The sequence below is a fragment of the Cupriavidus pinatubonensis genome (assembly GCF_019602855.1).
Classification (GTDB): domain Bacteria; phylum Pseudomonadota; class Gammaproteobacteria; order Burkholderiales; family Burkholderiaceae; genus Cupriavidus; species Cupriavidus pinatubonensis.
Map to the genome: position 1 here is coordinate 337,722 of NZ_CP080767.1, position 895,986 is coordinate 1,233,707.

General features: G+C 64.8%; 836 protein-coding genes, 7 tRNA genes, 1 other RNA gene, 2 pseudogenes and 2 riboswitches (2 of these 848 running past the window's edge). Of the genes and pseudogenes, 457 read left to right on the forward strand and 389 right to left on the reverse strand.

The genetic code is table 11. The features are described from left to right. Nucleotides 1-121, forward strand: the final stretch of a protein-coding gene (locus tag K2O51_RS14015; RefSeq protein ID WP_011296499.1) for a Bug family tripartite tricarboxylate transporter substrate binding protein. The gene continues 866 nt to the left of window position 1, outside the view; the window shows 121 of its 987 coding nt (coding positions 867-987); its start codon lies off the left edge, out of view; it ends in the stop codon at nucleotides 119-121. Nucleotides 122-130: 9 nt separating this feature from the next. Here K2O51_RS14015 and trmL read toward each other — a convergent pair whose 3' ends face one another. Continuing rightward, on the reverse strand, nucleotides 131-601 hold the full coding sequence (gene trmL, locus K2O51_RS14020) for a tRNA (uridine(34)/cytosine(34)/5-carboxymethylaminomethyluridine(34)-2'-O)-methyltransferase TrmL (protein ID WP_011296500.1): 471 nt from the start codon (nucleotides 599-601) through the stop codon (nucleotides 131-133). A gap of 103 nt (nucleotides 602-704) precedes the next feature. Then, nucleotides 705-1,373 carry a ComF family protein gene (locus K2O51_RS14025; protein ID WP_140949327.1) on the reverse strand — a complete coding sequence of 223 codons (669 nt, stop codon included), beginning with the start codon at nucleotides 1,371-1,373 and terminating at the stop codon, nucleotides 705-707. An 81-nt stretch (nucleotides 1,374-1,454) separates the two neighbouring features. Here K2O51_RS14025 and K2O51_RS14030 point away from each other — a divergent pair, with 81 nt between their 5' ends. From K2O51_RS14030 to K2O51_RS14065, 8 genes are all read left to right on the forward strand, one after another. Further along, on the forward strand, nucleotides 1,455-2,456 hold the full coding sequence (locus K2O51_RS14030; protein ID WP_425332991.1) for a methyltransferase domain-containing protein: 1,002 nt from the start codon (nucleotides 1,455-1,457) through the stop codon (nucleotides 2,454-2,456). Between the two features lie 291 nt (nucleotides 2,457-2,747). Then, nucleotides 2,748-3,257, forward strand: a complete 510-nt coding sequence (locus K2O51_RS14035; RefSeq protein ID WP_011296503.1) for a DUF2244 domain-containing protein — start codon at nucleotides 2,748-2,750, stop codon at nucleotides 3,255-3,257. 58 nt (nucleotides 3,258-3,315) lie between these two features. Beyond that, nucleotides 3,316-4,581, forward strand: a complete 1,266-nt coding sequence (gene coxB / locus K2O51_RS14040) for a cytochrome c oxidase subunit II (protein ID WP_011296504.1) — start codon at nucleotides 3,316-3,318, stop codon at nucleotides 4,579-4,581. A 38-nt stretch (nucleotides 4,582-4,619) separates the two neighbouring features. Beyond that, a complete protein-coding gene (gene ctaD, locus K2O51_RS14045; RefSeq protein WP_220631240.1) occupies nucleotides 4,620-6,227 on the forward strand; it encodes a cytochrome c oxidase subunit I in 1,608 nt (535 codons plus the stop codon). A gap of 64 nt (nucleotides 6,228-6,291) precedes the next feature. Then, nucleotides 6,292-6,423, forward strand: a complete 132-nt coding sequence (locus tag K2O51_RS14050) for a cytochrome oxidase small assembly protein (RefSeq protein WP_219916587.1) — start codon at nucleotides 6,292-6,294, stop codon at nucleotides 6,421-6,423. Between the two features lie 17 nt (nucleotides 6,424-6,440). Further along, the gene (locus K2O51_RS14055; protein WP_011296506.1) at nucleotides 6,441-7,055 is read left to right on the forward strand and encodes a cytochrome c oxidase assembly protein; all 615 of its coding nucleotides are present in this window, start codon (nucleotides 6,441-6,443) and stop codon (nucleotides 7,053-7,055) included. A gap of 43 nt (nucleotides 7,056-7,098) precedes the next feature. After that, the gene (locus K2O51_RS14060; RefSeq protein WP_011296507.1) at nucleotides 7,099-7,323 is read left to right on the forward strand and encodes a DUF2970 domain-containing protein; all 225 of its coding nucleotides are present in this window, start codon (nucleotides 7,099-7,101) and stop codon (nucleotides 7,321-7,323) included. Between the two features lie 112 nt (nucleotides 7,324-7,435). Further along, nucleotides 7,436-8,296, forward strand: coding sequence for a cytochrome c oxidase subunit 3 (locus K2O51_RS14065; protein ID WP_011296508.1), 861 nt, complete (start codon nucleotides 7,436-7,438; stop codon nucleotides 8,294-8,296). Between the two features lie 118 nt (nucleotides 8,297-8,414). Here K2O51_RS14065 and K2O51_RS14070 read toward each other — a convergent pair whose 3' ends face one another. After that, a complete protein-coding gene (locus K2O51_RS14070) occupies nucleotides 8,415-8,624 on the reverse strand; it encodes a twin transmembrane helix small protein (protein WP_011296509.1) in 210 nt (69 codons plus the stop codon). A gap of 117 nt (nucleotides 8,625-8,741) precedes the next feature. Between K2O51_RS14070 and K2O51_RS14075 the strand changes: the two genes are divergently transcribed. The 5 genes from K2O51_RS14075 to K2O51_RS14095 all read left to right on the forward strand — a co-directional run bounded on the left by K2O51_RS14075 (nucleotide 8,742) and on the right by K2O51_RS14095 (nucleotide 13,030). Beyond that, nucleotides 8,742-9,497: an SURF1 family protein gene (locus tag K2O51_RS14075; protein WP_011296510.1), complete on the forward strand. Its 756-nt coding sequence runs from the start codon at nucleotides 8,742-8,744 to the stop codon at nucleotides 9,495-9,497. 72 nt (nucleotides 9,498-9,569) lie between these two features. Continuing rightward, nucleotides 9,570-10,226 (forward strand): SCO family protein, encoded by a 657-nt coding sequence (locus tag K2O51_RS14080; protein WP_011296511.1) that lies wholly within the window; start codon nucleotides 9,570-9,572, stop codon nucleotides 10,224-10,226. A gap of 12 nt (nucleotides 10,227-10,238) precedes the next feature. Further along, nucleotides 10,239-11,342, forward strand: coding sequence for a COX15/CtaA family protein (locus K2O51_RS14085; protein WP_220631241.1), 1,104 nt, complete (start codon nucleotides 10,239-10,241; stop codon nucleotides 11,340-11,342). After that, nucleotides 11,339-12,274 (forward strand): heme o synthase, encoded by a 936-nt coding sequence (gene cyoE / locus K2O51_RS14090; protein ID WP_011296513.1) that lies wholly within the window; start codon nucleotides 11,339-11,341, stop codon nucleotides 12,272-12,274. Before K2O51_RS14085 ends, cyoE begins: the two co-directional genes overlap by 4 nt. Nucleotides 12,275-12,409: 135 nt before the next feature. Then, nucleotides 12,410-13,030 carry an SCO family protein gene (locus tag K2O51_RS14095; RefSeq protein WP_041679454.1) on the forward strand — a complete coding sequence of 207 codons (621 nt, stop codon included), beginning with the start codon at nucleotides 12,410-12,412 and terminating at the stop codon, nucleotides 13,028-13,030. Between the two features lie 74 nt (nucleotides 13,031-13,104). Here the strand turns inward: K2O51_RS14095 and rpoH are convergent, their stop codons facing one another. After that, nucleotides 13,105-14,034 carry an RNA polymerase sigma factor RpoH gene (rpoH, locus tag K2O51_RS14100; protein ID WP_011296515.1) on the reverse strand — a complete coding sequence of 310 codons (930 nt, stop codon included), beginning with the start codon at nucleotides 14,032-14,034 and terminating at the stop codon, nucleotides 13,105-13,107. A 336-nt stretch (nucleotides 14,035-14,370) separates the two neighbouring features. Here rpoH and K2O51_RS14105 point away from each other — a divergent pair, with 336 nt between their 5' ends. After that, the gene (locus K2O51_RS14105) at nucleotides 14,371-15,246 is read left to right on the forward strand and encodes a pirin family protein (RefSeq protein WP_220631242.1); all 876 of its coding nucleotides are present in this window, start codon (nucleotides 14,371-14,373) and stop codon (nucleotides 15,244-15,246) included. A 22-nt stretch (nucleotides 15,247-15,268) separates the two neighbouring features. On the opposite strand, the gene ybiB is transcribed toward K2O51_RS14105, so the two are convergent. The 5 genes from ybiB to K2O51_RS14130 all read right to left on the reverse strand — a co-directional run bounded on the left by ybiB (nucleotide 15,269) and on the right by K2O51_RS14130 (nucleotide 20,437). Then, complete coding sequence (ybiB, locus tag K2O51_RS14110; protein ID WP_220631243.1) at nucleotides 15,269-16,279, reverse strand: DNA-binding protein YbiB; 1,011 nt, start codon at nucleotides 16,277-16,279, stop codon at nucleotides 15,269-15,271. 86 nt (nucleotides 16,280-16,365) lie between these two features. Beyond that, the gene (locus tag K2O51_RS14115) at nucleotides 16,366-17,169 is read right to left on the reverse strand and encodes an ABC transporter ATP-binding protein (RefSeq protein WP_011296518.1); all 804 of its coding nucleotides are present in this window, start codon (nucleotides 17,167-17,169) and stop codon (nucleotides 16,366-16,368) included. A 33-nt stretch (nucleotides 17,170-17,202) separates the two neighbouring features. Next, complete coding sequence (gene ntrB, locus K2O51_RS14120; RefSeq protein ID WP_011296519.1) at nucleotides 17,203-18,105, reverse strand: nitrate ABC transporter permease; 903 nt, start codon at nucleotides 18,103-18,105, stop codon at nucleotides 17,203-17,205. A 52-nt stretch (nucleotides 18,106-18,157) separates the two neighbouring features. Beyond that, entirely contained in the window at nucleotides 18,158-19,471 is a 1,314-nt protein-coding gene (locus K2O51_RS14125; protein WP_011296520.1) for a CmpA/NrtA family ABC transporter substrate-binding protein, read from the reverse strand. Nucleotides 19,472-19,792: 321 nt separating this feature from the next. Continuing rightward, nucleotides 19,793-20,437, reverse strand: coding sequence for an ANTAR domain-containing response regulator (locus tag K2O51_RS14130; RefSeq protein WP_220631244.1), 645 nt, complete (start codon nucleotides 20,435-20,437; stop codon nucleotides 19,793-19,795). 217 nt (nucleotides 20,438-20,654) lie between these two features. On the opposite strand from K2O51_RS14130, the gene K2O51_RS14135 reads away from it, so the two are divergent. Together K2O51_RS14135 and maiA are read left to right on the forward strand one after the other, a co-directional pair. Next, nucleotides 20,655-21,356: a fumarylacetoacetate hydrolase family protein gene (locus K2O51_RS14135; RefSeq protein ID WP_011296522.1), complete on the forward strand. Its 702-nt coding sequence runs from the start codon at nucleotides 20,655-20,657 to the stop codon at nucleotides 21,354-21,356. Between the two features lie 4 nt (nucleotides 21,357-21,360). Further along, nucleotides 21,361-22,008, forward strand: coding sequence for a maleylacetoacetate isomerase (gene maiA, locus K2O51_RS14140; RefSeq protein ID WP_011296523.1), 648 nt, complete (start codon nucleotides 21,361-21,363; stop codon nucleotides 22,006-22,008). A 70-nt stretch (nucleotides 22,009-22,078) separates the two neighbouring features. On the opposite strand, the gene ftsY is transcribed toward maiA, so the two are convergent. Then, entirely contained in the window at nucleotides 22,079-23,227 is a 1,149-nt protein-coding gene (ftsY, locus tag K2O51_RS14145; protein WP_140949322.1) for a signal recognition particle-docking protein FtsY, read from the reverse strand. Between the two features lie 193 nt (nucleotides 23,228-23,420). Between ftsY and K2O51_RS14150 the strand changes: the two genes are divergently transcribed. The 5 genes from K2O51_RS14150 (at nucleotide 23,421) to K2O51_RS14170 (ending at nucleotide 28,041) form a co-directional block, all read left to right on the forward strand. Beyond that, a complete protein-coding gene (locus K2O51_RS14150) occupies nucleotides 23,421-24,953 on the forward strand; it encodes a M16 family metallopeptidase (RefSeq protein WP_220631245.1) in 1,533 nt (510 codons plus the stop codon). 10 nt (nucleotides 24,954-24,963) lie between these two features. After that, on the forward strand, nucleotides 24,964-26,325 hold the full coding sequence (locus K2O51_RS14155) for a M16 family metallopeptidase (RefSeq protein ID WP_011296526.1): 1,362 nt from the start codon (nucleotides 24,964-24,966) through the stop codon (nucleotides 26,323-26,325). 80 nt (nucleotides 26,326-26,405) lie between these two features. Continuing rightward, nucleotides 26,406-27,050 (forward strand): 16S rRNA (guanine(966)-N(2))-methyltransferase RsmD, encoded by a 645-nt coding sequence (rsmD, locus tag K2O51_RS14160; RefSeq protein ID WP_220631246.1) that lies wholly within the window; start codon nucleotides 26,406-26,408, stop codon nucleotides 27,048-27,050. 175 nt (nucleotides 27,051-27,225) lie between these two features. After that, nucleotides 27,226-27,711, forward strand: a complete 486-nt coding sequence (gene coaD / locus K2O51_RS14165; RefSeq protein ID WP_011296528.1) for a pantetheine-phosphate adenylyltransferase — start codon at nucleotides 27,226-27,228, stop codon at nucleotides 27,709-27,711. 69 nt (nucleotides 27,712-27,780) lie between these two features. Next, nucleotides 27,781-28,041 carry a YfhL family 4Fe-4S dicluster ferredoxin gene (locus tag K2O51_RS14170; protein ID WP_011296529.1) on the forward strand — a complete coding sequence of 87 codons (261 nt, stop codon included), beginning with the start codon at nucleotides 27,781-27,783 and terminating at the stop codon, nucleotides 28,039-28,041. Between the two features lie 109 nt (nucleotides 28,042-28,150). Here the strand turns inward: K2O51_RS14170 and pth are convergent, their stop codons facing one another. The 7 genes from pth to K2O51_RS14205 all read right to left on the reverse strand — a co-directional run bounded on the left by pth (nucleotide 28,151) and on the right by K2O51_RS14205 (nucleotide 34,248). Beyond that, nucleotides 28,151-28,750 (reverse strand): aminoacyl-tRNA hydrolase, encoded by a 600-nt coding sequence (pth, locus tag K2O51_RS14175; RefSeq protein WP_011296530.1) that lies wholly within the window; start codon nucleotides 28,748-28,750, stop codon nucleotides 28,151-28,153. A gap of 135 nt (nucleotides 28,751-28,885) precedes the next feature. Beyond that, a complete protein-coding gene (locus tag K2O51_RS14180; RefSeq protein ID WP_220631247.1) occupies nucleotides 28,886-29,497 on the reverse strand; it encodes a 50S ribosomal protein L25/general stress protein Ctc in 612 nt (203 codons plus the stop codon). Between the two features lie 132 nt (nucleotides 29,498-29,629). After that, nucleotides 29,630-30,583 carry a ribose-phosphate pyrophosphokinase gene (locus tag K2O51_RS14185; RefSeq protein ID WP_011296532.1) on the reverse strand — a complete coding sequence of 318 codons (954 nt, stop codon included), beginning with the start codon at nucleotides 30,581-30,583 and terminating at the stop codon, nucleotides 29,630-29,632. Nucleotides 30,584-30,677: 94 nt separating this feature from the next. Then, nucleotides 30,678-30,754, reverse strand: a tRNA-Gln gene (locus tag K2O51_RS14190). Nucleotides 30,755-30,813: 59 nt separating this feature from the next. Next, nucleotides 30,814-31,692, reverse strand: a complete 879-nt coding sequence (ispE, locus tag K2O51_RS14195; RefSeq protein WP_041679798.1) for a 4-(cytidine 5'-diphospho)-2-C-methyl-D-erythritol kinase — start codon at nucleotides 31,690-31,692, stop codon at nucleotides 30,814-30,816. An 8-nt stretch (nucleotides 31,693-31,700) separates the two neighbouring features. Beyond that, entirely contained in the window at nucleotides 31,701-32,315 is a 615-nt protein-coding gene (lolB, locus tag K2O51_RS14200; RefSeq protein WP_041679457.1) for a lipoprotein insertase outer membrane protein LolB, read from the reverse strand. An 82-nt stretch (nucleotides 32,316-32,397) separates the two neighbouring features. Then, the gene (locus K2O51_RS14205; RefSeq protein ID WP_220631248.1) at nucleotides 32,398-34,248 is read right to left on the reverse strand and encodes a tetratricopeptide repeat protein; all 1,851 of its coding nucleotides are present in this window, start codon (nucleotides 34,246-34,248) and stop codon (nucleotides 32,398-32,400) included. A gap of 139 nt (nucleotides 34,249-34,387) precedes the next feature. Here K2O51_RS14205 and mutM point away from each other — a divergent pair, with 139 nt between their 5' ends. The 3 genes from mutM (at nucleotide 34,388) to mutY (ending at nucleotide 38,712) form a co-directional block, all read left to right on the forward strand. Further along, a complete protein-coding gene (mutM, locus tag K2O51_RS14210) occupies nucleotides 34,388-35,242 on the forward strand; it encodes a bifunctional DNA-formamidopyrimidine glycosylase/DNA-(apurinic or apyrimidinic site) lyase (RefSeq protein ID WP_011296536.1) in 855 nt (284 codons plus the stop codon). A gap of 221 nt (nucleotides 35,243-35,463) precedes the next feature. Further along, on the forward strand, nucleotides 35,464-37,419 hold the full coding sequence (locus K2O51_RS14215; protein WP_011296537.1) for a dynamin family protein: 1,956 nt from the start codon (nucleotides 35,464-35,466) through the stop codon (nucleotides 37,417-37,419). A 111-nt stretch (nucleotides 37,420-37,530) separates the two neighbouring features. Then, complete coding sequence (gene mutY, locus K2O51_RS14220) at nucleotides 37,531-38,712, forward strand: A/G-specific adenine glycosylase (RefSeq protein WP_220631249.1); 1,182 nt, start codon at nucleotides 37,531-37,533, stop codon at nucleotides 38,710-38,712. A 24-nt stretch (nucleotides 38,713-38,736) separates the two neighbouring features. On the opposite strand, the gene K2O51_RS14225 is transcribed toward mutY, so the two are convergent. From K2O51_RS14225 to K2O51_RS14275, 11 genes are all read right to left on the reverse strand, one after another. Beyond that, nucleotides 38,737-39,399: an LON peptidase substrate-binding domain-containing protein gene (locus K2O51_RS14225; RefSeq protein WP_011296539.1), complete on the reverse strand. Its 663-nt coding sequence runs from the start codon at nucleotides 39,397-39,399 to the stop codon at nucleotides 38,737-38,739. 113 nt (nucleotides 39,400-39,512) lie between these two features. Next, nucleotides 39,513-40,397: an RNase adapter RapZ gene (gene rapZ / locus K2O51_RS14230; RefSeq protein ID WP_011296540.1), complete on the reverse strand. Its 885-nt coding sequence runs from the start codon at nucleotides 40,395-40,397 to the stop codon at nucleotides 39,513-39,515. A 107-nt stretch (nucleotides 40,398-40,504) separates the two neighbouring features. Next, nucleotides 40,505-40,876: a PsiF family protein gene (locus K2O51_RS14235; protein WP_011296541.1), complete on the reverse strand. Its 372-nt coding sequence runs from the start codon at nucleotides 40,874-40,876 to the stop codon at nucleotides 40,505-40,507. 176 nt (nucleotides 40,877-41,052) lie between these two features. Further along, entirely contained in the window at nucleotides 41,053-42,024 is a 972-nt protein-coding gene (hprK, locus tag K2O51_RS14240) for an HPr(Ser) kinase/phosphatase (protein WP_011296542.1), read from the reverse strand. A 74-nt stretch (nucleotides 42,025-42,098) separates the two neighbouring features. Continuing rightward, nucleotides 42,099-42,554 (reverse strand): PTS IIA-like nitrogen regulatory protein PtsN, encoded by a 456-nt coding sequence (ptsN, locus tag K2O51_RS14245; protein ID WP_011296543.1) that lies wholly within the window; start codon nucleotides 42,552-42,554, stop codon nucleotides 42,099-42,101. A 380-nt stretch (nucleotides 42,555-42,934) separates the two neighbouring features. Then, nucleotides 42,935-43,288 (reverse strand): ribosome hibernation-promoting factor, HPF/YfiA family, encoded by a 354-nt coding sequence (gene hpf / locus K2O51_RS14250; protein ID WP_011296544.1) that lies wholly within the window; start codon nucleotides 43,286-43,288, stop codon nucleotides 42,935-42,937. A 49-nt stretch (nucleotides 43,289-43,337) separates the two neighbouring features. Next, complete coding sequence (locus K2O51_RS14255; RefSeq protein WP_220631250.1) at nucleotides 43,338-44,819, reverse strand: RNA polymerase factor sigma-54; 1,482 nt, start codon at nucleotides 44,817-44,819, stop codon at nucleotides 43,338-43,340. Between the two features lie 101 nt (nucleotides 44,820-44,920). After that, nucleotides 44,921-45,721: an LPS export ABC transporter ATP-binding protein gene (lptB, locus tag K2O51_RS14260; protein ID WP_011296546.1), complete on the reverse strand. Its 801-nt coding sequence runs from the start codon at nucleotides 45,719-45,721 to the stop codon at nucleotides 44,921-44,923. Between the two features lie 29 nt (nucleotides 45,722-45,750). After that, nucleotides 45,751-46,392 carry a lipopolysaccharide transport periplasmic protein LptA gene (gene lptA, locus K2O51_RS14265; protein WP_011296547.1) on the reverse strand — a complete coding sequence of 214 codons (642 nt, stop codon included), beginning with the start codon at nucleotides 46,390-46,392 and terminating at the stop codon, nucleotides 45,751-45,753. Between the two features lie 86 nt (nucleotides 46,393-46,478). Beyond that, a complete protein-coding gene (gene lptC / locus K2O51_RS14270) occupies nucleotides 46,479-47,105 on the reverse strand; it encodes an LPS export ABC transporter periplasmic protein LptC (RefSeq protein WP_011296548.1) in 627 nt (208 codons plus the stop codon). 25 nt (nucleotides 47,106-47,130) lie between these two features. Next, nucleotides 47,131-48,114, reverse strand: coding sequence for a KpsF/GutQ family sugar-phosphate isomerase (locus K2O51_RS14275; protein WP_011296549.1), 984 nt, complete (start codon nucleotides 48,112-48,114; stop codon nucleotides 47,131-47,133). Between the two features lie 133 nt (nucleotides 48,115-48,247). Between K2O51_RS14275 and K2O51_RS14280 the strand changes: the two genes are divergently transcribed. Further along, nucleotides 48,248-50,227 (forward strand): monovalent cation:proton antiporter family protein, encoded by a 1,980-nt coding sequence (locus tag K2O51_RS14280; RefSeq protein WP_011296550.1) that lies wholly within the window; start codon nucleotides 48,248-48,250, stop codon nucleotides 50,225-50,227. 15 nt (nucleotides 50,228-50,242) lie between these two features. Here K2O51_RS14280 and K2O51_RS14285 read toward each other — a convergent pair whose 3' ends face one another. Beyond that, nucleotides 50,243-50,626: a ribbon-helix-helix domain-containing protein gene (locus K2O51_RS14285; protein ID WP_011296551.1), complete on the reverse strand. Its 384-nt coding sequence runs from the start codon at nucleotides 50,624-50,626 to the stop codon at nucleotides 50,243-50,245. 57 nt (nucleotides 50,627-50,683) lie between these two features. Then, entirely contained in the window at nucleotides 50,684-51,262 is a 579-nt protein-coding gene (locus K2O51_RS14290; protein WP_011296552.1) for a DJ-1/PfpI family protein, read from the reverse strand. A 162-nt stretch (nucleotides 51,263-51,424) separates the two neighbouring features. Between K2O51_RS14290 and K2O51_RS14295 the strand changes: the two genes are divergently transcribed. From K2O51_RS14295 to K2O51_RS14305, 3 genes are all read left to right on the forward strand, one after another. Further along, entirely contained in the window at nucleotides 51,425-51,997 is a 573-nt protein-coding gene (locus tag K2O51_RS14295; RefSeq protein ID WP_041679800.1) for an adenine phosphoribosyltransferase, read from the forward strand. Between the two features lie 43 nt (nucleotides 51,998-52,040). Further along, a complete protein-coding gene (locus tag K2O51_RS14300) occupies nucleotides 52,041-52,652 on the forward strand; it encodes a LysE family translocator (protein ID WP_011296554.1) in 612 nt (203 codons plus the stop codon). Nucleotides 52,653-52,791: 139 nt separating this feature from the next. Further along, nucleotides 52,792-54,483 carry a Na/Pi cotransporter family protein gene (locus K2O51_RS14305; RefSeq protein WP_011296555.1) on the forward strand — a complete coding sequence of 564 codons (1,692 nt, stop codon included), beginning with the start codon at nucleotides 52,792-52,794 and terminating at the stop codon, nucleotides 54,481-54,483. A gap of 4 nt (nucleotides 54,484-54,487) precedes the next feature. Here the strand turns inward: K2O51_RS14305 and K2O51_RS14310 are convergent, their stop codons facing one another. Continuing rightward, nucleotides 54,488-54,973 (reverse strand): adenosine-specific kinase, encoded by a 486-nt coding sequence (locus tag K2O51_RS14310; RefSeq protein ID WP_011296556.1) that lies wholly within the window; start codon nucleotides 54,971-54,973, stop codon nucleotides 54,488-54,490. Between the two features lie 106 nt (nucleotides 54,974-55,079). Beyond that, on the reverse strand, nucleotides 55,080-57,944 hold the full coding sequence (uvrA, locus tag K2O51_RS14315) for an excinuclease ABC subunit UvrA (RefSeq protein WP_011296557.1): 2,865 nt from the start codon (nucleotides 57,942-57,944) through the stop codon (nucleotides 55,080-55,082). A gap of 343 nt (nucleotides 57,945-58,287) precedes the next feature. Between uvrA and K2O51_RS14320 the strand changes: the two genes are divergently transcribed. Together K2O51_RS14320 and K2O51_RS14325 are read left to right on the forward strand one after the other, a co-directional pair. Further along, on the forward strand, nucleotides 58,288-59,538 hold the full coding sequence (locus K2O51_RS14320) for an MFS transporter (protein WP_220631251.1): 1,251 nt from the start codon (nucleotides 58,288-58,290) through the stop codon (nucleotides 59,536-59,538). 223 nt (nucleotides 59,539-59,761) lie between these two features. Further along, nucleotides 59,762-60,319, forward strand: a complete 558-nt coding sequence (locus K2O51_RS14325) for a single-stranded DNA-binding protein (RefSeq protein WP_140949317.1) — start codon at nucleotides 59,762-59,764, stop codon at nucleotides 60,317-60,319. A gap of 224 nt (nucleotides 60,320-60,543) precedes the next feature. Here K2O51_RS14325 and K2O51_RS14330 read toward each other — a convergent pair whose 3' ends face one another. Then, on the reverse strand, nucleotides 60,544-62,121 hold the full coding sequence (locus tag K2O51_RS14330) for a hypothetical protein (RefSeq protein WP_140949316.1): 1,578 nt from the start codon (nucleotides 62,119-62,121) through the stop codon (nucleotides 60,544-60,546). Nucleotides 62,122-62,318: 197 nt separating this feature from the next. Between K2O51_RS14330 and K2O51_RS14335 the strand changes: the two genes are divergently transcribed. The 5 genes from K2O51_RS14335 to K2O51_RS14355 all read left to right on the forward strand — a co-directional run bounded on the left by K2O51_RS14335 (nucleotide 62,319) and on the right by K2O51_RS14355 (nucleotide 69,104). Further along, nucleotides 62,319-62,750: a type 2 periplasmic-binding domain-containing protein gene (locus K2O51_RS14335; RefSeq protein WP_011296561.1), complete on the forward strand. Its 432-nt coding sequence runs from the start codon at nucleotides 62,319-62,321 to the stop codon at nucleotides 62,748-62,750. A gap of 126 nt (nucleotides 62,751-62,876) precedes the next feature. Further along, a complete protein-coding gene (locus K2O51_RS14340; RefSeq protein ID WP_140949315.1) occupies nucleotides 62,877-66,710 on the forward strand; it encodes an autotransporter outer membrane beta-barrel domain-containing protein in 3,834 nt (1,277 codons plus the stop codon). A gap of 36 nt (nucleotides 66,711-66,746) precedes the next feature. Next, nucleotides 66,747-67,043, forward strand: a complete 297-nt coding sequence (locus K2O51_RS35190) for a hypothetical protein (protein WP_245001907.1) — start codon at nucleotides 66,747-66,749, stop codon at nucleotides 67,041-67,043. A gap of 97 nt (nucleotides 67,044-67,140) precedes the next feature. Further along, nucleotides 67,141-67,446, forward strand: a complete 306-nt coding sequence (locus K2O51_RS14350) for a DUF485 domain-containing protein (RefSeq protein ID WP_140949314.1) — start codon at nucleotides 67,141-67,143, stop codon at nucleotides 67,444-67,446. Next, on the forward strand, nucleotides 67,443-69,104 hold the full coding sequence (locus K2O51_RS14355; protein ID WP_140949313.1) for a cation acetate symporter: 1,662 nt from the start codon (nucleotides 67,443-67,445) through the stop codon (nucleotides 69,102-69,104). The genes K2O51_RS14350 and K2O51_RS14355 overlap by 4 nt, the downstream gene beginning before the upstream one ends. Nucleotides 69,105-69,190: 86 nt before the next feature. On the opposite strand, the gene K2O51_RS14360 is transcribed toward K2O51_RS14355, so the two are convergent. Further along, a complete protein-coding gene (locus K2O51_RS14360; RefSeq protein WP_245001908.1) occupies nucleotides 69,191-70,555 on the reverse strand; it encodes an insecticidal delta-endotoxin Cry8Ea1 family protein in 1,365 nt (454 codons plus the stop codon). Between the two features lie 236 nt (nucleotides 70,556-70,791). Between K2O51_RS14360 and K2O51_RS14365 the strand changes: the two genes are divergently transcribed. The 4 genes from K2O51_RS14365 (at nucleotide 70,792) to K2O51_RS14380 (ending at nucleotide 74,729) form a co-directional block, all read left to right on the forward strand. After that, complete coding sequence (locus K2O51_RS14365; RefSeq protein WP_220631253.1) at nucleotides 70,792-71,046, forward strand: hypothetical protein; 255 nt, start codon at nucleotides 70,792-70,794, stop codon at nucleotides 71,044-71,046. Between the two features lie 394 nt (nucleotides 71,047-71,440). After that, nucleotides 71,441-72,397, forward strand: a complete 957-nt coding sequence (locus tag K2O51_RS14370; RefSeq protein ID WP_220631254.1) for a YadA family autotransporter adhesin — start codon at nucleotides 71,441-71,443, stop codon at nucleotides 72,395-72,397. A 177-nt stretch (nucleotides 72,398-72,574) separates the two neighbouring features. Next, nucleotides 72,575-73,036: a cupin domain-containing protein gene (locus K2O51_RS14375; RefSeq protein WP_011296568.1), complete on the forward strand. Its 462-nt coding sequence runs from the start codon at nucleotides 72,575-72,577 to the stop codon at nucleotides 73,034-73,036. Between the two features lie 97 nt (nucleotides 73,037-73,133). Continuing rightward, the gene (locus tag K2O51_RS14380) at nucleotides 73,134-74,729 is read left to right on the forward strand and encodes a Na+/H+ antiporter (RefSeq protein WP_011296569.1); all 1,596 of its coding nucleotides are present in this window, start codon (nucleotides 73,134-73,136) and stop codon (nucleotides 74,727-74,729) included. A 36-nt stretch (nucleotides 74,730-74,765) separates the two neighbouring features. Here K2O51_RS14380 and K2O51_RS14385 read toward each other — a convergent pair whose 3' ends face one another. After that, on the reverse strand, nucleotides 74,766-75,800 hold the full coding sequence (locus K2O51_RS14385; RefSeq protein WP_011296570.1) for an AraC family transcriptional regulator: 1,035 nt from the start codon (nucleotides 75,798-75,800) through the stop codon (nucleotides 74,766-74,768). Nucleotides 75,801-75,958: 158 nt separating this feature from the next. Here K2O51_RS14385 and K2O51_RS14390 point away from each other — a divergent pair, with 158 nt between their 5' ends. The 3 genes from K2O51_RS14390 to K2O51_RS14400 all read left to right on the forward strand — a co-directional run bounded on the left by K2O51_RS14390 (nucleotide 75,959) and on the right by K2O51_RS14400 (nucleotide 78,909). Next, nucleotides 75,959-76,435, forward strand: coding sequence for a 2,4'-dihydroxyacetophenone dioxygenase family protein (locus tag K2O51_RS14390; protein WP_011296571.1), 477 nt, complete (start codon nucleotides 75,959-75,961; stop codon nucleotides 76,433-76,435). 89 nt (nucleotides 76,436-76,524) lie between these two features. After that, complete coding sequence (locus tag K2O51_RS14395) at nucleotides 76,525-77,955, forward strand: DUF1254 domain-containing protein (RefSeq protein ID WP_220631255.1); 1,431 nt, start codon at nucleotides 76,525-76,527, stop codon at nucleotides 77,953-77,955. Nucleotides 77,956-78,339: 384 nt separating this feature from the next. Then, nucleotides 78,340-78,909 carry a YdeI/OmpD-associated family protein gene (locus K2O51_RS14400; protein WP_220631256.1) on the forward strand — a complete coding sequence of 190 codons (570 nt, stop codon included), beginning with the start codon at nucleotides 78,340-78,342 and terminating at the stop codon, nucleotides 78,907-78,909. A 96-nt stretch (nucleotides 78,910-79,005) separates the two neighbouring features. Here K2O51_RS14400 and K2O51_RS14405 read toward each other — a convergent pair whose 3' ends face one another. Next, nucleotides 79,006-80,592: an isocitrate lyase gene (locus tag K2O51_RS14405; RefSeq protein ID WP_220631257.1), complete on the reverse strand. Its 1,587-nt coding sequence runs from the start codon at nucleotides 80,590-80,592 to the stop codon at nucleotides 79,006-79,008. Between the two features lie 443 nt (nucleotides 80,593-81,035). Here K2O51_RS14405 and K2O51_RS14410 point away from each other — a divergent pair, with 443 nt between their 5' ends. Continuing rightward, entirely contained in the window at nucleotides 81,036-82,415 is a 1,380-nt protein-coding gene (locus tag K2O51_RS14410) for an FAD-containing oxidoreductase (RefSeq protein WP_220631258.1), read from the forward strand. 33 nt (nucleotides 82,416-82,448) lie between these two features. Further along, nucleotides 82,449-83,612 (forward strand): patatin-like phospholipase family protein, encoded by a 1,164-nt coding sequence (locus K2O51_RS14415; protein WP_220631259.1) that lies wholly within the window; start codon nucleotides 82,449-82,451, stop codon nucleotides 83,610-83,612. A gap of 88 nt (nucleotides 83,613-83,700) precedes the next feature. Here K2O51_RS14415 and K2O51_RS14420 read toward each other — a convergent pair whose 3' ends face one another. Further along, nucleotides 83,701-84,597, reverse strand: a complete 897-nt coding sequence (locus K2O51_RS14420; RefSeq protein WP_220631260.1) for a sterol desaturase family protein — start codon at nucleotides 84,595-84,597, stop codon at nucleotides 83,701-83,703. A gap of 318 nt (nucleotides 84,598-84,915) precedes the next feature. On the opposite strand from K2O51_RS14420, the gene K2O51_RS14425 reads away from it, so the two are divergent. The 6 genes from K2O51_RS14425 (at nucleotide 84,916) to K2O51_RS14450 (ending at nucleotide 89,738) form a co-directional block, all read left to right on the forward strand. Further along, the gene (locus tag K2O51_RS14425; RefSeq protein WP_220631261.1) at nucleotides 84,916-85,869 is read left to right on the forward strand and encodes a hypothetical protein; all 954 of its coding nucleotides are present in this window, start codon (nucleotides 84,916-84,918) and stop codon (nucleotides 85,867-85,869) included. Between the two features lie 68 nt (nucleotides 85,870-85,937). Beyond that, complete coding sequence (locus K2O51_RS14430) at nucleotides 85,938-86,240, forward strand: EF-hand domain-containing protein (protein ID WP_041679462.1); 303 nt, start codon at nucleotides 85,938-85,940, stop codon at nucleotides 86,238-86,240. A gap of 26 nt (nucleotides 86,241-86,266) precedes the next feature. Further along, nucleotides 86,267-86,980 (forward strand): response regulator, encoded by a 714-nt coding sequence (locus K2O51_RS14435; RefSeq protein WP_220631262.1) that lies wholly within the window; start codon nucleotides 86,267-86,269, stop codon nucleotides 86,978-86,980. After that, nucleotides 86,980-88,317, forward strand: coding sequence for an ATP-binding protein (locus K2O51_RS14440; protein WP_220631636.1), 1,338 nt, complete (start codon nucleotides 86,980-86,982; stop codon nucleotides 88,315-88,317). Before K2O51_RS14435 ends, K2O51_RS14440 begins: the two co-directional genes overlap by 1 nt. Before the next feature lie 175 nt (nucleotides 88,318-88,492). Next, the gene (locus K2O51_RS14445; protein WP_220631263.1) at nucleotides 88,493-89,257 is read left to right on the forward strand and encodes a DUF4410 domain-containing protein; all 765 of its coding nucleotides are present in this window, start codon (nucleotides 88,493-88,495) and stop codon (nucleotides 89,255-89,257) included. A 154-nt stretch (nucleotides 89,258-89,411) separates the two neighbouring features. Beyond that, on the forward strand, nucleotides 89,412-89,738 hold the full coding sequence (locus K2O51_RS14450; RefSeq protein WP_011296583.1) for an RcnB family protein: 327 nt from the start codon (nucleotides 89,412-89,414) through the stop codon (nucleotides 89,736-89,738). Between the two features lie 74 nt (nucleotides 89,739-89,812). Here K2O51_RS14450 and K2O51_RS14455 read toward each other — a convergent pair whose 3' ends face one another. Beyond that, a complete protein-coding gene (locus tag K2O51_RS14455) occupies nucleotides 89,813-90,061 on the reverse strand; it encodes a hypothetical protein (RefSeq protein WP_011296584.1) in 249 nt (82 codons plus the stop codon). Nucleotides 90,062-90,220: 159 nt separating this feature from the next. On the opposite strand from K2O51_RS14455, the gene K2O51_RS14460 reads away from it, so the two are divergent. Together K2O51_RS14460 and K2O51_RS14465 are read left to right on the forward strand one after the other, a co-directional pair. Then, on the forward strand, nucleotides 90,221-90,697 hold the full coding sequence (locus K2O51_RS14460; RefSeq protein WP_011296585.1) for an ion channel: 477 nt from the start codon (nucleotides 90,221-90,223) through the stop codon (nucleotides 90,695-90,697). A 122-nt stretch (nucleotides 90,698-90,819) separates the two neighbouring features. Continuing rightward, nucleotides 90,820-91,728, forward strand: a complete 909-nt coding sequence (locus tag K2O51_RS14465) for a glutamate/aspartate ABC transporter substrate-binding protein (RefSeq protein WP_220631264.1) — start codon at nucleotides 90,820-90,822, stop codon at nucleotides 91,726-91,728. A gap of 9 nt (nucleotides 91,729-91,737) precedes the next feature. Here K2O51_RS14465 and K2O51_RS14470 read toward each other — a convergent pair whose 3' ends face one another. Then, nucleotides 91,738-92,631, reverse strand: coding sequence for a MurR/RpiR family transcriptional regulator (locus K2O51_RS14470; RefSeq protein WP_011296587.1), 894 nt, complete (start codon nucleotides 92,629-92,631; stop codon nucleotides 91,738-91,740). Nucleotides 92,632-92,954: 323 nt separating this feature from the next. Between K2O51_RS14470 and K2O51_RS14475 the strand changes: the two genes are divergently transcribed. The 8 genes from K2O51_RS14475 to K2O51_RS14510 all read left to right on the forward strand — a co-directional run bounded on the left by K2O51_RS14475 (nucleotide 92,955) and on the right by K2O51_RS14510 (nucleotide 102,690). Continuing rightward, the gene (locus K2O51_RS14475; RefSeq protein ID WP_220631265.1) at nucleotides 92,955-94,280 is read left to right on the forward strand and encodes an aspartate aminotransferase family protein; all 1,326 of its coding nucleotides are present in this window, start codon (nucleotides 92,955-92,957) and stop codon (nucleotides 94,278-94,280) included. Between the two features lie 289 nt (nucleotides 94,281-94,569). Next, complete coding sequence (locus K2O51_RS14480) at nucleotides 94,570-95,010, forward strand: type IV pilin protein (RefSeq protein WP_011296589.1); 441 nt, start codon at nucleotides 94,570-94,572, stop codon at nucleotides 95,008-95,010. A gap of 2 nt (nucleotides 95,011-95,012) precedes the next feature. Next, nucleotides 95,013-95,501 (forward strand): GspH/FimT family pseudopilin, encoded by a 489-nt coding sequence (locus K2O51_RS14485; protein WP_011296590.1) that lies wholly within the window; start codon nucleotides 95,013-95,015, stop codon nucleotides 95,499-95,501. Next, nucleotides 95,498-96,100, forward strand: a complete 603-nt coding sequence (pilV, locus tag K2O51_RS14490; protein WP_011296591.1) for a type IV pilus modification protein PilV — start codon at nucleotides 95,498-95,500, stop codon at nucleotides 96,098-96,100. The genes K2O51_RS14485 and pilV (K2O51_RS14490) overlap by 4 nt, the downstream gene beginning before the upstream one ends. Beyond that, entirely contained in the window at nucleotides 96,100-97,137 is a 1,038-nt protein-coding gene (locus K2O51_RS14495; protein ID WP_041679804.1) for a PilW family protein, read from the forward strand. The genes pilV (K2O51_RS14490) and K2O51_RS14495 overlap by 1 nt, the downstream gene beginning before the upstream one ends. A 3-nt stretch (nucleotides 97,138-97,140) precedes the next feature. Beyond that, nucleotides 97,141-97,686, forward strand: a complete 546-nt coding sequence (locus K2O51_RS14500; RefSeq protein WP_220631266.1) for a pilus assembly PilX N-terminal domain-containing protein — start codon at nucleotides 97,141-97,143, stop codon at nucleotides 97,684-97,686. 80 nt (nucleotides 97,687-97,766) lie between these two features. Next, on the forward strand, nucleotides 97,767-101,048 hold the full coding sequence (locus tag K2O51_RS14505; protein ID WP_220631267.1) for a pilus assembly protein: 3,282 nt from the start codon (nucleotides 97,767-97,769) through the stop codon (nucleotides 101,046-101,048). A gap of 430 nt (nucleotides 101,049-101,478) precedes the next feature. Then, nucleotides 101,479-102,690, forward strand: coding sequence for a pyridoxal phosphate-dependent aminotransferase (locus tag K2O51_RS14510; RefSeq protein WP_220631268.1), 1,212 nt, complete (start codon nucleotides 101,479-101,481; stop codon nucleotides 102,688-102,690). Between the two features lie 12 nt (nucleotides 102,691-102,702). On the opposite strand, the gene K2O51_RS14515 is transcribed toward K2O51_RS14510, so the two are convergent. From K2O51_RS14515 to K2O51_RS14535, 5 genes are read right to left on the reverse strand one after another with little or no spacing between them, the layout of a single operon-like run. Then, nucleotides 102,703-104,205, reverse strand: a complete 1,503-nt coding sequence (locus tag K2O51_RS14515) for an efflux transporter outer membrane subunit (protein WP_011296596.1) — start codon at nucleotides 104,203-104,205, stop codon at nucleotides 102,703-102,705. 12 nt (nucleotides 104,206-104,217) lie between these two features. Next, nucleotides 104,218-105,366 (reverse strand): ABC transporter permease, encoded by a 1,149-nt coding sequence (locus tag K2O51_RS14520; protein WP_140948966.1) that lies wholly within the window; start codon nucleotides 105,364-105,366, stop codon nucleotides 104,218-104,220. After that, the gene (locus K2O51_RS14525) at nucleotides 105,363-106,358 is read right to left on the reverse strand and encodes an ABC transporter ATP-binding protein (protein WP_220631269.1); all 996 of its coding nucleotides are present in this window, start codon (nucleotides 106,356-106,358) and stop codon (nucleotides 105,363-105,365) included. Before K2O51_RS14525 ends, K2O51_RS14520 begins: the two co-directional genes overlap by 4 nt. After that, nucleotides 106,355-107,353 (reverse strand): HlyD family secretion protein, encoded by a 999-nt coding sequence (locus K2O51_RS14530; RefSeq protein WP_011296599.1) that lies wholly within the window; start codon nucleotides 107,351-107,353, stop codon nucleotides 106,355-106,357. Before K2O51_RS14530 ends, K2O51_RS14525 begins: the two co-directional genes overlap by 4 nt. Before the next feature lie 30 nt (nucleotides 107,354-107,383). Further along, nucleotides 107,384-108,088 carry a TetR/AcrR family transcriptional regulator gene (locus tag K2O51_RS14535; protein WP_220631270.1) on the reverse strand — a complete coding sequence of 235 codons (705 nt, stop codon included), beginning with the start codon at nucleotides 108,086-108,088 and terminating at the stop codon, nucleotides 107,384-107,386. 224 nt (nucleotides 108,089-108,312) lie between these two features. Here K2O51_RS14535 and K2O51_RS14540 point away from each other — a divergent pair, with 224 nt between their 5' ends. Continuing rightward, nucleotides 108,313-109,689 carry a carbohydrate porin gene (locus tag K2O51_RS14540; protein WP_425332992.1) on the forward strand — a complete coding sequence of 459 codons (1,377 nt, stop codon included), beginning with the start codon at nucleotides 108,313-108,315 and terminating at the stop codon, nucleotides 109,687-109,689. A gap of 53 nt (nucleotides 109,690-109,742) precedes the next feature. Here the strand turns inward: K2O51_RS14540 and queF are convergent, their stop codons facing one another. Both queF and ilvA read right to left on the reverse strand, forming a co-directional pair. After that, the gene (gene queF / locus K2O51_RS14545) at nucleotides 109,743-110,576 is read right to left on the reverse strand and encodes an NADPH-dependent 7-cyano-7-deazaguanine reductase QueF (protein WP_011296602.1); all 834 of its coding nucleotides are present in this window, start codon (nucleotides 110,574-110,576) and stop codon (nucleotides 109,743-109,745) included. After that, nucleotides 110,573-112,132, reverse strand: a complete 1,560-nt coding sequence (gene ilvA, locus K2O51_RS14550) for a threonine ammonia-lyase, biosynthetic (RefSeq protein WP_011296603.1) — start codon at nucleotides 112,130-112,132, stop codon at nucleotides 110,573-110,575. Before ilvA ends, queF begins: the two co-directional genes overlap by 4 nt. A gap of 269 nt (nucleotides 112,133-112,401) precedes the next feature. Here ilvA and otsB point away from each other — a divergent pair, with 269 nt between their 5' ends. Genes otsB through K2O51_RS14570 form a run of 4 tightly spaced genes read left to right on the forward strand, consistent with a single transcriptional unit; the run spans nucleotide 112,402 to nucleotide 116,894 of the window. Continuing rightward, nucleotides 112,402-113,199, forward strand: a complete 798-nt coding sequence (gene otsB / locus K2O51_RS14555) for a trehalose-phosphatase (protein WP_011296604.1) — start codon at nucleotides 112,402-112,404, stop codon at nucleotides 113,197-113,199. Between the two features lie 56 nt (nucleotides 113,200-113,255). Beyond that, a complete protein-coding gene (locus tag K2O51_RS14560) occupies nucleotides 113,256-115,070 on the forward strand; it encodes a glycoside hydrolase family 15 protein (RefSeq protein WP_181184354.1) in 1,815 nt (604 codons plus the stop codon). Between the two features lie 40 nt (nucleotides 115,071-115,110). Beyond that, complete coding sequence (gene otsA / locus K2O51_RS14565) at nucleotides 115,111-116,502, forward strand: alpha,alpha-trehalose-phosphate synthase (UDP-forming) (protein WP_011296606.1); 1,392 nt, start codon at nucleotides 115,111-115,113, stop codon at nucleotides 116,500-116,502. A gap of 41 nt (nucleotides 116,503-116,543) precedes the next feature. Beyond that, nucleotides 116,544-116,894 (forward strand): 4a-hydroxytetrahydrobiopterin dehydratase, encoded by a 351-nt coding sequence (locus K2O51_RS14570; RefSeq protein WP_011296607.1) that lies wholly within the window; start codon nucleotides 116,544-116,546, stop codon nucleotides 116,892-116,894. 89 nt (nucleotides 116,895-116,983) lie between these two features. Here K2O51_RS14570 and K2O51_RS14575 read toward each other — a convergent pair whose 3' ends face one another. From K2O51_RS14575 to K2O51_RS14610, 8 genes are all read right to left on the reverse strand, one after another. After that, nucleotides 116,984-117,589 carry a nucleotidyltransferase family protein gene (locus K2O51_RS14575; RefSeq protein ID WP_140948973.1) on the reverse strand — a complete coding sequence of 202 codons (606 nt, stop codon included), beginning with the start codon at nucleotides 117,587-117,589 and terminating at the stop codon, nucleotides 116,984-116,986. A gap of 14 nt (nucleotides 117,590-117,603) precedes the next feature. After that, nucleotides 117,604-118,626, reverse strand: a complete 1,023-nt coding sequence (locus K2O51_RS14580) for an XdhC family protein (RefSeq protein WP_140948963.1) — start codon at nucleotides 118,624-118,626, stop codon at nucleotides 117,604-117,606. Continuing rightward, complete coding sequence (locus K2O51_RS14585) at nucleotides 118,599-119,147, reverse strand: SRPBCC family protein (RefSeq protein ID WP_140948962.1); 549 nt, start codon at nucleotides 119,145-119,147, stop codon at nucleotides 118,599-118,601. Before K2O51_RS14585 ends, K2O51_RS14580 begins: the two co-directional genes overlap by 28 nt. Before the next feature lie 21 nt (nucleotides 119,148-119,168). Next, nucleotides 119,169-120,398, reverse strand: coding sequence for a vWA domain-containing protein (locus tag K2O51_RS14590; protein WP_011296611.1), 1,230 nt, complete (start codon nucleotides 120,396-120,398; stop codon nucleotides 119,169-119,171). A 3-nt stretch (nucleotides 120,399-120,401) separates the two neighbouring features. Next, nucleotides 120,402-121,298 carry an AAA family ATPase gene (locus K2O51_RS14595; protein ID WP_220631272.1) on the reverse strand — a complete coding sequence of 299 codons (897 nt, stop codon included), beginning with the start codon at nucleotides 121,296-121,298 and terminating at the stop codon, nucleotides 120,402-120,404. A 342-nt stretch (nucleotides 121,299-121,640) separates the two neighbouring features. Next, nucleotides 121,641-122,435: an FAD binding domain-containing protein gene (locus tag K2O51_RS14600; protein WP_140948961.1), complete on the reverse strand. Its 795-nt coding sequence runs from the start codon at nucleotides 122,433-122,435 to the stop codon at nucleotides 121,641-121,643. 30 nt (nucleotides 122,436-122,465) lie between these two features. Continuing rightward, on the reverse strand, nucleotides 122,466-124,841 hold the full coding sequence (locus K2O51_RS14605; RefSeq protein WP_140948960.1) for a xanthine dehydrogenase family protein molybdopterin-binding subunit: 2,376 nt from the start codon (nucleotides 124,839-124,841) through the stop codon (nucleotides 122,466-122,468). 12 nt (nucleotides 124,842-124,853) lie between these two features. Next, nucleotides 124,854-125,363, reverse strand: coding sequence for a (2Fe-2S)-binding protein (locus tag K2O51_RS14610; protein ID WP_011296615.1), 510 nt, complete (start codon nucleotides 125,361-125,363; stop codon nucleotides 124,854-124,856). 27 nt (nucleotides 125,364-125,390) lie between these two features. Here K2O51_RS14610 and K2O51_RS14615 point away from each other — a divergent pair, with 27 nt between their 5' ends. From K2O51_RS14615 to K2O51_RS14700, 18 genes are all read left to right on the forward strand, one after another. Continuing rightward, nucleotides 125,391-125,576: a hypothetical protein gene (locus tag K2O51_RS14615; protein WP_220631273.1), complete on the forward strand. Its 186-nt coding sequence runs from the start codon at nucleotides 125,391-125,393 to the stop codon at nucleotides 125,574-125,576. Nucleotides 125,577-125,682: 106 nt separating this feature from the next. After that, on the forward strand, nucleotides 125,683-126,261 hold the full coding sequence (locus tag K2O51_RS14620; protein WP_220631274.1) for a YqaA family protein: 579 nt from the start codon (nucleotides 125,683-125,685) through the stop codon (nucleotides 126,259-126,261). 159 nt (nucleotides 126,262-126,420) lie between these two features. Further along, nucleotides 126,421-130,395: a DUF3683 domain-containing protein gene (locus tag K2O51_RS14625; RefSeq protein ID WP_220631275.1), complete on the forward strand. Its 3,975-nt coding sequence runs from the start codon at nucleotides 126,421-126,423 to the stop codon at nucleotides 130,393-130,395. Further along, a complete protein-coding gene (locus tag K2O51_RS14630; RefSeq protein WP_220631276.1) occupies nucleotides 130,392-130,826 on the forward strand; it encodes an HIT family protein in 435 nt (144 codons plus the stop codon). Before K2O51_RS14625 ends, K2O51_RS14630 begins: the two co-directional genes overlap by 4 nt. Before the next feature lie 154 nt (nucleotides 130,827-130,980). Continuing rightward, entirely contained in the window at nucleotides 130,981-132,846 is a 1,866-nt protein-coding gene (locus tag K2O51_RS14635; protein WP_011296619.1) for an ABC transporter ATP-binding protein/permease, read from the forward strand. A 52-nt stretch (nucleotides 132,847-132,898) separates the two neighbouring features. Continuing rightward, nucleotides 132,899-133,315 (forward strand): gamma-butyrobetaine hydroxylase family protein, encoded by a 417-nt coding sequence (locus tag K2O51_RS14640; protein ID WP_011296620.1) that lies wholly within the window; start codon nucleotides 132,899-132,901, stop codon nucleotides 133,313-133,315. 30 nt (nucleotides 133,316-133,345) lie between these two features. After that, a complete protein-coding gene (gene ubiE, locus K2O51_RS14645) occupies nucleotides 133,346-134,077 on the forward strand; it encodes a bifunctional demethylmenaquinone methyltransferase/2-methoxy-6-polyprenyl-1,4-benzoquinol methylase UbiE (protein ID WP_011296621.1) in 732 nt (243 codons plus the stop codon). A 72-nt stretch (nucleotides 134,078-134,149) separates the two neighbouring features. Continuing rightward, the gene (locus K2O51_RS14650) at nucleotides 134,150-135,133 is read left to right on the forward strand and encodes a Tim44 domain-containing protein (RefSeq protein ID WP_140948958.1); all 984 of its coding nucleotides are present in this window, start codon (nucleotides 134,150-134,152) and stop codon (nucleotides 135,131-135,133) included. Between the two features lie 148 nt (nucleotides 135,134-135,281). Then, nucleotides 135,282-135,950, forward strand: coding sequence for a ubiquinone biosynthesis accessory factor UbiJ (locus K2O51_RS14655; RefSeq protein ID WP_011296623.1), 669 nt, complete (start codon nucleotides 135,282-135,284; stop codon nucleotides 135,948-135,950). Between the two features lie 74 nt (nucleotides 135,951-136,024). Further along, nucleotides 136,025-137,602 (forward strand): ubiquinone biosynthesis regulatory protein kinase UbiB, encoded by a 1,578-nt coding sequence (ubiB, locus tag K2O51_RS14660; protein WP_011296624.1) that lies wholly within the window; start codon nucleotides 136,025-136,027, stop codon nucleotides 137,600-137,602. A 42-nt stretch (nucleotides 137,603-137,644) separates the two neighbouring features. Further along, the gene (locus K2O51_RS14665) at nucleotides 137,645-138,268 is read left to right on the forward strand and encodes a methyltransferase domain-containing protein (RefSeq protein ID WP_140948957.1); all 624 of its coding nucleotides are present in this window, start codon (nucleotides 137,645-137,647) and stop codon (nucleotides 138,266-138,268) included. A gap of 321 nt (nucleotides 138,269-138,589) precedes the next feature. Further along, entirely contained in the window at nucleotides 138,590-140,026 is a 1,437-nt protein-coding gene (locus tag K2O51_RS14670) for a high affinity choline transporter 1 (protein ID WP_140948956.1), read from the forward strand. A gap of 195 nt (nucleotides 140,027-140,221) precedes the next feature. Beyond that, complete coding sequence (locus tag K2O51_RS14675) at nucleotides 140,222-140,557, forward strand: FmdB family zinc ribbon protein (protein ID WP_220631277.1); 336 nt, start codon at nucleotides 140,222-140,224, stop codon at nucleotides 140,555-140,557. A 13-nt stretch (nucleotides 140,558-140,570) separates the two neighbouring features. Continuing rightward, complete coding sequence (locus tag K2O51_RS14680) at nucleotides 140,571-141,308, forward strand: DUF502 domain-containing protein (protein WP_011296628.1); 738 nt, start codon at nucleotides 140,571-140,573, stop codon at nucleotides 141,306-141,308. A 46-nt stretch (nucleotides 141,309-141,354) separates the two neighbouring features. Further along, nucleotides 141,355-143,163, forward strand: coding sequence for an aspartate--tRNA ligase (aspS, locus tag K2O51_RS14685; RefSeq protein WP_220631278.1), 1,809 nt, complete (start codon nucleotides 141,355-141,357; stop codon nucleotides 143,161-143,163). 224 nt (nucleotides 143,164-143,387) lie between these two features. Next, nucleotides 143,388-144,281 carry a hypothetical protein gene (locus K2O51_RS14690; RefSeq protein WP_049796443.1) on the forward strand — a complete coding sequence of 298 codons (894 nt, stop codon included), beginning with the start codon at nucleotides 143,388-143,390 and terminating at the stop codon, nucleotides 144,279-144,281. A gap of 73 nt (nucleotides 144,282-144,354) precedes the next feature. Further along, on the forward strand, nucleotides 144,355-144,825 hold the full coding sequence (nudB, locus tag K2O51_RS14695) for a dihydroneopterin triphosphate diphosphatase (RefSeq protein ID WP_041679811.1): 471 nt from the start codon (nucleotides 144,355-144,357) through the stop codon (nucleotides 144,823-144,825). Beyond that, entirely contained in the window at nucleotides 144,825-145,610 is a 786-nt protein-coding gene (locus K2O51_RS14700) for an endonuclease/exonuclease/phosphatase family protein (RefSeq protein WP_041679466.1), read from the forward strand. Before nudB ends, K2O51_RS14700 begins: the two co-directional genes overlap by 1 nt. Here the strand turns inward: K2O51_RS14700 and mobB are convergent. Beyond that, nucleotides 145,607-146,128, reverse strand: a complete 522-nt coding sequence (gene mobB / locus K2O51_RS14705) for a molybdopterin-guanine dinucleotide biosynthesis protein B (RefSeq protein ID WP_220631279.1) — start codon at nucleotides 146,126-146,128, stop codon at nucleotides 145,607-145,609. The genes K2O51_RS14700 and mobB overlap by 4 nt on opposite strands. A gap of 97 nt (nucleotides 146,129-146,225) precedes the next feature. Between mobB and clsB the strand changes: the two genes are divergently transcribed. The 7 genes from clsB to K2O51_RS14740 all read left to right on the forward strand — a co-directional run bounded on the left by clsB (nucleotide 146,226) and on the right by K2O51_RS14740 (nucleotide 156,046). Then, nucleotides 146,226-147,554, forward strand: coding sequence for a cardiolipin synthase ClsB (clsB, locus tag K2O51_RS14710; protein WP_245001909.1), 1,329 nt, complete (start codon nucleotides 146,226-146,228; stop codon nucleotides 147,552-147,554). 334 nt (nucleotides 147,555-147,888) lie between these two features. Further along, on the forward strand, nucleotides 147,889-148,479 hold the full coding sequence (locus K2O51_RS14715; protein WP_041679468.1) for a TetR/AcrR family transcriptional regulator: 591 nt from the start codon (nucleotides 147,889-147,891) through the stop codon (nucleotides 148,477-148,479). An 87-nt stretch (nucleotides 148,480-148,566) separates the two neighbouring features. Next, nucleotides 148,567-150,354 carry an acyl-CoA dehydrogenase C-terminal domain-containing protein gene (locus K2O51_RS14720; protein ID WP_011296636.1) on the forward strand — a complete coding sequence of 596 codons (1,788 nt, stop codon included), beginning with the start codon at nucleotides 148,567-148,569 and terminating at the stop codon, nucleotides 150,352-150,354. Nucleotides 150,355-150,437: 83 nt separating this feature from the next. Continuing rightward, nucleotides 150,438-152,861 carry a 3-hydroxyacyl-CoA dehydrogenase/enoyl-CoA hydratase family protein gene (locus K2O51_RS14725; RefSeq protein ID WP_220631280.1) on the forward strand — a complete coding sequence of 808 codons (2,424 nt, stop codon included), beginning with the start codon at nucleotides 150,438-150,440 and terminating at the stop codon, nucleotides 152,859-152,861. Nucleotides 152,862-152,878: 17 nt separating this feature from the next. Continuing rightward, nucleotides 152,879-154,078, forward strand: a complete 1,200-nt coding sequence (locus K2O51_RS14730) for an acetyl-CoA C-acyltransferase (protein ID WP_220631638.1) — start codon at nucleotides 152,879-152,881, stop codon at nucleotides 154,076-154,078. A 185-nt stretch (nucleotides 154,079-154,263) separates the two neighbouring features. Continuing rightward, nucleotides 154,264-155,220 carry a DegV family protein gene (locus K2O51_RS14735; RefSeq protein WP_011296639.1) on the forward strand — a complete coding sequence of 319 codons (957 nt, stop codon included), beginning with the start codon at nucleotides 154,264-154,266 and terminating at the stop codon, nucleotides 155,218-155,220. Between the two features lie 49 nt (nucleotides 155,221-155,269). Continuing rightward, entirely contained in the window at nucleotides 155,270-156,046 is a 777-nt protein-coding gene (locus K2O51_RS14740) for an enoyl-CoA hydratase (RefSeq protein WP_220631281.1), read from the forward strand. Between the two features lie 84 nt (nucleotides 156,047-156,130). Here K2O51_RS14740 and K2O51_RS14745 read toward each other — a convergent pair whose 3' ends face one another. Beyond that, nucleotides 156,131-156,532, reverse strand: a complete 402-nt coding sequence (locus tag K2O51_RS14745) for an acyl-CoA thioesterase (protein WP_011296641.1) — start codon at nucleotides 156,530-156,532, stop codon at nucleotides 156,131-156,133. A 119-nt stretch (nucleotides 156,533-156,651) separates the two neighbouring features. Between K2O51_RS14745 and K2O51_RS14750 the strand changes: the two genes are divergently transcribed. After that, the gene (locus tag K2O51_RS14750; protein ID WP_011296642.1) at nucleotides 156,652-158,541 is read left to right on the forward strand and encodes an ABCB family ABC transporter ATP-binding protein/permease; all 1,890 of its coding nucleotides are present in this window, start codon (nucleotides 156,652-156,654) and stop codon (nucleotides 158,539-158,541) included. A gap of 6 nt (nucleotides 158,542-158,547) precedes the next feature. Here the strand turns inward: K2O51_RS14750 and K2O51_RS14755 are convergent, their stop codons facing one another. Further along, nucleotides 158,548-159,006: an Lrp/AsnC family transcriptional regulator gene (locus K2O51_RS14755; protein ID WP_011296643.1), complete on the reverse strand. Its 459-nt coding sequence runs from the start codon at nucleotides 159,004-159,006 to the stop codon at nucleotides 158,548-158,550. 60 nt (nucleotides 159,007-159,066) lie between these two features. After that, nucleotides 159,067-159,621, reverse strand: a complete 555-nt coding sequence (locus K2O51_RS14760; protein WP_140948952.1) for a cysteine dioxygenase family protein — start codon at nucleotides 159,619-159,621, stop codon at nucleotides 159,067-159,069. A 210-nt stretch (nucleotides 159,622-159,831) separates the two neighbouring features. Between K2O51_RS14760 and K2O51_RS14765 the strand changes: the two genes are divergently transcribed. The 6 genes from K2O51_RS14765 to K2O51_RS14790 all read left to right on the forward strand — a co-directional run bounded on the left by K2O51_RS14765 (nucleotide 159,832) and on the right by K2O51_RS14790 (nucleotide 165,641). Then, on the forward strand, nucleotides 159,832-160,779 hold the full coding sequence (locus K2O51_RS14765; RefSeq protein WP_011296645.1) for a LysR family transcriptional regulator: 948 nt from the start codon (nucleotides 159,832-159,834) through the stop codon (nucleotides 160,777-160,779). A gap of 189 nt (nucleotides 160,780-160,968) precedes the next feature. Next, nucleotides 160,969-162,276: a Glu/Leu/Phe/Val family dehydrogenase gene (locus K2O51_RS14770; RefSeq protein WP_011296646.1), complete on the forward strand. Its 1,308-nt coding sequence runs from the start codon at nucleotides 160,969-160,971 to the stop codon at nucleotides 162,274-162,276. 249 nt (nucleotides 162,277-162,525) lie between these two features. Beyond that, nucleotides 162,526-163,425 (forward strand): glutamate/aspartate ABC transporter substrate-binding protein, encoded by a 900-nt coding sequence (locus K2O51_RS14775; protein ID WP_220631282.1) that lies wholly within the window; start codon nucleotides 162,526-162,528, stop codon nucleotides 163,423-163,425. A gap of 63 nt (nucleotides 163,426-163,488) precedes the next feature. Then, nucleotides 163,489-164,217 carry an amino acid ABC transporter permease gene (locus K2O51_RS14780; protein ID WP_011296648.1) on the forward strand — a complete coding sequence of 243 codons (729 nt, stop codon included), beginning with the start codon at nucleotides 163,489-163,491 and terminating at the stop codon, nucleotides 164,215-164,217. A 9-nt stretch (nucleotides 164,218-164,226) separates the two neighbouring features. Further along, nucleotides 164,227-164,910 carry a glutamate/aspartate ABC transporter permease GltK gene (gene gltK / locus K2O51_RS14785; protein WP_011296649.1) on the forward strand — a complete coding sequence of 228 codons (684 nt, stop codon included), beginning with the start codon at nucleotides 164,227-164,229 and terminating at the stop codon, nucleotides 164,908-164,910. Continuing rightward, on the forward strand, nucleotides 164,907-165,641 hold the full coding sequence (locus K2O51_RS14790) for an amino acid ABC transporter ATP-binding protein (RefSeq protein WP_011296650.1): 735 nt from the start codon (nucleotides 164,907-164,909) through the stop codon (nucleotides 165,639-165,641). The genes gltK and K2O51_RS14790 overlap by 4 nt, the downstream gene beginning before the upstream one ends. Nucleotides 165,642-165,711: 70 nt before the next feature. Here the strand turns inward: K2O51_RS14790 and K2O51_RS14795 are convergent, their stop codons facing one another. Continuing rightward, nucleotides 165,712-166,542 (reverse strand): class II glutamine amidotransferase, encoded by an 831-nt coding sequence (locus K2O51_RS14795; protein ID WP_140948951.1) that lies wholly within the window; start codon nucleotides 166,540-166,542, stop codon nucleotides 165,712-165,714. A gap of 132 nt (nucleotides 166,543-166,674) precedes the next feature. On the opposite strand from K2O51_RS14795, the gene K2O51_RS14800 reads away from it, so the two are divergent. The 5 genes from K2O51_RS14800 to rnpB all read left to right on the forward strand — a co-directional run bounded on the left by K2O51_RS14800 (nucleotide 166,675) and on the right by rnpB (nucleotide 171,368). After that, nucleotides 166,675-167,748, forward strand: a complete 1,074-nt coding sequence (locus K2O51_RS14800; RefSeq protein WP_220631283.1) for a tartrate dehydrogenase — start codon at nucleotides 166,675-166,677, stop codon at nucleotides 167,746-167,748. Further along, entirely contained in the window at nucleotides 167,745-169,058 is a 1,314-nt protein-coding gene (locus tag K2O51_RS14805; RefSeq protein WP_011296653.1) for a glycerate kinase type-2 family protein, read from the forward strand. The genes K2O51_RS14800 and K2O51_RS14805 overlap by 4 nt, the downstream gene beginning before the upstream one ends. Before the next feature lie 43 nt (nucleotides 169,059-169,101). After that, nucleotides 169,102-170,136 (forward strand): dihydroorotase, encoded by a 1,035-nt coding sequence (gene pyrC, locus K2O51_RS14810; RefSeq protein ID WP_011296654.1) that lies wholly within the window; start codon nucleotides 169,102-169,104, stop codon nucleotides 170,134-170,136. An 11-nt stretch (nucleotides 170,137-170,147) separates the two neighbouring features. After that, the gene (locus tag K2O51_RS14815) at nucleotides 170,148-170,990 is read left to right on the forward strand and encodes a DUF3025 domain-containing protein (RefSeq protein WP_245001910.1); all 843 of its coding nucleotides are present in this window, start codon (nucleotides 170,148-170,150) and stop codon (nucleotides 170,988-170,990) included. A gap of 35 nt (nucleotides 170,991-171,025) precedes the next feature. Further along, nucleotides 171,026-171,368, forward strand: an RNA gene (gene rnpB / locus K2O51_RS14820) — RNase P RNA component class A. Between the two features lie 51 nt (nucleotides 171,369-171,419). Here the strand turns inward: rnpB and K2O51_RS14825 are convergent. Next, nucleotides 171,420-171,842 carry an OsmC family protein gene (locus K2O51_RS14825; protein ID WP_011296656.1) on the reverse strand — a complete coding sequence of 141 codons (423 nt, stop codon included), beginning with the start codon at nucleotides 171,840-171,842 and terminating at the stop codon, nucleotides 171,420-171,422. Between the two features lie 738 nt (nucleotides 171,843-172,580). Here K2O51_RS14825 and rplM point away from each other — a divergent pair. The 4 genes from rplM to erpA all read left to right on the forward strand — a co-directional run bounded on the left by rplM (nucleotide 172,581) and on the right by erpA (nucleotide 174,581). Beyond that, on the forward strand, nucleotides 172,581-173,009 hold the full coding sequence (rplM, locus tag K2O51_RS14830; RefSeq protein ID WP_011296658.1) for a 50S ribosomal protein L13: 429 nt from the start codon (nucleotides 172,581-172,583) through the stop codon (nucleotides 173,007-173,009). A gap of 12 nt (nucleotides 173,010-173,021) precedes the next feature. After that, on the forward strand, nucleotides 173,022-173,414 hold the full coding sequence (gene rpsI / locus K2O51_RS14835) for a 30S ribosomal protein S9 (protein ID WP_011296659.1): 393 nt from the start codon (nucleotides 173,022-173,024) through the stop codon (nucleotides 173,412-173,414). 233 nt (nucleotides 173,415-173,647) lie between these two features. Further along, on the forward strand, nucleotides 173,648-174,109 hold the full coding sequence (locus tag K2O51_RS14840) for a bactofilin family protein (RefSeq protein WP_011296660.1): 462 nt from the start codon (nucleotides 173,648-173,650) through the stop codon (nucleotides 174,107-174,109). Between the two features lie 103 nt (nucleotides 174,110-174,212). Next, complete coding sequence (gene erpA, locus K2O51_RS14845) at nucleotides 174,213-174,581, forward strand: iron-sulfur cluster insertion protein ErpA (protein ID WP_010813904.1); 369 nt, start codon at nucleotides 174,213-174,215, stop codon at nucleotides 174,579-174,581. Between the two features lie 46 nt (nucleotides 174,582-174,627). Here the strand turns inward: erpA and K2O51_RS14850 are convergent, their stop codons facing one another. Then, nucleotides 174,628-175,428, reverse strand: a complete 801-nt coding sequence (locus tag K2O51_RS14850; RefSeq protein WP_140948949.1) for a phytanoyl-CoA dioxygenase family protein — start codon at nucleotides 175,426-175,428, stop codon at nucleotides 174,628-174,630. A gap of 90 nt (nucleotides 175,429-175,518) precedes the next feature. Between K2O51_RS14850 and K2O51_RS14855 the strand changes: the two genes are divergently transcribed. Then, nucleotides 175,519-176,424: a LysR family transcriptional regulator gene (locus K2O51_RS14855; RefSeq protein ID WP_140948948.1), complete on the forward strand. Its 906-nt coding sequence runs from the start codon at nucleotides 175,519-175,521 to the stop codon at nucleotides 176,422-176,424. A gap of 21 nt (nucleotides 176,425-176,445) precedes the next feature. Here the strand turns inward: K2O51_RS14855 and K2O51_RS14860 are convergent, their stop codons facing one another. Together K2O51_RS14860 and K2O51_RS14865 are read right to left on the reverse strand one after the other, a co-directional pair. Beyond that, nucleotides 176,446-177,573 (reverse strand): anhydro-N-acetylmuramic acid kinase, encoded by a 1,128-nt coding sequence (locus tag K2O51_RS14860; protein ID WP_011296663.1) that lies wholly within the window; start codon nucleotides 177,571-177,573, stop codon nucleotides 176,446-176,448. A gap of 23 nt (nucleotides 177,574-177,596) precedes the next feature. After that, nucleotides 177,597-178,991: a M23 family metallopeptidase gene (locus K2O51_RS14865; RefSeq protein ID WP_011296664.1), complete on the reverse strand. Its 1,395-nt coding sequence runs from the start codon at nucleotides 178,989-178,991 to the stop codon at nucleotides 177,597-177,599. Nucleotides 178,992-179,221: 230 nt separating this feature from the next. Between K2O51_RS14865 and tyrS the strand changes: the two genes are divergently transcribed. The 4 genes from tyrS to K2O51_RS14885 all read left to right on the forward strand — a co-directional run bounded on the left by tyrS (nucleotide 179,222) and on the right by K2O51_RS14885 (nucleotide 182,404). After that, on the forward strand, nucleotides 179,222-180,463 hold the full coding sequence (gene tyrS, locus K2O51_RS14870) for a tyrosine--tRNA ligase (protein ID WP_011296665.1): 1,242 nt from the start codon (nucleotides 179,222-179,224) through the stop codon (nucleotides 180,461-180,463). Between the two features lie 8 nt (nucleotides 180,464-180,471). Beyond that, nucleotides 180,472-180,942, forward strand: coding sequence for a D-aminoacyl-tRNA deacylase (dtd, locus tag K2O51_RS14875; RefSeq protein ID WP_220631284.1), 471 nt, complete (start codon nucleotides 180,472-180,474; stop codon nucleotides 180,940-180,942). Between the two features lie 80 nt (nucleotides 180,943-181,022). Further along, nucleotides 181,023-181,670, forward strand: a complete 648-nt coding sequence (locus K2O51_RS14880) for a YbhB/YbcL family Raf kinase inhibitor-like protein (RefSeq protein ID WP_011296667.1) — start codon at nucleotides 181,023-181,025, stop codon at nucleotides 181,668-181,670. 59 nt (nucleotides 181,671-181,729) lie between these two features. After that, nucleotides 181,730-182,404 carry a histidine phosphatase family protein gene (locus K2O51_RS14885; RefSeq protein ID WP_041679469.1) on the forward strand — a complete coding sequence of 225 codons (675 nt, stop codon included), beginning with the start codon at nucleotides 181,730-181,732 and terminating at the stop codon, nucleotides 182,402-182,404. Between the two features lie 28 nt (nucleotides 182,405-182,432). Here the strand turns inward: K2O51_RS14885 and K2O51_RS14890 are convergent, their stop codons facing one another. From K2O51_RS14890 to K2O51_RS14970, 17 genes are all read right to left on the reverse strand, one after another. Continuing rightward, entirely contained in the window at nucleotides 182,433-183,167 is a 735-nt protein-coding gene (locus K2O51_RS14890) for a queuosine precursor transporter (protein ID WP_220631285.1), read from the reverse strand. A 163-nt stretch (nucleotides 183,168-183,330) separates the two neighbouring features. Further along, nucleotides 183,331-183,915 carry a BPSL1445 family SYLF domain-containing lipoprotein gene (locus K2O51_RS14895; protein WP_011296670.1) on the reverse strand — a complete coding sequence of 195 codons (585 nt, stop codon included), beginning with the start codon at nucleotides 183,913-183,915 and terminating at the stop codon, nucleotides 183,331-183,333. A 44-nt stretch (nucleotides 183,916-183,959) separates the two neighbouring features. Beyond that, a complete protein-coding gene (locus K2O51_RS14900) occupies nucleotides 183,960-184,553 on the reverse strand; it encodes a hypothetical protein (protein ID WP_011296671.1) in 594 nt (197 codons plus the stop codon). 203 nt (nucleotides 184,554-184,756) lie between these two features. After that, nucleotides 184,757-185,815, reverse strand: coding sequence for a Holliday junction branch migration DNA helicase RuvB (ruvB, locus tag K2O51_RS14905; RefSeq protein ID WP_220631286.1), 1,059 nt, complete (start codon nucleotides 185,813-185,815; stop codon nucleotides 184,757-184,759). 34 nt (nucleotides 185,816-185,849) lie between these two features. Then, the gene (gene ruvA / locus K2O51_RS14910; protein WP_011296673.1) at nucleotides 185,850-186,431 is read right to left on the reverse strand and encodes a Holliday junction branch migration protein RuvA; all 582 of its coding nucleotides are present in this window, start codon (nucleotides 186,429-186,431) and stop codon (nucleotides 185,850-185,852) included. A 73-nt stretch (nucleotides 186,432-186,504) separates the two neighbouring features. Beyond that, nucleotides 186,505-187,629: a glycerophosphodiester phosphodiesterase gene (locus K2O51_RS14915; protein ID WP_245001911.1), complete on the reverse strand. Its 1,125-nt coding sequence runs from the start codon at nucleotides 187,627-187,629 to the stop codon at nucleotides 186,505-186,507. 116 nt (nucleotides 187,630-187,745) lie between these two features. Next, on the reverse strand, nucleotides 187,746-188,291 hold the full coding sequence (gene ruvC / locus K2O51_RS14920; protein ID WP_011296675.1) for a crossover junction endodeoxyribonuclease RuvC: 546 nt from the start codon (nucleotides 188,289-188,291) through the stop codon (nucleotides 187,746-187,748). Nucleotides 188,292-188,676: 385 nt separating this feature from the next. Beyond that, the gene (gene purH, locus K2O51_RS14925) at nucleotides 188,677-190,248 is read right to left on the reverse strand and encodes a bifunctional phosphoribosylaminoimidazolecarboxamide formyltransferase/IMP cyclohydrolase (RefSeq protein ID WP_140948944.1); all 1,572 of its coding nucleotides are present in this window, start codon (nucleotides 190,246-190,248) and stop codon (nucleotides 188,677-188,679) included. Between the two features lie 22 nt (nucleotides 190,249-190,270). Then, complete coding sequence (locus tag K2O51_RS14930; RefSeq protein WP_011296677.1) at nucleotides 190,271-190,504, reverse strand: Fis family transcriptional regulator; 234 nt, start codon at nucleotides 190,502-190,504, stop codon at nucleotides 190,271-190,273. After that, nucleotides 190,501-191,577 (reverse strand): tRNA dihydrouridine synthase DusB, encoded by a 1,077-nt coding sequence (gene dusB / locus K2O51_RS14935; protein WP_220631288.1) that lies wholly within the window; start codon nucleotides 191,575-191,577, stop codon nucleotides 190,501-190,503. Before dusB ends, K2O51_RS14930 begins: the two co-directional genes overlap by 4 nt. Nucleotides 191,578-191,861: 284 nt before the next feature. Beyond that, nucleotides 191,862-193,100, reverse strand: a complete 1,239-nt coding sequence (locus tag K2O51_RS14940; RefSeq protein ID WP_220631289.1) for a UbiH/UbiF/VisC/COQ6 family ubiquinone biosynthesis hydroxylase — start codon at nucleotides 193,098-193,100, stop codon at nucleotides 191,862-191,864. Next, complete coding sequence (locus tag K2O51_RS14945) at nucleotides 193,081-193,560, reverse strand: hypothetical protein (RefSeq protein WP_011296680.1); 480 nt, start codon at nucleotides 193,558-193,560, stop codon at nucleotides 193,081-193,083. The genes K2O51_RS14940 and K2O51_RS14945 overlap by 20 nt, the downstream gene beginning before the upstream one ends. Next, complete coding sequence (locus K2O51_RS14950) at nucleotides 193,557-194,951, reverse strand: aminopeptidase P N-terminal domain-containing protein (RefSeq protein WP_220631290.1); 1,395 nt, start codon at nucleotides 194,949-194,951, stop codon at nucleotides 193,557-193,559. Before K2O51_RS14950 ends, K2O51_RS14945 begins: the two co-directional genes overlap by 4 nt. 80 nt (nucleotides 194,952-195,031) lie before the next feature. After that, nucleotides 195,032-195,769: an N-acetylmuramate alpha-1-phosphate uridylyltransferase MurU gene (gene murU / locus K2O51_RS14955; protein WP_011296682.1), complete on the reverse strand. Its 738-nt coding sequence runs from the start codon at nucleotides 195,767-195,769 to the stop codon at nucleotides 195,032-195,034. Beyond that, entirely contained in the window at nucleotides 195,766-196,089 is a 324-nt protein-coding gene (locus tag K2O51_RS14960) for an AzlD domain-containing protein (protein WP_011296683.1), read from the reverse strand. Before K2O51_RS14960 ends, murU begins: the two co-directional genes overlap by 4 nt. Then, entirely contained in the window at nucleotides 196,086-196,793 is a 708-nt protein-coding gene (locus tag K2O51_RS14965; protein ID WP_084791892.1) for an AzlC family ABC transporter permease, read from the reverse strand. The genes K2O51_RS14960 and K2O51_RS14965 overlap by 4 nt, the downstream gene beginning before the upstream one ends. 80 nt (nucleotides 196,794-196,873) lie before the next feature. Then, complete coding sequence (locus K2O51_RS14970) at nucleotides 196,874-197,908, reverse strand: aminoglycoside phosphotransferase family protein (RefSeq protein ID WP_011296685.1); 1,035 nt, start codon at nucleotides 197,906-197,908, stop codon at nucleotides 196,874-196,876. A gap of 160 nt (nucleotides 197,909-198,068) precedes the next feature. Here K2O51_RS14970 and K2O51_RS14975 point away from each other — a divergent pair, with 160 nt between their 5' ends. The 5 genes from K2O51_RS14975 to trpS are packed head-to-tail and all read left to right on the forward strand — an operon-like array spanning nucleotide 198,069 to nucleotide 205,020. After that, the gene (locus K2O51_RS14975; protein ID WP_220631291.1) at nucleotides 198,069-200,501 is read left to right on the forward strand and encodes an LPS-assembly protein LptD; all 2,433 of its coding nucleotides are present in this window, start codon (nucleotides 198,069-198,071) and stop codon (nucleotides 200,499-200,501) included. 9 nt (nucleotides 200,502-200,510) lie between these two features. Beyond that, nucleotides 200,511-202,010 carry a peptidylprolyl isomerase gene (locus K2O51_RS14980; protein ID WP_140948939.1) on the forward strand — a complete coding sequence of 500 codons (1,500 nt, stop codon included), beginning with the start codon at nucleotides 200,511-200,513 and terminating at the stop codon, nucleotides 202,008-202,010. Between the two features lie 40 nt (nucleotides 202,011-202,050). Continuing rightward, nucleotides 202,051-203,094 carry a 4-hydroxythreonine-4-phosphate dehydrogenase PdxA gene (pdxA, locus tag K2O51_RS14985; RefSeq protein ID WP_011296688.1) on the forward strand — a complete coding sequence of 348 codons (1,044 nt, stop codon included), beginning with the start codon at nucleotides 202,051-202,053 and terminating at the stop codon, nucleotides 203,092-203,094. Between the two features lie 14 nt (nucleotides 203,095-203,108). Beyond that, a complete protein-coding gene (gene rsmA / locus K2O51_RS14990; protein WP_011296689.1) occupies nucleotides 203,109-203,945 on the forward strand; it encodes a 16S rRNA (adenine(1518)-N(6)/adenine(1519)-N(6))-dimethyltransferase RsmA in 837 nt (278 codons plus the stop codon). 43 nt (nucleotides 203,946-203,988) lie between these two features. Continuing rightward, nucleotides 203,989-205,020, forward strand: coding sequence for a tryptophan--tRNA ligase (trpS, locus tag K2O51_RS14995; RefSeq protein ID WP_041679471.1), 1,032 nt, complete (start codon nucleotides 203,989-203,991; stop codon nucleotides 205,018-205,020). 94 nt (nucleotides 205,021-205,114) lie between these two features. On the opposite strand, the gene K2O51_RS15000 is transcribed toward trpS, so the two are convergent. The 8 genes from K2O51_RS15000 to glyQ form a co-directional block, all read right to left on the reverse strand. Beyond that, nucleotides 205,115-206,020: a DMT family transporter gene (locus tag K2O51_RS15000; RefSeq protein WP_011296691.1), complete on the reverse strand. Its 906-nt coding sequence runs from the start codon at nucleotides 206,018-206,020 to the stop codon at nucleotides 205,115-205,117. Between the two features lie 11 nt (nucleotides 206,021-206,031). Beyond that, nucleotides 206,032-206,439: a lactoylglutathione lyase gene (gene gloA / locus K2O51_RS15005; RefSeq protein WP_011296692.1), complete on the reverse strand. Its 408-nt coding sequence runs from the start codon at nucleotides 206,437-206,439 to the stop codon at nucleotides 206,032-206,034. A gap of 112 nt (nucleotides 206,440-206,551) precedes the next feature. Next, nucleotides 206,552-207,412 carry a M48 family metallopeptidase gene (locus tag K2O51_RS15010; protein WP_220631292.1) on the reverse strand — a complete coding sequence of 287 codons (861 nt, stop codon included), beginning with the start codon at nucleotides 207,410-207,412 and terminating at the stop codon, nucleotides 206,552-206,554. Beyond that, nucleotides 207,409-208,158 carry a lysophospholipid acyltransferase family protein gene (locus K2O51_RS15015; RefSeq protein WP_011296694.1) on the reverse strand — a complete coding sequence of 250 codons (750 nt, stop codon included), beginning with the start codon at nucleotides 208,156-208,158 and terminating at the stop codon, nucleotides 207,409-207,411. The genes K2O51_RS15010 and K2O51_RS15015 overlap by 4 nt, the downstream gene beginning before the upstream one ends. Before the next feature lie 39 nt (nucleotides 208,159-208,197). Then, nucleotides 208,198-208,776: a D-glycero-beta-D-manno-heptose 1,7-bisphosphate 7-phosphatase gene (gene gmhB, locus K2O51_RS15020; RefSeq protein ID WP_011296695.1), complete on the reverse strand. Its 579-nt coding sequence runs from the start codon at nucleotides 208,774-208,776 to the stop codon at nucleotides 208,198-208,200. Between the two features lie 33 nt (nucleotides 208,777-208,809). Beyond that, the gene (gene glyS, locus K2O51_RS15025) at nucleotides 208,810-210,942 is read right to left on the reverse strand and encodes a glycine--tRNA ligase subunit beta (protein WP_140950793.1); all 2,133 of its coding nucleotides are present in this window, start codon (nucleotides 210,940-210,942) and stop codon (nucleotides 208,810-208,812) included. A 35-nt stretch (nucleotides 210,943-210,977) separates the two neighbouring features. Next, complete coding sequence (locus K2O51_RS15030) at nucleotides 210,978-211,610, reverse strand: hypothetical protein (RefSeq protein ID WP_011296697.1); 633 nt, start codon at nucleotides 211,608-211,610, stop codon at nucleotides 210,978-210,980. Beyond that, on the reverse strand, nucleotides 211,607-212,545 hold the full coding sequence (gene glyQ / locus K2O51_RS15035) for a glycine--tRNA ligase subunit alpha (protein WP_041679472.1): 939 nt from the start codon (nucleotides 212,543-212,545) through the stop codon (nucleotides 211,607-211,609). Before glyQ ends, K2O51_RS15030 begins: the two co-directional genes overlap by 4 nt. Nucleotides 212,546-212,697: 152 nt before the next feature. Here glyQ and K2O51_RS15040 point away from each other — a divergent pair, with 152 nt between their 5' ends. Continuing rightward, nucleotides 212,698-212,958 (forward strand): hypothetical protein, encoded by a 261-nt coding sequence (locus K2O51_RS15040; protein WP_220631293.1) that lies wholly within the window; start codon nucleotides 212,698-212,700, stop codon nucleotides 212,956-212,958. A gap of 128 nt (nucleotides 212,959-213,086) precedes the next feature. On the opposite strand, the gene lnt is transcribed toward K2O51_RS15040, so the two are convergent. The 7 genes from lnt to K2O51_RS15075 form a co-directional block, all read right to left on the reverse strand. Continuing rightward, nucleotides 213,087-214,661 carry an apolipoprotein N-acyltransferase gene (gene lnt / locus K2O51_RS15045; protein ID WP_220631294.1) on the reverse strand — a complete coding sequence of 525 codons (1,575 nt, stop codon included), beginning with the start codon at nucleotides 214,659-214,661 and terminating at the stop codon, nucleotides 213,087-213,089. Continuing rightward, on the reverse strand, nucleotides 214,658-215,539 hold the full coding sequence (locus tag K2O51_RS15050) for a CorC family transporter (RefSeq protein WP_011296700.1): 882 nt from the start codon (nucleotides 215,537-215,539) through the stop codon (nucleotides 214,658-214,660). Before K2O51_RS15050 ends, lnt begins: the two co-directional genes overlap by 4 nt. 129 nt (nucleotides 215,540-215,668) lie before the next feature. Further along, nucleotides 215,669-216,436, reverse strand: a complete 768-nt coding sequence (gene ybeY / locus K2O51_RS15055; RefSeq protein WP_140950791.1) for an rRNA maturation RNase YbeY — start codon at nucleotides 216,434-216,436, stop codon at nucleotides 215,669-215,671. Beyond that, nucleotides 216,437-217,435, reverse strand: a complete 999-nt coding sequence (locus tag K2O51_RS15060) for a PhoH family protein (RefSeq protein ID WP_041679814.1) — start codon at nucleotides 217,433-217,435, stop codon at nucleotides 216,437-216,439. A 23-nt stretch (nucleotides 217,436-217,458) separates the two neighbouring features. Beyond that, the gene (gene miaB, locus K2O51_RS15065; protein ID WP_011296703.1) at nucleotides 217,459-218,811 is read right to left on the reverse strand and encodes a tRNA (N6-isopentenyl adenosine(37)-C2)-methylthiotransferase MiaB; all 1,353 of its coding nucleotides are present in this window, start codon (nucleotides 218,809-218,811) and stop codon (nucleotides 217,459-217,461) included. Between the two features lie 84 nt (nucleotides 218,812-218,895). Further along, nucleotides 218,896-219,276 (reverse strand): hypothetical protein, encoded by a 381-nt coding sequence (locus K2O51_RS15070; RefSeq protein ID WP_220631295.1) that lies wholly within the window; start codon nucleotides 219,274-219,276, stop codon nucleotides 218,896-218,898. Nucleotides 219,277-219,391: 115 nt separating this feature from the next. Then, nucleotides 219,392-221,083, reverse strand: coding sequence for a ClcB-like voltage-gated chloride channel protein (locus K2O51_RS15075; RefSeq protein WP_140950789.1), 1,692 nt, complete (start codon nucleotides 221,081-221,083; stop codon nucleotides 219,392-219,394). Nucleotides 221,084-221,378: 295 nt separating this feature from the next. Between K2O51_RS15075 and K2O51_RS15080 the strand changes: the two genes are divergently transcribed. Together K2O51_RS15080 and K2O51_RS15085 are read left to right on the forward strand one after the other, a co-directional pair. Further along, nucleotides 221,379-222,899 (forward strand): DEAD/DEAH box helicase, encoded by a 1,521-nt coding sequence (locus K2O51_RS15080; RefSeq protein WP_220631296.1) that lies wholly within the window; start codon nucleotides 221,379-221,381, stop codon nucleotides 222,897-222,899. Between the two features lie 19 nt (nucleotides 222,900-222,918). Next, a complete protein-coding gene (locus K2O51_RS15085) occupies nucleotides 222,919-223,959 on the forward strand; it encodes a serine/threonine protein kinase (protein WP_220631297.1) in 1,041 nt (346 codons plus the stop codon). 45 nt (nucleotides 223,960-224,004) lie between these two features. Here K2O51_RS15085 and K2O51_RS15090 read toward each other — a convergent pair whose 3' ends face one another. Next, on the reverse strand, nucleotides 224,005-224,442 hold the full coding sequence (locus tag K2O51_RS15090; protein ID WP_011296708.1) for a universal stress protein: 438 nt from the start codon (nucleotides 224,440-224,442) through the stop codon (nucleotides 224,005-224,007). A gap of 362 nt (nucleotides 224,443-224,804) precedes the next feature. On the opposite strand from K2O51_RS15090, the gene K2O51_RS15095 reads away from it, so the two are divergent. From K2O51_RS15095 to K2O51_RS15105, 3 genes are all read left to right on the forward strand, one after another. Next, nucleotides 224,805-225,866: a CaiB/BaiF CoA transferase family protein gene (locus K2O51_RS15095; RefSeq protein ID WP_220631298.1), complete on the forward strand. Its 1,062-nt coding sequence runs from the start codon at nucleotides 224,805-224,807 to the stop codon at nucleotides 225,864-225,866. A gap of 76 nt (nucleotides 225,867-225,942) precedes the next feature. Then, nucleotides 225,943-226,353: a carboxymuconolactone decarboxylase family protein gene (locus K2O51_RS15100; RefSeq protein WP_011296710.1), complete on the forward strand. Its 411-nt coding sequence runs from the start codon at nucleotides 225,943-225,945 to the stop codon at nucleotides 226,351-226,353. Between the two features lie 150 nt (nucleotides 226,354-226,503). Beyond that, nucleotides 226,504-227,142, forward strand: coding sequence for a response regulator transcription factor (locus tag K2O51_RS15105; protein WP_011296711.1), 639 nt, complete (start codon nucleotides 226,504-226,506; stop codon nucleotides 227,140-227,142). A 96-nt stretch (nucleotides 227,143-227,238) separates the two neighbouring features. Here the strand turns inward: K2O51_RS15105 and K2O51_RS15110 are convergent. From K2O51_RS15110 to K2O51_RS15130, 5 genes are all read right to left on the reverse strand, one after another. Further along, nucleotides 227,239-227,315 (reverse strand) — tRNA-Met (locus K2O51_RS15110). A 150-nt stretch (nucleotides 227,316-227,465) separates the two neighbouring features. After that, entirely contained in the window at nucleotides 227,466-229,163 is a 1,698-nt protein-coding gene (locus K2O51_RS15115; protein ID WP_011296712.1) for an MFS transporter, read from the reverse strand. Nucleotides 229,164-229,424: 261 nt separating this feature from the next. After that, nucleotides 229,425-229,745 (reverse strand): DUF4212 domain-containing protein, encoded by a 321-nt coding sequence (locus K2O51_RS15120; protein WP_011296713.1) that lies wholly within the window; start codon nucleotides 229,743-229,745, stop codon nucleotides 229,425-229,427. Beyond that, the gene (locus K2O51_RS15125; protein ID WP_140950784.1) at nucleotides 229,742-231,295 is read right to left on the reverse strand and encodes a sensor histidine kinase; all 1,554 of its coding nucleotides are present in this window, start codon (nucleotides 231,293-231,295) and stop codon (nucleotides 229,742-229,744) included. The genes K2O51_RS15120 and K2O51_RS15125 overlap by 4 nt, the downstream gene beginning before the upstream one ends. 75 nt (nucleotides 231,296-231,370) lie before the next feature. Then, nucleotides 231,371-232,060 carry a response regulator gene (locus K2O51_RS15130; RefSeq protein WP_011296715.1) on the reverse strand — a complete coding sequence of 230 codons (690 nt, stop codon included), beginning with the start codon at nucleotides 232,058-232,060 and terminating at the stop codon, nucleotides 231,371-231,373. 261 nt (nucleotides 232,061-232,321) lie between these two features. On the opposite strand from K2O51_RS15130, the gene recA reads away from it, so the two are divergent. From recA to K2O51_RS15170, 8 genes are all read left to right on the forward strand, one after another. Continuing rightward, nucleotides 232,322-233,383 carry a recombinase RecA gene (gene recA, locus K2O51_RS15135; RefSeq protein ID WP_011296716.1) on the forward strand — a complete coding sequence of 354 codons (1,062 nt, stop codon included), beginning with the start codon at nucleotides 232,322-232,324 and terminating at the stop codon, nucleotides 233,381-233,383. 101 nt (nucleotides 233,384-233,484) lie between these two features. Then, complete coding sequence (gene recX, locus K2O51_RS15140) at nucleotides 233,485-233,955, forward strand: recombination regulator RecX (protein ID WP_011296717.1); 471 nt, start codon at nucleotides 233,485-233,487, stop codon at nucleotides 233,953-233,955. A 291-nt stretch (nucleotides 233,956-234,246) separates the two neighbouring features. Beyond that, nucleotides 234,247-234,921, forward strand: a complete 675-nt coding sequence (locus tag K2O51_RS15145) for a DUF2889 domain-containing protein (protein ID WP_220631299.1) — start codon at nucleotides 234,247-234,249, stop codon at nucleotides 234,919-234,921. Nucleotides 234,922-235,008: 87 nt separating this feature from the next. Beyond that, nucleotides 235,009-236,178 carry an ADP-forming succinate--CoA ligase subunit beta gene (gene sucC / locus K2O51_RS15150; RefSeq protein ID WP_011296719.1) on the forward strand — a complete coding sequence of 390 codons (1,170 nt, stop codon included), beginning with the start codon at nucleotides 235,009-235,011 and terminating at the stop codon, nucleotides 236,176-236,178. An 89-nt stretch (nucleotides 236,179-236,267) separates the two neighbouring features. Then, nucleotides 236,268-237,149, forward strand: a complete 882-nt coding sequence (gene sucD / locus K2O51_RS15155; RefSeq protein ID WP_011296720.1) for a succinate--CoA ligase subunit alpha — start codon at nucleotides 236,268-236,270, stop codon at nucleotides 237,147-237,149. Between the two features lie 271 nt (nucleotides 237,150-237,420). Next, nucleotides 237,421-238,116 (forward strand): TerC family protein, encoded by a 696-nt coding sequence (locus K2O51_RS15160; RefSeq protein WP_011296721.1) that lies wholly within the window; start codon nucleotides 237,421-237,423, stop codon nucleotides 238,114-238,116. Between the two features lie 313 nt (nucleotides 238,117-238,429). Further along, nucleotides 238,430-238,948 carry a pilin gene (locus K2O51_RS15165; protein ID WP_220631300.1) on the forward strand — a complete coding sequence of 173 codons (519 nt, stop codon included), beginning with the start codon at nucleotides 238,430-238,432 and terminating at the stop codon, nucleotides 238,946-238,948. A 91-nt stretch (nucleotides 238,949-239,039) separates the two neighbouring features. After that, complete coding sequence (locus tag K2O51_RS15170; RefSeq protein ID WP_220631301.1) at nucleotides 239,040-240,836, forward strand: PglL family O-oligosaccharyltransferase; 1,797 nt, start codon at nucleotides 239,040-239,042, stop codon at nucleotides 240,834-240,836. Between the two features lie 10 nt (nucleotides 240,837-240,846). Here the strand turns inward: K2O51_RS15170 and K2O51_RS15175 are convergent, their stop codons facing one another. The 4 genes from K2O51_RS15175 to K2O51_RS15190 all read right to left on the reverse strand — a co-directional run bounded on the left by K2O51_RS15175 (nucleotide 240,847) and on the right by K2O51_RS15190 (nucleotide 244,091). Beyond that, nucleotides 240,847-241,377: a YMGG-like glycine zipper-containing protein gene (locus K2O51_RS15175; protein ID WP_220631302.1), complete on the reverse strand. Its 531-nt coding sequence runs from the start codon at nucleotides 241,375-241,377 to the stop codon at nucleotides 240,847-240,849. Continuing rightward, nucleotides 241,374-241,862, reverse strand: coding sequence for a hypothetical protein (locus K2O51_RS15180; protein ID WP_220631303.1), 489 nt, complete (start codon nucleotides 241,860-241,862; stop codon nucleotides 241,374-241,376). The genes K2O51_RS15175 and K2O51_RS15180 overlap by 4 nt, the downstream gene beginning before the upstream one ends. Before the next feature lie 311 nt (nucleotides 241,863-242,173). Then, nucleotides 242,174-242,740 (reverse strand): cold shock domain-containing protein, encoded by a 567-nt coding sequence (locus tag K2O51_RS15185; RefSeq protein WP_166486978.1) that lies wholly within the window; start codon nucleotides 242,738-242,740, stop codon nucleotides 242,174-242,176. A 34-nt stretch (nucleotides 242,741-242,774) separates the two neighbouring features. Further along, complete coding sequence (locus K2O51_RS15190) at nucleotides 242,775-244,091, reverse strand: restriction endonuclease (RefSeq protein ID WP_245001912.1); 1,317 nt, start codon at nucleotides 244,089-244,091, stop codon at nucleotides 242,775-242,777. A gap of 69 nt (nucleotides 244,092-244,160) precedes the next feature. On the opposite strand from K2O51_RS15190, the gene K2O51_RS15195 reads away from it, so the two are divergent. Continuing rightward, a complete protein-coding gene (locus K2O51_RS15195) occupies nucleotides 244,161-245,216 on the forward strand; it encodes a GGDEF domain-containing protein (protein ID WP_342394104.1) in 1,056 nt (351 codons plus the stop codon). A 43-nt stretch (nucleotides 245,217-245,259) separates the two neighbouring features. On the opposite strand, the gene moaC is transcribed toward K2O51_RS15195, so the two are convergent. Beyond that, entirely contained in the window at nucleotides 245,260-245,745 is a 486-nt protein-coding gene (gene moaC / locus K2O51_RS15200) for a cyclic pyranopterin monophosphate synthase MoaC (protein ID WP_011296729.1), read from the reverse strand. Nucleotides 245,746-245,817: 72 nt separating this feature from the next. Between moaC and K2O51_RS15205 the strand changes: the two genes are divergently transcribed. Further along, nucleotides 245,818-247,602 carry a beta-barrel assembly-enhancing protease gene (locus K2O51_RS15205; protein ID WP_220631304.1) on the forward strand — a complete coding sequence of 595 codons (1,785 nt, stop codon included), beginning with the start codon at nucleotides 245,818-245,820 and terminating at the stop codon, nucleotides 247,600-247,602. 9 nt (nucleotides 247,603-247,611) lie between these two features. Here the strand turns inward: K2O51_RS15205 and K2O51_RS15210 are convergent, their stop codons facing one another. From K2O51_RS15210 to K2O51_RS15230, 5 genes are all read right to left on the reverse strand, one after another. After that, the gene (locus tag K2O51_RS15210) at nucleotides 247,612-248,187 is read right to left on the reverse strand and encodes a DUF2946 family protein (RefSeq protein ID WP_220631305.1); all 576 of its coding nucleotides are present in this window, start codon (nucleotides 248,185-248,187) and stop codon (nucleotides 247,612-247,614) included. Between the two features lie 45 nt (nucleotides 248,188-248,232). After that, nucleotides 248,233-249,300, reverse strand: coding sequence for a YheT family hydrolase (locus K2O51_RS15215; RefSeq protein WP_220631306.1), 1,068 nt, complete (start codon nucleotides 249,298-249,300; stop codon nucleotides 248,233-248,235). Nucleotides 249,301-249,355: 55 nt separating this feature from the next. Beyond that, a complete protein-coding gene (locus K2O51_RS15220) occupies nucleotides 249,356-249,796 on the reverse strand; it encodes a YybH family protein (RefSeq protein ID WP_011296733.1) in 441 nt (146 codons plus the stop codon). A 17-nt stretch (nucleotides 249,797-249,813) separates the two neighbouring features. Continuing rightward, nucleotides 249,814-250,836 carry a lipopolysaccharide heptosyltransferase II gene (gene waaF / locus K2O51_RS15225; RefSeq protein ID WP_011296734.1) on the reverse strand — a complete coding sequence of 341 codons (1,023 nt, stop codon included), beginning with the start codon at nucleotides 250,834-250,836 and terminating at the stop codon, nucleotides 249,814-249,816. Nucleotides 250,837-250,944: 108 nt separating this feature from the next. Next, on the reverse strand, nucleotides 250,945-251,139 hold the full coding sequence (locus tag K2O51_RS15230) for a zinc-finger domain-containing protein (RefSeq protein WP_140950774.1): 195 nt from the start codon (nucleotides 251,137-251,139) through the stop codon (nucleotides 250,945-250,947). A gap of 227 nt (nucleotides 251,140-251,366) precedes the next feature. Here K2O51_RS15230 and K2O51_RS15235 point away from each other — a divergent pair, with 227 nt between their 5' ends. Next, the gene (locus K2O51_RS15235; RefSeq protein ID WP_140950773.1) at nucleotides 251,367-254,333 is read left to right on the forward strand and encodes a DEAD/DEAH box helicase; all 2,967 of its coding nucleotides are present in this window, start codon (nucleotides 251,367-251,369) and stop codon (nucleotides 254,331-254,333) included. 195 nt (nucleotides 254,334-254,528) lie between these two features. Beyond that, nucleotides 254,529-255,533, forward strand: coding sequence for a Bug family tripartite tricarboxylate transporter substrate binding protein (locus K2O51_RS15240; protein WP_220631307.1), 1,005 nt, complete (start codon nucleotides 254,529-254,531; stop codon nucleotides 255,531-255,533). A 469-nt stretch (nucleotides 255,534-256,002) separates the two neighbouring features. Here K2O51_RS15240 and K2O51_RS15245 read toward each other — a convergent pair whose 3' ends face one another. The 10 genes from K2O51_RS15245 to K2O51_RS15290 form a co-directional block, all read right to left on the reverse strand. After that, nucleotides 256,003-256,323 (reverse strand): hypothetical protein, encoded by a 321-nt coding sequence (locus tag K2O51_RS15245; protein ID WP_011296739.1) that lies wholly within the window; start codon nucleotides 256,321-256,323, stop codon nucleotides 256,003-256,005. A 74-nt stretch (nucleotides 256,324-256,397) separates the two neighbouring features. Continuing rightward, a complete protein-coding gene (locus K2O51_RS35650; RefSeq protein WP_342394098.1) occupies nucleotides 256,398-256,757 on the reverse strand; it encodes a T6SS effector amidase Tae4 family protein in 360 nt (119 codons plus the stop codon). A gap of 216 nt (nucleotides 256,758-256,973) precedes the next feature. After that, complete coding sequence (locus tag K2O51_RS15255) at nucleotides 256,974-257,537, reverse strand: PAAR domain-containing protein (protein WP_245001914.1); 564 nt, start codon at nucleotides 257,535-257,537, stop codon at nucleotides 256,974-256,976. Between the two features lie 213 nt (nucleotides 257,538-257,750). Beyond that, on the reverse strand, nucleotides 257,751-258,737 hold the full coding sequence (locus tag K2O51_RS15260; RefSeq protein ID WP_011296742.1) for an L-threonylcarbamoyladenylate synthase: 987 nt from the start codon (nucleotides 258,735-258,737) through the stop codon (nucleotides 257,751-257,753). A 42-nt stretch (nucleotides 258,738-258,779) separates the two neighbouring features. After that, a complete protein-coding gene (locus K2O51_RS15265; protein WP_220631308.1) occupies nucleotides 258,780-260,024 on the reverse strand; it encodes a 5-(carboxyamino)imidazole ribonucleotide synthase in 1,245 nt (414 codons plus the stop codon). A 40-nt stretch (nucleotides 260,025-260,064) separates the two neighbouring features. Beyond that, nucleotides 260,065-260,562 carry a 5-(carboxyamino)imidazole ribonucleotide mutase gene (gene purE / locus K2O51_RS15270; protein WP_011296744.1) on the reverse strand — a complete coding sequence of 166 codons (498 nt, stop codon included), beginning with the start codon at nucleotides 260,560-260,562 and terminating at the stop codon, nucleotides 260,065-260,067. A gap of 16 nt (nucleotides 260,563-260,578) precedes the next feature. After that, nucleotides 260,579-261,487, reverse strand: coding sequence for a phosphoribosylaminoimidazolesuccinocarboxamide synthase (locus K2O51_RS15275; protein ID WP_011296745.1), 909 nt, complete (start codon nucleotides 261,485-261,487; stop codon nucleotides 260,579-260,581). Nucleotides 261,488-261,589: 102 nt separating this feature from the next. Beyond that, nucleotides 261,590-262,654 (reverse strand): class II fructose-bisphosphate aldolase, encoded by a 1,065-nt coding sequence (gene fba / locus K2O51_RS15280; RefSeq protein WP_011296746.1) that lies wholly within the window; start codon nucleotides 262,652-262,654, stop codon nucleotides 261,590-261,592. A gap of 126 nt (nucleotides 262,655-262,780) precedes the next feature. Beyond that, nucleotides 262,781-264,217 (reverse strand): pyruvate kinase, encoded by a 1,437-nt coding sequence (gene pyk, locus K2O51_RS15285; RefSeq protein WP_011296747.1) that lies wholly within the window; start codon nucleotides 264,215-264,217, stop codon nucleotides 262,781-262,783. A gap of 38 nt (nucleotides 264,218-264,255) precedes the next feature. Then, on the reverse strand, nucleotides 264,256-265,452 hold the full coding sequence (locus K2O51_RS15290) for a phosphoglycerate kinase (protein WP_011296748.1): 1,197 nt from the start codon (nucleotides 265,450-265,452) through the stop codon (nucleotides 264,256-264,258). Between the two features lie 342 nt (nucleotides 265,453-265,794). Here K2O51_RS15290 and K2O51_RS15295 point away from each other — a divergent pair, with 342 nt between their 5' ends. Continuing rightward, nucleotides 265,795-266,904, forward strand: a complete 1,110-nt coding sequence (locus K2O51_RS15295) for a helix-turn-helix transcriptional regulator (RefSeq protein WP_220631309.1) — start codon at nucleotides 265,795-265,797, stop codon at nucleotides 266,902-266,904. Between the two features lie 40 nt (nucleotides 266,905-266,944). Next, nucleotides 266,945-268,108, forward strand: a complete 1,164-nt coding sequence (locus K2O51_RS15300) for a helix-turn-helix transcriptional regulator (RefSeq protein ID WP_011296750.1) — start codon at nucleotides 266,945-266,947, stop codon at nucleotides 268,106-268,108. Here K2O51_RS15300 and K2O51_RS15305 read toward each other — a convergent pair. The 5 genes from K2O51_RS15305 to K2O51_RS15325 all read right to left on the reverse strand — a co-directional run bounded on the left by K2O51_RS15305 (nucleotide 268,091) and on the right by K2O51_RS15325 (nucleotide 272,401). Beyond that, nucleotides 268,091-268,414 (reverse strand): AzlD domain-containing protein, encoded by a 324-nt coding sequence (locus tag K2O51_RS15305; RefSeq protein ID WP_011296751.1) that lies wholly within the window; start codon nucleotides 268,412-268,414, stop codon nucleotides 268,091-268,093. The two genes, K2O51_RS15300 and K2O51_RS15305, sit on opposite strands and share 18 nt — an antisense overlap. Then, a complete protein-coding gene (locus K2O51_RS15310; RefSeq protein ID WP_011296752.1) occupies nucleotides 268,411-269,241 on the reverse strand; it encodes an AzlC family ABC transporter permease in 831 nt (276 codons plus the stop codon). The genes K2O51_RS15305 and K2O51_RS15310 overlap by 4 nt, the downstream gene beginning before the upstream one ends. A gap of 186 nt (nucleotides 269,242-269,427) precedes the next feature. Further along, nucleotides 269,428-270,942, reverse strand: a complete 1,515-nt coding sequence (gene dacB / locus K2O51_RS15315) for a D-alanyl-D-alanine carboxypeptidase/D-alanyl-D-alanine endopeptidase (protein ID WP_011296753.1) — start codon at nucleotides 270,940-270,942, stop codon at nucleotides 269,428-269,430. A gap of 72 nt (nucleotides 270,943-271,014) precedes the next feature. Continuing rightward, on the reverse strand, nucleotides 271,015-271,596 hold the full coding sequence (locus tag K2O51_RS15320; RefSeq protein WP_011296754.1) for a MarR family winged helix-turn-helix transcriptional regulator: 582 nt from the start codon (nucleotides 271,594-271,596) through the stop codon (nucleotides 271,015-271,017). A gap of 355 nt (nucleotides 271,597-271,951) precedes the next feature. Continuing rightward, the gene (locus tag K2O51_RS15325; protein WP_220631310.1) at nucleotides 271,952-272,401 is read right to left on the reverse strand and encodes a PACE efflux transporter; all 450 of its coding nucleotides are present in this window, start codon (nucleotides 272,399-272,401) and stop codon (nucleotides 271,952-271,954) included. A 106-nt stretch (nucleotides 272,402-272,507) separates the two neighbouring features. Between K2O51_RS15325 and K2O51_RS15330 the strand changes: the two genes are divergently transcribed. Next, entirely contained in the window at nucleotides 272,508-273,410 is a 903-nt protein-coding gene (locus K2O51_RS15330; protein WP_041679478.1) for a LysR family transcriptional regulator, read from the forward strand. Nucleotides 273,411-273,514: 104 nt separating this feature from the next. Here K2O51_RS15330 and K2O51_RS15335 read toward each other — a convergent pair whose 3' ends face one another. The 4 genes from K2O51_RS15335 to K2O51_RS15350 are packed head-to-tail and all read right to left on the reverse strand — an operon-like array spanning nucleotide 273,515 to nucleotide 282,929. Next, nucleotides 273,515-274,966 (reverse strand): efflux transporter outer membrane subunit, encoded by a 1,452-nt coding sequence (locus tag K2O51_RS15335; protein WP_425332997.1) that lies wholly within the window; start codon nucleotides 274,964-274,966, stop codon nucleotides 273,515-273,517. An 8-nt stretch (nucleotides 274,967-274,974) separates the two neighbouring features. Beyond that, nucleotides 274,975-278,286: an efflux RND transporter permease subunit gene (locus tag K2O51_RS15340; protein WP_011296758.1), complete on the reverse strand. Its 3,312-nt coding sequence runs from the start codon at nucleotides 278,284-278,286 to the stop codon at nucleotides 274,975-274,977. Further along, entirely contained in the window at nucleotides 278,283-281,423 is a 3,141-nt protein-coding gene (locus K2O51_RS15345; RefSeq protein WP_011296759.1) for an MdtB/MuxB family multidrug efflux RND transporter permease subunit, read from the reverse strand. The genes K2O51_RS15340 and K2O51_RS15345 overlap by 4 nt, the downstream gene beginning before the upstream one ends. A 9-nt stretch (nucleotides 281,424-281,432) precedes the next feature. Then, a complete protein-coding gene (locus tag K2O51_RS15350; RefSeq protein ID WP_011296760.1) occupies nucleotides 281,433-282,929 on the reverse strand; it encodes an MdtA/MuxA family multidrug efflux RND transporter periplasmic adaptor subunit in 1,497 nt (498 codons plus the stop codon). A gap of 338 nt (nucleotides 282,930-283,267) precedes the next feature. On the opposite strand from K2O51_RS15350, the gene K2O51_RS15355 reads away from it, so the two are divergent. Together K2O51_RS15355 and K2O51_RS15360 are read left to right on the forward strand one after the other, a co-directional pair. Further along, complete coding sequence (locus tag K2O51_RS15355) at nucleotides 283,268-283,999, forward strand: response regulator (protein ID WP_011296761.1); 732 nt, start codon at nucleotides 283,268-283,270, stop codon at nucleotides 283,997-283,999. Between the two features lie 55 nt (nucleotides 284,000-284,054). Continuing rightward, the gene (locus tag K2O51_RS15360) at nucleotides 284,055-285,329 is read left to right on the forward strand and encodes an ATP-binding protein (RefSeq protein ID WP_041679479.1); all 1,275 of its coding nucleotides are present in this window, start codon (nucleotides 284,055-284,057) and stop codon (nucleotides 285,327-285,329) included. Nucleotides 285,330-285,353: 24 nt separating this feature from the next. Here K2O51_RS15360 and plsY read toward each other — a convergent pair whose 3' ends face one another. The 6 genes from plsY to K2O51_RS15390 all read right to left on the reverse strand — a co-directional run bounded on the left by plsY (nucleotide 285,354) and on the right by K2O51_RS15390 (nucleotide 289,978). After that, entirely contained in the window at nucleotides 285,354-285,962 is a 609-nt protein-coding gene (plsY, locus tag K2O51_RS15365; RefSeq protein WP_011296763.1) for a glycerol-3-phosphate 1-O-acyltransferase PlsY, read from the reverse strand. A gap of 112 nt (nucleotides 285,963-286,074) precedes the next feature. Then, complete coding sequence (locus tag K2O51_RS15370) at nucleotides 286,075-286,566, reverse strand: aminoacyl-tRNA deacylase (protein WP_220631311.1); 492 nt, start codon at nucleotides 286,564-286,566, stop codon at nucleotides 286,075-286,077. 39 nt (nucleotides 286,567-286,605) lie between these two features. Next, nucleotides 286,606-287,523, reverse strand: coding sequence for a site-specific tyrosine recombinase XerD (gene xerD / locus K2O51_RS15375; RefSeq protein ID WP_220631642.1), 918 nt, complete (start codon nucleotides 287,521-287,523; stop codon nucleotides 286,606-286,608). 62 nt (nucleotides 287,524-287,585) lie between these two features. After that, nucleotides 287,586-288,065 carry a methylated-DNA--[protein]-cysteine S-methyltransferase gene (locus K2O51_RS15380; RefSeq protein ID WP_041679480.1) on the reverse strand — a complete coding sequence of 160 codons (480 nt, stop codon included), beginning with the start codon at nucleotides 288,063-288,065 and terminating at the stop codon, nucleotides 287,586-287,588. 151 nt (nucleotides 288,066-288,216) lie between these two features. After that, on the reverse strand, nucleotides 288,217-289,185 hold the full coding sequence (locus tag K2O51_RS15385) for a tripartite tricarboxylate transporter substrate binding protein BugE (protein WP_011296767.1): 969 nt from the start codon (nucleotides 289,183-289,185) through the stop codon (nucleotides 288,217-288,219). 112 nt (nucleotides 289,186-289,297) lie between these two features. After that, nucleotides 289,298-289,978 carry a chalcone isomerase family protein gene (locus K2O51_RS15390; protein ID WP_011296768.1) on the reverse strand — a complete coding sequence of 227 codons (681 nt, stop codon included), beginning with the start codon at nucleotides 289,976-289,978 and terminating at the stop codon, nucleotides 289,298-289,300. 116 nt (nucleotides 289,979-290,094) lie between these two features. Here K2O51_RS15390 and K2O51_RS15395 point away from each other — a divergent pair, with 116 nt between their 5' ends. After that, the gene (locus K2O51_RS15395) at nucleotides 290,095-290,988 is read left to right on the forward strand and encodes an AEC family transporter (protein WP_041679822.1); all 894 of its coding nucleotides are present in this window, start codon (nucleotides 290,095-290,097) and stop codon (nucleotides 290,986-290,988) included. Here the strand turns inward: K2O51_RS15395 and queG are convergent. Beyond that, the gene (queG, locus tag K2O51_RS15400) at nucleotides 290,981-292,162 is read right to left on the reverse strand and encodes a tRNA epoxyqueuosine(34) reductase QueG (RefSeq protein WP_011296770.1); all 1,182 of its coding nucleotides are present in this window, start codon (nucleotides 292,160-292,162) and stop codon (nucleotides 290,981-290,983) included. The two genes, K2O51_RS15395 and queG, sit on opposite strands and share 8 nt — an antisense overlap. Nucleotides 292,163-292,178: 16 nt before the next feature. Here queG and tsaE point away from each other — a divergent pair, with 16 nt between their 5' ends. Both tsaE and K2O51_RS15410 read left to right on the forward strand, forming a co-directional pair. Next, nucleotides 292,179-292,700: a tRNA (adenosine(37)-N6)-threonylcarbamoyltransferase complex ATPase subunit type 1 TsaE gene (tsaE, locus tag K2O51_RS15405; protein ID WP_041679482.1), complete on the forward strand. Its 522-nt coding sequence runs from the start codon at nucleotides 292,179-292,181 to the stop codon at nucleotides 292,698-292,700. Beyond that, the gene (locus K2O51_RS15410) at nucleotides 292,694-294,193 is read left to right on the forward strand and encodes an N-acetylmuramoyl-L-alanine amidase (RefSeq protein ID WP_011296772.1); all 1,500 of its coding nucleotides are present in this window, start codon (nucleotides 292,694-292,696) and stop codon (nucleotides 294,191-294,193) included. The genes tsaE and K2O51_RS15410 overlap by 7 nt, the downstream gene beginning before the upstream one ends. A 66-nt stretch (nucleotides 294,194-294,259) precedes the next feature. Here K2O51_RS15410 and K2O51_RS15415 read toward each other — a convergent pair whose 3' ends face one another. Continuing rightward, nucleotides 294,260-295,285 carry a bile acid:sodium symporter family protein gene (locus K2O51_RS15415; protein ID WP_011296773.1) on the reverse strand — a complete coding sequence of 342 codons (1,026 nt, stop codon included), beginning with the start codon at nucleotides 295,283-295,285 and terminating at the stop codon, nucleotides 294,260-294,262. 81 nt (nucleotides 295,286-295,366) lie between these two features. Here K2O51_RS15415 and K2O51_RS15420 point away from each other — a divergent pair, with 81 nt between their 5' ends. Next, nucleotides 295,367-296,281, forward strand: a complete 915-nt coding sequence (locus tag K2O51_RS15420; protein WP_011296774.1) for a LysR family transcriptional regulator — start codon at nucleotides 295,367-295,369, stop codon at nucleotides 296,279-296,281. A gap of 15 nt (nucleotides 296,282-296,296) precedes the next feature. On the opposite strand, the gene K2O51_RS15425 is transcribed toward K2O51_RS15420, so the two are convergent. Further along, nucleotides 296,297-297,082: a class I SAM-dependent methyltransferase gene (locus tag K2O51_RS15425; RefSeq protein WP_140950564.1), complete on the reverse strand. Its 786-nt coding sequence runs from the start codon at nucleotides 297,080-297,082 to the stop codon at nucleotides 296,297-296,299. A gap of 137 nt (nucleotides 297,083-297,219) precedes the next feature. Between K2O51_RS15425 and K2O51_RS15430 the strand changes: the two genes are divergently transcribed. Beyond that, complete coding sequence (locus K2O51_RS15430) at nucleotides 297,220-298,062, forward strand: MmyB family transcriptional regulator (RefSeq protein ID WP_011296776.1); 843 nt, start codon at nucleotides 297,220-297,222, stop codon at nucleotides 298,060-298,062. Nucleotides 298,063-298,089: 27 nt separating this feature from the next. Here K2O51_RS15430 and K2O51_RS15435 read toward each other — a convergent pair whose 3' ends face one another. After that, nucleotides 298,090-298,848 carry a 3-hydroxyacyl-CoA dehydrogenase gene (locus tag K2O51_RS15435; protein WP_011296777.1) on the reverse strand — a complete coding sequence of 253 codons (759 nt, stop codon included), beginning with the start codon at nucleotides 298,846-298,848 and terminating at the stop codon, nucleotides 298,090-298,092. A gap of 171 nt (nucleotides 298,849-299,019) precedes the next feature. After that, on the reverse strand, nucleotides 299,020-299,685 hold the full coding sequence (gene adk / locus K2O51_RS15440) for an adenylate kinase (RefSeq protein ID WP_011296778.1): 666 nt from the start codon (nucleotides 299,683-299,685) through the stop codon (nucleotides 299,020-299,022). 89 nt (nucleotides 299,686-299,774) lie between these two features. Between adk and K2O51_RS15445 the strand changes: the two genes are divergently transcribed. Beyond that, nucleotides 299,775-299,963: a hypothetical protein gene (locus K2O51_RS15445; RefSeq protein ID WP_140950565.1), complete on the forward strand. Its 189-nt coding sequence runs from the start codon at nucleotides 299,775-299,777 to the stop codon at nucleotides 299,961-299,963. A gap of 70 nt (nucleotides 299,964-300,033) precedes the next feature. Here the strand turns inward: K2O51_RS15445 and kdsB are convergent, their stop codons facing one another. The 5 genes from kdsB to K2O51_RS15470 form a co-directional block, all read right to left on the reverse strand. Continuing rightward, on the reverse strand, nucleotides 300,034-300,843 hold the full coding sequence (kdsB, locus tag K2O51_RS15450) for a 3-deoxy-manno-octulosonate cytidylyltransferase (RefSeq protein WP_140950566.1): 810 nt from the start codon (nucleotides 300,841-300,843) through the stop codon (nucleotides 300,034-300,036). A gap of 10 nt (nucleotides 300,844-300,853) precedes the next feature. After that, a complete protein-coding gene (locus tag K2O51_RS15455) occupies nucleotides 300,854-301,057 on the reverse strand; it encodes a Trm112 family protein (protein ID WP_011296780.1) in 204 nt (67 codons plus the stop codon). After that, complete coding sequence (gene lpxK, locus K2O51_RS15460; RefSeq protein ID WP_011296781.1) at nucleotides 301,038-302,138, reverse strand: tetraacyldisaccharide 4'-kinase; 1,101 nt, start codon at nucleotides 302,136-302,138, stop codon at nucleotides 301,038-301,040. Before lpxK ends, K2O51_RS15455 begins: the two co-directional genes overlap by 20 nt. A 123-nt stretch (nucleotides 302,139-302,261) precedes the next feature. Further along, nucleotides 302,262-302,693 carry an ExbD/TolR family protein gene (locus K2O51_RS15465; RefSeq protein WP_011296782.1) on the reverse strand — a complete coding sequence of 144 codons (432 nt, stop codon included), beginning with the start codon at nucleotides 302,691-302,693 and terminating at the stop codon, nucleotides 302,262-302,264. 26 nt (nucleotides 302,694-302,719) lie between these two features. Next, on the reverse strand, nucleotides 302,720-303,340 hold the full coding sequence (locus tag K2O51_RS15470; protein ID WP_041679824.1) for a MotA/TolQ/ExbB proton channel family protein: 621 nt from the start codon (nucleotides 303,338-303,340) through the stop codon (nucleotides 302,720-302,722). Between the two features lie 1,042 nt (nucleotides 303,341-304,382). Here K2O51_RS15470 and xseA point away from each other — a divergent pair. Then, a complete protein-coding gene (gene xseA, locus K2O51_RS15475; protein ID WP_041679483.1) occupies nucleotides 304,383-305,768 on the forward strand; it encodes an exodeoxyribonuclease VII large subunit in 1,386 nt (461 codons plus the stop codon). A 131-nt stretch (nucleotides 305,769-305,899) separates the two neighbouring features. Continuing rightward, nucleotides 305,900-306,481, forward strand: a complete 582-nt coding sequence (sodB, locus tag K2O51_RS15480) for a superoxide dismutase [Fe] (RefSeq protein ID WP_011296785.1) — start codon at nucleotides 305,900-305,902, stop codon at nucleotides 306,479-306,481. A 456-nt stretch (nucleotides 306,482-306,937) separates the two neighbouring features. Here the strand turns inward: sodB and K2O51_RS15485 are convergent, their stop codons facing one another. From K2O51_RS15485 to K2O51_RS15495, 3 genes are all read right to left on the reverse strand, one after another. After that, nucleotides 306,938-307,222 (reverse strand): hypothetical protein, encoded by a 285-nt coding sequence (locus K2O51_RS15485; protein ID WP_011296787.1) that lies wholly within the window; start codon nucleotides 307,220-307,222, stop codon nucleotides 306,938-306,940. 130 nt (nucleotides 307,223-307,352) lie between these two features. Next, entirely contained in the window at nucleotides 307,353-307,628 is a 276-nt protein-coding gene (locus K2O51_RS15490) for a hypothetical protein (protein ID WP_245001956.1), read from the reverse strand. A 412-nt stretch (nucleotides 307,629-308,040) separates the two neighbouring features. Beyond that, entirely contained in the window at nucleotides 308,041-308,274 is a 234-nt protein-coding gene (locus K2O51_RS15495; RefSeq protein WP_041679485.1) for a hypothetical protein, read from the reverse strand. A 131-nt stretch (nucleotides 308,275-308,405) separates the two neighbouring features. Between K2O51_RS15495 and K2O51_RS15500 the strand changes: the two genes are divergently transcribed. From K2O51_RS15500 to K2O51_RS15520, 5 genes are all read left to right on the forward strand, one after another. After that, nucleotides 308,406-308,951, forward strand: coding sequence for a DUF4142 domain-containing protein (locus K2O51_RS15500; protein WP_220631312.1), 546 nt, complete (start codon nucleotides 308,406-308,408; stop codon nucleotides 308,949-308,951). Between the two features lie 298 nt (nucleotides 308,952-309,249). Beyond that, nucleotides 309,250-309,714 (forward strand): hemerythrin domain-containing protein, encoded by a 465-nt coding sequence (locus K2O51_RS15505; RefSeq protein ID WP_011296791.1) that lies wholly within the window; start codon nucleotides 309,250-309,252, stop codon nucleotides 309,712-309,714. A gap of 936 nt (nucleotides 309,715-310,650) precedes the next feature. Next, on the forward strand, nucleotides 310,651-311,172 hold the full coding sequence (locus tag K2O51_RS15510) for a BON domain-containing protein (protein ID WP_011296792.1): 522 nt from the start codon (nucleotides 310,651-310,653) through the stop codon (nucleotides 311,170-311,172). Then, complete coding sequence (locus K2O51_RS15515; RefSeq protein WP_011296793.1) at nucleotides 311,169-311,411, forward strand: hypothetical protein; 243 nt, start codon at nucleotides 311,169-311,171, stop codon at nucleotides 311,409-311,411. Before K2O51_RS15510 ends, K2O51_RS15515 begins: the two co-directional genes overlap by 4 nt. Before the next feature lie 26 nt (nucleotides 311,412-311,437). Then, complete coding sequence (locus K2O51_RS15520) at nucleotides 311,438-311,587, forward strand: hypothetical protein (protein WP_220631313.1); 150 nt, start codon at nucleotides 311,438-311,440, stop codon at nucleotides 311,585-311,587. Between the two features lie 47 nt (nucleotides 311,588-311,634). Here K2O51_RS15520 and K2O51_RS15525 read toward each other — a convergent pair whose 3' ends face one another. The 7 genes from K2O51_RS15525 to K2O51_RS15555 all read right to left on the reverse strand — a co-directional run bounded on the left by K2O51_RS15525 (nucleotide 311,635) and on the right by K2O51_RS15555 (nucleotide 317,163). Then, the gene (locus K2O51_RS15525) at nucleotides 311,635-312,504 is read right to left on the reverse strand and encodes a DUF72 domain-containing protein (protein WP_011296794.1); all 870 of its coding nucleotides are present in this window, start codon (nucleotides 312,502-312,504) and stop codon (nucleotides 311,635-311,637) included. Between the two features lie 22 nt (nucleotides 312,505-312,526). Beyond that, a complete protein-coding gene (locus tag K2O51_RS15530; protein ID WP_140950569.1) occupies nucleotides 312,527-313,513 on the reverse strand; it encodes a chemotaxis protein CheB in 987 nt (328 codons plus the stop codon). A 100-nt stretch (nucleotides 313,514-313,613) separates the two neighbouring features. After that, nucleotides 313,614-314,393, reverse strand: coding sequence for a CinA family protein (locus tag K2O51_RS35655; protein ID WP_011296796.1), 780 nt, complete (start codon nucleotides 314,391-314,393; stop codon nucleotides 313,614-313,616). A gap of 81 nt (nucleotides 314,394-314,474) precedes the next feature. Continuing rightward, a complete protein-coding gene (locus K2O51_RS15540) occupies nucleotides 314,475-314,699 on the reverse strand; it encodes a DUF2188 domain-containing protein (protein ID WP_011296797.1) in 225 nt (74 codons plus the stop codon). A 202-nt stretch (nucleotides 314,700-314,901) separates the two neighbouring features. Further along, the gene (locus K2O51_RS15545; RefSeq protein WP_220631314.1) at nucleotides 314,902-315,921 is read right to left on the reverse strand and encodes an FUSC family protein; all 1,020 of its coding nucleotides are present in this window, start codon (nucleotides 315,919-315,921) and stop codon (nucleotides 314,902-314,904) included. A 63-nt stretch (nucleotides 315,922-315,984) separates the two neighbouring features. Continuing rightward, entirely contained in the window at nucleotides 315,985-316,278 is a 294-nt protein-coding gene (locus K2O51_RS15550; protein WP_011296799.1) for a hypothetical protein, read from the reverse strand. Nucleotides 316,279-316,485: 207 nt separating this feature from the next. Continuing rightward, complete coding sequence (locus tag K2O51_RS15555) at nucleotides 316,486-317,163, reverse strand: DUF2076 domain-containing protein (protein WP_140950570.1); 678 nt, start codon at nucleotides 317,161-317,163, stop codon at nucleotides 316,486-316,488. 206 nt (nucleotides 317,164-317,369) lie between these two features. Here K2O51_RS15555 and K2O51_RS15560 point away from each other — a divergent pair, with 206 nt between their 5' ends. From K2O51_RS15560 to fdxA, 3 genes are all read left to right on the forward strand, one after another. Next, the gene (locus K2O51_RS15560) at nucleotides 317,370-318,410 is read left to right on the forward strand and encodes a transporter (RefSeq protein ID WP_011296801.1); all 1,041 of its coding nucleotides are present in this window, start codon (nucleotides 317,370-317,372) and stop codon (nucleotides 318,408-318,410) included. A gap of 127 nt (nucleotides 318,411-318,537) precedes the next feature. Then, entirely contained in the window at nucleotides 318,538-319,461 is a 924-nt protein-coding gene (gene ppk2, locus K2O51_RS15565) for a polyphosphate kinase 2 (protein ID WP_220631315.1), read from the forward strand. A 101-nt stretch (nucleotides 319,462-319,562) separates the two neighbouring features. Beyond that, complete coding sequence (gene fdxA / locus K2O51_RS15570; protein WP_220631643.1) at nucleotides 319,563-319,892, forward strand: ferredoxin FdxA; 330 nt, start codon at nucleotides 319,563-319,565, stop codon at nucleotides 319,890-319,892. Between the two features lie 26 nt (nucleotides 319,893-319,918). Here fdxA and K2O51_RS15575 read toward each other — a convergent pair whose 3' ends face one another. After that, entirely contained in the window at nucleotides 319,919-321,016 is a 1,098-nt protein-coding gene (locus tag K2O51_RS15575; RefSeq protein ID WP_011296804.1) for a substrate-binding domain-containing protein, read from the reverse strand. 148 nt (nucleotides 321,017-321,164) lie between these two features. On the opposite strand from K2O51_RS15575, the gene K2O51_RS15580 reads away from it, so the two are divergent. Genes K2O51_RS15580 through K2O51_RS15600 form a run of 5 tightly spaced genes read left to right on the forward strand, consistent with a single transcriptional unit; the run spans nucleotide 321,165 to nucleotide 327,261 of the window. Next, nucleotides 321,165-321,692: a formate dehydrogenase subunit gamma gene (locus tag K2O51_RS15580; protein ID WP_220631316.1), complete on the forward strand. Its 528-nt coding sequence runs from the start codon at nucleotides 321,165-321,167 to the stop codon at nucleotides 321,690-321,692. Further along, on the forward strand, nucleotides 321,689-323,254 hold the full coding sequence (locus tag K2O51_RS15585) for a formate dehydrogenase beta subunit (RefSeq protein ID WP_220631317.1): 1,566 nt from the start codon (nucleotides 321,689-321,691) through the stop codon (nucleotides 323,252-323,254). Before K2O51_RS15580 ends, K2O51_RS15585 begins: the two co-directional genes overlap by 4 nt. A gap of 33 nt (nucleotides 323,255-323,287) precedes the next feature. After that, the gene (fdhF, locus tag K2O51_RS15590; protein WP_140950574.1) at nucleotides 323,288-326,158 is read left to right on the forward strand and encodes a formate dehydrogenase subunit alpha; all 2,871 of its coding nucleotides are present in this window, start codon (nucleotides 323,288-323,290) and stop codon (nucleotides 326,156-326,158) included. Nucleotides 326,159-326,173: 15 nt separating this feature from the next. Continuing rightward, on the forward strand, nucleotides 326,174-327,040 hold the full coding sequence (gene fdhD, locus K2O51_RS15595) for a formate dehydrogenase accessory sulfurtransferase FdhD (RefSeq protein WP_181184446.1): 867 nt from the start codon (nucleotides 326,174-326,176) through the stop codon (nucleotides 327,038-327,040). Continuing rightward, nucleotides 327,037-327,261 (forward strand): formate dehydrogenase subunit delta, encoded by a 225-nt coding sequence (locus K2O51_RS15600; RefSeq protein ID WP_011296809.1) that lies wholly within the window; start codon nucleotides 327,037-327,039, stop codon nucleotides 327,259-327,261. The genes fdhD and K2O51_RS15600 overlap by 4 nt, the downstream gene beginning before the upstream one ends. Nucleotides 327,262-327,333: 72 nt before the next feature. Here the strand turns inward: K2O51_RS15600 and K2O51_RS15605 are convergent, their stop codons facing one another. After that, nucleotides 327,334-328,029, reverse strand: a complete 696-nt coding sequence (locus K2O51_RS15605; protein ID WP_011296810.1) for a transglycosylase domain-containing protein — start codon at nucleotides 328,027-328,029, stop codon at nucleotides 327,334-327,336. A 337-nt stretch (nucleotides 328,030-328,366) separates the two neighbouring features. Here K2O51_RS15605 and K2O51_RS15610 point away from each other — a divergent pair, with 337 nt between their 5' ends. Both K2O51_RS15610 and K2O51_RS15615 read left to right on the forward strand, forming a co-directional pair. Then, entirely contained in the window at nucleotides 328,367-328,633 is a 267-nt protein-coding gene (locus K2O51_RS15610; RefSeq protein WP_011296811.1) for an RNA-binding protein, read from the forward strand. A gap of 62 nt (nucleotides 328,634-328,695) precedes the next feature. After that, complete coding sequence (locus tag K2O51_RS15615) at nucleotides 328,696-329,526, forward strand: tyrosine-protein phosphatase (RefSeq protein ID WP_011296812.1); 831 nt, start codon at nucleotides 328,696-328,698, stop codon at nucleotides 329,524-329,526. A 24-nt stretch (nucleotides 329,527-329,550) separates the two neighbouring features. Here the strand turns inward: K2O51_RS15615 and K2O51_RS15620 are convergent, their stop codons facing one another. After that, entirely contained in the window at nucleotides 329,551-330,774 is a 1,224-nt protein-coding gene (locus tag K2O51_RS15620) for an acetate/propionate family kinase (RefSeq protein WP_220631318.1), read from the reverse strand. 34 nt (nucleotides 330,775-330,808) lie between these two features. Beyond that, nucleotides 330,809-331,792, reverse strand: coding sequence for a phosphate acetyltransferase (locus tag K2O51_RS15625; protein ID WP_220631319.1), 984 nt, complete (start codon nucleotides 331,790-331,792; stop codon nucleotides 330,809-330,811). 292 nt (nucleotides 331,793-332,084) lie between these two features. Between K2O51_RS15625 and K2O51_RS15630 the strand changes: the two genes are divergently transcribed. From K2O51_RS15630 to K2O51_RS15650, 5 genes are read left to right on the forward strand one after another with little or no spacing between them, the layout of a single operon-like run. Beyond that, nucleotides 332,085-334,460, forward strand: a complete 2,376-nt coding sequence (locus K2O51_RS15630) for a DUF3141 domain-containing protein (protein ID WP_011296815.1) — start codon at nucleotides 332,085-332,087, stop codon at nucleotides 334,458-334,460. 33 nt (nucleotides 334,461-334,493) lie between these two features. Next, nucleotides 334,494-335,273, forward strand: a complete 780-nt coding sequence (gene fabI, locus K2O51_RS15635; RefSeq protein ID WP_011296816.1) for an enoyl-ACP reductase FabI — start codon at nucleotides 334,494-334,496, stop codon at nucleotides 335,271-335,273. Nucleotides 335,274-335,302: 29 nt separating this feature from the next. Continuing rightward, complete coding sequence (locus tag K2O51_RS15640; RefSeq protein ID WP_220631320.1) at nucleotides 335,303-335,581, forward strand: RNA recognition motif domain-containing protein; 279 nt, start codon at nucleotides 335,303-335,305, stop codon at nucleotides 335,579-335,581. Between the two features lie 52 nt (nucleotides 335,582-335,633). After that, nucleotides 335,634-336,428 (forward strand): TOBE domain-containing protein, encoded by a 795-nt coding sequence (locus K2O51_RS15645; protein ID WP_041679830.1) that lies wholly within the window; start codon nucleotides 335,634-335,636, stop codon nucleotides 336,426-336,428. 41 nt (nucleotides 336,429-336,469) lie between these two features. Further along, on the forward strand, nucleotides 336,470-337,009 hold the full coding sequence (locus tag K2O51_RS15650; protein ID WP_011296819.1) for a class IV adenylate cyclase: 540 nt from the start codon (nucleotides 336,470-336,472) through the stop codon (nucleotides 337,007-337,009). Here K2O51_RS15650 and K2O51_RS15655 read toward each other — a convergent pair. The 5 genes from K2O51_RS15655 to K2O51_RS15675 all read right to left on the reverse strand — a co-directional run bounded on the left by K2O51_RS15655 (nucleotide 336,979) and on the right by K2O51_RS15675 (nucleotide 340,663). Next, nucleotides 336,979-337,701: an ATP-binding cassette domain-containing protein gene (locus tag K2O51_RS15655; protein WP_011296820.1), complete on the reverse strand. Its 723-nt coding sequence runs from the start codon at nucleotides 337,699-337,701 to the stop codon at nucleotides 336,979-336,981. The two genes, K2O51_RS15650 and K2O51_RS15655, sit on opposite strands and share 31 nt — an antisense overlap. Nucleotides 337,702-337,709: 8 nt before the next feature. Continuing rightward, on the reverse strand, nucleotides 337,710-338,426 hold the full coding sequence (gene modB, locus K2O51_RS15660) for a molybdate ABC transporter permease subunit (protein WP_011296821.1): 717 nt from the start codon (nucleotides 338,424-338,426) through the stop codon (nucleotides 337,710-337,712). A gap of 18 nt (nucleotides 338,427-338,444) precedes the next feature. Further along, on the reverse strand, nucleotides 338,445-339,245 hold the full coding sequence (gene modA / locus K2O51_RS15665; RefSeq protein ID WP_011296822.1) for a molybdate ABC transporter substrate-binding protein: 801 nt from the start codon (nucleotides 339,243-339,245) through the stop codon (nucleotides 338,445-338,447). Between the two features lie 218 nt (nucleotides 339,246-339,463). Next, nucleotides 339,464-339,658: a DUF1059 domain-containing protein gene (locus K2O51_RS15670; protein WP_011296823.1), complete on the reverse strand. Its 195-nt coding sequence runs from the start codon at nucleotides 339,656-339,658 to the stop codon at nucleotides 339,464-339,466. Between the two features lie 63 nt (nucleotides 339,659-339,721). After that, on the reverse strand, nucleotides 339,722-340,663 hold the full coding sequence (locus tag K2O51_RS15675) for a 2-hydroxyacid dehydrogenase (protein WP_220631321.1): 942 nt from the start codon (nucleotides 340,661-340,663) through the stop codon (nucleotides 339,722-339,724). A 160-nt stretch (nucleotides 340,664-340,823) separates the two neighbouring features. Here K2O51_RS15675 and K2O51_RS15680 point away from each other — a divergent pair, with 160 nt between their 5' ends. Continuing rightward, nucleotides 340,824-341,375 (forward strand): nucleoside 2-deoxyribosyltransferase, encoded by a 552-nt coding sequence (locus tag K2O51_RS15680; RefSeq protein WP_011296825.1) that lies wholly within the window; start codon nucleotides 340,824-340,826, stop codon nucleotides 341,373-341,375. A gap of 759 nt (nucleotides 341,376-342,134) precedes the next feature. Here the strand turns inward: K2O51_RS15680 and ilvD are convergent. Further along, the gene (gene ilvD, locus K2O51_RS15685) at nucleotides 342,135-343,808 is read right to left on the reverse strand and encodes a dihydroxy-acid dehydratase (RefSeq protein ID WP_011296826.1); all 1,674 of its coding nucleotides are present in this window, start codon (nucleotides 343,806-343,808) and stop codon (nucleotides 342,135-342,137) included. A gap of 128 nt (nucleotides 343,809-343,936) precedes the next feature. Between ilvD and K2O51_RS15690 the strand changes: the two genes are divergently transcribed. Beyond that, complete coding sequence (locus K2O51_RS15690) at nucleotides 343,937-344,893, forward strand: LysR family transcriptional regulator (RefSeq protein WP_011296827.1); 957 nt, start codon at nucleotides 343,937-343,939, stop codon at nucleotides 344,891-344,893. Nucleotides 344,894-344,910: 17 nt separating this feature from the next. Next, nucleotides 344,911-345,741 (forward strand): prolipoprotein diacylglyceryl transferase, encoded by an 831-nt coding sequence (gene lgt, locus K2O51_RS15695; protein WP_011296828.1) that lies wholly within the window; start codon nucleotides 344,911-344,913, stop codon nucleotides 345,739-345,741. Between the two features lie 18 nt (nucleotides 345,742-345,759). Here the strand turns inward: lgt and K2O51_RS15700 are convergent, their stop codons facing one another. Further along, a complete protein-coding gene (locus K2O51_RS15700) occupies nucleotides 345,760-346,803 on the reverse strand; it encodes a M48 family metallopeptidase (RefSeq protein ID WP_220631322.1) in 1,044 nt (347 codons plus the stop codon). Nucleotides 346,804-346,853: 50 nt separating this feature from the next. Continuing rightward, nucleotides 346,854-347,954 (reverse strand): YjgN family protein, encoded by a 1,101-nt coding sequence (locus K2O51_RS15705; protein ID WP_220631323.1) that lies wholly within the window; start codon nucleotides 347,952-347,954, stop codon nucleotides 346,854-346,856. A gap of 751 nt (nucleotides 347,955-348,705) precedes the next feature. Here K2O51_RS15705 and K2O51_RS15710 point away from each other — a divergent pair. From K2O51_RS15710 to K2O51_RS15730, 5 genes are all read left to right on the forward strand, one after another. Beyond that, nucleotides 348,706-349,440 (forward strand): GntR family transcriptional regulator, encoded by a 735-nt coding sequence (locus tag K2O51_RS15710; protein ID WP_220631324.1) that lies wholly within the window; start codon nucleotides 348,706-348,708, stop codon nucleotides 349,438-349,440. Further along, nucleotides 349,437-350,879 (forward strand): malonyl-CoA decarboxylase domain-containing protein, encoded by a 1,443-nt coding sequence (locus K2O51_RS15715; protein WP_220631325.1) that lies wholly within the window; start codon nucleotides 349,437-349,439, stop codon nucleotides 350,877-350,879. Before K2O51_RS15710 ends, K2O51_RS15715 begins: the two co-directional genes overlap by 4 nt. 146 nt (nucleotides 350,880-351,025) lie before the next feature. Continuing rightward, nucleotides 351,026-352,030 carry a Bug family tripartite tricarboxylate transporter substrate binding protein gene (locus tag K2O51_RS15720; RefSeq protein WP_140949600.1) on the forward strand — a complete coding sequence of 335 codons (1,005 nt, stop codon included), beginning with the start codon at nucleotides 351,026-351,028 and terminating at the stop codon, nucleotides 352,028-352,030. Between the two features lie 3 nt (nucleotides 352,031-352,033). Beyond that, the gene (locus tag K2O51_RS15725) at nucleotides 352,034-352,816 is read left to right on the forward strand and encodes an enoyl-CoA hydratase/isomerase family protein (protein ID WP_220631326.1); all 783 of its coding nucleotides are present in this window, start codon (nucleotides 352,034-352,036) and stop codon (nucleotides 352,814-352,816) included. 92 nt (nucleotides 352,817-352,908) lie between these two features. After that, the gene (locus K2O51_RS15730) at nucleotides 352,909-354,462 is read left to right on the forward strand and encodes a malonate--CoA ligase (RefSeq protein WP_220631327.1); all 1,554 of its coding nucleotides are present in this window, start codon (nucleotides 352,909-352,911) and stop codon (nucleotides 354,460-354,462) included. Between the two features lie 43 nt (nucleotides 354,463-354,505). Here the strand turns inward: K2O51_RS15730 and K2O51_RS15735 are convergent, their stop codons facing one another. The 5 genes from K2O51_RS15735 to K2O51_RS15755 all read right to left on the reverse strand — a co-directional run bounded on the left by K2O51_RS15735 (nucleotide 354,506) and on the right by K2O51_RS15755 (nucleotide 357,964). Then, nucleotides 354,506-355,210: an SIMPL domain-containing protein gene (locus K2O51_RS15735; RefSeq protein WP_011296836.1), complete on the reverse strand. Its 705-nt coding sequence runs from the start codon at nucleotides 355,208-355,210 to the stop codon at nucleotides 354,506-354,508. 121 nt (nucleotides 355,211-355,331) lie between these two features. After that, on the reverse strand, nucleotides 355,332-356,144 hold the full coding sequence (locus K2O51_RS15740) for a sulfite exporter TauE/SafE family protein (protein ID WP_220631328.1): 813 nt from the start codon (nucleotides 356,142-356,144) through the stop codon (nucleotides 355,332-355,334). Between the two features lie 76 nt (nucleotides 356,145-356,220). After that, nucleotides 356,221-356,724, reverse strand: coding sequence for an EVE domain-containing protein (locus tag K2O51_RS15745; RefSeq protein ID WP_011296838.1), 504 nt, complete (start codon nucleotides 356,722-356,724; stop codon nucleotides 356,221-356,223). A 575-nt stretch (nucleotides 356,725-357,299) separates the two neighbouring features. Continuing rightward, a complete protein-coding gene (locus tag K2O51_RS15750) occupies nucleotides 357,300-357,641 on the reverse strand; it encodes a cell division protein ZapA (protein ID WP_011296839.1) in 342 nt (113 codons plus the stop codon). After that, nucleotides 357,638-357,964 (reverse strand): MreC domain-containing protein, encoded by a 327-nt coding sequence (locus K2O51_RS15755; protein ID WP_041679487.1) that lies wholly within the window; start codon nucleotides 357,962-357,964, stop codon nucleotides 357,638-357,640. Before K2O51_RS15755 ends, K2O51_RS15750 begins: the two co-directional genes overlap by 4 nt. Nucleotides 357,965-358,183: 219 nt before the next feature. Continuing rightward, a riboswitch (cobalamin riboswitch) is annotated at nucleotides 358,184-358,434 on the forward strand. A 73-nt stretch (nucleotides 358,435-358,507) separates the two neighbouring features. On the opposite strand from K2O51_RS15755, the gene K2O51_RS15760 reads away from it, so the two are divergent. The 7 genes from K2O51_RS15760 to K2O51_RS15790 are packed head-to-tail and all read left to right on the forward strand — an operon-like array spanning nucleotide 358,508 to nucleotide 365,367. After that, nucleotides 358,508-360,424, forward strand: coding sequence for a TonB-dependent receptor plug domain-containing protein (locus K2O51_RS15760; protein WP_011296841.1), 1,917 nt, complete (start codon nucleotides 358,508-358,510; stop codon nucleotides 360,422-360,424). 18 nt (nucleotides 360,425-360,442) lie between these two features. Further along, nucleotides 360,443-361,450: a FecCD family ABC transporter permease gene (locus K2O51_RS15765; RefSeq protein WP_011296842.1), complete on the forward strand. Its 1,008-nt coding sequence runs from the start codon at nucleotides 360,443-360,445 to the stop codon at nucleotides 361,448-361,450. Further along, entirely contained in the window at nucleotides 361,447-362,283 is an 837-nt protein-coding gene (locus tag K2O51_RS15770; RefSeq protein WP_220631329.1) for an ABC transporter ATP-binding protein, read from the forward strand. Before K2O51_RS15765 ends, K2O51_RS15770 begins: the two co-directional genes overlap by 4 nt. Further along, nucleotides 362,280-362,921 carry a cob(I)yrinic acid a,c-diamide adenosyltransferase gene (gene cobO, locus K2O51_RS15775; RefSeq protein WP_140949605.1) on the forward strand — a complete coding sequence of 214 codons (642 nt, stop codon included), beginning with the start codon at nucleotides 362,280-362,282 and terminating at the stop codon, nucleotides 362,919-362,921. Before K2O51_RS15770 ends, cobO begins: the two co-directional genes overlap by 4 nt. 46 nt (nucleotides 362,922-362,967) lie before the next feature. Next, nucleotides 362,968-364,008: a nicotinate-nucleotide--dimethylbenzimidazole phosphoribosyltransferase gene (gene cobT, locus K2O51_RS15780; RefSeq protein ID WP_011296845.1), complete on the forward strand. Its 1,041-nt coding sequence runs from the start codon at nucleotides 362,968-362,970 to the stop codon at nucleotides 364,006-364,008. A gap of 7 nt (nucleotides 364,009-364,015) precedes the next feature. Then, complete coding sequence (locus K2O51_RS15785; protein WP_011296846.1) at nucleotides 364,016-364,792, forward strand: adenosylcobinamide-GDP ribazoletransferase; 777 nt, start codon at nucleotides 364,016-364,018, stop codon at nucleotides 364,790-364,792. After that, a complete protein-coding gene (locus tag K2O51_RS15790) occupies nucleotides 364,777-365,367 on the forward strand; it encodes a histidine phosphatase family protein (RefSeq protein ID WP_011296847.1) in 591 nt (196 codons plus the stop codon). Before K2O51_RS15785 ends, K2O51_RS15790 begins: the two co-directional genes overlap by 16 nt. Here the strand turns inward: K2O51_RS15790 and K2O51_RS15795 are convergent, their stop codons facing one another. The 4 genes from K2O51_RS15795 to cobU are packed head-to-tail and all read right to left on the reverse strand — an operon-like array spanning nucleotide 365,368 to nucleotide 368,942. Then, nucleotides 365,368-366,270, reverse strand: coding sequence for a cobalamin-binding protein (locus tag K2O51_RS15795; RefSeq protein ID WP_011296848.1), 903 nt, complete (start codon nucleotides 366,268-366,270; stop codon nucleotides 365,368-365,370). 16 nt (nucleotides 366,271-366,286) lie between these two features. Then, entirely contained in the window at nucleotides 366,287-367,309 is a 1,023-nt protein-coding gene (gene cobD, locus K2O51_RS15800; protein ID WP_011296849.1) for a threonine-phosphate decarboxylase CobD, read from the reverse strand. Beyond that, nucleotides 367,306-368,286 carry an adenosylcobinamide-phosphate synthase CbiB gene (gene cbiB, locus K2O51_RS15805; protein WP_220631330.1) on the reverse strand — a complete coding sequence of 327 codons (981 nt, stop codon included), beginning with the start codon at nucleotides 368,284-368,286 and terminating at the stop codon, nucleotides 367,306-367,308. The genes cobD and cbiB overlap by 4 nt, the downstream gene beginning before the upstream one ends. Next, nucleotides 368,280-368,942, reverse strand: coding sequence for a bifunctional adenosylcobinamide kinase/adenosylcobinamide-phosphate guanylyltransferase (gene cobU / locus K2O51_RS15810; RefSeq protein WP_011296851.1), 663 nt, complete (start codon nucleotides 368,940-368,942; stop codon nucleotides 368,280-368,282). Before cobU ends, cbiB begins: the two co-directional genes overlap by 7 nt. A gap of 121 nt (nucleotides 368,943-369,063) precedes the next feature. On the opposite strand from cobU, the gene K2O51_RS15815 reads away from it, so the two are divergent. Continuing rightward, nucleotides 369,064-370,530 (forward strand): cobyric acid synthase, encoded by a 1,467-nt coding sequence (locus K2O51_RS15815; protein WP_011296852.1) that lies wholly within the window; start codon nucleotides 369,064-369,066, stop codon nucleotides 370,528-370,530. On the opposite strand, the gene K2O51_RS15820 is transcribed toward K2O51_RS15815, so the two are convergent. Further along, nucleotides 370,527-371,084 carry a GNAT family N-acetyltransferase gene (locus tag K2O51_RS15820; protein WP_220631331.1) on the reverse strand — a complete coding sequence of 186 codons (558 nt, stop codon included), beginning with the start codon at nucleotides 371,082-371,084 and terminating at the stop codon, nucleotides 370,527-370,529. The genes K2O51_RS15815 and K2O51_RS15820 overlap by 4 nt on opposite strands. A 162-nt stretch (nucleotides 371,085-371,246) precedes the next feature. On the opposite strand from K2O51_RS15820, the gene K2O51_RS15825 reads away from it, so the two are divergent. After that, a complete protein-coding gene (locus K2O51_RS15825) occupies nucleotides 371,247-372,464 on the forward strand; it encodes a PepSY-associated TM helix domain-containing protein (RefSeq protein WP_011296854.1) in 1,218 nt (405 codons plus the stop codon). A 66-nt stretch (nucleotides 372,465-372,530) separates the two neighbouring features. On the opposite strand, the gene panC is transcribed toward K2O51_RS15825, so the two are convergent. The 3 genes from panC to K2O51_RS15840 form a co-directional block, all read right to left on the reverse strand. Beyond that, nucleotides 372,531-373,379 (reverse strand): pantoate--beta-alanine ligase, encoded by an 849-nt coding sequence (gene panC, locus K2O51_RS15830; RefSeq protein ID WP_011296855.1) that lies wholly within the window; start codon nucleotides 373,377-373,379, stop codon nucleotides 372,531-372,533. A 149-nt stretch (nucleotides 373,380-373,528) separates the two neighbouring features. Further along, nucleotides 373,529-374,419, reverse strand: coding sequence for a segregation and condensation protein A (locus tag K2O51_RS15835; RefSeq protein ID WP_011296856.1), 891 nt, complete (start codon nucleotides 374,417-374,419; stop codon nucleotides 373,529-373,531). 34 nt (nucleotides 374,420-374,453) lie between these two features. Next, nucleotides 374,454-374,645: a DUF3460 family protein gene (locus tag K2O51_RS15840; protein WP_041679489.1), complete on the reverse strand. Its 192-nt coding sequence runs from the start codon at nucleotides 374,643-374,645 to the stop codon at nucleotides 374,454-374,456. Nucleotides 374,646-374,876: 231 nt separating this feature from the next. Between K2O51_RS15840 and K2O51_RS15845 the strand changes: the two genes are divergently transcribed. The 3 genes from K2O51_RS15845 to bamE are packed head-to-tail and all read left to right on the forward strand — an operon-like array spanning nucleotide 374,877 to nucleotide 381,509. Beyond that, nucleotides 374,877-376,715, forward strand: coding sequence for an autotransporter assembly complex protein TamA (locus tag K2O51_RS15845; RefSeq protein ID WP_011296858.1), 1,839 nt, complete (start codon nucleotides 374,877-374,879; stop codon nucleotides 376,713-376,715). Further along, nucleotides 376,715-380,908: a translocation/assembly module TamB domain-containing protein gene (locus tag K2O51_RS15850; RefSeq protein WP_220631332.1), complete on the forward strand. Its 4,194-nt coding sequence runs from the start codon at nucleotides 376,715-376,717 to the stop codon at nucleotides 380,906-380,908. Before K2O51_RS15845 ends, K2O51_RS15850 begins: the two co-directional genes overlap by 1 nt. 52 nt (nucleotides 380,909-380,960) lie before the next feature. Beyond that, the gene (gene bamE / locus K2O51_RS15855) at nucleotides 380,961-381,509 is read left to right on the forward strand and encodes an outer membrane protein assembly factor BamE domain-containing protein (protein ID WP_011296860.1); all 549 of its coding nucleotides are present in this window, start codon (nucleotides 380,961-380,963) and stop codon (nucleotides 381,507-381,509) included. A 74-nt stretch (nucleotides 381,510-381,583) separates the two neighbouring features. Here bamE and metG read toward each other — a convergent pair whose 3' ends face one another. Together metG and K2O51_RS15865 are read right to left on the reverse strand one after the other, a co-directional pair. After that, a complete protein-coding gene (gene metG / locus K2O51_RS15860) occupies nucleotides 381,584-383,650 on the reverse strand; it encodes a methionine--tRNA ligase (RefSeq protein WP_220631333.1) in 2,067 nt (688 codons plus the stop codon). A gap of 310 nt (nucleotides 383,651-383,960) precedes the next feature. Further along, on the reverse strand, nucleotides 383,961-384,599 hold the full coding sequence (locus K2O51_RS15865) for a YiaD family glycine zipper/OmpA-like lipoprotein (RefSeq protein ID WP_011296862.1): 639 nt from the start codon (nucleotides 384,597-384,599) through the stop codon (nucleotides 383,961-383,963). A gap of 366 nt (nucleotides 384,600-384,965) precedes the next feature. Here K2O51_RS15865 and apbC point away from each other — a divergent pair, with 366 nt between their 5' ends. The 14 genes from apbC (at nucleotide 384,966) to K2O51_RS15935 (ending at nucleotide 400,122) form a co-directional block, all read left to right on the forward strand. Next, nucleotides 384,966-386,054: an iron-sulfur cluster carrier protein ApbC gene (gene apbC / locus K2O51_RS15870; RefSeq protein ID WP_011296863.1), complete on the forward strand. Its 1,089-nt coding sequence runs from the start codon at nucleotides 384,966-384,968 to the stop codon at nucleotides 386,052-386,054. An 11-nt stretch (nucleotides 386,055-386,065) separates the two neighbouring features. Beyond that, on the forward strand, nucleotides 386,066-386,578 hold the full coding sequence (locus tag K2O51_RS15875) for a DUF3305 domain-containing protein (RefSeq protein ID WP_011296864.1): 513 nt from the start codon (nucleotides 386,066-386,068) through the stop codon (nucleotides 386,576-386,578). 12 nt (nucleotides 386,579-386,590) lie between these two features. Beyond that, on the forward strand, nucleotides 386,591-387,148 hold the full coding sequence (locus tag K2O51_RS15880; RefSeq protein WP_220631334.1) for a DUF3306 domain-containing protein: 558 nt from the start codon (nucleotides 386,591-386,593) through the stop codon (nucleotides 387,146-387,148). A 99-nt stretch (nucleotides 387,149-387,247) separates the two neighbouring features. After that, nucleotides 387,248-389,401: a 4Fe-4S dicluster domain-containing protein gene (locus K2O51_RS15885; protein WP_220631335.1), complete on the forward strand. Its 2,154-nt coding sequence runs from the start codon at nucleotides 387,248-387,250 to the stop codon at nucleotides 389,399-389,401. 34 nt (nucleotides 389,402-389,435) lie between these two features. Further along, nucleotides 389,436-390,068: a TorD/DmsD family molecular chaperone gene (locus K2O51_RS15890; protein ID WP_140950938.1), complete on the forward strand. Its 633-nt coding sequence runs from the start codon at nucleotides 389,436-389,438 to the stop codon at nucleotides 390,066-390,068. A 145-nt stretch (nucleotides 390,069-390,213) separates the two neighbouring features. Beyond that, a complete protein-coding gene (locus K2O51_RS15895) occupies nucleotides 390,214-390,429 on the forward strand; it encodes a formate dehydrogenase (protein ID WP_041679490.1) in 216 nt (71 codons plus the stop codon). A 77-nt stretch (nucleotides 390,430-390,506) separates the two neighbouring features. Beyond that, nucleotides 390,507-393,545, forward strand: a complete 3,039-nt coding sequence (locus K2O51_RS15900) for a molybdopterin-dependent oxidoreductase (protein WP_220631336.1) — start codon at nucleotides 390,507-390,509, stop codon at nucleotides 393,543-393,545. A 29-nt stretch (nucleotides 393,546-393,574) separates the two neighbouring features. Beyond that, nucleotides 393,575-394,288, forward strand: coding sequence for a formate dehydrogenase FDH3 subunit beta (gene fdh3B, locus K2O51_RS15905; RefSeq protein WP_220631337.1), 714 nt, complete (start codon nucleotides 393,575-393,577; stop codon nucleotides 394,286-394,288). Further along, on the forward strand, nucleotides 394,285-394,521 hold the full coding sequence (locus K2O51_RS15910; RefSeq protein WP_011296871.1) for a hypothetical protein: 237 nt from the start codon (nucleotides 394,285-394,287) through the stop codon (nucleotides 394,519-394,521). Before fdh3B ends, K2O51_RS15910 begins: the two co-directional genes overlap by 4 nt. 40 nt (nucleotides 394,522-394,561) lie before the next feature. Continuing rightward, nucleotides 394,562-395,758: a formate dehydrogenase subunit gamma gene (locus tag K2O51_RS15915; protein ID WP_220631338.1), complete on the forward strand. Its 1,197-nt coding sequence runs from the start codon at nucleotides 394,562-394,564 to the stop codon at nucleotides 395,756-395,758. 36 nt (nucleotides 395,759-395,794) lie between these two features. After that, nucleotides 395,795-396,142: a hypothetical protein gene (locus K2O51_RS15920; RefSeq protein ID WP_140950935.1), complete on the forward strand. Its 348-nt coding sequence runs from the start codon at nucleotides 395,795-395,797 to the stop codon at nucleotides 396,140-396,142. A 68-nt stretch (nucleotides 396,143-396,210) separates the two neighbouring features. Next, nucleotides 396,211-397,041, forward strand: a complete 831-nt coding sequence (locus K2O51_RS15925; RefSeq protein WP_011296874.1) for a formate dehydrogenase accessory sulfurtransferase FdhD — start codon at nucleotides 396,211-396,213, stop codon at nucleotides 397,039-397,041. Between the two features lie 86 nt (nucleotides 397,042-397,127). Next, on the forward strand, nucleotides 397,128-397,694 hold the full coding sequence (dcd, locus tag K2O51_RS15930; RefSeq protein ID WP_029046089.1) for a dCTP deaminase: 567 nt from the start codon (nucleotides 397,128-397,130) through the stop codon (nucleotides 397,692-397,694). A gap of 157 nt (nucleotides 397,695-397,851) precedes the next feature. Beyond that, nucleotides 397,852-400,122, forward strand: a complete 2,271-nt coding sequence (locus K2O51_RS15935) for an arginine/lysine/ornithine decarboxylase (protein ID WP_220631339.1) — start codon at nucleotides 397,852-397,854, stop codon at nucleotides 400,120-400,122. A 94-nt stretch (nucleotides 400,123-400,216) separates the two neighbouring features. On the opposite strand, the gene K2O51_RS15940 is transcribed toward K2O51_RS15935, so the two are convergent. After that, nucleotides 400,217-401,968, reverse strand: coding sequence for a SulP family inorganic anion transporter (locus tag K2O51_RS15940; RefSeq protein WP_011296877.1), 1,752 nt, complete (start codon nucleotides 401,966-401,968; stop codon nucleotides 400,217-400,219). 342 nt (nucleotides 401,969-402,310) lie between these two features. Between K2O51_RS15940 and K2O51_RS15945 the strand changes: the two genes are divergently transcribed. Then, entirely contained in the window at nucleotides 402,311-403,411 is a 1,101-nt protein-coding gene (locus K2O51_RS15945) for a glycosyltransferase family 4 protein (RefSeq protein WP_011296878.1), read from the forward strand. 48 nt (nucleotides 403,412-403,459) lie between these two features. Continuing rightward, a complete protein-coding gene (locus K2O51_RS15950; RefSeq protein ID WP_011296879.1) occupies nucleotides 403,460-405,664 on the forward strand; it encodes an amylo-alpha-1,6-glucosidase in 2,205 nt (734 codons plus the stop codon). Between the two features lie 260 nt (nucleotides 405,665-405,924). Here the strand turns inward: K2O51_RS15950 and K2O51_RS15955 are convergent, their stop codons facing one another. From K2O51_RS15955 to K2O51_RS15975, 5 genes are all read right to left on the reverse strand, one after another. After that, nucleotides 405,925-407,634 carry a TRAP transporter large permease gene (locus K2O51_RS15955; RefSeq protein ID WP_011296880.1) on the reverse strand — a complete coding sequence of 570 codons (1,710 nt, stop codon included), beginning with the start codon at nucleotides 407,632-407,634 and terminating at the stop codon, nucleotides 405,925-405,927. Beyond that, nucleotides 407,631-408,173, reverse strand: coding sequence for a TRAP transporter small permease subunit (locus K2O51_RS15960; protein WP_011296881.1), 543 nt, complete (start codon nucleotides 408,171-408,173; stop codon nucleotides 407,631-407,633). The genes K2O51_RS15955 and K2O51_RS15960 overlap by 4 nt, the downstream gene beginning before the upstream one ends. Before the next feature lie 177 nt (nucleotides 408,174-408,350). Then, entirely contained in the window at nucleotides 408,351-409,763 is a 1,413-nt protein-coding gene (argH, locus tag K2O51_RS15965) for an argininosuccinate lyase (RefSeq protein ID WP_220631341.1), read from the reverse strand. A 128-nt stretch (nucleotides 409,764-409,891) separates the two neighbouring features. Next, nucleotides 409,892-410,614, reverse strand: coding sequence for an anti-sigma factor (locus tag K2O51_RS15970; RefSeq protein ID WP_220631342.1), 723 nt, complete (start codon nucleotides 410,612-410,614; stop codon nucleotides 409,892-409,894). Next, nucleotides 410,611-411,210 carry a sigma-70 family RNA polymerase sigma factor gene (locus K2O51_RS15975; protein ID WP_220631343.1) on the reverse strand — a complete coding sequence of 200 codons (600 nt, stop codon included), beginning with the start codon at nucleotides 411,208-411,210 and terminating at the stop codon, nucleotides 410,611-410,613. The genes K2O51_RS15970 and K2O51_RS15975 overlap by 4 nt, the downstream gene beginning before the upstream one ends. A gap of 142 nt (nucleotides 411,211-411,352) precedes the next feature. Between K2O51_RS15975 and K2O51_RS15980 the strand changes: the two genes are divergently transcribed. Continuing rightward, nucleotides 411,353-411,967 (forward strand): ferritin-like domain-containing protein, encoded by a 615-nt coding sequence (locus K2O51_RS15980; protein WP_220631644.1) that lies wholly within the window; start codon nucleotides 411,353-411,355, stop codon nucleotides 411,965-411,967. A gap of 98 nt (nucleotides 411,968-412,065) precedes the next feature. Here the strand turns inward: K2O51_RS15980 and ppc are convergent, their stop codons facing one another. After that, nucleotides 412,066-415,086: a phosphoenolpyruvate carboxylase gene (gene ppc / locus K2O51_RS15985; protein WP_220631344.1), complete on the reverse strand. Its 3,021-nt coding sequence runs from the start codon at nucleotides 415,084-415,086 to the stop codon at nucleotides 412,066-412,068. 71 nt (nucleotides 415,087-415,157) lie between these two features. Here ppc and hemC point away from each other — a divergent pair, with 71 nt between their 5' ends. From hemC to K2O51_RS16000, 3 genes are read left to right on the forward strand one after another with little or no spacing between them, the layout of a single operon-like run. Further along, nucleotides 415,158-416,162 carry a hydroxymethylbilane synthase gene (hemC, locus tag K2O51_RS15990; protein ID WP_220631345.1) on the forward strand — a complete coding sequence of 335 codons (1,005 nt, stop codon included), beginning with the start codon at nucleotides 415,158-415,160 and terminating at the stop codon, nucleotides 416,160-416,162. A 9-nt stretch (nucleotides 416,163-416,171) separates the two neighbouring features. Beyond that, nucleotides 416,172-418,241, forward strand: a complete 2,070-nt coding sequence (gene hemDX, locus K2O51_RS15995; RefSeq protein WP_220631346.1) for a fused uroporphyrinogen-III synthase HemD/membrane protein HemX — start codon at nucleotides 416,172-416,174, stop codon at nucleotides 418,239-418,241. 2 nt (nucleotides 418,242-418,243) lie between these two features. Then, nucleotides 418,244-419,434 carry a heme biosynthesis protein HemY gene (locus tag K2O51_RS16000; protein WP_011296889.1) on the forward strand — a complete coding sequence of 397 codons (1,191 nt, stop codon included), beginning with the start codon at nucleotides 418,244-418,246 and terminating at the stop codon, nucleotides 419,432-419,434. A 31-nt stretch (nucleotides 419,435-419,465) separates the two neighbouring features. On the opposite strand, the gene K2O51_RS16005 is transcribed toward K2O51_RS16000, so the two are convergent. Continuing rightward, nucleotides 419,466-421,004, reverse strand: coding sequence for a cryptochrome/photolyase family protein (locus tag K2O51_RS16005; protein WP_220631347.1), 1,539 nt, complete (start codon nucleotides 421,002-421,004; stop codon nucleotides 419,466-419,468). A gap of 94 nt (nucleotides 421,005-421,098) precedes the next feature. Here K2O51_RS16005 and K2O51_RS16010 point away from each other — a divergent pair, with 94 nt between their 5' ends. The 7 genes from K2O51_RS16010 (at nucleotide 421,099) to K2O51_RS16040 (ending at nucleotide 426,624) form a co-directional block, all read left to right on the forward strand. Beyond that, a complete protein-coding gene (locus K2O51_RS16010) occupies nucleotides 421,099-421,809 on the forward strand; it encodes a pseudouridine synthase (protein WP_041679492.1) in 711 nt (236 codons plus the stop codon). A gap of 74 nt (nucleotides 421,810-421,883) precedes the next feature. Continuing rightward, a complete protein-coding gene (locus tag K2O51_RS16015; protein ID WP_041679493.1) occupies nucleotides 421,884-422,456 on the forward strand; it encodes a YqgE/AlgH family protein in 573 nt (190 codons plus the stop codon). After that, complete coding sequence (ruvX, locus tag K2O51_RS16020) at nucleotides 422,449-422,874, forward strand: Holliday junction resolvase RuvX (protein ID WP_011296893.1); 426 nt, start codon at nucleotides 422,449-422,451, stop codon at nucleotides 422,872-422,874. Before K2O51_RS16015 ends, ruvX begins: the two co-directional genes overlap by 8 nt. Further along, entirely contained in the window at nucleotides 422,871-423,398 is a 528-nt protein-coding gene (pyrR, locus tag K2O51_RS16025) for a bifunctional pyr operon transcriptional regulator/uracil phosphoribosyltransferase PyrR (protein ID WP_011296894.1), read from the forward strand. Before ruvX ends, pyrR begins: the two co-directional genes overlap by 4 nt. Nucleotides 423,399-423,471: 73 nt before the next feature. Then, nucleotides 423,472-424,443, forward strand: a complete 972-nt coding sequence (locus K2O51_RS16030) for an aspartate carbamoyltransferase catalytic subunit (RefSeq protein ID WP_011296895.1) — start codon at nucleotides 423,472-423,474, stop codon at nucleotides 424,441-424,443. Between the two features lie 64 nt (nucleotides 424,444-424,507). Beyond that, nucleotides 424,508-425,797, forward strand: coding sequence for a dihydroorotase (locus K2O51_RS16035; RefSeq protein ID WP_041679494.1), 1,290 nt, complete (start codon nucleotides 424,508-424,510; stop codon nucleotides 425,795-425,797). A gap of 5 nt (nucleotides 425,798-425,802) precedes the next feature. Beyond that, nucleotides 425,803-426,624, forward strand: a complete 822-nt coding sequence (locus tag K2O51_RS16040; RefSeq protein ID WP_220631348.1) for a lysophospholipid acyltransferase family protein — start codon at nucleotides 425,803-425,805, stop codon at nucleotides 426,622-426,624. A 38-nt stretch (nucleotides 426,625-426,662) separates the two neighbouring features. Here the strand turns inward: K2O51_RS16040 and K2O51_RS16045 are convergent, their stop codons facing one another. Next, nucleotides 426,663-427,496, reverse strand: a complete 834-nt coding sequence (locus K2O51_RS16045) for a symmetrical bis(5'-nucleosyl)-tetraphosphatase (RefSeq protein WP_220631349.1) — start codon at nucleotides 427,494-427,496, stop codon at nucleotides 426,663-426,665. Nucleotides 427,497-427,742: 246 nt separating this feature from the next. Here K2O51_RS16045 and rfbB point away from each other — a divergent pair, with 246 nt between their 5' ends. The 15 genes from rfbB (at nucleotide 427,743) to K2O51_RS16120 (ending at nucleotide 447,311) form a co-directional block, all read left to right on the forward strand. Next, entirely contained in the window at nucleotides 427,743-428,807 is a 1,065-nt protein-coding gene (gene rfbB, locus K2O51_RS16050) for a dTDP-glucose 4,6-dehydratase (protein ID WP_220631350.1), read from the forward strand. Then, nucleotides 428,797-429,711: a dTDP-4-dehydrorhamnose reductase gene (gene rfbD / locus K2O51_RS16055; protein WP_220631351.1), complete on the forward strand. Its 915-nt coding sequence runs from the start codon at nucleotides 428,797-428,799 to the stop codon at nucleotides 429,709-429,711. Before rfbB ends, rfbD begins: the two co-directional genes overlap by 11 nt. Before the next feature lie 11 nt (nucleotides 429,712-429,722). Beyond that, on the forward strand, nucleotides 429,723-430,601 hold the full coding sequence (gene rfbA, locus K2O51_RS16060; RefSeq protein WP_220631352.1) for a glucose-1-phosphate thymidylyltransferase RfbA: 879 nt from the start codon (nucleotides 429,723-429,725) through the stop codon (nucleotides 430,599-430,601). Beyond that, nucleotides 430,598-431,146 (forward strand): dTDP-4-dehydrorhamnose 3,5-epimerase, encoded by a 549-nt coding sequence (rfbC, locus tag K2O51_RS16065; protein ID WP_220631353.1) that lies wholly within the window; start codon nucleotides 430,598-430,600, stop codon nucleotides 431,144-431,146. The genes rfbA and rfbC overlap by 4 nt, the downstream gene beginning before the upstream one ends. 214 nt (nucleotides 431,147-431,360) lie before the next feature. Beyond that, on the forward strand, nucleotides 431,361-432,791 hold the full coding sequence (locus tag K2O51_RS16070) for a mannose-1-phosphate guanylyltransferase/mannose-6-phosphate isomerase (protein ID WP_220631354.1): 1,431 nt from the start codon (nucleotides 431,361-431,363) through the stop codon (nucleotides 432,789-432,791). Between the two features lie 111 nt (nucleotides 432,792-432,902). Further along, nucleotides 432,903-433,679, forward strand: coding sequence for an ABC transporter permease (locus K2O51_RS16075; RefSeq protein ID WP_245001915.1), 777 nt, complete (start codon nucleotides 432,903-432,905; stop codon nucleotides 433,677-433,679). Continuing rightward, the gene (locus K2O51_RS16080; protein ID WP_220631646.1) at nucleotides 433,669-435,033 is read left to right on the forward strand and encodes an ABC transporter ATP-binding protein; all 1,365 of its coding nucleotides are present in this window, start codon (nucleotides 433,669-433,671) and stop codon (nucleotides 435,031-435,033) included. Before K2O51_RS16075 ends, K2O51_RS16080 begins: the two co-directional genes overlap by 11 nt. Before the next feature lie 17 nt (nucleotides 435,034-435,050). Further along, on the forward strand, nucleotides 435,051-437,939 hold the full coding sequence (locus K2O51_RS16085) for a glycosyltransferase (protein WP_220631355.1): 2,889 nt from the start codon (nucleotides 435,051-435,053) through the stop codon (nucleotides 437,937-437,939). 63 nt (nucleotides 437,940-438,002) lie between these two features. Continuing rightward, the gene (gene rfaE1 / locus K2O51_RS16090) at nucleotides 438,003-439,031 is read left to right on the forward strand and encodes a D-glycero-beta-D-manno-heptose-7-phosphate kinase (RefSeq protein WP_220631356.1); all 1,029 of its coding nucleotides are present in this window, start codon (nucleotides 438,003-438,005) and stop codon (nucleotides 439,029-439,031) included. Then, complete coding sequence (rfaD, locus tag K2O51_RS16095; protein WP_220631357.1) at nucleotides 439,028-440,023, forward strand: ADP-glyceromanno-heptose 6-epimerase; 996 nt, start codon at nucleotides 439,028-439,030, stop codon at nucleotides 440,021-440,023. The genes rfaE1 and rfaD overlap by 4 nt, the downstream gene beginning before the upstream one ends. A gap of 70 nt (nucleotides 440,024-440,093) precedes the next feature. Continuing rightward, the gene (locus K2O51_RS16100; RefSeq protein ID WP_220631358.1) at nucleotides 440,094-441,326 is read left to right on the forward strand and encodes an FkbM family methyltransferase; all 1,233 of its coding nucleotides are present in this window, start codon (nucleotides 440,094-440,096) and stop codon (nucleotides 441,324-441,326) included. 77 nt (nucleotides 441,327-441,403) lie between these two features. Continuing rightward, on the forward strand, nucleotides 441,404-444,133 hold the full coding sequence (locus K2O51_RS16105) for a glycoside hydrolase family 99-like domain-containing protein (protein ID WP_220631359.1): 2,730 nt from the start codon (nucleotides 441,404-441,406) through the stop codon (nucleotides 444,131-444,133). 168 nt (nucleotides 444,134-444,301) lie between these two features. Further along, nucleotides 444,302-445,294: a glycosyltransferase family 2 protein gene (locus K2O51_RS16110; RefSeq protein WP_280640421.1), complete on the forward strand. Its 993-nt coding sequence runs from the start codon at nucleotides 444,302-444,304 to the stop codon at nucleotides 445,292-445,294. A gap of 165 nt (nucleotides 445,295-445,459) precedes the next feature. Then, entirely contained in the window at nucleotides 445,460-446,221 is a 762-nt protein-coding gene (locus tag K2O51_RS16115; protein ID WP_220631361.1) for a glycosyltransferase, read from the forward strand. Nucleotides 446,222-446,228: 7 nt separating this feature from the next. Then, nucleotides 446,229-447,311: an MraY family glycosyltransferase gene (locus K2O51_RS16120; protein ID WP_220631362.1), complete on the forward strand. Its 1,083-nt coding sequence runs from the start codon at nucleotides 446,229-446,231 to the stop codon at nucleotides 447,309-447,311. A gap of 131 nt (nucleotides 447,312-447,442) precedes the next feature. On the opposite strand, the gene K2O51_RS16125 is transcribed toward K2O51_RS16120, so the two are convergent. From K2O51_RS16125 to K2O51_RS16185, 13 genes are all read right to left on the reverse strand, one after another. Continuing rightward, on the reverse strand, nucleotides 447,443-449,608 hold the full coding sequence (locus K2O51_RS16125; protein WP_220631363.1) for a hypothetical protein: 2,166 nt from the start codon (nucleotides 449,606-449,608) through the stop codon (nucleotides 447,443-447,445). 160 nt (nucleotides 449,609-449,768) lie between these two features. Next, complete coding sequence (locus K2O51_RS16130) at nucleotides 449,769-450,158, reverse strand: GtrA family protein (RefSeq protein WP_220631364.1); 390 nt, start codon at nucleotides 450,156-450,158, stop codon at nucleotides 449,769-449,771. Then, nucleotides 450,158-451,438, reverse strand: a complete 1,281-nt coding sequence (locus K2O51_RS16135) for an NAD(P)/FAD-dependent oxidoreductase (RefSeq protein ID WP_220631365.1) — start codon at nucleotides 451,436-451,438, stop codon at nucleotides 450,158-450,160. Before K2O51_RS16135 ends, K2O51_RS16130 begins: the two co-directional genes overlap by 1 nt. Beyond that, nucleotides 451,439-452,386, reverse strand: coding sequence for an NAD-dependent epimerase/dehydratase family protein (locus tag K2O51_RS16140; RefSeq protein ID WP_425332993.1), 948 nt, complete (start codon nucleotides 452,384-452,386; stop codon nucleotides 451,439-451,441). 112 nt (nucleotides 452,387-452,498) lie between these two features. After that, on the reverse strand, nucleotides 452,499-454,199 hold the full coding sequence (locus K2O51_RS16145) for a hypothetical protein (protein WP_220631366.1): 1,701 nt from the start codon (nucleotides 454,197-454,199) through the stop codon (nucleotides 452,499-452,501). Further along, nucleotides 454,200-454,964 carry an SDR family NAD(P)-dependent oxidoreductase gene (locus tag K2O51_RS16150; RefSeq protein ID WP_220631367.1) on the reverse strand — a complete coding sequence of 255 codons (765 nt, stop codon included), beginning with the start codon at nucleotides 454,962-454,964 and terminating at the stop codon, nucleotides 454,200-454,202. It abuts the gene before it with no gap. Between the two features lie 2 nt (nucleotides 454,965-454,966). Next, the gene (locus K2O51_RS16155; RefSeq protein WP_220631648.1) at nucleotides 454,967-456,265 is read right to left on the reverse strand and encodes an FAD-binding oxidoreductase; all 1,299 of its coding nucleotides are present in this window, start codon (nucleotides 456,263-456,265) and stop codon (nucleotides 454,967-454,969) included. Then, nucleotides 456,259-457,692 (reverse strand): UbiA family prenyltransferase, encoded by a 1,434-nt coding sequence (locus K2O51_RS16160; protein WP_220631368.1) that lies wholly within the window; start codon nucleotides 457,690-457,692, stop codon nucleotides 456,259-456,261. The genes K2O51_RS16155 and K2O51_RS16160 overlap by 7 nt, the downstream gene beginning before the upstream one ends. A 365-nt stretch (nucleotides 457,693-458,057) precedes the next feature. Beyond that, nucleotides 458,058-459,140, reverse strand: a complete 1,083-nt coding sequence (locus K2O51_RS16165; protein WP_220631369.1) for a glycosyltransferase family 4 protein — start codon at nucleotides 459,138-459,140, stop codon at nucleotides 458,058-458,060. Beyond that, a complete protein-coding gene (locus K2O51_RS16170) occupies nucleotides 459,137-460,396 on the reverse strand; it encodes a lipopolysaccharide biosynthesis protein (protein ID WP_220631370.1) in 1,260 nt (419 codons plus the stop codon). The genes K2O51_RS16165 and K2O51_RS16170 overlap by 4 nt, the downstream gene beginning before the upstream one ends. Further along, entirely contained in the window at nucleotides 460,393-461,535 is a 1,143-nt protein-coding gene (locus tag K2O51_RS16175) for a glycosyltransferase (protein WP_220631371.1), read from the reverse strand. Before K2O51_RS16175 ends, K2O51_RS16170 begins: the two co-directional genes overlap by 4 nt. A 38-nt stretch (nucleotides 461,536-461,573) precedes the next feature. Further along, nucleotides 461,574-462,887: a sugar transferase gene (locus K2O51_RS16180; protein WP_011296928.1), complete on the reverse strand. Its 1,314-nt coding sequence runs from the start codon at nucleotides 462,885-462,887 to the stop codon at nucleotides 461,574-461,576. Continuing rightward, nucleotides 462,874-464,025, reverse strand: a complete 1,152-nt coding sequence (locus K2O51_RS16185) for a glycosyltransferase family 4 protein (protein WP_220631372.1) — start codon at nucleotides 464,023-464,025, stop codon at nucleotides 462,874-462,876. Before K2O51_RS16185 ends, K2O51_RS16180 begins: the two co-directional genes overlap by 14 nt. Before the next feature lie 268 nt (nucleotides 464,026-464,293). Between K2O51_RS16185 and K2O51_RS16190 the strand changes: the two genes are divergently transcribed. From K2O51_RS16190 to K2O51_RS16205, 4 genes are all read left to right on the forward strand, one after another. Then, on the forward strand, nucleotides 464,294-465,679 hold the full coding sequence (locus tag K2O51_RS16190) for a phosphomannomutase/phosphoglucomutase (RefSeq protein ID WP_220631373.1): 1,386 nt from the start codon (nucleotides 464,294-464,296) through the stop codon (nucleotides 465,677-465,679). Continuing rightward, nucleotides 465,660-466,757: a lipopolysaccharide heptosyltransferase I gene (gene waaC / locus K2O51_RS16195; RefSeq protein WP_425332994.1), complete on the forward strand. Its 1,098-nt coding sequence runs from the start codon at nucleotides 465,660-465,662 to the stop codon at nucleotides 466,755-466,757. The genes K2O51_RS16190 and waaC overlap by 20 nt, the downstream gene beginning before the upstream one ends. Next, nucleotides 466,757-468,046, forward strand: a complete 1,290-nt coding sequence (waaA, locus tag K2O51_RS16200; protein WP_220631374.1) for a lipid IV(A) 3-deoxy-D-manno-octulosonic acid transferase — start codon at nucleotides 466,757-466,759, stop codon at nucleotides 468,044-468,046. The genes waaC and waaA overlap by 1 nt, the downstream gene beginning before the upstream one ends. 128 nt (nucleotides 468,047-468,174) lie before the next feature. Next, entirely contained in the window at nucleotides 468,175-469,002 is an 828-nt protein-coding gene (locus K2O51_RS16205; protein WP_220631375.1) for an META and DUF4377 domain-containing protein, read from the forward strand. 62 nt (nucleotides 469,003-469,064) lie between these two features. On the opposite strand, the gene K2O51_RS16210 is transcribed toward K2O51_RS16205, so the two are convergent. The 6 genes from K2O51_RS16210 to K2O51_RS16235 form a co-directional block, all read right to left on the reverse strand. Beyond that, a complete protein-coding gene (locus tag K2O51_RS16210; RefSeq protein WP_220631376.1) occupies nucleotides 469,065-470,558 on the reverse strand; it encodes a TolC family outer membrane protein in 1,494 nt (497 codons plus the stop codon). Between the two features lie 97 nt (nucleotides 470,559-470,655). Then, complete coding sequence (locus K2O51_RS16215) at nucleotides 470,656-470,979, reverse strand: rhodanese-like domain-containing protein (RefSeq protein WP_220631377.1); 324 nt, start codon at nucleotides 470,977-470,979, stop codon at nucleotides 470,656-470,658. Nucleotides 470,980-470,991: 12 nt separating this feature from the next. Beyond that, entirely contained in the window at nucleotides 470,992-471,645 is a 654-nt protein-coding gene (locus K2O51_RS16220; RefSeq protein ID WP_220631378.1) for a protein-L-isoaspartate O-methyltransferase family protein, read from the reverse strand. A 118-nt stretch (nucleotides 471,646-471,763) separates the two neighbouring features. After that, a complete protein-coding gene (locus tag K2O51_RS16225; RefSeq protein WP_220631379.1) occupies nucleotides 471,764-474,979 on the reverse strand; it encodes an efflux RND transporter permease subunit in 3,216 nt (1,071 codons plus the stop codon). A gap of 12 nt (nucleotides 474,980-474,991) precedes the next feature. Continuing rightward, nucleotides 474,992-476,104: an efflux RND transporter periplasmic adaptor subunit gene (locus K2O51_RS16230; RefSeq protein ID WP_220631380.1), complete on the reverse strand. Its 1,113-nt coding sequence runs from the start codon at nucleotides 476,102-476,104 to the stop codon at nucleotides 474,992-474,994. Continuing rightward, entirely contained in the window at nucleotides 476,101-476,922 is an 822-nt protein-coding gene (locus K2O51_RS16235) for a TetR/AcrR family transcriptional regulator (protein WP_220631381.1), read from the reverse strand. Before K2O51_RS16235 ends, K2O51_RS16230 begins: the two co-directional genes overlap by 4 nt. 249 nt (nucleotides 476,923-477,171) lie before the next feature. On the opposite strand from K2O51_RS16235, the gene K2O51_RS16240 reads away from it, so the two are divergent. The 3 genes from K2O51_RS16240 to K2O51_RS16250 all read left to right on the forward strand — a co-directional run bounded on the left by K2O51_RS16240 (nucleotide 477,172) and on the right by K2O51_RS16250 (nucleotide 479,010). After that, on the forward strand, nucleotides 477,172-477,459 hold the full coding sequence (locus K2O51_RS16240; protein WP_011296940.1) for a YkgJ family cysteine cluster protein: 288 nt from the start codon (nucleotides 477,172-477,174) through the stop codon (nucleotides 477,457-477,459). 45 nt (nucleotides 477,460-477,504) lie between these two features. After that, nucleotides 477,505-478,065: a DUF1439 domain-containing protein gene (locus K2O51_RS16245; RefSeq protein ID WP_220631382.1), complete on the forward strand. Its 561-nt coding sequence runs from the start codon at nucleotides 477,505-477,507 to the stop codon at nucleotides 478,063-478,065. A gap of 63 nt (nucleotides 478,066-478,128) precedes the next feature. Continuing rightward, complete coding sequence (locus K2O51_RS16250; protein WP_220631383.1) at nucleotides 478,129-479,010, forward strand: undecaprenyl-diphosphate phosphatase; 882 nt, start codon at nucleotides 478,129-478,131, stop codon at nucleotides 479,008-479,010. Nucleotides 479,011-479,094: 84 nt separating this feature from the next. Here the strand turns inward: K2O51_RS16250 and trmB are convergent, their stop codons facing one another. The 4 genes from trmB to K2O51_RS16270 all read right to left on the reverse strand — a co-directional run bounded on the left by trmB (nucleotide 479,095) and on the right by K2O51_RS16270 (nucleotide 482,607). After that, complete coding sequence (trmB, locus tag K2O51_RS16255) at nucleotides 479,095-479,877, reverse strand: tRNA (guanosine(46)-N7)-methyltransferase TrmB (protein ID WP_220631384.1); 783 nt, start codon at nucleotides 479,875-479,877, stop codon at nucleotides 479,095-479,097. Between the two features lie 80 nt (nucleotides 479,878-479,957). Then, nucleotides 479,958-481,301, reverse strand: coding sequence for an O-antigen ligase family protein (locus tag K2O51_RS16260; protein WP_245001917.1), 1,344 nt, complete (start codon nucleotides 481,299-481,301; stop codon nucleotides 479,958-479,960). Between the two features lie 54 nt (nucleotides 481,302-481,355). Further along, nucleotides 481,356-482,345: a glycosyltransferase family 8 protein gene (locus K2O51_RS16265; protein WP_245001918.1), complete on the reverse strand. Its 990-nt coding sequence runs from the start codon at nucleotides 482,343-482,345 to the stop codon at nucleotides 481,356-481,358. Nucleotides 482,346-482,532: 187 nt separating this feature from the next. Beyond that, nucleotides 482,533-482,607, reverse strand: a tRNA-Gly gene (locus K2O51_RS16270). Between the two features lie 161 nt (nucleotides 482,608-482,768). Between K2O51_RS16270 and K2O51_RS16275 the strand changes: the two genes are divergently transcribed. Further along, on the forward strand, nucleotides 482,769-483,149 hold the full coding sequence (locus K2O51_RS16275) for a DUF5594 family protein (protein WP_011296945.1): 381 nt from the start codon (nucleotides 482,769-482,771) through the stop codon (nucleotides 483,147-483,149). Between the two features lie 9 nt (nucleotides 483,150-483,158). On the opposite strand, the gene K2O51_RS16280 is transcribed toward K2O51_RS16275, so the two are convergent. After that, entirely contained in the window at nucleotides 483,159-484,058 is a 900-nt protein-coding gene (locus K2O51_RS16280; protein ID WP_220631385.1) for an aldose epimerase family protein, read from the reverse strand. A 65-nt stretch (nucleotides 484,059-484,123) separates the two neighbouring features. Continuing rightward, nucleotides 484,124-485,347 carry a polyhydroxyalkanoate depolymerase gene (locus tag K2O51_RS16285; protein WP_011296947.1) on the reverse strand — a complete coding sequence of 408 codons (1,224 nt, stop codon included), beginning with the start codon at nucleotides 485,345-485,347 and terminating at the stop codon, nucleotides 484,124-484,126. Nucleotides 485,348-485,590: 243 nt separating this feature from the next. Between K2O51_RS16285 and K2O51_RS16290 the strand changes: the two genes are divergently transcribed. Beyond that, entirely contained in the window at nucleotides 485,591-486,244 is a 654-nt protein-coding gene (locus K2O51_RS16290) for a glutathione S-transferase family protein (protein WP_011296948.1), read from the forward strand. 24 nt (nucleotides 486,245-486,268) lie between these two features. Here K2O51_RS16290 and K2O51_RS16295 read toward each other — a convergent pair whose 3' ends face one another. Beyond that, nucleotides 486,269-488,284, reverse strand: coding sequence for an acetoacetate--CoA ligase (locus tag K2O51_RS16295; protein ID WP_220631386.1), 2,016 nt, complete (start codon nucleotides 488,282-488,284; stop codon nucleotides 486,269-486,271). A 114-nt stretch (nucleotides 488,285-488,398) separates the two neighbouring features. Then, entirely contained in the window at nucleotides 488,399-489,928 is a 1,530-nt protein-coding gene (ubiD, locus tag K2O51_RS16300; RefSeq protein WP_220631387.1) for a 4-hydroxy-3-polyprenylbenzoate decarboxylase, read from the reverse strand. Between the two features lie 646 nt (nucleotides 489,929-490,574). On the opposite strand from ubiD, the gene K2O51_RS16305 reads away from it, so the two are divergent. Then, nucleotides 490,575-491,639, forward strand: coding sequence for a lytic transglycosylase domain-containing protein (locus K2O51_RS16305; RefSeq protein ID WP_011296951.1), 1,065 nt, complete (start codon nucleotides 490,575-490,577; stop codon nucleotides 491,637-491,639). Nucleotides 491,640-491,713: 74 nt separating this feature from the next. Here K2O51_RS16305 and K2O51_RS16310 read toward each other — a convergent pair whose 3' ends face one another. From K2O51_RS16310 to ribBA, 4 genes are all read right to left on the reverse strand, one after another. After that, nucleotides 491,714-492,895, reverse strand: a complete 1,182-nt coding sequence (locus K2O51_RS16310) for a pyridoxal phosphate-dependent aminotransferase (RefSeq protein ID WP_140951346.1) — start codon at nucleotides 492,893-492,895, stop codon at nucleotides 491,714-491,716. A gap of 101 nt (nucleotides 492,896-492,996) precedes the next feature. Then, complete coding sequence (gene nusB, locus K2O51_RS16315; RefSeq protein WP_011296953.1) at nucleotides 492,997-493,500, reverse strand: transcription antitermination factor NusB; 504 nt, start codon at nucleotides 493,498-493,500, stop codon at nucleotides 492,997-492,999. Next, nucleotides 493,493-493,996 (reverse strand): 6,7-dimethyl-8-ribityllumazine synthase, encoded by a 504-nt coding sequence (ribH, locus tag K2O51_RS16320; protein ID WP_011296954.1) that lies wholly within the window; start codon nucleotides 493,994-493,996, stop codon nucleotides 493,493-493,495. The genes nusB and ribH overlap by 8 nt, the downstream gene beginning before the upstream one ends. A 58-nt stretch (nucleotides 493,997-494,054) precedes the next feature. Continuing rightward, on the reverse strand, nucleotides 494,055-495,170 hold the full coding sequence (gene ribBA, locus K2O51_RS16325) for a bifunctional 3,4-dihydroxy-2-butanone-4-phosphate synthase/GTP cyclohydrolase II (RefSeq protein ID WP_140951344.1): 1,116 nt from the start codon (nucleotides 495,168-495,170) through the stop codon (nucleotides 494,055-494,057). Between the two features lie 404 nt (nucleotides 495,171-495,574). Between ribBA and K2O51_RS16330 the strand changes: the two genes are divergently transcribed. Then, nucleotides 495,575-496,594: an IS110 family RNA-guided transposase gene (locus tag K2O51_RS16330; RefSeq protein WP_220631388.1), complete on the forward strand. Its 1,020-nt coding sequence runs from the start codon at nucleotides 495,575-495,577 to the stop codon at nucleotides 496,592-496,594. A 255-nt stretch (nucleotides 496,595-496,849) separates the two neighbouring features. Here K2O51_RS16330 and K2O51_RS16335 read toward each other — a convergent pair whose 3' ends face one another. From K2O51_RS16335 to K2O51_RS16390, 13 genes and pseudogenes are all read right to left on the reverse strand, one after another. After that, nucleotides 496,850-497,896 carry a cache domain-containing protein gene (locus K2O51_RS16335; RefSeq protein WP_220631389.1) on the reverse strand — a complete coding sequence of 349 codons (1,047 nt, stop codon included), beginning with the start codon at nucleotides 497,894-497,896 and terminating at the stop codon, nucleotides 496,850-496,852. Nucleotides 497,897-498,108: 212 nt separating this feature from the next. Next, nucleotides 498,109-499,944, reverse strand: coding sequence for an O-linked N-acetylglucosamine transferase, SPINDLY family protein (locus K2O51_RS16340; RefSeq protein ID WP_220631390.1), 1,836 nt, complete (start codon nucleotides 499,942-499,944; stop codon nucleotides 498,109-498,111). A 215-nt stretch (nucleotides 499,945-500,159) separates the two neighbouring features. Continuing rightward, nucleotides 500,160-504,731 (reverse strand): beta strand repeat-containing protein, encoded by a 4,572-nt coding sequence (locus K2O51_RS16345; RefSeq protein ID WP_245001919.1) that lies wholly within the window; start codon nucleotides 504,729-504,731, stop codon nucleotides 500,160-500,162. A gap of 3 nt (nucleotides 504,732-504,734) precedes the next feature. Next, a pseudogene (locus K2O51_RS35770) lies at nucleotides 504,735-504,896 on the reverse strand (hypothetical protein); the annotation flags it as partial. 400 nt (nucleotides 504,897-505,296) lie between these two features. Continuing rightward, nucleotides 505,297-506,094: a hypothetical protein gene (locus K2O51_RS16350; protein WP_041679505.1), complete on the reverse strand. Its 798-nt coding sequence runs from the start codon at nucleotides 506,092-506,094 to the stop codon at nucleotides 505,297-505,299. Nucleotides 506,095-506,283: 189 nt separating this feature from the next. Continuing rightward, the gene (locus tag K2O51_RS16355; RefSeq protein ID WP_011296960.1) at nucleotides 506,284-506,913 is read right to left on the reverse strand and encodes a riboflavin synthase; all 630 of its coding nucleotides are present in this window, start codon (nucleotides 506,911-506,913) and stop codon (nucleotides 506,284-506,286) included. 65 nt (nucleotides 506,914-506,978) lie between these two features. Then, nucleotides 506,979-508,094 carry a bifunctional diaminohydroxyphosphoribosylaminopyrimidine deaminase/5-amino-6-(5-phosphoribosylamino)uracil reductase RibD gene (gene ribD, locus K2O51_RS16360; protein WP_220631392.1) on the reverse strand — a complete coding sequence of 372 codons (1,116 nt, stop codon included), beginning with the start codon at nucleotides 508,092-508,094 and terminating at the stop codon, nucleotides 506,979-506,981. A 47-nt stretch (nucleotides 508,095-508,141) separates the two neighbouring features. After that, a complete protein-coding gene (locus K2O51_RS16365; RefSeq protein ID WP_220631393.1) occupies nucleotides 508,142-508,699 on the reverse strand; it encodes a GspH/FimT family pseudopilin in 558 nt (185 codons plus the stop codon). 1 nt (nucleotide 508,700) lies between these two features. Next, the gene (locus tag K2O51_RS16370) at nucleotides 508,701-509,168 is read right to left on the reverse strand and encodes a type IV pilin protein (RefSeq protein WP_220631394.1); all 468 of its coding nucleotides are present in this window, start codon (nucleotides 509,166-509,168) and stop codon (nucleotides 508,701-508,703) included. Next, on the reverse strand, nucleotides 509,165-511,000 hold the full coding sequence (locus K2O51_RS16375) for a pilus assembly protein (protein WP_220631395.1): 1,836 nt from the start codon (nucleotides 510,998-511,000) through the stop codon (nucleotides 509,165-509,167). Before K2O51_RS16375 ends, K2O51_RS16370 begins: the two co-directional genes overlap by 4 nt. Continuing rightward, on the reverse strand, nucleotides 510,997-511,539 hold the full coding sequence (locus K2O51_RS16380) for a pilus assembly PilX family protein (RefSeq protein ID WP_011296965.1): 543 nt from the start codon (nucleotides 511,537-511,539) through the stop codon (nucleotides 510,997-510,999). Before K2O51_RS16380 ends, K2O51_RS16375 begins: the two co-directional genes overlap by 4 nt. A 44-nt stretch (nucleotides 511,540-511,583) precedes the next feature. Further along, a complete protein-coding gene (locus K2O51_RS16385; RefSeq protein ID WP_235679858.1) occupies nucleotides 511,584-512,492 on the reverse strand; it encodes a PilW family protein in 909 nt (302 codons plus the stop codon). 8 nt (nucleotides 512,493-512,500) lie between these two features. Beyond that, nucleotides 512,501-512,845 carry a hypothetical protein gene (locus K2O51_RS16390; protein ID WP_140952299.1) on the reverse strand — a complete coding sequence of 115 codons (345 nt, stop codon included), beginning with the start codon at nucleotides 512,843-512,845 and terminating at the stop codon, nucleotides 512,501-512,503. A gap of 491 nt (nucleotides 512,846-513,336) precedes the next feature. On the opposite strand from K2O51_RS16390, the gene K2O51_RS16395 reads away from it, so the two are divergent. From K2O51_RS16395 to K2O51_RS35565, 6 genes are read left to right on the forward strand one after another with little or no spacing between them, the layout of a single operon-like run. Next, a complete protein-coding gene (locus K2O51_RS16395; RefSeq protein WP_011296968.1) occupies nucleotides 513,337-513,885 on the forward strand; it encodes a GspH/FimT family pseudopilin in 549 nt (182 codons plus the stop codon). Continuing rightward, nucleotides 513,879-514,463, forward strand: coding sequence for a type IV pilus modification protein PilV (pilV, locus tag K2O51_RS16400; protein ID WP_011296969.1), 585 nt, complete (start codon nucleotides 513,879-513,881; stop codon nucleotides 514,461-514,463). The genes K2O51_RS16395 and pilV (K2O51_RS16400) overlap by 7 nt, the downstream gene beginning before the upstream one ends. A gap of 41 nt (nucleotides 514,464-514,504) precedes the next feature. Continuing rightward, nucleotides 514,505-515,257, forward strand: a complete 753-nt coding sequence (locus tag K2O51_RS16405; protein ID WP_220631396.1) for a PilW family protein — start codon at nucleotides 514,505-514,507, stop codon at nucleotides 515,255-515,257. Further along, nucleotides 515,258-515,884, forward strand: coding sequence for a pilus assembly PilX family protein (locus tag K2O51_RS16410; RefSeq protein ID WP_011296971.1), 627 nt, complete (start codon nucleotides 515,258-515,260; stop codon nucleotides 515,882-515,884). Then, nucleotides 515,881-519,543, forward strand: coding sequence for a pilus assembly protein (locus K2O51_RS16415; RefSeq protein ID WP_220631397.1), 3,663 nt, complete (start codon nucleotides 515,881-515,883; stop codon nucleotides 519,541-519,543). The genes K2O51_RS16410 and K2O51_RS16415 overlap by 4 nt, the downstream gene beginning before the upstream one ends. Then, nucleotides 519,540-520,031 carry a type IV pilin protein gene (locus K2O51_RS35565; protein WP_011296973.1) on the forward strand — a complete coding sequence of 164 codons (492 nt, stop codon included), beginning with the start codon at nucleotides 519,540-519,542 and terminating at the stop codon, nucleotides 520,029-520,031. The genes K2O51_RS16415 and K2O51_RS35565 overlap by 4 nt, the downstream gene beginning before the upstream one ends. 21 nt (nucleotides 520,032-520,052) lie before the next feature. On the opposite strand, the gene nrdR is transcribed toward K2O51_RS35565, so the two are convergent. Beyond that, complete coding sequence (gene nrdR / locus K2O51_RS16425) at nucleotides 520,053-520,517, reverse strand: transcriptional regulator NrdR (protein WP_011296974.1); 465 nt, start codon at nucleotides 520,515-520,517, stop codon at nucleotides 520,053-520,055. Nucleotides 520,518-520,660: 143 nt separating this feature from the next. Continuing rightward, nucleotides 520,661-521,908: a serine hydroxymethyltransferase gene (gene glyA / locus K2O51_RS16430; RefSeq protein WP_011296975.1), complete on the reverse strand. Its 1,248-nt coding sequence runs from the start codon at nucleotides 521,906-521,908 to the stop codon at nucleotides 520,661-520,663. 124 nt (nucleotides 521,909-522,032) lie between these two features. Further along, nucleotides 522,033-522,133, reverse strand: a riboswitch (ZMP/ZTP riboswitch). A 155-nt stretch (nucleotides 522,134-522,288) separates the two neighbouring features. Here glyA and ybgC point away from each other — a divergent pair. The 11 genes from ybgC (at nucleotide 522,289) to K2O51_RS16485 (ending at nucleotide 533,115) form a co-directional block, all read left to right on the forward strand. Beyond that, entirely contained in the window at nucleotides 522,289-522,693 is a 405-nt protein-coding gene (gene ybgC / locus K2O51_RS16435) for a tol-pal system-associated acyl-CoA thioesterase (protein WP_011296976.1), read from the forward strand. Next, nucleotides 522,690-523,373 carry a protein TolQ gene (gene tolQ, locus K2O51_RS16440; protein WP_011296977.1) on the forward strand — a complete coding sequence of 228 codons (684 nt, stop codon included), beginning with the start codon at nucleotides 522,690-522,692 and terminating at the stop codon, nucleotides 523,371-523,373. Before ybgC ends, tolQ begins: the two co-directional genes overlap by 4 nt. A gap of 26 nt (nucleotides 523,374-523,399) precedes the next feature. Then, nucleotides 523,400-523,837, forward strand: coding sequence for a protein TolR (gene tolR / locus K2O51_RS16445; protein WP_011296978.1), 438 nt, complete (start codon nucleotides 523,400-523,402; stop codon nucleotides 523,835-523,837). Nucleotides 523,838-523,880: 43 nt separating this feature from the next. Beyond that, nucleotides 523,881-525,068 carry a cell envelope integrity protein TolA gene (tolA, locus tag K2O51_RS16450; protein ID WP_425332995.1) on the forward strand — a complete coding sequence of 396 codons (1,188 nt, stop codon included), beginning with the start codon at nucleotides 523,881-523,883 and terminating at the stop codon, nucleotides 525,066-525,068. A gap of 199 nt (nucleotides 525,069-525,267) precedes the next feature. Then, nucleotides 525,268-526,620: a Tol-Pal system beta propeller repeat protein TolB gene (tolB, locus tag K2O51_RS16455; protein ID WP_011296980.1), complete on the forward strand. Its 1,353-nt coding sequence runs from the start codon at nucleotides 525,268-525,270 to the stop codon at nucleotides 526,618-526,620. A gap of 23 nt (nucleotides 526,621-526,643) precedes the next feature. Next, on the forward strand, nucleotides 526,644-527,156 hold the full coding sequence (gene pal, locus K2O51_RS16460) for a peptidoglycan-associated lipoprotein Pal (RefSeq protein WP_011296981.1): 513 nt from the start codon (nucleotides 526,644-526,646) through the stop codon (nucleotides 527,154-527,156). A 23-nt stretch (nucleotides 527,157-527,179) separates the two neighbouring features. Then, entirely contained in the window at nucleotides 527,180-527,938 is a 759-nt protein-coding gene (gene ybgF / locus K2O51_RS16465; RefSeq protein ID WP_011296982.1) for a tol-pal system protein YbgF, read from the forward strand. Nucleotides 527,939-528,058: 120 nt separating this feature from the next. Beyond that, nucleotides 528,059-528,739, forward strand: a complete 681-nt coding sequence (gene queC, locus K2O51_RS16470; RefSeq protein ID WP_011296983.1) for a 7-cyano-7-deazaguanine synthase QueC — start codon at nucleotides 528,059-528,061, stop codon at nucleotides 528,737-528,739. Between the two features lie 33 nt (nucleotides 528,740-528,772). Then, on the forward strand, nucleotides 528,773-529,894 hold the full coding sequence (locus tag K2O51_RS16475; protein ID WP_140952602.1) for a YeeE/YedE family protein: 1,122 nt from the start codon (nucleotides 528,773-528,775) through the stop codon (nucleotides 529,892-529,894). Nucleotides 529,895-529,956: 62 nt separating this feature from the next. Then, nucleotides 529,957-530,032 (forward strand) — tRNA-Lys (locus tag K2O51_RS16480). 245 nt (nucleotides 530,033-530,277) lie between these two features. Next, a complete protein-coding gene (locus K2O51_RS16485) occupies nucleotides 530,278-533,115 on the forward strand; it encodes an EAL domain-containing protein (protein WP_245001920.1) in 2,838 nt (945 codons plus the stop codon). Here the strand turns inward: K2O51_RS16485 and K2O51_RS16490 are convergent. The 3 genes from K2O51_RS16490 to K2O51_RS16500 form a co-directional block, all read right to left on the reverse strand. Then, nucleotides 533,112-533,603 (reverse strand): DUF3318 domain-containing protein, encoded by a 492-nt coding sequence (locus K2O51_RS16490; protein ID WP_011296986.1) that lies wholly within the window; start codon nucleotides 533,601-533,603, stop codon nucleotides 533,112-533,114. The two genes, K2O51_RS16485 and K2O51_RS16490, sit on opposite strands and share 4 nt — an antisense overlap. Continuing rightward, nucleotides 533,600-533,977, reverse strand: coding sequence for a phage holin family protein (locus K2O51_RS16495; protein ID WP_011296987.1), 378 nt, complete (start codon nucleotides 533,975-533,977; stop codon nucleotides 533,600-533,602). Before K2O51_RS16495 ends, K2O51_RS16490 begins: the two co-directional genes overlap by 4 nt. A gap of 173 nt (nucleotides 533,978-534,150) precedes the next feature. Next, nucleotides 534,151-534,477, reverse strand: coding sequence for an ElaB/YgaM/YqjD family protein (locus tag K2O51_RS16500; RefSeq protein WP_308813428.1), 327 nt, complete (start codon nucleotides 534,475-534,477; stop codon nucleotides 534,151-534,153). A gap of 232 nt (nucleotides 534,478-534,709) precedes the next feature. Between K2O51_RS16500 and K2O51_RS16505 the strand changes: the two genes are divergently transcribed. Further along, entirely contained in the window at nucleotides 534,710-535,348 is a 639-nt protein-coding gene (locus K2O51_RS16505; RefSeq protein ID WP_140952552.1) for a peroxiredoxin, read from the forward strand. A 153-nt stretch (nucleotides 535,349-535,501) separates the two neighbouring features. On the opposite strand, the gene K2O51_RS16510 is transcribed toward K2O51_RS16505, so the two are convergent. Further along, nucleotides 535,502-536,695 (reverse strand): acyl-CoA dehydrogenase, encoded by a 1,194-nt coding sequence (locus tag K2O51_RS16510; protein ID WP_011296989.1) that lies wholly within the window; start codon nucleotides 536,693-536,695, stop codon nucleotides 535,502-535,504. 217 nt (nucleotides 536,696-536,912) lie between these two features. Between K2O51_RS16510 and K2O51_RS16515 the strand changes: the two genes are divergently transcribed. After that, entirely contained in the window at nucleotides 536,913-537,716 is an 804-nt protein-coding gene (locus K2O51_RS16515) for an IclR family transcriptional regulator (RefSeq protein ID WP_011296990.1), read from the forward strand. 27 nt (nucleotides 537,717-537,743) lie between these two features. On the opposite strand, the gene kynA is transcribed toward K2O51_RS16515, so the two are convergent. From kynA to kynB, 3 genes are read right to left on the reverse strand one after another with little or no spacing between them, the layout of a single operon-like run. Continuing rightward, nucleotides 537,744-538,628, reverse strand: coding sequence for a tryptophan 2,3-dioxygenase (kynA, locus tag K2O51_RS16520; RefSeq protein WP_011296991.1), 885 nt, complete (start codon nucleotides 538,626-538,628; stop codon nucleotides 537,744-537,746). 12 nt (nucleotides 538,629-538,640) lie between these two features. Beyond that, nucleotides 538,641-539,897, reverse strand: a complete 1,257-nt coding sequence (kynU, locus tag K2O51_RS16525) for a kynureninase (RefSeq protein WP_011296992.1) — start codon at nucleotides 539,895-539,897, stop codon at nucleotides 538,641-538,643. Nucleotides 539,898-539,929: 32 nt separating this feature from the next. After that, on the reverse strand, nucleotides 539,930-540,589 hold the full coding sequence (gene kynB, locus K2O51_RS16530) for an arylformamidase (RefSeq protein ID WP_220631400.1): 660 nt from the start codon (nucleotides 540,587-540,589) through the stop codon (nucleotides 539,930-539,932). A 155-nt stretch (nucleotides 540,590-540,744) separates the two neighbouring features. Between kynB and K2O51_RS16535 the strand changes: the two genes are divergently transcribed. Continuing rightward, complete coding sequence (locus K2O51_RS16535) at nucleotides 540,745-541,233, forward strand: Lrp/AsnC family transcriptional regulator (RefSeq protein WP_011296994.1); 489 nt, start codon at nucleotides 540,745-540,747, stop codon at nucleotides 541,231-541,233. A 26-nt stretch (nucleotides 541,234-541,259) separates the two neighbouring features. Here K2O51_RS16535 and K2O51_RS16540 read toward each other — a convergent pair whose 3' ends face one another. Then, the gene (locus K2O51_RS16540) at nucleotides 541,260-541,820 is read right to left on the reverse strand and encodes a flavin reductase family protein (RefSeq protein ID WP_011296995.1); all 561 of its coding nucleotides are present in this window, start codon (nucleotides 541,818-541,820) and stop codon (nucleotides 541,260-541,262) included. Between the two features lie 309 nt (nucleotides 541,821-542,129). On the opposite strand from K2O51_RS16540, the gene msrA reads away from it, so the two are divergent. Further along, nucleotides 542,130-542,672, forward strand: a complete 543-nt coding sequence (msrA, locus tag K2O51_RS16545; protein WP_011296996.1) for a peptide-methionine (S)-S-oxide reductase MsrA — start codon at nucleotides 542,130-542,132, stop codon at nucleotides 542,670-542,672. An 18-nt stretch (nucleotides 542,673-542,690) separates the two neighbouring features. Here msrA and K2O51_RS16550 read toward each other — a convergent pair whose 3' ends face one another. From K2O51_RS16550 to K2O51_RS16570, 5 genes are all read right to left on the reverse strand, one after another. Beyond that, a complete protein-coding gene (locus K2O51_RS16550; protein WP_041679509.1) occupies nucleotides 542,691-543,749 on the reverse strand; it encodes a DUF72 domain-containing protein in 1,059 nt (352 codons plus the stop codon). Between the two features lie 5 nt (nucleotides 543,750-543,754). Beyond that, the gene (locus K2O51_RS16555; protein WP_140952545.1) at nucleotides 543,755-544,990 is read right to left on the reverse strand and encodes an SAM-dependent methyltransferase; all 1,236 of its coding nucleotides are present in this window, start codon (nucleotides 544,988-544,990) and stop codon (nucleotides 543,755-543,757) included. A 205-nt stretch (nucleotides 544,991-545,195) separates the two neighbouring features. Beyond that, nucleotides 545,196-545,834: a pyridoxamine 5'-phosphate oxidase gene (gene pdxH, locus K2O51_RS16560; protein WP_011296999.1), complete on the reverse strand. Its 639-nt coding sequence runs from the start codon at nucleotides 545,832-545,834 to the stop codon at nucleotides 545,196-545,198. An 84-nt stretch (nucleotides 545,835-545,918) separates the two neighbouring features. Further along, nucleotides 545,919-547,124 carry an MFS transporter gene (locus tag K2O51_RS16565; RefSeq protein WP_220631401.1) on the reverse strand — a complete coding sequence of 402 codons (1,206 nt, stop codon included), beginning with the start codon at nucleotides 547,122-547,124 and terminating at the stop codon, nucleotides 545,919-545,921. A gap of 251 nt (nucleotides 547,125-547,375) precedes the next feature. After that, a complete protein-coding gene (locus K2O51_RS16570; RefSeq protein ID WP_220631402.1) occupies nucleotides 547,376-549,751 on the reverse strand; it encodes an AsmA family protein in 2,376 nt (791 codons plus the stop codon). Between the two features lie 194 nt (nucleotides 549,752-549,945). On the opposite strand from K2O51_RS16570, the gene tcdA reads away from it, so the two are divergent. Continuing rightward, nucleotides 549,946-550,833 (forward strand): tRNA cyclic N6-threonylcarbamoyladenosine(37) synthase TcdA, encoded by an 888-nt coding sequence (tcdA, locus tag K2O51_RS16575; RefSeq protein ID WP_245001921.1) that lies wholly within the window; start codon nucleotides 549,946-549,948, stop codon nucleotides 550,831-550,833. Here the strand turns inward: tcdA and K2O51_RS16580 are convergent. Next, nucleotides 550,830-551,408 (reverse strand): P-loop nucleotide/nucleoside kinase family protein, encoded by a 579-nt coding sequence (locus K2O51_RS16580; protein WP_011297003.1) that lies wholly within the window; start codon nucleotides 551,406-551,408, stop codon nucleotides 550,830-550,832. The genes tcdA and K2O51_RS16580 overlap by 4 nt on opposite strands. 159 nt (nucleotides 551,409-551,567) lie before the next feature. Between K2O51_RS16580 and K2O51_RS16585 the strand changes: the two genes are divergently transcribed. After that, nucleotides 551,568-552,014 (forward strand): bacteriohemerythrin, encoded by a 447-nt coding sequence (locus tag K2O51_RS16585; protein WP_041679511.1) that lies wholly within the window; start codon nucleotides 551,568-551,570, stop codon nucleotides 552,012-552,014. 1 nt (nucleotide 552,015) lies between these two features. Here K2O51_RS16585 and K2O51_RS16590 read toward each other — a convergent pair whose 3' ends face one another. Both K2O51_RS16590 and trxA read right to left on the reverse strand, forming a co-directional pair. Beyond that, nucleotides 552,016-552,399 carry a cupin domain-containing protein gene (locus tag K2O51_RS16590; RefSeq protein WP_041679512.1) on the reverse strand — a complete coding sequence of 128 codons (384 nt, stop codon included), beginning with the start codon at nucleotides 552,397-552,399 and terminating at the stop codon, nucleotides 552,016-552,018. Between the two features lie 76 nt (nucleotides 552,400-552,475). Next, a complete protein-coding gene (trxA, locus tag K2O51_RS16595) occupies nucleotides 552,476-553,321 on the reverse strand; it encodes a thioredoxin (RefSeq protein WP_220631403.1) in 846 nt (281 codons plus the stop codon). A 218-nt stretch (nucleotides 553,322-553,539) separates the two neighbouring features. Between trxA and K2O51_RS16600 the strand changes: the two genes are divergently transcribed. Beyond that, nucleotides 553,540-555,255, forward strand: a complete 1,716-nt coding sequence (locus tag K2O51_RS16600) for a long-chain fatty acid--CoA ligase (RefSeq protein ID WP_140951093.1) — start codon at nucleotides 553,540-553,542, stop codon at nucleotides 555,253-555,255. 27 nt (nucleotides 555,256-555,282) lie between these two features. On the opposite strand, the gene K2O51_RS16605 is transcribed toward K2O51_RS16600, so the two are convergent. Next, nucleotides 555,283-556,083 carry an ankyrin repeat domain-containing protein gene (locus K2O51_RS16605; RefSeq protein ID WP_011297008.1) on the reverse strand — a complete coding sequence of 267 codons (801 nt, stop codon included), beginning with the start codon at nucleotides 556,081-556,083 and terminating at the stop codon, nucleotides 555,283-555,285. 16 nt (nucleotides 556,084-556,099) lie between these two features. After that, on the reverse strand, nucleotides 556,100-556,882 hold the full coding sequence (locus K2O51_RS16610) for a gamma-glutamylcyclotransferase (protein ID WP_220631404.1): 783 nt from the start codon (nucleotides 556,880-556,882) through the stop codon (nucleotides 556,100-556,102). A gap of 215 nt (nucleotides 556,883-557,097) precedes the next feature. Here K2O51_RS16610 and K2O51_RS16615 point away from each other — a divergent pair, with 215 nt between their 5' ends. Beyond that, a complete protein-coding gene (locus tag K2O51_RS16615) occupies nucleotides 557,098-557,418 on the forward strand; it encodes a hypothetical protein (protein WP_220631405.1) in 321 nt (106 codons plus the stop codon). A 69-nt stretch (nucleotides 557,419-557,487) separates the two neighbouring features. Here K2O51_RS16615 and K2O51_RS16620 read toward each other — a convergent pair whose 3' ends face one another. From K2O51_RS16620 to K2O51_RS16650, 7 genes are all read right to left on the reverse strand, one after another. Further along, complete coding sequence (locus tag K2O51_RS16620) at nucleotides 557,488-557,835, reverse strand: FKBP-type peptidyl-prolyl cis-trans isomerase (protein ID WP_011297011.1); 348 nt, start codon at nucleotides 557,833-557,835, stop codon at nucleotides 557,488-557,490. A 71-nt stretch (nucleotides 557,836-557,906) separates the two neighbouring features. Then, nucleotides 557,907-558,455, reverse strand: coding sequence for a YaeQ family protein (locus K2O51_RS16625; protein ID WP_011297012.1), 549 nt, complete (start codon nucleotides 558,453-558,455; stop codon nucleotides 557,907-557,909). 124 nt (nucleotides 558,456-558,579) lie between these two features. Beyond that, complete coding sequence (locus K2O51_RS16630) at nucleotides 558,580-558,888, reverse strand: hypothetical protein (protein ID WP_011297013.1); 309 nt, start codon at nucleotides 558,886-558,888, stop codon at nucleotides 558,580-558,582. 115 nt (nucleotides 558,889-559,003) lie between these two features. Further along, nucleotides 559,004-559,603 (reverse strand): YceI family protein, encoded by a 600-nt coding sequence (locus tag K2O51_RS16635; protein ID WP_220631406.1) that lies wholly within the window; start codon nucleotides 559,601-559,603, stop codon nucleotides 559,004-559,006. A 12-nt stretch (nucleotides 559,604-559,615) separates the two neighbouring features. Then, nucleotides 559,616-560,002 carry an MAPEG family protein gene (locus K2O51_RS16640; protein WP_011297015.1) on the reverse strand — a complete coding sequence of 129 codons (387 nt, stop codon included), beginning with the start codon at nucleotides 560,000-560,002 and terminating at the stop codon, nucleotides 559,616-559,618. A 63-nt stretch (nucleotides 560,003-560,065) separates the two neighbouring features. Continuing rightward, nucleotides 560,066-560,308, reverse strand: a complete 243-nt coding sequence (locus tag K2O51_RS16645; protein ID WP_011297016.1) for an RNA-binding S4 domain-containing protein — start codon at nucleotides 560,306-560,308, stop codon at nucleotides 560,066-560,068. Next, a complete protein-coding gene (locus K2O51_RS16650) occupies nucleotides 560,308-562,068 on the reverse strand; it encodes a glutamine--tRNA ligase/YqeY domain fusion protein (RefSeq protein ID WP_041679849.1) in 1,761 nt (586 codons plus the stop codon). Before K2O51_RS16650 ends, K2O51_RS16645 begins: the two co-directional genes overlap by 1 nt. 255 nt (nucleotides 562,069-562,323) lie before the next feature. Between K2O51_RS16650 and K2O51_RS16655 the strand changes: the two genes are divergently transcribed. Continuing rightward, nucleotides 562,324-563,763 (forward strand): CoA transferase, encoded by a 1,440-nt coding sequence (locus tag K2O51_RS16655; RefSeq protein ID WP_011297018.1) that lies wholly within the window; start codon nucleotides 562,324-562,326, stop codon nucleotides 563,761-563,763. A 7-nt stretch (nucleotides 563,764-563,770) separates the two neighbouring features. Here K2O51_RS16655 and K2O51_RS16660 read toward each other — a convergent pair whose 3' ends face one another. The 8 genes from K2O51_RS16660 to K2O51_RS16695 form a co-directional block, all read right to left on the reverse strand. Beyond that, a complete protein-coding gene (locus K2O51_RS16660) occupies nucleotides 563,771-564,388 on the reverse strand; it encodes an FMN-binding negative transcriptional regulator (protein WP_140949658.1) in 618 nt (205 codons plus the stop codon). Nucleotides 564,389-564,399: 11 nt separating this feature from the next. Continuing rightward, nucleotides 564,400-565,017 (reverse strand): pyridoxamine 5'-phosphate oxidase family protein, encoded by a 618-nt coding sequence (locus K2O51_RS16665; protein WP_011297020.1) that lies wholly within the window; start codon nucleotides 565,015-565,017, stop codon nucleotides 564,400-564,402. Nucleotides 565,018-565,045: 28 nt separating this feature from the next. Next, a complete protein-coding gene (locus K2O51_RS16670; RefSeq protein WP_011297021.1) occupies nucleotides 565,046-565,906 on the reverse strand; it encodes a PhzF family phenazine biosynthesis protein in 861 nt (286 codons plus the stop codon). A gap of 89 nt (nucleotides 565,907-565,995) precedes the next feature. Beyond that, complete coding sequence (locus K2O51_RS16675; RefSeq protein ID WP_140949659.1) at nucleotides 565,996-568,554, reverse strand: fimbria/pilus outer membrane usher protein; 2,559 nt, start codon at nucleotides 568,552-568,554, stop codon at nucleotides 565,996-565,998. 117 nt (nucleotides 568,555-568,671) lie between these two features. Further along, nucleotides 568,672-569,427 (reverse strand): fimbria/pilus periplasmic chaperone, encoded by a 756-nt coding sequence (locus K2O51_RS16680; RefSeq protein ID WP_011297023.1) that lies wholly within the window; start codon nucleotides 569,425-569,427, stop codon nucleotides 568,672-568,674. A 72-nt stretch (nucleotides 569,428-569,499) separates the two neighbouring features. After that, a complete protein-coding gene (locus K2O51_RS16685; protein ID WP_011297024.1) occupies nucleotides 569,500-570,048 on the reverse strand; it encodes a fimbrial protein in 549 nt (182 codons plus the stop codon). A 261-nt stretch (nucleotides 570,049-570,309) separates the two neighbouring features. Then, on the reverse strand, nucleotides 570,310-571,935 hold the full coding sequence (gene ggt / locus K2O51_RS16690; protein ID WP_220631407.1) for a gamma-glutamyltransferase: 1,626 nt from the start codon (nucleotides 571,933-571,935) through the stop codon (nucleotides 570,310-570,312). 56 nt (nucleotides 571,936-571,991) lie between these two features. Next, the gene (locus K2O51_RS16695) at nucleotides 571,992-572,969 is read right to left on the reverse strand and encodes a Bug family tripartite tricarboxylate transporter substrate binding protein (RefSeq protein ID WP_011297026.1); all 978 of its coding nucleotides are present in this window, start codon (nucleotides 572,967-572,969) and stop codon (nucleotides 571,992-571,994) included. A 218-nt stretch (nucleotides 572,970-573,187) separates the two neighbouring features. Here K2O51_RS16695 and K2O51_RS16700 point away from each other — a divergent pair, with 218 nt between their 5' ends. Then, nucleotides 573,188-574,072, forward strand: a complete 885-nt coding sequence (locus K2O51_RS16700; protein ID WP_011297027.1) for a LysR substrate-binding domain-containing protein — start codon at nucleotides 573,188-573,190, stop codon at nucleotides 574,070-574,072. A gap of 110 nt (nucleotides 574,073-574,182) precedes the next feature. Here the strand turns inward: K2O51_RS16700 and K2O51_RS16705 are convergent, their stop codons facing one another. Together K2O51_RS16705 and K2O51_RS16710 are read right to left on the reverse strand one after the other, a co-directional pair. Beyond that, nucleotides 574,183-575,685: a tripartite tricarboxylate transporter permease gene (locus K2O51_RS16705; protein WP_011297028.1), complete on the reverse strand. Its 1,503-nt coding sequence runs from the start codon at nucleotides 575,683-575,685 to the stop codon at nucleotides 574,183-574,185. Nucleotides 575,686-575,698: 13 nt separating this feature from the next. Further along, nucleotides 575,699-576,160: a tripartite tricarboxylate transporter TctB family protein gene (locus K2O51_RS16710; protein WP_011297029.1), complete on the reverse strand. Its 462-nt coding sequence runs from the start codon at nucleotides 576,158-576,160 to the stop codon at nucleotides 575,699-575,701. Between the two features lie 372 nt (nucleotides 576,161-576,532). Here K2O51_RS16710 and K2O51_RS16715 point away from each other — a divergent pair, with 372 nt between their 5' ends. After that, on the forward strand, nucleotides 576,533-578,299 hold the full coding sequence (locus K2O51_RS16715; RefSeq protein WP_220631408.1) for a potassium/proton antiporter: 1,767 nt from the start codon (nucleotides 576,533-576,535) through the stop codon (nucleotides 578,297-578,299). A gap of 10 nt (nucleotides 578,300-578,309) precedes the next feature. Here K2O51_RS16715 and K2O51_RS16720 read toward each other — a convergent pair whose 3' ends face one another. The 3 genes from K2O51_RS16720 to K2O51_RS16730 all read right to left on the reverse strand — a co-directional run bounded on the left by K2O51_RS16720 (nucleotide 578,310) and on the right by K2O51_RS16730 (nucleotide 581,168). Beyond that, nucleotides 578,310-579,305, reverse strand: coding sequence for a Bug family tripartite tricarboxylate transporter substrate binding protein (locus K2O51_RS16720; protein WP_140950832.1), 996 nt, complete (start codon nucleotides 579,303-579,305; stop codon nucleotides 578,310-578,312). A gap of 39 nt (nucleotides 579,306-579,344) precedes the next feature. Continuing rightward, complete coding sequence (locus tag K2O51_RS16725) at nucleotides 579,345-579,800, reverse strand: DUF2214 family protein (RefSeq protein WP_011297032.1); 456 nt, start codon at nucleotides 579,798-579,800, stop codon at nucleotides 579,345-579,347. A gap of 147 nt (nucleotides 579,801-579,947) precedes the next feature. Beyond that, nucleotides 579,948-581,168, reverse strand: a complete 1,221-nt coding sequence (locus K2O51_RS16730; RefSeq protein ID WP_140950833.1) for a CaiB/BaiF CoA transferase family protein — start codon at nucleotides 581,166-581,168, stop codon at nucleotides 579,948-579,950. Between the two features lie 293 nt (nucleotides 581,169-581,461). Between K2O51_RS16730 and alaS the strand changes: the two genes are divergently transcribed. Beyond that, nucleotides 581,462-584,086, forward strand: a complete 2,625-nt coding sequence (alaS, locus tag K2O51_RS16735) for an alanine--tRNA ligase (protein WP_220631409.1) — start codon at nucleotides 581,462-581,464, stop codon at nucleotides 584,084-584,086. A gap of 86 nt (nucleotides 584,087-584,172) precedes the next feature. Continuing rightward, nucleotides 584,173-584,376 carry a type II toxin-antitoxin system VapB family antitoxin gene (locus K2O51_RS16740; RefSeq protein ID WP_041679515.1) on the forward strand — a complete coding sequence of 68 codons (204 nt, stop codon included), beginning with the start codon at nucleotides 584,173-584,175 and terminating at the stop codon, nucleotides 584,374-584,376. A 21-nt stretch (nucleotides 584,377-584,397) separates the two neighbouring features. Here the strand turns inward: K2O51_RS16740 and K2O51_RS16745 are convergent, their stop codons facing one another. The 3 genes from K2O51_RS16745 to K2O51_RS16755 all read right to left on the reverse strand — a co-directional run bounded on the left by K2O51_RS16745 (nucleotide 584,398) and on the right by K2O51_RS16755 (nucleotide 587,589). Then, nucleotides 584,398-585,171 (reverse strand): slipin family protein, encoded by a 774-nt coding sequence (locus K2O51_RS16745; RefSeq protein WP_011297036.1) that lies wholly within the window; start codon nucleotides 585,169-585,171, stop codon nucleotides 584,398-584,400. A gap of 12 nt (nucleotides 585,172-585,183) precedes the next feature. Then, entirely contained in the window at nucleotides 585,184-586,602 is a 1,419-nt protein-coding gene (locus K2O51_RS16750) for an NfeD family protein (protein WP_011297037.1), read from the reverse strand. A 93-nt stretch (nucleotides 586,603-586,695) separates the two neighbouring features. Next, nucleotides 586,696-587,589 (reverse strand): LysR family transcriptional regulator, encoded by an 894-nt coding sequence (locus K2O51_RS16755; protein WP_220631410.1) that lies wholly within the window; start codon nucleotides 587,587-587,589, stop codon nucleotides 586,696-586,698. 147 nt (nucleotides 587,590-587,736) lie between these two features. Between K2O51_RS16755 and K2O51_RS16760 the strand changes: the two genes are divergently transcribed. The 7 genes from K2O51_RS16760 to K2O51_RS16790 all read left to right on the forward strand — a co-directional run bounded on the left by K2O51_RS16760 (nucleotide 587,737) and on the right by K2O51_RS16790 (nucleotide 592,266). Beyond that, nucleotides 587,737-587,940, forward strand: coding sequence for a tautomerase family protein (locus tag K2O51_RS16760; protein ID WP_011297039.1), 204 nt, complete (start codon nucleotides 587,737-587,739; stop codon nucleotides 587,938-587,940). Then, entirely contained in the window at nucleotides 587,940-589,178 is a 1,239-nt protein-coding gene (locus K2O51_RS16765; protein WP_140949615.1) for a YbfB/YjiJ family MFS transporter, read from the forward strand. The genes K2O51_RS16760 and K2O51_RS16765 overlap by 1 nt, the downstream gene beginning before the upstream one ends. A gap of 87 nt (nucleotides 589,179-589,265) precedes the next feature. Continuing rightward, nucleotides 589,266-590,039, forward strand: a complete 774-nt coding sequence (locus K2O51_RS16770; RefSeq protein ID WP_220631411.1) for a class II aldolase/adducin family protein — start codon at nucleotides 589,266-589,268, stop codon at nucleotides 590,037-590,039. Nucleotides 590,040-590,097: 58 nt separating this feature from the next. Next, nucleotides 590,098-590,286: a 4-oxalocrotonate tautomerase gene (locus K2O51_RS16775; protein ID WP_011297042.1), complete on the forward strand. Its 189-nt coding sequence runs from the start codon at nucleotides 590,098-590,100 to the stop codon at nucleotides 590,284-590,286. A gap of 31 nt (nucleotides 590,287-590,317) precedes the next feature. Next, nucleotides 590,318-591,358 (forward strand): threonine aldolase family protein, encoded by a 1,041-nt coding sequence (locus tag K2O51_RS16780; RefSeq protein WP_220631412.1) that lies wholly within the window; start codon nucleotides 590,318-590,320, stop codon nucleotides 591,356-591,358. 66 nt (nucleotides 591,359-591,424) lie between these two features. Then, nucleotides 591,425-592,009 (forward strand): NUDIX domain-containing protein, encoded by a 585-nt coding sequence (locus K2O51_RS16785; RefSeq protein ID WP_011297044.1) that lies wholly within the window; start codon nucleotides 591,425-591,427, stop codon nucleotides 592,007-592,009. A 29-nt stretch (nucleotides 592,010-592,038) separates the two neighbouring features. Continuing rightward, nucleotides 592,039-592,266: a sulfurtransferase TusA family protein gene (locus K2O51_RS16790; RefSeq protein ID WP_011297045.1), complete on the forward strand. Its 228-nt coding sequence runs from the start codon at nucleotides 592,039-592,041 to the stop codon at nucleotides 592,264-592,266. 76 nt (nucleotides 592,267-592,342) lie between these two features. On the opposite strand, the gene galU is transcribed toward K2O51_RS16790, so the two are convergent. After that, nucleotides 592,343-593,239, reverse strand: a complete 897-nt coding sequence (galU, locus tag K2O51_RS16795) for a UTP--glucose-1-phosphate uridylyltransferase GalU (RefSeq protein WP_011297046.1) — start codon at nucleotides 593,237-593,239, stop codon at nucleotides 592,343-592,345. 115 nt (nucleotides 593,240-593,354) lie between these two features. Then, nucleotides 593,355-596,222: a valine--tRNA ligase gene (locus K2O51_RS16800; RefSeq protein WP_011297047.1), complete on the reverse strand. Its 2,868-nt coding sequence runs from the start codon at nucleotides 596,220-596,222 to the stop codon at nucleotides 593,355-593,357. A 755-nt stretch (nucleotides 596,223-596,977) separates the two neighbouring features. Between K2O51_RS16800 and K2O51_RS16805 the strand changes: the two genes are divergently transcribed. Continuing rightward, nucleotides 596,978-599,338, forward strand: coding sequence for a UvrD-helicase domain-containing protein (locus K2O51_RS16805; protein ID WP_220631413.1), 2,361 nt, complete (start codon nucleotides 596,978-596,980; stop codon nucleotides 599,336-599,338). A 24-nt stretch (nucleotides 599,339-599,362) separates the two neighbouring features. Here K2O51_RS16805 and K2O51_RS16810 read toward each other — a convergent pair whose 3' ends face one another. The 3 genes from K2O51_RS16810 to sauS all read right to left on the reverse strand — a co-directional run bounded on the left by K2O51_RS16810 (nucleotide 599,363) and on the right by sauS (nucleotide 603,909). After that, nucleotides 599,363-600,655 carry an MFS transporter gene (locus K2O51_RS16810; protein WP_011297049.1) on the reverse strand — a complete coding sequence of 431 codons (1,293 nt, stop codon included), beginning with the start codon at nucleotides 600,653-600,655 and terminating at the stop codon, nucleotides 599,363-599,365. Between the two features lie 261 nt (nucleotides 600,656-600,916). After that, nucleotides 600,917-602,446, reverse strand: a complete 1,530-nt coding sequence (locus K2O51_RS16815) for an acyl--CoA ligase (protein WP_220631414.1) — start codon at nucleotides 602,444-602,446, stop codon at nucleotides 600,917-600,919. Next, nucleotides 602,443-603,909, reverse strand: coding sequence for an acylating sulfoacetaldehyde dehydrogenase (sauS, locus tag K2O51_RS16820; protein WP_220631415.1), 1,467 nt, complete (start codon nucleotides 603,907-603,909; stop codon nucleotides 602,443-602,445). Before sauS ends, K2O51_RS16815 begins: the two co-directional genes overlap by 4 nt. A 209-nt stretch (nucleotides 603,910-604,118) precedes the next feature. Between sauS and K2O51_RS16825 the strand changes: the two genes are divergently transcribed. Continuing rightward, a complete protein-coding gene (locus K2O51_RS16825; protein ID WP_011297052.1) occupies nucleotides 604,119-604,877 on the forward strand; it encodes an IclR family transcriptional regulator in 759 nt (252 codons plus the stop codon). A 61-nt stretch (nucleotides 604,878-604,938) separates the two neighbouring features. On the opposite strand, the gene K2O51_RS16830 is transcribed toward K2O51_RS16825, so the two are convergent. From K2O51_RS16830 to K2O51_RS16845, 4 genes are all read right to left on the reverse strand, one after another. Continuing rightward, the gene (locus K2O51_RS16830) at nucleotides 604,939-605,727 is read right to left on the reverse strand and encodes a BPSS1780 family membrane protein (RefSeq protein ID WP_220631416.1); all 789 of its coding nucleotides are present in this window, start codon (nucleotides 605,725-605,727) and stop codon (nucleotides 604,939-604,941) included. 5 nt (nucleotides 605,728-605,732) lie between these two features. Beyond that, nucleotides 605,733-606,725, reverse strand: a complete 993-nt coding sequence (locus K2O51_RS16835; RefSeq protein WP_220631417.1) for a homoserine kinase — start codon at nucleotides 606,723-606,725, stop codon at nucleotides 605,733-605,735. A 114-nt stretch (nucleotides 606,726-606,839) separates the two neighbouring features. Then, the gene (locus tag K2O51_RS16840) at nucleotides 606,840-607,256 is read right to left on the reverse strand and encodes a hypothetical protein (RefSeq protein WP_011297055.1); all 417 of its coding nucleotides are present in this window, start codon (nucleotides 607,254-607,256) and stop codon (nucleotides 606,840-606,842) included. Nucleotides 607,257-607,465: 209 nt separating this feature from the next. Next, complete coding sequence (locus K2O51_RS16845; RefSeq protein ID WP_224009699.1) at nucleotides 607,466-608,407, reverse strand: LOG family protein; 942 nt, start codon at nucleotides 608,405-608,407, stop codon at nucleotides 607,466-607,468. 4 nt (nucleotides 608,408-608,411) lie between these two features. Here K2O51_RS16845 and polA point away from each other — a divergent pair, with 4 nt between their 5' ends. The 4 genes from polA (at nucleotide 608,412) to K2O51_RS16865 (ending at nucleotide 614,770) form a co-directional block, all read left to right on the forward strand. Then, nucleotides 608,412-611,237: a DNA polymerase I gene (gene polA / locus K2O51_RS16850; protein WP_220631418.1), complete on the forward strand. Its 2,826-nt coding sequence runs from the start codon at nucleotides 608,412-608,414 to the stop codon at nucleotides 611,235-611,237. A 214-nt stretch (nucleotides 611,238-611,451) separates the two neighbouring features. Beyond that, the gene (locus K2O51_RS16855; RefSeq protein ID WP_011297058.1) at nucleotides 611,452-612,786 is read left to right on the forward strand and encodes an NAD(P)/FAD-dependent oxidoreductase; all 1,335 of its coding nucleotides are present in this window, start codon (nucleotides 611,452-611,454) and stop codon (nucleotides 612,784-612,786) included. Between the two features lie 115 nt (nucleotides 612,787-612,901). Continuing rightward, nucleotides 612,902-613,777 (forward strand): dienelactone hydrolase family protein, encoded by an 876-nt coding sequence (locus tag K2O51_RS16860; RefSeq protein ID WP_011297059.1) that lies wholly within the window; start codon nucleotides 612,902-612,904, stop codon nucleotides 613,775-613,777. 177 nt (nucleotides 613,778-613,954) lie between these two features. Further along, nucleotides 613,955-614,770 (forward strand): ZIP family metal transporter, encoded by an 816-nt coding sequence (locus tag K2O51_RS16865; protein ID WP_224009731.1) that lies wholly within the window; start codon nucleotides 613,955-613,957, stop codon nucleotides 614,768-614,770. 15 nt (nucleotides 614,771-614,785) lie between these two features. On the opposite strand, the gene K2O51_RS16870 is transcribed toward K2O51_RS16865, so the two are convergent. The 3 genes from K2O51_RS16870 to K2O51_RS16880 form a co-directional block, all read right to left on the reverse strand. Further along, the gene (locus K2O51_RS16870; RefSeq protein ID WP_220631419.1) at nucleotides 614,786-615,649 is read right to left on the reverse strand and encodes a sulfurtransferase; all 864 of its coding nucleotides are present in this window, start codon (nucleotides 615,647-615,649) and stop codon (nucleotides 614,786-614,788) included. A 34-nt stretch (nucleotides 615,650-615,683) separates the two neighbouring features. Then, complete coding sequence (locus K2O51_RS16875; RefSeq protein ID WP_011297062.1) at nucleotides 615,684-616,607, reverse strand: DMT family transporter; 924 nt, start codon at nucleotides 616,605-616,607, stop codon at nucleotides 615,684-615,686. A gap of 206 nt (nucleotides 616,608-616,813) precedes the next feature. Beyond that, complete coding sequence (locus K2O51_RS16880; protein WP_011297063.1) at nucleotides 616,814-617,917, reverse strand: aromatic ring-hydroxylating oxygenase subunit alpha; 1,104 nt, start codon at nucleotides 617,915-617,917, stop codon at nucleotides 616,814-616,816. 369 nt (nucleotides 617,918-618,286) lie between these two features. On the opposite strand from K2O51_RS16880, the gene K2O51_RS16885 reads away from it, so the two are divergent. From K2O51_RS16885 to folE2, 4 genes are all read left to right on the forward strand, one after another. Further along, nucleotides 618,287-618,598, forward strand: a complete 312-nt coding sequence (locus K2O51_RS16885) for an exodeoxyribonuclease VII small subunit (RefSeq protein ID WP_011297064.1) — start codon at nucleotides 618,287-618,289, stop codon at nucleotides 618,596-618,598. Next, nucleotides 618,595-619,479: a polyprenyl synthetase family protein gene (locus K2O51_RS16890; protein WP_011297065.1), complete on the forward strand. Its 885-nt coding sequence runs from the start codon at nucleotides 618,595-618,597 to the stop codon at nucleotides 619,477-619,479. The genes K2O51_RS16885 and K2O51_RS16890 overlap by 4 nt, the downstream gene beginning before the upstream one ends. A 43-nt stretch (nucleotides 619,480-619,522) precedes the next feature. After that, nucleotides 619,523-621,439 (forward strand): 1-deoxy-D-xylulose-5-phosphate synthase, encoded by a 1,917-nt coding sequence (gene dxs / locus K2O51_RS16895; protein WP_011297066.1) that lies wholly within the window; start codon nucleotides 619,523-619,525, stop codon nucleotides 621,437-621,439. Nucleotides 621,440-621,673: 234 nt separating this feature from the next. After that, nucleotides 621,674-622,486 (forward strand): GTP cyclohydrolase FolE2, encoded by an 813-nt coding sequence (gene folE2 / locus K2O51_RS16900; RefSeq protein ID WP_011297067.1) that lies wholly within the window; start codon nucleotides 621,674-621,676, stop codon nucleotides 622,484-622,486. A 66-nt stretch (nucleotides 622,487-622,552) separates the two neighbouring features. On the opposite strand, the gene tsaD is transcribed toward folE2, so the two are convergent. Beyond that, nucleotides 622,553-623,587 (reverse strand): tRNA (adenosine(37)-N6)-threonylcarbamoyltransferase complex transferase subunit TsaD, encoded by a 1,035-nt coding sequence (gene tsaD, locus K2O51_RS16905; protein ID WP_011297068.1) that lies wholly within the window; start codon nucleotides 623,585-623,587, stop codon nucleotides 622,553-622,555. Nucleotides 623,588-623,742: 155 nt separating this feature from the next. On the opposite strand from tsaD, the gene K2O51_RS16910 reads away from it, so the two are divergent. The 3 genes from K2O51_RS16910 (at nucleotide 623,743) to dnaG (ending at nucleotide 627,619) form a co-directional block, all read left to right on the forward strand. Further along, a complete protein-coding gene (locus K2O51_RS16910) occupies nucleotides 623,743-624,993 on the forward strand; it encodes a BaiN/RdsA family NAD(P)/FAD-dependent oxidoreductase (RefSeq protein WP_011297069.1) in 1,251 nt (416 codons plus the stop codon). A gap of 171 nt (nucleotides 624,994-625,164) precedes the next feature. Next, nucleotides 625,165-625,611 carry a GatB/YqeY domain-containing protein gene (locus tag K2O51_RS16915; RefSeq protein ID WP_011297070.1) on the forward strand — a complete coding sequence of 149 codons (447 nt, stop codon included), beginning with the start codon at nucleotides 625,165-625,167 and terminating at the stop codon, nucleotides 625,609-625,611. Between the two features lie 193 nt (nucleotides 625,612-625,804). After that, nucleotides 625,805-627,619 carry a DNA primase gene (gene dnaG, locus K2O51_RS16920; protein ID WP_011297071.1) on the forward strand — a complete coding sequence of 605 codons (1,815 nt, stop codon included), beginning with the start codon at nucleotides 625,805-625,807 and terminating at the stop codon, nucleotides 627,617-627,619. Nucleotides 627,620-627,761: 142 nt separating this feature from the next. On the opposite strand, the gene K2O51_RS16925 is transcribed toward dnaG, so the two are convergent. Then, nucleotides 627,762-628,115 (reverse strand): hypothetical protein, encoded by a 354-nt coding sequence (locus K2O51_RS16925; RefSeq protein WP_235679863.1) that lies wholly within the window; start codon nucleotides 628,113-628,115, stop codon nucleotides 627,762-627,764. Here K2O51_RS16925 and rpoD point away from each other — a divergent pair. The 5 genes from rpoD (at nucleotide 628,027) to K2O51_RS16950 (ending at nucleotide 634,378) form a co-directional block, all read left to right on the forward strand. Then, nucleotides 628,027-630,378, forward strand: a complete 2,352-nt coding sequence (rpoD, locus tag K2O51_RS16930; protein ID WP_011297072.1) for an RNA polymerase sigma factor RpoD — start codon at nucleotides 628,027-628,029, stop codon at nucleotides 630,376-630,378. The genes K2O51_RS16925 and rpoD overlap by 89 nt on opposite strands. 9 nt (nucleotides 630,379-630,387) lie before the next feature. Then, a tRNA-Ile gene (locus K2O51_RS16935) sits at nucleotides 630,388-630,466 on the forward strand. 318 nt (nucleotides 630,467-630,784) lie between these two features. After that, nucleotides 630,785-632,122, forward strand: a complete 1,338-nt coding sequence (locus tag K2O51_RS16940) for an MFS transporter (RefSeq protein WP_140951734.1) — start codon at nucleotides 630,785-630,787, stop codon at nucleotides 632,120-632,122. A 1-nt stretch (nucleotide 632,123) separates the two neighbouring features. Then, nucleotides 632,124-633,362, forward strand: coding sequence for a metal-dependent hydrolase family protein (locus K2O51_RS16945; RefSeq protein WP_140951732.1), 1,239 nt, complete (start codon nucleotides 632,124-632,126; stop codon nucleotides 633,360-633,362). 116 nt (nucleotides 633,363-633,478) lie between these two features. Then, on the forward strand, nucleotides 633,479-634,378 hold the full coding sequence (locus tag K2O51_RS16950; protein ID WP_011297075.1) for a LysR substrate-binding domain-containing protein: 900 nt from the start codon (nucleotides 633,479-633,481) through the stop codon (nucleotides 634,376-634,378). Nucleotides 634,379-634,409: 31 nt separating this feature from the next. On the opposite strand, the gene K2O51_RS16955 is transcribed toward K2O51_RS16950, so the two are convergent. Both K2O51_RS16955 and K2O51_RS16960 read right to left on the reverse strand, forming a co-directional pair. Beyond that, complete coding sequence (locus tag K2O51_RS16955) at nucleotides 634,410-635,339, reverse strand: 2-hydroxyacid dehydrogenase (RefSeq protein WP_140951730.1); 930 nt, start codon at nucleotides 635,337-635,339, stop codon at nucleotides 634,410-634,412. A gap of 1 nt (nucleotide 635,340) precedes the next feature. Beyond that, nucleotides 635,341-636,111 carry a class II aldolase/adducin family protein gene (locus K2O51_RS16960; RefSeq protein WP_140951728.1) on the reverse strand — a complete coding sequence of 257 codons (771 nt, stop codon included), beginning with the start codon at nucleotides 636,109-636,111 and terminating at the stop codon, nucleotides 635,341-635,343. Between the two features lie 117 nt (nucleotides 636,112-636,228). On the opposite strand from K2O51_RS16960, the gene K2O51_RS16965 reads away from it, so the two are divergent. From K2O51_RS16965 to K2O51_RS16980, 4 genes are all read left to right on the forward strand, one after another. Beyond that, nucleotides 636,229-636,909 (forward strand): Crp/Fnr family transcriptional regulator, encoded by a 681-nt coding sequence (locus tag K2O51_RS16965; RefSeq protein ID WP_011297078.1) that lies wholly within the window; start codon nucleotides 636,229-636,231, stop codon nucleotides 636,907-636,909. A gap of 111 nt (nucleotides 636,910-637,020) precedes the next feature. Then, on the forward strand, nucleotides 637,021-637,776 hold the full coding sequence (hutC, locus tag K2O51_RS16970; RefSeq protein ID WP_011297079.1) for a histidine utilization transcriptional repressor HutC: 756 nt from the start codon (nucleotides 637,021-637,023) through the stop codon (nucleotides 637,774-637,776). A gap of 193 nt (nucleotides 637,777-637,969) precedes the next feature. Next, the gene (gene hutU / locus K2O51_RS16975) at nucleotides 637,970-639,643 is read left to right on the forward strand and encodes a urocanate hydratase (RefSeq protein WP_220631420.1); all 1,674 of its coding nucleotides are present in this window, start codon (nucleotides 637,970-637,972) and stop codon (nucleotides 639,641-639,643) included. 90 nt (nucleotides 639,644-639,733) lie between these two features. Further along, entirely contained in the window at nucleotides 639,734-641,032 is a 1,299-nt protein-coding gene (locus K2O51_RS16980; RefSeq protein ID WP_220631421.1) for an MFS transporter, read from the forward strand. 106 nt (nucleotides 641,033-641,138) lie between these two features. On the opposite strand, the gene K2O51_RS16985 is transcribed toward K2O51_RS16980, so the two are convergent. Further along, on the reverse strand, nucleotides 641,139-641,321 hold the full coding sequence (locus K2O51_RS16985; RefSeq protein WP_041679517.1) for a hypothetical protein: 183 nt from the start codon (nucleotides 641,319-641,321) through the stop codon (nucleotides 641,139-641,141). 362 nt (nucleotides 641,322-641,683) lie between these two features. On the opposite strand from K2O51_RS16985, the gene K2O51_RS16990 reads away from it, so the two are divergent. After that, a complete protein-coding gene (locus tag K2O51_RS16990) occupies nucleotides 641,684-643,177 on the forward strand; it encodes a DEAD/DEAH box helicase (RefSeq protein ID WP_140950922.1) in 1,494 nt (497 codons plus the stop codon). A 38-nt stretch (nucleotides 643,178-643,215) separates the two neighbouring features. Here K2O51_RS16990 and gluQRS read toward each other — a convergent pair whose 3' ends face one another. After that, entirely contained in the window at nucleotides 643,216-644,121 is a 906-nt protein-coding gene (gluQRS, locus tag K2O51_RS16995) for a tRNA glutamyl-Q(34) synthetase GluQRS (protein ID WP_011297084.1), read from the reverse strand. Nucleotides 644,122-644,147: 26 nt separating this feature from the next. After that, nucleotides 644,148-645,071, reverse strand: a complete 924-nt coding sequence (locus tag K2O51_RS17000; protein WP_041679518.1) for a LysR family transcriptional regulator — start codon at nucleotides 645,069-645,071, stop codon at nucleotides 644,148-644,150. A 151-nt stretch (nucleotides 645,072-645,222) separates the two neighbouring features. Here K2O51_RS17000 and K2O51_RS17005 point away from each other — a divergent pair, with 151 nt between their 5' ends. Both K2O51_RS17005 and K2O51_RS17010 read left to right on the forward strand, forming a co-directional pair. Beyond that, a complete protein-coding gene (locus K2O51_RS17005) occupies nucleotides 645,223-645,921 on the forward strand; it encodes a pirin family protein (protein ID WP_220631422.1) in 699 nt (232 codons plus the stop codon). Between the two features lie 227 nt (nucleotides 645,922-646,148). Next, nucleotides 646,149-647,144: a CobD/CbiB family protein gene (locus K2O51_RS17010; RefSeq protein WP_140950923.1), complete on the forward strand. Its 996-nt coding sequence runs from the start codon at nucleotides 646,149-646,151 to the stop codon at nucleotides 647,142-647,144. A gap of 7 nt (nucleotides 647,145-647,151) precedes the next feature. Here K2O51_RS17010 and K2O51_RS17015 read toward each other — a convergent pair whose 3' ends face one another. The 3 genes from K2O51_RS17015 to K2O51_RS17025 are packed head-to-tail and all read right to left on the reverse strand — an operon-like array spanning nucleotide 647,152 to nucleotide 649,724. Continuing rightward, nucleotides 647,152-647,463 (reverse strand): putative signal transducing protein, encoded by a 312-nt coding sequence (locus K2O51_RS17015; protein WP_011297088.1) that lies wholly within the window; start codon nucleotides 647,461-647,463, stop codon nucleotides 647,152-647,154. A gap of 42 nt (nucleotides 647,464-647,505) precedes the next feature. Then, a complete protein-coding gene (gene rsgA, locus K2O51_RS17020) occupies nucleotides 647,506-648,480 on the reverse strand; it encodes a ribosome small subunit-dependent GTPase A (RefSeq protein ID WP_011297089.1) in 975 nt (324 codons plus the stop codon). After that, nucleotides 648,477-649,724, reverse strand: a complete 1,248-nt coding sequence (locus tag K2O51_RS17025) for a M48 family metallopeptidase (RefSeq protein ID WP_140950924.1) — start codon at nucleotides 649,722-649,724, stop codon at nucleotides 648,477-648,479. Before K2O51_RS17025 ends, rsgA begins: the two co-directional genes overlap by 4 nt. Before the next feature lie 195 nt (nucleotides 649,725-649,919). On the opposite strand from K2O51_RS17025, the gene orn reads away from it, so the two are divergent. After that, nucleotides 649,920-650,552 (forward strand): oligoribonuclease, encoded by a 633-nt coding sequence (orn, locus tag K2O51_RS17030; protein WP_011297091.1) that lies wholly within the window; start codon nucleotides 649,920-649,922, stop codon nucleotides 650,550-650,552. 84 nt (nucleotides 650,553-650,636) lie between these two features. Continuing rightward, nucleotides 650,637-651,518, forward strand: coding sequence for an AEC family transporter (locus K2O51_RS17035; protein ID WP_140950925.1), 882 nt, complete (start codon nucleotides 650,637-650,639; stop codon nucleotides 651,516-651,518). Nucleotides 651,519-651,536: 18 nt separating this feature from the next. On the opposite strand, the gene mog is transcribed toward K2O51_RS17035, so the two are convergent. Together mog and yjgA are read right to left on the reverse strand one after the other, a co-directional pair. After that, nucleotides 651,537-652,175 (reverse strand): molybdopterin adenylyltransferase, encoded by a 639-nt coding sequence (gene mog, locus K2O51_RS17040; protein ID WP_140950926.1) that lies wholly within the window; start codon nucleotides 652,173-652,175, stop codon nucleotides 651,537-651,539. Then, nucleotides 652,172-652,774, reverse strand: coding sequence for a ribosome biogenesis factor YjgA (yjgA, locus tag K2O51_RS17045; RefSeq protein ID WP_272956350.1), 603 nt, complete (start codon nucleotides 652,772-652,774; stop codon nucleotides 652,172-652,174). Before yjgA ends, mog begins: the two co-directional genes overlap by 4 nt. Nucleotides 652,775-652,831: 57 nt before the next feature. On the opposite strand from yjgA, the gene pmbA reads away from it, so the two are divergent. Then, nucleotides 652,832-654,199, forward strand: coding sequence for a metalloprotease PmbA (pmbA, locus tag K2O51_RS17050; protein WP_041679854.1), 1,368 nt, complete (start codon nucleotides 652,832-652,834; stop codon nucleotides 654,197-654,199). Nucleotides 654,200-654,352: 153 nt separating this feature from the next. Here the strand turns inward: pmbA and K2O51_RS17055 are convergent, their stop codons facing one another. From K2O51_RS17055 to K2O51_RS17075, 5 genes are all read right to left on the reverse strand, one after another. Further along, nucleotides 654,353-654,613, reverse strand: coding sequence for a hypothetical protein (locus tag K2O51_RS17055; protein ID WP_011297096.1), 261 nt, complete (start codon nucleotides 654,611-654,613; stop codon nucleotides 654,353-654,355). 45 nt (nucleotides 654,614-654,658) lie between these two features. Beyond that, complete coding sequence (locus K2O51_RS17060; protein WP_140950927.1) at nucleotides 654,659-654,919, reverse strand: hypothetical protein; 261 nt, start codon at nucleotides 654,917-654,919, stop codon at nucleotides 654,659-654,661. Between the two features lie 334 nt (nucleotides 654,920-655,253). Then, nucleotides 655,254-655,754: a dihydrofolate reductase gene (locus tag K2O51_RS17065; RefSeq protein WP_140950928.1), complete on the reverse strand. Its 501-nt coding sequence runs from the start codon at nucleotides 655,752-655,754 to the stop codon at nucleotides 655,254-655,256. Then, on the reverse strand, nucleotides 655,751-656,545 hold the full coding sequence (locus K2O51_RS17070) for a thymidylate synthase (RefSeq protein ID WP_140950929.1): 795 nt from the start codon (nucleotides 656,543-656,545) through the stop codon (nucleotides 655,751-655,753). Before K2O51_RS17070 ends, K2O51_RS17065 begins: the two co-directional genes overlap by 4 nt. Nucleotides 656,546-656,675: 130 nt before the next feature. Further along, on the reverse strand, nucleotides 656,676-657,389 hold the full coding sequence (locus K2O51_RS17075) for a TerC family protein (protein ID WP_011297100.1): 714 nt from the start codon (nucleotides 657,387-657,389) through the stop codon (nucleotides 656,676-656,678). A gap of 526 nt (nucleotides 657,390-657,915) precedes the next feature. Between K2O51_RS17075 and egtD the strand changes: the two genes are divergently transcribed. Both egtD and K2O51_RS17085 read left to right on the forward strand, forming a co-directional pair. Then, nucleotides 657,916-659,031 (forward strand): L-histidine N(alpha)-methyltransferase, encoded by a 1,116-nt coding sequence (gene egtD, locus K2O51_RS17080; protein ID WP_011297101.1) that lies wholly within the window; start codon nucleotides 657,916-657,918, stop codon nucleotides 659,029-659,031. 84 nt (nucleotides 659,032-659,115) lie between these two features. Then, nucleotides 659,116-660,372 (forward strand): SUMF1/EgtB/PvdO family nonheme iron enzyme, encoded by a 1,257-nt coding sequence (locus K2O51_RS17085; protein ID WP_140950930.1) that lies wholly within the window; start codon nucleotides 659,116-659,118, stop codon nucleotides 660,370-660,372. 100 nt (nucleotides 660,373-660,472) lie between these two features. On the opposite strand, the gene K2O51_RS17090 is transcribed toward K2O51_RS17085, so the two are convergent. Then, on the reverse strand, nucleotides 660,473-662,371 hold the full coding sequence (locus tag K2O51_RS17090; RefSeq protein WP_011297103.1) for a DEAD/DEAH box helicase: 1,899 nt from the start codon (nucleotides 662,369-662,371) through the stop codon (nucleotides 660,473-660,475). A gap of 814 nt (nucleotides 662,372-663,185) precedes the next feature. Next, entirely contained in the window at nucleotides 663,186-663,410 is a 225-nt protein-coding gene (locus tag K2O51_RS17095; RefSeq protein ID WP_011297104.1) for a hypothetical protein, read from the reverse strand. 496 nt (nucleotides 663,411-663,906) lie between these two features. Here K2O51_RS17095 and K2O51_RS17100 point away from each other — a divergent pair, with 496 nt between their 5' ends. Continuing rightward, the gene (locus K2O51_RS17100) at nucleotides 663,907-665,964 is read left to right on the forward strand and encodes a serine/threonine protein kinase (RefSeq protein ID WP_011297105.1); all 2,058 of its coding nucleotides are present in this window, start codon (nucleotides 663,907-663,909) and stop codon (nucleotides 665,962-665,964) included. Between the two features lie 19 nt (nucleotides 665,965-665,983). Here K2O51_RS17100 and K2O51_RS17105 read toward each other — a convergent pair whose 3' ends face one another. Further along, nucleotides 665,984-667,225, reverse strand: coding sequence for a formylglycine-generating enzyme family protein (locus tag K2O51_RS17105; protein ID WP_011297106.1), 1,242 nt, complete (start codon nucleotides 667,223-667,225; stop codon nucleotides 665,984-665,986). 327 nt (nucleotides 667,226-667,552) lie between these two features. Between K2O51_RS17105 and K2O51_RS17110 the strand changes: the two genes are divergently transcribed. From K2O51_RS17110 to K2O51_RS17145, 8 genes are all read left to right on the forward strand, one after another. Next, nucleotides 667,553-667,978 carry a DUF4399 domain-containing protein gene (locus K2O51_RS17110; protein ID WP_011297107.1) on the forward strand — a complete coding sequence of 142 codons (426 nt, stop codon included), beginning with the start codon at nucleotides 667,553-667,555 and terminating at the stop codon, nucleotides 667,976-667,978. A gap of 26 nt (nucleotides 667,979-668,004) precedes the next feature. Continuing rightward, nucleotides 668,005-668,433: a DUF4399 domain-containing protein gene (locus tag K2O51_RS17115; protein WP_011297108.1), complete on the forward strand. Its 429-nt coding sequence runs from the start codon at nucleotides 668,005-668,007 to the stop codon at nucleotides 668,431-668,433. 415 nt (nucleotides 668,434-668,848) lie between these two features. Further along, nucleotides 668,849-670,333 carry an efflux transporter outer membrane subunit gene (locus K2O51_RS17120; protein WP_220631423.1) on the forward strand — a complete coding sequence of 495 codons (1,485 nt, stop codon included), beginning with the start codon at nucleotides 668,849-668,851 and terminating at the stop codon, nucleotides 670,331-670,333. A gap of 211 nt (nucleotides 670,334-670,544) precedes the next feature. Beyond that, a complete protein-coding gene (locus K2O51_RS17125; protein WP_220631424.1) occupies nucleotides 670,545-673,157 on the forward strand; it encodes an FHA domain-containing protein in 2,613 nt (870 codons plus the stop codon). Further along, nucleotides 673,154-674,536: a beta-barrel domain-containing protein gene (locus K2O51_RS17130; RefSeq protein WP_011297111.1), complete on the forward strand. Its 1,383-nt coding sequence runs from the start codon at nucleotides 673,154-673,156 to the stop codon at nucleotides 674,534-674,536. The genes K2O51_RS17125 and K2O51_RS17130 overlap by 4 nt, the downstream gene beginning before the upstream one ends. An 89-nt stretch (nucleotides 674,537-674,625) precedes the next feature. Further along, nucleotides 674,626-675,378, forward strand: a complete 753-nt coding sequence (locus K2O51_RS17135; RefSeq protein WP_220631425.1) for a peptidylprolyl isomerase — start codon at nucleotides 674,626-674,628, stop codon at nucleotides 675,376-675,378. Beyond that, entirely contained in the window at nucleotides 675,359-678,481 is a 3,123-nt protein-coding gene (locus tag K2O51_RS17140) for a peptidase domain-containing ABC transporter (RefSeq protein WP_011297113.1), read from the forward strand. Before K2O51_RS17135 ends, K2O51_RS17140 begins: the two co-directional genes overlap by 20 nt. Continuing rightward, the gene (locus K2O51_RS17145) at nucleotides 678,478-679,788 is read left to right on the forward strand and encodes a sigma-54 interaction domain-containing protein (RefSeq protein WP_011297114.1); all 1,311 of its coding nucleotides are present in this window, start codon (nucleotides 678,478-678,480) and stop codon (nucleotides 679,786-679,788) included. The genes K2O51_RS17140 and K2O51_RS17145 overlap by 4 nt, the downstream gene beginning before the upstream one ends. 48 nt (nucleotides 679,789-679,836) lie before the next feature. On the opposite strand, the gene K2O51_RS17150 is transcribed toward K2O51_RS17145, so the two are convergent. Next, nucleotides 679,837-680,658, reverse strand: coding sequence for an ABC transporter substrate-binding protein (locus tag K2O51_RS17150; RefSeq protein WP_220631426.1), 822 nt, complete (start codon nucleotides 680,656-680,658; stop codon nucleotides 679,837-679,839). Nucleotides 680,659-680,801: 143 nt separating this feature from the next. Between K2O51_RS17150 and K2O51_RS17155 the strand changes: the two genes are divergently transcribed. The 5 genes from K2O51_RS17155 (at nucleotide 680,802) to K2O51_RS17175 (ending at nucleotide 686,363) form a co-directional block, all read left to right on the forward strand. Further along, a complete protein-coding gene (locus tag K2O51_RS17155; RefSeq protein ID WP_011297116.1) occupies nucleotides 680,802-681,899 on the forward strand; it encodes a substrate-binding domain-containing protein in 1,098 nt (365 codons plus the stop codon). A 72-nt stretch (nucleotides 681,900-681,971) separates the two neighbouring features. Further along, nucleotides 681,972-682,574: a DUF4126 domain-containing protein gene (locus K2O51_RS17160; RefSeq protein ID WP_011297117.1), complete on the forward strand. Its 603-nt coding sequence runs from the start codon at nucleotides 681,972-681,974 to the stop codon at nucleotides 682,572-682,574. 72 nt (nucleotides 682,575-682,646) lie between these two features. Next, the gene (locus tag K2O51_RS17165) at nucleotides 682,647-685,256 is read left to right on the forward strand and encodes an ABC transporter permease (protein ID WP_220631427.1); all 2,610 of its coding nucleotides are present in this window, start codon (nucleotides 682,647-682,649) and stop codon (nucleotides 685,254-685,256) included. Nucleotides 685,257-685,303: 47 nt separating this feature from the next. Then, nucleotides 685,304-685,723: a group II truncated hemoglobin gene (locus K2O51_RS17170; protein ID WP_011297119.1), complete on the forward strand. Its 420-nt coding sequence runs from the start codon at nucleotides 685,304-685,306 to the stop codon at nucleotides 685,721-685,723. 34 nt (nucleotides 685,724-685,757) lie between these two features. Next, nucleotides 685,758-686,363: a DUF924 family protein gene (locus K2O51_RS17175; RefSeq protein WP_011297120.1), complete on the forward strand. Its 606-nt coding sequence runs from the start codon at nucleotides 685,758-685,760 to the stop codon at nucleotides 686,361-686,363. 28 nt (nucleotides 686,364-686,391) lie between these two features. Here K2O51_RS17175 and K2O51_RS17180 read toward each other — a convergent pair whose 3' ends face one another. The 10 genes from K2O51_RS17180 to K2O51_RS17225 form a co-directional block, all read right to left on the reverse strand. Next, nucleotides 686,392-686,976, reverse strand: coding sequence for an LOG family protein (locus K2O51_RS17180; protein ID WP_140952688.1), 585 nt, complete (start codon nucleotides 686,974-686,976; stop codon nucleotides 686,392-686,394). Next, the gene (locus K2O51_RS17185; protein ID WP_011297122.1) at nucleotides 686,973-687,680 is read right to left on the reverse strand and encodes a TetR/AcrR family transcriptional regulator; all 708 of its coding nucleotides are present in this window, start codon (nucleotides 687,678-687,680) and stop codon (nucleotides 686,973-686,975) included. The genes K2O51_RS17180 and K2O51_RS17185 overlap by 4 nt, the downstream gene beginning before the upstream one ends. 90 nt (nucleotides 687,681-687,770) lie before the next feature. Continuing rightward, nucleotides 687,771-688,256, reverse strand: coding sequence for a diacylglycerol kinase (locus K2O51_RS17190; protein ID WP_011297123.1), 486 nt, complete (start codon nucleotides 688,254-688,256; stop codon nucleotides 687,771-687,773). After that, nucleotides 688,183-689,310: a glycosyltransferase family 4 protein gene (locus K2O51_RS17195; protein ID WP_220631428.1), complete on the reverse strand. Its 1,128-nt coding sequence runs from the start codon at nucleotides 689,308-689,310 to the stop codon at nucleotides 688,183-688,185. Before K2O51_RS17195 ends, K2O51_RS17190 begins: the two co-directional genes overlap by 74 nt. A gap of 56 nt (nucleotides 689,311-689,366) precedes the next feature. After that, nucleotides 689,367-690,365: a UDP-2,3-diacylglucosamine diphosphatase gene (locus K2O51_RS17200; protein WP_220631429.1), complete on the reverse strand. Its 999-nt coding sequence runs from the start codon at nucleotides 690,363-690,365 to the stop codon at nucleotides 689,367-689,369. A 116-nt stretch (nucleotides 690,366-690,481) separates the two neighbouring features. After that, nucleotides 690,482-691,456 carry an esterase/lipase family protein gene (locus K2O51_RS17205; RefSeq protein WP_011297126.1) on the reverse strand — a complete coding sequence of 325 codons (975 nt, stop codon included), beginning with the start codon at nucleotides 691,454-691,456 and terminating at the stop codon, nucleotides 690,482-690,484. Beyond that, a complete protein-coding gene (locus tag K2O51_RS17210) occupies nucleotides 691,453-692,001 on the reverse strand; it encodes an RDD family protein (RefSeq protein ID WP_011297127.1) in 549 nt (182 codons plus the stop codon). Before K2O51_RS17210 ends, K2O51_RS17205 begins: the two co-directional genes overlap by 4 nt. A 116-nt stretch (nucleotides 692,002-692,117) precedes the next feature. Next, complete coding sequence (locus tag K2O51_RS17215) at nucleotides 692,118-692,879, reverse strand: DUF3106 domain-containing protein (RefSeq protein ID WP_011297128.1); 762 nt, start codon at nucleotides 692,877-692,879, stop codon at nucleotides 692,118-692,120. Nucleotides 692,880-692,881: 2 nt separating this feature from the next. After that, nucleotides 692,882-693,316 (reverse strand): DUF3619 family protein, encoded by a 435-nt coding sequence (locus tag K2O51_RS17220; RefSeq protein WP_011297129.1) that lies wholly within the window; start codon nucleotides 693,314-693,316, stop codon nucleotides 692,882-692,884. After that, entirely contained in the window at nucleotides 693,313-693,879 is a 567-nt protein-coding gene (locus K2O51_RS17225; protein ID WP_011297130.1) for an RNA polymerase sigma factor, read from the reverse strand. Before K2O51_RS17225 ends, K2O51_RS17220 begins: the two co-directional genes overlap by 4 nt. A 346-nt stretch (nucleotides 693,880-694,225) precedes the next feature. Here K2O51_RS17225 and K2O51_RS17230 point away from each other — a divergent pair, with 346 nt between their 5' ends. From K2O51_RS17230 to K2O51_RS17260, 7 genes are all read left to right on the forward strand, one after another. Further along, complete coding sequence (locus K2O51_RS17230) at nucleotides 694,226-695,989, forward strand: acetolactate synthase 3 catalytic subunit (protein WP_140952704.1); 1,764 nt, start codon at nucleotides 694,226-694,228, stop codon at nucleotides 695,987-695,989. Beyond that, nucleotides 695,990-696,481: an acetolactate synthase small subunit gene (ilvN, locus tag K2O51_RS17235; RefSeq protein WP_010809144.1), complete on the forward strand. Its 492-nt coding sequence runs from the start codon at nucleotides 695,990-695,992 to the stop codon at nucleotides 696,479-696,481. 125 nt (nucleotides 696,482-696,606) lie between these two features. Next, complete coding sequence (gene ilvC / locus K2O51_RS17240) at nucleotides 696,607-697,623, forward strand: ketol-acid reductoisomerase (RefSeq protein ID WP_011297132.1); 1,017 nt, start codon at nucleotides 696,607-696,609, stop codon at nucleotides 697,621-697,623. Between the two features lie 246 nt (nucleotides 697,624-697,869). After that, nucleotides 697,870-698,523: a phosphatidylserine decarboxylase gene (locus K2O51_RS17245; protein WP_011297133.1), complete on the forward strand. Its 654-nt coding sequence runs from the start codon at nucleotides 697,870-697,872 to the stop codon at nucleotides 698,521-698,523. Nucleotides 698,524-698,548: 25 nt separating this feature from the next. Continuing rightward, complete coding sequence (gene pssA, locus K2O51_RS17250) at nucleotides 698,549-699,442, forward strand: CDP-diacylglycerol--serine O-phosphatidyltransferase (protein ID WP_011297134.1); 894 nt, start codon at nucleotides 698,549-698,551, stop codon at nucleotides 699,440-699,442. A gap of 126 nt (nucleotides 699,443-699,568) precedes the next feature. Continuing rightward, complete coding sequence (gene lysM / locus K2O51_RS17255) at nucleotides 699,569-700,072, forward strand: peptidoglycan-binding protein LysM (RefSeq protein ID WP_011297135.1); 504 nt, start codon at nucleotides 699,569-699,571, stop codon at nucleotides 700,070-700,072. Between the two features lie 314 nt (nucleotides 700,073-700,386). Then, nucleotides 700,387-701,928, forward strand: coding sequence for a 2-isopropylmalate synthase (locus K2O51_RS17260; RefSeq protein ID WP_011297136.1), 1,542 nt, complete (start codon nucleotides 700,387-700,389; stop codon nucleotides 701,926-701,928). 132 nt (nucleotides 701,929-702,060) lie between these two features. Here the strand turns inward: K2O51_RS17260 and K2O51_RS17265 are convergent, their stop codons facing one another. Beyond that, complete coding sequence (locus tag K2O51_RS17265) at nucleotides 702,061-702,588, reverse strand: hypothetical protein (protein ID WP_011297137.1); 528 nt, start codon at nucleotides 702,586-702,588, stop codon at nucleotides 702,061-702,063. 200 nt (nucleotides 702,589-702,788) lie between these two features. Between K2O51_RS17265 and K2O51_RS17270 the strand changes: the two genes are divergently transcribed. The 45 genes from K2O51_RS17270 (at nucleotide 702,789) to ureG (ending at nucleotide 746,830) form a co-directional block, all read left to right on the forward strand. After that, nucleotides 702,789-704,039 (forward strand): branched-chain amino acid ABC transporter substrate-binding protein, encoded by a 1,251-nt coding sequence (locus tag K2O51_RS17270; protein ID WP_011297138.1) that lies wholly within the window; start codon nucleotides 702,789-702,791, stop codon nucleotides 704,037-704,039. A 173-nt stretch (nucleotides 704,040-704,212) separates the two neighbouring features. Further along, nucleotides 704,213-704,482 (forward strand): 30S ribosomal protein S15, encoded by a 270-nt coding sequence (rpsO, locus tag K2O51_RS17275; protein WP_011297139.1) that lies wholly within the window; start codon nucleotides 704,213-704,215, stop codon nucleotides 704,480-704,482. A 428-nt stretch (nucleotides 704,483-704,910) separates the two neighbouring features. Next, entirely contained in the window at nucleotides 704,911-707,097 is a 2,187-nt protein-coding gene (gene pnp / locus K2O51_RS17280; RefSeq protein ID WP_011297140.1) for a polyribonucleotide nucleotidyltransferase, read from the forward strand. Between the two features lie 161 nt (nucleotides 707,098-707,258). Next, nucleotides 707,259-708,263 carry an NAD(P)H-quinone oxidoreductase gene (locus tag K2O51_RS17285; RefSeq protein ID WP_140952714.1) on the forward strand — a complete coding sequence of 335 codons (1,005 nt, stop codon included), beginning with the start codon at nucleotides 707,259-707,261 and terminating at the stop codon, nucleotides 708,261-708,263. Nucleotides 708,264-708,360: 97 nt separating this feature from the next. Next, entirely contained in the window at nucleotides 708,361-709,098 is a 738-nt protein-coding gene (gene tpiA / locus K2O51_RS17290) for a triose-phosphate isomerase (protein ID WP_011297142.1), read from the forward strand. Between the two features lie 52 nt (nucleotides 709,099-709,150). After that, on the forward strand, nucleotides 709,151-709,516 hold the full coding sequence (secG, locus tag K2O51_RS17295; RefSeq protein ID WP_220631430.1) for a preprotein translocase subunit SecG: 366 nt from the start codon (nucleotides 709,151-709,153) through the stop codon (nucleotides 709,514-709,516). A 187-nt stretch (nucleotides 709,517-709,703) separates the two neighbouring features. After that, nucleotides 709,704-709,788, forward strand: a tRNA-Leu gene (locus tag K2O51_RS17300). A 166-nt stretch (nucleotides 709,789-709,954) separates the two neighbouring features. Beyond that, nucleotides 709,955-710,314: an NADH-quinone oxidoreductase subunit A gene (locus tag K2O51_RS17305; protein ID WP_011297144.1), complete on the forward strand. Its 360-nt coding sequence runs from the start codon at nucleotides 709,955-709,957 to the stop codon at nucleotides 710,312-710,314. A 6-nt stretch (nucleotides 710,315-710,320) separates the two neighbouring features. After that, complete coding sequence (locus K2O51_RS17310) at nucleotides 710,321-710,803, forward strand: NuoB/complex I 20 kDa subunit family protein (protein WP_011297145.1); 483 nt, start codon at nucleotides 710,321-710,323, stop codon at nucleotides 710,801-710,803. A gap of 1 nt (nucleotide 710,804) precedes the next feature. Then, on the forward strand, nucleotides 710,805-711,404 hold the full coding sequence (locus tag K2O51_RS17315; protein WP_011297146.1) for an NADH-quinone oxidoreductase subunit C: 600 nt from the start codon (nucleotides 710,805-710,807) through the stop codon (nucleotides 711,402-711,404). Between the two features lie 9 nt (nucleotides 711,405-711,413). Beyond that, the gene (locus K2O51_RS17320) at nucleotides 711,414-712,667 is read left to right on the forward strand and encodes an NADH-quinone oxidoreductase subunit D (protein ID WP_011297147.1); all 1,254 of its coding nucleotides are present in this window, start codon (nucleotides 711,414-711,416) and stop codon (nucleotides 712,665-712,667) included. 188 nt (nucleotides 712,668-712,855) lie between these two features. After that, nucleotides 712,856-713,356, forward strand: coding sequence for an NADH-quinone oxidoreductase subunit NuoE (nuoE, locus tag K2O51_RS17325; RefSeq protein WP_041679856.1), 501 nt, complete (start codon nucleotides 712,856-712,858; stop codon nucleotides 713,354-713,356). A 1-nt stretch (nucleotide 713,357) separates the two neighbouring features. Next, on the forward strand, nucleotides 713,358-714,653 hold the full coding sequence (nuoF, locus tag K2O51_RS17330) for an NADH-quinone oxidoreductase subunit NuoF (RefSeq protein ID WP_011297149.1): 1,296 nt from the start codon (nucleotides 713,358-713,360) through the stop codon (nucleotides 714,651-714,653). A 12-nt stretch (nucleotides 714,654-714,665) separates the two neighbouring features. Further along, on the forward strand, nucleotides 714,666-717,041 hold the full coding sequence (nuoG, locus tag K2O51_RS17335) for an NADH-quinone oxidoreductase subunit NuoG (RefSeq protein ID WP_220631431.1): 2,376 nt from the start codon (nucleotides 714,666-714,668) through the stop codon (nucleotides 717,039-717,041). 27 nt (nucleotides 717,042-717,068) lie between these two features. Next, the gene (gene nuoH, locus K2O51_RS17340; RefSeq protein ID WP_011297151.1) at nucleotides 717,069-718,133 is read left to right on the forward strand and encodes an NADH-quinone oxidoreductase subunit NuoH; all 1,065 of its coding nucleotides are present in this window, start codon (nucleotides 717,069-717,071) and stop codon (nucleotides 718,131-718,133) included. Between the two features lie 71 nt (nucleotides 718,134-718,204). Then, nucleotides 718,205-718,696, forward strand: coding sequence for an NADH-quinone oxidoreductase subunit NuoI (nuoI, locus tag K2O51_RS17345; protein WP_011297152.1), 492 nt, complete (start codon nucleotides 718,205-718,207; stop codon nucleotides 718,694-718,696). Between the two features lie 143 nt (nucleotides 718,697-718,839). Continuing rightward, nucleotides 718,840-719,484, forward strand: a complete 645-nt coding sequence (locus K2O51_RS17350) for an NADH-quinone oxidoreductase subunit J (protein WP_041679521.1) — start codon at nucleotides 718,840-718,842, stop codon at nucleotides 719,482-719,484. A gap of 17 nt (nucleotides 719,485-719,501) precedes the next feature. Beyond that, the gene (nuoK, locus tag K2O51_RS17355) at nucleotides 719,502-719,807 is read left to right on the forward strand and encodes an NADH-quinone oxidoreductase subunit NuoK (RefSeq protein ID WP_011297154.1); all 306 of its coding nucleotides are present in this window, start codon (nucleotides 719,502-719,504) and stop codon (nucleotides 719,805-719,807) included. A gap of 61 nt (nucleotides 719,808-719,868) precedes the next feature. Beyond that, nucleotides 719,869-721,956: an NADH-quinone oxidoreductase subunit L gene (nuoL, locus tag K2O51_RS17360; protein ID WP_011297155.1), complete on the forward strand. Its 2,088-nt coding sequence runs from the start codon at nucleotides 719,869-719,871 to the stop codon at nucleotides 721,954-721,956. A 27-nt stretch (nucleotides 721,957-721,983) separates the two neighbouring features. Further along, nucleotides 721,984-723,450 (forward strand): NADH-quinone oxidoreductase subunit M, encoded by a 1,467-nt coding sequence (locus K2O51_RS17365; RefSeq protein ID WP_011297156.1) that lies wholly within the window; start codon nucleotides 721,984-721,986, stop codon nucleotides 723,448-723,450. Between the two features lie 18 nt (nucleotides 723,451-723,468). After that, entirely contained in the window at nucleotides 723,469-724,944 is a 1,476-nt protein-coding gene (gene nuoN, locus K2O51_RS17370; RefSeq protein WP_220631432.1) for an NADH-quinone oxidoreductase subunit NuoN, read from the forward strand. 19 nt (nucleotides 724,945-724,963) lie between these two features. Next, nucleotides 724,964-725,272: a DUF2818 family protein gene (locus tag K2O51_RS17375; RefSeq protein ID WP_011297158.1), complete on the forward strand. Its 309-nt coding sequence runs from the start codon at nucleotides 724,964-724,966 to the stop codon at nucleotides 725,270-725,272. 45 nt (nucleotides 725,273-725,317) lie between these two features. Continuing rightward, a complete protein-coding gene (locus K2O51_RS17380; protein WP_011297159.1) occupies nucleotides 725,318-725,932 on the forward strand; it encodes an NUDIX domain-containing protein in 615 nt (204 codons plus the stop codon). Nucleotides 725,933-726,087: 155 nt separating this feature from the next. After that, nucleotides 726,088-726,546 carry a DUF1178 family protein gene (locus K2O51_RS17385; RefSeq protein ID WP_011297160.1) on the forward strand — a complete coding sequence of 153 codons (459 nt, stop codon included), beginning with the start codon at nucleotides 726,088-726,090 and terminating at the stop codon, nucleotides 726,544-726,546. 86 nt (nucleotides 726,547-726,632) lie between these two features. Continuing rightward, nucleotides 726,633-727,835: an acyl-CoA dehydrogenase family protein gene (locus K2O51_RS17390; protein ID WP_011297161.1), complete on the forward strand. Its 1,203-nt coding sequence runs from the start codon at nucleotides 726,633-726,635 to the stop codon at nucleotides 727,833-727,835. Nucleotides 727,836-727,848: 13 nt separating this feature from the next. Further along, a complete protein-coding gene (locus K2O51_RS17395) occupies nucleotides 727,849-728,967 on the forward strand; it encodes an acyl-CoA dehydrogenase family protein (protein ID WP_011297162.1) in 1,119 nt (372 codons plus the stop codon). A gap of 157 nt (nucleotides 728,968-729,124) precedes the next feature. Then, nucleotides 729,125-729,568: a MaoC family dehydratase gene (locus K2O51_RS17400; protein WP_220631433.1), complete on the forward strand. Its 444-nt coding sequence runs from the start codon at nucleotides 729,125-729,127 to the stop codon at nucleotides 729,566-729,568. 37 nt (nucleotides 729,569-729,605) lie between these two features. Beyond that, a complete protein-coding gene (locus K2O51_RS17405) occupies nucleotides 729,606-730,082 on the forward strand; it encodes a MaoC family dehydratase (RefSeq protein WP_011297164.1) in 477 nt (158 codons plus the stop codon). A 569-nt stretch (nucleotides 730,083-730,651) separates the two neighbouring features. Next, complete coding sequence (cyoA, locus tag K2O51_RS17410; RefSeq protein ID WP_140950132.1) at nucleotides 730,652-731,623, forward strand: ubiquinol oxidase subunit II; 972 nt, start codon at nucleotides 730,652-730,654, stop codon at nucleotides 731,621-731,623. A gap of 8 nt (nucleotides 731,624-731,631) precedes the next feature. After that, nucleotides 731,632-733,605, forward strand: a complete 1,974-nt coding sequence (gene cyoB, locus K2O51_RS17415) for a cytochrome o ubiquinol oxidase subunit I (protein ID WP_011297166.1) — start codon at nucleotides 731,632-731,634, stop codon at nucleotides 733,603-733,605. Between the two features lie 5 nt (nucleotides 733,606-733,610). Further along, the gene (gene cyoC / locus K2O51_RS17420) at nucleotides 733,611-734,258 is read left to right on the forward strand and encodes a cytochrome o ubiquinol oxidase subunit III (protein WP_041679857.1); all 648 of its coding nucleotides are present in this window, start codon (nucleotides 733,611-733,613) and stop codon (nucleotides 734,256-734,258) included. Next, a complete protein-coding gene (gene cyoD, locus K2O51_RS17425; RefSeq protein ID WP_011297168.1) occupies nucleotides 734,259-734,609 on the forward strand; it encodes a cytochrome o ubiquinol oxidase subunit IV in 351 nt (116 codons plus the stop codon). A gap of 335 nt (nucleotides 734,610-734,944) precedes the next feature. Beyond that, on the forward strand, nucleotides 734,945-736,201 hold the full coding sequence (gene urtA / locus K2O51_RS17430) for an urea ABC transporter substrate-binding protein (RefSeq protein WP_011297169.1): 1,257 nt from the start codon (nucleotides 734,945-734,947) through the stop codon (nucleotides 736,199-736,201). Between the two features lie 168 nt (nucleotides 736,202-736,369). Continuing rightward, nucleotides 736,370-738,004, forward strand: a complete 1,635-nt coding sequence (gene urtB, locus K2O51_RS17435) for an urea ABC transporter permease subunit UrtB (protein ID WP_245001923.1) — start codon at nucleotides 736,370-736,372, stop codon at nucleotides 738,002-738,004. Then, nucleotides 738,004-739,218, forward strand: coding sequence for an urea ABC transporter permease subunit UrtC (gene urtC, locus K2O51_RS17440; RefSeq protein ID WP_140950136.1), 1,215 nt, complete (start codon nucleotides 738,004-738,006; stop codon nucleotides 739,216-739,218). Before urtB ends, urtC begins: the two co-directional genes overlap by 1 nt. Then, on the forward strand, nucleotides 739,215-740,063 hold the full coding sequence (urtD, locus tag K2O51_RS17445; protein WP_011297172.1) for an urea ABC transporter ATP-binding protein UrtD: 849 nt from the start codon (nucleotides 739,215-739,217) through the stop codon (nucleotides 740,061-740,063). The genes urtC and urtD overlap by 4 nt, the downstream gene beginning before the upstream one ends. Nucleotides 740,064-740,065: 2 nt before the next feature. Then, entirely contained in the window at nucleotides 740,066-740,758 is a 693-nt protein-coding gene (gene urtE, locus K2O51_RS17450) for an urea ABC transporter ATP-binding subunit UrtE (protein WP_011297173.1), read from the forward strand. A gap of 133 nt (nucleotides 740,759-740,891) precedes the next feature. Continuing rightward, complete coding sequence (locus tag K2O51_RS17455) at nucleotides 740,892-741,761, forward strand: urease accessory protein UreD (RefSeq protein WP_011297174.1); 870 nt, start codon at nucleotides 740,892-740,894, stop codon at nucleotides 741,759-741,761. A 34-nt stretch (nucleotides 741,762-741,795) separates the two neighbouring features. Then, entirely contained in the window at nucleotides 741,796-742,098 is a 303-nt protein-coding gene (locus tag K2O51_RS17460; RefSeq protein ID WP_011297175.1) for an urease subunit gamma, read from the forward strand. Nucleotides 742,099-742,149: 51 nt separating this feature from the next. After that, nucleotides 742,150-742,761 carry a HupE/UreJ family protein gene (locus K2O51_RS17465; RefSeq protein ID WP_011297176.1) on the forward strand — a complete coding sequence of 204 codons (612 nt, stop codon included), beginning with the start codon at nucleotides 742,150-742,152 and terminating at the stop codon, nucleotides 742,759-742,761. A 10-nt stretch (nucleotides 742,762-742,771) separates the two neighbouring features. Further along, complete coding sequence (locus K2O51_RS17470) at nucleotides 742,772-743,077, forward strand: urease subunit beta (RefSeq protein ID WP_011297177.1); 306 nt, start codon at nucleotides 742,772-742,774, stop codon at nucleotides 743,075-743,077. Further along, the gene (gene ureC / locus K2O51_RS17475; RefSeq protein WP_280640419.1) at nucleotides 743,074-744,792 is read left to right on the forward strand and encodes an urease subunit alpha; all 1,719 of its coding nucleotides are present in this window, start codon (nucleotides 743,074-743,076) and stop codon (nucleotides 744,790-744,792) included. The genes K2O51_RS17470 and ureC overlap by 4 nt, the downstream gene beginning before the upstream one ends. 14 nt (nucleotides 744,793-744,806) lie before the next feature. Next, on the forward strand, nucleotides 744,807-745,472 hold the full coding sequence (gene ureE, locus K2O51_RS17480; RefSeq protein WP_220631435.1) for an urease accessory protein UreE: 666 nt from the start codon (nucleotides 744,807-744,809) through the stop codon (nucleotides 745,470-745,472). Between the two features lie 21 nt (nucleotides 745,473-745,493). Further along, nucleotides 745,494-746,186 carry an urease accessory protein UreF gene (locus K2O51_RS17485; protein ID WP_140950798.1) on the forward strand — a complete coding sequence of 231 codons (693 nt, stop codon included), beginning with the start codon at nucleotides 745,494-745,496 and terminating at the stop codon, nucleotides 746,184-746,186. 14 nt (nucleotides 746,187-746,200) lie between these two features. After that, on the forward strand, nucleotides 746,201-746,830 hold the full coding sequence (gene ureG / locus K2O51_RS17490) for an urease accessory protein UreG (RefSeq protein ID WP_011297181.1): 630 nt from the start codon (nucleotides 746,201-746,203) through the stop codon (nucleotides 746,828-746,830). 7 nt (nucleotides 746,831-746,837) lie between these two features. Here the strand turns inward: ureG and K2O51_RS17495 are convergent, their stop codons facing one another. Further along, a complete protein-coding gene (locus K2O51_RS17495; protein WP_011297182.1) occupies nucleotides 746,838-747,227 on the reverse strand; it encodes a helix-turn-helix domain-containing protein in 390 nt (129 codons plus the stop codon). A gap of 551 nt (nucleotides 747,228-747,778) precedes the next feature. Between K2O51_RS17495 and K2O51_RS17500 the strand changes: the two genes are divergently transcribed. After that, nucleotides 747,779-748,324: a hypothetical protein gene (locus K2O51_RS17500; RefSeq protein ID WP_220631436.1), complete on the forward strand. Its 546-nt coding sequence runs from the start codon at nucleotides 747,779-747,781 to the stop codon at nucleotides 748,322-748,324. A 52-nt stretch (nucleotides 748,325-748,376) separates the two neighbouring features. Here the strand turns inward: K2O51_RS17500 and K2O51_RS17505 are convergent, their stop codons facing one another. Together K2O51_RS17505 and K2O51_RS17510 are read right to left on the reverse strand one after the other, a co-directional pair. Continuing rightward, nucleotides 748,377-749,069: a glutathione binding-like protein gene (locus K2O51_RS17505; RefSeq protein WP_140950800.1), complete on the reverse strand. Its 693-nt coding sequence runs from the start codon at nucleotides 749,067-749,069 to the stop codon at nucleotides 748,377-748,379. Nucleotides 749,070-749,212: 143 nt separating this feature from the next. After that, nucleotides 749,213-750,475, reverse strand: coding sequence for an acyl-CoA dehydrogenase family protein (locus K2O51_RS17510; RefSeq protein ID WP_220631437.1), 1,263 nt, complete (start codon nucleotides 750,473-750,475; stop codon nucleotides 749,213-749,215). A gap of 177 nt (nucleotides 750,476-750,652) precedes the next feature. Between K2O51_RS17510 and K2O51_RS17515 the strand changes: the two genes are divergently transcribed. The 3 genes from K2O51_RS17515 (at nucleotide 750,653) to ggt (K2O51_RS17525) (ending at nucleotide 754,972) form a co-directional block, all read left to right on the forward strand. Further along, nucleotides 750,653-751,591 (forward strand): LysR family transcriptional regulator, encoded by a 939-nt coding sequence (locus K2O51_RS17515; RefSeq protein ID WP_041679860.1) that lies wholly within the window; start codon nucleotides 750,653-750,655, stop codon nucleotides 751,589-751,591. Between the two features lie 209 nt (nucleotides 751,592-751,800). Next, the gene (locus tag K2O51_RS17520) at nucleotides 751,801-752,964 is read left to right on the forward strand and encodes a CAP domain-containing protein (RefSeq protein ID WP_220631438.1); all 1,164 of its coding nucleotides are present in this window, start codon (nucleotides 751,801-751,803) and stop codon (nucleotides 752,962-752,964) included. A 121-nt stretch (nucleotides 752,965-753,085) separates the two neighbouring features. Continuing rightward, nucleotides 753,086-754,972: a gamma-glutamyltransferase gene (ggt, locus tag K2O51_RS17525; RefSeq protein WP_220631439.1), complete on the forward strand. Its 1,887-nt coding sequence runs from the start codon at nucleotides 753,086-753,088 to the stop codon at nucleotides 754,970-754,972. 80 nt (nucleotides 754,973-755,052) lie between these two features. On the opposite strand, the gene K2O51_RS17530 is transcribed toward ggt (K2O51_RS17525), so the two are convergent. The 5 genes from K2O51_RS17530 to K2O51_RS17550 form a co-directional block, all read right to left on the reverse strand. Then, nucleotides 755,053-756,054, reverse strand: a complete 1,002-nt coding sequence (locus tag K2O51_RS17530) for a Bug family tripartite tricarboxylate transporter substrate binding protein (RefSeq protein WP_011297189.1) — start codon at nucleotides 756,052-756,054, stop codon at nucleotides 755,053-755,055. A gap of 222 nt (nucleotides 756,055-756,276) precedes the next feature. Then, the gene (locus tag K2O51_RS17535) at nucleotides 756,277-757,353 is read right to left on the reverse strand and encodes a phosphotransferase (protein ID WP_011297190.1); all 1,077 of its coding nucleotides are present in this window, start codon (nucleotides 757,351-757,353) and stop codon (nucleotides 756,277-756,279) included. Between the two features lie 60 nt (nucleotides 757,354-757,413). Then, on the reverse strand, nucleotides 757,414-758,139 hold the full coding sequence (locus K2O51_RS17540; RefSeq protein ID WP_220631440.1) for a histidine phosphatase family protein: 726 nt from the start codon (nucleotides 758,137-758,139) through the stop codon (nucleotides 757,414-757,416). Between the two features lie 89 nt (nucleotides 758,140-758,228). Then, nucleotides 758,229-759,008 (reverse strand): oxepin-CoA hydrolase, alternative type, encoded by a 780-nt coding sequence (locus tag K2O51_RS17545; RefSeq protein ID WP_011297192.1) that lies wholly within the window; start codon nucleotides 759,006-759,008, stop codon nucleotides 758,229-758,231. A 42-nt stretch (nucleotides 759,009-759,050) separates the two neighbouring features. Continuing rightward, nucleotides 759,051-760,574: a 3-hydroxyacyl-CoA dehydrogenase gene (locus K2O51_RS17550; protein ID WP_220631441.1), complete on the reverse strand. Its 1,524-nt coding sequence runs from the start codon at nucleotides 760,572-760,574 to the stop codon at nucleotides 759,051-759,053. A 184-nt stretch (nucleotides 760,575-760,758) separates the two neighbouring features. On the opposite strand from K2O51_RS17550, the gene K2O51_RS17555 reads away from it, so the two are divergent. Next, nucleotides 760,759-761,400: a glutathione S-transferase gene (locus K2O51_RS17555; protein ID WP_011297194.1), complete on the forward strand. Its 642-nt coding sequence runs from the start codon at nucleotides 760,759-760,761 to the stop codon at nucleotides 761,398-761,400. 87 nt (nucleotides 761,401-761,487) lie between these two features. Here K2O51_RS17555 and K2O51_RS17560 read toward each other — a convergent pair whose 3' ends face one another. Together K2O51_RS17560 and K2O51_RS17565 are read right to left on the reverse strand one after the other, a co-directional pair. Beyond that, nucleotides 761,488-762,660 carry a pyridoxal phosphate-dependent aminotransferase gene (locus tag K2O51_RS17560; protein ID WP_220631442.1) on the reverse strand — a complete coding sequence of 391 codons (1,173 nt, stop codon included), beginning with the start codon at nucleotides 762,658-762,660 and terminating at the stop codon, nucleotides 761,488-761,490. A 79-nt stretch (nucleotides 762,661-762,739) separates the two neighbouring features. Further along, the gene (locus K2O51_RS17565; RefSeq protein WP_140950147.1) at nucleotides 762,740-763,264 is read right to left on the reverse strand and encodes a putative toxin-antitoxin system toxin component, PIN family; all 525 of its coding nucleotides are present in this window, start codon (nucleotides 763,262-763,264) and stop codon (nucleotides 762,740-762,742) included. A gap of 39 nt (nucleotides 763,265-763,303) precedes the next feature. Here K2O51_RS17565 and yaaA point away from each other — a divergent pair, with 39 nt between their 5' ends. Together yaaA and K2O51_RS17575 are read left to right on the forward strand one after the other, a co-directional pair. Beyond that, nucleotides 763,304-764,089: a peroxide stress protein YaaA gene (gene yaaA, locus K2O51_RS17570; RefSeq protein WP_220631443.1), complete on the forward strand. Its 786-nt coding sequence runs from the start codon at nucleotides 763,304-763,306 to the stop codon at nucleotides 764,087-764,089. Between the two features lie 23 nt (nucleotides 764,090-764,112). Beyond that, on the forward strand, nucleotides 764,113-765,255 hold the full coding sequence (locus tag K2O51_RS17575) for a M14 family metallopeptidase (protein WP_220631444.1): 1,143 nt from the start codon (nucleotides 764,113-764,115) through the stop codon (nucleotides 765,253-765,255). 69 nt (nucleotides 765,256-765,324) lie between these two features. On the opposite strand, the gene K2O51_RS17580 is transcribed toward K2O51_RS17575, so the two are convergent. The 3 genes from K2O51_RS17580 to K2O51_RS17590 all read right to left on the reverse strand — a co-directional run bounded on the left by K2O51_RS17580 (nucleotide 765,325) and on the right by K2O51_RS17590 (nucleotide 768,206). Then, nucleotides 765,325-766,110, reverse strand: coding sequence for a BspC domain-containing protein (locus K2O51_RS17580; RefSeq protein ID WP_368013928.1), 786 nt, complete (start codon nucleotides 766,108-766,110; stop codon nucleotides 765,325-765,327). Between the two features lie 205 nt (nucleotides 766,111-766,315). After that, nucleotides 766,316-767,206 (reverse strand): N-formylglutamate amidohydrolase, encoded by an 891-nt coding sequence (locus K2O51_RS17585; protein ID WP_011297200.1) that lies wholly within the window; start codon nucleotides 767,204-767,206, stop codon nucleotides 766,316-766,318. Nucleotides 767,207-767,219: 13 nt separating this feature from the next. Next, nucleotides 767,220-768,206, reverse strand: a complete 987-nt coding sequence (locus K2O51_RS17590) for a tripartite tricarboxylate transporter substrate binding protein BugE (RefSeq protein WP_011297201.1) — start codon at nucleotides 768,204-768,206, stop codon at nucleotides 767,220-767,222. A gap of 133 nt (nucleotides 768,207-768,339) precedes the next feature. On the opposite strand from K2O51_RS17590, the gene K2O51_RS17595 reads away from it, so the two are divergent. Then, entirely contained in the window at nucleotides 768,340-769,242 is a 903-nt protein-coding gene (locus K2O51_RS17595; protein WP_140950143.1) for a LysR family transcriptional regulator, read from the forward strand. A gap of 213 nt (nucleotides 769,243-769,455) precedes the next feature. Further along, the gene (locus K2O51_RS17600; RefSeq protein WP_220631445.1) at nucleotides 769,456-770,496 is read left to right on the forward strand and encodes an ABC transporter substrate-binding protein; all 1,041 of its coding nucleotides are present in this window, start codon (nucleotides 769,456-769,458) and stop codon (nucleotides 770,494-770,496) included. Nucleotides 770,497-770,535: 39 nt separating this feature from the next. Here K2O51_RS17600 and K2O51_RS17605 read toward each other — a convergent pair whose 3' ends face one another. Genes K2O51_RS17605 through K2O51_RS17615 form a run of 3 tightly spaced genes read right to left on the reverse strand, consistent with a single transcriptional unit; the run spans nucleotide 770,536 to nucleotide 773,229 of the window. Then, nucleotides 770,536-771,711, reverse strand: a complete 1,176-nt coding sequence (locus K2O51_RS17605; protein WP_220631446.1) for a vWA domain-containing protein — start codon at nucleotides 771,709-771,711, stop codon at nucleotides 770,536-770,538. A 37-nt stretch (nucleotides 771,712-771,748) separates the two neighbouring features. Further along, nucleotides 771,749-772,342 (reverse strand): GNAT family N-acetyltransferase, encoded by a 594-nt coding sequence (locus tag K2O51_RS17610; RefSeq protein WP_220631447.1) that lies wholly within the window; start codon nucleotides 772,340-772,342, stop codon nucleotides 771,749-771,751. Further along, the gene (locus K2O51_RS17615) at nucleotides 772,342-773,229 is read right to left on the reverse strand and encodes an AAA family ATPase (RefSeq protein WP_220631448.1); all 888 of its coding nucleotides are present in this window, start codon (nucleotides 773,227-773,229) and stop codon (nucleotides 772,342-772,344) included. The genes K2O51_RS17610 and K2O51_RS17615 overlap by 1 nt, the downstream gene beginning before the upstream one ends. A 503-nt stretch (nucleotides 773,230-773,732) precedes the next feature. Between K2O51_RS17615 and K2O51_RS17620 the strand changes: the two genes are divergently transcribed. Both K2O51_RS17620 and K2O51_RS17625 read left to right on the forward strand, forming a co-directional pair. Continuing rightward, nucleotides 773,733-774,080, forward strand: a complete 348-nt coding sequence (locus K2O51_RS17620) for a c-type cytochrome (protein ID WP_011297207.1) — start codon at nucleotides 773,733-773,735, stop codon at nucleotides 774,078-774,080. 13 nt (nucleotides 774,081-774,093) lie between these two features. Further along, nucleotides 774,094-774,492, forward strand: a complete 399-nt coding sequence (locus tag K2O51_RS17625; protein WP_011297208.1) for a c-type cytochrome — start codon at nucleotides 774,094-774,096, stop codon at nucleotides 774,490-774,492. Between the two features lie 93 nt (nucleotides 774,493-774,585). Here the strand turns inward: K2O51_RS17625 and aroG are convergent, their stop codons facing one another. From aroG to K2O51_RS17645, 4 genes are all read right to left on the reverse strand, one after another. Beyond that, on the reverse strand, nucleotides 774,586-775,665 hold the full coding sequence (gene aroG, locus K2O51_RS17630) for a 3-deoxy-7-phosphoheptulonate synthase AroG (protein WP_140950138.1): 1,080 nt from the start codon (nucleotides 775,663-775,665) through the stop codon (nucleotides 774,586-774,588). 406 nt (nucleotides 775,666-776,071) lie between these two features. Then, entirely contained in the window at nucleotides 776,072-777,532 is a 1,461-nt protein-coding gene (gene tldD / locus K2O51_RS17635) for a metalloprotease TldD (RefSeq protein WP_041679861.1), read from the reverse strand. A gap of 84 nt (nucleotides 777,533-777,616) precedes the next feature. After that, the gene (locus tag K2O51_RS17640) at nucleotides 777,617-778,438 is read right to left on the reverse strand and encodes a carbon-nitrogen hydrolase family protein (RefSeq protein WP_011297211.1); all 822 of its coding nucleotides are present in this window, start codon (nucleotides 778,436-778,438) and stop codon (nucleotides 777,617-777,619) included. 37 nt (nucleotides 778,439-778,475) lie between these two features. Then, the gene (locus tag K2O51_RS17645) at nucleotides 778,476-782,735 is read right to left on the reverse strand and encodes a YhdP family protein (protein WP_220631449.1); all 4,260 of its coding nucleotides are present in this window, start codon (nucleotides 782,733-782,735) and stop codon (nucleotides 778,476-778,478) included. 226 nt (nucleotides 782,736-782,961) lie between these two features. Between K2O51_RS17645 and glnE the strand changes: the two genes are divergently transcribed. Next, nucleotides 782,962-785,814, forward strand: coding sequence for a bifunctional [glutamate--ammonia ligase]-adenylyl-L-tyrosine phosphorylase/[glutamate--ammonia-ligase] adenylyltransferase (glnE, locus tag K2O51_RS17650; RefSeq protein ID WP_483413830.1), 2,853 nt, complete (start codon nucleotides 782,962-782,964; stop codon nucleotides 785,812-785,814). 31 nt (nucleotides 785,815-785,845) lie between these two features. Next, the gene (gene rrtA, locus K2O51_RS17655) at nucleotides 785,846-786,424 is read left to right on the forward strand and encodes a rhombosortase (protein WP_011297214.1); all 579 of its coding nucleotides are present in this window, start codon (nucleotides 785,846-785,848) and stop codon (nucleotides 786,422-786,424) included. A 12-nt stretch (nucleotides 786,425-786,436) separates the two neighbouring features. Here rrtA and mprA read toward each other — a convergent pair whose 3' ends face one another. From mprA to K2O51_RS17675, 4 genes are all read right to left on the reverse strand, one after another. Further along, complete coding sequence (gene mprA, locus K2O51_RS17660) at nucleotides 786,437-788,098, reverse strand: MprA protease, GlyGly-CTERM protein-sorting domain-containing form (protein ID WP_220631450.1); 1,662 nt, start codon at nucleotides 788,096-788,098, stop codon at nucleotides 786,437-786,439. Between the two features lie 142 nt (nucleotides 788,099-788,240). After that, nucleotides 788,241-788,675, reverse strand: a complete 435-nt coding sequence (locus K2O51_RS17665; protein ID WP_181184359.1) for a hypothetical protein — start codon at nucleotides 788,673-788,675, stop codon at nucleotides 788,241-788,243. 63 nt (nucleotides 788,676-788,738) lie between these two features. Next, nucleotides 788,739-790,469: a DNA repair protein RecN gene (gene recN, locus K2O51_RS17670; RefSeq protein WP_011297217.1), complete on the reverse strand. Its 1,731-nt coding sequence runs from the start codon at nucleotides 790,467-790,469 to the stop codon at nucleotides 788,739-788,741. A gap of 53 nt (nucleotides 790,470-790,522) precedes the next feature. Then, nucleotides 790,523-791,440 carry an NAD kinase gene (locus tag K2O51_RS17675; RefSeq protein ID WP_041679527.1) on the reverse strand — a complete coding sequence of 306 codons (918 nt, stop codon included), beginning with the start codon at nucleotides 791,438-791,440 and terminating at the stop codon, nucleotides 790,523-790,525. Between the two features lie 112 nt (nucleotides 791,441-791,552). Here K2O51_RS17675 and hrcA point away from each other — a divergent pair, with 112 nt between their 5' ends. From hrcA to K2O51_RS17690, 3 genes are all read left to right on the forward strand, one after another. Beyond that, on the forward strand, nucleotides 791,553-792,590 hold the full coding sequence (gene hrcA, locus K2O51_RS17680) for a heat-inducible transcriptional repressor HrcA (protein WP_011297219.1): 1,038 nt from the start codon (nucleotides 791,553-791,555) through the stop codon (nucleotides 792,588-792,590). A gap of 82 nt (nucleotides 792,591-792,672) precedes the next feature. Further along, nucleotides 792,673-793,788 carry a ferrochelatase gene (hemH, locus tag K2O51_RS17685; protein ID WP_011297220.1) on the forward strand — a complete coding sequence of 372 codons (1,116 nt, stop codon included), beginning with the start codon at nucleotides 792,673-792,675 and terminating at the stop codon, nucleotides 793,786-793,788. Then, complete coding sequence (locus K2O51_RS17690; RefSeq protein WP_011297221.1) at nucleotides 793,785-794,180, forward strand: RNA-binding S4 domain-containing protein; 396 nt, start codon at nucleotides 793,785-793,787, stop codon at nucleotides 794,178-794,180. Before hemH ends, K2O51_RS17690 begins: the two co-directional genes overlap by 4 nt. A gap of 71 nt (nucleotides 794,181-794,251) precedes the next feature. Here K2O51_RS17690 and K2O51_RS17695 read toward each other — a convergent pair whose 3' ends face one another. Next, nucleotides 794,252-794,410, reverse strand: a complete 159-nt coding sequence (locus K2O51_RS17695; RefSeq protein WP_011297222.1) for a hypothetical protein — start codon at nucleotides 794,408-794,410, stop codon at nucleotides 794,252-794,254. Nucleotides 794,411-794,681: 271 nt separating this feature from the next. On the opposite strand from K2O51_RS17695, the gene grpE reads away from it, so the two are divergent. Together grpE and K2O51_RS17705 are read left to right on the forward strand one after the other, a co-directional pair. Next, nucleotides 794,682-795,236, forward strand: a complete 555-nt coding sequence (grpE, locus tag K2O51_RS17700) for a nucleotide exchange factor GrpE (protein WP_011297223.1) — start codon at nucleotides 794,682-794,684, stop codon at nucleotides 795,234-795,236. Between the two features lie 101 nt (nucleotides 795,237-795,337). Continuing rightward, a complete protein-coding gene (locus K2O51_RS17705) occupies nucleotides 795,338-795,763 on the forward strand; it encodes a thioredoxin family protein (RefSeq protein ID WP_011297224.1) in 426 nt (141 codons plus the stop codon). Between the two features lie 4 nt (nucleotides 795,764-795,767). Here K2O51_RS17705 and K2O51_RS17710 read toward each other — a convergent pair whose 3' ends face one another. Further along, nucleotides 795,768-797,021 (reverse strand): phospholipase A, encoded by a 1,254-nt coding sequence (locus tag K2O51_RS17710; RefSeq protein WP_011297225.1) that lies wholly within the window; start codon nucleotides 797,019-797,021, stop codon nucleotides 795,768-795,770. A gap of 126 nt (nucleotides 797,022-797,147) precedes the next feature. Next, on the reverse strand, nucleotides 797,148-797,579 hold the full coding sequence (locus tag K2O51_RS17715; RefSeq protein ID WP_041679865.1) for a DUF1841 family protein: 432 nt from the start codon (nucleotides 797,577-797,579) through the stop codon (nucleotides 797,148-797,150). A gap of 102 nt (nucleotides 797,580-797,681) precedes the next feature. Between K2O51_RS17715 and K2O51_RS17720 the strand changes: the two genes are divergently transcribed. After that, nucleotides 797,682-798,608: a DMT family transporter gene (locus tag K2O51_RS17720; protein WP_220631451.1), complete on the forward strand. Its 927-nt coding sequence runs from the start codon at nucleotides 797,682-797,684 to the stop codon at nucleotides 798,606-798,608. Between the two features lie 89 nt (nucleotides 798,609-798,697). Beyond that, nucleotides 798,698-799,285: a malonic semialdehyde reductase gene (locus K2O51_RS17725; protein ID WP_011297228.1), complete on the forward strand. Its 588-nt coding sequence runs from the start codon at nucleotides 798,698-798,700 to the stop codon at nucleotides 799,283-799,285. Between the two features lie 62 nt (nucleotides 799,286-799,347). Here the strand turns inward: K2O51_RS17725 and nth are convergent, their stop codons facing one another. After that, nucleotides 799,348-799,992, reverse strand: coding sequence for an endonuclease III (gene nth / locus K2O51_RS17730; protein WP_011297229.1), 645 nt, complete (start codon nucleotides 799,990-799,992; stop codon nucleotides 799,348-799,350). Further along, the gene (gene rsxB / locus K2O51_RS17735; RefSeq protein ID WP_425332998.1) at nucleotides 799,989-800,750 is read right to left on the reverse strand and encodes an electron transport complex subunit RsxB; all 762 of its coding nucleotides are present in this window, start codon (nucleotides 800,748-800,750) and stop codon (nucleotides 799,989-799,991) included. The genes nth and rsxB overlap by 4 nt, the downstream gene beginning before the upstream one ends. Before the next feature lie 191 nt (nucleotides 800,751-800,941). On the opposite strand from rsxB, the gene K2O51_RS17740 reads away from it, so the two are divergent. Then, nucleotides 800,942-801,574, forward strand: a complete 633-nt coding sequence (locus K2O51_RS17740) for a TetR/AcrR family transcriptional regulator (RefSeq protein WP_011297231.1) — start codon at nucleotides 800,942-800,944, stop codon at nucleotides 801,572-801,574. Nucleotides 801,575-801,647: 73 nt separating this feature from the next. Here the strand turns inward: K2O51_RS17740 and K2O51_RS17745 are convergent, their stop codons facing one another. Next, nucleotides 801,648-802,889, reverse strand: a complete 1,242-nt coding sequence (locus K2O51_RS17745; RefSeq protein ID WP_011297232.1) for a polyhydroxyalkanoate depolymerase — start codon at nucleotides 802,887-802,889, stop codon at nucleotides 801,648-801,650. Nucleotides 802,890-803,170: 281 nt separating this feature from the next. Next, nucleotides 803,171-804,367 carry an amino acid aminotransferase gene (locus K2O51_RS17750; protein ID WP_011297233.1) on the reverse strand — a complete coding sequence of 399 codons (1,197 nt, stop codon included), beginning with the start codon at nucleotides 804,365-804,367 and terminating at the stop codon, nucleotides 803,171-803,173. A 188-nt stretch (nucleotides 804,368-804,555) separates the two neighbouring features. Here K2O51_RS17750 and uvrB point away from each other — a divergent pair, with 188 nt between their 5' ends. From uvrB to iscX, 15 genes are all read left to right on the forward strand, one after another. Further along, nucleotides 804,556-806,643 (forward strand): excinuclease ABC subunit UvrB, encoded by a 2,088-nt coding sequence (gene uvrB / locus K2O51_RS17755; protein WP_011297234.1) that lies wholly within the window; start codon nucleotides 804,556-804,558, stop codon nucleotides 806,641-806,643. 69 nt (nucleotides 806,644-806,712) lie between these two features. Next, the gene (locus K2O51_RS17760; RefSeq protein WP_220631453.1) at nucleotides 806,713-807,012 is read left to right on the forward strand and encodes a putative quinol monooxygenase; all 300 of its coding nucleotides are present in this window, start codon (nucleotides 806,713-806,715) and stop codon (nucleotides 807,010-807,012) included. A gap of 17 nt (nucleotides 807,013-807,029) precedes the next feature. Beyond that, a complete protein-coding gene (locus tag K2O51_RS17765; protein WP_011297236.1) occupies nucleotides 807,030-807,251 on the forward strand; it encodes a hypothetical protein in 222 nt (73 codons plus the stop codon). 55 nt (nucleotides 807,252-807,306) lie between these two features. Then, nucleotides 807,307-807,546, forward strand: a complete 240-nt coding sequence (locus K2O51_RS17770) for a hypothetical protein (protein WP_011297237.1) — start codon at nucleotides 807,307-807,309, stop codon at nucleotides 807,544-807,546. Between the two features lie 152 nt (nucleotides 807,547-807,698). Continuing rightward, complete coding sequence (locus K2O51_RS17775) at nucleotides 807,699-808,181, forward strand: low molecular weight protein-tyrosine-phosphatase (RefSeq protein ID WP_220631454.1); 483 nt, start codon at nucleotides 807,699-807,701, stop codon at nucleotides 808,179-808,181. Nucleotides 808,182-808,229: 48 nt separating this feature from the next. Continuing rightward, nucleotides 808,230-810,347, forward strand: a complete 2,118-nt coding sequence (locus tag K2O51_RS17780; RefSeq protein ID WP_220631455.1) for a site-specific recombinase — start codon at nucleotides 808,230-808,232, stop codon at nucleotides 810,345-810,347. 81 nt (nucleotides 810,348-810,428) lie between these two features. Beyond that, nucleotides 810,429-810,989 (forward strand): Fe-S cluster assembly transcriptional regulator IscR, encoded by a 561-nt coding sequence (gene iscR / locus K2O51_RS17785; protein ID WP_011297239.1) that lies wholly within the window; start codon nucleotides 810,429-810,431, stop codon nucleotides 810,987-810,989. A gap of 58 nt (nucleotides 810,990-811,047) precedes the next feature. Then, nucleotides 811,048-812,271 carry an IscS subfamily cysteine desulfurase gene (locus K2O51_RS17790; protein ID WP_272956352.1) on the forward strand — a complete coding sequence of 408 codons (1,224 nt, stop codon included), beginning with the start codon at nucleotides 811,048-811,050 and terminating at the stop codon, nucleotides 812,269-812,271. 66 nt (nucleotides 812,272-812,337) lie between these two features. Then, nucleotides 812,338-812,739, forward strand: coding sequence for a Fe-S cluster assembly scaffold IscU (gene iscU / locus K2O51_RS17795; protein ID WP_011297241.1), 402 nt, complete (start codon nucleotides 812,338-812,340; stop codon nucleotides 812,737-812,739). Nucleotides 812,740-812,776: 37 nt separating this feature from the next. After that, on the forward strand, nucleotides 812,777-813,097 hold the full coding sequence (iscA, locus tag K2O51_RS17800; protein ID WP_011297242.1) for an iron-sulfur cluster assembly protein IscA: 321 nt from the start codon (nucleotides 812,777-812,779) through the stop codon (nucleotides 813,095-813,097). 22 nt (nucleotides 813,098-813,119) lie between these two features. Further along, nucleotides 813,120-813,356 (forward strand): DUF3565 domain-containing protein, encoded by a 237-nt coding sequence (locus K2O51_RS17805; protein WP_011297243.1) that lies wholly within the window; start codon nucleotides 813,120-813,122, stop codon nucleotides 813,354-813,356. Between the two features lie 50 nt (nucleotides 813,357-813,406). After that, complete coding sequence (gene hscB, locus K2O51_RS17810) at nucleotides 813,407-813,925, forward strand: Fe-S protein assembly co-chaperone HscB (RefSeq protein WP_011297244.1); 519 nt, start codon at nucleotides 813,407-813,409, stop codon at nucleotides 813,923-813,925. 97 nt (nucleotides 813,926-814,022) lie between these two features. Beyond that, nucleotides 814,023-815,888, forward strand: coding sequence for a Fe-S protein assembly chaperone HscA (hscA, locus tag K2O51_RS17815; RefSeq protein WP_140949038.1), 1,866 nt, complete (start codon nucleotides 814,023-814,025; stop codon nucleotides 815,886-815,888). Nucleotides 815,889-815,931: 43 nt separating this feature from the next. Continuing rightward, nucleotides 815,932-816,270 carry an ISC system 2Fe-2S type ferredoxin gene (gene fdx, locus K2O51_RS17820; protein ID WP_011297246.1) on the forward strand — a complete coding sequence of 113 codons (339 nt, stop codon included), beginning with the start codon at nucleotides 815,932-815,934 and terminating at the stop codon, nucleotides 816,268-816,270. Nucleotides 816,271-816,285: 15 nt separating this feature from the next. Next, complete coding sequence (gene iscX, locus K2O51_RS17825) at nucleotides 816,286-816,480, forward strand: Fe-S cluster assembly protein IscX (protein WP_011297247.1); 195 nt, start codon at nucleotides 816,286-816,288, stop codon at nucleotides 816,478-816,480. Nucleotides 816,481-816,495: 15 nt separating this feature from the next. Here the strand turns inward: iscX and K2O51_RS17830 are convergent, their stop codons facing one another. The 7 genes from K2O51_RS17830 to prfB all read right to left on the reverse strand — a co-directional run bounded on the left by K2O51_RS17830 (nucleotide 816,496) and on the right by prfB (nucleotide 823,875). Further along, nucleotides 816,496-817,521 carry a porin family protein gene (locus tag K2O51_RS17830; RefSeq protein ID WP_245001924.1) on the reverse strand — a complete coding sequence of 342 codons (1,026 nt, stop codon included), beginning with the start codon at nucleotides 817,519-817,521 and terminating at the stop codon, nucleotides 816,496-816,498. Nucleotides 817,522-817,643: 122 nt separating this feature from the next. Then, entirely contained in the window at nucleotides 817,644-818,447 is an 804-nt protein-coding gene (locus K2O51_RS17835; protein ID WP_011297249.1) for an ABC transporter permease, read from the reverse strand. 5 nt (nucleotides 818,448-818,452) lie between these two features. Further along, nucleotides 818,453-819,289 (reverse strand): ABC transporter permease, encoded by an 837-nt coding sequence (locus tag K2O51_RS17840; protein ID WP_041679867.1) that lies wholly within the window; start codon nucleotides 819,287-819,289, stop codon nucleotides 818,453-818,455. 6 nt (nucleotides 819,290-819,295) lie between these two features. Then, nucleotides 819,296-820,153, reverse strand: coding sequence for an ABC transporter ATP-binding protein (locus K2O51_RS17845; protein WP_011297251.1), 858 nt, complete (start codon nucleotides 820,151-820,153; stop codon nucleotides 819,296-819,298). A 169-nt stretch (nucleotides 820,154-820,322) separates the two neighbouring features. After that, nucleotides 820,323-821,873: a lysine--tRNA ligase gene (lysS, locus tag K2O51_RS17850; protein ID WP_011297252.1), complete on the reverse strand. Its 1,551-nt coding sequence runs from the start codon at nucleotides 821,871-821,873 to the stop codon at nucleotides 820,323-820,325. A 51-nt stretch (nucleotides 821,874-821,924) separates the two neighbouring features. Then, nucleotides 821,925-822,680: an SDR family oxidoreductase gene (locus K2O51_RS17855; RefSeq protein WP_041679868.1), complete on the reverse strand. Its 756-nt coding sequence runs from the start codon at nucleotides 822,678-822,680 to the stop codon at nucleotides 821,925-821,927. Between the two features lie 90 nt (nucleotides 822,681-822,770). Further along, a protein-coding gene (gene prfB, locus K2O51_RS17860; RefSeq protein WP_166486990.1) for a peptide chain release factor 2 occupies nucleotides 822,771-823,875 on the reverse strand; the annotation gives its coding sequence in 2 pieces (ribosomal slippage) (nucleotides 822,771-823,793 and nucleotides 823,795-823,875; 1,104 coding nt in all). A 214-nt stretch (nucleotides 823,876-824,089) separates the two neighbouring features. Between prfB and K2O51_RS17865 the strand changes: the two genes are divergently transcribed. Next, a complete protein-coding gene (locus K2O51_RS17865; RefSeq protein ID WP_011297255.1) occupies nucleotides 824,090-824,818 on the forward strand; it encodes a peptidoglycan DD-metalloendopeptidase family protein in 729 nt (242 codons plus the stop codon). A gap of 7 nt (nucleotides 824,819-824,825) precedes the next feature. On the opposite strand, the gene recJ is transcribed toward K2O51_RS17865, so the two are convergent. Continuing rightward, on the reverse strand, nucleotides 824,826-826,523 hold the full coding sequence (recJ, locus tag K2O51_RS17870; protein WP_011297256.1) for a single-stranded-DNA-specific exonuclease RecJ: 1,698 nt from the start codon (nucleotides 826,521-826,523) through the stop codon (nucleotides 824,826-824,828). A gap of 31 nt (nucleotides 826,524-826,554) precedes the next feature. Then, a complete protein-coding gene (locus K2O51_RS17875) occupies nucleotides 826,555-827,655 on the reverse strand; it encodes a hypothetical protein (RefSeq protein ID WP_011297257.1) in 1,101 nt (366 codons plus the stop codon). A 105-nt stretch (nucleotides 827,656-827,760) separates the two neighbouring features. Here K2O51_RS17875 and K2O51_RS17880 point away from each other — a divergent pair, with 105 nt between their 5' ends. The 4 genes from K2O51_RS17880 (at nucleotide 827,761) to K2O51_RS17895 (ending at nucleotide 833,078) form a co-directional block, all read left to right on the forward strand. Further along, the gene (locus tag K2O51_RS17880) at nucleotides 827,761-829,011 is read left to right on the forward strand and encodes a lipoprotein-releasing ABC transporter permease subunit (protein WP_011297258.1); all 1,251 of its coding nucleotides are present in this window, start codon (nucleotides 827,761-827,763) and stop codon (nucleotides 829,009-829,011) included. Continuing rightward, nucleotides 829,004-829,738, forward strand: a complete 735-nt coding sequence (gene lolD, locus K2O51_RS17885; RefSeq protein ID WP_011297259.1) for a lipoprotein-releasing ABC transporter ATP-binding protein LolD — start codon at nucleotides 829,004-829,006, stop codon at nucleotides 829,736-829,738. Before K2O51_RS17880 ends, lolD begins: the two co-directional genes overlap by 8 nt. 12 nt (nucleotides 829,739-829,750) lie before the next feature. Continuing rightward, entirely contained in the window at nucleotides 829,751-830,584 is an 834-nt protein-coding gene (locus K2O51_RS17890; protein ID WP_011297260.1) for a TatD family hydrolase, read from the forward strand. 91 nt (nucleotides 830,585-830,675) lie between these two features. Then, nucleotides 830,676-833,078, forward strand: coding sequence for a DNA internalization-related competence protein ComEC/Rec2 (locus tag K2O51_RS17895; RefSeq protein WP_220631457.1), 2,403 nt, complete (start codon nucleotides 830,676-830,678; stop codon nucleotides 833,076-833,078). 12 nt (nucleotides 833,079-833,090) lie between these two features. Here K2O51_RS17895 and K2O51_RS17900 read toward each other — a convergent pair whose 3' ends face one another. Next, nucleotides 833,091-834,020 (reverse strand): MurR/RpiR family transcriptional regulator, encoded by a 930-nt coding sequence (locus K2O51_RS17900; RefSeq protein WP_245001925.1) that lies wholly within the window; start codon nucleotides 834,018-834,020, stop codon nucleotides 833,091-833,093. Nucleotides 834,021-834,255: 235 nt separating this feature from the next. Between K2O51_RS17900 and edd the strand changes: the two genes are divergently transcribed. The 12 genes from edd (at nucleotide 834,256) to ftsB (ending at nucleotide 847,235) form a co-directional block, all read left to right on the forward strand. Beyond that, nucleotides 834,256-836,127 carry a phosphogluconate dehydratase gene (edd, locus tag K2O51_RS17905; RefSeq protein ID WP_011297263.1) on the forward strand — a complete coding sequence of 624 codons (1,872 nt, stop codon included), beginning with the start codon at nucleotides 834,256-834,258 and terminating at the stop codon, nucleotides 836,125-836,127. 145 nt (nucleotides 836,128-836,272) lie between these two features. Next, nucleotides 836,273-836,779 (forward strand): gluconokinase, encoded by a 507-nt coding sequence (locus K2O51_RS17910; RefSeq protein WP_220631458.1) that lies wholly within the window; start codon nucleotides 836,273-836,275, stop codon nucleotides 836,777-836,779. A 225-nt stretch (nucleotides 836,780-837,004) separates the two neighbouring features. Beyond that, nucleotides 837,005-838,477, forward strand: a complete 1,473-nt coding sequence (locus tag K2O51_RS17915) for a circularly permuted type 2 ATP-grasp protein (protein WP_011297265.1) — start codon at nucleotides 837,005-837,007, stop codon at nucleotides 838,475-838,477. 40 nt (nucleotides 838,478-838,517) lie between these two features. After that, nucleotides 838,518-839,471, forward strand: a complete 954-nt coding sequence (locus K2O51_RS17920) for an alpha-E domain-containing protein (protein ID WP_011297266.1) — start codon at nucleotides 838,518-838,520, stop codon at nucleotides 839,469-839,471. Between the two features lie 64 nt (nucleotides 839,472-839,535). Further along, nucleotides 839,536-840,375: a transglutaminase family protein gene (locus K2O51_RS17925; RefSeq protein WP_219916580.1), complete on the forward strand. Its 840-nt coding sequence runs from the start codon at nucleotides 839,536-839,538 to the stop codon at nucleotides 840,373-840,375. Between the two features lie 282 nt (nucleotides 840,376-840,657). Next, nucleotides 840,658-841,479 (forward strand): proteasome-type protease, encoded by an 822-nt coding sequence (locus K2O51_RS17930; protein ID WP_011297268.1) that lies wholly within the window; start codon nucleotides 840,658-840,660, stop codon nucleotides 841,477-841,479. Between the two features lie 13 nt (nucleotides 841,480-841,492). Continuing rightward, nucleotides 841,493-842,299, forward strand: coding sequence for an alpha/beta fold hydrolase (locus tag K2O51_RS17935; RefSeq protein WP_011297269.1), 807 nt, complete (start codon nucleotides 841,493-841,495; stop codon nucleotides 842,297-842,299). Between the two features lie 115 nt (nucleotides 842,300-842,414). Then, a complete protein-coding gene (locus K2O51_RS17940) occupies nucleotides 842,415-844,067 on the forward strand; it encodes a CTP synthase (protein ID WP_011297270.1) in 1,653 nt (550 codons plus the stop codon). Between the two features lie 25 nt (nucleotides 844,068-844,092). Further along, nucleotides 844,093-844,962, forward strand: a complete 870-nt coding sequence (kdsA, locus tag K2O51_RS17945) for a 3-deoxy-8-phosphooctulonate synthase (protein WP_011297271.1) — start codon at nucleotides 844,093-844,095, stop codon at nucleotides 844,960-844,962. 82 nt (nucleotides 844,963-845,044) lie between these two features. Beyond that, nucleotides 845,045-845,338, forward strand: a complete 294-nt coding sequence (locus K2O51_RS17950) for a DUF1330 domain-containing protein (RefSeq protein WP_011297272.1) — start codon at nucleotides 845,045-845,047, stop codon at nucleotides 845,336-845,338. Between the two features lie 107 nt (nucleotides 845,339-845,445). Then, complete coding sequence (gene eno, locus K2O51_RS17955; protein ID WP_011297273.1) at nucleotides 845,446-846,735, forward strand: phosphopyruvate hydratase; 1,290 nt, start codon at nucleotides 845,446-845,448, stop codon at nucleotides 846,733-846,735. Nucleotides 846,736-846,893: 158 nt separating this feature from the next. After that, nucleotides 846,894-847,235, forward strand: a complete 342-nt coding sequence (ftsB, locus tag K2O51_RS17960) for a cell division protein FtsB (protein WP_011297274.1) — start codon at nucleotides 846,894-846,896, stop codon at nucleotides 847,233-847,235. 18 nt (nucleotides 847,236-847,253) lie between these two features. On the opposite strand, the gene K2O51_RS17965 is transcribed toward ftsB, so the two are convergent. The 3 genes from K2O51_RS17965 to K2O51_RS17975 all read right to left on the reverse strand — a co-directional run bounded on the left by K2O51_RS17965 (nucleotide 847,254) and on the right by K2O51_RS17975 (nucleotide 849,359). Further along, nucleotides 847,254-847,640 (reverse strand): hypothetical protein, encoded by a 387-nt coding sequence (locus K2O51_RS17965; RefSeq protein WP_049796404.1) that lies wholly within the window; start codon nucleotides 847,638-847,640, stop codon nucleotides 847,254-847,256. A 150-nt stretch (nucleotides 847,641-847,790) separates the two neighbouring features. Then, nucleotides 847,791-848,792, reverse strand: a complete 1,002-nt coding sequence (gene hslO, locus K2O51_RS17970; RefSeq protein WP_140949028.1) for an Hsp33 family molecular chaperone HslO — start codon at nucleotides 848,790-848,792, stop codon at nucleotides 847,791-847,793. A gap of 42 nt (nucleotides 848,793-848,834) precedes the next feature. Beyond that, entirely contained in the window at nucleotides 848,835-849,359 is a 525-nt protein-coding gene (locus tag K2O51_RS17975; RefSeq protein ID WP_011297277.1) for a gamma carbonic anhydrase family protein, read from the reverse strand. Nucleotides 849,360-849,521: 162 nt separating this feature from the next. Here K2O51_RS17975 and K2O51_RS17980 point away from each other — a divergent pair, with 162 nt between their 5' ends. After that, nucleotides 849,522-850,370 carry a ferritin-like domain-containing protein gene (locus K2O51_RS17980; RefSeq protein WP_220631459.1) on the forward strand — a complete coding sequence of 283 codons (849 nt, stop codon included), beginning with the start codon at nucleotides 849,522-849,524 and terminating at the stop codon, nucleotides 850,368-850,370. Here K2O51_RS17980 and K2O51_RS17985 read toward each other — a convergent pair. Beyond that, the gene (locus K2O51_RS17985) at nucleotides 850,367-852,097 is read right to left on the reverse strand and encodes an acetate--CoA ligase (protein ID WP_011297279.1); all 1,731 of its coding nucleotides are present in this window, start codon (nucleotides 852,095-852,097) and stop codon (nucleotides 850,367-850,369) included. The genes K2O51_RS17980 and K2O51_RS17985 overlap by 4 nt on opposite strands. 121 nt (nucleotides 852,098-852,218) lie before the next feature. Here K2O51_RS17985 and K2O51_RS17990 point away from each other — a divergent pair, with 121 nt between their 5' ends. Then, the gene (locus K2O51_RS17990) at nucleotides 852,219-853,112 is read left to right on the forward strand and encodes an alpha/beta fold hydrolase (protein ID WP_011297280.1); all 894 of its coding nucleotides are present in this window, start codon (nucleotides 852,219-852,221) and stop codon (nucleotides 853,110-853,112) included. Nucleotides 853,113-853,127: 15 nt separating this feature from the next. Here K2O51_RS17990 and K2O51_RS17995 read toward each other — a convergent pair whose 3' ends face one another. Beyond that, the gene (locus tag K2O51_RS17995; RefSeq protein WP_011297281.1) at nucleotides 853,128-854,216 is read right to left on the reverse strand and encodes an NAD(P)/FAD-dependent oxidoreductase; all 1,089 of its coding nucleotides are present in this window, start codon (nucleotides 854,214-854,216) and stop codon (nucleotides 853,128-853,130) included. Nucleotides 854,217-854,367: 151 nt separating this feature from the next. On the opposite strand from K2O51_RS17995, the gene K2O51_RS18000 reads away from it, so the two are divergent. From K2O51_RS18000 to K2O51_RS18030, 7 genes are all read left to right on the forward strand, one after another. After that, on the forward strand, nucleotides 854,368-855,213 hold the full coding sequence (locus K2O51_RS18000; RefSeq protein ID WP_011297282.1) for a 3',5'-nucleoside bisphosphate phosphatase: 846 nt from the start codon (nucleotides 854,368-854,370) through the stop codon (nucleotides 855,211-855,213). An 84-nt stretch (nucleotides 855,214-855,297) separates the two neighbouring features. Next, nucleotides 855,298-855,921 carry an L-threonylcarbamoyladenylate synthase gene (locus K2O51_RS18005; protein WP_011297283.1) on the forward strand — a complete coding sequence of 208 codons (624 nt, stop codon included), beginning with the start codon at nucleotides 855,298-855,300 and terminating at the stop codon, nucleotides 855,919-855,921. Nucleotides 855,922-855,972: 51 nt separating this feature from the next. Beyond that, nucleotides 855,973-856,638 (forward strand): site-2 protease family protein, encoded by a 666-nt coding sequence (locus tag K2O51_RS18010; protein WP_011297284.1) that lies wholly within the window; start codon nucleotides 855,973-855,975, stop codon nucleotides 856,636-856,638. Nucleotides 856,639-856,649: 11 nt separating this feature from the next. Continuing rightward, nucleotides 856,650-857,225 (forward strand): class I SAM-dependent methyltransferase, encoded by a 576-nt coding sequence (locus K2O51_RS18015; RefSeq protein ID WP_140949022.1) that lies wholly within the window; start codon nucleotides 856,650-856,652, stop codon nucleotides 857,223-857,225. Nucleotides 857,226-857,362: 137 nt separating this feature from the next. Further along, nucleotides 857,363-858,247, forward strand: coding sequence for a 4-hydroxy-tetrahydrodipicolinate synthase (dapA, locus tag K2O51_RS18020; protein WP_140949021.1), 885 nt, complete (start codon nucleotides 857,363-857,365; stop codon nucleotides 858,245-858,247). A gap of 46 nt (nucleotides 858,248-858,293) precedes the next feature. Next, nucleotides 858,294-859,529: an outer membrane protein assembly factor BamC gene (bamC, locus tag K2O51_RS18025; protein WP_011297287.1), complete on the forward strand. Its 1,236-nt coding sequence runs from the start codon at nucleotides 858,294-858,296 to the stop codon at nucleotides 859,527-859,529. A gap of 73 nt (nucleotides 859,530-859,602) precedes the next feature. Then, nucleotides 859,603-860,391: an MBL fold metallo-hydrolase gene (locus K2O51_RS18030; protein WP_011297288.1), complete on the forward strand. Its 789-nt coding sequence runs from the start codon at nucleotides 859,603-859,605 to the stop codon at nucleotides 860,389-860,391. A gap of 107 nt (nucleotides 860,392-860,498) precedes the next feature. Here K2O51_RS18030 and K2O51_RS18035 read toward each other — a convergent pair whose 3' ends face one another. Both K2O51_RS18035 and K2O51_RS18040 read right to left on the reverse strand, forming a co-directional pair. Continuing rightward, the gene (locus K2O51_RS18035; RefSeq protein ID WP_011297289.1) at nucleotides 860,499-860,741 is read right to left on the reverse strand and encodes a hypothetical protein; all 243 of its coding nucleotides are present in this window, start codon (nucleotides 860,739-860,741) and stop codon (nucleotides 860,499-860,501) included. 200 nt (nucleotides 860,742-860,941) lie between these two features. Then, complete coding sequence (locus K2O51_RS18040; protein ID WP_011297290.1) at nucleotides 860,942-862,150, reverse strand: cupin domain-containing protein; 1,209 nt, start codon at nucleotides 862,148-862,150, stop codon at nucleotides 860,942-860,944. 11 nt (nucleotides 862,151-862,161) lie between these two features. Between K2O51_RS18040 and K2O51_RS18045 the strand changes: the two genes are divergently transcribed. Continuing rightward, entirely contained in the window at nucleotides 862,162-862,686 is a 525-nt protein-coding gene (locus tag K2O51_RS18045; protein ID WP_011297291.1) for an FKBP-type peptidyl-prolyl cis-trans isomerase, read from the forward strand. Between the two features lie 69 nt (nucleotides 862,687-862,755). Here the strand turns inward: K2O51_RS18045 and K2O51_RS18050 are convergent, their stop codons facing one another. The 6 genes from K2O51_RS18050 to K2O51_RS18075 all read right to left on the reverse strand — a co-directional run bounded on the left by K2O51_RS18050 (nucleotide 862,756) and on the right by K2O51_RS18075 (nucleotide 869,501). Then, a complete protein-coding gene (locus tag K2O51_RS18050) occupies nucleotides 862,756-863,796 on the reverse strand; it encodes a hypothetical protein (RefSeq protein WP_220631460.1) in 1,041 nt (346 codons plus the stop codon). Continuing rightward, entirely contained in the window at nucleotides 863,793-866,414 is a 2,622-nt protein-coding gene (gene mutS / locus K2O51_RS18055; RefSeq protein WP_140949020.1) for a DNA mismatch repair protein MutS, read from the reverse strand. Before mutS ends, K2O51_RS18050 begins: the two co-directional genes overlap by 4 nt. Before the next feature lie 311 nt (nucleotides 866,415-866,725). Then, on the reverse strand, nucleotides 866,726-867,160 hold the full coding sequence (locus tag K2O51_RS18060; protein WP_011297294.1) for a universal stress protein: 435 nt from the start codon (nucleotides 867,158-867,160) through the stop codon (nucleotides 866,726-866,728). Nucleotides 867,161-867,206: 46 nt separating this feature from the next. Next, on the reverse strand, nucleotides 867,207-868,301 hold the full coding sequence (gene ppk2, locus K2O51_RS18065; protein WP_011297295.1) for a polyphosphate kinase 2: 1,095 nt from the start codon (nucleotides 868,299-868,301) through the stop codon (nucleotides 867,207-867,209). A 2-nt stretch (nucleotides 868,302-868,303) separates the two neighbouring features. After that, the gene (locus tag K2O51_RS18070) at nucleotides 868,304-868,519 is read right to left on the reverse strand and encodes an HP1242/YdcH family protein (protein WP_011297296.1); all 216 of its coding nucleotides are present in this window, start codon (nucleotides 868,517-868,519) and stop codon (nucleotides 868,304-868,306) included. Nucleotides 868,520-868,676: 157 nt separating this feature from the next. Continuing rightward, on the reverse strand, nucleotides 868,677-869,501 hold the full coding sequence (locus tag K2O51_RS18075; RefSeq protein ID WP_011297297.1) for an inositol monophosphatase family protein: 825 nt from the start codon (nucleotides 869,499-869,501) through the stop codon (nucleotides 868,677-868,679). 179 nt (nucleotides 869,502-869,680) lie between these two features. On the opposite strand from K2O51_RS18075, the gene K2O51_RS18080 reads away from it, so the two are divergent. Together K2O51_RS18080 and cysE are read left to right on the forward strand one after the other, a co-directional pair. Further along, nucleotides 869,681-870,559: an RNA methyltransferase gene (locus tag K2O51_RS18080; protein ID WP_049796405.1), complete on the forward strand. Its 879-nt coding sequence runs from the start codon at nucleotides 869,681-869,683 to the stop codon at nucleotides 870,557-870,559. Between the two features lie 262 nt (nucleotides 870,560-870,821). Beyond that, nucleotides 870,822-871,565: a serine O-acetyltransferase gene (gene cysE, locus K2O51_RS18085; RefSeq protein ID WP_011297299.1), complete on the forward strand. Its 744-nt coding sequence runs from the start codon at nucleotides 870,822-870,824 to the stop codon at nucleotides 871,563-871,565. Between the two features lie 49 nt (nucleotides 871,566-871,614). Here the strand turns inward: cysE and K2O51_RS18090 are convergent, their stop codons facing one another. The 4 genes from K2O51_RS18090 to K2O51_RS18105 all read right to left on the reverse strand — a co-directional run bounded on the left by K2O51_RS18090 (nucleotide 871,615) and on the right by K2O51_RS18105 (nucleotide 874,330). Continuing rightward, nucleotides 871,615-872,412: a UDP-2,3-diacylglucosamine diphosphatase gene (locus K2O51_RS18090; protein ID WP_041679873.1), complete on the reverse strand. Its 798-nt coding sequence runs from the start codon at nucleotides 872,410-872,412 to the stop codon at nucleotides 871,615-871,617. 76 nt (nucleotides 872,413-872,488) lie between these two features. Further along, nucleotides 872,489-872,989 carry a peptidylprolyl isomerase gene (locus K2O51_RS18095; RefSeq protein WP_011297301.1) on the reverse strand — a complete coding sequence of 167 codons (501 nt, stop codon included), beginning with the start codon at nucleotides 872,987-872,989 and terminating at the stop codon, nucleotides 872,489-872,491. Nucleotides 872,990-873,013: 24 nt separating this feature from the next. Continuing rightward, nucleotides 873,014-873,601: a peptidylprolyl isomerase gene (locus tag K2O51_RS18100; protein ID WP_011297302.1), complete on the reverse strand. Its 588-nt coding sequence runs from the start codon at nucleotides 873,599-873,601 to the stop codon at nucleotides 873,014-873,016. 78 nt (nucleotides 873,602-873,679) lie between these two features. Beyond that, on the reverse strand, nucleotides 873,680-874,330 hold the full coding sequence (locus tag K2O51_RS18105; RefSeq protein WP_011297303.1) for a tetratricopeptide repeat protein: 651 nt from the start codon (nucleotides 874,328-874,330) through the stop codon (nucleotides 873,680-873,682). Nucleotides 874,331-874,574: 244 nt separating this feature from the next. On the opposite strand from K2O51_RS18105, the gene cysS reads away from it, so the two are divergent. The 9 genes from cysS (at nucleotide 874,575) to K2O51_RS18150 (ending at nucleotide 881,864) form a co-directional block, all read left to right on the forward strand. Then, a complete protein-coding gene (cysS, locus tag K2O51_RS18110; protein WP_011297304.1) occupies nucleotides 874,575-875,963 on the forward strand; it encodes a cysteine--tRNA ligase in 1,389 nt (462 codons plus the stop codon). Beyond that, entirely contained in the window at nucleotides 875,948-876,718 is a 771-nt protein-coding gene (locus tag K2O51_RS18115) for a DNA-3-methyladenine glycosylase family protein (RefSeq protein ID WP_011297305.1), read from the forward strand. Before cysS ends, K2O51_RS18115 begins: the two co-directional genes overlap by 16 nt. Nucleotides 876,719-876,833: 115 nt before the next feature. Continuing rightward, nucleotides 876,834-877,805, forward strand: a complete 972-nt coding sequence (locus K2O51_RS18120) for an acetyl-CoA carboxylase carboxyltransferase subunit alpha (protein ID WP_011297306.1) — start codon at nucleotides 876,834-876,836, stop codon at nucleotides 877,803-877,805. Further along, nucleotides 877,771-879,225 carry a tRNA lysidine(34) synthetase TilS gene (gene tilS, locus K2O51_RS18125; protein WP_011297307.1) on the forward strand — a complete coding sequence of 485 codons (1,455 nt, stop codon included), beginning with the start codon at nucleotides 877,771-877,773 and terminating at the stop codon, nucleotides 879,223-879,225. Before K2O51_RS18120 ends, tilS begins: the two co-directional genes overlap by 35 nt. A 119-nt stretch (nucleotides 879,226-879,344) precedes the next feature. Continuing rightward, nucleotides 879,345-880,595 (forward strand): aspartate kinase, encoded by a 1,251-nt coding sequence (locus K2O51_RS18130; RefSeq protein WP_011297308.1) that lies wholly within the window; start codon nucleotides 879,345-879,347, stop codon nucleotides 880,593-880,595. A gap of 130 nt (nucleotides 880,596-880,725) precedes the next feature. Beyond that, nucleotides 880,726-880,819 (forward strand) — tRNA-Ser (locus K2O51_RS18135). A 154-nt stretch (nucleotides 880,820-880,973) separates the two neighbouring features. Continuing rightward, entirely contained in the window at nucleotides 880,974-881,189 is a 216-nt protein-coding gene (locus tag K2O51_RS18140) for a hypothetical protein (protein WP_041679533.1), read from the forward strand. 35 nt (nucleotides 881,190-881,224) lie between these two features. Beyond that, nucleotides 881,225-881,410: a hypothetical protein gene (locus tag K2O51_RS35775; protein WP_425291351.1), complete on the forward strand. Its 186-nt coding sequence runs from the start codon at nucleotides 881,225-881,227 to the stop codon at nucleotides 881,408-881,410. Nucleotides 881,411-881,510: 100 nt separating this feature from the next. Next, the gene (locus K2O51_RS18150; RefSeq protein ID WP_166486992.1) at nucleotides 881,511-881,864 is read left to right on the forward strand and encodes a hypothetical protein; all 354 of its coding nucleotides are present in this window, start codon (nucleotides 881,511-881,513) and stop codon (nucleotides 881,862-881,864) included. A 108-nt stretch (nucleotides 881,865-881,972) separates the two neighbouring features. Here the strand turns inward: K2O51_RS18150 and K2O51_RS18155 are convergent, their stop codons facing one another. Continuing rightward, nucleotides 881,973-882,866 (reverse strand): transporter substrate-binding domain-containing protein, encoded by an 894-nt coding sequence (locus K2O51_RS18155; RefSeq protein WP_011297309.1) that lies wholly within the window; start codon nucleotides 882,864-882,866, stop codon nucleotides 881,973-881,975. Between the two features lie 879 nt (nucleotides 882,867-883,745). Here K2O51_RS18155 and K2O51_RS18160 point away from each other — a divergent pair. Both K2O51_RS18160 and K2O51_RS18165 read left to right on the forward strand, forming a co-directional pair. Beyond that, complete coding sequence (locus K2O51_RS18160; protein WP_041679535.1) at nucleotides 883,746-884,399, forward strand: acetyltransferase; 654 nt, start codon at nucleotides 883,746-883,748, stop codon at nucleotides 884,397-884,399. A 393-nt stretch (nucleotides 884,400-884,792) separates the two neighbouring features. Beyond that, nucleotides 884,793-885,320, forward strand: coding sequence for a hypothetical protein (locus tag K2O51_RS18165; protein ID WP_011297311.1), 528 nt, complete (start codon nucleotides 884,793-884,795; stop codon nucleotides 885,318-885,320). 549 nt (nucleotides 885,321-885,869) lie between these two features. On the opposite strand, the gene K2O51_RS18170 is transcribed toward K2O51_RS18165, so the two are convergent. Next, nucleotides 885,870-886,778: a LysR family transcriptional regulator gene (locus K2O51_RS18170; protein ID WP_011297312.1), complete on the reverse strand. Its 909-nt coding sequence runs from the start codon at nucleotides 886,776-886,778 to the stop codon at nucleotides 885,870-885,872. Nucleotides 886,779-886,884: 106 nt separating this feature from the next. Between K2O51_RS18170 and K2O51_RS18175 the strand changes: the two genes are divergently transcribed. The 5 genes from K2O51_RS18175 (at nucleotide 886,885) to K2O51_RS18195 (ending at nucleotide 890,279) form a co-directional block, all read left to right on the forward strand. Next, complete coding sequence (locus tag K2O51_RS18175; RefSeq protein WP_011297313.1) at nucleotides 886,885-887,451, forward strand: malonic semialdehyde reductase; 567 nt, start codon at nucleotides 886,885-886,887, stop codon at nucleotides 887,449-887,451. 136 nt (nucleotides 887,452-887,587) lie between these two features. Next, complete coding sequence (locus K2O51_RS18180; RefSeq protein ID WP_041679536.1) at nucleotides 887,588-887,776, forward strand: hypothetical protein; 189 nt, start codon at nucleotides 887,588-887,590, stop codon at nucleotides 887,774-887,776. A gap of 26 nt (nucleotides 887,777-887,802) precedes the next feature. Beyond that, nucleotides 887,803-888,762 carry a VOC family protein gene (locus K2O51_RS18185; protein WP_041679537.1) on the forward strand — a complete coding sequence of 320 codons (960 nt, stop codon included), beginning with the start codon at nucleotides 887,803-887,805 and terminating at the stop codon, nucleotides 888,760-888,762. A 50-nt stretch (nucleotides 888,763-888,812) separates the two neighbouring features. Further along, nucleotides 888,813-889,208 carry a YciI family protein gene (locus K2O51_RS18190; protein WP_207206577.1) on the forward strand — a complete coding sequence of 132 codons (396 nt, stop codon included), beginning with the start codon at nucleotides 888,813-888,815 and terminating at the stop codon, nucleotides 889,206-889,208. A 201-nt stretch (nucleotides 889,209-889,409) separates the two neighbouring features. Then, nucleotides 889,410-890,279 carry a fumarylacetoacetate hydrolase family protein gene (locus K2O51_RS18195; RefSeq protein WP_011297317.1) on the forward strand — a complete coding sequence of 290 codons (870 nt, stop codon included), beginning with the start codon at nucleotides 889,410-889,412 and terminating at the stop codon, nucleotides 890,277-890,279. A 472-nt stretch (nucleotides 890,280-890,751) separates the two neighbouring features. Here K2O51_RS18195 and K2O51_RS35780 read toward each other — a convergent pair. The 6 genes and pseudogenes from K2O51_RS35780 to K2O51_RS18220 all read right to left on the reverse strand — a co-directional run. Beyond that, nucleotides 890,752-890,944: pseudogene (locus tag K2O51_RS35780) on the reverse strand (hypothetical protein); the annotation flags it as partial. Beyond that, nucleotides 890,925-891,407 carry an ArsI/CadI family heavy metal resistance metalloenzyme gene (locus K2O51_RS18200; RefSeq protein ID WP_041679538.1) on the reverse strand — a complete coding sequence of 161 codons (483 nt, stop codon included), beginning with the start codon at nucleotides 891,405-891,407 and terminating at the stop codon, nucleotides 890,925-890,927. The pseudogene K2O51_RS35780 and the gene K2O51_RS18200, both read right to left, overlap by 20 nt. An 11-nt stretch (nucleotides 891,408-891,418) precedes the next feature. Then, nucleotides 891,419-891,742 carry an ArsR/SmtB family transcription factor gene (locus K2O51_RS18205; protein WP_140949011.1) on the reverse strand — a complete coding sequence of 108 codons (324 nt, stop codon included), beginning with the start codon at nucleotides 891,740-891,742 and terminating at the stop codon, nucleotides 891,419-891,421. A 228-nt stretch (nucleotides 891,743-891,970) separates the two neighbouring features. Next, nucleotides 891,971-892,411 carry a chemotaxis protein CheB gene (locus K2O51_RS18210; RefSeq protein ID WP_342394106.1) on the reverse strand — a complete coding sequence of 147 codons (441 nt, stop codon included), beginning with the start codon at nucleotides 892,409-892,411 and terminating at the stop codon, nucleotides 891,971-891,973. A 338-nt stretch (nucleotides 892,412-892,749) separates the two neighbouring features. Then, nucleotides 892,750-893,532, reverse strand: a complete 783-nt coding sequence (locus K2O51_RS35210; RefSeq protein WP_245001926.1) for a hypothetical protein — start codon at nucleotides 893,530-893,532, stop codon at nucleotides 892,750-892,752. A 25-nt stretch (nucleotides 893,533-893,557) separates the two neighbouring features. Beyond that, nucleotides 893,558-893,836: a DUF1488 family protein gene (locus K2O51_RS18220; protein WP_011297321.1), complete on the reverse strand. Its 279-nt coding sequence runs from the start codon at nucleotides 893,834-893,836 to the stop codon at nucleotides 893,558-893,560. A 230-nt stretch (nucleotides 893,837-894,066) separates the two neighbouring features. Here K2O51_RS18220 and K2O51_RS18225 point away from each other — a divergent pair, with 230 nt between their 5' ends. Next, nucleotides 894,067-894,906 carry a universal stress protein gene (locus K2O51_RS18225; protein WP_140953525.1) on the forward strand — a complete coding sequence of 280 codons (840 nt, stop codon included), beginning with the start codon at nucleotides 894,067-894,069 and terminating at the stop codon, nucleotides 894,904-894,906. A 262-nt stretch (nucleotides 894,907-895,168) separates the two neighbouring features. After that, a protein-coding gene (locus tag K2O51_RS18230; protein WP_220631462.1) for a universal stress protein crosses the window boundary here: on the forward strand, nucleotides 895,169-895,986 show its 5' portion. The gene runs 13 nt beyond the window's last position; only the first 818 of its 831 coding nucleotides appear in the window; the start codon lies at nucleotides 895,169-895,171; its stop codon lies off the right edge, out of view.

Consider the following 895,986-nt stretch of genomic DNA (forward strand, 5'->3'; position numbering starts at 1 on the left):
AATGCGCGCGCAGTATTTCGTGCCGGCTGGCACGGCGCCGGCATCGCTGCGCCAAACCATGGCGAGCGAGAAGGTGCGTTGGGACAAGGTGATCCGCGCCGCGGGCGTGCAGCCGGAATAGCGCCGGCGTTCAGGCGCCGCCGGCAAAGCCGTTCTGGCGCCACGCCTCGAACACGACCACGGCCACGGTATTCGACAGGTTCAGGCTGCGGTTGTTGGGCCGCATCGGCAGACGGATGCGCTGTGACGGGGGGAACGATTCGCGCCGCTCCGGTGCGAGTCCGCGCGTTTCGGAACCGAATACGAACCAGTCGCCGGGCTGGAAACTGACCTGCCCGAATGGCGTCGAGCCATGCGTGGTCAGTGCGAACATGCGAGATGGATCGGGCTGCTCGCTGGCCATCAGCGCGTCCCAGCTGTCGTGCACGCGCATGGTAGCGTACTCGTGATAGTCGAGTCCCGCACGCCGCATGCGGGCATCCTCGAGCGGAAATCCCAATGGCTTGACCAGATGCAGCTGCGCACCGGTATTCGCGCACAGACGGATCACATTGCCGGTGTTAGGCGGGATTTCCGGTTCGACCAGGACGACATGGAACATGGGGCGGTTTCCTTGGCAGGGCAGGGCGCCATGGCCCCGGCATCAAAAACGGTGCGCAGCTTACCGCGCGCGGGCGGCGCTGTCATCCGCCGCCATTGGCCTCTTATGGCGTACGCAGCGCGACGATCACACTGACTCGTGCCGCGCCATGTGCCTTCAGCGTGCGCGCCGCTTCGTCCAGTGTGGCGCCGGTCGTCATCACATCATCGACGAGACCCACGTGCATGCCCGCAAGGGGTCGGGACCGGCTTATGCGGAATGCGCCGCGCACATTCATCTGACGCTGGGCCAGATCAAGCAAGTGCTGGGTGGCGATATCGCGCGGACGTTCCAGTAGCGCCGGGTCGCTCGCCACGCCCAGATGGCGCGCGAGCGGACGGGCGATCTCCCACGCCTGATTGAAGCCGCGGTCGGCCAGCCGTTGCGGCGACAGCGGGATGGGCGCGATCAGCTCCGGCATCGGCGTGCCAGCGGCCCGTACCCGGCTTGCGAGCGCGGCAGCGAGCCACCCGGCCAGCGACAGCACCTTGCCATACTTGAGTGCCAGAACCAGCGAATCCTGCGGAATGCCGTAGTCGCCGAGCGTGAAGGCGCGGTCGAAATCGGGCCGATGCTGCGCGCATGCCCGGCACGGCTCGCCTGGTGCCAGCCCCATCGCGCAAACCGGGCAGCGCGACACCGGGTAGAGCAGTTCGGCAACGCAGTCGCGGCACACTACTTCATCCTGCACCGTCCCGCACAGCGCGCACGCACATGGCAGCAGCTTGCGCATCAGCCCGCGGACCTGTCCGGCGGCTTTCGCGGTGCGCGCGTATACTTGCCGTCCAGCCGTCCGCCATGGCGCGCGGCTGCCATGCGCCATCAATATTGCCGCGCCTTCCTTGTCTTCCTGTTGCCTGGTTTTCCCGTGTCCCTGCATGCCGCCGATTCTCCCGATGCTTTCGTGCCGCCCACGCGGCTGACCCGGATCGCCTTCGACCGGCGCAGCGCCGCGTTCGGCCAGCTCGATTTCTTGCTTGGCGAGATCGGCCGCCGCATGCAGGAACGCATGGAGGTGGTCCGGCTGACGCCGCAGCGCGCGCTGGACATCGGCTGCGGACACGGCCAGGGCCTGGCCGGCCTGCGCGCGCGCTTTCCCGATGCACAGATTGCCGGCCTCGATATTTCTGGCGTGATGCTGGCCGAAGCGGGTCAGCGCGATCCTCAACGGCGGCCCGGCTGGGTCGGGCGCTTGCTCGGCAAGCGCCCGCTGTTCGATCTGGTCCAGGGCGATCTTGCCACACTGCCTTTTGCGCCCGGCAGCTTCGACCTGCTGTGGTCCAACCTGGTGCTGCACTGGCATCCGGAGCCGCATCGCGTGTTCCCGGAGTGGCACCGCGTGACGCGCGACGATGGCCTCGTGATGTTCTCGCTGTTCGGCCCCGATACGCTGCGCGAACTGCGCACGGCGTTCGAGGAAGTCGATACCGCGACCCACACGTTGCGCTTTGTCGACATGCACGATATCGGCGACATGCTGGTACATGGTGGATGGTCCACGCCGGTGATGGACATGGAAACGCTCACCGTGACCTATGAATCTCCCGAGACGCTGCTGCGCGAGGTGCAAGCCTTCGGCGGCCTTCGCGCGCATCCGGCGCTGCGGCGTGCCGGCCTGCATGGCCGGCGCTGGCATCAGGCGGTGTGCGCGGCGCTTGAGCGCCTGCGCAATGCCGATGGCGTGATTCCGCTGACCTTCGAAATCGTCTACGGCCACGCCTGGAAGCTGCCCCCGCGTGGTGCGCAGCAGGTGGACGAACTTGGCCGCGCGGTCGTGCCGCTGGACAAGATCGGCCGGGCCAGGCCCCGCCGCTGAGCAGTTACGACTGTAATGACTTCCGCGTAACGAAAATACGCGCGGATCGCCCGCGAGGCCGCGTCTGCACTGGCTTTGCGGGCGATCTCGTTAATGCGCGTTAAGCATAAATCCCTACGCCGCGCAAGCGCTTTGGTCAATGTGCGGCCTTGTCCGTGTATGCGAAGCGCCCTATAATGCGCCAGTTTGTCGCAGTGGTCCCCTGGCACAAGAACGTCCTGGAGTTGCACTCGCACGGTGCACTCAGGGCGCAATCGTCCCGGGTGTGCATCCGATGCAGAGTGGTTGGCGATGCAAGACTTGGGTATCGCATTCCAGACGGCAAGTGGTGACTCCGGCGGAAATCTCGACGGACCTCCCCCCGCGCCCCACGACTGGCTGATGAAGCGAAATTGCTCGCTCTCTCCACGCCAGGTCGGCTGGTTTTACCTCTCGATCTTCACTGTCTCGCTTGCTATCGCGTTGTTTTTCGCGGTGCAAGGGTCTTGGCTCGTGCTGCCATTTGCCGGCCTGGACCTGCTCGGACTGGGGATTGCTCTGCTTGTGTATGCGCGTCATGCGACGGACTATGAGCGTGTCAGCATCAACGATGGCGTGCTGGTCGTGGAGACAGCCAGTGCGCAGCGGTTGACGCGCCATGAATTCAACCCGCAGTGGGTGCGGGTCGAACTGGGGGAATCGTTCCGCGCGCTGGTGACTCTGCGTTCGGGCAAGCGCGTTGTGCAGGTGGGGTGCTATCTGGACCCGCACAAGCGGCGCAAGTTCGCCCAGGAGCTCGCAGCGGCCCTGCGCCGCCTCTGAGAGGTGGCGGGGGCGGATGCGGGGACAGATTTGGATCTGTAAATTGGGTAGATAACAAATGAAAATGTGGAAGAAGGCATCCGCAGTTTGTCTGGCGAGCGCATCCCTGCTTGCCAGCCAGGCGGCCCTGGCGGTCAGTGACATGCCCGGCGGTCCCGCCGTGCGTCAGCTGAACCTGACCGAGCCGGTCACGAAGATCGCCGAACAGATTCACTGGCTGAACTGGATGATGTTGATCATCTGCACGGTGATCTTCGTTGCCGTGTTCGGCGTGATGTTCTATTCCGTGTTCACGCACCGCAAGGCCAAGGGTGCGAAGCCTGCTTCCTTCCACGAAAGCATCACGGTCGAAGTGGTCTGGACCATCGTCCCGTTCCTGATCGTGATCGCCATGGCCCTGCCCGCCACCAAGACCGTGGTGGCCATGAAGGACACCACCAACTCCGACGTCACCATCAAGGCCACTGGCTACCAGTGGAAGTGGGGCTACGACTACCTGAAGGGCGAGGGCGAAGGCATCTCCTTCGTTTCCACGCTGACCACGCCGCGCGAACAGATCAACAACGAAGCGCCGAAGTCGAACACCTACCTGATGGAAGTCGACAACGAGCTCGTGGTACCGGTCAACAAGAAGGTGCGCATCGTCACGACCGCCAATGACGTGATCCACGCGTGGATGATTCCGGCATTCGGCGTCAAGCAGGATGCGATCCCCGGCTTCGTGCGCGACACGTGGTTCAAGGCCGAGAAGATCGGCGTGTACCGCGGCCAGTGCGCCGAGCTTTGCGGCAAGGAACACGCGTTCATGCCGATCGTCGTGCGCGTGGTGTCCGACGCCGACTACACCAAGTGGGTCGACGGCAAGAAGAAGGAAATGGCCGCCAAGGCCGATGATCCGAACAAGACCTGGACGCTCGACGAAATGAAGGCGCGCGGCGAGAAGGTCTACACCGCCAACTGCGCGGTCTGCCACCAGCCGAACGGCAAGGGCGGCGGCGCGTTCCCGGCGCTGGACGGCTCGAAGATCGTGAATGGCCCGAAGGCCGGCCAGATGCACATCATGCTGGAAGGCAAGAACGCCATGCCGTCGTGGAAGCAGCTGTCCGATACGGAGCTGGCTGCAGCGATGACCTATGTGCGCAACAGCTGGAGCAACAAGACCGGCGAAGTGATCCAGCCCAGCGATTTCGTGAATGCCCGCGCCGGCAAGTTCCCCGAGGGCGGCGGCGCTGCAGGCGGCGACGCACCGAAGGCGGACGCGAAGCCCGCCAAAGACCAGGGCAGCAAGCAGGCCAGCATCGCGGGCGACCGCACCGCAGGCTGACCGGCTGAAGACAGGACAGGATTAGAGGAGCATTTGCGATGAGTACTGCTACCCCCGACGCAATCGGCCATCCGCACGATCACGCGCACGACGACCACGCGCATGATCACCCGCATGGCTGGCGCCGCTGGTTGTTCGCCACCAACCACAAGGACATCGGCACGCTGTACCTGCTGTTCGCGTTCATCATGCTGTTGTCGGGCGGCTTGCTGGCACTGCTGATCCGCCTGGAGCTGTTCGAGCCGGGCCTGCAGTTCTTCCGCCCCGAGCTGTTCAACCAGTTCACAACCATGCATGGCCTGATCATGGTGTTCGGTGCGATCATGCCGGCCTTCGTGGGTTTCGCGAACTGGATGATCCCGCTGCAGATCGGCGCGTCCGACATGGCGTTCGCGCGCATGAACAACTTCAGCTTCTGGCTGATGCCGCCGGCCGCGCTGCTGCTAGCCGGTTCGTTCTTCGCACCGGGCGGCGCCACCGCCGCCGGCTGGACGCTGTACGCGCCGCTGTCGGTGCAAATGGGTCCGGGCATGGACATGGCCATCTTCGCCATGCACATCATGGGCGCGTCGTCGATCATGGGCTCGATCAACATCATCGTGACCATCCTCAACATGCGCGCCCCGGGCATGACGCTGATGAAGATGCCGATGTTCTGCTGGACGTGGCTGATCACCGCCTACCTGCTGATCGCCGTGATGCCCGTGCTGGCCGGCGCCATCACCATGGTGCTGACTGATCGCCACTTCGGCACGAGCTTCTTCTCGGCTGCCGGCGGCGGTGACCCGGTGATGTACCAGCACATCTTCTGGTTCTTCGGCCACCCCGAGGTGTACATCATGATCCTGCCGGCTTTCGGGATCATCTCGCAGGTCGTGCCGGCGTTTGCCCGCAAGCGCCTGTTCGGCTACAGCTCGATGGTGTACGCGACTGCTTCGATCGCCATCCTGTCGTTCATCGTATGGGCGCACCACATGTTCACGACGGGCATGCCGGTGACGGGCCAGCTGTTCTTCATGTACGCGACCATGCTGATCGCGGTGCCGACGGCCGTGAAGATCTTCAACTGGATCGCGACGATGTGGCGCGGCTCGATGACTTTCGAGACCCCGATGCTGTTCTCGATCGGCTTCATCTTCGTGTTCACCATCGGCGGCTTCACCGGCCTGATGCCGGCCGTGGCGCCGATCGACATCCAGCTGCAGGACACCTACTTCATCGTGGCGCACTTCCACTATGTGCTGGTGGCCGGCTCGCTGTTCGCGCTGTTTGCGGGCTTCTACTACTGGGGTCCGAAGTGGAGCGGTTTCATGTACAACGAAACCCGCGGCCAGATCCATTTCTGGGGCTCGATCATCTTCTTCAACGTTACCTTCTTCCCGATGCACTTCCTGGGTCTGGCCGGCATGCCGCGTCGCTACGCCGACTACCCGACCCAGTTCGCGGACTTCAACGCGATCGCGTCGATCGGGGCACTGGGCTTCGGCCTGATGCAGGTGTACTTCTTCTTCTTCGTGGTGCTGCCGTCCTACCGTGGCGGCGAGAAGGCCGCGGACAAGCCCTGGGAAGGTGCCGAGGGCCTGGAGTGGACCGTGCCGTCGCCGGCGCCGTTCCACACCTTTGAAGTGCCGCCGCAAGTTCGCTAAGCACTAGTCGCAACAAGGCTTCGGGAGACGCAACGCCGTCTCCCGGGCCGGCAGGTAACACAAGATGCAGGCTCCACAAAAAAACCCATCGCAAACTGACCAGAAAGCCGCCAACCGGCGCCTGGGGCTGATCCTGTTTTCGATCGTGGTGGTTTTCTTTCTGGGGTTCTTCGCCAAGATGGTTTTCCTTGGCTGAAGCTGCGGGGTAGCGGGATGAGCGTCGATCAGAACGGGCAGAGCCAGAACCACGAAGCCGACAAGCGGTTCAACCGCGGCATGATGCTGCGGCTGATCGTGATCGTCGGCGTGATGTTCGGGTTCGGCTACGCGCTGGTACCGCTGTACAAGAAGATCTGCGATCTCACCGGGCTGAACGTGGTGACCACGCGCGAGCTGTACGGCGGATCGCTCAAGAACACGCAGGTCGACACGAGCCGCACCATCACGGTGGAGTTCGATTCGAACGCGCGCGGCCCGTTTGCGTTCCGTCCGGTGAAGAACAGCATGGAAGTGCATCCCGGCGAGATGGCGACGATCGTCTACGAAGTGGCCAACGGGCAACCGCGCGATATTTCCGCGCAGGCGATCCCGAGCTATGCGCCCAAGCAAGCCACCGAGTACTTCAAGAAGCTCGAGTGCTTCTGCTTCAAGCAGCAGACGCTCAAGGCCAAGGAAGCGCGCGAGATGCCGGTGGTGTTCGTGATCGACCCGAAGCTGCCGAAGGATGTGAAGAACATCACGCTGTCGTACACGTTCTTCGAAGTGGGTGCGCCGGTGGCGCAGGCACCGCAGGGCGAGCTGGACAGCCGGCCCGGCAACGGTAGCTGAGGACAGGTTGAACGCAGGTTGAGGCAGGACAGAGGAGACGGCGGTGGATGAACTGAAGGACGCGGTCAAACGCAAGATGTCTTTCGGGCAGACCATGCGCGCGGTGCTGTGGTCGTTCATCGGCCTGCGCAAGGGCGCGGCGCACGAGAGCGACATGGCGAAGCTGAATCCCGTGCATGTGGTCATTGCCGGGGTGATCGCGGCGGCGGTATTCATCGCGATCCTCATTACGATCGTACGCGTCGTGGTCAGTTCGGCCGCGGCGTAGCAGGGCAGGAAGTAGGGTAGACAGAAAAGCAGTGCCAACGGCAGCCTGGGAGGGAAGGCTGCCGGATGTGCCGATAACGATTGAACCAAGACTCTGAGCTGGAGATAAAAGAATGAGTGCGAATCGCGCAAACGCTCCGTACTACTTCGTACCGGGACCGTCGCGCCACCCGATCACGGCAAGCTTCGGCCTGCTGATGACCGGTGCCGGCGCAGCCGGCTGGGTGAACGGGCAGCACTGGGCGCCGTACCTGTGCGGCTTCGGCCTGCTGTGGTTCCTGTTCGTGCTCAAGAGCTGGTTCAGCGACGCCATCGGCGAATCCGAAGGGGGCATGTACGGCAAGAACATCGACCTGTCGTTCCGCTGGTCGATGGGCTGGTTCATCTTCTCCGAAGTGATGTTCTTCGCCGCGTTCTTCGGCGCGCTGTTCTACGCCCGCACCATCGCCATGCCGTGGCTTGGCGACCTCGACAACAAGATCCTGTGGCCCGACTTTGCCGCCGTATGGCCCAATAGCGGCCCGGCCGGCGTGGTCGAGAGCTTCCAGACCATGGGCCCGTGGCCGATCCCCACCATCAACACGGCACTGCTGCTGATGTCGGGCGTGACGCTGACCTGGGCGCACCACGCGCTGCTGGCCGGCAAGCGCAGCCAGGTGATCCAGGGCCTGGTGCTGACCATCCTGCTCGGCGCGGTCTTCATGTGCTTCCAGGCTTACGAGTACATGCATGCCTACTCGGAACTGAACCTCAAGCTCACCTCGGGCGTCTACGGTTCCACGTTCTTCCTGCTGACGGGCTTCCACGGCTTCCACGTGACCATGGGCGCGATCATGCTGACCGTGGTGCTGATCCGCGTGCTCAAGGGCCACTTCACCCCCGATCATCACTTCGCGTTCGAAGGCGCCGCCTGGTACTGGCACTTCGTTGACGTGGTGTGGCTGTTCCTCTACATCGTGGTGTACTGGCTGTAAGCAGCAACTTGTCGTACCCGGCGGAAGGCCTGAGCGCCTCCCGCCGCGGAACCGCAAAACAGAAGCGCCGCAGGAGGATGACCACCCTGCGGCGCTTGTTTTTTGGGGATTCCGGACCCTACGGATTCATGCGGATGCCGGTGCTGTGGATCCAGCCCATCCAGTGCGAAAACAGGATGAACAGGAACAGCGCCACCGAGAAGCCGACGCGGAACATCAGCGAGCGCATCATGTTCGGCGTCCTGCCGCGGTCGCGCATCATGAAGAACAGGGCCGAGGCCAGGCTGCCGATGATCAGGAGGAAAGCGACGATGATGACAAAGCGCATGGCGGGGCAGGCTGGCCGCAATACGTGCACTACGTGTGCGTGCCGCGGGCTCGTGGGCGGAAAGTGTCATTATCGCATCGCCGGCAAGGCGCTGTATTGCCCGGCTGGAGTCGCGCGATGAAGCCGTGGCGTGCCCTGAGCCCCGTGCCGATCGTCGCGGCCGCCATCGTGATCGCAGTGACCTGCGCGCTCGGCAACTGGCAGCTCAACCGCGCACATGAAAAGATCGCGCGCGCCGCACGACTGCAGGAGCTTGCCGCGCAAGCGCCGGTGACACTGACCACGGCACCGGTGCAGGCCAATCTCACCGACCGTACCGTGCGCGTGACAGGCCGTTTCGAAGCGGACCGGACCGTCTTGTTGGATAATCGCCCCCACGGCAATGGCACCGACAGCCGCGCCGGCTTCCTGGTGCTGACGCCGCTGGTGATCCGGAGTGACGGCAGCGCTGCCCGCAGTGTGCTGATCCTGCGCGGCTGGCTGCCGCGCGATGCCCAGGACCGGACGCGCATCGCGCCATTTACGACGCCGGCCGGCGAGGTGACGATCGAAGGCACGGCACTTGCCGCGGTGCCGAAGGTCTATAGCCTCGGCCAGGCAGCCAGCGCGGAAGCCGGCAAACGGATTCGCCAGAACGTCGACCTGCCTGCTTATGCGGCCGAACTGGGCGTGACATTGCAGCCGCTCGTGATCGAGCAGCGCACCGACACTGGCGACGGCCTCGCGCGAGATTGGGCACCGGCCGACCTGGGTGCCGACCGGCATTACGGCTACGCCTTCCAGTGGTTCGGCCTGGCCGCGCTCACACTGGTGCTGGTGATCGTGCTGGGCTGGCGCCGTGCGCGGCGGCTTGCCGGTGCAGGACAACCGTAACGGCCAGCTGGCCATAAACATCGGCGTACGCCTCCGTGCGGGCGCCACGACAAACGAACGACAGACGTACGCATGCCACACCAAGACTCCGCCCCGGCCCCGGCCGGCACGGCATCTCCGCCGGACTCGCGCATCGACGCGCGCACGCGCCGCGGCCGCCTTCAGATGCTGCTGCTGCTGCTGGTGTGCGCATCGCCGGTGATCGCGTCCTACCTGACCTACTACGTATTCAAGCCAACCGGCGGCGCCACCAACTACGGCGCGCTGATCGATCCGCAGCGCCCGATGCCTCCTGTGCGCGTCGCCAACGAGCGCGCTGAGGCGGTTCCGCTCGAAAGCTTCCGCGGCAAGTGGCTGCTGGTGACCGCCGATCCGTCGGCCTGCGACGAAGCCTGCGCGAAGAAGCTGTTCACCATTCGCCAGATCCGCGCAGGGCAGGGTCAGGACCGCGAGCGTATCGTGCCGGTCTGGTTGATCACGGACGAAGGCGCGGTCGATGAGCGCCTGAGCGCGGCCTACAACGAGCCCTATGCCGGCGTGCGTTTCCTGCGCATCCCGCCCGACGTCGCGCGCCAGTGGCTGCCGGCGGCCGAGGGCAGCGGCATCGAGGACACCATCTTCCTGGTCGATCCGCTCGGCAACCTGATGATGCGTTTCCCGAAAGACCCCGATCCCAAGAAGATGAGCGGCGACCTCAAGAAGCTGCTCCGGGTTTCGCGGATCGGCTGAGGGACGACACGCATGCTGCTCCAACTCGGCATCATTGGCATCCTGATCGCGCTGTTCCCAATCTCGTACGTGCTGGTCCGCGGCGACCGCAACAAGTATCGCAAGCTGGTCTGGATCACCGCGTTCCTGACGCTCGACCTGATCATGTTCGGCAGCTTTACGCGGCTGACCGATTCCGGTCTCGGCTGCCCGGACTGGCCGGGCTGCTATGGCCACTCCAACCCGCATTCGGCCGTGGAGCCAATTCGCGCGGCCGAAACCGCGCTGCCCAGCGGCCCGGTAACGCTCGCCAAGGCCTGGATCGAGATGATCCACCGCTATTTCGCGATGGCCGTGGGCGTGCTGATCATCACACTGATGGTGCTGGCGTGGGTCAAGCGCAAGGAGTTGAAGCAATCGCCGTGGTTCGCCACGGGCGTGCTGCTGCTCGTGTGCGTGCAGGGCGCGTTCGGCGCATTCACGGTGACGATGAAGCTGCAGCCGATCATCGTCGTCACGCACCTGCTGCTCGGCATGAGCCTGCTGGCGGCACTGATCTGGCTTGGCTCGCGCAATGATCCGCGGCATCTTGTCGCACCCGAGGCTGGCGCGCTGCGCTGGCCCGCGCGCGCGGCGCTGCTGCTGCTGGTGATCCAGATCTTCCTCGGGGGCTGGGTCAGCACCAACTACGCGGTGCTGGCATGTACGGATTTCCCGCTGTGCAACGGCAAGGTCGTGCCCGAGATGGACTTCGTGCACGGCTTCACGCTGTGGCGCCAGCTCGGCATGACTGCTGACGGCGACTACATCCCGCATGCGGCGCTAGTGGCGATCCACTGGGTGCACCGCTGCTTCGCCGTGGTGGTGCTGGGCTACCTCGCGTGGTTCGGCATGCGTGCGCGCCGGCTCGAAGGGCTGGCCAGCGCGTCGCGCTGGCTGCTGGCCGCGCTGGCGCTGCAACTCGCGACCGGGCTGTCGAATATCGTGCTGGACTGGCCATTGGTCGCCGCCGTCGCCCACAACGGCGGCGCGGCGGTGCTCCTGCTGCTGTTGGTACGTCTCAACTACAATATAGGGCTCGCGACCCGACCCGCCGGCGCTGCCTCCAGCGTGCCGACCGCCGCTCGCGCCACATGAAAGACAAACTCCCTCCCGTGGTAACCGCAACACACTCCCATCCCGTGGGCCGGGTTCGTCACCTGGCCCGCCAGTATGCCGCCCTGACCAAGCCGCGCGTGACGCAGCTCGCGGTGTTCTGCGCCATCATCGGCATGTTCCTGGCTACGCCCGGCATGGTGCCGTGGCGCGTGCTGATCGGCGGCGGCGCCGGCATCTGGCTGCTGGCCGGGGCCGCGTTCGCGATCAATTGCCTCGTCGAGCAGAAGATCGACGCGCTGATGCGCCGTACCGCCTGGCGGCCGTCAGCCACCGGCGAGATCACCACCACGCAGACGCTGATCTTCTCGGCCGTCCTCGGTGGCGCCGGCATGTGGCTGCTGCACGTGTTTGCCAACGACCTGACGATGTGGCTGACCTTCGCCACATTCCTCGGCTACGCGGTCGTCTACACCATTCTGCTCAAGCCGGCCACGCCGCAGAACATCGTCATCGGAGGCCTGTCGGGCGCCATGCCGCCGGCGCTGGGCTGGGCGGCTGTTGCCAACGACGTACCTGCCGAAGCGTGGTTCCTGGTGCTGATCATCTTCACCTGGACGCCGCCGCATTTCTGGGCGCTCGCGCTGTACCGCCGCGCCGACTACGCCAAGTCCGGGCTGCCGATGCTGCCGATCACGCACGGCGAAAAGTACACGCTGCTCAACATCCTGCTGTACACGCTGGTGATGATCGCCGCGACGCTGCTGCCGTTCGTCTACGGCATGAGCGGCTACATCTACCTGGCCAGCGCACTGGTGCTCGGCGCCTGGTTCCTGAAGTATTCGTGGACGATGTACCGCAACTACTCGGACCAGCTGGCCCAACGCGCCTTCCGCTTCTCGATCCTCTACCTGTCGCTGCTGTTCGCGGCGCTGCTGATCGATCACTACTTCAAGTTCGTGCCCCAGATCTGAGCGGTCTGGAGCTTCGCGGCCTGCGGCATCTTGTCGCGGCCGCGGTGCCGCACAGCACGAATGGGCGATACTGTGTGCTGCCCTCGCCATCGCGGCGCCTCGGATTTGCCGGCGCCCCTCGACTTCCGATTTCCCATGACCAAGCCAAGCCAGCCCCACGGGCTCTTCGCCTCATTCCGCCGCTTTGCCGCGCTCGCATTCCTCGCCCTCGCCCTGGCAGCCTGCGGACAACAGAAGGCGTCTTTCCGGAACGTCGACATCAGCGGCGGGGCCGATTTCGGCAAGGATTTCTCGCTGATCGACCACAACGGCAAGGTCCGGACGATTTCGGACTTCAAGGGCAAGGTTGTCGTGATGTTCTTCGGCTACACCCATTGCCCGGATGTCTGCCCGACCACCATGGCGGAGTTGAAGGCGGTCATGGAGCAGCTTGGGCCGGATGCGGACAAGGTGCAGGTGTTGTTCGTGACGGTGGATCCGGAGCGGGATACCCAGGCGCTGTTGGCGCAGTACGTGCCGGCGTTTGATCCGCGTTTCCTGGGCATGCGACCGGCCGATGAGGCTGCGTTGCAGAAGGTGGCGAAGGACTTCAAGGTCTACTACGCCAAGGTACCGGGTACGTCGCCCAACAACTACACCATGGATCACTCGGCTGGCAGCTACGTGTTCGACCCGGAAGGGCATCTGCGGCTGTTCATTCGTCACGGCCAGGGACCAGAGCCCATCGCCCACGATATCAAGCAGTTGCTGTCCTGAGAGACGGCACGGCAATGAAAAAAGGCCGGTCCACTGGACCGGCCTTTTGCATGGCGCCTCGCTAGCGCCGGGGGTCAGGCAAACGCCTGCAACGCCCCCTTCATCTTCTTCATCGCCGCTACCTCGATCTGGCGAATACGCTCGGCCGACACACCGAATTCGTCAGCCAGTTCGTGCAGCGTCGCACCGCCCGAGCCGTCATCCTCAACGTTGAGCCAGCGTGCCTCGATAATCCGGCGGCTGCGCTCATCCAGTCGCGCCAGCGCCTCTTCGAGCCCCTCGACCTGCATACGGTCCTGGCGCTTGGCTTCCAACACGCGCGTGGGCTCGTTGTGGTTGTCCGCCAGATAGGCGATCGGCGCGAATTCCTCCTCGCCGTCATCAACCTGGCCTTCCAACGCGAGATCGCCACCCGACATGCGGGTTTCCATCTCCATCACCTCTTCCGGCTTGACGTTGAGATCGCGCGCAACGGCTTCGATCTGCTCCGGCGTGAAGGTATGGGAACCCTGTTTGTGGCTGCGCAGGTTGAAGAACAGCTTGCGCTGGGCCTTGGTGGTCGCCACCTTGACCATGCGCCAGTTCTTCAGCACGTACTCGTGGATCTCGGCCTTGATCCAGTGCATCGCATACGACACCAGGCGCACGCCCTGATTCGGGTCGAAGCGCTTCACGGCCTTCATCAGTCCGATATTGCCTTCCTGAATCAGGTCGGCATGCGGGAGGCCGTACCCGAGGTACTGGCGTGCGATCGACACCACCAGGCGCAGGTGGGACATCACCAGCTGGCGTGCGGCATCGACGGAATCATCTTCGCGCAATTCGCGCGCGAGGCGTTGCTCTTCCTCTGCGGTGAGCATAGGAATGCGATGGACGGCCTGGATATAGCTTTCCAGGTTGCCCACAGTGGCCGGGAAGGTCAATGCAAAGCTTCCGGCCTGCTTGGGCGCCGTCGGCAGACGGCTGTTCATCAGGGTTTGGTCGGCAGACAAGACTGCGTTCACTCAGTAGCTCCTTTCGCATCCGGCGTTCGGTTGCCGGCGCGCCGCTCCGGTGGGAGGGCACGGCATTGCAACACATCTTAGCACTCAAGCCGGGTGAGTGCTAATTGGAGTCCCGAAGCCGTCGATAGTTCCTGATGATCATCATATATATTCGGATAGCGTTTTGTCCCGCTAAGGCACTTACCCTGCATATCGGCGGCTTGGATATCCTCAATTAGAGGGCCTCGACACGCCTCGGTTCGCACCGCCTGGCGGGATACTGTGTTGCACCACCCGCTACACTGGCAGTGCTGGCGCACGCCACGGCCAATAAAGCCCCTACAAACCGGAGAACCTATGTCTGCCATCGAACACTTGCTCAAGCCCCATGTGCGGGACCTGGGCGATTTCACTGTGCGTCGCCTTCTGCCGGCAGCGGCGACCCAGACCATCGGCCCGTTCATCTTCTTTGATCACATGGGACCCGTGGCGATGCCGCCGGGGAAGGGCGCCGATGTGCGCCCGCATCCGCATATCGGACTGGCCACGGTCACCTATCTGTTCGAAGGCGAGATCATGCACCGCGACAGTCTCGGCAGCGAGCAGGTGATCCGGCCCGGTGACGTGAACTGGATGACGGCCGGCAACGGCATTGTGCACTCCGAACGCTCGCCCGACGCCGTGCGCGAAGCCGGCGCAAGACTGCACGGTATCCAGACCTGGGTGGCGCTGCCCAAGGACCACGAAACTGTCGCGCCCTCGTTCTTCCATCATCCGGGCGCCATGCTGCCGAAGATTGAACAGCCGGGGGTGCGCATGACGGTGATTGCCGGAGATGCCTTTGGCAAGACTTCGCCGGTCACGGTGTTCAGCCGCACGCTGTACGTAGCGATCGAGATGGACGCCGGCGCGACCCTGGAGATTCCCGCCGAGCATGCCGAGCGGGGCGTCTACCCGGTCGACGGCAGCGTGGCGCTCGACGGCGAAACCTTGCCCTCCGAGCATCTGGTCGTGCTGACGCCCGGTCAGGCGGTGACGTTGACCGCCACGGCGCCATCGCGCGTGATGCTGCTCGGCGGCGATCCCACAGACGGCCACCGATTCATCTTCTGGAACTTCGTGGCCAGCAGTAAAGAGGCTATCGAAGCCGCTTCGCAGCGCTGGGAGGACGACCAGTTTCCCCACGTTCCCGGCGAAACGGAGCGCATTCCGCTGCCCCAGCGCAAATCCTGAGCAGCGGACGGACTGGCGCCGCTCAGAGCGGGCTTGCCCAGGCGACGCGCGTGCCTTGCTGCAGGCATTCCTGAATGGCGCGCACCTGGGTGGCGATCGGCGGCGGCACGGGCACGGCGCCGTCCAGCACCTTGCGCGTCCACGCGGCCGTTTCGGCCACGTCGCTGCCCTGCGGCAGTTCGGGCACGTCTGCGATCGAGCCGCTGGTCGGATCGACAAGGGTCTGCTGGTGCCCGTCGTGCAGCCAGTCGATGCGGCTGCTGCGGCGTGCATCGGCCACTACCTCGCCTTCGGTGCCACGCGCCAGCAGCACATTGGCAGGCTCGTGCGAGAAATAGTCGGTCAGCGTCTCGCGGTATTCGGGGTGCGTGTAGCTGTACAGGCGCAGCGCCTCGGCTGGCGAGTGCGAACCCACCGGCTGCAGCATCTTGGCCACCGTGTGCGAGGAATTGCGCAGGCCGATGACATTGCGCCGGTCCAGCAACTGCGACAGTCCCGGCGACAGCACGTCCACGGGCACCACGGCCAGCGGCCCATGGGCGCCTTCGCCATCGCGCAGGCGCACAGCGGCTTCGTCCGTGGATGCACACAGCGGCACGCCGAGCGCCTCGAACAAGGTCATGCTCGTCACGCGGCCCTGGAATGTGCGGGAACCATGCACCAGCACCGGCACATTCTCGCGCGCGAGCAACAGAGCCAGGAGTGGTACCAAATTGGGCTGCTTGCGCGCGCCGTTGTAGCTCGGGACGACCACGACCTGGCGATCTCCCGGTGCGGCCAGCGGGCGGCAGTGCGCGTGCGCGGCTTCGAGCATGCCGGCCAGTTCGTGCGGCGCCTCGCCCTTGATGCGATACGCCATCAGCACCGCACCCAGTTCCAGGTCCGACACGCGGCCGGCCAGCATGGCGTCGAACAGGGTCTGCGCGTCTTCGCGCGGCAGCGCACGGGCGCCGTTCACGCCGCGGCCGATTTCCTTGATGTAGCGGGCCGCGGGGAAGGCGTCCGCGGCGGGAGTGGCGGAGGAAGTGGTCATGGGCGTGTTGTGTGGGGATGGGATTCCGCTTCATGATAGCGGAGCACCGCCGCCACGCCCATGACGGGCGGGCGTTCGGTGGCCGTTCAGGCCGCTTCCTGCAACGCGGGGTTGCGCTGCTTGCGGTAGAGGAAGTCGAGCACCGCCGTGCGGCACGCATGGTAGCCCTTGTCCTCGGCCAGCGCCACGCGGTCGCGTGGTCGCGGCAGGCCAACGCTGAGGATCTCGCCGATCGTCGCCGCCGGGCCGTTGGTCATCATCACGATGCGGTCGGCCAGCAGCACGGCCTCGTCCACGTCGTGCGTGACCATGACCACGGTGCTGCGGGTCTGTTCGACAATCTTCAGCAGCGCATCCTGCAGGTGCGCGCGCGTGAGCGCGTCGAGCGCGCCGAACGGTTCATCCATCAACAGCACCTTGGGTGCCATGGCGAGCGCGCGCGCAATGCCGACGCGCTGCTTCATGCCGCCCGAGATCTCGTGCGGATACTTGCCTTCCGCGTGGGTCAGGCCCACCAGCGCCAGCGTGTCATGTGTGCGTGCCTTCAGTTGCGCCTTGCTCTCGCTGCCGCCAAAGACGCGCTCCACGCCCAGATGGACGTTATCGAAGCAGGTCATCCACGGCAGCAGCGAGTGATTCTGGAACACCACGGCGCGCTCGGGACCGGGGCCCGCGATTTCCCGGCCCGCGCAGATGAGCGCCCCGGTAGTCGGCGTGGCAAGCCCGGCGATCAGGTTCAGCAGCGTGGACTTGCCGCAGCCCGAATGGCCGATCAGCGTGATGAACTCTCCCTGTGCGATCTGCAGGTTGATGTCGCGCAGCGCCACGAACGGCCCCTTGCGTGTCTTGAAGGTCTGCCCGACGTTTTCGATGCTGACGAACTTTTCCATGGCGATGTCCGGTTGGGTTGGCGCGCGGGGCAGTCAGTTGTTGCCGTAGTTGAAGCGCCGGGCCAGCGCCAGCAGCGCATGTTCCAGCAGCAGGCCGATGATGCCGATTACGAAGATCGCAATGACGATGTGCTCGACCTTCAGGTTGTTCCATTCGTCCCACAGCCAGAAGCCGATGCCGGTGCCGCCGGTCAGCATCTCCGCGGCCACGATTACGAGCCATGCAGTGCCGATCGACAGCCGCACGCCGGTCAGCATGTAGGGCAGCACGGCGGGGAACAGCACGCGCGTGAATACCTTCCATTCCGACAGGTCGAGCACGCGCGCCACGTTCAGGTAGTCCTGTGGCACACGGGTGACGCCGACCGCGGTGTTGATCACCATCGGCCAGATCGAGCAGATGAAGATGGCCCAGATCGCGGCCGGGTTTGCAGCCTTGAATAGCAGCAGCCCGATCGGCAGCCATGCCAGCGGCGAAACCGGCCGCAGCAGGCTGATCACGGGCGACGCCATCGCGTTCAGGAAGGCGAAGCGTCCGAGGATGAAGCCCGCCGGGATGCCGATCAGCGCCGCGAGCCCGAAGCCGGCGCCGACGCGAGCAAGCGATGCCAGCACGTTCCAGCCGACGCCCTGGTCATTGGGGCCATTGCGGTAGAACGGATCGGCGAAGAGCGGCACAGCGGCGTTCCAGGTGGCGCCCGGAGTGGGAATGGCGGGGATCATCGTGGCGATGCCGTGCCACGCCAGCACGAACAGCGCGAAGCCCAGCAGCGGCGGTACGCCTCTCAGCACGACCCCGCGCAGTACATCGCGCCGTTCGGCACGGCGGGCCTGCGCTTCGATTTCCAGCGCACGTCGCCGCGCGCGTTCGCCGGCATCGGGGTCGGCCTTCAGGCCGGTAGCGCCTTCCGGCGCGGGTCTGGCGATGGCATTCACGTCTGGCTCCTTAAATCAGGGGCAATCCGAAACAATGGCGGCAGCCTGCGCATCAGGCCTTGATCTTGAAGCCGTCGGCGTAGGCCTTCGGGTCCCGGGTGGCATCCCACACCACGCCGTCGATCAGCTTCGCGGTGCGGAAGTCGCTCTTGGGCAGCGGCACTTGCGCTGCCGTGGCGGCCTGCTTGTAGATGTCGATGCGGTTGACCTGCTTCGCCACGCCCAGATAATCGGGATGCTCCTTGAGCAGGCCCCAGCGCTTGTGCTGCGTCAGGAACCACATGCCGTCCGACAGGAACGGGAAGTTGGCCGAACCGTCCTGGTAGAACTTCATCGAGTCGGGGTCATCCCACGTCTTGCCCAGGCCATTGCTGTAGCGGCCCAGCATGCGGTCCAGGATGATGTCCATGTCGGTGTTGACGTAGGACTTGGCGGCGATGGTCTCGGCCGTCTTGCGGCGGTTCGACGCCGAGGCGTCGATGAATTTCGATGCCTCCAGCACCGCCGCCACCATGGCGCGCGCGGTGTTCGGGTACTTCTGCACGAATTCGGCGGTGGTGCCGAGCGTCTTCTCGGGATGGTCCTTCCAGATCGCCTGCGTCGTTTCCACCGTGAAGCCGATCTTGTCGGCAATCGCGCGCGCGCCCCAGGGCTCGCCCACGCAGAAGCCGTCCATATTGCCCACGCGCATATTGGCGACCATCTGCGGCGGCGGCACGGTGATCGCCTTGGCGTCCTGCATCGGATTGATGCCGTTGGCCGCCAGCCAGTAGTACAGCCACATCGCGTGCGTGCCGGTCGGGAAGGTCTGCGCGAACGTGTATTCACGCTTTTCCTTGCTCATCAGCGCCTTCAGGCTGGCGCCGTCCTTCGCGCCTTTCTCGGCCAGCTTCGACGACAGCGTGATGGCCTGTCCGTTGTGGTTCAGGCTCATCAGCACGGCCATGTCCTTCTTCGGGCCGCCGATACCGAGCTGCACGCCATAGATCAGGCCGTACAGCACATGCGCCGCGTCGAGTTCGCCATTGACGAGCTTGTCGCGCACGCCGGCCCAGGACGCTTCCTTGCTCGGCGTGATCTTGATGCCGTACTTCTTGTCGAACCCGAGCGCGGCCGCCATGACGACCGACGCGCAGTCCGTCAGCGGGATGAAGCCGATGCGTACCTCGGGTTTCTCGGGCGCATCCGACCCCGCCGCCCACGCCCCGGCACGCACCAGCGGATCGACCAGCGTCATCACGCTGGCCCCGGCGATCGAGGCGAGTGCGCGGCGGCGGCCGCTGCTCGCCGGCGCCGCATCGGGAGCGGCGAGGGTGGTGTCGACTGCGGCGGGCAGCGGTTTGGCAATCCTGAGGCGAGAGGGCATTGCTGGGCTCCAAGAAAAAAGGCGTCCCGATCCGCAGCCCGTTTCGCCAGAAGACGGGGGCGGTTCAGGACGCCGTTGTCCGTGGCGTGGCGCGGCCCGCGTTGGCCATGCCCGCCTGAATTGTGATCGGCCCTCGTTGGCCGACGCATCGATAACGCAATGGCTGTGCCAGCACTCAACGCAGGAAAAAGAGGACTTCGCGGACGAGCGATATCTGCCGGCCGCGCAGGCCGGGCCGGGGGAAAGCGCCCCGATCAGGGAGCAGCGCCAGAATTGTGCATTGCACCAGCCCCGTGCCACGCAGGCACCGGTTGCGGATGCTCAGCCCATCACGTCGATCACGCGCTGGGCGGCATCCACGAGCTTGATGCCGCGTTCCATGGCCATGCTGCGCAGGCGCTTGTAGGCCTCGTCCTCGGTGATGCCTCGCGCCTGCATCAGCAGGCCCTTGGCGCGCTCCATCACCTTTCGCTCAGCCAGCTTCAGACGGGTCGCGTCGAGTTCGGCGCGAAGCTGCTGGTCAATTTCGAAGCGCGCATAGGCGACATCGAGCACGGTCTTCACGCGCTCGGCGCGTAGGCCGTCGACGATATAGGCCGTGATGCCGGCCGACAGCGCGGCCTTGATGCGCCGGGCGTCGTCATTGTCGGTGAACAGCACGATCGGGCGCGGCGCGTGCTGCGTGGACACGCAAACATGCTCGACGGTATCGCGCGCGGCGGACTCGGACGCGATGATGATCAGATCCGGCTGCCTGGCCGTGATGACATCGGGTAGGCGCAGGTCGGCGTCGACGGTCTCGATGTCCGTAAAGCCGGTGCTGACCAGGCCCGCGCGGATGGTTTCCACATTGAGCGGATCAGCATCGTGTGGGTCGCGCACCAGCAGGATGCGCAGCGTGCGGTTGGCTGGCGCGGCGCCCTGTGGAGGCAGGCTGGAAGAAGGGGGCGGGTGGCGGCGAGTCATGACTTGTCGTGGGTTGCCCCGCGTTATGCAAGATCCGCGCCGGGCGGTCAATCCGTCACGCCGGCTTGCGCATCGGGGCTTACCCATAATCACTGTATGCCGTCGTACGCAGGCTGGCGGGCAGGTGTATGCTGTTGCCCTGCTGCGCCCGGGCGGTGTCTGCTGGCGACACTGGTCGCCTGTGCGCAGGAATATCAGAACAAGCCTGGAGAGATGCATGACCGAATTCGTTTTTGCCCCGCCGGCACCCGTTGGCGTGCCCGTGCGCGGCAGCAACGCTAGCTTCCCGGTGCGCCGCGTGTATTGCGTCGGCCGCAACTATGCCGCCCATGCCCGCGAAATGGGCTCGGACCCCGATCGCGAGCCGCCGTTCTTCTTCTGCAAGCCGTCGGACGCGGTCAGCTACGTGGCGGACGGCACCGAGGGCACCTTCCCATATCCGCCGGGCACCAGCAACGTCCACTATGAGGTGGAACTGGTCGTGGCGATCGGCAAGGGCGGCAAGGACATTTCGGTCGAGCAGGCAGCCAGCCACGTGTTCGGCTACGCCGTGGGCCTCGATATGACGCGCCGCGACCTGCAGAACGAATCGAAGAAGACCGGCCGCCCCTGGGAGACCGGCAAGGCGTTCGACCGCTCGGCGCCGATCGGCCCGATCGTGCCGGTGTCGGCCATCGGCCATCCGGAAAAGGGCGAGGTCACGCTGTCCGTCAACGGCGCCGAGAAGCAGCGCGGCGACCTGTCCGACCTGATCTGGTCGGTGCCGGAGATGGTGTCGTACCTGTCGAAGCTGTTCGAACTGCAGCCGGGCGACCTGATCTTCAGCGGCACGCCCGAAGGCGTGGGCCCGGTAGTCAAGGGCGACGTCATGCAGTGCCATGTCGGCGGCGTGGGCGACCTGACCATCAAAGTGGTCTGAACCGATGAAGCTCTACAGCTATTTCCGCAGCTCGGCGTCCTATCGCGTGCGTATCGCGCTGGAGCTGAAGGGCCTGCCGTACGAGTACGTGCCCGTGCACCTGCTCAAGGACGGTGGCCAGCAGTTGCTGCCCGAGTTCCGCGCGGTGAATCCTGACGGACTCGTGCCGGCGCTGGTGCTCGACGATGGCAACGTGCTGCAGCAGTCCGTGGCCATGATCGAGTATCTGGATGAGATCCATCCAGAACCGAAGCTGCTGCCCGGCAATGCACTCGACCGCGCCTACGTGCGCGGCCTTGCGCTGGAGGTCGCGTGCGAGATCCATCCGCTGAACAACCTGCGCGTGCTGAAGTACGTCAAGCGCACGCTGGGCGTCGCCGACGAGGCGAAGGACGCGTGGTATCGCCACTGGATCGAACTGGGCTTCGCCTCGTTCGAAGCCAATCTGGAACGCCAGGGCAAGGCCGGCCGCTTCTGCTTCGGCGATACGCCGACGCTGGCCGATATCTGCCTGGTGCCGCAGGTGTTCAACGCGCAGCGCTTCAATATCGACGTGAGCCGCTACCCGACCATCGCGCGGATCCAGGAAGCGTGCATGGAACTGCCGGCGTTCCAGAAGGCCCAGCCGAAGGAACAGCCTGACGCGGAGTGATGCGCGCGGAAAGTGCCCATGAAAAACGCCCCGGGTTTGCCGGGGCGTTTTTTTCTTTCGGGCGATGTCATCAACCGAGCAGCGCGTCGGCAAATTCCTCAGCCTTGAACGGCTGCAGGTCTTCCACCTTCTCGCCGACGCCGATGAAGTAGACCGGCACCGGCCGCTGGCGCGCGATGGCCGCGAGGATGCCACCCTTGGCCGTGCCGTCGAGCTTGGTCACGATCAGCCCGGTCAGGCCAAGCGCGTCATCGAACGCACGTGTCTGCGCCAGCGCGTTCTGGCCGGTGTTGGCGTCGATCACCAGCAGGACCTCGTGCGGGGCCGTGGGCATCGCCTTGCTGATCACGCGCTTGACCTTCTTGAGCTCTTCCATCAGGTGGAGCTGCGTCGGCAGGCGGCCGGCGGTGTCGGCCATCACGATATCGATGCCGCGCGCGCGCGCCGCGTTGACTGCATCGAAGATTACCGCAGCCGGATCGCCGCTTTCCTGCGCGACCACGGTGACGTTGTTGCGCTCGCCCCAGATGGTGAGTTGCTCGCGCGCAGCGGCGCGGAAGGTGTCGCCGGCTGCCAGCAGCACGGACTGACCGTAGTGCTGGAAGTGCTTGCACAGTTTGCCGATGCTGGTGGTCTTGCCGGCGCCATTGACGCCCGCGATCATCATCACGAGCGGCTGCTCGCGGCCCAGCTCCATGGTCTTTTCCAGCGGGCGCAGCAGCTGGATCAGCAGGTCGCGCAGCGCGGCCTTGACGCCTTCGGCCGATTCGATGCGATCGCTGCGCACACGCTTGCGCAACTCGCCGAGCAGGTATTCGGTCGCCTCGACGCCGGCATCGGCCATCAGCAGCGCGGTTTCGAGCTCTTCGAACAGCGCCTCGTCGACCTTCATGCCGACGAACAGCGTGCTGATATTACGGCTGGTCTTGGACAGGCCGGTGCGCAGGCGCTGCATCCAGCCGCGGCGGGCTTCAGCGGTCTGGGCCGGGGCCAGGGTCAACTCCATGTCCCCCGCGGCCGGCACGGCTGCCGCAGCCGGGATGGCCGGCGCGGCAGGCGGCAACGGAGCCTCGGCGGGCGACGGATCGGGGCTGGCGACGGGGACGGCCGCAGGGGCGTCCACGGGAGCCGGCGTGGGGACCGCAATGGGGGCCGAGGCGGGCGGTTCTGCCGGCGCAGGGGCTGGCTCGGCCTTGCGCTTCTTCCAGAAACTAAACATTGGGGAAAGGGGTCAATACCCCGTCAGGATCGGCCGCCGTCCGGCGGCGCGTTAATCATCCGGGCCGTACGCAGTATCCGGCCGCACCATCAGCCTGTCGTTGTGGTGCGTAGCCGCTATTGCGTATAGTTCGTAACACAGCGGATTCATGGGCACATGAATCGATCGGCAAAATTCTAACAGACGGGGTTGCATGAACCATTGCACTGTCGTGACCGGAACGGGCGGTACCCGCCCTGAACCCATTCCCGCCCCTGCCGAATGCCGGGCGCGCCTGGAACGCCTGGCACGGCGGGCGCTGCCGGTCCTGCTGCCGGTCCTGCTGCTGGCGGCGCTGCCCTGGACTGCCGGCGCGCAAACGCCGCGCACTGTCGCTTCCCCCATGCCATCCGGGCAGACTGCTCCGGTAGACGCCACGGCACAGGGCACCACCGAGTACAAGCTGTCCAATGGACTACGCCTGATCGTCAAGGAAGACCACCGAGCGCCCACGGTGGCGCACCAGATCTGGTACCGCGTCGGCGGTATCGACGAAGTCAGTGGCACCACGGGCGTCGCCCATATGCTCGAACACATGATGTTCAAGGGCACGCCCAAGGTAGGCGTGGGCGAATTCTCCAAGCAGGTCGCCGCGCTGGGCGGCCGCGAAAACGCCATGACTAACCGCGACTTCACGCTGTATTACCAGCAGATCGGCAAGCAATACCTGCCGAAGATGATGGAGCTCGAAGCCGACCGTATGGCCAACCTGATCTTCAACAAGGGCGAGTTCGACCGCGAGATGAAGGTAGTGATGGAAGAGCGGCGCCTGCGCACCGATGACTCTGCGCGTGGCACGGTCTACGAGCAGTTGCTGGCCAACGTCTATGTCGCTGCACCTTACCGGCATCCGGTAATCGGGTGGATGGACGACCTCGTCAACATGCGCCTGGAAGACGTCCAGTCCTGGTACCGGAGCTGGTACGTCCCGAACAACGCCACGGTAATCGTGACCGGCGACGTCAATCCGGCCGAGGTCCGCGCTTTGGCCGAGCGCTACTACGGCAAGCTCAAGCCGCGCCCGCTGCCGCTGCGCAAGGAGCAGATCGACCCGCCGCAACTGGGCATCAAGCGCGTCTGGGTCAAGGCGCCAGCCGAGAACCCGTACATGGTGATGGCCTACAAGGTGCCGCGCCTGCGCGACGTGGAGAAGGATGTCGATCCCTATGCGCTCGAAGTCCTGGCTGCGGTGCTCAACGGTTACGACAACGCGCGCCTGACGCGTGAACTGGTGCGCGAACAGCGCCTGGCCGACGACGTCAATGTCGGCTACGACAGCATCAACCGCGGCAATTCGCTGTTTGTGCTCGATGGCACGCCGGCCGACGGCCATACCACCGAGCAGATCGAGGCCGCGCTGCGCGAGGAAATCCAGCGCATTGCCAGGAACGGTGTTTCGCCGGAAGAGCTCAAGCGCGTCAAGGCGCAGGTCGTGGCCAGCCAGATCTACAAGCGCGATTCCGTGTTCGGCCAAGGCATGGAGATCGGCGTGGCAGAGATCTCCGATATCTCGTGGCGCAAGATCGACCGCATCCTCGACAAGATCAAGGAAGTCACGCCGGCGCAGGTCCAGGCTGTGGCCGCGAAGTACTTCACCGACGACAACCTGACCGTGGCCACGCTGTTGCCGCAGCCGATCGATCCCAACAAGCCCAAGGCCAAGGCCCCCGAAGGCCTGCGCCACTGAGGAGCCACGCATGTCCCTGTCCGACATTACGATTCCTTCACCGCGCGCGCTGCGCCGGCTGGCGGGCGCGGCCCTGGGAGCGCTGGCGCTGCTGGCCACGCAGTGCGCGCTGGCTGCGATCCCGATCGAACACTGGACCGCGTCGACCGGCGCGCAGGTGTTCTACGTGCACAGCCCGTCGATTCCGATGCTCGATATCAACGTCGATTTCGACGCCGGCAGCCGCTATGACCCGGCCGGCAAGGCCGGGCTCGCCACGCTCGCGGCGGCACTGCTCGACAAGGGTGCTGCCGCGCGCAACGGGCAGCCGGCCCGCGATGAGGCGCAGATCGCCGACGCCTTTGCCGATACCGGCGCCGTCTTCGGCGGTGCGGCCGGTGGCGACCGTGGCGGCATCGGCATGCGCACGCTGACCGCGCAGCCGGAGCTCGACCAGTCCGTGGCGCTGGCCATGCAGCTGATTCAGGCACCGACCTATCCCGATGCGGTTGTCGGGCGCGAGAAGCAGCGCCTGATCAGCGCGATTCGCGAGGCCGATGCCAAGCCCGGCGTGATCGCCGACAAGGCGCTGGCCAAGGCGATGTACCCGGGCCATCCGTACGGCGTGTCGGCTACGCAGGCGTCGGTGGAATCGATCTCGCGCGATGACATCGTCAAGTTCTGGCGGGACAACTACGGTGCGTCGCGCGCTGTGGTCACATTGATCGGCGCGATCGACCGCAAGCAGGCGGAGGCGATCGCCGAGAAGCTGACCGGCGGCCTGCCGCCGGGCAGCGCGGCCCCGGCCATGCCGCAGGTGCAGATGACTATCCCGGCCAGCGAGCAGCGCGTGCCGCATCCGGCCCAGCAGGCGGCGGTGGTGACCGGCCAGCCGTCGATGGCGCGCGGCGATCCCGACTATTTCGCACTGCTGGTCGGCAACTACGTGCTGGGCGGCGGGGGCTTCAGCTCGCGCCTGACCGATGAAGTGCGCGAGAAGCGCGGACTCACCTACGGTGTGGACAGCTATTTCGCGCCCTCCAAGCAGGCGGGTCCGTTCGGCATCAGCCTGCAGACCAAGAAGGAGCAGACCAACGAAGCGCTGGCGCTGGTGCGGCAGGTGCTGACCCGCTTCGTCACCGAAGGCCCGACCGATGCCGAACTCAAGGCGGCCAAGGACAATCTCGTCAACGGCTTCCCGCTGCGTATTGACAGCAACCGCAAGCTGCTGACGAACGTGGCCAATATCGGCTGGTACGGGCTGCCGCTGGACTATCTGGATACGTGGACGGCCCAGGTCGGCAAGGTCACGCGCCAGCAGGTGCAGGCGGCGTTCCAGCGCCACGTTCACCCGAACGCGATGGCCACGGTGATCGTCGGCGGCCCGGAGTAAGCATGCGCCTTGTGGGGCTTGCCGCACGCAGCGCAATGGCCGGTGATGGCTGAAGCGCCGACAGGCTCTACAATCACGGCATGAATTCGCGTACCCGATCTCCATCGCCCGCCGCGAGCGGGCGATCGTCTTCTCCGGCGCCGCGCCAGGCGCCGTCCCAGGTCCGTATCATCGGTGGCCGCTGGAAGCGCACGTTGCTGCCCGTCCCCGACGCGCAAGGCTTGCGGCCGACGCCCGACCGCGTGCGGGAAACCCTGTTTAACTGGCTGGGCCAGGACTTGGCCGGGTTGTATTGCCTGGACCTGTTTGCGGGCTCGGGCGCACTCGGTTTCGAAGCGGCCTCCCGCGGTGCCGAAGCCGTCACGCTGGTGGAATTCAACCCGCGTGTCGCCAAGCAGTTGCGCGACAACCAATACCGGCTCGATGCCGCGCACATTCGCGTCGTGCAGGGTGATGCCTTCGCGATTGCCGCGCAGATGCCGGATGCCAGCTTCGACGTGATTTTTTTGGATCCGCCGTTCGCCGAAGACTGGCTGCGGCCCGCCCTTGAGCACGCCGCGCGGCTGCTGCGCCCTGGCGGCGCGGTGTACGTGGAGACGGATCGTTCCCTGACTGGTGCCGATGCACCGGTGCCTGCGTCGCTGGAGATCGTCCGCCAGGCGCGGGCCGGTGCGGTGCACTTCCATCTCCTGCAGCACCGCGGCGCCGAGGCGGGCGCTGCGTAACGCCGGTAGCCGCACACGGTACGGTGCAGAGCACAGATCGACGCCTTCCAATTCACAGATTTAGGGTTACACTACGCCGCTGTTACAACGCTCGCGACGCATCAACCACCCGTCGGCAGCCGGCAGGCAAGGCGGTCCGGAAAAGGACCGGCAGCGGGCAGATCAAGGAGGAAGTATGGCCATCGCGGTCTACCCCGGTACGTTTGATCCCATGACCCGGGGGCACGAGGATCTGGTCCGCCGTGCGTCGAACATTTTCGACGAACTGGTGGTTGGCGTGGCGCACAGCCCCAACAAGCGCCCGTTTTTCTCGCTCGAAGAGCGCATCAGCATCGCCCGTGAAGTGCTGGGCCACTACCCCAACGTGCGCGTAGAGGGCTTTGCCGGGCTGCTCAAGGATTTCGTCCGCAAGAACAATGCGCGCGTGATCGTCCGTGGCCTGCGCGCCGTGTCGGATTTCGAGTACGAGTTCCAGATGGCAGGCATGAACCGCTACCTGCTGCCGGACGTGGAAACCATGTTCCTGACGCCGTCCGATCAGTACCAGTTCATCTCCGGGACCTTCGTGCGCGAGATTGCGGTGCTTGGCGGCGATGTCAGCAAATTCGTGTTCCCGTCGGTGGAGCGGTGGCTCGCTGAGAAAATCAGCAAACCGGAATAAAATGACGGTTTCAGACGCGTCGATCCGCGGCCAGTTCGGGCGCGGGCGCGTCCGCAGGAAGGAAACACCATGGCGCTACTGATCACCGACGACTGCATCAACTGCGACGTTTGTGAACCCGAGTGCCCGAACGAAGCCATTTCGATGGGGCCCGAGATCTATGAAATCGACCCCAACAAGTGCACCGAGTGCGTCGGCCATTTCGATGAGCCGCAGTGCCAGCAGGTTTGCCCGGTAGCGTGCATTCCAAAGGATCCGAACCGCGTCGAGACGCATGAGGTCCTGATGCAGCGGTACCGGTTGCTGACAGCGGCCAAGCACGCGGCCTGAGCACCGGCGCAATCGGCAGGGTACAAAAACAAAGCCCCCGTCACCGAGAGGTAACGGGGGCTTTGTTTTTGGCGGCGATGCAACGGCCGTGCGACGATGTGCGCCGGGGTCAGCGCGCCACAGTGTGAAGTTGCGCCATGGCGCGTTCCGCATCGCCGCGGGCCAGCAGGCCGAGCGGATCGATGCTACGGTCGATCGCTTCGTCGATCGCCTGCTGTTCTTCCTTGCGCGGTGGCTTGAGCACGAAGTTGACGACATCCTCGCGCCCGGCGCCGGCACCGCCGGGCAGGTTGCGCGGATGACCGACGCCCAGGCGCAGACGCCAGAACTCCTGCGTGGTCAGGTGGGCGGCAATGTCCTTCAGGCCATTGTGGCCGCCCGCGCCGCCGCCGCGCTTGAGCTTGGCCGCGCCCGGGGGCAGATCCATTTCGTCATGCGCGACGACGATTTCGTCGGGCAGAATCTTGTAGAAGCGGGCCAGCGATACCACGGCCAAGCCGGACCGGTTCATGAACGTGGAGGGCTTGAGCAGCCAGATGTCCTGGTCCCACAGGCGCGCGCGCCCGGCCAGGCCGTGGAAACGGCCTTCCACCCGCAGCGTGGTGCCGCCCATGCGGGCAAGCTGGTCCACGAGCCAGAAGCCGGCGTTGTGGCGGGTGGCCTCGTATTCCGCTCCGGGATTGCCGAGACCGACGATGAGCTTGATCATGCGATGAACAGGGTTGGTTGGCGGCAGCGTTGCTGTCGTCCGCAGGCGCAAAGCATACGCCAAAAAAAACCGCCGGCATGACCGGCGGTTTTTTCGTCTTGCGGCCAGGCCGCAAGACTAATGCTGCGTGGCAGCTTAGGCAGCCGGCGTTTCGCCTTCGCCTTCGCCTTCGGCGGCCGAAGCGGCACCAGCCGGCAGCGAGATGCTGGCGATGGCCGGGTTTTCGTCGCCGTGGGTCACGACGGTCACGCCCTTCGGCAGCCTCAGATCAGCCAGGTGCAGGGTCTGGCCCACTTCCATGTTGCCAACGTCCACTTCGATGAACTCGGGCAGGTCGGCCGGCAGGCACGACACTTCCAGGTCGTTCACGATGTGGTTGACCAAGCCGTGGCCCAGCTTCACGCCAGGAGCGGTTTCCTGGTTCATGAAGTGCAGGGGCACCTTGACGTGGATCTTGTCATTGGCCGACACGCGCTGGAAATCGACGTGCAGAACCAGCGGCTTGAACGGGTGCATCTGAAATGCACGCAGCAGCGCCTTTTCCGACTTCCCGGCGACTTCCAGGTCCAGGATCGACGAGTGGAAGGCTTCCTTCTTCAGGGCGTGCCACAGCGCGTTGTGATCCAGTTCGATCATCTTCGGATCGGCGGCGCCGCCGTAGATGATGCCAGGGGTCTTGCCCGAATTGCGCAGGCGGCGGCTCGCACCCGTACCCTGTACGCTACGCTCGAAAGCGACTACTTTCATGATGACTCCAAAGTAAGAAGGCCGTCCGCGACCAGACAGCCTTGTTGTGGCGCATGTAAAATGCATGCGCCGGTCACATCACGCTGATTGTGGGACACACCCGCTATCAGCGCAGCAAAGCTCTAAATTCTATCAGGAACCAGCAAACAGCGACATGATCGAGTCGCCCTTGACGATACGGGTGAAGGTCTCGGCCAGCAGCGGAGCGGTCGACAACTGACGGATCTTGCCGCACTTGGCTGCCTCTTCCGACAGGGGGATGGTGTCGCACACCACCACTTCGTCGAGCGCCGAGTCCGCAATGCGGGCAGCCGCGCCGCCGGACAGCACCGGGTGCGTGCAGTAGGCGAAGACCTTCTGCGCGCCGCGCTCCTTCAGCACCTGGGCCGCCTTGCACAGCGTGCCGCCGGTGTCGATCATGTCGTCCATGATCACGCAGTTGCGGCCGTCGACTTCACCGATGATGTTCATCACTTCGGCCACGTTGGCCTTCGGACGACGCTTGTCGATGATCGCCAGGTCGCAGTTCAGCTCCTTGGCCAGCGCACGGGCACGAACCACGCCGCCGACGTCCGGCGACACGACCAGCAGGTTGCCGTAGTTCTTCTCGCGCAGGTCGCCCAGCAGTACCGGGGATGCGTAGATGTTGTCGACGGGGATATCGAAGAAGCCCTGGATCTGGTCAGCGTGCAGGTCCATGGTCAGGACGCGCTCCACGCCGGCGACTTCCAGCATGTTGGCCACAACCTTGGCCGAGATCGCCACGCGTGCGGAACGCGGGCGGCGGTCCTGGCGGGCGTAGCCGAAATAGGGCATTGCGGCAGTGATGCTGCGTGCCGAAGCGCGCTTGAGCGCATCGACCATCACCATCAGTTCCATCAGGTTGTCGTTGGTCGGCGCGCAGGTGGACTGCAACACGATGACGTGCTTGCCGCGAACGTTTTCCTGGATTTCGACCTGAACTTCTCCGTCGGAGAAACGGCCTACGAGCGCCTTACCCAGCGGAATGCCGAGGTGCTGTACAACAGCCTCCGCGAGTTTGGGGTTGGCGTTGCCGGTAAATACCATCAAGCCTTCGCTGCTCATTCGGGGCACCTGTCTTGCTGCTGGGGGAGCTTGGCGTCACCGGCAAAAACCGGTGACTGATACTGAGTGTCGTAACGACACTATAGGAATGTAATGGCAGGGGAAGAAGGATTCGAACCTTCGAATGCCGGAATCAAAATCCGGTGCCTTGACCAACTTGGCGACTCCCCTACACAACCTTGCCGTTCTTCGTGGTACCTGACTGCCGTACCGCGCCGAACGATAACTTGCTATGCGAACGCTGCGAGCGGGTGACGTGCCAGACTGCGCACACACCTGCCATCCCACTCGGGAGGCAACCGCTTCAGAACCTGCTGCGCCTTCTGCTCGTCGGGAAAACGTGCAAACACGCAGGCTCCGGAGCCGGTCATCCTTGCATGCTGATTAAACTGCTTCAGCCATTCAAGGGCTCGGGCAACTTCGCCGAACTTCGCTGTTGCTATCGCTTCCAGGTCGTTGCGACCGAAAGAGAATTTGTTTGTGCAAGCAGCGAAGACCGCAATTATGGAGAGGGGCGTGTCCCTTGTCAAGCACTCGTCCGAAAAAATTTCTGCGGTCGGCACATGTTGTTTCGGATGGACGATCACGAACCAGCTGTCCGGCAAGTCGACGGCAGTCAGTTCCTCGCCAATGCCCTCGGCGAACGCGTTCTCGCCGAACACGAACACGGGCACGTCGGCACCCAGCGCCAGCCCGATCCGCATGAGTTCGGCGCGCGGCAGGCCCAGGCCCCACAGGTGGTTCAGCGCGAGCAGCGTCGTGGCGGCGTCGGACGAGCCGCCGCCGATGCCGCCGCCCATCGGCAGGATCTTGTCGATCGCGATATCGGCACCGAAGCGCGTGCCCGTGGCCTGCTGCAACGCGCGCGCGGCACGCACGATCAGGTCGGTCTCCGCCGGTACGCCCGGGATGTCGGTGGTGCGCGTCACGACGCCGTCATCGCGGCGGCGGAAATGCAGCGTGTCGCACCAGTCCACGAGCTGGAATACCGTCTGCAGCATGTGGTAGCCGTCCGGGCGCCGGCCCGTGACGTGCAGGAACAGGTTGAGCTTGGCTGGCGCGGGGCAGTCGCGCAGTTCCGGTGGCGGCAGGGTGGGTGCCGCGGTCAAGGCTGCGGTCAAGGCGCTTCCTCCGGATCGATCACGAGCTTCACGGCCAGCGGCGTGGGGCCGCCTTCGCGTTCCAGGTCGATGCGGCGCGGCCGCGGGGCGGGCGCTTGCGAAGCCGATGGCACTTCCTGCCAGGCCACGTAGCGCACGCTCCAGCCGTCCTGGGCGAGTGTGGCAAGTCGACCCTCGGTGTCACGCGTGGATTTCGCCGGTCGGCCTGGTGCGGGCCGACCGTGCAGCCAGTCGCGCATGCCAGCCACGGGCAGCGCGAAGCCGAGCGCTTCCTCAAGCAAGCTGTCGACTTCGGGCGCATTGCGCGGCGGCTTGTTAGGCAGGTCGAGCGTCGCGCCCGATGGCGTGGCCGTGACCACGGCCAGTGTCTGGCCCAGCGGCGACAGCAGGTCGAGCCGTACGTTGCGGCCCTGTTCTTCCCAACGGAAGCTGCCTTGCACGCCTTCGTCGCGCCCGTAGCGGACATAGTTGGCCGAGAAGCGGCCCGTGTAGTGCCGGCTGGCGGAGCCTTCACCGGCATCGAAGCCGCGCGAGGGCGCAACGCTGGCGCAGGCCGCCAGCAGCAGGGGCGCGCCAAGGCAAAGCAGAGCCAGGCGGCGGGATCGGTTCATGGTCGGCATTCAGGAAAGCGCGCCGCCCCAGCGGGGCGGCTCGTTATGGATGCGGGGCCCGTTCACCGGAACGGGCCCGGGCTTACTTGGACAGCAGGACGTTGTAGCGGCGCAGCGTGTCGACGAGGGTCTCGTTGTCCGGCTCGATCTTGGCGGCTTCCGTCCAGGTCTTGCGCGCTTCTTCGCGCTCGCCGAGCTGCCACAGTACCTCGCCCAGATGCGCGCCGATCTCGGCTTCGGGGGCCTTGGCGTACGCGTTCTTGAGCAGGTCAGCAGCTGGCTGCAACTCACCCATGCGGTATTTCACCCAGGCCAGGCTGTCCATGATGTAAGGATCATCGGGCCCCAGTTCCGAAGCACGTTCGAGCAGTTTGCGCGCTTCGGGCAGGCGGACATTGCGATCGGCCAGCGAATAGCCGAGCGCGTTGTACCCCTGCTTCTGCTCCGGCTGCAGCGCAATCACGCGGCGCAAGCCTTGTTCCATCCTGTCGTAGCGCTTCTGCCGCTCGTCGAGCATGGCAAGTTCGTAGATCCAGTCGGCGTTGTCCGGCTCGGCCGATACGCGTTCGTCGAGCGCCTTGCGCGCGCGGTCGTAGGCCTTGGTCTCCATCAGCGTGGCGATCTCGGCCTGGCGGATGGCGGTCATGCGCTGCGTGCGTTGCGCCGGATCGGGGATGTCCTCGGCATCGCTGAGCATGTCGCCGAAGATGGCCTGCGCGTCGTCGAGCTTGCCCATGCGTGCGAGTAACTGTGCGCGCTTGGCTGCAGCCGCCGGTGCCAGGCGGCTATCCTCGATGCGCTCGAGCCACTGGATCGCGCCGGCGTAGTCCTTGCGCTCCTCGGCAATCTGCGCGAGGTACTGGAAGGCGATGTCCGGATTGGCGGTCGGCACCTTCGCGGCGAGCTGCAGGTATTCCTTCAGGTACTGTTCGGCCTCGCCGTACTCCTTGGCCTGAAGGCTGGTCAGCCCCAGTGCGAGCGGTACGCGCGGATCGGCGGGCGCCACCTTGCGCAGCGTTTCGAATTCCTGGCGCGCTGCGGGCATGTCATTGCGCATCAGGTACAGGCGCGCGAGCGTGATATGTCCGTTGACGGAACGCGGCGACTTGTCCAGGAAACGGCGCAGGCCCGCGATGGCTTTGTCGGGCTCTTCTTCGGCGCGCAGTTCCGCCACCATCAGCGCAGCCGGTTCAAAGTCGGGACGCAGGCGCAGCGCTTCGTCGAGCGCCGACAGTGCGCCAGGCGTGTTGCCGGCGATTTCCTGCGCGCGGGCAATCGCAAGGTGCGTCTCGGGCAGGCGCGTGTCGTCGCGGGTCAGGTCCTGCAGCAGGGTGGCCGCGCCGGCCGGGTCGCTCGTGCGCGACATCTGCTGCTGCAGTTGGAGGATGCTCTCGCCGCGGTGGTTGGCGGGTACGCTCGACAGTTGCTGCGACAGCAGCGGCCGGGCCTCGCTCCAGCGGCCGTTGAGTACGAGCAGCGTGGAGAGGACCTGCCGCGCCGCCGGCGAAGCCGGCGCGATATCGGCCCACAGCCGCGCGGCGTCGAGCGCCTGCTGCGGAATGCGCGCGTTGAACGCAATCTCGGTCGCACGCTGCGCAAAGCGCGGGTCGCGCGTGGTGCGCGCCAGTTCGACGTAGGTGCGGTAGGCCGGCCCGACCAGCCCCCGTTGCAGCGAGATCTCGGCCGCCATCACGCGGTACAGGATATCGCTGGTCAGCGGAACGCTGGGCAGGGTCACACCGGCAGGCGCTGTGTCGGGCTGTGCGGACGCGGCATGGACGGTACCGGCCGCGGCAATCGCCAGGCAGGCGGCCGCGGCCAGGGATCGGATGTGGCGCCCGGTGCGGGAAACTGGCGCCGCGAACATGCCTGGGCGGACAGTGATGGCCTTCGCGGCGGGTCTGGCAACAGGATCCGGAAAAAAGTCCGACATGTGATGATTGCTCCGGCGCTCGCAGGCGTTCGAATGATAGGGGCATTGTAGCGTGCCGCTACAATGCGCTGCTTGCCGGCGCGGCCAGTCTGGCACGGTCCCGGCAGGAATTTGGAGCGGTAACCAACGGAGAGGTTCGATGCCTGAATTGCCGGAGGTCGAAGTGACCCGGCGCGGCCTGCTGCCGCATGTGGTGGGGCGGCGTATTGCCGACGTAACGGTGCGCCACCGCGGCCTGCGCTGGCCGGTCGAGGACGACCTGGAGGCGCGCCTTGCCGGCCGCCTGGTTAGGCGGATCGAGCGGCGCGGCAAATACCTGCTGCTCGAGTGCGTCGATGAAGCCACCGACGACGCCGGCTGGCTGCTGGTCCACCTCGGCATGACCGGAACGCTGCGCGTGCTGCCCGACGCGCCGCCGGCCGGCGCCCACGACCACCTGGATCTCGTGCTGGACGACGCCGGCGGCAGCCGCATTGTGCTGCGCTTTCGCGATCCGCGCCGCTTCGGCGCCGTGCTGTGGAGCCCGCTGAGCGAAGCCATGCTGCCCGGGCACCCGCTGCTGCGCGGCCTGGGCATTGAGCCGTTCGATTCGCATTTCGACGGCAGCTGGCTGCATCGCCATACGCGGGGCCGTTCCGCGGCGATCAAGACCGTACTGCTGGCCGGCAATATCGTCGTCGGGGTCGGCAACATCTACGCTTCTGAAAGCCTCTTCCGCGCCGGCATCCGCCCGACAACGCCGGCTGGCCGGCTGAGCCTGGCGCGCTGCGAGCGGCTGGCGCAGTCCGTGCGCGAAACCCTGGCGCAAGCCATCGAGCGGGGCGGCAGCACGCTGCGCGACTTTGTCGGCAGTGACGGCGCCAGCGGCTATTTCCAGCTCGAATGCTTCGTCTACGACCGCGCCGGAGAGCCCTGCAAGGTTTGCGGCACGCCGGTGCGGCAGATTGTCCAGGGCCAGCGCTCGACCTTCTACTGCACGCACTGCCAGCACTGAAGCGGGGCGCACGGGTGGGCACTGGCGTTCACTGGGCGCCATGTCGATGGCTGGGCGCAACACTCGGCCTGGCAAGGGGCGCGAATTCCACAAAAGCGCCACAAAAGCACCCCAGAAACCTGTATCTTGTGCGCAGTCATAAAAAGTTACAAAAACACGCCGAAGTCCAGAATCGGCACTTGCGCCAGTTTGCCGGACACGAACCCAGCCGAACCGCCGCCATGACAACGCTCACCCACCAATTTGAACAATACGGTGCCTGGAGAACCGGGGTACTCCAGTCGCTGGCCGAATTCCAGTCGTGGCTGCAGCAGCACGACCTCTACGATGCGACGGCCGACGAGCGCGTGCAGCGCATCCAGAGCGTGCTGCGCAGCGACCGGCTCAAGGTCGCCTTCATTGCCGAGTTTTCGCGCGGGAAGAGCGAACTGATCAACGCGATCTTCTTCGCCGACTACGGCCGCCGCATCCTGCCGTCGTCGGCAGGGCGCACGACAATGTGCCCGACCGAGCTGCGCTACGACGAGAGCGAACCGCCGAGCATCCGCCTGCTGCCGATCGAAACCCGGCTGCAGGAGGCCTCGACAGCGGATTTCCTCGAAGCCGGCACGTCTGCCTCGCACTGGCATTCGGTGCCGCTGGACCCGTCGTCGCCCGAGGGCATGCTCGAAGCATTCCAGCACGTGGTAGAGACCATCCGCGTGACGCCGGCCCAGGCCGAAACGCTGGGCCTGTATCACGAGGAAGATCCCGACGCCGCCTATGCGGTCGATGCCGAAGGCATGGTCGAGATCTCGCGCTGGCGCCATGCGGTCATCAATTTCCCGCACCCGCTCTTGCGCCAGGGTCTTGTGATCCTCGACACGCCCGGGCTGAACGCCATCGGTACCGAACCTGAACTGACGCTGCGCCTGATCCCGGACGCCCATGTGGTGGTGTTCGTGCTGGCCGCCGACGCCGGCGTGACCAAGAGCGACCTCGAGCTCTGGCGCGGCCATGTGGGCGCCGGCCATCGCCGTGGCTGTCTGGCTGTGCTCAACAAGATCGACGGCCTGTGGGATCCGCTCAAGTCGCAGGCCGAAATCGCGAAGGAAATCTCGGGCCAGATCACCTCGACCGCACAGGTGCTCGGCATTGAGCAGGGCCGCGTCTATCCGGTGTCCGCGCAGAAGGGCCTGGTCGCCAAGGTCACGCATGACGAAACGCTGCTCGTGCGCAGCGGCCTGCCGAATTTCGAGCATGTGCTGTCCGACCAGCTGATCCCGCGCCGGCGCGAGATCGTCGCCGACCAGGTTCACCGTTCCGTGCAGGACATGGCGCGCGGCGCGCAGCAGCTGCTGCAGAGCCGCCGCCGCGACATCGTCGAACAGTTGTTCGAACTGCGCGGGCTGCGCGGCAAGAACCATGCGATGGTCAAGCACATGCTGATGCGCGTGCAGAGCGAGAAGGAAGAGTTCGAGCAAAGCATCAGCAAGTTCCAGGCGCTGCGCCTCGTGTTCGGCCGCCACAGCGCCGATATCATCAAGAGCCTGCAGCTGCGCGACGTGCGCAGCACCATGCGCAGCTCGCGCGAACAGATGAAGGAACGCTTCTTCTCGCGCGGCCTGCGCGAGGACATGGATGCGCTGTTCGGCCAGCTCACCACGCTGATTACCGACGCCGACAACAAGATCAGCCAGTTGCACCAGTTGATCGAAAGCATGTACCGCCGCTTCAATGCCGAGCATGGCTTCACGCTGCCGGCGCCGATGCAGTTTGTGACCACACGCTATGTCGCCGAGCTCAAGGAGATCCTGCAGCTTGTGCAGACGCACTTCGGCACGGTCAGCATGCTCACGCGTTCGCGGCCGCATCTGGTGCAGGGTGCGTTCGATACGATGGCGAGTCGCGTGCTCGAGAATTTCCGCGACCTGAACCGCGACATCGAAGTCTGGCTCAAATCTGTAATGACGCCGCTGGAGGCACAGGTGCGTGAGCACCAGAAGCAGTTGCGCCGCCGCGTGGATTCGATCGAACGCATCCACGAGGCCACCGACACGCTCGAAAGCCGTATCGCCGATATGGAAGAGGTGCTCAACGGCCTTGATGAGCGCAGCGGGCGAATCGAAACGTATGCGCAGCGCATCGTCCGCCCGGACGGTGCCGGAACGGAAGCTGCGCAGCTCGCCGTGGCCTGATCGCCGGCTGTCCGGTATATCATGTGGCGCCGCCTCTGTGCGGCGCCATTTCTTTTGTGCGGCCCGCGCCTTGTTTGCCTGCCGCGCAGTCCAAGCGCCTGAACGTCCCCGATGCCCCGCAAGTCCGCCCCCGCCGTCCCGCCCACTGCCAATGCCTCTGCCGTGCCGTCCGTCATCCACGTTCCTGCCGATTTCGGCGCACGCGTGGTCGAATGGCAGCGCGTGCACGGCCGGCATGACCTGCCGTGGCAGAACACGCGCGACGCGTACCGGATCTGGCTGTCGGAGATCATGCTGCAGCAGACCCAGGTCAGCGCGGTGATCGATTACTTCCAGCGCTTCATCACGCAACTGCCCACGGTGCAGGCGCTGGCCGCCGCGCCCGCCGACCAGGTGATGGCGCTGTGGGCGGGGCTGGGCTACTACTCGCGCGCGCGCAACCTGCACCGCTGCGCGATGCAGGTCGTCAGCGAGCATGGGGGTCGTTTTCCGCCCGATCCCGCAGTACTGGCCACGCTGCCGGGCATTGGCCGATCGACGGCCGCGGCCGTCGCGGCGTTCAGTGCGGGCGTGCGCTCGCCGATTCTCGACGGCAACGTCAAGCGCGTATTCGCGCGCTTCTTCGGCATCCATGGGCACCCCGGCGAACGTGCGATCGAGAACCGCATGTGGGAGCTGGCTGACGCCGCGTTGCCCGCCCCGGGCCCGCACCAGGCCGACGACATGGTGGCCTACACGCAGGGCCTGATGGACCTTGGGGCTACCGTGTGTTCGCGCGGCAAGCCCGCCTGCCTGTCCGATGCCGCGGCCTGCCCGTTGTCGTCGGACTGCGTGGCGCGGCGCGATGGCCTGACCGCGACGCTGCCCACGCCCAAGCCGCGCTCGCCGGTGCCCGAGCGCAGCACCGTGATGGTCATGGTGCGTCACGGACGCGACGTGCTGCTGCAGCTTCGGCCTGAAAGCGGCGTCTGGGGCGGCCTGTGGAGCCTGCCCGAGATGCCTGTCGCCACGGTGCCGTTCGACGCGGAACTCGCCGAGCAGGATGCGCTGGATTACGCGCGTGCGTTTGGGGAACCGTCGCGCGCGGACATGACCGGCGAACTGGTCCACGTCTTCACGCATTTCCGTCTACTGATCCGCGCCATCCGCGTCGACATGAAGGGTCTGTTGCTGCGCGAGCCGGTCGACGGACCGGCGCAGCGCTGGATCTCGCTCGATGATCTCGATGCGCTCGGCACGCCGGCGCCCGTGCGCAAGTTGCTCGAAACGCAGGCCCGCGGCGGCCTGTTCTGAACCTCGAAAGGGGCGCAGCGAGCCCTACACCATGTGGTGCTGCCGCATGTAGCGGTGCACGATCTCGATGCGCATGCCCGCGTCGGGCAACGCCATCAGCATCTGCTTGGCCTTCATCGGCACGGGCAGCAGTTCGCACAGGCGGTTGGTGACCCAGCTTGGGTCGTCCCACTGATAGGGCTCGGCGAACGGCATGCGGTCAGGCTGCTCGGCATGCAGCCGCGTGACGATCCGTCGCAGCACCGACAGGCATTCACCCAGCAGTTCGAGCTTGCAGTCGATGATGTCGGCGGGTAGCAGTTCAGCGCTGGCGACGATCAGCCCGTCATCGCGCGTGCGGTGCTCGATCACACGGAAACGCTGGCGACCGCGCGTTTCGATCAGCAGCACGCCAAGCTGCTCCATATTGCAGTCGACGATCTCGGCAAGGCAACCGATCGATTCGGGCACGGTCTGCTGGCCTGTGCGTGCCACTTCCTCGCCGCTGGCGATCAGGCACACGCCGAACGGCGCCGCATCGCGCAGGCAGTTGCGCACCATGTCGACGTAGCGTTTCTCGAACACGCGCAGCGGCAGGCGGCCGTCCGGAAACAGCACCGTGTGCAGAGGGAAGAGAGGGAGGTCGTCCAGCGTCAGCGGCGTTGCGTCGGCGGGAACGGTGTGACGGAGAAGGTCTGTCGAGGACATGCGATGGCTGCCATTCCGCTAAATCGAGGGAACGGCCGCCAGATCGCATGCGGCGGCCGCCATGGCTGCCAGGGTCAGAGATGCCTGGCGGCACCGGCGGACTGCGCAGCGGACTACGTTGCCGGCGCGAGCTCGCGGTGTCTCACCAGCACATTACCATGGGCCCGGAAATAGTTGGCAAGCCTTTCCGCAATATAGACCGAACGGTGCTGTCCGCCGGTGCAGCCGATCGCCACGGTCAGGTAGCTGCGATTGTCCGCAATGAAACTCGGCAGCCACTTTTCCACATAGGCGCGGATGTCTTCGGCCATGGCGAGCACCATCGGCTGCGCCTGCAGGAAATCGATCACGGGGCCGTCGCGGCCGGTCAGCGGGCGCAGCGCGAGGTCGTAGTACGGGTTGGGCAACGAGCGCACGTCGAACACGAGGTCGGCATCGCTGGGTACGCCGTGCTTGAAGCCGAACGATTCGAACAGCAGCGTTAGACGCTCGCTATCTTCGCGGATCAGTTCCTTGATCCAGCTGCGCAGCGTATTGGTGCGCACGTTGCTGGTGTCAATGCGGTGCGCGGACTCGGCCAGCGGGCTGAGCAGTTCGCGCTCCATCTCGATCGCTTCCATCAGGGCCCGGTCGTTGAACGCCGGTTCGCCGTCAGAGCCAGGCACGCCGTCAGTCAGGATCGACAGCGGGTGCCGGCGCCGCGTTTCCGAGTAGCGCTGCACCAGCGCGTCGGTGCTGGCCGTCAGGAACAGGACCTCGACCTGGTGCGTTTCGGCCAGTTCGCGGACCGTATCGGGCAGGTGTTCCAGCGATTCGCGGCTGCGGATGTCGGTGGCCACGCCCAGATGCGTGTAACCCTCGCTGGCGAGGTAGCGAGCCAGGTCGGGAATGAATTGAGCGGGCAGGTTATCGACGCAGTAAAAGCCTGCATCTTCAAGCACGTTCAGTGCGACGGATTTGCCGGAGCCGGAGATGCCGGTGATGAGAATGATGCGCATATCATCGGAAGGATAGCATCCGGCAAAGGCCTCGTCATGACAGCGCCCTGATGCAAACAAAAATGGCGAACCGCTCGGTTCGCCATGTCATCAGCGGGGGCTGAGGCTTACTTCGACAGGCATTCCTTCATGTACGCCTTGTACTCGTCGCCCTTCTTGCCCTTGCCTTCCTTGCTGCAGGCCGACATCTTTTCCTGCTGGCTCTTGGTCGGTTGCACGCCCTTGGCCGAGAGGCATTGCTTCATGAAGGCCTTGCGATCGTCGCCTTTCTTGTCGCCAGCCTGCTCGTTGCAGTCCTTCATCTTCTGCTGCTGCGCGGTGGGCGCCTTGGTGGCCGATGCCGGTACAGCCTTGTCTCCCGGGCCCGGTGCAGCCGGCATGGCGGGCGCGGCAGGCGTGGTTTGGGGTGCGGGCTGTGCCATTGCGCCAGTGGCCAGCAGCGGCGTCACCAGCACACACATCGCGATCAGTTTCTTCATGCTTGCTCTCCTGGCTGTGGGAAACTTCATGGCCACCTAATGCCAGCCAACGGCTGGTGCAGCGGCTCCGGACTGGGCTCGATGCCCATTACAGCACAAAACGAAGCATGTACCCACCGCGTTGACCGATTTGCCAACGTCGATGTAAGCAATTGAAAGCGAGTCGCGATGCCGGGTCAGAGCAGGCGGCCCTGGCCGCGCGAAACTGCGTCGGCCTGCATGGCAGCGCGCTGGCGGTCCATGAAGTCGCGCAGCGTGTCGATGCCGCGCAGGCGCAGGATCGTGTTGCGCACGGCAGCCTCGACCAGCACGGCGAGGTTTCGGCCGGCCGCGACCTGGATCTTGACCATGTGGATCGGCAGGCCAAGTACGTCGAGGTACTGCGAATCGAGCGGCAGACGTTCGAATTCGCCGTCGTTGCGGCGCACAAGCTGCACGACCAGCTTCATCTTCATTTTCCGACGCACGGCGGTTTCACCGAAGATGGTCTTGATGTCGAGCAGGCCCAGGCCGCGCACTTCCAGCAGGTTCTGGAGCAGCGGCGGGCAGCGTCCTTCGATGAAATCCGGCCCAAGGCGCACGAAATCCACGGCATCGTCGGCTACCAGTCCGTGGCCGCGCGAAATCAGTTCCAGGCCCAGTTCGCTCTTCCCCAGGCCCGACTCGCCCATGATCAGCACGCCCATGCCGAGAATGTCGAGAAACACGCCGTGCATGGTCACGCGCGGCGCGGAAATGCGCGACAGGTACAACCGCAGGTGGTCGATTACCGCTGCGGACGACACCGGCGTGGTGAACAGTGGCGTGGATGAACGCGTGCAGCGCAGTTCCAGGTCCGGCGGCGGCTCCATGCCGTCGGCCACAACGAGGAACGGCGGCTCCAGCAGGATCAGCTCGCCCATCTGGCGCTTGCGGGTTTCGTCGTCCAGGCGCTGGTAGTACGTGATTTCGGGCTTGCCGAGGACCTGGATCCGGTTCGGGTGGATCAGGTTCAGGTGGCCGACGAGGTCCGCGGCCGAGGTGGCCTCGCGGGCAAACTCCACGTCGAAGGCGCGGTCCGCACCTTCCAGGCCAGCCACCCACGAGAGTTTGATGTCGGCTGCGTTGTCGTCGAAGATCGACTGCGAGGTGACGCCGGTGAGTTCCATGCGGTATGACTTTCGGGGCGGGGGCAGTGCCGGGCTTTAGGGTCGTCCGGTCTGTTGCCAGCCCAGGGGAAGGGTCAGGGATGCCACTGTGTCAGTAGCTGATGCACTTCTTCGGGTGTGGCCAGCGTTGCGAGGCCTTCGCGCATGTCGCGATCGGACAGCAACTGCGCGATTTCCGAGAGGATCTCGAGATGCTGCTGCGTGGCCTGTTCCGGCACCAGCAGGAAGATCAGCAGCGAAACGGGTTTGCCGTCGGGTGATTCGAAAGGGATCGGCTCGGCCAACCGCATGAACGCGGCCAACGGCTGCTTCAGTCCCTTGATGCGCCCATGCGGAATGGCCACGCCTGCGCCAAGGCCGGTCGAACCGAGCGACTCGCGCGCAAACAGGTTGTCGGTCACGGTCGCCCGCGCCACGCCATGGTTGTTCTCGAAGAGGAGCCCGGCTTGCTCGAAGACACGCTTCTTGCTGGTGACGCTGACGTCGAGGTTGATGTTGCCGGGTGGCAGCAGTTTGGCCAAACGATTCATGGGCGATGCGAGGATTTCAGTTAGCAGGCAGATGGGACTGCTCGGCCGTGCAAGGCTGCGGGCCGCTTTATGGCGATACCATGGTTTGCCAAGCGTTTGGCCATTATAGAGCAGCGTCTCCCCTGACTTGTGCAACGCAGCGTCGGGCCTTGTGTATCCCTGTGCCGTGCTCGTGCCGCCGCACCGGGATAGGGCGCGCGCACAGGAGTCGCTACCGGCTATGTCTTAGAGAGCATACACCGCGCCGCGTCAGTTGCGAACACCTATGCCAGTAACCTGCACAGGATGGCCGCCAACAGACGCAAAAAAGCCGCGCTACATGGCGCGGCTTGCTTTTCTCAGTCCCTTTCAGCGGCCAGCCTTACGACCGGCAGGCATGATCATTGCTGCTGTAGTTGCGCTTCGGCCATCTGGTACTTGACCGCTTCGCGGTCGTGGCCTTGCACGCGATCCTTGTAGCGAAGCACCTGGCGGTCCAGCTTGTCGACAAGTGCGTCGATGGCCGCATACAGGTCTTCGTGATGGGCTTCAACAAAGATGTCCTTGCCCCGAAGGTGCAGATTGATTTCCGCGTACTGCCGCCTGTCCTTTTCCTTATGGTTATCGACTGAAAGTAGCACGCTAACGCCAATGACTTGATCGAAATGCCTGACGATACGCTCCAGCTTCGTTTCCACGTACTCACGCAGCGGAGGCGTGATGTCCAGGTGGTGTCCACTGATCTTGAAGTTCATAGCGCTTCTCCTTCTGAAAGAGCTGCACCAGGCAGGCGGTGCAACTCGGCTACAAAGTCTTGCGGAGATTGACAGCGGGGATCTTCAGGGCTTCGCGATACTTGGCGACGGTACGGCGCGCGACAACGAAGCCTTGTTCACCCAGCAATTCGGCAATTCGGCTGTCGGAAAGAGGACTCCTCGGGTCTTCGGCTCCTATAAGTTGCTTGATCAAGGCGCGGATCGCCGTTGATGAAGCCGCGCCACCGGTTTCGGTGGACACGTGGCTACCGAAGAAGTACTTCAGTTCGAAAGTACCCATCGGCGTTGCCATGTATTTATTGGTCGTCACCCGGGATATGGTTGACTCGTGTAATCCCAGTGTATCGGCAATCTCCCGCAAAACCAAGGGGCGCATCGCGATTTCGCCGTGCGTGAAAAAGTTCTTCTGACGTTCGACAATTGCCTGTGAAACTCGCAGGATTGTGTCGAACCTTTGCTGAATATTTTTGATCAGCCAACGTGCCTCCTGCAGCTTTTGCTGCAGCCCGGCAGCGCCGGATTCCCCCTTCGCTCCGCGCAGGATCTGCGCGTACATGTCGTTGATGCGCAGGCGGGGCATCACATCCGGGTTCAGCTGTGCAATCCAGCTGCTGCCGCTCTTGCGCACGAACACGTCGGGCACTACGAAATCCGCTTCAGGCCGGCTATACGCATGCCCGGGATACGGCGCGAGCGAACGGATCAGTTCATGCGCGGCTTTTAGCGCCGCTTCGTCCACCTGCAGCGCTTTTTTCAGGCGCGTGTAGTCGCGCACCGCAAGCAATTCAAGATGATGCTGGACGATCGACAGCGCCAGTTCGCGCTGCGGGTGCTGCAGCCGGCGCAATTGCAGGCTCAGGCATTCGGCTGCATTGCGCGCGCCCACGCCCGCCGGGTCGAAGCTCTGCAGCAGCGTGAGCATGGCCTGGACTTCGTCGACTTCGAATTCGAGTTCCTCGGGCAGTTCCGAGCAGATCTCGTCGAGCGACGTGCTCAGGTAGCCGTCGTCATCGAGCGATTCGATCAGGAAGATCGCCAGCCCCTTGTCGCGCAGCGAAATCTTCAGCGGCGTGAGCTGTTCCATCAGATGTTCGCGCAGCGTGGGCTCGGCATCGCGCAGCTGCATGGGCGTCTTTTCGTCGTCCTCGCCCTGGGGGCGCCGCGCGAAATCGTCGAGGCTCCAGTCGCTGCCGTAGTCGTCACCGCCGCTGTCGGTGTAGTTCTCGTCATCGCTGCCGCGTGCGCTGTCGGCATTCGCTTCGCCATTGCCCTGCGGTTCGGCAGGAGCGGAAGCCGGGGCACTTTGCAGGTTGACCGAGCCATCTGCCGCTACGCGCAGCGGACTTTCGATCCAGTCGTTTTCGCGCTCCAGCAGCGGGTTCTCCGTGAGCGCCTGCTCGACTTCCTGTTGCAGTTCCAGCGTTGAGAGTTGCAGCAGTCGGATCGACTGCTGCAGTTGCGGCGTGAGTGCCAGATGCTGCGAAAGGCGGAGCTGGAGCGACGGTTTCATGCGACCTATTTTATGCGCATCTTTCCGATGTTGGAACGGAAATTGCTATCGCATGTGTCGCCTGATCGCCTCTTTCCCGGTGGCCGCGTGCCACCCCCGCTTCACATGCGGAAATTCTCGCCCAGGTAGACGCGCCGCACCGATTCGTTCGCGATGATGTCTTCAGGCTGGCCCGCCGCGAGCACGGTGCCTTCGCTGATGATGTACGCGTGGTCGCAGATGCCGAGCGTCTCGCGCACGTTGTGGTCGGTGATAAGCACGCCGATATTGCGTGCCTTCAGGAAGCTGACGATGCGCTGGATTTCGCCGACCGCGATCGGGTCCACGCCGGCGAACGGTTCGTCCAGCAGGATGAAGCGCGGCGACGATGCCAGCGCGCGCGCAATTTCAACGCGGCGGCGTTCGCCGCCCGACAGCGAAAGCGCCGGGTTGTTGCGCAAGTGGGCGATCTGCAGGTCGTCCAGCAGCGTATCGAGCCGCGCGTCGATCTCGGCCTTTGGCAGCGGCTTGCCGTTCACGACCTGGAGCTCCAGCACCGCGCGGATGTTCTCTTCGACATTCAGCTTGCGGAACACCGACGCTTCCTGCGGCAGGTAGGAAAGCCCCATGCGCGCGCGTTCGTGGATGGCCAGGCCGCTGATGTGCTGCCCGTCGAGCACGATATCGCCCTCGTCGAGCGCCACCAGGCCGACGATCATGTAGAACGACGTGGTCTTGCCGGCGCCATTCGGACCCAGCAGGCCCACGACCTCGCCGCTTTTCACGTCGAGCGACACGTCCTTGACCACCGTACGCGTCCCGTAGCGCTTCTTCAGGTGGCGCACGACCATCGTGCTGCTCTCGGCACGGACGTCGTTGGCGGCGGAAGCGGGCGTGGGGGCGAGTGTTGCGGTATCGGTCATGATGGCGGTCGTGCGCTCGCGCGCGGGATTCAGGGCTTGCTGGACGGCGCGGGCGCCGGCTTCAGGTCGAGCGGCGGGGCAGCGGCCGCACCACTCGCTTCCTGGCGCGGCGAGAGCACCGCGCGCACGCGTCCAGACGGGTTGCCGGCCGAGGTGTTGTCACCCCCGCCGGCCGCGGTATAGAACTCGTTGCGGCTGTCATAGGTCAGCACCGCGCCGCGGATCTCGTCGACGAGCTTGGCACCTTGCAGGCGCGCCATGCGTGCGTGGCCGATCAGCTTGGACAGCTCCTGCTTGCCGTCGTACTCGATGCGATCGCCCCAGCCGTCCATGTACTCGTCGACGCCGTCACGCTTCTGGCGGATATACGCCTGCTTGCCGCCCTTGGCCGTGGCCACCGCGTACTGGTAGCCCTCGGGGTCGGTGCGGATCTCGGCGGCGTCGGACTTCAGCACCATGGTGCCCTTGGTCAGGACCACATTGCCGGTCAGCGTGTAGATCTGCTTGACGTCGTCGTAGCTGGCGTTATCGGCTTCCAGTACCAGTGGCTTGTCCCGGTCCGCGCGTTCGGCATGGGCGGCCGGCGGCGCCAGCGCGGCAAGCACGGCGGCTGCGGCCAGCAGCACCGGGGCGGCGCGCCGGCGGGACAAGGTCGACAGGGAGGCAATCATGTTGGCAAAGGGTCGCAGGAAGGCGGAAATTCGCGCGAACCTCGGGTCCGCGGTGCCGCCCCGTCGCGCGCGGGCGGCTGTTGTTGTCAGGATCCCGGAGTCCGGGCAGGTGCACCGGTAATGATGGTGCCCCGTACGTTACCCAGCAATTGTACTTCGCGGGTAACGTTGTTGAAGATCAGGCCGTTGGCGGTCATGACCGACGGGCCGCGCGTGAGCTTGACGGCCTTGTCGGTCTTGACGATGTCATCGTTGAGCAGCACCTGGAAGTAGCTCGACGCCGCCGTCAGCAGCGGGTCCTTGGCCGCATCCGCTCCCTGCTGGCGTTCGACGAAGCCATTGCCATACAGGTCGATGACCGAGCCTTCGGCGTTCATGCGGCCGAGGTCGGCACGCGCGGACACCGGCGGCCGGTTAGGCTGATAGGCGCGCATGGCGGGACGGGTCACTTCGTAGGTCTGGTCGTCGTCGAAGTGGACCATCTTGTCGCCGGTGAACCGCACCTTGGTGCCGCCGTCCTGCGCCAGCTCGGTGGCCGAGAACCGCTCAATGTAGTAGTCGGCCTCGTGCTTGCGGACGACAGGCGCCTTGGTGCCTTCCTGCTGCGAATTGATCTGCACCAGCCAGAACGTGCTGCCTGCCACCACTGCCATCAGCAGCAATGGCAGCAGGCGCAAGACGATCCCGGTGAGGGAGGACAGGAGGGCCTGCATGGTCTCTTTGCGTGCGCGCCGTGGATCAGATGACCTTGGCGCGGGTCAGGTCGTGGATGTGCAGCGCGCCCACCAGGCGCCCGTCATGGTCGACCACCAGCAACTGGTTGATGCGGTTGGCTTCCATGACCTGCACGGCTTCGACGGCCAACTGGTCTTCGTGCACCACGTGCGGGTTGTGGTGCATCACATCGCCGATCGGCACGGTCTTCCAGTCGCGCGGGGTTTCCAGCAGGCGGCGCAGGTCGCCGTCGGTGAAGACGCCGATGGCCTTGCCGTCAGAGTCGACCACGGCGGTCATGGCCATGCCCTTGCGCGTGATTTCCATGAGCGCCTGGGCCAGCGGCGTGTTTTCGCGGACCTCCGGCACCGCATTGCCGCTGCGCATCACATCGCGCACGTGGGTCAGCAGCTTGCGGCCGAGCGCGCCGCCCGGGTGCGAGCGCGCGAAGTCTTCCTCGCCGAAGCCGCGCGCATCGAGCACCGCGACCGCGAGCGCGTCGCCGAGTGCCAGCGCCGCCGTGGTGCTGGCCGTTGGCGCCAGGTTCAGCGGGCAGGCTTCCTTTTCCACGCCGGCATCGAGATGGGCGTCTGCGAGCTTGGCCAGGTTCGATTCCGGGTTGCCGGTGACCGAGATCAGCCGCGCGCCGATGCGCTTGACGATCGGGATGATCGACAGCAGCTCGCCGGTTTCGCCGGAATTGGAGAATGCGATCAGGACGTCATCGCGCGTGACCATGCCGAGGTCGCCGTGGCTGGCTTCGGCCGGATGGACAAAGAAGGCCGGCGTGCCGGTCGAGGCCAGCGTCGCCGCGACCTTGCGGCCGATATGGCCTGACTTGCCGATGCCCGACACCACGACGCGTCCCGTGCACTGCAGGACGAGCTGCACCGCGTGCGAGAAGTCCGGGGTCAGGCGCCCCGAAAGTGCGGCGACCGCTTCGGCTTCAATCTGGAGGGTACTTTGGGCGAGCCGGAGTGCTCGATCCGCATCGAAATTGGCTATCATGGCGTCGAAGTATACCAACGAATGCGGCGACGCCCGGGCCGTCCCGGCAAGCGCCGCGCTTGCCGTGTTCCGCCGGCAGGGCCCGTGCCGGGGCGCAGCCGGCCAGTCCTGACGGTTCTTCCTGAGCCGCCTGATGCATTCTCCGCTGGAACTGACCCTGGTGCTGCTGGCTGCCGCCGTATTCGGCGTGGTCGCGTTCCGCATGCTCCAGCTGCCGCCCATGCTCGGCTACCTGGCGGTCGGCATCCTGATCGGCCCGCATGCGCTGGGCCTGGCCAGCGACACGGCCCAGACCAAGTACCTGGCCGAGTTCGGCGTGGTCTTCCTGATGTTTTCGATTGGCCTGGAATTCAGCCTGAGCAAGCTTCGCGCCATGAAACGGCTCGTGTTCGGGCTGGGCGGCTCGCAGGTCGTATTGTCGATGCTGGCCGTGGTGCCGGCGAGCTGGCTGTTCAACTGGCTGTTTCCGTTGTCCTGGCAGGCTTCCGTGGCGCTTGGCGGGGCACTGGCCATGTCGTCGACGGCCATCGTGTCGAAGATGCTGTCCGAGCGCGTGGAGCTGGAAAGCGAGCATGGCCGCAACATCATCAGCGTGTTGCTGTTCCAGGACCTGGCCGTGGTGCCGCTGCTGATCGTGATCCCGGCGCTGTCGCGCGACCCCGGTGACCTGATGGTTGCACTCGGCATGGCCACGGCGAAGATCGCGGTGGCGCTCGGTGTGATCTTCTTCCTCGGACAGCGCCTGATGAGCCGCTGGTTCCACGTGGTGGCGGCGCGGCGCTCGCAGGAACTGTTCATGCTGAACCTGCTGCTGGTCACGCTTGGCATGGCTGCGCTGACCGAGCGGCTGGGCCTGTCGATGGCGCTGGGCGCGTTCATGGCCGGCATGCTGATTTCGGAAACGCCCTACCGGCACCAGGTGGAAGAGGACATCAAGCCCTTCCGCGACGTGCTGCTCGGGCTGTTCTTCGTGACCATTGGCATGCTGCTCAACATCCAGGTGGTGATCGAGCACATCTGGCTGGTGCTGGTGCTGCTGGGGGTGCCGATCCTGTTCAAGCTGCTGCTGATCTCCGTACTGGCGCGCCTGTTCGGCTCGCGCCAGGGCGTGGCCATCCGCACGGGCCTGGGGCTCGCGCAGGCCGGCGAATTCGGCTTCGTGCTGCTCAACCAGATTGACGGCCTCAACCTGGTGGACCCGGTGCTGATCCAGGTGATCCTGGCGTCGATGCTGCTCTCGATGCTGGCCGCGCCGTTCCTGATCCAGTACAGCGATGCCATTGTGCTGCGCTTTGCGGCGAACGAATGGCTGATGCAGTCGCTGAACATGACGCGTATCGCCGCGCAGAGCCTGCAGACCGAGAAGCACGCGATCATCTGCGGTTACGGGCGCAGCGGCCAGAACCTGGCGCATATGCTCGAGCGCGAGAGCATCACTTACGTGGCGCTCGACCTTGATCCGGACCGCGTGCGCGATGCCGCCGCGGCGGGCGATACCGTGGTCTACGGTGACGCTGGGCGTCGCGAGGCGCTGATTGCCGCCGGTATCCACCGCGCCGCCGCCGTCATCATCACCTATGCCAACACGCCGTCAGCGCTCAAGGTGCTGCACCATGTGCAGGAGTTGGCGCCGGCGTTGCCGGTGATCGTACGCACGGTCGACGATTCTGAACTCGACACGTTGCAGAAAGCGGGTGCCACCGAAGTCGTGCCGGAAATCATCGAGGGCAGCCTGATGCTGGCTTCGCATGCGCTGGTGCTGCTCGGGGTGCCCATGCGTCACGTGTTGCGTGGCGTGCAGGAAGCACGCGATGCGCGCTACAGCCTGCTGCGCGGCTACTTTCACGGCCGCGACGATGAAGAGGACATGGTCGAGCGCGATAGCGTGCGGCTGCATTCGGTGTCGCTCGAGCCGGCCGCGACGGCCGTCGGCCGCCGCTTGGGCGCGTTGGGGTTGGAGCGAATCGGCGCCGAAGTGACGGCCGTTCGCCGCCGTGGCATCCGCGCCTTCGATCCGGAGCCCGACACCATCCTCGAAGTCGGCGACATCATCGTGCTGCGTGGCACGCCGGAGGCACTGGAGGCGGCGGAGACGCGGATCCTGAGCGACTGATCTGGCTGGAGTCCCCTAGTGCGCCGCTCCGGCTGGCGCTTCCGCCCACGACGCCGGCAGGTTGTCCAGCACAGACCGGGCGTCGAGAGAGCGGATCGCGACGCTGGTATCCGCGGGAATGCGCCCCTTGCCTTGCAGCATCAGGTAGCGCAGGCAGCACACACGGAGGAAAGACGAGAAGTTGCCAGCGACGGCCGCGTCGCCGCGATGTACGGTGAGCTCGTCATGCAGCCGCGTGATGAGCTGGTTGACGGTCATGCCGTCGCGTTGCGCGAGTTCCTCGAGTACTTCCCAGAACAGGTTTTCGAGGCGGATGCTGGTGGCAACGCCATGCAGCCGCAGCGACCGCGCCTGGCATTCGTAGGACTGCGGATTAGCGCGGATGAAGATCTCACACATGGGAACCCCCGTGCTGTCGGCGCCTGCCAGGAACGGCCGCGCCGCGTTCGGAAGCCTCTAATGTACGATCCGCGTCCCCAGCACGGCAAGGAACTGGGCCAGCCATGCGGGATGTGCGGGCCACGCCGGCGCCGTCACGAGATTGCCGTCGGTGTGGGCCTGGTCGACCGGGATATCGGCGTACTTGCCGCCCGCAAGCTTCACTTCCGGTGCACAGGCGGGGTAGGCCGAACAGGTCCGCCCTTCGAGCACGCCGGCAGCGGCCAGCAGCTGGGCGCCGTGGCACACCGCCGCGATCGGCTTGTTGTTGCTGGCAAAGTGCTGCACGATCTCCAGCACTCGGGCATTCAGGCGCAGGTACTCCGGGGCGCGACCGCCAGGGATGACCAGCGCGTCGTAGGCGGCCGGATCGACCTCGGCGAATGTGGCGTTCAGCGTGAAATTGTGGCCGCGCTTTTCGGTGTAGGTCTGGTCGCCTTCGAAGTCGTGGATGGCCGTGGCGCAGTTGTCGCCTGCTTTCTTGTCCGGGCACACCGCATGCACGGTGTGGCCCACCATCTGCAGCGCCTGGAACGGAACCATGGTTTCGTAGTCTTCGGCGAAGTCGCCTGCCAGCATCAGAATCTTCTTTGCCATCGCGGTCTCCTGTATGGTTACGGGTGCCCGGCCGGCCCGTCGGGCCAGGCGCGGCACCGGCAGGGCCATTTTGCGTGCGGCCCGCGCGGCCCGGGTGGTAGCCCGTTACCGCAGCCAATGCGATGTGCCGGCGCGTGGCGCAACCTTCATTTCAAGATTTCCATGGCAGATTCCCTCATCCAGTCCCCCGATCTCGGCGATGTCACCGGATACTTGCGCGACCGCATCCGTACCGTGCCGGACTGGCCCATGCCCGGCGTGCAGTTCCGCGACATCACGCCGCTGCTGCAGAACCCCAAGACGCTGCGCGTGCTGATCGACGTCTTCGTGCACCGCTACATGGACGCGCAGCTCGACCTGGTCGCAGGCATCGACGCGCGCGGTTTCATTCTCGGCGCGATCGTCGCGTACGAACTGAACCTCGGCTTCGTGCCGATCCGCAAGAAGGGCAAGCTGCCATTCCAGACCGTGGCCGAGGAATACGAGCTCGAATACGGCAGCGCCACGGTCGAGATCCACGCCGACGCCTGCAAGCCCGGCGACCGCGTGCTGCTGATCGACGACCTGATCGCCACCGGCGGCACCATGATGGCCGGCCGCAAGCTGCTCGAGCGCCTGGGCGCCACCGTGGTGGAAGGCGCGGCGATCGTCGACCTGCCCGAACTGGGCGGTTCGAAGCTGCTGCAGAATGCGGGTTTGCCTCTGTTCACGGTGTGCCGGTTCGATGGCCACTAGTATGCCCGTGCGCGCTGCCTGATCCTTTCCGACGGAGATTTTCATGCCCGACCTGCTGCTGTTCCTTGTGACCTCGATCGCCATCACCCTGGCCCCCGGCCCGGACAACCTGCAAGTGCTGGCGCGTGGCATGGCACAGGGGCGCCGCGCAGGCGTGGTGGCAGCACTCGGGTTTGCCGTCGGCTGCCTGTTCCATACGATGATCGCCGCGGTCGGGCTCGCGGCGGTGCTGCGCTCGTCGCCGCTGGCGTTCCAGCTGATCAAGTACGCCGGCGCGGCTTACCTGATCTGGATCGGCATCCAGGCGCTGCGTGCGAAGGGCGGACTCGCACAGGGCGCCGACGTGGCCGCGGTGCCGCTTGGCAAGGTGTTCCGGCAGAGCGTGCTCGGCAACATGATGAACCCCAAGGTCACGCTGTTCTTCCTCGTGTTCCTGCCGCAGTTCGTGCATGCCGATGCCACGCACCCGGCCTTGCAGTTCGTGCTGCTGGGCCTGGTGTTCATGCTGCAGACGGCCGTGGTGTTCTCGCTGTTCGGCCTGTGCGCGGGCTGGCTCGGCGCATGGCTGCGCAAGCGGCCGACCACGGGGCGCTGGCTTGACCGCGCGGCCGGCGCGATCTTCGTCGGCCTCGGCATCAAGGTGGCGCTTCCCTGAGCGCTGCGCGGGCTTGCTGCCCGCGCCCCTTGGCGTTGCCCCGGTTACATGCGGGGCGCATAATGGCCCATTGACAACAACATGATGACCGGGCGGAGCCTCCGAGCTGTGTTCGTCACCGGTCACACAGGGACGCGCAATGGGCGTACTTCTGCATCTTCTTTCCGGCGTGGCCCTTCTTGTCTGGGGCACGAACATCGTCAAGGTCGGCATCCTGCGCGTCTACGGTGCCAATCTCCGTCACGTACTCTCGACCAGCGTCGCCAACCGGTTCACCGCCTTCCTTGCCGGGCTTGGCGTCACGGGACTCGTCCAGAGCAGCAACGCCACCGCGGTCATCGTCAGTTCTTTCGTCGGACAGGGCCTGATCGCCGTGGCGCCGGCGCTGGCCATCATGCTCGGCGCCAACGTAGGCACCGCTGTCATGGTGCAGGTCTTTTCGCTGGACCTGTCGTGGCTGTCGCCGCTGCTGATCTTTCTCGGCGTGATCCTCCATCTGACCTGGAAGGGCAGCAAGCCCGGCCACGTCGGCCGCGTGCTGATCGGCCTCGGCTTGATCACGCTGGCGCTAGAACTGATTTCGATCGCCACGCGCCCTGTGGTGCAAGCCGCAGGCGTCAAAGTGTTGTTCGGCACGCTGACCGGCGATGCGGCGCTGGACATGCTGATCGGCGCGTTCCTGACCATCCTGTGCTATTCGAGCCTGGCCGTAGTGCTGTTCTGTGGCGCGCTGGCCTCGGCCGGCGTGGTGTCGATCCATGTGGCGCTGGCGCTCGTGCTCGGGGCCAACCTTGGCTCCGGCATTTCGGCATTGCTGACGACCTCGGGCAACAACCAGCCCGGCAAGCGCGTGACGCTCGGCAACCTGCTGTCGCGGCTGCTGGGCTGCGTGGTGGCATTGCCATTCCTTGGCGAGGCGGAGAATTTGCTCGCGCTGATCGACCATGATCCGCAGCGCCTGATCGTCAATTTCCACCTGCTGTTCAATGTCGCGCTCGCGGTGCTGTTGCTCGGCGCCACCGCGCCGCTCGCGCGTCTTTGCGAGGCGGTGCTGCCCGGGCGCAACACCGGCGAAAGCCAGGTTACTCCGCGCCACCTGGACCCCGCCGCGCTGCCCACGCCGACGCTCGCATTGGCCAACGCCGCGCGCGAAGTGCTCCGCATCGGCGATCGCGTCGAACAGATGCTCGACAACCTGCTGCGCGTGCTGCGCACCAACGATGCCAAGCTCGCTGCCGCCACTTGCCGCATCGACAACGAGGTCGACGACCTCTACACCGCGATCAAGCTCTACCTGACCCGCATTAGCCTGGAAGCGCTCGACGAACGTGACGGCCAGCGCTGGACCGAGATCATCTCGCTGACCATCAATCTCGAACATGCGGGCGACATCATCGAACGCGTACTGGTCGATGCCAAGGAAAAGAAGATCGCCCACAACCTGATGTTCTCCGAAGCGGGCATGCAGGAGATTGCCGAGATGCACGCGCGGCTCGTGTCGAACCTGCGGCTCGGCCTGTCGGTGTTTCTCAACGGCGACCTGAAGAGCGCACAGACGCTGATGGCCGAGAAGGCGAACTTCCGCGAACTCGAGCAGAAATACGCGCGCACGCACCTGCAGCGCGTGGCCATCCAGACGGCCGAAAGCGTGGAGACCAGTTCGCTGCACCTCGACGTGATCAGCGAACTGAAGCGCCTGAACTCGTTGTTTTGCGCGACGGCTTATCCGGTGCTCGAACAGGCGGGCGTGCTCAACCGCAGCCGCATGAAGGAAGACGATGCCTCCGGCACGCCGCCCATGCAGCAGTTGAGCACCGCCGCGCGGCAGTGAGCGGCTACAGTTTGTAGCCGAACTTCCTCAGCAACTCGCGCCGTTCGCTGATATCCGCATCCGTCTCGATGCCGAGCGGCGATGCGCCATCTACGACGCCGAGCACGGCGCGGCCGCTATCGGTCTGCGCGACGATGATCTCGGCCGGGTTGGCGGTGGCGCAGTAGATCCGGCAGACCTCGGGCACGGCACGCACTGCGCCAAGCACATTGACGGGAAAGAATCCGTCGCCAAGAAAGATGAAGAAGGAGTGCCCCGCGCCGACCGCGCGGGCGTTTTCACACGCCAGGTCAATCAGCGACTCGTCGGTGCCTGACCAGCGGACCAATCGCTTGCCCGAGGCCTCGCAGAACGCCAGCCCGAAGCGGATGCCGGGCACGGTGCCCACCAGCACCTCATGCAGGTCCTCCACGGTCTTGATGAAGTGCGACTGGCCGAAGATGAAGTTGGTCGCTTCCGGCTTCGTGACCGGTACCGACAGGAGTTCCATGGCGGGCCTCCATGTGTAGGCGGCGACGGCCGTGGTGGCCGTCCTCGCCGTTCATGGTAGGCCGTGCGGCACCGAATGCAAGCCGGCGCCGTTCGGGCTGCTGCGCTCAGGCGCGCTTGAGCAGCGGCGCGAGATATTTCCCCGTAAAACTCGCCTTGCTCTTCGCTACGTCCTCGGGCGTTCCGCGCGCAATTACCTGGCCACCGCCAGCGCCACCTTCGGGCCCCATATCGATCAGCCAGTCCGCGGTCTTGATCACATCAAGGTTGTGCTCGATGATCACCACCGTATTGCCCTGGTCGCGCAGCTTGTGGATGACCTTAAGCAGCAGCTCGATGTCGTGAAAGTGCAGGCCCGTGGTCGGCTCGTCGAGGATGTAGAGCGTGCGGCCGGTGTCGCGCTTCGATAGCTCCAGCGACAGCTTCACGCGCTGCGCCTCGCCGCCCGACAGCGTGGTGGCCGACTGGCCAAGGCGGATATAGCCCAGGCCCACATCCAGCAGCGTCTGCAGCTTGCGGCGCACGACGGGCACCGCGCTGAAGAACTCATGCGCCTGCTCGACGGTCAGGTCCAGCACTTCGGAGATGTTCTTGCCCTTGTACAGGACTTCGAGCGTCTCGCGGTTGTAGCGCTTGCCGTGGCAGACGTCGCAAGGCACGTAGACGTCGGGCAGGAAGTGCATCTCGACCTTGAGCACGCCGTCGCCCTGGCAGGACTCGCAGCGCCCGCCCTTGACGTTGAACGAGAAGCGGCCCGGATCGTAGCCGCGTTCCTTGGCCGACGGCACGCCCGCGAACAGTTCCCGGATCGGCGTGAACAGGCCTGTGTACGTGGCGGGGTTCGAGCGCGGCGTGCGGCCGATCGGGCTCTGGTCGACGTTGATCACCTTGTCGAAATGCTCAAGCCCCTCGATGCGGTCGTGCGCGGCGGGCTCCGGCGTGGAGCCGTACAAGTGACGCGCCACCGCGTGGTAGAGCGTGTCGTTGATCAGCGTGGACTTGCCCGAGCCCGACACGCCGGTGATGCAGGTCAGCAGCCCGACCGGGACCTCCGCCGTGACGTTGCGCAGGTTGTTGCCGCTCGCATTGACGATGCGCAGCAGGCGCTCATCGTCGGGCGCAGCGCGCTTGCCCGGGACTTCAATGCGTCGCTGGCCGGAGAGATACTGCCCCGTCAACGACGCGGGCGAGTCTTCGATCTGCCTTGGCGTGCCCTCGGCCACGATCATGCCGCCGTGCACGCCGGCGCCCGGGCCGATGTCGACCACGTAGTCGCTCGCGCGGATCATGTCCTCGTCATGTTCCACTACCAGCACCGAGTTGCCGATGTCGCGCAGGTGCTTGAGCGTGCCGATCAGGCGGTCGTTGTCGCGCTGGTGCAGGCCGATCGACGGCTCGTCGAGCACGTACATCACGCCTGTCAGGCCGGAGCCAATTTGCGAAGCCAGCCGGATGCGCTGCGCCTCGCCGCCCGACAGCGTATCGGCGCTGCGTTCGAGCGACAGGTAATCGAGACCCACGTTGTTCAGGAAGTTCAGCCGCGCGGTAATTTCCTTGATGATCTTGTCGCCGATTTCACGCTTGGCGCCGTGCATGTCCAGCGTCAGGAAATACGTCAGCGTGTCGCGCAGCGGCCAGCCGTTGATCTCGAAAATGGCGCGAGCCTGATCCTCTTCGCCGATCTTGACGTGGCGTGCCTCGGTGCGCAGCCGCGTGCCTTGGCAGGCGGGGCAGGGCTGGTTGTTCTGGTACTTGGCCAGCTCCTCGCGCACGGCCACCGAATCGGTCTCGCGGTAGCGGCGTTCGAGGTTCGGGATGATCCCTTCGAACACGTGCTCGCGCACCGTGGTGCGGCCGCGTTCGTTCATATAGGTGAACGGAATCTCGACTTCGCCCGAGCCGTGCAGCACCACTTGCTGGACGTTGGCCGGCAGGTCTTCGAACGCGGTCTCGGTGTCGAAGTCGTAGTAGGCCGCCAGGCTCTGCAGCATCTGGAAGTAGAACTGGTTGCGCCGGTCCCAGCCCTTGATCGCACCAGAGGCGAGCGACAGATTCGGGAAGGCCACCACACGCTTCGGATCGAAAAACGTGATCTGGCCCAGGCCGTCGCAGCTCGGGCACGCGCCCATCGGATTGTTGAACGAGAACAGGCGCGGTTCCAGTTCCTGCAGCGAGTACGAGCAGATCGGGCACGCGAAGCGCGAGCTGAACATGTGCTCCTTGCCGCTGTCGAGTTCCAGCGCGACGGCGCGGCCATCGGCCAGGCGCAGCGCGGTCTCGAACGATTCGGCCAGACGCTGCTTGATGTCCGCGCGAACCTTGACGCGGTCGACCACGACTTCGATGGTGTGCTTTTCCGTCTTCTTCAGCTTGGGCAGCGCATCGACTTCATAGACCTTGGCCTCGGCTTCATGCGCGGTGCCGCCGCCCGAGCGGATGCGGAAACGCACGAAACCCTGCGCCTGCATGGTGTCGAACAGGTCGGAGTGCTCGCCCTTGCGGTCGGCCACCACCGGCGCCAGGATCATCAGCTTGGTGTCTTCGGGCAGCGCCAGCGCGGCGTCCACCATCTGCGAGACGCTCTGTGCCTGCAGCGGCAGGTTGTGGTCGGGGCAGTAGGGCGTGCCGGCGCGCGCGTACAGCAGGCGCAGGTAGTCGTGGATCTCGGTCACCGTGCCGACGGTCGAGCGCGGGTTGTGGCTGGTGGCCTTCTGCTCGATCGAGATGGCCGGCGAGAGGCCCTCGATCAGGTCCACGTCCGGCTTTTCCATCAGTTGCAGGAACTGGCGCGCGTAGGCCGAGAGCGATTCCACGTACCGGCGCTGGCCTTCGGCGTAGAGGGTATCGAACGCCAGCGACGACTTGCCCGAGCCCGACAGGCCCGTGATCACGATCAGCCGGTTGCGCGGCAGGTCGAGATTGATGTTCTTGAGGTTGTGGGTGCGCGCCCCACGGATCTTGATTTCTTCCATATGCCGAAAAGTCGTCGCCGGGCAGGCCGCCGGTCGGCGCGAGGCGCATGGACAGGTCGGTCTAACGGAAATCCCAAACTGAAATGCAGTGCTTCATGCGCCATCCTTAGGCCGCATGGTCAGGCCGGGTGACCCGGAAAGCGCGAAGAAGCAAACCTGTTAATATACCGAACTTCGGTTTCCCGGGTTGCCTGCGCCAGGAGCGCACTGAAGCAAACCGGGCCAAAGGGCCGATTGCCGCGCTTGCCTGGTCGCCCGGGATGGCAACTTCCGCCCCGGATGCCGATCGAAACAGCCATTGCCGTCTGCGCCGGCAGCCCGCCTGACCCATTCCACGATCGCCATGTCGCCGATCCCCTCTTCTTCCCCAGATGCAGCCGTTGCCGGCGAATCCAAGACCGTGCCGCAACGCGAGCGCATGACGCGCACCGAGTTGCGAGCGAGCCTCTCGCTGGCCAGCATTTTTGCGCTGCGCATGCTGGGCCTGTTCCTGATCCTGCCGGTCTTCGCCGAGTACGCACGCGCGCTGCCCGACGGCCATGACGCCCAGCGCGTCGGCCTGGCCATGGGCATCTACGGCCTGATGCAGGCTTTCCTGCACATCCCGCTCGGGTGGCTGTCGGACCGCATTGGCCGCAAGCCGGTCATGGTGGCCGGGCTGCTGCTGTTCGTAGCCGGCGGCCTGGTGGCCGCGTTCTCCGATACGCTGGTGGGCATCACCGTGGGCCGCGCGTTGCAGGGTACCGGCGCGATCTCCGCCGCCATTACCGCCTGCATCGCAGATCTCACGCGCGAGCGCCATCGCACCAAGGCCATGGCCATGGTCGGCGGCAGCATCGGCCTGACTTTTGCGCTGTCGCTCGTGATCGCCTCGCCGCTGCTGCATGCCATCGGCATGCCGGGCATCTTCGCGCTGATGTCGGTACTGGGCCTCGTGGCAATCGGCGTGACGCTGTTCGTGGTGCCTAGCCCGCCGCCGCCGCATCCGGTGCGCTTGCCGTTCCGCCAGGTGCTGCTCAATCCCGACCTGATCCGTCTGAACGTCGGCGTGCTTGCGCTGCACGCCTCGCAGGTCGCCATGTTCATGGTGGTGCCGGCCATGCTGTCCGACGCCGGCATGCCGTTGGATCAGCACTGGAAGGTCTACCTGCCGGTAGTGCTGGTGTCATTCGTACTGATGCTCGGGCCAATGATGGCTGCGGAGCGCTATGGCCGCGTGCGCCCCGTACTGCTCGGTGCCGTGGGCCTGATGACGGCAGTGCAGCTGCTGTTCGCCGCTGTGCACGGGCTGTGGCCCATCGTGGGTGTGCTTCTGCTTTTCTTTGTAGCCTTCAACGTGCTGGAGGCGATGCAGCCTTCGCTGGTCTCGCGCTATGCAGCTGCTTCGCGCGGCGCGGCGCTCGGCGTGTACAACACCACGCAGGCGATGGGCCTGTTCCTGGGCGGCGTGGTGGGCGGCTGGCTGCTCAAGCATGAAGGCCGCAGCGCTGTTTTTGTGGGGTGCGCGGTGGTACTTCTGGTCTGGCTTATAATCGCCTGGAGCATGAAACCGCCGCCGGCCAGGGGGCAATCCAGTGTCCCGTCCACGGCCTGAAATTGCGCCAGCCGCATCACTTTGCAACAGATCCCGGCCGGATATGGCCTAGCATGACCGCGCTTCCCGACTTGTCTGGCCGGGGGCGCGTTATTCGTTTACGTTGTCGCTTTTGCAGTCGTCACCCATGCGGTAGCCGCACCTGCAGCAATCCGGTTCAAACTACTACTTACTGAGCAATGCCACGCTTTTCAGTGCAGCGCGTGGCTTTTGGAGAACATTCATGGCATCGATCAACAAAGTCATTCTCGTCGGGAATCTCGGCGCGGACCCGGAAACCCGCTACATGCCGAGCGGCGACGCAGTGACCAACCTGCGCCTGGCGACAACCGACCGCTACAAGGACAAGCAGTCCGGCGAGATGAAGGAAGCCACTGAGTGGCACCGCGTCGCGATGTTCGGCAAGCTGGCCGAAATCGCCGCCCAGTACCTGCGCAAGGGTTCGTCGGTCTACATCGAAGGGAAGATCCGCACCCGCAAGTGGCAGGACCAGAGCGGTCAGGACAAGTACAGCACCGAAATCGTTGCTGACCAGATGCAGATGCTGGGCGGACGCCAGGGCGCCGGCGGTGGCGGTGATGAAGGCGGCTACGGCGGCGGTGGCGGCGGTGGTGGCTACAACCGCGAATCGTCGGGTGGCGGTTATGGCGGTGGCCGCGGCCAAGGCGGTGGCGGTGGCGGTGGCGGTGGTCAGGGCGGTGGCCAGCAGGGCGGCGCACGCCGTCAGCAGCAGGCGCCGTCGAACGGGTTTGAGGATATGGATGACGATATTCCGTTCTGAGTTTGGTCGAACGGATATTGGTATGGAAGAACCCCGCCTGGTGCGGGGTTTTTCTTTTTGTGGGCCTCGCAGGGTTGACTCTTCGACAGGTTGTCGGCAGGTCGGGCGGGCGGGAGGCTGGCTGACGAGCCCTTTTGCTGGCGATCCTCTCCGCGCAGAAGGCAAAAAAAACAAAAGCCCCCCGCGTTCTCGCAGGGGGCTGTCAAAACTACTGATTTTCCAGCTTACGGACGACCCACCGAGATGTTGTAGAACACATTGCTCGGATTGACGCTGACGGCCACGCTGATGCCGGAGTTGGCCAGGTTCATCGACACCGCCTCGTTGATGCCCGTTGCCGGTGCGCGATAACGCAGGCCGACGGACGGCACGCCGTTCTGCCACGTATCGATGCGGCCCGTGGTGTTCTGACGCGTATAGGTGTTCGCCGCCGTATCGACTGCCGTCACGGTGTGGGAGCCGTCTTCGATATTGGTCACGCCGCTTGCGTTCAGCGTGGCATCCCAATAGCTGCTGACGGACCCGACTGCCGGCAGCGCGAAGGCCTTCGGCCGCGTGGCGAGCATGAAGCCGGCGCCGTGAACGATGACGATCGCCAGTTGGCCATCGACGCCCTTGAAGGCAAATGCGCGGGCCGTTCCCGACGGATCGGAGATATTGAAGCCACCGTCGGCATTCGTCGCTGCCGAAGGCAGTTCGGCTGCCGGCCACTGGTCGCAGCTGCTCAGGCTGCAATCCGCGCCGCTGGTGAACTTGCCGGTGCTGTCCATGCGGAATTTGACCAGGCCCGTGCCGTAGTACGGGCTGTTGTCGTCGCGTTCGAAAGCGAGCGCGTTCCAGTCACCGGCGAGTTCGCTCAGGGGGATGGTCTGGTCGGGGATCACGAGGCTGGACGCACCGGCACGGCGCTCGAGTGCAATGCCCGACTTCGAGACCAGCATCCGCGCGTTGTCATTGCCGAAGCGGCAGGCCTGGCTGTCGTTTGCCTGGAATTGCTCGACCGCGCTCGTGGAATCATTCGTGCGCGTCAGCTTGACCGCATCGACCGTGAAACGCTGGACGGTATTGCCGGTGAGATCGACCTTCTGCACCTTGCCGCTGCGGAACGCTGCGCACGTTGTCGAAGCCGGTTGCAGGATGGTCTGCACGCCGCTGGCCGAGCCCGTGTTTGACGCCACCGCGCTCGACAGATCGGCGATGGAGGTTTGCGATGCCTTCAGCGTTTCGCCAAGGGTGTCGAGCTTCTGGTCCAGCGCGTTGCCCGGCGTATTGCCGTGCGCGGCAACCAGAGTGTCTTTCAGCGGGTCGATGCCGCCCAGGTCGATCGTGCCGGTCAAGATGAGCTTGACGTTGTCGAGTGCCGTGGAGACGCCGTCGGTGGTCAGCTTCGCCTGGGCCTGCTCGTCGAAGCTGGCAAAGAATTCTTCGGTGCTCTTGCCGGCGATCGAGGCGGTGATCAGCTCGGTCAGCGGCGTGATGTTAGCCGTTGCGGTGGTGCCGGAGCCGGCTTCGACCACCGAGTGGAGGGTGGTGCCGTCAGGCGTGGAAACGCTCAGCACGCACGGGCGCTTTGCGTTCGGAATATCGATCGTGAAGGTGCCGTCGGCAGCCGTGGTGGCGCTGCCGCTGCCCGAGGCGCACTTGGCCTGCACGGTGGCGTTGGCGAGCGCCGCGCCTACTGCCGCCGTGCCCGCGATCTTGGTGGTGGGTGTCGCAGGCGCGGACGACTGAGAGTCGGAGCCGCCGCCGCAAGCGCTCAGAGCGGCTGCGGCAAGCGTGGACACAAGCAGTTTGATTTTCATGGTTGTTTTCTTCCCCCCGTTATAGGAATGCTGCGTACTGATGCTTCGGCCGGAACATATGAATCCGTGATGGAAGCGGGGGCGATACTACAAATTTTCAAAATGCCGGTCGTCACCAATTTTGGTGATAGACATCCGATACATTTGCGCGGAAACAACGGTGTGGTACTGCGATCAGCGCAGCGCGCAGAACACGCGTGGGTGAAACCCTTCTTAAGAAGGGGAATGTCATCAATCGCCGCACCGATGGACACGGGCGACGCCGCTTCAACCCTTCTGCCCGAGCCCTTCCACCATGCTCTGCACCGCTGTCGCAAAGGGGCGGCGCGCCATCGGTTGGCGATCGATCAGCACACCCTTCAACTTTCGAAATGGCACGTCCGGTCATCTGGCCGCAAACTGCTCATATCGATGGCCGGTGTCTGCATGCGCGCGTGCCGCTCCAGCAGGGTGGCCAGGTGCTGATTGCCATGCAGACCGTGGCGGAGTCGGGCTATCCCGGGTTCGATCTGACGACATGGTTCATGCTCACTGGTCCCGCCGGCTTCGATGCGCCCGCGCTCGCTTGCTCTCAAGAGCCCTCCACCCAAACGGGTCACGAATCCAAAGAAATCGGCAGATCGCCATGAAAAACCTCTAAGTACGCGTTTTTGCCGACCGGTTCGATAATGCCTGCGTTCCCGCCAGACGAAGAGGCCTGATGCGGCAAAGCAGGACAACGTCATGGCGATCCCGCTCAGATGGCAGGAGATTCCATGCAGCGCTGCTCGCGGTTCAGATCATGCACCTGTGCACCGCCGTTCCGGCTTCGTCCGCTGTGGGCGGCCATCAATCGAAGCGCGATCATCAGTCCACATCTTTCCATCCGCGCTTCCATCATCCTTGCCGCGCACGCCGGCACGCTGCTTTTCATCGCGATGGACGACGCCCATGGCCAGGCCTGCGGCACGCTCTCCGGGCTTCGCACGGCCGGCGCGGTTTGCGCGCCCGCAGCGGGCACGGCTGCGATCGTCACGACGACCGACGGGACAACCATCGACAACGCATCCCTCGCAAGCATCCGTGCGACTGGAACCCAGGCTAACGCTTCGGTATCGATCACCGGCACCAGCATCACCAACCGCGCCACGACAGCGGTCAGCGGTGTGCAGGCGCAGGTCAATGGCGGCACCGGCTCTGCAACCGTTACGTTCGCCGGTGGCACCAGCAACATCACGATGGCAGGCAGCGGTACGCTCGACGGCGTTGCGGTGTTGAACAACACATCCGGCCAGTCGAGCATTCTCGTCAATGCCGGCACCACGCTGAACATCGACAACCCACTGTCGGGCAACGACCGCGACGGCCTGGACATCAACGCATCCGGGGGCGGCGACGCCACCATCGTCCATCAGGGCGCGGGGACGATCTCCACCGCGGGCGGAAGCGGCCTCAGGGCCCGCACCAGCGGCGCCGGGAATGTCACGGTGCAGGCCGCCGGCGGGATCACACTGAATGTCGACAACACCAACGGCGTTGCCGACCCGGACGACCCCGGCGTGGAGGCGGGGCCGGCCAACCATGCGGGGATTCACGCGAAGGCTTCGGGAAGCGGTGCCATCAACGTCGATACCGCGGCGATGGTCCGTGCCATTGCCACCAACGCGTTCGGCATCCTTACCGAGGGCAGCAGCGGCGCCACGCTGGTTCACAACAGCGGCGCGCTGACCTCGGACGGTCTGAACGGCTTCGGTATCCGGTCGACGGCGACCACCGGCAGCATCGAGATCCGCAACGAAGGTGCTATTACAACGACAGGTCCGGCGGCGCACGGGATCTACGCGAACAGCAGTTCGGGCGCCATTACGGTCGACAACCGGGCGCCGATCGCCGTGGGCAGCACAGCAAACGCAGATGGCTCGCGCGGCATCAACATCATCGCGCGCGGTGCCGGCGCGGTGAACGTCACCGGTACCGGCGATATCACGGTGCAGGGCAATGTGCAGTCGCAACGCGGGTCCGGCATCATCATCAGCGCCGAGCAAGGGGACATCTCCGTCGCGTACAGCGGTGGCATCTCCGTGCGTGGCTTCGGCGCCGGCGGCATACGTGCGGACACAGCCGGCGGCAATGTCTCGGTGAACTACACAGGCAACCGCATCGAGACATTCCACTCCAATGCCAACGGCATCTATGCCACGGCAAGGTCGGCCACCGGCACGGTGGACATCGCGGCACAGGGCACCATCGTCACGCACTCGGACAACGGCTCGGGTGACGGCAGCGGTGTCGCCTCGTTTGGCCTGCAGGGCGTCAGCCAAGGGGGCAATGTGCGCGTATCGTTCGCCGGCCCGACAATCGATGTCAACGGTTCTGGCGCGGCGATCCTGGCGGCCAATGCTTACGATGGCACGGGACTGGGCACGGTGACCGTGGACAACGGCGGCGCGTTGATCGCTCGCGGCGACCGTCAGCAGGGCATCCATACGCGCTCGCTCACCGGCGAGCAGACCATCACCAATACCGCTGCTATACAGACTTCAGGGCCGACCGCCAGCCAGGCCATTCTTGCCGAGGGCACGGGCGCCGCAGCGATTCACATCGTCAACAGCGGCGCATTGACCGCGTCAGGCAACAATGCATCCGGCATTGATGCGCAGACGGCCGGCGGTACGGTCGACATCCGCAACAGTCAGACCATCGCAGCCGGATGGGGGTCGAGTGCAGGCATACAGACCGCCGGAGCGTCGCAGACCATCGACAATACCTCTGCAGTCGGCGCGCTGAGCGATGTCGCGATACGCGCCGATGCGAACGGATCGGCTGGAACCCTGCTATTGAGCAACAGTGGGCAGATTACCGGGACAGTCACGGCAGCAAGCTCCGCCGTCACGATGACCAATGGCGGCACCTGGAACCTGCGCGCATTCAGTGACTCGACTGGCACCGGTACGCGCGACAGGTGGGCCGTGGCGGTCAGCAACCTCGGGACGAACGCTGCGAACAGCATCGTGAACAGCGGCAGCGTCGTGCTGGCCGCGCAGCCGGGCGCTACGCTGCTTTCACCCGCCGCGGCCACTGTCAGCTTCGACGCGGCCGGCGCCTACCTGCCGTTCGGGCAGGCTGCCAATGCACCCACGCAGGGTGGGGCGGTGCAGGGCCAGATACTCGGCGTGCGCACTTTCACGAACGGCGGCGTGCTTGACCTCACGGGCGGGGCCCGTGTGGCGGGCAATGTGCTGGTCATCACGGGCGGGCAGACTGCCGGTCAGGACGGCGCTGGCGTGTTCATTTCCAACGGCGGCGTGCTGAAGCTCAACACGGTACTGAATGAAGGCGCTGCGAACAGCAAGTCAGATGTCCTCGTGGTCGATGCGACGAGCACCGGCGCCGGCGGGCCTACGCGCCTGCGCATCAACAATGTCGGCGGAGCCGGTGCGGTGACTCAGGGCAACGGGATCGGCGTGGTCGAGGTCCTGAACACGGCGCCGGGCGCGTCGGCCCCGAACGCGTTTACGCTCGACGGGCGCGCGGTGGCTGGTGCGTATGAATACCGGCTGTTCCAGGGCGGTGTCGACGGTAGCCAGGCTGGCTCCTGGTATCTGCGATCGATGCAAATGCCGCCGCCCGCGCCGCCGACGCCGCCAGAGCCGCTGTTTCGCCCTGAAGTGGCGGCGTATCTTGCCAACCAGCGCCTGACAGGGCAGATGTTCGTGCACAGCCTGCATGACCGGCTTGGCGAGCCACAATATGTCGAGGGGCAGGGCTTCGATCCCGCCGGCGACAAGCCGCGCTCCGGCTGGCTGCGCGTGGTTGGAAAATGGGAAGGCAGCCGGAGTGCGGATGGCGTCTTCAAGACCAGCACCGACTCCTTTCTGCTGCATGGTGGTACCGAACTCGCCAGATGGAATGTGTTCGGCGAATCGGACCGCGGCCACCTCGGGCTGATGGGCAGCTATGGCATGGCCGATTCCGACGCGAGCGCGCAAGGCAACCCGTTCTCCGCACGCGGCAAGGTGGAAGGATGGAGCATCGGCGCCTACGGCACGTGGTACCAGAACGATGAGAAGAAACTTGGCACCTATGTCGATTCCTGGCTTCAGTACGGATGGTTCACGAACCGGGTAGAGGGCGACCTGCTGCCGACCGTGCGCTACCACGCGCGTGGCTGGGCTGCCTCGGGCGAGGTCGGCTACGCCACGCCGCTGCGCAATGACTGGATCCTCGAACCACAGGGACAGGTGATCTACGTCGGCTACAACGAAGATGACATCACGGAACAGAACGGCACGCAGATCGGCGGCGCCGATTCACACGGCTGGATCACGCGGCTGGGCGCGCGGGTGCATCGGACCTACGTTCGCGAGGATGCTCGCAAATGGCAGCCGTACATGACGCTCAACTGGTGGCACACGAGCGTGAGCAGCAGTATCCGGTTCAATGATTTGCCGGTCGGGAGTTTGTACCCGAGCAACCGCTACGAGCTGAAGCTCGGTGTCAATGCGGATCTTGGCAAGCGCTGGACCGGGTGGAGCAATGTGTCCGGGGCTTGGGGCGCGCAGAGTTTTTATCAATATGCGGTGCGGGTTGGGGTGAAGTACACGTGGTAGCGGACGTTCGGGCTGGCTGGTAGTGGCCTGGATATCGTGCCTTCTGCCAGCACGGCGCCTCTACTGACACCATCATTCGCACTAACGGCCGAGATGATGGGCCAGTCGCAGCAGACCAAATTCCGGCAGGTCAGCTTCAGCGGCACGACGCAGGCCATCCAGGCTGTCGTGAAGGGCGACATTCCGGTCTATGTCGATGGCTTCGCGCCGCTGGTACTGACGCCATGGCCGAGTGCTGGCTTCGCTGCTTCCGCGGGGCGGCCGGTGGCGCTTTCGTCCTCCATGTCGGGTCATCTACGTGTTTTCCCCGGTGTCTCCCGGTGCTCCGTGTAAGAAGCAGGTAAGGGGCGGGCTTTACCTTATGTGCACGGTCCGGAGCTGAGACCACCAGCGATCGGCAATCCCGTAGCACGATTGGCAGGAGACACAAATGAATGAAGAACTGGTCGCAAGACTGAAAGCGAACCCGCGGTACCGCGAGCTCGTGCACAAGCGCTCGCGCCTTGGATGGACGCTGACGGCGGTGATGCTCGTGATCTATTACGGATACGTGCTGCTGATCGCCTTCGACAAGGAAGTCCTTGCCGCCAAGGTCGGCGCCGGCGTGATGACGTGGGGCATGCCGATCGGGCTGTTCGTGATTCTCTTCACCGTGGCCATCACCGGCTTCTATGTGCGTCACGCCAATCGCGCGTATGACGAGCTGACCGAACAGATCAAGCGGGAGGTCGCATGAAAGCGAACCATGCCTTCATTGCCGGCAGCGCGCTGCTGCTTTCCACCGCCGCGCTGGCCGCGGGCGGAGACCTCGGGCAGGCCGTCCGGCAGCCGACCAACTGGACTGCCATCGGCATGTTCGTGGTATTCGTGATCGGCACGCTGTTCATTACCAAGTGGGCCGCAAAGCGAACCACCTCCGCAGCGACCTTCTATACAGGCGGTGGCGGCATCACGGGCTTCCAGAACGGCCTGGCCATCGCAGGCGATTTCATGTCCGCGGCCTCGTTCCTCGGCATCTCCGCGGCGGTCTATGCCAATGGCTATGACGGGCTGATCTATTCAATCGGCTTCCTGGTCGGCTGGCCCGTCATCACGTTCCTGATGGCCGAACGCCTGCGCAATCTGGGCCGCTTCACGTTTGCCGACGTCGCGGCGTACCGATTCAAGCAGGGACCGATCCGCGCATTCGCCGCATCGGGCACGCTTGTCGTGGTGGCGTTCTACCTGATCGCACAGATGGTCGGTGCGGGCCAGCTCATCAAGCTGCTGTTCGGCCTGGAATACTGGATCGCGGTGGTGATCGTCGGCGCGCTGATGATGGTGTACGTGCTGTTCGGCGGCATGACGGCCACGACGTGGGTGCAGATCATCAAGGCGTGCCTGCTGCTCGGCGGCGCGACGTTCATGGCGTTCATGGTGCTGGCGCAGTACCACTTCAGCCCCGAGGCGCTGTTCGCGAAGGCGGTCGAGGTCCACGCCAAGAAGGAATCGATCATGAGTCCGGGCAACTTCATCAAGGACCCGATCTCGGCAATCTCGTTCGGCATCGCGCTGATGTTCGGCACGGCGGGCCTGCCGCACATCCTGATGCGCTTCTTCACCGTGCCCAACGCAAAGGAAGCGCGCAAGTCGGTGTTCTGGGCAACCACATGGATCGGCTACTTCTACATCCTGACTTTCATCATCGGCTTCGGCGCGATCGTGCTTGTCAGCACCAACCCGAGCTTCCAGGACGGCAGCGGCAAGCTGCTCGGCGGCGTCAACATGGCGGCGGTGCACCTGGCCAGCGCGGTCGGCGGCAATGTGTTCCTTGGCTTTATCTCGGCCGTGGCGTTCGCGACGATCCTTGCTGTGGTAGCGGGCCTGACGCTCGCCGGCGCATCGGCGGTCTCGCATGACCTCTATGCCACGGTGTTCAAGCACGGCAAGGCGACCAGCTCGATGGAGCTGCGCGTATCGCGCATCACGACCATCATCCTCGGCATGGTTGCGGTGGTGCTCGGCATCGTGTTTGAAAAGCAGAACATCGCGTTCATGGTGTCGCTCGCGTTCGCTGTGGCAGCGTCGGCCAACTTCCCGGTGCTGTTCATGTCGGTGCTGTGGAAGGGCTGCACCACGCGCGGCGCGACCATCGGCGGCTTCCTTGGCCTGCTGTCGGCGGTGGTGCTCACCGTGCTGTCGCAAGCCGTGTGGGTCGACGTGTTCCACTTCAAGGACGCGCCGTTCCCGTACACCTCTCCGGCGCTGTTCTCGATGACGATCGGCTTTGTCGGCATCTGGATCTTCTCGCTGACCGACAAGTCCGCACGCGCACGCCTCGACATGGCAGGTTTCGAGGCGCAGGAGCTGCGTTCGGAGACCGGCATTGGCGCCGTGCAGGGGGCAAGCCACTGACAGCGGAATCATGACGCTATCAGACACGCCCGGCTTGCGAGCCGGGCGTTTTTGTTCGAGCGGTTGCTGGTACGTCGACGTTCTTGTTATTGGGCTGGTCTGGCGCTGCGTACTTGCTGCCAGAAGCGATCGCGCTTGTACTGTGCATCGCGCGACACTGTCGATGGCAGGAACCTCGGCCCGACACTGGGCGGCTGGATCGCGGTGACGTAGAGCGCCTCCCTGACAGCAGGCGGGATATCGCTCGGATCGCGGCTGAAGCCGAAGATGATGCAGCCAAGGTCATTGTCATAGAACCGGCTGCGCGACCACATGTTTAGCGTCGTGAGCTTTCTGCCGGGAACAGACACGTAGAACTGCTGGCCGCCGAGATCGCGGCGGTCCCAGAGCGCAATCGATTTGCCGTCGTCCATGACCAGCGATACCGCGGTTGGAATACTGCCGGCTCGGATCGATGCGCCCGCGATGTTGAATGTCTTGCCGTCCGTGGACCGCGGAATGCTGATCGTTTTTTGCTCCACGCCACTCACTCGATCCGCGATGATGCCGGTGCGGTCCTGCCGGTTGCCGCCCCACACCTTCGGCCCGCTCCCGGCCGGATAGCTGACGTCGACGATCCGGGGCGTGAAGTTGAACAGCTCGATATAGATTTCGGAGATGTTGGCGGCGGGCAGGCTGAACGGTGTCGCGACGGCACCGGCCCAGGCGCGGCACGTGGCATCCCAGTCATCCGCCGTGCCATAGGCGGCGCTGAACACATCGGGAAACGGGATGGTCTTTACCTGACCGGGGTTCCGGATCGGGTCCAGGGCGTTCAGCAGCAGCATGTAGTCGCCGAACAGGACCTGCTTCTTCTGCGAAAAGGATTGCCAGTAGTTGTAGATGGCGGTGTAGTGCTTGCCCGGGCTCGTGGGCGCGGCCGGTGCCAGCCGGTCCTGCTCCTTCCTGACGACGGCGTCCAGATAGGCGTGGTACTCGTTGATCGTATCGCTCGCGAGCCTGACATAGCCCTCGTAGGTCGCGGTGTTCCATCCCCAGTCCCTGCCATGCAGCACGCAGTCGCGCAGCAGCACGGCATGCAGCTGGGAGAAGATGGCGAACAACGGGGCCAGTACCCATTGGAAATCCGGGTTGCGGAATTCCGATGCCGCCAGCGTCATCTGGGTGTTGGTGGCGATGAACTGCATACGCATGTTTGATGTGTCGCCGGTCGCCGCCGCGTTCAGGTACAGCTTCAGCGTGTTGCCAATGCCGTCGAGCTTGCTCTTCAGCAAGCTGTAGACCGCGTCATTGATCTTCTGCTGGATCAGGGCTTCGACCTTCTGCCTGATTTCCTCCCAGACGTCCGCAGGTTCAACCGGCCAAAGTAGTCCGACCAGCGCGGACACGGCGCCGCCGACGACAGGGACCTCCGCAAGCACGACCTCGAGGATGGTCTTCAAGTCTTCCATCGGATCGGCGATGGGCAGTTTCCCGAGGGCGCCATCTGCGTGCGCCGGGAAAGCGGGGCCCATTGCCATCAGGGCGGCGGAAGGGATGGATCTGAGTAAGTCGCGTCGAGTCAGCATTCGGAATTCTCCATGGATGTCCACGAGCACTAGGCATCGTTCGTAGGGCGACAGGGCTCGCGGAGTTACGAATTTCGGACGCTACTCAAACAGAAGGCGGCAACTGATGATCTGGCTCAATGAATACCCGTTTGCGCTGGTGCGGCGGGGCGTCTACTGGAATTGCAGACCAGGATGATTCAGAAATGGACCATTCGCACATGGATTTCCGTGAAATCTCGCTCAGATTCTGCACGAAAAAAACCACCATCGGTTCTCAAGCTACTTTGCTTGGAGATTCTGATGTCATACGGAATTTTCTTATTGATATCTGGAAGATTCTGAAGGCGGATTCGGGGAATGATGAATCTATCTTCTTGGATCGAAACGAATAATTCCCATTGCTCTGCAAGGTGCGGAGCAAAAAGAAATGAAACAACGGACTAATGGGAATTTTTTCAGGGAGATATCTTTATGAGAAGTCATAAGAACGGGAGCTGCGGTTCCGGGCACATTTTGATCAGCGGCTTATCCCGGGTTTCGAAAGGACTGGTTGCCGTATCGACGCTGGCGTTTGGCATGGCGGAGTCGAATGCCAGCGTGGTCATCGACAATTATCAGTTTTCGGGTGGGGGCACGATCTGTTCAAAAATTGAACCGGGTCAGGTGGCGATGGGTGCCGACGGCGGCAGCGGTTGCGTGGCTCCTGAGTGGGGGCCGGGGCCGTCCAGCGCTGGAAATCCGGGGCAAAACATCGTTATGTACCCGAACATAAACATTAACGGTGAGGTGGATTCCCTATCGATTGGTGGCTACCTCGATGTCTGGAAGGCTGCAACCTTCTTTGACGGCGTGAACATGCAAGGCACGAGAATCAGCATGCTTGGCGCGGGCACCGGCGACCAGGACGCCGTCAACGTGAGCCAGCTCAAGGGCGGACTCGCGGCGCTCGGCGGCGGAGCGGGTGTTGCCGCCGATGGCTCGGTCATCGCGCCGAGCTACACGCTCGGCGGCGGCACGTTCAATGACGTCGGTTCTGCACTGAGCAATCTTGACGGACGCATCACCAGCATGGGGCAACAGGGTGGTGGTGGCGCTTCGGAGAATGCCTATTTCCACGCGGACGGCAAGCTCGATGGCAGCGATGCCGCGGTGGTCGCCGCCGGCACACTGGGCGTAGCGGCCGGTGCTAACGCGCAGGCACAGGCCACCAACAGCGTCGCGATCGGTGCGAACGCGCAGGCGATGGCCAGTGACTCCGCGGCGCTTGGCGCAAATGCGCAGGCAACGGCCCAGGGCAGCGTGGCGATCGGCACCAATTCGGTAGCGGACCGCGCCAATACGGTGTCGGTGGGCGCGGCCGGCGCCGAGCGCCAGATCACGAACGTGGCGGCCGCGACGAAAGACACCGATGCGGTCAACCTTGGGCAACTGCGCGATTACGCCAGCGAGGCCGGCCGGCAGGCCGTCAGCCAGGCCAACAGCTACACCGACCAACGCGTCGACGCCCTGAGCCGCGAAGCTCACGCGGGCACGGCGGCCGCCATGGCCATGGCCGGACTGCCGCAGGCGACCATTCCGGGCAAGAGCATGATTGCCCTTGGCGGTGCGACTTACCGTGGCCAGAGCGGTCTGGCGATCGGTGCCTCGGTGATGTCGCCGGGCGGTCGCTGGGTGTACAAGCTGACCGGCAGCACCGCGCGCAATACGTATGGCGCGAGCCTTGCCGCCGGATTCCACTGGTAAGCCATCGGCGCTCCGCGCAACGTGCGGGGGCGTCTGCTATCTTGGATCGAGGATCAGCAACGTCCCGCCGTCGGCATGCAACGCGGGTGCTGGCACCGGGCGCACCGACGGCGCCTGGGGTCACTTCCCTGCACAGCGCGGGCCCGGACGAGCCTGCGCTGTGGGATGGAGCCAACGATGAAGCCGCAACCGTTCGCAGTGACTCCCGACGCGCAGGCGCGCGCGCTCAATGTGGTAGGTGAAAAGATTACGGTGCTGGCGCCGAATACCGCCACCCAAGGGTATGAGGTGTTCCTGCAGCAGGGCGAAGAGGGCAGCGGACCGCCGCCGCACAGCCACGACTGGGACGAGTCGTTCTACATCACGCGCGGCACGATCGACATCGGTTACGACGACCAGGTCATCACGGCCACGGCCGGCACGTTCGTGCATGTGCCGGCGGGCACTGTGCATCACTTCCGCTTCGGTGCGGGCGGTGGCGAGATGATTTCCGTCACGAGCCACAATGGTCGGGCATCGCGTCTCTTCACCCGGCTCGACGAGGAAATCCCGCCGGGTCCCCCTGATATCGAGAAACTGCTTGCCGTGGCGCAGGAGTGTGGGGTGACGGTTGCCGCAGGCGAGCCTCCTCCGGCCTGACCGCCGATCGAACCTTCCTGCATGGCGAGCTACCGGCTCGACGCGTTGAACCACCCCTGGTAATAATCGCTGCAACGCCAAACTTCAGGGGTGGTGCATGTCGCCTGTCCTGGCATTCAAGCTGGTACTGCTGTCACTGATCGCCATCATCGCGCTGGAGTTGCTGGCGGCAAAGCTGCGGCTGCCGCCGGCGGCGGCCTTTCTGGTCGGTGGCATTGCCATGGCATTCGTGCCGGGCCTGCCGGCGGTCGAGCTCAGTCCGGACCTGGTGTTGCTGGTCTTCCTGCCGCCGCTGCTGACGGACGGCGCGTACTTTTCAGTGTGGGACGAGTTCCGGCGCAATCTCAGCGGCATCCTGATGCTGGCGATCGGAGCCGTGTTGTTCACGACGCTGGTCGTTGGCGTGGCCGTCCACATGGTGGTTCCGGGCCTGCCGTGGGCGGCGTGCTTTGCGCTCGGCGCGATCGTGTCGCCGCCCGACGCCGTCGCGGCCAAGGCCGTGCTCGAGCGGGTCGCGCTGCCGCGGCGGCTCATGACCTTGCTGGAGGGCGAAAGCCTGCTCAATGACGCAACCGGGCTGGTGCTCTACCGCTTCGCCGTCGCGGCCGCGCTGACCGGTGCGTTCAGCCTCGAACATGCCACCGTGGATTTCTTCGTGCTCGCACTGGGCGGGGTTGCCGTGGGGATCGCCATCGGCTTTGCGCTGGTGCGCGTGCTGCGGCGGCTGGCCGACGAATATCTTCTGATCACCGCAGCCATACTGTCCTCCTGGGTCAGCTACATCGTCGGCGAATGGCTGGAAGTCTCCGGCGTCATCGCGACGGTGACCACCGGCATGATCCTTGGCTGGCACCAGCACCAGGTGTTCTCGGCGTCGACAAGAATCCGTGGCACGGCGTTCTGGCAGGTCATGGTGTTCCTGCTCGAGGCGCTGGTGTTCATACTGATCGGGCTATCGCTGCGCGGCGTGATTGCGCGGCACGGTGGCACCGCTGATGTGATGGCGTCGCTGGCCCTGCCGGTTGGCATGGTGATCGTCTCGGTCGTGCTCTCGCGCTTCGCATGGGTGTTCGGGTCGGAGGCGCTGAAGTCGGCGTGGCAGCGCGTGGTACGCCGTCAGGCTCGCGCGGACTGGCGTTCGGCCACCATCGTCAGCTGGGCCGGGATGCGCGGCGTCGTGACCCTCGCCATTGCGCTGGCGCTTCCGGAGCAGATGCCGGGCCGCGACCTGATCCTCGTCGCATCGTTCGCGGTGATCCTCGTCACCGTGCTGTTGCAGGGCACGACCATTGGGCCGCTGATCCGCCTGCTGGATATCCGGCGCATCGAAGATGCCTCGGGCCGTAAACTGACCGAAGCGCAGGCATGGGCCCGTCTCGAAGCGGTGCAGCGCGATGCGATCCGCCCGCTGGTGTTCGACGCAGACGGTGCGCTGCGGCATCCGCGGCTATGGGAACAGGTCAACTACCGCGCGCAGATTACCGAGAGTTTCAAGGACAACATCATTCCCGACGAAGAGCGCACTTCCCACTATGGTGTGATCCTGGCGGGCCTTGCCGCAGCGCGGGAGGAGTTGCTGCGGATGCATCGTGCGGGGCAGCTTCATGACGAACTGCTGCGTCATCTTGAATACGATCTGGATCTGCAGGAGATCGCGGCGTTGCATGGGAGTGCAGGCGTGGGGGCGGATTGAAGCGCCCGGCCCACAGCTGCCCCACAGCTGCTCCCGTCACCGACCCGCTTCGCCACTACCGCGAAATTCGGACGGACTGACGCCATTGGCCCGGCGAAAGGCCCGGCTGAAATTGGCGACATCGGTGAACCCGAGGCGGTAAGCGATCTGCGAAACCGGCAGCTCCCCTTCGAGCAGCAAGCTCCGCGCGCGGCGATTGCGCACCGTAATGGCGAGGTCGCGGAAGCTGCTTTCCTCCTTCTTCAGGTAACGGTCCAGCGTGCGCGCCGAAATGCCGAGCAGGCCGGCAAGTTCTTCCAGCGTAGGCTGGCTGTCCTCCGCTTCGTTCAGCATCATGACCACCCACTCGGCCCAGTTGCCCTGCTCGCTGTGGCGTTGCAGCAGAGCACGGCATCGTTCCTCGGCCATGCGGACCGCATGCACGTCGGCCATCGGCAGCGCCGCGTCCAGGCTCCACGTGTCGGCCACCATGCGGATTTCGGGCAGCGGCGATGCGGCGAAGTGCACGCGCGCGGGCGCCAGTTCGCGATAACGTGCCGCGTGCGGTGGCGGCTCCATCGACAGGTAAATGTCGTAGACCGATGAGGGGTTCTGCAACAGCGACTTGCATTGCAGATGCGTCGAAACGGCAATCGCCTCCTGAAGCAGGTTCAGCGTTGCACTGGCCATCGGCAGCGCCGGCCGGAAGATGACCTCGGCGTGATCGCCAGTGCGCTGATAACTCATCCTGAACATTGGCGTCAGCAGCTTGTAGTAGCGCGAACACAGCCGCAGCAACTGGTCCAGGGTGGGGCAGGAAAGCATGGCATACCCCAGGATGTCGTGCGAATTCAGCTTGAGGCGGCGACCCCACTCGAAGCCGATGTCGGTCCGCCCGGTCAGGCGCAGCGCTTCTGCCAGCAAGCCATCGATCTGCTGGGTAGTGAGCCCGAAATCCGTTTCCCTGAACCGGTCGGGATCAATGCCGGCCGCGCTCGCCAGTTCGTGCAGCGAAGTGCCGGCGGACTTCAGGCAGTCGGCCATCAGCAGAAAATAGCGGGCCGGAATCAGGGGGCGGATGGCGGCTTTCATGTTCGAAAGGAGGGGGCACAACGGGGCACTGGTCATTGTCTGAAAATGATAGATCGCTGTCTGGAAATGACAAGTCCGGAGGCGGGCCGGCTCGCCAGAATGGGTACCTGCCAAAGCCGAATCCGTCTCGGAGCCGGCGACATAACAGGAGACAGTCCATGTTGTTCGAATCCATCAACACCGGTTGCCTGGACGGCAACGACACCCCGTGGATGCCCTTTGCGCCGTACAGCAACGACGTGATGGTCAAGTACTTCAAGATCGATCCGGTACGCGGCGAAACCATTACGCTGCTGAAGGCGCCCGCCGGCATGGAAATGCCGCGCCATCATCACACCGGTACGGTGATCGTCTACACCGTTCAGGGAAGCTGGCGCTACAAGGAGCACGACTGGGTCGCGCATGCGGGCAGTGTCGTCTACGAGACGGCTTCCACGCGGCACACGCCGCAGTCGGCTTATGCCGAAGGCCCCGACATCATCACGTTCAACATCGTGGCCGGTGAACTGCTATACCTCGACGACAAGGACAACATCATCGCGGTCGAAAACTGGAAGACCTCGATGGATCGCTACCTCAACTACTGCAAGGCCCACGGTATCAGGCCCAAGGACTTGTCTACGTTCGAAGGCTGATCTGCGGGAACAATCCGTACTGGAAACGCATCAGGCATTGGCCGTTCGCGAATTGAGTCGCAACGCCATGGAAAAAACGAGGAGGAGACATGATTGCATGGGCTCGCAAACAAGGGCTTCGGCGCATTCTGGTCGCGCTGCTTGGCACAGCCGTGGTTCAGGCAAGCGCTGGCGCGGCTTCGCCCAGCGCCACCGATGTACAGAAGATCGCCACGGAGGCTTATATCTATGCCTATCCGATGGTGCTGATGGAAGTCACGCGCCGCGTTTCCACGAACGTCGATGCGTCGGATCCCAAGGGCGGAATCCGCGCGCCGATCAACCAGTTCGCGCATGTCGCGGAGTTCCCTGACGAGAAGTTCGACACGGTGGTTCGCCCGAATGCAGACACCCTGTACTCGGCGCTCTGGTTCGACGTCACGCGCGAGCCGCTGATCCTCACCGTGCCGGATTCCGGTGGCCGCTACTATCTGCTGCCGGTGCTCGACATGTGGACGGACGTCTTTACCTCTCCCGGTACGCGCACCACGGGCAACGGTTCGCAGCAGATCGCCATTGTGGGGCCGCGCTGGCATGGCAAGCTGCCGGCGGGTGTGACTCCGTATGTCTCGCCGACCGCCGTGGGCTGGATGATCGGCCGCACGCAGACCAACGGCGTTGCCGACTATGCCGCCGTGCATAAGTTTCAGGCCGGCCTCAGGGCCACGCCGCTCAGCGCCTGGGGAAAGCCGGGATACGCGCCGCCCGCGGGCAGGAAGAATCCACAGCAGGACATGGGCGCGCCGGTGGAGCAGGTGGCAAAGATGGACGCCGCGAGCTACTTCGCGATGTTCGCCGAGCTGATGAAGAACAATCCGCCGCACGCAAACGACTATCCAATGCTTGATCGCATCGCCCATGTGGGGCTGGTGCCCGGTCAAGCCTTCAACCTGAACCGACAGGCGCCGGAAGTGCAGGCCGCGCTGCGGGACGCCCCGGCCACCGCGCGCAAGCAGATTGCCGAAGCGCTGCCCCGGGCCGGTGTCGTGAGCAACGGCTGGCGGACGATCGGCAATCCGATTGGCACCTACGGTACCGACTACCTCCGGCGCGCGATGATCGCCTTCGTAGGGCTGGGGGCGAACACGGTCGAGGATGCCATCTATCCCATTGCGATGACAGATGTCGATGGCAAGCCCTTCGACAGTGGCGCGAAGTACGTGATCCACTTCGACAAGGAACGGCTGCCGCCTGCGCGCGCCTTCTGGTCGCTGACGATGTACAACGATCGCCAGTTTTTCACGGCCAATCCGATCAACCGCTTCGCCATCGGCGATCGCGATCCGCTCAAGTACAACGCCGATGGCTCGCTCGATCTGGTCATCCAGCGCGACCCGCCCAAGGGTGGTGAATCCAACTGGCTGCCCGCGCCGGCCGCAGGCAACTTCACGATGAATCTGCGGCTGTACCTGCCCAAGCCCGAGGCGCTGGACGGTACGTGGAAGCCGCCGGTGGTCAGCCGTGTGGAGGCTGGTCTCTGAAAGCCGGGCGGTAATCTTTCCCGGCAAACGCCGCATTGGCGCCGACGCGGTCGCTATCCATTCGCGACCGCTGCTTCCGCCAGCTCGCGCGCCACGCGTTCCACGCATGCCATCGCTTTCTGCGCCATTGGCGAAGGCGCGCGTCCGGTCAGGCTCACAATACCGGGCGGTTCGGCATACGCGTCGCTGTGGCTGTTCGACCGAAGTGGGTGGTCGGATGCCTTCATCGCATGCGGGGCGGTGAAGCTTCAGTCCAAGCCAATGTTGTGAGAAGCTCTGGTCTCAGGCGCTCACGGTGGCAAGGAACCGGTTGGGCATACGCCGGGCAGGCATCGCAGTGAAAGACAGGGCCTTGCTGCCTGAATGCAACCATTTGAATCCTCCATGACTGAGCCTCGTCTGACATTCCTTGACCAGAATGAATGGGAACACTGGTTGACGCAAAACGGCGGTACCTCGGCCGGGATATGGATGCGCCTTGCCAAAAAGGGGGCGGGGCAGACAACCTTGACTTACGAACAGGCACTGGAAGGTGCCCTTTGTCATGGCTGGATCGATGGTCAAAAAAAGGCTGAAAGTGAAGAATACTGGTTGCAACGCTTCACTCGACGTTCCGCAAGAAGTATCTGGTCCAAGCTCAACAAAGACCGGGCCGAAGCGCTGATCGCTGCAGGCAGAATGTTTCCTTCTGGCATGCGAGAAATCGAGAATGCCAAGAAGGATGGCCGCTGGGAGGCTGCCTATACGTCGGCGAGCAACTCGGTCGTTCCGGATGACCTGCAGGCGGCACTGGATGCCAATCCCAAGGCCAGCGCTTTCTTTGCCACGCTGAACGGCCGTAACCGCTACGCTATCCTGTTTCGGATACAGAATGCCAAAAAGCCCGCAACACGAGTGCGCAAGATCGAAGAGTTCATCGGCATGCTCAATCGCGGCGAAACCATTTATCCCTAGACCAGGAGGCGACAACCGGCTCACTGCTCCGGTGTCTCGCAAAAAAAAACGCCAACCCTTGCGGGTTGGCGTTTTGCTTTGGGCGATGAACCGATATCAGAACTGGTTCATCGTGTTGTCTTTACCCGCTGCCTTCAGGGCCGCTTCGCCGCTGAAGTATTCCTTGTGGTCGTCCCCGATGTCCGAGCCCGACATGTTCTGGTGCTTGACGCAGGCGATGCCCTGACGGATTTCCTTGCGCTGCACGCCAGCCACATAACCGAGCATGCCCTGGTCGCCGAAGTATTCCTTGGCCAGGTTGTCGGTCGACAGCGCGGCGGTGTGGTACGTCGGCAGCGTGATCAGGTGGTGGAAGATACCGGCTTCACGCGATGCGTCGGCCTGGAAGGTGCGGATCTTCTCGTCGGCGTTCTTGGCCAGTTCGGTGTCGTCGTATTCCACGCTCATCAGCTGGGCACGCTCGTAGGCCGACACGTCCTTGCCTGCAGCCTTCATGGCGTCATACGCTTGCTGGCGGAAGTTCAGGGTCCAGTTGAACGACGGGCTGTTGTTGTACACCAGCTTGGCATTCGGGATGACCTTGCGGATCTCGTTGACCATGCCGGCGATCTGGGCGATATGCGGCTTTTCAGTTTCGATCCACAGCAGATCGGCGCCGTTCTGCAGCGAGGTGATGCAATCCAGCACGCAGCGTGCCTCACCCGTACCGGCGCGGAACTGGAACAGGTTGCTCGGCAGGCGCTTCGGGCGCATCAGCTTGCCGTTCTGCTTGATGACGATGTCACCGTTGCCCAGCGTGTCGGCCGAGACTTCGTCGCAGTCGAGGAACGAGTTGTACTGGTCGCCCAGGTCGCCCGGCGTGTGGGTCACGGCGATCTGCTTGGTCAGGCCGGCGCCCAGCGAGTCGGTGCGCGTCACGATGATGCCGTCGTCCACGCCCAGTTCCAGGAAGGCGTAGCGGACTGCGCGAACCTTGGCCAGGAAGTCTTCGTGCGGCACGGTGACCTTGCCGTCCTGGTGGCCGCACTGCTTCTCGTCGGACACCTGGTTTTCGATCTGGATGCAGCAGGCGCCGGCTTCGATGAACTGTTTGGCCAGCAGGTAGGTGGCCTCGGCGTTGCCGAAGCCCGCGTCGATGTCAGCGATGATGGGCACCACGTGGGTGACGTGGTTGTCGATCTTCGACTGGATGGCAGCCTTGGCGGTGGCGTCCTTGGCGGCGTCCAGTTCGCGGAACAGGCCGCCCAGTTCACGGGCGTCGGCCTGGCGCAGGAAGGTGTACAGCTCGCGGATCAGGGCGCTGACCGAGGTCTTCTCGTGCATCGACTGGTCCGGCAGCGGGCCGAACTCCGAGCGCAGTGCGGCGACCATCCAGCCCGACAGATACAGGTAGCGGCGGTCGGTGTTGTTGTTGAAGTGCTTCTTGATGGAGATCATCTTCTGCTGGCCGATGAAGCCGTGCCAGCAGCCGAGCGACTGGGTGTACTTCGACGGATCGGCATCATAGGCGGCCATGTCGGCGCGCATGATCTTGGCAGTGTACTTGGCGATATCCAGGCCCGTCTTGAACCGGTTCTGGGCCCGCATGCGAGCGGCGTACTCGGGATTGATGGCGTCCCACGCGCTGCCGTGTTTCTCCTTCAAACCAGCAACTGCCTTGATGTCGTCTTGATACTGAGCCATTTGTCTCTCCTGGGAGCAAAGCGCGTTTGAGTAGAGGATCGGAGCTTGCCGCTGCGTATGTGGCAGCGAACTGCATGGGTAAATAGTAGCGCCATTTGATGCGTTGCAGCGTCAGTCTTATATAAGACATAAGACTTTAATTGTTCTTATTTTTCAATGACATACGTAACGATTTTCGCGATATGAAACATGTTTTCGCGGGGCGAAAACCGGCGGCTGCGGAAAATTCGGGCGGATCCCACAATGTGAAACGCTCTTTCGCGTGTCGGAGGGCGGGGCAAGCAGGGTGGCTTGAACAGCGGGTCCTGAACGAAGGGAATCCGCACGCGATCGTTTCGCCGGCGCATATCGCCTAAAGTTTGCTAGTGGCTTTGGCATCCGGCGGTAGCCGCCGAGGCAGCTGTGACCTGCGATGAGCACGGTACAAGGCAAGGAGAGTCGTGATGGCTCAGGGATTCGACGCGATCATCATCGGAACCGGACAGGCTGGCCCCGCACTTGCCGCGCGGCTGTCCGGCGCGGGCATGAAGCTGGCCATCATCGAGCGCGCACGTTTCGGCGGCACCTGCGTGAACACCGGCTGCATTCCCACCAAGACCCTCATTGCGAGCGCGTATGCAGCCCAACTGGCGCGCCGGGCCGCGGAGTACGGCGTGACCATCGGTGGGCCGGTCGCCGTCGACATGAAACGGGTGAAGGCACGCAAGGACGAGATCTCTGGCCGCTCCAGCAACGGTGTGGAACAGTGGATGCGCGGCCTGGCAAATACAACGGTCTATCAGGGGCACGCCCGTTTCGAGAACGCGCACAGCGTACAGGTCAACGGTGAACTGCTGGAAGCCACGCAGATATTCGTGAACGTCGGCGGCCGGGCCCTGGTTCCTCCCATGCCAGGGCTGGATCAGGTGCCGTACCTCACCAACGCGGGGATGATGGATGTGGATTTCCTGCCGGAGCACCTGATCGTGATTGGCGGCAGCTACATCGGCCTGGAGTTTGGGCAGATGTACCGGCGATTTGGCGCCAGGGTGACCGTCGTCGAAAAAGGCCCGCGCCTGATCCAGCGTGAGGACGAGGATGTCTCGCAGGCCGTGCGGGAAATTCTGGAAGCCGAAGGCATCGACATCCGGCTCAATGCCAACTGCCTCAGCGCGCGCAGGGACGGCGATCATCTTGCCGTCGGGCTGGATTGCGCGTCCGGTGCGCCCGAAGTTCACGGCACGCATCTGCTGATGGCGGTCGGGCGCGTGCCCAACACGGACGATCTCGGACTCGACAAGGCAGGGGTGGAGACCGACGCCCGCGGCTATATCAAGGTCGACGAACAGTTGCGCACCAATGTCCCCGGCATCTGGGCGCTTGGCGATTGCAATGGCCGCGGCGCCTTCACGCATACGTCGTACAACGACCATGAGATCGTCGCTGCCAATCTCCTCGACAATGACCCGCGCAAGGTGTCGGACCGCATCGCCGCGTATGCCATGTTCATCGACCCTCCGCTCGGCCGCGCCGGCATGACGGAGACGGAAGCCCGGCAATCCGGCCGCAAGATACTGGTCGGCACCCGCCCGATGAGCCGTGTCGGGCGCGCCGTGGAGCGAGGCGAGAGTCTCGGGTTCATGAAGGTCGTGGTCGACGCGGACACCCGGATGATCCTTGGAGCGGCGATCCTCGGCCTGACCGGCGACGAGGTGATTCACTCGATCCTTGATGTCATGTATGCCGGCGCTCCCTATACGGTCATCAGTCGCGCGATGCACATCCATCCCACGGTGTCCGAACTGGTACCGACGCTGCTGCAGGAGTTGCGGGTACCGGGCTAGCCGGCGCCCGTGCGCAAGGATGGGGGAATGGCCATGAATAAGAAGGCACCAGGCGCCAGCCCCGCGTCAGCGGAAGCGCCGCTCGCAGAGCTGCCGGGCAAGGTCGTGCTGGTATTGCAGGGTGGTGGGGCGCTCGGCGCCTACCAGGTAGGTGTCTACCAGGCCTTGCATGAGGCAGGTCTCGAGCCGGAATGGGTGATTGGCACCTCGATCGGGGCGATCAACGGCGCCATCATCGCTGGCAATCCGCCAGAGCAGCGGGTCTCCCGGCTTAAGCAGTTCTGGGACAGCGTTTCCTATCGCGCTGCCGCGCTGGGGAGCAGCAGCTTTCGGCAACTCGAAGACTGGCTGCGGGTGGTGAACATCACGACGCGGGGCATTCCGTCGTTCTTTACGCCAAGCCCCGATGCGTGGTGGCCGGGGGTACACGCCGCGGTCGGCCTTGCCAGGGCGGCGTTCTACTCCACATCGCCGCTGCGCGCGACACTGGCCGCAGTGGTCGACTTCGAGTACCTCAATGCCAGGCAGACCAGGCTGACAGTCGGCACGGTCAGTGTGCGCAGCGGCCGCATGCGCTACTTCACGAACCGCGACGCGCCGCTGAGTGTGGACCACGTGATGGCCTCGGCCGCGTTCCCGCCTGGCTTCCCCTCCGTATCGATCGAGGGCGAGCCATACTGGGACGGCGGCATCTATTCCAACACCCCGCTCGAAGCCATTCTCGACGACCGCCCGCGCCACAGCTCGCTGATCTTCGCCGTGCAGCTTTGGCCCGCCAGCGGCCCGGAGCCCGATTCCATCTGGCAGGTCATGAGCCGGCTGCGGGATATCCAGTATTCCAGCCGTGCCGAGTCCCATCTGGAGCGCCAGCGGCAGATCCACCGCCTGCGGCACGTCATACGCGAACTGGGCAAGCATATTCCGGAAGGTGAGCGCGAGCAGGCCGCCGTGCAGGAATTGCTCGGTTGGGGATGCGGGACGACCATGCACGTGGTCGAACTCGACGCGCCGCAACTCGACGGCAACGACATGCACCGCGATATCGACTTCTCCACCTGTGGGATCGAGCGCCGCCGGATGGCCGGCTACGAGGACACGCGACGCGTGCTGGAGCGTGCCCCATGGCGCGAGCCACTGGACCCGATAGAGGGGATCGCCGTGCATCGGCTGTTCGGCGCAACATCACCGGCTGCCTGATGTGTCGACGACACAACCAAAAAAAGCGCGGCAAAGCCGCGCCTCTCTGGCCCCGCCGAGTCTTCGGCCGGGCTGCTCCCTTCGCTGACTACCTCACACCCACCGCCGCCTGCCTGCGCAGCGTCTCCGTCGTTTCGCCATTGCCGTCGTGGCTCCAGCCCGGCGGCATCACCAGATAACCGACCGCATTGAGCACGCTGCCCGACTTCATCATGTCCTTGCCCAGGCTGACCCAGTGTTCGAACTGGTTGACGATCGGGTTATGCGTGGTGGTCGGGTGGACGAGGCCGAAGCGGCACGGTTCGTCTTCACGCTCTTCCACATAGGTGCCGAACAGGCGGTCGAAGAGGATCAGCACGCCGCCGTAGTTGGCATCGAGGTAATCGACATTCGAGGCATGGTGCACGCGGTGCGCCGACGGGGTGTTGAACACGTACTCGAACCAGCCGAGCTTGGGGATCCACGTGGTGTGCAGCCAGAACTGGTAGAGCAGGTTGAGGCTCAGCGCGGCCAGCACGGCTTCGGGGCGAACACCGAGCCAGACCAGCGGCGCGAAGAACATCGCGGTGCCCGTGAGCTTGCCGGTCAGGCCCAGGCGGTAGGCCGTGCCCAGCGTCAGCTCGTTCGGCGAGTGGTGCACCGCATGCGTGGCCCAGAAGAAGCGGATGCGGTGCGATGCGCGGTGGTACCAGTAGTAGCAGAATTCCTGGCCGATGAAGAGCAGAAGCACCATCAGCACGCTGTGGATGTGGATAGTGTTGATCCGGTGATCCCAGGCGAACGCGAAGATCGGCGTGGCCAGCGACAGCGGCAGCAGTGCCATCAGCTTGCGACCGAGCATGTCGGCCAGCGACAGCCCCATTTCGTGCCAGGGGTAGGTCTTGCTTTGCAGGCGCGCCTTCCGTGACAGGAAGAAGGCTTCCACCATGGAGGCCGCCACGACGAAGACCGTGGCGAAGAGGGTGATCTTGTGTAGGTTGTGCATGATCGTTCCAGTGCAGTGGGTGGGACGCCTGGTTTGCGGAGCGGGCCGCCGTCGCGTCGGTGAGGCAAATGTAGTGGCCGGCCGCGCCGGGCGCCATGCAGGAAATATGTCGCCATGTGTCATGGCCGGCAGGGTGCCGCCACGCACGGAATGGCGGCGGATCGCCGGCCGGCGGCAGTGAGTGGGCGCCGCGCGCCGTGTAACACCGTGACATGTTTTCCACCGCGAAAAGCGCCGGTGGTCCTCCTATAGTTCGGTCCGTTGCCGCGCCGCACAGTGCGGCCTGAACCGAACCGAACCGAACCTGAAGGACCTGACATGAGCTCACGCTTTCCCCGACTGCTTGGCGCCGCTACCGGCGCGTTGATCGTGCTGGCCAGCACCCCGGCCTTTGCGGGCTGGGGCGGCCACGGCACGGCCTACACGCCGCATGGCACCTACAACGGTGCGCACTACGGTTACTGCGGCGGCGGCAGCTGCTCGCATGCCGGCGGCGTGGTCGGCCCTTACGGTGGACTGGCTACCAACACCGGCACCGTGACCCGTAACGCTCCCGGCCAGTTTTCGAACAGCGGCACTGCAACTGGCCCGAACGGGCGCTCGGTGCAGCATGACGGCAATACGAGCTGCGCTGGCGGCACTTGTTCGCACACCGGCAACCTGACCGGCCCGGACGGGCAGACTGCCAGCACATCAGGCAGCGTGACGCGCGAGGGCGCCGGCCAGTACTCCTCGTCCGGCACGGTGACCGGTGCGAACGGCAACACCGTCAGCCATGCCGCATCGACCAACTGCGCGGGTTCGAGCTGCGCACGTTCGGGCACTGTCACCGGCGCGGATGGCGGCACCGTCACGCATTCGGGCAGTGCGACCCGCGTGGCGCCGGGCGTCGTGACCACGGGTGGCGGCAGCACCGTCGTCCATGGCAGCACGGTCGTTGCCAGCGGCACGGTGACCACAGGAACTGTGACGACTGGCAGAGCCGTCGTAACGGTGGCCACGCCGCCGGTGGTCGTCACGCCGCCGCCTCCGCCGCCGGCCGCCGTCTATATCCCGCCCCCGCCGCCGGCCACGGTCTATGTCCCGCCGCCGCCGCCAAAGGTCGTCGTCGCGACGGCACCGCTGCCAATGGTGGTGGTCAGGCCCGCGCCGGTGCCGCGTGCCGTCTACGTCGTGCCGCGAGTGGTCTACGTGGCGCGCCCGCCGCGTGCCGCCGTGATGGTGCCGGGCCACTGGGCCGCCGGTGTATGGGTGCCTGCGCACCTCGCATGAGTCCGACTCGTTCGAAACCCAATCTCAATGCCTTGCCGGCGTGTGCCGGCTACCCCACGGAGAACATCATGAAGAAGATGATTGCAGTGCTCGCCTTGTGTATTGTTTCCGCAGGCGCCCTGGCGCAAAGTGCGGAGATGCCCGCAGCGGGCGGCCCGCGCGTCGAGCGCGCGGTGCAGCAACTGCAGGCGCGTTTCGCCAGTGCCAACACCACGCATGATGGCAAGCTGACCCGCGAACAGGCCGCGGCCGGCATGCCGATGGTGGCGAAGCATTTCGACGAGATCGACGCGCAGCGCAACGGCTCCATTACGCTGCCGCAGATCGAGGCGTTCATGACGCAGGAAATGATGTCGCGCAGAGGTGGTTGAGACCACAACGATGCCGGAGGCTCGCGATGGAGCAGGTGAACAGGATTATCGTGCTCGACGACGAAGCCGAGCTGCGCAATATGCTGCAACGGTTCCTGACGGGCCATGGCTTCCGCGTGCGTGCGATGGCCGATGGCAAGCAGCTCGACCGCCACCTGCAGCGCGAGCCCCATGACCTGCTGGTGCTGGACCTGATGATGGAACCTGAAGACGGCCTCACCATCTGCCGCCGCCTGCGTGCCGAAGGGCATACGCTGCCGATCCTGATGCTGACCGCGAAGGGCGACCCGATGGACCGCGTCGCCGGTCTGGAAACCGGTGCCGACGACTACCTGGCCAAGCCCTTTGTCCCGGACGAACTGGTGGCGCGCATCCGTGCCCTGCTGCGTCGCCAGAAGATGGCCGCGGGCGATCCCACGGTCACCACGCAGACACTGCGCTTTGGTGACTTCACCTTCGATGTCGGCAAGCAGACTCTCACGCGCAGCGGCGAGCCCGTGGAAGTCCATTCCGCTCAGATGCTGCTGCTGCATGCGCTCGGTTCGTCGCCCAATCGCGCCGTGAGCCGCGACAACCTGCTCGCGCGGGCACGCGGGCGCGACCATGACGCGCTCGACCGCAGCATCGACGTGCAGATCCTGCGCCTGCGCCAGATCGTCGAGGACGATCCGTCCAAGCCGCGCTTCATCAAGACCGTTTGGGGAATCGGTTACATGCTGGTGGCCGGCGTCGAATCGTGATGCGGATCGGGCTGCCGCGTTCGCTGCTGGCGCGCAATATCGCGCTGCTGCTCGCGCTGGTGGCGCTCACCCAGGCGTGTTCGCTCACCGTGCTGCTGCATTACGTGCAGCGTCCGCGCCTCGAGCGTGCGGCCATCATCTTTGCGGACTATGTGAAGATGCTCGACGGCGTTCTCGGTGCCATGCCCGCCGGTACGAGCGGTGCCGTGGTCCAGCGGTTAGGCGCACAGTTGGAGGATCCCGACCACGCTACGCCGCAGGCCGACCCCAACCCGCTGCAGCTCTTCCGCACTTACCAGCGCGACGTGTTCCTCGAAGCGCTGCGGCGCCACCTGCCATCCGACATGCCCGTGCGCTGGCAGTCCGGCGACGAAGAGCGGCTATGGATCCGCCTGCACGTCGCCGATACCGCGCGCTGGGTCGCCATGCCGATGACCGAGGATGCGCGTGCGGGCGGCATCACCACGGCGTTGATCTTGTCGACAGCGCTCGCCTTGCTGGCCGCTCTGACCGGCTACCTGATCCAGCTTCACCTGAACCGTCCGTTGCGGGACCTCGCAGACGCCGCGCGCCAGATCTGCGCGGGCGATTCGCCGCCGCCGCTGCCGACCAACGGCCCTACGGAGATCGCCCAGGTCAGCAGCGCTTTCAACCAGATGACGCAGGCGCTGCAGCAGGCCGAGCAGACGCGCGCGCTGATGCTCGCAGGCGTCTCGCACGACATCCGCACGCCGCTGACCAAGCTGCGCCTGGCGATGGCCATGTCGATCCCGCGCGGCGCCGACGATGCGTTCGTGGCGTCCGCGGAAGGCTATCTCGATCACATCGAGACCATCCTGCAGCAGTTCATGGACTATGCGGGCAGCGGCGAGAAGGAGCAGCCGCATCCCGGCGACATCAATGCGCTCGTCGGCCAGCTTGCGTCGGACTTCGCGGGGCTCGGCCATGAGTTCGATCTGTCCCTCGGCGATCTGCCTCCGGTTCCGTTCCGCCCGGTCAGCCTGCTCCGCCTGCTGATGAACCTGATGCAGAACGCCGTCGTCTACGGCAAGACGGGCCTGGCCGTGCGCACGTGGCGCGATGGCGAGCGCGCGTGCATTGCCGTGGGCGATCGCGGCACGGGCATGGCGGCGGCCGAGCTCGAACAGCTCAAAGCGCCGTTCAGCCGCGGCCCGAATGCGCGAACGCATTCGGGCGGCACGGGCCTGGGTCTCGCGATCGTCGATCGCATCGCGCGCCTGCATGGCGGCTCGCTGCAGTTCCGCGCGCGCGAGGGCGGCGGCCTGGAGGCCGTGGTATCGCTGCCGCTCCACGCGCAAGGCGTGCAGCACATCTGAGCACCTGAGAACGCCAGGGCCTCGCGCCGTGACATCGCGCGAAATATTTGATGCATGGCGATTCGGGCGGGCACTTCCCATACTTTGGTCACCGCGACGCCACTCACCGCAACCCCACGTAGTGACAGCGTTTCCGATCACTGAATGGCCATTGCCGCTGATTAAAGGATTCGACATGCAAACCACCTTCCAAGCCATCGCCCTGAACACCAAGCGCCTCGCAATCGCTGCCGTGGCCACTGCGGCCATGCTGAGCGCCGGTTGCGCCAGCGCGTCCGTCACCGGCATCCAGCAGACCGGCCTGATGCAACCCGTGCACGCGGACGTCATCTATGTGCGCGCATTCGGTGCCGAGGCTGGACAGGTGAAGCTCGACAGCGGTTTCGCGCAGAAGCTGAAGACGCTGGGCTCCGGTGGCTCGGCAGCCAGCGCGCAGTCCGGCACTGCCGCCGAAGCGCGCACGCAGGTTGCCGACGTGATCGTGCGCCAGTTGCAGGCCAGGGGGCTGCACGCCGTGCGTGCCGATGGTCCGGTGCCCGCCGGCGCCAACGCGCTGCTCGTCGATGGCGACTTCAGCAAGATCGATGAAGGCTCCAGCCGCCGGCGCCTGCTGATCGGCCTCGGTGCGGGCAAGAGCGAAGTCGGTGTCTCGGTGCGGATCTCGTACAAGCCCGCCAACGGTGCAGCGGTGGCGCTGCAGAACTTTGTCGCCACGGCCGACAGTGGCCATGTTCCCGGCGTTGCCGAGACGGCAGGCGTAGGCGCCGCCACGGGCCACATTGCAATGGCCGCTGCGGCGGGCACGGGCGTGCATGGGGTGTCCGAAGCGAAGCGCGACAGCTTGTATGCCGATGCCACGCGGCTTGCCGATTCGATCGCCATGCAGGTGATGGCGGCGAGCACGGAAGAGGGATGGTTGTTGGCATCGGCCGCGATCTGAGCGTCGTCGGAGTGCTCGCCGCAGCGCTGTCCTGTTACATGCTTGTTGCCGCACTTATAGGTGTCCGGACGCATATGCGGCGATTTGTGACTAAGCTGGTAGTTACTGCTTGTTTGCTCCGGCAGTTCCGTTTTCCGTACGCAAGGAGATCACCATGAAGACAAAAAAAGCGCTGCCCGCGCTGTTGCTGATCGCTGGCGTCCTCACAGCTTCCGCCAGCTTTGCCCAAGGCAAGGGAAAGCACAAGGAGGCCGCACCTGCGGCTCCGGCCCCTGCCTCGTCGCCCTACATGCAGGTTGAGGAATGGAAGAAGGGCGATCGCCTGCCCACTGAATTCCGCGACCGTCAGTATGTGATCGACAACTGGAAGCAATACAGCCTGCCGGCGCCGCGCAAGGGCACGCACTGGGTCGGTGTGGGGGCGCAGTACTACCTGGTTGCGCCGAATGGCGTGATCCAGCAGGTGGGTGCCGGGACCTGAGGCCGATCGCCGCAAACTTCATCCCTCCTGCAACAAAGAAGCCGCCCGCGGGCGGCTCTTTTTGCTACCGGCGTTCAGATGCCGAGGATCTTCTTTGCCTCCTGAAGCGACTTCATGGATTCGTCATGCTTGCCGGCCTTGTGGTACGCCTCGCCTTCGGCGCGCAGTTTCTGCACGCGTGCGGCGTCTTCCGGCGACAGCGCCGGATTGGTCGACAGCTTGGCGTCGATGGCCTTCATCTCGTTGGGGCAGTTATGGGCCAGTGCCAGGCCGCTGATGCTGGTCAGCAGCACGGCCGCGAGGATCGATAGAGTCTTGCGCACATTCCCTCCCGCTTTATGAGGTTGGGAAATCCAGCATAGTCCATGCGCAATGCCGGCGCCTGTCGCAGTGCGGCGCTGTGCCGGCGGGTGCCCCGGCAGGCATTCCGGTGTTATGTTGGAGGCCGCTGGCCGTTCTCGTCCCGACCGATCTGATCTCGCATGGAATCCTCTGCCGAGCACTATTCCCTGGCCCTGGTGTGTGCCGCCATCCTGACGGTGACGGCGGTTGCCATCCACTACGAAGCGCTGCGGCTGTTCTGGGCGTTGCACCCCAAGCGCTGGAGCGGCCGCATGAACCTCGGCGTGCTGATCGTCTGCATCATCCTGGTCCATTGCCTGGAGGCCATGGTCTTCGCGTTCGGCTTCTGGCTGTCCGACCACGGCCTGGGCCTCGGCGGACTCGCTGGCAGCCGCGAGATAACGCCCGTGGTCTACGTCTACTTCGCGCTGGAAACCTACACCACCCAGAGCCTCGGCGATATCTACCCGATAGGTGCCAGCCGCCTGATCGCCAGTATCGAGCCGCTGGTCGGCCTGATCCTGATCGGCTGGTCGACCTCGTTCACTTACGTCATGATGCGGCGCGACTGGCAGATCGATGAAGTGCAGGAGGCGGAAAAGCGGTCGGGCAAATAGTGGTGCCAAGAGCGATCACCCCGTCCAACAAAACAACCGTTTCATGGTTATCCATAATGGAACGAATGTTTCCTGGCCCCTAGCATTCCCTTACCCGGATTCCTCAATCCCAAGGAGCCACCATGAACGCCGTGAAAGCCACCTTCCTGTGCCTGGCCCTGGCGGCCAGCCTGCCCGCCGGCCTGGCCCATGCCGTCGACGTCGCAGCCAGCCCCACACTCAGCAAGATCAAATCCTCCGGCACCATCTCCATCGGCCACCGTACCTCTTCGATCCCGTTCTCCTATTACGACAGCAACCAGAAGGTGATCGGCTTCTCGCAGGACCTCTGCGACCGTGTGGTGAACGAGGTGAAGAAGCAGACCAACCAACCCAACCTGCAGGTCCGCATGGTGCCGGTCACCTCGCAGAACCGCATTTCACTGGTGCAGAACGGCACGGTCGACCTCGAATGCGGCGTCACCACGAACCTGAAGTCGCGTCAGCAGCAGGTGGCGTTTTCCACCACGTTCTTCGTCGCGGGTACGCGGCTGCTGGTGAAGAAGGGCAGCCCGGTGCACGACTTCTCCGACCTGTCCGGCAAGGCGGTGGTCACGAACGCCGGTACGACATCCGAGCGCATCCTGCGGCGCCTGAACGACGAGAAGAAGGCCAACATCACGATCCAGAGCGCCAAGGACTATGGCGAATCATTCCTGATCCTGCAGTCGGGCCGCGTGGCGGCGTTCATGATGGATGACGTGCTGCTGTCGGGCGCGCGCACTTTGGCGCCGAACCCGGCCGAGTGGGTGGTGGTCGGCACGCCGCAGTCGTTCGAGGCCTACGGCTTCATGCTGCGCAAGGACGATCCCGGCTTCAAGCAGCTTGTGGACGGCGTCCTGACCGGCCTGATGAAGAGCGGTGAGATCAACACGCTCTATGACAAGTGGTTCCTCAAGCCGGTGCCGCCCAAGAACATCAACTTCGAGTTCCCGATGAGCGAGCCCGTGAAGAAGGCCTACGCCAATCCGAACGACGAGGCTTTCGAATAAGCCTGGCAACTAACTGCGGCTCGCCGGCACGTAAGCGCCGGCGCGGTGGAGTTCGCCTTCAGCCAGTTCCAGCGCGCGGATCGCGCCCTTGCCCTTGCGCGCCAGCAATTGCTCGACCAGCGCTTCGACCGTGGCGATGCCGGCCGTGATCGACGGGAAGAACGACGGGCTTTCCACCGAGAACAGCAGCGTGCAGTCGGCAGCCAGCGCGATCGGCGCGACCGAACTGTCGGTCAGCGCCACGACCTTGCAGCCGGCTTCGCGCGCGGCGCTGGCCACGCGGATGATCTCCTGCGAGTACGGCGCGAAGCTGATCACCATCACGACATCGCGTGGGGTGAACGCACGCAGCTCCATCTCGAGCGTGCCGGCGTCGCCACGCACGAGCTGCACGGTGCTGCGGAACAGCCGGTAGACATAGTGGAAGGTAAAGGCGATCGGGAAGCACGAGCGGAACCCCGCCACGTGCACGCACGCCGCGCCGGACATCAGGTCGGCGGCGGCCTGCAGCGCATTCTCATTGCCCGCGCCGATCTGGTCGAGGTTGTTGTGCTGCGCTTCCAGCATCTCGCCGAGCATGCGGCTCGTGCCGCCGTCGCGCACCACCTTGCGCGCACGGCGCGCATACGGCTGCGAACTGCCGCGCAGCGCGTCGACGAACAGCTCGCGCAGACCCTGCCAGCCTTCGAAGCCCATGTGCTGCGAAAGTCGCACCAACGTAGCCGGCTGCACCCCCGCACTGGCAGCGATCTTGCGCATGGACAGCACCGGCACGTCCTGCGGATGGTCCAGCAGGTAACGAGCGCCGCTCTGGAACTGCAGGCTTAGTGTCGGAAAGCTCGCGCGCAGCCGGGCCTGCAGTGCATCCAGGTCTTCGGGCGGGGTGATGCTGTCGGACGACATTGGTACTCCGGATTGGGGTTGTAACGATTGTTGCACAGCTGCAGCGCCTCGGCATTACCGGGCCGTTGTCGCAGCCATGTCCTGCGGCGGACGGCGGGACGCTGTGTCGGCTGCGTGCAAATGAAGCATCCGATTCCTGTGTTGCAATCAATGAAACATATGTTGCAAATTGGACAGCCTTCTTCTTATACTTGCCATAACCGTGCGGCGGCGCTCGCTGTATATCGACCACCGGGACTAGAACCTGTAAGTCCACGGCGCGCCGCCCGGCTCCGCTTCGACGCTTCGAATTCTTGACTCTCCATTTCGCAGGACCGATCGCCATGACCCATGTCTTTCATCGCAACCCGCGCCAAACCTTGCCCGTCGCGGTCGCCGGCAGCGGCGTCGAACTGGTCGACAGCGAGGGGCGCCGCTACCTCGACGCTTCGGGCGGCGCGGCGGTGTCGTCGCTGGGCCATGGCCATCCGCGCGTGATCGCGGCGATCAAGGCGCAGCTCGACACCATCGCGTATGCGCATACCTCGTTCTTCACCACCGAGGTCTCCGAAACGCTCGCGCAAACGCTGGCGCAGGCCGCGCCCGGCGATCTGGAACATGTCTACTTCGTCTCGGGCGGGTCCGAGGCGGTCGAGGCCGCGCTCAAGCTCGCGCGCCAGTATTTCGTCGAGCTGGGGCAGGGCAGCCGCCGCCATTTCATCGCGCGGCGCCAGAGTTATCACGGCAATACACTCGGCGCGCTGGCCATTGGCGGCAACGCATGGCGGCGTGAACCATTCCTGCCGCTGCTAGTGCCCGCACACCATGTGTCGCCGTGCTATGCCTACCGCGACCAGGTGGCCGGCGAGACCGACGCGCAATATGCGCAACGGCTCGCTGACGAACTGGAGGCCAAGATCCAGGAACTCGGGGCCGAGAACGTCGCGGCCTTCGTTGCGGAGACCGTGGTCGGCGCCACCGCCGGCGCCGTGCCGCCGGTGGGCGACTACCTGAAGCGCATTCGCGCTGTCTGCGACAAGTACGGCGTGCTGCTGATCCTGGACGAGGTCATGTCCGGCATGGGCCGCACCGGATACCTGTTTGCCTGCGAGGAAGATGGCGTGGTGCCCGATATCGTCACCATTGCCAAGGGCCTTGGCGGTGGCTACCAGCCGATCGGCGCGATGATCTCCACGCGCCGGATCTACGACACCATCGTCGCCGGCAGCGGCTTCTTCCAGCATGGCCACACCTATATCGGCCACGCCACGGCATGCGCCGCCGCGCTGGCCGTGCAGCGCACGATCGCCGAAGACAACCTGCTGGCCAATGTGCGACAGCGCGGCGAGCAGTTGCGCGCGCGTTTGCGCCAATCGCTGGGCAACCATCCGAACCTTGGCGATATCCGCGGCCGCGGCCTGTTTGTCGGCGTCGAGTTCGTCGCCGACCGCGACAGCAAGGCGACGCTGGACCCGAAGCTGAAAACCCATGCCAGGCTGAAGAGCACCGCCATGCAGCACGGCCTGCTGGTCTACCCGATGGGCGGCACCGTGGACGGCGTGCATGGTGACCACGTGCTGTTCGCCCCGCCATTCATCTGCACGGCGCAGGACATCGACAAGATCGTGGAGCGCTTCACGGCTGCGGTCGCCGCGGTGTTGCCCGCCTAGCGACACAACAGTGCGGCGTGCCGTTATTTGTCACGATTGTGATCATTGGGGTACATGACCGGCCTGTCTTGTAGCCGCAACGCCGCACGGTCCACATAGTAATTTCTTTGACCCATACAATTCGGTGTCTTACACTTCGCGCCAGAGCCGCCGGAAATAGGTCGGCCGCCACATAAATAAGCTTCGGAGCGCGAGCATGGGACATAGAAGCCCTGCAGTGCGACACGACAGCAGGGTCAAGCTTGTAACGCTGTCGTTTCGGGTCATTGGGGAAGGTGGGTCTGCCGGCATGCCATGCCGGTGCGCGCGCTTGCGCAGCGCCAGGCAGGCGCGTGGGTTCACGCTGATCGAAGTGATGATCACCGTGGCCATTATCGGCATCATGGCGGCCATCGCCATTCCGTCCTATACGCGGTACGTGTTGCGCTCGAACCGGGCGGCAGCCGAGGCGTTCATGCTCGAAGTCTCGGGCGCGCAAGAGCGATATCTGCTCGACAACCGCGCCTACGCGTCCAGCATGGCTACGCTCGGGTACACCACTGTGCCATCGAGCGTCGCGACCAACTATACCGTCACCACCGCGCTCGTTGCGGGTCCACCCCCTGCATACAACATCGTCGCAACGCCCGTCGGCTCGCAGCTCAGCGGCGATACGTCCTGCGGCACCCTGACCCTGACTAGTGCCGGCGTCAAGTCAGCGTCGGGCAGCGGTTCCAACTGCTGGAACTGAACATGGCTGCCTTCGGCTCGTCTCCCTTGCCTCAAGCCAGTCGCGGCGGATTCACGCTTGTCGAGATGATTGCCGTCGTGACGATTCTGGCGATCATCACGTTCGCGGCAGCGCCTTCGTTTTCGTCCATGATCGCCATGCAGCGCGTACGAGGTGCCGCGCTGGACCTGAGTTCATCGCTGCTGCTGGCACGCAGCGAGGCGGTCAAGCGCAATGCGAACGTCAGCATGTCGACTACTGGTGCCGCCTGGACGGCGGGCTGGACCGTTTCGGTAGGTGCTGAAACGGTTCGCAGCTTCGGGCCGTACCAGGGGCTGGCCATTGCCGCGAGCGGCGGCAATGCGCTGAGCGTCGGCAACGACGGCCGCCTCGCCGGTGGCACGCTGACCTTCCAGGTTGCGCCTTCCAGCGGCGCGACCAGTGCCTCGACCGTGTGCGTCCAGATCAGTCCGACCGGCCGCGTCGCATCCTCGACCGGAGTCTGCTCATGAGGCGTCATCAGGCAAGGGCGCGCGTGGGTCGCCTGGTCGTCGCCCAGAAGGGGTTTCTGCTGATCGAGGTGCTGGTGGCGGTCGTCATCCTGCTGGTGGCCCTCATGGGCACAGCGGGGCTGGTCGCGCGTTCCAGCCAGTCTGAAATGGAGTCCTACCAGCGGGTACAGGCCATTGCGCTGCTGCAGGACATGGCCACGCGGCTCAATGCGAATCGGCAGATTGCCACGTGCTATTCGAACGGCGCCACAGGAATGAGCCTGGGCACCGGCGCTGCAGCGCCTGCGGCATGTACGCAGGGCTCCGCAGCACAACAGGCGATGGCGACGGCCGATCTCCAGGCCTGGAACGCCGCACTGCTCGGCAGTGGGGAAGTCCGTCAGAGTGCGAGCGGCGCGCAGGCGGTGGGCGCCATGATCGGCGCGCGCGGCTGCATCGAGAACGTCGATGTGGTCAACCAGATCTATCGGGTCACGGTGACCTGGCAGGGGCTTACCCAGACGGTCGCGCCGTCACTGCCTTGCGGGCAGAACCAGTATGGCAATGACGCCTACCGGCGCGCCATCAGCACGCAAGTCCGGATCGGGGTGCTGTCATGATGGCGGGGCACCGAAGCATCCTGCGCCGCCAGCGCGGCGTCTCGCTGGTCGAGCTGATGATCGGCATCACGCTGGGCCTGTTGCTGCTGACGGCGCTTGCGAGCCTCTACTACGCCAACAGCATGTCGCGGTCCGAGCTCATCAAGTCGAGCGAGCAGATCGAGAATGGCCGCTATGCGCTGGACCTGATCCGGCGTGATGCGGAGCTGGCGGGCTTCTTTGGTGCGGGCGGCATCGCGAAGGGCGCCACGCCGACCAATCCCCAGCCTGTGCCATGCGCGACGTCGCCCGCGGCGCTCGGCTTTTCCACATCGCCGTCCATCACGCTGCCGCTGGCCGTGACAGGGTTCGCGCCGGGTACGGTCCTGCCATGCCTGCCGGATGTCACTGCAGGATCGGAGATCGTCGTGATGCGCCGCGTTGCCACGGTGACCTCGGCCGCGCCTGCGGCGGGCGTGCCGTACCTGCAGGTATCGTCCTGCCCCGACGACAGCGTGTCCTTTGTCTTCGACGCCAGCGCCCCGGCGTTCACCATGCGGACCAAGGCGTGCGATCCGACCGTACCCGCGCCGTTGCGGCAAGCGGTGGTGCGCATCTTCTACCTGTCCGCGTGCGATTTGTGCAGCAATGGCGGCGACGGCATTCCGACGCTCAAGATGGCGGAGCTCGTGAACGGCGCCTTCCAGAGCCAGTCGCTGGCGCAGGGCATTCAGGATATGCACGTGATCTACGGCATGGATCTCGACAACAACGGCTCCGCGGATTGCTATGTGGACGATCCGGGCGCCAACAATGCGGCGGCCTGCACCAGTGTCCCCGGCTACGACTGGAGCGTCCCGCTGACCAACTGGTCGAACGTCACGACGATGCGCGTGAGCGTGCTGGCGCGAACGCTGCAGCAGTCCATGGGCCAGGTCGACAACCGCACCTATGACCTGGGCCGCGCCACGGCCAGCGGTCCCTTCAATGACGGCTACAAGCGCCACGTCTACTCGACGGTTGCGCGGCTGGTCAATGTGGCCGGCACACGGGAGTAAGCAGTGGAACGAATTCGCCGCGGCCAGTCTGGGGTGACGCTGATCGTCACGCTGATCTTCCTGGCCATGTTCATGCTGATGGCGCTGACGATCGTCAATTCGGGCCTGGTCAACGTCAAGGTAGCCGCGAACCAGCAGCACACCGTGGAAGCACGCGATGCGGCCCAGCAGGCCGTTGAACAGGTGATCAGTCAGGACTTCACTTCGGCACCGGCGTCCGCCGCGGTGGCGCTGCCGGTGGACCTGAACGCGGATGGCAAGACGGACTACACGGCCCAGGTTGCGGTGCCGGCCTGCACCTCGGCGCTGCCGATCAAGAACACGCAGCTGGATCTTAACGATGCGAACGATGTCTCGTGCTTCGTCGGCAGTGGCAGCCAGAACACCGGCATCCTCACGGGGTCGAACAGCGCCGCCGGCAGTTCACTGTGCGAATCCACGCAGTGGGACGTTGCATCGACCGTGACCGACGCGGCCGCGACCAATACCGCCGTGACGGTGCATCAAGGCATCGGTGTGCGCGTCCCCGCGCCAGCGGTATGTCCCTGACAGACGCCATGCATCGACTTGGCCGGCGAGATTGCTCCAGGGCAATCTCCAGTCCTACAACTCATCATTCAGGAACCAGCATGCCAAATCCGGGCCGCAGCCTTCGTCGCCATGCCGCGTGCGCGCTCACGCTGCTGACCCTTGCCGGCGCTGGCAGCGCCCGGGCCGAGGACATCGACCTGTTCACCGGCTTGCAGAACAATTCGAATGCCAAGCCCAATGTCCTGATCCTGCTGGACAATGCCGCGGCCTGGGACGCGAACGTGACTGTCAATTGCACGTCGCCGGGCTACGTTTCATCCGGGAACAGCACGAGCAACGTTGGCGCGGAACAGTGTGCATTGCACGCGGCGGTGGCGACGCTGGCGCAGAACCCCGCCATGGCCGGCAACATGAACATGGGCCTGATGATGTTCGGCAACAGCAGCAACTACGGCGGACAATTCAAGTTCCAGGCAGCGACACCGCCAAGCCCGCCGCCCTCGCCCGCACTGCCGCTGATGGACGCGACGGGCACGGCCAACTTCATGGCCTACCTCAAGACCATCGACCGCAATGGCGACAAGGGCAACGGTTCACAGGTGGGCGGCGGTATGCAGGAGGCATGGGCCTTCTTTGCCGGCAAGACCGGCATTTCGGGGACCAACTATGCGAACCGGTCGCCCATCACCAACCCCTGCCAACGGAATTTCATCATCTACATCGCCAATGCGATGAACAACGGCAAGCCTCAGGACGGTGGGCAGCTCTCCGCTGCAACGCTTGCCGCTGCCGGGGCAACGGCTGCGCAACAGCAGCAGATCACCATACCGGGGTCCTATACGAAATACCAGAGCAACTGGGGTGACGAGTGGGCGCGGTTCATGTATCAGACCGACGTGAATGGCAGCCTGGTGAACAACCAGAACGTCATCACGTACACGATTGCAGTGACCGACGGCAACAATCCCGACTATGTTGCCTTCACCCAGAGCATGGCCACCAACGGCGGCGGCAAGTCCTATGTCGTCAAGATGGGCGACATCACTGCCATGACCAACGCGCTGCTGGAGATCTTCAGCGAAATGCAGGCGGTCAACAACGTGTTTGCGTCGGTCAGCCTGCCAGTCAGCGTGAACAGCCAGGGTACCTACCTGAACCAGGTCTATATCGGCATGTTCCGTCCGGACGCCACCGCGGCACCGCGCTGGATCGGGAACCTCAAGCAGTACAAGCTTGGCTATGACAGCAACAACCAGATCGTGATGCTGGATTCGACGGCCGCAGGCCCGAACCAGCAAAGCGCAATCAGCAATGCCGGCACAGGCTTCATTTCGCCGAACGCAAAGAGCTATTGGAGCGCCGAGCCGCCACTCAGTTTCAGCAGCAGCGGCTATGGCACGGGCAGTGTGACAAGCTGGCCGTCAACCGGCTTCTGGGCCAACAGCCCGTCCGGTTCTTCCGGAGCGCTCGATCTCGCCGATGGGGAAATCGTCGAAAAGGGGGGCGCTGGCGAGATGCTGCGCGCGCAGTACCTGACCACCCAGACCGGCCGCCGGCTGCTGACGTGCGCCAATGGCGCGTGCGCAGCGAACACGGCGCTGGCATCGTTCGACACCAGCAATACGTGGCTGGTGGGCACTGCCGGGCAGGCCGCGCTCAAGACCACGGCCACGGACGTCAGCAACATGGTCAACTGGGTACGCGGAGCGGACATCTATGCCGCGCTTGCGGCGGCGTCCGGATCGTCCGGCAACGGCAAGGGATCCAGCGGTTCCGGTTCCGGCACCTCGACCAGCGCGGTGGGCGCGGAGGCCGAACCAGGGCCTGGCGGCGCGGTGACCGTGCGCCCCTCCATTCATGGCGATGTGCTGCATTCACGCCCGGTCGTCGTGAACTATGGGGGATCGACCGGCATCGTGGTCTTCTACGGCGCGAACGACGGCGTCTTCCACGCGATCAACGGCAACCAGTCGAGCGGCATCGGCGGCGTGCGGCCGGGCGGCGAACTGTGGGGTTTCGTGCCACCGGAGTTCTACGGCAAGCTGGGCCGCATCTACAGCAATACACCCACCATCAAGCTGCCCGGATCCACCTATGGCACGGCGCGCGACTACTTCTTCGATGGCACTACCACGCTTTACCAGGATCTGCGCGACCCCAAGAATCCGCGCGTGATCCTGTACATCACCGCGCGTCGCGGGGGCGCGTTGCTCTATGCCATGGACGTGACCGACCCGATCAATCCGAAGTACCTCTGGTCGACGACGAACACGCAGATTCCCGAACTGGGCCAGACGTGGTCGCAGCCGCGCGTGGTCCTGGTGAAGGGGAACACCAACCCGGTGCTCGTCATGGGCGCAGGCTACGACACCGCCGAGGACAGCGACCCGGCGCCAGGCACGAACACCAGCGGGCGCGGCGTGATTGTGCTGGACGCGCTGACAGGCGGCGTGGTGCGCGCGTGGCTGGGCGACTGTACCGGGCTCGCCAGTACCGTCTGCGCAAGCCCGACGGGCTTGTCACGCGCGGTCCCGTCCGATGTGGCGGCGGTGGATCGCAACGGCGATGGCTATATCGACAAGGCCTATGTGGGCGACGTCGGCGGCAATGTCTGGCGTGTCGATTTCGAGACCAGCGCAGGCACTGCACCGACCGCATGGACCATGGGCAAGCTCGCGGCGCTTGGCGGTGCGGCGAACACCAACGACGCGCGCAAGTTCCTGTACGCACCCGATGTAGTCTCCACCGGCACCTACGACGCCATCACGATGGGCACGGGCGACCGTGAGCATCCGCTTTACTCTGCATCGACCACGGCGGGCACGGCCTACAACGTGGTCAACCGGTTCTATGTGATCAAGGACACGACGCTGTCGGGCGGGCTGCCGTCCACCTGGACGCCGCTGACCGAAGCGAACCTGTTCGATGCGACGGCCACCCAGTATGTGGACTCGACCAGCGGCAAGGGCTTCTACATCACGCTGGCCAAGGGCGAGAAGATCGTCAATGCGCCGCTGACGGTCTCGGGCTACACCTACTTCGGCACCAATACGCCTTCCGTGCCGACGCCGGGTGCCTGCTATCCGGACCTTGGCGTGGCCCGCGGCTACTCCGTTTCGTTCCTGACCGGGCTTGGGCAGAATACCAACCGCTTCATTACGTTCGACGGTGGCGGCCTGCCGCCGTCGCCGGTGTTTGGCATCGTGTCGATCACGAATGCCTCCGGTGTGACCGGCAACGTCGGTGTGCTGATCGGCGGCGGCAACCAGACCGGGCCAGGCGGCGGCAACAATACATCGCCACTGGGTGGCCAGAAGGTCGTGCCGCTTGGCGTTGGCAAGCGAAAGCGCCTTTACTGGTACTCGCAGATCGACAAGTGATGTCCTGACCGAACGCACGGCTGGCGGCGGCTCCGGCCGCCTGCCACAATATCGGCTTCGTCGACGTTTTCGTCGCTTACGTCGCCGCCGTCTGGCGGGCGCTTTCCGTGTTGCAAAGATCCGTTGTTCCGTTCCTGGTGTTGCTGGCTCTGATGCCACCGGCGCGTGCAGCCGGCGGCCAGCCCGCGAGCGCGCCCGCGGCGGCATCTGCCGCCCAGGCGGCACGACCGGCCCGCTCGGACCTCTACTCCTTGCGCCCCAGCCACGACGACCGCGGGCAAAGCAGCAGCTTTGGCCTCAAGCTAAGGCCGTCTGGCCCACCCCAGGACGACAACACACGATCGCCGGGGCTTTACGGTCCGGCAAGATAGCAACATCCCGGGCGCTTTGCGCTACGCTTGGCATCTCGCTCGCAACCGCAGGAACGCTCATGCCAGACAGCCCAAGCCGCCACACGCCTGATCCGCAACTTCCTCTCGCCCGGGACGCCGTCCACAATCTGCGCGCGTCGCGCATCCGCGAAGTCGCGAACGCCGGCATCGGCCTGCCTGAGGTGCTGCCGTTCTGGTTCGGCGAATCGGATCAGGTCACGCCGGACTTCGTCCGCGACGCCGCGGCGCGTGCGCTGGCGGGTGGCGCCACGTTCTATACGCACAACCTCGGCATCGCGCCCCTTCGCAGTGCGCTGGCCGACTATGTCGGCGCGCTGCATGGCGCCACGCGCATCGAGAACGTCGCGGTCACGAGTGCCGGCGTCAACGGCCTGATGCTGGCGGCCCAGCTCATTGCCGGGCCTGGCGATCGCGTGGTGGCGGTCACGCCACTATGGCCCAACCTGGTGGAGATCCCGAAGATCCTCGGCGCCTCGGTCGAAACCGTTTCGCTCGACTATGGTCCGCACGGGTGGACGCTCGATGTCGACAAGCTGCTCGCGGCGCTGACGCCGGACACGCGTGCGCTGATGGTCAATTCGCCGAACAACCCGACCGGCTGGGTGATGTCGCGCGCGGCACAACTTACCGTGCTGGACCACTGCCGCCGGCACGGGATCTGGATCATTGCCGACGAGGTCTATGAGCGGCTCTACTACGGCGATGAACCCGGTGGGGGCGACAGCCGCACCGCGCCGTCGTTCCTGGACATCGCCTCGCGCGAGGAGCGCGTCATCTGCGTCAACTCGTTTTCCAAGGCGTGGCTGATGACGGGCTGGCGGCTCGGCTGGATGGTGTTGCCTTCATCGATGACCGACGATCTCGGCAAGCTGATCGAATACAACACCTCGTGCGCGCCTTCGTTCGTGCAGGAGGCAGGCGTGGCGGCGGTGCGCGAAGGCGAAGCGTTCACGCGCGACCTCGTCCAGCGGTTGCGCACGGCGCGCGACCACCTCGTGGATGCGCTGTCCGCCTTGCCCGGTGTGGACGCGCATGCGCCGGAGGGCGCGATGTACGTGTTCTTCCGCCTGTCCGGCGCCACGGACAGCCTGGCCCTGTGCAAGCAGCTCGTGCGGGAAGCGGGTTTGGGGCTGGCACCGGGCAGCGCATTCGGCGATGAAGGGGAGGGCTTCGTGCGCTGGTGCTATGCGTGCGACACGGATCGCCTCGATGAAGGCGTGCGGCGCCTGCGCGGGTTCATCGGGCGCTGAGCCTGCGGACTGTCACTGCACGGCCGGCGTAGAGGGACTTCCTGCGCTGGCCTGCGCCTCCTCCTCCCACCATCCGCCGCCGAGCGCCTGCAGCAGCGCCGCCGAATCGGCGAGCCGGCTTGCGGTCGCCTGTGACAGGTCCAGCGATGCCTGGCGCGACTGGCGCTCCGCATCGAGCAGCGTGAGCTGGCTCACACCGCCGAGCCGGTACTGCTGCGACACGATATCCAGCGTTGCACGCGCCTGCCGCGCATTGTCCGCGCGGGCGCGTAGCGTGGCGGCGTCGGCCTCGAGCGCGCGCAGCGCGTCGGCCACGTTCTGCAGGCCTAGCAGAATGGCCTGGTGGTAAGCCGCGAGCGACTGCTCGTAGGCCGCTTCCGACGCACGCTTGCGCGCCAGCAGTTCGCCACCGTGGAAAACAGGTTGCACAAGGCCGGCGGCAAGGCTCCAGACGTTGAAGCTGTCGAACAGATTGCGAGCGGTGGTGGACTGCCAGCCACCGCTCGCGCTGAGCGTGATCTGCGGATAGAGGTTGGCCGTGGCCACGCCGATATTTGCCGAGGCCTGGTGCAGCAGCGCTTCAGCCGCGCGGATATCCGGACGGCGGCGCGCAAGTGTGGACGGCAGGCTGACTGGCAAGGTCTCCGGCAACTGCAAGTCTTCAAGCCTGAATTCCGGCAATTGCGCCGCCGCAGGCGTCTGGCCCGTATAGACCGCAAGCTGGTGGCGCGTGGACTCGATCTGCTGTGCGAGCCCCGGAATCAGTGCCTGCGTCTGCGCGAGTTCGGAACGCTGGCGCTGCACGTCGACGCGCGCGATGCCGCCGGTGCGCAGCCGTTCCTCGGCGATGCCGAGTTCGCGTTGCTGCGCCTCGGCAATGGCGACCGTATCGGCCAGTTGCGCGCGCAATCCCGCTTCCCGGATCGCCGCCGTGGCGACATTGGCGGCCAGTGCAAGGCGGGCAGCCTCGAATTCATAGCGCTGATAATCCACCGCTGCCTGCAGGCCTTCGAGCTCGCGCCGCTGTCCGCCGAACAGATCGAGTACGTACGAGACCTGCACCGTCGCGCCGTAGAGCGTGAACGGGCCGGGACTCGGAATGGCGGTGATGCCGAGCGACTGGAAGTTGACCTGCTGGCGCGTCGTGTTGAGGTTCGCATCCACGGTCGGCCAGCGCGTGGCCCCGGTGCGCGCAGCAAGGTTTTCCTGCGCCTCGCGCAGTTTCGCCTGTGCCTGCGCGAGCGTGGGACTGCCATCGAGTGCAGCGCGAATCGTTGCATCCAGCGCGGGACTGCGGAACAGCGCCCACCATTGCGCGGGCACGTCGGCGCCGTTGGCGAAGGTCTGCGGGTGGCCGTGCGGCAGGTTGCCGGGCATCTCGGCGGCGACCGTGGATTGCGGCTGCGGGCCGGCTACGTAACCGGGATCATCGGTTGGTGCCGGCGCACGGAAATCGGGGCCGACCGCGCACGCCGAAAGCAGCAGGCAGGCTAGTAATGGAAGACGGGAACGCATGGCGTGGCTCCTTCAGTCCAGCGTGCGGCGGTAGAAGCGCACCGCGATCGCCATCACCACCACGATGAACAGGGCCATCGGCCACACATTGGGCCACAGCTCGGTCCAGCCGTTGCCTTTGAGCAGGATGCCGCGAATCATGCGGTGGAAGTAAGTCATCGGCAGGATGTTGCCGATGCCCTGCGCCCACCCCGGCATGCCCGCGAACGGGAACATGAAGCCGGACAGCAGGATGTTGGGCAGGAAGTAGAAGAACGTGAGCTGCATCGCCTGCAACTGGTTTTGCGCGAGCGACGACAGCGTGATGCCCACCGTCAGGTTGGCCGCGATGAACAGCAGCGCCGCCAGGTACACCGCGATGACGGAGCCGAAGAACGGCACCTGGAACACCCAGCGCGCGGCGAGCAGCACGATGGTCGACTGGATCAGGCCGATGAAGATGTACGGCACGATCTTGCCGGTCATGACCTCGATCGGCTTCACTGGCGTGGCGAGCAGGTTTTCCATGGTGCCGCGCTCGCGTTCGCGCGTCATCGCCAGGCCCGTCATCATCACCATCGTCATCGACAGGATTACGCCCATCAGCCCGGGGATGATGTTGTACTGCGTGATGCCCTCAGGGTTGTAGAGCCGCTGCACCTGCACGTCGAACGGCGCCTTGCCGCCGGCCAGCGGGGCAAGCGCCCCTTTCATGTCGACACGCGCCACGGTGAACGGCAGCTGTGCGAGCGCGGCGATGGCGGCGCCGGTCGCGGACGGGTCCGTCGCGTCCGCCTCCACCAGCAGCGCGGGCCGTTCGCCACGCAACAGCTTGCGCGTGAAATCGGGCGGGATGCTGACCACGAACTGCACGTTGCCTTTCATCAGCGCCTCGCGCCCGGCGTCTTCGTCCGGCAGCGTGCCGACCATCTTGAAGTAGGTCGAGTGCTCCATGCTGGCCAGGAACGAGCGCGTGAATTCGCTCTGGTCCGCGGCGATCACGGCGGTCGGCAGGTGCCGCGGATCAGTGTTGATGGCAAAGCCGAACAGCAGCAGCTGCATGATCGGCAGGCCCACGATCATGCCGAACGTGACACGGTCGCGCCGCAACTGGAGGAACTCCTTGAGCACGATGCTCCACCACCGGTCGAAGGAGAAGCTGAATCGTCCGTTGCGTTTCATGGCTTCCCCTTATGCGGCTTGCGGCCGGCGCCGGCGTTCATGTTGTCCTCCGCACGGCTCATCATGTGGATGAAGACATCTTCGAGACTGGTCTGGGTCGGCTCGACGCGCCTCTCCGGTCCGGCCACGCGCCGCAGCGTGTCTTCTAGTTGCGCAGCGTCGCGGCCGGTCACGTGCAGCGCGGTGCCGAACACCACGGTCTGCTCGACACCCGGCGCACCGTGCAATTGCTCCGACAGCGTGGCAAGGTCGTCGCCCTCGACGCTCCACGTGGTCAGGTGCTGGCTTTCCACGACTTCATCGGCAGTGCCCTGCGCGAGCAGCTTGCCGTAGGCGATATACGCAAGCTTGTGGCAGCGCTCGGCCTCGTCCATATAGTGCGTGCTGACCAGTACCGAGATGCCGCGCGCGGCCAGCAGGTGAAGCTGCTCCCAGAAGTCGCGCCGTGCCTTGGGGTCGACCCCGGCGGTCGGTTCGTCGAGCAGCAGCAGTTCGGGCTCGTGCAGCAGGCAGGCCGCGAGCGCGAGCCGTTGCTTCCAGCCGCCCGACAGCGATCCGGCAAGCTGCGCCGAACGCGTGGCGAGCCCGAGGTCTTCCAGCGCGCGGTCGACGGCCTCGCGCCGGTTCGGCATGCCGTAGACGCGCGCGACGAAGTCCAGGTTCTCGCGGATCGACAGGTCGTCCCAGTACGAGAACTTCTGCGTCATGTAGCCGACGCGGCGCTTGATCTCGTCCGATTCACGCAGGATGTCGAAGCCCAGGCACGTGCCCTCGCCGGAATCGGGCGTCAGCAGGCCGCACATCATGCGGATCGATGTGGTCTTGCCGCTGCCGTTCGGGCCCAGGAAGCCGAAGATTTCACCGCGCGCCACCTGCATGCTCAGGTCGTTGACCACGTGCTTGTCGCCGTAGCGCTTGTTGAGGCCGCGCACGTCGATGGCAAGGTCGCCGTTCTTGTGTGGGGGCGTACTGTGCTCGGGCGTGCCGCTCATGACTGGCTCACCTCCACGGGCTGGCCCGGGCGCAGCTTGGGCGCGTCGGCTTCGGTCGGGCGTGCCTCGATCAGGAACACGAGCTTGCGGCGCGTCTCGTTGCTGTAGATTACCGGCGGCGTGTATTCGGCTTCGTTCGAGACATAGGTGATGTTGGCCGCCACCGGCGCGGGACAGCCGTCGCAATGCACCTGCACCGACTGGCCGTTGCGCAGCGAGCCAACCACGGTTTCCGATACGTAGAAGCGCACCTTGACGTTGCCGGGCGGCAGCATGCGCACGACGGGGCTACCGGCCGGCACCCATTCGCCGAGCCGGTAGGGCGTGTCGTACACCAGCCCGGCCTGCGTGGCCGCAACCGCCTTGCGCGAGAGCTTCCATTCCGCCTGCGCCAGCGCGGCGCGCGCGGCTTCAACCTGCGCGGCCTGCGCCGCCTGCTGGGCGTCGCGGCCGGGCAGGCGCGCCACGTCGATGTCGCGCTGCAGTTCGCGCACGCGGGCCGCGTCGCTGTCGGCCGTGGCGCGCGATTCGTCGAGCTGTGCCTGCGAGATGCCGCCAATGTCGTACTGCTGCCGGTCACGCCGGAACTGCGCGGCGCTGCGTTGTGCGGCGGCTTGTGCCTGCGACAGTTGCGCACGGCTAACATCGACTTCGACCGGCCGCTTGCCGGTCTTCATGTCGGCAAGCTGTGCCTCGGCGACGCGCACTTGCTCGGCCGCCTGCTGGCGCGCCGCGCGCTCATCGTCGGATTCGAGCACGAACAGCGCCGTGCCCTTGCCGACCTGCTGCCCGCGCTGCACAGACAGGCTGTCCAGCCGCCCCGCGAATGGCGACGCCACGCTGACGAATTCGCCTTCCACATAGCCCTGCCACGCGGCGGACGTGTTCTGGCCGCAGCCAGACAGCGCGGCCAGCGGAAGCAGCAGGGCCAGCGCAAGCCGGAGGCGTTGCGTTGCGAAGAGATGGGTATCGGGCGGCAAGTTTCGTGCGTGCATGGCGGTTCTGGGCAAAACGTGAAGGCTGTGTCAGTCTGAGGCGCCGTCACGCGGCGCGGGAGCGGTGGGGGTCAGGCCCTGGGTGAGCAGCGTGCTGACGTGGCGGACCAGCGCCTCGGTATCGATTTGCTCGGCACCGGGCAGCCGCTGCCAGATGTGCGTGGTGGCCAGCGGCAGCAGCGTCAACCCGACCAGCGAGGGCATTACCAGCGTCGGCTCCAGACCGGGGTTGAGCTTGCCGCCCGCAATCGCCGCGGCCAGCGGCGCGCTCAGCGCGCCAGCCCGCTGCAACGCAAAGCGGTTCAGCACGCGTTCGCGCAGCAGGCCATCGACGCCCGCGACCTCGCGGATCCAGAGGCCGGGAAACCAAGGCGTCGCGGCGGCCACGCGGATCAGGCGGCTGGCTATGCCGACCAGCATCGCCACCGGGTCTTCAGGCGTGGCGGATGGCGTGAAGATCGCGTCGACAAGCTGCTGCAGCCGTTCTTCAACGATGGCGTCGAGCAATTGATCGCGGTCGCGGAAGTAGTAGTGCACCAGCGCCGGCGTCACGCCGGCGTGCTCGGCAATCGCGCGGATCGAAGTCGCCGCCACGCCATGGCGCGCGAACAGCTCGGTCGCGGCATCGAGCAACTGGTCGCGCTGCCCGGGGTTGCCCGCTGAAGGGCGCCCGGGACCCCGCCGTTCTGCACGCAGCTTGGTGGTCTTGCGCGGAGAAGGGCGGTCGGGTGGCATGGGGCGAATCAGGATCTCAACCAGCGAAAGCATTCCCTCGATGGATATTAATTTTCGAGTTAATTAATTCAAGACTTGTTACAACGTTGAACTTGCGGCACATGACTGCATTCGGAACAATTGCTGCGTCGCAGCAATCGGCGGTAGACATGTCATGTCGCCTTGGCTATGCTTCGACCGCCCACGGCCCGGCGTTCCGGCCGGCGCTAGCCGAATTTCCACCCATGCGTTTCCCATTCCCGGCCGCGATGCCGCGCCCGATCCTTTCCAGCTGTTTCGCTGCGATGCTGTCGCTGACAGCGTGCGCGCCGGCGCTGGCGCAGGACCTGGCGCCAGCGGCCAGAACGGATGTGATGGAGACCGAAAACCCGTTCGGCTTCCATGGTCAGGCCACCTATGTCTGGCAGCGCAAGCCCGCGTTCAACGCCGCCTATTCGGGGCCCAACAGCCTGGGCACGGATCGCGCGAAGGGTTATTCCTTCACGAGCACGCTGGACCTGGGTCTGCGCCTGTGGGACGGTGCGGAGTTCCACCTCAACCCGGAAGTGGCGCAAGGCGTCCCGTTCTCGGGGCTGCACGGCATGGCCGGCTTGACAAATGGCGAACTTGCCAAGGGCGCGAGCACGAACCCCGTCTTCTACCGTGCGCGCGCATTCATCCGGCAGACCTGGGGCCTTGGCGGAGACACGGAAAAGCTCGACGACGATTTCAACCAGTTCGCCCGAACCGTCGACAAGCGCCGCGTGGTACTGACCGCCGGCAACTTTGGCGTGCTCGACGTGTTCGACCAGAACGACTACGGTTCCGACCCGCGTACGCAGTTCATGAACTGGTCATTTCTGACCCATGGCGCGTGGGACTACGCGGCAGATTCACGCGGCTACACGTGGGGCGTGGCACTCGAATACATCGGCGACGACTGGTCCGCGCGCATCGGCCGCTTCCTGCAGCCGCTCGAGTCCAACGGGCTCGAACTCGACACGCGGATGTTCGAACACTACGGCGACGTGCTCGAACTCGAAAAGCGCTACAAGTTGTACGACCGGCCTGGCACGGCTCGCCTGCTGTTCTTCCGCAACAAGGCGCGCATGGGCGCGTTCAACGACGCGATCCGGTTCGGTCAGGCCAACAACATCACGCCCGATGTCGCGGACGTGCGGCAGGAACACGCCAAGGTCGGCGTGGGGCTGACGCTGTTGCAGCAGGTCAATGATTCGCTGGGGGTGTTCTTCCGGGCCAGCATGTCGGACGACAAGACCGAGACCTATGCCTTCACCGAGATCGGGCGGCAGGTTTCGTTCGGAGGGGTGTTGAACGGCAGCTCATGGGGCCGTGCGCGCGATGCGGTGGGCGTGGCGTTTGCAGTCAATATGCTGGGACAGAATCACCGGGCTTATCTTGCCGCTGGCGGGCAGGGCGCGTTTTTGGGTGATGGGACGCTGAACTATGCGCCTGAGCAGGTGTTCGAGATCTATTACAGCTTCCAGCCGTTCAAGTACCTGAGTATCAGCCCGGATTTCCAGTATGTGCGCAATCCTGGCTACAACGCCGACCGCGGGCCGGCGAAGTTCTACGGGATCCGGTTTCACGCCGAGTTTTGAGGGGTGTTGGCGCGAGCCACACACGCCAACACCATCCGGCACCTCAGATTCCCTTACTGCCTTGCGTTCCTGAGATTATCCGGCCAGGGCGTATTGAAGTTGGTGCGGAACGGATTGATATCCAGCCCGCCGCGTCGCGTGTAGCGCGCATAGACGGCAAGCTTCACCGGCTTGCACTCCCTCATCACGTCCATAAAGATCCGCTCCACGCACTGCTCATGGAATTCATTGTGATTGCGGAACGAGATCAGGTATTTCAGCAGCCCTTCCTGGTTGATCGGCGCGCCCACATAGCGAATCTGCACACTGCCCCAATCGGGCTGCCCGGTCACCAGGCAATTGGACTTCAGCAGGTGCGACACCAGCGTTTCCTCGACCGGTGATTCCTGCTGGTCAGCCTTCAGCAAGTCGGGTGCCGGCTCGTAGCGATCGACCTCGATGTCCAGCCGATCGAGCAGCAATCCCTCCAGCTCGCCCATCTTCTGCTTGCCCAGATCGGCTTCCGTCACCAGCCGCACCTGCACGGTGCCGCCGGTGGCTTCCGACAGATCATGGTGCAGCAGTTGTTGCAGCGCTTCAGGCGAGGCGATTTTTGTCTGGTTGAATGAGTTCAGGTACAGCTTGAACGACTTCGATTCGATGATGTTCGGCGTATCGGACGGGATGATGAACGTGGCCAGCGCGACCTGCGGCTTGCCGCGCATGTTGAGCCACGACACTTCATACGCATTCCAGATATCTACGCCGAAGAACGGCACGGGCTTGCCTGCGGGCAGGCCGATTTCCGTGCGCTTGGGCTGGCGCGCGATCGGGAACAGCAGCGTCGCGTCGTATTCCGTCTTGTAGGCCGAGGGCTTGCCCAGCGGCGAGTGTTCAGGAAGGCTCATGCTTGATTTCCGCGGTCGGAGAGGAACAGCTTGTAGACCGGGTTCTCGGTCTCGTCCCAGTGTACGTAACCCAGCGTCGAAAGGAATGCGCGGAAAGCGCGCTTTTCGTTCTTCGGCACCTGGATGCCGACCAGGATGTTGGACGTGTCGCCACCCTGGTTGCGGTAATGGAACAGGCTGATGTTCCAGTTCGGGCTCATGCTCGACAGGAACTTCATCAGCGCGCCCGGGCGCTCGGGGAATTCGAAGCGATACAGCAGTTCGTCGTGCGCGAGCGGCGAGACGCCGCCAACCATGTAGCGGATGTGCTGCTTGGCGAGTTCGTCGTTGGACAGGTCCAGCGTGTCGAAGCCATGGCGGCGGAAGTTCGCGGCGATCTTGTCGTTCTCGGCGCGGCTGGCGATCTGTACGCCGACGAAGATATGCGCGATGTTCCGGTCGGCAATGCGGTAGTTGAATTCAGTGACGCTGCGCGTGCCCACCAGTTCGCAGAAGCGCTTGAAGCTGCCGCGCTCTTCGGGAATAGTGACGGCGAACACGCCTTCGCGTGCCTCGCCCACTTCGGCGCGCTCGGCGACGAAGCGCAGGCGGTCGAAGTTCATGTTGGCGCCGCAGGCGATCGCGACTAGATGCTCGCCCTTGAGCTTCTCGCGCTCGGCATACAGCTTGAGGCCGGCGACGGCCAGCGCGCCCGCGGGTTCAAGAATGCTGCGCGTGTCCTGGAACACATCCTTCACTCCCGCGCAGATCGCATCGGTGTCCACCAGCACGATCTCATCGACGAGTTCGCGCGTGATGCGGAATGTTTCCTTGCCGACCAGCTTCACCGCGGTGCCGTCAGAGAACAGGCCCACGTCCTTGAGTTCAATGCGCTTGCCCGCTTCGACCGAGCGCTTCATCGCGTCGGAATCCACGGTCTGCACGCCGATCACCTTGATCTCGGGGCGCACGGCCTTGATGTAAGACGCGATGCCTGAAATCAGCCCGCCGCCACCGATCGCGACGAAGATCGCGTGGATCGGGCCCGGATGCTGGCGCAGGATTTCCATTGCGATGGTGCCCTGGCCGGCGATCACTTCCGGATCGTCGAACGGGTGGATGAAGGTCAGCTTGTGCTTCTTCTCCAGGATTGCCGCATGGTTGTAGGCGTCGCTGTACGAATCGCCGTGCAGCACGATCTCCACCCACTTGCCGCCGCGCTCGCGCACCGCGTCGATCTTCACCTGCGGCGTGGTCACCGGCATGGCGATGATTGCGCGGCACTGCAGGCGCGCCGCGGACAGCGCCACGCCCTGCGCGTGGTTGCCGGCCGACGCCGCGATCACGCCGCGCCTGAGTTCTTCCTGCGTCAGCGACGCCATCTTGTTGTACGCGCCGCGCAGCTTGAACGAGAACACCGGCTGCGTGTCCTCGCGCTTGAACCACACCGAGTTGCCGGTGCGCGCCGACAGGTTGTGCGCAAAGGTCAGCTCGGTCTCCTGCGCCACGTCATACACTTTGGCGGTCAGGATCTTCCTGAGATAGTCGGGTTTGGAGGAGGCGGGCTTGCGGTTCATGTCTGCGGTTGGCGATGGGCCCTGGCGGCGCGACGCAGAACGACGCGGGGAAGGGCAAAAAGGGCGCAAAAAAGGCCGGAAATTTTGGCGGAAACCGCCAATGATAAAGGATCGGAACGCCGCACAAGGTCTGGAGCGACGACCCGTGCCCCGGCTGGAGTGGCGCCGCGAGCACTGCCACGCAGGGAATCGCACCAATGTGACGATCTGCGCCGTGTAGGACAGCGCCCGGTAGGCGCCCGCCGGAATCACATGTACGGTTTTACGCGATGCCCCCTTTACCGCTTATCGAACCCAATACCGCGCTGTTTCTCGACTTCGACGGTACGCTGGCCGATCTCGCCCCGCGGCCCGAGCTTGTGCAGGTAGAGCCCGAACTGGTCGGGACGCTGCGCAGGCTGTACGACCGTCTGGATGGCGCGCTCGCCATCGTATCCGGCCGACCGATCATTGAACTAGACCATTTCCTGCAGCCGCTGTTGCTGCCGGCCGCCGGCGTGCACGGTGCGGAACTCCGCACCGCCGGCGCGCAGATCGAGATGAAGCCCGCGCCCGGCCTGGAGCCGTTGATCCCGCCGCTTGAAGCACTTGTGCGCCGGCATCCCGGCCTGCGCCTCGAGCGCAAGTCCGTGGCCGTCGCCATCCACTATCGCGAAGCGCCCGAACTCGAAGGCCTGGTGCGCGCGGCCGTCACCGACGTGCTGCGCCATGCGAACGGGCTGGAGGGCATGCCCGGCAAGATGGTGGTGGAGATCAAGCCCGCCGGCATCAACAAGGGCGATGCGATCGCAGCTTTCATGAACATGCCGCCATTCGCTGGACGTGGCCCGCTCTTTGCGGGCGACGATGTGACTGACGAAGCAGGCTTCGCGGTCGTGCGCAAGCTCGGCGGGGTCGGCGTGCTGGTGGGCCAGCGCGAGACCATGGCTACGGTCAGCGTCACCGGGCCGGCCGCACTGCGCTGCTGGCTACACCGCTCAGCGCGCGCATTCGATGGCACACCGGCCCCGGACGAGCGGCCGGCGGTGTCCGATCCACAACGAGATCTTGAGGGGGATTCGCTGTGACATCCGCAAGCAACCCAAGCAGCCCATCGGAACTGGGCCAGCAGCCGTCCGAAGGCGTGCACAAGACGGTCGACGGCGGCGCGATTCATGCCACGCCATCGCTGTCTCTCGGCATGATTGGTAATTGCGCGTTCTCGGCGCTGGTCGACAGCCGCGGCCGCATCGTGTGGTCGTGCATGCCGCGCTTCGACGGCGATCCGGTCTTCAACGCGCTGCTCGACCCGAGCGAAAACGCTGGCCATTTCTCGATCGAGATTGAAGACTTCCAGTCTTCGAGCCAGTGGTACGAGCCCAATACCGCCGTGCTGCGCACGCGCGTGACGGACATCCATGGCAATTGCCTCGAGATCACCGACTTCGCGCCGCGCTTCTTCCGGCTCGGCCGCTATTTCCGTCCGATAACACTCGTGCGCCGCATCCGTCCGGTGCGCGGCGCGCCGCGCGTGCGCGTGGTGGTCGCGCCGCGCTTCGACTGGGGACGCAAGGTGCCCGAAGTCACGCGCGGCAGCAGCCATGTGCGCTTCATCGGCGACAATATGACGCTGCGCATGACCACCGATGCGCCGCTTGCGTACGTGCTGTCGCATACACCGTTCCTGGTCACGCGCAGCCACAACTTCATCCTGGGGCCCGACGAGACGCTCAATCACGGCGTCGAAGAAACCGCGCGCGACTTCGAGCAGGAGACCACGTCCTACTGGCGGCTGTGGAGCCGCCGGCTGGCAGTGCCGCGCGAATGGCAGGACGCGGTGATTCGCGCGGCCATCACGCTCAAGATGTCGCTGTACGAGGAAACCGGTGCGATCGTCGCCGCCATGACCACGAGCATCCCCGAAGCGCCCGGCAGCGGACGCAACTGGGACTACCGCTTCTGCTGGCTGCGTGATGCGTTCTTTGTGGTGCGCGCGCTCAATAGCCTGTCCGAGGTCGGCACGATGGAAGACTATCTGCGCTGGCTGTCCAATGTGGTCATGCAATCGCAGGACGGACATATCCAGCCGCTGTACGGCATCGGGCTCGAGCGCGAACTGCCAGAAAGCATCTTCGACCATCTGCCCGGTTATCGCGGCATGGGTCCGGTGCGCGTCGGCAACCAGGCGCAGGAGCACTTCCAGCACGACGTCTACGGCAATATCGTGCTGGGCGCCGCACAGGCGTTCCATGACCACCGGCTGCTGCATCGCGGCGGCCCGGCCGAATTCCGCCGGCTGGAAGAGGTGGGCGAGCAGGCCGTGAAAGTGTTCGGCACCCCCGACGCGGGCATGTGGGAGCTGCGTACGCGTGCCCGCGTGCATACGTCGTCGGCGCTGATGAGCTGGGCCGCTTGCGACCGCCTCGCGAAGGTTGCCGAGAAGCTCGCGCTGCAGTCGCGTGCCGAGTACTGGCAGGACCATGCGCAGCGCATGAAGGAACGCATCCTGGCCGAATCCTGGAACGAGTCGCGCCAGGCGTTCGCCGAAAGCTTCGGCGGCCGCGAACTCGATGCGAGCGTACTGCTGATGGCCGAGGTGAACTTTATCGAACCGCGCGACCCGCGCTTCATCTCCACGATCAAAGCGCTCGAAGACACGCTTTGCGACGGCCCCTACATGCGCCGCTACGAGGCCCCCGACGACTTCGGCAAGCCCGAGACCGCGTTCAACATCTGCACCTTCTGGCGCATCGACGCACTAGCACGCGTTGGCCGGCGCGATGAAGCGCGCGAGATCTTCGAGTCCATGCTCGCCGCGCGCAACCCGCTGGGCCTGTTGTCCGAAGACACCCACCCTGTTACGGGCGAGATGTGGGGCAATTTCCCGCAGACCTATTCGATGGTCGGGCTGATCAACGGCGCCACGCGCCTGTCGGCGCCTTGGGACAGCGTGATCTGAGCGGAACGGGACGGGGCATGACAAACACGATCAACCATCTATGCCAAGACTAGTAGCGGTATCCAACCGGGTTGCCGATCCGCGCAACGTTGCCGCGGGCGGCCTCGCCGTGGCCTTGTCCGAAGCGCTGCGCCAGACTGGCGGGATGTGGTTTGGCTGGAGCGGCAAGGCGCTGGAAACGAACCATGGCGGCACGCCTGGCGAAGGGGAGCTGCACTTGCAGCAAGCGGGCAATGTCACGCTGGCCACTGTGGACATGTGCCGCGAAGACCATGACGCCTACTACCTCGGCTACAGCAACGGTGTCCTGTGGCCCGCATTCCACTACCGGCTGGATCTGGCGGACTTCGACTCGAACTATCTCAACGGCTACCGTCGCGTGAACCAGCTGTTCGCGCGCAAGCTGGCGCCGCTGCTCAAGCCCGATGACATCATCTGGATCCACGACTACCACCTGATCCCGCTGGCAGCAGAACTGCGCGCCATCGGCTGCGGACAGCGCATCGGCTTCTTCCTGCATATCCCGCTGCCGCCACCGCTGATCCTGGCCGCCATCCCGCAGCATGACTGGCTCATGCGCGCGCTGTTCGCGTACGACCTCATCGGCTTCCAGAGCCACACCGACCTGGAGCATTTCTCGCGCTACGTGCAGAACGAAGCGTTCGCCGAGCCAATGGGCGAACACCGCTATCGCGCGTTCCATCGCACCGTACGTGCCGAGGCGTTCCCGATCGGCATCGATGTGGAGGAGTTTCGGGAACTCGGTCGGGGCGCTGAAGCACAGGAGACCTTCGAGATGATGCGCGCGCAGTACGCGAGCCGCAGGCTGCTGCTCGGCATCGACCGACTCGATTACTCCAAGGGCCTGCCGCAACGGCTCAAGGCCTTCTACCGGCTGCTGGCCGAGTATCCGGAGAACCGCATGAGCGCGACGCTGGTGCAGATCGCGGCGCCGTCGCGCGAATCGGTAGATGCCTATGCCGACCTGCGCAGCGAGATGGAACGGCTGAGCGGTGCCATCAACGGTGAATTCGGCGAGCTGGACTGGATGCCGGTGCGCTATATCCATCGCACCACGGCACGCAAGAGGCTGCCGGGCTTGTGCCGTGCGAGCCGCGTAGCGCTCGTGACACCGCTGCGCGATGGCATGAATCTCGTGGCGAAGGAATTCATCGCTGCGCAGGATCGTGAAGACCCTGGCGTGCTCGTGCTGTCGCGCTTTGCGGGCGCGGCCGAGCAGCTCAAGGAAGCGCTGCTGGTGAACCCCTACGACACGCACGCCACCGCGCAGGCGATCCAGCAGGCATTGCACATGCCGCTGGCCGAGCGGCAGGCGCGGCATGAGAAGCTGCTGGAGCGCATTCGTACGCAGGACGTGCACTGGTGGAGCCAGGAGTTTCTGCGCGCGCTGACGGAAACGGACGGCGGCTGAAGGCGCTGGGTTTTGCCTGCCGCTGCTAAAGGAGTGTTGCCATGAGCGAGAAACTGGAATCGCAGACTTGCACGCCTTGCCGTGGGGGTATTCCTCCGCTGGAGCGGGCAGAGGCCGAGGCGCTATTGGTCGAGACGCCGGGATGGACGCTTGCCGATGACGCCGGCCGGCTTGAACGCAGCTTCACGTTTCGCAACTTTGCGCAGGCGCTGGAGTTCGTCAGTGGTGTCGGGCGGCTGGCTGAGGAGCAGGGGCATCATCCGGAAATCAGCTTTGGATGGGGGCATGCCACCGTGTCCTGGCGGACCAAGAAGATCAAGGGGTTGCATCGGAATGATTTTGTGATGGCGGCCAAGACTTCGGAGTTGGCGGCCGGGATGACCCAGGGATAGCGTTCTCGCCAGAAATCCCGATGACGCAACGCCACGGATGATGTGGCTCCCCTCGCTCACGCAGTGAGAGAGGGGAGAAGCCGGAGCCGCTATTTCAAATCTCCCGGCAAATCCACATCCCTGAACGCTCCCTCATCCTCGGTCAAGATCCGCGTCACCGGCTGCGCCTTCAAAAGCGCCCGCGCCCCCTCATCCCCATCGAGCTTCAGCAACTCCTCCCGCCAGGCCGCGCCAAAACCAACCGGATGCCCGCGCCGCCCATCCCGCCACGGCGCAGCGATCGTCTCGGGCGAGGTGATCGTCAACGCCACAGCGCGCACCAGCTCCAATGGCAGCCACGGCATGTCAGCCAGCGCGACTACCCACCCATGCGCATCAGGGGTTGCCGCCACCGCAGCGCGCAGCGCTGCACCCATGCCAGCCTCTGCCTCGGCAGCCTCGATCACGCGACAGCCACCACGCCTCAGCTCTTCCGCCAACGCAGGATTGCCGGGCCGGATCACGGCAATCGATTCGGGCAGCGCAGCCGCCAGCGTGCGCGCGCTGCGCCATGCGATGGTGCGGCCGTCAGGCAGCTTTTCCAGCAGCTTGTTGCGCTGGCCATTGGCGTCGAAGCGCCGGCCGAATCCGGCTGCCAGAAGAATCCCGGTTGGCAGGTCGGTCTTGATCAGCGGAGTATTGCGGGCAGCATTCATGGCGAAACTCACACTCAGGTGTCGCAGCTGCTGCCGGTTCCCGCGGCCAGTTCACGTGCCGCCTTGGCGCCTTCCACCTGCAGGATGTCGGGCAGCGAGACGTGGTTCTTGGCGGCCACGACTTCGGCAAGGATGGAAATGGCGATCTCGGGCGGCGTGCGGCTGCCGATGAAGATACCGACCGGACCGTGCAGCCGGGCAAGCTGTACGTCGTTGAGGTCGAATTCCTTGAGACGTTCGCGCCGGGCCTGGTTGTTGCGGCGCGAACCCAGCGCGCCGACGTAGAACGCGCGGGTGCGCAGCGCTTCCATCAGGGCCAGGTCGTCGAGCTTGGGGTCGTGCGTGAGCGCGATCACCGCGCAGCGCTCGTCGAGCTTCATGTCCGTCACGGTGTCGTCGGGCATGGTGCGGACCATCGTCACGCCGGGGATGTCCCACGTTTCCGTGTATTCCTCGCGCGGGTCGCATACGGTGACCTGGAAGCCCAGGCCCACGGCGATCTGGCACAGGTATTTCGACAACTGCCCGGCGCCGATCACCAGCATGCGATAGCGCGGGCCATGAATGGTCAGCAGCGAATTGCCGTCGAAAACGAGGCCGTCGGTGGCCTCGGCCGGGCCGAGCGTGGCCGTGCCGGTGGCCATGTCGAGCGTGCGTGTCACCAGCCTGCCGTTCTCGACGGCGTCGAGCAATTCCGCGATGCCGCTCGCCGGCTTGAGCGGCTCGGTCACCAGTTCGATGGTGCCACCGCACGGCAGGCCGAAGCGGTGGGCTTCTTCGGCGCTGATGCCGTACTTGACCGATTCGGGATGATCCGCGGTGATGCCAAGCCGGCGCACGCGGTCGATGAGATCGTCTTCGATGCAGCCGCCGGAGACCGAGCCGACGACAAGCCCGTCGTCGCGCACGGCCAGCATCGCGCCTTCGGGGCGGGGCGACGAGCCCCAGGTTCTGACTACGGTGACCAGCAGTACGCGGTGGCCTTCCTGCTGCCACCGTACGCTGCTTCTCAGGACTTCGAGATCCACGCTGTCCATGATCGCTTCCGCTTGGGTTCCTCTGTTTGTTGCGTGTCGCCGCCTTCAGGGGCGGCGTCTTGTTGTTGTGCGGCGTCATCGGGCGCAGACAGCGCCTCGGTGAAACGCGTGAAGAAGGCGTCCGCCATCTTGCGCGCCGCGGCGTCTACCAGCCGCGAGCCGATCTGGGCGATCTTGCCGCCCACCTGCGCATTGACCACGTACGTGAGAACCGTTTCATCGCCGTCGGGTTCCAGCGTGACGCGTGCGGACCCCTTGCCGAAGCCCGCAGCACCGCCCTGTCCGTCGAACTGGATCGTGTAGCTGTGGGGCGCCTGGATGTCCTGCAGTGCCATGCGTCCCTTGAACCGGGCCTTGACCGGACCCACCGCCGCCGTCAATGCGAGCTGGTAGGCATTTTCGCCGTCAGGCTCGATGCTCTCACATCCGGGAATGCACTGCTTGAGCAGCGCCGTGTCGTTGAGAGCCTCCCATGCCACTTGCTGGGGCACCGGCAGGCGCTGGCTCTGGTTCATTTCCATGGGGCGGATTCCTTGTTTATTTCATAGGTGAAACGAAGCCGCTGGCGCGGGGCCCATATGCGGCTCGGACAGCAAGCTCTGCAGTGCAAGCAGGCTGTCGAGATTGTGGGCCGGCCGCAGCGCGTCGACATGAGGCAGGATAGCCTGTACCCCGCGCGCCTGTGGTGTGAAGCCCGGATAGCGCAGCAGAGGATTGAGCCAGATGATGCGGTGCGCAAAGCGTCGCAGCCGCGCCATCTCGTTGCCGAGCAGTTCGATGTGTTCGTGATCGAGCCCGTCGGTGACGAGGAGCACCGTGGCCCGGCCGGACAGCGTGCGGCGCGCCCACTGGCGGTTGAAACTGGCCAGTGCTTCACCGATGCGCGTGCCGCCGGCCCAGTCGCGTACCTGCCCGGTGATCACCGCCACGGCCTCGTCGGGATCGCGTTCGCGCAAGGCGCGCGTAATGTTGGTGAGCCGCGTGCCGAACAGAAACACCGACAGCCGTTCGCGCGACAGCGTCAGCGCATGGCAGAAGTACAGCACCGCGCGCGAGTACTGGCTCATCGAGCCGGAGATGTCGAGTAGCAGCACGACCGGAGGCTTGCGTTCGGCGTGGCGGCGGTATTTCCAGCGCAGCCATTCGCCATGCTGACGTACCGCCAGGCGCGCGCTGGCGCGCAGGTCGGCATGGGTGCCACGGCTGGCCGGACGCAGGCGGCGCGTGCGTTCCATTGCCAGGTGCGCGCGGCGTTTGCGGATCAGGTGCTGCAATGCGCGCCATTCCTGCGCGGTCAGCGTTTCGAAATCGCGCTGCGCCAGGCGCTCCTGATCGGAGAAAGTCAGCGGTACCGCCATGCGTTCCGCTTCGGTTTGTTGCGGGCGCGAGGGCAGTTCCGGCTGGCGTGCCGCGAGTGCATCGGCGAGCCGGTTGCTGCGGCGCGGCGGCGGCGCGCCCGCATCGACGCGCGGCAGCAGCATCGCGCGCAGCTTGCCTTCCCAGTCGGGGTCGCGCCAGAACAGGTCGAAGGCGGCATCGAACAGCGGGCGCTGGTCGGGACCTGTGAGCACCAGTGCGGCGAGCGCTGCGCGCACGTCGTCGCGCTGGCCGATGTCGACATATTGCAGCGCTTCCAATGCGTCAATCGAATGCGCGGGGGACAGCGCGAAACCACCGTCATGCAGCAGGCGCATGAAATGCGTGACGTTGCGGGCCAGCACTGGCAGGGCGGGGCCAGGCCTGCTGGCGCGGGCGGGGTGCAGCGTGGCCATCGGTCAGGTCGCGGCTGATGTGCCCGCGAGCAGTTCGGCGACAGTGGGGCCGTCGGCGCGGGCCAGGTCATCCTGGTACTTGAGTAGCACGCCGAGCGTGTCACGCACGGACTGCGGGTCGAGTTCGGTGACGCCGAGCGCGGACAACGCGCGGCACCAGTCGATGGCCTCGGCGATGCCGGGGGCCTTGAACAGGTCGATGCCGCGCAGGCGGTGGATGAAATCGACGGCCTGCGCTTGCAGTTTCGCGGCGGCTTCAGGCGCTTTTGCGGCGACGATCTGGAGTTCGCGGTCGCGTTGCGGGTAGCCCATCCACTGGTACAGGCAGCGGCGCTTCAGGGCGTCATGCACTTCGCGCGTGCGATTCGATGTGACGATGATCAGCGGCGGACGCTCGGCGCGGATCACGCCGATTTCGGGAATCGATACCTGGTACTCGGAAAGTATCTCCAGCAGGAACGCTTCGAACGGTTCGTCGGCGCGGTCAATCTCGTCGATCAGCAGGACGCGTGGCGAGTTCGGTGCGGCCGGGTCGGGGAGCAGGGCTTCGAGCAGCGGACGCTTGAGCAGGTAGTCGTCGTGGTAGAGCGATTGCGCTTCGGGGCGCTCGCCGCGGGCTTCGGCTACGCGCAGGGCCATGATCTGGCGGGGGTAGTCCCATTCATATAGGGCGCTCGCTGCGTCCAGGCCTTCGTAGCATTGGAGGCGCAGCAGCCTCGTTCCCATGACTTCGGCCATGGCTTGGGCCAGGGCTGTTTTGCCTACGCCGGGTTCGCCTTCGAGGAATAGGGGGCGCTGCATGCGCAGGGCCAGGTATAGGACGGTGGCGGTTTCGCGGTCGGCGAAGTATTGGTGGGAGGCTAGTTGTGCGACGGTTTCGTCGATGGAGGTGGGTTGCATTGGGGCTTTTTGTTGCTGCATGCGTTGTTGCTTGGCTTGGCGCCGTGGCTATAGCCTCCTTCGGAGGCTACTTCTTCTTTGTCTCGCCAAAGAAGAAGCAAGAAAGGCGACCCCGTGATCGGCGACACCCCCTCGCACTCGGCCAGCTCCGCGGCGCTCGCGCAAAACTCGCAGCCTGAACGGCTGCTCAGACACTGCGCCAGCTGTCCGGGGCGCAGCCCCGGACGACCGCGGAGCTGGCCGAGCGCGAGGCGCCGATCAAAGGGGAGGGAAAGGCCACACCATCGTTGTGCTGACGGTGCGGGTTTCGACTTCCTGCTCCTTGAGCGGCACCTTCCTGCTCTAGCCTGCGGCCTCCACGGCTCTCGCTGCCAGCACCGGGATCAAGTGAGCGCGGTACTCGGGGGATGCGTGCAGGTCGGCGTTGAGGTTTGATGGATCGACCTTGACTGCTTTGGCTGCCGCTGACGTGAAGCTTGCCGCTAGTGCCTGTTCCAGCGGCTGACAGCGGAAGACGCTGTCGGCTGCGCCGGTGACGGAGACTCGCACATTGCCGCCGGTGCGCGCGACCATCACGCCGACCAGCGCGAAGCGCGAGGCCGGGTTACGGAACTTGATGTAGGCCGCTTTCTCGGGGATCGGGAAGCGCACGGCGGTGATCAGTTCGTCTGGCTCCAGCGCGGTTTCGTACAAGCCTTTGAAGAAGTCGTCGGCGGCGATGGTGCGGCGGTCGGTGACTACCGTTGCGTTGAGCCCCAGTACGGCGGCCGGATAGCACGCGGCGGGGTCGTCGTTGGCTAGCGAGCCACCGATGGTGCCCATCGCGCGGACCTGGCGGTCGCCGATGCCTTCGGCCAGTGCGGCCAGTGCGGGGATGCGCTGGCGTACCTCGGCGTTGGCGGCAACGTCGGCGTGGCGCGCGGCGGCGCCGATCACGACTTCGTTGCCTTCGACGCGGATATCGGCCATGCCGGGGATGCGTGCTACGTCGATGAGCGTGGACGGCGAGGCGAGGCGCAGCTTCATCGCGGCCAGCAGGCTCTGGCCGCCGGCCAGGAACTTGGCGTCGGGGTCGGCCTTGAGCTTCGCGACGGCCGCCTTGGCATCCGCTGCACGTTCAAACTGGAATGCGTACATGTCGGTTTCCTTTGTGGTTCGTCGGCGGACTCAGGGCTTGGCGGCCTGGATGGCCTGCCACACGCGATGCGGCGTGGCTGGCATTTGCAGGTCTTTCACGCCGAGTGGCGATAGCGCATCGACCAGCGCGTTGATGAACGCGGGCGGCGAGCCGATGGCGCCGGCTTCGCCGCAACCCTTCACGCCGAGCGGGTTGTGCGTGCACGGCGTGCCCTTGGCGGTTTCCACGGTGAAGTCGGGCAGGTCGCCCGCGCGCGCCATCGCGTAGTCCATGTACGAGCCGGTCAGCAACTGGCCGCTATCGCTGTCGTAGATGCACTGTTCCAGCATGGCCTGGCCGAGGCCCTGGCCGATGCCGCCGTGCACCTGGCCTTCAACGATCATCGGGTTGACGATGTTGCCGAAGTCGTCGACTGCGGTGAACTTCACGACTTGCGACTCGCCGGTTTCCGGGTCGACTTCGACCTCGCATACGTAGGCGCCCGAAGGGTACGTGAAGTTGGTCGGATCGTAGAACGCGTTTTCATTCAGCCCGGGCTCGAGCTTGTCGAGCGGGTAGTTATGCGGCACATAGGCGGTCAGCGCGACTTCGCCAAAGGTCTTGGTGCGGTCGGTGCCGGCCACGCGGAACACGCCGTTGCTGAACTCGACATCGGCATCGGACGCTTCGAGCAAGTGCGCGGCGATCTTCTTGGCCTTGGCCTCGATCTTGTCAAGCGCCTTCATGATCGCCGAGCCGCCCACCGCGAGCGAGCGCGAGCCGTAGGTGCCCATGCCGAACGGCACGCGGCCGGTGTCGCCGTGCACGATCTCGACGGATTCCAGCGCGATGCCAAGCCGGTCAGCCACGATCTGCGCGAACGTGGTTTCGTGGCCTTGCCCATGGCTGTGCGAGCCGGTGAATACCGTGACGGAGCCGGTCGGGTGCACGCGGATCTCGCCGACTTCGAACAGGCCCGCGCGCGCGCCCAGTGCGCCGGCAATGTTCGACGGCGCCAGCCCGCACGCTTCGATGTAGCACGAGTAGCCGAGGCCGCGCAGCTTGCCGCGCTGCTTAGCTTCGTCGCGGCGCGCCGGGAAGCCCTTCACGTCGGCGAGTTCCTGCGCACGTGCGAGGCAGGGCTCGTAGTCGCCAGTGTCGTAGGTCAGGCCGACCGGCGTCGCGTACGGGAAATCGCGGATGAAGTTCTTGCGGCGCAGTTCGGCCGGGTCCATCTTCATCTCGTGCGCGGCGGTTTCCACCAGGCGTTCGACTACGTATGTCGCTTCGGGGCGGCCCGCGCCACGGTAGGCGTCCACGGGCGCGGTGTTGGTGAACACCGCCTTCACTTCGGCGTAGATCGCCGGCGTGGCGTACTGTCCGGCCAGCAGCGTCGCGTAAAGGATGGTCGGCACGCTGCTCGCGAATGTCGACAGGTACGCGCCCATGTTGGCCGTGGTGTGCACGCGCATGGCCAGGAACTTGCCGTCGCTGTCGAGCGCGAGCTCGGCCTTGGTCACGTGGTCGCGGCCATGGGCATCGGTCAGGAATGATTCCGACCGCTCGGCCGTCCACTTGATCGGCCGGCCGACCTTCTTCGAGGCCCAGGTCAGCGCCACGTCCTCCGCATAGAGGAAGATCTTCGAGCCGAAGCCGCCGCCAACATCCGGCGCGATGATGCGCAGCCGCGATTCCGGCAGGCCCAGCACGAAGGCGCCCATCAGCAGGCGTTCGACATGCGGGTTCTGGTTGGCCACGTAGACCGTGTAGCTGTCGTCCTGGCGCGTGTAGCTCGCGTTGACCGCGCGCGGTTCGATCGCGTTGGGGATCAGCCGGTTGTTCACGATATCCAGCGTGGTCACGTGCGCGGCCTTGGCGAACGCGGCGTCGGTTGCGGCCTTGTCGCCGTGGCCCCACGTGTAGCAGGTGTTGGCTGGCACGTCGTCATGTACGAGCGTCGTGGCCGCGGCGGCATCGGCCGCGTTGACGACGGCAGGCAGTTCTTCGTATTGGACGTCGATCTTCTCGGCGGCGTCCTTCGCCTGCATCAGCGTCTCGGCCACCACCAGCGCCACCTGGTCGCCGACATGGCGCACCTTGCCTTGCGCGATGACGGGGTGGGGCGGCTCCTTCATCGGCGTGCCGTCGATGCTGTGGATCAGCCAGCCGCAGGGCAAACCACCGACTTTGTCGGCGGCCATGTCCTCGCCGGTCAATACGGCGATCACGCCGGGCGAATCCAGCGCCGCGCTCTTGTCGATCGACTTGATGCGCGCATGGGCGTGTGGCGAGCGCAGGAAGTAGCCGTAGCTCTGCTGCGGAAGCACGATGTCGTCGGTGTACTGGCCGTTGCCGGTCAGGAAGCGGAAGTCTTCCTTGCGCTTGACCGCCGTGCCGACGAATTTCTGCGATTCGGGTGCGTTCATGGCTGGCTTCCCTTACTCGGCGCTCGCGGCGGTGCCCGCGAGCATGGCGGCCTGGCCCTGCTGCACGGCCTTGACGATGTTGTGATAACCGGTGCAGCGGCACAGGTTGCCTTCGAGTTGCTGGCGGATGGTGGTGGCATCGGCATCCGGCCGCGCGTTCACGAGCGCCGTGGCTGCCATGACCATGCCGGGCGTGCAGAAGCCGCATTGCAGGCCGTGGCATTCGCGGAAGGCTTCCTGCATCGGGTGCATGGCCGGAGACCCGTTGCCCACGCGTATGCCTGCGAGGCCCTCAATGGTCGTAACCTCGGCGCCATCGGCCTGCACGGCGAGGATATTGCAGGACTTGACCGCGCGCCCGTCCAGGTGGATCGTGCAGGCGCCGCACTGCGCGGTATCGCAGCCGACATGCGTGCCGGTCAGCCGGAGCTGTTCGCGGAGGAACTGGACGAGTAGGGTGTTGGGTTCTACCTGAGCGTCAACGGCCTTGCCATTGACCGTCAGGCGGATCGGAATCGGCATGCTTGTCTCCATGAGGGGTGGAAGCGCATGACCAATTCCCAGGAACCCGAAAGAACAGCGCGGGACTGGCCACGACGCGGTACTGCCGTTTGCTACGGCTATTTCGTGATATTGGTGCTGCCGGTGCTGCCCACGGCGGCTGCCGTGCGGGAGGAAAACGGAAAACTCCCGGCGGCCGGCGAACGTTTGGCCGCGACGGGCTCTAACAGTTAATCACAAATCGCCGGGCGGTGCCATGCGGGTTCCCCGTGCCTCGAAAGGGGGGCGGCTAGAATGGCTGGCACCGAACCGGCACGCTCAGATACCCCGGCACCAAGACATGGAAGCCTTCTTCGACTGGCTGTTCGAGACCGTCGCCCTCCCCAAGGTGGGCCTGCCCGCGATCTTCGTCGTGAGCCTCGTGTCGGCCACGCTGCTACCGCTGGGCTCGGAGCCGGCCGTATTCGGCTACATCAAGCTCAACCCGGACATGTTCTGGCCGGCGGTGCTGGTTGCCACGCTGGGCAACACCGCGGGCGGTGCCATCGACTGGTGGCTCGGCTACGCGGCCAAGCTCGCGCTGGTGCGCTACCGCAAGCGGCGCCAGATGCGCGAGCACGAGCAGGAACATCGCGAACATCGCCGTCATGTGCGCAAGCCCACCAAGCCAAAGCTCGACGCACGCTACTTTCACTGGATGAAGCGCCTTGGGCCGCCAACGCTGCTACTGTCATGGCTGCCTGCCATTGGTGATCCTTTATGCACATTGGCGGGTTGGCTCCGATTGTCGTTCTGGCCGAGCCTGGCTTACATGGCGATCGGCAAATTCCTGCGATATCTGGCCATGACTGCCAGTCTGCTGTGGATTCCGGACAGTTTTTGGCACAACATTGCCCAGATGTTGCGGTCCTGGTTCTGAATGCTTGCGTGTCGGATGGTGCGCAGAGCGGCGCTAAACCCTTGTTCCGGCACGGGTTGTGCCATGTTGCGGCGCGGCGAAACCGTGCCATGCAGTACAATCGCCCTTTAATGAACGATCGGCGCACCCCTTCAGTGCGCAGCAGGAAGCGGTCCCCCCATGAACGCCCCACTCGTGCTCGACGCCAAGCTCGCCGCGCAGGACGCCCCTCCGCGCCTGCGTGAAATCCCCTATAACTACACGTCCTTCTCGGACCGCGAGATTGTCATCCGCCTGCTCGGCGAAGAGGCCTGGCGCATCCTGGACGAACTGCGCAGCGAACGCCGGACCGGCCGTTCGGCACGCATGCTGTACGAGGTGCTCGGCGATATCTGGGTCGTGCGCCGCAACCCGTACCTGCAGGACGACCTGCTCGAGAATCCCAAGCGCCGCCAGATGCTGGTGAGCGCGCTGCACCATCGCCTGGGCGAGATCGAGAAGCGCCGCGCGGCCGACCGTGCCGAGCACGCCGAGCCGGCCGCCGAGGACCGCTCGCACCGCGTGGAGCAGCTCGTCGCGTTTGCCAAGCAGGCGATCGAGGATTTCAAGAACGAATTTGCCGCCGCCTACGATCTGCGCAAGCGCGCGCAGCGCGTGCTGGGCCGCGTCACGCAGAAGGACAACATCAAATTCGACGGGCTGTCGCGTGTGTCGCACGTGACCGACGCGACCGACTGGCGTGTCGAGTATCCGTTCGTCGTGCTGACGCCCGATACCGAGGAAGAGATCGCCGGCCTGGTCAAGGGCTGTTTCGAACTCGGCCTGACCATCATCCCGCGCGGGGGCGGCACCGGTTACACCGGCGGCGCCGTGCCGCTGACGCCGATGAGCGCGGTCATCAACACCGAGAAGCTCGAACAGCTCGGCCCGGTCGAGGAAACCGACTTGCCGGGCGTGTCCCACAAGGTCGCTACGATCTTCTCCGGCGCCGGCGTAGTGACGCGCCGCGTGGCCGACGCCGCCGAGAAGGCCGGCCTGGTGTTCGCCGTGGACCCGACCTCGATCGACGCATCCTGCATCGGCGGTAACGTGGCCATGAACGCCGGCGGCAAGAAGGCCGTGCTGTGGGGCACCGCGCTGGACAACCTGGCCTGGTGGCGCATGGTCGATCCGGAAGGCAACTGGCTTGAAGTCACGCGCCTGGACCACAACCTCGGCAAGATCCACGACGTGGCGGTCGCCACGTTCGAACTGAAGTGGTCGGACGGCAACCGCGCGCCGGGCGAGAAGGTGCTGCGCACCGAGACGCTCGCCATCCAGGGCCGCGTGTTCCGCAAGGAAGGGCTGGGCAAGGACGTTACCGACAAGTTCCTGGCGGGCCTGCCCGGCGTGCAGAAGGAAGGCTGCGACGGCATCATCACGAGCGCGCGCTGGATCCTGCACCGCATGCCGAAGCACATCCGCACGGTGTGCCTGGAGTTCTTCGGCCAGGCGCGCGATGCGATTCCGAGCATCGTCGAGATCAAGGACTACCTCGACGCCGAGTCGAAGAAGCCGGGCGGCGCCATCCTGGCAGGCCTGGAGCACCTCGACGAGCGCTACCTGCGCGCGGTCGGCTATGCGACCAAGAGCAAGCGCAACGGGTTCCCGAAGATGGTGCTGATCGGCGATATCGTCGGCGACGATGAAGACGCCGTGGCGCGCGCCACCTCGGAAGTGATCCGCATGGCCAACGGCAAGAGCGGCGAAGGCTTTATCGCCGTGAGCCCGGAGGCCCGCAAGAAATTCTGGCTCGACCGTTCGCGCACCGCTGCCATCGCACGCCACACCAACGCCTTCAAGATCAATGAAGACGTGGTGATTCCGCTGCCGCGCATGGGCGAGTACACCGACGGCATCGAGCGCATCAACATCGAGCTGTCGATCAAGAACAAGCTCGCGCTGGTCGACGCGCTGGAAGCGTTCTTCGCACGCGGCAACCTGCCGCTGGGCCGCAGCGACGACGCCAACGAGATCCCGAGCGCCGAACTGCTCGAAGACCGCGTCCAGCATGCGCTCACGCTGCTGCGCGAGATCCGCTCGCGCTGGCGCTACCTGCAGGACCACCTCGACACGCCGCTGGCCACCGCCAAGGCTGCGCTGATCGGCCATGGCCTGGGTTTGCTCGGCCAGGCGTTCGATGCGCGCCTGCAGCAACAGCCGGACGCCAATGTGTTCCACCTGCTGCAGGACCGCACGATCCGCGTATCCTGGAAGAGCGAAGTGCGCGCCGAGCTGCGCAAGATCTTCAACGGCGGCGAGTTCAAGCCGATCCTCGACGAAGCGCAGGCGATCCACAAGCAGGTGCTGCGCGGCCGTGTCTTCGTGGCGCTGCACATGCACGCCGGCGACGGCAACGTGCACACGAACATTCCGGTCAATTCGGACAACTACGACATGCTGCAGGACGCCCACCGCGCGGTGGCCCGCATCATGGACCTGGCGCGTTCCCTCGACGGCGTGATTTCGGGCGAGCACGGTATTGGCATCACCAAGCTCGAATTCCTGACGGAGGACGAGATCGGCGACTTCCGCACCTACAAGCAGAAGGTCGATCCGCAGGGCCGCTTCAACAAGGGCAAGCTGCTGCCCGGCGCCGACCTGCGCAACGCTTACACGCCGTCGTTCGGCCTCATGGGGCATGAGTCCCTGATCATGCAGCAGAGCGATATCGGCGCGATTGCCGACAGCGTCAAGGACTGCCTGCGCTGCGGCAAGTGCAAGCCGGTGTGCGCCACGCACGTGCCGCGCGCGAACCTGCTGTACAGCCCGCGCAACAAGATCCTGGCGACCTCGCTGCTGGTCGAGGCCTTCCTGTACGAAGAGCAGACGCGCCGCGGCGTGTCGATCAAGCACTGGGACGAGTTCTCCGACGTGGCCGACCACTGCACGGTCTGCCACAAGTGCGCGACGCCGTGCCCGGTGAAGATCGACTTCGGCGATGTGTCGATGAACATGCGCAACCTGCTGCGCAAGATGGGGCAGAAGAAATTCAACCCCGGCACGGCAGCGTCGATGTTCTTCCTGAACGCCACCAGCCCCGAGACCATCAACCTGACCCGCAAGGTCATGATCGACTGGGGCTACAAGGCACAGCGCCTCGGCAACGAGGTGCTGAAGAAGTTCGCGAAGAAGCAGACCGCACACCCGCCCGCCACGGTCGGCAAGCCGCCGGTGCGCGAGCAGGTGATCCACTTCATCAACAAGAAGATGCCGGGCAACCTGCCCAAGAAGACGGCACGCGCGCTGCTCGACATCGAGGACAACGAGATCGTGCCGATCATTCGCGACCCGAAGGCGACCACGCCGGAAACGGAAGCGGTGTTCTACTTCCCGGGCTGCGGCTCGGAGCGGCTGTTCTCGCAGGTGGGCCTGGCCACGCAGGCAATGCTGTGGCACGTCGGCGTGCAGACCGTGCTGCCGCCGGGCTACCTGTGCTGCGGCTATCCGCAGCGCGGCAGCGGCCAGTATGACAAGGCCGAGAAGATCGTCACCGACAACCGCGTGCTGTTCCATCGCGTCGCCAATACGCTGAACTACCTCGACATCAAGACGGTGGTGGTCAGCTGCGGTACGTGCTACGACCAGCTCGCCGGCTATGAATTCGAGAAGATCTTCCCGGGCTGCCGCATCATCGACATCCACGAATACCTGCTCGAGAAGGGCGTAAAGCTCGAAGGCATCACCGGTACGCGCTACATGTACCACGACCCCTGCCACACGCCGATCAAGACCATGGATCCGACCAAGCTCGTCAACGAGCTCGTGGGCGGCAACGGTGCGGCCGGCAAGATCGAGAAGAACGACCGTTGCTGCGGCGAGTCGGGCACGCTGGCCGTGACCCGTCCGGATGTCTCGACGCAGATCCGCTTCCGCAAGGAAGAGGAGATGACCAAGGGCGCCGACAAGCTGCGCGCCGACGGTTTCACCGGCGACGTCAAGATCCTGACGAGCTGCCCGTCGTGCCTGCAGGGCCTGTCGCGCTACAACGAAGATGCGTCCGTGCAGGCCGATTACATCGTCGTCGAGATGGCCAAGCATCTGCTGGGCGAGAACTGGATGCCCGAGTACGTGGCCAAGGCCAACGCCGGCGGCATCGAGCGGGTGCTGGTGTGACGCGCGTCCAGGGCTGCCCCCTGTGCGAAGCCGACGGCGGCGAGCTCGTCTGGATGGGTGACCGCGCGCGCGTGATCCTGGTCGAGCACGACCGTTTCCCGGGCTTCTGCCGCATCGTCTGGAACGACCATGCGGCGGAACTGACCGATCTCGACGAGACCGACCAGGCCTGGCTGATGCGGCTGGTCGCGCGCGTGGAGCGCCTGGTGCGCGAAGTCATGACGCCGGACAAGGTCAACCTGGCCGCGTTCGGCAATATGGTGCCGCACCTGCACTGGCACATCATCCCGCGCTATCGCTGGGATACGCATTTCCCCGAAGCCATCTGGGCCGCGCCGCAACGTGCCGCGGACCCGGCACGCATGGCGGAGTTGGCGAGCCGGCTGCCGGCGCTGCGCACGGCACTTTCCGCACTGGCGGCCGACAGCTAAGCTACGCGGCGGCAACTGCCTTCCGGGCGGCGCGGCGGAACCGCGCCGCGCGGGATGCGTCTGAATCCCTGTTGTCGTCGCAAGGGCCGTCGCGGCCGTTGCTGTTTCCAGAAGAATAAGCCCGCCGTAGCGCCGCGGGCGTACCGCTGCCGCTATGTCCACTACACCGACTTCCGTCACCGTACCGGGCCCGGCCGTTCCCGCCAGGGCCCTCAAGATCCAGAGCCGGTTGCGCATGGGCGCGACCTGGGCGCTGATCAAGCCCTACTGGAAGTCCGAAGACCGCAAGGCGGGCCTGGGCCTGCTGACCCTGGTGGTCGCGCTCAACCTTGGCATCGTCTACATCAACGTGCTGCTCAACGAGTGGAACCGCGTGTTCTACAACGCGCTGGAGCAGCGCGATTACGCGTCGTTCAAGGTGCTGCTGCTGCGCTTCTCATGGATCGCGGCTTTCTTCATCGTCGCCGCAATCTCGCGGCAGTACTACACGATGATGCTGCAGATGCGCTGGCGTACCTGGATGACGGGCCAGTTCATGGGCCACTGGATGGGACACCAGGCGTACTACCGGATCGAGCAGACGCACACCACCGACAACCCCGACCAGCGTATTTCCGACGACCTGCGCCAGTTCACCGACGGCGCGCTGACGCTGTCGCTGGGGCTGCTCAATTCCGTGGTGACGCTGCTGTCCTTCGTCGGCATCCTGTGGACGGTGTCGGGCCCGATCAGCATAGCGCTGGGCGGCAACGAGTTCGTGATCCCAGGCTACATGGTGTGGTTTGCCGCGGGCTACGCAGTGATCGGCTCGCTGATTGCGCACGTCGTCGGCCGGCCGCTGATCGGCCTGAACTTCCAGCAGGAACAGTACGAGGCGGATTTCCGTTTCACGCTGGTGCGCCTGCGCGAGAACAGCGAACCCGTGGCGCTGTACCGCGGCGAGCCGACCGAGCAGGCCGGGCTGCGCGCGCGCTTCGACCGCATTCGTGCGAACTGGAACCAGCTCATGCGCTATACGCGGCGGCTGACGTTCGTGAGTTCGGGCTATGCGCAGTTCGCGATCATCTTCCCGATTCTGGTTGCGGCGCCGCGTTACTTCGCCGGCAAGATGACGCTGGGCGGCCTGATGCAGACCAGCTCGGCGTTCGGCCAGGTACAGGGCGCGCTGTCGTGGTTCGTGGATAGCTACGCGACGCTGGTCGGCTGGAAGGCCGCGGCCAACCGTCTGATCGATTTCCAGGAAGCGATCCGCGTCGCGGAGCGGCAGGACGTGACGCACACCGGCACGCGCGACATCGAGGTCGAGCATACCGGCGAATCGCAGGCGGGTATCGACGTCGACGGCCTTGGCCTCGCCCTGCCAGTGCGGGCGCAACGCGGCGCGAGCGTGGGCCAGCGTCCGCTGGTCGCACCGTTCTCGCTGGCGATTGCGCCGGGCGAGCGCTGGCTCGTAAGCGGGCCGTCCGGCTGCGGCAAGAGCGTGCTGTTCCGCGCGCTGGCTGGCATCTGGCCGTATGGCACCGGTACCGTGACCATGCCGGCCGGCGCGCGCATGCTGTTCCTGCCGCAGCGCAGCTACCTGCCAATCGGCACGCTGGCGGATGCGCTGGCGTACCCCGACGCGGGCACGGCTCACGACGGCGAATCTCTGCAGGCGGTACTGCGCCAGGCGCAGCTGCCACAGCTTGTCGACCAGCTCGACGTCTTTGACAACTGGTCGCTGCGGCTGTCGCCGGGCGAGCAACAACGACTGGCGTTTGCCCGTGCGCTGCTGCAGAAGCCCCAGTACCTGTTCCTCGACGAAGCCACCAGCGCGCTCGACGAGGAAACCGAGGGCGCCATGTACCGCCTGATGGTGCAGGCATTGCCCGAAGCGGCGATCATCAGCATTGCCCACCGCAGTACCGTGGCGGCCTTCCACGGCCGCCGGCTGCGCTATGTTCCCGAAGACGGTGCCGGCACGGCAGATGGGCAAGGTGGGGTGCCTGCGGTAAGCTATCGGGTCGTATGCGAGGCGTGACCGCGGACCGCGGCACGCCAATCCACCAGGCGCCCAAGCCGGCGTACCCAATATGGCAGGCCTCGAAAAAGATACTCCCCATCCCACCGCGCTGACCGTGCACACGCAGTCGCGCGTGCTCGAAATCGGCTTCGACAACGGGCGCAGCTTCCGGCTGCCGTTCGAGCTGCTGCGCGTGTATTCGCCATCGGCCGAAGTGCAGGGCCATGGCCCTGGCCAGGAAGTGCTGCAGACCGGCAAGCGCGATGTCGGCATTGCCGCCGTGGAGCCCGTGGGCAACTACGCGGTCCAGATCCGCTTCTCCGACGGCCACGATACGGGCATCTATTCCTGGGAACTGCTCTACCGCCTTGGCGACCAGCAGGAGGCGCTGTGGGCCGATTACCTGAAGCGCCTGGAAGCTGCCGGCGCCGACCGTGACACGCCCATGGCGGCGCCGGGCGGCCATGGCTGCGGCCATCACCACTGATCTGTACCCTCTGTACCTGGAGTCCGAGATATGAGCGAAACCCACTTCGGGTTCGAGAAGGTCGACGAAACGGAAAAGGCCGGCAAAGTTGCCGGCGTGTTCCATTCGGTCGCCAGCAAGTATGACGTGATGAACGACCTGATGTCGGGCGGCATGCACCGGTTGTGGAAGATGTTCACCATCGCCCAGGCCAACGTGCGGCCCGGCCACAAGGTGCTGGACATTGCCGGCGGCACGGGCGACCTGGCCAAGGCGTTCGCGAAGCAGGCCGGCCCGACCGGCCAGGTCTGGCTCACGGACATCAACGAGTCGATGCTGCGCGTGGGCCGCGACCGCCTGCTCGACAAGGGCGTCGTCACACCGGTGGCGCTGTGCGACGCCGAGCACATTCCGTTTCCGGACAACTACTTCGATCTGGTCACCGTTGCATTCGGCCTGCGCAACATGACCCACAAGGACGCTGCGCTGGCCGAGATGCGCCGCGTGGTGAAGCCTGGCGGCAAGGTCATGGTTCTGGAATTCTCCAAGGTGTGGAAGCCGCTGGAAAAGGCATACGATGTCTATTCGTTCCAGGTGCTGCCGTGGCTCGGTCAGAAGGTGGCCGGGGATGCCGCGAGCTATCGTTATCTGGCAGAATCGATCAGAATGCATCCAGACCAGACTTCACTTGTACGCTTGATGGAACAAGTTGGGCTGGAGAAGGTCGAATACTTCAATCTGACGGCCGGAGTAGTGGCGCTCCACGTCGGGCGCAAGTATTAAATCGCCATTCCTGGCTTGAATTCCGGCGGCTCAGCCTGAATTTGAGCGGAAACTGACAGGGGATCACTGAATATGTCATCACTTCGCGGAAAATTCCTGGTGGGGTCGCTGATTGCCGCGATCGCGTTGGGCATGGCGCTGGACGCCAATGCCAAGCGCATGGGCGGTTCGCGCAGCATCGGGAAGCAATCGTCCAATGTGACGCAGCAACGCCAGCAGGCGCCGGCTCAGCAAACGCCGTCGCAGCAGCCGGCCCAGCAACCTGCGCAGCAGGCTGCGCCGGCCACCGCTGGGGCTGCCGGCGCAGCCGCCGCCGCAGCCAAGCCCAAGCGAAACTGGGCCGGCATCCTGGGCGGTATTGCTGCCGGCGTCGGTATTGCGGCGCTGCTGTCGCACTTTGGACTGGCCGGCGCCGCCGCCAGCTTCCTGTCCAACCTGATCCTGATCGCGCTGGTCGCGTTCGTGGCAATCTGGCTGATCCGCAAGTTCCGGGGCGGCAGCCAGCGTAACCAGCAGCCGGCCTACGCCGGTGCGGGCAACGCGGGCGGCATGGGTGGCCTTGGCAACAGCGCCGAGCCGATGCTGCGTGAGCAGACGCCTTCGCCTGCGGCCAGCAATCCGGTGATGCCGGCTGCCGGCGCGGCCGCGGTCGCTGCCGATGCGGCCCAGCAGCCCTGGGGCGTGCCTGCGGACTTCGACACCGAAGCGTTCCTGCGCAACGCCAAGGTCCATTTCGTGCGCCTGCAGGCCGCGTGGGACGCCGGCAACCTGGACGACATCCGCGAATTCACGACGCCGGAAATGTTCGCCGAGATCAAGATGGACCTGGCCGAGCGCGGCGCGGAGGTCAACAAGACCGACGTGGTCACGCTCGAGGCGCAACTGCTTGGCATTGAATCCGCGCCGAACCAGCACCTGGCCAGCGTGCGTTTCTCGGGCATGATCCGCGAGCGGACCGGCGAAGCGGCACAGCCGTTCGCCGAGGTCTGGAACCTGGCCAAGCCGGTTTCCGGCACGGGCGGCTGGCTGCTGGCCGGTATCCAGCAGGAATCCTGAGTGTCGTCTGTGCCCCATGGCGGCGACGCTGTCGGGGAGTAGCTTAGAATGGAGGCCCGCGCGAAAGCGCGGGCCTTTTCCGTTTGGAGGCGGTGCGTGGCCCTGTGCGACGTCTGCCTGTCCAGCCGTGCGCCGCACGCCCATTGCCATGAATCCTCTGCCTTCCGCCCTGGCCGCGCCTGCCGTTGCCGCGCTGAACCACCTGCTCGAACAGGAGCCCTGGGCCCGCAGCCAGCTGGTGCCATTTGCCGGTCGCGTGATCCGCTTCGACGCCGCGGCATTCGCGCTGTCGCTGCGGGTGACCGAGGACGGCACGACGGAGCTGGCACCGGCCGCCGAAGCACCGGCCGTATCGCTGCTGGTGCCGTTGCAGCAATGGCCGCTCGTGGCCGCCGATGTAGCCGACGGCGGCCAGCCTGCGGCAATGCGCCATGTGCGCCTGGAGGGCGATGCCGAACTCGCCAACACGGTGTCCATGCTCGCGCGCAACCTGCGCTGGGACGCGGCCGAGGACCTGTCGCGCGCGTTCCGGGGCATTCTTGGCGGGCCGGTCAGCGATAGCCTGGCCCAGCGCATGGTCGATGGCGCGCGCCAGGTCCATGAGCAGGCCACGCGTGTGGGCCGCACGCTCGTTGAGAATGTGACCGAATACCTGCTGGACGAAAATCCGACGCTGGTGCGCCACGTGGCATTGGAGGATTTCAGTTCGGACGTGGGCCGCGTGCGTGATGATCTGGCCCGCCTCGAGAAACGCCTGGAGCGGCTTGAGCGCACCCGTCCAGCCGGGCCGGCGGCATTGCCGTCCGCCCATCGCTGAGCGCACCGCCGCATGACGCCATCTTTCGCTGCTGCCCGCGTCGCGCAGCACCACCGTTCCCTGAATACCGCCGCATGACCCGCCTTCTGCGCCTCGGCAAGATCCTTTTCGTCATCCTGTACTACGGGCTCGATGAGCTCGTGCTGTCCGGCTTCCAGAACCGCAAGATCCGCTTCCTGGTTCGCGTCATGACCATCGGGCGCAAGCTCGATATGCCGCGCGGCGAGCGGCTGCGGCTCGCGCTGACCAAGCTCGGGCCGATCTTCGTCAAGTTCGGCCAGGTGCTGTCGACCCGGCGCGACCTGATGCCGCCGGACATCGCCGATGAGTTGGCGTTGCTGCAGGACCAGGTGCCGCCGTTCGACTCGGCCGTCGCCGTGAAGATCATCGAGCGTTCGCTCGGCCGCACGCTTGCGGATCTGTTCGAAACCTTCGAGCACCAGCCGGTCGCGAGCGCCTCGATCGCGCAGGTGCACTTCGCCACGCTGAAAGGGGGGCCGAACCACGGCCGCGAAGTTGCGGTGAAGGTGCTGCGCCCCGGCATGCTGCCGGTGATCGACAGCGACCTGGCCCTGATGCGCGACCTGGCCACCTGGCTCGAGCGCTTCTGGGCTGACGGCAAGCGCCTCAAGCCGCGCGAGGTCGTGGCGGAGTTCGACAAGTACCTGCACGACGAACTCGATCTGATGATCGAGGCGGCCAACGCCAGCCAGCTCCGGCGCAATTTCGCCGATACCAACCTGCTGCTAGTGCCCGAGGTGTTCTGGGACTGGTGCAGCAGCACGGTGTTCGTGATGGAACGCATGCATGGCATCCCGATCTCGCGCACCGAATCGCTGAAGGCGGCCGGCGTCGACATGCACCAGTTAGCGGAAGAGGGCGTCGAGATCTTCTTCACGCAGGTGTTCCGTGACGGCTTTTTCCATGCCGATATGCACCCCGGCAACATCCTGGTGTCGGTCCAGCCCGAGACCTTCGGCCGCTATATTGCGCTGGATTTTGGCATCGTGGGCGCGCTGTCGGAGTTCGACAAGAACTACCTCGCGCAAAACTTCATCGCGTTCTTCCGCCGCGACTACCACCGCGTGGCCTTGCTGCACGTGGAATCGGGCTGGGTGCCGCCCGACACGCGCGTCGAGGAACTGGAGAGCGCGGTGCGCGCCTGCTGCGAGCCCTATTTCGACAAGCCGCTCAAGGAAATCTCGCTGGGCATGGTGCTGATGCGCCTGTTCCAGACCTCGCGCCGTTTCAACGTCGAAATCCAGCCGCAGCTGGTGCTGCTGCAGAAGACGCTGCTCAATATCGAAGGCCTGGGCCGCCAGCTCGACCCGGACCTGGACCTGTGGAAAACCGCGAAGCCGTTCCTCGAGCGCTGGATGCACGAGCAGGTTGGCTGGAAGGGCGCGTGGGAACGGATCAAGGTCGAGGCGCCGCTGTGGGCCAAGATGCTGCCCGATTTCCCGCGCCTCGCGCACCAGTTCCTGGAGCGCCGTGCGCTCAATACCAACGGCGAGCAGGAACGGCTGCTCGCGCAGCTGGTCACGGAGCAGCGGCGCACCAACCGGCTGGTCGGCACGGCATTGCTGCTGGTGGGCGGCTTTGTCGCCGGTATCGTGCTCACGCATGTGCTCGGATGGATCGGCTACTGGTAAGCGGCAGAAGCGGCAGTTCTGCGCTTTCGAAGGAGATACGACATGACCGCCGACAAGGCTCCGACTCCGCCTTCATTTACCACGCGCGATGCGGCGGATCCGGCATTCTGGGACGAGCGCTTCGAGCAGGACTTCACGCCGTGGGACATGCATGGCGTGCCAGAGGAGTTCCAGCAATTCATCGCCGGCCGGGCACCATGCCCGACGCTGGTGCCGGGCTGCGGCAACGGATGGGAGGCTGGCTGGTTGTTCGAGCGCGGCTGGCCGGTCACCGCCATCGACTTCTCGCCGCAGGCAGTCGCGTCGGCCAAGCGCGCATTGGGCCCGGCCGGCGCCATCGTGCGCGAGGCGGATTTCTTTGCCTTCACGCCCGAGCCGGCCTGCGAACTGATCTACGAGCGCGCTTTCCTGTGCGCGCTGCCGCCGCCTCTGCGTGAATCCTACGCGGAGCGTGTGGCGGCGCTGCTGCCGCCGGGTGGCCTGCTGGCCGGCTACTTCTTTCTGGGTGACAAGCGTGGCGGGCCACCGTTCGCCATGCCGGCGTCCGAGCTAGAAGCCCTGCTGGAACCCGCGTTCGAGCGGATCGATGACCGTCCTTCCGCCGCGCCGCTGCCCGTCTTCGAAGGGCAGGAGCGCTGGCAGGTCTGGCGCCGCCGGGCTGGCTGACGCGAACGCAGGCCACACAGGTGGCGCGCCGACGCAACAGGTTTGCGAGGCGCGGTGCCGGCCAGGATGCACGCCAGCGTGAATTCACGAGGGCCGGGGGAATTTTTTTCGCCCGCCAATGTCAGCGTCGCTATAATCCGCGTTTTGATTCGGCTACGACCGCAGGCCAAGTGCGCCATCCCGCTCCGGGACGGCCGCCACAATGCCCCTCAAGCGGCCCCGACCGATGAATTGGACTCCGGGCAGACAGGCGCCAGATTCAGCCGTCAGCCCGGCATTCGGTTTTTCGCCACAAGGGCAATTTCTGCATAGGGCAGCGGCATGCTGATCTGGTTCGTCATCATCTACTGGGTAATTTCGGTCGGCATCGGCCTGTGGGCGGCGCTGCGCGTGCGCAACACGACCGATTTCGCCGTCGCCGGGCGCAGCCTGCCGTTCTACGTCGTTACCGCCACCGTCTTTGCCACCTGGTTCGGTTCCGAAACCGTGCTGGGCATTCCCGCGGTATTCCTGAAAGAGGGCCTGTCCGGGGTCGTATCCGACCCGTTCGGCTCTTCGCTGTGCCTGATCCTGGTGGGCCTGTTCTTTGCGCGGCCGCTGTACCGGATGAACCTGCTCACCATCGGCGACTACTACCACAACCGCTACGGGCGGCTGGCCGAGGTGCTGACCACCCTGTGCATCGTGGTGTCCTACCTGGGCTGGGTGGCGGCGCAGATCAAGGCGCTTGGTCTCGTGTTCTATACGGTTTCCGACGGCGCGCTGTCGCAGGACGCCGGCATGATGATCGGCGCGGCCAGCGTGCTGGTGTACACGCTGTTCGGCGGCATGTGGTCGGTCGCGGTGACGGACTTCATCCAGATGATCATCATCGTGGTCGGCATGCTCTATATCGGCTACGAGGTCAGCGGCCAGGCCGGCGGCGTGACGGCGGTGGTGTCGCACGCGGCGGCGGCCGGCAAGTTCGAGTTCCTGCCGTCGTTGGACCTGGTGCAGATCGTTGGGTTTGCCGCGGCGCTGTTCACCATGATGCTCGGCTCGATCCCACAGCAGGATGTGTTCCAGCGGGTGACATCGTCGCGCACCGAGCAGATCGCCGGCCGCGCGTCGGTGCTCGGCGGCGTGCTGTATTTCTTCTTCGCCTTCATCCCGATGTTCCTCGCCTATTCGGCCACGCTGATCGATCCGGGCATGGTGGAAAAGTACATCAACGCGGATTCCCAGCTCATCCTGCCGCAGCTGATCCTGCAACACGCTCCGATGTTCGCGCAGGTGATGTTCTTCGGCGCGCTGCTGTCGGCCATCAAGAGCTGCGCGTCGGCGACGCTGCTGGCACCGTCCGTCACCTTTGCCGAGAACATCCTGCGGCCGTATTTCCGCCACCTCGAAGACAAGCAGTTCCTGCGTGTGATGCAGACGGTCGTGCTGGTATTCACCGCCACCGTGACGCTGTTCGCCCTGAACTCGCACCTTTCGATCTTCCATATGGTCGAAAATGCCTATAAGGTCACACTGGTGTCGTCGTTCGTCCCGCTCGCCTTCGGCATGTTCTGGAAGCCGGCGACGCGGCAGGGCGGCCTGTCCGCCATCCTGCTGGGCCTGGCCTCGTGGCTGACGTGCGAGATCGCGTTTGCCGATGCGACCGTGCCGCCGCAGATGGTCGGCCTGACGTTCTCGATCAGCGGCATGGTGGTCGGTTCGCTGCTGCCGCAGTGGATTGCGGATCACGCGCCGGTCAAGGAAGTGCATATCGCCTGACCGCCTTCCCGGCGCGGCGACGCCTGGACTGCCCGATCCTGGCCCCCGGCGGCCAGGTGTGCCGCTTTGTGCCCGCATTTCCTCCCGTCAGGCGATCCCGTAAGGGTTTATAATTCAAGGCTTTGCATCGTCGTGCGCGGTCGCGCGGACGGTGCCCGCACCGTTCCGATCCAAGTTTTTCGCGAAATAAATATCATGCCGATCTATGCCTACCGTTGCGACGCCTGCGGCCACGGGCGCGATGTGCTGCAGAAGATGAGCGATGCCCCGCTCACCGATTGCCCGTCGTGCGGCACCGCCGGGACCTTCAAGAAGCAGCTCACCGCGGCTGGCTTCCAGCTCAAGGGTTCGGGCTGGTACGTGACCGATTTCCGTGGCGGCAGCGGCGGCACCAGCGCCGCGGCGACGTCCGGCGCAACCGGGGACGCAGCGGCTGCCCCTGCGGCGGCTTCGACCGAGTCGTCGGCCAGCACTACGGCTTCTGCGGCACCTGCCGCCGGCGGCTGCGGCAGCGCCTGCGCCTGCCACTGATCGCAGGCTGGCCGTGGTCGCAAAGAAAACCTCCGCGCTGAAGACCTGGTTCCTGACCGGGCTGCTGGTGCTCGTGCCGCTGGGCATCACGCTGTGGGTGCTCAGCCTGATCATCGGCACCATGGACCAGAGCCTGGCGCTGCTGCCCGAGGCCTGGCGTCCGGACCAGCTGCTGTTCGGCAAGCGCGTGACCGGCCTCGGCGCGATCCTGACGCTGCTGTGCATCCTGCTGGTCGGGCTGCTCGCGCACAACTTCATCGGTCAGCGACTGGTGCGCTGGTGGGAAGCGCTGCTCGGCCACATCCCGGTGGTGGGCCCGATCTACACGAGCGTCAAGCAAGTCTCCGACACGCTGCTGTCGTCGTCGGGCAATGCATTCCGCAAGGCGCTGCTGGTGCAGTACCCGCGTGAGGGCTCGTGGACCATCGCCTTCCTGACCGGCCGTCCGGGCGGCGACGTGCAGAATCACCTGCAGGGCGAATACGTCAGCGTCTACGTGCCGACCACGCCCAACCCGACCTCGGGCTTCTTCCTGATGATGCCCAAGGCCGACACCATCGAACTCGACATGACCGTCGATGCCGCGCTCAAGTACATCGTTTCGATGGGCGTCGTGGCACCGGCGGACCTGCCCCGCAAAAACGGCGGCCCGAGCCGCCCGGCGGATCCCGTCAGCCCTGCCACGACGAACGGCGCCGGCGCCGGCCGCGAGGCAGAGGTCGAGACGGCCGATCCTTCGCATACCAATTGATCACGGGCCGCCTGGCGGGCGGTCACGTATTACCGGGAAATATCCTATGTCCTCCATGCGTACTCACTACTGCGGTCTGGTGACCGAACAACTCTCGGGCCAGGAAGTGGCCCTGACCGGCTGGGTTCAGCGCCGCCGCGACCATGGCGGCGTGATCTTCATCGACCTGCGCGACCGTGAAGGCCTGGTGCAGGTGGTGTGCGATCCGGACCGCCCGGAAATGTTCAAGGCCGCCGAAGAGATCCGCAACGAGTACTGCATCCGCATTACCGGCAAGGTGCGTCCGCGCCCGGCCGGCACCGAGAACACCAACCTGACCTCGGGCAAGATCGAAGTGCTGTGCTACGAGCTGACCGTGCTGAACCCCTCGGTCACGCCCCCGTTCCAGCTCGACGACGACAACCTGTCGGAAACCACGCGCCTCACGCATCGCGTGCTGGACCTGCGCCGCCCGCAGATGCAGTACAACCTGCGCCTGCGCTACAAGGTCGCGATGGAAGTGCGCAAGTACCTGGACGCGCAAGGCTTCATCGACATCGAAACCCCGATGCTCGGCAAGAGCACGCCGGAAGGCGCCCGCGACTATCTGGTGCCGTCGCGCGTGAACCCGGGTCACTTCTTCGCGCTGCCGCAATCGCCGCAGATCTTCAAGCAGATGCTGATGGTCTCGGGCTTTGACCGCTACTACCAGATCACCAAGTGCTTCCGCGACGAAGACCTGCGCGCTGACCGCCAGCCCGAATTCACGCAGATCGACTGCGAGACCTCGTTCCTGACCGAGCAGGAAATCCGTGACCTGTTCGAAGACATGATGCGCACGGTGTTCAAGAACGCCATCGATGTCGACCTGGATGCCAAGTTCCCGGTGATGGAGTTCCGCGAAGCCATGGCCCGTTTCGGCTCGGACAAGCCGGACCTGCGCGTGAAGCTCGAATTCACCGAACTGACCGACGTGATGAAGGACGTCGACTTCAAGGTGTTCTCGGGTCCCGCCAACAGCGACAACGGCCGCGTGGTCGGCCTGCGCGTGCCGGGCGGCGGCGCGATCTCGCGCGGCGAGATCGATGCCTACACGCAATTTGTCGGTATCTACGGCGCCAAGGGCCTGGCCTGGGTCAAGGTCAACGAAGTGGCCAAGGGCCGTGACGGCCTGCAGTCGCCGATCGTCAAGAACCTGCACGACGCGGCAATTACCGAAATCCTGAAGCGCACCGGCGCCCAGGACGGCGACATCATCTTCTTCGGCGCCGACAAGGCCAAGGTCGTCAACGACGCCATCGGCGCGCTGCGCCTGAAGATCGGCCACTCGGAATTCGGCAAGGCCAGCGGCCTGTTCGAAGACGTGTGGAAGCCGCTGTGGGTGGTCGACTTCCCGATGTTCGAGTACGACGAGGAAGATGCCCGCTGGGTGGCCATGCACCACCCGTTCACGAGCCCGAAGGACGAGCACATGCAGTACCTGGAAACCGATCCGGGCAAGTGCATCGCCAAGGCCTACGACATGGTCCTGAACGGCTGGGAAATGGGTGGCGGCTCGGTCCGTATCTACCGTTCGGATATCCAGAGCAAGGTGTTCCGTGCGCTGAAGATCAACGACGAAGAGGCGCGTGCCAAGTTCGGTTACCTGCTTGACGCGCTGCAATACGGCGCGCCCCCGCACGGTGGCCTGGCCTTTGGCCTGGACCGTATCGTCACGATGATGGCCGGAGCCGATTCGATCCGCGACGTGATCGCCTTCCCGAAGACCCAGCGCGCCCAGGATCTGCTGACGCAGGCCCCGAGCGCCGTCGACGAGAAGCAACTGCGCGAGCTGCATATCCGCGTGCGCGCCACCGAGCCGAAGACCACGGTCTGAGCCTGACGGCCCTGGCTGAAGAAAAACCGCGCCGCGTGCGCGGTTTTTTCGTTTATGGATGCCTGCGGACGTTTGCGGACGCAAGTGATCCGTGGCTGGCCTGCGTGCCGACGTTTCTATTTGTTACTGGCCGGAACATGGCCGCGGCTGGCAATGTCTCTTTCTAATTGAGCGTTGACCGAGCCCCCGCGATGAAGGTGGCCGGCGCGCGGGAGGAATACGCCGTGAACCTGGATACCGACCTGATCCGCCAGTTTCTGCTGGCCCATGCCGAGACGATCCTGACCTGGCTGGTGGCTGGGCTGGTGATGATGTTGCTGGCGCGCTTCGAGCTGCGCCGCGCGGTGCGCAAGTCCGCGCAAGCCATGTCGGAGTCGGTGGCGACGACAGTGGCCGCCTGCGTGCCGGACGTTGCCCACGCTGCCGCGCAGGCGACCAGCGGCGTGCCGGCCGCGGAGCCGGTCACTTCGCAGCGCGCCGACGCCCTGCGGCGCGTGGCGCTGGACACCGTGGCCGCCGTGATGGCACGTGGCCGCTGGCTGGAGGAGCTGGGCAACCTGCGCTTGCCTGACGATGCCTTGCTGACCGGCCAGCGCGCCGCCGGGGCCGACCCGTTGCTGGTGGTCGCGCCGCAGCCTGTGGTGCAGGCTTACCTGTTCGCACAGCGTACCTTTGAAGACGAAGCCGCGCGAATCCAGGACAGCCGGCGCGACGCCCAGCGCCGGCAGGACGACCTCCAGGCACTGGAAGACGAAGCCGCCCACGTCGAGCAGGAAACCGCCAGCATCGTGCTGCGCTTCGAACAGGCGAATGCCCAGTCGGCGCAGCGTGTCGAAGCCGGCGACTACCAGCGTTTCCTGATCCAGAAGTACAACGCGCTGGGCCAGCGCGAGAAGGAAATCGCCCAGCAGCGTGGCGTGTTGCGTGAGCAGGCGCAGGCCAGTGCCGAAGACCTGGCCTTCCAGGCGCGCGAAGCCGCGCAGCGCTACCGCGAATCGCTGGCGCCGCTGATGCAGCAGCTGCGCGAGGCATGGGGGCACGGCGACGCGCCGGATGTCTTCGACACGTGGCTGCGCGTCGACCCGATGGACGCCGAGGCACATCGAAACGCCGCCTGAATGCGGGCGGCTATTCGCGTGGCAAGCGGGCTAGGCTGCGCTATCCTTGGGGATGTCCATCGGACTCGGTTCCATGCCTTACAAAATCCCTGAATCCGTGCTGGTCGTGATCTACACGCCAGATCTCCAAGTGCTGTTGCTGGAACGCGCCGACCGGCCGGGCTTCTGGCAGTCCGTGACCGGCAGCCTCGATACCGTCGACGAACCGCTGGCGCTCACCGCCGCGCGTGAGGTGTTCGAGGAAACCGGCATCATTGCCGGCGAGCACCAGCTTGCCGACTGGCAGCACACCATCGAGTACGAAATCTATCCGCAATGGCGCCACCGCTATGAGGCTGGCGTCACGCGCAATACCGAACACTGGTTCGGGTTGTGCGTATCGGAACCGCTGCCTGTGACGCTGGCGCCGCGCGAGCACCTGCAGTCGAAATGGCTGCCATGGGAAGTCGCGGCGCAGCAGTGCTTCTCGAGCAGCAACGCCGAGGCGGTGCGCCAGCTCGCGTGGCGCGTCGCGGGCCGGCCGGCCGTTTGTGGAGCCGAATGATGAAGTTGCGCGTGGTCACCTACAACATCCATAAAGGCGTGACCGGCATCGCGCGCCGCCCGCGCATCCAGAACGTGCGCGCGGGGCTGCATGCCATGGATGCGGATATCGTGTTCCTGCAGGAAGTGCAGGACCGCAATGACCGCCTGGTCGCCGCGGCGCTGTTCGACCCGGACCACACGCAGCTGAATTATCTGGCCACGGATTCCTATCCGCATTCGGTGTACGGACGCAATGCCGTCTACGAGCACGGCCATCATGGCAATGCGATCCTGTCGCGCCACCCGATCCTGATGTCGGAGAACCTCGATATCTCGGATCACCGGTTCGAGCAGCGGGGGCTGCTGCATGCGGTGGCCGACGTAAACGGCGTGGAAGCACACCTGATCTGCGTTCACTTCGGCCTGTTCGCACGCAGCCGTGCGCGTCAGGCGGAAGCGTTGGTCGAGCGCGTGCGAACCGTGGTGCCGTCCACCGCGCCGCTGGTGATTGCCGGCGATTTCAACGACTGGAACCACCGGCTCGACTCGCAGATCTGCAATACGCTAGGCGCGGTGGAGGCCTCGCACGCACGCGGCGCGCGGCTGCATACGTTTCCCAGCCATATGCCGTGGTGGCAGCTTGACCGCATCTACGTGCGCGGCTTCGAAATCGAACGCGCACACGCGCTCACCGGGCGTGACTGGGCCCAGCGCTCGGACCATGTGCCGCTGGTCGCGGAACTGGCGCACGGGGCAGCCCATCACGACGATAGCGACAGCCCCGCAGCCGGCAAGGCGGCTTAGGCAGTCTCCGGCGGTTCCAGGCTGGCCCGGATGAACGCGAAGATGGCGTCCGGATCGGCGAGATCCAGCACGGGCAGCGATGTGAGCTGCGCGACGGCCTCCGGCGCGTCGGTGGCGACGGCTACGACGCCGGGCACCTCGTCCCACAGCGGCGCGCGGCCCAGCGACGGGCGGAACACTTCGAGCTTGGGGAAATCGCTGCGCTTGTAGCCCTCGACGAGCACGAGGTCGGTATCCGCGGGCAGCACGGCCAGCGCTTCGTCCAGCTCGGGCGAGGGCACATCCTCGGGGTAGTGGCGCATCAGCGTCATGTGGCGCGCGCCGACCAGCACCACGTTGCGGCAGCCGCCCTCGCGCATTCGCCAGGAGTCCTTGCCCGGCGTGTCGGGATCGAAGCCGTGGTGCGTATGCTTGATGCCATTGACGCGCATGCCGGTGGCAACAAAACGCGGGATCAGCGCGTCCAGGAGCGTGGTCTTGCCGCTGCCGGAGGAGCCGGTGATGCCGAATACCTTCACAGTGCTATCCCTTGGTGCATGAGTGCATGAGTGATCGACGATAGCAGAGATGCACCGCACCATGTGCAGATGGCGGCGTGTGTCCCATAATCGCATCATGTCACGGATATCCGACACCGACCCACCGAATGCCGCACGATCCAACGGCGCGGCGCATGTTGCGGCGCGGGATGACAGCGCCGGTCCCGCAGCACGCGCGGGGCGGCGGCGTCTGCTGCGTTGGGCCGGACGGCACGGCAAGCCGGTCGGCGGCAATCAGGTAAGGCTGCTGTGCGGCGGGCGCGACTTCTTCCCAGCGCTGATCGAGGCGATCGACGCGGCGGTTCTCCAGGTCATCATTGAAACCTACATCTACGCCGCCGACGACGTCGGGCGCGCCGTCAGCGATGCGCTGATCCGGGCCGCGGCGCGTGGCGTAGCCGTGCGGCTGACCGTGGACGGTTTCGGTGCCGGCGACATGTCTGCCGAACTCATGCAGCGCCTGCGCGACGCGGGCGTGCAGCTGCGTGTCTACCGCGTGATGCGCGGCTTCCGGCTGGCGCGCAGGCACCTGCGCCGCCTGCACCGCAAGCTTGCCGTGGTCGACCGGCGCGTAGCGTTCGTAGGCGGCATCAACATCATCGACGACTACAATCACGGCCCGTTCGAGCAGGAGGGACTCGGGGCACGCTACGACTTCGCCGTGGAAGTGCGCGGCCCGCTGGTCGACCGCATTGCGCTGACGGCGGAGCGCCTCTGGTGGCGGCTGTCGCTGCGCGCCGAACTGCATGACGTTGGTTTGGCGGGCGCGGCAGCGGGATACCCGCTTGTGACCGACCTGCCGCCGCGGCGCGATACGGAAGGCGGCATGCGGGCGGCGCTTCTCCTCCGGGACAACTTGCGCAACCGCCGCACCATCGAGCGCGAATATCTGCACGCGCTGGGTGCTGCGCGCGACGACGTGATTCTCGCCAACGCGTATTTCCTGCCGGGCCACAAGATGCGGCGCGCGCTGCTGGCCTGCCGCAAGCGCGGCGTGCGGGTACGATTGTTGTTGCAGGGTCGCGTCGAATACCGGCTGCAGCATTTCGCCACGCACGCGCTGTACGCGAGCCTGCTTGATGCCGGCATCGAGATCTACGAGTACGCGCAGAGCTTCCTGCACGCCAAGGTCGGTGTGGTGGATGAATCCTGGGCCACGGTCGGATCCAGCAATATGGATCCGTTCAGCCTGCTGCTCGCACGCGAGGCCAACGTCTGCGTCTATGATCCTGCCTTCGCCGCCGTCCTGCGCACGCAGCTGGAGCGCGCCATTGCCGAGCGCAGCGTGCGCGTTATGCCGGAGGCGCATGCCCGGCGCTCGGCGCTGCACCGTGTGGCGAACTGGGCCGCCTACATGGTGTTGCGTCTTGGCGTCGTTATTGCCGGTGTGACGGGGCGCTATTGAAACGGCACGCCGATATTGCCGCGCAGCATGACAGGGGCTGCGCGGCTGATGGCATCAGGCTGCGTGTTGATGTTGCAACGCAGTCGGTTTAGAAACGTCGGTCTAATTAAAAGCTTGATGGCAACGGGTCGCGCCAGAATAATCTGAACGACCGTTCTTTTTTGGCTTAGACTGCGTGCTTACGCGGCGAATTCCGGCATTTTGCTGCCGCCGCGGGCAATTAAGCAACGTCAGGGTCATATGTGGTGCCCAGTGAAGGCGTCACAAGAACGGAGAATTAACTATGCGCCACCAGTCAGCCCGTCTTGAATCCGCTACCGCCTCTCCCGCGCCGATGCGTAAGGGTGAGATGACGCGCGTGGCGATTCTGGATGCCGCACTGGAACTGTCGTCCCGCGACGGGCTCGAGGGTTTGACCATCGGCCTGTTGGCGGAACGCATGCAGATGAGCAAGAGCGGCGTCTTCGCGCATTTCGGTTCGCGCGAAGACCTGCAGGTGGAAGTTGTGCGGGAGTATCACCGGCGGTTCGAGCAGGAGGTGTTCTACCCCTCGCTGCACGAGCCGCGCGGGCTGCCCCGGCTATGGTCCATGGTGCGCCGGTGGATGGAGAAACGCATCCAGGAAGTGACGACGGGATGCATCTACATCAGCGGTGCGGTCGAGTACGACGACCGCGCGGAAAGCCTGGTGCGTGACGAGCTGGTCAAGAGCGTCACCATCTGGCGTGCCGCGCTGACGCGTGCCATCGGCCAGGCCAAGGAAGAGGGGCACCTGCGCGCGGATTGCGATCCGCGCCTGATGCTGTTCGAGATGTACAGCCTTGAACTAGGCTTGCATCATGACGCCCGTTTCCTGCGCCTGCCGGACAGCGCCGAACTTGCCATGGTCGCGCTCAATAAACTGATTCAGTCTTACCGTACCTGAAGCTGCTGCGTACGGACCGTGGCACCCGCTCTCTGCGGGCATTGCGCGGGCGGCGTGGCGGCATCGTGAAACTCCAAGGAGCTTTTGATGGGCCAGTACACCGCACCGTTGCGCGACATGCAGTTCGTCCTTCACGAACTGCTCGGCGCTGAAGCCGAACTCAAGGCGATGCCGCCGCACGCGGACATCGACGCGGACACCATCAACCAGGTCATCGAAGAAGCGGGCAAGTTCTGCTCGGACGTGGTGTTCCCGCTCAACCAGGTCGGCGACCGCGAGGGCTGCACCTACGTCGGCGATGGCGTGGTGAAGGCACCGACCGGCTTCAAGGAGGCGTACCAGCAGTACGTCGAAGCAGGCTGGCCCGCACTGGCTTGCGATCCGGCGTTCGGCGGCCAGGGCCTGCCGATCGTGATCAACAACGTCGTGTACGAGATGCTGAACTCGGCCAGCCAGGCGTGGACCATGTACCCGGGCCTGTCGCACGGCGCGTACGAGGCCCTGCACGCGCACGGCACGCCGGAACTGCAGCAAGCCTACCTGCCCAAGCTGGTGACGGGCGAGTGGACTGGCACCATGTGCCTGACCGAGCCGCACTGCGGCACCGACCTGGGCATCCTGCGCACCAAGGCCGAACCGCAGCCCGATGGTTCGTACCTGCTGACAGGCACCAAGATCTTCATCTCGGCCGGCGAGCACGACATGGCCGAGAACATCATCCACCTGGTGCTGGCGCGCCTGCCGGACGCGCCGCAAGGCACCAAGGGCATCTCGCTGTTTGTAGTACCTAAGTTCATCCCCGATGCCAGCGGCAATCCGGGCGAGCGCAACGGTATCAAGTGCGGCTCCATCGAGCACAAGATGGGCATCCACGGCAATGCCACCTGCGTGATGAACCTGGACGGCGCGCGCGGCTGGCTCGTGGGCGAGGCCAACAAGGGCCTGAACGCGATGTTCGTGATGATGAACGCCGCGCGCCTCGGTGTCGGCGCGCAAGGCCTGGGTTTGACCGAGGTCGCATACCAGAACTCGGTTGCCTACGCCAAGGACCGCCTGCAGATGCGTTCGCTGACCGGCCCGAAGGCACCGGACAAGCCGGCTGATCCGATCATCGTGCATCCGGACGTGCGCCGCATGCTGCTGACGCAGAAGGCCTACGCCGAAGGCGGCCGCGCATTCAGCTACTGGACCGCGCTGCAGATCGACCGCGAGCTGTCGCACCCGGATGAGGCAGTGCGCAAGCAGGCCGGCGACCTGGTCGCGCTGCTGACGCCGGTCATCAAGGCGTTCCTGACCGACAACGCGTTCACGAGCACCAACGAAGGCATGCAGGTATTCGGCGGCCACGGCTACATCTCCGAATGGGGCATGGAGCAATACGTGCGCGACGCCCGCATCAACATGATCTACGAAGGCACCAACACGATCCAGGCGCTGGACCTGCTGGGCCGCAAGATCCTCGGCGACATGGGCGCCAAGATGAAGGCCTTCGGCAAGATCGTGCAGGCATTCGTCGAGGAAGAGGGCACCAACGAAGCGATGCAGGAGTTCGTCAACCCGCTCGCGGACCTTGGCGACAAGGTGCAGAAGCTGACCATGGAAATCGGCATGAAGGCCATGGGCAATGCCGATGAAGTCGGCGCCGCCGCCGTGCCGTACCTGCGCGTGGTGGGCCACCTGGTGTTCTCGTACTTCTGGGCCCGCATGGCCAAGATCGCGCTGGAGAAGGAAGCCAGCGGCGACAAGTTCTACACGACCAAGCTGGCCACGGCACGTTTCTACTTCGCCAAGCTGCTGCCGGAAACCGCCGCCGAGATCCGCAAGGCGCGCGCCGGTTCGGCCACGCTGATGGCGCTGGACGCAGACCTGTTCTGACGGCCTGATTGCCGGCCTTCTCTCCTCATGGCAGGAGGGAGGGCCCGCCTCTCTTCAAAACGCTCAATCCATCAGGAGCGCTCATGTCCAATTTCATCGTCAAGAAAGTCGCCGTGCTCGGCGCCGGCGTCATGGGAGCGCAGATCGCTGCCCATCTCGTCAACGCGCGCGTGCCGGTGGTGCTGTTCGACCTGCCGGCCAAGGAAGGCCCCAAGAGCGGCATTGCGCAGCGTGCGATCGAGAACCTCAAGAAGCTGTCGCCCGCGCCGCTGGGCATCAAGGACGAGGCCGGCCTGATCCAGGCCGCCAACTACGAAGACGATATCGCGCTGCTCAAGGAATGCGACGTGGTGATCGAAGCGATCGCTGAACGCATGGACTGGAAGCACGACCTGTACAAGAAGGTCGCGCCGCACCTGGGCGCGAGCACTATCTTCGCGACCAATACGTCGGGTCTGTCGATCACCGCGCTGTCGGACGGCTTTGATGCCGAACTGAAGTCACGCTTCTGTGGCGTGCACTTCTTCAATCCGCCGCGCTACATGCATCTGGTCGAGCTGATCCCGACTGCGACCACGCAGCCGGAAATCCTCGACAAGCTCGAAGCGTTCCTGACCACCACGCTCGGCAAGGGCGTGGTGCGTGCGAAGGACACGCCGAACTTTATCGCGAACCGCGTTGGCATCTTCTCGATCCTCGCAGTGTTTGCCGAAGCCGAGAAGTTCGGCATCCCGTTCGATGTGGTCGACGACCTGACCGGCTCGAAGCTCGGCCGCGCGAAGTCGGCCACGTTCCGCACCGCCGACGTCGTGGGCCTGGACACCATGGCGCACGTGATCAAGACGATGCAGGACAACCTGCATGAGGATCCGTTCGCGCCGGTGTACAAGACCCCGGCCGTGCTGAAGGGCCTCGTCGATGCGGGCGCGCTGGGCCAGAAGACCGGTGCCGGGTTCTACAAGAAGGAAGGCAAGGCCATCAAGGTGCTGGATGCCAGGACCGGCCAGTATGTCGAGTCGGGCAAGAAGGCCGACGAGATCGTCGCGCGCATGCTGAAGAAGGCGCCGGCGGAGCGAATCAAGCTGCTGCGCGAATCGACAAATCCGCAGGCGCAGTTCCTGTGGGCGATCTTCCGCGACGTGTTCCACTACATCGCCGTGTACCTCGAGCAGATCGCGGGTTCGGCGGCTGACGTCGATCTGGCGATCCGCTGGGGCTTCGGCTGGAACTCGGGTCCGTTCGAAGACTGGCAGGCCGCCGGGTGGAAGCAGGTCGCCGAATGGGTGAAGGAAGATATCGACGCCGGCAAGGCACTGTCCAAGGCGGCGCTGCCCGCGTGGGTGTTCGAAGGTCCGGTGGCAGAGAACCAGGGCGTGCACGCCGCGCAGGGTTCGTGGTCGCCCGCGACGCAGCAGTTCGTCGCGCGCAGCACGCTGCCGGTCTACCAGCGCCAGGTGTTCCGCGCCGCGCTGCAGGGCACGGCGGCGCTGGATCCGCGCAAGGCTGGCCGCACCGTCGAAGAGAACGACGCCGTGCGGATCTGGGTGGCCGAGGGCCAGGACGATGTGCTGGTGGTGTCGTTCAAGAGCAAGATGAACACCATCGGGCCGGACGTGATCGACGGCCTGACGCGTGCGATCGACCTTGCCGAAGCTGAATACAAGGGCCTGGTCGTGTGGCAGCCGACGTCGCTGCAACTTGGCGCGCCCGGTGGTCCGTTCTCGGCGGGCGCCAATCTGGAAGCCGCAATGCCGGCGTTCATGATGGGCGGCGCCAAGGGCATCGAACCGTTCGTGAAGAAGTTCCAGGACGGCATGATGCGCGTGAAGTATTCCGCAGTGCCTGTGGTCTCGGCTGCATCGGGTATTGCGCTGGGCGGCGGCTGCGAGTTGATGCTGCACTCGGCGGCACGCGTGGCCGCGCTGGAAACCTACGTCGGCCTGGTGGAAGTCGGCGTGGGCCTGGTGCCGGCCGGCGGCGGCCTGAAGGAGGCCGCGCTGGCGGCAGCGCGCGCAGCACAGGCCGCAGGCAGCACCAACTACCTGCAGTTCCTGACCAGCCGTTTCCAAAGCGCAGCAATGGCCAAGGTGTCGGCGTCCGCGCTGGAAGCGCGGCAGATGGGCTACCTGCAAGCGTCCGACCGGATCGTCTTCAACGTGCACGAGCTGCTTCACGTGGCGCAGAACGAAGTGCGTGCGCTGGCCGACGCGGGTTACCGCGCGCCGCTGCCGGCACTGGTGCCGGTGGCCGGCCGCTCGGGCATCGCGACCATCAAGGCATCGCTGGTCAATATGCGCGACGGCGGCTTTATCTCCGCGCACGACTTCCTGATTGCTTCGCGTATTGCCGAAGTGGTGTGCGGCGGTGACGTCGAGGCCGGTTCGCTGGTGAGCGAGGAGTGGCTGCTCGCGCTCGAGCGCAAGGCTTTCGTCGACCTGCTTGGCACCAGCAAGACGCAGGAACGCATCATGGGCATGCTGCAGACCGGCAAGCCCGTCCGCAACTAAGGCAGCGAGGAAACGACATCATGAAACAACTGCAAGACGCCTACATCGTTGCCGCGACCCGCACGCCGATCGGCAAGGCGCCGAAGGGCGCGTTCAAGAACACGCGTCCGGACGACCTGCTCGCGACGATCCTGAAAGCCGCCGTGGCGCAGGTGCCGAACCTCGATCCAAAGCTGATCGAAGATGCCATCGTCGGCTGCGCGATTCCCGAAGCGCAGCAGGGCCTGAACGTGGCGCGTATCGGCGCGCTGCTGTCGGGCCTGCCGAACACGGTGGGCGGCATCACCGTCAACCGCTTCTGCGCCTCCGGCGTGAGCGCCGTGGCGATGGCGGCCGACCGCATCCGCGTGGGCGAGTCCGACGTGATGATCGCCGCCGGCGTGGAAACGATGAGCATGGTGCCGATGATGGGCAACTCGCCGTCGATGTCGCCGGACATCTTCACGCGGGACGAAAACGTTGGCATCGCGTACGGCATGGGCCTGACCGCCGAGAAGGTCGCTCAGCAATGGAATGTCAGCCGTGAGGACCAGGATGCGTTTTCGCTGGCTTCGCACCAGAAGGCCATCGCTGCCCAGCAGGCCGGCGAGTTCAACGACGAGATCACGCCGATCGAAATCGTCGAGAAATTCCCGAACCTGGCTACGGGAGAGGTGAGCGTCAAGACGCGCACGATCTCGCTCGACGAAGGCCCGCGCCCGGAGACCTCGCTCGAAGGCCTTGGCAAGCTGCGCCCGGTGTTCGCAAACAAGGGTAGCGTGACCGCCGGCAACAGCTCGCAGACGTCCGACGGCGCCGGCGCGCTGATCCTGGTCTCCGAGAAGATCCTGAAGCAGTTCAACCTGGTGCCGCTCGCACGCTTCGTGTCGTTCGCGGTGCGCGGCGTGCCGCCGGAGATCATGGGTATCGGCCCGAAGGAAGCGATTCCTGCGGTGTTGAAGGCAGCCGGGCTGACGCAGGACCAGATCGACTGGATCGAACTGAACGAAGCGTTTGCCGCGCAATCGCTGGCCGTGATGCGTGATCTTGAACTCGACCCGTCCAAGGTCAACCGCATGGGCGGTGCCATTGCGCTCGGCCACCCGCTCGGCGCGACGGGCGCGATCCGCTCGGCGACTGTGGTGCACGCGCTGCGTCGCCACAACCTGAAGTACGGCATGGTGACCATGTGCGTCGGTACGGGCATGGGCGCGGCCGGCATCTTTGAGCGCGTCTGAAGAAACGCGCCAGCAGGGATGCTGCGGCTTAAGGCTGTCAAAGCGCATCAAACGCAGCATCCCATCCTTCTGTCAGGTGAAGAAAAGCAGTGCCAACGTCGGCGCGCTCATGGCAACGACCCATGGCGCGCCCCGAAAACGCTGCCGCACCACGATGCGGCTCACCAGCAAGGGGGCACAACACCATGCAGGAGACAACCATCCTGGCCGACGCGGCATGCGATATGCCGCGCGCGGTCATGACGGAACTTGGCGTACGCACGATTCCGTTCCGCATCCGCGCGGGAGAACAGTTCATCGCCGACACGCGCGATGAAGCGTCGCTGCCATTGCTGTACGAGCAGTACCTGGTCGGCAAGCAGGATCACTATGCGGAATCGATCCCGCTGGTCGAACGCGAACTCGAAGACCATCTGCTGCGGCACGTGGTGGCGACGTGCGACCGGGCCATGCTATTCACGATCGCGAGCACGCGTAGCAAGCTCTATTCCCACGCGACAGGCGCCGTGATTGGCACGGCTGCGCGCAGCGTTCGCCTGCGCAAGGAGGCGGGGCGCTCGGGCTTGTTCGACCTTGTCGTCGTCGATACCGGCGCCATTGGCCCTGGGCAGGCGCTGATCGTGCACGAGGCCGCGCGCATGGCGGCAGCGGGCGCCAGTGCGCGCGATGTGGTCGAGGCCGTCGAAACACGCCTGCGCGATGCCGCGCATATGTACCTGGTGCCCGACGAATTGCTCTACATGTACACGCGCGCCAGGCTCAAGGGCGAGGACAGCATCACGTGGAGCCGCTACATGATGGGCAGCGCATTCAATATCCGGCCGATCATCCATATGCATCGCGGTCGTACCGGGGCCGTGGCCAAAGTGCGTGGTTCGGATGAAGGGCGCCGCCGCGTGCTGGCGCATGCCGAGCAATGCATACGCAATGGCAGCCTGCTGACGCCAGCGATCTCGGTGTGCTTCGCCGGTCCGCTCGACGCGGTGCGCGCCATGCCGGCCTACCAGTCGCTCGAGCGGACTGCACGTGCCTGCGGCGTCGAGCTAATGCTGGCGCCGATGAGCCTGACCGTCGCGCTCAACGTCGGCGCTCGCGCGTTTGGCCTGAGCTATCTTTCCGAGGAGCCGCTGCCGCTTGCATAGCGATGGCGGCGCAGTCCTTGCAGCAACGCATCACCACGAGAGGCATTCCATGAGCATCCGCACCAGCATTGAACACGGCATCCTGACGATCGAGTTCGATCGGGCCGGAAAGAAGAACGCCATCACGGCGGCGATGTACCAGGCCATGGCTGACGCGCTGCGCGCGGCCGAGACGGACAGCGCGGTCCGCGTGATTCTGCTCCGCGGCAAGGACGAGATCTTCACGGCAGGCAACGACCTCGAAGATTTCATGCAGCGGCCGCCGACCAGCGGTGAAGGCGCGGAGCAACCGCCGGTGTTCCAGTTCCTGTACCAGATCAGCCATGCGAGCAAGCCGATCGTCGCGGCGGTCAGCGGCGCGGCCGTGGGCGTGGGCACCACGATGCTGCTGCACTGCGATTTCGTCTACGCGTCGGAAACGGCGAAGCTGTCGCTGCCGTTCGCGCAGCTTGGGCTGTGCCCGGAAGCTGCATCGAGCCTGCTGCTGCCGCGCCTGGTCGGCTACCAGCGCGCTGCTGAAAAACTGATGCTCGGTGAGCCCTTCGGTGCGAAGGAAGCATACGAGATCGGGCTCGTCACGCGCGTGTTGCCCGTGGCCGAACTGCATGCCTTTGCGCTGCAGCAGGCCCGCAAGCTGGCCGCGCTGCCGGCGTCGTCGCTGCGCGAGACCAAACGGCTGATGAAGGGCAATGACGTGGAAGCCGTGGAGAAGAAGATGGCCGATGAGGGCGCGGTGTTCCGGCGCATGCTGGTGGCACCGGAAGCGAAGGAAGCGTTCTCGGCGTTCTTCGAGAAGCGGAAGCCGGATTTTACGAAGTTCAGTTGAGCCGGCGAGGGGGCAGGCTCCTGGCAAGCCTGCTTCACCGTGAGACCAACTCCCCTCCGCGCGCGCGGGAGAGGGTAGACACCATCAAGTCGGCAACACCCTCGGCTGCCGGCTTTCATCCGTCGCCACATACGTCAGCGTGGCTTCCGTCACCTTGACGATCTCGTTGGCGTGCCGCATGCGCTGCGCATAGACCTCGACCGATACGGTGATCGAGGTGCGGCCGGTCTTTTCGATCTCGGCATAGAAGCTCACCAGATCGCCGACGAACACCGGATGCTTGAACAGGAAGGAATTGACCGCCACCGTGGCCACGCGGCCCTGGGCGCGTTCCACCGCGGGAATCGATCCGGCGATATCCACCTGCGACATGATCCAGCCGCCGAACACGTCGCCGTGCACGTTGGCATCGGCGGGCATTGGCACGACACGCAGCGCAGGGCTCTTTCCAGCGGGCAGGGCGGGGACGGTATGGGGTGAATTCATGGCGGGAAACCGGAAAGGGAGGGATGGAGGGCAGCGTTGTCCGGCGGCCGCGGCCGGGACGCTTCCTGCCGGACGGCGCGATCTCTGCGACAATCGGCCATTGGTTTGGATTCTATCGTATGCGCCGCTATTCCACGACTGCGGAACCGCCCCCCGCAAAGCCCGCCACCCTGTTCCCCGGCCAGCGCGCGCCGCGCAGCGACTGGCAGACCGTCCGCAACCTGCTGCCCTATGTCTGGCACTACAAGTGGCGCGTAATGCTTGCGCTGGCCTGCCTGGTGTCGGCCAAGGTCGCGAACCTCGGCGTGCCGGTGCTGATGAAGCGGCTGATCGACAGCATGAACATCACCGCGGGCGACCCGCGCGCGCTGCTGGTGGTACCGGTCGGGCTGATCGTGGCCTATGGCGTGCTGCGGCTGTCGGCGACCTTGTTCACCGAGTTGCGGGAAATCCTCTTTTCCAAGGTCACGCAGAGCGCGGTGCGGGAGATCGCGCTACAGGTGTTCCGGCACCTGCATGCGCTGTCGCTGCGTTTCCACCTGGACCGGCAGACCGGCGGCATGAGCCGCGACATCGAGCGTGGCACGCGCGGCATCCAGTCGCTGATCTCGTATTCGCTGTACAGCATCCTGCCGACACTCGTGGAAATGGCGCTGGTGCTCGGCTTCTTCATCCTGCACTACGACATCTGGTTTGCGGCCATCACCGGCTGCGCGCTGCTGGGCTATATCGTGTTCACCATCGTCGTGACCGAATGGCGCACGCATTTCCGCCGCCGCATGAATGAGCTCGATTCGCGGGCCAACCAGAAGGCCATCGATTCGCTGCTCAACTTCGAGACGGTCAAGTACTTCGGCAACGAGGAATACGAGGCGCGGCGCTATGACGAGAACCTGCTGAAGTACCGCTCCGCGGCGATCCGCTCGCAGAACTCGCTGTCCTTCCTCAATTTTGGGCAGCAGACCATCATCGCGGTCGGGCTGATCCTGATCCTGTGGCGCGCCACCGTAGGCGTGGTCGCGGGCAAGCTGACGCTGGGCGATCTCGTGCTGGTCAACACGCTGATGATCCAGCTCTATATCCCGCTGAATTTCCTCGGCGTGATCTACCGCGAGATCAAGCAGTCGACCACCGACATGGACCGAATGTTCGTGCTGCTCGGTACGCACCAGGAAGTCGCCGACAAAGCCGGCGCACAGCCGCTGGCAGTGCAGGGCGCGCAAGTGCGCTTCCGCCATGTGCGCTTCGGTTACGAGTCGAACCGCGTGATCCTCGACGATGTCGATTTCACCATTGCGGCGGGCACGACCACCGCCGTGGTCGGCCACAGCGGCTCTGGCAAGTCGACGCTCGCACGCCTGCTGTTCCGCTTCTACGACGTCAGCGACGGCGCCATCCAGATCGACGGTCAGGACATCCGTAGCATCACGCAGGAGAGCCTGCGCCGCTCCATCGGCATCGTGCCGCAGGACACGGTGCTGTTCAACGACAGCATCTTCTACAACATCGCCTATGGCCGGCCCGATGCGACGCATGATGAAGTCATCGCGGCGGCGCGCGCGGCGCAGATCGATAGCTTTATCAGCGAGTTGCCGCAGGGCTACGACACCCCCGTGGGGGAGCGCGGTCTCAAGCTTTCCGGCGGCGAGAAGCAGCGCGTGGCCATTGCACGAACGCTGCTGAAGAACCCGCCGATCCTGGTATTCGACGAAGCGACGTCCGCGCTTGACTCGCGGACCGAGCAGGCCATCCAGGCTGAGCTGATGCGGCTTGCGCAGAATCGCACCACGCTGCTGATCGCGCACCGGCTGTCCACCGTGGTCCATGCCGACCAGATCCTGGTGATGGACCGGGGCAGCATCGTGGAACGCGGCACCCACGCCGAGCTGATGCGCGCGGGTGGGCGCTATGCGGAGATGTGGGAGATCCAGGCGCGCAGCGCCGCGCAACGCGGGACGGTGGCGGACGAGCTGGCCATCGACGTTGGCGACGCGACGCAGGACGCCTGAGCGCCGTTACGCGTAGTCGAGTGGCAGTGCCGTCGTGTACTTGATCTGCTCCATCGCAAAGCTGGAACTCACGTCGGCCAGCTCCGCGCCCTGGATCAGCTTCTTGTACACGCGGTCATACGCGGCGATATCGGGCACCACCACGCGCAGCAGGTAATCGGTGTCACCCGCCATGCGATAGAACTCCGTCACTTCGGGAATCGACGCAACCAGCGCGTGGAACTGCTTGAGCCACTTGACGTTGTGCTGCGCCGTGCGGACCGAGACAAACACCGTCACGCCAGCGTTCAGCTTGTCGGCGTCGAGCAGCGCCACACGTTTGCGGATCAGCCCGGCTTCTTCGAGCTTCTGGATGCGGCGCCAGCACGGTGTCGACGTCAGGCCGACGCGTTCGCCGATCTCGGCCACGGGCACGGTGGCGTCTTCCTGCAGGATGGCAAGGATCTGTTTGTCGTAGCGGTCCATCGATGTGTGCGTCCTTTCAGGGGGATGCGGCAGCCTGCGCGCCGTCCCCGTGCCGGCGCGTCAGTCGTCGGTATCAACCAGCAGGTTGACGCCGGTGGAGATGTGGTCGCGGTCCACGCCGTACAGGTGCAGCGATACGGCGATGGCGTCGGTGGCGTTGCCGAGCGAATGAATATGCTGCAGGCCGGCCGGCACGCTGAAGGTGGCACCGGCCTGGCGGTCGACACCGCCGGTCAGCGTGGCAAGCCGGCTGGCCGGATCCCATTGGTAGTGGCGCTCGCTCAGCGTGCCGCGCAGCACGCGGTAGGCGCACCACGTGCGGTGCCCGTGCACGGGGCTCGCCTGGCCGGGCCGCCAGACCAGCAGCATCGCGGAGAAGCGCGCGAGCGGATCGGCATAGACGAGATGGCGTGTGTACGTGTCCGGACTGCCCAGCAGCGCGCCCGGCGGCAGCCAGGCCAGCAGGGTGTCGGCGTCGGGCAGACAGGTGTCGATATTGCCGGCCACCATGCGTGCGCTGTGCGCGAATGTGGCCTCCATGCTTTGCGCGAGCCGGCCCAGCGGGCTGGCGTGGATGGCGGGCATGCCGCCCGTAGCGGTGGGGCAGGATTGCATGGATGGCTCCGGGATCTTCTTCGTATGAGGCCATCATAGGTGCGGCTCCTGAGCAAAGGCATGCATTCTGTCGTGACAAATCACCGAATATCGTTGCTCCATGCTACTAAAAGGCAGATTCGTAGAATGTCATTCTACAGTGTGCCCACCCGCCGAAACAGCCAGCGCGCCCGGTGACGGCACCGTCCGAGCCGGTGGATAATCCGCGTCATGGAAATCAAATGGCTTGAAGACTTCGTCAGCCTGGCCGAGACGCACAGCTTCTCGCGCTCGGCCGAACTGCGACATGTCACGCAACCGGCGTTCTCGCGCCGGATCCAGTCGCTCGAGGCGTGGGTCGGCACGGAGCTGATCGATCGCTCCAGCTACCCGACCAGCCTGACCGCCGCTGGCAAGGTGTTCTATGAGCAGGCCCTGGCCATGCTGGCGCAGGTCAGCGAGACGCGCGCGCTGATGCGCGGGCAGCGCTCGTCGAACGCGCAGGTGCTGGAATTCGCGGTGCCGCACACGCTGTCGCTGACGTTCTTTCCGGAATGGCTCAAGACGCTCGAGCGCAAGGTCGGCACGCTACCGTGCCGGCTGCGGGCGCTCAACGTGCACGACGCGGTGCTGCTGCTGGTCGAGGGCGGCTGCGACCTGGTCATGGTCTACCACCATGCACGCCAGGCGATCCAGCTCGATCCGGCACGCTACGACATGCTCGTGCTCGGCATCGAGCGGCTGTCGCCGTACAGTGTGCCCGACAGCACGGGCAAGCCGCTGTACCGGCTGCCCGGCACGGACAAGAAGCCGGTGCCGTTCCTGAGCTACACGCCCAATGCCTTCCTCGGCCGCATGGTGGACATGCTGCTCGCCGATACCTCGGAAGAACTCAAGCTCGACAAATGCTACGAGACCGATATGGCAGAGGCGCTCAAGGTCATGGCGCTCTCGGGGCATGGCATGGCCTTTCTGCCCGAGAGCGCGGTGCGCGACGACGTGGCGCAGGGCCGGCTGGTGCGGGCCGAGTCGGCGCGCGGGCTGCCGCTGTCGATCGACATGGAGATCCGTCTGTACCGCGAGCGGCCCGGCGATAACGGCAATGACCGGCGGGCGACGGCGGCGCGTCGGAAGCGGCAACTCGTGGATCGGGTGTGGTCGACGCTGACGACGGATTGACGGAAGCATGCTCCCTCTCCCGCAAGCGGGAGAGGGAGCATGCCCGGGGTCCGCAAGAGACCTTCCTTCATTGACCAGTCATCCTCGAACGTTATGCGCATCTTGCATGACCGGATGAGCAAACGGCATTGGATTCCAGATGTGCCCCACCCCTAAGCTTGCGGGCATTCTCCACCCCGGAACCCACTGATGTCCTCCGCAGCACCGACCCATACTGCTGGCCAAAAGCACGCACTGCCGTCCTACCTCAACGCCGACAACCTCGGCCCCTGGGGCATCTACCTGCAACAAGTCGACCGTGTCACGCCTTACCTGGGCTCGCTGGCACGCTGGGTTGAAACCCTCAAGCGCCCCAAGCGCGCGATGATCGTCGACGTACCCATCGAGCTCGATAACGGCACCATCGCCCACTACGAGGGCTACCGCGTGCAGCACAACCTGTCGCGCGGCCCGGGGAAGGGCGGCGTGCGCTTCCACCAGGACGTGACGCTGTCGGAAGTCATGGCGCTGTCGGCATGGATGTCGGTGAAGAACGCCGCGGTGAACGTGCCCTACGGCGGTGCCAAGGGTGGCATCCGCGTGGACCCGCGCACCCTGTCGCACGCCGAGCTGGAACGCCTCACGCGCCGCTACACCAGCGAAATCAACATCATCATCGGGCCGAGCAAGGACATCCCGGCGCCGGACGTCAACACCAATGCCCAGGTGATGGCGTGGATGATGGACACGTATTCGATGAACTCCGGCAGCACCGCGACCGGTGTCGTGACCGGCAAGCCGATCTCGCTGGGCGGCTCGCTGGGCCGCCATGAGGCGACCGGCCGCGGCGTGTTCGTGGTGGGTTCCGAGGCCGCGCGCAATATCGGCCTGGAGATCAAGGGTGCCCGCGTGGCCGTGCAGGGCTTCGGCAACGTCGGCGCCGTGGCCGCGAAACTGTTCCAGGAGGCGGGCGCCAAGGTGGTGGCCGTGCAGGACCATCGCGTCTCGCTGTACAACCCGGCCGGCCTGGACGTGCCGGCAATGATGGAATACGCCTCGCACAGCGGCACCGTCGACGGCTTCCAGGCGGAAACCATTTCGTCGGAGCAGTTCTGGCAGGTGGACTGCGACATCCTGATCCCGGCCGCGCTGGAAGGCCAGATCACCGCGAAGAATGCGCCCCAGATCAAGGCACGCCTGGTCATCGAAGGTGCAAACGGCCCGACCACGCCCGAGGCCGATGACATCCTGCGCGAGCGCAATATCCTCGTGGCGCCGGACGTGATCGCCAACGCCGGCGGCGTGACCGTGTCGTATTTCGAGTGGGTGCAGGATTTTTCCAGCTTCTTCTGGACCGAAGAGGAAATCAACGAACGCCTGGTACGGATCATGCAAGAGGCGTTCCGCGCTATCTGGCAGGTCGCGCAGGACAACAAGGTAACGCTGCGCACGGCCGCGTTTATCGTGGCCTGTACGCGCATCCTGCAGGCGCGCGAAATGCGAGGCCTGTACCCCTGATGCAGAGGTCGTTGCGCGCTCAACCTCTCTGTTGCGGCGCAGCAACGTCAGCCTGACCATCAGACGCGGCCCGGGGAAAGCTTCCTCGGGCCGCGTTGTCATATCGGCGTTGCTGCGCAGGTATGCCCTGAATAAGGACTCTAGGAGTAAAACCCAGTTGTCTAGATGGGGAGCGTGCGCAATACTGTTTCATCTGTGGGGCATTCAAAAGTAGAATCCCGCGTTTCTCTTCATGGTCAAGGAGATGTTATGAAATTTGCCAAGTTAGCTTCCCTGATGATGGCCGCTGGCCTGGTTTGCGGTTCCGCACAGGCAGCCGAGCAACTGACGGGCACGCTGAAGAAGATCAAAGACACCGGTGTGATTACGCTTGGCGTGCGCGATTCGTCGATCCCGTTCAACTACAACCTTGGCGGCGTCCGTCAGGTCGGCTATTCCTACGACATCAACATGAAGATCGTGGAAGCCATCAAGGACCAGCTCAAGATGCCGAACCTGCAGGTGAAGGAAATCCCGATCACCTCGCAGAACCGGATCACGCTGCTGCAGAACGGCACCATCGACATCGAGTGCGGCTCGACCACCAATAACCTGGAACGCCAGAAGCAGGTTTCGTTCACCGACAGCATCTTCATCATCGGCACCCGCATCATGGTGAAGAAGGACGGCGGCATCAAGGACTGGGCCGACCTGAAGGGCAAGAACGTCGTGACCACCGCCGGCACGACTTCCGAGCGCCTGCTGCGCAAGATGAACGATGACCAGAAGCTGGGCATGAACATCATCAGCACCAAGGACCATGGCCAGTCGTTCCTGACGCTGGAATCGGGCCGTGCCGTGGCCTTCATGATGGACGACGCGCTGCTGTACGGCGAGCGCGCCAAGGCCAAGAACCCGGCCGACTGGATCGTCGTGGGCAAGCCGCAATCGCGCGAGGCCTATGGCTGCATGATCCGCAAGGATGATCCGCAGTTCAAGAAGGTTTCCGACACCGTGATCGCCGGCATGATGAAGGACGGCTCGATCAATACGCTGTACACCAAGTGGTTCATGCAGCCGGTGCCGCCGAAGGGTCTGAATCTTGATTTCCCGCTTTCGGAAGACATGAAGGCGCTCATCAAGAATCCGAACGACAAGGCGCTCGACTGACCTGCTGAAATCAGGCGTGCGAAACGGAAGGCGAGTCCTTCCGTTTCTTTTTGAGGACGCAACATGAACTACAACTGGCATTGGGGAGTATTCCTCGAGCAGGCCGCCCAGAACGAGACCTACCTCGACTGGATGATTTCCGGCCTGAAGGTCACGATCGCGCTCGGGCTTTCGTCCTGGGTCATCGCGCTTGCCATCGGCTCGGTGCTTGGCGTGCTGCGCACGGTGCCGAACAAGTGGCTGTCGGGTTTCGCCGCGGCCTATGTCGAGCTTTTCCGCAACATCCCGCTGCTGGTGCAGCTGTTCATCTGGTATTTCGTCGGCCCCGAGCTGTTGCCGGGCGGCGAGACGATCAAGCAGATGAACCCGTTCACCCAGCAGTTCCTGGCGGCCATGCTGTGCCTGGGCACCTTCACTGCGGCGCGCGTCTGCGAACAGGTGCGGTCGGGCATCAATTCGCTGCCGCGCGGCCAGAAGAACGCCGGCCTGGCCATGGGTTTCACGCTGCCGCAGACCTATCGCTTCGTGCTGCTGCCGATGGCGTTTCGCGTCATCGTGCCGCCGCTGACCTCGGAATTCCTGAACATCTTCAAGAATTCCGCGGTGGCGTCGACGATCGGCCTGCTGGAACTGGCCGCCCAAGGGCGCCAGCTTGTGGATTACACCGCGCGCCCGTATGAGTCGTTCATCGCCGTGACGGTGATGTACGCGCTCATCAATATCGTCGTCATGCTGGTCATGCGCTGGGTCGAAGCCCGCAGCCGCGTACCCGGCTTTATCGGCAGCAAGTAAGGGGGCGCCATGGCATACGAATTCGACTTCAGTTCCATCACGCCGGCCACGCTGGAGGTGTTGGGCGAGGGCATGCTGGTCTCGCTCAAGATCACGGTCACGGCCATCATCGTCGGCATTGTCTGGGGCACCATCCTGGCGATGATGCGGCTGTCGTCCGTCAAGCCGCTGAACTGGTTCGCGCAGGGGTACGTGACCATCTTCCGCTCCATCCCGCTGGTGATGGTGCTGCTGTGGTTCTTCCTGATCATCCCGCAGGTGCTGCAGAACATCTTCAACCTGTCGCCGGCATCGGATCTGCGCATGACCTCGGCCCTGATCGCCTTTTCGCTGTTCGAGGCGGCTTACTATTCCGAGATCATCCGGGCCGGTATCCAGAGCGTGTCGCGCGGGCAGATGTTCGCGGCACAGGCGCTGGGCATGACCTACGGTCAGACCATGAAGCTGGTCATCCTGCCGCAGGCGTTCCGCAACATGGTGCCGCTGCTGCTGACGCAGGGCATCATCCTGTTCCAGGATACGTCGCTGGTCTACGTGAGCGCGCTGGCGGACTTCTTCGGCCAGGCCTATGGCGTGGGCGAGCGTGACGGCCGCATTGTCGAAATGCTGCTGTTCGCCGGCCTCGTGTATTTTGTTATCTGCTACTCCGTTTCGCTGATGGTCAAGCGTTACCAGAAAAAGGTGGCCCTATGATTGAAATCAATAATGTTTCCAAGTGGTATGGCTCCTTCCAGGTGCTGACCGACTGCACCACCAGGGTTGCCAAGGGCGAAGTCGTGGTGGTCTGCGGCCCGTCGGGCTCGGGCAAGTCGACGCTGATCAAGACCGTCAACGCGCTGGAGCCATTCCAGAAGGGCGACATCCTGGTGGATGGCACCTCCGTTGGTGACCCGAAGACCAACCTGCCCAAGCTGCGTTCGCGCGTGGGCATGGTGTTCCAGAACTTCGAGCTGTTCCCGCACCTGTCGATCACCGAGAACCTGACCATCGCGCAGATGAAGGTGCTCGGCCGTTCGAAGGATGAAGCCATGGCCAAGGGCCTGAAGTACCTGGAGCGCGTGGGCCTGAAGAGCCAGGCGGCCAAATACCCGGGCCAGCTGTCGGGCGGCCAGCAGCAGCGCGTGGCGATCGCGCGCGCGCTGTCGATGGACCCGATCTGCATGCTGTTCGATGAACCGACTTCGGCGCTGGACCCCGAAATGGTCAACGAAGTGCTGGACGTGATGGTGCAGCTCGCGCAGGAAGGCATGACCATGATGTGCGTGACCCACGAAATGGGCTTCGCGCGCAAGGTGGCCAACCGCGTGATCTTCATGGACGCCGGCAAGATCGTCGAGGACTGCGCGAAGGAAGAGTTCTTCGGCAATATCGAACAGCGCTCGGAGCGGGCGAAGCAGTTCCTGTCGAAGATTCTGCAGCACTGAGGTCTTGCGCCCCGCTGCGAGAAATAAGGGACGCCGAGGCGTCCCTTTTTCTTTCCGGCCCCGCCTGGATTCAGGTACAGGCCGTGTTGGCTGCGTTCTTCGCCTGCACTTCCGGCGGAATTGGCACTGACAGCGTCATCTCCGGCCGTCCGTCGATGAACATGATCAACTCGCCCGGCTCGAAGGGCGTCCAGGTCTCGTTGTCGGTAAGCGGCTGCGTGGCGATCACCGCGACCCGGTCATCCGGCGTGGTGACCTGGGCGAAGTCGATCGACAGGTCGGCGTCGATCAGGTGCGCGGTCGAGAACGGCCATTGCCGCACGATGTAGTACAGCCGCGTCGAGCAGTGCGCGAACAGGGCCTGCCCGTTGCACAGCAGGAAGTTGAACACACCGTGCGTGGTGATGTCGCGCGTGATGTCCGCTAGCGCATGGCACAGCTCGTTCAGCGGCGGCTGCGAACCGGGGAAGCGCTTGCGCAGCCCCTGCATCAGCGTGCAGAACGCGAGTTCGCTGTCGGTGTCGCCCACGGGCTGGTAGACGCCGGACAGGAATGGCGTGAAGTTCAGCAGGTCGCCGTTGTGGGCGAAGATCCAGTGCCGTCCCCACAGTTCGCGCATGAACGGGTGACAGTTCTCGAGCAGGACCGTGCCTTGCGTGGCCTTGCGGATATGCGAAATGACGTTCTTCGACTTGATCGGATAGCGCTTGATCAGGTCTGCCACGGGCGACGTGCCCGCCGACTGGTTGTCGATGAACAACCGGCAGGCCTTGTCTTCGAAGAAAGCCACGCCAAAGCCGTCGGCGTGGTGGTCGGTCAGCCCGCCGCGGGCGGCGAAGCCGGTGAAGGAAAACGTCACGTCGGTTGGCGTGGCGCAATTCATGCCTAGCAGCTGGCACATGGCGGGGCACCGGATCGGCAGGGGGCTGCCGCTTTGCAATAGAATGCAGACATTATCCCGCGCCCCCGGGCCGCTGCCAAGCGCACGCGTTCGGGCGCCTCAGGCCATCCCGCACCACCCTTCCCGACAGCTATGAGCCAATACAGGATTGCCGTGATTCCCGGAGACGGAATCGGCACGGAAGTGATGCCCGAGGGCATTCGTGTCATGGATGCCGCCGCGCGCAAGTTCGGCATCGACTTCCAGTGGGACCACTTCGATTTTTCCAGCTGCGACTACTACGCGCGCCACGGCAAGATGTTGCCGGACGACTGGTTCGACACGCTCGTGAAGTACGACGCGATCTATTTTGGCGCGGTGGGCTGGCCCGATGCCGTGCCCGATCACGTGTCGCTGTGGGGCTCGCTGCTGCAGTTCCGCCGCTCGTTCGACCAGTACGTAAACCTGCGTCCGGTTCGGCTGATGCCCGGCATCAAGAGCCCGCTGGCCGACCGCAAGCCCGGCGACATCGACTTCTATGTCGTGCGCGAGAACACCGAGGGCGAGTACTCGAGCATCGGCGGCCGCATGTTCCCGAACACCGAGCGCGAGATCGTGATGCAGGAAACGGTGATGAGCCGGGTCGGCGTTGACCGCATCCTGAAATTCGCCTTCGAGTTGGCGAAGAAGCGTCCGAAACAGCACCTGACGTCGGCAACCAAGTCCAACGGCATCTCGATCACCATGCCGTACTGGGACGAGCGCGTGGAGGCGATGGCCGCGAACTATCCCGGCATCAAGGTCGACAAGTACCACATCGACATCCTGACCGCGCATTTCGTCCAGCATCCCGACTGGTTCGACGTGGTGGTGGCGAGCAACCTGTTTGGCGACATCCTGTCCGACCTGGGGCCGGCGTGTACCGGCACCATCGGCATCGCGCCGTCGGGCAATATCAACCCGGACCGCACGTATCCGAGCCTGTTCGAGCCGGTGCATGGCTCGGCGCCCGACATCGCGGGTCGCGGTGTGGCCAACCCGATCGGCCAGATCTGGTGCGGCGCCATGATGCTGGAGCACCTCGGGCACGACGCGGCGGGTGCCGCCGTGCTGGGCGCCATCGAGAAGGTGTTGTCCGCGGGCCCCGACCATGCGCCGCTGACGCGCGATATCGGCGGCAAGGCGGGCACCGAGGACCTGGGCCGCGCAATCGCGGAGGCGCTGTGAGCGCGCCGGGGAGTTTCACGGGCGATCCGCGCGCGCTGCTGCTCGAGACGTTCCAGGCGGCGGTGGCGGCGGCGGATCCGCTGAAGATCGTGGCCGAGTACTTGCCGCCGCCACAGCCGGGAGGGCGTACGCTGGTCGTGGGCGCGGGCAAGGCCGCGGCGTCGATGGCGCTGGCGGCGGAGCAAGCCTATGCCGGCAAGGCGCAGGTCGAAGGGCTGGTCGTCACGCGCTACGCGCATGGCCTGCCCACACAGCACGTGCGCGTGATCGAGGCCGGCCATCCCGTTCCTGATGAGGCGGGCGAGCAGGCCGCAGCGGACATTCTGACCAGCGTGTCATCGCTGACGCCCGCGGACCGCCTGCTGGTGCTGGTGTCCGGCGGCGGATCGAGCCTGCTGTCGCTGCCTGCCGAAGGTATTCCGATGGCGGACCTGAAGGCCACCACGAAGGAACTGCTGCGCTGCGGGGCGCCGATCACCGAGATGAATATCGTGCGCAAGCACATCTCGCGCATCCAGGGCGGGCGTCTGGCGCAGGCCAGCCAGGCGCCGGTGACGACGTTGATTGTCTCGGACGTGGCCGGCGACGATCCCAGTGCGATCGCTTCGGGGCCAACGGTAGCGGATCCCAGCACGTTCGCGGACGCGCTGGATATCCTGCGCCGTTACGGCGCGACGGTGCCGGCCAGCGTCCAGTCGCACCTTGAGCGCGGCGCGCGCGGTGAGGTGGCCGAGACGCCCAAGCCGGGCGATCCCCTGTTCGCGCGCGTCGACAACCGCATGATCGCTACCGCACACGGTAGCCTGCAGGCGGCTGCGGCGCTGTTCCACGAACGCGGCATCACCCCGGTGATCCTCGGCGATACGGTAACGGGCGAAGCGCAGGAAGTTGCGCGCGTCTATGCCGCGCTGGTGCGTGAGATTCGCGCGTACAATGCGCCGTTTGCCGCGCCGGTTGCACTGATTTCTGGCGGTGAATGCACGGTCACATTGCCGGCCGGCGGTGGCAGCAGCAAGGCCCGGGGAGGGCGTTGTTCGGAATTCCTGCTGTCGCTGGCGATCGAACTGGCTGGCATGGAAGGTGTGTACGCCATTGCCGCCGACACCGACGGTATAGACGGTTCCGAGGACAATGCGGGTGCACTGGCCGATCCGACGACCCTGGCGCGAGCGGATGCGGCAGGCGTGCCGGCCCGGCGCCAGCTCGATGCGCACGATGCCTGGGGTCTGTTCGATGCGGTAGGCGACCTGGTCGTGACCGGCCCGACGCGCACCAATGTGAACGATTACCGCGCCATCCTGATTCTCTAACTTTCAGTACGCCTGCCGGCATGCGGCGGCAGGCCCAGCAACCATGACCCAGAAGCTCACCATCACCCGCCCGGACGACTGGCACCTGCACCTGCGCGACGGCGCGGCGCTCGCGGCCGTGTTGCCCGACACCGCGCGCCAGTTCGGCCGCGCGATCATCATGCCTAACTTGAAGCCGCCCGTGACCACGGTCGAGCAGGCGCAGGCCTACCGCGCCCGAATCCTGGCTGCGCTGCCGGCCGGCATGAGCTTCGAGCCGCTGATGACGCTGTACCTGACCGACAACACCCCGGCCGAGGAAATCGTCGCGGCCAAGGCGAGCGGCTTCGTGCATGGCGTCAAGCTGTATCCGGCGGGCGCTACGACCAACAGCGATGCCGGCGTGACCGACATCCGCCGCTGCGCGGGCGCGCTGGAGGCGATGCAGCGTGTGGGCCTGCCGCTGCTCGTGCACGGCGAAGTCACTGATGGCGACATCGATATCTTCGATCGCGAAGCCGTCTTCATCGACCGTGTCATGACGCCGCTGCGCCGCGACTTCCCGGAACTGAAGGTGGTGTTCGAGCACATCACGACCAGGGATGCGGCCCAGTACGTGCGCGATGCGAGCGGCCCGGTGGGTGCCACCATCACGGCGCATCACCTGCTGTACAACCGCAATGCGATCTTCACCGGCGGCATCCGCCCGCATTACTACTGCCTGCCGGTGCTCAAGCGCGAGACGCATCGCGAGGCGCTGGTCGCGGCCGCGACCTCGGGTAGCGACCGTTTCTTCCTCGGCACCGACAGCGCGCCGCACGCGCGTGGCCTGAAGGAGCATGCCTGCGGCTGCGCCGGCTGCTACACCGCGCTGCACGCCATGGAACTCTATGCAGAGGCCTTCGACGCCGCTGGTGCGCTCGATAAGCTGGAAGCGTTCGCAAGCTTCAACGGCCCGGCGTTCTACGGGCTGCCGCGCAATACCGGCACGCTGACGCTGGAGCGCGAAGACTGGCAACTGCCGGCGGAACTGCCGTATGGCGATGCCACCCTGGTGCCGCTGCGCGCCGGCGAGACGCTGCGCTGGAAGGCGCGCTGACACGGACGGCGTTGAGCGTAGCCCAATCGGCGGCGAACCAGGGGTTCGCCGCTTTGCTTTCGGCGATCGACTGGACGCGTCCGTGGTTCCGGCCGTTTGCGGCCATCGGTGCCAGACTCGGGTCGGCTGTGGCGGACGGAGGCTCGCTGCATGCCTGCCTCAACGAGTTGGCAAGCGGCATAGGGTTGCGCAATGTGCGAGGCCTCCCGATGGCGTTCGTCGCACAAGACGAACTGCCTGTCGGCGTCGCCTATGAGGCGCACATCCACGCCACGGGGACGGTGCCAACGCGCGACAACCTCCATGATTTCTTCAACGCATTGATCTGGCTGCATTTTCCGCAGACAAAGGCCAGGCTGAATGCGATCCAGGCCGAGGTCATCGCGCACGCCGGTGTGCAGGCTGGACGCGGCGGCATGCGCGACGCGGCGACGCTATTCGACGAGAACGCCGTGCTGTTCCTGAGCATCGACGCCAGCCTGGCGACGGCGCTGCGCGGGTTTGGCTGGGAAGAATTGTTTGTCCGGCGCAGGCAAGACTGGGACCATCAATGCGTGGTGCTGCCATTTGGCCACGCGCTGCTCGAAAAGCTGGTGAGTCCGTATAAGTCCGTCACGGCCCACGCGTGGCCACTGGCGCTCCCGGCTCGATCAGCAAGCCCGTCCGTCATCGATGCCTCTCTGGCAGAGTCACTGCACCACGCCGCCGATGCGGGGGCGCTGCGTGGCGGCCGCAGCTTCGCGCCGTTACCCGTCATGGGCATTCCGGGGTGGTGCGATGCCAATGCCGACGCGGCATTCTATAGGGATGCGACGGTATTCCGGCCGGGTCGGCGCCAAAGCCCTTCATCCTGACCGACAGCCTGCATTGGTGTTAGACTTCGGGCCGCAAAGCAGGCCAGACAATCGCTGCTTGCATCGCAAGGTGCAAGGGGAGGAAAGTCCGGACTCCACAGGGCAGGGTGTTGGCTAACAGCCATCCACGGTAACGTGCGGAATAGGGCCACAGAGACGAGTCTTGCCGCCAGGTTCGCCTGGCGGGAAGGGTGAAACGCGGTAACCTCCACCTGGAGCAATCCCAAATAGGCAGGCATCGAGGCGGCCCGCTGAGCCTGCGGGTAGGGAGCTGGAGCCGACTGGTAACAGCCGGCCTAGAGGAATGGTTGTCACGCGCCGCCGTGCCGCAAGGTGCGGTGACGTGCACAGAATCCGGCTTATCGGCCTGCTTTGCGCTTGTCTTCCCAGATGCCCGGCCAGTCAATCTGCCCGGGCATTCACATTTCGTCAGCCTTCGACGATTTCCAGCGTGTGCGTGATTTCCGCGGTCTTGGCCAGCATGATGGACGCCGAGCAGTATTTCTCGTGCGACAGCTTGATGGCGCGCTCGACCGTGGCCGGGTTCAGGTTCTTGCCGGTCACCACGAAGTGGAAGTTGATGCGCGTGAAGACCTTCGGATCTTCGCCGGCGCGTTCGGCTTCGAGCCTGACGTCGCAGCCGGTCACTTCCTGGCGCCCGCGCTTGAGGATCAGGACCACGTCATAGGCGGTGCAGCCGCCGGTGCCCAGCAGCACCATCTCCATCGGGCGCGGTGCCAGGTTATGGCCGCCACCTTCCGGGGCGCCGTCCATGGCGACGATATGGCCGCTGCCGGTCTGGGCCACGAAGCTCATGCCGTCGGCGCCCATCCATGTCACTTTGCATTCCATTTTGTTCTTTCCTGTCGTCTGAGTTGTGTGTATTCGGGCGCAAGCGCGGGATCTCGCATCTTGCTTTTTCTGGGATACGACATCGTAAAGCCTCGGGCGCGGATGCCGATAACCCTGAAGAAACTGAGGGTTTCTTCTAATGTGTCAGTGGCGTGACATCATTTTTTGCAGATCAACTCATTGATTTTAAAGGAAAATGATGGCTATCTCGTGGGGTGCGAGTCTTCCCATGATGTGGAATCGCATTTCGCAGTGCAAATTTCGCTTGCATCAGGGATTACCCCATGTATAATTCCAATCATTGAACGACGGCGCAGACAGCGCGCCAGAGTGCGAAAGCGAAGCCCCCGGTCAAGCTCTCCGCACCGCCCGCAAGAACACCGTCGGTCTCCCAGTGTCTCCTCCACCCTCCTCCTTTGGTGGATTCAAACCCAGGCCAAACCGCCTGGGTTTTTTTTCGCCCCTGTCTGGCGAGTGCATCGGGCGCCACGTTATCTCCGCATCAGCGTCCGAGTCGTGGCGAACTTGACGAAATCCCTTGACTTTGCTTGTGTCCAGCTCGCGTACGACAGTATAATCTACGGCTTTTCCGCCATGCCCGCGGAAAGAGAAGCAGGGAGAGCCTGCGAAGACAAGCAGGAAGGCCAGGTCCACAGGATCGGCCGACGAGACTTGCAGGGGCGAGTACAAGCCTTCGCGAGTCAGTATCGGGCAGTTCTCTAATAGTCAGGAAAAATCATGAAGACCTTTTCCGCCAAGCCTGCAGAGGTAAAGCGCGACTGGTACGTGATTGACGCGACGGACAAAGTCCTCGGCCGTGTCGCCAGCGAAGTGGCACGCCGTCTGCGCGGCAAGCACAAGCCGGAATTCACTCCGCACGTCGACACGGGTGATTACATCATCATCGTCAATGCAGCCAAGCTGCGTGTCACGGGTACCAAGGAAACGGACAAGAAGTACTATCGCCATTCGGGTTACCCGGGCGGTATCTACGAAACGACGTTTGGCAAGATGCAGCAGCGTTTCCCGGGCCGTGCCCTGGAAAAGGCTGTCAAGGGCATGCTGCCGAAGGGTCCGCTGGGCTACGCGATGATCAAGAAGCTGAAGGTTTACGCCGAAGCCGAGCATCCGCATGAAGCGCAGCAGCCCAAGGCGCTGGAAATCTAAGGAGGCCAATCCATGATCGGTAACTGGAATTACGGTACTGGCCGCCGCAAGAGCGCCGTGGCACGTGTCTTCATCAAGTCGGGCAAGGGCGACATCGTCGTCAACGGCAAGCCCATCAAGGAATACTTCGCTCGCGAAACTTCCCTGATGATCGTGCGCCAGCCGCTGGAACTGACCGAGCACGCTGAAACGTTTGACATCAAGGTCAACGTTACCGGCGGTGGCGAAACCGGCCAGGCCGGTGCGGTCCGTCACGGCATCACCCGCGCCCTGATCGACTACGATGCAACGCTGAAGTCGGCCCTGTCGAAGGCTGGCTACGTTACGCGTGACGCACGTGAAGTCGAGCGTAAGAAGGTTGGTTTCCACAAGGCACGTCGCCGCAAGCAGTTCTCGAAGCGCTGATGTGTGTTCGCCAGTCCGGCCCGCCGGATTGCGCGACCTCAGAAAAACCGCACGGATTACCGTGCGGTTTTTTTTTGCCTTTGTCATCTGCCTGCGAAAAAAGTCACAAATTGCCTCATTGATTGCGCGGGGTTCCTTGCCTGGCTGCGGATACAATCGCGGCGAGTCGTCAGACGGACACTTGGCTGCCGCGCCGGTGCAACGGCGGCCACGCGATGAGATACGGAGGAAGGATGTTGTTTTCCAAGAAGAAGGGACTGACGATCGACACGCTGATCGGCGAGGGCACCGCCATCGACGGCGATCTCGTGTTCTCGGGTGGCCTGCGACTGGACGGCAAGGTGCGCGGCAATATCCGTGCTGCCGGCGACAAGCCCAGCATGCTCGTGATCAGCGAAAAGGGCATGGTGGAAGGCGAGCTCGCGGTTGGACACCTGATCCTGAACGGCACGGTGAAAGGACCTGTCCACGCCGGCGAACTGCTTGAGCTACAGCCGCAAGCGCGCGTGCTTGGCGAGGTGCGGTATGCGGCGCTCGAGATGCATCAGGGCGCGCTCGTCGAAGGTCGACTGATTCCGCTCGGGCAGGAAGACATCAAGGCGCTGCCAAATCTGTCGTCCACGCAAGGCCAGAGCGAAGCGGCCGACAATGTGCCGCTGCCGGGCGAAGAAGCGGAAGCCGGTAAAGCGGCGTAAATATCACGCGCGATACTTTGCCAGAAGCCCTTGAAAACCAAGGGATTCGGCACGATTTTCCAGTAGCGCTTAAAATACAGTCGTACCTAAACAGGAGAACCCCATGAACGCAGTCGCAGAGGCCCCCGTTACCGAGGACGTGCCGGCACCGTTCGTCTTTACCGACAGCGCAGCCGACAAGGTCAAGCAGCTGATCGAGGAAGAGGGCAATGCCGAGCTGAAGCTGCGCGTGTTCGTGCAGGGCGGCGGCTGCTCTGGCTTCCAGTATGGCTTCACGTTCGACGAGGAAGTCAACGAAGACGACACCACGATGGTCAAGAACGGCGTGACCTTGCTGATCGACTCGATGAGCTACCAGTACCTGGTCGGCGCCGAGATCGACTACAAGGAAGACATCAACGGCGCGCAGTTCGTGATCAAGAACCCGAACGCAAGCACCACCTGTGGTTGCGGCTCGTCGTTCTCGGTCTGAGGCAAGACGTCCCGGAAGAAAAGCGCACCTTCGGGTGCGCTTTTTTTTATGCCGGCGTCGCCCGCCACACTACCGGAAACCAGTCCTCGCGCATCCGCTCGCCGGTCTGCTGATTGATGCCGGGGAACGGCGGCGAGGTACGGCCGGGCCGTTCCATGAACCGCACGTCGTCGCCGAAAAAGCGCGCCGAAAATGCACGCCGCCGGCCGGTGCCGGTATTGCCGGCAGCGCCGTGAACCGTGCGAAAGTCGAATACCACGGCGTCGCCGGGCTCGAGTTCGGGCTGGAGGATCGTGTGGCTGCCATCTTCGACGTCCGGCATTTCCATAAAGGCATCGTCGCCGCCGTAGAAGTTCTCGTTGCTGGCCCAGCGTTTGGGGCGGACGAGCCGCGGCCAGCGGTGTGAGCCCGCCACCACGCGCAGCGTGTTGGCCTGCGTCACGGGATCCAGCGGAATCCAGTAGCTGGCGGTCTGCAGGCCATCCATGCAGTAATAGGGCAGGTCCTGGTGCCATGGCGTCGGCTTCGCCGTGCCGGGTTCCTTGACGAGGATGTGTTCGTGGAACACCTGCACAGCGTGCGATTGCATGATCTGCCCGGCGATGGCCGCGGCCGGTGACTGCCGGATGAAGGCATCGAATGGTTCGATGCGTTGCCAGTTGCAGTAATCCTCGAAGAAGCGGCCGCGCTCGCCGTCGCGCACGTTCTCGATGGCAAACGGTCCGGGTTGCGCCAGGTTCTGTTCAAAGCCGTCGCGCAGCCGCTCGACCCAGTCGGTGAAGGCGCCGCGCAATACCAGCACGCCATCGCGCTGGTAGCTGCTGATCTGTTCTGTGGTGATTTCCATGGCCAGGCTCCGGGGCAGGGACGTGCCCAGTATCGGCAACCTTCATCAATAGGAAAAGCATATATTTCCTATGCTGTAGTATAGGAAATCATGATCCCTTTCTCATTCCGGCAACTGGAGTACTTCGTGGCGGCTGCCGAGCATGGCAGCATCAGCGCTGCGGCGCGGGCGCGTCATGTGTCCCAGCCGTCGGTGTCGACGGCCATCGCGCAGCTCGAAGACACGCTGGGCGAGGCGCTGTTTCGCCGGCAGGTCAGCCGCGGCCTCGAACTCACGCCGGCCGGGCAGCGCCTGCTCGCACGAGCACGCGATATTCTGGCCCTGGCTGCGGGAATCACCGTCGATGAAGCCGGACAGCAGGGGCTGAGCGGCCGGCTGTCGCTGACCTGCTTTCAGGACCTGGGTCCGTACTTCGTCCCCCGCTTGCTGGCGGGCTTCCGGGAGCAGCATCCGGCGGTTTCCATCACGCTGTTCGAGGCGGATCTGGCGGCAGTCCATCGCACGCTGCAGGCCGGCAAGGCCGAGCTTGCGCTGACGTACGACCTCGGTTTTGACCAGCGCATCGATCGATGGATTCTGGCGAGCCTGCCGCCCTACGCGTTGTTGCCTGCGAACCATCGGCGCGCGGGCCAGCGTGATATCAGCCTTGCGGAACTGGCTGGCGAGCGCCTGATCCTCGAGGACATCGCGCAGACGCGTGAGTATTTCCTATCGCTGTTCTGGGCCCACGGTCTGCATCCGACGCTGCACCAGTACACGCAGACGTTCGAGATGCAGCGCGGTCTCGTGGCGCATGGATACGGTGTGGCGCTGTCGTGCACGCGGCCGGCCGGCGACCACAGCTATGACGGGCAACCCATCGCGTGCCTGCCGCTACGCGAGCCCGTGACCGCCCAGCGGGTCGTGCTGGCGCGCGCGCAAGCCGTGCGCGCGTCGCCGCTCGCGCAGGCGTTTATCGGATGGATGGTGGAAAGCGGGCACGCGGCGCCGGTCTGAACCCGATCGCCGCAGCGACAATCAGCGCGGATAGATCGCGCCGAGCACGCGCGGACCGGCGGCGCCGGTGACCGTGGCGACATTGCCCGGCAGGCGGAGCAGGCACTGCCGCGCGAGCCAGGCGAAGGCGATCGCTTCGACCTGCGAAACCGGCACCCCGAAGTCTTCCGTAGTCTGCACGGCGACACCCGGCAGTGCTTGCGCGAGGCGCCGCATGATGTAGCCGTTGCGCGCGCCACCGCCGCAGACGATCAGGCGTTTTGCCGGGGCCGCATGAGCGCGGACATCGCGCGCAATGGCTTCGGCCGTCAGCGCGGCCAGCGTCGCTTGCACGTCGGCGGGCGACAGGGCAGGGCCGCTTCGCGTCGCAAGGCGCGCTTCGAGCCAGGCGGGATGAAACAGGTCGCGGCCCGTGCTCTTGGGGGGCGCCGCATTGAAGTACGGATCGGCAAGGCATGCGGCCAGCAGCGCTTCATCGACGCGTCCGCTCGCGGCCCAGGCCCCGTCATCGTCGTACGGCATGCCGAGCTGCTCGCCAATCCAGTAGTCGAGCAGCGCATTGCCCGGCCCGCAGTCGAAGCCGATCACGGCACCGCTGTCGCCGGGCAGCACGCTGATGTTGGAAATGCCGCCGATATTGCAGACCACGCGCGCCTCGGCGCCGTCGCCAAACAGCGCCTGGTGCAGCGCCGGCACCAGCGGCGCGCCCTGGCCGCCCGCTGCCACGTCGCGGCTGCGAAAATCGGCCACCACGTCGATGCCTGCCAGCTCGGCCAGCAGCGCGGGATGCTGGCTCTGGCGCGTGTAGCCGATCTCGTCGTACAGGCCCGGACGATGGCGGATGGTTTGCCCATGCGCGCCGATCGCCGCGACATCGCCGGCTTGCAGTCCGGCCTGTCCGAGCAGCGTGGTCACGCATCCGGCATAGACGCGCGCCAGCGCATTGGCCGCCAGCGCTTCGCGATGGATCTCGTTGTCGCCCGGCTGTTGCAGCTGGCCGAAGTCCGCGCGCAGCGCGTCGGGGAAGGGTTCGTGCGCGGCGGCCAGCACGGCCGGGCGCTCACCGCTGAAGTCCACCAGCACGGCGTCCGCGCCGTCCATGCTGGTGCCAGACATGATGCCGATATAGCGGTCGCCTTGCGCGCGCATGGAGTCTCCGGGCGGAGCGGCTGTCAGTTGGCCGCGGTAAGAACGTTATAGGTGCGCAGCGCGTTGATGCGGCCGAGCATTTCGCTGGTATAGCCCAAGAATTCCTGGCGCGCCTTGCCGGTCAGCACCGGCGCTTCCATCAGCGCGATGCTCAACGGGTTCTGCGGCACGTCGTTGAAGCGGAACTCGTAGTGCAGGTGCGGCCCGGTGGCCCAGCCGGTCTGGCCGACATAGCCGATGACCTGACCCTGCGTGACACGCTGGCCCTGCTGCACGCCCGCAAAGCCGGAGAGGTGTGCGTAGTAGGTCGAGTAGCCGTTCGCGTGCTTCAGGATGATGATGTTGCCGTAGCCGTTCTGCTGCCCGACAAAGTCGATCGTGCCTTCACCGGTCGCCAGCACCTTGGTGCCCGTGGGCGCGGCGAAGTCCACGCCCTTGTGCTGGGCCCACGCATGGTGCAGCGGATGCTCGCGGCCGCCGAAGCCCGACGACACGCGCGAGAATTCCACCGGCGAACGCAGGAACGGGCGCTTCATGCTGCGGCCGTCGAACGTGTAGTAGGCGCCGTTGCTCTCGCCTTCCGGTGCGAACCACAGCGCCTGGTGGAGTTGGTTGCGGTTGATCAGTTCGATCGCCACCACGCGGCCGTTGCGGATGAACGCGCCATCCTGGAAGCCTGCTTCGTAGATGATGCGGAAGCGGTCGCCGCTGGCGATGTCATGCTGGAAGTCGATGACGCCGGAGAAGATCGACAGCATCTGCTGCACGATGTCGTCGGGCACATTGGCCGCATCCATGGCCTTGAAGAAGCCGCCGGACGAAATCGAGCCGGACGCCATTTCATAGCGCAGGTCGTTGTCGACGTTCTGCACGCGCGCCTTGTAGGTGGTCGTGCCACCGGCCTTTGCCGGCTCGACCCGCTCGATCACGAGTTCGCGCGAAGTCGCGGCATTGCCGCCCAGGTTGGCCTGCAGCGAGACCAGCATATTGCTGTCGTCGATCTCCGCCTGCACGGCCTGACCGGGATTGACGTTGAACAGGCCGCGCGCGGTCGGGTTCTTCAGGATGAAGGCCTGCGCATCGGGATCGTCCACGCCAAGGCGGCGCAGCAGCGAGCCGATGGTGTCGCCGCGCTGCATGCGCTCCTGGCGCACGTAGACGGCATCGGTATCGATATCGGAAATCTGTTCGAGCTGTTCGCGCACATCGGGCATGCGCAGCGGCTCGTTGACGCGCGGCGCAAGCGGGTCATTGAAGGCGCTGCGCGGCGCCACGCCCATGGCGGCGGCCATGCCGAGCGTGAAAATTGCACCCACCGAAGCGGTGAGTTGTTTGCGCCGTCGCGCGTGCTGGGGGTTGGTCGGGTCGACGAGAACCACCAGCTCGCGCGCGAAAACTTCGCGGAGTCTGGACCACATCACGTAAAATTCAACCTTGGTCTGGGCACCGCTGCCGCGACGATGTGTGTCGTCTGCCTTCCTCCCCCGAGGTGCGGCGCGGGCTGTTCATCTTTATTTGCCGCCTAGAATGGCGGGTGGCCCACGGGCCCGGAGCCACGTTGTGCCGCAAAGCGCGGATTATACCAAAAACCGGCCCGGGGCCGAGTGGCGCATCCGCCAAATTTTCATGTATTTCAAAGACTTACGTCATGACTGAAGCTTCCTCCGGCCCCGCGGCCAAATATCCCCTCACGCCGTCGGTGATGCACGCGCTGGAGGTGTCCAAGCGCGGCTGCGACGAACTGCTGATCGAAGCCGAATGGCTGCAGAAGCTGGCCCGCAGCGAGGCGACCGGCGTTCCGCTGCGCATCAAGCTCGGCCTCGACCCCACCGCGCCCGACATCCACATCGGCCATACGGTGGTTCTGAACAAGCTGCGTCAGCTGCAAGACCTGGGCCATCAGGTGATTTTCCTGATCGGCGACTTCACCTCGACCATCGGCGACCCGTCCGGCCGCAACAGCACCCGGCCGCCGCTGACGCGCGAGCAGATCGAGGCCAACGCCCAGACTTACTACCGCCAGGCCAGCCTGGTGCTCGATCCGGCCCGCACCGAAATCCGTTACAACAGCGAGTGGTGTGATCCGCTCGGCGCACGCGGCATGATCCAGCTCGCCGCCAAGTACACCGTGGCCCGGATGATGGAGCGTGACGACTTCACCAAACGGTTCCGGTCTGGGATTCCCATTTCGGTGCATGAGTTCCTTTATCCGCTCATGCAGGGCTACGATTCGGTCGCGCTGAAGTCCGATCTGGAGCTTGGCGGCACCGACCAGAAGTTCAACCTGCTGGTCGGGCGCGAGCTGCAGAAGGAATACGGCCAGGAGCCGCAGTGCATCCTGACCATGCCTCTGCTGGTCGGCCTGGACGGTGTCGAGAAGATGTCGAAGTCCAAGGGCAACTACGTTGGCGTGACCGAGGCGCCCAACGAGATGTTCGGCAAGCTGATGAGCATTTCGGACGACCTGATGTGGCAGTACTTCACGCTGCTGTCGTTCCGCCCGCTCGCCGAGATCGACCTGATGAAGCAGGAAATCGCGGCCGGCCGCAATCCGCGCGACTGCAAGGTGCTGCTGGCGCAGGAGATCGTGGCCCGCTTCCACAGCCAGGCCGATGCCGAAAAGGCGCTCGAGGACTTCAACCACCGCGCGCGCGGCGGCGTGCCTGACGACATCCCGGCAGTCAGCCTGTCGGGCGCCCCGCTGGGCATCGCGCAACTGCTCAAGCAGGCCAACCTGGTGCCGTCCACGTCCGAGGCCAACCGCAATATCGAGCAGGGCGGCGTGAAGATCGATGGCGCGACCGTCAGCGACAAGGCCGTCAAGGTGGCCGCGGGCACCTACGTGGTACAGGTCGGCAAGCGCCGCTTTGCCCGCGTGACGCTGGCCTGAGGCGGGCGATGATCGCACTGATCCAGCGCGTCTCGCAGGCCCGCGTGACGGTCGAGGGCCGCACCACCGGAGAGATTGGCGCCGGGCTGCTGGCGCTGGTCTGCGCCGAGCGCGGCGACACCGAGGCGCAGGCCGACCGCCTGCTCGCCAAGATGCTGTCCTACCGTGTGTTTTTGGACGCCGATGGCAAGATGAATCTGCCGGTCCAGAACATGGACGGCAACGGCGGGGCGGGCGGACTGCTGGTCGTGTCGCAATTCACGCTGGCGGCTGATACCAACAGCGGTACCCGGCCCAGCTTCACGCCGGCGGCATCGCCGGAGGACGGGCGCCGCCTTTACGAGTATTTCGTCGAGCGCGCGCGTGCATCGCACCCCGATGTGCAGACCGGGGAGTTCGGCGCGATGATGCAGGTGAGCCTGACCAACGACGGACCGGTGACGTTCTGGCTGCGCGTGCCGCCGCCGGGGAACGCCTGAACCGCAAGGCTATACACCGACAGGCAACAGGAAACCACGATGGCCGCGCCGGCGCGGCCGTCCACAGACAGGAGAGACAAATGAAACTCTGGAGCAAGTCCTTCGCCGACAACGCGCCGATTCCGGGCGAGTTCGCTTTCTGCGTGCCTGATGCCGCCGCGCACGTCGCGCTGTCGAGCAACCGCAATCCGGACCTGCATTGGGAAGATGCGCCGGCCCAGACGCGGTCCTTCGTCCTGGTCTGCCATGACCGCGACGTGCCGAGCCAGGGCGACGACGTCAACCAGGAAGGCCGCGAAGTGCCGGCATCGCTGCCGCGCGTGGACTTCTACCACTGGGTGCTGGTCGACATGCCGCCGGGCCTGACCTCGATCGCCGCGGCTTCGCACAGCGACGGCGTGATCGCGCGCGGCAAGCCCGGCCCCGAAGCGGCCGGCGGCACCGCCACCGCGGGGGGCCTGCGCCATGGCATCAACGACTACACCGGCTGGTTTGCCAATGACGCCGACATGAAGGGCGACTACTACGGCTACGACGGTCCGTGCCCGCCGTGGAACGACACGCTGCTGCACCACTACGTGTTCACGGTCTACGCACTCGATATCGACCGCGTGCCGCTGGACGGCAAGTTCACGGGGGCCCAGGTGCTGGAAGCCATTCGCGGCCATGTGCTGGCACAGGCGAGCCTGACCGGCACCTACACGCTCAATCCCAAGGTAGCTGGCTGAAGCCGGGCGGCCGGCAGGCGCCGGTCGCTGGCAAGCGCAAGGAAATGCAAGGAAAGGGCATGTTGCAAAGCTCCGGGCCGCATTCGCTGGCCTACACGCACCTGATCGTGATCCGTCATGGCGAGACGGCCTGGAACCGCGAGCGCCGGCTGCAAGGCCAGCTCGACATCCCGCTCAATGAAACCGGCGAGGCCCAGGCCCGCGCGCTGGCGGCGGCACTGGCTGGCGAGCCGATCGACGCGGTCTATTCGAGCGACCTCGGCCGCGCCATGCAGACCGCCGCGCCCCTGGCCGAGACACTTGGCCTCAAGGTCCGCTCCGAGCCGCGCCTGCGCGAGCGCAGCTATGGCACGCTGCAGGGCATGACCTACGCCGAGGTCGCCGAGAAGCTGCCCGAGGACTTCGCGCGCTGGCAGGCGCGCGTGCCCGACTACACGCCGCCGCAGGGGGAATCGCTCGCACAATTCCATGAGCGGGCCGTCGAGATCGCGCTGTCGCTGTCGCGCCGGCATCCGGGCGAGCGTATCGCGCTGGTCGCACACGGCGGCGTGCTCGACTGTCTTTACCGGGAAGCCACCGGCATGACGCTGGAGGCGCCGCGCCAGCACGAACTGCTCAACGCCAGCATCAACCGGCTACGCAGCGACAGCCATCACCTGACGCTGGCACAGTGGGGCGATGTCACGCACCTCGAAACGCTGGCGCTGGATGAAGTGGACCGGCGCGTCCCCTGACGCTCCGAGCGCTGCCGCGCCGCAGACCTCAGACGCGGATGCGGAACGGCGTGAAGTCGGTATTGCGGTCGTACCAGTCCTCGTTCTCGGCGCGCTTGAGAAAATTCACGACCTTGTACGTGACCGGCGTCATCACGACTTCCCAGCCGGTCTTCAGCACATACTGGGCCACCGCGACCTGGATCACCTTCTCGAGCGGCCAGATGCCGTAGAACGCGATCACATAGAACAACGACGAATCGACGAGTTCGCCGGCCAGGGTCGAGCCGATGGTGCGCGTCCACAGCCACCGTCCGCCTGTCCATAGCTTCATCCTGGCCAGCACATAGCTGTTGGCGAAGCTGCCGCAGCAAAAGGCTATCAGCGACCCGAACGCGATGCGCCAGGTGTTGCCGAACACATCTTCCAGGCTCTTCTGGTAGTCGGCCATGAACGGCGCGACCGGCATGTGCAGTACCACCAGGCTCATGAACGTGGCAAACGCAAGCGCCGCGAAGCCCGCCCACACGACGCGACGGTCGCGGCCATAGCCATAGACTTCGGTCAGCACGTCGCCAAAGATGTACGAGATCGGGAAGAACAGCACGCCCGCGCCGAAGGTGACCGGCCCCAGCAGCGGCAGCGTGACCTGCGCGGCCTTGGCGGCCCCGATCAGGTTCGAGCACAGCAGCACGGTGACGAAGGCCACCATGACGAGGTCGTAATAGCGGTAGACGCGCCCGCTGGTATCGGTGCGGGCTGCGGCGGTGAGCAGGGTGGACATTGACGTTCCCGGTTTGGCAGGCGCGCATGGTGCCTGCTGCTTTTTCGCGGGATTATGCCAGCGGGGGCGCTGTCTTGCCGTGCCGCAAGAAAAATCCCGGCCAGGGCCGGGATGGATGCGAGCAGAGCGGCCGGGCGGCTGGGCCGCCGGCCACGGCTCCGGATCAGATATCGAGCTTGGAGATCTTGGCGCCGTTGATCGATGCATCGAACATCAGGCCCGCGTTGGTCTGCACGAAGCCCACGACCGGCTGCTGGCTGGTCAGGGTATCGAGCTGGCCATTGGCGCCGATCTTGGCCAATGCCACGTTCGCATCGGCGCCGGCGGTCCAGCCCTTGCTCGACACGAACTTGTTGTACGCCTCCGGCGTCATGAACATGATGATGATGGCCTTGGACTGGCCACCCGCGGTCAGGCCGACCGAGGCCTGCGCCGTGCTGTAGTAGCCGACGGTCGAGCCGTGCGAACGCAGTGCCCCTTCGCCGTATTCGCCGCCGACCACGAGGCCGGCTGCAATGACACGCGGGAACACCAGGACGCCCTGTGCGCGGTTTGCCAGTTCGCGCGCACCGTTGGTCGAGGAATACAGGCGGTTCAACGCGCCATCAACACCCGCATCGATTTCCTGTCTTTTCGCTGCCGGATCGGACGAGGCCTTGGTGCCTGTCGTCGTGCAGCCAACCGTAAACGCGGTGGCGACGAGCAGCCCCGATCCGGCAACCCGGGTAACAAAATGGCGTCGATTCATAGGTAACCTCCTGGTGGGGTAAAGTAACCGCGTCGGGTACGAAGTCAGTTGGCTGCGGATGCAGCCGGCGCCCTGACCGTAATGGCTACGACTTCACGATAGACGATCTTTGCCATCTGACCACGCTGGATCTTGGTCAGATCGATGGCAGGATCTTCCACCTTGACCGTGCGCAAGGTTTCGCGCGGGCCGCGGAACGTGACCAGGTGTTTGGCCGGGTCGACCTTCGTGATCTCCGCCGTCACCGTCGTGGTGATCTCGCGCATGACGCCGGGCTTGCTGCCTTCGGCCGCGTGCGAGGTGCGATCCACGGTTTCGGCCAGGGCGGTCGCCTTGCTGTCCAGGGGCTCGAGCGATGCCACGATGGCCGCGCCGCGCGCGATCGTGACGATGTCCCCCTTGCGGATCTGGCCGAAGTTCTTTGCTTCTTCTCCAGCGACGATCTCTACGACATTGCCGCGCGGTCCTTGTACCAGCACGGCCTTGGTGTTCGGATCGATATCGATGATCTTGCCGCTGACCACGGCCTCCTCGGCCACGCCGACCGGAGCCTGCGGACGCTGAGCGTAGGCGCTGGTGGCGAAGAGCATGGCCGCAGCGAGTACCGCGGCTGGCAGGGAGGACGAACGACGGATCATGGCTTTCCTTGGAGGAGGGTGACGCCCCGTGCCGGCCGGCACGACTGCCGGGTACCGGGGCAAGGGTACCGTTGAAGCCATTGTGGACAATCGGGCAGGGGCCAGCAATCCACTTCGAAAAAATTTGGGATGCGAGACAAAAATGTTTAATTGACGTCCCGACCGGCCGCTGCGGGGACTTGCCGCAGTGCAGCAGGCTCTCGTTATTCGCCGTCGATCAGGTCGCCACTGTCGCCGGCTTGCGGTGATGCCAGGCCAAAATGGCGGTAGGCGGCGGCCGTCGCGACGCGCCCGCGGGGCGTACGCTGCAGATAGCCTTGCTGGATCAGATAGGGCTCGAGCACGTCTTCGATGGTGTCGCGTTCCTCGCCAATCGCCGCAGCGAGGTTGTCGACGCCGACCGGGCCGCCGCCGAATTTATGCAGCACGGCTTCGAGCAGCTTGCGGTCCATCAGGTCGAATCCGACGCGATCCACGTCCAGCATGGCCAGCGCGGCGTCCGCGATCTCGCGGGTGATGGTGCCATCGCCCTTGACTTCGGCGTAATCGCGCACGCGGCGCAGCAGGCGGTTGGCGATCCGCGGCGTGCCACGCGCACGGCGTGCAATTTCCAGAGAGCCCAGTGGATCGATGTGCGCACCGAGCAGTTGCGCCGAACGCGTGACAATGCGTGCCAGTTCCTCGGCCGCATAGAACTCCAGCCGCGCCACGATGCCGAAGCGGTCGCGCAGCGGGTTGGTCAACATGCCGGCGCGCGTGGTCGCGCCGACCAGCGTGAACGGCTGCAGGTCGAGCTTGACCGAACGAGCCGCGGGGCCTTCGCCGATCATGATGTCGATCTGGTAGTCCTCGAGCGCCGGGTACAGGATTTCCTCGACGACCGGCGAGAGCCGGTGGATCTCGTCAATGAACAGTACGTCGTTGGCTTCGAGGTTGGTCAGGAGCGCCGCCAGATCGCCGGGGCGTTCGAGTACCGGCCCTGAAGTCTGGCGCAGGTTCACGCCCATTTCGCGCGCAATGATGTGGGCCAGCGTAGTTTTGCCCAGGCCCGGCGGGCCGAACAGCAGCACGTGGTCGAGCGCCTCGCGGCGATTGCGCGCCGCGTGCATGAAGATGTCGAGTTGGCCGCGCACCTTCTCCTGGCCCACGTACTCGTCGAGCAGTTTGGGCCGCAGCGCGCGCTCGAACGCCTCTTCGCGCGAGGAAGCGGGCGTGGCCGAGATCACGCGGTCGGGGGCGGAAAACTTGTCGGTTTCAATCATGGCTGCGGCGTCTGGTATCGCGCTATTTTACGCCTCACGCCTTGGACAAGGCCTTCAGCGCCAGCTTGATGCCGTCCGAGACACCCGTGCCGGCGGGAACCTGCTTGATGGCCGTGGCCGCTTCCTTTTCCGAATAGCCGAGTGCCAGCAGCGCGTTAAGGATATCGACCGCGCTGTCGTGCACAGGCGCCGCGCCTGGCGCGTGGCCGAGTTCGGCACCAAGCTTGCCCTTGAGTTCCAGCATCAGCCGCTCGGCGGTCTTCTTGCCGATGCCCGGCACGCGCGTGAGGCGTCCGGCTTCCTGCAACGTGATGGCCTGGGCCAGCTCCGACACCGACATGCCCGACAGCACCGCCAGCGCCATGCGTGCGCCGATACCGGTGATCTTGATCAGCTCGCGGAACGTATTGCGCTCGGCCGCGCTGCCGAAGCCATAGAGCAGGTGCGCGTCCTCGCGCACGATCAGCTGCGTGAGTAGCGTGACCGGCTGGCCGGTCGCGGGCAGGTTGTAGAACGTGCTCATCGGCACATCGATCTCGTAGCCGACGCCGTGGCAGTCCACCAGCAGGTGCGGAGGGTTCTTCTCGATAAGCGTGCCGGCGATGCGTCCGATCATGGTGTTTGCAGTAAAGGTCGGTTCAACGTTTTTGCGGAAGGCCGCAAGTGTAGCCCAGCGGCGTGCCGCGGATTCACGGAGTTCCTGCGTCGATGGCGCGCCGGCCCAGCGCCGGGTCGTCGGTAAAGACGCCATCCACGCCGGCGGCGACAAAGACCTGCACCTCGCGCACCATGCCGGCCGGACTGCGCGTCGCATCGTCGCCGCCGGTCTGGAATGCCTTGGGCAGAAAGGCGTTCTCGGGCCGGAACGTGTACGGGTGCACCAGCAGGCCCGCTGCATGCGCATTGCGCACGACGGCCGTGGGCGAGCCAAGGCCGCCCTGCGCGTCGCGCGGCACCACGCTGTTCTTTTCCGGACCGATGCCATCGGCGTAGCTGGCCACTTCGCGCAGGCCAGTCGTAGTCAGCATGTCGCCATAGGTGCGCGTGTCGCCGGCGAGCCGCCAGTCGGGCGGGGTTTGCTTCAGGTTCCCGATGAGCTGCATAAGCCGGACATTCGGCATGCCGTGATTGATCATCTTGCGCACCTGCCGCAGGCTGCCAGCCTCGAACGACTGAATGAAGACGGGTGCTTCGCGCAGGTACGGCTGCCGGCGCAGCGCATCGACGAGCTTGTCTTCGAGCGGCAAGCCGATGCCGCGGAAATAGCTCGGATGCTTCAGTTCCGGATACAGGCCGATCTGCCGGCCGGTGCGCAGCGATGCCTGCTGCGCGAGCTGTACGATCTCATCGAAGGTCGGGATCTCGAACTGGTCGTTCAGGCGGGCGTTGGCGGGGCGCAGTTTGGGAATGCGCTCTCGCGCGCGGAGTGTCTTCAATTCGGCCAGCGTGAAGTCTTCGGTGAACCAGCCGGTCAGGCGCACGCCGTCGATGACCTTGGTGCGCTTGCGGCTGGCGAACTGCGGTAGCTCGGCGACGTTGGAGGTGCCGCCGATGTCGTTCTCATGGCGTGCTATGAGGACGCCATCGCGCGTGCTGACGAGATCGGGCTCGATGACATCGGCGCCGTCCTCGATGGCCTTCGCGTAGGCCGCCAGCGTGTGTTCGGGGCGCAGTGCGCTGGCGCCGCGGTGGGCGATGACCAGTGGCTTCGCGGCGGGGGTGGGGGCTGCCGCAGGCACGGCCGCAGACTTGGGCGCTGGAGGCAGGGTTGGCCTCGTGGCGCAGCCTGCCAGCAGCGCTGCGGCCAGGGTCATGCGAAAGCAAGATCGGAAGCTGGGCATGGAATAAGATCCGTGGCCGCCGTGCGCGGCAAATGCCCTCGATTGTAAGAGACCGGGCGCTGTCTCTTGTGGAGACCGATGTTGGCCGATCAGCCGATCAGGCGCCCTCGGCGGACGCGCATGCCCTTGCGGACCAGTTCAGGGGCGAGGCCCGACAGCGTGCCGAGCGTGTCGCCGCCATTGGCGTGGCAGATCGCGACGCCCAATGCATCGGCGGCGTCAGTGCTGGGCCGTCCCGGCAGGCTTAGCAGACGCATGACCATTTCCTGCACTTGTTCCTTGTTGGCGCGGCCATAGCCGACTACGGCTACCTTCAGTTGCAGGGCGGTGTATTCGAACACCGGCAGGCCTTGGCCGACCAGGCCGCAGATTGCCGCGCCGCGTGCTTGACCTAGTAGCAGCGTGGACTGCGGGTTGACGTTGACGAAGACCTTTTCAATCGCTGCGCAATCCGGTGTGTACGTGCGGGCTACCTCGCTGATGCCATCGAACAGTGTCTTCAGGCGCGCGGGCAGGTCGGTTTCACCATTGCTTTTGATGGTGCCCGAGGCGATGTAGGAAAGCTTGTTGCCGTGCTTTTCCAGGACGCCGAAGCCGGTGGTGCGGAGGCCGGGGTCGATGCCGAGAATACGCATTTATGTTTTTTGGGGTTGCTTTGTCAGGCTTTGATCGGGCTTTGTTCTTGACTTGCGCCGCTGTTTCGCCGGCGTAGCCGGCGAGTCACTTTTTGTCCGAGCGACAAAAAGTAACCAAAAAGCGCGTTTGCTTGCCCTAACGGGCGAATACTGATCGTAGTGTGCCAGTGTTTTTGTACGGGTATTGGCTTCAGAGGTTAGTCTGGCTGCCTGTCGCTCGCTGATCGGAGCGCGCACCTTCGTTGACAGGCCATCCTCGAAACCCGGGAGGCGGGAGTGGTGCCTGGTTCGGGCACTGTGCCTCTGGGCCGCGCTGAGAAAAAGAAAAAAAGCTCCGGGGCGCGGATAGGTCCGCGCCCCGGAGCTTTCTATTTCTTTGCCTTGCTTAGTGGCGGAAATGGCGGGTGCCGGTCAGGACCATGGCGATGCCGCGCTCGTCGGCGGCGGCGATCACTTCGTCGTCGCGCATCGAACCGCCCGGCTGGATGACACAGGTTGCGCCGGCGTCTACCACGACGTCCAGGCCATCACGGAACGGGAAGAAGGCGTCCGATGCCACGGCCGAACCCGCCAGCGTCAGGCCCGCGTTCTGCGCCTTGATGCTGGCGATACGGGCCGAATCCACACGGCTCATCTGGCCTGCGCCGACGCCCAGCGTCATGCCGCCGCCGCAGAATACGATGGCGTTGGACTTGACGAACTTGGCGACGCGCCAGGCGAACATCAGATCGTCCATTTCCTTCGGCGTCGGATGACGGCGCGTGACCACGCGCAGTTCGGTCGGCTGCACGTTCTTGGCGTCGGGGCTCTGCACCAGCAGGCCACCGCCCACGCGCTTGAGGTCATACTGGTTGATGCCCTTGCCCAGCGGGATTTCGAGCAGGCGCACGTTCTGCTTGGATGCGAATACGGCGCGCGCGGCAGCGCTGAACGACGGGGCGATCAGCACTTCGACGAACTGCTTCGCCACGGCCTGGGCCGCGGTTTCGTCGAGTTCGACGTTGAACGCGATGATGCCGCCGAAGGCCGAGGTGGAGTCGGTCTTGAAAGCCTTGTCGTAGGCTTCGAGGGCATTGGCGCCCACAGCCACGCCGCACGGATTGGCGTGCTTGATGATCACGCAGGCGGGCGTGGTCACGGCGAAGGACTTCACGCATTCCCAGGCCGCATCGGCGTCGGCGATGTTGTTGTACGACAGTTCCTTGCCCTGCAGCTGCACGTAGTTGGCCAGTGCGCCATCCACGGCCTTCAGGTCGCGGTAGAACGCGGCCGACTGGTGCGGGTTTTCGCCGTAGCGCATTTCCTGGACCTTCTCGAAGGCCAGGTTCAGCGTCTGCGGGTAGGCGCTGCGGGCCTGGTGCGACTTGTCGGCACCGAGGCTGGTCAGGTAGTTGGTGATCGCGCCGTCGTATTGCGCGGTGTGCGCGAACACCTTGGTCGCGAGGCGGAAGTTGGTGTCGTAGCCAACCTTGTTGCCATTGGCGCGCATTTCGTCCAGCACCACGGCGTAGTCGACCGGATCGACGATCACGGTCACGTCGCGGTGGTTCTTGGCAGCCGAGCGCAGCATGGTCGGGCCGCCGATGTCGATGTTCTCGATCGCGTCGGGCAGCGTGCAGTCATCCTTTGCCACGGTCTGCTGGAACGGGTACAGGTTCACCACCAGCAAGTCGATCGTCGGGATGTCGTGCTCGGCCAGTGCGGCCATGTGCTCGGGCAGGTCGCGGCGCGCGAGGATGCCGCCGTGCACCTTCGGATGCAGCGTCTTCACGCGGCCGTCGAGCATTTCGGGGAAGCCGGTGTAGTCGGCCACTTCCGTGACGGGCAGGCCGCTGTCGGCCAGCAGCTTGGCGGTGCCGCCGGTGGAAAGCAGCGTGACGCCGAGCGCGTTCAGTTCGCGCGCGAATTCGACGATGCCGGTCTTGTCGGAAACAGAGAGGAGAGCTTGCTTGATCATGGCTGTGCGAAACGCTTCAAATTCAAAGTAAACCGTGCAGCTGCAACTTCTTGCGCAGCGTATTGCGATTGATGCCGAGGTAGGCGGCGGCCAGCGACTGGTTGCGCTCGGCGCGCACCATCACGGCTTCGAGCAGCGGGCGCTCGACGGCCTCCAGCACCATGTTGTACATATTGGAAGGCTCTTCGCCGTCCAGATCCCGAAAGTAACTATCCAGGCTGTCCCGGATGCACTGGTCGATAGCGTTGCGGCTCATGCGGCAAGCAACTCCCCTTTGTCGTTGTCGTTGTCGTTGTTGTTGTTCGCTTCTTCTCCGCCGGCATCTGCCTCATCGACATAGACGAGCCGGTCTGACCATTGCGCCTGCTCATCGAAGAAGGCGTTGACCGCGGCCAGTTGTTCGCCGGTGCTTTCCAGCGTGTTCATGCGGTGGCGGAACAGGTTTGCGCCGCGCAGCCCGCGCGTGTACCACGCGATATGCTTGCGCGCGGTGCGCACGCCGGTGAACTCGCCATAGAACGCATAGTGGTCTTCGAGGTGCGCGTTCATGATCGCGCGGATCTCGGCCACTTCGGGCGACGGCAGCAGTTCGCCGGTTTTCATGAAGTGCTCGATCTCACGGAACAGCCAAGGCCGGCCTTGCGCCGCGCGGCCGATCATGATGGCGTCGGCGCCCGTCAGCGCCAGCACCTGCTTCGCCTTCTGCGGCGTGGTGATGTCGCCGTTGGCTACCACCGGGATACGGAGCTCGGCCTTGACCGCGGCGATGGTCTCGTACTCGGCATCGCCGTGGTACAAGTCCGCGCGCGTGCGGCCGTGGATGGTCAGCATGCTGATGCCCGCGTCTTCCACCATGCGCGCAATGCGCAGCGCATTGCGGTTCTCGCGGTTCCAGCCGGTGCGGATCTTGAGCGTGACCGGCACGCGATCGCCGACGGCGGCGACCACGGCCTCGACAATGCGCACCACCAGCGGCTCGTTCTGCAGCAGCGCGGACCCCGCGGCCACATTGCAGACCTTCTTGGCCGGGCAGCCCATATTGATATCGATGATCTGCGCGCCGCGATCGACGTTGTAGCGCGCAGCCTCGGCCATCATGCCTGGCTCCGCGCCGGCGATCTGCACCGAGATCGGTTCGACCTCGCCGGCATGGTTCGCGCGGCGCATGGTCTTCTCGCTTTTCCACAGCTGTGCGTTGGACGCCACCATCTCCGACACCGCGTAGCCTGCCCCGAGCTGCTTGCACAGCTGGCGGAAAGGGCGATCCGTCACACCCGCCATGGGGGCGACGAACAGGTTGTTGCGAAGTTGGTGTGGTCCTATCTGCACGTTGGGCGGGCGATGCCGGCCAGCGCTGATCCCGGCGGCGCGCGTGCTGCGCTATGCGAAACGGGATTGCCCGGCGGCGTAACTGGAGTGAAACGAAAAAACACACCCGTGCCGAAACGGCTGTCGGCAATGTTCACGGGCATGAGCGAGGGCTGGATTCTACCGCCAAACGACTGCTGCTGCCCAAGAATTGAGCATCAAAGCAAGAGGCGAAGTCCGAAAATGCCTCGAATAGATTACCTGGCGCATGGCGGGAGCCGCTGTCGCGGTCCCGTCATTGTGGATCACCGGCGCATGCCGTACATCATGTGGCGCGCCAGCGCATGCTTGAGCGGTGACACGCAAGCCAGCGCCGCCAGGGACGCGCCTCGCGCATGCGCGGCCAGCGGGGACGGGATGCCGAACACGCGCGGCAGCAGGTCGGTGACGCCGATGGTCACAGCGCGGTCCAGCCTGTGGCGCGATGCGAAGGCCTGCAGCGAGCGCGGCGAGCAGCCCGCACGCAGGGAATCGGCAAGCGCAAATGCATCGCGAAGGCCCAGGTTCAGTCCCTGGCCCGCCACCGGGTGCAGCGTCTGGGCGGCATTGCCAACTGCCGCGATGCGGCCATCGACCGTTACCGGTGCGGCATTGAGCCCGAGCGGGAACGCGTGGCGCTTGCCAGCCAGCGTGAAGCGCCCTAGGCGGTCGCCGAACACGGCATTAAGCTCCTCCGCGAACTCCGCATCGCTCAGTGCGATGCGCCGCGCGGCCTGGTCGGGCGGGCAGCACCAGACGAGCGCGTAGCCGTCGATGCCGTGCTCGTCATAGGGCAACAGCGCCAGCGGCCCTTCCTCGGTGAACCGCTCCCACGCCCAGCCGTGGCGCGGGCGCGAGCACGCAACATGGCCGATCACAGCGGTTTGCCGGTAGTCGCGATGCCGCGAGCCCTGGCCCGCATGCGCGACCTGCTGGTGGAAGAGGCCGCCTTCAGCCTGGATCGCGATGCGCGCGGTAAAGCGCGCCACTTGACCGTCAGTCGCCGTGCCGGTGAGATGGACCTCGCCGCTCATCGCATCGATGCCGTCGAAGTCGCCGCCGATCAGCGGATCCTGATGGAGGTCGTCGATGCGGGTTTCGAACACGCGCAGCAGGCGCGATTCGCCTGCCTGATGCGTGGCCCGGCCGAGCGCGCGCTCGAGCACGTTGCACAGCTCGCCATAGCGCACCACGTAGCCAAGCGCCGGCACCCCGTAGTCCTCGTGGTGCAGCTTCACATGGCCTAGGCGCCCGCGCTGCGAGACATGGATGTGCTCGATCGCCGTGCCGGCGACGGGCCATGCGCCGATCTGCTCCAGCAACTGGCGGCTGCCGTGGGACAGCGCGATGGCGCGCGGGTCGCGCGCCGCGCGCGCCGGCGTGGCGGCGTCGATCAGCGTAATGCGCCAGTCGGTAGCCAGCAGCAACTGGCAAGCCAGCGCCAGCCCTACCGGGCCGCCACCGACGATGGCGATGTCGCGGACTTCAGGTTCGGCCTGCGTCATTGCCGGGACTCCGGTCCGTGTTGATATCCGATGCCGGCTCCGCCTGCGCGCCGCGCTTCCAGCAGACCGCGTCGGAGCGCGACTTGCCGGCCGAGGCATCGCGCAGCGCGTTGTCGAGCTTCTGCTGGTTGAAGCCAGGCAGCGCCTGCAGCCGCTCGAGCAGAGCGGTGGCATTGGCGGCATCCATTGGCGTCACGCAGCCCTGGCCGCTATCGGCGGCGCCGATCAGGATCAGCCAGACTTTGCCCGCCCATGGCGCTGCGTTGGACACACGCACCACGACGCGTTCGAGCGTGTCCCACATGACTTCTTCGCGCTGGCCGTCGGGTCGGTGCACCACCACGCGGTCATCGTAAAGGTTGATCACGAACGGTTCGCTCGGATCGACGTGGCGCTTTACAGGCGGGTTATGCGGTGTTCCGGTATTGCCGGGGAACAGTCGGCGCAGCCATCCGATCATGCCTTGCCTCCGTTCAGGGTGTTGCGGTCTCGCATTAGCGCTTCGATCTCGTCGGCCTTGACCGGCACGCCGCGCGTGATGATCTCGCAGTCGCCGTTCGTGACCACGGCATCGTCCTCGATGCGGATGCCGATATGCCAGTAGCGCTCGGGCACGTCCTCGGCAGGGCGCACGTAGATGCCGGGTTCGACCGTCACCACCATGCCCGCCTCCAGCGGCCGCCACGGGCGTTCGCCGTCTGCCGCGGGCGTGGCCGTGCGGTATTCGCCTACGTCATGCACGTCCATGCCGAGCCAGTGGCCGGTGCGGTGCATGTAGAAGCGGCGATAGCTGCCGCTGGCCAGCACGTCGTCGAGCGTGCCTTCCTTGTTGCGATCGAGCAGGCCGGTGTCGAGCATGCCCTGCGCGAGCACGCGCACCGCGGCATCGTGCGGCACGTTGTACGGCACGCCGACGCGCGTCTCGGCAATGGCGGCGTCCTGTGCGGCCAGCACCAGGTCATAAAGTTCGCGCTGGGCCGGCGAAAAGCGGCCCGATACGGGGAACGTGCGTGTGATATCGGACGCGTAGCCATCGAATTCGCAGCCGGCATCGATCAGGCACAGGTCGCCGTCGCGAAGTTCGGCGGGGCCCGCGCGGTAGTGCAGCACGCAGGCATTGGGACCCGCCGCGACGATCGAGTTGTAGGCCACGCTCTGCGCGCCGTGGCGGCGGAATTCGTACAGCAGCTCGGCTTCGAGGTGGTATTCCCGCAGGCCGTGACGCGAGGCCTGCATGGCGCGCACGTGGGCGCCTGCCGAGATTTCGCCGGCGCGGCGCATGGTGGCCAGTTCGCCGGTATCCTTGATCAGCCGCATTTCGTCGAGCAGCGTGCGGATGTCGGTCGCAACCGAGGGCGCTGCAACACCCGCGCGGCCCTGCATGCGCACCGCATCGAGCCAGCGGCGCACCTGCATGTCGGTGCGCGTCGAGGCAGCGAGCGGATACGCGAGCTGCGCGCGATTGGCGAGCAGGCCAGGCAGGATCGCGTCGATTTCCTCGACCGAATGCGCTTCATCGAAGCCGAAGGTCGCGCGTGCGCCTTCCGGGCCGTAGCGGAAGCCGTCCCAGATCTCGCGTTCCTCATGCTTGGGGCGGCAGAAAAGGATGCTGCGGTCGGGTTCGGCACCCTGGCCGGCCACCAGCACCAGCACGGACTCGGGCTCGGTGAAGCCGGTCAGGTAATAGAAATAGCTGTCGTGCCGGTACGGATAGTCGCTGTCGCGGTTGCGCATGGCTTCCGGCGCCGTGGGCAGGATGGCCACGCCACCGCCGCTAGCGCGCAGGTGCTGCAGCACGCGCGCGCGGCGATCGCGGCAGGCGGACAAGAGGGCTGAATCGGGTGCGGACATAGGATCGCCAACTGTGTAGGGGGAATGCATCAGATTCTAACGCCGCCGGCGCGCAGGGCCCGGCGGCGCTGGCAAGCGGCTCAGGCGCCGCCTGCGATCGCGGTACCGCGCGAGGCGACAGCGTCGTTCAGTGCGGCAAGCTGGGCAGGCGTGCCGACGTTTTCCCACAGGCCGTCGAAGCGCTCGCCGCTGGCTGTGCCTGCCGCGATGGCTGCGCGGTAGCTCGGGGTCATCGCGACCCTGGTGCCAGGGGCGATGTCGGTGAACAGGCGCGTGTCATAGAGGCCGATGTTGCCGAAGGTCAGGCGCTCGGCGTCCGGCGCAGTGTCCAGTGCAAGCAGGCCGTCGGCTCGCAGCGCGAAGTCGCCTGCCGGGTGGAACGGCGGGTTCGGCACCATCACCAGATGCATGCGCGGCGACGGCAAGCCGGCCATCTGGCGCGCACGCGGCAACAGCGTGCGGAAGTCGTATTCGCAGAAGATATCGCCGGAAACCGCAAGGAAGATCTCGCCGCGTTCCGGCGCGTGCGACAGCAGCGGCAAGGCCTTCGCAATGCCGCCGGCGGTCTCGAGCGCGCTGCCTTCGGCAGAGTACGCGATGCGCGCGCCATAGCGGCTGCCATCGCCCAGCGCCGCCTCGATCTGCTCGCCGAGCCACGCATGGTTGATGACGATGTCGCGCAGGCCCGCGCGCACCAGCGCCTCGATCTTCCAGACGATCAACGGCTTGCCGCCGACCGGCAGCAGCGGCTTGGGGCAGGTGTCGGTCAGCGGGCGCATGCGGTCGCCGCGGCCCGCGGCAAAGATCATGGCTTTCAAATCAGGGTCTCCATGGCGAGCAGGGTAGCCATGCCGCCAATGATGGTCCAGCCGATGCTGCGCGTGCGCGCGGCGATCACGATCGCCACCAGGCCGGCGACCAGCCTTGCATTGAACGGGCTCACGTAGAGTTCGCCGCCGCGCATCAGCAGGTCGGGTGCGATCAGCGCGGACAACATGGCTGCGGGCACGAACTGCAGGGCGGTACGGAACCACGACGGCAGCCGTACGCGGCCTTCCACGGCGATAAACGACAGGCGGATCAGGAACGTAGCCAGCCCCGCGCCAAGGAACACCCAGAGCAAGGTCAGCGAGCTCATGCCGTCTCCTTGCCGACGGCGGCCTTGCCTGCCGGCCGCTCGCCGGAGGTCTTGCCGCGGCCAAGCAGAAGCATGCCGGCGGCAATGCCGCCCAGCGCCGCGACCATCAGACCAAGCTTGTGCGGCATGCCGAAGCAGGCCACAGCTAGCGCGGTAGCGACCAGCGCCGCTGCGACCTGTGCGCGGTGCTTGAGGCCCGGCACGATGATGCCGATGAAAGTCAGCGGCAGGAAAAAATCGAGCGGCCAGTCGCGCGGCACCTGCGCGCCGACCAGCACGCCGGCCAGTGTCGACACCTGCCAGCTTGCCCACAGCGCGAAGCCGCCGCCGAAGTAATACCAGTGGCGATAGCGCTGGCGCGGCCCGGTATCGGCCAGGCGGTGCGTCATGGCAGCGAACGCCTCATCGGTCAGCAGATAGGCGATGAGCGCCTTCCAGCGGCGCGGCAGGTGCGCGAGCGTCGGCGCGATCGTGGCCGAGTAGAGCGCATGGCGCAGGTTCACCATCGCGACCGTGACCGCGATGATCAGTGCCGGCGTGCCGGCCGACCACAGTTGCGTGAGGATCATCTGCGACGCGCCGCCGAACACGATGGCACTCATCGCGCAGGCGAGCCACGCGGGCATGCCGGCGCCGACCGCCAGCACGCCATAGATCAGGCCGAACGGCACCACGCCCAGCAGCATGGGCGCGAGCGCGCGCATGCCGGCCCACCACTCGCCGGAGCGGGTGATGGTCTCGGAGCTTTCAGGAAGGCCGGTAGGGGGCACTGCTCGGCCCCCGTTCAGAACGTGTAGCCGGCCGGGCTTGCGGCGCCTTCGAGCGCGTCGAGCAGGCGGATCAGTTTGCGCAGTTCGGTGTAGCGGCCGGCGACCTGGCGCGTGTACTTGAGCACCAGCGGCAGGTTGGCGAGATAGCCGTCCTTGCCGTCGCGGTGGTACAGGCGCGCGAAGATGCCGAGCACCTTCAGGTGGCGCTGCAGGCCCATCCACTCGTAATCGCGGTAAAACTCGCCGAAGTCGGCGTTCACCGGCAGCCCGGCCTTGCGCGCGCGCTCCCAGTAGCGGATCAGCCAGTCGAGCTGCTGCTCCTCATTCCATTCGATGTAGGCATCGCGCCACAGCGACACCGCGTCGTAGGTGATCGGGCCGATCACGGCGTCCTGAAAGTCGAGTACGCCGGGATTGGCGCCGCCGGGAAGCACCATCAGGTTGCGCGAGTGGTAGTCGCGGTGCACGTAGACCTGCGGTTGCGCGAGGTTGTTGGCGAGAAGCGTATCCATCACTTCACGCAGGTCGGCCTGCTGGGCGTCCGTCAGCGTCGCGCCAACATGCTTGGCGATGTACCACTGCGGAAACAGGTCCAGCTCACGCTGGAGCAGGGCGCGGTCGTAGGCGGGCAGTTCGCCGGCACGGGTCGCGGCCTGGATACGGACGAGGGAGACCGCCGCGTCGGCATACATGCCGCTGGCGGAGGAGTCGTCGAGCCGCGACAGATAAGTCTGGCTGCCCAGGTCGGCCAGCAGCAGGAAGCCTTGGTCGAGATCCTGTTCGAGCACCGTCGGCACCGTGACGCCGGCGGCGCCGAACAGGGCCGCGACATGGACGAACGGCCGGCAGTCTTCATGCGAAGGCGGCGCATCCATCACGATCGCGGTCGGATGCGCGGGGTTGCCGGTGCTCACGCGGAAGTAGCGCCGGAAGCTCGCGTCGGACGAAGCGGGGGTGCAGGAATCAGGGTCGACGGACCAGTCCGGACCGAGTCCGGACACCCAGGATTTGAGCTGGTCCAGGCGTGGGTCGTGAAGAAGTGCTGCCATGCCGGAAATGGAGAATTGGTTGCCCCGTATAATACCCGACCAGACCCGGGCGCCGGGCGGCCCCCGGGAGGGGCTCACCGTTGCCCCGCAGCCTGTTCCGTGGGGGGCTGGCGGCTAGCAGGCAAGCCGTCGCCGCCGACGTGACTGACAACCCGCTCGCATGACCGAACAACGACGATCACCGAACAAACGAGCCAACAAGCCGCCTGCGCTTTCCGGCCTATCCAGCCGCACCGGCCGGCTGCCTGCCAGCGCCCTGCGGCCGCTGGTGCTGGCCATGGCCGGCCTGTCGGTGGGCGCGCACGCCCAGATGTCCAGTTCGGCGGTGCCAGACATCGATCAGACCGAGTCCGTGGTGGAAACCGCCCCGGAAGTGCCGTTGGCGCCGCCTGTGTCCGGCGAGCTCGTGCCGCGCCTGGCCGAGCCCGCGAAGACCACCCAGCCTGGGGAAAACCCACCAGCATTCGTGTCGGGCGACCGGCTCACCGGCTACAACGAGCGTGGCGTAGTGCTCGAAGGCAATGCCGAATTGCGCCGGGGCGGCGCCGTGGTCAAGGGCGACAAGCTGACCTACGACCAGGACACCGACGAAGCCTTCGCGCATGGCAATGCCCGTGTGTCGCGCGGCGGCGCGCTGGCCGTGGGCCCCGAGGCTCGTATGAAGGTCGAGGCGAACGAGGGCTACATGCTCTCGCCCGACTACTACTTCCAGCAGACCGGCGGTACGGGCAAGGCCGAACGCATCGATTTCATCGACAAGGACCGCAGTGTGATCAAGCGGGCCACGTACACGACGTGCTCGCCGGACAACGCCGACTGGTACTTCAGCGCGCGCCAGCTCGACCTGGACAGCGATCGCGAAGTGGGCGTGGCCTACGGCGGCGTGCTGCATTTCTTCGACGTGCCGATCGCGGGCGCCCCGGTGTTCAGCTTCCCGCTCACCGACGAGCGCCGCAGCGGTTTCCTGTCGCCGCTGTTCGGCTACGGGTCGAAATCGGGCCTCGACGTCACGCTCCCGTACTACTTCAACATCGCGCCGAACCGTGACCTGACGCTGTATCCGCGCATCATGACGTCGCGTGGTTTCATGCTCGGCGGCGACTACCGGTACATCGGCCAGGGATATTCGGGCCGGCTGCGCGCTGAAATCCTGCCGGATGACCGTCAGACGAATTCGAACCGCTGGTCCTATTCGTTCCAGCATACCCAGAACCTGGCGAAAGGGCTTAACGCTTACCTGAACCTGAACCGCGTATCGGACGACCGGTATCCGGACGATCTGACGCGTACCGTGGCGCAATCGACGCAGCGGCAGTACATCCAGGAAGGTGGTGTCACCTATAACTGGCAGGACTTCACGGTCCTCGCGCGCGTACAGAAGTTCCAGACGCTGCTGCCGAGCGGGCCGTCCTACGAGCGCGAGCCGCAGCTCAACGGCAAGTACATCCGCTATGACCTCGGCGGCTTCGACGTGCAGGTGGAGGCCGACTACACGCGTTTCCGCATCCCGCTGACCTCGACCGGCTTCCAGCAGCCGCAGGGCGAGCGCATGTTCGTGCAGCCGACCATCAGCTATCCGATCGTGCGGCCGGGCTGGTACGCGACGCCGAAGGTTATCTTCAACGCCACGCAGTACCAGATGGAGGCGCAAAGCAATACGCCGACGGCGCAGAACAACTTCTCTCGCACGGTACCGACATTCAGTTTCGATTCGGGCATGACCTTCGAGCGCGACGCGCCGACCATGAGCCGGGTGTTCGGGGTCAACTACCTGCAGACGCTCGAGCCGCGGCTGTTCTACGTCTACACGCCGTTCCGCGACCAGAGCCAGTTTCCGCTGTTCGATACCGTGCAGTCGGACTTCGGTTACGGCCAGATCTTTTCCGAGAACCCGTTCACCGGCTATGACCGGGTGGCCGACAACAATAAGCTGACTGCCGGCCTGACCACGCGTTTGATCGAAGCCGACACCGGCATCGAGCGTTTCCGCGGCACCATCGCGCAACGCTACGACTTCAGTGGCCAGCGCGTGCAGATCAACGGCACGCTGACGGATCCGAAGGCCGGGAGCTCCGACCTGCTGGCCGCCACGACCATTCAGCTGTTCCGTGGTTACTACCTGGATGCAGGCATCCAATACAATCCGGATTCGGAACACATCAACTACTCGAACCTGGCGTTCGCGTGGCGTCCGGAGCCGCGCAAGCTGCTCAACGTGGGCTACCGCTACCGGCGGGCCACGTCGGTCACGGACAACACCGCCATCGACCAGTTCGAGATTTCCGGTCAGTGGCCCATTACCCAGCGCGCCTATGGCATAGGCCGTTTCGCGTTCGACCGCAATGCGAACCAGATGGTCGATGCGCTCGCCGGCCTGGAATACGCGGCTGACTGCTGGGTGGGCCGCGTGGTCTACCAGCGCTACCGCAATACCACGCAGGGCTATACCGGCCGGATCTTCCTGCAGGTGGAGTTCCGCGGACTGTCGAAGATCGGCTCGAATCCGCTTGATATCCTGCGCCTGAATGTTCCTGGGTACGAACCTGTCACCGCCAAGCCGGTGCCGACGACCCAGTTTGATCACTATGAATGACGGATTACGATGAAACGTCAAGAATTCGCCTTGTTTTCCCTGACCCTGATGTTGTCGCCGTGGCGCCGCGTTCTGCTGCCGGCCGTGCTCGCGGCCATGGCCGGGCCGGCCCTGGCCCAGCTCAAGGCGCCTTCCCAAGCACCGCGCGCTACAGGCATCTTTGTGCCGCAATCGTCGGACGTGGCCGTGCCGTCGAGCCAGCCGCAACTCGGCGTGCCGCAGCCCAGCAGCGGCGGCAAGCGTTCGCAACTCGTCGATGAAGTGGTCGCGGTGGTCAACAACAGCGTGATCACGCGCCGCGAACTGCTCGACCGTGCCGACGAAATCGAAGCGCAACTGCGCACCGCCAACCGGCCGGCGCCGCCGCGCGCGGACCTGCTCGGTGAAGTGCTCGAACGCCTGATCATGGAACGCGTGCAGACCCAGGCCGCGCAGGATGCCGGCATCAAGGTGACTGACCAGGAACTCGACCGCGCAATCGAATCCGTCGCACAGCAGAACCGCCTGAGCGCGACAGAACTGCGCCGCCGTGTCGAGGCCAGCGGCATGACGTGGACCAAGTATCGCGACGAACTGCGCAAGCAGGTGCAGGTGATCCGCCTGCGCGAACGCGAAGTGGATTCAAAGGTACAGGTCTACGACGGCGAAATCGACAACTACCTCGCCGCGCGCGGCGGTCAGGGCGCGGCGGCCACCGGGCCAACCGAGTTCAATGTGTCCCAGATCCTCGTGCGCGTGCCGGAGAATGCCTCCGATGCGCAGAAGCAGGAACTCAAGACCAAGGCCGAGCAACTGCTCAAGCAGGCGCAGGGCGGTGCCGACTTCGCCCAGCTCGCGCAAGCAAATTCCCAGGGGCCCGAAGCGGCGCAGGGCGGTGCGATAGGCTTCCGCGAGATTGGCCGCCTGCCGGCACTGTTCGCCAACGCCGTGGTCGACCTGCAGCCGGGCGCCGTGGCGCCCGAGGTGGTGGAAAGCGCCAACGGTTTCCACATCCTGAAGCTGACCGCCAAGCGCGTGGCGCCTGCGTCGACATCGGCTTCCAGTCCTGCCGCGGCTTCCCGCATCACGCAGACTCAGGTCCGCCACATCCTGATCCGTACGGGCCCGAACATGCCCGAAGCCGAGGCGCGCCGCCAGCTCGGCACCCTGCGTGACCGCATCACGCACGGCGGTGACTTTGCCGACGCCGCCAAGCGCTTCTCGCAGGACGGCTCGGCGCAGGCCGGCGGCGAACTGGGCTGGGTCTCGCCCGGTGAACTGGTGCCCGAATTCGAGCAGGCCATGAACCGGCTGCGCCCCGGCGAGATCTCGGAACCGGTGGTCACGCAGTTCGGCGTGCACCTGATCCAGGTAGAGAACCGCCGCGAGACCGAGATGGCACCAGAGAAGCAGCGCGACTTCGCCCGCGCCGAAATCCGCGAGCAGAAGCTGCGCGCGGCCTATGATGACTGGGTGCGCCAGCTGCGTTCGCAGGCGTACGTCGAGTACCGCGTCAACCGACAGCGCTGAGGTACCCGCCGCCCCCGCCGCCCCGTAGCACGACCACGACATGCCCGACCCGCTTGCGCTAGCCATTTCTACCGGTGAACCCGCCGGTATCGGCCCTGACATCACCATCGGGGCGCTGCTGCAACTCGCGGGTCAGAACGGGCACGCCCGTTACCATGTGCTTGGTGATGCGCACCTGCTGGCCTCCCGGGCCGCGGCGCTGGGCGTTGCGCATGCGTGGGAGCGCCGCATCGCCGAGGGCGAAGTGGTCATCCATCATGTGCCGTTGGCCGTCGCGTGCGAGCCGGGCCGGCTCGATGCGCGCAACGGTCCCTATGTGCTGTCGATGCTCGATGCCGCGATTGCGGGCTGCCGCACGCATGCCGGCGCACCGGCGCGCTTTGCCGCCATGGTCACGGCGCCCGTGCAGAAGAGCACGATCAACGATGCCGGCGTGCCGTTCACCGGCCATACCGAATACCTCGCCGAAGCCGCGGGCGTACCGCGCGTGGTGATGATGCTGGCCGGCCCGCAGCCGGCGCACGCCAACGCCATGCTGCGCGTGGCGCTGGCCACGACGCACCTGCCGCTGCGCGCCGTGGCCGACGCCGTGACGGTGCCGCTGCTGCTGGAGACGCTGTCGATCATCGACGCCGACCTGCGCCGCTGGTTTGGCATTGCACGCCCCCGCATCCTGGTGACCGGACTCAATCCCCACGCGGGAGAGAGCGGTCACATGGGTCGCGAGGAAATCAACGTCATCGAACCGGCGCTGGCGCAGGCGCGCGATGCCGGCATCGACGCGCGCGGCCCGTACCCGGCCGACACGCTGTTCCAGCCGCGCCACCTGCGCGACGCCGACTGCGTACTGGCGATGTACCATGACCAGGGGCTCGCGCCCCTGAAGTACGGCACGTTCGGGCACGGCGTGAATATCACGCTGGGCCTGCCCTTTATCCGCACCTCGGTCGACCACGGCACCGCGCTCGACCTGGCCGGCAGCGGCCAGGCCGAGCATGGCAGCATGATCGAGGCTATCCGCAGTGCGGTCACCATGGCCGGACATGCCAACGGCAGGCATGCTTCAGCCAGGGTGCCGCACTAGTGGTGTATTCCTCCATGCGTTCAAACATGCACCAGGGCCACGTGGCCCGCAAGCGATTCGGCCAGAACTTCCTGGTCGACGATTCCATCATTCACGGCATCGTCAATGCCATCAATCCGTTGGCCGACGATGTGCTAGTGGAGATCGGCCCGGGCCTCGGCGCGCTGACCGATCCGCTGCTCGAGCGCGTGCCGCAGATGCAGGTGGTCGAGCTGGACCGCGATCTGGTCGAGCGCCTGCGGCGCCGCTATGGCGACCGCCTGCAGGTCCATGCCGGCGACGCGCTGGCCTTCGACTTCGGCAGGCTCGCGGTGCCCGGGCGGCCATTGCGCATCGTCGGCAACCTGCCGTACAACATTTCCAGCCCGCTGCTGTTCCACCTGATGGACTACGCCGACCACGTGCACGACCAGCACTTCATGCTGCAAAAGGAAGTGGTCGACCGCATGGTGGCTGAACCAGGCAGCAAGGCCTTCGGCCGACTGTCGATCATGCTCCAGGTGCGCTACCACATGGAGCATGTGCTCGACGTGCCGCCGGGTTCGTTCAATCCGCCGCCGAAGGTCGATTCCGCCGTGGTGCGCATGATCCCGTGGCCGCGCACGGAAAGCGGCCGGCTGCGCTCGCCGCATGCCGATTGCGACATTACCGTGCTCGGCGATCTGGTGACCGCAGCGTTCTCGCAGCGGCGCAAGGTGTTGCGCAATACGCTCTCGTTCCTGCGCGACCAGATCGATTTCGAGGCCATCGGCTTCGACCTTGGCCGCCGCGCTGAAGAGGTGCCGGTCGGCGAGTACGTCGAGCTGGCGCGCCGCCTGGGCGGCGATGCATCCGACAGATCGGCCGCCTGAAGGCCGGACCGCTTACATCCCCAAATTTCCGCGAATTTCCGCAATGACAGCCAACACGCAAACCAACAAGCGACCCGTCATCCTGACCGGCGATCGTCCCACCGGCCCGCTGCACCTCGGCCACTATGTCGGCTCGCTCAAGACGCGCGTGCAGCTGCAGGATACGCATGAGCAGTACCTGCTGCTGGCCGATACGCAGGCCATGACCGACAACGCGCACGATCCCGACAAGGTGCGCCGCAATGTGCTGGAAGTGGCGCTGGACTACCTGGCCGTCGGCATCGATCCGACGAAGACCACCATCACGGTGCAATCGTACCTGCCGGCGCTCGCCGAGCTGACGCTGATGTACCTGAACTTCGTCACGGTCTCGCGCCTGGAGCGCAACCCGACGATCAAGGAAGAAATCCAGGCGCGCGGTTTCGGCCGCGATATCCCGGCCGGCTTCATGTGCTATCCGGCTGCGCAGGCTGCGGACATCACCGCGTTCAAGGCCGACATCGTGCCCGTCGGTGAAGACCAGGCGCCGCTGATCGAGCAGACCAACGAGATCGTTCGCCGCATCAACCATCAGGTTGGCCGCGACGTGCTGAAGGAATGCCAGGCGCTGATCCCGAAGTTCGGCCGCCTGCCGGGCGTCGACGGCAAGGCCAAGATGAGCAAGTCGCAGGGCAACGCCATTGCGCTGGGCGCGAGCCCCGAGCAGGTCAAGGCAGCCGTGCATAGCATGTACACCGACCCGGATCACCTGAAGGTATCCGACCCGGGCAAGGTCGAAGGCAATATGGTGTTCACTTACCTGGATGCCTTCGACCCGAACACCGAAGAAGTCGAAGAACTCAAGGCGCACTATCGCCGCGGTGGCCTTGGCGACATGGTGCTCAAGCGCCGCGTCGAAGGCGTTCTGAACGAACTGCTGGGCCCGATCCGCGAGCGCCGTGAACAACTCGCCAAGGATCCGGACTATGTGTTCGACCTGCTGCGCGAGGGGACGAACCGGGCCAAGGCCATCACCCAGCAGACGCTGGACGAGGTCCGCGAGGCGCTGGGGATGTTCTCTTTTGGCAGCCGCTGAATCTTTGATCAGGCCGGCAACGGCCAACAAAAAACGCGCGGAACCGATCCGCGCGTTTTTTTATGCCTTGGAATCAGCCACTTCGGCAGCCACTTCAGCTGCGGCGGTTCACCAGCACGATCCCGCACAACACCAGTAATGCCGCCACAGCAAAGCGCGGTCCCACGGCGTCGTTCATCAGCGCCACGCCAAAGGCCACGCCGAACAGCGGTGTCAGGAACGAGAACACCGACAGCCGCGAGGCCAGATACCGGCGCAGCAACCAGAACCACGCCAGATAACTGGCAAACGCAATGAGCACTGACTGGTAGAACAGGCTGGCCAGCACCATGCCGTTGACCTGCACGCTCTCGGCCTGTCCGGCCATCAACGCCATGGCCAACAACAGCACACCCGACACCGCGAGCTGATAAAGCAACGTCTTGCTCGCCGGCGCACTTGCCAGCGGCGTCGCACGCACGACGACTGTCGTTGCAGCCCACAGCAAGCCCGCCACCACGCCCAGTGCATCGCCAGCCAGCGTGCTGCCGTGCGCCGATGTAGTCGTCATGCCATCGGCAAACGCGAGCACCATGCCGCAGAAGGCCAGCACCACGCCGAGCCACTGGCCACGGTGCAGCCGCTCGCCGGCCACGGCGAAATGCAGTCCGATCGCCGTGAAGATCGGCGCGGTGTACAGGAAGACCGCCATGCGCGATGCCGTGGTGTGGCCGAGTCCGACGAAGATGCAGAAGAACTCGGCACCGAACAGCAGGCCGGCAAGCAGTCCCGCGCCGAGCGTGCCGTCACGCCGCCAGATCGGCGTGCCGCGCCACGCGGCAAAGCCGAACACGAGCAGTGCCGCCACGGCGGACCGCACGCCGGCCTGAAGCACCGCGCCCATCAGCGGCGCGGTCAGCTTGATGACTACCTGTTGCAGTCCCCAGGCGGCGCACAGCACCACCATCAGGCCGATGGCGGCGCCATCGAGCGGGCGCCGGCTCAGGCTTTGCGCGTCCATGCCGGGCGCGCTCAGGGACGGCTGGCGTCGCGCGTGGAATGGCGCTCGATCAGTTCGATCTTGTAGCCGTCCGGGTCTTCGACGAAGGCGATTACCGTCGTGCCGCCCTTGACCGGACCGGCTTCACGCGCGACCTTGCCGCCCGCCACGCGGATGCGGTCGCAGGCCGCCGCGGCATTGTCGGTTTCCAGCGCGATGTGGCCGTAGGCGGTACCGAGGTCATACTTGTCGACGCCGTAGTTGTAGGTCAGTTCCAGCACCGCGGTCTCGCTTTCCGGGCCATAGCCGACGAAGGCCAGGCGGTACTTGTATTCCGGGTTGTCGCTCTGGCGCAGCAGCTGCATGCCGAGCACGCGGGTGTAGAAGTCGATGGAGCGCTGCAGGTCGCCGACGCGCAGCATGGTGTGGAGGAGTCGCATTTGAGATGCCCTATGAGTCGGGTCGTTCTTGGAGGGAGTGCGTCATTTTAGTGCGTTTGTGCCAAACGCACCGGCGGGCCGGCAGCGCGGCCGCGCTGCCGGGAGTAACGACTCAGAACGTCGGGAGCAACTCGGGCGGATGCGCGCGCAACTGCGCACGCGCGTCGCGGAATTCGGGGAAGATCGATTCCACGGTTTCCCAGAAGCGCGGGCCGTGGTTCATCTCCTTGAGGTGCGCCAGTTCGTGCGCGGCAACGTAGTCGATCATCGACATGGGGAAGTGCATGAGCCGCCAGTTCAGGCGGATCTTGCCATCCGCGGTGCAGCTGCCCCAGCGCGTGGCGGCCGAGGTCAGCGCAAATCCCGTGTGCCGCACGCCCAAGCGCTCGGCGTAGACGTCGAGCCGTTGCGGGAGCAGCCGGCGTGCCTGTTGCTGCAGCCAGCTCTGCACGCGGTCCTTGATCTGCTGCTCGTCGGCATGCGCGGGTAGCGACAGGTGCAGGATCCGGGTCTCGCCATTGAACAGCACTGCGCCGATCGGCGACTCGAGCGACAGCGTGATGGTTTGCCCAAGGAAGGGCAGGTTGGCGCCATCGCGCCATTGCACGGTCGGCAGCACGCGCTTCGATTCGCGCTGGCGCCACTCCGCTAGCTTGGTGAAGATCCAGCGCTGTTTCTCGAAGATCGCGGATTCGACGTCGGCGATCGTGACCCAGCGCGGCGCCGTGACCGACAGGCCGCGGTCATCGACCGTGAAGCCGATCGTGCGGCGTGTCGAGCGCTTGAGTCCGTAGTGCAGCGTGTGTTCGCCGACCTGGAGCCTGCGCGCATCGGGCTGCGGCGCGGGCCATGAGGCGGCAGTCGGCTCAGGAACCTGTGGCGCCAGCCCGGCGACGATCCCCGGCCCGCTGTCGGCCAGCGGCAGTTCCAGCTGTGCGCCGGGGGTGTCGGGGGCAGGGCGCAGCAAGCTCATGCGGCCGCGTTCCGGTAGCTCTGCGCGTCGATGCGGCGCATGTCGCGCTCGATCCAGTCGCGAACTTCCTGGTTGAGCTGGTCGGCAGTCTTGTTGGCCGATGGGATCGACGGGCCGATCGAGATCGTGATCATGCCCGGGTACTTCAGGAAGGAGTTGCGCGGCCATACGCGGCCCGAATTGACGGCCATCGGGATTACCCACGCGCCGGTTTCCACGGCAAGGCGGGCACCGCCACTCTTGTAGCGCGGATTTTCCAGGCCGGACGGCGTACGCGTGCCCTCGGGGAACATGATGATCCAGGCGCCTTCGGCGAGGCGCTCACGGCCCTGCCGTGCGGCGGAGGAGAACGCCTTGGTGCCTTCCTTGCGGTTGATGTGAACCATCTTCAGCATGCCGAGCGCCCAGCCGAAGAACGGCACCAGCAGCAGCTCACGCTTGAAGACATAGCACAGCGGCTTGGGCATCAGCGCGACATAGGCCACGGTTTCCCAGGCGGACTGGTGCTTGGAGAGCAGGACCACGGGCTTGTCGAGCATCTCGTCGAGATGCTCGCGGCCTTCCATCTGGTAGCGGATGCCGCACAGGACGCGCGCCGCACCGATCACGAGACGGGTCCAGCCGCGCACGAAGTCGAAGCGCCGCGCGGCGTTCAGGAACGGAAATGCGATAAAGCAGGCGCACGCATAGGGCGGCGTCAGCACCAGCAGGTACAGCGCGAACAGAAAGGAACGCAAAAAGATCATCGGGGGGCGCTTGAGAGATGACTGGCGAAGCAGCGGGAATCAGGACGAACTTGTGCGGGGCTGGCCATCGCCGCCGGACAGCCAGCGTGCGAACGCGCGCAGGTCGTCATGGACGCGTGTGCCCGGGGGCAGGCCGCCCTTGTCCAGCGTCTTCTGGCCCTTGCCGGTGAGCACCAGGTGCGGCGTGCAGCCGACCGCCACACCGGCCTCCAGGTCGCGCAGCGAGTCGCCGACGATCGGCACGCCCTTGAGTTCGATGCCGAACCGTTCGCTGATCTGGTCGAGCAGGCCGGGTTTGGGCTTGCGGCAATCGCAACTGTCGGCCGCGGTATGCGGGCAGAAGAAGACCGCGTCCACACGCCCGCCGAGATGGGCCAGCGCCTTGTACATCTTCTCGTGCATGGCGTTGAGCGCGCTCATCTCGAACAGGCCGCGGCCGATGCCCGACTGGTTGCTGGCGACCACCACGCGGTAGCCCGCCTGGTTCATCGCGGCGATGGCTTCGAGGCTGCCTTCGATCGGCACCCATTCGTCGGGCGATTTGACGAACTGGTCGCTGTCGAGGTTGATGACCCCGTCGCGATCAAGCACGACGAATTTGGGCGGTGTCTGTGGCATGTCTGGCTCCCGGTTGGCGTGGTGGCGTGGCGATCAGGCCGCCAGCTTCGAGATGTCCGCCACGCGGTTGGCCAGCGCGTGCAGCGAGGCCAGCAGCGCCAGTCGGTTCGCGCGCAGCTGCGCGTCCTCGGCCATCACCATCACGTTGTCGAAGAAGCCGTCGACGGCTTCGCGCAGCTGGGCCAGGTCGCGCAACGCGCTGGTGAAGTCGCCGCGCGCAAAGGCTGCTTCCGCGTCCGGGCGCACGCGCTCGATGGCGCCGTGCAGTGCACGTTCGGCGTCTTCCTGGAACAGCGCCGGATTGACCGCAGCGATGTCCTGCGCGGCTTCGGCGTTCTTCTTCAGGATGTTCGTGATGCGCTTGTTGGCGGCGGCCAGCGCCTCGGCTTCAGGCAGCGCGGCGAACGTGCGCACGGCTTCCAGGCGGCCGAGAATGTCATGCAACTGCTGCGGGCGCAGGCTGACCACGGCCTCGACTTCATTGGTGGTGTAGCCCTTGTCCTTCAGGTAGCCCCGCACGCGGTCATAGAGGAAATCGGCAATCGCGTCGGGTGCCGACTTGACGGCCGGCACGCCGGCAAAGGCCTGCTGGGTCAGCGCAAGCAGCGTGTCCACCGACAGGGCCAGCGGCTTCTCGATCAGCATGCGCAGGATGCCCAGCGCGTGGCGGCGCAGCGCAAACGGGTCTTTTTCGCCGGTGGGCTGCAGGCCGATGCCCCAGATGCCGACCAGCGTCTCGAGTTTGTCGGCGAGCGCCACGGCAGTGCTGACGGCGCCTTCGGGCAGCACGTCACCGGCAAAGCGCGGACGGTAGTGCTCGGAGCAGGCCAGCGCGACGTCCTCGGATTCGTCGTCATGGCGCGCGTAGTACGTGCCCATGGTGCCTTGCAGTTCGGGGAATTCGCCGACCATGTCGGTCAGCAGGTCGGCCTTGGCCAGTTCGGCGCCGCGCATCGCGGCGGCCTTGTCGACGGCGACGCCGGACGCATTCATCGCGTCGGCGATGTGGCCGGCGATCTGCTGCAGGCGCTGTACGCGATCGAGCTGCGTGCCGATCTTGTTGTGATAGACCACGCTAGCAAGCTGCGGCACGCGCGAGGCCAGCGTCTTCTTGCGGTCCTGGTCGAAGAAGAACTTGGCATCGGCCAGGCGCGGCCGCACCACGCGCTCGTTGCCGGTGATGATCGACTGCGGCGTTTCCGTGGCGAGGTTCGAGACGATCAGGAAGCGGTTGCGCAGGTGGCCTTCGGCATCGGTCAGCGCAAAGTACTTTTGGTTCGTCTGCATGGTCAGGATCAGGCATTCCTGCGGCACAGCCAGGAACGCTTCCTCGAAGTGGCAGGCGTAGACCACCGGCCATTCCACCAGCGAATTCACTTCGTCGAGCAGCGCTTCGGGCATGACCACCTGGTCGGCGCCCGCAGCCTTCAGCAGTTGCTCGCGGATCGATTCACGGCGCTGCGCGTAGTTTGCGATGACTTTGCCCTGCTCGAGCAGGGTGTCGGCGTACTGCCTCGCGTGCGCGATCTCGATCGTGCCGTGCGACAGGAAGCGATGGCCCTGCGTCAGGTTGCTGGCTGGCAGGCCGAGCAGGGTAACGGGCACGATCTCGCTGCCGAACAGCGCGATCAGCCGGTGCGCGGGGCGCACGAAGTGCACGGTTTCGCCGCCCGGGCGCTGGTAGCTCATCACCTTCGGGATCGGCAGCTTGCCGATGGTGTCGTCCAGCGCGGCCTGCAGGCCGGCGGCCAGTTCGGCACCCTTGGCGGTGTAGCGGTAGAAGAAGGCCTCAGCCTTGCCATCCGAGGCACGTTCCAGCGTCTGCCAGTCGATCTCGGCCACGCCGACGGACTTCGCCAGCGCGGCAAGCTTCTTGGCCAGCGGCGCGGTGGGCTCGCCGTTGGCGCCCAGCGCCACGGTCAGCGGCAGGACCTTCTCGCGCTGCTCGCGATCGGGCGCGCTGCGGCGCACGCCGGACACCAGCGCGGCGAGGCGGCGCGGCGAAGCAAACGGCGTGACGGCGGCATCGGCTTCAAGCAGATCGCGCTCGCGCAGGCCGGCGAACAGGCCCTGCGCGAAGGCGTCGCCCAGGCGCGCCAGGGCCTTCGGGGGCAGCTCTTCGGTGAACAGTTCGATCAGCAGCGAGTCGGTCATGGGTTGCGACATGAATCGTTTCCAACAGGTTGTGGCTCGCGCTGCGATCAGCAGCGCGGCTCAAGATTAGGTTCTACCCCGGAGAGCAGCCAGAGGCCGTTCTGTTGCCGGAATTGCAGCGTAGTGGACGCGCACTGCGCCACGGCCACGGCACTGGCCGCGCCGTTGCTGGCAGCGCCGCGGGTGCCCGCGGCCGGAAAGCGCGCTTCGATGCGGCGCAGCCGCTTGTCGTAGCGGATTTCGTCGATGCGCCCGCCCACCCAGAAATCGATCTTCGATGGCAGTTGTGCCGCCGAATAATAGGTACGCACGACGCGGCGTGGGCGCCCGTTACGGTCTTCCGTCTCGACCCAGGTCAGCGGATAGCGGATCGCGCTCTCATACGCGCGCAGCGGCACCCGGTGCCAGCCAAGATCGCGCGAGCCGGACAGGTCGCATGCAAACGAGCGCACCAGCTGCGTCCACTGGTCGAGAGCGTTCAGCGACGGCCGCCAGTGGCGTGCCATGGCAAGCTGCAGTGCCTGCGGATCGGCTTCGCAGACGTTGGACAGCTCGGCCGGCAGCAGCAGCGCCTGCGGAGCCGGTGCGGGCTGCGCGCGCGCGGCGACGGCACCGGCGGGCGGCGTCATCACGGCCATTGCCAGGGCGCAGCACAGTACGCTGCGCACGAGCACCGTCATGCCTTGGCCCCGCCGCACATCGGGAAGCCCAGTGCTTCGCGCGAATCGTAATAGGCCTGCGCCACCTGGCGCGAGAGATTGCGGATGCGGCCGATATAGGCGGCGCGCTCGGTCACGGAAATCGCGCCGCGTGCGTCCAGCAGGTTGAACGTGTGAGCGGCTTTGAGGACCTGTTCGTAGGCGGGCAAGGCCAGGCGCGTGCCGGTGGCAGTCTGTCCATCCGTGCCGGTATCACCCATCAGGCGCTTCGCTTCACCCTCATGCTCGGCAAAATGGCGGAACAGGATTTCGGTGTTGCTGTGTTCGAAGTTGTACGTCGACTGCTCGACTTCGTTTTGGTGATACACGTCGCCGTAGGTCAGGCGGCGCGTTTCGCCGTTCTCTTGCCACTCGGTCCACACGAGGTCATAGACGTTCTCGACCTTTTGCAGGTACATCGCCAGACGCTCGATGCCATAGGTGATCTCGCCCGTGATCGGCTTGCAGTCGATGCCGCCGACCTGCTGGAAGTACGTGAACTGCGTCACTTCCATGCCGTTGAGCCAGACTTCCCAGCCCAGGCCCCATGCGCCCAGGGTCGGGTTCTCCCAGTCGTCTTCGACGAAGCGGATGTCGTTCTGCTTGAGGTCCAGGCCCAGCGCCTCGAGCGAGCCGAGGTACAGCTCCAGGATGTTTTCCGGTGCGGGCTTGAGCACGACCTGATATTGGTAGTAGTGCTGCAGGCGGTTGGGGTTCTCGCCGTAGCGGCCGTCCTTGGGACGGCGCGACGGTTGCACGTAGGCCGCGCGCCACGGCTCCGGGCCGATCGCGCGCAGGAAGGTGTGCACGTGCGAAGTCCCCGCGCCGACCTCCAGATCGATTGGTTGCAGAAGTGCGCAGCCCTGCCGGTCCCAGTAGGCCTGCAGGGTCAGAATCATTTGTTGGAAGGTCAGCATAGGGAGGCTAGATCGGGGGTCCCGCCGCAATGCCGCGCCCTTACAGGCGCGGGCTGCAAACAAAGTGCAGCGGGCGACGCATATGGTTAGTGCTAAACCCTGAATTCTATCGGTTTTTTAGCCACTGGCCTGCGTTTGCGGGGATGCACGCCATGTCGGGCTTTCGCAACGCATGGGGAAAACACCGACGGGGATTTAAGGGGGGCCTTACCCTTGCCGATAATGTTTTTGTATACAGTATTATCAAGCAACCCGCGCAAGCTGCACGAAATGTCCGTTTGGGGGATTCCGCTGTCAGCTATCAAATGGGGACATGGGTCATGGCAATTCTTTCTCGCAAACCTTATCTGCTCGCCATTGCGGTCATGATCGCCGCAGCAGCCGTTTCGGCTGTGACGAGCCTGCTTGGCTGATTCGCCAGGCGGTCGCAAATACGGCATTGCCGGGCAACACCGTGGCAATGCCCGAGGCGGGTCGCGCCTCGCACTACCCGTGACGGACGCGCCCTGCCACACTTGCCGCCTGTGATCGCACAGGCGCTTCAGCCCGCGCGCCACGCGCGCCAGGCTACGGCAGCCAGCACGGCTACGAACCAGGCCAGCACCGGCACATTTCCCCAGCGAATATAGGGCGTCAGCCCCTGCATGCCCTGCACCGATGCCGTCAGCGCATCGACGGTGAACGTCGGAAGGCGCGCCTGTACCTTGCCGTCCGGCGCCACGACTGCGGTCATGCCGGTATTGGTCGCACGCAGCATCGGGCGGCGCATTTCCAGCGCACGCATGCGTGAAATCTGCAGATGCTGGTCCAGGGCGATGGTGTCGCCGAACCACGCCAGGTTGGTCAGGTTCGCCATCATGTTGGCCGGCTCGGCCTGGTGCCGCAGGGTCTGGGCGATCTCCTCGCCGAACAGATCCTCGTAGCAGATGTTCGGCGCCACGCGGATGCCGCGCACAGGCATCGGCGGCTGGTCTAGCCCACCGCGCCGGAAATCGCCGAGCGGCATCTTCATCATGTCGACGAACCAGTGGAAGCCCAGCGGGATGAATTCGCCGAACGGCACCAGATGATGCTTGTTGTAGCGGTAGAGTTGGCGCGCCTGCGGACCGATCCCGAACACGCTGTTGGTGAAATCGACCGCGGAATCGGCGCCCGCCGCACCGAACAGCACGGTGGTGCCCGACTTCTCCATGAAGTCGCGCATGGCGAGCGCGACCTCGACCGGCAGGTCCTGCAGGATGACCGGGAAAGCGGTTTCCGGCGTCACGACAAGATCGGCCGGCGTTGCCGTGATCATGTCGCGGTAGAGTTCGATCGAACGCTGCACGCCGGCCTGCTCGAACTTGATGTCCTGCGGCACATTGCCCTGTAGCAGCCTGACTGTGATCGGCTTCCCGGCCGGTGTGGTCCACGCTAGTGGCACCAGGGCCGCCCCGGCGGCAGGCACCGCCACGGCGAGTATGGCGGCAACCATCCCACGGCCGTGGGTGCGCTGCGCAAACGCGCGCACCGCCACCACCAGCAGTGCCGCCACCGTCGCAGCCAGCGCGCCGATGCCGTACACGCCAAAGAGCGGCGCAAAGCCGGCCAGCGGACCGTCGACATGCGCATAGCCGCCCGACAGCCAGGGGAATCCCGTGAAGACAACGCCGCGCAGCCATTCCGACAATCCCCAGGCCGCGCCGAAGGCAAGCGGGGACCAGATCGACAGGCGCGGCAGCCGCGTGGCAAGGCGGTGCCACGCAGCAGCGGCCAGCGCGGGGTGGAGCGACAGGTAGGCGCTGAACAGCACCACGGCGAGCGCGGCCATCCAGGCCGGCATCTCGCCATAGACGTGCATGCTGATGTAGAGCCACCAGATACCGGACAGGAACCAGCCCAGGCCGAACGCGTAACCCGTGGCGGCAGCTACCCGCGCGCGCGGCGCGTCGGCGACCAGCGCGGCGAGGCCGGCCAGCGAAAGAATCTGCAGCCACCACCAGTCATGCGGGGCAAACGCTTGCGTATGGGCGATGCCGAGCATGCCCGCGAGCAGCAGGCGCGCCATGGTCGCGCCGGACACGCGTGCGCGTTCGGCGCCGGTTGCGGCGGCCAGGGCAGGAGCCTGGCGCTTCATGCGTCGGTCAGGTGGTTCGTGGACGACTCGCGGTGCACGAGAAGCAGGTGCACCTGGCGCGCATCGGCGCGCAGCACTTCGAAGCTGACCGGCGGCAGCGTAATGATCTCGCCGCGATGCGGCACGTGGCCGAGATGGTTGGTCAGCAGCCCGCCCACGGTATCGACGTCGTGGTCCGAGAACGCCGTGCCGAAGGCCTCATTGAACTGCGAGATCTCGGTGAGGCCATGCACGCGCCAGCCGCCGTCGGGCAGTGGCAGAATGTTGTCCTGGTCTTCGTCGAGATCGAATTCGTCCTCGATGTCGCCGACGATCTGCTCGAGCACATCTTCGATCGTGACCAGTCCGGCCACGCCGCCGTATTCATCGACGACGATGGCAATGTGGTTGCGGTTGTTGCGGAACTCGCGCAGCAGGATGTTCAGGCGCTTCGATTCCGGGATGAACACGGCCGGACGCAGCGTTTCGCGCAGGTCGAACTGCTCGTCCGTGTAGTAGCGCAGCAGGTCCTTGGCCAGCAGGATGCCGATGATGTTGTCGCGGCTGCCTTCGTACACCGGAAAGCGCGAGTGCGCCGTCAGCTGCATGAAGGGAATGAAGGCCTGCGGCGCGTCCGCGATGTTGACCATATCCATCTGCGAGCGCTGCACCATGATGTCGCGCGCGGTCAGTTCGGAGACCTGGAATACGCCTTCGATCATGGAAAGCGAATCGGCGTCGATCAGGTTGCGCTCGTGCGCATCCTGCAGCACGGCAAGCAGCTCCGCGCGGGATTCGGGCTCAGGGGAAATCAGGTCGGTGAGGCGTTCGAGAAGCGATCTGGGGCGATCGGACTGCTTGAAATGGGCAGGCTTCGAACTGGGATAGGGGTCGTTCATTTCGCGGCAAGCGCGTGGTGGAGATCGTCTGAAGGATACACTAAAAGACCGTTTACTCTCGTGACACAGCCGGCGGGGCGGCCGACTGTGTGCGGGCGGACTCACTTCAGACGTGGACGAGCCCGGTTTTCAGTGCGCGACCGGTGTGTGGTCGTCGCGGTACGGATCCTCAAAACCAAGGGCCTGCAGCGTCTCGGTCTCGATCGCTTCCATTTCCTCGGCTTCGGCGTCGTCCTCGTGCTCGTAGCCTTGGGCATGCAGCACGCCATGCACGATCAGATGCGCATAGTGCGCTTCGAGCGGCTTGCGCTGTTCGCGCGCTTCGGTCTCGACCACGGGGCAGCACAGCACGATGTCGCCGGTCACCGGGTCGTCCTCGCTCTCCGCGTAGGCAAAGGTCAGCACATTGGTCGCGTAGTCCTTGCCGCGATAGCTGCGGTTCAGCGCGCGGCCTTCTTCCTCGTCGACGAAGCGCACGGTCAGCGCTGCGTCGGCATACAGCGCCGACGTCACCCACGTCTCGATCTGCTTGCGCGATGGCAGGCCGGCGCGCTTGCCGATGCCGTCGCCTTGCTGGACGTCGAGCTCCAGCGCGGGCGGCGTGGCGGGGGTGCCCGTGGTGGTGACCACCGGTGTCGCGGTGACGGCCACCGACAGCGCATCATGGTTGTCGGGCCGTACCAGCAGGCCAGCCTGCTGGCGCGTGTCGGTGTGTTCGGCCAGCAAGGCCACCACGCCGTCGGCCGCCTGCGACAGGTCCACGGTCAGGCTGCGCCCGTCAGGCAACTGCACGCGTACGGCATGCGCGGCGCTCTTGCGCGCGCGGCCGTCACCATCGAACAGGGTCAGGCTGACGGCGGATGATTTTGCGGAAGACTTCGATTTGCTGTTTTTCAATTACGCGTCCTTGTGCTGGGCGTGGTATTCGTCATAGGCGTCGACGATGCGGGCCACTAGCGGGTGGCGCACGACGTCGATGCTGGAGAAGCGCGTGAACGCGACGCCGCGCACATCGCGCAGCACGTGCTGGGCCTCGACCAGGCCGCTCTTCTGTCCGCGCGGCAGGTCGATCTGCGTGGTGTCGCCGGTGATCACCGCCTTGGAGCCGAAGCCGATGCGCGTGAGGAACATCTTCATCTGCTCGGGCGTGGTGTTCTGCGCCTCGTCCAGGATGATGAATGCATGGTTCAGCGTGCGGCCGCGCATGTAGGCGAGCGGCGCGATCTCGATCATCTGGCGCTCGAACATCTTCTGCGTGCGGTCGAAGCCAAGCAGGTCATACAGTGCGTCGTAGAGCGGACGCAGGTACGGGTCGACCTTCTGCGCAAGGTCGCCAGGCAGGAAGCCCAGGCGCTCGCCCGCTTCCACGGCGGGGCGCGTCAGCACGATGCGCTTGACGGAGTCGCGCTCGAGCGCGTCCACCGCGCAGGCGACGGCCAGATAGGTCTTGCCGGTACCCGCCGGGCCGACGCCGAGCGTCAGGTCGTGCGCCAGGATATGCCGCAGGTACTCGCGCTGCATGGCGGTGCGGCCCTGCAGGCCCGCGCGCCGCGTGTGCAGCACCGGGGACTCGTCCTCGAACTCGGGCGCGCCGCTCTCGTCATCGGCCTGCGGCACGTAGCTGCCGTGCGCGGAGATCTGGCGCGTCTCGACCAGGCCGAGCTGCACGTCGTCGACCGTCAGCGCCGTGCGCGCCTGGTTATAGAAACGCTCCAGCGCGATTGCTGCGTCCTGCGCGTTGGCGCCGCGTATCGTCATGCGGTGGCCGCGGCGCTGGATGGTCACGTCGAGCGCCTGCTCGATCTGGCGCAGGTTTTCGTCGAGCGGACCGCACAGGTTCTGCAGCCGCGTGTTGTCGTCGCGCGGGGCAACGAATTCGGCGGTGGCGATCTTCATCTTGGCGCGTGGGATGCCTTCGCTCATTGCCGCACCACGATCTCGCCGCGCAGCGAATGCGGGAACGCCTGAGTGATCGACACATCGACCATCTGGCCGATCATGCGGTCGCGCTGGGCCTGCGGCACGCCCGGCAGCGCGAAGTTGACCACGCGGTTGTTCTCGGTGCGGCCGTGCAGTTCGGTCGGGTCCTTGCGCGACGGGCCTTCGACGAGGATGCGCTGCACCGAGCCGACCATATTGCGGCTGATGCGCTGCACGTTCTCTTCGATGGTGGCCTGCAGATGCTGCAGGCGGCGCAGCTTCACTTCATGCGGCGTGTCGTCGTGCAGGTTGGCCGCCGGCGTGCCGGGACGCGGGCTGAAGATGAACGAGAACGAGGTGTCGTAGCCGACTTCCTCGATCAGCGCCATCAGCTTGTCGAAATCCGCATCGGTCTCGCCGGGGAAGCCGACGATGAAGTCCGACGACATCGACATGTCGGGACGCAGCATGCGCAGCCGGCGGATGATGCTCTTGTATTCGAGCACGCTGTAGCCACGCTTCATCGCCATCAGCACGCGGTCAGACGCGTGCTGCACCGGCAGGTGCAGGTGGTTGACGAGCTTGTCGCAGCGGCCGTACAGCTCGACCAGGCGGCTCGTGAATTCCTTCGGGTGGCTCGTGGTGTAGCGGATGCGCTCGATGCCGGGGATCTCTGCCACGTACTCGATCAGCAGCGCGAAGTCGGCGATCTCGCTGGTGCCGCCCATGGCGCCGCGATACGCGTTGACGTTCTGGCCCAGCAGCGTGACTTCACGCACACCCTGTTCCGCGAGTCCGGCCACTTCGGCCAGCACGTCTTCGAACGGACGCGAGACTTCTTCGCCGCGCGTGTAGGGCACCACACAGTAGCTGCAGTACTTCGAGCAGCCTTCCATGATCGAGACAAAGGCGCTCGGGCCTTCCACGCGTGCCGGCGGCAGGTGGTCGAACTTCTCGATCTCGGGGAACGAGATATCGACCTGCGACTGGCCGGTGCGCTGGCGGCGCGCGATCAGGTCGGGCAGGCGGTGCAGGGTTTGCGGACCGAACACGACATCGACATACGGCGCGCGCGAGACGATGCTCGCGCCTTCCTGGCTTGCCACGCAGCCGCCCACGCCGATCACGAGATCGGGCTTCACGGCCTTGAGCGCCTTCATGCGGCCCAGTTCGGAGAACACCTTTTCCTGCGCTTTCTCGCGCACCGAGCAGGTGTTGAACAGGATCACGTCGGCGTCTTCGACGTTGTCGGTGGGTTCCAGCCCCTGGCTGGCGTTCAGGACGTCGACCATCTTGTCCGAGTCATACTCGTTCATCTGACAGCCGTACGTCTTCACAAATACTTTCTTCATGGTGCCGGTCTCAGTGGTTCACCTGGGGGCATCAGGGTGTTGCAACAACACGGATGGCGCGAACGCCTCCGTACTTCCCGGGGATCAGGACTTGGCCTTCAGTGCCTTCTGTTCCTGCTCGCTGAGCACCCATGCGGTCAGCAACTGGCCGTACAGGTCGAGCTTGTACCGCACCGGCAGCTTCTGGCCCGCGATGGCGGCGAGGTTCTGCAATTGGTTGTCGGTGCCGAACACGCGCAGGCCCGGTGCCACGCCGATGGTCTTGCCGTCGAGCGTGACCGTCTGCGGCGATCCGGCGGTCGGTGCGGCGACAACCAGCTTCGCCTGCGGTGCATCGACCGGGATGACCCGTATCGGCTGCGCCATGGCGCCGGTGGCTCCGAGCCACAGCGCCGCGCCGAGCGACAGCAGCGGCTTGATGAAACGCAATGAAGCACTCTGACGCAGGGAACGGCCGGCGGGCATATGGGCTCCGGAAAAGCGCAGATCAGGTTGAAAAGGAGGCTGAAGGGTAACCGGGTATTTTACCCGTTCGATGGCACCGTGTCCGGCATCGCTCAAGGCACGGGTGCCCCGTCGCCTAGAACAGACAGGATGCTTCCTGCAGCACACGCTGCTTGGAAACGGTGCCCATCAGTTCGCGGCTGGCGCCATCGCGCACGAGCGGAATGCGGTTGATGCCATGGGCGGCGAAGACCTCCAGGGCGTCGCGCAGCCGCGACTCAGGCGTCAGCGCCGGGAAGTCGCGTTCGGCTAGCGCGAGCACGCCGGCGGCCGAGTCTTCGCGCTGCGCGCGTTGCAGCGCGTGGATTGACAGCGCCCCGAGCAGGCGCCCGTCGGGCTCGACCAGGTACAGGTAGCGTGTGCCGGTCTCCGCAAACTTGTCGGCGGCAGCGGCGAGCGAGGCATCCGGCGCGAGCGTGGTATCGGTCGGGTCGCACAGGCCGGCCAGCGTCATTGCCCGCGCATGTTCTTCCGCGGCCGACGCCTGCGCGCGGTCGGCGATCACGCTGTAGAGCGAGAGCGTCTGGCAGCGCGACGCCGTGTAATACGCCGCCACCGCGCCGATCATGGTGGGCAACAGCAGAGCCGGCGCCAGCGTCATTTCGAACACCATCAGCACCGACATCAGCGGCGCCTGGCTGGTCGCGGCAAGGAACGCGCTCATGCCGACCAGCGGCAGGACCGGCGAGGCCGGCGCGCCGGGCACGAACGCCTGCATTGCGAGCGCCAGCAACTGGCCCAGCGCGGCGCCGACGAACAGCGAAGGCGTGAACACACCGCCGACGGCGCCCGAGCCCATGCTGATGACCGTCGCCGCGAGCTTGGCCAGCAGCACCAGGCCGACCGACACTGTCAGCGGCTGTTCCTGCAGGATGGTCTGGATCGTGGAAAAGCCGTTGCCGACCACTTCGGGCACGGCCATGGCCAGTACGCCGACCAGTGCGCCGCCGAGCGCGAGCCGCGCGACCGGGCCGCCGGGCACCTGCGCAAAGCGCCCGCGCGCGATGCTGGCGGCGCGCAGGAACAATGCCCCGACGATGCCGGCGGCCACCCCCAGCGCCGCCGCGGCCAGCATCAATTGCGGACGCACGTCGGCTGCGATGTGCAGGCCGGGATACAGCGGCTGCAGGCCGCCATGCCACTGGCTGACCATGGCGCCCGCCACCGAGGCCAGGAACAGCGGCATCAGGCGCTGCACGGCCAGTGCTCCGAACACCACTTCGGCGACGAACACGGCCGCGGACAGCGGCGTGTGGTAGACCGTGGCCAGGCCAGCGGCAGCGCCACACGCAGTCAGCATGCGCCGCATGTTCGAAGCGCCGTGGGGCTGTCCGATGCGCGTGGATGGAAACAGCGCGCCGCACAACGCAGCGAGCTGGATCATGGCGCCTTCCTTGCCGACCGAAGCCCCGCTGACGATGGAGCAAAACGACGATAGCGACCGCAGCAGCGTAACGCGCACGGGCAGGCGGCCCGTGCCGTTGGCTACGGCCTCCATGTAGTCGGTCGCGCCGCCGCTGCCAGCGAGCCGGTTAGCGGCTTGTAGCAGCAGCCCGGCCACCGCGCCTCCGACCGCCGGCACCACGATGCGCCATGCCAGCGCCAGCGCCGCAAAGATCGCGACGATATCCGCGTTGCTGGAAAAGATGACGATGCCGGCCCCCTCCAGCGCTTCCTTGAAGAGGGTGGTCGCAATCGCAGCAAGAATGCCGACCGGAATCGCCGCAAACAGCGTGACTTCCTGGTCTTCGAGAAATCGGAACCGCATGGGTGCTGGCGCCGGCCGCGCGGCGGCGCGGCTTTCAGCGTTCGGGGGCAGATGGTGGCCGCATGATAGCGCAGGGCCACACTCCCGCAACGTAGCGTGTGTAGCAACCGGCATGCATCACCATGTGATCAATAGGTTTGCGCTTGGCTGTTACACTACCGACCTTTGTTTCGTCAGCGGACGCCTCGCGCCGCTATGCCGGTCCCCCGACTGGTTTTGTGTCAGATCACCCAGGCTGCCTGCAGGCTGGCGCGCCCAGCGCCCAGCGCGCAACGGACGGCCGAAGCATTCATTCATGTCTTTCTCCGAACTCGGCTTGTCCGACAAGCTTGTGCGGGCCGTGGCCGAACAGGGCTACACCACCCCCACCCCCATCCAGGCCCAGGCAATTCCCGCCATCCTCAAAGGTGGCGACCTGCTTGCCGGCGCGCAGACCGGTACCGGCAAGACGGCAGGCTTTACGCTGCCGATGCTGCAGCTGCTGTCCGAATCGGCGCCACAGCGCCAGGGCAAGCCGGCGGTGCGCGCACTGGTGCTGACGCCGACGCGTGAACTGGCCGCGCAGGTGGAAGAAAGCGTGCGCAACTACGGCAAGTACGTGCGGTTGCGCTCGATGGTCATGTTCGGCGGCGTGGGCATCAACCCGCAGATCGAACAGCTGCGCCGTGGCGTGGAAATCGTCGTGGCAACGCCGGGCCGCCTGCTGGATCACGTGTCCCAGCGCACGATCGACCTTTCCAGCGTGGAACTGCTGGTACTCGATGAAGCCGACCGCATGCTCGACATGGGCTTCATCCACGACATCCGCAAGATCCTCAACGTCCTGCCGCCCAAGCGTCAGAACCTGCTGTTCTCGGCAACGTTCTCGGACGATATCCGCGCGCTGGCGGACCGCCTGCTGAACAACCCGGCATCGATCGAGGTCGCGCGCCGCAACACCACGGCCGAAACCGTGGCGCAGCGCGTCTACCCGGTGGACCGCGAACGCAAGCGCGAATTGCTCGCCCACCTGGTGCGCGAGCATGATTGGCACCAGGTGCTGGTCTTCACGCGGACCAAGCACGGCGCCAACCGGCTCGCCGAGCAGTTGACCAAGGACGGCCTGTCCGCGCTGGCGATCCACGGCAACAAGAGCCAGTCGGCGCGCACGCGCGCGCTGTCCGAGTTCAAGGCCGGCACGCTGCGGCTGCTGGTGGCCACCGATATCGCCGCGCGCGGCATCGACATCGACCAGTTGCCGCACGTGGTCAACTTCGACCTGCCCAACGTGCCGGAAGACTACGTGCACCGCATCGGCCGTACCGGCCGCGCCGGCGCAGAGGGTGAGGCGATCTCGCTGGTCTGCGTGGACGAGCATGGCCTGCTGCGCGACATCGAACGCCTGATCAAGCGCAAGCTCGAACAGACGGTGCTGACGGGCTTCGAAGTCGATCCGACCATCGCGGCGGAGCCGATCCAGAAGGGTCGCCAGCAGCGAGGCGGCGGGCAGGGCGGTGGACAAGGTGGTGGACGTGGCCGTGCGCAGGCAAAGCCTGCGGCGCCAGCGGCAGCCAAGCCGTCGCAGGGCCAGCCGCGTCAGCGCCCGGCCCAGAACGCACCGCGTGGCGCCAGCCAGGCCGGGGGCGAGGCAGCCCGTGGCCACGGCGGCGCAAACCGCAACGCCGGCCAGGCTCAGCCGCGCAACCCGCAACGCAACGGCGGCGGCCAGGCGCGGCCTGCTCAGGACGCCACTGGCGCCCCGGCGCGCCACAACAACCGCCGCCCGGCCTCGCAGGCCGCACTGCTTGGCGGCGCGCGGGCTAAGCCGGCGCGCTGATCCGATCGGCTATCCAACCATGAGCGCGCATCAGGCATCCGGCGACAGCGACATCCCGTTCGCAGGGCTGACGCCAGAACTGATCCTCGATGCGCTGGATTCGTCGGGCATGCGCACCGACGGCCGGCTGCTGGCGCTCAACAGCTACGAGAACCGCGTCTGGCAGGTCGGCATCGAGGACGCCGCGCCCGTGGTGGCCAAGTTCTACCGGCCCGGCCGCTGGACGGACGCCGCCATCCTCGAAGAGCACGCCTTCGTGCAGCAGCTCGCCGATGCGGAGATCCCGGCGGTGCCCGCGCTGCCCGGGCCGGACGGCAGCACGCTGCAACACCATGCCGGCTTCCGCTTCGCGGTCTTCGCGCGCTGCGGTGGCCGCGAGCCCGAGCTGGATCGTGCGGATACGCTGACCTGGCTCGGCCGCTTCATCGGCCGCATCCATGCCGTTGGCGCGATGAACGCCTATCAGGCACGTCCGGCGCTCGATCCGGATACGTTCGGGGTGGCATCGCGCGACTGGCTGCTCGCCCACAACTGCATTCCTGCCGATCTGCTCGCTCCATGGCAGGCGGTCGTCGATCTTGCGCTGGACGGCGTGCGCCGCTGCTATGACCGCGCCGGCGACGTCCGCCTGCTGCGCGTGCATGGCGATTGCCATCGCGGCAATGTGCTGTGGATCGACGGCGACGACGTCCGGTCTACGGGCCTTACCGCAGCAGGGCCGCATTTCGTCGACTTCGACGACAGCCGCATGGCTCCGGCCGTGCAGGACCTGTGGATGCTGCTCGAAGGCGACCGTGCCGCCATGCAGGACCAGCTCGCGGATATCGTCGCGGGCTATGAAGATTTTGCCGAGTTCGCGCCGCGCGAACTCTGGCTCGTGGAAGCGCTGCGCACCCTGCGCCTGCTCCACTACAGCGCGTGGCTGGCCAGCCGCTGGCGCGATCCCGCGTTTCCGGCGGCGTTCCCGTGGTTCGGGACGGCGCGCTACTGGCAGGACCGCATCCTGGAGCTGCGCGAGCAAGTCGCGCTGATGGAGGAAGCGCCCCTGTGGGGCGCCTGAAGCATCAGGGCGGCCGCATTGGCGTCAGCCCCCGGCCTGTTCCGGTCAGGACTTCTGGGGTGCCTTGACCAGCAACACCGGGCAATCGCTCTGCGCGAGAACGCGCCCGGCGACCGAACCGATCACTGCATCAAAGAACGAGCCACGGCCGTGCGTGCCCATGATGATGGCCTGCGCATCCACCGAGCGCGCGTAGGTCACGATGCGCTCGGGCGCGAACCCGTGCAGCGCATGGCGCTCGAACGGCACGCCGGCCCCCGACAGGATGTCGCACACGCCGGCCATGGCCTTGTCGCTGGCCTCCTGGTGCCAGGCGTCGATGGTTTCCTTACTGACGAAGGCGCGGACCTGGCCGCTGACTTCGGGCGCGACGTGCACCACGTGCACGGTGAAGCCGGTCTGCAGCAGCTTGCCTTCGGCGATGAAGCGGGCGGCAGCGTCACTGAAGGCCGAACCGTCGGTCGCGAGCACGATATTGGACATGGCGGGAATCTCCTGGATGGGGGCGCTGTACGGATACGCCAGGTTTTAGGATAGGCAGGATCGGCCACCGCGTGGTTCCAGGTGCGGTGACGGGCTGTCTGGCACCATCATCGCAGCAAGTCTTTCGTCACAATCCGACACAGATCAAGAAATTCGGAATTCTCCTATGGGCCCTATGGGCGGGAGAGTTCGGATTGGTCAAGACATCTGACACATTTGGCCATTGCTGGCCCGCCACGCGCCCGTTTAGCATGGGCCCAACCCGGCTTGGGCCCGCGACATGGCGCCCGGCCTTTTCATCCCAGAACACAGGGCAATCGCGCCAGGCCTGGCCGCCGCGATGCCTGGACGGAGACAGCAACATGAGCGAGCGCGGCAACCTCCTGCCCCTGCGTGGCATCAAGGTAGTGGAATTCGAAGGTATCGGCCCGGGCCCGCTGTGCGGCGCCATGCTCGCTGGCCTTGGTGCGGAGGTCACGCTGGTGACGCGCCCGGTTGCCCCCGATGCGCGCCGCATCCTGCGCGGCCAGGATGTGCCGGCCGAGATGGAACTCGAACACGGCAAGGCCGTGGTGCAGCTCAACCTGAAGTCCGCTGAAGGCGTCGCCGCCGCGCTGGACCTGGTGGCGGGCGCCGACGCGCTGATCGAGGGGCTGCGCCCCGGCGCAATGGAGCGCCTGGGCCTGGGCCCGGCCGAATGCCATGCGCGCAACCCGCGGCTCGTGTACGGCCGCATGACCGGCTGGGGCCAGACCGGCCCGCTCGCGCAGAGCGCCGGGCATGACCTCAACTACATCGCGCTGACCGGCCTGCTGTCGATGGCCGCGCGCGACGACGCGCTGCCGATGGTGCCACCCACTGTGGTCGGTGATGCCACCGGCGCGCTTGGCCTGGCGTTCGGCATCACCAGCGCCATTCTGAACGCGCGCTCGAGCGGGCAGGGCTGCGTGGTCGATGCTGCCATCACCGATATCGTCGCCATGCTGGGCTCGCTGGTGCAGGTGTCGCGTGCGGCCGGAACGCTCGGCGGGCCGCAGCCCAGCGCATTCCATGACTCGCCGTTCTACGACGTCTTTGCCTGTTCCGATGGCCGCGCGATCACGCTCGGCGCGCTCGAGCCGCAGTTCTATCGTGAACTGCTCGAGCGGCTCGAACTGACCGACATCGATCCGGCCGCGCAGTACGACCGCGCCCAATGGCCGGCGGTGAAGGCGCGCATGACGGCCCTCATTGCTTCGAAGCCCAGCACGCACTGGGAATCGCTGCTCGGCGGCACCGATGTCTGCTTTGCCCGCGTCCTGACACTGGACGAGGCCGCACGCCATCCGCACAACCAGGCGCGCGGCACCTACCGCCTGTACCAGCAGGGGGATCGCGAAGTAGCGCGCTCCACACCGGCGCCGCGCTTCACTGCGGCCAAGTAAGCCGGACTGGCGTCGCGCCGGCAGGCGCGGGCAGACCTTCGGATACCATGCGGCATCCATCATCCGGAGATCTGCCATGACCACGCCAGTCGATACATCCGCCTATACCGACAACCCGGCCTTCGAGGCCGGCGTCAACGCGCGCACGGAAGTCCTGGGCCCGGCCCACGTGCAGCGCGCGCTGGACGCCGCCGCCCAGCAGGGCGATACGAGCCTGCAGCAACTGGTGACCGAGTTTGCATGGGGCACGGTCTGGACCCGCGAAGGACTGGACCGCAAGCAGCGCAGCCTGGCGACGGTGTCGATGCTGATCGCGCTGAACCGTCCGCAAGAACTGGCCGGCCACCTGCGCGGCGCGCTGGCCAACGGCGTCACGCCGCAGGAACTGCGCGAACTGATGGTGCATAGCGCGGTGTACTGCGGCTTTCCAGCCGCGCTTGACGCCAGCCGCAAGCTCACCGAAGTGCTGGAAGCCGCGGGCGCATAGCTACCCGGCCTTGGGCCGGAAAAAGATTCTGAAGCGGAAATTCTCGCAACGCGTCGCGACGGCTTCGCGTTCGGATGCAGCCGTTTCAGCGCTCGGGCGTGACGCGCTGAGCCTAACCTTCGCGGTATCCATTCACCAAGGAGCCGCGAGTTGGACCCCATCCCGTTTGATGAAGCCCTGATCGTCGATGCGCGGCCGGTGCCGCCCGGCGAGGCGTCGTGGCAGCTTGCCCACGCGCTCGGTGCGCGCCGGACGCTGCTGGCCGACAATGTGCGGCAGGCCCAGCAGATGGTGCGGGAGCGCCAGCCGGGGCTGGTGGTCGTCGAGCTGGACGCGCTGGGGCAGGCCGGCATCACGCTGATCAAGCGTCTGGCTGCGCGCCATCCGGACGTGCGGCTGTTGGTGTTGTCCGACAGCGATGCGACGATGGCGCCCGTTCAGGCGCTGCGCGCCGGCGCCCACGGCTTCGTGCCGCGGCAGCGCGATCTCGCGGAAATGGTCCAGGCCGCGCGCGGCGTGATGTCCGGCTACCTGGTCTTTCCGACGCATACGCTGGACGCCGCGCGCAAGTTGCGCCTGCCATCGGCCGGCAAGCTCGCGCGGCTGACCGCGCGCGAACTCACGGTGCTCCAGTACCTCGCGCGTGGCCATTCCAACAAGACGATCGGCGCGCGGCTGCTGATCAGCAGCAAGACCGTCAGCACCCACAAGACCAACATCATGTGCAAGCTCAACGTGGGGTCGGTGGTCGAGATGGTCGACTATGCGCGCCAGCACCGGTTGCTGTGATGGCTCTGGGCGGAGACGTCGATCTGCAGCGAGACATCGGACGCCGGCAAAGCAAAAAGCCGCGAACCCTTGCGGGATCGCGGCTTTTCAAATAGATGGTGGCGAATCAGGGACTCGAACCCCGGACCTGCGGATTATGATTCCGTCGCTCTAACCGACTGAGCTAATTCGCCAACGAAGACCGCTATTGTACTGGTATTTTCGTGACTGTCAACACCTTATCGAGAAGATGTTTGCAGGGCGCCGAAAAGAAAACCGGCAGGCCTTGCGGCCTGCCGGCTGGAGCGACCGATTACCGGGTCGGTCTCGCCTTAACCTGTTGCTCAGTCGTGGGCGTAGATGTCCACGTCCTTGGTTTCACGCACGAACAGGGCACCGACCACGAAGGTGACGGCGGCGATGATGATCGGGTACCAGAGGCCGTAGTAGATGTTGCCGTTCTGGGCGACCAGCGCGAACGAGATGGTCGGCAGCAGCCCGCCGAACCAGCCGTTGCCGATATGGTAGGGCAGCGACATCGACGAGTAGCGGATACGCGTCGGGAACATTTCCACCAGCATGGCGGCGATCGGCCCGTACACCATCGTCACATAGATCACCAGAATCACCAGGACCACCAGCACCATGATGGTGTTCATCTGCGCCGGATCAGCCTTGGTCGGGTAGCCTGCCGCGGCCATGGACTCGCCGACCTCCTTCTTGAACGCGGCGATCTGCTTCTTGCTGGCATCGTCGAAGCTGTGGCCGCCCGTGACGGTAGCGTCGAACGCCTTGATCTCCTTGTCGCCGATCTTCACCGAAGCGACCGTGCCGGCCGGAGCCTGCACCACTTCATAGCTTGCCGATGCCTGGGCCAGCGTACGCTTGACGATATCGCAGGAGCTGCGGAAGTCGATTTCACGTGCGATCGGGCTGCCCTGGAACGAGCACTGCTTCGGGTCGGCGGTGACAACGATCTGCGCGGTTTGCTGCGCACGCTCGAGCGCCGGGTTTGCATAGTGCGTCAGGGCCTTGAACAGCGGGAAGTAAGTCAGCACGGCGAGCGCGCAGCCCAGCATGATGATCCACTTGCGGCCGATCTTGTCCGACAGCGAGCCGAAGAACAGGAAGAACGGTGTGCCGATCACCAGCGCGCCGGCGATCAGCAGGTTGGCCGTCTTGGCATCGACCTTGAGCACCTGCGTCAGGAAGAACAGCGAGTAGAACTGGCCGGTGTACCAGACCACGGCCTGGCCCGCGGTCAGGCCCACCAGCGCCACGATCACGATCTTCAGGTTGCGCCACTGGCCGAACGCTTCGGTCAGCGGAGCCTTCGAGGTCTTGCCCTCGGCCTTCATGCGCTGGAACGCCGGCGACTCGCTCATCGACAGGCGGATGTACACCGACATGGCCAGCAGCAGGATCGAGACCAGGAACGGAATACGCCAGCCCCAGGCTTCGAAGTTGGCACCGGTCAGCTCGCGGCACAGCAGGATCACGATCAGCGACAGGAACAGGCCCAGCGTCGCGGTGGTCTGGATCCAGGCCGTGTAGGAACCGCGTTTGCCGTGCGGCGCATGCTCGGCCACGTACGTGGCGGCACCGCCGTACTCGCCGCCGAGCGCGAGGCCCTGCAGCATGCGCAGCGCGATCAGGATGATCGGGGCGGCCCAGCCGATGGTGGCGTAGCCCGGGAGCAGCCCGACGATGAACGTCGACAGGCCCATGATCAGGATCGTCACCAGGAAGGTGTACTTGCGGCCGATCATGTCGCCGAGGCGGCCGAACACCAGCGCGCCGAACGGGCGCACGATGAAGCCTGCCGCGAATGCCAGCAGGGCGAAGATGAACGCAGAGGTCGGGTCCAGGCCGGCGAAGAACTGCTTGGCGATCACTGCCGCCAGCGAGCCGTACAGGTAAAAGTCATACCACTCGAACACCGTGCCGAGCGACGAGGCCAGAATGACCTTCTTCTCCTCGGTTGTCATCGGTGCGTTCTGCGCGCCTCCGCCGGGCATCGCTACGTTTTGCGTGTTTGCCATGTTGTCTCCTCCGTCTGAATGGGTCACCGGTGAGGCCGCGGACGCACCGCAAGACATGGCGCGCTGCGGAGCCGCAGCACCGGAGCTGAAACGATTCTGGGAGGCGAAACTTACTGAGTTCTGACAAATTTCCGTGCTATTGCACGCAAAAGGTCGGGGTATACGCTAGCCCGCGCAGCGCCTGTAACGGCACCTGTCGTGCTGCACTGCGAGCGATAATGTGCAGCAAACGGCGTGCCGTCGCGCTATCCGGGTGTGACGCTATGCAGCATCCTTGCTGACATCGCCGGGATTGCCCTGCGGAAGTGGGGGGGCGTCGCGAACGCCCGTGTCAGCTTCGTCGTCAGCCCGGTTCATACGCCAGGCATAGAGCGCCGTCATCAGGACATAGACGACCAGCGCGCCCTGGGCACCCACCCAGAACGAGAACGGCCAGCCGAAGAAATCGAAGCGCAGGTCGCGCGCGAACCAGCTCACGACAAAGGTCACGACGAACCAGACCGCGAGCAGCGCGCAGATCCAGCGCCGGTTGCGCTGCCACGAGCGTTTGAGTGCCGGATCGACGGGCGGATGCGCGCTCACGCTGATGCCTCCGGTGCGGGACGGCGCAGCGTGACGCGGAATCGCGCGCCGGCCAGCCGGGGCTCCTGCTGGTAGACGTGGTCCTCGATGCGGACTTCACCGCCGTGCTGCTGCACGATCTCGCGCACGATCGCCAGGCCCAGGCCGCTGCCTTCGGTGTTGGTGCCGAGCACGCGGTAGAAACGTTCCATCACGCGCTCGCGGTCCGCCGCCGCAATCCCGGGGCCGGTGTCTTCCACGTCGAGATATGCGAACGGCTCGAAGGCATCGGCGGTGACGCGCACGGTGGCGTGGCCGCCGATCGGCGTATAGCGGATGGCGTTATCGATCAGGTTGTTCAGCATTTCCGTGAGCATCAGCCGGTTGCCCTGCACCATGACCGGGTGATCGTCGGCATCGAGTCCCAGGTCGATCTGACGGGCCCAAGCGCGCGGCAGCCAGTCCTTCACGACCTCGCGCGCGAGCGCGGCCAGGTCCAGCGCCGCCATGCTGCCGGCGCCGGCCAGGTTTTCCATGCGCGCAAGCGACAGCAATTGCGTGACCAGGTGCGCCGTGCGTTCCGAACTGCCGGCGATCTGCGCGAGCGAGCGGCGCAATTCCTCGGGCGACTGTTCGCGCTGGGCCAGTTCCGCCTGCATGCGCAGTCCGGCCAGCGGCGTTTTCATCTGGTGCGCGGCATCGGCAATGAAGCGCTTCTGCGTCTGCACCGACTGGTCCAGCCGCGCGAGCAGTTCGTTGAACGATGCGACCAGCGGCGTGATTTCCTGCGGCGCCGCGCGTTCGTCGATGGGGCTGGTGTCGCCGGGATTGCGCGCGCGGATGCGTTGCTGGATCGCCGTGAGCGGCGCCAGTCCGCGCGAGAGCCCGAACCACACGAGCACCACAGCCAGCGGCAGGATCACGAACTGCGGCAGGATCACGCCCTTGATGATTTCGTTGGCCAGGCGCGCGCGCTTGTCGAGGGTCTCGGCCACCTGCACCAGCACGGGCTGGTTGCCGCCTACGTTCTTGAGATCGATATAGGTATAGGCCACGCGCACGTCGTTGCCCGACACGCGGTCATCGCGCAGCGATACCAGGCCGGGATGGCCCTCGTCCTCCTCGGACGGCAGTGGCAGGTCGTGGTCGCCGGCCACATACTCACCGCGCTTGCCGACGATCTGGTAGTAAATGTTGTCGGTTTCGTCCGCGCGCAGGATCTCGCGCGCCGACAGCGGCAGCTGCAGCGTGACGCGGCCGTTCACTTCGCGGACCTGCTGCGACAGCACGATGGCGCTGGCCTCCAGCGCGCGGTCGAACGGCCCGTTGGCGATGGATTTCGCCACCAGATACGTGACGGCGATGCTCATCGGCCAGAGCAGCAGCAGCGGCGCCAGCATCCAGTCCAGGATCTCGCCGAACAGCGAGCGCGGAGCAGGTTGGCCGGTGCTCTCCTCCAGGTGGGGCAGAGCATCGGCCAGGTCGTCCGGGTCGTCCGGCGTGGCGGCACCGGGGGGAGGGACGGGATCCTTTGCGGGCGGATGTCGCCATGGCAGTCGCAGCAAGCTCATCTCGGCAAAGTGTGGGCGGATTCGGTCGAGTGATCGGCTGCTCGGTAACGTGGCGGGAAGCGCTGCGGATGCGCGTCAGCTATGCGCGGCCACGCTTGGCTGGAACTTCTCCAGGCAGTAGCCAAGCCCGCGTACCGTGGCAATGCGGATGCCACCAACTTCGATCTTTTTGCGCAGCCGGTGCACGTAGACCTCGATCGCGTTGTTACTGACCTCTTCGCCCCACTCGCACAGATGGTCCACGAGCTGTTCCTTGGAGACCAGCCGCCCGCAGCGAGTGAGGAGGATCTCGAGCAGCCCGACCTCGCGTGCCGACAAGTCCAGCATCTGCTCGTTCATATAGGCAATGCGACCGACCTGGTCGAATGCGAGCGGCCCGTGGCGCATCAGCGTCGCGCCGCCGCCGGCGCCGCGGCGCACCAGCGCGCGCACCCGGGCTTCGAGTTCGGACAACGCAAACGGTTTTGCCATATAGTCGTCAGCACCGAGGTCCAGTCCCTTGACGCGCTCATCGACGCCGTCGGCAGCGGTCAGGATCAGCACCGGCAGCATGGCGCCGCGCGCGCGCAGGCGCTTGAGCACTTCCAGACCCGGCATGCGCGGCAGGCCAAGATCCAGGATCAGCAGGTCGAAAGTCTGGGTCGACAGCGCGGAATCGGCCTCGAGGCCATTCGCGACATGGTCGACCGCATAGCCGGAGTGACGCAGCGAGCGCGTCAGGCCGTCGGCAAGCACATCGTCATCTTCGGCAATCAGAATGCGCATGGTTGTCTCCACCACGGCCGGCATTGCCAGTCGCCACGCAAACGATGCGGACAGGGCTTGCCAAGCATACTGTTTTTTTATACAGTACCCGCACATTCCGCGCAGGCCGCCGCAGAAGGCGGCTGTGCAGGCAGTCGGGTGATTTTGTAGTTGAGGCGCACTGATCCGGAAGTCGATCGGAACAATCGGAAAAAGCCGGTGTCGCGCCACATTCGACTTATTTATACCACCATTGACTCAACATTTGACTCAAGGACCACCATGGATGACAAGAAGGCAGGTGCCGGCCTGAGCGCCGAGAAGCAGAAGGCGCTTGCCGCCGCGCTCTCGCAGATCGAGAAGCAGTTTGGCAAGGGCTCGATCATGCGCATGGGCGACGGCGAGGTCGAGAAGGACATCCAGGTGGTCTCCACCGGCTCCCTCGGCCTTGACATCGCGCTGGGCGTCGGCGGCCTGCCGCGCGGCCGCGTGGTCGAGATCTACGGCCCGGAATCGTCGGGCAAGACCACGCTGACGCTGCAGGTCGTTGCCGAAATGCAGAAGCTTGGCGGCACCTGCGCCTTTATCGATGCCGAGCACGCGCTCGACGTCAACTACGCCTCCAAGCTTGGCGTGGACGTGGGCGAGCTGCTGATCTCCCAGCCGGACACTGGCGAACAAGCGCTCGAAATCACCGATGCGCTGGTGCGCTCGGGCTCGATCGACCTGATCGTGATCGACTCGGTGGCCGCGCTGGTGCCGAAGGCTGAAATCGAAGGCGAAATGGGTGATTCGCTGCCCGGCCTGCAGGCCCGCCTGATGAGCCAGGCGCTGCGCAAGCTGACCGGCACCATCAAGCGCACCAACTGCCTGGTGATCTTCATCAACCAGATCCGTATGAAGATCGGTGTGATGTTCGGTTCGCCTGAAACGACCACGGGCGGCAATGCGCTGAAGTTCTACGCTTCCGTGCGCCTGGACATCCGCCGCATCGGCTCGATCAAGAAGGGCGACGACGTGATCGGCAACGAGACCAAGGTCAAGGTGGTCAAGAACAAGGTATCGCCGCCGTTCCGCGAGGCCTTCTTCGACATCCTCTATGGCCAGGGCATCTCGCGCCAGGGCGAGATCATCGACCTCGGCGTGGACGCCAAGATCGTCGAGAAGTCGGGCGCCTGGTACAGCTACAACGGCGACAAGATCGGGCAGGGCAAGGACAATGCGCGCGAGTACCTGCGCGAAAATCCCGACATCGCTCAGGAAATCGAGAACAAGGTCCGCGCCGCGCTGGGCGTTGCGCCGATGAACAGTGTTCCGGCGGCCGAGGTCGTGACGGAAGACTGAGCGCCGGCCGGCAGGCACGCTCCCAAGGGCTGGCGCATCGCCGATGCGCCAGCCTTTTTTGTTTCCTCTTGCTTGATCCCTCGTTTTCCTGAACCGCGCTGATGTCCACCCGCCCCCCGCTATCCCTGAAGGCCCGCGCCGTGGGTTACCTCTCGCGCCGCGAGCATAGCCGCGCCGAACTGGCGCGCAAGCTTGCGCCGCACGCGGAATCGCCGGAGCAGCTCGAACAGTTACTGGATGCGCTGGAGCGCGAAAACTGGCTGTCCAACCAGCGTTTTGCCGACAGCCTGCTGCACCGGCGTGGCAGCCGCTATGGCGCTGCGCGTGTGCTGCAGGAGGCCAAGAACCACAAGCTTGGCAGTGAGCAGCTCGGCGAACTGCAGGAGCGGCTGCGCGAAACCGAATCCGACCGCGCACGCGAGGTCTGGCGCAAGCGCTTCGGCACCCCGCCGGCGACGCCGGAAGAGCGGGCCAAGCAGATCCGTTTCATGATGGCCCGCGGATTTTCGCGTTCGGTGATCGGCAAGGTGATTCAGGGCGCGGAGGACGAACTGCCTGACGATTTCGAGTAAATCGAGTGCGCGGGCGGTCGCCCTTCGGGCCGGTTTAAAAGGGAATACCAGTACTGGCTACATGTGTATTCGACCGTATGCCCGAGAGCGCGAGGCGGCTCCGGCGCCGGGTGCGCCGCATACGGCGTGTATTCCCCGATTTTCCCTTTCTGGTTGGCCGACAATCCGCCACCGACAGTTCGCGCGTGCCGATGTTCCCGGGCAAAGCGCCCCGGCATGTTAAACTCCTCGGGTTTTTCGGCGCCGCAGCGTTTGCGCGGTACCTCGCACCTGTATTCCCCCAGCCTGGTCATGCCTCTTTCCCAGCCCGTCAACCGCTCCCCGCGCCATACCCGCGCCATTACGGCCCAGGCTTACCTCAGGGAAGACGGCTTGTGGGACATCGAGGTGCGCCTGACCGACACCAAGCCCCGTGATATCGCCCTGGCGGGCGACCGCATCCGACCGGTCGGGCAGCCGTTGCACGACCTGTGGCTGCGCGTCACGATCGACGAGGCGTTGAACGTGCTGGACGCGGAGGCTTGCTCCGACTGGGTGCCTTATCCGGGATACTGCGATCAGATCGGTCCGGCTTACCGCAAGCTGATCGGGCTGAATCTGCGCAAGGGTTTCCGCAAGGCGGTCAAGGAGCGCCTGTCCGGTATCCAGGGCTGCTCGCATCTGACCGAAGCTGCGGGCGTGCTGCCGAGTACAGCGATCCAGGCTTTCGCCGGCGAAGTCATCAGCATTCGCGATGGCGCCGACCACGATCCCAATCCCGAACCACCTTACCAGTTGAACGGCTGCCACGCGCTGCGTTTCGACGGCGAGGTGGTCCGAGAGTTTTACCCGCGCTGGTATGGTCACCAGCCGAAGCCCAAGGTTCGGGCCGAGGCGGAGCAGGCCGCTGCGAACACGCCTCAGGCGCAAGCGGCAGCCGGCAACGGCAATGTTCCGTACGACCGGCCAACCGGCACTTCCGGCTGATTCTCAGGATCGGCCACGGACGAGAGAGTTCGTCTTTTTCAGATTCTTCCCCTTCTACCTTTTACGCCTACCCGAAAGGAAACACGCATGAATATCCATGAGTACCAAGGCAAGGAAATCCTGCGCAAATACAATGTGCCGGTTCCGCGCGGCATCCCCGCGTTCTCGGTCGCCGAGGCCCTGAAGGCCGCAGAAGAGCTTGGCGGCCCGGTTTGGGTGGTCAAGGCGCAAATTCATGCGGGTGGCCGCGGCAAGGGCGGCGGCGTGAAGGTTGCCAAGAGCATCGACGACGTCAAGACCTACGCCACCAACATCCTGGGCATGCAACTGGTCACGCACCAGACCGGTCCGGAAGGCAAGAAGGTCAACCGCCTGCTGATCGAAGAAGGCGCCGACATCAAGAAGGAACTGTACGTTTCGCTGGTGGTGGACCGCGTTTCGCAGAAGATCGCCCTGATGGCATCGAGCGAAGGCGGCATGGACATCGAGGAAGTCGCTGCCCACACCCCGGAAAAGATCCACACGCTGATCATCGAGCCGTCGACCGGCCTGACCGACGCTGACGCTGACGACATCGCCCGCAAGATCGGCGTGCCCGACGCTTCGGTTGCCCAGGCTCGCCAGGCCCTGCAAGGCCTGTACAAGGCGTTCTACGACACCGACGCTTCGCTGGCCGAAATCAACCCGCTGATCCTGACCGGCGAAGGCAAGGTCATCGCGCTGGACGCGAAGTTCAACTTCGACTCGAACGCGCTGTTCCGTCATCCGGAAATCGTCGCCTACCGCGACCTGGATGAGGAAGACGCCAACGAAATCGAAGCCTCGAAGTTCGACCTGGCCTACATCTCGCTGGACGGCAACATCGGCTGCCTGGTGAACGGCGCTGGCCTGGCCATGGCCACCATGGACACCATCAAGCTGTTCGGCGGCGAGCCGGCCAACTTCCTCGACGTGGGCGGCGGTGCCACCACCGAGAAGGTGACCGAAGCCTTCAAGCTGATGCTCAAGAACCCGAACGTGGAAGCCATCCTGGTGAACATCTTCGGCGGCATCATGCGCTGCGACGTGATCGCCGAAGGCGTGATCTCGGCGTCGAAGGCCGTGAACCTGACGGTACCGCTGGTCGTGCGCATGAAGGGCACCAACGAAGATCTGGGCAAGAAGATGCTGGCCGATTCGGGCCTGCCGATCATCGCCGCAGACACGATGGAAGAAGCCGCCCAGAAGGTCGTGGCCGCTGCCGCCGGCAAGAAGTAAGCCGGGCGCCGATACCAAACACAAGCGCACTTGGGCAGCGCGCGTGGCTTCGTGCCCGCGCTGCCAAAGGCCAAGCAAAGGACTAAAGCATGTCGATTCTGATCAACAAAGACACCAAGGTCATCACCCAGGGCATCACTGGCAAGACCGGCCAGTTCCACACCCGTGGCTGCCGTGACTACGCCAACGGCAAGAACTGCTTCGTCGCTGGCGTGAACCCGAAGAAGGCCGGCGAAGACTTCGAAGGCATTCCCATCTACGCGAGCGTCAAGGACGCCAAGGCCCAGACCGGCGCCACGGTTTCCGTGATCTACGTGCCGCCCGCAGGCGCCGCTGCCGCCATCTGGGAAGCCGTTGACGCCGACCTGGACCTGGTGGTCTGCATCACCGAAGGCATCCCCGTGCGCGACATGATGGAAGTCAAGGACCGCATGCGCCGCGAGAACAAGAAGACCCTGCTGCTGGGACCGAACTGCCCGGGCCTGATCACGCCGGACGAAATCAAGATCGGCATCATGCCGGGTCACATCCACCGCAAGGGCCGCATCGGCGTGGTGTCGCGCTCGGGCACGCTGACGTACGAAGCCGTGGGCCAGCTGACCGCGCTGGGCCTGGGCCAGTCGTCGGCTGTCGGTATCGGCGGCGACCCGATCAACGGCCTGAAGCACATCGACGTCATGAAGATGTTCAACGACGATCCGGAAACGGACGCCGTGGTCATGATCGGTGAAATCGGCGGTCCGGACGAAGCCAACGCGGCTTACTGGATCAAGGACAACATGAAGAAGCCGGTGGTTGGCTTCATCGCTGGCGTGACCGCGCCTCCGGGCAAGCGCATGGGCCACGCCGGCGCGCTGATCTCGGGTGGTGCCGACACCGCCCAGGCCAAGCTGGAAATCATGGAAGCCTGCGGTATCACGGTGACCAAGAACCCGTCGGAAATGGCTCGCCTGCTGAAGGCAAAGCTGTAAGCAACACCATCGTGCCTTGCGCGTCACGTGGCGCCCAGGGCCAGTGTTGAACCGCCCCGGACTTCGGCCGGGACGGGTTTGCCCCCGCCATTGTGCGGGGGCAATGTCATTGTGGCGACGTGCTTCCTAGGGTATTTCCGGAGTCGATTGCCCGTGATTTGAAACCGAATCGAAAGGTTCGCGCGATATACATGTCTGTTTTCTCAGACATCCGAACTGCCGCAATCGGGCGGTGTCGGACATATAGATAGAAACCTAGAGGAGCACTGCCGTGGAACTGCTGTCTTCCACCACGTTCTGGATTGCGTTGGGATCGATCATCCTGACCAACATCGTCCTGTCAGGCGACAACGCGGTGGTGATCGCGCTCGCCTCGCGCAATCTGCCGCCCAAGCAGCAGAAGAAGGCCATTTTCTGGGGCAGCGCCGCCGCCATCATCATGCGGGTCGTGCTGACCGTGGCAGCCGTCAAGCTGCTGAGCCTGCCGTACCTGAAGATCATCGGCGCCGTGCTGCTCGTCTATATCGGCGTGCAACTGCTGACTGGCGAAGATGACGAAGACGGTCACGACGCCAAGGACAATATCTGGGCCGCCATCCGCACGATCCTGATCGCCGACCTGGTGATGTCGCTCGACAACGTGGTCGCCGTCGCCGCCGCCGCGCAGAAGGGCCCCGAAGGCAGCCAGCTGATGCTTCTGATCCTGGGCCTGGGCCTGTCGATCCCGCTGATCGTGTTCGGCAGCACCATCCTGCTGAAGGTCATGGAGCGCTTCCCGGTCATCATCGTGCTGGGCGCCGCGCTGCTGGGCTATCTGGCTGGCGAAATGCTGGTGAGCGATCCGGTCGACGCAGCCTGGTTTGAAGTGCACGTGCCGCATGCCCATCTGGTGTTCGGCGCCATCGGCGCGATCCTGGTGGTGGTCGTCGGCAAGCTGATGAGCCGTCGGACGGCACAGACGGCTTAACGCAGGCAAGCGTCCACAAAGCAAAGGGCAGCCCTGGTGGCTGCCCTTTCTGCTGATGCAGCGCCGGAAAATGCGGAACTAACTTATGTGAGTTATCGCACATTTTGTCGGTCTGGCACGAGACATTGGCAGACAACTGACAATTTTTGGTGCTGGGGCACCGTGCGCGCTCACCAAGTGACGAAATTTGTCGCCTAACCCCCGATTCGTGGGGTATCGGTGCCTGGCACAGTACCTGCTCTAGCCTCCCCGCACTTCACAAAATCGAAGACGTGCAGTGCATCAACCTAAAATCTCTTCGAGGGGTCATCTCATGCAACGGGTACAACAAATCAAGAAGCTGGGCCGTCGGGTTCAGAAGGGCTTTACGCTGATCGAACTGATGATCGTGGTGGCGATTATTGGTATTTTGGCGGCGATTGCTATTCCTGCTTATCAAGATTATCTGGTTCGATCGCGTGTCAGCGAAGGCCTGTCGCTTGCGGAATCGGCAAAGACGTCAGTTACTGAAAATGCCGCAAACGGGGTGGCTTTTGCTAGTGGTTGGACCGCACCTTCGGCTACTCAAAACGTTACGAGTGTTGGTATCACCGCTGCTACCGGCGAAATCACGATCACTTATCCTGCTCGTGCAGGTGGCGGCACGCTGGTGCTCGTTCCTTCCTCAGCAGCAGCTAACTTGGCCGTTGGCACCGTTCCCACTGGCGGGTCAGTGACGTGGGAATGCTTCTCGGCTGCTAAGGCCGCTTCCACGTTGCCGACTGCTGGCCCGGCCCCTACCGCAGCAGGTACGCTGGCGGGCAATTTCGCTCCGGCAGCCTGCCGTACCTAAATCTGGTAGCCGATGCAAAAAGCGCCTTCGGGCGCTTTTTCTTTGCCTACTCACCAAGCTATCATCCGCCTTTTCCCCAACAAGGCGCCGCATGCCGCAGCCCAAGACCGCCATTCCGGCGATCTTTCTTGTTCTCACGATTGCCTTCCCGCTGCTCGTATCCCGCCACACGCTGCCGATGGCTACGTTCTATGGCGAGTGGGTAGCAGCGGTAGTGTTCCTGCTACTGGCAGGATTGCTCACGGCATTCGCACTCCAGTCTTCGCGCCGATCGGATGCAAACATCCCGTGGATCGCAAGCCTTCCGCTGTGGCTCATCGTTCTCGGTGCCATCCAGTGCGCCTCGGGCTTCGATGACGTCACCGGCAGCCGCTTTGCAACGCAACTCACGCTCGGTCTCGGCGCGGCGCTCATACTCGCGGTCTGGCGTTACCGTTTGTCTGCTTCGCCTGACGCACGCTCGGCAATCACTGACGCCCTCGCCACCGCCTTCCTCCTCGCAGGCCTCCTCGGCACCATTTCCCAATGGGTCCAGCTCTTTCACCTGGAGTCCCGCTCCTTCGGCCTTGTCTCCTCCTATTTCTACGACGACAACCGCCGCCTCTGGGGCAACCTGAACCAGCCGAATCACCAGGCCACCGTCGAAGGCATGGCGCTTGTCGCAGCGACCTGGCTCGCCTCACGCGGCAAGCTTCGATTCCCGATGTGGCTGATTGCCGTGGTGCTGTTGGAAAGCGGCATCATCTTGTCCGGTTCCCGCACCGGCGTGCTCCACGTGGGATTCGCAGCGCTGTACGCCGTCATCGCCGCGTGGCTCGCGCGCGATACTCGCCGGGATGCCGATCCGATGCGCCGGCCCGCGGGCTTGCTTGTCGCAGCGGTGGCGATCGTCGCCGTCTTGCTGGTCCTGCAGCCCATCATCAAGGCAGCCGGCAACGCTTTCGACTGGCGCCTGTTCGACACCCTTGCGCAACTGCAGGCCGCAGACCAGATGTCCGCCCGCAGCGCGCTGTGGACGCACGCGTGGGCGATGTTTCGATCGAACCCATGGCTCGGTGTCGGCTGGGGCGAATTCGGTTGGGCCCAGTTCCAGCAGTTGCCGCAGGTCGGCGTAAAGGTCGAGATGTCACTGCATGCGCACAACGCAGTGCTCGATTTGCTGGCGAAGACCGGCATCGTCGGTACGGCCGGTGTCGCGCTGGTACTGCTGGGATGGCTGTGGCGCGTGGTGCGTGTGCGCATCTGGCACGCGGATAACGAAGGAAGGGCGCAAGCCATCGTCGTGCTCACATGGCTGGCCATGCTGTGCGCGCATTCGATGCTCGAGTACCCGCTGCACTACCTGTACTTCTTCCTGCCGTTCTGCTTCATGCTGGGCTGGCTGGAGCCGGCCGGCTTTGGACGCTGGCATCTGCCGCGCTGGTTATCGCTCGGGCTGCTGGCAGGCTTTGCGGCGGTCAGTGCGATCGTGCTCGCGACGATGTGGCAGGACTACCGGCGGGCCGAGGCGCGAGAGTATGCCCCCCGCGAACGGCGTGCCACGCTGCCGATGCCGGCATACTGGTTTCGCCCGTATGCATCGGCCGATGTAGCCGAACGGGTCATCATCACCCCCGGCAATGCGGCGGATTTGCTGCCTGCCCATATCGCAGCGGTGCATCTGCTGCCGACGCCGACGATGATTGCCCGTACCGCCTGGCTGATGGCACTGACGGGCGATGCCGCGCAGGGTCGCGCATGGCTGGAACGCCTGCGCTACTACTATCTTGGCGATGAACCGAACCAGTACGCCACGCTGGACAACGCTTGCCACGAGCTAGCGGAGGCCGAACGGCCGCGCGAGTTCTGCAGATGGATCCGCGAACAGGCGCGACGCATGCCGGAATAGGGCGGCGTTGTCAGTACGGCCTGACGTAGCCGGGCGGCGGAGGCGGCGGAGGGTAGTAGTACGACGCCGCCGGCCGCGTAACCGTTGAGACGTTGCCGTAGACCGGCACGCGGTGGCCGCTGGCATACATGCACTGGAGGTAAGCCGCGTCATACTGGTGCTGCGTGCCGTAGCCCGAGTACTGCGCATTGCTTGCCCCAAATGCTGCGCCGGTCAGGAGGCCTACGCCGGCACCCACGGCCGCGCCTTCGCCGCCGCCGAATGCTGCGCCCGCGGCCGCTCCCAGCGCGGTACCGACCACTGTACTGCCCACAGCACTGGTATTCGCCGCCTGCGCCGAACTGACGCCGCCGACCTGCCCGAACGCGTACTGCCGGCAGTTGCCGTCATCGGCGCGGAACTGGTCAAACGTCTTGCCGGTGCCGGGCAAAACCGTTACGGAGGGGCCCGATGGCAGCACGGCGCAGGCACCCAATGCCACCGTCGCAGCGGACATCGCTACGACGAGCGAGCGGCTGACGGATTGGACACGTGCCTTCATGATGACATCCTCGACTCAGGTGCTTCGGAGCTGGATGGCGGCTGTGCCGGCACCCGCTGCCAGCCGCCCGGGCATGCATGGATATACGGGTAGTAGCCTTCCGGCTGGTTGCAGTGGTACCACCACGCCTGGTCCGGCGTTTGTGGGGCGGCCTGTTCAGGCCCCGGCGCAGGCACAGGACCGTTCGGACCCTGTTCGATGTATTGCGGCGGCGATGCAGGCGCCGCCATGACGGCAGGCGGATAGTAGTACGGGTATGGGTAGCCATAGCCGTATGGGTAGCCACCATACCAGCCTGGCCCGAAGTACACCCCCACCGATGGGTAGAACCCGTGATAGTAGCCACCGTGATAGTAGCCACCGTGATAGTAGCCGCCGCCATGGTAACCACCACCATGGTAGTAGCCCCGGCCCGCAATCGCGGCGCCGGTGGCGGTGACCGCCGCGAGGGCCAGCGCCAACTGGCAAAGCTTGCGCCCGTTCATGGAATCCACCCTTTGCGAAGGTTCCAGGCTGCGGCACTGCAGTGCAACAGCCTTTCCGGCCATGCCGGCCTGATTGGTATTGAATACCAATTTACGCCTGCCGGCGGTGCCGCATCGGCTGGCGAAATGCAGCGTTACCTTTATTACGGTGCGCTGCGGTGGCGGTACGCATTGGGAAGATGTTGCAAGAATCGAGGCATCGTCAACGGTACTTCGAGGCCTCGGGCCGTGCATCATCACGTCCCGGCCGACTGCCTTGGCCGGGTGTTAATACAGATATTTGCGCGACAGTGGCGGAAGTCGCCCGACCGCTATCTGGAAAAAGCGCTAGTACACCACTGGGATTCACAGGGTATGCCATCGCTATCGCCGTCCATCTGAGTGTTTGGACAGCTGTTCAGGAAAAACTTGGCTTCACTGCAGGAGGTCATTTGCGAACAATGTGTCCTGCCATCACAACTGAATGCGGTGGACGCTGCCGAGATTGGGGCCATATTTGCCTCCAAGGACAAAGTTTCCGATGCGCCGGACTTGGGGGCGAAGTACTTGTATCCAAAAGCGCAAAGTGCAGCAACAGTGACCAATCCGACCAGGCGAGATCCAAGTGATTTTTCCTGGCGCGCCGGCGGTTTCATACGACTTCGGTATGGTGCCGTCAGAGGGACCCCCGGCCGTTGAACGTTGATGGCCTTATTCTTCCCGTCCTGGTTCAGCGTGACAAGGAACGTCAATGACTCACCAATCTTTGGCATGCCACCCTGCCTCGGGTAGTCCGAAATATGAACGAAGATGTCCCGACCACCATTCGACGGGGCAATAAACCCGAACCCCTTGTCCTTGTTCCAGCTTTTGAGGGTGCCGCTGATGCGTGTGTTCATGCGTTTTGAGGGTGCAGCCATTGTGGGGGCGAAGTTACGCCGCGCGGGCAAGCTTGAACCGGCACCCCTTTGAGTAGTTACGGCAACCCCAGAACGAACCGTCCCTACGTTGCCGCTCTACCATCTTCACGCCGCAGGCTGCACAGGTCGGCGTCTGGTAGTCACCTTCAAATGCTCGCGCAAGCAGCTTGATCTGCTTGTCAGCGTCCAGGGCGCGGATTCGCTCGACGATGGCAGGGCCGTCGAGTAGTTGGATGCCCGCCTCGGCGGCATAGGTTTGCACTGGCTGGCCGATGTACCCGGTCAATGACCAGAACACGCCCCTCTTCACTTTGTTCGAGTGCATGACTCCACCAAGCGCCCGAACCGGTTCGACCCTGACTGGTGAACGCCATGCCTTGCATTGGACGACGGCGATCGGCGCCGGCAGCCCATCCTTGTACAGGGTTGCATCGATACCCCCGTCGGCCCCATGGGGAACCGTTTTGACAGCGAACCCCATAGCCTCGTAGTACCACACGCAAAGCGTCTCAAACCGCTTCCATTCCAGTTGCCTGAGCGCATCCAGCGACCAGTCCTCCGGTATTGCAGAGGGAGCCATCTGATGCACAACCGGGGGTGTCTCACCGATCCGATCTTTCGCCTTGGGAGTTTTATTGGCGAGGGAGCCGGGATCAGGAACTGCTCGTAAGGTGCGCTCCCTGCGTTCAGCGCCGCCAGGAACCCTGCCGGCCTGCGTTTGGCGTTTTCGTGCACGCAGATAGGCCAGCAGCCCGAGAAAGCCGAATATCGCAGCCGGAACCCATGCGAGGGAGCGGCTGACCATGGCAAGGCCGATCAAGAATGGATTTGAGGCGAGCGAGGCGGGCAGAATGGCATGGAACCCGATGTAGCTGGCGAATGCCAACGCAGCCGAAACCGACCATGGCGCATCCAGCAGAGCCTCGCTTAGAGGCGATTGTCTTTTCCTCCGACCCATTGATTTACCTCGTTTTTGTTCAAATCGTTTGAGGCCAAATCTAGCAGAAGTAACAGGGCTTGCCGGTTGCTCCAACCCAACACCCCACGTCGTGGCTACTCCCCCGTCGTGCATGTCTAATGATACAAACATGGATTGATGGATACTTTCCATGGCATCCGGAAAATCCCACGCCGCTGAAAGCGTCGAGTTCAGCGGCATGTTCGAGGGCGGTCCGCACCTTGCAATGATCGAAGTCGCTTTACATGGCAAGGCAGCCGCAGAACTGCCTGCATTACCTTGAATCTCGATTCCATCACTGAATTCGCGATCGATCCGCTGCGCCTGGAGTTCCGAAGCGCGGAAACGGAACTGGCGTTCCAGCGCCACCATCTGGATCGCAGTCGGGCGAGCCTGCGCCTGACACTGACTTTCTGCTCCGTCTTCTATCTGGCCTTTGCCATGACGGATGTGGCGGTGCTGGGCTATGGACGCGAGGCGCTGATCCTGTTCGCCGCGCGCATGCTGGTCGCGATCACCGCAACCATGGGCTTGTTCCTGATCCGCAACCAGCAGGAGCCCATTGCGGGTCTCTGGTTCGTTGCCAGTGCCGCCGAGATCGTGGGCATGACCACCTTCATGCTTATCGTCTGGTACCGCCCCAGTGAAATTCCGTGGCATGGGATGTCGCTGTGCATCATGCTGATCGTCGTCTACATCTTCATCCCTAACCGGCTGATCATCGCAAAGGGCATCGCGATTGCCTCGACGGCGGCGTTCGTTCTCGTCGCGGTGGAGAAAGGAACGGGCCCGGCCGCCGGTACGCTGACCATGTCGATGCTATTGCTGCTTGCCAACAGCTTCGGGCTCGTAGCAGCGCGTCGTTACCATCGCCTGTGGCGAGACGAATATCGCGTCCTCATGGACCTGAAGCAGGTGTCCCTGAGAGACCATCTGACCGATTGCTACAACCGACGCCATCTGCATGAGACGCTGCTCCCCACGGAAATCGCGAGGGCGCGCCGGTATCAGCACTGGCTGACCATGGTGGTCTGTGACATTGACCACTTCAAGTCGATCAACGACACGCATGGCCACCAGTCCGGTGACGCCGTGCTGCAGCACATCGCGGCCGTTCTCCGGGCCACCACCCGCAGGCACGTGGACAGCGTGGTCCGCTATGGCGGCGAAGAATTCCTGCTGCTCCTGCCGCAAACGGGCCCGGACGGTGCCTCGTATGTGGCGGAGCGGCTCAGGACTTCGATCGCGGGCAGTCCGACGATCGATGGCGCTGGCCGAAGCATCGAAGCGACGGCCAGCTTTGGAGTGCTGGCGGTCGATTTCTCGTCCGTTGGAAGTGACGTCACCGAAACGTCGTTGATCGCTGCCGCCGATGCGCTGCTTTACGAAGCCAAGGCATCCGGCCGGAACAGCATCCGCTTCCGGGAATGGCCCGGCAAATCGCGGGAACAGGACGTCAATGTTCTTGTGCTGGCTGCCTCCGATGCGCCGGGATGACGCCATGGCCGCCGGCCCGGGCAGACCCAGGCTTATGGAACCATTAGCCGGCCGGTGTGGAAACCCAATCCCCCGACTTCCCGCCGTGCTTCTCCAGCAGCTTCACATTGCCCATCACCATGCCGCGGTCCACCGCCTTGCACATGTCATAGATGGTGAGCAGCGCGACCTGCACGCCGGTCAGCGCCTCCATCTCCACGCCGGTCTGCCCGCGCGTTTCGGTGCGGACGGTGCAGGTAATGCTGGAGCCGGCCTCGTCCAGCGCGAAGTCCACCGCGACCTTGGTCAGCCCGATCGGGTGGCATAGCGGGATCAGGTCGGCGGTGCGCTTGGTTGCCATGATCGCCGCGACCCGCGCGATGCCCAGCACGTCGCCTTTTTTTGCGTTGCCGTCGCGCACCAGCGCAAACGTGTCGGGCAGCATCGTGATGGTGCCGGTTGCCACAGCCACGCGGTGCGTGCTGGCCTTGTCGCCGACATCCACCATGTGGGCCTGTCCGGCGGTATCGAAATGGGTGAGCTGCGTCATGGCTGGATCCTGTACGGCAAGGGCGTGCAACCGCGGATGGGAACGGGTTGCGGAGGCCGCTATCATAGCAACATGCCCAAGACCCCATTGCTTCGCAGGCCAGGCGCCGCCGGCCTTTCCGGACCGCAAGGCGCCATGCCTGCCGGCCCGGCATCACATGGCTCCGCGCGAAATGCGGGGCCATGGCGCCGTTCGCTGGTTGCTGTGATCGCGCTGACCATGGTGACGCCGGCGTGGCCGCAGGGAACAGCGCCCGCTGCGCCATCCGGCACCACGGCCAAGGCGGCCACCGTGCCGGTGGAAACCAGCGATCAGGTCTACGACAACCTGAGCCGCAGCGTGCGGGCAGGGCAGAAATCGGAGTTCGGGCTGCGCACCAACAATGCCGTTGTCGATGCCGGCGGCGTGCAATTGCCCGATATGGGCGATCCGTCCACCGCGGCGCTGTCGCCCGACATGGAAAAGCGCCTCGGCGACCGCATCATCCGTGACATCCGGCGCGATCCCCAGTATGTGCCCGATCCGCTGCTGTCCGACTATCTGAATGCGTTGGGCTATCGGCTGGTGCAGGCCGCACGGCGGCAGAACATCTCGGGATCGACTGGTGCCGGGACCTTTGCCACGGGTTTCGACCTCTTTGCCGTGCGTGACCGCAGCATCAACGCGTTCGCGTTGCCGGGCGGCTATATCGGCGTACATACCGGGCTGCTGGTGCAGTCGGAGACCGAATCGGAACTCGCGTCGGTGCTCGGCCACGAAATTGGCCACGTGATGCAGCGCCATATCGCACGCGGCATCACGCAGCAGGACCAGTCGATGTGGATCGCGCTGGCCTCGATGGTGCTGGCGGGGCTCGCGGCCACGCGCAGTCCCGACGCCGCCGCCGCGCTGGCGATGGGCGGGCAGGGCGCGGCCATCGCCAACCAGCTTTCATTCTCGCGCGGGGCTGAGCGCGAGGCCGACCGGGTCGGCTTCCAGATCATGACCGCGGCTGGTTTCGATCCGCAGGGCATGCCGGATTTCTTCCAGCGGCTCCAGCGGGCGTCGGGCACGGCGGAGAATTCGGTGCCGTCCTACGTGCGGACCCACCCGCTCACCTCCGAGCGGATTGCGGACATGCAGGATCGCGTCAGCCACGTGTCGGCGCGCAAGGTGCCCAATACGCCCGAATACGAGTTCGCGCGCGTGCGGGCCCGCGTGATCCAGGAAACCTCGCCCAGCGAACTGCAGAACCTGCGCGCGGCGATACGTTCGCAACTGGCAAATGCCTCGGCGCTGCGCGCGCCGGCGCTGCACTATGGCCTGGCCTTCGTCGAGCAGCGCCTCGGCCGCTATCCGGCGGCCGAGCAGGAACTGGCCGAAACGCGCCGGCTGTACGGCAACATTCCCGGGGCCACGTCGGGTAGCCCCATGCTCGATGTGATGGCGATCGAGCTCTCGCGCCAGCAGGGCCGCTTGCCCGAAGCGATGAGCCAGGCCACGGCATCGATGAAGGCGTTCCCGCTGTCGCACGCCGTGGCGCTGGCCTATGCGGATACGCTGCTCGGCACTGGCCAGTTCGACGCGGCGGTGACGTTCCTGCGCGAACGCACACGGGAGGAAACCACGCGCAGCGAGTGGTGGGAAATGCTGGCGCGGGCCTATGCCGGACAGGGCAAGCGGGTGCAGCAGCACCAGGCACTGGCGGAGAAGTATGCGATGGACGGCGCCTACCAGGCCGCGATCGAACAGCTGCAGATCGCGCGCAAGGCCGGCGATGGCGATTTCTACACGTTGTCCGAAGTCGATGCGCGCCTGCACCAGCTCCAGCGCCAGTACCGCGAGGAAAAGCAGGACAACAAGGGCATGCCGAACTGAGCGGCGCGGTCAGGCGGCCGGTGGCTGCGGATCGCGCACGAAGCCGAAGCGCTTCGGGACTTCGGCGGCGGCAATCGGTTCGATCGGAATGTCGCGTCCGTCGTGACGGAAGATGCCGAGATCCGCGCCGCACGCATCGCCATGCCATTCGCTTGCGCCGCTGAAAAGATCGAGGTCATGGTCATGCAGCAGCGCTGCGTGCAGGCCATCTTCCCCGTCGATTGTGCCGGCCAGAACGACATTGCCGTCTTCGTCGGCGAAACAGGACTGCACGGCAAACGCACGCTGCGTGGTCGTGCTCAGCTTGCCTTCATGCAGGCGCACGATCCACGGCGCATAGCCGAGCGACACGAACACGCGCTGCGGTCCGTTCTGGAAGTACCACGCGCCGCGCTCGTCGCGCAGGTAGTTGCGCGCGATGAATGCGATCAGCGTTTCATGCCGGATGGGGTCGCCCGACAGGTCGTGCTCCTGCGCGAATTCATTGCGCAAGCGCCATTGTCCGCGGCGATCAAGCGCAAGCCAGCCGTAGCAGTTGGGCACATTGGGCCAGCGCGCCATCGCTTGCCGGACTGATTCATCCATCGTGGTGTCTCCTTGTTGCGCTTGGCGCGCAGCGATGTGCCGGCTTCAGGCCATGCTGTCGAAGAAGCGCAGAATCCGCGCGGGCAGCCATTCGATATGCCCGCTGAACGGCAGCAGCGGCAACTGTGCCAGCAGGCCGGCAGGTGGTGTCATGAAGCCGACGTGGCCGCCGTGTTCGGGCTGCTCCAGCCAGACCTGCGGACTGACGTCGGCGGGGCCGGGCAGGTGCCGGGCCGGCAGGAACGGGTCGTTGCGCGCGTTAAGCACCAGCGTCGGCACGGCAATCTCGCCGAGCACGGGTTTGCTCGCGGCGCGCTTCCAGTAGTCGTTGGTATCGCGAAAGCCGTGCAGCGGCGCGGTGACGACGTTGTCGAACGCGTACAGGTCGCGGCTGGCCAGCATGGTGTCCCGGTCGAACAGGCCTGGAAACTGTTCGAGCTTGGCCAGCGACTTGCGCTTGAGCGTCTGCAGGAACATGCGCGTGTAGAGCATGTTGAAGCCTTCTGACAGCGCAGCGCCGCCGGCGGCCAGGTCCAGCGGCGCGGAGATCGACGCGGCCGCTGTCACGAAGTCGGCCGTGCTGCCCTGTTCGCCAAGGTAGCGCAGCAACGCGTTGCCACCCAGCGATATGCCGACCACCAGCATCTTGCGGTCACCCGCGCAGTGTTCGCGGCGCAGGCGTTCGAGTACCCAGCGGATCTCGGCGGAATCGCCGGAATGATAGAAGCGCGGCGCGCGATTGAGCTCGCCCGAGCAGCCACGGAAGTGTGGGATCACGCCCTGCCAGCCGCGTGGCCGCAGTGCATGCATCAGCGCCTGTGCGTAGTGGCTGCCGGAATCGCCTTCGAGCCCATGGAACATCACCAGCAGCGGCGAGCCGTCATGGACCGCGTGCGTGGTCCAGTCGAGGTCGATGAAGTCCTGGTCGGGCGTGTCCCAGCGCTCGCGGCGAAAGTGCACGCGCGGCGGACGGCGCGTAAAGCGCGCGGGAATAATGGTCTGGGCGTGGCCGCCACGCAGCCACCAGGGCATGGCGATGCTGTCGCCATAAGCGTGGCCCGTGGCGTCGGCCTGGGTGGTGGATGGCAGGCGATGGTGCGGAAGCTGCGTCATGCCGGCATCGGTCGTGCGAAGGGCCGGGCGCGACGGCCCGGAGCCTGTGTTGCGTTCAGTGCAGGGCCTGCCCCGGGGCAGCGGCCACGGTGGCTACCTGCACGGCGTTGGCCGGGCTGCAGTGGATATGCGCGAGGCGCCAGCCCTCATGGTTTTGCATCAGCACGTATGTCGTGTGCACGTACAGGTCGGCCTCGACGCGGTCCGTGCCGAAGCGCAGGGCCTCGGTCACGTCGAAGATCGATACGCCCAGCGACGCATGGCTGCTGGTCTCGATCGCATCGATCAGCACCGGCTGCTCTTCGAGCAATTGCGAGAACGCCTGGCGCAGGTGTTCATGGCCGATCAGGCGCTGCCCGTCAGGCATCACGCAGGTGACCGAGTCTTCGTCGAGCCACAGTCGCAGCGCGCCGTCGGCATCGCGCAGTTTCATGGCCTCGCGGAAGGCCTGGACAATGTCTTCCGCGGAATCGAACAGACGGGCAAAACGGGGCATGGTCGCGATTTCAGGGGTCAGGGCCGGTGCAGCAGCTTGCGCAGTTCAACGAACACCATTTCGGGCTCGATGTCCTTCAGGCAGCGCATGTGTCCCAGGGGACACTCGTGTTTGAGGCACGGACTGCATTCGAGTTGCAGCCACATGATACTCGCTGCCTGTGACAGGGGCGGCGTCTGGCGCGGATCGCTCGAGCCGAACACCGCAACTTGCGGGCGGTTCAGCGCCGCGGCGATGTGCATGAGGCCGGTGTCGTTGCATACGGCCGCTTCGGACAGCGCGAGCAGGTCGATGGCATCGTCGAGCGAAGTCTTGCCGCACAGGTTGCGCACGAACGGCGCTTCGCTCGTGATCTCCGCAGCGGCGTCCGCATCGGCGGCCGCGCCCAGCGTGATCATCTGGGCATACGGGTACGAGCGCCTCAGCATCTGTGCGAGCTTCGCGAAATGCGCGGCAGGCCAGCGACGGGCGGGGCCGAAGCCAGCGCCCGGGCAGAACGCGATCACGCGTGTCTGCGGCGGGATGCCGAAGCGCTCGGCCGTGGCGGCGATCCGGACGGCATCGGTACGCAGGCGCGGTTCGGGCAATTCCGCCGGCGGCTTTGCGCCGGGCCGCAGCGCCAGGCGCGCGTAATGCTCGGCCATGACCGGGCGGCCGTTGCGCGGCGGGTTGGCATGGCGCACGTTCAGCATGCCAAAGCGAGACTCGCCGCGATAGCCGACGCGCAGCGGAATGCCTGCCAGCCACGGAATCAGCGCCGACTTGAGCGAATCCGGCAGCACGTAGGCCATGTCGTAGCCTTCGTTCTTGAGCTGCTGGGCGAACATGAACCGTGCCGAAAGCTGCAGCTTCCCGTGCGTCAGGTCGCTCGGGAAGACCCTGCCCATCTCCGGCATGCGCGCCAGCACCGGGCCGACCCATTTGGGTGCAAGGGCGTCGATGACCAGCCGCGGATGGCGCGCCTTGAGCAGCCCGAGCAGCGGCTGGGCCATCAGGGCGTCGCTGATCCGGTCAGGGGCGATGACGAGGGCTTTTTTCATGAGTGGGGCGAAGCTTGCCCGCCGTCAGTGGCGGGCGGAAATGCCAACGCCCCGGGGCGCCGCCAGGCGGCCCGGAGCGTCGGAGTGCTGCAGGAGCGTGTGGGCCGCTCAGTGGTGGCCCTTCAGCACGGTGCCCGGCTTGAGCTTGTACACGGTGCCGCAGTACGGGCACTTGGCTTCGCCGGTGTCGACCACGTCCAGGAACACGCGCGGATGGTAGTTCCACGCCGGCGTGTTGGCCGTGGGGCAGTGCAGGGGAATGTCTTCGGCGCCGATTTCGACGATGGTGGCGGTTTGCGTCATGGTGTTGCGGGGTGTCGTGCTTCGGGATTCGGTCGTGCTGCCGCCTTGCCGGGCGTCAGCCGCTTCTTGTCTGGCTTGCCGGTTCCGCCGGATATCCGGGGTGCGGCAAAAGCATACATTGTAAGCTGCGGGGGCATGGGTGCCAACGCGGCAACTCGCGAAAGGCGGTCTAAAATGCCCGCTTTCGCGTCGTTCTTCCCCAATTTCCTGATTCCGGACCTGTTTCTGTGCAATCCGCCACCCTTCCCGGCTCCGATGCTGCCCCCGGCAGCAGCCTTCCCGCCTGGCAACAGGCACTGGAAGCCCTGCAAGGGCTGGCGGCGGGCGCTGAGGGCGTGGGCATTGCAACGGATCGCCGCCTGCTGTGGGCACTGACCCTGGACGCCGACGGTGCCGTCGGCGCCATCGAGCCGCTGGAGCAGGTCCGCGGCGCGCGCGGTTGGGGCAAGCCGCGCCCGGTGCCCTTGGCGCGCGTGGCGGAGGACGGGCAACTGCCAGCATGGGATACACGCGTGGCGCATGCCATCCGGCGCGACCAGTCGCACAACCGGCGCTATGTGCTCGATCGCGCAGCCGCCATCGCGGCGCTGGTGGGCCACCCCGCGGTCGTGCTGGCCCGTTCGCCGGAACAGGTGCTGGAAGTGACCGAAGGCACGCCAGCGCTCGAAGCCGTGCATACCGACGGCCGTTACCTGCTGCGGATCTACCCGCCGCTGCGCGAAGCGCCCGCGATGGAAGCCTACCTGCCGGCGGCGGCACGCCAGGATGCCGAGGCGCTGCGCCATATCACGGTGCTGCGTGATGGCCCGCAGCGGTTGCGCGTCATCCGCTTTACGCCGGCGCAACTAGGCGCCGCGCAGCTCGTTGCCGATGGCCTTTCGATTCCCGAAGCCGGCCGCGCGCAACTTGACCGCACGCTGCGCGCGCTGGCGGGGCACTTCCAGGTCGAGGCCGACCCGACCGGCGCCGTGCGCGAACTGGAGCCCGAAGCGCGGCTGCGCGCCGAGGTGGCGCCGCATGGACGCGGCATCGCGCTGCGGCTCGTGGTCACGCCACTCGGACCGCTCGGTCCACGTCTGGCGCCCGGCGCGGGCCGCGAGCGGCTGATGGCCACCGTGCGCGGCGAAACGCTCGCGACGCAGCGCGATCTCGATGCCGAACTGGCGAACGTGGCCGAGGTATTTGCCGAACTGCCGTTTCTCGTCCCGCTGGCTCCGCCCGATGGCGAGCATAGCTGGGTGCTTGACGATCCCGAGGACGCATTGGCCGTGGTCGAAGCGCTGCCGCGCCTGGCCGGCGTGCAGGCGCTCGAGTGGCCGCGCGGCAAGGAGATGCGCGTGGTCGCCGCCGACCTGCCGCAACTCAGCGTGACGGTCGAAACGCGCAACACGTGGTACCGGCTGGTTGGCGAGCTGCGTGTGGCCGAAGGGCTCGTGCTGGAACTCGGCAAGCTGATCGACTGGACCAGCAGCCACGCGGGCCGTTTCGTGCCGATGGGGCAGGGCGTGTACATTGCGCTCACGCGCACGCTGCGGGGCCGCCTACGCGATCTGGCCAGTGTTGCCGACCAGGTCCCCGATGGTATCCGCGTCCCGTTGATGGCTACGCCATGGCTCGACGATGTGCTGGCCGGCGCGGGGGTCGATCCTGATGCGCATTTCCGCCAGCGGCTGGCACGATTGCGGACCGCGCGAGAGACCGATATCACGCTCCCGCCGAATCTGGCCGCCGAGCTGCGACCCTACCAGTACGACGGCTACCGCTGGGCGATGACGCTGGCCTCCGCAGGCCTCGGCGCTTGTCTTGCCGACGACATGGGCCTCGGCAAGACGCTGCAGGCACTGGCGGTGCTGCTGGCGCGCGCGGGCGGCGGCGCGGGCCTGGTGATCGCGCCGACTTCGGTCTGCGGCAACTGGGCCGCTGAAGCGCGACGCTTCGCGCCGACGCTCAATGTGCACGTCTATGCCGAAGGCGAGCGCGAAGCCCTGCTGGCCCAGGCGGGCGCAGGCGATCTCGTCATCGTCTCGTACACGCTGCTGCAGCAGGCGCGCCAGGCATTCTGCGCGCGCGAGTGGCACACGGTAGTGGCCGACGAAGCGCAGGCGATCAAGAACGCCGCATCGCGCCGTGCGCAGGCATTGTTCGATCTGCCATCGGGATTCCGCATGGTGCTTTCGGGCACGCCCATCGAAAACCGGCTGGCCGAACTCTGGTCGGTCATGCGTTTCTGCAACCCGGGCTTGCTCGGCTCGCTGGCCCGCTTCAACGAGCATTTCGCGAACCCCATCGAGCGCAGTGGCGCACGAGAAGTCCGTCAGCGGCTGGGGCGCATGATCGCGCCCTTCGTGCTGCGCCGGACCAAGGCGCAGGTGCTCGACGAACTGCCGCCGCGCACCGAACTTGTCATCCGCGTCGAGCCGGCACCGGTCGAGGCCGCGCACTACGAGGCATTGCGACGGCAGGCGCAGTCCCAGGCCGAAGCTGCGCTCGCACGCGTCGAAGCTGCGCGCAAGGCTACGCGCGGCGCTCCCGAGGGCGCGCGCGCGAGGGCAGTGGCACAGGCCCAGTTTCAGGCGGAGGCCCGCATCCACGTGCTCGCGCAACTGATGCGGCTGCGTCGCGCGGCCTGCGATGCGCGGCTCGTGACGCCGGAGGTGGGTCAGGCAGGCGCCAAGGTGCGGACCTTTGTCGACCTTGCCGGCGAACTCGCGGCCAATGGCCACAAGGTGCTGGTGTTCAGCCAGTTCGTGGATTTCCTGCAATTGCTCAGGCAGGGCATCGAACAAGCGGGACTCGCGCTGCAGTACCTGGACGGCGCCACGCCAGCTGCCGAACGCACACGGCGCGTGGCCGCGTTCCAGGCGGGCGAGGGCGATGTCTTCCTGATCAGCCTGAAGGCCGGTGGTTTCGGCCTGAACCTGACGGCGGCCGACTACGTGATCATCGCCGATCCGTGGTGGAATCCGGCCGCGGAAGACCAGGCCATGGGCCGCGCCCATCGTATCGGCCAGCAGCGTCCCGTTACCGTGTACCGGCTCATCACCGCGGGGACCATCGAGGAGCGTATCGTCGAACTGCACAAGGACAAGCGCGCGCTGGCCGACGGCTTGCTCGATGCCGATGACGAAGCCGCGTCGGGCATCGGCGCACCGCTGCCCGACGTGGATGAACTGGTCGGGCTGCTGCGGCGCTGAGCGTTGCCGCGATACGACTGATCACACCATATGCCGGCGCGGCATACCTTCAAGTGAACTCGGTCGTTTGGTTTTGCCGCGAACATTGCTATCGTGTGGTCTTGGCCCAGGGCGCCAAGACCCTGGCCCGTGATGGCGTCGTCCCTGCAGATGGTAATGGCGCCGTTGTCCTTCACTTTCCACGACGGTGCCCCTATGTCCCGCCTGCCCCTGCGTTTGTCCTTCCGCTCCGCACTCAAACTGACCGCTGGCCTCGCCGCGGCCTGCGCCATTGCCGCGCCCGCGCTTGCACAAGGCGAATGGCCGACGCAGCCGGTGACCATCCTGATGGGTTTCACCGCGGGCTCCGGTGTGGACATGGTGGGCCGCACGCTGCAGGAATCGCTGCAGAAGTCGCTCAAGACGACCATCATCTACGACTACCGTCCGGGCGCGGGCGGCAACGTGGCCTCGGAAGTCGTGGCCCACGCCAAGCCGGACGGCTACACACTGCTGCTCGGCACGGCCGCCACGCACGGCATCAACCCGGCGCTGTACAAGACCCTGCCGTTCGATGCCGACGCCGATTTCACGCCGATCGCGCCGCTGGTCGAAGTCTCGAACGTGCTGACTATCAACCCGGCCGTGATCGATGTGAAGTCGGTCAAGGAGTTCATCGAGAAGATCAAGGCCAATCCGGGCAAGTACAACTACGCGTCGACGGGCAACGGCACGGGCACGCATTTGGCGTTCGCCGAGTTCAACGCACGTGCGGGTCTCGACATGGTCCACGTGCCGTACAAGGGCGGCCCCGACGCACTGCAGGCCGTGCTCAAGGGCGAGGTCTGCTGCATCTTCAACCAGGTCCAGAGCGTGCTGCCGCAATATCGCGCGGGCAAGGTGCGCTTGCTTGGCGTGAGCACGAACAAGCGCGTGCCGGTCATTCCTGAAGTGCCGGCCATTGCCGAAAGCGGCCTGCCCGGCTTCAACAGCACGATCTGGTTTGGCTTCTTCGGTCCGAAGGGCCTGGACCCGAAGATCGCGCGCAAGATCAATGACGCGGTGAAAGTTGCGCTGGAAAACCCGGCGATTCGCCAGAAGCTGATCGATGCCGGCAACACGCCGCGCGTGGAGACCGTCGATCAGTTCAAGGCTACGGTGAAGGCGGACCGCCAGAAGTGGGCGGGCGTGGTGAAGACGGTTGGGGCGTCGATCGATTGATCGGGGTTTGAACGAGACGCGCCCGCGAAGGTGCGGGCGCGTCGGGCGCTGCGTGCACGGCTAAGACAAATAGAGGTAGATCTGCTTCCACAGCTTGCCGTGGCGTAAAGAGTCGAGGGGAAGCAAGGAGAGCGGAAGAAGCGCAATGCACAGGAGCCAGAGTGCCCGCTGTCCCACGGACCGACCCAACGCCATCACCGCGCCTGCAGCGAAGGGGGGCCACGATGGCGTAGACCCGGACCCACGTCGGACAGTCTTCGGCACAGGAGTGGAGCTTCAATACTCCTGCGACATACGTCGGCCCGAGGTCAATCAGGCAACCCAGGCCAAAGCCGATGATGAAGAGTATGGTTTTCGCAAAGAATGTCTTCATGATTGGCTGATCAGCGGAATTCCTCGGGCATTGGTCAGGTAGTTGCAAGGATTCCCTGTGCTTTCCATGACCGAAGAGACTTTGTGTGCGACTCGATTAGAAGTGGGAGAGGATCCGCCGCAGCAGTCCGATCTGATACGCATGGCTGAGCCACGCTAATGAGCAATGCGCGAGTGCCAGCAAGAGCAAGATGACCGCCCATTGCCTAACTGTGCGCATCCAGGCCAGAGCGAAGGAAAGAGCAAATGGCGTCAGCAGGTATAGGAAGATGGCGCTTGCCTGAATCCACGAAGGGCATCCCTCCGAGCATGATGAGATATTCAGCGTTTCCTCCACATAGGTTGGTACAAGATCAAACAGGCAGCCGAGGAAAAAGCCAATCAAGAGCAGGAAAGTCCTTGCAAGAATTGCTTTCATGGCTATCGGGCTAGCTGATTTCGAAGAACCAAATCACTCTTGCCTTGCCCAGATCGGCGTACGTACGACGAATGCTACGGATGCCTACACGGAATCTCAGAAAGTTGTGAAAGGCGCCGATGATGCCATTTGCCGTGAGCGTGGCGCCATTCCACAGGTCGATATGCCCCCCCTGTTGCCGCATCGGCCGATTCATCATGGCGCTGCCAGTATTCACCAAAGAAGATAATCCCGGTCCGGCCCCTCACCTTGTCGTGCCAGTCCGGCCCAGTCACCACATCGGGCCTTTCCGGTAATCCCGCAAACGGCTTCAGACACAACCACTGAGCCATTTCGTCCGCACGCGTAGCGGTCGGTTTTCCATCCAGAAGGATGCGCCCGAGCGTTGATTTCCCCCGGCCCGGCCTGACGTTCTTCTGGGAAAAGGACTTCATGTCGATGCCGATGCGATGCAGGGGTCGCGCTGAGCCGGATGGCGCACTGATTGGTGTGAGTCCTCTCCGGATCGCTATAGGGCTTGCCTGTGACGTAGTTGTCCCACAGTTGTCGGAAGGTAACTGGCTGAATTTTCAGACTGATGGTCGAGCCAGCAACGGGGTTTGTCCGGATCGTACGGGCGCCGGCGGCAGGTAAGGATTGCGTCGGCATGGTCAGCCTCGCGCCAGGGCATCATCGCCCCAAAAAATCTCGTAAGCGCCGAGGCTTTCCGTGGCGATGCGGGGCATCTGCCCGGTCGCGTCGAGTTTCCCACTAAATCGGCGGCCATCAGCGGTTTCAATGAAGAACGGCAGCCCGGCAAGGCAGGCCGGTTCAGCGCCGGCGGACAGATGGACCGCCTCGTCGTAGTGCCCGGACTCTCCCGGGAAATCGCTTTGTACTGGATGTTTGGCGAACCCTTGCGCAACAAGCTCGTCGTGCGTCAGGACGTGGGACATGCCCGTCATGGAGTGAATCAGCCGCGGCGAGGGATCGCACCGGCAGACACAGAGATCGCCTTCGAGTGCGTCCTTTCTGCCATGGAATGAATTACTGTGCCGTGGACCGATGCAGAGGATATGTCCCGTTGTCTTGCAGGCCGGACACCAGACGGCGTCGCCCTCCAGGGCTAGGGGTACGCCCATCTGGGTCATTCGGGCATCATTGGCGCCAACCACCATGCCATTAGCGGTGGTCTTGTCGCCTTGTACGAGGTTGTACCGGATGTGTCGATGCATGGGATGCTCCTTCATTGCCTGAGAAGGGGGCGCATCCATGCGTATAGCGCCGATAAGGCGCGTTTGGAATCGACAAATTCCTAAAGTCGCTGAGGAAAAGGCTGAATTTCAGTGGAGGTGTCGCGTGTATATGGCGCTTCTGGCGAACGGCTGGAGGGCTTTCTGGACTGCCGCATAGCAGTCGGTACTGCTCAGGCGAAGAGCCAGGAAGGCCTATCCCCCGAACGCGGCTGCGGCCCTCTGCAGCCGATCCCTGACCCCAGCCCACTCATGCCCCTCTGGCAGCGGCTCAAACACCAGCTGCGTGAAGCCCTGCTTGTCCAGCTTGCGCAGCAGTCGGTAGAGTTCCCGCGCATAGGCGGTGGCATCCGCAGGCGCCTGCACCCACGTGCAGCGCGGATCTTCGATCGGGGCACGTCCTACCCACGCCACGCGGGCATCGGCAGCAAGCGAGGGCAGTTGTGCCGCGAGCTCGGCCGCGTCGGCCAGCACCAGCGGGGTATGCGGAGCGTAGTGAGCCTTCAGCGTGCCCGACGCACGGGGGGCCGCGGCATCAGGCGGCAGCGGCGCTTCGCCGAGCACCTTCGCCATCATCGCTGGCGTGATCGCACCCGGTCGCAGCAGGACCGGGCCGATGCCCTGGTCGAGCCTTGAAAGATCGACGATCGTCGATTCGATGCCGACTTCCACGCCATCGCCTTCCAGCACATAGACCGCATCGCCGAATTCGTCGCGCACGTGTTGCGCAGTGGTCGGGCTGACCTGGCCAAACTTGTTGGCAGAAGGCGCGGCAATGCCGCCGCGGCCGCGCTTGAAGCGCGACAGCAGTGCCTGCGCGACGGGGTGCGACGGGCAGCGTAGTCCGATGCTGTCCTGGCCGCCGGCCACTGCCGCGTGGATGTGCGAGGCGCGCTTGAGGATCAGCGTGAGCGGGCCCGGCCAGAACGCTTCGATCAGCTTTGTCGCGGCTTCGGGCACCTCGTCGACCCAGTAGCCGATGTCGGCGCCGTCAACCACATGCACGATGACCGGATGGTTCGACGGCCGGCCCTTGAGCGCGAAGATGCGCGCGACCGCTTCCGGACTTTCGGCGTCGGCGCCGAGCCCGTAGACGGTTTCAGTGGGAAAGGCGACCAGCTGGCCGGCCTCCAGCAGGCGGACGGCTTCGTCCAGTTCGGCGGCCGTGGGCATGCGCGACATCGTGTTCCTTGAAGCGGGCGAGACGGATAGGGTCAGATTGGATCAGAGCGGGATGTGCAGCGCCTTCGCAGCGACATCGAACGCTTGCGCGGCGGCCTCGGCATGCTCGCCAATGCAGTTTACATGGCCCATCTTGCGCGACGGGCGCGCGTCGCTCTTGCCGTACAGGTGCAGCTTGGCGCCGGGCTGGGCCAGCACTTCATCCCATGCCGGCGTGCGCTCCAAACCGAACTCGAACCATACATCGCCAAGCAGGTTCAGCATCTTGCCGGCCGAATGCTGGCGCGTGCTGCCCAGCGGCAGGCGGGCCATGGCACGCACCTGTTGCTCGAACTGGCTGGTCTCGCACGCGTCCATGGTGATGTGACCGGAGTTGTGCGGACGCGGCGCCATTTCATTGGCGATCAGCGAGCCGTCGGTGAGCACGAAGAATTCGATGCACAGCACGCCCACATAGCCCATTTCCGTGGCGATGGTCGCGGCGGCGGTACGGGCGCGGTCGGCGATGTCGGCCGACACGCTGGCCGACGGCATCTCCGTCGAGAACAGGATGCCGTCGCGATGCACGTTCTCGGCCAGCGGCCAGGTGGCGGTGCTGCCATCGGCGGCGCGTGCGGCCAGCACCGAGACCTCGTAGGCCAGCGGCAGCATCTGCTCGAGCACGCATGGCACGTGCTGCATGGCCTTCCATGCCGCGCGCACGTCTTCGCGCGTCTTCACGCGGGCCTGGCCCTTGCCGTCGTAGCCCATCCGCGCGGTCTTGAGGATGCCGGGCAGCACCGTGTCGGGCAACTGGTCGACGTCCGCATCGTGCTGGATCACCCAGTGCGGTGCGGTTGGCACGCCGGTACGCTCGGCGCACGAGGCAAAGAACTTCTTCTCGCCGATGCGGTTCTGCGCAATCGACACGCAATAGCCGCGCGGCGCGACAAAGGCGCCTAGCTGTTCGAGCCGGTCCAGCGATAGCGATGGCACGTTTTCGAATTCCGTGCTGACGGCCTGGCACAGCTTTGCCATCTCGGCGAGCGCGGCCTCATCGGTGTAGGGTGCGCAGATATGCTTGTCGGCCACGGAGCCGGCAGGGCTGTCCTGGTCCGGGTCGAGCACGCAGACGCGATAGCCCATGCTCTGCGCCGCATGCGTGAACATGCGGCCAAGCTGACCGCCGCCGAGCATGCCGAGCCAGGCGCCGGGCAGGATGGGCGCGCTGGGGTTGTCGACGCCAAATTCGGCGCGCGACTCCGGCGTGTGGGCTTCGGAGAGGTAGGGATGGATATCGGTCGGCATTGCTCGGTTCCGTGGTTTCCGGGGGTTACTGCGCGATGGATTACAGCGGCAGCGTCATCGCGCGCGCGGCTTCGGTCTGCCTGGCGCGGAATGCTTCCAGCGCGCTGGCCAGCGCGTCGTCGGTGGTGGCCAGCGTGGCGATCGCATGCAGCGCCGCATTGGCCGCGCCGGCTTCGCCGATCGCGAACGTCGCGACGGGCACGCCCTTGGGCATCTGCACGATCGACAGCAGCGAGTCCTCGCCGCGCAGGTACTTGGACGGCACCGGCACGCCGAACACCGGCACGATGGTCTTGGCGGCGATCATGCCCGGCAGATGCGCGGCACCGCCGGCACCGGCGATGATCGCGCGGATGCCACGGCTGCGCGCGGTCTCCGCATAGCGGAACATGTCGTCGGCCATGCGGTGCGCCGAAACGACCTGTGCCTCGAACGGCACGCCGAAATCCTTCAGCATGGCCACGGCGTGCTGCATCACGTCCCAGTCGGAACTGCTGCCCATTACGACGCCGACGACCGGCTTTTCTTGCTTGCTCACGTCTTGTTCTCCGGGCTTACTGGAGTTCTTCACCCGTCAAGCGGGTCAGCGCTTCACGGTACTTGGCGGCGGTCTTTTCGATCACGTCATCCGGGAGCTTTGGCGCCGGCGCGGTCTTCGGCCACGGCTTGCCGTCGATGCGCACGGCTTCAAGCCAGTCGCGCACGAACTGCTTGTCGAACGACGGCGGGTTGGTGCCGACCTGGTACGAATCGGCCGGCCAGAAGCGCGACGAATCGGCGGTCAGCACTTCGTCCATCAGCGTGAGAGTGCCGTTTTCATCCAGGCCGAACTCGAACTTGGTGTCGGCGATGATGATGCCGCGCGTGGCGGCGAATTCGGCCGCTTCCTTGTACAGCCGGATCGAGATGTCGCGCATCTGGCGGGCCAGCGCGATGCCGATGCGCTCTTCCACTTCGCCGAACGAGATGTTCTCGTCGTGCTCGCCCATCTCGGCCTTGGCGGCCGGCGTGAAGATCGGTTCGGGCAGCTTCTGCGCGTTCTGCAGGCCGGCCGGCAGTTCGATGCCGCAGACCTTGCCCGTCGCCTGGTAGTCCTTCCAGCCGCTGCCAGCCAGGTAGCCGCGCACCACGGCTTCGACCAGGATCGGCTTCAGGCGCTTGACCACCACGGCGCGGCCCTTGACCTGTTCCACTTCTGCGGGCGCGACGACGGTTTCGGCAGCAACGCCGGTCTCGTGGTTCGGCACGATATGCGCGAGCTTGCGGAACCAGAAATTCGCCATCTGGTTCAGCACGCGGCCCTTGTCGGGAATCGGCTCGCCCATGATGACGTCGAAGGCCGACAAGCGGTCCGTGGTGACGATGAGCAGCTTGTCTTCGCCGACGGCGTAGTTGTCGCGCACCTTGCCGTGGCCAAGCAGCGGCAGGGAAGAGATGGAGGACTGGTAGAGAGCGTTGGACATGGTGGTTCCGATAAAACGGCGAAGCCGCCGGGCACTGAATGCTGCCGCGGCGGCCGGAACGTCAAACCGCCTTCCGCTTGCGCGGATGGCGGTCAGGGGACATTACTGCACAACCTGGGCAAGCTTGCCCGACTTGTACTGGCTGGCGATATCGGTCAGCGACACCGGCTTGATCTTGCCGGCCTGGCCTTCGCAGCCGAAGGCGATGTAGCGGGCCTTGCAAACCTGCTTGGCGGCTTCGCGGGCCGGCTTCAGGTATTCGCGCGGGTCGAACTTGCTCGGGTTCTCGACGAAGAAGCGGCGGATCGCGCCGGTCATGGCCAGGCGGATATCGGTGTCGATGTTGATCTTGCGCACGCCGTACTTGATGGCTTCCTGGATTTCCTCGACCGGCACACCGTAGGTTTCCTTCATGTCGCCGCCGAACTTGCGGATTTCTTCCAGCAGTTCCTGCGGGACCGACGACGAGCCGTGCATCACCAGGTGGGTGTTCGGGATGCGCGCGTGGATTTCCTTGATGCGGTTGATCGCCAGGATGTCGCCCGTGGGCTTGCGCGTGAACTTGTACGCGCCGTGCGAGGTGCCGATGGCGATGGCGAGCGCGTCGAGTTGCGTGGCCTTGACGAAGTCGGCGGCCTGCTCGGGGTCGGTCAGCAGCATGGAGTGGTCCAGCTTGCCTTCGGCGCCGATGCCGTCTTCTTCGCCGGCTTCACCGGTTTCGAGCGAGCCCAGGCAGCCCAGTTCGCCTTCGACGGTCACGCCGATCGCGTGCGATAGTTGCACGACCTTGCGGGTCACGTCGACGTTGTACTCGTAGTCGGCCGGAGTCTTGCCGTCTTCGCGCAGCGAGCCGTCCATCATCACCGACGAGAAGCCCAGGTCGATCGCGGCCTGGCAGATCGCCGGCGACTGGCCGTGATCCTGGTGCATCACCACCGGGATGTGCGGGTAGGCTTCGACCGCGGCTTCGATCAGGTGGCGCAGGAAGTGTTCGCCGGCGTATTTGCGGGCACCGGCGGAGGCCTGCATGATCACCGGCGCGTTGACCTCGTCGGCCGCCTGCATGATGGCCTGGACCTGCTCGAGGTTGTTCACGTTGAATGCCGGCAGACCATAGCCGTTTTCGGCAGCGTGGTCGAGCAGCTGGCGCATCGATACGAGTGGCATGTCAAAACTCCTGAAGGTAAATGGTGTGTCTCTGAATCTTGTTCTGCTGGCGCGGGCCAAGCCTGCGGCGCAGCGCATTTTGCACCGCTTGCCGTAGTGCTTCTGCCCGCCGCCGCACAAATGGCTTCAACTTCCCACCCTGACGATCTTGAGGGTGTTGGTGCCGCCGGGCTGGCCCATGGGCTCGCCGATGGTCAGCACGATGAAATCGCCGCGCTGCACCACGCCCTGCGCGAGCAGCAGCTCTTCGGCCTGCTCCAGCGCGGTGTCGCGGTCGGTGCTGGCGTCAAGCGGCAGCGGCACGACGTTGCGGTACAGCTGCATCTTGCGCTGCGACGCCACGTTGGGCGTCATCGCGTAGATCGGCACGTGGATGCGGTGACGGCTCATCCACAGCGCAGTCGCGCCCGAATCGGTCAGTGCGGCAATCGCCTTCACCTGCAAATGATAGGCGGTGAACAGCGCACCCATTGCCACCGACTGGTCGATGCGCGAAAAGGTCTGATTGAGGAAGTCCGTGTCGAGCTGCACGACTTCGGACTTCTCGGCTTCGATGCAGACTGCGGCCATGGCCTCGACCGTCTCGACCGGATAGCGCCCGGCGGCGGTCTCGGCCGACAGCATGACGGCGTCGGTGCCGTCGAGCACGGCGTTGGCCACGTCGGACACCTCGGCGCGCGTCGGCACCGGGTTCACGATCATGCTTTCCATCATCTGCGTGGCGGTGATTGTCAGCTTGTTGGCCTCGCGCGCGAGCTTGATCATGCGCTTCTGCAGTGCCGGCACCGCGGCATTGCCGACTTCCACGGCCAGGTCGCCACGCGCGACCATGATGCCGTCAGACGCCTGCAGGATTTCTTCAAGCACGCCCGGGTTGATCGCTTCGGCGCGCTCGATCTTGGCGATCATGCGCGCCTTGCGGCCATACGGCTGGCCTGCGACCGCTGCGAGCTGGCGCGCCATTTCCATATCGGTGGCGTTCTTCGGGAAGCTCACCGCGACATAGTCCGCGCCCAGGGCCATGGCGGTCTTGATGTCGTCCATGTCCTTGGCCGTCAGCGCCGGCGCCGACAGCCCGCCGCCCTGGCGGTTGATGCCCTTGTTGTTCGACAGGTCGCCGCCGATGCGCACGGTGGTGAAGATCTCCGTGCCGAGCACACGGTCCACGACCAGCACGATCAGGCCGTCGTTGAGCAGCAGCAGGTCGCCTGGGCCCACGTCGCGCGGCAGGTCCTGGTAGTCCAGGCCGACGCGTTCCTGGTTGCCGAGCTGGCACGACGAGTCGAGCACGAACGGGTCGCCCGGCTTGAGCGTGACCTTGCCGCTCTCGAACTTGCCCACGCGGATCTTCGGGCCCTGCAGGTCGGCCATGATGGCCACTTCGCGCCCGCAGGCCTGCGCGGCTTCGCGCACCAGCGTGGCGCGGTCGATATGGTCCTGCGCGGTGCCGTGCGAGAAATTCAGCCGCACCACGTCGACCCCCGCGGCAATCATGCGCGTCAGCACTTCCAGCGAGCTGGAAGCGGGGCCGATGGTGGCGACGATCTTGGTGGAGCGGGTCATGGCGGGGGATCCTTGTCCGGACGCGGGCCAGCGCGGCCTCAGCCTGCTGCGCGTTGCTCCAGCACTTCGAATGCGGGCAGCTTCTTGCCTTCCAGGAACTCCAGGAACGCGCCGCCGCCGGTCGAGATATAGCCCACGCGGTCGGCAATGCCGTACTTGGCGATGGCGGCCAGCGTGTCGCCGCCGCCGGCGATCGAGAATGCCTTGGAATCGGCGATGGCTTCGGCCAGCACCTTGGTGCCGTTGCCGAACTGGTCGAACTCGAACACGCCCACCGGGCCGTTCCACACGATGGTACCGGCAGCCTTGAGCTGGTCGGCCAATTGCGCGGCGGTCTTCGGCCCGATGTCGAGGATCATGTCGTCGTCGGCCACGTCCTTGACGTCCTTGACGGTGGCGGCCGCGGTGGCGCTGAACGCCTTGGCGCACACGACGTCGACCGGAATGGGTACCGAGGCACCGCGCTTGGCCATGATGTCGATGATGGTCTTGGCATCGGCCACCAGGTCGGCTTCGGCCAGTGACTTGCCGATCTTCAGGCCGGCGGCCAGCATGAAGGTGTTGGCGATGCCGCCGCCGACGATCAGGTTGTCCACCTTGTCGGCCAGCGACTTCAGGATGGTCAGCTTGGTCGAGACCTTCGAGCCGGCCACGATGGCGACCAGCGGACGCGCCGGCTGGCCCAGCGCCTTGCCCAGTGCGTCGATCTCGGCAGCCAGCAGCGGGCCGGCGCAGGCGATCGGCGCGTACTTGGCGATGCCGTGCGTGGTCGCTTCGGCGCGGTGAGCGGTGCCGAACGCGTCATTGACGTACACGTCGCACAGCTTGGCCATCTTCTGCGCCAGTTCGTCGCTGTTCTTCTTTTCGCCCTTGTTCACGCGGCAGTTTTCCAGCAGCACCACCTGACCCGGAGCGACCTCCACGCCATCGACCCAGTTCTGCACCAGCTTCACCGGCTTGCCCAGCAGTTCGGAGAGGCGCGTGGCAATCGGCGCCAGCGAATCGGCCGGCTTGAACTCGCCTTCGGTCGGGCGGCCCAGGTGCGACGTGACCATCACGGCGGCGCCAGCAGCCAGGCAGGCCTCGATGGCCGGCACCGAAGCGCGGATGCGGGTGTCCTCGGTGATATTGCCGGCGTCATCCTGCGGCACATTCATGTCGGCGCGGATAAAAACACGCTTGCCGGAGATTTTGCCTTGGGAGATGAGGTCGGATAGACGCAGGACGGAGGTCATGACGGTGTGATGGCGCGAGATTTCGCTGAAATTTCGGGGAAACAATCATTTTACCTGATCGCAGTCATTGCTTAGCCGGTTTGGGACCGGGCGCAACGACGGCTGTGCCTGACTCGGCACAATGGCGAGCCGTAATGTGTTGCGGCCCGCGCCGATCCCCACGAAAGCGGGGTGAGGGGTATGTCGTGCTTGCGGCCCGAGTGGGTTAATGTATGTAAAGTCTGCAATGGCAGACACGCAGACTGACAGAGCCGGTGTGAAGCGGCCATAACAATAAGCCTGCCCGGGCGAGCCACAAGCATGCCGGGGCGGACAATTCGTCGTGAATGCAGGGGATTGCAGATGAACGAAGCGGACATGCACGGAGCGATCCGTGGCTTGTACGAGGGCATTCTTGACCCTGGGGCGTGGCAGAAGAGCCTGCACACCCTGACGCAGATGGCCGGTACCGCCCACGCCTCGATGATGGTGTGGGACACCGTGCGCGACCAGGTCACCGTCAACGAGATCGTCAACCCGGTGGTGGAGCTTTTCACCGAGTACGAATCCGATTTCCAGTCGATCGATCCGGCCAAGCAGTTCGCGCCGCGCATGAAGCCGGGCGAGTGGTATATCGACGCGCGCGACCTCGGCGAAGGCGCTATGTCGCGCCATCCGTTCTACCGCGACTTCTTTAACCGGTTCGACCTGCGTTCCTACGTGGCCTGCCTGGTCGCGCGCCAGCCGCACTACGAAGTCTATTTCTCGATGCAGCGCGCCATGTCGCAACCGGTGTTCTCCACCGACGATGTACGTGGCCTGTCCTGGGTGATCCCGCACATGCGCGGCGCCATGGCCCTGCGCGACCGCACGCAGAGCCTGTCGGCGCTGGCCAGCCTGTCGTCGCAGGTCGTGGAGCGCCTGAGCTTCGCGTTGCTGGTCATGTCGCCGCGGCGCCAGGTGCTGATGAGCAACCGCGCCGGCGAGCAATGGGCGCGGCGCCTGGACCCGGCCGGCAAGGTGTCCGAATGGACGCTGTCGCGCTCGTTCGGCGACATGCTGCAGGCTGCGTGCGATCCGCAGCGTGCCGCCGCGGCGCAGGCCGCACGCGCCACCGATAGCCAAGGCAACTGCGCGCAGGTAATCGTGCTGCCGTTGCCGCCCGCGCATGCGTTCGCCACCGAATGGCAGGAGCCTGCTGCGCTCGTCGTCGTCCATGAAGACGGCACGCCTCCGCCGATGCTGGGCACGGTCCTGCGCGAGTTGTACGGCCTGACGCCGGCGGAGACCCGCGTGGCTACCGCGCTTGCCGGCGGCCAGGGCCTGCCCGAGGCCAGCGAGCAGTTGCGCATCCGCCACGAAACCGCCCGTACCCAGCTCAAGTCCGTATTCCAGAAGACCGGCACAGGCAGCCAGGCGCAGCTTTCGCATTTGCTGTCGCGGCTGGCGGCGGCGCTGGAAGGGACTGAGTAGCCCGGCAATTGCCCTGAAAAAAGAAAAAGAAGGGAAGGCAATGAACGAAGACGAGATGCACGAGACGATTCGGGCGCTCTACCAGGGCATCTTCGATGCCGATGCCTGGCAGCGCAGTCTCGCCGCGCTATGCCAGTCCAGCGGCAGCATGCATGCCGCGCTGGTGGTGCGCGATACGGTGCGCGACCGCGTGCTGGTCAACCAGGTGGTCAACCCGGTGCCCGAAGAAGTGGCGGCCTACCGCGATTACTACGAGGCCGTGGACCCGGCGATCCCATTCGTATCGCAGCTGGCCGTGGGCAACTGGTACATCGACTCGCGCGAGCTTGGCGAGCAGGCTATGCGCAGCCTGCCGTTCTATGGCGAGTTCTTCCGTCAGTTCGGCATGTCGTCGCTGATGGCCTGCCTGATCGAGCGCCAGCCGCACTACGAAGTCTTCCTGTCGCTGCAGCGGCCGCAAGGTCGCGCGCACTATTCGCAGGAGGACGCACGCGCGCTCGACTGGGCCATTCCGCATGTGCGCCACGCCATTGCGCTGCGCGACCGCACACGCCAGGTATCGACGCTTGCGCATGTCTCGGCCGAACTGCTGGAACGGTTGCCATTCGCGGTGATCGTCTTTGCCGAGGACGGCAAGGTGTTGATTGCAAATCGTGCCGGCGAGGCGTGGGCCCGCACGCTGCTTCCCGTGGCGGCGGTCGGCGCCGTCGGGGCGGCCGGCAATCCCAAGGCTGACGAATGGCGCCTGTCGCGGGCGTTTCCGGACGTGCTGCGGGCCGCCAACGACCCGGCCGTTGCCCAGCCGGCACAGGCACTGCGCGCCACCGGCCCCGGCGGACGGGAGGCCCAGGTCGTGGTGCTGCCGCTGCCGGCGGCGCACCATCTCGCGGTCGACTGGCAGCATCCGGCCGTGCTGGTTGCCGTGCACGAGGCCGGGGCCCCGGCCATGGGGATTGGCGGCGTGCTGCGGGAACTGTATGGCCTCACGCCCGCCGAGATCCGGTTGGCCATGCTGCTGACCACCGGCATCGGCCTGCCCGAGGCCTGCGAGCAGCTCGGCATCCGGCGCGAGACCAGTCGCACCCAGCTCAAATCGATTTTCACCAAGACCGGCACCGGCACGCAGGCACAGCTTGCGCACCTGCTCACGCGCCTCGGCGTGGTGCTGGGGGCAGGGAATGCGGAGTCAGGCGAGCAGCCGTAGCGCGGTGTAGACCGCCATGCCGACGGCGATCATGCCCACCATGCGGCGCGTGAACAGATAGAACAGCGCCGCGGCGGCGCCCGCCACGAGCTTGTAGTTGGACGGCGACAGCGTGAAATGCCCGTGCCAGGTCATCAGATCCGGCAGGATGATGGCCGCCAGCGCCGCGGCCGGCGCATAGCGCAGCGCGCGCTGGAGCCGGTCCGGCACCGTCACGTGTTCGCCCGCCATCAGGAACAGCGCGCGTGTGACGATGGTGACCACGGCCATGCCGGCGAGCGCAATCCAGATATCGGTGTGACTCATGCCTGGTCTCCCTGTCCTGCCTGCGAGGCAGGCACGGCCTGAGTGGCGGCCTTGCCTGCCGCCTTGCGGCTGTGGATGCGCCGCAGCGTGGCGCGCGCGGCCAGTTCGTCGCTGGCCATGCCCGCCGCGATGGCGCCGATCACGGCCACCACCAGGCTCAGCCGGTAGGGCAGGTCGAAGCACAGCAGCGCGAGCATCGCCGACACCACCACCGCCAGCAGCGTGGAACGCGAATTGATCGTGGCGATCATTACCGGGATCAGGGCCAGCGTGCCCGCCAGTCCCAGTCCCCAGCTGTCCGGGAACAGGCTGGCCAGCACGATGCCGATGATCGACGACGTCTGCCACATCGCGAAGTTCGACAGCGCCATGCCCCAGAAATAGCCTTCCTTGCCCGCCTCATAGCCCGGCGTGCTGTAGCGTTGCATGAAATAGACGAAATGCAGGTCGCCGTTGAACGAGCCGAGTATCGTGCGCCGCCAGAGCGGCATGTAGCTGAAGTGCGGCTGCAGTGCCGCGCTGAAGATCACGAAGCGCAGATTCACGATGGCCGCGGTCAGCCACACCGTCCATAACGGCAGCCCTGCCGCGAACAGCGGCAGCACGGCGAGCTGGGCCGAGCCCGCATAGACCAGCAGCGACATGCCGATGGCCTCGGGCACCGTCATCACGGATTTGCTCATCGCCACCCCGGTGACCAGGCCCCACGAGAATACGGCGGGCAGGGATGGCGCGAAGAAGCGGACGCCTTCGATAAAAGCGGTCCGTTCGGCGGGTGCGATGCGATGCCAGAGTCGCAACCAGGCCGAGGGTTGTGGGGAAGTCATGGGCAATGTCGGGGGATGCGACGACTAGGCGCGGCCTAGGCGCAGACAGGGCCGGCGCAGCGGGGGCTGCCGGCATCGCACCATTATAGGGTCGGACGCGGCGCTGGTAAGTAGATACTTAACAAGTTCCCGGGCGGCGTTGGCCGGCGCCCACGCCGGCCTGCGCATCCCCGTGCCGCTGGTGCTTCAGGGTGCGCCGCGATACACCCACTGCATCAGCGCATCATGGGCTTCCTGCGCCTGTGAGGCGTTCGGGTGGTTGATAAAGCTCACCACCACGTAACGTTCGCCATTGAGCGCATCGACATAGCCGGCCAGCGCGCGTACGTCCTGCAGCGTGCCGGTCTTGAGGTAAGCATTGCCGGCGGCGTTGGCGCGCGTGAGCCGGTTGCGCAAGGTGCCGTCGACGCCCAGGATCGGCAGCGAATCGACCAGCGTCGGCCCGACGTTGCTCGCGGCCGCCTGCTGCAGCAGCCGCGCCATGTCGTAGGCGCTGATACGTTCGTCGCGCGACAGGCCCGAGCCGTTGTCGAGCACCAGTCCCTGCATATCCAGGCCCTGGCGGCTCAGCCAGCGCTGCACTACGCGCGTGGAGCGCGCGGTGCTGGCCGGCCCGCTGCGATCCATCTCCGCGCCGATGGTCAGGAACAGCTGGCGCGCCATCACGTTGTTCGAATACTTGTTGATGTCGCGCACGATCGCGCCGAGCGGCTGGCCGTAGTGGCGCGCCAGCAGCACCGCGCCGCGCGGGACGGAGCCGCTGCGCATCGCCGGCACGTGCGTGAAACGGCCGCCCGCGGCCTGCCACTCGGCCACGAAGCCGCCCCACGTGAACTCGGCATGCGACAGCGCCGCGATATTGAGCACGTGCTCGCCGCAGTCGCTCGAATAGTTGCCCGAGAACGACGCCAGCACCGTGCCGTCGGCCTGCGGCGCCACGGTCGGCGTGGCGCTCGATTGCCAGTCGCCGCAGCGGCCATTGGTCAGCGTCAGGCGGTTGTCCAGGCGCAGTTGCGCGAGCGCCGGCGTGACCGAGACCGCCACGGTCTGGCTGGCATCGTTGGGGGTGAGCGTGAACGACAGCGTCTTGAACGCGTACAGCAGTGCGTCGGGGCTGACGTTGTACGCGCGCTGGACTTCGCCATCGATGGTGCCGTTCCCGTTCAGGCCATCGGCAAAGAAGCTGCGGTCAAGCACCAGGTCGCCATTGATCGTGGTGGCGCCGGCCGCGCGCGCGGTGGCGACGAGCTTGGCCATTTCCTCCGGCACCAGCTTCGGGTCGCCGCGTCCGCGCAGGTAGACATTGCCGTTGACCGTCCCGTCGCCGGCGGGCTGGCTGTCGGCATAGAGCGAGGTCTGCCAGCGGTAGTCGGGGCCCAGCAACTGCAGTCCGGCAAACGTGGTGACCAGCTTCATGGTCGAAGCGGGGTTCATCGGCTGCTGCGCGTTCCAGCTTGCGCGCGCCTGCGGCGCCCCGATTTTCACGACATAGAAACTGGCCGCGCTGGCCGGCACGTGCGCGCGCTGCAGCGCCGTGGCGACCGGGGCCGGCAAGCCGGCGCGTACGAGCGCACCATCCGCCCGCGCGCTGGCGGAAGTCTTGATCGCCTTGGCCGGGCGGGCCAGAACGGGCGGCTGGGTGGCGGCGAGCAGCAGGGCTGCCGCACAAAATACGGTGATTCTTTTTGGCATGGCGGCCATGTTAACGCATGGCCGGTGGCTGACGGATGACACCCGTGCCGGCGCTGATGGTTCAGTCAGACCGGCCTGCGGCTACTCCGGGCGCGGCGGCGCCAGGCGCGCGAGCAGCGACTTGAGCGTGGCCTGTTCCTGTTCGGTCAGCGCCGAGGCCACGTGCGCGTCATGGGCGATGACGGCCTGCTTCGCCGCCGCCAGCGTGCGCTTGCCCGCAGGCGTGAGCACCAGGCTGTAGGCGCGGCGGTCGCCGGGGGCAGGGCGCCGTGCGACCAGGCTCATCTCCTGCAAGGCATCGACGAGCAACACCGCACCGGACCGCGCAATGCCGAGGATATGCGCGAGTTCGGTCAGCTTCAGTTTGGGGTTGCGCGAGATGATCACCAGCGCGGAAAAGCGTGGCGGCGTGATCTGCCATTGCGCGAGCGACGCCACGAAATCTTCGTAGATGCGGATCTGCGCGCGGCGGATGGCATAGCCGATCAGGCTGTCGAGCACGCCGTAGTCGATATCCGGCACATGCGGATCGAAGCCGCCTTCGGCGCCTGCACCTCCCGCCGCGGGCTCGGCTGCAAGCGGGTCGGCCGGCTTGCGCAGCGTTCGCGCGGACCGTGTGACCTTCGATGTGCCAGCGGCGGCGTCCGACGAGTCAGGGCTCATTTGAGCAGCTTCCAGTTGCCATTCCCGAGCGTGAGCATAGCGCGCCCGCGCTGGTCAAAGCCATAGTGGTTTTGCAGGGGTGTCATGTGGCGGGGCCATCGTTGTCGTTGTTGCCGCGTGGCTCAGCGCCGGCTCGCCTGCAGCGACTGCGGATCGAAGCCCGCGAGCCGCTTGGAGCGCAGTGCAATGGCTTTCAGTTCGGCGCGCGGAATGACCTGTCCGATATCGGCAAAGCCGTGTGGCGCGCGTTCGTCTGTCCAATCAGCTCAAAATTTGTTATGGCGTATAACTATTTGAGAGGGGCCGGACAAGCCGCCAATGGATGGGGAAATGCCCGCGTGCGCGGGCCGGCGGGTCAGCCCAGCGCGGTGCCGCCTTCCGGCTTTGCCTTCAGCGACGGCACCGGGAAGACGATGTCATACAGCCAGTTGTAGATCAGCGCGTAGACCATGTAGAAGCCGGCTACGGCGATATCCATGATCAGTGCATCGAGCAGGCTGATGTCCAGGTACCACGCCACCGACGGCAGGAATACGATCAGCAGCCCCAGTTCGAACAGGATGGCGTGCAGAACGCGCACAATGACCGACTTGCGCAACTGCCCGGTGAACCGAAGCATGGCCTTGTCAAAGAGCAGGTTGTAGAGATAGTTCCAGCCGGCGGCGATCAGCGAGGCCACCGCGCCGATCAGTCCCATCTGGTGCAGCTCGTACCCGAACACCCAACTCGCGAGCGGGGCAAACGCCAGCAGGCCGATGACTTCAAAGCCAATGGCGTGGCGGATCCGGTCACGGGTGTCGCGCATGAGACTCTCCTGCAAATGAAGCGATGGGATGGAGTCTATCTGGTTTGACGGGATTGCCAAGTTAGGTAGTATCGCAAAATCCGATACATCATCCGCAGCATCCATCATGTCGCTTTCCATCGACCAGTTGCAGGCTTTTGCCGCGGCAGCCGAAACCGGCTCGTTCTCTGCCGCTGCGCGCAGGCTCGGCAAGGCGCAGTCGGTCATCAGCGCGGCGGTGGCCAATCTCGAGATCGACGTTGGCAACGCGCTGTTCGACCGTACTGGTCGCTATCCCGTCCTGACGCCGGTCGGCGAGCGTCTGCTGGCAGAGGCGCGGGTGATCCTGGAGCGCTGCGAGCACTTTCGCGGCGTGGCCATGAGCCTCGGGGAGGGCGTGGAGACCCGCCTTGTCCTGGCTGTGGACGAACTCTATCCGGAAGAAACGCTTGGCGGGCTGCTGGAAGAATTCTCGGGCCTGTTTCCCGCCGTCGAGCTGGAGTTGCTGTTTCCACTGATGGAGGACGTCAGCCGGCTGGTGCTGGAAGGCGGCGCTGACCTCGGCATCATGTGGCGACAGGAGGTCCTGCCGCCGGCGCTCGGCTTTCACGCGCTCGGGTGGGTGCCGATGCAGCTGGTATGTGCGCCCGATCATCCGCTGGCTGGCGGCCAGCGGATCGACTGGGAAGAGCTCAAGCGCTACCGTCAGCTGATGGTCGCTACGCGGACCGACAGCGAGGAAAAGATGCGGCTGCGGGTGGCCTCCGATGTGTGGTGGGTGGAAAGCCAGTGGGTGATTGTCGAACTCGTCAAACGCCGACTTGGCTGGGCCTTTGTGCCGTGGCACGTCGTGGCGAACTCGCCCGCTGCGGCGAAACTGGTATCGCCGCCCTTGGCGTTTCAGGAACAGGATTGGCCGGTGGCGATGGAGCTTGTCTGGCTCAAGCAGCGGCCGGCTGGGAAGGCGGCCCGGTGGTTAAGGGACAGGATTTGTGGGCAGGTCTTGCCGCGGCCGAGTGGGGTGAAGTGATGGGAGGGCGCGTTCACACCATCTTCTTGTCGCTCGGACAAGAAGTAAGTCGCCGGCTACGCCGGCGAAACAGCGGCACTAGCCAAGAACGATAACCACGCAAATCACCGCTGTCCCACAGTCTCCACCCCACCATCCCCCTGATGCCACCCCCCGCCGAGCGCCTTGATCAGCACCACGCTAGCGGTGTATTGGCGTCCCATCAGGGTCAACGCAGTCCGCTCCGCCGTATAAGCCGTCGTCTGGGCGACCAGCACATCAAGCAAGCTGGCGGTGCCGGCGCGATACCGGTTATTGACGAGCGCTAACGCCTCCCGCGCCGCCCGTACCGCATCATTCTGCACAACCGATTCCTGCTCCAGCAGCCGCTGCGCAGCAAGGTTGTCCTCAACCTCCTGGAACGCCCCCAACACCGTCTGCCGATAGTTGGCCACGGTCTGGTCATAGGCCGCCACCGCCTGCGCCTTCGCAGCACTGCGCAGCCCACCATCAAACAGCGTCCCAGTCAGCCCGGCACCCACCGACCAGATCCTGTCGGGCAGCGACACCCAGCGCGCAAGCGTGCTCGCAGTCAGCCCGCCGCTGGCGGACAGCGACAGCGTCGGATAGTACGCAGCCTGTGCCACGCCGATCTGCGCATTCGCGGACGCCATCCGACGCTCGGCCGCACCAATGTCCGGCCGCCGTTCCAGAAGCTGCGACGGCACGGCCACCGGCACACGCGGCGGCGTGGAAGCGAAATCAGCCTGCCCGACCGACAGTTCCGCAGGCGGCTTGCCGATCAGCACGGCGATCGCATGTTCGAGCTGCGCGCGCGTGATCTGGATATCGAGCTGCTGCGCCTGCGCGCTCTTGAGCTGCGTTTCGGACTGCAGCACGTCAGACCTTTGCGCCGTGCCGGCCTTGTACTGGTTCTGGACCAGCTGCAGCGATTTCGCGTAGTCCGCCACCGTGCGGTCCAGTAGCGCTTTTTGCGCGTCGGCGATGCGCAGCAGGAAATAGCTTTGCGCGAGCGTTGCTTGCGTCGACAGCAGCGTCGAGGCAAGGTCTGCCTGGCTTGCCTGCGCGTTCGCTTCGCTGCTTTCCACCTGGCGACGTACGCGACCCCAGACGTCGAGTTCCCACGTGGCGCCGAGTGTGACGCTTTGGCCGCTGATCGTATTGCCGCTTGCGCCGCGCGCGCGCGACACGCCGGCCTGGGCATCGACGGTTGGGAAGAAGCCGGCCCGCGCTGCCTGCAGCGATGCCAGCGCCTGCCGGTACTGCGCCTCGGCGGCCTTGATGTTCTGGTTCGAGATCTGTACCTGCGACATCAGCCCGTCGAGCTGGCTGTCGCCGAATACCTGCCACCATTGTGGGCGGGCGTGCGCGTCCTGCGGCTCGGCGGTCTTCCACTCGCCGGTCCACCCTTCGGCGTCGGCGGGGGCTTCCTTGAAAGCGGGCGATGTCGGCGCGTCGGGCCGCTGGTAATCGGGGCCGACGGCGCAGCCGGCGAGCAGGAGCGCGCAGGCCAGCGGCACGGCGCCAAGGGAGAGGAAACGGGAAAGCGGATTCATCTTCATCATCAGGATTCGGTGCCGGCAGCCGGTGCGGAGCCGTGCGGGTTGCCGCGGCGGCGTTCGCGCCAGGCCTTCACTTTCAGGCGCCAGCGATCCAGCGTCAGGTAGACCACCGGCGTGGTGTACAGGGTCAGCAGTTGGCTCACCACCAGCCCGCCCACGATCGAGATGCCCAGCGGCGCGCGCAGCTCGGCACCGTCGCCACGGCCGATGGCCAGCGGTATCGCGCCCAGCAGCGCCGCCATGGTCGTCATCAGGATCGGGCGGAAGCGCAGCAGGCAGGCGCGGTGGATGGCATCGCGCGGGGACAGGCCTTCGCGCCGCTCTGCATCGATCGCGAAGTCGATCATCATGATCGCGTTCTTCTTCACGATGCCGATCAGCAGGATCACGCCGATCAGCGCGATGATGCTGAACTCCGTCTTGAACGCGAGCAGCGCCAGCAGCGCGCCCACGCCCGCCGAGGGCAGCGTGGACAGGATCGTCAGCGGATGGACGTAGCTTTCGTACAGCACGCCGAGCACGATGTAGATCGTGATGATCGCAGCGAGAATCAGGATCGGCTGGCTCTTTAGCGAGTCCTGGAACGCCTTGGCGCCGCCCTGGAAGTTCGCCTGCAGCGTCTCGGGCGCGCCGATCTGCGCCATGGCGCGCTTGATCGCATCGGTGGCCTGCGACAGCGAGAAGCCTTCTGCAAGGTTGAACGAGATCGTCGACGCCGCGAACTGGCCCTGGTGGTTCACGCCCAGAGGCGTACTGGTAGGCATCACCGAGGCGAACGCGGACAGCGGCACGCGGCGGCCGTTGCCCGTGACCACGTAGATATCGTGCAGCGCTTGCGGTCCCTGCAGGTACTCCTGGCTCAGCTCCATGACGACGCGGTACTGGTTGAGCGGGTTGTAGATGGTCGATACCAGGCGCTGGCCGAACGCGTCGTTGAGCACGGCGTCGACCTGCTGCGCCGTCACGCCGAGGCGCGATGCCGCGTCGCGGTCGATGATGACCGAGGTCTGCAGGCCCTTGTCGTTGGTGTCGGTGTCGACGTCTTCGATGCCCTTGATGTTGGAGATCGCTGCGCGCACCTTCGGCTCCCAGTCGCGCAGCACCTGCAGGTCGTCGGACTGCAGGGTGAACTGGTATTGCGAACTGCTCTGCCGACCGCCGACACGGATGTCCTGTACGGCCTGCAGGAACAGGTTGGCGCCCGGCTCCTTGGACAGCTTGACGCGCAACCGCGCAATGATGGCGTCGGCGCTTTCCTTGCGTTGCGACAGCGGCTTGAGCGTGACGAACATCTGGCCGGTATTGCGCTGCGAACCGCCGGTGAATCCGGTGACGTTCTCCACCGCCGGATCTGACTGGACGATCCGGATGAAGTTGTCCAGCTTGGGCTGCATGGCCTGGAACGAGGTAGCCTGGTCCGCGCGGATAAAGCCGATCAGCCGGCCCGTGTCCTGCTGCGGGAAGAAGCCCTTCGGCACGATCACGTAGAGCCACACATTGAGTGCCACGGTGGCCAGCAGGACCAGCCACACGACCGCGCTGTAGCGCAACGCGACGGCCAGCGTGCGTGCGTAGCTGTCATGCAGCCAGCGGAACACGTGTTCGCTCGCGCGGAAGAAGCGGCCCCGTTCTTCCTCGGGCACAGGCGTGCGCAGCAGGCGTGCGCACATCATCGGCGTGGTCGTCAGCGACACTACCAGCGAAACCAGGATCGACACCGACAGCGTGATCGCGAATTCCTGGAACAGGCGTCCGACAATGCCGCCCATCATCAGCAGCGGAATGAACACCGCGATCAGCGACAGGCTCATCGACAGCACCGTGAAGCCGACTTCACGGGCACCGCGCAGCGCGGCGGCCAGCGGCTTCATGCCTTCCTCGATATGGCGCGAGATGTTCTCGAGCACCACGATCGCATCGTCCACCACGAAGCCGGTGGCAATCGTCAGCGCCATCAGCGACAGGTTGTTCAGCGAGAACCCCGCCAGGTACATCACCCCGAACGTGCCGATCAGCGAAACCGGCACTGCCACGCTGGGGATGAACGTCGCGCGCACATTGCGCAGGAACAGGAACACCACCATGATCACCAACGCCACCGAGATCATCAGCGTGTGCTCGACTTCACGCAGCGACGCACGGATGGTCGGCGTGCGGTCCATCATCACTTCCATCGAGATGGCCCCGGGGATCATCTTCTGCAGCGTTGGCAGCATGTCGCGCACGCGGTCGACGGTCTCGATGATGTTCGCGCCCGGCGAGCGGTTGAGCACCAGCAGCACGGACGGCTTGCCGTTGGCGGAGCCCGCGTTGCGGATGTCCTGCACCGAGTCGACGACGCTTGCCACGTCCTGCAGGCGCACGGGCACGGCGAAGGAATTGGGACCGCTCGTCGTGTTGTTGCCGCCCGTGGCGCCACTGGTGACGGTGGTCGTGCCGCTGCTGGTCGTGATGGTGGTCACGGTCACACCGTTGACGACCTTGGTGCTCACGCCGCCCACTGCGGTCGCATTCGCGGTGCTGGCGATCAGCGCGCCGGCCGATGCCGACGAGAACGTGCCCGGCGTGGCGTAGCGGATGATCAGCGGCATGTAGTCGCTCGCCTTCATCGCCTGGTCGTTGGCGTAGACCTGCCAGTTGTTCGTGCGGTTCTCGACCGTGCCCAGCGGCCGGTTGGCGTTGGTGGCGCTGATGGTATTGCGCACATCCTCGAGCGAGATGCCGTACTTGTTCAGCGCCGTCGGGTTCAGTTCGACGCGCACCGCCGGCAACGACGAACCGCCAATCGTTACCTGGCCAACGCCTTCCACCTGCGACAGCTTCTGCGAAAGGATGGTCGACGCCGCGTCATAGAGCTGTCCACGCGTCATGGTCGGCGACGTCAGCGCAATGATCATGATCGGCGCGTCGGCCGGGTTCACCTTGCGGTAAGTCGGGTTGTTCGGCAGGCTGGTCGGCAGCGTCGCGCGCGACGCATTGATGGCCGCCTGCACATCGCGCGCGGCGCCGTCGATGTCGCGCGACAGGTCGAACTGCAGCGTCACGCGGGTCGAGCCGAGCGAGCTGCTCGACGTGATTTCCGTCACGCCCGCGATGGTGCCCAACGCGCGTTCCAGCGGCGTGGCCACCGTGGCGGCCATGGTCTCGGGGCTAGCGCCGGGCAGCGATGCCGAGACCGAAATGGTCGGGAAATCCACCTGCGGCAGCGGCGACACCGGCAGCAGCCGCAGCGCCGCCAGGCCCGCCAGCAAGATGCCGATGGTGAGCAGCGCCGTCGCGACCGGCCGGTGGATGAAGGTGGCGGACAGGTTCATCGCGGCCCCGCTGACGACGGATCGCCTTCATCGGTGCCGCCTTCTTCCGGATCACCGAAGCGGCGCTTGCGCCAGTCCTTGAGGCGGAAAGCCACGCGGTCGAAGGCCAGGTAGATCACCGGCGTGGTGAACAGCGTCAGCACCTGGCTCACGAGCAGGCCGCCGACCATGGTCACACCGAGCGGGCGGCGCAGTTCCGAGCCGATGCCGGTGCCGAGCATCATGGGCAGTGCCGCGAGCAGTGCGGCCATGGTGGTCATCAGGATCGGGCGGAAACGCAGCAGGCAGGCCTGGAAGATCGCCTCGCGCGGGGCCATGCCGCCTTCGCGCTCGGCTTCGAGCGCGAAGTCGATCATCATGATCGCGTTCTTCTTGACGATACCGATCAGCAGGATGATGCCAATGATCGCGATGATGCCGAGGTCCTGCCCCGCGAGCAGCAGCGCCAGCAGCGCGCCCACGCCGGCCGACGGCAGCGTGGACAGGATGGTCACCGGATGGATCGTGCTTTCATACAGCACGCCCAGCACGATATACATCGTCACCACGGCGGCCAGGATCAGCCACAGCGTGTTGGACAACGACGCGCGGAACGCCAGCGCGGCGCCCTGGAACTCGGTTTGCATCGAGATCGGCAGGCCCAGCTCGTTTTCCACCTTGGTGATCTTGTCGACCGCGGCGCCCAGCGATTCGCCCGGCGCCAGGTTGAACGAGATGGTCGCGGCCGGGAACTGGCCCTGGTGGTTGATCACGAGCGGACCCGTCCGTTCACTGATGCGCGCGAACGCGCCCAGCGGCACTTGTCCGCCGGACGAGGAGGGCAGGCGCAGTTCGGCGAGCGACTGCGGGTCCTTGCGGAACTCGGGCATGGTTTCCAGCACCACGCGGTATTGGCTCGACTGCGTGAAGATGGTCGATACCAGCCGCTGGCCGAATGCGCTGTACAGCGCGCTGTCGATCACGGCAGTCGTGATGCCGAAACGCGCGGCGGCGTCGCGATCGATGTCTACGTAGGCGCGCAGGCCGTTGTTCTGCTGATCGCTGGCGACATCGCGCAGTTCGGGCTCCTGGCGCAGGCGCTCGACCAGGCGCGGCACCCACGTCGCCAGGTTCTGCGGATCGGGGTCTTCCACCGTGAACTGGTACTGCGTGCGCGCGACGCGGTCTTCGATCGTCAGGTCTTGCACCGGTTGCGTGTACAGCGAGATGCCGCCGAGCTTTTCCACCGCGTGCTGCAGGCGCTGCGAGACCACGTCGATCGAATCGCGCTCGCCCTTGGGCTTGAGGTTGATCAGCATGCGCCCGGCGTTGAGCGTGGTGTTGGAGCCGTCCACGCCGATGAACGACGATACGCTCGCCACAGCAGGGTCTTCCGCGACCACCTTCGCCGCGGCCTGCTGCTTGATGCCCATGGCCTGGAACGAGGTGGTCTGCGTGGCTTCGGTGATGCCCTGAATCAGGCCGGTGTCCTGCACCGGGAAGAAGCCTTTGGGCACGAGCATGTACAGCAGCACGGTCAGCACCAGCGTGGCGACAGCGACCACCAGCGTTGCCTTCTGCCGATCCAGCACCCATTCGAGCGCCACGCCGTAGCGGTGGATCACGTTGTCGAAGAAACGCCCGGTCGCCTTGTGGAAGCGCGACTGCTGGTCTTCCGGCACATGGCGCAGCAGCCGCGCGCACATCATCGGCGTGAGCGTCAGCGACACCACGGCCGAGATCAGGATCGACACCGCCAGCGTGATCGCGAACTCGCGAAACAGGCGGCCGACCACATCGCCCATGAACAGCAGCGGGATCAGCACAGCCACCAGCGAAAACGTCAGCGAGATGATGGTGAAGCCGATCTGCTTCGAGCCCTTGAGCGCGGCTTCCATCGGGGAATCGCCTTCCTCGATGTAGCGCATGATGTTCTCGATCATGACGATGGCGTCGTCAACGACGAAGCCCGTGGCGATGGTCAGCGCCATCAGCGTCAGGTTGTTGATCGAGAAGCCGGCCATGTACATCACGCCGAACGTGCCGACGAGCGACAGCGGCACCGCCACACCGGGGATGATGGTGGCGGAGACGTTGCGCAGAAACACGAAGATGACCATCACCACGAGTGCGATGGCCAGGAACAGCTCGAATTCCACGTCATGCACCGACGCGCGAATTGTCGTCGTGCGATCGGTCATGAGCTGCGCGTGGACCGAAGCCGGCAGCGCGGTCTGCAGCTGCGGCAGCAGCGTCTTGATACGGTCCACCACCTCGATCACGTTGGCGCCCGGCTGGCGCTGGATATTGAGGATGATCGAAGGGTTGCCGTTGGCCCAGGCGGCCAGCCGGTTGTTTTCGGGACCGTCGACGATCTCGGCGACGTCGGTGATGCGGATCGGCGCGCCGTTCTGGTACGCGATGATGATCTGCTTATACTCGTCGGCCGAACGCAGCTGGTCGTTGGCGTCGATGGTGGAAGCGCGCGCCGGGCCGTCGAAGCTGCCCTTGGCGCCGTTCACGTTGGCCGCGCCGATGGCTGTGCGCAGGTCATCGATCGACATGCCCAGCGACGCGAGCGCGGTGGGGTTCGCCTGGATGCGCACGGCGGGGCGCTGCCCGCCGCTGATCGTGACCAGACCCACGCCCTGGATCTGCGAAATCTTGGCCGCTACGCGGGTGTCCACCATGTCCTGCAGCTTGGGTAGCGGCAGCGTGTCGGACGTCATCGCAATGGTCATGATCGGCGCGTCGGCCGGATTGACCTTGCTGTAGACCGGCGGCATCGGCAGGTCCGACGGCAGCAGGTTGCTGCCGGCATTGATGGCCGCCTGCACCTCCTGCTCGGCCACGTCCAGCGGCAGCGTCAGTTCGAACTGCAGCGTGATCACCGACGCGCCGCCCGACGAGGACGACGACATCTGCTTGAGCCCCGGCATCTGCCCGAACTGCCGCTCCAGCGGCGCGGTGATCGACGAGGTCATCACGTCGGGGCTCGCGCCCGGATAGAGCGTGGTGACCTGGATGGTGGGGTAGTCCACCTCGGGCAGCGCGGACAGCGGCAGCAGCCGGTAGGCCACCAGCCCCGAGAGCAGGATGGCCAGCATCAGCAGCGCCGTGGCTACCGGGCGCTCGATGAAGAGGCGTGACGGGTTCATGCGGATTCCTTACGGCTGGCGGCGCGGAGCAGGAGCCTCGGCCGCGGCGCCGCTCGCATCGGCGCCGGACCCGGCACCTTCGCGCTGGCGGCGATGTTCACCCTGCGGCGCGCTGGCGCCGCGCTCTCCACGTTCTCCTTGAGCGCCGCTGGCGCCGCCCCAGCTGCCGCCATCGCGGCGGCGTCCGCGCCCGCGCGGCTGGCTGGCCGGCACGAGTTGGGCCGCGCGGGCGGCCGGGTCCACAGCTTCCACGGTCATGCCTTCCTTGAGGCGATCGGCGCCGTCCACTACCACGCGCTGGCCGGGCTCCACGCCCTTGAGCACAGCGGTACGGTTGCCGTCGCTGGGACCGAGCGTGACGACCTGCACCCTGACCTTGCTGCTGTCGTCGACGACGTAGACGAAGGTGCCTTGCTGTCCGCGCTGCACGGCCGCGACCGGGATCACGGTCGCGTCCTTGAGCGTGTCCACGCGCGTGCGCACATTGACGAACTGGTTAGGGAACAGCATGCCGTCGGCGTTCGGGAAGATGGCCTTCATCTTGACCGTGCCGGTGGTGGTGTCGATCTGGTTGTCGGTGGTCAGCAGCGTGCCGTCGCCAAGCTGGTTGCGCATCTGGCGGTCCCAGGCCTGCACCGGCATTTTCTCGCCCGAATTGAGCTTTTTCAGCACAGCGGGCAGGCTGTCCTCGGGAATGGTGTAGAGCACGGCAATCGGCTGGATTTGCGTGATCAGCGCAATGCCGTTGGTATCCGACGTATTGACGATATTGCCGGGATCCACCTGGCGCAGGCCGATGCGGCCCGACACCGGCGCCACGACCTTGGTGTAGCCGAGCTGCAACCGCGCATTGTCCACATTGCCCTGGTCGGTCTTGACCACGCCTTCATACTGGCGCACCAGCGCATCCTGCGTATCGACCTGCTGGCTGGAAATCGAATCCTGCTGCAGCAGCGTGCGGTAGCGCTTCTGGTCCAGCCGTGCGTTCTGCAGCAGCGCCTGGTCGCGCGCGAGCTGGCCCACGGCCTGGTCGAACGCGGCCTGGAACGGACGCGGGTCGATTTCCGCGAGCACGTCGCCGGCCTTGACCATCTGGCCTTCCTTGAACAGCACCTTGAGCAGCGGCCCCGACACCTGGGCGCGCACGGTGACGTTGGACACGGGTGTGACGTTGCCCAGGCCGTTCAGGGTCACGTCCATGTCGCGCTGCGCGACCGTGGACACGACCACCGGTGAGCGCGGGGCACCGGGGCCGCCCGGCCCGCCGCGGCCACCGGCGCCCGGGCCACTTGCGCCCCCCGGCCCGCCGGGCCCGCGCGCGCCCTGTGTCCCCTGTGCGTCCGCACCGGCGCCGCGATGGCTGTACCAGTACCAGCCGCCGCCGGCAAGCAGTACGACGAGGGCCGCGGCGATCAGCTTGCGCCGTGGCGAACCGGCCGGGCCGGGGACCTCCGGCGGGCGGGACGGCGGGATAGGTTGTTGTTGGCCTTGTTCGGGGTTGGGCATTTCCGGAATCCTGGAAGCGGCGCGCAATGCGCCGGCGTTCTTCGCGCCGTCGTGGGCGCGGCGATGCTGCAGTATGCCGCATCAGGTGCGGCACTCGCCCCATCTGGCGTGGGGTTCTGCCCAAGCGGGCAGCGGCCTTGTGGGTTTGGCCGCGGCAGAGTAAGAACCGGGTTCTGAACCTGCCATGCCGCAAGGATAATGTGAGACGCCGGATGCACGTGTTTCCGCGAAGCCCGCGTTTATTACAGAGAATTACCAGCCCCGCCTGTGTAATCTCCAGAAACAAAGCCGCGAGCCGGATTCGGCAGGACAGCGGCCAGCCTGACTATCATGTGCCTATGCGAACGAACCAGCCCACCCAGATCCTTGTCGTCGACGACGACCCTGAATTGCGCGATCTGCTGCGCGAGTACCTGACCCAGCAAGGGTTTGCGGTCTCGGTACTGCACGATGGCGATGGCCTGCAGGCGCGCCTCGAGCGCGAGCGCCCGGCGCTGATCGTGCTGGACCTGATGATGCCGAAGGTCGATGGACTGACTGCACTGCGCAATCTGCGTGCCAAGAACGACGACATTCCGGTGATCCTTTTGACCGCGCGCAGCGACGAGATCGACCGCATCGTCGGCCTCGAGATCGGCGCCGACGATTACCTTGGCAAGCCGTTTTCGCCACGCGAGCTGCTCGCGCGCATCAATGCCGTGCTGCGCCGCAAGCTCGCACGGCCGGCGGCCGCACCGGAAGACCGCGAATCGATCGCGTTCGGGCCGTTCCGCGTGAACTTCCGCCAGCGCTCGCTGCAGCGAGCGGGCCAGGTGCTGTCGATCAGCGACACAGAATTCGCGCTGCTCAAGCTGCTGCTGATGCATCCGCTCGAAGTGCTCTCGCGCGAGCGCATTGTTGAGCTGATGTATGGCACCGCCAGCGGCATCAGCGACCGCGGCATCGATGTGCAGATCTGGCGCTTGCGCCGGCTGCTCGACGAAGACGCTCAGCGCCCGCGCTACATCCAGACCGTGCGCGGACGCGGCTACACGTTCGTACCGGACGAAGCCGAAGAAATTCCGCAGTAACGCCTGTCGCCTCTGTCGCCCGTCCGGCGGCAGGGCGGCAATGACGAGTCCTGACATGAAGTTGCGTATTGATACCCTGTTTGGCCGCATAGCACTGCTGATTGCCGCCGTGCTGGTGATCAGCCATTTCTCGTGGCTGGCAATCCTGCGCATGGACCGGCGCCAGCAGCAGGTCGACTATTCGGTCGAGCAGATGCTGTTCCAGTTCGCCAGCATCCAGCGCGCGCTCGACGCGCGCCCGCCCGTGCCGCTGCCAAGCCTGGTCGAAGTGGCCAGCGAGGCCAGTGCCGAACAACATACCGTCGTACCCAAGGGCCGCTCGCGACGGCTCGTGGAGCAGTTCATCACGCGGCTGCCGCAGGGCACCGAGATCCGGGTCGAAGACGAAGCCACGCCGCGGCTGTGGATCAAACTGCCGACGCGCAGCAACTGGATCGCGATGCCGATCCTGTGGGTCCACAATCCGCCGCCCGACAACCGCCTGGTGCCGGGCGTGATGCTCGTGGTGGGCGTCGCCATCATCTTTGCACTGCTGATTGCATGGCAGATCCAGCGGCCCGTGCGCGATATGGCGGCCGCGGCCGAGCAGCTTTCACGCCAGCAGCCGGTGGCGCCGCTGCGCGAACGCGGGCCGCATGAACTGCGCCAGCTGATCGAGCGCTTCAACCGCATGGTGGCGGACCTCACCCGTATCGACCAGGAGCGCAACACCATGCTGGCCGGCATCGCGCACGACCTGAAAACGCCGCTCGCACGGTTGCGGCTGCGTGCCGAGATGCTGTCCGACCCGAAGGCCGCGGCAGGCGTCACGCGCGATGTCGAATCCATGTCGGCGATCGTGGAGCAGTTCCTGAGCTTTGCGCAAAGCAGCGAGCCGACGGCGCGGCCGGTGCCGGTGGATCGGCGTATCCACGAGCTCGCGGCGTCGCTGGCCGAGCAGGAACGGCAGGTGGTGCTGTCGCTGAACGCCGGCGAGGGCTTCCGCATGATCGCGACGCAGCTCGACCGCATCGTCGGCAACCTCGTCGACAATGCTTACGCCTACGGCCAGGCGCCGGTGTGCGTGGCGACCTCTCGTACGGCCGAAGGCTTCTGCCTTACGGTGGAAGACCAGGGACCGGGTATTCCGGACGCTGACATGGAACGCGTCACACTGCCGTTCGTGCGGCTCGATCCGGCACGCGGTGGTAACGCGCATTCGGGACTGGGACTGGCGATCGTAGATCGCCTGGTGCGGCAGGCGGGAGGGAGGTTGTCGCTCCTCAACCGAGCCGAAGGCGGCCTGCGCGTGGAGATGCAGTTCCCGGTGTCGATGGCGCAGGCAGCCTGATCACCCGCGCTCCAGGGAACGCGTTCAGACCTTCTTCTTCTCGCCGATGCGGCTTTCCTTGCCGGTCAGCAGCTTGGCAATGTTCTGGCGGTGGCGCGCGATCAGCAGGATGGCGATGATCAGCACGGCGCCGGCCATGGCGTCGATGCCTTCCATGAGCACGTAGAAGACCGGCGCGAAAATCGCCGCGACCAGCGCGGCCAGCGACGAATAGCGGAAGAAGAACGCGATGATCACCCAGGTCGCCAGCGTGGCCAGCCCCAGGATCGGGTTGATCGCCAGCAGGACGCCCGCCGCAGTGGCCACACCCTTGCCACCGGCAAAGCGGTGGAACACCGGGAACAGGTGGCCCAGGAACACGGCCAGTGCGACCATCGCCAGGCCATTGTCATCGAGACCGTAGGCAGGCCCGAAGCGGCTCGCCAGCCAGACCGCCAGCCAACCTTTGAGCCCGTCGCCGATCAGCGTGAAAATCGCCGCCTTCTTGTTGCCGGTGCGCAGCACGTTGGTTGCGCCGGGATTGCCGGAACCGTAGGTGTGCGGATCAGGCAGGCCCATGACCTTGCTGACGACGACGGCGAAGGACACCGATCCGATCAGGTAGGCGGCGAGGGCGAAGAGCAGGTTGGCCATGAGGGGATACGCGCGGCAGTGACTGCCTTGTCTGGAATTGGCGGGATTGTAGCGCGGCGGCGGGGTCGCCACGACCGTGACTTCCCCAATATCCGCGAGCGGCGCGGGCGGTTCAGTCAGGCAGCGCGCATTCCACGGCCTTCGCATCGGCCAGCGTGGTCAGCAGCTTCGGGTCCAGGCTGACCAGATAGCCGCGCCGGCCGCCGTTGATATAGATCTTCTCCAGCGCCAGTACCGTCGACTCGACATAGACGGGCATGCGCTTCTTTGTGCCGAATGGCGACGTGCCGCCCACCATGTAGCCGCTGTGCCGCTGCGCGACCTCGGGCTTGCAGGGCTGCACGCTCTTGCAGCCGATCTGGCGCGCCAGGTTCTTGGTGGAGACCGAACAGTCGCCATGCATCAACACGACCAGCGGCTGCGCGCGCTCGTCTTCCATGATCAGCGTTTTGACGACATCGTGCTCCGGCACGCCGAGCTGACGGGCGGATTCGCCGGTGCCGCCGTGGTCCACGTAGTCGTACGGATGCTCGCCGAAGGCGACGTTGTGGCGGCGCAGGAACTGCGTGGCCGGGGTTTCGGAGATATGTTTCGCTTTGCTCATTGTCGCTTCTCGTCGCGCCAGGGGCGAGCCCGGCTCGTCTTACCCGCGTGGATGGTGCTGCTGGTGCAGTTCGCGCAGCCGTTCGCGCGCCACGTGGGTGTAGATCTGTGTAGTGGAGATATCGGCATGGCCAAGCAGCAGTTGCACCACGCGCAGGTCGGCGCCGTGGTTCAGCAGGTGCGTGGCAAACGCATGCCGCAGCGTATGCGGCGACAGCGGCGCGGTAATGCCGGCATCGCGCGCATGGCGCTTGATCAGGTGCCAGAACGCCTGACGCGTCATGCCCTCGCCACGCTGCGTGACGAATAGCGCGTCGCACGCGCGGCCGGCAAGAAGGGCAGGGCGCGCGCTCCCCAGATAGCGGCGCAGCCAGTCGCTGGCCTGCATGCCGAAAGGCACCAGCCGCTCCTTGTCGCCCTTGCCGCCAACCACGCGCGCAACGCCTTCGTTCAGGCCGATCTCGACGGTTTTCATCTGCGTCAGCTCCGACACGCGCAGTCCGCTCGCGTACATCAGCTCGAGCATGGTGCGGTCGCGCAGGCCGAGCGGCGTGGTGGTGTCGGGCGCTTCGAGCAGCGCTTCAACCTGCGCTTCGCTTAGCGTCTTGGGCACGCGCGGCGGCTGCTTGGCGGGGCGCAGCAGGATGCACGGATCGGCCTCGATCATTTGCTCGCGCAGTGCCCACTGGTAGAAGCGGCGGAATACAGCGAGCCGGCGGTTCGAGGATGAGGCGCGGGTCTCGGGGTGCCGCGCCAGGAAATAGGCGTTCAGTTCCGTGTCGCCGATGCCCAGCAAGCCGCCATTGCCGGACTGATGCAGCCAGCGCGCGAGCATCGACAGATCGCGCCGATAGGCGTCCATGGTGTTGCGCGACAGGCCATCCTCTAGCCACAGTGCGTCGCAGAAACGGCTGACGAGATCGAGTTCGGGGGCGATGGCCGCATCGAGGGCGACCATCTCCGCATCGGCATGCACCGCGCGCGGCTTGCGTGTGGTCTGGCTTGCGCCGGCCGGGCGCTTCATATCAGCATGGCGCCTTCATGGCGCAACAGCCAGCGTTTCACTTCCAGATGGAAACCGTCCTCGGCATGGTGGGCAAAGCCGCCGATGCCGCTGGCAGACACCACGCGATGGCACGGAATCACGATCGGCAGCGGGTTCTGCCCGCAAGCCTGCCCCACCGCCCGCGCGACGCCCCCAAGCTTGCGCGCGATATCGCCATACGTAGTCAGGCCGCCGCGCGGCACCGCGCAGATCGCTTGCCACACCTGCTGCTGGAACGGCGTGCCGGCAATGGCCAGCGGCACATCAAAGGTCGCGCCGGCATCGGCGTAATAGGCATCCAGCTGCGCGGCAAGGCGCAGAATCACGTCACTGCGCGGCGCAATGCTTTCGACGTCCTCAGGCAGATAAAAAATCTCCCGGATCCGCACATCGTCGGCACGCACGCCGACCTTGCCAAAAGGCGCAGGAAGAATGGCGTCGAAGGGAGCAGGCATGGCAATAGCATCGAGGGAAGCCTGGATTTTAATCGTTTTACCGGGATTGACGGCAACCGAGGCGAGGGACCCGAAGAACCCATTCACGCGATAAGGCAACCCAAAAGAAAAAGCCGCCCGCAGGCGGCCAGTACAAGGCAAAGAGAGCCTTTTACTGCTCCAACTTAATATTCTGCACCTTCACCAGATTCTTCATCTTGTCGAACTCCTTCTTGATCTCCGCCGCATGCTGCGCCGGTGAGTTACCCGAAGGCTCGGCGCCCGCGGCACGCAGACGTTCCTGGAAACCCTTGTCCTGTAGCGCCTTCACCGCAGCTTCATTGAGCTTCTTGATCACATCGTCAGGCGTGCCGGCAGGCGCCACCAGGCCATACCACGCCGGATCGTTGGGCTCCTTCAGCCCCATCTCGCCAAAAGTCGGCACGTCCGGGAGCGAATCGAGCCGCTTGTTCCACGCCACCACGATCGGGCGCAGCTTGCCGGCCTTGATGTAAGGCATCGACGAGGGCAGGTTATCCACCATGATCGGCACCTGGCCGGCCAGCACGTCGTTCAGCGCCGGGCCCGCGCCACGGTACGGGATATGCACCATGAAGGTCTTGGTCGATACCTTGAACTGCTCGCCCAGCATGTGGCCGAACGCGCAGGTGCCCGACGTGGCGTATGAATACTTGCCCGGATTGGCCTTCAGCACGGCGAGGAACTCCTTGTAGTTCTTGGCCGGGAAGTTCGGGTTCACCGCGATCACGTTGGCCACGTTGGCCAGGTTCGTGACGGGCTTGAAGTCCTTGATCGGGTCGTACGACAGCTTCGGGTTGCAAGCCGGGTTCACGGCCATGGTCGAGACGGTCGAGATGCCGATCGTGTAGCCGTCCGGGGCAGCCTTGGCGATGGCGTCGGCGCCGATCGAGCCGCCGCCGCCGGCGCGGTTTTCCACCACGACGGGCTGGCCGAGAATGCGGCTCATCTGGTCAGCGGCGCCGCGGCCGACGATGTCGGTGGTGCCGCCAGGCGCAAACGGAATGATCAGGCGGATGGGCTTGCTCGGAAAGCTCTGCGCTTGCGCAATGGAGGCCGCGGTGGCCAGGGCGAGGGTCAGGGCAATTTTGCCAGCTTGCATGAGATCGAATCTCCCGTCAGGAAAGTCCGGGCTGGGGGTGATGCCCGGAAGAAAACGCCGCTGCCTTGCCGCAGGTGGCGGCAAGGCAGCAGCAACATCTGGTCAGGCGGGCTCAGCCACCCAGCAGGCCGCGTTTGACGTCCCGGTCCACGGGATGTTCGCCGAGGAAGACGCGCAGCACGGCCTGGTAGAAGTCGTCGCCGGGAATCGGGCGGCCGCGCGGGGTGCCGTTGATGGCGACCACCGTACCGGCGTCCGGCGAAAAGTCGAAATTGATCACGTCGCCCTTGCGCGCCGTGCCGACCTGATCAATGGTGTGTTCGAACTGGACCATCCGCGCTGACAGCATCTGCATCTGCAGTTCGCTGTGGTTTTCACGCATGCCTTTCTGGATGGCCCGTGAAAGTGCGGTGGGTTCGACTTCGCGCAGCATGCGGAGCTGCAACCGCTTGGTACCCGGCGTGCCGAGTACCACAGTGGCGTTGCGGCCCTTCTCGGGCAGGTAGAGCGCCGCCACATAACCCTTGAGCAGCAGTCCCGAACGCAGCGCCGTGCCATTGAGCTGCAGTACCTTGCCTGACACGCGGGCCGCGTCGTCAAAGCGCAGCCCCTCGATTTCCGTCGCACCAGCCGGCACCAGGACGCCAAACGCCACGCCCGCGGCGAGCATGGCCAGCAGACGGCGCGGGGTCTGGCGGGGTCGTGAAAGCGGGTGCGGGGCGCTAAGCGGGCCCGACGATGGCGAGTTACGGCGGTGCAGCATAGGGGGCAGGCGTACAACTTGGTATGCCATGCTGGCTCATTTCTGGAAAAATACCTATCCGGATCTGCCCTAGTCTGCACATTCCGTCTCTTTTCCCCGCAGTGCCAGGCGGCCCCGGCCGCGACAATAACGACAACATTCACGAGATGTCTTCCGCCCTCCTGCTGGTTCCCGACTTCAGCCTGATCCTGATCGGCTGGTTGCTGGTCCGTTATTCACCATTCGACCGTGCCTTCTGGGGTGGTGTGGAGCGCCTGGTTTATTTCGTGCTGTTTCCCGCGCTGCTGCTGCAGTCGACCAACAGCGCGGTGTTCGATTTTTCATCGACCTCGGCCATGCTCGGGCTCGCGCTCACTGTCATGGCGTTCGGCATGGTTGGCGGCTACGCCGTCAAATGGGTGCTGCGCCCTGACGCCGTGGATTTCGCCTCGGGCCTGCAGACGGCGTTCCGCTTCAACTCGTATATCGGACTGGCGCTGGCCTCGCGCCTCGGTGGCAGCGAAGGGCTCGCGCTGATGGCCGTAATCGTGGGCTGCACGGTGCCGCTGTGCAATGTGGCCGCGGTCTGGGCGCTGGCGCGCCATGGCGATACGCGGCTGTGGAAAGAGCTCGCGCGCAATCCGCTGATCCTCGCTACCGCCGGCGGACTGCTGACCAATTTGCTGGGGCTGCACGCGCCCGAGGTACTGGCCATGACACTGAACCGGCTGGGCTCGGCATCGACGGCGCTCGGCCTGATGACGGTGGGCGCAGGACTGCAGATGAGCGGCGCGACCGGTACCGTCGGCCCCGTCGCGTGGTGGACCGGCATCAAGCTGCTGGCCATGCCGTGCCTGGCCTGGCTGGCAGGCCGCCTGCTGCCGCTGACGGAGTTGCAGTACCAGATCGTGGTGCTGTACGCCTCGCTGCCCACGGCATCGAGCGCCTATATCCTCGCCGTGCGCATGGGCGGCAACGGGCCCATGGTGGCCGCGACGATATCGGTGATGACGGTCGCGGCGATCGTGACTACGCCGATCTGGCTCGCTCTGGTCAGCTGACGGCCCGGCCCTGCGCGAGGGCCCAGTCGAGGTGCTCGCGCACGAGCGGCGTGGCATCGGCAAGACGGCTTTCCAGCGCTGTGCGAATGCGCTCAGCGAGTTCGCGGTCCTGGGGGCGTTGACCCGAAGCCGCGGCGCGCAGGCTGTTGCCGAGTCCCACAGCAAGATTGCGCAACCAGCGTTCATGGCCGATACGGCGGATCGGGCTGCCTTCCAGGCGCAGGTTGAACTCGGCCTCGGTCCACAGGAACAGGTCGACCATGTCGGCGGCGTCGAAGCCGTTGCGCACATCGAAATCGGGCAGCGTGGCCCGGTGCGCGAACTTGTTCCACGGGCAGGCGAGCTGGCAATCATCGCAACCGTACACGCGGTTGCCCATCGGTGCGCGAAATTGCTCGGGGATCGGGCCCTTGTGCTCGATGGTCAGGTAAGAAATACAACGGCGTGCGTCGAGCTTGTAGGGTGCGAGGATCGCGCGCGTCGGGCAGATGTCGATGCAGCGGTGGCAATTGCCGCAATGCGACGCTTCGGGCGGATCGGCGGGCAACGGGATATCGACCAGGATCTCGCCAAGGAAGAACATCGAGCCGCCGTCGCGGTCCAGCAGCAGCGTGTGCTTGCCGCGCCAGCCGAGGCCGCCCTGGCTGGCCAGCGCGACTTCCATCACCGGCGCCGAATCGGTAAAGACGCGATAGCCGAACGGGCCGATGGCGCCCTCGATGCGGCTCGCGAGCTGCTGGAGCCGGTTGCGCAGCACCTTGTGGTAGTCGCGGCCCCGCGCATAGAGCGAAAGCACGGCAGTCGAGGGATCGTCGAGTCTCGCCAGTTCGTGCCGGCGCCAGTCCGGTGTGGCCGGGGCTGGGAGATAGGGCATGCGCGCGACGATCGCCCGCACCGTTCCGGGCACGAGTTCCGCGGGACGGGCGCGCCGAGGGCCATGGTTCGCCATATAATCCATGTCGCCGTGGTACCCCTGCGCCAGCCATGCCATTAGCCCGGGCTCGGCATGGCCGAGATCGACGTCGGCGATCCGCACCGAGGCAAAACCGAGTTCGGTGCCCCAGTCCCGGATCGATTGCACGAGCGCCTCCAGGCCGTCTGTGCCGGCTGCATCGGCAGCGGCTGCAGGCAGTGGAACGGGAGCGCCTGGCGCTTCGGATGCTCGCTCTGTCATCCCTGAATTGTACGCAATGCCCCTGCTCGAAGAACGTTCCCTGACGCTGACCGACGAAGCCGCCACCGCGCGCCTCGGTGCCGCGCTCGCCGGCGTGGTGCGCGAGTTGCCGCCCACGACCGTGCATGTGCAGCTCTCGGGCGACCTGGGGGCGGGCAAGACCACGCTGTCGCGCGCGATCCTGCGGGCGCTGGGCCATGCGGGCAAGGTCCGCAGCCCGACCTATACGCTGTGCGAGCCCTACGACGTCGCGCGCGCCGATGGTTCGCCGCTTACTGTCTACCACTTTGACCTGTACCGGTTTGCCGATCCGGAAGAGTGGATCGATGCCGGATTCCGCGACTGCTTCGCCGAACCGGCGTTCAATCTCGTCGAGTGGCCCGAGAAGGCCGGCCGACTGCTCGGGGAACCGGATCTGCACGTGTTGCTCCAATCGGACATGCCCGCTGCCGATATGAGCGATACGGCAGCCGAGCGGCGGATCGCGACGTTGCGCGCCTATACTCCCACTGGAATTACCTTGCTGAACGCATGCTGATCAAGCGACTCGCCACCGACCGACCCGATGGACCCGACGGACTGCTGCAGGCCCGGCGCAAATGGATCGCGCAATGCCTGAAATTCAGCGCCGGCACGGCCGTGCTCACGCTGGCGGGGCCGCAGCTGGTCTTTGGCGCTGGCATCGTCGCGGTACGTGTCTGGCCCGCGGAAGACTACACCCGCGTCACGATTGAATCCGACACGCCACTGGTTGCGGTGCACCGGATGGTGCGTGATCCGGACCGGCTGGTGGTGGACATCGACGGTCTCGACCTCTCGCCCACGCTGCGCGAACTCGTGGCCAAGATCACGCCGAACGACCCGTATATCCAGACCGTGCGCGTCGGCCAGAACCGCCCGCGCGTGGTCCGCATGGTGTTCGACCTCAAGGAAAACGTCGCGCCGCAGGTGTTCACGCTGCTGCCGATCGGCAGCTACAAGAACCGCCTGGTGTTCGACCTGTACCCGGTCAATCCGCCTGATCCCCTATGGAAACTGGTGCGCGACACCGAGGAAAAGCAACGCCGCTTCGCCACCAGCGCGTCGCCGACTGGTGCCGATGGTGTGGCCGGTGCCCCTGCCGGCGCCGAGGAAGATGCCATCGGCGCGCTGGTGCGCAAGTTCGATGAAAAGGGCGATGTGCCGGCAACCACGGCGCCACCGCCCGCCATTGCCGCGGCCAAGCCGCCGAAGCCATCAGTGCCGGTCGTGCCCAAGCCCAACGCGCCGGTGGTGCCGCCCGTCGCGCAGAACGACCCGACCGCGGAGCGTCCGTTCAAGATGCGCCGCCTGCTGACGGTGGCGATCGATCCGGGCCATGGCGGTGAAGATCCCGGCGCCATCGGCGCCTCGGGCTCGCGCGAAAAGGACGTGGTGCTGCAGATCGCGCATCGCCTGCGCGCGAAGATCGACGCGCAGCCGAATATGCGTGCCATGATGACGCGCGACGCGGATTTCTTCGTGCCGCTGAACGTACGCGTGCAGAAGGCGCGGCGCGTGCAGGCCGATTTGTTCGTGTCGATCCACGCCGATGCGTTCCTGTCGCCGGAAGCGAAGGGCGCCTCGGTGTTCGCGCTGTCCGAGCGCGGGGCGTCGAGCACGGCCGCGCGCTGGCTTGCCAACAAAGAAAACTCATCCGACCTGATCGGTGGCGCCAACCTCAACAAGGACGCGCAGGTCGCCCGCGTGCTGCTGGACCTGTCCACCACGGCGCAGATCAACGACAGCCTGCAGGTAGGCAAGGCGGTGCTGCAGGAAATCGGCGGCATCAACCGCCTGCACAAGGGCAGCGTGGAACAGGCGGGGTTTGCGGTGCTGAAGGCGCCGGACATTCCGTCGATCCTCGTCGAGACCGCGTTCATCAGCAATCCCGAGGAAGAGCGCAAGCTCAATGACGATTCGCATCAGGAGCAGCTCGCTAATGCGATCTTGCGCGGGATTCGGAGCTACTTTGCGAAGAATCCACCGTTGTCGAAAAATCCGTCGGTTTGATGGGGGCGAGGCGAGGAAAATAAAAACGGGGGACATGTCCCCCGTTTTTTATGCGAATGCCAGGTTTCAGGCCCGCGCCGCAGCCCGATCCTCCACCAGCGCATCACGATTCGCATACCGTGCCGCAATCACCGAACACACAATCAGCTGCAACTGGTGATAGACCATCAGCGGCAACACCAACAGCCCCAGCGCGGGATGCCCGGCGAACAGAATGTTGGCCATCGGGATGCCGTTGGCCAGGCTCTTCTTGGAGCCGCAGAAGACTGCGGTAATTTCGTCTTCGACGCTGAAATGCAGCCGGCGCGCGACAAAGGTGGTCGTGCCAAGCACGACAAACAGCAGCACGGCGGCCAGCGCCATCACTGCGGCAATGGTCTGCCACTGGTAGTGGTGCCACAGGCCTTCGGCGGTCGCGTCGCAGAACGACGAGTAGACGATCAGCACGATCACGCCGCGGTCGATCTTGTTGGTGATGTGCTTTTTCTTCGCCAGCCAGCTACCGATCAGCGGGCGCAGCAACTGGCCCAGCGCGAACGGCAGCAGCAGTTGCAGCGCCACGCCCATGAGCGCCTTGCCGAGCGGCATGGAAGCGCCGCTCGCGCTGATGACCAGACCCATCAGCAGCGGCGTGACGGCCATGCCGATCAGGCCCGAGATGGTGGCGTTGAAGATGGCGCCCGGCACGTTGCCGCGTGCCATCGACGTCATGGCGACTGACGATGAAACGGTCGACGGCAGCGCGCACAGGTAGAACACGCCCAGCAGCAGGTCCGCCGGCAGTGTGTTGCGAAGCGACAGCATCAGCAGCAAGCCCACCACCGGGAACACGACGTACGTGAAGACCTGCACGAATACATGCAGGCGCCAGTGCCTGGCCCCGGACACGAGCTTGTCGCGCGACAACGCTGCGCCATGCAAGAAAAACACGAGCGCCACGCCGAGGCTGGTGATGGTGCCGAGATGCAGCGGACCGCGGCTGCTGCCGAACTCAGGGGCGAGCAACGCGATGCCGATGGCGGTCAGCATGATCAGGACGAAGCCGTCGATCAGGTCGTAGAGTTTCTTGAGCTTGGTAAACATGCTGGACATCTAAGGGTTTAGCCTAGTATTGGACGCTACCCGGGTCTAGAATGCAAATTCATTTATCGCATTCATTTATCTCGTCGTTGCATGAATTACACACTCCGTCAGTTGCGGGTGTTCCTCGCAGTCGCGGAAACGGGTGGTTTCAGCCGGGCCGCGGATGCCGTTGGCCTGACCCAGTCAGCCATCAGCCGCGGCGTGGCGGAGCTGGAAGAGTCCCTTGGCGTGCGGCTGTTGGACCGGACCACGCGCGAGGTGGTGCTAACCCATGCCGGCCAGGCGCTGGCTCCGGCACTGGAACGTCTTCTGGGGCAGCTGGACGATACGCTTGAAGATACGCGTGAGCTCGGCGAGCACTATCGCGGACGCGTTGTGATAGCCGGTGCCCCGACGATTTCGGCGCGGCTGATGCCGATGTACGTGGCCGCATGCGCCGCGCAGTACCCCGAGATCCGCCTGACCGTGCGCGACAACGTGCAGGCCGATGGCATCGAGCAAGTGCGTGCTGGCGGCGTGGATTTTGGCGTGCTGATCGACCCGCTCGTGCACGACGGGCTCACTATCGAGCCGCTGGTGACGGATCCGTTCTGCTTCGTGTGCCGGCGCGACCATCCGCTCGCGCAGGAGAAAACGGTCCCCTGGTCCGCACTGGACGGCATGCGGCTGGTGCTGCTGGACTTTGCCTCGGGCAGCCGGCCGCTGATCGATCGCGTGTTCGGACGGCACGGCATCGTGCCGCGCGTGGTGCAGGAACTGGGCCACTCGGCCAGCGTGTTCGGCATGGTGGAGGCGGGCATCGGCGCATCGGTATTGCCGACGTACTCGCTGCCGTTGCCGGCGGCGTCGCCTCTGGTCTGGCGGCCGCTGGTGCCGCGCGAAGAGCGGCGCATCGTCATGGTCCGGCGCGAGGACCGTTCGCTGTCGCCTGCCGCCGAAGCGGTATGGGCGCTGGTCCGCAATCTCACCATCAAGGCGGCCACGCGGGAGCCGGTGGCCGGTTGATCGATCTGCGCAACCTTAGCGTGCCCTGGCTGTGATCATGACCGCTTCCAGATCGAAGCTGCCGTCGGGCTGCACGTGATAGTGCTCGCCGACTTCGGCGGGGGCGAACTGCCACAGATGGCGGATGGCCTCGACCGCGACCGGCGCCGTGCGCATGCGCTTGACCCAGCTATCGAACTCGATGCCGATGCGCCAGACCGGCGAGACATCAATTTCACCGGCCGCAAAGCCCGCAGCTTCGAACATCGCGCGCCATGCCGGGCCCGTGTAGTCGCGCACATGTGATGGATCGCGCAGCAACTCGACTGACTGCAGCCACGTGTCGCGCAGCGGGTCCTCGGCGCCCGCGATGTCGATCAGCACCACCTTGCCGCCCGGCTTGAGCACACGGCGCATCTCGCGCAGCGCGGCCGGCACGCTGCGCCAGTGGTGCGCGCTCATGCGCGACACGACGGCGCAGAACGTGCCATCCGCAAACGGCAGCGTTTCCGCCGCGCCCTGACGCGTGACGATATTGCCGAGTCCGCGATCGCGCGCAGCGCCTGCGACCACATCGAGCATCTCCTGGGACAGGTCATAGGCGGTGACCGTGCCGGCAACAGCCGCTGCAGCGAAGCTCGCATGCCCCGCGCCGCAGCCGAGATCGAGCACGGTGCTCGCCGCGCGCTTGTCCGCCGGGATCAGGTCCGCCAGTTCCCGTTTGAGCTGTTCCAGATCGGCCCCCTGTGCGTGGACGGCGCTGGTGAGGTAGGCGCTGGCGGTGGCGCCGAACTGGGCGGCGACGAGTTCCTGTTGTTGCATGGCTGCTCCTGAACCGGCTTCATGCCGGTCTTCTGATGGATCGGGGAGTTGCCCGCAGAGCGGGTTCGAGCTACTGTAGGCCGACTGTTTTCCCGGTACAAGTTACCGTTTTATCCTGGTATAAGACGCACCACCCTATGGTCCAGTTTGCCTCCGATACAGACCCAATTGTCCAGCCCGATTCTCTGTCCGATGCGGGCGCCGCCGCGCCGGTCACGCGCGAAGCGGTGCTCGGCGCTTTCCTGCGCGCCCACCGCGAGCGGCTGGCGCCGGCAGACGTAGGGCTGCCGCCGGGGCGCCGCCGGCGTACGCCGGGCCTGCGCCGCGAGGAAGTGGCCCAGCTTGCGGGACTGAGCGCCACATGGGTGACGTGGCTGGAGCAGGGGAGACCGGTCGCGCTGTCGGCACGGGCGCTGGCGAGCCTGGCCGCCGCGCTGCGCCTGTCGCGCGCCGAGCGTGCCTACCTGTTCGAACTGGCCGGGCGGCGCGACCCGCAGCAGGCCGGCGGTGAAGCGGTTCCGGCAGCGGTGATGGCGAGCGTCCATGCCATCCGGGGCCCGGCCTACCTGCTGGATCGTCAGTGGAACGCACTGACGTGGAACGCGGCGGCTGCAGAGTTGTTTATCGGCTGGCTCGACGGGGACAGTCAGGAGCGGAACCTGCTGCGCGCAATGTTCGTGTCGGCACCGCTGCAGGCATTGGTCGAGGACTGGCCGCACCGGGCCGGGCGCCTGGTGGCGGAATTCCGCGCGCACAGCATCCGCCATGCAGACGACGCGCCAATGCGTGCGCTGATCGAAGGATTGATGGCGGAGAGCCCCGCCTTTCGCGCGGCCTGGCTGTCGCAGGACGTGGAAGACCGGGAAGGCGGGCGCCGCGGCTTCCGCCATCCGGCGCTCGGCGCGCTGCAGTTCGAGCAGCTCACGCTGTGGCCGGCGGCGGCGCCGGGTTTGATGCTGGTGATGCTGCTGCCGGCGTGAAGCAGCGGCAGCAGGCAAAGCGGTCCCTTACTTGGGCTGCATCCGGATCGCGCCGTCGAGGCGGATCACTTCGCCGTTGAGCATGGTATTGCCGATGATGGCCTTGGCCAGCTTGGCGTATTCCGCCGGGCGGCCCAGACGCGGGGGGAACGGCACCATCCTGCCGAGAGCGTCCTGCACTTCCTGCGGCATGCCGAGCAGCATCGGCGTTTCGAACAGGCCGGGGGCGATCGTCACGCAGCGCACGCCGTCACGAGACAGGTCGCGCGCAATGGCCAGCGTCATGCCGACCACGCCGCCCTTGGACGCGGCATAGGCGGCCTGTCCGATCTGGCCGTCGAACGCGGCCACCGACGCGGTGTTGATGATCACGCCGCGCTCGCCTTCGGCGTCGGGCGTGTTCTGCACCATCGCCGCAGCGGCCAGGCGAATCATGTTGAAGGTGCCGATCAAATTGACGCGGATGGTCTTGTCGAACGCGTCGAGCGGATGCGGGCCGTTCTTGCCCACGGTCTTGTTGGCCGTGGCGATGCCGGCGCAATTGACCAGCCCGGACACGCGGCCGAGCGCCTGTGCGGCGGCGACCGCCGCCTGGCCGTCGGCTTCCGACGAGACATCGCACTTGACGAAGGTCCCGCCCAACTCCTGCGCGAGCGCGGTGCCCGCAGCCTCGTTCAGGTCGGCGATGACGACCTTGCCGCCAGCCTCGGCCAGCATGCGCGCGGTGCCTTCTCCCAGGCCAGACGCGCCGCCCGTGACGATGAATACATTGTCCTGAATGTCCATTTGCTGTCTCCTCGGTGATCAGTCGCGGTGGCGACTGCCGTTTACGTAAACGTCAACTCTGGCGCTATTGTACGGACGGTAGCCTGACTGGCAAGGGGGAAAGCGATAAGGATCCCAGAACGCAAAAAGCGACCCGAAGGTCGCTTTTTGTTGGGCTGCCAGGATCGAGGCTTACTTGAGCGCTTCGAACACGCGGGCAGTGATGCTGTCCACATCGCCCACGCCGGCGATCTTGCGGTACTTCGGCGGGGACACCTTGGCCGTGGCATCGCCCTTGGCGGCCCAGTCCGAGTAATAGTCCACCAGCGGGCGGGTTTGCTGCGAATACACGTCCAGGCGCTTGCGGACGGTGTCTTCCTTGTCGTCGTCGCGCTGGATCAGCGCTTCGCCGGTTTCATCGTCGACGCCTTCCGTTTTGGGCGGGTTGTACTTGACGTGGTAGGTCCGGCCCGAGGCCACGTGCACGCGGCGGCCGCTCATGCGCTCGATGATGGCGTCGAACGGCACGTCGATTTCCAGCACGTAGTCGATCGCCACGCCGGCTTCCTTCATGGCCTCGGCCTGCGGAATGGTGCGCGGGAAGCCATCGAACAGGTAGCCGTTCTTGCAATCGGCGTCCTTAAGACGGTCCTTGACCAAGCCGATAATGATGTCATCCGACACAAGTCCGCCCGCATCCATGACCTTCTTGGCTTCCACGCCAAGCGGTGTACCGGCCTTCACCGCGGCGCGCAGCATGTCGCCCGTGGAGATTTGCGGAATGCCGAACTTCTCGCAGATGAACTTGGCTTGCGTGCCTTTGCCAGCGCCGGGTGCGCCCAACAGGATCAAACGCATTTACGGGTCCTCAGAGTTTTGAATCTTGTGTAGCGGGAGACAAGAAGGAGGGTAACGCCGTAACTTGACGCAGGACTTACTGCGCGCGCATGAATCAGGTCACGCTGTCGGCCGGCGCGGCGCTGCGGGGAACGCGGCGCGGGACACCGGACGGGCTCTATCTGTATCTCCCCACCGAGCTTTGGCCGGCCGGCGCATTCTGGTGCGCCATCCCGACGGCTCTGTATCGGCAAACATTATGCCATGACGCGCAACGAATCCGGCCCGAATTCGGCTGATTCCATGGTTGCATCAGTATGAACCCCAACGCAAAGGCGGCGCGAAGCACTCCGCCGCGTGGCAAAGTGGTCAGGGACCTTCCTGAGCCATACCTTGCGCCCACAGCGCGCGCACGCGTTCGAGATCCGCGGCGGTGTCGACACCGGGGGCCGGTGCGGCCGCGGCTTCCAGCACCGCAATGCGCTCGCCATGCCACATGGCGCGCAGTTGCTCCAGGGCTTCGGTCTGCTCTAGCGGCGCCGCCGCCAAGGTAGGGAAGCGGCGCAGGAAGCCGGCACGGTAGGCGTACAGGCCAATATGGCGCAACACCGGCATGGCCGGCAGCGGCACCTGCGCGGCCGAGGCGGGCACCGCCGGCACGCCGGCCCAGTCGTCGCGCGACCACGGAATCGGTGCGCGCGAGAAGTACAGCGCACGTCCGCCGGCATCGCAAACGACCTTGACGACGTTCGGGTTGAAGACATCAGCCACGTCGTGCAGCGCATGCGCGGCAGTGGCGATCGCACAATCGGCGTGGTGAGCAAGGTGCATTGCCACGTCGTCGATCAGCTGCGGGTCGATCAGCGGCTCGTCGCCCTGTACGTTGACGACGATGGCATCGTCAGGCAGCGCAAGCTGTGCTGCGACTTCGGCCAGCCGGTCCGTGCCCGACGGGTGGTCAGCACGCGTCAGGACCGCGTCGATGCCATGCGCGGCGCACGCTTCGGCGACAGCCGGCGCATCGGTGGCCACCACGGTGCGCTGCGCTGACGACGCGTGCGCACGCTCGGCCACGCGCACGATCATCGGGTGACCACCGATATCGGCCAGCGGCTTGTTCGGCAGCCGCGTGGAAGCCAGCCGCGCCGGAATGACGACAGTGAAGGCCGGGATGCTCATGATGCGCGCCTCACTCCGTCCGCGGCGCGGCCGGGTCGATCACGCGCCCTGGCACCGATTGCCGGGCCTCGTCGGCCAGCATGACGGGAATGCCGTCGCGGATCGGGTAGGCGAGCTTGTCCGCGTGGCAGATCAGTTCCTGCGCGGCGCGGTCGTATTCCAGCTTGCCCTTGCAAAGCGGGCAGACCAGGATTTCAAGCAGCCGGTTGTCCATCTTGGTGTTCCTTGTTGAGGCCCGTGGCGCCGCCCGATGCGGGCGTGCTCTTTGCGGCCGGTACGCGCGCCAGCACGGCGCGTCGGATCTTGTCGATCAGGCCCGCATCGATCACGGGCGTGGTGGGGACGACCCAGATGCGCGGGTCGTCGAATCGCTCGCATTTTACGGCATCCTTCTCGGTGATCAGGATGACGTCGGCGTCGAGCGCGTCAGGGTTGCCGGCGAACGGGTCCTCGGCGAAATCGTAGTGATCGGGCAGCGGCAGCGTCTTCGGACTCAGGCCCGCACCGCGCAGGCTCGCGAAGAACCGTTCGGGGTTGCCGATACCGGCTGCGGCCAGCACGCGGCGCCCGGCAAACGCGCTGACCGGGCGTGCCATGGTCGGATCGTTGAGCTGCCAGGCCTCATCAAGATCCAGCCGCATGCCATAGACATCGGGCCGCTCGGGCGTGGCGCGGAAGTTCGGGTCATTGATCAGCGTGGCGTCGCGCGGGCGTGAAAGCGGCTCGCGCAGCGGACCGGCGGGCAGCATCAGGCCGTTGCCGCCCATGCGCGAATCGAACATGACGATCTCGAAGTCGCGCTGCAGGCGGTAGTGCTGCAGGCCGTCGTCCAGCAGCAGCACGTTGACGCCCGGGTGCGACACCAGCATGGTCTGCGCGCACAGCGCGCGGTCGGGGAATACCCAGACCGGCACGTCGGCGGCGCGCGCAATCAGCAGCGGTTCGTCGCCGACATCCGACGCCTTTGACGTCGGCTTGACTCGGCGCGGATGCTTGAGCGTAACGCCGTAACCGCGCGACACCACCCCCGGACGCAGGCCGGCCTCGGTCAGTGCCTGCGCCAGCGCGATCACTGCCGGCGTCTTGCCGGTACCGCCAACGGTCACATTACCCACGACGATCACCGGCATCGGCAGCCGCGTCGACTTGAACCAGCCATGCAGGTAACCGTAGCGGCGCACGCGCGCGATCAGCCCGAACAGCAGCGAGAACGGCAGCATCAGCCAGGCGAACCAACCCCGGCGTTGCCACTGGGCGGTCACGAAATCGGCGAGGTCATGGCGCGGAGCGGACATGGAAGGGCAGGGGGAAGGGTGGTTGGCTGGCCTGGCGGCCGGCCGGACGCGCACATTATGGGCATTGCCCTGCGCACGGGGCAACCCCGGCGCCCTGCCGGCACCGGGTTGGGTCTGGCACGATCAGCGCGGCTGCGCGCTCTGCGTGGCGAAGGTCAGGCGCGACAGGCCGGCCAGCCGCGCCGCTTCCATCACGTTGACCACGGCCTGGTGCGTGGCCTGGGCATCGGCGTTGACGATCACCACCGGCGGCTGGCCGCTCGTGGCCGGACCGGCCGCGGCGCGAAGCTGGTCCGCCAGGCTGGTCACGTCCTTCTGCTCCATCACATGCTTGTTGACGGAATAGACGCCGCGCGAAGACACCGACACCACGATCTCCTGCGGGCGCTGCTGCGCGCGCTCGGCGTCGGCGGTCGGCAGCTGGATTTGCAGCTCGGTGTAGCGCGAGTACGTGGTCGTGATCATGAGGAAGATCAGGATCACGAGCAGCACATCGATGAGCGGAATCAGGTTGATTTCCGGCTCTTCACGCCGCTGTCGGGAACGGAATTGCATGGCGCTTCCTGCGTGGATGCCGGCGCTCAGGCGCGCCGTTGCGGCAGGATGGCGTCGAGGAACGCCGTCGCGCGGAATTCCAGCTCGGCCACGTAGTCGTCGACGCGGCGGCGGAAATAGCGCCAGAAGATCAGCGCCGGAATTGCGACGATCAGGCCGAACGCGGTGTTGTACAAGGCCACCGAGATCCCGTGCGCAAGCTGCTCGGGATTCGCGCCGGTGCCGCCCTGGCTGCCGAAGATCTCGATCATGCCGATCACCGTGCCGAGCAGGCCCATCAGCGGCGCCACCGACGCAATGGTGCCCAGCGCGTTCAGGTAGCGCTCGAGCTCATGGGCAACCGCACGGCCCGCTTCCTCCACGACTTCCTTGGCGGCATCGCGCGACGTATGGGGCTGCAGCACTACGTGACGGAGCCCGGCCGCGAGCACGCGGCCCAGCGGGGAGTTCTGTTCCAGCGTATTGACCACCTCGGGCGTGGCGCGGCGCTGCTGCGCCGCCGACAGCGCCTCTTCGTAGAGGCGCGCGGGAAGCACCTTGCTGCGCTTGAGGGTGAGGAAGCGCTCGACGATCAGTGCCAGCGCGAGAACCGAAGCGAGCAGCAGCGGCCAGATCGGCCAGCCGGCCGCTTGAATGATCGAAAACAATTGGACCCCCGAATCGACAACCAGAGACGACAGAAAACGGACCGGCTTTATATGGCAGCCCTTGGATACGCGCATACCGAGGCACTGCGCGCAGCGGCACTGCTCGAAAAATCAGGCAGCACTCTAACCCGCGCCATGGCGCGCGGCAAGACACTGGCAAACGGTGTCTCGGCGGCGCATCGGTGCGGCCGCGTGCGCTTTCCACAGCGGTGCGGGACAGGATTGTGGATGGATTGTGGAAACCGGCCGGACAAACGCGCTAAGCCATTGATCTGAAACGAAGATGGCAGTGTTGCCTGTTTTTTGTGCAGCCCCCTGTTGGAGGCGGTTATACCGGTCCGGCCGCGTGGTTGCGATCTTTGAAACGGGGTTTACCCCGCTGCTTTCCACAGCAGTGCGGGACAGGAGTGTGGACGGCTTGTGGAAAGCTGCCTGAGAAGCGAGTTAAGTTCTTGATTTCATTAGGCCAAGAAGGTGTTGCGTAAAAAATAAGCAAAGGGTGCTGATCCCAGTAGCACCGATCCTGCGTCGAGCCACCTGGCAATGTCTTTCTTTTTCCACATGCCACAAGGAGAGCATTGTGGACGGGTTGTGGACAACCTATGGAGATCCTGCCTAAGTACTTGATTCGTTTGAAGTACGTGTGCCGTGCTCACAAAATAGGCATTCAGGCGGCATGGGGGCATGAATCGAGGGTGTGGCCCCCGGGATTCTTCTCGGCGATGTCGCGTACCGGGACGCGCGTGTTCAGGCGCCTAAAGCAACACCCGCCAAATGAGTGTGCCGAATCATCCTCTTTTATCCAGAGTTCCTGTGGATAACTTTGTGAACAAGCCCGCGGGTGAAGCCTGTAAGTGATTGACGCGTAAGGAAATTGGTTACATTGCCTAATTTTTGTTTCGCGCCGAAAAATCAAAAGAATCAACGGGTTGTACGTACTTATGCGGATTTTGGCAGAGGTCGCCGCCATCACGACACCCCTCTTGACATACCCGTTATGCTGTGGACATGTCCTATCCCCGCCGCACCGCGGCTACGACCCATGCCAGAGCCGCAGAACTTTTCGCGTGAAACGCCCTCCATGCCAGCTCGCAATCCGCGCGAAGCGATTCCCGTGGGGGAGCTGAACCATGCGATCGCAACCATGCTGGAGCGGGGCTTTCCTTTGACGTGGGTGCGCGGAGAAATCTCGAACTTCACCCGCGCGGCCAGTGGTCATTGGTATTTCTCGCTGAAAGACGCGCGCGCGCAGATTCGCTGTGTGATGTTCCGCGGGCGTAACCAGCATGTCGACTTCACGCCGCGCGAAGGGGAAGCGGTGGAAGTCCGTGCCGTCGTCACGCTGTACGAGGCGCGTGGCGATCTCCAGCTCGGCGTCGAAGCCATGCGCCGTGCCGGACTTGGCAATCTTTACGAGGCGTTCCTGCGTTTGAAGGAAAAACTGGCGCAGGCCGGACTGTTCGCGCCCGAGCGCAAGCGCCCAGTGCCATCTCACCCGCGCTCGATCGGCATTGTCACATCGCTGCAGGCGGCGGCGCTACGCGACGTGCTGACTACGCTGCGGCGGCGCGCGCCGCACGTGCCGGTGACGGTGTACCCCGTGCCGGTGCAAGGCGCGGGCGCCGCGCAGAAGATTGCCGACATGCTGGACCAAGCCAGCGCGCGGCGCGAGTGCGACGTGATCATCCTGTGCCGCGGTGGCGGCAGCATTGAAGACCTGTGGTCCTTCAACGAAGAAGCGGTAGCGCACGCCATTGCGCGTAGCGCGGTGCCTGTGGTGTCTGGCGTCGGCCACGAAACGGACTTCACCATTGCAGATTTCGTTGCCGACGTGCGCGCGCCGACACCCACGGGCGCGGCCGAACTGGTCAGTCCCGACCGCGGGCACTTGCTAGGCCTGACGCGGCGGGCCGGCGATGCGCTGGTACAGTCGATGCGTCGTGAACTGGACCGGCGTGCGCAGCATCTGGACTGGCTCGCGCGTCGGGTGCGCAGCCCGCTGGCGCAACTGCAGGAGCGGCGTGCGCGCGTCGACAATCTCGCGCGACACTTGCGTTCGGCCTTGCGTGAAACCGTGGTTGCCCAGCGTCACCGACAGCAATTGCTGGCCATACGCTGGACCGCCTGCCGGCCCGATATGGCGGCGGCCAGCGCCGATGTCGCGCGGCTGTCACAGCGCATGCAGGCCGCGGCAACCCGTACGCATGAGCGCCAGACGCAGCGCCTGGCGCGCGTAGCCGGTGCGCTGGAGTTGCTGGCGCCGCAGCGTACGCTGGAGCGCGGCTATGCCGTGCTGCTCGACCAGCGCGGCCGCGCACTGCGTTCGCCCGCGGAACTGCGTGCAGGGAGCGTGGTGGAGGCCCATCTGGCCGACGGCGTGGCGGACATCGCGATTGCCGGCGTACAGGCCAAACTTGGCGGAATCTAAGGGTCGGCCGGCATCGCGCGGACAAACTAACATGACCCCAGGGGGCTTTGCGCCGCGGTTTGCGTGGGTCTTGCAAGTCTCCTACAATCGGCAATTCCTCGACCACAACCCCAACCCACAGAGACAGAACAATGGAACACAAGCTCCCCCCGCTGCCGTACGCGCATGATGCCCTGGCTCCGCACATCTCCAAGGAGACGCTGGAGTTCCACCACGACAAGCATCACCAGACGTACGTCACCAACCTGAACAACCTCATCAAGGGCACCGAGTTCGAAAACGCGACCCTCGAAGAGATCACCAAAAAGTCGTCGGGCGGCATCTTCAACAACGCCGCCCAAGTGTGGAACCACACGTTCTACTGGGAATCGATGAAGCCCAACGGCGGCGGCCAGCCGACCGGCGCGCTGGCTGATGCCATCAACGCCAAGTGGGGTTCGTTCGACAAGTTCAAGGAAGAGTTCACGAAGACCGCGGTTGGCACCTTCGGTTCGGGTTGGGCATGGCTGGTCAAGAAGGCCGATGGCTCGCTGGACCTGTTGTCCACGTCCAACGCCGCCACGCCGCTGACCACCGACGCCAAGCCGCTGCTGACCTGCGACGTGTGGGAACACGCCTACTACATCGACTACCGCAATGCCCGTCCGAAGTACGTCGAGGCATTCTGGAACGTCGTGAACTGGGACTTCGCCGCTCAGAACTTCGCAGGCTGATTCGTTTCAGCGCATACAAGGCCCCGAAATGTTCGGGGCTTTTTTTCGCTTTCGATCGGACCGCCCGTATTGCCGCCCATCAATCGTGGATGTGAATCGGACGGGGCAGAGCCGCAAGCGACTACACTTCAGTTGCGCCTTCGTTGTTCTCAGGGTCTGCCAGCCTGTAGCCGGCACACGACTTCGCCTGGAACCGATGCCGACGCTTTGCGGAGACCGTATGAATGCGACTCACGAGCGTGGCGAAAAGAGGCCGGAGACATCAAGCATCCGTCAAACGCGCAGGCGAATACGGCAGCAACTCGAAATTGTGCGTGAGGCTCGACTTGCCGGTGGCGACGTGGAGCTTGCCCTGTTTGTCCTTGTCGCGATGCGCCGCTCGCAGACCACGCTGAGGTGGGTGCGCGATATCCGGCAGCAGTTCGCGCGGTAGTCTGACGCAGCGCCACTTGGCAATCAAAGGCCAGCGAGCGGCTCGCCTGGCACCAGGCCGTCGATGATGTGCGCGCCGTGCTCGATTGCCGCGCGCTTGGCGGCACCAAGGTCCGACCATTGCGCTTCGGGGACGTGGAACACGCGGCCATTGTCCGCGCCCGGTTGCTCGCCTTCCCGGCAGATCACAACCGAAGCGCTATAGGTCCGGTCCGGCCGGGGTTCGTGCCATGCGCGCGGCGCGTCGAATTTGTAGACCAGGGGATAGATGTCGAAGCCTTTGCTGCTGGCTGCGGGATAGTTGTCCATCGCTGCACCTCCTCCGGGTTGAATAGTCACTGTACGCGCATTTCTTCCACTGGAGAGAACTTTTCACCTGAACTGCCACGCTGGCAGAATCCGCGGTGAAAACACTGCCCCGCGCGAAACCATGCTTGCCTCAGGCAGTACGACGCGGCAATGACGAGCGGATAGCGTTGTGCTGATGCCGCGATGCTGGCGCGCGCATGCGTGCGATCGCGTGTTCGCCGGCACGCCGGGCGGCTTGCCTCGCCTTGTTTTCGGTGCCGTGCGTGGCATGCCGCAACGAGACGTTGGCCACGACGCGTTCAGCGCCGTCCCGGTATTCCGAGATCATATAGTTCGCGAACCATACGCCGGGCTCTTGCTGGATGGGGTACACCGAGACGGTGAACGGATTGGTGTTTGGATTCAAATGATTCAAATTGCTTCCTGTCTGAAAGGCACAAGAGCCGTAAGACAACGTTTGCCGCGCCTATGGGGGCGCGTGCCGGCTATCGGTGCCATTGCTAAAGTCAGTGCCATGTCCTGCGTTTCGACGCAGGCTGCAAAACTGACGTGTGAGTAACCGTGCTTGCGCAAGCCAGCGTGCGAGTACATGCGCGATGGTTGCGGAGCGGACGTGCCGCAGGTCGGGGTCGTGGTTGCAGGCGATGATTGCCGCAAAAGGGCCGGGTGTACGCCCGGCGGGCCGTCGGTGCTCTTCTAATGATGATGTTGCCGACGGCGCATCTGTCGTCGAACTATGTCGACGAGCTCCGATAGTACCACTATCGTGATTTTCTCGCCCGCAACAGGTCCGCAGCCATGTCAATGCGCCCGGCGCATCACTCGCTGCCAGTCCCTTCGTCCGGCACGAGTGCCCAGCCTTTCGGGCCGTTGTCCTTCGCTTCGCGATAGCGCCATATCGCGCCGCACTCCTGGCAGCGGAACGTGCTGATCGTGACCGTGACCGATCCTGGAATCCTGCTGCGCCGGGTGTCGACGATGCGAAGCCCAGGATGTCCCGGGGCGCCAGATGTATCGCGCGTCACGGAAAGACAGTTCTCGCACAGTTGCATGCCGGCCTCTTGTCCTGAAGGAAGCCGACTGTAGCATGCGCTGCCCGGAATCCCAGCCAATACCGTTCGGGCCTTCGGCACGCACATTGCATTGCCTCGGCAGTTCAGCAACGAATCAGTCGAGGTGCCACATGCGACCCGTCAATCTCGCGATCGGAGCCGTCACGGCCCTGTTGCTCGGCGTTTCTCACATGGCGTATGCCGCGTCCATGAGCGAGCAGCCCGGTACCGCGCTGGCCGGCGACAGCGACGTGATATTCCTGCGCAAGGCCGCGGACGCCGGCACCATGGAAATCGCGGCAAGCCGGCTCGCGCAAACGAAGGCCAGCAGCGAGCCCGTGAAGGCGTTCGCCGCGATGATGATCCGCGACCACGGCGCAGCGAACGAAAAGATGAAGCCGATCGCGCAGCGGCTCGGGATTCAGCTTCCGTCTTCACCGCCCGACGTCAAGAAGCAGGAGCTCGCGCAACTGGAGCAACTGAGCGGCCCGGCGTTCGACAACGCCTACGCGCAGCAGATCGGCATCGATGCACACCAGGACGCCGTGGCGCTCTTCCGGAAGGCCGTCGACGACGCGAAGGACGCGGACGTCAAGGCCTTCGCGCGGCAAACACTTCCCACGCTGAGCCATCATCTCGACATGGCGAAACAGATGGCGGCTCAGGTGAAGAAGTAGCGGTGCTGCATCGGCGAACTGGGCCGCTTCGGCGCATCAGGCAATATCCGCACGCGATCGTGGATGGCATCACCACGGTCGCCGAGGAATACCACTGCTTTCATTTGCTGTCTCCTGCGCGGCTCGGGAAAGCCTCCGAGACGCAAGAAGCGTGACAAGCACGGGAGCCGATTGAAGACCGCGTCGCTACCGATCTAGTCCATGATCCGCATGGAACGCGTCTTGCTCATGCCGGGCGGGCGCCCCGGCGCCCGAGTCCTGTTCATTCCTTTAATTCCATCCCCACTGCAGAGACATCATGGACAAATCTAAAATTCCCACGGAGCAGCGTGCCGCACTGGCCTTGCTCGCCGACGACCATCGTGCCGTGAAGAAACTGTTCAAGCAGTTCGAGGACGCGAAGGACGATGCCGACAAGCAGTCGATTGCGGCGGAGACCTGCCGCCAGCTCACGGTACACGCGCAGATCGAGGAAGAGATCTTCTATCCCGCGCTGCGCGGCGTGAGCGACAAGATCGACGACATGCTCGATGAAGCCAAGGTCGAGCACGGTGTCGCCAAGGACCTGATCGCGGAGATCGAGTCAGGCGAGAAGGAGATGCTGGAGGCGCGCTATACGGTGCTGTCCGAGTATGTCGGCCACCATGTCGAGGAAGAAGAGAACGAACTCTTTCCGGCAATCATCCGCGCCAAGATCGATTTGGCCGACGTGGCGCAGCAACTCGAAAGCCGCAAGTCGGAATTGCTTGGCGAAACCGCCTGAGCCTGAGTGACGGCGCGCCAAGTCTGCTAGTTCGAGGGGGTCAGCGCTTGCGTGCCGGCTCGCCGCGCATGTCCGCTGTGCCTCCTGAGCCGACCGAGGCGCCCGTCCCCGAGACACCATCGCTGCTGCCTGGTCAGCGTGAACCCCCGGTAGCGCCGGCCACGCCGCCCATATCCGGCGTTGATGCCGCGCGCGTTGTCGATGGCCCGGTATCCCTGGCTTGCGGGCGCGGCGGTGGTCCGCTGGCCGCGCGTGCATCCGGTGTGGACGCAGTGTGCGGTGTCGTCCCTTGCTGGCGGATGCGGCGATTGGCCGGCTCATTGGGTGGGTCATTGGGCGCCGCGTATGCGGCACCGCTCGTTCCGGCCACGGCGATAAGCAGCAGGACCACGCAGCTGCGCATTTGCCAAGCATTTCCCATGCTGTCCTCCATGCGACATATGCCCTGTCGCACATGCTGGAAGCACCCGCCGTGCCACGCCTCCGCGTATTGGCACGTGAGCTTTGTCGGTTCTTGCTCGCAAGGCGTGTCCCAACACAACAACCACGGCCTCTGCACGATGCTGGCCCGGTGCACAAGCGACGGTGTCGCCTCGCACGCGCCTTGCGCGGCACAGTGGCCCGCGGCAACGCGCCAGGCGGCGCAGGAGGCAACTTACGTGTCCCTTTTCTTCAATGCCGACGAAAGAATTACTGTCCATGCGCACACGCAACGGACTCAGGACGGCGGATTGGCGCCATACAGCGACCGCTGCGCTTCTCGACTTCAACGAGCACGCGCGGCTCAGCTCCATGATTGCGACGGCCGTACAAGTTGCGATCGGGCCGCAGCGCAGGAGAGTGAATGGTGCTGCCGCGGCACCAGGGAATACCGCCTGGAACGATGGTTGCTCGTAGTCAGTCGATGAATGACTGTCGACGCCACGGAGTCCTGCCATGCCTGAATACAAGACGAGGTTGACCGACTATCGCTATGGCGGCCACAGTGCGGTGAGCGACGACCGCGGAAAGCCTGCGGCCGGCGACGTCCAGCCGACGAGCCATGACAACATGCCCACTCAGCCGTATGTGCCGTCCGGTGCCAACGAGCCCATGGGCGTCGAGCGCTACGGCATGTACGGTGTCGCGCCGGGCACCGTGTCGCCTGAGACTTCCGACGGGCTTAGGGTATTGCCAGCGCCCATGCCGGGACAATACGACGGCGATGGCGTGCGCACCGCGTTGCCGGCCAGCGAGGCAAGATTGCGCGAAAGGCTCGAGATGCAGCTGTCCGACATCGTGGATCCCGGGGTCGTGCAGGCCGATCTCCACGACGGTGTTTGCACATTGCGCGGCACCGTGCGCGACTTGGCGATGAAGCGGCGCGTTGAATTGGTAGCCGGCGACTGCCTGCCGGACTGCCTGATACGCAACGAGTTGCGCGCCGCGTCGGACCCCGCACCGGCGCGCGAATCATGAAATCCGTCATGTATCGCGGCACGACGATTACCGCCCATGCCGTGGAGGTCGGTGGCGGAAGTACCGGCTTCCAGTACCGCTATCGTGGGGAAATTCAGCGCATTGGCGGCGACAGTCCGCAGATATCGGAGTTCGAATCCCCGGTGGGCAAGTATTTCGCCAACGCCAGCGCGGCGCTGGAGCAGTGCCTGGTGGATGGGCGCGCGCTGGCGGACACGCTGGTGGCGGATTCAGCCTAGTCATGCCGGTCGCTCGAGGCATCGCCATGAAGCCGCATATACAAAAGTCTCACCGCATCTATCGGAAGGCGGACCCGCGCGGGCGCAGCCGCTTCTATGTCTCGCTGCTCGTCCTGCTGTGCATGGTGGGCTTCGTGTACTTGCTGGTCGTCGTGTCGCCGCGGCTGGCGTGGTAGCGCGCAGTACCGCCAACATTACATCGCTGCAGCCCCGGGCTTCAACGTCAGGCCGCGCCAAGCCGCTCACGCAGGCGCTGCGCGTCAAACGGGGCATGGACCTTCTGGTCGTTATCGAAATAGCAGTACACATCGCGGCGGACACGCGGTGCGGCCGCCTTGCCGAGGCGGCGCGCATCGGCCGGTTCGCCGCCAGCGGCCCAGGCGCGGACGCGCTGCGCCCAGCGGTCGAGCGCCTTGTCGGCATAGGCGCCGCTGTACAGCGCTTGCGCACCGTGCAGGCGGATGTAAATGAAATCGCTGGTCACGTCTTCGGCATACGGCCAGTCTGCAATGGCGTGCGAGACCACGAGCGCCGCGCGATGCCGGCGCAACATCGCCGGGAAGGCGTCGGTACAGAAGCTTTCGTGGCGAACTTCCACGGCGTGGCGCAGAGGGCGATCGCCGTGTGCGGCGAACCATGGCGACTTCACGCGCCCATCGTGCTGGCGGGCCAGCGCGCGCGCCGCGCCTGTGTCACTGGGCAGCAAGGACAGGAAGCGATCGAAGCGCTCGGCGTCGAACCGGTAGTTGGGAGGAAACTGCCACAGGAATGGTCCAAGCTTGTGGCGTAGCGCGAGCACGCCAGACGCGAAGAAGTTCGCCAATGCCGGTACGGCCTTTTCGTCTCGAAAGCGCAGCAGATGCGTGAGGTAGCGCGGGCCCTTGACGGCAAACACGAAATCATCGGGTACCGCATCGTGCCACGCGCGCCAGCTCTTGATCGATTGCAGCGAGTAATGCGAACCGTTGATCTCGATGCTTTCCACCTGGCGCGATGCGTATTCCAGCTCGCGGCGCTGCGCCAGCCCCTTCGGGTAGAACACGCCGCGCCAGCCTTCGTAGCGCCACCCGGAAATGCCGATGCGTACCGTCATGCCGGCGGGTACCGCGGCGTGGTCACTCGGCGATAGCGCCCTGCAGCACCTTTAGCAGGCGCTCGCACTGCTGGATGCGCGACAGCTCGATCTGATACGCGTCCCGGTTTCCATCGGACTTCGCGTGCGCGGCGCGGATGCGTGCCAGCGCAAGCGCTTCCTTCTGCGCTCGCACCGCGGTCCACATCGCGTGCTCGGTGGCCTTGTCCTCGGCCGCCGTGAGGGTCATGCCGCTGAACGCGTGGCCGGTATGGCAGCGGAAGCGCAGTGGATGCGTATCGCGCAGTTGCCACATCGCTCCGCCACATTCCGGGCACGTAATGGCCGCGCGTGCGGCGATGCTGTCCAGTTCCTCGAAGGCGCTGCCTGCAGGGTTGTCCGCGGTGGCGGCTTCGCTTCGCAGTGCTTGCATGTCTTTCTCCCGCTTTGGATCGAATTCGCCTTCGCCGCTTGCCTGAAGCAGCGCGACAATGGCATGGCCGAGTTCTGCCGGGCTCGCCATAAGGTCGGCGCCCGCAGCTTCCATGGCAGATTTCGGCATCGACGTTGCCTCTGCGTCGCGCGGGTTCTGGATCAGCGTGCGCCCGCCAAAGGCGCGTACGAAGGCCAGTCCGGCGGCACCGTCATCGAGATCGCCGCTGAGAATCACGCCGATCACCCGCGATCCGAGCGCAACGGCGGCGGACCGGAGCAGCGGATCGATCGCCGGCCGGCTGAAGTTCTCCTTGGCCCCATGCGAAAGGTGGATGGTGTCCGCCGTAATCAGCATGTGGTGATCGGGCGGCGCCACATAGATGTGCCCCGGTTTCCAGACGTCTCCGTGCTGCGGATACGAGGCCGGTAGCTTGCCCCATCGCGTGAGCAACGATGGCAGCTCCGACTTGTGCTTGCCTACGTGCAGCACGATGAAAACCGCGGCGTCGAGCGCTGCAGGCAATGCAGCCACTACGTCCCGCAACACGGTGAACGCGCCGCGTGAACCGCCGATTGTGACGACATTCCTGGTCATTGAAGCTCCCGCGATATTTATCCTTCATGCATCCGCCATGCCATGGCGGGTATCGCGGTCCCGGTCGATCTTCACGCCCGCGTCGTGCCTCCGTGCAGCGTCACTGGCTGGTCGCGTCCTCGTCGCCTTCGCCACCGTTGGCCTCATTGGCCGTCTTGTGGCTGCCGACCGGCTTGCCGGGGTCGGGCAATGCCATGTTTCCCGATGTCTCGTCGTCGACCAGGCCGTTGCCTTCGCCGGAGACTTTCACTTCAATGGTCTCAGGGGTTGGGGTTTGCGGGTTTTCGTCCGGCGCTGTTTGGCCGCGGGGGGTTCCACTGCTGGAAGTCATGATTGGCTCCTGCATATCGGTAAGGTTGGTCTTCGCATCGGGCGACTGGCTGGTAGAAGTTGCCAGCGCGTAGTAGTGCGGAATGCGCTGCAGAGCCCACGCAGAGGCAGCCTGGCGGATATCGGTGCGATTGCCGCGGAAGCGTCGTGTCTCGGTGAAGGTGTGCGCAAGTGCGGCGCGTCCGGGCAGCCGGATCAGCCAGGCGAAGCATTGCGTGCCCGGTGGCGTGCCGTCCGGCGCGCCGTCGTCGGCAACGCCGGTGTTGGCCACGGCGACATTGGCGTGGCTGATCGCCATCACGCCGTGCGCCATGGCCAGCGACACGGCTTCACTGGTCAGGCCGTGGCGTTCAATCAGCGCGGCGCTGACACCCAGGATCTGCTTCTTGGCCTCGGGCGAATAGGCGACGACCGCACACTGCAGTGTGCTGCCGCAGCCGGGAACATCGGCAATGTGCGAGGCAATGAGTCCGGCTGTGCACGACTCGGCCGTGGCAAGACGCAGACCCCGACGCTGCAGAAAGCGGGCGGTCTGCTCGATAGGATCCATCGCTTCCTCCGCTTGGCTGATCCGCTAACTGCTGCAAGGTTTGAGCCAGACACGGGCCGCGATGCGCCATGTCACACGCCTTCAGCCCCTGACATTGCGCGGATCATTGCCGAACGAACTGCGGCTGCGGATCTGCCCGTCCCGGCCGTGGATGAACAACTCGCTCTTGCGCTGCCTGGCCATCTCGGTGGCAACCGCAATGGCGTCTTCCTGCGTCGCAAACAGCTTGCGTCCGGACGGATGGCTTGCTTCCTCGACGGCCCAGCCTTCCTGTGCGGGAACGACATGCACGTCCATGGACTTCATTCCGGTACCTCCGGTTTGCTTGCACACCTTGAGTTATTGCTTGTGCGGCGCGCCGCAGCTATCAGCGCCAGTCTGACAAAGGCGTAGGCGGGATCCGTACAGCGCCGGAGGGGCGCGTCGGTGGAGGAACGATGTGTGCGACTCGGGACTCGGGACTTGCGGCGAGTGCGGTATCAGCAGGCCCCCGCACCGCACGTACCGCCTATCGCGCGTTGTATGGGAACCCGTGCCGTGCGCTCAGCCGGTCCAGCCGCGTGCGCATGCGGCTCAGGTCCGCGGCGAGCTGCCGGGCCATGAACGGGAGTGGGCCCGGCTGCGTGTTGATGTCGTTCTCGGCAGTATTCACGGATGAAGCAGGCGCGGGCGCCTGTCCTGTCTCCAGCGCCTCGGCCATCGCCAGCAGGGCGGGCTCGATGCCCGGGTCCTCGCCTTCGCGCAGACCGGTCTCCTGCTCGATCGCGGCCATGAGTTCGAGCGCGCTGATGCAGACGCGCGCGGCGTGCTGGATCTCTTCGAACTCTGACGACGGCACGCCCGTTTCCTTCGCTACCGAAGGGATCAGGCCGCGCAGCGGGATCAGCCGCGTGCCGAGGTCCAGCATCGCGGCGCGCTGTTCGGTGGCATCGGCAAAGCCGCTCTGCATCTTGCGGTGCACGGCCGCGCTCGCGCGCAGCAGCGCGGCCAGCCGGATGCGCCAGGAATACGAGGCATAGGCCGGCAGCGCAAACGAGAACACGAGAGCAATGGCCGTGCCGATGAACACATCGACCGTGCGCCACAGCGCGTCATAGACGTTCTGGTTGCCGTGGCCGGCCGTGACCACCACCGTGATCGCCGCGAGCAGCGCGATATAACCACCTTTGCCGATTGCGTGGTACGCGCAATAGCCGCAGATCGCGGCCATCAGTGCATAGGTCAGCAGCGGCGCGCCGAAATACGACTGCTGCAGGATCAGCGCAAGCCCGACCAGTGCACCGATCAGCGTGCCAACGCCGCGTTCCGCCGCGCGGCGCCGGATATTGCCGTGGTGCTGCAACCCGCCGATTACAACCAGCACGGTAATCGTGGCCCATTCGCCGTGCGGGATGTCGATACCCGTGGTGAGCGCGATCGATACCAGCAGCGCAAACGCGACGCGTATCGCGTGGAACAGCCTGGCCTGAAGGAAACGCCGGTTCGTATCGAACAGTACGTCGGTTGTCTTGCGCAGGATGTCGAGCATGATCGCGTGGCGGCAAGGGGGCGAATGCCCAGTGTACGTCACGTGATGGCCATCTAACTGCAATCAGCTCGCAACCTGGTTGGTCACCCACGCCTGATTGCGCCACGACACGATTTCGCTCGGCGGCGCAGCACCGCCGGGCGCGCCGCCCTTGCGATACGCCAGCGTGAACAGCACCAGCGAAGTGCGGCGCGACGAGTAGCGGTCGCGCAGCGGCATGCCGGATCTTGCCGGCCACCAGTGCGGCGGCAGTCTTCCGGCGCTGGCATAGGCCAGCCCGCAATGTCCCCAGCCGGCGGACGACAACTGCCACAGCCAGCGGAATCCTGCGATCGGAGAGCGGGAACGTGCGCGCATGCGAGTCCCTCCGGTGATGGGCGTCGGGCGCAATGTCGTATGCGGCAAGGCCGGCTTTGTCGCCATGCATGCCGGGCTGCCGCGCGCATGCGGAAAGAGGCAGGGCGCCTCGCGTCAGCGAAGGCGCTGCCTCAGATCCGTACCTGCCAACATAGCACCTGATGGCGGCTTAGCAAACCTTCACGGCCGCCGCACGCTGCGTGCGCGTCACACTAGCGATGAATCGTCATCCGAGAAGCCGACGTCGTCGAGCCCGCCGGACAGTCCGCCGTCGTCGAGAAAGCTGTCGGCCGTGCTGCCGGCACGTGACAAGGCGGGATCGTCGTTGCCGTAGTAGTTGTTGACGATGGTCGTGTCGGACGGGGCCAGGCTCGAACCCGACTGGCCGAAGAAGCCATTGCCGCTGCCGCTGTTATGGTGGAACAGGTTCTCGATGCCCTGGAACAGGAATGCCCCGCCCGCGACGCCGGCAGCCGTGGTCGCGATGCTGCCCAGCGTACTGCCGAGCCCGCCGCCCAGGAAGCCCGAACGCGCCGGTTGCACGGGCGCTGCCTGGGGCGGCACGGGCGCCGGTGCGGCCGGCATCGGCGTGGCACTGTTGCCCCATGCGTTCTGCGCGCTGATGAAGCTGCCATTGCTTGCGCCATAGCCCGCGTTGGACTGTGCTGCCGCAAGCTGTCCCTGCAGCGACGTGACCTGCGCCTGTGCCGCCGCGAGCGCATGATCGAGCAGCATGGCGCGCTGGACCAGCAGGTAGGCGGCATCGGGCTGGCGTGCCACAGCCTCGGCAATAAGCTGTTGCGCCTGCGGGTCCTTGGCGCCGGCACGGGCCTGCGTGAGCTGTGTCAGAAAGGCTTCGAGTGCCTGCAGTTCCTGCGGGGTCATGAGATCTCTCCTGTCCGGATGGTCCGGTGCTTGGGTATGGAGGGCAGTCTATTGGGGCAGACTTAAGCGAAACTTAAAGGCTCGCGAAGTCACGCGGCAGATGCGCACAAAAGCTGCGAACGCGCGAGCGCGGTCTGGCCGCCCCGTCACGCGGGCGTGGTAATGTCTCCGGTCAAGCAGACAGTACTGCGGCAACGAGGGCATGCATGCAACCTGGCATCGTCGAACCCGGCTATGGCTCCGATCCGGTGGGGCTGGTCAACGGCTATCTCTTTACTCCCGGCCAGCCTGCGCGTGAGATCGGTTCGGCCGATGCGCTCGAATGGCTCGCGCGTTCGCGCGCCGCGGAGCAGGGTGGCGTGGGCGGCGGCGAGGGCTTCCTGTGGCTGCATTTCAACCTGTCGCACAGTGCCTGCGAGCGCTGGATGAAGGCCCGCCTCGAATTGCCCGATGACTTCTTCGAGTCATTGCGCCAAGGCTCGCACTCCACGCGCATCGAGCGCCAGGACCCGGCGTTGCTCGCGGTGGTCAATGACGTGATCTACAACTTCGGGGTCTCGTCCAACGATATCTCGACGCTGTGGGCGTGCGCCGACCGCTGCCTGCTGGTCACGGCGCGCGCGAAGCCGCTGCGCTCGGTGGACAAGCTGCGCGCCGCGGTGCGTCGCGGCGAAGGCTTTCGCTCGCCGCTGGACCTGCTGGTGCACCTGCTGCGCGACCAGGCCGATGTGCTGGTGCAGATCGTGCGAGAGACCGGCATCGGCGTGGACCGCATCGAAGACCAGTTGCTCGCGCAGCGGCTGCAGGCCAACCGAGCCGATCTTGGCGCCATGCGGCGCGGCCTGGTGCGGCTGCAGCGCCTTCTGGCGCCGGAGCCGGGCGCGATGTTCCGGCTGCTGAACCGCCCTCCGGCGTGGATCCGTGACGACGACCTGCAGGAACTGCGCGAAGCGACAGAAGAATTTTCGCTGGTGCTCAACGACCTTGCGGCCATGGTGGAACGCATCAAGCTGCTGCAGGAAGAGATCGCAGCCAAGCTCAACGAGCAGACCAACCGCACCCTGTTCACGCTGACGCTGGTCACCGTGCTGGCGTTGCCGATCAATATCGTCGCGGGCTTTTTCGGCATGAACGTCGGCGGTATTCCGCTGGCCGAACACCCGCACGGCTTCTGGATTCTGGTGGCACTCGTTGCCACGTTCACGGTGCTGGCCGGGCGCTGGGCATTCCGCAAGGAGGGGCCTTAGCAGCCTCGGATTGAGGGCTCATGGGCTTCACGCGAATGCCACATTGCTGCGCTAGCATCGCCACCCGGAGGGTCTGTGCCGAACCTTCCGGAACCGTACCACGCGGCCCAAGCATGCGGAGCGAGCCATGACAGACCACGAAGAAGCGCTGATCCGGCGCATCCACCGCGAGGTGGCGGACAACTACGACGAAGAACTCGAACTGGAGCTCGAAGACCGCGAGTTCGTGCTGGGGCCCGACGGCCACGCAATGCTCGTCGAGGACGGCCCCGACGAGCGGGCACATCGGCACCACTACTTCCACGAGTTGTTCCGCTTGCAGGGCGAACTGGTCAAGCTGCAGAGCTGGGTCGTCAGCACGGGGCACAAGCTGGTGGTGCTGTTCGAAGGGCGCGACGCGGCCGGCAAAGGCGGCGTGATCAAGCGTATCTCGCAGCGGCTGAACCCGCGCGTCTGCCGCGTGGCCGCGCTGCCCGCGCCCAACGACCGCGAGCGCACGCAGTGGTATTTCCAGCGCTATGTGTCGCACTTGCCCGCCGCAGGCGAGATCGTGCTGTTCGACCGCAGCTGGTACAACCGCGCCGGCGTCGAGCGCGTCATGGGTTTCTGCAACGACGACCAGTACGAGGAATTCTTCCGCTCCGTGCCGGAGTTCGAACGCATGCTGGTGCGCTCGGGTATTCAGGTCATCAAGTACTGGTTCTCGATTTCCGACGACGAACAGCATCTGCGCTTCCTGAGCCGCATCCATGATCCGCTCAAGCAGTGGAAGCTCAGTCCGATGGATCTGGAGTCGCGCCGGCGCTGGGAAGACTACACGCGCGCCAAGGAGATCATGCTGGAACGCACGCATATCCCCGAGGCACCGTGGTGGGTGGTGCAGGCCGTGGACAAGAAGCGCGCGCGCCTGAACTGTATCGACCACCTGCTGCGACAAGTTCGCTATACAGATGTGGAGAGCTCGTCCGTCGTGCTGCCCAAGCGCGAGCGGCATGCCGATTACGTGCGCATGCCGGTGCCGCAGGACATGATCGTGCCGGAGATCTACTGAGCGGCTTGAAGCAATTTGAACGACTCGGACAGTGGGCGCCATCCCTCGTGCCGTGGCGGCGCGCTAGCATGGCGGAGTTTGCTGTCCGCTGTTCGCCCCCGATGACCTTTGTCGTAACGGATGCCTGCATCCAGTGCCGCCACACCGATTGCGTGGAAGTCTGCCCCATGTCGTGCTTCCACGAAGGACCCAACTTCCTTGCCATCGATCCTGACCAGTGCATCGACTGTTCGATGTGCGTGCCGCTGTGCCCGGTGGGCGCCATCTACTCCGAGCATGACTTGCCGGAAGACCAGCGCCATTTCGTGGCGATCAACGCCGAACTTGCGCGCCGCCCTGACTGGCTGCCGTTGCGGAAGGCCAAGGGGCCGCTGCCCGACCATGCCGACTGGGCCGATCATCCCGACCGGCTTTCGCTGCTGATCCGCTAAGACAGCGATAGAGCCGGATATTCCGCTCAGCGTTTCCCGGCCCGGTATTCCGGAAATGCCTCCGCCAAGGTCAGAACCGTCCCGGTCAGGCTGCCGTCATAACCGGGCAGCGCATCGACGCGCTGGCGGAAGGTCTCGCTCGTGAGCGCACCCACGGCGCCGGCCAGCGCCTGGCTGGCCAGCATCTTCTTTTCGATGGCGAAGAAGTATCGCTCCTTCAGCACCGGCACGAATTCCAGCCCGAAACGCCGCGCGGCGGTTTCTACACCAAAACCCACATCCGCCATGCCGCTGCCGATATAGGCCGCTACCGCTGCGTGGGTGAACTCGCCGTTGTTGTAGCCCTCGATCCGGGCGGGGTCGATGCCGCGCGCTTCCAGGATCAGGTCCAGCAGCAGCCGGGTGCCGGAGCCGACCTGGCGGTTGACGAAGCGCACTTCACGCCGCGTCAGGTCTTCGAGCGTCTGTACGCCGAGCGGATTGCCCATGCGCACGAACAACCCCTGGCTGCGCACCGCAAGGTGGATCAGGCAGTGCGTGTCCGGTTTGAGCCACGTGGTGAAGTGCCGGACCATGCCGTGCTCGAACTCGCCGACCGGCACATGAAAGCCCGCGATATCGCAGGCGCCTTCGGCCAGCGCGGCCACCGCTTCGACGCTGCCGCAGTACTTCAGGTCGTGCCGCACCTGCTGCTCATCGAGGAAATCGCGCAACGCCGCCACGGCGAAACCATGGCTGGCGTGCAGGCGCACCGTCGGATCGGTGCGATCCATCAGCTTCTTCAGTTCGATCTCCAGCTCCGACGCCAGGCTGTCCAGCGTCGGCGACAGCCGTGCGCCGATGCGCTTGCTGGCCCACACGAGCTGCTGAGCGAGCGGCGTGAGCGCGCTGCCGCGCCCGCGTGTCTTGGCGATCAGCGGGCCGCCGAACAGCGATTCGGCATCGCGCAGGATGCCCCACGCGTAGCGGTAAGACAACGCGACGGCCTCCGCGGACTGGCTGATGCTGCCGGAGGCCTCGATATGGCCCAGCAGCGCCACCAGGCGCGACACGTCCAGCGGCTCGGCAGCCGGGTGGTCATCGTCCCGGATCTGCAGATGGGGGGAGATCGAGATGCGGATCATATGAACAAAATAGCTTATTGAATCAGTCCAAACAGTTATTTATAGTCGCTGCAACGGCCATAAAGCCGTGGTTATACCCCGGTAAATAGGAAAAAAATAGCATATAAACGGTCGCCCTGCAGAGGGCGCGGCCCCCACAGGAGACGCCATGCCAGATACCGCCACTTCCGCTCCGGCGCCGGCCGACGCGGCCCGCACAGCGGCCATCGCCGCGATCGTGGCGGCGCGCCAGGATATGCCGGGCGCCTTGCTGCCCATCCTGCACGAAATCCAGGACACCCACGGCTACATCCCCGACACGGCCGTGCCGGTCATCGCCAAGGCGCTGAACCTGTCACGTGCCGAGGTGCATGGCGTGATCACGTTCTACCACCATTTCCGCCAGCAGCCGGCCGGCCGCCACGTGGTGCAGGTCTGCCGTGCCGAGGCCTGCCAGTCGGTCGGCGCCGAGGCGCTGGCCGAGCACGCGAAGCGCGCACTCGGTTGCGACTTCCATGAAACCACCGCCGACGGTGCCGTCACGCTGGAGCCGGTCTATTGCCTCGGCCAGTGCGCCTGCGGCCCGGCCGTGATGATGGGCGAGCAACTGCACGGCTATGTCGACGCAAAGCGCTTCGACGTGCTGGTGCGCAAGCTGCGCGCCGACCAGACCGCCAACGAGGAGGCCCAGGCATGAGCGCCGCTGTCACCACCATCTTCGTCCCGCGCGACTCCACCGCGCTGGCACTCGGCGCCGACGACGTGGCGCGCGCGATAGCACGTGAAGCCGCTGCGCGTGGCGAGTCGGTGCGCATCGTGCGCAACGGTTCGCGCGGCATGTTCTGGCTGGAGCCGCTGGTCGAAGTGCAGACGGAAGCAGGCCGCGTGGCCTACGGCCCGGTCAGCGGCGACGATGTGCCGGGTCTGTTCGATGCCGGCTTGCTGCAAGGCGCGGAGCACGCACTCGCGCATGGCCTGACCGACGAGATTCCTTTCCTCAAGCGCCAGGAACGCCTGACGTTCGCGCGTGTCGGCATCACCGATCCGCTGTCGCTCGACGACTACCGCGCGCATGAAGGCTATGCCGGCCTCGAACGCGCGCTGGCGATGGAGCCTGCCGCGATCGTGCAGGAAGTGACCGACTCCGGCCTGCGTGGCCGTGGCGGCGCGGCGTTTCCCACCGGCATTAAGTGGAAGACCGTGCTCGGCGCGAAGTCCGCGGTCAAGTACATCGTCTGCAATGCCGACGAAGGCGATTCGGGCACGTTCTCCGACCGCATGGTGATGGAAGACGACCCGTTCGTGCTGATCGAGGGCATGACCATCGCCGGTCTCGCGGTCGGTGCGGAGTACGGCTATATCTACTGCCGTTCCGAATACCCGCATGCGATTGCCGTGCTGAATGCAGCCATTGCTACGGCAACGGCCGCCGGCTGGCTCGGCGACGACATCCGCGGCAGCGGCAAGCGCTTCCACCTGGAAGTGCGCAAGGGCGCCGGCGCCTATGTGTGCGGCGAGGAAACCGCGCTGCTCGAAAGCCTGGAAGGTAAACGTGGCGTGGTGCGCGCCAAGCCGCCGCTCCCGGCGCTGGAGGGCCTGTTTGGCAAGCCCACCGTCATCAACAACGTGATTTCGCTCGCGACGGTGCCCGTCATCCTCGCGCGCGGCGCGCAGCACTACCGAGACTTCGGCATGGGTCGTTCACGCGGCACGCTGCCGTTCCAGCTCGCCGGCAATATCAAGCAAGGTGGTCTGGTCGAAAAGGCATTCGGCGTGACGCTGCGTGAACTGCTCTACGACTACGGCGGTGGCACGCGCAGCGGCCGCGCCGTACGCGCGGTGCAGGTGGGCGGCCCGCTCGGCGCCTATCTGCCCGAAGCGCGCTTCGATGTGCCGATGGACTACGAAGCCTATGCGGCATTCGGTGGTGTAGTCGGCCACGGCGGCATCGTGGTGTTCGACGAGACTGTCGACATGGCGAAGCAGGCACGCTACGCGATGGAGTTCTGCGCGATCGAATCATGCGGTAAGTGCACGCCGTGCCGGATCGGCTCCACGCGCGGCGTGGAAGTCATGGACCGGATCATCGCCGGCAACGAGCCGGTCAAGCATGTGAAGCTGGTGCGCGACCTGTGCGACACCATGCTCAACGGCTCGCTCTGCGCCATGGGCGGTATGACGCCGTACCCGGTGCTGTCCGCACTCAACGAATTCCCCGAGGACTTCGGCCTCGCCTCCAACCCAGCCAAGGCGGCCTGAGCCTGCGCCAGAACAGAACTACGGGAGACAACCATGGATTGCCGCGATGTGATTGACTTCGGCACCCCCGCCAGCGAATCGACCGAAATGGTCACCCTCGAGATCGATGGCGTCAGCGTCACCGTGCCGGCTGGCACGTCGGTGATGCGCGCCGCGATGGAGGCGGAGGTCAGCGTGCCCAAGCTGTGCGCGACCGACAGCCTGAAGTCGTTCGGCTCGTGCCGCCTGTGCCTGGTCGAGATCGAAGGGCGCCGCGGCTATCCGGCCTCGTGCACGACGCCGGTGGAAGCCGGCATGAAGGTCAAGACGCAGAGCGACAAGCTGTCCGACCTGCGCCGCGGCGTGATGGAGCTGTACATCTCCGACCACCCGCTCGATTGCCTGACTTGCCCGACCAATGGCAACTGCGAGCTGCAGGACATGGCTGGCGAAGTGGGCCTGCGTGAAGTGCGCTACAACGACGGCGGCCCGATCGCCACGCACACCGACATGAAGAAGGATGAGTCCAATCCTTACTTCACCTACGATCCGTCCAAGTGCATCGTCTGCAACCGCTGCGTGCGCGCATGCGAGGAAACGCAAGGCACGTTCGCGCTGACGATCTCGGGCCGCGGCTTCGACTCGCGCGTGTCGCCGGGCACCAGCCAGTCGTTCATGGAATCGGATTGCGTGTCGTGCGGCGCCTGCGTGCAGGCTTGCCCGACCGCGACGCTGACCGAGACTTCCGTCATCAAGCTGGGCCAGGCGCCGCGCAGCGTCGTCACGACGTGCGCTTACTGCGGCGTCGGCTGCTCGTTCAAGGCCGAGATGAAGGGCAACGAAGTCGTGCGCATGGTGCCGTACAAGGACGGCAAGGCCAACGAAGGCCACGCGTGCGTGAAGGGCCGCTTCGCCTGGGGTTACGCCACGCACCAGGACCGCATCCTCAAGCCGATGATCCGCGCGAAGATCACCGATCCGTGGCGCGAAGTGTCGTGGGAAGAGGCCATCAACTACGCGGCTTCGGAATTCAAGCGCATCCAGGCCAAGCATGGCAAGGATTCGATCGGCGGCATCGTGTCGTCGCGCTGCACGAACGAGGAAGGCTACCTCGTGCAGAAGCTTGTGCGCGCCGCATTCGGCAACAACAACGTCGACACCTGCGCACGGGTCTGCCATTCGCCGACCGGTTACGGTCTGAAGCAGACGCTCGGTGAATCGGCCGGCACGCAGACCTTCAAGTCGGTCGAGAAGTCCGACGTGATCATGGTGATCGGCGCTAACCCGACCGACGGCCACCCGGTGTTCGCCTCGCGCATGAAGAAGCGCCTGCGTGCCGGTGCGAAGCTGATCGTCGCTGACCCGCGCAAAATCGACCTGGTCGATTCGCCGCATATCCGCGCCGACTTCCACCTGCAACTGCGTCCGGGCACCAACGTCGCGCTGGTGACGTCGATGGCCCACGTGATCGTGACCGAAGGCCTGCTTGCCGACGAGTTCATCGCCGAGCGTTGCGAAGACCGCGCGTTCCAGCAATGGCGCGACTTCGTCTCGCAGCCCGAGAACTCGCCCGAAGCCATGGCCGAAGTGACCGGCGTGCCGGCCGACACGCTGCGCGGCGCCGCGCGTCTCTACGCCACCGGCGGCAACGCGGCCATCTACTACGGCCTCGGCGTGACCGAGCATGCACAGGGCTCGACCACGGTGATGGGCATCGCCAACCTCGCCATGGCCACCGGAAACGTCGGCCGCGAAGGCGTGGGCGTGAACCCGCTGCGCGGCCAGAACAACGTGCAGGGTTCGTGCGATATGGGCTCGTTCCCGCATGAACTGCCGGGCTATCGCCACGTGTCGGACTCGACCGTGCGCGCGCTGTTCGAATCGGCATGGAACGTGGAGATCAGCCCGGAGCCGGGCCTGCGCATCCCGAACATGTTCGAAGCCGCGCTCGGCGGCAGCTTCATGGGCATGTACTGCCAGGGCGAGGACATCGTCCAGTCCGACCCGAACACGCAGCACGTGGCCGAAGCACTGTCGTCGATGGAATGCATCGTGGTGCAGGACATCTTCCTGAACGAAACCGCCAAGTACGCGCACGTGTTCCTGCCGGGTTCGTCGTTCCTGGAGAAGGACGGCACCTTCACCAACGCGGAACGCCGCATCTCGCGCGTGCGCAAGGTGATGCCGCCCAAGGCCGGCTACGCAGACTGGGAAGCGACCATCCTGCTGGCGAATGCGCTCGGCTACCCGATGAATTACAAGAACCCGTCCGAGATCATGGACGAGATCGCGCGCCTGACACCGACGTTCCACGGCGTGAGCTACAAGCGCCTCGACGAACTGGGCAGCATCCAGTGGCCGTGCAACGAAGACGCGCCTGAAGGAACGCCGACCATGCACATCGACCGCTTCGTGCGCGGCAAGGGCAAGTTCATCATCACCAAGTACGTGCCGACCACCGAGAAGATCACGCGTGCCTACCCGCTGATCCTGACCACGGGCCGCATTCTGTCGCAGTACAACGTGGGCGCGCAGACACGCCGCACCGAGAACGTCCACTGGCACGACGAGGATCGGCTCGAGCTCCATCCGCATGATGCCGAGGAGCGCGGCATCAAGGACGGCGACTGGGTCGGCGTGCAGAGCCGGGCAGGGGAGACCGTACTGCGCGCGATTGTCAGCGAGCGCATGCAGCCGGGCGTGGTCTACACGACCTTCCACTTCCCGGAATCGGGCGCCAACGTGATCACGACCGACAACTCCGACTGGGCCACCAACTGCCCCGAGTACAAGGTGACCGCGGTGCAGGTGATGCCGGTGGCGCAACCTTCGGAATGGCAGAAGCAATATCAGGCGTTCAACGCGCAGCAGCTTCAGCTGCTCGAAGCGGCGAGCACCGATTCGGCCCAGGCCGCGGTGGGCTGACAGGAGGATCGCATCATGATGCGCTGCATGAACGGACCGGAACTCGAACCGGTCCAGGAAGCGGATGGCGAACCGGCCACGCACAGCACCTTCGCGGTGAGCCGGTGGCGCCACGGCGAACATGCGCTGAGTCCTGACGAGCTCGCTGAAGAGGTGCCCGTCGCGCTGGAATACAACGGTATCTCCCATGCGGTGATGCTGGCCACGCCGGCTGATCTCGAAGACTTCGCGCTTGGCTTCAGCCTGAGCGAAGGCATTGTCTCCAATGCGCGCGATGTGTACGACATCGAGACCGAGGCGCGCGAACACGGCATTGCCGTGCGTATCGAGATCGCCTCGGAAGCCTTCATGGGTCTCAAGGAGCGGCGCCGATCGCTGGCCGGCCGCACTGGCTGTGGCCTGTGTGGTACGGAATCGCTGGAGCAGGTGATGCGCATGCCTGCGCCGGTGAAGAGTGCAGCGAGCTTCCACACCGACGTGATCCAGGCCGCGTTCGTGCAGCTCCAGTTGCGGCAGGCGCTGCAGCGCGAAACCGGCGCAACGCATGCTGCTGCTTGGCTGCGTGCCGACGGCCATGTCGCGATGGTGCGCGAGGACGTGGGGCGCCACAATGCGCTCGACAAACTTGCCGGTGCGCTCGCGCGCAGCGGCGAGGACATTGCCAGCGGCGCGGTGCTGGTGACCAGCCGCGCGAGCTATGAAATGGTGCTCAAGACTGCGGCCATTGGCGCCGGTGTGCTCGCTGCCGTTTCAGCGCCCACGGCACTGGCCGTGCGGCTCGCCGAGCAGGCCAACATTACGCTGGCCGGCTTCGTCCGCGCGAGTGGCCACGTGGTTTATTCCCATCCCCAACGACTGCAACACGAAGCGAGTCTGGTATGAAGATCGACAACCTGATTACGATGGCCAATCAGATTGGCAGCTTCTTTGAGGCTATGCCGGATCGAGAGGAGGCATTGGCCGATATCGCCGGGCATATCAAGCGGTTTTGGGAGCCCCGGATGCGTCGAGCTCTGCTCGGCCACGTGGATGCCGATGCTGGCACCGGGCTGCTGGAGATCGTGCAGGAGGCGGTGGGGAGGCATCGGGGGGTATTGGAGTAATTGGGATGTTGGTGGGACGTCAGCGGCGCATGCCAAGAGCGATAACCCGCCAAGCCCCAAAAAATCCACCCCCTACTTCAACCTCATCGGCTCCAGCAACGCCCCGTCATACTCGCCCCTGGAAATCTTCCCCAACTCCAGCATCCGATGCAGGATATAAGCCTGCCGCTGCCGCGCCCGCCGCGGATTGACGACAGGGTTATTGGCAGACGGTGCCTTGGGCAACCCCGCAAGCATTGCGCATTCGGCAAGCGTCAACCGCTCAACCGGCTTGCCAAAATAAGTCCGCGCCGCATCGGCAAATCCATACGCCCCTTGCCCAAGGTAGATCTTGTTCATGTAGAGCTCAAGGATCTCATCCTTGCTCATCGCATGTTCGATCCGGTACGACAGCAGCACTTCATACAGCTTGCGGGTGTACGTCTTCTCACGTGACAGGAAGAAGTTGCGCGCGACCTGCATGGTGATGGTCGATGCGCCCTGCGACAGCTCGTCGGACAGATTGGCGACGCCCGCACGGATCACGCCGACGTAGTCGATGCCATCATGCAGGTAGAACCGCTCGTCCTCGATGGCGACCACCGCGTCGGTCAGGTCGCGCGGGAATTCGCGTAGCGGCACGTAGTCGGATGTGCCGCGGAACGCGGTCAGGGCATCGAGCGATGGCAGCTGGCGATTGGCCACGAGCACGGCCACGGTGGCAAGCAGCGCGCCGCCGATCACGGCGAGCACCAGCAGTTTGACAAAGGCGGACCAGAGACTTTTCATGGCGCGTATTGTGCCAGCCCCGCGTGAACAGGTGTCGTGCGCTTGGCATCAGGGGTGCGGCAGCGACCCCGCTTATGACGGAACCGCCGCGTTCGAGCGATCGGAAATTTCGGTCGAGGTTCAACGCTTTTGTCGAGTTGAATCCGGCGCAAATTGCGGCCGCCATGAGCCAGATCAAGATTGCAAGCGATGTGGGGATTCCTCGCGCGTCAGCGGCGTCTTACCTGTAAAGGCGCATGCAGCAAGGCAAACGGCATGCCCCGGGGTCTGGCGCAATGCGGGAAATCTGCAGGTGACGCATGCGCAGGCAGTGATCTGAAATAATTAGGAGTCGATCATGAAGGTTTTGGTGCGTGGTCTACGGCCCGGCGTTGATGCTGCAACCTTGCGCAAGGCGCTGAAGCCGTATGCGGAAGTGCGTGCAGTGGAACTCGTGCGCGAAGGCGATCCGAACCGTCCCTGGGCATGGGTCGACATCGCGGCGGGCGCGCTGGCGGTATGGAAGCTGGTGCATCGCCTTGATGGGCGCTACATTGCCGGCTGCCATTTGCGTTGGTACGTGCCGGCCTATCGCGGCCGCACCACAGCGCCGGCAGCAGCCTGAAGGATCGTCAGGAACGAGGCGCGAACGGACAGCGCCGGAGAAGACAGATAAGAGGACAACAGATGATCAGCCATTGGTTGGCCTGGGCCGGATGCCTGCGGGCATCGCACGCGCCGGGCTTGCACACGGTAGTGCCGTTCGGGCCTGCCGCAAACGGAAGCGAACTCGGATTGGAAAGCATCAGCAACGCACGGGACCTCGGCGGACTCGCCGGAGCCGGCGGCCGCCGCGTTCGGCATGGCCGCCTGTACCGCAGCGGCAATCCCGCGCTCGCGTCGGTCGCCGACATCGAGCGGTTGCAGGGCCTGGCGCTCGATGCCGTCGTGGACTTCCGCTCTCCGGGCGAGAAGTCGGCCGACGAAGCGCCGTTCGGGCAACGTTTCAACTGGATCGCCATGCCGGTGCTCGAAGGCAGCATGGCCATGGACGTGCTGATGCCGCGGCTGCGCGAGAGCACGCCGGAAGACGTCGATGCGTTCATGATCGGCGTCTATCGCGATTTCCCGGTGCGCTACCGGCAGGTGTTCGGTGACTTCATGCGCAATGCGCAGTCGGGCAAGACGCTGCTGTATCACTGCACCGCGGGCAAGGACCGCACGGGCTTCGCGTCGCTGCTGCTGCTCTCGGCGCTGGGTGTGGGGCAGGACGATATCCTCGCCAACTACCTGGAATCGAACCAGCGCAATGCCCGTTTCAACACGCAGGCGCTGGAGCGCATCACGCAATTTGGCATTCGGCCGGAGGTCATGATGCCACTGCTCGAGGTGCGCGCCAGCTACCTCGATGCGTCCGTGCAGGCCATCGAGGCCGAGTACGGCAGCATGAATGGCTTCCTGCGCGACGGGCTGGACGTCGACGTGGAGCAGCTGCGCGCGCACTACCTGGAAGCCTGACGCGCGGCGAGCGCCGCGCCGGCCTTACAGCTTGCCGCTTTCGCGCAGGATGCGCGCGGTGCTCAGCGCGATCATGCCTTCCTCGTCGGTGGGCAGCACCAGCACCGGCACGCGGCTGGCGTCGCTGCTCACGCGCTGGCTGTTGTCGTTGTTGGCCGCGTTGTCCAGGCTGATGCCGAACAGGTCCGTCAGGTGTGCGCAGATGCGTGCGCGCACCGGCGGCGAATTGGCGCCGATGCCGGCGGTGAACACCAGCGTGTCCAGGCCGCCGAGCGTGACGGCCAGCTTGCCGATCTCCTGCGCCGCGCGGTAGGCGTAGAAGTCCACCGCGAGCCGCGCGCGCGGCTCTTCGCTCGCCAGAAGCGCGCGCATGTCGCTGCTGACCCCTGATAGTCCCTTCAGGCCGGAAGCGCCATACAACATCGTCTGGATCGCGTCGGCGGTCATGCCCTGCTGCGCCAGCCACAGCACCGCGCCCGGGTCGATGGAGCCGCAGCGCGTGCCCATCGGCATGCCGTCTAGCGCCGTCAGTCCCATGGTGCTTTCCACGCTGCGGCCATCGCGCATGGCGCACAGGCTTGCGCCGTTGCCCAGGTGGGCCACGATCACGCGGCCCGCGGCGACGTCAGGTGCCACCTGGCCCAGGCGCCGGGCGATGTACTCGTAGGACAGCCCGTGGAAGCCGTAGCGCCGGATGCCCCGCTCGTAGTACTCGTAGGGCAGCGCTATCAACTGGGCAAGCATGTCGTGCCCGGCATGGAAGGCCGTGTCGAAACAGGCGACTTGCAGCAGGTCAGGGGCGGCCTTGCGCACCGCACGGATCGCAGTGAGGTTATGGGGCTGGTGCAGCGGCGCCAGCGGGATCAGCGCCTCGAGGCGCGAGATCACGTCGTCGTCGATGCGCACGGCCTGCGCGAAGTCGCTGCCGCCGTGGACCACGCGGTGGCCGATGGCGACCGGCGGGTTGTCGCGCAGCCCCACGCTCAGCACCAGGCGTATCAGGCGGAAGGCTGCGTCGTGGTCGGCGACCTGCGCGACGGGAAACGATTCGTCGGCGACGACATGGCCATCGGCCATGCTCGCGCGCAGCCGCGGCGCGACGCCGATGCTTTCGATCTGCCCGTGCGCGCTCAGTACGGGGTTGATATCTGCGTTGTCATGCGCGGCTTCCGGCACGGTGTAGACGGAAACCTTGACGCTGGAAGAGCCGGCATTGACGACCAGGATGACGGGATGGGTGGCACTCACGCTCGATGCACTCCGCATAAGGTGGGGGGGCAGCTCAGACCGGTACGGCGGCTTCGGCGCTGCGGCGCGCATGCGCGAGCAGGACCGCGATGGCGCAGCTGCCGATGCGCGCGCGCACGCTGTCGGCGCGGCTGGTCAGGATGATGGGCACGCGAGCCCCCAGCACGATGCCGGCGGCTTCGGCGCCCGCCAGGAAGGTGAGCTGCTTGGCCAGCATGTTGCCGGCTTCGAGGTCGGGTACGAGAAGGATGTCAGGGTCGCCGGCCACTTCCGAGTCAATGCCCTTGGTCACGGCGGCCTCGCGGCTGATGGCGTTGTCGAACGCAAGCGGGCCGTCGAGCAGCGCGCCGGTGATCTGCCCGCGCCGGCTCATCGTGCACAGCGCCGCGGCATCGATCGTCGACGGGATCTTGTCGGTCACGGTTTCCACGGCTGACAGGATGGCCACCTTCGGGCGCTCGACGCCGAGCACGCGCACGAGGTCGATCGCATTGCGGCAAATGTCGGCCTTGTCATTGAGCGTGGGGAAAATGTTCACCGCGGCATCGGTGATGAACAGCGGCTTGTGGTAGCTCGGCACATCCATCGCGAATACGTGCGACAGTCGCCGGCCCGTACGCAGGCCGCTGCCCGAGGCGGTCACTTCGTGCAGCAGTTCATCGGTGTGCAGGCTGCCCTTCATGAGCAGCTCCGCTTCACCATTGCGCACCGCTTCGACCGCCCGCGCGGCGGAGGCATGGCTATGCGGCGTATCGATGATGACGGTATCGCCGAGCGGTAGCCCCTGTTCGGCCGCGACTTCACGGATACGCGCTTGCGGACCGAACAGGATTGGCACGATCAGTCCGAGGCTGGCGGCTTGCATCGCACCGCTCAGCGATGAGGCGTCGCACGGGTGTGCCACGGCAGTGGGAATCGGCGGCAGGCCGGCGCAGCGTGCCAGCAACGTGGCGTACTTGTCGGTGCCGGGGGGGCGGGGCTCGGCAGGCAGAGACAGGGCGGACGAGGCAGCAGTCATGGCGGATTCCGGTCAGGTTGGTCGGCATGTTGCGCTGCGCAAGGCGCATCGGGCCCAGTATAGGCCACGAATCTTTCCTTTCCGTCATTCCGGATGTGCTGAAATGCCCACGCAGCGCTGCAACGAGGTGCGCAAACCGGCTCACGAGCGACACGTTTCCGCGATTGCCATTGGCACGACACGCTGGTAGGCTTGTTTTTGCTGCTTAGCACAACGCGTCACATCCAGATGTTCCCGAAGGACTGTTCCGGCACGCGTGGCGCGTCCGCCGACACCAATCAGGGGAAGTGGAATGTCAGCTAGCGAATCCACCGGCACGCCGGGCACGCAGTCCGGCCAGCCTGAATCCAACGGTGCACTGGCGCAGTTCGGCGCCTTCGCCCCGTTCTTTGCGTGGCCATGGGCCGCCGTCGAATACGGCGTCGATGCGTGGCAGCGCTCCATCCTGCTGCAGGACATCCTGCGCCAGCGCGGCAATGAATCCACCGAGCACGAGCGTGAAGGCATGCCGCCCGTGCTCGTGTTCGAGCACGAGACGCTCGCTGACGCGCGCACGCTGCCCGAGCCGGTCAACTACGCGCTGCTGCGCATCATCCCGCCCGCCGACATGCCGACCGATCCGGCCAAGCGGCCGTTCGTCGTCATCGACCCGCGCGCTGGACATGGTCCGGGCATTGGCGGCTTCAAGGCGGACAGCGAAATCGGCATCGCGCTGCGCATGGGGCACCCGTGCTACTTCATCACGTTCTTCCGCGACCCATGTCCGGGCCAGACCATCGAGGCCGTCGCGCGCGCCGAGGCCGGCTTCATGAAGATCATCAACGAACGCCACCCTGACGCACCCGGCAAACCGTTCGTGGTCGGCAACTGCCAGGCGGGCTGGGCGCTGATGATCCTCGCGGCGGTGGCACCGGACGCCGTCGGCCCGCTGCTGGTGGCCGGCGCGCCGCTGTCGTACTGGGCGGGCGTGCGCGGCACCAACCCGATGCGCTACAGCGGCGGCCTGCTTGGCGGCTCCTGGCTCGCCTCGCTGACGGCGGACCTGGGCAATGGCCGCTTCGACGGCGCATGGCTCGTGCAGAACTTCGAGCAGCTCAATCCTTCAAACACGCTGTGGGGCAAGCTCTACAACGTCTACGCGAAGGCCGATACGGAAGGTCCGCGCTTCCTCGAGTTCGAGCGATGGTGGGGCGGCCACTTCCTGATGAACCGCGCCGAGATCGACTGGATCGTGCAGAACCTGTTCGTCGGCAACCGCCTCACCGCAGGGCAGGTGCGCAGCGCCGACGGCAAGACGGTGGTGGACCTGCGCAACATCCGCTCGCCGATCGTCGTGTTCGCGTCGTGGGGGGACAACATCACGCCGCCGCAGCAGGCGCTGAACTGGATTCCCGACCTCTACGCGACGGACGAGGAACTGGTGGCCAATGACCAGGTCATCGTGTACTGCCTGCATCCGACCGTCGGGCACCTCGGCATTTTTGTTTCGGCTGGCGTGGCCAACCGCGAGCACAGCGAACTGTTTTGCGCGCTCGATCTTATCGACGTGCTGCCGCCGGGCCTGTACGAGGCGAAGATCGAGGACATCGCGCCGGGTACGCCGCATCGCGACCTCATCGAAGGACGCTACATGGTGCGCTTCGAGCGCCGCAAGATTGCCGACATCCTCGCACTGGACGATGGTCGCGAAGATGAGCGTCCGTTCGAGGTGGTGCGCCGGATTTCGGAAGTCAACCAGCATCTCTACGACACCTTCGCGTCGCCAGTGGTGCGTGCCTCAACGACCGAGCTCACCGCCGAGGCCGCGCGCGCCGTTCACCCGTCGCGCCTGGAGCGCTCGCTCGCCACCGACAACAATCCGTGGATGGCGTGGATCCGCGCACTGGCGCCGATGGTGCGCGAGCACCGGCAGCCGGTCGCGCAGGACAATCCGTTCCTGACAATGGAGCGCGCGGTGTCGGCGCAGATTATCAGCGCCCTGGACCAGTACCGCGATGCGCGCGATGCCTGGTATGAACTCGCGTTCGAAACCCTTTACCAGTCGCCGATGATGGCGGCGCTGGTGGGCATGCAGGCGCAGGCGCCAGTCAACCTGGAATCGCCGGTGACGGTGCAGTTGCGCAAGGAACTGGCACAGCGCCGACTGAGCGACGCCCAGGCGGCCACGGAACAGGGCGGTATGCGCGAAGCTTTCGTGCGGATCCTGGCCTACGTGGCTGACGCCAACGCGGCGATCGAGGAGCGACCGTTCAACCTGCTGCGCCAGATGGCGCGCGAACAGCCGGAAGGGCGCGGCCGCCTGACGCTGGCCGAGTTCAAGTCACTCGTGCGGCAGCAGACCTCCATCGTGCAGCTTGACCGCCAGCGCGCGCTCCGTGCGCTGCCGCAACTCGTACCGGACGAGGACGAGCGGCGCAGGCTGATGGTGGCCGCGCATCGCGTACTGACCGTGATCGCACCATTGGAGGGTGAACGCCTGGCGCGCTACCGCGAAGTGGCCGACATGCTTGGCACCGACCACGCGCATGGCGGGCCACAGCCGATCGAGCCGGCGGTCGCGCCAGGGGCTTCGGCGGCAAAGTCCGGCAACGGACGCGCGCGGGTAACGCGTCCCGAAGCAAGCAACACGCAGACGACCGGCAAGCGCAACGCCGGTCCGCGCACTTAGCCATCACTGACTGAAGCCTTCCGGGAGTTCGCCATGGTGCAAGTATCGAGTCCGCCGCTGGCCGGCGCGCGTGTGCTGATCGTCGGCGTCGCCAATGCCGATTCGATTGCCTGGGGATGTGCGCGCGCATTCCGCGAACTGGGCGCGGAGATCGCGCTGACGTATCTCAACGACAAGGCCCATCCCCACGTCGCGCCACTGGCCGAAGCGGTGCAGGCGCCGATCCTGATGCCGCTCAATGTCGAGGACGACACGCAGATGGACGCGCTGTTCGCACGCATTGCCAGCGACTGGGGCCGGCTCGATGCCGTCGTGCACTCGGTCGCGTTTGCCCCGAAGGAAGACCTGCAGGGCGGGCTGATCAACTCGTCCGCGGCAGGCTTCGCGCGTGCGATGGATATCTCGTGCCACTCGTTCATCCGCATGGCGCGGCGCGCGGTGCCGCTGATGACCCAAGGCGGCACGCTGTTCGCCATGAGCTATGAGGGCGCGAACCGCGTGGTGCCCAACTACGACCTGATGGGGCCGGTCAAGGCCGCGCTGGAAGCGAGCTGCCGCTATCTCGCGCACGAACTCGGGCCGCGAGGTATCCGCGTGCATGCGATTTCGCCGGGACCGCTCAAGACGCGCGCGGCATCGGGCCTGAAGGACTTTGACCTGATGCTTGCCGAGGCCGCGGGACGTGCGCCGCTCGGCGAACTGGTCGACATCATGGACGTCGGCTTCGCGACGGCCTACCTGGCCACACCGTATGCACGGCGCATCTCCGGCAACACGATGTACGTGGATGGCGGCGTGCACATCATGGCCTGACGCGCGTAGGTTCGAGGGCCACGAAAGCCATGCAGATACCGATCCGCGGCCTGCACCGCGACGTGACCGAAGCGATGCTGCGCGACATGCTCGCGCGGCATGCGCCGGTCAACGCCGTGGAGATCGTGCGCGATGGCGATCCCGAGCGTCCGTGGGCGTGGGTGGACCTGGCGGTCGACCGTTTCACGGCGTGGAGCCTGATGCGGCAGATGGACCGGCAGGTCTTTGCCGGCGGACGCATGCACTGGTACATCCCCGTGCATCAGGAGCCCGAAGGACGGCTTGGCGGCGCAAAGCGATTACCATAGCCGCATTCCGACTCTGTCGCGCCGCCATCGCAAAGGCGGCGCCATTCACGCCATGCTTGAACTCCAGGGGGCCATCTGGTTCCGCGCCGGCTCGCAGGACTGGGGCGGCAAGGACCGCATCGCGCTGCTGGCCGCCATTGGCGAGCAGGGCTCGATCACGGCCGCCGCGCGCGCCGTAGGCATCAGCTACAAGGCCGCGTGGGATGCCATCGACGCCATGAACAACAGCGCGGGCGAAGCGCTCGTGGTGCGCGCCGCCGGCGGCAAGGGCGGCGGCGGCACGCGACTGACCGAGCGCGCCGAGCAGTTGATCCGGACCTATCGTGCGCTCGAGGAAGAACACCGGCGCTTCGTCGCGCATCTCGGCCGCCTTGGCGATGCCGCCGCGGAAGACCTTAACGTGATGAGGCGTTTCATGATCCGTACCAGTGCGCGCAACAAGCTTTTCGGCAAGGTGGAAAGCGTCCGCGGCGGCGCGGTCAATGACGAGGTGGTGCTGGCCTTGCCGGGCGGGCAGACCATCGTGTCGACGATCACGCACGAGAGTGTCGAGACGCTGGAACTGCAGCCCGGCGTCGAGGCGTTCGCGCTGGTGAAGGCGTCCTCCGTCCTGATCGGCCTGCCCGACCCGGGCCTGCGTCTGTCCGCGCGCAACCAGTTGCCCGGCGTGGTGTCGCGTGTCGTGCCGGGCGCGGTCAATGCCGAAGTCGTGCTGGACCTCGACGGCGGTGGCAGTGTCGCGGCCATCGTCACCAATGAAAGCGTGCAGACGCTGGCGCTTACGCCAGGCGTGCACGCGCTCGCGATCTTCAAGGCATCTGCCGTGATCCTCGGCGTGGTCGGGTAGGCTGCGCTGAGCGTCCGTCATTCCCGTTACGCAGATAACCCATGGCAAGAAACGTAGAAATCAAGGCACGCCTGGACAGCATTGGCGCCATCGAATCACGCGTCGCCGCGCTGGCAAACAGCGGTCCCGAACGGATCGAGCAGGACGACACCTTTTTCCCGTGCTCCAACGGCCGGCTCAAGCTCCGCGCGTTCGGGCCGGATCGCGGCCAGCTGATCTTCTATGCGCGTGCCGACCAGGCCGGTCCCAAGGAAAGCTTCTACATCCTGTCGCCGACGGCATCGCCCGATACGCTGCGTGCGGCACTGGCGGCTGCGCAAGGCGAAGTGGGACGCGTGCGCAAGCTGCGCACGCTGTACCTGGTGGGCCGCACGCGCGTGCATCTGGATCGCGTGGAAGGGCTGGGCGATTTCCTCGAGCTCGAAGTCGTGCTGGCCGACGACGAAAGCGTCGCGGCCGGCGTGGCCGAGGCGCATGGCCTGCTCGAACGGCTCGGGGTAGAAGCGGGCGCCCTGATCGAGGGCGCCTATGTGGACCTGCTGCGCGCGGTTCAGACCACGCCGGCTCGCAGCGGGGCGTAGACGGGCGGATGCTGGCGCGTGTTGCCACTGCCGTAGATCCTGCCTTCGCGAATCTCCAGCACGTGCTCGCCAAGGGCCTCCACATCGGCCGGATCATGCGAGATCACGAGCATCGGCACGTCCAGGCTGGCTTGCAGCGCGCGCAATTCCTCGCGCATGCGGATGCGCAGGGCCGGGTCCAGCGCGGAGAACGGTTCGTCGAGCAACACGATATCGGGCTGCGCGACCAGCGCGCGCGCGAGTGCCACGCGCTGTTTCTGTCCGCCTGAAATCTCGGCCGGGTAGTTTCCGACGATCTCGCGCAGGCCGAAGGCTTCGATCCACCGCTGCGCTTCCGGATGGGTGCCGCCGCGGCGCGGATTGCGCCAGCCCTTCGCGAGACCGAACGCGATATTCTGGCCCACGGTCAGGTGCGGGAACAGCGCGTATTCCTGGAACAGGTAAGCCACGCGGCGTTCCTGCGGACGCACGTTGATGCCGGCGTCGGCATCGAACAGCGTGCGGCCGTTGAGCACGATGCGGCCCGCGTCGGGCATCAGCAGCCCGGCGATCGCGCGCAGCGTCAGGCTCTTGCCCGCGCCGGATGGCCCGAACAGCGCAATGCGCCGGCTGTCCGAATCGAAGGCGATGTCGAGCGCGAACTGGCGGTCGGAAGAGACCATGCGCTTGCGGATGCTGACTTGCATGCCCATGGCGTGCCTCACTGGACCGGGCGCGTGCGCCGCAGGCGTCCGCGCTCGTAGATTTCCGCCGGGTTGCGCGCTGTGGCCGGCACCAGCCGTCCGGCCACCACCAGCAGCACGATGCACGTGACCGAGGTCACCAGCACCAGCAGGTTAGCGGTGTTGTCGTCGCCGGCCTGCACGGCTTCGTAGATCGCGACGGATAGCGTCTGCGTGCGTCCGGGCAGGTTGCCGGCGATCATCAGCGTGGCACCGAACTCACCGAGCGCGCGCGCAAATGCGAGCAGCACGCCGGCCCCGATGCCGCGCGCGGCCAGCGGCAGTGTCACGCGGAAGAAGATGCCGGCTTCCGGCACGCCCAGCACGCGTGCCGCGTTCTCGAGCTGGTGGTCCACACCTTCAAACGCAGCGCGGGCCGATTTCAGCACCAGCGGAAACGCAACGATGGTCGAGGCCAGCACCGCGCCCTGCCACGTGAACACCAACTCGATGCCAAGTTTGACGAGCCACTCGCCAAACACGCCGCGGCGGCCCACCAGTACCAGCAGGTAGTAGCCGAGCACCGTCGGCGGCAGCACCAGCGGCAGGGTCAGCACCGCATCGACGACATCGCGTGCCGGCGAACGCCAGCGCGCCAGCGCGTAGGCCGCCGCCACGCCGAGCACGGCATTGAGCGCGGTAGCCCAGCCCGCGACCTTCAGCGACAGCAGCAGTGGTACCCAGACAGCGTCCATGGCTTGCGGCGATTCCGGTCAGGGCTTCTGAAAGCCGTAGCGCGCCAGGATGGCCTGGCCTTCGGCCGACATCACATAGCTGACGAAGGCTGTCGCCTGCGCGTTCTGTTTGGTCACGCTGGTTACGGCAATGGGGTAAGTCACCGGCGTGCGGCTCGGCACGCGCACGGCTACCTTGACCTTGTCGGGCATGACCGCCGCATCGGTGGCGAACACGAAGCCGGCCTCAACCTCGCCGCGTGCCACGTAGTCCAGGCTCTGGCGCACGTTCTGCGCGAGCACGCCCTTGGCGGAAACCGCGTTCCACTGGCCGGCGGCTTCCAGCGCGCTCTTGGTGTAGCGGCCAACCGGCACGGAAGCCGGGTTGCCGAAGGCGACGCGCTTCACCTCGGGTTTGGTCAGGTCCTGCAGCGAGCCGAGGTTGAGCTTGCTGTCTTGCGGCACGATCATCACGATCTGGTTGGCGGCGAAGTCGCGGCGCGTCGCCGGGACCACGACCTTCTCGGCCTGGGCTTTGTTCATGGCCTCCTGGTCCGCCGAGGCAAACACGTCGGCCGGCGCGCCCTTGACGATCTGCTGCATCAGCACGTCCGATGCGCCGAAGTTCAGCACGACCTTGGTCTCCGGATGCGCCTTCTCGTACGACTCGGCCAGGGTCTTGAACGCATTGGTCAGGCTTGCGGCTGCCGATACCACGAGGTCCGCGCCAAAGGCAGGCGGTGCGGCCAGCGCCAGGGCGGCCAGCGCGGCGCTGGCGACATGAACGGCACGGCGCCGAAAAGCCCAGCCCGGCGAACGGTCGGTGCGGGAGGTGTGCATGGAAAGATTCCTGGGAGACACGCGCGTGCGCGCATGGCCTGGGGTGTACTGTCAGGCGCAATATAAGGCTGTATATAGCGAGGCGTCAATGTTGCGCCATCACGGCCAGTATGGGTATTGGCAAAGGCACAAGGCGGGTATCACGCGCGGCGAATGCCGCACAGGACGGAATTGCAGGGCAGGGACATGGCGCGCCGGAACTGGCGCGCCAGACGGGTTCAAGCAGGCGGAGCGCCGTCCTTGAACATGGTTTTCAGCTGCGCGCGCAGCTCAGGCGTGTCCTGATGCTGGTGCACGGCCACGGCATGCTGGACCGCGGCTTCGAGCAGTTCGTCTTCGCTGTCGGCGCTAAGCGCGACCGTACAGTTTGTGTCGCTCGGGTAGTCGCGGCAATCGACATACTTGCGTCCCATATCGCCTCCTGACGCCGGCCTGGTAACCGGCGTTTTCCAGTATAGGGCGCAGGTTAGCGTCGGTTACAGGACCGGAGTGAGCACCTTGCCGGTGTCCAGGAACGCTTCCAGATTCTGGAGCGTAAGGGCAGTCATGGCAGCGCGCGTTTCATGGGTGCCGCTGGCCATGTGCGGTGCCAGCACGACATTGTCGAGCGCCAGCAGCGCGGGCGGGACATTGGGTTCGTCGCGGAACACGTCGAGTCCCGCGCCGCCGAGCCGGCCTTCAACCAGCGCCTCGACCATCGCGGCCTCGTCGATCACGCTGCCGCGCGACACGTTGACCAGGATGCCCTTGGGACCCAGCGCGTCGATGACCTCGCGCGAGACCAGTCCGGCAGTTTCCGGGCCGCCGACAACGGCCACCACGAGGAAGTCGGACCATGCCGCCAGCGCTTTCAGGTCGCCTTCGAAGCGCCACGGCGCACCGTCGCGCGGGCGGCGGTTGTGGTACGCGATCTCCATGTCGAAGCCGCTGGCCCGGCGCGCCACGATCTCGCCGATTCGACCCAGGCCCAGGATGCCGAGCTTCTTGCCGGACACCCTCGTGGTCAGCGGAAAGCCGCCTTGCGGCCAGCGCTGCGCACGCACGAAGCGGTCGCCATGCGCAATGCCGCGCGCCGCGTCGATCAGCAGCCCGAAGGCCAGGTCGGCCACGCAGTCGTTGAGCACATCGGGCGTATTGCTGACCTGGATGCCGCGTGCGCGTGCCGCATCCAGTGCGATGGAGTCATAGCCCACGCCGAAACTGACAATGGCCTCGAGCTTCGGCAGCGCACCGATCAGTGCCGCCGTGCAGCCATGGCGCGCGGACGTCACCACCACGCGCACCTCGCCGCCGTGCTCGCGCGCCCACGCCAGCGGATCAGCCTGCTGCCACAGCGCGGCCGCGCTGAAGCGTTCCTGCAGCGTGGAATTGGTCTGCGGCGCGAGCGGGCCGACCTGAAGGATCTGGATAGCGGACATGAAACGTGTGGAGAGCGGAAGCGATGAATGGAGAGGCGCGGGCTGTATGCCCAGGCCGGCAATAGTAGCGCAGCCCCCACGATCTTGCCGGCCACTGCCGTGCGCGCTGCGTTATGCTGGCAATCGTGCCGATCCACCGCCGCGCATATGCGCCCATGCCATGAAGACCCTCTACCTGGCCGGTTTCGATGTGTTCCGCGAAGATGCCCTCGACCGGGGCAGGAAGCTCAAGGCGCTGTGCGCCGAGTACGGCTTTGAAGGGCTGTATCCGCTCGACAAGCAGGTGCCGGCGGGCCTGCAAGGGCCCGACGCCGCGCGCTGGATCTACGACGCCAACATCGCGCTGCTGCGCCGCGCCGACATGGTCATGGCCAATCTCGACGACTTTCGCGGGCTGGGCGAGCCGGACTCAGGCACGGTCTTCGAGGTCGGGTTTGCCGTGGCGCTGCAGAAGCCGGTATGGGGTTATTTTGCTGACGCCGGGACGCTGTGCGAACGGGTGGGAGTGGATACGGATGACGAAGGTCGCGCGCGCGATGCAAAGGGTTTCCTCGTCGAAGATTTCGGCTTGCCGAAAAACCTGATGCTCGCGTGTCCGGTCAGACTGGTGCGCGGTGGGCCGCTGGAATGCCTGCAGGCGATGGTCGATGGTGAGCGGCGGCGCGCCGTGCGACGGGAGCGGGAGGCGGGGTTTTGGGATGGGGATGATTGAGGTGTTTGGGGGGGGCGTGCTTGGCATGCGCCGCTGTTTCGCCGGCGTAGCCGGCGACCTACTTTTACCCGAGCGGTAAAAGTAGGCAAAAGCGCGTTTACGGCTTGCCCCAAAGGGGCGAATTTTTATCGTAGTGTGCCAGGGGTGTTGTACGGGTATGGGCTTCAGAGTCCGTCAGGCTGCCTGCCGCGTGGGGCACGACCGTGGTCGGGAATACAGCGCTGATTGAACGAGCCCTGCAAGCGTTCGTGGCCCCTGCTGCTGGCGATATCGTGTGATCGCCTTCGGCTGCGCTGCGCGCAGAGCCCAAGTCTGAGCACGCAGGCTCAGGGCAAACCACGCCTCAGTAACGATGCCCCTGCATTGATGCGCCAAGTAGAGAGAGGGAGAAGAAAACTGACCTCGGGCGCCAGCGACATTGATGAACTCGCACCCCGACGACGACGTGCGCGCAGCGCAGCCGAAGGCGTCCCACCCCTGACGCTATTGGAACGCTGTACCTATACGTGGTCGGGGCTCGTTCAAAAGTCGGTTGTCGTCAGGCACCGCGCTGAAAACCTACGCGTAGCAGGGTCGAACGGCCGACCACCATGGCAGGCGTCCAAAGCCGTTTGAACCACTGCCGCCGCGGAATTGATGGCCAGCGGCAGCGACGCTTTCTTGCCTACTTCTTGTCGCTTGGACAAGAAGTAGGTCGCCGGCTACGCCGGCGAAACAGCGGCGCATGCCAAGAGCGATACCCCAGCCCGAACCTCTCCTTCAATCCGTCACCGCCCCCTTACTGGCCGTCGACGCCAGTCGAGCAAACTTGGCCAATACCCCCCGTGTATAACGCGCAACAGGTTGTTTCCACTCAGCCCGGCGGCGAGCCAACTCCTCATCCGACACATTCACCTGCAACACCAGCTTGTGCGCATCGATCGTGATCGAATCCCCTTCCCGCACGAGCGCAATATTGCCGCCTACATACGCTTCCGGCGCGACATGGCCGACGACCATCCCCCAGGTGCCCCCGGAGAACCGGCCATCGGTGATGAAGCCCACCGACTCTCCCAACCCCTTGCCAATAATGGCTGACGTAGGCGCCAGCATTTCCGGCATCCCGGGCCCGCCCTTGGGCCCAAGATAGCGCAGCACCAGCACATCCCCCGCATTGATCTTGTCGGCCAGGATCGCCTCCATCGCGCTCTGTTCATCCTCGAACACCCGCGCCGGCCCGGTGATGACCGGATTCTTCAGGCCGGTGATCTTGGCCACCGCGCCTTCCTCGGCGAGATTGCCCTTCAGGATCGCCAGATGCCCCTCCGCATAGAGCGCCTTCTCGATTGGCATGATCACGTCCTGGTCGGCCCGCGGCTGGTCCGGCACGTGTTCCAGCTCTTCAGCCAGCGTGCGGCCTGTGATGGTCAGGCAGTCGCCATGCAGCAGTCCGGCCTTCAGCAGGATCTTCATGACCTGCGGGATGCCGCCCGCCTTGTGCAGGTCGGTGGCCACGTACTGGCCCGACGGCTTCAGGTTGCAGATCACAGGCACCTTGCGACGGATGCGCTCGAAATCGTCGATGGTCCATTCGACTTCGGCCGAGTGCGCAATGGCCAGGTAGTGCAGCACCGCGTTGGTCGAGCCACCGGTGGCCATGATCAGCGCGACGGCGTTTTCGATCGACTTGCGCGTGATGATGTCGCGCGGCTTGATGTCCTTCTTGATCGCCTCGACCAGCACGCGCGCCGATTCGGCAGCGCTATCGACCTTTTCCTGATCGGGGTTGGCCATCGTCGACGAATACAGCAGCGACATGCCAAGCGCCTCGAACGACGAGCTCATCGTATTGGCGGTGTACATGCCGCCGCACGATCCGGTCGACGGACAAGCGTTCCTTTCCACGCCCTCGAAATCTTCTTCGCTCATGCGGCCGGCGGTGAATTCGCCCACGGCCTCGAACGACGACACGATGGTCAGGTCCTTGCCCTTCCAGTTGCCGGGCTTGATGGTGCCGCCATAGACGTAGATGCCCGGCACATTGGTGCGCGCGAGCGCGATCATGCCGCCCGGCATGTTCTTGTCGCAGCCGCCGATCACCACCACGCCGTCCATCCACTGGCCCTGGGCGGCGGTCTCGATGCAGTCGGCAATGACTTCGCGCGAGATCAGCGAGTACTTCATGCCCTCGGTGCCCATCGACATGCCGTCGGAGATCGTCGGCGTGCCGAATACCTGCGGATTGGCGTCCGAGGCCTTCACAGCGTCGATCGCGGCGTCGGCCAGGCGCTGCAGGCCGGCGTTGCACGGCGTGATCGTCGAGTGGCCGTTGGCGATGCCGACCATGGGCTTGTCGAAGTCTTCCTTCTGGTAGCCCAGCGCGTAGTACATCGAGCGGTTCGGGGAACGCGCCACACCTTGCGTGATGTTGCGGGAGCGTTTGTTGAATGCCATGGTCGTGTCTCCGGGGAATGTTCTTCGGCTGAGGCTCGGGGGTTTGCGCAAAGAATGCGACTTGCGTTTTGGAGTGTCAAATATATTATTTGACCTTTATTGAGTCGAAAAACATATCAGGAGCGCTTTTGGACCTGCGCCAGCTGCGGTACTTCGTCACGGTGGCGGAAGAGCTGCATTTCGGAAGGGCGGCCACGCGGCTAGCCATGACGCAGCCGCCGCTTTCCCAGCAGATTCAGTCTTTGGAAGAGGAAATCGGCGTGCAGTTGTTCGTGCGCACGCGCCGTTCGGTGATGATGACGCCGGCCGGGCAGCAATGGCTGCCCGAGGTTCGCCGCGTGCTCGCTGACGCTGCGGCGTTGCCGGGGCTTGCCCAGAGGCTGGCACGCGGGGAGATCGGCTCGCTCGTGCTGGCCTTCGTCAGCACCGCCGATTACGGCATCCTGCCCGACCTTCTGCGGCGGTTTCGCGCGCAGCATCCGGAGGTCCAGCTTCAGTTGCGTGAAGCCACCAGCGATGTCCAGCTCGAAGCATTGAGCGAAGGCAGCATCGACGCGGGGCTGGTGATTCGCCCCCAGTTGCCGGCGATGCCGCATGGCCTGTCCTACCTGCCGCTGGTGCGCGAACCGCTGGTGCTGGCCGTGCCGGACGGCTGGCGGCCCGCGCATGGCAGCATGCCGGCGGATGGCAAAGTTTCGCTGCGCGATGCCGCGCGCGAACCGCTGATCATTTTCCCGCGTCGAAGCGCGCCGGTTTTTTATGACATCATTACAGGCTACTATGCGCGCGACGGCTTGTCGCCAGTGATCGCGCAGGAAGCCATCCAGATGCAGACCATCGTGAGCCTGGTGTCTGCGGGCATGGGGGTGGCGCTGGTGCCGGCCTCGCTCTGCAACCTTCGCCGTACCGGCGTGTCGTACCTCGCGTTACGCGAGGCAGGGCCGCAGATCGAGACCGGGCTGCTCTGGCGCGAAGGCGCTGCCGGCGTCGCGCCGGCACTGCGTTCACTGATCGACATCGCGAGCGGGCTGTCCTCGGCGGAATCTGCGCAACCCTCAGTCTCCGCGGCGGCCGGGCCTTTTTAACTTCCACCCACCTCACCATGCTGATTCATCCCCAATTCGATCCCGTCGCCATCCATATCGGCCCGCTTGCCATCCGCTGGTACGGGCTGATGTACCTGGCCGGGTTCATCATGTTCCTGTGGTTCGGGCGCCTGCGCATTCGCCAGCCGCATATGGCGGCACGAGGCTGGGCCGCGCGCGACCTCGACGACATGCTCTTCTTCGGCGTGATGGGCGTGATACTGGGCGGCCGGCTCGGCTATGTGCTGTTCTACAAGCCGTCGTACTACCTCACGCACCCGCTCGAGATCTTCAAGGTGTGGGAGGGCGGCATGGCCTTCCATGGCGGCTTTCTCGGCGTACTGGTCGCTATGTGGCTGTTCGCGCGGCTCCGCCAGCGCCACTGGCTCGAGGTTACGGACTTCATCGCGCCGATGATCCCGTGCGGCCTGGCCGCCGGCCGGATCGGCAACTTCATCAACGGCGAACTGTGGGGCCGGCCGACGGACCTGCCGTGGGGCATGATCTTCCCGCAGGCCGGCGACAATATTCCGCGCCATCCGTCGCAGCTCTACCAGTTCGCGGGCGAGGGCGTGGCGCTGTTCATCATCCTGTGGCTGTTCGCGCGCAAGCCGCGGCCGATGGGCGCGGTGTCGGGCGTGTTCCTGATCGGCTATGGCGGCTTCCGCTTTGCCGCGGAATTCGCGCGTGAGCCGGACAGCTTCCTCGGCCTGCTGGCGATGCACCTGTCGATGGGCCAGTGGCTGAGCCTGCCGATGATCCTGATCGGCATCGCGATGGTGGTGTGGGCCTATCGCCGGCAGGCGCGTTCCGGTGAGGAGCGCCCCGTGACCGATTCGGGCGCCTGAAAGCGCGCCCGCGCGCGGTCAGGAGCCTGCGGCGCGCAGTGCCTCGATCCGTTCGCGCGTGTGCGGATGCGTCGAGAGGAAATCGTCCAGCGGGGGTTCTTCCTCATGAGCACGCGGTGGGGCTTCTTTCTTGTCCCCACTGCGGTTTTGGTTCTCGAGCGCGACCAGCACATCGGCGAGCGCCGATGGCGGCAGCCGGTTGCGCTGCATGATCTCGATCGCATAGGCATCGGCCTCGCGTTCGTGCTCGCGCGAATAGCGCAGCGTCAGCATGGCGGCAGGCACGCCTGCCAGCACGGACGAAAAATCCCCGAACATATACGCTGCCAGCGCGCCGACCGCCGACGCCTGGATAACCTGCTGCAGACCATGGCGCTGCGCGATATGGCCAGCCTCGTGGGCGAGCACGCCCAGCATGCCGGCGCCCGTGCCGGCGATCCCCACGAGTTCGTCCGTCACAACGATGGTGCCGCCGGGCAAGGCCAGCGCATTGGCGCCCAGGCGTCCGCCGCGCCGGAACACGATCTGGTAGTCATGGCCGGGATCCTCTGGCCGCTTCAGCGACGCGAAGCCCGTACGGATGCGTGCCTGTTCGGCAGGCGGCACGCGGGTCGGTTCGACCAGACCGTTGTCGAGGCTGGCCAGTGTCGCACGGCCAAGCTGCGCTTCCAGCGCGGGCGGCACGGCGCGCGCCATATGGGCCGCGCTCCACGGCAGCAGCACGTAGTAGCCGAGCACGAGCACAGCCACCAGTGCGGCCACGGCCATGCCCGCCATGCGCCAGCTGTTCTGCGCCCGGGCCACCCAGCCTTCCTGATGTCCCGTATCGGCCAGCAGCCGGTCGAATGCGGCGTGGTCGCTGACCTGGCAGAACGCGCCGTCCGCGAACGTCACGAGCCGCGGGGCGCGCCGGACCCGCTCCGATACTCGCAGCGACGACAGCGAAGCGCGCCGCAGTTCGGCGCCATCGGCATCGCGCAGTACGGCCTGGCCCGCATCCACAGCAAGCGTTGCCGGGTGCGCCCGCGACGAGCGGCCGTCGAAGTAGGTGACAGGAATCATCGGCGCAATTTCATCGGTGAGTCATTTCGGCCATGGCGACGAACGCGGGCTCAGAGCGCGATGTCGATGTCGTACCAGTCCGCGGCGGCATCGCCCAGCGCGCCGACATTCTCCGCCTGGCCCGCGACGAAGGCATCGAGCGGGGCGCGTGCCATCAGCGTCATGCACTCCACGCGGTAGCGTGCGGACCTGACCCGTGCGAATGGCAGGAACAGCCCCAGCGTGAGCGCGACACCGACCATGTTCGTCAGGAAAATATAGAACAGCCGGCTTGCCTTCACCTCGCTGCGGAAACTGTGCGGGGCCAGCGTGGTGTGGTTCCAGACGAGGTTCTGGAGCGCGGCATTGAAATACGGCCCGACGGCGAGCAGCGCCACATAAATGCCGAGCGTGCCCAGCAGGCCGGCGAAGACCGCGGCACCACGGCCGGAACCGGCACTGACGCCGAGGGCAATGCCGCCGACGGCGGCTACCACCACGACCACGACGGTCATCGCGAAGGTACGCAGGTACACACCATAGAACGAGGCGACGTCCGCATTGAACGCAAACGGCGCGGTGCCGAAGCACGTGTGGTTGTGCTGATACTGCTTCAGGCGCTGGTGTGCCAGTGGCGCGAGCGCGCCGAGCGTGAACACCGTGAGCAGCGGCCAGAGTACGAACACCTTGTACGCCTCGGCATCGCTGCCCGTGAACGCGAAGCGCAGTCCGCGGTAGCTCGAATTCGCCATGCGAAAGCGCAGCGAGCGCACCAGCAGCAAGGGGAATACCACCGCCAGCGCGATCGCAAGCAGGACTGCAAGCATCGGGGCCACCTTGCCGGCAATCTGGAACGCCAGGGCCAGCACGAATACGATCGCGCGCCCCTTGAGGATGGCCGCGGGCTTGCCGTGGTAGTCGAAAGTCGCACCATCCAGGCTGGTGTTGCGATAGAAATACTGGAGCGTGCGGACCTTGGCCCAGGCGGAATAGATGCCGAAGGTGACGATGGTCAGCACCGTATTGACGATCCAGATGCGGAAATACTCCGATCCCGTGCCGGTGAAGGCGAACTGCAGCGGCTGTGGTGCGGCGGTGTGCGTTGCAGGCGCCTGTCCGAAGTCGGGCGTTTCAGGTGGGGCGGGGAATGCGCTGTTGTTGCCGGTTTGCATCGTCTGGACTCCTGGTCGGATGGCGGTAGCAGTACCGCGTCGTTTCATCCGTGCAACCAATTTGCGCGCGCCGATTGTGCCTTATTCCACATACGACGACAGTTCAAACTGGCAAATTCGCCACAAATGCGAAGGTCTTCAAGAGAAATCGAAAACCTGCACGTGCCGACAGTGTGACATTGGTCGTAACAAGCGAGAAACATTCTGTTACATGGATGGCGTCTTGTAACAAGTTGCTCATGGTCAACGTCAATAAAAACAATAACTTACTGCCCGTGGCACGATACTCGCTATCTCTGCTGTTACAAGAAAGCGGACCATGCCGATGTCCGCCATGAACGGGGCCAAGGGAGGACCTGCGGGACGGACAGGGGCGCCGGAACGACAAAAAAGGCAGACGGGAAAATTCGTGCACATGCGAGTGTGCGCGTCAAAGGGGGGCGCAGGGTCAGCGCCGGAAGTCCATGACCCACGCAGGACGGTGCCATCACGGCAGCGACCCGCGATGACATAGTCCACACGCCGTTTCTTTCAGGCGCGGACGGATGCCGGCAGGGAGGCCGGGCATCCGTCCGCCGCACCTCTATCCCTGCCCTCAGCAGTTCGCCCACATCGCTCTATCGCTCACTGACTTTGCGCGTTGCAACATTGAAATGCCTTGCCTGTGACTTATTGTTATCCATAATTATGAATTATGGGCTTGACGGCACAATGCGCGGAAGCCTTGAACCCCAGCTTTCGGCGGAGGCTCATGCGGATCATCCAGCAAGCGCTGTACCTTGAAGTTGCGAACCGCTTGCGCAGCATGATCGACGCGCACGCCCTCATGCCTGGTGCATGGATCGACGAGACCACGCTCGCGACCCAGCTTGGCATTTCGCGCACACCGCTGCGCGAGGCGCTCAAGGTGCTCGCCGCCGAAGGTCTGGTCCGGCTGGAGCCGCGACGTGGCTGCTTCGTCAACGAGTTGTCCGAGCGCGATCTCGACGAGATCTTCCCGCTCATGGCGCTGCTCGAGGGCCGTTGTGCCTACGAGGCGGCACGCAATGCCACGGCGCAGGACCTCGAAGCGCTTGAAGGGCTGCACGCCGAGCTGGCGCGGCATGCCGGCGCCGGCGATATCGACGCCTACTACGAAACCAATTTCCAGATTCACGAAGCGATCCAGCGGCTGGCCGGCAACCGCTGGCTGTCGGGCCTGATCAGCGACCTGCGCAAGGTGCTGCGGCTGTCGCGGCACAAGAGCCTGAAGCTGCCGGGTCGCATCAACGAATCGTGCGCGGAACACCTGAGCATTTTTTCGGCACTCAAGGCGCATGATCCCGAAGGCGCGGAAGCGCTGATGAAGACCCATCTGCTGCGCCAGCGCGTGGCGCTCACGGCGCTGGACCGCAGCGCGCAGGCCGGAACTGCCGTGCTGCACGCGCTCCCGAATGCTTCAACGGTTTCCTCAGTTTCATCACGCACCAAGGCGGATACCCCATGAGCTCCCTCGACTCCGGCGACCAGAAGATCAGCGCCCCGCTGGGCGTGAGTGAACCATCCGGCCCCAACCTGTTGTCCCGGATCGGCCGCTGGTGGGGCCGCAAGGGCGATGGGGAAGCCGCGCCAGTCCCGGCGAAGAACGCCGACCCGGCGCTGTTGCCCGCGCGCGTGGCGCGACGCCAGCGCGAACAGTTGCGGTTGTGCCTCGACGCGCGGCTGACCGACAGCAATGCCAACGCGGCGGCGCAGGCGTGGCAGGCGGAGTACGAGTCGGCGGACGAAGCCGTGCGCAGCGGGATGCTGGAGGTGCTGGCGGAAGTGGCCGGCAGCACGGGTCCGGAAGAGGGCGCGGCGGACGCCGATAAACCGGGCAAGTCCGCACGCGCCGGTTCCGGTCTGACGCAAGCCTTGTCGAATGCGCGCATCCGCTTCTTCAAGCGGCTGGCCGCGTTGCACGGCCAGCGCGGCAACAGTGCGTGCGGGCTGCATTTCCTGATCCATCTGCGTGCGGACATGCTGCGCTGGCAGCGGCGTATTCCGGGCCTGCGCGTGCTGGACGAGGACCTCGAAGCGCTGTTCTCCAACTGGTTCGATGTCGGCCTGCTGGAGTTGCAGCCCATCACGTGGGACTCGCCGGCGTCGCTGCTCGAGAAGCTGATCCGCTATGAAGCCGTGCATGAGATTTCATCGTGGACGGACCTGCGCAACCGGCTCGATTCCGACCGGCGCTGCTACGCGTTCTTCCATCCGCGCATCCCGCGCGAGCCGCTGATCTTCGTCGAGGTTGCGTTCGTGCCCGACATGGCCGCCAACGTGCAGACGCTGCTCGACGAGGCTGCGCCGCTGGAAGACCTGCGCCGCGTGAAATGGGCCATCTTCTATTCGATCTCGAACACACAGGCGGGACTGCGCGGGGTGAGCTTCGGCAACTTTCTGCTCAAGCGCGTGATCGAGGAACTGCAGCGCGAGTTTCCAAAGGTCAGGCAGTTCGCGACGCTGTCGCCGATTCCGGGGTTTGCCGACTGGCTGCGCAAGCTCGACGCCGCAGGCGTGGCCGGCGCGCTTGGCGAGAAGCGCATTGCACGGTGGAAAGAACGGCACGGCGAAGTGCCGGCCGATGGCGCGGCGTGGCTGGAAGCGTTGCCCGCAGATTCCCACGACGCCATCGTGCGTGACACGGCGCTCGCGCTTGCCGCTCACTACCTGGTGCGCGAACGCAGCCACGCCATGCCCGCCGACCCCGTGGCTCGCTTCCACCTGGGAAATGGCGCCTGCGTGGAACGGCTGAACTGGGGTGCAGACATGTCGCGAAAAGGCCGCACACAATCGTGCGGCATGATGGTGAATTACCTTTACGCGCCCGAGGCGCTGGATGACAATCTAGCGCGCCTTGGCGAAGGCAACCCGCGCATCAGCCGTGCAGTGGGGAAGCTGTTGTGACTCGGGTCAGGTCACGGAACACATGTCTTGGCGCCGCTGGCCCTTGACCTCCAAGGGTGGCTTTTGTCGGGCTTTACAAAGCAGAGAACAGAGAACGCAGGATCGGGATCAACTTTCCACATCGAGAGAAAGAGGAGACAGTGAAGATGAATCGTCGTCAGTTCAGCCTGGCCGCGTGCGCGCGCGCCACCGCCCTCGTCGCTGGCATTGCCGCAGGCATGGCATGGCAGGCGCCGTCGGCGCTCGCGGATACCTGGCCGTCCAAGCCGGTCACCGTGATCGTGCCGTTCCCCGCAGGCGGCGGCACCGATGCGTTCGCGCGTCCGCTGACCGCGCAACTTTCGAAGCAGCTGGGCAAGCAATTCGTGATTGATAACCGCGGCGGGGCCGGCGGCACGGTCGGTGCCAGTGTAGCGGCCAAGGCCGCGCCGGATGGCTACACGGTCTTCATCGGCGGCGCGCACCACGCGATTGCGCCGTCGTTCTACAAGAAGCTCGACTACGACATCGAGAAGGATTTCGTTCCCGTCACGGTCATCGCGCAGCCGCCGCAGGTCATAGTGGTGAACCCCACGCGCGTCCATGCCAATACGCTGCAGGAACTGCTCGACTATGCGCGCAAGAATCCGGGCAAGCTGAACTATGGCTCGGCAGGCAATGGATCATCGCACCATCTTGCCGGCGAGTTGTTCAAGCTGCAGACCAAGACGTTCATCACGCATATCCCGTATAAGGGCGCAGGGCCGGCGTTGTCGGACCTGATTGCCGGACAGGTCGACCTGATGTTCGACGGGCTCGGTTCATCCGCACAACATATCCGCGCGGGCCGCATCAAGGCGTTGGCCGTGGCATCGGCCAAGCGTTCGCCCGCGTTCCCGAATGTGCCGACTGCCGCGGAAGCCGGCGTGCCCAACTACGAAGTCTCGACCTGGTACGCGATGTGGGTGCCGAAGGGGACGCCCAAGGACATCGTCGACCGCCTGTACACCGAGACCGAGAAGGCGCTGAACACGCCGGAGCTCAAGCAGGTCTGGATCAGCAACGGCTCCGAAACGCCGCAATTCACGCAGGAGCAGTTCGCCCAGTTCCAGCGCAACGAGATCAAGCGCTGGGCGCAAGTGGTGCAACTCTCGGGCGCCAGGATCGACTGAGCGATGAGCGGTATTGTGCTTTTCGCCGTCGAGGGCACGACGGCCACCGTCACGCTGTCGCATTCGGGCAAGCTCAACGCGATATCGGCGCAGATGTGGCAGGCGCTGGCCGACGGCTTTACGCGGCTGTCGGCCGATACTTCGCTGCGCTGCGTGGTGGTGCGCGGCGCCGACGGCAATTTTGCCGCTGGCGCCGACATTGCCGAGTTTCCAGTGGTGCGTGGCGATGAGGCTGCGGTACGCCGCTACCACATGGAAATCATCGCTCCGGCGCTGCAAGCCATTGCCAATTGCCGGCACCCGACCGTTGCGAAGATCGAGGGCGTATGTGTCGGTGGTGGACTGGAGATCGCCTGCCATTGTGACCTGCGCATCGCTGCGGATAACAGCCGCTTCGGAGTGCCGATCAACCGGCTCGGTTTCCCGATGGCGCCGGGCGAACTGCAAGGCCTGCTGGCGCTCGCCGGTCGCGCCGTCGCTCTCGAGATCCTGCTTGAGGGCCGTGTCTTCGATGCAGCCGAAGCACGCGACAAAGGCCTGCTGACACGCGTTGTGCCGGCTGGCGCACTGGCGGCGGAAGTCGACGCCGCCGTGCGCCGCATCACGGCCGGTGCCCCGGCCGCGGCGCGCATCAACAAGGCCACGATCCGGCGGCTTTCGCCGCAGCCGCAACCGCTGAATGCCGAGGAGCTCGACGCGCACTTTGCCTATGCCGAAGGCGGAGACCATGCCGAGGGCGTGGCCGCGTTCCTTGCGCGCCGGCCGCCGCAATTCGAAGGGAAGTAGCGCATTTCGTTGCCAGATTTCCCGATTACAATCGTCCATCGCTCACACGCGCCCGGAGCCCGGATCCGGAAGCTACCGTCTTCATCCGCACCATGAACGCCAATCTGTTCGCACTGTTCGAAACCCGCTTTCCCGCCGACCGTACCGCCTGCTGCATCGAAACGCACGACGGCCTGTACTACAGCTGGGACGACCTTGACCGCGCCACCGCCAAGCTCGCGAACCTGCTGGCCGGCCTCGGCCTGCCCGAAGGCGCACGCGTGGCCGTGCAGGTGGAAAAATCGCCCGAAGCGCTGTTCCTGTACCTGGCCACGCTGCGCGCGGGCTATGTCTACCTGCCGTTGAACACGGCGTACCAGGAAGCGGAGATCGACTACTTCATCGGCAATGCCGAGCCGTCGGTGGTCGTCTGCAGCAGCAAGAATTTCGCCTGGGTGTCGAAGGTGGCATTCCGCCACGGCACCAGCTATGTCTTCACGCTCGACGAAGACCGATCGGGCTCGCTGCTGTCGCGCGCCGCGGCCCGGCCCGATACGTTCGAGACCGTGCAGCGCACGGAAGATGACCTCGCGGCCATCCTCTATACCTCCGGCACCACGGGCCGCAGCAAAGGCGCGATGCTCACGCATGGCAACCTGTCGGCCAACGCGCAGACGCTGCACGAATACTGGGGCTGGCGCAGCGACGACGTGCTGCTGCACATGCTGCCGATCTTCCACGTGCACGGCCTGTTCGTGGCGTCGCACGGTGCGCTGCTGGCTGGTGCCAAGATGATCTGGGCGCCGAAGCTCGACATGGCGCAGGTGCTCAAATTCCTGCCGCGTTCCACGGTGATGATGGGCGTGCCGACTTACTATGTGCGCATGCTGCAGGAGCCGCGCTTTGACGACGACACCTGCCGCCGCATGCGGCTGTTTGTGTCGGGCTCGGCACCGCTGCTGCTCGAAACATTCGAGGAATTCCGCAAGCGCACGGGCCACACGATCCTCGAGCGCTACGGCATGAGCGAGACCGTGATGCTGGTTTCCAATCCGTACGACAGCGCGCTTGGAGAGCGCATCGGTGGCACGGTCGGCGTGCCGCTGCCGGGCGTGTCGGTGCGCGTGGTCGATGGCGAAGGCAAGCCCAGCGCGATCGGCGAGATCGGCAATATCGAGGTCAAGGGCCCGAACGTGTTCAAGGGCTACTGGCGCATGCCTGAGAAGACGAAGGAAGAATTCACGTCGGATGGCTGGTTCAAGACCGGCGACGTGGGCCGTTTCGGCGGCGCGATCGTCAGTCAGGCGGGCGAGCGTCCGGTGCCTGACAACTACGTGACCATCGTCGGCCGCAGCAAGGACCTGATCATTTCCGGCGGCTACAACGTGTATCCGAAGGAAATCGAGAGCTTTATCGACGAGATGCCGGGCGTGGCGGAAAGCGCGGTGATCGGCGTGCCGCATGCCGACTTCGGCGAGGCTGTGGTGGCGGTCGTGGTGAAGAAGCCAGGTGTCGACCTGGATGAGACCGAGCTGATCGGCACGCTCAAGGGCCGCATCGCCAACTTCAAGGTGCCCAAGCGCGTCCACGTGGTGGAAGAGCTGCCGCGCAACACGATGGGCAAGGTGCAGAAGAACGTGCTGCGGCAGCAGTTCGCCGCACTCTGAACGTCGACTTGACGGCCAGCCCGAGCGGCTGGCCGTTTTCGTCTTACTTCAGCATTTGCACCGACCCATTCACCGACACGGTGACCTGCGTCTTGCCGCCCTCGACGGGCACCGGTGCAGCGGAATCCGACATCATGGCCTTGGCCGCACCATACATGCGCGGCATTGGCGGTACCACGCCGCTCTCGTTCACATTGACTTCGCGGATCGTATAGCTGCTGTAGCCGAACAGCTTGGACGTGGCCTGCGCCTTGTCGCGGAACGAACTGACGGCCTGCTCGGTGAGCTTGCCTTCCGCAGCCAGGCGCGCTTCGCGCGACAGCGAGAACGCAATGCCCTGCACCTGCATCTGGTTCGCAAGGTCGCCAGCCAGCTTTGATACGGCGGCGAAGTCGCGCGATTGCAGGATGACTTCCGAACGGCCGCGCCATGTGCTGATGCGGCCGTTGCGGTCGGTGGTCGGACGGATCGTGAAGCCGCCCGATTCGGCCTGCACGCCCGGCGTACGCTTGGCCTGGTTGATCACGGCTTGCGTGCGGGTTGAAAGCTGCGACGAGATCGCGCCCGGCTCCGCGCCTTCCTGCTCTGCAGCCAGCGTCAGGTGCACGACATCAGTCGGCACTTCGGTCACGGCCTGCGCGGACAGTGCCAGCACGCCGGACGGCACCTCGGCATGGCCTGGCATGCCCTGTGCGGACGCGGCCAGCGCGGACGTGCCAAGCAGGGTGGCGGCAAGCAGTTGTTTCATCTTGTTCTCCCGGTCAAAGTGATGGGTATGAGACGCGAACTGCCTGCAATCGTTCCCGGTGCGATGGATGCCGGTGCATCGTCGGTGTATCGGGAAATTGCAGCCCCGTGTGTGGGCGGCTTCAGAAGGCGTTCCAGGCCTTCCACATCATGTAGCTCGCCAGGCAGAGCAGCAACACCGCAAACGCTTTCCTGAGCTGGCCCACGTCCATCCGGTGCGCGGTGCGCGCGCCCAGCGGCGCTGTCAGCACGCTGGCCACCGCAATGGCGACCAGCGCAGGCAGGTAGATATAGCCAAGCGATCCGGCCGGCAGGCCCGGCTGCTGCCATCCGCTCCAGATGTAGCCGACCACGCTGGCGACCGCGATCGGAAAGCCCAGAGCCGCCGATGTAGCCACGGCGTTGTGGATCGGCACGTTGCACCAGGTCATGAACGGCACGGAGACGAAGGCGCCGCCGGCGCCGACCAGGCTGGAAAGGAACCCGATCGCTGACCCCGCGCCCACCATGCCCGGCACGCCCGGCAATTGCCGGCTCGGCGCGGGCTTCCGGCTGCGCAGCATCTGCAGTGCGGAAAAACCGACGAAGCAGGCGAACGCGAGCGACAACCAACTCGTCTTGAGTGCCGCGAACACCTTGCCGCCGCCGATCATGCCGCCGAGCAGGATCCCCGGCGCCAGCGAAAGCACGATCGGCCAGCGCACCGCACCGCGCTTGTGGTGGGCGCGCACCGATGACAGTGACGTGAAAAGGATTGTGCCCATCGACGTGGCGATGGCCATATGGACGATCGCTTCGCCGGAAAAGCCGAGACTCGTGAACAGCAGCGTGAGGAAGGGCACCATCATCATGCCGCCGCCCACGCCGAGCAGGCCGGCACAGAAGCCGGTAAAGGCGCCCAGCGCAAGCAGGGCGGGAATCAGGGCAAGGCTCATGGAACAGGAAGCGTCGCGTCGCTTGTGGTTGTCGTTATGGATGCGAAGGCCGTCGGGGCGGCCGTGGCCCTGACGGTCAGCCCATCAGCCGCGTGGTGATGAAACGCCATTCAGCCGCCGTGACCGGCGTGATAGACAGCCGGTTGCCGCGCCGCAGGACGACCATGTCGGCCAGTTCTTCGTGCGCGCGCAGTTCGGACAGCGGAATCAGCGCGCTCTTGCGCACGTACTTGACGTCGACGAGCTGCCAGCGCGGTTCGTCCGGCTTCGATGCGGCGTCGTAATAGTGGCTCTTCGGATCGAACTGGGTCGGGTCGGGGTAGGGTTGCGAGCAGACCTCGGCAAGCCCCGCAATGCCCGGTTCGGGACAGGAGGAGTGATAGAACAGCACGCCGTCGCCGATGCGCATGACGTCGCGCATGAAGTTTCGTGCCTGGTAATTGCGCACGCCGGTCCACGGCAATGTCCCGTCTTTCGCTAGGGTATCGATGCTGGCCTCGTCCGGTTCGGACTTCATCAGCCAGTACTGGCGGGCACGTGCGGGCGCTTTTTCTGTGCGGCTGTTCTCGGCGCGGCTCATGGCAGTCGGGGGTGCGGGCGTTGGCGACACGCGCTGCACGCGCGACGCGGCAGCGCACGGCAAGAAAAAAGGCGGTGGTCTGTTAAACCACCGCCTTTTTGAGGGGTCCCCGCCTCGGCCGTTGGGTCGGCATCCTGAACCCAAGTGAGGTTCAGAGTGGCTGCGGAAGTCGTATTTCGGGTACATCACCCACTCAGGGAGTCCAAGCCAGGCCCAGACTATGAGTGCGGCGACGCGCTCGCCCATACAACATGATCCCGCACCATGCGATGCATATCGGTTCAAGGAGTTTATGACCCTTGCGAACCAGGCAGGGAAACTGTCAAACGTCTGACGCTCCTAACATCCCGACGTGACCAAAAACCGGATCCGCGGGCGGGATGTCAGACGTTTGCCGTTTCTAACTAGGATGGGATGAGAACGGCGGCCAGGCGCGATAACCCGGCCATTTTGCTGCACGTCTGTGGTGCCTCGTGCAGTCTGGCTACACTATACACCTCGTCCTCATGCATACCAAGCCCACCCGGCCACGTCGTTACATTTTGCACGACAGCGCACATGCGCGCGGCCCGCGCTCAGTTCGTCTGTGCCGGCGTCCCCGTGCCGACATGCGCGTATTGCCGCAGCGCTTCGTCGGCGCGCTCGTTGAGTTCGCGGATGCGCGCGCGGATGGCATCGACGGGGATCGCCCCGTCCGACTGCTGCTTGCGCTGCAGGGCCAGCAGGTCCGATGCGATGGTGATCGCCGCCATCACTGCAACGCGTTCCACACCCTTGGCCGAGGCGTTGTTGCGCAGCTTGTTCATCTGCGTGTCCACCAGCGCGACAGCTTCCAGCAGCGCGGCCTCGTTCTCGGGCGCGATCGCGAAGCGGTAGGGCTGGCCCGCGATGTTCACTTCGACTTGCTTGTTGCTCATGCGTGTTCTCCGGAGGCCTTGTGCGCGGCGTCGCCCGGGGCCGCAGATCCGGCGCCTTCGTCCAGCAGGTCGAGCTGGCGCGAATCGCTAGCGGTGGGCAGCTTGTCGAGGATGGACTGGATGCGCAGTTGCGCTTCCTCGATCTTGATGTTGAGCAGTTCGCGGTCGGCGGCCATGGCTTCGCGTTCGCTGCGCAACTGCGTGGCTTCGCCTTGCAGGCGCGCGATTTCGTCGCGCAGCCGCTGGTTCTCCGCCGCCAGGGTGTCCGCGTGATGGAGCACGCGCCCGATCTTGGCGGCCAGCTGTTCGAGTTCGTTAAGCATAGGGCCTGTCATGGTGAATGGTGTCAGGTATCGCGATTCTAGCCGAAGCGTCGTCGCGCACAATGAGAGGCAAGGCGGGTGTGACTGCCATGGCGCCCGGAAGTTGCACGCTTCTGCGCCGAAAACGGCGTTTGCGCCCGGTTTGCGGCCCGTTTGTGCGTCGTCAAGCGCGGTCCGGCCCGCATGGACTCGCGCATTGACTCGATTAGGGAAACTGCCTACACTCGCGCACGTTCCAGGTGCTCGCCATCCGCCCAAGGCAGATTGGCAGTTCAACGGGAAACAGGGAGCCGCGGCCGACGAACAGCTCGGCCAGGCCAACCTGTGCTGCCCCCGCAACGGTAAGCGGCCGCGATGCCTGCCCACACGGCGTCGCAGGGCTGGCCAATCGCCACTGAACCTCACGCGTTCGGGAAGGCGGCCAGTCCCGAGCCGCCAGCCCGGATACCGGCCTGAACGCGGGCTGCCGCCCCTGCGCGGCACGCCTCATCGCCACATGGCCCGCGGGGGAACGGGCCCGGCCGTCCTATCCATTCCTGCATCATGCGTTCATCGCTTTACAGGTCGTACCGTCCGGCACTGCCGACGGTGCGTCCGTCCGTAGCTGCCGTCCTGGCTGCCGTGTCTTCCCTTGTCCTGAATCCCGCCTTGGCCCAGACCGAGACTGGCAGTGGGTCTCAACCGGTTGCCGGTACCGCCGCTGCGACACAACTGCCGCCGGTGGTGGTCACCTCGACCCGCACGGCACAGCCGTTGACCGAGGCGCTGCCGCATACCACGGTGGTGACGCAGGAGGATATCGTCAACTCGCAAGCGCCGGACCTGCGCACGCTGCTGCGCAACCAGGCCGGTGTGGAGCTGACCGCCAACGGCGGCATGGGCTCGAACACGTCGATATTCATGCGCGGCGCCAACTCCAACCAGACGCTGATTCTGATCGACGGCGCGCGCGTCTCGTCGGTCAGCAGCGGCACCGCTCAGCTAGCCAACATCCTGCCTGACCAGATCGACCACATCGAAGTGGTGCGGGGCAACGTGTCGGCGCTGTACGGCTCGGATGCGATCGGCGGCGTGGTGCAGATTTTCACCAAGAGCGGCGCGGGCCAGGCCCCGGCGGCGAACGCGCAGGTCGAGTACGGCAGCAACAATACGCGCCAAGGGACGGTTGGCTATGGCGGCCAGATCGGCGACACCTCGTTCAACGTTACGGGTTCTGCGTTCAAGACCGACGGATTTTCGTCGATCAACACGAAGCAGGCGCCGCGCGCTAACCCGAACGACAATCCGTACGAGAACCAGAGCGTATCGGCGCAAGTCAAGCACCGCTTCACGCCGGACTGGGATGCGGGCATGGCCGGCTACTACTCGAAGAGCAAGCTGTCGTATGACAGCAGCTTCGGCCGCCCGACCGACGACAACCGCAGCAACAGCGAGCTGTACACGGTGTCGGCATTCGTCAACGGCAAGGTGCTGCCGGACTGGGCCACGCATTTCAAGCTTGCACAGAGCGAGGACCGCAGCGAAAACTTCCTCAACGGTGCCAACAACGGCACCTTCAACACGCGTAACCGCCAGTTCAACTGGCAGAACGAATACGCGCTGGCGCCGACCCACACGCTGCTGTTCGGTACCGACTACCTGCAGCAAGAGCTCGATTCGAACTCGTACGGCGCGCCGTCGCGCAATGTGTTCTCGGTGTTCGGTGGCTATGACGGGCGCTTTGGCAAGCACCAGATCCAGCTCAACGGGCGCAACGACCACTATTCGGACTTCGGCAACCAGGGCAGCTTCTTTGCGGGCTATGGCTACAACGTGACCGACGCGCTCAAGCTGATCGCCAATGTCAGCAATGCTTTCCGTGCGCCAACGTTCAACGAGCTGTATTTCCCGGGCTTCGGCAATCCGAACCTGAACCCCGAGCGCGCCAAGTCGGCGGAAGTCGGCGTGCAGTACAACACGCCGCAAACCGGCCTGCTGCGCGTGACGACGTTCGAGACCCGCTACGACGACCTGATCGTCAACGTCACGCAGCCCAACGGCCTGCTGGCGCCGACCAACGTCAACAAGGCGAAGGTGCAGGGCATCGAGGCGTCCTGGCGTGCGTCGCTTTGGGGTACCGATGTGGGCGCGAGCGTGACGTTCCAGAACCCGGTTGACGAACAGACCGACACGCAGCTGCTGCGCCGCGCGCGCCGCCATGCCGCGTTCGACGTGGGCCGCAATTTCGGCAACTGGCGTTTCGGCGGCGAATGGCTGCTGTCCTCGTCGCGCCTGGATACGGGCTCGCGCACGCTGGGCGGATACGGTATCGTCAACCTCAACGCGCGCTACAACATCGACAAGCAATGGTTCGTCGCTGCCCGGGTCGAGAACCTGTTCGACAAGAACTACCAGCTGGTCTACCCCTACAACACGCAGGGCCGGGCCGGCTATATCACGCTGGGCTGGCGCCAGAAATGACGGGCGGTGTGGCGCGCCATGTCTGACTTCCGGCGCGCCCTCGCGGTGTGGCTGGCGCTCGCTGCGGTCGCGGTGGCGGTGTTCCTGCTGTCGCTGGCGTTTGGCAGCGTGCGCATGGACGCCGCGCAACTCTGGCAGGCGCTGACGGGCGCAGACACCGGCACCGCGGGCGCCATCGTGCGCGACCTGCGCCTGCCACGTGCCGCCGCGGCATTTGCCTGCGGCGGCCTGCTGGCCTTGTCCGGTGCATTGATGCAGGTGCTGCTGCGCAATCCGCTGGCCGAGCCCTATGTGCTGGGCGTGTCCGGCGGCGCCGCCACCGGTGCGCTCGGCGCCATGCTGCTGATGCTGCCGCTATGGGCCGTGCAGGCCGGCGCGGCGAGTGGTGCGTTGCTGTCGATGGTGCTGGTCGCCACGCTCGCGCGGCGTGACCTGCTGCTTCCGCAGGTGCAGGGCGGCCACCACGAGGCCGGTGCGCGCCTGCTGCTGACCGGCGTGATCCTGGCCTCGGGCTGGGGCGCGCTGATTACGCTGATTCTTGCCGTTGCGCCGGAAGCGCGTCTGCGCGGCATGCTGTTCTGGCTTACGGGCGATCTGGGCGGCACGGCTGAATATGGCGTCGCGCTGGCCATGCTGGCGCTCGCTGTCTTGCTCGCCATGCCGATGGCGCGCTCGCTCAATGTGATGCTCCTCGGTGAAACCGTGGCGCAGTCGTTGGGTGTTCGCGTCGGCCGCGTGCGACTGGCCACGTTCGTGCTCGCCTCACTGTCGATTGCCGTGGCCATCACCACGGCGGGTTCGATCGGCTTTGTCGGCCTGGTGGTGCCGCATCTGGTGCGCCTCGCATGGGGCAATGATCAGCGCCTGCTGCTGCCAGCCTCCGCGCTGCTCGGCGGGGCGTTGTTGATGGCCGCCGATCTCATCGCACGTACCGTGATCGCGCCCGCACAGCTGCCAGTGGGCGTCATTACTGCGTTGCTTGGCGTGCCGACCTTCCTCTACCTGCTGTTGCGGAGGCCGCGATGACGCACTGGTCCGAACCCGCAGCCGCATGCTCCACGCTGTCCCTGCACGACGTGAGCCTGCGCACCGGCACGCGCGTGCTGGTCGATGGCCTGTCGCTCGAGATCGCACCGGGACAGCTCTGGTGCGTGGCCGGACCCAATGGCGTCGGCAAATCCACGCTGATGGGCGTGCTTTCGGGCCTGCGCCGCGCCGATGGTGGCAGCGCCAGCCTGGACGGCACGCCACTGGAGCGACTGTCGCCGGCCGCACTGGCACGCCAGCGTGCCTACCTGCCACAGGCCCTGCATGACACGTTCTCGATGTCCGTGCTCGACGCGGTGCGCGTGGGCCGCCATCCGCACCTGTCCGGCTGGGGCTGGACCGGGCGCGATGACGATGCCGTGGTACGCGCCGCCATTGATGCCATGGACCTTGAAACGCTGTCCGCACGCGACGTACTGACGCTGTCCGGCGGTGAACGCCAGCGCGCGGCGCTGGCCGCCGTGCTTGCGCAGCAGGCGCCGCTGCTGCTGCTCGACGAACCCGTCTCGCACCTGGACTTGCGGCACCAGATCATGGTGCTCGAAGTGCTCGCGTCGCTGGCGCGTGCGGGCCGCCATGCGATCGTCGTGATCCTGCACGACCTGAACCTGGCGCGCCGCTACGCCACCCATGCGCTGCTGATGGCCGAAGACGGCACGGCGCTGCATGGCCCGGCACAGCAGGTGCTGACCCCCGAACAATGCTCGCGCGCGCTGCGCACGCCGATCGTCAGCGTGACTGACGGCGTCCACACCGCGCTGATTCCCGATGGATTTCCCCGCCCGCGGGCGGGCACGAACGAACAATCATGAACGACAACACGACAGCACAGGGCGGCGGCACGGACGATGGCGGCCGCGACGAGCGCCACAAGGCCCGCATGGTCCGCAAGAAGGAAGTGGTCGACGCGAAAATCGCCGCCGCGCAGGACGAGCGCGGCGTGATCGTCATCACGACCGGCAATGGCAAGGGAAAGTCGAGCTCAGGCTTCGGCATGGTGGTGCGTGCGCTCGGCCACGGCATGCGGACCGGCGTGGTGCAGTTCATCAAGGGCGCGCAGCCCACCGGCGAGGAGATGTTCCTTCGCCGCTTCCCCGATGTCTGCGACTTCCATGTGATGGGCGAAGGCTACACGTGGGAGACGCAGGACCGCGCGCGTGATGTGGCCAAGGCAGAAGCGGCCTGGGAAGTGGCGCGCGGCATGCTGCGCGACCCGTCGATCGGGCTCGTGCTGTTCGACGAACTCAACATCGCGCTCAAGCTGCACTATCTTGATGTGGAGCGCGTGGTCGAGGACCTGCGCGCGCGGCCACCGATGCAGCACGTGGTCATCACCGGCCGTGGCGCGCCGCCGGCGCTGGTGGAAGCAGCGGACACCGTCACCGACATGGTGCCGGTCAAGCACGCGTTCCAGCAGGGCATCAAGGCGCAGCGCGGCGTGGAGATGTAGCGGTACACTGCGCCCGATTCATTTTTATCCGTATTCATTGCGCACCATGCTGTTTCCAGAAATCGCCCCCCTCGACGACGCGCTGCGTCCGGCCCTGCGGGCCGCCATCGACGACAAGACCAAGCCGCTCGGCGCACTCGGCCGGCTCGAAGACCTCGCCATGCAGGTCGGCCTGATCTGCGGCACAACGCAACCGGCACTGAAACGACCCACCGTCATCGTCTTTGCCGGCGACCATGGTGTTGCTGATGCGGGCGTCAGCGCGTATCCGGCCGAGGTCACCGCGCAGATGGTGCTCAATTTCCTGAAGGGCGGAGCGGCCATCAACGTGTTCTCGCGCCTGCACGGCATTGCGCTGGAAGTCGTCGATGCCGGCGTGCGTGTGCCGCTGCCCGCGTCGCCGGGACTGGTCAATTGCCGGATCGCGGACGGCACGCAGAACTTCGCCGAGACGCAGGCCATGCGTGCGGAGCAGGCCAGCGCCGCGATGATGGCCGGCATGGCGCGCGTGCTGCGCGCCGCGCAGCAGGGCTGCAACGTGATCGGTTTTGGCGAGATGGGCATCGGCAACACCTCGTCCGCAGCGTGCCTCATGAGCCGGCTCACGGGCGTGCCGCTGGCGGACTGCATCGGCCGCGGCACCGGGCTCGACGACGCCGGCCTTGCGCGCAAGCGCGAGGTGCTGGAGCGCGCGCTTGCGCTGCACGCGGATGCCGTCGCGCCGCTCGATGCATTGGCCGCATTCGGCGGTTTCGAGATCGCGATGATGGCGGGCGCCTTCCTGGCCGCGGCCGCGAGCCGCATGGTGATCCTGGTCGACGGCTTCATTGCCTCGGCCGCACTGCTGGTGGCGCACGGCATCGACGCCCGCGTGCTGCAGTACTGCGTGTTTTCGCACTGCTCGCATGAACGCGGCCACCGCGCACTGCTCGACCACTTCAAGGCCGAGCCGCTGCTGGCGCTGGACCTGCGTCTCGGCGAAGGGACCGGCGCGGCGCTTGCGTGGCCGCTCGTGTCGTCGGCCGCCGCTTTCCTGAACGAGATGGCCACGTTCAGCGGTGCAGGCGTCAGCGGCGCCTCGGCCTGACCGCCGCATGGCCGACGAACTGCGCTTCTTCCTGACCGCGCTCGGCTACTTCACGCGCGTGCCGCTGCCGTCGCCGCTGGCGCAGTGGGTTGGCTATGAGCCGCGCTACCTCAATGCGGCGGCGCGCTACTTTCCACTGGTCGGTCTGATGGTCGGCGGCGTGGCCGTGCTGGTCACGTGGGGCGCGCTGCAGTGGTGGCCGCCGGGCGTCGCGGTGCTGCTCGGCATGGCCGCTACGTTGCTGCTGACTGGCGCCTTCCACGAGGACGGGCTTGCCGATTGCGTCGATGCTTTCGGCGGCGCGTGGCGGCGCGAGGACGTGCTGCGCATCATGCACGACTCGCGCATTGGCGCGTTCGGCGCCATCGCGCTGGTCATCGCGCTGTTGCTCAAGTGGCAACTGCTTGTCGCCATCGGCGCACGCAGCGGATTGCAGGAGCTGTTGCTCGTGCTGCTCGCCGCGCATGGCGCCAGCCGGGCCATGGCCGTGAGCTATCTGGCAACGCTGGACTACGTGCGCGACGAGGGTAAGGCCAAGCCCGTGGCGCAGCGGCTTGGCGGGGCGGGGCTAGGCTTTGCACTGTTGTGCGGTGCTGCGCCGCTGGCGCTGGTGTCGCCACTATTCGCTGGTGTGGCGGTAGTTGCGCTGGCAATTCTGCGCTTCTTTCTGGGTCGCTATTTCGTGCGCCGCATCGGAGGCTATACGGGCGACTGCCTCGGCATGGCGCAGCAACTGGCCGAATTGCTTATCTACCTGGTGGCCGCCGCATGGACGTGGTCCTGATTCGTCACGCGCGCCCGCAGGTCGGCGGCGGCATTTGCTACGGCAGTCTGGATTTATGTCTGATGACGCCGGTCGAGCCATCTCCGGGGGCCATCGTCGCCGCGCTGCCCACACCGCAGCGCGTGCTGACAAGCCCGCTGCGGCGCGCGGCCGAAACGACCCGGCTGCTGATGCAATCGTTGCCTGCTCACACGCTGGAACCCGAAGTCGAACCACGTCTGGCCGAAATCGACTTCGGCGCCTGGGAAGGGCGTGCGTGGGACGATATTCCGCGCGGCGAACTCGACGCACTGGCGCAGGATCTGCTCGATGCCTGTCCGCATGGCGGCGAAACCGCGGCACTCGCCATGGCGCGCGTGTCGGGCTGGGCAGCGTCGTTGGCGGAGGCAGCCCCGACCGATACCTGCCTGTGGGTAGTCGGCCATGCCGGGCCGATGCGCTTGCTCGCCGCGCACTGGCTCGGGCTGTCGCTGGCGACGACGCTCGGGTGGGAACTGGGTTTCGGAGCGAGTTGCCTGTTCCGCCTAGGCAGCGGCACGCCCCAGCTCGCGTGGTGGAACCGCAGCGCAGGCTGATCAGCGCGCGGGCCGGCGGCTTCGCGCCGTGTCAAGGTCCTTGCAGATCTGCTCGGCGCCCTGTACCACGCGCGGTCCGGCACGAGTAACGAGATCGCCGTCGATCGTGAACAGGTTGCCTCGTGCGACCGCCGTGACCTGCTTCCATTTTTCCCACATCGCGAAGTCCGCGAGCGGCCGGTCCGACACCGTGGCACCTGTGCCTGCGGTCAGCATGACTTCGGGGTTGCCGGCCACCACGGCCTCTACCGACACGGTCGGTACGAGAGGCGATTCATTCGCGAACAGATTGCGGCCGCCGCATAGTGCAAGCAGGTCGCTCACGAGGTGCTGGCCATTCAGCGTCATCAGCGGCTGTTGCCAGACCTGGTAGAACACGGTGACCGGCGGCTTGGCCGCGTAGGTCTTGCGCAGCGCTGCCACGCGCTGGCGGAAATCGTCCGCGGCGCGATGGGCCGTGGCTTCCGTGCCGAGCAGCGTGCCAAGCTTTTCGAGATTGTCCGGGATCGACTCGAGCCGGCGCGGCTCGCTGTAGAACAGCGGCAGGCCCAGCGCACGCAGGCGGTCGGTCTGCTTCTGCGCATTGCCATGGCGCCACACCACGATCAGGTCCGGCTTGAGCGCCGCAATCCGTTCGAGGTCCAGCGCCTTGTTGTCGCCGACGCGCGGAATATCGCGCGCTTGCGGCGGATAGTCGCTGTAGTGCACGGTGCCGACGATGCGGTCGCCGCCGCCCGCGGCGTAGAGCAGCTCGGTCACGTGTGGGGCGAGCGAAACCACGCGGCGCGCGGGCTGGGCGAGGGTGACGGTCTGGCCGGCGTCATCGACAGCCGAAACAGTGGCCATGGCCTGAGTGGTGGCGACAAGCAGCACAGCTGCAGCGATCTGGCGGACGAGGAGCATGCGGGTCAGAGTGCGTTCAGGCGCGCGTGACGGCGGACAGCGCGGTTTCCAGTTGTTGCCATGCGTGCGGCGAATCGGGTGGCAGTCCGAGCCGAAGGCCCGGCGCGCAGTCGCCAGCGGCATCGAAGCGGCGCGTCCAGACGCCATGGCGGGCCAGCGCGTCGTGCAGATTCGCGGCGTGTTGAAGCGGCACCCAGCAGAACAGGGGTTGCATCACCGGTGCGAGGCCGTGGCTTGCCAGCAGCGCGCGCAGTCGTTCGGCCCACGCGGCCAGACGATCTCGGTTGGCAGCCTGCCAGCCATGGTCGGCCAGCGCCGCGCGAGCGATCACGCGCGCCGGGCCCGATACGGTCCAGTGGCCCAGCCGTTCGCGCAACGCTTCGAGCAACGCAGCTTCCCCAAGCACGAAGCCACAGCGTACGCCGGCGAGCCCGTAGAACTTGCCGAGCGAGCGCAGTACCACGAGCCCCGGGGCGCCGCTGTGCGCCGCGACCGAATGCTGCGGCGTGCAGTCGATAAAGGCCTCATCGACAAGCAGCGTGCCGCCACGCGCGGCCAGCGTCGCATGCCAGGCCAGTAACGTTTGCGGCGCAAGCAAACGGCCTGACGGGTTATTCGGATTGACCACGACGAGGTGGTCGAGGCCGTCTGCCAGCGATGGCTGGGCGAAGTCCGATTCGCCGAGCAGCACGACGTCATGGCCGGCGGCGGCGAACGCTGGCGCGTACTCGCTGTAGCCGAGCGCGGCCACGCCGACGCGTCCGCGCGCGAGGAGTTGCGGCAGCGTGCGGATCGCGGCCTGCGAGCCCGCGACAGGCAGGGCTTGAGGCGCACCGAACGCTTGGGAGGCAATTTCCGCCAGGCCGTCGTTGTCCTCCGGCAGGCGCTGCCAGGCCTCGGCCGGAATCGGCGGCACGGGGTAGCCCGTCGGATTGATGCCGGTAGACAGGTCCAGCCATTCACCAACAGGCTGGCCATAGCGGCGTACGGCGGCCTGCAGGTCGCCGCCGTGGCGAATGGGGGCCAGCGCGAATTTCATAGGCTCAACAGGGCAGGGAGCCAGTGCAGCGCCGCGGCGCTGGCAATGGCTATTGCCAGCCAGAGCCACAGCGTGCGCTGCACCAGTTGCAGGCAGGCCAGCACATGTTCGGCGTCAGGCCGGGCACCAGTGCCCAGCGGCGGACGTGCCTCGATTTCGCCGTGGTAGCGAGCCGGTCCGCCAAGCGCAACGCCGACGGCGCCTGCGCCGGCAGCCATCACCGGGCCGGCGTTCGGGCTGGACCATGCGGGCGCCTGCGTACGCCAGCAGCGCAGGGCCTGCACGGTCGCACCGAGCAGTGCATAGGACAGCGCAGTAAGCCGTGCCGGTGCGAGGTTCAGCACATCGTCGAGCTGGGCCGCGGCCCAGCCGAAATATCGCAGGCGCGGCGTACGATAGCCCCACATCGCGTCGAGCGTGTTGGCGAGACGGAAGGCAACCACGGCGGGTGCGCCGCCCACCAGGAACCAGAACAGCGCGCCGAAGATCGCGTCATTGCCGTTTTCGAGTGCCGATTCACATGCGGCGCGTGCCAGGGCTTCGCTGTCGGCATCGGCTGTATCGCGCGAGACGATACGGGCGGTCAGTGTGCGCGCAGCGTCAAGGTCGCCGCTTGCCAGCGCCGCCGCAATTGGGGCGATGTGTTGCTCGAGACTGCGCGCGCCAAGCGCGGCATAGAGCGCGACGGCGTGCACCGACCATCCGAGCCATGGATGCCATCGGCTTGCGGCATCGGCCAGCAACGCGATCAGCGCGGCCGGTATCAGCACGATCAACAGCCATGCAGCAATGCCGGTGATGCGCTGGCGCCATACGGGCGTGGCTTGCGGAGAACGATTGAGGCGGCGCTCGAGCGCGCTGGCAAGCTTGCCGAAGCCAACGAGCGGATGCCAGCGCTTCGGTTCGCCGAGCCACTGGTCCAGCCATACGCCAGCCAGCGCCGCGGCCGCGCACGCCGGCCAGGACAACATCAGCATGCGGGGTCAGGGCCCTTGACCGCGACGGGAATGCCCGCGACTAGCAGACGTACGCAATCGGCAGCGGCAGCGAGTTTCTGGTTGAGGCGCCCCAGTTCATCGACGTAGAAGCGCGTGATCGCGCCCATCGGCACCACGCCGAAGCCGATCTCGTTCGAGACCAGGATCACGTGGCCGGGCAGCGTGGGCAGGGCGTTGAGCAGCGATTCGATTTCTTCGGCGAAGATATCGGGCGGCGTGATCACACCGTGCTCGGGATAGGTGCGGTCTTTCGGGAACAGCAGATTGTTCATCCACAGCGTGACGCAATCCACCAGGATGCAGCCGTCGTGGCGCGCGTGCGCGTAGAGCGCGTCGGCCAGGCGGACCGGCTCTTCGACGAGATGCCAGTCGGCCGGGCGGCGCGCACGATGCAGCGCGATGCGCACTTCGAGCTCTTCGTCGGTCTGGTCTGGATCCTGGCGTGCGGTGGCAATGTAGGTGACCGGCCCGCCCTTGATGGCCGCGTGGTCGGTCGCCAGTTGCTCGGCGTAATGGCTCTTGCCCGAGCGCGCGCCGCCCAGCACCAGCGTGAGCTGGTGGGCGCCGTGGCCGTTCGCGGCCCGGCGAGGCTCCGCGGCCGTGGCAGGCGCGGTGTCGGTGGCCGGTGTTTCCATCCGGGTATTGTAGCGGTCGCATCCGATAGCCGCACGGCGGGTGCGATAATTGGCCGCTATGCAATGTGATTCTTCTGAAACCTCGCGAACGGACGGTGCCAGTGCCTTGCGCGGCACGCTGATGGTGCAGGGCACGACTTCCGACGCCGGCAAGAGTACGGTCGTGGCAGGCCTGTGCCGCGTACTGGCCCGGGCCGGCATGCGCGTGGCGCCATTCAAGCCGCAGAACATGGCGCTGAACAGCGCGGTGACCGCCGATGGTGGCGAGATCGGTCGCGCGCAGGCGCTGCAGGCACAGGCGGCGCGGGTCGAACCGCACACCGACATGAACCCCGTGCTGCTCAAGCCGAGCAGCGACACCGGCGCGCAGATCATCATCCACGGCAAAGCCCGGCTGGATCTCGACGCGCGCGCCTATCACGCGTACAAGCCGGAGGCCATGAAGGCCGTGCTCGCCTCGCATGAACGGCTGACGCAGGCCTACGACGTGGTGGTCGTGGAAGGCGCGGGCAGTCCGGCCGAGATCAACCTGCGCGATCGCGATATCGCCAACATGGGGTTTGCCGAGCGCGTCGATTGCCCGGTCGTGCTGGTGGCCGACATCGATCGCGGCGGCGTGTTCGCCCATCTGGTGGGCACGCTGGACTGCCTGTCGGACAGTGAGCGCGCACGCGTGACCGGCTTCATCATCAACCGTTTCCGCGGCGATATCAGCCTGCTGCAGCCGGGGCTCGACTGGCTGGAGGCACGCACCGGCAAGCCGGTGTTCGGCGTGCTGCCGTACCTGCATGGCCTGCATCTGGATGCGGAAGATGCCATCGTCGGCGCGCAGTCGGCCAAGCGGGGTACGCCTGACGCGCTGCTGCGCGTGATCGTGCCGGTGTTGCCGCGCATCTCGAACCACACCGATTTCGATGCGCTGCGCGCGCACCCGCAGGTCGACCTGCGCTTTATCGGGCCCGGCATGCCCGTGCCGCCCGCGGACCTCGTGATCCTGCCCGGCAGCAAGAGCGTGCGTGCCGACCTGGATTTCCTGCGCGCCAATGGCTGGGAGCCGGCGCTGCGGCGGCATCTGCGTTATGGCGGCAAGGTGATCGGCATCTGCGGCGGCATGCAGATGCTGGGCCGGCAGATCCATGATCCGGCCGGCCATGAAGGTCCTGCTGGCAGCAGCGCAGGGTTCGGCTGGCTCGACTATGAAACGACACTGGCGCCGCACAAGCAGCTGCGCCGAGTCAGCGGGCGGCTTGCGGATGCTGATCGAGAAGCCGCTGTCAGCGGCTATGAAATCCACATGGGTGTGAGTACCGGCTCAGGCCTGGAGCGACCGGCACTGTGGCTGGACGATGAAAACGGCACGCGTCGCGCGGATGGTGCCTGCTCAGAGGATGGCCAGGTGCTGGCGACCTATGTACATGGCGTGTTTGACGAGCCCACGGCATGCGAGGGGCTGCTGCGCTGGGCCGGACTCGACGGGGCACAGGGGATCGACCTTGCGGCACTGCGCGAGGCCTCGATCGAACGGCTGGCCGATACACTCGCCAGCCATCTGGACCTTGGGGCCATGTTTGCGCCGCTGCGCCGCTAGCGCGCGGTGGGTGTCAGGCGCGCGAGCAGTGCGGGCACGTCAGGCCACGTCACGCGCCGTATTGCCACGATGATGTCCGTGCCCGGAAACGGATCCTGGAAGCTCTCGGATTCCTGCCCACCAAGGCGCCGGTAGAAATCGCGCGCCTGCGTGTTGCCTTCCAGCACGTACAGGAACAGTGGTTGGCCCGGCCAGCCTGTTGCCACGCGCTCCGCGCAGTGTGCCAGCAGGCGCTTGCCCAGTCCGTGCCCGTGGAAAGCCGGCAGCACATGCAGGTTGTCCAGGTAGATGCCATAGACCGGCTCTGCGTCGGGCATCAGGCACGCAAAGCCGGCAGGGTCACCATCTACCTGTGCCAGCGTCACTTCGAGTGGCGCTTCCGCACCGTCATGCAGGCGCGCGTGCCAGGCCGCGCGGCGCTCCGCGGGCGCCGTCTGCGAAAGATAGGCGTTGGGCAACAGGCCCGGGTAAGTTTGCCGCCAGCTTTCAGTGTGCATGGCGGCAATGAGATCAGCGTCTGCGGCCGTGGCGGACGTCAGGGTGACAAGGGGCATGGCTGGCGGATATCAGGGGTCAGGGCGTCATTCTGCCGCATTGCTTCAAGTACAGGCGGGCCGCTCGTACCCTGATAGAATTGCGAATCTTTCCCATTTGCATTGTCGGGGCTGGCACCACGCGCCTTTCCTGCCGACTCCCACAATCCCTTCTGTCGCCCAATGGTCACCGGCCGCCTACGCGTTGTCATCGTCAAGCTGCACCTGTATATCGGGCTGATCTTCGGCCTGTTGTTCGTCCTGATGGGGCTGACCGGCACTACCATCGCATGGCGCGACGAGCTCGATGCATGGCTGAATCCCGATCTGCTGGTGGCATCGGCGCCCGTGCGGATGCCGGTGTCCTCCGATACGGTGCAGGCCGTCACCGAGCGCCTGTCCGGCCCCGGCTATGGCCGGCCGAACATGCTGATGCTGCCGGTGGAGGAACACGGCGTCTTCGTCGCCTGGTATCCGGTCAAGGGACCCGATGGCGTGGTGCCGGGCCGCTCGCGCCAGGTCATGGTCGATCCGGTCACGTTCGAAGTGAAGGGCGAGCGGGTGTGGGGCGAGTTTGGCCTGTCGCGCCAGTTGCTGCTGCCGACGCTGTTCCATCTGCACCGCTACCTGCTCAGCGGCGAAACCGGCAAGACCATCACAGGTGTGACCGGCATGATGCTGCTGATCATGGTGCTGCTCGGCATTGTGGCATGGTGGCCGAAGCTGCGGCCGCGCTCCGTGTTCCAGGCGTTCCGCATCACGCATGGCGGCTCGTGGTCGCGCTTCACCTATACGTTGCACCGTGCGGGCGGCATCTTTGCCGCGCCGGTGCTGGCGACCATCGCTTTCTCGGGCTGGTACCTGAACCTGCCGAAGTGGGTGACGCCCATCGTTTCCAGCGTCATGACGGTGACGCCGCCGGCCAAGCATGCATCGGCACCCGCCGAGCCCGGTGCGCGGCCGCTCGGCGCCGCGCAGATCATGGCGACCGCCCAAGCCGAATATCCCGACGCCACCGTGACCCGCATCAGTTTTCCTCGTAAGGCGGGCGATGCCTATGAAGTGCGCCTGCGCCAGCCCGACGAGGTGCGCAAGGACAGCGGCGCTACGCGGCTATGGCTAGATGCCTATACCGGCAAGCGCCTTGGCGCGCGCGACCCGGCCGATGCGCCGGCCGGCGACACCTTCCTGAACTGGCTGTTCCCGCTGCATACGGGCGAGGCCTTCGGCGTGCCCGGCCGCCTCTTCATCACCGTCTTTGGCCTGGCGCCGCTGATGTTCGGGATCACCGGCGTGCTGATCTGGTGGAAGCGCCGGCGCGGGCACCAGCGCCACGTGACCAAGGTCCGCCAGCGGGCCGGCATCCGCAGCACGCGCAGCGCTGAAAAGGCCGAGGCCTGAAATGCAAAGAGCAAGCCGCAAGGCTTGCTCTTCTTGTCTGGGCGAAGTGGCCGCTGGCCGCGGGGCTCAGATTTCGAGGTTGTCGATGAGGCGGGTGGCGCCGAGCTTGGCAGCCGTCAGCACCACCAGCGGCTCGCCGGCGGCGAATTCCTCGGGCGTCGGCGCCTGCAGGTTGCTGCGCTTGCGGATCGACACGTAGTCGGGCTTCCAGCCGCGCTGCGCCAGGGTGGCGCAAGCGTCCGCTTCGACGGTGGCCAGCCGGGTGGCCGCGCGGTCGCTGCCCAGCACGGTGTCGCGCACGTCGTGCAGCGTGCGGTAAAGCATGGGCGCCTCGGCGCGCTCGGCTTCGGTGAGGTAGCGATTGCGCGACGACAGCGCCAGGCCGTCCTCGGCACGCACGGTCTCCGCGGGCACGATCTCGATCGGCAGCGCGAACTGGTGGACCATGCGGCGCACGATCATGAGCTGCTGGTAGTCCTTCTTGCCGAACACCGCCACGCGCGGCTGCGCGGCCGTGAACAGCTTCATCACCACGGTGCAGACGCCCTTGAAGAAGCCCGGGCGGAACTCGCCTTCCAGGATATCGCCGAGATCGTGGGGGGGATCCACGCGGTATTCCTGCGGCTCCGGGTACATGTCGCGCTCGGTCGGCGCGAACAGCACGTACACGCCTTCGCTCTGCAGCTTTTCGATGTCGTCCTGCAGCGTGCGCGGGTACTTGTCGAAGTCCTCGTTCGGGCCGAACTGCAGGCGGTTGACGAAGATGGATGCCACCACCGGATCGCCGTGCTGGCGCGCCAGGCGCATCAGCGACAGGTGACCTTCGTGCAGGTTGCCCATGGTCGGGACAAACGCGACCCGGTTTTGCCCGCGCAACTGGTCACGCAGCTCTTGGATGGAGGAAATGACTTTCATGAACTTGGTGTGCTGTCGTGGTATGGGTGATCCTGGCGCCTTCTGGCGGGCGCATCGACAAGTCTCGGCGGACCCTGTCCGGGCTCTTCGCGGTTGTCGGCGGATTGTAGAACATGTGGCACCGCGGTGGGCGCGGCGCGACGGGGAGGTCAGGTAGGGGTGTACGCCAATCGAACATAAATTGGCGCGAACGGCTCGGCCTGCGTGATCTCCACGAGCGACTCGCGCGACAGCTCCAGCATGGCGATGAAGTTCACCACCACGATGGGCACGCCCTTGCCGGAACGGATCGCGTCATCGAACAGCTCGGTGAATTCCATGAAGCGCGCGTGCTGCAGCCGGCGCAGGATCTGGCTCATGTGCTCGCGCACCGAGAGTTCTTCACGCGAGATCTTGTGGTGCTGGTTGAGCTTGGCGCGCTTGAGCACGTCGGCCCAGGCCGACTGGAGGTCGACCGCTTCCACGTCCGGGAAGCGCGGCGCCAGGCTCTGTTCGATATAGACCTGCGAGCGCAGAAAATCGCGGCCGAGCTGCGGCACGGTATCCAGGCGCTGCGCGGCCAGCTTCATCTGTTCGTATTCAAGCAGGCGGCGCACCAGCTCGGCGCGCGGATCTTCGGCATCCTCGTCGCTGTCGGCCTTCTTGACCGGCAGCAGCATGCGCGACTTGATCTCGATGAGCATCGCCGCCATCAGCAGGTATTCCGCCGCCAATTCCAGATTGGTCTTGCGGATCTGCTCGATGTACGACAGGTACTGCCGCGTGACCTGCGACATCGGAATGTCGAGGACGTTGAAGTTCTGCTTGCGGATCAGGTACAGCAGCAGGTCCAGCGGGCCTTCGAACGCTTCGAGGAAGATCTCGAGCGCATCGGGCGGGATGTACAGGTCCTGCGGCAGCTTGAACAGCGGCTCGCCATACAGGCGTGCGAACGCCATGCCGTCGACCACGTCGGTGGGGCCGTCCTCGCCGGCCGATGCGGCCTGCGGCGCAGCGGGCAGTTCCACGGCAAGCAGCTTGTCCTGATCGCTCTGGTTCATGAGTGGCGTGCGCTATACGGCACGTCAGGCGCGATCAGTTGTCCAGCGAATACACGTAGGGCTTTTGCGCCACACGGGAAGCCTGGGCGCGGGACCGTTCTTCGAGATCGATCGGTTCCTTGTCCCACAGCAGGGCGCGGCCTTCGCGCTGCTCGGTCTCGAGTGCGGGACGTTCCTGCTTCAGGGACTTCAGGAACTGGGTGATTTCCGATTCGTACATGGCCATGGTGGGATTCTGGTAATGCGCCGCTTGGCGGCTGAAAGGTACGGTGCCGCAGGATTTTACAGTATCCGCGCCGTGCAACGCTCCCTTCGGGGCAGCCGGATGCGACGCAGCCCGCACCTGGGCGCATGTTGTCGCAGGTCATGGTTCCGGGCATAGGCGGGGGTGTGGTCAAATACCCACTTTGCGTGCTGCCGGCACGCGCCATCCCGCCCGGCGGAGCAATTGCAGCGAATGAGGACCGAAAGGACCGAATCGGCCCGCGTGGCGGCCGCCCCTGACAGGACTGTCCGCCCGGAGGCGCGGTCATGGACACCCGCGCGCCTGCGCAGGGTGTTCCTGTCCGCGCTTGCCGTCGCGTGGCTGCTGCCGGCACAGGCCGCCTACAAGGTGGAGGTCGAGGCGCCCAAGCCGCTGCGCGAGATCCTGGAAAACCACCTCGACCTGTCCCGTTACAAGGACCGCACCGACCTGTCGCCCAACCAGTTCGCCTACATGGTGGAAACCGTGGGTGACCAGGTGCGCCAGTTTGCCTCGACTGAAGGGTATTTCGATCCTGTCACCACCGCGCGCGTGGAAGGCGAGGGCGACAAGCGCGTTGTCCATGTCACAGTCGATCCCGGCGCGCGCACGATCATCCGCAACGTCGACATCAAGGTGGACGGGCCCGCGGCCACGCGCTCGCCCGAGCAGGTGGCCGAGGTGCAGAAGAAATGGGGCCTGCCGGTGGGCGACCCGTTCCGGCAGGAGGACTGGGACAAGGCCAAGGAAGATGCGCTGGTGACGCTGCAGAGCCGCAGCTACTTTGGCGCGCGGCTGGCGCAGTCGCAGGCGCGGATCGAGCCCGATGAACTGCGCGCGGACCTGTCGGCGCGCTATGACAGCGGCCCGGCCTACCTGCTGGGGCCGTTGCGCGTGAGCGGCACGCGCCGCTATCCCGAGCAGATCATCTACAACGTCAATCCGCTCAACGAAGGCGAGCCCTACCGCGTGGAGCGGCTGCTGGAACTGCAGCGTGCGATCCAGAACCAGCCCTATTTCTCGAACGTGCAGGTCGACCTGGTCACGCCCGAAGGCACGGCGGCCAATCCGCCCGACGGCGTAGTGACAGCGCCCGTGTCGGTCAAGGTGCGCGAGTATCCCGAGCACCGGCTCAACAGCGGTGTGGGCTTTACCACCGATACCGGCGCGCAGGTGGAAGGGCGCTATTCGTACTACAACCTGTTCAACCGCGCGTGGGTGTTCGATTCCCAGGCCCGCATCGAGCAGAAGCGCTCCTACCTGTTCGCGGAAACGGCCATGCCGCCGGACCGCAGTACCTTCCGCAACAGCATTTACAGCAGCTACGAGCGCACCATCGACCTCGAGAACACTGACACTACCAGCTGGCGCGCGGGCCTGAAGCGCTCACGCTCGCGCGAGAAGTACGACATTACGATGTCGCTGGACTTCTACTACGACAACCTGCTGCCGGAGGGCCAGCAGGCGCAGATCAGCAAGGCGCTGGTGCCGGCCTTTGCCTGGACGCGGCGTGATGTCGACAACCCCGTGTTCCCGCGCCGCGGCAATGTCATCAGTACCCAGCTTGGCGTGGCGGCCAAGGGCCTGCTCAGCGATGCCACGTTCTTCCGCATGTACGGGCGTATCCGCCAGTACGTGCCGGTTGGCAATCGCGACTTGTTCGTCGCGCGGCTGGAACTGGGCGCCAACATGACCACCGCCGATTCCAGCAAGATCCCGGCGACGCTGCGCTTCCGGGCCGGCGGCACCGACTCCATCCGAGGCTACAGCTACCAGTCGATCGGCACGCCGAGCGGCTCGAGCGTGCTGCCAGCGAAGTACCTCGCCACCGGCGGACTGGAATACCAGTACTGGTTCAAGCCCGAATGGGGTGTCGCGGTGTTCTGGGACGCCGGCACGGCAGCCGATGCGCTCAATGACGTAAAGATCTACAACGGCGTGGGTATCGGCGCGCGCTGGCGCAGCCCGGTCGGGCCGGTGCAGCTCGACGTGGGCTACGGTGTCCAGAAACAGCAGTTCCGTCCCCATATCTCGCTCGGGGTGGCGTTCTGATGAGCCTCGTCGACATGCCTTCCGTGCCGGGCCGGGGCGGCGACGTGCCGCCGCCTGAGTCGCCGTCCCCCACGCCCCCGCCGCGGCGCCGCCGGCGAATCTGGCGAGTGCTCGGCTGGATCGCCGCCTTGCTGGTGGCCCTGCTGGTCACGCTGGTTGCTGCCGGCGTGTTCGCCCTGCGCTCGGAAACCGGCACGCGGCAGCTATGGACGCTGGCCACCAGGCTGTCGGCGGGCATGCTCTCGGGCAAGTTCGAGGGCGGCACGGTGTTCCAGGGACTGCGATTACGCGACGTGGTGTTCGCGAGCGGCGAAACGCGCGTGACCGTCGATCGCGTCGACAGCAGCTGGGACCTGGCGTGGTCGCCGCGGCACTGGCATGTGGTGTGGCTGCGCATCGGCAAGGTGGATGTGCAACTCGGGCCATCGGAGCCCAGTACGACGCCGGCAAAGATGCCGGCCTCGCTCGAATTGCCGCTGGCGATCGACATCGACACGCTGACGCTGGACCGCTTGGCCCTACGCACGAGCCCGGCTCCCACGACGGAACCGATGATCTTTTCCGGGCTCGCGGGGGCCTTTCATTCCGACGGACAGCGGCACCGGCTGACGATCGACAGGCTCGAGACACCGTATGGAAAGCTTGCCGCCAACGCGCAGATCGCCGCGCAGGCGCCGTTCGCGCTGAACGCCGAGGCGCTGCTTGAGGCGAGCTGGCAGAAGGAGGCCTTCACCATCAGTGCGAGCGCGAAGGGTTCTCTGGATACATTGCGCGCCGAGCTCGAGGCCACTGGCGAGCGGATCCGCGCGCGGGCGAATGCCGATGTGACGCCGTTCGGCAAGGTGCCGTTCACGCACCTGCTCGTCGACGGGGAGCGCATCAATCCACGTTTGTTCAGTCCGTCGGCGCCACAGGCGAACCTGACGGTCCATGCCGAATTGCGGCCGGTCGACGAAGCCGGTGCGCCGGCGAAGCCAGCCGCTGCGTCGGCGCCACCATCGGCACCCGCATCGGCACCCGCATCGGCACCCGCATCGGCACCCGCATCGACGCCGGCTTCCGCCGTGTCCGCGCCTGCATCCGCCGCCGCGCCGCTCACCGTGGCCGGCGACATCGTAGTGCGCAACCTCGAACCGGGACTGATCGATGCCGGCAAGTTGCCGCTGCAGTCCGTGCAGGCGCAAGTGCAGCTCAACGAGAAGTCCCAGACCCTGCGCGACCTGCGTATTGCGCTGTCCGGCAAGGCCGAGATTACCGGCAGCGGCACGCTGCAGGATGGCCGCGGTGCGTTCGACCTGGACGTGCACCGGCTCAACCCGGCCGCGCTGTACGGTTCCCTGACAGAGGCCAGCCTGTCCGGTCCGCTGGCCGTGCGCCTGGAACCCGGCCGGCAGAGTGTGGCGCTGGACCTGACCGGTGGCGAGCTCAAGCTGTTTGCCGATGCCAGCATGGACGAAGAAACGCTGACCCTGTCGGCATTGCGCGCGACGCTCGGGGCAGGAACCCTCACCGCCGACGGCAAGCTTGGCCTCAAGGACGAACAGGCGTTCGAATTCAAGGGCAAGCTGGCCGCGTTCGATCCGGCGCGGCTCGCCAAGGTTGCCAGCGGCCGCATCAATGCCGACTTCAGCACGACAGGCACGCTGGCGAAGGAAATTCGCGCCGCCGTGGATTTCACGGTGCGTGAGAGCGAGTACGCGGGCCTGCCGATGACCGGCTCCGGCAAGATCCGCGTGGCCGGCGAGCGCTTGCTGCCGAGCGAGGCCTCGCTCAGCATGGCCGGCAACCAGGTCGATCTGCGCGGCAGTTTCGGCGCGCGCGGCGATCGCCTGCATGTGGCCGTGGATGCGCCCCAGCTCGATCGGCTGAAATTCGGCGTGGCAGGCAAGCTGAAGCTTGACGCCGACGTGAGCGGGACGATCAAGCGGCCCGAGGTCGTGGGCGACTACAGCGCACAGGCCCTGACCGTCGGCCCGCACAGCGTGGCCACGGCCAGCGGCCATGCCGAGATACGCGGCGGCCTCGACGGCACGCTGTCGGTGCAGCTCGCGGCGCGCGGCTACAAAGGGCCGCAGGCCAGCCTCAGCACGCTCGACGCCACGCTGAACGGCACGCAGGCCAGCCATACTTTCGATGCCAAGGCTGACGGCACGCTGCATCAGCGGCCGCTGCACGTGGCACTGTCCGGGCAGGGCGGCTGGAAGGGGCCGAAGGACGGCTGGCAGGGCACCATCCGCACGTTTGAGGAACGCAGCTCGGTCAACCTGCGGCTGGCCGCGCCGGCACAGCTGACTGTGGCCGAGCAGCGCTTGGAGCTCGGTGCCACGCGCTTGCTGTTCGATCGCGCCGTGCTGCAGATCGACAGCCTGAACTGGGATCATGGCCGCATCCGCACGCAAGGCCACCTGGACGGCTTGCAGGTCGGCCACGTGCTCGAACTCGTCGAAACGCTGACGGGTGAGAAGCCGCCACTGCGTTCCGACCTGGTCATCGATGGCCGCTGGAACCTGACGCTCGCGGAAACCGCTGCCGGGTTTGCCGAGATCCGACGCCGCAGCGGCGATGCCTCGGTCAACGCGGGGCGTGGCTTCACATCGCTCGGGCTCGGCGAGACCTCGCTGCGCGCCGATATTGCCGGTAATCGCATCACGCTGCGTGGCGGTACGTTGGCCGATCGCATCGGCAAGGTGGCGGTCGATGTATCGGCCGGCCTGGTGCCGGATCAAGGCCTGCTCAGCGTTGGGCCGGCCTCCACACTGGGTGGGTCGGTGCAAGTGGATGTGCCGCGGCTCAAATCGCTGGAAGCGCTGAGCGGCCCGCAGTACGCGTTCGAAGGCAAGCTGGCGGCCGCGCTGAAGCTGTCCGGCACCGTGGGCGCGCCGGTGCTGACTGGCACCGTCGACGGCGACGGCATCGCGCTGACGATGTACGACCTCGGCATCCGCCTCACGGATGGCATCGTGCGTATTGTGCTCGACCAGAACACCGTGGAGCTGAAGCAGGTGGAATTCCGCGGCGGCGACGGCAAGGTCACCGCGACCGGTAACGTCAAGCTGGGCGAGGCCGATCCGAACCTGACGGCCAGGATCGTCGCCGACAAGCTGCAGTTGTTCGCGAGCCCCGAACGCACGCTGATCCTGTCGGGTGATGCGACCATTGGCAACGAAAACCGCCAGATGGTGATCCGCGGCAAGTTCCGCGTCGACCGCGGCCTGTTCGACCTGCCAAAGGCCGGCGCGCCGGTGCTTGGCGACGACGTCGTGGTGGTGCGCCGCAAGGACCAGCGCGAACTGAAGACGGCGGCCACGCCCGCACCGGAAGCAAAACCTGCGAGCAAGTTCAGTCCTTTGATCGAGATTACCGTGGACCTCGGCAACGACTTCCGCTTCCGCGGCGCCGGTGCTGATCTGGAACTGGCCGGGCAGATGAACGTGCGCAGCGAGCCGCTCGCGCCGATGCGGGCCACGGGCACCGTGCGCGTCACCGAGGGCACCTACGAAGCCTTTGGCCGCAAGCTGAACATCGAACGCGGTACCATCAATTTCAACGGTCCGATCGACAATCCGAACATGTACATCCGCGCGATGCGGCGCGGACAGGAAGTGGAGGCTGGCGTGGAAGTGACCGGCACGGTGCGGCTTCCGCGCGTGCGGCTGGTGTCCGAGCCCAATGTGCCGGAGGAAGACAAGCTGTCTTGGCTGATGTTCGGCTACGGAGCGGAAAGCGCTGCGGCGGGCCAGCAGAAGCAGCTCGGCGGCGCGGCACTCGGCGGCGCCGCGCTCGGCATGATCGGCGGCAAGGCGGGGAAGGGCGTCGTGCAGCATTTCGGGCTCGACGAGTTTTCCATCGGTCCTTCCACCGCCGGCCTGAACGACCAGCAGGTTGTGAGCGTGGGCAAGGCGGTGACCGACAAGCTGTCGGTGGGCTACGAGCAGAGCCTGACGTCGGCGTCCAACGTGGTCAAGCTGACCTGGGCGTTTTCGCGACGCTGGTCGCTGATCGCCAAGGGCGGCTCCATCAATGGCCTGTCGGTCTTGTTCAACCGCCGCTTCGATAACTGGGGCGTCCTGTTTTCGGGTGCCTCGAACCGCAGCAGTACCAGAAGGAGCCAGGACGATGGCAATCCCGAATCCGATATCGAAAGCGCGGTGCAGGCCGCATCCGCCGCGGTCGCTGAGCCGGTCAAGCGCTGACCGCTTTGATTGTTCCCCATTCCATTACGCGTCGCCGCGACGCCTTGCCGCCATGGGTCTGATAGCTTCCTTGCTTGCATTGTTTGGCTGCGACCAGCGGAAGGTCGACGAGGCCATGAAAAAAGCCGGCGACACGGCGCGCGCGACGTGGAATTCGGTCAAGCCTGACAGCCAGCTGTTCAAGGGCATCGAGCCGGGGCAGTCGACTGAAGAGGATGTGCTGCGGCAGGCGGGCAAGCCCGATATCGTCTGGGAAGATGAGAATGGGGCCCGGCGGCTCGAGTACCCGCGTGGGCCGGAAGGAGCGACCACCTGGATGGTGACGATCGGTGCGGATGGCAAGGTCGCGCGCATCGAGCAGGTGCTGACCGCGGAGAACTTCACGCGCGTGCGGCCTGGGATGAACCAGGACCAGGTCAGGCGGATCCTTGGCAAGCCGACCAAGGTTGAGAAATTTGCCTTGAAGAAGGAAGAGGTTTGGGGGTATCGGTGGTGGGAGTCGTCGCAGGAGAAGGCGTTCTTTAATGTGCACTTCAATCCTGAGGGGGTGGTGACGACGACGTCGCGCAGCGACGATCCTTCTCGCATGCAGGGCGGGTGATAGCTCCGAGGCGATAAAGAAAAACGGCGGCTGCCTGGAGGGCGCCGCCGTTTTTTTCCTGTCGCGCAGGCAGATCAGCCGATCCGCATGCCGGGCACCGCACCGCTGTGCGGCTCCAGGATGTAGAGCCCCGGATTGGCCTTCTCATCAGCGGCCGAAGCAGCCAGCACCATCCCTTCGGATACGCCAAACTTCATCTTGCGCGGTGCCAGGTTGGCAACCACCACGGTCAGCTTGCCGACAAGCTGCTCCGGCGTGTAGGCCGACTGGATGCCGGAGAACACATTGCGCGTACGGCCTTCGCCAAGGTCCAGCGTCAGCTGCAGCAGCTTGCTGGAGCCTTCGACCTTCTGGCATTCCACAATCTTGGCAACCCGCAGATCGATCTTCGCGAAGTCGTCGATCGTGATGGTGTCGGCGATCGGCTCGATCGAAGCGGCCGCTGCCGCGCCGGCGGCGGGCGCCGTCGCCTGCAGCGATTCCCGGTTGGCGGCCAGCAGCGCATCGACCTGCTTGGCATCGACGCGCGTCATCAGGTGCTGGTACGCCTGCACCGGGCTGGAAGCCGACAGCTGCTTGTCGATCGCGCGCCAGTCCAGCGGCTCGACATTGAGGAAGCGCTCCACGCCGGCGGCCACGGTCGGTACCACGGGCTTCAGATAGACCGTCAGCAGACGGAAGGCCTCGAGCGACACCGAGCATGCGGAATGCAGCGCACTGCGCTTGGCTTCATCCTTCGCCAGTTCCCACGGCTTTTCGGTATCGACGAACGCATTGACCGTGTCGGTCAGCTCCATCACCAGGCGCAGCGCCTTGCTGTACTCGCGTGCTTCATAGAGCTGCGCGACTTGCGGCGCGGCTTCGCGCAGTTGCTTGAGCAGCGGGTGCGCCAGCGCGGCTTCGTCGACCTTGCCTTCGAAGCGCTTGACCAGGAAGCCCGCCGCGCGGCTCGCGATGTTGACGTACTTGCCGATCAGGTCGCTGTTGACGCGAGCGATAAAGTCGTCCAGGTTCAGGTCCAGGTCTTCCATGCTCGCGTTGAGCTTGGCGGCGAAGTAGTAGCGCAGCCATTCCGGGTTCATGCCGGTGTCGATGTAGCTCTGCGCGGTGATGAACGTGCCGCGTGACTTGCTCATCTTGGCGCCATCCACGGTCAGGAAGCCGTGCGCGAACACGTTGGTCGGCGTGCGGTAGCCCGAGAAGCGCAGCATGGCCGGCCAGAACAGCGTGTGGAAGTAAAGGATGTCCTTGCCGATGAAGTGGTACTGCTCGGCCGTGGAGTGCGGGCCGACCCATGCGTCGAAGTCGATGCCTTTCTTCTCGGCCAGGTTCTTGAAGCTTGCGTAGTAGCCGATCGGGGCGTCCAGCCACACATAGAAGTACTTGCCCGGTGCGCCCGGGATCTCGAAGCCGAAGTACGGCGCGTCGCGCGAGATGTCCCAGTCCGACAGCGTCGAGGCTTCGCCTTCGCTGCCGAGCCATTCCTGCATCTTGTTGGCGGCTTCAGGCTGGGCCAGATCGGCCACCCACTCGCGCAGGAAGGTTTCGCAGCGCGGGTCGGACAGCTTGAAGAAGAAGTGCGTCGACGACTTGCGCACCGGCGTGGCGCCCGAGACGACCGAGTACGGATTCTTCAGGTCGGTCGGCACATAGGTGGTGCCGCAGACTTCACACGAGTCCCCGTACTGATCCTTTGCACCGCACTTCGGGCACTCGCCCTTGATGAAGCGGTCCGGCAGGAACATGTTCTTGACCGGGTCGTAGAACTGTTCGACTTCGCGTTCGGCGATCAGGTCGTCGGCCTTCAGGGCCAGGTAGATCTTTTCGCACAGCTCGCGGTTTTCCTCCGCGTCGGTGCTGTAGTAGTTGTCGAACGACACCAGGAAGCTGTCGAAGTCGCGCTTGTGCTCGGTCCAGACGCGGTCGATCAGTTGCTTGGGCGTGATGCCTTCCTTCTCGGCGCGCAGCATGACCGGCGTACCGTGGGTGTCGTCGGCGCCGACGTAGTAAACCTCGTTGCCCATCATGCGCTGGAAGCGCACCCAGATGTCAGTCTGGATGTACTCCACCAGGTGGCCGATATGAATCTGGCCGTTGGCATATGGCAGGGCAGATGTGACGAGGATACGACGTGCGGTCATAAAAAAGAGCCGGTGGGGGTGACGGGGAAGCGTTCGGACAAGCGGCTACGGCGAAGCCGGGCGGCAGGCGCGAAAGGGCTATTCTAGCAAGCACCGCGTCACAGGGCCGGCATTGCACGCGGCGAAATCCCGTGGATTGTCGAGTGCTCGTATGGACACTCCTTGTGGCGCGGGCCAAAAAAAAGCGCCGGTCAGCGCCGGCGCAGCTTTCCACAACGGAAAAGGAGGAGAAATCAGGCACCGCCCGGGAGGTCAGCCACCTATCGCGAGCCAGCAACGGTGGCAAGCGGTACCTGTTTCTATGACTAGGTCATCCCTGAATTGGTTTCAAAAAAATTTCGACCCGGCGATTTTGTGTCCGGCCGGCCTCGGTAGCGTTGTCCGCGACGGGCTGAGTCTGGCCGCGCCCCTCGGCCGAGAGGCGGTTCCGTGCGACGCCGCGATCACCCAGGTAGGTGGCCACGCTCTGGGCGCGCCGCTGCGACAGCTGCATGTTGTACTGCGCGTTGCCGGTGCTATCGGTATGGCCCACGACATTGGCGACCACGTCCTGGTGCTGGCCCAGCGTCTGGGCGACCTGGTCGAGCACCGAGCGGAACGACGGCTTGATCGTGGCGCTGTCGGTATCGAACGTGACCTGGCTCGGGATATTGACCTTGAGCGAGCCGTCCGGCTGCTCGGTGATCTGGGTGCCGGTGCCGGCCGTGTCCTTGTTCAGCTTGCCGCGGATGGCGTTCCAGTTGTAGCCCGTGGCACCACCGACTGCGCCGCCCACGGCAGCGCCGACCAGTGTGCCAGTCGTGTTGCCGCCGATCAGGTTGCCCAGCCCCGCGCCCACGGCAGCGCCCACGCCGGTCCCGACGGCGGTGTGCGTCTGTTGTTCGGTGGCGCAGCCGGCAGCCAGAAGTGTGGCCGCGGCGAGCGAGACGGTGGCGAACTTGAATTTCATGCTTTCTCCTTCTGAAGATCCCGTAGAAGTATTCTTGCCTGCTGCAACGTAGATGGTAACGCCGATAGTAACGCGCTGCGCACCCGGCGCACCTCGCAACTCCCTGGGCGCCGTGCATGCGGCGGGCAGGGCAGAGCCCCGTGCAGCACCGGGGCACTACAATATGGATATGGCGGCGCGCGCACAAGTGCAAGCTTGTGAGAATTGTAAATGTCTGTAATCCCACAAAAAGTCCACGCGGCCCGCAGCGGGAAAACCCATAAGCCATACAAGGGATTGCGGGCCGACTCGCGGACTTGATGGCCACTGCTTCATACTTTGATACATTAGCCTGTCCCCACTATCTACAAACAAGCGGAGTTTGTCTTGAGCCTCAGCACTGAACAGGTCACGGAAGTCCTGCGCACGGTCATCGATCCCAATACGGGCAAAGATCTGGTGTCCACCCGCTCGGCCCGGAATATCCGTGTCGACGGCGGCGACGTGTCGCTCGAGGTGGAACTCGGCTATCCGGGCAAGAGCCAGTTCGAGCCGATTCGCAAGCTGGTTGTCGCTGCAGTGCGTCAACTGCCTGGCGTCAGCAATGTCAGCGTCAACATCAGCATGAAGATCGTCGCCCACGCCGTGCAGCGTGGCGTCAAGCTGCTGGCTGGCGTGAAGAACGTGATTGCCGTGGCGTCGGGCAAGGGCGGGGTGGGCAAGTCCACCACGGCGGTCAACCTGGCGCTGGCGCTGGCTGCCGAAGGCGCGCGTGTTGGCATGCTGGACGCCGACATCTACGGCCCGAGCCTGCCGATGATGCTGGGCATCGACGGCCGCCCGGAATCGTCCGACGGTCAGACCATGGAGCCGCTGGAAGGCCATGGCCTGCAGGCCAATTCGATCGGTTTCCTGATCGAACAGGACAACCCCATGGTGTGGCGCGGCCCGATGGTCACGTCGGCGCTTGAACAACTGCTGCGCCAGACCAACTGGCATGACCTCGATTACCTGATCGTCGACATGCCACCGGGCACCGGCGACATCCAACTCACGCTGTCGCAGAAGGTGCCGGTCACGGGTGCCGTGATCGTGACCACGCCGCAGGACATTGCACTGCTAGACGCCAAGAAGGGCCTGAAAATGTTCGAGAAGGTGGGCATCCCCATCCTGGGCATCGTCGAGAACATGGCGGTGTACTGCTGCCCGAACTGCGGCCACGTCGAACATATCTTCGGCCAGGGCGGCGGCGAAAAGATGTGCGCCGACTACGGGGTCGACCTGCTGGGCAGCCTGCCGCTGAACCTGTCGATCCGCGAACAGGCGGACTCGGGCCGCCCGACGGTGGTATCCGACCCCGACAGCCCGGTGGCGGAGCTGTACCGTGGCATCGCCCGCAAGGTCGCCATCAAGGTGGCCGACAAGGCTCGCGACATGACCAGCAAGTTCCCCAGCATCGTCGTGCAGAACACCTGAGGCCCTGCGCCATGGAAACGAGCGCCCCGCAAGCCCGTCCCGCCGTCACCATGGCGGTGGTCATGCGCAGGGTGGCGCTGGCCAGCCGCTGGCAGCCCTGGAAATGGGAACTCGACGCGGTCTGGCCGGACCTGGGCGAATTCGGCACCGTGCCCATGTGCCTCGAGCAGGACGAGCACGGCGCACGCTGGCTGTATCCGGGGTTCGAGGTCGTGCTGTTCCATGACCAGGGCGAAGGCTACTACCTCAACCTCACATCGACGCAGCCCTGCTGGTTCGTGCATTGGCGCATGCAGGAAGACGTGCCCGCGGACGAGGCGCGGCCGGTGCCTGTGACGGTCTCGCTGTCGTACAACGAGGCCGGCCGCTGGCTGGACGCCGGCGAAACCGTGGAAAACGTGCCGCTTGCGCCCGACCAGCGTGACTGGCTGCAGGCCTACGTCGACCAGAACTACCGCCCCGAACCGAAGCAGCGCCGCCGGCCCGAGTCGTTCAAGGCGCCGGAGGATCGCGCGCGTTACTGACGGCCACCTGCCATGAGCGAATCGTCCTTCCTGTCACGCTGGTCGCGCCGCAAGGCCGCGGTGCGGGAAGGCGGTGTCGTGCCGGACGAACCTGACGCACCCGAAGCGACCTTGCCCGCGCAAGTGCCGGACGCTGCAGAGCAAACACCGGCCGCCGCCGAAATGCCGGTCGAGTTGCCGACCATGGCCGACGTGGCCCTGCTGCAGCCTGGCGATAACATCGCGCGCTTTGTCGCGCGCGGCGTGGACGAGGGCGTCAAGCGCGCCGCGCTCAAGACCTTGTTTGCCGACCCGCACTTCAATGTGATGGACGGTCTCGATACCTATATCGACGACTACGGCAAGCCTGACCCGATTCCCCCCGACGTGCTGCGGCGCCTGCGGCAGTCGGAGGCGCTGGGATTGTTCGACGCCGAGGAGGCGACGGAAGCAACCGGAGCGACGGACGCCGAAGAGCTGCCTGCGCCAGCAGCGCAGGCAGCAGCGTTGTCCGATGCCGCACCGGATGACGCGGACCCCTCCGGATCTCCGGCGCAGCCCAAGGATACGGGGCCGGATAAACACGCGTAGCCCCGCGGCTGCAGCCGCGCCTAGAATAGGACTCCCCATGAACTCCCGGCCTGCAGACCCTCGCAAGAAGGGCATCCGGGCCGGTCAGCCGGATTCGCCATGCCGACGCTGATTTGCAGTTGCAATGAGACCATGCCGCTTGATGGGGCGGCGCTGTCGCAAGCCCATGGTGGCCCGCTTAAGGTCCACCGCCTGCTGTGTCGCCGGGAGATCGGCGATTTCATGGCGGCGCTCGACGGCACGGACGACGTGATCGTCGCCTGCACGCAGGAGCGGCATCTTTTTGCCGAGGTGGCCGCGCAGGCCGCGCGCGGCGACAACGGCCGCCCGGTGGTGGTCGCGCCTGTGCGCTTCGTCAATATCCGCGAGACCGGCGGCTGGTCGCAGGGCGCAAAGCGCGACCCGAAGACCGCCAACGCCAAGATTGCGGCGCTGCTGGCCGTCGCCGCGCTGCCCGAGCCGGACCCGGTCCCCGTGGTGGACTACCGTTCAGACGGCACCGTGCTCGTGATGGGCCCCCCCGATCGCGCGTTGCCGTGGGCCGAACGTCTGGCGGCGATGTCGTTGGAGGTCACCGTCCTGCTGACGCACGGCGACATTCAGGTGGCATCGGCTGCCGCGCCAGCGGAGCGTGCCTGGCCAGTGCACAGCGGAACGCTGCGCGCGCTATCCGGGTGGCTGGGCGCGTTCGAGGCCTCGTGGGATACCGGCGCGGGCCGCGGCAACCCGATCGACCTCGATCTGTGCACGCGCTGCAATGCCTGCATCGAAGCCTGTCCCGAGAACGCGATCGACTTCAGTTACCAGATCGACATGGACCGCTGTCGTGCCCACCGCGATTGCGTGCGCGCCTGCGGCGCGGCGGCTGCGATCGATTTCGACCGGCCGGCGGCGGTTGCCGGGGGCCGTTTCGACCTGGTCTTCGACCTCAATGACACGCCGGCCTTTACGATGCACCAGCCGCCGCAGGGCTACCTGCACGCAGGCGGCGCCGCACTGCGCCAGCAACAACAGGCGCTGGCCCTGACGCAGCTCGTGGGCGAGTTCGAAAAGCCGAAATTCTTCCGCTACAAGGAAAGCCTCTGCGCCCACGGCCGCAACCAGACCACCGGCTGCACGGCCTGTATCGACATCTGTTCGACGCAGGCGATCCGCTCGCAATGGCATGACGGCAAGGGACGCATCGAGGTCACGCCAAATCTCTGCATGGGCTGCGGAGCGTGCACCACGGTCTGCCCGAGCGGGGCAATCAGCTATGCGTATCCGGGCCCGGAGGTGCTGGGCACGCGCCTGCGCACGCTGCTGTCGGCGTATCGCTCGGCAGGCGGCCGAGACGCCGTGGTGCTGCTGCATGGCGACGAGGCTGGCACGCCGGCCATCCTGGCGCTCGGGCGTGCCGCGCGCGCCGGACTGGCGCAGGGCGTGCCGCCGAACGTGATGCCGGTGCAGGTGTTCCATCCGGCCTCGGCCGGGCTGGAACTCTGGCTGGCGGCGCTGTGCTGGGGCGCGGCGCATGTGGCGATACTCCTGACCGGTGACGAGGCGCCGCAGTACCGTACCGCCCTGCAGGAGCAGATCGATGTGGCGCGGGCGCTGCTGGGGGGACTTGGCTACAAGGCCGGCGCGGTGTCGCTGGTCGAGGCAGCCGATGCTTCATCGCTGGATGCCGGGCTTGCCGCGCTGCGGCCCGCCCGCCACGCCTTGCCCCCGGCGCCCTTCGGTGCCGTGGCCGCCAAGCGCGAAATGTTCGACTTCGCGCTCGACCATCTCGTGCGGCATGCGCCCGTACCGGCCGATATCGTTCCGCTGCCATCCGCCGCCCCGATCGGCGCGGTAGTCGTGGATACCGCAAGCTGCACGCTGTGCATGGCCTGCGTGGGCGCTTGCCCGACCCAGGCGCTGCGCGACAACCCGGAACGCCCGGTGCTGGGGTTCCTGGAGCGCAACTGCGTCCAGTGCGGCCTGTGCGAGAAGACCTGCCCGGAACACGCGATCACGCTCGTGCCCCGCCTGCTGACCGGCGAGGCCGCGCGGCGCAACGTCACGCTCAACGAGTCGCAGCCATTCCACTGTGTGCGCTGCGCCAAGCCGTTCGGCACGGCGCAGATGGTGGAATCGATGCTGGTCCGGCTGGCCGGCCATCCCGCCTTTGCCGGCGCGTCCGCCGAGCGCCTCAAGATGTGCCCGGACTGCCGCGTCGTCGACATGATGGAGCGCGATCCCGGCGCCATTAGCGGCGCCACGCTTCGATAAGCGTTTGGAGCCTCACCAAAAATTTCATCACGACATGACAGATTTTCAGCCCATCCAGCTCACGGCTGCGGCGCCCGTCGGCGACGCCGAGGACATTGCCCGCGCGGACCTGTACGGCCTGCTGGCCACACTGTTCTACCGCGCGCCGGATTCCGCGCTGCTCCATCACATCGCGGCCAATCGCGCGCACGGCGAGGATGCGGACACGGTACTGGGCCGCGCGTGGAATATGTTGTGCGATGCGGCATCGACCACGAGCGAGCTGGAGGCGCAAGAGGAGTACCAGGACCTATTTCAGGGTGTCGGCCGCCAGGAAGTCTTTCTGTATGGCTCGTTCTACCTCACCGGTTTCCTGAACGAGCGCCCGCTGGTTGCGCTGCGCGACGACCTGGCGCGCTACGGGCTGGTTCGGCACGAGAATGTCAGCGAGACCGAAGACCATGTGGCGACGCTGTGCGAGGTAATGCGGTTCCTGGTCGCTGGCGATGATGTGGGCGTCTCCAACCTTGGCGAGCAGCAGCGTTTCTATGCGCAGCACATGCAGCCATGGATCGGGAAATTGTGCGATGCACTAAGCGGGCATCCGAAAGCGCGGTTCTATCGCAGCGTTGCGGGACTGATGCAGGCCTTTGCAGACGTCGAAGCTGTGCAGCTCGAAATGCATTGAATCGAATGGGGGGGCATCCCTCTCCGAAATAGGGATTAACCCGGTAACGGCATGGTCTTTCAGCTGTCTTGCACCTAGAATATGCATAACAACGCATAACGGCTGAATCATCGGCAGTGGAGTGCCGAACCGAGGAGTGCCCCACATGAAAGAGACGCAACCCAGGGTCGCGCGCCGCACGTTTCTGGCGGGCGCTGGTGTTGTCGCTGCCGCCGCAGGCGCAGCGTCGCTGACGGCGCGGGGTCCGGCCGCGCCAGCCGGGATCGCCGCGATTCCCGAGCCTTCCGACGCACCGTCGGAGAACAAGGGCTATCGCGTTTCCGAACACATTCGCAAGTACTACCGCACCACACTCGTGTAAGCATGCCGGCGCGCCGGCAACGCGGCGCCGCCAATCCGCATGGGCTGAACAGCTGCTTTCCTCTGCTGAGGTGAGACATGATCTTGACCCGCAAACGCGCGGCGCAGGGCGCATCGACCCGACTCGCTGATGGCCTGGCACAGGCCAGCACGACATCCACGACATCCGGTAGCGGCAGGCTTTCGACGCGGCTTGCCGCAGGCCTGGCCGGCGCCATGCCGACCATGGACCGGCGCAGCTTCCTCAAGCGTTCCGGCATCGGTGTCGGGGTGGGGTTGGCCGCGTCGCAACTGACGCTGCTGCGCAAGGCCGATGCCGCCGACGACAAGACCGTCGCAGCCGCCGAAGGCAAGGGCGGCATCGTGGTGAAGCGTACCGTGTGCGGCCACTGCTCGGTCGGATGCGCGGTGGATGCGGTGGTGCAGAACGGCGTGTGGGTGCGTCAGGAACCGGTGTTCGATTCGCCGATCAATATGGGCGCTCACTGTGCGAAGGGCGCCGCGCTGCGCGAGCATGGCCACGGCGAGTACCGGCTGAAGTACCCGATGAAGCTGATCAACGGCAAGTATCAGCGCATCAGCTGGGACCAGGCGCTCGACGAGATCACCGCGAAGATGAAGGAGATGCGCCAGCAGACCGGTCCCGATTCCCTGTTCTTCGTCGGCTCGTCCAAGCACAGCAACGAGCAGTCCTACCTGTTGCGCAAGTGGGTGTCGTTCTTCGGCACCAACAACACCGACCACCAGGCGCGCATCTGCCACTCCACCACCGTGGCGGGCGTGGCGAACACCTGGGGCTACGGGGCGATGACCAACTCGTACAACGATATGCAGAACGCGAAGGCGGCTCTGTATATCGGCTCCAACGCGGCCGAGGCGCACCCGGTGTCGATGTTGCACCTGCTGCATGCGAAGGAGAACGGCTGCAAGGTGATCGTGGTGGATCCGCGCTTTACGCGCACGGCCGCCAAGGCTGACCACTACGTGCGCATCCGCTCGGGCACCGACATCGCTTTCCTGTTCGGGGTGCTTTACCACATCTTCCAGAACGGCTGGGAAGACCCGAAATACCTGCAAGACCGCGTCTACGGCATGGACAAGGTCAAGGCGGAAGTGCTGGCCAAGTGGACGCCTGACAAGGTCGAGGAAGTCTGCGGCGTGCCCGAGGCGCAGGTAAAGATGGTCGCTGAGACCATGGCGAAGAACCGGCCCAGCACGCTGGTCTGGTGCATGGGCCAGACGCAGCACACGATCGGCAACGCCATCGTGCGCGCGTCGTGCATCGTGCAGCTTGCGCTCGGCAACATCGGCGTGTCGGGCGGCGGCGCCAACATCTTCCGCGGTCACGACAATGTGCAGGGCGCCACCGACGTCGGCCCCAATCCTGATTCACTGCCGGGCTACTACGGCCTGGCTACCGGCGCGTGGAAGCACTACGCGGCGGTGTGGGGCGTGGACTATGAATGGATCAAGAAGCAGTTCGCCTCGCAGACGATGATGGAGAAGTCCGGCACGACCGTGTCGCGATGGATCGACATCGTCACCGAGAAGAACGAACTGATCGACCAGGACAACAACGTCCGCAGCGTGTTCTTCTGGGGGCATGCGCCGAACTCGCAGACGCGCGGCCTGGAAATGAAGAAGGCGATGGACAAGCTGGACCTGCTGGTCGTGATCGACCCGTATCCGTCCGCGACCGCCGCCATGGCCAACATGCCGCCGGCGGAGGGCGACAAGGTCAATCCGAACCGCGCGGTCTACCTGCTGCCGGCGTGCACGCAGTTCGAGACATCGGGATCCTGCACGGCTTCCAACCGCTCGCTGCAATGGCGCGAGAAGGTTATCGAGCCGTTGTTCGAATCGATGCCCGACCACACCATCATGCAGGCGTTCGCCGACAAGCTGGGCTTTGGCAAGGAGCTGTCGAAGAACTACAAGATGATCGAGGTGAAGCGCGCCGGCCGCACGTGGATGGAGCCGGAGATCGAGTCGATCCTGCGCGAGATCAACCGCAGCAACTGGACCATCGGCTACACCGGCCAGTCGCCGGAACGCCTCAAGGCCCATATGCGCAATATGCAGATGTTCGACGTGAAGACGTTGCGCTGCAGTGGCGGCAAGGACGCCGCGACTGGCTATGACCTGACCGGCGATTACTTCGGCCTGCCATGGCCTTGCTACGGCAATCCGGAACTCAAGCATCCGGGCTCGGCGAACCTGTACGACACCAGCAAGCACGTGATGGATGGCGGCGGCAATTTCCGCGCTAACTTCGGCGTGGAACGCGATGGCGTCAACCTGCTGGCCGAGGACGGTTCCTGCTCGAAGGGGGCCGAGATCACTACCGGCTATCCGGAGTTCGATCACGTGCTGCTCAAGAAGCTCGGCTGGTGGGATGACCTCACCGACGACGAGAAAAAGGCCGCCGAAGGCAAGAACTGGAAGACGGATCTGTCGGGCGGCATCCAGCGCGTGGTGCTCAAGGTGCATGGCTGCCATCCGTTCGGCAATGCCAAGGCGCGCGCCGTGGTGTGGAACTTCCCCGATCCGATTCCGCAGCACCGCGAGCCGCTGTATTCCACGCGGCCCGACATGGTCGCCAAGTACCCGACCCACGACGACAAGATGGCGTTCTGGCGGCTGCCGACGCTGTACAAGACCGTGCAGCAGCGCAACATCGAGAACAAGGTCTATGAGAAGTTCCCGATCATCCTGACCTCGGGCCGCCTTGTCGAATACGAGGGCGGTGGCGAGGAAACGCGCTCCAACCCGTGGCTGGCCGAACTGCAGCAGGAGAACTTCGTCGAGATCAACCCGCGCGCGGCGTCCGACCGCGGCATCCGCAACGGCGACTTCTGCTGGGTGAAGACACCGACCGGTGCGCGCATCAAGGTGCGCGCGCTGGTGACCGAGCGCGTGGGGCCGGACACCGCCTTCATCCCGTTCCATTTCTCGGGCTGGTGGCAGGGCAAGGACCTGAAGGACTACTACCCGGACGGCGCGATGCCGATCGTGCGCGGGGAAGCGGTCAATACGGCCACCACGTACGGCTATGACTCGGTGACGATGATGCAGGAAACCAAGACCACGATCTGCCAGATCGAACGCTTTGCCTGAATGCATGACATTGATCGCAGGATGACACCATGGCCCGCATGAAATTTATCTGTGACGCCGAGCGCTGCATCGAATGCAACAGCTGCGTCACCGCCTGCAAGAACGAGCATGAGGTGCCATGGGGCGTCAACCGGCGCCGCGTGGTCACCATCAACGACGGCGTGGTCGGCGCCGAGAAATCGATCTCGGTCGCCTGCATGCACTGTTCGGACGCGCCGTGCATGGCGGTCTGCCCGGTCGACTGTTTCTACCGCACCGAAGATGGCGTGGTGTTGCATGACAAGGACGTGTGCATCGGCTGCGGCTACTGCTCGTACGCGTGCCCGTTCGGCGCGCCGCAGTTCCCGTCCACGGGCACCTTCGGCGTGCGCGGCAAGATGGATAAATGCACATTCTGCGCGGGTGGGCCCGAGAAGAACGGCTCGGAGGCCGAGTTCGAGAAGTACGGCCGCAACCGCCTGGCCGAAGGCAAGCTGCCGCTGTGCGCGGAAATGTGCTCGACCAAGGCGCTGCTCGGCGGCGATGGCGACGTGATTGCCGACATCCTGCGCAACCGAGTGATCAAGCGCGGCAAGGGGGGCGATGTGTTCGGCTGGGGTACCGCATACGGCACGAAGGGCGGTGCGCAACAGGCGCCGGCCGCGCCCGCTGCACCTGCCGCTCCCGCACCGGGTAATGCGAGCGGAAGCGCGAACGGGAGCGCAACCGGGAGCGCAACCGCGAATGGGGGGCAACCATCATGACGCGCATCGCAATGATGGCCGTGCTGGCCGCGGCCGGCGTGCTGCTCGCGGCCTGTGGCGAAAAGGCACAGACCACGACCGCCTCGCACAAGAAGACCGATGCCGCCGCCTGGCAGGGCGCGCCCGATGATCCTTTCGTCGTCAAAGGCTGGACCGCGGGCGACAAGACGAGCTGGCAGAACCAGATCCGCCAGCGCAATCAGCTGCAGAACGAATACAACCGTACGCCGTGACTGCGCAGCAGGCAGGGCGGGGCGATCCGAAGGAGCGCGTATGAGGCCCACGCAGAACCCTTGCCGCTGGCTCGCTGCCAGCGCACTGGCCTGGCTGGCACTCGCGGGCAGCGCCGCGCTGGCGCAGGCACCGGCTTCGGCGCCGCCGGCTTCTGCCGCCGCTATCGCCGCACAACCGGCGGACGCGAACGACCCGGCCACGCATCCTGCGCAGCCGCTGGCGGGTATAGCCTCGGAGAACATCTTCAACGTGCCTCGCCGCGATATCGCCGGCGAGGCCAGGTCGCAGCAGGAACGCACGGTGACGCAGCCGGGCAACAACGCGCCGGTATGGCGCGAGGTCAATTCCGACCAGGCCCACTACAGCAGCCTGCCGGCCAAGGAAGCCGGCGTGCTGATCCAGCGGACCGGCCAGAAGTGGCGGCTGTTCCGCAATGGCGTGATCACCGTATGGGGCGGCTGGCTGCTGGTGATCGTGCCGCTCGCGATCCTCGGTTTCTTCGCCTGGCGCGGGACCATCCCGCTGCGCGAGTCGCGCACCGGGCGCATGATCGAGCGCTTCACGCCGATCGAGCGCATCGTGCACTGGACCATGGCGATCTCATTCGTACTGCTCGGCGTGTCGGGCATCGTGATGCTGTTCGGCAAGCATTTCCTGCTGCCGATCATGGGACACACGCTGTTCGGCTGGCTGAGCTACCTGCTGAAGAACATCCACAACCTGGCGGGGCCAGTGTTCACGTTGTCGATCATCGTCGCCTTCGTGATTTTCGTGCGCGACAACCTGCCCAGCCGCGACGACGTCCGTTGGGTGACTAGCCTCGGCGGGCTGGCCAGCGGCAAGCATGTGCCGAGCGGCCGGTTCAATTTCGGCGAGAAGATGTGGTTCTGGGGCGGGCTGGTGATCTTCGGTCTGATCCTGTCCGCGTCGGGCTGGGTGCTCGACATGATCGTGCCGGGGCTCGACTACTACCGCGCCACCATGCAGATCGCCAACGTGATCCATGGCATCGCGGCCGTGCTGATGATCGCGATGTCGCTGGGCCATATCTACATGGGCACCATCGGCATGGAAGGCGCCTACCGTGCGATGCGCGACGGCTGGGTCGACGAAGCCTGGGCCAGGGAGCACCACGAACTCTGGTACGACGACATCAAGTCCGGCAAGATCCCGGCGCAGCGCTCGACGACGCCGGAACCAGGCACCGCTGGCCGGCGTACCCCGGGCGAGGCCTGAGATATTGCTGCAGACCCGCTTTCACGGATCACGACCATGAAACGCATACTGATGCTGATTGCCCTGGCCGCAGGCACCGCTGGTCTCGCCGGCACGCAAGCCGCGCTGGCCAAGCTGCCCTCGCCGACCGATGCTCAGAAGGCCAAGGCGGAGGAAACGAAAGCGCGTACGGCGTGGGCCGACAAGGTGGCCGCGTTCCAGCTCTGCAAGGCCCAGGACAAGGTTGCGGCACGGTACTACGGCGACATGAAGACCAGCGGCAAGGGCACGCATGAGCCAGTGCAGACAGCTGCCTGTGCCGACCCAGGGCCCTTCGTGCCGCCCGCGGCGCCAGCCACCCCAGCCGCCGCCGCAGCAGTACAATCGACCGCAAAGGCGCCTTAACCTGCGCCCCATCGCTTGCCAGGCCGGCGTGGTGGGGCAAACCTGAGCAGCCCCCGACTCCGCCATCCATGCCACTGCGTCCTGAACTGACTCACGCAGCTGTTCCCCTGATCGAAGAGGTCGAAGTCGTCGACGAGCTGGGACGCGCGCGTCCGGCCTACCTGCCCGGCGAGCGCCCGCTGACGGTCTATCTCGACAAGCGCGAACTGGTCACGCTGATGACCCTCGGCGGCGCGCCCGAGCACCTCGTGCTCGGCTACCTGCGCAACCAGCGGCTGGTGGAATCGATCGAGGACATCGCCGCCGTGCAGGTGGACTGGGAAACGGAATCCGCCGCCGTGACCACCCGGACCGGCGTCGACCGCATCGAGGAGCGCACCGCGCGGCGCGTGGTGACGACGGGCTGCGGGCAGGGCACGGTGTTTGGCTCCTTGCTGGACGAGATCGACAATATCCAGCTGCCCGCCGGTGCCACGCTCGATCAGGACACGCTGTACGGCATCGTCGACACCATCCGCCTGCAGCAGTCGGTGTACAAGCAGGCTGGCTCGGTGCATGGCTGCGCACTGTTCCGCGGCAGCGAACTTCTGATGTTTGTCGAAGACGTGGGCCGCCACAACGCGGTGGACGCGATTGCTGGACGCATGTGGCTGGAAGACATGCGCGGCGACGACAAGGTCTTCTACACCACCGGCCGGCTTACCTCCGAAATGGTGATCAAGGGCGCGCAGATGGGGATTCCGTTCCTGCTATCGCGCTCGGGCGTCACGCAGATGGGCTACCAGATGGCGCAACGGGTCAATATGACGCTGTTTGCGAGGTGTACGGGCAAGCACTTCCTGCTCTATACGGGCAAGGAGCGCTTTCACCATCGACTGCCTGAGGAAGTTGTGGCCTGAGCGGCACTTCAATTGAGGCCGGTGGGGGTCCGGATTGGTTGTACAATTCGGCGCACTCTGGCTAAGCGTTTACCCCTCCCGACCCTATGAGCATCAAATCCGACAAGTGGATCCGCCGCATGGCGGAACAGCACGGCATGATCGAACCGTTCGAACCCGGCCAGGTGCGGGAGGCCGACGGGCGCAAGATCGTGTCGTACGGCACGTCGAGCTACGGCTACGACATCCGCTGTGCCGACGAATTCAAGATATTCACCAATATCAACAGCACCATTGTCGACCCCAAGAACTTCGACGAGAAGTCGTTCGTCGATTTCAAGGGTGACGTCTGCATCATTCCCCCGAACTCGTTCGCGCTTGCGCGCACGATGGAATATTTCCGCATCCCGCGCAGCGTGCTGACCATCTGCCTGGGCAAGAGCACTTACGCGCGCTGCGGCATCATCGTCAACGTGACGCCGTTCGAACCCGAGTGGGAAGGCTATGTGACGCTGGAGTTCTCCAACACCACGCCGCTGCCCGCCAAGATCTACGCCGGCGAAGGCTGCGCGCAGGTGCTGTTCTTCGAAAGCGACGAGGTCTGCGAGACGTCGTACGCCGACCGCGGCGGCAAGTACCAGGGCCAGCACGGTGTCACACTGCCGAAGACCTGAGCGCATTACAATGCCGGCGTTTGCCGGAACGGCCGGCTCGCGATAGACGCGCGGGCGCCAAGACCTGACGTGAGAGCCACATGTCGCCGCAGCAGGGGAACCCCTGCCGGCCATGTGGCTCAGTCCTTTATGTCCTGCTTTCCATCAAGGATGCCCGATGAAATTCCGCTTCCCCGTCATCATCATTGACGAAGACTTCCGCTCCGAGAACATCTCCGGCTCGGGTATCCGCGCGCTGGCCGAGGCGATCGAGAAAGAGGGGATGGAGGTCATGGGCCTGACCAGCTACGGCGACCTGACCTCGTTCGCGCAGCAGTCCAGCCGTGCGTCCACCTTCATCGTGTCGATCGACGACGACGAGTTCGTGACCGCCGATGACCAGCCCGAAGCGGCCGCCATCGAGAAGCTGCGCGCATTCGTCAATGAAGTGCGCCGCCGCAACACCGACCTGCCGATCTTCCTGTACGGCGAGACCCGCACCTCGCGCCATATCCCGAACGATATCCTGCGCGAGCTGCACGGCTTCATCCACATGTTCGAGGACACGCCGGAGTTCGTGGCGCGCCACATCATCCGCGAAGCCAAGGTCTACCTCGACACGCTCGCGCCGCCGTTCTTCAAGGCGCTGATCGACTACGCGCAGGATTCGTCGTACTCGTGGCACTGCCCGGGACACTCGGGCGGCGTGGCGTTCCTGAAGAGCCCGGTGGGCCAGGTGTTCCACCAGTTCTTCGGCGAAAACATGCTGCGTGCCGATGTCTGCAACGCGGTGGATGAACTCGGCCAGCTGCTGGACCACACCGGCCCGGTGGCCGCGTCCGAGCGCAACGCCGCGCGTATCTTCAACTCGGACCACATGTTCTTCGTGACCAACGGCACGTCGACGTCGAACAAGATGGTGTGGCACGCCAACGTGGCGCCCGGCGACATCGTCGTGGTGGACCGCAACTGCCACAAGTCGATCCTGCACGCGATCATGATGACCGGCGCGATCCCCGTGTTCCTGATGCCGACGCGCAACCACTACGGCATCATCGGCCCGATCCCCAAGAGCGAGTTCGACCCGGAGACCATCCGCAGGAAGATCGCCAACCACCCGTTCGCGAGCAAGGCCAAGAACCAGAAGCCGCGCATCCTGACGATCACGCAGGGTACCTACGACGGTGTGCTGTACAACGCCGAGCAGATCAAGGAGATGCTCGCGTCGGAAATCGACACGCTGCATTTCGATGAAGCGTGGCTGCCGCACGCGGCGTTCCACGAGTTCTATCACAACATGCACGCGATCGGCCGCGACCGCCCGCGCAGCAAGGACGCGCTGGTGTTTGCCACGCAGTCCACGCACAAGCTGCTGGCGGGCCTGTCGCAGGCGTCGCAGATCCTCGTGCAGGATTCCGAAACGCGCAAGCTGGACCGCTATCGCTTCAACGAGGCGTACCTGATGCACACCTCGACCAGTCCGCAGTACTCGATCATCGCCTCGTGCGATGTCGCCGCGGCCATGATGGAAGCGCCGGGCGGCCCCGCGCTGGTGGAAGAGAGCATCCAGGAAGCACTGGACTTCCGCCGCGCCATGCGCAAGGTCGAAGGCGACTTCGAAGCCGGCAACAATGGCGACTGGTGGTTCAAGGTCTGGGGCCCGGATACGCTGAACGACGAAGGCATGCCCGAACGCGAGCAGTGGATGCTCAAGGCCAACGAGCGCTGGCACGGCTTCGGCGACCTGGCCGACGGCTTCAACCTGCTCGACCCGATCAAGGCGACGATCATCACCCCGGGCTTGGACGTGGACGGCGAGTTCAGCGATCGCGGCATTCCGGCGGCCATCGTCACCAAGTACCTGGCCGAGCACGGCATCATCATCGAGAAGACGGGCCTGTACTCGTTCTTCATCATGTTCACCATCGGCATTACCAAGGGCCGCTGGAATTCGCTGGTGACCGAGTTGCAGCAGTTCAAGGACGACTACGACCAGAACCAGCCGCTGTGGCGCGTGCTGCCCGAGTTCGTTGGCAAGCATCCACAGTACGAACGCATGGGCCTGCGTGACCTGTGCGATGCCGTGCACAGCGTCTACAAGGCCAACGACGTGGCGCGCGTGACGACAGAGATGTACCTGTCGGACATGGAACCGGCGATGAAGCCGTCAGACGCGTGGTCGATGATGGCGCACCGCGAGATCGAGCGCGTGCCGGTGGACGACCTGGAGGGCCGAGTCACCGCCATCCTGCTGACGCCGTACCCGCCGGGCATCCCGCTGCTGATCCCGGGCGAGCGCTTCAACCGCACCATCGTCCAGTACCTGAAGTTCGCGCGCGAGTTCAACAAGCTGTTCCCGGGCTTCGAGACCGATGTGCACGGGCTGGTCGAGGAAGAGGTCGATGGCCGCAAGGCGTACTTCGTGGATTGCGTAAAGCAGGGCAGCTAAATTCACGACCACGCGACCACTGCCGACGTAGCGATGCGCCGGCCTGCCATCTGGCAGGCCGGCGTTTTTTACGCATGCGGCCGCTGCTTCGTCATCACGCCTTCCAGTCCACATTGTGATCGCTCAGGTAGTCATCCACCGCCGCGCCAACCGTCGGGTGGAAGACATCCTGCCCGAGGTGGTCAAACAGTTCGAAGCGCTTGAGCTTGTCCTTGACCGGGTCCTTCATCTCGGCGAAGTGCAATTCGATGCCGCGTTCGTCCAGCGTTTTGTCGAGTTCGCGCAGCATATCCGCCGAGGTCACATCGACGCTGGTCACCGGCTCGGCTGCCACTACCACGCGTCGCACCTCGGTGGGTGAACCTTCGACGGCTTGCATGACACATGTCTGGAACAGCTCCGCGTTCGCAAAGAACAGCGGCGCATCCCAGCGGAACAGCACCAGGCCGGGCACGCGTCGCGCGTTCGGATAGCGCTCCACGTCGTGATAGCCACGCACGCCGTCAGCACGCCCGAGAATGGCGTAGTGCGGGCGCCAGCCGTCCCACAGGAATTCAATCACGGCCAGGGCCACGGCCAGGCCGATGCCCGGAATCGCACCGAACACGGCGACGCCGGCAAAGCACGCCATCGAAAGCCAGAACTCCCATTGCTGGATGCGGAAGATCCGCCTCAGGTCCGCGAACTCGAACAGCCCGAGCGCCGAGGCGATGACCACCGCCGCCAGCGCGCTGTTCGGCAGATAGCGCATCAGGTTCGGCGCGAACAGCAGCAGGGCGGCTACGGCCAGCGCGCCGATCACGCCCGTGAGCTGGGTTTTGGCGCCCGCCGCTTCCGCAACCGGCGTGCGTGATGAGCTGCTGCTGATCGGAAAGCCCTGGAACAGCCCCGCTGCGAGATTGGCGGCGCCCAGCCCGACCATTTCCTGATTGGGATCGACCGGTCGCTTCATTCGCGCCGCATAGGTTCGCGACAGCACGCTGGTGTCGGCGAATGCCACCATCGCGACGGCGAAGCCGCCGGCTACCACCTTGGCGATATCCACGCCGCTCAGCCATGGCAAGTGGAAGACGGGCAGCCCCTGCGGCATCTTGCCCAGCACTTTGACACCGTGGTCCTGCAGGCCGAACCAGGCGACAGCCAGTGTCGCCAGGATCACGGCGATCAGAATGCCCGGCACGCGTTCGAAGCGCTTTAGCAGCAGGATCAGGGCCAGCGCGCTGCCTCCGACCGCCGCGCTGTACCAGTTGGCCTTGCCGTCTCCCAGCGCTTGGATCAGGTCCCACAATTCCCGCAGGGGTCCGGCGTCCTCGATGGAGATGCCAAACAACTTCGGAAGCTGGCTGATCAGGACGGTCAATGCAATGCCATTCATGTAGCCGTATCGGATCGGCTTGGACAGCAGTTCGGTAACGAACCCCAGGCGCAGCAGCCCGGCCAGGATACAGACCGCGCCCGATACCACCGCCATCATGCTTGCCACGGCGATCGCGCGGGCCGGATCGCCAGCCGACAGCTGGATCACCACGGCAAGGATCGGCGCGGCCAGTGCCGAGTCCGGTCCCAGCACCAGTATCCGGCTGGGACCGAACAGCGCGTAGGCCAGCAGCGGAATGATGGTGGCGTACAAGCCGTAGATGCCAGGGACGCCGGATGCCTCCGCATAGGCAATGCCGACCGGCACCAGCATGGTAGTCAGTACGAGGCCGGCCGCCACGTCACGAGGCAGCCATGCTGCCTCGTACTGTCGCAGCGTCTGCACGCCTGGCAGCCAGCGCAGCCAGCCCTTTGCGGGCCTGGCCTCCGATGCCTCTCCGGCTGATGGACGATAGGGTTGGTCGGGCACGTGGTTGCTCCCCTGGCCGTACGTCGTGAATCGGATGTGGACGATACTCAGCATAGCAAGACGCACAGCTTGCGGGCATGGCACTTGCGACAAAGGCACCACGCGCGACGCCGGTCGATGGGCTCCCGGCTCCTCTCGCACCGCGCCGGGTGGCGGCCGCGGCATGCCGCTCTGCAGCACAAATATCGGCGGCGCCCACCGGTAATCGAGCTGGCCAGCACGGAAGAGGGAGGCGCTCCTTTTTTTGCGGTGCAGCGCGACACGGACCGCATTCCGGGCGCAGGGTCAAAGGCGGCCCGGCATCCGATTGTCAAAGTTGTCAGCCGCACGGAGATTCTGCCGATGAAAATCGCCCAAATTGCCCCGCTCCAGGAAAGCTGCCCGCCAAGGCAGTACGGCGGTACCGAACGCGTCGTGGCGTACCTCGCAAACGAGCTGGTGCGCCAGGGGCATGATGTGACGCTCTTTGCGAGCGGCGATTCATGGACGGCCGCCCGGCTGGTGAGTTGCGTGCCGCGCGCATTGCGCACCGACCCATCTGTGCACGACTGGCTGCCGTACCACGTCATGATGCTGGAGGATGTGCGCCGGCAGGCCGATGATTTCGATGTGCTGCATTTCCACACGGATATGCTGCATTTTCCGCTGGTCCGCAGCCTTGCCAGCCGCACCGTGACTACGCTGCATGGCCGGCTCGATCTGCCAGATCTGCGCCCGTTCTATGCGACGTTTCCGGATATGCCCCTGGTGTCGATATCCCTGGAGCAACGGCGTCCCATGCCGCCGGTCAACTGGCTCGGCAATGTCTACCATGGCTTGCCGGAATCCCTGCTGTCCTTTCATGCCGTGCCGCGCGGGGGCTATCTGGCATTCCTCGGCCGCATTGCGCGCGAGAAGCGCCCCGACCGCGCGATCGAGATCGCCGTGCGCAGCGGCATGCCGCTGAAGATCGCAGCCAAGATCGACCGCGCCGACCAGGCGTACTGGGATGCGGAAATCGCGCCACTGGTCCGGCGCCACCCGAATGTGGAGTATCTTGGCGAAATTGGCGATCGCGAAAAACCGCGTTTTCTTGGCAACGCGCGTGCGCTGCTGTTTCCGATCGACTGGCCCGAGCCGTTCGGCCTTGTGATGATCGAATCCATGGCCTGCGGTACGCCGGTGATTGCCTTTTCTTCGGGGTCGGTTCCTGAAGTGCTCGATGATGGCGTCACTGGCTTTATCGTGGACAGTGTGGACGAAGCCGTGGCTGCGGTAGGGCGTCTGGGAGACATCGACCGCCTTGACGTGCGGCGCGCGTTCAGTGCGCGCTTCAGTGCCGCGCGCATGGCCAGCGACTACGTAGCGTTGTATCGCCGGCTGTGCGAACCGCTGTCGGTCAACGGGCACACGCATGCGGAGCCGGCAGGCCATGAGGCCGCGGACCTGCATATCGCGCCCTGACCCCATGATCGCACCCCGATCGCACCCTGAACCTGCAAGGGGGAAACGATGCTTGACGCTCCCGAAGGCCGGCGCGGACTCGCGCCGGAAGCCACGCCGGCGGCTCCCATTGTCATCGCGGCCTCGCGTTCGCTGCGCCAGACCCAGCCACGTACGCTCAAGCAAGGCGATACTTTCGCCGTATTCGACGAGCATGGCGACGCCATTGCCGGCTCTGGCGGATCGGAGGGTCTGTACTACTGTGATACCCGCCACCTGTCGCACTTTCATCTCACGATCAACGGCTGGCGACCGGTGCTGCTGAGTTCCGTGCTGCGCGACGATAACGTGGCGCTGACCTGCGACCTGACCAATCCCGACCTGTTCGACGAGCAGGACCGGCTCGCGATGGTCCATGACCTGATCCATGTGCGCCGTTCCCGCTTCCTGTGGCAGGGGACATGCTATGAACGGCTGGCGGTACGCAACTTCGACGAGGTGCCGCGGCGCATCGCGCTGGAACTGGCCTTTGCCGCGGATTTCGCGGACTTGTTCGAGGTGCGCGGCGCCCATCGCATAGATCGCGGGCAGTACCATGCGCCCGTGCTTTGCCAAAGCGGCGTCAGGCTAGCCTATACCGGCCTTGATGACTGCGAGCGCACGACGCATCTGTCTTTCGATCCGTTGCCGTCGCGTCTGACCGGCGAACAGGCCGTGTTCGAACTGGATCTCACGCCGCACAAGACCACACTGCTGTATGTCGAGGTATGTTGCTGCAATGCGCGCCCGGACGGGCGCGCGCCGCGCGTGGCTGTTCCTTCGGCCCTGCGCGCCGCGCGGCGCGCGCTGCGTGGCTTGTCCGCGCGCGCCGCAAGCGTGACCACGTCGAACGAGATTTTCAACGAAGCGGTGTCGCGAAGCATGTCCGATCTCTACATGCTGACCACGCAGACGCCATACGGGCCGTATCCCTATGCGGGCATTCCGTGGTTCAGCACTTTCTTCGGCCGCGACGCGCTGATCACCGCGCTCGAAACCCTGTGGCTCGACCCGGGTATCGCGCGCGGCGTGCTTTGCTACCTGGCGGCCAACCAGGCCACCACGGTCGATCCCGCAGCCGATGCCGAACCGGGCAAGATCCTCCATGAAAGCCGCAAGGGCGAAATGGCCAACCTCGGCGAGGTGCCGTTCCGCCGCTACTACGGCAGCATCGATTCCACGCCGCTGTTCGTCATGCTGGCCGGGGCCTACCTGGACCGCACCCATGACGTTGCCACGGCGCGCTGGCTGTGGCCCTACGTCGAGGCGGCACTGCGTTGGATCGACGAGTACGGTGACCGCGATGGCGATGGCTTTGTCGAGTACGGCCGGCGCACCGCCGAAGGGCTGCTGAACCAGGGCTGGAAGGACAGCCGGGATTCCATCTCCCATGCTGACGGCACGCTCGCTGAAGGGCCCATTGCGCTGGTGGAGGTGCAGGCCTATGTCTACGGCGCGTGGATGGCTGCCGCGCGCATCGCACGCGGCCTTGGAAAGACCGAACGCGCCGACGGACTCGAAGCCAAGGCAACACAACTGCGCCAGCGCTTTGATGAAGTCTTCTTCGACGAGGCGCTGGGCACCTACGTGCTGGCGCTGGACGGGAACAAGCGGCCATGCCGCGTGCGCTCATCCAATGCGGGGCATGCGCTCTTCACTGGCATTGCGCAGCCACAGCGAGCGGAACAGGTAGCGTCTGCGCTGATGGCAAGCGCCTCGTTCTCGGGCTGGGGCGTGCGGACACTTGCCTCGAGCGAGTTCCGCTACAACCCCATGAGCTACCACAACGGCTCGGTATGGCCGCACGACAATGCCCTGATCGCCGCAGGGCTGGTGCGCTATGGCTTGCGCGACGCGGCGCTGCGCATCTTCGACGGGCTTTTCTCTGCCTCGACGCACATCGACCTGCGCCGTCTGCCGGAGTTGTTCTGCGGCTTCGTGCGCCAGGGCAACCGCGGTCCGACGCTCTATCCGGTCGCGTGCATTCCGCAGGCGTGGGCGGCGGCCGCGCCGCTGTCGCTGCTGCAGTCGTGCTTGAACCTCGATTTTGACGTCGCCGCGCGCCAGGTGAGCTTTCGCTATCCGGCCCTGCCGTCCTTCATGGAAGACGTGGCGCTGCAAGGGCTGACCATTGCCGACGCATCGGTCGACCTGATGCTGCGTCGCGCCGGCAGCAGTGTGGTGGTGAACGTGGTGGAGCGGCGCGGCGATGTGCTCGTGACAACGACGAACTAGGCCGAATGTGCGGTGGTCCGGCGTTCGGGCACCACGCACAACCCCGTCGGCATCATCGTGAAAGCAAAGGCTTCGCTGACCGGCCCGGAGGCGGCCGCCTGGCTGACATGGAACTATTGGCAGACCATCGACAGCACGTCCTTGGCTTCGAGCAGTGCCAGGCTGCGGCTTACAAGGGGACAGTTCGAGATACGACGGATCAGGCCCCGGAAAAACAAAGAGCCCCGCGATTGCGGGGCTCTGTCTTGGCGCTCAGGCCGTTATTTCTTCTCAAACTCAAACTGCGGCGCCGCCGGCTCCGCCGGAGCCGCCCCCGGCAACTCCAGTGTCCCTGGCGAAGACGCCGGTTTCTCTGGCTCACCGCCAAGCGGAATGCTGACCTCCGCCCCGGTGTTATGGTGGAGCGATCCCTTGTCGAGGAATGCCGTCACCATGCCCGGCCAGAACATCACGGCCAGCACCATCACCAGCTGCAGGCCGACCCAGGGCAGCGCACCCCAGTAGATGTCTGAGCTCTTCACTTCCTTCGGCGCAATGCCGCGCAGGTAGAACAGTGCGAAGCCGAACGGCGGGTGCATGAACGAGGTCTGCATGTTCACGCACAGCATCACGCCGAACCACACGAGCGCCGCAGTGGCCGCGGCTTCGGGGTTGCCGCCCATCGAATCGGCCACGACCGGGGCCAGCACCTTCACCGCCACCGGCGCCAGCATCGGCACCACGATGAACGCGATCTCGAAGAAGTCCAGGAAGAACGCCAGGAAGAAGATGAACAGGTTCACCACGATCAGGAAGCCGATCCAGCCGCCCGGCAGCGAGGTGAACAGGTGCTCGACCCATGCGCCGCCGTCCACGCCCTGGAACACCACCGAGAAGCAGGTGGAGCCGATCAGGATGAACACCACCATCGCCGTGATGCGCGCGGTGGACTGGTAAGCATCGACGATCAGCAGACGCAGGTCGGTCATCTGACCCGCGCGGATGACCAGCCACAGGATGACCAGGTACAACACCGCCAGCGGGATCCGGAACACATGCGAGCCAAAGGCGAACACACCCACGGCCGCGGCGATCACCGTCGCGGCAATGCCGATGCGGTAGACGATGCGATCGGTGCTGGTGAATGCCTTGTCGCGGATCACCGCGAGCACCAGCGCGCCGACGGCACCCATGGCGCCCGATTCGGTCGGTGTGGCGATGCCCAGCATGATCGTGCCGAGCACGAGGAAGATCAGCACCGCACACGGGATGATGCCGCGCAGGCACTTGGCCCAAAGCGGCCAGCCGCGCAGCGTGCGCGCTTCGGCCGGAACCGGCGGCAGCCAGTCAGGTTTGACGCGGGTCAGGAAGAAGGTGTACAGCGCGAACAGCGCGATCTGCACCACCGACGGGCCCCACGCGCCCAGGTACATGCTGCCCACGTCGGCGCTGCCGGCCGGCGTCTTGAGCTGGTCGGCCAGCACCACCAGCACGAGCGACGGCGGCACGAGCTGCGTGATGGTGCCCGATGCCGCGAGCACGCCGGTGGCGTACTTCATGTTGTAGCGGTAGCGCATCATCACCGGCAGCGAAATCATCGCCATGGCGATCACCTGCGCGGCCACGGTGCCCGTGATCGCGCCAAGGATGAAGCCGACGATGATCACCGAGTAGCCGAGGCCGCCGCGCACGGGGCCGAACAGCTGGCCCATGGAGTCGAGCATGTCCTCGGCCAGCCCGCATTTCTCCAGGATCGCGCCCATGAAGGTGAAGAACGGAATGGCCAGCAGCAACTCGTTGGCGAGCACGCTTCCGAACACGCGGCTCGGCACCGCCTGCAGGAAGCTCAGGGGGAAGTAGCCCCAGTGAATGGCCACGAAGCCGAACGCCAGGCCGACGGCGGACAGCGAAAATGCGACCGGGAACCCGATCAGCATGAACAGCACCAGGCCGCCGAACATCATCGGCGGCATATATTCCAATGGAATCATTGCACCGGCCTCTCGTATTTCGATTCGATACGCACCAGGCCTTTGAGGGCGGCAAAGCGCTTGATCAGTTCAGACACCCCCTGCAGGGCGAGCAGGGCGAAGCCGACTGGCACCACCAGCTTGATCGGGTAACGCGGCAGGCCGCCGGAGTTGCCCGATTGCTCGAGGATGCGCCACGAGGGCAGGAACAGCGAATCCCAGGACAGCCACGTGAACAGGATGCACGACGGCAGCAGGAATACGACGATGCCGAAGATATCGATCCAGTGCTGGGCGCGCTCCGAGACGTTGCCGTAGAACAGGTCGACGCGGACGTGTTCGTTACGCTGGAAGGTATACGAGGCGCCGAACATCACGGCGATCGCAAACATGTACCACTGCAGTTCGAGTGGCCAGTTGTCGCTCAAGTTGAAGCCATAGCGCAGGAGGGCGTTGCCGGCGCTGATCAGGCACGACAGCAGGATCATGATGTTTGCAAGCCTGCCCGTGTGCTGATTCAACCTGTCGATCTGTCGTGACAGACCAAGCAAGTAGTTCATGGGTTGTCTCCCCGGTTTTTGCGGCGATTAGTTTATCTGTAACAAAATGCGTCGGCGCTTGGGGCTAATACCTATCACATTGCGCAAAAATCCGTCTTGTAAATGAAAAAAGCCACGATGGCCAGCCCATCGTGGCTTTTTCTTGCTTGAAACTTACGCGGAACTTACAGCGTCAACTCAGAGCGCTGCGCGTGCGGCGGCGATCGCCGCGCGCACCTGGTCCGGTGCGGTGCCGCCGATGTGGTTACGCGCAGCGACCGAACCTTCGAGCGTCAGGACGGTGTGCACGTCATCGCCGATCAGCGCGGACTTGTCGCCGAGGCCCGAGACTTCACGCAGTTCGGCCACGGTAAGGTCGGCCAGGTCGCAGTTGCGGCTGTCGCACGCGCGCACGGCGTGGGCCACGGCTTCGTGCGCGTCGCGGAACGGCAGGCCCTTCTTGACGAGGTAGTCGGCCAGGTCGGTGGCCGTGGCGTAGCCCTGCAGCGCGGCGGCGCGCATGGCTTCGGGCTTGACGGTGATGCCAGGCACCATGTCAGCGAAGATGCGCAGCGTGTCCACGACGGTATCGACCGTATCGAACAGCGGTTCCTTGTCTTCCTGGTTGTCCTTGTTGTATGCGAGCGGCTGGCCCTTCATCAGCGTCAGCAGGCCGATCAGGTGGCCGTTGACGCGGCCGGTCTTGCCGCGGGCCAATTCCGGCACGTCGGGGTTCTTCTTCTGCGGCATGATCGAGCTGCCGGTGCAGAAGCGGTCGGCGATGTCGATGAAGCCGACGCGCGGGCTCATCCACAGCACCAGTTCTTCCGAGAAGCGCGACACGTGGGTCATCACCAGCGCGGCGGCCGCGCAGAATTCGATCGCGAAGTCGCGGTCCGACACGGCATCCAGCGAATTGCGGCACACGCCGTCGAAGCCAAGCTGCTTCGCGACGAATTCGCGGTCGATCGGGTAGCTCGTGCCGGCGAGCGCGGCGGCGCCCAGCGGCAAGCGGTTGACGCGCTTGCGGCAGTCGGCCATGCGCTCGGCATCGCGCGTGAACATTTCCACGTAGGCCAGCAGGTGGTGGCCGAAAGTCACGGGCTGCGCGACCTGCAGGTGCGTGAAGCCCGGCAGGATCGTGTCAGCGTTCTGGTCGGCCAGGTCCAGCAGCGACCCGCGCAGCGCGCCGAGCAGCGCGATGATGTTGTCGATCTCGCTGCGCAGCCACAGGCGGATGTCGGTCGCGACCTGGTCATTGCGCGAACGGCCCGTATGCAGGCGCTTGCCGGCATCGCCGACCAGCGCGGTCAGGCGCGCTTCGATGTTCAGGTGGACGTCTTCGAGATCCAGCTTCCATTCGAAGCCGCCGGCCTCGATCTCGCCCTTGATCTGTGCCATGCCGCGCTCGATCTCGGCGCGGTCGGCCTCGGCGATGATGCCTTGCTTGGCCAGCATGGCCGCATGCGCCAGCGAGCCCTGGATGTCGAACAGGGCCAGGCGCTTGTCGAAGAACACCGAAGCGGTGTAGCGCTTCACCAGGTCGGACATCGGTTCGGAGAAGCGGGCGGACCAGGCTTCGCCTTTCTTGGCAAGTTGGGAGGTCGTCATGGACGTCAGGGCTATGTGGCTCTATGGCTCGCGCGGCGTGCGGCCGGTGCATGACCATGCGGGGCGGACGCGAGCGGATTTCGGAGAAACGTGGATTATATCGCCCGCCGGGGCCGGGCAAGCGGGCTTCAGAGCGGCGAGTGGATCAATGGTCCCTTGAAGACAACCGGGCCGCTCGGACCGTCCGGGTTCGTCGATCCGCCGGGCGGTTCGACGCTGACCGCTAGGGCCGGTACGGCAGCGGGGAACCGCGTCAGCGCTAGCCGTGCCGAGCGCTCGCGGCCGATCACGCCGAGGGATTGCGGCTTGCCGCCTTCAGGCAGCGCCCACAACTGCAGTACCTGCTGTCCGGTCAAGACCGTGTCGTCGAGCCTTTGCACGAGCAACTGGCGTGCCGCCGCATCCCATGACACAAGCAGAGCGGGTTTGGATTGTGCATTGTTCAGCACAGCGACTACGGCGGCATCGCCCGGCTTCCGTTGTGTCGTTTGCCAGCCGATGCCGACGGCGAGCACCGCAATAACGGTCATTGCCGCCGCTGCACCGCGCCAGAACACTGGCGCCGTCCACAGCTTTTGCCACCACGGCGTAACCGCTGCCTCGGTCGACGGCACCGGCTTCCAGCCGAGCCGCTGTTCGACGCCGCACCACACCGCCTCTACAGTTTCCACGGACGGTTGCAACTCGGCCATGCCGGCCAGCCTGACCTGCCAGTGGCCAATCGCGGCACGCACGGCCGGTTCCTCGCGCGCAAGCTGCTCCATCCGGCGCCGTGCGCCGCCACGGAGCACGCCGAGCGCATATTGCGCTGCCATGCGGTCCAGCAGGTCCGGGTGCCGGGTCAGCCTCATGGCGCACTCTCCATGCACGCGCGCAGGCGTTCGAGACCCCGACGGATCCACGACTTCACGGTGCCGAGCGGCAATCGCAGCCGCTCGGACAGTTCGGCGTGGCTCAGGTCGCGCAAGTAGGCCAGGACGATGGCTTGCCGCTGTGCCGGCTCCAGCCGTTGCAGGCAGCGGTTCAGTGCGCGCGCCTGCTGGCTGGCCAACGCCAGTTCAGCCGGGCCGGCAGCATCGTCGGCCAGCCATTCGCCGAGTTCTTCATCGAGTTCCACGGTCTGCGGCACGCGCGCGGCTGCCGCGCGGCGCAGGCAGTCGAGCGCGCGATTGCGAACGATGGTGGTCATCCACGTCATCGGCGCAGCCAGGTGCGGCCGGTAGTCGCCGGCGTGGTGCCAGATGCTGACAAAGCTTTCCTGCACGGCGTCCTCCGCCCAGTCGCGCCTTCCAGTGATACGCAGCGCAAGGCCGAACAGTTTCGTCGCGGTGTGGTCGTAGAGCGCGCGCAGCGCCTGCCGGTCGCCGAGCGCCACCGCCTGCAGCCACGCCGCCAGCCGGTCGTTGTCGGCCGATGGGGCAAAGGATGGTTCGGGGGCAGCCGGCACGTGGAGGTTCCTGGCGGAGGACTCTGACGGATTATAGGCAGCGTCGCTGCATCCAATTGCCCGGTGCCTGCGTAAAAGCAGCATGCGATCCGCGCTGCGGACGCTGTCCCTCGATCTCTCACAGGAGCACACCATGGAACGCATGTCCACGACGCCGGCGCACCGGCTGGTTCAGTCCCAGAAAGTTTCCATCGCCTTGCCCGACGAACGCCGGCGCGGCCTGCTCAAGGTGCCGGGCCTGTTCGCGCTCGGTTCGCTGGCCGTGCTGAGCCTTGGCGAGTCGATGCCAGCGTGGGCACAGACGCAGTCAGGCAGCACGAAAGACGACATCAGTATCCTGAACGTGGCGCTCGGCCTCGAGTACCAGGCCATCGCGGCCTACCAGGTGGGGGCGGAAAGCGGGCTGCTGCAGAAACCTGTGCTCGACACGGCGGTAAAGTTTCAGAACCACCACAAGGCGCACGCGCAAGTGCTGGCGGGCACGGTATCGAAGCTGGGCGGGTCGCCGGTCATGGCGAAGAAACCGTCGGAATATTCGTTCCCGACGGGACAGCTCAAGACTCAGGCGGATGTGCTGCGTTTTGCGGCGGGACTGGAGAAGGGCGCTACCGCGGCGTATCTCGGCGTGCTGCCGAATTTCTATAACCGGGATCTGACCAAGGCGGCGGGTAGCATCCTTGGCGATGAAGCGATGCACTGGGCGGTGCTGCTGCATGCCTTGGGGGATGATCCGGTGCCGGGGGCGTTTGTCGGCTGAGCGAGGGTGCTCACCACTTGAAGTGTGTTTGCTCCCCTCTCCAACGCCAGTGGGAGAGGGGAGTGCGCCACCGGTGAGGCGACGCTGCAGGGCAATGCTCAACCCGTATTGCGCAACCCCGCAGCCACCCCGTTGATGGTCAGATGGATACCGCGCCGTACGCGGATATCGTCCCCATCCTTGCCCGAGCGGTAGCGCTTGAGCAGTTCCACCTGCAAGTGGTTGAGCGGATCAAGGTACGCAAAGCGGTTCTTGATCGAACGTGCGAGCAGCGGGTTGTCGGCCAGCCGTTCCTGATGCCCGGTGACCAGCGCCAGCATCTCGCAGGTCAGGTGCCATTCCTTGCTGATGCGCGCGAACACGTTCTTGCGCAGCGCGGCGTCGTCACAGAGCTGGGCATAGCGCGAGGCCACGGCCAGGTCCGTCTTGGCCAGCACCATGTCCATGTTGGACAGCAGCGTGGAGAAGAACGGCCAGGTCTTGACCATCTTGCGCAGCGTCGCCACAGCGGCTTTACGTGCCTTTTCGTCCGGCGCGGTGTCGAGCAGCGACTTGACCGCGCTGCCGAAGCCGTACCAGCCCGGCAGCAGCAGTCGGCACTGGCCCCACGAGAAGCCCCACGGAATCGCGCGCAGGTCTTCGATGCGGCGGTTCTTCTTGTCCATCAGCTTGCGCGAGGCCGGACGCGAACCGAGGTTCAGGTCGGCGATCTCGGTGATCGGCGTGGTGGCGAAGAAATAGTCCTTGAAGCCCGGGGTCTCATATACCAGGTTGCGGTAGGCGCCGAACGCACGGTCGGAAAGCTGCTGCATGATGCCTTCGAACGTGCTCAGTTCCTTCGGCGCGTTCTGCTGCGGCAGCAGCGAGGCTTCCAGCGTCGCGGCGATCACCGTTTCCAGGTTGCGCCGGCCGATCTCGGCATTGGCGAACTTGCTGTTGATGATCTCGCCCTGCTCGGTCAGGCGGATCTGCCCGTTCACCGTGCCCGGCGGCTGCGACAGGATGGCCTGGTAGGTCGGGCCGCCGCCGCGGCCGACGGTGCCGCCGCGGCCGTGGAACAGGCGCAGCTTGACCTTGCGTTGCTCGAACAGCTGGACCAGTGCGAGTTCGGCCTTGTACAGCTCCCAGTTGGAAGTCAGGAAGCCGCCGTCCTTGTTGGAATCGGAATAGCCGAGCATCACTTCTTGCTCGACCCCGTGGTGCTCGATCACCGAATCGAAGCCCGGCAGGTCCAGCAGCGACTGCATGATCCCTGCTGCGTTCTGCAAGTCTTCGATGGTTTCGAACAGCGGAATGACCATCAGCTCCATGCGTGCCGGATCGGTCTTGCTGCCCAGCGTGCCCTTGAGCATGCCGGCTTCCTTCTGCAACAGCATGACTTCCACCAGGTCGGACAGCGTTTCCGTGTGCGAGATGATGTAGTTGCGCGCGACGCGCTGGCCGTAGCGCGCGCGCAGTTCGCGCGCGGTTGCCAGGATGGCCAGCTCGTTGCGGGTCTGCTCCGAATATTCGTGATACGGCAGCGTCAGCAGGCGCGGCTGGCGTAGTTCGGCGAGCAGTAGTTCGAGCTTGCGGGATTCCGGCAGCGCGGCGTAGTCCTTCTCGACGCCGGCGGCGGCAAACAGCTCGGCGACGACGGCTTCGTGCACGTCGGACACCTGGCGCATATCGACCGATGCCAGATGGAAGCCGAACACGGCAATGGCACGCACCAGTGCGTCGATGCGCGTGCTGGCCAGCGCGCGGCCGTGGTGGGCGCGCAGCGAGTCGATCACGATCTGCACGTCGGCCGCGAAAGCTTCGGCGCTGCTGTACGGTTCGGCGTCCGCCACCGGATGGCGCGGTGCGCCATGACCGGTCAGCGTCTTGCTGGTGGCGGCAAGGCGCGCATAGATGCCGATCAGCGCGCGGCGGTACGGCTCGTCGGCGCGGTGGGCGGAGTGGTCGGGCGATGACTCGGCCAGTGCGAGCAGTTCGGGGCTCGCGTCGACCATCAACGTCGACATCGACAGCTCGGCGCCCAGCGCATGCACCTCGTCGAGGTACCAGCCCAGGATCATCTGGGACTGCTGGGTGGCGGCGTGGTCGAGCGTTTCGGCCGTCACGTTCGGATTGCCGTCGCGGTCACCGCCGATCCACGAACCCATCTGCATGAACGGCGCCAGCGGCGCGGCTTCGGCAGCGGCGCCCTTGGTCTTGCGTGAGGCCGGAAAGATCGCGGCGATGTCCTCTTCCAGCTCGCTCATCAGTTGCGGGATGCCGTGCAGGAAGGTGGTGCGGTAGTACGACAGTGCGTTGTCGATTTCGTCGGCCACCGTCAGCCGCGAGTCACGCAGCATGCGGGTCTGCCACAGCGTGGTGACTTTGGCGCGAAGCTGAGCGGTGTTGCGGTCGCGCTCGCGCGCGGTCATCGGCAGGTCGCGCTCCGCCAGCAGGCGCGCGATCTCGCGCTCGGCGTCCAGGATACTCTTGCGCTGGACTTCGGTCGGGTGTGCCGTCAGCACCGGCACGATCAGTGCCTCGTCCAGGAACTTGCGCAGCTGCTTGCCCGTGACACCAGCGGCGTCGATCTTCTCGAGCGCGTGCTGCAGGCTGCCGTCTTGGGGCGGCGAACCGGCCAGCGCGTGGATGCGGCGGCGGCGGTTGTGGTGCTGGTCCTCGGCGATATTGGCCAGATGCGAGAAATAGCTGAACGCGCGCACGACCTGGTTGGTCTGGTCACGCGAGAGGCGCTTGAGCAGGCGGTCGAGCTCGGTGCCAGCGGCGCGGTCGTTCTCGCGTCGGAATCGCACGGCGGTCTGGCGGATGGTCTCGACCACCTCGAAGGTGGCATCACCTTCCTGCTCGCGCAGGCATTCGCCCAGCAGGCGGCCCAGGAAGCGGATGTCCTCGCGCAGCGGCACGTCCTTGTCGGTCGCCGAGCGGCGTGCCGGGCTGGCGTTCAGGGCGCCATTTGCGGGCACGACCATCAGATTGGCCTTCGAAATCGGTTTGATGCCAGGGGTCTTGGAAGCGGTCTTGCGGGTTGATGCGCCGTTCGCGTCACTCTGGCCTGAGGCCTGGGAGGGGGCTTCTCGATTGGCCGAGCGTCGGCCGGGGCGCGCAGCATGCTGCGTCATGCAATCTCCTCTTGCTTTACTTCTGTCCGATGGTGCGGAGCGGCGATTGGGTCGCGTGCTAACATTGACGAATGCATGCATCCGCCTTCCCGACTTCTTCTACCGCCGTGTCCAGCAGCCTTCCGCACAAGCTTGTCATCGCCTCCCGCGAGAGCCGTCTGGCCATGTGGCAGGCTGAATTTGTGCGTGCTGCGCTGCAACAATACTATCCCGCGTGCGATGTGTCCATTCTGGGCATGACCACGCGCGGAGACCAGATTCTAGACCGGACTTTGTCGAAAGTCGGCGGAAAGGGTTTGTTTGTCAAAGAGCTGGAATTCGCAATGGCCGAAGGCCGGGCCGATCTCGCGGTGCATTCGCTGAAGGATGTACCGATGGAGTTGCCCGACGGCTTCGCGCTGACCGCGGTGATGGAGCGCGAGGATCCGCGCGATGCGCTGGTTTCATCGACGTTTGCATCGCTCGAAGAGATGCCGGCCGGGACCGTGGTCGGCACCTCGAGCCTGCGTCGCGAGGCCGCGCTGCGCGCGCGTTATCCGCATCTGGTCATCAAGCCACTGCGCGGCAATCTAGATACCCGCCTGGGCAAGCTCGATCGCGGCGAATACGGCGCGATCATCCTGGCCGCGGCCGGTCTGAAGCGGCTGGGCCTTGGCGATCGCATCCGCGCACTGATCGCGCCGGAGGCTTCGCTGCCTGCAGCGGGACAGGGCGCGCTTGGTATCGAAATCCTGTCGACGCGTCCCGATGTCGCCGCGTGGCTATCTCCACTGAACCACCAGCCGACCGCGCTCGCGGTCACGGCAGAACGGGCGGTGTCGCGCATGCTTGGCGGCTCGTGCCAGGTGCCGCTGGCCGCGCATGCGCGCTGGGTTGGCGACCAATTGCGGCTCGATGCCTTTGTGGCCATGCCCGATGGCTCGCGGCAGACGCGTGCATCGGCCGCCGGTCTGGTGGTCGATGCTGCGGCGGCTGAGGCACTTGGCGCGTCGGCCGCGCGGGATCTGCTCTCGCAGGGCGCTGCCGAGATTCTCGCCGCGCTGGCCGACACACCGGCTCCCCAAGATCCAGCCTGAGGCCGGCCCATGCCCCGCCCGACTGTCGTTGTCACACGACCCGCCGGGCAGTCCCGGCAACTGACAGAAGCGCTCCAGGCCGCAGGGCTCGATGTCCTCGGCTTTCCGCTGCTCTCGATTGGCCCCGCCGCCGATGACGCGCCGCTGCGCGCGGCACTGGCGCGCTTGGACCAATTCGCGCTGGTGATTTTTGTCAGCCCCAACGCCATCCAGTACGCGGTCGATGCGCTCGCTGTGGTGCAGGGCATTGCCGCGGCGCAGTGGCCGCCCGGCGTCCCGGTGGCCGTGGTCGGACCCGCCAGCGTCATGGCGCTGGCCGAACGTGGCATTGTCGCGCCCGACTATCGCGTGATCGCGCCGGCGGGTGCCGACGGCAACGGCACGAACGGCGGCGCCAACGGCGAAGAAGCCCGTTTTGACTCCGAAGCGCTCTGGGCTCAGCTCGAACCGGCCGCACTGCAAGGACGCTCCGTGCTCATCGTCCGCGGCAACGGTGGCCGCGACTGGCTTGGCGACCGATTGCGCGAAGCGGGCGCGGACGTCACGGCCGTCGAGGCGTACCAGCGCACGCTGCCCGAGCCCACTGCCATGCAATGGCAGGCCGTGCGCGACGGCCTGAGCCCTGGCGCCGCCCCGCAAGCCTGGCTGCTGACCAGCTCCGAAGCCGTGCGCAACCTCGAGACACTGGCGCGACATAACCTGTCGCCGCAGGAACTGGCCACCCTGAAACAGGTGCAGTGCATCGCGCCGCATGCGAGAATCGCCGAACAGGCGCAGGCGCTCGGCTTCACGCGCATCCTGCGTGCAGCGCCAGGCGATGCCGGCCTGCTCGCGGCATGCAAACAGTGGGCGGATGCCTATGCGGGCCCGATAGCCGCAAGTACACCGGTTCCTGCGGTGGCTCCGGCACCGCGGCCGGAGCCGCTGCCCGTGCCGCCGCCTGCCATGACAAACAGGGTCGAACGCGTGACGCAAGAAACTACGTCCTCCTCAACCACCATTCCCCCCGGTGCCACGGCTTCGGCTTCGCCATCGGCCTCGTTCGCCGCGCCGCGCCGCAATGCCGCATTGTGGGCGCTGGTGGCGGTGCTGGTGCTGGCAACTGCCGGCGGCTTCTGGTGGCTGCAGCAGCGGGTCGACCACCTGACCGAGGAGCTGGCACGACGCCAGCAGAGCAACGACGCCTTGGTGCAGGAAACGCGCGTGCTGTCGCGCAACGCGCAGGACACCGTCAAGGAGCTGCAGGCCAAGGTCGGCGCGCTGGACGGCCAGGTCGGCGAGACCCGCGACAAGCAGGTCGCGCTCGAACAGGTCTACCAGGACCTGATGCGCAACCGCGATGATTGGGAAATCGCCGAGATCCAGCAGTTGCTGACCAATGCCGGCCAGCAGCTCCAGCTCACCGGCAACGTCCAGGTCGCACTGGCCGCGCTGCAGAGTGCCGACGCACGTCTGGCCCGCACCGACAAGCCGCAGTACAACCTGCTGCGGCGCGCACTGGCGCGCGATATCGCGCGCATGAAGGCGGTGCCCGATACCGACCTGACCGGCGCTGCCATCAAGCTTGATGAAGCCATCAACCAGATCGACGCGCTGCCGCTGTTGTCCAGCGAACGCATGCTCGAGCGTACCGAGGCCGAAGACCGCAAGGATGCCGGCCGTGGCGCTGCTGCCAAGGGTGCACGCGAGGCCTCTGCCCCGGCATCGGGCGGCGTAGGCAACTGGTTCGCCCGGTTGTGGAATTACATGCGCGATGAAATGGCGCAGGTTATCCGCATCCGCAAGGTCGATGACACTGAAGCGCTGTTGCTGTCGGGGGACCAGGGCTGGTTCCTGCGCGAGAACGTCAAGCTGCGCATGCTCAATGCACGCCTGGCGCTGCTGTCGCGCAATGAGCCGGTCTTCCGCAATGACCTTGCCGCGGCGCAAGCCATGATCGGCCGTTATTTCGACACGAGGTCAAGGCGCGTGCAAACCGTGCTCACGCTGCTCAAGCAGGCGCAGGCTGGCGCGGTGACGGTGCAGTTGCCGACCATGGCGGAAAGCCTCGGCGCGCTGCACGCGCTGAAGAAGGAGTAACCATGCGCCTGCTTTTCTGGGTCGCGATCCTGTTCGGCGGTGCGGTCGGGCTGGCGCTGTTCACGCAGTTCAACCACAGCAATGTGGTGCTGTTCTATCCGCCGTACCGTGTCGAGCTGTCGCTGAACCTGGCGCTGGCGCTGCTGCTGCTGGTGTTCTTCGTAGTGTGGACTGTCTTGTCCACGGCGCGTCATCTTTCCGAGATGCCGCGCAGGGCAGCCGCGTATCGTGAACGCAGCCGCATGAACAAGGCCCAGGCGGCGCTGCGCGAGTCGATTGAAAACCTGTTCGCGGGCCGTTTCGCGCGCGCCGAACGCGCAGCGCGTGAGGCGCAGTCCTGGGATGCGCAGGTGCAGACCGCCGCGCTGGTCGGCGCCCGCGCCGCGCACCGCATGCAGGAGACGGATCGCCGCGACGCCTGGATGGCGCAGGTCACCGATCCGGAGCGCGAGCAGGCACGGCTGGTCTCCATGGCCGAATTGCTGATGGATGCGCGCGATGCCGATGGCGCGCTCGAGACCATTGCTCAATTGCAAGCCCAAGGCGCGCGCCAGATCCACGTGCAGCGCATCGCGTTGCGTGCGCACCAGCACCTGAAGAACTGGTCCGAAGTGCTGCGCCTCGCGCGGTCGCTGGAAAAGCGCAACGCCCTGCATCCGGTGCTCGCGCTGCGGCTCAAGCAGATGGCCTGCGAGGCCATGCTGGACGAGCGCCGCCACGACGCCGAGGCCCTGTCCTCGTTTTGGCGCACGCTGTCGGCCGACGAACGGCGCGCCGCGCGGATCGCCGAGCCGGCGGCCCGCTACTTTGCCGCACTTGGCCGGCAGGACGAGGCGCGGCGCATCATCGAGGATGCACTCAAGGTCCACTGGGACAGCCGCCTGGTGCTGCGCTATGCCGACTGTGCCAGAGCCGGCCACGCCCTGCCGCTGATCCAGCAGGCAGAGAAATGGATCAACGAACATCCCGCTGACCCCGACCTTTACTTCACGCTCGGCGTGCTTTGCCTTGGCGAGCAGCTGTGGGGCAAGGCCCAGTCCAGCTTCGAGCGCGCCTTGAAGTATGCGGATCGCCATCAGCAGACCCGTCTGCGCGTGCGCACTCACCTGGCACTGGCTCGCCTGTTCGAAGAGACCGAGCGGCCCGAAGAGGCGCAGCGCCACTACCGCGAAAGCGCGATGCTGGCTGCCTGAAGCCCGCACGCGTATCCGTCCCGCGCGGCAGTCAGCCTTCCGGCCGCCGCCATTCCTTCACCACCGCATAGCGCTCCAGTGTTTCCTTGCGCGCGACGTCGTGCTGCACGAGCGGGCGCGGATAGTTCTCACCCAGCCGAACGCCTGCAGCGAGCAGCACGTCCTGCGGTGCGGTCCACGGTGCATGCACGTACTTGTCCGGCAATGCTGCGAGTTGTGGCAGGTACTTCCGGATAAAGCGGCCCTGCGGGTCGAATTTTTCCGATTGCGTGACCGGGTTGAAAATGCGGAACCAAGGCTGCGCATCGCATCCGGTTGAGGCGGCCCATTGCCAGCCGCCGTTGTTGGCCGCGAAATCGAAGTCGTTGAGTTGGTCGGCAAAGTAATGCTCGCCACGGCGCCAGTCCACGCCCAGGTCTTTGACCAGGAAGCTGGCCGTCACCATCCGAAGCCGGTTGTGCATATAACCGCTTTGACGGATCTGCAGCATCGCGGCATCGACGAGCGGATACCCGGTAGCAGCATCGCGCCATGACTCGAAATAGCGATCGCCGGTTTCACCGTCGCGCCACCGGATGATGTCGTAGGCCGGATGGAAAGCCTCGCCAGCCGCCACACGCGGATGGTGGTGCAGGATCATGAAGTAGAAGTCCCGCCAGACCAGTTCCGACAACCAGGTCGCGGCGCCAGCGGTGTCCGCGCCGCCGCGCAGCACTGCCCCATGTGCGGCGCGGGCCAGGGTGCGGATCGACACCGTGCCGAATCGCAGGTGCACGGACAGATAGCTCGGTCCGCGCAGGGCAGGGTAGTCACGCCGGCGGCCGTAGTCGCCCATGCGTGATGTGAATTCCTCGAACAATGCCTGGCCACCTGAACTGCCCGTTGGCATGGCGACCTCTGCGAGATTGCTCGGAGCAAATCCCAGATCCTCCAGTGAGGGCAGTGGAACTAGCCGCTTCGAGGGAAGCGGTGCCAGCGCATGCAGGTATGGCTCGATCGGGTAGGGCCGAAGGTCAAATGGCTGGATTGTCTTGAGCCAGGCGTTCTTGTAAGGCGTGAACACGGCAAACGGCTTGCCCTGGCTCGTCAGGATCTCGTCGCGCTCGAAGATGACCTGATCCTTGAACGTGAACAGCACGCGCGCGTCCCCGGCCAGCGAGTCACGGACCGCAGCATCACGGGCAACGGCGTCCGGTTCATAGTCATGGTTGGCGAATACGGCCTGCACGCCCAATTCACGGGCCAGGGCGGGAATCGCGCTTGCAGCCGAATCGTTCATGACGATCAGACCGCCGCCGGCGGCGCGCAAGGTGGCATCGAGTTCGATCAGCGACGCGCGGATGAAATCGACGCGCCGGTCCCCTTTCAGGCCGCGGGCTAGCAGTGGGTCCAGGATGTCGCGGTCGAACACGAATACGCACCAAACCTCGCGGCAGTGCTTGAGGGCATAATGCAGCGCCGCGTGGTCGGTCGACCTCAGGTCGCGCCGGAACCACACGAGGCCGCGGTCGAACTGGTGGTCGATGCGGTAGGGTGGGCGAGGAGAGGCTGGTGTGTCTGCGCCTTGCATGGTGCCTTGGTGAAGGTTAGCCGGGCGATACCCTAACATAGCGATACGGATGGCCCGGCCCTCCGAAACATTTTCACTGACGATTCAATTTCCCATGACCCTCGACCGCATCCTCCAATCCCAAGGCTTTGGCACACGCCGCTACTGTGGCGACTTGATCGCTGCGGGGCTGGTGGAGGTCAATGGCGAGCTCTGCGAAGACCCACGTGCGCAGTTCGAGGTTGACGGACTGCGCCTGACTGTCGATGGTGAGGAATGGTTGGCCTGCACCAAGGCCTACCTGATGCTGAACAAGCCGGCCGGCTACGAGTGCTCGCAGCGCCCGCGCCACCACCCGAGCGTGTACAACCTGCTGCCGGTGCCGCTGCGCCAGCGCGAGGTGCAGGCCGTCGGCCGGCTCGACCACGACACCACGGGCTTGCTGTTGCTGACGGACGATGGGCAGTTCATCCACGCCCAGACTTCGCCAAAGCGCAAGGTGCCGAAGGTCTACGAGGTGACGACGGCCGAGCCGGTCACGCAAGAACAGGTGGACGCCCTGCGCACTGGCGTGAAACTCGACGATGAACCGGTGCCGATCGCCGCAGAAGGGTGCGAAATCACTGGCGAATGCAGCCTGCGCCTGACGCTGCTGCAAGGCAAGTACCACCAGGTCAAGCGCATGGTGGCCGCTGCCGGCAATCACGTGAATGCCTTGCATCGCAGTGCGGTCGGCGGCTTGAGGCTGGATCCAGCGGCGCTGCCAGAAGGTGAGTGGCGCTGGCTGACGGCCGAGGATCTGGCGGCCTTGACCAGCAAGGACTGAGCCACCGTTTGCTGCGCCGCAGCGCGGCCAATTCTTTTCGGGTCGCCTCCCAGTGATTTGGTAAAATGCCACGTATGGCCAAGTCCGAAGCTCCCATCAATCTGACCAATCAGTTCCTGATTGCCATGCCCGGCATGGCTGATCCGACGTTTTCGGGCTCTGTCGTCTACCTTTGCGAACACAATGAGCGTGGCGCGCTCGGGCTGGTGATCAACCGTCCGATCGACATCGACATGGCCACGCTGTTCGACAAGATCGATCTCAAGCTGGAAATCCAGCCTGTGGCGCATCAGCCCGTCTATTTCGGTGGCCCGGTGCAGACCGAACGCGGTTTTGTGCTGCATGACCCGGTCGGCATCTATGTGTCGTCACTCGCCGTACCCGGCGGGCTGGAGATGACGACCTCAAAGGACGTACTAGAGGCCGTGGCGAACGGTAGCGGCCCTCACCGTTTCCTGCTGACCCTGGGCTACTCCGGCTGGGGCGCCGGCCAGCTCGAAGACGAGCTTTCCCGCAATGGCTGGCTGACTGTCCAGGCCGACCCCGAAATCATCTTCAGCGTGCCACCCGAAGAGCGCTTCTCGGCGGCTATCCGCCTGCTGGGCATCGATATCACCATGCTTTCCGGCGAGGCCGGGCATGCCTGACGGCGTGGGGCGCGAACTGCCCCGCGATGGCACGGTCTTGGCATTCGACTACGGCGAGAAGAAGATCGGCGTTGCACTCGGCAACTTCGTCACGCGTCACGCGACCGCCCTGACTATCCTTCCGAACGTGTCGGTCGAAGGCCGCTTCCAGGCCGTCGGCGAGTTGATCCGCGAGTGGACGCCCGTGCAGCTCGTAGTGGGCATGCCGGTCAACCCGGAAGGCGGCGAGCAGCCCTCCATGCGGCTCGCACGCCGCTTCGGCAATCAGCTCAACGGACGCTATAGCCTGCCCGTCGAGTGGGTGGACGAACGCTATTCCTCGCGTATGGCCGCCATGGGCGGCGCCCGCCGCGGCGAGCTCGATGCCGAGGCCGCACGCATCATCCTGCAACAGTATTTCGACCAGCTTCCGCTATGACCCGACACACCAATCCCGACGCCGAGGCGCTTTACCGCGCCTTGCTCGACAAGGCTCAGGCGCTGATTCCGCAAGCCGAGCGTGCGCAGTGGTCCGTGGCCGGCATCCATTCCGGCGGCGCCTGGATTGCGCATAGGCTCGCGGCGGATCTGGGACTGCCTGACCACGGTGTCATCAACGTGGCCTTCCACCGTGACGACTATGCCAAAAAAGGCCTGCACAGCCAGGCCCAGCCGAGCACGCTGCCGTTCGACGTGCAGGACCGCAAGATCCTGCTGATCGACGACGTGCTGGCGACCGGCCGCACCATCCGCGCGGCGGTCAATGAACTGTTCGACTATGGCCGTCCCGCGCGTGTCGCGCTGGGCGTGCTGGTGGATCGCGGCGGCCGCGAGCTGCCGATTGCGGCGGACCTGGTCGCGCTGCAGACTGAACTCCCGCGCGAAGCCACGCTCGTACTAGCGCGCCAGGGTGAAGGCGCCAAGGCGACCTTTGCCTTTACCACCGAATCATCGGCCGGTTGATCCGGCCAATTTTTCGTTCACCGGCTCCGAGACCAGACTAGTCCCCCCGATTTTTGCCCGCGCCTGACCACCCATGACCAAGACGTTCCGCAACCCGCAGCTGACCAAGAACGGCGAACTGAAGCACCTGCTGTCGATCGAGGGATTGTCGCGTGACATGATCACGCACATCCTCGATACCGCCAGCCAGTTCGTGTCGCTGTCCGACTCTGACCGCGATGTGAAGAAGGTGCCGCTGCTGCGCGGCAAGAGCGTGTTCAACCTGTTCTTCGAGAACTCTACGCGTACGCGCACCACCTTCGAGATCGCCGCCAAGCGGTTGTCGGCGGACGTGCTGAACCTGAATATCAACGCCTCGTCGACCAGCAAGGGCGAGTCGCTGCTGGACACGATCAACAACCTGTCGGCCATGTCGGCGGACATGTTCGTGGTGCGCCACGCCAGTTCGGGCGCGCCGTACCTGATCGCCGAACACGTTGCACCGCACGTACACGTGATCAACGCCGGCGACGGTCGTCATGCGCACCCGACGCAAGGCCTGCTGGACATGTACACGATCCGGCACTTCAAGAAGGACTTCACGCAACTGCGCGTGGCGATCGTTGGCGACATCCTGCACTCGCGCGTGGCGCGTTCGGATATCCACGCGCTGACCACGCTCGGCGTGCCGGAAGTGCGCGCCATCGGCCCGCGTACGCTTCTGCCGTCGGGACTCGAGCAGATGGGCGTGCGTGTCTTCCACAACATGGAAGAGGGCCTGAAGGACGTGGATGTGGTGATCATGCTGCGCTTGCAGAACGAACGCATGAGCGGCGCGCTACTGCCGTCGGCGCAGGAGTACTTCAAGGCCTTCGGCCTGACGCCGGAACGCCTCGCGCTGGCCGCACCCGACGCGATCGTGATGCACCCGGGGCCGATGAACCGTGGCGTGGAGATTGACTCCGCGGTGGCGGACGGCCCGCAATCGGTGATCCTGAACCAGGTGACGTTCGGCATCGCCGTGCGCATGGCCGTGATGGGTATCGTGGCAGGAAACAGTGACTGACCACGCGATGCCCACTTCGAGCCAGAACATCCCGAACACGCCAAGCGACACGACAAGCCAAGCTATGAAGATTCACATCCAGGGCGGCCGCCTGATCGACCCGGCCGCGAACCTCGACGCCCAGCAGGACCTCTATATCGCCGCCGGCAAAATTGTCGGCGTGGGCAGCGCACCGGCGGACTTCACCGCCAACAAGACCATCGACGCCCGCGGCCTGATCGTGTGCCCGGGCCTCGTCGACTTGTCGGCCCGCCTGCGCGAGCCCGGCTACGAATACAAGGCCACGCTCGAATCCGAAGTGGCCGCCGCGGCAGCGGGTGGCGTGACCAGTCTGCTCTGCCCGCCTGATACGGACCCTGTGCTCGACGAGCCCGGCCTGGTCGAGATGCTGAAGTTCCGCGCGCGCACGCTGAACCAGACCCACGTCTACCCGCTGGGCGCGCTGACGCAGGGCCTGAAGGGCGAAGTCCTGACCGAGATGAACCAGCTGACCGAGGCCGGCTGCGTGGGCTTCAGCCAGGCCGAGGCGCCGGTCCGAAACACGCAGGTGCTGCTGCGTGCGCTGCAGTACGCGCAGACCTTCGGCTTCACCGTGTGGCTGCGTCCGGAAGATCCTTTCCTCGGCGGCGGCGTGGCCGCGAGCGGCGCCGTGGCGTCGCGCCTGGGGTTGTCGGGCGTGTCCGTCATTGCCGAGACGGTGCGCCTGCATACCATCTTCGAGCTGATGCGCGCCAGCGGTGCGCGCGTGCATCTTTGCCGGCTGTCGACGGCAGCAGGTCTCGAGCTGGTGCGTCAGGCCAAGCGTGAAGGCCTCGCTGTGACGTGCGACGTCAACATCCACCATGTCTCGCTGACCGACATGGATATCGGCTACTTCAACTCGCAGATGCGTTTTTCACCGCCGCTGCGCAGTGCGCGCGACCGCGATGCCATCGTCGCCGCGCTGGCCGACGGCACCATCGACGCGCTGTGCTCGGACCACACGCCGGTCGACGACGACGAGAAGCTGCTTCCGTTTGCCGAAGCAACGCCGGGCGCCATCGGCCTGGAACTGCTACTGCCGCTGACGCTGCGCTGGGCCGCCGAACATAAGGTGCCGCTGAAGACCGCTCTGGCACGCATCACCTCCGAACCCGCGCGCGTGGCCGGCCTGAAGGCCGGTACGCTGGCGTCAGGCGCTGTCGCGGACATCTGTGTGTTCGATCCGAAGGAAGTCTGGAAGGTCGACCGCCAGTCCATCAAGAGCCAGGGCAAGAACTCGCCGTGGCTCGGCTACGAGATGGAAGGAAGGGTGCGTATGACGCTGGTCGGTGGCCAGGTTGTCTACGGCAACAACAATCACAACCACCACTGACGCGCATGGTCTGGCTGCGAAAGGCGGCGCTGGTTCTGCATATGGTGCGCGGGTTGCTGACCTGTGCGGTGCTGTTTCCGTGGCTGGGCGCGAGTTCGCGGGCATGGCACATCCGGCGCTGGTCGCACCGGCTACTGCGGATCTGCGGGATTGAGCTTGAGGTCGCCGGTGAACTGGAGCCCCATGGTGGCTGCCAGGGTGCCCTTGTGGTTTCCAACCACATCTCGTGGCTCGACATCTATGTGATCCACAGCTGGCGGCCGGTGCGTTTTGTCGCCAAGTCGGAGATCCGCAGCTGGCCGGTGATCGGCTGGCTTTGTGAAAAGACCGGCACGCTGTTCATCGAACGCGCACGTAAGCGCGACGCCCATCGCGTGCTGCATGACATTACCGACGTGATGCTCCAGGGCGACCTCGTCGGCGTGTTTCCTGAGGGCACAACCACCGATGGCAGCGATGTGCTGCCTTTCCATGCCAACCTGATGCAGGCGCCGATTTCTGGCGGGCTGCCGGTGTTGCCGCTTGGCCTCAGCTATGTCGATGCCGCGACCGGCAAGCCGACGCTGGCCCCGGCTTACATTGATGACCTGAGCCTGCTCGACTGCCTGAATGCCATCCTGAAGGCGCCGCGCATCAAGGCACGGCTCGCGATTGGACCGATGCTGCATCCCACGTCTGATAGTCGCCGCGAGTTGGCGGCGTCGGCACGCGAAGTGGTTGTTCACCTGGCCCGGGGCGCACACGAGGCAGCTGCCGCTGCGGCAATCCGGCGCAATCAGGATAGCGAGGAGTTCGCCGGAACCCCGGCGCCGACTGCCACGAGCTGATCTGGGCTGTCGTCCCCGCCGTGGCAGGGACGACATCGTCAGGCGAGCGGGTCACAATATTGGGGGCACTCGACCTGGATCAGCGTCCTCGCGGCCGGATCCGCGGCGAGGCGCGCCGCGGTCAGTTTGCCGCCCCAGACGCAACCGGTATCGAGCGCCATCAGGTTCGGGCGCATTACCAGGCCGAGCGTCGACCAGTGCCCGCACACCACGGTGACATTCTCGGTTCGGCGTCCCGGCACGTCGAACCATGGCATGAAGCCGGCCGGTGCCTTGCCGAGCCCCTCCTTGGTCTTGAAGTCCATCACCCCGTCGGCGGTGCAATAGCGCAGCCGGGTGAGTGCATTAATGACCACGCGGTGACGTTCGATCCCCCGCAGGCCGTCGTGCCAGCGGTTGGCAGCGTTGCCAAAGATGTCGGCCAGGAAACCTTGCCAGTTCGGGCCTTGCAGTTGTTCTTCGACTGCATGGGCGAGATCGATGACTTGCTCGGCGGACCATTGGGGCAGGACGCCGGCGTGGATGCACAGGAAGTTGTTCTCGAGGAGGGCGAGCGGGCGGTGGCGCAGCCAGGTTAGCAAGTCGTCACGGTCAGGGGCGGTAAGGATGTCCTGCAAGGTGTCGGATTTGCCGTTCTTACGCACGCCTGCTGCCGCGGCCAGGGCGTGGATGTCGTGGTTGCCCAGCACGGTTTCTGCACGGTCGCCCAGAGCGCGGACGGTACGGAGCGTCTGGAGTGAGGCGGGGCCGCGGTTGATCAGGTCGCCGACAAGGCGGAGGCCACCGTCCGGTGGAAGTTTGCCAAGCAGTTCGTTAAAAGAACCGGCGCATCCCTGGAGATCGCCAACCGCGAAATATGATTTATAAGACACTTTTTGCCTGTGTCCGCTGAGCAGCGGGGAAAAATCGTCGCTATTTGTAGAGAAGTGACCGCCTAACAGCCGGATCGTTACAACAGGCTACAAAAAGAAGGCGGGCAGCGGCCGGGTAAGACATACAGTCGGATAGAATACCGCGACTTCTGCAGGTACTTAACGCCCCGCCGTCCCCCACGAGGACAAGGCGGGCGCTCGGCTTTTGTCGGGTAATCGGAACATATCGAGAGCAGGGAGCTAGTTTTGTCGCATATTTTGGTCACAGGCGGTGCCGGTTTCATTGGTGCCAACTTCGTTCTGGCATGGCTGCGGGATAAGACCGCCGATGGCGTAGTCAACGTCGACAAGCTGACGTACGCGGGCAATCGCAAGACCCTGGCGTCGCTGGATGATGACAGCCGCCACGTATTCTCGCAGACGGATATCTGCGACCGTGCCGCGCTGGACAAGCTGTTTGCTACCTATAAGCCGCGTGCGGTGGTGCATTTCGCCGCCGAAAGCCATGTTGACCGTTCTATCCATGGTCCAGGCGAGTTTATCCAGACCAATATTGTCGGCACCTTCACGCTGCTCGAAGCCGCGCGCACCTATTGGGGCGCGCTGGAAGAGCCGGCCAAGTCCGCATTCCGTTTTCTCCACGTTTCGACCGATGAAGTATTCGGTTCGTTGAGCGAGGACGATCCCCAGTTCTCGGAAACTACCCCGTACGCGCCGAACAGCCCGTACTCGGCGTCAAAGGCGGCCTCGGACCATCTGGTTCGGGCCTACCATCACACCTACGGCCTGCCGGTCCTGACGACCAACTGCTCGAACAATTACGGGCCCTACCATTTCCCCGAGAAGCTGATCCCGCTGATCATCGCCAACGCACTGGCGGGAAAGCCCCTGCCTGTCTACGGCGACGGCCTCAATGTCCGTGATTGGCTGTACGTGGGCGACCACTGCTCCGCCATCCGCGAGGTGCTTGCTCGCGGCCGACTCGGTGAAACCTACAACGTAGGCGGCTGGAACGAGAAGACCAATCTCGACGTCGTCCACACGCTGTGCGATCTGCTCGATGAGCTCAAGCCCAAGGCGGCGGGCTCCTATCGCGATCAGATCACCTTCGTGAAGGATCGCCCGGGGCATGACCGCCGCTACGCGATCGATGCGCGCAAGCTGGAGCGTGAACTGGGCTGGAAACCTGCGGAAACGTTTGAGACTGGGCTGCGCAAGACGGTGCAGTGGTACCTCGATAACCAGGCATGGGTGCAGGACGTGATGTCTGGGGAGTACCGGAACTGGGTGGCGAAGCAATATGCAGCGTAATCGGACCGTGCCAACCCTTCTCGTAACAGGTTGCAACGGCCAGGTTGGATTCGAACTGCGTCGCAGCCTGGTGCCGCTGGGCAATGTGGTGGCGCTGGATCGTTCCGCCTGTGACTTGGCAAATCCTGATGATTTGCGCCGCGTGGTGCGCGAGTACCGTCCGGACGTCATTGTCAATCCGGCGGCCTATACGGCGGTCGACAAGGCGGAAACCGATGCTGAGCTCGCATTCGCCATCAATGGCACTGCGGCCGGTATCCTGGCGGAAGAGGCGAAAGCACTTGGCAGTCTTCTGGTGCACTATTCGACAGATTACGTATTCGACGGTACCAAGGACGGCGCTTACGTCGAGACCGATGCGGTCAATCCGCAATCCGTCTATGGCAGGAGTAAGCTCGCTGGCGAACAGGCCATTGCCGCGGCCGGCGCGCAGGCCCTCGTGCTGCGCACGTGCTGGGTAGCAGGTGCGCATGGCGGCAACTTTGCCAAAACGATGCTGCGCCTTGGCAAGGAGCGCGATAGCCTGCGAGTCATCGCTGACCAGTTTGGCGCGCCGACCACGGCATCGCTGATCGCAGATGTCAGCGCGCAGATCGTAGCTCGTCACTGGCTGGACGGCGATCGTCAGGCGTTTGCTGGTGGCGTGTACCACTTGGCGGCAGCCGGTGAGACGACTTGGCACGGCTACGCCACCGAGGTGCTTCGCTATGCGAAAGCGCGCGGTGTGGAGCTCAAGGCCGATCCCGAACAAATTGAAGCCATTCCCGCCACGGCGTATCCGCTGCCGGCGCCGCGCCCGTCCAATTCGCGATTGGACACAACGCGCGTGCAGGAAATTTTCGGCATTCATCTACCGGACTGGAAGCAGGGCGTGCATTTCCTGCTGGATCAGATCCTTCCGTAAAAGTGATCACTATGCGCAAAGGCATCATCCTGGCCGGGGGCTCCGGCACGCGGCTCTATCCCATCACGCGGTCTGTATCCAAACAGCTGCTGCCGGTGTATGACAAGCCGATGATTTATTACCCGCTGTCCACGCTGATGCTGGCGGGGATCCGGGACATTCTGATTATTTCCACGCCGGAAGATACGCCTCGCTTTTCTGACATGCTCGGTGACGGGAGCAAGTGGGGCCTCAATCTGCAGTATGCGGTGCAGCCATCGCCGGACGGATTGGCACAGGCGTTCATCATTGGACGCGATTTTGTCGGTAACGACCCAAGTACGCTGATCCTGGGCGACAACATCTTCCATGGGCACGACCTGGTCAGCCAGCTCGCGCGGTCCGCAGACCAGTCCCAGGGTGCAACGGTTTTTGCGTATCACGTGCACGACCCGGAGCGATATGGCGTCGTCGAGTTCGACCAGAATTTCCGTGCTCTGTCGCTCGAGGAAAAGCCGCTCAAGCCGCGTTCCAACTATGCGGTGACGGGCATGTACTTCTACGACAACCAGGTCTGCGATATCGCGGCTGATATCAAGCCGTCGGCTCGCGGTGAGCTCGAGATTACTGATGTCAACAAGCAGTACCTGACCCAGGGGCAACTCGATGTTGAGATCATGGGGCGGGGTTATGCGTGGCTGGATACCGGCACACATGACTCGCTGCTGGAAGCTGCGAGCTTTATTGCTACGTTGCAGAATCGGCAAGGGTTGATGGTGGCGTGTCCGGAGGAAATTGCTTATCGGAGCAAGTGGATCTCGGCGGAGCAGGTGGCTGCGCTGGCCCAGCCGCTGGCTAAGAACGGATACGGTCAATATCTCCAGCACATTATTACGGAAGCAATAAAATGAGTCTGAATGTCATTCGCACGGAAATTCCAGAGGTTTTGATTCTCGAGCCGAAGGTCTTTGGCGATGCGCGCGGATTCTTTTTCGAAAGCTTCAATTCGAAGCAGTTTGAAGAGATTGCCGGCGTCAAGCGTACGTTCGTACAGGACAACCACTCGCGTTCCGCCAAAGGCGTGCTGCGAGGCCTTCATTATCAGATTCAACATCCCCAGGGCAAGCTTGTCCGCGTGGTCGCCGGTGAAGTCTTTGATGTTGCGGTTGACCTGCGCAAGTCGTCACCGACTTTTGGGAAATCGGTGGGTGTGATGTTATCGGCCGAGAACAGGCGTCAGCTTTGGGTGCCAGAAGGATTTGGTCATGGATTTGTGGTCACGTCGGATTACGCGGAATTCCTGTACAAGACGACCGACTATTGGTACCCAGAGTTCGAGCGGAGCATAGTGTGGAACGATCCTATGCTAGGCATTGAATGGCCCGTGACAGAACCTTTGCTGGCGGCCAAAGATGCTGCAGGCCAGAGATTTGAGGTTGCCGAACTATTCGAGTAACGAGAGGAGGCAATCATCCCATTGATTCAATGACTCATGAATGCAGGATGAAGCTCCTCTCGAGGGTGGCGAAGCATGCGCCCGTTTACCAGTCGAAGGTCGTATTTTCGGGAACTTACTTGGCCGGCGTGGGGAATGGCGAGCGGTCGTCCCTGTGACATATCGCAAGTGCGTCCCACCTTGCAGTTTCGATGTATGTAGTCAGATCACGGACATGACAATCACTCCGGTAATTCTCTGCGGTGGCTCGGGTACGCGTATGTGGCCACTGTCGCGTAGCGCCTATCCAAAGCAATTTCTGGCGTTGCACGGTGAATCCACCCTGATTCAGCAGACAGCAGGCAGGCTAGCCGGTGTGTCGGATGTTGCTTCGCCCATTGTGGTTACCAATGACGAACAGCGGTTCCTAGTGGCCGAGCAGCTGCGTCAGATTGGAGTCGAAGGGGCTCGGGTTCTGCTGGAGCCTGTCGGCCGCAATACCGGGCCGGCGATAGCTGCGGCTGCTCTCGTCGCGCTGCACGATGATCCGGATTCGATACTCCTCGTACTACCGGCCGACCATGTTATTGAGAATGTCGAGCGTTTCCGACAGATTGTCGAGCAAGCGCACCGTTTCGCGGCAAACGGCAAACTCGTGACATTCGGTATCGCACCTACGGAGCCGCACACTGGCTATGGATATATTCATCGTGGTGATCGGCTGCCCGGTCCATATCCTGCATATTCCGTGGACGCATTTGTAGAGAAGCCGGATACGACAAGGGCTGCAGAGTTCCTCGAAAGCGGCGATTACTATTGGAACAGCGGGATGTTCCTTTTTCGCGCAGACGCCTATTTGCGCGAACTTGAACAGTTTGCGCCCGATGTGTTGTGCCACGTTCGCGAGGCAGTCAGTCTTGCAAAGCAGGACTATGACTTCCTGCGCCTGCAGCGCGACGCGTTCAGTGCAAGCCGCGCGGATTCCATTGACTACATGGTCATGGAACATACCAGTCACGCAGTCGTCCTCGCCGCGGTAGAACTAGGATGGAGTGATGTGGGAACTTGGAGCACGCTCGCCGCAATCAGTCCTCGGGACGGCAATGGCAATACACTAATAGGCGATGTCGTGGCGCATGACACGCGGGATAGTTTTATCCGCAGCGAGCATCGGATGGTCGCAGTGCTCGGCATTGACAACCTTGTCGTCGTTGAAACTGCGGATGCGGTACTGATCGCATCAAAAGAATGTGCTTCGGATGTCAAGACGATCGTTGAACAGCTGAATGCAACCGGACGGGTTGAGTCCGAGATGCATCGCAAGGTACTACGACCATGGGGAAGCTATGAGGGTGTGGACAGCGGTGAGCGTTTCCAGGTCAAGCGGATTGTTGTCAATCCAGGCGCTTCGCTATCACTCCAGATGCATTACCATCGGGCCGAGCATTGGGTCGTCGTAAAAGGCACGGCACGCGTGTTGAACGGTGACAAGACAGTTCTGCTTTCGGAGAATCAGTCGACTTACATTCCAGTTGGCACCATGCATCGCCTAGAAAATCCTGGCAAGGTTCCGCTGGAGATGATCGAAGTTCAGTCGGGGGCATATCTCGGAGAAGACGACATTGTTCGCTTCGAGGACAACTATGGCCGTACCGAGTCTAAATGACAGGGGCGTGGTTTTGCCATGCCGCCACTGGGTCGAAAGTTGAACAAATCGACCCCCTTTCCAGGGAATATGTTGCGCTTTCTTATCTCACCACTGCGGATCGTCAATACCATGATCGAACACCGCGCACTGATCGTCGCGTTGACGACGCGCGAAGTACTCGGTCGCTACCGCGGTTCGGTGCTCGGGCTGTTCTGGGCGGTTTTTCAGCCAGTTCTCATGCTTGCGGTCTACACCTTCGTCTTTGGCTTGATATTCCGGTCCAGGTGGCCTGGCGGTAGTGGCTCGCGTGCGGAGTTTGCGCTAGTGTTGTTCGCCGGATTGTTGGTATTTAACATGTTTGCGGAATGCCTAAACCGAGCCCCGACCCTGATCGTATCCAATTCAAATTATGTGAAACGGGTTGTTTTTCCGCTCGAGATCCTTCCGTGTGTTACGGTTGGGGTAGCGCTGTTCCAGTTGCTTGTCAGCTTTGTAGTCTGGTTGGCGTTTCACGCCTTCACGATTGGCATGCCACCGGTTACGGCATTGCTGTTTCCAATTGCGCTGCTTCCCCTAGTGTTTTTTGCGTTGGCCGTAGCGTGGCTTTTCTCCTCCCTCGGAGTCTATCTTCGCGACACGGTGCAGGTGACCGGCCTGGTGACGGCGGTCCTGATGTTCCTTAGTCCGATTTTCTATCCTGCCGATGCGATTCCAGCGCGCTTCCGTGCCTTCGCTGATCTCAATCCCCTTGTGCCAATCATTGAGCAGGTTCGACGCGTTTTGATCTGGAAGCAGGGGCTGGCACTCGACCAATATCTTCCGGTTTTATTAGTGTCGCTGCTAGCGCTCTGGTTTGGTTATTCATGGTTCGAGAAGACCAGGAAGGGGTTTGCAGATGTCCTCTGATGTGGCTATCCGAATCGACAATCTAAGTAAGTGCTATAACATCTACGACAGACCGGCAGACCGCCTGCTCCAGATGGTATTTAGGGGGCGCCGCAGGTACTTTAGGGAGTTCTGGGCGGTAAGGGGCGTCTCTTTCACTGTTGAGCGCGGCAAGACAGTTGCAATTATTGGGCGCAATGGCGCAGGAAAGTCGACGCTGCTGCAGATGATATGCGGGACACTAACGCCAAGCGAGGGGCGTATCGAGGTCCACGGACGCGTGGCGGCGTTGCTCGAACTGGGTGCGGGCTTTAATCCCGAGTTCACAGGTCGGGAGAACGTTTACCTGTCCGCATCGTTGCATGGTTTGTCACGGGCACAGGTGGATGCACGGTACACGGCCATCGCAGAGTTTGCTGGCATTGGCGATTACATCAATCAGCCTGTCAAGACGTACTCGAGTGGTATGTTTGTGCGACTCGCGTTTGCGGTGATCGCCCATGTCGACGCGGACATTCTAATCGTCGATGAGGCACTGAGCGTGGGTGATGCATTTTTTCAGCAAAAGTGCATGCGCTTTTTGCAGGACTTCAAGTCGAGGGGGGGCACACTGCTGTTCGTCAGTCACGACATGACGGCTGTCAATGCACTGTGTGAGGAGGCTGTCTTGTTGCGTCGCGACGGCTCGGAGTATTCATATGAGAGAGGGTCGCCCAAAGAGATCGCGATGGTGTATCTGCGAGATCTGTATTCGGACAGAGCGGCAAGCCAGAATGTAGCCGATACCGGTGAATCTTTGCCCCAAAAAGGTTACCCAACACCGTTGGATTCGTCGGGGCTTGAATGTAAGTCAACGGGGCGCTCGTACGTAATCGAGAATGTCCCCCCCGTCCACTACCACGTATCCGAGTTCAGGCCCGACGCAGAAAGCTTCGGCCTTGGGGGCGCCCGTATCACGGAAGTCTTCTTCCGGAATGCCGAGGGTATGTCAGTGAGCGAGTTTATGTCTGAAGACGAGATCCGACTGATAGTTCGGGCGCGCGTAAACAAGGACATTACATATCCGGCAATTGGCTTTGTGTTGAAGGATGACAAAGGGCAGAAGCTGATGGCAGAGAGTACGGACAGCTACCTGCGCCATATGGCAATTGAGGCGAAGTCCGGCGCGGAAGTCGAGGCAATCTTCAAAATGAACTTTCCTGCGCTGATTCGCGGCGAATACCCGATTGACGTGGCCTTCGCGGAGGGGCCTGGAGATGATCACGTCCAACATCATCTAATGCATGACGTTGTGGTAGTAACCGCGCTAGGTACAAATCTCGTGCATGGCAAGATTGGTGCTCCGTCACTGGCGGTGACATTCGATATCAATTGACGGATGGATCGATTTCAATGGCATTGAAGCAGTGTAAGTACGGCGTGTTTGAGTTGTCTCCCGGCGAGTCGCCTGAGTGCGACTCGCTGTGGCGATATGGCGAATGGGACGAGCGCTTGCTCGTTGTTATGCGTCGTTTTCTTTCCGCTGGCGACGTCGTCGTGGACGTCGATGCCTCTGACGGAGTACATGCGGTCGCGTTTGCCCGCATCGTAGGTGAGGGCGGGCAAGTTCACGCGTTTGAAGTTAATGCTAATTCGTCATTACTGCTTCAGCGAAATGTTGAACGGAACCGCCTGACCCATGCCATTTCGATTCACCCGCGGGCTGATGAGATTTCCTTGGATACGGCCCGTTTGCCTGGCATGAACCTTATCCGCATCGGCCCCGATGCGGATGCTGTGACGACGCTACGGTTGGCCGAAGCTAGTATCGCCACCTCGCGACCCGTCATCGTGATGGACGCCCAGTCCATCCGGGACAGCCAGAGCGTGATTGAGTGGGCGCATGATAAGACCTATAAGGTATTTACGCACATTGCCCATGTGTTCAATCCCGAAAACTATCGGGATTGCAGTGAGAATGTATTCGGCAACGCACAGCGGGTCGCGGTAATCCTTGTGCCGGAAGCAACCATTGACGCGATAGACCTTCGGGGCTTGCATTCGGTTGAGAGTGCCTCGCAATTGGAGGGGCAGCGCGCTACACATAGCGCTTCGAGTCCGTTGACCTTTCCAAGGTCAGTCGATGCTTATGCCACTGTGCCGAGCATGCGCGAGCAGCTGGTCGCCATGGATTCCGAATTGCACTTCAACGTGGGTGAATCGACGGACTTCGCTTCGGCAGTGCATATAGTGGTTCCTTTCTACAAACGGCCGGAGTTGGTAAGTCAGATTTTTGAATCGCTCGTAGCCGTTGCGGATGAGATCAAAGAGATCGGTGCGAAAGTATTCTTTTATAACGACAGTCCAGATTACGAGCCATTGCAGGCCGCGTTGGACGAATGCACCTTCGACGACCCTGCAATTGAGTTTGTGGTAATCCGCAATGAATCCAATCTAGGGTTCATCGGTACTTGCAATGCCGCCTTTGCTCACGCCAAAGCGCGGCGTGCTGATGTCATTCTGTTGAACTCGGACACGATGGTGTTTCCGGGTGCACTCAGGGAGCTGCGTGACGTAGCCGCGTTAGACCCGATGATCGGCTTTGTCTCGCCGCGTAGCAACAACGCGACACTGGCCACCTTGCCTCATAGTTTTCTGGATCGTGACGTGACACCGGATGCCGGCTACACGGCGTTTCTACAGCATTCGGCAGCATTGCCGCGGTATGTTTTTGTTCCGACTGCTGTCGGCTTCTGCCTTCTCATCAAATGTGCGGTGTATAGCGAATTCGGGGTGTTCGACCCTATCTATGGCGCCGGCTACAACGAGGAGAACGATCTTGTCATGCGGGCCAATCGCGCAGGCTATCGCGCGGTCCTCGCCAACAAGGCGTTTGTCTGGCATCAGGGTGAGCAGTCCTTCGGTAGTTCGCCGCAAGCGAAGCAGGCTCGTGAGGAGCGGAATGCTCCAATCTTGAATTCGCGATATCCGGAGTATTTGCCGAGAATTCATGCACATTTTGCCTCGCCCGAATACCGCGCCGAAGATCTAATGGGATACGCTTCCGGAGATCAAGGCGAGCCCACCATCGCCTTTGATTTCTCAACGTTTGGTCCATATTTCAATGGGACGTTTGAGTCTGGCATTCGGCTCCTGGAGGCTGCTGCGCGGACGTGGCCGCCTTATTGTAAAATCGGGGTTTACATGAGCAAGGTCGCGTGGGAGTTCCATGGGCTGGCTCGCTTAGAGCGCGTGTTGCGGCTTGATGTCGACGATCCGAAGGCCAAGGTTTCCTCGATCCTCCGCATCGGCCAGCCCTTTGATGTGCAGGCAGTAGAACGGATCGCAAATCGGGCGCCTGTTCTCGGCATCTTCATGCTCGATACCATCTCGTATGATTGCGGATACCTTGCATTGTCTTTCGATGCTGCTATCTGGCGCCACGTCTTTGAACACACCGACGTTTTGTTCACAAACTCCCGGTTTACCCTGGAGCGCATTGCCAGCCGGTTCAAGATCGGCCCTCGTGTAATGCGACGGGTCTCGCGACATTCGCTGGATGTGACGGAATATGCAGCGCCTTCCCCGCAAGTAGCCGTGGAGCGATTGCACATTTTCGTCATCGGCAATCACTTCAGTCACAAGTTTGTGCGGCCTACAGTCGATGCACTGGCAACGGCATTTCCAGACCGTAAGATTGTTGCGGTGGGCTATGGGGAGCCGTTGCCACAGTTTCCGAATATTGAATGCTACGAGAGTGGGAGTATTTCGAATGAGACATTCGAGCGCTTCTACGCGGATGCGGAGGTAGTTGTTTTTCCGAGTCACTACGAGGGTTTCGGATTTCCTATCCTCCATTCGCTTGCTCGGAAAAGACCGATCTACGTGCGGAATTCAGCGCTGTATCGCGAATTGGCTCGAGACATTGCCGGAGCGGAGAATATCCAATATTTCTCCACTCTGGATGCTTTGGTTGAGCAGTTGCGAGCAGGTGTTGGCACTCAATGGAAACCTGCGCGGGAGCCTGGGGAGCGAAATGGCTGGGACCGCTCAGCTCGCGAGGTCTTCCATGCTCTCGAGCAGGCACGCTCGACGCTATCGTATGACGCACTCGTTGAAAGGTTGCGGGAAGTTGATCAGCTTGGATCGGTAGGCAGTGGCGTGTTGATTGCACAGACTCCTGCACGGATCGTTGGGCGTAAAGTAGAGGTTGCGATCGAGCGATTGCTCAGTGTTCCTGGAGTTAGGCCTGTGGCGCGACGTGCCTGGAGGGCGGTCCGGCGCAGGCGTACCGCAGATTGATTCGCTGTATTGCACGAGGGTTGTTGCTCACCGCACTGGTGTTTTCGTTTCCCTAATGTCTCTATGAGTTCTTTTCAGAGTAATGCCGACAGCGCGGCGTCGCATGGCGAGCTTCTCGATTTTGTTTCCCGAGACCGGCTATCGACTAGTCGCGTGCTTGTCGCGGGCGATGTGATGCTCGATCGCTACTGGTTCGGGAATGTCACACGTATATCTCCGGAAGCGCCGGTACCGATAGTTCATGTTCAACGCACGGAAGATCGGCTAGGAGGCGCAGCCAATGTAGCGCGAAACGTTGCCGCGTTAGGCGCTCATGCAGGGCTCTTGTGCGTACTTGGGGTTGACGAGCCAGGCGAGCGTCTGTTCGAGCTGTTGAAGGAAAGTGGCATTACGCCGCATGTCGAGCGTGATTTCGCGCTACCGACAACGATCAAGTTGCGTGTGATTGCACACCAGCAACAGTTAATGCGAGTCGATTTTGAGAAGACTCCGGCCCATGAAGTGTTATTGGCCGGCTTGAACCGATTCAGCGAGGTATTGCAAACGCACGACGTGGTGTTACTTTCCGACTATGCGAAAGGCGGCCTGACACATGTGACTAAGATGATCACCTTGGCACGGGCCGCGGGCAAACCGGTTCTTGTCGACCCCAAGGGCGATGACTGGGAGCGTTATCGTGGCGCCACGCTAATGACCCCGAACCGTGCCGAACTAAGGCAAGTCGTCGGCGCGTGGCAATCGGAGCAGGATTTGCTGGCCAAGGTGAGTCAGTTGCGGTCTGCGCTTGGGATCGAGGCTTTGCTTCTCACGCGCTCCGAGGAAGGCATGACTCTCTTCAGCAATGCCGGCGTGATCCATGAGTCGGCGCTTGCACGCGAAGTGTATGATGTTTCCGGGGCTGGAGATACTGTTATTGCGACTATGGCGGCAATGCTGGCATCCGGCCTGCCTATGGCTAATGCCATGAGCCTCGCCAATCGGGCGGCGGGGATCGTTGTGGGCAAACTCGGTACCGCGACGGTTGACTATAAAGAACTATTTCCTTTGACGCCGACCGCCTTGCAGAGCGGCGATGTGAGATCCATTCAATGACCATTATTGTTACCGGTGCCGCCGGATTCATTGGCAGCAATCTCGTCAAGGCTCTGAACGAACGTGGAGAGACGAGAATTATTGCGGTTGATAATCTCGCAAAGGCAGAGAAATTTCACAACTTGGTAGACTGCGAAATTCACGATTACCTCGACAAGCACGCTTTTGTTGAGCGATTTGTGCGAGGAGATTTCGGCAGCGTCCGTGCGGTATTTCATCAGGGGGCCTGCTCCGACACCATGGAAGGTGACGGCCGGTACATGATGGAAAATAACTACACTTATAGCCGTGCAGTGCTGGAGGCATGCCTTACGCAGGGCGCCCAGTTTCTCTATGCCTCGTCAGCGGCGGTCTATGGCGGTTCAAGCGTGTTCGTAGAGGATCGCAAGCACGAAGGGCCGTTGAATGTATATGGCTACTCGAAGTTCCTGTTTGACCAGGTCGTGCGTCGAGCATTGCCGACAGCACGTAGCCAGATTGCCGGCTTTCGGTACTTCAACGTTTATGGCCCGCGAGAGGCGCACAAGGGGCGGATGGCGTCCGTGGCGTTCCATAATTTCAATGAGTTCCGCGCGAATGGAAAAGTGAAGCTCTTTGGCGAATACAACGGATACGGACCGGGCGAGCAGACGCGCGATTTTGTCTCTGTCGAAGATGTCGCGAAGGTCGCTCTGGACTTTTTCGAGCATCCGGAACGTTCAGGGATTTACAACCTCGGGTCCGGGCGTGCTCAGCCCTTCAATGATATCGCCGTAACCGTGGTTAATACGCTGCGCGAGCTCTCGGGTGAGCATCCGATGTCGCTGCAAGACATGGTCTCGCAAGGCGTGTTGGAATACATCCGTTTTCCGGACGCGTTGCGTGGCAAGTATCAGTGCTTTACCCAAGCCGATGTGTCGCGCCTGCGCGCCGCTGGCTATGAGGCTCCTTTCCTGAGCGTTCAGGAAGGGGTCGGACGATATGTTCGGTGGTTGATGGAGCAGGGGCGCTGAGTCACATGGCTATGGAAAGGGGGCAGGCAGCAGTTGCAGTGGGCTTTCTGTACGAGCAGGGCAATCAGGAATGGACGTAGTGTTTTCAACGAATCTTTTCGAGACAGTTACCACGCGCTATGGTGCGGTTACGTTCTTTGCGAACGATACTGGTGCCATCAGCGCCTCTCTCCGCAAGTACGGAGAGTGGGCAGAGAATGAGGTCAGCTTCATGCTGTCGCTGCTTCGGCAAGGCGACACCGTGGTTGACGTAGGTGCCTATATTGGCACGCATTCAATGGCCTTCGCACGTGGTGTCGGGAGTACCGGAAAGGTTGTTGCCATTGAGGCCCAGGCTAGCAGCTTCGAAGTGCTTTCGCAAAACAAGGCGGCAAACGGATTGGACAATGTTCGGCTGGAAAATGCAGTCGCATCGTCTTCGAGTTCTCGAGAACTGATTCCATCGATCGACATCGCTTCGCCGGCAAGCTACGGCAGTGCGTCGTTACGCGACGTCTTGTTGCCCAGTGCGGGCTCCCATGTCCCAGCCACACAACCCGACGCCCAGCTTGGTCTTGCAGTAAAGGCGATTGCGGTGGACGACTTGGACCTCGGTTCCTGCTCCCTGATCAAGATCGACGTGGAAGGCATGGAAGACGTGGTTTTGCAGGGTGCCACGCGAACCATTAGTCAGTTCAAACCTGTCATCTACGCGGAATGCAATTCGCTGGAAGATGGGCTGCGGACGGTGAGGGCCATGAAGGCACTCAACTATCGCGTTCGCGCGCACGTTGTGCTCGCCTACAACGCTGCGAACTACAGAAGCGACGAAGAGAATATTTTTGGTGGTGCACGCGAAGTTGCGCTTGTGGGTACCCCTGCAGCGGGGTACGACCCCCTGTCGGCGTACCAATCTCGGCCTTGCGAGTATCTGATGGATATCGGGACAGCAGATGATCTTGCGTTGGCATTGCTGAACAAGCCTCAGTATGTGCCGGAGGTTCTTCGCGAGAGTGCCGCGGCGCGTTCCGGCGGCGCGGCGTTTCTCGACGCAATGCACGGCCTGCTTGACAAGATCGATGTGCTGCATGGCAAGTTGGGTCAATTGAACGATGACTTGAGCCTTGCACGCGACGACTTGAGCCATGCGCAAGAGGAACTGAAGCGAAGCGTCCAGGAGCGTGCTGAATTGCAGGAACAACTCCGAGAGTCAGAGGGCAATGCGCAGCGATTGCAGGCGATGATTGTGGAGATACAGGGATCAGGTAGTTGGCGGCTCACGGCGCCACTCCGTGCAATGTCGAAGGCGTTGAGCCGTCGGTGAAATGTCCAGCGGCTGGAGTTCCAGCTGAGCGCGACGGTCAAGGGAAGGCCGGGTTGATTTTGAAAGGTGATATTGGGATGAGAATCGTAATTGGTCTGGTGGAGCATATCGGCGACGTCGTCGCGTGTGAACCAGTTGCGCGGTATCTTAAGCTCCGGTATCCGGACTGCAGCTTGTCTTGGGTGGTCGCCGGCGCCTATAGGGAACTCATCGATTCCAATCCGTACGTTGACGAAACTATTCCGGTTGACTGTCTGACGGACTGGATCAAAATCTCGAAGCATGGGAAGTATGACAAGATCGTCGACCTGCACGTCAATTATCGCGTCTGCGCTCATTGCCGAATTCCGCTGATCAAGGAACATGGCAATCCATATATTAATGCCTATGAATGGCTCGATCATGGTGCCTTGCTGGAAGCCTTCACGGTTGGTGCTGGGCTCCCCAAGCTGTCCGCGGCGCCGCGACTCTATCTAGGTGAGGCTCAGACCCAAGCCGTCGATGCGCTCGGGCTTCCTGAACGTTACTGCGTGATCCATCGCGAGTCGAATAATCTTGAGAAAGATTGGACTGGTGAGAAGTGGCGTGCTCTGGCTGAGTGGATTACCGGCGAATTGAAGCTCCCTATCGTCGAGATTGGGGCAAGCAAGGCAGGCGGAGCGAATTCCCCTCTGGCGGGACTCGCCACCGATTTGCTAAACAAGACTTCGATTCTTGAAACTGGCGAAGTCATTCGTCGTGCACAATTCTTTATCGGCGTAGATAGCGGGCCGTCGCACTTGGCTAACGCCGTGGGAGCGCCAGGTATTGTGCTGCTGGGTCGAATGGGTGCATTTCGTCAGTACACCCCTTATACCGGCCTGTATGGTAGCGAGGCACCGGAAGTCAAGCTGGTGCGTAACCTGAACGGGCCCGCGCGACAGCTTCCGCTCGCGGATGTCCGGGATGCGGCAAGATATGTGGCCGAACTGCTGGCCGAGCGCAAGCTATCCACTACACCAGCTAAGAACCCTGGCGCGGACATGGGGCATTCGCAGACGCTAGCTACCGCCGAGCTCCAGGCGGTGAACCAGGATGACCGTGATGCCCTGCTGGCGTCGGGACTTTTCGATGAGGGCTGGTATGTCATCCACCATCCAGAGGTCGAAGGGTCGCACCATAGCCCAATCGATCATTTCCTGCTCATCGGAGCAGGTCGTGGCAACATGCCAGGGCCGGGCTTCGACAGCGCCGCTTATCTGAAGCACAACCCCGACGTGGCAGCGTCGGGCATGAATCCGCTGTTGCACTACATCCGATTCGGCAAGAGTGAAGGGCGTTTGCCCGGCCGGCCGGTTCATTCTGATGCCGAAGTTAAGTCGGCAATCCGCCATACTGGTGCCGCAGCGGCGGACGCGCCGCTGCGTCTGTCTGCCGCGCTTGAAGAGGAGTCCTTCCACATCACAGCGCCGCCGGCACCGAGCTCGGAGATGCCGCGCACATTTGCCTTCTATCTGCCACAGTTCCACCCGATTGCCGAGAACGACTGGGCGCATGGAAAGGGCTTCACTGAGTGGAACAACGTCATCAAGGCAAAACCGCTCTTCAAGGGGCATTACCAGCCCCGCGTTCCCGGGGAGTTGGGGTATTACGATCTCCGCGCATTCGACGTGATGCGCGATCAGGTCGAACTGGCTCTTGAACATGGCATCACAGGGTTTTGCTTCTATTATTACTATTTCCACGGTAAGAAGCTGCTCTACAAGCCGATCGAGAACTACGTCAACTCCGATTTGAAGGCGCCGTTTTTCTTCCTGTGGGCAAATGAAAACTGGAGCAAGCGTTGGGACGGCGGCGATCAGGAAGTCATTATTGCCCAACAGCATTCAAAGGAAGACGACCTGAAATTCATTCGGGATCTTTTTCCGTTATTCGAGGATCAGCGCTATACCAAGATTTCTGGCAAGCCATTGCTGATGATCTATAAGGCGCATCTGTTCCCCAACATGTTGGCGACAGTAGAGACCTGGCGAGACGAGGCGGCTCGGCGAGGCTTCCCAGGGCTTTACCTTGTCATGGTCGACGACTGGACCCCTGAGCCCATTCAGCCAAGGACGCTTGGTTTTGACGCGAGCTACGAAATTCCATCGAACGTGATCCCGGCGGACGTTCTGAGTGACGACATTGAGTCGCTCGGGCTTGCGGACGACTTCACGGGCCGGATTGTCGATTACCAGAAATTTGCGCAGTTCCATATGAGTAGGCCTGCACCCGAGTACAGACGTTTCCGTACGGTCATGCTGCCTTGGGATAATACGCCGCGCTATGGTTCTCGAGCCATTGTCCACGTCAATACTGTTGGCGAAGGTTATAAGACCTGGCTGTCCCAAGCGCTCCTCGACACGCACACCCATCTGCCGCCAGAGGAGCGCATTGTATTGCTGCACTCGTGGAATGAGTGGTGCGAAGGCACCTACCTTGAGCCCGATGGAAAATTCGGCCGAGGCTATCTCGAGCAGACTCGCGAGGCGATCGACGATGTTCGTTCTGTGTTGTCGCTGCAGGGTTCACCAGAGTTCGCCCGTGCTATCCAGTTGCTGCAGCACGTCCAGCGTCGGAAGGACGAGGGCGCGTTCCGCATTCTGCAGGGAGCGCACGCGAAGTCCGCGGCCCTGTGGCGCGAACGCGATGCGCTTCAAGCCAAGCTGGCAGCCTTGCCGGCAACGATTTCGGACGTCACGCCCCCGCAGCGCGGAACGCCCTCGACCATGGGATCGGTCCTTGATGGTGCCCGGCGGGTGCGCAGACGAATCTTGAGTGGAACATAGGCGTCACGAAACACCGGCCCGAGGGCCGGTGCCTTGTTTGTTAAAACGCTTTCAAGCCTGTGGAGGTTTTGTTATTACCGTCACATTCGGGGTTATATGCCAATCGAGCCGCAGTGATCGGCATTGTTGGACGTCTATCGACGTGTGGAGAGACACGCTGTGTCAGGCGTGAAGCGAACCTGTGGTGTTGCTCTGTGTACGTGCAACGGAGCGGCATACTTGCGCGCCCAGCTGGATTCGTTGATCGAGCAGTCTCGGCCCCCGGATGCGATCTCGGTGAGCGACGACCACTCAGACGACGGTACGTGGGCAATGCTAGAAACTTGGGCAGATGATGTACGTGGTCGCCTTGGCATCCGTGTCCTGCTGCATCGCAATGAAATTCGCGTTGGCGTTACTCGTAACTTTGAGATAGCGATCAACGCGCTGGACACCGACTTTATCTTCCTGGCTGATCAGGACGACGTTTGGTTGGGAAATAAAATCGAGGTGTTGGCGGCTTGCCTGGAAGCGAATTCGGAAGTAATGCTTGCGCATTCAGATGCGCATTTGGTTGACTCGAACAATGTGGACTTGGGGAAGTCCTTGTATCACTCACTTTACCTAACGCCGGTCGATAACGAACTGGTTCGCCAGGGACGATTCTTCGAGGTGTATTGCCGGCGTAACCTCGTGACAGGAACGACGACAGCGTTCCGGCGTGAGCTGCTTCGCGTGGCATCGCCCTTTCCTGCATGCTATTGGCTGCATGACGAATGGCTGGCGGCATGTGCTGCGGCATGGAAAGAGGTAAGGATGCTGCCGGATAAGCTCACCCGTTACCGCCAGCATGGTAGTAATGTCGTCGGCGTGCCGAAGAGCAAAGCCGGCCGAGTTGCGAAGTATGTGAAGCGCGTCTTGGACACTCCACGTGACAACTATCTTGTCATCAAGGCAGGCCGACTCGATTTCCTCCGCCGGCGCCTCGAGCAAACCGGTCTGGCCTCCGGCGGAGCTTTGACTCTGTTGGCTGAAGCCGAAGGTCACTTCGCAAGAAGGAAGAACTTCAGCAAATGCATGTTGCCACGAATGGCTTCCATTTATCGAGAGTACCGGAGTGGAGGATATGCGCGCTTCGCGGATGGGGTAGCCGGGGTGGTCCGCGACGTGATTCATTTGTAGGCCGTACGTTGGCCGAGTTCTGTGTGGTATCAACTTCACCGAGCCAATATAGTTCGTGCCACATTGGTGCACGGGTGTCTGGAAAAGCGCATTTCCGTCAATAGAACCAGGTGGCTGAGCGCTGCTGGCGACTGCGAGGTCCCGCCGCTAAGGCCAGATTACTGAATGCACATTACTATTTCGATAGTCAGTCACCGTCAGGCAGCGCTGCTTCAGCCCCTGTTGAATGGTCTGCGCACATTGTCGTCTACGGTTCCATTGCGTGTCATTGTTACGGAGAACGTGCCCGACAGGGCACTGACCGTGGCCGATGATTTTGCCGGGCAGGTTCTGTGGATCCGCAATGCAGAGCCGAAGGGCTTCGGCGCCAACCACAACGCGGCATTTCGCCACTGCACCACTCCCTATTTCATGGTTCTGAATCCAGATGTCCGCTTTCCGGAGGGGGCGGGCGTTCACGCTCTACTTGAAGAGGTGCAATCTCGCCCAGGCGTTGCTGGGCCAAGGGTGCTCTCTCCCGACGGACGTGTCGAGGACAGTGCGCGGCGGGTGCCGGGGGTCATGCGACTGCTGATGCGGCGACTGCGCAATGTGTCTGCCCCGGACTATCCTCTGGAACGACCTGTCCAGCAGGTCGACTGGATCGCCGGGATGTGCATGCTGTTCGATTACGACAGCTTCGCAAAGGTTAGCGGCTTCGACGAGCGCTATCACCTTTATTGCGAGGACATCGATATTTGTCTCCGGCTTCATCGGCGAGGGAGGGCGGTGTCATGGGTACAATCCGCACGAGTAATTCACGATGCCCAGAGGCAAAGCCACCGTGATTGGCGGTACCTTAGCTGGCATATCAGAAGCCTGATACGACTCGCTACCTCATTCGCCTACTGGGACTACAGATTTCATCCGGCAAACCGGCATACATAAACAAGCAATGTTCGATTTTTTCTGGGTTCCTTTAATGGTCGCGGTCGTGTCCGCGATGGCCACGCTGACGCTGCGCCCACTTGCCGCGCTGGGTGGCCTGTTGGACCGTCCTGGCGGCCGCAAGCGCCATGGTGATGAAGTGCCGCTGGTCGGCGGGCTCGCCATCGTGATTGCTGTCTGGGTCGGAGCGATTCTCTTCATGCGTGGACAGGGCTACTACGTGGCGCTACTTGGGGGCATCACAGTGCTTGCAGGTGTGGGGTTGGTGGATGACTTCCGCGGAATGTCACCCCTGACCAAACTCGGCTTCCAGATCTTCGCGGCAATCCTGATGACGTCGTGGGGGGGGGTGTTCCTCATGTCGTTGGGCGATCTGTTGGGCAAGCGTGATATCGAACTCATCAACTGGGGCATCCCGCTGACCTTGTTTGCAGTCGTTGCTGTCATTAATGCCATGAACATGGTGGACGGCCTGGACGGTCTTGCGGGCGGGCTGGCTTTCATCGTTTTCGCCTGGATGGTGTATCTGGCTGGCGAAGTCCAGAATAACGCTGCTCAACGGCTGTGCGCTGTGTTTTGCGGTGCGCTGCTTGGTTTCCTGTTCTTCAACGCCCCCCATCCGTTGCGGGGAAAGCGTCGAGTCTTCCTTGGTGATGCCGGTAGCATGATGCTCGGATTCGCGATCGTTTGGTTCGCAGTCGAACTGAGCCAGCCAGCCTATAACGCCGGAAAGCACGTGCCACCGGTCGTCATGTTGTGGGTAACGGGCTTCATCCTGATAGACCTGCTGGCCGTTGTGGTGCGACGTGCTTTACTCGGCAGAAATCCGCTGTCGGCCGATCGCACGCACATGCACCATCTCCTACTACGTCTGAACCTGTCCCCGCGCTTTGCCCTGCTGATTATCCTGGTCAGCAACATCTTGTTGGGCCTCTGCGGGGTGCTCGCATGGAAGGCCGGAGTGCCAGAACCCTTGATGTTCCTAGGGTTCGTGGTGGCGGCATTCCTGCACCTGTTGGTCATGAGCAACGTTTCCCGATTCCTTCGCCGCCTGCGAGCGGTCATGCGACGGTTCAGTAAGAATCCCTGAACTGAGTCGAAGCGGGGCCCTCGCGCACGGGGGCGCTGATCGGCTTGCTGAATGATCTGATTTGCCCGCACGCAGATAGGAACGGAAGCGGTGTCTTTGGACGACTCGCGATGTACGCATCGCCCATACCCTCAATTTTTCGGCGTCTCGGTCTTCGGCACAACGCCAGCAATGCTGCGCCTGTCCATATCCCGAACCGCGATGGCGGACCATTCCCCCCATCGCGTCCCGCGATCCTCGATGGCGACTTCGATCTGATCCTTGCCCTCGAACATTGATGCGTGAGGGGTCAGTTGGACCCAATCGACTGACTCGGGCAGCATGATGTCGGGCTTGCCTTGGATCGTCATAATCTGATGGCCAGCGGTAGGCCCAGAGCGATAGAGAAAGGAATCCCCCGGTTTGAGGACCATCTTGATTTTCCCAATGTCGGCATCTCCTTGCTGCCCGGAGGTACCAATTACCCGTAATCCCAGCTTGGAAAGATCACTGCGGAAGAAATCGCTGCCGCGTTGATTCTCTGAGTCGTGCACGGACATTAGATCAACCGTGGCACGTAGGTCCCGCAGTGGCCCGATCTGCGCCGCAAACTGCGGTGCCTGCAAATTCATCGCAACTTGACAGAGCGGCTTGCCGAAGGACTCTGCTACGACGGTGACTTTCGAGGGGAGTGATGGGGTGGTTACATACCCTTCGACGTGGAATCGATATTTGCCGTGGGTTGCGGGACTGACGAATCGATCAACCCATCGGCTGGCGACTAAGCCGAATCCGATCTGCTCGCGGCTGCCATTCAGCAGCCGCACAAACCTGGGGTAATGCGCATCCTCCTCGCTGACTTCAATCGACGTGGCGAAGCGCGAATACTGAGAATCCGTGGTTGCAGCGCGCTCCAGGGGAGCCATAACGCAGTGGGCCGGCGGAATCTCCAACGCGGCGATGCTGCCCAATTGATCCCGTATAGCTCGGTAGGGGTAGTTTTGCAGGTACCCGAGGTTGGCCTTGTAAGCGGGCTGCACATAACCTTGCGTTTCATGCACGAACCTCGGGTCAGATAGCGACTCTATGGCGAGGTAGTCGTTGACGCCCATTGCCATGCCGAGCAATGCGACGCGGAGCTCGTGATACGCCTTCGGCGAGAAATTGAGGTGCGAGAACTGGAAGGCGAGCATAATACCGGCAAACGCGACAAATCCGATTCTACGCCTTGCTACTGTGAACTGTTTCTCGATCCAATCAACATACATCAGTGCGATCGCCGCCCAAGCAAGGACTGCGGGAGTTGTATAGTGCGGTACAAAAGCCGCATCAATCCCAATAACCAAGCGGGAGACAGTCGCTCCTGCATAACTGATCAACACATAACAAGAAAATGCGACAAGAGCCCATGACCGCGGTGCTTGTTGCCCGTTTCTTAGTATCTTTAGTGCCTTCGCGCAAAGAAGAGCTAGGAATATGATGCCGGTTAGCTCTATCTGGAGAAATGCGTCGTTCTTGCCGAAAAGATAGTAAAACGGCGAGCCGATCAATCGGACAAAGAATCGGAAGAAATCGACCGGCTGTGCCGCAATCGCGTGAATAAGAGAGGGGGGCGGGGAGGCCTTGAAAGAGTGCAGCACCAAAAATTGAACGATGGTGCTGGCAAACAGCAATGCCACGGACCAGCGGGGCTGACGCAGGATCAGTGCAAGTGCCAAAAACATCGGACTTGCCACTACTCCGTTTCCCATGGTGCCAACGGACAACCAACCCGCAATGACAACTCCTGCGACTCGTGCAAGGTTGATCTCCTCACGCGGGACAGCAAGCAGGTATAAGCCAACCAATGGCACAAGATACGCCTGATGAAACTGCCCTTGAAATGCCCAGGTGATATTCTCCTCCTGAAATAGGAGAAAGCTCCAGGCAACGAGGAGTGGTAGCATGAGTTGCTTTCGTCGTTCATGAAGCCCGATCAGGCAAAGCAGTGAGATGTTTGCGCCAATCAGTACCGAATTGCTGACAATTAGAAAGACATTCGTTCCATGAAAGACGCGGTTGTCGATCCAGAATAAAATTCTTTGGAAGAATATTCGGTGCTCATTGTGTGGTACTAGCCAGGCACTAATGTCGCCGTTATGAAGCTTCTCCAGGAATCCTAGGTAACCTTGCAACATATCCCATACGGGTACGGGATTGTACATAATATATTGTTGAAAAAAGGCGAGCGCGACCATGGATATGGCCGTAACGCAGAAAATCGCAGAATATATGTAATCCGACCGGGCTTCGAGTCCGGTGTTCTTGGTAGCATTCATCGGTACGATCATTCGATTGGACTTCGCAGGTCTATCAGGCTGCCCCGGCAGCCTTTGTCTTACAGACATCCCCCAATGCGTGGCCGCCCTCCGGCCGGTTCACCTTGATCCTAGTAGCGCGATCTAGCTAGGCCGGGACCGCCTAGTCTGCCGTACCGAATCAGCGAAACGAAAATTTCTTGTGCCCGATATAGCTAGTGAAAACTGGCACCGCCACGCCCACCGCGTGTGCGATCTCCTTGTCGTGCCACGTGATTCCCAGTGTGGGCAGCATGTAATACGCGAGCACTACGCTCACTCCCCACGTCTGCAGCACCGCGGCAACGTTGACCAGCGTAAAGATCATCGCTGAACGCCCCGTCGACTGCGTCGAGTCGGTGAACACGAACATCTTCGCAAGCACAAACGCCGTCACCATGCCGGTCAGGTATGCAGCCACGATCGCATACGAGTACGGCATCCACAGGTTGTAGGCGATGCGGCTCGTCCAGTTGACAGCAGCGGCAAAGCCGCCCGTCAACAGAAACAGCAGGAACGTTCTCGACGGCATTACAGCATCTTGGCCATCTTGCGGGCCAGCCCGATACTTTCGGAAATACCGCGGTCTTCGGGGTAGTAGTACGACGTGTCCGCTACCAGCAGGCCCTTCACGGGCAACTGGATCGGGGGCAGGCGGTCAAGATAACCAGGCTCGCAGATCGGTTGTGCAAACCGGTAGCGGCTCGCACGTACCTCAATGAAGTCCGATTCCGTCAGCGACGGATTGATCTTCTTGAGGTACGACTTCACCTTCTCGATGAACACATCATCGGGCTCCTGGTACTTCGGATGTTCGCCGGGCACGTAGTACGGCACATACACGATGTGGTTATCCATCCTGCGCAGGTTCGTGTACTCCACGATGCCTGGGATATCCATGTCGGGGTCATTCACGTTAAGCCAGAAGTTTTCCGTGACGGCCTTCTTGAGCTTGGCGATCACGCACACCACGGCAACGTTCTTCACGCTACGGAACTTGTCGAGGATGTCGACGGGCAGATCCGGCATGATGCGCGGCACATAGGGCAGGGGTACCGTGCTGATGATCTTGTCGAACGTCTCCAGTCCGCCCTTGGTTTCGACGCCCATCACCTGGCTCTGCTCGATCACCACGCGCTGTACGGGCGTGGACAAGCGGAACTCGCCGCCACCGGCGATGATCGCGTCGCGCATGCCGTTGAGCAGCGTGTCGGAGCCACCGTCGAGGTAGCCGAGCTTCTCGTGGGAGATGTCATAGCGCGACCTGCCGATACGGCGGATTCGGCTCCAGATCCACGCAGCCGACAGGTTATATGCGTAGTCGTAGAACTTGTAGTCGAACAGCCGGCGCCAAAGTACTTCCCACGCTTCCTCGCCGATCCAGCGACGGATCCAGCCGCTGGCCTCGACTTTGTCGAGCGGGCGCCAGTCATTGCGCTTGGTCGACAGGAACGCATGTAGGCCGTAGCGGAATTTAGCGACCATGCTCAGGCCCTTGAACTTGAGCAGTGCCATCGGGTTGCCCCAGGGCTGCACGTGGCCCTGGTAGTAATAGCCCATCTTGGTCTCGCGCCACTGGAGCTTGTCGATCAGGCCGAGCTCTTTGAGCACTTCGAAGAACGCGTCATCGGAGATCGCGTGGAAGTGGTAATAGCGTTCAATGGACATGCCGCCGAAGTCGAAGCACGCAGCCATGCCGCCGACACGATCGTCGGCTTCGAAGATCACGGGCTTGTGCCCATCCTTGACAAGCTGGTAGGCCGCGCCGAGCCCCATCGGACCGGCGCCAAGCACTGCAATGCGTTCACCCATTCAGAACTCCAGGACCACGCTGCCGTAGCGCGGGTCATTAAACGTTTCGTCGATTGCCTTCTTGAACGGCGTGCACGGCACACCGAAAATGCCGGGCCAGTCAATGACTTCGAACTCATCCTTGGCGCTAAGTGCCGCAAGTTGCTGCGTGGTAAACGGGGGGTTCTTGTCGAACAGCGCCCACGTCCACAGCAGCGAGTAGAACAGGCTATACGGAATGTGGAGGATTCGCGCTGGCGCGCGCGTCACTCGCTTGATCTCGCGGATGATGTCGACGTAGTCGACCTTTTCGTGGCCCGAGATGTTGTAGATGCCGCCACCAAGGCGATGCTCGATGCAGCTGATGATCACGTTGCAGAAATCGCCCACGTAGAGCGGCTGGCGCATGTAGCGGCCATTGCCAGGAATGGGGAACACCGGCACTTTCTTCATGAAGCGCGACAGCCAACCCAAGTGCTTGCGGTCGAACCAGCCGAACATCAGGGTAGGGCGGAGAATCGGACAGGGGATGCCGCTATCGAGCACCAACTTCTCCTGGGCAATCTTGCTGCGCGTATAGAAGTCGTCGGCCACCGACTCGACTACCGACGAACTGATATGCACGAGATATGGCGGCGTTTCGCAATTCTTGATGGCTTCCAGAATGACGCCGGTCGATTCGACATTGTTGCGAACGAACTCGTCGTAGTCGATGCCTCCAATCTGAGCCTGAAGCATCACGACGACCGCGGCGTCTTCAATTTCCCTGACCCAATCTCCAGCCGTGGAGATGTCGACGCACTCTACGCGTATGCCGGGTTGCGTCCGCTTCAGGACCTCGACGTTGGCGCGGTGCTTGTCGAGCACGACGATATTCGTGTAGCCGAGGTCCTTGAGACGGGCGGCAAGGTTCTGCCCGACGAGCCCGGCTCCGCCCGGTAATACAATTTTTTCGTTCAGATTTTTCACACTACGCCTCTGTTGATTGGCTTTATCTTTTGTCGCGGGGAACCGCCTGCCTCGTCCGCCCTGCCCGAAAAATCGCGGGCGTCAGCAATTGGCAATGTTCCGCATTCAAGTTTCAGGAGCCCGACCCCGGCTTCGGCGTGTCCGTGCGGAGTCGGCAAGAATCGGAATCCATAGCCGCGGCGATCGTAGAGCCCACTTGGTCCGCCTTCACATAGCCAGTGAAGCCTGACCGCGCCCCCTCCTTGCCAACAGCCTTGGCAACGTCCGGGCGCAAGCTGCCTTGGATAGCGAATCCGATGATCCTGCCGCCTGCGTCGAATAGTCTGACGAGTTGGCCGGAGTGTGGTGCTTGGCCATCGAGAATCCACCCTTCGAGCTTCACAAAGCGGCTGTCGCCCGGAATTGCATCGATGGTATCCAGACTACCCCGGCATTGCTCGGGCACATCAGATCGCATCTGTGCTCCGAGTTGCCTGCGTAAGTCCTTGAACGGATACTGGCCGAAGACAGACAGATTGTCGGCAATAGCCTCGTCGCCAATGCGGCGTGCGACTGTCGGATTCGGGAAAACCGTCCTGATCGCGGCTCCGTCGTCTACGCCGAGACTGAGCGCCAACGCCGCGATATTCCGTTCGAAGGCAAATTCGCCGGGATTGCGCCACGCATGTGCTTGCTGTGCAAGCATCAATACGATGACCGGTGTCATGTACCAGGTGCCCCGCTTGCGCACGAATGAGAGAACGGTATCGAGATGGAGTAGCAGGAAGCAGCCCCAGACCATCAGTGCGGGCGTAGTGTAACGCCCGCTCAGTGCTTGCTCGACGCCGAATATCAGGCGGCCGCTCGCGGTTCCAAGTGCCGTCCCCCCGATGTAAAGGATAAAGACGAGGAGCGCCAACCTGAGCGGCTCGCGGCGGGGGGAACGGAGCATGCGGAATCCGATGTGCGCGGAGCCGATAATCAGCAGAGCGCTCGCGGCCATGGCGACGGCGCGACCGAACGTGCCATGGAGCATGTAGTAAAAAGGGCTGCCCAAATACAGCAGAACGTACTTGGTCAGGCCGATCGGGTCGTCGCGGATAGCTTGCGCGAGTGACCCGTGCGCGCCGGGTTTTACATAGTGGTCGAAATAGAGATACAGCGTCGCGACGGCCAGTATGGCAAGAATCGACACGCGAAGTCGGCCCATTCCCATGGCCAGTGCGAACAGCGTCATCAAGGGGAGCAACAAGACACCGTTTGCCATCGAGCCGACTGACGCAATGCCAATCACTACCGCAGCGAAAAACGCCAGATTGCGTCTTTCGTCGTCGACGGCGCGGGACAGCACGTAAAGTCCGGCAAGCGGAAGCAATTGGGCGAGGAAGAACTGACTCTGGAATGCCCAGGTCAGATTCTGCTCTTGCATCCAATTGAACAGCCACGCCGTAAGCAGGCAGCCGATCACGAATTCGGCGCCGTCAGGGCGAGCGGACCCTGACAGGTCGTGCAGGATGCGCCAGAAGAGGGCGGTGCTCATGAAGACGAACAGGTAGTTCGTGGCAATGAGGAAATAGCTCATTCCTGAGAAAAACCTGAAATCCAGCCAGAACAGCATGCGTGCCAGAACGATGCGATGCTCGTTATGCTGCGCCCACCAGGCGCTCTCGTCTCCACGCGATAGTTTCAAGATGAAGCCAAGTCCTCCATCCCACATGTCCGCCCAGGGTACGGACGAAAATGTGCGAATACCGCCGATGATCGCCATGGCGATCATCGCAACAGCGAAGACCGCATACAAAAGCTTCACCTGCTTGCTACCAAGCCGCGGCATTCAAATATCCATCTTGTTAAAGACAACGCTCGGCAAATGTCGGATCACCATCATGATCACGGCCCATTTCCCCGGTGCGTAGACTACCGGCTTGCCCGCGCGCATCCCGTCGACGATGCACTTCGCGACATCTTCCACCCTGGCCATCTTGCCGGCCTGTGCGGTCATATGCGCGGTCATCGGCGTGGCGGTGGGGCCGGGTTTGATCAGTACGACCTTCACGCCGTTGCGGCCGCTGAGTGCCATGCGATGCTGCAGGCCTTGGGCGTATCGGGTAACCATGCCTTTGGCGGCGCCGTAGACATAGTTTGACTTGCGTCCACGGTCGCCAGCCACCGATCCGATGATGCCGAGCGTGCCGCGATTGGCATTCGCCATGTGTCCCGCGAAAGCTTCAGCGAACAAGACGGGCGAGATGCCGTTGACGATCAACGCCTCTGTGGATGCCGCGAGATCCTGCTGGCAGAGCTCCTGGTCGGGCAGCGAGCCGTGCGCGATCAGTACGGTGTCAAGCGGGCCATCTGCCGCGATGGTGTCAGCCAGCTGGCGAATCGCGGCTGGGTCGGCAAACTCGCTTTCGACAATGCGGACCGCTGCGCGGGGGCCGCGAACCTGGAGATCGGCAGCGATGCGCTCGGCTTTCTCGCGGTTGCGAACCACAAGCGTCAGTTCGGCTCCCGGTTCGGTTGCCCATGTGCGCGCGCAGTGCTCGGCGATCGAGGAGGTTGCGCCGACGATGACGATTCGCTTTCTCTGGTCTTGCAAGGTCAGTGTCCCATGAGTCTGCGTGACAGGGCGGAGCTGATGCCCGGATCACGAAATGGAAGAAATTCCGCGAGTCGCGGATAGCCGGCTTCAAAAAGGTCGCGTGGCATGCGTGCGTCCTTGGCCGGATAGAGCCGCCCGCGTGCGTCGCGGACAATGGCGTCAAGGCGATCGAATAGCCTCGCAGTCTTCTCACCCCGGTTGGGGAAATCGAGCGCGAGCGTGACGCCGGGCTCTGGAAAGCTCAGCATTCCGGGCGCCTGCCGGTCACCGAAGGTCTTGAGCACGGCCAAGAACGAGCCCTCGCCCGACCGGGCGATCTCGGTCAGCATGGCTTGGACGGCGTCGCGGCCGACCGCACGCGGTACCACGCTCTGGTACTGGAAGAAGCCCTTGGGACCGTAGATACGGTTCCATTCGTGCAGGTTGTCGAGCGGGTAGAAGAACGGCTCATAGTGGGCCACGCCATGTCCCGCTTTCCACTTGTTCAGATGGAAGTAGGCGGTATTGAATGGCCGAAGCGTCAGTCCGTTGACCAGTGAAACCGGTGGCACGAACGGCATCGTCTTGCTGCGGCCCTTTGGCTCTGGCAAGCCAGTCGCAGCGCTCGGATTGCCGCGCATGAAGAGCCCGCGCTGCGAGCTGCCGCCCAGGCAGTCGATCCAGGAGACCGTGTGCTCCCAATCGGCCTCCGAGCTATCGGCAATGGCGAAAAATTCGTCCAGGTTGGCATAGGGCAGGGTTTCGGTGTCGAGCCACGGCCCTGCAACTCGCCGCAGTTGCAGCTCTGCGGTCACGATGACTCCGCTCAGCCCCAGCCCCCCGATGGTCGCGGCGAACCATTCGGGCTGCTCATCCGGGCCGCATTCGAGCACGCTGCCATCGGTACGCACCAGCGTCAGCCTGCGAACGTGGTCACCGAATGAACCGAAGACATGGTGGTTCTTGCCATGCACGTCGTTTGCGATGGCGCCGCCGACCGTGATGAGCTGGGTGCCTGGTGTTACCGGCAGCATCCAGCCGCGCGGCAGCGCGAGATGCTGGATGTCGCGCAGCAGTACACCGGCCTCGCAGACCAAGTGCCCGTTCGTGTCGTCGAACGCGATGAACCGGTCGAGACCGGTCGTCTTCCAGAGCGTGTGGCCGGGATTGAGGCAGACGTCGCCATAGCTACGGCCCATGCCGTGCGCAAGCCCGGGCAAAGAGCCGGCAAGGTGCCGCGCCACCTGCGTCCGGTCGGTCAGTGCCTGCACTTCATGTTCCCAGCTTGCGAGCCGGCCCCACGACGAGACGCCTACCACGGCCACCCCACGGTCCCCATCGCCAGCACGGCGGCGAACGCAACGCCGGCGAGCTGGCTGGCGCGGTCCTTGACTGCGAAGATCAGCGGGTCGTCATGCATCTGGCCGCGGTGTGCCTTCATCCACATCCAGCTGACCCAAAACAGCATGATGGGCACGGCACCCCAGATGAATTCGGGGGTGCTGTAGAGCACCAGCACGGAATCGCTATTGAGATAGAGCGCGAGCACCAGGACGGATGCGTAGCCAGCGCCAATGCCAAGTGACTGGATCAGCTGCGCATCGCTGGTGTAATAGCCGCGGCCATGGACTTTCTCCTTGCCGTTCTGCAGCTGAACTTCGAGTTCGGCGTAGCGTTTGACGAACGCCAGCGACATGAACAGGAAGATCGAAAACGCCAGCAGCCAGAACGTCATCGGCAGCATGGCCGCAGCGGCGCCGGCGATGATTCGCAGCGTGTAGAGCAAGGCCAGCACAAGGCAGTCCACAAGGATGATCCGCTTGAGTGCCAGGGAATAGGCGCAGGTGACGATGAAGTAAACCGCCAGCCAGGGCAGGAAACTGCCGCCGACGAACCACCCCAGCGCCACGCTGATGAGCAGCAGCACAGGCGCCAGTATCACCCCTTTCCATGCGGGAACCTGGCCAGACGCAAAGGGGCGAAAGCGCTTGCGCGGGTGCTGGCGATCGCTTTCCAGGTCGAGCAGGTCGTTGGCGATATAGACCGATGAGGCGCAGATGCTGAACGAGAAGAACGCCAGGAGCATCGCGATCCAGGTCGAACCGCTTGTCAGCTCATGGCCGGCAAACATCGGCACGAACAGCAGCACGTTCTTGAGCCACTGGTGGACCCGCAGCACGCGGCGCCATGTCGTGAAGCCGAGCCCTTCCGCCGGGAACACCCGTTCGACTTCGCAGCAGCCACCGGCAGCTTTGGCCAGGCTGGCCGATCCGTTGACCACGATGGCATTGCGCGCGCAGCGCCAGACGGCGATGTCGGCGCTGGAGTTGCCAACATAGTCGAACCCGGCCTGACCGTAGCGTTGGTGAAGAACTGCGGCTTTGTTGGGCCCGGCGAGGTTCGTGACGCCATCGCTGGCCATGACCTCATCGAAAATGGTCAGATGTTCGGCAATGGCGAGTGCCAGCGATTTGTCGGACGCCGTGCACAAAACCAGCTTGCGGCCTTCAGCCTTCTGCACCTTGAGCCATTCGAGCAGCTCGGCATTGTAGGGCAGGGAGGCGGGGTCGATGTCGACTAGTCCTGCCAGGCGTTCCTTGAGCACCGCCTTGCCTCGCGAAAGCCAGAGAGGGATGCGCAGGACGCTTCCCGGGCTGTCCCGCAAGACGCGCAGTGCGGATTCGTGGAGCATGTCCGTACGAATCAGTGTGCCGTCCAGGTCGACTACGAGTGGCATGGAAACCAAGAAAACCCCTCCCTTAAACTTGTTATATGTACCGCTCGCACGAGATCGGCATGGCGGCAGCCAATGGCGTTGGCGCGGCCTGTGGTCAATACTCGGATCTCGGATTCTCTAGCCCGGGCGCTGCTGGCACGGGCGAAGATAACGAGCCGGCGTATCCCGGCCGCCCCAGCCTGTGTGGCCATTTGGTTTCGCATGAGTGCGAACACAGTGTTCCCGCAATGAACTCGGTATTTTAACGGCATCTTTCAGCCGTGTACCGGGTCGCGAGTCTATTTAAGGTCACAATGCAACGGTACTTTGGCTCGGATATAGATGGAAAGCCACACGGAGCCGCCTCCGATCACAGCCGCCCCATCAGCCTCCGATCACAGCCGCCCCATCAATTTGCCCCACTTTGCCGCAATGTCCTGCAAAGCAAATGCCCCAGCCTTTTCTCTTCCTGTCGCGCCAATCCGCGCGGCCTCGGCCGGCTTGCGGATGAGCCGCAACAACCCTTCCGCGAGCGATTCTGCGTTGCCAGCCGAAACCAGTAATGCGTTTTTGCCATCCTCTAGCAATTCCTTTGGCCCGGTCTCGCAATCTGTCGAAACTATTGGTAATCCAAACGCCATAGCCTCAAGCAGCACAAGCCCAAATCCTTCATATCGCGAACTCAGGCAGAACATCGAAGCTTGCTCATAAGCTCGCGCTGCATCTCGGCAAACGCCCGGCAAGATGACGGTTTCGCGGAGCGTCAGTTGGTCAACCAGCGCAGTCAACGCCCGCCGATCTTCCCCCTCCCCATGAATGACAAGCTTCCAATCCGGCGCTTCAGCGGCAACTCGCTTCCACGCCCGAATCAACACATCAAAACCCTTCGCATGCACCAGCCGGCCCATCGCCAGCACAGTCTTGCCTGTCCGCGGCGCCGGTTCCTCCGGAAACGGAAAGGGTAGCGGATTGGGGATCACAACCACATGGCTGCGCGGCCGCAATGCTTCTTCCCACCGCCGCCGATCCCGCTCAGTCAGCACGACAACATGCTTGCAGTAGCGCCCTGCCAACCGCCGCGCAAATCTTCGAGCCCGCCTCCCAAGATCCTCATCAAAGTGGCAATGCTCCCACGCAATATGCTCGACCCCCAACCCAACCGTAGCCGGTAGCGCAAACAGCATAAGCATAGTGTCAACCTGCACGAGCACGTCGACCTTCCGGTCGCGACAATACCGGCGAATTCCCGCCACAGTCGCCAGATAGGCCTTCTTGAACGACGGCCGTTCCGCGAACAACGCTTCATGTTGCACGGCAGGATGCAGCGGAAAACAACTGTCCTTGTCCCACAGACTCAAAATGCTGACGGTATGCCCGGATTCGGCCAGCGCGTTAGCAATGACCGCAGTCATCCGTTCAGCCCCAGCCATCGCATTCAGCGTCCCGGTCAGAAAGCAGACATGACGACCTTTGCTCATGCCTTTGCCCCGTGCGGCGCAGGTGTCCCTTGTGTCTGACGCAGCCAGATCGCGATACCGAACGCGATAGCGAGCAGGTTTGCCACTGCATATCCGAGAATCGCCCCGCGCGCCCCCAAATGCGGGATCGCGATGCTATCCACAACGATAGTGGTAGCAAACACAATGCCCCACTTGATGGCGACCAACTGCGGCCGGCGCATATAGACGGGTAGCAGCGTAAGGCCCACGTCCGCGAACACGAGCGCGGAGACCATGGCTGCAAGCTGCAACAACTCCGCGGCAGAGGCAAACGCCGAGCCGTAGAGCAGTTGGATGATCCAGTGCGCGGATATGGCGATGATGAGTCCGCCCATGACGCCAACCGCTACCATGCCAACCGCGATTCGCGCGATATTCCGCCGAGCCTGAGCCAGCGTCGGCTGCGCATACACATACATCGGCGCGATGCCAGCGGCAAGGATGCTGGCCACGGTCACGAAGTTGTCCAGTATTTGCATGGTCGCCGCATAGGCGCCGAATTCGGATAACGAAACGAATGGCTTGAGCAGCAGTTGGTCCACGCGGCGGGATCCCATCATCAGCATGAAGCTGACCCAGAACAGCGTGCCGTTGCTGAAAAGCTCCCTTGCCAGGCCGGCATCCGCGCTGACGCGCGCCTTGGGTGCGCGGGACAGGTAGAACTGCGCCAACAACAATGCTGCAAGAATAGGTTCGATAGAAATCGCGGCCGCGTAGGCCGGCACACTCTCGTTGCCGAGCCAGAACAACAGCCCGACAGCAGCAGCCTTGACGATCAGTGAAGAAATATTGATGACCGCGTTTGGCCGCGTGCGCGTATGGGACTGCATCCATGCCGTCACGATGCCGGAAGGCTCGCGCAGCAGGACGGCGATACCGAGTATCAAGGCCGGGATCCATGTCTCCGGTCCTTGTTGGGTCACGAGCATGAAGGCGCCAATCATCAGATACGCCAGCACGCCCGCCCCAAACCGCAACCCAAAGGCATGCACCACCAACCGATGCTGTGCGGCCGGATCCGTATTCGCCACCAGCCGTGGAATCACTACCTCACCACCGCAAATCAACGCCACCGACGCCGCGATATACACCACCGCCTGCGCATACTGAAAATGCGCAAATCCCTCCGGCCCCAACCCCCGTGCCAGCATGGCGACGATGCCGATGCCGCCTGCGACCTGCAGACCGCGCTCCGTCAGCATCCATGCGAGGTTGCTCGCAACTTGCCGTCTCATCGGGCAGGCTCCGGTATGCCGTTGCCTGCCACACCGGTCAGCGCGGCGTAGCAACCAATCCATTGCCGGGCGACGGCTTCGAGGCTGAACTTGTCCACAATGCGCTGACGTCGGGCCATCTGTTCCCCTGACATGCCGACGCCGCACGCCATGGCCCGGTCGAGGGCGTCAGCCAATGCCTCTACGCTACCGCAAGGCACGATCTTCCCGGCATCGCCGAGCAGTTCCGCTACGCCTGCCGCATCTGTGGCCACCACGGCACAGCCGCTGGCCAACGCTTCGCCAATCACAAGCGGCATGCCTTCAATATCGGACGACAAGGCGAACACGTCGGCGGCATTCAGCAACGCCGGTACGTCGTTGCGCATGCCCAGCAATGTGACGACACTCTGCACGCCGAGGCGGTCGATGGTCGCCTCGAGCGTGCTTCGTACCGGACCCGCTCCTACGATGAACAAGCGCATGGCTCCCGATGGCGTTGCGGAATCTGCTTGGCGCACCAATCGCGCAAAGGCTTCGATCAGAACGTGCTGGGCCTTCTCGGGCACCAGCCGGCCCACGTTGATGATGACTCGCGTGTCTGCGTCCACGCCCAACGCTGCGCGTGTCGACTGCCGCCGTGCCGGATCTGGACGGAAAAGAGCGGTGTCGATGCCGTTGGGCACAACGCGGATGCGTTCCGGAGCGACGGCGCCGGCTGCAATCATGGCCTGTCGTCCTGCCTCGCTGACATGCGTGGTCAGCGCCGCCCACCGGTCGGTCAGGCGATAGGCGAGCATGCGGACCCGTCCCCCTTCGCGCGCACTGTGCGCCGAGCACAGCACCTGCGGTGCGTCGGTCACTGCCGCGAGGACTCGCGCAGCAAGATTGGCGTGGACCATATGGGCGTGGATGACATCGGGTCGCCACTGCCGTACAAACCGATTCAGCCGCCATAGCGACCTCGCAAACGACGGCAAAGTCTTGCGCATGCCGAGGTGCAGCACAGTGGCGCCCTCGGGCAACGATACCTCTTGCTCCGCCGTCAGGCTTACAACTGCCACCGCATGCCCGTCACGCAAGAATTGCCGTGCAAGCGCGGCAATCTGCTGTTCCGCGCCACCCATCTTGAGGCCGGTACAAAGTAGCAGGATCCGCATGGGCCGTTGCGCGGGCATGCCGGTCGATGCTTGCACCGTCACCGGGCACCGTACCCGGTCAGGATCGTCTGCATCGTCTTCAGGGCAATCAGCAGGTCCAGCGCAAACGAGCAATGCTTGACGTAGTAGAGGTCGTAGCTGAGCTTGGTCACGGTTTCTTCGTGCGTGCCCACATACCCTTGCTGAACCTGCGCCCAGCCGGACAGACCCGGTCGCACCAGATGGCGATACGGGTAGTAGGCGATGGTGCGCTCGAAGTCCTCGACCATCGGAATCTGTTCAGGGCGGGGGCCGATCAGGCTCATGTCGCCGATCAGCACGTTCCACAGCTGCGGGATTTCATCGAGTCGGTATTTGCGGATGAACCGGCCGACGCCCGTCACCCGCGGGTCCCGGCGCGCGGCAAACTGCGCGTTGCCTGAGTTATCCACAGCCATGCTGCGGAATTTGAGCATGGTGAAGGGTTTGCCCAGCAGGCCGGCGCGGACCTGGCGGAAGAGTGCAGGCCCCGGCGATTCCAGGCGGATGGCCGCCGCGACGATCAGTCCCAGCGGCAATGCAAGCGGAGCGAGGCAGACTACCGTGCCGATGTCGATCACGCGCTTGAGGTAGCCATAGAAGTAATGCGCGGCGTAATCGTCGAGGAAATTCTCGTCGATGTGCGCCAGGCCCACACGGCCGGTCAGCATCTCGCCGACGCGCTCGACCGAATAGATGCGTACATGGCTCAGTTTTAACTGGGCCAGGGCGCGGGTACGCTCGGGATCGGCCGCGGCGTTGCGGTCGAGCATCAGGCCGTCGCAGTTCACGGCCTCGGCCAGCGAGTTGATGGGCTGGAAGCGGGTGCGGCCGGCCGGGGCCGCGCCGGGCATGGCGAGCATGGCTTCCAATTGAGCGAGCGCGGCAGCATCGGCATAGCCGAAGACCGGTACATAGTTGCGCACGAAATGCCGGTAGCCGAACCAGATCCAGGCCAGCGTGGTGAAGTAGGCCAGCAGGAAGGCGCCGCGCGAGTATTCGATATGGAAACCCGCAAATACGAACAGCAACGCCGCGAAGGGCAGCGTCGCCGCCAGCCCCGCGAGGCTGTTGCCTTCCATCGCCGGCAGGTGCAGCGAGCGGTGCAGCAGGACGAAAGCCGCCAGGTACGGCGCGATCGACCACACCAGCGTGCGATGGAAGACGTAGGTCACGAAGCCGGCGCGCTGGGCCAGTTCGGCCAGGGCGATGTTGATGCCGAACAACAGCAATCCGAACAGGGCCCATGCCAGCATGCGGCTGGCGCGGCGGATGGTTTCGGAGCCGGTGGCGCGGCTGGCCGCGGGCCGGCGCAGGCTGTCAGTTTTCTGCATGGCGTTGTCGTGCGGACGCTTGGTAGCGCGGGGCGCTGGCGAGCGTGTCCTGGTAGACGGCCCAGGTAGCCTGGATCATGCGCGTCAGGCCGAACTGTTGCTCCCAGCGCTGGCGTGCCAAGCGGCCGAGGGCTTCGCGCCGGGGCGCGTCGGCGGCCAGCGCCTGGAGCGCGCGCGCCAGGGTTTGCGGGCGGTTGTCTTCCAGCAGGATGCCACAACGCCCATCATCGAGTTGTTCGCGGATGCCGGGCAGGTCGCTGGCGATCACTGGCAAGCCGGCCCGCATGGCTTCCAGCACGGACAGGGGGAAGGCCTCATGGTCCGAAACCAGCACGAACACCTGTGCCGAGGCCAGCAGGCCCGGGACGTCATGGACACTGCCCGGCAGGCCCACACGTGCTGGCGCCAAGGCCTGTGCCCGAGCGCGGATGGCCGCCAGTTGCGGACCATCGCCCGCCATGACCAGTTCGCAATCCGTCAGCCCGGCCTGCGCAAAGGCGTCCAGAAGGACGTCGGGGCGTTTGGGGCGGGCAAAGCGCGCCACCATGGCGATGCGGCGCAGCGGGTCGCGCGGTGTCGCGCGCGCTGTCACATCGTCCAGCCCATTGCGGATCACGCTGATACGCGACGCGGCGATCGGCAGGCTACGCGCCAGTTCGCGTTCACCGTCCGCCACGCAGATCAGCCGGGTGGTCAAGGGTGCTAGCAACCATTCCCCCACGCGCGCCGCGAGGCGCTGGCGCCAAGGCGCGGCGGGCTTGAAGGCGAAGCCGTGCACCGTATAGATCACAGGAATCCCCAGCATCCTGCCGGCGACGCGCCCAAGTGCGCCTGCCTTGGCGCTGTGGGCATGGATGATGTCGGGTGCAACCTGACGCAGTGCGGTATTCAACTCTCGGAGGGTCCGAACCGCGCGCACCGGAGAGAGCGCATTGTCCAGCGTGCGCAAGCGTATGGCCGGAATGCCAGCCGCCTGCGCCGTGGCGAACAGGTGCCCGTCGCCACCCGCCAGCAAGGTCACATCGGCATGCTGGCGCATTGCTTGCATCAGGTCTGCCACATGCGCCTGTGCTCCACCGATCTCCGAATTCGTGATCAGGTAGGCAATGCGCGGGCGGCGGGCGGCTGTGGCTGACAAGGGATTCCGGGCAAACGGGACCGTGGCTGGCTTATTGCAGGACAGTTCAGGTAGGACAGGTGAGGCTGGCCTCGCGCACGAACGCGCCGGGCGCCAAGAGCAAGCGCGACAAGGCCGCCGGACGGCAGAACGGCGCACCTTTGGAGGCGGCGGCGTGATTATAGCGCCGGCCATCTCCGCGATCCGGCAAAATAACGCCTTTGGCGCAACGGGCGTCCCGCTGCCGGGACAGCATCTGCCAGCAGAATCTAATCACTGGAACCCCCCTATGCAAATCGATCCCAGCATCTTCAAAGCCTACGACATCCGCGGCATCGTCGGTAAGACGCTGACCCGCGATGTGGCCCACCTGATCGGCCTGTCCTTCGGCTCCGCGGCGGCGGAAGCTGGCGAGAAGGCCGTAGTAGTCGGCCGCGACGGCCGTCTGTCGGGGCCCGATCTCATCGGCGGCCTGGTCGATGGCCTGCGTGCCACCGGCATGGACGTGATCGATCTCGGCATGGTCGCGACGCCGATGGTCTATTTCGGCACGAACATCGAGCTGGATGGCGTAAAGGCCACTTCCGGCATCATGGTCACCGGCAGCCACAATCCGCCGGACTACAACGGCTTCAAGATGGTGCTGGCCGGCAAGGCGATCTACGGCGAGCAGATTCAGGGTCTGCGCCAGCGCATCGAGGCGGGCAACTTCGCCAACGGTGCAGGTGCCTACCGCCAATGCGATGTGCGCCAGCAGTACCTTGATCGCATCACGAGCGACGTGAAGCTGGCCCGCCCGATGAAGATCGCGCTCGACGCCGGCAACGGCGTGGCTGGCGCCTTCGTCGGTGACCTGTTCCGCGGCCTGGGCTGCGAGGTGACCGAGCTGTTCTGCGACGTCGACGGCAACTTCCCGAACCATCACCCCGATCCTGCCCACGTGGAAAACCTGCGGGACCTGATGAAGTGCCTGCACGAGACCGATTGCGAGCTGGGCCTGGCCTTCGACGGCGATGGCGACCGCTTGGGCGTGGTGACCAAGGACGGCCAGGTCATCTTCCCCGACCGCCAACTGATGCTGTTCGCCGAAGAGATCCTTGGCCGCAATCCGGGCGCGCAGGTGATCTACGACGTCAAGTGCACCGGCAAGCTGGCACCGTGGATCCGCGCGCACGGCGGCGAGCCGCTGATGTGGAAGACCGGCCATTCGCTGGTCAAGGCCAAGCTCAAGGAAACCGGCGCGCCGATCGCCGGCGAGATGAGCGGCCACGTGTTCTTCAAGGACCGCTGGTACGGCTTTGACGATGGCCTGTACACCGGCGCGCGCCTGCTCGAGATCCTGTCACGCCATACCGATCCGAGCGCCGTGCTGAACGCGCTGCCGAACGCCAACAACACGCCGGAACTGCAGCTCAAGTGCGCGGAAGGCGAGCCGTTCACGCTGCTGGACAAGATCAAGGCCAACGCCAAGTTCGAGGGCGCGCGCGAGGTTATCACCATCGATGGCGTGCGCGTGGAGTATCCCGATGGCTTTGGTCTTGCACGCCCGTCCAACACCACGCCTGTGGTGGTGATGCGTTTCGAGGCTGACAACGACGCGGCGCTGGCCCGTATCCAGGCTGAATTCAAGCGTGTGATCCTGGCCGAAAAGCCTGATGCCAAGCTCCCGTTCTGAGCAGATGCGTGAGGCGATGGCCGCTCCGGCGGCGCCGCACGCCGTGACGCAGGCGGTGCCGTTCGTGTTGCCAGCGAATCCGCGCATCCTTGTGGTCAAGGTCTCGTCGCTTGGTGATGTTGTCCACAACATGCCGCTGATCCATGACCTGCGCGCAAGATGGCCCGGCGCGCAGATCGACTGGGTGGTGGAGGAGGGCTATGTCGACCTCGTGCGCCTGCTGCCGGACGTGGCGCGCGTGATTCCGTTTGCGCTGCGCCGCTGGCGCAAGCGCTTTTGGCAGTCGGCTATCTGGGACGAGATCGGCGGGGTTCGCGATGCGTTGCGCGCGCAGCGCTATGACGCAGTGATCGAAAGCCAGGGGCTGCTGAAGACCGCCGTGGTGGCGCGCGTCGCCGCGCGGGCGGCCAATGCGCCGATCATCGGCCTTGGCAACCGAACGCAGGGCTCCGGCTACGAGCCGGTCGCGCGGCTGCTGTACACCGATCCCGTCCGCGTCCCGCGCCAGGCGCATTCGGTGCGCCGCTCGCGCCTGCTTGGCGCCGCACTGACGGGCACGGCACCGCCCGAGCCGCCGAAATTCTTCGGCGTATCGGCGCAATCGCTCCATGTCGAGGATCCGATCTGGGCCCAACTACCGGCACGCTTTGCGGTGTGCTTCCATGCCACCGCCGGCGCGAAGAAGAAGTGGCCGGTCGCAAACTGGCATGCACTCGGCCAACGACTGCAGGCGGATGGCCTCATGATGCTGCTGCCGTGGGGCAATGAGGCGGAGCGCCGTGCGGCGCAGGAGATTGCCGCAGGCGTGCCCGGCGCGCAGGTCCTCCCGCGCTTCTCTGTCATGCAGGGCTTCGGGCTGATCAACCGCGCAGAGGTCGTGGTGGGGGTCGATACCGGGCTCGTCCATATCGCCGCGGCATTGTGCCGGCCCACAGTGGAAATCTATACCGCCACCTGGCGCTGGAAGACCGAAGGCTACTGGTCCGAACGCATCGCCAATGTGGGCGACGACGGCGTCGTGCCCACGGTCGATGAAGTCTGGCAGGCCACGTGCCGCGTGCGCGGGACAGGAAACTGATGCTACGCGTTCTGTACAGCTTGCTTTGGGTCGTCGTCCTGCCGTTGGCGCTGCTGCGGCTGGCATGGCGCGGTCGCAAGGAGCCGGGCTACGTTCAACATGTTGGCGAGCGTCTCGGCGCCTACGGACACCTGCCCGCGCAAGGTCCATGGCTGTGGGTGCATGCGGTGTCCGTGGGCGAGACCCGCGCCGCACAGCCGCTGGTCGAGGCGCTGCTAGGCGCCTATCCGTCCCACCGGCTGCTGCTCACGCACATGACGCCGACCGGCCGGCAGACCGGCGCGCAGCTTTTCGGCAAGGAGCCCCGCGTACTCCAGTGCTATCTGCCCTATGACCTGCCGTGGCTGGTGCGTCGTTTCCTGCGGTATTTCCAGCCGGCGGCGGGCATGCTGATGGAAACCGAGGTCTGGCCGAATCTCGTACGCGGTGCGCGCCGTGCCGGCGTGCCGCTGTTCCTCGTCAATGCTCGGCTGTCGCCGCGCAGCTACCGCCGCACGGCGCGTTTTGGACGCGCCGCAGCCGCCATGTACGCGGACTTTGCCGGCGTCCTGGCCCAGACCAGCGGTGACGCGGAGCGGTTCCAGGCGCTGGGCATTGATGCGGTGCAGATCACCGGCAACCTCAAATTCGACATGCAGCCGGCGCCAGCCGGTGTCGAGCGCGGCCATCGCTTGCGTCAGGGTTTCGGCGGCCGTGCCGTGCTCGCTGCGGCCAGCACGCGTGAAGGGGAGGAGCCGTTGCTGCTCGATGCGCTGTCTCGCTGGGCGCAGTTGGGTGGCCAGACGCCACGGCCTGCGCTGCTGCTTGTGCCGCGACATCCGCAACGCTTTGACGAGGTGGCGAGCATGGCTGAGCGCGCGGGCTTCACGGTCCAGCGCCGCAGCGAAATGGATATCGACAAGCTGGCTGGGCCCATCACCGCCGACATCGTGCTCGGCGATTCGATGGGCGAGATGGCGATGTACTTTGCCGCCTCGGACCTGGCCTTCGTCGGCGGCAGCCTGCTGCCGCTCGGCGGGCAGAACCTGATCGAGTCCTGCGCAGTGGGCACTCCGGTGCTGGTCGGCCCGCATACGTTCAATTTTGCGCAGGCAACGGAAGATGCGATCGCGGCCGGCGCATGCCGGCGCGTGACGAATGCCGACGAGCTGATGCAGGCTGCGGCCGGCCTGCTCGCCGATGCCGCGGCGCTGGCCGACATGCGCGCGCATGCACGCACGTTTGCGGGCATGCACCGCGGTGCCACCGTGCGCACGCTGGCCGCGGTGGCGCCCGCGCTGGGCGCCTGAGCCGGCATCGCGCAATCCATGCCGCGCAGGGAATTCGCGGCAATGCCCCAGGCTCTAAGGGGCATCAACCTGGTGCGCCGGGCAGTCAGTTGCCTGCCCGGCTCGCCTTACGACAGGAGCCAACACCCATGCAGACATTCACCCGTGATACCTGCCTCCGGTTCGCCCGACGCGGCGCAGCGGCAGCCGTGCTCGCTGGCGCACTGGGCGCCTGCGCGACAGGCCCCGCGCCGGAATCGCCCGCCACCGCGCCCGCGCTCAACCAGACTCAATCCTCGGGTCCCAGTCGCTGGGAACTGATCCGCTGGCAACAGCCCGACGGCACGCTGCGCGACATCCCGCATGGCGACAACGGCCAGCCCATCATCTTCGAGTTCAACAGCGGCATCGACGCTGCGCAAGGCACCGTCAGCGGCACGAGCGGCTGCAACCGCTTTACCGGCAGCTACGGCAAGACCGATACCGGCATCCGCTTCGATCATGTGGCCGGTACGCGCATGGCCTGTCCGCCGCCGCGCATGGAGCTGGAGTCGGCGCTGCTCAAGGCGATGCAGACACCGTTCGTGACGGTCGGCACGCAGCCCTCGGCAGGTTCCACAGGGCGGCAGATCATCTGGAAAACGGCCAGCGAGGACCTGCTGCAGTTTGTCGAGCGCGAGGGCGTTGGCCAGCGTGGCGCGCGTGTCGATGCCGCAGGCAGTGTAGAGAAGACCGTCTATATTGATTCGCAGCGTGTGGAGTGCACCGGTGTGGGCCGCATGACCTGCTATCGCTGGCGCGAGTCGCCGGATGCGCCGTGGCAGCTCTGGTATGGCCCGATCGAAGGACTCGATTTCGAGCCGGGCATCTCATACAAGCTGCGTGTGCGCGAGTACAAGGTGCCGAATCCTCCGGCCGATGCATCGTCGATCCGCTGGCAGCTGCTGAGCGTGGAGTCGCGCACGCGGGCGAACTAGGCTGGCACCCAAATCAAACGGGCCGCATTGCGGCCCGTTTTGCGTCATTCCAGTCGTTTTCTTCAGGAGCGCGGCGTGCCGGCTGCCTGTGCTTCACGCCGGCCGCTGCGGCGCGAAGCCGAGGCAGGGGTGGGCGTGGTCACCGCGCCGATCTTCGCCTTCTGCGGCAACTGATACATGGCGCCCGGTGTCGACGTCAGCAGCGTGTTGATCTGGACGATATCGTTTTCCTGCAGCACGCCTGTCGAGGCCTTGAGCCGCAGGCCGTTCATGATCGTGTCATAGCGTGCCTTGGCCAGGTTCGCGCGCGTCTGGAACAGTTGCGCCTCGGCGTTCAGCACATCGATGTTGATGCGCACGCCGACCTCGTAGCCGAGCTGGTTCGATTCCACCGCGCTCTGCGCCGAGCGTTCGGCAGCTTCCAGCGCCTTCACCTGTGCCAGGCCGTTCGACACGCCTGAATAGCTCTGGCGCGCGCTTTGCGCGGCCGTGCGGCGCGCAAATTCGAGGTCGCTGGCGGCCTTGTCGGCCAGTGCGATCGTTTCACGCACGCGCGACTGGATCTGGCCGCCCGCGAAGATCGGCATGCTCAGCTGCACGCCGATCTGCGACGCGTTGTAGTGCGTCGAGATCGTCTGCGTGGCGCTGCCGGTCTGGTTGGTGAAGCCGTAGGACGCCACCAGGTCTACCGAAGGCAGGTGCGCGGCCTTTGCCTTGTTGGTTTCGCGCTGGGCGGTTTCAAGGTTGTAGTTGGCCAGGCCTACCTGCAGGTTGCTGGCCTCGGCCTGGGCAGCCCAGGCATTGGAATCTGCAGGCACTGGCGCCGGCAGATCCGCCTCGGGCCGTAGTCCGAGCAGCTCATCCACGGGCTTGCCGGTGATCTGCTGCAGGTTGGCGCGGGCCACTTCCAGTGCACTCTGCGCGGCGATCTCCGTCGACGTGGCCAGGTCGTAGCGGGCCTGCGCATCGTTGGCGTCGGTGATGGTGGCGGTGCCGACCTCGAAGTTGCGCTTCGCCTGCGCAAGTTGCTCGCCGATGGCCTTTTTCTGCGCGCCAGCCAGATAGAGATTGTCCTGCGCCGTGAGCACGTCGAAGTAGGCCTGCGCTGACCGTGTGATCAGGTCGAGCTGCGCCTGCTGGAACGTGACTTCGCCGGCCATCGCGGCCAGTTCGCCCTGCTTGTAGGTTTCCCAGCGATCCCAGCGGAACAGCGGCTGGCTCAGCTGCAGCGCCCAGTTGTTGTTATTGAAGAACCGAACGCCCGATGCGCTCGGCAGCCCCTGCGCCAGTGCCGCAGTCTGGTCAAGCCTGGTCCGCGTGGCGCCAGCGGTGCCCGTGACCAGCGGCAGCAGTCCGGCCCGGCCCTGTGGCAGCTTTTCACGCGTGGCCAGCAGTTGCGAGCGCGCGCTCGCGAACTGGGCGTCGTTGGACTGGGCATCGCGGTAGACCTGCAGCAGGTCGGCGGCCGAGGCCGTCGGCACTTGCAGAAGCGCATACAAGGACAGCGCAACTGCCAGTCGCATCCTGCCGGTCGCGGCGAAAGGCGCAAACGTCATCACATCTCCAGGTTGCCGGCACAGGCGCGGCCAACGGTCGTTTTCTTGTTCGGGTTTGACTTCGTGGCGGCCGGCAAGCTGGCTAGGCTTTGGCCTCTCAGTACTTCGGCATGGCCGGGTCTACCTGGCTCGCCCAGGCGTCGACGCCGCCGGTGAGGTTGTAGACCCTGGCGTAGCCCTGGCGCTCGAGATACGCGGCGACCTGCATGCTGCGCATGCCGTGATGGCAGATGCAGACGATGTCCGCATCCTCGTCCAGCTCGGCGGCGCGCGCCGGGATGTCGCGCATAGGGATGTGGGTGATGCCAGGCATGGCGCAGGTCTGCACCTCCCACGGCTCACGCACATCCAGCAGGACCGGCCTGGCGCGGCTGGCATCGGCCAGCCACTGGGCCAGTTCGGTGGGTTGGATCACCTGCATGATGTTGCTTCCTCAGAACCGGAATTGCGACGGCTGGGCCGCGCCGACCAGCGGCTTGACCGCGGTCTCGAACAGGTTCACCACCTGGTACTCGGTTTCGGACAGGCGCGTCACCAGGCGCGCCTCCATCACCGGCAGCGTGCCGACGAACGCGGCGATGCGGCCACCGACCTTGATCTGCGCCAGCATCGACTGCGGGATGGCCGGCAGCGAGCCCGAGATGCAGATCACGTCGTACGGGGCAGCAGCGGCCCAGCCGTCGGCGGCGTTGCCTTCGGCCACGTCGACATTGGTGGCGCCGGCATTGGCCAGGTTCTGGCGGGCCAGGGTCACGAGTTCGGGAACGATATCCACGGTCAGCACGTGACGTGCGCGGTTGGCCAGCAGCGCGGCCATGTAGCCGGAGCCGGCGCCGATTTCGAGCACGTTCTCATGCTTGCGCACGGCCAGTTCCTGCAGGATGCGGGCCTCCACGCGCGGGGGCAGCATGTTCTGGCCGCCCGGCAGCGGAATCTCCATGTCGACGAAGGCCAGGCCCTTGTAGGCAGCGGGAACGAACTCCTCGCGCTTGACCACCGCCAGCAGGTCCAGGATTTCCTGGTCCAGCACGTCCCACGGGCGGATTTGCTGTTCGATCATGTTGAATCGGGCTTTTTCGAGATCCATCTTGCCATTCCTTACCAATGCCGACCGCTATGTGGGTCATCGCGTCGCAGCCGCGCGGTGCCACGGCCGGACAATCTTGTCAAACCCAGTATTTTAACCCTCTGGTGCGTCGTCCGGCTCATTCCGCGCTGCGCTGTTGTACGACGGCCGCCGCGCCGGCTTCTGCGGTTGGCGCCACCGCCGCCGCGTCTTTGCCGTGCCAGCGTCCCCGGAGCCATGTGGCAAAGTCGTCAAGATACGTATAAATCACAGGAACGACCACGAGCGTCAGGATCGACGAAGTGATGATCCCCCCGATCACCGTCTGGCCCATCGGCGCGCGCTGCTCGGCGCCTTCGCCGAGGCTGAAGGCAAGCGGCACCATGCCGAAGATCATCGCCAGCGTGGTCATCAGGATCGGGCGCAGCCGCACGCGCGCGGCTTCGATCAGCGCCGCTTCGCGCGAGAGCGGCGCATGGCCGTCGGCGCCGTCCACATGCCCGCGCCGCGCCTGATTGGCAAAGTCCACGAGCAGGATCGCGTTCTTGGTCACCAGCCCCATCAGCATGATGAAGCCGATGATCGAGAACATATTGAGCGTCGAGCGGAACAGCAGCAGCGCCGCGAACACGCCGATCAGCGTGAGCGGCAGCGACGTCATGATCGCGATCGGCTGGAAGAAGCTCGCGAACTGCGAGGCCAGGATCATGTAGATAAAGATCACTGCCAGCGCCAGTGCCGACACCGCATAGCCGAACGACTCGTTCATCGACTTGGTCGAGCCGCCGAAGCGGTACTTGTAGCCGGCCGGCCAAGTCATGCCGTCGAGCGCTGCCTTGACGTCGCGTGCCACTTCGCCGGCCGAGCGTCCGGCGGTGTTGGCGGTCAGTTCGACTTCGCGGTTCAGGTCGCGGCGGCTGATCTGGTTGGCGCCCGTGGTCTGCACCAGTTCGGCGACCTGCCGCAGCGGCACCATCTTCGGCGTGCCGTCGGCGTTGGTCTGGTTGCTGGCGATCATCAGCGCGTTGAGATCGGCGAGGCCCGTGCGCGCCTCGCGCGGCAGCCGCACGCGTACGTCGTAGTTCTGGTCGTCCGGCGCGCGCCACGAGCTGATGGCGTCGCCTGCGAGCAGCGGCCGCAGCGCATTGCCGATCTGCGCGACCCCGACGCCGAGGTCGGACGCGAGCTGGCGCCGGATGCGCACCTCGATGGTGGGGCGGTCGTCCTTCATGCTCGAATCCAGGTCCGCCAGGCCGCGAATCGCGAGCATGCGACGGCTCGCTTCCTGTGACAGCCGCCGCAGTTCGTCAAGATCATCACCTTGGATCGACACCTGCACGGCCTTCTGGCCGCCCGCGCCGTCCGGCATGCCGACCATGGTCAGCGTGATGCCGGCAATACTGCCCAGGCGCTCGCGGATCTTGGGGTTCAGCTGCACGGTGGACAGCTTGCGCGCGCGGCGATCGACGAGCCGCACCGACACCAGCGCATTGTTGCGCCCGGACGTATTGCCCGCGTTGATCGTGGCGTAGGTATAGGCGACTTCGGGGAAGGTCTTGAGCGCCGCTTCGACCTGCCGCACCTTGGCCTCGGTGACTTCGATCGAGGTGCCGACGGGCGTGGTGAAGCCGACCTGTGTTTCGCCAAGGTCGGCAGCCGGTACGAACTCTGTGCCGATCAGCGGTACCAGCGCGAAGCTGCCAAAGAACGTGACGATTGCGATCAGCGTGGTGGCCAGCCGGTGCTTGAGCGCCCAGCCGAGCATGGCCGCGTAGCCATGGCCCAGCGCATCCATGCGCGCCGAGAACCAGTCGAGCAGCCGGCCGATGGTGCGGCCGTACCAGCTTGTCTTGTTGCCGGTGCCGTGCAGGTCGGGGTCGTGCCAGACCGAGGACAGCATCGGGTCCAGCGTAAAGGACACGAACATCGAGATCAGCACGGCCGCCACCACGGTGATGCCGAACTGGTGGAAGAAGCGCCCGATGATGCCGCCCATGAAGCCCACGGGCAGGAACACCGCGACGATCGAGAACGTGGTGGCCAAAACTGCCAGCCCGATTTCGGCCGTGCCGTCGAGCGAAGACGTGCGATGGTCCTTGCCCATCAGGTTGTGGCGCACGATGTTCTCGCGCACGACGATCGCATCGTCGATTAGCAGGCCCACGCACAGCGACAGCGCCATCAGCGTGATCACGTTAAGCGTGAAGCCGCACAGGTACATCACGCCGAAGGTGCCGATCAGCGCAATCGGCAGCGTAAGCCCGGTGATGACCGTGCTGCGCCAGGAACCGAGGAACAGGAAGACGATCGCCACCGTCAGCAGCGCGCCTTCCAGCAACGTAGACCGGACTTCCTTCACGCTGCTGCGGATGCCGCGCGCGGTGTCGTTGACCACCGTGAGCTGCACGCCGGCGGGCACAAGCTTGCGCACCTCGTCGGCCATGCGAACCAGGCCATCGACGGTATCGACCGTATTCTGGCCCTGCGCCTTGACCACCGAGAGGAAGAGGGCGCGCTTGCCGTCCAGCAGCGCCAGGCTTTCCTGCTCTTCCTGGCCGTCGCGCACATCTGCGATTTCGCCGAGCGTGACGGGCTGGCCCGCGCGGCGCGCGACGATGATGTGGCGGAACGCGTCCGGCGTGGGCACGCGGCCCTTGATCTGCACCACGGTCTCGGTGGAGGACGAGCGCAGTTCGCCGGCCGGCAGCTCCTGGTTCTCGCTGCGGATCGCGTTCATCACCTGGTCGATGCCGATGCCGAGCGCTTCGAGCTGTGCGGGGCGGATGCGGATCTCTACCTCGCGCTTGGTCCCGCCGACGATGTTGATCGCACCCACGCCGCGCACGGTTTCCAACCGCTTGCGCACGATCTGGTCGGCAATCGTCGTCAGCTCGCGCTGGCTGCGCTGCGCGCCCGGCGCGTTGGACACGGACAGGTAGAAGATCGGCGCGTCGGTCGGATCGTAGCGCAGCACGCGCGGCTCTTTGACCTCGTCGCGTAGTTGCGGGCGGATCAGTGCGAGCTTGTCGCGCACGTCCTGCGCGGCCTGTCCCACATCGACGCTCAGGTCGAACTTGACGACGACGACCGATGTGCCCTGATAAGAGTGCGAGAAAATCTCGTCAATGCCGGAGATGGTGTTGACGATCTCCTCGACCTTGCGCGTGACGTCGGACTCGACCGATTCCGGCGCGGCACCCGGATACTCGGTCTGCACCACCACCACCGGGAAGGTGATATCGGGGAACTGGTCCACCGGCAGGCGCTGGTACGAGAACAGGCCCACGACGATGAACGCCATCATCATCATGGTGGCCAGCACCGGGTTCTGGATCGACAGGCGGGTGAACCACATGGCGGTGCGTCCTCAGGCCTTCACGCGGCGCACCTGGCTGCCGCTGCGCAGCGTGCCGAGGTTGTTGCGCACGACCTCGGTACCGGTTGTCAATCCCGAGACGATTTCCACCATGCCGCTGCCTTCATCGCGGACGCCGGTCTGCACCGCGCGCTCGGCGAGGACGCCGTTTTCGATGACATAGACGAAAGCACGTTCGCCGTCGCTGCGCACCGCTGAAGCCGGCACCGACACCACACCGCTGCGCTGGCCTAGCACCAGCGCGCCCCGCGCGAACATACCGGCACGCAGCTTGCCGTCGTCGTTCTGCACGCGCACATAGACCATGATGCTGCGCGTCCCCTGGCTCACGGCCGGGTTGATGCGCACGAGAGCGCCGGCAAACTGCCCGGCGCCTTCCACATCGAGCTGTACGGACTGGCCCACCGATGCGCGCGCCACGTCGGCCATCGGCACCGGGGCTTCCAGTTCCAGTACGCGCAAATCGACCACGTCGATCAGGCGCGTGTCGGGCGATACCTTCTCGCCAGGCTGCACAGCGCGCGCGGCCACCATGCCGTCGAGCGGCGCCTTGACCACGGTGTCGTTCAACGCCTTCTGCGCGACAGCCAGGCCGCCTTGCGCGGCATCGAGGTTGGCGCGGGCCACATCCAGGTTGGACTGGTAGTTGTCGAACGCGGTCTTCGAGATGAAGCCCTTGCCGACCAGTTCGCGGTTGCGCTCCCAGGTCTGGCGCGAGTTCTCGAACTGGCCGCGTGCCGCCAGCATCTGCCCGCGTGCCTGGGCAACCTTGGCCTCATATTCGGTCGGGTCGATGCGCACGATCACCTGGCCGGCCCGCACGGCTTCGCCTTCGCGCACGAGCACCTGCAGCACTTCGCCAGAGACCTTGGCCTTGACCGAAGCCTGGTTCAGTGCGCGCAGGCTGCCCGACAGCGGCAGTGCCACCCGCAGGTCCTGTGCACCGGCCTGTACCAGGTCGGACTGGAGGAACTCCACCACCGAAGGCGCCGCGGTCTGCGTGGGCGCCTGGCGCGCGCTGCTGACCTTGCGCACGGCGGCCGTTGCGCTCAGCACCGCCACGGCTCCAAGCACGGCGATCAGGATCTTCTTGTTTCGCTTCATGTCTTGTCTTGTTGTGCGGTGGCCGCCGGGGCAACCGTGTCGAGATCGTCGGTGCGCTGGCCCAGCCGCTGCGCAGTCATTTCATCGCGGATCTTTTCCCAGATGTAGGGCCCGGATTTCGGGGGCAGCGGACGGTCACGTGTTTCGCCGGCAGTCAGGCCGAACAGCAGCGTCTCGAGCAGGTTGTCGAGGTACGCATCCGGGTCGATTTCCTTGTGCGAATACAGGCCGAACGAGCGTTGCCACAGCATCAGGAACACCAGCGGCGCACAGACCAGCGTGGTAGTCGGGTTTGGCGGCAGGGCGCGAAACTCGCCGCGCTCGACGCCGCGCGCCAGTACGCGTGTGAACAGCTCGTCTCCGGGCACCATGACTTCTTCCTGGTAGAAGCGCGCGATGTCGGGGAAGTTGCCGGACTCCGCCATGATCAGCTTGGTCAGCCCCGACACCGGCGTGGCACCGATCAGCCCCCACCAGCCCCGCAGCAGTTCGCGCAGCAGTTCCGGCGTCGTGCCCTCGAACCGGTCGACCAGGTCCGTGCCCCGGGCGAGCGCGGGCACGAGGCTCTCTCGTACCACGGTCTTGAATAGCTCTTCCTTGTTGGCGAAATACAGGTACACCGTCCCCTTGGAGACACCGGCTGCGGCGGCCACGTCTTCCAGGCGCGTGGCCGCGAAACCGCGCTCCACGAACAGCTCGAGCGCCGCGGCGACAAGTTCCTGCGGGCGCGCGGCCTTGCGCCGGCTCCAGCGGGGGGCTTCGGTGTCCTTGCGGGGAGCGGAGTGGTCCGTGGCGGTGGTCTTGCCGGAGGTTGCCATGATGGGATGAGCGGCAGGGCGCAAGCTTTAATAACTTATGGGTCAGTAATGTAGGGTGACCATATTGCAGGGGTCAACTCGGGTTCGCCCTGCCCCGAACCTGGGACGCGGCACTCGTACAACAGGTGATGCGCGAGGCCCATAGCGGAGGGCGGCTGCCAAATGGCCGGGAGGCTGGCCTGCGTTCGGGCACAATTGCGGCTTTGCCGCAGTCCCTCGTTGTTCCGCCATCGCCACTGAACCATCGCCATGACTTGCCAGTCTCACCTTGCTTGCCGCGAAGGCTGTGGCGCTTGCTGCATTGCGCCATCGATCGCATCGCCATTGCCCGGCATGCCTGCCGGCAAACCAGCGGGCGTGCGCTGTGCGCAATTGCTGCCGGATGCGAAATGCGCGGTGTTCGGTCGCCCCGACCGGCCCGCCTTCTGCGGCGGCCTGCAGCCGTCCGCCGAAATGTGCGGCGACTCGCGCGAATCCGCGCTGCGCTGGCTGACGCAACTCGAAATCCTGACTGCGCCGGGCACTTTGGGCGCGTAAGGACGGAGCAAGCGGACGCGCGCTAATCCATCCATCGGAGACCCTATGATCCGGATGTCCCGGAGGCGCTGCACGGGCGCCATCGCCGCCGCGGTGCTGACCGCCTGGCTGGGTGCCTGCGGTTCCCTCCGCAATGAATACACCTTCTCGCAGAGCCAGTTGCAGTCGGCGCTCGAACGCAAGTTTCCGTTCAACAAGCGCTACCTGGACATCTTCGACATCCAGCTTGCCAACCCGCGCCTGACGCTAGACCCGGCACGCAACCGCGTTAACGTGCAGTTCGACGCCACGGTCGACAACAAGCTGTTCTTCCGCCAGGCACTGTCCGGCCGCTTTGCCCTCGACAGCGGCTTGCGCTATGACGCGCCGAGCCATTCGGTGGTGCTGCAGGATCCTGAGGTGCAGCAGTTCGACGTGCAGGGCGTGCCTGGGCAGTTTTCCCGACAGATCAACGCACTCGGCGGCATCCTGGCTGAACAGTTGCTGCAAGGCTACGCGCTCTATACCTTTCGTCCGGATCAGCTGCGCATTGCAGGAACGGATGTCGAGCCCGGTACAATCACGATCTTGTCCGACGGCATCAACGTCAAGATCAATCGCCCCTGAGCCAAAAAACAGGCATCGGCCCGTCAATATCGGGCATGTCCCCGCCCAACCCATCCCATCCGCATGGAAATCGCACTTGCCCTGAAAGCCGTGATCCTCGGCATCGTCGAAGGACTGACCGAGTTTCTGCCCATTTCGAGCACCGGCCACCTGATCCTGGCCGGCCAGCTGCTCGACTTCAACGACGAGAAGGGCAAGATCTTCGAGATCGTGATCCAGTTCGGCGCGATCCTGGCGGTGTGCTGGGAGTTCCGCCGGCGCATCGCCAACGTGCTAAGCGGGTTGACGACCGACCCGAAAGCGCAGCGCTTTGCCATCAACGTGATCGTGGCGACGGTGCCGGCCATCGTGCTGGCGCTGGTGTTCGGCAAATGGATCAAGGCCCATCTGTTCAACCCGATCACGGTGGCGCTGGCCTTCATCATTGGTGGCGTGGTGATCCTGCTTGCGGAACGACGCGACGCACGCCGCGGCGTGGTGACCAACCCGCGCGGCAATGCCTTGCTGCAAGCCGCCAAGGCGGGCGCCCCGCGCATTGAATCGGTCGACGACCTGAACTGGCGCGATGCGCTGAAGGTCGGCCTCGCCCAGTGCTTCGCGCTGGTGCCAGGCACGTCACGGTCGGGCGCGACCATCATCGGCGGCATGCTGTTCGGCCTGTCGCGTCAGGTCGCGACCGAGTTCTCGTTCTTCCTGGCCATCCCTGTGATCTTCGGCGCGACGGTGTACGAGCTCTACAAGGCCCGCGCCCTGCTGTCCGTCGATGATCTCGGCATCTTCGGCATTGGTTTCGTTTTCGCCTTCCTGTCGGCCTTCCTCTGCGTACGCTGGCTCCTGCGCTTTGTCGCGACGCATGACTTCAAGCCGTTCGCGTGGTACCGGATCGCATTCGGCATCATCGTGCTGGCGACGGCGTACTCGGGATTGATTTCCTGGCACGCCTGATCCGGCAGGCTGAATGCAAAAAAGGCGTGGCCACCATGTGCCACGCCTTTTTTTGTTTGGGCTGCTTGTGTCGGGTTGCGCCGATCAACCGCGCTTGCGGAACACCACATCCCAGACACCATGCCCGAGCCGCACGCCGCGCCGCTCGAACTTGGTGATGGGCCGGTACTCGGGTCGTTCGGAAAAGCCGTCAGCGGCCGACGACGTATTTTCGAGTGCAGGCTCGCCCGCCAGCACTTCCACCATCTGGTGCGCGTATTCTTCCCAATCGGTCGCGCAATGGATGTAGCCGCCCGGCTTCAGGCGCGAAGCCAGCAGCTTGACCAGCGGCGGCTGCACCAGCCGGCGCTTGTTGTGGCGCTTCTTGTGCCAGGGGTCGGGGAAGTAGATATGCACGCCGTCGAGGCAGTCCTCGGTCAGCATGTGGGCGACGACTTCCACCGCATCGTGCTGGATGATGCGGATATTGCCGATTTCGCGCTCATCGGCCAGCTTGAGCAGCGCGCCGACGCCAGGCTCGTGCACTTCGCAGCCGAGGAAATTGTCTTGCGGGCGCAGTTGCGCGATATGCGCGGTCGTCTCGCCCATGCCGAAGCCGATCTCGAGGATGGCCGGGGCCTTGCGGCCGAAAGCGGCTTCCCAGTCGAGCGGCTGCGGTGCGTAGGGCACCAGCAGGCGTGGGCCGACTTCGTCGATGGCTCGCTGTTGGCCGGTGGAGGTACGGCCGGCGCGTCGGACGAAGGAGCGGATGCGGCGGGGGTGGGCGACGCCTTCGGGGTCGCTGGTGGACGACGGCTCGACGCTCTGCATGCGCTGAGCGTCGTCTTCCGAAATCGGTTCGGTACGGGTGGGGTCTTTGGGAAGCATGGCAACAAGAAAACCGCCGGACGAGTCACGGCGGCTGGTGCTCCGGTGTGGAAGCGGGATTCTACCTGATGGGCGATCGCCTACTGAGCGCCCTGGGCCGCGCGCTGTGGAGCAGTCACGGCAGCCTTTCTCTTATCGATGAAGGCGATGAAGGTGGCAATGCCTACTGCATAGAAGGGGAAGACCTCCCACCAAAGGAATACCACGTCCGTGAGGCCAAGCACAAAAATGCCGGCGCACAAGCTGGCACCCATGCAGGCCGCGGCGCGGACTTCCTTGTCACGGTGCCTGAGATCGCGGGCGAAATAGCAGGCTGGCACGAGGTACAGGGCCAGCAGGGCGACAATGCCAAACAGGCCGAGTCTGGCGGCATTGAAGAGAAACTCGTTGTGCGAGTGGGCGAACTCGGATGCGGCGGGAGTAATAATTCCCCGATTTTTCAAATCTGCGAGTGCATCTCGATATCCATCTACACCTACGCCAAAAAGCGGATGCTCGCGGAAGATCACGACGGAACCCCGCCATAGCTGAAAGCGGAAGCCGATTGAAGTGTCGACATTGGTTCCGCTCACGTATTGCTCGATATCGGTCCGTGCAACATCAATCCGGTCTTTAACCAGCCTGGCCTGGCTCATCGCGCCAACGAGTGCAAGCGCTATCAGAACCGCCATCAGCAACCTGCGGCCTTTCGCCAGAACGCCGCTCGAGTACAGCGCAATCGCACAAAAAACGGGTATGGTTATCCACGCCCCCCGTGATTGCGAAAGGTAACTGCCATACAGGATCGCCGCTGCCGCCAGAATTTTCAAAACGGTCTGAACCCTCTCATGCCTTGAATTCCATGCGAGCGACAGCATGCCGTATGTGCCCAGCAGCAAAGCCATTTCAATGAAAATGGTGATGGGGATGAAATCGGTCCCATACCTCAGTTCACCACCATGGGAGAGTTGGTAGATCTTGATGGTGGACAACAAGGCGCCGGCCATAAATGCCCACTGCACCTGGCGCAGATAGCGCATTGGGATGATCGAAATCGACCAGAGCACTAAAGCAAAAAGTGCGAGACGGGATGGCGCATCAAGACTGCGGCTCGAGAATTGGGATCTCGATATCTCGTTCGCCAGTACGGCCAACATCGGGGCGGCCATTGCCAGGCAAAGTGGCCAATAACGTCTGATCTGACCACCAAGCAGGGCGCTCTGAGATTTCCAGCGATAAATCAGTGTGACCAGGCCCAATACAATCAGCACACCGTACAGGACGCCCGCCGCGCGATCGATAATCAACGCAAGCATGTAAAAAGCCACGAGGGCCGCTGCTGCGAGTCGGGCAATGAGGCGGAACGCTGCTGTATCTCTTTCCATGGAAACAAAGCCGGGCATTGAAGCCGGTGAAGCGGGGCTTTGATTGAGTTGTTGAGGCATTCTCGTCTTGGTCTGCACTCACTGGTGCAAAACTGTGATTCGCAGGCGAAGGGCTTATGAGGATTTCAGCTTCTGCATCAGCCGCGATTTCAGGTAGCGGCAATGCCAGTAGATGCCTTCGGCAATACGGTGTTGTGTGATCAGAAACTTGGAGAACAGCTTTAGTTCCCGGGCCGTCCTGGGCGCGTCCAGTGGCGATTCCGCCCATGGCGAGCGGGACTGGATCGCGGTGAATAGTTCGCGAACGTCATGCAGGCACCAGTTGTGCCACGGCTTTACCGGGCCGGTGAAGTGCATGAACACATATGGCTGCGCGATGTTCAGCTTGGTCTCGCCGCGTGTCAGGTAGTCCACAAGGTGATATCGAAAGTTCCATTTCGGGTCGATATACCTGATGCGTCCGTCGAGTGCGATGTTCAGGGCGTCCTGGTCAGCGAATCGCATGTCGAGCGTGGTGAGCGACTTCAGGGCGGCTTGCTGGACGTCGGCGGCAACCCAGTTCCGGACATCGATATACATGACCCCGGCATTGAAGTAGTGGCCGTGCTTTAGCCCCAGTGCCGGAATCTGCGTCTTGACAGTAGTGTCTTTCTCGTCGGCCACCGCCGCCGCGATGTTGTCGCCCAGATCGAGGGTCAGCAGTTCCGACAGGTCGCCAAAGCATAACAAGTCGGCGTCCAGGTACAGCACCTTATCCGTGACGTCGCGCAGCCGCGACGGAATCAGCAGGCGGATAAAGGTGCCCAGCGAATGCTTGCTAAAGCACGGGAACTGACGAAAATCATCGAGCGTTGCCGTGTCAAGCAGATGGAGACGGACAGTGACGCCTAGCTGCTTCTCGAGCTTCTCCAGCTTGTCCCGGTTGTCGTCGGTAATGGAGAATGCAAACACATGGAAGACAAAGTCCCGCCCCGGGTTGTTTTCCACGACCGACGTGATGGTCACACCCATACCACGATAGTATCCAGCGTCCACACCGAATGCGACGTGAACCGGTTCTTTGCCGGAGCGCGGGGCGGATACATCTCGCAGTTCAGATGGCACTTGTCATCCTTGTAGTGGGGAGCGAACCGTGTGAGCCAGGGGTAACTCCGGCGGAAAGCCAGAGTGAAATGTCGATCACGACACGTCGAATGAGCGACGTCGCCGTATCACGGGACAGCATTGTGTCCTCTTGCCTGCTACCAATCGGCTTGCCGGGAACCGCTCGTGCACACGATGGGGTTGGCAGTGGAGCGGGCGATGGGAATCGAACCCACGTCTTTAGCTTGGGAAGCTAAGGTAATAGCCATTATACGACGCCCGCTTTGGCTAACTTGGGGGCGGATTCTAGCACAAGTTGTTGCAGTCCCGCCGCGATGTCAGGAGCGTGACCTGCCGCCATTGCCTCCTGCCGCGGCGGCCCCGTATGCTTGCCTGTGCGCCGCCGCAACCATCCATTACCGCTTCAAGACACAAGGACCCACCTTGACCACCGACTTCATCGCGCGTTTCGAAGCCGACTGTATCCCGCGCATCGTCGAGGCGATCGTCCGCCTTTATCCGCACCGATTGCGCGTGGAAGTCTTGCCCGGAGCACGGGCCGACTGGCCCGCGCGGGTCCGGATTCAGGGGAAGGGCGCGCCAGAGCTCCAGCGTTTCACGTATCCGCTCGACGTCACCCTTGCCTGGGATGGACTCGAAGTCGAAGCCCTCTTCGCAGCGAACGGCGCGCAGCGCTTCGCCGGCTACCTCGACGCATTGCCCGCCAAGCTCAGGGCTTGGCAGGAGCCGCGCCAGCTTGACTGGAGTTCGCTGTCGCAGGCCGACCCCGCAGTCCTGATCGGCGGGCTCGATTTCGAGCGCTGACGCCGAGACTCAGGCGACGACGCGCACACGGCAGACGGCGGTCTCGTGCTCGCCGGGCTCGAGCCAGCGCAGTCCGTGGCCGTGATGAATAGCATCCGGCAGGCCGAGCCAAGGCTCGACGCAGTAGAAGTCGGCGTCTTCACTTTCCGTCCATGTGGTCACCGCATGCCATGCGACGCAGCCCGGTACGTCGAGGTCGATTGCCAGCGTCCTGCCGGGCATGGCCAGGGTGACGGAGCCGCCGCCCGGCAGGGCATGAAACGTATCCTGCAAGCGGTCGTCGTCCAGCGCATACGCCGGTTCGCCCTGAATGGCGTGAGTCAGCCGACCGTCCGGCTCCTGCCTTAGGCGTATCGCTTCTGGCAGCAACAACCGGGTGTCGGGCCGGTGCGCGGCGGGCAAGCTGAAATAGAAATGGTGCCCGGCGTAGTAGGGCAGGCGATCGCTGCCGGTATTCTCGGAGCGTAGTGCCACTTCCACGCCATCTTCGAGCATGACGTAGCTTGCCTCGAAGCGGAATGCGTACGGGTAGCCAGCCCGCGTGCTGTCTGACGACTCCAGGGCCATGACGATCTTGTCGTCGTCGGCGGCGACGACGGTGAAGGGGAGGTCCCGCGCAAAGCCATGCTGCGGCAACGTGTGGGTCGTGCCGTTCGCATCGCGCCAGCGGCCGGCCTCGCCGTCGGCGAAGTGCCGTCCGATGAACGGAAACAGGAGCGGATTTCCACCCCGGATCTTCGCCGGCCGGCTCCAGTCGGCAGCTTCGGGCCAGTAAAGGATCTCTTCCCCGTGGCGAACCCAGCGGACAAGCCGGCCCCCGTAATGGGGCGCCAGCAGTAGATAGTTGTCGTCGTTGCCGACGCGGATCAGATCCTGGTTCTGGAAGCGTTGAATGTTTTGAAAGGCCATCGCTTTGCCGGGTGTTTGACGACGCGCCGAATTCTACGTGGCTGCGGCCGCCCGGGCCTGTTTGCTCATGCCGCGAGCTCGTTCGTGTAGATCGTGTCGCGCACCAGCGGATACACCTGCGTCTCCCAACGCTTGCCATTGAATACGCCGTAGTGGCCCACGCCCGTCTGCACATGGTGCATGCGCATGTAAGGGTGCAGGCTGTCGCACAAGTCCTGGGCGGCCATGGTCTGGCCGATGGCGCAGATGTCGTCGCGCTCACCTTCCACGGTCAGCAATGCGGTACGGCGGATTGCGCGCGTGGAGACGCGGCGCCCGCCCACATCCAGCAGTCCCTGCGCGAGCAGGAAGCGCTGGAACACCATGCTGACGGTTTCGAGATAGAACTCTGCCGCAAGATCCATGGTGGCGAAGTACTCGACATAGAAATCCTGGATGGCGTCGGCTTTTGCATGTTCGCCGCGGGAACGCAGCGCGTGCATTTCGCGCAACGTCTGTTCGTGCCGCTCCAGGTTCATGCTCATGAACGCCAGCAATTGCACAAAGCCCGGATAGACGCGGCGCAGTCCGCCGACAAAGCGCAGCGGCACAATGCCGATCAGCGTGCTCTCGAACCACTCGATCGGCCGGCTCATGGCCAGTTCATTGACCTTGGTCGGGTTGACGCGCGCATCGATCGGGCCGGCCATCAAGGTGAGGCTGGGCGGCTGGGCCGGATCATCGTCCTCGGCCATCAGCGCGGCGGCGGCCAGCGCGGCGACCGTGGGCTGGCATACGGCCATCAGGTGCGTGTGACCACCAAGTTCTTGCAGGAAGGTAATCAGGTGTCCCACGAACTCGTCGAAACCAAAGCGCCCGGCAAACAGCGGGATGTCGCGCGGATTGTGCCAGTCGGTAATGTAGACGTCATGGTCCGCCAGCATAGTCTGCACGGTCCCGCGCAGCAGGGTGGCGAAGTGGCCGGACATGGGGGCGACCAGCAACACGCGAGGCTGGCCGGTGACACCGTGGCGGCGAAAGTGCAGCAGCGAGCAGAAGGGCGTCTGCGCCACCACCTCTTCGGAAACCTGCACAGGCAGCCCGTTGACGACTACGCTGTCAATACCGAATGCGGGCCGATGGTGGGTCAGGCGTGCCAGCGACAGGATCTCGCAAGCGGCCCAGAGCGATCGCAGGGATTCACACTCGGCGGCGTGCTTGTTGGTGGCGATCACCGAGGCGGTGTAATCGGCCAGCGTGCAGCCAGCGTGCATCATATCCGCATAGGTCTGGTATGCCTGGTACAGCATGGCTCGCCTCCCGTGATCCCGTGAGACCCGTATGCGCAATATATATGCCATCGGCATGAATGGTGGCACAAGCTTTGCGAAGCGCGTGGTGATGGACACGCAAAACCCATCGCGGGTGAAGTGGCGGGCGCGTGAGTGGTTAGCGCGCTTCACACTGGTGCCTACGCGCTGCACTGCATGGGTGCGCGGCGCGGGCGTATATCTAGTCGTGGCGATCGTCCCGACGGGCGACAAGGAGGCGAGATGGGCAAGACCACACTCACCATCAGCAGCAAGACCTATTCGTCATGGTCGCTGCGCGGCTGGCTGCTGGCACGCTTCGCCGGGCTGGAGTTCGAAGAGGTGCTGGTGACCCCGGACGACCCGGCCGTGCGCGCGGAGATCCTCCTGCTGTCGCCGTCTATCCTCGTGCCTTGCCTGCGCCATCAGGGCGTGACCGTGTGGGACACGCTCGCGATAGCCGAGTACCTGAACGAAATCAGTCCCAAGGCGGGGCTGCTGCCCGACGACCGCGCCGCCCGCGCGCACTGCCGCGCGATCTGCGGCGAAATGCACTCGGGCTTTGCGGCCATGCGAGCGGCGCTGCCGATGAACCTCAAGGGGCATTTCCCCGGGCTGAAGGTGTGGTCGCGGGCGCAGGCCGATATCGACCGCATCACGGCGATTTGGACGGAGTGCCTGACGCGCTATGGCGGGCCCTACCTGTTCGGCACGCGCACGATGGCGGACGCCATGTATGCGCCAGTCGTGACCCGCTTCGTGACCTACGGCGTCATGCTCGACCCGGTGCCGGTCGAATACTGCAAGCAGATCCTGTCGATGCCCGAACTGCAGGAGTGGACGGCGGCAGCGCGCGAAGAGCCCGACGAAATCAGCGAACTCGACGTCGAATTCTGATACTCGCCGGGGTATGGGGCAGCGTCAGGCGGTTGCTGACTCCGCCTGCCGTGCCGCGAGGTAGCGCCTGGCGTAGTCGAAGTACCAGTCGAGGCTGTCCGGGTTGGCCATGGCATCCCGATTGGCGATGCCAACCGGCGCATGCCCGAGCAGCAACTTCTTGATCGGCACCTCCATCTTCTTGCCGGACAGTGTACGCGGCACGGCCGGTACCTGAACGATCTCGTTGGGCACGTGGCGTGACGACAGCGCCTCCCGGATGCGCATGCGCAGAGTGTCGCGCAACGCATCGTCAAGGGCGATTCCCTCGCGCAGTACGACGAACAGCGGCATGTACGATTCGCGGCCGAGGTACTCGAGGTCCACCACCATGCTGTCGATGACCTCGGGCAGGTCTTCTACTACACGGTACAGCTCGCTCGTGCCCATGCGGATGCCGTGCCGGTTGATGGTGGCGTCGGAGCGCCCGTAGATGATCGCGCCGCCGCGCGCCGTGATCTTGATCCAGTCGCCGTGCCGCCAGGCGCCGGGATAGGTGTCGAAGTAGCTGTCGCGGTAGCGCTTGCCGTCGGCATCTCCCCACAGGAACAGCGGCATCGACGGCATCGGCTCCGTGCAGACCAGTTCGCCAACGGTGTCGATCAGCGCTTGTCCGTTGTCGTCAAAGGCCTCCACTTTGGCGCCGAGACAACGGCATTGCATCTCCCCGGCATACACCGGCAGCAGCGGACAGCCCGCGACGAAAGAGCCCGCGAAATCGGTGCCGCCAGACATCGGCACGAGCCAGATATCGCTGCGCACATGGCGGTAGATCCAGTCGTACGCTTCCACCGGCAGCGGCGAGCCGGTTGAGCCGAGCCCGCGCAGCCGGGATACATCCGCAATGCGTGCCGGTTCCACGCCAGCCTTCATGCAGTTGGTGAAGAACGCCGCGCCTGCGCCAAACAGCGTCACACGTGCGTCGTCGACAAAGCGCCACAGCACGCCGGCATCCGGCCACGCCGGGTTGCCGTCATAGAGCGCGATGGTCGTGCCCAGCAACAGGCCAGCGACCTGCGCGTTCCACATGATCCAGCCACTGCTGCTGTACCAGTGGAAGACATCGTCGGGGCCGAGGTTGTTATGGAACGCCATCAGCTTGAGCTGCTCGATGACGATGCCGCCATGGCCGTGCACGATCGGCTTGGGCATGCCCGTGGTGCCCGACGAATAGACGATCCACAACGGGTGGTCGAACGGCACGGATTCGATCGCCAGCGGCACGCGGTGGGCCAGCACGTCCTGCCATCCGTGCAAACGGACGCCCTCGCGCGCAGCGGTGGGATTGCCGTTGTGCGGCACGATGATGACATCGGTCAGAGATGGCAATGCGGCGACCAGGTCCGCTATCACAGGCGCACGGTCATAGTCCTTGCCGCCGTAGCGGTAGCCATCGACGGCGATCAGCACCTTGGGTTCGATCTGGCGAAAGCGGTCGATCACGGCGACCTGACCCATGTCCGGCGCGCAGCCGGACCACACCGCGCCGAGGCTGGCGGTGGCGAGGAAGGCGACGATGGTGGCGGGGATATTCGGCAGGTAGCCCGCCACGCGGTCGCCACGGCCCACGCCCATCTGGCGCAGCGCATGCGCGAGCGAGGCGACCTGCGCTTCCAGCGCATCCCAGCTCACTTCTTCCAGTGCACGGTTTTCTCCGGCGTGGCGGATGGCTGCCCGCTGGCGGGCCACGCCGCTGCCGGCATGGCGGAATACCTGCTGCACGTAGTTCAGGCTGGCGCCGTCGAACCAACGCGCTCCCGGCATCACGCGCCGGTCCAGCACACCTCGCGCGGGCGTGTCGAAGTGCACGTCGAAGTAGGCGCGCACCGCATCCCAGAAATTCTCGATCTCGGTGACCGACCATTGCCAGAGGCTGGCGTAGTCGTCGAAGGCGAGCCCTCGCTCGCGCTGGAGCCAGCGCATGAACTGCGCGAGCTGGCTGCCGTCGCGGAATGCGTCCGACGGCGTCCACATCAGTTGCCCTTCTGCGAGGGTGGTCATGTCTCCTCCTTGCGCCCGTCTACGCGGGGATCGGATGGTGTGGTCGAACGGGGCAGGGCGGGTGCCTTTCGATGCGCCCCGAGGTTCAGCCTGACATGATAGCGGCGGCCGCGCTCACGTGCCGACGGGGCGGTCGAACAGCGTCGCCATCATGCCGTCGACCTTTGCCTTGACCGCCGGATCCATGCTGATGGTGCGGCCCCATTCGCGCGTGGTTTCGCCCGGCCACTTGTCGGTGGCGTCGATGCCCATCTTGGAGCCAAGCCCGGACACCGGCGAGGCGAAGTCGAGATAGTCGATCGGCGTGTTCTCGACCAGCACCGTGTCGCGCGCCGGATCGACGCGCGTGGTGATGGCCCAGATCACCTCCTTCCAGTCGCGCACATCCACGTCGTCGTCCACGACCACGATGAACTTCGTGTACATGAACTGCCGCAGGAAGCTCCACACGCCGAACATCACGCGCTTGGCGTGGCCGGCGTATTGCTTCTTCATGCGCACCAGCGCCATGCGGTAGCTGCAGCCTTCGGGAGGCAAATAGAAGTCGGTGATCTCCGGGAACTGCTTCTGCAGCAGCGGCACGAACACCTCGTTGAGCGCCACGCCGAGCACGGCGGGCTCGTCGGGCGGTTTGCCGGTATAGGTCGAGTGGTAGATCGGGTCGCGCCGCATGGTGATGCGGTCGATCGTGAAGACCGGGAACCAGTCCTGCTCGTTGTAATAGCCGGTGTGGTCGCCGTAGGGGCCTTCGAGCGCATGCTGGTAGCCCGATGGATGGTCCGGGTCGGGCTGGATATGGCCTTCCAGCACGATCTCTGCCGATGCCGGCACGCTTAGTTCGGACAACGTGGGCGTCAGGCATCCGGCCAGCGCCGTGCGGCTGCCTCGCAGCAGGCCGGCGAACTGGTACTCCGACAAGGTATCCGGAACCGGGGTCACCGCGCCGAGGATCGTTGCAGGATCGGCGCCAAGCGCCACGGCGATCGGAAACGGCTTGCCGGGATTGGCCAGCGCGTGTTCGCGGAAATCGAGCGCGCCGCCCCGATGCGCGAGCCAGCGCATGATGACCTGGTTGCGGCTGATCACCTGCTGGCGGTAGATCCCAAGGTTCTGCCGCTTCTTGTGCGGGCCCTTGGTCACGACCAGCCCCCAGGTGATCAGCGGCGCGGCGTCGCCGGGCCAGCAGGTCTGGATCGGCAGGCGTGCCAGGTCGACGTCATTGCCTTCCCAGACGATCTCCTGGCAGGCCGGGCTGCTGACACGCTTGGGCGCCATGTCCCACACCGACTTGGCCAGCGTGAACAGCTTGCCGGCCTCGCGGAGTCCGCGCGGCGGCTCGGGTTCCTTGAGGGCCGACAGCACGCGGCCGATGTCGCGCAGGTCCTCTAGTGATTGCGCCCCCATGCCGAGCGCGACCCTGTGTGTCGTCCCAAACAAATTGGCGAGCACCGGGACGCTATAGATGCCTTCAGGGCTGCGGAAGCCTGCCGGCCGATCGAACAGGACTGCCGGCCCGCCAGCGCGCAGCAGGCGGTCGCAAATCTCCGTCATCTCCAGATTCGGAGACACCGGCGTGCTGACGCGCCGCAGCTCTCCCAGTTGCTCAAGCTGGCTGATGAAATCGCGCAAGTCTTTGTATTGCATGGTGAATTCAGTTCTTGGTGCGGCACTGCGGAAGGGCCGTGGCATCGAAATGATGTGTGCCACGATACACACGTGCAGGCGTCCCGGCAAAAAAATCGCTTGTTTGCGTCAATGCGAATTGTAAGTTTTTTGACGCTGCAAGCGCTGTCAGAATCGGGGAAAGCCTAGGCCCTGCCTACGATTCCGGGCATTCAGGTGGCGTTCGGTCAACCTGCAGACAACTGTTACAAATAACAAAAAGTATGATTATTTGAAATCGTTATGCTTGACTGGTTATAAAAGGGTTCCTACAATCGCGTCTGTTCGATGGGGTGTTGCGTCGCAACATGGAATTTTGCCCTGTGTCAAGGGGCGCACAAAAATTTTGTGGGCAGAAAATTCCACCATCCACACCGATCATTCGAGGCCCGACAGACACGAGGCCCGATCGGTCGCTTCCGGCGGATCGCCGGAGCATGTTGAGTTGTCCGTGGCAGGGCGCGTTCCCCCAAGAGCGTGCCCTGTTTCCAGTTGGGCGCATGGGGAGCGCCTGCCAACAGGTGCTGGCCGCCACTGCTAGGCGGCGCGGCATCCTTACTTGAGTACGTTGAGATCGGGTGTGTGCCGCTGTCAGGGCGCGCGCAGCGGGCAACGGATGGAGGTAAGCATGAGCGGTTGGAAAACCCTTCATCTTCCCGGCATCGGGCGGGCATTGCAGGTCCGCTTCAGAAAGCCGGTACCCGGAGTGAATCGGTCGTTTCAGTTCCGATTTGCGCATCCGGTCGCGGGCCGCGCCTTGCGCACGGGCCGTACAACCTTGAAGTACGCGCTGAACAGCCTCGGCGTGGTGTCGGTCGTTACGGCCGTCTCGCTGTCGTTGAGCCAGGAATGGCGAACCACGCTGGCCGCGTTGCTGGCTGGCGATGAAGCGCCGGCAGTCCTCGTGACTGCAGCCGCGCCTGCCGTGGCGACAAACACTACCGTTGCCGCCGTGCCTGCAAGCTCGGCCGACGTAGCGGCAGCCAAGCTCGGCTTTGGCCGGGCCGGCCTGCCGACGGTATCGGGCGTCGATGAATGGAGCGTTGCTGCAGCTGCCAAGGTGCCGTCCGTGGCCCATCTGGCCGCGCAGATCCCGGTGACGCGCGTGGCGCTCGACGCCCGCGGCAACAGCGCGCTTGGCACGGCACGCGAACAGGCGGCCGTGGCCGACTACATCGCGCGCAAGTACCGCGTGGCGGCGCAGGCCACCGCGCAACTGGTCAAGGCGGCCTACCTGACCGGCCGCGAGGTCGGCATCGACCCGCTGCTGATCCTGGGTGTGATCGCCATCGAGTCCAGCTTCAATCCGTACGCCGAAAGCGGCGTGGGGGCGCAGGGCCTGATGCAGGTGATGACCAAGGTCCACCAGGACAAGTACGAAGCCGTCGGCGGCGTGGCCGCTGCGCTGAATCCGTACGCGAACATCAAGATCGGCGCGCTGGTGCTGAAGGATTGCATCGCGCGTGCGGGCTCGCTCGAAGGCGGGCTGAAGTACTACGTCGGGGCGACCACCAATACCGATGGCGGCTATGGCGCCAAGGTGCTGGCTGAACGCGCGCGCCTGCGCCAGCTGCTGGGGGTGCGTGTTGCCGACGCGCAAGCCGAGAAGGCTGGCGACGGCAAGACGCAGGCGGAGCGCCATCAGAATGGCGAGAAGCTGGAGGCGGCGAGCAATACGCAGCAGAGCGCCTGAAGCAACGATCGCCCTCAAAGAAAAAAGCACCCCGCGGGGTGCTTTTTTGCTTTGGCCGTTTTCGGCGCCGCCGCTCAGCGAAACAGCTTCTGCAGCCGGGCCATGGCTTCCTCGATGTTCTGGCGCGAGGTCGCGTACGAGATCCGGATGTAGTCCTGCGCCGTGTGAGGCCCGAAATCCTGGCCCGGCACCATGACTACGCCGGCGTCGTGCAGCATCGCCTGGGTCAGCTTGTCGGCATCGCCGGCCGCGGGGTGGTTGACCTGGCGGCAATCCGCATAGACATAGAAGGCACCGTCCGGCATGACCGGCACGTGCAGGCCGAGCGATTCCAGCGCCGGCACGATCAGGTCGCGGCGGCGGCGGAATTCTGCCTTGCGTTCGTCATAGATCGCCATGGCTTCGGGCGAGAAGCACGCCAGTGCGGCATGCTGGGCCACGGCCGAGGCGCAGATGAACAGGTTCTGCGCGACTTTCTCGAAATCCGCCACGAGCGCGTCAGGCACCACGAGCCAGCCGAGGCGCCAGCCGGTCATATTGAAGTACTTCGAGAAGCTGTTGACCGTGACGACGTTGTCGTCGAGGCTCAGTGCGGATACCGGCGGCGCGTCATACGACAGGCCCTGGTAGATCTCGTCGAGGATGGCGAAGCCCTGGCGCGCACGCACCGCCTGCAGGATGCGGCCGAGTTCGTCGGGCAGGATCGACGTGCCGGTCGGGTTTGACGGCGACGCCAGCAGCACGCCGCGCGTGCGTTCGTTCCAGTGCGCTTCGACCTGCGCGGCGGTGAGCTGGAAGCGCTCGGCCGGGCCGCTCGGAATCATGCGCGCCGCGCCATCGAAGGCCGCGACGAAATGCCGGTTGCACGGATAGCTCGGGTCCGGCATCAGCACCTCGGCGCCGATCTCCACCAGCACCGCGCAGGCCAGCAGCAGCGCGCCCGATGCGCCGGCCGTGACGATCACGCGCCGCGCCGGGATCTCGAGCCCGTACATGGTCTTGTAGTAGCCGGCGATGGCTTCGCGCAGCGCGTGGATGCCGAGCGCACCCGTGTACTGCGTCACGCCGCGCCGCATGGCGGCCTCCGCGGCGCGCACCACGGGCTCGGCGGCGGTGAAGTCGGGCTCGCCGATCCCCATGTGGATGATGTGGCGGCCCGCGCGTTCGAGTTCATTGGCCTGCTTGGCCAGTTCCATGACGTGGAACGCGTCGATATTGGCAAGGCGGGAGGCGGTGGCGAGGCGCTGCGGGTCCATGGCGATTCGGCGATGCCCGTTGCCGGGCGGGTGATAGAAGTGAAAACACCCGCGTCAGCGGGTGTCGTATCCGTTGCGGCTGGGCGTTGAACCCCGGCGCTTCAGCGGCGCGCCGCGACCTCGGCCGACCGTACCTGGGCGGCCAGCTTGTCCAGCACCCCGTTCACGTACTTGTAGCCCTCGACTCCGCCAAAGGTCTTGGTCAGCTCGACGGCTTCATTGATGACGACCTTGTACGGAATGTCGACGCAGTGCACGAGTTCGTAGCTGCCCACCAGCAGGGCGGCACGCTCGACCGGCGACAGTTCCTCGACCTTGCGGTCCAGGAACGGCTCGAACGCCGCCGTCAGGCGCGCTTCTTCGCGCACGGCGCCATTGAGCAGCGCGTCGAAGTGCTCGCTGTCGGCCTTGTTGAAGCCCTGGGCGTCATGCAGGTGGGCCTGGATCGCGCCGATGTCGTTGCGGTTCAGCAGCCATTGGTACAGGCCCTGCAGAGCCAGCTCGCGCGAGCGGCGGCGCGCGCTCTTGGGCGGCGCCTTGGCCTCGGTGCGGGCAGCGGGCTTGGTGCCAGCCGCCGGCTTGCCGGTTTCAGGCGTGTCACTCATCGTCGTCCTCGTCTTCTTCATCTTCCTGATCGCGCAGCGAATCGAGCGCGACAACCAGGTTGGCCATTTCCACGGCGGCGCGGGCGCAGTCGCGGCCCTTTTCGCGCGTGCGGGCGTGGGCCTGCTCGTCGGTATCGACGGTCAGGATGCCGTTGGCGACCGGCATGTTGAAATCCAGGCCGACGCGCGTGATGCCGGCTCCCGACTCGTTCGAGACCAGCTCGAAATGGTAGGTCTCGCCGCGCACCACGGCGCCCAGCGCCACCAGTGCGTCGAACTGGCCGCTTTCAGCCATCTTCTGCAGTGCCAGCGGCACTTCCAGCGCGCCCGGCACGGTCACCACCAGGGTGTCTTCGCCTTCGACGCCGAGCTTTTCGAGCTCGGCCACGCAGGCTTCGAGCAGTTCGGCGCAGACCGGCTCGTTGAAGCGGGCCTGCACGATGCCGATACGCAGGCCTTCACCGTCGAGGTTGCTGGGGTAGAAGCCGTGATCCATTGTTCAGTTCTCCAGAGTTCGCTATGGTGGCGACGCCAGGGCGTGGCCACCAGGATATTCAGTTTTGCTTGGCCTGCCCGTTCATGGGCTGGTAGCCGGTCACTTCCAGATCGTAGCCCGTCATGCTCGGCATGCGCTGCGCAGCGGCCAGCACGCGCATCTTGCCGACGCCCACATCCTTCAGGATCTGCGCGCCCATGCCATAGGTGCGCAGGTCCGGCTTGCGGCGCGGGCGGTTCTGCGGTTCGTCGAGCGCGGTGAATTGCGTGAAAAGCTGATCGGCCGAGTCGCCGCAGTTCAGCAGCACCATCACGCCGCTTTCGGCCTTGGCGATGGCCTCGAGGGCAGCCGGCATGCTCCACGAGTGCGTGGTGCGGGACACTTCCAGCAGGTCCAGCACCGACAGCGGCTCATGCACGCGCACCAGCGTTTCCTTGTCCGCCGAGGGCGTGCCCTTGACCAGCGCCAGGTGGGCGTGGCCGGTCGGCTTGTCGCGGTAGGCGATGCTGTGGAACGTGCCATACGGCGTTTCCATGGCGCGCTCGCCAACGCGTTCGACGATGCTCTCGGTGCGGCTGCGGTAGTGGATCAGGTCGGCGATGGTGCCGATCTTCAGGTTGTGCTCCTGGGCGAATTCGATCAGGTCCGGCAGGCGCGCCATGGTGCCGTCGTCCTTCATGATCTCGCAGATCACGGCGGCGGGCGTCAGGCCGGCCAGCGCGCCCAGGTCGCAGCCGGCTTCGGTATGGCCGGCGCGGATCAGCACGCCGCCGGGCTGGGCGGTCAGCGGGAAGATGTGACCGGGCTGGACCAGATCCGAAGGCTTGGCGTCGCGCGCGACGGCCGCCTCTACGGTACGGGAACGGTCAGCCGCCGAAATGCCGGTGGTCACACCTTCCGCTGCTTCGATCGACACCGTGAAGTTGGTGCCGTGCTGGGTGCCGTTGCGGCTCACCATCGGCTGCAGGTTCAGCTGGCGGCAACGCTCGGCGGTCAGTGTCAGGCAGATCAGGCCGCGGCCGTGCTTGGCCATGAAGTTGATCGCTTCCGGTGTGACGAAATCGGCAGCCAGGACCAGGTCGCCCTCATTTTCGCGGTCTTCTTCATCCACGAGGATGACCATGCGGCCGGCACGGATGTCGGCAATGATGTCTTCGGTACGGGCGATTGTCATGGCTGCTGGGCGGCAAATAGGGGCGAGGGGCGGCCAGCTGTCAGGCGGCCGCTCAAACATGCGGTGGAATGCTGCGGAGTGTGCGCCGGCCGGGCATGGGCAACGGCCGGGACGCGTATCGTCAAACCGGATATTGTACGCCAAGGCAGGCAATGGAGGAGCGCGCCCGGGCCAGCCGCTTGGATAGCCGGGTGCTGGCGCGACGCCCGAGGCACGCCGCGCAAGATTTCGACCGGGCTTCAGTGGCAGGGTGGTTGCCCGTGGTCGTGGACGAATTGAAATGAACGCGTCCCACCCGTGAGCGGTGGAATCAAGGATCTTGAGGTGGATCCTCACGGGCTAACGGTATCGAGGTGGTCAAGTGGGAAGATGTACACCTTTCCCGGCAATCGGAGGATCCAGAAATGAATTGTACGGCCGTGGGTGTGGATATCGCGAAGACGGTGTTTCAGGTGCACTACATCGACCAAGCGACGGGCGAGATCGTGAACAAACCGATCAAGCGGGCCAAGTTTCTCGAGCACTTTGCGAACCGTGCTCCCTGTCTGATTGGAATGGAGGCATGCGGCGGTGCCCATCATTGGGCAAGGCAACTGACGAAGATGGGCCACCAGGTGAGGCTGATGCCGGCAGAGTTCGTGAAGGCGTTCAACATCCGCAATAAGAATGATGCGGCCGATGCCCGGGCGATTTGGCTGGCAGTCCAGCAACCAAGTAAGGCGATTGCGGTGAAGACCGAGGTGCAGCAGGCAATGCTGGCACTGCACCGTATGCGAGAGCAATTGGTGAAGTTTCGCACCATGCAGATCAACGCATTGCGCGGACTGCTGACAGAGTACGGCGAAGTGATGGGCAAAGGCCGGACAGCCTTGGATAAGACGATACCGGAAGTGCTCGCGCGGGTTGCGGAGCGCCTACCCGCGGCGCTGATCGACACATTGCGCGAACAGTGGAACGGGCTTGCAAGGCTGGACGAACAGATCGCCGACATCGAGCGGCGAATGCGCGACTGGATCAAGGAGGACAAGGCCGTGAAGGCGATCAGCGAGATTCCTGGCGTGGGACTGCTGACGGCAACAGCGGCGGTCGCGATGATGGGCGACGCGAAGACATTCCGGTCCGGTCGTGAGTTTGCCGCATGGGCCGGCCTTGTGCCGAAGCAGACCGGATCGGGCGGCAAGGTGAACCTGCACGGAATCAGCAAGAGAGGAGATACCTATCTGCGCTCGCTCTTGATCCACGGTGCGCGCAGCGTCGTGACGCGTGGGAAGGATCCCGGTCCCTGGGTGGAGCAAATGAAAAAGCGGCGGCCTCCGAACGTGGTGGTCGTTGCGCTGGCCAACAAAATGGCGCGCATGATATGGGCGGTACTGGCCCATGACCGGTCGTACCAGAAGGATTACGTGAGCGTGAAGCCGGTTTGACTGGTGAGCACCACGTTGGAGATTGACGTTCTTACCGGGTGAAACGTCGAAGGTTGCGTTGGTAATCGAGTGTGATGACAAGTCAGGTAGGACCGGGACCTGCCAAGCCTGCGGGGTAATACGAGCCTTGAGCTCGAAGGACGAATGAGGCGCGGGTCAGCGTATTTCATAGGGGCCAGCAGCGGTATTACCGGCTGCAAGAAGGCCGGATATAGAGCTGCAGCCCATCCTGTCAGTGTCTGAACAAGCGAAAACCTAGCGCAAACGGGACGCGTTCATATAGATTACCCCATACCAACCCATGCCGGGGTAGGTTTCGTAGCCCGGCGTACGCGCAAAGGCGACCAGCCGGCCCGCCTTGTCCGTATAGAAGCCGGATGGGGCGTTCCCATCCTGGAGCGGGAACACCTCGTCGAGCACGCCGACGCCATCGGATGCGGCGATCACGCGGCGTCCGGAATCGAGCAGCAGGCAACGCGTGCCGCGCCATTCCTCCTGCGACAGCCGCACATGCTTCACCACCGCGTCGGCTTGCGGAGCCCAGTCGAAGAAGATCGCCAGCACGCCGATCGGCTCTCCATCGGCCTTGCCATCGGCGCGGATCGCGGTGGCGTAGGTGGCCACTTCGGACTGGTTCAGGAAGCGCGACACGGCGATGTCGTGCGAGATGTAGTCCTGGCCCGAGGCAGTGCCCATGGCGCGGCGAAACCAGTCCACGCCCGACACCATCTTCCCGGTCACGCTGCCGTAGGTGCCGGGCCGGCCGTTGGCCAGCACGCGGCCCTGCGCGTCGATGACCCACAGATCCAGATAGACCGTATAGCTGTCCAGGATCACGCCGAGCCGCTTGCTGGCCCACGCGCATGTCGATGGCTCAGGCTGCGCGGCGGCGGCCACGATGGCTGCGTCGGTGGCCCACCAGCGGACATCGCACGAGCGCTCGTAGAGGTTGCGGTCGATCAGTTCGATCATGTTCAGTGCCATGTCGGCAAAGCGCTGGCCCTGGTGGTCGCGCATCTGCCGGATCATGGCGTCGCCGAGCTGCCTCAGTTCCGCGATCGAGCCTGCGAGCTCGCTGTTGAGTTCGGCTGTGATCGCCGAGATGCGTTCGGACACCTGCTTGACCTGGCTGGCCACGACGCTGAAGCCGCGGCCCGCATCGCCGGCGCGCGCGGCTTCGATCAACGCGTTCAGCGCCAGGAATTTCGTTTCGCGGTTGATCTCCGCAATGCCCGAGATCTTTCCGTCCGCGACGCGGCCGACGTGGTGGGACAGTTCAACGATGCGGTCGGCACTTGCCAATTGCTTTCTCCCTTTGATGATTATTCTTTCGGGCGCCTGATCGTGGCGAGGCGCCCTTGCTTCGGGGGAATGGCAAGATTTGTGCCAATCATTGCGCACTTTTGGTGCGTAGAGGGTGTGCTGTGGATTACTGCAAAGACCGATGGCGTCGCCGCAAAGAAAAAAGCCGCCCGGCATGCGCCGAGCGGCTTCTGCATGGAGCGCCGTTCAGCTCAGCCCAGGGCGCCGACCAATTGCGTGAACTGATCTTCGAGGTGGCCGACGAAGCGCGGCGTATCGAACAGCTTTCCGCTTTCCCGCACTTGGTGCAGTTTGTCGCGGATGCGACGGCAGCGTTCCGGAGCGTTGGCCAGAGCGACCGCGGTTTCCTCGTAGTCGTTCGGGCTGTAGGTGATCAGTTCGTCCAGTTCGGCAGCCGTAAGTAGTGCGCCGGCCATGCGCGACGCAAAGCTGCGGCCGGAACGGGTCAGCACCGGCAGGCCGGTCCACAGCGCATCATTGGCCGTCGTGCCCGCATTGAACGGGAAGGTATCGAGGAACAGGTCGGCAGCGGCGAAGCGTGCCAGGTAATTTTCCGGCGCAACGCGTGGTGCGAAGATCAGGCGGCCGCCATCCACGCCCAGCTTTTCGGCTTCCTTGCGCAGGTTCGCCTCGGCCCATTCGTTGTCCGCCAGCAGCCACAGGACACTGCCGGGCACGCGGCTCAGGATACGCATCCAGGTGCCGAAGACCTCGGGCGTGAACTTGTAGTTGTTGTTGAACGAGCAGAAGACGAAGCCATCTGCCGGCAGGTTGCAGCTTTCGCGCGACGGGGGCGTGCCGGTGATTCGTTTGCGATCGCTGACCTGGTACACATCGGGCATGTACAGCGGCTTCTCGGAATAGAAGCGCGCGTATTCTTCGGGGATCAGAAAGCGATCGGCGATGACGTAGTCGACAAACGGGAAGCCCGTGGTCGCGGGCAGACCCAGGTACGTGATCTGGATCGGGGTCGGGCGATAGGCGAGGATGCCCGCGCGTGCGCCGAGCGTCTGGCCGTGGAGATCGACCAGGATGTCGATCTCGTGCTCGCGGATCAGCCGCGCCGCAGCCTCATCGCTCATGCCCTGGATGCGCTCGAAGCGATCCATCGACGCGATAATTCGCTTGCGCATGGCCGAGTTGTCTTCGCGCGACCAGCAGTAGCCGTACACCTCGAAGCGGTCGCGGTTGTGCAACTCGAACAGCTCGGCCGTCAGCATGGCGACCGGGTGCAGGCAAAGGTCCGACGACAGATAGCCCACGCGGATCTTCTTGTGGCCATACGGCTTTGCCGGGGCCAGCGTCGGCACGTTGCAGTTGATCTTGTTCGCCACGTAGTTCTGCGCGGCGGTGAGCTGTTCCTGCGGGTCGTCCGACAGGGCGATCATTGCCAGCGCTGATGTCGAGCGGCGCATCAGCTCGGGATCGACGCCTTCCACTTGCGCATAGACCGGCCATTCGCACTGCTTGGCGCGAAGGAACACCCAGTGGTGCAGCACGTCCGGCTGGTTCGGCTCCATTTCGAGGCTGCGCTGCAGGTACACGAGCGCATCGGCATATTTCCGTTCGTTCTCGAGCAGGCGGCCCAGGTTGTTGAGCGCCGAAAGTTGCAGCGGGCGGTTCTCGGTGTCCTTGGCCGAGACGGTATTGGCAACCCACAGCCATTGGGCAATCGCCGCGCTGGGATTGCCGAGACGTTCGTAGACCAGTCCGAGGTTGAAATGCGGCTGGACAAAGGCGGGGGAGAGTTCGATCGCGCGCAGGTATGCCTGGCGGGCGTCTTCCAGCTTTTCCAGCGTGGACAGCGACGTGCCCAGATTGAAATGTACGAAGTGGTTCAGCGGCGTGTTGTTGTGCTCGAGCCAGGTCCGGTAGAGCACGCATGCCAGTTCATGTTGCCGGGCGGCTTCCAGCTGGCTGGTGTGGTGGAACAAGTCTGCCAGCGTGAGTTGCCCGCGCCAGGCCTGCAGCACCAGCGATGAATAGTCTGCCGTGGCCACGGCCACGCCTTGGTTCGAATCGTACATAGGGGTTGTCGGATTAGGCCGGATTGCATGGAGGATGCCCAGCTTTCCATGGTATTGGCCCCCCGGTACGGTGCGTGCCAAGAACAAAGGCCAGGTACGCCGCTACTTTGGCGTACCTGGCCTTGAACTGCCATGCTACGGATGGCTACCGCGTTGCTTCGCCGCTTCCTGGCGCGGCACTCGCGAGAGCGCCGCGCCAAGGGCGGTTCAGCCGGTTACGCTCCGATATGCAGGTGCTGGATCTGATCGGTCGACAGTGCATTCACCTGGCTGTTGGTCAGGTATGCCACTTGCGCGCTCGACAGGGCTTCCAGTTGGGTCGTCGACATGTCGCCCACATTCAGACCGGAAATCTGGCTGGTCTTCAGCGCGGCGATGTCTTCGGTCTCCAGGGCACGGGTCTGGCTCGAGGTCAGTGCCGACAGCGCCGAGGTGCTCAGTGCCGCGGCTTGTGCCGTGGTCAGAGCGGCGACTTCGCTGGTGGTCAGCGTGACGGCCTGCGACGTCGTCAGGGCGGCGACCTGAGTGGTCGTGAAGACACCCACCTGGCTGCTCGACAGCTTGGTCAGGTCAAGTGCGGCGACCTGGCTGGTCTTCAGCGCAGCGACGTCTTCCGTGTCGAGGGCTTGCAGCTGATCAGAGCTCATCGCCGTCAGCTGGTTGTTCGACAGCGAAGCCACCTGCTGATACATCATGGCCTTCACCTGGCTCGTGGACATGTCGCCGACGTTCAGGCCAGTGATCTGGCTGGTCTTCAGTGCAGCGATGTCTTCGGTTTCCAGCGCGAGGGTCTGGCTCGAGCTCATGGCGGCGAGTGCGCTGGTGGTCAGTGCCGCTGCCTGTGCCGTGGTCATTGCCGCGATCTCGGCCGTGCTCAGGGTGCCGATCTGGCCGGTGGTCAGACCTGCCATCTGCGTGGTCGTGAACACGCCGACCTGGCTGCTGGAGAGCTTCGTCAGGTCAAGTGCAGCAACCTGGCTCGTCTTCAGGGCAACCACGTCTTCCGTATCCAGCGCCTGCAGTTGTCCCGAGCTCATTGCCGTCAGCTGATTGTTCGTCAGCGCGGCCACTTGCTGGTACATCATGGCCTTGACCTGGCCCGTCGTCATGTTGGCGACGTCCAGCGCGGCGACCTGGTTGGTCTTCAGCGCGGCGACGTCGTCAGTGCCGAGGGCGGCGGTCTGGGCCGAGGTCAGGGACTTCACTGCGGCAGTGCTCAGTGCCGAAGCCTGGGCCGTAGTCAGCGCCTCGATTTCAGCGGTGCTCAGCGAAGTGACCTGAGTCGTATTGAGCGCGGCCACCTGGGCAGTGGTGAGGGCGCCGACCTGGCTGCTCTTCAGATTGGTCAGGTCAAGGGCTGCAACCTGGCTGGTCTTCAGGGCGGCCACGTTGTCCGTGGACAGCGACTGGAGCTGATCCGAGCTCAGTGCCTTCAGTGCGGCGGTGCTCAGTGCCGAAGCCTGGGCGGAGCTCAGCGCATCGATCTCGGCGGTGGTCAGCGAAGCTGCCTGAGCCGTGGTCAGTGCGCCAACCTGGGCGGCCGTGAAGACGCCAACCTGGCTGCTCGCGAGCTTGGTCAGATCGAGTGCGGCGACCTGGTTGGTCTTCAGTGCGGCGACGTCTTCCGTATCCAGGGCCTGGAGCTGCGAGGAGCCCATGGCGCCCAGCTGGGCCGAGGTCAGTGCGGTCACCTGCGTCGAGGTCAGGGCCTTGACCTGGCTCGTCGTCATGTTGGTGACGTCCAGCGCGGCGACCTGGCTCGACTTCAGCGCGGCGACGTCGTCGGTGCCGAGGGCAGCGGTCTGGGCCGAGGTCAGGGCCTTCACCGCGGCGGTGCTCAGTGCTGCAGCCTGTGCCGTGGTCAGGGCGTCGATCTCGGCGGTGCTCAGCGAAGCGACCTGTGCCGTGGTCAGTGCGCCAACTTGCGTGGTCGTGAAGGCGCCGACCTGGCTGCTCTTCAGGTTGGTCAGGTCAAGGGCAGTAACCTGGCTGGTCTTGAGAGCAGCGACGTTGTCCGTGGACAGCGCCTGGAGCTGGTCCGAGCCCATGGCCTTCAGGGCGCCGGTGCTCAGTGCCGAAGCCTGGGCGGAGCTCAGGGCGTTGATTTCGGCGGTGCTCAGCGTGACGGCCTGAGCCGCGGTCAGTGCGCCAACCTGGGCGGCCGTGAAGACGCCAACCTGGCTGCTCGCGAGCTTGGTCAGATCGAGTGCGGCGACCTGGTTGGTCTTCAGCGCGGCGACGTCTTCCGTATCCAGGGCCTGGAGCTGCGAGGAGCCCATGGCGCCCAGCTGGGCCGAGGTCAGTGCGGTCACCTGCGTCGAGGTCAGGGCCTTGATCTGGCTCGTCGTCATGTTGGCGACGTCCAGCGCGGCGACCTGGCTCGACTTCAGCGCGGCGACGTCGTCGGTGCCGAGGGCAGCGGTCTGCGCCGAGGTCAGAGCCTTCACTGCGGCGGTGCTCAGTGCTGCAGCCTGTGCCGTGGTCAGGGCGTCGATCTCGGCGGTGCTCAGCGAAGCGACCTGTGCCGTGGTCAGTGCGCCAACTTGCGTGGTCGTGAAGGCGCCGACCTGGCTGCTCTTCAGGTTGGTCAGGTCAAGGGCTGCAACCTGGCTGGTCTTCAGGGCCGCGACATCGTCGGTACCGAGGGCCTGGAGCTGGTCCGAGCTCATGGACTTCAGCGCGGCGGTGCTCAGTGCGGAAGCCTGCGCCGTGGTCAGGGCGTCGATTTCGGCTGTGCTCAGCGTGGCAACCTGTGCCGTGGTCAGTGCACCGACCTGGGCGGTCGTGAAGACGCCGACCTGGCTGCTCGACAGCTTGGTCAGATCCAGTGCGGCGACCTGGTTGGTCTTCAGTGCAGCGACGTCTTCCGTATCCAGGGCCTGGAGCTGCGAGGAGCCCATGGCGCCCAGCTGGGCCGAGGTCAGTGCCGACACTTGTGCCGAGGACAGGGCCTTGATCTGGCTCGTCGTCATATTGGCGACGTCCAGCGCGGCGACCTGGCTCGACTTCAGCGCAGCGACGTCGTCGGTGCCGAGGGCAGCGGTCTGGGCAGAGGTCAACGACTTCACTGCAGCGGTGCTCAGAGCCGAAGCCTGGGCCGTGGTCAGTGCGTCAATTTCGGCAGTGCTCAGCGAAGCGACCTGAGCCGTGGTCAGTGCGCCAACCTGGGCGGCCGTGAAGACGCCAACCTGGCTGCTCGCGAGCTTGGTCAGATCGAGTGCGGCGACCTGGTTGGTCTTCAGCGCGGCGACGTCTTCCGTATCCAGGGCCTGGAGCTGCGAGGAGCCCATGGCGCCCAGCTGGGCCGAGGTCAGTGCGGTCACCTGCGTCGAGGTCAGGGCCTTGATCTGGCTCGTCGTCATGTTGGTGACGTCCAGCGCGGCGACCTGGCTCGACTTCAGCGCGGCGACGTCGTCGGTGCCGAGGGCAGCGGTCTGGGCCGAGGTCAGGGCCTTCACCGCGGCGGTGCTCAGTGCTGCAGCCTGTGCCGTGGTCAGGGCGTCGATCTCGGCGGTGCTCAGCGAAGCGACCTGTGCCGTGGTCAGTGCGCCAACTTGCGTGGTCGTGAAGGCGCCGACCTGGCTGCTCTTCAGGTTGGTCAGGTCAAGGGCAGTAACCTGGCTGGTCTTGAGAGCAGCGACGTTGTCCGTGGACAGCGCCTGGAGCTGGTCCGAGCCCATGGCCTTCAGGGCGCCGGTGCTCAGTGCCGAAGCCTGGGCGGAGCTCAGGGCGTTGATTTCGGCGGTGCTCAGCGTGACGGCCTGAGCCGTGGTCAGTGCGCCAACCTGGGCGGCCGTGAAGACGCCAACCTGGCTGCTCGCGAGCTTGGTCAGATCGAGTGCGGCGACCTGGTTGGTCTTCAGTGCGGCGACGTCTTCCGTATCCAGGGCCTGGAGCTGCGAGGAGCCCATGGCGCCCAGCTGGGCCGAGGTCAGTGCGGTCACCTGGGTCGAGGTCAGGGCCTTGACCTGGCTCGTCGTCATGTTGGTGACGTCCAGCGCGGCGACCTGGCTCGACTTCAGCGCGGCGACGTCGTCGGTGCCGAGGGCAGCGGTCTGGGCCGAGGTCAGGGCCTTCACCGCGGCGGTGCTCAGTGCTGCAGCCTGTGCCGTGGTCAGGGCGTCGATCTCGGCGGTGCTCAGCGAAGCGACCTGTGCCGTGGTCAGTGCGCCAACTTGCGTGGTCGTGAAGGCGCCGACCTGGCTGCTCTTCAGGTTGGTCAGGTCTAGGGCTGCAACCTGGCTGGTCTTCAGGGCGGCCACGTTGTCCGTGGACAGCGCCTGGAGCTGGTCCGAGCCGAGGGCCTTTAGGGCGCCGGTGCTCAGTGCCGAAGCCTGGGTGGAGCTCAGGGCGTTGATCTCGGCGGTGCTTAGCGAAGCGGCCTGTGCCGTGGTCAGGCCCGCCACCTGGGCGGAGTTGAACGCGCCAACCTGGCTGCTCGACAGCTTGGTCAGGTCAAGCGCGGCGATCTGGCTGGTCTTCAGCACGCTGATGCCGCCGGTGCCGAGTGCCTGCAGCTGGTCCGAGCCCATCGCCTTCAGGCTGCCGGTGCTCAGCGCAGCGATCTGGGCGGTGCCCATGGCCGCAACCTCGGCCGTCGTCAGGGCCGCAGCCTGTGCGCTGCTCAGGGACGCCATCTGGCCGGTGGACAGTGCGCCGACCTGGTTGCTGCTCAGGTTCGTCAGGTCCAGTGCGGCAAGCTGGGAAGTCTTTAGCGCAGCAATATCATCGGTGCCCAGACCCACCGCCTGCGCGGAGGTAAGGCTGGCAATGGCTGCGGTGCTCAAGGTTACGATTGCAGATGCACTGATCGCCCCAAGTTGGTCTGAATTCAGACCGGCGACTTGCGCTGTCGACAAGGCTTGGACATCTGCCGTCGACAGGGATTGCATCTGCGCTGTTGTCAGTGCCGCGACTTGGGCCGCCGACATCGCGGAAATGATTGAAGGCATGCTTGTTTCTTACCCCTGAATGTAGTTAGTTCTGTCCGGCCCACTCGTTCGCGGCAAACGCGACTTTGTCGCCGAGCATTCCAGCGGGAAATCGGTGCTCTACTGCTCTACCAACCCCTGTTGGGTGATCGGCGCTGCATGCCGAAACTTTAGGAACGGGTCGGGAGCGGACAGCCCCGGCGCGGGCTTGACAGGGGGCGGAGAGAGGCGTGGTGAGGGCCGGTTTTGCCACGCGGGGCGCGCGGCCGGCGAGAACTGCCATTCCGGAGAAGAAACGCCACCTTACGGATACAGGCTTACGGCAGGAATGCACGCGGGTTTTACCCCACACAAGTGGGGGCAACTCGCATCAGGCTTGTTGGAGTCCGGCGTGGAACAGGTGCACCGGACGTCCACCGGTCTATCGCAGACGATCCCGTACCTGTGCGAAGGCCGAGGTGTAGTCGCCGAATCCCTGCTCGCGCATGGCGATCTTGAGCGCGTCGCTCAGGACCGCATCGAGCTTGAACTGCCCCAGCCGTGTTGCGGACCACGCGCACGCAAAGGTGCTGTAGGCCTTGACACGCCACGCCGGGTTCAGCGTCAGCAGCAGCGACGCAATACGCTCCATCAGGAAAACCTTGCGCTGTACCTGGCCGGGATAGGGCGTAGCAAAGGTCAGGGCGGACTTCAGTTCGCTGTCTTCACCCTCGCAGATGGCGAACAGCTGCTCGTTCAGTGCAAGCCACGCGCGCCAGAACGGCGGCTTCGCGGCGAAGTAGTTGCTGAATACGATCTGGCGCGAATCCATGATCAGGCCGGCCAGGTCCGCCTGAACGCCGGCAAACTCAAGGAAGGCCTGGCTGGCTCGGAGAAAGCCAGGTTCGAACAGTTCTTCCTGCTCGAACACATTCAGGAAAAAGGCGCCCATATCAGGTTGCGGGCTGAACGTGACCACATCGGTATCCGCGGGACACGATTCGATGAAGCGCACGACATCGGCGTGGCCGAGCCCGGTCTTTTCCAGGAAGCGCGGCGAAAAGAAGCCGTAGTAGCAGTCATCCGCCAACTCGTTCTCGAGCAGGAATTTGCGCATGGGCCAGTACTCGCGCCAGTCATGGCGGTCGTGGCCCATGTTGATCAGGGGCAGGTATCCGGGATCCAGGCGCTGCAGGACGGCTTCGGAATACGCAATCTGGTAGAGCTGGATTTGGCTCATGAAATAGGATCCAAGGCGTGATTTGCCAGAATCCGGTGATTCTATGAGCCGGGATCGGCGCGCCATCTGGCGAACAGAGCCCGATTGATGGGGTATTTGGGCTGGCGAATGACGCCCTGGCGACGGGAATGAGCCGGAAAGGCGGTTCGCCGGGGAGCCGAACCGCGCCTTCCCCGATCGTTGCACGGATCAGGCGTTATCCTTGGCCGCCGACAACATCCGCTCCACATACCGCGCGATCAAGTCAATCTCCAGATTCACCCGACTTCCCGCCTTGAGCTCCTGCAGCGTAGTCACTTCAAGCGTATGAGGAATCAAATTGATGGAGAACACGCAGCCATCGGCCTCGTCCGTGACACGGTTGACGGTCAGCGACACGCCGTTGATCACCACCGAGCCCTTGTACGCCAGATACCGCCCCAGTTCGCGCGGGGCGCGGATGCGCAGTTCATGCGATTCGCCAACTGGGGCAAAGTGCACGACTTCACCGAGACCGTCGACATGGCCAGAAACCAGATGCCCGCCGAGGCGGTCTGCCAGTCGCAGCGCCTTTTCCAGATTGACGCGGCCAGCGAGTTCCAGACCGACGGTCTTATTCAGGGATTCGCGGGAGACTTCCACGTCGAAGCTGTCGGCAGTCATGGCGATCACGGTCATGCACGCGCCCTGGATGGCGATGCTGTCGCCGATGACCACATCCGAAAGATCCAGGCCGCCAGCCGCGACGCGCAGGCGCACCCCGGTGTCAGCGGCGCTATCCGAGCCGAGCGGGGTGACGGTCTCGATGCGGCCAACGGCCGCCACAATGCCAGTAAACATGATGTGTTCTCGAAAGTTCGGGTGTTGGTAAGCAGCGCGGCTGGCGCGCTGTCGATAAGTTGGGGTCAGGCGTCGCTGCGACGCGCGATCAGGCGAAGATCCTCGCCGATCTGGCGCACATCGTGCCAGCGGAAGGAGGCGGCATCCTGCAACCGGGACAGCGGCGGCAGGTTGAACATGCCTTGTGCATCGCCGAGCAGTTTGGGCGCGAGGTAGATCAGCAGTTCGTCGGCACAATGCTCGCGGATCAGCGAGCCATTGAGCTTGAAACCTGCTTCGACGTGCAGTTCGTTGATGCCGCGTCGGCCCAGTTCCTCCAGCATCTTGCGCAACTCGACCTTGCCGTGCGGATTCGGCAACACCACGACCTCGGCGCCGCGGGCCTCAAGCGCGTGGCGGCGTTCCTGGTCGTCCACGGCACTGAACACCAGTACCGGCTTGGCAAGGTCGCCCGAGTCCGGGGTCAGGATGCGTGCATCAAGCGGCACTTCTAAGCGCGAATCGACCAGCACTCGCTGCGGCTGGCGCGGCGTCGGGATGGCTCGCACGGTCATCTGCGGATTGTCGTCACGTACCGTGCCGATGCCGGTCAGGATGGCGCAGGCGCGCGCGCGCCAGGCGTGCCCATCGTCACGTGCGGCCTGACCGGTGATCCACTGGCTCGTGCCATCGTGCAGGGCGGTACCGCCGTCCATCGACGCCGCGACCTTGACCCGCACCCACGGCAGGCCGCGCGTCATGCGCGACACGAAGCCGATGTTGAGGTCGCGCGCTTCCTTTTCCAGCAGGCCGCAGCGCACGTCGATGCCGGCGTCGCGCAGCCGCTGCAGGCCACGGCCTGACACGCTCGGGTTGGGATCTTCCATTGCCGCCACCACGCGCGCGATGCCGGCGCGTACCAGCGCGTCGGCACAGGGGGGCGTGCGGCCGAAATGACTGCAGGGCTCAAGCGTCACATAGGCAGTGGCCCCGGCCGGGTCGATGCCGCGCGTCTGCGCATCCTTCAAAGCCTGGATTTCGGCGTGATCCTGTCCAGCCGGCTGGGTGAAGCCCTGGCCGATGATCTGCCCGTTCTTGCTCAGCACGCAACCGACGCGTGGATTGGGGGTGGTGGTGAACATGCCTCGCGCAGCAAGCGCGAGCGCTTGCTGCATGGCGGCGTGGTCGGAATCGGAAAACATTTGGCCGGTGACTCTTGCCCGCTGGGCGTTGGGTGTGCGTGCCGCTGTCAGGGCGGGGCAGGTTCGCCCGATGCCTCGCAGTCCTTGTCATGCCCGGGCGTGCAAAGGCGGATCCGTCCTTGCGCTCCCATGCGGACCTGGCGCTGCTCGCCGCGGCAGCTGAGCGTGAAAGTGGCGGCCTGAAATCCGCCTTGCTCAGACCGAGAGTATCCCACAGCTGTGAATCGCAGGATGTTGCTGGCGCGTGCGGTCTGGCGCAGGGAGACGGCGAGGCAGGGGGCGCCGAGTTGGACCACGGACATGGCGATGGCACTCTGCCCGGTTTGGCGGTCCCCGGTTGTGGCCACGAGTTGCCAGCCTTGGTCCAGCGTGGTGTTGCCGTCGAGCGGTTGCAGCGCAACTTCGGCCCGCCGTGCCATGGCCGTGCTGCGCGCCTGTGCCAGCGAAGCTGCCAGCCTGTCCGCGGCGACAGCTACCTGATGGCGAGCCATCAGCACGTCGACGGCCTGACAGGCGGCCACCGCCAGCACGGCGATGATCGACAAGCAGACCAGCAGCTCTGCCAGCGTGAAGCCATGCTTGCGGTGAAGTGCTGATTGCGGCATGTCAGCAGTCGGGGCCAGGACTGGCCGCCTGGGTCATGCCTGGGGGAAGGGTCAGCCATTGGCCCGTACTGCGCAGGATGAGCACACCGCAGCGATGGTCCACCATGACTGGCGTGGCCCGGACTTCGACGCAAGCATCCAGCCCCGCGTGAGGGCATGCAGCCGCCGTGATGACGTGGCGAGGATTGGCGCCTTGCGGCACTGGCCGAGGCCAGCTGCCCGCGGCGATATTGCCGCCCGGCTCTAGCGCGAACGTCATGGCAGCCTTGGCATGCTGCTCGAGCTCCAGCATCGCGGCGACCAGTTCGGAACGAGCCTGCGCGCGCCAGCCGCGCGCAACGTACCGCTCCCACGACGGTACGGCGAATGCGGCAAGGATGGCCAGCATGGCAATCGTGATCAACAGTTCGATCAGGGTGAATGCCCGCTGCGGCAAGGTAAAGTGTACTGATGCAATGTCGCGCGTCACGGAATGTCCTGCTGAATGGGTGCCATGATTTCCCGCCAGCTGATACGTCCGGTACGGCGCGTGGCCATGGCTGTTGACTGGTGCCTGGCAGACGTTCCGTCCACGACCCACAGCGTGACCCTGTGGGCCTGCGCGCCGCTTGTTCCCGAAGACGGTTGCGGGGACGGTCCCGGGACACTGGTCGCCACGAAGGACGCCGCAGAGCTGGCTGCTTGCCCGGTTACGAACGTCTGGAGCGGCGCGCCTTCCCGCGCCCGTCCCGCGGATTCGCCCGTCGCCGCCAGTACAAGGTAGGCGCGCTGAAATCCGTCTGCGGCGCGTGTCGTGAACTGGAGATAGCCGGGAAAGACTTCACCGAGTGTATCCAGTTGTTCTCCGGGATTCGGCAGTGTCAGGTGCCAGCCGGTGCCTCGCTGACCGGGTATGGACCGTAGCAGAAACCCTCCGTCAGCGGGCTCGGCGACGATGCGAGCCGGGACGCCAGCAGGCCGCGAGGGGATGGCCACGACTTCACGGCCCTGGCCGAACACAATGAGCGGCGAGGCAACGGCGCCCACGAGCAATGGGGGTTCCGCTTGTCTCGAATTACCGGCCGTCGGCAGCTTGTGCAGGCAAACCGGTGTCCCCAGCGCAAGGCGCTGGGGCGCCCGCGGGACCGGAAAGTGCCAGAGCTGGCCGCTGTCGTCGGTGGCATAGATGGCCTGCGCCATGCCCATCATGTCGCTCAGAATACTCACCCCTGTGAGCGCCGATGTCGTGGGCGACCCAGAGCAATCGCGTTCCGGGAGCGGCCAGGTTAGTGCGGGGCCAGCCGTTTTCTCCAGAGGGATCAGTGCCAGGCCTGCACGGGATGCGCCGGCGTCCACCGTGGTGACAGCGAACCAACGAGGCCCTTCGTCGTAGACAAACGCGGCCGCGCGAACCGGACCGCGGGCGGACAGTGGCAGCGCAGGCGTTGCAGTGAGTTCCCAGATCAGGCGGACTGGTGCGACATCCGCCGCATTGCTGATGTCCAGCACGAATGCACCGGCCGTGCTGCCGCCCTCGTTCGCGGCAGGGATACCACAGAGCAACACGGTGCGCCATTCGCGATGCATGACGACATCGGCGGCTTCCGGCCGCGGACACGGTACCGGCGCCAGCGCGCCCTTCGGCGCAGTCATTACAGCTGCCAGCGGCAGCAAGGCTCGTGGCATGTAGCCGACAAGCTCGTCTCCAGTGGTGGCGCTGAATCCGTGAAGCCATGCGTCCGTGGTGCCGAGCCAGACCGTGTGCGGGCGATTGCGATGGCGTTCGCGGAACGCGGCATGGCCGGCTTTCCCCGGTTGCCAGACGGGCGGCGGCACTACCAGTACGCGCGCACCGCGGGCATCGGCCAGGCGGGTTTCGCGCGGGCGCAATGCGGCGTTGCCGCGTTCGCCTCGCAACCACGCCAGTTTGTCCGCACCGGATGCTGCGGTACTAGTGCCGTCGGCCATTGACTGCTGACTGGCTGCATCGAGTGCGGACCACTGCAACGGAACAAGGCGTTCCGACTCCATGCCAGCGGGCGCGACCGACGTGTAGAGATGCCGTGACGCAGTCGCGTTAGTGTCGAGCCGTGCGCCGGCTTCCCACATGGTGGTGTGAGGTGTCGGTTCCGACGTTCTCGCCAGCTGGGGATTCCAGGCGAGCGCACGCAGGCGGCCGGTCCATGGGTAGGCGCCAGCCTGCGCGAGGTATGTCAGCGGGAGATTGCCGGCGGGTTGGTCGACGATCCCGGCCCACGCGGCCGCCGAGGCTGACGAAAGCAGCCAGGCCAGGACCCAGGTGTTGACGTGCTGCCGGCTCATGGCTGAATCACGCTCTGGACCACAGCAGTGATGTCGCGGTTGCGGCCGAAGCCAATGGCGGTGACGCGAAGGCGCGGCATCGCAGTCTGCCGGCCGTATTCCATGGGCGCAGCGCCATCGCCAACCCACTCGGCAATGTAGCGCGGCGGAATTGTCGTGCCAGCGATACCTTGGGGCAAAACTGGCATTGTCTTTCCGGTGAAAGTGCCAAACGGCACGCCTATGTCATCGGCGGACGCCGTGCCTGACAGCCATGCTTGCCAGACGGGCAGGCTGCCGGTGGCAGGCACGCAGATTCCGGCCTGCATGCCTCGGCCGCACGCCCCGCTTGCCGGAACGGGATCAAGGCGGTCTGGCGGACCGTTGCCCGCCATGGCTGCCATCAGATCGGCCTCGCCGTCGAGCAACGCTACTTCAGCGGCGCGGAATGCGATTTCCCGGTCAAGCTGCAAGCCGGCAAGCTGGCGGCTGGATAGCAGGAATTGCAACGTGGCAGTTGCGGTGAGAACCGCGAGCAGCAGAAGCGTCGCGGCAAACATCAGCGTCGCACCTCCATGTGGGCGAGGGCCGGGCTTGTGTGTGGCTAGCACAATGTCTCCTGACACCGAGGGGCGTTCCGCAGGCGGACCGTCGTCGCGAAGATCCGCGACGTGTATCGGCCCTGGGGGGACAACCTGTCATAGAGGTCAGTCATGGCGCCAGCGCCCGCGACCTGCATGCCGCTCTGTGCGGCGCCACGCCGCCCCAGCCTGACCGCTAGCGCTATCTGAACTGCGACGACGCGATGCCATGCGTCGTCGCCCATGGCCGTGACCTGATCGGCGCGCAGGAACGTGTCCGGAAGCCGGTCGCCACGGGAGTCGACACCGTAGCGTATCTGCATCGATTCCACGCCTCGTACGATCGCCCCGGAGGTCCAACCGCTGCCATCGATGCGGCCGTTCCGCCGTGCCGGATAGCGGCAAAGCAGCTGGGGCTCGTCGTCGCTGGCAGTGGCGACGTAGAGGAGATTCGCAGTCACGTAGCCTGCGTCGGCAGGTGAGTCGGATTGCCGGGCGGCAACGGCGTAGCCGCTGCAGTCGATCATCGTCTGATCGGGCAGGCTGGCATCGATGGCCTGGCCACTGCCGCTGAAGCGGACCAGCAGCGCGTCGCTGCCTGTCACGCCGGACTTGCCGCATGCCGGCACCGTAGCGATCGACGGCTGGCCGCAGTCGTCCGCGCCGCTTATCGCGGGCTTGGCGTGGGGCATGCCGGTTGCATCAGGAACCCAACCGCTCTGTCGGATCAGGGCGGACAGAATATTGAGCGCGCGCTGGCCGCGTTCCTCCAGCAAGGTTCGCTCCGCGGCGGACAGATAAGCTGCGCGACATAGCAGGAAAGCGGTGCCTGCCACCGCGGTGACAAGCACGCCCAGGGCCAGGCCGACCATCGTCTCGGTCAGCGTGAAGCCTTCCATCCGCGGACCGCTTCGCCGATAGCCAGCAGGCATGCGTGATCTCATGGCTGCAGCCATAGTGCAATGCCGCGCAATGATGCCGGGGCGCCCGGCTCGCCGACCGCCAGTCCTGCCATGGCCAACTTGCCGGTACGCGGGCCTTCGGCCGAGACCGCATTGGATCGGTTCATGGGAGCCACGGGTATGCCCATGATTTCCGCAGATTCCCCGACAGACCGGATCGCCTGCGCGAGCTGTTCATGGCCACGCAGCCACGCCAGGCCGGTGGTCCCAAGGCTGGCCAGCGGAACCAGGCCCAGGCTGACAATGGCCAGCGCGCAGAGCGATTCGGCCAGAACATGGCCGCGGCCGGCGCAAAGACGCGGCGGTGGAGAGCAAACCTGCATGGCGATCAAAGGATGGCGACGAAGACTGCCAACGTACCGCCCGGCGGCCCGACAGTCCGTGGATAAACGTAGCGAGACTGGCAAATTTGGTTGCATGCGCGGCCGTTGTACGGCTTCGACATTTGCGAAATGTTCTATTGCTAAGTGCTATTGACATCTCATCGCGAAGTCCCCCACTATGGCGGGCATCAACAGAGCCGCAGTCTGGCAGGGCTTCGTACGACGTACGTCTGCCGGCTTCGATCGGCCAATAACAGAATCAAAGAACGTATTCGGGTGGGTTGCAGCGCCGCTCCGGAAGAGAGGGCCTGCTACCGCAACGGTTTCTACCGGGGGTCATATGAACTGGGTTATCTCAAAGCATTGCCAGAAGGCATTGCCAGTCGGCGTTTCGTTGCGCTGACATGGACTGCCTTTCCCGTGCCCGGCTGACCGGGTGCGGAGGGCGTTTGCCGCCGGCCGGTCACGAGCAGCGGGCCGGGATCGGTGGCATGCGTGCTTCGCGCCCGCGCATTGTCCGGCCGCTTCGCGGCTTCACACTGATCGAGCTCATGGTGGTGGTATCGCTGATCGCCATCACGATGTCGTTCGCCGTGCCCTCGTTCCAGGGGTTTCTCGATCGCGCTCGCACCGATGGCGCGGCAGCCGAACTTGCCGGGCTGCTGTCGCTCGCGCGCAGCGAAGCCATCCGCCGCAATGCCCCGGTCACGGTCTGCCGTGCCACGGCGGCAAATTCCACGACCTGTGCGCAGGATTCGCAGGCGGATTGGTCCGGGCGGTGGATTCTCTTCCAGGACACGAACAACGATCAGGTACGCGCGCCTGCCGAGGAAATCATCCGCCTGCATGAGGCGGTCAATACCGGCCTTGCCGTGACGCTGGCCGCGCCGCTGCGCTCGATTCAGATCACGTCGCGCGGCTATCTGCTCGCGGACAGTGCACTGGCCTTCCAGGTCGCCGCTTCCAGCTCCGATCGCCGCAACCTGAACGTCTGCGTGTCCCGCGCGGGCCGTGTCGACCAGAGGACGGCAGCATGCTGAACGCACGCGTCAACCAACGCCAAGCCGGGGCCAGCCTGATAGAAGTGCTGATCACGCTGGTGCTGATTGCCATTGCCCTGCTCGGCATGCTGTCGCTGCAGGCCGCATCGCTGCGCTACCGCGCAGGTGCCAGCGTGCGACACAGCATCGTCGATGCCGCCACCGATCTTTCCGAGCGCATCCGCGCCAATGCTTCGGGGCTGGGCGAGGGGAGCGATTTCAACGCTTACCTGAGCGCGCTGAGCGTGCAGCCCCCCGCGGCACCGGCCAAGGACTGCAGCAAGGTCATCTGCGAGGGCAATGAATATGCCGCCTGGGATGTTTCGCAATGGTGGACATTGATGACCACGCAGCTTCCCGGCGCGGGCGTGGCGTCCTGGACGTCGCCGGACGTCAGCGCGGCGGCGGGAACGATTCCGTCCGGCTTTGTGAGCTATCGGCTCGAACTGTACTGGAAGGATCCGTCGACCTCCGACGTGTCGGTCGGCTGTTCTAAAGCCGCGACGGACTATTTTATTACGCTGCCTGCATTCGATGCCAGGGGGGTCACATGCGCCACCATTACCCTGCGGCCCTGAAGCGGCGCCGTTCCAGCCGCGGGCGCTCGCTCGTGGAGATCATGATCGCTCTGGTCATCGGCCTGCTGCTGCTCAGCGCGATCATCGCCTTTTACCTGTCGAGCCAGCGCAGCAGCCGGACTCAGGAAGGACTGCGCAGCGCCGATGACGGTGCTCGCTGGGCGTTGTCGGTCATCGGCGACCAGTTGCGTCTGGCCGGCCTGGGCCGCGTCGACCTGTCGCTGCTTGGCGCGCGACCCGTGACGTTCGACAGTGCACCGGTACAAGGGTGCGAGGGCGGGTTCTCCAACGTGGTGACGGGCGCGTGCATCGCAGTCGCGAACAGTAACCCGGACGCTGTCACGGTCCGCTACCTGCGCATTGACGGCTCCTTGTCCAGCACGACGGATTGCAATGGCCGCGCGATACCCGTCGCACGCGCGATGGCGGAGAACGCCTTTTACGTCGCGGGCAATACGCTGATGTGCAGGGGGTCGGACCAGAACACGACTGCACTGTCGACGCCCGAACCCCTTCTCGAGAACGTGCAGGACCTGCAACTGACCTATGGGCTTGCGCAGGATGCGGACTCAGCCAACGTCACGCAGTACACGCCGGCAAGCGGCATGGTCGCGGCCGATTGGAACCGCGTGGTCAGCGTGCGCGTATGCCTGCTGGTGTTCGATGCCACGCCGGCGAATGGGGATGTCGCTACGACTTACCGCGACTGCAACGACGCGGTGCAGAACGTTGCCGACGGCAGGGTGCGCCGCCGTTTCTACAGCAGCTTTGCGCTGCGCAACCGGGTGGGATAGATGAGCAGGCATCGGGCAAACCTTGGGCTCCCGGCGTCGGGCGGCAGGCGCCATGCAAGGGGCGTGGTACTGGTGGTGGCGCTCGTGCTCGTCGTGGTCATCTCGCTGCTGGCTGCCTGGAGCATGCGCGGCAGCCTGTTCGATGAACGCCTGGCCGGCAACAACCGAGACCACCAGGTGGCATTCCAGGCGGCCGAACTCGGCCTGCGCTTTTGCGAGGGCGTCGTTGTCACCGGACAACCTGCGGCACTGTTCAACCGCATGTACCGCAAGGACATGAGCAGCGTCGTGAATGCCAGCGCGCCCATCCTCGACAGCGCGGGCAATTTAAAGCTCGGCTATCTGGATGCCAACGGCAAGCAGTTCTGGGAAGTGCCGACCAACTGGGACACCAGCGTGAACAGCGAACCGAACACCAATGTCATCGTCGTCCCGGCGACCAGCGGCGTGACGCTGAGCGAGGCGGCCGCCACGCCAAGGTGCTTCATCGAGGAAATCCGCACCCCGTCCCGCGTGCGCAATCCGCAGACGGGCATGCCGATCAACATTCACTATCGGATCACCGCGCTGGGCACCGGTATCAATGCCCAGACCCAGGTCACGCTCCAGTCGGAGGTACGGCAATGACAGGCTATACCCGATATACCAAGGCGTTCCGCAGGGCGCTGGCGGCAACCCTGGCGGGGCTGATGGCTCTTGCGCCCGTGGCGACAAGCTTTGCCGCGGTGTCGCAGCAGCCGCTGATCTTTGCAACGTCGGTCGCACCGAACGTGATGTTCACGCTGGATGACTCGGGCTCGATGATGTTCGAGATCACGCCCGAGAGCCTGTCGCCGAACGGTACGGAGAGCAACTGGGACCTGACGCCGGACAGCGGTGGCTGGCTGATCTACGCATTCCCGCTGCCATCCGGCGGGCAGGTCTATTCGGCGAACGGTTCCGTCTATTCGGGCAACAAGGCGTCGGTCGTCAATTTCAGCAGCACATCGCTGGCGGCGGCGCGATACAGGACGGCGGCGCTGAACCTCTCTTACTACAACCCGGACGTGACCTATCGGCCGTGGTACGACCCTTCCGGCAATCTCAAGAATGCAGATCCGGCGAAGGCCTACTACAACCCGATGATGACCAGCAACGGTTCCATGAACCTGACGCAGGACAATACCGTCACGGCGTACTGGCTCAGCGACGACGGCAAGAGCTACTCAAGCAAGTCGGTGAAGTTCTATCCCGCGCTCTACTACCGCTACGACTCGACGCTGTCGGGCTGCAATAACAGCACCTCGAACCTGAAGTGTTTCAGCCGCATCGAAATCCGCTCTGGCTCCACGTATGCGCAGAATGGCAAACGCACCGATTGCGCGTCGAGGACTGCCTGCACCTACGCCGAGGAAATCCAGAACTTCGCCAACTGGTTCCAGTACTACCGATCGCGGATCCTGGCGATGCGCGCGGCCGTCGGACAGGCGTTCGCGTCGCAGAACCAGTCGATCCGCGTCGGCTATACCACCATCAACGACAACACCAAGTCGGGGAGCGGTTCGTACACGGGGATCAAGCGGCCCGTGGCACCGTTCGACGATACGAGCAAGGCTGCCTTCTATCAGGATTTCTATTCGCTGGACATCACCGCCAACGGTACGCCGCTGCTCGGTGCCATGGACACGGTCGGCAAGTACTTCCAGAATAATTCGCAGCCGTGGATCGAGTCGGCTGGCCGGCCGGAAAGCGCGTGCCGCGCCAGCTATCACATCCTTTCCACGGACGGCTACTACTCCGACTCCACGTCAGTCGGCGATGTGGACAGCACCAAAGGTTCCAGCATTGCACCGGTATCGGGCACCGCTTACCAGTACTCGCCAAAGAATCCCTATAAGGACAGCTACAGCAATACGCTCGCGGACGTTGCCATGAAGTACTGGGTCAACGATTTGCGCAGCGCCGAGAACCGTGTGCCGACCAACGCGCGCGACGAGGCCTTCTGGCAGCACCTGGTCACGTTCACGCTGGGCGTCGGCGTGAAAGGAACACTGGAGTCGGCTCCGGCCAACCAGCCCAGCAATCCCAATACGCCGCGGGCCGACGTGCTTTCGGCGATCCTCGACAAGCTGAAGGCAGGCACGATTTCCTGGCCCAAGGCTTCAACCAGCGACCAGACCAAGATCGATGATCTGTGGCACGCCGCCGTGAATGCGCGCGGCGACAACTACAGCGCGGGCGATGCGTCCGGGCTGACGGCGGCATTGAACAATGCGCTGTCGCAGATCGCATCGCGCAGCGGCTCGTCGTCGTCGGCCGCGACCAACTCGACCACGCTGAACACTGACACGGCACTGTTCCTGACGCGCTTCCGCTCCGGCGCGTGGACCGGCGAACTGTTGTCGCAAGCCTACAATCCTGACGACCAGGCCTTCTCCACGCTGAACTGGAATGCGTACCAGCAAATGCCTGCGGCGGGGAGCCGCAGCATTTACACGTGGTCCGCGGGCACCGCGCCGGTTGGCAAGCCATTCACGTGGGCCAGTGATACCGATACCTCGTTGTCCACGACGCAGAAGACCGCGCTCGGGGGCGACAAGGCAATGGTGGCCTACCTGCGCGGCGATACGACGCTGGAAAAGCGCAACGGCGGCAAGTATCGCGACCGCGTGACCGACAACGGCACCGGCACACTGGTGTCGAACATCCTGGGCGATATCGTCAATTCGTCGCCGATCTACGTGAAGGCAGCTGATTCGGGCTACGACTTCCTGAAGTCCACGGAAGGGCGCAGCTACTTCTCGTTCCTGTCTAACAATCGCGCCAATCGCCGCGCCATGATCTACGTGGGCGCGAACGACGGCATGCTGCACGGATTCGATGCGCTGACCGGCGTCGAGAAGTTTGCCTTCATGCCCAACCAGGCGATCGTCGGCGGAAACGCAGTGAAATCGCTGGCCTCGCCGGACTATATCCATCGCTTCTTCGTCGACGCGACGCCTGCTTCAGGAGACGCCTACTTCCAGCGTACCAGCGAGACCTCGGCCAGCTGGAAGACCGTGCTCATCGGCGGCATGGGTTCGGGCGGCAAGGCGATGTTCGCGCTGGACATTACCGATCCGGCGAATTTCGACGCCAGCAAGGTCATGTGGGAAATTTCGGGCGATACCGAAACCGACCTTGGCTACACCATCGGCACGCCGGTGATCGGGCGCCTGAACAGCGGCAAGTGGGTAGCGATCTTCGGCAATGGCTACGAGAGCGGATCGGGCAAGGCGGTGCTCTATGTCGTTGACCTGGCCAATCCCTTCGGTACCGGCGGCATCCGCAAGATCTATGCGGACCCGAAGGAAACGGCTACGTCAGGCAACGGCAACGGCCTTGGCAGTCCGGAAGTGGTGTACGACACCAACCTCACCATCCAGGCGGCCTACGCGGGCGACCTGAAGGGCAGGTTGTGGAAGTTCGATCTTTCCGACACCAACCCGACGGCATGGGCAGCGCGCATGGGCACCACGCAAGGTGTGCCGCTGTTCACCGCTGTGGACGGCGTGAACAAGACGCCGGTGGCGCAACCGATCACCGCCGCGCCTACGGCGCTGATCAATCCGAAGGATCCGAAAAAGGGGTTCCTGCTGACCTTCGGCACCGGCCGCTTCTACGACACAGCAGACTCGGGTGCGACCGGATACAACTCGGTGTATGGAGTCTGGGACGATCAGACGACCACGGCCACCCGGGCAAATCTGCAACCCCAGACACTGACCTCGGGGAGCATGACCGTAGGCGGTGTGTCGCGCACGGTGTACACGCTCACTGGCAATACAGTGGATTACACCAAGCAGAAGGGCTGGGTCATCGACTTGCTGACGCAGGGCGAGCGCGTCGTCGTGAAACCGAAAGTGGACGCGGAGCGCCTGGTGATCACGACGCTGACGCCGTCCACCGACGAGTGCGTGGGCGGGATCAGTTCCAACCTGCTCGACTTCTCGGCACTGAACGGCTCCGCGCTGAACTATTCGGTACTTGACGTCAACAGCGACGGCAAGATCGACGCCTCGGACAAGGTGACGAACTCGAGCAACAAGTTATTGGTCGTCTCGGGTTTGTCCCAGCAAGGCAACTTCGGCTCGACCATCTTCCTCGGTGGCGGCGGAGGCGGCGGTGGGGGAGGGGGCGGCGGTGGAGGCGGAGGAGGGGGTGGCCACCTGAAAGTGGCCAGCGCGACAACCGGCGAGGTCATCAGCGTCGTCGAACAAGGCAACGTCGCACGCAACCGCCTTTCATGGAGGCAGATTTCGCAATGAACGCACGCACTCTGGCACACCGGGGTAGCACGGGTCTATGCCGCACCCGGCGCCTGGCTCAAGGCATGACGCTGATGGAACTGATGGCCGTCGTGGCCATCCTCGGCATCCTGGCCGCGATCGCCATTCCCAACTACACAGAGTATGTGCGGCGCGGCTACCGCGCCGACGCGCGCGGCATGATGACGGAAGCCGCGCAGGTGCTCGAGCGGTTCCGCTCAGTCAACGGGCGCTACAACCAGGACGTGGGCGGGAATGCTTTTGCGTTGCCGGCGGGGCTGCGGACGTCGCCGCGCGACAGTACGCGCGTGCGCTACAACGTTTCGATCGTTGCCAATTCGCTGACTGCGAACAGTTATCTGCTCCAGGCTGTTCCCGTGGATGCCACGGATGCCTGCGGCACCTATACGCTGGATCAGGCCGGCACGCGTCTGAATACCGTTGGCGCGAACCCGGCGGCGTACCTGCAGAATTGCTGGGAGCGCTGACGCCGAGGGGGCGGCCACGCTCTAGCGCTTGCTATTCCCTGACGTCACCTCGGCCAGCACATCGGAAAACTCGGCGACATCCTCAAAGCTCCGATACACGGAAGCAAACCGGATATAGGCGATCTTGTCGAGCTTGCGCAGTTCGCGCATGACCAGTTCACCGACCTGGCTGCTGGGAATTTCCTTCTGGCCGAGGGCGAGCAGCTTTTCTTCGATGCGGGTAATGGCCTCGTCGATGGCTTCAGCCGACACGGGGCGCTTGCGCAGCGCCAGGCGCATGGAATCCTTCAGCTTGGCGCGGCTGTAGTCCACGCGCGAGCCGTTCTTCTTGACGATGGCCGGAAAGAATAGTTCGATCCGCTCGTAAGTGGTGAAGCGGCGGTCGCAGGCTTCGCAGCGCCGGCGCCGGCGTACGGCATCGCCGTCTTCCGACATGCGGGTGTCGAGCACCTGGGTATTGGAATGTCCGCAAAAGGGGCATTTCATGCCTGACCACCTTCAGAATTGAGCCCGGCCGCCTTGGTATCTTGTCCTTCTATGGCAGTAGGGCAGGTTGGCGAGGCCCGCAAGCGGCGCGGTGGCGCGCCCGCGGGGCTGCCGGCCGCCCTCGCGGGCGGCCATGCACAGCATCAGCCGTAGACCGGAAAACGCTTGGTCAGGGCGGAAACCTGCTCGCGCACGCTGGCGATGTTGCCCGCGTCGTGCGGGTTGTCCAGCACGTCGGCGATCAGGTTGCCGACGATACGCGCTTCTTCTTCCTTGAAGCCGCGCGTGGTCATGGCCGGCGAGCCGACGCGAATGCCCGAGGTCACGAACGGCTTTTCCGGATCGTTCGGGATCGCGTTCTTGTTCACGGTCAGGTGCGCTTCGCCCAGGATGCGCTCGGCTTCCTTGCCGGTGATGTTCTTGGCGCGCAGGTCGACCAGCATCACGTGGCTTTCGGTGCGGCCCGAGACAATGCGCAGGCCGCGCGCGATCAGCGTTTCGGCCAGCACGGCGGCGTTCTTGACCACCTGTTCCTGGTAAGCCTTGAATTCCGGCGTCAGCGCTTCCTTGAACGCGACGGCCTTGCCAGCGATCACATGCATCAGCGGACCGCCCTGGATGCCCGGGAAGATCGACGAGTTGATGGCCTTCTCATGCTCGGCCTTCATCAGGATCACGCCGCCGCGCGGGCCGCGCAGGCTCTTGTGCGTGGTGGTGGTGACGAAGTCGGCGTGCGGCACCGGGTTCGGGTACACGCCCGCGGCGATCAGGCCGGCGTAGTGGGCCATGTCGACCATGAAGTAGGCACCGATCGACTTGGCGACCTTGCCGATGCGCTCGAAGTCGATGCGCAGCGCGAAGGCCGATGCGCCGGCGATGATCAGCTTCGGCTTCTTCTCTTGTGCCAGCTTTTCCAGCGCGTCGTAGTCGATGTCTTCCTGCGCGTTCAGGCCGTAGCTGACCACGTTGAACCACTTGCCGCTCATGTTCAGCGCCATGCCGTGGGTCAGGTGACCGCCTTCGGCCAGGCTCATGCCCATGATGGTGTCGCCCGGCTTCAGCACGGCGAAGTACACGCCCTGGTTGGCCTGCGAGCCCGAGTTCGGCTGCACGTTGGCGGCTTCGGCGCCGAACAGCTGCTTGACGCGGTCGATGGCCAGCTGTTCGACGATGTCGACGTACTCGCAGCCACCGTAGTAGCGCTTGCCGGGATAGCCCTCGGCGTACTTGTTGGTCAGTTGCGAGCCTTGCGCAGCCATCACGGCCGGCGAGGTGTAGTTTTCGGAGGCGATCAGCTCGATGTGGTCTTCCTGGCGCTGGTTTTCCTTCTGGATAGCGGCAAAGACCTCGGGGTCGATCTGGTCGATCGTATAGCGGCTGCGTTCGAACATGGCGAAACTCGTCTGAAAAAAGGGAATCCGATCACTGCATCGGGGTAGGGCGCGCGGGGAAAGCGATTGGCGGCCGACGCCGGCGGGTCGATGAACCGTCGGCGCAGGGCGCACCCTGCTTCCCATTCGCTGCCCAGGCGAGCGGCAGGCGTCTGAACTTCACGCCAGAGAACTTGCGCTTCCTCGTGGTAGTACCCACTGACATCGCCAGTCGCGCAAGGTGGAATGGTTGGCCGCAGTGTAGCGTGAGGCGGGGATTTGCCGCAAGCCGCGGCAAACGGCCCGCAACCCAAGCCCTGGCGCGCCCCGCAACTTGCTGTTGCAAACTCGTCCTGCGGGTTAACACCGAAGCTGTCGTGCTCTCCGTTACAATCCCGGCCATGACAAACTTTGTCTGGACCCTGCGCGTGTACTGGGAAGACACCGACGCGGGCGGCGTAGTGTTCTACGCCAACTATCTCAAATTCTTCGAGCGCGCCCGTACGGAGTGGCTGCGCTCGCTTGGTGTCGAACAGCAGGTGCTGGCCGATGAGGCCGGCGTGGTCTTTATCGTCCGCAGCACGGCAGTGGACTACAATGCGCCCGCCCGGCTCGACGACCAGCTTGAGATTCGCACGCGTATCGAACGGGTCGGACCGGCCTCGGTGCAGTTCGCGCAAGAGGCCTGGCGCGGCGAGACGTTGCTCGCCAGCGGCCAGATCCGCGTTGGCTGTGTCGACCGAAGCACTTTCCGCCCGTCTCCCATTCCCGCCCCTGTCCTGGCCACCATCAAGACCGCCCGATGAATCCCGTGACCGTCACGCAAGACCTGTCGATCATTTCGCTGGTGCTACATGCCAGCCTGCTCGCACAGGCCGTCATGGCGCTGCTGCTCGTCATGTCGCTGTTTTCCTGGACTTATATCTTCCGTAAGCATCTGGCGCTGCGCTCGGCGCGCACGCAGACGGAAGGTTTCGAACGCGACTTCTGGGCCGGCGGCGACCTGCAGGCGCTATATAACAGTGCCGTCAACAACCGGCACAACACCGGCGCCCTCGAGCGGATCTTCGAGTCCGGCATGGGCGAATTTTTGAAGGCGCGCGAGCGCGGCAACGAAGCCAGCGCACTGCTCGACGCCGCCCGCCGCGCGATGCGCGCGGCCTACCAGCGCGAAATGGACGTACTCGAATCGCACCTGCCGTTCCTGGCCTCGGTCGGCTCGGTCAGTCCCTATATCGGCCTGTTTGGGACCGTCTGGGGGATCATGAACGCGTTCCGCGGCCTGTCCAATGTGCAGCAGGCGACGCTCGCATCGGTGGCGCCCGGCATCGCGGAAGCCCTCGTGGCGACCGCGATCGGCCTTTTCGCCGCTATCCCGGCCGTGATCGCCTACAACCGCTACGCCACCGAGATCGATCGTCTGGCCATCCGGTTCGAAAGCTTCATGGAAGAATTCCTGAACATCCTGCAGCGGCAGACCCGCTGACCGATTGAACGCCCAGGAGACCAGCAATGGCAGCCATTCAGCGCCGCGGCGGATCACGCCGCCGGGCCAGTGCCGAGATCAACGTCGTACCGTATATCGACGTGATGCTCGTGCTGCTGGTCATCTTCATGGTGGCGGCACCGATCGTCAGCCCCGCCGTCGTCGACCTGCCGACCGTGGCCAATGCCACGCCGCAACAGAAGGCCCCGCCGATCGTCGTCACGGTGCGGGAGGACGGGGTCCTGACCGCGCGCGGCAAAGACAACGCCGGCAACTCGTTCGAGCACAAGCTCGACAAGAACGGCCTGCTCGATTTCGTGCACCAGCGCCAGAACGAGAACCCGGACCAGCCCGTAGTGATCGCCGCGGACCGCTCGGTCAAGTACGAGTCCGTGCTCGACGTCATGTCCGTGCTCAAGGCCGATGGCATCAAGCGTGTCGGCCTGATGGTGAAGTCAAAGTAGAACGCGCCGCCTGCGTGAGATGCCTGTCCGAATGCCGCGCCCCATGACGACCGCTGTTGCCTATCCTTACCAGCCGGTGAAGGAGCGGGGGACCCTGCGTTCCTTCCTGCTCGCGCTCCTCATGCACCTGCTGCTCGGCATCGTGCTGTACTACGGCGTGCATTGGCAGAGCAGCACGCCGGTCGGCTCCGAAGCCGAGTTGTGGGACGAAATCCCGGCCACGACCGCGCCGCCCCCGCCTCCGCCTGCGCCCGAGCCGGTGGTCCAGCCGCGGCCCGCGCCGCCGGCGCCCGAGGTAAAGAGCAAGATCGAGGAAGACGCCGATATCGCGCTTGAGCGCCAGAAGCGCCGAGCCGCCGAGCAGGCCGCCAAGGAAGAGGCTGCGCGCAAGGAAGCCGCACGCAAAGAGGCCGATCGCAAAGAGGCCGATCGCAAAGAGGCCGAACGCAAGGAAGCCCAGCGCAAGGAAGCCCAGCGCGAGGAAGCGGAGCGTAAGGAAGCGGAGCGTAAGGAAGCGGAGCGTAAGGAAGCGGAGCGTAAGGAAGCGGAGCGTAAGGAAGCGGAGCGTAAGGAAGCGGAGCGTAAGGAAGCGCAACACAAGGAAGACGCGAAGAAGAAGGCCGCGCAACAGGATCAGCAACGCCGCGAGCAGGCCGAGCGCGAGCGCAAGGAAGCGGATGCCAAGGCAAAAGCCAAGGCAGAGGCCGACGCGAAGGCCAAGGCTGAAGCGCAGGCCCAGGCTAAGGCGAAGGCTGACGCCGAAGCCAAGGCCAAGTCCGAAGCTCAGGCGAAGGCCAAGGCGGATGCGGAAGCCAAGGCCAAGCGCGAGGCCGCAGCGAACGCGCAGCGCAAAGGCGAACTGGCGCGCCTGCAGGCGCTGGCCGGCGGTGCTGGTGCGGGCGGGCAGGGCGGCGGCGGTGTGGGCAATACCGCGGGCGCCGGTGCCGGCGGCGGTGGCAAGGCCTCGCCGGGTTACCCAGACCGCGTGCGCCGCCGCGTGAAGCCGAACATCGTGTTCACGGAAGACGTGCCTGGCAATCCGACCGCGGTGGTCTCGGTGCAACTGGCGCCGGACGGCTCGCTGATGTCGGCGCGCCTGTCCAAGTCCAGCGGCAATTCAGCCTGGGATAACGCCGTGCTGCGCGCGGTCGAGCGGTCGGATCCGCTGCCGCGCGACGAGAACGGCAAGGCGCCCGCGAGCTTCACCATCACTTTCCGACCCAAGGATTAAGTGACCCGGGCGCCATGAATTGCAACATAATGCAACCTTCATTAACCGGTGCCAGTCCCACCGCTACCATGACAGGTTGCCTGACGCGGCCGGCAGCGTGCGATCTGCACGCGGAACGGGCATGCGCCGTGCGCATCCACGCCTGTTCCGCTGTCTGCCTGCCGTGCCCGATGAATCTTGAAATCGACTGAGGAGCAGCATGCGAAAGCTTTGGGCCCCCAACTGGCTGTCCGCGAAGCGGCACCACGCAAACCAGGCCGCGACCCGATTGATTGGCCGGCACGCACTGATGGCCTGGCTGGCCGCCGCGCTGGCCTTGTCCGCCGGCGCCGCACAGGCGCAACTGAACGTGGAGATCTCCGGTGTTGGCGCGAGCCAGATCCCGGTCGCCACGGCGAACTTCCAGGGCGAGGCCCAAGCCCCGCAGAACCTAACCGCCATCATTCGCAGCGACCTCGCGCGCAGCGGCCGTCTCCGCAACGTTGATCCGGGCGGTGCCACGGTGGCCGAGTCGGCCAATGTCGATCTCGGAAGCTGGAAAAGCCGCGGCGCCGATGCCTTCGTTGCCGGCAGCGTGACGCCTTCGGGCAACGGCCAGTACGAGGTGCGCTTCCGCCTTTACGACACCGTCAAGGGCCAGAGCCTGGGCGGGCTGGCGTTCAACGTCAACCAGGGCCAGTTGCGTGTCACGGCTCACAAGATCGCCGACTACATCTACGAGAAGCTGCTCGGCGAGCGTGGCGTGTTCGCGACGCGCCTGTCCTATGTGTCGCGTGTCGGCGGCCGCTACCAGTTGCTGATCTCCGATTCGGATGGCCAGAACTCGCAGGTTGCGCTGACCAGCAACGAGCCGATCATCTCGCCGTCGTGGTCGCCGGACGGCCGCCGCGTGGCCTATGTCTCGTTCGAAGCCAAGAAGCCGGTGGTGTACGTGCACGACCTGGCCACGGGCAAGCGCACGCTGGTGTCGAACCAGAAGGGCAATAACAGCGCGCCGTCGTGGTCGCCCGATGGGCAGCACCTGGCCGTGGCGCTGTCGCGCGATGGCAATACCCAGGTGTACCAAGTCAATGCCGATGGTTCGGGTATTCGCCGCCTGACCCGCAGCAGCGCGATCGACACCGAGCCGCAGTATTCGCCTGACGGCAAGAGCATCTATTTCACCAGCGACCGCGGCGGTGCACCGCAGGTCTATCGCATGCCGGCAGGCGGCGAGGAAGCGGGCAGCGCGCAGCGCGTGACCTTCAAGGGCAGCTACAACGTGAGCCCGCGGATTTCGCCGGACGGCAAGTATCTGGCGTACATCACGCGCTCGGGCGGCTTCAAGCTGCAGCTGCAGGACCTGACCAACGGCGACGTCACCTCGCTGACCGATACGTCCAATGACGAAGCGCCGAGCTTTGCCGCGAACGGCAAGTACATCCTATACGCCACCCGCGTGGGCGGCCGCTCGGTACTGGCGGCGGTGTCCACTGACGGGCGTACCCGGCAGGTTCTGTCTCTCCAGTCCGGCGATGTCCGCGAGCCGTCCTGGGGTCCTTTCATGCAATAACGCAATAACAGGAGTCTCTCGCCATGCCCCAACTGATGACTAAAACCCTTGCCGTCGCCGCCCTGCTGGCCCTAGGTGCCTGCAGCTCCGGCGTGAAGCTGGACGACGCCGCCAATGCCGGCGCCAACAAGGGCGGCACCGGTGCCGATGCCCGCACGGTGCAGCCGGTGGACGTTTCGCGTGACCCGCTGAACGATCCGAACAGCCCGCTGGCCAAGCGCAGCGTGTACTTCGACTTTGATAGCTACAGCGTCAAGCCCGAATACCAAAGCATGCTCGGCGAGCACGCCAAGTACCTGGGCTCGAACAAGGGCCGCAAGATCCTGATCCAGGGCAATACCGACGAACGCGGTACCAGCGAGTACAACCTTGCCCTGGGCCAGAAGCGTGCCGAAGCGGTGCGCCGTTCGCTGGCGACCATGGGCGTGTCCGATAGCCAGATGGAGGCCGTGAGCCTGGGCAAGGAAAAGCCGAAGTCGACGGGCCACGACGAAGCCGCCTGGGCCGAGAACCGCCGCGCCGACATCAACTACTGATCTGATCCGCGTACAGGCCATCCATGAAAGCACGCGTTTCCACCCTGTTGTGGCTTGCCGCCGTTTCCGGTGCAGCCATGCTGCCCCTTGCTCCGGCCCGTGCCGGCGTGTTCGATGATGACGAGGCGCGCCGCGCCGTGATCACCCTGCGCGACCAGTTCAACGGTTTCCAGGCGACCGCGACGCAGCGCATCGAGCAGAACAGCCGCACGACGATCGACATCCAGAACCAGCTGGAAGGCCTTCGCCAGGAGGTCGCCCGGCTGCGCGGCCAGAACGAGGTGCTGCAGAACACGGTGGAAACGCTGCAAAAGCAGCAGAAGGACTACTACGCGGACCTCGATGCGCGCCTGAAGAAATTCGAGCCGCAGCAGGTCACCGTGGAAGGCCGCGAGGGCACGGTCCAGCCCAATGAAAAGCCCGAGTACGACGCCGCGCTCAAGCAGTTCCAGGCCGGCGACTTCAAGAGCTCCGGCAATTCGTTTGCGGCGTTCGTCAAGAAGTATCCGCAGAGCCCGTACCTGCCGCTCGCGCAGTATTGGCTTGGAAATGCTCTTTACGCGCAACGCGACTACAAGGGCTCGACCACCGTGCTGCAGAACATGCTGCAGGCGAACCCGACGCACCCGAAGGCGCCCGATGCCATGATCGCCATCGCCAACAACCAGCTGGAGTCCGGCCAGAAGGCTGCGGCGCGCAAGACGCTGGAGCAGGTGGTGGCCAAGTATCCGGGTACCGAAGGCGCGCAGGCCGCAAGCAACCGGCTCAAGACGCTGAAGTAAGCCGGTACGGCACCAGATTGACTGCAAAGCCCGCGTTCAGCGGGCTTTTTTCCGTCTCGCGCTAAAATACGCGATTCGCCTGCAATTTTCGCGTGCCGCCTGCGCGGCGCGACTGCCATCATGACCAAACGCGCCATTGTCCTGCTTTCGGGCGGGCTTGATTCCGCCACCGTTCTTGCCATGGCCAAGGCCCAGGGCTTCGAGACCTATGCGCTGTCGATGCGCTATGGCCAGCGCCATTCTTCCGAGCTTGATGCGGCCAAACAGGTCGCCAGCGCGCTCGGCGCCGTGCGCCACGAAATCGTCGACCTGGACCTGCGCCGCTTCGGTGGCTCCGCGCTGACCGACGACAAGCTCGACGTGCCGACCGGCGGCGCGTCGTCGGGTATTCCAATCACCTACGTGCCAGCGCGCAACACCATCATGCTGTCGCTGGCACTCGGCTGGGCCGAAGCCGTTGGCGGGCGCGACCTGTTCTTCGGTGCGAACGCCGTGGACTACTCGGGCTATCCTGATTGCCGTCCCGAATACGTCGCAGCCTACGAGACGCTGGCCAACCTCGCCACCAAGGCCGGCGTGGAGGGTGACCGCTTCCATGTGCATGCGCCGATCATCGACATGACCAAGGCCGAGATCATCCGCGCGGGTATTCGCCTCGGTGTCGATTACAGCATGACGGTGTCATGCTACAAGGCCGACGACGACGGCCGCGCCTGCGGCGTCTGCGATTCCTGCCGTATCCGCCGCGCCGGCTTCGAAGCAGCCGGTGTTCCCGACCCGACTCGTTACCAGAACGCCTGAGCAGCCCCCAGCTTTTTCTTCATCGCCCCCGACATGCCCGAGATCGATATCGCCGCGCTTTCGCGCACCGTGCTGCTGAGCACTTTTGTCCTGACCTTCCTGTTCGGCGCCATCCTGCAGCGCACGCACTTCTGCACCATGGGCGCGGTCTCGGACATCGTCAACATGGGCGACTGGAGCCGCATGCGCATGTGGGGCCTGGCCATCGGCGTGGCGATGATCGGCACCGGCGTGCTGGCGTGGGCCGGGCTCATCGATCCGACCAAGACCATTTACGCGGCGAACAAGCTGGGCTGGCTGTCGGCGCTCTCGGGCGGCCTGATGTTCGGCTTCGGCATGGTGCTGGCCTCGGGCTGCGGCAGCAAGACGCTGGTGCGGATCGGCGCGGGCAACCTCAAGTCCCTGGTGGTGTTCGTATTCCTCGGGCTGTCCGCCTATATGACACTGCGCGGCCTGTTCGGCGTGGTGCGCGTCAATACCGTTGACGCGGTCTCGGTCACGTTGCCGGTCACACAGGATCTGCCGTCGCTGCTGTCGCAAGGCACCGGTGTCGCGCGCGGCGCGCTGCAGCTCGGGCTAGGCCTGGTACTTGGTGGAGCGCTGGTGGTCTGGGCGCTCGTGGCACGCGGTTTCCGCACGTTCGACAACATGCTCGGTGGCGTCGGCGTCGGCCTGATCATCGTCGCGATGTGGTACGTGTCGGGTCACATCGGCTATGTAGCCGAAGATCCGAACACGCTGGAAGAGCTGTTCGTCGCTACCAACAGCGGCCGCATGGAAAGCCTGAGCTTCGTGGCGCCGTACGCCTATACGCTCGACTGGCTGATGATGTTCAGCGACAAGAGCAAGGTGCTGACCATCGGCATCGTCAGCGTCTTCGGCGTGATTGCCGGTGCGTCGGTGTATGCGCTGGCTACTCGCACATTCCGCTGGGAAGGGTTCGGCAATGCGGAGGACGTCGCCAACCACATGATCGGGGGCATCCTGATGGGAGCAGGCGGTGTGACGGCGCTCGGCTGCACGGTGGGGCAGGGGCTGTCCGGCGTGTCGACGCTGGCCATCGGCTCGTTCATCGCCTTCGGCGGCATTCTCGCGGGCGCAGTGCTGGCATTCCGCTACCAGATATGGCGCCTTGAGCGCATGGCATTCGCCTGAGCCGGTGATCCATGCTTGACACATCGGGAGGTGTGTCACTATAATCGCGGTTCTGTTTTTTCGGGTCGTTAGCTCAGTCGGTAGAGCAGCGGACTTTTAATCCGTTGGTCGCGTGTTCGAGTCACGCACGACCCACCAGCATTTCGAAGGGCCTGTGGCGCAAGTCACAGGCCCTTTTTGCATTGTTGCGCGCCGAGCCACACCGCCCGTTGGCCCCATACGGGCTGCAAACACTAGGCCACTCCCCACCAGAGTGTGGACAAGTCCGTATTAACCTCTTCGAGTTAGAGACATCGCCCATCCCGCCACGGACAATGAACAGCAATCCTGGCAGCAAGGTTGTGTCCCGCCACGCTGCCGGCGCCCCAACCGTCGGAAGTCCTATGCGGCAAGCAGGCAAGTCTTTGCCGGGCGATGTGCATGCATTGCGCGTTATCTGGCCGTTCGTTCCTGTGGTCATCGCGCTGGCGCTGTTTACCATCGCCAGTGTCGACGTACTGTCTGCCGCGCGCGCGCTTGTTGCGGGTGAGAGTCAGTGGTCCAGGGGCCAGAAGAACGCCGTCATGCACCTGCTGCGTTATGGCGAAGACCGCGACGAGGCCGATTTCCGGGCTTATCTATCGGATATTGCCGCGCCGATGGGCGACCACCGTGCGCGCATCGAGCTGGATCGCGACAAGCCCGACTACGAGCGCGCGCGTGCCGGCTTTCTCGCGGGCGCCATCCACGCCGACGACATCGCGGGCATCTTCCGTCTCTACCGCAACTTTCGCCATGTCGAGGAAGTGGATGCGGCGATCCGCATCTGGGCGGAAGGCGATCGCGAGATCGCGGCCCTGCATGAGCAGGCGATGGCGCTGCGTCAACTGGTTGCCGAGCCCGGCTGTGGCGTCGCGTGCGTCGAGCCGGTGTTGCAGGGCATTGTCGCCATCGACGCACGGCTGACGCCGCTCGAAGCGGCGTTTTCGCAGCAGTTGGGCAAGGCGTCGCGGCGCGTAACACGATGGCTTACAGTCGGTGCAGTCGTGGTCGCATTGGCGCTGCTGCTGTCCGGCATCCTGCTTTGCCAGGGACGGCTGCGGCGCGAACGCCGGCTGCGTGAAGCGCTGGCCACCAGCGAGGAGCGTCTGCAACTGGCCGTGGGCGGCAGCAACGACGGGCTGTGGGACTGGGATGTGCGCAGCGGCAAGCTGTATTTTTCGCCGCGCTGCGCGCAGATGCTCGGGTTCGAGCCGGACGCCTTGCCGCACGCGCGGGAGACGCTGCTCGGCCTGCTCCATCCAGCTGACCTGAATGGCTTTGACGACAAGCTCTGGCGCCATCTGCGGCGCGGCGATCCGTACGATGCCAACTTCCGGTTGCGTACGAGCGGCGATGGCTATCTGTGGGTCCGCGCACGCGGCCGGCTCGTACGTGGCGACGATGGACGAGTGATGCGCATGGCTGGTTCGCTCACGGATATCTCCGAGCACAAGCGCTACGAGTCCCAACTGTTCGCCGAGAAGGAACGGGCCCAGGTCACGCTGCAGGCAATCGGCGATGCCGTGGTCACCACCGACGTCTGGGGCCGCATCGAATCGCTAAATCCGGCCGCCGAGGCGTTGACCGGCTGGCGCGAGGAAGAGGCGCGCGGCCGCCTGCTCCAGCAGGTTTGCGCGCTTTGCGACGAGGGCAGCGAGGCGCCGCTGCGCAACCTGGTCGCGCTGGCGCTGCAGCAGCGGTGGCCCGGCATGACGGCATTGCTGACCGGCCGCGGCGGGCGCACGGTGGCGGTGAAGCCATCGGTCGCGCTGATTCGCGACCGCTCGGCGCAGGCGATCGGCGTCGTCGTCGTGCTGCACGACATCAGCCACGAGCGCGAACACGCGGCCCGGCTGGCGCACGAAGCCAGCCACGACGCGCTCACTGGCCTGGTCAACCGGACCGAGTTCGAGCGCCGCCTGGCGGCAGCGATTGCGCGGGTGCGGGTCACCAGCGGCACGCATGCGCTGATGTACCTGGACCTCGACCAGTTCAAGGTTGTGAACGATACCTGCGGCCACGCCGCCGGCGACGAACTGATTCGCCAGATGGCGGCGGTCATGCGCGCCCAGTTGCGCAAGGGCGATACGCTCGCACGGCTTGGCGGCGACGAATTCGGCATTCTGCTCGAACATTGTCCGGCGCCGGACGCAGAGCGGATGGCCGAGTCGCTGCGGCGTGCGGTGGCCGGATTCCGCTTCACTCACCGTCAGCGCACCTTTGCTGTGGGCGTCAGCATCGGCCTGGTGGCGCTGGACGGCGACACCGGCGGCGTGGCGGAAGCAATGAGCGCAGCCGACGCGGCCTGCTATGTGGCGAAGGAGAATGGCCGTAACCGGGTGCAGGTCTACCATCCGCAGGACAGCGTGGTACAGGCGCGCCATGGCGAGATGGAGTGGGTCAGCCGCGTGCACGCGGCGCTCGCGGCCGGACGGTTCTGCCTTTACGAGCAGGAAATCGTTCCGCTGAACGGTCAGCGGCAAGGCGGAAAGCACGTCGAACTGCTGCTGCGTATGGTCGACGAACGCAACCAGCTGGTGCCGCCGATGGCGTTCGTGCCAGCGTGCGAACGCTATAACCTGATGCCGATGATCGACCGCTGGGTGGTCGAAACGGCGTTCGCCACGCTGGCTCAGCGGCGCGCGGAGTCGGCTGAAGACATTGCGCTGTGCGCGATCAACCTGTCAGCATCTTCGCTGGCCGATGTCCGCTTCCCGACGTTTATCCGTGAGCAGGCGCAGCGGACTGGCGTCGCGTTGAGCGGCATCTGCTTCGAGATCACCGAAACAGCCGCGATTTCCAACCTGGCGCAGGCCGCAGCATTCATCGAGCAGATGCAGGCACTGGGTTGTGTATTCGCGCTGGACGATTTCGGCGCCGGCATGGCGTCGTTCATCTATCTCAAGCACTTGCCGGCCGCCTACCTGAAGATCGACGGCAGCTTCGTGCGCGAGATGCTCGAGGATCCGGTCAACCAGGTGATGGTGGAAGTCATCCAGCGCATCGGCCATGCGATGGGCAAGAAGACGATCGCCGAACATGTGGAAACCGAGGCCGAACTCGCGCGGCTGCGCGAGCTGGGGGTGGATCTGGTGCAGGGCCACCACATCGCGCCGCCCGTGCCGTTCCTGCCAACGCCGAGGCAGGCAATGGCGACGATCGGCGAGGCACGCGGACTCGAGGCCCTGATGACGAACTAACGTACGAGGGGATCGCGGAATCCCGTGTCGAGCGGCGGCTTGGCGTCGCCGTTGATGGCGGGCGGCACAGCCTGGCTCTTGGCCTGGCGCCAGGCGTTGTAGGCCCAGTAGGCGGCACCTGCGGCGGCACCGATCTTGGATGCCTTCCACGTCCAGCGCAGCACCGGCGTGCGGCGCAGCAGCGGCAGGGCGAGCGTGACAGCCGTGCTGAGCAGCGGATAGTCCTGTGCCAGGCCGAGCACCTTCATCAACGAAGCCGGCCGCACGGCGCGCGGCAGCAGATTGGCGAAGCTGCCCAGGCGCCTGGCGCCACCTTTGACGTCATGCAGCGCTTTCAGCAGATCGTGGCGCTCCAGTTCGGCGCGTGTCAGTAGCAGTTCCTTGCGGACGTCGAGCGGCAGCCGCACTTCCCGCGCGTAACGCACGGGGCGAGGATGCTCGCGACGGGGCGGTGTGCCGGCGCCCGGTCCGGATTCCGGAGTGTTCATCGGCGCAGGGTCTCCCGATCTTTGTCGATTTCCGCCAGTGTTGCCTCGAACATCGGCGGGGCGTTGCGCACCAGGTGTCGGGCGAATGCCAGGCAGCCGGCGGACAGCACGAGATAGGCGATTACCAGTCCGACCAGGGCTTGCCAGCGGTAGGTGTCCCAGAACAGGATCGCGATCAGCGCGGTGAAGGTCACCAGCGCAATGCCGAAGAAAACCAGCCCGAAGCAGGCCAGCAGGCCCACTTTCATGAGCCGTGTGCGCTCCTCGGCGAATTCGACGCTGGCGAGTTCCAGACGCGTCTGGACCATAGCAACCAACGAACCGGCCAGGTTGCGCACGGATTCCATTAACTTGGGTGAAGAGGATTCGCTCATGCGGCTCCGGCGAGGAAGCGGCGCGCCGGCACTTGCCGGCCACGCCTTTCAGCGGGCGAAGCCCGGGGGCACACGCTTCTCGTGCCCGGGCCCGGGCTAACGGCCGGCCCGTACGCGATGACGGACCATGCCTGTGTTGCCGCGACGCCCAAGGCGCCGCGGGCGGGCCAGCCTTACTTGCGGTTCAGCAGCAGACCGACCAGCAGACCTACACCGGCAGCCACGCCGACGGCACGCCACGGATGGTCGTGCACATAGTCATCAGTTGCGCGCGCGGCGGCCTTGCTCTTGGTGACCACAGCGTCTTGCAGGTCCTGGGCCTTTTCCTTGGCTTGCTTCAGCAGGCCCATGCCACGCTCGCGCAGTTCGGCAGCCTTTTCGCCGGTGGTCGACGCTGCTTGTTTCAGCAGTTCTTCAGCGTCGGACAGAACGGTCTTGACATCGCTCATCAGTTTCTCCTGTTTGCGGGCGGTTGGTTCGGTTTGTGCGTTTTCTGACATTTTGCCTTGCCCCGGTGAGTAACGGCACGTCTTGTTTGTTACTTAGCATATGTGGCGAGTACCCGTGGTTTCAAGACCACGACGCTAACAGGGGCAAAGTCGTCCCATTTCCGGCGCACGCCGGAGGCGCCGTTCTATATGACTGGGAGTGATTTTGTAGTGACTTTATATTCGTTTGGGTTCGATCGCAATCCGGATACTCTGGTTCCACGCATTTTTCCGGAGACCGGGCATGGCATTGCGACTGGGCGACCTCGCCCCCGATTTCGAGCAGGATTCCAGCGAGGGCCGCATCCGCTTCCACGACTGGCTGGGCGACAGCTGGGGCGTGTTGTTTTCGCATCCGGCGGACTACACGCCGGTGTGCACGACCGAGCTGGGCCTGACTGCCAGGCTCCAGGATGAGTTCGTGCGCCGTGGCGTGAAGGCGATAGCGCTGTCGGTGGACGGTGTCGAATCCCATAAAGGATGGATTCAGGACATCAACGAGACGCAATCCACCACGGTCAATTTCCCGATTCTGGCCGATGGCGACCGGAAGGTCTCGCAGCTGTACGACATGATTCACCCGAACGCGAACGAAACCCTGACGGTGCGTTCGCTGTTTATCATCGACCCGAAGAAGAGGGTGCGCCTGATCATCACGTATCCGGCCAGCACGGGGCGCAATTTCCACGAGATCCTGCGCGTCATCGATTCGCTGCAGCTCACCGACAACCATAGCGTAGCCACGCCGGGCAACTGGCAGGACGGCGACGACGTGGTGATCATCCCTTCGCTGAAGGACGAAGCGGTGATCCGCGAGAAATTCCCGAAGGGCTACAAGGCCGTGCGGCCCTATCTGCGGCTCACGCCGCAACCGAACAAATAGGCACCGGGGCGCAACGCCCCGTGCCATTTGCCGATGTTGTCTACGGCGGGGCAGCCCGTCGTCTCCTTGGTAGTGTGCTTCGCCCGGCTTTCCAGCCGGGCTTTTTTTATTTCTGCGCAGAGACGAAACGAGTGCCAGATATCCGATTCCGGATCAGAAGAAGGCCTGGAGGCCGGTCTGGGCGCGGCCCAGGATCAGCGCGTGGATGTCGTGCGTGCCTTCGTAGGTGTTGACCACTTCCAGGTTCACCACGTGGCGGATCACGCCGAATTCGTCCGAGATGCCGTTGCCGCCGAGCATGTCACGCGCCACGCGGGCGATGTCGAGCGACTTGCCGCACGAATTGCGCTTCATGATCGAGGTGATTTCCACGGCGGCCGTGCCTTCGTCTTTCATGCGGCCAAGGCGCAGGCAGCCTTGCAGGCCCAGCGTGATCTCGGTCTGCATGTCGGCCAGCTTCTTCTGCACCAGTTGAGTCTGGGCCAGCGGGCGGCCAAATTGCTTGCGGTCCAGCGTGTACTGGCGGGCGGTGTGCCAGCAGAATTCGGCGGCACCGAGCGCGCCCCAGGCAATACCGTAGCGGGCGGAGTTCAGGCAGGTGAACGGACCCTTCAGGCCCTTCACGCCCGGCATGATGTTCTCTTCCGGCACGAAGACCTGGTCGAGCACGATTTCGCCGGTGATCGACGTACGCAGGCCGACCTTGCCGTGGATGGCCGGGGCGCTCAGGCCCTTCCAGCCCTTTTCCAGGATAAAGCCACGGATATCTTCCTTGCCGTCTTCACCCGCCAGCTTGGCCCATACCACAAACACGTCGGCGATCGGCGAGTTGGTGATCCACATCTTGGCGCCGGTCAGCTCGTAGCCGCCATTGACCTTCTTGGCGCGCGTGACCATCGAGCCCGGGTCGGAGCCGTGGTTCGGCTCGGTCAGGCCGAAGCAGCCGATCCACTCGCCGGTGGCCAGCTTGGGCAGGTACTTCTGCTTCTGCGCTTCGGTGCCGAATTCATAGATCGGCACCATGACCAGCGACGACTGCACGCTCATCATCGAGCGGTAGCCCGAATCTACACGCTCGACCTCGCGTGCGATCAGGCCATAGCTCACGTAGTTCAGGCCCGGGCCGCCATACTGCTCGGGGATGGTCGGACCCAGCAGGCCCAGTTCGCCCATCTCGCGGAAGATTTCCACGTCGGTTTTTTCATTGCGGAACGACTGGAGCACGCGCGGCATCAGCTTGTCCTGACAGTACGCCGCGGAGGCGTCACGCACGGCGCGCTCGTCGGCGGTCAGTTGCTGGTCCAGCAGCAGGGGATCGGCCCAGTGGAATTCGGCGTTGGCAGCCATGCAGGTCTCCTTCGGTAGAGCGGGGAACCGCTGCCAGGCGCTTTGGGATGCACCCGCCTCAGCGGCAATCGATGGAATCGGTGGAATTTTTAAGTTCCGCATTGCGGAACTGTGTTCCGTTGGATTAGTATATCGCAATGCGTTCGCCATGCAAGCGGGATGACCACGGTGTGTTCGATTGTCGCGCGTGGCGCCCGACCGCCCACAGGAGCCAGCCTTGAGCAGCCTTTCTCCAGACGCCACTTCCGCCGCCTCAGTGCGCGAAAGCGATCCCAATTTCGTCACGGCACTGGCCCGCGGCCTGGAGTTGCTACGTTGTTTCCGCACCGGCGAGGCTATGCTCGGCAACCAGGATTTCGTGCGCCGTACAGGCTTCCCCAAGGCTACCGTCAGCCGTCTGGCCGGGACGCTCGTGCAGCTTGGCTATCTGCGCTATGACGATAGCCTCGGAAAATACGCGCTCGATGCGGGCGTGCTGGCGCTAGGCTACGCCTATCTATCCGCTTCTGACGTGGTGGCGCTGGCCCGGCCGCATATGCTCGCGTTCGCGCAGTCCTACGGCGTGTCGGTGTCGCTCGGCAAGCGCGAGCGCATGGAAGTGACCTACCTGGAATCGATCCGTAACGACGCGGGTGTGATGCTGGGGCTGGGCGTGGGATCGCGGCTGTCGCTGGTGTCGAGCTCGATGGGGCGCGCCTATCTGGCGGCGCTGCCGGCGGCGCGGCGGGAACGCGTGCTGGCCGAGTTCAGCCAGGCTTTTCCGGAGCAATGGAAGCAGCAGGAAGCGCCAACGCGTGCGGCGCTTGAAGAGGCGGAACGGCGCGGCTATGCCTCGTCGTTCCGGGACTGGCACCCGGCTATCCATGCCTGTGCGGTGGCATTCCGGCCGGTAGGGGAGAAGGAGCCGCACATGCTCAGCTGCAGCGCCTCGTACGGGACCGTCGAAGAGTCCGTGTTCCACGAAACCCTTGCACCGGCCCTGAAGGCGCTGGCCGCACGCCTGTCGGATCCGGCCGGCTGACGCCGGCCTTGCTGGCTCGCTGCCGCCTTACAGGTCCGTACGCAGTTTCCACAGTTCCGGGAACAGCACCACGTCGAGCATCTTGCGCAGATAGCTGACGCCTTCGGTGCCGCCGGTACCGCGCTTGAAGCCGATCACGCGCTCGACCGTGGTCACATGGCGGAAGCGCCATTGGCGGAACGAGTCTTCGAGGTCGACAAACTTCTCGCCGAGTTCGTACAGCTCCCAGTGCGCGTTCGGATTCCGGTAGACCTCAAGCCACGCCGCTTCGACCGAGGCGTTGTAGGTCGTCGGCTGGCTCCAGTCGCGCTCGACACAATTGGCGTCGATGGCAAAGCCGCGGCGCGCCATCAGGCGGATTGCCTCGTCATAGAGCGACGGCGTTTTCAGGGCCGTCTCCACCAGTTCCAGATGTTCCGGCCGGTGTGAATGCGGGCGCAGCATGGCCGCGTTCTTGTTGCCGAGGATGAACTCGATCTCGCGGTACTGATACGACTGGAAGCCGGACGACATGCCCAGGTAGGGTCGCATCGCCGAATATTCCGGCGGCGTCATGGTTGCCAGCACGTTCCACGCCTGGACAAGCTGGTCCATGATGCGCGATACGCGCGTCAGCATCTTGAAGGCCGGCGGCAGGACGTCTTCGCGCACCGATGCACGCGCCGCGCGCAGTTCGTGCAGCATCAGCTTCATCCACAGCTCGGTGGTCTGGTGCTGCACGATGAAGAGCATCTCGTTGTGGTCGGGCGACAGCGGATGCTGCGCGCTCAGAATTTGGTCCAGGCCCAGGTAGTCGCCATAGCTCATGTCCTTGGCGAAGTCCATCTGCGCGCCGTGCCAGCCGTCGCCCTGCTTGCCTTGTCCGCCTTGCCGTACCGCGCCCGACATCGGGCATCCCTTGAATTCGCTCATGGTGCGCTCCGCTCAGGTCACTGCGCCGCGCGTATGGAAGCGCTCGGCCCGGTGGGTTTCGGTATCCAGCACGTCGCGCAGCGTTTCCACGGCGTCCCACACTTCGGTGAAGCTCGTGTACAGCGGCGTGAAGCCGAAACGGATGATGCGCGGCTCGCGGTAATCGCCGATCACGCCGCGCTCGATCAGTGCCTGCATCACGGCATAGCCTTGCGGATGTTCGAAGCTGACCTGGCTGCCGCGGCGTGCGTGCTCGCGCGGCGTGACCAGCGTGAGCGGGTGGTGGCCGCAACGCGATTCCACGAGCGCGATGAACAGGTCGGTAAGTTGAAGCGACTTGGCGCGCAGCGCCGCCATGTCGGTTTGTGCGTAGATGTCGAGTCCGCATTCGACCATCGCCATCGACGTGATCGGCTGCGTGCCGCACAGGAAACGGCGCACACCTTCGACAGGGCGGTATTGCGGATCCATCGCGAACGGCGCGGCGTGGCCCCACCAGCCCGACAGCGGCTGCCAGAAGGCATCGCGCAGCGCCGGCGCGACCCACACGAAGGCCGGCGAACCCGGGCCGCCGTTGAGGTACTTGTAGGTGCAGCCGATCGCGTAGTCAGCCTTCGACGCGTTCAGTGCCACGGGCACGGCGCCTGCCGAATGGCAGAGGTCCCACACGGTCAACGCGCCGCGCGCATGGGCGAGTTCGGTCAGCGCGGCCATGTCGAGCATCTCGCCGCTCTTGTAGTTCACGTGCGTGAGCATCAGCACGGCGGTGTCGGCGCCGACGGCGGCATCGATCTCGGCCGGCGAGTTCACCAGGCGCAGCGAATAGCCTTGCTGCAGCAGATCCGCCAGACCTTGCGCGATATACAGGTCGGTCGGGAAATTGCTTGCTTCAGACACGATCACCTTGCGCGACGGATCTCGCGTGGCCTGCACGCGCAGCGCGGCGGCCAGCACCTTGAACAGGTTGATCGACGTGGTATCGGTGACCACCACCTCGTTCTCGCCGGCGCCGATCAGCGGAGCCAGCATGTTTCCGAGGCGCTGCGGCAGGTCGAACCAGCCCGCGGTGTTCCAGCTGCGGATCAGGCCAGTGCCCCATTCCTCGCTGACGACTTCGGCGGCACGTGCCGCAGCAGCGCGCGGGCGGGCGCCCAGCGAATTGCCATCGAGGTAGATCACGCCGTCAGGTAGCGCGAACTGGTCGCGCAATGCGCGCAGGGGGTCTTGCTGGTCGAGCAACAGGCATTGCTCGCGGGTCAGTGCGGTCATGTCGGAAAGAGGCAAAGGATTACGGGGGGTGTTCAGTCAAGGCTGCGCAGCACGGCACGCACCGGGCTTGCGTCGAGCCCGGTAAAGCGCAGCGGCAGCGCAATGAGTTCGTAGTCGCCTTCGGCGACGGTATCGAGCACCAGGCCTTCGAGAATGGCCAGCCCGTGGCGGCGCACGGCCTTGTGCGCGTCCATGGTCTTGGACTCCTGCGGGTCCAGCGACGGCGTGTCGATGCCGATCAGCTGCACGCCGTGCGCGGCAAGCAGTGCAATGGTTTCGGGGGCGACGGCGCAGAAACCGGTGTCCCATTGATCGAGCGGCGCGCGTTTGTACGTGCGCAGCAGCACGCGCGTCGGCAGGTCGTTCAGCGCATGTTCCACGTGATGTGGTGCGACGACGGGCGTGGCACCCACACAATGGATCACGCGGCAACGGCCAAGGTAAGGTTCCAGGCCCACTTCGCCGATCGGCGCCCCATCAGCGGCATAGTGCAGCGGCGCGTCGGCATGGGCGCCGGTATGCGGCGACAGCGTGATGCGGCCGACATTGACCGGGCAGTGCTCATCCATCTGCCAAGCGGTTTCCTGTTGGAACGGCGTGTCGCCGGGCCACACGGGCGTGGCGGGGGAAAGCGGAGGGCTGATGTCCCACAGCTTGCGGCTGTCGGCGGGCGTTGCGGGGCGGTTGGTCATGTCTGCACGGCTGCCGCAGGGGCGGCGCCGATGTCGTCCTCGATGACGGCATGATAGTCAAAAAAACCGGCAAGAGGCTTGCGAAATCCACTGCTTAACGGCGGATATTTCGCATAAAATTCGAAAATCTACTAGATTTAAGCGTAAATATTCGAATGACTCTTGATCCTATTGATTTGCGCATCCTGGAGTGCCTCCAGGAGCACGGCCGCATCAGCAATCAGGACCTGGCCGATCGCGTGGCGCTGTCGCCGTCGGCGTGCCTGCGGCGCGTGCGGCTGCTGGAGGAATCAGGCGTCATCGGCGGCTACCGCGCGTGGTTCGACGCCGAGCGGCTGGGGCTGGAACTGGAAGCGATCGTGCAGGTGTCGATGCGGCACGACGTGGAGGGCTGGCACGACACGTTTATCGCGGCCGTGCAGGCGTGGCCGGAGGTGCTGTCGGCTTACATCATCACTGGCGACAGCAACTACATCCTGCGCGTGCAGGCGCGCAATCTGAAGCACTACTCGGATTTCATCGTGAACCGGCTGTACCGTACACCGGGCGTGATGGATATCCGCTCCAACATCGTGCTGCAGCGGATCAAGACGGATAGTTCGCCGCTGGCCGTGCTGAAGGCGGCCGATCCGGCAGGAACCTGAAGATGGGGCGGGGAGGCGGGCGGCGGTCAGCCTTCCAGCGGCGTCGTGGTCGAGAAGATGCCGTTTTGGAAAATCAGCGGCGGCTCGTGGCTTTCGAGCACACCGCAGCGTTCGACTTCGCCGACGAAAATCACATGGTCGCCTTCGTCATAGCGGCTGCGGTTGTGGCACTCGAACCAGGCCAGGGCATTTTTCAGGACCGGCAAGCCGTTCTCGGACAGCCGGTAGTCCACGCCGGCGAAACGGTCGCCCTTGAGCGTCGCAAAGCGCTTGCATAAGTCCAGTTGCGACGCCGACAGCACGTTGACGATGTAATGCGAACCGTCGCGAAACATTGGCAGGCTGTTGGCGCGCATCGCCATGCTCCATAGCACCAGGGGTGGGTCCAGCGATACGGAGTTGAAAGAACTGGCGGTCATGCCGATGAACGGCGGCGCCCCGGCCGCGACGGCCGCTGCGCTGGTGCGCGTGGTGATGATCGTCACGCCAGTCGCGAATTGCGACAGCGTGCGGCGAAAATGCAGTGCATCGAAATCCGGAGATGCGGCCTGGCCGAGGTCCCGCGGCGGGATTTCAGGCATGCCCATCGCAAGGGCTCCACTGGCGGTCATGATGATTCATAGTTGGGGGTCGCGGCGACAGGGACAAGATCTGGCGATGCGCGCAGCGGCGTCAGTCTGGCAGCTAACACTTCTGCGCAACGGTGTCGCGCCATGCAACGATGTGCCCTAACCGCAACGGATTCTTGAGAATTGTATCGGGTTTGGAAGGCCCCTGCGCCGGAGAGGCCGCAATGCTGACCGCGCTTGGGGATAACCCGCCGGCAGATTGCCTTATCTGCGCTTATGCTTAGGAACGGTACATCGACACAACGCGTGAACCCCGGGAGCGGCGACATGGAACATGGACTCGATACGGCGACCCTCGGCGGAGGATGTTTCTGGTGCCTGGAGGCGGTGTACCAGCAGGTCAATGGCGTGCGTGCCGTGGAATCGGGCTACACCGGCGGGCATGTGAGCCATCCCAGCTACCAGCAGGTTTCCGAAGGCGATACGGGCCATGCCGAAGTCATCCGCGTGACGTTCGATCCGGCGGTCATCAACTATCGCGAGATCATCGAGATTTTCTTTGCGATCCATGATCCGACCACGCTGAACCGGCAGGGGAACGACGTTGGCCCGCAATATCGCTCGATCATCTTCACGCACTCCGAAGCGCAGCGCGCCGTGGCGGAGTACGTCATGCGCGAACTGGTCGCCAACAAGGTCTTCGACGCACCCATCGTCACGCAGATCGAGCCGGAGCAGCCGTACTGGCGTGCCGAGGCGAGCCACCAGAACTACTTCCAGGAGCATCCGAGCCAGGGATACTGCGCGTTCGTCATCTCGCCCAAGGTCGCCAAGTTCCGCGAGAGGTTTGCCAGCAAGCTGCGCCGGTAGCGGCGCGGCACCGTGCCATTACAGGCGCGCGGCGATGGCCTCGGCCAGCCGTATGCACGTGAGCGGCGCGGAGCCTTCGGCCTTGTTGCTGATGATGACAGTCGCGCTCTGCCCCGCGTTCAACGTGCGTACGACAAGATCGGCGATGGCATCGCGCGTTTCGGGGTCTTCGTCGACGAGGCGGTTGAACGGCGCATAGATCGATTCGGCCACCTCGTAGGGCCGTCCGGCGTGCAGCATCCAGCGCAATACGAGCGGGCCCGGCGCTTCGGCGTCCATCAGGGCCTGGGCTGAAGCCTGCCGATGCACCGGCGGCAGCCGGTCACGCGCCGACAGGCAGAAGCGCACGCCGTAACGGCGCAGCAGCTTGATATAGCGCGGTGTCAGCAGTACCGGGTCGCGCATTTCCACGGCATAACAGGCATGCGGCGTGATGGACGGATCGAGCGGCGGCAGCGCGGACAGGAATCCGTCAAGCCGATCGAGAAAAGCCGCGGCATCGTTCGCCAGGCTGCCCAGCGGGGAAAGTTGGAACAGCAGCGGTCCGCATTTGGCACCGAGTCCGCTGGTGGCCGGCGTGATGAAATCGCGGATCGCGATCTCCGCATCGAGAAAGGCCGCATTGGCCAGCCGCCCGACGCCGTCCGAGCCGCGCAGCCACGCATCGCAGACGCTGGCCGGCGCCTTCACCAGAAAGCGGAACTGTTCCGGCACCTGCGCTGCATAAGACAGGTAGTCCGCGAGCGGAATCGGGCCGTAGAAGCCGCGGTCGATGCCGGCGGCACGCAGTAACGGATGTCGCGAATACGCGGCGAGGCCCTTGCGCGAAAGCAGGTTGTCGCTGTACTCGCCGTCATAGACCAGGCCATTCCAGCCGTTGTACGACCACGACGACGTGCCGAGATAGAGATTTGGCGGCAGCCGCCTGGCGAGCGCGTCAATGGCGGGATCCGGGCGGGCCGGCAGGACGGATTTGCCGCGGGAAGCTTTGTCTGGGCTCGGCGCGCCACCGCCGGCGACGCACGCTTGTGGCGGCGAGGCTGGCGGAAGCAGCTCGCCGAACAGGTCTTCAGTCAATCCAGTCAATCGTTCTGGCCAATCGGGTGGTCGTAGATATAGCGGCGCGACCAGGGTATCGCGGACGACGACCTGCCCGCCTTGTGGCACACGACCTGGTAGATCGACATCTGGTCCGTATCGAAGGCGTGTGCGCACCCGGCAAGATAGACGCGCCAGATACGGTACTTCTTCTCGCCAACCATGTCGCGGATCGCGCTGGCGTGCGCCTCGAAGTTCTCCGCCCAGTGCCGCAGCGTCTGCGCATAATGGCGGCGCAGCAGCTCCACGTCAAACGCTTCCAATCCGCCTTCCTGCATGGTCTTCAACACCAGGCCGATGTGCGGCAGCTCGCCCTGCGGAAAAACGTAGCGATCCATGAACTGGGAACCGTCCATCGGCGCATCGCTGGGGTCCGGCACCGTGATGCCATGGTTCATGGCGACGCCATTGTCGGCCAGCAATTCACGCATGCGGCCGAAATAGCCGGCCAGGTTCTTCTTGCCCACGTGCTCGAACATGCCGACGCTGGTGATGCGGTCGAAGGTGCCTGCGATGTCGCGGTAATCCTGCAGGCGGATTTCGATGCGGTCCGACAGGCCGGCGGCGCGGACGCGCTCGGTGGCCAGGTCGAACTGGTTCTGCGACAGCGTGATGCCAACGCAGCGAGCGCCGAACTTCTGCGCGGCGCGCATCACCAGAGCGCCCCAGCCGCAACCGATGTCGAGCAGCGTCTGGTCCGGCTGCAGCCGGATCTTGGTCAGGATGTGATCGATCTTCTTGCGCTGCGCGGTGGCCAGGTCTTCATCGCCGTTTTCGAAGTAGGCGCAGGAATAGACCATCTTCGGGTCCAGCCACTGGGTGTAGAACGCATTGGACACGTCATAGTGGTACTGGATCGCGTTCTTGTCTTCCTGCTTGGTATGCGTGAAATGATGGGCAACCCGGGCCAGCGCACCGCCCGCGCGCCGCTTGGCCGCCGCCGAAAAACGGTAACCCACGTCGATGATGTCCGTGAGCTTGCCGTCGAGGTCGATCTTTTCCTGGACATAGGCTTCGCCGAGATTGTCCAGGCTTGGGGTAAGAAGCAGCGGCAGCGCGCCGGCTTCGCGTACGGTCAGGGTCACGTTCGGCTTGTCGAAACTGCCCAGCGGGTACTCGCTGCCGTTCCACAGGCGTAGCTTGACGGGCAGGTTGGCATGCTCGCGCAGGTCGGCGATCCAGCTGTCCAGTTGCTTGTCGAGGGCTTGCTTGAAGAACATGCGCGTTACCTCCTGTCGTTGCGGCACACGTGACGAACGAAGGCGCCAGGCGGAGACAGCAGGGCAGTGACAGCCGGGCGCAGCCCGGTCGCGATGGGACGCATTCAGCGACCCGCGGGGATTTTCGCCCGCGGTGTCTCGTCACGTCCTCAAAGCGACGCTTATCCCACTTTAGGACAATTCCCCGGCTTGTGCTGCGCAGCGATCAAGGCGACAGCCGCACGATCTTCCAGCTACCGTCGGCTTCGACGCGGTACGCAATGCGGTCATGCAGCCGCGATGGCCGCCCTTGCCAGAATTCGAGCGCGGTCGGCACGAGCCGATAGCCGCCCCAGTGCGCAGGCCGTGGCGGGTTCTCGCCGAACTTCGCACGGTATTCGGATTCGCGCTGCTCGAGCACATCGCGGCCCGGCACTTCCCTGCTCTGCTCCGAAGCCCAGGCGCCCAGGCGTGAGCCGAGCGGGCGCGACGCGTAGTAAGCATCGCTCTCGTCGTCGGCAACTTTTTCAACGCGGCCTTCCACACGCACCTGGCGCTCGAGTTGCACCCAGTGGAACAGCAGCGCGGCGCGCGGGTTGGCGGCCATGTCCAGTCCCTTGCGGCTTTCGTAGTTGGTAAAGAAAGTGAAGCCTTTCTCGTCCATGCCTTTGAGAAGCACGATGCGTGCCGACGGCTGGCCGTCGGCGCCGACGGTAGCCAGCGTCATCGCATTGGGCTCGGGCAGCTTGGCGGTCACGGCCTCGTCGAACCAGCGCTTGAACTGGGCGATGGGGTCGCCTGCCACGTCCGATTCGTTGAGGGAGCCCAGGACATAGGTACGGCGGAGGTCAGCGAGTTGGGTCATGTCGCAATCGATTGGAATCTGCCGGAAATCCGGCTGATTTGAGTATAGCGAATGCGTTGCAAGCCGCTTTTGTGCGCCGGCAAATCAATGCGAGGGTGGAGACAATTCCTTAGCCGCGACGCGAGACTGGCGTCGGGAATAGAGGCCCGCCATACCCATGGCACCCGCCATCGACAGGAAGATAGGCAGCATGCCCAATGCTGTCCCGACCACGCCAAACGTGAGTGGCCACACCACCTGGCTGGTATTGAGCACCGCCGAACGCAGTCCCAGCGCCTCGCCGGCGCGACCGCTGGGCGAGGCGGTGTGCAGGATATTCATGACATTGGGCTGGGCGCTGCCGAGCGCGAGACCCAGAACGAAGGCCAGGCCGCACATCATCCAGAAATGCGTGACGAACGGGTAGATCAGGTAGGCCGACGCGCCCACCATCAGTGCGACTCGGATGATCTTCCACTCCGACAGCCGCCGCGATACCAGCGGCATGGCCACGCGGATCGCGAACGTGGCGATCGCGAATGCGCCCAGCACCCAGCCGATCGACGAGGGCGACAGGCCGATGCGCGAGCCATGAATCGGGATCAGGAACGCATGCAGGTCCCACGCGGCCGACAGCACCGCGCTTGCAACGAAGACCGCACGCAGCTCCGGATACTGGAGCAGGTCCAGCGTGGAGCGCCGGCTGCCGTCTTCAATGGCGATGCGCCCGGCATTGCCGCCTTGTGCCGGCAGGCGCGGACGCACCCATTGCAGCCCGGCCTGGCCGACCAGGGCGACCGCTACCAGTACCAGGAAGGCTGGCCGGAAACCCGCATGTTCGATCACATAGCCCATCACCACCGGGCCAAGCGTGCCGGATACCGACAGCCCGAGCGCGTGCAGCGTGTAGTTGCGCAGCCGGGTGTCATTGGTGGAAACCTGTCCGATCAGCAGTTGCATGGCAACCTGGACCAGCATGAATCCGACGCCGATCAGCGCGCAAGAAAAATACAGTGCGGCAATCTCGTGCCACACGGCGGGCAGCAGCGTGCCGGCCACGACCATGAGGGAACCCGCAGTCATCGGCTTGCGCGGACCGATCTCGTCGATGCGCTTGCCGGCGCGAATCGCGAGCAGCATCGGCAGCAGCGCGTACAGCGACATGAGCAAGCCCAGCGTGAGCGTCGACGCCTTCAGGGAAATGGCAAACAGGGACACCACCACGCGGCTGGCATTGAACGCCACGTGATTGCACACCGTCAGCGCGATCAGCCAGCTGATCGGCGGGACGGCGGCATGGGGCAGCGTCATGGGGGGGCGGACGGCGAATTCGGTTTTTGTTGCCGCAGTACGACGGACAACAAAAAAACAAGGGCGGCCATGGGCCGCACCTTCGGAAGGGCGCCGTCGCCGGCACCCGGAGTGTGCCATTTGTTTGATACATCTTGTAAATGGCCATTTAATTATGCGCCGGGCCTGGGCACAGCACAACGTTCAAAGACGTTGAGCGGTCAATTTATGCACAAGTGTTGTGAATTTGCAGCGGCGGTTTGGCGGGAAGATCAGCCGCCCCGATAAAGCTCGGCATCAGTCGGTGGCCGGTTAGCAGGTGCCGCTGGTGGGCGCGCAGTGCGACCGTCCTCGGCCTGTTGCGCTTGCGGTCCCTGCGCTGGCTGCGGTGCCCTGGCTGGTTGCTGCGCTTGCTGTTGGGCCTGTTGCGCCTGCTTTGCCTGCTGAGCCGGGGCGGGATGCTCCGGGTTGCGCAGTTCGGCGGCCACCGCGCTGGCCGCGCCCGGCGCCTTCGGGTCACGATAGGTCTTGCCGGGCGGCGGTGCAATCGGCTTCTTGTTCAAGTCCGCCAGCAGACGGCCGCACTGGTTTTCCTTCGACGACGACAGGTCGACCAGCGGTACCACGGCCGTGGCCACCGGGGCGACCAGCGCGAGCGCGAGTGCGCCGCCGGCGCGCAGCGCCAGCACGCCGACATCGGGGCTCACACGCGGCTTCTTCAGCGTCCCGCCGACATAGAGCGGCGAGCGCAGCGAGAAGATTCGCACGCCCTTGGAGTCCGGGTGGATCGTCATGGCCAGCTTTTCGCTGTTGAGATCGACGGCGCCCTCGGCGACGATCTCGGCATCCTGCGTGTCCAGCACGAAAGTGCGGGCCCGCGCGATGCCGTTGGTGAACGCGAAGTCGCTGACGCCGCAATTGATCTGCACAGGCTTGTCGCCGAACAGCTTGGAGATGATCACGCTGCCGACATTGAGGCCCGCGGCTTCCAGCAGGAACTTGCTGACGGTGCCGTTTTCGACGAGCAGCTTGGCCTCGCCGTTGGACGATCCCAGCAATGCGCCCACGGAATTGCCGGCCGCGGACAGCTTGGCGCTGCCGTTGATCTCCCCGATGCTGGCCCGCATCGACTGCACCGTCGGGAACAACTGCTTGAGCTTGAGGTGGTGCGCACGCATGTCGATGACGGCGCCCATCGGCTCGCGCTTGCCGTCGAGCCGGATAGTGGATACCAGGTCGCCGCCGGCAACGCCGAAGTTAAGCGGATCGAGTAGCAGCACCGCATCCTGCAGCTTCAGGTGCGTCACCAGGTCGGTGATGGGCAACCGTTCATCGCGGATGATGCGCTTGCCGGTGAAGCGGACATCGGCGTCGATTCTGTCCCAGCGTTCGGTCCGGAACGGCGCCACCGGTAGCGCCTTGTCGGCAGGCTGGCGCACATTGCTGTCCGGCGCAGGTTTGCCCGGCTTCGCGTTGGCGCCAATCAGCGGTGCCAGGTCCACGAAGCGCAGCTCCTTGGAAACCAGCTCACCGGCCAGAAGTGGCCGCGGTACGCGCTGCGTAAAGGTCAATGTGCCGCTCAGGTCGCTGCCGCCGACCTTGCCCGTGAAGCCGCGGTACGCATAGACCGATGCGCCCTTTTTAATCGTGGCCACCAGCCGGCCACGCGTTTCGTACGGCGGCGTGGAAGGCAGCACAATGCCCGTGAGCGCGTACAGCTTGGCCATGCTGTCGCCCTGCAGATGCAGATAAACATCAAGGGCGGCGAGGTGCGCCGGATTAGTGAGCGTGCCTTCGATGACGGCCCGGGTCGCGCCGACGCGTACATCAGCCAGTAGCGGGAAGGGCACGTTCACATTGCGCAGGCTCAGCACGTTGCCGGCCTTGCCGCTGGCGTTGATGCTCGCCTCGTTGTAGCGGCCGTTGGCTTTCCAGCGCAGTCCGTAACGCTGGTTGCCGGCCACGGCATTGGCGGGAGGGCCAGACGCGGACGGCGCGCTCGCGGCAACCGGCGCCGATTCGCTGGCTGGCGCGGAGGCGTCAGGCGTGACCAGCGCGCCATCGCGTGCCTTCTCGTACAGCGCAGCGTCCCCGATCGTATCGACCGACGCTTGCAGCTCGATCTTCTGCGCCTCGTCGGACAAGGCGAGATTGCCGCGCGCGAGCACGACTTCGCCGATGTCGAGATGCCAGCGCGACTTGCCCGTCTTTGGGCCGGTGTCAAATGTCCAGTTGTTGCGATTGTCGGCCAGTCGTTCCAGCCAAACGGCGGGGCTGTCGATCACGATGGTTGGCACCGCGATCTCATGGGTCAGCAGCGGTACCGGGCGCAGCACGAAGATCAATTCGCGCACGGTGGCAATGTTTGGCGACTTGGTCCAGTCAGGATTGCCGATCGTGATGTCCCGCGCCGAAAGACGGGGCCAGGGCACCAGCGTGTGCCAGCCGGTCTCTCCCTCAGCCGTGCGCCAGGTGACGGTGAGATCACCGTTGATCGCGAACGGCCGGCCGATGGCATCCGACACCCGCTCGTTCAGCCAGGGCTTCAGGCGGTTCCAGTCGAAGGTCAGGATCAGGATGACCAGCAGGGCTATCAGCAGGATCGGCGTGAGCACTGTCCAGAGAATGACCTTGCGGCGCACCGGCATGGGGTGTCTCCTGTGAGGCTGCACACCGCTGCGGAGCATGCGGCGGACGGGGCACTAGGTCTATTGTATAGTTGCGCGCTTCGCTTACCTGTCGGGGAATGGCTGACAGAGCCGCGTGCGCCGTCCTATTTTGCATGCGCGTGCCCGCAAGTTTTTCCGCCCGAATTCAGCCGATTTCCAACCCGACTGCCAGCATGAACGACGCTGCCTCCCCATTGCCCGAACTGCCGACTCATCTGGCGGATCTGCCCGAACCGCTGACCCACGAAAGCCCGGCCGATGACGACTATCACCGCCGTTTCGGCGGTGTCGCCCGGCTCTACGGCAACGCCGGGCTCGCGCGCCTTGAGGCGGCCAGCATTTGCGTGGTGGGCATCGGCGGCGTCGGGAGCTGGACGGCAGAGGCGCTGGCGCGCAATGCCGTCGGCCGCATCACGCTGATAGACCTCGACCATATCGCGCTGTCCAACACCAACCGGCAGATCCATGCACTTGGCGATGCCTACGGCCGCGCCAAGGTAGAGGCCATGGCCGAGCGCATCATGGCGATCAACCCGCGCTGTCGCGTCACGCAGGTCGATGACTTCGTCACCACGGACAACGTGGCCCAACTGCTCGGCGCCGGCCACGATTACGTGATCGACGCCATTGATGCGGTGCGCGTCAAGACCGCCATGCTGGGCTGGGCGCGCGGCCACGGCATGCCGATCATCACCTGCGGCGGCGCCGGCGGGCAGTTCGACCCGACGCGCGTGCGCATCGACGATCTGTCCCGTACCATCCAGGATCCGTTGCTGTCCAAGGTTCGCGCGAGCCTGCGCAAGGACTGGGGCTTTTCGCGTGATCCGAAGAAGAGGTTCGGCATCGCGGCGGTCTATTCGGACGAGCCGCTGCAGTATCCCGAACCCGAACAGCAGGCCTGCGAGATCGACGAAGCGCCGCCGGCTGCGGCGGTGGCGCCTGCGTCGGGGCCGCAAGGGCTGGCCTGCGCCGGCTTCGGATCCTCGGTGGCGGTGACAGCGGTGTTCGGGTTCGTCGCGGCTTCCGCCGTGATCGGCGCGATCGCCAGAGGCAAGCCCTAAGCGCTCAATGCGCGCAGCAGCGCGTCGGTCTCTGCCTGCTCGGGTGCAAGATTGTTGAAGTAGATGAGTTCCGGGTACTCGGCCGGTTCCGGCATGAAGCGGCGCGTGCGATAGGCCTCCCAGTGCGCGAGCTTGTAGGCGTCATTGGGGTTGCCGCGCCGGATGATGCGCGCGTGCGCCTCGTCTTCGGGCAGGTGCACCCACACAATGCGGACCGCAGTCCTGGCTGGCACGTGCAACCACGCCGGATCATGGAGCTGATGGGCCTTGATCTCGCGCGACAGCGGTCCGACGACCAGCACGCTGATGCCCAGCGCAAGATTCTCGCGCGCCGTGTCGAGCAGGCCCTGGTATTCGGGGTCGCGCAGGTTGTCCAGATAGGCAGGGCTGTCCCTGTCGTTCGGGTCGCCGGTGATGGCGGCCATGGCGGCGGCGCTGTAGCGGCCATACAGCGTATCCTTGTCGAGCAGGCAGAACGGCTCGCCGGTCGCCTGCATCAGCGGGCCGATCAGGCGATGCGCCAGGGTGGACTTGCCGGTACCGGCATGGCCGCAGAAGAAGATCAGTCGTGGCATCGGGGAAGCCTTGGCTCAGGGGTGCCGCTGGTGGCGGCGCAGCATCAAGCATAACCGCTCGCGCGTCCCGGGCGGATTTGAGCGAAATCAGATGCCGGGCCACTGATTTCGGTATCCTTTCCGTTTCTTTCCATGCCGCCCGCCGCGCCAGCCCCTTCCATGGATTCCAAAAGCCAGCTCTCTTCCGACGGCCTGCCCGCCGACCTGCATCTGGGCGAACCGGTCACCGACGCCACGCATGCGGAATTCGTGCAGTTGCTTGCAGCCGTCGCAGGTGCCGATGACGCCGGTTTCCTCGCGGCCATGGACGAATGGATCGATCACACGCGCCATCACTTTGCCCAGGAGGAATCCTGGATGGAGGCGATGGGGTTCGGGCCGCGCCACTGTCATGCCGGCGAGCACCAGCAGGTATTGGCCGTGGCCAAGGCGGTGCGCGACAAGGTTGCCAGCGACGGGGAACTGGAGCTGGGCCGCCGGCTGGCGGCCGAACTGTCGGGCTGGTTCGACCACCACGTCAAGTCCATGGACGCGATGATGGTCGAGCACATGCAGAAGAACGGCTTCACACTGGTCGAAGGTCCTGCCGACCAGCCGGCAGCCTGATTCAGGCTGATTGCGCAGCCTCGCGGTCAATCACGACGAAGTACTTGCGCACACGCTCCAGCACTTCAAACAGGCCAGTGAATCCTGCCGGAATCACGCAAGCATCGCCCGGCCCGAACTCGCTGGCCGCGCCGGCATCGTCGCTGATGCGGATGCGGCCGCTGATTACATGGAAAAATTCCTCCTTGCCGGCGGGGAAGGCAATGCGCCAGGCGCCCGGCTCGCAGGCCCAGATACCGCAATCGAAATCGCCGTGCTGCGCACTGTAGTGCGTCCAGGTGGTGCGGTCGGGGTTGCCCGCGACGAGCCGGTCCGGGCGCGGACGGTCGTGGGTGGGGGCGGGCGCGTTGGCTTGGAAATCGATCAGTCGCACGGATGCGGTCATGGCGGGAATATCAGGCGGATGCTGGAAGCAGGCCCGCCAGTTTAACGCGCCATGGCCTGTGCGCATCCGCCGTGCGTCAGTTGAGCGAGGTGCTGAGCTGACGGCGCCAGCGCGACACCACGTCAGGGTGGTCGCCCAGCATATCGAACACCGAAATCATGGTCTTGCGGCCAACATCGTCCTCAAAGCCGCGGTCCATGCGCACGATCGCCAGCAACTGTTCGAGCGCGGGCTCGTACTGCTGGCGCGCGATCAGCAGGCGGGCCAGGTCAAGCCGGGCCGGCAGGTCACGCGGGTCGGCCGCGATGCGGCTCGTCAGGGTTTGCTCGTCCGGCAGGTCACTCACGCCCTTCATTGCTTCCAGTCGCGTGCGCAGCGCGGCATAGGCGTCTTCCTGCGCGGCTTGCGGGGACAGTCTGCCGAATTCCGCTTCGGCCTCGGCCAGCGCATTGCCGTCCAGCAGGAAGCTGATGTACGCAAGACGCGCGGCGTCGGAACCGGGATCCAGCGCCAGCAACGACTGAAACGCATCGCCGGCAGCCTGGCGGTCCCCAGCCGCGGCCAATGACTGTGCGTCCTGCAGCGCCAGTTGCGCGGGGTTCGGCGTCAGCCGCGACAGGAATTCGCGCAGGCCCGATTCCGGCAGTACGCCGATGAACTGGTCCACCGCCTCCCCGTCGGCGAACGCCACCACGTGGGGAATGCTGCGCACGCCGAAGTGGGCCGCCAGCTCCTGGTTCTCATCGACGTTCACCTTGGTCAGCTTCCACTGGCCATTGGCTTCTGCCTCTAGCTTTTCCAGCATCGGGCCCAGCGTGCGGCAGGGACCGCACCACGGCGCCCAGAAATCGACGAGCACCGGTGCCTGGCGCGAGGCCTCGATCACTTCCGGTTCGAAATTCTGCAGGGTGACATCGCTCATGGCGGCAAGCCTGTCTGGCAGGCATCGAGTTCTGGAATAGAACGATTGTGAGGGCGAAGGCGCCAATTGCAACCTTGGCGGCTTCATTGCCCCCCATTTGGCGCACTATTCCATTGCACGATTCGGGAAAGTCACCGATTGAAAATAGAACGATCGTTCGGTTATAGTGATTGACACCCTTACACAGGTCGCCCAAAGACCGCACAGGAGACTCTTCGATGCAGAACCCCGCTCGCCCGCATTTCCAGTTCTGGCCAAAGCGCGTGCCGACCTCGATCGTGCTGCCCGAGACTTCGCTCTGGTACAACCTGGAGGTCTCCGCACACCGCTATGCGGACAAGGCGGCCATTCGCTATTTCGGCAAGGCTGTCACGTTCCGCGAACTGGAGGCGCAGGCGACCGCGCTGGCGGGCTGGCTGCAGCAGAAGGCCGGCGTGAAGAAGGGCGACCGCGTGCTGCTGTACATGCAGAACTGCCCGCAGTTCATCGTCAGCTACTACGCGATCCTGCGTGCGGATGCCGTGGTGGTGCCAGTCAACCCGATGAACCGCGTCGAAGAGTTCAAGCACTACGTCACCGACGCCGGCGCGCGCGTGGCCATCTGCACTGCGGACCTGGCCGTGGGCGTCGAGCAGGCCCAGTCCGAACTGGCGCCGGCCGATCGTCTGCAGCACCTGCTGGCAACTCAGTATTCGGATGCGTTGCCGGCCACCCACGAACACCCGGAAGATGCGCCGGCGTCGTGGCTGACGACGCAGCATCCGCTGCCCGCCGGCGCCACGCCGTGGACTGAAGCGCTCGGCGCCGGCCTGCAGCCCGGCCCGCACACGGCCGGCCCCGAGGATCTCGCGGTGATGCCGTACACGTCCGGTACGACTGGCTTCCCTAAGGGCTGCATCCATACGCACCGCTCGGTGATGCACAACATCGTGGGCGGCGCGACGTGGTCAGGCAGCGGTGCGGAATCGGTGATCCTGTCGGTGCTGCCGCTGTTCCATGTGACCGGCATGCAGTACGGCATGAACGGCCCGATCTACAGCGGCGCCACGGTCGTGATGCTGCCACGCTGGGATCGCGAAGTTGCCGGCCGTCTGATCTCGCGCTACCAGGTCACGCACTGGACCAACATCCCGACGATGGTGATCGATTTCCTGGCAAGCCCGAACCTCGCGGAGTTCGACATGTCCAGCCTGCGCTATATCGGCGGTGGCGGCGCGGCCATGCCGCAGGCCATCGCGGAGCGGTTGCGCGACCAGTTCGGGCTGAACTACCTGGAAGGCTACGGGCTGTCCGAGACCATGGCGCCGACGCACAGCAACCCGGCCGACCGACCGAAACTGCAGTGCCTGGGCGTGCCGACTTTCAACACCGACGCACGCGTCATCGATCCGGTTATGCTCAAGGAACTGCCGCCCAACGAAGTCGGCGAGATCATCGTGTCTGGCCCGCAGGTGTTCAAGGGCTACTGGGGCAAGGAAGACGCGACGCGCGACGCCTTCATCGAATTCGAGGGCAAAACCTTCTTCCGTACCGGCGACCTCGGTCGCATGGATGAAGAGGGCTACTACTTCATCACCGACCGCCTCAAGCGCATGATCAATGCGTCCGGTTTCAAGGTGTGGCCGGCCGAAGTGGAGAACCTGCTGTACAAGCATCCGGATGTGCAGGAGGCATGCATCATCGGCACGCGCGACGCGTATCGCGGCGAGACCGTCAAGGCGGTAGTGGTGCTGCGCGCGCACGCCAAGGGCAAGACCACGGCCGAGGAAATCGTCGACTGGGCCAAGGAAAACATGGCCGCCTACAAGTACCCGCGTGTGGTCGAGTTCGTCGATGCGCTGCCCAAGTCCGGTACGGGCAAGGTGATGTGGCGTCAGCTGCAGGAGACTGAAAACGCGCGCAGTGAGAGCGCGCAGAAGCCCGCGGCAGCCTGACGCCGGCGTCAGGCTGCGTGCCTGCGGTCAATGCCCGCGGGCACGCATCAGGATCTTCACCATCGACTTGTAGCCGCGCTCGCGCGCATGGCGCGTGGGCGTCACGCCTTCGCGGTCGGCAAGATTGGCATCGGCGCCTGCGTCGATCAGCAACTGCACGATCTCTTCGTAGCGCGCACCGCCGTCGCCGAGGATCACGGCTTCCAGCAGCGCCGTCCATCCGAGCTGGTTGACGTGGTCGACGGCAATACCTTTCTGCAGCAGCAGCTTCACCACTTCCACATTGCCGTGCTGGCTGGCAACGATTAGCGCCGTGCCGTCGTAGCGGTCGGTACTGGTCAGGTCCGCCCCATGCGACAGCGCGAGCCGTACCACATCGACCTGCCCCGTGGCTGCCGCAAGCAGGAATGGGCTGTTGGACTCGGTGTCCTTGCGGTTGACGTCGGCGCCGGCCACGATCAGCGTCCTCGAAACCTCGCCGCGGCGGTTATAGACGGCGGCGAGCAGGGCACTGCGGCCGCGCTCATCGACCGCCTGCGCCGACGCGCCGGCCGCGAGCAGGCGGTTGACCAGTTCGAGGTCGCCCGCCGAGGCGGCGGTGAACAGGTTGCGGTCCAGCGCGCTGATGCCTTCCGAGCGGGCCGGTACGTGCGTGCTGTCGCCACGCGGCCCGCGTGGCGAGCCGGCCGGGGCTGATGCTCCCGAGGGCCGTGCCGCCAGGGTCTGGTTGCCCTGGCCGGCCAGCAGCGCACCGCAGGTCAGCAACCCCATCAATCCCAGCATCTCGGAGAGCGCCTGGCGGCGGGTGCGGAGAACGGGGCGCGTCATGGCGTTCGCTCCTGGTTCAGACGGTCTCGTGCGGGCTGGCCGGCTGGGGCAGCGGCGCGTCGCTGGCATCGGTCCCGGCAGGATGCGCGAGCCCGCCATGGCTGCGGGCAGCGTCGGCGGCGTCATGGGCCTGGAGCTGGCGCCACAGGCGGCCGAGGTAGGGATCATCAACGCCATTGGTGGCCAGGCCCAGCAGGGTCTGCTGCAGGTATTCGCGCGCGGGGCCGTAAAGTCCGACAGCATGGCGCAACCGTTCAACCACGCTGGCATCGGGCAGGCGCCCGGCATAGCCTTCGTGCTCGCGGTTCATGACGAAGGCGAGTGCACGTTGCTCAGGCCCGTCCGGGTCGCTGCCGGTGCGGACGCGCAGCCAGCGCGGATGATAGGCGCCGGTCAGCATCTCGCGGCGCCACAACAGACGGAATTCCTGTTCGACCATATGGCTCGGAATGCGGAACACCATGCCGTGGCAACAGCCGCCGCGATCCAGTCCCAGGACCAGCCCCGGGTTGTCCCACGTGCCGCGGTTGATGCGAGAGTACAGGTAGAAGCCGCGATGGTAGCCATGCACGGTCGCGCGCTGGCGTTCGGTGTGCACCACCATCGGGTTCCAGATCAGGGAGCCGTAGCCGAATACCCAGACATCGCCGTTTAGCGCGCCATCATCGGGCCGGCTGGCGAGCGCATCGTGAAGCGTTTGCTCGAGCGCTTGCTCGGGCAACAGGGCGGACGCGATCGGCGTGCTGCACAGCGAGGAGCGCAGCCGGTCCGTTTCGAGGTCCTGTCGGGTGATGGCCATGCTGCCAGCATAATGCAAAGCGGGGCAACGGGCAGGGGCCGCAAGCGGCACGGCCGCCATATTTCGTCGGTGGCGGCCAACGGTGTGGGTGCCGGGCAACGGTCAGGCAGCAATTGACGATTTGTCCGCGATCACGCCAGCGCGCGTCTGCACTGGCTCTGGCTGCCACCTTGTCCTTACAATGGCAGCATTATCCCGACCATGGAGAACCGGCAATGGCGCGTACGCTTACGGTGGTGTTCAGCGGCGGCAAGGAGTTCGAATTCACGATCAGCCAGGCCGAACTGGCATCGATCCCGGAGGACGCAGCGTGGCGCTGGTTCGACAAGGAATACACCGACCTCGATTGCCAGGCGTCGAGCCCTGTTGGCAAGGTGCTCGTGATCGACAAGATCCTGAACGTCGCAAAATTCTCGGGGGAGTCGCGCTTTACCGGCGATACCGCCTGGGCGCAGGAATATGCTCGCCATGCGGCGCGCCTGCTGGACCGCGACAAGGTCCGCGTCGATGTCGGCAATGCCGCCATCGGCTTCTGAGCCGATTTCTCGGCCAATACTGAGACTGAAACGGAAGCGAAGCGGGCAATGCCCGCTTCGTCATTGGCGTCAGACGCCCAGCAATTCCACTTCGAACAGCAGCGTGGCGTTCGGCGGAATCACGCCGCCGGCGCCGCGCGCACCGTAGCCCAGGTCGGCCGGGATCACCAGACGGCGCACGCCGCCAACCTTCATGCCCTGCACGCCTTCATCCCAGCCGCGGATGACATGGCCGGCGCCCAGCGGGAACACGAACGGGTCATTGCGATCCTTGCTCGAATCGAACTTGCGGCCGGCCTGGCCGTTTTCGTACAGCCAGCCGGTGTAGTGCACGGTCACGTGCTTGCCGGCAACGGCTTCGGCGCCGGAGCCGACGGTGGTGTCTTCGTACTGCAGGCCAGACGGGGTCGTCTGCATGGTGTTATTCCTTCCGGTTGGTGCAAATAAATGCGGTGGGATCGGGGCGGGGCAGGTCGATGCCGGCCTGCTCAGCCTGCGGCGCGCTGGAGTACATCCAGCGTCAGTTGCACATTGCGGTCGTCGTCGCTGACCCAGATCTCGCCATCCTGGATTGTCACGGACAGGCGCATGGCGCGTTGCGCGAGCGCGGCCAGCGCGTCGACGGCGTCAGTCGGCACATTGTAGACCGTGACGTTGCGCAGCTTGCCGGCCTTGCCGGCCATGCCCTTCCACCATTCGCGCGCGCTGGCGCCGTTATAGGCATAGACCGTGACGCGTTCGGCGCGTGCGGCCGCGCGCTTGAGCCGCGCTTCGTCGGGCTGGCCGAGCTCCACCCAGTGGATGATGTCGCCGGTCAGGCTCTTCTCCCACAGGTCCGGCTCGTCCGGCTCGTCGAGGCCACGGGTGAAGGCGAGGGTTTCGCTGGCTTCGCAGGCAAAGGCGAGCAGCCGCACCATCATGCGCGCATCGTTCTCGGACGGATGCTGGGCGATGGTCAGCGCATGGCTGCCATAGTAGGGCCGGTCCATGTCGGACACGGACAGTTCGGCTTTGAAGATCGTGGATTTGAGCGCCATGGGGAAAGCGTGAGGCACGCGTCATGCGACGCGAAAGGCCGCATCATACGTGATTCGGGCCGCCGGACATATGGCCGGCACCGGCCAGGCGCGAGCAGGCTGGCGAGAGGCCAGCCGCACGACATCAGCGCTTGCGGTATTCGCTGAGATAGAAGCGCAGCAGCGCCGACATCAGCACGGTGCTCAGGAAAGCCGCCGCCACGACCATGGCATTGCCGGCCGGGCTGTCGATCTGGCCAGCCGTCGCAAGGCGGAACAGCCAGGTGCCGACCGTCATGGCCAGGAACGGCAGCAGCAGCGCGCCGCGGCCATAGGTGCGCACAGCCCACAGCGGGAAGCGACGCAGGAAATCAGCGGGGATGGCGCACAGCAGGCACGCCCCGGAGGCGGCCAGCGCGGCGGCCACGATGTCGCCAGAGTGGATATCGATCATTGTCTGTCTCGCATCGCCGGGCACGCAGGATGAGGACGCGACGCGGCAGGCAATTGGGGAAAAGCAAACCACTAATTTTACAAAAGAATCGGACTGCAAAGGTGATCCGATGCCGTCATGGGGCTACCGAATCCGAGGGCATCGCTTCAACCGAGATCTGTAGCGTCACGTTGTCACCCACTTCAGGGAGGAAGCGGGTCATGCCAAAACCACTGCGCGTCACAGTGGCGTGGAAGTCACCGCCGCAGACCTTGCGGCGGATGCCGAACAGCGAGATCTCGCCGCAGCTGAAGCGGTCGGCTTCCAGCCGCAGCGGCCGGGTCGTGCTCAGCAGGGTCAGTTCGCCTTCGACAGCCACCAGCTTGCCGTTTTCGACAACGAAGCGGTCGGCCCGCAACCTGGCCACCGGCGAATTCGCGGCATCGAAGAATTGTGCCGAACGCAGCACGCCGTCAAGGCTTCGGTTGCCGGTGTCCACCGACGCCGTATCCACGGTGAAATCGATGCCGCCGGCGCCCGTGGCAGGATCGTAGATGATTCGCCCGTCGATCTTGCCAAACCTTCCGCGCACCGTGGTGCGGTCGAAATGGCTCGTGGCGAAGTAGACGGTCGTATGCGTCGGGTCGACGGTGTACGAAACCGGCGCAGCACCGGCCGCGCCACCACCCGTCACACCCAAGGCAGCCAGCAGCCACGCAAGGCATCGCAAACGCATGGCTGGTCGCTCCTAGTTATGCACGAAAACCGGCAGCAGGAAAATGCCGATCGCCGACAGGTAACCGATGGTCCAGCACAGCGAGCGCAGCGTAGGGCGGTCCGTCAGGTAGCACACCGTGTAGAGCACGCGCGCGAGGATGAAAACGATTGCCAGCTCGTTGATGCGCGCCTGCGGAGCCTGCAGAAAGCTCGCGGACAGGACTGCGGCGGCAAAGAACGGAAATGCCTCGAAATGGTTCCGGTGTGCCATGTCGGCACGGCGCGCGCGGCCGCTCTGGCGTTCCAGCCAGCCGCGCGGATCGTGATTGTCGAAGGCCTTGCCGCCACCTTTGGCTATGGCCACGGTCAAGATCGGCAGGACGCCTGCCACCAGGACACACCAGAATGCGATCGGCATCGTTCCGTCCTTCCGTGAAGCTGCATTCTTCCCGGTGGCCGCGCCGCTGCCGTGCACCGGCAATCAGGCGGCAACCACCCGGATGTCGATGCCGGCCAGGCTCACCACCTGGCCGACGCGGATTTTCGCAGTCTTGCGCGACTCGGGCTCGCCGTCCACCGAGACTTCGCCGGCCGCGACCAGCGCCTTGCCGGCGCCGCCGCTGTCGCATATGCCGGCCAGCTTGAGCAGGTCATTGAGCGCAATGAATTCGCCGTCGAGCTCGAACGTGATGACCTGCACGTTCGATTTGCCTGCCTTTGCCATCACTTGCCCCAGCTGTCTTTCAACCCGACGATGCGGTTGAATACCGGCTTGCCCGGCTGGGAATCGTTGCGGTCGGCGACGAAGTAGCCATGGCGCTCGAACTGGAAGCGGTCTTCCGGCTTCGCGTCACGCAGGCTCGGCTCCAGATAGGCGGTGATTACCTTCTTCGAATCGGGGTTCAGCGCTTCGAGGAAGTTCTTGCCGCCGGCATCCGGGTTCGGGTCGTTGAACAAGCGGTCGTACAGGCGCACTTCGCACTCGTAGGCCGCGGCGGCGCTGACCCAGTGGATCACGCCCTTGACCTTGACGCTGTCCGCGCCCGGCGTGCCGCTCTTGGTGTCGGGCAGGTAGTTTGCGTGCACGGCGATGACGTTACCGTCAGCGTCCTTGTCCACGCCGGTGCACTCGATCACATAGCCGTACTTCAGGCGCACCTTGTTGCCCGGGAACAGGCGGAAATAGCCCTTCGGCGGGGTCTCGTTGAAGTCCTCGCGCTCGATCCACAGCTCGCGCGAGATCGGGAACACGCGCTTGCCCAATTCCGGCTTCTTCGGATGCACCGGCGCCGAGCATTCCTCGGTCTGGCCTTCGGGGTAGTTGTCGAGGATCAGCTTGAGCGGGTCGAGCACGGCCACGCCGCGCGCTGCGCGCGCGTCCAGGTCGTCGCGCACGGAGCCTTCGAGCGTGCTCATGTCGATCCAGCTGTCGGCCTTGGCCACGCCCACGCGGTCGCAGAACAGCTGGATCGATTCCGGCGTGTAGCCGCGGCGGCGGATACCGACGATGGTCGGCATGCGCGGATCGTCCCAGCCGTCCACGCGCTGTTCGTCCACCAGTTGCTTGAGCTTGCGCTTGCTGGTGATCGCGTAGGTCAGGTTCAGGCGCGCGAATTCATACTGGTGCGGCAGCGGATCGCGGAACACGCCAGCGTCGCGCAGATGCTCGAGCACCCAGTCGTACAGCGGGCGATTGTTCTCGAACTCGAGCGTGCACAGCGAATGCGAGATGTTCTCGATCGCATCCGAAATACAGTGCGTGAAGTCGTACATCGGGTAGATGCACCACTTGTCGCCAGTACGGTGGTGATGGGCATGGCGGATACGGTAGATCACTGGATCGCGCATCACGATGTTCGGCGCGGTCATGTCGATCTTCGCGCGCAGCACGTGCTCGCCGTCCTTGTACTTGCCGTCGCGCATATCGCGGAACAGCTGCAGGTTCTCCTCGACGCTGCGGTCGCGGAATGGCGAAGGCTTGCCCGGCTCCGAGAAATTGCCACGGTTGGCGGCGATCTGCTCCGCGCTCTGGCTGTCGACATAGGCGGCGCCGCGCTCGATCAGCTTTTCGGCAAACGCGTACAGCTGGTCGAAGTAGTCGCTCGCATAATGCAGGTGCGGCTGGCCGCCCGGGGTCTTGCTGTCCCAGGAAAAGCCGAGCCAGTGCACCGCGTCGATGATCGAGTCGACGTATTCGGTGTCTTCCTTGACCGGATTGGTGTCGTCGAAGCGCAGGTGGCAGCGGCCGCCGTAGTCGCGCGCGAGGCCGAAGTTCAGGCAGATGCTCTTGGCATGGCCGATATGCAGGTAGCCGTTGGGCTCCGGCGGAAAGCGGGTGATGACGGTCGGCAGCGGCTCGCCCTGGCTGTCCTGGCGGCCGGCGTACGTGCCGGCTGCGAGATCCTGGTCAATGATGCTCCGCAGAAAGTTGGAGACTGCGGGCGAGGCGGGCGTGCTGTCGGTAGGCTTGTTGTCGTGGCTCATGGTGGCGCCGGCTGGCGGCTGGATGGACCGCTTGGTCTTCAGTGTTGCGTGGCGGATTGCCAATTTCATGATTTTACCGTGCCAGCGGTGCCACTCGGCAGGAGCACGTTGGATTTGTGCCCGCTTTTGTCCATGGCGGCACCCGGCTGGCGTGGTGGGGATCACGGAAAGTGACGTCCGGGGGTAGCATGTAGGGCGAACGTTCACCGGCCGGCCGGCTTCGCGCCCCCCGGCATCTTTTCGGGGTTTGCCGCCATGACTGCCAGTCTCGATACCGCTACTGTTCCCGCCGCGCCGGCCAGTGTTGTCTCTGCCTTGTGGCAGGGCGCCGGGTTGCCTGCCGAAACGCTGGATCACCTTGTCCTCACGGGCGACGAGCCGGTGCTGCCGTCCAGCTTTGCCGTGGGTACCGCGGCACAGGCCAGCCTGGCGGCCTCGGCCCTGGCCGCCGCTGCGCTTTGGCACCAGCGTACCGGCCGCTGGCAGCAGGTCGGCGTGGAGATGCGCCATGCCATCACCGAATTCCGCAGCGAGCGCTACCTGCGCGTAGATGGCGGCCCGGCCCCGGAGCTCTGGGACAAGATCGCCGGCGTCTATCGCTGCGGCGATGGCCGCTGGGTTCGCCTGCACACCAACTTCCCGCACCACCGGGATGGCGTCCTGCGGCTACTGGGCTGCGCTCACGACAAGGCTGCGGTCCAGGCGGCGCTTGGCAAGTGGGAAGCCGAAGCGTTCGAGGCCACGGCGTCCGACGCCGGCCTGGTCGTTGCCGCCATGCGCAGCTTCGACGAATGGGACCGGCATCCGCAGGCCGAGGCGCTGCGCGGGCTGCCGCCAGTGACGCTCGAGCGGATCGGCGAAGCGCCGCCGCAGCCCTTGCCAGCGCTGCCTTCGGCCGAAGGCCGGCCGCTTTCCGGTGTCCGCGTCCTAGATTTCACGAGGATCATCGCCGGGCCGGTAGCGGGGCGGACTCTGGCCGCGCATGGGGCCGACGTACTGATGGTCACGGCAGCGCACCTGCCGGCCATTGCCCCGCTGGTGATCGACACCGGCCGCGGCAAGCGCAACTGCGAGCTCGACCTGCGCGACCCCGACGACAAGCGCACGCTGCACAAGTTGCTGCATGGCGCCGATGTGATGCTGCAGGGCTATCGGCCCGGCGGGTTGGCTGAACTGGGCGTGGGCCCTGAAGCGGCCGCGCGTGCCCGGCCCGGCATCATCTATGTGTCGCTAAGTGCCTACGGCCATGTCGGGCCGTGGTCAGGCAAGCGCGGGTTCGATTCGCTGGTGCAGACGGCGACGGGTTTCAACCATGCGGAAGCGCAGGCGGCCGGGGACGATGTCCCGCGTCCCTTGCCGGCTCAGGTACTCGACCATGCGGCTGGTTACCTGCTCGCGTTTGGCGCCATGGCGGCGCTGCACCGGCGCGCCACCGAAGGCGGGAGCTGGCTTGTGCGCGTGTCGCTGGCGCAGGTCGGGCAGTGGCTGCGGGGTTTGGGCCGCGTGCCGGATGGGCTGCAGGCACCCGAGCAGAAGATTGACGACGTCGCCGACCTGTTGGAGGTGCTGCCGTCGGGCTTCGGCATGCTGACAGTGGTGCGGCACGCCGCCCAGCTGTCCGAGACGCCGGCGCACTGGGCGCTGCCTTCTGAGCCGCTGGGCACGCACGCGCCGGAGTGGCTGCCGCGCGGCTGATGCGGAGTCAGGCGCCAGTGAGCCTCGCCATCCAGTCGGCCATGTCGCGCTCGGTTTCGTTGCCTTCGCGCTGCGCGGCCAGGATGCGCGCGCGGTCGGCGGCGGGCCGGTTCTGGCTCAGTTTGAACTTCGCCTCGACACGCGTTGGCACCACGCGCAGGCCGACGATGGCCCCCAGCATTTTTTGCTGGAAGTCCTCAGGCAGGCCGCGCCACTGCTCGGCATAGTCGGGCTCGTTGCGGCCGATCAGGCGCTTTAGCAGTGCGTCCTTTTCGCCGGCGTCATGCACCGTAGTGACGTCGGCATACACATGCACCGCGACGTAGTTCCAGGTCGGCACCGACAGCTTCTGTTCGTACAGCGACGGGGATACATAGCCGTGCGGGCCCTGGAACACCAGCAGCGCCTGCGGCGATTGCTCCAGCCAGCGCCAATGCGGATTCGCGCGCGCGACGTGTCCTTCGATCCGCCAGGTTTGCCCGTCGCGCTCCGCCACAACCGGAAGATGCGTCGCAAACGGCCGGTGATCCGCATCGTTGCCAGTCAGCGTCGCGAACGCATAGCGGCGCATGACTTCATCGATCAGTGCGGGATCGTCGCTGGAAAAATGGGATGGCGTGTACATGGAATCGAGTCCTAGTAGAGCGAAGTGCGCAGCCGCTCGGGAAGTTCGCGGTCGTAGGCAGTGCCATCGATCGCGTTGCGGCTCAACGCCGCCAGGATTTCACCATTGCTGGGGAGTTCGCTGCGCGGGCGCTGCGTATCCGCATCCCACAGGCGCGAGCGCAGCAATGCTCGGGCGCACTGGAAAAACACGGCCTCGACCTGGATGACCAGCACTGACACGGGCGCCTTGCCTGCGACGACGCACCTCGCAATGAAGGCGGGATCGACCGAAATCCGCGCGGTCCCGTTGATGCGCAGCGTCTCGTTGATGCCGGGGATCACGAACAGCAGCCCCACGCGCGGATCGGCGACGATATTGCGCAGGCTGTCGATGCGGTTGTTGCCGCGGCGGTCGGGCAACAGCAGCGTGCGTTCGTCCAGCACCTGCACGAAGCCTGGAGCGTCGCCGCGCGGCGAGCATTCCGCAGCATCCTTGCCGACAGTCGAAAGCAGGCACAGTGGCGCCGCTTCCAAAAAGGCGCGGTAGTGCGGGTGCAGGTAGTCGACTTCCTTTGCGAGCGACGGTGCAGCCGGCCTGGCATACAACGCTTCGAGCTCAGCAAGCGTGGTAATGGTGTGCGGGTCCATGGGGGATCTTTGCAGGGTAAGGCCGGCGCTACAGCGTGACAGTGCCGCGGCCGATCTCGATCACGCGGCCGCCAACACGGATCGCGCCATTCGCCGTAACGGCAAGTCGCAGTGTGCAGGGGCGATCCACGGCGGCACCCTGGTCGACCTCATACTCGGCCGGCAGCGCATGGGCGTTGGCAAGCAACCAGCCGCCAAGGTTGGCGCACGCTGATCCCGTGCCCGGGTCTTCGGCGACGCCACCGCCTTGCTTGCTGAAGAAGTACCGCGCGAGCACGCGGCCCGGCTGAGTCGGGTCGAACGCGAACACGTAGGCCGTCTTGCGGCCAAGGCTGCTCTGCGGCCACTCTGCCAGCCGCGCCGTATCCGGTTGCGCACGTCGCACGGCAGCCGTGGTGCGGACAGCCACGAGCAACTGATCCGCGCCGGTATCGACCCACATCGGCGAGGTCAGCAGATCGTGCGCGTCGAGTCCCAGCAGCGCGGCCATTTCCGCATCGGGCAGATTGACCGCCACGGTCTTGGGCGGGCCCGCGTGTGGAGCGGTGAAGGTCCATACATCGCCGCTCGCCTCAACGGGCACCACGCCGGCCTTGAATTCGAGCGTCAGTCGGTCGCCGCTTGCGACCAGGTCGCGGACCACATGCGCGGTACCAAGCGTGGGATGTCCGGCGAAGCGCATTTCATAGCCGGGCGTGAAGATCCGCACCTGCGCATGTGCGCGGTCCGACGGCAGGATGAAGGTGGTTTCGGACAGGTTGAACTGCAGCGCCAGTGCCTGCATGGTGGCGTCGTCCATGCCGCGGGCATCCTCGAAGACGCACAGCGGGTTGCCGCCGAACGTGGATTCGGCGAAGACGTTGAGCAGGCGAAACGCGTAGGTGGTCATGACGGCATCCGGAGGCGCGGTAGCTTCACAGTGTAGCCACCTGCCGCCGCGGTGCCATGGACAATTTCTTGGTGAAACGGCGGGCCAGTTCAATGGCACTGCGCCTCGATGATCTCAATGCGCGTATCGCGCCGCGCTGCGGCGGGCAGCACATAGTCGAGTCGGCAGCTGTCTTGCGCCGTCTTGCCCCACCGCACGGTCAACTGGCCACGTTCGGCCCGCAGGCCGCGCGCAACGATGCGGCTGCCTTGTCCAACGGTGCCAATGTTGTTGCCGTGAGCATCCTGTACTTCGGCGCCGAATGGAATCGACTTGCCATCGGCCGTGCTGGTGCGGATGACCGCAGGCCGTCCGCGATCCGCGGTCGCGAACCGGACCGCCACCACGGCGCCTGCGGTCGGGGCAACCTGCTGGAGCGTGGAGTCCAGCTCCACGTTCATCGGCAGGCCCTTCGGATCGATCTCGATCTGGTTGCGCGAGAACGGCACCAGTCCGGGCACCACCGCGTGGCCCCAGCGATCGATACGCAGCCCGCTCCCGTTGGCGAGCCGGGCTCCGCCAGCGTCGGCGGCTTCGACGATGGCAAGCGTCTCGCCCATCGTCGGCGTGAAGCCCACGCCGCCGGCATAGGCCACGACGCCGCCCGAGATGCCCGCGGACACTTGCGAATAGTTGCTGCCCTTGCCAGCAGTTGCCGTCAGCGTAGCCACGGGAGACAGATAAGACGCATTACCCGCGAGGCTTGCAGCATGGCGGCCGCTACCGCCGGCATAGCCGGCATTCACGCCGTAGCTGAAGGCGTTGTCGGCGCCGAGCGAGCCAGTCATTGACTGCTGCAGGCTCACCGCTCCGGACGAATCGCGCTCGATGCCGGTCATGGCATACGGCGCATGCCGGGCCTTGCCCAGCGGGATGCCGATATTGAGCATAACGCGGCTTTCCCAGCGACCGCTCGACACGCTGAACTGGCGCGATGCCGCAACGCCATAGTTCAGCGACTTGTAGCTGTTGTTGTAGCCGAGCTGGAACTGCGTGTCGGTGCCTCTGCGGTTCCAGTAGCCGTGTACTGACCCGGACAGATACAGGGACCCGTAGCCGGGCTGCAGGCGTTGATTCAGGGTGAGCTGGAGCTGGCTGCGCGGGATGCCGCGCATCGTCGATTGCATGGCGCCGTGCTCGAGTTCGCGCAGGGTCATCGCATCGGCAAAGCTGAGGTAACCGCTGCTCGAATAGCGATAGGCCGCGACGGATACGTTGGTGCCGGTGGGCTCCACGAGCTTGCTGTAGCTGATTCGCATGCTGAAGCCATGACGGTCCGGCTGCGTGGTGAGGCGCGTGCCCGCATGGGTCAGGTCAGCACCGAACGCACCATAGACCGTGTTGAGCGCGGCGCCAGCCGCTGCGGCGAGGTAGCCTTCTGCCACCACGACACCACCGTAGCCGGTCACCATATTGGTGAAGCCGTGCTGTACGGTGGCCTGGAGCATGGCAGGACGGTCATGCAGGCCCGCATTGCGGTATTGGCCTGCGGTGATGCCATAGCGTGTGACGCCGGGACGCAAGGCATTGACAGCGGCCGCATAAGGGACACGCGAAACATGCACGCTGCCGTCGGCTTCGGTCACCACGACTTCCAGGTCGCCGCCATAGCCGGTCGGATAGAGGTCGTCGATCTCGAACGGGCCGGCCGCGACCGTGGTTTCGTAGATCAGGTTGCCGTTTTGGCGGACCTGTACGCGCGCGTTGCTGTTGGCGATGCCGCGCACGCTCGGTGCATAGCCGCGCTGTGATTCCGGTTGCATGCGGTCGTCGCTCGCGAGCTGGACGCCACGGAAGCCGACGCTGTCGAAGACGGTACCGTCGGTGAAAGCATCGCCGAGCACCAGTTGGCTGCGCAGCGCAACGACCGAGCGCTGCAAGCTGGTCTGTATGCTCTGGTACCGCGCGTTGCCCTGATCGACGCCGAGGCTGCCCTTGTGTCGGAAGCGCCAGGGGCCGGCATTGAAGCCCGCATTGAGGCCCAGATAGCCTTGCGTGGCCGTACGGGCTTCCGCGCGCGACTGATAGACGCTGCCGTTGTACTGGAGCGTCGCCGCGGTTACGCCGTCGCTCCAGTACCGAGGATCCACATACCCGCGCGCCTGCCGCGTCAGCGCGGCCTGTGGCACGCTGACATCGAGCCGTTGTTCGCTGCTGTCGAAGCTCGCGGTGGCACCAGGGATGATGGCATGCAGCGGCACGCAAGCGTCGCGATCTCGCACGGATGCCGTCGCTTCCGACGAGAGCTTGTTGGAATCCGCGCCAATCCGAACAAGCAGTGGCTCATCGAAGCAAGGCAGTACCGGACTATCCTTGCCCGCCGTCTCGCCCATGCGGACTTCCATCCGCCCAAGCCATGCCTGGTTGACGTAAAGCTCCGCGCGGTAGTTGCCAGGCAGCACGACATTGCCCTTGTTGAAGCGGCTGAAATCGACTGCGCTTCCGCCGGGCTGGTGCAGGAACAGGTCATTGAATTCCACTTCGGCGGACGAAGGCGCCGGGCGTGGATCGGGGTTTGCACCGAGCGCGCCGGCACTGACGAGCATCATGACTACGGCACTGAGCGGCCGCAGGCTGGGCGGAATAGCGTGCGCTGTTCTTTTTTGCATGGCATGTATTGCGCTGGAAATTGGGGTAACACGCGTCCCTGCCGTCCAGCGGCATGCGTCAGCGCGAATCAGGGGAATTTCAGTGAGGCCGGCATGTGCCGGCGGGTGGAGCAGGCGCTATCGGGCAGCGGCGGACCGGTTCGGGTGAGCTTCGCCGTCGATAGGGCCGCCATAGTCGTTGATGGCCTGGTAGCGAACGGTGATGGCTTTGCCTGGATCCACATTGCCGGCAAGCGGAAATCGCATCGATTTGCCCGGCGCCACCATGCCGCCAGCTTCGTTGCTGGCGCTGTGCGTACCATCCAGCAATTCCACGCTGGAGAACGAGACGTGGTAGGCAGTCGGGTTGCTGGCCTCCAGCGCGAGGCCACGGTCGGCTTTGACAAGCCGCCATGCAACGCGTGCCGGCGCTTCGGTGGCTTCGCCATGCAGGCCGGCAGGACGGAAGAAGAGCTTGATGCGCGACCGAAACGCCAGCTGGAGCTTGTTCGCATCGATCTCGTCGGCTCCGGGCTTCGGAGGGACTTCGAGCACACTGAGCCAGAACACCGATTCCTTGTCGGCCGGCAACGGCTCGCCGGTGTAGTGAATGCGCAGTGTCTGCGCCTTCCCTGGTTCGATGCGCGCGATCGGTGGTGTGACGGTGAATGGCACATCGATACCGGCGGGCTGTGCCGAAGCATCGCCTGTGTCGAGCCATGCCTGGGTCAGGGCGGGGGATTTGCCTTCATTGCTGAGCTTGATGGTGGCTTCCCCATCGCCTGCATGGACGATGACACGTGTGCCGGCGATGACGACGGACGCGTGCGAGTGGGACAGCAGTACCAGCGTCATTGCGCAGGCGCCAATGACGTTCCTGATCGATCGGTTCATGATGGGGGCAACACGCGAATGCAGGCGGCGGGTGCGGCGGCTTGAAAGGCCGCGCACCCGGGCGTTGCATGCTTACTGATAGACGATGGTGTACATCACGCTCGAATTTGCGGCGCCGGCAGTGGCAGTGCCGGTTGCGACATATTCGGCGTAGTACGGCAGCAAGGCGGAGCCCGCGTTGATCGCGGCAGTCTTCGAGCCTTGCGACGCTTCGTCAAAGCCGGCCTTGATCGGCGTGAAGTCGGAGTTCAACAGGCCGATCTGCACATTGCCGGCGCCACCCGCATTCAGGTTGAGCCGGCCGGTGGCCGTGTCGGTGGTCGGGCCGGGTTCGAAGTACGTCGCGACGGCGCCGGCGTTGGGCGTGCAGTCGCTCAGCGAGATGTTGAACGGCGTACGGCCGGCGGTCTGGCCAGCAGTGGCCAGCGTCGAAGCGGACACCTTGGGCAGCGTGACCGTGAAGTCCTTGGACCCGGTGCCGTTGCCGTTGATGGTGCAGGTCTGGGCAGTGATGGTGCCGTTGAAGGTGATGGTGCCGTCTGCGGCAAACGCGGATTGTGCGGAGAAAGCGGAAGCGGCAGCGATGGCCGCAATGGCCGCGCCAAGGAATTTCTGGTTCATTGTTGTTTGGAGGTCGATCAATATCTGTGGCGATGTCCGGAGCCTGCCGCGAAAGCTGGCTGACTCCTTTCGGTTGACTCTTGCCGTGTGCGCACCGTGCAGCGAGTGAGCGGAAATATATCGATCGACCTGAACCGGAAAAATGGCCGTTTTCTTAATCTGAGCGATGGCAGTCAGTCTATGAGAATGCGCCGACGTGCAGCAAACAAAAAAGGCGCTGCCCGTTCGGGAAGCGCCCTTCTTTTGTTGCCAGGATGGTGGTCAGAAGCCGACCGCCTGTCCGTCGCGTCGACTGTCGCTCGCGGCAACGTAGCCGTGTTCCGGGTCGTCCGACAGACGCCAGATGAACTGGCCCGAGCCAAAGTCCATGTACGGATCGTCCACTGACTTGAGCTGGTGGCCGCGTGCCTTCAGGCCCTCGACCGTTGCCGGGTCCATGGTGCCTTCCACGTCCAGCGTGAAGTCGCGGTTGACTTTCCAGCGCGGCGCGCAGCACGCCGCCTGCGGTTGCTGCTTGTAGTCGAGCATACGCACCGCGGTCTGCAGATGGCCCTGCGGCTGCATGTCGCCGCCCATCACGCCGAAGCTCATGACCGGCTGGCCGTCTTTGGTCAGGAAGGCCGGGATGATGGTGTGGAACGGCCGCTTGCCGCCAGCCACCACGTTGGCCGACTTCGGATCCATCGAGAAGCCCACGCCGCGGTTCTGCAGGCTGATGCCGGTGTCCGGCACCACCACGCCCGAACCGAAGCCCATGTAGTTGGACTGGATGAACGAGATCATCATCCCGTTCTCATCCGCGGCCGTCAGGTAGATGGTGCCGCCGACCTTAGGCATGCCGAAGTTGAAATGCGTGGCGCGCTGCATGTCGATGAGCTTCGCGCGCGATTTCAGGTAGGCGTCGTCGAGCATCTGCTCAGGCGTGACTTCCATGCTGCGCGGGTCGGCCACATAGCGGTAAAGATCGGCAAAGGCCAGCTTCATGGCTTCGATCTGCAGGTGCTGCGAATCCACCGAATCCACGGGCAGCGCGCCAACGTCGAACTGGTTGAGAATGCCCAGCGCGATCAGCGCGGCGATGCCTTGCCCGTTCGGCGGAATTTCGTGCAGTTCGTAGCCACGATACGACTTGCTGATCGGCTTGACCCAGTCGGGCCGGTAGTTGCGCAGGTCGTCCAGCGTCATGGCGCCGCCGCTCTGCTTGCTGAAGGTGGCGATTTTCTCGGCAATCTCGCCTTCGTAGTAGGCGCGGCCACCGGTCTCGCCGATCTTGCGCAGCGTCTCGGCAGCGGCCTTGAGCGTGAATTTCTCGCCCACCAGCGGTGCGCGGCCGTTGGGCATGAATGTATCGGCAAAGCCCGGCTGGTTCTTCAGTTCCGGCACGGCCGCGGCCCACTTGTGCGCGACCACGGGCGGCACGGCGTAGCCACGTTCAGCGATCTCGATCGCCGGTTCCATCAGGTCGGCGAACGGCAGCTTGCCGAAACGTTCGTGGAGCGCGGCCCAGCCCGCTACCACGCCGGGGACGGTGACAGAGTCCCACCCGCGGACCGGGCGGTTCGCCAGCCCGTTGGCATCGGTGCCGTACTTGTTCTTGAAGTACTCGGGATTCCACGCGGCCGGCGCCACGCCGGAGGAGTTCAGGCCGTGCAGTTCCTTGCCGTCCCACAGGATGGCGAAGGCATCGCTGCCCAGCCCGCAGGACACGGGCTCGACTAGGGTGATCGTCGCCGCGGCTGCGATCGCCGCGTCGACGGCATTGCCGCCTTTGAGCAGCATGCGCAGGCCGGCCTGTGCGGCGAGCGGATGCGATGTCGACACCACGTTGCGCGCAAACAGCGGGATGCGCACGGAGGGGTAGGGGTTGGTCCAGTTGAAGTTCTGCATGGTCTTGTCCGTTGTCACCGGCAGCCGGCCCGATGCGGGCCGGCTGCGGCATCGCGTTATTCTGCCGTGATCTTGCGATCCTTGATGAGCTTGCCCCAGCGGGCGCTGTCCTTCTTCACCATCGCCGCGAACTGTGCCGGCGTGCCGCCGACCGGCTCCGCGCCCAGCTTGGCCAGCCGATCCTTCACGTCCTGCGACTGGATGGCCTTGTTGAATTCGGCGTTGAGCCGGTTGACGATGTCGGCCGGCAAGCCTTTAGGGCCGTAGATGCCGAACCACGTATCGGACTCGAATCCCGGCAGGCCCGATTCGCTGGCCGTCGGAATTTCCGGCGCGAGCGGCGAGCGCTTGAGGCTCGTCACGGCCAGCGCCTTGAGCTTGCCGTCCTTCACGTGTGGCAGGCCGGACACGATGCTGTCAAACAGTACCTGCACCTTGCCGGAGATCAGGTCCGGCACCGCGAGCGCCGTGCCGCGGTACGGGATGTGCGTGATGAACACGCCGGCCTGGGCCTTGAAGGCCTCGGCGGTCAGGTGCACGACGGTGCCGTTGCCGCTGGACGCGTAGTTGAGTTCGCCCGGGTGCTTCTTCGCGTAGTCGATCAGCTCGCGCACGTTCTTGACGGGCAGGCTGTTGGGCACGACCAGCACGTTGGTGGCGATGGCGACCTGGCCAACCGGCGTGAAGTCGGTCTCGGTGTTGTACGGCAGCCGCGCGTTGATATACGGCCCGATCGAATGCGTACTGGTCGTGGCGATCAGCAACGTGTAACCGTCCGGCGCGGCCTTGGCCGCCATGTCCGAGCCGATGGCGCCGCCGGCGCCGGGCCTGTTGTCCACCACGATCTGCTGGCCGATGCTGGTTCCCACCTTCTGCGCAATGGCGCGGGCAAGCAGGTCTGTGGCGCCGCTGGCCGGGAACGGCACGATCAGGCGGATCGGCTTGCTGGGGTAGTTGTCGGCCAGGGCCGGCGTGGCGGCCAGGCAAAGGCCAGAGGCAAGGCCGAGGCCGAGCAGGCGCAGCCAGGGTTTCATTCGGATCTCCGGAATCGGGGAATCGGGTAAGCGGGATTGCGTCAGGGTCGGCATCCGGATGCGTGCGGCTTCACGGGTGCCTGCGCATTATTATTATTCCGCGCCGGTTATCACAAAGAAAGCTAATATTTCTTTTCCTTGGCATAAGTTTTTCTTGTGGATCGCGCGGCTTTTCGTCAGCGCGTTGCAAAGCCATTCACGCGTCGACCGGTGTCCCAATGAGCACAATCCGATTCTTACGAACCCTTGTCGCCGTGGCCGAGCACGGATCGTTTGCGGCGGCCGCCGGCCACGTGGCGCTGACGCAGGCAGCGGTGAGCCTGCAGATGCGTTCGCTCGAAACCGAACTGCGCCGCGAATTGTTCGATCGCAACGGCCGTGTCGCGGTGCTGAACGCCGATGGCCGGGAGTTGCTGCCGCAGGCGCGCCGTCTGCTGGCGTTGTATGACGAAATGCGCCTGCCTGCCGCGCAGCCTGAAGCGATGGCGGGCGCCGTCGCCGTGGGTGCGGTGGTGTCTGTAATGGGCGGCCTGTCACACGTCGTGGCCCGCATGAAGCGCGCGTATCCCGCATTGGAGGTGCGGCTGGTCGGCGCAAAGTCGATCGAACTCGCGGCGATGGTGGAGTCGGGCGACCTAGATGCCGCCATCCTGGTCGAGGGCACCACACGCTTGCCAGGCACGCTGCGCTGGACGACCCTCTACCAGGAACCCCTGGTGGCCATCGCGGCCCAGGGCAGTGCCGGGCAGGACGTCCGCGAAGCGCTGGCGTGCAATCCCTACCTGCGCTTCGATCGCAGCCAGCGTACGGGCGTGCTGGTGGAGCGCGCGCTGCGGCGCGCGCATCTGCGTGTCAACGAGTTCCTGGAGCTGAATTCGATTGAGGCGCTCGTCGAGCTCGTGCGGCAGGAGGTCGGCGTGACCGTGGTGCCATTGCTGCCACGCGCGCGCTGGCGCGATGATGCGGCGTTGCGCATCCTGCCGTTGCACGTCAATGGCGAGCCGGTGATGCGGACCATCGGCATGCTCGAGCGGCGCGATCACGGCAGGGGCCATGTGACCGGCGCTATCCGGACGGCCTGCGCCGAGTTGTTTGGCGGCTGAGCGTCCATGCTCGGCAACGACGGGGCAAGAAAGAAAAAAGGGGCGTCTTGCGACGCCCCCAGTCTTGCTTTCGTTGCCGGCCAGCGGCCAGCGGCCGGCGGTCTTGCCTTTTATTCTTCCTGGAACGCTTCCTCGCGCTTGGCCTTGATCGACGGCGAGGCCACGATCAGCACCAGCACCGCAGCGGCGATCAGCAGGCCCATCGACAGCGGACGGGTCACGAACACGCTGAAGTCACCACGCGACAGCAGCAGCGAGCGGCGGAAGTTTTCTTCCATCATCGGTCCCAGCACGAAGCCCAGCAGCAGCGGAGCCGGTTCGCACTTGAGCTTGATGAACAGGTAGCCGATCACGCCGAAGGCAGCGGTCTGGAACACGTCGAAGGTCGTGTTCTGGACCGAGTACACGCCGATGCAGCAGAACGTCAGGATGGCCGGGTACAGGTAGCGGTAAGGCACCTTCAGCAGCTTCACCCAGATGCCGATCAGCGGCAGGTTCAGCACGATCAGCATGAAGTTGCCGATCCACATCGAGGCGATCAGGCCCCAGAACAGCGCTGGGTTGCTCGACATCACCTGCGGACCAGGCTGGATGTTGTGGATGGTCATTGCACCGACCATCAGCGCCATCACAGCGTTGGGCGGAATGCCCAGCGTCAGCAGCGGGATGAACGAGGTCTGCGCCGCGGCGTTGTTGGCCGATTCCGGACCTGCCACGCCTTCGATCGCACCCTTGCCGAACTCATGCGCGTACTTGGACGTTTTCTTTTCCAGCGAGTAGGCCGCGAACGAAGCCAGTGCAGCACCGCCGCCCGGCAGGATACCCAGCGCCGAACCGAGCACCGTGCCGCGCAGCACGGCCGGGATCATGCGCTTGAAGTCATCCTTGTTCGGGAACAGATTCGTGATGTGGTCCGTAAAGGTCTCGCGGGCATCCTTCTGTTCAAGGTTCGCAATGATTTCCGCGAAGCCGAACACGCCCATGGCCACCGACACAAAGTTCAGGCCGTCGGTCAGCTCAGGCACGTCGAACGAGAAGCGCGCCGCGCCCGAGTTCACGTCGGTACCGACCAGGCCCAGCAGCAGGCCGAGCACGATCATCGAGATCGCCTTGACCAGCGAACCCGAAGCCAGCACCACGGCACCGATCAGGCCCAGCACCATCAGCGAGAAGTACTCGGCGGGGCCGAACTTGAACGCCAGTTCCGACAGCGGCGCGGCAAAGGCGGCCAGGATCAGCGTGGCCACGCAGCCGGCGAAGAACGAGCCCAGGCCGGCTGTGGCTAGCGCCACCCCCGCTCGTCCTCGTCGTGCCATCTGGTAGCCATCGATGGTGGTCACCACCGACGACGATTCACCAGGCAGGTTCACCAGAATTGCCGTGGTCGAACCGCCGTACTGGGCGCCGTAGTAAATACCGGCCAGCATGATCAGTGCGGCCACCGGCGGCAGCGTGTAGGTCACCGGCAGCAGCATGGCGATGGTGGCCAGCGGCCCCAGGCCCGGCAGCACGCCGATCAGGGTACCGAGCACGCAGCCGAGGAAGGCGTAGGCCAGGTTCTGGAAGGAGAGGGCGGTAGCAAAGCCCAGTCCCAGATTAGAGAGAAGTTCCATGTTGGCGGTCTCCTTAGCTAGCCAGGAAAGCCGGCCACACCGGCATCTGCAGGTTGATGCCGTACACGAAAGCGCCCAGGCTGATCAGCACGAGGATGATCGAGTTGAGGATCGCGCCCTTCCAATTGAACTCGTGGCTGGCCATCGACGACACCAGCACCAGCACCAGCACCGACAACACCATGCCCAGCGGCTTGAGCATCAGGCCGAACAGCACGACGGCACCCAGAATCCACAACAGCGACTTGATGTCCCAGCGGGCAAGGTGGTCCTCTTCCGCCTTGGCAGACAGCGAACCCCACAGCACCAGCACGCCCAGCAGGGCGAGCACGACGCCGAGCCAGAACGGGAAATATCCCGGCCCCATCTTTGCGGCGGTTCCCATGGAATAGCCGCGTGCGACCCAGGAAAAGCCGAATCCGACCAAGATGAACATCAGGCCGGAGGCAAAGTCCTTTTGGCTACGTATGCGCAAAATGATTCTCCTCGATAAGACTGCTTGAAATCTGCCGGGCGCCGATGGTGCGGTGCAGTAACGCAACTTGCACTGACGGGCCTCTTCGCGGGCAGGGTGCAAGGTAAGGGTGCGACCTTTCAGCTACCTTTCAGATGTCTGCAAACTTGGTCATGCTGAGGGTATCTCCTAATGAGGCGGCGCTTAAAATGCCTGCGAAGCTAGGCTGGAGGCGGGCTTGCGGCGCATCGCGGGCGCTCCTTCAGGGCGGTTTCCGGGGTGCTGAGCTATCATCGGACAGGTCGGACCCCGCCTCGAAAGGTGGCGACCGCGGCACTGGCTGTAAGGTGCTGAAAGGTTGCGAAAGATGGCGTTAGATAGAAAGGACTCCCTTTGGAGAGCGTCGACCATGTCATCCTGATCGGCGCCGTCGTGATGTCGCTCGGCATCGTGGTCGGCGCCTTTTCCGCACGCGCGGGCGTGCCGTTCCTGCTAGTGTTCCTCGCGGTCGGCATGCTGGCCGGCGTGGACGGCCCGGGCGGCATCCGCTTCTCGAACACCTGGCTCAGTTTCCTGGTGGGCAACCTTGCGCTCGCCGTGATCTTGCTCGATGGCGGCCTGCGCACCAGTTATACGACGTTCCGCGTGGCATTGCGGCCTTCGCTCGCACTGGCCACCGTGGGTGTGCTGGTGACGGCCGGACTGGTGGGCCTGTTCTCGGCCTCGGTGCTCGGCATCGACTGGAAGCTCGGCCTGCTGCTGGGCGCCATCGTGGGCTCCACGGATGCGGCGGCCGTCTTTTCGCTGCTGCACAGCAGCGGCATCCGCCTGAAAGACCGCGTGGCGAGCGTGCTCGAAATCGAATCCGGCATCAACGACCCGATGGCCATCTTCCTGACGCTGACCCTGATGGAGTGGATTGCCGCGCCGGACGGCCTGACGCCGCTAGCGCTCGCCATGCGGCTGGGCGTCCAGTTCGGTGTGGGCGCGGTGCTGGGGGTCGGGCTCGGCTTGTGCCTGGCCAGCGTTCTCGAGCGCATCGAGGTCGCGGAAGGCCTGCATGCGATCCTGATCTGCTCGGGCGGCGCGCTGATCTTTGCCATCACGCAGACTCTGGGTGGCAGCGGCTTCCTCGCGGTGTACCTCGCCGGCATGCTGGTGGGGAACCGGGACAGGGCCGTGACATCGGACACCATGCGCGCCATGGACGGCATGGCATGGCTGGCCCAGTCGGCGATGTTCTTGCTGCTGGGCCTGCTGGTGGCACCGCACCGGATCTGGGAGGTGGCATTGCCCGCCATCGCGGTGGCGGCCTTTCTGATGTTCGTAGCCCGGCCGGCGGCCGTATTCCTCGCGCTGCTGCCCTTCCGGCTGAGCGTCGGGGAAAAGGGGTTCATTGCGTGGATGGGGCTGCGCGGCGCGGTACCCATCGTGCTGTCGCTGTTCCCGCTGCTGCGCGGCTTGCCGGAGTCCGGCCTGATTTTTCGCATCGCGTTCGCCGTGGTGCTGGCGAGCCTGCTGCTGCAGGGAACGACGGTGGCGCCTGCCGCGCGGCTGGCCCGCGTGCTGCGCCCCGGCTTTCCCGAGCCACTCGCGCGCTCGCGTTTGCGTGGCACGCACGGCCCGACACTGGAGGTCATGCAGTTCCGGGTCGGTGCCAACGCGCCTGTGGAAAACGTTCGGGCCGATCAGCTGGAACTGCCGCCCAAATGCCGGTTGCTGACCGTGGCGCGCGACGACGCGCTCGCGCCGCACGACCAGACCGTGCTGCGTGCCGGCGATACGGTGTCGGTCCTGGCGCCCGCTACAGTGGTGCCCAGACTGGCGGCGCTGTTCCAGGCGGCGGGCCCGGCCCCGGCGTGGGAGCAAGTCACGCATGATTTCCTGATTTCCGGCGATGCGTTCCTGCGCGATCTGGCGGCGCTCTACGGCGAGCGCGCGTTGACCGCTGCTGAAAGTCCGCTGACGCTGGCCGACGCCATGCAGGCCGCCTTCGTTTCGCCGCCGGTTGAAGGCGACAGCGTCGTGATCGCCGGGCTGCATCTGACTGCCGCGCGCATGGAAGGGCCGCGCATTGTGCAGGTCGGCCTGTTGCTGCCGCGCACCGAAGGTGCCACCGGCACGCGGCGCTGGGGCATCTGGCGCAAGCGCCAGGCCTAGTCCGCGGACGTCAGTCGACCTTAGCGCCCGACACGCGCACGATCTGCGCGTACTTCTTCAGCTCGCGCTGTACCAGCGCGCCGAACTGCTCCGGCGTGGTCGGCGCCGGCTGGGCGCCGATACGCGCCAGCCGCGCCTTCATGTCATCCGTCTTCAGGATGGCGACGATATCGTGATTGAGCCGGTCGACGATCTCGCGCGGCGTGTTGGCGGGTGCGAACACGCCGAACCACGTCGAGATATCGAAGCCTTCCAGTCCGAGGCCCTTGCCAGCTTCGGCAATGGTCGGCAGTTCCGGGACCGCCGTGGCGCGCGTGGCCGTGGTCACCGCGAATGCCTTCAGCTTGCCGGCCTTGATGTTGGCGGAGGCCGAGGCCAGGTTGTCGAAGATCAGGTCGGTCTGGCCGGAAAGTACCGACAGCTGCGCTGGCGATGCGCCGTTGTACGGGATATGGACCATGCTGATCTTCGCCATGCTCTTGAACAGCTCGCCCGACAGGTGGCCCGCGCTGCCGTTGCCGCCCGATGCATAGTCAAGCTTGCCCGGATGCTTGCGTGCGTATTCGACCAGCTCGCGCACATTGTTGATATGAAGTTCCGCCGCCTTGCCCGGATGCATCACGAGCACGTTGGGTACATCCGCCACCAGCGTGATTGGCGCGAAGTCCTTCACCGGGTCATACGGCATCTTGCTGAACAGCGTCGGGTTGATGGCGTGTGTGGCCACCGCCCCCATGACGATGGTGTAGCCGTCCGCGGGCTGCTTGGCGACATAGTCCGCGCCAAGGTTGCCGCCCGCACCGGGCTTGTTTTCGACGACGACCGGCTGGCCAAGGCTGTCGCGCAGCTTTTCGCCGATGGCGCGCGCAACCGTATCGAGCGGGCCGCCAGCCGGGTAGGGCACCACGAACTTGATCGGCTTGGTCGGGTAAGCGGTGGCCGCCACGGCAGCCGTGGCCGGCAGCATGGCCGCCAGCACGGTGGCGGCGAGCAGTTTTTTCAGCATGAGAACTTCGGAGAATGGAAAACCAGGGAATGCGGTGTTTTACCTCGCGCCAATGCCGCGCGCCATCATCACGGCGCACAGCGGCAACAGGATCACGAGGTGGGCTTCGATCATGACCCAGCGGCGGACCTTCTTGATTTCGGACGGCGGCGGCACGAAATCGGGCAGCTTGCGGCTCTGCTTGCGCCAGCGCGCGATCGCGAAGGTAGGCGGCAGCGAGCACAGCGCGATGACGACGAACACGGTCATCTTCGCGTGGAACCACGGGTTGTGCAGATAGAAGTCGACGCCCTTGGCGCCGTAGAACAGACGCAGAAGGCCGGTCGCCAGAACCGCCATCGCTGACAGGAAGTAGACCCCGTCGTAGATCGACAGGCGGCGCACCGTGGCCGGCGTGAGGTCAGGCCGCAGCACCACGGCTTCGGCCGCCATCAGCGTGATCAGGACGAAGATCGCCAGGAAGTGGAAAAATGCCAGCAAGGCATCGGTCAGCATGGAATCTCCTTGGGGGCCCGCCGACACAAGATGGCGGCTGGCGCTCACTCGGGGCGCCAGCGCAAGGCAATCCTGGTCGCGCGGAACAGCTTCGGGGGACGACTGATCAACAACTGCGCATTGCGCCAGGCCCGGCGCAAGTGGCTCTTATACCACGCCCTTGGCGCGTAGCGCAGCGATCTTCTCGGGGCTGTAGCCCAGTGACTCGGCCAGGATGGTGTCGGTGTGCTCGCCAAGCAGCGGCGGATGGCGCAGCGCCTCGGGCGGCGTGGCGCTCATCTTGATCGGGCTGCCGACCAGCTTGACCTCGCCGGCGCTCGGGTGCGGCAAGTCCACGCGCAGGCCGCGGGCCTTGACCTGCTCGTCCTCGAAGACTTCGTCGAGCGAGTTGATCGGGCCGCACGGCACGCCGGCCGCTTCCAGGTCGCGGATCCACTGTGCGCGCGTACGCGTGCGCACCATGTCGGCCAGGATCGGCACCAGCACGTCGCGGTTGGCCACGCGCTGCGGGTTGGTCGAAAAGCGCGGATCATCCGCCAGTTCCGGCTGGCCGCCGTCGTTGACGAACTTGCGGAACTGCCCGTCGTTGCCGACCGCGACGATCAGCCAGCCGTCGGCGGCCTGGAAGGTCTGGTACGGGACGATGTTCGGGTGCGCATTGCCCCAGCGGCGCGGAGCCTGGCCGCTCGCCAGGTAGTTGGTATTCATATTGGCCAGCATGGCGACCTGCACGTCGAGCAGCGCCATGTCGATGTACTGGCCTTCGCCCGTGCGGTCGCGGTGCGCCAGCGCGGCCAGCACGGCGATAGTCGCGTACTGGCCGGTCATCAGGTCGGAGATCGCCACGCCGGCCTTCTGCGGGCCGCCGCCCGGCAGGTCGTCGCGCTCGCCGGTCAGGCTCATGAAGCCGCCCATGCCCTGGATGATGAAGTCATAGCCGGGGCGGGCCGCATATGGGCCGCTCTGGCCGAAGCCGGTCACCGAGCAATAAATGATGTCCGGCTTCACCGCCTTCAGCGATGCATAGTCGAGCCCGTACTTCTTCAACTGGCCGACCTTGTAGTTTTCCAGCACCACATCGCTCTGCGCGGCGAGTTCGCGCACGAGTTGCTGGCCTTCGGGCGATGAAATATCGCAGGTCACCGAACGCTTGTTGCGGTTCGCTGCCAGGTAGTAGGCGGCTTCTGCGGTATCGCTGCCGTCGGTGGCCTTGAGCCACGGCGGTCCCCAGGTACGGGTGTCATCCCCGGCGCCGGGGCGTTCGATCTTGATGACATCGGCGCCGAAATCGGCAAGGTTCTGGGCACACCAAGGCCCGGCAAGGACGCGGGTCAGGTCGAGAACGCGGAGATGGCTTAAGGCTCCCATGGCAGCGAGGGGGCTCCGTTTGCAGAGGGTGTAAAGGGGGATGCCGAAGCCTGCGGATGGGCTGGCGCGGACACGCTGCACTCTACCACCGGGGCTGGTATATGGCGCCTTCTGGTGCCTTATGCGCCGCTTCGCAAGTCGGGATTTGGGCGATAACCGACCGATCGCGCGGCGCGGTGGCTGGTCTGGCCGCCATGCGTTTTTTGAGGCTGGCTTGCCCGTATAATCAACGGTTTGCAAATCCAACACTGATTCGTCGCGCCCTGCCTGCCGCGGGAAGCGTCCGCCATCCCATGAAAGTCTCAGACATTCGCAGCAAGTTCCTGCAGTTCTTCGAATCGAAGGGCCATACCGTGGTCCGCTCGTCCAGCCTGGTGCCGGCGAATGACCCGACGCTGCTGTTCACCAACTCCGGCATGGTGCAGTTCAAGGACGTGTTCCTGGGCACCGACAAGCGCCCGTACAGCCGCGCGACTTCGTCGCAGCGTTCGGTGCGCGCCGGCGGCAAGCACAATGACCTGGAGAACGTGGGCTACACCGCCCGCCACCATACGTTCTTCGAGATGCTGGGCAACTTCTCGTTCGGCGACTACTTCAAGCGTGAAGCGATCCAGTACGCGTGGGAACTGCTGACCAAGGTCTACCAGCTCCCGGCCGAGAAGCTGTGGGTGACGGTCTACGCGGAAGACGACGAAGCCTATGACATCTGGGCCAAGGAAGTCGGCGTGCCGACCGAGCGCATCGTGCGCATCGGCGACAACAAGGGTTCGCGCTACGCATCGGACAACTTCTGGCAGATGGCCGACACCGGCCCGTGCGGCCCGTGCTCGGAAATCTTCTTCGACCACGGCCCGGACGTGTGGGGCGGCCCCCCGGGATCGCCCGAGGAAGACGGCGACCGCTACATCGAGATCTGGAACCTCGTGTTCATGCAGTTCAACCGCGACGAGCAGGGCAACATGACGCCGCTGCCCAAGCCATGCGTGGACACCGGCATGGGCCTGGAGCGCATTGCCGCGGTGCTGCAGCACGTGCACAGCAACTACGAGATCGACCTGTTCCAGGCGCTGATCAAGGCCGCCGCGCGTGAAACGCATATCGACAACCTGAACCAGAACTCGCTGAAGGTCATCGCCGACCATATCCGCGCGTGCTCGTTCCTGATCGTCGACGGCGTGATCCCCGGCAACGAAGGCCGGGGCTACGTGCTGCGCCGTATCGTGCGCCGCGCGATCCGCCATGGCTACAAGCTGGGCCAGAAGACCCCGTTCTTCCACAAGCTCGTGGCTGACCTCGTGGCGCAGATGGGCGAAGCCTATCCGGAACTGGCCGACGCCCAGGGCCGTGTGACCGAAGTGCTGAAGGCCGAGGAAGAGCGTTTCTTCGAGACCATCGAGAACGGCATGTCGATCCTCGACGCTGCGCTGGCCGACCTGAAGCTCAGGGGCGGCAAGACGCTCGACGGCGAACTGGCGTTCAAGCTGCACGACACCTTCGGCTTCCCGCTGGACCTGACGCAGGACGTCTGCCGCGAGCAGGAAATCGCCGTGGACGAGGCCGCGTTCGACGCCGCCATGAACCGCCAGCGCGAGCAGGCACGTGCCGCCGGCAAGTTCAAGATGGCCGCTGGTCTGGAATACTCGGGCGACAAGACCGTGTTCCATGGCTACGAAAAGCTGGAGCTGCCGCAGGCAAAGATCATCGCGCTGTACGTGGACGGCGCTGCTGTCGACGCCATGCAGCCGGGCCAGACCGGCGTGATCGTGCTCGACAACACCCCGTTCTACGCGGAATCCGGTGGCCAGGCTGGCGACCAGGGCGTGCTCAAGGCTGGCAATGCCGTGTTCGCCGTGGCTGACACCACCAAGATCCAGGCCGACGTGTTCGGTCACCAGGGCACGCTGGAAGGCGGCGCGCTGAAGGTCGGCGACACCGTGCAGCCGCAGGTCGATGCACTGCGCCGCGCGCGCACCGTGCGCAACCACTCGGCCACCCACCTGATGCACAAGGCGCTGCGCGAAGTGCTGGGCACCCACGTGCAACAGAAGGGCTCGCTGGTCGATGCCGACAAGACGCGTTTCGACTTCTCGCACAACGCGCCGATGACCGACGAGCAGATCCGTCGCGTCGAAGACATCGTCAACGCCGAAATTCTGCGCAACGAAGACACGCACGCCGAGATCATGCCGTTCGACGACGCGGTCAAGAGCGGCGCGATGGCACTGTTCGGCGAGAAGTACGCCGATGACGTGCGCGTGCTGTCGATCGGCACCTCGAAGGAACTGTGTGGCGGCACCCACGTGCACCGCACCGGCGACATCGGCCTGTTCAAGATCGTGGTGGAAGGCGGTGTGGCCGCGGGCATCCGCCGCGTGGAAGCGATCACCGGCGACAACGCGCTGCACTACTTGCAGAAGCTCGACGCCAAGCTCAACGAAGCCGCTGCCGCGCTGAAGGCGCAGCCTTCGGAGCTGGTGCCGCGCATCGGCCAGGTGCAGGAGCAGGTACGCGCGCTCGAGAAGGAGTTGGAGCGCCTGAAGAGCAAGCTCGCTTCGTCGCAAGGCGACGAGCTCGCCGAGCAGGCGGTCGACGTGAAGGGCCTCAAGGTGCTGGCCGCCCAACTCGAAGGCGCAGATGTGAAGACGCTGCGCGAGACCATGGACAAGCTCAAGGACAAGCTGCAGAGCGCGGCGATCGTGCTGGCCGCAGTGGCCGACGGCAAGGTCAGCCTGATCGCCGGCGTGACCGCCGATGCGACCGGCAAGGTCAAGGCTGGCGAGCTGGTCAACTTTGTCGCGCAGCAGGTTGGCGGCAAGGGCGGTGGCCGTCCGGATATGGCTCAGGCTGGCGGTACCGAGCCGGGCAAGCTGCCGCAGGCGCTGTCGGGTGTGGTGGAGTGGGTGTCGGCGAAGGTTTAAAGTTTTTCCGGCTAGGATAAAAGGGCGCCTCGGCGCCCTTTTTCTTTATCATCCAACGTCATGTATTGACCGTGTCCGGAACCACCATGAGAGCCACAGTGACGATTGACGACGAGTTGTACGAGCAGGCGCTTGCAATGGCAGACCCATTGATGGATAAGTCAGAACTCGTTCAGGAGGCGATCAGGACATTTATTCGCGTGCAAGCCGCAAAGCGCTTGGCTGCTGCGGGCGGCGCACTTCCCAATATGCCCGACGTGCCCCGAGGGCGAGACAAGCCAGTAACTTGAACCCTGCGCGACGCGGCCGCGCTAACCTCGCCCCTCCGGCCCACCCCCCGGCTTGCTCATCAGCGCAGACAGCAGATCCATGGGCAACGGAAACACAATCGTCGAACTCTTGTCCCCCGCAATCTGCGTCAGCGTCTGCATATACCGCAGTTGCATCGCCTGAGGCTGTCGCGCGAGCATCTGCGCCGCTTCCAGCAGCTTCTCCGAAGCCTGCAGTTCGCCTTCGGCATGAATGACCTTGGCGCGCCGTTCCCGTTCCGCCTCGGCCTGCCGCGCGATGGCGCGTACCATCGACTCGTTCAGGTCGACATGCTTGATCTCCACGTTCGATACCTTGATGCCCCACGCATCGGTCTGCGCGTCGAGTACCTTCTGGATGTCGAGGTTGAGCCGTTCGCGCTCGGCCAGCATCTCGTCCAGTTCATGCTTGCCGAGTACCGCGCGCAGCGTGGTCTGCGCGAGCTGGCTCGTGGCTTCGAGAAAGTTGGCGACCTGGATGATGGCGCGCTCCGGGTCGACCACCCGGAAGTAGACCACCGCGTTGACCTTGACCGATACGTTGTCGTGCGAGATCACGTCCTGCGGCGGCACGTCCATGACCACGGTGCGCAGGTCCACGCGGACCATCTGCTGCACAACCGGGATGATCAGCACCAGGCCTGGCCCCTTCACCTTCCAGAAGCGCCCGAGCATGAACACCACGCCGCGTTCGTATTCGCGCAGCACGCGGAACGCGGTAATGACGAGCAAGGCCAGCAGGAAGATCAAACCGCCGAAGCTGAATCCGTATGCCATGGTCAGGCTCCCTCAGGTTGGTTGGCGTGCGGGCGGGATTTCCGGGGCGCTGACGACATCGAGCAGCAGCCCCTCGCGTGCTGTGACAATGACAGGCGTGCCGCGCGCGAGCGGCCGCGCACTGCGGATGCGCCACTGTTCGCCACGCACCATCGCCCAGCCTTCGTCCTGCAGATCGTCGAGCACTTCGCCGCGGCTGCCCACCAGCGTGTCGGCGCCGCTGACGACCGGCCGCCTGCGGGCGCGCAGCAATAGCGCCGACATGCCGAACAGGAACAGCGCCGATACTGCCGACAGCGCGGCGATCAGTCCGATCGGCACACCGAAACCAGGCACGTCGGTATCGATCAGCATCACGGCGCCAAACGCGAACGCGACAATGCCGCCCACGCCCAGCGTGCCGAAGGACGGCAGGAACAACTCGGCCACCATGCAGCCGATGCCCAGTGCGATCAGCGCCAGTCCCGCATAGTTGACCGGCAGCATCTGCAGCGCGAACAGGCCGATGAGCAAGCAGATTGCGCCGGCCACGCCGGGCACCACCATGCCCGGTGTGGAGAACTCGAAGATCAGCCCGTAGATGCCGATCATCATCAGCAGCAGCGCGACGCTCGGCTCGGTGATGACGGCCAGGAAGCGGCTGCGCCAGTCAGGTTCTAGCGTGACGACCGTGGCGCGGTCGGTCTGCAGTACGCGCTCGACGCCGGCGGCCGTGATGCGCTTGCCGTTCACCTTGCGCAGCAGGTCCGGCAGGTCGGTGGCGACCATGTCGACCACGCGCTGTGTAGCGGCCTCGGTTGCGGACAGGCTGACCGCTTCGCGCACCGCGCGCTCGGCCCAGTGGGCGTTGCGGCCGCGAAGCTGCGCGAGGCCGCGGATATACGCCGAGGCATCGTGCATCTGCTTGCGCGTCATCGTGTCCTGCGCGGCAGGTTCGCTGGCTGGCGATGAAGCCGGCGCGGCCTCAGGCTTCTGCGGGCCGCCGATGCCGATCTGCACGGGACTCGCGGCACCGAGGTTGGTGCCCGGCGCCATGGCGGCGATATGGCTCGCGTACAGGATGTAGGTTCCAGCGCTGGCCGCACGGGCGCCGCCGGGGAACACGTAGCTGGCGATCGGCACGGGTGAGGCGAGGATGGCCTGGATGATCTCGCGCATCGACAGGTCGAGGCCGCCCGGCGTATCCATTTCGAGCACGACGAGCTGCGCACCGCCTTCGCGCGCGCGTTCCATGCCGCGCAGCACGAAGCTTGCGCTGGCCGGGCCGATGGCGCCCTTGAGCGGAATCACATAGACGGGAGCGGTGCCGGCGACGGTTCCCGCCGGCACGGAAGCGGTCGGGGCAGCCCCCAGCACCGCGAGTGCGAAGCCGGCCAGCAGCAATCCGACATAAAGCCATGGGTGCGCGAGGCGCGCAATGGCGAATCTCATCGCAAGGGGCGTGGCACACCGAGTGCCATGGTGGCGCCACTTCCAGTGTAGGCGACCGGGCACATCCTGCACGGCCCGCGGCGAATGGGGCGCTCAGGCGGCGGCAGGCAGGGCGGGGTTGCCGGCCGGAGCGGCCGGCGTTGGCAGCGCCTGAACCAGCGCGTCGAGCGCCGCGCTGGCCATGGCCGGATGCCACGCCAGCAGCGTTCGCACGCACCCCGCCTCGCCAAGACTGTGCAGGCTGATGGCAGGCAAGTCGCGATACAGGCCGAGCACCGAGCGCGGCACGATTGCGGCGCCGATGCCTGCCGCCGCGCAGGCCACGATTGCGTGATAGGAATTCAGCTCCAGCACGCGCGGCGCCGGTCCGCCGCCGGCCGCATGCCACGCTTCAAGCCGGGCCCGGTAATTGCAGCCAGGCTCGAAGCCGAGCAGCGTGCCGGTTTCGAGATCCGCGGCACTGTGGATCGGGCGATGTCCGGCGCGGGCGATCACCACCAGTTCTTCCTCGAACGCCGGCCGCGATGCCAGCACGGGATTGCCAAGCGGCTCGGCGACGAAGGCGCAGTCGGCCTCGAAGCGCTCCAGCGCCTCCATGGCCTGCCGGGTCGGCAATGTGACCAGTTCGAGCTGGACCTCCGGCCAGGCCTGGTGATAGGCGGCCAGCATCGCGGGCAGCCGGCTGGCCGCAGTGCTTTCCATCGATGCGATGCGCAGCCGACCGTGCGGGCGGGATGGCAGCACCGCATGGCGCGCCTCGTCGGCCAGCCGCAGCATACGGCCGGCGTAATCGAGCAGTGTCTGCCCGGCCGGCGTCAGCACCATGCGCTTGCCGTCACGCACGAACAGCTCCACGCCAAGTGATTCCTCGAGCTGGCGGATGCGCGTTGTGACGTTGGATTGCACCCGGTGCAGACGTTCTGCGGCGCGTGTGACGCCGCCTGCCTCCACCACCGTCCGGAAGATTTCAAGCGTGGCCAGGTCCATGGCGGCTCCAGTCAGTCAGAGTTGTATCATCTCTATCAAAGATGTATGGCATCTTGATAATTCATTTATGAAGATGATCATCACGGCGTAGCATAGTTGAATCCACGCCGGTTCACCACCGGCCGCCGACATTGAAGGAACGACGACATGCCATATGTGAACATCCGCATCACCCGGGAAGGCACGACCGCCGCACAGAAGGCGCAGTTGATTCGCGGCGCCACGCAACTCCTGGCTGACGTGCTCGGCAAGGATCCACGCTCTACCGTGGTGGTCATCGACGAGGTCGATCCGGATAACTGGGGCTTTGCGGGCGAAACCACCACGGAGCGCCGCAAGGCGGGCCGGTGATGGCTGCGGCAGGTACAGGAACGGCAGCAGCGAGCATGTCGCGGCGCGAGTCCGGAGCGTGGGCGGTTGCCCTGGCAGGGCTGGCATGCCTGGCCGTGGTGATGGGCATCGGCCGCTTCGCGTTCACGCCGCTGCTGCCGATGATGCTGCACGATGGCACGGTCAACCTGCATGAGGGCGGCTGGCTCGCCACACTCAACTACATTGGCTATTTTGTCGGCGCCGCCGTCTGCCTGTTCATTCGCCCGGAGCCCGCGCGCACGATCCGGGTCGGGCTGGTGGCCACGGTGCTGCTGACGCTGGGCATGGCGCTGCCCGGCGGCATGCCGGCCTGGGCGGTTTGGCGTGCGTTGGCGGGTGTGGCTAGCGCCGTCGTGCTTGTCTACACCTCGGGCTGGTGCATGCAACGGCTGGCGGATCTGGGACAGCCGGCACTGGGCGGCCTGATCTTCTGCGGGCCGGGCATCGGCATCGTAGTGACCGGCGTCTCGGCGTTCGGCATGGTCGCCGCCGGCTGGGATGCCACCACCGGCTGGATCGCCTTCACGGTCATGGCAGCGGTGCTGGTGCTCGCGGTCTGGCGGGTATTCTCGTCCGGCGAACGGCCGGCGCCCGCAAGCGCCAAAACCAGTGCCATCGACCCGGCACGCAGCGCGCGGCTGGATGGCGAGACGTGGGCACTGACGGTGGCCTATGGCCTCGCGGGTTTCGGCTACATCATCACGGCGACCTTCCTGCCCGTGATCGCGCGGCAGGCGATGCCGGGCTCGGTGTGGGCGGACCTGTTCTGGCCGGTGTTCGGCGCCGGCGTGACGATCGGCGCCTATCTCGCGACGCGCGTGGGCATGGCGCACGACAACCGCCGGTTGCTCGCATGGGCCTACGCCATGCAGGCACTGGGCGTGGCGATCGCCGTGGTCTTTCCGAACGTCACCGGCTTTGCCGTGAGCAGCCTGCTGGCTGGGCTGCCGTTCACCGCGCTGGTGTCGTTCGCGATGCGCGAGGCGCGCCGGCTGTGGGGGCCGCAGGCGCCGCGCCTGATGGGCCTGATGACGGCGTCCTACGGCCTGGGCCAGATCATCGGACCGCCGCTGGCCACGGCGCTCGTCGCGCGCTCGGGTGGCTTTGCAAGCTCGCTGGCGTGCGCATCCGCCGCGCTGCTCGCGGGCGCCGTGATGTTCGTATGGATGCGCCGCGCCTGGCCCATCCCGGTGCCGCCGCAGACTGCGCTACAGTAACGCCTTCGCCGCCCTTTTGCGGACTCCAGACTCAGGAAGCCGGGACCAACACCGGCACCAGACACCGGGCGGCGCAGGAGCGACCCCATGTCTTTTACCTTGCAGCCGGCGCGTGCCGCCGGAGCACCCAGCCCCGTCACGCCGGAAGAGCAGCGCGTCCGCGTCGACCTGGCAGCCGCCTACCGGCTGTCGGCGCTCCAGGGCTGGGATGACCTGATCTACACCCATATCTCGGCCACGGTTCCTGGCGAGCCGGATCACTTCCTGATCAACCCGTTCGGCTTTGCCTTCGAGGAAATCCGGGCATCGGACCTCGTCAAGATCAATGGCCGCGGCGAGGTGGTCGGCGAGACCGTCCATCCGGTCAATGTGACCGGCTTCGCGCTGCACGGCGCGGTGCACGCGGCACGCGCCGATGCGATGTGCGTCATGCACCTGCACAACACCGCCGGCATCGCGGTGTCGGCACAGGCCGAAGGCCTCCTGCCGCTGTCGCAGCACGCGATGCGTTTCCACTGTCGCATGGCTTACCACGACTACGAAGGCCTCGCGTTCACGCGGGCCGAAGGCGCGCGGCTGACGGCATCGCTCGGCCAGCAGCAGGCCATGCTCTTGCGCAATCACGGCACGCTCACCGTCGGTCGTACGGTTGCCGAAGCCTATGTGCTGATGGCGACGCTGATCAAGGCATGCGAGGTCCAGATCGGCGCGCAGGCTGGCGGCCGGCTCGTGCGACCCGCGCCCGGCGTGGCGGAAAAGGCGTCCGAGCAGCTCTACGACAACGGCGCCATAGAAGGCGCGCTGGAGTGGCCGGCGCTGCTGCGCAAACTCGATAGAATCGATGCCTCGTTCCGGGACTGATTGCCCGCGACAGACAGACGAACAAACGAACACCCAAAGACAACGCAAGGAGCCAGGAATGCCGACGTTTCACGTAGAGATGTTTGAAGGCCGCACCATCGAACAGAAGCGCACGTTCGTCGACGCCGTGACGCGCGTCACCTGCGAGACGCTGGGCTGCGAGCCCGCGGCCGTGGACATCATCATCACCGACGTCAAGCGCGAGAACTGGGCCACCGGCGGCGAGCTGTGGGCCGACAAGAAGTAACCGCACCAGCCACACACCGCAAGACCCGCCTATGACCAAGCAGCATTTCGCCTCGGACAACTACGCCGGCTTTTGTCCGGAGTCGCTGAAGTATTTCCTCGAAGCCAACGGCACGGGCCACGAACAGGCCTATGGCGACGATTCCTGGACCCAGAAAGTCTGCGACCGGATCCGCGACCTGTTCCAGACCGATTGCGAAGTGTTCTTCGTCTTCAACGGCACGGCAGCAAACTCCCTCGCGCTATCGGCGCTGTGCCAGTCGTACCACTCGGTCATCTGCCACGAACTGGCGCATATCGAGACCGACGAGTGCGGCGGGCCGGAGTTCTTCTCCAACGGCTCCAAGCTGCTGACCGCGCCGGGCGAGAACGGCAAGCTCACGCCCGATGCGATCGAGGCACTGGTCACGCGCCGCTCGGACATCCACTACCCGAAGCCTAAGGTGGTGTCGCTGACGCAGTCGACCGAAGTCGGCACCGTCTATACGGTGGAGGAGGTTAGGGCGATTGCCGCCATCGCCAAGCGCCGCCAGCTTCGCGTTCACATGGACGGCGCGCGTTTTGCCAATGCGGTGGCTTCGCTCGGCGTGCATCCGTCCGAGATCACGTGGCGCGCCGGCGTGGATGTACTGTGCTTCGGCGGCACCAAGAACGGACTGCCGGTGGGCGAGGCGGTGGTCTTCTTCGATCGCCGCCTGGCTGAGGACTTTGCCTACCGTGTCAAGCAGGCTGGCCAGCTTGCATCGAAGATGCGTTTCATCTCGGCGCCGTGGCTCGGACTGCTGGAAAACGACGTCTGGCTGTCCAACGCGCGGCATGCCAATGCCATGGCGCAGCTGCTGCAGTCGCGCATTACAGATATCCCGGGTGTGCGCATCATGTTCCCCACCGAGTCCAACGCGGTGTTCGCCGAACTGCCGCTGCCAGCGATCGAGGCATTGCGCGCAAAGGGCTGGCGCTTCTATACGTTCATCGGTGCGGGCGGCTGCCGCTTTATGTGTGCGTGGGACCTGCAGCCTGAGACGGTCGAGGCGCTTGCGGCTGACATGCACGTGGCCTGCGCAGCCTGCTGAAAGTCGCACTCAGGCGTAAGATACCGGGCGGTAGCAGAACATAACGAGACACCGAGGAGCTCCCCCATGCAATACCGATTCTGCCCGCAATGCGGCGCGCCGCTCGAGGTGATGCCGCTGTCCGGGCGCGAACGCCACGCCTGTATCCAGCCGGAATGCGGCTTCGTGCACTGGAACAATCCGCTGCCGGTACTGGCAGCGGTCGTCGAGTACGAAGGCAAGCTGCTGCTTGCGCGCAATGCGGCATGGCCGGAGCAGATGTTCGCGCTGGTCACCGGCTTCCTTGAACGTGACGAGACGCCCGAGCTGGGCGTGGCGCGCGAGCTGAAGGAAGAAACGAACCTCGACACCGAAGCCGTGTCGCTGATCGGTGTCTACGAATTCATGCGCAAGAACGAGCTGATCATCGCCTATCACGTGAAGGCGAGCGGCAACATCGCGCTGTCCGAAGAGCTGGCCGAGTACAAGCTGGTCGCGCCCGAGAACATGCGTATCTGGTCGGCCGGCACCGGCTTCGCTGTCGCCGACTGGCTGCAGGCGCGCGGTTACCCGGTGCGCTTCTTCGATCGCCGCACGGGCGAGGACATCCCAGACCCGCGCCAGCCGAGTGACTTCAGCGTCCTGAACGGTTCGCTACAATATCGGGTCTGAAGACTGAAAAAAGAGCAAGGAAGAGAGGAATGGAGTTCCAGAAAGAAGTGGATGCGCGTGGCCTGAACTGCCCGCTGCCGATCCTGCGTACCAAGAAGGCGCTGGCCGACATGGCCAGCGGTGACGTGCTCAAGGTGCTGGCCACCGATCCGGGCGCCACGCGCGATTTCCAGGCCTTTGCCAAGCAGACCGGCAACGAGCTACTGTCGCACCAGGAAGTCGACAAGGTGTTCGTGTTCTACATGCGCCGTCGTTGATTGCTGACCGTCTCCCGGCCAGATAGCAGAAAAGCCGCTCTTGGGCGGCTTTTCTCATGATGGGCCCGGTGGACGCTCAGGCCATCGTGCCGTCGGCGAGGTAGGTGCCGCGGTGTTCGAGGTAATCGCGGAAACCAGCGCTGACTTCCGGGTGCTTCAGCGCGTACTCGACCGTGGCCTTCAGGTAGCCGAGCTTGCTGCCGCAGTCATAGCGCGTGCCGTGGTAGCGGTACGCCAGCACCTGCTCCTGGCTGAGCAGTGACTGGATCGCGTCGGTAAGCTGGAACTCGCCGCCCGCGCCCGGCTTCAGTTCGCGCAGGTGGTCGAAGATGCGCGGCGTCAAGATGTAGCGGCCGACCACGCCCAGGTTGGACGGTGCGTCTTCGGGTGCCGGCTTTTCCACGATGCCAGACATCTTGATCACGCCTTCATCCCATTCGCGGCCATCGACCACGCCGTATGAACGGCTCTGCTCCGGGGCGATCTCTTCGACGCCGAGCACCGAGCAGTTGTAGTGGTTGTACAGGTCCACCATCTGCTTCATCACCGGCGGCGTGCCGTCGATCAGGTCATCGGCCAGCATGACCGCGAACGGGGCTTCACCGACGAGCTTGGCGGCGCACAGTACGGCATGGCCCAGGCCCAGCGCTTCAGGCTGGCGCACGTAGTAGCACTCCACGTTGGCCGGCTTGATCGAACGCACCACGTCGAGCAGCGCCTGCTTGTTCTTTGCCTCGAGTTCCACTTCCAGTTCGAAGGCCTTGTCGAAGTGGTCTTCGATCGCGCGCTTGGAGCGGCCCGTGACGAAGATCATTTCGGTGATGCCGGCGGCCATGGCTTCTTCCACGGCGTACTGGATCAGAGGCTTGTCGACCACTGGCAGCATTTCCTTCGGGCTGGCCTTGGTGGCGGGCAGAAAGCGGGTGCCCAGGCCCGCGACCGGGAAGACGGCCTTGGTAACGCGATTTTCCATGTCAGCTATTCCTTCGGATTCGACTTGTAACCCTGCCGGATACTGCGGGGGCCGTCTGTCAGGTTCCGTCCGACGTCAGGCGGACGGAAACCGACATACCCACAGTAGTTCCCGTTCAGGCCGGCAGGCGCTGCAGTTGATCCTGCAGCTTGGCCAGTGTCTGCTCGAAATCGGACAGACGCTGCGTTTCCTGCGCCACCACGGCGGGCGGCGCCTTGGCGACAAAGCTCTCGTTCGACAGCTTGCCACGGCACTTGCCGATCTCGCCGCCGATGCGCTCGATCTCCTTCGACAATCGCACGCGCTCGGCGGCGACATCGATCTCGATCTTCAACAGCAGGTGGTTGCCACCGACGATGGCGACCGGCGCGCCAGCGCCTTCGGCTTGCAGGGTGGCGTCATCTTCGAATACGCGCACTTCAGAAAGTTTCGCCAGCGCCTGGATGTGCGCGCTCGCCTCGCGCAGGAACTCGGTATCGCCCTGCGCGTAAAGTGGAATGCGCTGCGCCGGCGAGATGTTCATTTCGCCACGCAGGTTGCGGCAGGCATCGACCACGGCCTTGAGCTGCGCGACCCATTGCTCGGCGGCTTCGTCGATCTTGGCCATGGCCGGCAGCGGATAGGCCTGCAGGGCGAGGCTCTCGGTGCCGTCGCCCTTGGCGCGGCCGGCCAGCGGTGCAACCTTCTGCCAGAGCTCTTCGGTAATGAACGGGATGATCGGGTGCGCAAGGCGCAGCACCGTTTCGAGCACGCGCAGCAGCGTGCGACGCGTGGCGCGCTGTTGGGCTTCGGTGCCGGTCTGGATCTGCACCTTGGCCAGCTCCAGGTACCAGTCGCAGTATTCGTCCCAGACGAACTTGTAGATCGCGCTGGCGATGTTGTCGAAGCGGTACTCGGCAAAGCCCTTCTCGACATCGGCTTCCACGCGCTGCAGCAGCGACACGATCCAGCGGTCGGCCTGCGAGAAGTGCAGGTAGCCGTCCGGGCCGCAGTCGTTGTTGCACGGGCCCATGCCGCAGTCATGGCCTTCGGTGTTCATCAGCACGAAGCGCGTCGCGTTCCACAGCTTGTTGCAGAAGTTGCGGTAGCCTTCGCAGCGGCCCGTGTCGAAGTTGATATTGCGGCCAAGCGTGGCCAGCGACGCGAACGTGAAGCGCAGCGCGTCGGCGCCGAAGGCCGGAATGCCTTCCGGGAATTCCTTCTTGGTCTTCTTCTCGATCTTCGGCGCGTCCTTCGGACGGCGCAGGCCCGTGGTGCGCTTCTTGAGCAGCGTGTCGAGGTCGATACCGTCGATCAGGTCCACCGGGTCCAGCGTATTGCCCTCGGACTTGCTCATCTTCTTGCCTTCCGAGTCGCGCACCAGGCCGTGCACATACACGGTATGGAACGGCACCTGGCCGGTGAAGTGCTTGGTCATCATGACCATGCGCGCCACCCAGAAGAAGATGATGTCGTAGCCGGTGACCAGCACCGACGACGGCAGGAAGTGCTTCAGTTCCGGCGTCTCTTCAGGCCAGCCCAGCGAGGAGAACGGCACCAATGCCGACGAGAACCACGTGTCGAGCACGTCTTCTTCTCGACGCAGCGCGCCGGTGCTGCCGGCGGCCTTCGCCTTGGCCTGCGCTTCTTCCTCGGTGCGCGCGACGAAGCAGTTGCCGGCATCGTCGTACCACGCCGGAATCTGGTGGCCCCACCACAGCTGGCGCGAGATGCACCAGTCCTGGATATTGGCCAGCCACTGGTTGTAAGTGCTGTTCCAGTTCTCGGGCACCAGCTTGATCTCGCCGCTCTGCACGGCGTCGAGCGCCACTTCGGCAATCGAGCGGCCCGGGTAGAACGTGCCTTCCGGCGCGGGCTTGCTCATGGCGACGAACCACTGGTCGGTCAGCATCGGCTCGATCGCGCTGCCGGTGCGCTCGCTGCGCGGCGTCATCAGCTTGTGCTTCTTGGTCTCGACCAGCAGGCCCTGCGCTTCCAGGTCGGCGACGATGGCCTTGCGGGCGTCATAGCGGTCCTGGCCGGCGTAGTTGCCGGGGGCGTCGGCAGTGATCTTGGCGTCGAGCGTCAGGATCGAGATCTGCGGCAGGTTGTGGCGCTGGCCAACCGCGTAGTCGTTGAAGTCATGCGCGGGCGTCACCTTGACCACGCCGGTACCGAATTCGCGGTCGACGTACTCGTCGGCGATCACAGGGATGCGGCGGCCGGTCAGCGGCAGCTCGACTTCCTTGCCGATCAGGTGCGCATAGCGCTCATCTTCGGGATGGACCATGACGGCCACGTCGCCGAGCATGGTCTCGGGGCGGGTGGTCGCAACGGTCAGGTGGGTCAGGCCGCCCTTGGCGTCGGCCTCGACCAGCGGATAGCGGATATGCCAGAGGAAGCCGTCTTCCTCGACGCTGTCGACTTCCAGGTCCGACACGGCCGTGCCGAGCACCGGGTCCCAGTTGACCAGGCGCTTGCCGCGGTAGATCAGGCCCTGCTCATGCAGGCGCACGAAGACCTCGGTGACCGCCTTCGACATGTCGGGCGACATGGTGAAGTACTCGCGGGTCCAGTCGATCGACGCGCCCATGCGGCGCACCTGGCGCGTGATAGTCGAACCCGACTCTTCCTTCCAGGCCCAGACCTTCTCGGTGAATTTCTCGCGGCCGAGGTCGTGGCGCGACACGCCCTGCGCTTCGAGCTGGCGTTCGACCACGATCTGCGTGGCAATACCCGCGTGGTCCGTACCCGGTACCCACAATGTGTTCGCGCCCAGCATGCGTGCATGGCGGGTCAGGCCGTCCATGATCGTCTGGTTGAACGCGTGGCCCATGTGCAGCGTGCCGGTCACATTCGGCGGCGGCAGCTGGATGGCGAAATCGGGCTTGGCCGGGTCGAACGTCGGCTGCGCGATGCCACGCTTCTCCCACTCGGGGCCCCATTTCGCCTCGATGGCGGCGGGTTCGAAGCTCTTGGCAAGGGACTGGTCTTGGGCGGTCATGCTGGGGATGTCGATGTTTGGCGTCTGGGCGATTGCAGGTCAGGTGCCTCGGCCTGCGCCTGGCGCGGCCGGGGATGCATTGCGCCAGTAAAACCCCAAATTATACGGAACGTCGCGGGGCGGGGAGGAATTCGTTCGCTTCGCGGGGGTGGGGGTCGGTATAATTTGGGGTTTGGTATTTGGGTTTGATGGGGTGGGGTGCTTGGCAGGTGCGGCTGTTTCGCCGGCGTAGCCGGCGAGTCACTTTTTGTCCGAGCGACAAAAAGTAACCAAAAAACGCGTCACCTGGCGGCTGGCCATCAACGGTACGCTCCTATGGTTCAAACGGCTTTGGTCTCGCGAGACGTGATCTTCGTTCAAGCCTGCTAACGCTATGTGAGTCAGAACCTGTGCCTGGCGCGGCACGACTTTTGAACGATCCCCAAGTTGGTCTCGGGTACAGCGTTCCAATACGGTCAGTGGCGGGACGCCTCCGGCTGCGCTGCGCGCACGTCCTAGTCAGTAGGTTGAGACCTCATCGGAGCGAATGCCGTCCATCATGCTGACCGCGCTACCGGTACCACTCCCGGTTCAGCGATTTCGAAGGAGGTGGGTCCTACGAGCTTGGGCTTATGCCCGCAGGAGACGCGCTTTTTGGTTACTTTTTGTCGCTCGGACAAAAAGTGACTCGCCGGCTACGCCGGCGAAACAGCGACGCCCGCCAAGAACCCTGCCATCCAAAAAGCCAATAACCGCCGTTCACCCTTCATTTCTGAATGTCCGATCTGCTCGCCAACCTGAACGCCGAACAACTCGCCGCCGTCACGCTGCCTGACGAGCCGGCCCTGATCCTGGCCGGCGCGGGCAGCGGCAAGACGCGCGTGCTGACAACGCGCATCGCGTGGCTGATCCAGAACGGACGGGTGTCGCCGGCGGGCATCCTGGCCGTGACCTTCACCAACAAGGCCGCCAAGGAAATGCAGACGCGCCTGTCCTCGATGCTGCCGATCAACACGCGCGGCATGTGGATCGGCACTTTCCACGGCCTCTGCAACCGCATGCTGCGCGCGCATTTCCGCGACGCGGGCCTGCCGCAGACGTTTGCCATCCTCGACAGCCAGGACCAGCTTTCGGCGCTCAAGCGCCTGCTGAAAGCGCTCAATGTCGATGACGAGAAGTACCCGGCCAAGAACCTCCAGTACTTCATCAACAACGCCAAGGAGCAGGGCCTGCGTCCTGCCGACGTGGAGGCGAACGACGACTTCAACCGCCGTTTCGTCGACCTGTACGCCGCATACGATCAGCAATGCCAGCGCGAGGGCGTGGTGGACTTCGCCGAGTTGCTGCTGCGCTGCTATGAGCTGCTACGTTACAACGACGCCATTCGCCAGCACTACCAGCACCGCTTCAGCCATGTGCTGGTGGACGAGTTCCAGGACACCAACGTGCTGCAGTACCAGTGGCTCAAGCTGCTGGCCGGCCATGGCACGCAGAATCCGGCGGCGGTGTTTGCGGTCGGCGACGACGACCAGAGCATCTACGCGTTCCGTGGCGCGAATGTCGGCAATATGCGCGATTTCGAGCATGAGTTCCGCGTGCGCAAGCTGATCAAGCTCGAACAGAACTACCGCTCGCACGGCCATATCCTCGATTCGGCCAATCACCTGATCTCGCATAACTCCCGACGCCTCGGCAAGAACCTGCGTACCGATGCGGGCCACGGCGAACCGGTGCGCGTGTTCCAGGCGGGATCGGACGGCCAGGAGGCGTCGTGGCTGGTCGAGGAGATCCGCGACCAGATTGCGCAGGGCATGAGCCGGTCGGAGATTGCGATCCTGTATCGCAGCAACGCGCAGTCGCGCGTGATTGAGCATGCGTTGTTTTCGGCGGGCATCGCGTATCGCGTGTATGGCGGCCTGCGCTTCTTCGAGCGCGCTGAAATCAAGCACGCGCTCGCCTACCTGCAATTGCTGGAGAACCCGCGCAACGATGCGGCCTTTGGCCGCGTGGTGAATTTCCCCGCGCGCGGCATTGGCGCGCGCTCGCTGGAGCAACTGCAGGATGCCGCGCGCCAGTACAACTGCTCGCTGGCCGAGGCCGTGGCCTATGTGCCGGGCGCGGCCGGCAGCAAGCTCGCCGCATTCGTCCGCCTGATCGAGCAGATGCGCGCCGAGACGCGTCGCATGACGCTGGCCGAGGTCGTGGAGCACGTGACCAATGCCAGCGGACTGATCACGCATTACCGCGGCGAGAAGGAAGGCCAGGATCGCATCGAGAACTTGCAGGAACTGGTGACCGCCGCGCAGGCATTCGTCGTGGAAGAGGGCTACGGGCTGGAGGCGCTGGCCGCGGTGATCCCGGTCGGCTTCGAATCGCGCGCGGCCCAGGTCGTGCAGCAGCTTGCCGAAGGCGACCAGGCCCAGCAGGTGCTGGACCCCGAAGCGCTGCCCGTGGTGATGACGCCGCTGGTGGCCTTCCTCACGCACGCCTCGCTCGAGGCCGGCGACAACCAGGCGCAGGCGGGCCAGGACGCGGTGCAGATGATGACCGTACACGCCGCCAAGGGCCTCGAGTTCAACGTGGTCTTCATCACCGGGCTCGAAGAGGGCTTGTTCCCGCACGAGAACAGCGCGATGGAGCAGGACGGTCTTGAGGAAGAGCGCCGGCTGATGTACGTGGCGATCACGCGTGCGCGCGAGCGGCTGTACCTGTCCTTCGCGCAGAGCCGAGTGTTGCACGGCCAGATGCGTTACCACGTGCGCTCGCGCTTCTTCGAAGAGCTGCCGGAAGAGGCGCTCAAGTGGCTCACGCCGCAGCAGCAGAGCTACGGCGGCGTGCGCCGCCAGGAACGTGACAACGCATGGGGCCGCGACTGGTTCCGCAAGCCCGAGGACGCCCCGTATTCGGGCAACAAGCCGACCGGCGGCATGGACACGGGCAACGGCTATGCCGATGCCAAGCGCGAAGCCGGCACCGGTTTCCGCGTGGGCCAGCAGGTGTTCCACAACAAGTTCGGCGAGGGCGTGATCAAGGCGCTCGAAGGCGATGGCGCGGATGCGCGGGCCCAGATCGACTTCAAGCGCCACGGCGCCAAGTGGCTCGCGCTGTCGGTGGCGAAGCTGGACCCGATCAACTGAGCGGGCCCGGCCTCGCATGCCGGATCAGGGGAAGGCCGGACGCACCTCGGCCGCCTTTTCCTCTGGCGTATCGACGGTCTTCAGCGGATTGATGAACAACGCCGCGATTGCACCGACGCCGAGCAGTCCCGCCGAAATCATGAACGGCAGGTTGTAGCTGCCCGTGGTCTCGATCAGGTAGCCGAACGCCACCGGCGAGATCATGCCGGCCAGTCCGAAGCCCGTATTCATCATGCCGCCCGCGGTGCCGGCGTACTTGCCGGCGATGTCGAGCGGCAGGCTCCACAGCACGGCGTTGGTCAGCTCCAGGAAGAAAAACGACAGCGACAGCAGGATCACGGCGTTGACCGCGTCGGCCGTGTAGGTCATCGGCACGATGAACATCAGCGAGCCGGCAAGCCCGAGGAACAGAATCGAGCCGCGCGCCAGGCGCAGGTTGCCCGTGCGTTTGTAGACGCGGTCCGACAGCACGCCGCCGAGCGTGTCGCCGACCACGCCGGCCATCAGCGGCAGCGCCGTGAACAATGCGAGCTGCTTGAGATCGAAGCCGCGCGCTTCCTTCAAGTACGACGGCAGCCAGGTCAGGTAGACCCACAGCGACCAGCCGTAGCAGAAGTCCACGAACGTCACGAGCCACATGCGCCGGAACAGGCGTCGCCATGGCGTTGCCGCCTTGGCCGAGCGCTGGCATTCGCCGCGCCGGTAGCCGATCTCCTGCAACTCCTGCGGCGTCACGCGTTTGTGCTCGTCGGGCGAATCCTTGAAGACGGTAGCGTAGAGCAGGGTCCAGCCGAGGCTGATCGCGCCGAGCACGATGAACGCTTCACGCCAACCGGCAGTCGCCACGATGGCGAGCACGATCGGCGGCGTGATCGCTCCGCCAAGTCGAGCGAAGCTGTGCGTGACGCCCTGCGCGAAGCCGCGTTCGGCCACCGGCATCCAGTACGTGAACGCACGTGTCGCGGTCGGAAACGCGCCGCCCTCGCCAATGCCGAGCACGAAGCGCAGCACCACCAGCATCATCACGCTGCCCGCGAAGCCGGTCATCACGGTGGCCACGCCCCAGATCAGCGACAGCACGATCAGCACCTTCTTGGGCCCGAACTTGTCGGACAACCAGCCGCCGAGGATCTGCATGGCGGCATACGGGTACGCAAACGCGGAGAACACCAGGCCGAGCTGCGAAGACGTCAGTCCCATCTCTTCGCGGATCAGCGGGGCGGCGACCGAGATGTTGACGCGGTCGATATAGGCGATGAAATACATCAGGCACATGACGCCGAGGATCATATGCCGGGTCTTGATGCGTTGCTTCATACCACCTCCTTTGCGCGGCTACCGCGCGTGGCGTTGACGGGGCGGCCGCCCGGCGCATTGGTCCATTGCCAAGCGCATTCGGGTGGCCGGGGCGCGGCGTCTGCCGTGCTGCCCAGTCCTTGAGCAATCTGCTGTCTGTCGGGTTACCGGATAAGTCTTGTCTCCTGTTCCGGTGCGGTGCAGTTCGATGGCCTCCTTGGCAATAGTTGTGGACCGGGATGCCGCCACGCGGACGTTCCGGGGAATAGAGGAGTCAGGTGGCTACGCAGGATCAAGCAGCTTGAGCCGCTGCACCTTGCCGGACGGACCGCGCGGCAGTTCGCTGATGAAGCGGAACTCCTTCGGCGTCTTGTAGCGGCCCAGCTCGCGCAGGCAGTGCGCGCGCAGTGCGGCGTCATCGCACGGCGTGGCATCGCGCATGACGACGAACGCGACGATCTCCTGCCCGTAGGCGGGGTCCGGCACGCCGACCGCGGCAGCTTCGAGCACCGCAGGGTGCCGCAGCAACGCTTCGTCGATCTCGCGCGGGGCGATGTTTTCGCCGCCCTTGATGATCAGTTCCTTCGCGCGGCCCGTGATGTAGAAGTAGCCATCGGCATCGCGGTAGCCGAGATCGCCCGTGCGCAGCCAGCCGTCGTGCGTGAAGGCGTCGCGCGTGACGTCGGGCGCCTTGTAGTAGCCGGCCATCACGTTCTCGCCTTGCAGGACGATCTCGCCGATCTGCCCGTCATCCACTGGCTTGCCGTCACGCCCCAGCACTCGTGCATGCGTCCCTGAGGGCCGGCCGATGCTGCCGATGCGCCTTTGTTGGGGATCGAGCGGATTGCTGAACGCGGGCGCGGCAGTCTCGGTCATGCCCATGGTCTCGATCACGCCGATGCCGAAGCGATCCTCGAACTCGCGATGGTGTTCGGGCGGCAGCGCGGCCGACGCCGAGCGGCAGAAGCGCACGCCTGCGGGCGCCTTGCCGTCGGGATCATTGAGCAAGTAGGCGATGATGGTTGGGACGACGTTGAGCCACGTGCAGCCGTGGCGCGTGATGTCGTGCCAGAACGAACTGGCTGAGAATCGCGTCGGCATTACGACTGATCCACCGTGGACCAGGGGCGCGATCGCCGTCACGACGAGGCCGTTGATGTGATACAGCGGCAGCGTCGCCAGCACGCGGTCGGCCGGGCCAAGCGCATGTTCGCGGCTGACGTTGGCGCCATTCGTCGCGAGGTTGTGGTGCGTGAGCAGCACGCCCTTGGGTGTGCCCGTGGTGCCCGACGTGTACATCAGGAGCGCGGGCGCGTCTGGCTCGGGCAATGGCAGCGGAGGGGCATCGTTCCTCACTACGGGCAGCGCGGGCAGGTTGGTGGCGTCTGGTGCCGTGATCACGACGGGCACATCGAGCTTGGCTTCACGCAGCGCCTCGCGGATCGCCGCTTCGCCGCCAGGCCACGTGAAGATGAGCCGCGTGTCCGAGTGCGCCAGGATGTAGCGCAATTGCGCTGGCTGGCACAGCAGGTTGATCGGGTTGACGACCAGCCCGCACGCCATCGTGCCAAGCAACAGCCGAGCGGTCTGTTCGCCGTTGGGCAGGTAGACCGACACGGTCTGCCCGCTCGCCAGTCCGGCTGCCGCATAGCGTTCGCAGAGCGCGTCCGCATCATCGGACAGCGCACCAAACGTGAGCGCATGGCCGCTGTCGGGGGAGAGCAGATACGGCTGGTCCGGCCATTGCGCGGCGCGCGCAGCCATCACCGTGGCCAGGCTTTCGAAGGCTTGGGGTTCGACGCGCGCGTTCATTGGCCGACCCTCGCGAAGTAGTCGCCGAGCAGTTCGGCTTCATCGGGCACGCGTTCGGCGATGGGTTCGGCAATGCGAGTGATATTGAGGTACTGGCGCCAGCCCAGGTTGTCCGAGAAGTTGTTGCCGCCCCAGGTGCCGCAGCCCATCGACAGCGAGAACGGCAGCCCGTTGTCAAAGTTGCCACCCGTTGCGAAGCAGTGCGCCTGGTTGACGATCACGCGCGCGACCGGCAGTTCAAGCCCAAGCTGCTGTGCCTGACGGGGATTGCTAGTGTGCAAGCTGACCGAATGTCCCGCGCCCATGTAGTCGTAAAGGCGCGACACGGTGTCGACAGCCGCCGCAAAGTCGGCGGCGCGGTACAGCGTGAGCACGGGCGAGAGCTTTTCTCCCGAGAACGGGAAGTCGCTGCCAACGCCGCTTTCCTCGACGAGCAGCATGGTCGGCTGCTGGTCGCGTACGCGTTCAAGTCCCGCCAGTTCGGCGATGCGCCGCGCGCTTTGCCCGGTGGCTTCGCCGGCAAGCTTGCCGTTCTGCCACATCAGCGCCTGCAGCCGCGCTTTTTCGGTCGACGTGAGCAGTACGCCACCGACTGCAGCCAGTGCCCTGAGCATGGGCTTGTAGACGGCATCGAGCACGACGAGGCTGTTCTCCGACGAGCAGCTCGTTGCATTGTCGAACGTCTTCGAGCGCACGATCTTCGCGGCGGCATCGTCAAGCGTGGCGCTGGCGTCGATGATCGAAGCCACGTTGCCCGCACCCACGCCGAACGCTGGCGTGCCGCTGGTGTAGGCCATGTGCACATTGGCCTGCGAGCCGGTGGCGACGATCAGGTCGGCCTGCCGCATCAGTTCCGCCGTGGCCGCTTTCGAGACTGGCGAGCGCAGCATCTGCACGAGATCGGCCGGCAGTCCCGCCCTGGCGAACTCCGCGTGGATGAACGACAGCAGCAGCTCGCACGTGCCCTGGCCCTTAGGCGATGGCGCGACGATCACACTGTTGCCGCACTTGAGCGCGTTGATGATCTTGTTGGCTGGCGTGGCCCCCGGATTCGTCGACGGCGTGATGGCCGCCACCACGCCGACGGGACGTGCGATTTCGGTGATGCCGGTTTCCGCATCCTGCGAGATCACACCGACCGTCTTGCGGCTGTGCAGATCGCGCAGCAGCCCCAGCGTCTTGCGGTAGTTCTTGCGGATCTTGTCCTCGACATTGCCAAGCCCCGTGTCGGCCACGGCGCATTCGGCGAGCCGGCGGTTGCGCGCGGGCTCCATGATCGCCCAGGCGGCCGCAGCCACGGCGGTGTCGATGGTGGCCTGGTCGGCACGCGCGAATTCTCGCTGCGCGTGCCTGGCCCGCGCGACAACCTCGGCCACGGTCTGAGCCGGGTCGCGATCGCAAGTTGCGGCTAGGGACAAATCGGGATTGTTGGACTGCCGGTGACGCAGTATTTGCACACTCATGGATCGACTCCGCGGTTTGGACAATGGGGTCCGGCGGCTTCCGCGTGGCTCGCTGTGTGGCGGATTGCGCTGGCCCCGGATCGAATCTAGTGAAGCCCGCGCGGTGGTTCGTCCCAATTTGTGCGCTTTCGCGAGCGCTCGAACGGCATGCAGCACGGATCGCAGTTTTCGGGACGTCAGGGCGTCCCGGAATCCTATAAATTGAATCCATGAGCAATCACTCGAACGCCGCCGCGGTGCGCGCCTTCCGCATCCTCGAGATCCTGTCCATGGCCGAGGAGCCGCTTTCGCTCGCGGACATCGTGCAGGAGATCGGGCTGCCGAAGCAGACCGTGCATCGCCTGCTCAAGCAGCTCGAAAGCACGTGGCTGGTGTCGCGCACGGCGGGCAGCCGGTATTACGAGTGCTCGTCACGCGTGCGGCAGTTCGCGGTCAATGTGCTGATGCAAGCGGGACCTGCGGCGGCGCGGCATGCGATCCTGCAGCAACTGGTCGACAAGGTTGGCGAGACCTGCAACCTCACGATGCTGTCGGGTGACGATGTGGTTTATCTCGATCGCGTGGAGACGCAGTGGCCGTTGCGGATGCATCTGCAGCCGGGATCGCGTGTGCCGCTGCATTGCTCGGCGAGCGGGAAGTTGCTGCTGGCGTTCTTACCTTGTGCGCAGCGGGAGAGGGTGATCGCGGGGTTGCCGTTGCGGGCGCAGTCGGCTAACACCATTACGGACGTCGAGGTTCTCCGTTCCGAACTTGCCGAGACGCGGCGGCGTCGGCTTGGGGTCAATAATCAGGAGAACCTGCAGGGGATGATTGCTGTGGCGGTGCCGGTGATGCTGAACCGCAATCGCGCTTGCGCTGCTATCGCTGTGCAGGCGCCGCTGGCGCGGATGTCGATGGACCGGTTGTATGAGTTCGTGCCGGATTTGAGGTCGGCAGCGGAAGAGATGGGAAGGACGTTCAGCGAGTGAAGAGCGCTGCAAGCGGCAGCATTCAAAGACCGGCATGACGCCGGCCTTTTCGATATGCAATTCAGGTCGTTGCGCCCTGTTCCGCGGGCACCACGTTAAAGCACCCTCGGTACGTCGCATAGAACGAGCAGTACAGGATCGCCAGCATCAGCAGCGAATACGGCGTGACCAGGAACGACAGCACGGTCTCGGCGCCGAACGCGCTGAAGATAGTTTCGAGGAAAAACGGGATTGCCACCAGCAGCACCGCGAACAGCAGCACATAGGTGAAGAACGCGCCGCGGTTGCGCCAGCAGGCGGTCCAGCTGAAGAACATCGCCTTGACCGGCGGCACGCCATGCCATGCGGCCAGCAGTGGCGCGAACCAGAACATCATCGCGATTGGCGTGTAGAGCAGGGCGCCGATCAGCAGTGCGTAGTAGAGCTGGCGCACGGCCTCTGCCGTCAGCGTTTCTTCCTTGAGCAGGATCGGCAGTAGTGCGCTCATGTCGACAAGCGCCCCGGCGATCAGGCTCAGCAGGAATACCAGCGCCGCATAGATGCCGCCGAGCACCAGCAGGTTGCGCGTGGCCTCCTTGCCGTTGGTGCGGAATCCCGCTAACAGTATGGTGGGCAACACGCGCTTGTTCTGGATGACTTCGCGGCACGCCGTCATGACGCCGACCGACAGGCCGGGTGTCACGACCAGCAGCGCGATGATGCCGATCAGCGGTACCACGATGGCGAGTTGCGCCGCGATCAGGTAGATGAACAGCAGCATCAGGAACGCGAGCGGATTCTTGCGGAACAGCCAGATGCCCTGGCGGAACCAGACGTAGCCTTCCTTGGCGGGGACTTCCAGTAGTTGCATACCAATCAGATCCAGGCAAGCGCGGCGGCATCGGCCGTCATGGCGAGGCGCCGGCGCAGGATGCGTTCGAAATGGGTCGGGTCGTGCGGCTGGAGCATGTCGGCTTCGCGCGGCAGGTAGAAGTCCCACAGGCGCGACACCCAGAAGCGCAGCGCGCCCGCGCGCAGCATGTCGCGCCAGTGCGCGGCTTCCGTCGCGCTGAGCGGCCTGACCGCGTGATAAGCCTGCACCATGGCATGCGCCCGCGCGTTGTCCAGCTCGCCGCTGGCCAGGTCGATGCACCAGTCGTTGACAGTCACGGCCAGGTCAAACAGCCACTTGTCGTTGCCGGCGAAGTAGAAATCGAAGAAGCCGCCCAGGCGATGGTGGCCCCCGACCTCTTCGAACAGCGCGTTGTCGCGGAACAGGTCGCAGTGGCACGGGCCACCCGGCAGGGCCGCATAGTCGGCGCTGCCGAAGAACGCGGCCTGGTGCGCGATCTCCTGCTGCAGCAGCGTGCGTTGCTGCACATCGAGGAAAGGCACGATCTCGGCTTCGGTCTGCTGCCACCAGGGCAGGCTGCGCAGGTTCGGCTGCTGGCGCGGGTAGTCCTGCCCCGCCAAATGCATGCGCGCGAGCATGTCGCCGACTTCCGCACAATGCTCGGCGTCGGGTGCAAGCTGCGAAGCGCCAGGCAGGCGCGTGACGACAGTCGCGGGTTTGCCCTTGAGGGCGCGCAGGATCTCACCGTCGCGCGCCGGGATCGGCGCGGGCACGGTGATGCCGCGCGTGGCAAGATGCGCCATCAGGTGCAGGTAGTAGGGCAGCTGATCGAACGTGAGGCGCTCGAAGATGGTCAGCACGTACTCGCGCGTGCGGCCATCCTGCTCCGTCGTCAGAAAGAAGTTGCTGTTCTCGATGCCGGAGGCGATGCCGCGCAGTTCGCGGACTTCGCCAAGGTCGTAGTCAAGCAGCCAGCTGGCGATCTCGTCGTGCGAGACCGTGGTGAATACGGCCATACTCGTTTTGTGATGCGGAACGGAAAGCGGCGGCACAAGGGTGGCCGCCGCCGCGGCAAGACTGCCGGAGGACCGGCGCGGCCCGGTGTCATGCCGGGCCGTGGGTAGTCAAAATCAGAACGTCAGGTTCACGGAAGGCACGCGATTGACGTCGTGCTCGCGGATCTTGGGCGAGCTGTCTTCCGGCTTGCTCATCTGATACTTGGTGCCGAACCCGGACTTGACCTGGATATCGGTGGCCCGGCCCTTGTCGCGGTATTCGCGCACCTGCGTGCCGTCGCGCTCATTGAGCTGGAAGCTCGGCTGGCGCGGCTGGTTGATCTGCGTTTGCGCAGCCGGGGCGATCGGCTGGTTGTTGATGCGGTTCAGTTCCTGCTGGGTCAGGGCGTTGCTTTCCTCGGCGGGCTGGGCCAGCGCCAGGCCGGGCAGGGCCAGGGCGAGCACGGCGGCTGCCAGCGCCAGGCGCGGTGTCCGGGCGGTTGCTGGCGCCGGGCCGGAAAGCGCGGCGGGCCGGAATGAGGGGGAGGTCATCAGGGGCTCCTGTGCGGCGCAGCCGTGGAGAAGGCATGCTGCGCGGCGGAATGCGGCGTTGGCTGCTACCCGGTGGCGCCGGGCTTGGCAAGCGGATACCTCCCATTCTAGCAATTCCTGCTGCGAAAGGGCCGCCGCCGTGCCCTGTGGGGCACCTCGGCAACACCGTGCAGGGTGGCCGCGAAACCACCCTGCTTCGCGCTGTTGTCTTACAGGTAAAACATCTCTTCCTTGGGCGGAATCGGCTTGTCGCCGCCACGGCGCTCGTAGTACTCGTAGACCGCTTCCAGCACCTCATGCGGCTCGTCGACGATCTTCATCAGGTCGAGGTCGTGCTCCGCGATCAGGCCCATCGGCAGCAGCGTGAAACGGAACCAGTCGAGCAGGCCCTTCCAGAAACGGCTGCCGAACATCACCACGGGCACCGAACGCGACTTGCCGGTCTGCACGAGGGTCAGCACTTCAGCCAGCTCGTCGAGCGTGCCGAAACCGCCGGGCATGACGATGAACGCATCGGAATTCTTGACGAAGGTGACCTTGCGCGTGAAGAAATGGCGAAACCGCATGGCAATGTCCTGGTACGGATTGCCCTGCTGCTCATGCGGCAGTTCGATATTGAGGCCGACGCTGGCCGACTTGCCCGCGTGCGCGCCCTTGTTGGCCGCTTCCATGATGCCGGGGCCGCCGCCGGAGATCACGGCAAAGCCGGCATCCGAGAACAACCGCGCGATTTCGATGGTGCGCTGGTAGTACGGCGAATCCTCGCGCAAGCGCGCACTACCGTAGATCGAGACCGCCGGCCGGATCTCCGACAGGTACTCGGTCGCCTCGATGAACTCTGCCATAATCGTGAACATTTGCCACGAGGCGCGCGCCTTCTTAGCGGTCGCGCGGTCTTCGTCGGCCAGCGCACGCAGGCTGGGAATCATCTTGCGCGGATTCGCGCGCGAGCCGGCCGGGCCATCAGCAGGCGGCTGCGCGGGATTGCCGGCAGCGGCGGCATCGGCCGCGCGCGCAATGGCAGCCGCGTGTTCGGAAGCAGCTTCCGGCGGGGGTTGTACGGTATCGCCGGAGATATCGGAAACATCCGGGTCGGCAAGGGGGGCGGTCGGAGCACCGCCCGCTGCAGCACCAGTCAATTTAGAGTCCATGGGAATGTCGGATAGTCCAAAAACACTCTTGCTCGTCGATGGATCGAGCTATTTGTATCGCGCTTATCACGCGCTGCCGGACCTGAGGAATGGTGAGGGTCTGCCCACAGGGGCAATCTACGGCATGATCAATATGCTGCGCAAGCTGCGCAACGATTACCCGGCAGAGTATAGCGCCTGCGTGTTCGACGCCAAGGGCAAGACCTTTCGCGACGAGATGTATCCCGCGTACAAGGAACACCGCCCGTCGATGCCCGAGGATCTGGCCCGCCAGATCGAGCCGATCCACGAAGCGGTGCGTGCTCTGGGCTGGCCGATCGTCGTGGTGGAAGGCGTGGAGGCCGACGACGTGATCGGCACGCTTGCGCGGCAGGCCGCCGAGCAGGGGGTGCGCACGGTGGTCTCCACCGGCGACAAGGATCTGGCGCAGCTCGTCAATGACCAGGTCACGCTGGTCAACACCATGAGCGGCGAAGTGCTCGATCCGGCCGGCGTGAATGCGAAGTTCGGCGTGCCGCCCGAACGTATCGTCGACTATCTGTCGCTGATCGGCGATGCCGTGGACAACGTGCCGGGCGTGCCCAAGGTGGGGCCCAAGACGGCCGTCAAATGGCTGACCGAACACGGCACGCTCGACAACATCATGGCGGGCGCAGCCGGCATCAAGGGCGTGGTCGGCGAGAATCTGCGCAACACGCTGGACTGGCTGCCGAAGGCGCGCGAACTGGTCACCGTCAAAACCGACTGCGACCTCAGCGCGGCCGTGGCGGATTTCCACGCGCTCCGGGAAATCGGCGAGGATAAGGAAAAGCTCATCGCATTCTTTACGCGATACGGTTTCAAGACCTGGCTGCGTGAGGCGACCGGCGAAAGCCTTCCCGATGCGCGCGCGCAAGCGCGGGCGCGCGCTGCCGCGGCACCCGCGCAAGGCGGACTGTTTGATGCGCCGGCCGCCACCTCGTCTGCCTTGGCAGCCGAGGCCCCGCCTGCCGAAGACATGGCCCCGAGCGAAATCCGATACGAGCTGGTGACGACCGAAGCCGCGTTCGAAGCGTGGATGCAGCGCATCGAAAGCGCACCGCTGACGGCGATCGATACGGAGACCACGTCGCTCGACCCGATGCTCGCGCAGCTGGTCGGCATCTCGCTGTCGGTGGAGCCCGGCGAGGCGTGCTACATCCCCGTCGGTCACCGTGGCCCGGACGTCGCCGGCATGGAGAACAACGGCCAGCTCTCGCGCGATACCGTGCTCGCACGCATGCGCGCATGGCTTGAGGATGACAGCAAGCCCAAGCTCGGCCAGAACATCAAGTACGACATACATGTGTTCGCCAACCATGGCGTGACCCTGTGCGGCGTGGCGCAGGACACCATGCTGGAAAGCTACGTGCTGGCGTCCCATCGCAACCACGGCATGGACAGCCTGGCCGAGCGCCTGCTGAACCTGAAGACGATCACCTACGAAGAAGTCTGCGGCAAGGGCGCGAGCCAGATCGGCTTCGACCAGATCGACCTCGCGCGCGCCACCGAATACGCGGCCGAGGATGCCGACGTCACGCTGCGACTGCATCGCAAGATGTTCCCGCAGGTCAGCGCCGCGGCGGGCCTGCGCCGCGTGTACGAGGAGATCGAGATCCCGGTGTCCGTAGTGCTGCAGAAAATCGAACGCAACGGCGTGCTGATCGATGCGGAACGTCTTGCCGCGCAGAGCGCCGAACTGGGGCAGCGCATGCTGTCGCTGGAGCAGGCCGCGTACGATGCCGCGGGCCAGCCGTTCAATCTCGGTTCGCCCAAGCAGATCGGCGAGATCCTGTTCAACCAGATGAAGCTGCCGGTGGTCAAGAAGACTGCGAGCGGCGCGCCGTCGACGGACGAAGAGGTGCTGCAGAAACTGGCCGAGGATTACCCGCTGCCGAAGCTGCTGCTCGACTACCGTGGCCTGGCGAAGCTCAAGTCGACCTACACGGACAAGCTGCCGAAGATGGTCAACCCGAACACGGGACGCGTGCATACGAGCTATGGCCAGGCGACAGCTGTGACGGGCCGGCTCGCGTCGACCGAACCGAACCTGCAGAACATTCCCGTACGCACGGAGGAAGGCCGCCGCATCCGCGAAGCATTCATCGCGTCGCCGGGCAGCGTGATCGTATCGGCCGACTATTCGCAGATCGAGCTGCGTATCATGGCCCATATCTCGGGCGACGAAAACTTGCTGCGCGCGTTCGCGAATGGCGAGGATATCCACCGCGCCACCGCCTCCGAGATCTTCGGCGTCGATCGAGAGGCTGTGAGCAGCGAGCAGCGCCGCTATGCCAAGGTCATCAACTTCGGCCTGATCTACGGCATGAGCGCGTTCGGCCTGGCGAGCAACCTCGGCATCGAGCGCGAGGCGGCAAAGCACTATATCGACCGCTACTTCATGCGCTACCCGGGCGTCGCGCAATACATGGAAGACACGCGCCAGACTGCACGTGAACAGGGCTATGTCGAGACCGTGTTTGGACGACGCCTGTGGCTGCCGGACATCAACGGCGGCAGCGGCCCGCGCCGCCAGGCGGCGGAGCGTGCGGCCATCAACGCGCCGATGCAGGGTACGGCGGCGGACCTGATCAAGCTGTCGATGATCGCCGTGCAGGGCTGGCTCGAACGCGACAAGCTGCAGACGCGCCAGATCATGCAGGTGCACGATGAACTGGTGCTCGAAGTGCCGCAGGACGAACTGGACGTGGTCAAGACCAGGTTGCCCGAGTTGATGTGTTCGGTCGCGCAATTGCGTGTTCCGCTGGTTGCAGAAGTCGGCAGTGGCGCGAACTGGGAAGAAGCCCACTGACCATCGCCAGGTGCAATAGGAACATACGGCCGGGAGTACCCGGCCGTATTCATTTGCATGCCCCGGAACCCTTTGTTTTCACATACTTGGCGTATGGAATGAAGCGACTGCTGAATCGGTGATTGCTGTCTTGCTTCAGCTGCTGCGATGCAGCAAACTGGGGGCAAATGCCTAACGGCCAGCGTTTCTCAGCAATAAAAGCATCGGGTAGACCATGACCACAGGAGCAAACGGCAGGGCGCATCGCATCATCGTCGTAGGGGGCGGGGCAGGAGGACTGGAGCTGGTGACACGGCTGGGCGACAAGCTCGGCAAGAAGGGCACCGCGCAAGTGGTGCTCGTGGACCGCTTGCCCACGCATATCTGGAAACCGCTGCTGCATGAAGTTGCCGCGGGCAGCATGGATCCCAACACGCACCAGCTCGAATACGTGGCGCAGGCGCGCTGGCATCACTTCGAGTTCCAGCAGGGTGAAATGACCGGCATCGACCGCGAGCGCAAGACGATCTCGGTTGCGGCGTGCCTCGACCCCGACGGTGGCGAGCTGTTGCCGGCGCGGGAGCTGCCTTACGACACGCTTGTGCTGGCCATCGGGTGCGTGACGCATTTCTTCGGCGTGCCGGGTGCGGCGGAGCATGCGATTGCGCTCGATACCGTCGCACAGGCCGAGCGCTTCCGCCGTCGTCTGATCGCGGCCTGCGTGCGCGCGCAAAACGGACGCGGGCGCGTTGGCGAGGACGGCCGGCCGCGCGTGGACGTGGCCATCATCGGCGCCGGTGCGACCGGCGTGGAACTGTCGGCAGAGCTGCGCAACACCGCGCATGTGCTCAACGCCTACGGACTGCACAAGCTCGATCCGCGCCGCGACGTGCGCATTCACGTGATCGAGGCTGGCCCGCGCATCCTGCCTGCGCTATCGGAGCGGGTCTCGGCCGAAACCGCAAAGTTGCTGCGCAAGCTCGACGTCGATGTCTTCACCAGCGAGCGCGTGACCGAGGTCAACACCGAAGCCGTGCTGACTGCGAGTGGCAAGCGCATCGATGCCGACTTGACGGTGTGGGCGGCGGGCATTACCGCGCCGCCGGTGCTGGCGACGCTTGGGTTGCCGGTCAGCCGGCAAGGCCAGATCCTCGTGCGGCCTACACTGCAGAGCGAAGGCGACCCCGACATCTTCGCGTTCGGCGATTGCGCGAGCTGCCCGTGGCCCGAGAAGCAGACTGCGGTGCCGCCGCGCGCGCAGGCCGCGCATCAGCAGGCGACGTTCCTGTTCGACGCACTGCGCGCACGCCTTGCCGGCAAGCCGTTGCCGGAATTCGCGTTCAAGGACTTCGGCTCGTTGGTATCGCTCGGGCATTTCAGCGCGGTGGGTAGCCTGATGGGCGGGCTCATCGGCGGGTCGATGTTCATCGAAGGGCTGATGGCGCGCTTCATGTACACCTCGCTCTACCGCATGCATGTGCTGGCGCTTCACGGCGCGGTCGGCATGGGGCTCGACACGGTGACGCACTGGTTGCGCAGCAAGACCAGCCCGCGCGTGAAGCTGCACTGAGCGGCGCCCGCGTGCCGGCCGGTGCACGTGACGGCATGTTTGCTTAGAATCGTCAGTTGGCGCCGGTGGGACTTCCCCGGCGGACACCCAACCGACAACGATCCTGGAGACATGCATGCTGAAACCCGAAGTGGAAAGCCTGGTATCCGGGCAGACTTTCAATCGGCGCGGTTTCGTCAAGACAGCACTGGGCTCCGCGTTCGCCGCGGCTGCGCTGCCGGCGATGGCGCAGGCGATCAAGACCGACTTCGCGGGCCTGACCGCCGGCGAAGTGACGATTCCTTCGGGCGGCTTCAGCATGCCGGCCTACCGCGCGCAGCCCGAGGGCAAGACGAAGTTGCCGGTGGTGCTGGTGGTCAGCGAGATCTTCGGCGTGCACGAGCACATCGCCGATGTTTGCCGCCGCTTTGCCAAGCTTGGCTACCTGGCCATTGCGCCGGAGCTGTTTGCGCGGCAGGGTGATCCGCAGAGCTTCGGCACCATCCAGGAACTGCAGACCAACGTCATCGCCAAGGTGCCGGACGGGCAGGTCATGGGTGATCTCGACGCGGCCGTGGCCTGGGCCGGCGCCAATGGTGGCGACCTGTCGAAGCTGGCGATCACGGGGTTCTGCTGGGGCGGGCGCATCACGTGGCTGTATGCCGCGCACAATGAGCGGCTGAAGGCCGGCGTGGCCTGGTACGGGCAGCTCGCCGGCACGCCTACGCCGCTGAAGCCGAAGAACCCGCTGGACCTGGTTGACCAGTTGGACGCGCCGGTGCTCGGCCTCTATGGCGGCAAGGACACGGGCATCACGCAAGAGCAGGTCGAGAAGATGAAGGCGGCGCTGTCGGCGTCCCCGGATCCGGACGCAAAGGCATCGAAGTTCGTCGTCTATCCCGAATCCGGCCACGCTTTCCACGCCGATTACCGGCCGAGCTATCGCGAGGCGGACGCCAAGGACGGCTGGAAGAAGTGCCTCGACTGGCTGCGCCAGCACGGCGTCGTCTAACCGTACTCATAGGCGCTGCGCGGACGAGGATTGCAAAGTCCGCGCCGGAATACGTACAATGCGGCCTTCCAGTTGTTGCAACATTGTTGCGTTTGCCGTCCGCACAGCGCCGGGCGGAACCGGCATGCCGCGGATGCGGCACCACCGCCCCGGGAGCCCATCATCCACTCGACCCTTCTGTACATCCTGCTCGCCGCCACGATTTCCGGCGTGGGCAGCATTTTCGGCGCGGCGCTGTTGTCGCTGACAATGGCCTCGCGCGTGGTCGAACGCATGGTCAGCTTCTCGGTGGGCGTGCTGCTGGCAACGGCCTTGCTCCATTCGTTGCCCGAGGCATTCGAGTCGGGTGCCGATCCGCGAGCCTTGTTCGGCACGCTTCTGGCTGGGCTGCTGGGCTTCTTCCTGCTCGAAAAGATCTCGCTGCTGCGCCACTCGCACCATCACGAGGGCGACGGGCACCACCATCACCACGGCCACGACCGTGAAGAAGCGGGCCGCAGCGGCCTGACCATCCTGGTCGGCGACACTTTCCACAACTTTGCCGACGGCATTGTGATCGCGGCGGCCTTCCTGGCCGATCCGAACATCGGCATCGTCACGGCGCTGGCCATCGCCGCGCATGAGATTCCGCAGGAAGTCGGTGATTTCATCGTGCTGCTCAACGCCGGCTTTTCGAAGGCGCGCGCTTTTGCGTTCAACCTGCTGTCGAGCGTCGCGGCCGTGGCGGGCGGGCTGGTCGGGTACTTCCTGCTGGACCAGATGAGCGGCTGGATTCCCTATGTGCTCGTGATCGCGTCCAGCAGCTTCCTCTACATCGCCGTGAGCGACCTGATGCCGCAGATGCAGCGCAAGCCGCGCTGGCGCGAATCGGCGATTCAGGTGGTGCTCGTGGCGGCCGGCATCACGGCGATCGTCTTCATCACCAATGGCGTCCATGAGCGCCAGGCCCATGGCGGACACCGCCACGCCACGCGGGCGGTGGCGTCCGACTGAGCGGTCTCGGCAGGCTCAGGCTGCAGGTCCCGTGGCGACCGGGCGCGTCGGATCGGCGCACCATTCGCTCCACGAGCCCGGATAGAGCGCGGCACCTTCCAGGCCGGCGACTTCCAGCGCCAGCAAGTTGTGGCACGCGGTGACGCCCGAGCCGCACTGCATCACGGCATGCGCCGGTGCGGTCTGGCCCAGCACCGCACCAAGTTCAGCGCGCAACTCCGCGGCGGGTTTGAACTGGCCTTCCGGGGTCAGGTTGTCCTTGAAGAAGCGGTTCACCGCGCCGGGGATGTGCCCGCCAACAGGGTCGAGCGTTTCGTTCTCGCCGCGGAAGCGATCCGGCGCACGGGCGTCTACAACCAGCCGCGTCGGCTGATTCAGATTTTCAAGCAGGGCAGCCGCGTCGACAGTGGCGACCCGCGGTTCGCCGCGCTGGATGTTGCCCGGCGTTTCGGGTTCCGGCGCGGCACCATGTTCAAGCGGCAGGCCGGCTTTCACCCACGCGGGCTTGCCGCCATCGAGTACGGTCACCGCGGCGTGGCCGATCCAGCGCAGCATCCACCACAAGCGGGCGGCATACATGCTGCCTTGCGCATCGTAGGCAACGACCTCGGTGTCGCGGTTCACGCCCAGCGCGCGCAGGCGGTCCGTAAAAGCGTCGGGGTCAGGCAGCGGGTGGCGGCCGTTGTGACCGGTCTTCGGGCCCGACAGTTCGTTATCGAGGTGCAGGTAGAACGCACCGGGCACGTGGCCCTGCTGATAGGCTTCGCGGCCCGCAGCCGGATTGGCCAGGTCAAAGCTGCAATCGATGACAACGACATTGCGTGCCGGCGCGGCTTGCAGGGCTTGCAGCGCGGCGACGGAAATCAGCGGGTTTGGCATGAGCGTCCTTTGGCAATCGGCATTTCGGAAAATGCTACACCTCCGGATGCACTTCCGCCTCTGGCGACTTGACCGGCGTATCCGGCGTCGGCTCTTCACCCGAGTCCTGACGTGCGCGAGCGAGCGTCGTGGCGATGCCGCTGGCAATGATCAGCCCCATGCCGAGCCAGGAAATCGAGTTGAGTCGGTCCGACCAGATCAGCATGCCCCAGATGCTCGAGAACACGATGCCGGCGTACTGCAGGTTGGCGGTGAGCAGCGTATTGCCGCGCTTGTAGGCGCGCGTCATGGCGGTCTGGCCCAGCGTGGCAAGCACGCCGATGGCAAGAAGCAGGCCCACACCGTGCCAGGTGTGGGCGGTTGGGCCCGAGTACAGCATCCAGACCAGTCCGACTACCAATCCCACAGCTGAGAAGTAGAAGACGATGCGGTGCTCCGGTTCGCCGAGTTGTCCGAGTTGCCGGACCTCGACATAGGCCAGTGCCGTGAACATGCCGGAAATCAGGCCGACCAGGCCGCCTGTGAACTGGTCCTTGCCGACCGATGGCTGCAGCAGGAACAGCACCCCGGCAAAGGACATCAGGATCGCGATGATCAGTTTCTTGTCCGCGTTGCCCGCAGTGCCGGCCAGCGCGGCGCTGGCGCCGAGGATCAGCGCAATCCAGACCGGCGACATGTAATTGAGCGTCATGGCCGTGGCGAGCGGCAGCAGCGTAATCGATGTGAACCACAGCAGCAGGGCCGTGACGCCGAACACACTGCGCTTGATGTGCGTGAGCATGTGCGGCGTGCGCACCGAGACGCCGCTTGACGCCATCAGCGCCCACATGATGGCCACGCCGATCACGCTGCGGTAGAAGACGATTTCGCCGGTCGTGTAGAACTCGGATGCCAGCTTGACGCCCACCCCCATTAATGAAAACGAGAAGGCGGCAAACAACATCCAGAGCGATTGCATGGCGAGGGAGGAGGCGGATCGAGATGGCGTGCGAGCGGGGCTTCATCGTGCCGTGGCCCTGCGTCGCGATTCGGAGCGGTCAGGCTTTGCAGCCGGACCGAGCAGCCATTGTAGCGTGCGTAGTGGCGCCGCCAACGCAAAACGGACCGCCGGGGCGGTCCGTTCGTGACTGGGTTGTGCGGTAATCGCCCGTCGTTCAGCGTTGTTTAGCGCTGATAGGCCATGGCGCGCCGGTACCACTCATGGAAGTGCTGCATGCCGTCTTCCATCGGCGACTGGTAGGGGCCGACCTCGCTGGTGCCGCGCTTGTGTAGCGCCAGGCGGCCGGCATCCATGCGTTCAGCGATCTCGTCGTCCTCGATGCAGGTTTCCATGTACGCGGCACGCTCGGCCTCGACGAACTCTCGCTCGAACAGCGTGATTTCCTCGGGGTAGTAGAACTCGACCACGTTGCGCGTCTTGCGCGGACCCAGCGGATGCAGCGTGGAGACCACCAGCACGTTCGGGTACCACTCCACCATGATGTTGGGGTAGTACGTGAGCCAGATCGCGCCATGCTTGGGCAGCACGCCGTTATTGAAGCGCAGGACTTCGTCGTGCCATTTCTGGTACGTCATGCTGCCCGGCCGCTTCAGGCCTGCATGCAGGCCGACGGTCTGCACGCTGTGCCACTCGCCGAACTCCCACTTGAGGTCGTCGCACGAGACGAAACTGCCCAGTCCCGGGTGGAACGGCACGACGTGGTAGTCCTCCAGATAGACCTCGATGAAGGTCTTCCAGTTGTAGTTGCACTCGTGGACCTCGACGTGGTCGAGCATGTAGCCTTCGAAGTTCAGGTCCTCGGCCACGCCCAGCTTGGCCAGGTCGGCGCGCACGTCGCGCTTGCCGTCGAACAGCAGGCCGTTCCAGTTCTGCAGCGGCGAACGCTTCAGGTGCAGGCATGGCTGCTGGTCGAAATGCGGCGCGCCGAGCAGTTCACCCTTGAGGTCGTAGGTCCAGCGGTGCAGCGGGCAAACGATGTTCTTCGAATTGCCCTTGCCGTTGAGCATGATGGCCTGGCGGTGGCGGCAGACGTTCGACATCAGCTCGATGCCGGCGGCGTTGCGCACCAGCATGCGGCCTTCGTCCTCCGCCTTGAGCGTGTGGTAGTCGCCCACCTCTGGGACCATCAGTTCGTGGCCGACGTAGCCCGGGCCATTCCTGAACAGCAGTTCTAGTTCTTGTTGATGCAGCGCCTCATCGAAATAGACGTCAACGGGCAACTGCGAATCAGCCGGCGCCAGCTTGAGCGCGGTGCTGAGATTGGACATTATCCCCACTCCCAGATAAACAGGTGAAAGCAGTGAACAACCCAACCATCGAAAAATGAATCGATTTGGGAAACACTTGTCGACCGGCTTTGCTGGCCTGGCAGGGCCTGCGCGGACTGCGGCGACGAGCCCGGGATTGTACCCCACCCTAAAAAGTTAAGGGCCTGATTTTCCTGCCTTTTTAGCGAAAAAGTCGACCCGGGTCGTCATTGGGGTGCCGTACCGGGCGCATTCGGAAAGACGACCCGAGCGCACAAGTCACATTCAGCCAAAAAGGACCCTGCGAGTGATGCATACGTCCGGCACCGGAGTGGGGCGAGCGCCGGGTTTGGCGTAAAATCCGGGCTTCCCACAGTTCCCAAGCCTGACATGCCAAAAACCACGACCGATCCGGTCCAGACCGAAGACACTGCGGCAGGTTCCGCGCCGCCCGCTTCGTATGAAGCGGCGATGGCCGAGCTTGAAACGCTGGTCGCCAGCATGGAAAGCGGTGAACTGCCGCTGGAAGCGTCGCTGGCGGCCTACCGTCGCGGCGCTGAGCTGGTCCGCTACTGCCAGCAGAAGCTCGAGCGGGTGGAGCAGCAGGTCAGGGTACTCGAAGGCGACGTGCTGAAGCCCATGGCCGGTGATGCCGGAAACGCCGGAAACGCCGGAAACGCCAACGGCATGGAGCAGGAATGACCGAATTCGCAAGCTGGATGCGGGCGCAGGGGGCCCGGACCGAGGCCGCGCTGGACCAAACGTTGCCAAATGCCGACACCGTGCCGCATACACTGCATGAGGCCATGCGCTATGCTGTGCTCGGCGGTGGCAAGCGCGTGCGGCCGCTGCTGGTGCATGCCGCCGGTGAAGTGACGGGTGCGAGCGCCGAGGCCTGCGACGCCGCAGCCTGCGCGGTGGAGATGATCCACGCCTACTCGCTTGTACACGACGACATGCCCTGCATGGATGACGACGACCTGCGCCGCGGCCGCCCGACCGTGCACAAGGCCTATGACGAAGCCACGGCGCTGCTCGTCGGCGACGCGCTGCAGACGCAGGCGTTCATCGTGCTGGCGCAGGCACAATCGGTACAGGCCGAGGCGCGGCTGAAGCTCGTGGCCGAACTGGCCGTGGCATCTGGCTCGGTCGGCATGGCCGGTGGCCAGGCCATCGACCTGCAGAACGTGGGCAAGGCCATGTCGCGCGATGCGCTGGAGGCCATGCACCGCATGAAGACCGGTGCGCTGCTGCGCGCAAGCGTGCGCATGGGCGCGCTCTGTGGTGAAATCGACGCGCAGGGACTGTCGGCGCTGGACCGGTATGCCGCAGCCGTGGGTTTGGCGTTTCAGGTAGTAGACGATATTCTGGACGTCACCGCCGATACCGCCACGCTTGGCAAGACCGCCGGCAAGGACGCCGCGCATGACAAGCCGACCTATGTCTCGCTGATGGGGCTGGAAGCGGCGCGCGCACTGGCGGCCGAGCTGCGCGAGTCCGCGCATGCGGCACTGGCCGGTTTCGGCGCACGCGCGGGCCGCCTGGCCGATCTGGCGGACCTGATCGTGCTGCGCACACATTGAACACACAAGCCGGACAGCAGAAACCGGCGGCCGAACGGACATCATGACCTACGCACTGCTCAAAAAGATTGACGCCCCCGCAGACCTGCGCAAGCTCGACCGGCGCGAGCTGCGGACACTGGCCGATGAACTTCGCGCCTACGTGCTGGAGTCGGTCTCGCAGACCGGCGGCCACCTCTCGTCGAATCTCGGCACGGTGGAACTGACCATCGCGCTGCACTACGTATTCCATACGCCCGACGACCGTGTCGTCTGGGACGTGGGCCACCAGAGCTATCCGCACAAGATCCTGACGGGCCGGCGCGAGCGCATGAATACGCTGCGCCAGTTCGGCGGCATCTCGGGCTTCCCGCGCCGCAGCGAAAGCCAGTACGACACTTTCGGTACCGCGCATTCGTCGACCTCGATCTCGGCCGCGCTCGGCATGGCGCTGGGCGCGCGCACGCTCGGCGAGCAGCGCGTGTCGATCGCCGTGATCGGCGATGGCGCGATGACCGCGGGCATGGCCTTCGAAGCCCTGAACAACGCGGGTGTTTACAAGGACCTGCCGCTGGTGGTCGTGCTCAACGACAACGACATGTCGATCTCGCCGCCGGTCGGCGCGCTCAACAAGCATCTGGCGCGGCTGCTCAGCGGACAGTTCTATGCTGCCACCAAGAAGGGCATCGAGAAGGTGCTGTCGGTGGCCCCGCCGGTGCTCGAATTCGCCAAGCGCTTCGAGGAACACGCCAAGGGCATGATGGTGCCGGCGACGCTGTTCGAAGAGTTCGGCTTCAACTACATCGGCCCCATCGACGGCCACGACCTCGACTCGCTGGTGCCGACGCTGCAGAACATCCGCAAGCGCGCGCTCGAAGGCGCGGGCCCGCAGTTCCTGCACGTGGTGACCAAGAAGGGCCAGGGCTACAAGCTGGCCGAGGCCGACCCGATCCTGTATCACGGCCCTGGCAAGTTCAACCCGGCCGAAGGCATCCGCCCGGCCGCGAAGCCCGCGCGCAAGACCTACACGCAGGTCTTCGGTGAATGGCTGTGCGACATGGCCGCCGCGGACAAGCGCCTGATCGGCATTACGCCGGCAATGCGCGAAGGCTCGGGCATGGTCGAGTTTGAGAAGCGCTTCCCGGAGCGCTACTATGACGTGGGCATCGCCGAGCAGCATGCCGTGACGTTCGCGGGCGGCATGGCTTGCGAAGGACTGAAGCCCATCGTGGCGATTTATTCGACGTTCCTGCAGCGTGGCTATGACCAGTTGATCCACGACGTGGCGCTGCAGAACCTGCCGGTGGTGTTTGCGCTGGACCGCGCGGGCCTGGTCGGCGCCGACGGCGCCACGCACGCGGGTGCCTACGATATCGCCTACCTGCGCTGCATCCCCAACATGATGGTGATGACGCCGTCCGACGAGAACGAGTGCCGTCAGTTGCTGACGACCGCGTTCCACCAGAACTGCCCGACTGCCGTGCGCTATCCGCGCGGCGCTGGCCAGGGTGTGGCGACGGAAGCTGTACTGAAGGATGTGCCGGTGGGCAAGGGCGTGATGCGCCGTACGGGCGGCGCACGCTCGGGCCAGCGCGTGGCGTTCCTGGGTTTTGGTTCGATGGTGCACCCGGCGCTTGGCGCGGCGCAGGCGCTCGACGCCTCGGTGGCGGACATGCGCTTCGTCAAGCCGCTCGACGTTGAACTCGTCAAGCGACTGGCGGAGGAGCACAACTACCTCGTGACCGTGGAAGAGGGCAGTGTCATGGGCGGTGCTGGCAGTGCCGTGCTGGAAGCGCTGGCGGAAGCGGGCATCGACATCCCGGTACTCGTGCTGGGCCTGCCCGACCGCTTCATCGACCATGGCGATCCAGCCCTGCTGCTGTCGCAGTGCGGGCTCGACGCCGCCGGCATCGAGCGCTCGGTACGTGAGCGTTTCGGCATCGGCCAGGCACCCGTCGCGGTTGCTTCTCGCGTGGCCTGATCCACGGCAGGCGCACGGCATCACCCGTACGATCTGTAAGGGTACGGAGCCGCTTTCGGCGGCTCCGTGTGAATTCCCTTAAACTTCCCGTTTTTGTGTTCGCAGCTGCGGGTCGGCTTGAGTGTTGCCGGCGCCGTGGTTTCACACTCGTTGCGCGGCATGGATGGACTGCGAAAATGCCGCGACCGTAAGGACCTGTGCCGTCGCCTGGTGCACTCCTGGAGGAAACCGTAGATGAATGACATCAATCCTGCCTTCGTGATGCCCGACGTCCAGTCGAGCCGTGACACCCGCCAGATTCCCATCCAGCGTGTCGGTGTCAAGGGCGTGCGCTATCCCGTCTCGCTGAAGACGCCGGCCGGCGTGGTTCCGAGCGTGGGCACCTTCAATCTCGACGTGCATCTGCCTGCCGAAGTCAAAGGTACGCACATGTCGCGCTTTGTCGCGCTGCTCGAAGAAGAGCGCGCGCCGCTGGAGCTAGCGAGCTTCCGCGTGCTGCTCGACAAGATGCTCGAAAAGCTCGAAGCCGAGGCCGGTCGCATCGAGGTCACGTTCCCGTACTTCATCAGCAAGATCGCGCCTGTGTCGGGGGTGGAGTCGCTGATGGACTACGAGGTCACGCTGACCGGCGAGATCCGCAACGGCGTGACGCGCGTGTTCCTGAAGGCACTGGTGCCGGTGACGAGCCTGTGCCCGTGCTCCAAGAAGATCTCGCAGTACGGCGCGCACAACCAGCGCTCGCACATCACCATGAATGTCGAGCTGGCGGGCGAACTGCCGGTGGAAGCGCTGGTGCGCATGGCGGAAGAAGAGGCGTCGTGCGAGCTGTGGGGCCTGCTCAAACGTCCGGACGAGAAGTTCGTGACCGAGCGTGCGTACGAAAACCCGAAGTTCGTGGAAGACCTGGTGCGCGATATCGCCATGCGGCTCAATGCCGATGAGCGCATCGTGGCGTACGTGCTCGAAGCCGAGAACTTCGAGTCCATCCACAACCACAGCGCTTACGCCGTGATTGAACGCGACAAACGGCTTGAGCCGACTGCGTAAGTCGGTTTGAGTGCAAACAGAAAGGCCACCTTCGCGGTGGCCTTTCTGTTTTCAGCGTCGGCATGTTCAGGCGGCCGAAGGCAGGCGGATATCAGCCAGATCCCATCGCGGCGTCACGCCATAGCCGTAGCTGTGCTGCGCGAGATCAGGTGCTGCCTGCAACCGCATGGCGCCAGCGAGAGCAATCATCGCGCCGTTGTCGGTGCAGAACGCAAGGTCCGGGTAATAGACGTCGATCTTGCGCTGCTTGCCGAGCTGGTTCAGGCGTTCGCGCAATTGCCGGTTGGCGCCCACGCCGCCGGCCACGACGAGCCGCTTGTGGCCGGTCTGCTTGAGCGCGGCAAAGGACTTCGCAGCGAGCACATCGACGATCGCATCGACGAACGCGCGCGCGAGGTTGGCGCGGTCCTGCTCGCAGGTGTTGGCGAGCTTGCGCGTCTGCGTCAGCACGGCGGTCTTGAGCCCGGCAAACGAGAAATCGAGGTTGCCCGAATGCAGCATCGGCCGGGGGAGGTCGAACGCGCCGGGCGTGCCGAACTCGGCAAGGCGCGACACTTCCGGTCCGCCCGGATAACCGAGGCCGAGCAGCTTGGCGGTCTTGTCGAAGGCCTCGCCGGCGGCATCGTCGAGCGTTTCGCCGAGCAGCGTATAGTCGCCGATGCCTTTCACTTCCATGAGCTGCGTGTGGCCGCCTGAAACCAGCAAGGCGATGAACGGGAACGGCGGTGGCTCGCGCGTAAGCAGCGGCGACAGCAGGTGGCCTTCCAGGTGGTGGACACCCACCATCGGCACGTTCAGCGCGAAGCCCAGCGCATTGGCGACCGAAGCGCCGACCAGCAGCGCGCCCGCAAGCCCAGGACCCTGGGTGAAGGCAATGGCGTCGATGTCCGCGCGGCTGCGGCCCGCTTCATCGAGCACCTGCTGCAGCAGCGGCAGCACGCGGCGAATATGGTCGCGCGAGGCCAGTTCAGGCACTACGCCGCCGTAGTCACGGTGCATGGCGATCTGCGAATGCAGGGCGTGCGAGAGCAGGCCGGCCTCGGTGTCGTAGAGGGCCAGGCCGGTTTCGTCGCAGGAAGATTCGATGCCGAGGACAAGCATGGGAAGCAGGGGCGGCGGTCCGATCGGATCGAAACAGCCGTCAAAACAACGGGTTGCGTGGAACCCAGCAGGTTAGCACACCGGCGCCCGGCGTGCTTTTCGCTACAATCTGCGCTTTCCCTGGACGGCAGGGTTCCCAATTAAAGAGGGTTGGAATGAGTGGTGTGGCGGGTCGGCAGGCGGGCCGGTATGACGTGGCCGTGCTGGGCGCGGGCGCGGCCGGCATGATGTGTGCCGCCGTGGCGGGCCAGGGCGGCGCGCGCGTGGTGTTGATCGACCATGCCACGAAACTGGCCGAGAAGATCCGCATCTCAGGCGGCGGCCGCTGCAATTTCACCAATCTGCAGGCAGGGCCGGCCAACTATCTGTCGTCCAATCCGCACTTTTGCCGCTCGGCGCTCGCCCGCTACACGCCTCAGCATTTCCTGGAGTTGATGCGGCGCCACCGTATCGACTGGCATGAAAAGCATCGGGGTCAGCTGTTCTGCAACGACAGTGCCGAAGACGTCATCGCCATGCTGCGCGCCGAGTGTGACGCGGGCCATGTGCACTGGCAGACCGGCTGCAGCATCGAGGAAGTCCGCCGCGAGGGCGACGACTACCTGCTGCTGACCTCTCAGGGCACCGTGCGCGCCAGGGCGCTGGTGGTGGCCACGGGCGGGCTTTCGATCCCGAAGATCGGCGCCACGGACTTCGGCTACCGCATTGCCCGCCAGTTCGGCCTGAAGATCATCGAGACCCGGCCGGCGCTGGTGCCGCTGACTTTCGACGGGCAGGCCTGGCAGCCGTTCGTGCCGCTGGCCGGGGTGTCGCTCGAAGTCGATATCTCGACCGGAGCCGGCAAGACGGCCGGCGCGTTTCGCGAAGACCTGCTGTGGACCCACCGCGGCCTGTCGGGCCCGGCCGTGCTGCAGATATCGAGCTTCTGGCGGCCCGGCACGCCCATCAAGATCGACCTGTTCGATGGCGAGGACGCCGCCGGCTGGCTGCTCGAGCAGAAGGCCGGTAGCCGCAAGCACCTGGCCAACCTGCTATCTCAGCGCTTGCCGGCGCGGCTGGCGGACGCGTGGTGTGCGGCGGCCGGCGTAGACGGCAGCCTGCCGCTGCACGACATTGCCGACAAGGCGCTGCGGCGGCTCGGGGCGTCGCTGAACGACTGGCAAGTCGTTCCTTCCGGCACGGAAGGCTACCGAAAGGCCGAAGTGACGATCGGCGGAGTGGACACGCGCGGGCTCTCTTCCACTACCATGATGGCGCGCGAGGTGGAGGGCCTGTATTTCATCGGCGAGGTCGTCGACGTGACGGGATGGCTCGGCGGCTACAACTTCCAATGGGCGTGGGCTTCCGCGGTGGCAGCCGGACACGCGTTGGCCGAGGCCGCGCGCAACGGCCGCGCTGTCGCGTGAATGCGGCGCATCCAGCCCGGTGCGCCGCCATCGACGGTGGGGGGCTTGGTGCTACAATCCTGACCTACCGCGCCCGCCTTTGCGCGCAGACCCGCTGTGGCCAGCGCCGCTGCGGGTTTTTGCATTTCTGGCTTGCAGGCTTGCCGCCCGCCAATTTCCCGGAAGATCACGATGTCTCTTAAAGCCCGAATCAACGATGACATGAAGGCCGCCATGCGCGCCCGCGAAACCGAGCGCCTCGGCACCATCCGCCTGCTGCTGGCCGCCATCAAGCAGCGCGAAGTCGATGAGCGCATTGAACTGGACGACACCGCCGTGCTGGCGGTGGTGGAAAAGTTGCTCAAGCAGCGCAAGGATTCCATCACCCAGTTCGAGCAGGCCGGCCGGGATGATCTGGTGCAGAAGGAACAGGCCGAGGTCGAAGTGCTCAAGGTCTATATGCCGGCGGCGCTTTCCGAAGCTGAAGTCGCCGCCGCGGTACAGCAAGCCGTCACCGAAACCGGCGCCGCCGGTCCGCAGGACATGGGCAAGGTGATGGGCGTGCTGAAGGCGAAACTTGCCGGCCGCGCCGACATGACTGCCGTGTCCGCGCAGGTCAAGGCCGCACTGGCCAAGTAAATGCACGTTTAATTCCTTTGCATGAAAATCGGCGACTGATCGGCGAGATTGGACGGCGATGCAGATAGTTCAGGCGCATTGTCGCGCCTACACTACAATGGTTCGATAGCAACCGGGAGACTTTCCGGTCACGCATTCTTAAAAAGCGGCTGCCCGACCAAGGGAAGGCCATGCCATCAGGACGGTCAGTCGGGTGATTCCGCAATCCTTCATTCAGGACCTGCTCAACCGTGTCGACATTGTCGATGTGGTGGGCAAGTATGTGCAGCTGAAGAAGGGCGGCGCCAACTTTATGGGGCTGTGCCCCTTCCATAACGAGAAATCGCCGTCGTTCACGGTGTCGCCGACCAAGCAGTTCTATCACTGCTTTGGCTGCGGGGCGCACGGGTCGGCGATCGGTTTCCTGATGGAGTATTCGGGGCAGTCGTATCCGGAGGCTGTCCGAGAGCTTGCCCAGTCCGTGGGCATGTCGGTCCCCGAGGAGCGCGACCGCCTGCCGCCGGGCCAGCGCGCGGAACAGCAGGCGCGTTCGGTGGCGTTGTCCGACGCCATGAGCCGCGCCACGGAGTTCTACCGCCGCCAGCTGCGCGGCGCACCGCAGGCGATCCAGTACCTGAAGGGGCGCGGCCTCACCGGCGAGATCGCGGCCCAGTTCGGCCTTGGCTACGCGCCGGACGACTGGCAGGGTCTGGAAGCCGTCTTTGGCAGCTATCGCGATGACACGATTGCGGCGCCGCTTGTGGAGGCCGGCCTGCTGATCGAAAGCAGCGAGAAGCGCGATGCGGACGGCAAGCCACGCCGCTACGACCGTTTCCGCGACCGCATCATGTTCCCTATCCGCAACACCAAGGGTGCGGTGATCGGCTTCGGTGGGCGCGTCATAGGGCAGGGCGAGCCCAAGTACCTTAATTCGCCCGAGACGCCTCTGTTCAGCAAAGGCACTGAACTGTACGGGCTGTTTGAGGCCCGTCACGCGATTCGGGAAACCGGCTACGTCCTCGTGGTCGAAGGGTATATGGATGTCGTGGCGCTGGCGCAGCTTGGGTTTGCCAATGCCGTGGCCACATTGGGCACGGCGTGCACGCCCGTGCACGTGCAAAAGCTTCTGCGCCAGACTGATTCGGTCGTGTTCTCGTTCGATGGGGACGCGGCGGGCCGGCGCGCCGCGCGGCGCGCGCTCGAGGCGTGCCTCCCGCACGTGGCTGACAACAAGGCCATCCGCTTCCTGTTCCTGCCGGCCGAGCACGATCCGGACAGCTATGTACGCGAAGAGGGTACCGAAGCGTTCGCTGCTCAGGTGCGCGACGCCATGCCGTTGTCGCGGTTCCTGCTGCAGGCGGTGACGGAAGAGCAGGATATGCGTCAGCCGGAGGGTCGTGCCCGCGCACAGTATGAAGCCAAGCCACTGCTGCAGGCGATGCCGGCTTGCGGCCTGCGGCTACAGATTATCCGCGAACTTGCCGATGCTACAGGGACAACACCGGCCGAGATCGAGGCGATTTGCGGGCTGCGCAGCGACCCGGCACGTGCCGGCCGCTTCGCCCAGCCGCGGCCACGTGCGAAGCGCCAGGCACCGACCGGTCTCGAGCAGCGCGTGCTGCAATTGCTGATGTGCTATCCGTCCCTGGCGGCGCGTCTTGACGAGGATAGCCGGGCACTGCTGCTTGATCCGGAGGGTGCGGACGCCGAAGTGCTGGCTCACCTAGTCGCTGCCTGTGACGAGGTGGAAGGTCAGGTGAACTTTGCGGCCTTTAGCGAGCACCTGGCGCAATCGCCGTATGCGGAAATGTATGCTGCGGCGCGCACAGCGGTGCTGCGTGAAGAAATTGAAGAGGAACCCGCGACGCAGGAATTCGACGCCGCGGTCACCAAGCTGCTCGCTGAACCGCTGAGCCGCGAACTGGAAAGGCTGCAGGCGGCCGTGATTGCCGGTACCGCCGATGAGGATGGCAAGCAGCGCATGCGCTGGCTGGTGGGTGAAATCCATCGCCGCCGCCGTCTCGGCTGAAGCAGGCTGAATGGTGCCGAGGGGGCATTTGCGCGGGGCAGCAAGGAAGATGTAGTAGGCTGAGCCAAGGCGGGGTCGAGCTTAGCCCTTGATTTTTCAGGTGAAAACCATATCTGACAGGAAGCTGGCTATCTGTGGCGTGCTACAATAGCCGGTTTGGATTGCGAAATCTTTCTCTCCAAGTCTGGTGAAAAGTGAGCGTGCCAATGGCAAAGGCCAAAGCAACCGAAAAGGTTTCCGTGAAAGCTCCCCAATCAGGGAGCGGCAAGGCGTCTGCAAAAACGACGGCGGCGAAGACATCGACCGCGTCAGTCAAGACTCCGGCCCCCCGGTCTGCGCCATCAAAGCCAGCGCGAGGCGCCGAATCGCCCGCCCTGGCCACTGCCACCAGGAATCGCACATCCGAAATGACAAAGGCCTCGACTTCGGCACGCGAGAGCGGCAAGAGCGCCAGTACGAGCGGCAAGGTCGCCGCATCTGCACCAGTGAAAGGCAAGAGTATCACCGTGGCGAAACAGCAGAATACCGAAGTCGAAAGCAAGCAGACGGCAGCAGCAGCCGGTGCCAAGAGCGCAAGCGCCAAGGCAGGTGCGACTGCGCCGGCACCCAAGGCACGCGCCGCTTCTCCCGCCGCCGTTGCATCCGAGCGTCCCGCAGCGCCGGCAGTCAAGCCGGAACCGAAAAAGCGTGGCCGCAAGCCAAAGGCGGAGTTGCAGCGCGACGAGAGCACGACTGACGACGTGACTGAAGAGTTCTTCGAGAACGACACGCCCGCAGCGGCGCCTGCCGCCGCGCCGAAGACCGAAAAGCAGAAGGCCAAGGACCGCAAGGCCAAGGAGAAGGCGCTGCTGAAGGAGTTCGCCTCGACCCAGCAGGGCACGGAGGAAGAGCTCGAGCTGCGTCGACAGAAGCTCAAGGCGCTGATCAAGCTGGGCAAGTCGCGCGGCTACCTGACCTACGCCGAAATCAACGATCACCTGCCGGACGACATGGTCGATTCGGAGACGATCGACACGCTCGTCGCCACCCTGAACGACATCGGCATTGCCGTGTACGAACAGGCGCCGGACGCCGAAACGCTGCTGCTCAACGACAACGCGCCGTCCGCCACCAGCGAGGAAGAGGCTGAGGAAGAAGCCGAAGCCGCGCTGTCGACCGTCGACTCCGAATTCGGCCGCACCACCGACCCCGTGCGTATGTACATGCGCGAAATGGGCACGGTGGAGCTGCTCACGCGCGAAGGCGAAATCGTGATCGCCAAGCGTATCGAGGCGGGCCTGAAGGACATGGTGATGGCCATTTCCGCGTGCCCGGTCACGATCTCGGAAATTCTGGCCAACGCCGAGCGCGTCGCCAGCGACGAAATCAAGATCGACGAATTCGTTGATGGCCTGATCGACCCGAACGCCGATGAAATGGCCCAGGAAGCCGCGGGTGCTTCGGCCGCGGACGAAGAAGACCTGGAATCCGACGAGGACGAAGAGTCCGACGAGGACGAGGAAGACGACGACGCTGCCGGCGCCGGTGCCTCGGCACGCCAGCTCGAAGAGCTGAAGCTGTCCGCACTCGAGAAATTCCGCGTCATCGCCGAGCAGTTCGACAAGATGCGCCGCGCGTTCGAGAAGGAAGGCTACAACTCCAAGCCTTACGTGAAGGCGCAGGAAGCCATCCAGGCTGAGTTGATGGGCATCCGCTTCACCGCGCGCAGCGTCGAGCGCCTGTGCGACACGCTGCGCGGCCAGGTCGACGAAGTGCGCAAGCTCGAACGCTCGATCCTGAACATCGTGGTCGACAAATGCGGCATGCCCCGCTCGGATTTTGTCGCGCGCTTCCCGGGCAACGAAACCAACCTCGACTGGGTCGGCACCATCGTGGCCGATGGCAAGCCCTACAGCACCATCGTCGAACGCAACGTGCCGGCCGTGCATGAACTGCAGCAAAAGCTGATCGACCTGCAGTCGCGCGTGGTGCTGCCGCTCAAGGAACTCAAGGGCGTCAACCGCAAGATGGCCGAGGGCGAAAAGCGCGCCCGAGAAGCCAAGCGCGAGATGACCGAGGCCAACCTGCGCCTCGTGATCTCGATCGCCAAGAAGTACACCAACCGCGGCCTGCAGTTCCTCGACTTGATCCAGGAAGGCAACATCGGCCTGATGAAGGCGGTGGACAAGTTCGAATACCGCCGCGGCTACAAGTTCTCGACGTATGCCACGTGGTGGATCCGCCAGGCCATCACGCGCTCGATCGCCGACCAGGCGCGCACCATCCGTATCCCGGTGCACATGATCGAGACGATCAACAAGATGAACCGCATCTCGCGCCAGATCCTGCAGGAAACCGGCAACGAGCCGGATCCGGCAACGCTGGCCGAGAAGATGGAGATGCCGGAAGACAAGATCCGCAAGATCATGAAGATCGCGAAGGAACCGATCTCCATGGAAACGCCGATCGGTGACGACGACGACTCCCATCTGGGCGACTTCATCGAGGACACCAACACGCTGGCCCCCGCAGAAGCGGCCCTGCACGGCTCCATGCGCGACGTCGTCAAGGACGTGCTGGACTCGCTGACGCCCCGCGAAGCCAAGGTGCTGCGCATGCGCTTCGGCATCGAAATGAGCACCGATCACACGCTGGAAGAGGTCGGCAAGCAGTTCGACGTCACCCGCGAACGTATCCGCCAGATCGAAGCCAAGGCATTGCGAAAGCTGCGCCACCCGAGCCGCTCTGATAAGCTCAAGAGTTTCCTGGAAGGCAACTAACGCTTCCAAGGGCCTCTAGCTCATGCCTGGTTAGAGCAGCGGACTCATAATCCGTTGGTGCCGTGTTCGACTCACGGGAGGCCCACCAATAATGAAGAGGGTTGGCAGGATATTTCCTGCCAACCCTTTTTCGTTTCCCGGCGGCAATTCGAAGCCGTGCCGCTATCCCGGCCCATCCTGCTGCTGTGCCACGTCCCGGTGGACCACAGCATAAAGATCCGGCAGCCAATGAATTGAGCCGCCCGGCGTGGCCTTAGCCCACGCATGCGCTACGCGCATGCGTGCATGCGGAGATATCGCTACCGCTCGCTGCCTCCCATCTCCTAACATCGGCTCACCATCTGCCAGTCAGCCGTGCGGTCCATGCGCTACGAGCCGCGGCGGTGGGCTACCGACGAGGAGACCCATGCACAACAGCGCCACGCCAACGAGCGCCACCGCCACCTATTCATCGACGGCTCCGGCCCGGTCCGCAGCTGTCATCGCGCCCGCCCAACGGCGCCGCGCCATCATCGCCACGGTGATCGGCAATGGGCTGGAGTGGTTCGACTTTACCGTCTACAGCTTCTTCGCAATCATCATCGCGAAGCTGTTCTTTCCGACCGGCAATGACCTTAGCTCGCTACTACTCGCCGTGGCGACTTTCGGTGTGGGCTTCTTCATGCGTCCTGTCGGCGGCATCGTGCTCGGCATTTATGCTGACCGTGTCGGCCGCAAGGCCGCGCTGTCGATGACGATTCTGCTGATGGCGCTGGGCACCACGCTGATCGGCATCGCGCCGACCTACGAGCAGATGGGGATCTTCGCTCCGCTCTTGATCGTGGTGGCGCGCCTGCTGCAAGGTTTCTCCGCCGGCGGCGAGATGGGCGGCGCCACGGCCTTCCTGACCGAGTATGCGCCGGAACGCGAGCGCGCCTACTACTCGAGCTGGATCCAGGCAAGCATCGGCGTGGCCGTGCTGCTTGGCGCGGCAGTCGGCACCTTCGTCACGCGTTCGCTGAGTCCTGAAGCGCTCAACAGCTGGGGCTGGCGCCTGCCGTTCCTGCTTGGCATCGTCATCGGGCCGGTGGGCTACTACATCCGCCATCATCTCGACGAGACCCCGACCTTTCGCGAAACAGACGAACGCGCCGACTCGCCGCTGAAGGAGGTGTTCCAGGCTTACCCGCGCGAAACGCTGGCCAGCTTTTCGATGGTGATCCTTTGGACGGTGTGCACCTACGTCTTGCTGTTCTACATGCCGACCTATGCCGTCAAGGTGCTGAACGTGCCGCAGTCGGACGGCTTTGTCGCGGGCATGGTCGGTGGCTGCACGATCATGCTGTTCGCACCGCTGGTCGGCCGGCTCGCGGACCGCATCGGCCGGCGCGCACTGCTGAGCGGATCGGCGCTGCTGATCCTGGTGCTGGCCTGGCCGATGTTCGCGTACATCAATCATGTGCCGGGGCTGTCGTCGCTGCTGGTTTTCCAGCTCGTGTTCGGCATCCTGATCGCTGCCTATACCGGCCCGATTCTGGCCGCATTCTCGGAGCTGTTCCCGGCGCGCGTGCTGTCAACCGGCCTGTCGGTGGCTTACAACTTCGCGGTGACGATCTTCGGTGGTTTTGCCTCGTTCATCATCACGTGGCTGATTGCTACCACGGGCAGCAGCATGGCGCCCGCAATCTACGTCATGATCGCGGCCGCCATCAGCCTGGCCGGCACGCGCCTTGTCCGTGAACCCGCTTACCTGCAACAACGCTGATATGACCCAGATTCCACAGATCCTCTTTCACGGCGGCGACGTGCTCGACCCCGGCATGGGCGAGTTGCTGCGCGGCCATGATGTCCTCGTCGAGGGCGAGCGTATTGTCGCGGTCGGCCCGGCCATCGATGCGCCCAACGCACAGCGCATCGATGCGCGTGGCAAGACCGTGATGCCGGGCCTGATCGACTGCCATGTGCACGTGCTCGCGTCGCTGGCAAACCTGGGCCTGAACGCGGTGCAGCCCAACGTACTGGTCGCCATCCGCGCCTTGCCGATCATGAAGGGCATGCTCGACCGTGGCTTCACCACGGTGCGTGATGCCGGGGGCGCCGACTGGGGCCTGTCGCAGGCGGTGGCCACTGGCCTGGTGCCCGGACCGCGGATCTTTCCGTCCGGCAAGGCGCTGTCGCAGACCGGCGGCCATGGCGACTTCCGTCCGCGTTCTGACGTGCTGGAGCCTTGCTCGTGCGCATTCCGCGCCGGGGCCATCGCGCGGGTTGCGGATGGTGTCGACGCGGTGCGCCTGGCGGTGCGCGAAGAGATCCAGAAGGGTGCCACCCAGATCAAGATCATGGCTTCGGGCGGCGTGGCGTCTCCGACCGATCCGATCGGCAATACCCAGTACAGCGAGGACGAGATCCGGGCCATCGTGGCCGAAGCGGAGGCCGCGCAGACTTATGTGATGGCCCACGCCTACACCGGCCGTGCCATCACGCGTGCCGTGCGCTGCGGCGTGCGTACCATCGAACACGGCAATCTGGTCGACCCAGCCGCCGCGGAGGAAATGCGCAGGCATGGCGCCTTCGTCGTTCCGACGCTGGTCACCTATGATGCGCTCGCACGCGATGGCGCGCGCCTGGGCCTGCCTGCCGATTCCGTTGCCAAGATCGAGACCGTGCGCCAGGCGGGGCGCGAGTCGCTGCGCATCTATGCCGACGCCGGCGTGCCGATGGGCTACGGTTCGGACCTGCTCGGCGAGATGCACGACCACCAGGCCGAAGAGTTCCGCATTCGTGCCGAACTGCTCGGCAACCTCGAGGCGATCCGTTCGGCGACCTCGATCGCCGCGGCCATCCTGCAGCGCGACGGCGAACTCGGTGCCGTGCGGGCCGGGGCGACGGCCGACCTGCTGCTCGTGGATGGCAATCCGTTACACGATATCGGCCTGATCGCCGGACAGGGGGAACACCTCAGCGTCGTGATGCAAGCCGGCCGTATTCACCGTCGCGCGAACTGATTGCTAGGGCCGGTCCCGGCGGACGTGCCGGAGCCGGGCTCATTCGCTCACGCTTTCCTCTCCCTTTGCGTCGTATTCGCGGTCTATCATGGCGACTTCAGCGACCGGAAGCTTCCATGCGCATCTCCCCGCTACCGCCCCTGCCTAACCTTGTCGCCTTCGAAGCCGCGATGCGGCATGGCAGCTTCACCCGTGCCGCGGCGGAGCTTCACCTGACGCAAAGCGCGATCAGCCGCCAGGTCGCCCAGCTCGAGAGCTTTCTCGGACGCAAGCTGTTCATCCGCGAGCCGCGCGCGCTGCGGCTGACGGTCAGCGGCCAGCGCTATGCAGAGGTTGTGCAGCGTTTGCTGGTCGGTTGCGCCGAAGCGACCGAAGACGTGATGAAAGTGCGCAGCCACACCGCCCTGACTGTGGCGTGCTCCACGGGGGTGGCCGTGCTGTGGCTGACACCGCGTCTGGCATCGTTCCGCGCAGCGCACCCGGAGATCCAGTTGCGGCTGATCGTCAATGACAGCCTTGCGTCGCTGTCCGCCGCGGAATTCGATATTGGCCTGTACTACTTGCGCGAAGGTCCACCGGCGGGCTTTGCGGCACGGCGCCTATATGGCGAGGAAGTCTTTCCCGTGTGCGCGCCAGCCTATCTCGGTGGGCGCGCTCTGGCCCCGTCGGCGCTGGTCAACGAGACCTTGCTGATGCTCGACGACGGCCAGCGGCAATGGATGTCATGGCAAGCATGGTTTGCCCACCAGGGCGTGCATGACGCGAATCCGCGCGCGTTTCTGACATCGAACCAGTATCCGATCCTGCTGCAACTGGCGATAGAAGGTCAGGGCATCGCGCTCGGCTGGCGGCATATGATCGACGGATGCCTGCGCGACGGCCTGCTGGTGCGTGCCTGCGAAGCGAGCGCGAGCCTGGGCGGGGGCTACTACGTGGTTTGGCCGCGCGATCGCATGGAGCCGGCAGCAGCGCGCGCATTCCGCAACTGGATGGTGCGGCAGGCATCGACGGCCTGACACGCAGCCCCGCTCGGGGCTGCCGTGTGCTTCAGTACCCCGCCGCCCGATCGACCAGGTTCAACAACTCCCTGCCATCCCGCATCCGCCGCACGTTCTCCACGCACTGCTGCGCGACCAGTTCATACGACGGATCGCACGCAATGTGTGGCGTCGCTTCGATGCGCGGATGGTTCCACACCGGATCGCCGGGCTCCGGCGGCTCCTTCGAAAACACATCGAGCGCCGCACCGGCCAGATGGCCTGCGTCGATCAGCGCGATCAGGTCGGGCTCGACCAGATGCTCGCCCCGGCCGACGTTGATAAAGAACGCGCCCGCGGGCAACTGCGACAGCGTCTCGCGATTGAGCAGGCCGTGGGTTTGCGGCGTCAGCGGCAGCGTGCAGACGAGAATATCGGTCTGCGCGAGCATGGCCGACAGGCCCTCGGCACCGGTGTAGTCGGTCACGCCCGGAATGCCCTTGCCACTGCGGCTCCATCCCGCCACCGGAAAGCCGATGGACGCGAACGTGCGCGCCACGGCGCTGCCGATCTCGCCCATGCCAAGCACGCCCACGCGGCAGTGCGCGAGGTCGGGGGCAGGGTGGCGCTTCCATTCGCCACGGCGTTGCTGCTCGGCATAAGTTCCGAGGCGACGCGCATGGCGCAGGGCCATCGCAAGCACGTAATGCGCGATGCCAGTCTGCTGGCCGGGATCGACCACGCGCGTGACTGGCATGCTTTCGGGCAGATCGGGCGCGCTCACGAGCTTGTCGACGCCGGCCGCGGCGCTGCAGATCAGGCGCAGGTTGCGGTAAGCGGGCAGCACGCCGGGCTTCAGGCCCCAGGCGATGATCGCTTCGACTTCGTCGGCGGGCGCGTTCTCGCGGCCGATCCAGACCGGGATGTCGGGCGCGGCTTCGCGCAGTGCGGCGCCAATGGCGCCGGCCATGAACGATGGCAGATGTACGAGGATGCCCATGTCAGTTCCGGAAGTCGGGTTGAATACGATCCAGGCGACGCAGCAGCGCCGGCCATGCGAGGCCCGAGCCCTTGCCCTTGGTCGCCTGGCGCGCTTGTTCGCCGACGTCGGCGCTGGCGGATTCCGGCACCGTGGTCAGCGCCGAGCCACCGCTCTGCGCGAGGATCTGGATGCGGCAGGCCGACTCCAGCGTGTACATCGTCAGGAACGCGTCGGACACCGCGCGGCCGCAGGTCAGCAGGCCATGGTTGCGCAGGATCATTTGCTTGCTGCGGCCGAGGTCGGCGACCAGGCGAGCCTTCTCGTCCTCGCGCAGCGCCACGCCTTCGTAGTCGTGATAGGCCAGGCCCATGCGCGCGAACATGGCCTGTTGCGAGAGCGGCAGCAGGCCGGCCTGTTGGGCCGACACCGCCACGCCGTACGGCGTGTGCGTATGCATGACGCAAGCGATTTCCGGGCGGGCTTCATGCACGGCGCTGTGAATGATGAAGCCGGCCGGGTTCACGTCGTACGGCGTGTCGAGCACGGGCTCGCCGTGATGGTCGACCTTGACCAGGCTCGACGCCGTGATCTCGTCGAACAGCATGCCGTACGGATTGATCAGGAACTGGTCCGGCGCGCCGGGCACGCGTGCCGAGATGTGCGTGAAGATCAAGTCGTCCCAGCCGAAATGCGCGACCAGGCGATAGGCCGCCGCCAGGTCGACGCGCATCTGCCATTCCGCCGCGGAAACGCGGGTCCTGACGGAATCGACGAGTTGTACTTGCGCCATGTGAATGCCTCCGGGGGTGTGTTCTGTATCGTGAGTGCGGTGGCATTCTGCGCCCGCGTGCCTGCGCAAGTCTGTTAAGTATTGGACAATCTCGCTTTGGCCAGCGGGAGGGGTGATGTGAAAGCCGTGGATTCCGGCAAGGCGCTGCCGCGCAGCGTGATCACGACAGGGTGGCTGCGCAATGCGCCAGCCCGCGTGCTCGATGCCGTGCAGAAGGCGGCGCGTCGCCAGCGCTTCGGTGACGGCGACATGATCTTTGCGCGCGGCGATCCGCCTACGTATTTCTGCATGGTGCTGGCGGGGCGCGTGCGCATGAGCCGCGTCAGCGCGAGCGGGCGCGAATCAGTCTATTCGGTGATCGGGCGCGGCCGGTGGTTCGGCGAGATCTCGCTGCTCGACGGCAAGCCGCGCACGCATGACGCGTTTGCCGTCGGCAGCACTGAACTGCTGGTGCTGGGCCGCCGCGACTTCGACCGCATCTTGGTTGCGCATCCGGAAGGCATGCACCTGATCGTGCAGCAGATGTGCGCACGGCTGCGCGTGGCGTTCGACCATACCGAACATGCGCAGCAGGCGCCTGTCGATGCGCGCATGGCTGCGCGGCTGCTGGAACTGGCCGACCGCACCGACCACGTGGTGCGCGTGTCGGCCGAAGACCTCGGCGACATGGTCAACCGTTCGCGCCAGACCGTGGCCAAGTATCTGCAGGCGTGGGAAGAGGCGGGCTGGATACGCCGCCACTACCGGCAGGTGGAACTGCTGCAGCCCGCGGCACTCAGGAAGCTGGCGACCGGTTGAGCGGGGTGCGCCGCGTGGTACATTCGCCGATGATGTAAACACCGCCCTATACAAGTCCAGCGGTCGCCGCGGCAGGATTGCCGGCGGCGCCAGCCTCAACGGGAAACAGTTTTGTCTCAAGCCACCGCACAGCCGGGCCAGCCCACCGCCGGGCTGTCCGACACGTTGCCAGCACCGCTCTATGCGCGCGTCAAGCAGTTCATCAGCAGCAAGATTGCCGATGGCAGCTGGCCGCCGCATCACCGCGTGCCGTCCGAAACCGAGCTTGTCGAAGAACTCGGCGTGAGCCGCATGACGGTCAACCGCGCGCTGCGCGAGCTGACTGCCGACGGCATGCTGGTGCGCATGCAAGGCGTGGGCACTTTCGTCGCGGAGCCCAAGCGCAACTCCGCGCTGTATGCGGTCAATAACATCGCCGAGGAAATCGCGGCGCGCGGCCGCCGCCACCATGCCAGGGTGGTCAAGAGCAGCGAGGAGGTCGCGGGCGCCGCGCGTGCGGCCGCGCTAGACGTGGGCGAGAGCCAGCGCGTGTTCCACACGGTGATCGTGCACTACGAGGACGATGTGCCGATCCAGCTAGAGGACCGCTACGTCAACCCGACTGTCGCGGCCGATTACCTCGAGCAGGACTTCACGCGCCAGACGCCTTACGAATACCTGTCACGCGTGGCACCGCTGACGGAGGGCGAGCACGTGGTCGAAGCCGTTCTGGCCACGCCCGACGAATGCGCGCTGCTGCAGATCGATCGCGGTGAGCCATGCCTGCTGATCCGCCGGCGCACATGGTCGGGCAACCGCGTCGTGACGTCAGTGCGCCTGCTGCATCCAGGGTCGATGCATCGGCTGGAAGGGCGCTTCACTTCCTGACCCCGCGTTACTAGTCGACCCTCGCGCCCGGCCAAGTCCGGGCGCAGTCACTTCCAGGCATAGATCTCTGCTAGTCCTCGGGAATACCCCAATACATCTATGCTTGTATATACAACACTATACATCCCTATCAGATGACGTTTTCTGGCCGTGCCGTGGGCCAGTTGTTCCGAAATTCCGAAGGAGTTGTGCCGTGAGTGAGAACCCCCGTTTCCGCGATATCGAAATCCGTGCCCCGCGTGGCAACAAGCTGACCGCCAAGAGCTGGCTGACCGAAGCGCCGCTGCGCATGCTGATGAACAACCTCGATCCCGAGGTCGCGGAGAACCCGAAGGAACTGGTGGTCTACGGCGGCATCGGCCGCGCCGCGCGCAACTGGGAATGCTATGACCGCATCGTCGAGGTGCTGACCCGCCTGGAAGATGACGAGACGCTGCTGGTGCAGTCGGGCAAGCCGGTTGGCGTTTTCCGCACGCACCGCGACGCGCCGCGCGTGCTGATCGCCAATTCCAACCTGGTGCCGCACTGGGCTAATTGGGAACACTTCAACGAACTCGACGCCAAGGGCCTGGCCATGTACGGCCAGATGACCGCCGGTTCGTGGATCTACATCGGCAGCCAGGGCATCGTGCAGGGCACGTATGAAACCTTCGTCGAGGCGGGCCGCCAGCATTACGGTGGCAGCCTCAAGGGCCGCTGGGTGCTGACCGCGGGCCTCGGTGGCATGGGCGGGGCGCAGCCGCTGGCCGCGACGCTGGCCGGCGCGTGCTCGCTGAATATCGAATGCCAGCAGAGCCGCATCGATTTCCGGCTGAAGACGCGCTATGTCGACGAACAGGCCACGGACCTGGACGACGCGCTGGCCCGCATCGACCGCTATACCTCGCAAGGCAAGGCGATCTCGATCGCGCTGTGCGCCAACGCCGCCGAAGTGCTGCCCGAACTCGTGCGCCGTGGCGTGCGTCCGGACATGGTCACCGACCAGACCAGCGCGCATGACCCGCTCAACGGCTACCTGCCGGCGGGCTGGGGCTGGGACGAATACCGCGAGCGCGCGCAGCGCGAGCCGGCCGTGGTGGTGAAGGCCGCCAAGGCGTCGATGGCCGCCCACGTGAAGGCCATGCTGGACTTCCAGAAGAGGGGCGTGCCGACCTTCGACTACGGCAACAACATCCGCCAGATGGCCAAGGAAGAGGGCGTCGACAACGCCTTCGATTTCCCGGGTTTCGTGCCGGCCTATATCCGCCCGCTATTCTGCCGCGGCATCGGCCCGTTCCGCTGGGCTGCGCTGTCGGGCGACCCGCAGGACATCTACAAGACCGACGCCAAGGTCAAGGAACTGATTCCCGACGACGAGCACCTGCACCGCTGGCTCGACATGGCGCGCGAGCGCATCAGCTTCCAGGGCCTGCCGGCGCGGATCTGCTGGGTCGGGCTGGGCCTGCGTGCGAAGCTGGGTCTCGCATTCAACGAGATGGTGCGCAGCGGCGAGCTGTCGGCACCGATCGTGATCGGTCGTGATCACCTCGACTCCGGTTCGGTCGCGAGCCCGAACCGCGAGACGGAATCCATGCAGGACGGCTCGGACGCCGTCTCTGACTGGCCGCTGCTCAATGCGCTGCTCAACACCGCGAGCGGCGCGACCTGGGTGAGCCTGCACCACGGTGGTGGTGTCGGCATGGGCTTCTCGCAGCATTCGGGCGTGGTGATCGTCTGCGACGGCACCGATGAAGCCGCCGCGCGCATTGCCCGCGTGCTGAACAACGATCCTGCCACCGGCGTGATGCGCCATGCCGATGCTGGCTACCAGATCGCCATCGACTGCGCGCAAGAGCAGGGCCTGGACCTGCCGATGCTGCGCAAGTAAAGCGCGACCGAGCCGGCCGCAAGAGCCGTACTGATGACCGGGTTACCTCGCGTGCGCCCGGTCGCTGCTATCCCATTCACGGAGACACCCATGTCCATCGACACCACCGCCGGCGCGGCGATCGCGGCGCCGCAGCCGCAGCTGTCCCGCGCGCGCGCCATTGCCGCCATCACCATCGGCAACGGCCTGGAGTTCTACGATTTCGTCGTCTACAGCTTCTTTGCCACGCTGATCGGTCGGCTGTATTTCCCGGTCGACAACCCGACCGGCCAGCTGCTGATGTCGTTCGCCACGTTCGGCGTCGGCTTCCTGATGCGTCCGCTCGGCGGCTTGCTGATCGGCATGTACGCCGACCGCGCCGGGCGCAAGCCGGCCGTGGCGCTAACACTGTGGCTGATGGGCCTGAGCTCGCTGATTTTCGTGGTGACGCCGTCGTATGCGCAAATCGGCATCTTCGCGCCGGCCATGGTGGTGATCGCGCGGCTGGTGCAGGGCTTTGCCATTGGCGGCGAGATGGGCGCATCGACCGCGCTGCTGCTCGAATACGCCGATGACCGTACGCGCGGCTTCTATACCGCGTGGCAGCCGTTCAGCCAGGGCCTGGCGGCGCTGATGGGGGCAATCACGGGCCTGGTGCTCAGCAATGTGCTGGCGCCGGCCGAGCTGGAATCGTGGGGCTGGCGCCTTGCGTTCCTGATCGGCATTCTGGTCATTCCGGTAGGCCTGTTGATCCGTCGTCGGCTGGAAGAAACTGCAGAGCCTTTGCACCGAGGCGAACACGCTGCGCAATGGCCGCTGCTGCGCCAGCATGCACGCGAAGTGCTCGCAAGCGTCCTGCTGATGATCGGTCTGGCCTCGTCGACCTATATCGTTATCTACTACCTCAGCAACTACGCCGTGAGCGTGCTGAAGATGCCGCTGTCGCTGGGCATCTGGGCAGGCTGCATCGCGGCGGCGGTGCAGGTGGTGCTGTCGCCGTTCGCCGGCTGGCTGGCCGACCGCGTCGGCCGCAAGACAGTGGTGCTGTGGTCGCGCGTCGCGCTGCTGGTGATGGTGTACCCGGCCTTCGTGCTGATCAACGCCGAGCCTTCGCTGGCGCGTCTGCTGGTCGTGGTGGCCTGCCTGTCGGTGCCGATGTCGATGACCTCGCCCGCGTCGATGGTGCTGGTCAGCGAGGTGCTGCCGAAGCGTCTGCGCGCCACCGGCTTGTCGATCGCGTATTGCGTGGCGATTGCCATCTTCGGCGGCTTTGCGCAGTATTTCTCGACGCGTCTGATCCAGATCACTGGTGATGCCAATGCACCGGCGCTCTACGTGATCGGTTGCGGTCTGGTGTCGCTGGTCGGTCTGGCGCTGGTGCCCGAGACGCTGGGGCGTCGCCTGAAATAATCGCTGCGGTAGCGTTTGCTGGCAGGCACGCCTATGCATTAGCGCGGGACCAGCCGCTCAGCGCGCCTGCAAGTTACCCCAGCGGTCCTGGCCTCCTGCCTGTCGCTCAGGCTGCTGTCGGCAGCGCCTGGTGCGCGAACGGCCAGGCCGGCAGTTGCGGGCTGCGTTCCGGCTGGCTGGCGGCGCTGGCCGGCAGCGCGGCCTGGGCCGGCGTGCCAGCCAGGCCGAGGAAGGCGGTGGAAGTCATCAGGAAGCGGTCACGCGCCTGGCGAAGGAAGTCCAGATCCATTGTTCGGTGGTAAGAGTTCGGTGTGTTGCCGTGTAGGTGGCAAGCGCCCGGAACAGCCATCGCGGGTTGCCATGGCTGGCGGACTGGTGCGCACATCATCGCAGCCTCATGTGACACGTTGTTGAAATCCGTGACACCGATACTGAACTGTGCAACCCTGCTGTGCGCAGTGCCGCCTTGCCGACCTGTTTCAGTACGGCGGCAGAAATGCTAGAATCTAAGTCTTTGATTCGCTTAGGCAAATGCCGTCAAAGGCATTGCCGTGCCAGGATCCGCGCCGGATCTGGCCTCCAGCAAGGCGAGATGAGTTCCAGACGCGTATCCGTTTGTGCCGGGTTCGCCTCCCGCCACACCCCGATACCATGACAACTACGACCCTACCTGACCAGAACGCAGCCGAGCAGACGTTCGAGAGCTTCGGCCTGGACGCGCGCATCCTGCGCGCGCTGTCCGAACAAGGCTACACCAAGCCCACGCCGATCCAGGCGCAGGCCATTCCGGTGGTGCTGCTCGGCAAGGACGTGATGGGCGCGGCACAGACCGGCACCGGCAAGACCGCCGGTTTCGCGCTGCCGATCATCCAGCGCCTGTTGCCGATGGCGAGCGCCAGCGCCTCGCCGGCGCGCCACCCGGTGCGTGCGCTGATGCTCACGCCTACGCGCGAACTGGCCGACCAGGTCTATGACAACGTCGCCCGCTACGCCAAGCACACTGACCTGCGCAGCACGGTGGTGTTCGGCGGCGTGGACATGAACCCGCAGACCGACGCGCTGCGCCGTGGCGTGGAAATCCTTGTGGCCACGCCGGGCCGCCTGCTCGACCACGTGCAGCAGAAGTCGGTGAACCTGTCGCAGGTGCAGATGCTGGTGCTGGACGAGGCCGACCGCATGCTCGACATGGGCTTCCTGCCGGACCTGCAGCGCATCATCAACCTGCTGCCGGCGCAGCGCCAGACGCTGCTGTTCTCGGCCACGTTCTCGCCCGAGATCAAGCGCCTGGCCGCCAGCTACCTGAAGCAGCCGGTCACGATCGAAGTGGCGCGCAGCAACTCCACCAACGAAAACGTGCGCCAGATGGTGTACCAGGTGGAAGACGGCCAGAAGCAGGCCGCCGTGGTGCACCTGCTGCGCCAGCGTGCGGAGCAGGGCCTGTCGAAACAGTGCATCGTGTTCGTCAACAGCAAGATTGGCTGCTCGCGCCTGGCGCGTCACCTGGAACGCGAAGGCATCAACGCTGCCGCGATCCACGGCGACAAGACGCAGACCGAGCGCATGCAGACGCTCGAAGGTTTCAAGAACGGCACCATCGACGCACTCGTGGCGACTGACGTGGCCGCACGCGGCCTCGACATCGCCGACATGCCGTGCGTGATCAACTTCGACCTGCCGTTCAGCGCCGAAGACTACGTGCACCGCATCGGCCGTACCGGCCGCGCCGGCGCCAGCGGTGACGCGCTGTCGATCTTCGTGCCGGGCGACGAACGCCTGCTGACCGATATCGAGAAGCTGATCAAGCGAAGCGTGCCGCGCGGTACGCTCGAAGGCTTTGACCCGACCGGCGAAAAGGCCCGCCAGGAAGACTCTGATCGTCGCCGTCAGCGCACCGACGTGCGCCGTGCGCGCGGCAATGGTGACGGTGAGGGGGAAGACCGCCGTCGCCGCCACGACCACGGCGGTTCGCGCTCCGCGTTCCGCCCGTCGGACGACCCATTCTTCTCGCGTCCGTACGAGCCCAGCCCGAACAGCGCCTCGGCCAAGCCCGCCGACGAAATGATTGCCGCGGCCCTGTCGCGTGGCCGCCAGGCGCCCAAGCGGCCGGTTGCCGCATTGCTCGGCGGCGCGCCGCGCAAGTCCTGATCGTCCTTTAGTGAAATGCCGTGAAGCCGGGCTGTGAATCAGCGCCCGGCCGCGGCGGGCAGCGTCGCCAGGCGCTGCAGCCAGTCCCCGGTGGCGCGTTCGAGCCACGCCTTCACATCGTTCCCGTCATTCCGTAGCCCGAGGTGATCCCCGGCCGCTCGCAACGCATCGAGTGGCGCATTGGTGTCGATCGCCTGCGCGCCACTCTGTTTGCTCAATTTTTCGCCGATCGCGTTGACGACCACAGGCACGTGCAAATAGCTGGGCGTCGGCAATCCGAGCAGGTGTTGCAGGTGAATCTGGCGTGGCGTGGAGTCGAGCAGATCGGCGCCGCGCACGATGTGCGTGATGCCCTGCAGGCCGTCGTCGACCACCACCGCCAGCTGGTACGCCCATAGCCCGTCGGCGCGGCGCAGTACGAAGTCGCCCACTTCCGTTTCCAGGTCCTGGCATTGCCGGCCCTGCCAGCGGTCATCGAAGCAGATGGTGGCGGCCGGTCCGTCCGGCACGCGCACGCGCCACGCGCGGGGCAACTTGCCATTGAGCCCGTGGCGGCATGTACCCGGATAGCCGAGCGTCTGGTGCCGTTCGCGCACATGCAGCAGCGAATCGGCAATCTCCTTGCGCGAGCAGCCGCACGGGTAGAGCTGGCCTGCGGCATCCAGCCGATGCAGCGCGTCGGCGTATAGCGCCTCTCGCCGGCTTTGCCAGACCGGCGGTTCGTCGGGCACGAGTCCCAGCCGTTCCAGCGTCTCCAGAATCTCAATGTCGGCACCGCGCACGCAGCGCGGATAGTCGATGTCCTCGATCCGTACCAGCCACTGGCCGCCATGCGCGCGCGCATCCAGCCACGTGGCCAGCGCGGTCACCAGCGAACCCATGTGCAGCGGACCGGTGGGCGAGGGGGCGAAGCGGCCGCGGTAGCGGCCGGCGGATACTGTCATGCGTGTATTTCCCGCTCAGTCGCGCCTTAACCGCCCAGCTCGGGTTGCTGCTGCAGCAGCGCCTGTGCGAGTCGCGGGTCTTCCAGCTTGTCGGCCCACCATTGCAGCGCCTTGCCGCGATTGCTGGTGCGCCAGGCCACCTTGAAGTTGCCGGGTGCGCGCACCTCGACGGTCTCGCGGGCCTGCAGCACGCCGCTCTCGATATGGGGCTGTGCCATAGGCGCCGGCAGCCAGCCGCAGCCAAGGCCGCGGATCTGCGCTTCGAGCTTGTCGCGCATGGTCGGCACGACCAGCACGTCCTGGCCGGCTAGCACACCATGCGTTCGCGCGGGCAGGTTGCGCGAGGTGTCGCCCACGGCCACGATCCGGTGCCTGGCGATCTGGATGGTGGTCAGCGGTCCTTCTTCGGTCGCGAGCGGGTGATGCGCGGCCACGGCGAAGACGAACGGCATGCTGCCCAGCGCCCGGATCTGGAAGCCCTGCGTGCTCGGCGCGTCATAGGCGCCGCCGATCACCAGGTCGGCACGGTTGCTGACCAGTGCGTCCCACGAGCCGCCGAGCACTTCCTTGGCGAAGCGCAGACGCGTGGCCGTGTTCTCGGCGTAGAAGTCCTGGACGACGGGCAGCAGCGCGCGGAAGTTGATCAGGTCGTCGACCACGATCGTGAGCGTGGCTTCCCATCCGGTGGCCAGGCGCTTCACGCGGCGCGCCAGGTCATCCGCGGCGTGCAGCAGATGGCGGCCTTCGTCGAGCAGCGCACGGCCCGCCGGCGTGAGTTCTGCGCGGTGCCGGCGCCGGTCGAACAGCAGGACGTCGAGGTCCTCTTCGAGTTTGCGTACGACGTAGGTCAGTGCCGACGGCACTTTGCCCATCTCGTGGGCGGCGGCGGCGAAGCTTCCCTTGCGCTCGATGGCGTCCAGGACTTCGAGGGATTCGAGGGAGAGTGGCATATTCAGAAATTCTGAACGAGTGCTTCTAAGGCGATGCCGTTTAATATACGCCACTGCGCCTAAACTTCCTAGCATCGTAAGCAAACGCCCAGTCCCACAGCACTCTGCCGCTTGGTACTGGTAATCCAGGGTCACAAGGAGGGCCATCAAAATGATTGAAATCAGAAAGTCTGAAGAACGCGGTTACGCAGATCATGGCTGGCTGAAGTCGTATCACTCGTTCTCCTTTGCCGACTACTACGATCCGCAGCACATCCAGTTCGGGCCGCTGCGCGTGATCAATGAGGACCGCGTCGCGCCGGGCATGGGTTTCGGCACCCATGGCCATCGCGACATGGAAATCATCAGCTACGTGCTGGAAGGCGAGCTTGCGCACAAGGACAGCATCGGCAACGGCAGCGTGATCCGCCCGGGCGATGTGCAGCGCATGAGCGCCGGTACCGGCGTGCGGCATTCGGAGTACAACCATGCCGCGCACGACACCACGCACTTCCTGCAGATCTGGATCGTGCCGGACCGCACCGGCATCGAACCCGGCTATGAGGAAAAGCGCTTCGAGGCAGCCGACAAGCGTGGCCGCCTGCGCCTGGTGGCGAGCAGCGACGGCGCCGACGGTTCGGTCGTGGTGCATCAGGACGTGCGCCTGTATGCCGGCTTGTTTGACGGTGACGAATCCGCCACGCTGGCGCTGGCTCCGGGACGTCGTGCCTATGTGCACGTGGCACGCGGCCGGGTCGTGGTCAATGGCAAGCCGCTGGAGGCTGGCGATGCAGCCAAGCTCGAGTCCGTGGATGCCGTAGCGCTGACGCAGGGAGAAGGCGCTGAAGTGCTGGTGTTTGACCTGTCCTGATCCACAGGCAATCGCGCGCGGTAGCAGTTACCGTGCCTTGGCCTGATGAAAGCCCGCCGGCGTATGCCGGCGGGCTTTCTGTCTTTTGCCGCGGTGCGGTCGTCCAGCAAGTACCGCTGTGCTATCTTCTTGCTATGCATTTGCGACCGGCCCGGCACATCGCCCGCTGGTTGTCGCCCCTGTTACCGGCCCGTGCGTTACCGGGCCATTCGTCACCCAGCATCGAGATGACCTTTGTATCTGTTCTCCTGGCGCTGATCGCTGAGCAGTTCCGCGCCCTGGGCCGCAACAACCCGATCCACGAGATCGTGCGGGCGCTCGGTGACCGCGCCGAGCACGCGTTCGATACCGGCCGCCCGCGCGACGCGGCGCTGGCCTGGCTCACGGTGGTGTTGCCGCTTACGCTTGCCGTGATGGTGGTGCACTACCTGCTCGCGTCGATCAGCATCGCACTGACCCTTGCGTGGAACGTGCTGGTGCTCTACATGACGCTGGGATTTCGCCAGTTCAGCCACTATTTCACGGATATCCACGAGGCGCTGAACCGCGACGACCTGCTCGCCGCGCGCGCGCTGCTGCATGAGTGGACCGGCATCGACACGATCGAGATGCCGGTGACCGAGATCGTGCGCCACACGCTCGAAGCCGCGATCGTGGCCGTGCATCGCCACGTGTTCGGCGTGTTCTTCTGGTTCCTGGTGCCGATCGGTCCCGGTGGCGTGGTGCTGTACCGCGCAGCCGAATTCCTGAGTCGCCAGTGGAACCTGCCGTCGGCCGAGCGCAGCCCCGCGTTGGGCCGCTTTGCTGCGCGGGCGTTTTACCTGCTCGACTGGGTGCCTTCGCGCCTGACGGCGATCGGCTTTGCCATCGTCGGCAATTTCGAGGATGCCGTGTATGCGTGGCGCAACCATGCGCGCAAGTGGAACGACGCCGTCAACGGCATCCTGCTCGCAAGCGGCGGCGGGGCGCTGGGTGTGCGGCTGGGCGCGCCGCTGCCCGAGGATGATTCCAGCGTCGTGCTGCGCACCAGCATGGCGGCGGGCCCGGCGATCGACTATGCGCCCGGCATGGAAGACGACAGCGGCCCTGAACCGTCGGCGCCCGAGTTTGGTTTCGAACCGAATGTCCGCACGCTGCAGTCGGCGGTGGGGCTGGTGTGGCGCGCGGTCGTGCTGTGGATGCTGCTGCTGGCGATGCTGTCGCTGGCGCTGTGGGTAGGCTGAGCGGCGTCTAGTTTTGGTCCCTGGCAGTGCCGCAGCGCCAGCAGGCGCCGAATTGCGGCTCGTGCCATTCGTGGCAGTGACCACACTGCCAGTACGGTCCCGGCGGCGGTTCCGCCGCCGCCTTCAGCGCAGCCCAGGCCTGCGCTTCCATGTTGTCATCGAGAATCCAGACCTGCGGCGCGCTTTCGCGGAACGGGATTTCGCCGATCGCGCCTGCGAGCCACGTATTGCGCAGCTCCGCACGGATGCCCGCGGCCCGCAGCACGTTCCGGCAATGCGCCGCGTGGACGAGCGAGGTGGCGGACAGCAGCAGTTTCATCGGCAGCGCACCGGCAATGCAGGTGCAGCCACCTTACCACGGCTACCAGGGCTTTTGCTGGCTGGATTCGTGCAGCAGCTGCGTGTAGAGCTCGTGGCGGCGCTCCGCGATGCCGCCGGCCTCCACCGCCGCAAGCACGCCGCAGCCCGGCTCGTTGATGTGGTGGCAGTTGTAGAAGCGGCATTCGGTCAGGCGCGGCCGGAACTCCGGGAACGCGCGCTCGAGCATGCCTTCGCTCAGGTGGTGCAGGCCGAATTCCTGGAAGCCCGGCGAATCGATCAGGTAGCCCTGCCGGCCGTCGACGTTGCCCCATTCGTGCGGCAGGTGATAAAGCCGCGTGAACGTGGTGGTGTGCTTGCCGGAATCGAGCTTGGCCGAGATCTCGCGCGTCTGCGCTTCGACGCCCGGAATCAGCAGGTTTAGCAGCGACGACTTGCCCATGCCCGACTGCCCGATCAGGATGCTCGACAGCCCGGCCAGGCGCGGCTGCAGCGCGGCCAGTGCATGGGCCGGGTCGCCGTGCACCGACATCTCGACCGTGTCATAGCCGAGGTTCCGGTACAGGGCGAGCCGACGACGCGCGTCATCGAGGCGATCGGGCAGGTCGGTCTTGTTGAGCAGGATCAGCGGTCGGATCTCCATCGCCTCGGCCGACACCAGCGCACGCCCGAGCAGGTCTTCGGAGAAGCCCGGTTCGGTCGCCAGCACGATGATGACCTGATCGATATTGGCCGCGAGCAGCTTGGACTTGAACTGGTCCGAGCGGTACAGCAGGTTCTTGCGCGCGGTGGCGGCCGTGATCACGCACTGATCGACTGCTGTGCGTTCGACGCTGACATGGTCTCCGACGGCGGTCTCGCTCTTCTTGCCGCGCGGAAACGCGTGCATGTGCGTTCCATCGGCCAGTTCCACCACGTAGTGGCGGCCATGCGCGGCGATGACCAGGGCGCCTTCGGCGGCGGCTTTGCCTGTGCCGGAATTACCGCCGGCATTGCGGTGTCGTCCGGTGCGGCTCATGCGTGCGCCAGCAGCCGGTCGATCCGCTGCGCGGCGGGCGGGTGCGAGTAGTAGAAGGCGCTGTAGAGCGGGTCGGGGGTCAGCGTGGAGGCGTTGTCCTTGTACAGCTTGACCAGTGCCGAGACCAGGTGGCCCGCATTGGTCTGGTCGGCGGCAAAGGCATCGGCTTCAAACTCATGCTTGCGCGACGACTGGCTCGACAACGGCCCGAGCAGGAACGTGAACACCGGCAGCGTCAGGAAGAACAGCACCAGCGCCAGCGCGCTGTTCGAGACACCAAGGTTCGGCGCCACGCCGAGCCCCGTATAGAACCACGTGCGCGTCGAAAGCCAGCCGAGCAATGCCAGGAACACCAGGCTCAGCGCGAACGTCACGGCAATGCGCTTGGCCACGTGGCGGCGCTTGAAGTGGCCGAGCTCATGGGCCAGCACGGCCTCGATCTCGTCGCCGGACAGGCGCGCGAGCAGCGTGTCGAAGAACACGATGCGCTTGGCCGCGCCGAAACCCGTGAAATAGGCATTGCCATGCGCGCTGCGCTTGCTGCCATCCATCACGAACAGGCCTTTGCTGGCGAAGCCGCACTTCTTCATGAGTGCCTCGATGCGCTGGCGCAGCGACTCATCGGTGAGCGGTTCGAACTTGTTGAACAGCGGCGCGATGAACGTCGGGAACACGATCAGCAGCAACAGGTTGAACGCCATCCATACCAGCCATGTCCACACCCACCACAGGCTGCCGGTGCGGTCCATCAGCCAGAGCACCGCGAGCAGCAGCGGCAGTCCCAGCACGCACGCGACCAGCAGCATCTTGACCATGTCGGCGAGCCACAGGCCGAAGGTCATCTTGTTGAAGCCGAAGCGTTCTTCGATACCGAACTGGCCGTACAGCGAGAAGGGCAGGTCCACCAGCCCGCCGATCAGCGCGACGCTGGCGATCAGCGCCACGCCGTACGCGTAGCCGGGACCGAACATGTCGAGCCAGAACTGGTTCAGCCACTGCAGGCCGCCGAGCATGGTGAAGCCGATCAGTACGGCGGCGCCGGCCAGCACTTCGAGCATCGACAGCCGCGTTCGGGCGATGGTGTAATCGGCTGCCTTCTGGTGCGAAGGCAGCGCGATGGTATCGGCAAAGCGGGGCGGCACGGCGTTGCGGTGCTGGCCAACATAGCGGACCTGGCGGGCCGCCAGCCACAGCTTGGTCAGCACCATGACGACCAGCGCGGCGAGGAAAATAAGCGTGAACATCGGCAAAAGCCTTGTCGGGGACGCAGCGGCGACCATATGTGGTTGACGCTGCGCAGGTTATCCACAGAGACGGCGCATGTGCGGTACAGGTGCACTGCGCGCTGCCACGGCGGACGGATATGCGAGAATTATAAGTTGTTCGCACGCGCGGGCCTTCCGCGGCGCTTTTTCTTTGAGCCAGACACCGCAGTCCACATGACAAGCCAATCCACCGCCAAATCCGTCAAGAGTGAAAACAACCTGGTCTGGTTGGACATGGAAATGACCGGCCTGTCGCCGGATAGCGACCGCATCATCGAGGTCGCGGTCGTCGTGACCGACTCCGAACTCAACATCCTGGCCGAAGGCCCGGTGCTGGTGATCCACCAGTCCGACGCCGTGCTCGACGGCATGGACAACTGGAACAAGGGCACCCATGGCCGCTCGGGCCTGATCGACAAGGTCAAGGCCTCCACGCTGACCGAAGAGCAGGCCGAAGCCGAGCTGCTGGCGTTCCTCAAGCGCTGGGTGCCGGCCAGCAAGTCGCCGATGTGCGGCAACTCGATCTGCCAGGACCGCCGCTTCATGGCGCGCTACATGCCCAAGCTCGAAGCTTTTTTCCACTACCGGAACCTTGACGTGTCGACGCTCAAGGAGCTGTGCAAGCGCTGGGAGCCGGCCATCCACAAGGGTTTCGTCAAGCGCCAGCTGCATACGGCGCTCGCCGACATTCTCGAATCGGTCGAGGAACTGCGCTACTACCGCACGCACTTTATCCGCCATACGGCAGCTACGCCCGCCGCACCTGCTGCACCTGCCGAACCGGCCGCTGACAGCTCCGCCCAATAAACAAGAACCGGCGGACCGGCCCGCGGCCGGTCACGCCGCCCGCCTGTCTCGCACAGGCCGCCCGATTTCCGTCCCGCCATCCCCATGTTTGCCCGCATCGTCTCGGTCATCACACCGGTCATCCTGATCATCCTGGTGGGGTGGCTGTACGGGCGCAAGGCGCATCCGGACATGGCGGGCATCAACCGCGCCACGTTGGACGTGATCGCGCCGCTGCTGGTGGTGTCGGCCTTTGTCAGCAAGGACTTCGTGCTGGCCGACCAGCTCGTGCTGCTGGCCTGCGCGATTGCCGTGGTGCTCGGCTCCGGCGTACTTGCGTGGCTCGTGGCACGCGCGCTGCGCGTCGATCCGCGCACCTTCGTGCCGCCGATGATGTTCAACAACTGCGGCAACATGGGTTTGCCGTTGTCGGTCTTTGCCTTTGGACCAGCAGGACTGGCGCCTGCGGTGGCGTTGTTCGCGGCGTCGAACCTCATGCATTTCACGATCGGCATGAAGATCGTGAACCGACATGCGTCGATCGCGCAGATCGCGCGTAATCCGATGGTATTGGCGACGGTGGCGGGCGTCGGGCTGTCGCTCGCGCGGCCGTGGTTCGCGCTGCCGGAGCCGGTCTACCAGTCGATCAAGCTGTTAGGTGATGCGACGGTGCCGCTGATGCTGTTCGCTCTGGGCGTGCGCATGAAGGACGTGAGCCTGCGTAACTGGGGCATGGGGCTGGTGGGGGCCGTGGCTTGTCCGCTCACGGGCATTGCCGTGGCGCTGCCGCTTGCTTACTGGGTGCCGATGACCGACCTGCAGCGCGGGCTGCTGTTTGTATTTGCCTCGCTGCCGCCGGCGGTGCTGAACTTCCTGGTGGCCGACCATTTCCGGCAGGAGCCGGACCAGGTGGCGTCGATCGTGCTGCTCGGCAATATCGCCGCCGTCCTGTTCGTGCCGATGGGGCTCTATCTGGGGCTGCGCTGAGCCCCAGCGACTTGCCGCTCAGGCGGCGGGCTTGCTGCGGATTGCGTTCTTGGGCCGCCAGGCCTTGACCACACTCTCGTCGGTCTCGATGTATGGGCCACCGATCAGGTCGATGCAATATGGCACTGCAGCAAAAATTCCCTGCACCACCGATTTGCCCGCATCGTCGCGCAGGCCTTCCAGCGTCTCGCGGATCGCGCGCGGCTGGCCCGGCAGGTTGATGATCAGCGCGGCGCGGCTCGGCGTTTCGCGGATCACGGCCACCTGGCGCGACAGGATCGCCGTCGGCACGAAGTGCAGGCTCACCTGGCGCATCTGCTCGCCGAAGCCCGGCATTTCCTTGGTGGCCACGGCCAGCGTTGCTTCGGGCGTGACGTCGCGCCGCGCCGGGCCGGTGCCGCCAGTGGTCAGCACCAGGTCGCAACCGGCCACATCGACCAGATCGATCAGCGTGCGTGAGATCTGCGCCTGCTCGTCCGGAATCAACCGCTCTACACCTTGCCACGGCGAGGTCAGCGTGCGGCCGAACCATTCGCGCAGGGCGGGGATGCCTTCGTCCTGATAGGTGCCGGCCGAAGCGCGGTCGGAAATCGAGACGAAGGCCACCACGAGTTCATCAGGGTGGTTGCGGGCGATCGGTTGCGTGGTCTGCGTCATGCCTCGGGCTCCGGGGTCGGGGGTTGTTCGCCAGCGGCGCTGTCCTTCTCATCCAGCGCGGCCTTGATGGCCTGGAACAGCTCGCGGAAGTAGCGCGGCGGCTTGCCCAGCTCCTTTTCCCGGCGGGCGCTGCGGATGATGTTGCGCACCGTCTGCACGTCGGTGCCGGGATGCTCGGCCAGGAAGCGGGTGAGCGCGGCGTCGTCGGCCAGCAGCAGCTCGCGCCAGCGTTCGATCAGGTGCATGCGTGCGGTCTCGGCCTTGCTGGTGCCCTTGAAGCCCTCGAGTGCGGCGCGGATGGCTTCTACCTCGTCGTCTTCGAGGCCACGCATGACCTTGCCGACGAATTGCATCTGGCGCCGCTTGCCTTCATGGCTCGTGGTGCGCCGCGCTTCGTGGATGGCGTCGGCCAGTGCCTCGGGCATCGGCACGCGCGCCAGGCGGTCCTTGGCCAGGGCTTCCAGCTCGGCACCGAGGGCCTGCAGGGCGGTCATGTCGCGTTTCTTCTGCGACTTGCTTTTGGGCTCGTCCATATCGGGTTCCGGCGCAAAGGCGCCAGGAAAGCGGGAGCCGGGGGAATTACGGGAATTTCGCGTCATGGGCTGCATTTTATCTTGCTATGATTCCCGCTTGGACTTTTGATGACACCGCCCAGCATGGACTCCATCGCCGAACAGACCGCGCATTTCACCCATACCCAGGCCCAGCTCAGCGAGATGGCCGCCGATGTGCTGCGTGTGGCACGCGAGCTTGGGGCGACCGATGCCGCGACCGAGATCTCGGAAGGCAGCGGTCTGTCGGTGTCGGTGCGAAAGGGGCAGGTCGAGACCATCGAGCAGAACCGCGACAAGGTGGTCGGCGTCACGGTGCTGATCGGCAAGCGCCGCGGCAACGCCAGCACGTCGGATTTCTCGCCGGCCGCGCTGCGTGCCACGGCCGAGGCGGCCTACAACATCGCCCGCTTCACGGCTGAAGACGATTGCGCCGGCCTGGCCGAGGAAGAGCTGCTGGAGCGTAACCCGCAAGACCTCGACCTGTTCCATCCGTGGACGGTCGATGCCGAGGGCGCCATCGACATCGCGCGCCGGGCCGAAGCGGCCGCGTTCGCCGTATCGCCGCGCATCAAGAACAGCGATGGCGCCAGCGTATCGGCGCAGCATTCGCAGTTCGTGCTCGCGACCACGCGCGGTTTCATCGGCGGCTATCCGTACTCGCGCCATTTCATCTCGTGCGCGCCGATTGCCGGCAGCGGCGGCGGCATGCAGCGCGACGACTGGTACTCGTCCAAGCGCTCGCCGCTGGCGCTGGCCGTGCCCGAGGACATCGGCCGCTATGCCGCTGAACGCGCGCTGGCCCGCCTGAATGCGCGCAAGCTGTCCACGCGCCGCTGCCCCGTGCTGTTCGAGGCGCCGCTGGCCGCCGGCCTGCTCGGCGCATTCGTGCAGGCGGTTTCCGGTGGCGCGCTGTACCGCAAGTCCACCTTCCTGCATGACACGCTGGGCAAGGCGGTTTTCGCTCCGCATATCCAGATCCACGAGCGTCCGCACGTGCCGGGTGCCATGGGCAGCGCGCCGTTCGACGAAGAGGGTGTGCGCACGCGCGAACGCGATGTCGTGCGCGACGGCGTGGTGGAGGGTTACTTCCTGTCGACCTACTCGGCACGCAAGCTTGGCATGAAGACCACCGGCAACGCGGGTGGTTCGCACAACCTGACGCTGACGAGCGATCTCACTACGGCCAGCGACGATTTCCGCGGCATGCTCAAGAAGCTGGGCACCGGCCTGCTGGTGACGGAGCTGATGGGGCAGGGCGTGAACTACGTGACCGGCGACTATTCGCGCGGCGCGTCGGGCTACTGGGTCGAGAACGGCGAGATCCAGTATCCGGTGGAAGAAATCACCATCGCCGGCAATATGGGCGAGATGTTCCGCCAGATCGTTGCCATCGGCGCGGATTCGCTGGTGCGCGGTACCAAGGAAACCGGCTCCATCCTGATCGAACAGATGACCATCGCCGGCAACTGATCGCGTACGTCGCAAGCCAGTGAAAAGAAAGACCGCCCGAAAAACGAGCGGTCTTTTTTTTGTCCCTGGCGTACGGCGGCCGGGCCGGGCTTGGGGCGGATCGCCGAACTGCGCCGGCTTCTCCGCGCCTTTCCTCCGTTCCTGCTTCGCGGCTCAGTGCTGCAGAGCTGCGACAACGCCCCCCACATTGTTGATCGAGTTCATCACGCTCTTCATGTCGACGTCCGTGCGGGTCGAGGCATCGACCTGCGTGACGGGCGCCACGATGGTGTTCGGGCTGGCGAACGACACGCCGCCCGCGCTGGTGATGGCATTGACACCGCTGTTCAGGAACAGGCTGCCGCCGCGCACTGCGCCCATCTTGGCGCGGTCGAGGTCTTGTTCGAGCGGAAGGTTCTGGATGGTCAAGGACATGATGGTCTCCTGGAATCGAATTGGATGAATGGGGTCGCGGATGGCTTAGAGCTGCATGGCCTGCACGATGCCGCCAACGTTGTTCAGCATGTTGGAGACCGACTTCATGTCGATGTTGGTGCGGGTCGAGGCATCGACTTGCGTGACGGGCGCCACGATCGTGTTCGGGCTGGCGAACGACACGCCGCCACCGCCGGTGATGGCGTTGACGCCGCTGTTCAGGAACAGGCTGCCGCCGCGCACGGCGCTCATCTTGGCGTGGTCGAGGTCTTGTTCGACGGGCAGGTTCTGGATGGTCAGGGACATGATGGACTCCTTGGATTTGCTGGCTTGGTTGGCTTGGTGGAGCACGTTTGCTGCGCTCGCAGGCATATACGCATGGGGTGTGCCAGGGCGCGCCAGTATCTTCTTCGACGTCTCAAGTCACTGAAATCAAAAGGAAAATCGGGTTTTCTGCCGGCTGGCGACCAGCACGGCATGGTGCTGCCATGTTCGATGGCGGCCAACATATCGCCGTTACCTGTTCGCGCACCAGCGACACATCGTGCTCCAGCCGCTCGAAAACACGTTGGAGGCATAGGCGAAAAAAAAAGCAGGTGCGGATCGCACCTGCTTTCGTATTGAGCCTGGCCGGCCTTTTTTACTCTTCCCCGGAAGGCGGCCGATCATACGTCACGAACGCATAGTCAAAGCCATTGGCTTCCGAATGATGCGTTTCACGCGACGTCTCGATCCATTTCGCCTGATCGATGGCGGGGAAGAAGGCATCGCCCTCTACATCCGCATCAATCTCCGTCACGACTAGCCGATCCGCACTGGGCAGCGCTTCGGCATAGAGCTGCGCACCGCCGATCAGAAACACCTGTTCGACGCCTACGCAGAGCCTTTGCGCATCTTCCAGCGAGGTGGCAACTTCCGCGCCTTCCAGTTTCAGATCCGCGTTGCGGCTTACGACAATATTGCGCCGCCCAGGCAATGGCCGGCCAATCGAATCCCAGGTCTTGCGACCCATGATGATCGGCGCGCCCATGGTAGTCCGCTTGAAATGCGCGAGGTCTTCGGGCAACCGCCAGGGCAGCGTGTTGTTGCGGCCGATGGTGCCATTGCGGGCACGTGCGACGACGAGAGTCAGCAACGTCATACGGCCACCGGTGCCTTGATGGCGGGATGCGACTGGTAGCCGACCAGCTCGAAATCTTCGTAGCGGTAGTCGAAGATGCTGTCCGGCTTGCGCAGGATCTTCAGCGTCGGCAGTGGCAGCGGCTCACGCGACAGCTGCGTCTGCACCTGCTCGTAGTGGTTGCTGTAGATATGGCAATCGCCGCCGGTCCAGACGAAATCGCCGACGTCCAGCCTGGTCTGCTGCGCGATCATGTGCGTGAGTAGCGCGTAGCTGGCGATGTTGAACGGCACGCCGAGGAAGATGTCGGCGCTGCGCTGATAGAGTTGGCACGACAGACGCCCATCGGCCACGTAGAACTGGAAGAACGCATGGCACGGCGGCAGCTTCATGCGCGGGATGTCGGCCACGTTCCAGGCCGAGACAATCAGGCGGCGCGAATCGGGGTTCTCGCGGATCTGGTTCAGCAGGTCGGTGATCTGGTCGACATGGCGGCCGTCGGGCGTCGGCCACGAACGCCACTGGGAGCCGTAGACCGGGCCCAGTTCGCCGTTCTCGTCGGCCCATTCGTCCCAGATGCTGACGCCGTTCTCCTGCAGCCAGCGCACATTGGTCGAGCCTTGCAGGAACCACAGCAGTTCGAGGATGATCGACTTCAGGTGCAGCTTCTTGGTGGTGACCACCGGGAAGCCCTGGCTCAGGTCGAAGCGCATCTGGTAGCCGAAGACCGAGCGCGTGCCGGTGCCGGTGCGGTCGGCCTTTTCGGTGCCATGCTCGTACACATGGCGCATGAAGTCGAGGTACTGTTTCATCGGCGCGGCGGGATGGGAAGTGACGCGGGCGCTGGCCCGCAAACCGGACATTTTAAAGCAAGAAGGGCCACCCCTTCGGGCGGCCCTTCCGGCAGTGGCCAAGGCAGTTGCCCTGGCGCGGCGGCAAGCCTTAGTGGCTGCCGGCCGGTTGCTGTTGCTGATGTTGCCCGCGGCGCTTCTGCACCAGGTAGCCGCCGCCAAGCACGCCGCCGATGATCAGCACATACAGGCCCCAGTTGACCACCGGGTTGGCTTCGAAGAACGCCTTGACCAGCGGCTCGTGCACGATCATCTTCACGGCCGTGAAGGCCAGCACGCCCGCGCCGACGTAGATGATCGCCGGGAAGCGCGCCATCAGCTTGAGCACCAGGCTCGAGCCCCACACCACGATCGGGATGCTGATCAGCAGGCCAAGCACCACCAGCAGGAAACTGCCGTGCGCGGCGCCGGCCACGGCCAGCACGTTGTCCACGCCCATCACCGCGTCGGCGATGATGATGGTCTTCATCGCGCCCCACAGCGTGGAGGCACCGGAGCCGTGCTCGTCGCCGTCGCCCTCGTCGGACAGCAGCTTGTAGGCAATCCACACCAGCGCGAGACCGCCGATCAGCAGCAGGCCAGGGATCTTGAGCAGCCAGACCACGCCGATCGTCATGGCCGAGCGCACGACCACGGCACCGACGGTGCCCCAGACGATGGCTTTCTTCTGCAGGTGCGACGGGAGGTTGCGCGCCGCCAGCGCGATCACGATCGCATTGTCGCCGGCCAGGACCAGGTCAATGACGACGATGGATAGCAGTGCCGTCAGGAACTGCATCGTGAACAGATCGGTAATCCACTCCATGAACTCTCCTCAAGTACGAATAGCCGCAAACGTGCGTTGGGTTCGCCTGGAGTCACAGAGTGATGGGGGACCGGGGGTCGCCTTTGCAAACCGTGATTCCAGGTTGCAAAGGTCTTGCTCGACGTCTGGCGCGGTCTGCGCACCAGTGTCAGCACAACCGGAGACGTCAGTCTCGGAATGACGATTGTGCTAAGGGCCTGGCCCCGGAGCTACTCCCCTTTGAAGGGACGCGGACTGATTGTTTCCGCGTTGGGCCGGATTATAAACGAATTGTTGCGCGGTGGCGGCATGGGGAAGATACCGGGTTCTGCCGGATGTTGTGTGTGCGACACATGCCGTTGCGCCCCTATCTTGCAATGCAGCAGCGCAATTGCCGCGCGGCATCTATTCTTGAACATCGACTTTCGGCCGATGCGTCCCGGACAGCACAGCGGCGCATCCCGTGAGCCAGCGCGACCCCACGCGAGCGGGGACGTGTATGCCTCGGGGAATAAGAAGTGGATCCACGACCACACAAGGAAACGTCATGCCGGCTGTCCCGACCCCGCTTAACCGTTCCCGCTCCAACAACTCACACCACAACGCCCACGATACCGACGACGCCAACAATGCTCACGCCGCGCATGCGGAGGCCGCCACGCACCCCTCGCTGGTGACGTTGTCCAACGGTCATGCCGCGAAGGACGTGCCGCCGCAACCTGAGTTCATCCAGCAGTACCACGAAGACAGCAGCGCATTGCGCGAGCAGGTACTGGCCGGGCTTCGGAAGTCCGATGCGAGTATCAGCCCGAAGTTTTTCTATGACGTGCTCGGCTCGCGCCTGTTCGAGGCGATCACCGACCTGCCCGAGTACTACCCGACACGCACCGAGGCTGCGATCTTCGCCAGCGCGGCGCCTGCCATTGCCGCGCGCGCGGGCAGTGGCTGCGTGCTGATCGATCTCGGCGCCGGCAATTGCGAGAAAGCCGCGAGGCTGTTCGGGAGCCTGCGGCCGGCGCAGTACGTGGCGCTCGATATCTCGGTGGAGTTCCTGCGCGGCACGCTGTCATGCCTGCAACAGCAGAATCCGGATATCCCGATGCTTGGACTCGGCGCGGACCTTTGCGGCAGCTTCGACCTGCCGCGCAGTGTCAGGCGCAACAGGCGGCTGTTCTTCTATCCGGGCTCGAGCATCGGCAATTTCGCGCCCATGGACGCGCTTGCGCTGCTGCAGCGGTTGCGCGGCGCCGCCGGGCGTGGCGATGGCGTGCTGATCGGCGTGGACCTGCTCAAGGAAGAGGCCACGCTGGTCGCCGCCTATGATGATCCGCTCGGTGTCACCGCTGCGTTCAATCGCAACGTGCTGCGCAACGTGAACCGCATCGTCGCCACGGATTTCGATGTCGACGACTGGCGCCATGTGGCGAGCTTCGATCGAGAGGCGTCGCGGATCCAGATGCACTTACAGGCGCGCCAGCCGGTCAGGGTGCGATGGGACGGCGGGGAGCGTCGGTTCGGCGAAGGCGAGCGCATCCATACCGAGGACTCCTACAAATACCGTCCCGGCGATTTCGCCTTGCTGCTCGAAGCTGCCGGCTTCGACGACCCGGTGTACTGGACCGATCCACTGGGCTGGTTCGCGGTGTTCCACGCGCGCGCCTGAGGCGCGCCCTTGCGTGGTGTCATAATGGCCGCAGCCATGGCGGGCGGCCGCCCGTCTTCGTCCTTTCCGAACGGATGCTTCCCGATGAGCGGCTTCTCCATGCTTCCCGATCTCTACTTCAGTGGCGGCCAGGCAGGCTGGTCCGACGCCCGCCGCCTGCCCCGCGAGGGGCTGGCCCAGGCGCTGGTCGATGCGCGCAGCCGCACCCTGGCCTGGCTGGCGGTGTTCGGCCAGACGCGCAAGGCCTGGGATGTGCCGCGGCAATACGATGCGGATCCGCCGCTGTGGACGCTGGGGCATATCGCCTGGCACGCCGAATGGTGGTGCCTGCGCGGCGTGCGGCAGATCGATCGTGGCGGCGTGCCGGTGCCGGTGGCCAGCGACCCGTCGCGCCTCGATGGCGCCGACGAGTGGTTCGACCCCGACCGCATCGGCCCGGACGAACGCTGGGAAATCGTGCTGCCCGACGTCGCCGTGGTCAAGCAATACGCCTCCGATGTGCTCGACGGCCTGCTGCGCCGCCTGGCGCTGCTGTCCGACGACAGCGACGTCACGCTGTACCCGTTTCGCCGCGCGCTGTTTCTGGAAGACGCACAAGCCGAGAACCTGGCCGCATTGCTGCAGGCGCTCGGGCTGGCACCTGCCGCGCCGGTTGCACCGGGACCCGGTGTGTCGGTCGCGCATGCCGGCACGCTGCACTTTCCCGGCGGCCGCTTCACGCAGGGCTGGTCGGATCCGGACGGCTACGCGCAGCCCGATGAACTCCCCCCGCAACCGACCTATGTGCCGGCATTCGAGATGGACGCCGCCCTGGTCAGCAACGCGCAATTCCTCGAGTTCGTCCAGGACGGCGGCTATGAGCATCCGGCCTGGTGGTCGACTGCCGGCCGGCAGTGGCTGATGACGCAGGAGCGCTCCGCGCCGCGCTACTGGTCGCGGCATCCTGAGTCGCGAGCATGGATGACCGAGCGATTCGGCACGCTGCGCACGCTCAATCCTGACGAGGCCGTGCGCCACGTCACGCTGTACGAAGCGCAGGCGTGGTGCGCATGGGCAGGGCGGCGCCTGCCCGTGGAAGCGGAATGGGAACTCGCCGCATTGCAGAACCGTGGTCTTCAGTGGGGCAGCTTGCGCGAGTGGACGGCGTCGCCGTATGAACCGTATGCGGGGTTTGCAGCGTCGCCATCGGACAGTGAACTGGTGGCGCGTTTCGGGACACACCAGGCGGTACGGGGCACGACGTTCGTCAGTTCGTCCCGGCAACGGCATGTGCGGGCAAGGCTCGCTTTGCTGCCGGAGGAGGACGTTGTGTTGGTGGGGTTCAGGAGTTGTTCGATGTAGGCAGGCCTGGTCTCTGCGCTGACCGGCGAAGACAAAAAAAGAGCACCCCGCGGGGTGCTCTTCTTCTTCACGATACTGGCGCGATGGCGCCGGCATGGTCTTAACGCTCGTAGCGCGAACGGCTGTTGCCGTTGCGTTGGCCGCCGAAGCCACCTTCACGGTTGCCGAGGCTGCGGCCGCCATCACGGCCGCCGCGGTCGCCGAAGCTGCGGCCTTCGCCACCGACCTTGCGGTCACCAAAGCTGCGGTCGCCGAAGCTGCGTTGCTCGCCGCCACGGTAGCCGCCGCCTTCACGGTTGCCGAAGCCACGGTTGTCGTCACCGAAGCTGCGGCCGCCTTCGGGGTTGGCGCGCTGGCCAAAGCCGCGATTGTCGCCGCCGAACTTGCGCTCGCCACCGAAGTTGCGGTCGCCGCCGCCGAAGCTGCGTTGCTCGCCGCCACGGTAGCCGCTGCCTTCACGGTTGCCAAAGCCACGGTTGTCATCACCGAAGCTGCGACCACCTTCCTGGTTGCCACGGTTACCGAAGCCACGGCTTTCGCCACCGAACTTGCGGTCACCGAAGTTGCGATCGCCAAAGCTGCGCTCACCGCCACGGTAGCCGCCACCATTGCCACGGCCGCCCGGCTTGCCGCCGAAGTTCGAGCGCGGCTTGGGCGAACGGCGCGGCTCCAGGCCTTCGATCACCGAAGCGTCGATGCGGTTGTTGGTGAACCGCTCGATGCGCTTCCACTGGAACGTGTCGTTGTGGTTCACCAGGTTGATCGCGACGCCCGAGCGGCCGGCGCGGCCGGTACGGCCGATACGGTGCACATAGTCCTCGGCCTGCTTGGGCAGGTCGAAGTTCACCACGTGGGTGATGTCGGGCACGTCGATGCCGCGCGCGGCCACGTCGGTCGCGACCAGCACGCGCAGATTGCCGCGGCGCAGTGCGGTCAGGGTGCGGTTGCGCGCGCCCTGGGTCATGTCGCCGTGAAGCGCGCCGGCGGCAAAGCCGGTATCGGACAGGCGTTCGGCCAGCGAGTCGGCGTCACGCTTGGTGGCCGTGAACACGATGGCTTGCTTGAGCGTGGCATCGCGCAGCAGGTGGTCGAGCAGGCGTTCCTTGTGCGACATGTCGTCGGTGAAGTGCAGGCGCTGTTCGATATGGCTCTGGTCGGCGCGGGCCGCGGCGATCTCGATGCGCTGCGGATCCTTCAGCTGGCGCGAGGCGAGCTGGGCGATGCGTGCGTCGAGCGTGGCGGAGAACATCAGCGTCTGGCGGCTAGCCGGGGTGGCGTCGACGATCGCGTCGATGTCATCGGCAAAGCCCATGTCCAGCATGCGGTCGGCTTCGTCGAACACGAGCATGTCGAGTGCGGACAGGTCGATGCGGCCGGCCGAGATATGGTCGAGCAGACGGCCCGGCGTGGCCACCAGGATGTCAGGCATCTTGGACAGCGCGGCCAGCTGCTTCGGGTAGGGCATGCCGCCCAGAATGCTCGCGCACACGATGCGGCGCAGGTTGCGGCCATACTTGGCAGCGGCTTCGGTGACCTGCAGCGCCAGTTCGCGCGTCGGCGTCAGCACCAGCAGTGACGGCTGTGCCGGCGACGGGCGGGGACGCTTGCCCTTCATGCGCTTGGCCGGTTCCGTCGGGCGGTTCGTTGCGGGCTTTTCGCTGATGCGCTGGATTGCCGGCAGCATGAACGCCGCCGTCTTGCCCGAGCCGGTCTGGCTCGACACCAGCAGGTCGCGGCCGGCCAGGAAGGCGGGAATGGCCTGCGCCTGAACGGGCGTCGGGTTGTTGTAGTTCAGTTCGGAGAGGGCACGCAGGATGGCCGCATCCAGGCCAAGCGTGGCAAAGCCGTTGGTGACTTCCTCTGCCGCGACGGTCTCGGTCACTTGCGCGGGGTTGAGCATGGCGTCGAGCTTGTCGAGCGGGCTCTGGACAGCGGAAGTGATCGAAGCGTCGGTGGCGGAGGCAATAGCTTGCTCCGCACGAGTGTCGTGCTGGGTCATGTCGTAAGGATCAAAAATGCATGGCACCCCTGGCAAAGCAAAAATAGGGGTGGGCGCAGTGCAAAGTCTTAAAAAAGGCTTCGGCGCCAATCGGTGAGGCCGTTACGACAGACTCAGCTGACAGTACGGCGGCAGGCAGGGTATCGGCAGGCGCAAAGGCCAGCCACATGGTCCCTGGCAGGCAAACAGCTCAATTCAGGCTGTTCAACAGGATCGGAGACGAGGCTACGTCGGTGAGCGGTGCGTTCTGTCGGCAACTGACACAGCAATACAGACGCGGTCAGTGCGGAGAAACAGAGCTTGGGAGGGCAGCGGAATCGCCTTGGCGGGATGTGCCTGGCGGGTGGCGGAACTCACAGTTGCGAAACTCACGGCGCGGATTATAGCAGAACCGTTGAATTTTGTTGCGGTGCGAAAACGTAACCGGATATGTCAGGAGGCCGGCACATCGGCGCTGGCTCTGGCACTCTGGGCTGCCTATTGCCAATTCCGGGTTGAAAGCGGGAGGGGCCATCCTATACTCAAGGCGCGAGCACTGGATTGCTCGCCCGGGGCGGACAATAAAGTTCCCGTACTGGCCTTCTACAGCGATATCGCATCACTGTTCGCTGTGAGCATTGCGGTCATTGTCGTCACTGCCAGAATTCCTGCGACTCTCCGGGTGGTCCGGTGGGACGTCCGCGTCATGGGCGGAATCATGGGAAACCTGCTTGACATGGAATGACCGAACTGCTGATGGCGTTGACCCAGAAGGTCCGGGGCCGTCCGCAACCAAGCCCGCCAGGCAATGGCGGGCTTTCTATTTGTAGCTGCGTCACTTGCGCGGCAGTTTGCCTTCGATGCGTTCCAGCGGCCTGACATGGGGGTTAGCCGGCCAGCCTTGCGGATAGGTGACGAGCCGCGAGGGTCCGCGCTGCCGGATTCCATGCCAGCCACGGCCCGCGGCGCCGCCGCTGCGGCTACCGCCGAGAATGGCGGTCATGGCATCCCTGTCCAGGTCGATGCTTTCACTGAGGTCCTTGATGACGATCACTGCCATGGTGTTCTCCGGTCAGGGGGCGCCGCGGCCGCGTGGCAGCAACGCCGATTCAGTATAGGTGCACGTTGCGGCCCAAGCGGCCCGCAACCCCACGCGCTGCGACTAGCGCTGCGCAACGGCCCGGTCGAAGCGAAATGCATTGACCGGGAGGCAGAAAAACGCAGGAGTTATGCCAGTATTGCGGCCTTGGACGTGCGTGGTGAGTGACAGCCAGTTGCCATGCGGGTTTGCGGGAAAAATCGGCAATCCGGCAACGCTTGATCCGTCGACCGACATTCACTGAACTGACCGGAATTCACCAACAGACGTGTGTTCGCTGTTGGGCGCATCCCAACAGCAGACCAACTTCAAGTGACCCATCCGCTTGCAAGGTGGCAAGTGCGCCGCGCCGCGGGTACGCTCGGTTTGCGGATGCCAAGAGTGCGCACTAGTATCCATCGTGGACGGTGCGCTTGCGTGAGGGCGTTCCGCTTGCATCGACTTCGGGGCAACGCCGGTGGCCAGTGTCAAAGACCTGATTCGGAAGTTCCAGAACGGCGGACTGTCCGACGACGAGTTTGTTGCGTCGTTCGATATGGCGCTGGCGCACGAGCGCACCACGCCAAGCCAGCTCGCACGCGTGATCATCGAAGAAAACACGCGCTTCCCGTTCCCGCCCGCGGTTTATGCCGAAGTCATGCGCCGCATTGAACGCAGCGGTACGACGCAGTTCGATCCGGCAGGCGAATCCACGCGCATGGAAGCTCCCGTGACGGGCTCGCTCTATGCCACGTCACCGGCGGTCGGCACGGTGCCGCCCGCGTCGCGGCCGAAGGGCGTCGGCGACACGCTGAACGGTCGCTTCGTGCTGGAAGAGTGCCTCGGCGTGGGCGGCATGGGCACGGTGTACAAGGCACTCGACCTGCGCAAGCTCGAGGCATCGGACCGCAAGCCGTATATCGCGATCAAGGTGCTCAACCTGCAGTTCAGCGGCCACCCCAAGTCGTTGATCGCGCTGCAGCGCGAAGCGCGCAAGGCGCAGACGCTGGCGCACCGGAATATCGTCACCGTCTACGATTTCGACCGCGATGGTCCGGTCGTCTTCCTCACCATGGAATACCTGTCGGGCAAGCCGCTGAGCCAGGTTCTCAAGGCGCCCGGCTTCGACGGCATGCCGATGACCCGGGCCATGCCCATCGTCGCGGGCATGGGCCATGCGCTTGCGTATGCGCACGAGCGCGGCTTCGTGCATTGCGACTTCAAGCCCGCCAACGTCTTCCTGACCGACAGCAACGAAGTCAAGGTGATCGACTTCGGCATCGCGCGCGGTTTTCTGCCCCCGGCGGATGAATCGGATAAGACCGTGTTCGATCCGGGCTCGCTCGGCGGCATGACGCCGGCCTATGCGAGCCCCGAGATGTTCGAGCATCGCGAGCCCGATCCGCGCGATGACATCTATGCGCTGGCCTGCGTGACGTATGAACTGCTGACGGGGCGGCATCCGTACGAACGCATGTCGGCGAACCAGGCGCGCGCGGCGGGACTCAAGCCCGTGCAGCCGAAAGAGCTGTCGCGTACGCAGTGGAGGACGCTGCGCCAGGCGCTGTCGCTGGACCGCGAGACGCGTACGCCGAGTGTCGAACGTTTCCTGGCAGGCATGAGTACGGGCTCGGCGGTGTCAGCGCGTCAGCGGCCGGCGCTGCTGGCCGGCGCCGCCTTGGCCGCAGTCGTTGGCGTGTCGGCGGTGGGCTATTACGCATGGCGTACCAGCCGAACGGCGCCGACACCGCCAGTCGTGGCCCAGGCGGACAGTGCATCGGCCAAGCCATCGACGCCGCCCGCATCGACGGCATCCGAAGCGCCTGCCGCACCGCCGTTGGCTGCGCGCCCGAAGGCGGAGGTGTTTTCCATGCCGGCAGTGCTGCGCGTCGTGGCCGCCGTGCCGTGTTCGCTGCTTGTCGCGAATTCGCCGGAGAACGGCAGGGTGCGCGTGCGTGGGTACCTGGCCGAAAGCGTGGGCGCATCGGGCCTGCGCGAGCAGCTCAATGCGCTGCCGGGCGTGAAATCGCTGGACGTGGACACGCAACCACTGAGCGCGGAAAAATGCGATATCGCCCGCATGATCGCGCCATACTGGTCCGGCCGTCGTGAAGGCGCATCCGCATCATCGCTGCGCACGCGCGGCAACCGCAAGCAGCTCACCGAAGGCACGCCGCTGGTGCTGGAACTGCGTACGCCCGCGCAGGACTCCTACGTGTACCTCGATTACTTCGCCGCGGACGGCAACGTGGCACACCTTGTGCCGAGTTCGCGCGTGCAAGCGCAACAGGCGCCGGCGAGCTATAGCGCAACCGTTGGCGATGGCGGGGAGTGGGTCATCTCGCGGCCGTTCGGCACCGAACTGGTGGTGCTGCTGACCACGCCTGCGCCGCTGTTCGATGGACGGCGCTCCGACGTGGAGTCTTGGCAGGACTATCTGAAGGCGATGGAAAAGCCGCTCGGGCAGATGGCGCACAAGTACGGTCAGGACCGCATCAGCGCGGACCTGGTGGAGATCTCCACGCGCGCGAAGTGATGTTGGAAAGGTGCAGTTGCTACTTCAGGTCCCGCGCCACGCGAAAACCGTTCTGCGATTGCCGCACGCTCGAACTGTACTTGAAGCGCGTCGACGACACCATGTAGCTCGCGCCTTCGCGCCACGATCCGCCGCGGATCACGCGCGCGCCGCAACTGGCTTCTTCCCAGCTCCGGCCGTCGGTGGGCGCGTTCTTGTAGCTGCTGTGCCAGCAGTCGCGAACCCATTCCCACACGCTGCCGTTGACGTCGTAGAGGCCGAACGGATTGGCCGCGAACGATCCCACGTTAGCCGGCGCATCCTGGCTCCACGGGTCGCCGCAGTCCTTGCAGTTGGCCGTGCCCTTGCGCATCTGGTCGCCCCACCAGTAGGCCGATGCCGTGCCGCCCCGCGCCGCGTATTCCCATTCCGCTTCGGTCGGCAGACGGTAGGTCTTGCCGGTGGTCTTGCTGAGCCAGGTCACGTACTGCTGCGCGTCGTCCCAACTGACATCGCGCACGGGTGAGTTCTTGGCACTGTTCGCGACGGTGGCGATCCGATCGCAGCCACCGGTGTCGACGCAGGCGTTCCACTGTTCGACGGTCACTTCATAGCGGCCGATCGCAAACGGCTGGCTGATCGTAACGTGGTGAGAAGGCTTTTCCGCTGGGTCGCTCGCATTGCTGCCCATGGTGAAGCTGCCGGCTGGCAGGCTCACCAGCACGGGGCAGACCGGGCAATCGCGAATCTCGCCTTTGGCTTCGACAGGCGGCTTGCGCTCGCCGCCCACGCTGACCGAACCGGTAGCCGTGGTGCCCGGACGCGAAGGCGGCGCTTCTGATGGCGCGGCACCTGCACCGGCGACGGCACCGGCGGCAGCGGTAGCCGGCGGTGCGGAGCGCTGCGGCGACGGGGTTGCCGGTTTGGCAGCGGGTGGCTGGGCGGCCTTGGCGCGTTCCGGTGGCGGGGTCTTTGCAGCGGGCGCACTGGCGGCCGCGAGGCGTTCCATGCGGGCCCGCGCAAGCGCCGCGAAACGGCCGTTCGGGTATTGCTTGAGATAAGCCTCGTAGTCGCCGGCGTAGTTGCTGTTCTTGATCGATTCCCAGAACGTCAGTTCGTATTGTTCATCGCTGTTCTTGGGCAGGATGCCGGCGAGCAGCAGCGGCGCACTGTTGCCCGCAACCGATGCTTCGCCCGCGGTGGCGGGGACCGCCATGCCACCGAGGATCGCGCCGAGACTCAGCGCGGATGCGATCAGAACGACAGGAGCTTTGCGCCACATTTTCGGACCCCGTTGGAACTGCGGCCAGCCCGATGCGCGCGCTGTGGGCGCCTGGGGCGCATTGTGGTGTTGCCGCGACGTCGGCTTGCTTCAAGATAGCACAGCGATTGTGAATCCGGAGGTGCTTGCATCGGCGCCCGTGGCGCCACAGCGCATGCGTGTCGCGCAAAGCCGCTGCGAAGATGTCATCGCGAGTTCGCTTTTTGCCGGGTTCCGTTCTAACCTGAATACCGAATCGCCGAGCGCTGGCCAAGAGCAACCAGAAGAACCACGGGCTTGCGGGACAACGTGATCGGGTATTCGGACACTCTCCGGGAGGCGCCGCGTATGTCCAGACGATTCCTGCTCCGCCTGTTGGCGGCCATGGCCATGGCCGTTGTGCCATCCGTCTCGATGCCGACTTCGGCGCCGCAGAATGCGGAGGTCTACATCATCTGGCCGCCGGACGGCGCGGTCATTTCTGGCGGCAAGTTCTGGATCCGCATGGGCCTGCGCAATATGGGCGTCTGTCCCAAGGGCATTGAGTCTGCCAAATGCGGCCATCATCACCTGCTGATCGATACGGACCTGCCGCCGCTGGACAAGGAAATCCCTTCCGACAAAAACCACCTGCACTTCGGTGCGGGGGAAACGGATGCGCGCATCGAACTGCCGCCAGGCAAGCACACGCTGCAACTGCTGCTCGGCGATGCCAAGCACGTGCCGTTCGATCCGCCGCTCTACTCGAAGAAGATCACCATCACGGTGAAATAGCCGAACCAGCGCGAGGGGGATCCACCATGTTCAAGCTGCTAGCCGCCACGTTGCTCGGCGCGTGCCTCCTGCTGCCAGCCGCGGCCATGGCCGGCGACACGCCAGCGCCGCCGGATGCGTACCTGTACATCGGCTTTCCGAACAACGGGCAGGTGCTGCCCGCTGGCAAGCCGTTCAAGGTTTGGTTCGGCTTGCGCAACATGGGCGTGGCGCCGAAGGACGTCAAGTACCCGAAGACCGGCCACCACCACTTGCTGATCGACGTGGACCTGCCGCCCATGGACAAGGAAATCCCGAACGATCGCAATCACCTGCATTTCGGTGCGGGCGAAACCGAGACCATGGTCGAGCTGCCGCCCGGCAAGCACACGCTGCAGTTGATCATGGGCGACGACAAGCACATCCCGACCAATCCCCCGGTCTACTCGAAGAAGATCACCATCTACGTGAAGTGAGTCCCGCTGCGTAGCGGCCAGCGGGCCGCCACGCGTCCTGGCGCGCGCTGGCCGCGCCGTCCTCCGTGGCACCCCGTTCGCTGACGCGCACTGTCGCATAACACCAGACAGTGACGGGCCAACTGTTGGTTACCGACCGCCAGTGGGCGCGATGCCAATGTGACCCATCATCGCCGACGCCATCCCCCGTTGCACTGAAAAGCGCTTGTTTTCGAGGCTTTGCTGTCGATGCCGCCTGCACGGCGCGACGCTGGCACACCCTGTGCAATGGTTATCCGGGAAGCAACACCGGAAGCCATCTGCCGATGCGCATCTCCGACCTCACCGCCAACCTCATTTCGGGGTTGGAGCGCGCGCAAGCGCGAACCACAATACAGACACGCAGGGCGGCGCCACTTCGGTGGCGGCGTCATGCATGCAGTTGCAGGAAGACATCGTGCCCAAGGTCTCTACCGAATCGTCATGGATTGTTCCACGGCCGCGCCGCGCTTATGCCTGGGTCGCCGCTGCGGCCTGCGCAGGATGGCTCACTGGCTGTGCCGATTTCCGTCCGCCGGTGTACGAGCGTCCGGAAACGCCGGCCAAGACGGAATGGTCGCGCCAGGAGTCGATTACGGTATCGCCGGCCGAGACCGTGCAGCCGAACTGGTGGCAAGGATTCAAGGACCCGTACCTGGACAAGCTGATCACGCAGGCGCTGTCCGGGAACTACGACATCAAGGTGCTCGCCGCACGCATCCGCGTGGCGCAGGCGCAGATCGGTGAAGCGAAGGCCGGTCAGTTGCCGGTGATCGACCTCAACGCCAACGCGAACGTCACCAAGACCACCGGCCAGGCCACCGCGCGCAGCTACAATCTGGGTGGCCAGCTGAGCTGGGACATCGACATCTGGGGCAAGGTAGAGAAGGGCGTGCAGGCGCAGACCGCCGAGTTCCACGCCACCGAAGCGGACTGGCGCGCCGGCTACCTGACGCTGGCGGCCAATGTCTCGACCGCTTACTTCCAGATCCTGCAGTTCGACGAGCAGATCGACCAGCAGACGCGCACCGTGCAGAAGAACGGGCAAATCCTCAATACATACCAGGCCATGTTCCAGAACGGGCTGGTGCCGAAGATCCGCGTCATGCAGCAGCAGGCGGAAATCAACCGGCTGACCAAGGACCTGATCGAACTGCGCCGCTCGCGTGACGTGACGGAGAACGCGCTGGCCACGCTGGTCGGCGTGCCCGCCGGCAATCTCAAGGTGCCGCCCGGCAAGCTGCAGAACCGCGTGCAGCCGCCGCCGGTGCCGGCGGGCCTGCCGTCGCAGTTGCTGGCGCGCCGGCCCGACATCGTGGCCGCGGAGTATCGCGTGCTCGCGGCGTACAACATCGTCGGCCAGGCCCGGCTTGCGCAGCTGCCGAGCATCAGCCTGACCGCGAACGGCGGCATGGCCAGCTTCGCGCTGAACAGCTTGCTGAAGACTTTCACGCTCGGCATTGCGCCCAGCATCACTCTGCCGATGCTGGACCCGAACATTCGCGCTCGCGTCAAGACCACGGAGGCGCAGGTCAAGGTGGTGGAAAGCGACTACGGCCGCACCGTGATGAACGCGTTCGAAGAGGTGGAGACCGCACTGGTCAATGTCGACGCGCACAAGAAGCAGCGCATCGAGTTGCAGCAGCAGGTTGACCAGCTGCGCGTGGTGTCGTCGCAGATCGAGGCGCAGCTCAAGGAAGGCGTTGTGTCGCAGCTTGAAGTGTTCGAGACCGAGCGTTCGCTGCTGAGCGCGCAACTGTCCTTGTTGGCCGTCCACCAACAGATCCTTGCCGATACTGTCACGCTCTACAAGGCGCTAGGCGGCGGCTGGACCGACGTGCGGGTCAGCAACGCCACGGCAAGCACTTCGTCGTCGCAATGACCTGGCGCCTTTGCGCCAGGCAGCGTTCACGATACATCGGCTCCCCGGCGCGCAGGGTACGCCAGCGGTTTGCGCCGCATGGGCGACACTCTGCGCGCTACGGCTGGTGCGCATTCAATTGACTAGCGAGAGGCGTCGCCTACTATGTTGATTGTCGATTCATCCCCCGGTGCGCAGCCTTCGGCGCCGCGCCTGTTGGTTTCTTGGAAACATGGCTCCTGACGATGCACTGATCATGGAAATGCCGGTGAGGATGGGTCAGGAGTTCGATATTCTGCTGACGCCCGTCTCGCGTCCGGAGCTGGGCGAGATCCGCATCGACGAGGACCTGTTCGCCGTCGGCCGGACCGAGGCACCGTTCGTTTCCTATCCCGAAGAGCTGACCGCGGCGCTCTCGCGCCGGCACGCGCGGATCTTCGCCGAGCACGGCGCAGTCTACGTGGCGGATCTCGGCAGCAAGAACGGCACGCGCATCAACGGCGCCGATGTCGCCGGGCATCCGCTGCGGCTCAGCGACGGCGACGAGCTTTCCTTCGGGTCGGCGCTGTCGTTTCACGTACGGCTTTCGCCGCGCGTGCCTGCGCCGGAGCCCCCGCGCGTAATAGTCACGCTGCAGCCAGAACGCAGCGACCTAGGCCTGCAGCCGATCGAGCTGAGCGGCTTCCCGTACCTGATCAGCAAGGCCGACGATACGTTCGCGCGCTACCGCGACAGCCATCCGCAGCAGGTCAATTACCTGTCGCGGCGCCATGCGCATATCTACCTGAAGTGCGGCGTGCCGTTCCTGGAGGACCTGGGCAGCACCAACGGCACCTTCGTCAACGGCCACCGTCTTGCCGATCATGGCGTGCCGCTCAACGATGGCGACCTGATCGCGTTCGGCGGCAGCCATTTTGTCTACAAGGTCGCGGTGCAGCGCGAAGGCGATGCCGACGCTACGGCTACGCGTACCGTGTTCGCCGCGCCGGATGCCGTGGTCGACGTCGAGCCCGTTGCCGAGCATGCAGCGGCGCCGGCGCATGCACTGGATGACGACGCGGACAAGACAACCTTCGTCGGCGCAGCCGATTCGTTCCTGGATATCTTCTGCGTCGACTACGCGGCGCGGCAGGAAGACGAGGTCAATGCCGATGCCGAAGCGCAAGCCGCGGCGGCTACCGATGCGTCAGTGCGCAAGGGAAATGCGTCGCGCAGCCGCACGGCGCTGCTTGCCGGAGAAGTCGCCGGGCGCTTCGGCCTGAATGACCCGGTGCGCGTGCGGCGCGCAGCGCGATGGGGCCTGGTGGTGCTTGCGCTGATTGCCGTGGGCCTCGGTGCGCTCTACCTGCGCGGCATGCCAGAGCGCGACGTGAAGTCGCTGCTTGCCGACGGCCAGTACGCCAAGGCGGCCAAGGCAGCCGATGCCTATCTCGTGCGGCACCCGGACGATGCGCAGTTCCAGGCCATGGGCACGGAAGCGCTGCTGCGCGCTCACGTGCCGCAATGGGCGGGCAAGCTCAAGGCGAAAGATTTCAACGGCGCCGCTGCGGTGCTGGCCGAGATGGCTTCGGGCAGCCAGCACAACGCGGATGCGCACCCGCTGGTGCGCGAGCTCGAATGGATCGGCGACCTGGAGCGCTACTTCGCGCAGCGCGGCGGCGCGGAAGCGCCGATCCGGCTCTACACCGATGAGTCCGTCATACGCGGCCTGCTGACGCACTGGAACCAGGACACCGCTGCGCACCAGCGCGCGCTGGGGCGCATCGCCGGATACGAGCCGGCATTCCGGGACGTCTATGCGAGCGCGCTCAGTGATGTGCGCAAGCTGCAGACGGACGAATCGGTCTACCTGGCCGCGATCGACCGGCTCAATGCCACGATCGCCGCCGAACTGGCGCGCGACAAGCCCGAGGCGCTGCAGCCGGTGCTGGACGAGTACAAGGAAAAATACCCGCGGCTGTCCGGTCTGGACAAGCTGCAGGACGACCTGCACCGCTACACCGCGTTGATGCAGCCGCTGCGCGCGCGCAACCCGGGGCCGCTGGTGGCGCGCATGGCCGATGCGAAGTTCGCCACGCCGCCATTCCAGGCCCAGTACGCGCGTCTCTCGCAGCGCCTTCCCACTACGGACGTCGCGCGGCAGTACGCCGTGGCCGCGCAAGCGTGGCAGCGCGGCGACGGCGCGACCGCCATCGCGGGCCTGCGCCGCATCAGCGCCGGGCCGTGGGCCGACGACGTGGCGAAGGACGCCGCGCACAAGCAGCAGGTCGCCACGCAGTACGCGGCGCTGCAGGGCTCGCGTGGCGCAGGCGGCTATGAGGACAAGCTGCTCGGTTTCTACGCCATGCTCGATCCAGACGAGGACAAGTACTACGCCAAGGCCGTGGAGCCGGATGTCACCGCGATCCGCGACAGCGCCTTGCGGCGTGCGCGTGAGCTGGTGAGCCGCGCCATTGCAGGGTGGAAGCAGTACCGCGCCAACGGCCAGATCGGCGCCGACCAGCGGCTGGAACCCGGCATTTCGCCGAAGTTCCGCGACCAGGCCAGGCGCCTCGCGCAGGCGCAGGAAGATGCGCGGCAAGGGATTCGCATCGTCACCCAGCTCAAGGCTGGCGAGAGCGCCGATCTCGCGCAATGGAGCAAGGCGGAGGAGGAGATCCGCGCAGAGGTCGACCAGCAGCGCCGCGCCTTGCAGGAGCTGCGCATGGTGCTCGACCCGGCCGTGCTCAAGGCCAAGCTGGACCTGCTTGGCGGCGAAGCGGGGGGCGCAGAAGCGCCGGCTGCCGCGTCGGCTGCAGCGGCGGTCACCGCGGAAACTGACAAGCCGAAAGAGGCGCGGCCATGAACGACGCACAAGGCAGCAACCGCCTGAGGCCCCTGTCCGAGGCGCTGGAGGACCACGGCGGCGAAGGCATAGCGATCCTCACGGCCGAGCCGTGGCGGCTGAGCCTGCTGACGATCGTGACGACGTTCGCGCTCGTGGTATGCGCGCTGATCTGGTCGTTCTTCGGACATGCCGATGTGATCGTCACGGCCGAGGGCACGCTGGCGCCGGAGTCGGAAGTCAGGCGCTTCTACGCGCCCGTGGATGGCGAACTTGCGGACCTGTATGTCGCCGAAGGGCAGCCGGTGTCAAAGGATGACGTGCTGGCCCGCCTGAACGCACGCGGCGCCATTGAGGCTGCGGCCAATGCGCTGGAGGCGCAGCTCAAGCTCGAAGACTCGGAGCGCGAATGGAAGCAGTTCCCCGAGAAGAAGGCGTTAATGGCGCGCCGCGCCGCCGCGCTCAAGCAACAGATCGACGTGGGCACGCGCCAGCATGAAACGCGCATTGCCGAAGGCACGACACGGCTGACCGAGCAGCAGCGCGCGCAGATTCAGGAGGCGCGCAGCAATGTCGAGAATTCGCGCCGTGCCCGAGACTTCGCGCGCCAGGAACAGGACCGCTATACGCGCCTGTTCGCACTGCCGGCCGGCGGCGGCGTGTCGCAGTCGCAGGTGGATGCCAAGCGCGCGGCCACGCAGGAGGCCGAGAACACGTTGCGCGTGGCGCAATCGCGACTGGCCGAACTGGAAGCGCGGCAGGGCCAGGAACTGAGCCAGGCCAACGTGCAGCTCGAAAGCAGCGGCCAGGAACTCGCCGGCCTGCGCGTGCAGTACGACGCGGCGATGCGAGAGATTGCGAGCACCGAGGACAAGCTGCGCCTGCAGGTGCAGACCGCGCGTTTAGTGGCCGAGGCAGCTGCGCGCATCCGCTTCGAGAACATCGACAAGGACAACTTCCTGCTGATCCTGGCGCCGGTGTCAGGCGTTATCACGGACGTGACGTCGACCCAGCGCGGCGACAAGATCCAGGCCAATACGCCGATCGGCGGCATCGCGCCCAATGACGCGCGCCCCGTGTTGAAGATCGCCATTGCCGAGCGCGACCGCGCGTTCCTGAAGGAGGGCTTGCCAGTCAAGCTCAAGTTCAACGCGTTCCCATACCAGCGCTACGGCCTGATCGAAGGCACGCTCGAATACATCTCGCCGGCGACCAAGCCGGGCGGGCCGGACAAGCAGCCGGTCTATGAAGGCCGCATCCGCCTCTCGCGCGATTACTACGCCGTGGGCGAAACCCGTTACCCACTGCGCTACGGCATGACCGCCACGGCGGAGATCGTCGTGCGCGAGCGCCGTCTGATCGACCTGGGGCTGGACCCGTTCAGGCAGGTGGCAGGCTAGCGGGACACGGTATTCGGGGAGCGAATCGCGACCGCCGCAGTGCGGCGCTATGGGGATCGGTGCAGGGGCCGTTATAGGAGGGTAGGGCCATGACTGGCATTGTGCGTATCGACGACGAGGTACTGGGCGTCGAAGAATTCATCCGCCTGCTCAAGTTCACCGGGCAGTTCGAAGGGCTGGTCGAACAGATGGTGCGTGACAAGCTGACCGTCCATGCCGCGAAGCGCGCTGGCATGAGCCTGGCGCAGGAAGAGATTCAGGAGCGCGCGGACCAGTTCCGGCGCGTGCAGGGACTGCACCGCGCGGCGGATATGAACCACTATCTCGACGCGCTGAGCGTGAGCCTGGACGAGTTCGAAGTCTTCATCACCGACAGCTTGTACCAGGAACGGATGATGGAGCAGGTCTGCAACGACGCCGCCGTGCACGAATACTTCCAGCTCAATTCGCCGCGCTTCGACAGCATCGAGGTCAGCCACATCGTGGTGGACAGCGAGGGCAAGGCCAAGGAGCTGATCTCGTACCTGCAAGACGACCCCGACAGCTTCGCCGAGATGGCGCGCGAGCATTCGATTGCCGATACGCGCGAGCGCGGCGGCGACATCGGCAAGGTCTTGCGCGGCTCGCTCAAGACAGACATCGAAGCGAAGGTCTTCAATGCGGAAGCCGGCGACTTGCTGGGGCCGTTTCCGGCGGCGGACCGCTCGTTCTTCGAAGTCTTCCTCGTGCGCGCGAAGCATCCCGCGACGCTCGACAGCGACGTCGCGGTGGAGGTGCGCCGGCTCCTGCGTGAAGAATGGCTGATGGCGAGGGCGCAGGAACATGTCATCGAAGCCCGCTAGCGAAGGCGCAGCGGCGGCCGAGGTGCCGTCGCCCGCGGCCGCGCCTGCATCCCCTGCTGCGGGTGCATCGCTCGCCGATTTCCTGTCGACGGTCGAGATCCTGTCGGCACTCACGCGTGAGGAGCTGGAGCAGCTCGCCGCCGCGGCGCAGACGCAAACGTTCGGCTTCGGCGACACCGTATGCAATGCCGGCGAGCCCGCACCCGGCCTGTACATCATCAAGGCGGGCTCCGTGCGCGTGTTCAACGAGGAGCACGGCAAGGAAATCAGCATGGGCGTGCGCAAGACCGGCGAGGTCTTCGCGGATGTCGGGCTGCTGCGCGACTATCACCATGAATCGTCGGTGCGCGCATCGGGCAAGACCGAGCTGCTGATGATTCCGCGCAGCGTGGGCGAGAAGGTCGTGGCGCGCAACCAGGCGGCGCTGGCGTTCATCACGAGCTATGTGGCGATCAGTTCGGCCGGCGGCTTCGTGGCCCGGCTGTTCGACCTGCGCGGCAAGCTGGACCGGCGCGAGCTGGAAGACGCGGTGCGCAGCGTGGGCGTCAAGCGCGTGGCCGCAGGCAAGGAGATCCTGAAGCAGGACGGGCGCGACGACCGCCGGCTCTACGTTGTGCGCCAGGGCGCCGTGCGCATCGTGCGCAATGAGGACGATGACGAGTTTCCGCTGGCCACGCTCGGGCAGGGCGATATCTTCGGCGAGCGCGCGTGCGTGATGCGGCAGGAGCAGATCGCCTCGGCCATCGCCGAGACCGATGTCCGCCTGCTGGTGATCCCCGAAAAGACCGTGCAGCTCATCCTGGAACGCAATCCGCGCCTGCGCGAAGTGCTCGAAGAGCGCATCCGCGTGGTCGATCGCGAGCTGCATCGGCAGAAGAAGCTCGCCGAGCGCCGCAAGCGTCCGGTGCTGCTCGACCTGCAATCCAAGCCGGAGCTTGGCGAGCGGCTGATCCGCCGGTTTGCGCTTGTCGAGCAGGCCGAGGAGATGGATTGTGGTGCCGCCTGCCTGGCCATGATCTGCCGGCACTACGGGATTCCGATGTCGCTTGGCAAGCTGCGCGAACTTGCCAACGTGACCACGCAGGGCGCCACGCTGGAAAGCCTCGCGCGCGCCGGCGAATCGCTCGGCTTCACCACGCGCGGCGTGCAGTGTACGCGCGAGTCGCTGATGGGCTTCGAGCTGCCGTTCATCGTGCACTGGGAGGGCTACCACTATGTGATCGTGTACGGCGTCTCGGCGCGCTGGGTATGGGTGGCGGACCCGGGTATCGGCTTCCGCAAGATGAGCGCCGAAGAGTTCGAACGCGGCTGGAGCGGCACCTGCCTGCTGTTCAGCCCCGGCGAAAGCATGGCGCAGCTGTCGGTGCAGCGCTCGCCGTGGCTGCGCTTTATCAGCTATCTGGCGCCGTACAAAAAGATCCTCGCGCACCTGTTCCTGGCCACCTTCGTGATCCAGGTGCTCGGCGTGGTGCCGCCTCTCATCATCCAGAACATCCTCGATGGCGTGGTGGTGCACCAGAATATCGGGCTGCTGCACCTGTTGATCGTCGGGCTCATCATCGCGAACTTGTTTTCGCAACTGATGTCGACGATCCGCGCGTACCTGGCCAACTTCATGGTGCGCAACATGGATTTCGCCATGATGTCGCACTTCTTCAAGCACACGCTGTCGCTGCCGCTGTCGTTCTTCGCCAAGCGCAAGACCGGCGACATCTTCGCGCGCTTCCAGGAGAACCAGACCATCCGCGCATTCCTGACCGAATCCACGGTGACGACGGCGCTGAACCTGCTGATGGTGTTCATCTACTTCACCATCATGTTTCTCTACAACGTCAAGCTCACGCTGCTGCTGATCGCGTTCGTGATCCCGATCGCGGCGCTGACCGTGGTGGTGACGCCCAAGGTCAAGACCTACGCGCGCGAGGTGTTCGCTGCGTCGACGGACGCCAAGGCTTATCTCATGGAGACGCTTGGCGGCGCGGAGACCGTGAAGGGCATGGGCATCGAGCGGCCTGTCCGCCTGCGCTGGGAAGCCAAGTATGCGAAGGCGCTGGAAAAGCAGTACCAGGCGCAGGCCTTCCACATCCTCGTCGGCATGATCAGCCAGTTGCTCAATGCGGCGACCACCATCGCCGTGCTGTGGGTGGGCGCCACGCTGGTGCTGCAGCGCGAGCTGACGATCGGCCAGCTGATCGCCTTCAATGCGTTCATGGGCAGTGTGCTCGCGCCGTTGATGGGGCTGGTCGCGTTGTGGGGCCAGCTCAATGATGCCGGCGTGGCGATGGAGCGGCTTGGCGACGTGCTGGACCTCGAGCCCGAACAGAAGCCGCAGGACGTGATGTCGCGCGTGCTGCTGCCCGACCTGCAAGGCGAGATCGAGATGAACGGGCTGTACTTCCGCTATGGCGGCGAGGACACCGCCTATGTGCTCGAGAACATCAGCCTGCATATCAAGCCGGGCGAGATGGTGGCTATCGTCGGGCGCAGCGGCTCGGGCAAGACCACGCTCGCCAAGCTGCTGGTCGGCTTCTACCGGCCTACCGAAGGCTCGATGAAGGTGGACGGCTATGAAATCGGCATGATCGACACCGAGTTCTACCGTGCCCAGGTCGGCTACGTGATGCAGACCAACCTGCTGTTCTCCGGCACCATCGCGGAGAACATCGCCTGCGGCGACGAAAGCCCCGACCGCCGCCGCATCGAGGAAGTGGCCAGGATGGCGGACGCGCACCCGTTCATCACCAAGCTGCCGCTCGGCTATGAACAGATCGTGGGCGAGCGCGGCATGGGCCTGTCGGGCGGGCAGATCCAGCGGCTGTGCATTGCGCGCGCGCTGTATCACGACCCGCGCCTGCTGGTGTTTGACGAAGCGACGTCGGCGCTCGATACGCAGTCCGAGAGTAATATCCTCGCGAACATGCAGGAGATCCTGCGCGGGCGCACGGCGGTAATCATCGCGCACCGCCTCAGCACCATCATGCAGGCCGACAAGATCCTGGTGCTGTACGAAGGCGCCGTCGTCGAGCAGGGCCGTCACGATGAACTGCTCGACCGCAAGGGCATGTACTACCAGCTGGTGCAAAAGCAACTGAGCTCAGCATGAAGCTATATAACCAGGGCGCCCATCCGCCTGCCGCCGCCGGCACCTCCACCGTCTCGTTCGCGGGGCTGATCGAGAAGCTCGAGATCCTGCGCTCCACGCTGCGCTGGTCGTCGCGGCTCGAGCGCACCGATATCGAGAAGCTGCTCAAGCAGACCACCACGCTGCGCGATGAGGTGATGGGGCTGTCGCACAAGGAGCGTTTCGTGCAGGCCGCAACGGGCGGTGAGGCGCCCGTGCAGGAGGAAATCGAACGCATGCCGCGCGAGCGCCGGCAGGCGCTGCTCGAGCGCAGCTTTATCTTCGAAGGGACGTTCGGCGATAACCCGAAGCTGCTCGAATCGCTGGAGATTGCCGAAAAGGCGGCGCCTACCGATCTTCCCGTGCTGATCGACGGCGAAAGCGGCACCGGCAAGGAGCTGATGGCCAAGGTCATCCATGCCAACGGTTCGCGGCAGGAGCGGCCGTTCATCTCGGTCAACTGCGGCGCTATTCCGGACAGCCTGCTCGAGTCCGAACTGTTCGGCCACAAGAAGGGCGCGTTCACGGGCGCCAGCAACGACCGGCGCGGCAAGTTCGAGAGCGCCCACACCGGCACCATCTTCCTCGACGAAATCGGCGAGCTGCCGCTGACGGGGCAGGTCAAGCTGCTGCGCGTGCTCGAAGCGCACGAGATCCAGCGCGTGGGCTCGGACGAATTGATCGCCGTCGACACCCGGATCGTCGCTGCGACCAACAAGGACCTGCGGCGCATGAGCAAGGAAGGAACGTTCCGCGAGGACCTGTTCTACCGGCTCAGCGTGATCCACGTATCGCTGCCGGCTTTGCGCGAGAGGCGCGACGAGATCCCGTTGCTGGTCTCTTATTTCAGCGACGAAGCGGCGGGCATGCTCAAGCGGCGCCCGGTCAAGCTTACGCCGAGGCTGCGCGACTTCCTGATGCATTACGAGTATCCGGGCAACATCCGCGAGCTGCGCAATCTGTTGTACCGGGTGTCGTGCCTGGCCGGTGATACGGCGGATCTTGTCCACCTGCCGGTGGACATTCGTCCGAAGCCGGCCGCGCTGGCCGTGGTGCCGATCGGGCCGGTTGGTGCGTTGTCAGCGCTGCCGACGTCGCTGAGCGAAGCCAAGCGCGCTGCCAGCGATGAAGCGGAGCGCGCGTTTCTGGAGCGGGGGCTGCAGGAAGTGGGCGGTACCGTTGCCGAGCTGGCGCGGCGGTGCGACATGAACCGTTCGCATCTGCAGATGCTGCTGAAGAAGCACGGGATTCATTCGAAGGACTTTCGGGGGCAGAGGGAGAAGGCGTGAGAGCGGTGAGGGACGGGGGGGCGCCCGGTTTGGCGAGCCCCCCAACCTTCACTTGCCCTTGTAGTCCGGGAAGAAGAGCTGTTCCCCTTCGACCTTGTAGCCGGCAATGGCCCGCTGTCCTTCCGGCGAGGTAATCCACTCCACCAGCTTCATTGCGTCGGGGTAGTTGGTGCCAGGGTGCCTGGCCGGATTGACCGCGATGACGCCGTACGGGTTGAACATCTTCGGATCGCCCTGCACGGCGATCGCCAGGCCGGTCTTGGCGCGGTAGGCGCCATAGGTGGCGCGGTCCGACAGCGTATAAGCGGGCATCTGGGCGGCCATGGTCAGCACCTCGCCCATGCCAAGCCCCGCGTTGACATACCACGGTTGCCCCTTCGGTTCGATGCCGAGTTGCTTCCAGTAGTCCTTCTCCATTACGTCGGTGCCGGAGTTGTCCCCGCGCGAGATGAACTTGCTGCCGCTGCCGACGAGCTTGCGGAAGCCCGCCAGCACGTCCTTGCCGCCCTTGATGCCGGCCGGATCGCTGGCCGGCCCCACGACGATGAAGTCGTTGTACATGACGTCGCGGCGATTGACGCCGTAGCCGGCCGCCACGAATTCATCTTCCATCTTGCGCGCGTGCACGAGCAGCACGTCCACGTCGCCCATCTCGCCCATCTTCATGGCCTTGCCCGAACCGACGGCGATGACCTTCACGTTCACGCCGCTCTTCTGCTCGAACTTGGGCAGCAGGTACTTGAGCAGGCCGGAGTTCTCGGTACTCGTCGTGGTAGCCAGCTTCAGTTCACCGGCCTGTGCGACGGAGAGCGCCATCAGGCAGGTAATGCTGCCCAGAACGGGAAGCCTGCGAAATGCAATCCGTGACATGTGTGGTTCCTTGATTTATGTTTCGATAAACATAATTGCCATGCCATGGCGGGTCGTGGAGAATGGAAAAAAAGCGACATAAAAACGGGGTGGTTCATTGTGTGCGAAGCGGAATCGATGTGTAAATATGCAAGGCGAAACATATGACATTTCGCTTTGACCTGTTTCCGGTCGTTGCTGCGGACGACAATCCGCGCGCCAACGGCAAGGTGTTCCAGTTGCTCAAGGCCGTGCGCGAAACCGGCTCGCTGCACCGCGCGGCGCGCGAGATCGGCTTGTCCTACCGCCATGCCTGGGGCGTGATGCGGACGTGGGAGGCCATGCTGGGCCGGTCCGTGCTCGATATGGAGCGCGGGCGGGGTGCGTCGCTGACGCGCTTTGGCGAGCGGCTGCTGCGTGCGGAGATGCGGTTGCGCGAGACCCTCGATCCGGCCGTGCAGCGCGCCATGGCCGAGTTCATCGCTGATCTCGACGATGCCGCCCAGCCGCAGACCTGCGTGCATTTTTCGGGGAGCCACGATCCCGCCATCGAGGTACTGGCCGGTGCGCTCAGGGACCAGCCATCGGGGCTTCAGCTTGATACGGTGTTCTGCGGCAGTGTCGAGGGGCTGATCTGCCTGCAGGAGCGGCAGTCCGAACTGGCTGGCTTCTATGTCTCGCCCGTGCAGACCGCCGGCTCGGTGGCCCACCTGACATTGCGCAAATGGCTGCGGCCAGCGTCGGTGCGCCTGCTGCGGCTGGCGTGGCGCGAACAGGGCCTGATCGTGTCGCCGGAGTTGAGCACTGAAATCCACGACCTGCGTGATCTCGTGCGCACCGAGGCGCGTTTCATCAACCGGCAGCGCAGTTCCGGCACGCGCATGCTGTTCGATCAGTTGCTGGCCGCGCAAGGCCTGTATCCCGACCAGATCGCCGGGTACGAAGAACCCGAGTTCAGCAATGAAAAGGTGGCGGAAGCGGTCCACGCCGGGCGCGCGCAGGTCGGTTTCGGACTGCGCATGAACGCCGAGGCCCTGGGACTGGCCTTTGTACCGCTCACGCGAGAGGCGTATTACCTGGCGCTGCGCAAGAACGACCAGACCGCGGGCTGGATGTCGGGCCTGCTCGCCCTGCTGGCCGATCCGGCGTTCGCGCGCCGGATCGAAGCGCTGCCGGGCTACACCATGGCCGAGCCGGCCGGCGTGCTGACGCCGCAGGAGGCCTTGCCCTGGTATGGAGCCGACGGTAAGGAAGGCGGCTGAGCCGCGCCTGATCGCGCTACACTCTTTGCGATGGCCTGAATAGGGCGATCGCCCGCCAACGCAAGGAGCACCATGCTGGAAACCGCCGCCCTGGCCGCAGGCATGTCCTGGGCCAGCGGCTTTCGCCTCTACCTCGCTGTCCTGGCCGCGGGCGTGTTGTCGCGGCTAGGCTGGCTGCACCTGCCGCCCGGGCTGCAAGCGCTCGAATCGTGGTGGGTGATCGGCGTGGCCGCGGTGCTCGCGCTGGCGGAGTTCATCGCCGACAAGATCCCTGGCTTCGACTCGGTCTGGGACAGCATCCATACCTTCGTGCGGATCCCGGCCGGCGCGATCCTTGCCGCGGCCGCGTTCGGCCAGCTGGATCCGCAATGGATGGTCGCGGCGGGCCTGGTCGGCGGCACCCTGGCCGGTACGGCCCACGTCGCCAAGGCCGGCACGCGTGCCTTGATCAATGTCTCGCCGGAACCGTTTTCGAACTGGGCGGCCTCATTCACTGAGGACGTGACGGCGACCGGCAGCCTGCTGCTGGCCTTTTTCCTGCCAGTGCTGTTCCTCGTCGTGCTGGCCGTCTTCCTGTTGGTGGCCATCTGGCTGCTGCCCAAGCTCTGGCGCGGAGTGCGCCGCCTGCATGCGAGCTTGCGCAACCGCTCGGGCCCGCCCGCAAGACGAACCTGAGCGCGCCCCCAGAACCCATGCTGCGTGCTCCAGGCGCCGGCAGCACCCGAACGAGACTGAAACCAAGAACTGATGCCGAACGAGCCCGCTTCCGTCCCCAATACCGCTGTTTCCCGAGCCATTGCCAGGTCCGTGTCGCACGGACGGCGATTTTCAGCCTGGCGCCAGGCCTTGCGCATGGCCCGGCGCGATTGGCTCGCCGGCGAGCTTTACCTGCTGCTATTCGCGCTGGTGCTGGCGGTTGCGGCGCTGACCAGCGTCGGCTTCCTGGCCGACCGCATGCGCCTGGGACTGGAGCGCGATGCTCGGCAAATGATTGCCGCGGACGTGCTGCTGGTATCGGACCAGCCGTTCGACGCTGGCTTTTCCACACGCGCAGCCCAGGCCGGCCTTTCCGTGGCGCATACGGTGACGTTCCCGAGCATGGCGACGGCCCGCCGTGCCGATGCCGCCCCCGGCGCCGAGGCGCCTAGCCAGCTCGCCGCGCTCAAGGCGGTCAGCCCTGGCTATCCGCTGCGCGGCAAGCTGAAGGTGGCCGCCACGCCGGGCGGCCCCGAGCAGGCCGCCGAAGGCACTCCCGCGCCGGGCACGGTCTGGGTGGACGAGGCACTCCTGAGCGCGCTGGGGCTGCGCATTGGCGACGCGCTCCAGCTTGGCAACCGTACGTTCCGCATCGACCGCATCCTGACCCAGGAACTGGATCGAGGCGCGGGGTTCATGAATTTCGCGCCGCGCGTGCTGTTGCCGCTGTCCGATCTCGACAGCACCGGCCTGATCGGCTGGGGCAGCCGCGTGAGCTACCGCCTGCTCGTAGCGGGTACGGACGCTGCCGACAAGGCCTACCAGCGCTGGGCGGACGACGAGATCAAGCGGCTCAAGCTGCGCAACACGCGCGTGGAGTCGCTCGAATCAGGCCAGCCGCAGATGCGCGCCACGCTGGACCGCGCGGAGCGCTTCCTGTCGCTGGTGGCGGTACTGTCGTCGATGATTGCCGCGGTGGCGATCGCCATGTCGGCGCGCCGCTATATGCAGCGGCACACCGACGCCTGCGCGGTCTACAAGTGCATGGGGCTGTCGCGCCGGCAGATCCTGGCGGCGTTCGGCATCGAGTTCCTGCTGCTCGGGGCGGCCGGCTCAGTGGTGGGCGTGGTGCTTGGCTACCTGGCCCACTACGGACTGCTGTTGTCGCTTGGCGGCCTGCTGCAAGTGTCGTTGCCGCAGCCTTCGCTGTTGCCAGCAACGGTCGGCATCCTGGCGGGTCTGGTGCTGCTGGCCGGCTTTGCCTTGCCGCCGTTGCTGGCGCTGACGCGCGTGGCGCCGCTGCGCGTGCTGCGCCGAGATATCGGCCCGCCGCCGGTGTCGGCATGGGCAGCCTACGCGCTCGGGCTTGGCGCCTTTATCGGCTTGCTGCTGGTGGCGGCGCGCGACCTGCGGCTCGGCCTGACCACGGCGGGCGGGTTTGCCGGCGCCGGGGCTGTCTTTGCATTGCTGGCGCTCGGCATGCTGATGCTGCTGTCACGCGCGTTGCGTGGCAGGCTGGCGGGGCGCTCGGCGGTGGGCTGGCGCTTTGCGCTGGCCGTGCTGGAACGCCGGCGCGCCGTGACCGTGCTGCAGACGGTGGCGCTGGCCATCGGCCTGATGGCGCTGCTGCTGTTGGGCATGACGCGCAACGACCTCGTCGATTCCTGGCGCAGTGCCACGCCGGCCGATGCCCCCAACCGCTTCATCATCAACATCCAGCCGGACCAGCGCGAGCCGTTGCGCGGCATGCTGGCCACGGCAGGCATCCATGACCTGCTCTATCCGATGGTGCGGGGCCGCCTCACGCATATCGGCGAACGCGCGATACGCGCCGACAGCTTTGCCGAGGGCCGCGCGCGCAACCTGGTGGAGCGCGAGTTCAACCTGTCCTATACCGACGCGCTGCCCGAGGGCAACCAGGTTGTGGCCGGGCGCTGGTCCAATGGCACGGGCGCCGGCGCATCGGTGGAGGAGGGCATCGCCAGGACGCTGGGCATCCGGTTGGGCGACACCCTGCGCTTCGACGTGGCCGGCCAGACCGTGCAGGCGCCGGTCACGTCGCTGCGCAAGCTCGACTGGGGGTCGATGCGTGTCAATTTCTTCGTGATCCTGCCGCCATCCGCCATGCATGGATTGCCCGAGACCTACATCACTTCGTTCCACTTGCCGCCAGCGAGCGCGGCGCTCGGCAACCGGCTGATCGCGGCGTTTCCCAACATCACGGTGGTCAACACCGACCTGATCCTGCGGCAGATACAGGCCGTGGTGGATCAGGTGATTGCCGCTGTGGAGTTCCTGTTCGTCTTCACACTGGTGGCCGGGATCACCGTGCTATACGCGGCACTCTCAGGCGCGCGCGACGAACGCATGCGCGATGCCGGGCTGTTCAAGGCACTTGGGGCTTCGGCGGCGCAGGTCAAGCAGACGCAGTACGCCGAATTCCTGGTAGTCGGCGGGCTTGCGGGCCTGCTCGCGAGCATCGGCGCAATCGCCGTAGGCTGGGGCCTGTCCCAGCACGTCTTCGATTTCCCTTACCGCTTCAATCCGTGGATCGTGCCGACCGGCGTGGTTTCTGGCATGCTGTGCGCTTTTGCGGGCGGCTGGCTGGGCCTGCGCGATGTGCTGCGCCAGCCGGCGCTGGCGACATTGCGTGACGCGTAATGCTCCGGAATGCCTCGGAACGCCGCCTGAAGTTTGCGAGTATCTGAATGAATACCGAACCTGAATCCACCGGCCAGGCCGGCACCGAGGTCACCGCCTTCGACCTGGTCGGCGGCGAGGCGCGCGTGCGCGAACTGGTGGACCGCTTCTACGACCTGATGGACCTGGAGCCCGAATTCGCGGGCCTGCGTGCGCTGCATCCGGCTTCGCTGGACGGCTCGCGCGACAAGCTGTTCTGGTTCCTGTGCGGCTGGCTGGGCGGCCCCAATCATTTCATCGAGCGCTTTGGCCATCCGCGCCTGCGCGCGCGCCATATGCCGTTCGAGATCGGCATCAGCGAGCGCGACCAGTGGATGCGCTGCATGGCCCTGGCGATGCAGGACGTCGGCCTGTCCGAGGACCTGCAGATGCGTCTGATGCAGGCCTTCTTCCAGACCGCCGACTGGATGCGCAACGTGGCCCGCTGAAGCGGCCCGGATCATTTCGAGAAAGGGTGGGACGATGCAAGACAAATTGCCCGCAGCTGCCCATGAGCTGCTGGAATTCTGGTTTGGCCACCATGGCTCGCCGCAATGGAATATCGCTCGGCCGGAATGGTTCACCAAGTCGGCTGCGCTCGACGACGTCATCCGCACGCGCTTCCTGACGCTGTGGGAAGCCGCGCACTCGGGCGATCCCGACGAGGGCGAGGACTGGTGCGCCACGCACGAAGGCGCGTGCGCCCGCGTGGTGCTGCTCGACCAGTTCCCGCGCAACCTGTTCCGCAACGATCCGCGCAGCTTCGCCACCGATGCCCAGGCGCTCGACCTGGCGCGGCGAATGGTCGATGGCGGCATGGATCGGGAGCTGCCGACGGGCTTTCACCGCATGTTCTGCTACATGCCGTTCGAACACTCGGAATCGCTTCAGGACCAGGACGAATGTGTGAGGCTCATGACGCAGCTGCGCGATGAGACGGCCGGCAAGGTCGACGTGGTCGAATGGGCGGAAAAGCATCGCGCGGTGATCGCGCGCTTCGGGCGCTTTCCGCACCGGAATGCCATCCTGGGCCGGCAGAGCACGCCGGAGGAAGTGGCATTCCTGAAGGAGCCGGGCTCGCGGTTCTGATCGCGGCGCCCGGCCTGGGAGATGCTGCTCAGGTCTCGTCGCGGTGTTCCTGCCACTTGTCGACACGCACGCGCGGCGCGTCGGCCAGCTTTGCCAGCAGCGCGGCCGGCGTGTCGGCCACGCGCAGCAGGTCGGCATGCACCTGCTTGAGGAAGCCTTCCTGCACGGCATGCGACATGAAGCCGAGCATGCCGTCATAGAAGCCCGCCACATTGAGCAGGCCGACCGGCTTGGCGTGGTAGCCCAGCTGCAGCCATGTGAAGGTCTCGAACAGTTCCTCGAAGGTGCCGACGCCGCCGGGCATGGCGATGAAGGCATCGGCGCGGTCGGCCATCATCTGCTTGCGCTCGTGCATATTGCGCACGACATGCAACTCGGTCAGGCCGCGATGGCCGACTTCCTTCTGCATCAGCGCGTCGGGAATGATGCCGATGGCGCTGCCGCCATGCTCGAGCACGGCATCGGCAACGATGCCCATCAGGCCGACCTTGCCGCCACCGTAGACCAGCGACATGCCGTTTTCGACGAGAGCCTTGCCGAGCGCACGTGCGGCGTCGGCATATTCGGGGCGGTTGCCGGGGCTGGAACCGCAATACACGCAAACGGATTTCACTTCCTGTCCTTGTCTGACTGGTTTTCCTGGGCCGCCTTGGACGCCGCGTAGTCGCGCGCGAGCTGGTCGAACGCATCGCGCGCACGGCCGCGCAGGTACGGCGCCAGGATCGAGAAGATGTGGTAGCTGGAACCGTGCAGATAGCCGCGGATCTGCTCGGGGTCGTTGTACTGGCGCGGACGCTGCACGAACTGGAACGACAGCCAGTACGTGGCGATCACGACGATGTTCGTGCAAATCGCTTCCACCTGCTCGGGCGTGGCTTCCATCTCGCCATCTTCGATGAACTGGCGGCAGATCTCCAGCGCAAAGCGCTTCTTCTGCTCGACGATCCGCTTGAAGTTGGTCTCCAGCATGCGGTTGCGCGCAAGCAGGTCGTTGATGTCCCGGTACAGGAAGCGGTAGTTCCACAGGAACTCCGACATGTACTGCAGGTAGCCCCAGCTTTCGTCCAGCGTGGCCTTGTGATCGTCGGGCAGCTTCAGGCGGCGTTCCATCTCCTGCTCGAAGAGCACGAAGATGGAATTGATGATGTCGTCCTTGTTGCGGAAGTGGTAGTAGAGATTGCCGGGGCTGATCTCCATTGCCTCCGCAATGGTGGTCGTGGTGACGTTGGGTTCGCCGACTTCGTTGAACAGGCGCAGCGAGACGTCGAGGATGCGGTCCCTGGTGCGGCGGGGGCCGGTTTGCGGTTTGGGTTCCATGGGCGTCCGGGCGATCGGTAAATCGGGGCAGGGTAGCGATTATAAGCAATCGGCCTGCCTGCCCCGGCCGCCCTTCCGGGGCGCCAGCGTTCAGCCCCCTAGCTGGCGTAGCCAGTGCAGCACGTGCGGCCCGGCAATGGCGATCCACGTGCCGCCGCACAGGATCAGCGCCAGCATGACCGCGGCGCTGCCGAAATCCTTGGCGCGCTTGGACAAGCTGTGCCGCTCCAGCGAGATGCGATCGATCGCCGCCTCGACGCTCGAGTTCAGCAATTCCACCATCAGCACCACGAGCAGCGTGCCCAGCAGCATGATGCGCTCGACCGTGCCGACGGGCAGCACGAACGCGCACGGCGTGAGAATCGCCACCAGCGTCAGTTCCTGGCGGAATGCGCTTTCTTCGAGCACCGCGTAGCGCAGGCCGGACAGCGAATTCAGCGCGGCATGCCAGGCGCGGGCCAGGCCGCGGTTGCCCTTGTGCGGGTTCTGTTCGATCGAATAGTCACTGCTTGGCGGACGAGGTGCCTGTGCCCGCAGCGGCGGGTCGGACGGCAGCGGCTGAGTGGGTTTCGACATGGTTGTGCGAGGCTGGTTGGGTTGGCATCTCGCCCGCGCTGCCGGTACTGCCGCCGGCCGAAAGCGGACGCAGGTGCGCCAGGAACTGCTCGGAGGCGGCGCGCCACGAAAACCGCTCGGCATGGGCGCGGGCGGTGGCGCGGTCGATGCGCAGCGCTTCCAGGCAGGCTTCACGCAAGTCTTCATGCATCACGCCGGCCGGGCTGTCGCCAAGCACGTCGATCGGGCCGGTGACCGGATAGGCCGCCACCGGCAGGCCGCTGGCCAGCGCTTCGAGCAGTACGAGCCCGAAGGTGTCGGTGCGGCTCGGGAACACGAAGACATCAGCCGAAGCATACACCCTGGCCAGTTCTGGCTGGCTCAGCACACCGAGGTAGTTCGCGCCAGGGTAGCGCGCGCGCAGCGAAGCCAGCGCCGGGCCGTCGCCGACCACCCATTTGGAGCCCGGCAGGTCCAGCGCCAGGAAGGCTTCCACGTTCTTTTCCACGGCCACTCGGCCAACGTACAGGAAGATCGGATGCGCGGTGTTGAGCACGTTGACGCGCTGCGTCTTGAACACGTCGAGATCCACGCCGCGCGTCCACAGCACGCAGTGGCCGATGCCATAGCGCTGCAGGTCGTCCAGTACCACGGGGGTGGGCGCCATCACGGCCTGTGCCTGGCCATGGAACCAGCGTAGGAAGCGGTACGTCCACGACAGTGGAATGCCAAAGCGCGCGTGCACATACTCCGGAAAGCGCGTGTGATAGGCCGTGGTGAACGGCATGCGCCGGCGCAGCGCGTAGCGGCGCGCCGCCAGGCCGAGCGGGCCTTCTGTGGCGATATGCAGGGCGTCCGGCGCAAAGTCGTCAATGCGCTTTGCCACACGGCTCGCGGGCATCAACGACAGGCGGATCTCGGGATAGGTCGGGCAGGGCAGGGTGCGGAATTCCAGCGGCGTGATCATGTCGACCGTATGGCCCATGGCTTCCAGCTCGCGGCGGGTGGACTTGAGCGTGCGCACCACGCCGTTGACCTGCGGTTCCCAGGCGTCGGTGACGATCAGGATCTTCATGCGGGCTCCTCGATGTGTAGCCGCGTTCTAGGGAGGGTAGCGGTTTGGCGTGCCGCTCAACCGCTGATGGCGGCAACGCGCCGGCGCTTGCGCGGACGGGCCTCGAGCGGGTCGAGCAGCGTGGTCCAGTAGACGATCTTCAGCTCGCCTTCCATGGTCTCGACCAGTGCGGACAGGCTTTCCACCCAGTCGCCGTCGTTGCAGTAGATCTGGCCGTTCACCTCGCGGATTTCGGCTTTGTGGATGTGGCCGCAGACCACGCCGTCGCAGCCGCGCCGGCGCGCTTCGTCGACCATTGCATGCTCGAACGAGCTGATGTAGTTCACCGCGTTCTTGACTTGGTGCTTCAGGTATTGCGACAGCGACCAGTACGGGAAGCCGAGCCGCGCGCGGATGCGGTTGAAATGGCGGTTCATCGCCAGTATCACCGTGTAGAGCGAATCGCCGAGGTAGGCGAGCCAGCGCGCGTGCTGCACCACGCCATCGAACAGGTCACCGTGCACGACCCACAAGCGCTTGCCCGTTGCTGTCACGTGCACCGCTTCCTCTCGCACTGTGATGTCGCCGAACGCCAGGCCATCGAACTGGCGCGCGACTTCGTCATGGTTGCCAGGCACGTAAATGACCTCGGTGCCCTTGCGCGCCTTGCGCAGCAGCTTCTGCACCACGTCGTTGTGGCGCTGCGGCCAGTACCAGCCACGCCGGAGCTGCCAGCCGTCGATGATGTCGCCGACCAGATAGAGTCGTTCGGATTCGTTGTGCTTGAGGAAGTCGAGCAGGTAATCAGCCTGGCAGCCGGCGGTGCCCAGATGGATATCTGACAGCCAGATCGCGCGGTACTGCTGGATCGGGTGCGGCTCCGGAGGAAAGTGCTGGCCGGCGTCGGCGGGAGGTATCAGCGGCGGGATGGCGGCGGGCTCGGCCGGTGGCGGCACGAAGGCCGCCAGCGCGGCGATACGCGACAAGACCTGGGAAAGCTCGGGGTCAGGGCTGCCGCGCAGCCTGAGCGTGAATCCCGACAGAACTCCGAGTGCGGATCGGATGGCTTGAACCATGGCAGCCCCGTTGACGGCAATGGCTGCATTCAGCCAGCGCGCCGTGACGAAGACGTGTCGGAAACATGACTGACATATGAAACGTTGCCGGGATCCGACAGCGTCGGGCGGTACTGTCAGGCCGCCATATTGCGTAGCGTGGACAGCGCTTCCACCACGGCCGCGACGGCGCGCGGATCGCGCAGCAGCGATACGTGGCCAATGCCCGCCAGCGGAATGTGCTTTGCGCCATCCAGCCAGCTTGTGCACGGCGGCCCCGCGATGGAGTCGTGCCAGCTGAAGATGGAAACCATGCGTGCGCGCAGGGCAGGCGTCTCGGCATCGCCCAGAGCCGTTAGCCAAGGGCTGCCGCAGCGCATCTGCCATGCATTGCGCCCCGCGCCGAAGCGGGCCAGGGCGCAGCCATGATGCGGTGTGCCGAGCGTGACGATGCCGGCGCAGACGCCACGCTCGGCTTTCGCGAGTGCCGCGCGCGCGACCAGTCCACCCATGCTGTGGCACACCAGCAGCGGTGCGTTTCCTGTTGTTGCTGTGAGCTGCTCGATATGCTGCAGCAAAGCGTCGGCATAGTCGTCGATGTCGCCGAGAACCGGCTCCATGTCGATCGCTTCGCAACGGTAGCCCGCCGCCGCCAGCGCGGGCTGCAGGTCAAGCCACACCGCATGGTTGCAGGCATAGCCATGCACCAGGAGCACGGCAGGCATCTGGTCAGGGGCGAGGGAATCGTCAGGTGCCGCGTAGCGGCGGTGTGAGCAGAACGGTTGCAGCCAGTTGAACATGCGGAATACCGCGATGTATTCCATGGCAAAGCAGCGCATGGCTTCGGACGGCGGCAGCGATTGCTTGCTGCGCGCAATCGGTGCGGGTTTGGGAGGCCGCTGTTGGCGAGAAACGCCGATGCCGTGCTGCGTCGTGGCGAATGCGATCGCGATGCCAATGGCAAGCCCGCCGAGCACCGTCACTGCGCCTGCAGCCAGTGCCGCAGGCCAGTGCCAGCCAGCGTGCTGCGTCAGTTGCCAGCCAATGCCGGCTGCTGTGGCCGCCTGCAGTGCCACCGCCACGCGGCGGGCGCCGGCGGCGCTCAGGGTCATGGGCGCGGCGTACGCAGGTCAACCCGCAGGTCAACGAGGCGCGTGCGCGCGATACGGTCGTGCAGGAACTGGCGGCGCGGATCGAGCCAGGCCAGCAGGATCCAGATCAGCAATCCGGCGCCCAGAACGCCGACGAAGGGCCCTTTGAGGAGCCCGAGCGCATGCCCCAGCGCGGCCGATGGCGGCAGCCAGAGCCACGCCAGCACGTAGCGCAACGCGGCCTGTGGCCAGCGCGGCGGCACTCCGGCAGCGGTTTCGATGCGCATGCGCCAGGTCTGCATCGCCAGCGTCTGGCCGCTGCGCTGCCAGAACCAAGTGAAGTAGAGGCCCATTACCACGAAGCTCCAGCCCTGGATCGCGTACGGGCTGTCCAGGCCGAGTTTCTGCAGCGCCGGGCGGACCAGCAGGAAGAGCGCGGTTGACGCACTCAGCACGCCGAACAGCAGCACGCCTTCGTACAGCATGCAGGCGATGCGGCGGCGCAGCGATGGCGCGGTCGGGAGGGGGGCGTTGGCGGACGACGGAGCGAGGGTGGCGGCTGGCATGGCGCGGAAATCGGGAGACCTTGGTTCAGGCGTACCGGGCGTGGCAGGCACTGCAAGGCCACGTGCGGAATCCGGCGATTATGCCAAATGCCCGTCTGGTGGGCGCGTTGGCGCCCTTACTGCCGGATCGTGGTGTCGGCCTGTGTGGCGGCAGCTGCTTCCGAGGCGCCGTCCATGACCGCTGGTGGCGCCGCAGGCGCAGCCGGAACGGGCGCTGCAGGCGTTGCGGCCGGGGCCGTCCCGGACGCATCGGCGGTGCTGGCCTTGGCAGCCGGCGCCGACGCCGGCCTGGCTGCTATCGACGCGGACTTCTTGTCCTGATGAATCTGGCGGCTGGTGTCGGCGGGAAGGCGCTTGCCGCTCGGCAGTGCACTGACAGCGCCGGGGCGGCGCGGTACGCGTTCCGCGGCGGCGAGATTCTTCTTCTGCTCTTCAGGCAGTTGCTGGTACTTGTCCCAGGCTTCCGCCTTCTTTTGCGCTGGCAACGACCGCGTGATCTGGTAGTTTTCCCGCGCCAGACGGCGCTGCTGCGGCGTCAGCTTGACCCATTCGGTCATGCGTGTCTGCAGGCGCGCCTGTTCATCGGGCGAGAACTTCGGATAACGCTCGGCAATCCGCAGCCATTTTCGTCGATTCAGTTCGGGAAGTGTGTCCCACAGAGGCTGCAGCGGGCCGAGGATGCGTTGCTGGACCGGGGTCAGTTCGGACCATGCCGGGCGAGCATTCACCGCCTGTGCGGCTTGCCCTGCGGACGCTGGACCCTGGGCCAGTGCGTCGGTCGGTGCCGCGCACCAGGCGGCAGCTGCGCACAAACCGGCCAGCAGCAAGGTGCCCAGCCGGCGGCGTGGTGCGTCGGGGCGGAAATTCGCACGGGCCATGTCTATTGCCCGCGCTTGAGGAACACGTGGAAGCCCTGGTCGGCGTACGCCGTCGGCGGGAGGTCGTCGAGCAGCATCGCAGCGTCGATGTCCGCGAGTTCCTCGACTCGTTTCTGCTGCTGCCAGTGATAGATGCCGAACAGGCCAGCGCCAAGCGCGACCAGCGTCCAGACCAGCGCACCGCGCCGCAGCCAGCCGCCGATCCGGTGCAGCGGCGTGTCTTCCTCGTCATCGAAGGAGGGGGTGTGGCCACCCGGCATCGCATACTGCGGCACGCGCACCGGTGCCTCGGCCTTCTTGTGGGCCAGCGCCATGCGACGAGCTGCCGCGAGCCGTTCGGTCACGTCGGCCGGCAAATCGTCGGTGGCCGCATCAAGTGCAGTGCGAACCTCATGCGCGAAGCGCAGTTCCTGGATTTCTCTGTCGTTTCTGCTCATAGTCGGACCCCCCGTGCGCGCAATGCTTGCGCCAGGGTATGCGTGGCACGGGAACAGTGCGTCTTGACGCTGCCTTCTGAGCACCCCATGACCGCGGCGGTTTCGGCGACGTCCATATCCTCCCAGTAACGCATCAGGAATGCCTCCCGTTGACGCGTGGGCAGTCGCTGGATTTCCTGTTCGATGATCGCCATGACCTGCGCCCGCTCGACCTTGTCGGCACTGCTTTCGGCCATTTCCGTGCCGGCTTCGGCCTCGAGTGTATCGAGCAGGTCGTTATCGTCGCCGTCGCGCTCGTCGCGCAGCGAGGAAAACAGTGATATCCAGGTATTGCGGACTTTCTGGCGGCGGAACCAGTCGTGAATGGTGTTCTGGAGGATGCGCTGGAACAGCGGAGGCAGCTCGGCGGCGCTCTTGTCGCCGTATTTTTCCGCGAGCTTGATCATGGCGTCCTGGACAATGTCCAGCGCAGCTTCGTCGTCGCGCACGGCAAATACCGCCTGCTTGAAGGCGCGCCGCTCGACGCTGGCGAGAAAATCGGACAGTTCCTGGTCGGTAGCCATGCAGGCGGGGAAAACATTATCTCTGTGCTGGCGGATGTGCTGCGAACGGCTCGCCGCACACCTCGGAGTGGTGCGATGCTAGCAAAAAACAAGCGGGCATGACCACTTCTGTATTGCACTTAATACAAGACGCGGTCTTCAAAATGCTGTCGGGACGACACAAAAAGACCGTAGACCGCGCTGGTGCATTGCAGTATCATCGACGGTTCACACGACATCAGTGGTTGTCTCATCAGACCGCTTATGAGGCGGTCTTCTCATGCAGACGCGCACCGCTTGAACCCGTGCCACAAGCCCGGCAGAGAGCATCCAAACAATTTTTTGCCGAAAATTGCAAAGGACTGAAATGAACATGCCCAGCGCGGAATTCTCCCACGCAGACAGCAATTCATCTGCCGCACCCGAAATGATCGGTGCGGAAATCCTCGTTCATGCACTTGCCGAAGAAGGCGTTGAATACGTCTGGGGTTATCCCGGCGGCGCAGTGCTGTATATCTACGACGAGCTTCACAAGCAAAAGAAATTCGAGCACATCCTGGTGCGCCACGAGCAGGCCGCGGTCCATGCCGCAGACGGCTATGCACGGGCAACCGGCAAGGTGGGCGTCGCCCTGGTGACCTCGGGTCCCGGCGTGACCAATGCCGTCACGGGCATTGCCACCGCGTACCTCGATTCGATCCCGATGGTGGTGATCACCGGCAACGTGCCGACCCACGCGATCGGCCAGGATGCCTTCCAGGAATGCGACACCGTCGGGATTACGCGCCCGATCGTCAAGCACAACTTCCTGGTGAAGGACGTGCGCGATCTCGCCTCGACCATCAAGAAGGCCTTCTACATTGCTTCGACTGGCCGTCCGGGCCCGGTGGTCGTGGACATCCCCAAGGATGTTTCGCGCAACACCTGCAAGTACGAGTACCCGAAGTCGCTTGACATGCGCTCGTACAACCCGGTCAACAAGGGCCACTCGGGCCAGATCCGCAAGGCCGTGGCGCTGCTGCAGGGCGCCGAGCGTCCGTACATCTACGCCGGCGGCGGCGTGGTGCTGGCCAACGCCAGCGAGGAACTGCGCCAGCTCGCGGCCCTCACGGGCCACCCGGTCACAAACACCCTGATGGGCCTGGGCTCGTTCCCCGGCACCAGCAAGCAGTTCGTCGGCATGCTTGGCATGCACGGCACGTATGAAGCCAACATGGCCATGCAGAACTGCGACGTGCTGATTGCCATCGGTGCGCGTTTCGATGACCGCGTGATCGGCAACCCGTCGCACTTCACCTCGCAGGCGCGCAAGATCGTCCATATCGATATCGACCCGTCGTCGATCTCGAAGCGCGTCAAGGTGGATATCCCCATCGTCGGCAACGTCAAGGACGTGCTGCAGGAACTGATCGCGCAGCTGCAGGCCAGCGACGTCAAGCCCAAGCGCGAGGCGCTCGCCAAGTGGTGGGAGCAGATCGAGCAATGGCGTTCGGTGGACTGCCTCAAGTACGACCGCAGCTCCGAGATCATCAAGCCGCAATACGTAGTCGAGAAGATCTGGGAACTGACCAAGGGCGATGCGTTCATCTGCTCCGACGTCGGCCAGCACCAGATGTGGGCCGCGCAGTTCTACAAGTTCAACGAGCCGCGCCGCTGGATCAACTCGGGCGGCTTGGGCACGATGGGCGTAGGCCTGCCGTACGCAATGGGCATCAAGAAGGCGTTTCCGGAGAAGGAAGTCGTCACCATCACCGGTGAGGGCTCGATCCAGATGTGTATCCAGGAACTGTCGACCTGCCTGCAGTACGACACCCCCGTCAAGATCTGCTCGCTCAACAACGGCTACCTCGGCATGGTGCGCCAGTGGCAGGAAATCGAGTACGACAACCGCTACTCGCATTCCTACATGAATGCGCTGCCCGACTTCGTGAAACTGGCTGAGGCCTATGGCCACGTCGGCATGCGTGTGGAAAAGACGTCCGACGTCGAGCCGGCGCTGCGCGAGGCCTTCCGCCTGAAGGACCGTACCGTGTTCCTGGACTTCCAGACCGATCCCACTGAAAACGTCTGGCCGATGGTCCAGGCGGGCAAGGGCATTTCGGAAATGCTGCTCGGCGCGGAGGACCTGTAAATGCGACACATCATTTCGGTCCTGCTGGAAAACGAACCGGGCGCGCTGTCGCGCGTGGTGGGCCTGTTCTCGGCCCGCGGCTATAACATCGAGACGCTGACGGTCGCGCCGACCGAAGATGCCTCGCTGTCGCGCATGACGATCGTCACGAGCGGTTCGGATGACGTGATCGAGCAGATCACCAAGCACCTGAACCGCCTGGTGGAAGTGGTCAAGGTGGTCGACCTGACCGAGGGCGCGCATATCGAGCGCGAGCTGATGCTTGTGAAGGTGCGCGCGGTCGGCAAGGAGCGCGAGGAAATGAAGCGCACCGCCGACATCTTCCGCGGCCGCATCATCGACGTCACCGAGAAGACCTACACCATCGAACTGACCGGCAACGGCGTCAAGCTCGATGCCTTCCTCGATGCCATCGACCGCACTGCGATTCTCGAAACCGTCCGCACGGGCGGCTCGGGCATCGGCCGTGGCGAGCGCATCCTGAAGGTCTGACCAGGACGTTTGGCAACGCATCCCAACGCTTAAGCAGTATCCCCCCGGGCGGCGCGATCCGGTTGCACACGATGCGCCCGATGATGCCGCCTCCTCATACAAAGATTGAGACTGAAGGAATTATCATGAAAGTGTTTTACGACAAGGACGCCGACCTCTCCCTGATCAAGGGCAAGAACGTCACCATCATCGGCTACGGCTCGCAAGGCCATGCCCACGCGCTGAACCTGAAGGATTCGGGCGTGAACGTGACGGTCGGCCTGCGCAAGAGCGGCGCGTCGTGGAACAAGGCCGTCAACGCCGGCCTGCAAGTGAAGGAAGTGGCCGAGGCCGTGAAGGGTGCCGATGTGGTCATGATCCTGCTGCCGGACGAGCAGATCGCCGACGTGTACAAGAACGAAGTTCACGACAACATCAAGGCAGGCGCCGCGCTGGCCTTCGCCCACGGCTTCAACGTGCACTACGGTGCCGTGGTGCCGCGCGCAGACGTGGACGTCATCATGATCGCCCCGAAGGCCCCGGGCCACACCGTGCGCGCCACGTACACCCAGGGTGGCGGCGTGCCGCACCTGATCGCCGTGTACCAGGACAAGTCGGGCTCTGCCCGTGACGTCGCCCTGTCGTACGCCACCGCCAACGGCGGCGGCCGTGCCGGCATCATCGAAACCAACTTCCGCGAAGAAACCGAAACCGACCTGTTCGGCGAGCAGGCCGTGCTGTGCGGCGGTACCGTCGAGCTGATCAAGGCTGGCTTCGAAACGCTGGTGGAAGCCGGCTACGCGCCGGAAATGGCCTACTTCGAGTGCCTGCACGAACTGAAGCTGATCGTCGACCTGATCTACGAAGGCGGCATCGCCAACATGAACTACTCGATCTCGAACAACGCCGAATACGGCGAGTACGTCACCGGCCCGCGCATCGTGACGGAAGAGACCAAGAAGGCCATGAAGCAGTGCCTGAAGGACATCCAGACCGGCGAATACGCCAAGAGCTTCCTGCTGGAAAACAAGGCTGGCGCTCCGACCCTGTCGTCGCGCCGTCGCCTGAATGCCGAGCACCAGATCGAAGTGGTTGGCGAAAAGCTGCGCGCAATGATGCCGTGGATCGCCAAGAACAAGATGGTCGACCAGTCGAAGAACTAAGCTGCCCGTCAGCGTGAAGGCCGCGCCGCCCATCTTGGTGGCCGGCCAAAGCCGTTCAGTGTTTCGTGGATGCCTTCTATATTGGGAAGGGATTGGCGGGGCCTGAACGGCTTTTTGTTATCCTTGTCAGACTTTGGACAGAGCGTGCCTTATCCTGCTCTGCGTCGGCGCCATTCCCCCGGCAGTGGCCGCATCTGCATCTGAGTGCACGATGGTGCCTTTTCCTCTCAACGAACCAAGCACTGCATGAACTATCCTCATCCGCTGATCGCCCGTGAAGGCTGGCCGTTTCTGGCTGGCGCCTTTCTTATCTCGCTGCTGGTGCACGCCAGTGCGGGCTTCTGGTGGGCATTGCCGCTGTGGATCATCACGTTGTTCGTGCTCCAGTTTTTCCGCGATCCGCCGCGGCCGATTCCTGCACAGCCGAATGCCGTACTGGCCCCTGCCGACGGACGCATCGTTGTCGTCGAGAAGGTGCAGGATCCCTATGCCGGCCGTGAAGCGCTGAAGATCAGCGTGTTCATGAACGTGTTCAATGTGCATTCGAACCGCGCCTCGGTCGATGGCAAGGTCGAGAAGCTCGAATATTTTCCGGGCAAGTTCGTCAACGCTGACCTGGACAAGGCATCGGTGGAAAACGAACGCAATGCGGTGGTGATCCGCCGCGCCGCAGACGGGCAAATCGTGACGCTGGTGCAGGTGGCCGGCCTGGTGGCTCGCCGCATCCTGTGCTACACGAAGGTTGGCGACAGCCTGTCGCGCGGCCAGCGCTATGGCTTCATCCGCTTCGGTTCGCGCGTGGACGTCTACCTGCCCGTGAGCGCGCGCCCGCGCGTCACCATCGGCGAAAAGGTGTCGGCATCGTCGACGATCCTTGCCGAGCTGGACGAAGTCAAGTAAGCGACAACCAGACAGGAGCGCTGTAATGGTTGCCTTTCACCGCCGCAACAAGCGGGCCAACAGCGGAAACGTGACGCATCTGCGTCCGTTCCGTCATAACCAGCTGCGCGGCACAGACGACCTGGATGACGATGCCGTCGACGACGACCATGACATCGTCTACCAGCGGCCGCGCCGGCGCGGCATCTACCTGCTGCCCAATGCGTTCACCACGGCTGCGCTGTTCGCCGGCTTCTTCGCGATCGTGCAGGCCATGAACATGCGCTTCGACGTGGCGGCTATCGCCATCTTCGCAGCCATGGTGCTCGACGGCATGGATGGACGCGTGGCACGCATCACCAACACGCAGAGCGCGTTTGGCGAGCAGTACGATTCGCTGTCGGACATGACGTCGTTCGGCGTGGCGCCGGCCCTGGTGATGTACGAATGGATTCTGCACGACCTGGGCAAGTGGGGCTGGATCGCCGCCTTTGTGTACTGCACGTGCGCGGCGCTGCGGCTCGCGCGCTTCAACGCCAATATCGGTGTCGTCGACAAGCGCTTTTTCCAGGGACTTCCTAGCCCGGCTGCTGCCGCATTGGTGGCCGGCTTTGTCTGGCTGGTCATCGACAACAAGCTCCCCGTCAAGGAGCTGTGGATGCCGTGGGTGGCCTTCGGTATCACGCTGTACGCGGGGCTATCGATGGTGTCGAACGCACCGTTCTACAGCGGCAAGGCGCTGGATGTCCGCTACCGCGTGCCGTTTGGCATGATGGTGCTCGTTCTTGTGCTGTTCGTGCTGGTGTCGACGGATCCGCCGGTGGCGCTGTTTGCGCTCTTTGTCGCGTATGCGATTTCCGGTTACGTGCTGTGGGGCTGGCGTGCCATCCACGGCCAGCCGGGAGTGGCAAAGAAAGTGCGCGATAACGGCTCGCACTGAGCGTTGTGGCAGGGAAGGGCGCTCCGGCGCCCTTCGTGCTTTTCGCCGGCTGTTCCGGATCCGGATTGCCACGGTCGCAACCGTGGCATGCATTCTGTCTTTTTCACTCACCGTCAGGAGGATGTCATGGGCATGTTCGACTTCATCAAGGAAGCGGGGGAAAAGCTGTTCGGCACCGGCGAGGCCAAGGCCGCGCAAGAGGCCGCCGCGGCCGATGCATCGACGGAAAAGGTCGATGCAGCAAACCGCGCGGCTGGCGACGCCATCGAGGCGTACGTCAAGAAGATGGGTCTCGATGCCACCGGGTTGATGGTGCAAGTGGACGGCTCGCAGGGCCTGGTGACCGTGTTCGGCGTGGCGCCGGACCAGGCCACGCGGGAAAAGATCATCCTGTGCTGCGGCAACGTCGAAGGCGTCGACAAGGTCGAGGACAAGATGTCGGTCAACGTGGAATCGACCGAGTCGCAGTGGCACACGGTGGTCAAGGGCGACACCCTGTGGGCCATCTCGCAAGCGGCCTACGGCAACGGCGCCGAATACAACCGCATCTTCGAAGCCAACACGCCGATGCTGTCCCATCCGGACAAGATCTATCCGGGCCAGAAGCTGCGGATTCCGCCGAAGGGCTGAGATCGCTGCTGCGTCCGGGAAATGCCCGTCTTGCACGGGGGCGGCAACTCCGCTATATTCCCTGCCATGATTTCGCGCCAAGCCCTACTCGCCCACACCAAGCTAGGTGGCCTACTAGGCCATCAGGTCGGGACGCGCGCGCGCTGAGGCAATCCATACCTTAGCGCGGAATCACCAAGGAATTTTCCAACGCCCCGGCCTGCATCGATGCACGCCGGGGCGTTTTGCATTCACTCGCAGCGAATGCGTGGAACAGGCGGTACCCGGCGGCACGATGGCGGGGACAGCACACGATAAAGCCCAGGAGCTCCACAATGTCTGACAAACTCATCATTTTCGATACCACCTTGCGCGATGGCGAGCAGTCGCCCGGCGCCTCGATGACGCGCGAGGAGAAGATCCGCATTGCGAAGCAACTGGAGCGCCTGAAGGTCGATGTGATCGAAGCGGGCTTTGCGGCAAGCTCCAACGGCGACTACGAAGCCATTCGCTCGATCGCCCAGGTCGTGAAGGATTCCACGATCTGCTCGCTGGCCCGTGCCAACGACAAGGACATCGCGCGTGCCGCCGAGGCCCTCAAGCCGGCCAACTCGTTCCGTATCCACACGTTCATCGCCACGTCGGCGCTGCACATGGAGAAGAAGCTGCGCATGACGCCGGACCAGGTCTATGAGCAGGCCCGCCTGGCCGTGCGCTTCGCGCGCCAGTTCACGGACGATATCGAGTTCTCGCCGGAAGACGGCAGCCGCTCCGACATGGACTTCCTGTGCCGCGTGCTCGAAGGCGTGATCGCCGAGGGCGCGACCACCATCAACCTTCCGGACACCGTGGGCTATGCGGTGCCGGAAGGCTACGCCGACCTGATCCGCTCGGTGCGCGAGCGCATTCCGAACTCGGACAAGGCTGTGTGGTCCGTGCACTGCCACAACGACCTCGGCATGGCCGTGGCGAACTCGCTGGCCGCGGTGAAGCTCGGCGGCGCGCGCCAGATCGAATGCACGATCAACGGTCTCGGCGAGCGCGCCGGCAACACCAGCCTTGAAGAAGTCGTGATGGCCGTGAAGACCCGCCGCGACTACTTCAATCTCGATGTCGGTGTCGACACCTCGCAGATCGTGCCAGCCTCGAAGCTGGTGTCGCAGATCACCGGTTTCGTGGTGCAGCCGAACAAGGCCGTGGTTGGTGCCAACGCGTTCGCGCATGCATCGGGCATCCACCAGGATGGCGTCCTGAAGGCGCGCGACACCTACGAGATCATGCGCGCGGAGGATGTAGGCTGGACCGCCAACAAGATCGTGCTGGGCAAGCTGTCGGGCCGCAATGCATTCAAGCAGCGCCTGCAGGAACTGGGCGTCGAGCTCGAAAGCGAGGCTGAAGTCAACGCCGCGTTCGGCCGCTTCAAGGAACTCGCCGACCAGAAGGCCGAGATCTTCGATGAGGACATCATGGCCATCGTTTCGAACGAGGCCCAGCACGACGCCAATGAGCACTATCGCTTCATTTCGCTGTCGCAGCGCTCGGAAACCGGCGAGCGTCCGCATGCCCGCGTCGTGTTCAACATGGACGGCCAGGAGCATTCCGGTGAAGGCGAGGGCAACGGTCCGGTCGACGCTACGCTGCATGCGATCGAATCGCAGGTGAACAGCGGCGCGGAGATGGTGCTGTATTCGGTGAACGCCATCACGGGCGGCACCGAGGCGCAGGGCGAAGTGACGGTGCGTCTGTCCAAGGCTGGCCGCATCGTCAATGGCGTCGGTACCGATCCGGACATCGTTGCAGCTTCGGCAAAGGCCTACCTGGCCGCCCTGAACAAGCTGCACGACAAGGCCGTGCAAAAGATCAATCCGCAGATCTGATTTTCAGACCCGCATCGTGGCGCCACTCGTAATCCGGGTGGCGCCTGCGGCGAAGAGCCTATCCGGCCTCAACGCCCGAACCAGCCCGCCGGCCGCCAGACGCGGTCCGCGGGCAGTTTTCATTGGGCCGGCTTACCACCGCCGGCGGTCCGGGTCATTAAGCGGGTCTGGCGTGATTTGCGTCTGGCGCAGGATGCCGTCCTGATCGAAATAGAAATTGAACAGTGATGGCCACACGCCCTCATGGCGGAAGCGGTATGTCCAGACATCGCGCTCCATGCGCGGATAGTACTGGACCGGCTCGCGCGTCATGCCGAAGTGTTCCTGCACATCGCGCTTGGTCCACTTGCCGACCTCGGCCTTGTACAGCTCGGGCGTCTCGAGCATATTGCGGAAGTTGGTCAGGTTGCCGTTGCGGTCGAAGTCTGCCGCGTAGGCCTGTTGGCCGAGCGGCTGCTTCGAATAGATCCAGCGTGTGGTGCCATCGCGCAAGGCATATACCTCTGGCGGCGGGCCGAAGCGGGCTGCCACCGCTGCCTGTGGCGAGCCGATCAGCTTGCGGCCCTCGTCTACAGGCATCAGGGTGACGCAAGCCGACAGCAGCGCGACGCATGCCACCATGGCGATGCGGCGGCCGGCGCGCTTCAGGGTTCGGTTCATGGCTACCTCGGTTCATGTCGATGCTAGTGGCTGCAGTGTAGCGATTCACGCGACCGACGTGCATTCGACGCATCTTTTCGCCGCGAACTTGCGGCAAGTTCGTGCATGACCGCTTCTTTTTCCGCGCGGTGCGACACCGCGTAGCGATTTGCGATGCGCGCGGCGCTGCCTTACCATGCGCGCTTTCGCGGAGACTTGGCATGTGGAAACTGGCAAAGGGTTGGCTCGCAGCCGGCCTGATGTGGATAGCAGCGGGCGCCCAGGCGCAGGAGCCGATCCGGCTTGGCATGATCGACGGGCTGTCCGGGCCATTCGCCAATGCCGGCGAAGCCGTTGTGCGCAATCTGCGCATTGCGATCGAGCGCGTCAATGCGCGCGGCGGCGTGAAGACTGCGCAGGGCCGACGGCCGATGGAACTCGTTACGTTCGACAGCAAGGGCAACGTCGACGAAAGCCTGATCCAGTTCCGCAGCCTCGTGGACAAGGGTATTCCGTTCGTCCTGCAGGGCAATAGTTCCGCGGTGGCCAGCGCGCTGGTCGCGGCGATCAACCGGCACAACGCGCGCCAGCCCGATGCGCGGGTGCTGTTCCTGAACTATTCGGCGGTCGATCCCAGCCTGACCAACGAAAACTGCAGCTTCTGGCATTTCCGCTTCGATGCCAGCGCGGACATGCGCATGCAGGCGCTGGCCGAGGTCATCCGTCAGGATCACTCGGTGCGGCGTGTCTACCTGATGAACCAGGACTACAGCTTCGGCCAACAGGTATCGCGCTCCGCGCGCGATATGCTGTCGGCCAAGCGGCCGGACGTGCAGGTGGTCGGCGATGAATTTCATCCGATCGGCAAGATCAAGGACTTCGCGCCTTATATCGCCAAGATCAAGGCTAGTGGTGCCGACGCCGTCGTGACGGGAAACTGGGGCAACGACCTCACGCTCATGGTCAAGGCCGCGCGCGAAGGCGGGCTGCAGGCGAAGTTCTATACGTTCTATGGCAATGGCCTTGGTGCGCCGGCCGCGATGGGCGATGCCGGTGTGGGTCGTGTGCTGGCGGTGGCCGAGTGGCATCCGAACGTCGGCGGCGCCGCGTCGGACGCTTTCTACGAACAATTCCGTACGCGCTACCCGGAACCCAAGGACGACTACGTGCACCTGCGCATGCAGATGATGATCGAGATGCTGGCGCGTGCGATTGAAAAGGCCGGCTCGACCGATGCGGTGAAGGTCGCCCGTTCGCTGGAAAACATGCGCTACGTCAACGACTTCCATGAAGCCACGATCCGCGCCGAAGACCATCAGGTGCTGCAACCGCTGTATGTGTCGGTGATGGAGCGTCAGGGCGGCGAAGTGCGTTTCGACAATGAGGGCTCGGGATACGGCTTCCGCACGGTGCGCAAGCTCAAGGCGGCCCAGACCACGCTGGCGACCACGTGTCGTATGCAGCGCCCATAGGCTTCGTACGCGGGATCGGCGCTGGGGTTGGCCGCTGGTGCCGCTTTTCCGTTATAATCCGCGGCTGTCGTCATCCGGCGTCTGCGGGTATGAAGGCAGATGCCTGTTAATGCATGGCACGACGCAAGCGGCGCATCCCGCGCTGTGGCGTTCGCAAGTGAAAGGAAATCATCATGGCAGTCGCCGATATCAACAAGTCCGAAGTCATCAAGCAGTTCGCCCGTGGCACCAACGACACTGGCAGCCCCGAAGTTCAGGTCGCCCTGCTGACCACCCGCATCAACGAACTGACCCCGCACTTCAAGGCCAACATGAAGGATCACCACAGCCGCCGCGGTCTGCTGCGCATGGTGAGCCGTCGTCGTCGCCTGCTGGACTACCTCAAGTCCAACGACGCTGACCGTTACCGTGCCCTGATCGAAAAGCTGGGCCTGCGCAAGTAAGGATTGGCTGGCATGGCAGCGCGATTCCTGGTTTTGCACGGTTTCGCGTGAGGCCTCGATGCCTGCTTCAGCATTGCTGGGGCAGGCATTTTGCATTTCTGGCGGCCAATTTTTCGGCTCCGACATGCAATACGCTGGAAGGTGATTTTCAGGTCACTGGATCGCGCGAATTCTGATTCGCCGGTCACCCGTTGCGGCAAGCCCCGCAACGGAGTAAGTTGCTCTTTTTCATGGTTTTCAGTATCCGGACCGGCCAAGGAAACAGGGCTTTGTGTCATTCCAGCGCGGCATCGGCGACAGTGCCGCGCTGGAATGGCATAGCACTTCCCTGCAACTGCGACCGCATCCGGCAGTTAGCCCGCGGCTGAGAACGCGGGCGAGACACGCCGCGCAACGATTGCGGCGTGCGCGCAAGACAAGGAATGCAAATGTCCATGTTCAACAAGGTTGTGAAGCAGTTCCAGTGGGGCCAGCATACGGTCCGCATGGAAACCGGCGAAATCGCCCGCCAGGCCGGCGGCGCCGTGATCGTCGACGTGGAAGATACCGTCGTGCTGGCGACTGTCGTCGCCGCCAAGAGCCCGAAGCCCGGCCAGGACTTCTTCCCGCTGACCGTCGACTACATCGAAAAGACCTACGCTGCCGGCAAGATCCCCGGTGGCTTCTTCAAGCGCGAAGGCCGTCCGTCGGAAAACGAGACGCTGACTTCGCGCCTGATCGACCGTCCGCTGCGCCCGCTGTTCCCGGAAGGCTTCTACAACGACGTGCAGGTGGTCGTGCACGTGGTGTCGCTGAATCCGGAAATCCCGGCTGACATCCCTGCGCTGATCGGCGCGTCCGCCGCGCTGGCCGTGTCGGGCATCCCGTTCAACGGCCCGGTGGGCGCTGCACGTATCGGCTACAAGGACGGCCAGTACCTGCTGAACCCGACCCGTTCGCAAATGGCCACGTCGGACCTCGACCTCGTCGTCGCTGGTACCGAGCGCGCCGTGCTGATGGTGGAATCGGAAGCCAACCAGCTGTCCGAAGACGTGATGCTGGGCGCCGTGGTGTATGGCCACGAGCAGATGCAGATCGCCATCAACGCGATCCATGATCTCGTGCGCGAAGGCGGCAAGCCCGAGTGGGACTGGGCGCCTGCGCCGAAGAACGAAGCGCTGATCGCCAAGGTCACCGAAGTCGCGCTACCGCTGCTGCAGGAAGCCTATCAGCTGCGCCAGAAGTCGGCCCGCAGCCAGAAGCTGAAGGAAGTGTCGGCGAACGTGACGGCCGCCCTGGCCGAGGCCGGCGTCGACGCTGACAAGGTGGAAGTCGGCAACATCATGTTCGACCTCGAAGCGAAGATCGTCCGCGGACAGATCCTCGGCGGCGAGCCGCGCATCGACGGCCGCGACACCCGCACGGTGCGTCCGATCGAGATCCGTTCGTCGGTCCTGCCGCGCGCTCACGGCTCGGCCCTGTTCACCCGCGGTGAAACCCAGGCGCTGGTCGTGGCCACGTTGGGCACGAAGAGCGACGAGCAGATCATCGACGCGCTGGCCGGTGAATACCGCGACCGCTTCATGCTCCACTACAACATGCCTCCGTTCGCCACCGGCGAAACCGGCCGCGTCGGCAGCCCGAAGCGCCGCGAAATCGGCCATGGCCGCCTGGCCAAGCGCGCACTGATTCCGGTGCTGCCGAAGGACGACGAGTTCGCCTACACCATCCGCCTGGTTTCGGAAATCACCGAATCGAACGGTTCGTCGTCGATGGCTTCGGTCTGCGGCGGCTGCCTGGCGCTGATGGACGCCGGCGTTCCGGTCAAGGCGCACGTGGCCGGCGTGGCCATGGGTCTGATCCTGGAAGGCAACAAGTTTGCCGTGCTGACCGACATCCTCGGTGATGAAGATCACCTGGGCGACATGGACTTCAAGGTGGCGGGTACCGACAACGGCATCACCGCGCTGCAGATGGACATCAAGGTGCAGGGCATCACCAAGGAAATCATGCAGGTTGCGCTGGCGCAAGCCAAGGAAGGCCGTCTGCATATCCTGGGCGCCATGCAGGGTGCCATGGGCCACGCGCGCACCGAGCTGTCGGCGCACGCACCGCGCATGATCACCATGAAGATCCATCCGGACAAGATCCGCGAAGTGATCGGCAAGGGTGGCTCGACCATCCAGGCGCTGACCAAGGAAACCGGCACGACCATCGACATCCAGGAAGACGGCACGATCACCATCGCGTCGACCTCGACCGATGGCATGGCAGAAGCCAAGCGCCGTATCGAGGGCATTACCGCCGAAGCCGAAGTGGGCAAGATCTACAACGGCACGGTGCTGAAGCTGCTGGACTTCGGCGCGATCGTGAACATCCTGCCGGGCAAGGATGGTCTGCTGCATATCTCCGAGATCGTCAACGAGCGCGTGAAGGACATCAAGGACTGGCTGAAGGAAGGCCAGCAACTGCGCGTCAAGCTGATCCAGGCTGACGAGAAGGGCCGTCTGCGCCTGTCGCTGAAGGCTGCGCTGGCGGAAGAGGGTGGCAGCATCAGCCCGGTGAACGCTGGTGAAGCGGCTCCGGCTCCGGCTCCGGCTGCGGCTCCGGCAACTCCGTCGGACCAGCAGCAATAAGCTGCAATCGGTGCCGCCTCAGGCGGCGTCGGACAAAAAACGGCTGGCGATGTCCAGCCGTTTTTTGTTTACACTGCCGGGCAACCCATTGAGCAATCGCTCTTCCCGAAGCGCCGCGACAGCGTCATCGCCTCGCGCACAGACAAAGACAAGGAGCAGCAATGCAAGCCATCGAGATTCGCGAATACGGTGCCCCCGAGGTCCTGCAGGAGACGCAGCGTCCCGACCCGGTGCCGGGTGCCGGCGAAATCCTGATCCGTGTGGCCGCGGCTGGCGTCAACCGTCCGGACGTGTTTCAGCGTACCGGCAACTATCCGGTGCCGCCAGGCGCGTCGGATCTGCCGGGCCTGGAAGTGGCTGGCGTGGTTGTCGGTGGTGACCTGTCCCATGCCGACAACCGCTTCGGCCTGAAGGTAGGCGATCGCGTGTGCGCACTCGTGCAGGGCGGTGGCTATGCGCAACTCTGCATCGCCCCGGTGGCGCAATGCCTGCCGGCCCCAAAGGGCCTGAGTGATATTGAAGCCGCTGCGCTGCCCGAGACGTTCTTCACCGTATGGAGCAATGTGTTCGATCGCGGCTATCTGGGCCAGGGCCCGCGCGGCAAGGACGAGACGCTGCTGATCCAGGGCGGTTCGAGCGGCATCGGCACGACCGCGATCCAGATTGCCAAGGCGCTCGGCTACAAGGTGTTCGTCACGGCTGGTACGGACGAGAAGTGCAAGGCTTGCGAGGACCTCGGCGCCGATCGCGCGATCAACTACAAGACTCAGGATTTCGTTGCCGAAGTCGCGTCGCTGACCGAGGGCAAGGGCGTCGACGTGATCCTCGATATGGTGGCTGGCTCCTATCTCGCGCGCGAGCTGAAGTGCATTGCCGATGATGGCCGTATCGTCATCATCGCGCTGCTTGGCGGCGCCAAGGCGGAAATTCCGCTCGGCGACATTCTGCGCCGCCGTATCACCGTCACCGGTTCGACGCTGCGTCCGCGCTCCGCGTCGTTCAAGGGGCAGATTGCGCAGGCACTGCACCAGCAGGTGTGGCCGCTGCTCGAAGCCGGCAAGATCAAGCCCGTGATCCACAAGGTTTTCCCGGCGGCGCAGGCCGCCGAAGCGCATCGTCTGATGGAATCGAGCGAACACATCGGCAAGATCGTGCTGACCTGGTAATTGCACGAAAAAGTTGCTACCGCGGCCAATCCGGCCGCGGTAGCGCCGGTCCCCCGCCGCAAGCTACAATAACGGGTTTGATTTGGGAGGGGACCTCGTGAGACAAAAGCTCGTCATCGGCAACTGGAAGATGCACGGCAGCCTGGCAGCCAACGCTGCGCTGCTGGAAGGTATCAAGGCTGCACCTGCGCGCGCGCGGTTGGCAGTCTGCGCGCCTTTCCCTTATCTTGCACAGTGCCAGGCGTTGCTGAATGGCTCGCAGGTAGCCTGGGGCGCACAAGACGTGTCCGCCGAGGCCCGTGGCGCGTTCACCGGCGAGGTGGCCGCGTCGATGCTGGGTGAGTTCGGCTGCACGTACGCGCTGGTCGGACACTCGGAGCGCCGCACGTACCATGGGGAATCCGATGCCGTGGTAGCTGCCAAAGCGCTGCGCGCGCTGGAATTCGGCATCATTCCAGTGATTTGCGTCGGTGAAACGCTCGCCCAGCGCGAGGCCGGTGAAACCGAAGTTGTGGTCGGTCGTCAATTGCAGGCCGCTCTCGACGCGCTGTCGGTGGAGCAACTGGGTCGTGTGGTGCTGGCCTACGAACCGGTGTGGGCCATCGGTACTGGCAAGACCGCAAGCAGCGAGCAGGCGCAGGCCGTGCATGCGTTCTTGCGTGCAGAGGTGCGCGAGCGCGACGCCGGTGTGGCTGACCGTATGGCGATTTTGTACGGTGGCAGTGTCAAGCCGGACAATGCGGCCGAATTGTTTTCCATGTCCGATATCGACGGGGGCCTGATTGGGGGTGCCTCGCTGAAGTCGGAAGATTTTCTCGCGATCGGCAACGCCTGAATGCCCGTCGTGCCAGACATCCGATCAGGCAAGTAACGCTAACTTTATCCAAATGGCAATTTTCAAGACTTTGTTGGTGCTGGTGCAGGTGTTGTCGGCGCTCGGCGTCATCGGCCTCGTGCTGATTCAACACGGCAAGGGTGCCGATGTTGGTGCGGCGTTCGGGTCGGGGGCTTCGGGCAGCCTGTTCGGCGCTACGGGCTCGGCAAACTTCCTGTCGCGTACCACAGCGGTGCTGGCCACGCTCTTCTTCATCTGCACGCTCAGCCTGACGCTGATGGGCAACTACAAGCCCTCCACGTCGCTGGGCGTGATGGGTGCGGCCCCGACTGCTGCGCCGGCTCCGGCTGCTGCATCCGCGCCTGCTGCGGCAGCTGCTGACGCATCGTCGCCGGCAGCGCCCGCTGTTCCGAAATAATCAACCAGCCTTGAATTCGATTCCTGATTTTTTTTGCAGTTGTGCGTTGAACAATGCAGCAAACCGGGTTAGAATCCAAGGCTTGAAACGATTCCCCAGCGATGGGGCTTAAGCAAAGGCAAAAACCTCTGCAAAAGCTCTGAAGGGCCTAAAAAACCCGGCGCCAGGCAATATTGTTTCTCCCCCAGCCGACGTGGTGAAATTGGTAGACACGCTATCTTGAGGGGGTAGTGGCGAAAGCTGTGCGAGTTCGAGTCTCGCCGTCGGCACCAAACAACTCGATCGGAGTCCGCTCCCGGGCAATGCTCCCGGCCAGCGGGCTCCGGCGGTCCGCAAGGCGGCGCGCCGTGAGGTCTTCGGCTTAGCGCCTGGGGTGGGCAACAGGACGCCGCTTCAGCTGGTGCTGTTGACAACATTCCAGATAAGGCTGGCCGCATCTTGACTCTCGAAGCCTACTTCCCCGTTCTCATCTTCATCATCTTCGGCGTCGTGCTTGGCATCGCGCTGATGTCGATTGGTCGGATCCTCGGTCCGAACAAGCCTGATCCTGCGAAGCTGTCGCCGTACGAGTGCGGCTTCGAAGCGTTCGAGGATGCGCGCATGAAGTTCGACGTGCGCTATTACCTCATCGCCATCCTTTTTATCCTGTTCGATCTCGAAACCGCCTTCCTGTTTCCGTGGGGTGTTGCCCTGCGTGAAATCGGCTGGCCGGGATTCATCGCCATGGGCGTGTTTCTGCTGGAATTCATCGTGGGCTTCGTCTACATCTGGAAAAAGGGCGCGCTCGATTGGGAGTGATGTGAAATGGCAATCGAAGGCGTTCTCAACGAAGGCTTTGTCACGACTACCGCTGACAAGCTGATCAACTGGACCCGCACCGGGTCGCTGTGGCCGATGACCTTCGGCCTGGCCTGCTGTGCTGTGGAAATGATGCATGCTGGCGCGGCGCGCTATGACCTGGACCGCTTCGGCGTGGTGTTCCGCCCGTCGCCGCGCCAGTCGGACGTGATGATCGTGGCCGGCACGCTTTGCAACAAGATGGCGCCCGCACTGCGCAAGGTCTACGACCAGATGGCCGAGCCACGCTGGGTGATCTCGATGGGCTCTTGCGCCAATGGCGGCGGCTATTACCACTACTCGTATTCGGTGGTGCGTGGCTGCGACCGCATTGTGCCGGTGGACATCTACGTGCCGGGCTGCCCGCCCACGGCTGAAGCGCTGATCTATGGCGTGATCCAGCTGCAGAACAAGATCAAGCGCACCAACACCATCGCGCGCAAGGGCTGACATGGCGAAGCTTGAGACCCTGAAGGCCGCGCTCGAGAAAGTTCTCGGCAAGCGCGTGCAGAAACTGATCGAGGCGACCGGCGAACTGACGCTGATCGTCAAGGCAGATGACTACCTCGAAGTTGCCCGCACGCTGCGCGACGATCCGTCGCTGCGTTTCGAGCAGCTGATCGACCTCTGCGGCGTCGATTATTCCGACTTCGGCGATGGCGCCTGGGATGGTCTGCGTTTTGCCGCGGTATCGCACCTGTTGTCCGTGACTCACAACTGGCGTCTGCGTCTGCGTGTGTTTGCGCCGGATGACGATTTCCCCGTGGTGCCGTCGCTGATCGACGTGTGGAACTCGGTGAACTGGTTCGAGCGCGAAGCGTTCGACTTCTACGGCATCGTCTTCGAAGGCCATCCGGACCTGCGCCGCCTGCTGACCGACTACGGTTTTGTCGGCCACCCGTTCCGCAAGGACTTCCCGGTGTCGGGTTACGTGGAAATGCGCTACGACCCCGAGCAGAAACGGGTCATCTACCAGCCGGTCACGATCGAACCTCGCGAAATCACGCCGCGCGTGATCCGCGAGGAAAACTACGGCGGCACGCAGCACTGATTAGGCGCCATGGCAGACATCAAGAATTACACCCTGAACTTCGGACCGCAGCACCCGGCCGCGCACGGCGTGCTGCGCCTCGTGCTGGAGCTGGACGGCGAAGTGATCCAGCGTGCCGACCCGCACATCGGCCTGCTGCATCGTGCCACCGAAAAGCTGGCAGAGCAGAAGAGCTGGATCCAGAACGTTCCATACATGGACCGTCTCGACTACGTGTCGATGATGTCCAACGAACACGCCTATGTGATGGCGATCGAGCGGCTGCTTGGCATCGAAGTGCCGATCCGCGCGCAGTACATCCGTGTGATGTTCGACGAAATCACTCGCCTGCTGAACCACCTGATGTGGATCGGTGCGCATGCGCTCGACGTGGGCGCGATGGCGGTGTTCCTCTACGCGTTCCGCGAGCGCGAGGACATGTTCGACATGTACGAGGCGGTGTCGGGCGCGCGCATGCACGCGGCCTACTACCGTCCGGGCGGCGTGTATCGCGACCTGCCTGACACAATGCCGCAATATCGCGCGTCCAAGGTTCACAACGAGCGTGCCATCAAGGTCATGAACGAAGCCCGTTCAGGCTCGCTGCTGGACTTTATCGAGGACTTCACCAACCGGTTCCCGAAGTACGTCGACGAGTACGAGACGCTGCTGACCGACAACCGGATCTGGAAGCAGCGTCTGGTCGATATCGGTGTGGTCAGCCCGGAGCGCGCGCTGCAGATGGGTTTCACCGGTCCGATGCTGCGTGGTTCGGGCATTGCCTGGGACCTGCGCAAGAAGCAGCCGTACGAGGTGTACGACAAGATGGACTTCGATGTGCCGGTGGGCGTGGGCGGCGACTGCTACGCGCGCTACCTGGTCCGTGTCGAAGAGATGCGCCAGTCCAACCGCATCATCAAGCAGTGCATCGAATGGCTGCGCCGTAATCCGGGCCCGGTGATCACTGACAACCACAAGGTTGCGCCGCCGTCGCGGGTGGACATGAAGTCGAACATGGAAGAACTGATCCACCACTTCAAGCTGTTCACCGAAGGCATGCACGTGCCGGAAGGTGAAGCGTATGCAGCGGTGGAGCACCCGAAGGGTGAATTCGGTATCTACGCGATCTCTGACGGCGCGAACAAGCCGTACCGCCTGAAGATCCGCGCACCCGGCTTCCCCCACCTGGCCGCCCTCGACGAGATGGCCAAGGGACACATGATTGCTGACGCGGTAACGATCATCGGCACGCAAGACATCGTCTTCGGCGAGATCGACCGCTAAACACGGACCGCTGGCCCGGACGACGATCCGGGCGCTTCCTTGCCGCGACCGGTGTGTCATCGGGGAGCGGCGGGGAAACCCACGGCGGAACGGCAGGGCCTAAGGCCCGCCGGCGGAACAGGCAGCGACGGCTGCAAACCTGCGGATGCAAGCCCGTTTGCTGCCTCCGCCGTTTTACTGCAATGACCATGCTATCAGCAGAAGCTCTCAAGGAAATCGATCGCGCGATCGCGAAGTATCCGGCCGACCAGAAGCAGTCGGCCGTGATGGCGGCGCTTGCCGTGGCGCAGGGCGAGGTGGGCTGGGTTTCCCCCGAAGTCATGCAGTTCGTCGCCAGCTATCTCGACATGCCGCCCGTGTGGGTGGAAGAGGTGGCGACCTTCTACAACATGTACGACACCAAGCCGGTGGGTAGATTCAAGCTCGCCGTCTGCACCAACCTGCCCTGCGCCCTGTCGGGCGGCGAGCGGGCCGGCGAGTACCTCAAGCGCAAGCTTGGCATCGACTACAACGAGACCACTGCCGACGGCTGCTTCACCTTGAAAGAAGGTGAGTGCATGGGCGCTTGCGGCGACGCGCCGGTAATGATCGTCAACAACACCCGCATGTGCAGCTTCATGAGCGACGACAAGCTCGACGCGCTGGTCGACGAGCTGAAGGCCGACGCTGCCGCCAAGGGGGCAAAGTAACATGACCTCTCTGCACGACCGCCACATCCAGCCGCTGATCCTGGCCGGCCTGGACGGCAAGAACTGGCACCTGGAAGACTACGTCAAGCGCGGCGGCTACCAGCAGCTCAAGCGCATCCTGACCGAAAAGATCCCGCCCGAGCAGGTGATCGCGGACGTCAAGGCCTCGGGCCTGCGTGGCCGTGGGGGCGCGGGCTTCCCGACCGGCCTGAAGTGGAGCTTCATGCCGCGTACGTTTCCGGGCCAGAAGTACCTCGTCTGCAATACCGATGAGGGCGAGCCCGGTACGTTCAAGGACCGCGACATCATCCGGTTCAATCCGCACTCGCTGATCGAGGGCATGGCCATCGGCGCTTACGCGATGGGCATCACCGTGGGCTACAACTATATCCACGGCGAGATCTGGAACGAATACAAGATCTTCGAGGAAGCCCTCGAAGAGGCGCGCGCCGCGGGTTTCCTCGGCGACAACATCCTGGGCTCGGGCTTCAGCTTCCAGCTGCACGCCCACCATGGCTATGGCGCGTACATCTGCGGCGAAGAAACCGCGCTGCTCGAATCGCTGGAAGGCAAGAAGGGCCAGCCGCGTTTCAAGCCGCCCTTCCCGGCGAGCTTCGGCCTGTACGGCAAGCCGACCACCATCAATAACACCGAGACGTTTGCCGCGGTGCCGTTCCTGCTGGCCATCGGCCCGGAGAACTACCTGAAGATGGGCAAGCCGAACAACGGCGGAACCAAGATCTTCTCGATCTCCGGTGACGTCGAGCGTCCGGGCAACTACGAGATCCCGCTGGGCACGCCGTTCGCCAAGCTGCTGGAGCTGGCTGGTGGCATGCGCGGTGGCAAGCGCATCAAGGCCGTGATTCCCGGTGGTTCGTCCGCGCCGGTCGTACCGGGCGAGATGATGATGGCGTCCGACATGGACTACGACTCGATCGCCAAGGCCGGCTCGATGCTGGGCTCGGGCGCCGTGATCGTGATGGACGAGACGCGCTGCATGGTGCGCTCGTTGCTGCGCCTGTCGTATTTCTATTTTGAAGAATCGTGTGGCCAGTGCACGCCGTGCCGTGAAGGCACCGGTTGGCTGTACCGCATGGTCAATCGCATTGAACACGGAGAAGGGCGCCAGGAAGACCTGGACCTGCTCAACAACGTCGCGGAAAACATCATGGGCCGCACCATCTGCGCGCTCGGCGATGCCGCGGCGATGCCGGTCCGCGGCATGCTCAAGCACTACTGGAAAGAGTTCGAATATCACGTCGAACACAAGCAGTGCATGGTTCCGGCCTACATCTAAGCGTGGCAGAACATGGTTGAACTCGAGATCGACGGCAAGAAGGTTGAGGTTGCAGAAGGCAGCCTGGTGATGGAAGCAGCCCGCAAGCTGGGCACCTACATCCCGCACTTCTGCTACCACCGCAAACTGTCCATCGCGGCCAACTGCCGCATGTGTCTGGTTGAAGTTGAAAAGGCGCCCAAGGCGCTGCCGGCTTGCGCCACCCCGGTGACCCCGGGCATGAAGGTCTTCACCAATTCGGAGAAGGCCGTCAAGGCACAGAAGTCCGTGATGGAATTCCTGCTGATCAACCACCCGCTCGACTGCCCGATCTGCGATCAGGGCGGCGAATGCCAGCTGCAGGATCTGGCCGTGGGCTACGGTGCTTCGGAGTCGCGCTACAAGGAAGAGAAGCGCGTGGTGTTCCACAAGAATGTGGGCCCGCTGATCTCCATGGAAGAGATGACCCGCTGCATTCACTGCACCCGCTGCGTGCGCTTTGGCCAGGAAGTGGCCGGCGTGATGGAGCTGGGCATGCTGAACCGCGGCGAGCACTCGGAAATCACGACCTTTGTCGGCCAGACCGTGGATTCGGAACTGTCCGGCAACATGATCGACCTGTGCCCGGTCGGCGCGCTGACCAGCAAGCCGTTCCGCTACTCGGCCCGTACGTGGGAGCTCGCACGCCGCAAGTCGGTGTCGCCGCACGACGGCCTGGGTGCCAACCTGGTCGTCCAGAGCAAGAACCAGCGCGTCATGCGCGTGCTGCCGCTCGAGAACGAAGACGTCAACGAGTGCTGGATCTCGGACAAGGACCGCTTCTCGTATGAAGGCCTGAACAGTGCCGACCGTCTGACGCGCCCGCTGCTGAAGCAGGGCGGCCAGTGGATCGAAACCGACTGGCAGACCGCGCTCGAATACGTGGCCAATGGCCTCGCGAGCATCAAGCGCGACCATGGCGCCGACCAGATCGCTGCGCTGGCCAGCCCGCACAGCACGCTGGAAGAGCTGTATTTGCTCGGCAAGCTGATGCGCGGCATCGGTAGCGACAACGTCGACTTCCGTCTGCGCCAGTCAGATTTCTCGGCAGCGCTGAAGGGCGCGCCTTGGCTTGGCATGCCGGTGGCCGATGTGTCCACGCTGCAACGCGTGCTGGTGATCGGTTCGTCGCTGCGCAAAGACCACCCGTTGCTGGCCTCGCGTCTGCGCCAGGCAGGCAAGAAGGGCGCCCGCGTCGCCGTGCTCGGTGCAGGCGGTGAAGACCTGCTGATGCCGTTGGCCGCGCGTATCGACGTGGCCCCGTCGGGCTGGACCGCTGCGCTGGCTGGTATCGCCCGTGCCGTGGCGACCGCCAAGGGCGTCGCCGCACCGGCAGGCACCGAAGGTTTTGACGGTGGCGATGCCGCCCGTGCCGCCGCCGACGCGCTGCTGTCGGGCGAGCGCCGCGCCGTGTTCCTCGGCAACGAGGCCGTGCGTCATCCGCAGTTCGCTGCGCTGCACGCGCTGGCACAGTGGATCGCTACGGAAGCCGGCGCCACGCTGGGCTTCCTGACCGAGGCTGCAAACACCGTGGGTGGCTATGTCGCCGGTGCGCTGCCGAAGCAGGGCGGTGCCAACGCGCAGGCGATGCTGGAATCGCCGCGCAAGGCCTACGTGCTGCTCAACACGGAACCTGAGTTCGACGCCGCCGACCCGCGCAAGGCCTTGGCCGCGCTGGCCCAGGCTGGCACCGTGGTCGTATTGTCGCCGTTCCGCTCGGAAGCGGCCATGCAGTATGCCGACGTGATCCTGCCGGTTACGCCGTTCACCGAAACTGCGGGTACCTTCGTCAACTGCGAAGGCCTGCCGCAGAGCTTCAATGGCGTGGTGCGCGCGCTCGGCGAATCCCGTCCGGCCTGGAAGGTACTGCGTGTGCTGGGCAACCTGCTGGACGTGGCCGGTTTCGACTACGACAGCGCCGAAGCAGTTCGCGCCGAAGTGCTGGCCAACCCGGTTGCACCGCAACTGAGCAACGCCACCGACGCGCCGATCCGGGTGAGCGCCGCCGCTGCCAATGGCATCGAGCGTATTGCAGATGTGCCGATCTACCACGCCGATCCGATCGTGCGCCGTGCCGAATCGCTGCAGCTGACCGCCGCGGCCCGCCGCGCGCAGCAAGTGGCGCTGTCCGCCGATCTGTTCGCCGGTCTGGGTATCCAATCGGGCGACCCGGTCCGCGTGACGCAGGGCGAGGGTAGCGTGGTGCTGCCGGGCGTGCTGGAAAACACGCTGCCGGCCAACACTGTGCGCGTTCCGGCTGCAACCCCGGCGGCAATGGGCCTCGGCGCCATGTTCGGCACGGTCAAGGTCGAGAAGGCTGTCGACCTGTCCGCCGGCCAGAAGGCCGCTGCAACGGCCGGCGCGGCCTGAGCCATACAAGAATAGCGAGAACGCAACATGATCGACTGGATTACCTCGCAAGGCCACGCCATCTTCGGCGGCGCTTGGACGCCGCTGTGGATCCTGATTCGGGCCGTGCTCATTGTGGTGCCGCTGCTGCTGTGCGTGGCCTACCTGATTCTGTGGGAGCGCAAGCTGATCGGCTGGATGCACGTGCGTCTGGGGCCGAACCGCGTCGGCCCGCTGGGCCTGCTGCAGCCGATCGCCGACGTGCTGAAGCTGCTGCTCAAAGAAGTCATGACGCCGACGCACGTCAGCAAGGGCATGTACCTGATTGCCCCGCTGATGGTGCTGATGCCTGCGGTTGCCATTTGGGCCGTGATCCCGTTCCAGGCGGAAGTGGTGATGGCCGACGTGAATGCCGGTCTGCTGTACGTGATGGCGATCAGCTCGGTCGGCGTGTACGGCGTGATCCTGGCCGGCTGGGCCTCGAACTCCAAGTACGCGTTCCTGGGCGGCATGCGCGCTGCCGCGCAGATGGTGTCGTATGAAATCGCCATGGGCTTCGCGCTGGTGACGGTGCTGATGGTGTCGGGCAGCCTGAACCTGTCGGCGATCGTGAACAGCCAGAACACCGGCTACTTCGCGAACATGGGCATCAACGTGCTGTCGTGGAACTGGATTCCGCTGCTGCCGATGTTCGGCGTGTACTTCATCTCGGGCGTGGCCGAAACCAACCGCCACCCGTTCGACGTGGTGGAAGGCGAATCGGAAATCGTGGCAGGTCACATGATCGAATACTCGGGCATGGCGTTCGCGCTGTTCTTCCTGGCTGAGTACATCAACATGATCATCATCTCGACGATCACGGCGCTGCTGTTCCTCGGCGGCTGGGCGCCTCCGTTCTCGAGCTTCGTGACCAATGCGATCCCCGGCTTCTTCTGGCTGCTGATCAAGGTATTCCTGCTGCTGTCGGTTTTCATCTGGATTCGTGCCTCGTTCCCGCGCTACCGCTATGACCAGATCATGCGCCTGGGCTGGAAGGTGTTCATTCCGCTGACCGTGGGCTGGCTGATCATCGTGGCGATCTGGATCAAGTCGCCTTGGAACATCTGGCACTGAACGGCCAGGCGAGGGCGCGCACGCCGCAACGATACGGTGCGCCCCTCCGGAAATACTAGGAAGCAATCGTCATGCTGCTCGCCATCAAGGACTTCTTCAACAGCCTGCTCCTGAAGGAACTCTTCAAGGGTATGGCTCTGACCGGCCGCTATCTCTTCGCGCGCAAGGTCACGGTCCAGTTCCCGGAAGAGAAAACGCCGATCTCGCCGCGTTTCCGCGGCCTGCACGCGCTGCGCCGCTACCCGAACGGGGAAGAGCGCTGCATCGCCTGCAAGCTGTGCGAAGCCGTGTGCCCGGCGCTGGCCATCACTATCGAGTCTGACGTGCGTGCCGACGGCACCCGCCGCACCACGCGCTACGACATCGACCTGACCAAGTGCATTTTCTGCGGCTTCTGCGAAGAGGCCTGCCCGGTCGACGCCGTCGTCGAAACGCCGATCCTGGAATACCACGGCGAGAAGCGGGGCGACCTGTACTTCACGAAGGACATGCTGCTGGCAGTGGGCGACCGCTACGAGCCGCAGATTGCCGCTGCGAAGGCTGCGGACGCCAAGTACCGCTGATATCTGTTGGCGCCGGCCCGGCCGGCGCTGCCAAGCGAATTTGAATCGGGTCCCGCAAGGGGCCAATGGAAGGATGCCGCAGGCGCGGGCCACCCGGTAGGGGAGGTTTGTGCCGAAGGCCAAGAGAGGATCCGACAAGGACCATGGAACTCACGACCACCATCTTCTACGTCTTTGCGCTGGTGCTGGTGCTCTCCGCACTGAAAGTCATCACCGCGAAGAACCCGGTGCACTCCGCACTGTTCCTCGTACTGTCGTTCTTCACGGCCGCGGCGATCTGGTTGCTGCTCAAGGCAGAATTCCTCGCCATCCTGCTGGTGCTGGTGTATGTCGGCGCCGTGATGGTGCTGTTCCTGTTCGTAGTCATGATGATCGATATCGACATCGAACATCTGCGCAGGGATTTCTGGACGTACGTGCCGCTCGCGTCTGTGGTCGGTGCGCTGATCATTGCCGAAATGGCCATCGTGCTGGTGCGCAACTTCATCGGCACGACTGCGCCGGTGCTGCCCGCCGGTTCGCAGGATCCGGGCTACTCGAACACCGCCGCGCTCGGCAAGCTGATCTACAACGACTATATCTATGCGTTCGAAGTGGCCGGCATCATCCTGCTGGTGGCTATCATCGCAGCCGTTGCTTTGACCCTGCGCCGCCGCAAGGATGTCAAGGGCCAGGATATTCCGTCGCAGCTGCGTACTCGCCGCGACGACCGCGTACGCCTGGTTGCCATGCCTGCTGAAAGCCAGACTGCCCAGGCCGACGCCGCGGCGACTGCCAACAAGAACTAAAGCCACGGAGAAACGCTGTGCTCTCTCTCGCCCATTTCCTCGTGCTCGGTGCGATCCTGTTCGCGATCAGCATCGTCGGTATTTTCCTGAACCGCAAGAACGTGATCGTGCTGCTGATGGCGATCGAACTCATGCTGCTTGCGGTGAACATGAACTTCGTCGCCTTCTCGCACTACATGGGCGACCTGGCCGGACAGGTTTTCGTTTTCTTCATCCTCACGGTGGCCGCAGCCGAGTCGGCAATCGGTCTGGCAATCCTGGTCGTGCTGTTCCGCAATCTGGACACGATCAACGTGGATGACATGGATACCCTGAAGTACTGATCCATGACGCACCACGCAATGAACCCAGACTGCTCACCGCTCGCACACCAATAAGCGTCCTATGGCAACCACGCTCAACCCCAACCTGCTGCTCGCGATTGCGCTGGCGCCGCTAGTCGGCTCAGCCATCGCCGGCCTGTTCGGCACCAAGTTCTTTGGCCTGTTTTCCTCGGAGTCGCGCGGCGGCCGGATTGTGGCTCACTCCGCGACGATTCTCGGCGTGGCCATTTCCTTCGTGCTGTCGGTGATGGTGCTGCTCGACGTGATGAACGGCGCGAGCTACAACGGCACCGTCTACGAGTGGATGGCCATCGGCGACCTGAAGATGGAAGTCGGCTTCCTGGTCGATTCGCTGACCGCGATGATGATGGTCGTGGTGACCTTCGTGTCCCTGATGGTGCATATCTACACCGTCGGCTACATGGACGGGGACCCCGGCTACAACCGCTTCTTCTCGTACATCTCGCTCTTCACCTTCTCGATGCTGATGCTGGTGATGAGCAACAACTTCCTGCAGCTGTTCTTCGGCTGGGAAGCGGTGGGCCTGGTGTCCTACCTGCTGATCGGCTTCTGGTACACCCGCCCGACCGCGATCTTCGCGAACCTGAAGGCGTTCCTGGTGAACCGCGTCGGTGACTTCGGCTTCATCCTCGGCATCGGCCTGCTGCTGGCCTACAGCGGCAGCATGAACTACTCGGACGTGTTCGCAGCCCGCGAGAAGCTGGCAACGGTGATCTTCCCGGGCACTGACTGGATGATGCTGACGGTGGCCTGCATCTGCCTGTTCATCGGCGCCATGGGCAAGTCGGCCCAATTCCCGCTGCACGTCTGGCTGCCTGACTCGATGGAAGGCCCGACCCCGATTTCCGCGCTGATCCACGCCGCTACCATGGTGACGGCCGGCATTTTCATGGTCAGCCGCATGTCGCCGCTGTTCGAGCTGTCGGACACCGCACTGTCCTTCGTGCTGGTGATCGGCGCCATTACTGCGCTGTTCATGGGCTTCCTGGGCATCATCCAGAACGACATCAAGCGCGTGGTCGCGTACTCGACGCTGTCGCAGCTCGGCTACATGACCGTGGCGCTGGGCGCGTCGGCCTACTCGGTCGCCGTGTTCCACCTGATGACCCACGCGTTCTTCAAGGCACTGCTGTTCCTTGGCGCGGGTTCGGTCATCATCGGCATGCACCACGACCAGGACATCCGCAACATGGGCGGCCTGCGCAAGTACATGCCGATCACCTGGATCACCTCGCTGGTGGGCTCGCTGGCACTGATCGGCACGCCGTTCTTCTCGGGCTTCTACTCGAAGGATTCGATCATCGAAGCCGTGGCCGAGTCGCATCTGGCCGGTTCGGGCTTTGCGTACTTCGCCGTGCTGGCCGGCGTGTTCGTGACCGCGTTCTACTCGTTCCGCATGTACTTCCTGGTTTTCCACGGCAAGGAGCGCTGGGGCCAGAACCATGCTCACCATGGTCACGAAGGCGACCACGAGGATGAGGAAGTTTCGCATGACCACCATCATGGCCTGTCTGCGGGCGAGAAGCCGCACGAGTCGCCGTGGGTGGTGACGCTGCCGCTGGTGCTGCTGGCCATCCCGTCGGTGATCATCGGTGCGATCGCCATCGAGCCGATGCTGTTCGGTGAATTCTTCAAGCACGGTGTGGCATTCAAGGACGTGATCTTCGTTGGCGAAAACCACCACGCCATGAAGGAACTGGAAGAAGCCTTCCACGGCTGGGTGCCGATGGCGATTCATTCGCTGACCACCCCGGTCCTGTGGCTGGCCATCGCCGGTGTCGTGCTGTCGTGGTTCTTCTACATGAAGCGCCCGGACATCCCCGAAGCGATCAAGAACCGCTTCTCGGGCCTGTACAAGCTGCTCGACAACAAGTACTACATGGACGCCATCAACCAGGCCGTGTTCGCACGTGGTGCCCGCCTGCTGGGTACGGGCCTGTGGAAGGGTGGCGACCAGAGCTTTATCGACGGCCTGTTCGTCAATGGTTCGGCGCGCGTGGTGGCTTCTTTCGCCGCAGCCAGCCGCTACCTGCAATCGGGTTACATCTACCACTACGCATTCGCGATGATCGTCGGCATGCTGGTGCTGCTGACGCTCACCGTCACGGGCGTGATTGGCACCAAGTGATAGGCACCGAGTAAGGAAAACAAAGAAATGGTTCTGTCTTTCGCAATCTGGCTGCCTATCTTCTTCGGCTTGCTGGTACTGGCCTCCGGCTCGGACCGCAGCGCCGGCTACGTGAGGTGGATGTCGCTGTTCGGCTCGATCGCCAGCTTCATCGTTACGCTGCCCCTGGTGTTCCACTTCGACAAATCCACGGCGGCGATGCAGTTCGTGGAGAAGTCGTCCTGGATCGAACGCTTCAATATCCAGTACTACCTGGGCGTTGACGGCATCTCGATGTGGTTCGTCGTGCTGACGGCCTTCATCACCGTGATCGTCGTGATTTCGGCCTGGGAAGTGATCACCGAACGCGTGGCCGAGTACATGGCTTCGTTCCTGATCCTGTCTGGCGTGATGGTCGGCGTGTTCTGCGCGCTGGACGGCATGCTGTTCTACGTGTTCTTCGAAGCCACGCTGATCCCGATGTACATCATCATCGGCGTGTGGGGCGGTCCGAACCGTGTGTACGCGGCCTTCAAGTTCTTCCTGTACACGCTGCTGGGCTCGCTGCTGACGCTGGTCGCGCTGCTGTACCTGTACAGCAAGACCGGTACTTTCGAGATCCTGCAGTGGCACCAGGCCAAGCTGTCGCTGAACGAGCAGATCGCGCTGTTCATCGCTTTCTTCATGGCTTTCGCCGTCAAGGTTCCGATGTGGCCGGTGCACACCTGGCTGCCCGATGCCCACGTGGAAGCGCCGACCGGCGGTTCCGTCGTGCTGGCCGCGATCATGCTGAAGCTCGGTGCCTACGGTTTCCTGCGGTTCTCGCTGCCGATCGCGCCTGACGCAAGCCATTCGCTGGCGGCGTTCATCATCACCATCTCGCTGATCGCCGTGATCTATATCGGCCTGGTGGCGCTGGTTCAGGCCGATATGAAGAAGCTGGTCGCGTATTCGTCGATCGCGCACATGGGTTTTGTAACGCTCGGTTTCTTCATCTTCAACGAAATCGGCATCGAAGGCGGCATCGTGCAGATGATCTCGCACGGCTTCATCTCGGGCGCCATGTTCCTGTGCATCGGCGTGCTGTACGACCGCGTGCACTCGCGCCAGATTGCCGACTACGGCGGCGTGGTGAACACCATGCCGAAGTTCGCCGCGCTGTCGGTGTTCTTCGCGATGGCCAACTGCGGCCTGCCGGCGACCTCTGGTTTCGTGGGCGAGTTTATGGTGATCCTGGGCTCGGTCGAGTTCAACTTCTGGATCGGCCTGCTTGCCGCCACTGCACTGATCTTCGGCGCCGCCTACTCGCTGTGGATGGTCAAGCGCGTGATCTTCGGCGACATCGTGCACCAGCACGTCCGCGAGCTGGTCGACCTGAACAAGCGCGAGTTCCTGATGCTGGGCCTTCTCGCCATCATGACGCTGTACATGGGCCTGCACCCGAAGCCCTTCACCGACGTGATGCACGCTTCGGTGGTCAACCTGCTGTCCCACGTGGCGCAGTCGAAGCTGTAAGCGGGGAGAGATAACACTATGCAACCGTCCTCGAGTCTAGCCCCTGTGGCGCCGATTATTTTCCTTGCGATCGCGATTGCCGCGGTCAACTGGATCGACCTTGCCCGCGGCAAGGGCAAGCAAAGCGTCGCGTACCCGCTGTCGCTGCTGTTCACGGCGGTGCTGACCGTCTGGTTCGGCATCAACGCCTCGACCGGCGAGACGCACTACGCGTTCGCCAACCTCGTCGTGATCGATCCGTTGGCCAATGTGCTGTCGGCGTTCTGCTCGGCCGGTCTGTTCATGACGCTGGTCTACACGCGGCGCTACCTGGCCGACCGCGACATGTATGCCGGCGAGTTCTACCAACTCGCGCTGTTCACGCTCGGTGGCCAGATCGTGATGATCACCGGCAACAACTTCCTGACCCTGTACCTGGGTCTGGAACTGCTGTCGCTGTCGTCGTACGCACTGGTGGCGCTGCGCCGCGAGTCGCGCGTGACGTCGGAATCGGCGATGAAGTACTTCGTGCTGGGCGCGCTGGCTTCGGGCTTCCTGTTGTACGGCATCTCGATGATGTACGGCGCGACCGGTTCGCTGAACCTCGGCGAAGTGTTCCGCGTGGTCGAGTCCGGCCGCGTCAACACGACCATGCTGGCCTTTGGCGTGGTGTTCATCGTCGCCGGCCTGTCGTTCAAGCTGGGCGCCGCACCGTTCCACATGTGGATTCCGGACATCTACCAGGGCTCGCCGACCGCGGTGACGCTGCTGATCGCAGGTGGCCCGAAGGTGGCGGCGTTCGCGCTGATCGTGCGCGTGCTGGTGGAAGGCTTGCTGCCGCTGGCCGCTGACTGGCAGAGCATGCTGGTGGTGCTGGCCATCGTGTCGCTGGCGATCGGTAACCTGACCGCCATCGTCCAGACCAACCTGAAGCGGATGCTGGCTTACTCGACCATTTCGCACATGGGCTTCATCCTGCTGGGCATGCTGTCCGGCGTGGTGGCCAACAAAGCGGATGGCGCGGCGAATGCCTACAGTGCGTCGATGTTTTACTCGATCACGTATCTGCTGACGACGCTGGGCACCTTCGGCCTGATCCTGCTGCGTACGACCAAGGGCTTCGAAGCCGAGACGCTGGAAGACCTGAAGGGCATGTCGCGTCGCAACCCGTGGTTCGCGTTCCTGATGCTGGTGATGATGTTCTCGCTGGCCGGCATTCCGCCGACCGTGGGCTTCTACGCCAAGCTGGCGGTGCTCGAAGCCGTGGTGAGGTCCGGCATGACGTGGCTGGCGGTGGTGGCGGTGCTGTTCTCGCTGATCGGCGCGTTCTACTACCTGCGTGTCGTCAAGCTGATGTACTTCGATGCGCCGGTGGGCGAAGAGCCGCTCGAAGCGACGGCTAGCCTTCGTTCGATGCTGAGCCTGAATGGTGCGGCAGTGATCGTGCTGGGCATCTTCCCGGCTGCGCTGATGAACCTGTGCTATCAGGCCATCCGCGCAACGCTGGCCTCGTAAGCGTACGAGGCGACAAGGCATGAGTTCCCCGGCGGGCGGCTGGTTTGTCATCTTGTTGGCACTGGTGTGTGCCAACCTGCCGTTCGTCAACCAGCGCCTGTTCGCAGTGATCCCGCTGCGCTGGAGCCGCAAGCCGCTGTGGCTGCGGCTGCTGGAACTGATCTGCTGGTATGCGGCCGCCGGCCTGGCCGGCTTTGCGGTGGAGGCAAGCCTCGGCAACGCCTTTCCACAAGGCTGGCAGTTCTACGCCATCACGGCGTGCATGATGCTGGTGTTCGCCTTCCCGGGCTTTACCTGGCAGTACCTCGTCAAACACCGCACGGCCTGAAGCCGGTCATGAAGCCGCCGGGCGTGCCATTCACCCGGAGCGCTTATGACGGACAAGACCCAGGACAAAGACTTTCCACCGTCGAGCGACGATGGACTCAAGGAAGTCTGCGTGGCTTCGGCCACCGTCCATCGCGGCAAATTTCTCACGCTGAAGCAAGACATCGTCCGCCTGCCCGACGGCAAGCAGACGGGCCGCGAGTACGTGGTGCATCCCGGCGCGGTCATGATGATCCCGCTGTTTGATGACGGCACCGTGCTGATGGAGCGGCAGTTCCGCTATCCGGTCGGTGAAGTCATGGTCGAATTTCCCGCCGGCAAGCTCGATCCCCAAGAGGGCGCGCTGCGCTGTGGCGAGCGCGAGCTGGAGGAAGAGACCGGCTACAGCGCTGCGCGCTGGGACTACCTGACCCGGATTCACCCGGTAATTTCCTATTCGACCGAGTTCATCGACCTGTTCCTCGCGCGCGACCTGACCGCCGGCCAGGCCAAGCTCGACGACGGCGAATTCCTCGAAACCTTCATCGTCCCGGCTGGCCAGGTGCTCGACTGGGTGCGCAAGGGCCGCATTACCGACGTGAAGACGATCATCGGCGCGTTCTGGCTGGAAAAGGTAATCTCGGGGGTCTGGCAACCGGCCGAACAGCCGCTTCAGTCCTGATTCACTGAAGAAAAACGGCGATAGCCGGCCAACAACCGAGCGGTGTGCTTTTCGCGCCACAAGAATGCGGGAAATCCCTTTGGGAAAAAATTAGCACGACCGTTCACAAAATTTTGATTCACGGATACTATTGCCTTTGACGGGCTGGAAAGATCATGAAGGTGCTCGACCTGTGCTGTGCGCAAGATCATCGGTTCGAAGGCTGGTTTGCCTCAGAGGATGATGCGCAATCGCAAATCGCACGCGACCTCGTCCAGTGCCCGGTCTGCGGTGACCACGCCGTGAGCCGGCTGCCCAGTGCGCCGCGCCTGAATCTGTCAGGGGCGACGCAGGCGCAGCGCGGACCGGCGAAGGCGGAGCAGGCGGCGAATGCGCCGGCTACGCTGCAAGCCTTGCAGGCGGCCTATATGAGGGCCGTGCGCAAGGTGATGGCACAGACCGAGGACGTGGGCGACCGCTTTGCCGAGGAGGCAAGGCGTATGCACTATGACGAAGCGCCGGAGCGCGGTATTCGCGGTTCGGCTTCTGCGGAGGAAGTGCAGGCGCTCGCGGAAGAGGGCATCGAGACATTCCCGCTCGTGGTGCCGGATGCTTTGAAGCAGACGGCTCACTGAATTGCGTCCTGTGCCCGTAGTTGTCGGCGCAAGACGCGCAGGCAGAACTACTTGCCGGCACCGTGCCGGCATCACTGGAGACGGGCATGGATCTCAATTACTCGGCGTCCGACGACGCCTTCCGCGAGGAAGTGCGTAGCTGGCTGGAAGCCAATCTGCCGGCGGACATCCGCAGCAAGGTGCTCAACCACCGCCGCCCCAACCGCGACGACCTGGTGCGCTGGCACAAGATCCTGGCGGGCAAGGGCTGGTCGACGCCGCACTGGCCCGTGCAATACGGCGGCACCGGCTGGAACGCCACGCAGCGCCATATCTGGGACGAGGAAAACGCCCGCGCCGGCGCGCCCGGCGTGCTGCCGTTCGGCGTGGCCATGGTCGCGCCCGTGATCATGAAGTACGGCAACGAGCAGCAGAAGTCGTACTACCTGCCGCGTATCCTGGACTGCACCGACTGGTGGTGCCAGGGCTACTCCGAGCCGGGCTCGGGCTCCGACCTGGCTTCGCTCAAGACCCGTGCGGAACTGACGTCGGATGGCAAGCACTACATCGTCAACGGCCAGAAGACCTGGACCACGCTCGGCCAGCATGCCGACATGATCTTCTGTCTGGTGCGCACCGACCCCGAAGCCAAGAAGCAGGAAGGCATCTCGTTCCTGCTGATCGACATGAAGACGCCGGGCATCACCGTGCGGCCGATCATCATGCTCGACGAAGACCATGAAGTGAATGAAGTGTTCTTCGACAACGTCCAGGTGCCGGTGGAAAACCGCGTGGGCGAGGAGAACAAGGGCTGGACCTACGCCAAGTACCTGCTCGGCCATGAGCGCACCGGCATTGCCCGCGTCGGCAATTCGAAGCGCGAGCTTGGCTTCCTCAAGCGCGTGGCGCGCCAGCAGCAGAAGAACGGCAAGCCGCTGCTCGAAGATCCGGTGTTCGGCGCCAAGGTCGCCGCACTGGAAATCGAACTGATGGCCCTGGAGATCACCGTGCTGCGCGTTGTGTCGAGCGAAGCCGCGGGCAAGGGCCCCGGTCCGGAAGCGTCGATGCTGAAGATCAAGGGCACGGAGATCCAGCAATTGCTGACCGAGTTGATGGTGGAAGCCGTCGGCCCGTACGCGCAGCCGTTCGACCCGGCCTACCTGGAGTGCGAACACGAGCATGCGGTGACCGGCTATGACGACGCCGCTCCGCTGGCCTCCTACTACTTCAACTATCGCAAGACCTCCATCTACGGCGGGTCCAATGAAATCCAGCGCAACATCATCAGCCAGATGATCCTGGGGCTGTGAGGAGACACGGAACATGAACTTCAATCTCAGCGACGAACAGAAGCAACTGGCTGACGCCGTACGCCGTTTCATCGACAAGGACTACGACTTCGAGTCGCGCAAGAAGCGCTACGAGAGTGCAGCCGGCTACGGCGAGAATACGTGGGGCGCGCTGGTCGAGCTCGGCCTGACCGCGCTGCCGGTGCCGGAAGAGCAGGGCGGCTTCGCGGGCAAGGCGCTGGACATGATGGTGGTGCAGCAGGAACTCGGCCGCGGCCTGATCGTGGAGCCGTACCTCGCGACCGTGGTCGGCGCGTATGCGCTGGGCCTGGCCGGTGGCCAGGAAGCGCTGCTCGAGCAGGTTGCAGGCGGTGAGCTGAAGCTGGCGGTAGCCTTCAATGAGCCGCAGGCGCGCTATGAGCTGAACAACGTCCGCGTGACCGCGCGCGACGGCAAGCTCAATGGCCGCAAGTCGGTGGTGATTCACGGCGGCCAGGCTGACAAGCTGATCGTGTCGGCACGCAGCAACGGTGCGGATGCCGATCGCGATGGCATCTCGCTGTTCCTCGTCGATGCCAAGGGTGTCGGCGTCAGCATCAAGGACTACCGCACCATCGACAACCTGCGCGCGGCCGATATCACGTTCCAGGATGCGCCGGCTCAACTGCTCGGCGAGGCCGGCAAGGCTTTCGACCAGGTCGAGCAGGTGGCGGACTACGCCGCGGTGCTGCTGTGCGCCGAGGCCGTGGGCGTCATGGACAACCTCAACGCCGCCACGCTGGAATACGCCAAGACGCGCCAGCAGTTCGGCCAGCCGATTGCGCGTTTTCAGGCGCTGCAGCACCGCATGGTCGAGATGTTCATCCATGCCGAGCAGTCGCGCTCGATCACGCTGCTGGCAGCGGCCCGCTTCGAGGAGAGCAACCCCGAAGAGCGCCGCCGCTACGTCTCGGCCGCCAAGGCACGGGTCGGCCAGGCCGCGCGCTATGTCGGCCAGGAAGCCGTGCAGATCCACGGTGGCATGGGCGTGACCAACGAACTGCCGGCCGCGCACATGTTCAAGCGCCTGACGCTGATCAACACCACGTTCGGTGACGTGGATCATCACCTGGGCCGGTTCGCCGGCCAGGCAAGCTTCCAGGAAGCTGCCTGATCCAGTGATGACTGTCGAAACCGCGCCGTAGTCCAGGCGCGGTTTTTTCTTTATGGGCTGTTAGGGGCGGCTTCGGCAAATACGGACGCACGCCGTCACGCGCCATGCGATGATCGTGATGACAAGTCAACAGCCAGCGACTACGGAGACACAATCCATGCTGTATTTCGAGGACTTTGAGGTGGGCAGCCGCCGTGAACTCGGCTCCTACCTCGTCACTGAGGAAGAGATCCTCAGCTTTGCCCGTCAGTACGACCCTCAGCCGTTCCACATCGACAAGGAAGCAGCCGCCAAGAGCATCTACGGCGGGCTGATTTCCAGCGGCTGGATGACGTGCTCGATCATGATGCGCCTGCTGGTGCTCAGCACCACGGGCAAGTCGGCCAGCATGGGTTCGCCGGGCGTCGACGAGATCCGCTGGCTGAAGCCCATCTATGCCGGCGACACGCTGACCGCCGTGCTGGTCGTGCTGGATACCCGGCCGTCGCAATCCAAGCCCGACCGTGGCGTGGTGCACACCCAGTGGGAAGCCACCAACCAGCGCGGCGAACTGGTCTGCACGGTCAAGGGCATGGGCATGTACGGCCGCCGTCCCGCCTGAGATCGCAACACACCCTAAACACAGAGGAATCACCGACATGCGCACGATCGCATCGCTCGAAGAACTGGAAAGCCTGCAAGGGCAGGAGGTCGCCGTCAGCGACTGGATGGAGATCACGCAAGAGCAGGTCAACCTGTTCGCCGAAGCGACCGGCGACCACCAGTGGATCCACGTCGACGTGGAACGTGCCAGGAAGGAATCGCCTTATGGCGGTCCGATCGCGCACGGCTTCCTGACGCTGTCTCTGGTTCCGAAGTTCATGCACAACGCGCTGCACATGCCGTCGAAGATCGGCGTGAACTATGGCCTGAACCGGGTGCGCTTCACCGCACCGGTGCCGGTGGGCAGCAAGCTGCGCGCGCGCATCAAGCTGCAGAAGGTCGAGCGGCTCGATCCGCTGCCTAAGTCGCCCGAGCTGGTCGGTGCGCAGTCGACGTGGGAAGTGACGATCGAACGCGAGGGCAGCGACCGTCCGGTGTGCGTGGCTGAGTCAATTAGTCGCAGGTACGGTTAAGCCACTGTTGTTTTGTTGATACAGGAAGAAAAAGGCCGTCGGGAGGCGGCCTTTTTCAGTTTTTGACGATAATGATGACAACGCCACACATTTCCAGTGACTGTGACATCGCATATTACGATTGTCCGGTTTTCTGAACAGTGTGTTCTGAGTCGTTGGGTTTACCCGTAATGTTGCGTTGCGGTACAGTCGCGCCCACGATGTTTTACGTGTTGCACATCCTGGACGGAAACCGCGCTTGCTCACAAGGCAGGCCAGCCGGGAAGTGCAAAAACTTCGTGGTTCAACGCTACCCGGCCGCAGTCTTGAGCCGGGACCGTTCGCGGTTTCGGCCATCAGGTGCCGCAGTGCCACCGCCTCAGGCGGGCCGCTTGCGCAGTCGTCAGTTGTCCTTCCGTGTTCATGGCGTTGTCAGGCCGCATGGTCATCCGGCGTTAGATCCGCCAGACCTCAACGCCAGCTAAGGACACGTCCTTCCGGTTTTCCCTCAGCCCAACGCCTCTTGCTTCCGGCATCAGGCGGTGAAGCCACGCTTTGCCCAAGCGCGGCCTAACCAAACCAGTCGTGACATGAAGAAACCCATACTGCCGCGGTGGACGCGGTCTCTGCCAGGCCTCGGCCTGCTCTTGCTGCTCGCCGGCTGCAACATGACGCTGCTCGACCCGAAAGGGCAGGTAGGCGTCGACATCAAAGGCATCATCCTGATCGCCACCTGGCTCATGCTGCTGGTGGTAGTGCCGGTGATCGTCCTGACGCTGGTGTTTGCGTGGAAGTACCGTGCCAGCAACAGTTCGGCGCGCTATGAACCCGACTGGTCGCACTCGACCGCCATTGAAGTCGTGGTGTGGCTGATTCCCTGCCTGATCATCATCGCGCTCGGCATCATCACGTGGAAGTCTTCGCACGACCTGGACCCGTACAAGCCGCTGGAATCCAAGCAGAAGCCGATCACCGTCGAGGCGGTCGCGATGAACTGGAAGTGGCTGTTCATCTATCCGGAACTGAAGATCGCGACGGTCAACCAGATCGCGTTCCCCGTGGGCACACCGGTGAACTTCAAGATCACGTCCGATTCGATCATGAATTCGTTCTTCATCCCGCAACTGGGCAGCCAGGTTTACGCCATGGCCGGGATGGAGACCAAGCTGCACCTGATTGCCAATGAAGCCGGAACGTATGACGGCATGTCCGCCAACTACAGCGGCGGCGGTTTCTCGGGCATGAAGTTCAAGGCGACCGCCATGTCGAACTTCGAGTTCGACGCATGGGTTGCCAAGGTGCGCGCGTCCGAACGTCAGCTCGCCAGCGCGGACTACAAGGTCCTCGCCAAGCCGAGCGAAGCGGAACCGGTGGCCTACTACGGCAAGGTCGAAGACGGCCTGTTCACCGGCATCCTGCACCAGTACATGGGCAACGACGGCCACGCCATGGCCCGCGAGGGTTTTGATGGCGGCCCGATCTGCACGTCGCGTAACACGCTCGGCGAAGAGCGGGTGTCCATGGCCACGCCGGCCAAGCCGGCGCTGGGCGCGCAATCCTAGGAGCAATGATGTTTGGCAAATTGAGTTTGTCGGCGATTCCGTTTCATGAGCCGATCATCATGGTCGTACTGGCCGGCGTCGCCCTCGGCGGCGCTGCGCTGCTAGGCGCGATCACGTATTTCAAGAAGTGGGGCTACCTCTGGAATGAGTGGTTCACTTCCGTCGATCACAAGAAGATCGGCGTGATGTACTGCCTGGTCGCGCTGGTCATGCTGCTGCGCGGCTTTTCCGACGCGGTCATGATGCGCGCCCAGCTGGCGCTCGCCACGAACGGTGCCCACGGCGTCCTGCCGCCGGAACACTACGACCAGATTTTCACCGCCCACGGCGTGATCATGATCTTCTTCGTGGCCATGCCGCTGATGACAGGTCTGATGAACCTCGTGGTGCCGCTGCAGATCGGCGCGCGCGACGTGGCCTTCCCGTTCCTGAACACGCTGTCGTTCTGGCTGTTCGTGTCGGGCGCCATGCTGGTCAACATCTCGCTGGGCGTTGGCGAATTCGCCAAGACCGGCTGGCTCGCCTACCCGCCGCTGTCGGGCCTCGATTTCAGCCCGGGCGTAGGGGTGGACTACTACCTCTGGTCCTTGCAGATCTCAGGGTTGGGCACGCTGCTGACCGGCGTGAACTTCCTGGTGACGATTCTGAAGATGCGCGCCCCGGGCATGACCCTGATGCGCATGCCGGTGTTCACCTGGACCGCCCTGTGCACCAACGTGCTGATCGTGGCCGCCTTCCCGGTGCTGACCGTGTCGCTGGCACTGCTGGGTCTGGACCGCTACTTCGACATGCACTTCTTCACGAACGATGGCGGCGGCAATGCCATGATGTACGTGAACCTGATCTGGATCTGGGGCCACCCCGAGGTGTACATCCTGATCCTGCCGGCGTTCGGTATCTTCTCTGAAGTCATCGCCACGTTCTCGGGCAAGAAGCTGTTCGGCTACAAGGGCATGGTGTACGCGACCGCGGCCATCATGGTGCTGTCGTTCATCGTGTGGCTGCACCACTTCTTCACGATGGGCTCGGGTGCGAACGTCAACGCGTTCTTCGGTATCACGACCATGATCATCTCCATCCCGACGGGGGTGAAGATCTTCAACTGGCTGTTCACGATGTACCGCGGCCGTGTGCAGATGACCACGCCGGTACTGTGGACGCTGGGCTTCATGATCACCTTCGTGATCGGCGGCATGACCGGTGTGCTGATGGCCGTTCCGGCAGCCGACTTCGTGCTGCACAACAGCCTGTTCCTGATCGCCCACTTCCACAACGTGATCATCGGCGGCGTGCTGTTCGGCTACCTGGCCGGCATCACCTACTGGTGGCCGAAGGCGTTCGGATTCACGCTGAACGAGCGACTGGGCAAGTACGCGTTCTGGTGCTGGCTGGTGGGCTTCTACTTCGCCTTCATGCCGCTGTACGTGCTGGGCCTGATGGGCATGACCCGTCGTCTGAACCACACCGACAACCCGGCCTGGACGCCGTGGCTGTACCTGGCCGTGGTTGGCGTGGTCTTCGTGGCGCTGGGCATCTTCTTCCAGGTGCTGCAGATTGTCGTGTCGATCCGCGACCGCAAGAAGCTGGCCGACGTGACCGGCGACCCGTGGGGTGGCCGCACGCTGGAATGGGCTACCTCGTCGCCGCCGCCGTTCTACAACTTCGCGCACACCCCGGTGGTGCGTGACCTGGACGCGTTCGCCGACATGAAGGCCCGTGGCGAAACCATCCCGACCAGCGGCTACGAGCAGATCCACATGCCGAAGAACACCGGCGCTGGCTTCTGGATGGGCCTGTTCAGCCTGGTGCTGGGCTTCGCCCTGGTCTGGCACATCTGGTGGCTTGCCGCCGTGGGCCTGGTCGGCATGGTGGTGTCGTTCATCCGCCGCGCCAACGATGACCACATCGACTATTACGTGCCGGCCGCAGAGGTCGAGCAGATTGAAACGCGCCAACTGCAGCGCATTGCTTCGCAGGCCTGATGACCATGTCGACAGAAGTCCTTGATCGCTTCGGGGCGGCGCAAGCCCCGGCTCATGCGCACTCGCACGACGAGACGCACGACCACGCGCACCACGACACCAGCGAGAACACCATCTTTGGTTTCTGGCTGTACCTGATGAGCGACTGCATCTTGTTCGCGTGCCTGTTCGCCGCCTTCGCCGTCCTGCGCGGCGAAGTGGCGGGCGGCCCGTCGGCCAAGGAGCTTTTCGAGCTCAACTACGTGCTCGTCGAGACCTTCATCCTGCTGTTCTCGTCGATCACGTACGGCTTCGCGATGATCTCGATGCAGAACCGCTCGAAGGGGCGGGTACTGGTCTGGCTGGGTATCACGTTCCTGCTGGGCGCCGCGTTCATGTACATGGAAATCAACGAATTCCATCACCTGATCGCCGAAGGCGCCGGCCCGAGCCGCAGCGCGTTCCTGTCGTCGTTCTTCACGCTGGTGGGCACCCACGGCCTGCACGTCGCAAGCGGCATGGTGTGGATGCTGGTCCTGATGTGGCAAGTCAGCAAGAAGGGCCTGACCCCGACGATGTCCAAGCGCCTGAACTGCCTCAGCCTGTTCTGGCACTTCCTGGACGTCGTCTGGATCGGCGTCTTCACCGTGGTCTACCTGATGGGAGCAATGTAAATGGCACAGCAACACGCAGCGTCCGCGCACGCCGAGTCGCACGGCCACAGCAGCTTCAAGTCCTATGCGATCGGCTTCGTGCTGGCGGTGATCCTGACCGTCATCCCGTTCAAGATCGTGATGGACGGCACTATGGACCGCGGCACGACCCTGCTGATCATCCTCGGCATGGCCGCGGTGCAGGTTGTCGTCCACCTGAAGTACTTCCTGCATATGGATGGTTCGAAGGAACAGCGCTGGAACGTGATGTCATTCCTGTTCACGCTGCTGATCCTGTTCATCGTGCTGGCCGGTTCGCTCTGGATCATGCACAACATGAACGCAAACATGATGCCGTGGATGATGAAGTAATTATCTTCCGGTAATGAACAGAAACGGGGCCTTCGGGCCCCGTTTTGCTTTTGGCGCCGCACCACGTCTGGTTGCGCCTGTATTCGTTGGCCGGCGCGTCCGCCGAATCCTTGCACCCGATTGCACCGTGCACGAAGCCGGTGCGTCGGTGTCCATGCTCTCCCAGCACCAGCGTGGTGCTTCCGCTCGGTAGCCTCCCTCGATTTGTCACTTGCCGGGCGCCCGCCGGCTTCCTGTCGTCTTCCGCCGTCTCGGTACGCCATGGCACGCTAGTTGCAGATGCATCACCCGGGGTGCGTTGAGTCCCGTAACCAAACGACAAACTGGGAGCTGCAATGAAACGACGTGACATGCTGAAGCTGTCGGCGGTAGCCGCCGCGGCGATGATCAGCGCCAGCCCGCTGGCGATGGCGCAGTCCAAGGAACCGATCAAGGTCGGCATCCTCCATTCGCTGTCGGGCACCATGGCCATTTCGGAGACGTCGCTCAAGGACGTGGCCCTGATGACCATCGACGAGATCAACAAGAGCGGCGGCGTGCTCGGCCGCAAGCTCGAGCCCGTGGTCGTGGATCCGGCATCAAACTGGCCGCTGTTCGCCGAGAAGGCGCGCCAGCTGATTACCAAGGACAAGGTCGCTGTCACGTTCGGCTGCTGGACTTCGGTGTCGCGCAAGTCGGTGCTGCCGGTCTACGAGGAACTGAACTCGCTGCTGTTCTACCCCGTGCAGTATGAAGGCGAGGAGATGTCCAAGAACGTCTTCTACACCGGCGCGGCGCCCAACCAGCAGGCCATCCCGGCGGTCGAGTACCTGATGAGCAAGGAAGGTGGCGGCGCGAAGCGCTTCTTCCTGCTTGGCACCGACTACGTCTACCCGCGCACCACCAACAAGATCCTGCGCGCGTTCCTGAAGAGCAAGGGCGTGGCGGACAAGGATATCGAAGAGGTCTACACGCCGTTCGGCCACAGCGACTACCAGACCATCGTCGCGAATATCAAGAAGTTCTCGCAGGGCGGAAAAACGGCTGTGATCTCGACCATCAACGGTGACTCCAACGTGCCGTTCTACAAGGAGCTCGGCAACGCCGGCCTGAAGGCCAAGGACGTGCCGGTGGTGGCCTTCTCGGTGGGTGAGGAAGAACTGCGCGGCATCGACACCAAGCCGCTGGTCGGCCACCTGGCCGCATGGAACTACTTCATGTCGGTCAAGAACCCCGAGAACGAAGCGTTCAAGAAGCAATGGGCGGCATGGGTCAAGGCGAACAACCTTCCTGGTGGCGACAAGCGCGTGACCAATGACCCGATGGAAGCCACTTACGTCGGCATCCACATGTGGGCGCAGGCCGTGAAGAAGGCCGGCACGACCGATCCGGACAAGGTCCGCGCGGCCATGTATGGCCAGACTTTCAAGGCACCGGACGGCTTCACGCTGACCATGGGCGACAACCATCATCTGTACAAGCCGGTGATGATTGGCGAGGTTAAGGGCGACGGCCAGTTCACGGTGGTGTGGAAGACCGCGAAGCCGATCCGCGCGCAGCCTTGGAGCCCGTTCATCTCCGGCAATGAAGGCAAGCCGGACAAGGTGATGTAAGGCAGCCAGTCGCTGCACCCCTGGCAGGCGCGCTCCGCCGGCTGACCGTTGCCGGCTGGCGGTGGTGCGCGCCTGACCGGGCCCGGGGGGGGTCCCCGAAAAAAGCAGGCACGACCACGTGCCGCCCAATCGCCAGCACCTATGTCCCAATCGTTACCGAAGATCGCCATGTCGTGGCTGCGCGCCATGCTGGCTGCGCTGCTGCTTGCCGTGCCGCTTTTGGCGGCAGCCGCAGGCGCATTGACGCAAGCCGACCTCAAGCCATTGGCCGAGGACGATTTCGATGCCAAGACCGCGGCCTTGTCCGCGCTGGCCAAGGCGCCGCCGGAGCAGGCCGGGCCTATTCTCAAGGCGTTGCAGGACGATACGCTGCAATATGACCCATCGGTGGGCATGGTGCGCCAGGACGGTGACAAGACCGTCGATGCGATCACCGGCAAGCCAGTGACGGTCAAGGCCGATGAACTGGAATCGCTGACCCTGAACAACAGCCTGCGCGCGATCGTCGATAGCGCCGCAAGCGGATTCCTGCTGCAGTCGCCCGATATCTCGCTGCGCACGCAGGCGATCAACACGCTGTACGATCAACCAGAGAATGCGTCGCGCGCCAGTGTGGAAACTGCGCGCAAGTCTGAGGCCGATCCCGGCCTGCGCGCACGCCTGGACGTGATCTGGGCCACTACGGTGCTAGCGGAGGAGCTGAAGGCTGGCGATGCCGCGCAGCGCGAGGCGCGTCTCGAAGCCATTCGCGTCCTCGGCCGCGACAGCAATCCGCAAAGCCGCCAGAAGCTCGCACCGTTAGTCGAGCGCGGTAGCGACGGCAAGTATCGCGAACCCGATGTCGAGGTACGTACCGCCGCGCAGCAGGCGCTCGACACGCTGCGCAGCGACCAGCGCCGCGCCGAACTGGTCGGCAACCTGTTCGCAGGCCTGAGCCTTGGCAGCGTGCTATTGCTGGCCGCGCTGGGCCTGGCGATCACCTACGGCCTGATCGGCGTCATCAACATGGCGCACGGCGAATTCCTGATGATCGGCGCCTATGCGACCTACGTGGTGCAGACGCTGTTCCGCACGTATGCGCCCGGTGCGTTCGACTGGTACCTGCCCGCGGCACTGCCGGCATCGTTCCTCGCGGCCGGCATCGTCGGCTTCGTGCTCGAGCGGCTGGTGCTGCGCCATCTCTATGGCCGCCCGCTGGAGACCTTGCTCGCCACGTTCGGTGTGAGCCTGCTGCTGATGCAGGCGGTGCGCACGTTGTTCGGCGCGCAGAACGTTGAGGTGGCCAACCCCGCGTGGATGAGCGGCGGTGTCGAATGGATGCCGGGCCTTGTGATTCCGTACAACCGCATCGTGATCATCCTGTTCGCGCTGGCCGTCGTGGCCGTTGCCTGGGCGGTGCTCAACCGTACGCGACTCGGCCTGTTCGTACGTGCCACGACACAGAACCGGACCATGGCTGCGTGCGTGGGCGTGCGCACGTGGAAGGTCGACAGCTACGCGTTCGCGTTCGGTGCGGGCATTGCCGGCCTGGGCGGCTGCGCGCTGTCGCAGATCGGCAATGTCGGCCCGGACCTCGGCCAGGCCTACATCATCGATTCCTTCATGGTGGTGGTGCTGGGCGGGGTAGGGCAGTTGGCAGGCACTATCGTCGGCGCGTTCGGCCTCGGCATCATCAACAAGTTCATCGAGCCGTTCTATGGCGCGGTGCTCGCCAAGATCTTCGTCCTGGTGCTGATCGTGCTTTTCATCCAGAAGCGCCCGCAGGGACTTTTCGCGCTCAAGGGGCGCAGCGCGGAGGCATGATGCAGAGCTTTCACTCAAACTCCCCGGGCACGCCGTTTCGTCTGTCGGTGCCCGAGCGCCAGCCGCTGTTCACTGGGCGCGGCTGGGCTGTGCTGGCGATACTGACGCTCGTCGTGGCGGTCGGCGTTCCGGTGTGCGCGCTGATGGTGCCGGAAGGGCATCCGCTTCACCTGTCGGCCTATGCACTGACGCTGATCGGCAAGATCATGTGCTTCGCGCTGGCTGCCATCGCACTCGATCTCGTGTGGGGCTACTGCGGCATCCTGAGCCTTGGACATGGCTTGTTCTTTGCGCTTGGCGGCTATGCGATGGGCATGTACCTGATGCGATCCATCGGCCGCGAAGGCGTGTATAAGAGCGACTTGCCGGACTTCATGGTGTTCCTCGACTGGAAGGAACTGCCGTGGTTCTGGCACGGCACCGAACACCTCTGGTATGCGCTGCTGCTGGTGGTGCTCGTGCCCGGCGTGCTGGCGTGGCTGTTCGGCTTCTTCGCGTTCCGTTCGCGCATCAAGGGCGTGTACCTGTCGATCATCACGCAAGCCATGACGTATGCGGCGATGCTGCTTTTCTTCCGCAACGAGACCGGCTTCGGCGGCAACAACGGGTTCACTGACTTCAAGCGCATCGCGGATTTCGCGATCGCCGCGCCGCAGACGCGCACGGCGCTGTTCGTGCTGACGTTCCTCGCACTGATCGCCGGGTTCGTCGCGTGCCGCTATATCGTGACGTCGAAGCTGGGCCGCGTAGTCACGGCCGTGCGCGATGCCGAGATGCGCGTGATGTTCTCGGGCTACAACCCGCTCGGCTACAAGCTCTTCGTATGGACGTTCTCGGCCGTGCTGTGCGGTGTTGCGGGCGCGCTGTATGTGCCGCAGGTGGGCATCATCAACCCGGGCGAGATGTCGCCGGGCAATTCGATCGAGATGGCCGTATGGGTGGCCGTTGGTGGCCGCGGCACGTTGATCGGGCCCGTGATCGGGGCGTTCCTGGTCAATGGCGCCAAGACGATGTTCACCGCGTACTTTGCCGAGTACTGGCTGTTCCTCCTCGGCGCGATGTTCGTGCTCGTCACGCTGTACCTGCCGGATGGCGTGATCGGGTTGTGGAAGCGTCTGCGCCAACGCGGCAGCCGTGCCACGCCGGCAGTGGCCGCGCCGACCGAGGCCGTATCCAGTCCTGCAGTAGCAGGACGCACCGGAGGTGAAGCATGAATGCCGCGCTCGAATACGGTCAGGCGGAAAGCGGCAATGCCACGGGCCTTGGCCGCGTAGTGGAGCCGGGCACGATCGATGTCTCGCATGGCCCCATCCTTTACCTGGAAGACGTGACGGTGCAGTTCGGCGGCTTCCGCGCGCTCAACAAGCTGAGCCTGTCGATCGACCACGGCGAACTGCGCTGCGTGATCGGCCCCAATGGCGCCGGCAAGACCACGATGATGGACGTCATCACCGGCAAGACAGGCCCGCGCAACGCCAACGTGAGCGGCCGCGTGTTCCTGGGCCAGACCATCGACCTGATCCGCATGACCGAGCCGCGCATCGCGCAGGTCGGCATCGGCCGCAAGTTCCAGAAGCCGACGGTGTTCGAGCAGCATGCCGTCTGGGAAAACCTCGAACTGGCGATGAAGGCCGACAAGCGCTGGTGGTCGTCGCTGCGTGCCCGGCTGACCGGGGAGGGGCATCGTCGCATTGAAGAGACGCTGGCGCTGACGGGGCTGGAGGACGAGGCCTATCGTCCGGCCGGATTGCTGTCGCACGGCCAGAAGCAGCGGCTGGAGATCGGCATGCTGTTGATGCAGCAGCCGCAGCTGTTGCTGCTGGACGAACCCGTGGCCGGCATGACCGATGAGGAAACCATGCAACTCGCCGCGCTGCTGAACAGCCTGCGTGGCAGTTGCTCGATGATGGTGGTCGAGCACGACATGGAGTTCGTCGCGGCGCTGGCCGGCGACGAGGGCAGGGTCACGGTGCTTGCCGAGGGCAGCGTGCTCGCCGAAGGCACGCTCGACAGCGTCAAGCGCGATGAACGCGTGATCGAATCCTATTTGGGAAGATAGCCATGCTGCAGGTCAATGCACTGAACCAGTTCTACGGCGGCAGCCATATCCTGCGCAACGTCTCGTTCGAGGTGCCGCGCGGCAAGCTCACCACGCTGCTCGGCCGCAACGGCGTGGGCAAGAGCACCTTGCTCAAGTGCCTGATGGGGGTGGTGCCCACGCGCAGCGGCAGTATCCAATGGGAAGGGCGCGCGCTGGAAAAGAAGCCGCCTTACGAGCGCGTCTCGGCAGGTCTCGCCTATGTGCCGCAGGGGCGCGAGATTTTTCCACGGCTCACGGTCGAAGAGAACCTGCTGATCGGCGCGGCGAGCCGGGCGCGCCCGACGGGCGTGCCGGATCGCATCTATCAGCTGTTCCCGGTGCTGCGCACCATGCGCCAGCGCCGCGGCGGAGACCTGTCCGGCGGACAGCAGCAACAGCTAGCGATCGGCCGTGCGCTGATGAGCGAGCCCGAACTGCTGATCCTCGACGAGCCGACTGAGGGCATCCAGCCATCGATCATCCAGGACATCGGACGTGCGCTGCGCCTGCTGGTCGACGAGTTCGGCATGACGGTGCTGCTTGTCGAGCAGTACTACGAGTTCGCGCGACATATCGCCGACCATTACGTGGTGATGAGCCGCGGCGAAGTCGTGGCGAAGGGAGAAGGCGCGGCCATGGAACAGGACGGCGTGCGGGAGCTGATTGCCGTGTGAACATGCGAGGCGTCGCAGGTGCTGTTCGCGACGCTTCCGCAGAGGCGGCCGGCGCGCTATGATTTCCGGCATCCGCTGCAGAGCGCGTGCCGCAGCTTGCCTTCGCTTGCATCGCCGGTCCACTCATCGAGCCATGCGTCATCCCGATTTTCCTTCCGCCGTTGCCGTGCCGCCTGCATGGCAGGCCAGCCTGCGCCTGCGTTTTGCCGCGCGCGGCGAACGTACCGTACTGGCCGCGCGGCAGCACCGTGGCCCGTTGATGGTGCAGAAGCCCCTCTATCCGGAGGGTGACATCTGCCATGCCGTCATCCTGCATCCACCGGCTGGCGTGGCCGGGGGCGACACGCTCGATATTGCCCTGCATGCGGAAGCGGGTACTCATGCTGTCATCGCCACGCCGGGCGCCACGAAGTGGTACAAGTCGCTAGGCCGTGACGCGTCGCAGCATGTGCGACTTACCGTCGAGGAAGGCGCGCGGCTTGACTGGCTGCCGCAGGAGAACATCGTGTTCGACGATGCGCGTGCGCGCATTGCGACCGAACTTTCAATTGCGCCTGGCGGCAGCGCGATCGGCTGGGATGCCGTCGTGCTGGGCCGGCAAGCATCGGGCGAGCAGTGGAACCGGGGCGTGCTGTGGCTAGACACGCAGGTGCGCTGCAATGGCCATGCGCTGTGGATCGAGCAATCGCAGCTGGATGCCGGGTCGCCACTGCGCGGTGCGGTGGCTGGGCTCGACGGCATGTCGGTGCTCGGCACGCTGTGGGCGGTCGGACATGGCGCGACGCAAGAACTGGCCGAGTCGCTCGCGGAACGCCTGCCTTACGCGGCTGGTCTGCGCGCCGGGGTGACATGCCTGTCGTCACCGGCGCAGTCGATGCTGCTGGTGCGCGTGCTGGGCCGGCAGATGGAAGCGGTCAGGCATGTCATGGTCGACGCATGGAGCGCGCTGCGCGAGCCGATCCACGGCGTGCCGGCGCGGCCGCTGCGGCTGTGGGCCACCTGAAGGCAGGAATACGAAAACAACAAGGACATCCACAATGGAACTGACACCGAGAGAGAAGGACAAGCTGCTGATCTTCACTGCCGCGCTGCTTGCCGAGCGCCGACGCGCGCGCGGTCTCAAGCTGAACTACCCCGAGGCCGTGGCGCTGATCACCGCCGCAATCATGGAAGGCGCGCGCGATGGCCGCACGGTCGCCGAGCTGATGCACGAAGGCACGACGGTGCTGAGCCGCGACGACGTGATGGATGGCGTCGCCGAGATGATTCCCGAGATCCAGGTCGAGGCGACCTTTCCGGATGGCACCAAGCTCGTCACGGTTCACCATCCCATTGTCTGACAACGTACCGGACCACACCGACAACACGAACAACATCCATCGAGAGCCGATATGAACCGTTCCGCCTGCTCGCGCCTGGCCTTGGGCGCCACGCTGTCCCTCGCTGCCGTCTCCGCGTTTGCCCATCCCGGCCATGATGCCGCTACTGTCGGGGCGAGCCTTTGGGCAGGGCTTCTGCATCCGCTTACCGGCCCTGATCACTTGCTGGCGATGGCGGCGGTGGGGGTCTGGAGCGCACTGTGCGCACGCTCGGCATCGGACACATTGCGCTTGCCGCTGGCATTCGTTGCGCTGATGCTGGTTGGTGCTGGCCTTGGGCTCAGCGGTCTGGCTCTTCCTGCGGTCGAACCAATGATTGCGGCTTCGCTGCTCGTGGTCGGCGTACTGGTCGCAGTCCGCGCGAAGCTTCCCGCCTGGGCGGGCATGTCGATCATCGGGGGCTTCGCCGTGTTCCATGGCTATGCGCACGGCGCCGAGTTGCCCGGCTCGGCGGCAGCGCTGCCGGCTGTGCTCGCGTACGTTGCCGGCTTTGCGTTGGCCACCATGGCACTGCACCTGCTGGGCATCGTCGCGGGCACGTACCTGCGCAATCGCGCGGGCTGGCTGGCGCGTTTGGCCGGCGCGGGCGTTGCGCTGTACGGCGTCGGCCTGTTGGTAGCCTGAGGAGACGGCGATGATTCCCGGTGAACTGATGGCAGCGGACGGCGAGATCGAACTCAATGCCGGCCGTCACACGGCGAGCGTAACAGTAGCCAACACGGGCGACCGCCCGATCCAGGTGGGCTCGCATTTTCACTTCTACGAAACCAACGCCGCGCTGTCGTTCGATCGCGAGGCCACCCGAGGTTTTCGCCTCAATATCGCCGCGGGGACTGCAGTGCGGTTTGAACCGGGCCAGACGCGTACCGTGGAACTCGTCGCGCTCGATGGTGACCGCATCGTCTACGGCTTCAACGGCAAGATCATGGGAGCGCTGTGATGGTGAAGATCTCCAGGCAGGCCTATGCGGAAATGTTTGGCCCGACCACCGGCGACCGCGTGCGGCTCGCCGATACCGGGCTCGTGATCGAGGTCGAGAAGGACTTCACGATCTACGGCGAGGAAGTGAAGTTCGGCGGCGGCAAGGTGATCCGCGACGGCATGGGCCAGAGCCAGCGCATGGCGAAGGACTGCGTCGATACGGTCATTACCAACGCGCTGATCGTTGACCACTGGGGCATCGTCAAGGCCGATATCGGCCTCAAGGGCGGGCGGATCGCGGCGATCGGCAAGGCTGGCAATCCCGATATCCAGCCCGGTGTGACGATCGTCGTGGGGCCGGGTACGGAAGTGATCGCGGGCGAGGGCATGATCGTTACCGCAGGCGGCATCGATACGCACATCCACTTCATCTGCCCGCAGCAGATCGAAGAAGCGCTGATGAGTGGTGTGACCACCATGATCGGCGGTGGCACCGGCCCGGCCACCGGCACGTTCGCGACTACCGTTACGCCTGGGCCGTGGTACATGGAGCGCATGCTGCAGGCCATCGAGGCGTATCCGATGAACATCGGGTTGCTCGGGAAAGGCAATGCAAGCCAGCAAGCGCCGATTCTGGAGCAGGTGGAAGCAGGCGCCATTGGTCTGAAGCTGCACGAGGACTGGGGCACGACGCCGGCTGCGATCGATACCTGCCTGTCTGTGGCGGATGCGACCGATACCCAGGTGGCCATCCATACTGACACGCTCAACGAAGCCGGGTTTGTCGAAGCGACCATCGCCGCGTTCAAGGGCCGCACCATCCATACGTACCACACGGAAGGCGCCGGCGGCGGTCACGCACCCGACATCATCAAGGTGTGCGGCGAGGCCAACGTGTTGCCGTCGTCGACCAATCCGACCCGGCCCTACACGGTGAATACGCTGGACGAGCACCTCGACATGCTGATGGTGTGCCACCACCTTGATCCGGCGATTGCGGAGGACATCGCCTTTGCGGAAAGCCGTATCCGCCGCGAGACTATCGCCGCGGAGGACATCCTGCATGACCTCGGCGCGTTCTCGATGATCTCGAGCGATTCTCAGGCGATGGGGCGCGTGGGCGAGGTCATCATCCGCACATGGCAGACCGCACACAAGATGGCGGCGCAGCGCGGCAAGCTGCCGGGCGATCCGAACGATGCGCGCGGCGGGCACGACAATTTCCGCGTCAAGCGCTATATCGCCAAGTACACGATCAATCCGGCGCTGACGCATGGCATCGCCCACGAAGTCGGCTCCATAGAGGTGGGCAAGTGGGCGGATCTGGTTCTGTGGCGACCGGCGTTCTTTGGCGTGAAGCCGAGCCTGATCCTGAAGGGCGGAATGATTGCTGCCGCGGCGATGGGTGATCCCAATGCCTCGATCCCGACGCCGCAGCCGGTACACTATCGCCCGATGTTCGCATCGGCGGGCGGCGCGCTGCACAAATCGTCGTTGACCTTTGTCTCGCAGGCGGCGCTTGCTGCAAATGTCGGCGAGCGGTACGGGCTGGCGAAGACGCTATCGGCCGTACGCGGCACGCGCACGGTAAGCAAGCGGGACATGGTGCACAATGACTGGCAGCCGCATGTCACCGTGGATCCGGAAACCTACCAGGTCGTCGCCGATGGCCAGTTGCTGATGTGCGAGCCGGCCACGGAGCTGCCCATGGCGCAGCGCTATTTCCTGTTCTGATTCTGGTTCCCGCAATGCTGAAGATCGACAAAGTCCTGAGCGCGCCGCACGGCATCGCCGCCGTGCTCGTGCGCCGTGCTCCCAAGCTGGTTCTACCGTTTGGCGAACGCAGCAAGAGCCGCCTGCGTGCCGTGCTCGACAACGGCGACGAGGCCGCGCTGTTCCTCCCTCGCGGCACGGTGCTGCGAGGCGGTGATCTTTTGATTGCAGAAGACGGCAGCTTTGTCGAAGTGCAGGCGGCAGCGGAGCGCGTGCTCGAAGTGCGCGCCGCTGACCAGCATGGGCTGATGCGCGCGGCGTATCACCTCGGAAACCGGCACACGCCGGTAGAGGTAGGGCGCGACTATCTGCGGCTCGAGTTTGATCCGGTGCTGGCGGACATGCTGGCGCGGCTGCGGGTGCAGGCAGTGCAGATCGACGCGCCGTTTGAGCCGGAAGCGGGCGCCTATGGTGGCGGTCATAAGCACGGACATGACGCCACCTTTGCAGAAGACTATGCGGCGGCGCAGGCGGTGTTTCATGAACATCATGGGCACGACCATGATCATGATCATGGGCACTCGCACTCGCACTCGCACTCGCACGATCACGATCACGATCACGATCACGATCACGATCACGATCACGAGCATGATGTAAAGGGGCACGTTCACGGCCCCGGCTGCGGGCACAAGCACTGAACGCGTAGCACACCGCCGGCCATGACACCGCTGCGTCAGCTCATCTCCCTCCTGCACCTGGCCTCACCCGCGCTCCCAATCGGTGGCTTCAGCTATTCGCAAGGTCTCGAAGCCGCCATCGACATTGGCTGTGTCCGTGATGCAGATACCGCCGAACGCTGGATTCGCGACAGTCTGCTATACGTCCAGGCGCAATGCGAAGCGCCGTTGTGGCTGCTGCTGCATCGCGGCTGGCAGGCGATGGATGTCGATGCGGTGCGCGAGTGGAACGGCTGGTTCCATGCCACCCGCGAAACGGCCGAGTTGCGGCTCGAGACCGAACAGATGGGCTGGTCGCTCGCGAAGCTCGTGGGGCAGATGGGATGGGGTGGCGATGCGTTGCGCGAGCATCTTGCCGTCATATCGCCGGTATGCCTGCCGACGGCGTTTGCGGCAACCAGCGTGGCGCTGGAGATCGATGAGCGCGAGGGGCTGGCCGCTTACTGCTTCAACTGGGCGGAAAACCAAGTGGCCGCCGCTGTCAAGGCCGTGCCGCTAGGGCAGGTGGCCGGCCAGCACATGCTGCGGCGTCTGCACGAAGCCGTGCTGATGACAGTTGATGAAGCCGTACAACGCGCCGCGGAAACGCCACCAAGGCTTTCCACCTTTTCACCAATGCTGGGATTGCTTTCGTCGCGTCACGAAACGCAATATTCCCGGCTGTTCCGTTCCTGAATCCCGAAGCGATCATGACCCAGGCTCGTACCAAAAAGAATCCTCCGCTGCGCGTCGGCGTCGGCGGACCTGTCGGCTCCGGCAAGACCACTCTGCTGGAAATGCTGTGCAAGGCGATGCGGGACCGCTATGACCTGGTCGCCATCACCAACGATATCTACACGAAGGAAGACCAGCGCCTGCTGACAATCTCCGGCGCGCTGCCTGCCGAGCGCATCATGGGTGTCGAGACGGGCGGTTGCCCACATACGGCGATTCGCGAAGATGCGTCGATCAACCTCGAGGCTGTCGAGCGCATGCTGGCGAAGTTTCCGGATGCGGACGTGGTCTTCATCGAATCCGGCGGTGACAATCTCGCCGCGACGTTCAGCCCGGAATTGTCCGACTTGACGATCTACGTGATCGACGTGGCCGGCGGCGAGAAGATCCCGCGCAAGGGCGGCCCGGGTATTACCAAGTCGGACCTGCTGGTGATCAACAAGACCGACCTGGCGCCGTATGTTGGCGCTTCACTCGAAGTGATGGAGAGCGATGCGCGCAAGATGCGCGGGGGGCGCCCGTTCGTGATGGGCAGCGTCAAGTCGGGGCAAGGCCTGGATGAGGTGATCCGCTTCATCGAGCAGCAGGGCATGCTGGGCGTCTGAGCGCTCGTCAGTCCAGCCGATAACTGCCCTTGCGCGCTAGCGCACGGACCATTGCGGCTACCAGGTCTACCTCGGCTTCACTGAGTTCGGCCATATGGCGCAGCGTCGCTTCGATGGCGGCGTTCTGCGCATTGCCGAACACGGAACGTGGTTCTTCGACGTGCAGGGCAGAGCTTCCCTGTATCTCAAAATCGAGCATCTCTGACGGTGGCACGCCGAGCGTATCGGCCAGCATGCAGATGTTGAGCAGCGCGAGGTTGCGCTTGCCGCGTTCGATGCCGCTAAGGTAAGAACGTGCCAGGCCGCTTTCCAGCGAGAGCGTTTCCTGCGACCAGCCACGTCGCTTGCGCAGGCGGGCAAGATGCAATCCGAATTCTCTGAGAGTGTGTTTGGTCATGGTCAGTGGGAAGTTATGCTCGGCCACAGGCTAGGAGTTTGACGCTGCAGCAACGACGCCTTATATTCGGACTCACCATCGGTGTCTGATCTGCAGTCTCAAGGGATGCGCCAGCAGAAGGCGCGCACCATGGCATGAACCGGGCGGCCTGATGGCCGTGCCAAACGGGGTACACGCAATGGAAAGCTCGCGTCGAATGCGCGGGTGTCGTTGCGTCTGAGGGGACCATCTTGTCTCCTTCGCTCTGTCAGGGGATTGCCATGCAGATCTACTCGCTGTTCGACGCGCCGATGCGTGCCTTCAGCCAAGGCCGCGCAACTGCCGCGGACCTTCATATCGGATTCCATTCCCACCTGTTGCCGCCCTGTGCGGGGCCGGGCGTGACATGCGACTACGTTTTCCTGCCGGCGGGCCAGACCCAGCAGGTCTTCGTGGCCGGACGCGGTGAATGGTGGGCATGCCTGCGCGGAGGCATCCGCATTGCCGCGCCGGGCCATGAGCCTGTGCTGATCGGAAGTGCCGACATGTTTGCGCCGGCGCCCGACTTACCCATGGAGGTACACGTCGCGCTGGACAGCATCCTGGTTCGTATTGCGCCGGATGATAGCCCTTCAACCGCCGATGCACGGCCAACTGAAGACACCTTGTTGCAAGGTGAGTCGCTGCGTTATTCGCTGGGATGTGTCGCCACGCTCGACAGTCAGGCCGGCCCGACCCTGGAAAACGATTGCAGCGAACAAATCGCGGCGCGCAGGCATGCGGGCTTCGCGCAGTTGCAGGCAGGGGAGTGCATGCTCGCCGATGGCCTGCGCTGGGCGCTATGCCATCGCGGCGCGCTGTGCCTGCGCTGGCGTCAGGGCGGGGAGAATTATCTAAATTTCGTTCAGCCGGGCACGCTGTTCGTGCCGGATTCGCATGAGTCTTACAGCGTGGAAGTCCTGCTGCCCGCAACTGGCCTGCTGTACTGCAGTGGTGACGCGGAGCGCGAGGCGCTAGATGGATTCCATGCCGTATGTCGATTGCCAGTCGGGCGCGGCGGCATCCTTGAAATGCCGCGCGCGCCGTACGGCGCGCAAGCGGAGTGCCTGCCGGCCTGAAGCAGGGCGCAATCAACCGGCGGCAATGCATGCCGCCGGCGTTCATCCGGCTTCAGTGACGCTTGTATTGCGTGGCGCCGAATAGAATTTCGCGAGCCTTGTCGTCCTGCAGGGGCTTGCGCGCGCTGGCCAGAACTTCGACGCCGCGCTTCACGGCCGGGCGTTCGGCGATGGTGTTGAACCAGCGCTTGAGGTTCGGATACTCGTCGAGTTCCACGCCCTGGTTCTGCCAGCTGCGCAGCCACGGGAACGTGGCGATATCGGCGATCGTGTACTGGTCGCCGGCCAGCCATTCATGCCGCGACAGCTGCGTGTCGATCACGCCGTACAGGCGCTTCGCTTCGTTGGTGTAGCGATTGACCGCATACTCGATTTTCTCGGGCGCGTAGATGCGGAAGTGGTGGGCCTGGCCAAGCATCGGGCCAACGCCGCCCATCTGGAACATCAGCCATTGCAGCGCCTCGTACTTGCCGCGCACGTCTTCCGGCAGGAACTTGCCGGTCTTGCCGGCCAGGTAAAGCAGGATGGCGCCGGATTCAAACAGCGAGATCGGCTCGCCGTCCGGACCGTCAGGGTCAACGATGGCCGGGATCTTGTTGTTCGGGCTGATCTTGAGGAACGCCTCGCTGAACTGGTCGCCCGCACCGATGTTGATCGGGTGGACCTTGTACTCGAGGCCGCACTCCTCGAGCATGATATGGACTTTGTGGCCGTTGGGCGTCGCCCAGCTATAGACATCGATCATCGCAAGAAGTCTCCTGACGGCGATATGGGGAAGGAGGGGCGGAAAAGGATCGATCGATTTAAGCACAGAAGAAAAAAACGCGCAGCGGGGCTGCGCGTTTCCATACTGCCGACGGGGTTGCCGGCGCGTGTGTCGGGCTGGACTCAGAAGCCGCGTGCCACGGGCATCTTCACGTCTTCCGGCTTCAGGCCCATGTGCTTGGCCAGTTCCAGCTTGGCGATGGCGTTGCGGTGCACCTCGTCCGGACCGTCGGCCAGGCGCAGCGTGCGCTGGTGCGCCCACCAGTTGGCCAGCGGGAAGTCGCTCGATACGCCGGCCGCGCCGTGCACCTGGATCGCCCAGTCGATCACCTTCAGGGCGACGTTCGGGGCCACTACCTTGATCATGGCGATCTCGGCCTTGGCGATCTTGTTGCCGACCGTGTCCATCATGTAGGCGGCCTTGAGCGTGAGCAGGCGGGCCATCTCGATTTCGCAGCGCGCTTCGGCAATGCGCTCCTGCGTGACGCCCTGGTTGGCGACTGGCTTGCCGAACGCCACCCGCGACAGTGCGCGCTTGCACAGCAGTTCCAGCGCGCGTTCGGCCACGCCGATGCTGCGCATGCAGTGGTGGATACGGCCCGGGCCGAGGCGACCCTGCGCGATCTCGAAGCCCCGGCCTTCGCCGAGCAGGATGTTCGAGACCGGCACGCGCACGTTCTTCAGCTCGATTTCCATATGGCCGTGCGGCGCGTCGTCATAACCGAACACCGGCAGGAAACGCTTGATGGTGATGCCCGGGGTGTCGGCCGGCACCACGATCATGGACTGCTGCTCGTGGCGGCCCGCGCTCGGATCGGTCTTGCCCATCACGATGTAGACCTTGCAGCGCGGATCGCCGGCGCCCGACGACCACCACTTGGTGCCGTTGACCACGTAATGGTCGCCATCACGCTCGATGCGGCATTCGATATTGGTGGCGTCCGACGAAGCCACGGCCGGCTCGGTCATCAGGAAGGCCGAGCGGATCTCGCCCGCAAGCAGCGGCTCGAGCCATTTGTCCTTCAGTTCTTCGGACGCGTAGCGCTCGAGCGTTTCCATGTTGCCGGTGTCGGGCGCGGCGCAGTTGAAGACTTCGGCCGACCAGGGCACCCGGCCCATGATTTCGCACAGCGTTGCGTATTCGAGGTTCGACAGGCCCTGCGGCGCGCGCGGCGAACGCGGCAGGAACAGGTTCCACAGGCCGGCTTCACGTGCCTTAGGCTTCAGTTCCTCGATCAGCTTGCTCGGCACCCACGCGTTACCAGCCTGGCGGTTGGCGTTGATCTCTTCGTAGAAGCGCTTTTCGTTCGGGTAGATGTACTGGTCGAAGAAGGCCAACAGCTTGGCCTGCATCTCCTTGACCTTGGGCGTGTATTCGAATTGCATGGGGTCTCCTCGCTACCAGGTAGTGGTGCGCCGGTGGCCCCGGCAGCACGGGTTGGTACGGACAGTACGCGGCATATGCCGATGGAAAGCACTCTATCCGAACCCTGGTAATAACAAAAATGAATTTTCTGGATTTGTCAGTATCAATGTCCTGCATTCCGTGCCAGAATGGGAGCCATGCAGCTATCCCGCATCGACCTCAATCTCTTCGTGGTGTTCGACGCTATCTATAGCGAAGGCAGCATCACCGCGGCGGCTCGTCAGCTCAACCTGACGCAGCCGGCGGTGAGTCACGCGCTGGGCCGCCTGCGCGGCCTGTTCGATGATCCGCTGTTCGAGCGGCGCGGGCAGGGCATGGCGCCCACGCCGCTGGCACGCTCGCTCGCATCGGAGGTCCGCTCGGCGCTGCAGTCCTTTGCGCGCACCCTGCAGGACACGCCGCACTTCGATCCGACCAACACTGTGCGCCGCTTCACCATTGGCATGCGCGACGCGCTGGAATCCACGCTGCTGCCGCCGCTGATGGCGCGCGTGACCTCGGTGGCGCCGCAGGTGGAGATTGCCGCGATCCGGTTCGACCGGCGCGAGATGGAATCTGAACTGCTGGCCGGCACGATCGATGCTGCCATCGATATCCTGCTGCCAGTGTCGCCGGCCATCCATCATGCCCAGTTCATGGCCGATCCGATGATCGTGCTGGCGCGCCGCGACCATCCGCTTGTAAAGAAAGAGCTGACGCTGGAACGCTACCTGGCTGCCGAGCACGTTCACGTGTCCTCGCGGCGCCGTGGTGCGGGGCTGGAGGATCAGGCGCTGCATCGCATGGGGCTGACGCGCCGGGTGCGGCTGCGCTGCCAGCACTATGCCGCGGCCTGCCGCGTGGTGAGCTGTACGGACCTGCTCGCAACGCTGCCGCTGCGTTATGCGCGCATCGCCAATGAACCTTATGCCAACCGCATCCTGTCGCTGCCGTTCAAGGTACCGTCGCTCGAGCTGCATTTGTACTGGCATGCAGGCGGCGAAAACGATGGCGCCAATCGCTGGCTGCGCGAGCAACTCATGGCGGTGATGTCCTCGCTCGGCGGCGGCGTGCCCGAAGCGCAGTCGGCGGTCTGACGTCGCCTGGTGCAGCGCGCGTGGGTCACACGTAAGCCATTGTTAGCGGGCTGGACGCTCGCTGACCGTCTCCCTACCATCACCGGGTCACATCTGCCCCCGGCGTCACCACGCAAGCCCGCGCCTGCGTTCCGGTGATGTCCTGCTGCGCCCGCAATGCCGGGCTGCCACGGGCAGTTTCTCCATCAGAACTACGACGATACAGATCGATGACCGGGAAACGCTTGCCTGCTGAAAACCCATTACATTCTCTGAGTTCGCGCACGGTGCCGCTGCGCTGGCGTACGCTGTGCGGCGTCGCCTTGCTGTCGGCGCTTGCCGCCTGTGGCGGCGGCGGTGATGGCGGCGGCGGCGGTACGGCCGCGAGCGGCACAGCCCAGCCATCGGGCCAGAGCAGTTCGACGCAGGCGGGGTCCTCGACGCCCGTAACGGCAGGTGGTTGCTACACGGTAAGCGGTTCGAAGCCTGCCGCGCCAGCCGGTGGCGGCATCGCTCTGCTGCCCGCGCGTGGCAGCGCCGTGAGCAACTATCGCGTGCTCGACGACGCGCGCAGCGCAGGCCTGTGCTATGCCAACTACCGGCGCGAACAGGTTGGCCTGCCACCGCTCGTGGCGCGTGATGCGCTCAACAATGTGGCGCAGAACCACACGGCGTACATGCTCGCCAACCAGACGCTCACGCACGACGAAGTCTCGGGCAAGGCCGGCTACACCGGCGCCACGCCTGACGCGCGTATCCAGGCCGCGTACCCGACCAACGCCGACGCGGAAGTCGTCGCGGGAGCGAACAAGTGGACGTCGGTGGCCAACGCCCAGCTATCGCTGTCGCCGAAGGACTCGCTGGTGTCCGACCTCATCAACGCGCCATTCCATCGTGCTTCGCTGCTGGGCAGCTACGCGTCCGCAGGCAGCGGCTATGCGGAAAGCGTGGGTCCGAACGGCACCGGCACCGCGGCGTACTACTACCAGACCGTCGATCTGGCTGATGCGTCGCAGGGCGGCACGGACAACCAGATGGTCGCATATCCGTTCGACGGGCAGGCCGACGTGCCGGCAAGCTGGATCAATTCGGAAAGCCCCAATCCGGCGCCGGGCTATGAGAACAAGACCATGGGCTATCCGGTATCGCTGCAGGCGATCAACATCTCGCTGCAATTCGATGCGGACAGCTTCACGATCACCGACGCGCAGGGCCGCAATGTCGACTGCCTGAAGGTCGACAGCCGCTCGTCCGGCCTTTCCGGTGCGGCGCGCGGCCTCGCGATCTGCACGCCGCTCGCGCCACTGGCAAGCGGCCAGCGCTACAGCGTCGCCGTCAGCGGCAAGCTGGGCGGGCAGGCGGTCAACCTGAACTGGTCGTTTACCACGCGCTGAGCCTTTTCCGTCACCCGGCCTGCGTATCGTGCACACCGGGTGAGCTTGTCGGGCTTTGTCTGACACCGCCGTGCGTCTGCGGCCACTACAATCGGCAGATCGTTCGTGGCGGAGATATCGCATGGCTCACCTGCTTGCATCCCGATTGGCGTGGCGCGGTTCGATCATTGTGACGTTCACGGCGCTGATGGCCGGGTGCGGCACGCAAAGCGGGGCACCTGCGGCGCCTGCCGCTACTGCCGCGCCCGCGGCACCTCCGCCTCCCGCCACGGCAACGCTGCCACCTGCACCTGAAATTGCGTCGGGTTACCGCACCGACATGTCGACGGTGTACGCCGAGAAATACATGGCAGCGGCAGCCAATCCTCTGGCCACCGAAGCCGGGCGCGACGTACTGCGCCAGGGCGGCTCGGCAATCGATGCCGCCATCGCCATGCAGGCGGTATTGACACTGGTGGAACCACAGGCCTCGGGTGTCGGTGGCGGCGCATTCATCATGTACTGGGACGGCAAGCGCGTGCAGGCCTTCGACGGCCGCGAGACCGCACCGGCCGGCGCCACGGAAAACCTCTTCCTCCGCCCCGACGGCAAGCCGATGGAATTCAGCGAGGCGCAGATCGGCGGGCGCTCGGTGGGCACGCCCGGGGTGCTGCGCGCGCTTGAAATGGCGCACCGCGAGCATGGCAAGCTCAAGTGGTCGCAACTGTTCCAGCGCGCGATCTCGCTTGCGGAGAAGGGATTCCCGATCTCTCCACGGCTTTACGCGCAGGTGGCGAGCGACAAGTTCATGTCGAACTCTCCTGAGATGTCCGCGTATTTCCTCGACGCCCAGGGCAAGCCCAAGCCGGCCGGTACCATCCTGAAGAACCCGCAACTCGCGCAGACGCTGCGCGCGATTGCCGCTAATGGTCCCAACGCGCTGTACACCGGACCGATCGCGCGCGACATCGTCACCAAGGTCAACGGAAGCCTCAATCCGGGCAGCCTGTCCACGCGCGACCTCGTGAACTACCGGGCCAAATTGCGTGTTCCGGTCTGTACCGACTACAAGCGCTGGAAGATCTGCGGCATGCCACCGCCGTCGTCGGGCGGGATCGCGCTGGCGCAGATTCTTGGCACGCTGCAGGCGCTGGAAACGCGTAACCCGAAGTACGCGCTCGCCGCACTCAAGCCATCCGCGGTCAGCACGCCCGCTGTCTTGGAAGCCAATCCCGATGCCGTCCACGCCATCGCCGAAGCCGATCGCCTGGCCTACGCCGACCGTGGCCTCTACGTGGCGGATTCGGACTTCGTGCAAGTCGATATCGCGGGCATGGTCAATCCGGCCTACCTGGAGCAGCGCGCGTCGCTGATCAGTGACAAGAGCATGGGGAAGGCCCAGCCCGGCGTGCCGCCAGGCACCTCGGTGGCCTTCGCGCCGGACCGCTCGCCGCCGCGCATCTCAACGTCGCAGATCGTCGCGGTGGACAGCCGCGGCGGTGCCATTTCCATGACGACGACGGTCGAGTCCTACTTCGGCTCGCACATCATGGTGCGCGGCTTCATGCTCAACAACCAGCTCACGGACTTCTCCTTCCTGCCGAGCGAAAACGGCAAGCCCGTGGCCAACCGCGTCGAGCCGGGCAAGCGCCCGCGTTCGTCGATGGCGCCGACGCTCGTGTTCGACCGGGAGAGCGGCAAATTCCTGGGCACGGTGGGATCGCCGGGCGGCTCGCAGATCATCGAGTACGTTTCCAAGACGCTGGTTGGACTGCTCGACTGGAATATGGACGTGCAGGCGGCCATCGGCATGGCCAACTTTGGTAGCCGCAACGGGCCGACCGAGCTGGAGAAGGGTTTGGTTACGCCGGCTTTGGCCGATGCGCTGAAGCAGCGCGGCCATCAGGTGGCGGAGATCGAGATGACGAGCGGCACGCAGGCCATCATGCGGCGTCAGCGGGCCGATGGGCGGCTGGTATGGGCGGGTGGGGCCGATCCGCGGCGGGAAGGCGTGGCGATGGGGGACTGAGCGCCGGAAACCAGAAGAGGGCGGGATTCGAAGTCCCGCCCTTTTGTTTTCTATCGGACTTTCTTCAACAATTACCGCCGTCAGGCGTCCAGCTTCACCCCAGCGGCCTTGACCACCTTGGCCCAGCGAGTTTCCTCGGTCTGGTAAAAGCGCGTGGTTTCAGCCGGAGTCATGGTCACGACTTCTGCCCCCTGACCGGCGAGCTGCGCCCGGATATCCGGCGAGCGGATGATGCGGACCAGTTCGGCATTGACGCGCGCAATGATCGCGTCGGGCATCGATGCCGGCGCCATCACGCCTTGCCAGGTGCCCGATTCGAAGCCCGGCACGCCCTGTTCCGCGATCGTCGGCGTCTGGCCCACCAGCGGCATGCGGGTGCGCTTGGACACCGCGATCAGCTTGAGCTTGCCGGCCTGCACCTGCGGAAGCGTGGCCAGCATCCCGTTCATCAGCACCTGCGCGGTGCCGCCCACGGTGTCGGCAATCGCCTGTGAGCCTCCCTTGTACGGCACGTACTGCCACTTGGCCCCGGTAGCCTGGGCTACGGCCACGCCGGCCAGGTGCGGCGCACTGCCAATGGCGGTCACGGCGAAATTCAGTTGCGATTTCTGCGACAGGTCCACAAGTTCCTTGAGATTCGAGACCTTGACCGACGGATGCACAACCAGCAGGTGCGGCGAGTAGGCGAGCATCGCCACGCCTTTCAGGTCCTTGCCGGGGTTGAACGTCAGCTTGGTGTACACCGATGGGCTGATTGCCAACGCGCCGACGTCGCACAGCAGCAGCGTGTGGTTATCCGAGCCGGCCTGCGCCGCCATAGCCGCGCCGATGTTGCCGTTGGCGCCGGGACGGTTGTCCACCACGATCGGTTGGCCGAGCGCCTCGCCGAGTTGCTTGCTGATCATCCGCGCGATGATGTCCGACGATCCGCCGGCAGGGTAGGGGACGATCAGCCGGATCGGGCGGTTCGGCCAGGCGTCGGCGGCCTGGGCCAGACGCGGCAGCGCCGCCGAGGCGCCGCCCAGGGTGCCGAGCGCGGCCAGGCTGGATGCCTGCTGGAGGAACGTGCGGCGAGAGGTCATACAATGTCTCCTGAAATCGCTTAATTATCAGTCGTCATACAACATGGGTTGCATAGTAGACGGCTTTGCGCGAATCCGACATCGGGAAAATACTGAGATTCGGCCATAACCCTATACGTTGGCGGGTTTACAGGCCGGAAACGCAACAGCGCGCCGGAGCGCGCTGTTGTCTGATGACATGACTGTCGTCAGGCGGGTTTGCCGCCGTTGGTGGCTTTTCGCTTACTGCTTGGCTTTTTTCGCGTATTCCCAGCCCATCTCGGCCATCGGGCGAGCCCGCTTGCCGGCGTCGAGCGCCTGCGCGGACGACGCAGTACCGTCCACCACGCGCTTCATGATGCCCTGCAGGATGCCGGCGATGCGGAACATGCTGAAAGCCAGGTAAAAATTCCAGTCGCCGGTGATAGGGCGGCCCGTGCGCTGCTCGTACAGCTTGCGGTAGCTGGCCTCGTCGGGGATGCCGAGCGCGGCATGGTCCAGGCCCGCGATGCCGCGGAACTGTCCCGGCGCGATGTGCCAGCTCATGCAGTGGTAGCCGAAGTCTCCCATCGGATGGCCGAGCGTCGACAGCTCCCAGTCCAGCACGGCCAGCACGCGCGGCTCGGTCGGGTGGAACATCAGGTTGTCGAGGCGGTAGTCGCCGTGGACGATGCTGGTCAGGTCGGCGTCTTCCTGCGGGATATGCTGCGGCAGCCAGTCCATCAGCGAATCCATGGCGGGGATCGATTCGGTTTCCGACAGCTTGTACTGCTTGGTCCAGCGTTCGATCTGGCGCTGGAAGTAGTTGCCGGGCTTGCCGTAGTCGCCAAGGCCGATGGCCTGGTAGTCGACGGTATGCATGGCCGCGATCACGCGGTTCATCTCGTCATAAATGGCGGTGCGCTCGGCCGGGCTCATGCCGGGCAGCGACTGGTCCCACAGCACACGGCCGCTGACGAACTCCATGATGTAGAACGCGCGGCCGATCACCGATTCGTCTTCGCACAGCGCGTACATCTTTGCCACGGGCACGTCCGTGCCGGCGAGCGCGTCCATCACGCGGTATTCGCGTTCGATAGCGTGCGCGGACGGCAGCAGCTTGCTCTTGGGGCCCGGCTTGGCGCGCATCACGTAGGTCTGGCCAGGCGTGACGAGCTTGAACGTCGGGTTGGACTGGCCGCCCTTGAACTGCTCCACGCTCAGCGGGCCGGCAAAGCCTTCCACATGCTGGCGCATCCAGGCTTCCAAAGCCTCGGTGTCGAAACGCTGCTGGTCCGCCACGGGGCGCGTGCCCTCGAAGTGCGATACGTTGCTGCTCATGCTGTCTCCGGTGGTTTTCTGTCGGTATCGGTGATGAAGAATGGTGTGCCCGCGGTTGGATCAGGTAGCGGGCGGCCGTCCGCGCAGGTACTGGTGCAGCAGGACTTCCATCGTCGTGTGGCGAGAGCCGCTGTGCACGGGCGTCGGTGGCGAATAGTTGGTCATGCGCACGACCCAGTCGAGCGGATCGTCGCCCATGTCGAGCACGTTGATGCAGCCCGCGGTCTGCAGCAGCGAGCCAAAGAACACGCGCCGGCCGCAGGTGATGGCCTGTGAAAGGATCACGCGGTTCGTGGCGCCGTGCAAGACCAGCAGTGCCGTGTCCCAGCCTGGATCATCGCGCAGCCGTTGCAGTGCCGGCAGTACGCGGTCAAGAAAGTGGCCGATGGTCTCGCCGTTCAGAAAGCGCTTGTCTTCCGACACTTCGCCTTCGAACGCGCCGACAAAGGCATCGCGCAGGTCTTCGGTGGCAATCGCCGACAGGTCGCCGCCGCGGATTTCGCGGAAGTCGGGCCAGACCTCGGGCGATATGTCCTGCATGTGGGGCAGTTCGGCGAGCACAAGCTCGGCGGTCTGCACGGTGCGGGGCAGGCCGCTGACGATGACGCGGTCGAAGCGGATGTTCTCGGCTGCAAACGCCCGCCCTGCGGCCGTGGCTTGCATGCGGCCGGTCTCGTTGAGCGGGACCATCTCGGGCAGCGCCGGGCGCCCGCCTTCATCGAAGTACGAAACGGCGCCATGGCGCATCAGGTAGATGCGGCGGCGTGAGGACGGCGGCAATTCCATGCTTGTCTCCCTCATTGATGTCAGCAGGCCCGTCTTGCGCGGGCTTCTGCGGCGGCACGCTACCGCGCCGCCATGATTCAACGCAATGTTCAGCGGTAGCGCGGCTTGCGCTTTTCCAGGAAGGCGCTGATGCCTTCGCCGCCGTCCGGGTGGTGCAGCGCGGCCACGAAGTTGTCGCGCTCGGCCACGAGGTGCTCGCTCAGCGAAGCCGTGGCCGCATGGTTGATCAGGCCCTTGATGCGGCCGACCGCATGCGGGGACTGTTCGGCGATGGCCTCGGCCAGGCGCAACGCTTCGGTCAGCGCTTGGCCCGGTGGCACCACACGGTTGACCAGCCCGAACTGCGCGAGCCTGGCGCCATCCACGGGCTTGCCTTCCATCATCAGTTCGCTGGCCAGCGCGCGCGGCAGCGCGCGCGCCAGTTCGTACGAACCGCCGCCGTCGGGCGTCAGTCCGACCTTGACGTAGGCCATGACGAACTTGGCATCGCTCGCGGCCACGACAAAATCGCACGCCAGCACGACCGAGAAACCGGCCCCCGCCGCCGCGCCTTCGACTGCCGCGATGACAGGCTTGGGGAACGCGTGCAGCGTTTCGATCCAGTGGTTCAGCGTTTCGATGCTTTGGGCCTGCACTTCGCGCGGCTTCGAGCGGTTGCCGAGCAGCCGGTTCAGGTTGCCGCCGGCGCAGAAGATGCCATCGGCACCGGTGATGATCACGGCGCGCACCGAATCATCGCCGGCGGCGGCGTTCAGCGCCTCGAAAGAGGCGGCGTAGATATCCGGATGCAGCGCATTGCGTGCCTCCGGGTTCGAGATGGTCAGCACCAGCGTCGAATCAACGCGGGACGTAAGCAACTGTGCGGTCATGGACGGCCTCGGGATATTGCGGGGGCAGGGGAGCCAGGCTCCTCAGTTCTCTTCGGTCAGCAGCGACAGGCCGAGACCGGCACGGCGCCACAGCCACGGGCTCGGGCGGTAGCGCATGTCGCCGGTCAGGGCTTCCATATTGCGCAGCGTTTCCAGCACCAGTTGCGGGCCGACGGCGTCTCCAAGCGCCAGCGGACCCTTCGGGTAGCCGAGGCCGAGGTTCACGGCCAGGTCGATGTCGGCCGGCGAGGCAATGCGCTGCTGCGCGATGTCGCTGGCGATGTTGATGATGCAGCAGAGCACGCGCTGGGCCACGAAGCCGGCCGAATCGCGGATCACCGTGACCGGCACGCCGTCGTTCGCGAACAGGCCGTGCGCGGCGTTGCGTGCGGCAGCGCTTGTGGCGGGTGTGGTCATCAGCGTGCGGCGCTTGGTGGCTTCGAACGGCAGCAGCGTGTCGATGGCCACCGTGCGCGAGGCATCCAGACCCTGCTGGAGCGCGGTAGTCGTGGCGTCGAGGCCCAGCGGCGTGACGACGATCAGTGCATCGGCTGATGGCTGTTCACCGCTCTCGGGCGTCACGCCCATCGCGCCGAGCAGCTTCGTGACCATCGCATGGCCACGCTCGCTCGCGCGGCTGACCCACACGCTGGCCGGACGCGCCGACGGGACGGCGGCAACGGCCGGGACCTGCTTCTGGCCGTCCACGTAGCGATAGAAGCCGGCGCCAGCCTTGCGGCCGACCAGTCCGCCCACCGAGCGGATTGCCGTAATCGGCGACGGACGGTAGCGCGGCTCCTGATAGAACTGGTTGTAGATCGATTCCATGACCGGGTGCGACACATCGAGTCCGGTCAGGTCCATCAGCTCGAACGGCCCCATGCGGAAGCCGGCCTGCTCGCGCATGATGTTGTCGATATCGACAAATTCGGCCACCCCTTCCTGCGCGACCTTGATGCCTTCGATATTCATGCCACGGCCGGCGTGGTTGACGATAAAGCCCGGCATGTCCTTGCATCGCACCGGCGTATGGCCCATGCGGCGCGACAGCGCCATCAGCGCATCGCCCACGGCCGGATTGCCCGACAGGCCGTCGATGACCTCGACCACCTTCATCAGCGGCACCGGATTGAAGAAGTGGTAGCCGACGACGCGGCCCGGTTCCTTCGCACCGACCGCAATCGCGGTGATCGACAGCGACGAGGTGTTCGACGCGATGATCGCGTCGGGGCGCAGCACGGCCTCCAGCTTGGCGACGAGATCGCGCTTCACGTCGAGCCGCTCGACGATCGCCTCCACCACCATGTCGCAGCGGGACAGGTCTTCGAGCGCGCCGCACGGCTTCACGCGAGCCAGCGTGGCATCGGCATCGGCCGCCGAGATCTTGCCTTTTTCAGCGAGCTTGCCAAGCGTATCCTGCAGATACTTGCGCGCGGCTTCCACGGCTTGCGGGTTGGCGTCGTACAGGTTGACGGTCAGGCCAGCCTGCGCCGCGATCTGGGCGATACCGCGGCCCATGGCGCCCGTTCCCACGATGCCGAGCGTCTCGATGGTGAAAGTGCTCATTTTTTGTCCCTGAAGTTGTGGTTAAATTAGCACGATCGTACGTTTTTTGCATCTTTCCGGAAATGGCCGGAAGGCAGGCGGCGTGCGCTGATCGGCCAGTCCGGCGGCACCAGAAGACCGGGATGGTTCACAATCGCTACGGGCTTGCGCCCGCAAGCGTGGATTCCAACAGGAGAGAGACGACATGCTGAAACTGTGCGGATTTGCCGCCAGCAACTACTACAACAAGGTCAAGCTGGCACTGCTGGAAAAGAATGTGCCGTTCGAGGAGGTGCTGGCCTGGATCGGCGAGACCGACACGACCGCCACGCCAGCCGGCAAGGTGCCCTACATGATCACCGAATCGGGTTCGTTGTGCGAGTCGGAAGTCATCAACGAATACCTGGAAGCCGCTTATCCGCAGACGCCGCTGCTGCCGCGCGATCCGATGCAGGCCGGCAAGGTACGCGAAATCGTCACATTCCTGGAGTTGTACCTCGAACTGACCGCGCGCGAGCTGTACCCGGAGGCGTTCTTCGGCGGCAAGGTCAGCGACAACGTGAAGGAGCGCCAGCTCAAGCTGCTGTCGCGCTATGTTCCCGCGTTCGCGAAGCTCGCGAAGTTCTCGCCGTATGTGGCGGGCGATACCTTCACGCTGGCCGACTGTGCAGCCGCCGTCCACCTGCCACTGGTGTCGTCGTGCACAAAGATCATCTACGGCAAGGACCTGCTGGCCGACCTGCCAGTCAAGGAATACCTGAAGACGCTGTCGGAGCGCCCGTCGGTGCAGAAGGTCAATGCCGACCGCAAGGCGAACACCGAGCTGATGCTGAGCCGGAACAAGTAAGCGCCGGCCTGCATGGGTACTGCGCCTGCAGCAAAACGCCCGCGGTACACACATGCCGCGGGCGTTCTCGTATTGGCGGGACCGATTTCAGAGCTTTGCCAGCCGCTCCAATGCCAGCGACAGCGTTTCTTCCTTCTTGGCGAAGCAGAATCGCACCACGCCCGATTCGCGCGGCTGCGTATAGAAGGCCGAGACCGGGATCGCCGCCACGCCGATCTCTCGCGTCAGCCACATCGAAAACTCGGCCTCGCTCAGGTCGGAAATCGCGGAGTAGTCCACGCATTGGAAATACGTGCCCTCGGACGGCAGCAGCTTGAAACGCGTATTGGCCAACCCGGCGCGGAAATAGTCGCGCTTGGCCTGGTAGAACGCGGAGAGTTCCAGATACGGCGCGGGATCGGCCATGTAGTCGGCCAGGCCATGCTGTACGGGCGTATTCACGGTGAACACGTTGAACTGGTGCACCTTGCGGAATTCCGCCGATAGCGCCGCCGGCGCCGCCACATAACCGACCTTCCAGCCCGTCACGTGGTAGGTCTTGCCGAAGCTCGAAATCACGAAGCTGCGCCGCGCAAGTTCCGGATGGCGTGACACCGATGCGTGTGGCTCTCTGTCGTAGACCATGTGCTCGTAGACCTCGTCCGACAGCAGCAGGATGTCGGTGCCGGCCAGCAGTTGGGCCAGCTTGTCCACGTCGGCGGCACGCCAGATCGTCCCGGTCGGGTTGTGCGGCGTGTTGATGAGGATCATCCGCGTACGCGGCGTGATGGCAGCAGCGAGGCGGTCGAACGGCACGCGGAAATCGGGCGCCTCCAGCGTGACCGGCACAGCGGTCGCGCCGGCCAGTTCGATCGCCGGCAGGTAGCTGTCGTAGCACGGTTCCAGCACGATCACCTCGTCGCCGGGATGCACGGCGCACAGGATCGCGGTCAGGATGCCCTGCGTGGCGCCGGCCGTGACGGTGATCTCGCTTTCCCAGCTATAGCGATGGCCGTACAGCGTGGCGATCTTGTCGGCGATTGCCTGGCGCAGGCGCGGCACGCCGGCCATCGGCGGGTACTGGTTGTGACCCGTGCGCATGGCATGGGTCACGGCATCGACGATGCGCGGATCGCAATCGAAGTCGGGAAAGCCCTGTCCGAGGTTGACGGCGTTCTTTTCGGCTGCCAGTGCGGACATCACGGTGAAGATCGTGGTGCCGACGGATGGCAGGCGCGACACGGGCGGAGTCAGCGGGGCGAGGGTGGAGTCTGCGGACATGGCTGCGACGTTGTAGGACGAGAGCGAAAATCGGCTTGCCGGAGCGGCAACAGCGGCAATTCTAAAGCGATTCGAGGCATCAGGCGGCGGCCGCCAGGGCAACCAGCCACTGGCCGAACGCGGGCGGTGTCATCACTTCCACGCCGCTGGAGCGGCGCAAGCGGCTCCTGAGCTTGAGCACGGCCTTGTCCTTCGACACCAGGCACGCGGCACGCGAGAAGTGCGCAAGCTCGACGAACTTCTGGTCGTCCGTGTCCTTGCAGCGCGGCAGGCGGATGGCGTCGGCGTCTTCCTGCGAGGGCAGCGGCTCCAACGTGCTGAAGCGGTCCACGGTGGCCAGTGCCGCGTCGATATCGACGGCAAAACGTGCAAATTGCGGATAGGCGAGCACGCGGCGCAGTTCTTCGCGGCAGTCGGCGCGGATCACTGGCGCGAAGGTGCCGGCTTCGAGCGCTTCGAGGATCGGTCGGGTGTGCGGATCGCCGAACACCAGCAGGTCGACCCAGATATTGGAGTCCAGTACAACGCGCGGAGGGTTACTGGCGGCAGATGTGATGCCGGCGAGGCTGGGCGCTGAAGCGTCGCCGGATGTCGGGTTGGTCATTCGCTACAATCTTGGCTTTGTGTTTCCCGCAATTTTGCCATGCTCATCGTCCTGTCTCCCGCGAAGTCCCTGGACTACGAGACACCCGCGCGCACCAAGACCCATACGCTGCCCCGTTTTATCGAACGTTCGGCGGTGCTGATCGATCGCCTGCGCAAGCTCGCGCCGCAGGATGTCGGCGCGCTGATGGACATCTCCGACAAGCTCGCGGTGCTCAACGTTACGCGCTATGCGGAGTGGTCGGAGACCTTCACCGCCGCCAACAGCAAGCAGGCGGTGCTGGCCTTCAACGGCGACGTCTACGACGGCTTCGATGCAAAGAGCCTGTCGGCCGATGACCTTGGCTTTGCGCAGACGCATGTGCGCATCCTGTCCGGCCTGTACGGCGTGCTGCGCCCGATGGACTGGATGCAGCCTTACCGCCTGGAGATGGGCACGCGCCTCGATAACGTCGCGGGCAAGGATCTCTACGCGTTCTGGGGCGACGACGTGACCCGGCTGCTCAACGACGACTTGGCCGGGCTCAAGCACGAAGGCGCGCCGACGCTTGTCAATCTCGCCTCGGAAGAGTATTTCAAGGTGGTGCGCCCCAAGGTGCTGAACGCGCGCATCATCACGCCGGTGTTCGAGGACTGGAAGGGCTGCCGCTACAAAATCATCTCGTTCCATGCCAAGCGCGCACGTGGCACCATGGCACGCTATGCGGTCACGCATCGCGTGACGGAGCCTGCTGCGCTCAAGCGCTTTGCCGAAGACGGCTACGCCTTCGATGCCGCTGCTTCCGACGACGGCCGCTGGGTGTTCCGCCGCCGCCTCGAAGACTGAACCCTGCCACGGAGCTGCCCGACATGACTTCAGGCCTGCATATTTCCACCAGTTTCGATTCGGGCGCGATCGAGGTCGAAGCGCTCGACCATGCCGACGATATCCGCGTGCGTATCCGTGCCGATTCGCACGCGGACTTCCGCCAGTGGTTTCATTTCCGCCTGCAGGGCGCGGCGGGGCAGGCGTGCCGGCTGCAGTTCCTCAACGCGGGGGACTGCACGTATCCGGACGGCTGGCGAGACTATCGCGCGGTGGCCTCGTACGATCGCGCGAACTGGTTCCGCGTGCCGACGCGCTTTGACGGGCAGGTGCTGACCGTTGAGTTCACGCCGCAACATGACAGCGTCTGGTTCGCATACTTCGAGCCCTATCCCGAAGAGCGCCACCTGTCGTTGCTGGCAACGTGCCAGCGCTCGCCGCTCGCAAAGCTTTCGCATCTGGGAAGTACAGTCGACGGCCGCGACATGACCCGCGTGACGGTGGGCCAGCCCGGTCCCGGCAAGAAGACCATCTGGATGATTGCGCGCCAGCACCCCGGCGAAAGCATGGCCGAATGGTTCTGCGAAGGCGTGCTCCAGCGCCTGACCGGCACCGGCATGTGGGCGCACGATCCGGTCGCGCGCAAGCTGCTGGAAAGCGCCGTGTTCCATATTGTGCCCAACATGAACCCGGACGGCTCGGCCCGCGGCAACCTGCGCACCAACGCCGCGGGCGCCAACCTGAACCGCGAGTGGATGACGCCGAGCCCGGAAACGAGCCCGGAAGTCTGGCACGTGCGCCGCGCGATCGAGGCGACGGGCTGCGACCTGTTTTTCGACATCCACGGCGACGAGGGCCTGCCCTACAACTTCGTCGCCGGGAGCGAGATGCTGCCGAGCTTTTCCGAGAAGCAGCGGGAGGAGCAGACACGCTTTATCGAGGCCTTCAAGCGCGTCACGCCGGACTTCCAGGACGTGCATGGCTATGCCGCGAGCAAGTACAACGCCGACGCGCTCAAGCTCGCGTCGAAGTACATCGGCCACACGTTTGGCTGCCTGTCTCTGACGCTGGAAATGCCGTTCAAGGACAACGCCGACCTGCCCGATGCCACGGTGGGCTGGAACGGCGCGCGCAGCGCGTTGCTGGGCACGGCGATGCTGGAGGCGATCCTGAATTTTCTCGGCTAAGCCCGACCGCAGTAAGCAACTCAAGCCTGCCGGCAAGGCGGGCCTTTTTACATGGGACTGCCCCGACGCTTACTGCTTCTTCTTGCTCTTGCTCGACGACTTGGACGACGACGAGGACGATGCCTTGGCCGAAGACTTACCCGACGTACTGCTCTTGGACGAAGCCGTAGACGTGCTCTTGGACTTGCTGCCCTTCGCCCCTTTCTTGCTGCCCTTGCTGGACGAGGCGTGACTGGATGTCGCGACAGCGGGGGCTGCCGCCGGTTCCGCGATAGCCGTGCCGCTGCTGTCGAGCAACTCGTATGCGAGCATCATGCCGTCGTCGTAGCCGCAGCGCACCTTGACGGGCTGCCATTGTTCCTCGCCACGGCGCTTGTGAGCCATCGCGGAGAATGTCACCACCGAACTCACCGGCACGGATTGCTTGCCCTGCGAGAAGCGGCCGCTCCACGGTTCCACCATGGCCTGGCCGGCGCCAAGCGCGCCGGTGGGGATCTTGAGCGCGTCGTAGGTGGCCGAGCGGGGCAGGACCCAGCTCGCGTGGGCTGCGCAGTCGGCGACGTCGCTCGTAGCGCCCTCGGATTTCATCAGCTGATCGCGCATCTTGGCGCGGTACTCGGCAAGGCTGACGCGGCCGCGGTCGGGCAGGGTGATGGTCTTGGTCGGTTCCGGCGCGGGCGTTGCCGGGGCTGCGGGCGCGGGGCGTACAGGGGCGGCAGGGGTCGCGGACTGGCTGGCGGCATCGGTGCCATCAGCCGGCGTATTGGCGCAGCCCGCCAGCACCAACGCACCGGTTACTGCGGCGGCCAGCATGCTGAGGCGGCTGCCGATCAGTCGGGAGAGTCGTCGGATCACGGTGTCTGTCTTGCCATTCTGGCAAGCGTGGGTTCGCAAAGGATTGCCATGATAGAGGAAACCTATCTTGCAAAGTTCCTAAACTTTGTTACCCATTCTTTTTGCGCACGAATGATCGGCGGGCATTAACAGAAAGCCTGTGTGTTGTGCAACCGAGATGAACCCGGATGCAGCGCGCTGCATCCGGGATAGCTTCTGCCGCGGCTCAACGCAGCGCGCGAGCGGGCATGGAACGCGTGAACTTCAGCAGTTCATCGAGCAGCGTGTTGAGGTCGTGCCGCAGCTTGGCAAAGCCGGCCGTGTGGGTCAGGCCAGCTTCGTCCATGTAGAGCTTGCGGTTGATCTCGAGCTGCAGGCTGTGGCGGCCGGTCTGCGGCTGGCCGACGACGCGCACGATTTCGACGCCCTTGTACGGGTGGTTGCGCCAGACGTCATAGCCCATGTCCTTGAGCACGCCTTCGACACGGTCGGTGAAGCGCTTGTCGCACGTCGTGCCGTCGCGGTCTCCCACCACGAAATCCGGGTGTTGGATCCCCGGGAATTCCGTCGCGTACTGCGCTGCCTGGCTCGGCATCGAATGGCAGTTGATGTGCCAGGCCGCGCCATGTTCGGCCACGGCGCGATCGGCGAGCTTCTGCAACTGCGCGTAGTAAGGCAGGTAGCAGCGCTCGATGCGCGACTGCACTTCCTCCACGCTCAGCTTGCGGTCGTAGATCGCTTCGCCGGTGTCGAGCACGCGCCAGACCAGGCCCTTGCCCAGGCGGGTCTTGGCGGTATCCTGCTTAGCGCCGGGCCACGGCGCGTCGAGCAGTGCCTCGTCGATTTCCTCGAGCCCGCGGTTGGCATCCAGGTAGCTGCGCGGAAAGCCCGCGCACAGTAGCGGAATGCCACGCGACGGGGCGCCTGCGTAGAGTTCGTCGACAAAGGTGTCTTCGGCCTGCCGCAGCAGCGGCAAGGGTAGCGTGGCGGCGGGGCGGAAGTCCGTCGGATAGACAGTCGCGCTGTGCGGCGAGTCAAGGAACAGTGCGCTCACCGGGCCTTCCGGCAGGTAAAGCTGGTACGGACTGTCCGCGCTCTTTCGGTCTGCTTCGGTCATGGTGCTGCGGCAATCAGTCGAGGGAGATCTTGGCTGCGGCGGCGACGCGCTTGTTCTTGGCCACTTCGCTCTTGATCTGCGCGGCAAACTGCGCAGGCGTGTTGCCCACCGGCGTGGCGCCCAGCTTTTCAAGTTTAGCCTTCACCTCGGGCAACGCCAGCACCTTGATGGCCGCGGCATTCAGCTTGTTCTGCAGGTCGGCGGGAAGATTCGCCGGGGCGATCAGGCCGAACCATGCGGAGTCGTTGACTTCGGGCAGGCCCAGTTCGGCGAACGTCGGCACGTTGGGCAGTGCGGCAACGCGCTTGGGCGCGGCCACGGCCAGCGCGCGCAGCTTGCCACCTTCAATGAACGGCAGCGACGACGGCAGGTTGTCGAACAGCACCTGGACCTGGCCGGCCAGCGCGTCGTTCAGCGCCGGTCCCACGCCCTTGTACGGCACATGCAGCAGTTCGGTCTTGCTGCTCATCTTGAACAGCTCGCCCATCATGTGCGACACGCTGCCATTGCCAGCCGAACCGTACGCGAGCTTGTTGGGCTGCGAATGCGCCAGCGCGATGAACGATTTCATGTCGGTAGCCTTCACCGACGGGTGGATGCTCATCACATTGGGCACCGAGGCCAGGTTCGTGATGGTCGTGAAGTCCTTGGTGGCGTCATACGACAGGCGGGGGTACACGGCAGGGTTGATGCCGTGCGTCGAAGCCGTGGCAATACCGAGCGTGTAGCCATCCGGCGCAGCCTTGGCCAGGTAGGCGGTGCCGATGCTGCCGCCCGCGCCGCCACGGTTGTCCACCACCACGGCCTGGCCGAGTTGCTGGCCGAGCTTGTCGGCGACAATGCGCGCCACGATATCGGTCGTGCCGCCGGCAGGGAACGGCACCACCAGCGTGATCGGCTTGGTCGGGTAGTTGGACTGGGCGGCGGCAGGCAGCGCGGCGCCTGCGGCAATGGCAGCCGAGGCTGCGGCGAGAACGCGGAGGAGTTGTCGACGTTGCATGATTTTTGCGGAGCAGGAGGGATCGGAATGGAGAGAAAAGCGGTTTCTCCGATTCTGCTCGCGCCGGCAAGATGCCCGCAAACGAAATAAAATCGCACGGTCATTCCATTTGGTTGTGAAGTTGAGGTGATGTATGCGGCGCATGATGCCGTCGATGACCGAATTGCAGGCGTTTGAAGCGTCGGCCAGGCACAGCAGCTTTACCGCGGCCGCGCGGGCGCTGCATGTGACGCAGGGGGCGGTGAGCAAGCAGGTGCGCAGCCTGGAGTCTCTTCTCGGCGTAGAGTTGTTCGAACGCGTGCGCCAGCGGCTAATACTGACGCCGGCCGGCGTGCGCTATCTGGAACGAGTCCGGCCCACGCTCGACGAGATCGAGGCGGCCACGGTAGAAGCGGCGGGACGAGAACAACAGGCGGGGACGCTGCATATCGCGAGCATGCCGACGCTCGGCGCCAAATGGCTGATCCCGCGCTTGCCCCAGTTCTTTGCGCGGCATCCCGAAGTCCGGCTCGAGTTTGTCCCGCACGCGCAGGGCTATGTTTTTGCCGAGCCCGAACTGGACGCGGCGATTCGCTTTGGCGTGGGCGTCTGGCCCGGGAGTCTGGCCGACTACATGATCGGCCGCGAAATCGTGCCCGTGTGCCGGCCGGCTTTGGTGGCCGCCCATCCGGGCGGCGTGGTCGGCGCGCCCGCAGAGCTGCAGCAATATCCATTGCTGCACCACACGACAGTGCCGGAAGCCTGGCCCGACTGGTTCGCTGAACTTGGCGTGCCGACGCGCGATGCCTGGGCCGGGGCGCGTTTCGACCAGTTTTCGCTGCTCACGCAAGCGGCGCTATCGGGTCTTGGCATTGCGCTGATTCCGCGTTGCCTGATCGAGGAAGAGCTGGCCAACGGCGCACTGGTGGTCGCGCATCCGGCGCGCGTGCTCAGCAACAAGGGCTATTACCTGTGCTACCCCGAGCACAAGCAACATCTGCCTGCCTTGCAGACTTTCCGTGCCTGGCTGATGGAGGGTACCGACACGCGCGGCTGACTTTGTTGCCTCGCGGCAGCAACAGACAGGGTTTGCCGCCATGTTGCGCGCCTGAGCCGTCGCGGACACTGCCCCGCAAAAGAACAGAGGCGGGGTCAATCCATGGATCGAAGGCAATTTGTGTGGACGACGACAGCCATTGGCGGGGCGGCCGCTGTGGCAAGGGGCGCTCGGGCGGCTGGAGCGGCGCCGGGGATTTATCCGGACCGCATCGTGTTCGGCCAGACTATCGGTTTCGACAGTGTGTGGGGCGGTCCGTACCGCAGCTACACCGAAGGTCTGCTCACGTACTTTAACCACGTCAACGCGAAGGGCGGCGTCCATGGCCGCCGGCTGATTGTGAAGCGGCGCGAGGACAACTACGTGCCTGAGAAGACGGTCGCCAATGTGCAGGCGTTCCTTCAGGACGAAGTTTTCGGGCTGGTCTGCATGGCAGGCACCGGCAACACGCTTGCGGCGCTGCCGCTGATCGGGCAGCACCGGCTTCCGGTGGTCGGCACATTCACAGGCGCACCGGACGTGCGCCGCGATGCCGCGCCGTTGTTCCACACTCGCGGTGGCTACGTCGACGAAGTGATGCGCATGGTCCAGCATGCGGCCACGATCGGCCTGAAGCGGATCGCCGTGGTCTACCAGGACAACGCGTTCGGCAAGGTGAACGCCGATGCGGCGGTCGATGCGGCGCGCAAATACGGCGCAGAGATCGCCACCATGGTTGTTCATAGCGTGAAGGGCGACGACGTCGCCGCTGTCGTGGCAAAGCTGCGGGGCGCGAGGGCGCAAACCACGCTGCTGTTCACCGCGCCGCAATCGGTAACGGACATCCTGACGGCCCATCAGTCTCGGTATGGCCCATTGCCGTATCCGTGGATACTGTCTGTCACCTCGGCCAGGCAGGTGTTCGAAAAGGCTGGCGACCTGTCGCGCGGCGTGGCGGTCACGCAGATCATGCCCAACCCGGCCTCACGCGTTGTGCCGCTGGCGCGCGAATTCCAGGACGTGCTCGACAAGGCCGGCGTCAGCTACAACCGGACCTACGAGGCCGTGGAAGGATTCGTGACGGCGAAAGTGGTGGTCGAGGGCCTGCTTGCGTGCGGTGCCAATCCGACCCGGGAATTGTTCATCAGCAAGCTGGAGGCATTCGGCAAGCGCGAGTTTGGCGGCTTGCGCGTGCACTATGACCGCAACCGGCACAGCGGTCCCGACTATGTGGAAATCGCGATGATTGGCAACGGTGGCCGCATCATCAGCTGAAAAGAAGAGAGGCGCTGCCGGGCGCCTCTCTTGTGTCTCTTACTTCGACAACACCTTCATCGCCGATTCGAGCCCCGCCAGCGTGACGGGGTACATGCGACCCTTCATTAGCTGGTTGATAACCGTGATCGACTGGCGGTATTGCCACAAGCCTTCCGGTTCCGGGTTGAGCCAGACGAAGTGCGGGAACTGCTCGGTCACGCGGTTGAGCCACACCGAGCCGGCCTCGGTGTTGTTGTATTCGACCGAGCCGCCCGGTTGCAGGATCTCGTACGGGCTCATCGTCGCATCGCCGACGAAGATGACCTTGTAGTCGGGCGTGTACTTGTGCAGCAGATCCCACGTATTGAGCTTTTCAGCATGGCGGCGCCGGTTGTTGCGCCACACGTGGTCGTACAGGCAGTTGTGGAAGTAGTAGTACTCGAGGTGCTTGAACTCGGTCTTGGTCGCGGAGAACAGTTCTTCCACGCGCTTGATGTGGTCGTCCATCGAGCCGCCCACATCCATCAGCATCAGCACCTTGACCTTGTTATGGCGCTCGGGCCGCAGCTTGATGTCGAGCAGGCCGGCGTTGGCCGCGGTGGAGTGGATGGTGTCGTCGAGATCCAGCTCGGTGTCGGCGCCATCGCGCGCGAACCGGCGCAGGCGGCGCAGTGCGACCTTGATGTTGCGCGTGCCGAGCTCGACCTGATCGTCGTAGTCCTTGTAGGTGCGCGCGTCCCACACCTTGATCGCGGTGCGGTTGCCCTTGGACGGACCGCCGATGCGGATACCCTCGGGGTTGTAGCCGCCGTGCCCGAACGGCGAGGTGCCGCCCGTGCCGATCCACTTGTTGCCGCCCTCGTGCTTTTCCTTCTGCTCTTCGAGCAGTTGCTTCAGGCGCTCCATGAGCTTGTCGAGTCCGCCCATGGCCTCGATTTTTGCTTTTTCCTCGGGCGACAGCTCGCGTTCGAGCGTCTTCTGCAGCCAGTCGAGCGGGATGTCGGACTTCCAGTCGACCAGGCTTTCCACGCCCTTGAAGTACGCGCCGAAGGTCTGGTCGAACTTGTCGAAGTGCTTCTCGTCCTTGACCAGGGTCATGCGCGCCAGGTAGTAGAACTCGTCGATCGACGGCGTGATGACCTGGGCCTTGAGCGCCTCGAGCATGGTCAGGTATTCCTTGACCGAGACCGGCAGCTTGGCGTGGCGCAGCGAGAAGAAGAAGTCGATCAGCATGATGCCTCGCGATCAGTGTGGCAGCAGGCGGCGCGCTTCAGCGCGGCCGCTCGAGCTGGAATTGCAGGTGGTTGCGCACCGTCGGCCATTCGCTCGCGATGATCGAGAACACCACGGTGTCGCGTAGCGAGCCGTCCGGCATGCGCATGTGGTTGCGCAGCACGCCGTCCTGCTTCGCGCCCAGGCGCGCAATAGCCGTGCGGCTCTGGTGGTTCATCCAGTGCGTGCGGAACTCCACGGCAATGCATTCGAGCTGCTCGAACGCATGGCGCAGCAGCATCAGCTTGCACTCGGTGTTCAGCGGCGTGCGTTGAACACGTTGCGCGTACCACGTGGAGCCGATCTCGACGTGCCGGTTGGCGGCGTCGATGTTCATGTACGTCGTCATGCCGGCGAGCTGGCCACTTGCGTCGCGCACCGCGAAGGGCTGCATCGAGCCTTGCTGCTGCAGACCCAGACGCCGCGCGATCTCAGCTTCCATGCGCTCAGGCGCCGGCACGCTCGTGTACCAGAGTTTCCACAGGTCACCGTCCGCAGCCGCGGCACGCAGGCCTTCCGCATGCTCGGGCCGAAGTGGCTCGAGCGTGGCGTGACGTCCCGACAGTGTGACGGGCTGGATGAAATCGCTCATCAGCGGTTCGACCGGTTCATGAACACCAGCCGCTCGAACAGGTGCACGTCCTGCTCGTTCTTGAGCAGCGCGCCGTGCAGCGGCGGGATCGCGGCCTTCTTGTCCGGGCTCTTCAGCGCCTCGGGCGGGATGTCCTCGGCCATCAGAAGCTTGAGCCAGTCGATCAGTTCCGAGGTCGACGGCTTCTTCTTCAGGCCCGGAAGGTTGCGCATCTCGTAGAACGATTCCAGCGCGGCCGCCACCAGTTCGCGCTTGATGCCGGGGTAGTGCACGTCGACGATGCGCTGCATGGTCTCGGCATCGGGGAACTTGATGTAGTGGAAGAAGCAGCGGCGCAGGAACGCGTCGGGCAGTTCCTTCTCGTTGTTCGACGTGATGATCACCAGCGGACGGTGCCTGGCCTTCACGAGTTCGCGCGTCTCGTAGACGTAGAACTCCATGCGGTCGAGTTCGCGCAGCAGGTCGTTCGGGAATTCGATGTCGGCCTTGTCGATCTCGTCGATCAGCAGCACGATCTGCTCGTCGGCTTCGAACGCCTGCCACAGCACGCCCTTCACGATGTAGTTGCGGATGTCATGCACGCGGTCGTCGCCGAGCTGCGAATCGCGCAGGCGCGACACTGCGTCGTACTCGTACAGGCCCTGCTGTGCCTTGGTGGTGGACTTGATATGCCACTGCAGCAACGGCATGCCCAGCGCGGCGGCCACTTCCTCGGCCAGCATGGTCTTGCCCGTGCCGGGCTCGCCCTTGATCAGCAGCGGACGCTGCAGCGTGCGCGCGGCGTTGACGGCCAGCTTGAGGTCATCGGTGGCGACATACTGGTCACTACCTTCGAATTTGACCTGCTGGGAGGAGGCTTGGACGGAAGCGTTGGCGGTGTTGGACATGAGGCAACCTGAGGTGACGGCCGGCATCCGGCTGGATGATGCCGGGTCGGCGCATTGAGCGCAGTCTCTTCGCGCTGTGACGCGCGCTTTCTTTATGGAAACTGGATTCGCGAACGGTCGTTCGGATTCCCTGAATGGACGAGTATAAAAGACCTTTGCGGTTCGTGTTGGGACACGCTGACATCCCGGCCGCGCCCGGGGCCGTTGGCTGGACTGCCAGGTGCCGCCTGCTGTACAATGCGGCGGTTTGACGCGCCCCCACGTCCAGTTCTCCAGTATCCGGCAGTCCGCGTTCAGAAGTCCCTGCGGCCCTTCCGGGTCGCGGCGATTGCGAGAGGTGGTTCCAGAATGGTGTTCCACATCCCGGCAACGAACCGGATGCGAAAAGTCTGGCGGATTGCTCCCTGGCCGCTGGCTGCCAGGCTTCCCCCAGAAGCATTCTGAGACCGTCTCCGCCCGGCAGGGCAGGTCACGCACGGTTTAACTTCCAATCCGCAAAGACAATGAAAAAGCTCCTCACGATGGTGGTGCTGGGCGCGGCTGCAACGGCCGCACAGGCACAGGAAGTCAAGGGCAATGGAGACGCTGCCAAGGACAAGGTTGCAATGTGCATCGGATGCCACGGCATTCCGGGCTACCGTGCGTCGTTCCCCGAAGTCTATGAAGTGCCGATGCTGGGGGGCCAGAGCGCCAAGTACATCGAGAATGCGCTGAAGTCCTACCAGAAGGGCGATCGCAAGCACCCGACCATGCGCGGCATCGCCGCTTCGCTGTCCGATCAGGACATCGCCGACGTGGCTGCGTACTACTCGCAGCAGAAGGGCGGCTCGCAGAACAACTCCCTCAAGTAAGAGACACCGGATCATGAAGACGCTTCAGACGCTTTCGTTCGCGATTGGCGCACTCGTGCTGGGTGCCTCCGCTGCCACCGCCTCGGCGGCCGACCTCGCCGCCGGCAAGGCGCTCGTGGAAAAGGGCAACTGCGTGGCCTGTCATGGCCAGGGCCTGAACGCCCCGATCTCGCCGGACTATCCGAAGCTGGCCGGGCAGCATGCCGACTACCTCTACCACGCGCTGCTGTCGTACCAGGTTTCGGGCGTGCCGCAAGTGGGCCGCTCCAACGCGATCATGGCCGGCCAGGTCAATGCCAACCCGGCAGTCACGGGCAAGGATGGCAAGCCGCGTCCGTTCACGCGCAAGGAGCTGAAGGACATCGCCGCGTATATCGAGTCCCTGCCGGGTGACCTGGTGCTGAAGAAGTAAGCTGCACGCAGGGCAGGCTACAAAAAAGCCGCTTCAATATGAAGCGGCTTTTTGTTTTGCGGTGTACGCGAGGCATTGCCCCGCGTCTTGGGCTCAGTTGCCGCTGCCGCTTGCCAGTCGGCGGGCCTTGACGGCCTCGGCCAGCGTTTCCAGCACCTTGACCGATTCGTCCCAGCCGATGCACGCGTCGGTTACCGACTGGCCGTAGGTCAGGCTTTCTACCGGCGTACCCTGGACATGGTCCTGACGGCCTGCCACCAGGTGCGATTCGACCATCACGCCGACGATGCGGTCATCACCGGCGGCGAGCTGGCGGCCGATGTCTTCGCACACGGGAATCTGATTCTCGTGCTTCTTGCTGCTGTTGGCGTGCGAGGCATCGATCATCAGGCGAGCGGCCAGGCCCGCCTTGGCGATCGCATCGCACGCTTCCTGCACGCTCGCGGCGTCGTAGTTCGGCGCCTTGCCGCCGCGCAGGATAATGTGGCAGTCCTCGTTGCCGGAGGTCGACACGATCGCCGAATGGCCGCCTTTGGTCACCGACAGGAAATGGTGCGGCTGCGATGCAGCCTTGATAGCATCGACGGCGATCTTCACGTTGCCATCGGTGCCGTTCTTGAAGCCTACCGGGCACGACAGTCCCGACGCCAGCTCGCGGTGCACCTGCGACTCCGTCGTACGCGCGCCGATCGCGCCCCAGCTCACAAGGTCGGCGATGTACTGCGGGCTGATCATGTCGAGATACTCGGTGCCGGTCGGCACGCCTAGTTCGCTGATATTCAGCAGCAGTTCGCGCGCGGTGCGCAGGCCGTCGTTGATCTTGAAGCTGCCGTCCATGAACGGGTCGTTGATCAGGCCCTTCCAGCCCACCGTGGTACGCGGTTTTTCGAAGTAGACCCGCATCACGATTTCAAGCTCGTTGGCAAAGCGCTCGCGCTGGACCTTCAGCAGCTTCGCGTATTCGAGCGCGGCCTTGGTGTCGTGGATCGAGCACGGGCCGATGATGACGATCAGGCGGTCATCCATGCCGTGCAGGATCCGATGCATGGACTGGCGCGCGGCGTAGATCACGTCCGAGGCCTTTTCGGAGCAGGCGAACTCGCGGATCAGGTGCGCGGGCGGCAGCAGTTCCTTGAGTTCACGGATGCGCAGGTCGTCGGTGTTCTTCAGCATGATGGGTCCGGTCTTGTGAGGTCGTAGGTCTGGGCGAAACAAGTAAAAAGGCAGATATAAAAAAACCGCCAGTCTTGCTGGCGGTTTTTTCTTTTCGGTTCGGGGCGCTTACAGCCGTCCCTCCCTATCCGCCAGCGGTGTGGGTTCGCTAAAAAAGTAAAAGTAAAACTTAGCGGACATGGCGGAGAAGGATTTGGCTGAGGTCAGCTTGAATTCGATTTCGTTTCGAGGCGCGGCATTTATGCTGCGCCGCGTGACAACGGGGCAGAAAATTGCGCAGACACCGTCAAAAACTCGGGGTGCGGCGAGTCACTGCCGAAGTACGAAGCATCTTTATAGCGCGTTTTGTAAAAGTTGGCAAGTGTCGCGCCCAGCCCGCAGCCGGCCAGGGCGCGATCGCCATCGATTACGCCGTGCCGCCTACCGTCATGTTTTCGATGCGAAGCGTCGGCTGGCCGACGCCCACCGGCACGCTCTGGCCTTCCTTGCCACACACGCCCACGCCCGAGTCCAGCCGCATGTCGTTGCCGATCATGGTCACGTCCTTAAGCGATTCCGGGCCGTTGCCGACCAGCGTGGCGCCCTTGACGGGGTAGGTGATCTTCCCGTCCTCGATCATGTACGCCTCGCTCGCCGAGAACACGAACTTGCCGTTGGTGATATCGACCTGGCCGCCGCCGAAATTCACGGCATACAGACCCTTCTTCACGCTGGCGATGATCTCCTGCGGATCGCGGTCGCCGTTGAGCATGTAGGTGTTGGTCATGCGCGGCATCGGCAGCGCGGCGTAGCTTTCGCGGCGCGCGTTGCCGGTCACGGGCATCTTCATCAGGCGCGCGTTGAGCGTGTCCTGGATATAGCCACGCAGGATGCCGTCCTCGATCAGCGTGGTGCACTGGGTCGCGTTGCCTTCGTCGTCGAGGTTGAGCGAGCCGCGGCGGTTGGCCAGCGTTCCGTCGTCGACCACCGTCACGCCCTTGGCGGCCACGCGTTCGCCCATGCGGCCCGCGAAGGCCGACGAGCCCTTGCGGTTGAAGTCGCCCTCCAGGCCGTGGCCCACGGCTTCGTGCAGCAGCACGCCGGGCCAGCCCGGACCGAGCACCACGGTCATCGCGCCGGCCGGTGCGGGACGTGCGTCGAGGTTGACCAGCGCCGACGACACGGCCTCATCGACATACTTCTGCAGCAGTTCATCCGTGAAGTAGCCGTAGGCATATCGGCCGCCGCCGCCGGACGAACCCATCTCGCGTCGCCCGTTGTGTTCGGCGATGACGGTGACCGACACGCGCACGAGCGGGCGCACGTCCGCGGCGAGCACGCCGTCGCTGCGCGCCACCAGCACCACGTCATATTCGCCAGCCAGGCCAGCCATGACCTGCACGACGCGCGGATCCTTCGCGCGCGCCATGCGCTCGACGCGCTCGAGCAGGGCCACTTTCTCGGCAGCGGCCATCGAATCGAGCGGGTCGTTCGGCGTGTACAGGTTGCGGCCGGTTTGCGAGGCCAGTTCGCCAGCCACCTTGACGCGGCCGCTGCCGGCGCGGCCGATGGTGCGCGTGGCCGCGGCGGCCTGCGACAGCGCGGGCAGGCTGATGTCATCCGAATAGGCAAAGGCCGTCTTGTCGCCCGAGACCGCGCGTACACCGACGCCCTGGTCGATGCTGAAGCTGCCCGATTTGACGATGCCTTCTTCCAGGCTCCACGCCTCGTTGCGCGTGTACTGGAAATACAGGTCGGCATAGTCGACCTTGTGCGTGAAGATGTCGGCCAGTACGCGCTGCAGCTTGGCTTCGTCCAGGCCGTACGGCGCCAGCAGCAGTTGCTGCGCGGTGGCAAGGTTGCGGATTCCGAGATCGCCGGCGTTCATGAACAGTCCTTTTCTTTCTTGCAGATGCGCCGACATGGTCGCCGGCGTCGTGAATCAGGTTGGAAGGCGGAGTTACCGCCAATGCTACAGCACCCGGTGTCGCAGCGCGGGCAGGTTCTGTCGGACTTCGGCTAGCCGCGCCGGGTCGATCACGCCGCTGACCACCCCTTCGCCTTCGGGCAGCATGGCCAGCACTTCGCCCCATGGGTCGACCAGCATCGAATGGCCCCAGGTACGCCGGCCATTCTCGTGCTTGCCGCCCTGTGCCGCGGCAAGCACATAGCACTGGTTTTCGATCGCACGCGCACGCAACAGGATTTCCCAGTGTGCCTGTCCGGTGGTGTAGGTGAAGGCGGCGGGCATCAGGATCAGGCTCGCGCCGTCGCCGCCGGCCAGACCGCGATAGAGTTCAGGGAAGCGCAGGTCGTAGCACACCGACATTGCTACGCGTCCACATGGCGCGTCGAAGCTGACGGGCGTGTTGCCCGCGAGGATGGTGCGCGATTCGTCATAGCTTTCCGCGCCGCGCGTAAAGCCGAACAGGTGGATTTTGTCGTAGCGCGCCACGCGTTCGCCGCGCGGGTCGAACGCGAGCGACGTGTTGTAGACGCGGTCGTCGTCGCCGCACCACATCGGCAGGGTGCCCCCCACCAGCCAGACGCGGTGGCGCTTCGCGGCATCGGCCAGGAACCGTTGCACGGGGCCGTCGCCGTCCTGTTCGCGGATGGCGATCTTGTCGGATTCGCGCTGGCCCATCATGCAGAAGTATTCGGGCAACAGCACCAGTTCCGCGCCGCCGCGCGCGGCTTCGGCAATCAGCGATTCAGCACGTGCGAGGTTGGCGTCGAGCGACGTGCCGGTCACGGTCTGGATGGCGGCAACACGGAACGGGGCAGGGGCTTGCATGGGTCGTTTCCTCTGGCAGCGCGCCGCGGCGCGGGGATCAGCGCTGCAGGGCCGGCTCGGCGCGGTTCTGGTACGTCGGATGTTGCGGCTTATTGTCCCCCAGATTGCCGATCTGCGGGTTGGCCCAGCTGCCCGTGATGCGGTAGTGCTGCGTGAACACCTTGGAGAACTCGTCGGCAAACAGCAGCTGCGCGGCGAGCGTGCCGATACCCAGTACCGGGTTGATGAACGCCGCCGCCACCGACGTGGTGGTGGCGTTGATGCGCGGCACCACGCGCACATCGATGTCCTGGGTTTCGCGCAGCAGATTGGCCGATCCCGTCATGCTCGCAATGATCTGCGGGCTCTTCAGTTCGAAATCCTGGATGGTGCCGACGCCGTTCTCGATGGTTCCGGAACCGGTGATGCGGTCGAACAGCAGGCCGCGCCCCGACAGCGTGCGGAAATCCAGCGTGGCAAAGCGCAACAGGCCTTGCAGGCTGAGCACGCCGAGCAGGCGCGCGGCGCCCGGGTCGACGCTGAGGATCTGTCCGTTCTCAAGATCGATCGATAGCCGGCCAGTCAGAGTCGGGTAGTCGATCGACATCGGCGAGCCGCGCCACACCACGCGGCCTTCGAGCTTGCCCTTGCCGTCGCGCAGCGTGTGCGGCAGGCCCAGCCGTTCCAGCGTTGCGCCCGCGTCACGGATGTCGATGGCAAAGGTCAGCGCCGTGCGGCGCGGGGCATTGGCCGCGTCGCCGTCGCGCAGCCGGCGCGGCACGCGCCACGTGCCGCTGCCGGTCAGCGTGGCACCAGGCTGGTCGATCAGCAGCCGCTCCAGCGTCCAGACTGGTTCGTCGCCGCTCTTGCTGCTGTGAGCCACTACCTCGAGCTTGCCGAAGTCATGCCCGTGCAGCGTGAACTGCTCGGCGACCAGGTCGATGGACGGCAGGGTGTCGATGCTGTTGGCGATCGCGTCGACGACATTGTGTTCGTCGTTCGCATCGGGCACGTTCAGACGGCTCAGGCGCAGGCGCATGGCGCCGGAACCGGACGGCCCTTCGGCGCGCCATTGCATATTGCCGGCGATCTGGCGCGATTCCAGCTTGACGTCCCAGCCGGCGGCCTCGCGCGCCGCATCGACCGTGACGTCGTCGAGCGTGCGACCCGCGGCGTGCAGCGTGCGCATGCGTGCGTTGATGCGCTCAGGCAGGAACGCCGGCGGGCTGGCGCGATGGCTGCCATCGCCCTGCGTGCTGCCAAGGCTGGCCAGTGCCGCGCGCCAGCCGTCGAAATCGAACTGGTCGAGCGTGGCCACGGCCGTGACGCCGCTTGCGGGCAAGGACGCGGCCTGTTGCAGGCCGATACCGCCGGCCACCACCTCGGTGTCGCCGCCATTGCGGTCCGAGCGCAGCAGATAGCGCGCGTTGAGCGCGCCGCCAAGCTGGACCACTACCTCTTCCAGGCCGGTGCGTCCCGGAGCGGGCCGCAGGTCGAAGCGCAGCGGCATGTCTTGCGCGGCGGTCTTGGCCAGCGGCGCGGGCAGGCCGATGGCCATGCCGTTGAGGTCCGAGTTGACCTGGACCTGCGTCTGCTTCTCGTGCGAACTGAACACCGCGCTGTAAGCGGTACTGCCTTCCAGGCGGGCCGCCAGCGTGGCCAGCGAAGAACCCGTTGCCGCTTCGCGCATGCCGGCTCCCGTGGCATTGCCGTTCGCGGTCACGCGCACGCTGCCGTCGGGCTGCGATCCACCGCCGATGCTCACTTCGCCACCGAGGAAGCGGGCACGCATGTTCTCCAGCTGGAAGCCATGCTCGTTGAAGGCAATAACGCCGCTGGCGCCGCTCAGTTGCGGGATCTGCGGATTGAGCACGACGTCGTTGCCCGGAAACCGGAAGCTGCCCTCGACGCGCGTGGCGTTGGCGTTGGTCAGCGGCATATCGAGCTTGAGCTTGAGTTCGCCGTTGCCCTGCGCGCGCGCGTTGTCCGCAAAGTGTCCGGTCCACTCGCGCACGGGTGAGGCCGCCATATAGCGCAGGAAGCCCTGGACGGCGCCGCTCGCACCGCCGTCTATCTCCAGGCGGCCGTGGTCGCTGAGGTCATCGATGCCGCCGTTCACGTCCTGCAGCGTCACGCCGGCAATGCCCAGGACGGTGGCGCGGCGGGCCACGAACGACATGCCGCCGCGCTCGAACAGCACCTGGCCGTCGATATCGGCAAACGTTGGCCACAGCGGAGCGCCCCCGGGGGCGGTGTCGTGCGCGGCGATCTGGTACCTGACCTGCCGGATCGGTACTTCGACACGGAAATCGCCGGCTTTTTCGTACGGTCCATGGAACGGGAAATGCGTCAGGTCGCCCTTGAGCACGAAGCGCACGCCGCTCGCTTCGCCGCCGGCCAGCGCGCCCGCCAGGTAGTGGCGCGTGCCGCTGGGAATGCCCGTCGGCAGATAGCGCGGCACGCGCGCGACCTGCGCGCGGCTCAGTTCGCCGCTCAGGTCGGCAATGCCGGATGCGCTGTCGCCGCCGGTGCGCCACGTGCCGTTCACGCTGCCGGCCGTGTCGGCATTGGCAAAGCGGAGGTTCTCCACATTGACGGCTGTGTTGCCATCCTGGCGGGTCCAGCGCACATCGCCGCTGAGCTGGTCGAAGGGCAGGCGCGGCTCGTCGAACATGCCGGGAAGGACCAGCGCGGCATTGCTGCCTTCGACATGCACCTTGCCCTGCCGGTCATCGAAACTGAACGTGCCAGACAGGTTGGCAAAGCCCGGCACGCCCAGGTTCGGCTTGCCGTTGGGCCCGACAGCGGGCACTGCCGGCTGGCCATTGACCGACACATTGCGCAGTGTGCCCTGAACGGTGTAGTGGGCCTTGCCCGGGCGGCGTTCGAGCACACCCGCGCGGTCGCGATTCCAGTTCACGTTCAGGTTGTCGATATGGCCTGCCGGCTGCAAGGCGCGCAACTGGCGCAGCACCGCGGTATCGATCGGCATCGACGTGGCCAGTGCTCGCACTGTGTTGAGGTCGAACGTCGGCGCCTTCAGCGTGAACTTGCGCAACTGGTCCTTGTTATCTCGGGCCCATCCCAGCGTGACCTGCCGCATGCCTTCGCGCCAGGCGGTGTCGCTGGCGGAGGGCGGGCCGGCAGCCGGGCGAGGCTGCCACAGCAGGGTGTTGATGGTCAGCAGGTTGTTGCCTTCTCGGTCGCTGCGATGCACGAGGAAGGCCTGCGTATTGGCGAGTTGCAGGGCTTCGCTGGCGCCTGCGAGTTGCAGGTCGATGCCGCTGCCGCGCAGTCGCGCCTGGCTGCGCACGATGCGGCCGCCGCTGAACTCCACGGTACCGTCGGTGCTGAAGCTGCCACCCGACACGCGTTCGAACACGGTCAGGTAGCGTTGCACCACCGGTAGTTGCAGTTGCGTCACGTCCCAGCTTGCCTGCCCCGACCAGTAGCGCCAGTTGCCGGCGCTGTGCAGGTAGTCGTGGCGCAGGCTCGCGCGCAACACCAGCGGCCGCGGCGCCAGCGCTTCGGACTGCGCCTCCAGGCTGATCTCGTGGTGCAGGCCATTGCGCTGGGCGCTGAAGTGGATCTGGGCCACGTCGAGTTGCGGCAGGCGGCCCTTTTCGTCCAGCCAGCGCAGCTTGCCGTCCCTCAGCTCCATATTGCCCTGGCCCATCAGCCAGTCAAGGAAGCGGTTGTCGTCGGGCTTGCCGCGGGCAGTATCGACGGCCATGCCCGCGACGAGCAGCTTGCCTTCGGTCGTGCGGCGCACAAGCACATCGGTCCCCGAAGCATCGAGCGTCACGAACTGCAGGTCCATGCTGAACAGCGAGCGCCAGGCCAGCTTGCCGTCCAGTGCACCGGCCGCGAGCAGCGTGCGCTGCTGGGCATCGACCAGCTTGAGGCCGCGTGCGCGGAAGGCCGGATGCCAGCCGTCCCAATAGGTATCGAGCGAATCGATGGTCAGTTTGGCCGACAGCGCCAGCGTGCCGCGGTCTTCCAGCCATTGCCGCGCGGCAGACGCCTGCGGCCAGAGCACAAAACGGATCAGCAGGCCAGCCACAAGGGCCAGCGCAGCCAAAGCCAGGGCCAGGCGGGCCAGCGTGCGGCCCAGTCCGCGCCAGACCGGATGGCGCACCGCGGCGCGCAGCGACCCGGCGCAAAGGCGTGCAAACGCGCGCAGGCGATCGGCAGGCGAAACCGGCGTCGGGGCAGCAGGGGATGCAATGGAAGGGGCCAGGCCGGCGACGGCCTCCTGGCTACCCGCGCCCGCATTGGGGTTGGAGCCGTCAGCGGGGTTTGGGGCGCGGCTGGACATGCGCAGATTATCCGACAATACTAGCCGCTCTCCAATCTGGCGCCCGGCCTTTGTATGTTGCAAACAGTTGACACGCAAGGGATGCCGCGGGCGCGCCGCACCTGTCCCTGCATTTCAAGTTACTGGAATGACTGCCTCTGATCCGACGAGTTCCGCCGCGGGCACCACCGCCGAAATCCAACCCGGTCAATATGGCGCAGGCGCCACGGGCCAGCCGTTATGCGACATGGCCTGCGGCGCATTCGCCACTACCGCTGCCACAGGGCCGGAACCGGTCGATTTCGAGGGCCACGTATTGTACTCGGCCTCGTACTCGCATTACGCAAGGCGTGTCCTCCTGGCCAGGCCGGAGCTGCCGGGCATCGTTTCCGCCGCTGCGGCGCAGCCGCTGACCAGGGCCTGGATGAGCGAGCGCCTGAAGGCCTTGCAGGAGCCTTCGGCCGACATGGAGGAGTCCGTCAAGCGCGCCCTGCGGCGTCTGCGTGCCGAGGTCATGTGCGTGGCGATCGAGCGAGACCTGCGCGGCCAGGCGACGCTGGCCGAAGTCACGGGTGCGATGACCGACCTTGCCGAGCTTTGCATCCAGCACGGCCTGGCCATGCTCGGCGACGACCTGGCCGCGACTTACGGCAGGCCGGTCGGCGAACAGAGCGGGGAGGTGCAGGAGCTTGTTGTGGTCGGCATGGGCAAGCTGGGCGGCCGCGAACTCAATGTGTCGTCCGATATCGACCTGATCTTCCTGTACGACGAAGACGGCGAGACCCGCGGCGGCACGCGCAGCCTGTCCAACCATGAGTACTTCATCCGGCTCGGCCGGCGCCTGATCAACCTGCTGGCCGACGTGACCGGCGACGGCTACGTGTTCCGCGTCGACATGCGCCTGCGGCCCAACGGCGACGCGGGTCCGCTTGCCTGCAGCTTCGGCATGCTCGAGGAATACCTCGTGGTGCAGGGCCGCGAATGGGAGCGCTATGCGTGGATCAAGGGCAGGGTAGTGTCGGCGCTCGACACCCCGCATGCCGAGCGCACGGCGGCGCTGCTCGCGCGGCTAACCACGCCGTTCGTGTTCCGGCGCTACCTGGACTACGGCGTGATCGCGGCAATCCGCTCGCTGCACGCCCAGATCCGCAGCGAGGCGGCGAAGCGCAGCGGCGGCCTGGCCGGGCATGGCGTCAACCAGCGTTCGTTCAATATCAAGCTCGGCCGCGGCGGCATCCGCGAGATCGAGTTCATGGCGCAGGTGTTCCAACTGATCCGAGGCGGGCAGGACCCCGCGCTGCGCGTGCGGCCGACGCTCGAGGTGCTGGCCGTCGCCGTCGACCGCGGCCTGCTGCCCGCAGCCCAGGCCGCGCAACTCTGCGATGCCTACCGCTTCCTGCGCCAGCTCGAACACCGCTTGCAGTATCGCGACGACGCCCAGACCCACCACCTGCCGACCACGCCGGAAGAACAGCTCGCAGTCGCGCAGATGATGGGCTGCGCCGACTGGGCCGCGCTGACCGACAAGCTCGCGGCGCTGCAGGAGCCGGTCGCGCAGCAGTTCGAGGCCACGTTCTCGGACCCCGACGCCTCGCCGTGCGAGGCGCTTTGGCCAGGCATCGTGCTCGAAGACCAGCAGGCGCGCAGCACACAGGACGGGCCCGACCAGAGCGGTCCGGATACGGAGGTGTCGCCATGCCAGCGCCTGCAGGAAGCAGGCTTTACCGATTGCACCGGGCTGTTCGACAGGTTGCGCGCGATCGCCACATCACTGCGCTACCGCGCGCTGTCCGAATCGAGCCGCGTGCGTTTTGACCAGCTGGTCAACCGTGCACTCGATCTTGCGGCCAGGCAGAAGGACGCGGACAGCACCATTACGCGCTTTATCGATTTCCTGGAGGCGATCAGCCGCCGCGCATCATATCTGTCGCTGCTGTCGGAATACCCGCAGGCCATGGACCGCGTCGCGCATACGCTGCATGCGTCGCGCTGGGCGGCCGCCTACCTGACGCGCCATCCGCAACTACTTGACGAGCTGCTGGACAGCGATGCGCTGGCGGGCGCGCCCGACTGGCCCGCATTCCGGCGCCGGCTGGCCGAGCGGCTGCTGGCCGCGGACGGCCAGATCGAGCAGCAGATGGACGTCCTGCGCCGCGAGCATCATGCCGAGACCTTCCGCATCCTGCTGCAGGATCTGCAGGGGCTGCTGACTGTCGAGCAGATTGCGGACCGGCTGTCCGACCTGGCCGATGCCATGCTGGAGGCCACGCTGGAAACCGTCTGGCGGCAGCTCGCCACGCGCCATTGCGACAAGCCGCGCTTCGCCGTGATTGCCTACGGGCGCCTGGGCGGCAAGGAACTCGGCTATGCCTCGGACCTCGACATCATCTTCCTGTATGAAGACGAGCACGAGCGCGCGCCGGACGTCTACGCCGCGTACGCGCGGCGCCTGATCACCTGGCTGACGAGCCATACCGCAGCCGGCTCGCTGTTCGACGTGGACATGCGCCTGCGCCCGAACGGCGCGGCGGGACTGCTCGTGACGAGCTTCGACGCGTTCCGCCGCTACCAGCTTCGCGAAGGCGACAACACCGCCTGGGTGTGGGAGCACCAGGCGCTCACGCGTGCACGCTTTTGCGCGGGCGATACTTCGATCGGCGCACGCTTCGAAGCGCTGCGTGACGAGATCCTGCGCCAGCCGCGCGATGCCGCCGCACTGCGCGACGAGATCGTGCAGATGCGCGGCAAGGTGGCTGAGGGGCATCCCAACCCGACACCACTGTTCGACCTGAAGCATGACCGCGGCGGCATGGTGGATATCGAGTTCACCGTGCAGTATCTCGTGCTGCTGCACAGCGGGACGCATCCGCAGCTCACGCGTAACGCGGGCAATATCGCGCTGCTGCGTGAAGCCGGTGAGCTGGGGCTGATCGACGCCCCGCTGGCCGTGCAGGTTGGCGACGCCTATCGGCAGTTCCGCGCGCTGCAGCACCAGTTGCGGCTCGACGGGCAGGCCCACGCGCGCGTGCCCGCCGAGCAAGTGGCCGAACAGACGGCGCACGTACGGGCCCTCTGGCAGGCCGTATTCGGTGCTGGCTGATCCGAGCCGGGCCGGCGCGACATGGCCGGGCATGCTGGCCGCGATCGGCGCGGTGTGGATACTGTCCGCGCTGATGAGCTTCGTGCCATGGCTGCACGCGCATGGCCTCTACCTGCGCGATGCCGTGCGGACCGGGAACGAGTGGTGGCGACTCGTCACCGCCATGTGGGTCCACCTGGACTGGCGCCATTGGCTTGCCGATGCCTGTGCCGCGGCGGGTTTGCTGCTGCTGGCCGGCCGCGTGGCGCGCGCGCGCGCGGCGCTGGCGGTATTGGTGGTCTGCGGCATCGCCGTGCAGGTGGCGTTACTGCGCGTACCGGCGATCGGCTGGTATGGGGGGCTGTCGGGCGCACTGCACGGGCTGGCGCTCTGGGGCGCACTGAGCCTGCTGCGCGAGCCGGGCTTGCCACGTGCGATCGGTGTGCTGCTGAGCCTTGGCGTGATCGTCAAGGTGTGGCTCGAACAATCGTGGCTCGCGCCGGTGGTGTTCGATCCGTCATGGGGGTTTGGCGTGGTTCGTGCCGCTCATGCGGCCGGCGCCGTGGCCGGTCTTGCCTGCTGGCTGCTGCAGGACTGGTGGCGGGGCCGGCACGCGCGGGCCCCGCATTGAAGACGGCGGCGATCAGCCGCGCCGGCGCAGCGCGAAAGCGAGCATTCCGATCACGCCCAGTGCTGCTGCCAGCCATGGCGCCACCAGGCCTCCGCCGCCACCGCCGCTGGATTGCGAAGCAGCCGGCGGCGCCGCGCTGACGTTGGCCGCCGCACTCAGCGCCCCATCGGCATCGAGCAGGCCCGCGCCGCAAACGCCCGGATTAGTCGTGCAAAAAGTGCCGGACGGATGGGGCCTTGCAGAACTCTTCAACGCCGCAGTGACCTGTGCCGGCGTCAGCGACGAGTTGACGGCCAGCATCAGCGACACCACGCCGGAGACCATCGGCGCCGCGAAACTCGTGCCCTGAGAGTTGCTGATCGTGTACGCGCCCAGCGATGTCGTGCCGTTATTGAAGAGCGTGCGGATAAACGACAGGGTTGTTGTGCAGGTTCCGTTCACGACCTTGGAATTGCCGCAGCCGCCCCCGGGTGCGCTGATGGTGACCTTTGGGCCCACATTGGCGTAGCTCGCGTTTTCGCCGTCGTTGGCATGCGCGGTAACCGCAATCACGCCGCTGCAGTCGGCTGGGGCTTCCAACGCCCCGGCGTTGTTACCGGCCGCCACGACAACGGATACGCCTCGCGCGACGACGTCGTTGATAGCCTGCTGTTCGATGCTGGTGCAGGTGCCGCCCCCGAGACTGATGTTGACCACGCGGGCGGGGTTGGGATTGTCCGGCACATTGGGCACGTTGATGCCGGCTGCCCAACGCAGGCCATCTACGGTATCCGACAGCAGGGCGCCGCAACGGCCAGAGACGCGCACTGGCAGGATACGCGTGTTCCAGTCGACGCCGGCAATGCCCAGTGCGTTGTTGGTCACGGCGCCGAGTACGCCTGCCACCCGAGTGCCGTGCCAGCTGTTTGGAGTGGCTTCCTGCGTAGGTGTAGACGCGCCAGGGCACATGAAGCCCTGCGGCACGTTGTCTCCGGCATCCGTGGCGTCGCTGTCGCGGCCGTCGCCATCGTTGGAGATCGTCGTGCTGCTGATGAAGTCGTAACCGGGCAGCAGTTTGGCCACCAGGTCTGGATGGGGCAGGGTGCCGGTGTCGAGCACCGCCACGACCATGTTCGTGCTGCCGCGAGAGCGATCCCACGCATGCGGCAGATTGGCGCCGCCGGTGACGGTGCCCGTGCCCATCATGTAAGGCTGTGCCGAGGCAAATTCAGGGTCGTTGGGCAGGGTGTCGTGCAGGTGCAGCCAGCGGTCGGGCACCGCGTCGGCGACGCGCGGATCCTGCCGCAACCTGGCGGCCAACCCTTCCGGATCGGTCTGGCTGCCATCCGCGGTTCCCAGCAGTTGCATATTGCCCGCCATGCTCCGTCGCACGGCAAGGTTCACGCCTGACTGATTGCGCAGGCGCTCCAGGCGGTCTTCGGAGGCCGTTGCAGCTTGCTTGGCGTCCGCCATTGCGCTGGAAGCACCGCCCACACCGGACGCGCTGGGCACGATGTTGGCATCACGCCAGCGAACGATGACATTGCCCGTATAAACCGGCGCTGCGCGGACGCCGTCACCGGCCGCTGCGGCAGGGATGCATGCGGTCCAGGACAGCAATGCGAGCACGGCTGCCGACCATCGGGCGGCAGCAGCGCGGCCAGGACGAGAAACGGGGTGCGACGGATGCGGCATGAACACCTCCCGGTGTGTCCCTGCGGACTCGCCTCATGGCGCCGACGCTGGGGACAATGCTATGTAGCGAATACGATTCAGCTGGATTCCGCAAGTGTGCCGAAGGCTTAACCCGGCTCGTAAAGTCCGGTAGCCCACGCAGCTAGCTTGCGGGCATGTCGCGGCTGACCGGCATGGTGTGGTTGGGCTTCAGCACCCGGTCCGGCTCGGCGGTGCCGACGCGCGGCGCGGCGCGCAGGGTGGCGAGTGCCTGATCCATGGTGGCGTCCGGCGACGCGCTGATCGCCGTCACCAGCCATACCCCGCCCGACAGCGGCCGCTTGACCACGAAGCGGATCGGCCCTTCGATGGTGTCGAGCAGCTTGCCCGCTTCCTCGGAGACGATGACGTCGGGGGCAGTGAAGCGGACCATGATATCGCCCACCACGCGGTCAGCCGTAATGGCGCCACGCGGCGGTTGGGAAGGCTGGGCCTGGCACCCGGACAGCGCCAGCAGTGCCAGGGTGGCGGCCGCCGCGGCGGCCAGCGCCGGCACGAAGGCGCGCGGTCGGCTGGCAGTCGGGAGTGGGCGGGTCATGGGTTGCTCCTGTGAATGCATGAAGATTTTGCGGTGGTGACGGATGCCGGCCCCCCTGGACGCTCAGCCGGCGCTGCGCCGCGAGCGCCGGCCTTCCTTGCCGCCGCCGGCCGCGCGCGCGCCTTGCGCAAGCATTTCCTCGGCGTGCTGGAGAGTGGTGGGGGTCACCGTCGCGCCGCCGAGCATGCGCGCGGTTTCCACCACGCGGCCCGCGGCGTCTAGCGAGCGGATGCGCGAACGCGTGACAGAGCCGGCCCCATCGCCGGTAGTCTCCTTGCTGACCAGCAGGTGGTGCCCGGCCTGCGCGGCCACCTGCGGCAGATGTGTCACGCACAGGACCTGGCGTGCTCGACCGAGTTCCTGCAGGCGCCGGCCAACCACTTCGGCCACGGCGCCGCCGATGCCGGTGTCGACCTCGTCGAAGATCAGCGTGGGTGTAGGCGCGGCTTCGCTGGTGATGACCGAGATGGCCAGGCTGATGCGGGCGAGTTCGCCGCCCGACGCGACCCGTGCCAGCGGCCGGGCACTGACGCCGGCATGGCCGGCCACCAGGAATTCCATCTGTTCCAGGCCATAGCTCTGGCCTTCGTCGAGCGGATTGAGCGCCGCGACGAAGCTGCCGCCCGCCATCGACAGGCCTTGCATGGCCTCGGTGACGGCTGCGGACAGTGCTTCGGCGGCTACCTTGCGCGCCTGGCTCAGGTGCTGGGCCAGCGTCAGGTAGGCGGCCTTGGCGGCAGCCTCGCGTGCGAGCACCTTGTTGATGTCCTGCGCCGACTGGAGGTCGTCGAGCTGCTGGCGGCGCGTTACCAGTTCATCGGCGAGCTGCTCGGGCGGCAGGCGGTATTTGCGTGCCGTGGTGTGCAGCGCCTGCATGCGTTCGTTGACGGCTTCGAGCCGTTCGGGATCGAGTTCGAGCCGGTCGACATAGCGCATCAGCGAATGCGCGGCTTCCTCGGCCTGCACCTGTGCCGGTTCCAGCGCGGCCAGCACGTCGCGCAGCGACGGGTCGACGTCGGCGAGCTGCTGCACGCGGTGGACGATGGAATTCAGTGCCGACAGCACCGAGCCGTCGGCTTCGGACAGCGCGTCGAGCGCGGCACGGCTGCCGTCGATCAGGCCCGCAGCGTGCGACAGGCGATTGTATTCGGCCTGGATTTCTTCCCATTCGCCGGCTTGCGGCGCGAGCTTTTCCAGCTCGCCGACCTGCCATTCGAGCCGTTCGCGTTCGAGCTGCATTTCGCGCGACTGGTGCTCCACGGCCTCGCGCTGGCGCACACAGGCGCGCCATGCACGCCAGGATTCCGCCACGGCGCCAGCCTGCTGGGTCAGCCCGGCATGCGCGTCGAACAGCAGCCGCTGCGCGTCGGGGCGCAGCAGTTGCTGGTGCGCGTGCTGGCCGTGGATATCGACAAGCTGGTCGCCAACTTCGCGCAGCTGGGCAAGCGTCGCGGCCGCGCCATTGATGAAGGCCTTGCTGCGGCCGCTGCCGTCCACCGTGCGTCGCAGCAGCACCGTGCGCACGTCGCCATCCTCGTCGCCGCCGAGTTCGCGTTCCTCGAGCCACGCGTCGAGTGCCGCATGGGTCGAAAAGGTGGCGCTGATGCTCGCGCGTGCTGAACCTTCGCGAACCACACCGGCATCGGCGCGTTCGCCGAGCACGAGTGCCAGCGCATCGATCAGGATCGACTTGCCGGCCCCGGTTTCTCCGGTGAAGACGGTGAAGCCGGACTGGAAATCGAGGTCGAGCGTATCGACGATGACGAAATCACGGATGGACAGGCTGCGCAGCATCGTGGCGGTGAAGGGTTTCGGTCAGTGCGGACGGAAGGCGCCGGGCCTCAGGCTCAGAGCCGGTTGTCCTCGGTCGGATATTCGTGCCAGTGCAGCTTCTTGCGCAGCGTAGCGTAGTAGTTGTAGCCCACCGGGTGCAGCAGCTGGATGGTCTTCTTCGAACGGCGCACGACGATGCGGTCGCCCGGCAAGAGCGAGGTCAGCGACTGCATGTCGAAGTTGACGCTGGCATCGCGCGCGGTCGCAACCTCGATCGTAACCTCCGCCTCCTGCGGCAGCACGATCGGCCGGTTGGACAGCGAATGCGGGGCGATCGGCACGAGCACCAGGCCAGACAGCGTCGGATGCAGGATCGGGCCGCCGGCCGACAGCGCATACGCCGTCGAGCCGGTCGCGGTGGACACGATCAAGCCGTCCGAACGCTGGTTGTACATGAAATAGCCATCGACCGACACCGCCAGTTCGACCATGCCGGAAATGCCCGAGCGGTTGACGACCACGTCGTTGAGCGCCAGCGCCGAGAAAATCGGGCTGTCGTCGCGCACCACGCTCGATTCCAGCAGCAGCCGGGTCTCGGCCTCGTAGCGCCCCCCCAGCATGTCAGGCAGCACGGATTGCACGTCTTCGAGCGGGATGTCGGTCATGAAACCGAGCCGGCCATGGTTGACGCCGATCAGCGGCACATTGTGGCCGGCAAGCTGTCGGGCGATGCCGAGCAGTGTGCCGTCGCCACCGAGCACCACGGCCACGTCCGCTTCCCGGCCGATCTCCTCGGCGGTCAGGGCCGGGTAGCCCGTCAGGCCGGTGGCCAGTGAGGTCTCACGCTCGAAGACAACATCCTGGCCATTCCGGAGGATGTAGGACGCAAGCTCCTCCAGCGGGCCTTCGATGCCGGCAGTCGAGTACCGGCCCACGAGGGCCACGGTCTTGAATGGGGTGCGCAAGGCGCTGGTTTTCTGGGGGGCAGACATGCCGGGATTAGACCATACCGCTGTGACCGTTGTCAGCATGGGCCGGGCGCGCCACCGGGCACCGGCCGCGCGGGCGCCCGAAGCTGTAAAACTTGCGTAAAATCGGGGCATCATGGATGAACGTTCCAAAACGCTGCTCAAGACCCTGATCGAGCGCTACATTGCCGAAGGCCAGCCGGTCGGTTCCCGGACCTTGTCCAAGTACTCCGGACTGGACCTGTCGCCGGCCACCATCCGCAATGTGATGTCCGATCTGGAGGAGATGGGCTTCATCTCCAGTCCGCATACGTCGGCGGGGCGGATCCCCACGCCGCGCGGGTATCGCCTGTTCGTCGACACCATGCTGACGGTCAAGCCGATCGAGCGCGGCGGCCTGGAAATGACCGAACTGGCCGGCCAGATCCAGGGCCAGCTCGGCGGCCAGCAACTCGGGCCGCAGCGCATGATCACGGCGGCGGCGCGCACGCTGTCGAACCTCTCGCACTTCGCCGGCGTAGTCATGACCCCGCGGCGCGCGCAGTCGTTCCGGCAGGTCGAATTCATGCGGTTGTCGGACAAGCGCATCCTGCTGATCATCGTCAGCCCGGAAGGCGACGTGCAGAACCGGATCATCCAGACCGAACTGTCGTACACGCCGGCGCAGCTGATCGAAGCGGCGAACTTCTTCAACGCGCACTATGCGGGCATGAGCTTCGATGCCGTGCGCGACCACCTGCGCGTGGAGCTGCAGGACCTGCGCCGCGACATGTCGCAGTTGATGCAGGCGGCGGTCGAGGCAGGCAGCAGCGCCATGGAAGAAGAAGACGACCACCTCTATATCAGCGGCGAACGCAAGCTGCTCGAGGTCGAGGACCTGGCTTCCAGCATGGACAAGCTGCGGCGGCTGTTCGATGTGTTCGAGCACAAGACCAGCCTGCTCCAGCTTCTGGACGTGTCCAGCCATGCTCAGGGCGTGCAGATCTTCATCGGCGGCGAAAGCCAGCTCGTGCCGATCGAGGAAATGGCCGTGATCACCGCGCCCTATGAGGTCGACGGGCAGATCGTCGGTACGCTGGGGGTCATCGGCCCGACCCGCATGGCCTATGAGCGCGTGATTCCGATTGTCGACATCACCGCGCGCCTGCTCTCGAGTGCACTGAGCCAGAACTAGGACCCGTCCGACGGGTCACACAGTCTGCGTCCCCATTTCCACAGCCCGGCGGCCTTGGCTGCCCGGCCATACCGGAAGCGACATGACGTTTTCTCCCGAACCGGCCTACCAGCACGGCCAGGCGCCGCGCACGGCCATTTTGCTAGTCAACTTAGGCACCCCCGATGCGCCGACCCCGAAGGCGGTGGGGCGCTATCTGAAGGAATTCCTGTCCGATCCGCGCGTGGTCGAGATTCCGCGCCTGGCCTGGCTGCCGTTGCTGTACGGTGTGATTCTGCCGCTGCGCGCGCGTGCGTCGGCACTCAAGTACGAATCGATCTGGCTGCGCGAGGCGCATATGACCGGATCGCCGCTGCTCGTGTACAGCGAGCGCCAGGCGCACGCGCTGCAGCGCCTGCTGAACCAGCAGGGCTACGAGCTTACAGTTGCATGCGCAATGCGCTACGGCAATCCGTCGATTGCTTCCGTGCTGGAAGCACTGCGCCGCCAGGGCACGGAACAGGTTCTGGTGCTGCCCATGTACCCGCAGTACTCCGGTACCACCACGGCCACCGCATTCGACGAGGTGTTTCGCGTGCTCGGCCAGTGGCGCAACCAGCCAGAAATCCGGCTCGTGAAGCATTTCCATGACCATCCCGCCTATATCGCGGCGCTCCACCAGCAGGTCGGCGCATACTGGGCGCAGCACGGCACGCCTGATTTCGCGCGCGGCGATAAGCTGATCCTGTCGTTTCACGGCGTGCCGCGCCGAACGCTGGAATTAGGCGATCCCTACCATTGCGAGTGCCTGAAGACCGGCCGGCTGCTTGGCGACGCCCTGGGCTTGCAGCCGGGGCAGTATCAGGTGACGTTTCAGTCTCGCTTTGGCAAAGCCGAGTGGTTGCAGCCCTATACCGCCCCGACATTGGCCGAACTCGGCAAGGTCGGTGCGGGCCGGGTCGATGTGTTTTGCCCGGGTTTTCCGGCTGACTGCATCGAGACACTGGAAGAAATCGCCATGGAAGGGCAAACCGAATTTATGGTCGCCGGCGGCAAGACGTTCCATTTCATCCCATGCATGAACGACGCGCAGCCCTGGATTTCCGCACTGGCCGAGATTGCCTTGCAGCACGTGCAGGGCTGGCCGCTGAACATGCCGCATGCGCATGAACTCGAAGCGCGCCGCAGTCGCGCGCAGACCCGTGGAGCCGCAGCATGAATGTCAGTTTCGAACCCGATGCCCGCCTGCGTATCGACAAATGGTTATGGTGCGCGCGCTTCTTCAAGACGCGCTCGTTGGCGGCCGAGGCCGTGGAGCGCGGCAAGGTGACGGTCAATGGCCAGCCGTGCAAGAATTCGCGCGAGGTCAAGCCCGGCGACACGATCGTGCTGGAAGCCCACCAGCAGCGCTGGGAACTGGTGGTGAAGGGCATTGCGCCAGCGCGCGGTTCGGCGCCGGTGGCGCAGACGCTGTATGCCGAGACGGAAGCCAGCCAGGCGCGCCGCCAGGCCGAGACGGAGCAGCGGCGCTACCAGCCTGAACCGTCGTCCCAGTTACAGGGCCGCCCGACCAAGCGGGACCGCCGGCGCATCGATGATTTTAGAAACTGATACAACAACGCGGCCTAACCAGCAGAAACCGGTCGGCCGCGCGGGCAGAATCGACGTCAACCGCGATGGCTTTAAGGGTTGACGTATTGGACGATGTAATGTTTGAACACAGCCTTGCCGCTGCCATACTCGGTATCGCGCGGCGTCAGCGCGCCGGACAGGCAGATAAAGACCGTCATTACCGACAGTGCGGCAAGCAGGCAGAGCGTCACGACAGGCAGCTTGTGCATGGCCCACCTTTCGGAAGAGGCACAAATGTGAATCAACTCCGGCCCCCCGGTATTTTTGTCATTTTTCTTAATAAGAATCTTAGTGAGTGCAGTGCACCAAAGCAATAAGCGGTCGATTGCATAAGGGGGGCGTTTGTAACGGTGTGTTTCGGGGTCTCTTTGCAACCACTCTTGAAAACTCACGGTTTGGTACAACATCCTCGTGACACCGCCGATTTACCCACCGCGGCCCGCATTGGCCGGTCGCGACAATGTATTGATACGGATCGACATGGAAGAACAGAAGCAGACGCCATCCACCCCGACGCCTGACACGGCCGCCGAAGCGGCCGTCAACGCCGCAACGGCCGCGCCCGAGACTGCCGGCGCGGATGACGTGGCGGCGCAGCTTGCCGCGCTGGAAGCTAAGGCGCGCGAGCACTACGACATGTACGTGCGTGCCGTCGCGGAGGGTGAAAACATCCGCCGCCGGGCACAGGAAGACGTGTCCAAGGCGCACAAGTTCGCCATCGAGAATTTTGCCGACAATCTGCTGCCCGTGATGGACAGCCTGCAAGCCGCGCTCGCCGACGGCTCGGGCGATATCGCCAAGCTGCGTGAAGGTGTCGAGTTGACCGCGCGCCAGCTGTCGGCAGCCTTCGAGCGCGGCAAGATCGTCGAACTGAACCCGGTCGGCGAAAAGTTCGACCCGCATCGCCACCAGGCCATCTCGATGGTCCCGTCCGAGCAGGAGTCGAACACGGTCGTGACCGTGCTGCAGCGCGGCTACACGATTGCGGATCGCGTGCTGCGTCCGGCGCTGGTGACAGTATCGGCCCCTAAGTAAGCGGTAGCGGCGGGCGCGGCTGATGCGCCCGCAGGCTCTGCCCAACGACGCCCCAGCGCCATCCTGGCCCTGGGGCGTCTTGCCATTCCGCGAGGTATGACATGAGCGATGCAGCAGCCGGAACCTCCGCGTCCTCCGACGCGCACCCTGACCACCGCGCGTTCGACGCACTCGGCATGCAGTCGGTGGACAGCACGTCGATCGACGCCGCCGTGGCCGCGGCCGGGGACAAGCTGGTATGCGTATTTTTCTGGGGCGTGGACTGTTTCAACTGCGAGATGGCGAAGAAGGCCATGCTGGCTAATCCGGAGCCGATCCGCGCGCTGGACCTGCACTGGCTCCATGCCAATGTCTACGCGCATCCCGACCTTGGCCGGCGCTTCGGGCTGCATGGCATCCCGGTCTTCATGTTTTTCCGGAATGGCAAGAAGCTTGGCCGGGCTACCGGCTGGCATGGCCATGGCCAGTTTGCGGCGGCCGTGGCCAATGCGCGTCTGAAGTCGGAAGGCAAGCCGCTGGCCGGTTAGCCAGTTAGCGGGACAGCGCATAGCCGAGCCGGAACTGCCACGGAACCTTCTGGTTGTAGTCGAGCAGGCTTTCCCCGTAGCCGACGAAATATCCCGCCATCAGATACCCGGCCGTGCCCGGGATCAGCCGAGCGAGCGGATAGGTGACGCGCGCGTCGACGCTGCCGTACCACTTGCGCGTGCCTTTGCGCACGGTCGCGGCGAATTCCCACGAATCCGCTTTGCCATAAGCCAGCTCCAGATCCATGTAGCCGCGGTAGTGCGCGATGTCGGGGTTGTCGTTCTTTTCCAGGTAGGCGTAGAGCTTGGGCGCGACGCGCCAGTGCCAGTCGTTCTGGTCGCCGAAATAGAAGGCCGGCTTGAGAAAGACCGTGTTGATGCTGCGTGATTGGTCGCCGTCGCGCCCGTTGGACTCGTGCTCGAATCCGGTGCCTAGCGACAGGCGGCTGATGGCGCGGTTATGCACGCCGGTGTCCGACAGGTAGTAATAGAAACTCGGTCGGTAGTTGGTGTCGCGGAACGGTTTGGACTCCTGCGACAAGTCCCACAGCGAGAACTGCGTGTACCCGAAGTAGAGATTGTCGATCAAGCGTCGCGACGCCGGATCCGTGCCTTCGAAGATCCGGTACTTGAAGCTGAGCTGGAACTTCGCGTTGCCGCCGTCGTGCGCGCCGACGATGAAGTACATCGGATCGTTGAACGACAGGCGCGCGCTGTCGCGCAGGTCGACGGGCGCGGGTGCCGGCTGGGTGGCCGAGGCGACGGTGACTATTGGTGCTGGTGTTTCGGCGGACTGGATCTGACGGGCCGGCGCGGATGGGGCGGTGGCCAATGGCGCAGCGGCAGGCTGGTCAGGCGCCGCCTGTTGGTTCAGCGTGACGAGCACCGGTGCAGCGTCGATGCCGGTGGCATCCAGGCGCACCGTGCCGCGCAGCCCGGGCGGCAGCTCCGCCGCATAGCGGATCGTCCGGTTTTCGCCCTTGCGCAAGGAAAGAATGGCGGGGCCTGGCTCCGTGCGCCGCAGCACAAGCTTCACGGGCGCCTGCAAATCGCCCGAGACCGTGACTTCAAGCGTGTCAGGTACCGCGTACCGCCGGGTGCCGGTTTCCGCGCTGATCAGCAGGGTGAGCGAGAGTGGCCGGGTGCCGTCGATGACGCGGGGAGGCTGGAGCATCGAGACCGCTGCGTGGCCTGAGAGGGGCCAGGTGCAAGCGAACAGCAGGCAAAGCCGTCCCCAGGTCGTTGAAGTCTGGAGCATGTCGGTAGGCGCCTTGTCCGGCTGGACGGGCGCAGGCGGATGGCAATGCGCGTAAGCCTACCACGTCACTCGAGAGCGTTTGTGACGAATTGTACGCAGGCTGCGGGCCCGTCTGGCCGTACGAGGTTAGCGCGATGCGCGGCGCCGTACGGCGTCGACGTATTGCGCGCCGTCGGGCGGCAGCCCCGAACGCTGTGCCTGCCACAACATCTCTCCCAGGCACTCCATGATCTGGTGCTGGGCTTCGTGTGGCGAATCGAGCCGCTGTGTCAGGGCTTCATAAGCCTGGCGGATGCCCGGGGGCTGGTCGATCGACACCTGTTCCGAGATCGACAGGTGCATGGACAAATGCAGAAAGGGATTGGTCTGGCCCTGCTCGGGGGTGTAGTCCTGTGCCAGAGCGCCTTCAGTATCGGTGAGCAGCGCGTGGTACTCAGGGTGCTCGCGGATCCAGTCGACGGCAATGGCTTCCAGCGGGGTCAGGACGCCGCCGGTGAGTTGCTTCTGCCAGGCATCGCAGAAAAATCGGCGGACTTCTTCTCGGGACGGATTGAACATGATGGCGCCATTGTAAACGAGCGCCTCCGCACGCGCTGACGCTGGCGCCAGCGCCATTAGAATGCGGGGTTGGCCAATTTGCCGTGCTGTTCACCCAATTCCATGACCGCTACCACGACCGCTGTCTCCGAGCGCGCCCGGGAAAAGTTCTTTGGCGTGTTGCTGATTGCCCTGTCGGCGAGCGCCTTCGGCGCCATGGCCATCTTTGCGCGTTTTGCCTACGAGGCCGGCGCCGATGTCTATGGCCTGCTGACCGTGCGTTTCGCGCTGGCTGCGGTGGCACTCGCTTTCGTCATGCGGGTGCGCGGCATCCGCCTGCCATCGTGGGGGCGCGTTTTGGCGCTGGCAGCCATGGGCGGCATCGGCTACGTCGGCCAGTCGTTCTGCTTCTTCAGCGCGCTCAATCACGCGCAAGCCAGCCTGGTGGCCTTGCTGCTGTACCTGTACCCGCTGTTCGTCACGATCCTGGCGGCGATTTTCCTCAAGGAGCGCTTGACCACGGCCGCTGTCATCGCGCTTGTACTTTGTTCGGTGGGCGCGGGGCTTACCGTGGGCGGCGGGGAGGGCAGCCCGCTCGGGATTGCGCTGGGTCTGGCGGCTGCCGTGATTTACTCCGTCTATATCATCATTGGCGCGCGCGTCACGGCGGGCGTCAATGCGATTGCCACCACTACGGTGATCTGCACGGCCGCGGCGTTAGTCTATGGCACGGTCAGCGTGCTGCGGATCGGCGCAGGCGTGCCGCCGCAGTTTCCGGTCACCGCCGGCGGCTGGCTCGCGATGCTCGGCATTGCGCTGCTGTCCACGGTGCTGGCTATCCTGACCTTCTTTGCCGGCTTGCAGCGCCTGGGCGCTGCGCAGGCGTCGATGCTGTCGACGCTGGAACCGGTCGTCACTGTCGCCCTGGCCGCCGTGCTGCTGGGCGAGCACATCAGCGGGGCGCAGGCGGTCGGCGGTGGGCTGATTCTGGCTGGCGTGCTGTGGCTGACCCGCCGTGCGAGCGGATCGGCGGAAGTCCAACAGAATTGAATTTCCCGATCAAAGCGCCTGCACGCGAGGCTCCTCGCGCTTCGGTACAATTCGCGTTCCCTTTCACACCCATGTACAGGAACGAGCGCATGACCCAGATCGATCAGGCAGCCCTGGCCCAGTTGTTCACCGAAGCCCGCACGCACAACGTGTGGCAAGATCGTCACGTGGACGATGCCGTGCTGAACCAGGTCTATGAAGCCATGAAGTTCGGCCCGACCGCTGCCAACAGCTGCCCGGTACGTATCGTCTTCGTCAAGAGCGCCGCCGAGAAGGCCCGCCTGGTCGAGTGCGTGTCGGCTGGCAACACCGAAAAGACGCGCTCGGCGCCCGTCACGGCGATCATCGCGTTCGACAAGGCTTTCCACGACCAGTTGCCCAAGCTGTTCCCGCATGCCGATGCACGCTCGTGGTATGCCGGCAACGATGCCAAGATCGCGCGCGATGCGCTGATGAACAGCTCGCTGCAAGGCGGCTACTTCATCCTGGCCGCACGTGCCATGGGCCTGGACTGCGGCCCGATGGGCGGCTTCGACGCCGACAAGGTCAATGCCGCGTTCTTCCCGGACGGCAAGTGGGAAGTCAACTTCCTGTGCAACCTCGGCTATGGCGAAGGCGACAAGCTGCATCCGCGCCTGCCGCGCCTGTCGTTCGACGAGGCTTGCCGGATCGTCTGATCTGGCACGTCGCTCATGAAAAAAGACCCGCCAACGCGGGTCTTTTTCGTTCGTGGGTGCAATCAGCCTTGCGGCGCTTCGGTCTTGTCGCGGTACTCGCACAGCGGCTCGATCACGCAATGCCAGCACTCCGGCTTGCGCGCCTTGCAGACGTAGCGGCCATGCAGGATCAGCCAGTGGTGGGCATCGTGCAGGAACTCTCTTGGGACCACCTTGAGCAGCTTGTCCTCGACGATCTGCACGTTCTTGCCGGGCGCGAGCCCGGTGCGGTTGGCCACGCGGAAGATGTGCGTGTCGACGGCGATGGTCGGCTCACCAAAGGCGGTATTGAGTACCACGTTGGCAGTCTTGCGGCCCACGCCGGGCAGCGCCTCCAGCGCGGCGCGGTCCGGCGGCACCTTGCCGCCGTGCTGCTCGACCAGGATGCGGCAGGTCTGCATCACATGCTTTGCCTTGGTCTTGTAGAGCCCGATGGTCTTGATGTACTCGCTCAGCCCTTCCTCGCCGAGATCCAGCATCTGCTGCGGTGTGTGAGCGATCGGAAACAACCGGCGCGTCGCCTTGTTGACGCCGACATCGGTCGCCTGCGCCGACAGCAGTACGGCGATCAGCAGTTCAAACGGCGAGCTGTATTCCAGTTCGGTGGCCGGCGCGGGATTGACCTCGCGCAGGGTCTCGAACAGCGCATGAACCTTGGCTACATTCATCGTTCTGGTGGCGTCGGTTTGTCGTTGTTGTCGTCGCCCGCACTGCCGTTGTCTGGCGTGGCGGTGCTGCTGCGCGCGGCCTGTTGCTTCTGCCGCGCGCGTTCGATGGCGGCCTGAATGATGGCGCGCTTGCGTTCCTGCGCGGCGCGCTCGGTTTCGGATTGGGCGGCTTCCGCCTGCAGCGCTTCCAGCTTGGCGGCGGCCTTGGCTGCTAGGCGGGCATCGTTCTCCTCGCGCTCGCGCACGAGCCGCTGTTTGCGCGCGACATAGCGGGCGTGCGCGGCGTCGGCCTGTTCCTGCGTCCAGGCGTCCCAGCCCGTGCGCTCGCCGGTGACGGGCACCATGTCGATGCAGTCGACGGGGCAGGGCGGCACGCAGAGGTCGCAGCCGGTGCACAGCTCTGGAATGATCGTGTGCATCTGCTTGGCTGCGCCGGCGATGGCATCAACCGGGCAGGCCTGGATGCACAGCGTGCAGCCGATGCACAGGCTTTCGTCGATGCGCGCAACGGCGCGCGGCTGCTCGACGCCGCGTTCGGGGTCGAGCGGCAGCGCTCCGGTGCCCAGCACCGCGGACAGGCGACGGATTCCCTCCGCGCCGCCGGGCGGGCAGCGGTTGGACGCGGCTTCGCCGCCGGCCATGGCTTCGGCGTACGGACGGCAGCCGTTGAAGCCGCACTTGGTGCACTGGGTTTGCGGCAGCAGCGCCTCCAGGCGGTCTGCGAGGGTTTGGGTGGGACTCACGACAACAGCAGGAATAGCGGGAACAGGAGTATTCGTGATGGCGGCAGGCTGCCGGCAACATCGCGGGCCGGCCTCTGCGGGCCATGCGCCGCACGGATTATCCCCGATTTCACGATCGGACAGAACCGGCCATCATGCGCGACGGCCAGCGGGCCAGAAGCGTGCGCGGGTGTGCCATAATCCGCGCAAACATCGACCCTTATCCCATGTCAAACGAGACCAGAACCAAGCGGGACCCAGAGGGCACGCGCCGCCGCATCCTGGCGGCGGCCACGGAGGAATTTGCCAAGGGCGGCCTGGCCGGCGCCCGAGTCGACCAGATTGCGCGCCGTGCCGAGACCAACGAGCGCATGCTGTACTACTACTACGGCAGCAAGGAAGGGCTGTTCCTGGCCGTGCTTGAGAAGCAGTACGCCGAGTTCCGCGCCGATGAGGAACGGCTCCATATCACCGACGAAGACCCCGTCGCCGCGGTCCGCACGCTGGCCCGCTTCGTCTGGGACTGGTATTACCAGCACCCGGAGTTCATTCGGCTCGTCAACAGCGAGAATCTGCACGAGGCGCGCCACCTGAAGAAATCGGCGCACTTGCACCAGCTCGTCAATCCGATCGTCAACGTGCTGGCGGACATCATCCGTCGCGGCCAGCAGCACGGGCTGTTCCGAGACAACATCGACGTTCCGCAGTTCTACCTGACCATTTCGGCGCTGGGCTATTACGTGCTGTCCAACCGCTACACGATCAGTGCAGTGATTGGCAGGGACGTGGCTTCGCAGGACGAGCACGAACGCTTCGCCGAACTGCACACCGACATGCTCCTGAGCTACCTGCGGCGCTGACCGGCGCGTTGCATCCACGGCGCAGAAAAAAACGCCCGCGGTTGCGGGCGTTCTTGCATGGCGGACGGTCAGGTCACCGGTACTTGCGGATGAAATCGCGCAGCTGCGGATAGATTTCATCGCGCCAGCGGCGGCCCGAGAAGATCCCGTAGTGGCCGCACTTCGCTGCGGACAGATGGTGCTTGTGCGTCTGTGGAATGCCTGCGCACAAGTCGTGCGCCGCGGAGGTCTGGCCGGCGCCGGAGATGTCGTCGAGCTCGCCTTCGACGGTCAGCAGCGCAGTGCCCTTGATGTCCTGCGGGCGCACCGGATTGCCGTCGATGGTCCACGTGCCGTTGGCCAGGCGGAACTCCTGGAAGACCTCGCGAATCGTGTCGAGATAGTACTCGGCTGCCATGTCGAGCACGGCGTTGTACTCGTCGTAGAAGCGCACGTGAGCTTCCGCGTCATCGGCATCGCCCTGGATCAGGCTCAGGTAGTAGTCGTAGTGCGACGACAGGTGGCGGTCCGGGTTCATCGCCACGAAACCGGCATGCTGCAGGAAGCCCGGATAGACACGGCGCCCGTGGCCGGGATAGTTGGCCGGCACGGTGTAGATCACGTTGTTCTCGAACCACTCGAACGACTTGTTGGTCGCAAGCGAGTTGACCGCTGTCGGGCTCTTGCGAGCGTCGATCGGTCCACCCATCATGGTCATGGTGAGCGGCGTCTTCTCGCCGGCTGAGGCCATCAGCGAAATCGCTGCCAGCACGGGCACGGTGGGCTGGCACACCGAAATGACGTGGAGCTTGTCCGCGCCGATATGGCGAATGAACTCCTGAATGTAATAAATGTAGTCCGACAGGTGGAACGGGCCATGTTCGGCCGGCACCATGCGCGCGTCGACCCAGTCGGTCACATAGACCTTGTGGTCCTGCAGCAGCGTGCGCACCGTGTCGCGCAGCAGCGTGGCGTGGTGGCCCGACAGCGGTGCGGCGACCAGCACCACGGGCTCGTCCTTGAGCAGCTTGATGGTGTCCGGATCATCGGCGTAGCGCTTGAAGCGGACCAGGCGGCAGAACGGCTTTTCCATGATGGTCTGTTCGACGATCGGGATTTCGCGGCCGTTCGAGCGTACCGACTTGATGTCGAACGCGGGTTTCTCGTATTCCTTTCCGAGCCTGTACAGGAGTTCGTAGCCGGCAGCCAGGCGGGGGGCGCCGGGAACCAGGGACAACGGACTGAGGGGATTGGTGAAAGTCTTGGCGGTCGCCTGTGCCCACGCGGTCAGCGGGTGCAGCATCGAACGCTGGAACTCATGCAGTTGGTAGAGCATGGCGGTCTGGCCTGGTGATACGAATACGATGAAAACGTCTTTCTCGATGGGGGCACCACCGTGCGACTGTGTGCCGATTATGCACGCAACCGAACGATCGTGCTGTGCAGCATATACCCTAAGGTACGACGGCAACGGGAAAAGACAATAGCCCAAAGGCCTTAATTCCGCATGACAAAACGGAATGACAAAAAGAAAAAGGCAGCACGTAGCTGCCTTTTGATGATGCATGCATCATGCCAGTGCTGCCGGCGTGTCGGCAGCACTTCACAATGCGGTCTTTACAGCACTGCAGCGATAGCGTCGACGACGGCGTCGATATTGCGGCTGTTCAGCGCGGCCACGCAGATGCGGCCGGTGCCGACGGCGTAGATGCCATGCTCGTTACGCAGGCGGTCGACTTGCGCCGAGGTCAGGCCCGAGTACGAGAACATGCCGCGCTGCGCCTTCACGAACGAAAAGTCCGTCTTCACGCCCTTGGCGGCCAGCTTGTCGACCAGCGCGTGGCGCATCAGCTTGATGCGGTCGCGCATTTCGGCCAGTTCCTCTTCCCACATGGCGCGTAGTTCCGGGCTGTTCAGCACGGTAGCTACCACGGTGCCGCCGTGCGTCGGCGGGTTCGAGTAGTTGGTGCGAATGACGCGCTTGACCTGCGACAGCACGCGCTGCGCTTCTTCCTTGCCGGTCGTGACGATCGACAGGGCGCCCACGCGTTCGCCGTACAGCGAGAAGCTCTTCGAGAACGAGCTCGACACGAAGAACGGCAGGCCCGAATCCGCGAACAGGCGCACGGCGGCGCCGTCCGGGTCGATGCCGTCGGCAAAGCCCTGGTAGGCCATGTCGAGGAACGGGATCAGGTTGCGTTCCTTGATCAGCGCGACCACTTCCTTCCACTGGTCGGCCGACAGGTCGACGCCGGTCGGGTTGTGGCAGCAAGCGTGCAGCACGACGATGGTGTTGGCCGGATACGACTTCAGCGATTCCACCATGCCGGCGAAGTTCAGGCCGTGGGTCGGGGCGTCGTAGTAGGCGTAGTTCACGACCTCAAAGCCGGCGGCTTCGAACAGCGCGCGGTGGTTTTCCCAGCTCGGGTCGCTGATCGCGACCTTCGAAGTCGGGTAGAGGCGCTTCAGGAAGTCGGCGCCGATCTTCAGCGCGCCGGTACCGCCCAGTGCCTGAGCCGTCACAACACGGCCTTCCGTGATCAGCGGCGATTCCTTGCCGAACAGCAGCGACTGCACGGCCTGGTCATAGGCGGCAATGCCTTCGATCGGCAGGTAGCCGCGCGGCGTGGCGGTGGTCAGGCGCGCCTTTTCCGCTTCCTGCACGGCGCGCAGCAGCGGAATTTTCCCTTCGTCGGTGAAGTAAACGCCAACGCCCAGGTTCACCTTGGTGGCGCGGGTGTCGGCATTGAAAGCTTCATTCAGGCCCAGGATCGGGTCGCGCGGGGCCATTTCGACGGCAGAAAACAAACTCATTTGGACTCTCGTGGTCGGCAATGTAAGAAAACGGGAAGGCGTAGAATGCTTCGGACTGCGCTGGGGGGCGTGCGGCAGACCTGCTTGCGGGCGTTGACTGACTTGAAGCTAGGCTGTGCAACCCCAAGATTCTAGCGTATCTGCCCCCGCACTCGCCCCCTTTTCTCAGGTTTTTCCCCTAGTCGCCTATGTCAAACCTTGCCGAAGTCGCGCCGGCCCTGGACGAAGACAAAATCGTCACTTTTCCGGGCTCGCCGTTCCAGCTCTACCAGCCGTTCCCCCCGGCGGGCGACCAGCCGGAGGCTATCCGGCAACTGGTGGAAGGGATAGAGGACGGCTTGTCGTTCCAGACGCTTCTCGGCGTGACGGGCTCAGGCAAGACCTACACGATGGCCAACGTGATCGCGCGCATGGGGCGCCCGGCCATCGTCTTTGCACCCAACAAGACGCTGGCTGCCCAGCTTTACTCCGAATTCCGCGAGTTCTTCCCGCGCAATGCCGTCGAGTACTTCGTCAGCTACTACGACTACTACCAGCCCGAGGCCTACGTCCCGCAGCGCGACCTGTTTATCGAGAAGGATTCGTCGATCAATGAGCACATCGAGCAGATGCGCTTGTCGGCCACCAAGAGCCTGCTGGAGCGCCGCGATACGATCATCGTGGCCACGGTGTCAGCCATCTACGGTATCGGCAACCCGAACGAATACCACCAGATGATCCTGACGCTGCGTACGGGCGACAAGATCAGCCAGCGCGACGTGATCGCTCGACTGATTGCCATGCAATACACGCGCAACGAGACCGATTTCCAGCGCGGCACGTTCCGCGTGCGCGGCGATACCATCGACATTTTCCCGGCCGAACACGCGGAAATGGCGGTGCGGCTCGAGATGTTCGACGACGAAGTCGAGTCGCTGCAGTTCTTCGACCCGCTCACCGGCCGCGTGCGGCAGAAGATTCCGCGCTTCACCGTTTATCCGTCGAGCCACTACGTGACGCCGCGCGAAACTGTCCTTCGCGCGATCGAGGACATCAAGGCGGAGTTGCGCGACCGGCTCGAGTTCTTCCACAAGGAAAACCGGCTCGTGGAGGTGCAGCGGCTCGAGCAGCGCACTCGCTTCGACCTGGAAATGCTCTCCGAGCTCGGCTTCTGCAAGGGCATCGAAAACTATTCGCGCCACCTGTCGGGCGCGAAGCCCGGCGAGCCGCCGCCGACGCTGGTCGATTACCTGCCGTCGGACGCGCTGATGTTCCTCGACGAATCGCACGTGCTGATCGGCCAGCTCAACGGCATGTACAACGGCGACCGCGCGCGCAAGACCACGCTGGTTGAATACGGCTTCCGGCTGCCGTCCGCGCTCGACAACCGGCCGCTCAAGTTCGAGGAGTTCGAACGCAAGATGCGCCAGGTGATGTTCGTTTCGGCGACACCTGCGCAGTTCGAGAAGGAGCATGCCGGGCAAGTCGTGGAGCAGGTCGTGCGGCCGACCGGGCTGGTCGACCCGATCATCATCGTGCGGCCCGCTACCACACAGGTCGACGACCTGCTGTCCGAGATCAACCTGCGCGTGGAGGCCGGCGAACGCGTGCTGGTGACCACGCTCACCAAGCGCATGGCCGAGCAGCTGACCGAGTTCCTGTCGGAGAATGGCGTCAAGGTGCGTTACCTGCACTCGGATATCGACACGGTGGAACGCGTGGAAATCATCCGCGACCTGCGCCTGGGGACGTTCGACGTGCTGGTGGGCATCAACCTGCTGCGCGAAGGGCTGGATATCCCCGAGGTGTCGCTGGTCGCCATCCTCGACGCGGACAAGGAAGGCTTCCTGCGCGCCGAGCGTTCGCTGATCCAGACCATCGGCCGTGCCGCGCGCAACGTGAACGGGACCGCGATCCTGTACGCCGACCGCATCACCGATTCGATGCGCAAGGCCATCGACGAGACCGAGCGGCGCCGCGCCAAGCAGATGGCGTTCAACGAGGCCAACGGCATCACGCCGCGCGGCGTGATCAAGCGGATCAAGGACATCATCGACGGCGTCTACGATGCGGGCGAGGTCAAGGCCGAACTGCTGGCGGCACAGGAGCGCGCGCGCTACGAGGACATGAGCGAGAAGCAGGTCTCGAAGGAGATCAAGCGGCTCGAAAAGCTCATGATGGATCACGCCAAGAACCTCGAATTCGAGAAGGCGGCGCAGGTGCGCGACCAGCTCGCCAAGCTCAAGGCCCAACTGTTCGGTGCCAGCGGCGAGGAAGCGCCAATGCCGCCGGTGTAACGCTGCGGCGGCGCGCCGCGCACGGGCTGCCTATAGTGGAAAGCGTCACGCCAGATCAGGAGATGCGCCATGGTCAAGTTAGCGCTGTGGGTGCCGCTTCAGGCCAAGCCCGGCAAGGAAGCGGAAGTGGAGCAGTTCCTGCGCGACGGCCTGCCGCTGGTCGAGCAGGAGGCCGGCACCACGGCCTGGTTCGCGCTGCGGCTGGGACCCTCGACGTTCGGCATCTTCGATGCGTTTCCCGATGAAGGCGCGCGCGATGCGCATCTGGCAGGCAAGGTGGCGGCTGCGCTGATGACGAAAGCGCCCGATCTGCTCGTCGCCGCGCCGCCGATCCAGAAGCTCGAAGTCCTGGCAGCCAAGCTGCCTTGAACGGCGGGAGGCTCGACATGGAACGACAGTTCGAATACGGCGGCTACACGGTGGTGGCCAGCGCGGTCCCGGAAGCGGGCGGCGGCTTTGCCGCACAGTTGCGCATTGGCGACTCTTTTGGCGAACCTTCCGGCCCCACGTTCGAGGCGTTGGCCGGCAAGGCGCCGACACCGGAAGCCGCGGTGGCCATGGCGGAAGCGGCTGCCATGCGCGCCATCGACGCCGGTGAGGTGAACTGACAACCACGCACCAGCGCGCAATACGCCGGCACGCCCATCATTCCTGGAGACGGTTATGGCCGAAATCGGCGAATGGAAGAAGAAGGTTTATGAAACCCACGAAGTGCAGGTCCAGGTGCGGCTCCGCTCGCAGAGCGAGTGGGAATACACCGTCCGGGTCTGCCGCGCTGGCTGCAATATCCGCGCGGCCGCGACGCTGACCGAGAAATCGCTGATCACCGACCACTACAAATCTGCCGAAGCGGCGGAAATCGCCGGATTTGTGCACGGAGAGCGGCTGGCCAAACGGCTCTAGAGGGTTGCCACTGCCAGGGGCGTTAAAATCGCCCCCTTCGCCGGCAAGGCACCCACGCGCGACACCAGGTGTGGTCCGGCCCATGGCTGGCGCTCTGCGCCGGGTGGATGATGCCTGCTGCGGCGTTTCATCCACTCACCGGACGGGAAGCCATGAAGAAGTACGCCATCCTGATGTGCTGCATGGGGAATATCTGCCGCTCGCCCACGGCTGAGGGCGTGTTGCGCGCCAAGCTTGTCGCCGCGGGGCTCGCCGATCTCGTCGAGCTCGATTCGGCCGGCACGCACGACTATCACCTGGGCCGCGCCCCGGACCTTCGCACGCAGCGCTATGCGCAACAACGCGGCTATGACCTCTCGGCGCTGCGCGCGCGCAAGGTCGCTGTGCCGGATTTTACGCGTTTCGATCTGGTGCTCGCGATGGACCGGGACAACCTCGAGCGGCTGTCGGCCCTTTGCCCGCAGGCTCCGGCGCAGCAACTGCGGCTGCTGATGACCTTCGCCACCCGCCATGAGGCGGATGAGGTGCCCGATCCCTACTACGGCGAAGGCGACGGCTTCGAGCGCGTGCTCGATTACGTGGAAGACGCCTGCGACGGCATCGTCGAGATGCTGCGCGAGCGCCTGCGTCGCTAGCCTGCCTGCCGCACGGCACAGGCCGTCCGCCACCCTTTGTGAGAATTGATGCTTCGAAACCTGTTCCGGAAATGGCGCGAATCGCGCAATGCCAGCCTGCAACTTGACGCCATCCTGACGGCGGCCGATCCCGAGGCGCCGCTGGCGGACCGCAACCGCTGGCTGATCGAACTGGGCTTCTGGGTCCGCCGCGACGGCATGGCCGGTGTCGAGGTCGACGGCGGCGAGCGTGCCGGGGGCGATGCCCGCAGCCATCGCGAGCATGTACGCATGCGTTACCTGATACAGGTGCTGGAGCGGCATCCCGACTGGGCCGGGCGCTTTGGCGCCACGGTGCGCAGCATCGTGCGCGACAACGACCCGACGGCACTGTTCTGCGATACCGGCGTGGCGTCGCACCCCGGCTTCGTCAGCGAGATGGTGCACCGGCTGCAGGCGCGCTTCCTGCCCCCGCCGCCCAACCTGAGCGACATGGCGGCACTGTTCGCGCTGCTGTTTGTCGGGCCGCACGACGCGGACTGGGTCGAGGCGCTGGACGATGATCTGCTGGGTCGGCTCGCGCGCGTGATGCGCGACAGCACGACCGACGCCGGGCAGCCGGAGGCGCGAGCGCAGGCCATGATGCGCTACTGGGATGCACTCGGACACACGCTGTCCACCAGTATTGCCGTGCTCGTGAGCCAGGTGCGCGCCACCGGCTTGAGCCAGTCCGTGCGTTCGCGGCTGCGCGGCAACGTCGAGGACACACCGTTCTATCACCTCGACAGCGCCATCAAGGCCCTGTGCGAACCGGACCTGGCCCACAGCGACGACGCATTCGGCCACCGCCTCAACTATTTCCGCGCACTGCTGGACGAATGCCACGCCGCCGCGCAACAGGTCTACGCGGACCTCGAAGAGAACGGCGTTTCGGTCGAAGTCGTGTTCCAGATCGAACGGATGAAGGTGCAGCTTGCGCGCATTGAACTGCTGCTGGCCGCATGGGTGGAGCCGAATCGTCCGGGCATGCACGCGAACCTGGTCGCGGAACTGATCCGCTCGACGCAGGCGCGCCGCAGCGTATCCGATCTGGCCGGCGTGTCGTTCGCGCAACTGGCGCGCCGCGTGGTGGAGCGTTCAGCGGAAACCGGCGAGCACTACATCACGCGCGATCGCAAGGAATACGGCGAGCTTATGCGTGCCGCGGCCGGCGGTGGATTGATCACCGTGGCGACCGTGTACCTGAAGTTCTTCATCTACGGCCTGCACCTCGACAAGTTCATAGAAGGGCTGCTCGCCTCGTTCAACTACGCGGGCAGCTTCCTCGCCATCCACTTCGCGCATTTCACGCTAGCCACCAAGCAGCCAGCCATGACCGGCCCGGCACTCGCGCACCGGCTTGACGGGGCGAGGCGTCCGGAGGGGCGCGAAGTGTTCGTCGACGACACCATCTCGATGATCCGTTCCAATGCGGCGGCGATCTTCGGCAACCTGGCCGTGGTGTTTCCCGTCGCGTTGGCGATCCAGTGGCTGGCCAGCAAAATCCTCGGTGCGAACCTAATCACGCCGGCCAAGGCGATCGCCACGATCGAATCATTCTCGATCCTGGGGCCGACGCCGCTCTACGCGGCGTTCACGGGCGTGCTGCTGTGGCTGTCGAGCCTGATCGCGGGCTGGGCCGACAACTGGTTCGCGCTGCACAAGGTGCACGATGTCATGGCGTACAACCGGCGCCTGCGCTACGTGCTGGGCGAGCGCAGCGCGCTGCGTCTCGCGGATTTCTGGAAGCGCAATATGTCGGGTATCAGCGCGAACGTGTCGCTCGGCTTCCTGCTGGGGCTGGGGCCCGAGATCCTGAGTTTCTTCGGACCGCACATGGAAGTGCGGCACGTCACGCTGTCGACCGGCTCGGTGGGCACGGCACTGGGCGTGTTGGGGCTCGACGCCTTGCGGTTACCGTCGCTCTGGCTTGCGGTGGCTGGCATCGCGCTGATGGGCGTGCTCAACGTGGGCGTGAGCTTTGCGCTGGCGTTCAATATGGCGCTGCGATCACGCCACCTGAGGCGCGTGGACCGGGCCGAACTCAGCGCGGCCGTGCGGCGCCGCATCCTGAAACACCCGTTGCTGCTGATCGTGCCGCCCCGGACGGCAGGCGCGGCGCCAGTCGCGGGCGGCCGCCAGGTTTGATGCGGTGCCGTAAGGGTAGTTGACTGAAATAGTCGGGTACCTTTATACTTGACGGAAACGATCAAGTATTAGCCCTGCATCATGAGACTGACCACCAAAGGCCGCTTTGCGGTCACTGCGATGATCGACCTGGCCATGCGCCAGGACCAGGGGCCCGTCACGCTCGCGGGCATCAGCCAGCGGCAGAAGATCTCGCTGTCCTACCTGGAACAGCTGTTCGGCAAGCTGCGCCGGCATGAGATCGTTGAAAGCGTGCGCGGACCGGGCGGTGGCTACAGCCTCGCGCGCAAGGCGGAAGACGTCACCGTGGCGGACATCATCATCGCCGTGGACGAGCCGCTTGATGCCACCCAGTGCGGTGGAAAGGGCAATTGTAACGGAGATGACGGCTCCGGGCGTTGCATGACCCACGAGCTGTGGGCGACGCTGAACCAGAAAATGGTCGAATATCTCGATTCCGTCTCCCTCAAGAACCTGGTGGACCAGCAGCGCGCCAAGCAGCCGGCCGTCCTGCACGACATGCGCGAAGACGCTGCCGTGCAGCAGGCGGCACCCGCGGCGCGCGGCAAGGCGGAAAAGGCCGCCGAAAAGCCGGTCCGTGCCCGGATGGTGAATTCGGTTTTCAGCCTGGCGCAGTCCTGAAGCGCCCGGTAGCAAGCAGCGATACAAGCGATCAGCGGTCCCCCTGAAAAAGGCAGTCATAACGATGAGCACCCCACATTTCCCCATCTACATGGATTACTCGGCCACCACGCCGGTGGACCCGCGCGTGGCGGACAAGATGATTCCGTACCTGCGCGAGCAGTTCGGCAATCCCGCGTCGCGCAGTCACGCATATGGCTGGGAAGCGGAGCGTGCGGTGGAAGAAGCACGCGAGCAGGTGGCCGCGCTGGTCGGTGCCGATCCGCGTGAAATCGTGTGGACGTCTGGGGCGACCGAATCGAACAACCTCGCGATCAAGGGCGCCGCGAACTTCTATTCGGGCAAGGGCAAGCACCTGATCACGGTGAAGACCGAGCACAAGGCCGTGCTCGACACCACGCGCGAACTGGAGCGCCAGGGCTTCGAGGTGACCTACCTCGACGTGAAGGAAAACGGCCTGATCGACATGGATGTGCTCAAGCAGGCCATCCGCCCGGACACGATCCTGGTGTCGGTCATGTTCGTGAACAACGAGATCGGCGTGATCCAGGACATCGAGCAGATCGGCGAGATCTGCCGCGAGAAGGGCATCATCTTCCATTGCGACGCCGCGCAGGCGACCGGCAAGGTGGTGATCGACCTCAACAAGCTGAAGGTCGACCTGATGTCGTTCTCGGCCCACAAGACTTATGGCCCGAAGGGTATCGGCGCGCTGTACGTGCGCCGCAAGCCGCGCGTCCGCATCGAGGCGCAGATGCACGGTGGCGGCCATGAGCGCGGCATGCGCTCGGGCACGCTGGCCACGCACCAGATCGTCGGCATGGGCGAAGCGTTCCGTATCGCCCGCGAAGAAATGGCGACCGAGAACGAACGCATCCGCATGCTGCGCGACCGCCTGTGGAATGGCCTGAAGAGCATGGAAGAGGTCTACCTGAACGGCGACCTCGAACAGCGCGTGCCGCACAACCTGAACGTCAGCTTCAACTTCGTCGAAGGCGAGTCGCTGATCATGGCGATCAAGGACGTGGCCGTGTCGTCGGGCTCGGCCTGCACCTCGGCCTCGCTGGAGCCGTCGTACGTGCTGCGCGCACTGGGCCGCAATGACGAACTCGCGCACAGCTCGATCCGTTTCACGGTCGGCCGTTTCACGACCGAGCAGGAAGTCGACTACACCGTCGAACTGCTCAAGAACAAGATCGGCAAGCTGCGCGACCTGTCGCCGCTGTGGGAGATGTTCAAGGACGGCGTCGACCTGAATTCGATCCAGTGGGCCGCGCACTGAGCGTTCGCCGGATCCCCCAAGAATAAAAGCAAGACCCCCGTAAAAGATACGCAAGAGGTAAGCAAAATGTCATACAGCACGAAGGTTCTCGACCACTATGAAAACCCCCGCAATGTCGGTTCGTTCGACAAGAACGACGACGATGTGGGTACCGGCATGGTCGGCGCCCCGGCTTGCGGCGACGTGATGAAGCTGCAGATCAAGGTGAACGAGGCCGGCGTGATCGAAGACGCCAAGTTCAAGACCTATGGCTGCGGCTCGGCCATCGCGTCGTCGTCGCTCGTGACCGAGTGGGTCAAGGGCAAGACCGTCGACCAGGCCCTCGAGATCAAGAACACCCAGATCGCCGAAGAACTGGCGCTGCCGCCGGTCAAGATCCACTGCTCGATCCTCGCTGAGGACGCCATCAAGGCGGCTGTCGAGGACTACAAGAAGAAGCACCCGGCAGCTGACCAGAAGGCCGCCTGAGTTTCTTGGGTTCCGAAAGAAGAAGGAAGACGCAACGATGATCACGATGACCGAGAAGGCCGCCAGGCACGTGGCCCGTTACCTGGAACGCCGTGGCAAGGGCGTGGGCCTGCGCCTGGGCGTGAAGACCACTGGCTGCTCGGGCCTGGCCTACAAGCTGGAGTACGTCGACGAGCTGCACCCTGAAGATGAGGTGTTCGAGTCGCATGGCATCAAGGTCATCGTCGACGCCAAGAGCCTGCCGTATATCGACGGCACCGAACTCGACTATGCGCGCGAAGGGTTGAATGAAGGTTTCCGCTTCAACAACCCGAACGTCAAGGACGAGTGCGGCTGCGGCGAATCGTTCACGGTCTGAGCGCTGGCTGGTAAGGCACCGCATGGAACGCAGCATCGTCGGGTTCCATCGGGATGAGGAAGGCGACTGGGTCGCCGAACTCGATTGCGGTCACGGGCAGCACATGCGACACAACCCGCCCTGGCAATTGCGGCCGTGGACGAACACGGAGCAGGGCAGGGCGGCGCGGCTTGGCGCCGTGGTGAACTGCCTCAAATGCGATCGCAATGAACCGCCGGCCGAATGGGCGCAGTTCACTCAAGGCGCCGGACGCGGTTGACGTGAATGCACAAGGGGGCGGCGCGGCCGCTCCTTTTTGTTGGGGAAGCTTTGAAAGACGATTTTTTTGCGCTGTTCGGCCTGCCGGTGCAGTTCGGCGTCGATGAAGCGGCGTTGGACGCCGCGTATCGCACCGTGCAGTCGCAGGCACACCCGGACCGCTTTGCCAAGGCGGGCGAGGCTGAGCGGCGCGTGGCCATGCAGTGGGCCGCGCATGCCAACGAGGCTTACCGTACGCTGCGCCAGCCGCTCAAACGCGCGATCTACCTGCTGGGACTGCGCGGCGTGGACGTGCAGGCGGAGAACAACACCGCCATGTCACCCGCGTTCCTGATGCAGCAGATGGAGTGGCGCGAGGATCTGCAGGACGCCGTCGAGTCCCGTGATGTCGATCGCCTTGATGGCTTGCTGCGCGGCCTGCGCCAGGAAAAGCGCGAGCGGCACACCGCGCTTGGCAAGCTGCTCGATGCCGGAGACAACGAAGCCGCAGGCGCGGCGGTGCGGCAGCTGATGTTCATCGAGAAGATCGAACACGATACCAGCGAGGCGATCGACCGGCTGGAAGGGTAGTCCCGGCACGTTTGGCGGGGCCATGTGACAATGGCGCCCGTCGCGAAAGCCGCCTGTGCGGCGGACATCATCGCGCACGAGAAAGCGAAGAATCATCATGGCACTGCTCCAGATTTCCGAACCCGGCATGTCGCCGGCGCCCCATCAACGCCGGCTGGCCGTTGGCATCGACCTTGGCACCACCAACTCGCTGGTGGCGGCCGTGCGCAACAGCATTCCCGAAGTCCTCGGCGACGAGCGCGGCCGTGCGCTGCTGCCCTCGGTGGTGCGCTACCTGCCGGACCGTACCACGCATATCGGCTACCGCGCCCAGGACGAGGCGGTGCGCGATCCGAAGAACACCATCGTTTCGGTCAAGCGCTTCATGGGCCGTGGCCTCAAGGACGTGGCCCATAACGAGCACAGCCCCTACGACTTCGTCGATGCGCCAGGCATGGTGCAGATCAAGACCGTGGCCGGCGTGAAGAGCCCCGTGGAAGTCTCGGCTGAGATTCTTGCGACGCTGCGCCAGCGCGCCGAAGATTCGCTCGGCGATGACCTCGTCGGCGCCGTCATCACCGTGCCGGCCTATTTCGACGAGGCCCAGCGCCAGGCCACCAAGGACGCCGCACGCCTGGCCGGGCTGGAAGTGCTGCGCCTGCTTAACGAGCCCACCGCGGCAGCCATTGCCTATGGCCTCGACAATGCGTCCGAGGGCATCTATGCGGTCTATGACCTCGGCGGCGGCACCTTCGATATCTCGATCCTGAAGCTGACCAAGGGCGTGTTCGAAGTCCTGTCCACGGGCGGCGACTCCGCGCTCGGTGGCGACGATTTCGACCAGCGCCTGCTGTGCTGGATCGTCGAGCAGGCAGGCCTGCAGCCGCTGTCGGCGCAGGACATGCGCCTGCTCATGGTGCGCGCGCGCGCCGCCAAGGAAGCGCTGTCGGAAGGCGACAGCACGGTGATCGACGCGGTGCTGGACTCGGGCGAGATTGTGCACCTGACGCTGACTGACGAAATCTTCGACAGCATCACCGCGCATCTCGTGCAGAAGACGCTGGCGCCGGTGCGCAAGGCGCTGCGCGACGCGGGCGTGACGCCCGACGAAGTCCAGGGCGTGGTGCTGGTCGGCGGCGCGACGCGCATGCCGGCCATCCGCAAGGCAGTGGGCGACTTCTTTGGCCAGCCGCCGCTGACCAATCTCGACCCGGACCGCGTCGTCGCGCTCGGCGCCGCCATGCAGGCCAACCTGCTGGCCGGCAACCATGCGCCGGGCGAGGACTGGCTGCTGCTCGACGTGATTCCGCTGTCGCTCGGCGTGGAAACCATGGGCGGCCTGGTCGAGAAGATCATCCCGCGCAACAGCACGATTCCCGTGGCGCGCGCGCAGGAGTTCACCACGTTCAAAGACGGCCAGACCGCCATGGCGATCCACGTGCTGCAGGGCGAGCGCGAACTGGCCAGCGACTGCCGTTCGCTTGCACGCTTCGAGCTGCGTGGCATCCCGCCGATGGTCGCTGGCGCGGCGCGCATCCGCGTGACCTACCAGGTCGACGCGGATGGCCTGCTGTCGGTCACTGCGCGCGAGACGCACTCGGGCGTGGAATCGTCGGTCACCGTGAAGCCGTCGTATGGCCTGGCCGATGACGACATCGCGCGCATGCTGCAGGAAGGCTTCCGCGAGGCCGAACACGACATGAAGAGTCGCGCGCTGGCTGAAGAGCGCGTCGAGGCCGACCGCCTGGTCGAAGCCACCACGCGTGCGCTGGAGACCGACGGCGACCTGCTGTCGGCCGACGAGCGTGCCGCGGTCGAGGCGCTGATCGCCTCGGTGCGCGAGATCGCCACCGGCGAGGATCATCACGCCATCAAGGCTGCCGTCGAGACGCTGTCGCGCGGCACCGACGAATTCGCCGCCCGCCGCATGGACCGCTCGATCAAGAGCGCGCTGGCCGGGCGCAAGGTGCAGGAACTCGGCTGATCACCGGCTCCCGTATCGCACAGCATCAATACCAGGACACGACATGCCACAGATCATCGTTTTGCCCCACGCCGAATACTGCCCGGAAGGGGCCGTGATCGAAGCCAAGACCGGCGTCAGCGTCTGCGACGCGCTGCTGGCCAACGACATCGACATCGAACACGCGTGCGAGAAGTCGTGCGCCTGCACGACCTGCCACGTGATCGTGCGCGAGGGCTTTGACTCGCTCAACGAGGCCGAGGAAAAGGAAGAAGATCTGCTCGACAAGGCCTGGGGCCTCGAGCCCCATTCGCGCCTGTCGTGCCAGGCCATCGTCGCCGACGAGGATCTGACCGTCGAGATCCCGAAGTACACCATCAATCACGCGAAAGAAGGCCACTAAGGCCCGGAGAATTCCATGAAGTGGACCGATACCTACGACATCGCCGCGGCGCTGTATGACAAGTTTCCCGACGTGGACCCCGTGACGATCCGCTTCACGGACCTGCGCAAGTGGGTGCTGGAACTGGACGGCTTCAGCGACCTGCCGGAGCGTTCGGGCGAAAAGATTCTCGAAGCGATTCAGGCCGCCTGGATCGAGGAAACGAGCTAAGCCGCTGCCTCATCGTCAGAAGCGATAGCCGACACCGGCGAGGAAGAGGTCGGCATCGCGGTCATAGCCGGTGATCACGCGGTTCCACGACAATCGGCCGAGCCAGTGGTCGCTAAGCCGGTAACTGGCCGACAAGGTCAGCAGGGCAGACCAGCGTGAGGGCGAAATCTCCGCGTCGGGTCCGCGGACATGCAACGTGGTCGCGTAATACGGGCCCGCGCCAACGCCAAGCGTCAGCCGGTCGTCAAAGAAGCCCCCGTTCAGCCACGCCTGCGCCGCTACGCCGCGGCGCTGAACCAGATCGGAGCTGCTTTCCGAGAAGTAGCTGATGGTTCCTTCCACGCCCCGCCAGAATCCGTGCCGGTACTCCACCGCCGCCGCGAAGCCCGTTTCCGATTCGAAGCTGTTCACGATTCTGGCGCCCAGGAACACGGTCAACTCATCGCCGGTCAGCGCCGTGATACGCGTACCTGCAATGAAAGGCCCGTCGCGCCGGCCATGATCGAGCTGGTAGCCGACGCCAAGCAGGGCCGTGTTCGAGCTGAAGCTTGACCAGGCCCGCGTGCGGTTGTAGCGCGCCTGCACCATCCAGGGGCCACCATTGACATACCAGGTCGCGGCCGCGCTGGCCTGCAGTGCGGCCCCATGGTGGTTTCGGTAGCTGCCATCGTCCTGTGCTTCGGTGGTATCGAAAAACAGGTACGGACCTGCGCCGACGGAAAGCGCAAACTGGCGGCCCGGAGTCAGCCAGCGCCACCATAGCTGGGCGCTGTGGCCGTCCCGATGGTGGCCGCTCACGTGTCCTTCGTTCAGGTAGGTGTAGGTTGCGTACCAGTTGTCAGTGAGGTTCTGCTGGTAGCTGTAGGCATAGACCGCGCTGCCGTCATCGTCACCATGGATCGGCGGGTTGGTGTGGGCCCCGCCCATCAGCAGGAGCTCTTGCCCATGTGCCGCATGTTGCATCATGGCTAGCAGCAGTGCGCCAGCCAGGGGCGCGGCACGCTGCCAGATCCTTCGGGTCCTGCGGTTGGCGCATTGCATCTCGAGGATTCCGATGAGCCGGGGACGCTCAGAAATCATAGCAAAGTGCAGCAATGGCAGCCGGGGCCGGGCGGTGCGTGTTTGTTACGGAATATTCGCGCCCCCCAACTTCGAACGCGGTGTTAGCTGCCTGTCGACGTGTAATGGCGCACCCCCACGCGCCATGCACCGAGGGCCGCCGCCAAGAAAACAAAGCCCGCCAGCGGCGACACCAGTCCCAGCCACGCCGGCGCGCCGAGCGGATCGGCCTTGCCCAGGATGGCGAGCACCGGGTAGTAGGCAACGCAAGCTAGCGGGACGGCAAAGGTAAGGACATGGCGGAACCATCGCGCGTACAGCGCCATCGGGTATTGCGCGGCCTCCACACCGCCGTACGTCAGGACATTGGCAATTTCCAGGCTTTCGATCGTCCAGAACGACAGCGTGCCCTGCACCACCAGGATGCCCAGAAACAATGCGACGCCACCGGCGAGAGCGAACAAGGCCATGGCGACCGATGCCGGCGTCCACGCGATGCCAGCCTGTACGGTCGCAAACGCTATCACCGCGAGCCCTTGCAGCAATCGTCCGAGCCGGCTGACGCGCACGTCGTAGCCCATCAGTTGCAGGGCAAGCGGACGCGGCCGCAGCAGCAAGCGGTCGAAGTCGCCAGTGCGCAGCAACGTGGTACCGAGCACGTCGAAACCGCGTCCAAGCGCATCGGCAATCGCGAACATGCAGTTCACGAGGCCGAAGAACAGCGCGACTTCGCCGATTTTCCAGCCCTGCACATCGCCGAAGCGGTGAAACAGTGCCCACACTGCGACCATCTCGATGCCCGTGACCAGGAACTGCCCGAAGGTCAGCATCATGGCCGAGCCGGGATAGCGTGCCTGGCCGCTTAGCGAGGCCGTCACGAGGCGGGCGAACAATGCCAGGGAATTCATGCGCGTCACCCACCTTGCACTTCAAGCCGGCGCATCGTGCGGCCCATGGCAGCGTGGCCGGTTGCCACCAGCAGCATGATCCACAGGCATTGCAGACCCAACGCGGTGAACATCTGCGCGCCGCCGAGTTGCCCGAAATAGATGCGTGCCGGGATGTCCATCACGCCGGCCAGCGGCTGCGCCAGCAGCGCCGCCTGCCAGGCATCGGGCAGCAGCGCCAGCGGCAACAGGTTTCCCGACAACACGATGACCACCGGCACCGCAAGCGTATTGATGCCCCGTTCATTGAGTGCCGCTGCGGCCGCGATATTGAGCAGCATCACGAGCGATGTGGACAGCAGCAGGGCCAGCAGTGCCGACGCGATGAAACCCATGCCCGCGGCCAGACCCGCCGGCGGCTCCCAGGCCCAATCGCCGAGTCCGACAATGGGCAGCAAGACGCCGGCGAAGGTGAGCATCATCGTCACGCGTGGCAATACGCGCGCTGCCGTCCAGCCCGCGGTGCGTGCAAACCACAACGCGTAGGCATTGACCGGCCGCAGCCGGTCGTACGCGACGGCGCCCGTGCGCACGGCTTGCGCTACTTCAGGATCGCCGCTCCATGGCAGCAGCGCCAGCAGTCCTTGCGCCAGCCAGGTATAGGTGATGACCTGACCGAGCGTGAGCGGGGCCTCACGCGTGGAAGCGCTGCCATAAAACGCCGCCAGCACCATGATCTTGATGCCGCCCCACCAGCACTGCGTAAAAAAGCCCGCGTAGGCCGCCAGCCTGTACTGCAGCATCTGCAGGAACCGCGACCGGAACGCGGCCAGATAGGGGCGCGCGAGCTCGCGCGGCGCCATCATGGCTCAAGCCTCCGCTGCGCCGTGCATCGCGTAGAAGCGCGCGATGACGGCTTCGATGGCCATGCCCTCGTCTTCTGCGTCGTCGGGCAGGCCATCATCGAGACGGCGTGCGGCCAGCACCTGCTGCCGCAAGGCCTCGACGTCGCAGTCCGCCAGCACGCGTCCGTGGCCGATCACGATCACCCGCCGTGCGAGTGCCTCGATGTCGTGCATGTCGTGCGTGGTCAGCAGCACCGTGGTGCCGCGCTCCCGGTTGGCACGCCGGATAAAGTCGCGAACTGCGAGCTTGGACGGGGCATCGAGGCCGATGGTCGGCTCGTCGAGGAACAGGATGTCGGGCTCGTGGAGCAGGGCGGCCGCGATCTCGGCGCGCATGCGTTGGCCTAGCGATAACTGGCGTACGGGCTGGTCGAGCAGTCGTTCGAGATTCAACAGCGCCACCAACTCGTCGCGCGTGCGGCCAAAGCGAACCGGGTCGAGCCGGTAGATATCGCGCAACAGTGCGAACCCGTCGCCGACCGGCAGATCCCACCAGAGCTGCGTACGCTGCCCGAATACCACGCCGATACGGGCGACATGGCGCTCGCGGTCGTCGAACGGAACGCGGCCGTTGACTTCGACACGGCCGCTATCGGGCCGCAGGATACCCGAGAGGATCTTGATGGTCGTCGATTTGCCTGCGCCATTCGGACCGATGAAGCCGAGCAGTTCGCCGCGCTCCAGTTCGAACGACACACCAGCCAGTGCCTCGACCGTGCGATAGCGTGGGCGAACCAGCGCGCGCAGCGCGCCGAGCACGCCCGGATCGCGTTCGTGGATACGGTATGTCTTGCGCAGTTGACTGACTAGGATCTGTGGCATGGCTGCGGCGCGAGAAGGGCGGGGGATTATACATGGGGTGCATCTGGCAGCACACGTCTGATCCCTTAGCTTTTAATATTCCCGATCATCGGATCAAAAGAAAAACCCCGCCATAGAGGCGGGGTTCTTGCTGTTCAGCGTCGTATTTCCTTGCGGCCGCGCTCAGCGCTCAGTCTTCGCGGCGCAGGTGCGGGAACAGAATGACGTCGCGGATGTTCGGGCTGTCCGTCAGCAGCATCACCAGTCGGTCGATACCGATACCGCAGCCGCCCGTCGGGGGCATGCCGTATTCCAGCGCGCGAATGTAGTCGGCGTCGTAGTACATTGCCTCTTCATCGCCGGCGTCCTTCTGCTCGACCTGCTTGCGGAAACGATCGGCCTGGTCTTCTGCGTCGTTGAGCTCCGAGAAGCCGTTGGCGATCTCGCGGCCCGTGATGAACAGCTCGAAGCGTTCGGTGATGCCCGGCACTGTGTCCGATGCACGTGCCAGCGGCGAGACTTCCACCGGGTAATCGACGATGAAAGTCGGCTCCCACAGCTGGCTTTCCGCGGTCTCCTCGAACAGCACGAGTTGCAGCGTACCGATGCCTGCATTGAGGAACTGCGGCGCGCTGGTGTTCACGCCAAATTTCTTCAGCTCGGTGCGCAGGAAATCGGCATCGGCCAGTTGCGCGTCGGTGTATTGCGGCGCGAACTTTTGGATCGCCTGGCAGATGGTCAGGCGGTGGAACGGCTTCGACAAGTCCAGCTCGCGGCCCTGGTAGGTCAGCACCGCGGTACCGCTGGCGTCGATGGCGGCCTGGCGGATCAGGTTCTCGGTAAAGTCCATCAGCCAGCGGTAGTCCGTGTAGGCCGCGTAGAACTCCATCATCGTGAACTCGGGGTTGTGGCGCGGGCTCACCCCTTCATTGCGGAAGTTGCGGTTGATCTCGAACACGCGCTCGAAGCCGCCGACGATCAGGCGCTTCAGGTACAACTCCGGCGCGATGCGCATGAACATCTGCATGTCCAGCGCATTGTGGTGCGTGATGAACGGCTTGGCCGCGGCGCCGCCCGGGATCGGGTGCAGCATCGGCGTTTCGACTTCCATGAAGCCGGCGTCGGACATATGGCGGCGCAGCGATGACATGGCCTTGGTGCGCGCGCGGAAGGTGTTGCGGGTTTCCGGCGAGACGATCAGGTCGACATAGCGCTGGCGGTACTTCATTTCCTGGTCGGCCAGGCCGTGGAACTTGTCCGGCAGCGGGCGCAGCGACTTGGACAGCAGGCGCAGTTCCTGCACCTGCACGGACAGCTCGCCCTTGTTGGTGCGGAACAGCACGCCGCGCGCGCTGATGATGTCGCCAAGGTCCCAGTGCTTGAAGGCGGCGTAGACGTCTTCACCAACCTTGTCGCGCGTGATGTAGAACTGGATCTGGCCGCTGCCATCCTGCACGGTGGCGAAGCTTGCCTTGCCCATGACGCGCTTGAGCATCATGCGGCCGGCAATGGCGACTTCCACCGGGGTCGCTTCCAGCGCGGGCTGGTCGGTCTCGCCGTACTGCTCGTGCAGCGCGGCGGCCTGGTGGGTCGGGCGGAAATCGTTGGGGAAGGCCACGCCTTGCCGGCGCAGGGCCGCCAGTTTCTCGCGACGCTCGGCGATGATCTTGTTCTCGTCTGCGGCGGGCAGCTCTGCGGTCGGAGAGGCCGGTGCGGCCTGGGCGCGGTTGGGTTCAGTCATGATGTCTTGTCGGATCGCACGCGGCGTACCGCGCGCGGGTTCAGTATGGCTTCAGTAATTGCGCAGGTCGTCCAGCTCGGTGCTGCCGAAGTCCGGGCGATGCAGATAGGCGATGATACGGCCGGCGGTGTCCTCCGCCGAGGCGAGCTGCTGGTTCGCCTTCAGGTCGCGGAAACGCTCCACGCCGGCAAAGTCGGCATTGCGGATGGTGGCCTGCATGCCGGTATCGACTACGCCCGGCGCCAGCGACACCGCGCGTACGGTGCGCGGCTCCGGCGTATGGGCGTACTCGGCGTTGACCGAGCGGATGAACATGTCCAGCCCGGCCTTGCCGGCGCAGTAGGCGCTCCAGCCCTCGATCGGGCGGCGTGCCGCACCGGACGAGATCGCGAGCACCTTGCGCGGGCAGTTGAACTTCTCGGTGCGATCGAGGAACGCGCCGGTCATGATCATCGGCGTGGCCAGGTTCGTCAGCAGGTGCGGCAGCAGCGTGCCTTCCTGCAGGCGCGACACGGGGCCAATCGGCTCGACCACGCCGGCATTCAGGATCAGCGTGACGCTGGCGGGCGGGTCCTGGCTTTCCAGTACGCTGGACAGCCAGCCCGCGGCCGACGCGGGTTGCGACAGGTCCTGCAGGTGCCAGGCTACCGGCACGCCGCTCATGGTGGCGACACGCTCGAGTTCCTGGTTGCGGCTGCGCGCCACGCAAACCAGGCGGTTGCCCGGCACTAGCAGCGCATTGGTCAGTGCCGCGCCGAGCCCGCGAGAGGCGCCGGTGATGATGTAGAGGTGGTCTGCTTCGCTCATGGTGCCCCAGTTGGAGGAGCCGCCGCGCCGGGCGGTGAGTCGTTGGCGGTTGCGGTCGGCCATGCCCGCATGGCGGGCACGGCAGCGGCCTTACAGTCCCTGCTTGAGGCTGGCCTCGATGAACGGGTCCAGGTCGCCGTCCAGCACCTTCTGGGTGTTGGACATTTCGACGTTGGTACGCAGGTCCTTGATACGGCTTTGATCCAGCACGTACGAACGGATCTGGTGGCCCCAGCCCACATCGGTCTTGCCGGCTTCGAGCTTGTCGGCTTCGGCCTGGCGCTTGCGCATCTCGTGCTCGTACAGGCGCGACTTCAGCATCGACATGGCCTCGGCACGGTTGCGGTGCTGCGAACGGTCGTTCTGACACTGCACGACGATGCCGGTCGGGATGTGCGTGATACGCACGGCCGAATCGGTCTTGTTGATGTGCTGGCCGCCGGCGCCCGAAGCGCGGTAGGTATCGACGCGCAGATCGGCCGGGTTGACCTCGACCTCGAACGAGTCGTCGACTTCCGGGTATACGAACACCGACGAGAACGACGTATGGCGCCCGCCCGACGAATCGAACGGCGACTTGCGCACGAGGCGGTGCACGCCGGTTTCGGTGCGCAGGTAGCCGAACGCGTATTCGCCTTCGATCTTGATCGTCGCACTCTTGATGCCGGCCACGTCGCCTTCGGACTCTTCGAGCACCTCGGCCTTGAAGCCCTTGCGCTCGCAGTACTTCAGGTACTGGCGCAGCAGCATCGACGCCCAGTCGCACGCTTCGGTGCCGCCGGCGCCGGCCTGGATGTCGATAAAGGCGTTGGCCTGGTCCATCTCGCCCGCGAACATGCGGCGGAATTCCATGCCGGCGACGATTTCCTCGAAGCCCTTGACGTCGGTCTCGATCGACTCGAGCGTTTCGTCGTCGCCTTCTTCCTTGGCGAGTTCAAACAGCTCATCGGCACCGTTGAGGTCGTCCGTGAGCTTGCCGAGAACGCTTACCACGCCCTCGAGTGCTTTCTTTTCCTTGCCGAGATCCTGGGCGCGCTTGGGGTTGTTCCAGACGTCCGGGTCTTCCAGCAAACCGTTGACTTCTTCCAGCCTTCCTACTTTGACATCGTAGTCAAAGATACCCCCGTAGATCTTCCGTCCGGGAACGGAGATCGGAGATGGCACCGGAGATGGCGTTGAGGCGTTCTGCTTCCATGATGATCCTGCGCTTCGAAAACCTTGAATTATAGCGGAATCGGGCCGTATTTCGGACCGCCGCGCGGCGCTGGCAGCCCATTCTGCCGCGAACGCGTGGCCCTTCGCATGGTCTATTTGGCGGGCTGTGTGGCGGGGGCAGCGATAATAGGGCCGTTACAGGCGCGCTGCACACACGCAAGTCGCCCCCCGGAAGACCATATCAACAGGGACGAATGACGCCAACAAGACAAGACTCCGCAGACACCGCCGGCCGCCGCCGGATGCTGGGATGGATGCTAGCCGCGGCCTCCGCGGCGCTGGCCGCCGGGTGCGGTACGATGTCCACCGAACCCGCGCCGGAAGGTTTTTACCGCGTGGAAAGCGGCGATACGCTGTATTCGATCGCGCGCAAACACCGCCGCAACGTGCGCGACCTGGTGCGGTGGAACAACCTGCCGAGCGCAGACCGCATCGAAGTGGGCCAACTCATCCGCGTCAAGCCGCCGGGTGCGGGCACGGCCACCGCATCAGCAGGCTCGTCGTCCCAGACGGTGACGGATACGCCACGCGTGGATGCCGGCGGCGAGTCGAAGCCGCCCTCGAGCGCGCCCCGGCTGCAGTGGCCTGCCGATGGCAAGGTCACCGCACGCTTCGCGCCGCCCGCGAGCAAGGGCCTGACCATCGCGGTGCCGCCGGGCGGCACGGTGAAAGCGGCGGCAGCGGGGTGGGCGATCCATGTCGGCGACCTGCGCGGCTACGGCATGCTGGTGATCGTCAAGCACAGCGACGACTGGCTGACGGTTTACGGCAACCTCGACAAGCCGCTGGTCAGCGAAGGCGCGCGCGTCGCCGCGGGCCAGGACGTTGGCCGCATGGGCAGCGCCGGCGCCGACCTGCATTTCGAGGTGCGCGGCAACGGCAAGCCGGTCGATCCGGCCAACTACCTGCCGGCGCGCGGCTGAACTGCCGTTACTGCGCGTGCTCGATCACGAGCTGCACGCGCGTGATGCCATTGAAGGTGTTGTTGTCGAGCCGGTAGGCGATCTGCGCGCTCGCGCCGAGTTCGTCGGCGTGGTTGAACCAGATCGCGTCGAAGCGCTGCTTGCCGCGCCCCAGTTGCAGCTTCAGGTGCTTGCCCTTGAGTACGCTCTGGCGCAGCACGTCGAACTCGCCGCAGAAGGTCGGCGCCGGAAAGCCCTGGCCCCACACCTGCTGTTCGAGCAGCGTGACGAATTCCGGACTGAAGCACTGGTCCTCGATATCGCCATCGGTCTCGATCACGCGCGCGAGTTGTTCGTCGCTGAGCCATTCCTTGCCGACGGCTTCAAACGCTTCTTGGAACTCGGCAAAGCGATCGGCATGCACGGTCAGGCCGGCCGCCATGGCGTGGCCGCCGAACTTGACCATCATGCCCGGGCAGCGCTTGGATACCAGGTCGAGCGCATCGCGCAGGTGGAAGCCGGGGATCGAGCGGCCAGAGCCCTTGACGGTGGTCTCGTCGCCGGGCGCGAACGTGATGGTCGGGCGATGGAACTTGTCCTTCAGTCGCGATGCGACGATGCCGATCACGCCCTGGTGCCACGTGTCGTTGAACACGCTGACCGTAAAGCGGGATGACGGATCGGGGCCGGCCAGCGGCTGCTCGAGGATCTGCAGCGCTTCCTGCTGCATGCCCGCCTCGATGTCGCGCCGCTCGCGGTTCATGCCGTCCAGTTCCTGCGCGATCTCCCAAGCGCGGTTGGCATCGTCGGTCAGCAGGCATTCGATGCCAAGCGACATGTCGGCAAGGCGCCCCGCGGCATTGAGCCGCGGGCCCAGCCCGAAGCCAAGGTCGAAGGTATTGGCGCGCGCGGCTTCCCGGCCCGCGGCACGGAACAGCGCTGCCACGCCCGGCTGCATGCGGCCCGCGCGCATGCGCTTCAGGCCCTGTGCGACCAGGATGCGGTTATTGGTGTCGAGCTTGACCACGTCGGCCACCGTGCCCAGTGCGACCAGATCCAGCAGCGTCTGCAGCGGCGGTTGGGTTTGCTGCGTGTAGACGCCGCGCTTGCGCAGTTCGGCGCGGAGCGCCATCAGCACGTAGAACATCACGCCCACGCCGGCCAGGTTCTTGCTCGGGAATTCGCAGCCGGGCTGGTTCGGGTTGACGATCACCGCGGCCGGGGGCAGTTCCGACCCAGGCAGGTGGTGGTCGGTCACCACCACGTCGATGCCGGCCGCGTTGGCGGCTGCGACGCCGTCGACGCTGGCAATGCCGTTGTCGACGGTGACGATCACATCGGGCTGCTGCTTCGCAGCCAGCGCAACGATCTCCGGCGTCAGTCCGTAGCCGTACTCGAAGCGGTTCGGGACGATGTACTCGACGCGCGCGCCCAGCATGCGCAACCCGCGCACACCGACCGCGCAGGCGGTCGCGCCGTCGCAGTCATAGTCGGCGACGATCAGCAGGCGCTTGCCTGCCGCGATCGCGTCGGCCAGGTACTCGGCGGCATGGCCGATGCCCTTCATGGCCGAAGGCGGTACCAGCCCCGGCAGTTCGGTGGAGAGTTCGGACGGCTGCGCCACGCCACGCGCGGACAGGATGCGGGCCAGGGTCGGGTGCAGGCCGGCGGCCGCCAGGGTATTGGCGTGCTCGGCGGAATAGGTGCGGATGGCAATCCGGGTCATGGGGCGTTCTGCTTCTCTTTGTGTGCGGGGCTCAGGCGGTGTAGGCAAGGTCGGACAGCAGCGCGCGCCAGTCGCCGCGCTGGCCCATGCCGCGCCAGAACTTGCGCAGGTCGGCCCGGCGCACCGTGAATTCGGCGAAGTGGTTCTCGCCGCCGAGCACGAGCGTGACAGCTTCGATACTGCCGTCGGCGAGCGCCTGAAGCGCCGGTACGAACCAGTCGGCGTCCAGCGCATGCATGCGCTCGATCCACAGGCCCCAGTCCTCGGCAATATGGGCTTCGGTGGCGCTGTCTAGCATGGCGAGGACCGCGCCGTGGGCCTGAATGCCGGTGAATCCGGCCGGCATGGCTGCAACCCGGCTGCCGCCTGCAAGTCCGAGGCCGGTCAGGAACGGATCGCCGGTCATGATGACGTCGGCCAGCTTGGGCACCGCCTGCATGGTGCCGCCGCCGTACAGCCAGACCGAATTGATGGGCAATTCGCCAGCCGCTTCACGTGCCTGGTTGACCGGATGGTCGAACCACGTCATCTGGATCTCGTTCTGCAACCGGCGCCAGTCGCGCGCGCGCTCGCCAGCCTGCAGCCAGATGTCGATATTGCGGCCGGTCGCCCGGAGCGGCGTGGTGGCGTCCAGCGGCCCGAATACGGCTTCGGGCAGGTACCAGCGCGCCGCGCAGGGCGCTTCGAGCGTGATGTTGGCTTCGCGCAGCAGCGGCTCGATCGCGGCGAACAGCGACGTGGCTTCTTCGTCACGTACGCGTAGCTGGTCGGGATGCATCAGCACAAGATGGTCGCGGGCCGCATGAATGTGCACGAGCTGCAGGCAGGTCCAGGCTTCGCTATCGGCCGGCGCCGCGCCGCCGCTGTCGGCCAGCCGCATATAAGGCGCCATCGGCACCCGGCCCGTATCGAGTCCCGCCTTGCCGGCGAGCCAGCGCTCATGCGGCAGGCTGCGCAGCCAAGGGTCGTCGTGCCGCTCGCGCTGGCCCGGCGCGGCCCGGGTCAGCAACTTTCCGAGCGCCGGCAACTCCAATTGCCGCAGCAGCGCGCCGGGCACGACATCGTCCGTGGCGTCGTCGCCGGCGCCGGGCGGGACGGAAAAGGGCACAATCAGGGTCAGGTGCGTCATCATGGTGGCGAGATTGTAAACTTCCGGCTGGCCGGCGCCAGCCTGGCGTGTGGCGCGGGACACCTGCGCCACCGCCCCGTGCGCTTTCCCGAAACAACAGGAACCCTCTTGAAATTTCCCTACGAGTGGCAGATTGGCTGGCGATACACCCGCGCAAGCAAGCGCGCCAGCCGCAATACGTTCATATCGTTCATCTCGATGATCTCGATGCTCGGCATCGCGCTGGGCGTGGCCGCGCTGATCGTGGTGCTGTCGGTGATGAACGGCTTCCAGAAGGAAGTGCGCGACCGCATGCTCTCGGTGCTGTCTCACATCGAGGTGATCGGCCCGTCGGCGCTGCCCGACTGGCAGCGCACCGCGGCAGAGGCCATGCGGAACAAGGAAGTCATCGGTGCCGCGCCGTACGTGGCCGCCCAGGCCATGCTCACGCGCGAGGACGCTGTGCGCGGCGTGCTGCTGCGCGGCGTGGACCCGGCGGAAGAACCGAAGGTCTCGGACATCGGCAAGCAGTTCAAGGCTGGCCATATGGAAAGCCTGCAGCCGGGTGAGTTCGGCATTGCGCTCGGCAATGAACTGGCCAACGCCATGGGCGTGCAGGTCGGCGACAAGATCACGCTGCTGGCGCCGCAGGGCACCATCACGCCGGCCGGCGTGTTGCCGCGGCTGAAGCAGTTCACCGTGGTCGGCGTGTTCTCTTCGGGCCATTTCGAATTCGACAGCGCGCTCGCGCTCGTCAATATCCGCGATGCCGAGACGCTGTTCCGCATGACCGGCCCGACCGGCGTGCGGCTGAAGCTCGCGGACATGCAGCGTGCGCCGCAGGTTGCCAACGAACTGGCCGGCACGATGTCGGGCGAGCTTTATCTGCGCGACTGGTCCAAGCAGAACCGCAACTGGTTCGCGGCCGTGCAGACCGAGAAGCGCATGATGTTCATCATCCTGACGCTGATCATCGCCGTCGCTGCGTTCAACCTGGTGTCGACGCTGGTGATGACCGTGACCGACAAGCAGGCTGACATCGCCATCCTGCGCACGATGGGCGCGCAACCCGGTTCGATCATGAAGATCTTCATCGTGCAGGGCGTGGCCATCGGCTTTATCGGCACGTTGCTGGGCGTCGCGGGCGGCACGCTGATCGCCACCAATATCGACGTGATCGTGCCTTTCATCGAGCGGCTGCTGCACGTGCAGTTCCTGCCGCGCGACATCTATTTCATCAGCGAACTGCCTTCGGACCCGCGTGTGAACGATATCGCCACCATCGGCATCATTTCCTTCGTGCTGGCCACGCTGGCAACCCTCTACCCAAGCTGGCGCGCCGCCCGCGTCAATCCGGCGGAGGCGCTGCGCTATGAGTGAAGCGATGCTGCAAGCCGATACGAAGCCCGTCACCGGGCAACAGCCGGGTACGCCGGTGCTGATGGGCGAAGGCCTGTTCAAGCGTTTCCGCCAGGGCGGGCTCGATGTCGAAGTGCTCAAGGGCGTGGACGTGCGCGTGGACGCGGGCGAGAAGGTCGCCATCGTCGGCGCTTCGGGCTCGGGCAAGAGCACGCTGCTGCATGTCCTGGGCGGGCTCGACAACCCCGACGCGGGTCGCGTGGCGCTGCACGGCAAGCCGTTCACGGCGCTGCGCGAGCGCGAGCGCAATGTGGTGCGCAACCGCTCGCTCGGCTTTGTCTACCAGTTCCACCACCTGCTGCCGGAATTCACGGCGCTCGATAACGTGGCCATGCCCATGCGTATCCGCGGGCTGACCCAGCAGCAGGCGCGCGATGCGGCGCAAGCCATGCTCGAGCGTGTTGGCCTGGGCGGCCGTTCGAAGCATCGTCCGGGCGAACTGTCGGGCGGTGAGCGTCAACGCGTGGCGATTGCGCGCGCGCTGGTCGGGCAGCCGGCCTGCGTGCTGGCCGACGAGCCGACCGGCAACCTCGACGATCACACCGCAGGCGGGGTCTATGACCTGATGCTGGAGTTGTCGCGCACGCTTGGCACCAGTTTTGTCATCGTCACGCACGACTTGGACCTGGCCGGCCGCTGCGACCGCGTACTGCGGCTGCGCGACGGGCACCTTCACCAGGAGCGGTGACCGCGTACGGCTATGTGGATCGACACCCATTGCCATCTCGATGCCCGTGAATTCGATGCGGATCGCGGCCGGGTTGCCGACGCCGCCGAGGCCGCCGGCGTAACCGGCATCGTTGTGCCGGCCGTGGCGGTGTGGAACTTCGACACAGTTCGCACGCTGGCCCGGCAGGATGAACGCTGCGTCTATGCGCTCGGCATTCATCCGCTATGCTCGCCGGGCGCGGCGCAGGCCGATGTCGATGCGTTGCGCAGGGAGGTGGCGGCCTCGATGTCTGATCCTCGCTTCGTCGGCATCGGCGAGATCGGACTCGACTTCTTTGTCGCCGGTCTCGATGTCGACCACCAGACCTGGCTCTACATCGAACAGCTCAAGATCGCGCGCGAATTCGACCTGCCGGTGCTGCTGCACGTGCGCAAGTCGCAGGACCAGGTTGGCGCGCAACTGCGCAAGCTCGGGGTGCGGCAGGGGATCGCACACGCCTTTAATGGCAGTCATGAGCAGGCACGCCGCTTTATCGACCAGGGGTTCAAGCTCGGCTTTGGCGGCAACGTGACGTTCAGCCGCGCGCGGCAGATCCGCCGGCTCGCCACCGAGTTGCCGCTTGACGCGCTGGTGCTGGAAACCGACGCGCCCGATATCGCGCCCGCGTGGCTGTCCGACGACCAGTTCGGGGAGCAGCACAAGGCCCGGAATACGCCTGCCGAAGTGGCTGGCGTCGCACGGGTACTTGGGGAGTTGCGAGAGATGGAGCCGGATGCTTTGGCGCAAGCCATGTGGCGCAATTCGGTCGCCGCGCTGCCCCGCCTGGCGGCATTCGCCGAGGCGATGGCGCCGGCCGGCGCCTGACATTTCCGACACCAACTTCTGACACGCTGACAAGCTTTTCACGGCAAGGCGAGGGTACAACGATGGCCCTCTGAACTTGCCGGGGAGCTTCGTGCGCCTGATCCTGCTGGGTTTCGTGGTCGGCTGCTGGGCCTTGCAGCGGCAGGGCTCGCTGCCTGCGTACAGCGCGCTGGGTTTCGCCTCTGCCGCACTCGCAATCCTCGTCGTCTGGCTGGTCCGGTACGGAGGCAACAAGCGGCTCGCACACGGACTCGCGATTCTGGTGGCGGTCTCAGTGGGCTTCTGCTGGGCGGCGTGGCGCGCGCATTCGCGCATGGGCGACTGGCTGCCCACGCAGCTGGAGGCGCGCGATATCGAGGTGACCGGCGTGGTCTCCGGCCTGCCTGCCGAACTGTCGCCCGGCGCCCGCTTTGCCTTCACGGTCGAGGCCGCGCAGCACGGCGAACACGTGCCGGCCCGCGTGCAGCTGAGCTGGCGCGAGGCCACGCCTGAGCTACGCCCCGGCCAGCGCTACACCTTCACGGTGCGCTTGCGTCGTCCGCGCGGGCTCGCCAATCCCCACGGTTTCGACTACGCATACTGGCTGCTGGCGCAAGGCTATGGCGCGACGGGTTACGTGCGTACCGTCCACAACGGGCCGCAGGAAGCGGCGCACGAACGGATCGCATGGCGCATCGGGGCGCAACGTGCCACGTTGCGCGACCACATCCGCGCCGCGCTGCCCGCGGACGCCCGTTTCGCGCCGGTGCTTGTGGCGCTCGTCGTCGGCGACCAGCGCGGCATCGATGGCGATGATTGGCTGCTGTTCAATCGCACTGGCATCGGCCACCTCGTCAGCATTTCCGGACTCCATATCACGATGATCGCGGGCTTTGCCGCGGGCCTGGTGCAATGGGCGTGGCGGCATTCATTCGGGTTAGGCCGCCGTCTGCGCCGGCCGTTGCCGCTGTGGTGTCCGGCGCGGCAGGCGGCGCTCGTTGCGGCAGTGCTCGCGGGGCTGGGATACGGCCTGATCGCCGGTCTGCAAATTCCGGCACTGCGTACGGTGGCCATGCTGTCCATCGCCGCGCTGGCCGCGTGGAGCGCTCGGACGCCACCGGCATCGATGGTGCTCGCGTGGGCGGCTTTCGTCGCGCTGCTGCTGGACCCGTGGGCGGTGACGCAACCGGGGTTCTGGTTGTCGTTCGGTGCGGTCGGCGTGATCTTCCTGGCGGCATCGCGTCCTCACGTGCCGGTGCGCGGGTGGTGGCCACGCATACGCGCGGCGCTCCTCTCCGCAGCGCGCACGCAATGGGCTGTAACGGTCGGTCTGGTGCCGCTGACGTTGCTGCTCTTCCGGCAGTTTCCGGTCATTTCCCCGATTGCGAATGCTGTTGCCATTCCCGTGGTCAGCATGTTCGTCACGCCGCTTGCGCTGCTCGGTGCGGTGGTACCGATGACGCTGGCCGCGCCATTGCTGGTGTTGGCGCATGGGGCGCTGGCGTGGCTGGTGCTTGTGCTGCAGTGGCTGGCATCGTCCGAGTGGGCGGTCTGGGAGACGGCGCAGGCCGGCGTGCTGGAAACGGTGTTGGCGCTGGCTGGCACGCTCATCCTGCTGGCACCTGCCGTGTTCGGATTGCGCATACGGCTGCACGGGGTGCTGTTGATCCTGCCTATGGTGGTCGCGCGCGGCGACGATGTGGCGCATGGCGAATTCCGGGCCGCGATGCTCGATGTCGGGCAGGGCACCGCGGTGCTGGTGCAAACGCGCGCGCACGCCTTGCTTTACGACGCCGGGCCAGCCTATGCCTCCGGGGGCAGCGCCGGAGCGCAGGTCATCGTGCCCTATCTGCGCGCGTTCGGCATACGCAGGCTCGACCATTTGATGGTCAGCCACGAAGATGCCGACCACGCGGGTGGCGCGCGCCACGTCATCGATGCCGTGTCCGTCGATATCCGGTCCACGGCCGCGCCGGCCGGCCATGCGCTGCTTGGCAAGGCCGATTGGGTGGCATGCGTGGCGGGCGAGCACTGGGAGTGGGATGGCGTCCATTTCACGGTGCTGCATCCCGACGCCGGGCAATCGCGCGATGCGGCGATCGGGAGCAATGCGCGCAGCTGCGTACTGCGCGTGGACAACGGCCGCCATAGCGTGCTGCTGACTGGCGATATCGGCAAGGCGGAAGAGCGTGAACTGGTCGAGCGGATACCTGCGGAGAGGCTGCGTGCCGATGTCCTAGTCGTGCCGCACCATGGCAGCGGCACCTCATCCAGTTCCGAGTGGCTCGCGGCCGTCAGTCCCGGCGCGGCGGTGTTCCAACTTGGCTACCGCAACCGTTACCAGCATCCGCGCGCCGATGTCTGGCAGCGCTATGGCGATGCCGGCATCCTGCGCTACCGCACGGACGAAACTGGCGCGGTCACGATGGTCACGCAGGGCGGGGCCTACTCGATGGAAGCGTTTCGCCAGACCGAGCGTCGCTACTGGCGTGAGGCGCCTGCGGCGCCGCGCTAGCGCAAGCCGGCGTCAGCTCGCGGTGCGAGCGCGTGCAGGCGACGCCGTCTTGCGCCGGGGCGCCGGCTCTGGCGTATCAGCTTCCTGTGGCGCCCGCGCCGGCTCGGCGCCGCCAATGCGGCGCTCGCGCAGATGGGCCTTCGCGCGCTGCAGGCCCGCGGCGACGGTGTCGGCGCGTTCCAGCGCCACGCCGGCCGCAAGCACGTCGCCGAGCACGAGGTGGCAGATGCGCGAGGTCATCGGCGTATAGACCTCGCTGTCCTCCTCCACATCCGAGAACACGCAGACATCGGCCAGCTTCGCGAGCGGTGAGCCGCTGTGCGTGAGCGCCAGCACGCTGGCGCCGCTCGAACGCGCCAGCGTGGCGGCGGTCAGCATGTCCCACGTGCGGCCGCTGTTGGACACCAGTACTGCCACGTCGCCAGGCCCGAGCAGCGCGGCGGACATGCTGAATACGTGCGGATCGGAGTAAGCCGTGGTCGGCATGCCCAGCCGGAAGAACTTGTGCTGGATATCGAGCGCGACAATGCCGGAATTGCCGCAGCCGTAGAACTCGATGCGGCGCGCACCGGCCAGCAGGCGGATGCCATGCTCGATCTGGTCCGCCGACAGCGCATTGCGCACGCTCATCAGCGTGGCGATGGTGCGGTCGAACACCTTGCCGGCAATGTCGGCCGGGCCGTCTTCGGCCTTCACGTCCTGGTGGACGAACGGCGTGCCGCCGCCTACGTTTTGCGCGAACTGCAGCTTGAATTCACGGAAGCCGTCGTAGCCCAGCGCCGCGCAGAAACGCGCAATGGTCGGCTGCGACACGCCGGCCCGCTCGGCCAGTTCCGGCATCGAAAGCCGGATCACGCTGGCGCCGTGGCGGGCCACATAGTCGGCCAGGCGGCGTTCGGACGGGCGGAGCGTGTCGTAGACGGCAAGGATTCGGTCGCGCATGACGGTGGCGGGTGTCGCCGGCATAAATGGGAATGTAGATATTCTACAATCCGAAGGGCTGCGGAACACAGATGATTCTGTTGTTCTGTCGCTAGGGATTTCCCGTATTCAAGGGGGTTACTGAGTGATTGTGATGTAAGCAAGGCTGCGAGTGAGGTTTTTCTGTCGTTATAATGTAGAAAATCTACATGCCAGAGGCGGTCAGTCGCCCGGGTTTCTAAAGGAACGTTCATCCATGCCCCACGCCGTCCATGCCGAAATCCTTGCCGTAACCCGGCGCATCACCGAGCGCAGCCGCGCCAGCCGCGCGGCCTACCTGGCGCGCTGCGAACGCGCCCAGGCAGAGCTTGGCCCGCTGCGCGGCCTCTCGTGCGCTAACCTGGCCCACGGCTTTGCCGCGCTGCCGGCGCATGACAAGCTGAAGCTTCGCGTCGAACACGCGCCGAACCTCGGCATCGTGACGGCCTACAACGACATGCTGTCGGCGCACCAGCCGTACGAGCGCTATCCCGACGTGATTCGTGAGGCCGCACGTGCCGTGGGCGCCGTGGCGCAGGTTGCCGGCGGCGTGCCGGCGATGTGCGACGGCATTACGCAGGGCAACCCGGGCATGGAGCTGTCGCTGTTCTCGCGCGATGCAATTGCCATGAGCACGGCGGTCTCGCTCTCGCACAACACCTTTGACGCCGCGGTGATGCTTGGCGTGTGCGACAAGATCGTGCCGGGGCTGGTCATGGGCGCGCTGCAGTTCGGCCACCTGCCGGTCGTGTTCGTGCCGGCCGGGCCGATGGCGAGCGGCCTCCCGAACAAGGAAAAGGCGCGCGTGCGCCAGCTTTATGCGACCGGCCAGGTTGGCCGCGAAGCCTTGCTTGAAGCCGAGTGCGAGGCCTACCACAGCGCAGGTACGTGCACGTTCTACGGCACCGCCAACAGTAACCAGTTCCTGATGGAAATCATGGGCCTGCACCTGCCCGGTGCAGCCTTCGTCCACCCGGACAGCGGCTTGCGCGATGCCCTGACCGCAGCGGCGGCGCAGCGCGCGCTGGCGCTGTCGGCGCGAGGCACTGAATACATGCCGATGGCGCGCATCGTCGACGAGCGTGCCGTCGTCAATGCGATGGTCGGCCTGCTGGCCACCGGCGGTTCCACCAACCACACCATCCACCTGGTCGCCATGGCGCGTGCCGCGGGCGTGCTGATCGACTGGGACGATTTCGACCGGCTGTCCGGCATCACGCCGCTGCTGGCGCGCGTGTATCCGAACGGCTCGGCGGACGTGAACCATTTCCACGCCGCGGGCGGCACGGGCTTTGTGATCGGCCAGCTTCTGGAGGCCGGGCTCCTGCACGAGGACGTGCAGACCGTCGCCGGCCCGGGTCTCGCGCGCTACACGCAGGAGCCGGTGCTGGCCGATGGCGTGCTGCGCTGGCGCGATGGCGCGAGCACCAGCGGCGACGCGCAGGTGCTGGCCACGGCGGCGGAGCCGTTCTCCGCCGAAGGCGGCCTGCGCCTGATGCAGGGCAACCTGGGGCGCGGCGTGATCAAGGTGTCCGCCGTGGCGCCGGAGCACCGCGTGGTCGAGGCGCCGGCGCGCGTGTTCGATTCGCAGGAAGCGCTGCAGGCAGCCTTCAATGCAGGCGAGCTCAACGGCGACGTGGTAGCCGTGGTGCGCTTCCAGGGACCCAATGCCAATGGCATGCCCGAATTGCATCGCCTCACGCCCGTGCTTGGTGCGCTGCAGGACGCCGGCCACAGCGTCGCGCTGGTGACGGACGGGCGTATGTCCGGTGCATCGGGCAAGGTGCCGGCGGTGATCCACGTCGGCCCCGAGGCGCTGGCTGGCGGCCCGCTGGCCCGGGTGCGTGACGGCGACCGCGTGCGTGTGGACGCCGTTGCCGGCACGCTTGCCTGGCTTGGCGATCCGGCGGAATTCGCCGCGCGTTCGGTCGCGCCCGCGCCGGACGATGGCTTCGCCCAGTTCAGCGTCGGCCGGGGGCTGTTCGGCCTGTTCCGGCGCCACGCGCGCAAGGCGGAAGAGGGTGGCAGCGCACTCGACCTGTCCGAAGCCGACGCCGTTCCCGCGGCGACGCATTCCGTCGCACAATAGTCGGGCCTGGGGCCTGTATCACCGCAATTTTTTTGAATCCCCGGGCGGCGCAGCCGCCGTCCGGCACCTGCGCGCCGTTTGCCAGCGCGCGGGCTACCGACAAGGATGGGGCAAACCATCCGACACCATGATCGATGGAGCAGACATGATCTATATCCTGATGGGCGTTTCCGGCAGCGGCAAGTCGACGGTCGGCGAACTGCTCGCGACACGCCTGGGCTGCGCATTCCATGACGCGGACGAATTCCACAGCGCCGCAAACAAAGCCAAGATGCATGCGGGCATCCCGCTCACGGATGAGGACCGCTGGCCGTGGCTGGCGGCCATGCGCGCGGCCATCGACGCTGCCCGGGCCGAAGGCCGCACCCATGTGTTCACCTGCTCGGCGCTGCGCCAGGTCTACCGCGACCGCCTGACGCCGCCGGACGGCGGCGTGGTGTTCGTCTACATGAAGGGCGACGCCCAGTTGATCGGCTCGCGCCTGTCTGCGCGCACGGACCACTTCTTTAACCCGGCACTGCTGGAGAGCCAGCTCGAGACGCTCGAAGAACCCCATGGCGCGCTCGTGCTCGATATCCGGCAGTCGCCGGAAGCGCTGGTCCAGGCCATCCTCACCGACGGCGAGCGGCACCGCGTCGCCGCCGCGCGCTGACAGCGCGGTGCACCGCCTGCCAGGACCTTGGCAGGCATCTTGCTTAACCCGTTTCCGTGCTGCGCAACCGCACGAGCTTGCGGCTTTCGCTGGCACAAGTATGCTGAAAGGGCCAGTCACTCGACAGCTGTACAGCCAGGAAAAACAAGGGGGCGGCGGTTCCGGTGGGAGGCCGGGAGGCCAGGCGACCAGGACGTCCCCCATTTCACGGAGGGAAGGGCCATCATGGCGGCGCGCTTTTTCGACGAGATGCTGGATTGGCGGGATGGCGATACCCCGGTCATCCAGGCGGGGCAGGCATTGCCGGGCGGTGTGGTACGGCCGCACTACCGGCACTTCACGGACTGGCTGGCGCGGCAGTCCGAGAACACGATGGCCAACAAGCGCGCCGAGGCGGACCTGATCTTCCGGCGCGTGGGCATCACCTTCGCGGTCTACGGCGACAAGGACGAATCCAACAGCGGCACCGAGCGGACCATTCCGTTCGATGTGATTCCGCGCATCTTTCCCGCCAGCGAGTGGGCCACGCTGGAAAAGGGCCTGCGCCAGCGTGTGGCGGCGTTGAACCGCTTCATCCACGACATCTACCACGGGCAGGACATCATCCGCGCGGGCGTGATTCCGCCGGACCAGATCTACAACAACGCCCAGTACCGTCCCGAGATGCTTGGCGTCGACGTGCCGCGCGACATTTACGCGCACGTGGCCGGCATCGACGTGGTGCGCGCCGGCGAGGGCGAGTTCTACGTGCTGGAGGACAACCTGCGCGTGCCGTCGGGCGTGTCGTACATGCTCGAGAACCGCAAGATGATGATGCGCTTGTTCCCGGACCTGTTCGCGCGCAATCGCGTCGCGCCCGTGGCCCACTATCCCGACCTGCTGCTCGACATGCTGCGCGGCGTCTCGCCGCAGGCCATCAGCGATCCGACCGTGGTGGTGCTGACCCCGGGGATGTACAACTCCGCGTACTTCGAGCATGCGTTCCTCGCACAGCAGATGGGCGTGGAACTCGTGGAAGGCAGCGACCTGTTCGTCGAGGACGATCACCTGTTCATGCGTACCACGCAGGGCCCGCAGCGCATCGACGTGATCTACCGGCGCGTGGATGACGACTTCCTCGACCCACTCGTGTTTCGGCCTGATTCCGCGCTGGGCGCGGCCGGTCTGCTGTCGGTCTATCGCGCGGGCAACGTGACCATCTCCAACGCCATTGGCACGGGCGTGGCCGACGACAAGTCGATCTACCCGTACGTGCCCGACATGATCCGCTTCTATCTCGGCGAAGAGGCCATCCTCAACAACGTGCCGACCTATATGTGCCGGCGCCCGGACGACCTGCAGTACGTGCTCGACAACATGGCGGACCTGGTGGTGAAGGAAACGCACGGCGCGGGCGGCTACGGCATGCTGGTGGGGCCGGCGGCAACGCGCGCGGAGATCGATACCTTCCGCGAGGTCGTGAAGTCGCGGCCCGAGCAGTACATCGCGCAGCCGACGCTGGCGTTGTCGACGTGTCCGACGTATGTGGAATCGGGCATCGCGCCGCGCCATATCGACCTGCGTCCGTTCGTGCTGTCGGGGCGCGAGGTGCGCATGGTGCCGGGCGGCCTCACGCGCGTAGCGCTGCGCGAAGGCTCGCTCGTGGTGAATTCCTCGCAGGGCGGGGGGACCAAGGACACGTGGGTGCTGGAGCGCTGAACGCGCCCGCCGCCAGCACCGCATTGCGAGGAGAACCAACATGCTGAGCCGCACCGCCGACCATCTGTTCTGGATGGCGCGCTATACCGAACGCGCAGAGAACACCGCGCGCATGCTGGATGTCAACTACCAGACCTCGCTGCTGCCGCAGTCCGCGGAAGTGGCGGAGCAGGGCTGGTGGGCCATGCTCGACATCTCGGAGCTGACCAACGCTTTCGATCACAAGTACGGACTGCTCACGCGCGACGACGTGATCGACTTCATGGTGCGCGACATGACCAACCCGTCGTCGATCATGAGCTGCCTGCGTGCCGCGCGCGAGAACGCGCGCGCGGTGCGCGGCTCGCTGACGACCGAGGTCTGGGAAACCGTCAACACCACCTGGCTCGATGTACAGCGCATGATCGCGGACGGCGAGTTGCAGGAAGACCCGTCGCGCTTTTTCGAATGGGTCAAGTTCCGTTCGCACCTCGCGCGCGGCGTGCAGTTCGGCACCATGCTGAAGGACGATGCGTTCCATTTCATGCGGCTCGGCACGTTCCTGGAACGCGCGGACAATACCGCGCGGATCCTCGACGTGAAATTCCAGGCGTCGGGCAGCGACGACAGCGACCCGAACCGCGAGCAGAACGACTTTTATCACTGGGCAGCGGTGCTGCGCTCGGTGTCGGGCTTCGAGGTCTACCGCAAGGTCTACCGCGCGGTGATTACGCCGCAGCGCGTGGCCGAACTGTTGATCCTGCGCCCCGACATGCCGCGTTCGCTGGTGTCGAGCATGGACGAGGTCGTGGCGATCCTGGCGATGGTCTGCAACCACCAGTCGGGGGAGACCGAGCGGCAGGCTGGTAAACTGCATGCCGACCTGAAATTTGCCCGCATCGACGACATCTTTGCCGTCGGCCTGCACGCCTTCCTCACGAGCTTCCTGGAGCGCATCGGCGACATTGGCAACGGCATCAGCCGTGATTTCCTGGTGCCGCTGCAGGCGGCCTAGGCGCCGTGAACACCGCAAGGAGGGCCTTATGTGCAGCAGTCGTCGCAGCGGCCCTCCGGATACCGTGAAATACAAGATCCACCACCAGACCGTCTACCGCTATGCGGAGCCGGTGCGGCGCAGCGTGCATGAGCTGCGCCTCGCACCGCGCTCGGGCCCGCTGCAGGCCGTCAAGGCCTGGGCGCTGCAGGCGCCTGGCAACCTGTCGGAGGCGCGCGATGGCTTCGGCAATATCGTCCACAACTTCACCGTCAGCGGCCCGGCCGACACGATTGCGATTACCGCGATCGGCGAGGTGCAGGTGACGCCTTATCATGACGACGCCGGACGTGACAGCCACTACGCATTCCGCGATGTGCCGGCCCACGGCGAGTCGCGCGTCTCCCCGTTGTACTTCGTCGGCGGCACGCCACTGACGACGGCGCCGCCTGACATGCGCGCCTTCGCTGCACCTTTCCTGGTGGCGGGGCACGAGGTGCCGGCGCTGCTCGCGCTGGCCGGCGGCATCACGGATCGCGTGCGCTATGCGTCGAATACGACCCACGTCGGCACTTCCGCTGCAGAAGCGTTCCGCCTTGGCAATGGCGTGTGCCAGGACCAGGCACAGGTCATGGTCGCCGCTTGCCGCGCGTTCGGGATCCCGGCGCGTTATGTGAGTGGGTACTTCTATGACCCGGCCGCTACGGAGCTGGCCAGTCATGCGTGGGCCGATGTGTGTCTCGATGCGGGGCGCGACCTGTGGTGCAGCATCGACGTGACGCATCGTTGCGTCACGGACCATCGGCATGTGCGGCTGGCCGTTGGGCGCGACTACCAGTCGGCCGCACCGGTGCGGGGCATTCTCGAAGGTGGCAGCGGTGAAACGCTGCAGGTGAATATTGCTATTTGCCCTGTTGTGGATTGATGTGATGCGCGATGCGCCAATGCGGTGCGGGTTTGTCCCTTTGGCGGTGCGTTAGCGGTTCTTGCGACCGCTTAGTGCTTCACAGACGCTGCGGTTTCGCCGGCGTAGCCGGCGACCATCTCTTGTCCGGGCGACAAAAGGGAAGAGCCTGCCAGTAAAGCACTCCGGCCCAAAATCTGAACACTGACTCGAAACCGGCGAGGCCGGTGGCCGCAGCCCGGCTCGGGGCGCTAGAATTCCCGCTGCGACTCCGCTCGGTTCCAAGTAGAACCCGACAAGACCATGACCTACTGTGTTGCCATGCGGCTTGATGCCGGCCTGGTTCTTCTTTCCGACTCGCGCACCAACGCCGGTGTCGATGCCATTTCCACCGCGCGCAAGATGACCGTGTTCGAAGAGCCCGGCGACCGCGTGATGGTGCTGATGACCGCCGGCAACCTCGCCATCAGCCAGTCAGTGCGCCAGTGCCTGGTCGAAGGGCGGGACGAAAAGCGCTCACTGTGGACCGCGCGCGATATGTTCGAAGCCACGTCCATCGTCGGCGAGGCCGTACGCCAGGTACACAAGCGCGATGCCCACGCGCTGCGCGATGCCGGTATCGAGTTCAATGTCAGCCTGATCTTTGGCGGCCAGATCCGCGGCGAGCGTATGCGCTTGTTCAATGTCTACGCAGCCGGCAATTTCGTCGAGGCCACGCCCGAGAACTGCTTTTTCCAGATCGGCGAGGCCAAGTACGGCAAGCCGATCCTGGACCGCGTCGTGCATCCATCGCTGCCCCTCGGCGAAGCCGCCAAATGCGCGCTGATCTCGATGGATTCCACGCTCAAGTCAAATATTTCGGTGGGTTTGCCGCTGGACCTGATGGTCTATGAGGCGGATGCGCTTCGGGTGACGCGCTTTGTCAACATCGACGAAAGGAACGCCTACTTCCGCATGATCCGCGATACCTGGGGCCAGCGGCTGCGCCAGGTGTTCGGTGAGATCAACGATCCCGAATGGGATGCTTCCCGTGAGGCGGAGTTTCCGCTTGCACGTACGGACGAAACCGATCGCTGGGGCCAGCCGGTGCGCGCCACGCGCGAGCGTTCCCGCGCGCAGGACTGAGCCGGGCGGGGCAATGCGCGACATCATTCATTTTTCCCATGCCAATGGCTTCCCGGTGCCGACGTACCGCAAGCTGTTCGCCGAACTCGAGGACGACTTCGAATTCCGCGCGGTGGAGCGCTACGGGCACCGGCCTGAATTCCCGGTGACGCGCGGCTGGCCGCATCTCGTGGAAGAGCTGCTGGATTCGCTGGAGCGCCAGTACCGGGAACCGGTGTGGCTGGTGGGGCATTCGCTGGGCGGCTTCCTGTCACTGATGGCCGCGCTGCGCCGCCCGGAGTGGGTGCGCGGCGTGGTGATGCTCGATTCGCCGATCATCGCTGGCTGGCGCGCGTCGCTGCTGAAGACGGCGCAGTTGTTCGGCATGGACGAGAAGCCGGGGCCGGCCGCCGTGACCAAGAACCGCCGCACGCACTGGCCTGATGCCGAGGCGGTGTGGGAGCACTTCCGCTCCAAGCCGAACTTCGCAGTCTGGGATCAGGACATGCTGCGCGACTACACGATGCACGGCACCGAGCCGACGGGCAAGGACGACGAACGGCAGCTCCGCTTCAACCGCGAGGTCGAGTACTGGATCTATCGGACGCTGCCCACCAGCCTTGGGCGCAAGGTTGCGCGCGGTGCGCCGGTGCCTGTCAGCTTCGTTGCCGGTACGCGTTCGCGGGAGGTCCGGCAATGTGGTCTCGACGCAACGCGCAAGCTGGTCGGCGAGAACCTGCGCTTTATCGAAGGCGGCCATCTTTATCCGATGGAGCGGCCGCAGGAGACGGCGCAACTGGTCCGCGAACTGATCGCGGCGATGCGGCGCGACGGGCGCTGAAGCGCAAGCGGCGCATGCGCCGCAGGCGTTGCGCAAGGCGGTGGTGTCGCAATTCGCGGCCGTTCGGGGGCCGGGGTCTCATGTATAATCCTAATTTCCCCGGCAAGCTCGGTTTATGACCAAATTCGTCTTCGTCACCGGTGGCGTCGTCTCTTCTCTCGGCAAGGGCATCGCTGCCGCCTCGCTCGCGGCTATTCTCGAGTCGCGCGGCCTCAAAGTCACCCTCCTCAAGCTAGATCCCTACATCAACGTCGATCCCGGCACGATGAGCCCCTTCCAGCATGGCGAGGTGTTTGTCACGGAAGACGGTGCGGAAACCGACCTCGATCTTGGCCACTACGAGCGCTTCGTCTCGGCCAAGATGCGCAAGTCGAACAACTTCACTACGGGCCAAATCTACGAATCGGTGATCCGCAAGGAGCGCCGCGGCGAATACCTGGGCAAGACCGTGCAGGTGATTCCGCATATCACCAACGAGATCCAGGCCTTTATCGAGCGTGGCGCTGCAGCGTCGCACGACGGCAAGGCTGATGTGGCGCTGGTGGAAATCGGCGGCACCGTCGGTGACATCGAATCGCTGCCGTTCCTGGAAGCCGCGCGCCAGATGAGCCTGCGCATGGGCCGCAACCGCTGCGCGTTCGTGCACCTGACCCTGGTGCCGTTCATTGCCAGCGCCGGCGAGCTGAAGACCAAGCCGACCCAGCACTCGGTGCAGAAGCTGCGTGAAATCGGCATTTCGCCGACCGCGCTGCTGTGCCGCGCTGACCGTCCGATCCCGGACGACGAGCGCGCCAAGATTTCGCTGTTCGCCAACATCCCGCAAGACGCCGTGATTTCGGTGTGGGATGCCGACAGCATCTACAAGATCCCGCAGATGCTCAACGAGCAGGGCCTGGACCGCCTGATCTGCGAAGAGCTGCGCCTGGACCCGAAGCCGGCCGACCTGTCGATGTGGCAGAAGCTGGTGAACGCGCAGGAAAACCCCGAGCACGAAATCACCATCGGCATGGTCGGCAAGTACGTCGACCTGACCGAGTCGTACAAGTCGTTGATCGAGGCGCTGCGCCACGCCGGCATGCACACCGCCACGCGCGTGAACATCGAGTACATCGATTCCGAAGAACTCGAATCGGGCCATCTCGAAGTGCTGGCCCCGCTGGACGCCATCCTGGTGCCGGGCGGTTTCGGCAAGCGCGGCACGGAAGGCAAGATCCGCGCGATCCAGTACGCCCGCGAGAACAAGGTTCCGTACCTGGGCATCTGCCTGGGCATGCAGCTCGCCGTGATCGAGTTCGCCCGTCACGTGGCTGGCATGACCGACGCCAACTCGACCGAGTTCAACCTGGAAACCGAACATCCGGTGGTCGCGCTGATCACGGAGTGGGTGGACCGCGAAGGCAAGGTCGAGCAGCGTTCGGCCGAATCCGACCTGGGCGGCACCATGCGCCTGGGTGCCCAACGCGTACCGGTGAAGGAAGGGACCAAGGCGGCGTCGATCTACGGCGCGGAGGTCAACGAGCGTCACCGTCACCGCTACGAAGTCAACAACCACTATGTGCCGACGCTGGAAAACGCCGGCATGGTGATTTCGGCCCGTACCCCGACCGAGAACCTGCCCGAGATGATGGAACTGCCGGGGTCGATGCACCCGTGGTTCGTCGGCGTGCAGTTCCACCCGGAATTCACCTCCACGCCGCGTGACGGCCATCCGCTGTTCAAGGCCTACGTCGAAGCCGCGCTGGCTGGCCAGCAGCGCAAGGGCGCCTGAAGCCGGCGCCGAGCAGGAGACTGTCATGAAACTCTGCGGATTCGAGGTTGGCCTCGACAAGCCGTTCTTTCTGATTGCCGGCCCGTGCGTGATCGAGTCGGAGCAGATGGCGCTGGATACCGCCGGCGAACTCAAGGCCATCACCGGCGAGCTGGGTATTCCGTTCATCTACAAGTCGTCGTTCGACAAGGCGAACCGCTCGTCGGGCAAGTCGTTCCGCGGCCTTGGGATGGAAAAGGGCCTGGAAATCCTGGCGACAGTGAAGCGCGAGATCGGGGTGCCGGTGCTCACCGACATCCATGAGATCGACGAGATCAAGCCCGTCGCGGCCGTCGTCGACGTGCTGCAGACGCCGGCGTTCCTGTGCCGCCAGACTGATTTCATCCGCGCTTGCGCCCAGAGCGGCAAGCCTGTGAACATCAAGAAGGGCCAGTTCCTCGCGCCGCACGACATGAAGAACGTGATCGACAAGGCCCGCGACGCCGCACGCGACGCCGGCCTGCCCGACGACGTGTTCATGGCCTGCGAGCGTGGCGTTTCGTTCGGCTACAACAACCTGGTTTCGGACATGCGCTCGCTGGCGATCATGCGCGAGACCGGTGCTCCTGTGGTGTTTGACGCCACCCACTCGGTGCAACTGCCGGGCGGGCAGGGCACCAGCTCGGGCGGCCAGCGCGAGTTCGTACCCGTACTGTCGCGTGCCGCCGTGGCCACCGGCATCGCCGGCCTGTTCATGGAAACGCACCCGGACCCGAACAAGGCCATGTCCGATGGCCCCAACGCGGTGCCGCTGTCGCGCATGAAGGAACTGCTGGCCGTGCTCAGGGACCTGGACGCGCTGACCAAGCGCGCCGGCTTCCTCGAGGACAACTTCGGCTGGCCGGCCTGCGCCTGAGCGGGCCCTGGATCGTCGCGGCCGGTGGCCCGGCCGTGACTATCCGTATCGAAAGACAATACAAAACATCGGGAGATACAGCATGGCCGCGGGCTTTATCATCGCGTACGTCGACGTAACCGACCCCCAGCAGTACGAGGAATACAAGGTGCTCTCCAGCAAGGCCATGCAGATTCATGGCGCGGAAGTGCTGGTGCGCGGCGGCAAGGCCGAGAACCTCGAGGGCGAATGGTCGCCGACCCGTGTCGTCGTGCTGAAATTCCCGAGCGTCGAAGCCGCCAAGGCCTTCCATGACGGGGAGGCCTATCGCGCTGCCCGCAAGGCACGCGAGCATGCGGCGCGCATGAACATGATCGTGGTCGAGGGCGTGGCCTGAGCCGGCCAGCTCCCGAAATGGACTTTCGGGGCGCGTGACATCGCCCTGACACACGAGCAGGTTGCAGTAATCAGCAGCAGCAAGAATCAACAGTCAGAGAGGAATTCATGAGTGCAATCGTAGATATCATCGGTCGCGAGGTTCTCGACTCGCGCGGCAACCCTACCGTCGAATGCGACGTGCTGCTGGAGTCCGGCGTGATGGGCCGTGCGGCAGTGCCGTCGGGCGCATCGACCGGTTCGCGCGAAGCCATCGAGCTGCGTGACGGCGACAAGAGCCGCTACCTGGGTAAGGGCGTGCTGAAGGCCGTCGAGCACATCAACACCGAGATCTCCGAAGCCATCATGGGCCTGGACGCTTCCGAGCAGGCCTTCCTGGACCGCACCCTGATCGACCTGGACGGCACCGAGAACAAGAGCCGCCTGGGCGCCAACGCCATGCTGGCCGTGTCGATGGCCGTGGCCAAAGCTGCCGCCGAGGAAGCCGGTCTGCCGCTGTACCGCTACTTCGGCGGTTCGGGCGCCATGCAGATGCCGGTGCCGATGATGAACATCGTCAACGGGGGCGCGCACGCCAACAACAGCCTGGACATCCAGGAATTCATGGTCATGCCGGTGTCGGCGACCAGCTTCCGTGAAGCGCTGCGTTGCGGCGCCGAAGTCTTCCACGCGCTGAAGAAGATTCTGGCCGACAAGGGCATGTCCACCGCCGTGGGCGACGAGGGCGGCTTCGCCCCGAACTTCTCGTCGAACGAGGAGTGCCTGAACACCATCGTCCAGGCCGTCGAGAAGGCCGGCTATCGCATGGGTGAAGACGTGCTGCTGGCGCTGGACTGCGCCGCGAGCGAGTTCTACCACGAAGCCGAAGACGTCTACGTGCTGGAAGGCGAAGGCCTGAAGCTGTCGTCGACGCAATTCGCCGATTACCTGGCCAACCTGTGCGACAAGTTCCCGATCGTCTCGATCGAGGACGGCATGGCCGAAGGCGACTGGGACGGCTGGAAGACCCTGACCGACAAGCTCGGCAAGCGCGTGCAGCTGGTCGGCGACGACCTGTTCGTGACCAACACGAAGATCCTGAAGGAAGGCATCGACAAGGGCATCGGCAACTCGATCCTGATCAAGATCAACCAGATCGGTACGCTGACCGAGACGTTTGCCGCCATCGAAATGGCCAAGCGCGCCGGCTACACCGCCGTGATCTCGCACCGTTCGGGCGAGACCGAGGACAGCACCATCGCCGACATCGCTGTCGGTACCAATGCCGGCCAGATCAAGACCGGCTCCCTGTCGCGTTCGGACCGCATCTCGAAGTACAACCAGCTGCTGCGTATCGAGGAAGACCTCGGCGATATCGCCAGCTACCCGGGCAAGAGCGCGTTCTACAACCTGCGCTGAGCCAAGGCAGGCGACTGACTCGCCTCTGACGGCGGCGGCACGGATTGCATCCGGCCGCCGCCGTTGTTGTATCCGGATTTGTATCGAAATCTGGCCGGCATTGCCTTATGGCCCGAGTTCGCTGATCATTGTGCGGAAATTTCTGTCCGCCACGCCTCATGCGCCTGATTTCTTTGCTGTTGTTCGTGCTGCTGCTCGCCATCCAGTATCCACTCTGGCTGGGCAAGGGCGGTTGGCTGCGCGTCTGGGAACTCAATCACCAGGTGCAGGAGCAGGCCACGCGCAACCAGATGCTGAAGCTGCGCAATGCCAAGCTGGAAGGGGAGGTGAAGGACCTGCAGGACGGTACCGGCGCCATCGAGGAGCGCGCCCGCTACGAGCTGGGCATGGTGAAGGACGGCGAGGTCTTCGTGCAGTTCGTTGCGCCGGCACCCAAGGTCAGCGCCACACCGCCGCTGCCCCCACCGCCGAATTCGCCGGCCGCTACCGGCCGGCACTGAGCCCCCTTGGCGGGAGGCTTACCACCAGTATGGGTAGCCGCCCCAGTAGCCAGGTGAGCTGAAACCAACCCCGGCGCCCCAGTGGCCGCCACCCCAGCCTCCGTAAAACAGATTCCAATTGACATTCGGGTAGGCGTAGGCCGAGCGGTAAGCGGCCTCGTAGGCCTGCTGCTGGCGGATGGCGGCTTCCTGATCGTGCAGGATCTGCTGGTTCAGGGCGTCCAACTGCTGCAGCTGCTCGACCGTGAGCGGTACGGTCGTCGTGGCATCCGGAGACAGGCGTGCCGTGGCTGGGGTTCCGTTGACATCGCGCGGCACTGGCGCGGCACAGCCGCCGGCCAATAGCGCGGCAGCCAGCAAGGCGGGCAAGACAGGCAGGGAGCAGTTGCAACGGGCGGCAGACATGGCAGCAACAAGTGGCAAGTCAGAACGGCCGGCGCCAGGCATGGGCATGGCAACCGTTTGATAACAGCTTAGCTGTTGGACTTGCGCCCTGCAGGGTGGTTCGCACCCGACATGCGTGCCATGCCGCCGGCTGGGCCGGCGGCTTCCGGCTCAGTGGTGGTGATGGGCGCCTTCGCCGGCGCCGGTGGCCACATGGGCCGGCGTGAACAGCTGGGCGCAGTCGACGGCGTCGAACTCATAGCGCTGGCCGCAGAAATCGCAATGGATCTCCACATGGCCGCGCTCGGCCACGATGCCGTCGATTTCCTCCTGGCCCAGCGACTGCAGCATGCCCGCTACTTTGGCGCGCGAGCATGAGCAGTGGAAATGCGGGGTCAGCGGCTCGAACACGCGCAGGCCGGCGTCTTGCAGGTCTTCCCAGAACAGACGGCGCAGCAGCGTGTCCGGCGTCTCGGCCAGCAGCTCATCCGACTTCAGTGTGTTGCCGAGCTGGCACGCACGGTCCCACGTATCCAGATCCTGCGCGCGGGTCTCTTCCGTCAGCGCAGCGCCGGTCTCGCCGACTTCCTGCGTGCCGCCGTAAGACGGCAGCTTCTGCAGCAGCATGCCAGCTGCGGCGTGGTCGTCCGCGGCCAGCCACAGGCGCGTGTCCAGCTGCTCGGAGGCCTGCATGTAATGCTCGAGCACGGCGCTCATCGACGCCAGCGGACCGTGGGCGTCGGACAGCGGTACGATGCCCTGGTACGGCTGCTGGCCCGGCAGCTTGTCTTTCGGATCCAGCGTGATAGCGAAGCGGCCGTGGCCGTGGACATTGACGAGGTCCGCGAGCGTGGCGTCATCTGCGATCTGCACGCCTTCGGCCAGCTTGGCCGTGGCGCGCATCGACAGGTCGGACAGGCACTCCACCACCAGCATGCGCACCGGGCCGTCGCCGTGCAATTGCATGACGAGCGCACCGTTGAACTTCAGGTTTGCCGACAGCAGCGCGGCGGCAGCCATCATCTCGCCGAGCACGCGCCGCACAGGAGCGGGGTAGGCATGGCGGTTCAGCACTTCGCGCCAGGTGGCTTCCATGCGCACCAGTTCGCCGCGCACGGGGGCCGCGTCGAACAGGAACTTTTGCAGGGTGTCGGTAGTGGTCGTATCGGTCACAATAGTCTGTCTGTCAATCGGTTGTAGCTGCTGCGGCGCGTGTCAGTCGATCCGCTTGAGCTGTTGCTTGTACATGGCCTGGCGCGTGGCGTAGGTCTCGGCATTGCGGTACAGGTTGGCCACGTCCTGGTCGGTCAGTTCGCGCACCACCTTCGCCGGCGCACCAAGGATCAGCGAGCGGTCGGGGAATACCTTGCCTTCGGTCACCACGGCGCCCGCGCCGACGAGGCATTCCTTGCCGATCACGGCGCGGTTCAGCACCACGGCCTGGATGCCGATCAGCGAGCCTTCTCCAACGGTGCAGCCGTGCAGCATGGCCTGGTGGCCGATGGAAACCTTGTCGCCCAGCGTCAACGGGCAGCCCGGATCGACGTGCAGCACGGAGCCTTCCTGGATGTTGGTGTCCACGCCGACCACGATCGGTTCGTTGTCGCCCCGGATGACGACGCCGGGCCATGCACTGGCGCGCGACTTCATGGTCACGTTGCCGATGATGGTGGCTTCGGGCGCCACATAGGCGTCCTGGTCGATATTGGGAACGAGTTCGCCGAGCTGGTACAGCGCCATGGAATCTCCTGCACGAAGGTAGTTATCTGGGGATTGCCGCCAGTCTTTAAAGAGCACCGGGTTTGCTGCTGGGGTATTGCCGCGTGGGTCGGCAGCACCCCATATATGGCCGGGCAGCGCCCGGCATGGCTCTACAATGGCGGCAGACCGGATTTTACGCCCATGCCAGAGATTTCACCCGCCGCCCGTTTGCCCGATCCTTCACAAACGCTGCGCCGGCAGGCGCTTGATGTACTTTGCCTGACCGATGCGCGGGCCAAGGCCGCCGCGGCGCGCGCGCTTTTCCAAGGCGTCGCGGCAGCCGACGAAGGGATTCTGGGCACCGAAGACCACCTACAAGCGGCGCTCCCCATCCCCGGCCGGCCGCCGCGTCCCGAACTGGTGCCGCCGCAACGCGTGGAACGCCGCCGCTCGCTGCATACCGCCGCTGGCCGCGCCGCCCTGATCCACGCGCTCTGCCATATCGAGTTCAACGCCATCAACCTCGCGCTTGATGCCGTGTGGCGTTTCGCCGGCATGCCGGCCGACTATTACCGTGACTGGCTGCGCGTCGCCGACGAGGAGGCGTTCCATTTCACGCTGCTGGCCGACCATCTCGGCACGCTGGGATTCGCCTACGGCGATTTTCCGGCACACAACAGCCTGTGGGAGATGTGCGACCGCACGGCAGGGGATGTGCTCGCGCGCATGGCGCTGGTGCCGCGCACGCTGGAGGCGCGGGGGCTCGATGCCTCGCCCCCGGTGCGTGCCAAGCTGGCCGGCGCAGGTGACCACGCCGCTGCAGAGATTATCGACATCATCCTGCGCGACGAGGTCGGGCACGTGGCGATCGGCAACCATTGGTACCGCTGGCTGTGCGAGCAGCGCGGCGTGGATCCGGTATCGACCTATGTCTCGCTGGCGCAGCAGCACCGCGCGCCGAAGCTGCGCGGGCCATTCAACCTCGATGCGCGCCGTGCGGCCGGCTTTGACGAGGATGAGCTTGCGTGGCTGGAGGCATCGGCTGGTTAGCCCTTGCTGCCAGCGCGCTCCTGCTCCATCAGCCTGAGCACGCGCCGCTGCACCTTGCCGGTCGTCGTCATCGGCAACTGGTCGATGAACTCGATTTTCTTCGGATACTCGTAAGGTGCAAGCTGTCCGCGCACATGCTCCTGCAGCGCGGTCACGAGTGCCGCATCGCTGTCGAACGAGCGCGTCACCGAAGGGGTCAGCACGATGAACGCCTTGACCACCGCGCCGCGCTCGGGGTCCGGCGACGGCACTACGGCACAGTTCGACACGGCCGGATGCTTGAGCAGGCAGTTCTCGATCTCGCTCGGGCCGATGCGGTAGCCCGAGGACTTGAACACATCGTCCGCACGGCCCTGGTACCACAGGTAGCCGTCGGCATCGACGCGGGCCAGGTCGCCGGTGCGGCACCAGCGCAGGCCGTCGCGCTCGACGTATCGCGCGGCAGTGGCCGCCTCGTTTTTCCAGTATCCGAGGAAGAAGACCGGATCAGGGTGGCCGTGGATGTCGGTGGCGCAGACCGCGACTTCGCCGTCTTCGCCGGTTGCGCATGGGCGGCCCTCGTCATCGATGACCTGTACCCGATGGCCCGGATAGGGCCTGCCCATCGATCCCGCTCGTGCTGGCCAGCCCAGGCGCGCTTCGTCATGCTGGGCCGTGCAGTTCCCGACGATGTAGTTGATCTCGGTCTGCCCGAACATCTCGTTGACGACGACGCCCATGGCGTCGCGGCACCACGTGAACACCGTTTCGCCGACCGCCTCGCCGGCGCTCATCAGTGCGCGCAGCTTCAGCGTGTAGCGCTGCCGTGGTTCAGGGCACGCCTTCATCATCTGCTTGAGCGCTGTCGGAAACAGGAAGGTATTGGTGACGCCGTAGCGTTCCAGCAGCTCAAACGCGCGTTCGGCGGTGAAGCGGCCCTGGTAGCCGACGATCGGCTTGCCGAAGTAGAGCGCCGGCATCAGAGCATCCCATAATCCGCCGGTCCATGCCCAGTCAGCCGGGCTCCAGAACACGTCGTCGTCCTGCGGATACCAGTTCTGCGAGCAAACGAAGCCGGGCAGGTTGCCGATCAGTGCGCGGTGCGGGATCACCGCGCCCTTGGGCGGGCCGGTGGTGCCACTGGTGTAGATCAGCACAGCGGCCTCGTCTGCCTTGGTCTGCGCGGCCGTGAAGGTCGGCAGTTGCGCGGCCAGCAGCACGTCCCAGTCGTGGTTGCCACGGCCGCGGGCATCGCCGGCAGCAATTACGGTGGCGAGCGTCGGGCATTCGGGACGCGCAGCGAGAACGTTGTCGATCGAGGTTTCGTCAGCAATCGCCACGATCGCTTCGCTATGGCTGATACGGTAGGCGAGAGCCTCGGGGCCGAACAGCATTGACAGCGGCGTGGCGATGGCGCCAAGCTGGGAAATCGCCATATAGGCAACGGCGGTTTCGATCCGTTGCGGCATCACGATGGCGACGCGGTCGCCGCGCTGAACGCCGAGCGCTTGCAATGCCGCAGACAGCCGGTTGGCTTCGGCTTGCAGGTACGCATAGCTGAACGCGTCGCGGCGCCCGTCCTCATGCTCGGTGTAGACCGCGATGTGGTCTGCGGTGGCCGGATCGCGTGCCCAGCGGCCACAGCAGGCTTCGGCCAGATTGAAGTGCTCGGGCACGTGCCAGTGGAAGGAATCGTAGAGCGCCTGGTAATCGTCGCGCCGGCTTGCCGGCAGGGCCGCTGCAGCCATATGGCTGTCTCCTTGAGAGTCTCGTTATAATTTGCGAACGGTCGTTCTATTTTATGCGGGCTTCGGCGCCGGTCCCCAAACTCCGTGCAAGGATGAGAAGAACCGCAACCAGGGGAGACAAATGACAATCAAGGAAACCTCGCGCTCTGAATTTATCACGTTGCGCGGCCTGCGTTACCACGTGCGCCAGTGGGGCACGCCGGGCGCGCCGAAGCTATTCATGCTGCATGGCTGGATGGACGTGGCGGCATCGTTCCAGTTCCTCGTGGACTGCCTCGAACGTGACTGGCACGTGATCGCGCCCGACTGGCGCGGCTTTGGCGAGACCGACTGGCCGACGCGCTATCCGGGCACCGAGTCCTATTGGTTTGCCGACTACATTGCCGACCTCGAGGCGCTGCTGGACCACTACCAGCCCAACGGGCAGGTCGATCTTGTCGGCCACAGCATGGGCGCCAATGTGGCCTGCCTGTACGCGGGCATCCGGCCCGAGCGCGTGCACCGTGTGGTGGACCTCGAAGGGTTTGGTTTGACGCAGACGCGTGCCGAGCAGGCGCCGAAGCGCTATGCGCGTTGGCTCGACGAACTGCGCCAGAGGCCCGAACTGCGTACCTACGACGATGTGAGTGGCGTGGCGGCGCGTCTGCAGAAAACCAATCCGCGCCTGCCTGACGATCGCGCCGCGTTCCTGGCCGAGCACTGGTCGCGCCGCAATGAGGCAGGGCAGTGGGAAATCCTCGGCGATCCGGCGCACAAGCTGGTGAATCCCGTGCTGTACCGGGTCGACGAGGTGATGGCGATCTGGGCGGAGGTCAGCGCGCCGGTGCTGCATGTGGAGGCGCGCGACTCGGCTACGTTGCGCCATATCGCCCACAAGCAGACGCTCGAAGAATTCCGCGAGCGCTTCCGCGCGTTCCGCGATTTCCGCGAGGTCGTGATCGACGACGCGGGCCACATGCTGCACCACGACCAGCCCGCCGCGGTGGCGGCGCTGATCGAATCGTTCATTGCCTGACGCGGGCCGCGTGCCTCAGGCGTGCGTGAGCTTTTCCTTGAGCGCCGCGTTGTTGCTGGTGTGCACGTGCACCAGCGACTTCTGCGGGAACGCGTAGTGATAGGCCTTGCGCAGCGCCAGCGCCGCTTCGTGGAAGCCTGAAAGGATCAGCTTCTGCTTGTTGGCGTAATAGGCGATGTCACCGGCAGCGAAGATGCCACGCCGCGAGCTTTCGTACGTCGTGGTGTCCACCAGGATGCGGCCGGCGCGCATGTCCATGTCCCATTGAGCGATCGGGCCCGGCTCCGACACCAGTCCGTAGAGCGCCACTAGTTCGTCAGCGGCGAGGGTCTGCACGCCGTCGCGGCTGCGGATTTCGATCTCCATGAGTGCCGCATGCTCGCCTTCGCCGGAGGTCTTGAGTGCACCGAGCATGCCGATGACGAAGTCCATTTCGCCGGCTTCCACGGCCGCGCGCATTTCGGCCACGCTGCCATCGGCCGCACGGAAACCTTCGCGCCGGTGCAGCAGCGTCACGCGCGCGGCGACCTTGCGCAGCGCCAGCGCCCAGTCGAGGGCGGAGTCGCCGCCGCCTGCGACTACCACGCGCTTGCCTGCAAACCGCGATACGTCGCGCACTGCATAGTGCACATGGCGGCCTTCTAGCCCGGGTGCTTCAGGCAGCGATACACGCTGGGGCGCGAACGCGCCGGCGCCGGCACAGACCAGCACGGCGGCCACGTCGAAGCGCTTGCCGCTGTCGGTCGTTACCAGGAGGCGCGAATGGACGCCGTCCTGCGCGGGCAGCACCTCTGCCACGCTTTCGGCGCGCTGGTTGAAGTGCATCGGAAAGGCAAACGGCGCGCACTGTTCCAGCAGGCGGTCCACCAGGTCCTGGGCCAGGCAGCCTGGTACGGCCGGGATATCGTAGATGGGCTTCTCGGGGTATAGCTCCGTGCATTGGCCGCCGGCGCGATCGAGGACGTCGATCAACTCGCATTTCAGGCCGAGCACGCCGGCCTGGAACGCGGCGAACAGGCCCACCGGGCCCGCGCCGACGATCAGCACGTCGGTGGTAGTGGTGTCGGCGGCGCCGGGCAGGGCAGTGGTGTTGTCGGTGGACATTGGCGGTGCGGCAGAGGGATTCCAAAACCCGACTATACCGCGCGGAAGGCGCCATTCTCCCGACGCCAGCGTTGCCGGCAAGGGCTTTGTGTGGGGGGCAGTGCATGCGTGCGGGCCAGCCCGAAAGCACATACAAGAGTAGAATAGGCATATGCCTGACTTGCAAACGATCAACGCCGACCTGCATTGCCATTCCACCGTGTCCGACGGCACGATGTCGCCACGCGCCGTTGCCGAACGCGCGCATGCCGGCGGCGTGCGGCTGTGGTCGCTCACGGACCATGACGAGGTTGGCGGCCAGGCGGAGGCGCGCGCCGCCGCCGAGGCGCTGGGCATGCGCTATGTCTGCGGTGTCGAGATCTCGGTGACCTGGGCCGGACAGACCGTGCATATCGTCGGGCTGCAGATCGACCCGTTCGCTCCTGAGTTGATCGACGGGCTTGCCGACACGCGATCCGGCCGCGCACGGCGCGCGCGTGATATCGGCGAAGCGCTCGGAAAGATCGGTATCGAAAACGCCTACCAGGGCGCGCTCAAGTACGTTGGCAATCCCGACCTGATCTCCCGCACGCACTTCGCGCGCTGGCTGGTGGATCAGGGCCACTGTGCGACGATCGGCGATGTGTTCAGCCAGTACCTTTCCGAAGGAAGGCCCGGCTACGTGGGCCACCGCTGGGCGAACCTGTCCGACGCTATCGGCTGGATCCGGGCGGCCGGCGGCATTGCCGTGATGGCCCACCCGGGCCGCTACAACTACACCGATACACAGCACGACGCGCTGTTCGACGAATTCACGGCCCTCGGCGGCCGTGCGGTCGAGGTCGTGACCGGCAGCCATACGCCGGATCAGTACCGTCGCTATGCCGACGTGGCGCGTTACTACGGCCTGCTCGCGTCGCGTGGCTCGGACTTCCACGGCCCGGGTGAGGGGCGCGTGGAGCTGGGCGCGTTGCCGCCATTGCCGTCGACGGTGACGCCGGTATGGCACGACTGGTAGTCTCGCAGGCCGCCGGGCAGGCACCGCCGAAAGGACATTGCCGCCGGGCACGAACTTCGTCAGAACCCGTCCCCGAGCCCGGCCATGTCCCAGTACTTCGAAATCCATCCGCAGAACCCGCAGCCGCGGCTTATCAAGCAGGCGGTGCAGATCATCCGCCAGGGCGGGCTGATCGCGCTGCCGACCGACTCCAGTTACGCGCTGGGCTGCCAGCTTGACGACAAGGCCGCCGTGGAGCGCCTGCGCCGGCTGCGCGGCATCGACGACAAGCACCACCTCACGCTGATGTGCAGCGACCTGTCCGAGCTGGGCAGTTTCGCGCGCGTCGACAACCGGCAGTACCGCTGGATCAAGGGCGCTACGCCGGGCCCTTATGTCTTCATCCTGGAGGCCACCAAGGAGGTGCCGCGGCGGCTGTCGCACCCGTCGCGAAAGACCATCGGCGTGCGCGTGCCCGAGCACGCCATCCCGCTGGCGCTGCTGGCCGACGCCGGCGAGCCGCTGCTGACGGCCACGCTTCAGTTGCCCGGCGACGAGGAGCCGATGAACGACCCCGCGGAAATCCGTGCCAGGCTTGAAAAGCTGCTGGATCTCGTCATCTGCGGCGGCCCGGCGCCGGCACAGCCCACGACCGTGATTGACCTGACCAGTGGAGAGCCCGAGCTCGTGCGCCAGGGAAGGGGCGATATCGCACGGTTCGGTCTCTGAATTCGTGCCGCATGTGATGCGGCGGCCAGCCCGCCCGGTACAATAAGTCTCATGGATTCCTCCCTCATTCAGACCTTTGCCGTCTATGCGCTGCCAGTGCTGTTCGCGATCACGCTGCACGAGGCGTCGCACGGCTATGTCGCCAAGCACTTCGGGGACACCACCGCTTATGCGCTGGGCCGCGTCAGCCTGAATCCGGCGCGGCATATTGACCCGATCGGCACCATTGCCGTGCCGCTGCTGCTGTATCTCCTGACCAGCGGCCAGTTCGTGTTCGGCTATGCCAAGCCGGTCCCGGTGGATTTCGGGCGGCTGCGCAATCCGCGCTGGCATGGCATGTGGGTGGCGCTGGCTGGTCCCGTCAGCAATATCGTGCAGGCCTTCCTGTGGGCGCTGATCGCGATCGGGCTGGCCTGGGCGCGCGTGTCGGAGCCGTTCTTCAGCGAAATGGCTCGCGCCGGTGTGCTGGTCAATCTGGTCGTGGCAGCGTTCAATCTTTTTCCGATTCCGCCGCTGGACGGCGGCCGCGTGCTGACCGCACTGCTGCCCCCGCGTGTGGCTTATTCGGTGTCGCGCATCGAGCCGTACGGGATTTTTGTCGTGCTGGCGCTGGTGGCGGCCGGTGTGATCACCTCGGTCTGGATGCGGCCGGTGATCAACCTGCTGAGTTCGGTCGTCGAGCTGATGCTGCGGCCGATCATCATGCTGCTGCAGTAGGGGCGAGGTCCATGCTCGCCCATGCGCCGACCGGCGCTCCGTCCGACTGGGTTACGCGCTGGGCGCACCTCGTGCGGCCAAGCGGCCGCGTACTTGATCTCGCCTGTGGTAGCGGCCGCCATGCACGCTGGTTCGCGCAGCGGGGGTATGCGGTGGTTGGCGTCGATCGCGATGCCGAAGCTGTCGCCGCGCTGCCTTCGCCGATCGCCGGGCGCGTGGAAGACCTGGAGCAGGGCACGTGGCCCCTCTCCGGCGAGGCGGCGTTCGACGCCATTGTCGTCACCAACTACCTGCATCGTCCGCTGTGGGCTCACCTTGCCGCTGCGCTGGCGCCGGGTGGCGTGCTACTTTATGAGACCTTTGCGAGTGGAAACGAGACCGTCGGCAAGCCTTCGCGGCCTGATTTTCTTCTGAATCCCGGCGAACTCCTCGAAGTGGCGCATACGCACGGGCTGCGTGTGATCGGCTATGAAGACGGCGTACTCGAAGTGCCCCGTACGGCGTTTGTGCAGCGCCTGTGTGCGGTGCGCGAGGTGGTGCACACGGCAGGCGGCAACGTGCCGCCACGCTACCCGCTCCCGACCTGAAGCGGCGTCTCCGTTATCCGCGAGAATGCCGCTTCACACGTTGAACCGTTTGGTGTAACCCCTTGTCGGAACATCGGTCGAGGCGGCCGGCTGTTCCGGTACAATCTCGTTATTCGCATCCCGAATTCCCTAACGTTATGACACAGATTACCGGCAGCATTGTTGCCATCGTCACCCCGATGCATGAGGACGGCAGCCTGGATTACCCGGCGCTGCGCGCGCTCGTCGACTGGCACGTGGCCGAGGGCACCGATGCCATCGTGATCGTTGGCACCACCGGCGAATCGCCCACCGTCTCGGTGGACGAGCACTGCGAACTGATTCGCGTGGCGGTGGAGCAGGCTGGCAAGCGGATTCCCATCATCGCCGGTACCGGCGGCAACTCGACCAAGGAAGCCATCGAGCTGACGGCCTTCGCCAAGAAGGTTGGCGCCGACGCCTCGCTCCAGGTCGTGCCGTACTACAACAAGCCGACCCAGGAAGGCATGTACCGGCATTTCCGCACCATTGCCGAGGCGGTGGAACTGCCGGTGCTGCTGTACAACGTGCCGGGCCGCACCGTTGCGGACATGACCAACGACACCATCCTGCGCCTCGCGCAGGTGCCAGGCATCGTCGGGGTGAAGGAAGCGACCGGCAACATCGACCGCGCCGCGCAACTGATCAAGGATGCGCCGGAAGGCTTTGCGATCTACAGCGGTGACGATCCGACCGCCGTGGCGCTGATCCTGCTGGGCGGCAAAGGCAATATCTCGGTGACCGCCAACGTGGCGCCGCGCAAGATGCACGAAATGTGCGTGGCCGCGCTCAAGGGCGACGTGGTGACCGCGCGCCGCCTGCACATGGAACTGATCGAGTTGAACAAGGCGATGTTCGTCGAGGCCAACCCGATTCCGGTCAAGTGGGCTCTGCAGCAGATGGGCAAGATGGAAGGCGGCATCCGCCTGCCGCTCACGCCGCTGCTGGAGTCCAATCACGAGACCGTGCGCAAGGCACTGGCCGCCGCTGGCCTGCTGCGCTGATTTTCCGGCGCACCCGTGCCGTCCCCTCAACTAGGATTGCGTGTCAATGAAACTCAAGCTTAACCGCCGTGGCGCGACGCAAGTCCGCCGCGCCGCACTGGTTGTGCCCGTGCTTGCCGCGGGTGTGATCACGGGCTGCAGCAGCATCAACGATGCGATGCAGCCGGACAAGATCGACTACAAGTCGTCGGCTTCCAAGCGTACGCCGTCGCTCGACATTCCGCCTGACCTGACCAAGCTGGATGGCGATCGCCGCTATTCCGTGCCGGACCAGGGTGGTACGAACACCTCGACGCTGTCGAACTACAGCCAGGCGACCAAGACCCGCGAGGCCTCGCCGACGGAAAACGTCCTGCCTTCGGCGCAGGGCATCCGCATGGAGCGCGACGGCAACCAGCGCTGGCTCGTGATCAGCAACGGCATGCGCGCCGACCAGCTGTGGCAGTCGCTGCGTGGATTCTGGCAGGAAAGCGGTTTCCTGCTGGTCCAGGATTCGCCTGAGACCGGCATCATGGAAACGGACTGGGCGGAAAACCGCGCCAAGATTCCGCAGGACATCATCCGCAATACGATCGGCAAGGTGTTCGACGGCCTGTACTCGACGTCGGAGCGCGACAAGTTCCGCACGCGCGTCGAGCGCTCGCAGAACGGCACGCTCGAAGTCTTCATCAGCCATCGTGGCGCGCAGGAGCAACTGACTGGCGTCGACAAGTCGACGACCGTCTGGACGCCGCGTCCGGCCGATCCGGAGCTGGAAGCCGAATTCCTTTCGCGCCTTGCGCAACGCCTGGGCGTGCAGAAGGAGCAGGCTAACCAGATGGCCAAGAACCCGACGCCGGTGGGCAACGCCGCAGCGGCTGGTGCTGCCGCCGAGGCGACCGGTGCTGCGGTCGCGGGTGATGCCGCATCGGCCGCCAGCAAGTCCTACCTGTCGCAGGTCAATGGCTCGCCGGCGCTGCAGATTCCCGAGCCTTTCGATCGCGCCTGGCGTTCGGTGGGCCTGTCGCTTGATCGCGTGAACTTCACCGTCGAAGACCGCGACCGTGCCCAGGGCCTGTACTACGTGCGCTACGTCGACCCGCGCACCAACGTCGACAGCCGTGGCTTCTTCTCGAAGCTGTTCACCAAGCCGGATGATCCGAAGACCGCGAAGAAGTACCGCGTGGCGCTCAAAGGCACGGGCTCGGGCACGCTGGTGACGGTGCTCAACGATGCCGGCCAGCCGGAGAACGGCGAAGTCGGCAAGCGCATCCTCTCGCTGCTCGACGAGCAACTCCACTGACACGTGGAGTGCCGGTCGATCGAACGGGCCGCACGGCCCGGTCTACGCGATTTGTCATGAGGCGGGCGCTTGCATGATGCGCTTTGCCTTTCTTGGCAGTGGCAGCGAGGGCAACTCGCTGCTGGTTGAATCCCGCGAAGGAACCACCACTACCCGCATCCTGCTGGACTGCGGCTTCGGCATCCGCGAGACGGCCAGGCGCCTCGAGCGCCTTGGTGTCACGCCTGACCAGCTCGATGCTGTGCTGGTGACGCACGAGCATGGCGATCACGTCGGCTCCGCTTACCCATTCGCTGCCCGGCATGACATTGCTGTGTATACGAGCCATGGCACATGGCTGGCCACCCAGCATATGCGAGGCGCCGCGTTGGCGGACGTGCGCGTCTGCGGTGCAGACCATGTGTTCAGCATCGGCGGCCTGCAGGTGCTGCCCTATACCGTGCCGCACGATGCGCGCGAACCTCTGCAATTCGTGCTGTCCGATGGGGATGCACGCCTTGGTGTGCTGACCGATATCGGAATGGAAACGCCATATGTGACGGCGCGCCTGTCAGGCGTCGACGCACTGGTGCTCGAATGCAACCACGATCGCGAGATGTTGCGCAACTCGGTCTATCCGGCTTCTCTCAAGCGCCGCATCGGCGGAGATCTCGGTCACCTGGCCAACGAGGTCGCGGCAAGCATCCTCGCACAGGTTTCCCATAGCGGACTGAATCGCGTGGTCGCGGCGCACCTGAGCAAGCAGAACAATACGCGTGAACTTGCCACGGCGGCGCTGGCGTCTGCGCTTGGCGCATTGCCGACGGACGTGCTGGTGGCGGATCAGGAAGCGGGGCTGGACTGGCAGTCAGTCCGGGGGTAAGAGGCGATCAGATTTGATGGCCTGAAAGCGCTGGTGGTGGCTAGCGCGGTCGCCGCAGAAACAAAAAAACCGACCCGAAGGTCGGTTTTTTTGTTGGTACGAACCAATTACTGCTTGGCAGCCGGAGCCGAAGCGTCAGCGGCCGGAGCCGATGCGTCAGCAGCCGGGGCCGAGGCTTCAGCAGCCGGAGCGGCCGGGGCTTCAGCGGCAGGAGCCGAAGCTTCAGCGGCGGGAGCGGCAGCAGCCGGAGCGGCGGTGTCAGCAGCCGGAGCAGCAGCTTCTTCCTTCTTGCCGCAGGCGGCGAGAGCAACAGCGGCCAGCAGCGATGCGATCAGGAGAGACTTCTTCATTGTTCGTCCTTTAACTTGTAATAACCAAAAAAACAGGCGATGAATAATTACCGGTAATTATCGCTCTTGAACTGCAAAATAGAGGCTCTCCCGGTGCCGACAAATGCAGTGGTACACAGTACTAGCCAGCCGACGATTATATCCGCGTTTTCCCGGCTTGTGTAGCGTGAAAATTTACGGAATTGCAATGTTACGCATTATTACAGTGCCGCCGGTGAAAGCTGCAACCAGCCCTCTAGTGTCCAGTGATGGAAGGTATCAAGCAGATCCGGCAGGCCGGCACATGTCTCCACTTCCTTTGCGGAAAGTTGCCGATAATCGGCCAATCGACGCAACCACTGTGCCAGTTCCGGCTCAGGCTCGTATGCTTCACCATTCAGGAAGAAATGCGTGTTGTCATAGAGCGCAATCGACCCGGGTGCCAATACGACGCCATGCGCGCGCGCGAGCTTGGCATACTGCCGCATCGGGATATCGGGCACCTGGGCAAACTCGACCGTTGGCTTCGGTTCGGACAGGTAGGTACCCACGAATTCCGACACCATCGCACCGTTCCATTGCAAGGCCTTGAGGCGCTGCGCGACAGCCTTCGCCATGCCGGCCGGCAGTTGCGCGGGATGCTTTGCCGCACGCTCGCCAGGATCCGCATAACGACCGCCGAGGTCTTCGTTGTCTTCGACAGTCTCGGACAGCCACGCAAGGAAATGGCCCGCAAGTTCGCGGTACGCAGGCGCGCGGAAGCCGATCGAGCATGTCATGCATTCGCCTTCGGCAATGCCATCGTGCGCATACTGCGGGGGCAGGTAGAGCATGTCGCCGGGCTCGAGCACCCATTCCTCTTCGGCACTGAAGTCGGCCAGGATCTTCAGCGGCATATCCGGTACGAGATCGAGCTTCGTCTGCGACGAGATGCGCCAGCGGCGCCGGCCCGAAACCTGCAGCAGAAACACGTCGTAGGAATCGAAGTGCGGACCGACACCGCCACCGTCGGTCGCGTAGCTGATCATCAGGTCGTCCAGGCGCGCGTCGGGCACGAAGCGGAACTGACCCATCAGGTCGGCCGCGGCCGCGTCATGGAGGTTGACACCCTGCACCAGCAGGGTCCACTGTTTAGTCTTGATGGTCGGCAGGTTGTCGGCGGCGAACGGGCCGTTCTCGAGCTTCCACCTGTTGCGGAAGTGCGTCACCAGGCGCGACTCGACTTCGTCCCGGTCGGCTAGCGCGAAAAGCGCCTCGCGCGACACAGGCGGCACAATTTCGGGAAATGCCTGTCGAATCAACAGCGGTTTCCGTTGCCAGATATCGCGCATGAAAGCAGCGGGCGTCATGCCACCTAGAAGGCCCAGCGGTGCATCCGGATCGACGGGGCCAGGTGGCAGGGCGTGCGCGTATAATGCGGAATCGTTCATGGAGTCAAGAATTGAAAATCGCTAAGAACACGGTGGTGTCCGTGGTGTACAAGCTGTCGGATGCGCAAGGCAATCTGATCGAGGAATCGGATGAGGCCATGGTCTACTTGCACGGCGGCTATGATGGCACGTTCCCCAAGATCGAGGAAGCACTCGACGGCCACGACACTGGCTTCGAGACTCAGTTGCAGCTGGAACCCGAAGACGCATTTGGCGACTACGACGCCGACCTCGTCAAGGTCGAGCCGCGCGACCGTTTCCCCGAGCCGCTCGAAGTCGGCATGCAGTTCGAAGGCATGCCGGAGGATGGCGATGAAGAAGACTCCGTCATCTACACCGTGACCGATGTGGCCGAAGACAAGGTGGTGCTCGACGGCAACCATCCGCTGGCCGGCATGGCGCTGCGCTTCTGGCTGAAGGTGTCCGAAGTGCGTGAAGCCACGGCCGAGGAAATCGAACACGGCCACGCGCACGGCGCATCGGGCGTCGAGGTGGCCGATGAAGATGACGACGACACCCCGCGTACGCTGCACTGAGATCTCGCGAAAGCGATGTCAGCAAAAGAGCCGGTCATGCCGGCTCTTTTGTTTTATGGCGAGCGCCGGCTAATTTCCGACTCCATCCTTCAGCACCACGCTGAACGGCGAGGCCGCTTGCGGTGTCACGATCAGTTCAGTCCATTGCGCCGTCGTGCCGGCCGGCAGCGCCACGCGCGTGAAGTTTTGCATCGCCTTGCCCGTGGTATCACGCAATGGCTTGTCGGTGCGAAAACCATTGCTGCTCGCGTGCACGAGCAGCACCTGCCCTCGATAGCGGCCAGCCATTTCGCGCAACTGTCGCTTGAACTCGAGGTAGCCATCACGCGGGCGCCGGCGCATGAATCCGTCAAGCAGCGACGGCTTGCCGCGTTTCTCCCAGCCGTTGCCAAACTGCGGATCGCCATGTGCGACGATGATGAGCCCCGTCATGCCATGCTGCTGCGCGATCGAGAACGCGCGCGCGAGCCATTGCCGGTTGGCCTCACGACGATCCTCAAACTCCCCGTTGCGGCCACCTTCGTTACGATAGTGGTTGTTGTCGCCAGGAACATTCAGGCCGACCAGCAGAATATTGCCGAGGCTGATCCGCACATTCTCGCGGAAGCTGCGGAACATGGCCTGGTCCGACTGCCGCACGACGGCACGCGGATGCCTGCCCAGCGTGGCATCCTCCGGAAAGAACAGCTCGCGCAAGCGGTTGAGCCGCTCCACGGCATCGAAATTGCCATTGACCGGCAGGTGGCATTCGGCCCAGTCGGTTTCGCCAGGCACGTACACCAGCGGCAGCGGCGACTGGTCGAGCAGGTGTTGCCGCGCCTGCAGCACCGCATCGCCGCATGACTCCGTATCGCCCTTGATACCGCCTGCATGGACAACGAGGTCCAGTTTGCGCTCGGCCAGCAGGTCGAGGAGGGCGGCGAAGCGGTCTTCGGCTGCCGGCCATTGCGGTAGGTCCGCCAGCAACGCGATGCGGATGGTCTCCGGGCCAGTGGTCTTGCCCGCGCGGCGGGCTGGCGCGGCGGCGGACACTGACATGGCGGCCAGCAACGGCAGCAATGCGGCAATGATCAACGCCCGGCCACGGAGCCGGCTGCCCGAAGCATTCATGCGGCGTCGACAACCTCGCCAGCCAGCACCTTGAGCCGGTAGAGCGCATCCAGCGCAGCACGTGGAGTGAGGCTGTCCGGGTCCAGATCCGAGAGCGCGTCGAGCACAGCTGCCTGTTCGGGCAGCAATGCGACTTGCACAGGTTTTCCAATGCTGACAGGCTCGTCGTCGTCGCTCGTGTCAGGATGTGGCGGCGGGGCGAACAGGTCGAGCTGCGGCGTCGGCGTGGCATCGGCCGACTGCTGTTCGAGCCATGCGAGATGCTTGCGTGCGGCGCGAATCACGGGCTGCGGCACGCCGGCGAGCTGCGCGACCTGCAAGCCGTAGCTTTGGCTGGCGGGGCCGTCCTGCACCGCGTGCAGGAAGACAATGCCGTCGCCATGTTCAACGGCCGACAGGTGCACGTTCGCAGCCTGCGGGAACTCCTGCGGCAGTTGCGTGAGTTCGAAGTAGTGGGTTGCGAACAGCGTGTGGCTACGGTTGTGCGACAGCAGGTGGCGTGCGATCGCCCAGGCCAGTGCGAGCCCGTCGAAGGTCGAGGTGCCGCGCCCAATCTCGTCCATCAGCACCAGGCTGGCAGGCGTGGCGTGGTGCAGGATCGCCGCCGCCTCGGTCATCTCGACCATGAACGTAGAGCGTCCGCCCGCCAGGTCGTCGGCGGCGCCGATACGCGTAAAGATGCGGTCCACGGGGCCGATCACTGCGCGCCGGGCCGGTACGTAGGCGCCCACGCAGGCGAGCAGCACGATCAGCGCGGTCTGCCGCATGAAGGTCGACTTACCGCCCATGTTCGGGCCGGTGATCAGCAGCAACTTGCGCGCCTCGTTGAGCTGGCAGTCGTTGGCGATGAATGGCACGGATTCGGCAGCGAGCTGGCCTTCCACCACGGGATGGCGGCCCTGCACGATGTCGATCACGTTGTCGCCCACGCGCTCCGGGCACGACCAGTCCAGCGTCTGCGCGCGCTCGGCCAGCGAGGCCAGCACGTCAAGCCGCGCCAGAGCACCGGCCACGCGTTGCAGTTCGCCGATATGCGGCAGCAGCGCCTGCAGCAGCACGTCGTAGAGCTGCTTCTCGCGCGCTAGCGCACGGTCCTGCGCCGACAGCGCCTTGTCCTCGAAGGCTTTCAGCTCGGGCGTGATATAGCGTTCAGCGTTCTTGAGCGTCTGGCGCCGGCGGTAATCGTCGGGCACCTTGTCGGCCTGGCCGTTCGTGACTTCGATGTAGAAGCCATGCACGCGGTTGTACTCGACACGCAGGTTGGCGATGCCGGTGCGGGTACGCTCGCGCGATTCCAGGTCGACCAGGAACTGGCCGCAGTTCTCGGAAATATCGCGCAGCTCGTCGAGTTCCGCGTCATAGCCGCGCGCGATCACGCCGCCGTCGCGCACGACCGTGGCGGGCTCCTCGGCGACCGCGGAGATCAGCAGGTCCAGGCAGGCTTGCGGCACGGCGAGTTCGGCGACGGTCAGCGACAGCAGCGAGCTGTCCGGCTCGGCCTGCAGGCACGCGCGCACATGCGGCAACGCGCGCAGCGTATCGCGCAGCGAAGACAAATCGCGCGGGCGCGCGCTCAGCAGCGCCAAGCGCGAGGTAATGCGCTCGACGTCAGCAAGCTTGCGTAATGCGCTGCGCAGGTCGTCGATGCCGTGGTCGATCAGCACGCCGATGGCCTGCTGTCGTGCGCGCGGCAGCGCGGGATCGCGTAGCGGGTGATGCAGCCAGTGGCGCAGCGCGCGGCTGCCCATCGCCGTCGCGCAGGTATCCAGCAGAGAGAACAGCGTGGGCGATTCGCCGCCACGCAGCGTCTCGGTCAGCTCCAGGTTTCGACGCGTGGCCGAGTCCAGCCCGACGAATTCCGATTCGCGCTCGACCTTGATGTCACGCACATGGCGCAGCGACTGGCCCTGCGTGGTCGCCGCATAGTTCAGCAGCGCGCCGGCCGCACCGATCGCGGCGCCGAGCCCGGCGCACCCGAAGGGTTCCAGGCTCGCCACGCCAAGCTGTTCGAGCAGGCGGCGCGTGCCGGCATCCTGGTCGAAGTGCCACTCCGGTAGCCGCGTGCGCGCGCATGCCACGGCAGGCAAATCGATGCCGTCCGCGTAGAGCAATTCGGCGGGGCGGATGCGTTCGAATTCGCGCGCGAGCTGTGCCGCTTCGCATTCCATCAGCCGAAGTTCGCCGCTAGCCAGGTTCAGCCAGGCCAGCCCGGTCTTGCTGACGCCGCGCCGCGTGGTCTGCTGATGGACCGCCATCAGGAACGTATCGGACTTGTCCGGCAACAGCGAGGCGTCGGTCAGCGTGCCAGGCGTGACAATGCGCACCACCTTGCGCTCGACAGGGCCCTTGCTCGCGGCCGGGTCGCCGATCTGTTCGCAGATCGCGACCGACTCGCCAAGCTTCACGAGCTTGGCGAGGTACTGGTCCGCCGAATGGAACGGAATGCCCGCCATGCGGATCGGCACGCCGTTGGAACTGCCGCGCGCGGTCAGCGTGATATCGAGCAGCCGCGCGGCCTTTTCGGCATCGTCGTGAAACAGCTCGTAGAAGTCGCCCATCCGGTAGAAGAGCAAAGTGTCCGGATGGTCCGCTTTGATGCGCAAATATTGCTGCATCATCGGAGTGTGCTTCTCCGCAAGGGGCTTCGCAACTTCCTGATTCAATTCGATTTTCTCCTGCATTCCCTTGTCTGGCGTGGCCTTGCGGCGTAGCCGGCAGCGTAGCCCGCACGACGTTGCGGGTCGTTGCCGTCTCTTCCCCGGCATGTGATTCCGCAGCGCGCGGATGCGCGCCCGGATTGTGTCCGGACGGCCAAAGTAGGGAGTTTACCGCAGGCGGGCTTGTGACCCCAGCGCGTAGGGCCGGGAAATCTGGAGGATGGCCGGCATAGCCGCCGCTATGCCGGTGGAGAGAGGGCGTTGAACCAATATCAGCGGAACACGAGTACCGGAATCGTACTGTGCGTCAGCACCTTCTGGGTTTCACTGCCGAGCAGCAGCCCCGCGATGCCGCTGCGGCCATGCGATGCCATGAAAATGACGTCGCAAGCGAGATGCTGTGCGGAATTGATGATCCCGCGGAACGGCGCCGAGGCTGTCGAGACGTGTCCCGTGCACGGCACGCCCGCCAGTGCCGCGGCAGCCTCGATGCGCGAAAGCTCTTGCCTGGCGGCAGCTTCCATCCGTTGCTGGAACACGTCGCGCTTTTCATGGCTGGAGTCGGTCGACAGGACGTAGGGATACTCTTCCACGGACATATAGGGGGTCAGCCTGGCGCCAGTCGCACGCGCGAACTCAATGGCGGCGGAAACGGCCTTGTGCGAAAGCTCCGAGCCATCGACCGGGAGCAGGATGTGCTTGAACATGGTATTCCTTTCAATGACGGAAAGAGGGGGGGGCGGGAAGGACTGGTCAGTTGGCGAGCGCGCGTCCGACGATCAGCGGGTCCGGCTGGCCAATCGCCGTGGTGTCGCGGTTGCCGTAAGGAAAGCGCGACAGGATGAAGCGCAGCGCATTCAGGCGCGCGCGCTTCTTGCAATCCGAGCGGATCACCGTCCACGGTGCATCGGCGGTGTCCGTATGGGCGAACATCGCTTCCTTGGCGCGTGTGTATGCATCCCACTTGTCGAGCGAGGCGATATCCACGGGGCTCAGCTTCCATTGCTTGAGCGGATGGACCTGGCGTTCCTTGAAGCGGCGGCGCTGTTCATGCCGGCTGACCGAGAACCAGAACTTGAACAAGTGGATGCCGCTGCGAACCAGATGGCGCTCGAATTCCGGTGCCTGCTGCAGGAAATCCTGGTACTCCTGCGGCGAGCAGAAGCCCATCACGTGTTCCACGCCCGCGCGGTTGTACCAGGAACGGTCGAACAGCACGATCTCGCCGGCTGACGGCAGGTGCTGCACGTAGCGCTGGAAGTACCATTGCCCCCGTTCGGACTCGGTGGGCTTTTCCAGTGCGACCACGCGCGCGCCGCGCGGGTTCATGTGTTCCATGAAGCGTTTGATGGTGCCGCCCTTGCCAGCCGCGTCGCGCCCTTCGAACACGATCACCACGCGCTGGCCGGTCTCGCGCACCCAGGCCTGCAGCTTCAGCAGTTCGACCTGCAGGCGGTACTTCTGCTTCTCGTAATTGCGGCGCGACATCAGGTTCTGGTACGGATACGCGCCGTCGCGCCAGGCCGCAGACAGTTCCTCGTCCGGATGCCGGTTGCGGCCGGCCTGCCAGGCGCCCGGGTCGCCTTCGAGGATCAGGCTGCGCAACTGCCCGGCCTCGTCGGGCGAGAGCCCGTCCATCAGCGCGCGGATCGAATCCAGCACGCTGTCCTTGTCCTGATGGGCAAGCACGTCCTGCATGCTGTTCGCCGCGAGCTGGACGGCGGCGCCGATGGCATCGTTCACCTCGTTGCGCTCGGCCGAGCGGGTCGTATTGGTGGGCAGCACGTCGCCGCGTGCGGTGGCGCGGACTGCGTCAGCCGCGCTGGTGTCATGGTTGGTTCCTGCCATGATCAAGCCTGTGTATTGCGCAGGATGGCGTAGAGCTGGTCCTTGAGCTGAAGCTTTTCCTTCTTGAGGCGCTCGATCTCCATGGTGGTGCCGTGCAGGATGCCGGCTTCCATATTGTGGATTTCCTGGTCCAGCTGGTTGTGGCGATCGAACAGCCGTGCGAAATGAGCGTCCTGCGTCTTCAGCAGGGAAATCTGGTCGCGGTATTCAGGGAACATGCGGGGCCTCCTCAGAAATGTGCTATGGCATTCCCATTCTGAGCAAGCACGGCTGCAGCGACCTTGACGTGGATCATCGCGGCCCGACGTCGCGGGCGGCGCAAAAACAAAAACGCCCGCCGGAGTGGCGGGCGCCTTGCGTATAAGAGGCAGGAACTCAGGCCGTGGCGGCGGGCTTGGCGTTGTCCAGCGAGTACGGCGACAGCAGGCGAACCATCTGGGCAAAGGCCTTCGGGTTGCCGGCCAACACTTCGCCTTGTTCCATTTGGCGCGCTTCGCCGGCGTAGTTGCCGACCAGGCCGCCCGATTCAGTGATCAGTAGCATGCCGGCAGCCATATCCCAGGGCTTCAGGCCGCTTTCGAAGAAGCCGTCCAGCCGGCCGCACGCCACATAGGCGAGGTCCAGCGCGGCGGCGCCAGGGCGGCGCAGGCCAGCGCAGCTGCGCGTCATCAGCGCGAAGATTTCCAGGTACTCGTCCACGCCTTCGAGGTCGCGGAACGGGAAGCCGGTGCCGATCAGGCAATCGGCCAGCTTGTCGCGGCGCGTGACGCGGATGCGGCGGTTGTTCAGGAATGCGCCGGCGCCCTTGCTCGCGGTAAACAGTTCGTCACGGGTCGGGTCGTAGACCACGGCCTGCGACGGAACGCCACGATGCAGCTGGGCGATCGATACGGCGTATTGCGGGAAGCCGTGGATGAAGTTGGTGGTGCCGTCGAGCGGGTCGATGACCCAGGTGTACTCGTGCTGGTCTTCGCCCTCGGCCCAGGACTGGCCGGACTCTTCCGCTAGAATGGCGTGTTCGGGGTAGGCAGTGCGGATGATCTCGATGATCGCCGCTTCGGCAGCCTTGTCGACCTCGGTCACGAAATCGTTGTGTTGTTTGCGCGAAACGCGCACCAGATCGACGTCTAGCGACGCGCGGTTGATGATGGAACCCGCCTTGCGGGCCGCCTTGATGGCGATATTGAGCATCGGATGCATGAATCTCTCCAGGCCGCACCGGATTTCCGCCATGGCGCGAACGATTTCGCGCACCGGGGTCCGGGCAGCTGACAACACAACGAATTGTAGAAGAACGTGGGGCGTCGCCATATGTGCTGCAAGCGTCTCGCTGGCAAGCAAAATATCGGCGCCGCGCCGAAGAAGAAGCTGAATTGTATATGAACCCGGCAAACGAGACGAGCCAGGCCGCCGGAACGGCCGCGCTGGCCATGCCTGCGGACGGCATGTTCGCCCGCGTGCGCTTTGTGCTGGTCGAAACCAGCCACCCCGGCAATGTCGGCTCGGTGGCGCGCGCGATCAAGACCATGGGCTTTGGCAGCCTGGTGCTGGTCTCGCCACGTGAGCCTGGCGTGCGCGAGCACCCGGATGCCGTGGCCATGGCCAGCGGCGCTGACGACGTGCTGGCCGGCGCGGTGATTGTGGACAGCATCGAAGCCGCGCTGGAGGGGGCCACGCAGACCGTGGCGATGACCGCACGGCAACGCGAGTTCGGCCCGCCCCGGCTGCTGCCGCGTGACGCTGCCGCACGCGGTGCCGAGTCGCTGGCTGCCCGGGCCGGGGACGAGATCGCATTCGTATTCGGCAACGAGCGCTACGGCCTGCCCAACGACGTCGTCGAGCGCTGCGTGGCGGTGACGCATATCCCCGCCAATCCGGTCTATGCCTCGCTCAATCTGGCCCAGGCCGTGCAGCTCATTGCCTACGAGATGCGCCTGGCGCTGCTGGACCGGGCGCAGGCCGCGCCGGACGACAGTGGCAATATCGGCTATGCTGGTGAGCCGGCGACGGCGGAGCAGGTCGAATCGATGTTCGGCCACCTGCAGCAGGGGCTGGAAGCGATTGGCTTCCTGGACCCGGCCAATCCGCGCAAGCTGATGACGCGCCTGCGGCGGCTGCTCGCACGTGCCGGGTTGGAGCGTGAGGAAGTGAACATCCTGCGCGGCATCGCCAAGCACATGCTGATCGCCGTGCGCGGCGGTCGCACCAAGCCAGAACAATCAGGGCCGTCCACACCGGCCAGGCAAGAGGAACATTGAACCGTGGCGCAGAACCAGGCCCAGACACCGAGTTTCCCCACTGCGACGCGCCGATGCGCGCGCAGGCCGGTGGCTGGTCGCGCGTCCCTGTCCCAGCGATGTTGAACACGCGTCGAAGCCAATGTCCCTGACGGCATCGGGGCCGCAAATCTCTTACACTCCCGGATCCCCGTTTTCACCGGCCAATGACCGCGCCGGCGACCGAGCCCACGGCAGATGCCCGCGCGGCTGGCGCACGGCGCGGCAACACGACACGACCAAGATGTTCTCTCGTCTGAAGGAAGATATCGACACCATCATGCTGCGCGATCCCGCCGCGCGCAGCCGCCTCGAAGTCCTGACCTGCTATCCCGGCCTGCATGCCGTGGTGTTCCACCGCTTTGCCCACGCTTGCTGGAATGGCGGCTTTCATTGGCTGGGACGCTGGATCTCGCACTGGTCCCGCTTTCTCACCGGCATCGAGATTCATCCTGCGGTGAAGCTGGGCCGTCGCGTATTTATCGACCACGGCATGGGTGTGGTGATCGGCGAAACCGCGGAGATCGGCGACGACTGCACGATCTACCAGGGCGTGACGCTGGGCGGTACGTCGCTGTACAAGGGCCAGAAACGGCATCCGACGCTGGGCGCCAACGTGGTGGTCAGCGCGGGCGCCAAGGTGCTTGGCGGTTTCGTGGTCGGTGACGGCGCTCGTGTGGGCTCCAATGCCGTGGTGCTCAAGCCCGTGCCTCCCGGTGCGACGGCGGTGGGCATTCCGGCGCGTATCATCCTGCCCGACGCGCCGACATCGCAGCAGGGTGCGAAGCAGGAGTTCTCAGCCTATGGCATCACGCCTAATGCGGATGATCCGGTGTCTCTCGCGCTCAAGGGGCTGATCGACAATGCAGCCAAGCAGAATGATCGTATCGAGGCCGTACTGGCCGCACTCGATCGCCTGGGCGAGCATCTCGAGAACACGCCGAACGACCGCTTCGATGCCAGCGAACTGCGCAGGCTGATGAAGTAGGCGACAGGCGACGGCGAAGCAAAAAATTAGGGGCAGCCGCGGCTGCCCCTTATGTCGTCTGCGGCAGCACGTGAAAGCCGCCTTCGTCGAGCTGCAGCACCGCGGCGCGCGGCTGGCTGCCATCGAGATCCCAATCGGTCAGCACCCATCGCACGCCGGCGGCATCCTGATGCCGTGCGGGCCGGTGAGTGTGGCCATGGACGAGCAGCCTGGCATCGCTGGCCTCGAGAAGGGCGGTCACCGCGGCCGGCGAGGTATCTCCGTACACGACGTGGGTCGGCTGTCCCTGGTCAACCTGGCGCTGGCGGCCGGCTTCGCTGTCGGCACGCAGCCGACGGGCCACGCCGAGACGTGCGGACAGCGGCAGGGCGAGGAATACCCGTTGCACCCAGCGCTTGCGGGTCCATCGTCGGAAACGGTTGTAGCGCTCGTCGTCGGTGCACAGCATGTCGCCATGGCTGAGCACCACGCGCTGGCCGGCGCACAGAATGACGGTGGGATCCGGAAGCAAGGTGGCTCCCGCCGCTTTGGCGAAGCGCTTGCCGAGCAGGAAATCGCGATTTCCGTGCATCAGGTAGACCGGCACGCCACGTCCTGCCAGCGTGCGCAGCGCCGTGGCCACCCGTGCGGCGAACGGCGAACTGGTCTCTTCGTCACCGACCCAGAACTCGAAGAAATCGCCAAGGATGAACAGCGTGCGCGCTTCCATGGCGGCACGTTCGAGCACGCGCTCGAACGCGGCCAGCGTGCGCGGCATGCCTGGCGTCAGGTGCAGATCGGAAATGAACCACGCCGGCGCCTGTACCTCGAGGGGACCGGCCACCGGCGTGGTGGGGATTGCGGTCATGCGCGCGGCCAGGTCGATGTAGTTGTCGGCAGGGAAGCGTGCATGAAGCCGCAATCGTGAAGCATGGATCGCGTTCTTACTCGACGACCACAGCCTTTTCGATCACGACGTCTTCCAGCGGCACGTCCTGATGGAAGCCCGAGCTGCCGGTGCGCACGCCCTTGATCTGGTCGACCACGTCGGTGCCTTCAACGACCTTGCCGAACACGGCGTAGCCGAAACCTTGCGGCGTCGGCGAGCTGAAGTTCAGGAAGTCGTTGTCGACCACGTTGATGAAGAACTGGGCCGTGGCGGAATGCGGTGCGTTGGTGCGCGCCATGGCCACGGTGTACTTGTCGTTCTTCAGGCCGTTGCCGGCCTCGTTTTCGATCGGGGCATCGGTGCCCTTTTGCTTCATGCCCGGCTCGAAGCCGCCGCCCTGGATCATGAAGTTCTTGATCACGCGGTGGAAGATGGTGTTGTCATAGTGGCCTTTGCGGACATACGACAGGAAGTTCTCGACCGACTTCGGAGCCTTCTCGGCGTCGAGTTCGATGGTGATGACACCCTGGTTGGTTTGGAGCTGGACCTTGGACATGGGCTTTCCTCTGTACGGTGGTGTTTATTGAATGACGCTGGCCGACTCGATCACAATGGGCGCAGCCGGCACATTGCGCATGGGGCCGTAGGCCGTGGTCGGCACGTTCTTGATCTTCTCGATCGTATCCATGCCTTCCACCACCTTGCCGAATACTGCGTAGCCGTTGCCGTCCGGCTGCGGGTAGTCGAGATTCGGATTATCCACCACATTGACGAAGAACTGAGCGGTGGCGGAATTCGGGTTTGCGGTGCGGGCCATGGCCACGGTGCCAGCCTTGTTCTTCAGGCCGTTCTGCGCTTCGAGCGGGATCGGAGCACGCGTCGGCTTTTCCTTCATCTCGCGGTCGAAGCCCCCGCCCTGGACCATGAAGCCGTTGATCACGCGGTGGAAGATGGTGCCGCTGTAGAAGCCGCTCTTCACATATTCCATGAAGTTGGCGACGGTCTTGGGCGCCGCGTCGGGATAGACCTCGACGGTGAACTTGCCTTGGTTGGTGACGAACTGCACACGTTCGGCTTTCTGCGTCTGCTGTGCCATCGACGGCAATGCGGACAGCGCCAGCGCGGCGGCGCTCAGGCCGGCCAGGAGGATGCGGCGGGAACGGATCATGACTGAAGCTCCGGTAGATTGGTGATTGCCGGGCCTTGGCAGCCCGGCAGCGGAACAGGCAATGTCTGGTGGCGGGTATCAGCGCGCGGCGGGAGCACTGGCCGGGGCGGTCACCGACGGGATGGCTGGCTTCGGCTGGCTTCCGGCCGGCCGCAACTGCCGCATTGCAGCGCCGGCGCGCGTATCGCCGGGGTTGCGGCGCAGCGCTTCGGCATAGGACTGCTCGGCCAGGCGGCGGTAGACGTCGCCAAGGTTGGTGTACCCGATGGCGAAGTCCGGCTTCACCTCCGTGGCCAGCAGCAGTTCGGCCTCGGCGCGCTTCAGGTCGCCGCGCTTTGCGTAGAGCAGCGCCAGGTTGTTGTGCGGCTCGGGCAGCTCCGGAAAGTCCTGCGCCATCTCGGCGAACGCCTGGATTGCCTGGTCCTCGCGTCCGGCCTGGGCCATGGCCCAGGCACGTTCGAAACGGGCCTGCGCGTTGCGCGGATTGGCGGCCAGCACGCGGTCGAAGCCGGAGATGGCTTCGTCGTAGCGTTTGCCGGCGGCGGCGCGTTCGGCCTTGTCCATGCCGGGATCTGCCGAGCGCGGGCCCGAAGGCGGCGCGGTCGGGGCTGCCAGGGACAGCGGGCCGTTCTGCGCATGGGCGGTGCCTGCCAGCGCGGCAAGCACGGCCAGTGCGGTCATGGCGTGGCGCGCCGGGGCGAAGCGCCGGGAGGGCAGGGTCAGGCTCATCGAGAATGGGTCCGTTATACTCCGCGGCATTCTAGCAAAGCGCCACCGCCGGCACGACGCACGTGCGCGCCGCGGCACCGTGTGCGTGCCGGGCAGCCGTTCGCCATGGGTGCGGGCAGGGCGCTTCCGGTAAGATATGGGGCTCCGGTGTTTGCGCGCGTGCGCCGCCGCTTGGGGCCCCACGAAGGATACAGGGCCGGGCGACGGCATACCGGCAGCCACCTCACATCACACACATTGCTTCATGCAGCTTCTGAACATCTACAACACGCTCGCGCGTGAGAAACAGCCTTTCGTGCCGATCGAGCCGGGCAAAGTCCGCATGTACGTATGCGGCATGACCGTCTACGACTACTGTCACGTTGGCCACGCGCGCGTGATGGTGGTGTTCGACATGGTGCATCGCTGGCTGCGCGCCGCGGGCTATGACGTGACCTTTGTCCAGAACATCACGGACATCGACGACAAGATCATCCGCCGCGCCGCCGAAAACGGCGAAACCATTGGCCAGCTGACTACCCGCTTCATCCAGTACATGCACGAGGATGCCGACGCGTTGGGGATCGTCCGACCGGACCATGAGCCGCGCGCGACCGACTATGTGCCGCAGATGCTGGACCTGATTGGCAAGCTCGAAGCCAATGGCCTGGCCTATCAGGCTACGGACGGCGACGTGAACTACTCGGTGCGCAAGTTCGATGGCTACGGCAAGCTCTCCGGCAAGTCGCTGGAAGATCTGCGCGCCGGCGAGCGTGTGACCGCCAACGATGCCAAGCAGGACCCGCTCGATTTCGTGCTGTGGAAGTCGGCCAAGGAAAGCGAGCCGCCCGAGAGCAAGTGGAATTCGAAGTGGGGCATGGGCCGCCCGGGCTGGCACATCGAATGCTCGGCCATGAGCTGCACGCTGCTGGGCGAGCATTTCGACATCCACGGCGGTGGTGCCGACCTGCAGTTCCCGCACCACGAGAACGAAATTGCCCAGTCTGAAGGTGCGAGCGGCAAGCCGTTCGTCAATGTGTGGATGCACAACGGTTTCGTGCGCGTGAATGACGAGAAGATGTCGAAATCGCTCGGCAACTTCTTCACCATCCGCGAAGTGCTGAAGGAGTACGACGCGGAAGTCGTGCGCTTCTTCATCCTGCGCGCGCACTACCGCAGCCCGCTGAACTACAGCGATGCCCACCTCGACGACGCGCGCCATGCGCTGACGCGGCTCTACACGGCGCTCAAGGACACGCAGCCCGGCGGCTATGCCGTGGACTGGGAAGAGGCGCACGCAAAGCGCTTTGCCGAAGCCATGTGCGATGACTTCAACACGCCGATTGCGGTGTCCGTGCTGTTCGATCTGGCCAGCGAAGTCAACCGTACGGGCTCTTCGGTGGCCGCACGCCAACTGAAGGGACTGGCTGGCACGCTGGGCCTGCTCGAACGCGATCCGCACACGTTCCTGCAAGGTGGCAAAAAGGTCGACGGCCCGTCGCCGGATGAGATCGAAGGTTTGATCGCCGCGCGCAAGACTGCCAAGGCCGAACGCAACTTCGCTGAAGCCGACCGCATCCGCGCGGATCTTCTGGCCGCAGGCATCGTGCTGGAAGACAAGCCGGGCGGTGCGACCGAATGGAGGCGTGCTTGAACGCTGCCGCGCGCAAGCCCGCCGCACCGGCCAAGACCACCAGCTCCCGTGCCGCCAAAGGCAGCGCCAAGGAAGGGAAGGTCGCGCTGCCGGAAGCCGAGGTTTTGCCGTTGCCGGTCGAGACCGTCATCGACGCCGTACGCCCGGCCTATTGGGACGAGGCCTGTGCCGACCTGATGAAGCGCGACCGCATCCTGCGCAAGATGATCCCGACCTATGGTCCGGCCCATCTGGTCTCTCGCGGCGATCCGTTCATCACCCTCGCTCGCTCGGTCGTGGGCCAGCAGATCTCCGTCAAGGCGGCGCAGTCGGTCTGGGAGCGGCTGGTGGGGGCATGCCCCAAGCTCACGCCGGCACAGTTCCTGCGGGCGGGTCCCGAGAAGCTGGCTGCGTGCGGGCTCTCGCGGCGCAAGGCGGAATACATTACCGACCTGGCTGATCACTTCAAGGCCGGCCGCGTCCACGTGAACGAATGGGCGGTGATGGACGATGAAGCCGTCATCGCCGAGCTGACGCAGATCCGCGGCATCGGCCGATGGACGGCTGAAATGTTCCTGATGTTCAACCTGATGCGGCCTAACGTGCTGCCTCTGGACGACATCGGGCTGATCAACGCCATCTCGGCAAATTACTTCAGCGGCGAGCCCGTGACCCGTAGCGAAGCGCGAGAAGTCGCGGCAAACTGGGAGCCCTGGCGCACGGTGGCCACATGGTACATGTGGCGTAGCCTGGACCCGCTGCCGGTGACGTATTAGGCATAGCCGTAAGAAAAAGTAGCTGCAGGTGCAGTAAAGGCTATCTGCCCGGCGCAAAGATAGCGGCCAAATTCCGGTAGAATGCGCCCCTTCACAGACAGGTACGTGTGATTTTATGAAAACCACCTTCCTGGATTTTGAGCAGCCCATTGCCGAACTCGAGGCAAAGATCGAAGAACTGCGTTTCGTGCAGGACGATTCGGCTGTCGATATTTCCGAAGAGATTTCGCGGCTGGCCGGCAAGAGCCAGCAGCTTACCAAGGACATCTACGCCAACCTGACCCCGTGGCAGGTTGCGCAGATCGCCCGTCATCCGCAGCGCCCGTACACGCTCGACTACGTGCGTGAAATCTTTACCGATTTCCACGAGCTGCATGGCGACCGCACCTTTGCCGACGACCTTTCGATTGTCGGTGGCCTGGCCCGCTTCAACGGCCAGTCGTGCATGGTGATCGGCCACCAAAAGGGCCGTGACACGAAAGAGCGCGCCATGCGCAATTTCGGCATGCCCAAGCCCGAGGGCTACCGCAAGGCCAAGCGCCTGATGGAACTGGCCGACAAGTTCGGCCTCCCGATCTTCACGTTCGTCGACACGCCGGGCGCGTTCCCCGGCATCGACGCCGAGGAGCGCGGCCAGTCCGAGGCGATCGGCCACAACCTGTATGTGATGGCCGGCCTGAAGGTGCCTCTGATCGCCACCATCATCGGTGAAGGCGGCTCGGGCGGTGCGCTGGCCATTGCCGTGGGCGACGTAGTGCAGATGCTGCAGTTCGCGACTTACGCTGTGATTTCGCCCGAAGGCTGCGCTTCGATCCTGTGGAAGACCGCCGAGAAGGCGCCGGAAGCCGCGGAAGCGCTTGGGCTGACCGCCCACCGCCTGAAGGCACTGGGCCTGATCGACAAGATCGTGAGCGAGCCGCTGGGTGGTGCCCATCGCGACGTCAAGGGCATGGCCGCCATGCTCAAGCGTTCGCTGGCTGAATCCCTGCGCCAGTTCCAGGGCGTGAGCGTGAAGGAACTGCAGGCGCGCCGCTACGAGCGCCTGCTGGCCTATGGCAAGTTCAAGGAAACCGGCGCCCAGGAGTGATCCGTCCGATCGCCTGACCGACAAGGTCGCACAGGCTCTTCAGGCCAGTGCGGCCTTTGTTGTTTCTGGCGGGACGGGCGCAAGCGCTACCGACATGGTGGTGGCCGTGGCGCTGTCCGGCGGCCGCGACTCCGTAGCGCTTCTCCATGCCACGCAGGCGGCCGTGTCTGCGTGGCGCATGCCGGCCCGCGTGGTCGCCCTGCATGTTCACCATGGCCTGCAGGCGCAGGCCGATGCGTGGGATGCATTCTGCGCGGATCTGTGCGCGCGATGGGAGCTGGGTTATTTCGTGCGCCGCGTGTCAGTGCAGGCCGGCACGGGCGAGGGCATCGAGGCCGCCGCGAGGCGCGCGCGCTATGAAGCGCTCGGCGACATGTGCCGAGCGAGCGGTGCCCGCTTTTTGCTGTTCGCGCACCATCTCGATGACCAGGTCGAAACCGTGCTGCTCCGTCTCTTTCGCGGCGCGGGGGTGGCGGGTATGTCCGGCATGCCTGCGATGCGCAAACTGGACGAAGCGGGCGACATCATGCTTTTGCGGCCATGGCTCGAAGTCCCGCGTGCCGACATCGACAGCTATTGCGCCGCGCATGAACTCGCATGGATCGATGATCCGTCCAACGACAGCACGCGTTATGCGCGCAACGCCTTGCGCGCGCAATTGCCGCTGCTGGAGCGGGATTTCCCCGCCTTGCGCGCCAATGTTGCCCAGGCCGCCGCGCACTTTGCGCAGGCCGCCCGCATGCTCGACGATCTCGCGGGCACCGAGCTGGCTCGGCTGGCCGCGCCAGGACGCGATCCCGATACGCTCGCCGAACTGGACCTGTCAGGCCTGCGCGCGCTACCCGCTTCCCACGCCGATGCCGTGCTGCGTCTCTGGTTACGCGACCTCGGCGCACGCGCGCCATCCACGGCGAGGCTGGCGGCTATGCGCGAACAGTTGCTTGACCACAGTGGTGGTGAACCGGCCATCGCCCATGACAACCTGGTGCTGCGCCGATTCCAGGGCAGGGTGCTGGCCTGCACGCCGGAGCCGGATGCGCCGCCGACGGCGCAGGCGCTGACCTGGCGCGGCGAGCCGCGCATCGTAGTCCCTGCCTGGCGTGGCGAACTGCGCTTTACGCGCGACGATACCTTCGGCGTGCCGGAAGCCGTGCTCCAGCAGCCGTTGCGGATCGCGCAGCGCACTGGCGGCGAGCGCATCGTGCTGCGGCCCGGCGGCCCCGCGCGCGCACTCAAGCAGGCTTATCAGGAGGCCGGTGTGCCGCGCTGGCGCCGATGCTGGCTGCCACTGCTGTGGGCCGGCGATACGCTTGTGATGGCCGCAGGCCTGGGCATGCACCGGCGCTGGACAGAGGCGCCGCACGCGCCGCGCTGGCGCGTCGAGTGGATGCAGGCGACGGCTGGTACACGCATCCCGTAGCCAGGATTTTCGACGCCAACATCACATTCCATCCGCCGGCGAAGCCGCTACGCCTTGCCTGATGGTCGCGGTTCGTGTATTTTCAAGAGCTTTGCACAATCGCTGGCGTCGACAAGAAGATGGCTCTCATCGTTCACAAATACGGCGGCACTTCGATGGGTTCCACGGAACGCATCAAGAATGTCGCCAAGCGCGTGGCCAAGTGGCACCGCGCCGGTCACCGCGTAGTCGTGGTGCCTTCGGCCATGTCAGGCGAAACCAATCGCCTGCTGGGACTCGCCAAGGAAATTTCGGCACAGCCGGACCCGCGTGAACTGGACATGCTCGCCTCGACCGGCGAACAGGCCAGCGTCGCGCTGCTGGCCATCGCGCTGCATGGCGAAAACATCGACGCGGTCAGCTACACGGGCTGGCAGGTGCCGGTGAAGACCGACTCGTCCTACACCAAGGCGCGTATCGAGTCGATCGACGACGAGCGCATCCTCGGCGATCTCGATGCGGGCCGCGTGGTGGTGATCACCGGCTTCCAGGGCATCGACGACGACGGCAACATCACGACGCTGGGCCGTGGCGGCTCGGATACCTCGGCTGTGGCTATCGCCGCCGCGATCGAGGCCGATGAGTGCCTGATCTACACCGACGTGGACGGCGTCTACACGACCGATCCGCGTGTAGTGGAAGACGCGCGCCGGCTGGACAAGATTACCTTCGAAGAGATGCTGGAAATGGCCAGCCTCGGCTCCAAGGTGCTGCAGATCCGCTCCGTGGAGTTCGCCGGCAAGTACCGCGTGAAGACCCGCGTACTGTCGTCGCTGACCGACCCGCTTATGCCGCTCGAGAACGAAATCAACTCGGGCACGCTGATCACTTTTGAGGAAGATTCCAACATGGAAGCCGCCGTTATCTCGGGCATCGCCTTCGCCCGTGACGAAGCCAAGATCACCGTTCTGGGCGTGCCGGACAAGCCGGGCATCGCGTACCAGATCCTGGGCCCGGTCGCCGACGCCAACATCGACGTCGACATGATCATCCAGAACCAGTCGGTGGACGGTAAGACCGACTTCACATTCACCGTGCCGCGCGGCGACTACCAGCGTACGCTGACGCTCCTGACGGACAGCGTCAAGCCGCACGTCGGTGCCGCCAACGTTTCGGGCGACCCGAAGGTGTCGAAGGTGTCGGTGGTGGGCGTGGGCATGCGCTCGCACGTGGGCGTCGCCAGCAAGATGTTCCGCACGCTGTCGGAAGAGGGCATCAACATCCAGATGATCTCCACCTCGGAAATCAAGATCTCGGTGCTGATCGACGAAAAGTACATGGAACTCGCCGTGCGCGCACTGCACAAGGCGTTCGAACTGGAACAGGCCTGATCCGTTCGTAAGGACCTCTAGCGGGGCTGAGAATTTTTGTGTTGAGTTATCGATTTTTCGTTGACTAACCAGGAAGGCATCGCTAGAATTTGCGCTTCGTTGTTCGGCTCCCTCGAACAACGCAAGTTTGGGAGACGTGGCCGAGAGGTCGAAGGCACTCCCCTGCTAAGGGAGCATCTGGGCCAAAACCTGGATCGAGGGTTCGAATCCCTCCGTCTCCGCCAGCAATGGCGGCGAACCCCGGAAGATCGCGGTCTTCCGGGGTTTTGTTTTTTGTACTCCCCATCTTACCCCACCGCAAAATGGGGCGCCTTCCTCTCAGCGTGCGCTTGGCAGCATGTGTTCGTCGGGTAGTACCATGGCCGCTAGGAGGTGGTGATGGCGAACAACCCAGATTGGCTAACACTCGAACATCTCGTCGCCGAGATTCAGGCGAAGCTGGCGCCCGGCGCCGAGATAGTCCACAACGCAAAGTTACGGGGACAGATCTCTGAGACAGATCGTCAGATCGATATCCTGCTGCGGCAGCATATCGGTCAGTACCTGATGACGATTGTCATAGACTGCAAGGACTACAAGACCCCGTCGACGTGAAGGGCGTCGAAGTGTTCTATGGTCTTGTCGAGGATGTGCAGGCTTACAAAGGAGTATTGGTCTGCCCGGCCGGGTTCACTCCCTCAGCGCGGAAGACGGCAAGGAAGCGGGGTGTTGATCTCTTCCGGCCTGTCGATACCGGCGATCATAAGTGGCGTGTCCAGGCATCAGTTCCGGTGATTTGCGACGTGCGGACTTGCATGATGTTCGTTCGGCGTTAGTGTGACTTCGCCACTTCCGATGCGTATTATGGAGCACCCTGCCTCATTTGACGTTTTCACGTCTGACGGCATATATATAGGGTCTCCCTTTGATACTGCAGTGAATGCTTGGGACCAAGGGTTGCTGCCGCTTGCTCCCGGTGAACACAAAGACTTGGCGCTTTTTCAGCCGCAAAGCTTTGTCGAAAGCGGCTATGAGACTCTCATGCCTATGTCGTTGTATCTCAATCTCTATGTCGAGCAGGAACTCTACTATGGGGACCTCCCCCTCGACAAAGTCAGTGGATTTCTTGACGAGCATACGGGCAACGTCATCGCGAATGCATTTTCCACCGGACACCTAGACTGGGAGAATGTTCGGAGCAACTGGCACAGATTAAAGAACGACGAGCAACCCCCTAAGCCGCCTGTATTCCAATTCGGAGCGCTCCAGTGCATCGGTATAGAGGACTGAAGCTATTTTGAAAGCCTTGCTTGCGGACTTTGTCGACAGACAGCTTGGGGCAGGCGCCTTGGAGAATAGCTATGAAGGCCCCGCTTTGGCGCGGACTCCGAGACGGACTTATTGAGCAGGCTTATCGCTGCGTATCTTGATATTGGCGCGTAATGCGTCGCTCATCGGCATATTCAGATTCGCGCCGGCGGGAGGGATCGGCGACTCGAACCATTTCTTGTACAGCCGTGTGAACTCCCCCGACTTCATCAACCGTGTGATCGTGCCGTCCACCAATTTTTTAAACTCGGTATCGTCCTTGCGAACCATGCACGCATATGGTTCCACTTGAAGGGTATCACCTACGATTTCGAGCGCGGATGGACTGCGCGAGTTGGCTCGAAGGCCGAACAGCAACACGTCGTCGAGGGCAAGCGCCACGGCTCGGTCGTTCAATACCAGTTGCATGGCATCCGCGTAGTCCTTGCCTGAGATCAATTGGATATCCAGATTGTGGTCGGCGCTGTATTGGCTCAGGAGTTTCTCGTTTGTGCTACCTGCCGTGCTGGCCACCGTCTTTTTCGTGAGATCGGAGTAGTTCTTGATGCCGGAATTCTTCTTGGTCAGCAAGCGCGTTCCGGCGTAGAACACGTTGATCGAAAACGCGACCTCTTTCCCGCGGGCACTGGTGTTGGTGGTGGATCCGCACTCCAGGTCATAGGTGCCGCTCACCAACATGGGGATTCGGTTTTGCCCCGTCACGGGGACGTAGTCGACCTTAAGGTTGGGCTTCTTCAGCCGGCTGCGCACATCGTCGATGATCGCTTCTGTCAGATCGACCGAGAATCCGACTGCTTTGTGTGGCGCCAGCAGATAGCTGAACGGCACGGCGGCCTCCCGATAGGAGACCGTGATCTTGTCGCTTGACGCGATCTTTTCCAGCGTTTGTGCATAAACATCGGAAGCGCCGAGCGGCAGTCCGGCAGCGATCAGCACAGCGGCGACAACGGGAATGCTTTTCATTTTTATGTTCTCCATCGAAGCGAACGCGGGGCGGCCAATCCGGTCGCCGGCATGCTGATACGACTGTAGATGCCACCGCGGTCGAGTGGTTGACCAACGTCAATGCACAACGAATGGGGCGGCGTGGAGGTCGAAATTTGTGATCGACGCGATGACTTGGGCTCACGTCAGTGGGTAGAAAGAGCCCGGGCACCTCGAAGACGGCTAGACCGCGGCCGAAAGTGCGACGTGTACGATGAGCCCGCAGCTGCTGCGCGCGTTTGCACTGTGGTCGAGCGATCGCAGTCGGAACCCCATCCCGCACAGTCGAGCTTGGCTGGGCCGCAAGATAAAACGCCGCAAAAAGTTTAGCGAATACGGGGGACGAAGACGATTTGATGCGCCTCTTCCACGCAACTTCGTCGTCCATGCCTCCAACGCCGTGACATGCGCGCTCAGCACCGTCGTATGTCTTGTCGGCGCAGCCTTGGCTGCATAAGCAAAGGCTGCGCAGCCACTCGGGCGGTTACGAAGCTACGGAGCGCCTACGTCATCGCGGCCCCAGTTTCATCTTCTGGCGGTAGTGGTCGTTGCGAGAAGCCAACAACCGTTCGGTGCCGAGCAGATTATGGTCACGGGAGCATAGCTTTGTGGCCAACATGCGCTAAATTTAAAAAACCTTAAATGAGATGTGCAGATTTCTTAAATCTGGGTAACTGGATTCTCGCGGACTTGCCTGTTTACTAGGTTAGGACCGACGTGCTCCGCCCGTCGATCCCCATTTGCCGCAATATCTAAGGACTAGTCTCAGGAAGACGGCCGTAGTGCGGTGGGCCCGGCCTGCGTTGCGGAGGGAGGTGCTCTTGGTCCGCGATACAAACCATGCGAGCAAAGGCAACCATGAAGCGCATCGTCGTCATCGGGTCAGGCGGACATGCCCGGTCCGTCATCGATGTGGTGGAGAGGCAGGGCAAGTACCGCATCGTCGGGTTAGTAGACGACACTCCGCGCGAAGTGATGGGCTATCGCGTGATCGGCAATGAGACCGCCCTCCAGGCGCTGGTCAAGGAATACCGGATCGATGAGGCGCTGATCGCTATTGGCGACAACAACGTGCGCGCGCAGGTAGCCAAACGAATTGAGGCGCTGTGCGCCGGGATTCAATTTGCCGTAGCCATTCATCCAGCGGCATGCATTGGACGGGATGCAACGATCGGTACTGGCACCGTTGTCATGGCGGGTGCGGTGGTCAATGCATGCTCGGCTATTGGCCGTCATTGCATCATCAACACTGGAGCATGCATCGATCATGACTGCAAGGTTGGCGACTTCGTTAGCCTGGCACCGGGAGTCATCACAGGAGGCGATTGCAACATTGGTACCTATGCCGCCATTGGGTTGGGCGCCAATCTTATCCATGGCGTCACAATAGGGGATCAAACGGTCATCGGGGCGGGAGCTCTCGTCATCAATGACATAGAAAGGCAGTCTGTTGCCTATGGGGTGCCAGCCAAAGTTGTCCGGTTGCGCGAGCAAGGAGAGCAGTATTTGTAATCGTCAGTCCAACATGGCGAAGCCTCTTGCGTAAGGTACTGATCCACTCAGGCATCCCGATAAGTTTACTGGAAGGAGAGAAGTCCTCCACTGATCATGGGCCAGCCTCATGCGCTTGCGCAGATGTTGTCTGTATGCCAAAGGTTCTTTGCCATGGTTGCCGTGGAAGGCAGCGCATCACCTTACTAGCTTGCTGAAAATCAACTTTCGCGCCTTGCTTTTTTGAGGAAGCCGCCTAGCGTTAATGGCACAACCTGATGTCTTGCCATGGCGATCAAGGTTGCGCCCATGCATTGTATGTCAACGCCGCAGGCGGGCGACCGGCGTGGAAAAAAGGGCACGCTTTCTCCTTGCTGATATCACAACCGGTTCCTCATGGGATGAGTCAAGGCGATGACTGGCGAAGCACACAAGCACAGCGGCCTCAAACATCGGGCCATGGAGGAGTTGAGGGCTTTCTGGATCATCACCTTCTATCTCTTCCTGCTGATAGGCACCTTCATGGTTTACCGCCGCCTGCTCCTGTCGGAGTTCGACGTCGTCTATCTCAATTACGGATTCGCCTTCTTCGAAGCGCTGATCATCGCCAAGGTCATCATGATCGGCGACGCGTTGAAGCTTGGGCGGCGCTTCGAGAGCGGTCCGTTGGCCGTGTCGGTGATCTACAAATCGCTGGTCTATGGGGGGCTTGTGTTTTTCCTGGGCGCTCTCGAACATGTCTTGGATGGGTTGACCCACAAGCAGAACCTGGATGGCATCGTTCACGGAATGATCGAGTACGGCGTCTATGAACTGCTTGCGCGGACCGTGATGATGTTCGGTGCGTTCATTCCGTTCTTTGCGTTCTGGGAAGTTGGGCGGGTCATTGGCCCCCAAAAACTTGCGGCCATGTTTTTTGGGAGAAATGAACGGACATCTTGACTGCCCACGCGAGTTGATGGCGCGGTGCCTGATCTGCCCGTCATCAGTCGCTTTCATTGCGCGCATTTCTCTGCGTTTCCCTCACTGTGCTGGCGGCTCGAAGCGCGCGCCGCCAGCACCCAGAAAAGGGTTGAGCAGATCCCCAGTGGACCCGACGCCTTTTGCAAGCAGCTTCGGCAAAGGCCACCACGCAAGCCGGATACATGCATGCAGACCATCTCGACATCACGAACAAGAAGCTTGCAAAAGGCGTCGGGTCCATACATGCACGAGAAGGACGATTACCCATGGCGCGCTCGATAAGGGCGTCGCCAGGCCTTCGATGCCAGAGGCGATGGTTTCCAGGAAACCGGTGCGGGTCTCGGGCGTCGTTTCGCGATACCTCGCAAGCGATTTTTTCAATACATATCCATCACCCAATAGCGATGAATCGGCGTTGCCGGAGGAATGTTGTCGGCCTCGGCATCGGTGCACGGATAGCTCGCTGAGATCCCGCAATCGTTCGAATATCTCGACGACTATGCAACAACCATGACTTGCGACGAAGCTTTACATAGGAGCCGCGATCGGTTCACCCGCCAGGAGCTGCACCGCCCGCTCTTCGAATGATGAGAGCTCGCTTCCCCTGATGCGCGAGATGACAAACACCAGGGGGCCGATGTGCCATGCCCGGCGACGGATTTCGACAAGACGCCCCTGAGCCAGATCTTCAGCGACTAGATCCGCAGGCATGTGCCCCCAGCTAAGCCCCGCTAGCAAGAGGTCACGTTTTGCCCCGAGGTCGTTGACGAGCCATTGGCGCTCGCCTGCCACTCCCTTCTGGCTCGTCTCTGCGCTCGGCTGGTTGTCGGTGACCACCAACTGCACATATTCGCCAAATTCATCCTGGGCGATTGGTCGGCTGATACCGGCTAACGGATGGGTCGGCGCACAAACGGTGACAAGCGGCGTTTCGCAGAGCCAGTGTCGCTCGATAGCGCTTTTCTTGATCTCCGGCACGTCAGAAATGGTGACTGCAAGCGAGCAGTCACTTGCTAATACCAACGCCTCACCACCCTGCATGGTTGTCATGTGGAGGTTGATGGCAGCCGTCGGCGATTCGGCTTCGAGCACACGCAGGCAGTCGATCAGGCGCTTCCTCGGGAAATAGGTGTCGACGGCGATCGAGAGCCGCGGCACGCCTTCTGCGGAAATCGACTTCGCCCGGTTCTTCATGTCTTCCGTTCGTGTAATGACGGCTCGGGCATCGGGGATAAGGCTGCGTCCAGCAGCGGTAAGTTCGGCCCTTCGGGTGTCTCGCTCGAAAAGCTCGACGCCTAGCGCAGCTTCCAAAGCGGAGATCGCGTGGCTCACCGCGGATTGGGCCCGCCGAAGCCGGCGCGCCGCGCCCGTGAAGCTCTTCTCCTCACATACGGCGATAAAGGTACGAAGCTGGTTGATGGTGACGGTGTCCAGCATGTCATCTAATCGTTAGATGGGAAAGATCAAAATTTAGTCACTTTTGCGGATGAGTCAAGTCTCTTATCTTTCTTACCACCCCCAAAATTACCGTGAACGGCACATCATGATGAAAAGCCGACTGCCCTCCGCATCTCTTACCAGCTGTTTCGGCTCGCGAGAGCCTACAACGAGTATTCATGAACGTTACGAATTGCTCAAGTGGGGTCCTACCTCCGCCAACAGCTGCCCGGCGCGCTTCGTCTGGGTCAAGAGCGACGCCGGTAAGGCCAGACTTGCCGCGCTCGCGGCGGAGACGAATCGCCCCAAAATTCTCTCGGCGCCGTTGACCGTCATCATTGGCCATGACTTTGGTTTTCCGGACCTGATGCCGCGGTTATTTCCGGCTCGCGGCGACATGCTGCGCAACATGTTTAGTGAACCGCATATGGCCGAGATCACGGCGACGCGCAACGGCACGCTTCAGGGGGGCTATTTGATCATGGCCGCCCGCGCACTTGGTCTGGATTGCGGCCCTATGTCTGGCTTCGACAACGCCGCAGTCGATCAGGAGTTCTTCGCGGACACGGGCATTCGATCCAATTTCATCTGCTGCCTTGGATACGGAAAGCCGGACACGCCCTTTCCGCGCAACCCGCGGCTGATCTTCGAAGAGGCCGGACGGTGGGCATGATTCGCCCCGATCATCATCCGTGTTGTTGCTTGACCCCATGCCAACCCAGGCAGCGCTTCAAAGCGAGTCGCGCAGGCTAGGGCGGCCTATCCACGCAATACCCTCACACACTAAATATCAGGAAAGGAGACTTGCCATGAACATCGGTTTTATAGGTGCCGGGACCGTGACAAAGGTATTCGGACGTCATTTGGTACAGAAGGTGATTAACAGCGTTGGCGTCGTCGCCATCGACCTGGGCTCCATTGCCGAGCGCAGTGCAATGCATGAAGCAGGCGCGCCGTTATCGGGTCTCGACCTCCACTTTGTGAAACGCCTTCGTTAAGTATGCAGGAACCAATAGAGGTGACTATGGATAATGGAGAACCCGACGCACGTGCCGCGATTCATTCAGTCGATCATTTTGCGCTCAACGTTCCGTCAATTCGCGACGCGCGGGAATTTTTTACAGCCTTCGGGTTAGCGGTCAGCGAGGTAACTAAAGATCGCAGTACCGAGCTCGAGTTAAGGGCGCTCGACGGCCATCGCTGGGCGAGAATTCTTCCGGCATCGAGAAAATCATTGTCGTACCTCAGCTTTAGCTGCTTTGCCGATGACCTCGGAAAAATTGAACGACAGGTGCGGGAGGCGGGAGGGCGATTCAATGTCGACGTGGCCGCGCTGACCGATGGGCGACACCACACGGCAGACGGGCTGTGGTTCGAAGATCCCGACGGCAACCTAATTCACGTCAACACGGGGCCCAAGGTAACTGCGTCGCGAAAAGAGCCCTTCGGGCGAGTGGACGTCGCAGCTGACCGCCGAGGTTCTCATCCCCGGTCGCATGCTCGCGTGGTACGGCCGAGACGGATGAGCCATGTGTTGCTGTTTACTCCGGACACACTGCGCGCGGTCGACTTCTATGAGCGCTCGATCGGGCTGCGGCTCTCCGATAGATCCATGGACCGCGTTGCATTCATGCACGCCGTACACGGTTGCGATCACCATCTCGTAGCTTTCGTCAAGAGCGGGGGGAAGGGGTGGCACCACGTGGCCTGGGATGTCGCTGGCATTGATGACGTGGGCGAGGGCGCAGCACAAATGGCTGCAGCGGGCTATCGTCGTGGATGGGGTACCGGGCGTCACGTGCTCGGGTCGAACTATTTTCACTATGTCATGGATCCGTGGGGTTCCTTTTGTGAATATTCGGCCGACATCGATTACGTGACGGCTGGCGTGTCGTGGTCATCCGGCGACTTTCCTCCCGAGGACTCCCTGCTTCTGTGGGGACCCGATGTCCCGGATTACTTCACGAGGAACACGGAGTTGTAGTTTGAAGCGAGGCATTTCAAGATTTTAAATCGCTATTTGAATTGGAGACGATGATGGAAGCCACACGAGTTACCCGTGAGCAGGTTCTTGAAGCCAGCAAGGGCATGCTCCAGAAGCAGTTTTACGTCGTTTTTTCGAAGCCGACGAATGGTATCGGCCCCGTTATGGAAAACGTGCCGGTTCATCTTGAGCATCAGCGAAAAATCGAACGAGAGGGCATTCTGGTTGCCGCCGGCCCTCATTGGACCGACGACGAAAAGTTTTGGGACGGCGAGGGAATGTTCGTGATTCGCGCGTCCTCTACGGAGCAGGCGCGCGAACTAGCCGCAGCGGATCCTATGCATCAGTGCGGCGCCCGCTCATTCACAGTCCGCCCATGGCTCGTCAACGAAGGCCGCCTTGACCTGCGAATTGAATTCTCGACCGGGAAGATGACCCTGGACTAATGGAAACAATCTGTTTCGAGTAAAGAGTTTCGGAGATTGTTGAGATTAATCGGCGCGCAAAGCGCCATGACCACGACTCACCCGTGGTGCTCTTCGAAAGCGTGGAGCGAGTACCTGACGCGTCAACGAAGGATCGTTAGGGCATGCGCGTTAGCGCACGCGATCCCTTGCCATCCTTTGCCTTTTTTCAGATGAACCACTATGAAGCTCGCCACATTCCAATTCCGCGGATATCAATCCATTGGTAAGATCGAAGGTCAACAGATCATCGATCTGCCCGCGAGCGATTGCAGTCTGCCTCGTACCATGCTGGAGTTCCTCCAAGGCGGCCGCGCGCCCATGCAGCGCGCGCGCGACCTGCGTATCGCTGACGCCGTCACCTACCCGCTCGCAGATGTGCGACTCGACGCTCCCGTGCCGAACCCGTCAAAGTTTCTTGCGATCGGCATGAACTATCGCCGTCATGTCGAAGAAGCCGTCGCTGCCGGCATCCAGGTGCCAGACAGCCAGGTCTGGTTCAGCAAGCAGGTGTCGTGCGTAAATGGGCCGTTCGACCCGGTGCAGATGCCGAAAGTGTCCGACAAGCTCGATTACGAAGCGGAGCTTGGTGTCGTTATCGGCCGCCGCTGCCGTCACGTGTCGGAGGAGGACGCGGCGTCAGTCGTCGCGGGCTATGTCATCTGCAACGACGTTTCAGTGCGCGACTGGCAGATGCGCTCACCGACCATCATGCTCGGCAAGTCGTTCAACACGCATGGCCCCTTCGGCCCGTGGCTTGTCACGCCTGACGAAATCGCCGATCCGCATGCGCTGCGGCTGCGCATGATCGTGAACGGCGAATGCCGCCAGGAGGTCAACACTGGGGAGATGATCTACAACATCTGGCAACAGATCGCTTATCTGTCGACAGTGATGACACTCGAAGCCGGCGATGTCCTCGCGACGGGCACACCGTCAGGCGTCGGCGTTGCCCACAAGCCGTCGCGTTTCCTGCGCGTCGGCGACGTGATGCGCGTCGAGATCGACGGCGTGGGTCACATCGAGAACGTCGTTGTCGCTGAGCCGGTCTGACTGAGGGAGCCAACCGTGGCACGAAAAGTACACTCCGACCTCAATCCTGTTGAAGTGCCTGCCTTATCCGAGTTCATGACGGACGACATCTTGACTCCTGGCCGATAACTGCTGCCCTCTCAAATGGAGACGACTGCCTATAGAAAAAGACCAGCCAAGGGCTTGACTCTCAATGCCCCATAGAAGTGTGTTGCATCGACCAGTTGAATCCTCAAACACCATCGGTCATTGGGATGGCAACTCATTGATCGAGCGAATCAGGACTGGCGCTGTTGTTCAAGTAGCTGGCCGCCCGGCTCTCCAAGGCTCATGGCATGAGCTCGGCAGAAGCCCTCGAGATATCGCAGTTTGCCCACTACAACGGCGTTATGGGCAACGTGACCACGCCATGGACGGATCGCAATGTCGTGTCGTACCACAAGGGGATATGGGCGGATCTGCGTCGGATCGGCAGCGCGGCGGACTTCAAGGAGACCGTCAGCTTCAAGAGACGGTTCACGCCCCCGCTCGGGTGGCTACCAGCCGAAAAGCCCCTGAAGCGGCCTTGTCCGAGATGGTTCAGCAGGCCCTCGGCACGAATCGAGTGGGCCGAGCTGCCTGCAGATGGACAGGACGTTGTAGGCTCTTTTCGTTACGGTTGCGCTCCTAGCAGCAAGAAGTGTCAGATTTCACGGCAATGCCGAGTGCCTTGCCACGCGGCGCGCGGGGTGGACAGCAGGCGGAGTTCGTCGCGGTTGACTCGTCCTGCTTGCTTTCGCTGAAAACGGGGATGTTGGCGAGCGAATGGAAGTGCTCCCATGCAATCCCTTGCGGGTCGGTGATCCAGTGTTTGTCACTGCGCGCGTAGCAGCAGGTCGTCGCGCCTTCGTCGAGCACGGCCATGTCGGCTGCTTCGGCGCGTGCTTTCAGCTCGACCAGCTCGGCAGCGTCATCCACCTGGAACCCGAGATGGTCTACGCCTGCGTGATCCCCTCGTGTCGAGATTGCGAAATTGATGCGCGGATCTTCCAGCATCCACTTCGCATAGTCGCTCTCCACTCGCGTCGGCTCAGCCGCGAAGAGCCTCGAGTAGAAGGCAATGCTCTTGTTCAGGTCGTCGACGTGGAGGTGAATGTGAAATCGCTTCATGGCAGTTTCCGTCAGCATTTGCAGGAGATTGCGCTCACATCAAGGCAGGGCCCGCCCTGACAACAGTTGGCCGTGAGGAAGCCCAGCAGCGCATTCATCTGATCGAACTCCGCCCGATAGATCAGATTTCGGCCCTCACGCTGCGGCGTCACCAGGTGCGCGTGCATTAGCTCCTTCAGGTGGAACGACAGCGTGGCGCCCGGCACGTCGAGCTGTTCGGCGATGACCCCGGGGGTCAAACCTGCCGGACCCGCAACCACCAGCATCCGGAAGACTTGCAGGCGGAGGTTGTGTGCCAGGGCGGCCAGGGAACGGACAATGTCTTGTTCTTCCATATTTCCACTTTATTAGAAAGATGAAATAAAGGCAAGTGGCTTCGCGCGACATGACTCATTAGGAGCTTGACGTCCCCGCTCGTAGGCGCTCGGTGCTGCGTGCCACCGGTCTTTAGTGTCTGCACATAATGCTCGCGCCGCCTGGCGCACACGCAGGGACACATGAGCCTGGCGAAAGGCATGTCCCGCGCCGCACCGAAACCGCGGCCATCCCTTGTCCTGCAATTGTTAGAGTACGCACTGGCAGGCTGGACAGTTGAGGTCAGTCGGAGCACTCAGTTCTCGCTGCCGCCGCCAGTCTTCGCTGCCCGGAACGTTCGCGGCGATGCGGCATTCGATCGCCATGAGTTCATCGAGGCCGCAGTCTCCCGGCACAGGATGGTCGGCCGCCAGGTGCATGAAGAGCTCTGCCATTTCATCGAGTCTGCAACAGTAGTCCCCTTTCACGTGTGCGAGCGCACTGCGAGGCATGGACGGCGAAGCAGCTTCCAAGGGGGCCGGAATGATCGCAATACCTCCGCGGTCTTTAATGGCAATCAGTCCGGCCGTGCCGTCGTTGAGTTCGCCAATCAGCACGACGCCGACAACGGCATTGCCATACGTGGACGGATGGTGCGGGCGTCGAAGTCGAGACTTGCGCGAGCGGGTCAGATGTCTCCGTTGGCGAATTGCTCCTGTCCCGCGCGGCGGACTCCATCAGCGCAATTTGTTTTCTGAATTCCTTGGGCGGTCACGAGTCATTCAAAGTCGATGCGCTGTCTCTGCCTTGATGGATCCCTTTCCCATTCGAATCTGGTTCCACCCATGCGCGACGACTCGCCTCGATTTGCCGCAAGTGGGATCCAGGCAGGAATGAGATCGGGGATCCGGCTTTTCGCGTCGATCAGAGTGGTTTCCTCCGATCAGCGAAGCACAGGACCGTGATGTCCGGAACGGCCTTGCGTCATCCATGATGACGATTGGCATTCCGCACCGGGACCTGGCTTCGCAATGAAGTCACGGGGCATTCAAACTAACAGGCTGGCCAGGTCGGGCCACCACAGCATGCGCGCAGCGGCGCCATGCCTCGGCACCCGGAGGACGGTGTCAACCACGCTGCCATCGTATTCGGCGACCAGGCGATAGCGACCGGGGGTTAGCCGGAGCATTAGGAATGGGCCGTCGGCATACGTCTGGAATACGAGCGTGCCATTGGCGCTGTAGATATTCGCTTTCACCCCGGCGATCCATGCCCGTTGCTTGCCGGCGAAAACCAGGCAGAGATTGTAGAGGCCGGCGATGTCTCGCATGTCGATGGCCTGCGCCGGATCCGCGCTGCCACTGAAGTAGGCGACGCCGTTGGCATTCGTGGCCGACGCATAGGCATGGCGCGTTGCGGCATCGGAATCGTCCGGGGCCGGCGCGGGCTGACGCGCCGCATGCTGCCGCTTGAGCGCGGCGCAGGCGCCGACGCCAACGGGCATCTGCGCTTCACTCGCGACGCGGCCTGCTCGATCCATGCTGCCCTCATGCCCGATCCGTGCCACCTGTTGCGCATATCTTGCCGGCAATGGGATCGAGGCCGCCGAAGGTCCTGCACCGTTAGCCGCACGGCAAGTTGCCAGACACAGCAGAATCAGTGCCGACCGGCGGGCCAGCACAGTGAATGCCCGTTTCAAGGCGCCTCGCCCGGGCACGGCCGGGGCAGCGGCATGCGCGAGATCCTGTTCGGCAGGAGTGCCGGGGACCGCCCGCGAATTGTCGGAGCTTCCCGCGTGCGCACGTGGTGACCGTTGCAGTTCGATAGGCATGGCGATCGGCGAGCCAGCACTCGCACTAGGCGGAAAACCGGAAATGGCCACTATGCAGGACGATGCTATGTGCGCCCGTCATCTCGAACATGCTACGGGCGACGTTCTCGATGGCCTTGCGATGAGACGAAAAGGCGGAAGCCAGATCTTCATAGAGATACGACCGTGCCCCGAAATGGTCTTCCAGCGCCTCCGCCGTGATCTCGAAGGTGGCGGCGGCGCCGTCGATCTGTGCCGGGCACTGCAAGCTGGGACCTGCCGCGCAATAAGCCGGTACGGAATCGGGAAAGAGAATCTGGCTCATGGCGGCAACCTGCTCAACTGCGATGGATCCGGGCCGCTCCGCGTGCGGCGGAGTCCGATACCTGAAGGCTAGATGCCACGACACAGCAGGACTTGATGCTTATCAAGCCGGACGCGGGCTGGGCATCCTTGGCGGCCACCATCGCGAGCCTTGACGTGCGACAACTGCGCGGATGCGCTGCGACCTACATTGCAGATGCTGATGTATCACACCGTGCAACGGAGATTGCCATGGAATATGCCACCATCCTGGTTCACCTGGATGCCAGCCGCCGCACGCACCAGCGGCTGCACATCGCTGTCCGGCTGGCGCAGGACTTTCACGCAACGCTGATTGGACTGTTCGCGATGGGCCATGCGGATCCCAGTTCCATTCGCTATCTGGTCGATGGGGACCGCTACCTTGACTCCTATCGGGAATGGCATAAGCACATCGGCGAAGTGGCACGCCATGCATTCTTTGGCGCGACGGACGAACTGCTGATCCCGACAGAATGGCATGCGCCGGAGGGGGCTGCGGCCGACAGCGTGGTTGCGCAGGCCCACACGGCGGACCTGCTGGTACTGGGGCAGCACAATCCTGCCGACAAGGATGCCTTCGCTGGGCATCACTTCGTCGAGTCGGTGGTGCTGCAATGCGGTCGCCCGGTGCTGGTCGTGCCCTATGCGGGGGTGTTTCCGCATCCGGGGAAGAACATCCTCGTCGCATGGAACGGAAGCCGCGAGGCCGCGCGAGCCATTCATGATGCGCTGCCATTCCTGCGGCGTGCGCAGACCGTCGACGTTGTCGCCTGGAACCAGCTGGACCTGGCGCTCAATCCATGGCTCTCGCCGCCGCGCTATGCGATCGAATGGCTGGCCCGGCATCAGGTGCAGGCCACGCTCCACGACCTCACTGCGGCTGACGGTGACGATATAGGGCAAATGCTGCTGTCGTTTGCCGCGGATCAGGGCTCGGACCTGATCGTCACGGGTGCCTACGGGCACGGCCGGATGCGCGAGCTGGTGCTCGGCGGCGTAACACGTACGCTCCTCGAGTCGATGACCGTGCCGGTGCTGCTGTCGCATTGACGGATTAATGGGGATCAACATGGCCCTGAACGTTCATTCATTCGCGCGGTTACAGGTGACTGTCCGGCACCTGGTGATGTGGGGCGCCGTGATGTCCAGTTGTGCCTGCACGTCGATACCCAATTTCTTGCGGCCGCCCTCGCCACGGGCGTCGGTATCGAGCGCGGTGCACGCCGTGCTCGCGTGCGGCGACACTGAACACTGGCGGTCCTGCATGCTGCCCGTAAGCTTCGTGGGATAGGGTGTTGCCTGGGAGGGACTCATGGATTACAGAACAGTGCTGGTCGCGCTCGGCACGGAGGCCGGCTGCGAAGCGCGGGTGCGGATGGCAGCGGAACTCGCCGCGCGGTTTGGCGGGCATGTGGTCGGGGTCAGTGCGACCGGCATACGAATGGATCCGCTTTTTCGCGCCGGAGAGGACGCAGCAGCTTTCGCGGAACGCGCGCGCCGCAGGCGCCTGGCGCAAACGGCGGCGTCCGGCGAGCTGCTCGGTGAAACCGTCAGCCAGACGGCATACGGTACGCCATTTACGCACCATGTTGTCGAGGACGAGCTCGGTTGGGTGCTGGCGCAGGAAGGGCGCGTTGCCGACATCATCGTCATTGGCGGCTTGCTGCCTGCCGGAGACAGCACGATGCAGCGAACCGCGGAGTATGTGCTGCTGAATGCCGGCCGGCCGGTTCTGCTGGTGCCGCCTCGTCCCATGCCACTGCATGGCGTGCACATGGTCATCGCATGGGATGGCAGCCGTGAAGCGGCACGCGCCGTGGCCGACGCCATGCCGTTGCTGCTTTGTGCGGCCAGGGTAACGATTCTTGCCGTCTGGGACGAGAAGGGAAGCCCCGATGCCAACAGTGAACCGGTGGCGGGCTTGCGCCAGTACCTGAGGCGACATGGCGTCATTGCCGCCGTGCGTACGGAGCAGACTTCGGGAGATGTCGCCACCGTGGTGCTTGAAACCGTGTCCGTGCTCGGTGCCGGGATGCTCGTTGCCGGCGGCTATGGGCACTCGCGTGTGCGCGAACTGATACTTGGCGGCACGACCCGAACCCTGATGCACGCGTGCCCGGTCCCGCTGCT

What these genes read in the sequence shown, in the direction of transcription:
- trmL (WP_011296500.1), bottom strand. Translation starts at nt 601, where the DNA reads ATGTTCCATGTCGTCCTGGTCGAACCGGAAATCCCGCCTAACACCGGC.
- K2O51_RS14025 (WP_140949327.1), bottom strand. Translation starts at nt 1,373, where the DNA reads ATGCGCAAGCTGCTGCCATGTGCGTGCGCGCTGTGCGGGACGGTGCAG.
- K2O51_RS14030 (WP_425332991.1), top strand. Translation starts at nt 1,455, where the DNA reads ATGCGCCATCAATATTGCCGCGCCTTCCTTGTCTTCCTGTTGCCTGGT.
- K2O51_RS14035 (WP_011296503.1), top strand. Translation starts at nt 2,748, where the DNA reads ATGCAAGACTTGGGTATCGCATTCCAGACGGCAAGTGGTGACTCCGGC.
- coxB (WP_011296504.1), top strand. Translation starts at nt 3,316, where the DNA reads ATGAAAATGTGGAAGAAGGCATCCGCAGTTTGTCTGGCGAGCGCATCC.
- ctaD (WP_220631240.1), top strand. Translation starts at nt 4,620, where the DNA reads ATGAGTACTGCTACCCCCGACGCAATCGGCCATCCGCACGATCACGCG.
- K2O51_RS14050 (WP_219916587.1), top strand. Translation starts at nt 6,292, where the DNA reads ATGCAGGCTCCACAAAAAAACCCATCGCAAACTGACCAGAAAGCCGCC.
- K2O51_RS14055 (WP_011296506.1), top strand. Translation starts at nt 6,441, where the DNA reads ATGAGCGTCGATCAGAACGGGCAGAGCCAGAACCACGAAGCCGACAAG.
- K2O51_RS14065 (WP_011296508.1), top strand. Translation starts at nt 7,436, where the DNA reads ATGAGTGCGAATCGCGCAAACGCTCCGTACTACTTCGTACCGGGACCG.
- K2O51_RS14070 (WP_011296509.1), bottom strand. Translation starts at nt 8,624, where the DNA reads ATGCGCTTTGTCATCATCGTCGCTTTCCTCCTGATCATCGGCAGCCTG.
- K2O51_RS14075 (WP_011296510.1), top strand. Translation starts at nt 8,742, where the DNA reads ATGAAGCCGTGGCGTGCCCTGAGCCCCGTGCCGATCGTCGCGGCCGCC.
- K2O51_RS14080 (WP_011296511.1), top strand. Translation starts at nt 9,570, where the DNA reads ATGCCACACCAAGACTCCGCCCCGGCCCCGGCCGGCACGGCATCTCCG.
- K2O51_RS14085 (WP_220631241.1), top strand. Translation starts at nt 10,239, where the DNA reads ATGCTGCTCCAACTCGGCATCATTGGCATCCTGATCGCGCTGTTCCCA.
- cyoE (WP_011296513.1), top strand. Translation starts at nt 11,339, where the DNA reads ATGAAAGACAAACTCCCTCCCGTGGTAACCGCAACACACTCCCATCCC.
- K2O51_RS14095 (WP_041679454.1), top strand. Translation starts at nt 12,410, where the DNA reads ATGACCAAGCCAAGCCAGCCCCACGGGCTCTTCGCCTCATTCCGCCGC.
- K2O51_RS14105 (WP_220631242.1), top strand. Translation starts at nt 14,371, where the DNA reads ATGTCTGCCATCGAACACTTGCTCAAGCCCCATGTGCGGGACCTGGGC.
- ybiB (WP_220631243.1), bottom strand. Translation starts at nt 16,279, where the DNA reads ATGACCACTTCCTCCGCCACTCCCGCCGCGGACGCCTTCCCCGCGGCC.
- K2O51_RS14115 (WP_011296518.1), bottom strand. Translation starts at nt 17,169, where the DNA reads ATGGAAAAGTTCGTCAGCATCGAAAACGTCGGGCAGACCTTCAAGACA.
- K2O51_RS14125 (WP_011296520.1), bottom strand. Translation starts at nt 19,471, where the DNA reads ATGCCCTCTCGCCTCAGGATTGCCAAACCGCTGCCCGCCGCAGTCGAC.
- K2O51_RS14130 (WP_220631244.1), bottom strand. Translation starts at nt 20,437, where the DNA reads ATGACTCGCCGCCACCCGCCCCCTTCTTCCAGCCTGCCTCCACAGGGC.
- K2O51_RS14135 (WP_011296522.1), top strand. Translation starts at nt 20,655, where the DNA reads ATGACCGAATTCGTTTTTGCCCCGCCGGCACCCGTTGGCGTGCCCGTG.
- maiA (WP_011296523.1), top strand. Translation starts at nt 21,361, where the DNA reads ATGAAGCTCTACAGCTATTTCCGCAGCTCGGCGTCCTATCGCGTGCGT.
- ftsY (WP_140949322.1), bottom strand. Translation starts at nt 23,227, where the DNA reads ATGTTTAGTTTCTGGAAGAAGCGCAAGGCCGAGCCAGCCCCTGCGCCG.
- K2O51_RS14150 (WP_220631245.1), top strand. Translation starts at nt 23,421, where the DNA reads ATGAACCATTGCACTGTCGTGACCGGAACGGGCGGTACCCGCCCTGAA.
- K2O51_RS14155 (WP_011296526.1), top strand. Translation starts at nt 24,964, where the DNA reads ATGTCCCTGTCCGACATTACGATTCCTTCACCGCGCGCGCTGCGCCGG.
- rsmD (WP_220631246.1), top strand. Translation starts at nt 26,406, where the DNA reads ATGAATTCGCGTACCCGATCTCCATCGCCCGCCGCGAGCGGGCGATCG.
- coaD (WP_011296528.1), top strand. Translation starts at nt 27,226, where the DNA reads ATGGCCATCGCGGTCTACCCCGGTACGTTTGATCCCATGACCCGGGGG.
- K2O51_RS14170 (WP_011296529.1), top strand. Translation starts at nt 27,781, where the DNA reads ATGGCGCTACTGATCACCGACGACTGCATCAACTGCGACGTTTGTGAA.
- pth (WP_011296530.1), bottom strand. Translation starts at nt 28,750, where the DNA reads ATGATCAAGCTCATCGTCGGTCTCGGCAATCCCGGAGCGGAATACGAG.
- K2O51_RS14180 (WP_220631247.1), bottom strand. Translation starts at nt 29,497, where the DNA reads ATGAAAGTAGTCGCTTTCGAGCGTAGCGTACAGGGTACGGGTGCGAGC.
- K2O51_RS14185 (WP_011296532.1), bottom strand. Translation starts at nt 30,583, where the DNA reads ATGAGCAGCGAAGGCTTGATGGTATTTACCGGCAACGCCAACCCCAAA.
- lolB (WP_041679457.1), bottom strand. Translation starts at nt 32,315, where the DNA reads ATGAACCGATCCCGCCGCCTGGCTCTGCTTTGCCTTGGCGCGCCCCTG.
- K2O51_RS14205 (WP_220631248.1), bottom strand. Translation starts at nt 34,248, where the DNA reads ATGTCGGACTTTTTTCCGGATCCTGTTGCCAGACCCGCCGCGAAGGCC.
- mutM (WP_011296536.1), top strand. Translation starts at nt 34,388, where the DNA reads ATGCCTGAATTGCCGGAGGTCGAAGTGACCCGGCGCGGCCTGCTGCCG.
- K2O51_RS14215 (WP_011296537.1), top strand. Translation starts at nt 35,464, where the DNA reads ATGACAACGCTCACCCACCAATTTGAACAATACGGTGCCTGGAGAACC.
- mutY (WP_220631249.1), top strand. Translation starts at nt 37,531, where the DNA reads ATGCCCCGCAAGTCCGCCCCCGCCGTCCCGCCCACTGCCAATGCCTCT.
- K2O51_RS14225 (WP_011296539.1), bottom strand. Translation starts at nt 39,399, where the DNA reads ATGTCCTCGACAGACCTTCTCCGTCACACCGTTCCCGCCGACGCAACG.
- rapZ (WP_011296540.1), bottom strand. Translation starts at nt 40,397, where the DNA reads ATGCGCATCATTCTCATCACCGGCATCTCCGGCTCCGGCAAATCCGTC.
- K2O51_RS14235 (WP_011296541.1), bottom strand. Translation starts at nt 40,876, where the DNA reads ATGAAGAAACTGATCGCGATGTGTGTGCTGGTGACGCCGCTGCTGGCC.
- hprK (WP_011296542.1), bottom strand. Translation starts at nt 42,024, where the DNA reads ATGGAACTCACCGGCGTCACCTCGCAGTCGATCTTCGACGACAACGCA.
- ptsN (WP_011296543.1), bottom strand. Translation starts at nt 42,554, where the DNA reads ATGAATCGTTTGGCCAAACTGCTGCCACCCGGCAACATCAACCTCGAC.
- hpf (WP_011296544.1), bottom strand. Translation starts at nt 43,288, where the DNA reads ATGAACTTCAAGATCAGTGGACACCACCTGGACATCACGCCTCCGCTG.
- K2O51_RS14255 (WP_220631250.1), bottom strand. Translation starts at nt 44,819, where the DNA reads ATGAAACCGTCGCTCCAGCTCCGCCTTTCGCAGCATCTGGCACTCACG.
- lptB (WP_011296546.1), bottom strand. Translation starts at nt 45,721, where the DNA reads ATGACCGATACCGCAACACTCGCCCCCACGCCCGCTTCCGCCGCCAAC.
- lptA (WP_011296547.1), bottom strand. Translation starts at nt 46,392, where the DNA reads ATGATTGCCTCCCTGTCGACCTTGTCCCGCCGGCGCGCCGCCCCGGTG.
- lptC (WP_011296548.1), bottom strand. Translation starts at nt 47,105, where the DNA reads ATGCAGGCCCTCCTGTCCTCCCTCACCGGGATCGTCTTGCGCCTGCTG.
- K2O51_RS14275 (WP_011296549.1), bottom strand. Translation starts at nt 48,114, where the DNA reads ATGATAGCCAATTTCGATGCGGATCGAGCACTCCGGCTCGCCCAAAGT.
- K2O51_RS14280 (WP_011296550.1), top strand. Translation starts at nt 48,248, where the DNA reads ATGCATTCTCCGCTGGAACTGACCCTGGTGCTGCTGGCTGCCGCCGTA.
- K2O51_RS14285 (WP_011296551.1), bottom strand. Translation starts at nt 50,626, where the DNA reads ATGTGTGAGATCTTCATCCGCGCTAATCCGCAGTCCTACGAATGCCAG.
- K2O51_RS14290 (WP_011296552.1), bottom strand. Translation starts at nt 51,262, where the DNA reads ATGGCAAAGAAGATTCTGATGCTGGCAGGCGACTTCGCCGAAGACTAC.
- K2O51_RS14295 (WP_041679800.1), top strand. Translation starts at nt 51,425, where the DNA reads ATGGCAGATTCCCTCATCCAGTCCCCCGATCTCGGCGATGTCACCGGA.
- K2O51_RS14300 (WP_011296554.1), top strand. Translation starts at nt 52,041, where the DNA reads ATGCCCGACCTGCTGCTGTTCCTTGTGACCTCGATCGCCATCACCCTG.
- K2O51_RS14305 (WP_011296555.1), top strand. Translation starts at nt 52,792, where the DNA reads ATGGGCGTACTTCTGCATCTTCTTTCCGGCGTGGCCCTTCTTGTCTGG.
- K2O51_RS14310 (WP_011296556.1), bottom strand. Translation starts at nt 54,973, where the DNA reads ATGGAACTCCTGTCGGTACCGGTCACGAAGCCGGAAGCGACCAACTTC.
- uvrA (WP_011296557.1), bottom strand. Translation starts at nt 57,944, where the DNA reads ATGGAAGAAATCAAGATCCGTGGGGCGCGCACCCACAACCTCAAGAAC.
- K2O51_RS14320 (WP_220631251.1), top strand. Translation starts at nt 58,288, where the DNA reads ATGTCGCCGATCCCCTCTTCTTCCCCAGATGCAGCCGTTGCCGGCGAA.
- K2O51_RS14325 (WP_140949317.1), top strand. Translation starts at nt 59,762, where the DNA reads ATGGCATCGATCAACAAAGTCATTCTCGTCGGGAATCTCGGCGCGGAC.
- K2O51_RS14330 (WP_140949316.1), bottom strand. Translation starts at nt 62,121, where the DNA reads ATGAAAATCAAACTGCTTGTGTCCACGCTTGCCGCAGCCGCTCTGAGC.
- K2O51_RS14340 (WP_140949315.1), top strand. Translation starts at nt 62,877, where the DNA reads ATGCAGCGCTGCTCGCGGTTCAGATCATGCACCTGTGCACCGCCGTTC.
- K2O51_RS14350 (WP_140949314.1), top strand. Translation starts at nt 67,141, where the DNA reads ATGAATGAAGAACTGGTCGCAAGACTGAAAGCGAACCCGCGGTACCGC.
- K2O51_RS14355 (WP_140949313.1), top strand. Translation starts at nt 67,443, where the DNA reads ATGAAAGCGAACCATGCCTTCATTGCCGGCAGCGCGCTGCTGCTTTCC.
- K2O51_RS14360 (WP_245001908.1), bottom strand. Translation starts at nt 70,555, where the DNA reads ATGGAAGACTTGAAGACCATCCTCGAGGTCGTGCTTGCGGAGGTCCCT.
- K2O51_RS14365 (WP_220631253.1), top strand. Translation starts at nt 70,792, where the DNA reads ATGAATACCCGTTTGCGCTGGTGCGGCGGGGCGTCTACTGGAATTGCA.
- K2O51_RS14375 (WP_011296568.1), top strand. Translation starts at nt 72,575, where the DNA reads ATGAAGCCGCAACCGTTCGCAGTGACTCCCGACGCGCAGGCGCGCGCG.
- K2O51_RS14380 (WP_011296569.1), top strand. Translation starts at nt 73,134, where the DNA reads ATGTCGCCTGTCCTGGCATTCAAGCTGGTACTGCTGTCACTGATCGCC.
- K2O51_RS14385 (WP_011296570.1), bottom strand. Translation starts at nt 75,800, where the DNA reads ATGAAAGCCGCCATCCGCCCCCTGATTCCGGCCCGCTATTTTCTGCTG.
- K2O51_RS14390 (WP_011296571.1), top strand. Translation starts at nt 75,959, where the DNA reads ATGTTGTTCGAATCCATCAACACCGGTTGCCTGGACGGCAACGACACC.
- K2O51_RS14395 (WP_220631255.1), top strand. Translation starts at nt 76,525, where the DNA reads ATGATTGCATGGGCTCGCAAACAAGGGCTTCGGCGCATTCTGGTCGCG.
- K2O51_RS14400 (WP_220631256.1), top strand. Translation starts at nt 78,340, where the DNA reads ATGACTGAGCCTCGTCTGACATTCCTTGACCAGAATGAATGGGAACAC.
- K2O51_RS14405 (WP_220631257.1), bottom strand. Translation starts at nt 80,592, where the DNA reads ATGGCTCAGTATCAAGACGACATCAAGGCAGTTGCTGGTTTGAAGGAG.
- K2O51_RS14410 (WP_220631258.1), top strand. Translation starts at nt 81,036, where the DNA reads ATGGCTCAGGGATTCGACGCGATCATCATCGGAACCGGACAGGCTGGC.
- K2O51_RS14415 (WP_220631259.1), top strand. Translation starts at nt 82,449, where the DNA reads ATGAATAAGAAGGCACCAGGCGCCAGCCCCGCGTCAGCGGAAGCGCCG.
- K2O51_RS14420 (WP_220631260.1), bottom strand. Translation starts at nt 84,597, where the DNA reads ATGCACAACCTACACAAGATCACCCTCTTCGCCACGGTCTTCGTCGTG.
- K2O51_RS14425 (WP_220631261.1), top strand. Translation starts at nt 84,916, where the DNA reads ATGAGCTCACGCTTTCCCCGACTGCTTGGCGCCGCTACCGGCGCGTTG.
- K2O51_RS14430 (WP_041679462.1), top strand. Translation starts at nt 85,938, where the DNA reads ATGAAGAAGATGATTGCAGTGCTCGCCTTGTGTATTGTTTCCGCAGGC.
- K2O51_RS14435 (WP_220631262.1), top strand. Translation starts at nt 86,267, where the DNA reads ATGGAGCAGGTGAACAGGATTATCGTGCTCGACGACGAAGCCGAGCTG.
- K2O51_RS14440 (WP_220631636.1), top strand. Translation starts at nt 86,980, where the DNA reads ATGCGGATCGGGCTGCCGCGTTCGCTGCTGGCGCGCAATATCGCGCTG.
- K2O51_RS14445 (WP_220631263.1), top strand. Translation starts at nt 88,493, where the DNA reads ATGCAAACCACCTTCCAAGCCATCGCCCTGAACACCAAGCGCCTCGCA.
- K2O51_RS14450 (WP_011296583.1), top strand. Translation starts at nt 89,412, where the DNA reads ATGAAGACAAAAAAAGCGCTGCCCGCGCTGTTGCTGATCGCTGGCGTC.
- K2O51_RS14460 (WP_011296585.1), top strand. Translation starts at nt 90,221, where the DNA reads ATGGAATCCTCTGCCGAGCACTATTCCCTGGCCCTGGTGTGTGCCGCC.
- K2O51_RS14465 (WP_220631264.1), top strand. Translation starts at nt 90,820, where the DNA reads ATGAACGCCGTGAAAGCCACCTTCCTGTGCCTGGCCCTGGCGGCCAGC.
- K2O51_RS14470 (WP_011296587.1), bottom strand. Translation starts at nt 92,631, where the DNA reads ATGTCGTCCGACAGCATCACCCCGCCCGAAGACCTGGATGCACTGCAG.
- K2O51_RS14475 (WP_220631265.1), top strand. Translation starts at nt 92,955, where the DNA reads ATGACCCATGTCTTTCATCGCAACCCGCGCCAAACCTTGCCCGTCGCG.
- K2O51_RS14480 (WP_011296589.1), top strand. Translation starts at nt 94,570, where the DNA reads ATGCCATGCCGGTGCGCGCGCTTGCGCAGCGCCAGGCAGGCGCGTGGG.
- K2O51_RS14485 (WP_011296590.1), top strand. Translation starts at nt 95,013, where the DNA reads ATGGCTGCCTTCGGCTCGTCTCCCTTGCCTCAAGCCAGTCGCGGCGGA.
- pilV (WP_011296591.1), top strand. Translation starts at nt 95,498, where the DNA reads ATGAGGCGTCATCAGGCAAGGGCGCGCGTGGGTCGCCTGGTCGTCGCC.
- K2O51_RS14495 (WP_041679804.1), top strand. Translation starts at nt 96,100, where the DNA reads ATGGCGGGGCACCGAAGCATCCTGCGCCGCCAGCGCGGCGTCTCGCTG.
- K2O51_RS14505 (WP_220631267.1), top strand. Translation starts at nt 97,767, where the DNA reads ATGCCAAATCCGGGCCGCAGCCTTCGTCGCCATGCCGCGTGCGCGCTC.
- K2O51_RS14510 (WP_220631268.1), top strand. Translation starts at nt 101,479, where the DNA reads ATGCCAGACAGCCCAAGCCGCCACACGCCTGATCCGCAACTTCCTCTC.
- K2O51_RS14515 (WP_011296596.1), bottom strand. Translation starts at nt 104,205, where the DNA reads ATGCGTTCCCGTCTTCCATTACTAGCCTGCCTGCTGCTTTCGGCGTGC.
- K2O51_RS14520 (WP_140948966.1), bottom strand. Translation starts at nt 105,366, where the DNA reads ATGAAACGCAACGGACGATTCAGCTTCTCCTTCGACCGGTGGTGGAGC.
- K2O51_RS14525 (WP_220631269.1), bottom strand. Translation starts at nt 106,358, where the DNA reads ATGAGCGGCACGCCCGAGCACAGTACGCCCCCACACAAGAACGGCGAC.
- K2O51_RS14530 (WP_011296599.1), bottom strand. Translation starts at nt 107,353, where the DNA reads ATGCACGCACGAAACTTGCCGCCCGATACCCATCTCTTCGCAACGCAA.
- K2O51_RS14535 (WP_220631270.1), bottom strand. Translation starts at nt 108,088, where the DNA reads ATGCCACCCGACCGCCCTTCTCCGCGCAAGACCACCAAGCTGCGTGCA.
- K2O51_RS14540 (WP_425332992.1), top strand. Translation starts at nt 108,313, where the DNA reads ATGCGTTTCCCATTCCCGGCCGCGATGCCGCGCCCGATCCTTTCCAGC.
- queF (WP_011296602.1), bottom strand. Translation starts at nt 110,576, where the DNA reads ATGAGCCTTCCTGAACACTCGCCGCTGGGCAAGCCCTCGGCCTACAAG.
- ilvA (WP_011296603.1), bottom strand. Translation starts at nt 112,132, where the DNA reads ATGAACCGCAAGCCCGCCTCCTCCAAACCCGACTATCTCAGGAAGATC.
- otsB (WP_011296604.1), top strand. Translation starts at nt 112,402, where the DNA reads ATGCCCCCTTTACCGCTTATCGAACCCAATACCGCGCTGTTTCTCGAC.
- otsA (WP_011296606.1), top strand. Translation starts at nt 115,111, where the DNA reads ATGCCAAGACTAGTAGCGGTATCCAACCGGGTTGCCGATCCGCGCAAC.
- K2O51_RS14570 (WP_011296607.1), top strand. Translation starts at nt 116,544, where the DNA reads ATGAGCGAGAAACTGGAATCGCAGACTTGCACGCCTTGCCGTGGGGGT.
- K2O51_RS14575 (WP_140948973.1), bottom strand. Translation starts at nt 117,589, where the DNA reads ATGAATGCTGCCCGCAATACTCCGCTGATCAAGACCGACCTGCCAACC.
- K2O51_RS14580 (WP_140948963.1), bottom strand. Translation starts at nt 118,626, where the DNA reads ATGGACAGCGTGGATCTCGAAGTCCTGAGAAGCAGCGTACGGTGGCAG.
- K2O51_RS14585 (WP_140948962.1), bottom strand. Translation starts at nt 119,147, where the DNA reads ATGGAAATGAACCAGAGCCAGCGCCTGCCGGTGCCCCAGCAAGTGGCA.
- K2O51_RS14590 (WP_011296611.1), bottom strand. Translation starts at nt 120,398, where the DNA reads ATGGCCACGCTGCACCCCGCCCGCGCCAGCAGGCCTGGCCCCGCCCTG.
- K2O51_RS14595 (WP_220631272.1), bottom strand. Translation starts at nt 121,298, where the DNA reads ATGCAACCCACCTCCATCGACGAAACCGTCGCACAACTAGCCTCCCAC.
- K2O51_RS14600 (WP_140948961.1), bottom strand. Translation starts at nt 122,435, where the DNA reads ATGTACGCATTCCAGTTTGAACGTGCAGCGGATGCCAAGGCGGCCGTC.
- K2O51_RS14605 (WP_140948960.1), bottom strand. Translation starts at nt 124,841, where the DNA reads ATGAACGCACCCGAATCGCAGAAATTCGTCGGCACGGCGGTCAAGCGC.
- K2O51_RS14610 (WP_011296615.1), bottom strand. Translation starts at nt 125,363, where the DNA reads ATGCCGATTCCGATCCGCCTGACGGTCAATGGCAAGGCCGTTGACGCT.
- K2O51_RS14615 (WP_220631273.1), top strand. Translation starts at nt 125,391, where the DNA reads ATGACCAATTCCCAGGAACCCGAAAGAACAGCGCGGGACTGGCCACGA.
- K2O51_RS14620 (WP_220631274.1), top strand. Translation starts at nt 125,683, where the DNA reads ATGGAAGCCTTCTTCGACTGGCTGTTCGAGACCGTCGCCCTCCCCAAG.
- K2O51_RS14625 (WP_220631275.1), top strand. Translation starts at nt 126,421, where the DNA reads ATGAACGCCCCACTCGTGCTCGACGCCAAGCTCGCCGCGCAGGACGCC.
- K2O51_RS14635 (WP_011296619.1), top strand. Translation starts at nt 130,981, where the DNA reads ATGTCCACTACACCGACTTCCGTCACCGTACCGGGCCCGGCCGTTCCC.
- K2O51_RS14640 (WP_011296620.1), top strand. Translation starts at nt 132,899, where the DNA reads ATGGCAGGCCTCGAAAAAGATACTCCCCATCCCACCGCGCTGACCGTG.
- ubiE (WP_011296621.1), top strand. Translation starts at nt 133,346, where the DNA reads ATGAGCGAAACCCACTTCGGGTTCGAGAAGGTCGACGAAACGGAAAAG.
- K2O51_RS14650 (WP_140948958.1), top strand. Translation starts at nt 134,150, where the DNA reads ATGTCATCACTTCGCGGAAAATTCCTGGTGGGGTCGCTGATTGCCGCG.
- K2O51_RS14655 (WP_011296623.1), top strand. Translation starts at nt 135,282, where the DNA reads ATGAATCCTCTGCCTTCCGCCCTGGCCGCGCCTGCCGTTGCCGCGCTG.
- ubiB (WP_011296624.1), top strand. Translation starts at nt 136,025, where the DNA reads ATGACCCGCCTTCTGCGCCTCGGCAAGATCCTTTTCGTCATCCTGTAC.
- K2O51_RS14665 (WP_140948957.1), top strand. Translation starts at nt 137,645, where the DNA reads ATGACCGCCGACAAGGCTCCGACTCCGCCTTCATTTACCACGCGCGAT.
- K2O51_RS14670 (WP_140948956.1), top strand. Translation starts at nt 138,590, where the DNA reads ATGCTGATCTGGTTCGTCATCATCTACTGGGTAATTTCGGTCGGCATC.
- K2O51_RS14675 (WP_220631277.1), top strand. Translation starts at nt 140,222, where the DNA reads ATGCCGATCTATGCCTACCGTTGCGACGCCTGCGGCCACGGGCGCGAT.
- aspS (WP_220631278.1), top strand. Translation starts at nt 141,355, where the DNA reads ATGTCCTCCATGCGTACTCACTACTGCGGTCTGGTGACCGAACAACTC.
- nudB (WP_041679811.1), top strand. Translation starts at nt 144,355, where the DNA reads ATGCCTTACAAAATCCCTGAATCCGTGCTGGTCGTGATCTACACGCCA.
- K2O51_RS14700 (WP_041679466.1), top strand. Translation starts at nt 144,825, where the DNA reads ATGAAGTTGCGCGTGGTCACCTACAACATCCATAAAGGCGTGACCGGC.
- clsB (WP_245001909.1), top strand. Translation starts at nt 146,226, where the DNA reads ATGTCACGGATATCCGACACCGACCCACCGAATGCCGCACGATCCAAC.
- K2O51_RS14715 (WP_041679468.1), top strand. Translation starts at nt 147,889, where the DNA reads ATGCGTAAGGGTGAGATGACGCGCGTGGCGATTCTGGATGCCGCACTG.
- K2O51_RS14720 (WP_011296636.1), top strand. Translation starts at nt 148,567, where the DNA reads ATGGGCCAGTACACCGCACCGTTGCGCGACATGCAGTTCGTCCTTCAC.
- K2O51_RS14725 (WP_220631280.1), top strand. Translation starts at nt 150,438, where the DNA reads ATGTCCAATTTCATCGTCAAGAAAGTCGCCGTGCTCGGCGCCGGCGTC.
- K2O51_RS14735 (WP_011296639.1), top strand. Translation starts at nt 154,264, where the DNA reads ATGCAGGAGACAACCATCCTGGCCGACGCGGCATGCGATATGCCGCGC.
- K2O51_RS14740 (WP_220631281.1), top strand. Translation starts at nt 155,270, where the DNA reads ATGAGCATCCGCACCAGCATTGAACACGGCATCCTGACGATCGAGTTC.
- K2O51_RS14745 (WP_011296641.1), bottom strand. Translation starts at nt 156,532, where the DNA reads ATGAATTCACCCCATACCGTCCCCGCCCTGCCCGCTGGAAAGAGCCCT.
- K2O51_RS14750 (WP_011296642.1), top strand. Translation starts at nt 156,652, where the DNA reads ATGCGCCGCTATTCCACGACTGCGGAACCGCCCCCCGCAAAGCCCGCC.
- K2O51_RS14755 (WP_011296643.1), bottom strand. Translation starts at nt 159,006, where the DNA reads ATGGACCGCTACGACAAACAGATCCTTGCCATCCTGCAGGAAGACGCC.
- K2O51_RS14760 (WP_140948952.1), bottom strand. Translation starts at nt 159,621, where the DNA reads ATGCAATCCTGCCCCACCGCTACGGGCGGCATGCCCGCCATCCACGCC.
- K2O51_RS14765 (WP_011296645.1), top strand. Translation starts at nt 159,832, where the DNA reads ATGGAAATCAAATGGCTTGAAGACTTCGTCAGCCTGGCCGAGACGCAC.
- K2O51_RS14770 (WP_011296646.1), top strand. Translation starts at nt 160,969, where the DNA reads ATGTCCTCCGCAGCACCGACCCATACTGCTGGCCAAAAGCACGCACTG.
- K2O51_RS14775 (WP_220631282.1), top strand. Translation starts at nt 162,526, where the DNA reads ATGAAATTTGCCAAGTTAGCTTCCCTGATGATGGCCGCTGGCCTGGTT.
- K2O51_RS14780 (WP_011296648.1), top strand. Translation starts at nt 163,489, where the DNA reads ATGAACTACAACTGGCATTGGGGAGTATTCCTCGAGCAGGCCGCCCAG.
- gltK (WP_011296649.1), top strand. Translation starts at nt 164,227, where the DNA reads ATGGCATACGAATTCGACTTCAGTTCCATCACGCCGGCCACGCTGGAG.
- K2O51_RS14790 (WP_011296650.1), top strand. Translation starts at nt 164,907, where the DNA reads ATGATTGAAATCAATAATGTTTCCAAGTGGTATGGCTCCTTCCAGGTG.
- K2O51_RS14795 (WP_140948951.1), bottom strand. Translation starts at nt 166,542, where the DNA reads ATGTGCCAGCTGCTAGGCATGAATTGCGCCACGCCAACCGACGTGACG.
- K2O51_RS14800 (WP_220631283.1), top strand. Translation starts at nt 166,675, where the DNA reads ATGAGCCAATACAGGATTGCCGTGATTCCCGGAGACGGAATCGGCACG.
- pyrC (WP_011296654.1), top strand. Translation starts at nt 169,102, where the DNA reads ATGACCCAGAAGCTCACCATCACCCGCCCGGACGACTGGCACCTGCAC.
- K2O51_RS14825 (WP_011296656.1), bottom strand. Translation starts at nt 171,842, where the DNA reads ATGGAATGCAAAGTGACATGGATGGGCGCCGACGGCATGAGCTTCGTG.
- rplM (WP_011296658.1), top strand. Translation starts at nt 172,581, where the DNA reads ATGAAGACCTTTTCCGCCAAGCCTGCAGAGGTAAAGCGCGACTGGTAC.
- rpsI (WP_011296659.1), top strand. Translation starts at nt 173,022, where the DNA reads ATGATCGGTAACTGGAATTACGGTACTGGCCGCCGCAAGAGCGCCGTG.
- K2O51_RS14840 (WP_011296660.1), top strand. Translation starts at nt 173,648, where the DNA reads ATGTTGTTTTCCAAGAAGAAGGGACTGACGATCGACACGCTGATCGGC.
- erpA (WP_010813904.1), top strand. Translation starts at nt 174,213, where the DNA reads ATGAACGCAGTCGCAGAGGCCCCCGTTACCGAGGACGTGCCGGCACCG.
- K2O51_RS14850 (WP_140948949.1), bottom strand. Translation starts at nt 175,428, where the DNA reads ATGGAAATCACCACAGAACAGATCAGCAGCTACCAGCGCGATGGCGTG.
- K2O51_RS14855 (WP_140948948.1), top strand. Translation starts at nt 175,519, where the DNA reads ATGATCCCTTTCTCATTCCGGCAACTGGAGTACTTCGTGGCGGCTGCC.
- K2O51_RS14860 (WP_011296663.1), bottom strand. Translation starts at nt 177,573, where the DNA reads ATGCGCGCGCAAGGCGACCGCTATATCGGCATCATGTCTGGCACCAGC.
- K2O51_RS14865 (WP_011296664.1), bottom strand. Translation starts at nt 178,991, where the DNA reads ATGTGGTCCAGACTCCGCGAAGTTTTCGCGCGCGAGCTGGTGGTTCTC.
- tyrS (WP_011296665.1), top strand. Translation starts at nt 179,222, where the DNA reads ATGACTGAAGCTTCCTCCGGCCCCGCGGCCAAATATCCCCTCACGCCG.
- dtd (WP_220631284.1), top strand. Translation starts at nt 180,472, where the DNA reads ATGATCGCACTGATCCAGCGCGTCTCGCAGGCCCGCGTGACGGTCGAG.
- K2O51_RS14880 (WP_011296667.1), top strand. Translation starts at nt 181,023, where the DNA reads ATGAAACTCTGGAGCAAGTCCTTCGCCGACAACGCGCCGATTCCGGGC.
- K2O51_RS14885 (WP_041679469.1), top strand. Translation starts at nt 181,730, where the DNA reads ATGTTGCAAAGCTCCGGGCCGCATTCGCTGGCCTACACGCACCTGATC.
- K2O51_RS14890 (WP_220631285.1), bottom strand. Translation starts at nt 183,167, where the DNA reads ATGTCCACCCTGCTCACCGCCGCAGCCCGCACCGATACCAGCGGGCGC.
- K2O51_RS14895 (WP_011296670.1), bottom strand. Translation starts at nt 183,915, where the DNA reads ATGAATCGACGCCATTTTGTTACCCGGGTTGCCGGATCGGGGCTGCTC.
- K2O51_RS14900 (WP_011296671.1), bottom strand. Translation starts at nt 184,553, where the DNA reads ATGATCCGTCGTTCGTCCTCCCTGCCAGCCGCGGTACTCGCTGCGGCC.
- ruvB (WP_220631286.1), bottom strand. Translation starts at nt 185,815, where the DNA reads ATGATTGAAACCGACAAGTTTTCCGCCCCCGACCGCGTGATCTCGGCC.
- ruvA (WP_011296673.1), bottom strand. Translation starts at nt 186,431, where the DNA reads ATGATCGGACGCATCGCCGGCACGCTTATCGAGAAGAACCCTCCGCAC.
- K2O51_RS14915 (WP_245001911.1), bottom strand. Translation starts at nt 187,629, where the DNA reads ATGACCCTGGCCGCAGCGCTGCTGGCAGGCTGCGCCACGAGGCCAACC.
- ruvC (WP_011296675.1), bottom strand. Translation starts at nt 188,291, where the DNA reads ATGCGTATTCTCGGCATCGACCCCGGCCTCCGCACCACCGGCTTCGGC.
- purH (WP_140948944.1), bottom strand. Translation starts at nt 190,248, where the DNA reads ATGATCAAGCAAGCTCTCCTCTCTGTTTCCGACAAGACCGGCATCGTC.
- K2O51_RS14930 (WP_011296677.1), bottom strand. Translation starts at nt 190,504, where the DNA reads ATGAGCCGCAACGCTATCGACCAGTGCATCCGGGACAGCCTGGATAGT.
- K2O51_RS14940 (WP_220631289.1), bottom strand. Translation starts at nt 193,100, where the DNA reads ATGACGCAGGCCGAACCTGAAGTCCGCGACATCGCCATCGTCGGTGGC.
- K2O51_RS14945 (WP_011296680.1), bottom strand. Translation starts at nt 193,560, where the DNA reads ATGATCGGATGGCTGCGCCGACTGTTCCCCGGCAATACCGGAACACCG.
- K2O51_RS14950 (WP_220631290.1), bottom strand. Translation starts at nt 194,951, where the DNA reads ATGTCCGCACCCGATTCAGCCCTCTTGTCCGCCTGCCGCGATCGCCGC.
- K2O51_RS14960 (WP_011296683.1), bottom strand. Translation starts at nt 196,089, where the DNA reads ATGAGCTCGCTGACCTTGCTCTGGGTGTTCCTTGGCGCGGGGCTGGCT.
- K2O51_RS14965 (WP_084791892.1), bottom strand. Translation starts at nt 196,793, where the DNA reads ATGCGCGCGCTCGCGCCCATGCTGCTGGGCGTGGTGCCGTTCGGCCTG.
- K2O51_RS14970 (WP_011296685.1), bottom strand. Translation starts at nt 197,908, where the DNA reads ATGGCAGCACTTCTTCACGACCCACGCCTGGACCAGCTCAAATCCTGG.
- K2O51_RS14975 (WP_220631291.1), top strand. Translation starts at nt 198,069, where the DNA reads ATGACCGAACAACGACGATCACCGAACAAACGAGCCAACAAGCCGCCT.
- K2O51_RS14980 (WP_140948939.1), top strand. Translation starts at nt 200,511, where the DNA reads ATGAAACGTCAAGAATTCGCCTTGTTTTCCCTGACCCTGATGTTGTCG.
- pdxA (WP_011296688.1), top strand. Translation starts at nt 202,051, where the DNA reads ATGCCCGACCCGCTTGCGCTAGCCATTTCTACCGGTGAACCCGCCGGT.
- rsmA (WP_011296689.1), top strand. Translation starts at nt 203,109, where the DNA reads ATGCGTTCAAACATGCACCAGGGCCACGTGGCCCGCAAGCGATTCGGC.
- trpS (WP_041679471.1), top strand. Translation starts at nt 203,989, where the DNA reads ATGACAGCCAACACGCAAACCAACAAGCGACCCGTCATCCTGACCGGC.
- K2O51_RS15000 (WP_011296691.1), bottom strand. Translation starts at nt 206,020, where the DNA reads ATGGACGCGCAAAGCCTGAGCCGGCGCCCGCTCGATGGCGCCGCCATC.
- gloA (WP_011296692.1), bottom strand. Translation starts at nt 206,439, where the DNA reads ATGCGACTCCTCCACACCATGCTGCGCGTCGGCGACCTGCAGCGCTCC.
- K2O51_RS15010 (WP_220631292.1), bottom strand. Translation starts at nt 207,412, where the DNA reads ATGAGCTTGCTGCGCCCTGCCCCCGACACCCCCGGCGCACAGCTGGAA.
- K2O51_RS15015 (WP_011296694.1), bottom strand. Translation starts at nt 208,158, where the DNA reads ATGATCTTTTTGCGTTCCTTTCTGTTCGCGCTGTACCTGCTGGTGCTG.
- gmhB (WP_011296695.1), bottom strand. Translation starts at nt 208,776, where the DNA reads ATGCCACAGACACCGCCCAAATTCGTCGTGCTTGATCGCGACGGGGTC.
- glyS (WP_140950793.1), bottom strand. Translation starts at nt 210,942, where the DNA reads ATGTCGCAACCCATGACCGACTCGCTGCTGATCGAACTGTTCACCGAA.
- K2O51_RS15030 (WP_011296697.1), bottom strand. Translation starts at nt 211,610, where the DNA reads ATGACGGTGCTCGTGCGCAGCGTACTGTGCTGCGCCCTGGCAATGGCC.
- glyQ (WP_041679472.1), bottom strand. Translation starts at nt 212,545, where the DNA reads ATGCTGACCTTCCAACAAATGATTCTGACCCTGCAGGCCTACTGGGAC.
- K2O51_RS15040 (WP_220631293.1), top strand. Translation starts at nt 212,698, where the DNA reads ATGTCGGGCTTTCGCAACGCATGGGGAAAACACCGACGGGGATTTAAG.
- lnt (WP_220631294.1), bottom strand. Translation starts at nt 214,661, where the DNA reads ATGAAGCGCCAGGCTCCTGCCCTGGCCGCCGCAACCGGCGCCGAACGC.
- K2O51_RS15050 (WP_011296700.1), bottom strand. Translation starts at nt 215,539, where the DNA reads ATGAACGACCCCTATCCCAGTTCGAAGCCTGCCCATTTCAAGCAGTCC.
- K2O51_RS15060 (WP_041679814.1), bottom strand. Translation starts at nt 217,435, where the DNA reads ATGAAGATCGCCACCGCCGAATTCGTTGCCCCGCGCGACGACAACACG.
- miaB (WP_011296703.1), bottom strand. Translation starts at nt 218,811, where the DNA reads ATGAAGAAAGTATTTGTGAAGACGTACGGCTGTCAGATGAACGAGTAT.
- K2O51_RS15070 (WP_220631295.1), bottom strand. Translation starts at nt 219,276, where the DNA reads ATGCCCGCCGGCCGTTCCCTGCGTCAGAGTGCTTCATTGCGTTTCATC.
- K2O51_RS15075 (WP_140950789.1), bottom strand. Translation starts at nt 221,083, where the DNA reads ATGCGGTTCCGATTTCTCGAAGACCAGGAAGTCACGCTGTTTGCGGCG.
- K2O51_RS15080 (WP_220631296.1), top strand. Translation starts at nt 221,379, where the DNA reads ATGTCTTTCTCCGAACTCGGCTTGTCCGACAAGCTTGTGCGGGCCGTG.
- K2O51_RS15085 (WP_220631297.1), top strand. Translation starts at nt 222,919, where the DNA reads ATGAGCGCGCATCAGGCATCCGGCGACAGCGACATCCCGTTCGCAGGG.
- K2O51_RS15090 (WP_011296708.1), bottom strand. Translation starts at nt 224,442, where the DNA reads ATGTCCAATATCGTGCTCGCGACCGACGGTTCGGCCTTCAGTGACGCT.
- K2O51_RS15095 (WP_220631298.1), top strand. Translation starts at nt 224,805, where the DNA reads ATGAGCGAGCGCGGCAACCTCCTGCCCCTGCGTGGCATCAAGGTAGTG.
- K2O51_RS15100 (WP_011296710.1), top strand. Translation starts at nt 225,943, where the DNA reads ATGACCACGCCAGTCGATACATCCGCCTATACCGACAACCCGGCCTTC.
- K2O51_RS15115 (WP_011296712.1), bottom strand. Translation starts at nt 229,163, where the DNA reads ATGGCAAACACGCAAAACGTAGCGATGCCCGGCGGAGGCGCGCAGAAC.
- K2O51_RS15125 (WP_140950784.1), bottom strand. Translation starts at nt 231,295, where the DNA reads ATGAGCTTGCTGCGACTGCCATGGCGACATCCGCCCGCAAAGGATCCC.
- K2O51_RS15130 (WP_011296715.1), bottom strand. Translation starts at nt 232,060, where the DNA reads ATGCGCATTCTGATTGCCGAAGATGACGATGTGCTTGCCGACGGCCTG.
- recA (WP_011296716.1), top strand. Translation starts at nt 232,322, where the DNA reads ATGGATGACAAGAAGGCAGGTGCCGGCCTGAGCGCCGAGAAGCAGAAG.
- recX (WP_011296717.1), top strand. Translation starts at nt 233,485, where the DNA reads ATGTCCACCCGCCCCCCGCTATCCCTGAAGGCCCGCGCCGTGGGTTAC.
- K2O51_RS15145 (WP_220631299.1), top strand. Translation starts at nt 234,247, where the DNA reads ATGCCTCTTTCCCAGCCCGTCAACCGCTCCCCGCGCCATACCCGCGCC.
- sucC (WP_011296719.1), top strand. Translation starts at nt 235,009, where the DNA reads ATGAATATCCATGAGTACCAAGGCAAGGAAATCCTGCGCAAATACAAT.
- sucD (WP_011296720.1), top strand. Translation starts at nt 236,268, where the DNA reads ATGTCGATTCTGATCAACAAAGACACCAAGGTCATCACCCAGGGCATC.
- K2O51_RS15165 (WP_220631300.1), top strand. Translation starts at nt 238,430, where the DNA reads ATGCAACGGGTACAACAAATCAAGAAGCTGGGCCGTCGGGTTCAGAAG.
- K2O51_RS15170 (WP_220631301.1), top strand. Translation starts at nt 239,040, where the DNA reads ATGCCGCAGCCCAAGACCGCCATTCCGGCGATCTTTCTTGTTCTCACG.
- K2O51_RS15175 (WP_220631302.1), bottom strand. Translation starts at nt 241,377, where the DNA reads ATGAAGGCACGTGTCCAATCCGTCAGCCGCTCGCTCGTCGTAGCGATG.
- K2O51_RS15180 (WP_220631303.1), bottom strand. Translation starts at nt 241,862, where the DNA reads ATGAACGGGCGCAAGCTTTGCCAGTTGGCGCTGGCCCTCGCGGCGGTC.
- K2O51_RS15185 (WP_166486978.1), bottom strand. Translation starts at nt 242,740, where the DNA reads ATGAACACACGCATCAGCGGCACCCTCAAAAGCTGGAACAAGGACAAG.
- K2O51_RS15190 (WP_245001912.1), bottom strand. Translation starts at nt 244,091, where the DNA reads ATGGTGGCGCTGGAACGCCAGTTCCGTTTCCGCGCTTCGGAACTCCAG.
- K2O51_RS15195 (WP_342394104.1), top strand. Translation starts at nt 244,161, where the DNA reads ATGACGGATGTGGCGGTGCTGGGCTATGGACGCGAGGCGCTGATCCTG.
- moaC (WP_011296729.1), bottom strand. Translation starts at nt 245,745, where the DNA reads ATGACGCAGCTCACCCATTTCGATACCGCCGGACAGGCCCACATGGTG.
- K2O51_RS15205 (WP_220631304.1), top strand. Translation starts at nt 245,818, where the DNA reads ATGCCCAAGACCCCATTGCTTCGCAGGCCAGGCGCCGCCGGCCTTTCC.
- K2O51_RS15210 (WP_220631305.1), bottom strand. Translation starts at nt 248,187, where the DNA reads ATGGATGAATCAGTCCGGCAAGCGATGGCGCGCTGGCCCAATGTGCCC.
- K2O51_RS15215 (WP_220631306.1), bottom strand. Translation starts at nt 249,300, where the DNA reads ATGACGCAGCTTCCGCACCATCGCCTGCCATCCACCACCCAGGCCGAC.
- K2O51_RS15220 (WP_011296733.1), bottom strand. Translation starts at nt 249,796, where the DNA reads ATGCCCCGTTTTGCCCGTCTGTTCGATTCCGCGGAAGACATTGTCCAG.
- waaF (WP_011296734.1), bottom strand. Translation starts at nt 250,836, where the DNA reads ATGAAAAAAGCCCTCGTCATCGCCCCTGACCGGATCAGCGACGCCCTG.
- K2O51_RS15230 (WP_140950774.1), bottom strand. Translation starts at nt 251,139, where the DNA reads ATGACGCAAACCGCCACCATCGTCGAAATCGGCGCCGAAGACATTCCC.
- K2O51_RS15240 (WP_220631307.1), top strand. Translation starts at nt 254,529, where the DNA reads ATGTCCCGCCTGCCCCTGCGTTTGTCCTTCCGCTCCGCACTCAAACTG.
- K2O51_RS15245 (WP_011296739.1), bottom strand. Translation starts at nt 256,323, where the DNA reads ATGAAAGCAATTCTTGCAAGGACTTTCCTGCTCTTGATTGGCTTTTTC.
- K2O51_RS35650 (WP_342394098.1), bottom strand. Translation starts at nt 256,757, where the DNA reads ATGAAGTCCTTTTCCCAGAAGAACGTCAGGCCGGGCCGGGGGAAATCA.
- K2O51_RS15255 (WP_245001914.1), bottom strand. Translation starts at nt 257,537, where the DNA reads ATGCATCGACACATCCGGTACAACCTCGTACAAGGCGACAAGACCACC.
- K2O51_RS15260 (WP_011296742.1), bottom strand. Translation starts at nt 258,737, where the DNA reads ATGTCGCGCATGCCCACGGCCGCCGAACTGGACGAAGCCGTCCGCCTG.
- K2O51_RS15265 (WP_220631308.1), bottom strand. Translation starts at nt 260,024, where the DNA reads ATGCCGACCGATATCCATCCCTACCTCTCCGAAGCCCACACGCCGGAG.
- K2O51_RS15275 (WP_011296745.1), bottom strand. Translation starts at nt 261,487, where the DNA reads ATGTCCAACGCTCTCTACCAGTCCTCCATCTCTTCCCTGCCGCTGCTT.
- fba (WP_011296746.1), bottom strand. Translation starts at nt 262,654, where the DNA reads ATGCCACTCGTATCGATGCGCCAGCTGCTCGACCACGCTGCCGAAAAC.
- pyk (WP_011296747.1), bottom strand. Translation starts at nt 264,217, where the DNA reads ATGACCCGCTCCACCAAGATCGTCGCCACCATCGGCCCCGCTTCCAGC.
- K2O51_RS15290 (WP_011296748.1), bottom strand. Translation starts at nt 265,452, where the DNA reads ATGACCTCCGTCCTGCGTCTATCCGACCTCATCTCCCAAGGCAAAATC.
- K2O51_RS15295 (WP_220631309.1), top strand. Translation starts at nt 265,795, where the DNA reads ATGAACGAAGCGGACATGCACGGAGCGATCCGTGGCTTGTACGAGGGC.
- K2O51_RS15300 (WP_011296750.1), top strand. Translation starts at nt 266,945, where the DNA reads ATGAACGAAGACGAGATGCACGAGACGATTCGGGCGCTCTACCAGGGC.
- K2O51_RS15305 (WP_011296751.1), bottom strand. Translation starts at nt 268,414, where the DNA reads ATGAGTCACACCGATATCTGGATTGCGCTCGCCGGCATGGCCGTGGTC.
- K2O51_RS15310 (WP_011296752.1), bottom strand. Translation starts at nt 269,241, where the DNA reads ATGACTTCCCCACAACCCTCGGCCTGGTTGCGACTCTGGCATCGCATC.
- dacB (WP_011296753.1), bottom strand. Translation starts at nt 270,942, where the DNA reads ATGGCCGCCATGCCAAAAAGAATCACCGTATTTTGTGCGGCAGCCCTG.
- K2O51_RS15320 (WP_011296754.1), bottom strand. Translation starts at nt 271,596, where the DNA reads ATGAGCCCTGACTCGTCGGACGCCGCCGCTGGCACATCGAAGGTCACA.
- K2O51_RS15325 (WP_220631310.1), bottom strand. Translation starts at nt 272,401, where the DNA reads ATGCGCGACACCCGTGACCGGATCCGCCACGCCATTGGCTTTGAAGTC.
- K2O51_RS15330 (WP_041679478.1), top strand. Translation starts at nt 272,508, where the DNA reads ATGTCGCTTTCCATCGACCAGTTGCAGGCTTTTGCCGCGGCAGCCGAA.
- K2O51_RS15335 (WP_425332997.1), bottom strand. Translation starts at nt 274,966, where the DNA reads ATGAATCCGCTTTCCCGTTTCCTCTCCCTTGGCGCCGTGCCGCTGGCC.
- K2O51_RS15340 (WP_011296758.1), bottom strand. Translation starts at nt 278,286, where the DNA reads ATGAACCTGTCCGCCACCTTCATCCACCGGCCGGTCGCGACGGCGCTG.
- K2O51_RS15345 (WP_011296759.1), bottom strand. Translation starts at nt 281,423, where the DNA reads ATGAACCCGTCACGCCTCTTCATCGAGCGCCCGGTAGCCACGGCGCTG.
- K2O51_RS15350 (WP_011296760.1), bottom strand. Translation starts at nt 282,929, where the DNA reads ATGCCCAACCCCGAACAAGGCCAACAACAACCTATCCCGCCGTCCCGC.
- K2O51_RS15355 (WP_011296761.1), top strand. Translation starts at nt 283,268, where the DNA reads ATGCGAACGAACCAGCCCACCCAGATCCTTGTCGTCGACGACGACCCT.
- K2O51_RS15360 (WP_041679479.1), top strand. Translation starts at nt 284,055, where the DNA reads ATGAAGTTGCGTATTGATACCCTGTTTGGCCGCATAGCACTGCTGATT.
- plsY (WP_011296763.1), bottom strand. Translation starts at nt 285,962, where the DNA reads ATGGCCAACCTGCTCTTCGCCCTCGCCGCCTACCTGATCGGATCGGTG.
- K2O51_RS15370 (WP_220631311.1), bottom strand. Translation starts at nt 286,566, where the DNA reads ATGAGCAAAGCGAAACATATCTCCGAAACCCCGGCCACGCAGTTCCTG.
- xerD (WP_220631642.1), bottom strand. Translation starts at nt 287,523, where the DNA reads ATGGTCGCCCTCGATGCGGCCATCGCCCCCGAACTCGATCTCGTCAGC.
- K2O51_RS15380 (WP_041679480.1), bottom strand. Translation starts at nt 288,065, where the DNA reads ATGCCTGCTCCCTTCGACGCCATTCTTCCTGCGCCTTTTGGCAAGGTC.
- K2O51_RS15385 (WP_011296767.1), bottom strand. Translation starts at nt 289,185, where the DNA reads ATGCAAGCTGGCAAAATTGCCCTGACCCTCGCCCTGGCCACCGCGGCC.
- K2O51_RS15390 (WP_011296768.1), bottom strand. Translation starts at nt 289,978, where the DNA reads ATGGCATACCAAGTTGTACGCCTGCCCCCTATGCTGCACCGCCGTAAC.
- K2O51_RS15395 (WP_041679822.1), top strand. Translation starts at nt 290,095, where the DNA reads ATGTCTTCCGCCCTCCTGCTGGTTCCCGACTTCAGCCTGATCCTGATC.
- queG (WP_011296770.1), bottom strand. Translation starts at nt 292,162, where the DNA reads ATGACAGAGCGAGCATCCGAAGCGCCAGGCGCTCCCGTTCCACTGCCT.
- tsaE (WP_041679482.1), top strand. Translation starts at nt 292,179, where the DNA reads ATGCCCCTGCTCGAAGAACGTTCCCTGACGCTGACCGACGAAGCCGCC.
- K2O51_RS15410 (WP_011296772.1), top strand. Translation starts at nt 292,694, where the DNA reads ATGCTGATCAAGCGACTCGCCACCGACCGACCCGATGGACCCGACGGA.
- K2O51_RS15415 (WP_011296773.1), bottom strand. Translation starts at nt 295,285, where the DNA reads ATGTCCAGCATGTTTACCAAGCTCAAGAAACTCTACGACCTGATCGAC.
- K2O51_RS15420 (WP_011296774.1), top strand. Translation starts at nt 295,367, where the DNA reads ATGAATTACACACTCCGTCAGTTGCGGGTGTTCCTCGCAGTCGCGGAA.
- K2O51_RS15425 (WP_140950564.1), bottom strand. Translation starts at nt 297,082, where the DNA reads ATGCAACAACAGGAACTCGTCGCCGCCCAGTTCGGCGCCACCGCCAGC.
- K2O51_RS15430 (WP_011296776.1), top strand. Translation starts at nt 297,220, where the DNA reads ATGGTCCAGTTTGCCTCCGATACAGACCCAATTGTCCAGCCCGATTCT.
- K2O51_RS15435 (WP_011296777.1), bottom strand. Translation starts at nt 298,848, where the DNA reads ATGGACATTCAGGACAATGTATTCATCGTCACGGGCGGCGCGTCTGGC.
- adk (WP_011296778.1), bottom strand. Translation starts at nt 299,685, where the DNA reads ATGCGTTTGATCCTGTTGGGCGCACCCGGCGCTGGCAAAGGCACGCAA.
- K2O51_RS15445 (WP_140950565.1), top strand. Translation starts at nt 299,775, where the DNA reads ATGAATCAGGTCACGCTGTCGGCCGGCGCGGCGCTGCGGGGAACGCGG.
- kdsB (WP_140950566.1), bottom strand. Translation starts at nt 300,843, where the DNA reads ATGAGCATCCCGGCCTTCACTGTCGTCATTCCGGCGCGGCTGGCTTCC.
- K2O51_RS15455 (WP_011296780.1), bottom strand. Translation starts at nt 301,057, where the DNA reads ATGGACAACCGGCTGCTTGAAATCCTGGTCTGCCCGCTTTGCAAGGGC.
- lpxK (WP_011296781.1), bottom strand. Translation starts at nt 302,138, where the DNA reads ATGTCCGCTCCGCGCCATGACCTCGCCGATTTCGTGACCGCCCAGTGG.
- K2O51_RS15465 (WP_011296782.1), bottom strand. Translation starts at nt 302,693, where the DNA reads ATGCAATTCCGTTCCCGACAGCGGCGTGAAGAGCCGGAAATCAACCTG.
- xseA (WP_041679483.1), top strand. Translation starts at nt 304,383, where the DNA reads ATGCCAGAGCCGCAGAACTTTTCGCGTGAAACGCCCTCCATGCCAGCT.
- sodB (WP_011296785.1), top strand. Translation starts at nt 305,900, where the DNA reads ATGGAACACAAGCTCCCCCCGCTGCCGTACGCGCATGATGCCCTGGCT.
- K2O51_RS15485 (WP_011296787.1), bottom strand. Translation starts at nt 307,222, where the DNA reads ATGGACAACTATCCCGCAGCCAGCAGCAAAGGCTTCGACATCTATCCC.
- K2O51_RS15495 (WP_041679485.1), bottom strand. Translation starts at nt 308,274, where the DNA reads ATGCAACTGTGCGAGAACTGTCTTTCCGTGACGCGCGATACATCTGGC.
- K2O51_RS15500 (WP_220631312.1), top strand. Translation starts at nt 308,406, where the DNA reads ATGCGACCCGTCAATCTCGCGATCGGAGCCGTCACGGCCCTGTTGCTC.
- K2O51_RS15505 (WP_011296791.1), top strand. Translation starts at nt 309,250, where the DNA reads ATGGACAAATCTAAAATTCCCACGGAGCAGCGTGCCGCACTGGCCTTG.
- K2O51_RS15510 (WP_011296792.1), top strand. Translation starts at nt 310,651, where the DNA reads ATGCCTGAATACAAGACGAGGTTGACCGACTATCGCTATGGCGGCCAC.
- K2O51_RS15515 (WP_011296793.1), top strand. Translation starts at nt 311,169, where the DNA reads ATGAAATCCGTCATGTATCGCGGCACGACGATTACCGCCCATGCCGTG.
- K2O51_RS15520 (WP_220631313.1), top strand. Translation starts at nt 311,438, where the DNA reads ATGAAGCCGCATATACAAAAGTCTCACCGCATCTATCGGAAGGCGGAC.
- K2O51_RS15525 (WP_011296794.1), bottom strand. Translation starts at nt 312,504, where the DNA reads ATGACGGTACGCATCGGCATTTCCGGGTGGCGCTACGAAGGCTGGCGC.
- K2O51_RS15530 (WP_140950569.1), bottom strand. Translation starts at nt 313,513, where the DNA reads ATGACCAGGAATGTCGTCACAATCGGCGGTTCACGCGGCGCGTTCACC.
- K2O51_RS35655 (WP_011296796.1), bottom strand. Translation starts at nt 314,393, where the DNA reads ATGGATCCTATCGAGCAGACCGCCCGCTTTCTGCAGCGTCGGGGTCTG.
- K2O51_RS15540 (WP_011296797.1), bottom strand. Translation starts at nt 314,699, where the DNA reads ATGAAGTCCATGGACGTGCATGTCGTTCCCGCACAGGAAGGCTGGGCC.
- K2O51_RS15545 (WP_220631314.1), bottom strand. Translation starts at nt 315,921, where the DNA reads ATGCTCGACATCCTGCGCAAGACAACCGACGTACTGTTCGATACGAAC.
- K2O51_RS15550 (WP_011296799.1), bottom strand. Translation starts at nt 316,278, where the DNA reads ATGCGCGCACGTTCCCGCTCTCCGATCGCAGGATTCCGCTGGCTGTGG.
- K2O51_RS15555 (WP_140950570.1), bottom strand. Translation starts at nt 317,163, where the DNA reads ATGACCCCGCAGGAACTGCAGGCACTCGAAGCCTTTCTGACACAGCTC.
- K2O51_RS15560 (WP_011296801.1), top strand. Translation starts at nt 317,370, where the DNA reads ATGCAACCTGGCATCGTCGAACCCGGCTATGGCTCCGATCCGGTGGGG.
- ppk2 (WP_220631315.1), top strand. Translation starts at nt 318,538, where the DNA reads ATGACAGACCACGAAGAAGCGCTGATCCGGCGCATCCACCGCGAGGTG.
- fdxA (WP_220631643.1), top strand. Translation starts at nt 319,563, where the DNA reads ATGACCTTTGTCGTAACGGATGCCTGCATCCAGTGCCGCCACACCGAT.
- K2O51_RS15575 (WP_011296804.1), bottom strand. Translation starts at nt 321,016, where the DNA reads ATGATCCGCATCTCGATCTCCCCCCATCTGCAGATCCGGGACGATGAC.
- K2O51_RS15580 (WP_220631316.1), top strand. Translation starts at nt 321,165, where the DNA reads ATGCCAGATACCGCCACTTCCGCTCCGGCGCCGGCCGACGCGGCCCGC.
- K2O51_RS15585 (WP_220631317.1), top strand. Translation starts at nt 321,689, where the DNA reads ATGAGCGCCGCTGTCACCACCATCTTCGTCCCGCGCGACTCCACCGCG.
- fdhF (WP_140950574.1), top strand. Translation starts at nt 323,288, where the DNA reads ATGGATTGCCGCGATGTGATTGACTTCGGCACCCCCGCCAGCGAATCG.
- fdhD (WP_181184446.1), top strand. Translation starts at nt 326,174, where the DNA reads ATGATGCGCTGCATGAACGGACCGGAACTCGAACCGGTCCAGGAAGCG.
- K2O51_RS15600 (WP_011296809.1), top strand. Translation starts at nt 327,037, where the DNA reads ATGAAGATCGACAACCTGATTACGATGGCCAATCAGATTGGCAGCTTC.
- K2O51_RS15605 (WP_011296810.1), bottom strand. Translation starts at nt 328,029, where the DNA reads ATGAAAAGTCTCTGGTCCGCCTTTGTCAAACTGCTGGTGCTCGCCGTG.
- K2O51_RS15610 (WP_011296811.1), top strand. Translation starts at nt 328,367, where the DNA reads ATGAAGGTTTTGGTGCGTGGTCTACGGCCCGGCGTTGATGCTGCAACC.
- K2O51_RS15615 (WP_011296812.1), top strand. Translation starts at nt 328,696, where the DNA reads ATGATCAGCCATTGGTTGGCCTGGGCCGGATGCCTGCGGGCATCGCAC.
- K2O51_RS15625 (WP_220631319.1), bottom strand. Translation starts at nt 331,792, where the DNA reads ATGACTGCTGCCTCGTCCGCCCTGTCTCTGCCTGCCGAGCCCCGCCCC.
- K2O51_RS15630 (WP_011296815.1), top strand. Translation starts at nt 332,085, where the DNA reads ATGTCAGCTAGCGAATCCACCGGCACGCCGGGCACGCAGTCCGGCCAG.
- fabI (WP_011296816.1), top strand. Translation starts at nt 334,494, where the DNA reads ATGGTGCAAGTATCGAGTCCGCCGCTGGCCGGCGCGCGTGTGCTGATC.
- K2O51_RS15640 (WP_220631320.1), top strand. Translation starts at nt 335,303, where the DNA reads ATGCAGATACCGATCCGCGGCCTGCACCGCGACGTGACCGAAGCGATG.
- K2O51_RS15645 (WP_041679830.1), top strand. Translation starts at nt 335,634, where the DNA reads ATGCTTGAACTCCAGGGGGCCATCTGGTTCCGCGCCGGCTCGCAGGAC.
- K2O51_RS15650 (WP_011296819.1), top strand. Translation starts at nt 336,470, where the DNA reads ATGGCAAGAAACGTAGAAATCAAGGCACGCCTGGACAGCATTGGCGCC.
- K2O51_RS15655 (WP_011296820.1), bottom strand. Translation starts at nt 337,701, where the DNA reads ATGGGCATGCAAGTCAGCATCCGCAAGCGCATGGTCTCTTCCGACCGC.
- modB (WP_011296821.1), bottom strand. Translation starts at nt 338,426, where the DNA reads ATGGACGCTGTCTGGGTACCACTGCTGCTGTCGCTGAAGGTCGCGGGC.
- modA (WP_011296822.1), bottom strand. Translation starts at nt 339,245, where the DNA reads ATGCACACCTCCCGCACCGACCGTTCGCCGGGCTGGGCTTTTCGGCGC.
- K2O51_RS15670 (WP_011296823.1), bottom strand. Translation starts at nt 339,658, where the DNA reads ATGGGACGCAAGTATGTCGATTGCCGCGACTACCCGAGCGACACAAAC.
- K2O51_RS15675 (WP_220631321.1), bottom strand. Translation starts at nt 340,663, where the DNA reads ATGTCCGCTATCCAGATCCTTCAGGTCGGCCCGCTCGCGCCGCAGACC.
- K2O51_RS15680 (WP_011296825.1), top strand. Translation starts at nt 340,824, where the DNA reads ATGAAGACCCTCTACCTGGCCGGTTTCGATGTGTTCCGCGAAGATGCC.
- ilvD (WP_011296826.1), bottom strand. Translation starts at nt 343,808, where the DNA reads ATGGCATTCAACAAACGCTCCCGCAACATCACGCAAGGTGTGGCGCGT.
- lgt (WP_011296828.1), top strand. Translation starts at nt 344,911, where the DNA reads ATGCTGATTCATCCCCAATTCGATCCCGTCGCCATCCATATCGGCCCG.
- K2O51_RS15700 (WP_220631322.1), bottom strand. Translation starts at nt 346,803, where the DNA reads ATGATTCCTGTCACCTACTTCGACGGCCGCTCGTCGCGGGCGCACCCG.
- K2O51_RS15705 (WP_220631323.1), bottom strand. Translation starts at nt 347,954, where the DNA reads ATGCAAACCGGCAACAACAGCGCATTCCCCGCCCCACCTGAAACGCCC.
- K2O51_RS15710 (WP_220631324.1), top strand. Translation starts at nt 348,706, where the DNA reads ATGCGGATCATCCAGCAAGCGCTGTACCTTGAAGTTGCGAACCGCTTG.
- K2O51_RS15715 (WP_220631325.1), top strand. Translation starts at nt 349,437, where the DNA reads ATGAGCTCCCTCGACTCCGGCGACCAGAAGATCAGCGCCCCGCTGGGC.
- K2O51_RS15720 (WP_140949600.1), top strand. Translation starts at nt 351,026, where the DNA reads ATGAATCGTCGTCAGTTCAGCCTGGCCGCGTGCGCGCGCGCCACCGCC.
- K2O51_RS15725 (WP_220631326.1), top strand. Translation starts at nt 352,034, where the DNA reads ATGAGCGGTATTGTGCTTTTCGCCGTCGAGGGCACGACGGCCACCGTC.
- K2O51_RS15730 (WP_220631327.1), top strand. Translation starts at nt 352,909, where the DNA reads ATGAACGCCAATCTGTTCGCACTGTTCGAAACCCGCTTTCCCGCCGAC.
- K2O51_RS15735 (WP_011296836.1), bottom strand. Translation starts at nt 355,210, where the DNA reads ATGAAACAACTGCTTGCCGCCACCCTGCTTGGCACGTCCGCGCTGGCC.
- K2O51_RS15740 (WP_220631328.1), bottom strand. Translation starts at nt 356,144, where the DNA reads ATGAGCCTTGCCCTGATTCCCGCCCTGCTTGCGCTGGGCGCCTTTACC.
- K2O51_RS15745 (WP_011296838.1), bottom strand. Translation starts at nt 356,724, where the DNA reads ATGAGCCGCGCCGAGAACAGCCGCACAGAAAAAGCGCCCGCACGTGCC.
- K2O51_RS15750 (WP_011296839.1), bottom strand. Translation starts at nt 357,641, where the DNA reads ATGAGCAACAAGCAAGTCGAAGTGAACATCGCGGGCCAGCCCTACCGC.
- K2O51_RS15755 (WP_041679487.1), bottom strand. Translation starts at nt 357,964, where the DNA reads ATGCTTAACGAACTCGAACAGCTGGCCGCCAAGATCGGGCGCGTGCTC.
- K2O51_RS15760 (WP_011296841.1), top strand. Translation starts at nt 358,508, where the DNA reads ATGCGTTCATCGCTTTACAGGTCGTACCGTCCGGCACTGCCGACGGTG.
- K2O51_RS15765 (WP_011296842.1), top strand. Translation starts at nt 360,443, where the DNA reads ATGTCTGACTTCCGGCGCGCCCTCGCGGTGTGGCTGGCGCTCGCTGCG.
- K2O51_RS15770 (WP_220631329.1), top strand. Translation starts at nt 361,447, where the DNA reads ATGACGCACTGGTCCGAACCCGCAGCCGCATGCTCCACGCTGTCCCTG.
- cobO (WP_140949605.1), top strand. Translation starts at nt 362,280, where the DNA reads ATGAACGACAACACGACAGCACAGGGCGGCGGCACGGACGATGGCGGC.
- cobT (WP_011296845.1), top strand. Translation starts at nt 362,968, where the DNA reads ATGCTGTTTCCAGAAATCGCCCCCCTCGACGACGCGCTGCGTCCGGCC.
- K2O51_RS15785 (WP_011296846.1), top strand. Translation starts at nt 364,016, where the DNA reads ATGGCCGACGAACTGCGCTTCTTCCTGACCGCGCTCGGCTACTTCACG.
- K2O51_RS15790 (WP_011296847.1), top strand. Translation starts at nt 364,777, where the DNA reads ATGGACGTGGTCCTGATTCGTCACGCGCGCCCGCAGGTCGGCGGCGGC.
- K2O51_RS15795 (WP_011296848.1), bottom strand. Translation starts at nt 366,270, where the DNA reads ATGCTCCTCGTCCGCCAGATCGCTGCAGCTGTGCTGCTTGTCGCCACC.
- cobD (WP_011296849.1), bottom strand. Translation starts at nt 367,309, where the DNA reads ATGAAATTCGCGCTGGCCCCCATTCGCCACGGCGGCGACCTGCAGGCC.
- cbiB (WP_220631330.1), bottom strand. Translation starts at nt 368,286, where the DNA reads ATGCTGATGTTGTCCTGGCCGGCGTGCGCGGCCGCGGCGCTGGCTGGC.
- cobU (WP_011296851.1), bottom strand. Translation starts at nt 368,942, where the DNA reads ATGGAAACACCGGCCACCGACACCGCGCCTGCCACGGCCGCGGAGCCT.
- K2O51_RS15815 (WP_011296852.1), top strand. Translation starts at nt 369,064, where the DNA reads ATGGTGCAGGGCACGACTTCCGACGCCGGCAAGAGTACGGTCGTGGCA.
- K2O51_RS15820 (WP_220631331.1), bottom strand. Translation starts at nt 371,084, where the DNA reads ATGCCCCTTGTCACCCTGACGTCCGCCACGGCCGCAGACGCTGATCTC.
- K2O51_RS15825 (WP_011296854.1), top strand. Translation starts at nt 371,247, where the DNA reads ATGGTCACCGGCCGCCTACGCGTTGTCATCGTCAAGCTGCACCTGTAT.
- panC (WP_011296855.1), bottom strand. Translation starts at nt 373,379, where the DNA reads ATGAAAGTCATTTCCTCCATCCAAGAGCTGCGTGACCAGTTGCGCGGG.
- K2O51_RS15835 (WP_011296856.1), bottom strand. Translation starts at nt 374,419, where the DNA reads ATGAACCAGAGCGATCAGGACAAGCTGCTTGCCGTGGAACTGCCCGCT.
- K2O51_RS15840 (WP_041679489.1), bottom strand. Translation starts at nt 374,645, where the DNA reads ATGGCCATGTACGAATCGGAAATCACCCAGTTCCTGAAGTCCCTGAAG.
- K2O51_RS15845 (WP_011296858.1), top strand. Translation starts at nt 374,877, where the DNA reads ATGAGGACCGAAAGGACCGAATCGGCCCGCGTGGCGGCCGCCCCTGAC.
- K2O51_RS15850 (WP_220631332.1), top strand. Translation starts at nt 376,715, where the DNA reads ATGAGCCTCGTCGACATGCCTTCCGTGCCGGGCCGGGGCGGCGACGTG.
- bamE (WP_011296860.1), top strand. Translation starts at nt 380,961, where the DNA reads ATGGGTCTGATAGCTTCCTTGCTTGCATTGTTTGGCTGCGACCAGCGG.
- metG (WP_220631333.1), bottom strand. Translation starts at nt 383,650, where the DNA reads ATGACCGCACGTCGTATCCTCGTCACATCTGCCCTGCCATATGCCAAC.
- K2O51_RS15865 (WP_011296862.1), bottom strand. Translation starts at nt 384,599, where the DNA reads ATGAAATTCAAGTTCGCCACCGTCTCGCTCGCCGCGGCCACACTTCTG.
- K2O51_RS15875 (WP_011296864.1), top strand. Translation starts at nt 386,066, where the DNA reads ATGGAAACGAGCGCCCCGCAAGCCCGTCCCGCCGTCACCATGGCGGTG.
- K2O51_RS15880 (WP_220631334.1), top strand. Translation starts at nt 386,591, where the DNA reads ATGAGCGAATCGTCCTTCCTGTCACGCTGGTCGCGCCGCAAGGCCGCG.
- K2O51_RS15885 (WP_220631335.1), top strand. Translation starts at nt 387,248, where the DNA reads ATGCCGACGCTGATTTGCAGTTGCAATGAGACCATGCCGCTTGATGGG.
- K2O51_RS15890 (WP_140950938.1), top strand. Translation starts at nt 389,436, where the DNA reads ATGACAGATTTTCAGCCCATCCAGCTCACGGCTGCGGCGCCCGTCGGC.
- K2O51_RS15895 (WP_041679490.1), top strand. Translation starts at nt 390,214, where the DNA reads ATGAAAGAGACGCAACCCAGGGTCGCGCGCCGCACGTTTCTGGCGGGC.
- K2O51_RS15900 (WP_220631336.1), top strand. Translation starts at nt 390,507, where the DNA reads ATGATCTTGACCCGCAAACGCGCGGCGCAGGGCGCATCGACCCGACTC.
- fdh3B (WP_220631337.1), top strand. Translation starts at nt 393,575, where the DNA reads ATGGCCCGCATGAAATTTATCTGTGACGCCGAGCGCTGCATCGAATGC.
- K2O51_RS15910 (WP_011296871.1), top strand. Translation starts at nt 394,285, where the DNA reads ATGACGCGCATCGCAATGATGGCCGTGCTGGCCGCGGCCGGCGTGCTG.
- K2O51_RS15915 (WP_220631338.1), top strand. Translation starts at nt 394,562, where the DNA reads ATGAGGCCCACGCAGAACCCTTGCCGCTGGCTCGCTGCCAGCGCACTG.
- K2O51_RS15920 (WP_140950935.1), top strand. Translation starts at nt 395,795, where the DNA reads ATGAAACGCATACTGATGCTGATTGCCCTGGCCGCAGGCACCGCTGGT.
- K2O51_RS15925 (WP_011296874.1), top strand. Translation starts at nt 396,211, where the DNA reads ATGCCACTGCGTCCTGAACTGACTCACGCAGCTGTTCCCCTGATCGAA.
- dcd (WP_029046089.1), top strand. Translation starts at nt 397,128, where the DNA reads ATGAGCATCAAATCCGACAAGTGGATCCGCCGCATGGCGGAACAGCAC.
- K2O51_RS15935 (WP_220631339.1), top strand. Translation starts at nt 397,852, where the DNA reads ATGAAATTCCGCTTCCCCGTCATCATCATTGACGAAGACTTCCGCTCC.
- K2O51_RS15945 (WP_011296878.1), top strand. Translation starts at nt 402,311, where the DNA reads ATGAAAATCGCCCAAATTGCCCCGCTCCAGGAAAGCTGCCCGCCAAGG.
- K2O51_RS15950 (WP_011296879.1), top strand. Translation starts at nt 403,460, where the DNA reads ATGCTTGACGCTCCCGAAGGCCGGCGCGGACTCGCGCCGGAAGCCACG.
- K2O51_RS15955 (WP_011296880.1), bottom strand. Translation starts at nt 407,634, where the DNA reads ATGATTCCATTGGAATATATGCCGCCGATGATGTTCGGCGGCCTGGTG.
- K2O51_RS15960 (WP_011296881.1), bottom strand. Translation starts at nt 408,173, where the DNA reads ATGAACTACTTGCTTGGTCTGTCACGACAGATCGACAGGTTGAATCAG.
- argH (WP_220631341.1), bottom strand. Translation starts at nt 409,763, where the DNA reads ATGACGACCTCCCAACTTGCCAAGAAAGGCGAAGCCTGGTCCGCCCGC.
- K2O51_RS15970 (WP_220631342.1), bottom strand. Translation starts at nt 410,614, where the DNA reads ATGAGGCTGACCCGGCACCCGGACCTGCTGGACCGCATGGCAGCGCAA.
- K2O51_RS15980 (WP_220631644.1), top strand. Translation starts at nt 411,353, where the DNA reads ATGTCCACGACGCCGGCGCACCGGCTGGTTCAGTCCCAGAAAGTTTCC.
- ppc (WP_220631344.1), bottom strand. Translation starts at nt 415,086, where the DNA reads ATGACGCAGCATGCTGCGCGCCCCGGCCGACGCTCGGCCAATCGAGAA.
- hemC (WP_220631345.1), top strand. Translation starts at nt 415,158, where the DNA reads ATGCATGCATCCGCCTTCCCGACTTCTTCTACCGCCGTGTCCAGCAGC.
- hemDX (WP_220631346.1), top strand. Translation starts at nt 416,172, where the DNA reads ATGCCCCGCCCGACTGTCGTTGTCACACGACCCGCCGGGCAGTCCCGG.
- K2O51_RS16000 (WP_011296889.1), top strand. Translation starts at nt 418,244, where the DNA reads ATGCGCCTGCTTTTCTGGGTCGCGATCCTGTTCGGCGGTGCGGTCGGG.
- K2O51_RS16005 (WP_220631347.1), bottom strand. Translation starts at nt 421,004, where the DNA reads ATGCAAGGCGCAGACACACCAGCCTCTCCTCGCCCACCCTACCGCATC.
- K2O51_RS16010 (WP_041679492.1), top strand. Translation starts at nt 421,099, where the DNA reads ATGACCCTCGACCGCATCCTCCAATCCCAAGGCTTTGGCACACGCCGC.
- K2O51_RS16015 (WP_041679493.1), top strand. Translation starts at nt 421,884, where the DNA reads ATGGCCAAGTCCGAAGCTCCCATCAATCTGACCAATCAGTTCCTGATT.
- ruvX (WP_011296893.1), top strand. Translation starts at nt 422,449, where the DNA reads ATGCCTGACGGCGTGGGGCGCGAACTGCCCCGCGATGGCACGGTCTTG.
- pyrR (WP_011296894.1), top strand. Translation starts at nt 422,871, where the DNA reads ATGACCCGACACACCAATCCCGACGCCGAGGCGCTTTACCGCGCCTTG.
- K2O51_RS16030 (WP_011296895.1), top strand. Translation starts at nt 423,472, where the DNA reads ATGACCAAGACGTTCCGCAACCCGCAGCTGACCAAGAACGGCGAACTG.
- K2O51_RS16035 (WP_041679494.1), top strand. Translation starts at nt 424,508, where the DNA reads ATGAAGATTCACATCCAGGGCGGCCGCCTGATCGACCCGGCCGCGAAC.
- K2O51_RS16040 (WP_220631348.1), top strand. Translation starts at nt 425,803, where the DNA reads ATGGTCTGGCTGCGAAAGGCGGCGCTGGTTCTGCATATGGTGCGCGGG.
- rfbD (WP_220631351.1), top strand. Translation starts at nt 428,797, where the DNA reads ATGCAGCGTAATCGGACCGTGCCAACCCTTCTCGTAACAGGTTGCAAC.
- rfbA (WP_220631352.1), top strand. Translation starts at nt 429,723, where the DNA reads ATGCGCAAAGGCATCATCCTGGCCGGGGGCTCCGGCACGCGGCTCTAT.
- rfbC (WP_220631353.1), top strand. Translation starts at nt 430,598, where the DNA reads ATGAGTCTGAATGTCATTCGCACGGAAATTCCAGAGGTTTTGATTCTC.
- K2O51_RS16070 (WP_220631354.1), top strand. Translation starts at nt 431,361, where the DNA reads ATGACAATCACTCCGGTAATTCTCTGCGGTGGCTCGGGTACGCGTATG.
- K2O51_RS16075 (WP_245001915.1), top strand. Translation starts at nt 432,903, where the DNA reads ATGATCGAACACCGCGCACTGATCGTCGCGTTGACGACGCGCGAAGTA.
- K2O51_RS16080 (WP_220631646.1), top strand. Translation starts at nt 433,669, where the DNA reads ATGTCCTCTGATGTGGCTATCCGAATCGACAATCTAAGTAAGTGCTAT.
- K2O51_RS16085 (WP_220631355.1), top strand. Translation starts at nt 435,051, where the DNA reads ATGGCATTGAAGCAGTGTAAGTACGGCGTGTTTGAGTTGTCTCCCGGC.
- rfaE1 (WP_220631356.1), top strand. Translation starts at nt 438,003, where the DNA reads ATGAGTTCTTTTCAGAGTAATGCCGACAGCGCGGCGTCGCATGGCGAG.
- rfaD (WP_220631357.1), top strand. Translation starts at nt 439,028, where the DNA reads ATGACCATTATTGTTACCGGTGCCGCCGGATTCATTGGCAGCAATCTC.
- K2O51_RS16100 (WP_220631358.1), top strand. Translation starts at nt 440,094, where the DNA reads ATGGACGTAGTGTTTTCAACGAATCTTTTCGAGACAGTTACCACGCGC.
- K2O51_RS16105 (WP_220631359.1), top strand. Translation starts at nt 441,404, where the DNA reads ATGAGAATCGTAATTGGTCTGGTGGAGCATATCGGCGACGTCGTCGCG.
- K2O51_RS16115 (WP_220631361.1), top strand. Translation starts at nt 445,460, where the DNA reads ATGCACATTACTATTTCGATAGTCAGTCACCGTCAGGCAGCGCTGCTT.
- K2O51_RS16120 (WP_220631362.1), top strand. Translation starts at nt 446,229, where the DNA reads ATGTTCGATTTTTTCTGGGTTCCTTTAATGGTCGCGGTCGTGTCCGCG.
- K2O51_RS16125 (WP_220631363.1), bottom strand. Translation starts at nt 449,608, where the DNA reads ATGAATGCTACCAAGAACACCGGACTCGAAGCCCGGTCGGATTACATA.
- K2O51_RS16130 (WP_220631364.1), bottom strand. Translation starts at nt 450,158, where the DNA reads ATGCCGTCGAGAACGTTCCTGCTGTTTCTGTTGACGGGCGGCTTTGCC.
- K2O51_RS16135 (WP_220631365.1), bottom strand. Translation starts at nt 451,438, where the DNA reads ATGGGTGAACGCATTGCAGTGCTTGGCGCCGGTCCGATGGGGCTCGGC.
- K2O51_RS16145 (WP_220631366.1), bottom strand. Translation starts at nt 454,199, where the DNA reads ATGCCGCGGCTTGGTAGCAAGCAGGTGAAGCTTTTGTATGCGGTCTTC.
- K2O51_RS16165 (WP_220631369.1), bottom strand. Translation starts at nt 459,140, where the DNA reads ATGAGCAAAGGTCGTCATGTCTGCTTTCTGACCGGGACGCTGAATGCG.
- K2O51_RS16170 (WP_220631370.1), bottom strand. Translation starts at nt 460,396, where the DNA reads ATGAGACGGCAAGTTGCGAGCAACCTCGCATGGATGCTGACGGAGCGC.
- K2O51_RS16175 (WP_220631371.1), bottom strand. Translation starts at nt 461,535, where the DNA reads ATGCGGATCCTGCTACTTTGTACCGGCCTCAAGATGGGTGGCGCGGAA.
- K2O51_RS16180 (WP_011296928.1), bottom strand. Translation starts at nt 462,887, where the DNA reads ATGCAGAAAACTGACAGCCTGCGCCGGCCCGCGGCCAGCCGCGCCACC.
- K2O51_RS16190 (WP_220631373.1), top strand. Translation starts at nt 464,294, where the DNA reads ATGCAAATCGATCCCAGCATCTTCAAAGCCTACGACATCCGCGGCATC.
- waaC (WP_425332994.1), top strand. Translation starts at nt 465,660, where the DNA reads ATGCCAAGCTCCCGTTCTGAGCAGATGCGTGAGGCGATGGCCGCTCCG.
- waaA (WP_220631374.1), top strand. Translation starts at nt 466,757, where the DNA reads ATGCTACGCGTTCTGTACAGCTTGCTTTGGGTCGTCGTCCTGCCGTTG.
- K2O51_RS16205 (WP_220631375.1), top strand. Translation starts at nt 468,175, where the DNA reads ATGCAGACATTCACCCGTGATACCTGCCTCCGGTTCGCCCGACGCGGC.
- K2O51_RS16210 (WP_220631376.1), bottom strand. Translation starts at nt 470,558, where the DNA reads ATGACGTTTGCGCCTTTCGCCGCGACCGGCAGGATGCGACTGGCAGTT.
- K2O51_RS16215 (WP_220631377.1), bottom strand. Translation starts at nt 470,979, where the DNA reads ATGCAGGTGATCCAACCCACCGAACTGGCCCAGTGGCTGGCCGATGCC.
- K2O51_RS16220 (WP_220631378.1), bottom strand. Translation starts at nt 471,645, where the DNA reads ATGGATCTCGAAAAAGCCCGATTCAACATGATCGAACAGCAAATCCGC.
- K2O51_RS16225 (WP_220631379.1), bottom strand. Translation starts at nt 474,979, where the DNA reads ATGTGGTTCACCCGCCTGTCGATCCAGAACCCGGTGCTGGCCACCATG.
- K2O51_RS16230 (WP_220631380.1), bottom strand. Translation starts at nt 476,104, where the DNA reads ATGAAGCGAAACAAGAAGATCCTGATCGCCGTGCTTGGAGCCGTGGCG.
- K2O51_RS16235 (WP_220631381.1), bottom strand. Translation starts at nt 476,922, where the DNA reads ATGGCAACCTCCGGCAAGACCACCGCCACGGACCACTCCGCTCCCCGC.
- K2O51_RS16240 (WP_011296940.1), top strand. Translation starts at nt 477,172, where the DNA reads ATGACTTGCCAGTCTCACCTTGCTTGCCGCGAAGGCTGTGGCGCTTGC.
- K2O51_RS16245 (WP_220631382.1), top strand. Translation starts at nt 477,505, where the DNA reads ATGATCCGGATGTCCCGGAGGCGCTGCACGGGCGCCATCGCCGCCGCG.
- K2O51_RS16250 (WP_220631383.1), top strand. Translation starts at nt 478,129, where the DNA reads ATGGAAATCGCACTTGCCCTGAAAGCCGTGATCCTCGGCATCGTCGAA.
- trmB (WP_220631384.1), bottom strand. Translation starts at nt 479,877, where the DNA reads ATGCTTCCCAAAGACCCCACCCGTACCGAACCGATTTCGGAAGACGAC.
- K2O51_RS16260 (WP_245001917.1), bottom strand. Translation starts at nt 481,301, where the DNA reads ATGCCTCAACAACTCAATCAAAGCCCCGCTTCACCGGCTTCAATGCCC.
- K2O51_RS16280 (WP_220631385.1), bottom strand. Translation starts at nt 484,058, where the DNA reads ATGGCCTTTCAAAACATTCAACGCTTCCAGAACCAGGATCTGATCCGC.
- K2O51_RS16285 (WP_011296947.1), bottom strand. Translation starts at nt 485,347, where the DNA reads ATGCTGTACCAGGCATACCAGACCTATGCGGATATGATGCACGCTGGC.
- K2O51_RS16290 (WP_011296948.1), top strand. Translation starts at nt 485,591, where the DNA reads ATGGGCAAGACCACACTCACCATCAGCAGCAAGACCTATTCGTCATGG.
- K2O51_RS16295 (WP_220631386.1), bottom strand. Translation starts at nt 488,284, where the DNA reads ATGACCACCCTCGCAGAAGGGCAACTGATGTGGACGCCGTCGGACGCA.
- ubiD (WP_220631387.1), bottom strand. Translation starts at nt 489,928, where the DNA reads ATGCAATACAAAGACTTGCGCGATTTCATCAGCCAGCTTGAGCAACTG.
- K2O51_RS16305 (WP_011296951.1), top strand. Translation starts at nt 490,575, where the DNA reads ATGAGCGGTTGGAAAACCCTTCATCTTCCCGGCATCGGGCGGGCATTG.
- K2O51_RS16310 (WP_140951346.1), bottom strand. Translation starts at nt 492,895, where the DNA reads ATGGACCCGCAGCGCCTCGCCACCGCCTCCCGCCTTGCCAATATCGAC.
- nusB (WP_011296953.1), bottom strand. Translation starts at nt 493,500, where the DNA reads ATGAGTGACACGCCTGAAACCGGCAAGCCGGCGGCTGGCACCAAGCCC.
- ribH (WP_011296954.1), bottom strand. Translation starts at nt 493,996, where the DNA reads ATGGATCACGGCTTCTACCCCAGCAACCTCGACGGTGAAGGCCTGCGT.
- ribBA (WP_140951344.1), bottom strand. Translation starts at nt 495,170, where the DNA reads ATGACAATCGCCCGTACCGAAGACATCATTGCCGACATCCGTGCCGGC.
- K2O51_RS16330 (WP_220631388.1), top strand. Translation starts at nt 495,575, where the DNA reads ATGAATTGTACGGCCGTGGGTGTGGATATCGCGAAGACGGTGTTTCAG.
- K2O51_RS16340 (WP_220631390.1), bottom strand. Translation starts at nt 499,944, where the DNA reads ATGTACGATTCGAACCAAGGCGTGGCCGTGGCCACGGCAGACTATTCA.
- K2O51_RS16350 (WP_041679505.1), bottom strand. Translation starts at nt 506,094, where the DNA reads ATGAGCCAAATCCAGCTCTACCAGATTGCGTATTCCGAAGCCGTCCTG.
- K2O51_RS16355 (WP_011296960.1), bottom strand. Translation starts at nt 506,913, where the DNA reads ATGTTTACTGGCATTGTGGCGGCCGTTGGCCGCATCGAGACCGTCACC.
- ribD (WP_220631392.1), bottom strand. Translation starts at nt 508,094, where the DNA reads ATGTTTTCCGATTCCGACCACGCCGCCATGCAGCAAGCGCTCGCGCTT.
- K2O51_RS16365 (WP_220631393.1), bottom strand. Translation starts at nt 508,699, where the DNA reads ATGCCGCAATCAGCACTTCACCGCAAGCATGGCTTCACGCTGGCAGAG.
- K2O51_RS16375 (WP_220631395.1), bottom strand. Translation starts at nt 511,000, where the DNA reads ATGAGCCGGCAGCACGTCAACACCTGGGTCCTGGCCTGGCTGCTTTCG.
- K2O51_RS16380 (WP_011296965.1), bottom strand. Translation starts at nt 511,539, where the DNA reads ATGTTTGCCGCGACGCTTCTGCTGCTCGCGGTTCTCACCGCAACTGCC.
- K2O51_RS16385 (WP_235679858.1), bottom strand. Translation starts at nt 512,492, where the DNA reads ATGCCTGCTGGCTATCGGCGAAGCGGTCCGCGGATGGAAGGCTTCACG.
- K2O51_RS16390 (WP_140952299.1), bottom strand. Translation starts at nt 512,845, where the DNA reads ATGCAGGTTTGCTCTCCACCGCCGCGTCTTTGCGCCGGCCGCGGCCAT.
- K2O51_RS16395 (WP_011296968.1), top strand. Translation starts at nt 513,337, where the DNA reads ATGCGTGCTTCGCGCCCGCGCATTGTCCGGCCGCTTCGCGGCTTCACA.
- pilV (WP_011296969.1), top strand. Translation starts at nt 513,879, where the DNA reads ATGCTGAACGCACGCGTCAACCAACGCCAAGCCGGGGCCAGCCTGATA.
- K2O51_RS16405 (WP_220631396.1), top strand. Translation starts at nt 514,505, where the DNA reads ATGATCGCTCTGGTCATCGGCCTGCTGCTGCTCAGCGCGATCATCGCC.
- K2O51_RS16410 (WP_011296971.1), top strand. Translation starts at nt 515,258, where the DNA reads ATGAGCAGGCATCGGGCAAACCTTGGGCTCCCGGCGTCGGGCGGCAGG.
- K2O51_RS16415 (WP_220631397.1), top strand. Translation starts at nt 515,881, where the DNA reads ATGACAGGCTATACCCGATATACCAAGGCGTTCCGCAGGGCGCTGGCG.
- K2O51_RS35565 (WP_011296973.1), top strand. Translation starts at nt 519,540, where the DNA reads ATGAACGCACGCACTCTGGCACACCGGGGTAGCACGGGTCTATGCCGC.
- nrdR (WP_011296974.1), bottom strand. Translation starts at nt 520,517, where the DNA reads ATGAAATGCCCCTTTTGCGGACATTCCAATACCCAGGTGCTCGACACC.
- glyA (WP_011296975.1), bottom strand. Translation starts at nt 521,908, where the DNA reads ATGTTCGAACGCAGCCGCTATACGATCGACCAGATCGACCCCGAGGTC.
- ybgC (WP_011296976.1), top strand. Translation starts at nt 522,289, where the DNA reads ATGACAAACTTTGTCTGGACCCTGCGCGTGTACTGGGAAGACACCGAC.
- tolQ (WP_011296977.1), top strand. Translation starts at nt 522,690, where the DNA reads ATGAATCCCGTGACCGTCACGCAAGACCTGTCGATCATTTCGCTGGTG.
- tolR (WP_011296978.1), top strand. Translation starts at nt 523,400, where the DNA reads ATGGCAGCCATTCAGCGCCGCGGCGGATCACGCCGCCGGGCCAGTGCC.
- tolA (WP_425332995.1), top strand. Translation starts at nt 523,881, where the DNA reads ATGACGACCGCTGTTGCCTATCCTTACCAGCCGGTGAAGGAGCGGGGG.
- tolB (WP_011296980.1), top strand. Translation starts at nt 525,268, where the DNA reads ATGCGAAAGCTTTGGGCCCCCAACTGGCTGTCCGCGAAGCGGCACCAC.
- pal (WP_011296981.1), top strand. Translation starts at nt 526,644, where the DNA reads ATGCCCCAACTGATGACTAAAACCCTTGCCGTCGCCGCCCTGCTGGCC.
- ybgF (WP_011296982.1), top strand. Translation starts at nt 527,180, where the DNA reads ATGAAAGCACGCGTTTCCACCCTGTTGTGGCTTGCCGCCGTTTCCGGT.
- queC (WP_011296983.1), top strand. Translation starts at nt 528,059, where the DNA reads ATGACCAAACGCGCCATTGTCCTGCTTTCGGGCGGGCTTGATTCCGCC.
- K2O51_RS16475 (WP_140952602.1), top strand. Translation starts at nt 528,773, where the DNA reads ATGCCCGAGATCGATATCGCCGCGCTTTCGCGCACCGTGCTGCTGAGC.
- K2O51_RS16485 (WP_245001920.1), top strand. Translation starts at nt 530,278, where the DNA reads ATGCGGCAAGCAGGCAAGTCTTTGCCGGGCGATGTGCATGCATTGCGC.
- K2O51_RS16490 (WP_011296986.1), bottom strand. Translation starts at nt 533,603, where the DNA reads ATGAACACTCCGGAATCCGGACCGGGCGCCGGCACACCGCCCCGTCGC.
- K2O51_RS16495 (WP_011296987.1), bottom strand. Translation starts at nt 533,977, where the DNA reads ATGAGCGAATCCTCTTCACCCAAGTTAATGGAATCCGTGCGCAACCTG.
- K2O51_RS16500 (WP_308813428.1), bottom strand. Translation starts at nt 534,477, where the DNA reads ATGTCAGAAAACGCACAAACCGAACCAACCGCCCGCAAACAGGAGAAA.
- K2O51_RS16505 (WP_140952552.1), top strand. Translation starts at nt 534,710, where the DNA reads ATGGCATTGCGACTGGGCGACCTCGCCCCCGATTTCGAGCAGGATTCC.
- K2O51_RS16510 (WP_011296989.1), bottom strand. Translation starts at nt 536,695, where the DNA reads ATGGCTGCCAACGCCGAATTCCACTGGGCCGATCCCCTGCTGCTGGAC.
- kynA (WP_011296991.1), bottom strand. Translation starts at nt 538,628, where the DNA reads ATGAGCGAATTCAAGGGATGCCCGATGTCGGGCGCGGTACGGCAAGGC.
- kynU (WP_011296992.1), bottom strand. Translation starts at nt 539,897, where the DNA reads ATGACCGCACTGACCCGCGAGCAATGCCTGTTGCTCGACCAGCAAGAC.
- kynB (WP_220631400.1), bottom strand. Translation starts at nt 540,589, where the DNA reads ATGACCAACCGCCCCGCAACGCCCGCCGACAGCCGCAAGCTGTGGGAC.
- K2O51_RS16535 (WP_011296994.1), top strand. Translation starts at nt 540,745, where the DNA reads ATGACTCTTGATCCTATTGATTTGCGCATCCTGGAGTGCCTCCAGGAG.
- K2O51_RS16540 (WP_011296995.1), bottom strand. Translation starts at nt 541,820, where the DNA reads ATGGGCATGCCTGAAATCCCGCCGCGGGACCTCGGCCAGGCCGCATCT.
- msrA (WP_011296996.1), top strand. Translation starts at nt 542,130, where the DNA reads ATGGAACATGGACTCGATACGGCGACCCTCGGCGGAGGATGTTTCTGG.
- K2O51_RS16555 (WP_140952545.1), bottom strand. Translation starts at nt 544,990, where the DNA reads ATGTTCTTCAAGCAAGCCCTCGACAAGCAACTGGACAGCTGGATCGCC.
- pdxH (WP_011296999.1), bottom strand. Translation starts at nt 545,834, where the DNA reads ATGACCCAACTCGCTGACCTCCGCCGTACCTATGTCCTGGGCTCCCTC.
- K2O51_RS16565 (WP_220631401.1), bottom strand. Translation starts at nt 547,124, where the DNA reads ATGACGCTGCCCCATGCCGCCGTCCCGCCGATCAGCTGGCTGATCGCG.
- K2O51_RS16570 (WP_220631402.1), bottom strand. Translation starts at nt 549,751, where the DNA reads ATGCCGGTGCGCCGCAAGGTCATTCTCTGGACAGTGCTCACGCCGATC.
- tcdA (WP_245001921.1), top strand. Translation starts at nt 549,946, where the DNA reads ATGAACGACGCTGCCTCCCCATTGCCCGAACTGCCGACTCATCTGGCG.
- K2O51_RS16580 (WP_011297003.1), bottom strand. Translation starts at nt 551,408, where the DNA reads ATGCCACGACTGATCTTCTTCTGCGGCCATGCCGGTACCGGCAAGTCC.
- K2O51_RS16585 (WP_041679511.1), top strand. Translation starts at nt 551,568, where the DNA reads ATGGATTCCAAAAGCCAGCTCTCTTCCGACGGCCTGCCCGCCGACCTG.
- K2O51_RS16590 (WP_041679512.1), bottom strand. Translation starts at nt 552,399, where the DNA reads ATGACCGCATCCGTGCGACTGATCGATTTCCAAGCCAACGCGCCCGCC.
- trxA (WP_220631403.1), bottom strand. Translation starts at nt 553,321, where the DNA reads ATGAGCGATGTCACCCTGCAGAATTTCGAACCGGAAGTGATCGAGGCC.
- K2O51_RS16600 (WP_140951093.1), top strand. Translation starts at nt 553,540, where the DNA reads ATGCAGAACCCCGCTCGCCCGCATTTCCAGTTCTGGCCAAAGCGCGTG.
- K2O51_RS16605 (WP_011297008.1), bottom strand. Translation starts at nt 556,083, where the DNA reads ATGACGCGCCCCGTTCTCCGCACCCGCCGCCAGGCGCTCTCCGAGATG.
- K2O51_RS16610 (WP_220631404.1), bottom strand. Translation starts at nt 556,882, where the DNA reads ATGGCCATCACCCGACAGGACCTCGAAACGGACCGGCTGCGCTCCTCG.
- K2O51_RS16615 (WP_220631405.1), top strand. Translation starts at nt 557,098, where the DNA reads ATGGCGCGTACGCTTACGGTGGTGTTCAGCGGCGGCAAGGAGTTCGAA.
- K2O51_RS16620 (WP_011297011.1), bottom strand. Translation starts at nt 557,835, where the DNA reads ATGCAGACGACCCCGTCTGGCCTGCAGTACGAAGACACCACCGTCGGC.
- K2O51_RS16625 (WP_011297012.1), bottom strand. Translation starts at nt 558,455, where the DNA reads ATGGCGCTCAAATCCACGATCTTCAAAGCCGAACTGTCCGTGTCCGAC.
- K2O51_RS16630 (WP_011297013.1), bottom strand. Translation starts at nt 558,888, where the DNA reads ATGATCGATATCCACTCTGGCGACATCGTGGCCGCCGCGCTGGCCGCC.
- K2O51_RS16635 (WP_220631406.1), bottom strand. Translation starts at nt 559,603, where the DNA reads ATGCGTTTGCGATGCCTTGCGTGGCTGCTGGCTGCCTTGGGTGTGACG.
- K2O51_RS16640 (WP_011297015.1), bottom strand. Translation starts at nt 560,002, where the DNA reads ATGCCGATCGCATTCTGGTGTGTCCTGGTGGCAGGCGTCCTGCCGATC.
- K2O51_RS16645 (WP_011297016.1), bottom strand. Translation starts at nt 560,308, where the DNA reads ATGGCAAAGGCAGGCAAATCGAACGTGCAGGTCATCACGTTCGAGCTC.
- K2O51_RS16650 (WP_041679849.1), bottom strand. Translation starts at nt 562,068, where the DNA reads ATGAGCCACGACAACAAGCCTACCGACAGCACGCCCGCCTCGCCCGCA.
- K2O51_RS16655 (WP_011297018.1), top strand. Translation starts at nt 562,324, where the DNA reads ATGACTGCCAGTCTCGATACCGCTACTGTTCCCGCCGCGCCGGCCAGT.
- K2O51_RS16660 (WP_140949658.1), bottom strand. Translation starts at nt 564,388, where the DNA reads ATGTACACGCCATCCCATTTTTCCAGCGACGATCCCGCACTGATCGAT.
- K2O51_RS16665 (WP_011297020.1), bottom strand. Translation starts at nt 565,017, where the DNA reads ATGGACCCGCACACCATTACCACGCTTGCTGAGCTCGAAGCGTTGTAT.
- K2O51_RS16670 (WP_011297021.1), bottom strand. Translation starts at nt 565,906, where the DNA reads ATGACCACCTACGCGTTTCGCCTGCTCAACGTCTTCGCCGAATCCACG.
- K2O51_RS16675 (WP_140949659.1), bottom strand. Translation starts at nt 568,554, where the DNA reads ATGCAAAAAAGAACAGCGCACGCTATTCCGCCCAGCCTGCGGCCGCTC.
- K2O51_RS16680 (WP_011297023.1), bottom strand. Translation starts at nt 569,427, where the DNA reads ATGAACCGATCGATCAGGAACGTCATTGGCGCCTGCGCAATGACGCTG.
- K2O51_RS16685 (WP_011297024.1), bottom strand. Translation starts at nt 570,048, where the DNA reads ATGAACCAGAAATTCCTTGGCGCGGCCATTGCGGCCATCGCTGCCGCT.
- ggt (WP_220631407.1), bottom strand. Translation starts at nt 571,935, where the DNA reads ATGCAGAACTTCAACTGGACCAACCCCTACCCCTCCGTGCGCATCCCG.
- K2O51_RS16695 (WP_011297026.1), bottom strand. Translation starts at nt 572,969, where the DNA reads ATGAAACCCTGGCTGCGCCTGCTCGGCCTCGGCCTTGCCTCTGGCCTT.
- K2O51_RS16700 (WP_011297027.1), top strand. Translation starts at nt 573,188, where the DNA reads ATGAGCACAATCCGATTCTTACGAACCCTTGTCGCCGTGGCCGAGCAC.
- K2O51_RS16705 (WP_011297028.1), bottom strand. Translation starts at nt 575,685, where the DNA reads ATGGAACTTCTCTCTAATCTGGGACTGGGCTTTGCTACCGCCCTCTCC.
- K2O51_RS16720 (WP_140950832.1), bottom strand. Translation starts at nt 579,305, where the DNA reads ATGCTGAAAAAACTGCTCGCCGCCACCGTGCTGGCGGCCATGCTGCCG.
- K2O51_RS16725 (WP_011297032.1), bottom strand. Translation starts at nt 579,800, where the DNA reads ATGCTGACCGATGCCTTGCTGGCATTTTTCCACTTCCTGGCGATCTTC.
- K2O51_RS16730 (WP_140950833.1), bottom strand. Translation starts at nt 581,168, where the DNA reads ATGGGAGCCTTAAGCCATCTCCGCGTTCTCGACCTGACCCGCGTCCTT.
- alaS (WP_220631409.1), top strand. Translation starts at nt 581,462, where the DNA reads ATGAAAGTCTCAGACATTCGCAGCAAGTTCCTGCAGTTCTTCGAATCG.
- K2O51_RS16740 (WP_041679515.1), top strand. Translation starts at nt 584,173, where the DNA reads ATGAGAGCCACAGTGACGATTGACGACGAGTTGTACGAGCAGGCGCTT.
- K2O51_RS16745 (WP_011297036.1), bottom strand. Translation starts at nt 585,171, where the DNA reads ATGGCATACGGATTCAGCTTCGGCGGTTTGATCTTCCTGCTGGCCTTG.
- K2O51_RS16750 (WP_011297037.1), bottom strand. Translation starts at nt 586,602, where the DNA reads ATGAGATTCGCCATTGCGCGCCTCGCGCACCCATGGCTTTATGTCGGA.
- K2O51_RS16755 (WP_220631410.1), bottom strand. Translation starts at nt 587,589, where the DNA reads ATGGACCTGGCCACGCTTGAAATCTTCCGGACGGTGGTGGAGGCAGGC.
- K2O51_RS16760 (WP_011297039.1), top strand. Translation starts at nt 587,737, where the DNA reads ATGCCATATGTGAACATCCGCATCACCCGGGAAGGCACGACCGCCGCA.
- K2O51_RS16765 (WP_140949615.1), top strand. Translation starts at nt 587,940, where the DNA reads ATGGCTGCGGCAGGTACAGGAACGGCAGCAGCGAGCATGTCGCGGCGC.
- K2O51_RS16770 (WP_220631411.1), top strand. Translation starts at nt 589,266, where the DNA reads ATGTCTTTTACCTTGCAGCCGGCGCGTGCCGCCGGAGCACCCAGCCCC.
- K2O51_RS16775 (WP_011297042.1), top strand. Translation starts at nt 590,098, where the DNA reads ATGCCGACGTTTCACGTAGAGATGTTTGAAGGCCGCACCATCGAACAG.
- K2O51_RS16780 (WP_220631412.1), top strand. Translation starts at nt 590,318, where the DNA reads ATGACCAAGCAGCATTTCGCCTCGGACAACTACGCCGGCTTTTGTCCG.
- K2O51_RS16785 (WP_011297044.1), top strand. Translation starts at nt 591,425, where the DNA reads ATGCAATACCGATTCTGCCCGCAATGCGGCGCGCCGCTCGAGGTGATG.
- K2O51_RS16790 (WP_011297045.1), top strand. Translation starts at nt 592,039, where the DNA reads ATGGAGTTCCAGAAAGAAGTGGATGCGCGTGGCCTGAACTGCCCGCTG.
- galU (WP_011297046.1), bottom strand. Translation starts at nt 593,239, where the DNA reads ATGGAAAATCGCGTTACCAAGGCCGTCTTCCCGGTCGCGGGCCTGGGC.
- K2O51_RS16800 (WP_011297047.1), bottom strand. Translation starts at nt 596,222, where the DNA reads ATGACCGCCCAAGACCAGTCCCTTGCCAAGAGCTTCGAACCCGCCGCC.
- K2O51_RS16805 (WP_220631413.1), top strand. Translation starts at nt 596,978, where the DNA reads ATGTCCGATCTGCTCGCCAACCTGAACGCCGAACAACTCGCCGCCGTC.
- K2O51_RS16810 (WP_011297049.1), bottom strand. Translation starts at nt 600,655, where the DNA reads ATGAAGCAACGCATCAAGACCCGGCATATGATCCTCGGCGTCATGTGC.
- K2O51_RS16815 (WP_220631414.1), bottom strand. Translation starts at nt 602,446, where the DNA reads ATGAACGCGCGCGTCGAACCCCAAGCCTTCGAAAGCCTGGCCACGGTG.
- sauS (WP_220631415.1), bottom strand. Translation starts at nt 603,909, where the DNA reads ATGAGTGTGCAAATACTGCGTCACCGGCAGTCCAACAATCCCGATTTG.
- K2O51_RS16825 (WP_011297052.1), top strand. Translation starts at nt 604,119, where the DNA reads ATGAGCAATCACTCGAACGCCGCCGCGGTGCGCGCCTTCCGCATCCTC.
- K2O51_RS16830 (WP_220631416.1), bottom strand. Translation starts at nt 605,727, where the DNA reads ATGCAACTACTGGAAGTCCCCGCCAAGGAAGGCTACGTCTGGTTCCGC.
- K2O51_RS16835 (WP_220631417.1), bottom strand. Translation starts at nt 606,725, where the DNA reads ATGGCCGTATTCACCACGGTCTCGCACGACGAGATCGCCAGCTGGCTG.
- K2O51_RS16840 (WP_011297055.1), bottom strand. Translation starts at nt 607,256, where the DNA reads ATGACCTCCCCCTCATTCCGGCCCGCCGCGCTTTCCGGCCCGGCGCCA.
- K2O51_RS16845 (WP_224009699.1), bottom strand. Translation starts at nt 608,407, where the DNA reads ATGGACTCTAAATTGACTGGTGCTGCAGCGGGCGGTGCTCCGACCGCC.
- polA (WP_220631418.1), top strand. Translation starts at nt 608,412, where the DNA reads ATGTCGGATAGTCCAAAAACACTCTTGCTCGTCGATGGATCGAGCTAT.
- K2O51_RS16855 (WP_011297058.1), top strand. Translation starts at nt 611,452, where the DNA reads ATGACCACAGGAGCAAACGGCAGGGCGCATCGCATCATCGTCGTAGGG.
- K2O51_RS16860 (WP_011297059.1), top strand. Translation starts at nt 612,902, where the DNA reads ATGCTGAAACCCGAAGTGGAAAGCCTGGTATCCGGGCAGACTTTCAAT.
- K2O51_RS16870 (WP_220631419.1), bottom strand. Translation starts at nt 615,649, where the DNA reads ATGCCAAACCCGCTGATTTCCGTCGCCGCGCTGCAAGCCCTGCAAGCC.
- K2O51_RS16875 (WP_011297062.1), bottom strand. Translation starts at nt 616,607, where the DNA reads ATGCAATCGCTCTGGATGTTGTTTGCCGCCTTCTCGTTTTCATTAATG.
- K2O51_RS16880 (WP_011297063.1), bottom strand. Translation starts at nt 617,917, where the DNA reads ATGTCCAATCTCAGCACCGCGCTCAAGCTGGCGCCGGCTGATTCGCAG.
- K2O51_RS16885 (WP_011297064.1), top strand. Translation starts at nt 618,287, where the DNA reads ATGCCAAAAACCACGACCGATCCGGTCCAGACCGAAGACACTGCGGCA.
- K2O51_RS16890 (WP_011297065.1), top strand. Translation starts at nt 618,595, where the DNA reads ATGACCGAATTCGCAAGCTGGATGCGGGCGCAGGGGGCCCGGACCGAG.
- dxs (WP_011297066.1), top strand. Translation starts at nt 619,523, where the DNA reads ATGACCTACGCACTGCTCAAAAAGATTGACGCCCCCGCAGACCTGCGC.
- folE2 (WP_011297067.1), top strand. Translation starts at nt 621,674, where the DNA reads ATGAATGACATCAATCCTGCCTTCGTGATGCCCGACGTCCAGTCGAGC.
- tsaD (WP_011297068.1), bottom strand. Translation starts at nt 623,587, where the DNA reads ATGCTTGTCCTCGGCATCGAATCTTCCTGCGACGAAACCGGCCTGGCC.
- K2O51_RS16910 (WP_011297069.1), top strand. Translation starts at nt 623,743, where the DNA reads ATGAGTGGTGTGGCGGGTCGGCAGGCGGGCCGGTATGACGTGGCCGTG.
- K2O51_RS16915 (WP_011297070.1), top strand. Translation starts at nt 625,165, where the DNA reads ATGTCTCTTAAAGCCCGAATCAACGATGACATGAAGGCCGCCATGCGC.
- rpoD (WP_011297072.1), top strand. Translation starts at nt 628,027, where the DNA reads ATGACAAAGGCCTCGACTTCGGCACGCGAGAGCGGCAAGAGCGCCAGT.
- K2O51_RS16940 (WP_140951734.1), top strand. Translation starts at nt 630,785, where the DNA reads ATGCACAACAGCGCCACGCCAACGAGCGCCACCGCCACCTATTCATCG.
- K2O51_RS16945 (WP_140951732.1), top strand. Translation starts at nt 632,124, where the DNA reads ATGACCCAGATTCCACAGATCCTCTTTCACGGCGGCGACGTGCTCGAC.
- K2O51_RS16950 (WP_011297075.1), top strand. Translation starts at nt 633,479, where the DNA reads ATGCGCATCTCCCCGCTACCGCCCCTGCCTAACCTTGTCGCCTTCGAA.
- K2O51_RS16955 (WP_140951730.1), bottom strand. Translation starts at nt 635,339, where the DNA reads ATGGGCATCCTCGTACATCTGCCATCGTTCATGGCCGGCGCCATTGGC.
- K2O51_RS16960 (WP_140951728.1), bottom strand. Translation starts at nt 636,111, where the DNA reads ATGGCGCAAGTACAACTCGTCGATTCCGTCAGGACCCGCGTTTCCGCG.
- K2O51_RS16980 (WP_220631421.1), top strand. Translation starts at nt 639,734, where the DNA reads ATGTCCATCGACACCACCGCCGGCGCGGCGATCGCGGCGCCGCAGCCG.
- K2O51_RS16985 (WP_041679517.1), bottom strand. Translation starts at nt 641,321, where the DNA reads ATGGATCTGGACTTCCTTCGCCAGGCGCGTGACCGCTTCCTGATGACT.
- K2O51_RS16990 (WP_140950922.1), top strand. Translation starts at nt 641,684, where the DNA reads ATGACAACTACGACCCTACCTGACCAGAACGCAGCCGAGCAGACGTTC.
- gluQRS (WP_011297084.1), bottom strand. Translation starts at nt 644,121, where the DNA reads ATGACAGTATCCGCCGGCCGCTACCGCGGCCGCTTCGCCCCCTCGCCC.
- K2O51_RS17000 (WP_041679518.1), bottom strand. Translation starts at nt 645,071, where the DNA reads ATGCCACTCTCCCTCGAATCCCTCGAAGTCCTGGACGCCATCGAGCGC.
- K2O51_RS17005 (WP_220631422.1), top strand. Translation starts at nt 645,223, where the DNA reads ATGATTGAAATCAGAAAGTCTGAAGAACGCGGTTACGCAGATCATGGC.
- K2O51_RS17010 (WP_140950923.1), top strand. Translation starts at nt 646,149, where the DNA reads ATGACCTTTGTATCTGTTCTCCTGGCGCTGATCGCTGAGCAGTTCCGC.
- K2O51_RS17015 (WP_011297088.1), bottom strand. Translation starts at nt 647,463, where the DNA reads ATGAAACTGCTGCTGTCCGCCACCTCGCTCGTCCACGCGGCGCATTGC.
- rsgA (WP_011297089.1), bottom strand. Translation starts at nt 648,480, where the DNA reads ATGAGCCGCACCGGACGACACCGCAATGCCGGCGGTAATTCCGGCACA.
- K2O51_RS17025 (WP_140950924.1), bottom strand. Translation starts at nt 649,724, where the DNA reads ATGTTCACGCTTATTTTCCTCGCCGCGCTGGTCGTCATGGTGCTGACC.
- orn (WP_011297091.1), top strand. Translation starts at nt 649,920, where the DNA reads ATGACAAGCCAATCCACCGCCAAATCCGTCAAGAGTGAAAACAACCTG.
- K2O51_RS17035 (WP_140950925.1), top strand. Translation starts at nt 650,637, where the DNA reads ATGTTTGCCCGCATCGTCTCGGTCATCACACCGGTCATCCTGATCATC.
- mog (WP_140950926.1), bottom strand. Translation starts at nt 652,175, where the DNA reads ATGACGCAGACCACGCAACCGATCGCCCGCAACCACCCTGATGAACTC.
- yjgA (WP_272956350.1), bottom strand. Translation starts at nt 652,774, where the DNA reads ATGACGCGAAATTCCCGTAATTCCCCCGGCTCCCGCTTTCCTGGCGCC.
- pmbA (WP_041679854.1), top strand. Translation starts at nt 652,832, where the DNA reads ATGGACTCCATCGCCGAACAGACCGCGCATTTCACCCATACCCAGGCC.
- K2O51_RS17055 (WP_011297096.1), bottom strand. Translation starts at nt 654,613, where the DNA reads ATGTCCTTGACCATCCAGAACCTTCCGCTCGAACAAGACCTCGACCGC.
- K2O51_RS17060 (WP_140950927.1), bottom strand. Translation starts at nt 654,919, where the DNA reads ATGTCCCTGACCATCCAGAACCTGCCCGTCGAACAAGACCTCGACCAC.
- K2O51_RS17065 (WP_140950928.1), bottom strand. Translation starts at nt 655,754, where the DNA reads ATGACGTTGCTGACTCTCGTCGTCGCACGTGCCCGCAATGGCACCATC.
- K2O51_RS17070 (WP_140950929.1), bottom strand. Translation starts at nt 656,545, where the DNA reads ATGAAACAGTACCTCGACTTCATGCGCCATGTGTACGAGCATGGCACC.
- K2O51_RS17075 (WP_011297100.1), bottom strand. Translation starts at nt 657,389, where the DNA reads ATGGAGTGGATTACCGATCTGTTCACGATGCAGTTCCTGACGGCACTG.
- egtD (WP_011297101.1), top strand. Translation starts at nt 657,916, where the DNA reads ATGCCGGCTGTCCCGACCCCGCTTAACCGTTCCCGCTCCAACAACTCA.
- K2O51_RS17085 (WP_140950930.1), top strand. Translation starts at nt 659,116, where the DNA reads ATGAGCGGCTTCTCCATGCTTCCCGATCTCTACTTCAGTGGCGGCCAG.
- K2O51_RS17090 (WP_011297103.1), bottom strand. Translation starts at nt 662,371, where the DNA reads ATGACCCAGCACGACACTCGTGCGGAGCAAGCTATTGCCTCCGCCACC.
- K2O51_RS17095 (WP_011297104.1), bottom strand. Translation starts at nt 663,410, where the DNA reads ATGGCAGTGATCGTCATCAAGGACCTCAGTGAAAGCATCGACCTGGAC.
- K2O51_RS17105 (WP_011297106.1), bottom strand. Translation starts at nt 667,225, where the DNA reads ATGTGGCGCAAAGCTCCTGTCGTTCTGATCGCATCCGCGCTGAGTCTC.
- K2O51_RS17110 (WP_011297107.1), top strand. Translation starts at nt 667,553, where the DNA reads ATGTCCAGACGATTCCTGCTCCGCCTGTTGGCGGCCATGGCCATGGCC.
- K2O51_RS17115 (WP_011297108.1), top strand. Translation starts at nt 668,005, where the DNA reads ATGTTCAAGCTGCTAGCCGCCACGTTGCTCGGCGCGTGCCTCCTGCTG.
- K2O51_RS17120 (WP_220631423.1), top strand. Translation starts at nt 668,849, where the DNA reads ATGCAGTTGCAGGAAGACATCGTGCCCAAGGTCTCTACCGAATCGTCA.
- K2O51_RS17125 (WP_220631424.1), top strand. Translation starts at nt 670,545, where the DNA reads ATGGCTCCTGACGATGCACTGATCATGGAAATGCCGGTGAGGATGGGT.
- K2O51_RS17130 (WP_011297111.1), top strand. Translation starts at nt 673,154, where the DNA reads ATGAACGACGCACAAGGCAGCAACCGCCTGAGGCCCCTGTCCGAGGCG.
- K2O51_RS17135 (WP_220631425.1), top strand. Translation starts at nt 674,626, where the DNA reads ATGACTGGCATTGTGCGTATCGACGACGAGGTACTGGGCGTCGAAGAA.
- K2O51_RS17140 (WP_011297113.1), top strand. Translation starts at nt 675,359, where the DNA reads ATGTCATCGAAGCCCGCTAGCGAAGGCGCAGCGGCGGCCGAGGTGCCG.
- K2O51_RS17145 (WP_011297114.1), top strand. Translation starts at nt 678,478, where the DNA reads ATGAAGCTATATAACCAGGGCGCCCATCCGCCTGCCGCCGCCGGCACC.
- K2O51_RS17150 (WP_220631426.1), bottom strand. Translation starts at nt 680,658, where the DNA reads ATGTCACGGATTGCATTTCGCAGGCTTCCCGTTCTGGGCAGCATTACC.
- K2O51_RS17155 (WP_011297116.1), top strand. Translation starts at nt 680,802, where the DNA reads ATGACATTTCGCTTTGACCTGTTTCCGGTCGTTGCTGCGGACGACAAT.
- K2O51_RS17160 (WP_011297117.1), top strand. Translation starts at nt 681,972, where the DNA reads ATGCTGGAAACCGCCGCCCTGGCCGCAGGCATGTCCTGGGCCAGCGGC.
- K2O51_RS17165 (WP_220631427.1), top strand. Translation starts at nt 682,647, where the DNA reads ATGCCGAACGAGCCCGCTTCCGTCCCCAATACCGCTGTTTCCCGAGCC.
- K2O51_RS17170 (WP_011297119.1), top strand. Translation starts at nt 685,304, where the DNA reads ATGAATACCGAACCTGAATCCACCGGCCAGGCCGGCACCGAGGTCACC.
- K2O51_RS17175 (WP_011297120.1), top strand. Translation starts at nt 685,758, where the DNA reads ATGCAAGACAAATTGCCCGCAGCTGCCCATGAGCTGCTGGAATTCTGG.
- K2O51_RS17185 (WP_011297122.1), bottom strand. Translation starts at nt 687,680, where the DNA reads ATGGAACCCAAACCGCAAACCGGCCCCCGCCGCACCAGGGACCGCATC.
- K2O51_RS17190 (WP_011297123.1), bottom strand. Translation starts at nt 688,256, where the DNA reads ATGTCGAAACCCACTCAGCCGCTGCCGTCCGACCCGCCGCTGCGGGCA.
- K2O51_RS17195 (WP_220631428.1), bottom strand. Translation starts at nt 689,310, where the DNA reads ATGAAGATCCTGATCGTCACCGACGCCTGGGAACCGCAGGTCAACGGC.
- K2O51_RS17200 (WP_220631429.1), bottom strand. Translation starts at nt 690,365, where the DNA reads ATGGTTCAAGCCATCCGATCCGCACTCGGAGTTCTGTCGGGATTCACG.
- K2O51_RS17205 (WP_011297126.1), bottom strand. Translation starts at nt 691,456, where the DNA reads ATGACCCTGAGCGCCGCCGGCGCCCGCCGCGTGGCGGTGGCACTGCAG.
- K2O51_RS17210 (WP_011297127.1), bottom strand. Translation starts at nt 692,001, where the DNA reads ATGCCAGCCGCCACCCTCGCTCCGTCGTCCGCCAACGCCCCCCTCCCG.
- K2O51_RS17215 (WP_011297128.1), bottom strand. Translation starts at nt 692,879, where the DNA reads ATGGCCCGTGCGAATTTCCGCCCCGACGCACCACGCCGCCGGCTGGGC.
- K2O51_RS17220 (WP_011297129.1), bottom strand. Translation starts at nt 693,316, where the DNA reads ATGAGCAGAAACGACAGAGAAATCCAGGAACTGCGCTTCGCGCATGAG.
- K2O51_RS17225 (WP_011297130.1), bottom strand. Translation starts at nt 693,879, where the DNA reads ATGGCTACCGACCAGGAACTGTCCGATTTTCTCGCCAGCGTCGAGCGG.
- K2O51_RS17230 (WP_140952704.1), top strand. Translation starts at nt 694,226, where the DNA reads ATGAACATGCCCAGCGCGGAATTCTCCCACGCAGACAGCAATTCATCT.
- ilvN (WP_010809144.1), top strand. Translation starts at nt 695,990, where the DNA reads ATGCGACACATCATTTCGGTCCTGCTGGAAAACGAACCGGGCGCGCTG.
- ilvC (WP_011297132.1), top strand. Translation starts at nt 696,607, where the DNA reads ATGAAAGTGTTTTACGACAAGGACGCCGACCTCTCCCTGATCAAGGGC.
- K2O51_RS17245 (WP_011297133.1), top strand. Translation starts at nt 697,870, where the DNA reads ATGAACTATCCTCATCCGCTGATCGCCCGTGAAGGCTGGCCGTTTCTG.
- pssA (WP_011297134.1), top strand. Translation starts at nt 698,549, where the DNA reads ATGGTTGCCTTTCACCGCCGCAACAAGCGGGCCAACAGCGGAAACGTG.
- lysM (WP_011297135.1), top strand. Translation starts at nt 699,569, where the DNA reads ATGGGCATGTTCGACTTCATCAAGGAAGCGGGGGAAAAGCTGTTCGGC.
- K2O51_RS17260 (WP_011297136.1), top strand. Translation starts at nt 700,387, where the DNA reads ATGTCTGACAAACTCATCATTTTCGATACCACCTTGCGCGATGGCGAG.
- K2O51_RS17265 (WP_011297137.1), bottom strand. Translation starts at nt 702,588, where the DNA reads ATGAACCGAACCCTGAAGCGCGCCGGCCGCCGCATCGCCATGGTGGCA.
- K2O51_RS17270 (WP_011297138.1), top strand. Translation starts at nt 702,789, where the DNA reads ATGTGGAAACTGGCAAAGGGTTGGCTCGCAGCCGGCCTGATGTGGATA.
- rpsO (WP_011297139.1), top strand. Translation starts at nt 704,213, where the DNA reads ATGGCAGTCGCCGATATCAACAAGTCCGAAGTCATCAAGCAGTTCGCC.
- pnp (WP_011297140.1), top strand. Translation starts at nt 704,911, where the DNA reads ATGTCCATGTTCAACAAGGTTGTGAAGCAGTTCCAGTGGGGCCAGCAT.
- K2O51_RS17285 (WP_140952714.1), top strand. Translation starts at nt 707,259, where the DNA reads ATGCAAGCCATCGAGATTCGCGAATACGGTGCCCCCGAGGTCCTGCAG.
- secG (WP_220631430.1), top strand. Translation starts at nt 709,151, where the DNA reads ATGGCAATTTTCAAGACTTTGTTGGTGCTGGTGCAGGTGTTGTCGGCG.
- K2O51_RS17310 (WP_011297145.1), top strand. Translation starts at nt 710,321, where the DNA reads ATGGCAATCGAAGGCGTTCTCAACGAAGGCTTTGTCACGACTACCGCT.
- K2O51_RS17315 (WP_011297146.1), top strand. Translation starts at nt 710,805, where the DNA reads ATGGCGAAGCTTGAGACCCTGAAGGCCGCGCTCGAGAAAGTTCTCGGC.
- K2O51_RS17320 (WP_011297147.1), top strand. Translation starts at nt 711,414, where the DNA reads ATGGCAGACATCAAGAATTACACCCTGAACTTCGGACCGCAGCACCCG.
- nuoE (WP_041679856.1), top strand. Translation starts at nt 712,856, where the DNA reads ATGCTATCAGCAGAAGCTCTCAAGGAAATCGATCGCGCGATCGCGAAG.
- nuoF (WP_011297149.1), top strand. Translation starts at nt 713,358, where the DNA reads ATGACCTCTCTGCACGACCGCCACATCCAGCCGCTGATCCTGGCCGGC.
- nuoG (WP_220631431.1), top strand. Translation starts at nt 714,666, where the DNA reads ATGGTTGAACTCGAGATCGACGGCAAGAAGGTTGAGGTTGCAGAAGGC.
- nuoH (WP_011297151.1), top strand. Translation starts at nt 717,069, where the DNA reads ATGATCGACTGGATTACCTCGCAAGGCCACGCCATCTTCGGCGGCGCT.
- nuoI (WP_011297152.1), top strand. Translation starts at nt 718,205, where the DNA reads ATGCTGCTCGCCATCAAGGACTTCTTCAACAGCCTGCTCCTGAAGGAA.
- K2O51_RS17350 (WP_041679521.1), top strand. Translation starts at nt 718,840, where the DNA reads ATGGAACTCACGACCACCATCTTCTACGTCTTTGCGCTGGTGCTGGTG.
- nuoL (WP_011297155.1), top strand. Translation starts at nt 719,869, where the DNA reads ATGGCAACCACGCTCAACCCCAACCTGCTGCTCGCGATTGCGCTGGCG.
- K2O51_RS17365 (WP_011297156.1), top strand. Translation starts at nt 721,984, where the DNA reads ATGGTTCTGTCTTTCGCAATCTGGCTGCCTATCTTCTTCGGCTTGCTG.
- nuoN (WP_220631432.1), top strand. Translation starts at nt 723,469, where the DNA reads ATGCAACCGTCCTCGAGTCTAGCCCCTGTGGCGCCGATTATTTTCCTT.
- K2O51_RS17375 (WP_011297158.1), top strand. Translation starts at nt 724,964, where the DNA reads ATGAGTTCCCCGGCGGGCGGCTGGTTTGTCATCTTGTTGGCACTGGTG.
- K2O51_RS17380 (WP_011297159.1), top strand. Translation starts at nt 725,318, where the DNA reads ATGACGGACAAGACCCAGGACAAAGACTTTCCACCGTCGAGCGACGAT.
- K2O51_RS17385 (WP_011297160.1), top strand. Translation starts at nt 726,088, where the DNA reads ATGAAGGTGCTCGACCTGTGCTGTGCGCAAGATCATCGGTTCGAAGGC.
- K2O51_RS17390 (WP_011297161.1), top strand. Translation starts at nt 726,633, where the DNA reads ATGGATCTCAATTACTCGGCGTCCGACGACGCCTTCCGCGAGGAAGTG.
- K2O51_RS17395 (WP_011297162.1), top strand. Translation starts at nt 727,849, where the DNA reads ATGAACTTCAATCTCAGCGACGAACAGAAGCAACTGGCTGACGCCGTA.
- K2O51_RS17400 (WP_220631433.1), top strand. Translation starts at nt 729,125, where the DNA reads ATGCTGTATTTCGAGGACTTTGAGGTGGGCAGCCGCCGTGAACTCGGC.
- K2O51_RS17405 (WP_011297164.1), top strand. Translation starts at nt 729,606, where the DNA reads ATGCGCACGATCGCATCGCTCGAAGAACTGGAAAGCCTGCAAGGGCAG.
- cyoA (WP_140950132.1), top strand. Translation starts at nt 730,652, where the DNA reads ATGAAGAAACCCATACTGCCGCGGTGGACGCGGTCTCTGCCAGGCCTC.
- cyoB (WP_011297166.1), top strand. Translation starts at nt 731,632, where the DNA reads ATGTTTGGCAAATTGAGTTTGTCGGCGATTCCGTTTCATGAGCCGATC.
- cyoC (WP_041679857.1), top strand. Translation starts at nt 733,611, where the DNA reads ATGTCGACAGAAGTCCTTGATCGCTTCGGGGCGGCGCAAGCCCCGGCT.
- cyoD (WP_011297168.1), top strand. Translation starts at nt 734,259, where the DNA reads ATGGCACAGCAACACGCAGCGTCCGCGCACGCCGAGTCGCACGGCCAC.
- urtA (WP_011297169.1), top strand. Translation starts at nt 734,945, where the DNA reads ATGAAACGACGTGACATGCTGAAGCTGTCGGCGGTAGCCGCCGCGGCG.
- urtB (WP_245001923.1), top strand. Translation starts at nt 736,370, where the DNA reads ATGTCGTGGCTGCGCGCCATGCTGGCTGCGCTGCTGCTTGCCGTGCCG.
- urtC (WP_140950136.1), top strand. Translation starts at nt 738,004, where the DNA reads ATGCAGAGCTTTCACTCAAACTCCCCGGGCACGCCGTTTCGTCTGTCG.
- urtD (WP_011297172.1), top strand. Translation starts at nt 739,215, where the DNA reads ATGAATGCCGCGCTCGAATACGGTCAGGCGGAAAGCGGCAATGCCACG.
- urtE (WP_011297173.1), top strand. Translation starts at nt 740,066, where the DNA reads ATGCTGCAGGTCAATGCACTGAACCAGTTCTACGGCGGCAGCCATATC.
- K2O51_RS17455 (WP_011297174.1), top strand. Translation starts at nt 740,892, where the DNA reads ATGCGTCATCCCGATTTTCCTTCCGCCGTTGCCGTGCCGCCTGCATGG.
- K2O51_RS17460 (WP_011297175.1), top strand. Translation starts at nt 741,796, where the DNA reads ATGGAACTGACACCGAGAGAGAAGGACAAGCTGCTGATCTTCACTGCC.
- K2O51_RS17465 (WP_011297176.1), top strand. Translation starts at nt 742,150, where the DNA reads ATGAACCGTTCCGCCTGCTCGCGCCTGGCCTTGGGCGCCACGCTGTCC.
- K2O51_RS17470 (WP_011297177.1), top strand. Translation starts at nt 742,772, where the DNA reads ATGATTCCCGGTGAACTGATGGCAGCGGACGGCGAGATCGAACTCAAT.
- ureE (WP_220631435.1), top strand. Translation starts at nt 744,807, where the DNA reads ATGCTGAAGATCGACAAAGTCCTGAGCGCGCCGCACGGCATCGCCGCC.
- K2O51_RS17485 (WP_140950798.1), top strand. Translation starts at nt 745,494, where the DNA reads ATGACACCGCTGCGTCAGCTCATCTCCCTCCTGCACCTGGCCTCACCC.
- ureG (WP_011297181.1), top strand. Translation starts at nt 746,201, where the DNA reads ATGACCCAGGCTCGTACCAAAAAGAATCCTCCGCTGCGCGTCGGCGTC.
- K2O51_RS17495 (WP_011297182.1), bottom strand. Translation starts at nt 747,227, where the DNA reads ATGACCAAACACACTCTCAGAGAATTCGGATTGCATCTTGCCCGCCTG.
- K2O51_RS17500 (WP_220631436.1), top strand. Translation starts at nt 747,779, where the DNA reads ATGGAGGTACACGTCGCGCTGGACAGCATCCTGGTTCGTATTGCGCCG.
- K2O51_RS17505 (WP_140950800.1), bottom strand. Translation starts at nt 749,069, where the DNA reads ATGATCGATGTCTATAGCTGGGCGACGCCCAACGGCCACAAAGTCCAT.
- K2O51_RS17510 (WP_220631437.1), bottom strand. Translation starts at nt 750,475, where the DNA reads ATGCAATTCGAATACACGCCCAAGGTCAAGGAGATGCAGGCCAAGCTG.
- K2O51_RS17515 (WP_041679860.1), top strand. Translation starts at nt 750,653, where the DNA reads ATGCAGCTATCCCGCATCGACCTCAATCTCTTCGTGGTGTTCGACGCT.
- K2O51_RS17520 (WP_220631438.1), top strand. Translation starts at nt 751,801, where the DNA reads ATGACCGGGAAACGCTTGCCTGCTGAAAACCCATTACATTCTCTGAGT.
- ggt (WP_220631439.1), top strand. Translation starts at nt 753,086, where the DNA reads ATGGCTCACCTGCTTGCATCCCGATTGGCGTGGCGCGGTTCGATCATT.
- K2O51_RS17530 (WP_011297189.1), bottom strand. Translation starts at nt 756,054, where the DNA reads ATGACCTCTCGCCGCACGTTCCTCCAGCAGGCATCCAGCCTGGCCGCG.
- K2O51_RS17535 (WP_011297190.1), bottom strand. Translation starts at nt 757,353, where the DNA reads ATGAGCAGCAACGTATCGCACTTCGAGGGCACGCGCCCCGTGGCGGAC.
- K2O51_RS17540 (WP_220631440.1), bottom strand. Translation starts at nt 758,139, where the DNA reads ATGGAATTGCCGCCGTCCTCACGCCGCCGCATCTACCTGATGCGCCAT.
- K2O51_RS17545 (WP_011297192.1), bottom strand. Translation starts at nt 759,008, where the DNA reads ATGACCGCACAGTTGCTTACGTCCCGCGTTGATTCGACGCTGGTGCTG.
- K2O51_RS17550 (WP_220631441.1), bottom strand. Translation starts at nt 760,574, where the DNA reads ATGAGCACTTTCACCATCGAGACGCTCGGCATCGTGGGAACGGGCGCC.
- K2O51_RS17555 (WP_011297194.1), top strand. Translation starts at nt 760,759, where the DNA reads ATGCTGAAACTGTGCGGATTTGCCGCCAGCAACTACTACAACAAGGTC.
- K2O51_RS17560 (WP_220631442.1), bottom strand. Translation starts at nt 762,660, where the DNA reads ATGTCCGCAGACTCCACCCTCGCCCCGCTGACTCCGCCCGTGTCGCGC.
- K2O51_RS17565 (WP_140950147.1), bottom strand. Translation starts at nt 763,264, where the DNA reads ATGACCAACCCGACATCCGGCGACGCTTCAGCGCCCAGCCTCGCCGGC.
- yaaA (WP_220631443.1), top strand. Translation starts at nt 763,304, where the DNA reads ATGCTCATCGTCCTGTCTCCCGCGAAGTCCCTGGACTACGAGACACCC.
- K2O51_RS17575 (WP_220631444.1), top strand. Translation starts at nt 764,113, where the DNA reads ATGACTTCAGGCCTGCATATTTCCACCAGTTTCGATTCGGGCGCGATC.
- K2O51_RS17585 (WP_011297200.1), bottom strand. Translation starts at nt 767,206, where the DNA reads ATGACCGAAGCAGACCGAAAGAGCGCGGACAGTCCGTACCAGCTTTAC.
- K2O51_RS17590 (WP_011297201.1), bottom strand. Translation starts at nt 768,206, where the DNA reads ATGCAACGTCGACAACTCCTCCGCGTTCTCGCCGCAGCCTCGGCTGCC.
- K2O51_RS17595 (WP_140950143.1), top strand. Translation starts at nt 768,340, where the DNA reads ATGCGGCGCATGATGCCGTCGATGACCGAATTGCAGGCGTTTGAAGCG.
- K2O51_RS17605 (WP_220631446.1), bottom strand. Translation starts at nt 771,711, where the DNA reads ATGCTGATCGACTTCTTCTTCTCGCTGCGCCACGCCAAGCTGCCGGTC.
- K2O51_RS17610 (WP_220631447.1), bottom strand. Translation starts at nt 772,342, where the DNA reads ATGAGCGATTTCATCCAGCCCGTCACACTGTCGGGACGTCACGCCACG.
- K2O51_RS17615 (WP_220631448.1), bottom strand. Translation starts at nt 773,229, where the DNA reads ATGTCCAACACCGCCAACGCTTCCGTCCAAGCCTCCTCCCAGCAGGTC.
- K2O51_RS17620 (WP_011297207.1), top strand. Translation starts at nt 773,733, where the DNA reads ATGAAAAAGCTCCTCACGATGGTGGTGCTGGGCGCGGCTGCAACGGCC.
- K2O51_RS17625 (WP_011297208.1), top strand. Translation starts at nt 774,094, where the DNA reads ATGAAGACGCTTCAGACGCTTTCGTTCGCGATTGGCGCACTCGTGCTG.
- aroG (WP_140950138.1), bottom strand. Translation starts at nt 775,665, where the DNA reads ATGCTGAAGAACACCGACGACCTGCGCATCCGTGAACTCAAGGAACTG.
- tldD (WP_041679861.1), bottom strand. Translation starts at nt 777,532, where the DNA reads ATGAACGCCGGCGATCTCGGAATCCGCAACCTTGCCACCGCGCAGCAA.
- K2O51_RS17640 (WP_011297211.1), bottom strand. Translation starts at nt 778,438, where the DNA reads ATGCAAGCCCCTGCCCCGTTCCGTGTTGCCGCCATCCAGACCGTGACC.
- K2O51_RS17645 (WP_220631449.1), bottom strand. Translation starts at nt 782,735, where the DNA reads ATGTCCAGCCGCGCCCCAAACCCCGCTGACGGCTCCAACCCCAATGCG.
- glnE (WP_483413830.1), top strand. Translation starts at nt 782,962, where the DNA reads ATGGCCTGCGGCGCATTCGCCACTACCGCTGCCACAGGGCCGGAACCG.
- rrtA (WP_011297214.1), top strand. Translation starts at nt 785,846, where the DNA reads ATGCTGGCCGCGATCGGCGCGGTGTGGATACTGTCCGCGCTGATGAGC.
- mprA (WP_220631450.1), bottom strand. Translation starts at nt 788,098, where the DNA reads ATGCCGCATCCGTCGCACCCCGTTTCTCGTCCTGGCCGCGCTGCTGCC.
- K2O51_RS17665 (WP_181184359.1), bottom strand. Translation starts at nt 788,675, where the DNA reads ATGACCCGCCCACTCCCGACTGCCAGCCGACCGCGCGCCTTCGTGCCG.
- recN (WP_011297217.1), bottom strand. Translation starts at nt 790,469, where the DNA reads ATGCTGCGCAGCCTGTCCATCCGTGATTTCGTCATCGTCGATACGCTC.
- K2O51_RS17675 (WP_041679527.1), bottom strand. Translation starts at nt 791,440, where the DNA reads ATGTCTGCCCCCCAGAAAACCAGCGCCTTGCGCACCCCATTCAAGACC.
- hrcA (WP_011297219.1), top strand. Translation starts at nt 791,553, where the DNA reads ATGGATGAACGTTCCAAAACGCTGCTCAAGACCCTGATCGAGCGCTAC.
- hemH (WP_011297220.1), top strand. Translation starts at nt 792,673, where the DNA reads ATGACGTTTTCTCCCGAACCGGCCTACCAGCACGGCCAGGCGCCGCGC.
- K2O51_RS17690 (WP_011297221.1), top strand. Translation starts at nt 793,785, where the DNA reads ATGAATGTCAGTTTCGAACCCGATGCCCGCCTGCGTATCGACAAATGG.
- K2O51_RS17695 (WP_011297222.1), bottom strand. Translation starts at nt 794,410, where the DNA reads ATGCACAAGCTGCCTGTCGTGACGCTCTGCCTGCTTGCCGCACTGTCG.
- grpE (WP_011297223.1), top strand. Translation starts at nt 794,682, where the DNA reads ATGGAAGAACAGAAGCAGACGCCATCCACCCCGACGCCTGACACGGCC.
- K2O51_RS17705 (WP_011297224.1), top strand. Translation starts at nt 795,338, where the DNA reads ATGAGCGATGCAGCAGCCGGAACCTCCGCGTCCTCCGACGCGCACCCT.
- K2O51_RS17710 (WP_011297225.1), bottom strand. Translation starts at nt 797,021, where the DNA reads ATGCTCCAGACTTCAACGACCTGGGGACGGCTTTGCCTGCTGTTCGCT.
- K2O51_RS17715 (WP_041679865.1), bottom strand. Translation starts at nt 797,579, where the DNA reads ATGTTCAATCCGTCCCGAGAAGAAGTCCGCCGATTTTTCTGCGATGCC.
- K2O51_RS17720 (WP_220631451.1), top strand. Translation starts at nt 797,682, where the DNA reads ATGACCGCTACCACGACCGCTGTCTCCGAGCGCGCCCGGGAAAAGTTC.
- K2O51_RS17725 (WP_011297228.1), top strand. Translation starts at nt 798,698, where the DNA reads ATGACCCAGATCGATCAGGCAGCCCTGGCCCAGTTGTTCACCGAAGCC.
- nth (WP_011297229.1), bottom strand. Translation starts at nt 799,992, where the DNA reads ATGAATGTAGCCAAGGTTCATGCGCTGTTCGAGACCCTGCGCGAGGTC.
- K2O51_RS17740 (WP_011297231.1), top strand. Translation starts at nt 800,942, where the DNA reads ATGTCAAACGAGACCAGAACCAAGCGGGACCCAGAGGGCACGCGCCGC.
- K2O51_RS17745 (WP_011297232.1), bottom strand. Translation starts at nt 802,889, where the DNA reads ATGCTCTACCAACTGCATGAGTTCCAGCGTTCGATGCTGCACCCGCTG.
- K2O51_RS17750 (WP_011297233.1), bottom strand. Translation starts at nt 804,367, where the DNA reads ATGAGTTTGTTTTCTGCCGTCGAAATGGCCCCGCGCGACCCGATCCTG.
- uvrB (WP_011297234.1), top strand. Translation starts at nt 804,556, where the DNA reads ATGTCAAACCTTGCCGAAGTCGCGCCGGCCCTGGACGAAGACAAAATC.
- K2O51_RS17760 (WP_220631453.1), top strand. Translation starts at nt 806,713, where the DNA reads ATGGTCAAGTTAGCGCTGTGGGTGCCGCTTCAGGCCAAGCCCGGCAAG.
- K2O51_RS17765 (WP_011297236.1), top strand. Translation starts at nt 807,030, where the DNA reads ATGGAACGACAGTTCGAATACGGCGGCTACACGGTGGTGGCCAGCGCG.
- K2O51_RS17770 (WP_011297237.1), top strand. Translation starts at nt 807,307, where the DNA reads ATGGCCGAAATCGGCGAATGGAAGAAGAAGGTTTATGAAACCCACGAA.
- K2O51_RS17775 (WP_220631454.1), top strand. Translation starts at nt 807,699, where the DNA reads ATGAAGAAGTACGCCATCCTGATGTGCTGCATGGGGAATATCTGCCGC.
- K2O51_RS17780 (WP_220631455.1), top strand. Translation starts at nt 808,230, where the DNA reads ATGCTTCGAAACCTGTTCCGGAAATGGCGCGAATCGCGCAATGCCAGC.
- iscR (WP_011297239.1), top strand. Translation starts at nt 810,429, where the DNA reads ATGAGACTGACCACCAAAGGCCGCTTTGCGGTCACTGCGATGATCGAC.
- iscU (WP_011297241.1), top strand. Translation starts at nt 812,338, where the DNA reads ATGTCATACAGCACGAAGGTTCTCGACCACTATGAAAACCCCCGCAAT.
- iscA (WP_011297242.1), top strand. Translation starts at nt 812,777, where the DNA reads ATGATCACGATGACCGAGAAGGCCGCCAGGCACGTGGCCCGTTACCTG.
- K2O51_RS17805 (WP_011297243.1), top strand. Translation starts at nt 813,120, where the DNA reads ATGGAACGCAGCATCGTCGGGTTCCATCGGGATGAGGAAGGCGACTGG.
- hscA (WP_140949038.1), top strand. Translation starts at nt 814,023, where the DNA reads ATGGCACTGCTCCAGATTTCCGAACCCGGCATGTCGCCGGCGCCCCAT.
- fdx (WP_011297246.1), top strand. Translation starts at nt 815,932, where the DNA reads ATGCCACAGATCATCGTTTTGCCCCACGCCGAATACTGCCCGGAAGGG.
- iscX (WP_011297247.1), top strand. Translation starts at nt 816,286, where the DNA reads ATGAAGTGGACCGATACCTACGACATCGCCGCGGCGCTGTATGACAAG.
- K2O51_RS17830 (WP_245001924.1), bottom strand. Translation starts at nt 817,521, where the DNA reads ATGCAATGCGCCAACCGCAGGACCCGAAGGATCTGGCAGCGTGCCGCG.
- K2O51_RS17835 (WP_011297249.1), bottom strand. Translation starts at nt 818,447, where the DNA reads ATGAATTCCCTGGCATTGTTCGCCCGCCTCGTGACGGCCTCGCTAAGC.
- K2O51_RS17840 (WP_041679867.1), bottom strand. Translation starts at nt 819,289, where the DNA reads ATGGCGCCGCGCGAGCTCGCGCGCCCCTATCTGGCCGCGTTCCGGTCG.
- K2O51_RS17845 (WP_011297251.1), bottom strand. Translation starts at nt 820,153, where the DNA reads ATGCCACAGATCCTAGTCAGTCAACTGCGCAAGACATACCGTATCCAC.
- lysS (WP_011297252.1), bottom strand. Translation starts at nt 821,873, where the DNA reads ATGACTGAACCCAACCGCGCCCAGGCCGCACCGGCCTCTCCGACCGCA.
- K2O51_RS17855 (WP_041679868.1), bottom strand. Translation starts at nt 822,680, where the DNA reads ATGAGCGAAGCAGACCACCTCTACATCATCACCGGCGCCTCTCGCGGG.
- K2O51_RS17865 (WP_011297255.1), top strand. Translation starts at nt 824,090, where the DNA reads ATGACGCCAACAAGACAAGACTCCGCAGACACCGCCGGCCGCCGCCGG.
- recJ (WP_011297256.1), bottom strand. Translation starts at nt 826,523, where the DNA reads ATGACCCGGATTGCCATCCGCACCTATTCCGCCGAGCACGCCAATACC.
- K2O51_RS17875 (WP_011297257.1), bottom strand. Translation starts at nt 827,655, where the DNA reads ATGATGACGCACCTGACCCTGATTGTGCCCTTTTCCGTCCCGCCCGGC.
- lolD (WP_011297259.1), top strand. Translation starts at nt 829,004, where the DNA reads ATGAGTGAAGCGATGCTGCAAGCCGATACGAAGCCCGTCACCGGGCAA.
- K2O51_RS17890 (WP_011297260.1), top strand. Translation starts at nt 829,751, where the DNA reads ATGTGGATCGACACCCATTGCCATCTCGATGCCCGTGAATTCGATGCG.
- K2O51_RS17900 (WP_245001925.1), bottom strand. Translation starts at nt 834,020, where the DNA reads ATGCGCGACCGAATCCTTGCCGTCTACGACACGCTCCGCCCGTCCGAA.
- edd (WP_011297263.1), top strand. Translation starts at nt 834,256, where the DNA reads ATGCCCCACGCCGTCCATGCCGAAATCCTTGCCGTAACCCGGCGCATC.
- K2O51_RS17910 (WP_220631458.1), top strand. Translation starts at nt 836,273, where the DNA reads ATGATCTATATCCTGATGGGCGTTTCCGGCAGCGGCAAGTCGACGGTC.
- K2O51_RS17915 (WP_011297265.1), top strand. Translation starts at nt 837,005, where the DNA reads ATGGCGGCGCGCTTTTTCGACGAGATGCTGGATTGGCGGGATGGCGAT.
- K2O51_RS17920 (WP_011297266.1), top strand. Translation starts at nt 838,518, where the DNA reads ATGCTGAGCCGCACCGCCGACCATCTGTTCTGGATGGCGCGCTATACC.
- K2O51_RS17930 (WP_011297268.1), top strand. Translation starts at nt 840,658, where the DNA reads ATGACCTACTGTGTTGCCATGCGGCTTGATGCCGGCCTGGTTCTTCTT.
- K2O51_RS17935 (WP_011297269.1), top strand. Translation starts at nt 841,493, where the DNA reads ATGCGCGACATCATTCATTTTTCCCATGCCAATGGCTTCCCGGTGCCG.
- K2O51_RS17940 (WP_011297270.1), top strand. Translation starts at nt 842,415, where the DNA reads ATGACCAAATTCGTCTTCGTCACCGGTGGCGTCGTCTCTTCTCTCGGC.
- kdsA (WP_011297271.1), top strand. Translation starts at nt 844,093, where the DNA reads ATGAAACTCTGCGGATTCGAGGTTGGCCTCGACAAGCCGTTCTTTCTG.
- K2O51_RS17950 (WP_011297272.1), top strand. Translation starts at nt 845,045, where the DNA reads ATGGCCGCGGGCTTTATCATCGCGTACGTCGACGTAACCGACCCCCAG.
- eno (WP_011297273.1), top strand. Translation starts at nt 845,446, where the DNA reads ATGAGTGCAATCGTAGATATCATCGGTCGCGAGGTTCTCGACTCGCGC.
- ftsB (WP_011297274.1), top strand. Translation starts at nt 846,894, where the DNA reads ATGCGCCTGATTTCTTTGCTGTTGTTCGTGCTGCTGCTCGCCATCCAG.
- K2O51_RS17965 (WP_049796404.1), bottom strand. Translation starts at nt 847,640, where the DNA reads ATGTCTGCCGCCCGTTGCAACTGCTCCCTGCCTGTCTTGCCCGCCTTG.
- K2O51_RS17975 (WP_011297277.1), bottom strand. Translation starts at nt 849,359, where the DNA reads ATGGCGCTGTACCAGCTCGGCGAACTCGTTCCCAATATCGACCAGGAC.
- K2O51_RS17980 (WP_220631459.1), top strand. Translation starts at nt 849,522, where the DNA reads ATGCCAGAGATTTCACCCGCCGCCCGTTTGCCCGATCCTTCACAAACG.
- K2O51_RS17985 (WP_011297279.1), bottom strand. Translation starts at nt 852,097, where the DNA reads ATGGCTGCAGCGGCCCTGCCGGCAAGCCGGCGCGACGATTACCAGGCG.
- K2O51_RS17990 (WP_011297280.1), top strand. Translation starts at nt 852,219, where the DNA reads ATGACAATCAAGGAAACCTCGCGCTCTGAATTTATCACGTTGCGCGGC.
- K2O51_RS17995 (WP_011297281.1), bottom strand. Translation starts at nt 854,216, where the DNA reads ATGTCCACCGACAACACCACTGCCCTGCCCGGCGCCGCCGACACCACT.
- K2O51_RS18000 (WP_011297282.1), top strand. Translation starts at nt 854,368, where the DNA reads ATGCCTGACTTGCAAACGATCAACGCCGACCTGCATTGCCATTCCACC.
- K2O51_RS18005 (WP_011297283.1), top strand. Translation starts at nt 855,298, where the DNA reads ATGTCCCAGTACTTCGAAATCCATCCGCAGAACCCGCAGCCGCGGCTT.
- K2O51_RS18010 (WP_011297284.1), top strand. Translation starts at nt 855,973, where the DNA reads ATGGATTCCTCCCTCATTCAGACCTTTGCCGTCTATGCGCTGCCAGTG.
- K2O51_RS18015 (WP_140949022.1), top strand. Translation starts at nt 856,650, where the DNA reads ATGCTCGCCCATGCGCCGACCGGCGCTCCGTCCGACTGGGTTACGCGC.
- dapA (WP_140949021.1), top strand. Translation starts at nt 857,363, where the DNA reads ATGACACAGATTACCGGCAGCATTGTTGCCATCGTCACCCCGATGCAT.
- bamC (WP_011297287.1), top strand. Translation starts at nt 858,294, where the DNA reads ATGAAACTCAAGCTTAACCGCCGTGGCGCGACGCAAGTCCGCCGCGCC.
- K2O51_RS18030 (WP_011297288.1), top strand. Translation starts at nt 859,603, where the DNA reads ATGATGCGCTTTGCCTTTCTTGGCAGTGGCAGCGAGGGCAACTCGCTG.
- K2O51_RS18035 (WP_011297289.1), bottom strand. Translation starts at nt 860,741, where the DNA reads ATGAAGAAGTCTCTCCTGATCGCATCGCTGCTGGCCGCTGTTGCTCTC.
- K2O51_RS18040 (WP_011297290.1), bottom strand. Translation starts at nt 862,150, where the DNA reads ATGAACGATTCCGCATTATACGCGCACGCCCTGCCACCTGGCCCCGTC.
- K2O51_RS18050 (WP_220631460.1), bottom strand. Translation starts at nt 863,796, where the DNA reads ATGAATGCTTCGGGCAGCCGGCTCCGTGGCCGGGCGTTGATCATTGCC.
- mutS (WP_140949020.1), bottom strand. Translation starts at nt 866,414, where the DNA reads ATGATGCAGCAATATTTGCGCATCAAAGCGGACCATCCGGACACTTTG.
- K2O51_RS18060 (WP_011297294.1), bottom strand. Translation starts at nt 867,160, where the DNA reads ATGTTCAAGCACATCCTGCTCCCGGTCGATGGCTCGGAGCTTTCGCAC.
- ppk2 (WP_011297295.1), bottom strand. Translation starts at nt 868,301, where the DNA reads ATGGCAGGAACCAACCATGACACCAGCGCGGCTGACGCAGTCCGCGCC.
- K2O51_RS18070 (WP_011297296.1), bottom strand. Translation starts at nt 868,519, where the DNA reads ATGTTCCCTGAATACCGCGACCAGATTTCCCTGCTGAAGACGCAGGAC.
- K2O51_RS18075 (WP_011297297.1), bottom strand. Translation starts at nt 869,501, where the DNA reads ATGCATCCGATGCTCAATATCGCCATCAAGGCGGCCCGCAAGGCGGGT.
- K2O51_RS18080 (WP_049796405.1), top strand. Translation starts at nt 869,681, where the DNA reads ATGAACCCGGCAAACGAGACGAGCCAGGCCGCCGGAACGGCCGCGCTG.
- cysE (WP_011297299.1), top strand. Translation starts at nt 870,822, where the DNA reads ATGTTCTCTCGTCTGAAGGAAGATATCGACACCATCATGCTGCGCGAT.
- K2O51_RS18090 (WP_041679873.1), bottom strand. Translation starts at nt 872,412, where the DNA reads ATGACCGCAATCCCCACCACGCCGGTGGCCGGTCCCCTCGAGGTACAG.
- K2O51_RS18095 (WP_011297301.1), bottom strand. Translation starts at nt 872,989, where the DNA reads ATGTCCAAGGTCCAGCTCCAAACCAACCAGGGTGTCATCACCATCGAA.
- K2O51_RS18100 (WP_011297302.1), bottom strand. Translation starts at nt 873,601, where the DNA reads ATGATCCGTTCCCGCCGCATCCTCCTGGCCGGCCTGAGCGCCGCCGCG.
- K2O51_RS18105 (WP_011297303.1), bottom strand. Translation starts at nt 874,330, where the DNA reads ATGAGCCTGACCCTGCCCTCCCGGCGCTTCGCCCCGGCGCGCCACGCC.
- cysS (WP_011297304.1), top strand. Translation starts at nt 874,575, where the DNA reads ATGCAGCTTCTGAACATCTACAACACGCTCGCGCGTGAGAAACAGCCT.
- K2O51_RS18115 (WP_011297305.1), top strand. Translation starts at nt 875,948, where the DNA reads ATGGAGGCGTGCTTGAACGCTGCCGCGCGCAAGCCCGCCGCACCGGCC.
- K2O51_RS18120 (WP_011297306.1), top strand. Translation starts at nt 876,834, where the DNA reads ATGAAAACCACCTTCCTGGATTTTGAGCAGCCCATTGCCGAACTCGAG.
- tilS (WP_011297307.1), top strand. Translation starts at nt 877,771, where the DNA reads ATGGCAAGTTCAAGGAAACCGGCGCCCAGGAGTGATCCGTCCGATCGC.
- K2O51_RS18130 (WP_011297308.1), top strand. Translation starts at nt 879,345, where the DNA reads ATGGCTCTCATCGTTCACAAATACGGCGGCACTTCGATGGGTTCCACG.
- K2O51_RS18140 (WP_041679533.1), top strand. Translation starts at nt 880,974, where the DNA reads ATGGCGAACAACCCAGATTGGCTAACACTCGAACATCTCGTCGCCGAG.
- K2O51_RS18155 (WP_011297309.1), bottom strand. Translation starts at nt 882,866, where the DNA reads ATGAAAAGCATTCCCGTTGTCGCCGCTGTGCTGATCGCTGCCGGACTG.
- K2O51_RS18160 (WP_041679535.1), top strand. Translation starts at nt 883,746, where the DNA reads ATGAAGCGCATCGTCGTCATCGGGTCAGGCGGACATGCCCGGTCCGTC.
- K2O51_RS18165 (WP_011297311.1), top strand. Translation starts at nt 884,793, where the DNA reads ATGACTGGCGAAGCACACAAGCACAGCGGCCTCAAACATCGGGCCATG.
- K2O51_RS18170 (WP_011297312.1), bottom strand. Translation starts at nt 886,778, where the DNA reads ATGCTGGACACCGTCACCATCAACCAGCTTCGTACCTTTATCGCCGTA.
- K2O51_RS18175 (WP_011297313.1), top strand. Translation starts at nt 886,885, where the DNA reads ATGATGAAAAGCCGACTGCCCTCCGCATCTCTTACCAGCTGTTTCGGC.
- K2O51_RS18180 (WP_041679536.1), top strand. Translation starts at nt 887,588, where the DNA reads ATGAACATCGGTTTTATAGGTGCCGGGACCGTGACAAAGGTATTCGGA.
- K2O51_RS18185 (WP_041679537.1), top strand. Translation starts at nt 887,803, where the DNA reads ATGGATAATGGAGAACCCGACGCACGTGCCGCGATTCATTCAGTCGAT.
- K2O51_RS18190 (WP_207206577.1), top strand. Translation starts at nt 888,813, where the DNA reads ATGATGGAAGCCACACGAGTTACCCGTGAGCAGGTTCTTGAAGCCAGC.
- K2O51_RS18195 (WP_011297317.1), top strand. Translation starts at nt 889,410, where the DNA reads ATGAAGCTCGCCACATTCCAATTCCGCGGATATCAATCCATTGGTAAG.
- K2O51_RS18200 (WP_041679538.1), bottom strand. Translation starts at nt 891,407, where the DNA reads ATGAAGCGATTTCACATTCACCTCCACGTCGACGACCTGAACAAGAGC.
- K2O51_RS18205 (WP_140949011.1), bottom strand. Translation starts at nt 891,742, where the DNA reads ATGGAAGAACAAGACATTGTCCGTTCCCTGGCCGCCCTGGCACACAAC.
- K2O51_RS35210 (WP_245001926.1), bottom strand. Translation starts at nt 893,532, where the DNA reads ATGCCTATCGAACTGCAACGGTCACCACGTGCGCACGCGGGAAGCTCC.
- K2O51_RS18220 (WP_011297321.1), bottom strand. Translation starts at nt 893,836, where the DNA reads ATGAGCCAGATTCTCTTTCCCGATTCCGTACCGGCTTATTGCGCGGCA.
- K2O51_RS18225 (WP_140953525.1), top strand. Translation starts at nt 894,067, where the DNA reads ATGGAATATGCCACCATCCTGGTTCACCTGGATGCCAGCCGCCGCACG.